Here is a 909,343-nt window from a genome sequence, read left to right on the forward strand (position 1 = left end):
GTAGTCTTCGCGTTCATGCGCGGCCCTCCCGCAGCGCCCTGGCAGCGCGCTTGATGGCGGCGCACATGCGCGGATAGGTTCCGCAGCGGCAGATGTTGGTCATGGCCGCGTCGATGTCGGCATCCGTCGGATCGGGATGTTGGGCCAGCAAGTCGGCCGCGGCCATCAGCATGCCGGACTGGCAGTAGCCGCACTGGGGCACCTGCTCGTCTATCCAGGCTTGCTGCAGCGCGTGGCGTTTGCCCTCGCCGCCGGCTAGTCCTTCGATGGTGGTGATGTGCTTGCCGGCCACAGCCGCCACCGGCAGCACACAGGACCGCACGGCCGCGCCGTCCACGTGTACGGTGCATGCGCCGCACGCCGCGACGCCGCAGCCGAACTTCGTACCGGTCAGGTTCAGGTGATCACGCAGCACCCACAGCAGCGGCGTGGCCGGGTCGCAATCAACGCTGACCGGCTTGTGGTTGACGTCCAGTTCCATGGGGCGGTGGTCTCCTTGTGTTGCGATTTTCTGTTGCTGGCCAAGCGTACGTTCAAACGGCTGAGGTCAGCAATAGTGGTCCACCTCGACATGACAACGGCGGCGAATGCAAAAAGGCCCGAGCACTTGCGCACTCGGGCCTTGGATTCCTGGCGGAGAGAGGGGGATTCGAACCCCCGATAGGTTATTAACCTATACACGCTTTCCAGGCGTGCGACTTAAACCACTCATCCATCTCTCCGAAGCCCGCGATTATAGCACACTGCGCGGTCTCGCCAAGTTTCCCTCACAAACAAAAGGCCCGGTCTCCCGACAAGGCCTTTTGCATCCCACCGCCGACTCAACTTACCCGGTCGGCATCCCCTCGCGTAACTCAATGCAGCGTGGCTTGTGTCTCATTCATCATCAGCGTCTGCGCAACCTGATCGCGAATCGACTGCGCTTTCAGCAGCAGTCGCAGGGCGATATCGGCACCACGGCTATTGGCAACGTGCTCGATAAACGCGTCGCGTGCGCGTTCATTCAAGGTGGCAACGTGCGCGGCCTCCGACCAGACCCGCCATGCGGAGGGCTGACCGGCAAACTGCTCGCGGCGGCGGAGCAGGTCCGAGTCGATGGCAGCGGCAATCTCGACGTCTTGAATGTTGCGATTCATGATGGCCCCCTTGCTGTCTGTGCTGTTGTTGCGCTCTGCGTGTGGCGCCCTGTGCCGGGCGTGCAGCCTGAATATGCAACGTCCATGCCAACACCAATGAGCCGCTCAATGCGCGCGTTTTGCATGCATGCGTTGTTGTCTTGATCTGTTTGAAACACCCTGTTGGCGGCGCTTCGCGGGAAGCGTCCCTACGTCGGTGGGGTGTGAAATTCTCATCTGAAAACCGCTGCGTCAGGCGGCTCGTTACGCGGAACGTTACGTAACGCGGGCGGTGCTCCGGGCCCCAACACACGTGCCACACCGCCGTACGACGCCACTTGCGTGGCGACGTGCCGTGGGCATGCTTGGTGCTTCATCCGTGCGCCCAAGCCTGCTGGCGCGCTGTCGGCCGTGTCACCCACCCTCTTCTGCGCCGGCCTCTTCGCTTGCTTCGCTTCTGAACCGGAAGCGATCTGCCGCGTGCCGCCACCCTCGGCGCGCTGCCCCCCCCCACACACAACAAAAGCATTCAAGAGGAGACACCCCATGCAAATGGGCACACCACGTGTGCGGCGCGGCCGCATGCTGATGTCGGCGCTGCTGTGCGCGGCGCTATCGCTGTCGGGCTGCGGCGGCAATGATGGCTCGACTGCCGCCAACAGCACACCCGCCGATTCAAACACCACCACGCAGCCAGCACCGCCGCTACCGCCGGCCGCAGTCAACTGGACCACGCTCGGTACGCGCGCCACGCCGGCGCAGCCGGGCACGTCCATCACGAGCAACGCTGGCGCCAAGTGGGTCGACTACAACCCGCCCGCGCTCTACGCAGGCGTTGCGAAGCAAGCCACGCAATACATCACGATGTCCGACGGCACAAAGCTGGCGGCATACGTGACGCTGCCCGCCGACGCATCCGGCAACGCCGCGACGGGCTCCTTCCCGACGGTGCTCGTGCAAACCTCGTACAACGGCGGCAACGCGCAATACGAAGCCTCGATCGGTGCTGCGCTGGGCGCGGCCGATCCGTACATCGTCCAACACGGCTATGCGACGGTGGTGGTGGACGTGCGCGGCACCGGCCAGTCGCAGGGCGCGTGGGATGCGTTTGGCGCCGATGAGCAGAGCGACTACGGCCACGTGGTCGACTGGGTGACGCAGCAATCGTGGAGCAACGGTGCCATTGGCTTGTACGGCGTGTCGTACCTCGGCATCACGACGGTCATCACGGCGGCGCAGAACCATCCGGCAGTCAAGGCGGCCTTCCCCATCGTGCCGATTGGGGACGGCTACCGCGACATTGTCTTCACTGGCGGGCAGACCAATCTGACGTTCATCCCGGCGTGGTTCGGGCTGGTGTCGGTGCTCAGCCTGACCGATCCGACGCTCGTGACAGACCCGACGATCGGTCTGCCGGCCGTGCTGCAGCATCTGGCGTCAGCGGTCACGACGTTCCAGTTGCCAACCATGCTGCAAGCGCTGCTTGGCACAACGGCAACGGCCTATGACGGCGCGTTCTGGGCGACACGCTCGCCGCTGGAGAACGACGGCAAGATCAAGGTGCCGACCTTCGTGGTGGGCGGCCTGCACGATCTTTTCCAGCGCAGCGAACCGCTCACGTACGAGAGCATCAAGACGAAGGCGCCGGCCAAGCTGCTGATCGGCCCGTGGACGCATCTGCAGGCCGGGTTGGGCAGCGGTTTGCCGGTCGATGGCGTGCCGCCGCTGAACCACATTCAGTTGCAATGGTTCGACCAGTACGTCAAAGGCATGAACGTGGGCGCCGATGCGCTGCCCAACGTCACGCAATACGTGACCGGCCTCGGCCACTACGCCACCGCCACGGACTGGCCGCATCCGCAGGTGCAGGCGCAGCAGCTCTTCCTGCGCGGCGACAAGAGCCTGTCGACCACCGCGCCGGCCGCCAACGAAACGTCGAACAAGGTCGCACAGCAGCCGCTGAATGGTGCGTGCTCCATCAGCCTGTCGCAATGGACGGCCGGTTTGACGGGCTTCATCCCGCTACCGTGCCAGACCGACGACACCCTTGCCGAAGCCGCCGATGTGAAGTTCGAAACGCCGCCCATGCCGGCCGATGTTTACCTCAACGGGCCGATTGAAGCGGATGTGTGGATCTCCACCACCGCGCTGGACGCCGGCGTCTCCGTACGCATTGACGACGTGGACGCAGCAGGCAATGTCACGCCGCTTACCGATGGGCTCCAGACAGCCTCGTTGCGCGCGGTAGATGCCAGCCGTTCGCGCACGATGAACGGCCTGTCGATCCAGCCATGGCATCCGTTCACCCCAGGCTCCGTTCAGGCGCTCATGCCGGGCCAGGCCGTGATGGTGCCGGTCGAGGTGTTCCCGACCAGCGCGCTCATCGCCAAGGGCCACAAGCTGCGGGTGGCCGTGGGCGCGAGCAACCTGCCGCAAGGTGTGCCGCCGCTACCTACGCTGCTCAATTCCCTCGTCGGCGTACTGACGATCTATAGCGATGCAGCGCACCCGTCCAAGGTGGTTTTGCCCGTGGTGCCCGCCACCGCGCTGTAGCAAAAGCAGCTTCTGGCAATCACCCGGCCCGCTTCGGCGGGCCGTTTTCTTTACACACCGGCCACCACACAAATACCTAGCGGGCTAAATGCATACGTAAAACTACGTACCCCAACTGAAGCGGAGAAAAATACGGATAACCGACATTAAATAACCCAAACACGGTAGGAAAACGTTGGCGCCACTCAGTTCGCATAATCCATCGCACGATTCGGAATGCTGATGAGCCAGCCCATGCCGCACAAGGTTTCACAGGCAAAACAAAACTCTTCAGTTGCATTAAGTGAAAACTCGCATAAGAAAGTTATTTAGGATTTTCTTTTCAATGCCGATAACCCCAGGGAGACCGAAAAATCCAACAAAGCCAATTCGGTCACACCATGACATAACCTGCATCTTTCTCAAGTACGCAGCACCTTGCATATAAAAAACGTGGTCGTCGACCGTCCTTCTCTAGCCGGTCGAGTGCGCGACCCCATCTCAATTCATTCAGCAAACCGGAGAACGCTGTGAACCTTTCTCAGATGACCATCAAGGCCAAGCTCACAACGGGTTTTGGCGTGCTGGCAGCCATTGTTGTCGTCGTGTCAGGCGTGTCGCTGCGGGCGCTGTCCGAATCAACCGAAGGATTCTCGAACTACGTGCACGGCATCAGCGCCCGCGCAGACGTCGCGAACGACGTGCGCACGGCGGTGGATCGCCGCGCCATTGCCGCACGCAACCTGGTACTCGTGGTCACCCAAAAAGACCTGGATCTGGAGAAGGCTGACGTCTTTCGTGCGCACGACGATGTGAAGAACAAGCTCAAGCAGCTCAACGACATGATTGCGGGCGCCAAGGACGTAACCGACCGCGCCCGTACGCTGGTGGAAGACATCAACCGCGTGGAAGCACAGTACGGCCCTGTGGCGACCGACATCGTCGGGCTGGCACTGGCCGGCAAACGCGACGAAGCCGTCCAGAAGATGGACAACGAGTGCCGCCCGCTGCTGGCAGCGCTCATCAAGACCACCGACGCGTACGCCACGTACACGCACGAGCGCCAGGAACAGCTCGTGCAGGCATATGAGGCGCAGTACGTGATGCAGCGCAACCTGCTAGCCGGCCTGTCGATCGGCGCGGTGCTGCTGGCAGTGATCGCCGGCATCATCATCACGCGCTCGATCACGCAGCCGATCCGCACCGCCGTGAACGTCGCCCAGACTGTGGCACGCGGCGATCTGAGCAGCCGCATCGAAGTGCATGGCAAGGATGAGACGAGCCGCCTGCTCTCCGCCCTGCGTGACATGAATGGCCGCCTGACCGAGATCGTCGACAAGGTGCGCGACAGCAGCAGCAGCGTCGCCGGCGCGGCCAAACAGATTGCCGCCGGCAATGCCGATCTGAGCCAGCGCACGGAAGCGCAGGCGTCGTCGCTGCAGGAAACGGCGGCCAGCATGGAAGAGCTGACGTCCACCGTGAAGCAGAACGCGGAAAACGCCCAGCACGCCACCGCGCTCGCCTCGACTGCCTCGGAAGTGGCGCTCAAGGGCAGCACGGTCGTCAGCCAGGTCGTGTCGACCATGCAGGACATCAGCGACCGCTCGAGCAAGATCGCCGACATCACCGGCATCATCGAAGGCATCGCGTTCCAGACCAACATCCTCGCGTTGAACGCCGCCGTTGAAGCCGCACGCGCGGGCGAGCAGGGCCGCGGCTTCGCGGTGGTGGCCAGCGAGGTGCGCAGCCTGGCGCAGCGTTCGTCAACGGCGGCCAAGGAGATCAAGGAACTGATCGCTTCGTCGGTGGAGCGCATCCATGACGGCTCCACGTTGGCGGGCGAGGCCGGCGAAACGATGACGGAGGTCACGCAAGCTGTTGCCCGCGTCACGCACATCATGGAAGAGATTGCCGCTGCATCGGTCGAGCAGAAGCGCGGCATCGAACAGGTCAACCAGGCGATCTCGCAAATGGATGAAGTCACGCAGCGCAATGCGGCGCTGGTGGAAGAAGCCGCCGCCGCATCGCAATCGCTGCAGGACCAAGGGCAGGAGTTGAACGCCACAATGTCGTTCTTCCGCGTCGATCCGCACGCCGTACACGCCTGATCCGGACACTGTCACTGTTGTAGCCGTCATCTCCAATCTGTCCTTCAGCCCGCCGCCGAAAGGCCGCGGGCGTTTTCTTTTTTCTGTCCTGTGTCTTTCGTTAGGCCGTCGTTCGTGACTTCCGCTGCATTGGCGGGCTCGCACGCGCGACGCAAAGTGAACTTGCCCAGTCTCTCATCTGCGACGGGGCAAGTTGGGGCCGCGTTCGGCCCACCCTGCCGACGAAGGCCACCATGCGACACACAAGCCCACACCTGCAACGCGGCCCGCTTCCCACCCTCCTGCCGTGCACGCCGCTCGACGACCGGAGGCCGGCATGATCCGGCTGCGCCTCGCGCATTCGCTGCGCCCACGGGCAGTACCGCAGACACAACCCATCCCGCCGCTCGCTGAACAACTGCGTGAAGAGTGCGAAGCCATGGCCCGCTTTGCCCTGCATCACGGGCTTCCCGTTGCGCCGGAACTCATCGCTCAGCTGGGCGCACTCATCGACGGTCAAACGTCTGCGCATGCCACACCGCACCACGCGCTGGCTGCCATCCACCGCAAGCTTGCGGCAGCCATTACCCCGGCCACGCCGCAGGCCGTCACGCTGCTCGACGCACAGCATCGCAGCGATCATCCATTCCCATGGCTCGGTCCTGTGCCGTTGATCCGGCTGCTGACCAGCGCCGCGATCGTCTTCCTGATCGCCGTGATTGCCACGGGCATGTCGCCCGACGTGTCGAGCGCGAACATCGACCGGGGCTTTCTGGATTCGGACGGCGCGCCCCTGCTGTGGAACACGCTGTTCCTGCTGTTCTGCGCGGGCTTGGGTGCGTCGTTTGCCACGCTGTTTCAGGCGCATCGCTATGTGGCCGCGTCCACCTACGACCCCAAGTACGACGCCTCCTACTGCGCCCGATTGATCCTCGGTGTGATTGCCGGCTTGATCCTGGTGGAGATGCTGCCCGCGCAAGTGTTCGACCGGGGCAGCATGCACAGCTTCGGCAAACCGGCGCTGGCAATGCTCGGCGGGTTTTCTGCCACGGCGGTGCACCGGCTGCTGCAGCGGCTGGTGGACGCGCTGGAAACGCTCGTGCGCGGTGATCGGTCCGCCGATACCGACGCGGCCATGCAGGCCTACCGGGCCCGCGCCGCCAGCGAGCGCACGCAATGGCAAAGCGAACTCGCCGCCAACCTGATCGAGCTGCAGCAATCGTTCGACGGCACTGCTTCTCCCGAGGCGATGCGCAAGCGCCTGGCCGACTTCACGCGCGCCATGCTCGCCGCCAGCGACCCGGCGGCCGCCCCACCGCCGTCTCTCTCAGCCGGCGGCCCTTCCAAGGAGTGACCTGATGCTCTTCCTCTACAACATCCCCGCATGGGCGATGGGCGCGGTCATCGTCTTCGCCACGCTGCTCATTGCATTGGGCGGCTACGTGCTGTTCCGTCGTGTTTTCCCGGTCACGCTCGACGCCGAACAGCGCAACATGACCATCGCCATGATGACGGCTGTCACAACCATCAACTCGCTGCTGGTCGCCTTTTCTGCCATCTCGGTATGGGGTGCCTATCAAGCCGCGACCGACATCGTGGCCGCGGAAGCTGCGTGTGCTACGGAACTTGCACGCGACCTCTCCGCGTTCTCGCACCCGAGCGCCACCGCCGCGCGCAGCGAGCTGGTCACTTATCTGCAGCACGTTGTGCGCGACGAATGGCCGAGCATGCAGCAGCACGCGCATCCTGATGCCAACACGGAGGCTGCGTTCGACATCATGTTCGCTACGGCCAACCGCATCACGCCCCGCGACGACCGCGAGCGCGTGCTGCTGGTCGAAGTGCTCGCCCGTGTCAACGAGATGGTGAAGTACCGGGAGAAACGCCTGCAGAACCTGGAAGCCGCCATGCCCGGCACGCTATGGGGCGTGATGCTGATCGCCAGCAGCCTGTCGTTGTTGCTGCTCTACGCGCTGCCGGCCACGCGCTTTCACATGGCGCTGGTGGCGGTGTGGGCGACCACGCTCGGCCTGGCGTTCTTCTTTGTGCTGGCCGTGGACAGGCCCTTTGCCGGGGAAGTCAGCGTCAGTGCGGCGCCGCTTGAGCGCGCCATCCAGACGTTATCGAACGACAAGCCGCAGGCGCATCCCGGGCTCGACTGAGCGCGCGCCCCCTCGCCGCGATGCCCCGCTTGCGTTGTGAGGGCTGGCGGGAGAGGTCAGCCCCGGGGCCGGAGCCCCACACTTCGGCCCTGCCCTTTGCCGGCTCGTCGGGAGCCGGCTTTTTTACAGCGGATCGCGAATGTAGCCGACGAGTTTGTCGACCACCGGCCGGTTCGGCTTGGTCAGCAGGCTCACGACAATCGCCGCGACAAACCCCGCTGGCACGCCGAACGCACCCGAGGCAATGGGGTCGACACCAAACCACGGCTGGCCAAGCAGGCCCGTCATGCGCGTGAAGAACGGGTAATTGGCGATGATGTAGTACACGCTCACGGCCAGCCCCGTCAGCATGCCCGCGATGGCCCCGGCACGATTGGTGCGCTTCCAGAACACGCCCAGCACCAATACCGGAAAGAAGCACGACGCCGCCAGCGAGAAGGCCGCCCCGACCAGGAAGAGGATGTTGCCCGGCTTCAATGACGTCACATACGCGGCCAGCAAAGCCACGCCCAGCAACACTACCTTGGCGCTCGTCACGCGCCGCTGGTGGCTGGCCGTGTTGTCGATCATGTGGAAGTACACGTCGTGCGAGAGCGCATTGGCGATGGTCAGCAGCAGGCCGTCGGCAGTCGACAGCGCCGCCGCCAGCGCACCGGCCGCGATCAGGCCCGACAACACGTACGGCAGCCCGGCAATCTCGGGCGCGGCCAGCACGATCATGTCCGGCTGCATCATCACCTCGGCCCACTGCACGATGCCGTCGCCGTTGATGTCATGCAGCGCAAACACGGGCGGGTCGACCTTGCGCCAAGGCACAATCCATTGCGGCAGATCCGCAAACGGCGCACCCACGAGGTGCTGCAGCAGATCGAGCTTGACGAGCGCCGCCAGCGCCGGTGCCGACACATACAGCAGCACCACGAAGACGAGTGTCCAGCTGACCGAGTTGCGGGTCTCACGCACCGACGGCGTGGTGTGAAAGCGCGTGAGGATGTGCGGCAGGCTCGCCGTGCCAACCATCAGGCAAAACACCAGCAGCACGAAGTTCAGCCGCTCGGTGCCGCGCTCGTTTTCCGACGCCGACGGGAATGGTTCGGTGGATGGCGGCCCTATACGGCTGCGCGCCAGCGCGTCTTCGCGCTGCTCGTTCCAGAGGATCGACGCGGTGGCCGCATCGGGCGGAAACTCTTCGCGCTGGCGCTCCAGCGCCTTGATCTCGCGCAGTGGCGCATTGCGTTCGCGTGCAAGCTTGAGCTGCGCATTCAGCGCTTCGCGGGCATGGTCGAACGACTGCGGCAGCTGCGAGATACGCTCCTGCAGCCCCTGAGCTTCGTTCAGGAAGTGGTCACGCACGTGCTGCTCGGCAGGGTCATGCGCGATGCGCCGCTCCTCTTTCTCGATCTGCACCAGCAGGCGGCCCGTAGAAAGCTGCGGCACCGGATCGTGATACCGATGCCAGCCGATGATCGACACCACGCCCAGAAAGGACACGATCATGATGATGTACTGCGCGACCTGGGTCCACGTCACGGCGCGCATACCGCCCAGGAACGAGCACACCAGAATGCCCGCCAGCCCGAAGAACACGCCCACCGAAAACTCGACGCCGATAAAGCGCGTGACCACCAGCCCCACACCCTGGATCTGCGCGACGAGGTAGACGAACGAACACAGCGTCGCCCCCAGCACCGCAATGCCACGCACGACAGAACTGCCGCCGCGTTCTCCGTTGCCGTAGCGGTTGGCGAGAAAATCCGGCACCGTGTAGCCGCCAAATTTGCGCAGGTACGGCGCCAGCAGGAAAGCGACGAGGCAGTAGCCGCCCGTCCAGCCCATCACATAGGCGAGACCTTCATAGCCCGAGGCGAACACGATGCCCGCCAGGCCGATGAAGGATGCCGCGCTCATCCAGTCAGCCGCGGTGGCCATGCCGTTGAAGAACGCCGGCACACGGCGCCCTGCCACGTAGTACTCGGTCAGATCGGCCGTGCGGCAGATCAGCCCGATGCACGCATAGATGGCAATCGTGACGAACAGAAACACGTAGCCGAGCCACACGCCGGGCCCGCGCACGTGCTCGATCGCGCCCATCATCACGATGAAGAGCAGCAGCCCTACGGTATAGAGCCCGTAATACAGAAACAGCCGCTTGCGGAAGCGGCTGTCTTGTTGCGAGTCGGTGGCCAAGATTGGCGACCAGCGCTGGCGGTTAGCGCGTTTCCTTCAGTTGATCGAGGATGGCTGGGTTCTCAAGCGTGGACGTGTCCTGCGTGATGTCCTCGCCCTTGGCCAGCGAGCGCAACAGGCGGCGCATGATCTTGCCCGAGCGCGTCTTGGGCAGATTGTCGCCAAAGCGGATGTCCTTCGGCTTGGCGATCGGCCCGATCTCCTTGCCGACCCAGTTGCGCAGCTCGTTGGCGATCTGCTTGGCTTCGTCGCCATCGGGGCGCGCGCGCTTGAGCACCACGAACGCGCAGATCGCTTCGCCTGTCATGTCGTCGGGGCGGCCCACCACGGCGGCCTCGGCCACGATCGGGTTCGCCACCAGCGCCGACTCGATCTCCATCGTGCCCATGCGGTGGCCCGAGACGTTCAGCACGTCATCGATGCGGCCCATGATGGTGAAGTAGCCGGTCTCCTTGTCGCGGATCGAACCATCGCCCGCCAGATAGAGCTTGCCGCCCAGCTCTTCCGGGAAGTAGCTTTTCTTGAAGCGCTCCGGGTCACCCCAGATTGTGCGGATCATCGACGGCCACGGACGCTTGACCACCAAAATGCCGCCCTGACCGTTGGGAACATCGTGCCCGGTTTCATCGACAACGGCGGCCATGATGCCCGGCAGGGGCAGCGTGCACGAGCCCGGCACCAGCGGCGTGGCGCCCGGCAGCGGCGTCATCATGTGGCCGCCGGTCTCCGTCTGCCAGAACGTATCGACGATCGGGCAACGGCCGCCGCCGATGTTCGTGTGGTACCACATCCAGGCTTCCGGGTTGATCGGCTCGCCCACGGTGCCCAGCAGGCGCAGGCTCGAGAGGTCGTACTGCTTGGGGTGGACCTTCTCGTCCGCTTCGGCGGCCTTGATCAGCGAGCGGATCGCCGTCGGCGCGGTGTAGAACGTGTTGACCTTGTGACGCTGGATCATGTCCCAGAAGCGGCCGGCGTTCGGATACGTCGGCACACCTTCGAACACGACCTGCGTGGCGCCGGCCGCGAGCGGGCCGTACGCGATGTAGCTGTGGCCCGTCACCCACCCGATGTCTGCGGTACACCAGAAGATGTCGTCGGGTTTCAGGTCGAACGTCCACTGCATGGTGAGCAGCGTCCACAGCAGATAGCCGCCCGTGCTGTGCTGCACGCCCTTCGGCTTGCCGGTCGAACCCGAGGTGTAGAGGATGAACAGCGGATGTTCCGCGCCGACCGGCGTGACCTCGCAGGTGTCCGGCTGGCCGGCTTCAACCTCGTCCATCGCGCGGTCGCGGCCTTCCACCCAGTTCACGTTGCCGTTGGTGCGGCGGTAGACGATCACGTGCTTGACGGCGTCCGTGCCTTCCATGGCGAGCGCTTCGTCGGCGATGGCCTTGAGCGGCAGCGCCTTGCCGCCGCGCATTTGCTCGTCTGCGGTGATGAGCGCCACGGCGCCCACATCGACGATGCGTTCCTGCAGCGACTTGGCCGAGAACCCGCCGAACACCACCGAGTGCGTCGCACCGATGCGCGCGCACGCCTGCATGGCGACGATGCCTTCCACCGACATCGGCATGTAGATCACCACGCGGTCGCCCTTCTTGATGCCCAGGGCCTTCAGGCCGTTGGCGAAGCGGCAGACGCGCGCGTGGAGTTCGCGATACGTGATGCGCGAGACGTTGCCGTCATCGGTTTCGAAAATGATGGCGACCTTGTCGGCGTTGCCGTTCTCAAGGTTGCGCTCGAGGCAGTTGTACGAGGCGTTGAGCTCGCCGTCTTCAAACCACTTGTAGAACGGTGCGTTGGATTCGTCCAGCACCTTGCTGAAGGGCTTGTGCCACAGCAGATGCTCGTGGGCGAGGCGCGCCCAGAAGCCCTCATAGTCTTTCTCGGCTTCGGCACACAGGGCACGGTACGCATCCATGCCGGCGATGTTTGCCTGTTTGACGAAGGATTCGGGCGGGTTGAACACGCGCGTTTCCTGCAGGACAGATTCAATGCCAGCCATGGTGTCTCCTGATAGCGATGTCTGTAGTCGTTTTGCGGCGAATCTAAGGGGCTGACCTGACTCCAGCCTTACGCATTTCTGCGCCGCAAACCGACGTGAAGGGCATTACTATAATGCGTCACTTCCTGTTACGGCACGCGTCGCAGCGCAACATAGCCGGCCAGAGAGCCGTGTCCCGTGCCGGTTTCCACTGATTTTTCATCGTGCCCATCCACGCCCTTTTCCTGATTGCTGCCATGGCACTGGTCGGCAGCAACGTCGGTTTCGGTAAATCGATCGTCGCCGTCATGCCGGTGATGCTGTTTGCGTTGCTGCGTTTTCTGATTGCCATCGTGTGCATGGCGCCGTGGTACAAGCCCGCACGCATGCGGCGTGTGACGCGCGGCGAGTGGATCAACCTGTTCCTCCAGGCCTTTTTCGGTACGTTCGGTTTTACGCTGCTGATGCTGAACGGCGTGCGGCTGACCTCGGCGCTGGCTGCGGGCATCATCACCAGTACGATTCCAGCCGCGGTGGCGCTGCTGTCATGGCTGGTGCTGCGCGAAAAACCCTCGGGGCGGACGCTGGCGTCGGTGGTGCTGGCGGTGGCCGGCGTCGCCATTCTCAACGCGTACCGCGGGGGCGAATCCTCGGGCGCTGCCCCTGCCGATGCGGCGCAGGCACTGCTGGGCAATGCGCTGGTGATGGGCGCGGTCTTATGCGAATCGATCTACGTGATTCTGTCGCGGCGGCTGACGCAAACCTTGCACGCCATCGAGATCTGCGCGTACACGCACCTGATCGGCGGCCTGCTGATGCTGCCCTTGGGGCTGATGCCGCTGCTCACGTTCGATCTGTCCGGCGTGCCGTTGCCGATCTGGGGCCTGGTGCTTTGGTACGCGCTGTCGGCCAGCATCTTCTCGTTCTGGCTGTGGATGAAGGGCATTCGGCACGTGCCGGCTCACCTTGCGGGCGTGTTCACTTCGGTGCTGCCGATAACGGCCGCCACCTACGGCATCGTGGCGCTGGGCGAAACCCCGGGCTGGCCGCACGGCATCGCGCTGGCATGCGTCGTGGCAGGCATCCTTGTCGCGAGCTGGCCAGCACGGCCGCGACATCCGGCGCGCCGCTCCCGTGTGGCGGACCCGCTGGACCCGCTCGATCCGTCACTGGACCACGAATAACGCAGGCCGGCTTCAGCCGTCTTTCGGTCAGCGATTCGGCAAACTAGGGACGCTACAATCGCCCGCTTTTCACCCGCCCCTGTTTGCCATGAAGTCGCCCATCGCTCCGCTGCGCCCGATTCCGCGCCTCATCTTCTTTTCCCGCTGGCTGCAACTGCCGCTTTACATGGGGCTGATCATCGCCCAGGCAGCGTATGTGTACCTCTTCGTCGTCGAGGTGTGGCACCTGGTTTCGCACCTGGGCGACATGGACGAAACCAAGATCATGCTGGCCGTGCTGGGCCTGATCGACGTGGTCATGATCTCCAACCTGCTGATCATGGTGATCATCGGCGGGTACGACATCTTTGTGTCCAAGCTCGGCATCGAAGGCCATGAAGATGAGCCCGAATGGCTGGACCACGTCAATGCCGGCGTGCTGAAGGTGAAACTGTCGATGGCGCTGATCAGCATCTCGTCGATCCACCTGCTCAAGACGTTCATTGACGCGGCCCAGAAAGACACGCACACGATCCTGTGGCAGGTAGCGATCCACGTGGCGTTCCTGGTGTCTGCGCTGGTGATGGCGTGGGTGGACCGCATCGTTTCGCACGCGCATCCGCACGGCGAGGCTGCCGACGCACATTGACGCTGCGCCCTTGTCGGCGCGGCGATTCCGACGAACGCGCTCGGACAATCCGCGCCCGACATTGGGTGTATGATCTCGGGCTATTCTGAGCCTGCGGCGCCTGCCGTCCAGGTCACAGGCAGGGAGTGAAGGCCACAGAGCACTGCCCTGCCGCACCGGCTTTTCATTCCTATACGTTGGTCCCCCACCATGACCGTCATTCGTCAAGAAGACCTCATCCAGAGCGTTGCCGACGCCCTGCAGTACATCAGCTATTACCACCCGATGGACTACATCACTGCTCTGGGCCGCGCCTATGAGCAGGAACAGAGCCCCGCAGCCAAAGATGCCATCGCGCAGATCCTGACCAACAGCCGCATGTGCGCAGAAGGCAAGCGCCCGATCTGCCAGGACACCGGCATCGTCACCGTGTTCCTGAAGGTCGGCATGAACGTGCGCTGGGGAAGCGAAAACGGCAACGCCACGATGAGCCTGGAAGACATGGTCAACGAAGGTGTGCGCCGCGCGTACAACGACGTCGACAACAAGCTGCGCGCAAGCGTGCTGGCTGATCCGGCCGGGAAGCGCACCAACACGAAGGACAACACCCCGGCCGTGATCAACATGTCGATCGTGCCGGGCGACACGGTGGACGTGATCGTCGCAGCCAAGGGCGGCGGCTCGGAGGCCAAGTCGAAGTTCGTGATGCTGAATCCGTCGGACTCGATTGTTGACTGGGTGCTCAAGACCGTGCCGACCATGGGCGCCGGCTGGTGCCCGCCGGGCATGCTGGGCATCGGCATTGGCGGCACGGCTGAAAAGGCCATGCTGCTGGCCAAGGAAGCCCTGATGGAGCCGATCGACATTCAAGACCTGATCGCCCGCGGCCCCAGCAACCGCGCTGAAGAACTGCGCATCGAGCTGTACGAGAAGGTCAACGCACTGGGCATTGGCGCGCAAGGCCTGGGCGGCCTGGCCACCGTGCTCGACGTGAAGATCCTGGACTACCCGACGCACGCCGCCAACCTGCCGGTCGCCATGATCCCGAACTGCGCCGCCACACGTCATGCGCACTTCACACTTGACGGCAGCGGCGTTGCCAAGCTGGAAGCGCCGGACCTGTCGCAATGGCCGAAGGTCGAGTGGGCACCGAATACGGAAACGTCGAAGCGCGTCGACCTGAACACGCTCACGCCGGAAGAAGTGGCCTCGTGGAAGCCGGGCCAGACGCTCCTGCTGAACGGCAAGATGCTGACCGGCCGCGACGCCGCACACAAGCGCATCGCCGACATGCTGGCCAAGGGCGAGAAACTGCCGATCGACTTCACCAACCGCGTGATCTACTACGTCGGCCCAGTCGACCCGGTGCGGGATGAAGTCGTGGGCCCGGCCGGCCCGACCACGGCCACACGCATGGACAAGTTCACCGAGACGATGCTCGCCCAGACGGGCCTGATCGCCATGGTGGGCAAGGCCGAGCGCGGCCCGGTCGCCATCGAGTCCATCAAGAAGCACAAGTCGGCTTACCTGATGGCCGTGGGCGGCGCGGCGTACCTGGTGTCGAAGGCCATCCGCGGTTCGAAGGTGCTGGCGTTCGAAGACCTGGGCATGGAAGCGATCTATGAATTCGACGTGAAGGACATGCCTGTCACCGTCGCGGTGGACAGCTCGGGCACGTCGGTCCACAAGACCGGCCCGGCGGAATGGCAAGCGAAGATCGGCAAGATTCCGGTCGCAGCGGGCTGATCCGTTCATTCACATTCAATATGACGACACGCGCGCAGGCACCGGTCGGGGTCTTTGATTCCGGCCTTGGCGGGCTCTCCGTCCTGCGCGCGATTCGCGCCGAACTGCCGGCCGAATCGCTTCTCTATCTGGCGGATTCCCGCCATGCCCCGTACGGGGAAAAACCTCCCGAATTCATTGCCGAGCGCACGCTCCGTGTGTGCGAATGGCTCGTCGACCAAGGCTGCAAGGCGTTGGTGATCGCCTGCAACACCGCCACGGCGCAGGCTGTACATGTGCTGCGGGAAAAGCTCGCGGTGCCGGTGATTGGCGTCGAGCCCGGCTTGAAGCCAGCGGTTGCCACGTCGAAGAGCCGTGTGGTCGGCGTGCTCGCGACCGAAAGCACGCTGCGCAGCGAGAAGTTTGCACGCCTGCTGGCGGGTGCCTCTGGCGATTGCAAGGTGCTGAGCCAGCCCGGCTACGGCCTCGTCCCCCTGATCGAACGCGGCGATACCCACTCGCCTGCGGTGCTGGAACTGCTGCGCGCCTATCTGCAACCGATGCTCGATGCGAATGCCGACACGTTGGTGCTCGGCTGCACGCACTACCCCTTCCTGGAAGATGCCATCCATGAGATTGCGGGCGACCGGTTGACATTGATCGACACCGGACACGCCGTCGCGCGTCATCTGGGCCGCACGCTCGCGGCAGCGGGATTGCAGGCATCGGGCCAAGCCGCAACGCCATGCTTCATGAGCACCGGCGATGTGCTTCCGCTGCAAGCCATGGTGGCTGCGTTGCTCGGAGAGGCGCCAATGGCCCAGCGGGTCGACATTGGCGACGCGCCCCTGAGCCCCGTCGCGGTGTCGCTCGCTTCCCAGCCCGAATAACGCCGCCCGAATAGGACAACGCCGCCCTGAAAGGCGGCGCATTGTCATCTTGGCTGAATGTCAGCCGACCGTCGGTTGCACTGCCGGTTCGGCAACGTCCGCCGCCGCTTCGTCTTCTGCCGGCTCGTACTTTGCCACCACGGCCGTGGCCAGGCTGTTGCCGATCACGTTGGTTGCCGTGCGGCCCATGTCGAAGAACTGGTCGATCCCGATGATCAGCAGCAGACCTGCTTCGGGCAGATGGAACATCGGCAGCGTCGCCGCCACCACCACCAGCGATGCACGCGCCACGCCGGCCATCCCCTTGCTCGTGAGCATCAGCACCAGCAGCAGCGTGACCTGTTGCGTGAAGCTCATCTCGATGTTGTAGGCCTGCGCGATGAACAGCACCGCAAACGCCTGGTACATCATCGAGCCATCCAGGTTGAACGAGTAGCCCAGCGGCAGGACGAAGCTGGAGATGCGCTTGGGCACGCCAAACCGGTCCAGCGCCTCGATCGTCTTCGGGTAAGCGGATTCGCTGCTTGCGGTGGCGAACGCCAGCAGCGTCGGCTCGCGAATCAGCCCCAGCAGACGGCCCAGCGAGCGGCCCAGCAGCACATAGCCCACCAGGAACAGGATCGCCCACAGCAGTGCCAGGCCCAGGTAGAACTCGCCGATCAGCTTGCCGTAGGTCCACAGCACGCCCACGCCTTCCACCGTGATCGCAGCGGCCATGGCGGCAAATACGCCCAGCGGTGCAAAGCGCATCACGTAGTCGGTAATGCGGAACATCAGCTTGGTCAGTTCTTCCAGGCCACGGCCGATCACACTGTCCATCGGATTCTTCATCGTCGACAGCGCGGCGCCGAAGAACAGCGAGAACACCAAGATCTGCAGGATTTCGTTGGTGGCCATGGCCTCCACGATGCTGCGCGGAAACACGTGCGTGATGAAGGCCTTGAGGGTGAAGTCACCCGTCTTCAGGCCCGACGTGGCCGACACATCCGGCAGCGCCAGGTTCATGTGCACACCCGGCTGGAAGAAGTTGACCAGCAGCATGCCCAGCGCCAGCGACGTGGCCGACGCGCACACAAACCAGATCATCGCGCGCAGGCCCACGCGGCCCACCGAACGCCCGCCGCTCATGCTCGCCAGGCCCGTCACCAGGGTCGAGAACACCAGCGGCGCGATGATCATCTTGATCATGCGCAGGAAGATGTCGGTGATGATGCTGAAGTACGAAGCGATGTCCTTGGCCGCCGCAGCGTCCTTGGCGTATTCGTGGCAACCCCAGCCGACGGCAATGCCCAGCAGCATTGCCAGCCCAATGTGGGAGGTCAGACGTTTGGTGTTCAAGACTTTCTCCAAGGAATACCGTGGCCGGAAGACGGCGCGCGGCAGACGCAGATCTCATGGGGCCAAGGGCCGGCCCAAGTTCGTCATGCTTTGTAAAAAGCGACGATATTAGAGAAGCGCATGGCGATCGTTATGTCGATGTTGCATAGCATCATGCAATTTCTGCATACATTGATATGGCGCCGTTGACACCCTGCTGCAATGCCGCATGAGCACTGAAATTGGCCAGTGCGAAGCGGATTATTGAGCGACACGCAATGCCGTCGGGGCATACCAACAAGCGCTGTTTCGAGCACATGAAAAGCGACGCCTGTACCACGTATGCCGCTGATACCATCATGGGCTTATGTCACCACCGGAGCCCTGCAATGAAAATGGCGCCCTTCGCCTTCGGCACAACCGACTGGTCTACCGTTGAACCTACCGAACATGCCGGCGAAACCGGCATGGCGATCTGGCGCACGCGCTACTTTGGCGACGAGTCGGACCGCATCCGCGTGCGCATGGTGGAGTACACGCCTGGCTACCTGGCCGACCATTGGTGCAAGAAGGGCCACATCCTGTTCTGCCTTGACGGCGAACTGGAAACCACACTGGAAGACGGCCGCACGTTCACGCTCACGCCCGGTATGAGCTATCAGGTGGGCGACGATGCAGAAGCCCATCAGTCGACCACCAAAAAGGGCGCTCGACTACTCATCGTTGACTGACCGGGACACCCGGCTTGCGCATCGGCCCCGGCCCGGGTTGACCGGGGTCAAGCGATTCAAAGATCCAGGTCTTTAAGGCTCACAGACCACAATATGTAGTGCTAGTCTGACTCCATACCACTATATGGAGTACCTCATGACGGGCACACAGGTCACTGGGCAAGTCACCAAGCGCGACGGTTCATTGGCGCCGTTCGATGCGCAGAAGATTCGACAGGCCATCGCCGCAGCCGGCCAGGCCACCGGCGAATTCGACACCATCGAGGCGCAGCACCTGACCTCAGGCGTGGTTGCACATCTTGCGCCGCTCCCCTGCCCAGGTATCGAAATCATCCAGAACTGCGTGGAAGAGGTGCTGGTGGACGCCGGCTATTGGCGCACCGCGCGCGCCTACATCGTCTACCGCGAACAGCACGCCCGGCTGCGTTCGCTCAAGCACACGCTGGTCGATGTCGAAAGCACGATGGAGGAGTACCTCGAGCAGCGCGACTGGCGCGTCAACGCCAACGCCAATCAGGGCTACAGCCTGGGCGGCCTGATCCTGAACGTGGCGGGCAAGGTCACGGCCAACTACTGGCTTTCGCACGTCTACAGCCCCGAAGCGGGCACGGCGCACCGCGAGGGCGACCTCCACATCCACGATCTCGACATGCTCTCGGGCTACTGCGCAGGCTGGTCGTTGCGGCGGTTGCTGACGGAGGGATTCAACGGCGTGCCGGGCAAGGTGGAGGCAACGCCGCCGCGGCATATGTCCGCAGCCATCGGGCAGATCGTCAACTTTCTGGGCACGCTGCAGAACGAGTGGGCCGGCGCGCAGGCGTTCAGTTCGTTCGATACCTACATGGCGCCGTTCATCCGCCGCGACGCGATGTCGTATGCCGCGGTCAAGCAGTCCATGCAGGAACTGATCTACAACCTGAACGTACCCAGCCGCTGGGGCACGCAAACGCCGTTCACCAACCTCACGTTCGACTGGACTTGCCCGGCCGACCTGCGCGAACAGGTTCCTTACATCGGCGGCGAAGAGATGCCCTTCACCTACGGCGATCTCCAGCCCGAGATGGACATGATCAACCGCGCGTACATCGAGGTCATGATGGCCGGCGATGCGAAAGACCGCGCGTTCACGTTCCCAATACCGACCTACAACATCACGTCGGACTTCGATTGGGAGCATCCAAACACCACGTTGCTGTTCGAGATGACGGCGCGCTACGGGCTGCCCTACTTTCAGAACTTCCTCAACTCCGACCTGGAGCCGCACATGGTGCGCTCGATGTGCTGCCGCCTGCAGCTTGACCTGCGCGAACTGCTCAAGCGCGGCAACGGGTTGTTTGGCTCGGCTGAGCAGACCGGGTCCATCGGCGTCGTGACCGTCAACTGCGCACGACTGGGGTATCTCTACGCGGGCGATGAGGCAGCGCTGCTGGCGCGGCTGGACACGCTGCTCGCCCTCGGCCGCGATGTGCTGGAGGTCAAGCGCAAGTTCGTGCAGCGGCTGATCGATCAGGGGCTGTATCCATACACGCGCCGATACCTGGGCACGCTGCGCAACCACTTCAGTACGCTGGGCGTGAACGGCATCAACGAAATGGTGCGCAACTTCACACACGATGCCGACGACATCACCACGCCATTCGGCCATGCCATGGCGGTGCGCCTGCTCGACCACGTACGTCAGCGCATGACGGAATTCCAGGAGGCGACCGGGCACCTGTACAACCTCGAAGCCACACCCGCAGAGGGCACCACCTACCGCTTCGCCCGCGAAGACCGCAAGCGCTGGCCTGGCATCCTGCAGGCCGGTACGACCGCGCAGCCGTATTACACCAACTCAAGCCAGTTGCCCGTCGGCTACACCGACGACCCGTTTGAAGCGCTGGCGCGCCAGGAAGCACTGCAGAGCAAGTACACGGGCGGCACGGTCCTGCACCTGTACATGAACGAAGCGATCTCATCGCCGCAGGCATGCAAGGAACTCGTGCGCCGCGCGCTGGCCAACTTCCGCCTGCCGTACATCACCATCACCCCGACGTTTTCGATCTGCCCGAAACACGGCTATCTGTCCGGCCATCACACGTTCTGTCCGAAATGCGATGCAGATCTGCTGGCCCAGCAGCCCCACGGCAAGTGCGGCTGCACAGCGGCCGGCACCCCAGGTTCTTCCACCCACCTCCATCACGAAGGAGCCTCCGTATGACCACCGTTGCACAAACCACCAACCGCACCGTTGCACTCGACGACAGCCAGCGCACGCGCTGCGAAGTCTGGACCCGCGTGATGGGCTATCACCGGCCCGTCAGCTCATTCAATATCGGCAAGCAAGGGGAATTCCGTGAACGCCGCTTCTTCGTTGAAGACCGCGCCCGCTGAGCCGCCACACTGCCCGCCGCCGGCCATCGGCGGCCTGGCACCTTTTTCCAGCGTCGACTGGCCCGGGCAGCTTGCGGCGGTGGTGTTCGTGGCCGGCTGCCCGTGGCGCTGTCATTACTGCCACAACCCGCACTTGCAGACCCGGACACGCACGCTGGATTGGAACGACGTCTTCGCCTTTCTGCAGCGTCGCACGGGCCTGCTCGATGCGGTGGTCTTCTCGGGCGGTGAACCGCTGAGCGAGCCGCACCTGCCGCAACTGATACGCGACGTGCGGGCGCTCGGCTACAAGATTGGCCTGCACACCGGCGGCATCTATCCGGCGCGCCTGACCGACGTACTGCCGCAGCTGGACTGGGTGGGGCTCGACATCAAGACCAGCGCACCGCACTACGACGCGCTCACGGGCCGCCGCGGCAGCGCAGCGCCGGTCGATGCGTGCCTGGATCTTCTGCTGCAGAACGGCGGCGCATTCGAATGCCGCACCACATGGCACCCCGACTGGTTGCCGGAACCGCAACTTCTTGCGCTGGCGCAAAACCTCAGCCGGCGCGGCGTGAAACACTACGCACTACAAGCCTACCGAAGTGCCCCCGGAACCCCGGCCATCACGCTGCCCAGCGAGGGCACCCAGCGCGCATTGGCTGCCAGCTTTTCTTCTTTCTGTTGCCGGTGACACCATGCAAGACCCCCTCAATGTGGGCGATCTGCTCAAGCACAGCCCGCTGTTCCTGGACTTCGACGACGATGACATTGCCTTGCTCGCGCGCGACAGCCACGCAGTGCGCGTGTCGCGGCACGACTTCGCGTTTCGCCGTGGCGACCACGCCGATGGCTTCTATGTCGTGGTGGTCGGTGCGATCAAACTTGTATTGCCGGGGGCGCACGGCCAATGCAAGGTCATCGAGTTCTTCGGGCCCGGCGAGTGCTTTGGCGAGCCCTTCATGTTTCTGAACCGCCCCTACGCGGCAGATGCGCAAGCCATGGAAGACAGCCTGCTTGTCTGGATCGGTAAGCGCGCCGTCGACGATGCACTCCACGTGCATCCGCGCCTGGCGCGGCAGATGTTGACGGGGCTGTCCACCCGCCTGCACACGCTGATGTGCGACATCGAAACCGTGAACCTGCAAAGCGCCAATGAACGGCTGATCGGGTATTTGCTCTCGCTGCCGCGCAAGTTTGATCGCACGCGGTTTCCATGCAGCAAGAGTCTGGTCGCGTCCAAGCTCGGGCTGGCACCGGCCACGCTGTCCCGCACGCTGCGACAGTTGATTCGCGACGGGTTGATCCGCGTGGAAGGCCGCGAGGTCGTGATCCAAAACACCACGGCGTTGCAGCGTCAGCTCATGGCGGGATAGCAGTAGAAGCTCGACGCAGGTCAATCGCCTGCGGTGTCGGGCCGATGCTTGAGCGTGTTGACGGCATCATCCACCAGCGCGGCGGCAGCACTCAATTCATCGTCGCTGCAATCAGCGTGATAACGCTTCTTGGCGCCGCACTGGTTGAGCACGAGGTGAACGTCCGGTGCCACGCCCACCGTTGCCAGACAGGCCCTGACGCACGCCAGTGCACAACCGTCGAGCGCGAGAATAGGCCGTCCGCTGCGTGCTGTCTTGACGAGCGCGCGAACACCGCCGCCGACACCGCTGATACAAGACATCTCTGCCCTGCCTGCACGGTCCAAATCGACGGCCAGGCGGTTTGCCGCTTGCGCCACGCTCGAACAACCCGAGCAGGCATAGACGAGGGGCAACGCGCGTGATGACATGGCGCCCCTCTCCCTACCGCGATTGCCAGCGTGCAAGCCACGCCGGGCGTGCGGCCGCATCGAGCCAGTTCTTGACAATCAGCCCAAGCTCCGTGTCCCCCGCAATCTTGAGGCGGCGCTGGAAGAACAGCGTGTCCGCGTCGGCAGTGCCGCGAATGAGCGCAACGAAATCGCCCATGCCTGCACGCAACTCCAGCTCAGGTTCGGAGCTTGACGCAGAAAACATGTGGAACGCTCCACCGCGGCAGCAAAAACAGGCGCGCAAGCCCAGGTCCTCCACGGTGATGGCAAAGCGCCGCCCGTCCAACTCCGGGGGCGGCGTCAGCCAAGACAGGCGGCGGGCGAGATCGAGCCCCATCACAAAGGGGAACGATGTGAGCGGCACCGGTAGGCTGCGCGCCATGCGAACGAAGACTTCGGGTGGGCGCAGGCGCGTCATTGCGGCATCTCCAGCCACTCAATGCCGGACTGCCCATGCCAGTAGCCATTGCAGCGCCCAATGCCCTCCGGCGGCTGCACGTCCCGCACAGGCAGGCCCAGGCGCAGGCGCAGGGCATCCAGTGCTGCCACGGCGTCCAGCGTGCCGCGCGATTGCGGGCTGACACGCAACACCTTCACACCCAGCGCAGACAGCGCGGGCGCCTGATCGAGAATGTCGAGGCATTGCCCGGATTGCGTCTGGATACCGTTGATGGCGAGAAACTCCTGCCCTTCGCGCGTGCGCACCGCCAGGCCATCGGGATGCTCGATGCAGCGGAATCCGCAGTCGTCCTTGTTGAGGCGAAAGTGCCGCGCCGTAAAGCAGCGTGCGGAAAATGCCAGCGGCAAGCGTCCCCACACCATCGCTTCGATCGCCAATTCGGCTGGCTTCTCGCGCATCAGGCCGGCCAGTGTGGCCTGGCTCATCTCCAGCGGCATGACCGCACGCACCGCGCCCAGCCCAGCCAGCCACGCCAGGGTCGCGCCGTGATACGCGTTGCAATGCGGCCCGGCAACGAATGGCCGACCGTTCAGCAACCGCACGGCGCCAAGCTCGCCGGCTTCGACCATCCAGACGTCCTGCTGACACTGCTTGCGCAACGCCTGCGCCTCGGCACTGGTTTCGATGAGCGTGCGCGTCGACAGCACAACCGACTTGCCAGCCTCGCGCAGCATGGCGGCGATATCGAGCCAGTCGTCCGCGCGCAATTCGTGGCGGCGGCTGCAAACCGTCTCGCCCACATAGACGATGTCGACAGGGCTAGCGGCCACTTCTGCGTAAAAGTCGAACGTCTGTAGCCGCGGCCAGTAGTACAGCAGCGGACCAAGCGAAATTTCGTAAGACATGATGTGCCTTCTATTTCCAGGGCCGATCAAACGCACCTTGCGTGACGTGCGCGCCTTCTGCGTGGCGCACGAGTGCGGCCTGCCAATCGGGCTTGACCGAGAAGCGCGCCGGGTCCGCCTGTGCAGCATCCAATGCGGCGCGCAATGTGGCCACCACCTGCGCAACGTACGCCGGACTGCGCTGACGCCCCTCGATCTTGATCGCCGACACACCCATGGCGAGCAGCCTGGGCAACAGGCTGAGCGCATTGAGGCTCGTGGGTTCTTCGAGCACGTGGTCGACCTCACCGTCGACGAGGAAGCGCCCCTTGCACAGCGTCGGATACCCAGCCGGTTCGCCCGGTGCGTATTGGTCGATCATGATGTTGTTCAGGCGTGCATCCAGACTGCCGTCGCGCTCGACCCAGCGCACCGCGTGCGCCGGCGAACACACACCCTTGTTGTTGGGTGAATCCCCCGTGGCATACGACGACAGCAGGCAACGACCTTCAGCCATCACGCACAGGCTGCCAAAACCGAATACCTCGATCTGCACCGAAGTCTGCTGGATCACACGTTCGACTTCGGTCAAGGTCAGCACGCGCGGCAGGACGGCGCGGTGGATGCCGAACTGCTCACGCATGAGCTCGATGGCGTCGGCATGCGTTGCCGAACCCTGCACGGATAGATGCAGCCGAAGGTTGGGATAGCGCTCGCATGCATAGGCCATCAGCCCGGGGTCGGCCAGGATCACGGCATCGGCGCCCAGCATGTAGGCAGCATCGATTGCCATGTGCCACTCGATGGCACGGCCAGGCTGCGGAAACGTGTTGATGGCAAACAGCACCTGGCGCCCTTTCCGATGCGCAAATTCGACGCCGGCTCGGATGTCGCTCTCGGTAAAGTTCAGGCCGGCGAAGTTGCGCGCGTTGGTCGCATTCTTCAAGCCGAGGTAGACGGTATCGGCCCCGGCCTCCACGGCCGCCTTGAGCGCGGCCAGGCTGCCGGCGGGCGCCACGAGTTCAATGGGGGAAGCGTTCTGTGTCATGGCGGCCAGTCTGCGACTTGTCCGCCAATGTGGTTTTGCGTTCCGTCAAGCGGGCGCAAACGCTCGCGAGACACGGCGAAACGTCAGCAGCGCTCGGCACAGCATCGCACCCAGCCACACGTGCGCCAGCGCGAACAGCAGGCCCGCGACCATCGCCATCCGCTCAGGATGCAGCGGCACCAGCAACAACGCCAGCAACACGAACAGCAGCAGGCGAGCATGCCAATGCTGTTGCCGCTCACCGATCAACGTTTGCATGGCCGGCAGCCGCACATGCCGCGGCACCCGCCTGCGCAGGTGCATCCAGATCATGAACGGGATGATCTTGCCAAGCATCGCGTTGACTGGCAGCACGCCACCGCCCACGACGGCCAGCGCGCCGATCTCCCATGCGATGGGCCAGTCTGACGGCAGCCAGGATGCGGTCAGCCCCAACATGGCAACCACGAGCCAGGCGACGGCAGCGGCCAGCCACAACCGCCAGCCCGGATCGTGCCGACGACGCGCGCTGCACACTGCACGCACGCCCACCAGCGCCAGCGCTGCCAGGGCGAGCCATCCCCATGTCTGCCAGAACACCGCATCGCCCACACCGCTGCATAGACTGCCAACGACCAGTGGCGCCCACAGCCACCACGGCATCAGCCGATGCCAAGGCTCAGGTAGACGCCGCGTCTGCCAGAACATCGGCAACACCGTCGACGCCACGCCCGCGACCAACGTTGCCAGCCAGCCGCCGAGGCCCCAACCGACATGCAGGTTCAACAGCACGGGCGATGGCGCAAACCATCCGCTAGCCAATGCCGTGCCAAGCGTTGCGCCGCTCGCCAGCGTGACCAACAAGGGCCAGCCGATGCGGCGCAGTGTCCGCACCGTCGCATGCGTTGCGCGTGTCTGCCCCACGCGCATGCCAGCAAGGATGATCAACGCAGCAGGGACCGCCAACAGCGGCGCACCCAACCAAGCAGCCAGCACGAACGCGCGATGGTCCGCGCCCAGGAAACCCGTTGCAAGCGCAGATGCCGTTGCCACGCATGAGAGCGCAACCCAAGGCGACACCCATTCCGCGCCGCGCGCAGGCACACCGGCCACCACGGGAAGCAATTGAAATAGCGCACCAAGCATCGCCGGCAATAACATGCCCACGACCAAGGCGTGAACCAGCGCGAGCGATAGCGGAGCAAATCGGTCGGGCAAACCCGCAGACGGGCCCAGCGCCAGCAGGAGACCATCAGCCGCGCCCACCCACGGCACTGGCAGCAGGCAGCCGAACACCACGCCGGCGGGCGGCATGCGTTCGTAGAACAGCGTGGGGGCGGTTGGCATCGGGGCGGCTGAAGATCTGTCCAACCGACCAGGTTAGCGCAGACGCGGCTGCATGCGCTTGATATGTATTAAGCGTCAGCGCGGTGTGAATCCAATGGAGCGCCGCTCGCGCAGTTCCGGCTTGATGGAATGCTCCTGCCGCAATTGTGCAAGGAAAGCTTCGGGTTCAAGCGTCTCGCCCAGCAGCACAGACTGCTGCTTGACCACCGCAAAGTCGCCCGGCGTGAGCATGTCGAGAGACGCCAACATCTCGCGCCACACAGGCTTGAGTGCCTCCGCCTTGCCCCCCAGCGCCTCGGCAATGAACATCTGCTCGCGCTGCGCACGCACCAGCGGCTTGAAGCGGATCTTGAATGCAAACCGCCGCAGCGCCGCCTCATCAATCCGATCAAACAAATTGGTCGTGCAGATGAAGATGCCGTCAAAGCGCTCCATGCCCTGCAGCATCTCGTTGACTTCCGACACCTCGTAATTGCGCACAGCGCCCTGGCGGCTCTGCATGAAGCTGTCCGCCTCGTCGAGCAGCAGCAGTGCGCGTTCCTCTTCGGCGCGCGAGAACATCGCCGCGATCTGCTGCTCGGTTTCGCCGACGTACTTGCTCATCAAGTCGGACGCGCGGCGAATCAGCAACGGCATGTCGAGCTGCGCCGCGATATGCTCGGCCAGCACCGTCTTGCCCGTACCCGGCGGCCCATAGAAACACAATGTGCCGCGTCGCCGCGCGCGCAGCGCCTCGATGATGCGCTCGACGGAAAACCGTGTCTCAAGGTTCAGATAGTCCAGCTTGTATTCGGTCACGACGCGGTGCGCTTGCACCTCCGGCCGCAAACCCATCGCCTGGTCTGCGTGGTCGAGCTGACGCTCGATCAGGGATTCGGCAGGCTCTTCCATTGCCGGCTGCGTCAGGCGCGCAAAGCGTGCGGCAGAATCGATCTGCGCGGGCGTGAGGGTCTTGCGCGCCGCCAGCTTGGCCATGAATGCGTCCGACACCTCCAGCCCTTCCAGATGCTTGCGGATGATGCTTTCGCGCACCGTCGGCGGCGGCACCTTCAGCTCGAGGTGGAACTGGAATCGGCGCAGATACGCCGGGTCGATCTGGCGGATGGAATTCGACACCCAGATCACCGGCACCGGGTTCTGCTCCAGCGTCTGGTTCACCCACGCCTTGCCGTTGACGGAGCCACGCGGCTCTTCGTGGCCAAAGAGGCTCATCAGCTCGCGCGTCGGGCCGGGGAAGACGTCTTCCACCTCGTCGAACAGCAGCACCGCGCCGGGCCGCCCGCGCAGGAACGCCTGCGACACCTGCAGCGAGCGATAGCGGTCTTTGCCCGTGAGGCTGTTGCCGTCCTTGTCGAGGCAATCCACCTCGTACAGTTCGCAGCCAGCGTCGCGCGCCAGCACGCGGGCCAGTTCCGTCTTGCCAGTGCCAGGCGCGCCATACAGCAGGATGTTCACGCCGGCCGCGCGCTGCTGCGAGGCGTTCTCCAACAGCGCCGTAAGGTAGCGCGCATCGGTTTCCACATGCGGATAGTCGGACTGCGACAGCGTGGTCGACGGCGCGGGGCGCGTGAAGACGGCCATCATGTCGGCCTCGCAGGCGTAGTCGCCCAGCAGCACGTGCAGGAGGCGGTCGGAGATACGCATCAGATCGCCCAGGTCGGTGACGCTGTTTTCGGGCAGCGGCGGCTCGATCAGCCCCAGCGTCTCCAGCCGCGAACCTGGCCGCAATGACGCAGCAACTTCGGCCGTGCTGGCCCCCGCCAGGCTCGCGAGCAACTGGAACGCTTCCTGGCTGTGCGCGACCTTGCAGTCGACCATCACCGCGCGCAGGTCGCGCTTGTACTTCACCAGGGACGCAAACAGCAGCAGCGCGCGTTCGTGTGGTGGCAGGCCCAGCACACGGGCCAGCATGTCGATGTTGCTGACCAGCAGGACGCGCTCGCTGGCGAGCCGCTCGCCCAGCGCATCGCACGACGCGCCGAACACCGTGAACATGTCCTTGGCGTGATGCTTGACGTACTCGTCCAGGTAATAGAACAGCGAGCTTTCATCGAAGGCGCTGCTCCACTGGCCGTGGCGGTCCATGAAGGTGGGCAGGTCGAGCTTGCCGACAGCGCGCCAGCCCGGCATGTCGGCGCAGCGCGCAGACAAAAAGCGCTGCAGGCGCTGGATGACCGTGACGGGCCAGATCAGCTCCGGCGCGCAAACGGTGAGGATGTCGTTGATATTGGTGCGCAGGTTGAAGCGCAGTCCCATCGTGCAGACCGTGCGCAACGCAAACTGTGCGCACATGGAATCGAGCGAGGACAACAGCAGCGCCTGCGGCTGCCTGCCGCCCGTGGGGACGAACGTGCCATCGTCTTCAGCGTCGTCCATGTTGAGGTTGGCTTCATCCATGGTCGCCCCCTTCTTCCCCGTTTCACGGTTGGCCGGCCGGTCACCGTGTTTGAATGCCTTTCATCCTAGCGCGTTTGCACACACAGCGTACCCCGGGAGGACCCGTGTCTTTGCAAGTTGCGAGCCAACCGCTCCCGGAATCGCCAACCGCCCGCACAGGTAGTTTCATGCCATCAGTCGTCTGGACGTGATTCCTACCCCACGAAAGACAGGGGATTTTCACGCAAATAGGAATCATTATCGTTTATACTTCGCCTATCGACACAGTTGGCTGAACACAAACCTTGCTCGGTTGTCGCAACACTGTTGCAGTTGCAGGCCTACAATACCTGTCACGCTGGCGACGACCCCGCCGGCTTCAACGCTAGGCGCCATGGAATTGCTCCTGAGTCTGCTCATCAGCATTGGGATTTCACTGATCGTCTTCGGCAAGCGCTGACGCTGCGCCGCTTTCGTTGGTCATCCCACCACCATCGCATCGCATTCCTTTTTCTGCTTTCGATTCCCGGTCGTTGATGATTCACCCTCGTACTCTCAAGATTCTCGTCGTCGTGCTGTTGATGCACGCGGGCGTGCTGATGCTGATTCAGCTTGGCCTGATCGCACCGCGCCCGACTGTCGAAGAACCGCTGGAAATCCAGGCGCACATCATTCCGGCCGCGCCTGAGCCGATCAAGCAGCCGGAGCCGCCCAAGCAGCAGCCGGTCAAGCAAGAGGCGCCCAAGCCTGTCAACATCGTCAGGCCGGTCGCGCAACCCAAGCCCATGCCGATGCCGATGCCGACGCCCATGCTCCCGCCATCGGACAACGCCCCCGTGGTGCCCGCCGCACCGCCCGCACCGCCGGCACCGGCCCCTGAACAAGCGCCCGCGCCGGCCCCCGTTTCGTCCGGTCCGATCAGCGTCGGCATCAACGACATCCAGTGCAGCGAGCCGCCGCTCGTCTATCCCAGCATGTCGCAGAAAATGGGCGAGGAAGGCCGCGCCATGGTCAAGATTTCCATCGGCACGGCCGGTGAGGTCACCAATGTTGCGGTCACGTCGTCGTCCGGCTCGCCTCGCCTGGACCGCGCTGCCGCCGATGCCGCGCGCGCCATCAAGTGCAGCCCGTACAAGCAGAACGGCCGCGCCGTGCCCGTGGTGGCCAGCAAGCCGTTCGTCTTCAAGCTCGACAACTAATTCGATTCCGCTTTTCGCTTAGCCTCTCGCTCAATTCAGGATATTCATCATGCAGGAACTCGGTCTTTCCCACCTCTGGACACAAGGCGACGTCGTCACCCGCGCGACGGCGATTCTGCTGCTCATCATGTCGCTCGCCTCGTGGATCGTCATCTTCACCAAGGCGTGGGACATCGTGCGTCTGAAGTCGATGGCACAAGGCGCTGAAAAGCGTTTCTGGCACTCGGATGATTTCGATCACGCCATACAGACGCTCGGCTCGCCCAAGGACAACCCTTTCCACACGCTCGCACAAACGGGCCGGGAAGCGGCGCAGCATCACCGCGCCAGCCAACCGCAGCTGCATGATGTGATGGACATTTCCGACTGGATCACCCGCTCGCTCAAGAGCGCCATCGATGAGGCCGTGGGGCAAATGCAATCGGGCTTGGCCGTGCTGGCATCGGTCGGCTCGACCGCACCGTTCGTCGGTCTGTTCGGCACGGTGTGGGGCATCTATCACGCCCTGCTCGGTATCGGCGCAGTGGGCGTGCCGACCATCGACAAGGTGGCCGGCCCCGTGGGCGAATCGCTCATCATGACGGCCTTCGGCCTGGCTGTGGCCATTCCGGCGGTGCTCGGCTACAACGCCCTCACGCGGGGCAACAAGGCCATCATCGCCAAGCTGAACCGCTTTGCGCACGACCTGCACGCCTACTTCGTGACCGGTGCGCGCCTGCGCCCGGGCGCCTCGCGTGATGACGCCGGCGTGCGCCTGACTGCTGTCAAGCAGCAGTAAGGAGAGACCATGTCCTTCGGATCTTTCGACAACGATGACGAGGTGATGAGCGAGATCAACATGACGCCGCTGGTCGACGTCATGCTGGTGCTGCTGATCATCTTCATCATCACCATTCCGGTGATCAACCACGCGGTGAAGATCGACCTGCCGCGCGCGTCCAACAAACCCGACGACGCCAAGCCACAAAGCGTGAACGTCGAGATCAACGCAGAAGGCCAGGTGTTCTGGAACAACCAGCCGGTCGACGAGGCCACGCTGCAAGCCGACATCGCGCAGGCCGCGCAACAGCAGCCGCAACCTGAGATGCACTTGCGCGCAGACCGCAACGTGCGCTACGAGCGCGTGGCGCAGGTCATGGCGTCCATCCAGCGCGGCGGCCTCTCGCGCATCGGCTTTGTAACAGAGCCGCAGCACTAAGGCGGCATCACCACGCTGCCCGACCGCCGTTCTCGCAGAACGTCCGGCGTCGCGGCACGGCTGACTCACAGCACGTCTACACGACCGGGCCTCGCGCCCGGTTTTGTTTTTTCAGGCATGGATCAGCACATCGTCAGTCAGCGCTTGTAATGATAACGATTCTCATTTAATATATTTGGCATTCGCTGGAAACCCTTTGCCAGCCTACGTCTCAGCCCATGTTTCCGCCCGCCAGGACATCGCCATGAACGCTTCCGAACACCAAGACGCAGGACGTACCGTGAGCCGCCGTCGCCATGTCATCGTGGCCCGCAAGCGCCCCGCTGATCTGAATGCCGCGTCCGCAACGTCTACCGCATCGACTGCATCCGAAGCTGTTCGCGACATTCCCACCGCCATCGGCGACACGCGGATGATGACTTCCGAACAACTCTTTGCCGGCCAGAACGCGGTGGCGATCCGTCACAACGGCGCGGTCTACACGCTCCGCGTGACGCGCTTCGGCAAGTTGATCCTGACCAAGTAACACCGCAGCACGCACGGCTTTGTGGGGACGTCTCTCTCAGGAGACATTCGGCCGTAGCCAGTCCTCGTCATTTCGCATTGCCGGACGAACGCCAGCCACGCCTTTCTTTGCCAGCATCGTGCACGCCCAAAGAAAAGGGCGCGACTGCTGCCGCGCCCTTCCCTTTGTTGGTTAGTCTTGCGTGACTGCAGATCAGCAAATCACGTGCAGCGCGGCAATGCCCGCCTTGGCGATCACGACATCCTCGGTCGACTTCACGCCTGACACGCCCACTGCACCGGCACACGCGCCTTCCACCATCACCGGCACACCACCCTCGAGCATGCCCTGCAGATGCGGCGCCGACAGGAACGAGATGCGACCATTGTTGATGATGTCTTCGTAGATTTTCGACTCGCGACGACCGAGCGCTGCCGTACGCGCCTTTTCCGGGGCGATGTACGCCGAGATGGTGGCGCAGCCGTCCATGCGGCGCAGGCCCATCAGATGCCCGCCGTCGTCCACCACGGCAATCGTCACGTTCCATTGGTGCGCGCGCGCTTCTTTCTCGGCAGCGTCAAGGATCTTGGTGACATCGTCCTGGCACAGGCACGGTTTCGTTTTCATGGCGTTCTCCTTGGTGGTTGTAGTGCAAAGGCGCAAAGTCTGCGTAAAGCCCGTATCAGGCAAAAGTATGCCATCGGTAACGATCGCTCCCACCGCATGATCCTGCACTAAAGACGCAAAAGAGCCGATACATTCCTGCTTTTCAGTATCGTTGAGTATCGTTCCGCCTGCGTGGTACGCCTGCGTTTGCTGCGCCCCAGCGCAGCCAACCTTAACCCGCGGCGTGCGCCAGAAAGATGCGCAAAGAAAAAGCCCGGGTATCGCCCGGGCTTGATGTTGCGATGCGGCAGCGATTCTGCCGCCGACCCTTTACGGTTGACGGTCCGAGCAGGCGCCGTCCGTATATGGATCGGCACGCCCCATCTTGGCGCCGTCGGTATAGGGGTCTGTGCGGCTTACCTTGGCACCGTCGGTATAGGGATCGGCGCGGCTCACCTTGTGGGCGGGCTGATACGGATCGATCGAGCCGGCGTGCGCGACCGCCGCGCTTAGCGCCAGCGTCAAGCCGCTTGCGGCTGCAACCAGGGTGCGCGTTGGAAAGCGTTGCGTGGTGATTTGCATGAGGGCTCCTTCGGTCATGACACTGCGAATATGACGTGCACCGCTGCGGCACACGTGTCCACGTTGTTCACGCGGACGTCATAGCGACCAGGCAAGCGAGCCACCAGTTCTGCACCGCGGTGCTTTGTCACGGGGCTGGTTGCACGCGTACCCGTCATCCAGACAGACGCAGATGCCGTGCCACGGCGTAGACGTACCGCCAAAGAAAAAAGCTCCCGAAGGAGCCTTTCTCTTGGCAGGCATGCCGCTTACCGCCAGTGGCCCCAGTGACGGCCGTCATACCAGCGATAGCGCGGTCCCCAACGGTACCAGCCAGCGCCAACCACAACCGGTGCCGGGCCATAAGCGGGCGGACCGTAATACACGGGCGCCGGGGCGTAGTACACCGGAGGTGGCGGCGGCGCGTAATAAACCGGCGGCGGTGGGTAATACACCGGCGCGGGTGCCACATACACCGGAGCCACGGGCACCCCAAACCCGATGCCGACGCTCACGTGCGCCGACGCCATCTGCGGCACGGCCAGCACTGCCAGTGCGGCTGCACTTGCAATCCACAGCACATTGCGTCGAATCATGTTCATCACCTGCAGCGAGAGCGCCGGACAAATCCGTAGCCGGCGCTGAATACGGTATTTGTATTGTATTCAGGGCCGCTGACACAGGTGATACGGCGCTGGCGAATTAGTAACAGAACGTAACGCCACACCGCACACGACGCTCCCCCGTCAGTTCAGCGCGGGGCTGCAGTCGAACTCACCGGAGGCGATCATCGCTTCGGCATACGCTCGCGCGGCTTCCAGGGCGCTGGCGGCGCTCCGATACGTGTTCGCCGATTCGCGCACGGTTGTACGGGCTAACAGGGTCTCACCGTTGCTGACGCGAAGGATGCTCACTTCGGCGCGCCACACTTGCGGCGAGAGTTCATAGGCAGATACCTCGATTTTGCAGTCGTCTCGGAAAGTCATGTGTCCTCCGGGTTGTATGGGGGTAAGCGAAGCTGCGCGTTAATGCACGAACAGCCAGATCACCAGCAACACAAGCGCGGGAACACCCAAGAGCCACGCAACGAGATAGGACATGACGACCTCCTACATGGTTGATAGGCATGTAGGAAGTGTAGAGAGACGCGCACGGGCGGAATGTCGATCTCCGCCCGTACCGTTTTGTAGGACTGTACCGAAATGACTGTCGGCACACGCCGACGCATCTCACCCGGACAGAGGAGCTTCAGCGTGTCGTGGTGTCCAGGGCGCCCACGTCACTTGGCATGAGGATTCGGCTCGCGCCGGCCTCTTCAGCCGCCTCGGCCGCTGCCACTTCCAGGCCGACAGATGCTTTGAAGAAATTCACCGCCGCCTCGGCTCCAGGAGGCGCGGCGTCCACAAAATTTTCCGCAACGAAACCCCATTGGCGGCGGACTTCGTCACCATGGCGCTGCAACGCACGAGCGATTCCGTTTTGCGTCTCCACACCAATTTCAACAAAGTTGCGCGTGTAGCCTGAGACGCGTTCCCCAGCGGGTTGCAGATAGCGCGCTTGAGCGTTCCACCATTCGCCCGCGTCTTGCGCGCCAACGGCTTCGTGCAGGCAGTGCTCCGTCTCGCCGAGCCCCGCCTTGATGGCCTGCAGATTGAGCCCGATCAGGCGATTGACACCGCTCACCGCTTCGTCAGTGACAGCCATCCAGATTTCGAGTTGTGATCGCTGCAGAACGCCGAGTTGCTCCAAAGTCATCATGTCGGTTGCTCCCTGGTGAGGTCGATGATTACGGCCACAATGTGCCGAGCGTTTCAGTGTAGTTGCGTGCGGAACCGATTTCCGTGACATCACCCGTTTGTCCTACAGGCATATCGGACGCACTCGCCTGCGCCGGCGGCCATGTGCACGGTAGAGTCGAGCGCATCTTTCACCAGACCATGGAGTCACGATGAAACGTCTCGCTGCTGCCCTGATCGCCACCGCTTCCATTGCTGCCGCGCCGCAGGCTTTCTCGCAAGTCGCGGGCCACGCTGCACTCGGTGTATCCGTGACCGAACTGGACGCGGTCATCAAGGGCGTGAGTGTGAAGAAACAAGTGCTGGGCAAGACCATCTATAACGAAGCCAACGAGAAGGTCGGCAGTGTGCAGGACCTGATCGTGACGCCGGAGAACGCCGTCTCGTTTGCGATCGTCGGAGCGGGCGGCTTTGTTGGCGTGGGGCGCCACGACGTCGCCATCCCTGTGAACCAGTTCAAATACGACCAGGGCAAGATCGTGCTGCCTGGCGCCACCAAGGATGCCATCAAGGCGCTGCCGGAGTTCAAATACGAGCGCCAGCAGAAGCCCGCCAAGGCCTGATGATCGGCGGGAACTTTGCTGCCGGAAGCGGCGCCGGAACTGTGGGAATTGGCTGACACGCCTTTCAGGCAACGTCACCTGCACATAACGGCGCGCAAGACCTTCAATAGAGGGACACAAACGACAAAAGGAGTTGGTTATGCGTGCCTTCGTATCCTTGATTCTGGCGGCCGCACTGGCATCCGTCAGCGGATGCGCGGACATGACGCCAAAGCAGCGCAATACCGCGTTGGGCGCAGCCGCAGGTGGTGTCGCCGGGGCGGCCATCTGGGGTGGTCCGGGCGCTACGCTGGGCGGGGCCGCACTGGGTGGTGTGGTCGGTAACGCAGTGACGAAATAAATCCCGCGCGCCGCATGTGCGCTGCAGGCACGGGTCAGGCGATGACGCCTGGCCCTTTTTGTTGGCTGAGAGCGGCGCCATGCCATCGCACATTCCCCTCATACGCCTATGCGAATGCCGGCGCATAATCGGCGTTTTGCAACGGAGGCAATGTGCGATACGAGCAAGAGGGTTTTGGCGTGAGCAGCACACCGATCCTGAGCGTCGAAGGCCTGCGCAAACGTTACGGTGACCAGACTGTCGTCGACAACCTCAGTTTCCACGTTCGGCGCGGCCAGTGCTTCGGCCTGCTGGGCCCCAACGGCGCCGGCAAGACCACCACGCTGCGCATGCTGCTCGGCATGACGATGCCCGATGCGGGCAGCCTGCGACTGTGCGACGAGCCCGTCCCCGAAGCCGCGCACCGTGCACGCATGCGCGTGGGCGTGGTGCCGCAGTTCGACAATCTGGACCCCGATTTCTCCGTCTCGGAAAACCTGCGCATCTTCGGGCGCTACTTTGGCCTGTCGGCAGCGACCATTCGCGAGCGCATTCCCACCCTGCTGGAATTTGCGCGGCTCGAACAGAAAGCCGATGCACCCGTGCGCGCGCTCTCAGGCGGAATGAAGCGGCGGCTGACAGTCGCGCGCGCGCTGATCAACGATCCCGACATCCTCGTCATGGACGAGCCCACCACAGGCCTCGACCCGCAAGCGCGGCACCTGATCTGGGAGCGCCTGCGCTCGTTGCTCGCCGCCGGCAAAACCATCTTGCTGACCACGCATTTCATGGAAGAAGCCGAGCGCCTGTGCGATGAACTCTGCGTGATCGACAACGGTCGCAAGATCGCTCAAGGCAAGCCGCAGGAACTCATCGCACGCGAAATTGGCTGCGACGTGGTTGAAGTCTACGGCGACGATCTCAACGCCCTTCGCACGCTGCTCACACCGCTGGCCGACCGCGTGGAAATCAGTGGGGAGACGCTCTTCTGCTACGCACGCGATCCGCAGCCGCTGGTAGCCGCACTGCGCACGCAGGCAGAAACCCACACCATGCCCGGCCTGCGCTATCTGCATCGCCCGGCCAATCTCGAAGATGTGTTCCTGCGCCTGACCGGCCGCGAAATGCGTGACTGAGAGAACCGCACATGCCCACTGAAACCGCACTCACTCCCACGCAAAAACAGGCCTTTCCGCAGCCGCTGCTGCCGCTCAACTTCCGCAACTGGCAGTACGTCTGGCTGCGCAACTTCATGGTGTGGCGCAAGCTGGCCATTCCGTCGATGGCCGGCAACCTGGCCGACCCGATGATCTACCTGTTCGGGCTGGGGCTCGGCCTGGGCCTGCTGGTCGGGCGCGTTGACGGCGTGTCGTATATCGCATTCCTGGCGGCCGGCACCGTGGCGTCCAGCACGATGATGTCAGCCAGCTTCGAGGCGATGTATTCCGCGTTTTCGCGCATGCATGTGCAACGTACGTGGGAGGCGATTCTGTACGCGCCTCTGAGCCTGGGCGACGTGGTCCTCGGCGAGCTGTTCTGGGCGGCCAGCAAGTCGGTGCTCTCCGGCCTGGCCATCATGCTCGTCGCGGGCGCGCTCGGCTATGCATCGATGCCGCAGGCGCTGCTTGCCCTGCCCGTCATCGTGCTGACCGGCTTCACCTTTGCCTGCCTGGCGATGAACATGACGGCGCTTGCGCCCAACTACGACTTCTTCATGTTCTACCAGACGCTGGTGATCACGCCGATGATGCTGCTCTCGGGCGTGTTCTTCCCGCTGTCGCAATTGCCAGCGCCTGTGCGCGCGGCGACGAGCGTACTGCCACTGCCTCACGCGGTGGACCTGATCCGCCCGCTGATGCTGGGCCGCACGCCCGACAACATCCCGCTACACCTTGGCGTGCTGCTCCTGTACGCCGTCGGCGCCCTGCTGCTGTGTCTCTGGCTGCTGCGTCGTCGCATGCTCAAGTAAGGCGCGATAGCAACGCTGTCAAGTCCTGCCATAGGTTGACACAGTGCTCAGTCAGCGAGCGCCCGATGCACCGCATCGGGCGTTTTGTATTTCAAGGCCAGATGAGGCCGTTCGTGGTTGTAGATATGCACGGCCTGCGCCACCATGCGTGCGGCCTGCTCTAGGTCGGCGGGGCGCTTGAGCAGCAACTCCCCTTTGAGGATGCCGTTGACCCGTTCGGCCAGGGCATTCTGGTAGCAGTCGTAGCCGTCGGTCATGGAGCACGTGATGCCGTGCCGCTGATGGATGCGCTGGTACTCGGCTGAACAGTATTGGATGCCCCGATCCGAGTGATGAACCAGAGGCTGTCGCGTATGGCGCGTCTTCAGCGCCATCTTCAACGCCTGGGCGACCGACTCGGCATGCAGGCTGTCATGCACGCGGTAGCCCACGATCTTGCGCGAGTAGGCGTCAGTCACCAGACTCAGGTACGCACAGCGCTGGGCGGTCGGCAGATAGGTAATGTCGGCCACCCAGACCTGCTCCGGCCCGGTGGGGATGACCTGGTTCGGGCCGTCCTTGAGCAGATTGGGATGGCGCCGGAAGCGATGATGACTGTGTGTGGTCTTGTGATACGCCCGCTGCGGCACGACCAGCAGCCGGGCTGCACGCAGGATATCGAACAGGCGATCCCGGCCAACCTGGATGCCTGCCTCGGCCAGGGGCGTGCGCAGCACGTGCTGGAGCTTGCGCGTACCCAAGCGCGGCTGGCGCAGCCGTAAGTGGTTGACCAACGCACAGACCTTGGCCTCACGCGCGCTTTGCCGTGTCTCGCTTTGCTGGCGTTTGTAGTACGCCTGGCGGCTGATGCCAATGTAGCGGCAGGCCCTGCCCACACTCAGCCCTTGGACGAGCTTTTGCGTGAGGACCTGCCCGAAGGCTTTTTTACGACGCGCGCCCCATGCTCTTTCTGGATCACGTCGATCACCGCCTCGAACAGGCGTGCCTTCTCTTGGGCCTCCCGCAACTGCACTTCCAATTCCTTGATGCGCTGCTCTGGCGTGAGCGACTTGCGCTGGCTGCTTTGATTTTCCATCGTGGTTTTGGCCTCCGCTGAGGCGCTCCAGTCCTGTCGTCCGTGCTTGCGCAACCATACCAGCACCGTCGAACGACCCTGAATGCCATAGCGTCGCTGCGCCCCTTTGTAGGTCAGCTCGCCTTTTTCCACCTGCTCAACCTGACCCTACACCAAGAAACAGTACCGCTGAGAAGTAGAGAATCCGGCATGATTTTCACGATTTGAAATGGAAGACATGCCATGAAGACGAGCAAGTTCACTGAGGCGCAGATAGCGTTCGCGCTCAAGCAAGCGGAACTGGGTACGAAGGTCGAGGAGGTGTGCCGCAAGCTGGGCATCAGCGAAGCGACGTTCTACAACTGGAAGAAGAGGTACGGGGGCGTCGGCCCTTCGGAGCTGCGCCGGATGCGGCAGCTCGAGGAGGAGAATGCGAAGCTCAAGCGGCTGGTGGCGGACCTGAGCCTGGATAAGGCCATGCTGCAGGACGTGCTCTCAAAAAAGCTCTGAAGCCTTCCCGCAAGCGCACGCTGATTGACGAGTTGCGTGACCGCTATCGTGTGAGCCTGACTAAGGCTTGCGCGTTGTTCCACATGTCACGCTCGCTGTATGGGTATCGGTCGGTTGCTCGGGACTCGTCGGCATTGCTTGCACGCATCAAAGAGATAGCGGCCACACGCGTGCACTACGGCTATCGCCGGGTGCACGTGATGCTGCAGCGGGAAGGCTGGAAAGACAATCACAAACGTGTTTATCGCTTGTACCGGGCCGAAGGTCTGTCGCTGCGGCATAAGCGTCCCAAGCGCAACAAGTCGGCGCGGCTACGCCAGCCCAAGAGCATCGTCACGGCTATCAACGAAATCTGGAGCATGGACTTTGTATCCGATGCCTTGTTTGATGGTCGGCGCCTGCGCGCGTTGACCGTGGTGGACAACTACACCAGAGAAAGCTTGGCCATCGAAGTCGGCCAAAGCCTGAAGGGGGAAGACGTTGTGCGAGTGCTTGACGCAGTGGTTGCCGAGCGCGGCGCGCCTCAGACCATCAAGGTGGACAACGGCAGCGAATTCATCTCGAAGGCGATGGACCGGTGGGCATACGAGCACGGCGTGGAACTCGACTTCAGCCGGCCAGGCACGCCGACCGACAATGCCAAGGTGGAAAGCTTCAACGGGCGGTTCCGGCAGGAATGCCTGAACGAGCATTGGTTCTTGTCCTTGGACGATGCTCGGAGCAAAATCGCCGACTGGCGGAGGTACTACAACGAGAGCCGTCCCCACTCCGCACTGCAGTGGGCGACACCCGCCGAATTCGCCCGTCAGGCAAGGAAAAACACCTCGGCGGACGAATCAACGACGCCGGAAATCTCCACTTCTGGACGGTACTAATTCCGGTGTAGGGTCAAACCACTGCCAACTTAAAAGCCAGCGTGTAGTCCCTCTGCGTTCGCTTCTTCTGCCCTTCCATCTTGACGCTCACTCCCTGTCGGGGAAAAAGTGTCAACCTTATTCAGGACGGGTCACGCCCAACAAAAAAGCCCGTCACGATGACGGGCTTTTCTTTTGCTGCGTGCGAGATCACTCGTTCACGGCGGAGCGCTGCAGATGCAGTTGCGTGCGCGGATCATCGTTCTGCGCGTTTTCACGATCGGCTTTGGCGGAATTGTTGCGCGCGGCCTCCAGGCGATCCAGGTACGCCTCGTCAATGTCGCCCGTCACGTACTTGCCGTCAAAGCATGACGCATCGAAATCCTTCAGTGCCGGATTGACGTCGCGCACGGCACGCTTCATGTCTTCCACGTCCTGGTACACGAGCTGGTCGGCGCCGATGATCTTGGCAATCTCTTCGTGCGTGCGACCATAGGCCACCAGTTCGCCGCGCGTCGGCATGTCGATACCGTACACGTTGGGGAACTTCACCGGCGGCGCGGCCGATGCGAAGATCACCTTCTTGGCACCGGCATCGCGCGCCATCTGCACGATCTCCGACGACGTCGTGCCGCGCACGATGGAGTCATCGACGATCAGCACGTTCTTGTCCTTGAACTCGATGGCCATGGCGTTGAGCTTCTGGCGCACGGATTTCTTGCGTACCGCCTGACCCGGCATGATGAAGGTGCGGCCCACGTAGCGATTCTTGAAGAAACCTTCGCGGTACGGCACGCCCAGGTGGTTGGCCACCTGCATGGCAGCCGGGCGGGACGAATCCGGAATCGGCATCACCACGTCGATCCTGTCGGTCACTTCACGCTTGATCTTCTCGGCCAGGTAGTCGCCCATGCGCAGTCGCGCGTCGTACACCGACACACCATCCATGCGGGAGTCCGGACGGGCGAGGTACACGTACTCGAAAATGCAGGGCGAAAGTACCGGGTTGGCAGCGCATTGCTTGGTGTGCAGGTTGCCTTCAAGGTCGATGAAGATGGCTTCGCCGGGCGCCACATCGCGCTCGAACTTGAAGCCGATGCCTTCCAGCGCCACCGATTCCGAGGCAACCATGTATTCGATGCCGCCATCCGGCGTTTCCTGGCTGCCCAGCGCGAGCGGGCGGATGCCGAACGGATCACGCACGGCCAGCACGCCGTAGCCCGAGATCTCGGCAGCAATAGCGTATGAACCGCGCACGCGGCGGTGCAGGCCTTCCACCGCCGTGAAGATCGAATCGCGATTCAGCGGAATATCGTTGCTGGCACGTTGCAGCTCGTCGGCCAGCACGTTCAGCAGCACTTCGGAGTCGGACTGCGTGTTGATGTGACGGCGATCGCGTCGGAACATCTCTTCGCGAAGCTGATCGGAGTTCGTCAGGTTGCCGTTGTGTGCCAGCACGATGCCAAAGGGCGCATTGACATAGAACGGTTGAGCCTCTTCCTCACTGGAAGAACCCGCGGTCGGATAACGCACTTGGCCGATGCCGCTCGTACCCGGCAGGCCGCGCATATTGCGCGTGCGGAACACGTCACGCACCATGCCGTTGGCCTTGTGCATGTGGAACGTGCTGCCTGATGCGGTGGCGATGCCCGCCGCGTCCTGCCCCCGGTGTTGCAGAAGCAACAGGCTGTCATAGATCAGCTGATTGACGGGCGTGGCGGAGACCACCCCAACGATACCGCACATGTCGAACTCCAGCGAGAACGTATTTGGTGGCGCCCACACCCGTTGCGGGCGCCGAGGAAGCTTCCCGAATTGCCTAGCTTGTGGCCAGACGCTCCAGATCAATAGTGAACATACTTTGCGACATCCGGTGGCAACAACGGCTTGGCAGCTTGTGCTGCCTGCTCCGCATAGGGCCGCGTGATCGCATCGCGCCAGAACGGTTGCTCCGGCAGGCTGGTAAAGCCGGCCACGGTCATCAACACGAGGATGATCACGCCTCCGCGCGCCAACCCGAACACCATACCCAGACCGCGATCCGCTGGCTTGAGCCCCGCGCTCGCCAGCGCCGCCGAAAGCAGTGCCCCCACCAGCGAAGTCGCAATCACCGTCACGATAAACAGTAGGACGAAACCGAGAATGGTGCGTGCGACCGGGCCGCCAGGCAGCGTTTCCGGCATCCAGCCCGCCGCCACACCGGAAAACGTGTACGCCACCCATGCGGCAAACAGCCACCCGAGCAGCGCCAGCACCTCACGGATCAGCCCGCGAAACAACCCAATCAGCGCCGACGTGACGATGATGAACAGCACGCCGTAGTCAAAAAAAGTCGGTTGCATCGGACAGCGGCTTGGATGGACTGTGGCGGAATGCAGCGTGAACCGTCAGCAAATCCGACGAGCGCGCTGGGTACACGTTCGGCCGCATCGTTATTGCTGCACGAGTTTAGGCGTCAGGCCGATCTGTTCGGCGCGCTTCTGCGCCGCTTCCGCAGATGCCCGATCGTTGAACGGCCCCGCGCGCAACAAGGCCAGATCGCCCTTCTCAGGCACCTTCTTGTGTTCGATGTAACCAGGGATCTTCTCGCCCTTGAGCTTGCCCAGCCAATTTCGGGCACGGTCTTCGGAGGCAAAGGCACCAATCAGCAGGATGAACTTGCCGCCATTTGCATCGGTGCTCGGCGCCGCGGCTTGATGGGCGGGCTGAGCGGGCTGAGCGGCCGATTGGGCGGGTTTCGTTGCGGGCTTGGACTCAGCGAGCGGCGTCACGCCCGCGACCGTCTTAGGAGGCGTCGCAGGCTTGGCTGCGGCAGGGGTATCCTGAGCCGCCGGCGCATCCGTGCTGGCAACCACCTCTTCGCCCTGGTCAAGCGCTTGCGCCTGATCCGTCGACGAAGCCGCAGGACGCGACGCAGAACGCCGGCTGGCGACCTTCGGCTCATCGGTGGAGACCTTGGCGCCACGATCGACCGGCTGATCCTGGATCTGCACGGCCACGGCATCGGTCACGGGGCGCGGCTTGGCGTCGAACACGAGGGGCAGCACGATCACGGCAGCGCCAACCAGTACCACCGCGCCGATCAGGCGGCGGCGAGCGCGTTGTTTTTGCGGGAGTTCGGGGTCAAGGCCGTCGTCATCATCGTCGGTTCGACGGGAGGCGCGGCTGCGAGCATTCGACGATGCGCGCGAACCACGCACCGCATCGCGAGCCACATCGGCAGCGCTGCCGGCTGCGCCGCGTGTGCGTTCGCCTTCAGCGTTCTTGCGGGAGGAAAAGATGGAAAACAGTCCCATGAGGGCCCCGGGGTTTAGTGCGCGCGACTCTTGCGCTCCGCCAGCACGCCGGCAACGGTGTAGAACGATCCGAAGACCACGATTCTATCATCCTCGGTCGCCCGCTCCATGGCGTTGCGATAGGCTGTGGCGGGATCGCTGAATGTGCTCATGCTCGATTCCTTGCCTGCCCGGAAACCGGCTTCGGTGAGCGCCTGCGCCAAGCTGGAAGCGCTCGCGGCACGCGGCGTCGGCAAATCGGTCAGGCACCAGTGGTCGACCTTGTCGAGCATGTGCGCGAGCACACCGGCGATATCTTTGTCCTGCATCGCACCGAACACCGCGTAGGTGTAACGGTAGAAGCCCATGTTCTCGAGATTCTGGCCCAGCGCCGCCGACGCGTGCGGGTTGTGTGCGACGTCGAGGATGACGGACGGACGGCCCGGCAGAACCTGGAAGCGCCCCGGCAGTACCACCTGCGACAGGCCCAGACGCACGTCCTGCGCCGAGATCGGCAACCGATCGCGCACCGATTCCAGCGCAGCCAGCGCGGCCGATGCGTTCAGCAGTTGGTTCGCCCCGCGCAATGCGGGATAGCCCAGGCTCGGCCAACGGCGCCCGCGTCCGCTAAAGCCCCACTGCTGCTTGTCGCCCTGGAAGTTGAAATCGCGGCCGATCAGCCAGAGATCTGCGCCAATGGCTTCAGCGTGCTTCACCAGCGAGATTGGCGGCACCGGGTCAGAGCAGATCGCCGGCTTGCCAGCGCGGAAGATGCCGGCCTTCTCGAAGCCGATCGCCTCGCGGGTATCGCCCAGGTAAGCCATGTGATCGAGATCGACGCTGGTGATGATGGCGCAATCGGTATCGACGATGTTGACCGCATCCAGCCGGCCGCCGAGGCCGACCTCCAGGATCACAGCATCAAGGCCTGCATTGGCGAACAGATGCATGATCGCCAATGTGGTGAATTCGAAGTACGTCAGGCTGACGGGCTCGGGAAAGCCGCAGCGCGCGCGTTCCACCGCCTCGAAGTGCGGCAGCAGCATCGCGTCGGTGGCAATCTCGCCATTCACGCGTGCACGCTCGTTGAAGTCGATCAGGTGCGGCGAGGTATGGCAACCCACCTTGTAGCCGGCCGCCAGCAGGATCGCCTCCAGCATCGCGCAGGTCGAGCCCTTGCCATTGGTGCCGCCCGCCGTGAAGACGACTGACTTGAATTCCAGCCCGAGCGCATCGCGTACGCGACTGATGCGGTCCAAGCCCATGTCGATACCGACCGGGTGAGCGCTTTCCAGGTGGGTCAGCCAGTCGGGCAACGCGTTGAATGTAGGCATGCGAAATAGGTGGCGCGGCATTAGGAAAACAGGCCGCGCAAAAACAAGAAGCGCGGACTCTCGCCCGCGCTTCGGTTCAACAGGTGTGCTGCATCAGGCCAGTGCGTCGGCCGGTTGCTTCTGCAGGAGCGCCAGAAGCTCGGCGATCTCGCGGCGCATGTTGCGACGATCGACGATCATGTCGATGGCCCCCTTCTGCAGCAGGAATTCAGCGCGCTGGAAACCTTCCGGCAGCTTCTCGCGCACGGTCTGCTCGATGACGCGCGGCCCGGCAAAGCCGATCAGGGCCTTCGGCTCGGCAATCACCACGTCGCCCATGAAGGCGAAGCTGGCGGACACGCCGCCCATGGTTGGATCGGTCAGCACGCTGATGAACGGCAGCTTGGCTTCCGCCAGCTTCTGGATCATCGACGTCGTCTTGGCCATCTGCATGAGCGACAGCAGGCTTTCCTGCATGCGCGCACCACCAGTGGCCGACACGCAGATGAACGGCACCTTTTGCTCCAGGGCCATCTGCGCGCCGCGCGTGAAGCGCTCGCCCACCACGGAGCCCATCGAGCCGCCCATGAATTCGAACTCGAAGCAGGCCACAACGACCGGCAGCGCGTGAATGGCACCGCCCATCACGACCATGGCGTCGGTTTCACCCGTGTCGTCCATCGCCGCCTTGATGCGGTCGGGATACTTCTTCGTGTCCTTGAACTTCAGGGCGTCGACGGGAACGATCTCCTGGCCCAGCTCATAGCGGCCTTCGGCGTCCAGCAGTGCGTCCAGGCGGGCACGGGCGCCGATGCGCATATGGTGGTCGCACTTCGGGCAGACGTGCAGGTTGGCCTCGACGTCGGTCCGATACAGCACCGACTCGCAAGCCGGGCATTTGACCCACAGGCCTTCGGGAATGCCCTTGCGCTGCGACGGGTCGGTCTGTTGGATCTTGGGCGGCAGCAGTTTGTCTAGCCAGCTCATGCGTGCTCCTTGAATGCAGTTTCGCCGAGATCAGGCGTCGAGCGCCTGGCGAATCTCCGCGATGAAATCAGTCAAGTATTGTACCGCTTGTTCGCGAGGTGCTTCTTCAAGCAATTGCACAATGCGGGATCCGATGACTACCGCATCCGCCACACCGCTGATCGCACGTGCCGTTGCCGCATCACGGATGCCGAAACCGACACCTACTGGCAGCCGCGCGTGCTGGCGGATTTGCGGGATCCGTGCAGCGACCGCATCCAGGTCGATGGTGGCCGCGCCAGTCACGCCCTTGAGCGAGACGTAATAGATGTAGCCGCTCGCCACACGGGCGATCTGCGCGATGCGTGCTTCGGTGGACGTGGGCGCCAGCAGGAAGATCGGATCGATACCGGCGGCGCGCATGGTCTTGGCAAAGGCCTCGCATTCTTCCGGCGGATAGTCGACCACGAGCACGCCGTCCACGCCCGCTTCGGATGCAGCCTTGGCAAAGGCTTCTACGCCCATGCGCTCAATCGGATTGGCGTAACCCATGAGCACCACCGGGGTGGTCGAATTGGTGGTGCGAAATGCCCGCACATACTCCAGCACCGTACGCAGACCGACCTTCTTGGCCAATGCACGCTCGGACGCACGTTGGATCACCGGGCCATCGGCCATCGGGTCGGAAAACGGCACGCCCAGTTCGATGACGTTGGAGCCGCCCTTGACCAGCGCGTGCATCAGGTCGACCGTCATTTCGGGGTACGGGTCGCCCGCCGTGATGAACGGAATCAGGCCCTTGCGGCCCTGTGCGGACAATTGTGAGAACGTTTGAGCGATGCGGGACATAGGGGGATCAGGTTTCAGGCGACCTTGATGGTCTCAGGCGCCTGCGATTCAGTCGGTTGCGCGTTGGCGTCAGCGGCGGCATGCACAGCAGCCACCCGTTCGCGCGCCACGCGGCAATAGTCGGCGTTGATCTCGAAGCCGGCGAAGCGGCGGCCTAGCCTTGCACACGCGGCCGCCGTGGTGCCGCTGCCCAGAAACGGATCCAGCACGAGGCCGCCCGGCGGGCAGCTTGCCAGGATCATGCGTTCCACCAGTTCCAGCGGCTTTTGCGTCGGGTGCTCGGCGCGCTCCGGGTCTTGCCGGTGCAGGCGCGACACGCTCCACACGTCCTTCGGGTTGTAGCCGACTTCCAGCCACTTCTTGCCCTCGAAACGCTTGCGGCTGCGCGCCTTCTTCGTTTCGGCGTCGTACGGAATGCGCACGGCGTCGACATCGAAGTAGTAATCGCGCGAAGCGGCAAAAAAGCCGATGTTGTCGTGCACCGACGAGAACTTGCGCGTGCTGCCGCCCATGCTCGGCACCCGGCGGTCCCAGATGATCTCGTTGACCATGGTCAGGCGCTGCTTGAGCATCACGAACAGTTCCGGCGCGTATTGCCACGTGCAGAACAGGTAGAGCGATCCGTTGCGCGCCAGCTTGGGCCGCACCGCATCGATCCAGCGTTCGGACCAGGCGAGGTAGGCATCGCCCGACAGTTTGTCGGAATCGTTGCCGTAATCCTTGCCCAGCCCGTACGGCGGATCGGCGATGACGAGGTCGACGCTACCGTCGGCCAGATGCCCGACCCCGGTAATGCAGTCCTCGTTGAAGATGCCGTCGATGGCGCGCTCGGTCATGCGTGTGCCAGTGCCGTTAGAGTTGGATGCCGGAGACTTCTGCGACGGTATGCATGTCCTTGTCGCCGCGGCCCGACAGGTTCACGAGCAGGATCTTGTCTTTGGGCAGCGTCGGCGCCAGCTTGCACGCATACGCCAGCGCATGGCTCGATTCCAGCGCCGGGATGATGCCCTCCATGCGGCACAGGTCATGGAAGGATTGCAGCGCTTCCTTGTCGGTAATGCCGACGTATTCCGCGCGCTGTACATCCTTCAACCAGGCGTGTTCCGGACCGACGCCCGGATAATCGAGCCCGGCCGAGATCGAATGCGTCTCGATGATCTGGCCGTCTTCATCCTGCAGCAGATAGGTGCGGTTGCCGTGCAGCACGCCAGGCGAGCCGCCCGTGAGCGACGCGGCGTGGCGGCCGGTCTCGATGCCCTCGCCCGCTGCTTCCACGCCGATCAGCTTCACGTCGACATGGTCGATGTACGGGTAGAAGATGCCCATGGCGTTGGAGCCGCCGCCCACGCAGGCGATCACGGCGTCCGGCTGGCGCCCGGTCATCTCTGGCATCTGCACCTTGCATTCCTCGCCGATCACGGCCTGGAAGTCACGCACCATCATCGGATACGGGTGCGGGCCCGCCACCGTGCCGATGATGTAGAACGTGTCTGCCACGTTGGTTACCCAGTCGCGCATCGCTTCGTTCAGCGCGTCCTTGAGCGTGCGCGATCCCGATTCCACTGGCACCACCGTCGCGCCCAGCAGCTTCATGCGGTAGACGTTGGCGGCCTGGCGGCGCACGTCTTCGCTGCCCATGTAGACGACGCATTCCATGCCGTAGCGCGCAGCAATCGTGGCGGTGGCGACACCATGCTGGCCGGCGCCGGTTTCGGCAATCACGCGCGGCTTGCCCATGCGGCGCGCCAGCAGCGCCTGGCCGATCACGTTGTTCACCTTGTGCGCGCCGGTGTGGTTCAGGTCTTCGCGCTTCAGGTAAATCTGTGCGCCGCCGCAGTGTTCGGTCAGGCGGCGCGCGTGATAGATGGGCGACGGGCGGCCGACGAAGTGCTTCAGCTCGTATTCGTATTCCTTGATGAACTCGGGATCGTGCTGGTAGCGCGCATAGGCGTCGCGCAATTCATCCAGCGCGTGGGACAGCGTTTCCGCAACGAAGGTGCCGCCGTAGGGGCCAAAATGGCCGTGGGCGTCGGGCAGGTTGTACATGGCAGTCTCTCGAGGCGTCCGCCGAGGTCAGGATGGAAGACCCGTCAGCGGAGATATTCAGGAAGGCGTGCGTCGCGAGAGACCAGCCAGATCGGCTCAGGCTTGAACCGATGCGCCCAGGGCAGCATTGGCCTCGCGGACCGCACGCACAAATGCGGTCATCCGGGCGTGGTCTTTCACGCCCCGTGCGGCTTCGATTCCGCTGCTGACGTCAACAGCGTACGGCCGCACGCGTTCAATCGCGCCAGCGACGTTTTGCGCGCTCAACCCACCACTCAAAACGAGCCGAGGAGCGGCGCTTGTGGTTGGCAAGGATGGCGATTGCGGGAGCCATTGCGGAGGAATGAGGGTCCAGTCGAAAACATGGCCGCCGCCGCCATAACCCTCGACAAATGCGTCGAGCAGCAGGCCTTGGGCAGCGGCAAACCGATCCGCGAATTCTACCAAATCGGCCCCGGGCTGAACACGCAGGGCGCGCAACCAGGGCAGCCCTACCTTTCCGGCGATCTCGGCGCACAGCTCCGCCGGCTCATCACCGTGGAACTGAAGCAACGTCAGCGGCACTTGGTCGAGCACGCGTGCCACATCATCGGCACTGGCGTTGACGAACAGGCCCGTCACGGTGACGAACGGACCGGCGCGATGCGCCAGCTCTGCCGCCCGCTCGATGGTGACGTAACGCGGACTGGGCGGATAGAAAACGAGCCCGATCGCATCGGCGCCGATTGCGACGGCGTGATCGACATCGGCCGGCTGGGTCAGGCCACACAGCTTGATACGGGTACGGTGCAACGGCATGGCGGAAGCGGGATTCACAGGCCGGCGTGCTCGTCGAACACGCCGCGAAACAGGCTGGACGAAGCCGGAGACGCCGGCAACGAGAAGGCATCAGGATAGCCGACCTCGGCCAGATACAGGCCGTCGGGCATGAAAGTTGGCGCGGCGGCCACGCGGCTGCGGGCGGCCAGCACGTCGCCCATCCAGGACACCGGCTGGCGGCCGCGCCCGATCGCCACGAGGCAGCCCATGATGTTGCGCACCATGTGGTGCAGGAACGCGCTGCCGCGAATGCGCACGAACACCCATTCGCCCTCGCCTCGCACCTCCACTGAATACATCGTTTTGACGGGCGACTTGGCTTGGCATTCGGCCGCGCGGAAGGACGAGAAATCGTGCTCGCCGACCAGTACCTGGGCCGCCTCGTTCATGGCTTCAACGTCAAGGGATTGGCCTGGCGGAAGCATCACGTAGCCCGCCTTGTCTTCGAGCAGCGGTGCCCGCGTCGGACCAAAGGTCAGTGCGTAGTAATACGTGCGGCGGTGCGCGGAGAATCGCGCGTGGAAACCCTCCGGCATCTCCTGCGCCCATCGCACGGCCACCGTGGGGGGTAGAAAGGCGTTGGTGCCGCGCACCCACGAAAACGGCTCGCGCACGAGATCGGTATCCAGATGCACCACCTGGCCCAGCGCATGCACACCGGCATCGGTGCGGCCGGCCACCGTAGTCGGCAGCGCCACGCCGGCAAATTGCCGCAGCGCCGACTCCAGCACGTCTTGCACGGTATTGCCGTGCGGCTGCGATTGCCAACCCGAAAACGCGGCACCGTCGTACTGGATGCCAAGCGCGATGCGCGTCATGCCGTGTGAATCCTCGTGCGGAAAGAAAAACGCCGGCAGGATACCACCCTGCCGGCGCTGTCGATGGCGTAAGACGCGTGGCGTCAGCCGATCTGGCGCATCAAGGCTTGCGCCTCGGCGTGGAACGAGGGATCGCCCAGGTCCAGCACTTCCTGCAGCAGTTCGCGGGCACCTTCCTTGTCGCCAATCTCGATGTAAGCCTTGGCCAGATCGAACTTGATCTGCAGATCGCGTACACCATCGGCGCCATGCTCGCCCGACAGCGTGTGCGGCAGGTTGGTGTCCAGACGGATGGCCGATTGCGGTTCGTCGTTGGCGACTTCAGCGTGCTCTGCGTGATGCGGCTCGGATTCGAAGTGCATCGGGGCCTGCGACAGGTCGGTTGGCTGGGCCCAGCTCGGCAGGCTGTCCTCTGCGGCAACCGAGGCTGCAGGAGCAGCCGTTTCTGCAGCAGGCGGCGTCGGGTTCAGATCCAGCGACAAGTCCGACAGATCCATATGCAGCGGGGGCGCGGCAACGGGCTGATAAGCCTCGCCAGCGTGCGCGTTGAACTGCGGCAGATCCGCTTCAGGTTCGGCATGCACCTTGAAGATGTCCGAAGCCTCTTCGGGCGCAGTGATCGGCTCGCCTGCCGCCGGCGCCGGGAACGACTCCAGCGGCAGATCGAAATCGGCCAGTTGCGGTGCCTTGGTCGACGGCGCGGACGGATCCAGATCCGGAGACAGCGTGGTCCAGTCGTCACCGCGACGGGTGGTCTGGCCCGTCACCGTTGGGCTGAAGGCCTCGGCGGCCACCGCGGCACCCACACCTGCCAGCGCAGCCGCACCTGCGACTGCGGCACCTGAGTGGCTCGGTTCAGCATGCGCTTCGGCACCGGGATGGTGTCCATCACCCTGCACCGTCAGATACAGCGGGTTGGCCGGATCGAACTTGCGGCCCATTGCGGCAGCCTCTGCCCATTCAGGCGAGGCCGCGCCAACTTGCGCCAGCATCTCTTCAGCAATGGTCTGGAAGCCGTGGGCATCCTGACGATTGGCGTAAATTTCCATCAACTTCAGGCGAATGGCTTGGCGCTCCGGATGTTGCTCCAGTGCCTCGCGCAGGATTTCTTCGGCTTGCACGTCGCGGCCGTAGGCGATGTAGACATCGGCCTCAGCAATCGGGTCGACTTCATTGCTCTCGTTGCCGCCGCCAATGCGGAAATCCGCACCGAACACGCTGTGCTGCGAGGTGTCGACACTTTGACCGCCGGCCGCACCAAACAGAGAGTTGGCGCCCGCCATCACAGTGCTTTCCTGTGACAACAGGCTGTCCTGGAAGCCATGTGCCTGCTCAGGTTTCTGCTGGCGACGGCGATACACCACCAGACCACCCAGCAGCGCGATCACCAAGCCGCCCAGACCCAGGGCCATCGGGTTGCCCAGCAGCGACGAAAGGAACGATTCTTCTTGAACCGGGGGAGGCGGGGCCACAACCACCGGCGCCTTCTTCGGCGCGGCAGCCGGAGCCGACGCAGCAGGCACCGGTGCATTGGCAGTTGCTTGCGGAGCCGAGGCTGCAGCCACAGTCGCCGATGCGGCCTCCGGTGCGGAAGCCGCCGCAGCAGCCGTCGCCGACGAAGCCGGGGCAGCAGCCGCCGTTTCCGCCGGAACCCCTGCAACAGGAGCCGGGGCAGACGCAGCCGCCGGTGCCGGCGCATTGGCCGCGGCCACTGCCGGCGCGGCCGTCGACGGCGCAGCACCAGCGGCCGGCTTGGCAGCACTGGCTGCCTTGGCCAGTTCAGCGTTCTTCAATTCAACCAGGCGCTGCATGTCGGAGAGATTCTTCTGCAACTGTGCAACGCGTGATTCCATTTCCTTGAGCGCACGCTCCTTGGCGACGAGTTCCTCATCGCGAGCCGCGGCCGCACCGGCCTTGCCTGCGCGGTCGGCCTTGGAGAGACGCAGTTCGTCACGGCCGCTGGCAGCCGGCGTGGCTTGATCTTGCACACGGGCCGACACACTGCCGCTCTGTTGGCGGGCGGAGTCGGTATCCGTCGCTGCGTTGGCCTCAGCCGCCGTTGCGAGGCGGTTGCGGTAGCCGGCAAAGCCGGACGTCTGCGCGATGACTTCGCGGCGGGCTTCGCGCGCCGGCGTTTTCTGCGCCTCCGCCTGCGACGGCACCTTCAGCACCGAGCCGGTACGCAGCCGGTTGATGTTGCCGCCAATGAAAGCGTTGGGGTTGTTGCGATACAGCGCCAGCAGCATCTGGTCGAGCGACACGGCGTCCTGACCTTGCGCGGCCGTCGATGCCACGTCGTACAGGCTATCGCCACGCTGCACCGTATACGAACCGCCTGGCGTAGCATCGGGCGCAGCGGCAGCAGGAGCTGCTTGCTGCGGACGTGCCGCCTGACGGGCAGCACGCGGCTGACGTGCCGGAGCCGGTGCGGCGGCGGCCGGGGCCGCGGCTTGCGGTTGGGCAGCCGAAGCAGCCGGCGCCGACTCAACGGCGCCCGGCGTCGTGGCCTGCACCACCGGCGCCGGCGCGAAATTCTGTGCGGTATTGCTGGAGCCCACCGGGTCCAGCAGGAACGTATAAGCGCGCGAAACGTGGCCGCTTGCCCAGTTCAAGTCGACCAGAACGTCAACGAACGGCTCTGCGACGGGCTGGGTCGAGCGCAGACGCACCACGTAATTGCCGTTCGACTGGCGTTCCAGCGAGGCACGCAGCGAGGAGACGATCGGGTTGTAGGTCAGTCCGGCACGCGAATAGGCATCCGGCGCAGCCAATTTGGCGACCAAGTTTTGCGCCTCTTCGGGCGTCACGCCGGTCAGATCGATTTCGGCCTGCAGCGGCTGGCCGAGGCTGGAACGCACATGCAGCGCGCCGAAACCGGCCGCTTGCGCAGCGGGCTGAATCAGCAGCAGGCTTGCCGCGGCAAACGCGACGGCCGACCAGCGAGGACTGCGATGGGACGATTCTCTCCGGCGGTATTGGCTCACCCTCACCTTCGACTCCGTTATCTTTTAATGTGCAAACGAACTTAACATCAACAAGTTAGCGCAGCAAGTTCACCCAAAACGTGAAATGCTGGATAAGAACCGCCGTCAATTTTTATGAAACGACACAATTGGCGAGATTCTGAAGCACCCGACGTACCCCCCGGAATGCGCGTGCTCCATGTGGCGCTAACCCTTCCCCGTGCCCCGTCCACCCCACGAATGGGCGGACAGCTTTCCCGCCGCTATTGTGTACCAACGTTACAGACCGTGGGCGCCCAGATGGCACAACGCCGCGCAGGCCGCGCGGCGTTGGTTGAAAAAGCACACTTTCTGTTGTCAGGCCGCAACGACAACGTCGGATACGCGGCCCGATAACGAAAGCAAAGCCTTGATCACTTGCCCAGCAGGATACGGAGCGTGCGGCGCAACGGCTCAGCGGCACCCCACAGAAGCTGATCGCCGATCACGAAGGCGCTCACATATTCCGGCCCCATGTTGAGCTTGCGCACGCGACCCACACCGATTTCCAGGCCACCCGTGATGGATGCCGGCGTCAGTTCCTTCTCGGTGATGCTGCGATCGTTCGGGACCCACTTCACCCACGGGTTGCCGGAGCGGATGATCTGCTCGATTTCGTCCAGCGGCAGGTCGCGCTTGAGCTTGAGCGTCAGGCCCAGGCTATGGCAGCGCATCGCACCAATCCGCACGCACAGGCCGTCGACCGGAATCGTCTGCGCTGTGCCCAGAATCTTGTTGACCTCGGCCTGGCCCTTCCACTCTTCCTTCGACTGACCGTTATCGAGCTGCTTGTCGATCCACGGGATCAGGCCACCCGCGAGCGGCGCCGGGAAGAATTCGGTCGGCACATCTTCGCGGATGGTCTTGGCAACCTTGCGATCGATGTCCAGGATGGCGGACGCCGGGTTGGCCAGCTCGTCAGCCACGGCGCCGTGAATTACGCCCATGCCCTTGAGCAGTTCACGCATGTGGTTCGCACCACCGCCCGAAGCTGCCTGGTAAGTCATCGAGCTGACCCATTCGACCAGACCTTCGCGGAACAGGCCACCCACGCCCATCAGCAGGATGGAGTTGGTGCAGTTGCCGCCGATGAAGTTCTTGGTGCCAGCCGCCACCGCGTTCTTGATGAGCGACAGGTTGACCGGGTCCAGCACGATCACGGCATCGTCTTCCATGCGCAGCGTCGAGGCGGCGTCGATCCAGTAGCCGTTCCAGCCGGCAGCGCGCAGCTTCGGGAAGACTTCGGTCGTGTAGTCACCGCCCTGGCACGTGATGATCGTGTCGCATGCCTTCAGTGCTTCGATGTCATTGGCGTCGGCCAGAGGCGCATCCGTCTTGGCGAATGCCGGTGCCTTACCGCCAGCATTGCTGGTACTGAAAAACACGGTGTCGATCAGGTCGAAATCCTTTTCTTCCTGCATGCGCTGCATCAGCACGCTGCCGACCATGCCGCGCCAACCGACGAGACCTACCTTCATGATTGTGAACCTCTAGTGATTTTCCCCGCCTCGGTCGCCCGGCGTGACCGCGCGGGGAAGGCGAACGGACACGACGGACGATCTACGAGATCGTTTTTTTGGTAATGATTTTGGTGGTCGTGCGAATCTCGACAGGCGTCATGCGAGCGCGCGCGGCGGTGCCCTTGGCGGCGATAGCCAGGGTACCCAAAATGCCCAGTACGAGGACGGGGAGCGCGATCGAGATCATCTGCAAAAATATACACGATTTGGCGGGCACACAATGCACTGCAGCATGTGTCCACCGAAAAAACGACGATTGCGACACCGGATGTGACGGCACCGCAACGCCCGTTTCGTTACAGCGCAGCGACCACCGCGTCACCCATCTCCACCGTCCCGACCTGCTTGCAACCCGGCGTCAGGATGTCGCCCGTGCGATAGCCCTGGGCGAGCACCTTTTTGACGGCGTTTTCGATGCGATCGGCCTGCTCGGCCTTGTTCAGCGAGTAGCGCAGCATCATTGCCGCCGACAGGATCGTCGCCAGCGGGTTGGCGATCCCCTTGCCAGCGATGTCCGGCGCGGAGCCGTGCGACGGCTCATACAGGCCTTTGTTGTTCGCGTCGAGCGACGCCGACGGCAGCATGCCGATCGAGCCCGTCAGCATGGCAGCCTCGTCCGAGAGGATGTCGCCGAACATGTTGCCGGTGACGATTACGTCGAAGTTCTTCGGCGCCTTCACGAGCTGCATGGCCGCGTTGTCCACGTACATGTGCGACAGCTCGACTTCCGGATACTCCTTGTGGACGTCGGTGACGATGTCTCTCCAGAACTGGAACGTCTCGAGCACGTTGGCCTTGTCGACGCTGCACAGCTTCTTGCCGCGCTTGGCGGCAGCCTGGAAGGCGACGTGCGCGATGCGGCGGATTTCCGGCTCGGCGTAGCGCATAGTGTCGAAACCTTCGCGCGCGCCGGCGAACAGCCCGTCGGGCGCCGCGCGCACGCCGCGCGGTTGGCCGAAGTAAATGTCGCCATTCAACTCACGCACGATCAGGATGTCCAGACCGGCAACGATTTCCGGCTTGAGGCTCGATGCGCCGGTCAACTCGGGGTAGCAGATCGCCGGACGGAAATTGGCGAACAGTTGCAGGTGCTTGCGCAGGCCCAGAATGGCCTGCTCCGGGCGCAGTTCGCGCGCCAGCGTGTCGTACTTCCAGTCGCCCACGGCGCCGAACAGGATGGCGTCGGCTTCCTTGGCGAGCTTGAGCGTGTCTTCCGGCAGCGGATGGCCCTTGGCCTCGTAGCCCGCGCCGCCCACCGGGGCGAATTCCATCTCGAACGACTCGCCCAGCGCCTTGAGCACCTTCACGGCCTCGGCGACGATTTCCTTGCCAATGCCGTCACCCGGCAACACTGCAATCTTGGTCATGTGGTTGTCCTTGTTGTTCTGGTGCCAGCTCAGCCGACGAGCTTGTGCGCGAGCCACGGCATTCTGGCCAGGCGCTGCGCTTCGTAAGCCTTGATCTGGTCGGCGTAGCGCAAGGTCAGGCCGATGTCGTCGAAGCCGTTGAGCAGGCAGTATTTGCGGAACGCCGTGATGTCGAACGGATAGGCCGTACCGCCCGGCGTGACGACGACCTGCTTGTCCAGATCGACGGTCAGCTGGTAGCCCGTAAAGGCTTGCGTCTCGTTGAACAGATGGTCGACCTGCGACTCCGTCAGCACGATCGGCAGCAGGCCGTTCTTGAAGCAGTTGTTGAAGAAGATGTCGGCAAAGCTGGGCGCGATGATGGCGCGAAAGCCGTACTGCTGCAGTGCCCACGGTGCGTGCTCACGCGAGCTGCCGCAGCCGAAGTTCTTGCGCGCCAGCAACACCGAGGCGCCCTTGTAACGCGGCTGGTTCAGCACGAAGTCCGGATTCAGCGGTCGCTTGCTGTTGTCCTGGCCGGGTTCGCCCACGTCCTTGTAACGCCACTCGTCAAACAGGTTCGGGCCGAAGCCGGTGCGCTTGATCGACTTGAGGAACTGCTTCGGGATGATGGCGTCGGTGTCGACGTTCTCGCGGTCCAGCGGGGCCACGAGGCCGGTGTGGATGGTGAATTGTTCCATGATTGCTCTCTCTATCCTGCCGCTCAAGCGAGCTTGCGCACGTCGACAAAGTGGCCTTCCAGCGCCGCCGCAGCGGCCATCGCCGGGCTTACCAGGTGGGTGCGGCCACCCGCGCCCTGACGGCCTTCGAAGTTGCGGTTGGACGTGGACGCGCAGCGCTCGCCGGGCTCGAGACGGTCAGCGTTCATTGCGAGACACATCGAGCAACCCGGCTCGCGCCACTCAAAGCCCGCCGACTTGAAAATCTTGTCGAGCCCTTCGCGCTCGGCCTGCTCCTTCACAAGGCCCGAGCCCGGCACGACCATCGCCAGCTTCACGTTCGGCGCAATGCGCTTGCCCAGCTTCTGCACGACCCACGCCGCGGCGCGCATGTCTTCGATGCGGCTGTTGGTGCAGGAGCCGATGAACACCTTGTCGATGTTGATGTCGCTGATCGCAACGTTCGGCTGCAGACCCATGTATTCGAGCGCGCGCTCCATGGCATTGCGCTTGTTCGGGTCCTTTTCTTTGTCGGGGTCCGGCACGCGGTCTTCAATGCTGACCACCATTTCCGGCGACGTGCCCCAGCTCACCTGCGGGCGAATCTCTTCCGCACGCAGCTCGACCACCTGATCGAAATGCGCACCCTCGTCGGAATGCAGCGTGCGCCAGTAGACGACGGCCTGCTCCCACTCAACACCTTGGGGCGCGAACGGGCGGCCCTTGATGTACTCCAGCGTGACATCGTCCACAGCGACCATGCCGGCGCGGGCGCCTGCCTCGATCGCCATGTTGCACACCGTCATGCGGCCTTCCATCGACAGCGCGCGGATGGCCGAGCCGCCGAACTCCATGGCATAGCCCGTGCCGCCAGCCGTACCGATCTTGCCGATGATGGCGAGCACGATGTCCTTGGCCGTGCAGCCGCGAGGCAGCGTACCTTCCACCTTCACCAGCATGTTCTTGCTCTTCTTGGCGAGCAGCGTTTGCGTGGCCAGCACGTGCTCGACTTCCGAGGTGCCGATGCCGTGGGCGAGCGCGCCGAACGCGCCATGCGTGCTGGTGTGCGAATCACCACAGACCACCGTCATGCCCGGCAGCGTTGCGCCCTGCTCCGGCCCGATCACGTGCACGATCCCCTGACGCTTGTCGTTCATCTTGAATTGCGTGATGCCGTAGCTGTCGCAGTTGGCGTCGAGCGTATCGACTTGCAACTTCGAAACCGGATCGGCAATGCCGTGCGAGCGATCTGTGGTCGGCACGTTGTGGTCCGACACGGCCAGGTTGGCGCTGATGCGCCACACCGGACGCTGCGCCAGCTTCAGGCCTTCGAACGCCTGCGGGCTCGTCACTTCGTGCAGCAGTTGGCGATCGATGTAGAGGACGGTCGTGCCGTCTTCTTCGGTATGAACGACGTGATCGTCCCAAAGTTTGTCGTAGAGCGTCTTGGCCATGATGCGATCCGTACACAACGCGCCATCTGAAATCAGGGCCGTTGCGCGAGCAGTTTCGTGGGGAGTGATCGATTATGCCACCCGGTGCATCGGGCAACGGACGTGACTGACGAAAGGGGGTTTCGCCATTTCGCGAGGGCCTTTCCCGGCACCTCAAGCGGCGCGCAACAAAAAACCCCGCCGGTTTCCCGAGCGGGGTTTCTGCAGGGCGAACAGCTTGGCTTAGCGCTTGTCGATCGACGGCACTTCGCGGGTGGCTGCACCGTTGAACAGCTGGCGCGGACGGCCGATCTTGTATTCCGGATCGGTGATCATCTCTTCCCATTGCGAGATCCAGCCCACCGAGCGAGCCAGCGCGAAGATGCAGGTGAACATCGAGGTCGGGATACCCAACGCGCGTTGCACAATGCCCGAGTAGAAGTCGACGTTCGGATACAGCTTGCGGCTGACGAAGTACTCGTCTTCCAGGGCGATCTTTTCCAGCTCCATCGCCAGCTTGAACAGCGGGTCGTTATGCAGACCCAGCTCGTTCAGCACTTCGTGGCAGGTTTCGCGCATCAGCTTGGCGCGCGGATCGTAGTTCTTGTACACGCGGTGACCGAAGCCCATCAGGCGCACGCCGCTGTTCTTGTCCTTCACCTGCTTGATGAACTCGGGCACCTTGTCCACGGTACCGATTTCTTCCAGCATGTTCAGCGCAGCTTCGTTCGCGCCACCGTGCGCCGGACCCCACAGGCAGGCGATACCGGCAGCGATGGCAGCGATCGGGTTGGTGCCCGAGGAACCCGCCAGGCGCACCGTCGACGTCGAGGCGTTCTGCTCGTGGTCTGCGTGCAGGATGAAGATGCGGTCCAGTGCCTTCTCCAGCACCGGGTTCACCTTGTAGTCTTCGCAAGGCGTGGCAAACATCATGCGCATGAAGTTGCCCGTGTACGACAGGTTGTTCTGCGGGTAGATGAGCGGCTGACCGATGTTGTACTTGTATGCCATGGCCACCAGCGTCGGCAGCTTGGCAATCAGGCGGATCTGCGAGATTTCACGCTCGCGCGGATCATTGATGTTGGCAGCGTCCGGATAGAACGCGCTCATGGCACCAACCAGGCCCGTCAGAACGGCCATCGGGTGGGCATCACGGCGGAAACCGCGCAGGAAGAACTGCATCTGCTCGTGGACCATGGTGTGATTCGTCACCACATGGTTGAACTCTTCCTTCTGCTTGGCGTTGGGCAGCTCGCCCTTCAGCAGCAAATAGCAGATTTCCATGAAATCGCACTTGCTGGCCAGATCGTCGATGGCGTAGCCGCGGTACAGCAGCTCACCTTTGTCACCATCGATGTAGGTGATCTTGGAATTGCACGACGCAGTCGACATGAAGCCGGGGTCGTACGTGAACTTGCCCGTCTGACCGTACAGCTTGCGGATGTCGATCACGTCCGGGCCAACCGTGCCCTTGTAGATCGGCAGCTCGACGCTGGGCGAGCCATCGGAAAACGATAGGGTGGCTTTCACTTCGGACGGCGTCATGTCGGTTTCCTTCTCTGCTGTTTATAAAAATGAAGTCGGGAGACTCCCGCCAGACGGATCGAGGTCGCCGGCCGGGGGCGGCTGGACCGATTCGTCTTGCGGCAACCTCTCGCGCGCCGGTTCAGACCGAGCGCAGCAAGGTCAGGACGTGCTGAATGTGGGGCACGTCGAGTTCGCCCTCCGGCTCCTTGCGTGCAAGCAGGAGATCCATCAGGTCGTTGTCGGGCAGCTCGAACAACTGCGAGAGTGCGGCAACGTCGTCATCCGACAGTTCCGTCTCGTAGCGGTTGAAAAAGCGCTCGACGATGATGTCGTTCTCAAGCAGGCCGCGTCGGGCACGCCAGCGCAAACGGGCACGCTTGTGCGGATCGGACTGATGGGAGAACGTCGGAGTGTTCACAGCAACCATACTTTCTAGAAATGTGTCGCCGGAGAAACCGCTCCGGCGACACACAATGCCAAAGTGCCCTGACTCGCGCCTTACACCGCGCGGCGCACCATCAATTCCTTGATCTTGCCGATGGCCTTGGTGGGGTTCAGACCCTTGGGGCACACATCGACGCAATTCATGATGGTGTGGCAGCGGAACAGGCGGTACGGATCTTCCAGGTTGTCCAGCCGCTCGCTGGTGGCCTGATCACGGCTGTCAGCGATGAAACGATACGCCTGCAGCAGACCGGCCGGGCCGACGAACTTGTCCGGGTTCCACCAGAACGACGGGCACGACGTCGAGCAGCTCGCGCACAGAATGCACTCGTACAGGCCGTCAAGCTCTTCGCGCTCTTCCGGCGACTGCAGGCGCTCCTTCTCGGGCGGCGGCTCGTCGTTGATCAGGTACGGCTTGATCGAGTGGTACTGGTTGAAGAACTGCGTCATGTCGACGATCAGGTCGCGCACCACCGGCAGCCCCGGCAGCGGGCGCAGCACGATCTTCTCGGGCAGCTCACGCATGTTGGTCAGGCACGCCAGACCATTCTTGCCGTTGATGTTCATGGCGTCGGAGCCGCACACGCCTTCGCGGCACGAACGACGGAACGCGATCGACTCGTCGAGCTTCTTCAGCTTGACCAGCGCGTCGAGCAGCATGCGCTCGTGACCGTCGAGTTCTACCTCGTAGGTCTGCATGCGGGGCGCTGCGTCCTTGTCCGGATCGTAGCGATAGACTTCAAAAATACGCTTCATTTTTGCGGGTCCTTCTTATCCGTTAGAACGTACGCGCCTTGGGCGGCACCGATTCCACCGACAGCGGCTTCAACTGCACGGGCTTGTAGTCCAGGCGGTTGCCTTCGGAATACCACAGCGAGTGCTTCATCCAGTTTTCATCGTCGCGGTTCGGGAAGTCGCTGTGGGCGTGTGCGCCGCGCGATTCCTTGCGGGCGGCAGCCGACACCATCGTCGCCTTCGCCACTTCCACCAGGTTGGCCACTTCCAGCGCTTCGACGCGCGCGGTGTTGAACACCTTGGACTTGTCCTTCAGGTGGATGTTGCCAGCGCGCTCGGCCACTTCCAGGATGCGCTCGACGCCTTCATCCATCAGTTTCTGCGTACGGAACACGCCAGCGTGCGACTGCATGTTGCGACGGATGTCGTTGGCAACATCCTGCGCGTATTCGCCAGAGCTGGACGAATCGAGCTTCGCCAGGCGCGACAGCGCACGGTCGGCAGCGTCGGCCGGCAACGGCTTGTGCTCGCGGTTCTTCAGGTTCTGCGCAATGATGTGGTTGCCCGCCGAACGGCCGAACACCACCAGGTCGAGCAGCGAGTTCGTGCCCAGGCGGTTCGCGCCGTGCACCGACACGCACGAGCATTCGCCGATCGCGTAGAAGCCGTTGATGACCTCGTTCGGGTTGCCGTTCTTCGGCACCACCACCTGACCGTGATAGTTCGTCGGAATGCCACCCATCTGGTAGTGGATGGTCGGCACCACGGGAATCGGCTCCTTGATGGCGTCGACGTTGGCGAACTTCAGGCCAATTTCGCGGATCGACGGCAGGCGCTTCATGATGGTCTCGGCGCCGACGTGCGTCAGGTCGAGCAGCACGTAGTCGCCGTTCGGGCCGCAGCCGCGGCCTTCCTTGATTTCCTGGTCCATCGAGCGCGACACGAAGTCACGCGGCGCCAGATCCTTCAGCGTCGGGGCATAGCGCTCCATGAAGCGCTCGCCGTCCTTGTTACGCAGGATGCCGCCTTCGCCGCGCACGCCTTCCGTGATCAGCACGCCCGCGCCGGCCACGCCAGTCGGGTGGAACTGCCAGAATTCCATGTCTTCCAGCGGAACGCCTGCGCGCGCTGCCATCCCCAGGCCGTCACCGGTGTTGATGAAGGCGTTGGTGGAAGCCGCGTAGATTCGACCTGCACCGCCCGTGGCGAACAGCGTCGTCTTGGCTTCGAGGATGTAGACCTCGCCGGTTTCCATTTCCAGCGCCGTCACGCCCAGCACGTCGCCGTCCTGGTCGCGGATCAGATCCAGCGCCATCCATTCGACGAAGAAGTGGGTCTTGGCCCGCACGTTACGCTGATACAGCGTGTGCAGCAGCGCGTGGCCGGTACGGTCGGCCGCGGCGCAGGCACGCTGCACGGGCTTCTCGCCGTAGTTCGACGTATGGCCGCCGAACGGACGCTGGTAGATGGTGCCGTCGGCGTTGCGGTCGAACGGCATGCCGAAGTGTTCCAGTTCGTAGACCACGTTCGGCGCCTGGCGGCACATGAATTCGATCGCGTCCTGGTCGCCGAGCCAGTCGGAGCCCTTGACGGTGTCGTAGAAGTGATAGTGCCAGTTGTCTTCGCTCATGTTGCCCAGCGAAGCACCGATGCCACCCTGCGCCGCAACGGTGTGCGAGCGGGTGGGGAACACCTTGGACAGCACGGCCACGGAGAGGCCGGCTTCTGCCAGCTGCAGCGATGCGCGCATGCCCGAACCGCCCGCACCGACGATCACGACGTCGAATTTGCGGCGCGGCAGCCCAGTCTTGACTGCGACCATGTCTTAAACCCTCCAGAGAATCTGAGCTGCGTAGCCCGCACAACCGACGAGCCACAGAATCGTCAACACTTGCAGCGTCAAACGCACTGCCACGGGCTTCACGTAGTCCATCCAGATGTCACGCACACCGATCCAGGCGTGATACGTGAGCGACACGAACGCCAGGAACGTCAGCATCTTCATCCACTGGTTGGAGAACAGCCCCGCCCAGCTTTGGTACGACGTGTCTTTCGAGAGCAGGAACGCCGCCAGCAGCACGACGGTGTAGACCGCCATGATCACCGCGGTGACGCGCTGCGCGAGGAAGTCCTTCAGGCCGTAGTGCGCGCCCACAACGAGGCGCTTGGGACCAATATTGTTATTTGCCATCAGGGACTCCTCAGAACAGGCCGAACAGCTTGGCGCCGAACACGACGGTCAGCAGCAGGCTGACGATCAGCACGCTCACAGCCGACTTGGAAGCCGAGGTCTTGTCGATGCCGATATGCAGATCGAGGATCAGGTAACGGATGCCAGCGCAGAAATGGTGCAGATAGGCCCAGATGAGCGCGAGGACGACGACCTTGGCAAAACCGTTGGACAGAAGCGCCGTGAACTTGGCGAAACTGATTTCCGACGTGAGACTTTGTTCGAACAAGTACAGCACGAACGGAAGAAGAAGGAACATCAGCGCACCGCTGGCACGGTGCAAGATGGACACCTTACCGGCCCAGGGCAAACGGTAGCGGGCGATGTCGCCCAAACCGATGTTCCTGTATACCGGCCTGGCTTTCTTGATGGCTTCTGCCATGGTCAGACCCCAATTGGCTAATCAACAAACAAAACAGGTTTGCACAAATCCACGAGATTTTAGCGCGCTTTTGTTGCGCAGCGCACCATAAATTCCATGCGATGCGCTCCACTTTTGTGCTTCCTGCCCTCGCCAGCCAGTGGCGTGATACGGGGGCGGATTGTCCTCTCTACACCGCCTTCATGACGCGCAATACGCTGTTGCGCGCCGCACAAATCAAGACGCAGCCGAAGCGGCGACGGCCCGCATGAATCGCAGCCCAGCGACGCGTCATTAATTCAATTCGTTCTGGTAATAGTGCCGCGTCGTGACGTACAGGCCACGGCGTATCTCCACCGGTTTGTCGCCGAACGTATGCGACACGCGCTCCACTGACAGCAGCGGCGATTCAGCGGCCACCGACAGCAACTCCGCCGTGGTCGGGTCAGCGGCCACCGCACGGATGCGCTCGGTGGCACGCAACATGCGCACGCCAAACTCCGCCTCGAAAAATGCGTACATCGGGCCCTTCCACTCGGTCAGCTTTTCAGCCGTCAGCCCTTTGAAGCTCGCCCCTGGCAACCAGATTTCTTCGAGCACGGTCGGCTCACCCGAAAAGAACAGGATGCGGCGGATCTGCACGACGCTGTCGCCGGCCTTGAGCTCGAGCAGACGGGCGATCTCAGCCGGGGCGCGCATGCGCTTGCACTCCAGCACACGGCTGCTGGGATAGTGCTGCTCGCCCTGCTCCGGCATCAGACGCAAGAAACGGAACTGCACCCCTTCTTCGTAATGCGTGGTAACGAAGGTGCCCTTGCCCTGGCGCCGCGCGACCAGGTTTTCAGCCGCCAACTCGTCGATCGCCTTGCGCACCGTCCCCTGGCTGACCTTGTAGCGGGCCGCCAACTCCATCTCACTGGGGATCATTTCGCCGGGCTTCCATTCGCCGGCTTGCAGGCTTTGCAGGATCAGCGTCTTGATCTGCTGATACAGCGGACTGAACGTGGGAGAGCCGCCTGCGCCGCCCGCAGAAGCGGGCGATGCGCCGCCTTCGCCGCCTGAAGGCGGCATCGCAGCGGATAGAGGGCTGGGTGTGCTCGACATAGCTGCCGATTTCACCACAAAAGCGACAAAGGCGTCCAGCCCGTTTATAGAATGTCTTATGTCTTATATAAGACAGAAGATTAATTGACTTCTCGGCAAAGCCGGACCTACACTCGCGCCTGTTCCGGGCGACGGTCCACTCAGACGCCACGACGCCCTCAAGGTCAATCGCGAGTGTGTTTCCACATCGTCATGCGGACGCAGTAAACTGCGAGGCTCTTGCCGATTCTGAGCCGACCGCCCACGAAGCGCCGACCGTTGCCGGCAATGCCTGCGAAGCTGCACCGACATCCCGCCAGGATGCCTGCCGCACGCAGTGCGATCCGCTTTCACTACCGTTTGGAGAGTTCTCATGGCAAAAGCACCCATGCGCGTCGCAGTGACCGGCGCTGCTGGACAGATTGGTTACGCCCTGCTGTTCCGCATCGCCGCTGGCGAAATGCTGGGCAAGGATCAGCCCGTCATCCTGCAACTGCTGGAAATCCCCGATGAGAAGGCCCAAAAGGCGCTCAAGGGTGTGATGATGGAGATCGAAGACTGCGCATTCCCGCTGCTGGCCGGCATGGAAGCGCATTCCGACCCGATGACCGCCTTCAAGGACGTCGACGTGGCCCTGCTGGTGGGCGCGCGCCCCCGTGGTCCGGGCATGGAGCGTGCAGACCTGCTGTCGGCCAACGCCCAGATCTTCACGGCACAAGGCAAGGCTCTGAACGCCGTGGCCTCGCGCAACGTCAAGGTGCTGGTGGTCGGGAACCCTGCCAACACCAACGCCTACATTGCCATGAAGTCGGCGCCGGACCTGCCGCGCGAGAATTTTACCGCCATGCTGCGCCTGGACCACAACCGTGCCTTGTCGCAAATCGCTGCCAAGACCGGCAAGCCGGTGTCGTCCATCGAAAAGCTGTTCGTGTGGGGCAACCACAGCCCGACGATGTACGCCGACTACCGCTACGCCACGATCGACGGCAAGAGCGTCAAGGACATGATCAACGACCCGGTGTGGAACAACGACGTGTTCCTGCCGACCGTTGGCAAGCGCGGCGCCGCCATCATCGAAGCGCGCGGCCTGTCGTCGGCTGCTTCGGCTGCCAACGCCGCCATTGACCACGTGCGTGACTGGGTACTGGGCAGCAACGGTAAGATCGTCACGATGGGCATCCCGTCGAACGGCGAATACGGCATTCCGAAGGACGTGATGTTCGGTTTCCCGGTCACCACGGAGAACGGCAAGTACAAGATCGTCGAAGGGCTGGAAATCGACGAGTACAGCCAAGGCAAGATCAAGATCACGCTCGACGAGCTGGAAGCCGAGCGCGCAGGCGTACAGCATCTGCTGTAATCCGCATGATCTAAAGGAAGAAACCGGAGCGGATCGGCAGCGAACCCTCCGGTTTTTTTACACCTGCATTTTGAACAAGACGCAGGCGCTGTAGGCGCCGCACAACCGACACCACTCCGTGCACCCTACCGAGGTTTTGTTCCAGGACGATGCCCTTCCGGCTCAACTGCCGGTCTGCGACCACTACGCGGGCGCAGAAAAACTGATGCGCAAATCGCTCGCCCTGCAACAAACCCTTGGCCCCGTCTTCGACATCACGTTCGACTGCGAAGACGGCGCCGCCATCGGCCAGGAGCGCGCACACGCCGAACTGGCCGCCGCGCTCATCAACAGCGACGACAACCGTTTCAACCGCATTGGCGTGCGCATCCACGATCCAAACCACGATGCGTGGACGCAAGACGTCGATATCCTCGTAGGCCTTGCCGGCCGCCGCCTCGCCTACGTCACGGTGCCCAAGGTGCGCGACGTGGTGGAAGTGGCACGCGTGACCGATCGCATCAACCAGGCCGCCAAGGCAGCGGGCATTGCGCGGCACCTGCCGATCCACGTCTTGATCGAAACACATGGGGCCCTGGCGCAGGTGTTCGATATCGCTTCGTTGGTGCAGGTGGAATGCCTGAGTTTCGGCCTGATGGATTTCGTTTCGGCACACAACGGCGCGATTCCGGGCGCGGCGATGGGCTCGCCCGAGCAGTTCGAGCACCCGCTGATCCGCCGCGCGCTTGCCGATATTTCGGCCGCGTGCCACGCGCACGGCAAAGTGCCGTCGCACAACGTCAGCACCGACATCAAACACCCGGACCGCGCCGGCGCCGATGCCACTCGCGCGCGCAACGAGTTCGGCTATCTGCGCAAGTGGAGCATCCATCCGGACCAGATTGCGCCGATCGTTTCGGCGTTCCGCCCATCGCACGAAGAAGTGACACACGCGAGCGCCATTCTTGCATCTGCGCAAGACACCGCGTGGGGACCGATCCAGCACGAAGGGCGGCTGCATGACCGCGCGAGCTATCGCTACTGGTGGGCCGTGCTGCAACGGGCGCACACCACCGGCGTGGAGATGCCGCCCGACGCGGTTGCGCGCTTCTTCGCGTGACGGGCACAGACAGGAGAATCGCCATGACTGCACACACCCAAGCCAGCGCAGGGGCGCGCTTTCGCCAGGCGCTGGTTGAAGAATCGCCGCTGCAGGTGGTTGGCACCATCAACGCCAACCACGCGCTGCTGGCCAAGCGCGCCGGCTATCGCGCGATCTATCTTTCGGGCGGCGGCGTGGCAGCGGGCTCGCTCGGATTGCCGGATCTCGGCATATCGGGCCTGGACGACGTTTTGACGGACGTCCGCCGCATCACCGATGTGTGCGATGTACCGCTGCTGGTCGATGTCGACACGGGTTTCGGCGCTTCCGCATTCAACGTAGCGCGCACGACCAAGTCGCTCATCAAGTTTGGCGCCGCGGCCATGCATATCGAAGACCAAGTCGGCGCCAAGCGCTGCGGCCATCGACCCAACAAGGAGATCGTCTCGAAGGAAGAGATGGTCGACCGGATCAAAGCGGCCGTCGATGCCCGCACCGACGCCAACTTTGTCATCATGGCCCGCACCGATGCGCTGGCCGTCGAAGGGTTCGACCGCGCCCTGGAACGGGCCGTGGCCTGCGTGGAAGCCGGCGCGGACGCGATCTTCCCGGAAGCAATGACGGAACTCTCGATGTACCGCAAGTTTGTCGACGAGGTGAAGGTCCCGGTGCTGGCGAACATCACCGAATTTGGCCAGACGCCGCTGTTCACGCGCGATGAGCTGGCCTCCGCGGGCGTGTCGATGATCCTGTATCCGCTGTCGGCATTCCGGGCGATGAACAAGGCTGCGGAGAACGTGTACGCAGCCATTCGCCGCGACGGCACGCAACAGAACGTCGTCGACACCATGCAGACGCGCATGGAACTCTACGACAGCATCGGTTACCACGACTACGAAGCCAAGCTGGACGCGCTGTTCGCACAGAACCGCGGGTAAGCCGGCCAGCCTCCCGACCAACGCAAGCAAGGAGAACGGAAGACAAACACTGCGGGGCGAGTTGCGCGGGAACGGTCCCAAGATCGATGCTGATGCCAAGCCGATACCGCCGTTTGACGGAGATGTCGGTCTTGCATGTAACAGAACGTTGGGCACGGCGTCCAAATCGGTCAAAATACCGGCCGGTGTGCGAAATGCCGTGGCAACCGCGACCTGGCTGCCGCCTCCCTACTCTGTCTTACCGAATTACCGAAGGAAACCCTATGAACAAATTCATCGTGGGCGCCTGTGCCGGCGTTCTTTCGCTGGCTGCATCGCAATATGCAACCGCCCAGACCGCGCCCGCAAAGCCGGCCGCCAAAAAGGCTCCGGCCAAGAAGAAGGCCACCAAGAAGGCAGAGCCTGTTGCAGCCGCCAAGCCTGAAGGCGTGCAATGGAAGTGCGAACTTGGCAACGAGCTCTACATTGCAGGTGACATGACGCGCGACCAGATCATCAAGCTGCACTGGAAGGGCAAGAACTACGACCTGCCGCGCCAACTGACCCGCACCGGCGCCGACCGCTACTTCGACCAGAAGACCGGCTTCGACCTGGTCGTGATCCCGGCGAAGGCCATGCTGTTTGATCGCAACGAAGGCCACCGCCTGGCTGATGAGTGCCAAACCGCTGAAATGGCTGCCGGCGCACCGGCCCCGACGCAAGCCGGCGCCCTGCGCGCGCCGGCCGGCCTGCCGTTGATGACCCCGGACAGCCCGGCCCCCGCACCGGCCCCGGCACCGGGCACGGCCCAACCGGCCCAGCAGTAACCCGCCATCGCGCAAGAGGCCCACGGGAGCCGCCCATGTCCGCAACGGTTGCGAACATCCGCATGAATCCAGACAAGGCCATCGTCGACGACGTGACCTTGCCCGGAGGCGCGGGGCGCCCTGGGCCCACAGCATCCGGGGCCATCGAGCCAATTGGAACGATGGCGCTCGGTACCACCCTGGTCGCCGGTCAGGCCATCGAGGCGCACCAAGACACCGTCGTCCGCGGCACGCGCAGCACTGCGCTGCGTATGAAAATTGCCTGCGCGGACGACAAGCCTTTCACCACGATTGACCACGACGCCAAGAAACGTCCGATTGCCGATGGCATCCCCGCCCGCATCAACGGCGGCAAGACGTTCAACGGAGTTGTGGCGCAGTATCCGCCCGGTCAGAAGCCTTGCCGAGCGACGCGTTTGCCGGTTTGTATGTGATTTGATTTTGTCGATTTGATGTATCCGCACGGGGCACCCCGGTACCCCGCGCAATCCTCAAGCCTTGGAGTCATGCCATGCCCCACAATCTGAAAAAAACACTCAAGGAATTTAAGGTCAACGGCGGCCAGACCGGCAAGTTCTACTCCCTGCCGCAACTGGGCAAGGAGCTGGGCGTGGCGATCGAGCGCCTGCCGGTGTCGATCCGCATCGTGCTGGAGTCCGTGCTGCGCAACTGCGACGGCAAGAAGGTGACCGAAGAGCACGTCCAACAATTGGCCAACTGGAAGCCGAACGCCGAGCGCGTTGACGAAATCCCGTTCGTGGTGGCCCGCGTGGTGCTGCAGGACTTTACCGGCGTGCCGCTGCTGGCCGACCTGGCCGCCATGCGCAACGTGGCCGAGCGCATGGGCAAGAACCCCAAGAAGATCGAGCCGCTCGTGCCGGTCGACCTGGTGGTGGACCACTCGGTGCAGATTGACCACTTCCGCGAGAAGAAGGCGCTGGACCTGAACATGCAACTGGAGTTCTCGCGCAACAACGAGCGCTACCAGTTCATGAAGTGGGGCATGCAGGCATTCGACACGTTTGGCGTGGTGCAGCCGGGCTTCGGCATCGTCCACCAGGTCAACCTGGAGTACCTGGCACGCGGCGTCCATAAGAAGGACGGCGTGTACTACCCGGATACGCTGGTCGGCACCGACAGCCACACCACCATGATCAACGGTATCGGCGTGGTGGGCTGGGGCGTGGGCGGTATCGAGGCGGAAGCCGGCATGCTGGGCCAGCCGGTGTATTTCCTGACACCGGACGTGGTAGGCGTGGAGCTGAAGGGCCGCCTGCGCGAAGGCTGCACGGCAACCGACCTGGTGCTCACGATCACGGAAATGCTGCGCAAGGAAAAGGTCGTCGGCAAGTTCGTCGAATTCTTCGGCGAAGGCACGGCCAGCCTGTCGCTGCCGGACCGCGCGACCATCGGCAACATGGCACCGGAATACGGCGCCACGATGGGCTTCTTCCCGGTCGACGAAAAGACCATCGATTACTTCAAGGGCACGGGCCGCACGAAGGAGGAAATCGCTGCGTTCGAAAGCTACTTCAAGGCGCAGAAGCTGTTTGGCGTGCCGAAGGCTGGCGAAATCGACTACACCAAGACGCTGACGCTGGATCTCGGCACGGTGGCGCCGTCGCTGGCCGGCCCGAAGCGCCCGCAAGACCGCATCGAAATCGGCAACGTGAAATCGACGTTCTCGTCGCTGTTCTCGAAGCCCGTTGCGGAGAACGGCTTCAACAAGAGCGCCGAAGACCTCGATAAGACCTTCACGACCACCAACGGCGTGAACGTGAAGAGCGGCGACGTGCTGATCGCGGCCATCACTTCGTGCACGAACACGTCCAACCCGAGCGTGCTGCTGGCAGCCGGCCTGCTGGCCAAGAAGGCCGTCGAAGCCGGCTTGGAAGTGGCACCGCACATCAAGACCTCGCTCGCCCCGGGGAGCCGTGTGGTGACGAAGTATCTGGAAGCCGCCGGCCTGCTGCCATACCTGGAAAAGCTGGGCTTTGGCGTGACGGCCTACGGCTGCACGACCTGCATCGGCAATGCCGGCGATCTGACGCCTGAACTGAACGAAGCTATCGTGAAGAACGACATCGTTGCTGCCGCCGTGCTGTCGGGCAACCGCAACTTTGAAGCGCGTATCCACCCGAACATCCGCGCCAACTTCCTGGCTTCGCCCCCGCTGGTCGTCGCCTACGCGATCGCCGGCAACGTGACGCGCGACCTCATGACCGAACCGGTCGGCAAGGGCAAGAAGGGCAAGGACGTCTACCTGGGCGACATTTGGCCGACCTCGGACGAAATCGCCAAGCTGATGAAGTTCGCAATGAACGCCGACACGTTCCGCACGAACTACGAACAGGTCAAGAAGCCGTCCAAGCTGTGGGCCAACGTCAAGGGCACGAAGGGTCAGGTCTACGACTGGCCGAAGTCCACGTACATCGCCGAGCCGCCGTTCTTCGAAAGTTTTGGCATGACGCCGGCTGTTGCCTCGGCATCGGTCAAGGGCGCCCGCGCACTGGGCGTCTTCGGCGACTCCGTGACGACCGACCACATCTCCCCGGCCGGTTCGATCAAGGAAACGTCGCCGGCCGGCAAATACCTGCTGGCCAATGGCGTGCTGAAGGCCGACTTCAACAGCTACGGCTCGCGCCGCGGCAACCATGAGGTGATGATGCGCGGCACGTTCGCCAACGTGCGTATCAAGAACCTGATGATCCCCGCCAAGGCCGACGGTTCGCGCGTGGAAGGCGGCGAAACGCTGTTCCAGCCGAGCGGCGAACAAATGTCGATCTACGACGCCGCCATGAAGTACATCGCCGAAGGGACGCCGACGGTCGTGTTCGGTGGCGAAGAGTACGGCACGGGCAGCTCGCGCGACTGGGCCGCCAAGGGCACGCAGCTGCTGGGCGTGAAGGCGGTGATCGCACGCAGCTTCGAGCGTATTCACCGCTCGAACCTGGTTGGCATGGGCGTGTTGCCGCTGCAGTTCAAGGGCAGCGACTCGGCGCAGTCGCTGGGCATCGTGGGAGACGAAACCTTCGACATCGAGGGCCTGGACGGCGAAATCAAGCCGCAACAGGACGTCACCCTGGTCATCCACCGCGCCAACGGCGAGACCACGCGTGCACAAGTGCTGCTGCGCATCGACACGCCGATCGAAGTGGACTACTACAAGCACGGCGGGATCCTGCCGTTCGTGCTGCGTCAGCTGCTGGCGGCTTAAGCTTCACGCCACTGCGCTGCTGCAGAACGGAAACCGGCTCTTCGGAGCCGGTTTTTTATTGCCTGCCGAATCAAACAAGGTGACGATGCCCCAATCGATGCGCAGGCTTTGATACAGTGTGCCGCATCGGCCGCGTGATGTGCTCGCCCCCTTGGCGGCGACATTGGCGCCCGCCCTCGCCTGACCGTTTCATTGCTGGAGTTCCGCACCCATGGCCCAAGTGGTACTTGCCTTCATCGTCGTGGCAGCCGCCGTGTTCTACATTCTGTTCAAGGCACCGCAGACCGACGCCCAGGCCCCAGCCCAAACCGCGCCCGCTGCGGCGGCTGCGTCCGTTCCTCCGCCTCCGCCGCTGGCCGCTTCCGAGCCCGCCACCGAGACGCGTGCCGCACCGGCCAGCGCACCGGCCGCACCCGAACCCGCAGTGGCTTCCGTCCCCGCAGCCGCGAGCAGCATGGCAGCGTCAGCATCGGCACCAGCGGTCAAGCCTTAACGTTTTCGCGCTACGGGTTTCGTCAGAAGCGTCGCGCGGCAGCGTACAAGGGTAAAATAATGCCCCTTCATTCTTCCAACGAACGGTACGGCACAGCATGGCAGGATTCCGCTCCAAGGCTCCCCAACGTCTTTCCCCCGATGCAGAACGGCTGGTGGCCGATGCGCTGGCGCTGGACGCGTCGGGCAGTCGCATCGAAGACGTCTATTGGGAACAAAGGCTGTCCGAACGTCTTTCCCGGCTGCTCAAGAACGGCAGCCAGACCGCGCTCGACGCCGCGCTAGACCATCTTTTCAAGCACAACGAGGAAGCCTCCGACGTGCTGGCCGAGCAGGCCGAGACACTGGCTGAATCGGCCATCCTCAGCTCGGGCGGCGTCGAATATGACGCGCTGCTGATCGCAGCGCCCATCCTGGCACACACACGCTACATGATCCCGTCGGGCACCATCAAGCCCGAGATGGCGCAAACGCTGCAGGTACACCTGCAGGCCCACGTGATGGCTTCCAACGCCCGCGTGGCACTCGCGCCGTACCTGTACAGCATCGACCAGTTGCCGCGCACCCATTCCGACACGTTTGCGCTCACGCACAAGCTGGCCGCCTATGCGCTGGCCGGGCAGCCGGCAAAGGTCGAATTGCGTGACATGCCCGAGACGGCACCGATCCTGGCCGATCCTCGCTACCTGGTAGCGATCGTCGTGGCCCAGCACGGCCAGGCGCTGTTTCGCTGGCAGGAAGACTCCAAGGAGCACCACGCCGAGCGTTCCGCCTGCCTGGAGCAATGGCGCGAGCAGGTCACGCCGACCATCTCCACGCTGATGCCGGGCTGCGAGTTCGACCTGCTGCTGCCCGACGCCTTCTTCCTGTCCTGCCGCGAGTCCGACAAGCAGATCCGCCCGCTGACCGTGCGTGCTGCCGTCAATTACTTGCAGGGCGCGCTCGATATGCCGGCCAACCGCTTCGGCGCCATCATCGGCGCATTCGGCGAAGAGCAGATCGAGGAATACCGCGTGGCCTTCACGGTGCGCGGCGAGAAAGACCTCATCTACGGCATCGTCTGGCCCGTGTACGGCCGCGATGGCGGGGCCACGGATGTCACTGCGGAAGGCGAACCGGGCAGCCCACTTGAGCAGATCTGCGATGAGCTGCGCGCCTGCGGCATCGAAGATATCTTCCGCCACGGTCAGCTTTTCGAACCCGAGTACTGCGAAGACTGCGGGGCCCCGCTCTACGCAGACCGCTCGGCCGAAATCGTCCACGCAGAAATGCCGGAAGACGCACCGACCCAGCAGCCGCTGTTCCACTGATCGGCGACGCACGCAATCAGAGCCACCCTCGGGTGGCTTTTTTATTGCTCCGCCATCGTTCATATTGATTCTCGGTTTGCGTCGCACACGCCAATGCGGGCTGCGGCACAATGACGATCTTCCGCCACATGGCATCACCGCCCGAACCCCAGGAGCCTCTCGATGACAACCCGTCCCCTCTTGTGTGTTCCCATCCGCGCCTTGATCCGCAGTTTCGCCGCAGGCGCACTGGCTGCGGCCGCCGCGATGCCGTTCGCGGCGCAGGCCGACGACTTGCGCATCGGCCTGTCCGCCGACGTCACGTCGATGGACCCGCAATGGAACAACGCCGGCCCCAACAACGCCATGGCGCTGCATATCTTCGAGTCGCTGGTCTTTCTCGACAAGAACGGCCGCTACACGCCCGGCCTGGCGACCTCGTGGAAACCCGTCGATGCCAACACGTGGGAGATCAAGCTCCGCCCCAACGTGAAGTGGAGCGACGGCACGCCGTTCACCGGCGAAGACGTGAAGGCATCGATCGAGCGCCCGGCACGCCTGACCAACAGCCCGGGTCCGTTCACGAGCTATACCAAGTCGATTACCGAAGTACAGATCGTCGATCCGCTGACGGTGCGCCTGAAATTGTCGACACCGAATTACGCGAGCATCCCAAACGATCTGAACAGCCTGCCCATCATTCCGAAGAAGGTGGCCAACGCGCCGCAGGCGGACTTTGACGCGGGCCGCGCCATGATCGGCACGGGCCCGTTCCTGTTCGACCACTTTACGCGCGGGCAGGAAATCGTCCTGAAGAAGAACCCGCACTACTGGGGCCGCGTACCGCAGTGGGACAAGGTGACCTTCAAGATCATCACCGACAATGCGGCGCGTACAGCCGCGCTGCTCTCGGGCGATGTGGATGTCGTCGAGGCCGTACCGGCTGCGGACGTGCCGCGCATCAAGCAAGACGCCAAATTCCACCTCGAACAGCAGGTGTCGTGGCGCACGATTTTCTGGCAGATGGACCAAAGCCGCGATGTGTCGCCGTTCGTGACCGACAAATCCGGCAAACCGCTGGCCAAGAACCCACTCAAGGACCATCGCGTGCGCGAGGCCATCGCGCTGGCTATCAACCGCGATGCCATCGTCAGCCGCGTGCTCGAGGGCCAGGGCGTGGTGGCCTCGAGCATCGTGTCACCGCAGATCTTCGGGCACCCGGGGGGCAAACCGATTGCTTATGACCCGGCACGCGCCAAGAAACTGCTTGCCGAGGCCGGCTATCCGGACGGCTTCGGGCTCACGCTGCACGCCACCAACAACCGCTACCTGAATGACGCGCAAGTCGCGCAAACCACCGCGCAGCTGCTCACGCGCATCGGCATCCAGACGAAGGTTGAAACGTTGCCGGTGGCGGCGTATTTCTCGCGCGCGCGTCAGGGCGAGTTCTCGTTCATGATGCTCGGCTGGGGCTCGGTGGCGGCGGATGTAGCGCTGCGCAGCATTCTCGGCACGCCCAACGCGCAAACCGGTTATGGCTCGTGGAACTGGGGCCGCTACAGCAACCCGGAACTCGACAAACTGGTACAGACGTCGCTCTCAACGGTCTCGAGCGAACAGGCACACGAGCAGGCTGCCAAAACTGCGGCACGCTTTGCGCAGACGGACTACGCGATCATCCCGTCGCATCACCAGCTCGCCACGTGGGCCATGCGCAAGGGCATCCGCTACGAGGCGCGCACTGACGAATGGTCGCTCGCGTGGTTGTTCACCAAGCAATGATGATCGCTTGGTAACGAACACCGTGCCGTAACGCGCCGTTACAGCAAATTCGCCTGATGTGCCGCATTGGAGACGCATTGGGGCAACTAGCAGGAACTTTCGTCCTTAGCTTTCCTCTATCATGGCGATTTCCACGCCGATACCCTGTAACTCGTGATGTTGCGACCCAAACTACTCTGTCTCGGCGTCGTTGCTTTGCTGGCCGCCTGCTCCAACCTGCAGACTGAACCGACCAACCCGTCGGGCCAGGCCACCAACGCCACGCCGAGCACCCCGGCCGCTCAAGCCAAGCCGGTTATACAGCCCGCCGCCACCACGCCGCCCATCGTCTTCGGCTCGACCGACAGCAGCGGCACGACCACGGTCAACCTGCCGTCCAAGGACAAGATGAGCCTGTCCGAGTACCGCGCACAAACCCGTGACCGCCTGATTCAATCGGAAGGTGCCCGCCCCGACGTGGCCGACTGCGCAGCGCACGCGAGCTGGATCATTCCGCGCTCGACCAATTTCGACCAGTTCCGCCTGCCAACCGGCGCGCTCTCCAACGACCAGGCCAAGGTCGAGCCATGGGACTCGCGCTTCTCGTCGAGCAAGCAAGGGGCGATCAAGGTGTCGAGCGTGGTCAGCTTCAATGCCGCCGTGCACAAGCGCGGCACGGGCAATGACCAGTGGGAACCCGTGCGTGTGCGCTGCGGGTATGACGAAGGGATGATGCTGGCGTATGAGCTTCTCGACGCCAACGGCCAGCCGTTCGCTGCGCCGGCCGCTGCGCCCGCGTCGTCGACAGCGCGCACGCATTGCCGCCGCGGCCATCGCTGCACGACCAGTGCGGCGGCGCGCGGGAAGAGCACAGCCAAGGGCAAGGCCTCGACAAAAGCGACGGCCAAGTCGGCCAAGGGCGGCGGCACCGCCAAGACCAAGTCGACCACGGCAAGCAAATCCACCGCCAAGTCGACGGCAAAGAAGACGACGAAGAAGTCGTCCTCCAACTAAGCGCAATGCGCCGCCGACCCAGGCGGCGCAGCGTTTATCTTCAGCCGAGATACTCCAGGATCGCCTGCAGCATGGCCGCGCCCAATGCGGCGCTGCGGGCGCCATCCCAGCCCACGCGCGCGTCGGGCAGGTCGGCGTTGTCCTTGAAAGGCATTTCCAGCGTCAACGACAGGCAGCCATACGTGTGGCCGATGTACTTGGAGGCGAGCTTGAGCGCGTCTTCGTTGTACTTGCTGGCCTCGTAGCCGTATCGCGTCTGGAAGTCGGGGGATGCACGCAGGAACGCCGCGACAAAGCGGTCCTGGTCGGCACGCTGTGCATCGGTAAAGCCCGGCAGCATTTCGCTGCCCGCCACAAACACATAAGGCAGCGCCTCGTCGCCGTGGATGTCGAAAAACAGGTCGACGCCGGTTTGCTCGATGGCCTGCCGCACCGCCAGCACCTCGGGGCTGCGCTGCGCGTCGGGTTCCATCCACTCGCGGTTCAGGTTGGCGCCTGCGCCATTGGTGCGCAGGTTGCCCAGGGACGAGCCATCCGGGTTCATGTTCGGCACGATATGGAAGACGGCGCGCTCGGCGAGCACGCGACCGAAGGGATCGCCACTCCAGACACCTTGACGCGTCAGACGTGCGAGCAGCCCTTCAACGAACCACTCGGCCATCGTCTCGCCCGGATGCTGGCGCGCGATGATCCACACGTTTTTCTTGCCGGGACCGGGTTCGCCGACGGTGATGCTCGTCATGTCGCGGCCCTGCACCGTTTGCCCCAAGCGCTGCGTGCGCACGCCCGGCTGCGTCTGCGCAGCGGCCACCAGCGAGAGGTGGCGCTCATCCGAATACGGCTCGAAATAGGCAAACCAGATGCTGTCGTACTCGGGCGTCACCTCGATCGTCAACGTCTTGCCGTCATAGCGGGTCGGCACGCGGAACCAATGCTCGCGGTCGTACGAGGCGACGGCGCGGTAGTCCTTCCAGCCGGAGGCATAGGTGCATTCGCCGGCGTTTTCCAGCGCGAGCGTGCAGGCCTGGCCCAGCACCCCTTGCAGGCGGAAGTGAAACCATTGCGTGAAGTCGGCGTGCGAATCGCGGCGAATACGCAGGCGGATGGCATCGGCGCGGGCCGCATCGACGATTTCGATGGCGCCGCTGTCGAACGCGCTGGAGATGTGCGGTTGCGTGGCTGTCATGTCGGATCCTGTCATCAGGTGAGCTTGCGGCGGAAGATCCAGCGCTCGTCGTCGGAATCGGCAGCGACAAACGCATAGCCGTCGACATCGAACGTCTTGAGCTTGCGCGGATCGGTGATGCGGTGCTCGATCGCATAGCGCGCCATCAGACCGCGCGCACGCTTGGCGTAGAACGAAATGATCTTGTACTGGCCGTTCTTCCAGTCCTCAAAAACCGGCGTGACGATGCGGGCCTTGAGCACCTTGGGCCGCACCACCTTGAAATACTCTTCCGACGCGAGATTGACGAGCACGGCGTCGTCGTCCTGCTTGAAGAGCTTGTTCAGCGCCAGGGTCACCTCGTCGCCCCAGAAGGCGTACAAATCCTTGCCGCGCGGATTGGCCAGGCGCGTGCCCATTTCGAGGCGATACGGCTGCATCCAGTCGAGCGGGCGCAGCACGCCGTACAGCCCCGACAGGATCCGCAGATGCTTCTGCGCGAACTGCAGATCGTCTACCGCCAGCGAGTTGGCATCGAGCCCGCCGTAGACATCGCCGTCGAAGGCCAGTGCGGCCTGCTTGCTGTTTTCGGCAGTGAATTCGGGCGACCAATCGGCATAGCGCGTGGCATTGAGCGCCGCCAACGGGTCGGAAATGTGCATGAGCGTGCCGATCTGGGCCGGCGACAGCTTGCGAAGCACGTCAATGAGTTCTGCGGAGCGCTCGATGAAATCGGGCAGCGTGTGGGTCTTGGTGCGCGGCGGCGTGTCGTAGTCGAGCGACTTGGCCGGCGAGAGGACGATGATCATGTCAGAATCGCGGTTCACAAGTCTGGAATTGTATCGAATGGCAGACGCTGCCGCCCTCGCCCACTCCACCCAGGCTCCGGCCCCGCGCGTGGTGCTGGACTCCAACATCTGGGTCGACATCCTGATCTTCGACGATGCGGTTGCGCGCCCGATCCGCGCTGCGCTGGAAGCCGGCCGGCTGGACGCCATCATCAGCCCCGCCTGCCGCGAAGAACTGCGCCGCGTGCTCGGCTATCCGCAATTCGCCCGCTACGCCGTCGACACGCAGGCCGCACTCGCATGGGTCGATCGCGTGACCCGATCCGTCGCCGATCCTGAAGATGCGGCCCGCGTGCAAGGCGAAGCGTTCGTCCCGCGCTGCAAGGATCGCGACGACCAGAAATTTCTCGCGCTCGCCGATGCCGCCGACGTTGCCTATCTCGTTTCCAAGGACCGCGCCGTGCTCAAGCTCAAGCGCCGCATGGCCAAGTATTGCGACGTGGCGGTGCTGCCGCCCAAGCAGTTCGTCGCGCTGGTCCAGTTGGAAAACGCGCCCCTTGCCGCAATCCCAAATCAAGCCTGAAACCGTCTTGTCATGACCACTGTTGAATCGCTCGCGCCCATCGCCCCGCCGCCGTCGCGCCTGCCGAATGTCGGCACCACCATCTTCACCGTGATGTCTGCGCTGGCCGTGGAAAAGCAGGCCGTCAACCTGGGCCAGGGCTTTCCTGATTTCGATTGCGACCCGCGCATCGTCGATGCGGTGTCCGACGCCATGCGCGCCGGCCTGAACCAATACCCGCCGATGACGGGCGTGCCCGCCCTGCGCCAGGCCATCGCCGCCAAGGTCGCCAATCTGTACGGCCACGCTTACGATGCCGACCGCGAGATCACCATCACCGCCGGCGCCACGCAGGCGTTGCTGACGACCGTACTGTGCTGCGTGCATCCGGGCGACGAAGTCATCGTGTTCGAGCCGACGTACGACAGCTACATTCCGTCGATTGAACTGGCGGGCGGCAAGGTCGTGCCGATCACGCTGAACGCGCCGGACTTTCGCATCCCGTTCGACACGCTGGCGGCGGCCATCACGCGGCGCACGCGCCTGATCATGCTCAACACGCCGCACAACCCGACCGGCACGGTCTGGCATGCGGACGACATGCGCAAGCTCGCCGAGATCCTCGCGCCCACCAACGTGCTGCTGCTCTCCGATGAGGTGTACGAGCACATGGTGTACGACGGCGTGCCGCATGCCTCGGTGGCGCGCATTCCCGAGCTGGCGCATCGCGCTTTCGTGGTGTCGAGCTTCGGCAAGACGTATCACGTGACGGGCTGGAAGGTCGGCTACGTGGCCGCCCCCGCCGCGCTGATGGCGGAATTCCGCAAGGTGCACCAGTTCAACGTGTTCACCGTCAACACGCCGGTGCAGCACGGCCTGGCGAACTACATGGCGGATCCGCGCCCGTATCTGGAGTTGCCGGCGTTCTACCAGCGCAAGCGCGACCTCTTCCGCGCTGGGCTGGAGAACACGCGCTTCAAGCTTCTGCCCTGCCAGGGGACGTACTTCCAGTGCGTGGATTACAGCGCAATCTCCGATCTGCCCGAGGCCGAGTTCGCCAAGTGGCTGACGAGCGAGATTGGCGTGGCGGCAATTCCCGTGTCGGCGTTCTACTCGCAGCCGCACGAATCGGGCGTGGTGCGCTTCTGCTTCGCCAAAAAAGACGAAACGCTCCAGGTCGCCCTGGAGCGTTTGTCGAAGGTGTAAAACCGTAAGGCCGAGGCCGATCAGCGCTTGCTGGCGTAGTGCGCAAGCATCTGCTCGAGATTGGCCTTGCTGTCTGCCCGCACTTTCTGCACGTTGGGATTCTCGGCCATCTTGGCCAGGTAAGGCTTGACGCCTTCGACCTGCGCCAGCAGGTCTTCACCGTAGATGATCTTGGTAGCCTGACTCACCAGCGGGAAGTGCACGATGGCCGCGCAGTCCGCAATGGTGAACGTGTCGCCCGCTACGTAAGGCGAGAACTTGAACAGCTTGGCCGCCGCCGGGATGTTCTTCTGCAGTTGTTCGCGCACCTTGACCTTCAGGTTGTCGCTGATCTTGCCGCCGAAGAACGCCTCGGGAAACAACTGGCGCGCCACCAACTCCAGGTGCAGCTCCAGGAACGTCACCACCTCTCGCACCTTGGCTGCCTGGAACGGATCGGCCGGAACCAGCGGATGCTCCGGATAACGCGCCTCCAGATAGTCGACAATGACCTGCGATTCGCACATGCCGAGATCGCCATCCTTCAGATACGGCACCTTGTGCAGCGGCGAGATTTCGCCGTCGGTCTGGTCCGGCCAGCGCAGTGATTCCTCAAAAGGGAGTCCCTTTTCCAGCAGGGCGAGCTTGACCTTGTTGTAGTAGTTGCTCGCGGCAAAACCGTATAGCGTCAGCATGAACCCATCTCCTTGGTAATTTGGCCGTCCGTTATGGTCGGTGCGGATGCCAGAAATCGCACGCTCGTGCTATTTTAGCCAGACTTCTTTCGATCGCAGCGGATTTCATATGCAGACTATCGGGATTGTGGGCACCGGCGCCATGGGGCGAGGCATTGCACAGATCGCGGCCCAGGCAGGTTTGCGCGTCAAACTGTTCGACGCCAATCCGCAAGCCGTGGAAGCGGCGCGCACTGCACTGGCCGATACGCTCGCCAAGCTTGCTTCCAAGGGCAAGCTCACAGCGGATGACGCCGACGCCACAATCGCCCGCCTGATTCCTGCCGGCGCCCTGACCGACCTCGCCGACTGCGATCTCGTGGTCGAGGCCATCGTCGAAAAGCTCGACGTCAAGCGCGACCTCTTCCGTCAGCTCGAAGACATCGTTCGCGCGGACGCCATCCTGGCGTCAAATACGTCGTCGCTGTCGATCACGGCGATCGCCGCGACATGCAAGCACCCCGAACGCGTCGCGGGCTTTCACTTCTTCAATCCGGTGCCGCTGATGAAGGTGGTCGAAGTCATCGACGGCCTGCGCAGCGCGCCCGCCACCGGTGATGCCCTAGCCGCCCTCGCCCAGCGCATGGGGCACACCGCCGTGCGCTGCATCGACATGCCGGGCTTCATCGTCAACCACGCCGGGCGCGGCATGAATACCGAAGGGCTGCGCGTGGCGCAGGAAAGTGTGGCGGCCTATGCGGACATCGACGCTATCATGCGCGAGCAGGCCGGCTTCCGCATGGGGCCGTTCGAGTTGATGGACCTCACAGGGCTGGACGTTTCGCACCCGGTGATGGAATCGGTCTACCGCCAGTTCTACGACGAGCCGCGCTATCGTCCGTCGCAGATCACAGCGGTTCGCTTTGCCGGCGGCATTCTGGGCCGCAAGACGGGCGAAGGTTTCTATCGTTATCCGGATGGACAGAAGCAAGTCCCCGCCGAAGCGCCCGCCCCGTCTGCGCGCCCGTCTTCGGTGTGGATCAGCCGCGCGCATGACGCCGGCCACGCCGCAGCGCAGCGCCTGTTGCTCGATCTGGGCATCACGCCCGAAGCCGGTTCCAAACCGTCCGCCGACGCATTGATCATCGTGACGCCGCGCGGGCTGGATGCGACGGCCTGCGTGGCCGCCGAGGGGCTCGACGCACGCCGCACCGTCGCACTCGACACGCTCTATCCGTTTGCCGCCACCAAGCGCCGCACGCTGATGACCACACCCGCCACCGATGCGGCCTACCGCGATGCCGCACACGGCTTGCTCGCGTCCGACGGCGTACCGGTCACGGTGATCCGCGATTCGGGTGGCTTTGTCGCGCAGCGCATCGTCGCATGCATCGTCAACATCGCGTGCGATATCGCACAGCAGCGCATTGCTACGCCTACCGACATCGACCTCGCTGTCACGCTGGGGCTCGGTTATCCCAAAGGGCCGCTGGCACTCGGCGATACGCTGGGCACGAACGCCATCCTTGAAGTCCTGCAGAACCTCTACGTGCTGTATGGCGATCCGCGCTATCGCCCGAGCCCGTGGCTGCTGCGCCGTGCCCGTCTCGGCATGTCGCTGCTCACGCCTGATGCCTGATACGCCTGACGCCTGATTGCCGCTTACCCTGACGAGGCCGCCATGACCGCGCAATTGCTCTCCAAACGCATCGGCTCGACGCTGGTGCTGACGCTGTCCAACCCTGACGCGCGCAACGCGCTGGACCCGGTGATGTACACCGCGTCGATGGAAGCGCTCGACCGTGCCGCCAACGACAACGAGATCCGTGCCGTCATCTTCACGGGCGACGGCAACGCCTTCTGTGCGGGCGGCAATCTGAACCGCCTGCTGGAAAACCGTAGCAAGCCGCGCAGCGTTCAAGAAGAAGGCATCGACGCGCTCAACCACTGGATCGAGACGATCCGCACGTTTCCCAAGCCGGTGATCGCCGCGGTGGAGGGCCCAGCGGCAGGCGCCGGTTTCTCGTTGGTACTGGCTTGCGACTTTGCGATTGCCGCATCGGACGCCAAATTCGTGATGGCATACGTGAACGTGGCGCTCACGCCGGACGGCGGCGGCTCATGGCACATCGCACGCTTCCTGCCGCGCCCGTTGGCGAGCGAAATCATCATGCTCGGCAAGCCTGTCAGCGCAGAGCGGCTGGCGCACTTCGGGCTCATCAATGAGGTGGTCAAACCCGGCGAGGCGCTGGACCAGGCAGTGGCACTGGCGGAAAAACTCGCTGCGCAATCGCCGCACGCGGTGGGCCGCATCAAGGGCCTGATCGCGCACGCAGAAGACGCCTCACTGCACGACCACCTCAAGGCCGAGCAGCACAGCTTTGTCGAAGCGCTGCACCACGCCGATGGCAACGAGGGCATCTCCGCCTTCCTGCAAAAGCGCAAACCCCAATACCGCTAGTTTCAGGCTCGCATGGTTCCCTTCCCGACACCCAACCGCCGCCGCGTCTACCTGATGCGCCACGGCGCGGTTACGTACTTCGACGAAACCGGTCGGCCCGTTCCGTCGCCCGAAGCCGTGCCGCTCAACGAACTCGGCCGCAGCCAAGCCACCGCTGCGGGCAAGATCTTCGCCGCCGAAAACATCGTCTTCGACCGCGTGATCGTCAGTGGCCTGCCGCGCACGGTGGAAACCGCGCAGCGCGTGCTGGCCGAGATGCCCGCGATGCAGGAACGCGGCATCGCGCTTGAACACTGGCCCGAGCTGCAGGAAATCCGCGGCGGCAAGCTGGCGGAAATTCCCGAGCACGAACTCGCGCAGGCTTTCATCGGCGCGTTTGAGGGCACGGTGTCCGAAGACCGGCGCTTCCTCAATGGCGAGAGCATCGGTGAATTTCTTGACCGCGTGATTCCAGCCATCGCCCGCCTGCGCGCGCAAACGGACTGGGACACCGTGCTGCTGGTGCTGCATGGCGGCACCAACCGCGCGATCCTCTCGCACGCCATCACCGGGGGCGAGCGCGTGTTCTTCGGCAGCCTCGCGCAGACCGCCGGCTGCATCAACGTGCTCGATGTTGGCGAGGCCCCGACCGACTGGGTGCTGCGCATGAGCAATTTTTCGGCGCCTTCGCCAACGCATGTCGGCTCACGACTCACGACGATGGAGGTGCTGCTGCAGCAATACCTTCGCCATCGGCAACCGACCTGATCAATCCTCGACACCCAAGACACACAAGAAGATTCGGAGACACACCCATGGCACAAACGGACCAGCAGGATTTTTCCGCCTTCGAGGGCACGCGCCCCGTGGCAGAACAGCAGAAGTTCGACATCGGCGCGCTGGAAGCGTGGATGCGCGAGCACGTGGCCGGCTTTGCCGGCCCGCTCACGGTTGAACAGTTCAAGGGCGGCCAGTCAAACCCGACGTTCAAGCTGATCATGCCGTCGCGCACGTACGTGATGCGCGCGAAGCCCGGCCCGAAGGCGAAGCTGCTGCCGTCGGCACACGCCATCGAGCGCGAATATCGGGTGATGGATGCGCTCGCCAAGACCGACGTCCCTGTCGCGAAGATGGTTGCGCTGTGCGAAGACGAAGCCGTGATCGGCCGCGCCTTCTACATCATGGAGTTCGTACAGGGCCGCGTGCTGTGGGATCAGGCCCTGCCCGGCATGGCGCCTGCCGAGCGCAGCGCGATCTATGACGAGATGAACCGCGTCATCTCTGCGTTGCACACGGTGGACTACGCCGCCATCGGCCTGGCCGACTACGGCAAACCCGGCAACTATTTCGCGCGTCAGATCGAGCGCTGGAGCAAGCAGTACAAGCTGTCGGAAACCGAGTCGATTCCGGCCATGGACAACCTGATCGAATGGCTGCCCAAGCACGTGCCGCAGGAAGCCGAGGAAATCACCAGCATCGTTCACGGCGACTACCGGCTCGACAACCTGATCTTCCACCCGACCGAGCCGCGCGTGCTGGCCATCCTGGATTGGGAACTGTCGACGCTGGGCCATCCGCTGGCTGACTTCAGCTACCACTGCATGAGCTGGCACATCGAGCCGGGCCAATTCCGCGGCGTGGCAGGACTCGACTTCGCGGCACTCGGCATTCCCACCGAAGCCGAGTACATCCGCCAATACGAAGAACGCACCGGCCGCCGCATCACGGGCGACTGGAACTTCTACCTCGCCTACAACATGTTCCGCATTGCCGGCATCCTGCAGGGGATCATGAAGCGCGTGGTGGATGGCACGGCATCGTCGGCGCAGGCGATGGAGGCCGGCAAGCGCGCCCGCCCAATGGCCGAACTGGGCTGGAAGTACGCGCAGCAGGCCGGGGCCTGACGCCGCGGCTTTACTAGTAGTCGCGCGCCGCTTCCAGCGGACCGGACATTGGCGCCTCCAGCTCCAGCACCACCCCGCCCGGCAACTGCACGAAGATCTGTGCCGCAGGCCGCGCGGGGTGTTTTCTGACCTGGTGCGGCATGCTGCTCTCCCGCACAGCGGCCAGCACGTCGGCCGCATCTTTCCGGGTGCGGAATGCGATGTGCGAGAACACCAGTTCCGGCGTATCGCCATCCTGCGTCACGAGGTGGACGAGCGCATCGTCGTTTTGATACAGCCACGTGCCGGGAAACGGAAACGCCGGGCGCGGGCCCGGTTTCCAGCCGAGAACATCGGCGAAGAATTTCAGGATGGGTGCATCTCCTGCCACGTGAAAGTTCACGTGGTCGAAGGTCCAATCGCTGTCAGTCGTCATAGCAAACCGCCTCCTTCAATGTCGATGATGGCGCCGGTCATGAAGCCGTTGGTCATGGCCAGCAGGTAGCCCTGGGCCAGATCATCCGGCGTGCCGACACGGCCGACCGGCAGGCCGCTGCCGATGCGCGCGAGCATGGCTTGTCGATCGGCCGGGGCGCCCCACACTTCCGTATCGACCACGCCGGGGCTGATCACGTTGACGCGGCGCGGAGCGAGTTCCTTCGCCAGGTTCTTGGCGGCGGCTTCCACTGCAGCATTGATCGAGCCACGTAGCAAGCCCGTTGCCGTTGCCTTGCGCGAGAGCAGGCCCGAGGTGAGCGTAATCGATGCGCGTTCCGTCAGATACGGCAACGCTGCCTGCACCGCCATCAGCGCCGCAAACAACTTGGTGCCGAAGGCCTGCTCAAGGTCGGCACGTTGCAGCGAAGCAAACGGCGGCGGGCTCGTGCGCGAACCGATGGTGATGACAAGGTGATCGATCTTGCCGTTGGGCGACAACCCGGCTGCCTGTGCCAACGCGCCCGCCAGCGACGCCGTGTCGTTCGCGTCGACAGCAATGCCGTGCGTGCCGTCCGTGGCTTTGGCCGAGCGCCCCAGCACCGTCACGCGTGCGCCCTCGGCTGCCGCCGCGCGTGCCACGCCCTGCCCAATACCGGCCGTACCGCCCAACACCACCACCGACTGGTCCTGCAAGGTCTTCGAAGTCATGTCAATGCTCCTTTGCTGTGAGAAGTGGAAGAAAAAACCGTCAATCGATTGGGGCCATTGTTTCATCAAACAAAAGCAAGATAATCTGGCTATGCTTTGATGATTCTCCAAATCCGCTTTGACAATGATCGCCCTCGACGACCTCCGCCTGCTGGTGCGCATTGCTGACGCCGGCAACCTTTCCGCCGCCGCGCGCCAGCTCGGCTGGCTGCCCGCCACCGCCAGCGCGGCGCTCAAGCGCGTGGAGACCGAACTCGGCGCCCGCCTGTTTGAGCGCACCACGCGCAGCATGCGGCCTACCGAAGCCGGTCAACGCTATCTAGGCTATGCCAGACAGGCGCTGGAAGCCCTGGACGAAGGCGCGGAAAGCCTGGGGCAGGATCGCACGGAGCTGTCCGGCCCCATCCGCATTGCCGCCACATCAGATCTGGGGCGGCACATCCTGCGCCCTTGGCTCGACGCGTTCTGCGATGAGCACCCCGGCGTGCGGATCACGCTGGTGCTGGGCGACCGGCTGGCCGACCTGATGCGCGAAGACCTCGACTTTGCGCTGCGCTATGGGCATCTGCAGGATTCGGCGCTGGTGCGACGGCCGTTGGCATCGCATCCGCGCGTGATCGTGGGCGCGCCGTCGTACTTCAGACAGCATGGCCGGCCCGCACACCCGAGCGACCTCGCCGACCACCGCTGCCTGATCCTCTTGCGCAACGGCGAGCCCGTCACGCGCTGGCAACTCACGCACGCCAGCGGCCCCGCCCCGATCGACGTGCGCGGCGGTTTCCAATGCGACGACGGCGCCGTGGTGCGCGACTGGGCCGTCGCCGGGCGTGGCCTGGCATTCAAATCGTGGTTGGATGTCGCGCAAGACGTGTGCGCCGGCCGTCTGGAGGTGGCACTGCCGGCATGGAGCCATGCCCCCACGCCGCTGCAGCTCGTCGCCCTTGCGCGTCGCCATCGACCGGCGCGACTGACGGCGTGTGCGGATTTTCTCGCCGCCCGCTTTGCGGAGTTCAGCGCGCGTTACCCGTTCCCGTCCGCACAAGCGGCAGCAGCTTCGCAAAAGCCGGCCAAGGCGGTCAAGCCGACCAAAACCAAGCCGGCCGTCGCCGCAAACACGTAGGTGTCCTTAATGGTTGTTGCGGCGGCGGACCACCCACCATGCAACGATCACGGTAAACGCCGCCACCAGCCCCACCATCAGCCAGAAGCCGTGGTGGTTGTCGGCCAGCGGCACGCCACCCACGTTCATGCCGAAGAGCCCTGCGACGATGTTGATGGGCAGTGCCAGCACGGTCACCAGCGTCAGCGTGAACAGCGTCCTGTTGTTCTGCTCGTCCAGGCGCGCAATCACCTCTTCCTGTAGCAGCTTGATGCGTTCGATCAGACCGCTCATGTCGCGCAAGACGACGGAAAACTCCTCGGTCGACTCACGCAATTGCTGCACATCTTCCGGATGCAGCCACGCCGGCGGTCGCGCCAGCAAGCGAAAGACCGAACCGGGCTCGGGTGCCAGCATGCGCTGAAGCCGCACCAGCACGCGGCGCGTCCCCGCAAGCTCCTGGCGCTCTGACGTGATCTTCGACGCAAGAAAACGGTCTTCGATGCGGTCGATATCGATGCCCGTCGTGCGGACGATCTGCGTCATCAAATCTGCCTGATCGCACATCAAATGGCCCAGCAGATCGGCTGGCGAGCGGAACGTCTCACCGCTGCGAACGCACTCGCGCAGCCGGTCGACCGAATGCAATGGCTTGCGGCGTAACGTCACCAGCAGGCGCCGGTGTGCGTACACCCACTGCGTTGCCACCTGCGTGGGCGTGCGCTCGAAATCGAAGATCACGTCATTGAAGACAGCGACGAGCGCGCCGTCCTGCTGCTCGATGCGCGTGGAATGGGCCTCCTCGCCCAGCAACTCGATGAATGGCTCGGGCAGCTCGAGATGGCTTTGCAGCCAGCGCAGGCACCCCGCCCGCGATAGGTTGAAATGCAGCCAGATGAAGACGTCCTGGGCACCCTCGCCTTCTACATGCTTGAAAGCATCCGCGATCTCGGACGAATCCAGCGCAACCCCCGGCTTGCCCGGTTCGAAACGAAAACCGCAGATGAAGCCGGTGTTGTCGGATTGGAAGCTGATCGCGGACGCAGTCGCAGTCATACATCGGAAGAGAAGACGGTTTGCCGGGAAGCGCAGCCGCCGGACAGTCGAATGGCAAATGCCATCAATCTGTCACAAACCGGCGTGGTTACGCCATCTGCGCTGCGCAGCCCCGATGATTGCGTCCGCCCCGGCGTTCGTCAACGCCCGTCTGCGAATGCCGCCACGGTGTCGTCCAGGGCCACCTCTGCCATCGCGGCGAACACGTGGTCGCGCAGCCAGCGGCTGGCGGCATCTTGGTCGCTGTTCGTGTGCCAGTACAGGTACAGCTCAAGCGGCTGCACGTTGAACGGCAGCGGCAACATCACGTTGCCATACGGCTCGTTGGCGATACGCGCGTAGCGGATCGGCAACGTCGCAAGCAGGTCGGTACAGCTCACCACGCGGCAGGCTGCCGGGTAATGCTGACAACGCAGCCGCACGCGCCGCTCGTGCCCGAGGCGGCGCAGCTCCACATCCTCCAGCCCCGCCCCGCGGCGTCGGGACGATACGTGCACGTGTTCGCATGCGAGGTAGCGCTCCAGTGTCAGGGGGTCATTTGCAATGGGATGGCCGGGGCGCGCCAGCACCACCATCGGGTCGGTCAGCAAGGGCGCGTGCCGGATGGCCGGAGATGCCGGCAGCAGAATGTCCGCCGCCGCATCGATGGTGCCGGCCAGCAGCTCGGTTTCAAGCTGCCGGCGGTCTCCGCGCACGGTCGTCACGTCGATGCGCGGTGCCTCCTTGGCAATGGCGGCCATGAGCGGCGGCAGCAGCGTGGCTTCCAGCGCATCGCGCATCGACAGCGTGAAGCGGCGCTCACTCGTGGCCGGGTCGAACCGCGTGCCCTCGCGCAACGTGCGTTCGAAGCCCTGCAGCGCGGAGCGCACCTCGGCGATGAGCGTGCGCGCCAGGGGCGTCGGCACCATGCCTTGCCCGCGCCGCTCGAACAATGGATCGTCAAACAACTCGCGCAGACGCCCGAGCGCGTGACTCACCGCCGGCTGCGTCAGGTTGAGCGTGCGGGCAGCCGCGGTAATCCCGCCTTCCGTATAGATGGCGTCGAAGACGACGAACAGGTTCAGGTCGACGCGCGATATATGCATGACATTGATGGACCGCAATCCACGAAATTCATTTCTCTTATTGTAGGCGAAGGCCTATTCTGCGGACACCACTTGGGAGTTGCGCCACGCGCCATGACCACATCCCCCGATCTCGCCGTTCCCCCGGGCTTTGTTCTGCTGACCAAGCCGAGCCCTTTCCTGACGATGCTGGGGCCGGTGTATGCCAAGGGAATGGGCGCGTCGATGGTGATGGGTTTTCACGTGCAGCATCACCACCTGAATCGACGCGGCATCCTGCATGGCGGCGTGGTGGCATCGCTGGCCGATGCGGCGCTCGGTTATTGCCTGGCTGAGCCTGGCGAAGGCACCGGCGGCGCGCTAGCCATGTCGACCGCAAGCCTGACGGTGGATTTCATCGCCTCTGCCGGAGAAGGCGACTGGATCGAGATCACCCCGGAAGGATTGCGCACGGGCAGCAAGCTGGCCTTTGCACAGGCGCTCTTTCATCGCGGCGACCGGCTGATTGCGCGCGCGAGTGCCGTATTTGCAGTGCTCGGCGGACATGTTTAATGCATGGGGCCGAGCCCGTCTGCACTGATTTGATGGTTGCCCGTTCGGGGCGCTTGTTCGATGTACTGAGGAGACACCATGAATTTCGATTACACGCCCAAGGTCAAGGACATGCAGGCACGCCTGCTCGCATTCTTCGACCAGCACATCTACCCGAACGAGCACCGCTTCCACGAAGAAATCGAAGCCAATCGCCGTGCCGGCAACGCGTGGATCCCGACCAAGGTGATCGAAGAACTCAAGCCGCTGGCACGCAAGGCCGGGCTGTGGAACCTGTTCCTGCCGCGTTCGCCGCGCGCACCCGAAGGGCTGTCGAACCTCGAATACGCGCCGCTGTGCGAGATCATGGGCCGCGTGCCCTGGGCGCCGGAAGTGTTCAACTGTTCCGCGCCCGACACCGGCAACATGGAGACGCTGGAGCGCTACGCGTCCGAAGAACTGAAAGACCGCTGGCTCGAACCGCTGCTGCGCGGTGAAATCCGCTCAGCCTTCCTGATGACCGAACCGGCCGTGGCGTCGTCGGACGCCACCAACATCGAATGCCGCATCGAGCGCCAGGGCGACGAATACGTCATCAACGGCCGCAAGTGGTGGTCGTCGGGCGCTGGCGACCCGCGCTGCGCCGTCTACATCGTCATGGGCAAGACCAACCCGGATGCCGGCCGCCACGAACAGCAATCGATGATCGTGGTGCCGGCCAACGCGCCGGGCATCACCGTCATGCGCCCGCTGTCGGTGTTTGGTTACGACGATGCGCCGCACGGCCACATGGAAGTCGACCTCAAAGACGTGCGCGTGCCGGTGGGCAACATCCTGCTCGGTGAAGGCCGCGGTTTCGAGATCGCGCAGGGCCGCCTCGGCCCGGGCCGCATCCACCACTGCATGCGCAGCATCGGCGTGGCCGAGCGCGCGTTGGAGCTGATGTGCAAGCGTCTGTCGTCGCGCATCGCATTCGGCAAGGCCATCGCACAGCACAGCGTCTGGCACGAACGCATTGCCGAAGCGCGCTGCATGATCGAGCAGGCCCGTCTGCTGACGCTCAAGGCCGCGTACATGATGGACACCGTCGGCAACAAGGTCGCCAAGGCCGAAATCGCGATGATCAAGGTCGTGGCCCCGAACATCGCCTGCCAGATCGTCGACTGGGCGATCCAGGCACACGGCGGCGGCGGCGTGTCGGGGGATTTCCCGCTGGCGTCGGCCTATGCGCACCAACGCACGCTGCGCCTGGCCGATGGCCCGGACGAAGTGCACCGCGCGGCCATCGCCAAGCTGGAACTGGCCAAGCATCTGCACCTGAAAGACGTGGTCGACATGCCGGTCACACGCGGCGCCTGACCTGACGCACGGCTGTACCGTTCACTCCTTAACCCCGCCTTGAGCGGGGATTTTTTTCGCCTCGGCCCGGAGTCTGCGCGTTTCTCGGTTCTGTGCTGGAATGGAACACTTTGCAGGCTGCTGGTGGCCTGCACCTCTCTTCCCGGCCAGAAGCCAAGGAGCCAACTCGATGATCGACGTCTATAGCTGGGCCACGCCCAACGGGCACAAAGTGCACATCATGCTGGAAGAATGCGAGCTGCCTTACCGCGTTCACGGCATCAACATCGGCGCCGGCGACCAGTTCAAACCCGACTTCCTCAAGATCAGCCCCAACAACAAGATCCCAGCCATCGTCGATCAGGATGGCCCCGACGGCGAACCGATCTCGCTGTTCGAATCGGGCGCGATCCTGCTGTACCTCGCAGGCAAGACCGGCAAGTTCCTGCCCGACGACGTGCGCGGTAAGTACGAAGTGCTGCAGTGGCTGATGTTCCAGATGGGCGGCGTCGGCCCGATGCTCGGCCAGGCGCACCACTTCCGTATCTACGCGCCTGAGAAGATCGAGTACGCAGTCAACCGTTATACGAACGAGGCAAAGCGTCTGTACGGCGTGATCGACAAGCGCCTGGGCGAATCGAAATTCCTCGGCGGCCCGGATTACTCTATCGCCGACATTGCGACGTGGCCCTGGCTGCGCAGCTGGAAGAATCAGGGAATCGAGCTGTCGGATTTCCCGAAGCTGCAGCGCTGGTTCGAAGCCATTGAAGAACGGCCCGCCGTGCAGCGCGCGGTAAAGGTGCTGGCCAAGGAGCGGCCCGCCGTGCAGGACGACAAGGCGAAGGAAATCCTCTTCGGCGCGACGCAGTACGCGCGGCGCTGATTCCGCGTCTTCGCATCGAAAGACAGGCTGCGTGATGCGGCCTGTTTTTTTTGAAAGTCTCCAATGCGGGGCGCGGGCGAGCGGCCTACACTGGCTCCACTCCATTCACGCGATCCCACACAAGCGCTATGGCAGCCTCACTCAAAATGGGCCTCGCGGCTGCGGTGTCCATCGCGGTTTATCTCGGCCTTGCCGCGCTCGGTTGGGGTGGTGTGGGCGCATTCCTGGCCCATCCCGCACGCGTCGTGCTTGTGGTGATCACGGTGTTGCTGGCCATCGCCGCCTTGCTTGCCGGCGGCAACCTGAGCCCCGGAGAACGCGAAGACCGAACCAACCGCTGGGTGCTGCCGGTGTTTGGCGTGATCGGCTTCGCCAGTGCATGGCTGCCGGCGTATACAGACCGGCTCGACCTCTGGTGCATCGATGGCGATGCCGTACGTTGGCTGGGCGTCGTGCTCTACGCCGCAGGCGGCGCGTTGCGTGTGTGGCCGGTGTATGTGCTGGGCAATCGATTCAGCGGACTGGTCGCGATCCAGCCCGGCCATACGCTTGTGACCGGCGGCATCTACCAATACGTGCGCAACCCGAGCTACCTGGGGTTGCTGATCGGCACGCTGGGTTGGGGACTGACGTTCCGGGCACTGGCCGGTGTGGTGCTGACGCTCTTGCTGATTCCACCATTGGTGGCGCGCATGCGTGCAGAAGAAGCCCTCCTGCAATCACAGTTCGGTGCGGAGTACGACGCCTACCGCGCCCGGACGTGGCGCCTCATTCCCGGCCTCTATTGATGCCGCTCATCATCATGCTGGCGATCCTTGTCGCGCGATTGCATGCGTCCGAGTGGCGCGGACGCTCCGACGCTACCTGACAGAAGTCACCTGATCGCCAGACCGGGGCAACGCAAAGCACTGCACGTCCGGCGCGGTGTAGACAGTCGGATACGGCGACCGGGGCCCCGTCTGCATCCGCAGCGGCTGTGTCGCCAATACTTCGGCCTCGTTACGCTCCCGCACCGTCAACGGCTCCGGCGGCGGACTCGGCAGGTGCACCGGTTGATTCACCGCACACCGCACGGGCTTCCCATCCGCCAGCCGTACATCCATCGTGTAGTACGGCCCGACGATGGTCGGCGCACACGCGGCTGCGCCCACGGCCACCGTGATCAGCACCACAGAATGCAGCGTCTTCATCACCCACCTCCGCAACGCATGCGTGAGTGTTTTCGACTGAGCGCGACACCCACAAGTGCCGCAGTTTCAGGCAGCCGCCGTCAGCATCCCCTGTTTCTCAATAAAACGGATCACTTCATCCAACCCGCCCTGCGCCCGCAGGTTACACATCACGAACGGCCGATCGCCGCGCATCTTGCGGGTGTCGCTTTCCATCACCTCCAGCGACGCGCCGACGTACGGCGCCAGGTCCGTCTTGTTGATGATCAGCAGGTCCGACTTGGTGATGCCGGGGCCGCCCTTGCGCGGGATCTTCTCCCCGCCCGCCACGTCGATCACGTAGATGGTCAGGTCCGACAGCTCGGGGCTGAACGTCGCTGCGAGGTTATCACCGCCCGACTCGATAAAGACCACATCCGCATCCGGAAACTTCGAGAGCATGCGATCCACCGCTTCGAGGTTGATCGACGCATCTTCACGGATGGCCGTGTGCGGGCAGCCGCCCGTTTCGACACCCATGATCCGTTCGGCTGGCAGCGCGCCGGAGATGGTCAGCAGGCGCTGATCTTCCTTCGTGTAGATGTCGTTGGTGATCGCCACGAGGTCGTAGCGCTCGCGCATGGCCTTGCAGAGCATTTCGAGCAGCGTGGTCTTGCCGGAGCCCACCGGGCCGCCCACGCCAACGCGCAGGGCAGGAAGTTTCTTGGTTCGCATGATGATCAGGTTCAGGATCGAAAGAGTCGTGAATATTGCGTTTCATGCCGGGCGGACAACACGCCCAGCCCCGGTGAAAACGTAGACAGTTCGGGCGGATGAGATGCCGCACGACGCGTGGCCTCTTCCACCGCACGCGCCACCGCTGCGTGCAGGCCAAAGAGAATCCGTTGCCCCGCAGCCTGCCCGAGCGGAACGGCCTTGACTGCCGCCGCCATCTGGTTCTCCACCCAGGCAAAGCAGTACGCCGTCACGCCATCGCGCGGGTCGACATTCAGCGCGGCAGCGGCGGCGGCAAAGGCCGTCGGAAACGTCACGAAAGCGCGCGCAGCCAATGCGCTGCGCAGTGCGGCATCGCCCCATTCCAACTGCTGGATAAGGCGATTGAGCGACCAGCCCATCTGAGACGTTTCGAGCCGCAGCTCGCGCGTCTCGCGGGTGGCGAGAAACCACGCATCGCGCTCGGCCACGGCATCGAAGCGGCCCGCCTGCCAGTCGGCAAACTGCAGCAGCCACAGCGGTGCCTCGCAGGCGGCCAGCACGTCGAGGCCCTCGGCAATCCACGCCGCAGCCGACGCCTCATCGGCCACGTGCCGAACGTCCACCGCCGCTTCCAGCCCCTGCGAATAGCTGAATGCGCCCATCGGCAGCGCCGGGGACGCGAGATGCAGCAAGGCGGTGAGCTGCGCCGCGTTAGTCATGGTGATGGTGGTGATGGCCGCAGCCGGGCCCGTGGACATGGCCGTGGTCGTGGCTATGCGAGTGACCATGGTCGTGGTCATGCGCGTGACTGTGACCATGATCGTGCCCGTGGTGCTCGTGATACAGCGCCTGCGCGGCCGCGTAGTCCTCTTCGAACGTCGCATCGTGGCCGTGACGATGGCCGCCGCCATAGGCGCCCGCCTCCGGCTCGAACGGCGCCTCTACATGCGCGACGGTCACGCCCAGGAGTACGAGCATGTCTTCGAGCACTGGATCGGCTTCGAGCTGCAGCGCATCGGCGCTGACCTGCACGGGTGTGTGGCGATTGCCGAGGTGGTAGGCAGCACGCATCAAGGCGAGGCGGTTGTCGCTCGTCACACGCAGGACGTGCTCCGGTGCGGCCTGTACTTCAACCAGCGTGCCGTCTTCAGCGACCAGCACATCACCGCCGCGCATGACGGTGCCGCGCGGCAGCACGACGGCCACGTCACGGCCATCGTCGAGGGTGGCGCGCAGGCGGCTGCGGCTGCGCTCCAGGAATGGGAGTACCAGCTTGGGTGCGCGCTTGACCAGCACGGAGGCCAGGCCGTGCGGCGCGGGGAGGTGTTTGTTGATGGAGAGCATGGTCAGTATTCGTTCATGATTTTGCGGGGGGGGCCATCCCTGGTTTCACCCCCTGCCGGGGGCGACTCACTTTCTTTGTCTTGCCAAAGAAAGTAAGCAAAGAAAGGCGCGCCCGAGATGGCGACCCATCCCTTGAATTTTCGTAACCGGACGGAGACGGGAAAAACTCGCTTCGCTCAGACAGTTTCCCGTCTTTTTTCCGCCCGCTTACGAAAATTCAAGGCGCCATCTAGGGCAGGGGTAAAGCACACAATCTTCTGCCCGTGCGCTACTCCGTTGTGTACGTTCAGAACCGTCGCACGCGCTGGCTCTTGCTCTTGCTCTTGCTCTTGCTCTTGCTCTTGCTCTCGCACTCGCACTCGCACTCGCCGAGCCCCGGCGCTCACCTCAGTTCCCCGCCGGTGTGGCTTTTGACTTACCTGCCCTAGATGGCGCCTTGAATTTCTGTAAGCGGGCGGACAAAGGAAGGAGGCCTGTCTGAGCGAAGCGAGTTTGCCTCCTTCCCCGCCCGGTTACAGAAATTCAAGGAGGAAGTCGCCATCTCGGGCGCGCCTTTCTTTTGCCTACTTTTCTTTGGCAAGATGTATGGACCGGGGACATAGGTGACAGGTGTGCGAGGACATGGTTGACACATGTCAGCAGTCATCGGGCAGGTTCAGATCGATACGGCCAAGGTGTTGGTGAACGAAGTACAGATCGAATTGATCCCTGTGTTTAGGGTCGGGGCGCAATGCCACCGGCAAGCCGTGCAGGGCATTGGAGAGCTTGAAGCGCCAACTCCTGAAGCGTAGCTCCCCATTCCATCCGACGTTGAGGACGATGTCCTGCGGGCTGTACTCGATCGGTGCCAACGTAGACGGATACGGTCGCGGGCTGGGCCGGTAGCGTGTGATGGGCGTGGCCAGGTCGATGGCCTGGTGCGGGCGCTCGCAGTTATAGACGGTGCGCCAAGCATCCAGCGCGTGCTGGACCGCGTCGCAAGAGGCGAAGTAGCGCCCGGCCAGGGCCTCGGCCTTGAGCGTGCGGTGGAAGCGCTCGTCCTTGCCGTTGGTCTGCGGGTGGGCGGGGCGGCTGTAGCTCAGGCGCACACCGAGGCGGATGAGCCAGACGCCCAGGCCCGTGAGTTGCCCCGGCCGGGTGGGACTGCCCCAAGGTGCGCCGTTATCGGCGTTGATGCGCAGCGGCAGCCCATAGCGCTCGAAGGCCTGGCGCAAGTGACGCTGCACGACCGCGCTCTGCGTCTGCGTGCAGGCCGCCAGCACCAGGTTGAAGCGGGAGTGATCGTCGATCACGGTCAGCGGCGAGCAGCGCTGGCCGTCGGCCAACGCGAACCCGCCCTTGAAATCCATCTGCCAGAGTTGGTTCGGTTCAGCGTGCTCAAAGCGCTGCCAGGGCGTGGAGGCGTCTGAGGCTTCGGGTGCAATCAACCCATACCGATGCAGGATGGAGGTCACGGTGCTGGGCGCCGGTACATCACTCCAGCCCAAGTCGGCCAAGCGGCGGCTGATCTTGCGCCCGCCCCACGCAGGATGCTGCTGGCGTAACGCGATGACGGCCTGTTCAAGCTCGGCCTCGGTACGCATCGGGCTGTGCGAGGGACGGCGCGTCCGGTCAGCCAGTCCGGCGTCCCCCGACTCAACGTAACGAGCCAGCCACTTGTAGCCGGTTTGCGGGCTGATGCCGAACCGCCGACACAGCTCGCGCCGGTTACAGCCTTCCTGCCGGGCCAATAGAACGAATTCCTGACGAAGGCTCATGGTGTCTCGTGTGCTCCAGGGCATGGCCTGACCTCCGAGCGAATGTGCCGCTCAAAGTGTCAACCATGTCCTCGCACACCTGTCACCTATGTCCCCGGTCCATACAGCAAGACAAAGAAAAGTAGGTCGTGCCCGGCAGGGTACGAAACAGGGATGGACCAACAACAAAAAAACAGCGCCCAACCCCGCCCCACCAGCTAAAACAAAAAATACCTCTGCGCCATCGGCAACACCTCCGCTGGCTCACAAGTCAACACCGTCCCATCCGCCACCACCTGATACGTCTCCGGATCAACGGTAATGTGAGGCTGCCAGTCGTTATGAATCATGTCCGCCTTGCTCACAGTACGCGTACCCTTGACCACCGCGGTGGTCTTGGCAAGCCCATACTGCTCCGCCACACCAGCCGCAGCAGCCGACTGCGACAGAAAGCTCAACGAAGACCGCCCCAGCGCCCCACCTGCCGACCCAAACATCGGCCGATAGTGCACCGGCTGCGGCGTCGGGATCGACGCATTCGCATCCCCCATCGCCGCAGAAGCAATCATCCCGCCCTTCAGGATCAGGCTCGGCTTAACTCCAAAGAACGCCGGCTTCCACAGCACGAGGTCTGCCCACTTGCCGACTTCAACCGAGCCGACTTCATGTGCGATGCCGTGCGTGAGCGCGGGGTTGATCGTGTATTTGGCCACGTAGCGCTTCACGCGGAAGTTGTCATGCCCGCCGCGCGCGTCGTTCGGGTCACCGGCCAGCTTGCCGCGCTGCACCTTCATCTTGTGCGCGGTCTGCCAAGTGCGTAGGACAACCTCGCCGACGCGCCCCATGGCCTGCGAGTCGCTGGAGATCATGGAGAACGCGCCGAGGTCGTGCAGGATGTCTTCAGCGGCGATGGTCTCGCGGCGGATGCGGCTCTCCGCAAAGGCGATGTCTTCGGCGATGGACGCATCGAGGTGATGGCACACCATCAGCATGTCGAGGTGCTCGTCCAGCGTGTTGACGGTGAACGGCCGCGTCGGGTTGGTCGACGACGGCAGTACGTTCGATTCACCGCACACGCGGATGATGTCGGGCGCGTGCCCGCCGCCCGCGCCTTCGGTGTGATACGTGTGGATCGTGCGGCCCTTGAATGCAGCGACGGTCGCTTCAACGAAGCCCGATTCGTTCAACGTATCGGTGTGGATGGCGACCTGCGTATCGGTGTCGTCGGCCACGCCCAGACAGCAGTCGATGGCGGCGGGCGTGGAGCCCCAGTCTTCGTGCAGCTTCAGGCCGATGGCACCCGCGTCGATCTGCTCGCGCAGCGCGCCCGGCAGGCTGCCGTTGCCCTTGCCCAGAAAGCCGATGTTCATCGGATACGCATCCGCGGCCTGCAGCATGCGCTGCATGTACCACGGGCCCGGCGTGCAGGTGGTGGCGTAGGTGCCGGTGGCGGGTCCGGTGCCGCCGCCGATCATCGTCGTCACGCCGCTGTTGAGCGCCTCGTCGATCTGCTGCGGGCAGATGAAGTGGATGTGCGAGTCGACGCCGCCGGCGGTGACGATCATGCCCTCGCCCGCGATGATCTCGGTGCCGGGGCCGATGACGATGGTCACGCCGGGCTGGATGTCCGGATTGCCCGCCTTGCCGATCGCCGAGATGCGGCCGTGCTTCAGGCCGATGTCGGCCTTGACGATGCCCCAGTGGTCGATGATCAGCGCGTTGGTGATGACGGTGTCAGCGCAGTCTTTCGATTCGCGCTGGCTCTGGCCCATGCCGTCGCGGATGACCTTGCCGCCGCCGAATTTCACTTCCTCGCCGTAGAGGGTGAAGTCGCGTTCAACTTCGACGATGAGGTCGGTGTCGGCCAGACGCAGGCGGTCGCCCGTCGTGGGGCCGAACATTTCCGCATAGGCGCGGCGGGTGATGTTGAGTGTCATGTCCGTTCCTTCTGCGTCGACTTCACAGCTTGCCCATCACTCGGCCGGCAAAGCCGTAGACCACGCGGTCACCGGCCAGCGCCACGAGCTCGACCGTGCGCTCCTGCCCCGGCTCGAAGCGCACGGCCGTGCCGGCGGCGATGTTCAGCCGAAAGCCGCGCGCAGCTTCGCGGTCAAAGCGCAGCGCGTCGTTCACTTCATAGAAGTGGTAGTGCGAGCCAATCTGCACCGGGCGATCGCCCGTGTTGGCCACCGTGACCGTCACCGTGGGGCGGCCTGCATTGAGTTCCAGATCGCCGTCTTGCGGCAGCAGTTCACCGGGGATCATGTCGCGCCCCTTCAGACAGCTGCCGCGAGCAGGCCGGCACCATACAGCGCCACGCCTACACCCGACAGACGCGCCAGCCATGCCAGACGCGGCTTCAGCGCAAAGCCCGCGCCGATACCGGCGGTGTGCAGCAGCGCCGTCGCCACGGCAAAGCCGCTGACGAAATACGGGAACATGGCCTGCGCCCCTGCGGGGAATTCCGTGCCGTGCGCATAGCCGTGGAACAGCGCGAACGCGCCGCACAGCAGCGCACCGCCCCACGTCGGCAATTGCGCGCGTGCGGCAATCAGCAGGCCGAACACCAGCAGCGATGCGGCGATTATCGGCTCGGCCATCGGCACCGCCACCCCGCCTGCGCCGAGCAGCGCGCCCAGGATCATCAACGCGACAAAGGCGACGGGCGCCCACAGCGCATCGCGCACCGAGCGCGAGGCCAGTGCGCTCCACACGCCCACGGCCACCATCGCCAGCAAATGGTCTGCACCGGTGAGCGGATGCAGGAACCCGGCGAGCAGGCTGCCCTCGGCGGTATGGCCCGGGTGCCCAGGGTGGGCAAACGCGATGGAGGCGCCAAACGTAAGCGCGATGGCCGTAGCGGGCCGGACGAAGCGAGACAGGGTAGGCGTCATGGCAGGACTCGTAGTGGTGAGTGGCGTGCGGGCTTCAAACTTCGAAATTCAAACGATCGGGTGGTGAACGGTGACGAGCTTCGTGCCGTCCGGAAACGTGGCTTCGACCTGGATGTCGGGAATCATCTCGGCCACCCCGTCCATCACGTCATTGCGCGTGAGGAGCGTGGTGCCGTAGTGCATCAGGTCGGCGACCGTCTTGCCGTCGCGCGCGCCTTCCATGATGGCGGCGCTGATGAAGGCGACGGCTTCCGGGTAGTTGAGCTTGAGGCCGCGGCCCTTGCGGCGCTCGGCCAGCAAGGCGGCGGTGAAGATCAGCAACTTGTCTTTTTCGCGCGGGGTCAGTTCCACGTGGGGCTCTCTTCGGTGAGGGTCAATTCAGTTCAGTTCAGATCGGGCGATGCGAGGTCACGTTGCCATCATGTGGCCATCATGTCGCCGTCATGTAGACCAGAGGCGCAGCGGACGGCCCGCTACGCCATGCATCGGTTCGCGCAGCGCCAGCCATGTCTGCGACAACAGGGCGCGTGCATCTTCGGGCCGGCGTGCAAGCACGCGCAGCAGCAAAACGTTTGGCAGGCCGGGCGCATCTTGCGTGAGACACGTGACGCCCGCGCGCAGGCCGGCGTTGTACGGCAGGTGCTCGGCCATCGATTCGGCGAGGGCTTCGGTGGCGCCCTCGCCGACGGCCCAGAGCGTGCCGACGACGTGGAAGCCGGCCATGCCCGTCGTCGCATTCAGCACGGGCGATTGCGCGTCGAATGCCGCCGATTCAATCCACAGCGGCTGACCGTTGCAACGCAATGCGGTGCGCATGGCGATGCGGCCTTCGGCCCACGATTCACCGGCGGCGTGGCGGCCAAGCATAGTGGTGTCCCAGCCGATGGCGCTGGCGCCCGGCGCCAGATCCAGCGTCAGGTCGATGATCGGGCGGGCCTGGTTGAAGACGATGTTCTCCTGCGGCAGCCAGTCGAGCCGCGCCCCCGCCTCCGCACGGATGGCAACGCGCTGCGTCGCCGTGCGGCCGAGCGACTTGTACCACTTGGTGGCGCCCGGCGTGGTCAGGACCGCATGCGCGTCGGCACCGAGTTCGATGTCGATATCGAGCACATCGCCGCCGGCAATACCTGCAGGCGGATGCAGCATGACGGCATGGCAGACGCCCTCGCCTTCCGGATACAGCGCCTTCTGCACCCGCAGCGGCCCCTGATGCCGGCAGGTGGCCAGCACGGTGCGTTCACCGCGCCGTGCAAACGCCAGGCGCAGCGAGGCTTCCCAGGACGCGAACGAATCGGTCTGCGGCGGGACAGGAAAATCGGGATGGCGCATCAGGAAGGCAGCACGGCGGCTAGGAATTTTCTCATCATAGCCAGATGCCACAGATTTGGCATTCGACTTTTTCCGTCGAATGCCGGGGCATTAGCCGGGGCATCAGACGGCCACCAGATCACGCACGCCATCGGCTTCCATATTGGCGCCGTCGCCCTGGGCGATGACCTCGCCGCGGCTCATGACGACATAGCGGTCGGCAATGCTGCGCGCAAAGTCGTAGTACTGCTCGACCAGCAGGACCGACATGCCGAACTCATCGACAAGGCGCCGCAGCGTTCGGCCGATCTCCTGGATGATCGACGGCTGGATGCCCTCGGTCGGCTCGTCCAGGATCAGCAGGCGCGGTTCACTCATCAGCGCGCGGCCGATGGCGAGTTGCTGCTGCTGGCCGCCGGACAGATCGCCACCGCGCCGGCCCTTCATCTCCTTGAGCACTGGAAACAGCTCGTAGATGGAATCGGGCACCTTGGACGGCGCGCGCTTGGCGGCCGCACCAATCAGCAGGTTTTCTTCCACCGTCAGACGGGGGAAGATCTCGCGCCCCTGTGGCACATAGGCGAGCCCCTGAGAGACACGCTCGTACGCGGGCAGCTTCTGGATGGTGCGCCCTTCCCAATCGATCGCACCGCTGGCTGTGGGCACCACGCCCATCAGGCATTTGAGCAGCGTCGTCTTGCCCACCCCATTGCGGCCAAGCAGCGTGGTGAGCTTGCCCGTTGGGACGTCAAAGCTGACGTTGCGCAGGATGTGGCTGCCGCCGTAGAACTGGTTCAGTTGCTGGACCTGCAACATATCAGCGCCCCAGATAGGATTCGATTACACGCTCATCGCGCTTGACGGCATCGAGCGTGCCTTCGGCGAGAACACTGCCTTCAGCCAGCACGGTCACGCGCCCTTCCGCCCCTGCCAGCGCGGCGACAAACTCCATGTCGTGCTCCACGACCATGATCGAGCACGTGCCACGCAGGCCGTTGAGCAACGTTGCGAGCTGCATCGTCTCCTCATCCGTCATGCCGGCGACCGGTTCGTCGAGCAGCAGCAGTTGCGGTTGCTGCATCAGCAGCATGCCGATCTCCAGCCGCTGCTTTTGCCCGTGTGACAGCAGCCCGGCGGGCCGATAGGCCTCCGCTTCCAGGTGGATGCGGCCGAGCGTTTCTTCGATGCGCTGGCGGCCGTCGTTCAGCAGGCGCGCGCGCAGCGAGACCCACCAGCGCTTGTCGGCCTTCATCGCCAGTTCCAGGTTTTCCCACACGGTGTGCTGCTCGAACACGGTCGGCTTCTGGAACTTGCGGCCGATGCCGATCTGCGCGATGCGGGGCTCGGTCAGGCGCAGCAGGTCGATGGTCTGGCCAAGGAAGACGCGGCCGGTCACGTCGGCATTGCGCGGCCCCGTCTTGCCGGTAATCACGTCCATCATCGTGGTCTTGCCCGCGCCGTTGGGGCCGATGATGCAGCGCAGCTCGCCGTGGTCGATCGACAGCGTGAGCGCGTTCAGTGCGCGAAAGCCGCCGAAGCGCACCGTCACGTCTTCGAGATACAGGATGGCGCCGTGCGAGACGTCGATCGTGTCCGGCTCGACCAGATGGCCCATGCCGGTGGCGGTGCCGGTCTCCGCGCGGTCGGGGAGTTCGGTGAACGTGCTCATGCGTGATCTCCGGTGACGGTCGCGGCTTCATGCGCCTTGGCTTGCGCGGGCGCCCGCTTTTTCATGCGCAGCTTGCTCATCAGGCCCAGCACACCGTTCGGCAGATACAGCGTCACCAGTACGAAGATCGCCCCGAGCACGAACAGCCAGTATTCCGGCACCCATGCGGTCAGCAACGTCTTGGCCCCGTTGACGAGGAACGCACCGATGATCGGGCCGATCAACGTACCGCGTCCGCCCACGGCCACCCACACCGCCATCTCGATGGAGTTGCCCGGCGACATCTCGCCCGGGTTGATGATGCCGACCTGCGGCACGTAGAGCGCGCCTGCAATTCCGCACAGCACGGCGGAGAACGTCCAGACGAACAGCTTGTAGCCGAGCGGGTTGTAGCCGGAGAACATCACGCGCGCTTCGGCATCGCGAATGGCGGTGACCACGCGGCCGAACTTGGACGTGACGATGGCGCGGCAGGCGATGAACGCCAGCACGAGCGCCACGAACGTCGCCACGAACAGCACGGTGCGCGTCGGCAATGCGGAGATCGGGAAGCCGAGGATGCGTTTGAAATCCGTAAAGCCGTTGTTGCCGCCAAAGCCCGTCTCGTTACGGAAGAACAGCAGCATGGCCGCATACGTCATCGCCTGCGTGATGATCGACAGGTAGACGCCTTTGACGCGTGAGCGGAAGGCAAAGAAACCGAACAGCCACGCCAGCACGCCAGGCACCAGAATCACCAGCAGCATGGCCCAGGCAAAGTGCTCGGTGCCGTGCCAGAACCAGGGCAGCTCCTTCCAGTCGAGGAATACCATGAAGTCCGGCAGGTCGCTCTTGTACACGCCTTCGCGACCGATGGAGCGCATCAGGTACATGCCCATGCCGTAACCGCCCAGCGCGAAGAACAGCCCGTGGCCTAGGCTCAGGATGCCGCAATAGCCCCACACCAGATCGAGCGCCAGCGCCGCCAGCGCATAGCACATGATCTTGCCGACGAGCGTGAGTGCATACGCCGAGAGATGCAGAGGGCTGCCCTCCGGCACAAGCAGCGCGCACACCGGCGCGCCAATGCACACGATGAGCGATACGAGCATCAGCGCAGACCACCCGCGCCGCGACAGCAGCGGCATGCGCGCCGGAATATCGAGAGAGAACTTGGTCGTCGTCATATCAGGCCTCGGCGCTGCGGCCCTTGAGGGCGAACAGGCCCTGCGGACGCTTCTGGATGAACAGCACGATCAGCACCAGCACGATGATCTTCGCCAGCACCGCGCCATAGAACGGCTCGATGAACTTGTTGATGAGCCCCAGGCCGAACGCGCCGATGATCGTGCCGGCCAACTGCCCCACCCCGCCCAGCACCACGGCCATGAACGAATCGATGATGTAGCTCTGGCCGAGATCCGGCCCGACGTTGCCGATCTGCGAGAGTGCGCAGCCGCCCAGGCCGGCAATACCGGCACCGAATGCAAACGCGTAGCTGTCGACCTTCCACGTGCGCACGCCAACGCAGGCAGCCATCGTGCGGTTCTGCGTGGTGGCGCGCACGAACAGGCCCAGGCGCGTTCGGTTGAGCACCGCCCAGGCGATCGCCACCACGGCCAGTGCAAACAGCAGGATGACGAGCCGGTTGTACGGCAGCACGAGGCCCGGATACAGCGCAATGCCGCCGCTCATCCAGCTCGGGTTCGCCACCTCCACGTTCTGCGCACCGAAGATCGAACGCACGGCCTGCATCAGCAGCAGGCTGATCCCGAACGTGGCGAGCAGCGTTTCCAACGGGCGGCCATACAGATGGCGCAGCACCAGCCGCTCCAGCGCAAAGCCGACGACGGCCGCCGCCAGGAACGCAGCAGGCAGCGCCGCAGGCAGATACCAGTCGAACGCGTTCGGAAAGTAGTTGCGGAAAATCGTCTGCACCACGTAGGTGGCGTACGCACCGATCATCAGGAATTCACCGTGCGCCATGTTGATGACGCCGATGAGCCCGTAGGTGATGGCCAGCCCAAGCGCCGCCAGCAGCAGCACCGAGCCGAGGCTCAGCCCCGCAAACAGGTTGCCGACCAGCTCGGCCTTGCGTTGCTGCGCGGCGAGGCCGTCGAGCGCCTGTTGGGCCGCGGCGCGCAGTTCATCGTCGGCGCCGCTGTCCTTGGCAAGCAACGGGGCGATGCGCTGGCGCGTCTGCGGGTTGGTATCGCCCGCAAGCAGCTTGAGCGCTTCCAGCTTCTCGGCATGCGTACCGTCGTCGAGCGCGAGATTGGCCCAGAGCACATGCAGCTTGCTGCGCAACTCCGGATCGGTTTCATGCTTGCGCGCCGCGTCGACAATGGGGCGCGACGCCGTCTCGGGATGCGCAAGCAACGTATCGACGGCCTGCGCGCGCACGGCACGATCGGGCGATTGCAGCACGAAGCCGCTCGCCGCGCTGTCCACTTGCGCACGCAGGGCATTGTTCAGTGTGAGGGACTGCAGATCGTCGGCCTTGACGGTGACGGGCTGGCCAGTGATCGCGTCCAGGTACTTCTCGCCGTCCTGACGCACCATGCCGGCGGCGGGCGCGAAGAACAGCGCGTCATTCTGCAAGGCTTGCAGGATCGGCCCGGCTTGTTCGGCGGGCGCAGCGGTCAGCGCGTTGAGCGCCTTGACCTTGGCATCGAAGTCGTCTTCGGCCAGCGGCTTGAGATCGGCCTGGGTCAGGGGTTGTCCGGCGGCCCACGCAGAGCCTTGGGGCGTCGCAGCCAGACAGAAAGCGCACAGCAGTGCGGCAAGAGAATGAAACCACCAGCGGGACAAGCGCATCATGGCAATCCGATGCGTGGCGGCCGGTGTTGGGGCCGTCCGCCACGTCGTGCAGCGTCGTTCAAAGGACCGGCCGCGCTGTATGCGCCGCCGGTCCGCCTGATTACTTCACTTCGTCAGGCTTGCCCTCGTTGCCCGAGATGTACGGGCTCCACGGCTTGGCGCGGATCACCGTCGGCGTCTTCCACACGACGTTGAACTGGCCGTCGCCACGCACCTCGCCAATCATCACGGGCTTGCTCAGGTGATGGTTGTTGTTCATCACCAGCGTGAAGCCCGACGGCGCCTTGAACTGCTGGCCGTACATCGCCTTGCGGACCTTGTCCACGTCGGTCGAACCGGCTTTCTCGACAGCCTGCTTCCACATCATGATGCCGACGTAGGTGGCTTCCATCGGGTCGTTGGTGACGCGCTTGTCGCCGCCGGGCAGGTTGTTGGCCTTGACCCATGCAGCCCACTTCTTCTTGAAGTCGTCGTTGACCGGGTTCTTGACCGACATGAAGTAGTTCCATGCGGCCAGATGGCCCACCAGCGGCTTGGTGTCGATGCCGCGCAGTTCTTCTTCACCCACCGAGAAGGCCACCACCGGCACGTCCTTGGCCTTCAGGCCCGCGTTGCCGAGTTCCTTGTAGAACGGCACGTTCGAGTCGCCGTTGATGGTCGACACGACGGCCGTCTTGCCGCCCTGCGCGAACTTCTTGATGTTGGCAACGATGGTCTGATAGTCGGAGTGGCCGAACGGCGTATAGACCTCTTCGATGTCGCTGTCCTTCACGCCCTTGCTGTGCAGGAAGGCACGCAGGATCTTGTTGGTCGTGCGCGGGTAGACGTAATCGGTACCGAGCAGGAAGAAACGCTTGGCGCCGCCGCCTTCCTTGCTCATCAGGTATTCCACGGCCGGAATGGCCTGCTGGTTGGGTGCCGCGCCGGTGTAGAAGACGTTCTTCGACATCTCTTCGCCTTCGTACTGCACCGGGTAGAACAGCAGGCCATTCAACTCTTCATAGACCGGCAGCACGGACTTGCGCGACACCGACGTCCAGCAGCCGAATGTCACGGCCACCTTATCCTGCGTCAGCAGCCCGCGCGCCTTCTCGGCAAACAGCGGCCAGTTCGATGCGGGGTCCACCACCACCGGTTCCAGCTTGCGGCCCAGCACGCCGCCACTCTTGTTGATCTCGTCGATCGTCATCAGCGCGACGTCTTTCAGCGACGTCTCGGAGATGGCCATCGTTCCCGACAGCGAATGCAGGACGCCGACCTTGATCGGTTCTTTTGCCTGAGCAAACGCGAGGCTCGACACGGACAACAGCGTTGCGGCGGCGACGGCAGACAGCTTCAACAGCTCACGACGTTTCATTGCGGCTCCTTGGGTTTATTGGTGGCGAGAACGACTCCCGGGGCCTAAAATTGCAACTACCGTGCCATCACATTTGGCTCATTCGAAGGGAAATTCGCGCCAAAACGGTGCCGGAACCGCGCCAACTCTGCGCATCTGTTCGTCGGAATGCGCCCGCTTGGGGCGCAGGAAGACAAGCACAAAACAAGCGGAACGCAAGGGCAAACCGACGCAAAGAGAAAGGCCGGCATTGCGCCGGCCCGGTGAGCTTGCGAAAGACGAGACTCAGGAATAGCGGCGCGAAATCGATTCGGCCACGCAGACGGGGCGGTCCTGCCCTTCACGTTCGATGGTCACGGCCCAGGTCATCTGCGCGCCCGTCAGCGTCGGTGCATTGGGCAGTGGTGGGAGCGCTTCCATTGCCACCAGCGTCACGCGGGCACGCACACGGCTGCCCACCGGCACGGGCGCCGTAAAGCGAACCTTGTTCAGGCCGTAGTTCACGCCCATTTTCACGTCGGACATCTCGATCGCGTTGGCCATCAGCATGGGCAGCAGCGACAGCGTCAGGAAGCCGTGCGCCACCGGTGCGCCAAACGGCGACTCGCTCTTGGCGCGCTCCACGTCCACGTGAATCCACTGGTGATCGCCCGTGGCCTCGGCAAAGAGGTTCACCTGTTGCTGCGTGATCTCGGTCCAGTCACTCACGGCAACTTCCTGGCCGATCAAACCTTTCAGCTCGTCGAGCGATTCGATGATGCGCATCTGCGTTGTCTCCTTGTTGTGATGCGATAACGTGTAATCAAGCCTTCGGGCGGCGGCCAAACAAGCCCATGCCCGTGACCGTGCAGACAAGTTCGCCGCGCTGGTTGCGAGCCTCCCAGCGGTTGACGGCCACGCCGCGGTCCGGCTTTGACTGCGACGGACGCACTTCCATGCACGTGCTCGACACGGACAGCGTGTCCCCGGGATACACCGGCTTCATCCACCGGATTTCATCCACACCCGGGGAGCCCATGCTCGCCGCCTTGCCGAGGAAGCCGGTCACCATCAGCCGCATCATGATCGAGCACGTCATCCAGCCGCTCGAGATGATGCCGCCGTAGATGCTGTGCTTCGCGGCCTCTGCGTCGATGTGGAACGGTTGCGGATCGTACTGCAGTGCAAAGGTCAGGATCTCTTCTTCGGTGACCGTGTACGTGCCCATCTGCAGCGTGCGACCGACTTCAAAATCATCGAAGTAGAACTCGTACGATCGTGTTGCTTCTGCGCTTTCGTTCTCCGCCATGTCGTCTCCTCCAAATGACAACGCCCCGCACGAATGCGGGGCGTTCAGGTTTGCTGTTACGCCGCCTGCTGGAATCCAGGCAGCGATGCGAAGCGTGCCAGGTGATGATCCACGTCACCCAGCGTCGTGTTGATCATCGTCAGCCGCTTGAACATGTGCGCGGCGGGCAGCTCGTTCGTCACGCCCATGCCGCCATGCAGTTGCACAGCTTCCTGGCCAACGTCACGTGCTGCCTGGGCAACACGCGCCTTGGCCGCAGACACATAGCGGCGGCGTGCCTCGACGTCGCCATCTTCAAAGTGCGCAGCGGCCAGATACGTAATCGAGCGGGCTTGTTCGCCATGGATAAACATATCGACCATGCGATGCTGCAATGCCTGGAAGCGTGCGATGGGCACGCCAAACTGCTGGCGGGTCTTGGTGTACTCAAGCGTTGCGGCGTTCAGCGCATCGATGAGGCCGATCGCTTCAGCGCACAACAGCACGCAGCCGAAATCGGCGACGGCGTCGATGGTCTCCCACGCTTCACCGGCCTTGCCCAGCAGCGTTGCCGGCGCGTTGTCGAAGCGGATGTCTGCAGCGTGCAGGTTGTCGATCGTGCGGTAATCCTTGACCGTCACACCAGCGGCATCGCGGTCGACCACGAAGAGCGACAGGCCCGACGTATCACGCGCCTCGCCACCGGTGCGCGCCGAGACGATGAGCTTGTCTGCCTGCGCGCCATGTACCACAACGGCCTTCTCGCCGGTGAGCGTCCATCCGCTGCCCTGCTGCGCAGCGCGCGTGGTGACATTGAACAGTTCGTAGCGCGATTGGCGCTCACTGAAGGCGATAGCCAGCTTCAGAGCACCACCCGCGACCTCTTCCAACAGCGCGTCTTGGCCACCTGCGAGCTTCAACGCCTGGGCGCCCAGCACGGTCGCCTGATACGGCTCGACGACCAGCCCTCGACCCAGTTCCTGCATGACCACCAGCAGGTCCATCGCACGGCCGTCGAAACCGCCTTGTGCTTCGGGCACGGGCAGCGCAGTCAGACCCAGTTCGGCCACCGCATCCCAATGGGCCTGGGACACCCCTTCAGGCGAGTACACCACCTTCTTGCGCGCCTCAAAACCGTAGTCCTTGTCGATGAAGCGGCGCACTGCATCGGCCAGTTGCTTCTGTTCGTCGGTGAACGAGAAATCCATGTTTGTCTCCGCTATGTGTTCTGTCGCCGTTTTGCTCAGACGCCAAGGATCATCTGCGAGATGATGTTGCGCTGGATCTCGTTCGACCCGCCATAGATCGAGGTCTTGCGATAGTTGAAGTAGTACGGCGCGAGCGGGGCGGCATCGTTGTCGCCCGTCACGGCCTGCAACGTGTCGCCTTCCAGGTAGCTCGGGTCGAACGGCTGGGCGTACGGCCCCACGGCCTCGACCATCAGCTCGGTCAGCATCTGCTGGATCTGCGTGCCCTTGATCTTGAGCAGCGATGCCTCAGGCCCCGGACCCTTGCCGGCGTTCTCGCTCGACACCACGCGCAGCACAGTCATCTCGAGCGCCAGCAGTTCGATCTCCAGCGAGGCCACCTTGGCGCCGAATACCGGATCCTGCAGCAGCGGCTTGCCGTTCTTCTGGTGTTGCAGAGCGACGCGCTTGAGAAACGCCAGTTCGCGCTTCGAATTGCCCACACGCGCAATGCCCGTACGCTCGTGGCCGAGCAGATACTTGGCGTACGTCCAGCCGCGGTTCTCTTCACCGATCAGGTTTTGAACCGGCACCTTGACGTTGTCGAAGAAGACCTCGTTCACCTCGTGCTCTTCGTCCAGCATGATGATCGGGCGCACGGTGATGCCCGGCGTCTTCATGTCGATCAGCAGGAACGAGATCCCCTCTTGCTTCTTCGCGTCCGGATCCGTGCGGACCAGGCAGAAGATCATGTCGGCGTGTTGGCCCAGTGTCGTCCAGGTCTTCTGGCCGTTGACGATGTAGTGGTCGCCTTCGCGCACGGCGCGTGTCTTCACCGAGGCCAGATCGGAACCGGAACCCGGTTCGGAATAGCCCTGGCACCACCAATCGGTGCAATCGACGATGCGCGGCAGGAAATAGCGCTTTTGCGCTTCATTGCCGTACTTCATGATCACGGGCGCGACCATGCTGACGCCAAACGGCAGCACGCCAGGCGCGCCGACCTGCGCGCACTCTTCGTCCCAGATGTGTTTTTGGATGGGGGACCAACCGGTGCCGCCCCACTCGACCGGCCAGTGCGGCACCGACCAACCCTTGGCTGCGAGTGCCTTGTGCCAGCGAACGAAATCGTCGCGGTTCAGGCGCCGGTGGTTCAACACCTTGTCTTGGATGTCCTTGGGCAGATTGGCTTCCAGCCAGCCGCGGACTTCCTGGCGGAACGCATCATCGGCCGCCGAGTAATTCAGATCCATGCCTGTCTCCTGTGGTTGGCTCCCCGCCGTGGCAAATCGGCGGAGAACGTTCTGTCGGACCGGCGCGGACCTGAATCGGGGCAGCTAGTGCACGGGCTGCTTGAGCACGTCAGGCACCAACAGCGGCATCACGTCGATGCCCTCCTCCGCCAGCTCCTGCGCTTCCTCCCGAGAGGTCGTCCCGCGAATACCCCGCTCCGGCGCCTCCTTGTAGTGCATGCGGCGCGCCTCTTCTGCAAACCGCTCGCCCACGTCTTCGGTATTGGCAAGGACGTGGCGCACGGCTTTCAGGTAGAGCTGTTGCAGGGCTGCGGATGCACCGCCATCTCCGCCGGCCGTCTGGGCGGCAGGGCCCTTCTGGGCAGCGTCCGCTCGTGACGACGACAGATTCAGGCGCGGCGCACTCGGCAAGCGCTCAACCTCGTTGTGACCGCAGACAGGGCACGTCAACAGCCCGCGTTCTTGCTGCGATTGCAGGTCGGCATCGGAGCCGAACCAGCCTTCGAAGCGATGGTCATTGGCACAGCGGAGGTCCAGCACTTTCATGATCGGTCCAGCGCATGGGGATGAGTGTATCCCTGATTCCAAAATTTGTGAACGGTCGTGCTAATTTTTTCGCACGGCCGTTCGCTATGGTAACGGCAACACGCGAAACACGTAGTCGAGCGACGATGGCAAGCGGCTTAGGCTGCACCTGGCGTCCAGGCGCCCGACAGGATCTTCTCGAGCCAGAACGTACCGATGATGGTCTTCACGTCCGAAATTTTGCCATCGCGCACCCAATCGATGAGTTGACCGGCGGACGTGATAAAGGTCTCGAGGAATTCGCCTTCATCCAGCATCGCCTCCCCTTGCTTGAGATCCCGTGCGAGATAAATGTCGATGAACTCGGTGGAATATGAAATGACCGGATGGATGCGCGTGAGGTAGTCCCAGCGCTCGGCCGTGTAACCGGTTTCCTCGCGCAGCTCGCGCTTGCCGCACGCGAGCGCCCCTTCCTGCGGATCGAGCTTGCCGGCAGGGAATTCAATCATCACCCTGTCGACTGGATAGCGAAACTGGCGCTCCATCAGCACAGTGCCATCGTCGAACAGCGGAATCATCATCACCGCGCCCGGATGAACCAGATATTCGCGGCTGGCGTTGCGGCCGTCCGGCAGCCGCACGATGTCCTGCTTGAGCGTGAGGAATTTACCCTGGTGCATCAACGCAGATGCAACCTGCGTCTCGCGCAGACCGGCGTCCGGTTCCTGTGTGGTATGGGGGGGGTCGTTCAGCGGAGTGTGATCGGACATGGCGCTCTCTCATGCCGAGACAGCGGGAACCTGCCCGGCGGGAATTAACGGGAATCGCGATGATGGCGAACCAGGTATTGCCACGTAAAGCCAGGAAACGCGAACACCAGCATCAGGCAAGCGGTGATCGCATAAAACTGCCAGCCTTGCGCAAACGCATTCCCCTGGCTCGATTCGATACCGAAGCCAATCAGCCCAACCACGACATACATGGCAATCAGCTCGGCGCCGCGCAGCCAGAACGGCTTGCGCGGCCAGCGTGTCGGCACAAGTGCCAGCACGCGTTGGTTGACGAACGGCAGGTTGGCACAGATCAGTGCCAACACGATGACAAACAGGCCGCCCGTCGATGTGCTCATGAAGCCGGGCGAGTTACGAAGCCAATGTCAGGCGGATCGCCTGATAGCACACGGCCATGAGACCGGCCGGAAAGATACCGAGCAGCAGCACCAGCAAGCCGTTGACCGACAGCAGCGAACGCAGACCGAAGGTAGCTTCCACAGGGCCTTCGTCAGCCGGCACGTCGAAGTACATGACCTTGATGACACGCAGGTAGTAGAACGCGCCCACCAGCGAGAACAGTACCGCAACAACGGCCAGCCACGACATGCCAGCATCGACCACTGCGCCCAGGACCGACAGCTTCGCGTAGAAGCCAACCGTCGGCGGCAGGCCTGCCAGCGACATCATGATGAACAGCATCAGCAGCGCGAACCACGGGCTTTTCTTCGACAGGCCTTTCAGGTCGGCGATGTCTTCCGCCTCGTAGCCTTTGCGCGACAGCAGCAGGATGATGCCGAACGCGCCCAGTGCGGTCAGCACGTAGGTAATGGCATAGAACATCGACGCACTGTAGGCCTGAGCTGTCAAATCCGGCTTGCCGGAGCTGACGCCCGATACCAGACCCAGCAGCAGAAAGCCCATGTGGGAAACCGTCGAATAGCCCAGTAGACGCTTGAAGTTGGTTTGCACCACGCCGGTGATATTGCCGATGGCCAGCGACACGACAGCCAACACGATCAGCATGTTTTGCCAATCGAATGCCAGGGGCAGCAGGCCTTCGACCAGAATACGAAGCGTCATTGCAAAGGCGGCCACCTTCGGCGCACCGGCAATCAGCAGCGTCACGGCCGTCGGCGAGCCTTGGTACACATCGGGCACCCACATGTGGAACGGTGCCACACCAAGCTTGAAGCCCAGGCCAGCAACAATGAACACCACGCCAAACACGAGGATCGTCTTGTTGATCTCGCCGTTCTTGATGGCGTCAAACACCTTGCCCAGTTCCAGCGAGCCGGTCGCGCCGTACAGCATCGACATGCCGTACAGCAACAGGCCCGATGCCAATGCGCCGAGGATGAAATACTTCATGGCCGATTCGGACGACACGTTCGAACGGCGACGCAGCGCTACCAGCGTGTACGACGCCAGCGACAGCAGTTCCAGGCCCAGATAGAGCACGAGGAAGTTGTTGCCGGTGATCATCACCACCTGGCCGCCCAGTGTGAACAGAGCGAACATGTAGAACTCGCCCGCGTACATGTCGCGGTCGGCCAGATAGCGGCGCGTATAGACCAGCGTGGCAAACAACGTCAGCGCACAGAACGACGCCAGCACGTTGGCCATCGGGTCGATCACGGCCATGTTGCCGAACACGTAGTGCGTTTCACCGTTCCCAGCATTCAAGCCGAACCACACCGCCAGCACCAGCGTAATCACCAACGAAACCGGATAGGCCACGCTGCTTCGCTTCTGGCCGCGCGCCAGGTCAATCCAGTTGACGGCACCAATGCCCAGCGCGAGAAAAACGATTGGGGCAAAAGCCGCAATAGAGGAGGACGATTGCATAGTTTCTTCTCGCTGCTTACAGCTTCGACTGAGCCACGTGGGTCAGCAAGTTGACCACGGACGCGTGCATGACATCGGTGAAAGGCTTGGGATACAGGCCCATGTACAGGGTGGCAATCGCCAGCACGCCCAGCATGAAGAACTCACGGCAGTTCAGGTCCTTCAACTCGGCCACGTGCTTGTGCGTCACATCACCGAAGATCACGCGCTTGACCATCCAGAGCGAATACGCTGCGCCAAAGATCAGTGCCGTGGCGGCCAGCAGACCAATCCAGAAATTGAACTTGACCGAACCCAGGATCACCATGAATTCGCCAACGAAACCCGAGGTCGCCGGCAAGCCGCAGTTGGCCATGGCAAAGAACACTGACAGCGCCGCGAACTTCGGCATGGTGTTCACCACACCGCCGTAATCGGCAATCTGACGCGAATGCACGCGGTCATACAACACGCCAATACACAGAAACATTGCGCCTGAGATAAAGCCGTGCGAGATCATCTGGACGATACCGCCCTCAACGCCGATTTCGTTGAAGATGAAGAAACCCAGCGTGACGAAGCCCATGTGCGCGATCGACGAATACGCGACCAGCTTCTTCATGTCGGCCTGCACCAGCGCCACCAGACCGATGTAGATCACGGCAACCAGCGAGATCGCAATGATGAACGCGGACAGGCTATGGCTGGCATCCGGCGCGATCGGCAGCGAGAACCGCAGGAAACCGTAGGCACCGAGCTTCAGCATGATGGCGGCCAGCACCACCGAGCCGCCAGTCGGCGCTTCCACGTGGGCGTCCGGCAGCCAGGTGTGCACCGGCCACATCGGCACCTTCACGGCAAAGGCCATGAAGAATGCCAGGAAGATCAGGATCTGCTCGTTCATCGACAGCTTGACCTGATGCCACTGCAGGATTTCGAACGTGCCGCTGTGGAAATACAGATACAACAGCGCAACCAGCGTCAGCAACGAACCCAGCAGCGTGTACAGGAAAAACTTGAATGCTGCATAGACACGGTTCGGGCCGCCCCACACACCGATGATGATGTACATCGGGATCAGCGTGGCTTCGAAGAACACGTAGAACAGCAGACCGTCGAGCGACGCAAACACGCCGATCATCAGACCCGACAGGATCAGGAACGCGGCCATGTACTGCGCCACGCGCACGGTGATCACTTCCCAAGCCGAGATCACCACGATCACGGTGATGAACGCGGTCAGCACCACGAACCACATCGAAATGCCGTCGACACCGAGGTAGTAGCTGATGTGGAAGCGCTCGATCCAGGACGACTTTTCGACGAACTGCATCGCAGCCGTCGTCTTGTCGAAACGCGTGATGAGCGGGAGCGTCATCACGAAGCTGATCACGGAACCGATCAGCGACATCCAGCGGACATAACCGGGATTGCGGTCTGAGCCCGAGGCCAGCACCAGCACGCCGAAGAAGATCGGCAGCCAGATCGCAAAAGACAGAACCATTTTTGTAATCCCTTATTTGCCTGCCAGGAACACGAAATACGTCAGCAGCCCAACCGTGCCGATGATCATCGCGAACGCATAGTCATAGATGAAGCCGGACTGGAGCAGGCGCACAACCGTCGCGAACCAGCCCACCAGACGCGCGCTGCCGTTGACGACAACACCGTCGATCACACCTTGATCGCCGCCCTTCCACAGGCCACGGCCGAACTTGACCGCACCGTTGGCGAAGACGATCTCGTTGATCTTATCCATGTAGTACTTGTTATCCAGCAGCTTGTAGACGCCGGAGAAACGCTTGGCGATTGCTGCTGGAATATCCGGGCGCTTCAAGTAGAAGAACCACGACAGCACGACACCCGACACCAGCAGGATGAACGGTGCAGACGTAAAGCCATGCAGCGCCATCTCGACCCAACCGCGGAAGTCTTCGGCCAGCACCTTCATCGCTTCATGGTTCTCGCTGTTGAAGATGACCTCCGAGAACACCACACCGTGCTTGAAGAACTCGCCGAACAGCATCGGCTGAATCGCCCAGGCACCGATGATGACGGACGGAATCGCGAGCAAAACCAGCGGTACCGTCACCACCCACGGCGACTCGTGCGGCTTTTGGCCCGGAGCCAGGCCGTGGTGATGGTCAGCGGTTTCCTCTTCGTCCACGTGATTGCCTTCGTGATGCGAGTGTTCCTTGCCGAAACGCTCTTCACCGTGGAACACCAGGAAATACATGCGGAACGAGTAGAACGCGGTCACGAACACGCCAGCCAGCACAGCCCAGTAGGCAAAGCCGGCGCCCGGCAGGTGCGATTCGCGCACCGCTTCGATGATCGAGTCCTTCGAGTAGAAACCTGCAAAGAACGGCGTACCAATCAGCGCCAGCGACCCTACCAGCGAAGTGAGCCACGTAATCGGCATGTACTTGCGCAGGCCGCCCATGTTCCGCATGTCCTGATCGTGATGCATGCCGATGATGACCGAGCCCGCACCCAAGAACAGCAGTGCCTTGAAGAACGCATGCGTCATCAGGTGGAACACGGCCACTTGGTACGCCGATGCGCCCAGCGCGACGGTCATGTAGCCGAGCTGAGACAGCGTGGAATACGCGACCACACGCTTGATGTCGGTCTGGATGATGCCCAGGAAGCCCATGAACAGCGCCGTGATGGCGCCGATGATCAGCACGAACGACAGCGCGTTATCCGACAGCTCGAACAGCGGCGACATGCGCGCGACCATGAAGATACCGGCGGTCACCATGGTGGCCGCGTGAATCAGTGCGGAAATCGGGGTCGGGCCTTCCATCGAGTCCGGCAGCCACACGTGCAGCGGGAATTGGGCCGATTTACCCATCGCGCCGATAAACAGGCAGATACAGGCGACCGTCAGCATGTGCCAGTCGGTACCCGGAAAGCCGATCGTGGCCAGGTTGTCGCGGGCGGCGAACACGTCGGCATAGCTCAGGCTACCGCTGTAAGCGAGCAACAGGCCGATGCCCAGAACGAAGCCAAAGTCACCCACGCGGTTGACCAGGAACGCCTTCATGTTGGCGTAGATGGCCGTCGGGCGCTTGAACCAGAAACCGATCAGCAGGTACGACACCAGGCCCACGGCTTCCCAGCCGAAGAACAGTTGCAGGAAGTTGTTGCTCATCACGAGCATCAACATCGAGAACGTGAACAGCGAGATGTATGCGAAGAAACGGTTGTAGCCGTCGTCTTCCGCCATGTAGCCGATGGTGTAGATGTGCACCATGAGCGAGACGAAGGTCACCACGCACATCATCATCGCCGTCAGCGAATCGATGAGGAAACCGACTTCCATCTTGAGCGTGCCAACGGTCATCCATTCATAGACGGTGCCGTTGTAGCCGGCGCCATTGATGACGTCAGACAGCGTCAGCGCAGACAGAATGAAGGCGATCGCAACACCGAGGATGGTGACGCTGTGGGATGCCGTGCGGCCGATCTTCTCACCAAAGAACTTGGTGCCGAACAGCCCGGCGATCGCCGCGCCGGCCAGCGGCGCGAGCGGGATCGCCAGCAGCAGGTTGGGATTGAGCGTGGTAGCCATGGAACGCTTCTTATAGGTGGGATGCGGAGGTCAGCCCTTGAGGCTGTCCAGATCGTCGACGTTGATGGTGTCCAGATTACGGAACAACACCACCAGGATGGCGAGACCGATCGCGGATTCCGCCGCGGCCACCGTCAGGATGAAAAACACGAACACCTGCCCCGCCAGATCGCCCAGGTAGTGGGAGAACGCGACGAAGTTCAGGTTGACCGCCAGCAGCATCAATTCGATCGCCATCAGCAGCACGATGACGTTCTTGCGGTTCAGGAAAATGCCGACAATGCTGATGGCAAACAGCACCGCGCCGAGCACGAGGTAATGGGCAAGGGATAGTGAAGACATATGGGTTCTCCCGGGGCTCAGCTCTTGGATTCAGCCGAAGCTGCGCCGGCCGACTTTTCCGCCGGCATCGAGACCAGTCGCACGCGGTCCTTGCGCTTCACTCGGATCTGATCGGACACGTTCTGTGCCTTGGTGTCCTTGCGGCGGCGCGCGGTCAAGGCGACGGCGGCCACAATCGCCAGCAGCAACACCGCGCCAGCCACTTCAAAGGCATAGATGTAATCGGTATAGATCAGCTTCCCGAGCGCCTGTGTGTTCGGCCCATTAAAGCCCTTCGGCAGCTCCTGCACCGGCTGCACGCGGCCCATGAAGGTCTTGGTCAGCACGACGGCCATTTCCAAGATGATGACCACGCCCACGAAGGCCGCCATCGGTACGTAGGTCCAGAAATCGCGTCGCAGGTGTTCGATGTCGATATCGATCATCATCACCACGAACAGGAACAGCACCATCACTGCCCCAACGTAGACCAGCACCAGCGTGATGGCGAGGAATTCCGCCTTGAGCAGCATCCAGATCGCCGCCGCAGTGAAAAACGAGAGCACGAGGAACAGCGCCGCGTGCACCGGGTTCTTCGCGGTGATGACCTTCAGCGCTGCGAGCACCAGCACGAGCGCGAAACAGTAGAAGATGATCGTCGTGATTTCCATGATCCTGGCACGGGCCGTTTTGCGGCACGCGCTTGTCCAAAGCTGTGATGGCATGACGCCACCGCAACTGGTTGGCTCTGCAAGAGCCGTTGTCCAACCGGGATGTCAACTGCAACGCCCGCCAACTTCAGCTGCACGGCGGACGTCTTGAATCAGCGGTACTTTGCGTCGGCCGCTTTGTTGGCCGCGATTTCCGGCTCGAAGCGATCACCCACGGCCAGCAGCATGTCCTTGGTGAAATACAGGTCGCCGCGCTTTTCACCGTGGTATTCGAGGATGTGCGTCTCGACGATGGCGTCCACCGGACAAGCCTCTTCGCAGAAGCCGCAGAAAATACACTTCGTCAGGTCGATGTCGTAGCGCGTGGTGCGGCGGGTGCCGTCGTCACGCTGATCCGACTCGATCGTGATGGCTAGAGCCGGGCAAACGGCTTCGCACAGCTTGCACGCAATGCAGCGCTCTTCGCCGTTCGGATAGCGACGCAGTGCATGCAGACCGCGAAAGCGCGGCGACAGCGGCGTCTTCTCTTCCGGAAAAAGAACGGTGATCTTGCGCGCAAACAGGTAGCGCCCGGTCAGCGCCAGCCCCTTGAAGAGTTCCTTCAGGAGCAGGCTGTTAAAGAATTCCTTGATGGCAAGCAACATGGTGCCTTCCTATTGTCCCGTTACTTCCAGATGTTCCACGGCGACACCAACCAGATGGCGACGACGACAAGCCAGCCCACAGTGAGCGGAATGAAGATTTTCCAGCCCAGACGCATGATCTGGTCGTAGCGATAACGCGGGAACGATGCGCGCAGCCAGATGAAGACCGACAGCAGCAGGAAAACCTTGATCAGCAGCCAGAAGAAGCCCGGAATCCAGTTGAGGACCGGTGCATCGATCGGCGAAGCCCAGCCGCCCAGGAACAACGTTGCGGTCAGCGCGGAGATCACGATCATGTTGATGTACTCGGCCAGGAAGAACAGCGCGAACGCCATGCCCGAGTATTCGATCATGTGACCGGCCACGATTTCGGATTCGCCTTCCACCACATCGAATGGGTGGCGGTTCGTTTCAGCCACACCCGAGATGAAGTAGACGCCAAACATCGGCAGCAGCGGCAGCCAGTTCCACGAGAGGATGTTGATGCCGTGACCCGCAAAGAAACCGCGATTCTGCGAATTAACGATGTCCGACAGGTTCAGGCTACCCGTCACCATCAGCACCGTCACGAGCGCGAAGCCCATCGCAATTTCGTACGAAATCATCTGTGCCGAAGCGCGCATCGCACCCAGGAACGCGTACTTTGAGTTCGACGCCCAGCCGGCCAAGATCACGCCGTACACGCCCACCGAGCTGATCGCCATGACGTACAGCAGGCCGGCGTTGATGTTCGACACCATCGCCTCGGCCTGGAACGGGATCACCGCCCAGATCGCAACCGCCGGCATCAGCACCATCAGCGGCGCGATGATGTACATGCCGCGGCTGACCGCGCTCGGCACCATGACTTCCTTGAGCAGCAGCTTGAGCACGTCGGCAATCGGCTGCAGCAGGCCCATCGGGCCCACGCGGTTCGGGCCCAGACGCACGTGCATCCAGCCGATGAGCTTGCGCTCCCACAGGATCAGGTAAGCCACGCACAGCAGCAGCGGCAGGATGATGCAGACCGCACGGACCAGCGTCCAGATCAGCGGCCACCACCCACCGAAGGTGGCGGTACCGAAAGAAGTAATCGACTCGATCATGTTGACCCTTACACCGTAGCCGCCAGCGCGGACGATTCAACCTTCTCAACGCTTACCGCACCGAACATGGCACCCAGCTGCGCCGACGCTTCGGTAGCGGCAGGCACGCGGATCACGCCAGAAGCCAGCGACTTGTCCAGCACGGCCGGCAGCACCACACTGCGCTGCCCTTGCGTCACGCGCACGGCGTCACCATTGGCCAGGCCCAGTTGTGCGTAGAGATCAGCCGGCAAGCCAGCACGCACGGCAGCACGTGCTGCAGCCGTCAGTTGCAGCGAACCGGCGCGGCGCACGATCGGATCGGCGTGGTAAATCGGCACATCGGCCAGACGCTCGATGCCTGCCGCAGTAGCAACAGGGGCGGCGGTCTGCGCAATCGTCGCGTTCGACAAACGCTCGATGACCGGCTTGGCCAGCACTTCGTCGCGCACCACTTCCGAACTGTCGTACTCAAAGCCAGACACGTTCAGCAGGTTGCCCAGCACGCGCAGGACCTTCCAGGCGGGACGCGAGTCACCCAGGCCGCGCACAACGCCATTGAAGCTTTGTGGCAATCCCTCGCAGTTGATGAACGTGCCCGAGGTTTCGGTGAACGGAGCCGTCGGCAGCAGCACGTCCGCGTACTCAAGCGCGGCGCGAGAGGCAAACGGTGCAAGCACGATCACGGTGTCGGCCTGGTCCAGCGCGGCACGCGCTTGCGTGGGGTTGGCGGTATCGAATTCCGGTTCGGCGCCCAACAGCACGTAAGCGCGACGCGGTTGCGCCAACATGGCGGCGGCGTCCAAGCCGTTGCCTTGGGGGAGCGCCCCGGCGATGTAGCCACCAACCGTGTTGGCTGCTTCCGTCAGGAAGCCAAGCGTCGCGCCGGTCTGCTGCGCGACCCACTGGGCCAACGCGTGCAGTTGCGAAAACTGCGGGTGCGCCACGGCGGCGTTGCCGAGGAACACAGCCTTGCGCTCGCCCGAAGCGAGGCTTGCGGCGATGCGCTGGGCAATGTCACCGGCTTCGATGCCATCGGTGCCGCCTGGACGGGCAACATTATTGGCAGCCGCCACGGCCACCGCCACTTGCGACAGCAGCGACAGCCATTGCGACGGTGCGCCCAACAGTTGCGTGGCAGGCATCAGCAGATCCTCGCCACCTGCGCCGATCATGCTCAGTTGCGCACCCTTCTTGCCTGCCTGACGCAGACGCGCGGCCAGCAGTGGGTGATCCTTACGCAGGAAAGAGCCTACGACCAGCGTACGCTGCAGCAGCGACACGTCGGCGATCGGCATGCCGAGCCACGGAGCGCCCGTTGGCTTGACCGAGAAATCGGACTGACGCAAACGGAAGTCGACGTTGTCGCTGCCAATGCCGCGCACCAGCTTTTGCAGCAGGAACAGCTCTTCAAGCGTGCTGTGTGGGCTGGCCAATGCACCAATCTGCTCTGCGCCGTGGTCACGCTTGATTTCGTTCAGGCCGTTGGCAACGTACTCCAGTGCGGTAGTCCAGTCGACAGCCTTCCATTGACCACCTTGCTTGAGCATCGGTTGGGTCAGGCGGTCATCGCTGTTCACGCCCTCATAGGCGAAACGATCCTTATCGGAAAGCCAGCATTCGTTGATGGCTTCGTTGTCCAGCGGAAGAACGCGCATCACGCGCTGATTCTTCGTCTGGACGATCACGTTAGCGCCCAGGCCATCGTGCGGCGACACCGACTTGCGGCGTGCCAGCTCCCACGTACGAGCGGAATAGCGGAACGGCTTGCTGGTCAGTGCGCCAACGGGGCACAGATCGATCATGTTGCCCGACAACTCGGAGTCAACGGTTTGCCCGACGAACGTCGTGATCTCGGAATGCTCGCCTCGGTTGAGCATGCCCAGTTCCATCACGCCGGCAATTTCCTGGCCGAAACGGACGCAGCGCGTGCAGTGAATGCAGCGCGTCATCTCTTCCATGGAGATCAGCGGGCCCACATTCTTGTGGAACACCACACGCTTTTCTTCCTGGTAGCGCGATTCAGACTTGCCGTAGCCCACGGCCAAGTCCTGCAACTGGCACTCGCCGCCCTGGTCACAGATCGGGCAATCCAGCGGGTGGTTGATCAGCAGGAACTCCATCACGGACTTCTGCGCCTTCACCGCCTTCTCGGAATTTGTGAAGACCTTCATGCCCGCGGTGACGGGCGTGGCGCAGGCCGGCAGCGCCTTGGGCGCCTTCTCGACCTCGACCAGGCACATCCGGCAGTTGGCCGCGACCGACAGTTTGCGGTGATAGCAAAAGTGAGGAATGTAGGTGCCCGTCTGGCGGGCCGCCTCCATCACCAGGCTGCCTTCGGCAACCTCGACCTTCTTGCCATCAATTTCGATTTCAACCATGTTCTGCCACGCTTAAAGGTAGGTGGGCACCATGCACTGCTTGTGTTCGACGTGATACGCGAACTCATCCCAGTAGTGCTTGAGCATGCCGCGGACCGGCATCGCAGCGGCATCGCCGAGTGCGCAGATGGTCCGGCCCATGATGTTTTCGGCCACGTTGTTCAGCAGGTCCAGGTCTTCCTGGCGGCCCTTGCCGTGCTCGATGCGATCGACGACGCGGTACAGCCACCCGGTGCCCTCACGGCACGGCGTGCACTGGCCGCACGACTCTTCGTAATAGAAATACGACAGACGCAGCAGCGACTTCACCATGCAGCGCGTTTCGTCCATCACGATGACAGCGCCCGAGCCCAGCATCGAGCCGGCCTTGGCGATTGAGTCGTAGTCCATGTCGGAGGCCATCATCAGGTCAGCCGGCACCACCGGCGCCGACGATCCACCCGGGATGACCGCCTTGAGCTTCTTACCACCGCGCATGCCGCCGGCAAGCTCCAGCAGCTTGGAGAACGGGGTGCCCAGCGGAATCTCGTAGTTGCCCGGACGCTCAACGTCGCCGGACACAGAGAAGATCTTCGAGCCGCCGTTGTTCGGCTTGCCCATCTTCAAGTAGTTATCCGGACCGATGGCCAGCAGGAACGGCACCGCGGCAAAGGTTTCGGTGTTGTTGATGGTGGTCGGCTTGCCGTACAGGCCGAAGCTCGCCGGGAATGGCGGCTTGAAGCGCGGCTGGCCCTTCTTGCCTTCCAGCGACTCGAGCAGTGCGGTCTCTTCACCGCAGATGTACGCGCCATAACCATGGTGCGCATGCAGCTGGAAGTTGAAGCCGGACCCCAAGATGTTGTCACCGAGGAAGCCCGCAGCGCGCGCCTCTTCCAGTGCCTGTTCGAAGATCTTGTATTCGTTCCAGATCTCGCCGTGGATGTAGTTGTAGCCCACGGTAATGCCCATCGCGTAGCCGCCGATGGCCATGCCTTCGATCAGCGCGTGCGGGTTGTACCGGATGATGTCGCGATCCTTGAACGTGCCCGGCTCACCTTCGTCTGTGTTGCAGACGAGATACTTCTGGCCCGGGAACTGGCGCGGCATGAAGCTCCACTTCAAACCGGTCGGGAAACCCGCACCGCCGCGGCCGCGCAGGCCCGACGCCTTCACGTCAGCGATGACCTGCTCGGGGGTGATCTTCTCGGTAAGGATGCGTTTGAGCTGTTGATAGCCGCCACGCTTGACGTAATCTTCAAGATGCCAGTTGTCGCCGTTCAGACCGGCGAGAATCAACGGCTGGATATGTCGATCGTGCAGAGAGGTCATTTACTTGCCTGCTCCGTTGGTCGGCGCCTTGGACTGGAGGTCGGCGATCAGCGCGTCGAGCTTCTCGTTGCTCATGAAGCTGCACATGTGGGTGTTGTTGACGATCATGACCGGTGCATCACCGCACGCGCCCATGCACTCGCCTTCCTTCAGCGTGAAGTTGCCGTCGGCGGTGGTCTCGTTGAAACCGATGCCCAGCTTCTTCTTCAGGTAGTCGGCAGCACGTTCGCCGCCCGACAGCGCGCACGGCAAGTTCGTGCACACCGACAGCTTGAATCGGCCAACCGGCTTGGTGTCGTACATGTTGTAGAACGTCGCCACTTCCTCGACCCACACCGGCGGCATTTCGAGGTACTCGGCCACGAACTGCATGACTTCGGGCGAGACCCAGCCTTTCTCGCTCTGCGCGACCGCCAGCGCCGCCATCACGGCGGACTGCTTCTGGTCGGCGGGATATTTCGCGACCGCCCGATCGATTTCCTTGAGAGCTTCTGCTGATAGCATGTTCGTTGCGATTGGTGCGGGACGCGGGGCGTATTACCTGACTGCCTTACCCCGGCGTGCGTCCTCGTTTCACAGCCGCGCTTGCCTGCGCGTCAAACCGTTGTTTACTGCGGGTTCAGCGATCGATCTCGCCAAACACGATGTCCTGCGTACCGATGATCGTCACCGCATCGGCAATCATGTGACCCTTCGCCATTTCGTCGAGCGCGGCCAGATGAACGAAGCCCGGGGCGCGAATCTTCAGACGGTACGGCTTGTTGGCGCCGTCGGAGATTGCATAGATGCCGAACTCGCCCTTCGGGTGCTCAACGGCGGCATACGCCTCGCCTTCGGGCACGTGCATGCCTTCCGTGAAGAGCTTGAAGTGGTGAATCAGCTCTTCCATGTTGGTCTTCATGTCCACGCGCGACGGAGGCGCCACCTTGTGGTTATCGGTGATCACCGGACCCGGGTTCTTGCGCAGCCACTCGATGCACTGACGGATGATGCGATTGCTCTGGCGCATTTCTTCGACGCGCACCAGATAGCGGTCGTAGCAATCACCGTTCACGCCGACCGGAATGTCGAAATCGATGCGGTCGTACACTTCGTACGGCTGCTTCTTGCGCACATCCCATTCGATGCCAGAACCACGCAGCATCGCACCCGAGAAGCCCTTGTTCAGTGCGCGCTCCGGGCTCACCACGCCGATGCCAACCAGGCGCTGCTTCCAAATCCGGTTGTCCGTCAGCAGCGTTTCGTATTCGTCAACGTACTTCGGGAAGCGGTTGGTAAAGTCTTCAATGAAGTCCAGCAGCGAGCCCGAACGCGTTTCGTTCAGGGCGGCCAAGGCCTTCTCGTTGCGCACCTTGGATGCCTTGTATTGCGGCATCGTGTCGGGCAGGTCGCGATACACGCCGCCCGGACGGTAGTAGGCTGCGTGCATGCGCGCGCCTGACACCGCCTCGTACATATCGAACAGATCTTCGCGCTCGCGGAAGGCGTACAGGAACACCGCCATGGCGCCCACGTCCAGCGCGTGCGAACCGATCCACATCAGGTGGTTCATGATCCGCGTGATTTCGTCGAACATGACGCGGATGTACTGGGCGCGCAGCGGCACCTCGAGACCCAGCAGGCGCTCGATTGCCATCACGTAGGCGTGCTCGTTGACCATCATCGACACGTAGTCGAGACGGTCCATGTACGGCACGCTCTGAATCCAGGTCTTCTGTTCAGCGAGCTTTTCCGTCGCGCGATGCAGCAGACCGATGTGCGGGTCGGCGCGTTGAATGACTTCGCCGTCCAGCTCCAGCACGAGGCGCAGCACGCCGTGTGCGGCCGGGTGTTGCGGACCGAAGTTCAGGGTGTAGTTCTTGATATCTGCCATGATCGGGCGCCCTTCAGTGCTTCAGACCACCGTATTGATCCTCGCGGATCACACGCGGCGTAATCTCGCGCGGCTCGATGGTCACCGGCTGATAGACCACGCGGCGCTGCACCGGGTCGTAGCGCATTTCAACGTAACCCGACACGGGGAAATCCTTGCGGAACGGATGGCCGATGAAGCCGTAGTCGGTCAGGATGCGACGCAGGTCCGGGTGGCCTTCGAACACCAGGCCATAGAGGTCAAATGCCTCACGTTCGTACCAGTCGGCGGAATTCCAGATCGTCGTCACGGACGCCACCACCGGCAGGTCATCGTCCGGCGCGAACACGCGAACGCGAACACGCCAGTTGTGCGTGATCGACAGCAGGTGGGACACAGCAGCAAAACGCGGGCCGTTCCAGGCACCGTCACCGTAATCGGCATAATCGACGCCACACAGGTCGATCAGCTGCTCAAATTTAAGCGAGGCGTCGTCGCGCAGCGTGCGCATGACGTCGTAGTAATCGGCAGCCTTCACTACGAGAGTGAGTTCACCAATCGACTCAGTCAGGCTTTGAACGCGATCGCCCAGCGCCTTTTCCAGCGCGGCCTTCAGGGTGGCAAGCTTCTCGGTCATGTCAGGCCTTGCGCGCGATGGTGTTGGTGCGACGGATCTTGGCCTGCAGCTGGATGATGCCGTAGATCAGCGCTTCAGCCGTGGGCGGACAGCCCGGCACGTACACATCGACCGGCACGATGCGATCGCAGCCCCGCACGACAGAATACGAGTAGTGATAGTAACCGCCGCCATTCGCGCACGAGCCCATGGAGATGACCCAGCGAGGCTCGGCCATCTGGTCGTACACCTTGCGCAATGCAGGCGCCATCTTGTTGCACAGTGTGCCGGCCACGATCATCACGTCAGACTGACGCGGCGACGGACGAAACACCACGCCGAAACGGTCCAGGTCATAACGCGACGCGCCGGCATGCATCATTTCCACAGCACAGCACGCCAGACCGAACGTCATCGGCCACAGGGACCCGGTACGGGTCCAATTGATCAGCTTGTCAGCGGTTGTCGTGACAAAGCCTTCGTTGAGTACGCCTTCGATCGCCATTTCACATCACTCCCAATCGAGCGCGCCTTTTTTCCAGATGTAGACGAAGCCCACGAGAAACTCGAGAAGAAACACGCCCATCGCGAAGAACCCCGGCCAGCCGATCTCACGCAGCGCCACGCCCCACGGGAAGAGGAACGCGGTCTCCAGATCGAACAGGATGAACAGGATGGCGATGAGGTAATAGCGCACGTCGAACTTCATGCGCGCGTCTTCGAATGCTTCGAAGCCGCACTCGTACGGCGAGAGCTTGTCAGGATCGGGATTGTTCGGACCGAGGACTCGGCCGATGGTCATCAGCGCAAGGCCAAGGCCAACACCGACAACGATGAACAACAGTACGGGGAAATAGGCTTCGAGGTTCAAGGGACGCCCGCCTTTTTGAATGGTTGCAACAGCACTGCCCGCAGGCGGCGCCTTGTCGCCCCATCGAAGGCGCCGGGTCCGCAGCCTTACGACGCCTCGACTGCGCGTCGTCTTGCGGAGGGGCCTGCGCGGAACATCCCGTGGAACAGACCCCGAATTTGATTGGTGCCGACGGCGAGACTCGAACTCGCACAGCTTTCGCCACTACCCCCTCAAGATAGCGTGTCTACCAATTTCACCACGTCGGCTGGGGGAAGAAACTTTATCAGGAACCCGGTTGAGACTTAGCGCCCCTGCCCGTTTTCCGTATTGTTTCAAGCCTTGCATTCTACCGCAAAGCGAAGCTTTTGTTCAATGCACAAAGAAAAATCTTATGCTTCGCGGCGCGCTGAAAACCCAAACAGTACGCCGCGATCGTTACATCAAATTACTTGGGCACAGCGGGCGAGGAAGCTGCGGCCGGACCAGCAGCCGGAGCCGAGGCCGCCGGTGCCGACGCCGTGGACGTAACAGGTGCGACCGAACCCATCACACCCGCAGACACACTGCCCTTGCTGGTGCCGATCAGCGTCAGCGCCAACGTGGCAATGAAAAACACGGTAGCCAGCACAGCCGTCGTGCGCGACAAGAAGTTGGCCGAGCCGGTTGCGCCGAACAGGCTACCCGACGCACCGGAGCCAAAGGCTGCCCCAACGTCGGCGCCCTTGCCGTGCTGCAGCAGCACCAGGCCGATCACACCGAGCGCGCTCAGGATTTGTGCCACCAGCAGCAGAGTCTTCAGAATTGCCATTTCGTTTCTCTCAATAATACGTTGCAGTCGCACATCGGTGACATTGCGACTCGATCCGTCGTTTATGCGCGACCGATCGCCAGGAAATCTTCGGCCTTCAGGGAGGCGCCGCCGATCAGGCCACCATCGATGTCCGCCATAGCAAACAGTTCGCCGGCATTGTCCGGCTTGACGCTTCCGCCATACAGAATTGCTAAGCGCTGCGCCACACCCGCATCCCGGGCAGCGACGCGCGCTCGAAGGAACGCATGCACAGCCTGCGCCTGCTCGCTGGATGCGGTTTTGCCTGTGCCGATCGCCCAGACCGGCTCATAAGCCACAACAATACGACCCAGTTGCTCCACCGACAGCGCTTCCAGTACCGCATCCAGTTGCCGGCCCACCACCTGCTCGGTCTCACCGGCTTCGCGCTGCGCAAGCGTTTCGCCCACACAGACGATCGGTGTGATGCCGTGTTCGAGCGCGCGCAGGGCCTTGGCCGCCACTTGCGCGTCGGTTTCACCGTGGTACGACCGACGCTCGGAGTGCCCAACGATCACGTAGCCGCAACCGAATTCCGACAACATCGACGCCGCCACTTCGCCCGTAAAGGCGCCGCGCGCTTCAGCCGAAACATCCTGTGCACCCCATGCCACCGCAGAACCGGCGAGCAGCGACTGGCACTGCGCCAGGTACGGAAACGGCGCACATACCGCCAGCGTGGCGGCGGTTTTGCCTGCGGCCTTGATCTGCTCAAGCAGCGCGGCGTTCGTGCTCAGGCTGCCATGCAGCTTCCAGTTCCCCACCACCAGCTTCGGTCTTGCGTTCACGTTTTGCCCGGTCGACTGTCAAATAAACCCAGCATTCTACCGTGGCGGCAAAAACAGGGTCAATTTTGACGTCTTGGAATCAATCCCAAACCAACATGATCTTGCCGATATGGGCGCTCGATTCCATCAGCGCGTGGGCCTGGGCCGCCTGCGCGGCCGGCATGACCTCATGGACGACCGGCTTAACGCGCCCAGAAGCTAGCAACGGCCAGACCGTTTCATACAGATTGGCCGCGATGGCGGCCTTGAACGCGACGGGACGCGGGCGCAGTGTCGAACCCGTCAGCGTAAGGCGGCGGCGCAGGATGTCACCCAGCGGCACTTCGGCTTTGGCGCCGCCCAGCAATGCAATCAATACGATGCGACCGTCGTCAGCAGTGCAGGCAATTTCGCGCGCGACATAGCTGCCGCCGACCATGTCGAGCACCACGTCGGCGCCGGGGCCCGTCTCAGCCTTGACGATCTCGACAAAATCTTCGGTCTTGTAATTGATGGCGCGCGCAGCACCGAGTTTGACGCACGCGTCGCATTTGTCGGCGCTACCTGCCGTCGCAAAAACACGGTGACCCAATGCGGACGCGATCTGAATGGCCGTCGTTCCGATGCCACTGGAGCCACCTTGCACGAGCAGCGTTTCATCGGCACCGTGTGCGCCGCGCCCCAGCAAGCCGCGGTCGAATACGTTCGACCACACGGTGAAATAGTTCTCCGGCAACGCAGCGGCTTCCACATCGGACAAACCGGCCGGCACGGGCAGCACCTGGCCCAGCGGTGCCGTGCAGAACTCCGCGTAGCCCCCTCCCTGCACCAGCGCGCAGACGCGATCGCCCACCTTCAAGCCGTAGCGATTGTCAGCATGCGCCAGATCACCACTGACAATTTCGCCCGCGACTTCCAGTCCGGGAATGTCGGACGCACCGGGCGGCACCGGATAATTGCCTGTCCGCTGAAACACATCCGGCCGGTTCACGCCGGCAGCGCGCACACGGATCAACACCTCACCAGCCTTGGTTTCCGGCATCGGGCGCTCGCCGAGCTTCAGGACTTCAGGGCCACCGTATTGGGTGATTTCAATCGCTTTCATGGGAATCGGATCAATGAGGTTTACGACGCGACGCTCGAGTTACGAGACGCTACGCTTGGGCTCGACAAAATGTTGCGGAATGCCACGCGTGGTTTCGCGCATGATTTCCTGTTTGCCGTGGACGATGCCGTCGGCGATCTTCCCGATATGCAACTTCAGCCACATCTCTGTCGGGGAGCCCGCGCGATAGTCCGCCGGGCCGAGCATGTCGACGCGATCATCGGCACGCAAGTTGTCGGCCTGCTCGAACGAACGCGGGCTTTCAGGGTTGTAGACCGCATAGGTACGGCCGCCGCCCTTGCGGGCAACCGAAAACGCCGGAATGTCGCTCGGCCCATCGGCCACGTAGATCATGTTTGCGAACGGCACGCGGCGCTCGTCTTCGGCAATCGAGGAGTTGACACTTACGGCTTCGGGGTGCTTGTTGACGCCCTTGTTGATCTCGAACAGCGCCCGCGTCTTGGTCGTGTTGTCAATCGCATAGATGATTTCCGAGACAACCGGCCGGCCATCCGCGTTCATGTCGGGCGCCTCCAGGAATTCGCAGCCCCACACGCCATCGATGTATGGGGCAATGGGTGAGCCCTTGATCATCTCCGTCAGGCCCGTGCTGACAATGTAGTGCTCAAGCTTGATGTCGAACGCTTGGTAAGCCCCGTTGTCGCGCACCCACGCCTTGCTGCGCTCGAAAAAATCCGTTACGCCGGGAAAGAATTCAAGTTCGGCGCCCAGCTCGCGCAGCGTAGCGTTGTCGAGACCGCCCATGCGGCCGTCGCGCACATGGCGCAGCAGCACATTGAGATAAAACGTTTCGTGGTTGACCTTCTGGCCACGTGATTCGATTTCGCGCGACCCCGCTGCCACTTCATCCCAGAAGGCTTGCTCGGAGATGTTGAAGCGGTCGAACAGCGGCACTTGCATGTAGCGCGGGATCAGCGTCTTGTCGAAGTCCCAGACGATGGCGATGCGGTTTTGCTCGAACAGGCGGCTCATGATGGGGCGCAAAGGCGCAACGGGAAGAACTCGCGACGCAGTGTAAACAAAAAAACGGCTGGACATCGTCCAGCCGTTTTTCTTGGCGAAAACCGCTCGCTTATTGCTGTTGTTGCTGCTGTTGTTGCGAGGCAGCGTCGCCAGCACCAGGTGCTTGCGGTGCAGCGGCCGGCACGTCGCCTTCTTCGGCCTTGGCGGCCTTGATCGACAGACGCATACGGCCCTTCTCGTCAGTGCTCAGCAGCTTCACGCGCACAGCCTGACCTTCCTTCACATAGTCGGAAACCTGGTTCACGCGCTCGTTGGCGATCTCCGAGATGTGCAGCAGACCGTCCTTGCCCGGCAGGATGTTCACGATCGCGCCAAAGTCCAGCAGCTTGAGAACCGTGCCGCTGTAGATCTTGCCCACTTCGGCTTCGGCCGTGATGCCTTCGATGCGACGCTTGGCTTCTGCCATGCCTTCCGACGACGTCGACGCAATGGTGATCGTGCCGTCTTCCTGGATGTCGATCGTGCAGCCGGTTTCCTTGGTCAGTGCCTGGATCGTCGAACCGCCCTTGCCGATCACGTCGCGGATCTTCTCCGGATTGATCTTGACGGTGATCATGCGCGGAGCGTGTTCCGACAGCTCGGTACGTGCGCCGCCCATGGCAGCCTGCATCTTGCCCAGGATGTGCAGACGGCCTTCCTTGGCTTGCGCCAGCGCCACCTGCATGATTTCCTTGGTGATGCCCTGCACCTTGATGTCCATTTGCAGTGCGGTGATACCAGCGTCGGTACCCGCGACCTTGAAGTCCATGTCGCCCAGGTGATCTTCGTCGCCCAGAATGTCGGTCAGCACGGCGAACTTGTTGTCTTCCAGGATCAGGCCCATGGCCACGCCGGCCACGTGCGCCTTGAGGGGCACGCCAGCATCCATCAGCGCCAGCGAACCGCCACACACCGAAGCCATCGACGACGAGCCGTTCGACTCGGTGATTTCCGACACCAGACGGATCGTGTAAGCGAATTCGTCGTCCTTCGGCAGCACCGGAATCAGAGCGCGCTTGGCCAGACGGCCGTGGCCGACTTCGCGGCGCTTCGGGCTGCCCACGCGACCGGTTTCGCCCGTGGCGAATGGCGGCATGTTGTAGTGGAGCATGAAGCGATCACGGTACTCGCCTTGCAGCGCGTCGATGATCTGCTCGTCGCTCTTGGTGCCGAGCGTAGCCACCACCAGCGCTTGCGTTTCACCACGCGTGAACAGGGCCGAGCCGTGCGCACGCGGCAGCACCGACGAACGGATCTCGATCGGGCGCACCGTGCGGGTGTCGCGACCGTCGATACGCGGTTCGCCGTTCAGGATCTGACCGCGCACGATCTTCGATTCGAGTTCGAACAGGATGTTGTCGACTTCCACGCCGTCAGCTTCCACACCGGCTTCGGCCAGCTTGGTCGCAACCGACTTGTAGACTTCCTTGAGCTTCTGGCTGCGGGCCGACTTCTGGCGCAGTTGGTAAGCGGCTTGCAGATCGGCCAGGCCCAGTTCGGACACCTTGGCGACCAGCGCTTCGTTCTTCGGAGCCGCTTGCCAATCCCACTCGGGCTTACCGCCGTCGCGCACCAGCTCGTGGATCGCGTTGATGGCGATCTGCATCTGCTCATGGCCGTACACCACGGCGCCCAGCATGACTTCTTCCGACAGCTGCTGCGCTTCCGATTCGACCATCAGCACAGCACGCTCGGTACCGGCCACAACCAGGTCCAGATCCGAATGCGCGAGTTGGGCACGATTCGGGTTCAGCAGGTACTGGCCATCCTTGTAACCCACGCGGGCAGCGCCCACCGGGCCGTTGAACGGCAGACCCGACACGGCCAGCGCAGCCGAAGCAGCCACCAGCGCCGGGATGTCGGCCGGCACCTCCGGGTTCATCGACAGCACGTGGATCACGACCTGGACTTCGTTGTAGAAGCCTTCCGGGAACAGCGGACGCAGCGGACGATCGATCAGGCGCGAGGTCAGCGTTTCGTTTTCCGACGGACGGCCTTCACGCTTGAAGAAGCCCCCCGGAATCTTGCCGGCAGCGTAGGTCTTCTCGAGGTAGTCGACGGTCAGCGGGAAGAAGTCTTGACCCGGCTTCGGGTTCTTGGCGCCCACCACGGTGGCGAGCACGACGGTGTCGTCCATATCGAGCAGCACAGCGCCGCTCGCCTGACGGGCGATCTCACCCGTCTCCATGCGGACCTTATGGCCGCCCCATTGGAATTCTTTGACGACCTTATTGAACATGGTCATAGCATCTCCTGTTCGGTATTCGCGGCGCGCTTCATTGCGCTTCACCGCGACAAACACGTTCCGTAAGACGGTGCGGTTGCAGAGGTGTGTTTTATGCCATTCCAGCGCAGCGCTGGCATCAATGCCGCGTTGGAATGACACAAGGCCCTGCTTCCTGCCGCCCCCGGTCCTTGGCAGCCGCTCCATTTTGAACTAGCCGACTGCCATCACTCACCGGTTGCCCGGCGCGGCCACAAACGCGGCCGCCAAAAACAAAATGCCTGCATCAGCACGCTGACGCAGGCACTTTTCATCACGCGCAGTGCGTGATACCCACCATTACTTACGCAGGCCCAGCTTCGCAACCAGGGCGGTGTAACGGTCAGCGTCCTTGCTCTTGAGGTAGTCCAGCAGACGGCGACGACGGCTCACCATGCGGAGCAGACCGCGACGGCTGTGGTGATCCTTCATGTGCGCCTTGAAGTGCGGCTGCAGTTCGTTGATGCGGGCGGTCAGCAGTGCAACTTGCACTTCCGGGCTACCCGTGTCGTTGGCGCTGCGGCCGTTATCTTTGACGATGTCTTGCTTGTTGATGTCAGCGACGGACATTTCGATTCCTTTGACTTGCGGACACTGCAGCGCCGGAATGGCCGCCGTTGGTGCCGTGTTGAACAATGATCTTGCCGTTCCATCTACAACTGACCTGGACAGCAAGAGCGCGATTATAGCCTAGAACCCCACCCCAGCGACAGCCCCGCGTCGTTGCCCTCAATGGCGCGCCATCTTGCACGTCGTTGGCAGGGCTGTTTGAGCTTCCGAGATCACTTTCAACGTACGAAACCCGTAGCCGGAGCCCTCGATATCGAAAGGCGCACCGGGCGTGCCCGTCCGCTCCATCTGCGTGACGACAAGGGGCTGGATGGCTTGATGATCCTCGGGCCGCAGCGTGATGCGGTGGAAGCCGTTGTCCAAAGAAGCGCCCTCCAGCGCACGTGCGACGGCGGCAGCTTCCGTGGTTCCCGCTTTGGTGATGGCCGCCGCCAGCATCTCCACCATCATCTGGTCACGCAGCAGCGGGTAGTCGTCGGCGGGGGCGGGATAGCGGGCGCGGAAGGCCTTGTAGAACGCGTCGGACTTGGCGCCGCCCAAATTCGGATGCCATTCCGCGACCGCCACCACACGGCCAACGCCTGCGTCGCCCATCGCACCTGGCGCCCCCAGCGAGTTGCCATAGAACGTGAAGAACCGCGCCTTCAGTCCGGCATCCCGTGCCGCCTTGACGAGCAGCGTCAAATCATTACCCCAGTTGCCGGTGATGACCGTATCCGCACCGGACGCGGCAATGCGCGCCACGTACGGCGCAAAATCCTTCACCTTGCCGATGGGGTGCAACACCTCACCAACGACTGCGACGTCCGGCCGCTTCTCGCTCAACTGCTGCCGCGCCAGTTGCGCCACCTGGCGGCCGAATGTGTAGTCCTGCCCGATCAGGTAGACCCTTTTGACGGCCTTGTCCGCGCGAATCACTTCCGTGAGCGCATGCATGCGCATGTCGGCCGATGCGTCAAAGCGGAAATGCCAGAAGCTGCATGCTTCGTTGGTCAGCGCAGGATCGACGGCGGCGTAGTTCAGAAAGAGCACGCGCGCGTCCGGATGACGTTCGTTGTAGCGCGAGATCGACGTCGACAACGCCGCCGCAGCCGCCGAACTATTGCCCTGCAGCACAAAGCGGATGCCCGCATCCGTCGCGGCCTGCAACTGCAGCAACGACTCGTCGACACTGTTCTTGCTATCAAAGCGCACAAGGGCAAACGGATGCATGCCATCGGGCAACTTCACACCACCGCGCGCATTCACACCTTCGATCGCCATGCGCAGATTGCGCTCGACTGCCTCGCCCGCGTTGGCAAACGGGCCTGAAAGACCTTCAATCAGCGCCAGCCGGATCGGCGCGGCTTCGGGCTGGGCACCTGCTGTCCCACACAACCCAACGGCCGCCAGCGCGGCCACAAACCAACGAAACACCATGGCAAATCTCCGTGAAGCGCGGATGGTAAAGCGCCGCCGCGTGTCGACACAAGCCGGCGCAAATCACACGCCCTCCTACACTAAGGGCATTGGAGGAACCACTGTGAACATTCGATCGACACGGCAGTGCGCGGCGCTGCTCGCCGTGGCGCTGGCGTCAACAAGCGCGTGTACCGTATTGGCGCCCGTACAAACGGGCGAAGCACTGGTCGGCCAACCCGCTTCTGCAGTGGAGGCACGGTTTGGCACACCACCGGAACGGTATCCCCGCGCCGGTGGCGGCACGCGCTGGCTCTATCCGACGCAGCCTTATGGGCAATTCACCTATGCCGCTGATTTCGACGCAAGCGGCAAGCTCGTCTCGTTCCGGCAGATTCTGACCACGATGGACTTTGCGCAGATCCGCGTCGGGACCGCGACGCAGAATGACGTGCTGCAGACATTCGGCAAGCCAGAGGAGACCGCGTATTTCCGACTGATGGATCGGCAGGTGTGGTCCTACCGCTTCAAGCATGAAGGCGTGTGGCCCTCGCTGATGCACTTCTATTTCGACCGCGATGGCGTCGTACGGCTCACGCAGGTCAGCCCCGACCCCATGTACGACCACGACCACGATTCCAGCCGCTGAGCCAGCGTCAAACGCCAGAACGGCAACATCCACGCGAGGCCGATCGCCTGGCGTGGACCTTCGGGTCGGCGATGTCGTGGATCGCACAGACATCGCTCTCAAAGACGGCCGGCATGGTGCACGCTCCTGACGTGTCCGGTGCCGCCGCACCCGCTTCGCGTTCCGGTGGATAGCCGGGTGCGCGCTCAGTGGTGATCGTGTTGGGGTCTGGGCTGACTCCTGCCTGTGTTGATGAAACCCGCGATCAGATCTGCGGGTTGAGTTTTTCGCTGCTCTTGTCCTGCAGCTTGTTGAGCGCAGCAAGGTAAGCCTTGGCAGATGCCGCAACGATGTCCGGATCAGTACCCACACCGTTGACGATGCGGCCCGACTTCGACAGCCGCACCGTCACTTCGCCCTGCGCCTGCGTGCCCGTCGTGATCGCGTTGACCGAATACAGCAACTGCTCTGCCCCGCTGGCGACCTTGCTCTCAATCGCGTTCAGCGTGGCGTCGACCGGGCCATTGCCCTCCGCTTCGCCCGTCACTTCCTTGCCGTCCGCAACGAAGACGATGCGCGCGTGCGGACGTTCGCCAGTCTCCGAACGCTGGGCCAGCGACACGAAACGGAAGTGCTCGCCCTCGCTGTGCTGGGCCTCGTTCGAGACGATGGCGACGATGTCCTCGTCAAAGATCTCGGCCTTCTGATCGGCCAGCTCCTTGAAGCGGGTGAAGGCAGCGTTCAGCTCGGCTTCCGAATCCAGTTCAATGCCCAGTTCCTGCAGGCGCTGCTTGAACGCGTTGCGGCCCGAGAGCTTGCCCAGGACGATCTTATTGGCCGTCCAGCCCACGTCTTCGGCTCGCATGATTTCGTACGTGTCGCGCGCCTTGAGCACGCCATCCTGGTGGATGCCCGAAGCGTGCGCGAAAGCGTTGGCGCCCACGACGGCCTTGTTTGGCTGCACGACGAACCCGGTGATCTGCGAGACCAGCTTAGAAGCCGGCACGATCTGCGTGGTATCGACACCCACGTCGAGATTGAAGTAGTCGCGACGCGTCTTCACGGCCATCACCACCTCTTCGAGGCTGGTGTTGCCGGCGCGCTCGCCCAGGCCGTTGATCGTGCATTCAATCTGGCGTGCGCCGCCCAGTTTGACAGCGGCCAGGGAGTTGGCGACCGCCATGCCGAGGTCGTTATGGCAATGCACTGACCAGACCGCCTTGTCGGAATTGGGGACGCGCTCACGCACCGAACGGATCAGCGCGGCATAGCCCTCCGGCACCGCGTAGCCCACCGTATCCGGCAGATTGATGGTGGTGGCGCCTTCGGCGATCACGCCTTCCAGCACGCGGCAGAGGAAGTCCATGTCGGAGCGGCTGCCATCTTCCGGCGAGAATTCGATGTCGTCGGTGAACTGGCGGGCAAAACGCACCGCCAGGCGCGCCTGCTCGTACACCTGATCCGGCGACATGCGCAGCTTCTTCTCCATGTGCAGCGCCGATGTGGCGATGAACGTGTGGATGCGGAACTGCCCCGCCGGCTTGAGCGCCTCGGCAGCGCGGGAAATATCACGGTCGTTCGCGCGGGCGAGCGAGCAAATGCGCGAATCCTTGACCGACAGCGCAATCGCACGGATCGCTTCAAAGTCACCGTTTGAGCTTGCCGCAAAGCCAGCCTCGATCACGTCCACCTTGAGCCTCTCAAGCTGCTTGGCGATGCGGATCTTCTCGTCCTTGGTCATCGACGCCCCGGGGGACTGCTCGCCGTCGCGCAAGGTGGTATCGAAAATGATGAGTTTGTCGCTCATGGCGGCTCCTTGGTGGGTTGACGTTTTTGGCGTCAGTCTTAGTGGTGTCTCGAATGGTTTCTTGCGGCGCAGAATACAAAACGCCCCGGCGTGCATAGTTGCAGGCCGGGGCGCTGTGAATCCTGGTTCGCGAAAACTTGGCGGTTTCTGCTTGCCTAGTTTTGCAATTTCCTATGCGCGTGTCCCGACCTGACGACCTAGTAGGCCATCAATCGAGACTAGCGTAATCAGAATGGAAATCGGGTACGAAAGCATGCGTTCGACTATAGACGAATTCAAAAATCGGCGCAAGCGCACATTGGTGCAGCGCATCCGTCACTCATGCGCAGCATCTTGCGCCTGTTTCGGCAAGCGCGGGCTACCTTGTTGCCCATGCAGCGCACGCCAGCCCCACAGCAGGTAGCCCGATACCGCGTAACCAACAAACAGACCAAACAGCGCGACCGGCGGATCGCTCGATATGACCACAAACAACACCAGCACCAGCACCATCACGCCGAACGGCACACGGTGACGAACGTCGAGCGCCTTGCCGCTGTAGAACGGCGCGTTCGACACCATCGACAGCCCTGCATACAGCGTCAGCCCGAAGGCCACCCACGGCATCCATAGTTCTTTGACCGGCAGTTTGTTGTCGATCGCGAGCCAGACGAAACCCGCGATGAGCGCCGCGGCTGCCGGACTCGGCATGCCCTGGAAGAAGCGTTTGTCGACCGACCCGATGTTCGTGTTGAATCGCGCCAGACGCAGTGCAGCGCCAGCGCAATACACGAACGCCGCGAGCCAGCCCCACTTGCCGAGATCGCGCAGGATCCATTCGTACATGACCAACGCGGGCGCCACGCCAAACGACACCATGTCCGACAGCGAGTCGTATTGCTCGCCGAACGCGCTTTGCGTGTTGGTGATACGAGCGACGCGGCCGTCCATACCATCGAGGACCATCGCGGCGAAGATGGCGATGGCGGCGGTCTCGAAATTCAGGTTCATCGCCTGCACGATGGCGAAGAAGCCGGCGAACAGCGCAGCCGTCGTAAACGCGTTGGGCAGCAGATAGATGCCGCGGCGACGCGGACGCACGATCTCAAGATCGTCGTCATCCGGCCTCGGCTGGTTGTGCCGCAACGGACGCAGGTGCGTCACGTTGCCGGCGGTAAAACGCTTCTTGCGTCGGTTGAACGCGGGCATGGCGGCCTCCGGATCAGTCCAGCTCAGCAAGCACCGTAAGCGTGGCGGATACCTTTTCGCCGATGGTCACGCGCGGGCGCGCCGTCAGCGGCAGGTACACGTCAACACGCGAGCCAAAACGGATGAAGCCATAGCGCTGACCACGCGTGAGCGCTTCGCCTGCCTTCGTATAGCAAAGGATGCGCCGCGCGATCAATCCGGCCACCTGCACCGAAGTGACGAGCTGGCCATCAGCGCGGCGCAAAACGATGGCATTGCGCTCGTTCTCGAGCGACGCCTTGTCGAGGTCGGCATTGACGAACTTGCCCGGGAAGTACTGCACCTGCTGCACCGTGCCGTCGACCGGCGCGCGGTTCGAGTGCACGTTGAACACGTTCATGAACACGCTGATCTTCAGCGCGTCGCGATCAGCGTACGGGTCACGTACCTGCTCGACTGCGACGATGCGACCGTCGGCCGGCGAAAGAATCGCATTGGCCTGCGTTGGCACGGCGCGCGCCGGATCGCGGAAAAACTGCAGCACAAACAGCGTCAGCACCCAGAAAGGCCAGGCCCAGCCGAAACCGGCGGCAGCCTGCACGATGAGCGTGACGATGAAAATCCCGCCCAGGTACGGCCAACCCTCGCGGGCAATGATGGGATGCGGATACGTGTTGTTCAAATCAGACCTCGACAGCGTCTTGAAGGAAATGCGGCATTCTAGCCGACACGGGGCTGCGCCAGCACTTGAAACAACGTTTGGCGCCCTCGAATCAGCACAAAAAAAGCCAGCCCGAAGGCTGGCTTTCTCGCACAAGATGCGAACGATCAGTTCTTCGACTGGTCGACCAGCTTGTTCTTGGCGATCCACGGCATCATCGCACGCAGCTTGGCACCGACCTGCTCGATCTGGTGCTCTTCGGTCAGGCGGCGGCGCGAGATCAGCGTCGGCTGGCCGGCCTTGTACTCCAGCAAGAAGCTCTTGGCGTATTCGCCGGTCTGGATGTCCTTCAGGCATTGCTTCATGGCCTTCTTGGTCTCTTCCGTCACGACGCGCGGGCCGGTGACGTACTCGCCGTATTCGGCGTTGTTCGAGATCGAGTAGTTCATGTTGGCGATGCCGCCTTCATAGATCAGGTCGACGATCAGCTTCAGCTCGTGCAGGCACTCGAAGTACGCCATTTCCGGCGCGTAACCGGCTTCCACCAGCGTCTCGAAACCAGCCTTGATCAGTTCGACCGTGCCGCCGCACAGCACAGCTTGCTCGCCGAACAGGTCGGTTTCGGTTTCTTCGCGGAAGTTGGTCTCGATGATACCGGCGCGGCCACCGCCGTTGGCAGTGGCGTACGACAGAGCGATATCACGTGCAGCGCCCGACTTGTCCTGGTGCACGGCGATCAGGTGCGGCACGCCGCCACCTTGCGTGTACGTGCCGCGCACGGTGTGGCCCGGCGCCTTCGGGGCGATCATGATGACGTCCAGGTCCGCGCGCGGGATCACGGCACCGTAGTGCACGTTGAAGCCGTGGGCGAACGCCAGTGCGGCGCCTTGCTTGATGTTGTTGTGCACTTCGTTCTTGTACACATCGGCGATCTGCTCGTCCGGCAGCAGGATCATGACAACGTCGGCTTCCTTCACCGCCTCGGCCACTTCCTTGACCTGCAGGCCAGCGTTAACGGCCTTGTTCCACGACGCGCCATTCTTGCGCAGGCCGACCGTCACCTTCACGCCCGAGTCGTTCAGGTTCAGGGCGTGGGCGTGGCCTTGCGAGCCATAGCCAACGATGGTGACGTTCTTGCCCTTGATCAGGGAGAGGTCGGCGTCCTTGTCGTAAAACACTTTCATGGTGATGTCCTAATTTTCAAATACTTCAATATCGATGGGGTCCGGCTGCAGCTACACGTTGGTGCACGCGCCGGCTCAAACCTTCAGAATGCGCTCGCCGCGGCCGATGCCCGAGCCGCCTGTGCGAACGGTCTCGAGAATGGCAGTGCGATCGATGGCATCGAGAAACGCGTCAAGCTTGCTGCCGTTGCCGGTCAGCTCGATCGTGTACGTCTTCTCGGTCACGTCGATGATGCGGCCGCGGAAAATGTCCGCGGTGCGTTTCATCTCCTCGCGCTCCTTGCCGACCGCACGCACCTTCACGAGCATCAGCTCGCGCTCGATGTGAGCACCTTCGGTCAGGTCGACGACCTTGACGACTTCCACCAAGCGGTTTAGGTGCTTGGTGATCTGCTCGATGATGTCGTCCGAACCGGTCGTGACGATCGTCATGCGCGACAGCGAGGCGTCTTCGGTCGGGGCGACAGTCAGCGTCTCGATGTTGTAGCCACGCGCCGAGAACAAGCCCACCACGCGCGACAGCGCGCCCGGTTCGTTTTCCAGCAGGACGGAAATGATGTGGCGCATTAGAGGTCCTCCGCGCCGAGCAGCATTTCAGAAATACCCTTGCCTGCCTGAACCATCGGCCAGACGTTCTCTGTCGGGTCGGTCTGGAAGTCGAGGAACACGGTGCGATCCTTGAGTCGGAAGGCTTCGCGCAGCGCGGGCTCGACGTCAGACGTCTTTTCGATGCGCATGCCGACGTGACCATACGATTCGGCCAGCTTCACGAAGTCGGGCAGCGCCTGCATGTAGGAATGCGAGTAGCGGTTGTCGTACTCGATTTCCTGCCACTGGCGGACCATCCCGAGGTAGCCGTTGTTGAGCGAGCAGATCTTCACCGGCGTGTCGTACTGCAGGCAGGTCGACAGTTCCTGGATGCACATCTGGATCGAGCCCTCACCGGTGATGGTGACGACTTCCTTGTCCGGGAACGCCTTCTTGATACCCATCGCGTAAGGCAGGCCGACACCCATCGTGCCCAGACCACCGGAGTTGATCCAGCGGCGCGGCTCGTTGAACTTGTAGAACTGCGCCGCCCACATTTGATGCTGACCGACGTCGGAGCAGATGAACGCGTCGCCATGGGTCAGTTCCCAGATCTTCTCGACCACGTACTGCGGCTTGATGATCTCGGAGGTGCGGTCGTACTTCAGGCAGTCGACACTGCGCCACTGTTCGATCTGCTCCCACCACTTGGCCAGCGCCGTCTTGTTCGGCTTGGCTTCGCCAGACTGGATCTGGGCAATCATCTCCTGCAGCACGTCCTTAACGTTGCCGACGATGGGGATGTCGACCTTCACCCGCTTCGAAATGGAGGACGGATCGATGTCGATGTGGATGATCTTGCGCGGCTGCGAGGTGAAGTGCGCCGGGCTGCCGATCACGCGATCATCGAATCGCGCGCCAATGGCAATCAGAACGTCGCAGTTCTGCATCGCCATGTTGGCTTCGTATGTGCCGTGCATGCCGAGCATGCCCACGAACTGCTTACTGGTGCCCGGGAAAGCGCCCAGCCCCATCAGCGTGTTCGTCACGGGATACCCAGTCAGTGCGGCCAGTTGGCGCAGCTCTTCGCTTGCCTCGGCAAGCACAACCCCGCCGCCCGAGTAGATGTACGGACGCTCAGCCTGCAGCAGCAGGCTCACTGCCTTCCGAATCTGCCCCGAATGCCCCTTGTTGACCGGGCTGTACGAGCGCATCTCGATGGTCTTCGGGTACTCGTACTTGCAGAGTTCGCGCGAGACATCCTTGGGGATATCCACCACCACCGGACCCGGACGGCCCGTTGCGGCGATGTAGAACGCCTTCTTGATGGTCGAGGCGAGGTTGCGTACGTCCTTGACCAGGAAGTTGTGCTTGACGATCGGGCGGGTAATGCCGACGGTGTCGCACTCCTGGAAGGCGTCCTGGCCGATGGCGTGCGTCGGCACGTTGCCGGTGATGATCACCATCGGGATCGAATCCAGGTAAGCGGTGGCGATGCCCGTCACGGCATTGGTCACGCCCGGGCCGGACGTCACCAGGGCGACACCGACCTTGCCCGTGGCGCGCGCATAGCCGTCAGCCGCATGGACTGCCGCCTGTTCATGGCGCACCAGGATGTGTTCGATCTTGTTTTGCTTGTAGAACGCGTCGTAGATATAGAGCACCGCGCCGCCGGGGTAACCCCAGACGAACTCGACGCCCTCTGCCGCGAGCGCATTGACGAGGATGTCAGCCCCCATCATGTCGGCAGATGAACCGCTATTGGCGTGGGAAAATTCCGCGCTTGGCATATTCATGTCAGTCCTTTGCAATTTTCGGCAAAAAATTGTTTGGATGCTCTCTACCGGGCTTGTGGCGCGGATTTGAGCGGTGCGCGTCTGCATGGATGGTCCGCCTGATGGGCGTCCAGATGAGACAAACCACAGATATTGTGAACCGCGGATGATACTGCAATGCCGCATGGCGGTCCAGCGCCGGTGCGAATCCCCAAGTCAACGGGCCCGCTAGACAGACGGACTGTCCGTGGCGCCGCATTTTTGCTAGCATCGCAACATTTTTCACGGCCAACGCCGTTGACGCCACGCGGCGTGACCATCACATCTTGTGAATGTGAATTTTCGCGCGGCCGCCTCACAGGATTCGCACCCGCCGTTGTATGGCCTCTGAACAGGAACTGTCGGCCTTTCTCCTAAGCGTCGAGAAACGCGCCTTCAAGCAGGCGGTCTTCGCGGTGCGCGACGACGATGCCGCGCTCGATATCGTGCAGGACGCCATGATCAAGCTGGCCGAGAAATACGGCGACAAGCCCGGGGCCGAACTGCCCCTGCTGTTTCAGCGCATTCTGCAGAACACGATTCACGACTGGTTTCGCCGCACCAAGGTGCGCAACACATGGGTCAGCCTGTTCTCCAGCTTCCGCTCGGACGCCGAAGGCGACGACACCGATCCGCTTGAACTGATCGAAAGCGAAGCCGGCACCACAGCGGCAGAAAGTAGCGCCGACAAGGTCGAGCGTTCGCAGATGCTCGAGATTCTGGAACGCGAAATCGAGAAGCTCCCCACACGTCAACGGGAGGCGTTCCTGATGCGTTACTGGGAGGACATGGATGTTGCAGAGACGGCCCAGGCGATGGGCTGTTCCGAGGGCAGTGTAAAGACGCACTGCTCGCGGGCAACACACGCCCTGGCCCAAGCGCTGCGGGCGCGAGGGATCCGACTATGAACAAGGTAGAACTTCGAGAACGCCGTTTTGCGCATGCCGTCCGAACCGCTCTAAATGAGTCGGCAGGACAGTTGCCGCCCGACGTGCGCGACCGCCTCGCAGCGGCGCGCCGGATGGCGCTTGCGCAAAAAAAAGCGGAAGCGCCGAGCACGGTGCACTCGCCTGCCTTGGCGATGCCGGGAGGCGGTTCGGTATCCTTCGAGATGGAAGGCGAAGCACCGTCGCCGCTGCAACGTGCCGCAGCAGTCCTGCGCCGCCTTGGCCTGCTGTGGCCGACCATCGCGCTGGTGGCGGGGCTTGCAGGCATCTATCAGTGGCAACAGCAGCAACGCGTGGACGAACTCGCGGAGGTCGATGCCGCAATGCTGCTCGACGATCTCCCGCTGGCTGCTTACGCAGATCAAGGCTTCCATCAGTACCTCAAACACGATCAGTGAAAGGCTGATCGATGAGCAACTTCCTGCACACCCACGGCCAACCACCGCGAGGCGCAACGACCGCGCGCCTGCGCGCCGGCATCGTTGCGTTGATCGGCGCTGCCGGCCTGATGGCGGGACTTGCGGTCGGGCAGGTTCCGGCCGCTTCGGCACCCGTGGCGACGCCTGGCGTGACAGTCGGCGCGCCGGTTGGTTTGCCGACGCCGCCGGCGACCAACCCGCTGCCCGCCGTTCATCCGAACTGGGCCGAACTGACCATTGTCCAGCAGCGCATCTTCGCGCCTCTGGCGCCGGAGTGGAACGGCATGCCGGAATTGGCCCGCAAGAAGTGGCTGCAGATCGCTCAGGCGTATCCGAAGTACACGCCGGCTCAGCAGCAGCGCCTGCAAACGCGCATGGCGGATTGGGTCAAGCTCACGCCGGAGCAACGCCACCGCGCGCGTGAGAATTTCCAGACCACCAAGTCGCTGCCAGTGCAGAAGAAGAGCGAGGCTTGGCAGAGCTACCAGCAACTGACCGAAGAGCAGAAGAAGGCGCTGGTTGCCGCGGCCAAGGCGCAAAAGCACCCTTCCGCAGTGACGGCACTGCCGGGCGGCGCGGGCTTGGCGAAGGACGCGGCCAAATCGATTCATCACGGTGCGCGCACCAAGCCTGGCACGACCAAATCCGCGCCGACCAACAAGACGGCAGCCACGGCATCCACGCCGGCCGCAAAACCTGCGCCCGAACCTGCCGCTGCCGCACCTGCCCCCGCCAGCGCACCGCTCACGCCGGCGCACCCTGTTGCACCACCCGCGACCACCGGTGGAGAATCGGGCAACCCGCCGCCCTCGACGGTGTTGGGCGGCTGAGGCCGGCAAACCCTTTGGCATAATCCGAACCACGTGCCGCTCGACCTCCGCGCCGGCACATGATGGATTGCGCTCACGGCGCTCACACTCTGTTCGATGGCCACCTCCGTTTCCACGTCTTCACCCGTTGCGGCGCCTGATCCGCTCGCAGCGCCCACGCTGCGCCGCCGTCTTGCCGCCATGCTGTACGAAGGCCTGCTGCTGTTTGGTGTGATGTTTGGCGCCACGGCCGTCTTTCTGCTGCTGCGCCTGATCGTGCCGCCCCTTGCGCGCACCGGCGATGTAGGGCTGCAGGTGTGGGGCTTTCTGTCGCTCGGTCTGTACTTCGTGTGGTTTTGGCGCAAGCGCGGCCAAACGCTTGCGATGCAGACATGGCGTATGCGCGTGGTCAACGCCGATGGGTCGCGTATTTCGCTGGGCCGTGCCATTGCACGCTATCTGCTGGCGTGGGTGTGGGTGGCTGCAGCGGTCGGCGTCATCCATCTGAGCGGCGCGTCGCGATGGACCGGTGCCGGTGTCGCTCTCGCATGCCTGCTGGTTTGGGGCGCGTTGGCGTGGTTCGATCCGCAGCGCCAGTTCCTGCACGATCGCCTGGCCGGCACGCGGCTGGTGCGTGACTGATCAGTTTCACATTCGGCGGCCACCTCGACTATGACGCACGCCGATCTTCCAGCCTCCCCTGTTCCTTTCGCCTCCCTGACCGCCGCCACTGTGCGCCGCATTGCCGTTGCGCTGCAATGTGCCGCGACGATCGCGGTCGGCTGGGCAGCGCATGACTGGGCGGGATGGCATTGGCCGGCCGCAACGTTGCTCGCGGGCGCGGCGCTGGTGCTGGGCTATCTTATTTCGGTCGGATGGGCGTTCCTGGTGTCGCTGAAGAGCCTCGGTACCGCGATACCGGACGACCCCATGTGGGACCGCATGCCCGTGCCGTGCGAACAGCGCATCGGCATCACCGGCTTCATCGCATGTTGGTTGCGCGAATGTGTATCCGTAGCGTGGATGTTCAACGTGCTGCAGCCGTTCCGCGCACGCGCAACGTTCGATGCGTCCGCCGATGCGGGCAGGCGCGTGCCTGTGCTGATGGTCCACGGCTATGGCTGCAACCATGCGGTGTGGCTGCCGATGCAGCAGCATCTGGCCGCCGCCGGACATCCGACCGACGCCATCGATCTCATGCCGTTGCTGGGCAACATCGACGAATACGCCCAGGACATTGCTGCGGCCGTCGCGCAGCTGACGCGCGCGCACGGCCGCGCGCCCGTCTTGCTCTGCCACAGCATGGGCGGACTCGCTGCGCGAGCGCTGCTTCGACAAGCGGAGCCTAGCCCGGTGACCCACGTGATCACGCTCGGCACGCCACATCGGGGCACGGCAATGGCGCGTACAGGGCGCGGCCGCAACGTCCGTCAGATGGCGTGGGCGAGCCCGTGGCTGCGCCAACTTGCGGCGTCTGAAACGCTGGCCGTTCGGGCGCGCATCACATCAATCTTCTCGTGGCACGACTCCATTGTTGGGCCGCCCGGTGCGTCTTGGCTGGAAGGCGCGCGGCACATCCCCTTTGCAGGGATCGGCCATGTGTCGCTGCTATGCGACGCACGCGTGCGCGATGCTGTGCTGGCGGAGCTTGTACGGATTGAAGGCGTCACGGCGACCGCCTCTGCTTGAAATCCGCGCCACGCGTACTTCTTGGGCGTACGCCTCCTCCGGCCCGGCAACCACGTCATGTGACGGTCATGTTTCTGACACGGCTTTTTCATGCAGCGATGGCGAAATCCGTCTAACGCAGCCTCTGTTGCCGACATGGTCCTGCCAAAACTGCCATCGCGCCCTGGTTTCCTCCGCCGCCTCGCGCAACGCTTTCGCGCTGCTCCCCTCACCGGTTCCGACTGGAACGCTCCACCGCCTCTGATGCAAATGGCCGCCGGGCTCGCCGCCGCGGGCGCGCTGGGCTCAGCCGTACCGGCCGGGCGTGGCGATGTCCGTGAGCACGAGGCACCCGTCGCCACGCCAGCTTCGACAGCAACACCGGACCGCGCGGCTGACACCGACACTGACCCGCCCGCCGAGAAAATTCAGCGCTATCGCACGATCTGGCTGTCGGATATCCACCTCGGTACGCCGGGCTGCCAAGCCGATTACCTGCTCGACTTCCTCAAACACCATGAATCGGACACGCTGTACCTCGTGGGGGACATCGTCGACGGCTGGCAACTGCGCAAGGGCTGGTACTGGCCGCAGGCCCACAACGATGTGGTGCAGAAGGTGCTGCGCCGCGCGCGCAAAGGCACGCGTGTGGTCTTCATTCCGGGCAACCACGATGAGATGGCGCGCCAGTTCCACGGCCTGAACTTTGGCGATATTGAAGTCGCTGAAGACGCGGTGCACGTCACCGCTACGGGCAAGCGCCTGTGGGTCGTGCACGGCGACCTGTTCGACGGCGTGATGCAGCATGCGCGCTGGCTGGCTTACGTGGGCGATTCGCTCTACACCTTCATCCTGGCGATGAACCGGCACTTCAACCGCATCCGCGTGCGGCTTGGCTTTCCGTACTGGTCGCTGTCGCAATACCTGAAGCATCAGGTCAAGAACGCGGTCAACTTCATCAATTCGTTCGAGCGTGTGATGACGGACGAAGCGCGCCGCCGCGGCTGCGACGGCGTGGTCTGCGGGCATATCCACAAAGCCGAGATCCGCGAGATCGACGGCCAGCTTTACTGCAACGACGGCGACTGGGTGGAGAGCCTCTCCGCGTTGGTCGAAACCATGGAAGGCGAACTGCAGATCGTCTACTGGACGCATCTGCTCGATGCGCCGCGCACCTCCCGCCGCGCACGCCGTGCCGCTGCGGCCGCCGCCTGATGGAAGCCCCTATGACCAACACCAGCATCGACCTCGCCCAGCCCGCTGCAGCCCAACCTACCCCCCAAGGAGAGCCCGTGAAAGTCATGATCGTCACCGATGCCTGGGAACCGCAGGTCAACGGCGTCGTCCGCACCCTCACCCAGACGCGCCGCGAGCTGGAGGCCATGGGGCACATCGTCGACATGATCACGCCGCTGGAATTCAAGACGGTGCCGTGCCCGACGTATCCGGAAATCCGCCTGTCGATCCTGCCGTCCAAGCGCGTGCGCGAGCGCATCGAAAAGTTCGCCCCGCAGGCCTTGCACATCGCCACCGAAGGCCCGCTGGGCCTGGCTGCACGCGCCTACGCGCTGCGCCATAAGCTGCCCTACACGACGGCATACCACACGCGCTTTCCGGAGTATGTGCAGGCTCGCTTCGGCATTCCGCTGGCCTGGACGTATCGCTTCCTGCGCTGGTTTCACAGCCCCGCGCAGGCCGTGATGGCACCCACGCCAGTGGTGCTGAAGGACCTTGCCGACTACGGCATCACCAACGGCGTGCTGTGGACGCGCGGCGTGGACCTAGACATCTTCACCGCCCAGCGCAGCAACGTGCTGAACACGGCGCACCCGATCTTCCTTTACGTCGGCCGTGTGGCCGTGGAAAAGAACGTCGAAGCATTCCTGGAACTGGATCTGCCGGGCTCCAAGTGGGTCGTCGGCGAAGGTCCCGCGCTCGCCGGGCTGAAAGCCAAGTACCCGAATGCCAGCTACCTCGGCGTGCTCAAGCAACCGGAACTGGCAAAGGTGTATGCCTCGGCCGATGTGTTCGTCTTCCCGAGCCGCACCGACACGTTCGGACTGGTATTGCTGGAGGCCCTTGCCAGCGGCTTGCCGGTGGCGGCGTATCCGGTAACGGGCCCGATCGACGTGCTGGGCGATTCTCCGGCTGGCGCATTGCGCGAAGACCTGCGCGAAGCCTGCCTGGAGGCGCTTCGCATCGACCGCGCCACGGCGCGCGCGCACGCAGAGAAGTTCTCGTGGCGCGCTGCCTCCGAACAGTTTCTCGCGCACCTGCGTCCGATGCCCGCCGCCTCCGCCGGCAACACGACGGCCGCCGAACCCTCCACCGCCGCGGGTGCCTGAGCCTTGCGTTCCATGAAGCCCACCACCCCGCCGGATCGGCGACTGGAAAATCCGCCTGCACCACCAGCGGCCGGCGCCTATTCGCCGGCTGACAACCCGCATAAAGGCAATCGCGGGGTCACGCGGGCCTGGTTTGCGCTCAAGAACTCCATCAGCGGCATCCGCTTCGCCATCGATGAGGAAAGCGCGTTCCGCCAGGAGCTGACGCTGTGCGCGATCCTGTTGCCGTGCGCCTTCGTCATTCCCGCCACAGTGGTCGAGCGCATTATGATGCTCGGCACGCTGGTGCTGGTGCTGATCGTGGAATTGCTCAATTCGAGCGTGGAAGCGGCAGTCGACCGCATCTCGCTGGAGCAGCACGGGCTGTCCAAGCGTGCCAAGGATTTCGGCAGCGCGGCGGTAATGCTGGCCCTGTTGCTGTGCGTGGGGACGTGGGTAGCGATCGCCTGGCCGTGGGTGGCATCGCTGTTGCACTAGCATCACCAGCGAAAAGCCCGCGACAACGTTTGGCAACGTATTCCCCCGCGGCATGTGGGGATCGTTGCACAAGCACGATCTCTTATAATCCGGGCACCAATACGCCACGGAGACAGGGCCACCGGCCTTGGCAGTTCAATGGAAACCAAGCAGCATTCCACCGGCCCGCGCCGGACGCGCGATCGCATTCTCGAAGTGTCGCTGCGCCTGTTCAACGAACTGGGCGAGCCCAACGTCACGACCACGACGATCGCCGAAGAGCTGGAGATCAGCCCGGGCAACCTGTACTACCACTTCCGCAACAAGGACGACATCATCAACTCGATCTTCGTGCAGTTCGAGCAGGAGATCGCGCGTCGTCTTAAGCTGCCGGACGATCACAAGGCCACACTCGACGAAACCTGGGGCTACCTGCAGTACATGTCGGAGTTTCTCTGGAACTACCGCTTCCTGTACCGGGACATCAACGATCTGCTCGCGCGCAACCGCATGCTTGAACTGAACTTCAAGCGCATCGTCGAGCAGAAGCGCCACTTCGCCATGGACATCTGCCACCAGTTCATCGAAGACGGCGAGATGGAAGCCACGGCCGAGCAGGTCGACGTCATCTGCACCAATATCGTGGTGATTGCCACCTACTGGCTGTCGTTCCAGTTCGTGCAGCATCCGCGCCAGTACAACGACCAGAACGCGATCCGTGACCACCTGCACGGCGCGAGCTACCACATCCTGTCGATCCTCGCGCCTTACCTGCGGGGCAAGCCCCGGCGGGCGTTTGATTTGCTGGCGGTGAGCCGCAGCAACGATCCGCCCATCGGCGCCCCGGGCACCCCCAGCAACAACACCCCTGCTCCATGAAATCGATCTGCGTCTATTGCGGTTCCAGCCCGGGCGAGCGCCCGGAATACAAAGCCAACGCCATCGAGCTGGGCAACGAGATGGTCAAGCGCGGCCTGACGCTTGTCTACGGCGGCGGCAACGTCGGCCTGATGGGCGTGGTGGCCGACGCAGTGCTGCACGGCGGCAGCCCGGTCATCGGCATCATCCCGAAATCGCTGGTGCGCAAGGAGGTCGGTCATAAGGAGCTGACCGAACTGCACATCGTCGACAGCATGCACCAGCGCAAGCAGATGATGGCCGATCGAGCGGACGCCTTTATCGCCATGCCCGGTGGCGTCGGCACTTATGAAGAGCTGTTCGAAACCTTCACGTGGCTGCAGCTCGGCTATCACAACAAGCCCATCGGCCTGCTGAACGTGGCGGGCTTCTACGACAAGCTGCTCGTCTTCATCGACCATGCCGTGCAGGAAGGCTTCCTCAAGCGCCATCACGCCGACCTGCTGCACGTGAGCGACGACCCGGCCGCGTTGATCGACATGCTGGCGCGTGCGCCGCGCGAGACGGTCGACAAATGGTCGGAGCGCCGCGAGCGCACGTAAGCCCCGCCAGGGCTAAAACGACGACCCTGGCTGCTTCAGAAACTCCACTTCCTCGGGCGTGGAAACGCGCCCGAGTGCTTCGTTGCGATGCGGAAAGCGCCCGAAGCGCGCCACGATCTCGCGGTGCTTCTCCGCCCAGAAGAGCGGGTCCGCATCACCTTCCTGGTCGCGCAGGCGCGTGTAAAGGCGAATCGACTCATCCTGCGCCGACAGCGCCTCGCTGTGCTCGAACGGCAGGTAGCAGAACACACGGTGATGGCGCGTCGGCAATCGCGCATCCCAACCCGCGGCCACAACGATTTGCGCGGTGTGCAACGCAGCCGCATCGCTGGCAAACGCGCGCGCGGTGCCGCGAAACATGTTGCGCGAGAACTGGTCGAGTACGACGATGCGCGCGATGGCTTCGAGCGGCGTATCCATCCAGGTGTCGGCGTCACCCGTGGAAAGCGCTTCCCACAGCGGCAGGAAACGGGCGCGGATCTCGGCATCGAACGCGTCGGACTTGGTGAACCACTCCGACCGTGCATCGATCAGCGGCGCGTTGCCGAACCAGAATGTGAGCACGTCGTCTGCCGTGGGCAAACCGATCATCGGGGTCTCCTCGAATATGTTCTTGTAGGGTGCGCTTTCGCGCGGCACCTTAGCGTTGCACGTTCCGCATCCAGTCGGCGGTCTGCCAGAACGCCTGCATCAGGCGCATCTGCAGGGCTTCGTCCAGGCCGATGTCTTGCATGGCGAGGGCCATGCAGCGCATCCATTGATCACGCTCCTGCGTGCCGATCTCGAACGGCATATGGCGCGCACGCAGACGCGGGTGGCCAAAGCGCTCGATGAAATGATTCGGGCCGCCCAGCCAGCCGCACAAAAACCAGAACAGCTTGTCCCGCGATCCATCCAGGCTTTGCGGATGCAGCGCGCGCAGCACGGCAAACTCGGGCTCCAGATCCATGAGGTCATAGAAGCGGTCAACGAGTTCGCGCACACGCGCTTCGCCGCCAATCAGGTCAAACGCCAGGGTCTCCTGGCCGGAAGTTACGTCAGTCATACAGCGTCATTCACATCAAGAATACAGGCGTCGTCATGCATCGCGGAGCGTTGCCATGGCGGGGCGGCGCAGCACGTCGCGCAGGCCCAGCCAGCCGCCAACAAAGGCGCACGCCATGCCGCTCACGATGCCCACCGGCAGGATGGCAGGGTTGAAACGATACGGAAAGTCGAACACATACGCCGACAGCACCCAGCCGATGGCGATCGCGCCCAAGCCCGCCATCAGCCCGGCGAGGCCACCAACAATCAGCACTTCTGCGTATTGCGTCTGACGTACCACACCGGAGCCTGCACCGAGGGCGCGCAGCACACCGGCATCGCGCAGGCGCTCGTCGCGCGAACCGGAGAGCGCGGCATACAACACCAGGACACCCGCCGCGAGCGTAAAGACGAAGAGGAATTCCACCGCCGCCGTCACCTGGTCCAGCACGCCCTGCACCTGCTGCAGGATCAGTTCGGTATCGACCACCGTGAGGTTCGGAAACTCGCGCACAAGCTTGGCCGGCAGATCGGCCTGCCCGGCGGGAATGCGGAACGCGGTCACGTACGTCTGCGGCATGTCGCGCAGCGCCACGGGCGGCAGGATCACAAAGAAATTCACGCGCATCGAACTCCAGTCGAGCTTGCGCAATGACGTGATGGGCGCATCCACCGTCTGCCCCGCGACATCGAAGCGCAGCACGTCACCCAGATGGAGATTCAGCGTCTTGGCAATGCCCTCCTCCACCGAGGCCTCGGGCTTTTGTCCTCTGAACCACTGTCCGGAAACGATGCGATTTTCAGGCGGCTGCGTGGTCGCGTACGACAGGTTGAATTCGCGTTCGACCAGGTTGCGGGCGCGCGATTCGGCATAGGTCTGGCGGTCGATCACCTGACCATTCACCCGCGTCAGGCGCCCGCGCACCATCGGGTAGAGCTTCGGGTCCGCCACGCCGGCTTGGGCGAGGGCCTGCGCCACCGCGTGCATCTGATCGGGCTGGATATTGATGATGAACCGGTTGGGCGCATCGGCCGGGGTAGCGTTGTGCCACGAGCGGATCAGATCATTGCGCGTCATGGCGAGCAGCAGCAGTGCCATCAGGCCGACCGCAAGCGCCACCGTCTGCAGCACGCTCACGCCGCGACGGCGCTCCAGTACGGCCAGTGCAAAGCGCCACCCCACGCTGAGCGCGCGACCCCGCCCCAGGGACACCGCCAGGGCGCGCAATCCGCCGGCTGCCAGCAGCGCAAACACGACGATGGCGCAGGCAAACCCCGCGGCGGTCAGCGCCCCAAGCTTGACGTCGCGCGCTGACACCACGAGGAGCGCGAAGAACGCCGCCCCGCCCAGCGCATAGCCGATCCAAGCGGCAACGGCACGCTCAGCCACGTCGCGCCGCAGCACGCGCAGCGGCGCCACGCGCACGAGGCTCAGCAAGGGTGGCACGGCAAAACCGATCAGCAACACCAGCCCCGCCGTCACGCCCACCACCGCAGGCCAGGCGGATGGCGCAGGCAACGTCACCGTGACCAGGTCGCCCAGCGACGCCAGCAACAGCCAGTGCGCGCCGTAACCCAGCGCCACGCCCACCGCCGAACCCATCACGCCGATCAGCAAGAACTCCAGTGCGAACGTGCCGAGAATCTGCCGTTGCTCGAGCCCAAGGCATTTGATGATGGCCACCGCATCGGTATGGCGCGCGGTGTAGCGGCGCGCGGCCATCGTAATCGCCACTGCGGCAATCATGGCCGCCAGCAAGGCGACGAGAGAGAGGAAGCGCTCGGCGCGGTCCAGCGTTTCGCGCATCTGCGGCTGGCCGTTCTGCAACGATTCAACGCGCACGCCACGCAACTGGCGCGTCTTCGCTTCGTTCTCGATCCAAGTGTGGAATGCGCCGGCAGCGGCATCCGGGCCAGCGACCAGCAAGCGGTACGTTACGCGGCTGCCGTAGGTGACGAGGCCTGTCGAGCCCAGGTCTGACATCGACAGCATCACCCGGGGGGCGAAATTCATGAAGCCCGCGCCGCGATCAAGCTCCTGGGTGATGACGTGAGCGACCTTGAAGGTGCGCTTGCCCAGGCGGATCGCATCGCCCACGCGAATGCCGAGCGCTTCGAGCAGCGGTGCGTCCACCCACACCGTGCCTGCGGCGGGAACGCCCTGGATTGGCGCGCCCACGGTATCTCGCCCGTCATCGCCCACCTTGAGGGTGCCGCGCAGCGGGTAGCCCATGTCGACGGCCTTGATGGCAGCGAGTTGCGATACCGGTTCGCCCGACGCGCCCTTCGCCAATGTGCTGGCCATGCTGGGGAAGGTGGCGGTATGCGTGACTTGCAAGCCGCTTGCACGCGCATGCGCCTCGATGTCGGGCGGCAGCGGCTGATCGGAGACGACAAGCACATCCGCCCCGATTAACTGCCGCGCATCGCGCTCGAGGCCCGCATGCATGCGATCGGCCAGGAAACTGACGGACGCCAGCGCCGCCACGGCCAGCACCAGGGCGACGAGCAGGAGGTTCAGTTCACCGGCGCGCCAGTCGCGGCGCAGCATGCGCAGGGCTTGGGTCCAGACGGAGAAACGTGACATGGGCAGAACATGGACGGGGCGCGCAATGGCGCAAACCCCACCATGTTCGCACGACTTCAGCGGGCCAGCGCGCGGGCCTCGTCAGCGTGCCAGGGCAGCGCCTGCTCTGCGGTGAGCAGCGAAACGTGCTCGGTCGGCCGGTAGCCGGCGAGATGGCCCAGGCCTTCGCGGAAGGCCGGCTGCCCGATGCGCTCGATCAGCTCGCGCACCCAGGGCGACAGCGCGTCGTTGCGGCGCACCGCCAGGTAATACGTTTCGCGTGTCAGCGGCACAAAATGCAGACCGTGCGCTTCGGCGCCAGGGCGCAGGCCGAAGCCGACGTCCGCCCGCCCTTCCTGCACGGCCACGGCGATCTTGTCGCTGGAGAATTCCTGCTCGTCGTACCCGTTGATCTGGTCGGGATACAGCCCGGCTGCCACCAGCAACTGATCGAACAGCAACCGCGTGCCCGAACTGCGCTGGCGGTTGATGAAGCGCGCCTGCGTGCGCGCCACATCCCCCAGCGACTGCACCCGCCCCGCCCATTCCGCCGACATCATCAGCCCCTGCTCGCGATCGGCCAGGGCGATCAGGCGCACGGCGGTCGGGCGCAGCCACTTGCGCAAGGTCTGGTGCGCGATCGAGCCCGCGCCTTGCTGCGGCGCCACATAGAAGCCGGCTACCTCGCATTGCTTTTCCTGCAGGCAGATCAGCCCTTCGACGGCGCTGCAGAACACGGTATCGATGTGCGCGCCGGGGCTTTGCCGCGCAAACGTCTCGGCCAGCAGCTCCACGGCGGGGTCATGGCTGCCCGAGAAACGGATGCGCGCCTGCGACTGGGATGCGTCTTCCAACTCCGAGAGGAACTGCCCCATGGCCTGATGCAGTGCCGGATCGATCTGCTCGCGCAGGCGCATCTCGGCGCGCAGCATGCGCTCACCAAAAAGCGTGAGGGAGGCGCCCCGGCCCCGCTCCATGTCGAGCAGCGCGCGGCCAAGCATCTCCTCCCACGACCGCATCACGCCCCAGGCGTGCCGGTATGACAGCCCCACCTGTTTCGCCGCGCGGTGTAGCGACCCCGTCTCTCGCACCGCCCGCAGCAACTGGAACACCTTGCCGTTCGCGCGCGGGTTGTCGTCCGGCCCCACCACCGGAAATACCTCGAACTGGAATGTCATTATGTTTATGGTTTCCTATTTACTTCCGCCGTGCCCCGGGAGAACAATTCTGCTCATTGCGGGGTGGGCATCTCGTGGTCGCTGGCTGCCCCCGACGTTGCCGCCATCATGCAGCATCCGACATAAAGCGTCCACGCCTTTGCGCTAGCCCCCACAACATGCCCCGATTGTCCAAAGCCCTTCGGCTATCTGCTCTCATCTGCCTGACGCTCGCGGTTGCCACTCCCGCATATGCTGGTGATCTCCGCATGGCTACCACCACCAGCACAGAGAATTCCGGTCTGCTGAAGGTCCTGTTGCCCAAATTTGAGGCCGCCACCGGCGTGCATGTGCAGGTGATTGCCGTTGGCACTGGCAAGGCGGTCAAATTGGGTGAATCGGGGGATGTGGATGTGGTGCTGGTGCACGCCCGCCCACTGGAAGACGCCTTCGTCGCCTCAGGGGGTGGCATCGACCGCCGCGACGTGATGTACAACGATTTCATCCTCGTCGGCCCAGACACGGACCCGGCCCACGTGCGGGGCCAGAAGAACGTCATTCAGGGGATGGAGACCATCGCTGCGGCTGGCGAGAAAGCCGGCGCCAAGTTCATCTCGCGCGGCGACAACTCCGGCACCGATGTCATGGAAAAGGCCTATTGGAAGACGGCCAACATCGACCCGAAGGGAAAGCCGTGGTACGTGAGCGCAGGGCTCGGAATGGGCGAAGTGCTGAACATGGCCGCGCAGATGAACGCCTACACGCTGTCCGACCGCGCGACCTACGGCGCCTACCGTGCCAAAACGGGTCTCGACATCGTGTTGGCCGGCGACCCGCGCATGTTCAACCCCTACGGCATCATCGCGGTCAACCCGAAGAGATACCCGAGCGTCAACTACACCGATGCAACCAAGCTGATCGAATGGATCACGTCACCCGCCGGTCAGCAGGTCATTGCCGACTTCAAGGTCAACGGAGAGCAGGTGTTCTTCCCGGACTACGGGAAGGCGGTCGCAACCGGAAAATAGCTTCCTGCCTGCCCCGCCGCAGGGCAGGACGACGGCGGTTCAGTTCAGGCCACCGCCGATTCCAACTGCGGATGCTGCGGTAACTCGGCCGCCACTTCACCGATCATGCGGCGCAGCCACATCACATCGGGCGCCGCGTGGCTGCGCTCGTGCCAGAGCTGGTAGAAGCGCATCTTGGGGAATGCCATGGGTGTCGGCAGGATGCGGATCGGCAAATACTGGGCGCAGTGCGCGGCGAACTGGCGGCCGGTGGTGAACACCAGATCGGTGCGCATCAGCACATACGGCACCAGCCCGAAATACGGCAGCGACACCTGGATCTGCCGCTTGAGCCCCTGCTCCGCAAGAGCCTGATCGATCATGCTGCGCTGCATCACGGCATACGGCGCGGGCGCCAGGTGGGGCATCTCCACATAGTGCTTGAGCGAGATGCCCTTGCGCGCAAGCGGATGCTGTGCACCCAGCATGCAGACGACTTCATCGTCGAACAGCGGTGAAATGTGCAGATGCTCGGGCGGTGAGAGCCAGTTGCCGATCACCAAGTCCATGCCGCCTTGCTCCAGGGCCGCCAGGTAGTCAACACCGGCATTGAGCGGATGCACGACCAGCTTGGCTTGCGGCGCCTGCTTGCGAAGGCGCTCGACGATGTTGGGCAGGAAAAAGGCATCAAGATAGTCCGGTGCACCCAGGTGGAACGTGCGCGTCGTGTTGCCGGGATCGAAATCCTGCGAAGGTCGGGCGATGCGCTCCATCGCCTCCAGGCTTTGCTGGGCCAGCGACAGCAAGTCATGCCCCCGCTCGGTCGGCACCATGCCGTTCTTGCCGCGCACCAGAATGGCGTCGCCGGTGATCTCGCGCAGGCGCTTGAGCGTGTTGCTGATGGCCGGCTGCGACTGGCCGAGCTTGACGGCCGTACGCGTCACGCTCTGCTCAGTGAGCAGCGTGTAGAGAACGCGCAGGAGATAGGTATCGAGGTGATCTTTGCCGTGCATCTGGAGGCGGGTAACGGCTGCGCCGACCCTTCTAAAAAACGTGCGTGGAGACGCTGTCAGTGTATGTCACCTGCACGTCGCGCCGCCAGACCGCTACCGGCGGGTATACCCCGGATTTTGGCTTTCCGATGCGGGTTATCACATGGGCCAAATATTGCATTCCTGGCCCGGTGCTATGGTTCCGTTACACACACAAACAGGCGTAGAACCCCCATGGAGACTCAGCCCATCCGCTTCTTCCACCGCGGCCAAGTCCGCACCGTCACGGACGCCCCGATCACCCGGACGGTGCTTCAATACCTGCGTGAAGACGCGCACTGCACTGGCACCAAGGAAGGGTGCGCCGAGGGCGATTGCGGTGCGTGTACCGTCGTGCTCGGCGAACTGCAGGAAGACGGCAGCGTCGGACTGAAGGCCGTCAACGCATGCATCCAGTTCCTGCCCACGCTTGACGGCAAGGCGCTGTTCACCGTGGAAGACGTGCGCGGCAAGGACGGCACGCTGCACCCGGTGCAAGAGGCGATGGTGGAGTGTCACGGATCCCAGTGCGGCTTCTGCACGCCGGGCTTCGTGATGTCGCTTTACGCCCTGTACGAGAACACCGGCAATCAGGCGCCCATCCCCTCGCGCCAGACCATCTGCGATTCGCTCACCGGCAACCTGTGCCGCTGCACCGGCTACCGCCCCATCATCGACGCGGGCGAACGCATGTTCGAGCTGCCCTCTCCAGCCGGCATCGACCGCACGCAACTGGCCGACACGCTGCGCAAGCTGCAGCGCAAGGACACCTTCAGCTATGCGCCCGTCGGCACCGAGAATGCGCCGCGCTTCTACGCCCCACGCACCGCTTCAGCCTTCGCCTCCATCAAAGCCGCGCATCCGAACATCCGCATCCTGGCCGGCAGCACCGACGTCGGCCTGTGGGTCACCAAACAGTTCCGCGACCTGGGCGACATCCTGTACATCGGCCAGGTGGCTGATCTCTACGCCCTGGAAAAGCGCGATGGCTGGATCGAGATCGGCGCCGCCGTCTCGCTCGAAAAGGCGTACGCATTCCTGGCTGCGGACTACCCCGAGGTGACGGAGCTGTGGAAGCGCTTTGCCTCGCTCCCAATTCGCAATGCCGGGACACTGGGCGGCAACGTCGCAAACGGCTCGCCGATCGGTGACTCGGCACCCGCGCTCATTGCCATCGGCACGCGCGTCGTCCTGCAGCGTGGCGAAGTCCGCCGCGAGTTGCCGCTCGAAGACCTCTACCTCGCCTACCAGAAGAACGCGATGGAAGAAGGCGAATTCGTTGCGGGCCTGCGCATCCCCGCACGTGAGGGCCGCGACGCCCTGCGCTTCCGCACGTACAAACTCTCGAAGCGCTTCGACGAAGACATTTCCGCCGTGTGCGCGGCGCTGGCCATCGAGCTGGACGGAAACATCGTGCACAGCGCGCGGATCGCTTACGGCGGCATGGCCGCAACATCCAAGCGCGCGACGGAGACGGAAAACGCCATCCTTGGCCAGCCGTGGAACGAGGCGACGGTGCGTGCTGCCATGGCAGCCATGTCGCGCGACTACACGCCGTTGACCGACATGCGCGCGACCGACAATTACCGGCGCATCTCGGCTGCCAACACGGTGTACCGCTTCTGGCTGGAAACCCGCACTGACGCGCCGCTCGCGCCCGAACAGATCAACGTGCGCGCGGTCGAATTGAATACCCTCACGGCAGCCTAAGAACATGAACAAGCAAACCGAAGCCTTCCTGCTGGCGGAAGCCGATATTGCTGGAGCCGTGTCTGGCCAGCGCGGCGCTGTGGTCGGCGTGTCGCGCCCGCATGAGTCTGCACACCTGCATGTTGCGGGTACCGCCACGTACACCGATGACATTCCTGAGCTGGCCGGCACGCTGCACGCGGCGCTCGGCATGAGCACGCAGGCGCATGCGCGCATCGTCAACATGGACCTGGACCGCGTGAAGGCCGCGCCGGGCGTGGTGGCGGTGTTCACGTCGGCCGACATCCCCGGCACGAACGATTGCGGCCCGATCATTCACGACGATCCGATCCTCGCAACCGACACGGTGCACTTCGTCGGGCAGCCGATGTTCATCGTGGTCGCCACGTCGCACGATGCGGCGCGCCGTGCGGCGCGTCTGGGCAATATCGAATACGAAGTCCTGCCTCCGCTGCTGACGCCTGAAGAGGCTCGCGCCGCGGGCAAGTCGGTGCTGCCGCCGATGCACCTCAAGCGTGGTGAGCCGGCCGAGCGCATCGCCGCAGCGCCCCACTCCGAAGCCGGCAAGATGTCGTTGGGCGGGCAGGAGCAGTTCTATCTCGAAAGCCAGATCTCGTACGCCGTGCCGAAGGAAGACAACGGCATGCACGTGTGGTGCTCGACGCAGCATCCGACCGAGATGCAGCACATGGTTTCGCACATGCTGGGCTGGCACGCCAACCAGGTGCTGGTCGAATGCCGCCGCATGGGCGGTGGTTTCGGCGGCAAGGAATCGCAGTCCGGTCTGTTCGCCTGCTGCGCTTCGCTGGCGGCATGGAAGCTCGCCTGCCCCGTCAAGCTGCGTCCAGACCGCGACGACGACATGATGATCACCGGCAAGCGCCATGACTTCCGCTTCGCCTATGAAGCCGGCTACGACGACGACGGGCGCATCCAGGGCGTCAAGGTCGACATGACCTCGCGCGCCGGTTTCTCGGCCGACCTGTCGGGCCCGGTGATGACGCGCGCCATCTGTCACTTCGACAACGCCTACTGGCTGCCCGAAGTGGAAATCGACGGCTTCTGCGCGCGCACGAACACGCAGTCCAACACCGCATTCCGCGGCTTCGGCGGCCCCCAAGGTGCGTTCGCCATCGAATACATCATGGACAACATCGCGCGCTCGGTCGGCAAGGACGCGCTCGACGTGCGCCGCGCCAATCTGTACGGCAAGGACAAGAACAACGTCACGCCATACGGGCAGACCGTGGAAGACAACGTCATCCATGAACTGCTCGACGAACTGGAAGCAACGTCCGACTACCGCGCGCGCCGCGAAGCGATTCGCGCATTCAATGCGACCAGCCCGGTGCTCAAGCGCGGCCTGGCGCTGACGCCGGTGAAATTCGGCATCTCGTTCAACGTGAAGCACTTCAACCAGGCGGGCGCGCTGGTGCACGTCTACAACGATGGCTCGATCCTCGTGAACCACGGCGGCACCGAAATGGGCCAGGGCCTGAACACGAAGGTCGCGCAGGTCGTGGCGCACGAACTGGGCGTGTCGTTCACGCGCATCCGCGTCACGGCAACTGACACCAGCAAGGTGGCCAACACCTCCGCCACGGCGGCATCCACAGGCAGCGACCTGAACGGCAAGGCTGCGCAAGACGCTGCACGCCAGATCCGCCAGCGCCTGATCGCGTTTGCGGCCGAGCATTACGAAGCGCCCATCGAGACGGTGGCGATCGTGGGCGACCATCTGGAAATCGGTACGCGCCGCGTGCCGTTCGACGAGCTGGTCGGCAAGGCCTATGTTGCCCGCGTGCAATTGTGGTCCGACGGCTTCTACGCCACGCCCAAGCTGCACTGGGATCAATCCAAGCTCAAGGGCCGTCCGTTCTACTACTTCGCCTATGGCGCAGCGGTGTCGGAAGTGGTGGTCGATACGCTGACCGGTGAATGGCGCCTGCTGCGCGCCGACGTGCTGCACGACGCCGGCCGCTCGATCAACCCGGCCATCGACATCGGCCAGGTGGAAGGCGCGTTCATCCAGGGCATGGGCTGGCTCACGACCGAAGAGCTGTGGTGGAACAAGAACGGCAAGCTGATGACGCATGCGCCGTCCACCTACAAGATTCCGACGGTCAACGACTGCCCGCCGGACTTCCGCGTGAATCTGTTCAACAACGCCAACGTGGAAGACAGCATCCATCGCTCCAAGGCACTGGGTGAGCCGCCTCTGCTGCTGCCGTTCTCGGTGTTCTTCGCCATTCGCGATGCGGTGGCCGCCGTGGGCGACGGCCGCACCAATCCGCCGCTGAACGCACCGGCCACCAGCGAAGAAATCCTCAAGGCTGTGGATGCCATCCGCAGCGCCCCGCTGTCCGCCTGAGTTCGGAGAACAGACCATGGACCACACGCAACTGCGCCCATTCCGCTTCGCCGACGTGCTCGCCACCGTGCAAGCGGCGCAGCCGTGCGTGCTGGTCACGGTAACGGACGTGCAGGGCTCTGCCCCGCGCGAACCAGGCACGCTGATGCTGGTATGCGCCGACGGCTTTTTCGGCACCATCGGCGGCGGCCATCTCGAATGGCGTGCGATGGAAATCGCGCAGACGATGATGAATGCGCCTGAAGCCGCCGGCGAAGCACGTCGGCAGTTCGTGCGCATTCCGCTCGGCCCTGCGCTCGGCCAATGCTGCGGCGGCGTGGTGCGGCTGTCGCTTGAACGACTCGACGCGCGTGATGTGAAGTGGATCGCGCTGGCCGACGACGCCATGCGCCAACGCCGCAGCCTGCGCCGTATCGTCTCCGCCGATCCGGCGGTCGCGGTTGAAGCGAGCGTGGCCGACGCAGCCGCAGCCGGCGTGCAACTCGACGCCAGCGGCTTCACCCAAACCGTGCTGCCGCCCGACATGTCGATCGTTCTGTGTGGCGCGGGCCACGTCGGCCACGCCATCGTGCGCGCACTGGCGCATCTGCCCTGTCGCGTCACGTGGGTTGACGAGCGGGATGCGATGTTCCCGTTTCCCACGGAAGTGCCGCCGAACGTCGTCATCGAATCCACCGATACGCCGGAAGCCGTGATCGACCACGCGCCCGCGGGCAGCTACTTCCTGGTCATGACGCACAACCATGCGTTGGATCTCGCGCTGTGCGAACGCATCATGCGCCGCACGGACTTTGCCTACTTCGGTCTGATCGGTTCCAAGACGAAGCGCGCGCGTTTCGAGCACCGCATGGTCGAGCACGGCGTGGACCCGGCCCGCCTGCCGGAAATGGTGTGCCCGATTGGCGTGGCGGGCATCGTGGACAAGGCGCCGGATATCATTGCGGTATCCGTCGTCGCGCAACTCCTGCAGGTGCGAGAGCTGCAGCAACATGCGCTCACCAGCGCCAGCAGTGGCGCGACGGTTCCTTACCGAGTCCCTACATCCGTCTGACCATGCCGATCTCCCCTGCCCTTGCAGAACGCATCGCCACCAGCCCCAAAGCTGAACTGCACATCCACATCGAAGGCTCGCTCGAACCCGAACTGATGTTCGCGCTGGCCGAGCGCAACGGCGTGAAGCTGCCGTATGCGTCCGTGGAAGAAGTACGCGCGGCCTACGCCTTCAACGATCTGCAATCGTTCCTCGACCTGTATTACGCCGGCGCCAGCGTGCTGCTCACCGAGCAGGATTTCTACGACATGACGGCCGCTTATGTCGCGCGCGCGCTTGCCGACAACGTCCACCACGCCGAAATCTTCTTCGACCCGCAGACGCACACCGCCCGCAACGTGCCCATGCATGTGGTCGTTCATGGCATCGTCCGCGCCCTGGACGACGCCGAGCGCGAGCATGGTTTCTCCAGCGCGCTGATCCTCTGCTTCCTGCGGCATCTGAGCGAAGAAGACGCTTTCGACACGCTCGAAGCGGCCCTGCCCTATATCCAGGATCCGGCCAACCGCATCATCGGCGTGGGGCTGGATTCGTCCGAGCGCGGCAACCCGCCGGAAAAATTCGCACGCGTATTCGCACGCTGCAAGGAACTCGGCCTGCGCCTGGTGGCCCACGCCGGTGAAGAAGGCCCGGCGCAATACGTGATCGACGCGCTCGACATCCTCAAGGTGGAGCGCATCGACCACGGCGTACGCGCCATCGACGATGCCGCGCTCGTCAAGCGCCTCGCGGCCGAACGCATCGCGCTGACGGTCTGCCCGCTGTCGAACGAAAAACTGAAGGTCTACCCTGACCTGCGCGACCACTCGCTCAAGCAACTGCTGGACGCCGGCTGCGCTGTAACGCTGCATTCCGACGATCCGGCCTACTTTGGCGGCTACATGAACACCAACTGGCTCGCCACTTTCAACGCCCTTGACCTGTCTGCGGCCGATGCCCATACGCTCGCGCGCAACAGCTTCGAGGCGTCCTTCCTGCCCGAACAGGACAAAGCCCTGTGGCTTGCCAAGGTCGACGACCACTGGAAAGCCGCACACTAAAAATCACGAGACGACATGACCACGATGCCTCCGACTTCCAACACCGTTCACGCCTACCGCGGCCGCGTGCTGCATTTCCTGCACGATCCGCAGTATCGCGAGCGCGATGCCTATGAGTATTGGGAAGACGGCCTGCTCGTGGTCTTGGGGGGCAAGGTGATCAAGGCCGGCGACTACGCCGCGCTGCGTGAAGACCTGCCGGCCGGCGCGCAATTGCACGACTACAGCGGCAAGCTCATCGTCCCGGGCTTCATCGACACGCATATCCACTTCCCGCAGACGGACATGATCGCGTCGCCGTCGCCGGGTCTGCTGCACTGGCTGGAGACGTACACCTTCCCGGAAGAGCGCCGCTTCGAAAGCGAGCAGTACGCCGCCGGTGTCGCCTCGTTCTTCCTCGACGAACTGCTGCGCAACGGCACGACCAGCGCGATGGTGTGGAGCACCGTGCATCGCGGCTCCGCCGAGACACTGTTCACGCAAGCCCAGCAACGCGGCATGCGCATGATCACCGGCAAGGTGATGATGGACCGCAACTGTCCGGAATACCTGCGCGACACAGCGGAATCCGGCGCGCGGGACACGGCTGATCTGATCTCGCGCTGGCACGGCAAGGACCGTCTGGCCTACGCCATCACGCCGCGATTCGCGCCCACCTCGAGCGAAGCCCAGCTGCAGGCCTGCGCAGAACTCGCCAAGCAATACAAGGACGTCTTCATCCAGACGCACGTCGCAGAAAACCCCGACGAAGTGAAATGGGTGGCCGACCTGTTCCCAGACGCGCGCAGCTATCTGGACGTCTACGACCGCTACGGGCTGCTGCGCAAAGGCGCCTTTTACGGCCACGCCATCTGGCTGGACGACGGTGACCGCCAACGCATGGCCGAATCCGGCGCAGCCGTGGCGCACTGCCCCACCTCCAACCTGTTCCTGGGCAGCGGCCTCTACAACTTCCACCAGAACGACGCATACCGCCTGGCGCTCACGCTGGCGACCGACGTGGGCGGCGGCAGCTCGTTCTCGATGCTGCGCACGATGGGCACGGCGCACAAGGTCGCGCGCATGGGCGGGTATCACCTGACGGCGCTGCGGATGTTCTACCTGGCCACGCGAGGCGCCGCTGAGGCTCTGGGCTGGGAAGATCGCATCGGCAGCTTCGTGCCGGGCGCGGAAGCCGACTTCATCGTGCTGGACCCGGCAGCCACACCGCTGCTCGCCCGCCGCAACGCGCGCTCGGAGACGCTGGAAGAGCTGCTGTTCTCGCTGGCGCTGTTGGGCGAGGATCGCGCCGTGGCTGCCACCTACATCCAGGGCGAGCCGGCCAAATTCGCGATTGGCGCCAACGCTTGATGCACTTATAATCGTGGCTTCCATTGGGGAGTAGCCGCCTGGGGTCGATACCCCGGGGGCCACGTCAACAGACTTGACCGCCGTCGCAACGACAGGTGGTTATGGCGTGGTCAGCCGCACTCAGGGTGCCACCCCGGCACCCGGTGACGCGCCTGGCGAGACCGATGACAACCCACTGCGGACAGGGCCGGCAGTGGCGCGTCATTGGTTCGCATACGGCCCGGACACCACAACAACATGGAAGCCTTTCTCGTCTCCACCGGCATCGTCGCGCTCGCTGAAATCGGCGACAAGACGCAATTGCTCTCGATCCTGCTGGCCGCGCGTTTTCGCAAGCCGGTGCCGATCATTCTCGGCATCTTCATCTCCACCCTCGTCAACCACGCACTGGCCGGCGCCGTCGGTGGCTGGATCACGCACGTGCTCGGCGAAAACGTGCTGCGGTGGATCCTGGGCGTGGGCTTTATCGCCATGGCCGGCTGGATGCTGATTCCGGACAAGCTAGACGACGACGAAGCGCCCTCGACGACGCAGCGCGGCCTGGGCATCCTGGGGACGACCATCGTTGCGTTCTTCTTTGCCGAGATGGGCGACAAGACGCAGATCGCGACCGTGGCGCTGGCCGCACGCTTTAACGACGTGTTTTCTGTCGTGGCGGGCACCACCGTCGGCATGCTGCTGGCCAATGTGCCGGCCGTGCTGATGGGCAACAAGTTTGCGTCGCGCATGCCGATCAAGCTGGTGCATCGGATTGCTGCGCTGATCTTCCTGGTGCTGGGTGTGCTGGCGCTGCTTGGCGTGAGTAAATAACCAGTCAGCGCCTCATACTTCCAGGCTAGTTTGATTGGCAAACTCAGGATTTTCGGTCACCCGTTTGTTTGCCAAACCACGGCCAGTACGCACGGCCCTCACCCCGCGCACGGTCCCATTGCGTAATTGGCGGCGTCGGCTGCCAGCCCGGCGGGGGGCCGATCAGTACCGCCCAGCTGTCTTTGGCATCGGCCACGCTGGTGACGACGGCACTCTTGCCGCTTTGGTTGGCGTAGGCAGCGGCAAACGCGGCGTTGACCGCGAAGCTGGCGGCACGCACCGGGCCTTCCATGACTTGGGACACGCTGTAGAAATTGCCGATTTGGTCCAGATCCGGCCATTGCTGGTGGACGGCGGCGTGCAGCGGCCCCATCAAGGCATTCACGTTGGTGGTGTGCTTGTGCACGTCGTGGTAGACACGTTCGACCGGGTGATCCTGGGAGGCCTGTTCTTGCAGCGTCTTCATCAACGGGCTCCACGGGCCACCCGGGTTGGCGGCCTTGGCGCCGATGCCGCCTTCGTGATGCTGCGGCGTGTAGATGGACGCGAGCGGCGCGTAGCCCCAGTTGGCGCTGGGGTGGCCGAGGATGAGGAGGGCGGTGTTTTCGTTGGTCTGCTCACCCATGGGGTAGTTGGGCGCGTCCATGTTCCACACCCAGACCAGCTTGTTGGGGTTTTCGGCCAGGAATTTGAGGGCTTCTTGCAGATCGTAGAAGCCCACCGTTTCGTCGCCGGCCTTGAGCACCACTTGCGGCAGCTTGCCCTTGGGGTTGTACTTCATGCTTTTGGCGAAAGCAGCGTCGGCAACCTTATCGAACACGAGCCGTCGTGCCCCCTGTAGCGACAGAACGGGTTCGCCAACAATCATTGCCTCATCGGCACGCAGGCCACGTACGGTTTCGCCGGTCTTTGGGTCTTTGTGCAGCTTGACCCAGTAGTCCTGCATGCGCACCTCGGCATGCTTGGCGTCATAGGCCAGATAGCTGGGCGCAGGCATGCCCATGTCGGCTTGCTCTTTGAGAAGCTCCTTCCGGAAGGTACCCAAGTTGTCGTTGGTGAGATACGTGGGTGAGTTGATCCACTCGCGTGGTATGCCCGCGAACACGATGGCATCCATGAAGTCGGGCCGGTCGGTACCCCGCTCCATCGAGTAGAAACCCGAGTTGAAATAGCGATAGCTGAAGGTGCTCAGCGGAACGCTCAGCAGCTTGCTATAGGCCGACAAAAATTCATCGCGCTTGACCTGCGGATAGTCCTCCAGCCGGTCCTTACGAAACAGGCCAGGAGCCAAGTACCCCACTGCATCACCCAGCTTGAACTCGGCCGCCTGCTTGTCATTCGCATTGGGCTGCGCCAGCCCCTGCGCCCACAGCAGGTTCCATTGGGTGGGGTAGCCGCGCCGCATCAGCGGGTTGATCCATTGCACGCCCAGCAGCACAGCAGCAGGGGCTTTCGGGTCGGCCTGCGCGGCGGCTTGCATACGCGGCCAGGCCACGGGCTTGCGAGAATACGAATCATTGGCGGACATCGACACTCCAGAATAACTAACGGCCAACGACAGGGCGGCTGCCAGCACGCGAGTGGCCTTCAGCGCGCGCCTGCGCGGTTTCAAACAGGACGTGTTGGGCATGGCAGTTCCGTCAGGCATAGCGGGTATCGGACTCGTCCGGCATGTGGTGGGAGTACATGCGCCCCGGATTGCGATCGCCCGGAATTCCGATCGCTGTAACGCCGCCCTTGGCTTCGACGAACTTGTCGTGCTCCTCCAAAGGACTACCGTTAAGCGTTGCTTTCTCGGAGTGGTAGTACTCGAACTCCACATCCTCTTTGGGGTCCCGCCCCGCCGGATAAACATCTTTGTTCTTCAGTGGCTCACACCGGCGCCAATCCGCCATCCTGCGGAATTGAGCCATATGATCGGCGGTAAACAGGCACATGCCCACGTCCACGTCGTAGGCCAGCACATGCTCGCTGTGCCCCGGGTTCGTGAGGATGGTTGAGTGGTTGGTAGGCTGCTGGCGGTCACCTTCTTTCAACTGCGCCGCACGCGCCTGTTCCTCGAACTTGCCAAACTCGGTGCCACGAATCTTGTGATGGTTCTCGCCATCCATCAGAGCAATGTCGTTTTTATCGAAGGTGGCACCACTCTGAAGCACTCCGTTGTCGTCGTAGGCATTGCGCCGCGCACGTTGGCGGATGCCGGCGTTCTGGTCGTAGCGCATGGCCGCCTCGCTTGCGGCGCTGCCATGTCCGGTAGTGCGTTGTTGGGCGTAGGGGTCCTCAGTGCCTTGGGGGACTTGACGCGCCGGGTTAAGCGCATCACGGGCGGATTCGTAGTGAACATTGAAGGGCCCAAGCGTATGGACGCCGTCGATGTAGCACTGCTCGGTCGGCAGCGTGCTGCCGTCGCTGCGCGCTAGGTAGACGGCACGGGGTACGATGCCGCCGCTGGGGACGGCCGGCGCGTCGACACGCACGGCCCAGTTCTTGTCGGGCACGCCACTGACTTTCGCTACATTGCTCACCTGATTGGCAATCGCGGCACCCGCTCCCATGAAAGAGCCGATGATCGAGCCACTCAGCTTGCCCCAAAAGCCCTTGCGGTCATCAGCCCAAATTTTCTTGAATTGAACGCTCACGCGTTCGGAATCCGGTGTCCAGAAGATGCTGGTCTCGGGATTCGCGCCAATGGTGTCATTCCAGTAGTGGTAGTCAGTACCAGGGGTGCCGCCCACCCTGTACGGCACCCCCGGCTTGGCCTCGGCCCAGACACGTTGGTAGAGCACACCGTCAGCTCCGGTGGCCTCCACATCTTCCTTGTTTAAACCTAGCCAGCCCATACCACGCACGGCGGCAACGGAGATGACCCGATCATGCGGGCTGCAGTACAAGAAGACGCGGGCGCGCGTGTCGCGCCCCTTGCAATCTTGCTCGGCGGTGCAGGCAGCGTCGCCATTCCGAGGCTTGTGGTTGAAGGCGTGCTGGGTTACGAAGTCGGCATCGTAGTGCTGCGCTCGCTCCTTGCCGAAGCCCCGCACGATGTCGAAGAAGTTCCTGAGGCCCTTGGCGCGGGCTTCATAGGTGACACGACCCGCTTCGTTTTTTGAATCGTATTGGGAGACGTTGTCGATCCAGCTCTTGCGCAGGCTGTAGGGCGCACAGGCTAGGACATAGTTGTCGGCGACACCGTTGCACTTGCCCTCACCATTGAATTCCGAGTGATGGGCGCCAAAGTACGCCGAGCCGATGCCAATCATGTTGCCCTGGCTATGGCAGACCACGGTGATGGGGCAATCCTTGTCAGTGACACCATCGCGCTTCAGCGTCCTGTGCACCTCGCGGATGCGGCTCACCAGCTTGGCCAGGCGCCAGGCGGCGAAGGCCTGGTAATGGCGGGCCGGGGCACTGTAGACCTGCCGGTCGCTGGTTTGAAGGTGGGTCAGGGACAGTGCGCCAAAGACGAGTTCCGCATCGGTGCCTTTGTTGAACATGTCGGGCAAGGCGGAGCAGCCGTTCACGAAGGGGCCGCCGCCCCAGGCGTTCTTCTCATCGAGCAGAATGTTGCCGCCCACGGCATTGAGTTCATCGACACTGGACTTGTAGCCCCAGCGGAACCGAATGACGGGGCTGTAGCCTGCGTCTTTGACAAACGTTGCCGCCGAAAGGCGGTCGGGAAGGTATCCGTCCTCAGTCAATTCGTTCATATAGGTAACGGGCCTGAGTTGCCCGCTACCCTTGACGCGGAAGACATGATCGTCCTCGCGTTGCAGGCGCGCGCTCAGGCCCTTGCAGAGTCCCTCTTCTCCGGTGTCAAACCATTCGCCCATGGAGTTGACGCCGTGTACAAAGATGACGACGCCCGGCAGCGGCAAGGGCTCATCCACATCCTGACAAGGATTGCCCGGCAGGCAGAGGGCTTCTGCGCGCGGGCCGCCTGAAATGGATTCGATTGAATCAGTCATTGTTGAGTCCTGTCTGATCTATGTGAGCAGTTAGCCAAACTTGATCGCCAGCACGTCGGCCGCTTGAGATTCATGCAGTTCTGTTTCACCCAGGGCGTTACTGACACCTTTGATAACGCTGCCGTCTCGCTTGACGATTTCGTACGACCGGTTCGCTACGGGTTCGTTGTCTGCGGGACGAATCAGCCGGAACTTGCGCCCCGTATCCCCCGAGTCGAACTGCGGTAGCGCGCCATCGATCCCCTGCGGTCCCGGCGCATCAAAGTCGGCGGTGTGCAGATGCACACGCGTCGGCCCAAAGATGTCCACGCACCCGTCCGCGATGCGAATCCCGGCCTTGCCGCTCATGAACGTGATGCTGGTCTTGCCTGTCAGCACAATGGCGCCTTCGGTAGCGGTCGCCACCAAATCGGTCTTCGCGTTGAGCGCAATATCTTTGCTCTGCGCTTGCAAGATGAGCCGGTCCTGGTGGGCAATGCCTTTCCAATCCCCGCTGTGGGCGAACAGGCTGATGCCGGTACCCCCATTGACGACGTACTGCTGCCCAGCGGTGTACTGCTGGTTGAGCTTGGAGATGGTGTCAATGTGCTTGCCCGCGTAGCTGGTGATCGTTTGGGGGCTGGCGAAGGCCATGCCAGCCGGCGCGTAGGCGCCGATGATGGGTTGCCCCCCTTGCCCTGGCTTGTCTTTGTGGTTGTTGGCGCCAGCATCCCAGTCCTCGATGGCTTGGGTGAGCTTGGATTGCGGATCGGTGTCGCACTTGAGCGCTTCGTGCTGACTGCTGTAGTTGCCGAACGATTCGGCGGTCTCAAGCGCTGCTCGCATGCAGCGGATGAATTCCTCTCGCGTGAAGTGGCCACCCACGGCAGCGATTTGCCCTTCTGCGGTAAAGAACAGGCCCTTGGCGCCTCGCACACTGCCCTGCCCATCAGTACGCAGATCAAAACCTTCGCCACGCGGGTCTTTGCGCCCAGGCTGCCCCGGCACACCGGTCAAGTAGCCCAGGTTGAGCTGGGATGTCTGGTGGTCTGACGACAGTTGGGCCTGAATCTGCCCTTGGGTGTCATCCATCAGAAGATGGTTACGCCGCCGCCCGAAGAGTTCCTTGCTGGCAATGCCGGACAACGCATGCTGCGTCGGCAGCGCCCACGGCGGTGTGTTGAGCTGGTTGGGTACGCGACCAACGATGATCGGCGTGTTCGGATCGCCGTTCAGGTAGTCGACCAGGACCTCCTGACCAATACGAGGAATTTGCATGGTGCCGAATTGATCGCCGGACCAGCCATTGGACACGCGGATCCAGGGCGAGGAATTCTCGTCGTGCTGGCCGTAGCGGTCCCATTCGAACTGGACTTTGACGCAGCCGTGGTCGTTGGTCCAAATCTCTTGGTTCTCGGGACCGGTGACGACGGCGCGCTGGATACCTTGAACGCGACGCTTGTGGGCGGTCCGTTCTGGACGGAAGACTTCGTCCGTGGGGTGAGCTTCGAAGCTGACGCGGCAGGTGTATTGCTGGGTGCCGCCACTGTGGATGCCCACGTCTTCCAACATCAGGTCCGTGCTCACAATCAAGACTTCGCGGTTCAGCGCGTCATGGTCGTGATTGGTGATGTGGTAGGTGTTGCCGGCGGCGACGCCGCGCAGGTTGCCGACACCACGCATGCGTCGCCCCTTGGCGCGCCGCTCTTCCGTATGAATGCGAGCGTGCAAGTTGCCGACATCTCGGCTGTCATAGAGGCCGGGTTCGTATTCGTAGCGTTCGAACTCGGAAAACAGCGTGTCGCGAGGCAGGCTGTCACTGGTGGTGAGGTCGGCTTTGGGCTGGCGTGGGTCGTAATCCTTGAACGTAACCTTGCCGGTACGCAGACGGTTGATGGGCTCGAAACGTGTCAGGTGCTCCTGGTCGATCTTGAAACCTTGCGGGTAGATCGACAGCGCGTGATATGCCCCGCTGGGGAATTTGCGCCAGGCGCCGGATTCGGAGACGAGCACGAGCCGGTGGTGGCTGCCATCGTGTTCGAAGAAATAGCTGATACCCCATTCTTCGGTGAGACGTTGGATGAAGTGAGCGTCGGTCTCGCCGTGCTGGACTTCCCAGATGAGCTTGGGGAAGACACTGGTGTCCAGACGCTTGTCCACCGAATACGGGTAATCGGCCAGCACTTCGTCGAGGATGTCGATGACAGACTTGTTTTGGAACGCTTTGTAATCAGAGGTCTGACTGGCCAACCAAAGCCAGGGGCGCAAGGTGTAGCGGTAGAGACGATTGTTGTCCACGCCGCCGATCAGTTCGACGGCGGTGATCAGGCCGGTGATTTCTCGCACACCCGCACCAACACCACCGAGCAGGCCGGTGCCCATGCCGTCCAGTTCGATGGACAAGGTCATCTCGTGGCCAATGGCAGCGTCTAGATCTGATTCGAGCATGGACTGATCGGCTGCCAACGAAACGGGGCGCAGATCCACTGTGTAGGTGAACAACTCGCTCAGCGCTTCGCGGCCCGAGACGCGCACGAATTCCAACTGTGGCTGCCCCAGTAGGTCAGGGATCGCGTTGCTGCTCGCTTTGACTGTGCGGTGGTTGCCGATTTTGTTGGACATGCGTTCTGCTGCGCCCATCTCTGTGCTCCTCGTGCGTGACACGCCAATGTCGTAGTGACGTGCGTGGTGTTATGAGTGGCTATGACGGTAGCGCTCTTTGTCGTGAAATCGAATGAGAATGGCGCGCAACCGCGTCAAAAGTTGTCACACACCAAGGCTCAACTGACTCCCTCCGACACATCGATTCCATCCCAAACTGTTAGCGCTCGATATGCCTCTTCTGCAAAGTCCAGACACGTCCACAGGTATTCCGCCTGCCGCGTATCGTCTATCGCACGAAAATGTTCGAATCCAGTCGCGTGCAGCATGCTCAAGAACGTTCGCAGCTTCGAAAGCTTGTCGAACAAATCAGCATGCGCTTGATAGCGGCGAATATCGGGGAGGGCTTGGAAATCCGTCATGGCGAGGTCTCCGTCGAGCTGAAGGAAACGCGCCACCCGTGGTGAACGGGTGGGCGAGCCTTGACAAGGTTGGAACCCGAGTAGCAACTCTCGATCGGCACGAAGCCGCCCCTGCCAAGCTCGCCCATAAGGGGAAGCGGCCACGGGAGAATGACGACAAGGACTTGTGCTCAGTCCTTGCCGGTTGCTACCGAGGGTTCCAGTCCTCGGCCGCTTTCTCTCATGGCACGAAAGCGGCACCGACAAGTCTAGTGGGCCGCTTCCTATTGAGGCAATACAGCACGGAACAAATCAGAATTTGGCTATGCATGCCCGTGCAGTGCTTTGTCCGTGGAATTTGTGCGGTGGTGCACGAGGCGCGCATTATCGCGCAACGACACCACACCTGCCCGAAATCAGCTGGTAGGCGCTGCTGCATGCAAAGGCTCGCATTCTCAAGGCGAGAAAAAAAACGGGGCCGCAGCCCCGTTCAACCCTCACCGGTCATGCCACCCGCTAGGGAACGAATGGCATGCTCCGATAAACCCTTCTGTTGTTGCTCAGCGTGCGCCTCAGTTCGTCTTGGCGCCGCCTTCGAACCACTTGGCGATGATCGTGCGCTCGTCGTCGGTGATTTGCGTCACGTTGCCCAACGGCATCAGCTTCTGCTGGACGACCTGCTGGTAGACGAGCTGTGCATGCTTGCCCAGTTCTTCCGGCGTATCGAGCAACACGCCCTTGGCCGGTGAAGGCATCAGGGTAGGATGCGCCGAGTGACATTGGTAGCACCGTGCGGTAACGACTGCCTGTACTTTGGCGAAGTCCGAACCGCCGGCAGCTGCCGCAGTGGCCTGGCCTGCTGCAGCCGGTACCGAAGCGCTGCCTTCTGCCGCCGCTGCAGGCGCCGTCGCCGCCGGGGTTTCTGCCACCGGGGCCGCCGGACGCGACGCCGGAGCCAGCCACACCGCCACACCCAGCAGCACGGCCACACCCGCTGCCGGATAGCCCCAGTTGATCACGCCCTTGTGCTTCAGGATGAAGAACTGACGGATCAGCACGCCAGCCAGCATGATCAGCACCAGCACAACCCAGTTGTATTTGGTGGCGTACGTCATGCTGTAGTGGTTCGACAGCATCGCGAACAGCACCGGCAGCGTGAAATACGTGTTGTGCACGCTGCGCTGCTTGCCGCGCTTGCCGTGGATCGGGTCCGGCTTTTCGCCAGCCTTGAGCGAGGCGACCACCTTGCGTTGCCCCGGGATGATCCAGAAGAACACGTTGGCGCTCATGATCGTTGCGATCATCGCGCCGATCAGCAGGAATGCCGCGCGGCCCGAGAACAGGTGGCACGCCGCAAACGCCGCAATCACCACGTAGATCGCCACGAGAATGCCGACCACGTGGTCGTTCTTGCCGAACACACGGCAGATCGTGTCGTACACCAGCCAGCCGACCACCAGGAAGCCCAGCGCCAGCAGCACGGCTGTGGTCGCCGTCATGTCGAACACGCTGCGATCGATCATGTAGACGTTGGCGTTGAAGAGGTACACCACCGTCAGCAGAGCAAAGCCCGACATCCAGGTCGAGTAAGACTCCCAGTAGAACCAGTGCAGATGATCGGGCAGTTGCTTCGGTGCGAGCAGGTACTTCTGCGGGTTATAGAACCCACCGCCGTGCACGGCCCACAGCTCGCCATCGACGCCCTTGTCCTTCAGGTCCGGTGCGGTCGGCTTGGTCAGGCTGTTATCGAGCCAGACAAAGTAGAACGACGAACCGATCCACGCGATCGCGACGATCACGTGCAGCCAACGCAAGAGCAAGTTGGCCCAGTCGAGGATATAGCCTTCCATGATGACTCCCTGCCCTGTTAGCTACCGCGATAGGTCGAATACGACCACGGCGACACCAGCAGTGGCACGTGGTAGTGCGCGCTGGTATCGGCCACGCCGAAGCGCAGGGTCACCACGTCCAGGAACGCGGGCTCGGGGAGTTTCACGCCGGCAGCGCGGTAGTACTCGCCCACGCTGAAGTCCAGCTCATACACGCCGGTTTGCAGCGCGTCGCCTTCAAGCAGCGGCGCATCGCAACGGCCATCGTGATTGGTGCGGACCGACTTGATCGGTTGCCGCTGATTGTCGACAATTTTGAACAGTGCGATCGCCAGGTTTTGGCCCGGCGTGCCTGCAGCGGTGTCGAGCACATGGGTGGTCAAGCGTCCCATTTGTCTTCCTCTGTAGTTCGAATTTTCAGAAGCGCCGCTGCCTCCACTTGCACCTCGCGCCAAACCCTTGTTTGACAAGGGCTGGCGTCGGGGCCCGCTCGGTACGTGCTGTGCACGCATCCCGGCGCGCGTCCAGCCGGTTTACGCCTGCCATCCATGTGGGGAGGGGCATGCCAAACCGGCAAAGCCGTCGCTGGTTCTGGGTCCGACGCCTTGCTCCCGCCGTGTCGCTAGACTCGGCTTGAAACAGGGATTTCCCTAGTTTGTCGGATTCCCGAACACATTTTGTTGACAATATTGAAGGCCGCCACGAATAATTGTCAACAGATTTTCGCAGTTGCTTATGCTGCGGCGCGTTACTCAAAGGCGGATCTGCCATGTCCAAGAATCTCAAGCTGGTCTCCACGGAAGCGACGTCGAAGTCGGGCGTCAAGGCATCGGGGGCAACACGCATGTCGGTCGAAGAACGGATGTACCACGAGATCTACGACGCGATCATGGAGCACCGCCTGCCCCCGCGCACCAAGCTGACGGAGCATGCGCTGTGCGAAATCTATGCCACCGCGCGTCATACCGTGCGCAAGGTCTTCTCCCAACTGGCCGCTGACGGCCTGGTCGACCTGGAGCCGAATCGCGGCGCGTTCATCGCGGCGCCCTCCATCGACGAAGCCCACGCCATGTTCGAGCTGCGCCAGATCCTGGAGCGCGCGGTGCTCGACAAGGTTGGCCGCAGCAGCAACCCAAAGGCGGCCATAGCGCCCCTGATGGAACTCGTCAAACAGGAACGCCAGGCGTTTGTCACGCAGGATCGTCCGCGCTGGATTCGCCTGTCTGCGGAATTTCACGTGGCGCTGGCCGAGCAATCCGGCAATCCGCTGGTGGTCGAGATGATGCGTCGACTGGTGTCGCGCACCACGCTGATGATCGCCAGCGTGGAGGCTCCCGGCAACAACGCCTGCTCGTTTGACGAACACCTCGACATCCTCAATGCCCTGGAGCGTGGCGACGCCAGCGCTGCCCAGGCCCACATGGCCCAGCACTTGCAATGCTGCGCCGATCGCGTGCGCCCCGAAGCGCCCGCTGATTTCGATCTGCGTTCGGTATTGGGCCCGCGCGGCGGGAAGGACAAAGTCTAGGACCGGTTTAGCTGTATGGGGCGAGCTGGCACGACAGAGGCCGGCCGCCCAAGAACCTGTTCACGAACCGTAGCGACCCGCCGAAGGTTGGCCCGAGAGACACCGCCCGACATCAGGACGGCACGTGTCACAAGGCCAGGACCGGGGCGCGCAGCAGGAATGTGGACAGGCTCCAAGCCGGACGCCGTCCGGCTTACCACCCAAAGGAGACCTTTATGGCAAGCAGCACCATCGCCGCCCCCACGGCGGATCTGACCAATGAGCGCGTGGCGTACGGACGCCTGCTCGCATTGGGTCTGCAACATGTATTGGTGATGTATGCAGGCACCGTGGCAGTGCCTCTGATTGTGGGCGGTGCACTGCATCTGCCCAAGGAACAGCTCGCTTTCCTGATCAACGCAGATCTGTTTGCCGCCGGCCTTGCCACCCTCATCCAGGCCTTCGGCACTTGGAAGTTCGGCATTCGCATGCCGGTCATGATGGGCGTGACCTTCGCATCGGTGGGCCCGATGATCGCCATCGGCACGGACCCGAGCATCGGCCTGCTCGGCATCTACGGCGCCGTGATCGCGGCGGGGTTGTTCGGCATCGTCGTCGCGCCGCTCATGGGGCGTGTGCTTGGACTCTTCCCGCCCGTCGTGACGGGCACCGTCATCACGCTGATCGGCATGTCGCTGATGGGCGTGGGCATCAACTGGGCTGCCAGCGGCCAGCCGACCATGAAAACCATGGTGGACGGCGTGCTCAAGACCGTGCCCAACCCGGCCTACGGCGACCTGAGCGGCCTGGGCATCGCGCTGGCAGTGCTCGTGATCATCCTGTTGCTGACGAAGTACGGCCGCGGCCTGATCGGCAACATCGCGGTGCTGCTGGGCATCGTTATCGGCACCCTCATCGCCATGGCATTCGGCAAGGTCAGCTTTGCCGGCATCACCGAAGCCGACTGGGTGGCCGTCATCACGCCGCTGCACTTCGGCATGCCGACCTTCCACTTCGGCGCCATCGCCTCGATGTGCATCGTGATGTTGATCACCCTGGTGGAATCGACCGGCATGTTCCTGGCACTGGCGGAAATCACCGGCAAGAAGCTGTCCACCGATGACCTCACCCGAGGCCTGCGCGCTGATGGCCTGGGCACCGTGATCGGCGGTGTGTTCAACACGTTCCCATACACATCGTTCTCACAGAACGTTGGGTTGGTGACGGTCACGGGTGTGCGTTCGCGATTCGTGGCGGCCATGGGCGGCGTGATTCTCATCGCGCTCGGCCTGTTCCCGAAGATGGCGCACATCGTGGCATCGGTCCCTTCGTTCGTGCTGGGCGGGGCGGGCATCGTGATGTTCGGCATGGTTGCCGCCACGGGTGTGCGCATTCTCGGCTCGATCGATTTCAACAAGTACCGCCACAACCTGTTCATCGTGGCGATCTCGATCGGCTTCGGCATGATCCCGACGCTGGCACCGACCTTCTTCCAGTACCTGCCGCATTGGCTGGAACCCGTTACGCACAGCGGCATCGTGCTGGGCACGCTGGTCGCGGTGATCCTGAACCTCCACTACAACGGCATGCAGTCGGCCGAGCACGCCATGCGCGACGCTGCCGCCAACACCCACGGCACGGAGTAATTGCATGAACGCCACTGTCGCGCACAACGACCCGCTTCTGATTGCCCGTCATGCCGACGTGCTGGTCACCATGGATGCGCAACGCCGCGAGATCCCCGACGGCGCCCTGGTTGCGCGCGGTGGCGTGATCGAATGGGTGGGCGCCACGGCCGATCTGCCGTCGCAGTACCGCGAGGCCATCGGGCAACCCAACGTACGTGTGATGGAACTGCGCGACCACGTGGTCACACCGGGCTTCGTCAACACGCACCATCACATGTATCAGAGCCTGACGCGTGCCCTGCCCGCCGCGCAGGACGCCGAACTGTTTGGCTGGCTGACCAACCTGTATCCGGTGTGGGCGGGCCTCACGCCCGAGATGGTGCGCGTGTCTACGCTCACGGCGATGGCGGAACTGCTGCTGTCGGGCTGCACGACGTCCAGCGACCATCTCTATCTGTACCCCAACGGCAGCCGACTCGACGACTCCATTGAAGCCGCACAGCAGATCGGCATGCGCTTTCACGCGGCGCGCGGCAGCATGAGCGTCGGCCGCAGCCAGGGCGGTTTGCCGCCGGACCGCGTGGTTGAAGGCGAAGAAGCCATCCTGAAGGAAACGCAGCGCCTGATCGAAACGTGGCACAACGCCGATCGCCATTCGATGCTGCGCGTGGTGGTGGCGCCGTGCTCGCCCTTCTCCGTCTCGCGTGACCTGATGCGCGAGTCGGCCAAGCTCGCGCGCAGCTACGGTGTGTCGATGCACACCCACCTGGCCGAGAACGACAACGACATCGCTTACTCGCGCGAGAAGTTCGGCATGACGCCGGCCGAGTACGCAGAAGACCTCGGCTGGGTCGGCCGCGATGTCTGGCATGCGCACTGCGTGAAGCTCGACGCGCACGGCATCGACGTGTTTGCACGCACCGGCACTGGCGTCGCGCATTGCCCGTGCTCGAACATGCGCCTGGCTTCCGGCATCGCCCCGATCCGCACCATGCGCGATGCCGGCGTACCGGTCGGCCTTGGCGTGGATGGCAGCGCGTCGAACGATGGGGCGCACATGCTCGGCGAAACGCGGCAGGCCATGCTGCTCGCACGCGTCGGCTTTGGTCCCGCGGCGATGAGCGCGCGCGAGGCGCTGGAGATCGCCACGCTCGGCGGCGCGCGCGTGCTCAACCGCGACGACATCGGCGCGCTTGCACCCGGCATGTCGGCCGACTTTGTCAGCTTCGATCGTCACCAGGTCGGTTTTGCCGGCGCCGACCACGACCCGGTCGCGGCGCTGGTGTTCTGCGCCCCGTCCCACGTGGCGCACAGCGTGATCAATGGGCGCGTAGTCGTCGAAGACGGCCGCCTGACCACGCTGGAACTCGACGCCCATCTCACGGTTCACCGGAGGCTCGCGCTGGAACTCGCGCAGGCTGCCCGGGCAGTCCCGGCCTGACGCGGCGGCGCCTTGCCTCGTTCATGACGCCGCTGTGATGTCGTGAATTTGGAAAGCCGCATTCCACTGTCTGACCGGTGTTGTATGAAGTCTCCTCGACATGAAAAAACCATGACAAACAATAACTATCCGCGCGATCTCATCGGTTACGGCAAGAACCCGCCCAACGCCAATTGGCCGGGCGGCGCGCGCGTAGCGCTGCAGTTCGTCCTCAACTACGAGGAAGGCGGTGAAAACAGCGTCTTGCACGGCGACGCCGGCTCCGAGCAGTTCCTCTCGGAAATCATCGGCGCCGCGGCCTACCCGGCCCGCCACATGAGCATGGAGGGGATCTACGAATACGGATCGCGCGCGGGCGTGTGGCGCATCCTGCGCGAGTTTGAAAAGCGCGGCCTGCCGTTGACGATCTTCGGTGTGTCGATGGCCCTGCAGCGCCATCCGGACGTGACGCAAGCCTTCGTTGACCTGGGCCACGAAATCGCCTGCCACGGCTGGCGCTGGATCCATTACCAGAACATCGACGAAGCCACGGAGCGCGAGCACATGCGCATCGGCGTCGAGATCATCCGCGAGTTGACTGGCAATGCGCCACTTGGCTGGTACACCGGCCGTGACAGCCCCAACACGCGGCGCCTGGTCGTCGAGCACGGCGGCTTTGCGTATGACGCCGACTACTACGGCGACGACCTCCCCTTCTGGACCGAAGTCGAAACCTCGTCCGGCGAGCACAAGCCGCACCTGGTGGTGCCGTACACGCTCGACACCAACGACATGCGCTTTGCCAGCCCGCAAGGCTTCAACACGGCCGACCACTTCTACCAGTACCTGAAGGACGCCTTCGACGTGCTGTACGAAGAAGGCGATCCCAACGGCCTCGCGCAGCCGAAGATGCTGTCGATCGGCATGCACTGCCGCCTGCTGGGGCGCCCGGCGCGCTTCCGCGCGCTGCAGCGCTTCCTCGACTACGTGCAATCGCACGACAAGGTCTGGATCTGCCGCCGTATCGACATCGCGCAGCACTGGATCCAGAACCATCCGTATGCCAAGCAACCCGTTTTGAGCACCACAGCATGAGCCAGACCACCTACACCCTCTCGCAACTCAACGGCATGGACGCACCGCAGTTCGTGCAAGTCCTCGGCGGCATCTACGAGCACTCGCCGTGGGTGGCCGAACAGGCCGCAACGCAGCGCCCGTTCGCTTCGGCCGAAGCGCTCGCGGCCGCCCTGCGCAGTGCCGTGGATACCGCCGGCATTGAGCCGCAGCTCAAGCTCGTGCGCGCTCACCCTGAGTTGGCGGGCAAGGCGGCCGTGCGCGGTGAACTGACCGCCGAGTCGACGCGCGAGCAAAGCGGTGCGGGTCTGAACCAGTGCACGCCGGAAGAGTTTGCACGCCTGCAGGCACTCAACGCGCAGTACAACGAGAAGTTCGGCTTCCCGTTCATCCTGGCGGTGCGCGGCTATGACCGCCACGGCATCATCGACAACTTCAGCAAGCGCGTGGAGAACGACCGCGATACCGAGCTGCGTGCATCGCTCGAACAGATTCATCGCATCGCGGGTTTCCGTCTGGCCGATTTGATCGCCGCCAACTGATTTCTCAGGTTCAGCAGCAAAAAACAACGCTGTGGGCGCGGTGTCATGGGGCATGGGACACCGTTCGGCATGGAGCCTGACCAGCCGGCCTGTGACTGCATCAAAGAATGCAGCGCAACCTGCAGTGACTTTCAACAACAAAGGAGGTAGCAATGCAGTCGAAATTCAAGCGTGGCATGGCCGCGCTGGCAGTGGCATCGGCACTGGGGGCAGCAAGTGCCGGTGCGCAAGCGCAGTCGTCCGTCACGCTGTACGGCCAGGTGGATGCCTGGGCGGGCGCCACCAAGACCCTGGGCGTATCGGATCGCGCCTGGGGCGTCAACTCGGGCGGTATGTCGACCTCGTACTGGGGCATGAAGGGCAGCGAAGATCTGGGCAATGGCTTGAAGGCGATCTTCACGCTGGAAGCGTTCTTCCGCCCGGACACCGGCAAGTACGGGCGCTTTGACGGCGATACGTTCTTCGCCCGCAACTCGTTCGTCGGCCTGCAATCGAGCACGTGGGGTTCGATCAAGCTCGGCCGCCTGACGCCGCCGTATTTCGTATCGACGATCCTGTTCAACCCGTTCATCGATTCGTACACGTTCTCGCCGATGGTGTTCCACACGTACCTCGGCAACGGCCTGCGCGGCCCCGGCGGTATCTCGGGTCTGGTGGGCGATTCGGGCTGGAACAACGCGATCATGTATTCGACGCCGGACTTCAACGGTCTGACCGCCAACTTCATCTACGGCGCGGGCGAGCAAGCCGGCCACAACGGCCAGAACAAGTGGGGCGGCAACTTCCTGTACTTCCATGGCAACTTCGCAGCCACGGCGGCTTTCCAGCAGGTGCGCTTCGACTCCGCCCCGGGTGACCTGAACGCACTGGTGGCAGGCTTCTCGCGTCAGACGGCTGCGCAGCTCGGTGCCACGTACGACTTTGGCGTGGTCAAGCTGTACGGCCAATACCAGTACATCAAGAACGCCATCAACTCCGGCGATGCGAAGAGCAACGGCGGCCAGCTGGGCGTATCGGTGCCGGTCGGCCCGGGCAGCATCCTCGCGTCGTACGCATACACCAAAACTTCGGGCGCGGCTGACGTGAAGCGCAACACGTGGGCGGTCGGTTACGACTATTCGCTGTCCAAGCGCACTGACGTGTACGCCGCGTACATGCGCGACAAGGTGACGAGCCTCAGCTCGGCAGACACCTTCGGCGTGGGCATCCGCGCGAAGTTCTAAGCAGTCGGCAGCAAAGAAAAACGGCGCCTGGACTTTCCCCAGGCGCCGTTTTCTTTTGGGCCGCCAACCTTCAGCGGCCCAACAGTTGGATCAACCAATCAACGCGTAGCCGACACGTCTGCCACCGCCAGCGCCGTCATGTTGACGATGCGGCGCGACGTGGCCGACGGGTTCAGGATGTGCACCGGCTTGGCCGCGCCCAGCAGGATCGGGCCCACCGTCACGCCCTGCCCGCCCGTGATCTTGAGCAGGTTGAACGCGATGTTGGCGGCGTCGAGCGACGGCATCACCAGCAGGTTTGCGCTACCCGAGAACGCGCTCTTCGGCAGGAAATGATGGCGGATGTCTTCCGACAGTGCCGCGTCACCCTGGATCTCGCCTTCCACCTGCAGGTCGGGCGCTTCCACCTTCAGCAGGTCATACGCAGCGCGCATGCGGCGGGCCGATGCGTTTTTCGACGAGCCGAACATCGAGTGCGACAGCATCGCCACCTTCGGCTCCTGGCCGAAACGGCGCACTTCTTCTGCCGCCAGCTTGGTGATGTCGGCCAGCTCTTCTGCGCTCGGCAGCTCGTTGACGAACGTATCGGTGATGAACAGCGTGTGCTTCTCCAGCATCAGGCCGTTCATGGCGGCGAACACCTTGGCGTTGGGGGCCAGGCCGATCACGTCGCGCACGTGTTCGAGGTGGGCATCAAAGCGGCCGACCGTGCCGCACAGCAGCGCATCGGCATCACCCAGGCGTACCAGCAGTGCACCGATCAGGGTGTTCGAGCGGCGCAGCGCCGACTTCGCCATGTCCGGCGTCACCCCGTTGCGGCCCATCAGCTCGTGGTAAGCGGTGTGGTACTGGTGATAGCGGCGGTCGTCTTCCGGATCGACCAGCTCGAAATGCACCCCCGGCTTCAGGCGCAGGCCGGCCTTCTGGATGCGCATTTCGATCACGTGCGGACGGCCGATCAGGATCGGCTTGGCGAGGCCTTCGTCCACCACCGTCTGCACGGCGCGCAGCACGCGCTCTTCTTCACCTTCGGCGTAGACGACGCGCTTCGGGTTGGCCTTGGCGGCCGAGAACACCGGGCGCATGGTCAGGCCCGTGTGGTACACGAAGTCGCTCAGCTGGGCGCGATAGGCGTCCAGATCCTTGATCGGGCGCGTGGCCACACCGGACTCTTCCGCGGCCTTGGCGACGGCCGGTGCGATCTTCTCGATCAGGCGCGAATCGAACGGCTTCGGGATGATGTAATCCGGGCCGAAGGTCAGGTCCTGGCCGGCGTAAGCCTGCGCCACGGCATCGTTCGTTTCGGCTTCTGCCAGCTCGGCAATGGCCTTCACGCATGCCAGCTTCATCTCTTCCGTGATCTTGGTGGCGCCGCAATCGAGCGCACCGCGGAAGATGTACGGGAAGCACAGCACGTTGTTGACCTGGTTCGGGTAGTCCGAGCGGCCCGTAGCGATGATGCAGTCCGGGCGCGCGGCCTTGGCGATTTCCGGGCGGATTTCCGGCTCGGGATTGGCCAGCGCCAGGATGATCGGCTTCGGCGCCATGGTCTTGACCATGTCGGCGGTCAGCACGCCGGCGGCCGAGCAACCGAGGAACACGTCTGCATCGCGCACGATGTCGGCCAGCGTACGGGCCGACGTGTCCTGCGCATAACGGGCCTTGTTCGGCTCCATCTTGGCGTCGCGGCCGGCGTAGATCACGCCCTTCGAATCGACCACGTAGACGTTCTCGCGCTTGACGCCCAGGCCGACCATCACGTCCAGGCAGGCAATGGCCGCAGCGCCCGCACCAGACACGGCCACCTTCACGCTGCCGATGTCCTTGCCGACGACCTTCAGGCCGTTGAGCAGCGCCGCCGACGAGATGATCGCCGTGCCGTGCTGGTCATCGTGGAAGACGGGAATGTTCAGGCGGTCACGCAGCTTCTGCTCGATGTAGAAGCACTCCGGCGCCTTGATGTCTTCCAGGTTGATCCCGCCCAGCGTCGGCTCCAGCGAGGCGATGATGTCAACGAGCTTGTCCGGGTCGCGCTCGGCCAGTTCGATATCGAACACATCCACGCCCGCAAATTTCTTGAACAGGCAGCCCTTGCCTTCCATCACGGGCTTGCTGGCCAGCGGGCCGATGTCGCCCAGACCCAGCACCGCGGTACCGTTGGTGATCACGCCGACCAGGTTGCCGCGCGACGTGTACTCCGCCGCCAGCGACGGGTCTTGCTCGATCGCGGTACACGGATACGCCACGCCCGGCGAATACGCCAGCGAAAGATCACGCTGATTGATCAGCGCCTTGGTCGGGCGAACCTCGATCTTGCCGCGCGTGGGGGTGCGGTGGTATTCAAACGCCGCGCGGCGCAGTTCGGCCTCGGCGCCTTGGTCTTGGGAGTCCGGCGAGGCGTCGTGAAGCTTGTCGTTCATAGCAATGAATCCTGATGGGGAGTTCCGCAGATAAGGCGCACAGGCGCTCAGGCGGAAACTCCCTGAGACGAAATGGCAAAAACCAGTGGGAACAGAGAGAAACCGGGGGTGAGGCCGCACGCGTTGCTGGGCACCGTCAGGAGGGTAGCGACGGAGCGGACGCAGCGCCGGCCAAGGGTGGCGGTCGGCGCGAGACGGGATGAAGTGACAACGCTCAAGCGGGGTACGGCTGGCGGCCTACAGATTAGGTCCCGCATTCTAACGTAGACCGCCGGCCAAAACCCACCCTGGCGCACTACTTGGGTGCCGGCCCGGAAGCTGGTTTGGCCGCCGGTTTCACCGATGGATCAACGGGCAGTTCTATGAGGATCGGTTGTGCATTCGGTGCCGGGAAATTGGCAAAGGCGCTGCGTACCAGGTAAGGCATTACCGCCGTCAGCGATCCATCCCCACCCTGCGTTTGCGCCGTCACCTGATAAACACGTTTACCAGTGGCTGCCTCGTCAATTTCCACGTGATAGGCGTAGAAGGGCACCTGGACGTTCGTGTCGACGTATTGCGGACCCCACGGGCCCCAAGGCCCCCAAGGGCTGCGCCATGGCCCCCAAGGCCCCGGCCCCCAGTACGGATCCGGATACACGGGCTGGCGCACCTGCACAAGGCGCGTTGCGGTCGAATAGTCCAGGCGGACCACATAGCGCGCGCTGGCACGCGGCACGCTGGTAAAGCCGTGGGCAGCAAGCTGGTCTGATGTCCAGGCCTCGTAGGTCTGGCGTTCCAGGTCATTTTGCTGCGCTGCGGTGTGCTCGAAGGCATAGGTGCGCGGCGGGTTGTCGGTCCAGCCGGGTTGCCGGAACGCCGTCACCTGACTGGTGACCGTGCTGGCACAGCCCGCCAGGAGGCTGGCCGCCATCAACGCGCCGGCCATCGGCCAGACGCCCGATGACTTGATCCATTTCCACATGAAAATCCCCCTACTCTCAATCAGACAGATGGCCGCGGGCCCCGGAAACAGGCTGCGCGCGGTCTGTTACTCAGAGTGACACCCAACGCGGAAGATTCCCGCCAAGGGGCTGAGTACAATGGCCTTTTGCGTACCTCTACGAGGATGTTACCGATGTTGCGCACCGATACCGCCGTCACGATTTACCGCAAGGACTACACCGCACCCGCTTTCCGCATTGACGAAGTGGCCCTGGAGATCGATCTCGTGCCCGAGCGCACCCGTGTCGTCAACCGCATGCGCCTGACGCGCACGGATGCCGGCAAGCCGCTCGTGCTGGCAGGTGAAGGGCTGGAGCTGGCGGGCGCAACAGTCGACGGCAAGGCGCTGTCCGGCCTGCAGGCTTCCGGCGACACACTCACCATCGAAGCCGTACCGGCCGATGTTGGCGCCAGCTTTACGCTGGAACTCACCACGTACTGCAATCCCGCCGCGAACTCGTCGCTGATGGGCCTGTACGTTTCCAACGGCAACTTCTTCACACAGTGCGAGGCCGAGGGCTTCCGCAAGATCACCTACTTCCTCGACCGCCCGGACGTGATGACCGTCTACACCGTCACGCTGCGCGCATCGAAAGCGGATTACCCGGTGCTGCTGTCCAACGGCAATCTCGTGTCGGAGCGCGACCTGCCGGACGGCCGCCACGAAGCCGTGTGGCACGACCCGTTCAAGAAACCGTCGTACCTGTTCGCGCTGGTGGCAGGCAAACTCGAGTGCATCGAGGAGCGCATTCAATCCGCATCGGGCAAGGAGAAGCTGCTGCAGGTATGGGTCGAGCCGCATGACCTGGGCAAGACGCGCCACGCAATGGATTCGCTGATCCACTCCATCCACTGGGACGAACGCCGCTTTGGCCTCGAGCTGGATCTGGACCGCTTCATGATCGTCGCCGTGGGCGACTTCAACATGGGCGCGATGGAAAACAAGGGCCTGAACATCTTCAACACAAAGTACGTGCTGGCCAACGCCGAGACGGCCACCGATGTGGATTTCGCCAACATCGAATCGGTGGTCGGCCACGAATACTTCCACAACTGGACGGGCAACCGCGTCACTTGCCGCGACTGGTTCCAGTTGAGTCTGAAGGAAGGCCTGACGGTGTTCCGCGATCAGGAGTTCTCCGCTGACATGGCCGCGCTGGCCGGCAACGAATCCGCCGCTGCCAGCGCACGCGCCGTCAAGCGCATCGAAGACGTGCGGCTGCTCCGCCAGGCGCAGTTCCCTGAAGACGCTGGCCCGATGGCCCACCCGGTACGGCCCGACAGTTACGAAGAAATCAACAACTTCTACACCGTCACGGTGTACGAAAAAGGCGCCGAAGTCGTGCGCATGTACCAGACGCTGCTGGGCCGCGACGGTTTCCGCAAGGGCATGGACCTGTACTTCCAGCGCCACGATGGGCACGCCGTCACCTGCGACGATTTCCGCGCCGCCATGGCCGATGCCAACGGCCGCGACCTCACGCAATTCGGCCGCTGGTACAGCCAGGCGGGCACGCCAGTCGTGGCAGTCGAAGGCCACCACGATGCCGCCACGCACACGTACACGCTCACGCTGCGCCAGCGCTGTGAGCCGGTCGGCATTGAAGTGAACAGCGGCATCCAGAAGCAACCGTTCCACATTCCGTTTGCGATCGGCCTGATCGACAAGAACGGCCGCGACTTGCCTCTGCGCTTGCGTGGCGAGCCCGCATCGCCCTCGCCCGTGACCACACGCGTGCTGGACTTCACGGAAACCAAGCAGACCTTCGTCTTCGAAGATGTGGCCGAAGCGCCGTTGCCCTCGCTGCTGCGCAATTTCTCGGCGCCGGTGATCGTGGAATACGGCTATACGACCGAGCAGCTTACGTTCCAGCTCGCGCACGACTCCGACCCGTTCAACCGCTGGGAGGCCGGCCAACGCCTGGCCACGGACACACTGCTGCGCATGGTGACGGACATCCAGCACGGCCGCGCGCCGCTGGTGGATCCGGCGCTGGTCGAAGCCCTGCGTGCCGTGGTCGCCGACACCTCGCTCGATCCGGCCTTCCGCGAGCAGATGCTGATCCTGCCCGCCGAAAGTTACGTGGCCGAACGCATGGACGTGGCCGACCCGGCTTCCATTCACACCGCACGCCGCACGCTGCGCCGCACGCTCGCGGAGAAGCTCAACGCAGAATTGCTGCGCGCCTATCAGGACAACCAAACTGAGGGGCCCTACTCGCCCGATGCCGTGTCTGCAGGCAAGCGTGCGCTCAAGAACATCGCCCTCGGTTATGTGGTGGAAACCGAAGCCCCCGAGGCGCTGGCCCTCGCCGAACAGCAATACGCCCGCGCCACCAACATGACCGACCGCATGGGCGCCCTCTCGGCGATGGTCAACAGCTACGCCCCTGGCCGGGAAGCCGCACTGACCGATTTCTACACGAGATTTGCCGACGATGCCCTCGTCATCGACAAGTGGTTCTCGCTGCAAGCGATGCAGCCGGGCGCCGCCGGCAAGCCGACGCTGGCCACCGTACGTGCGCTGATGGCGCATCCAGCCTTCACGCTGCGCAATCCGAACCGCGCGCGCTCGCTGATCTTCAGCTTCTGCTCGGGCAACCCAGCGCAGTTCCACGCCGCCGACGGGTCGGGCTATGCGTTCTGGGCCGAGCAGGTGCTGGCGCTCGACGCCATCAACCCACAGGTCTCCGCCCGCCTGGCACGTGCGCTGGACCGCTGGCGCAAATACGTGCCCGTGTTGCGCGACGCCATGCAGGACGCGCTCAAGCGCGTGGCGGCACATCCGAGCCTCTCGCGCGACGTGCGGGAGATCGTCGGCAAGGCGCTGGCCTGAATGTCACCGCTTGTATCGTAAAATCGCGCCCGTCTCAGGAGAACCCATGAAGCGCATCAACCTCACCCGCTACCTGATCGAAGAGCAGCGCGAGCACAACACCATCCCGGCCGAGCTGCGCCTGCTGCTCGAAGTCGTGGCGCGCGCCTGCAAGGCGATCTCGCACAGCGTCAACAAGGGGGCCCTTGCCGGCGTGCTCGGCTCGGCCGGCACCGGCAACGTGCAAGGCGAAACCCAGCAGAAGCTGGACGTGATCGCCAACGAAGTCCTGCTCGAAGCCAACGAATACGGCGGCAACCTGGCCGCCATGGCCTCGGAAGAAATGGAATCGTTCTACGAGATTCCGCACCGCTATCCGAAGGGCGAATACCTGCTGCTGTTCGATCCGCTCGACGGCTCGTCCAACATCGATGTGAACGTATCGATCGGCACGATCTTCTCGGTGCTGCACATGCCCCAAGCGGGCCAGGCTGTGACCGAAGCCGATTTCTTGCAGCCGGGGGCAAAGCAGGTTGCCGCCGGTTACGCCGTGTACGGCCCGCAGACCACGCTGGTGCTGACGGTTGGCAATGGCGTGCACATGTTCACGCTCGACCGTGAAGTCGGCAGCTTCGTGCTGACCAGCCGCGACGTGAAGATTCCGGTCGACACGAAGGAATTCGCCATCAACATGTCGAACATGCGCCACTGGGCCCCGCCCGTGCGCCGCTACATCGACGAGTGCCTGGCCGGCACCGAAGGCCCGCGCGGTAAGGACTTCAACATGCGCTGGATCGCCTCGATGGTGGCCGACGTGCATCGCATCCTCACGCGCGGCGGCATCTTCATGTACCCGTGGGACAAGCGCGAGCCGGGCAAGGCCGGCAAGCTGCGCCTGATGTACGAGGCCAATCCGATGGCCTTCCTGGTGGAACAGGCCGGCGGCGCGGCCACCAATGGCGAGCAACGCATTCTGGATATCCAGCCCGAACAGCTGCACCAGCGTGTGGCGGTCGTCCTCGGGTCGAAGAACGAGGTGGATCGCGTCACGCAATATCACCTCGAGGCCAAGAAGACGGCGTAACGAGACCATGTGAGGTTGTTGTTCCAGCGGTTCTTGCAGAGCGACAAAAAGTTCTGTTAGAATCGCTGTTTCCGACGCCGCTGTAGCTCAGTCGGTAGAGCAGCGCATTCGTAATGCGAAGGTCACCAGTTCGATTCCGGTCAGCGGCACCAGAATAAAAAAGCCCAGTCTTCAACGACTGGGCTTTTTGCTTTGCGCCTCCGAAACGAGACAAGCCAAATCACGCCGCCGGAATACGCAGCTTCTGCCCCGGATAAATCTTGTCCGGATTCGACAGCATCGGCTTGTTGGCCTCGAAGATGGCGGGGTACTTGTTGGCATCGCCGTAGAACTTCTTGGCGATGGCCGACAGCGTATCGCCGCGCTCCACCGTGTGCCATTGCGATTCTTCCGACTCGGTGTTGACCGACATCTGGTCATCCACCGACTTGATGCCTTCGACGTTGCCGCAACACAGGATGATTTTCTCGCGCGTGGCTTGATCGGGGGCGACGCCAAACACCTTGGCTGCATCGCCTTCCACCTGCACCGACAGCGCCGTGGCGCTCAGGCCCTGCTGTGCGATGTAGTCCTGAATGGCTTGGCCCTTGGCATCGTCGGCCGCCTTGGCGGCGTCGGCATCCGCCGACGCATCGGCCGGCGCGGCTGCAGCGCTGCCGTGGAAGAGCTTCTCGCCAGCCTCTTTGATGAAGTCAAAAAAACCCATAACGACCTCCATAAGTACACAACGGGGAACGGGGAAAGTGGAGACGCCCACTGCGGGGCTCGTCCGTCGCGGCAGTGTAGCCGCTCACCAACGGTGTCTCCATGACAGCCGCGCTCAATTGCAAACTTTGCGCCTCATGCAGGCGCCAATGCGGCGCTTCGCCCACTTTCAATGCTGCATTGCAACAAACTCACTGGCACACTGTCCTACCAATACCGAAACCCCTTGCGACCTCTTGGAGAGCACGCGCACCATCGTCCTCATCCGAGCAACTTTGCCTCCGCCATGCACCGTAATTGGATGAAATCCTTCACCCGCCTGGTCGACGCCCTGACCACACCGGGCTTTGGCCGCCAGTCATGGCCGCCTAAACCGGTTAAGCCGCTCAAGCCAACCACACGCGGCGAGAGCCCGCGCCGCGTACGCCCCACGCCCACCCAGGGCACCTTCGTCCGCGAACAGTTCATCTACGAGCCTGAGTCGCCCGCCCTGGTGGCGCGCCGGCCGGAATACTGGCTTTACACACCGCCCCTGCGTGGCAGCAAGCCACCCGCGCTGATGGTGATGCTGCATGGCTGCAAGCAGTCGGCCGAAGTGCTGGCGCATGGCACGCGCATGAACGCACTGGCAGACCGCGAGGGCTTTATCGTGCTGTATCCGGAGCAGCCGCGCCGCGCGCATCCGCAATGCTGCTGGCACTGGTATGACCTGGAGCATGCTGGCGCGCGCGAGGCCGACGGCATCGCCCAACTGATCGAACAAACCCTGGCACAAACTGGCGCAGACCCCTCGCGCGTATATCTGGCAGGGTTGTCGGCCGGCGCGGGATTGGCCGGCCTGATGGCATTGCGTCATCCGAAGTTGTTTGCCGCGTTGGCGCTACATTCGGGCCCGGCCTTGGGCGTGGCACGCTCGCCGGCGTCTGCATTGAACCTGATGCGCCGCGGGGCACGCGTCGACGCCGTCGATGCACTCTCCAGCGTGGTAAATGTAGCCGCCTATCCCGGCATGCCAACGATGCTTTTGCACGGTCTGCGCGATGAGGCCGTCAACCCCACCAACCAAGCGCAGTTAGCCGCGCAGTTCCGCGCGCTGAATCATCTGGGCGATGGGCGCAACGTCTCACGCGAAACCACGCGCGGCGAGGGCTACGTCCTGCGCAACGACATACGCGACGGCGAATGCATCGTCAGCCTGTGCCAACTCACCGCCACGGGCCACGCCTGGAGCGGCGGCGACCCGCGCTACGCCTTCCACGCGCCGGGCCCGGACGCGACCTGGCTGTGGTGGCAATTCGCACGCCGGCACATTCGCGTTACAGCGCTCGCGGCGTAAGCGGACATTAGAGATCGATCGACTGCTGCACGGCGTTGCGCCCCAGCAATTCATCGATCAAGCCATAGCCGCGCGTGAGCCCGGCGTCTTCGGCGGATTCACGCGTGGGCAGCGGGCGCTCGTCATGCGAATGGGCGACGAGCGTTTCGACGGCCGTCGGGTCCGCGCCGGACTCGCAGATGCGCACGACAAAATCCCACTGCGTGGGTCCCTGCCCGCTCTTGTCCGATTTGCGCTCAGCACGCGGAATGGCCAGTACGTAGACGTCAAAGTCTTTGTACAGCTCGGTGCGCCAATTCGATTCCATTGTCATGTGGTCTCCCGGAAGGCGCCGCGGCCTCTCTTTCAGCGGTTGCGGCGTCGACAGACTTGCCTGCAAAAAAACAGGCCGGTACATGACCGGCCTGTCGTCGCATCATCAGCATTCGCCCTTGCGCGCATGGCCCGGGGGGCAGTGGTAGCGGTCGTCGCGGTCGCGGCGGCCGTGATCCCAGTCGCGATCCCGATCACGGCCACGCCAGCGGCCGTCGTCGCCGCGGTCCCAGCCACCGTCATGCATCTGCCAGCCGTGCGGACCCTGCTCCCAACGCGGCTCACGCCAGTGGTAACCCGGGCGGCCGTGTTCACGATAGCCACGACGCCAGACATAGCGGCCATCGCGCCATTGCCAGTAACCCGGTACCCATACGTAGCCCGGCTGCAAGACCGGCACCGGCTCATACTGGGGCGGTGGCGGCGCGTAGCTCGGACCGATCTGCACACCGATCGACACCTGCGCCTGCGCCGGCAAGGCGATCGAACCTGCCACACCGGCGGCGGCCAGGCATGCGGCGAGAATCCACGCGCTCCTCTTCATGTGAGGGCCTCCTTTCTACAGCAGTCGAGCTTAAGTGCATCGTAGCATCGCGTTTCGCCCCCGCCTCTAGGGTGTTACGTGGCGTTACCACCGTTACCTGGGATCAGAGATGTGTTCACGTTTGCGTGACGTTGTGGCCGGTCCTCGCCGAGCCACGCGCAAAAAGCCTGCACCACTTCGTCACCGAGATTGCGCGCAGGGCTGTACCAGTAGTAGCTGCGCGCGCCCAGCGCGAGATTGGGGAACGGTGCCACAAGACGCCCCTCCTCGAGATCATCCGTGATGAGCGCCGATGGCCCCATCGCGACACCCAACCCATCGATGGCGGCTTGAATGGACAGATAGAAATGCTCGAACGTGAGCGCATGCGCAGGCCGCAGGTTTGGTACGCCGGCCAGCACCAGCCAGCTTGGCCACACGGAGGGCAACGTGTCCGAATGCAGCAGCGTGTGATGCCGCAACTCCGACGGCGTCGACAACGGCAAGCGCTCCAGCAACACAGGGCTGCACACCGGAAAGCGGCTCTCGTCCAGAAAGCGCCCCGATTGAAACCCCGCATGAATCTCCGGCCCGCCACGAATGATCACGTCGAAATGATCGGGCAAGTCCTCGATCTCTTCGATGGAGGTGGTCAACCGCACCTCCACGCGCGGAAAGCGCATCTGGAACGTGGAGAGCCGCGGAATCAGCCAGCGCATGGTGAACGTCGGGATGCTGTTCACGCGGAGGATGCGCACCGCGTCGCGGTCGCGCAGCGCCTGGCTGGACGTGCTGATGCGGTCAAGTGCTACGCCAATCTCCGACAGGTAGCGCTTGCCCGCATCAGTCAGTTCCACCCGCCGATTCAGCCTGCGAAAGAGCGACACGCCGAGCCACGCCTCGAGTGCCTGAACCTGGCGGCTGATCGCGCCATGCGTGACGTTCAGCTCGTCGCCCGCACGCGTGAAACTCAGATGGCGCGCCGCCGATTCAAAGGCGCGCACGGCATTCAGAGGAGGCAGCTTGCGCATATCGCGTGAGTTTTTCGCACAGATCAGGTCAGTATATATCGATTGTTGATCACACTTCGTGGCGCTACGCTGGCGCCTTCTGGCTCTTGCCGACACTACATCGGGTGAGAAAAATCGACCCGATCCTCAATTCGCGCACCACGTCATCGTGACCCCCGCCGTTATCGCCCTGGTTCTCTGCGCCGCCCTGCTCCACGCTTCATGGAATGCACTGCTGAAAAGCGGCTCGGACCGCCTGCGCGCTATCACGCTGATGACACTGGCTTCCGGCGTGGCAGCACTACCGATGGCGATTGTATTGCCATTGCCCGCACCGGCCGCGTGGCCGTATGTGGCGCTGTCCGCGGTACTGCACGTCGGCTACAACGTGTTCCTCGCGCGCGCGTATCGGTTTGGCGAGTTCGGCCAGGTGTACCCGATTGCGCGCGGCTCATCACCGCTGCTCGTAACGGTGGGCGCCGCGCTCTTCGCGGGCGAAATGCCGGGCGTGATTGCACTCACGGGCGTGGTGCTGGTGAGCGGCGGCATTCTCAGTCTGGCGCGCGGCCGGAAGGCCGATCTTGGCTCGACGCTGGCGGCACTCACCACCGGCGTATTCATCGCGTGCTACACGGTGTGCGACGGCATCGGCGCGCGCGTCGCCGGCAATGCGAATGCGTACTCGGCATGGTTGTTCATGCTCGACGGCCTGCCGATGGTGCTGCTCTATCGCGTGTGGAAAGGCCCGTTGAACATCGGCCTGCGCGACGTCAACACACTCAAGACGTTTGGCGGCGGCGTGGTCTCGCTCATCGCCTACGGCATCGTCATCTGGGCCGTGACGCTCGCGCCGATGGGGCCGGTGTCGGCCCTGCGCGAAACGTCAGTCGTGTTTGCCGCGCTGCTCGGCCGGCTGTTCCTGAAGGAGTCGCTCACGGCGCGGCGCCTGTCGGCCTGCTCTGTCATCGCCTTCGGTGCTTACTGCCTGGGACACCCGGCCTGAGCACAACGCTCAGGCGGTGCGCGGCGGATATTTGACTTCGAGGATGTCGATCTGCTCGACACCTGTGGGCGTGCGCAGCGGCACCGTATCGCCCACGCGCGCCTTGATGAGCGCACGCGCAATCGGCGAGATCCAGCTCACGTGCCCGATGTCCAGATCCACCTCGTCCATGCCGACGATGGTGATCGTCTTCTCTTCACCACGCTGGTTGGCGTAGGTAACCGTCGCGCCAAAGAAGATCTGATCGTTGTCGCCCTGCAAGCTGGCGTCCACAACCTCGGCCTTCTCGATACGGCGCGTGAGAAAGCGGATGCGTCGATCGATCTCGCGCAGGCGCTTCTTGCCGTACAGGTAGTCGCCGTTTTCCGAGCGATCGCCATTGGATGCGGCCCATGACACGATGCCGACCACTTCGGGCCGCTCTGTGTCGATCAGGTGCATCAGTTCGCTACGCAAGCGCTCGTAGCCCGCAGGCGTGATGTAGTTCTTGGAACCGGGCGGCAAGGGCGCAGCGCCCTCGGGGAGATCGTCTTCGTCATCGCCGGAATCTTCCCGGACGAAAGCCTTGTTCATGATGGAAGCCACGGTGGATCAAGGCTCCATTATAGAAAGTCGGACCCTCTCCAAGAAAAAGTGAAGGAGGGGGTTCACAAGACGGAAAATCTCTGTATAATCTCATTTCTCGGTTGCGGCTGTAGCTCAGTTGGATAGAGTACTTGGCTACGAACCAAGGGGTCGTGGGTTCGAATCCTGCCAGCCGCGCCAACCTAATACGAGAACGAACAGGGCTTCCAGAAACGGAAGCCTTTTTCTTTTGTCCGCATCGAGCGTCGCTGACGACGCCGGCAGCGTCACAGCGCTTGCACATGCTACCGCGGGCCACAAACAAAAAAGGCGAAGCCCTCTGGCCTCGCCCTTCTTCTTTTTGCGTGGAGAATCAATCTCCACCGCGATCTCGCGCAATGCGAATCACATCCGGGTTCCGTCGCAACGCGCGCATCACATCGGCCAAGTGCACGCGGTCGTGCACCTGGATCAGGAACGTCATGTACGTCGCTTCCTGATAGCCCTCCTGCTCCATCGATACGTGTGCCACGTTGGCATCGGCCGACGTCAAGTCGGCGGCGACGCGCGCCAGGATGCCCTTCGTATTGCGCACCAGCACCTTGATCGACACGTCGAACGCGCGCGTCGTGTGCTCTGCCCACATGACATCGATCCAGTGCTCCGGATCCTTGCCATGCAGGCGCTTGGCCACGCGGCATTCCTGCACGTGGATCTGCAAGCCTTCGCCCTTGCCGATATAGCCGACGATCGGGTCGCCGGGAATCGGGCGGCAGCAGGGCGAGAACACCATCGCCATGCCTTCGTCGCCACTCACGGTGACGGCAGGCGCCTCGTCCCCCGCGAAGGTGTGTACGGCCGCCATCAACGCTTCATCGCCCTCGTGCCCGCCTTCCTGCAAGAGGATTTCCAGGCGGCGCGCGACCACCGCGGCCACGCGGCGGCCGAGTGCCAGATCCGCAAACACGTCTTCGCGCGCCTTGTTGCCCGTCCACTGCACAACGCGCTCCCACACCTGGGCGGATACGGCCTTCATGTCGATGCCGATCTGGCGCAGCGCCTGTTCGAGCAAACGCTCGCCCAGTTGAATCGCCTCGTCCAGCTTGGCCGTCTTGAGGAAATGCCGGATCGCGGCGCGCGCCTTGCCCGTCCGCACAAACGTAAGCCATGCCGGGTTCGGCTTCGAATACGGCGCCGTCACCACCTCGACGATGTCGCCGTTCTTCAGCTCCGTGCGTAGCGGCAGCAGCTCGTTGTTGATCTTGACGGCCACGCACTGGTTGCCAAGGTCACTGTGCACCGCGTAGGCGAAGTCCAGCGCCGTCGCACCGCGCGGCAGTGCTCGGATCTCGCCCTTGGGCGTGAACACGTAGACCGCATCCGGGAACAGGTCGATCTTGACGTGCTCCAGAAACTCTTGCGAATCCCCCGTCTGGCTTTGAATGTCGAGCAGCGATTGCAACCACTGATGCGCTTGTTGCTGAGCCCGATCGGGCTCGTCGTGGTGCTGCTTGTACATCCAGTGCGCAGCCACGCCGGCTTCCGCAATCTGGTTCATCTCGCGCGTGCGGATCTGGAACTCGACCGGCGTACCGAACGGGCCCACCAGCGTCGTGTGCAACGACTGATAACCGTTGATCTTGGGGATGGCGATGTAATCCTTGAACTTGCCGGGCATCGGCTTGTACAGACTGTGCAGCGCACCCATCGTCATGTAGCACTGCATCTGCGTGTCGACCACCACGCGGAATCCATACACGTCCAGCACCTGCGAAAACGACAACTGCTTGTCGTGCATCTTGCGGTAGATGCTGTACAGCGTTTTTTCGCGCCCGGTCATCTCGGCCGGAATGCCAGCGTCGGTCAGCGCACGCTGGGCCGTTTCGAGAATGCGGCTCACGACTTCGCGTCGATTGCCGCGCGCGGCCTTCACCGCTTTCTCGAGCGTGGCATACCGGAACGGCGAACCGATACGGAAACTCAGTTCCTGCAACTCCCGATACGTCGTATTCAGGCCGAGGCGGTGCGCGATCGGGGCATAAATCTCCATCGTCTCGCCGGCAATGCGGCGCCGCTTCTCCGGCGGCACGTGGTCGAGCGTGCGCATGTTGTGCGTGCGATCGGCCAACTTGACGAGAATCACGCGCACATCGCGCGCCATCGCGAGCAGCATCTTGCGGAAGCTCTCGGCTTGCGCCTGCTCGCGGCTCTGGAATTCGAGTTTGTCCAACTTGGTCAGGCCGTCGACCAGTTCTGCGACCTTGGGGCCGAACTTCTCGGCCAGTTCGCTCTTGGTCACGCCCTGGTCTTCGATCACATCGTGCAGCAGCGCTGCCATGATCGATTGCACATCCAGCTTCCAGCCCGCGCAAATCTCTGCCACGGCCACGGGATGCGTGATGTACGGCTCGCCGCTCTGGCGGTACTGCCCGAGATGCGCTTCGTCGGAAAAGTGGAAGGCTTCCTTCACCAGCTTCAGGTCGGCCGGCTTCAGATACGACAGCTTTTCGGTCAGCCCCGAAATGGAGACGACCTGCTGGCGCGGCGGTGCCGCCGGCTGCGAGGTCGGGCCGAACAAATGCCGATAGGTCTGCTCCAGCACCGCATCGATGAATAGCGTGTCGCCGCCCTCCGGCTTGGCTGCCTGCGCAGGCACGTCGGCGCTTGCAGCCTTGTGCGACTTGGGCGGCAGGGCTGCCCGCTCCCCTACCAGGTCGGCACCACGCGGATCAGGCAAGTTCGGCGCGCCCGTACGGGGCGACGCGGGGCCGGAGCCGGAAGCGGATGACGGCATGGGAACGACGGAAGCAGTGGAGGACCCGGAGGGGACCGTGGAAGTGCCCGACTCAGGACCGGACGACCTCGCGGACGATTCCACCGACGGCACGTTGTGTTCGCGCGTGGCGGAATGTTGGGTCCTGGGCGAAGAAGAAGCGGGCGAGGTAGGCATGCCGGGGTCTAGTGCGTTCGCGGCTTTCACATCCACGAAAGATCGCAAGAACGATCAGTGACCGGGGCAGCGTACCACGCCAGGTAATGCCAAGTAACGCGTGTCAGCTCAGGACGGAACCTTCTTGAGCATCTCGATACCGACCTGGCCCGATGCGATTTCACGCAATGCGGTCACGGTCGGCTTGTCCTTGGCATCGACCTTGGGCGTGTGGCCCTGCACCAACTGACGGGCGCGGTACGTTGCGGCCAATGCCAGTTCGAAGCGATTCGGAATCTGTTTCAAGCAATCTTCGACGGTAATACGCGCCATGAAAACTCCACCTTGAGGCAAATCTTGTTGATCTCGATATTTTAGCAGCAGCGCAGCACTCCCTTCCGACTGCACTTGGGCACAGGCGCTACCACACTTTCGCAACCGCGCTGAAAAGCGCGATTGCGCTGCTTGCTCAGTGAATGCCCAGTTCGACAAAGAGCTCACCGTGGCGCGCCTTCTGGGCACCGAAGCGCAGGCGCGTGGCCTGCACCACGGTGCGCAGCTCGGCCAATGCCGTGTCGAACACTTCGTTAATGATCACGTAGTCGGCCTCGGGCGCGTGCGCCATCTCGGAGCCCGCTGCGAGCAGGCGGCGCACGATCACGTTCGGCTCGTCCTGGCCGCGCTTCTTCAGACGATCCTCCAGCGCCGTGAGCGACGGCGGCAGAATGAAGATCTCTACGGCATTGGCGAAACGGCGATGCACCTGCTGCGCGCCCTGCCAGTCGATTTCGAGCAACACGTCGGTACCGGCGCGCATCTGTTCTTCGATCCACACGCGCGAAGTGGCGTAGTAGTTGCCGTGCACCTCTGCCCATTCGAGAAACTCGCCGCGATCACGGCAAGCCTTGAACTCCTCGACGGTCATGAAGTTGTACTCGCGGCCGTGCTGCTCGCCCGGACGCGGCTTGCGCGTGGTGGCCGAAACCGACAGGCGAATCGACGAATCGTGCGCCAGCAGCGCATTCACCAGCGTCGACTTACCGGCGCCCGACGGTGCGACGACCATGAACAGGCTGCCCGGAAAGTGATTCTCGATGGGCGTATCGACGGCAGAGTGCGCTTGAGAGGATGGCATGTTCTAGATCTAGCGTTTCAAGTTATTCGAGATTCTGTACCTGCTCGCGCATCTGCTCGATGAGCAGCTTGAGTTCCATCGATGCATCGGCCAGCTCCTTCGCGGCGGCCTTCGAGCCGAGCGTATTCGCCTCGCGGTTCAGCTCCTGCATCATGAAGTCCAGGCGTTTGCCGATCTGGCCGCCCTTCTCCAGGATGTGGCGCGTTTCGCGCAGATGCGCCTGGAGGCGCGAGAGCTCTTCGGCGATGTCGATGCGGATGCCGTAGACGGTGGCTTCCTGGCGGATGCGCTCCGACAGCTCGTCGCGCGTCAGTGCCGGAGTGCCGTCGGGCGCAGCCAAGCCAAAGGCCTCGCGCAGGCGTTCGGTCAGCTTGTCCTGATGCTGCTGGATCAGCTCCGGCACCATCGGCGTCAGTTTGTCGACAATAGCCAGCATCGCGTCAGCGCGGTCCAGCAACACGGCCTTCAGGGCATCACCTTCGCGACGGCGCGACTCCAGAAGTTGCTTGAGCGCCTCTTTGGCAGCCTCGATCACGGCGTCGCGCAGCGTGTCTTGTGTCAGTTGCGGCTCGGCCAGCACGCCGGGCCAGCGCAGGATTTCGCCCATGCGCAGCGAACCCGATGCCGGCAAGTAGCGCGTGACCGCCTGCTCCAGCTTCGCCAGTTGTTGCAGCAGTTCCACATTGAGCGCCGCGACATCGCTGGCGGCTTCCTGGCGTTGCAGGTTGATCCGGCATTCCAGCTTGCCGCGCGAAAGCGCGCTCATCAGCATTTCGCGCAGGGCCGGCTCGAAGGCGCGGCACTCTTCCGGAGCGCGGAAGAGCAGATCGAGGAAGCGCGAGTTGACGGTGCGGAATTCGACCGAGACGGTGGCGACGCTGCCGCTGGGGGCGCCATGGGCATCGGTAAAGGCTGCCTGGCGTGTGGCGACGCCGTAGCCGGTCATGCTGTGGATCATGGAATCGTGGTGTGTTGTTCTTGATCGAATCGGAAAATCCGGCGGCGGTATTTAACGCCCGGAATTGGCGGGGAATCCCCCACCTTTTGTCGCTTTACAACGTGTGGACTGGTCAGGGAGAATCCGACAGCCATTTCGCCACACAAACCCATGACAGAGTCAAAAGGCTCAGGACAGCCACGCAGTGCCCCGTTGCCGGTGGGCACCTTGCTGTCCAATTATCGTATTGTAAAGAAGTTGGCCAGCGGGGGGTTCAGCTTCGTCTATCTTGCGACCGACGAACATGGGACGCCGGTGGCCGTGAAGGAATATCTGCCGTCTTCGCTGGCCCGTCGCGCGCCCGGCGAATTGATTCCCGTCGTGCCTGAAGAAAGCGCGAGTGCGTTCCGCCTCGGGCTCAAATATTTCTTTGAAGAAGGCCGGTCGCTGGCCAAGATTTCCCACCCTGCCATCGTACGCGTGCTCAATTTCTTCCGGGAAAACGGCACCGTCTACATGGTGATGACGTACGAGCAGGGTAAAACGCTGCAAGAACACATCCTCACAGCGCGCCAGCAAGGCAAGCTGAAGATGCTGCGCGAGCGCTTCATCCGCCAGGTGTTCCATGACCTGATGAGCGGGCTGCGCGAGGTCCACATCCACAAGCTGCTGCATCTCGACATCAAGCCCGGCAACATTTACCTGCGCGAAGATTTCTCGCCGATCCTGCTCGACTTCGGTGCCGCACGGCAGACGCTCACGGCCGAGGCCTCGCGCTTCCAGCCGATGTACACGCCGGGCTTTGCCGCGCCGGAGCTGTACCGCAAGCACAACGAGCTGGGACCGTGGACGGACATCTACAGCATCGGCGCCACGATCTATGCCTGCATGGCCGGCACGCCGCCCCAGGAAGCCACGCAGCGCGAGAAAGACGACAAGCTGGAAGAAGGCCTGGAGCGCCTGCGCAAGGTCTATACGGCCAGCCTCATCGATCTGGTCGGCTGGTGTCTGAAGATGAAGCCCGAAGAGCGCCCCCAGAGCGTGTTCCGTCTGCAAAAGGTGCTGCGCGAAGAAAGCAACGCGCTGACCGAATTGCAGGCACTGACGGCGGTCACCCAGGGTGGGCCGGTGTCAGAGGAAAAAGAGGCGTTGACGACGCGTTTCATGAGCCGTCTGTTGCGCCGCCGGGACAGTTGAGCGCCCGATCGCCGCTGACAGGCGGAGTATGATTCCGAAATGGTGCAACACTAGGCGGGACTTGCCGCTGCACCGCCTCCCTCACCGAATATTCATCTAGCCGCAATGCGATTCTCGGTTTATCAAGAAAGCAAAAAAGGCGCGCGACGCGTCAACCAGGACCGCATGGGCTACTGCTTCACGCGTGACGCCATGCTGATGGTGCTGTGCGACGGCCTGGGCGGGCATTCCCTGGGCGAAGTTGCGGCCCAGCAGGCGCTGCAGACCATGGCGCGCCAGTTCCAGCGCCACGCGCGTCCGTCGATTCGCAATCCGCGTGATTTCCTGCACGAGAGCATCATGCTCGCGCACCGCGACATCCATCGCTATGCCGAGACGAACGGCCTGCCCGATGCGCCCCGCACGACCATCGTCTGCGCGCTGGCCCAGCGGGGCTCGCTGCACTGGGCGCACGCCGGGGATTCGCGCATGTACCTGATGCGCAAGGGCGAACTGGTGACGCGCACGCGCGATCACTCCAAGATCGAGAACCTGCTGCAGCAAGACCGTGTGCTGCCGATGCAGGTCGCGCACCACCCCGAGCGCAACAAGATCTACAACTGCCTCGGCTCGCCCAATCTGCCGTTGATCGACATCGGCGGGCCCGTCAATCTGGAGCCGGGTGACGTTGCCATGCTGTGCTCCGACGGGCTGTGGGGCAGCGTGCAGGAAGACGAACTCATCGATACCTGCACCAGCTTCTCAGTCACGCAAGCGATTCCCGAACTGATTGCCCGCGCGCTGCGCAATGCCGGTGACACCGCCGATAACACCACCGCCATCGCCATGATGTGGGAGCTGGACGCGGTGACCACCACGCAGGATTCGGTGCAGACCGATACCCTTCCCCTGAACGCGTTCACCACGTCCATCCTGGACGCGCCGCAAAGCGAATCGGGGCTGATGTCGGAAGAGGAAATCGAGCGCTCCATCGCTGAAATCCGTGCCGCCATCGACAAGACCAGCAATCTGACGCGCTAAACGCCGTTGCACCGCCCTCCTCCGGCCCGCCCTGCCAAGCGCAGCGCGGGCCGGTATCATGTCGGGCTATCCGTTTTCTTCAGCGAGACCCCACATGCGACCCAGCGGCCGCCAGCCCGACCAACTCCGCCCCGTCACCCTTACCCGCAACTTCACGCGCCACGCCGAAGGCTCGGTACTGGTGTGCTTTGGCGACACGCAAGTGCTCTGCACGGCCAGCGTGCTGCCCAAGGTGCCGCCGCACAAGAAGGGCAGCGGCGAGGGCTGGGTGACGGCCGAGTACGGCATGCTGCCGCGCTCGACGCACACGCGCTCCGACCGCGAGGCCGCACGCGGCAAGCAGACGGGCCGCACGCAGGAGATCCAGCGCCTGATCGGCCGCGCGATGCGCTCGGTGTTCGATCTGCGCGCGCTGGGCGAGCACACGCTGCATCTCGACTGCGACGTGCTGCAGGCCGACGGCGGCACACGCACCGCCAGCATTACCGGCGCATTCGTCGCGGTCTATGATGCAGTCTCTGTCATGCGCGAAAAGGGCCAGTTGGTCGGCAACCCGATCCGCGATTTCGTGGCTGCCGTGTCGGTGGGCGTGGTCGACGGCGTACCGGTGCTCGATCTGGACTACCCCGAAGACTCGGCGTGCGATACCGACATGAACGTCGTCATGACGGGCAGCGGCGGCTTTGTGGAAGTGCAAGGCACCGCAGAAGGCACGCCGTTCTCGCGCGCTGAAATGGATGCATTGCTGGGCCTGGCCGACCAAGGCATCCGCACGCTGATCGGCCTGCAGAAGCAGGCGCTGGGCCTCTGAGCGACACGGCCATGCGCAAGATCGTTCTCGCATCGAACAACGCCGGGAAGCTGACCGAATTCAACGCGCTGCTGGGCACGCTCGGGTTTGACGTGACGCCGCAAGGCGCGCTCGGCATTCCCGAGGCGGAGGAGCCCTATGCGACCTTCGTTGAAAACGCGCTCACCAAGGCACGCCATGCGAGCCGCGCGTCCGGCCTGCCCGCACTGGCAGACGACTCCGGCATCTGCGTGCATGCCCTGGGCGGCGCGCCGGGCGTGTATTCCGCGCGCTATGCGCAACTGGCGGGCGAGCCCAAATCGGATGCTGCCAACAACGCCCGCCTCGTCCGCGAACTGGCCGGCAAAGCCGATCGCGGAGCACACTATGTTTGCGTGCTCGTCTACGTGCGCCATGCGGATGACCCACAGCCGATCATTGCCGAAGGCAACTGGTTTGGCGAGGTGATCGACACACCGCGCGGCGACGGCGGCTTCGGCTACGACCCACACTTCCTGCTACCTGATCTCGGTAAGACCGCCGCCGAGCTGACCAAGGCCGAGAAAAACAGCGTGAGCCATCGTGCACAAGCCCTCGCGCAGCTCGTCGAACGGCTGCGCACCTTTGAAAACGCCTGACGTTCCGATGATTCCGATTCACCCTGCCGGCGCAGCCAAGCCGCCTTCCGCGACCGCCGCTGAAACCGGTGACAAGGTCACCTCCGTCTTCCTGCAGCCGGGCAAGATCAGCCTGCCCGCTTCGCCGCCGCTGTCCTTGTATGTGCACGTGCCGTGGTGTGTGCGCAAGTGTCCGTACTGCGATTTCAACTCGCATGCGGAGCCGGAACAGGGCATCCCGGAAGAGCGCTTTCTCGCTGCCGTGCGGCAAGACCTGGAAGCCGCGCTGCCGATGGTGTGGGGCCGGCATGTGCACACGATCTTCATCGGGGGCGGCACGCCGAGCTTATTGTCAGCGCAAGGGCTGGATCGCCTGCTCTCGGACATCCGCATGCTGCTGCCCGTTGATGCCGACGCCGAGATCACGATGGAAGCCAATCCCGGCACCTTCGAGGCCGAACGCTTCCGCAGCTATCGCGCCAGCGGTGTGAACCGCCTGTCGATCGGCATCCAGAGTTTCAACGACGCCCACCTGCAGGCGCTGGGCCGCATCCACAGCGCCGCCGAAGCGCGCGCCGCCATCGACATCGCCCGCGCCCATTTCGACAACATCAACCTCGACCTGATGTTTGCCCTGCCGGGCCAGACGCTTGCCGAGTGCGAGGCCGACGTGGAGGCCGCGTTGTCGTTCGATACGAACCACGTGTCGCTGTACCACCTGACGCTGGAGCCGAACACGTACTTCGCCAAGTACCCGCCCGCGCTGCCGGATGACGACGCGGCGTTTGCAATGCAGGACTGGATTCACGCGCGGTTGGCGGCGGCAGGCTACGAGCACTACGAGGTGTCGGCATACGCCAAGGCCGGCAAGCGCTGCAAGCACAATCTGAACTACTGGCAATTCGGCGATTACCTCGGCATCGGCCCGGGCGCGCACGGCAAGCTCAGCTTTCCGCACCGGGTCATCCGCGAGATGCGGCACAAGCATCCGGACACGTATCTGCGTCAGGCCGAGACTGCCGGCGGTGCGGCCGTCATGCAGGAGCAGCGCGAAGTCGACGCCGCCGACCTGCCATTCGAATTCATGCTCAATGCGCTGCGACTGACGGACGGTTTTCCCGTCACGCTGTTCCAGGAACGCACGGGCCTGCCGCTGCGCTCCATTGAGCGACAACTCGACGCCGCCGAGCAGCGCGGCCTGCTGACGCGCGACCATGTCGCCATCCGCCCGACCGAACTGGGACAGCGATTCCTCAACGATTTGCAGGAATTGTTCTTGGCCGACGACGAAAACTGACGGTACCCGGTGCCAAGTTGCGCCAGGTACCGTTACAATGGCGCCCTTGCTCGCAACGAGCAGCGCAGTACGAAGGAAGCGTGGCCGAGTGGTTTAAGGCAGCAGTCTTGAAAACTGCCGATGGGGTGACCCATCCGTGAGTTCGAATCTCACCGCTTCCGCCAGCCCTTGGTTCCAAGGCGCTCCAGATTTCCCCCCTACTCTTCCAGCCCGCGCCGCTTTGTCAGTGCCGCGCCGCGGGCCACAGCACATCGGCGTCTTCTCCGAGCGCCTTTGCAATGGCGAGACGAACGCGCTTCGCTCCATTGCCGGCGATGGAAGACGACAGCAATTGCGGCGTGACGTCGTCCAAACCCAGTTTTTCTGAAAGCTCACGCAAGGTCGCCCTCCCGAAGCGCTCTTCAAGGAGGCGTTTAACGGGTGGGACAGCGCGGGAGACTTCACGAGGATCCGACGGCGGTGCTCCTACCGGACCTCTCTTCTTGCGCTCTTTCGGCTTGATCGGGAGATCTACCGATTGAGGGAGAGGATTCTCGGCCATGGAGCGGCCCAGATTTGCTAACGCTTCGGCTACGTTCCGCCCGGTGCTGGAGCACATCGCGTCCGGCGCTACCAACACCGCGAAATAATTGCCGCGATCTTGGTACAACCTGACCTTGCAAATCAAATTCATATGATTCGAGCGGTAAATCAAAATAGTTCTATTTTTTATTATTTTATGGAATGAAATACCCTGGCAACGCTCTGACATGCCCCGTTGCCAAAGGAGGGACGCGAGCACCCCCTCAAGCCCCGAAATGGGCTTGAGGCAGGTCGAGCGCGTAAAGACATTCCCCGTTCTTCTAAGTCGGTCTGACTCGTTATTATGCGGTTTTCACCAATCATCTGATTGGTGATCACCCGTGCATCAACGCCAAGCAATATCGCCGGAATGCCAACTCGAAAAAACGGGGTGAATCCGCTCACCCCATTCCTCGGAAGCTGACCTGGCCTGACTAGGCCAAGCGACCTGCTGTTTCCCCGTTGCCCACCCTGCGTCGGCTCCATGGAACCGCGCGGGCGCTGAACTTTTTTATTAGGCGTGATGCGAATACCAAATATTGTCGATAACCATAGCAGACGCTATTCTGACTGGCACCCTGCTAAATAGAGGGCAAGCACCTGCCGCCAGATGCCGTCCATGCGGGCCGGAGCGTGGGAAATGGGGCCGAGGGGCGGTAATCACAATGTTGGTGCAGCCGCGTGTCGGTGATGAACGTGGCACACGGCTGGTAAAGCACATCGGCGCCTGGCTATCGGTTCTTTGTATTGCAACCACCCGCGGCAGGGAAATCCTCAAGGATGTAAGCGCGATTGCTTTAGCCAATAGTCTTCCAGACGGCGTCTTCCTGGTCGACGAGCGTGGGCGGATTCGTCACGCCAATGCAGCGTGGGAAGACATTCTGGGTTATCGGGCATCCGATCTGCTGGGGCAGACCATGCTCGAACTCGTGGCGCCGGACGACCGCGACAGAACGCAAAAGCAAGCGGGTCGCGTGCAGGCTGGCATTAAATGCACCGGATTTGAGAATCGCTATCGGCACCAGTCGGGCACCGATGTCCATTTGTCATGGTCGGCACAGTGGAACGTGGAGCATCGACTGCGCATTGGCGTGGCGCGCAATGTCACCGCATTGAGGACGCTGGCGGAGCCCAGCCCACTGGCGCAACTGCAGGCGCGTCTGGCACCTCACGAATCCAGGGTATTGCAGTTGCTGTTGACTGAAGCCGCAGAAAAGCAGATTGCGGAACAGCTCGGTCTGGCCACGTCGACCACGCACTCTTACATTACGAGCGTCTATCGCAAGTTCGGCGTGCGTGGGCGCGCGGGGCTGATGAGCCTGTGGCTTAAAGAGATGCAAAGCCGCTGATACCCGCTCGTATCACGGCATCGTCGCATCACCATCTGGCACAAATCGCGCGTGCCCCCTGGGCTATACTGCCGCCCGTCACGCACACAACGTGACCTCGGATTGGCGTCCGGGAATGACAAAGGCGGGCAACCGCCGACCGGCGGTTTTTTTTCGCCCGCATCAAGTGCCCTAATGGTCGGGCCTTGGTGGGGGAGCGCTTGCGCTCGCCGGTTTCCTTTGTCACCGGTACGCCAACCTTGCCATGTGCCCGGCCACCCCGATTGGCGTCGGGCACCGGGTTAGTCAACCCGACAAAGGAGGTGCACTGTGCGTCAAGCACCCGCTCGCCCCGAGCAATCGCAGTCCCCTTCCCAACAAGCCAGTCGCAAGCTCGAGCGCGAGATTGAATCGCTTCAGCAGCAACGCGCCGACCTCGTGCGAGCGTTGGCAGCGGCCGAAGCATCCGTAAGAACATTTCCCATCGGCTCATTGCAACAAGCCAACGCACGGGCCCGCGTCACGCGTTTGCAGAGAGAGTTGCGGCGCTTGAAAGCCGCCCTTGGCACGTCAAAGCGGCACCAGGACGTGGGCGACTTCCTGATCGAGATGTTCCGCGAGCGCGTGTCTTTCAGCGAATGGCAGTGCATCGTGGCCGAGGCGCGACGCCGCCATGATTCAAAGGCGACGGAAGGTCAAATCGGTACGCTGCCTGCGGGGCCGGGCGCACAAAGCTGATATAGTCGCGTCGGCTCCGATTTCTGAACCTTGCGATGTCTCTCGTACTCCGCCGAACCGCTCTCTCGTTCGTCGCCGCAGCCTCGGTTGCAGGCGCTGGCCTGGTCCACGCGCAAGCAAGCGCACCACAAGCACCGGCAGTAACCACGGCTGCGTCGGGCGGCACCGTCGCTGAACTGCAGCAGTTGCTGGCGCAGAAGCGTCTGACCGAACTGCGCACGACCTACAACGGCGACTACGGCACGAGCCTGCTGCTCGTCAACGAAGACACCACGGCCTACGTTGCCCTGTCGTATCGCAAAGAATTGTGGCGTGTGTACAAGTTTGCGTCGGTCGCTCCGGCCGAAGGCGCATACGAAACGCTGGCCAGCCAGACCCGGACGTGGGCCGAAGATGATCTGCGCCGCGCCGTCACGGCGGGCCAGAAGGCGCAACTGGAGCGCGAAGCCCAGGCAGCTCAGCAGCGCGCCGCATCCCTAAGCCAGGAAGTGCGCATCATGCAGGCGCAGCGTCAGAAGATGCTGACCGAACAGCAGACCATGCGTCAGGAGACGAAGGCGCTGGATATCGAGCGCCGCGCGTACCAGACCCAGGTCGAATCGCTGCAGCAGCAGATCCGCTTGCTGGAAAAACAGCTCAACGATCCGCACTGGTCGCCAGCACCTTAAACGTCTCGTCAAGGGCTTTGACATTCACCTTCCTGGCTTGGCCCAACTGCGGCAGGCCAGCGACCTCTCCGCCTTCGATGCAACGCGCATCGACTTAGGAGCAATCTGATCGACCACCGTCCAACTGCCACTTAGCATGGCGCCTGCTTGCGCAGCCGGCTTGGATGCGCGCTGCGGCCATCAGCGGAGACGGACTTGGAATCGCCCAACTTCATCATCGACGGACACCTGCGCCTACCGGGCTTGGTGCGTATGCCGCCGCCCTTCGGGCCAGCACTCGACAGCGCGCAGCCCGGCGCCGCGACACAGGTCAGCGCATCGATCGATCCAGCAACCCACTCGTGCGGTAACACCGGTACAGCCCGCCATAGGCAGTGGCCTCAACGCATGACCGCGCTGTCGATTGGCGTGGCATGCACGCTGGCGGCCGCGCTGCTTGGCTGGCAGACCGGGCAGCATCGCCAGCCGGCCGCAGAGCTTGATCAAACCACCGTGGCCGCCCTCGCCCCGCAGACCGCACCGCCGGTGCCGCTTGAACATGCTCCTGCATCGCCGGTGACGCCCGAGGAAATCGACGAAGCCCCGGAATCCGAAGCCGTTACCACAGCCGCAGCCGACGTTGTCGAGGCGCCCGACATGTCGTTCGACGAAACGGAAGTGGCCGCGCCGGTCATCGCTGCTGCACCGCCGGCCGTGACGCAATTGCCGGCGAAACCGATGCGACCGCGCGCACTGCGGCAGGCCGTTGCGCCCAAGCCGACGCATCCCAAGCTGCAGCACACGCCCGTATTGCACGACGAAGCGCCAGCTACCATCGAAGTTGAGTGGGCAACGGCCGAGACGGCGCCGATCACATCAGCCTATGCGCCGCCGGGCACGCCGGTGCGCATCGAACTGCAACGGCATACGCGCTTCACGGACTGACCAGAGCGCGTGCCGCCACGCCGGCTTAGTGCAACTGGCCGCCGGTTTCGCGTACGTCGTGCAGCGTGCGCAGCGTTGTCTCGATGGCGATGCGCAGGCCGGTGACGATGGTGTCGTGCGCCATGCTCGGTTGCCCCGGATGCTTGGCTGCCTGCGACGGAAGATATGGGATGTGGATGAAGCCGCCCCGCGTGGGCAGCTTCTGCCGGGCGATGGCATGCATCAGCCCATAGAAGACGTGGTTGCAGACAAAGGTGCCCGCTGTCTGCGAGACGGAGGCGGGAACACCGCCCGCACGAAGTTCGCGCACGATCGTCTTGATCGGTAGCGTTGAGAAATACGCGGCCGGCCCATCACTCGCGATGGCGATATCGATTGGTTGCTTGCCGGCGTTGTCGGCAATGCGGGCGTCGTCAACATTGATGGCGACGCGCTCGATGGCCATCTCGGCACGGCCACCGGCCTGCCCGACGGCGATCACCACATCCGGCTGCAAGGTCTGCAGCAACTTGCCGAGCACTTTGTTGGATTCACCAAAGACAGTCGGCAACTGGCGCGCGACGATGTCGGCACCGGCGATTCCCTGGCCATCGAGGGTGCGCACGGCTTCCCACGACGGATTGATGGGTTCGTTCTCGAACGGGTCGAAACCGGTGACGAGGACGGTAGGCATGATGTTCTCCTGCGTGCTGCGTAAGACAAAAACGATGATAAACGTCTGTCGAACATCATGCCCAAGCGCGTTGCGGCGTCAGTTTGCCTTGCTGCGCTTGTTCTCGAAGTTCAACAGGATGTCGACTTCTTCCGTGCCCGCGGTATGCAGCCATTCGCGCGTCAGACGTTCGCCCAGGCGGCGCATGTCGCCCTGCAGGGTCACGTCGGGATTGAGCACGCGCACGCCGGTCTTGGCGAGTTCGGCTTCGTCGCGCTCGTAGGTCTGGCGGCTGGAATCCCAACCGCGCGCCTCGTAATCCTTGGCGAGTTTGAGCACGGTCTGCTGTGTCGCGGGCGGCAGCTTGGCGAAGCGCGCCTCATTCACGAACACGGCGTTCTTCGGGATCCACGCGTTGACCTTGTAGTAATAGGTCATGCGCTGGCCAGCCTTCGTCTCCAGACCAGTGGACGGCGAGGTGACCATCGTGTCGATCCGGCCGCCGGCAATCGCGGCAGTCAGATCAGCGGCTTCCACCTGCACGGCCTGCGCGCCGTACAGCTCGGCAATGCGTTTTTGCGCCGCGTTATAGGTGCGCAAACGATGTCCTTTGAGGTCGGACAAACGAGCGATTGGTGTTTCGGAATACAGGTTCTGCGGCGGCCAGGGCACGGCGTACAGCAGGCGCAAACCATTGGCCTTCATCAACGCTTCGATGTGGCTGCGCGAGGCATCCCACAGCAGGCGCGCATCGTTGTAGCCCGACACCACGAAGGGAATCGAATCCACGCCGAAAAGCGGATCGCGCTGAGCCAGCGTCGAGAGCATCACTTCGCCCGCTTCCGCCTTGCCGTCCTTGACGCCGTCAAAGATGGCGGCCGGCTTGAGCAGCGTGCCGTTCGGATAGACCTCGAGCTTGAGCCCGCCATTGGTGGCGCTGCTGACAGCGCTGGCAAAGGCCTGCAGGTTTTGCGTATGGAAATTGACGGCCGGATACGGCGTGGCCACTCGGAGCGTTTCCGCGCTGGCTTGCGCGGCGGAAATCAACGACAGCGCGCTGGCTGCGAGAACACAAAAAAAGCGGCGTCCTGACATGGAACGGCCGCTCGTCATCTGGCTGCTCATGAATCCCCCCGGAGAAAGAGCACGATGCGAGGTCGACACGACTGCATGCCCTTGTCTCCCGGGCAGCGATCGCGCTGGGTGGCGTCCGCCGGCTGAGAACTGCCGGCGTGGCGCACACCGCACGCGACGCATTAAACACGATTAGTGGAGCATCAGGAAGTACAAGAGCACGATATTGGCTGCAAGCAACAGTAGCGCGGTCGGGACTTGTGCTTTGATCACAGCGTTCTTATCGGACAACTCCAGCAGCGCAGCCGGCACGATATTGAAGTTCGCCGCCATCGGCGTCATGAGCGTTCCGCAGTAGCCGGAGAACATGCCGATCGCCGCCATCACCGCCGGGTTGGCATGGAACACGCCCACCAGAATTGGCACGCCCACGCCGCCCGTCATGACCGGGAAGGCTGCAAAGCCGTTACCCATGATGACGGTGAACAATGCCATGCCCACGCAATAGACCACCACCGCGACCAGGCGATAGTCCATGTTGATGTAGGCGGTGGTCAGGTGCGCCACGGCCTTGCCCACGCCGGCATCGGCGAAGACCAGGCCGAGCATGGCCAGCATCTGCGGCAGTACCAGCGCCCAGCCGAGCGACTCCGTCAGCCGACGCGACTCACGCATGGCCTGCACCGGCGTGTCACGCGTCAACCAGCACGCCAGCGCGAGCGAGATGATGCAGCCCAGGCCCAGCGAGACAAAGGTCTGGTTCTTCGGATCGAGCAGCAGGTCGCCACCGATCTTTACGTCTTTCAGGAACACGCTGCCGATGACGGTGACCAGCGGAATGGTCAGCGCCGGAATGAACAAGCGGTTACCCAGGCGCTTGGCGGATGCGCGGCGCTCTTCCGCCGGCAGTTCACCGTGCTTGCCCAGCGTCACGCCGCCCGTGCCGGCCAGCAGTGCCATCACCACGGCACCCACGCCCACCACGATCGGCGGGAGCTTGTCGCCAACGAGGAAGATGACGGCGAAGATCGCCCAGAACAGGCCCGTGGTCCAGCGACGGGGGTGGTTCTTGTCGGCAAAGGTCATCAGCGCGGTGATCGTCAGGATGATCCCGGCCAGCCAGTACAGATAGTTGATCGACAGAATCATGGCTTACCCCTGCTTGGCCGCAGCCGCGTTGGTGTTAGCGGAGGCACCCATTTCACGGGCAAGCCAGCCGTCCAGGCGCTTGAGGCGCACCGAGTGGATCAGGAACGCGCAGACCGCCGTCGGGATGCCCCACACCGCAATGTGCAGCGGTTCCACGTCGATGCCCGAGCCGAGCAGGAACGTGTGCATCAGCGCGATGGCGCCGAAGGCCACGAAGATGTCTTCGCCGAAGAACAGGCCGACGTTGTCGGTAGCGGCACAGAAGGCCAGCAGGCGTTCGCGCACCGGCGCCGGCAGCTTGCCGAAACGGTTTTCGGCGGCGCCTTCGGCCATCGGGGCCAGCAGCGGGCGCACCATCTGCGGATGACCGCCGAGGCTCGTCAGACCGGCAGCCGCCGTCAGCTCGCGCACGGCGAGGTAGACGATCAGCAGGCGGCCAACCGTGGCCGATTGGATGCGCGAGATCCAGTTCTGCGCGTGTTCACGCAAGCCGTGCCGCTCGAGCAGACCCACCACCGCCAGCGGCAGCAGGATGATCAGCGGCAACGTCCGCGTCTTGATGATGCCCGTCCCGATCGCCGTCAGGATCTGCTCGATGGACATCGATGCCGCAAAACCGGTGGCGATGGCGGCCACGGCCACCACCAGCATCGGATTGAATCGCAGGATGAACCCCGCGATGATGACGACCACCCCGATCAGCGGCCATAGATTCACTGCCGTACCCATGTGGTGCTTCCCCCCAAGTTGATAAAAAGCCCCGCTGGAAGGACGGGGCCGTGGCTCAGGCGCCGGCGCGAACAGCGATGCCTTCGCTGCCAAGCCGTTCCCGAATGCGTCGCGCGAACGCCAGCGCATGCGCGCCGTCGCCGTGCAGACAAACCGTTTCCGCGCGGATCGGAACCCACGTGCCGTCGATGGCCTTCACGCGCTGCTCGCGCACCATCGTCAGCGTCTGGTCCAGCGCGGCATCTTCGCTGTCGATCAGGGCGCCCGGCGTACCGCGTTTGACGAGCGAGCCGTCCGCGTTGTATCCGCGATCGGCAAACACCTCTTCCTTGGCCTTCAGGCCGAGTTCACGTGCAGCCTTGACCAGCTCACCGCCCGCCAGGCCAAACACCACCAACGACGGATCGAAATCGCGAATCGCCCGCACGATGGCGACGGCCAGAGGCCGGTCACGCGACGCCTGGTTGTATAGCGCGCCGTGCGCCTTCACGTGGGCCAGCCTGCCGCCCTGCGCCCGCACGATGGCTGACAGCCCACCAATCTGGAACAGCACGCCCGCGTAGATTTCGTCGGGCGGCAGATGCATTTCAGTGCGGCCGAAGTTTTCGCGATCGGGAAAGCTCGGATGCGCGCCGATCGACACGCCCTGGCGCAGCGCCCAGCCCACGGTCTGGCGCATCGTATTGACGTCGCCGGCGTGCCAGCCGCACGCGATGTTGGCGGAACTCACCAGGGCGAGCAGCGCCTCGTCGGTATCGCAGCCTTCGCCGAGGTCGGCATTCAGATCAATTGCAGTCATGATGTTGTCTTCCGGTGCATCAGGCATTCAGTCGCGTCTTGGCGGTGCGATGCGCGCTCGACAGAATGCCTTGGCGCTGCCAATCCAGCGCGGTTTCGATTTGCTGCAGATACCGTGCCACGTCGGCACGGGCGGCTTCGGCCTCTTCCAGCGTCACACGCTCGAAGCGCACGCGCGTGCCGAGCGGAATCTGCGCCAGGCGCCATTGGTCGGCCAGGATGACGGAGCCGATCTTCGGATAGCCACCGGTGGTTTGTGCATCGGCCATCAACACGATGGGCTGGCCCGATGGCGGCACCTGGATCACGCCCGGCACCACGCCATGCGAGAGCAGATCGCCGCTGCGCTGCTTCTTGCGCTTGAGTTCCGGCCCCTGCAGGCGAAAACCCATGCGGTTGCTGTTGGGGGTGAGCGTCCAGTCGGATTCCCAGAATGCGGCTTGCGCATCGGCAACGAAATCGTCGTATTCAGGACCGGGCAGCACGCGCATGACAGGCGTGTCCTTCTGCGCGCGGTCGAACGTCCAGCGGGCGGCCTTTACGGCAACGGTATCGCCGCTGATGTCAGGGGCGTACGTTGTGTCGGCAGGCAGCACGGGCAGCCTGTCGCCATCCTTCAGCGGGCGCCCTTCGAAACCGCCAAAGCCGGCCTTCAAATCAGTGCTGCGCGAGCCCATCATCTCGGGCACGTCGATGCCGCCGGCCACGCACAGATACGCGCGCACGCCGCCCTGCGCCACCCGCAAGGTCAGCATCTGCCCGCGTTGCACAGGGATGGCGCGCCACGCATGCACCGGTGCGCCGTCGAGCGTGGCGCGGCAATCGGCGCCCGTCAGCGCGATCAGGCCATTGGCGTGGAAGCGCAGCGTGGCGTTGCCCAGCGTGAATTCGATGCCCGCGGCATCGCTGCGGTTGCCGACCAAGCGGTTGCCCACATACAGCGACAGCGGATCCAGCGCGCCCGACGTGCACACGCCAAAGCGGCGATAGCCCGTGCGGCCCAGGTCTTGCACCGAGGCCAGCACGCCGGCCCGCACGATCTCGATCATGGGTTGGGGTTTCGAACTCATGAGCGCACCTTCGAGGCAACAAAGCGGATGCGGTCTCCAGGCGAGAGCAGCGTGGGGGGATTGCGCTGCGGCATGAAGAGCGCCGCGTCTGTGCGGCCGAGCAATTGCCAACCGCCGGGGGATGCGGCCGGATAGATGCCGGTCTGCTCGCCGCCGATGCCGACCGAACCGGCCGGCACGGCCATGCGCGGCTCGGCGCGGCGCGGCGTGGCAAGCGACTTGTCGAGCCCGCCCATGTAGGCAAAGCCCGGCTGGAAACCCAGGAAATAGACGATGTATTCGGGTGCGGTGTGGCGGCGCACGACTTCGGCCGTGCTCAGGCCGGTGTGCTTGGCGACTTCGCGCAGGTCGGGACCTTCGTCACCGCCATAGGCGACTTCGATGTCGACGAGTTTGCCGTCGGCCACCAGCGCCTGGCTTTCTTCCCAGGCTTCGCGCAGCTGCGTGGTCAGTCGCTGCGCATCGGCCAGTGGACCGAACACGAGCGTGAGGTTGTTCATGCCGGGCACCACGTCGACCACGCCCAGCCAGTTGGACGCGCGCGAGGCCATGGCCCAGATACGCTGCTGGCAATTCAGGGTGGCCGGTGGCGGCACTTCGCACAACAGCGCCAGTTCGCCCAGCCGGTGAATCGTGCACTGCAACTTAACCCCCGTCTCGTGTGGGCCGTTGGCGGAAAGATCCCGGCAAAACGACGCGCGTTTGACAACGAAAGCGATACGTTAATAAATTGTCGATAAATTCTGTATAAGAAGTAACCCTTAGTCACTCAGGGCCAAGTCCCGGCCGATGCTGTCCGGCTGCACTCATCATAGGTGCCGAACACGATCAGCGTTGACAGGCATGTTATGCCAAAGTCATATGAAGGGATGAAGACGCCTCCCAGAACAAGAGGCGTAGCGCAAGACCCGAAACGGAAGATCAGGCGGCAGGCTCTGCGCGCGTAACACGCAGGCCAAGGACGAGCGCGACGATGGCACACACAGCCATCATGCCCAGCAGCGGCAACGCGGTCTGGCCGATGGCCGCGACCACCGTACCGGTCACCATCCCAAGGCCGAATTGCATCGCGCCCATGAGCGCCGAGCCCGTGCCCGCGCGCGCGCCCTGCCCCGCCATTGCCAAGGCGCCGGTGTTGGGCGAGATACAACCGATCGACGCGATGTAGCAGAACAACGCGGCCAGCACGAGCGGCAGCGGCGTAAAGCCAGCCCCGGCAGCCGCAGCGGCCAACACGCTGGTGATGGCCGGCACCCACAGCGCCCGCCGCAACACCCGCGCCGGAGAATACTTGCGCACCAGCCGCACATTCACGCGCGAGGCCGCGATCATCCCAGCCGCGTTGCTGCCGAACACCCACGCATAGTGCGACGGCGTCAGCCCATAACCGTCGATCAGCACGAACGACGACACGGTGATGTATGCAAACATGCCCGACAGGAAGACCGCGCCGCACCACATATAGGCGGCGTAATGGTGATCGCGCAGAAGTTCCCAGTAGTCGCGCAGCACGTGGCCGACCGCCAACCTGCGCGCCTGCTCGGGCGCCAGCGACTCGCGCATCAGGTAATGCACGGCCACCAGCGAGAGCACGCCAAATGCCGTCAGCAGGGCAAAGATGACCCGCCACGTTGTGAACTGCAGCACCGCGCCGCCAATCATCGGCGCGAGGATGGGCGCCACACCCATGACCAGCATCAGCGTCGAATACGCCTGTGCGGCGCCGGCCGGGTCCATGCGATCACGCACCGCTGCGCGCGCGATCACCATGCCGGCGCAACCGCCAAATCCCTGCACGCCGCGCAGGACGGCAAGCATCGTGGCGTCTTTGGCGAACGCGCAGCCAATGGATGCAGCCACGTACATCGCCAGACCGATGTAGAGCGGCGGCTTGCGGCCAAAGCGGTCGCTGGCCGGGCCATAGATCAGTTGGCCAATCGCCAGGCTGATCAGGAAGACAGTCAGTGTGAGCCCCGCTGCAGCCGACGATGTATTCAGATCGCGCGCAATGGTTGGCAGGCTGGGCAGGTACATGTCGACCGACAGCGGGCCGATGGCCGTCAGCGCGCCAAGCAGCAGGAGCCAGCCGGGAATGGGGCCGGGCATGCGGGATCGTGCAGGAGCGGGAGCAGTCATGAAGGCGGAAGCGGGACGCGGCGGACGGGAGGCCGCCGCCGGAGCAAACCAAGAACTTTAGCGCAAAGCGACGCGCCACGCGCGCGCACCGGCCAGGTGCAAGACGGCCTGCGCGCCCCACCCGAGGGCTGCACGCGCAACCTGCATACATCGACATGACAAGCTGAACGCTGGAAACGGCCCTGAATGGCCCGGCACGGGATTTGCACTCTGCCACCCCCCGTACGAGGCAGTCGCAAGCGGGCCGAAATCGCCGTCCGGTGCGGTGCCGGGCGATATAATTTGTGGTTGATGGCAAGCATCACGCAAACATGATGATTGCTGCGATGCGTCGGCGCGAATCTGCGTCGGCGTTGCTGCTGTGAAGTGTCGTCAACACCCAAAAAGAGACCGCCTCCGATGCGCACCCCGCACGGTGAGCGGCACGGAAACCACGAGCCAACCTGTTGTGACACAACTCCCACCACGCCTGTCGCTGACGGGCATGACCAAGCGCTACCCGAGCGTGGTCGCCAACGACGGCGTGAGCCTCACGGTCGCGCCGGGCGAGATCCACGCCGTGCTCGGCGAAAACGGCGCCGGCAAGTCGACGCTGATGAAGATCATCTTCGGCGCCGTGCAGCCTGACGCCGGCGAGATGAAGCTCGACGGCCAACGGGTCGAGATTGCCAACCCGCACCAGGCGCGATCGTTGGGTATCGCCATGGTGTTCCAGCACTTCTCGCTGTTCGACACGTTGACGGTGGCGGAGAACATCCTGCTCGGCCTGCCCGCCGGCACCGATCTGCGCGACGTGGCTGATCAGGTGCGCAGCACGGGCGAGAGGTATGGCCTGCCGCTGGAGCCGCATCGCCATGTGCATACCCTGTCGGTGGGCGAGCGCCAGCGCGTGGAAATCGTCCGCGCGCTGCTCACCAAGCCGCGTCTACTGATCCTTGACGAGCCGACCTCGGTGCTGACACCGCAGGCGGTCGAAAAGCTTTTCGTGACGTTGCGCCAGTTGGCGGCAGAGGGCACGAGCATCCTGTACATCAGCCACAAGCTCGACGAGATCCAGGCCCTGTGCCACACCGCCACGGTGATGCGCATGGGCAAGGTCACGGGCGTGTGTGACCCGCGCCAGGAAACGGCGGCATCGCTGTCGCGCATGATGATCGGCGGCGAGCCTCCGCGCGAATTGCGCCCGCAGACCACGCCGGGCGAGGTGCGCATGGAAGTGGCTGGCCTGTCGCTGCCCAAGGCACATGCCTTTGCGACGGAGCTGCATGACATCGCACTGCAGCTGCGCAGCGGCGAGATCGTCGGCATTGCAGGCGTATCGGGCAACGGGCAGCAGGAACTGCTGGCAGCCCTGTCCGGCGAAGACACCCGCGCGGCGGCACAGACCATCAGCATCGGCAACGAGCCAGTCGCCAAGCTGGACCCGCGTGCGCGCCGCAAACGCGGGCTGTCGTTCGTGCCGGAAGAGCGCCTGGGGCGCGGTGCCGTGCCGTCGCTGTCGCTGGCGGCCAATACGCTGTTGACGCATCAACGTGCGCCACAGGTGCGTGGGGGGCTCATCGACAAGAAAGCCGCCGCCAAGCTGGCTACCGCCATCATCAGCCGGTTTGGCGTGAAGGCTGGCGGCCCCGACGCGTTGGCCAGGAGCCTGTCGGGCGGCAACCTGCAGAAATTCATCGTCGGCCGCGAAATCGAATGCGCGCCGCGCGTGCTCATCGTCGCGCAACCCACCTGGGGCGTCGACGTGGGTGCGGCGGCGCAGATCCACAACGAAATCCTCGCGCTCAAGGCAGGGGGCTGCGCCATCCTGATCGTGTCGGAAGAACTCGACGAACTCTTTGCGCTGTGCGATCGCCTGCACGTGATCGCCAACGGGCGCCTCTCCCCCTCCACGCCCACGCACGCCACCGACCGCGAACAGATCGGCCTGTGGATGAGCGGCATGTGGGACAAGGCCCCGGTTTCAACCGCAGCAAGCTCGGAGGTGGTCCATGGCTGACGTCATGCATGGCAGCCGCCTGGCGCTGCCGATCTCGCTGGAGCTGCGCGCGATCCCGTCGCGCACCATGGCCTATGCCTCGCCGCTGATCGCCCTGGCGCTGACGATGGTGTTTGGCCTGCTGCTGTTCGCGCTGCTGGGCAAAGATCCGGTGGCCGGTCTGCGCGTGTTTCTGGTCGAGCCGCTGGTGAGCAAGCGGGCGATTGGTGAAGTGCTGCTCAAGACCGTGCCGCTGGTGCTGTGCGCGCTTGGCTTGTCGGTGTGCTATCGGGCCAACGTGTGGAATATCGGCGCGGAGGGGCAGCTCATCGTGGGCGGCATCTTTGCAGCGGCCACGATCATCTACTTCGATACACCGACGCCCGCCATCCCCGGGGGCTTTGCACTGGTGCTGGCCATCGTTGCCGGCCTCATTGGCGGCGCGCTGTGGGCCGCAATCACGGCGCTGCTGCGCGATCGCTTTCATGCCAACGAGATCCTCGTCTCGCTCATGCTCACGTACATCGCGCAGTTGCTGCTGCTGTACGTGGTCAACGGGCCGTTGAAGGACCCGAACGGCATGAACTTCCCGCAATCGATCGTGTTCGACAGCGCGTTCGTTCTGCCGACGCTCGTCGCCGGCACGCGCTTGCACGTCGGCTTCCTGTTCATGCTCGTGATGACGGCGGCGATGACGTTGTTCGTCTTCCGCAGCTTCGCGGGCTATCGGTTGCAGGTGGGTGGCCTCGCTCCACAGGCCGCGCGCTATGCGGGTTTCTCGTCGCGTGCGGCGCTGTGGACGGCGCTGCTGGTGTCGGGCGGCCTGGCGGGTATTGCCGGCGCCTTTGAGGTCACGGGGCCGATCGGGCAACTGCTGCCATCCATTTCCCCCGGCTACGGCTTTGCCGCCATCGTTGTGGCGTTCGTCGGGCGCTTGAATCCGGTGGGCACCGTGCTGGGTGCGATCGTGATGTCGCTGTTCTATATCGGTGGCGAGCTTGCGCAATCGCGCTTGGGCCTGCCGTCGGCCATTACCGGAGTGTTCCAGGGGATGCTGCTGTTCTTCCTGCTCGCCTGCGACACGCTCATCGAATACCGCCTGCGCTGGCGCGCGCATCACTGATCAGGCTGCACACATGGAAAGTCTCGCCCCCCTGATCGCCGCGTCGATCAACGCCGGCACCCCGCTGTTGCTGGCCGCCTTGGGCCTCTTGATGAACGAGCGCTCCGGCGTGCTCAACCTCGGCGCGGAAGGCATGATGCTGGTGGCCGCCGTGGTTGGTTTCATGGTCGGCTACCAGACGCAGATTCCGCTGCTGGGCTTTGCTGCCGGTGCGATTGCAGGCATGGTGATGGCGGCCCTGTTTGCATGGCTCGCGCTGGTGCTCGTCACGAACCAGGTCGCCACGGGCCTCGCCTTGTCGATCTTCGGCACCGGACTGTCCGCCTTCATGGGGCAGCGCTTTGTGGGCATGTCGCTGCCGGCGCAGGCGCACGGCATCCCGGGGCTGGAGTCGATTCCGGTCGTGGGCCCCGCCCTGTTTGCGCACCACTGGATGGTCTATTTCAGCCTGCTGCTGTGCGGCGCGATTGCCTGGTTTCTGTTCAAGACGCGCGCGGGCCTCACGCTGCGCGCCATTGGCGAATCGCCGGAATCGGCTCACGCGCTCGGCTACCCGGTGCGCACTATCCGCTTTGGCGCGCTGTTGTTCGGCGGCGCATGCTGCGGGCTGGCCGGCGCATATCTTTCGCTGGTCTACACGCCAATGTGGGTCGAAAACATGGTCGCCGGACGCGGCTGGATTGCCCTGGCCCTGACCACCTTTGCCACCTGGCGCCCGCTGCGCATCCTGTTCGGCGCGCTGCTGTTTGGCGGCGTGACGATCCTGCAATTTCACCTGCAAGGGATGGGCGTGTCGGTACCGTCGCAGATTCTGTCGATGGCACCGTTTGCCGCCACCATCGTCGTGCTGGCCATCATCTCGCGCAATCCGGATTGGATTCGTCTGAACATGCCCGCATCGCTGGGCAAGCCGTTCCGCCCGGGGGCTGCCTAAACTGCGGCCTGAGCCTTCTGCATTCCCGTCTTTTGCTTCAAGCTTCAATACAGTCAACGAGCCACACAACAGGAGAAATCGATGAACGTTACCCGCAGGATCACGCTGGCCGCTCTGGCCGCCGGCGCTGCCCTGACCCTCTGGGGTTGCGGCAAGTCCAACGACAGCGCTGGCGGCAACGCCGCGCCGGCCGCGTCCTCGGCCCCAGCCGCAGCCGCACCGGCTCCGGCCAATGAGCCGCTGAAGATCGCCTTCGTCTACGTCGGCCCCGTGGGCGACGCAGGCTGGACCCACGCCCACGATGACGGCCGCAAGGAAGTCGAAGCCAAGTTCGGCGACAAGGTGAAGACCAGCTTCGTCGAAAGCGTGCCCGAAAGCGCCGCGGATGCCGAACGCGTGTTCCGCGACCTGGCCACGCAAGGCAACAAGGTCATCTTCGGTACGAGCTTCGGTTTCATGGAATCGATGCTCAAGGTTGCCAAGGAATTCCCGGACGTGAAGTTCGAGCACGCCACGGGTTTCAAGACTGCTGACAACCTCGGCCAGTACGACGTTCGCACGTATGAAGGCGCATATCTGGCAGGCGTGGTGGCCGGCAAGATGAGCAAGTCGGGCAAGCTGGGCGTGGTGGGATCGGTGCCCATCCCCGAGGTGATCCGCAACATCGATTCGTTCACGCTGGGCGCACGCAGCGTCAACCCGAAGGCCACCACCCGCGTGGTGTGGGTCAACAAGTGGTTCGATCCGGGCAAGGAGCGCGAAGCGGCCACCACCCTCATCGGCCAGGGCGTTGACGTGCTGATGCAGAACACCGACTCCGCCGCAGTCGTGCAAACCGCGCAAGAGAAAGGCGTCTACGCCATCGGCTGGGACAGCGACATGACCAAGTTTGGCGAGAAGGCCCACCTGGCCGCCTCGATCAACAAATGGGGCGTGTACTACACCAAGGTCATCGGCGACGTACTTGAAAACAAGTGGAAGCCGGAAACCGTGTGGTGGGGTCTGAAGGAAGGCGCAATCGACCTGGGCGCTTACAACGCCGTGGTGCCCGAAGACGTGAAGACGCTGGTCGAGACCCGCAAGAAGGGCATCATCGACGGCTCGGCACCGATTTGGAAGGGTCCGCTCAAGGACAACACCGGCAAGGAAGTCCTGCCCGCTGACAAGGTCGCCGACGACGGCTTCCTGCACGGCATCAAGTTCTACGTCGACGGCGTGGAAGGCAAGATTCCGGGCTAAGTCGTACCCGTCTCGGCAAAAGCCGGCACCTCGCGCGAGGGCCGGCTTTTTTTTCATGGACGATGGGTCTTCATCTTGAAAACCGGGCCGTTTCCCCAAGCTGATACGATGGTTTGCCGGCCAACCGCTTGCATGTGACGCCGGCTTTTCATCAAGGAGCCCGCGATGTTCGGACGACTCTTCCGCCTGTGGAGCGTGGTGCGCAACGATGTGCGCCTGCTGTGGTTTGCATTGCGCCATCCGGACAAACCGTGGTGGCTCGCACCGGCTGCGCTGCTGCTGGTTGGCTATGTGGTATCGCCGATCGACCTGATCCCGGATGTCATCCCGGTGATCGGCTGGGTGGACGACATCGTGCTGGTGCCGTTTGCGCTGCACATGCTGCTGCGCGGCCTGCCTGAGCGCGTGCGCGAAGATGCGCGCTTTGCGGCCGCCCGGCGTGTGAATCCCGCCGGGCGGTAACGTCTTGCCTTACGGCAAGAAGATCGTCGACCCGGTCGTCTTGCGCGCTTCTAGATCGCGGTGCGCCTGCGCCGCGTTCTGCAGGTCATAGCGTTGGTGAATTTCGATTTTCACCTTGCCGCTGCCCACCACATCAAACAACTCTGCCGCCATCGGTTCCAGCAGTTCGCGTCGCGCCGTATAGGTCATCAGCGTCGGGCGGGTGATCTTGAGCGAGCCTTTTGCGCTCAGCACGCTGAGGTCAAACGGGGGCACCGGGCCCGATGCGTTGCCGTATATCACCATCATCCCGCGCGGTGCGAGGCAATCCAGCGAGCCCATGAAGGTGTCCTTTCCAATGCCGTCGTAGACCACCGGCACGCCCTTGCCGCCAGTGATTTCGCGCACGCGTTCGGTGAAGTTCTCGCGCGTGTAGACGATGGTGTGATCGCAGCCGTGCGCACGGGCAAGTTCAGCCTTGGCATCGCTGCCGACGGTGCCGATGACGGTAGCGCCGAGCGCCTTGAGCCACTGGCACGCAATCAAACCCACGCCGCCTGCGGCCGCATGGAACAACACCGTATCGCCCGGCTGCACACGGTAGCTGTCGCGCAGCAGGTATTGCGCGGTCATGCCCTGCAGCATCATGGCTGCGCCGGTTTCAAAGTCGATCGCATCCGGCAGGCGCACCAGAATGTCGGCCGGCATGGTTCGCACCGCCGCATAGGCACCGGTGGGGCGGCCGGCATAGGCGACGCGGTCGCCAGGCTTGACGTGCGTCACGCCCTCGCCCACCGCCTCCACCACACCCGACGCTTCCATGCCGATGCCGCCCGGCAGCGGCTGCGGATACAGACCCGTGCGGAAATACACGTCGATGTAGTTCAGGCCGACGGCATGCTGCTTGACCGTCACCTCGCCGGGGCCGGGCGCGGGCACATCGACATCGACGTACTGCATCACCTCCGGACCGCCGGTCTCGAAGATGCGGATGGCTTTCGCTTGTGTCATGCGTGAATCTCCTTCGGATCAGGCGCCACCCGTTGCAGGGCCGACATCACCAGGTCGGCGGTGGCAAGGTTGGTGGCGCAGGGAATGTTGTGGACGTCGCAGGCGCGGACCAGCGCGTTGATATCAGGTTCGTGCGGTTGCGGCGTCATCGGGTCGCGCAGGAAGATGACGGCGTCGACACGGCCTTCGGCCAACTGCGCGCCAATCTGCAAGTCGCCGCCCCGCGGGCCGGACAGCATGCGCTGCACGGTCAGGCCGACTTCCTTCTCCAGGCGGCCACCCGTGGTGCCGGTCGCCAGCAAGTCGCATTGCGACAGGAAGGCCTGGTGCGTTTGGGCGAAAGCGACCATGTCATCTTTTTTGTGGTCGTGTGCGATCAGTGCGACACGGCGTTTGCGGACTGCGCTTTCGGGCGTAAGAGTGGTCATCGTGATTGGCTTAGAAGGTGCCAGGAAAGCTGCCGCCATCCAACAGGATGTTTTGCGCATTCAGGTAGCCGGCATGCTGGCTGCAGAGGAAGGCACACACGGCGCCAAACTCGGCCGGTTGGCCGAAGCGTCGGGTGGGATTGCCCTGCCGCTTGCGGTCGAAATTCTCTTCTGCGCTGATGCCGACGGCCTTGGCGCCTGCCTCCAGCGTCTTGGTCAGGCGGTCGGTCTCGAACTGCCCCGGCAACAGATTGTTGATCGTTACGCCATGCTTGGCGACTTCACGCGCCAGGCCGGCCACGAAGCCCGTCAGGCCAGAGCGCGCGCCGTTGGACAGACCCAGCACGTCGATCGGCGCCTTCACCGCCCCGCTGGTGATGTTGACGATGCGGCCCCAGCGGCGCTCGATCATCTTGTCGACGGTAGCTTTGATGAGGTCGATAGGCGTGAGCATGTTGGCGTTGAGCGCGGCATTCCACGCGTCGCGGTCCCAATCGCGGAAGTTGCCCGGCGGCGGACCGCCCGCATTGTTGATCAGAATGTCGGGCGAGCCGCCCAGGCGCTCGCAAGCGAGCAGCGCTTCGGCGCGGCCTTCCGGCGTGGTGATGTCGGTGGCGACGGCCTCCACGCGCACACCGTGCGCCGTGCGGATGCGCTCGGCGGCTGCCGACAACGCTTCGGCACCGCGCGCGACGATCACCACATCCACGCCTTCGGCAGCCAGCGCGTCGGCGCACGCAAAGCCCAATCCCTTGCTTGCGCCGCACACCAGCGCTCGCTTGCCTTTCAGGCCCAAGTCCATCTGTCTGACTCCTTGTGGTTGTTATTTGGATTATTTAGATCGGCCGCCCGTCAGCCGCGACGGCGTGACAGCAGCGCCATACCGGCAAGCACCAACGCACTGCCGGCAATCTGCCAAATCGTGATCGGCTCGCCCAGCAGCCACCAGCCCAACAGCAGCGTCGACACCGGCCCGATCATGCCCGCCTGCGACGCCACCGGCGCACCCACGCGCGCCACCGCCATCATCGTCATCGTGACCGGCGCCACAGTACAGAACACCGAGTTGATGGTCGACAGCCCATATACCTGCCAGGGCAACACCAGCGCCGACATCGGCCGCAGCACCAGAAACTGGACGATACAGGCCGCGGTCGACACGCACATCGCATAGGCGACGAGCCGCATCGAACCCACGCGTTTGACCAGCTCACCGCTGGCCAGCAGATAGATACCGTAGCTGATGGCGCTGGCGAGCACCAAACCGCCGCCCAGCCAGACGTTGTTGCCGCCCAGATTCAGGTCATGCGCGAACACCAGCACGATGCCGGCATAGGCCAGCGCCAGCGACACCCATTGCAAGCCGGTAATGCGCCGCTTGAATACCGTTGACGTGATCAACAGCACGAACGACGGCGTCAGAAACAGGATCAGCCGCTCCAGCCCGGCCGTGATGTACTGCAGCCCGAGGAAGTCGAGAAAGCTGGAGAGGTAATAGCCGATGAGCCCCAAGCCGACGATGCGCCAGCGGTCCGGCACAGCCAGGGGCTCCGCACGGCGCGACTGCCACCATCCCATCGCCATGAACAGCGGCGCGGCCAGCAGCATGCGCAGGGTGATGACCATGACGGCGTCCACCTGATAGCGGTACATCAGCTTGGCGACGATGGCCTTGGCGGAGAACAGCACGGCGCCCACCGAGGCGAGCAGCAGGCCACCGGTGTCGGTGGTTCTTGCGGGCGTGGAAGACACAGAGGACGCGGTGGTCACAGCGGGGGTGTGGGAGAGATGCGGGCGGCGTTGGAGAGCGCTGTCGATTGTATTGGAATTCAACAAAACGTTCCGGCGCGGGGGTGCGGTGCGCGTGGCACAGGTTTCGCTTGTGGCAGCAGCGACCGCCGTACAATCGCGCCTGCATTCCGAACATCTACAACGACAACGGATCCCACTTCGACATGAGCCAAACCACCTCTGCCGCATTCTCTGCGGACGCCGCCGGGGCACCCGACCCGACCCTCTGGAACGAAGACCTCAACCCGACCCCGCCCGCCGCCCGCACCTGGACGGCCACCAACTACGCCGCGCTGTGGGTGTCGATGGTGGTGTCGGTGCCGGCCTACATGCTGGCTTCGGGCCTGATGAGCGAGGGCATGAACTGGTGGCAGGCGGTGCTGACGGTGTTTCTCGGCAACCTGATCGTGCTCGTGCCGATGGTGCTGGTGGGGCACGCGGGTACCAAGTACGGCATTCCCTTCCCTGTGCTGGTGCGGGCCTCGTTCGGCGTGCGCGGTGCGCAGTTGCCGGCCATTCTGCGGGCCATCGTGGCGTGCGGCTGGTTCGGCATCCAGACGTGGCTGGGCAGCCAGGCGATCTACACGATCCTCAACGTCGTCACGGACAACATGCTGGTCGGCAGCAATATTCCGGGGCTGGGCATCAACCCGGGCCAGGGATTCTGCTTCCTGCTGTTCTGGGCGCTGCACATCTGGCTGATCACCAAGGGACTCGAATCGATCAAGCGCTTCCAGGCGCTGGCCACCCCGCTGCTGATCCTGGCGGCACTCGGCCTGGTCTGGTGGGCGTATATCAATGCGGGCGGCTTTGGCCCAATGCTCTCGGCGCCGTCGGCGTTTTCTGCCGGCGGTAAGCGCGCCGGCGAGTTCTGGGGCTTCTTCTGGCCGTCGCTCACCGCCATGGTCGGCTACTGGGCCACGCTGGCGCTGAATATTCCCGACTTCACCCGCTTCGCACGCAGCCAGCGCGACCAGCTCGTCGGGCAAGCGATCGGCCTGCCGCTGCCGATGGGTCTGCTGGCGCTGGTGGCCGTGCTCGTCACGTCGTCCACGGTGGTCATCTACGGCCAGGCCATCTGGGATCCGGTTACGCTGGCCGGCAAGATGACCGGCCCGTCGGTCATCGTGGCACTGCTGGCGCTGATCACCGCCACGCTGATGACGAACATCGCCGCGAACGTGGTGTCGCCGGCGTATGACTTTTCAAACCTGGCGCCGCATCGCATCTCGTTCCGCATCGGCGGCTACATCACGGCGGGCATCGGCCTGGCGATGATGCCGTGGAAGATCCTGGAAACCACCAAGGGCTACATCTTCACGTGGCTGGTCGGTTACGGCGCGCTGCTGGGCCCGGTGGCCGGCATCATGATGGTCGATTACTTCCTGGTGCGCCGCACGGTGCTCAAGACCGGTGAACTGTTCCGCGTGGACGGCCCGTACGGTTACGGCAACGGCTGGAACGGCCGCGCCATCGTCGCGCTCATCATCGGCGTGCTGCCCAATCTGCCGGGCTTCTTCAAGCAAGCCGGGTTCGTCGCCAGCGTGCCGGGCATGTTCGAAGCGCTGTACACGTATGCGTGGTTCGTGGGCTTGGCGATCTCCGCCGTGGTGTATGTGCTCCTGATGCGCGGCCGCCGCTGAACGCTTCCAAAATCGACCCCGGGGACGCGCCGGTAAAATGCGCCCCATCGCAGAATCCGTTGCCGCCATGAAACAAGATCCGCGCTTTCCGAACCTGTTCATCCTCAACCACCCGCTGATCCAGCACAAGCTCACGCACATGCGCGACAAGGACACGTCGACACGCACGTTCCGCGAGTTGCTGCGTGAGATCACGCTGCTGATGGGCTACGAGATCACCCGCAACCTGCCGCTGACCAGCCGCCACATCGACACGCCGATGGGCCCGATGGAAGCGCCCGTCATCGCCGGCCGCAAGCTGGCCGTGGTGCCGGTGCTGCGTGCGGGCGTGGGTATGAGCGACGGCTTGATCGAACTGATTCCGTCGGCGCGTATCGGCCATATCGGCGTGTACCGTGATGAGCAGCACCGTCCGGTGGAATACCTCGTGCGGCTGCCCGACCTGGAAGACCGCACCTTCATCCTGTGCGATCCGATGGTCGCCACCGGTTACTCGGCCGTACACGCCGTCGACGTGATGAAGAAACGCGGCGTGCCCGACGAGAACATCCTGTTCCTGGCACTCGTGGCGGCGCCCGAAGGCGTAGAGGTGTTCCAGAAGGCGCATCCGGGCGTGAAGCTGTTTGTGGCTTCGCTCGATTCGCACCTGGATGAAAACGCCTACATCATCCCGGGCCTAGGCGATGCGGGCGACCGCCTGTTCGGCACGAAAAACTGATCGCGCATTCTCAGCGCAAACAAAAACAGCCGGCAATGCCGGCTGTTGTCTTTGGTACGTCGGAAGCGCTCAGCGCCTCTTCGATCCGCCCAGGATGCTGCCCAGCACGCCGCGCACGATTTCGCGCCCTACGGTGGAACCGATGGTGCGCATCGTCGACTTGGCCAACGTTTCGACAATCGAATCGCCACGGCCGCTGCGGCCCGTACCCTTTGTGAGGATCGAGCCGACATCGCCCAGCCAGCCGCCGCTCTCCTGTGGCGCGGGCGCGGGCGCCGATGCGGGTGCTGAACCAGTCGATGCCCCGAAATCCGTGCCGATGGAACCCGGTGCAGGCGCAGATGTCGCCCCGCCCTTCGCCACGCGGCCGTTCAGGATTTCGTACGCCGATTCGCGGTCGATTGCCGTGTCGTAGCGGCCGGCCACCAGCGAATTCGCCATCAGCGCGCGGCGCTCGTCGTCCGAGATCGGGCCGATGCGCGATGCCGGCGGGACGACAAACGCACGCTGCGTGACCTCCGGGCGGCCGCCCTCGTCCAGCATGGAGATCAGCGCTTCGCCCACGGCCAACTCACCAATGGCCTCTTCGATGCTGAATTCGGGATTTGCGCGCATCGTTGTCGCGGCCGCCTTCACGGCCTTCTGGTCGCGCGGCGTGAAGGCCCGCAGCGCGTGCTGCACGCGGTTGCCGAGCTGGCCGAGCACCGTATCCGGCACGTCGGCCGGGTTCTGCGTCACGAAGTACACGCCCACACCTTTCGAGCGGATCAATCGCACCACCTGCTCCACCTTCTGCAGCAGGGACGGCGGCGCATCGTTGAACAGCAGGTGCGCCTCGTCAAAGAAGAAAGCGAGTTTGGGCTTGTCTACGTCGCCCACCTCCGGCAGATGCTCGAACAGTTCGGAGAGCATCCACAGCAAGAACGTCGCATACAACTTGGGCGCATTGAGCAGCTTGTCGGCTGCCAGGATGTTGATCACGCCCTGGCCGCGCACCGTCTGCATCAGGTCGTTGATGTCGAGCATTGGCTCGCCAAAGAACCGGTCGGCGCCCTGTTCTTCCAGCGCGATCAGGTTGCGCTGGATGGCGCCAATGCTGGCCGACGAGATGTTCCCGTACTTGTTCGTGTAGTCAGACGCATGCTCGCCCACGTGCTGCAACATCGCACGCAGGTCTTTCATGTCGAGCAGCGCGAGGCCCGAGTCGTCCGCAATTTTGAAGACGAGGTTCAGCACGCCGGTCTGGATGTCATTCAGCTCCAGCATGCGGGAAAGCATCAGCGGGCCCATGTCGGACACGGTGGCGCGCACGGGGTGGCCGCGTTCGCCATACACATCCCACAACGTGACAGGGCAACCGGCCCATTGCGGCTCTTCCAGGCCGCGCTCCTGCAGGCGGGCCTTGAGCTTGTCGTTTGGTTGGCCGGGTTGCGAGATGCCGGTCAGATCACCTTTCACGTCGGCCAGAAAGACCGATACGCCAATCTTCGACAGGCCCTGGGCGATCGTTTGCAGGGTGACGGTCTTGCCGGTGCCGGTGGCGCCGGTGATCAAGCCATGCCGGTTCGCGAGTTGGGGCAACAGCACCAACTCGGCTTTGGCGTTCTTGGCAATCAGGATGGGATCGGTCATGGCGTTTGGACGAGGATCAATCTGGGGGGGCAACACACCGGCCACTCGACCAGACGGACGGGGCGGCGGGCGTGTGCAGCATGCTAAAATCCGCGACCGATTATAGAGCGTGCAGGTGGCGTCAAACCGCCATCTGGGCGCCAGATTCCACTGCATTCCGCTCGGAGAGTTTCATGGCCGGTCATTCCAAATGGGCCAACATCAAGCATAAGAAAGCCGCTGCCGACGCCAAGCGCGGCAAGATTTGGACGCGCCTGATCAAGGAAATCACCGTGGCGGCCCGCCTGGGCGGCGGCGATGCCGACTCCAACCCGCGCCTGCGCCTGGCCATGGACAAGGCCACCGACGCGAACATGCCGAAGGACAACATCAACCGCGCGATCCAGCGCGGCGTGGGCGGCCTGGAAGGCGCGAACTACGAGGAAATCCGCTACGAAGGCTATGGCATCAACGGCGCCGCCGTGATCGTCGACTGTCTGACCGACAACCGCACGCGTACCGTGGCCGAAGTCCGTCACGGGTTCGACAAGTACGGCGGCAATATGGGCACATCGGGCTCCGTCGCGTTCCTGTTCGACCATATCGGCCAGTTCATCTTTGCCCCCGGCACGCCCGAAGACAAGCTGATGGACGCCGCGCTCGAAGCCGGCGCCGATGACGTCATCACGCACGACGACGGCTCGCTCGAAGTCATCTGCCCGCCCCACGATTTCGCCAAGGTCAAGACCGCGCTGGAAGCCGCTGGCTTCAAGGCCGAACTGGCCGAAGTCATCATGAAGCCGCAGACCGAAGTCGTGTTCACCGGCGAAGACGCGGTCAAGATGCAGAAGCTGCTCGACGTCCTGGAAAACCTGGACGACGTGCAGGAAGTCTTCACCAACGCGGTCATCGGGGAGTAAGCCCCCGGACACGCGCATAACGGCGATCGACCTCACGATCGCCGTTTTTGTTTTCCAGATTTCGAATCGGATTTGCAATTTCAGGTAGGTACAGCATGAAAGTGATGGTGGTCGGTTCGGGCGGTCGAGAGCACGCCCTGGCATGGAAGCTGGCACGCTCGCCCAAGGTACAGGTGGTGTATGTGGCCCCCGGCAACGGCGGCACGGCGCTGGACAAGCGCCTGCAAAACCTCCCGATCACGGATCCGGAAGTGCTGGCCGCCTTTGCCGAGCGCGAAGGCATCCACTTCACGGTGGTCGGCCCGGAAGCGCCGCTGGCCGCCGGCATCGTCGACCTGTTCCGCGCTAAGGGCCTGCGCATCTTCGGGCCGACCAAGGCCGCCGCGCAGCTCGAATCGTCGAAGGATTTCGCCAAGGCGTTCATGCACCGCCATGGCATTCCGACCGCCAAGTACCAGACCTTTGGCGATGCTGCCCAGGCACATGCGTATGTTGACCAGGAAGGCGCTCCGATCGTCATCAAGGCCGATGGCCTGGCCGCCGGCAAGGGCGTGGTCGTAGCCATGACGGCCGAAGAGGCGCACAGCGCCATCGACATGATGCTGGCCGACAACCGCCTCGGTGACGCCGGTGCGCGTGTGGTGATCGAAGAATTCCTCGCCGGCGAAGAAGCGAGCTTCATCGTCGTGTGCGACGGCAAGAACGTCGTCGCGCTGGCCACTAGCCAGGACCACAAGCGCCTGCTCGACGGCGACGCCGGCCCCAACACGGGCGGCATGGGCGCCTACTCGCCCGCGCCGGTGGTCACGCCCACGCTGCACGCACGCGCACTGCGCGAGATCATCATGCCGACCATCCGCGGTATGGAAAAAGACGGCATTCCGTACACCGGCTTCCTGTATGCCGGCCTGATGATCGACGCTGAAGGCAATCCCAAGACGCTCGAATTCAATTGCCGCATGGGCGATCCGGAAACGCAGCCCATCATGGCGCGCATGAAGACCGACCTGTACGACGTGCTCGACCGCGCCATCGACGGCAAGCTTGACGGCATGGAGCTGGACTGGGATCGCCGCACTGCGCTGGGCGTGGTGATGGCCGCGCACAATTACCCGGACACACCGCGCAAAGGCGACGTCATCACCGGCATCCCGAAGGAAACCGAAGACAGCGTCACCTTCCACGCAGGCACCACGCTCAAAGACGGCGTGCTGACCACCAACGGCGGCCGGGTGCTGTGCGTGGTGGGCCTGGCAGATACCGTGAAGGCAGCCCAGCGTGCGGCGTACAACGCCATCGAGCAGATCCACTTTGACGGCGCCCAGTACCGGACCGATATCGGCCATCGCGCCATCCGCCATTGAGCGACAGCACGCCGCGCTGGCGCCCCATCATGGGGCAGGCGCGGCATCCGTCACCCCGGGTGATCCCCGACTTGCCCCGGCGGCCCGCCCGCTACAATGGTGACAACCGTATGACTCGGCCCTCGCCTCGACGGGCGGCCCCCTTCTGATCGCATGGATACCCAAGCCGTCCGCGCCTACCTGCTGGACCTGCAGGATCGCATCACCACTGCCGCCAGCGCGCTGGACGGCGGCACATTCGTCACCGACGCATGGGAAAAGCCGCCCACCGAACGCCTGCGCGGCAGCGGTCGCACACGCATCCTGGAAGGCGGCACGCTGCTTGAACGCGGCGGCGTTGGCTTCTCGCATGTATTGGGCGACACCCTGCCCCCTTCGGCGACGGCCAACCGGCCCGAATTGGCGGGGCGCGGTTTCGAGGCGATGGGCGTGTCGCTCGTCTTCCATCCGCGCAACCCCTACGTGCCGACGGTGCACATGAATGTGCGCTGCTTCGTCGCCGTGCGCCCAGACGCCGAGCCCGTATGGTGGTTCGGTGGCGGCATGGATCTGACGCCCTACTACGGCTTCACCGAAGACGCCTCGCATTTCCACCGCACCTGCCAAAGCGCCCTTGCCCCGTACGGCGACGAGCTGTATCCGCGCTTCAAGCAATGGTGCGACGACTATTTCTACCTGAAGCACCGCAAGGAGGCGCGCGGCGTCGGCGGCGTTTTCTTTGACGACTTTGCGGAGCTGGGCTTCGAGCGCAGCTTCGAAATGATGCGCTCGGTCGGCGACGCCTTCCTGCCCGCCTGGCTGCCCATCGCCGAACAACGCCACACCACACCCTACGGTGAGCGCGAACGCGCGTTCCAGGCCTATCGACGTGGCCGCTATGTCGAGTTCAACCTGGTATTCGATCGCGGCACGCTGTTTGGCCTGCAAAGCGGCGGTCGCGCGGAATCGATCCTGATGTCGATGCCGCCGGTGGCCAACTGGCGCTACGACTGGCAGCCGGAACCGGGGTCGCCCGAGGCCGCGCTGTACACCGATTTCCTGCCGGCGCGCGATTGGGTATGACGCTTCCCACGTTCGCGCGCCCCACTCTCGATCGCCCCTACCGGCTTGGCTTGCTGGGCGGCACGTTCGATCCGCCGCATATCGGCCACGTTGCGCTGGCCGAGCTGTGTATTGCCCGCCTCGACCTCGATGAACTGCTGTGGATTCCGACCGGCGTGTCCTGGCAGAAGGCGGCTGACATCACACCAGCACCGCTACGCTTCGCGATGACCGAGCTGGCCGCCCGTTCGGTCCTCGGAGGCCACGCCCGTGTCCATGTCAGCAGCATGGAAGTCGACCGCCACGGCCCGAGCTACACCATCGACACCGTGCGCGAATTGCGCGGCGTCTACGGCCCGGATACCTCCATGGCGTGGCTCATGGGGGCCGACCAGCTCGTCGGCCTGGACACCTGGCACGGCTGGCAAGACCTGTTCGAATACGTCCACCTGTGCGTCGCCACACGCCCGGGTTTCGACCTTCAGGCATTGCATGTGCCGGTACAGCGCGAACTCGATGTGCGCCGCGGCGACACGGCATTGATACAATGCGCACCCGCTGGCCATATGTGGATCGACCAGACCTTGGCCGTCGACCTGTCATCCACCCGCCTGCGCCAGCAGCTGGCCACCGGCGCACGCTGCGACGCCGACTTGCCGGCCGGCGTGGCGGACCTGATCCAATCGCATTCGCTGTACCGCCGCGCCAACGGCACGGTCAGTGCTTGACCGCGTGATTGACCACATTCACGCCCTTTTTGACCTTTTTTCTCGCCCTTTAAACGTTCTTCTCACTCAGTATGGATATTCGCAAACTACAACGCGTGATCGTCGACGCGCTCGAAGACGTCAAGGCGCAAGACATCAAGGTCTTCAATACGACGCACCTGACCGAACTGTTCGACCGCACGGTCATTGCCAGCGGCACCTCCAACCGCCAGACCAAGGCCCTCGCCGCCTCCGTGCGTGACGCCGTCAAGGAAGCCGGCGGCCACATCATCGCCGTGGAAGGCGAAGACGTGGGCGAATGGGTGCTGGTCGACTGCGGCGACGCCGTGGTCCACATCATGCAGCCGCAACTGCGCCAGTACTACAACCTCGAAGAAATCTGGGGTGACAAGCCGGTGCGCATCGAACTCGGCGGCACGGGCAAGCGTGGCCTGCCCAAGGCCAGCGAAGGCTACGACGACGAGGAAGACGAGGCCGAAGAGGTCACGCCCGCCAAGCGCCGGACCACCAAGCCGAAGCTGGCAGGCGAGCGCCCGACCAAGGCTGCAGCGCCGGCCAAGAAGGCGCCCGCCAAGACGGCTGCCAAGAAGCCCGCCACCAAGCGCGCGGCCGGCACGGGCAAGACCGCCACGAAGACGGCCACCAAAACCGCCGCAAAAACGGCCACCAAGACGGCAGCCAAGCGCGCGCCAGCCAAGAAGCGCGCGGCGTAACGTCTGGCAGACCGTCTCACCATGCAGTTGCTGATCGTTGCCGTCGGGCACAAGATGCCGTCCTGGATCGAGGAAGGCTTCTCTGAATATGCCAAGCGCATGCCGCCCGAACTGCGCATCGAACTGCGCGAGATCAAGCCCGAGCAACGCTCGGGCAGCCGCACCGCCGCCACCGTCATGCAGCTTGAAGCCGCGCGCATTGAAGCCGCGCTGCCCAAGGGCTGCCGCATGATCGCGCTGGATGAGCGCGGCAAGGACCTCACCACCGTCGCGCTGGCTGAATCGCTCACCGGATGGCAACAGGAAGGCGGCGACATCGCGTTCGTGATTGGCGGCGCGGATGGGCTGGACCCGGCACTCAAGGCAAAAGCCCGTACGCTGATCCGCCTGTCGAGCCTGACGCTGCCCCACGGCATGGTGCGTGTGCTGCTGGCCGAGCAGCTCTACCGCGCATGGAGCATCACGCAGAACCACCCGTATCACCGCGTATGACCATGGATGCACACGGCGCGCCTCACCTCTATCTCGCCTCGCAAAGCCCGCGCCGACAGGAACTGCTGCGCCAGATCGGCGCGCGCTTCGAGCTGCTGCTCGCCAGCGACGATGAAGATGCGGAAGCGCTGGAAGCCGAGCTCCCCGGCGAGACGCCCGACGACTACGTTCAACGTGTCTGCGCATTGAAGGCGCAGGCGGCTGTGCGTCGCCGCACTGCACGCAACCTCCCCGCTTTGCCGATCCTCACGTCTGACACGACGGTGTGCCTGGGCGGCGAGATCCTCGGCAAACCCGCTGAAGCAGCCGACGCCCACCGCATGCTGCGCGGCATGTCAGGGCGCGAACACCGCGTGCTGACCGCCGTCACCGTCGTCAAGGCCGACGGCACGCCGATGCACGCGCTGTCCGTTTCGGACGTGCGCTTTGCCGTGCTGACGGACAACGACATCGCCCGCTACATCGCCAGCGGCGAGCCCTTTGGCAAGGCGGGCGCGTACGGCATCCAGGGGCGCGCAGCCGCCTTTGTGGCCCATATTTCGGGAAGCTATTCGGGTATCATGGGTCTACCCCTGTTCGAGACCGCCGCACTGCTCGCACAGGCGGGCATCACGCTGTGAATCACGCTGTAACTCGCGCTCTCTGACCGGCCACCGATGCACGCGCCGGACAGCGTGCGAGGGCCGGTTTCATGACACGCTTCGGGCAACCCTGTCCGGCCCAGAGGCGGGTGCTGAAACCCGCTCTCCTGGTACCTCTCCATGTCCGAAGACATCCTCGTCAATATCACGCCGCAAGAAACGCGCGTGGCTATCGTCCAGCAAGCCGCCGTTCAGGAGCTTCACATCGAGCGCACGCTGACGCGCGGCCTGGTCGGCAACATTTACCTTGGCAAGGTGGTGCGCGTGCTGCCTGGCATGCAGTCGGCCTTCATCGACATCGGGCTGGAGCGTGCGGCGTTCTTGCATGTGGCTGACATTTGGCACCCGCGCGACGCGAAGGACGCGCCGCCCACACCGCAAGTCGCCATCGAGAAGACGCTCTTCGAAGGTCAGGCGCTGATGGTCCAGGTCATCAAAGACCCGATCGGCACCAAGGGCGCACGGCTGTCCACCCAGGTGAGCATCGCCGGCCGCACGCTGGTGTATCTGCCGCAAGACCCGCACATCGGTATCTCGCAGAAGATCGGCAATGAGGCCGAGCGTGAAGCGCTGCGCGCACGGGTGACCGCCATGGTGCCCACCGAAGAACGCGGCGGTTTCATTGTGCGCACGATCGCCGAGGAGTCGACCGACGAGGAACTCGCCAACGACGTCGCTTACCTGCGCAAGATCTGGGCGACCATCCGCCACAACGCGACAACCCTGCCCGCCCCGTCGATCCTGTACCAGGACCTGAATCTTGCCCAGCGCGTGCTGCGCGATTTCGTAACGGACGAAACGCGCAGCATCCAGGTCGATTCGCGCGAGAACCACCAGAAGCTCATCGAATTTGCGCAGGAATACACGCCAGCCGTGGTCGATCGCCTGACGCACTACACCGGTGAACGGCCAATCTTCGACCTGTACAACATCGAGGCTGAAGTCGAGCGCGCGCTGTCGCGCCGGGTCGACCTGAAATCGGGCGGCTACCTGATGATCGACCAGACCGAGGCGATGACGACGATCGACGTCAACACCGGCGGTTACGTGGGCGCGCGCAACTTCGACGACACGATTTTCAAGACGAACCTGGAAGCGGCGCACACCATCGCGCGTCAACTTCGGCTGCGCAACCTGGGCGGCATCATCATCATCGACTTCATCGACATGGAGTCCGCCGAGCATCGCGATGCGGTGCTCGCCGAACTGCGCAAGGCGCTGTCGCGCGACCGTACACGCATCACGGTCAACAGCTTTTCGCAACTTGGGCTGGTGGAGATGACGCGCAAACGCACGCGCGAATCGCTCGCGCATGTGCTGTGCGAGCAGTGCCCGGTATGCCAGGGCAAGGGCCAGGTGAAGACGCCGCGCACGGTGTGCTACGACATCCTGCGCGAGATCATGCGCGAGTCGCGGCAGTTCAATCCGCGCGAATTCCGCATCCTCGCGTCGCAGTCGGTCATCGACCTGTTCCTGGAAGAAGAAAGCCAGCACCTCGCGATGCTGGGCGATTTCATCGGCAAGCCGATTTCACTGCAGGTGGAATCGTCCGCGGCCAGCCAGGAGCAGTACGACATCATCCTGATGTAGCACTGCGCCCAAGCGCGGCGGCTACGGCTTGACCGGGCTGCCGTGCGAAACCGATGCGGCGGCCAGGGGTGCTTGCTCCCGCTCCGTCAGACGCGGAATCTGCTCGCGCATGGCGAGCAGTGCGGCGAGCACGACCAACATCACGGTCCCGAGCATGGCCAGATAGGCCACCGAACCGCCAGCTGTGATGACGATCGCGCCGGCAAACGCGCTGAGGATGGCGCCCACGCGCCCAAATGCCACCGCGGATGCCGTGCCCGTCGCGCGCACCGCCGTCGGATAAACGTAGGCACACAGCGCATACATCGTCGATTGCACCGCGTTGACAAACAGGCCGTGCAGCCCAAGGCCGACGATCAACAGATTCGTGTTCAGCTTGGCGTCGACGCCCTGCAACGCAAAGGCGCTCGCGGCCGCGCCCACGCAACACAGCGCCATTGGCCAGCGCGAACCCCATCGGGCGATCGTCACCGCGCAAGCCAAAGCGCCGATCACGCCGCCAAGGTTGTACGCGGTCAGCCCCGAGCCCGCCACGCTCACGCTCAAACCTTCTGAAGCGAGCATCGTCGGCAGCCAACTGAACGCTGCGTACACAGCGAGCAGGCACATGAAAAACGCTGCCCAGAGCGCAATCGTGTCACGCGCTTGGCCCGGCGCGAAGAGGGAGCGGAAACTTGCGTGTTGAATGACCTTCTGGCCAGCCACATCGGCAAACACCGCGTTGGCGGGCACATCGCGCTCCATCTTGGTCAGCAGCTGCGCCAGTCGCGGCCAATCCGACTGGCGGCGCGCCAGGAAGCGCGGTGACTCGGGCAGCGCGGCCACCAACACAAATCCAAGCACGAGCGGTAGCGCACCGCCAATCCAGAACAGCCCGCGCCAGCCATAGAGCGGCAGCACTTGGCCGGCAAACAGGCCCGCCAGCATCCCGCCCAACGGCACGCAGACGATCGTGGCCGTCACCGCCAGCGTGCGGCGACGCCCAGGCGTGAACTCCGCCGTCATCGTCGTGGAGCTTGGCAGCGCGCCGCCAATGCCCAGGCCCGCGATGAATCGCAGCGCGGCAATCGTGGCCACGTTGGGCGCAAACCCGATCGAGCACGTCGCTACGCCAAACAGAAACACGCTGCCGATCAGCGCCAAGCGTCTCCCGAAGCGGTCGGCAAACAAGCCCGCCAACGCGCTGCCCAGCCCCATGCCGATGAGGCCCGCTGCCACCGCCGGGGCAAACGCGTTGCGCGTGATGCTCCATTCCTTGATCAGCACGGGGATGGCAAAACCAATCAACTGGCCGTCAAAGCCGTCCATGACGATGGCGAAGGCCGCAAGCAGCACCGCCATCTTCTGCGCGAGGGAAAACGGCCCATCATCGAGGACGGTGCCGATATCGACCGTGGTGGGGTTCTGATTCATGCGGGCCTCCGCTGGGACGGCACACATGCGAAAGCGCAACGCCATACCAGCGTCGCGCTCACCCATCTGGAACTGCTCATCATGGTTTGTCTCCGTTGAAGTGGCGTCTGCGCGCCATCGAATGAAAGCTTGGGTTGCTCGGCCCGCTAATGCTCCTGCTGGTGTGCCGCCTGCGCCTGTACCTGCACCAACCGCACGAGCTGCATCAAGGTCTCGGTGTGCGGCACGGGCACGCCATGCCGCCGCGCCGTCGCTACCACGGCGCCATTGATGGATTCGATCTCGGTCGGGCGACCGGCCAGCACGTCCTGCAGCATCGATGGCTTGTGCCCGCGATGCGCGACGATGGCGTGCCGTACGTTGTCGTTCACCTTTCCGGCATCAACGGTAATGCCGCTGGCGCACGCCACGGCCAGCACTTCGTCTACGATGGTCAGCGCCAGCGCCGGGCCGTCTTCTACCGCCCCCAGCGCATCGACGGGCCGGTTCAGCACCGTACACAGCGGGTTGAGTGCGGCATTGAAAGCGACTTTCTCCCACACGGCGCCCCACACGTTGGCATCGGCCTGGCAGTTCAGGCCTGCTGCGGACAGCACATCCACCACGCGTGCGAGTATCGCGGGCCGCTCGCCGTCAGCGCTCATCAGGCGGATCTCGCCCGTGCCATTTGAGCGCACGTGGCCCGGGCCAACCAAATCTGCCGGCCACGTCGTGACGCCAACAAAGATGCGCTCTCGCTGCACCATCGAAGCCAGCGCCTCCACATTGCCCAGCCCGTTCTGCAGCGTCAGTACATGTGTCGCTGGGCCAATCAGATGACGCACGCTCGCCACTGCGGCGCGTGTGTGCATGGACTTGGTGAAGACGATCAGCAAGTCCGGCACATCGGCCGCATCGCCCGGACGCAGCGCCTGCAGGTTGCCGACATGACGGTCGCCCCAATCGGTTTCCAGCCGCAAACCGCGCGCGGCGATGGCGTGCAGATGTGCATCGTTGATGTCGAGCAGCGTGACATGCTGGTCGGCTTCGGCCAGCAACCCGCCAAACAGCGAGCCCATCGCGCCCGCTCCAAGAATGGCGATCTTCATCGGCATCTCAGCTCAGAACGGGTAGTGGCGCGGCGTGGTCTGCACCGTCATCCAGCGCAGCTCGGTGAACTCGGCCACACCGGCGCGGCCGCCGAACCGCCCGAAGCCGCTTGCCTTGACGCCGCCAAACGGCATCTGCGCCTCGTCGTGCACGGTCGGACCGTTGATGTGGCAGATGCCGGATTCGATGCGGCGCGCGACGTTCATGGCGCGGGCGACATCGCGGCTGAACACGGCGGACGACAAGCCGTATGCGTTGTCATTCGCACAGGCAACGGCGGCATCGTCGCCGTTCACACGCACGATGCCCTTGACGGGGCCGAATGATTCTTCTGAGTAGATCAGCATGTCGGGCGTCACGTGGTCGAGAAGCGTGGCGGGCATCAGCGTACTGGTGGCCTTGCCGCCGCACAGCAGCTTCGCGCCTTTGGCGAGCGCATCGTCGATGAGGTGGTTGCAGCGTTCGACGGTACTCATGTCGACCACCGAGCCCAGCACTGCCGGCCCCTTGCGCGGATCGCCAAGCGGCAGCGCCGCAGCCTTGGCCGCCAGCTTGGCGACAAATGCATCGGCGATGGATTCATCGACGATGATGCGCTCGGTGGACATGCAGATCTGGCCCGAATTGGCAAACGCGCCGAAGGCCGCGCCGTCGACAGCGGCGTCGATGTCCGCATCCGCCAACACCAGCAGCGGCGCCTTGCCGCCCAGTTCCAGCACCACAGGTTTCAGATATGTCGCGCACGTCTGCGCGATGATGCGGCCCACACGCGTTGAGCCGGTAAAGTTGACGCGCCGCACGGCGGGGTGCGCGATCATCGCCTCCACGATCACGCCCGCGTCGGCCGGGGCATTCGTCACGAAATTGACTACGCCGTTTGGCAAGCCCGCCTCCTGCAAGGCTTCGATGATGAGCCCGTGCGTGGCCGGCGAAACTTCCGAGCCCTTGAGCACGACAGTGTTGCCGCATGCCAGCGGCAGCGCAATCGCCCGCACGGCGAGGATGACCGGCGCATTCCATGGAGCAATTCCGAGCACCACGCCCGCCGGCTGGCGCACACCCAAGGCGAGGCTGCCGGGCACGTCGGACGGAATGATCTCGCCCGCGATCTGCGTGACCATGGCCGCGGCTTCCTGCAGACCGCTCGCAGCAAGATGCACGTTGAAGCCGGCCCACAGCGCGGAGGCGCCCGTTTCAGCAGCCATCGCGGCGGCAAAAGCCTCGCCCTTCGCCTCAAGTGCCTGGGCAGCGCGCATGAGCAACGCACGGCGCTCTGTCGGTCCCATTGCAGCCCATGCCGGGAATGCAGCAGCGGCGGCATCGACTGCGCGACGGGCATCCTCCGCCGTTGCAGCTGGCGCGCGCGTGGCGACAGTGCCGTCAAGCGGATTGCGCCGCTCGAACACGGCACCATTGGCGGCTTGCACGCGCTCTCCGTTGATCAGCATCGCAATGGTGTGGGCCGCATCCAGCGGGGCAACATTCGTGTTCGTCATCAACCGATCTCCACTTCAATCAAGGTTGGTCCGGTGGATTGCAGGGCGCGGCGCATCACAGCCTCCAGCGCATGGGGGTCACTCACGCGCTGACCGGTGCAGCCCAAGGCGTGGGCCAGGCCGACAAAGTCGATGCCGCGCAGATCCGTGCCCTGCACCGCATCGGTGGGCGCAAAGCCGAACACCGGTGCGAAATCCTGCAAGGCAGCATAGCGGCCGTTGTTCAGGATCACGAACGTCATGGGCAACTTGAGCAGCGCCGCGCTCCACAGCGCCTGGATCGAATACATGCTCGATCCATCGCCAATCAGGCCAATCACGCGTGTGCCGGGTTTCGCAAGTGCCACGCCGACAGCGGCCGGCATGCCGTAGCCCAATCCGCCGCTGTCCATGGTGTAGAACGCGCCAGCGCGGCGCATCGGCAAGTAGGCCTGCATGGTCGATCGGGCGCTCGGCGCCTCTTCGACGACGATGTCCGCCAGGCCGCGTACGGCATCGAGCGTCTGTAACGCAAACGCAACCGACATGGGCGAACCCGGCTCAGCGCGCGGCGATTTGACGCGGGGTGGCGGCGCCGGCCGAGCCGGTGGCGCGGGGCGAGCGAGCAAATCCAGCACGCCCAGACGCATGTTGCCCACGGCGGAAATGCCTTCGGGCGTCCAGGCAGCGGTCGCTGGATCGTCGATCAACTGCACGAGCTTCGCCCCGACCGGCACATGCGGCCCATGGCCTTCCACGTGGTACGTAAACGCAGGGGCGCCGAGCGCAAACACCACGTCGTGCCCCTGCAGCAGGCTGACGATTTTTTCGCGCATCGCGGGCAAGAAGCCGGCGAACAGGCGGTGGTCTTCAGGAAACGCGCCACGCCCGGCCATCGGTGCCGTGAATACGCGCGCGTTATGCCTCTCGGCGAGTTGCACGACGGCATCCCACGCGCCAGCGCGGTCAATGGCAGCCCCCACCACGAACGCCGGCCGCTGTGCCGCGTCGAGCACGTCGCCGATGCGCGCCAGCGTGACCGGATCGGGCCGCACCGCGGTGGCCACTTCGTGCACGGCGACGGGTTCCGTCGGCTGGTCCCAGTCATCCACGGGAATGGATACCAGCACCGGGCCTCGCGGCTCCTGCATCGCGATGTGATACGCGCGAGCCAGCGCCAGCGGCACGTCCTGTGCACGCGCGGGCTCGATGCTCCATTTGACGTACGGCTTGGGCAGCTCGGTCGCCTGATTGGACGCGAGAAACGGATCGAACGGCAGGATGGAGCGTGCCTGCTGCCCGGCGGTGATCACCAAGGGCGTGCGATTCTTGAACGCCGTGAAGATGTTGCCCATGGCGTTGCCGACGCCGGCCGCCGAGTGCAGGTTCACCAACGCCGCGTTGCCGGTAGCCTGCGCAAAGCCGTCCGCCATGCCCACCACCACGGCTTCCTGCAAGCCGAGGATGTAGCGGAAGTCCTCCGGAAAATCGCGAAACATCGGTAGCTCGGTCGAGCCGGGGTTGCCGAACACGTGCGTCATGCCGAGCCGGCGCAGCAGCTCGATGGTGGCGTCGCGCACGGTGGTCAGCGCGAGCGAGGTGCGGGTCATACGGGCCATCTCCTTGGAACAGGTCGCCAGTATGGAATCCGTAGTTCTTAACGGGATATTGAATTATTTCGAGAAAGTCATTACCTTTTGACATGACTTTCGATCTGCGCCAGCTGCGCGCATTCACCACCATCGTTTCCGCCGGCAGTCTTGGCCGCGCAGCAGAAGTGCTGCACGTCACCCAGCCGGCGCTCAGCCGCATCGTCAAGCGGTTGGAAGACGAAGTGGGCGCCCCCCTGTTCGAGCGGCACTCAAAGGGAATGCAGCTCACCGCGATCGGGCAGGCGCTCCTGCCCCACGCATCGCTGCTGCAGCACGAGGCCGATTACGCCCGTGAAGAAATCAACGCGATGCGCGGCCTCTCCAAGGGGACCATCCGCGTGGGCGCAGTCGGGAGCATTGCCAGCTATGTGTTGCCGCTAGCCGTCGGCACGTTGGTCGCGCGGTGGCCAAACCTGCGCGTGGAAATTCTCGAAGGCGTGTGGGATCGCCTGGCCGAGGGGCTGGTCAAGCACGAAATCGACCTCGCGCTGTCGATGGCGATGCCGGATACCGACGAAATCATCGCCATCGCGGATTGCCGCTGGGAGGACGCCAGCTTCGTGGTCGCATCGCCCGAGCATGCGTTGCGCGACCGCCCCGGCCTGACGCTGGCCGATACGCTCGATGCATTCTGGGCTGTGCCGCCGCGCGGCACCGGTCCGTACGAGCACATGCGTCAGGTGTTCGAGGCAGCGGGCCTTGGCTTGCCGAACATCGTGGTGGAAACACGCTCGGTGACAGCGCTCAAGAGCCTGGTGGCGCGCTCGGGATTTCTCAGCTGGATGGCGGAACCGATGATCGATGCCGAGCGCCGCGCCGGTGTGATCGAGCCATTGCCCATTCCCGGCCTGGTGGCGCGCCGCACACTGACTGCGTTCCGGCGCCGCCACGGCATTCTGCCGAGCCCAGCCGTCAAGCTGCTCGAAGCGCTGCGCGAGCTGACGGCGTAGGCCCGGGGCGCCTATTTCTTCTCGCGCGGCACGCGGCCAAGCAGGTAGAACTCGTCATTGGGCCGCATCGAAATCACATTCGCCATTCGGTTCGACAGGCCGAAGAATGCGGTGATGCCGGTGATGTCCCAGATGTCCTCATCATCGAAGCCGTGCGCACGCAATGCTTCATAGTCGGCGTCATTGACGGTGTGCGAAGCGGTGCAGACTTTCATCGCAAAGTCGAGCATGGCGCGCTGCCGCGGCGTGATGTCGGCCTTACGGTAATTGACGGCAACCTGGTCGGCCACCAGCGGCTTCTTCTCGTAGATACGGAGGATGGCGCCGTGCGCGACCACGCAATACAGGCACTGGTTGGCGGCGGAGGTGGCGACCACGATCATCTCGCGCTCGCCCTTGGTGAGACTGCTGCCTTCGCGCAGCATCAGCGCATCGTGGTACGCGAAAAAGGCGCGGCATTCGTCGGGCCGATGCGACAGCGCCAGGAAGACGTTCGGCACAAAGCCGCTTTTCTCCTGCACGTCGAGGATGCGCGCGCGGATATCTTCAGGAATATCAGCCAGCTCAGGAACGGGGAACCGGCTGATGGGCGGCGTGGTGGTCGTCACGATGTCTCCTTTGATTTGAGCATCCTGAGCACGCCGCCCGAGAGCAAGGCTTACTGGGTAGCGAACTGGATGCGGTGGAGTCCAGCATACAACCCATCGCGCTCGATGAGTTCGCGGTGCGTTCCCGCTTCCGCAATCTTCCCGTGCTCAAGCACGATGATCCGGTCGGCATTTTCGATGGTCGACAGGCGGTGCGCGATCACCAGCGTCGTACGCCCTTCCATCAGGCGTTCGAGCGCGGCCTGCACCTGGCGCTCGGACTCCGAATCCAGTGCGGACGTCGCTTCGTCCAGGATCAGGATCGGCGCATCCTTGTAGATCGCGCGGGCAATCGCCAGGCGCTGGCGCTGTCCGCCGGACAGCTTCGAGCCGTTGTCGCCGATATTGGTATCGATGCCCTCGGGCAGGTTGTCGACCACATCGGTCAGGTAGGCCGCTTCGAGCGCACGGCGCACGCGTGCCATGTCGATCTCGGAGGCGTCCCGCGCGCCATAGGCCACGTTGGCTGCGATGGTGTCGTTGAACAGCACCACATCCTGGCTCACGAAGGCGATCTGCCGACGCAAGTCATGCAGGGCCAGGTCCGCCAGCGCATCGCCGTCGAGAGAGATCGTGCCCGAGGTCGGATCGAAGAAGCGCGGCAGCAGGTTCACCAGCGTGGTCTTGCCACTGCCCGACGGCCCGACCAGCGCGACGACCTCGCCCGGCTTGACATGCAAGTTGACGTTGTCGAGCGCTGCCCGGCCATCTTCGCCATAGCGGAACGTGACGTTGTCGAAGCGGACATCGCCGCGGGCACGATCGATCTTCTTGCCGCCTTCTTGCGGCTCGATCGGCGTGTCGATCAGGCCAAAGATGAATTCGGCGGCGGTCAGGCCGCGCTGCAGCGGCTGATTCACGTCGGTCAGGTGCTTAAGCGGCGAGATCAGCAGCAGCATCGCCATCACAAAGCCGGTAAAGCCGCCGACCGTGGTCTGGTTGGCCTGCGCCTGCAACATGGCGATGGCCAGGATGACCGACAGCGCCAGCGCCGCCAGGAACTGCGTCACTGGCTGGTTCAGGCCACCGGCCACAGCCACGCGCATGGCATAACCACGCAGACGGTTCGTCATGGCATTGAAGCGCAGCGATTCATACGCCTCGCCGCCATGCAGCTTGACGACCTTGTAGCCGCCCACAGCCTCTTCCACCACATAGGCGGCCTGGTTGGTCAGGTTCTGGCTTTCGCGGTTGAGCGAGCGGAGACGGCGGTTAATACGCGACATCAGCAGACCGATGATCGGCAGGATCACCGCCACTACCAGCGTCAAACGCCAGTTGGTATAGAAGAGAAAGGTCAGCAGCGCCAGCACCGTCATCGAGTCGCGCACCAGTGTGATGAACACGCCGGTGAGCACCTGCAGCACTTGGTTGACCTCAAAGATGACTGCGTTGATGATCGACGCCGCCGTATTGCGCTGATAGTAAGAAGCCGGCGCTTGCAGGAGGCGCTCGAACATCTTCATCCGCAGATTCAGCAGCACCTTGTTCGACACAAGGCTCAACAGATACGTCGATGCAAATTGCGCAATGCCGCGCACGACGGCAATACCCACCAGCATGGCCGGCACCTGCCACAGCTTGCCGGCGTACTCACCACCGAAGCCCTGATCCAGCAGATCCTTCACGACCTTGGGGATGATCCCCTCTGTGGCCGCCACCACACCCATGGCGACCATTGCCAGGATGAAGGCGGTCAATTCGGGGCGAAGGTAGCCCCACAACCGCTTGAGCATCGGCTTGGCGGGCGCTGGGTGATCAGACTTTGCTTGTATACTCACGGCGTTTTCAAATGAGGGTGGGCAGCTTGCGTCGCATGGCGATCGCATGGCCGCCATAAAGTGCGTTGCAGCGTTTGTCATCCGACAGACGGGCGACCCGGCATTTTAGCGGCAATCCACCACCCGGCCCATCCTGCTGCGTAATGCCCGGTTCAGCGTGGCCGGCGTACCACCTGACGCTTCCGCAATGAGTTCGCGCGTTCCCACGTTCTTCATCAATCTCGACCACGACGCCGGGCGCCGCGAAGCCCTGGAGCGGCAACTCGATGCGTTGGGCCTGCCGCATCGCCGCTTCCCCGGTGTGTACGGCAAGACACTTCCCGCCGACGAGCTTGCGCGCCACTATGACCACGCACGCGCCACAGGCCAAAGCCGCGAATTGACCGTCGGCGAAGTCGGCTGCGCGCTCAGCCACCTCGGCGTCTACCGGGCAATCATTGAGCAGGACCTGCCCTACGCGCTCATTCTGGAAGACGACGCCAAACTCGGGCCGGATGTGCCAGCCGTGCTCGACGCGCTGGCACGGAGCGTGTCACCCGACGAGCCCGTTGTCACGCTGCTCACGCACATCGACCGTTACTACAAGCGCAGTGCCCGGCCGCTGACAGCGAACCACCGCACGGTCAAGCTTGCCAACTACCAGTGGCTCGCTCATGGCTATTTCGTCACGCGCGCCGCGGCCAAGCGCATGGTCGAGCAGCTCTATCCCGTGTGGCTGGCCGCAGACTATTGGTACAAGTTCGAGCGCGAAGGCATCGTGCAGATGCGTGCGGTCGTGCCTTATGTGATTGGCGTGCAGAACTTCGATAGCGGCTCGAACCTGGAAGCCGATCGCGCTATCAAAAGCCGCGAAGCCGACACCCGCCTGGGGCTCGGACATCATCTGCGCCAGATCTTCGTGCGCAAGTTCCTCTATCAGATTTTCGTGCGGCCGTTTCTCGGCATCGTGAAGCAGAAGAAGACCTGGTGAGCATGACAGCCCTGCTCAGGTTCCCTGCTCTCGCAGCTCTGCAAGCCCGACGTCTGCACGGATGATGTCGGTATTGCGCCGAGCCATCATGCGTTGATAGTTGGGGCTTTCCTGCTCCCGCGATTGCTCGCGATGCCATAGGTGGAAGACTTCGGTCGCGCAAAAGCCGCGCTTGCGCCGCACGCCGGCGTTATAAAGGCGAACCGCCAGATCGGCGTCTTCATGGCCCCATCCGACGAAGCTCTGATCGAAACCGTTCACGCGCTCGAAATCGCTGCGCCACACGCCAAGGTTGCAGCTCTTGATGCCGCGCAGACTGGTGTCCTTGAAGGTACGCGGCATCGGCAAACCCGGCACCAATAGCGGCAGGAACTTGTTGATGCGGCCCGCGCGCCGGGCAGCAAACCAATACGCGCGATCCTTCAGGTGAATGTCGATCTGCTGGGTGACAACCTCGCGCGTCATTGCCTCATTCAGCAGGATGCGACTACCGGACAGCAGGCGCCCCCGCTCGGCCAACGCGCGGTGACGCGCCACAAAATCCGGACGCGGCACGCAATCGCCATCGAGAAAAACGAGGTAGTCGGCGTCCGTCGCCAGCACGCCGCGGTTGCGGATCTCACCAGCACGAAATCCGTCGTCGGGATGCCAGACATGGCGCAGCGGATACGGCGCGATCTTGGCGGCGGCTTCGACCGCCACGCGTGTGTCATCGCGCGAACCGTCGTCGGCGACGATGACGTCGAATGCGCGATCGGTCTGTGCGCCACAGCCGGTCAGTACGCGAACCAGCGCGTCCGGGCGGTTATACGTCGTAACGATGAGGGCGATGCGACGCGGCGGCTCAGCGCTTGCCATGACGATGCAGCATCATCAGCTTGACGTAGCGGTAATACGTGCCCTCAGCGTTCGACACGGCCAGCATGAAGCCCTCCGCCCCATCGAGGAAACCCCGCTGGATGATGTACGTACGGATGAACGCCCACAGCCCGTGGCCGATGGCACTGCCCAAGGACGCGCGCTTGCCCTTGGCATAAGCCGCAGCGGCACCGGCGGTCGAATAATCGTTGGCCTTGTCGAGTGCAGCCTTCAGGTCAGGAATCGAATAATGGATGATCGGGGCGCGGAAATCGCCCACCGTACCCTCGAAGACCAGGTGCGAGTGCACCGGCGCATCGAAGAACGTCACCTGCTCGCGCTTGAAGAAGCGACGAATGCGGTCCGGCCACCAGCCCGAATGCTTCATGAAGCGGCCACAAAAACTCGAGCTGCGCGGCATGGAGTAGACAGTGTGCGGGCTGCCCGATTCCAGTACGGCGATCATCTCGGCCCGCAATTCGGGGCTGATGCGCTCGTCGGCGTCCAGCGAAAGCACCCAGTCGGTGCGCGCCTCGCGCAAGGCGCGGTTGGACTGCTCGCCGTAGCCGGGCCAGTCCGTCTCGAACACGCGCGCACCGAGCTGGCGACAGATGTCCTGCGTGCCGTCCGTGCTGCCCGAGTCGAAGACGATGACGTCGTCCGCCCAGTCGCGCACCGAGCGGATGCAGTCGCCGATATCGGCGGCTTCGTTCTTGGCGACGATGATGACGGCGAGCGTAGCTCGATTGGATGCAGGCATGCGAAAACAGTCTTAGAAAACGGGAGCGGCGCCAAGCTGCTGCCGGCGCCGGTGAATATGCGCGGTGAATATCGCTACCATCACGCTGTAGAACACGACCGTCTGGGCGATGATCAGCATCACTTCGGTCAACCCAAACAGTAGAAAGCCGACACAGAGCGTGAGACCCATCGCGCCCGTCGTCCGCAAAGCGCGGTCGTCGCACAGCGCGGCGCGCAGAAAGTACGCGGCGGGCACCAGGTACAACGCCAGCAATGCGCCGATGCCCAGCACGCCAAGCGTGGCGCCATTGTATAGAAACTCATTGTGGGCATGCTCGAAGGCCGTCGCTTCCTGCGTGATCAGGCCTTCGGCGTGAATCGCCTTGAGAGTGGGCCCGAATTGGCCTCGCCCCACCCCGGCTAATGGGTGGCGCGTCAACATCAGCGTGGCGGCTTTCCACAACTGGAAACGGATGCCAACCGACGTGTTGGTCTGGCCAGCCTGATAGGCGTGGATGTCTTCCATGGCCTGGTCAAAGCGGGTACGGACCGCACTGGACGATACGCATACGGCAGTCAGGAACACAAAGAACAACAATAAGGCCGTCAATCGTTTCTTCCAGCTCACATGCCGCAGCGTCGCCACGGCGATCAACAGTAGTACGGGGATTGCAATCCATCCGCCCCGCGCCTGCGACAGGTACGATGCATAGAGCCCGGCACAGCCAGCTAACAGACGCAGCCCAATCAGGGCCCAGCCGTCATCTTCCGTCCAACCAATTGACATGAGGGCGAACAACGCCATCAGAAGCGAAAGGTTGCCAAACGGAATGGCATTGGAGAACGCCCCGACCATGCCAACTCGGCCCGCCCGCAATTCGAGATAAGCCCACACAGCTGAGGCAAGCGCGCCCGCAACGCAGCCCCACTGCACGCTCTCCAGCTGTGTAGGCCGCAATTGCAACAGCGCAAACAGCGCCAGCCCGAACAGCCAGAGCCGGCCATAGGCAAATGGCACACTGCGCGGTGCGGCAGGGTTCAACTGGGCACTGATCAGCATCGCCGTCGGCATGGCGGCCATGGCGAGAATCAGCCAGCGGTGTTCATGCCACATCGCTCGCAGTCGATTCATGGCATCCGCAGGGGAGGCCAGCATCGACCACAACGCAGCAACCAGCAGCAGCAAGAAGGAAAGGAACGCTGCGCCGCGCACCGACAGCATGAAGGCCGGCAGGATGGCGATTCCAAACACGGCCAGCGCCGCCGGCGCGCTGGATATCAGTGTCCGGCCACGTTGCATCAAGCCGCTCATCGCAATGTCCCCGCGCCAGGTGCAAGCGCCAGCAGGGCATCGATGTGCGCAGCGATGCTCGGGTCATAGCGCAGGTGCTCACGCGGATTCGCCAAGCGCGCCTGCCCAGCCAGCGCACGGGCAACAGCTGCCTCAATCGTGCGCGCCAGCGTGGCTGGATCATCCAGGTCGAAGGTGGGTGCTCCTTCGACCGAGATCACCTCGGTGCAAGCGATATTGGCTGCCAGTACGGCAGGCGTGCCGCACAGCACGGACTCCACCCCAATCAGCCCGAACGGCTCGTAGTGCGAAGCGAGGATCGTGTAGTCCGCTGCGCGGTAGACGTTCTCGATGTCCTTGCGATATCCCAGGTAGCGGATGTTGGGCGAGGACGAGGACACCGGGCGCCCGATGACCACCAGTTGCACTGGCAGATCCGTCTTGGAGAAGAAAGCCTCCAGCAGCGGATAGCCCTTGCGCTTGTGGCTCGACGACGGGAACAAAAACGTGACCCGATCCTTCGCGAAGCCAAGCTCATCGCGCAGGCGCTGGCGCTCTGCGTCATCCACCGGCGAGAACTTCGTCTCACTCACCGGGGGGTACACCGTCTTTACCTTGGCAGCAGGAATGTCGTAATAATCGAGCACCTCCTGCGCCATCAGCCGCGAGTGCGCCACGACAACGTGCGAGCGCACATAGTCTCTGCGCTCCAGGGCGATCTGCTGGCGATCCCAAAACGCGGCCTCTTTCGAAAAGCTCTTCAGATAGCCGACGTGCGTACCGCCGCAAATCGCAATATCCGAAGCGCCTGTGCGGTTGCAGCCGATCATCAGATCGATGTGCTCGCGCTTGGCCAGATGGCGCACGAGCCAGCCGAACGCGTGGTCATTCAATTTGCCGGGCAGCTTGCGCGTTGGCAATGCAACAGCCTTGACCTGGCGATATTCAGGAAGCGCCTTGTCCACCATCTTGGCGAAGAACACGGGACGGATGGCGCGCTCATGCAAGCCGCGCACCAAGTCCATCGCGTAGCGCTCGCTGCCACCGCTGTAGCCCAGCGCGTTGCACGAGATTCCGACGTTCATGGATGCTTTAGTAATCATCGTATTGAGACCGCAGTCGTGCCGAGCCTACGCCCGGCGATGGCGCCCCCCGCGCCATCTTCGAACTACTCGTACACCGTTGCCACGTTCTCGGCATCCAGCGCCTGACGCAGCGCGGCGATCGCCGCTTCGCTCGGAACAATGCGCCAGGCGTCGCCAAGCACCGCTTCGCAGCGCGCCTGCTCGCAGACGTAGTTGATGCGTACCGAGACGCCATTGCCATCGGCCGCCACATGCGGCGAGAGCAGATCACGCAGCTTGGCCGCCGTTGAATCGCCATTCATCGACAGCCGGATCGCCCGCGCGAACTTGGCGCGCGCCTGCGTCATGTCCATGACCGACTCGGCTGTCACGCGCACGCCGCCAGTGAACATGTCATGGCGGGCGCTGCCCTGCACGATCAGCACTTCGTCTTCCTTGAACAGCGCGCGATTCGCTTCGAAAACTTCGTTGAAAACCGTGACCTCGGTAGCTTCGCTGGCGGAGCCGTCGTCGAGCATCACGATCAGCATCTTGCCGCGCTGCGTCATCTGGGTGCGCTGGCCTACGATCACGCCGGCCACGGTCTTGTTGCGCGCATCGCGGTTGCCGTAGCCGCCCCCGTTGCCCTTGTCGGTCACTTCGCGCGCCAGATCGGCCAGCGTCGTGCGCGCAAAGCGGCGCACCTCGTCACGGTATTCATCAAACAGGTGGCCGGAAAGGTAGAAACCCAGCGCCTGCTTTTCCTCCTGCAGCTTGCGCTTGGTCGACCAGGCCGGCTCGTCGACGAGTTCGGGACGATGCTGCTCGGCGTCGTCGCCGCTCATCAAGTCGAAGAGCGACACCTGGTTGGCGGCCGCCGCCTTCTGCTCGGCGGCTTCCATGGCCAGGCCGATCGACGCGAGCAATTGCGCGCGGTTGTCGTTGAGGCTGTCGAAGGCGCCGGCCCGCACCAGCGCCTCGATCGTCCGGCGATTGACCTGGCGACGGTCAACACGCTCGCAGAAATCGAACAAGTCCTTGAATGGGCCGTCTTCGCGTGCACGCAGAATGTCCTCGATCGCGCCCTGGCCACTGCCCTTCACGCCGCCCAGGCCGTAGCGGATGGTCTTGGCGTCGGTCGGTGCAAAACGGTACTGGCTGGCGTTGATATCCGGCGGCAGGATGGTCAGGCCGTTCTTGCCTCGGGCATCGTCGTAAAGGATCTTCACCTTGTCGGTGTCGTCCATGGCGAGCGACATGTTGGCTGCCATGAATTCGGCCGGATGATGCGCCTTGAGCCAAGCCGTGTAGTACGCCAGCAGCGCATACGCGGCCGCGTGCGACTTGTTGAAACCGTAGCCGGCGAACTTCTCCATCAGGTCGAAGATTTCATCGGCCTTTTCGGTGGAGAGCCCGTCCTTGGCCGCACCCGCCCGGAACAGCGCGCGGTGCTCGGCCATTTCTTCGGCCTTCTTCTTACCCATCGCACGGCGCAGCAAGTCGGCGCCGCCAAGCGAGTAACCACCCACGATCTGCGCCATCTGCATCACCTGCTCCTGGTAGACCATGATGCCGTAGGTCTCCTTGAGCACCGGCTCGACGCGCGGGTCGGGGTACTCCACCTTTTCGCGGCCGTGCTTACGTGCGCAGAAGCTGGGGATCAGGTCCATCGGGCCCGGGCGATACAGCGCCACGAGGGCGATGATGTCCTCAAAGCGGTCAGGCTTGGCGTCCTTCAGCATGCCCTGCATGCCGCGGCTTTCCAGCTGGAACACGGCCACCGTGTTGGCCGTCTTCAGGATGTCGAACGCCTTCTTGTCCGTCAGCGGAATATGGCTGCAGTTCCATTCCGCCTTGGACGGATCGAGCATGCGAATGTAGCGCTCGGCCCAGTCAAGGATCGTGAGCGTGGTCAGTCCCAAGAAGTCGAACTTGACCAGGCCAACGGCTTCCACATCGTCCTTGTCGTACTGGCTGACGACGCCGGCGTCTTCCCCGCCTTGCGTGTAGAGCGGGCAGAAGTCGGTCAACTTGCCCGGAGCGATCAGCACGCCGCCAGCGTGCATGCCGACGTTACGCGTCATGCCTTCGACGCGCTGCGCAAGTTCCAGCAGCTGCTTGACTTCTTCTTCGTTGGCCTCGCGCTCGGCCAGCAGCGGCTCTTCCTTCTTCGCTTCTTCGAGCGTAACGAGCTTGCCCGGCTTGAACGGAATCAGCTTGGCGACCCCGTCAACGAAGTTGTAGCCGAGATCGAGCACGCGGCCAACGTCGCGCACCGCGGCCTTGGCGGCCATGGTGCCGAAGGTGGCGATCTGCGAGACGGCGTCCTTGCCGTACTTTTCCTTCACGTACTGGATGACGCGGTCGCGGCCGTGCTGGCAGAAATCGATGTCGAAGTCGGGCATCGACACACGTTCCGGATTCAGGAAACGCTCGAACAGCAGGTTGTATTTGAGCGGGTCCAGATCGGTAATACCCAGCGCGTACGCCACCAGAGAGCCGGCGCCCGAACCCCGGCCCGGCCCCACTGGCACGCCATTGTTCTTCGCCCAGTTGATGAAGTCCGCAACGATGAGGAAATAGCCGGGGAAGCCCATCTTGATGATGGTGCCGGTCTCGAACTCCAGGCGGGCGTAGTACTCAGCGCGCTTGGATTCGCGCACCGCCTCGTCGGGGAAAAGCACTTCCATGCGCTTTTCCAGACCTTCCTTGGCGAGCTGAACGAGGTAGTCGTCCAGCGACATGCCGTCGGGCGTCGGGAACAGCGGCAGCTTGGGCTTGCCCAGTTCCAGCTTGAGGTTGCAGCGCTGCGCGATCTGCACCGCATTGGCCAGCGCGGACGGGATGTCGGCAAACAGCGCGCACATCTCGTCCTGCGTCTTGAAATACTGTTCGGTCGTGAAGCGGCGGGCCCGGCGCGGATTGGCGAGCAGTTCACCCTCTGCGATACAGGTGCGTGCCTCGTGGGCCGTGAAATCGTCCGGCGTCATGAACTGCACCGGGTGTGTGGCGACTACCGGCAACTGCATGGCCGATGCAAGCTTCACCGCTTGCTGGATGTAGGCCTCAGTACCGGCGTGCCCCGCGCGTTGCAGTTCGATGTAGAAGGCACCAGGAAATACACGCGACCAGTTCGTCGCCAGCTTGCGCGCCAGCGCCTCGTTGCCATTGGCCAGCGCCACGCCGATATCACCCGCCATGGCGCCGGAGAGCGCCAGCAGACCGGCGGCCAGCGGCGCATTCTCAACGCCGGGCTCGTCGAACCATTCGGGGGCGATTTCCGCACGACCGCGATGCTGGTTGGAGAGCCAGGCCCGGGCCAGCAACTGGCACAGGTTCAGGTAACCCTGCTTGTCCCGCACCAACAACAGCAGGCGGGTCGGCTTGTCGCGCTCGTCGTGATTGGTGATCCACACGTCAGCCCCGACGATGGGCTTCACGCCCTTGCCACGCGCTTCCTTGTAGAAGCGCACCAGCCCGAAGGCATTGGCGAGATCGGTCAGCGCCAAGGCGCCCATGCCATCTTTGGCGGCAGCCTTGACGGCATCGTCGAGACGGACATTGCCATCGACGACGGAATATTCGGAGTGGAGACGGAGGTGGACGAAGCGCGGCGAATTCATCCGCGTATTGTAACGGGTGACACCTTCCGCAAAGCATTCCGGGCGTGCCCGATTGACCCGGAGCAACCCCGCACGGCTGCGCGGGCGGCTATAATTTCGGCTTACGAATCAACGGGTTACCCAAGGCGCCAGAAAATGGCGCGGCAGCACATGCAGATGGTCAATATTTCCGCTTACAAATTCGTCACCCTCGATGACCGCGAAACCCTGCGCCCCGCTCTGCTGGCCGAGTGCCAGGCGCGCGAGCTGAAGGGCACCGTGCTGCTGGCGCCCGAGGGCATCAACATCTTCCTGGCCGGCTCGCGCGAGGGCATTGACGGTATCGTTGGCTGGCTGCGTGCCGACCCGCGTTTTGCCGACCTGGCACCGAAAGAAAGCCTGTCCGACCACCAGCCGTTCCGCCGCCTGCTGGTGCGCATGAAGAAAGAAATCATCACCATGCGCCACCCGCTGATCCGCCCGGAAGAGGGGCGCGCGCCGTCGGTCGCGCCGCCGGACCTCAAGCGCTGGCTCGATCAGGGCCACGACGACGAGGGCCGCCAGGTGGTGATGCTGGACACGCGCAACGACTATGAAGTCGCCGTGGGCACGTTCAAGAACGTCGTCGAATATAACCTCAAGAAGTTCACTGAGTTTCCGCCCGCCATTGCCGCGCACAAGGACGACTTTGCCGGCAAGACCGTCGTGTCGTTCTGCACCGGCGGCATCCGCTGCGAAAAGGCGGCGATCCACATGCAGGAGATCGGCATCGAGCGCGTCTATCAGCTCGAAGGCGGCATCCTGAAGTATTTCGAGGAAGTCGGAGGCGCGCATTACGACGGCGATTGCTTCGTGTTCGACCACCGCACAGCGCTCAACGCCGAACTGCTGCCGGCGGGACCAAAGCAATGCTTCGCCTGCCGCGCCGTGGTGACGCCGGAAGAGCAGCAATCCGCCGATTACATTCCCGGCCAACGCTGCCCCCACTGCGCAGGCAACCAAACCCGCGCCGCCGCATGAAGCGCCTCGCCGCCCGCCTCCTCGTCACCGCGCTGTGCCTTGCGGCATTGGGCGGTTGCGCGGCGAGTTGCGAGGGCGGGTCGAACCGTGGCGTCTTCTGCGGAGCGGGCACGCGATTCTGACCCTTCGTCGTACGCCCGAAAAAAAAACGCCGGCACGCCGGCGTTTTTCTTTGAGCAATCCGTTTTACTGTCGGCCGCGCACGAACTGGTTCGTGATGGCGACAATGCGCTCACCGAACAGCTTGGCGGTTTCCAGGTCACCCGGCAGCGGACCTTCTTCAGGGCTCGCATCCGACGGCGATTGCGCCAGCGCGCCGCCAAAGCCAGCGAGATAGTTCACGTCGTTGCGCGTGGCGGCTTTGCTGTTAGCCGGCATCATGCCTGTGCCGACCCAGATCATTCCGTGCTGCTGCGACAGCGTCCACAGGTACTGGATCGACGCATACTTGTCGCCGTTCATCGATGCGGAGTTCGTGAACCCGGCGGCGATCTTGTCCTTCCACGCGCCGGTAAACCACGCCTTGGACGATGCATCGGCAAATTTCTTGAAGTCGCCCGAAACACCGCCCATGTAGGTCGGGGCGCCAAAAACGATCGTGTCGACGCCGGCCAGCAGCGCCCAGGTGTCATCGTTGACGTCAGTGACCGAGATCAGGTGCGCTTCGGCGCCGGCACCTTGAATGCCAGCAAAGACGGCCTCTGCCTGCTTCTTCGTGTGGCCATAACCGCTGTGATAAACGACTGCAACTCGTGCCATGGGAATCCTCTTGGGTTTAGGGAACGGCTGGGAACAACGGAAAAAGAAAAATGGCGCACAAAGCGTGCGCCACCAACATTACGGCAGATCGAACACCAGCACTTCGCTGTCTTCGCCACCGGAAAGCGTCACCTTCTCTTCTTGCGTCAGCTTGGCCGCATCGCCGCCAACCAGCGTGCGACCGTTGATGCTCACCTTGCCGCGCACGACGTGCACATAAGCGCGGCGGCCTGCAGCGATGGGCAGGGACGCAGTTTCCGCGCCGTCGAACTTGCCGGCGTAGAGCGACATATCCTGGTGCACCTTCACCGATCCATCGCGGCCATCGGCGCTGGCGATCAAGGCCAGCTTGCCCCGCTTGGCCGCCTCGTCGAAATGACGCTCTTCATAGCCCGGCGTCAGGTTCAACTGCGCCGGGAGGACCCAGATCTGCAGAAAATGCGTGGTCTGGTCTTGTGCGTGGTTGAACTCGGAGTGACGCACGCCTGTCCCAGCCGTCATGCGCTGCACGTCGCCCCGGCGCAGCACGCTGCCGTTGCCCATGCTGTCCTTGTGCGCCAGCTCGCCGTCCAGCACGTAGCTGATGATTTCCATGTCGCGGTGGCCGTGGGTGCCAAAGCCCATGCCGGCGGCGACGCGGTCTTCATTGATGACACGCAGCGGCCCGAATTGAACGTGCTGCGGGTCCATGTAATCGGCAAACGAGAAGCTGTGATACGACTTCAGCCAGCCGTGGTCTGCGTAACCGCGATCTTGAGAGGGGCGGATTTCAATCATTTTGATGAATCTCCTATCCAAATTACTGCGTTGATGTGTGCATGGTACGCAGATTGGCTATAGTTGCGCGGTACGGCTTTGATTCAATACATCAAAAATTCTGAATATGGCGCTATCGCTGGAATCCCTGGAAGTCTTGGACGCAATTGAACGCAAGGGCAGCTTTGCCGCCGCGGCGCACGAACTGGGCAAAGTGCCGTCGGCGCTGACCTATGTGGTGCGCAAGCTGGAAGATGATCTCGATGTCCTGCTGTTCGACCGACGCCGCCACCGGGCAGAACTGACGCCCGCAGGCCGTGCGCTGCTCGACGAGGGCCGCCACCTGCTGCAGGCTGCCGATGACCTCGCGCGCCGCGTCAAACGGCTGGCCACCGGATGGGAAGCAACGTTGACCATCGTAGTCGACGATCTCGTGCACTTTCGCGCACTCATGCCCGTCATCCAGGATTTCTATGCCGAAAACACCGCCACGCGCTTGCGCTTCTGCCGTGAGGTCCTGGCCGGCACGTGGGACGCATTGCTGTCGGGCCGCGCAGATCTGCTGATCGGGCCGGCGCAAGTGATGCAGGTGCAGGGCATTCAGACGCGCACGGTGGGCAACATTCCTTTCGTGTTTGCGGTGGCGGCACATCACCCGCTGGCGCAGCTGGAAGAGCCGTTGCCTGCAACCGCCATCACGCGACATCGCATCGTTGCGGTGGGCGATACGTCGCGCAATCTGCCTGCACGCACCATCGGCGTGATGGCCGGACAGGACACGCTGGTGGTGCCATCCATGGCCGACAAGGTGCAGGCACAGATTCGTGGCCTGGGCTGTGGCTGGCTACCGGTCCCGTTGGCTCAACCGTATCTGGATTCTGGGGTGCTGATCGCCAAGGAAACCTCGGAAGACAAGCGCGCCGGCACGTTTCAGGTGGCCTGGCGCAACAACATGCGCGGCAAGGCACTGCAATGGTGGGTCGACAAGCTGGAAGACCCGCGCCTGGGGCAGGCCCTGATGATGCAGTAGGCGCCTCAGGCCGCCAAATCGCGCACAATAGCGCAATCGACCTCTGCGCCTGGAGCGTAGCGTTGTCCCAAGCCAATCTCGATTTTTCGGAACCCACCAAGTCGTCGCGCAGCCAATATCGCGGCCGCTTTGCGCCCTCACCCACCGGGCCGTTGCATATCGGCTCGCTGGTCACCGCACTGGCAAGCTGGTTGGATGCGCGCGTGCACGGCGGCACGTGGCTCGTGCGCATCGAAGACATCGATTTCCAGCGCAATGTGCCCGGCGCCGATCGCGACATCCTCGCTACGTTGGAAGCGCTCGGGCTCATTCCCGACGAAGCCCCGCAGTGGCAGAGCACGCACCTCCCGCGCTTTGAGCAGGCACTTGCGCAACTGCAGGCCGTTGGCAGCCTCTACCCGTGCGGCTGCACGCGCCGCGAAATCGCGGATTCCGTCACCAGCATCGACGCCAACGGGCACGTGCGTCACCAGACGCTCATTTATCCCGGCACATGCCGCAACGGGCTGCACGGCCGTCCGCCGCGCGCATGGCGCGTGCGTGTGCCCCATGCCGATGCCGCTACGCTCTGCTTCAACGACCGCTGGCAAGGCACGCAATGCCAGAACATGGCTGAAGCTGTCGGCGATTTTGTTCTCAAGCGCGCCGACGGTATGTGGGCGTACCAGATTGCAGTCGTGGTGGACGATGCCACGCAAGGCATCACGGACGTCGTGCGCGGCGCCGACCTTCTCGACTCGACGCCACGCCAGATTTATCTGCAACAGTTGCTCGGTCTGCCCGCGTTGCGCTACCTGCACGTGCCGGTCGTGGTGAACCCCGATGGTGAGAAACTCAGCAAGCAGACCGGCGCGCGCGCCATCAACCGCAGTCAACCGCTAGCTGCGCTCACCGAAGCGGCGCGGCACCTCGGGCTGGAGATTCGTGCAGGGGATGTGGAAGGGTTCTACCGGGACGCCGTCCCGGCGTGGGCCAATCGCCTGGCGCAGCTGGCCTGATGCAATTGACCCGGGCGGCAGGAGCGCCGCCGCTTTCCGTCGACTGACTTAACGCTTGCGCGGCACGCCACCGAGCAAGGCCGCAATCGGCCGCTTGGCGGTGCGCGGGTGTCCGGCGGGCTGTGCCGGCTTGGCGGCCTCCGCCGATTCCGCCGGCACAGACGATTCGTACGGGCGGTTGAAGAACGGATCGTCCGATGGGCGGAACGCTGGGCGCACGATCGTGTGATCAAGCACGCGGGCGCCGTTACGCTCATCGCGCTCACGGGCGCGACGGACTTCGCCGCGGGCACGCTTTTCGTCACGCTCGCGGCGTTCACGGTCACGCGCCTGTTCGCCGGTCGGATCGAAATCGGCCAGTTGCTCGCGCGGCAGATTGCGCTTGATCAGCTTTTCGATATCGGCCAGCAGGCGTTCATCGCCCGGGGCGAACAACGACAGTGCGTCACCCGAAGCGCCGGCACGACCCGTGCGGCCAATGCGGTGCACGTAGTCTTCTGCGTTGAACGGCAGGTCGAAGTTGATCACGCACGGCATCTGAGAGATGTCCAGACCGCGCGCTGCCACGTCGGTGGCGACCAGCACATCGACGGTACCTTGCTTGAACGCTTCGAGCGTCTGCATACGCTCGGTCTGCGTCTTGTCGCCGTGAATGGCGTTGGCGTTGATGCCTTCGCGCTCCAGCGCACGCGCCAGCCGCGAGCAGCCGATCTTGCTGTTGGAGAAGACGATGCACTGCCGGGGCAGACCTTGCTCGGCACGCTGCTTCAACAGGTGCACGAGTGCGGCCTGCTTATGGTTGTCCGGCACGGTGTAGATGACTTGGCGGACGTTCTCTGCCGTGGCGTTGCTGCGTGCCACTTCAATGGTTTGCGGATGACGCAGATAGCTCGCAGCCAGCTTCTTGATCTCCGGCGAGAACGTCGCCGAGAACAACAGCGTCTGGCGGTGTGCCGGCAGCAGGTTGATGATGCGCTGCAGGTCGGGCAGGAAGCCCATGTCGAGCATGCGGTCGGCTTCGTCCAGCACCAGCATGCGCACCTGGGACAGGTTCACGCTGCGCTGCTGCACGTGGTCGAGCAGGCGGCCCGGCGTTGCCACGAGGATTTCGACGCCGCGGCGCAGCTGCTCCGTCTGCGGGTTCATGTCGACGCCGCCGAACACGACAGCGCTGCGCAACGCCGTGTACTTCGCGTACTTGGCAACGTTGTCGTACACCTGGTCGGCCAGCTCGCGCGTGGGCGTGAGGATCAGCGCCCGCACCGGGTGGCGCGCCGGCGACGCGCTCGTATTGGCGTCCGGCAGCAGGTTATGGATGATCGGCAGCGAGAAACCGGCGGTCTTGCCGGTGCCGGTTTGTGCGGCGCCCATGACGTCGCGGCCGGCGGTCACTACCGGAATGGCGGCGACCTGGATGGGCGTGGGCTTGGTGTAACCGCTTTCGGTCAGCGCGCGGAGGACGTCCGGATGCAGGCCGAAGCTGTCGAATGTCACCGATTCATTGGCCGGTGCTTCTGACGCTTCAGACATCGTTGCAGTATTCATAGGGGGAGATGCGGCATGCCGGTTGGCATGGCGGCGCGCCAAACCCAGGCGGAAAACCCGCGTGCGGCTCGCGCAAAGCGTTAAAAATCAAAAGTTTATCACGTGAGAACCGGCCCGGGACGGATGATCCGCCCACGCGAGCCGAAGGCAGCGCCACAGCTGCCTTGACACGGATCAAGTGGGCCGGGCACGCGCTGCGCCACCATCCAGGCATTCCAACCTGCGCCCTGCCCTCTCCCATGGTCACAACGCTCTATGAATCGCCCGAGCATGTCTGCCTGATGTTCTCCGACCTCGTCGACGATCACGATGACCTGCCGGTGCAGACCAACCAGTTCCTCATCGTCGATCACGGCCACGGCGCGCTGATCGATCCGGGCGGCCAGATGACCTATAACGCGCTGTTTCTGGCGATGAACCGGTACTTTCCGCCCAAGCAGCTTGACTACGTACTGGCCTCGCATGCGGACCCGGACATCGTCGCTCCGGCGGGACGGTGGCTCACGAGTTCCAGTTGCGACATCCTGATTTCGCGCGTGTGGGAGCGGTTTCTCCCGCATTTCTGCAACGTCGGCAAGACTGAAGGCCGCATCGTGCCAATCCCGGATACGGGCATGGCGATTCCGCTGGGGGATTCGCATCTGCTGGCGGTGCCGGCGCATTTCCTCCATTCGGAAGGCAATTTCCAGTTTTACGATCCGGTGTCGCGCATCCTGTTCTCGGGCGATCTGGGGGCATCGATGGTGTATGCCAACGTGGCCGCCAAGCCCGTGGAAGATTTCGACGCCCACCTGGCGCTGATGGCGCCCTTTCACCGCCGCTACATGAGCGGCAACCGGGTGTGCCGGCTGTGGGCAGAGATGGTGCGGGGGCTCGATATTGAATGGATCGTGCCGCAGCACGGCCAAGCGTTTCGCGGCAAAGCCATGGTCAAGCGGTTCATCGACTGGGTTGAGACGCTCGACTGCGGCATCGACCTGATGACGCCCGAGATTTTCCGCCTGCCCGCGTTGCCGAAGGCACCGGCCGGGGCGGCGCTCACGACGCGCGTGTAGCGCCCGATGCCGGGGCGGCCGGCAGAATGATCTTCATCATGGCGCTCGACAGCTCGTGCGCCAGCACGCCGGCGTCGATGCGCGACGGATCGTGCCACGTATACATGAACCCCATCACGCCGCCCATCGAGTGCGCGGCGACGCGCGCATCGCCAAAGTCAAACACGCCGGCGCGCTTGCCCTCGTCGAGCAGCGCATAGAGATCGCGGTAATACGCCCGCGACATGCCGTGCAGCCATTCCACCGTTTCCGGACGCAGGTATTGCCGATCGCGATACGTTAGTGCCGCAGCGTAGTGGAAGTCGATGCAACGACGCGCCATTTCCAGCAGACACGCCTGCAGGCGCTCTCGCACGGGCAGGGCCGGATCGGCGGTTTCCCGGATGGCCGACAGGCAGATCTGCGCGGCCTCGCGGCACAGAATATCGAAGATCTCGTACTTGTCGGTGAAGTAGTAGTACACCGCCGGCTTGGTCACGCCGAGCGCGTTGCAGAGGTCGCTCATCGTCATGCCGGCATAGCCCTTGGTGAAGAAAAGTTGCGCGGCAGTATCGAGGATCTGCCGGCGCCGGGCCTCCTGCCGCTCGGCGATGTGCGGGCGCGTGGCCGGCGGTGTGACGCCAGAGGCCTCGATGGCCTCGGTTTCAGCAGACGGTTGCACGTCGGGAACGGCAGATTTGCGGACGGTGGACATGGCGCGTATTTTCGCATGCCGCCCGCAGATGCGCCGGGGCATCCGCGCATCGTGGCGACTGCCTCGCTTTCCGATGCTTGACGCATCAAAGAACGCTTTCTATATTTATACCCGTTGGTATACAAAATTACTTTGCGGTATAGATAGTGCGGCGCGACGCTGCGCACGCACTGCACAACCCATCGGAGACAAGCTTTGGCGATGGACGAGTCCGACGATCTCGGCGGCGTTCGCGCCCTCTGGGCGCGCGCATGGCCGGTCGATCCCCCACGTGAGCCGCATTACCCCATCGGGCGCGTTGCCCTCACCGACCATCTGCGGCATTGGGCGCGCATCACGCCAGACAAGCCAGCAATCCATTTCTACGGGCACGACACGACATTCGCTCAGCTTGACGATCTCTCCGACCGCTTTGCTCACCGGCGGGCGCCGCGAGAACATGGCCGTCTACAAGGTACCCATCGTGCGCATCGTCGACGCGCTGCCGCTCACGGCTACCGGCAACGTGCGCAAGCAGGATCTCGCACCGCTCGCTGAACAGCTCTAAACAACCCCGCTCCATGACGTTTCGCAAACTGCTGATCGCCAATCGCGGCGAGATCGCCATTCGCATTGCCCGTGCAGCCGCCGCGATGGGCTTGCCCTCCGTTGCCGTCTATTCCGAAGATGACCGCGACGCACTGCATCCCCTTCGCACCGATGAAGCCGTGCCCTTGCCCGGCAACGGCCCGCGTGCCTATCTCAATGGCGCGGCAATCCTCGCTGCCGCACGGGCCGTCGGCGCCGATGCTGTTCATCCGGGCTATGGGTTCCTGAGCGAGAACGCTGCCTTCGCACGCCAGTGCGCGCAGGCTGGCGTGCAATTCGTCGGACCGTCCCCGCACGTGCTTGACCTCTTCGGCGACAAGGCACGCGCTCGGGCGCTTGCGCATGAGGCGGGCATTCCCATCGTCAGTGGCACGCAAGGCGCAACCACCCTTGAAGAGGCGCGCGCGTTCTTCGCCGCGCTGCCACACTCGCACGGCATGATGATCAAGGCCGTGGCGGGCGGCGGCGGGCGTGGCATGCGCGCCGTGCACGATGCGCAGGCGATTGCCGACGCGTATGCGCGTTGCGTGTCCGAAGCCACTGCCGCCGGGGGTGACCAACCGCGCAGCGGCGACGTCTACGTGGAAGCGCTGGTGCCCACGCCGCGCCATATCGAAATCCAGATCGTCGCCGACACGGACGGCCACGTTACGCACCTCGGCGAGCGTGAATGCAGCCTGCAGCGCCGTCACCAGAAGCTGATCGAGATCGCGCCCAGCCCATCGCTGGACGACGCCCTGCGCACGCGCATCGCCGACGCGGCCGTCACGCTCGCCAAAGCGGCAGGCTACAGCGGCATTGGGACGTTCGAGTTCCTAGTGGAAAACGCAGGCGCACCGGACGCCACGTTCTATTTCATGGAAGCCAACCCACGCGTGCAAGTCGAGCACACCGTCACGGAGATGGTGACGGGCGTCGACCTGGTGGTGACACAACTGGCGCTGGCGCAAGGCGCGTCGCTCACGGACTTGGGGCTTGCTAGGCCGATCGCACCGCGCGGCCACGCCGTTCAAGTACGCGTCAACGCAGAGACCCTTGATGCAAGCGGCCAGCCGCATCCCTCCACTGGCACGCTCACCGCATTCGAGGCGCCCAACGGCCCCGGCGTGCGCGTCGACACCTGCGGTTATGCGGGCTACCGTCCGAACCCGCGCTTTGATTCGCTGCTGGCCAAATTGATCGTCCACGCACCACACGGCACGTATGCGCAGACGCTGGCACAGACGTACCGCGCGCTGTGCGAATTCCGCATCGAAGGGCTGGCCACCAACAAGCGGCTGCTGCAGGACCTGCTGCGCGACGCCGACGTGCAAGCCAACGCCGTGCATACGCAGTTTCTCGATGCGATGCTCGCCGACCTGGCAGCCGGCAACGGTGAAGCGCACCCTGCCCTGCACGCTACGTCGGTCACCACCCCGGATATGACGCCCGTTACGTCATTCCTCGATGAGCTTCCTGACGACGCCGAAGTGCTCACCGCGCCAATGGATGGCGCGCTGATCCAGATGCATGCGCAAGCCGGCGCCACGGTCGCGCGCGGCGAGGTGCTGGCCGTCATTGAAGCAATGAAGATGGAGCACGTCGTCATCGCACCCGCGGCCGGACGCGTGCTGCAAGTCTGCGCGCAGTCGGGCGCAACGGTGCGCGAAGGCCAGCCGCTGGCCGTGCTGCAGCCCAGCGATGCCCAACACGAGAGTGCCGCAGCCGACGCAGAGATCGACCTCGACCACATTCGCCCCGACCTGCAGGCCGTCATCGACCGCCATGCGTTTGGCCTTGACGATAACCGCCCGGATGCCGTTGCCCGCCGCCGCAAGACCGGCCAGCGCACCGCGCGCGAGAACATCGACCACTTGTGCGACGCCGGTTCATTCATCGAGTACGGCGCGCTTGCCATCGCAGCGCAACGCCAGCGGCGCGCACTCGACGATCTGATCCGCTCGACGCCGGCCGACGGCATCATCACCGGCATCGGAACCGTCAACGGCTCGCACTTCCCCGATCAGGACGCGCGCTGCATGGTGCTCGCGTATGACTACACCGTGCTGGCGGGCACCCAGGGCACCTTCAATCACAAGAAGACCGACCGTGCACTGGAGCTGGCGCAGCAATGGAAGCTGCCCGTTGTGCTGTTTGCCGAAGGCGGCGGCGGCCGGCCGGGGGACACTGAAAAGCGCGGCGTCAGCGGCCTGGACTGCCCGACCTTCATTCACTTCGCACGGCTGTCTGGGCTGGTGCCGACCATCGGTATCGTGTCGGGCCGCTGCTTTGCAGGTAACGCTGCGCTGCTGGGCTGCGCAGACGTGATCATCGCAACGCGCGACGCGACCATCGGCATGGGCGGCCCCGCCATGATTGAAGGCGGCGGCCTTGGCGTATACGCACCCGAAGAAGTTGGCCCTGTTAGCGTGCAGGCGCCCAATGGGGTGATCGATGTACTGGTCGACGACGAGACCGAAGCCGTCGATGCGGCACGCCGTTACCTGAGCTACTTCCAGGGCCCGCTTGCCAGTTGGGAGGCCGGCGACGTGCGCCACCTGCGCCACGCGATTCCCGAAAACCGTATGCGCAGCTACGACATGCGCGGCGTGATCGACGCGTTGGCCGACACAGGTTCGGTTCTGGAACTGCGTCAAGCATTTGGCGTGGGCATCGTCACCGCGCTGATCCGTATCGAAGGTCGCGCCTTCGGCTGCATCGCCAACAACCCGCGCCACCTGGGCGGCGCCATCGATTCTGCGGCAGCGGACAAGGCGTCACGCTTCATGCAGTTGTGCAACGCGTTCGACCTGCCCATCGTCTCGCTGTGCGACACACCGGGTTTCATGGTCGGGCCCGAAGCGGAGAAAACCGCCACCGTACGCCACGTCAGCCGCATGTTCGTGACGGCCGGCAACCTGCGCGTGCCTTTCTTCACCGTCGTGCTGCGCAAAGGCTACGGCCTTGGGGCGATGGCCATGGCCGCGGGCGGTTTCCAGGCGCCGTTCTTCACCGCTTCATGGCCCAGCGGCGAATTCGGTGGCATGGGCATCGAAGGCGCCATCCGCCTGGGGTTCCGCAAAGAGCTGGAAGCGGTGGAAGACCGCGCCGAGCGCGAGGCGCTGTTCCGCAAGATGGTCGAGGCCGCCTACGAGGAAGGCCGCGCGCTCAACATCGCCAGCTATCTCGAAATCGACGCCGTGATCGACCCGGCCGATACGCGCCGCTGGCTGCTGCGCGGGCTGCAATCGGCGCCGCCCGCACCGCCAAGGCACACACGCGACCCCGCCACCCGCCGCTTCATCGACACCTGGTAGCCGAGAACGCATACCGGGAGGAGACATGCCGCCAGTAATCCACTGCAGATTGCGCTGGCGCGGGAAGGCATGCAAAAACAGAGCTTTTCTGGGCGACGTCACGGTGCGCAAGATCGGCCGCCAGTTGCTGCTCCCAGCGTGGTATCGACGATCTCGCCGGTGGACGGAAAGATCGTCAAGGTTGCCTATGACGGCACCCAATAGGGACACACGACCGAGAGCACTACGGCGGCCGAGGATTTGGACCTGCCGACCACTTGCAAGAGGAAGCCGCCGGCGGGCGCTTAACCGATCAGTCCGACATCAATCAGCGCGGTCTGTGCGCAGCGGGCCGTATTCGATCGGCACCCAGGCGAAGGCGTTGCCCTCGCGGCGCACGTGCCCCAGCCCCGGGAACGGAAGATGAGCGCCGGCCACCCAGAGCTTGTCTCGCGCCGCTTCCGCAAACAGCTTGCGGCGCGTGGCGACAGCAGCCTTCTTGTCGACGTCATATTCGAACGCGACCTCGGGGTGCTGGAACTGCACGGCGTGGCTGTGCACGATATCGCCCCACACCAGCAGGCTGTGTCCCTTCGATGCGAACAGGTAACCGCTATGCCCCGGCGTGTGCCCGTTGGCGCGCACCGACCGTACGCCGGGCACCACCTCGTCACCCGGCTTGAATTGCTTGAGCTTGCCCGCAGCGGCATATGGCGCCACTGAGTCGCGCGCCATCTTGAAGAACGGTTGCATGTCGCTCGGTTTGGAAGCGGCAATCGTTTCGCTCAGCCAGAAATCGGCTTCCGGCGCGGCGACATACACCTGCGCATTCGGAAAGGCCGGTTGACCTTGCGGCGTCAGGAGGCCGCATGCGTGGTCCGGATGCAGGTGCGTCAGCAGCACGGCATCGATCTGCTCGGGCTGATAGCCGGAGGCGCGGACGTTGCCGGCCAGGCCGCCCATCGTCGGGCCAAAGCACGTGCCCGACCCCGTATCAACGAGGATGCGCTTGGCACCCGTGTCGATCAGAAAGCCGTTCACCGCCGTCTGCATGCCCGGCGTGTTCGATACAAACATCCGCGCCAGCAGGCTCTGCACCGATTGCGCGTTCAGGCCAAGCAGAGTCTTGGCGGGCAGATCGGTGTAGCCGTCGTAGAGCGCGGTCACCACGTGGTCACCCAGCGCCATACGGTAGTAACCGGGCACTTGGGTGCGTTGTTGCGTGGCAGCGGTAGCGGCTGAAGTTGCAGTTTGGGCTTGGGCGACTCCGAAAGACGTCGCCATCGCGGCGGCCACGGCTATCACGGCGACAGAAGTAAGCAAACGCATGTCTTGGCTCCTGGGAAAGACCGCTGCCCCGGTGCAGCGGCAAAAGCCGGATCATGCCACCGCCCAGCGCATTGCGTTGCCGCCATTGACGACAGGGGTATTGCCCACACAGAAAGCCGGCCCGGAAAAGAAACAAGGCCCGACATGCCGGGCCCATGCTTCAGACCAATCGACGGCGGCTGCGCAACCGCCCGTCAACCGGGTACGTGCTTATTGCACGTGGAACTTCGGCGTCGACACCACCGTGCCGCTCACCGTACAGTCCGGCGTGAGCAATGCGTTGGTGAACGTGAGCGACGAGTTCGGATCGTTCCAGGTGGTTACGACCTTGCTGGGGCCACAGCTGCCCAGCAGAAATACGCTGACTCCCGCGTTGTTGATCGACAGCTGGGTGGTGCTGTCGGCTTGGCCAGTCCACGGGGTCGCGCCCGAGATGAGGCCGCACGTCCCGCCGCCGGTAAACGATGTGGACGTGATGTTGACAATGCCCGAAGGCGTGATCGTACCGGTGAAGGTCGCTGTGCAATTGGCGCTGATGGAGCCTTTGGACAGCGTGGTCGCCCCGGTGACCGAGAATGGCTCGCCATTCGGGTTCATCGGTTGACCATCGACACGCGAAACGGTGACGGCAAGTGCGGGTGTGGCTGCTACGGTGGCAAGTGCGAGTGCAACTGCAAGAGTTACGACTTTACGTGTGCTCATTTATTGCCTCACTAGAACTGACGGTAGAAACCGCCTTAAGAATGCGGCGCGAACCGGTTCCCGCTCGAATCACGCCGCGCCGATTAGCCAGGCGCAGACAGCCGACACCCGGCTAAAACTTGTACGACACCCCAACGAACGTGATGATCGGATTGGCCTTGAGCGTGGTCTTGGTGGTGGCCAGCGTGGTGCCATCCGACGCTTTGATGACGGTCGCCGCCTCGGTCTTGAGCGGCAGATACGAGACCGTTGCCGTCAATGCCCATTGCTTGTTGATCGCGTAGCTCGCACCGAGGTTGAAGATCGGCGCCCACGACGACGACGATTTCCCCTCGACATACGTCGGCCCCGGCTTGCCTGCCCCCGCTGCCAGGACGCTGCCCAGTTCGCGATTCACGGCCGCCGCAAAGTACGGATTCAGCTCGATGTTGGTGAAGAAGCTGTAGACCACACCCACGCCCACGAACGGACGGAACGTCGACTGCGCGTGCCCGAAGTACCACTGCAGGATGACCCCGGGGCTCCATTGGCGGGCCTTGCGCACGGCGGGCTGATTGGACGGGTCGTCCAGATCGACGTGACCGAGCGCCCCTGCGGGCCCGGGTGCGCGGATCACGCCATGCCCGGTCAGCTTGAATTCGGGCGGCACGCCGGCAATCGTGGTCAGCGCAATGTTGTCGGTAAAGAAGTGCGTGAGCGTCAGGCCCAGCGTGTTGGCGTTGCTCACGCGCAGCCCGCTGTTGGGCGACGTGAAGCTGCCGGGCAAGCGCAGCGGATCATTGATCGGCGCATTGATCACGCTGGTGGTCAGGTTGTTGCTCGAGTCCTGCGGCATGATGTGGAACCAGCCCACCGTCGCCACGTTGTCACCGGCCTGCTGCGCCATGGCGCCTGCGGATGCGCAGGCCGCCATCAATGCGACAGTCAGTTTCTTCATGATGCTTCCTCCTGTTGTTCTGAGCGGAGCGCGGTTCTCTGTGCCGCGCCCCGTGGCGTGTGTTTCCGGAAACATCACTGCACGAAGGCGCCCACGGTGAAGTACGGGTTCTTCGTATCGCTCATGTCCAGGAAGCCGAAGGTCTTGCCGGTGAAGATCAGCTTGCCCGTCGGGGCCGAGCCGGCAGGCGCGCTGGTCTGCGTGGTCCGGATCACGCCCGGGACGGTCTGCGTGAAATCCAGGTTCAGCGGTCGCGCCAGCGCTGCCTGCGACGCGTTGAACGGATCGAGCATCGTGGCCTGCGCGCCCACCAGCGCCGTGGCACGGTAGTTGAACGTGCTGTCCACACCGGTGTATTCGCCGTCTTGCGAGCCCTGCGCGATGTTGCCGACCGGTGCCATGATCGAAATGCCGGACTCGTCGTCTGCCACCGGCGGGCCGGCCGTCAAGTCGGAATTGGCCGCACCGACGCGAATGAAGACTGGCACGAGCTGGCCATACAGCTTGCCCACGATCATCACGCCCTTGCCCGCCTTGGCCGGATCCAGCGACGACACCGTTGCCGGCACCTGCGGCTGATAGTTCAGCGTGGTGAAGGCCGGCGCGTCGCTGCGCAGCGTCAGCTTCTGGTTGACCGTCGCGCTTGACGTCAGGCACGCCCCGCCGTTCTTCACCCCGAGGTTGTCGCACTCGGTGTAGGTGCCATCCGCATTGATGGTGAACCGGGCATCGACCGCCTGCTGCGAGAAGCTCTGCGACGGCACCTGGTGATAGCCAAGCTGGTTGTAATTGCCAGCGATCCTGTTCAGATCGGTCTCGGTGTTCGAGAAGCTGATGAACGGGTAATACGGGAACGTGGTCTGCGCAATCTTGCCCACGCCAACGATGCCGTCGAACTGAATCGTCGCACCCGGAATCGTGCCGCCGAGCACGCCCTGCCCGAGGAAGAACCGCGCAGGCCGGCTCGGATCGAGGCTCGCGTTATTCAGGCGGAACGCGCACTGGTTCAGCTTCTCGGTCGGCAGCGCCGGCTCTTGCGTGAGCGTGCCGGTCTGCACGTTGTTGGGCGCCGTATCGCGGGTGGGCGCCACGGTGCCCGTCTTGACCGGAATTGGCGAGGCCAGATACGTGATCTGGTACGTCATCTTCGTTGTGTCGAGCTGCACCTTCACGAGTTCGCCCGAGCCCGACCCGCCGGTGAACACGGTGTTGTAGTCGATGGCCTGCGGACACAGGCGCTGGATCACCGGGGCCGGCGAATCATCTCCGCCGCCTCCACACGCCGTCACCATCGGCGCGCACGCGAGCACGACCAACCATTTACGCCATTGCATTTGCGTCTCCTCCATGTTGTTGTTCAGCCGCGGCGACGCCACGTGTACATGTCACGCACGCCGCCGCATGTGGTTTTCGTTGCTGCGCGCTTCACTGGACGAATGCGCCGACCGTGAAGAACGGGTTGTACTTGTTGTTGTTCATGAGCATCGCGTACACGTTGCCGACCTTGACCGCCACGCCGGTGTCTCCCGCCTTGAACAACGCGACGTTGCCGCTGGCGCCCCGCGCGTTGAAGTCGTTCTGCGCGGTCACGATCAGCTTGCCCGGCGAGCTTTGCGTGTAGTCGAGCCCGAACTGCGCCGTCACACGCGAGGTGAGCGGGTTGATGAAGGCGGCGGTGCCGTTCTGGAACAGCGTCGAGGTGTAGTTGGCGGCCAGCGTCGATACAGCCGTGCCGTCGCTGCAGTTGCCGGCATTGGCGTGGAAGAAGCCACCGCTGTAGGAACCCGACAGCTCCGGATGATCGATCGTCGCGTTCAAGCCGTTGCCGCTGGCAGGCGCACCGCTCGGACCGTTGTTGGTGACCACGCCGCAAGCTGAGCCGCTGGTCGCCCCCACATAGCCCCCCTTGAGCGCGTTGGCCGGGATCGCCGTTGCAGGTGACAGGATCGAGATGCCGATCTGATCATCCGCCACCGAAGCCAGCAGGTTTGTCGGATCGCTATGCGAATAGCCGACACGGATCACCACCGGCACCACCTGCCCGTTGAGCTTGCCGGCAATCAGAATGCCTTTGGCCTGGCTCGGCGCCAGCAGCACCAGCGGCGACACTTGACCGACATACGGATACGGCACGCTGCTGCTGGTCGGGTTGCTGACAAACACGTTGTCCTGCGAGCCATCGGTGTTCTGACGCAGCGTCCAGGGCGTGCCCGTCGTGTGGCAGGAATAGTCGATCCCTTCGGCCGTACACGAGCCGTCCGCTTTTAACTTTTGCGTCCAGTTGACGGCGTCGGGCTGCCAGCCTTGCGGCGCCGAGGTCTGGTTGCCCGAACCCGTGGGCGTGACATGCACGCCAACCTGGTTGTAGCGCCCAGCAACCTGCGAGAAATCCGTCACTGTCTCGGAGAAGCCCAGGAACGGATAGAAGTCGAACGTGCGCGAGGGCACTGCGCCAATCACGACGCCGGGAATCGGCTGAATGCCGGCAAACTGGATCGTCGCCCCCGGAATGCCGCCCCCCACGATGCCCTGGCCGACAAACAGCATCGGCGGGTCTTGCGGATTGACGGTGATCGCGTAGCTGTTGTCCGCCGTCTTGCCCGACTGCAGCACGAAAGCACAGCGGTTCTGCTCAGGAGTCGGCAAGTTGGTCGGATGGACGAACGTGCCGTTGATGGTCAAGCCCTTGCGCGTCGTATTGACCTGCCCCGCCGAGGTCGGCACCGACGATTCCAGAAACTGCATCTGGTACGTGTTCTTGCTTGTGTCGAACTTGACCTTGATGTACTCGCCGCTGCCCGAGCCGCCCGTGTACGTCGTCGTGTAGTCGAGCGCTGCCGGGCACAGACTGGTCGGCGTGCTCGGTGTGGTGACCGCTCCGCTGGGCGGGCAAGAGCTGCCCGAACACTGCGCAACATCCGACAAGCCGGGGTCGTCTGCCCCGCCGCACCCGCCAATGAACGGCATGGCAACTATGCAACTGATTGCCATGACAACAAAAAGATGACGTCGACTACCCATGGTTGTCTCCTCACGTTTTGGAACTTGTTGTGTTGTGGGCCGGCGAATATGTGGAACAGCCGGTCAATACCCCCGCCTGCCGGCGAATTGCAGCCGACAGCGCACGATCTGCCCAGTCGGCAGATCGACTTGCAAACGTCAAAAACGACGGGCGTGCTTGGGTCGCGTTACCGGTAATCGGCCGGTATCACGCTGATCGGCTGGGCGCCGATCCCAAGAAAAATCGTGGTAATGCTGCTAGCGCGGATGAGCTTCACCACCGCTGCTGCAGTGATGACGATGGCGATGACGCGCGTGGGCACGCGCAAAAGCGGAATGCTGGAAGGGCCCGTTTTGAATGCGTAACATCCTGTGTCTCCAAAGGATACGCTACTGGCTATTTACTTATCGTTATGGCCAAAACTATGGTCCGGCCGGAGTATGAAGTAAATAGAGATTTCATTCAAAACAGCGGCGGCAATCCCCCGCACAAGCAGGCGCGGCGCGGTTTGGTGGCCTTTCAAACGCGGGAATGAAACCGTTTCGTTTGAAGCGTTTTAAACTCCTCCCTCCGGTTGGGGGGAATGCCCGCGCAGTGCGGCTTATTCAATTATGTCGAAATGAATATATTTCGCCGGGAGCCACCGCATTAGCAAAATACGATCCCGAGACAATAACGCGCGTAAGAAAAAGAAAAAGCCGCCACATGGAATGGCATACAAACGCGGAAGAAAGGGAAGAAAAGGCGGGAGGGGAAAGAATGGTGGGCCGGGTGGGATTCGAACCCACGGTGTCCTTTCGGAGGCGGATTATGAGTCCGCTGCCTGCAACCAGCACGGCGTCCGGCCCTGTAAAACGAGAAAAAAAGAGACCCGGCGCTTAGGCCGGGCCCGACGCAGGATTTTACCTGAAAGTGGGCGCGAGCCCACTCGGAAAATCGCCTGCTTCGCTAGAAGATCAGCTTCCCTCTAGGAAGCTCTTCAGCTTGTCGGAGCGGCTCGGATGGCGCAGCTTGCGCAGTGCCTTCGCTTCGATCTGACGGATACGCTCGCGGGTCACGTCGAACTGCTTGCCGACTTCTTCCAGCGTGTGGTCAGTGCTCATTTCGATACCGAAACGCATGCGCAGCACCTTGGCTTCGCGCGGCGTCAGCGAATCGAGCACGTCCTTCACCACGCCGCGCATGGAACCATGCAGCGCCGCTTCGGCCGGGGCCAGCGTGTTCGTATCCTCGATGAAATCGCCCAGATGGGAATCGTCGTCGTCACCGATCGGCGTTTCCATGGAGATCGGCTCCTTCGCGATCTTCATGATCTTGCGGATCTTGTCTTCCGGCATCTCCATCTTCTCGGCCAGCGTTGCCGGATCCGGTTCATTGCCGGTTTCCTGCAGGATCTGACGCGAGATGCGGTTCATCTTGTTGATCGTCTCGATCATGTGCACCGGAATACGGATGGTGCGCGCCTGGTCGGCGATCGAACGCGTGATCGCCTGACGGATCCACCACGTGGCGTACGTCGAGAACTTGTAGCCGCGACGGTATTCGAACTTGTCCACCGCCTTCATCAGGCCGATGTTGCCTTCCTGGATCAGGTCGAGGAACTGCAGACCGCGGTTGGTGTACTTTTTGGCGATCGAGATCACCAGCCGCAGGTTGGCCTCGGTCATCTCACGCTTGGCCTCGCGAGCGCGGCGCTCGCCTTCCGACATCTTGCGGTTGACGTCCTTCAACTCGGCCAGCGGCAGCACCACGCGCGCCTGCAGGTCGATCAGCTTTTGCTGCAGTTCGTGCACAGCCGGCACGTTGCGCTCGACGATGGTGCTGTACGGCTTACCGTCGGCCACCACGGTCTCGATCCACTTCAGGTTAGTCTCGTTGCCCGGGAAGCGCGCAACGAAGTCGCTGCGCGGCATGCCGCACTTGTCCACCACGATGTTCAGGATGGCGCGTTCGAGCTTGCGCACTTCGTCCACCTGGCCGCGCAGCGTGTCGCACAGGCGCTCGACGTTGCGCGCCGTGAAGCGGATCGTCATCAGCTCGGCCTGGATGGCTTCCTGTGCCTTCACGTAAGGCTTGGACTTGTAGCCTTCCTTCTCGAACGCACGGCGCATCTTGTCAAACTGCTCGCCGATCACACCAAACTTGACCAGCGCGGCCTGCTTGAGCTCTTCGAGTTGACGGGCCGAAGCTGCGGCAGCGCCGGCACCTTCATCGTCCTCGTCTTCCTCTTCGTCGCCTTCTTCTTCGGCTTCCTCTTCCTCGAATTCCTCCTCTTCCTCAGCAGCAGCGGCTGCATCGGCTTCGGCGTTCGGGTCGATCAAGCCATCGATGTACTCGTCGATCTTGGCTTCGTCGTTGGCCACGCGCTCGCCCATGGCGAGGATTTCGGAGATGGTGACCGGGCAGGCCGAAATGGCCATGACCATGTCCTTCAGGCCGGCTTCGATGCGCTTGGCGATCACGATTTCGCCTTCGCGCGTCAGCAGCTCAACCGTGCCCATTTCGCGCATGTACATGCGCACCGGGTCGGTCGTGCGGCCGAATTCGGAGTCAACCGTCGACAGCGCGGCTTCAGCTTCTTCTTCAGCTTCCTCTTCCGTGGTCACGGAAGGTGCGTTGTCGTTCAGGAGCAGCGTTTCGGCGTCCGGCGCCTGCTCGTACACGGCAACGCCGATGTCGTTGAGCGTGGCAACCAACGTTTCCAGCGACTCCACATCGACCATGTCGTCGGGGAGGTGGTCGTTGATTTCGGCGTAGGTCAGGTAGCCGCGCGATTTGCCCAGCTTGATCAGCGCCTTGAGCTTCTGGCGGCGGGCCTCAAGCTCTTCTTCCGAACCGCCTTGCTGCGAGGCAGCGAATTCCTTGAGCAGGGCTTTTTCCTTGGCCTTGCGGTCACGGGCCTTCAGCTTTTCGGTTTTCGGTGCCGGAGCGGCGGGGGTGTCAAATTCTTCAGTCACGTCCGTGCTGCTGTCGTCTGCCTGCGTCTCTGCCTTGGGCTTGCGGCCGCGCTTCTTGGGCTCGGCTGCTGCTTCGGCGCGGGGCGCGGGAGGAGTTGTGGGGGTGGCCTCTGCCTGGGCGGTGCGCTTGGTGTCCTCCGCGGCCGCCTTGGCTGGCTTGGCTGCGGTGTTGGTACGAGCGGTACCCGTCTTGGTTGCGCTTGCGCTGGCAGGGGTCTGCTTGCTCTCGACTTCGGTAACTTTCGATTTCGCCACGGTGGTTGTCTTGCCCTTGAGTGCGACGGAAGCGGCTGTGCCGCCAGGTCTGGCGCTCGTGCTCATCGACGTCGAGACCTTGCCTGAGGTTGAAGATTGGATCGCGCCCTTTGTGCGCGCTGTCGGTTTGACAGTCTTGGCGGCGACGGCGATATCGGCGGTCTGGCGCGGCTGGGTTTTCCCCGTCTTTGCCGGCGCAGTGGCCTTCACTCCTGTCGATCCCGCCTGCCCTACATGAGTCCGACCATTCGCGACTTTCGCCGTTCCCGCTGATGTCTTTCCTCCTCCCGAGCCGCGCGCCGATGAGGATCGCTTGGCAGAATCAGAAGCAGGACTGGCCTTGGAACCGGCCTTCGCGGAGGTCTTCACCTTCACCATGGGCACGCTCACTCCCCCAAAAATGGGAAAAAGGACTTGCAATCCAAACCGGCTATTCTAGCACGCCAGACCAAGCCGGTCTAAACGAAAATCGGGTTTTCGCCTGAAAAATCAAGGGGCTACCCGCAATTGCCCGCCCCGCTTGGGGCTTGCCTCTGCGGCGCATGCACTACACAAGCTGCCGCCGGCGGCTGATTTCGCCCACCAGCCAGCGCATGCGCTCCTTGTCTTCGTCGCCGGCATGACCGGCTTCCATCTTGCGTTGCAACATCTCCAGCTCGCGCTTCAGCGGCTCCGCGAGCATCTTTTGTACGGCGGCATCAAATTCGGAAATGGCCGGCTCCAGCTCGATATCGTCTTGCAGCACAGCCGTACGCAGTCCGGCAAACGCTTCGGCGTAGGGCGTCTGACCGAGACGCTCGATGAAGGCGCCGAAGTGCACTGCCGGACCCGCAGCATCGCATTCGGCGAGCAGCCCCGCCAATACCTCACCTTGGGGCAATTGAGGCGCAGTCAACTGGGCGCGGGCATCGGCGTCGAGCCGGGCCGCCAGCGCGGGATAGCGCATCAGCAGGCGCAGCACCTTCTGCTCAAGCGCCGTGGGTGCGGTGCGCGCCACCCGGGGCCGTTTCTGTGTCATGCGCCCTGCTTGTGCCGGGTCGCTGCGAAGACCGCATAGCGCTTCGATATCGGCGGGCGTGGTGCCGGTCATTTCTGCCAGACCGCGCACGATCTGCAGGCGCAGTCCGCCAGCGGGCATGGCACTCAGCAGCGGCTTGGCTTCATATTGGGCGCGGGCACGCCCCTCGGGCTGGCGCAGGTCGAGGTCTTCTGTCACAGCCTGCAGCAGGAAGCGTGACAGCGGCATCGCGTTGTGGACTTCACGGGCGAAGGCCTCGGTGCCCTCTTCGCGCACGAAGCTGTCCGGATCGTGCTCCGCGGGCAGGAAGAGGAACTTGATGGTCTTGTTGTCGGTGGCGTGCGGCAGGCAGGCTTCGAGCGCACGACGTGCGGCGCGGCGCCCGGCGCTATCTCCATCAAACGAGAAGATGACGGTGTCGACCTGCCGCAGCAGCTTCTGCACGTGAGTCGGCGTGCACGCCGTGCCCAGCGTAGCCACCGCATTGGCAAACCCCAGCTGCGCCAGCGCGACGACGTCCATATAGCCTTCCACGACCAGCACATAGGCGAACTCGCGGATGGCGTTGCGTGCCTCGAACAGCCCGTACAGCTCGGTGCCCTTGCTGAACAGCGGCGTTTCGGGAGAGTTGAGATATTTCGGCTCGCCCTGCCCCAGCACCCGGCCGCCGAACCCGATCACCACGCCCTTGGTATTGCGGATGGGGAACATGATGCGATCGCGAAACCGGTCGTAGCGACGGTGCGAACCATCGGCGCCGGTCTTCTCGCTTTCGATGACGAGACCGGCTTCGATGAGCGGTGCGGCGGTGGCGTCTTCGCGGTATGGGCCGAACACGGCTTCGAGCGATTGCCAATCGTCCGGCGCATAGCCGAGGCCAAAGTGTGCGGCGATCTCGCCGGTCAGGCCGCGGCCTTTGAGGTATTGGATGGCGTTGGGGGCGCTGCGCAATTGCTTGCGGAAGTGATCGCACGCGCGGGCCATGACGTCACCGAGAGCAACGGTCTTGGCTTGCTGCTCGGCCCGCGCCGCAGGCGGCAATCCCCCGCGCTCTTCGGGCACGACCATGCCGACGGACTGTGCAAGATCCTTGATGGCCTCGACGTACGACTGCCCGGAAAACTCCATCAGGAAGCCAATCGCCGAGCCATGCGCGCCGCAGCCGAAGCAGTGATAGAACTGTTTGGTGGGCGATACCGAGAAAGACGGCGATTTCTCGTTATGGAACGGGCACAGCCCCATGAAGTTGGCGCCGCCCTTCTTCAATTGCACGTAACGGCCTACCACGTCGACGATATCGACGCGGTTGAGCAGGTCGTCAATGAACGGCTGCGGGATCACGCGGAGTGCGCCCCTTGGATGCTGCGAGGGTGGAGGGGATTCAGGCGCCGGTCAGGGCGGCCTTCACGCGTGCCGAGACTTGCGTCATGTCGGTACGGCCAGCCAGGGCCGGCTTGAGGACGCCCATCACTTTGCCCATGTCCTGCGGGCCCGAGGCACCGACCTTGGCCACGGCGTCACGCACCGCAGCGTCGACTTCGGCTTCCGACAGCTGTGCGGGCATATAGACCTGCAGCACAGCGACTTCTGCCGCTTCCTTGGCGACGAGATCGTCACGGCCGGCTTGCTCGAATGCGGTGATGGAATCCTTGCGCTGCTTGAGCATCTTGTCGATCACGGCCAGCACGGCAGCGTCATCCAGTTCAATGCGCTCGTCCACCTCGCGCTGCTTGATGGCAGCCTGCAACAGGCGGATCGTGCCCAGGCGATCCGTTTCCTTGGCGCGCATGGCCGCCTTCATGTCTTCCGTGATCTGGGCCTTGAGGGACAACTGCGACATTCCGAACTCCGATAAACGGCAAAACCCGCTTGGACGGTGGGCCCAGCGGGTTGCAAACTTGAAAAATGGATCACTGATCGTAGCACAGAACCCGGACAGTTCCAGGACCGATCCGTGGGGGATCAGCGGGCCGAGGCAGCCTCGCCCGCCGCGACGGCCGAAGCCCACGCCCATTGGAAGTTGTAGCCGCCAAGCCAGCCCGTCACGTCGACCACCTCGCCGATAAAGTACAGGCCGGGCGCCGATTGGGCCTCCATCGTGGCGGAGGACAGCGCGCGCGTATCGACCCCGCCGCGCGTCACTTCGGCCTTCCGGTACCCTTCACTGCCGGACGGAGTCAGTTCCCATCGGTTCAGCGCCGCGCCAAGGTTGCGAAGCACCTTGTCGGGCAACTCGGCAATCGGGGCCTGCGGGTGGGCGCCGTGCGTGGCGCACCATGCCTGCGCGACGCGTTCCGGCAGGCGCTGCGCCAGGACCGTACCGAGTTGCTTGCGTGAGCCGGTTTTCTCATCGCACAGCCACTGCCCGGCGTCGGTGTCCGGCAGCAGATCGACAAGAAGCGGCTGGCCGGCATGCCAAAAACTGGAGATCTGCAGCACCGCCGGACCCGACAGCCCGCGATGGGTGAGCAGCAAGTCTTCTCGGAACGTCGTAGCGCTGCCCTTGCGGCCGCCCTTGGCCGGAGGCTGCGCAACGGTCACGTCCACTTCCATCGACACGCCCGACAACGCCGAGAACGGCGCCCAATGCTCGGCGTTGAAGGTGAGCGGCACCAATGCCGGGTGCGTCTCAACGATCTTCAAACCGAATTGGCGCGCAATGCGATACCCGAAATCGGTCGCGCCGATCTTGGGGATGGACAGGCCGCCCGTGGCGATCACCACCTTGTTGGCGACGATCTCGCCCGCACTGGTCGACAGGCGATAGGCCTCGCCGTCCTTGCCGACTTCAGCGATCGCGCAGCCGGTGCGCCAGATGACGTTGCCCCGCTCGCATTCCGTTTCGAGCATGCGGATGATGTCTTCCGCACTGTCGTCGCAGAAGAGCTGGCCCTTGTGCTTCTCGTGATACGGAATGCGGTAGCTGGAGACGAGGCTGACGAAGTCCTGCGCCGTGTACCGCGCCAGCGCCGAGCGGCTGAAGTGCGGGTTGTTCGACAGGTAGTTGGCCGGACCCGCGTTGATGTTCGTGAAGTTGCAGCGGCCACCGCCAGAAATGCGAATCTTCTCCGCCAGCTTTGTTGCGTGATCGATCAGCACCACGCGCGCGCCCCGCTGCCCGGCCACGGCCGCGCACATCATCCCGGCCGCGCCTGCGCCGATCACCGCTACATCGCACCGCATCATGATCGCTGCGCCGCCCTATTCTTGAAGAAACCGCGCATTTTAACTTGTGCTATCTTCGGCGGCCTTCCCATTGCAACTACTCACACCCGCTTGCCATGCTGGTCCTCGGCATCGAATCCTCCTGTGACGAAACCGGCGTCGCCCTGTACGACACGGCGGCTGGCCTGCGCGCGCATGCGCTGTATTCGCAGATCGCCATGCACCGCGAGTACGGCGGTGTGGTGCCTGAGCTGGCCTCGCGCGATCACATCCGCCGCGTGATTCCGCTGCTCGAAGAGGTGCTCGGCAAGGCGGGCGCCACACGCGCGGACATCGACGCCATTGCCTATACGAAGGGCCCCGGGCTGGCAGGCGCACTGCTGGTGGGCGCTTCGGTGGCGAACGCGCTGGCATTTGCACTGGGCAAACCGCTGGTCGGCGTGCATCACCTGGAGGGGCATCTGCTCTCGCCGTTGCTGGAGGCCGACCGGCCGGAGTTTCCGTTCCTGGCGCTGCTCGTCTCGGGCGGGCATACGCAGTTGATGCGCGTCGATGCCGTCGGCCAGTACACGCTGCTTGGCGAGACGCTCGACGATGCCGCCGGCGAAGCCTTCGACAAGACCGCCAAGCTGCTCGGCCTCGGCTATCCGGGCGGCCCCGCCGTTTCGCGCCTGGCCGAGTTCGGCAACCCGGGCGTGTTTGACCTGCCCCGACCGATGCTGCATTCGGGCAATTTCGATTTCTCGTTCGCGGGCCTCAAGACCGCGGTGCTCACCCAGGTGCGCAAGCTCAACCTGACCGATAGCGAAACCTGCCACCAGCCGCGCGCGGACCTTGCCCGGGCGTTTGTCGACGCCATCGTCGAAGTGCTCGTCAAGAAGACGCTGCGCGCCGCGCGCGAGCATGGCCTCAAGCGCATCGTCGTGGCCGGCGGCGTGGGCGCCAATCGCCAATTGCGCGAGGGGCTGAACGCCGAGGGCAACAAGCGCGGCCTGCGCGTTTATTACCCCGACCTGCAGTTCTGCACCGACAACGGCGCGATGATCGCCTTTGCCGGCGCCATGCGGTTGCAGGCAGACCCCGCCCAGGTGCAGGACGGCTACGGCTACGGCGTGACGCCGCGCTGGGACCTCGAAGACATCCGCATTCACGAGGCATGAAAAAAGCCGCTCGGTTGAGCGGCTTTCTCTTGGGGCGGCGCGTCGATTAGTTGTCGGTGCGTTTGTCGCGCTCGATCAGCGCATAGGCGCTGTGGTTGTGAATCGACTCGAAGTTTTCCGCTTCCAGCGTGTAGGCGACGATGCGGTCGTCCTGGTTCAGGCGCATGGCGATATCGCGCACCAGGTCTTCCACGAACTTCGGATTTTCGTACGCACGCTCGGTCACGAACTTCTCGTCCGGACGCTTAAGCAGGCCCCACAGTTCGCACGACGCTTCTTCTTCGGCCATGCGGATCAGCGATTCCACCGGCGTATCGGCGGCCAGCTCGGCATCGATCGTGATGTGCGAGCGCTGATTGTGGGCGCCGTACTGCGAGATCTTCTTCGAGCACGGGCACAGGCTCGTCACCGGCACCAGCGCCTTGACGCGAACCTTGGTATGGCCGTCGCGCACTTCGCCAATCATCGTCACTTCATAGTCCATCAGCGACTGCACGCCCGACACCGGGGCCGTCTTGCTGACGAAATACGGGAAGTGGACTTCGATGCGGCCGGCGTCGGCTTCGAGCTTCTCCAGCATCTTTTCCAGCAGCAACTGGAATTGCGCCAGATTCAGGGGCTCGCGCTCTTCTTCAAGCAGCGCGACGAAGCGCGACATGTGCGTGCCCTTCTGGTCGGCCGGCAGATGCACGTCGAGGTTGTACGTGCCGACGGTATTCAGCACGCCCGAAGGCGTTTGCAGCGACATCGGGTAACGCACACCGCGCACGCCAACACGCTGAATGGGAATCTGGCGGTTATCGTGGCTGGACTGCACGTCCGGCATCGCGAAAGCCGGGTTCATATCGTTCATGATCGGTTTCCTTTACGGTCGCCCGGCCATCGCAGTCGGCCGGCACGCAACGAGTGTGAAACCGCGGAACCTGGCTGATGCTGACCACCCCTCAAGTGATCGACTCGGCCCATCCCGCGACTGCGCACACAATTCAAAAATAGGACTGGCGGAGTGTAAAAGAAATCTCCTACCTTTGCAGTCAACTACTCAAACCCCCGGCTGCAATGCGGGTGATTGATTCTGCCTATGGCGCGGGGCCAAAGTGCCTCAGGCGACGCGCGGGGCGGCAGCACGCGGCTGTACGGCAAAACGCTCGCGGATGGAAGCGAGGATGCCATTGGCGTCCAGCCCGCATTGCGCCAGCAGCGCCGCGTGATCACCGTGATCGACAAAGCGGTCGGGCAGGCCGAGTTGCAGCACTGGCGTGGCGACACCTGCGCAAGCCAGTGCTTCCAGACAGGCGCTGCCTGCACCGCCCATCACGCAGCCTTCCTCTACGGTGACCACGTAATCGTGCGTGCGGGCCATTTCCAGCACGCAAGCCACGTCGAGAGGCTTGACGAAGCGCATGTTGACCAGGGTCGCGTCCAAACGCTCAGCCGCTGCCGAAGCCGGGGCCACCATCGAACCAAATGCCAGAATCGCCACACGCTGGCCGGCCGGAGCCGTCGACGCGCGGCGCACTTCGGCCTTGCCCACGGGCAGCGACTCCAGCGTCGGCTGCACCGCCACGCCCGTGCCGGCACCCCGCGGATAGCGGACCGCTGTCGGGCCATCTTGCGCGAAGGCTGTGCTGAGGAGTTGGCGGCATTCGTTCTCGTCGGCCGGCGTCATCACCATCATGTTGGGGATGCAGCGCAGGTAGGCAATGTCGTAGGCACCGGCGTGCGTGGCGCCGTCTGCACCGACCAGCCCTGCGCGGTCCAGCGCAAATACCACCGGCAGGTTCTGCAGCGCCACGTCGTGGATCAACTGGTCGTAGCCGCGCTGCAGGAACGTCGAATAAATCGCAACGACCGGCTTGAGCCCCTCGCACGCCAGGCCGCCGGCAAAGGTGACGGCGTGCTGCTCGGCGATGCCGACGTCGTAATAGCGATCGGGAAAGCGCTGTTCGAACTCCACCATCCCCGAGCCTTCGCGCATGGCCGGCGTGATACCCACCAGGCGCTTGTCCGCCGCCGCCATATCGCACAGCCATTGGCCGAACACTTGCGTGTACGTGACCTTGGCCGGACGCCCCGAAGGCTTGATGCCCTCCTGCGGATTGAACTTGCCCGGGCCGTGATAGAGGATCGGATCAGCCTCGGCCAGCTTATAGCCCTGGCCCTTCTTGGTGACGACGTGCAGAAACTGCGGGCCGCCACCTTCACGTGCGCGCTGGCGGATGTTCTGCAGCGTCGGTACCAGCGATTCCAGATCGTGCCCGTCGATCGGACCGATGTAGTTGAAGCCGAACTCCTCGAACATCGTCGCCGGCACGAACATGCCCTTGGTGTGTTCCTCGAAGCGCTTGGCAAACTCGAGCACCGGCGGCGCCACCGACAGCAGCTTTTCCACGCCCTTCTTGGTGGCCGCGTAAAACTGCCCGCTCATCAGCCGCGCCAGATAGCGATTCAGCGCCCCCACCGGCGGCGAGATCGACATGTCGTTGTCGTTGAGCACGACCACCAGCGGCAGGTCTTTATAGACGCCCGCGTTGTTCATCGCCTCGAAGGCCATGCCGGCGCTCATCGCACCGTCGCCGATCACCGCAATGGCGACGCGGTCTTCGCCCTTGGTCTTGGCGCCCAAGGCCATGCCAAGCGCAGCCGAAATCGACGTGGACGAGTGCGCGGTGCCGAACGTGTCGTACGGGCTCTCGCTGCGGCGCGGGAAACCGGAGATGCCGTCCAGCTGGCGCAGCGAGCCCATCTGGTCGCGGCGGCCCGTCAGGATCTTGTGCGGATAGCTCTGGTGGCCGACGTCCCACACGATGCGGTCTTCCGGCGTGTTGAAGACGTAGTGCAGTGCGATGGTCAGTTCGACCGTGCCCAGGTTCGACGACAGATGGCCGCCCGTTTGAGAGACGGAATCGAGCACGAAGGCGCGCAACTCATCTGCCAGCGGCCCGAGTTGACGGCGGTCCAGGCGGCGCAGGTCGGCCGGATCGTCGATGGTGTTCAGAAGTTCGTACGTCATGTGGGACCGCCGCTCAGGCGTTTTGGCAAAGACTTCTAAGGTCCATGCAATGTTGTTCAGTGGCCACGCCGCACGATCAGGTCGGCCATCTGGGCCAATCGAACGGTACGGGCTTCGCCCGCTTCACAGCCGATCTCGCCGGCCAACTGTGCGACCGCCGCAGCCGCTGCGGCGTGCAGCTCATCGGCTAGCGCCCGGGCCTTGTCCAAGCCGAGGATGGACACGTAAGTCGGCTTGTCGTTGGCCTGATCCTTGCCGGCGGTCTTGCCCAGCGTTGCAGTATCGGCCGTCACGTCGAGGATGTCGTCGACCACCTGGAACGCGAGTCCAACAGCGCCTGCATAAGTATCCACATGCTCCAAGGCAGCGGCATTCACGCCAGCACAGAGCGCGCCCATGCGCAGACTGGCTCGCAGCAACGCACCGGTCTTCATGCGGTGCATCGCTTCCAATGCATCCTGCGACAGCGCAACGCCGACGCTTTGCAGATCGATCGCCTGACCGCCCGCCATGCCCAGCGAACCGGACGCGCGTGCCAATTCACCCACCAGTTGCGCCCGCGTTGGTGGGCTGACCGCGCCCAACTCAGCCAGCAGGATGAACGCCTGCGTCTGCAACGCATCACCCACCAGCAGCGCCGTCGCTTCATCATAGGCGCGATGCACGGTTGGGCGGCCGCGACGCAGGTCATCGTCATCCATGCACGGCATGTCGTCGTGGACGAGCGAATAGGCGTGGATCATCTCCACCGCGCAGCTTACGCCGTCCAGCGCCACAGGCGATGCGTCGCCAAGCGCACCGGCGGCGTGCGCCAGCAATGGGCGCACACGCTTTCCCGCACCCAAGGTGGCGTAGCGCATGGCGGCATGCAGACGTTGTGGCGAGACGGTTTCGGCCGGCAGCGCGCGCTCGAGCGCAACTTCCGTCCGCGCGACCACAGACGCCATCCATTGGGCGAAATCGCTCATGCGTCGCCCTGTTCGTTCGTGTTGCTATCGTCGCCCAACGGCTTCAGGGCATCGCCGTCAAGCACGCGCACCTGTTGCTCCACTCGCTCTAGCACCTGCTGGCAGTACTTGACCAGTTCCGCCCCGCGTCGATACGCCGCAAGCGAGGCCTCCAGCGGCAATTCACCGGATTCCATGCTGGCGACTAGGGTTTCGAGTTCGGCCATGGCCGCTTCATAGGAAGCCGGCGTAGCGGAGGGTGTGGCGGACGCGCTGGGGGCGTCGTTTGAGGCACGGGGCATGCCGATTGCGAATCAGAAAAGGACAATCTGGCATTTTACGGCAATTCCGCGTGCGTTCTGCGCACATCCCGCAACGCGTGGGGTAGCGGTTTGCAACGGCAAGGCAGGGCATCGTCAGCCTGGCCGCCGAGCGACTGGCGGCAGAAAGCGGTCGAAAATCAGGGACTTATCAATTTCCCTGGGGTACAATCCCCCCCTTTCCTCCAAAGGCCGGGCCGGTGTACGCCGCTCCGCACGATGGTTTGGGTCTGTTGGCCCATTGAACGTATGGTCGTTGGCCCAAGCGGGGGCCAGCAAGCGCTCGTTTCCTACCTCAACAGACCCTAGGCCACCTGCCGATGGCGTCCTTTCCCAAATCGATCTTTTCGATGGTTGGGTTGTTCACTGCTTTCACCGTTATTGGGAGTGGGGATAATGTCCAATCTCAGCGCCGCACTGAACCTGGTGCCGTCTGAAACCCAGCTGCCCGTCTCTGCTTACTTCGACGAGGCGCTGTATCAAACTGAAATCGAACGTCTGTTCAAACATGGCCCCGGTTACGTCGGCCATGAGCTGATGGTTCCGGAAGTTGGCGACTACCACACGCTTGCCGCCGAGGCCGAAGGCCGCGTGCTGGTGCGCAATCCGAACGGCGTCGAACTGCTTTCCAACGTGTGCCGGCATCGGCAGGCCATCATGCTCAATGGGCGCGGCAATGCTCAGAACATCGTTTGCCCGCTGCATCGCTGGACGTACAACCTGCAGGGCGACCTGCTGGGCGCGCCACACTTCGAGAAGCAACCATGCGCGCACCTGTCGCGCTCGCCGCTGCAGAACTGGAACGGTCTGCTGTTCGAAGGCAAGCGTGACGTGCGCGAAGACCTCGCCCGCCTGGGCGTGGCGCGCGATCTCGATTTTTCCGGCTACATGCTCGACCACGTCGAGGTGCACGACTGCAACTACAATTGGAAGACCTTCATCGAGGTGTACCTCGAGGACTACCACGTCGTGCCCTTCCATCCCGGCCTCGGCCAGTTCGTCTCGTGCGACGACCTGGAGTGGGAATTCGGCGAGTGGCACAGCGTACAGACCGTCGGCATCCACGCCAATTTGCGCAAACCGGGCACACCGGCTTACCAGAAGTGGCACGACGCCGTGCTGCGCTTCAATAACGGCGAGATGCCGAAGTACGGCGCGGTGTGGCTCACGTACTACCCGAACGTGATGGTCGAGTGGTATCCGAACGTGCTGGTGGTTTCGACGCTGCATCCGCTCGGCCCGACCAAGACGCGCAACGTGGTCGAGTTCTACTACCCGGAAGAGATCGTGCTGTTCGAGCGCGAATTCGTTGAAGCCGAACGCGCCGCCTATATGGAAACGTGCATCGAAGACGACGAGATCGCCGAGCGCATGGATGCGGGGCGCCTGGCCCTGCTCAAGCGCGGCACGAGCGAAGTCGGCCCGTACCAGTCGCCCATGGAGGACGGCATGCAGCACTTCCACGAATGGTATCGGCGCGTGATGAACTACTAAGCGACGGCTGAAGGTAGGCATCCGCCGCCTTCCGCGTCACAATAGGAACGGTGCAGCCTGCGGGCCGCACCGTTTTTTTTTCGTCCTCCCCCTTGCCATGCCTGCCGACAACGCAACCGCTGCTCCGACTGCCATCCAGACGGCCGACAGTTCCTCCCGCCAATCGCTGTGGATGATCCTTGCTGCGTTCGCCTTCTCGGCGATGGGCGTGTGCGTGAAGCTGGCCTCAGCGCACTACAGCACGGGTGAGATCGTCTTCTACCGCAGCGTGATCGGCATGACGCTGATGGGCGCCGTCCTCGCCAAGACAGGCGCGGGCATCCGCACACCCTATCTCACGGCGCACATCAAGCGCAGCGTGTTCGGCGTAACGTCGCTGCTGCTGTGGTTCACGTCGATCAGCCTGCTACCGCTGGCAACAGCCATGACGCTGAACTACATGTCGCCGGTGTGGATTGCGCTGATCATCGGCGCGGGTGCTGCAATGGCCGGCAAAGCCGCGGGCGCCGAAAAGAAGATGGTGGCTGCGATCCTGATGTCGTTTGTCGGTGTGCTGTGCCTGCTGCAACCGAGCGTGGGAAGCGGGCCGTCCCAGCTCGCCGGCGGCATGGTCGGGCTGGTCTCTGGCGTGTTCACCGCCCTCGCCTATGTAGAGGTCCGCCAACTGGGCGACCTGGGCGAGAACGAGGCACGCATCGTGTTTTACTTTTCCCTGGTGAGCGCAATTGCCGGCGGCGTGTGGATGCTGATCGGCGGGGCGCAATCGCATACGTGGCATAGCGCCGGCCTGCTGCTGGCGGTCGGGCTTCTCGCCACGCTCGGCCAGACCGCCATGACGCGCGCCTACAAGCGCGGTAATACGCTCCTGACTGCCAACCTGCAATACACCGGCATTGTCTTTGCGAGCGGGTGGGGTATGTTGCTGTGGAATGACCACCTGAACGCGCTGTCGTGGGCGGGCATGGCGCTCATCATCGGCAGCGGGATCGTGACCACCGTCATGCGCGCCCGCCAGTCGGGCACCGAGCATCCGACGCCGCAGACCGCCGTGTCCGGCCCGGAAGCCGAGATTCACCCGGAAGTTTGATCGACCCTGGAGATTGCCGCCATGAGCGAACGCGCTCACTACGCCACCCTCATCACCGCGCCGCAACTGGCCGCGCTGCAACAGAGCGCGCCTGAGGCGGTGGTCGTCATCGATTGCAGTTTCGACCTCGCCAATCCCGCTGCGGGGCGCGATGCGTATCACGCCAGCCATGTGCCCGGTGCGTTCTACATGCACCTCGACAACGAACTGTCGGGCCCCAAAACCGGCACCAACGGCCGCCACCCGCTGCCCGACGCAGAGGCGCTGGTCGCGCGCCTGCAGGCGCTGGGCGTGAACGACGATACGCAAGTCGTCGCGTATGACCGCCAGGGCAACATGTATGCGGCGCGCCTGTGGTGGCTGCTGCGCTGGGTCGGTCACGCCGATGTGGCGGTACTCGATGGCGGCCTCCAAGCCTGGGAAGCCGCGCACTTTCCCGTCGACCAGGTCATCCCGGAAGAACCGCAGCTCAACGCCACGCCCGGCAACATCACGCGCAAGCCCTCGCTCATGCAGATGGTGACGGCAGAAATCGTGCAGAAATACCTCGGCCACGCCGACAAGCCCATCGTCGACGCCCGCGCCCCCGACCGCTATCGCGGTGAAAACGAAACGCTCGATCCCGTTGGCGGCCACATCCCTGGCGCGCGCAACCGTTTCTTCCGGGACAACCTGCAGGCCGACGGCACGTTCAAGCCGGCAGACCAACTGCGCGCCGACTTTACGGCCGTGCTGGCCGGCGCCAAGCCCCAAGACGCGACGCTGCAATGCGGCTCGGGCGTGACTGCCTGCCACAACGCCTTGGCCATGGAGATCGCTGGTCTCACGGGCGCCGCGCTCTATGCCGGCTCATGGAGCGAGTGGTGCAGCGACCCGTCGCGCCCGGTGGCGACGGGGCCGAATCCGTAATCTGCGAATCCGGCGCGCAGCAAAAAGCCCGGTATCGACCGGGCTTTTTCTTGAAGCCGATGCGCCGCCTCAATGTGCGTGACCGTGCAAACCTTCGGTCAGCAGAAAGATCATCGCGATCCCCGCAGCAATCAGCGCGACCTGCACCGCCGATTCCTGCCAGCGCGGCCGGCGCTTCATCTGCGGCATCAGATCGCACACGGCGATGTAAATGAAGCTGCTGGACGCCACCACCAGCACATAAGGAATCCACGACGTCAGTCGATCCAGCAGGTAGTAGCCGAGCACCGCGCCTACCAGCGCGCAGAGGCTGCAGATGAGGTTGTAGACAAAGGCGCGCGTCTTGGAGAATCCGGCGTTGAGCAGCACCATGAAATCCCCGATCTCCTGTGGGATCTCGTGTGCGGCAATCGCCAGCGCGGTGACGATACCGACCCTGGTGTCCGCCAGGAACGCGGCAGCAATCACGATCCCGTCCGAAAAATTATGCAGCCCATCGCCCACGAGGATCATCAGGCCACTGCGCCCGGCTTCCTGCCGGTCATGGCCGTGGTGATGGCCGTGCCCATCACCCTCGTGGTGATGTGAATGGCGGATCAATGAGATCTTTTCCAGCAGGAAAAAACCCAGCAGCCCGGCGAGCAACGTGGCGAACAACGCATGCGTATTGGGCTCGATGCCGCGATGGGCTTCGAACGCCTCCGGCAACGAATGCAGCAGCGACGTGGCCAGCAGCACGCCCACCGAAAAACTGACCATCCGATCGACCATGCGCGACAACACCGTGAGCGACAGCACGGCAGCGCCCGCCATGCTGCCGATGCCGGACAGCGCGGTGGCCACGAGAATGCCTAACAGGGTGGTATCGAAGGTCATACGGAGGTAACGCAGCGGGAGCCAATAAACGCAACAGAGTTGCAAGAAGGGCGGATTGTATGCCGCTTTACCAACCTTTGCCAGTGCAGGCAAAAGAAAAGGCCCCGGGGCGACTCCCCAGAGCCTTTCGCGTTGGGCGCGTCGCGCTGCTACACCACGCCGTGATCCTTGAACCAGGCGAGGCATTTCTTCCAGCCATCTTCCGCGTCGGCCTTCACATAGCTCGGGCGGTAGTCAGCGTGAAAAGCGTGGCCGGAATTTGGGTACACGATGATGCGCGATGCATGCGCCTTGGGGTTCGTGGATTTTTCCAGCGCGACCTTCATCGTGTCGCGCACGTCTTCCGTGATCACGGTGTCCTTCGCGCCGTAGAGACCCAGCACGGGCGCTTTCAGTTCGTCCACCTTGTCGACGGGCGAAACCGGTTGCAGCGGATTCGGATTGCCCTTCAGCGGCCCGTACCACGCTACTGCAGCCTTGATGCCGGGGTTGCGCTCCGCAGCCAGCCAGACTTGGCGCCCGCCCCAGCAGAAGCCGGTCATGCCGATACGCGCCGCGTCGCCGCCGTTCTCGGTGGCCCATGCGATCGTGGCGTCGATATCGCCCGCCACCTGGGAATCCGGCACCTTTGAAACCACGTTGGCAACGGTTTCCTGCACCGTCCCATAAGCACGCGGATCGCCCTGGCGCACAAACAGTTCAGGCGCGATCGCCAGATAACCGAGCTTGGCAAAGCGTCGGCAGATATCGGCAATGTATTCGTGTACGCCAAAGATCTCGCTGATGACGATCACCACCGGCAGCTTCGTCTTGCCTTCTGGCTGGGCACGATAGGCCGGCATCTTGAAATCGCCCACCGGCACGGTCACCTCTCCGGCCGTCAGCCCATTGAAATCGGTATGGACGGTCTGCGCCGACACTGGCAGCACCGCCGCCGCAAAGGCTGAGCCCAACGCCGTCTTCATGAAACCGCGACGGTCAAAGCTGCGGCCGGGTACCAGACTCTCCACTTCTGCATCAAGCTGCATCGCACTCTCCTCGCGCCCACGGGCGGTTACGGTGAACGAAGCGGCTAGTCTACCGAAGCAAATGCATTGTTGCCGAGCCAGACATCCGGCTCGGCCACGAGGACGGGCCTAGTGCAGCTTGACGCGCGGATTCGTCTTGCTGCGCAGCCAGTGCATGACCGTGTCGACCGACATACGCACCCAGCCGTGTAGCGCCAGCACGTGCATGCGGTACAGCGACGTGTACATCAGACGTGCCATCAGGCCTTCGATGAACATCGAGCCGCCGATCAGCCCGCCCATCAGGCTGCCGACCGCACTGAAATGGCCAAGCGACACCAGCGAGCCGAGATCCTTGAACGCGAACGGCTGGACTGGCTTGCCCTCCATGCGCTTGCGCAACGCATCGAACAGATAGGTGGCCTGCTGATGTGCCGCCTGCGCCCGCGGCGGCACGCTGGTCGACGCCTCGGGCCAGGGGCAGCTCGCGCAATCGCCAAAGGCGTAGATTGAATCGTCACCCTCCACCTGCAGCGTGCGCGAGACGATCACCTGCCCCAGCTTGTTCACCGGCAGCCCCAGCTCGCCCAGCACGGACGGTGCACGGATGCCCGCGGCCCACACGGTCAGATCTGCCGGAATGGATTTGCCGCTGGCCGTGTTGACGGCGCTGGCGGTCACTTCCGTCACACGTTCACTGGTGATGACGTCCACGTCGAGCTTGTGCAGCAGCTCGGTGGTCGCCGCCGAAATGCGCTCCTTGAGCACCGGCAGAATCCGCGGACCGCCTTCGATCAGATGGATGCGAATGTCGTGGCGCGGGTCCAGCTTGTGCAGCCCATAAGCGGCCAGCACGTGGGCGGTGTTGCGCAGTTCGGCCGACAGCTCCACGCCCGTGGCTCCCGCACCGACAATGGCGATGTCGACCTGCGGACGCGCATCGCCCACACCGTTCTGCGCGCGCATGCATGCCGCGATGAGCTTGCGGCGAAAGCGCTCGGCCTGCCATGCGGTGTCGAGCGCGATGGCATGCTCGGCCGTGCCCGGCACACCAAAGAAATGCGTCACGCTGCCGATGGACAGCACCAGCGTGTCGTACGAAATGGCACGCTCCGGCAGCACCTCGGTGCCGTCGGCATCAACGCATCCGGACACGATGATGGATTTGGTGACGCGATCGAGGCCCTTCAGTTCGCCCTGCTGGAATTCGAAGCCGTGCCAGCGCGCCTGCGCAGCGTATTCGAGCTGATGCGTGTTCGGATCCATGCTGCCGGCAGCGACTTCATGCAGCAGTGGTTTCCAGATGTGTGTGGGGTTGCGGTCGACCAGAATGACCTGGGCGGCACCGCGCTTGCCCAGCTTGTCGCCCAGGCGCGTCGCAAGCTCCAACCCGCCTGCGCCATCCGTCTGCCCTACCATGTGCCTCTCCTGGAGCCGTTGAATCTTTTCGATCACGTGATCTGTCAGGTGCAGTCTGCTGCAACGCAAAATTCACCGCAACCCCGCAAGCATGGATATGGCGAATCATGGCAACCGCATGCCCAGGCCCTGCGCAGGCTGCCTCGGCAGGCAAAGTGGCGCCGAGCGTTGCTTCACGGCGCGGCTCTCGCGCTGCATGCGATCGCGTCAGTGTGCTTCTTCCCAGTTCGCGCCTACGCCGACTTCGGCCACCAGGGGTACGCGCAGCGTTGCGACACTGCACATCAACTCCGGCAGGCGCTCGCGCACCACTGCAAGCTCGTCCTGCGGGACTTCCAGTACCAATTCATCGTGCACCTGCATGACCAGGCGCGAGCGCATCGCTTCGGCTTCGAGCCAGCCTTGCACTGCCAGCATCGACAGCTTGATCAGGTCAGCCGCCGTGCCCTGCATGGGCGCGTTAATGGCGGCGCGTTCTGCAGCCTGGCGGCGCGGGCCGTTGCCGCCGTTGATGTCCGGCAGCCACAGGCGACGGCCGAAGACCGTTTCCACGTAGCCTTGCTCGCGCGCGCTCTGGCGGGTTTCTTCCATGTAGTTCGCGGCGCCGGGGTAGCGGGCGAAGTAACGGTCGATATAAAGCTTGGCGGCGTCTCGTCCAATGCCCAGGTTGCTGGCGAGTCCAAACGCGCTCATGCCGTAGATCAGACCGAAGTTGATGACCTTGGCCACGCGGCGCTGGTCCGGCGTCACCTCCAGCGGCGTCACGTTGAACACTTCGGCGGCCGTGGCGCGGTGCACGTCCTGGCCCTCACGGAATGCGCGCATCAGGCCTTCGTCCTGCGACAGATGGGCCATGATGCGCAGCTCAATCTGCGAGTAGTCGGCCGATACGATGACGCTGCCCTCCGGTGCGATGAATGCTTCCCGAATGCGCCGCCCCTCTTCCGTACGCACCGGAATGTTTTGCAGGTTCGGATCGGTCGAGGCCAGACGCCCCGTCACCGCCGTCGCCTGACCGTAGGTGGTGTGGACCCGCCCGGTGCGCGGGTTGACCATTTTCGGCAGCTTGTCGGTGTAGGTCGACTTGAGCTTGGCCAGGCCCCGGTAGTCGAGCAGCAGCTTCGGCAGCGGATAGTCTTCGGCCAGCTTTTGCAGCACCTCTTCGTCGGTCGACGGCGCACCGCTCGCGGTCCTCTTGATGACCGGCAGCTTCATCTGGTTGAAGAAGATGTCGCCGATCTGCTTGGGCGAACCGAGGTTGAACGGCTGACCGGCAAGCTTGTGCGCCTCGGCTTCCAGCTCGATCAGACGCAAGCCCAGCTCGTTGCTCTGCTTGGCCAGCCGGTCAGCATCGATCAGCACGCCGTTGCGCTCCATCTTCTGCAGCACGATGGAGGTCGGCATTTCGATCTGCTCGTAGACGTAGCGCAGCTTGTCGTCTTCGGCCACCTTGGGGAATAACGTGCGATGCAGGCGCAGCGTAATATCGGCGTCCTCTGCCGCGTATTCGGTCGCGCGATCGAGCGGCACCTCGTCAAAGCCGATCTGCGATGCGCCCTTGCCGCACACGGCCTCGTAAGTGATCGTCTTCAAATGCAGCACGCGCTCGGCCAGTGCGTCCATGCCGTGATTGCGGTGAGACTCCAGCACATAGGATTCGAGCATCGTGTCGTGCTCGATGCCGCGCAGCGCGATGTCGTGGTTGGCAAACACATGCGCGTCGTACTTCAGGTGCTGGCCGACCTTCTTGCGTGATTCGTCTTCGAGCCACAGCTTCATGCGCGCGAGCACCGTGTCGCGCGGGAGTTGCGCCGCTGCATCGAGCCCGGCCACATCCGGCCCGCGATGCGCCACCGGAATGTAGCAAGCCTCGCCCGGCTTGACCGACAGCGAAATGCCCACCAACTGCGCGAGCATCGGGTCAATGGACGTCGTCTCGGTATCGATGCAGACGAGATCCACTTCGTCCAGGCGTTGCATCCACGATTCAAGGTGCGCCTCGGTCGTCACCGTCTCGTACTTGATCTCATCGGGCGGCGCTTCCACATCGAACAGATTGGCCTGTGCTTGCAGTTGTGCCGCCTCGCCGGCGTAATTCTTCACGGGCGTTGCAGCCTTGCGTGCGGCACCCACGCTGCGCGTATCGGGCAGCGCCTCGCCAGAAGCCTCGCGCAGCCACGTCTTGAAACCATAACGCGAGAAGAAATCGACGAGCTTGGATTTGTCTTCGCCGCCGTCGATCAGTGCATCGAATGTCGGCACTTCTTTGCTGAGGTCGCAGTCGAGCTTCACCGTCAGCAGTTCGCGACCCTTTGGCAGCCACTCGAGCGTGTTGCGCAGGTTCTCGCCCACAACGCCCTTGATCTCGCCTGCACGCGCGATGACGTTGTCAAGCGAGCCGAATTCCGTCAGCCATTTCACCGCGGTCTTCGGGCCCACCTTGGGCACACCCGGCACGTTGTCCACGGTGTCGCCAATCAGAGAGAGATAGTCGACGATGCGCTCCGGCGGCACGCCGAACTTCACTTGCACGCCGGCCGGGTCGAGCGTTTCGTTGGTCATGGTGTTGACCAGGGTCACGTGGTCATTCACCAGTTGGGCGAGGTCCTTATCACCCGTTGAGACGATGGTCCGAACGCCTTCGCGAGCAGCCCGTTCAGCCAGGGTGCCGATCACATCGTCGGCCTCGACACCTTCGATCACCAGAATGGGCCAACCCAATGCCCGTACGGCTTCGTGGATGGGTTCGATCTGCGCGCGCAGGTCATCGGGCATGGGCGCGCGATGCTCCTTGTAGGCCGGATAGAGGTCATCGCGAAAGGTCTTGCCTTTGGCGTCGAAAATGCAAGCGCTATACTTGGCCGGATAGTCGTTGCGCAGTTTGCGCAGCATGTTCACGATGCCGTAGATGGCCCCCGTAGGAAACCCTTCTCCGTTTCGCAAGTCGGGCAGTGCGTGATAGGCACGGTACAGATAACTCGAGCCATCGACGAGCAACAGCGTTTCTTGACTTTCCGACATTCCCATGGACTCTAAAGTGACTGGAACGCCAAAAGGCGTTTCCGATAATGGCGCTTCCGCTGAAGGCGGCGTGGCAAAGCAGGCTGCCGGTGCTTCCGCGTCGGAGGTTTCGGCGACAGAACTGACCGGGGTGAGCCCCTCGCGCCAAGCCACCACGGCCGACATGGATGTCAACGTGACGGTGGGCGTCGAACACGAGCCCAAAGCGGACCTGGCACATGGCCGTACCGATCGCAAGATGATCCCCAGCCTGCGGGCACTCGCCGACGAAGAACGCGCCACCGCAAAGAAAGCGCGCGCCTCCTGGCAGATGTTCACGATTATGGCAGAGTTCATCGAGGCGACCGAGTACCTCTCGGAGATTCGTCCGGCCGTCTCGATCTACGGCAGCGCGCGTCTGCGCGAGGATTCGCCGTACTACGAACGCACCATCGAAATCGCTCGGCTGTTCTCGGATGCGGGCTTCGCCGTCATCTCCGGTGGGGGCCCCGGCATCATGGAAGCGGCCAACAAAGGCGCGCACGCGGGTAAGTCGGCCAGCGTCGGTCTGAACATCGAACTGCCGCACGAACAGCAAGGCAATCGATACCAGGACATTTCGATGCGCTTTCGCCATTTCTTCACCCGCAAGGTCACGTTCGTGAAGAATTCGGACGCGTTCATCGTCATGCCCGGTGGTTTCGGCACGCTGGATGAACTGGCTGAAGTGCTCACGCTCGTCCAGACGGGCAAATCGCGCAGCGTGCCGGTGGTCATGTTCGGCAGCCACTTCTGGAAGGGCCTGCTGGACTGGTTCCGCTTTACGCTGCTGCCGATGGGTCTGATCGCCGAGCACGACCTCGACATCATGCGCATCGTCGACGAACCCAAGGATGCGCTGGATGCCGTCTACGAGTTCTACGAAAAGCGCGAAGGCACCTCGCCGATTCCGCCCAAGGAAGAGATGTTCTATCTGTAACCTCGGGTGTGACATTCGGCGCCACATGAACGGACGATGGCGAGAGGCCGGACTGCTAGAATGTAGGGTCCCAGATCACCCGCCGGAGTCCATGATGGATTCGCTGCTTCACCCGTCCGCCGCCGTCCCCTCCGGCTTTGCCAATGCCGCGCGCCTGATGCGCCACGCTGGGCTGCTGGCAGGGGCCGCTTTTTGCCTCGGCATCGCCCTGCCCGCGTACGCCGAGGTGACTTCCGACAGCGCCGGTCTGGACCTGCCCGACGTCAAGGCCATCAACAATCAGCCGATTTCCAAGCCGACCCGCGGCGCGATTCACAACGAGCGCATCAAGCCGAGCTTCGATTACCGCGACAACGACGGTACGCAGGTCGAGGAATACCGCTTCCAGAAGGGCCAGGCGCCGGACATCCATGTCAAGTCGGGCATGGGCACGTCGTACAACCTGAGCAAGCCCGAAGACAGCTCGCCGCGCATTCGTGAGCGCGGTGATATCGATCGGGTGCCCTCGGTCAACGTCCTGAAGTTCTAAGCCTGTGCCGCGAGCGCGGCGCTTGCAAGGCGGCCGCGCTGTGAGCCGGCTGCCTTTCCCTCCACCCGTTTCCCGTTCCTGAAGCATGGCTGTTTTCACCCCGGTCTCCGACGCCGAGATCGCTCTCTGGCTGGATCAATACGATGTGGGCGCCGTGCGCGCATTTCGCGGCATCCCCTCCGGGATCGAAAACTCCAATTTCTTCTTGACCACGGAAAAGGATGGGCAGACGCACGAGTACGTCGTCACCCTGTTTGAACGGCTGACGCTCGAGCAACTGCCGTTCTACCTGTATCTGATGCAGCATCTGGCGCAGCACGATATCAGCGTGCCGGCGCCGATTTCGGGGCGCGACGGCGAGATCCTGCGCACGCTCAACGGCAAGCCGGCGACCATCGTGACGCGTCTGGCGGGCCGCTCGAACCTGGCGCCCACGGTGTCGGAATGCGGCATCGTCGGCGACATGCTCGCGCGCATGCATCTGGCCGGGCGCGACTATCCGCGCCATCAGCCAAATCTGCGCAGCCTCCCGTGGTGGAACGAAGTCGTGCCCGACGTCGTACCGTTCGTGCACGGCGACACGCGCGCGCTGCTCGAAAACGAACTCGCGCACCAGCAACGTTTCTTTGCCAGCGCCGACTACGCTGCGCTGCCCGAAGGCCCGTGCCATTGCGACCTCTTCCGCGACAACGTGCTGTTCGAGCCAGCCACCACCGGCCAGCCGGAACGCCTCGGCGGCTTCTTCGACTTTTACTTTGCCGGTGTCGACAAGTGGCTCTTCGACGTGGCTGTCACCGTCAACGACTGGTGCATTGACCTGGCCACCGGCGTGCTGGACACCGAGCGGACACGTGCAATGCTCCGTGCGTATCACGCTGTGCGCCCGTTCACCGATGCTGAAACGCGGCACTGGCAAGATATGCTGCGCGCTGCTGCGTACCGCTTCTGGGTCTCGCGCCTGTGGGATTTCTATCTGCCGCGCGATGCCGAACTGCTCAAGCCGCATGACCCCACCCACTTCGAGCGCGTGCTGCGAGAACGGGTTGGCGCGGGCGCCCTGACTCTGGATCTTCCCCAACCATGCAACTGATTGAAGTACCGGCCAAGCAAGGCTACGTCTGGCTGCGCCAGGGTGCGTGGCTGTTTCGCAAGAACCCGATCGGGTTCTTGCTGCTGCTGTTCATCTACCTGTTTGCGGTCAACCTGCTGATGCTGCTGGTGCCGCCGATTGGTGTGTTCGCCATCCTGCTGGTGAATCCAGCCATCTTCGTGGGCTTCATGTCGGCCTGCCGCGATACAGTGGCGGGCAAGCGCGTCGGGCCCGCGTCGCTTATCGCAGGCTTTCGTGCGTACGGCAAGGATGCGATGCGCGCCCTGCTCAAGCTTGGCGGCATCTACGGCGTGCTGGTGCTGGTGGTCAGCGGCGTGCTGATGACCATGGTGGATGTCGACACGCTGATGACCGTGGTCACCGACAAGCCGCTCACCACGGACGCCATCCGCGAGTTCTACCTCGCCATGGTGATGGGCTCGGTGCTGTATATCCCCGTGGCGGTGCTGTTCTGGTTTGCGCCATTGCTGGTGGCATGGCACGGCATTCCGGTGGGCAAGGCGCTGTTCTTCAGTTGGATGGCCGTGTGGCGCAATCGCGCTGCGTTCATCGCGTACGGCGTCTTGGTAGCAATCCTGCTGATCGCGGTGCCGCTGTTCATCGATGCGCTGTTCGCGTCGAGCGGTGCCAACAACATCGCCCCCATCATTGCCACGCCATACCGGATTCTGGTGATGGCGGTGCTGTACTGCTCGTTCTATGCCACCTACCGCGGCTGCTTCAACGTCACGCAAGCCGCCGGCCAGACGACGGACACGACGGCCTGATCGGCCCGACGACCCGATCGGCGTTCAGTTGATCGGGTCGAGCTTGGCGATACCCAACGCCAGCGTCTTCACCCCGTGGCGGTTGAACTTGATCTGGGCACGCGCCTCGGCGCCCTCGCCTTCCAGCGTCGTGATGACGCCTTCCCCGAACTTGTTGTGGAACACCGATTGGCCCACGCGGAAGCCGGTGGCCTCTGCGCGCTTGGCGTCGGCGTAGTTCTTTCCGGTGTCCATGCCGCCGGTCGGACGGCCGGTGTAGGCGTCGTCATCGCCACGCTCTGGGCGCTTGAACCAATCCTTGCCCCATGCGGTATCGCCTTGCACACGACGCGTCGCCTGGTAGCCGGCGTGCTGCGGCGTCAGCCACTTCAATGTGTCTTCAGGCAGTTCATCAAAGAAGCGTGAGCGGATGTGGTAGCGGACCTGCCCGTGCAGCACGCGGCTTTGCGCGAACGACAGATACAACCGCTCACGCGCACGCGTGATCGCCACGTACATCAGGCGGCGCTCTTCCTCAAGGCCGTCCTTCTCCATCTGGCTGTTTTCGTGCGGGAACAAGCCCTCTTCGAGCCCGGTGATGAAGACGACGTGGAATTCCAGCCCCTTGGCCGCATGCACGGTCATCATCTGCACGGCATCCTGGCCGGCCTGAGCCTGGTTATCGCCAGCTTCCAGGGAGGCATGCGTGAGGAAAGCCACCAGCGGTGTCATCTCCGCGGGCGTCTCGTCGGTCACCAGTTCAGAAGCGGTATCGGTCTCGCCGCCTTCGATGCGCAGCATGGCGTCGTGGCGCACGGGCAGCGCGGTCGCAATCGCATCCACGCCGTAGCCTTCTTCAGCAACGAAGGCCTGGGCCGCGGTCACGAGTTCCTGCAAGTTCTCGATGCGGTCCTGACCTTCCTTCTCGCCCTGGTAATGCGTGATCAGGCCGCTCGCGTGAATGACGTGCTGGACGATTTCGGGCAGCGTCATCTGGCGCGTGTCGGCACGCATCTGTTCGATCAGACGCACAAACGCCGACAGCTTGGTGCCCGCCGCACCCGTGAGGTACGGCACCGCTGCCGCGAGCGAAATGCCATAGAGCCGAGCCGCATCCTGCAACTGCTCGAGCGAGCGCGCCCCGACGCCACGCGCCGGGAAATTCACCACGCGACCAAACGCCGCGTCATTGTCGGGATTCTCAAGAAGTTGAAGATACGCCAGCGCGTGCTTGATTTCCGCACGCTCGAAGAAGCGCAGGCCGCCGTACACCTTGTACGGGATGCCGGCCGAGAACAGCGCGTGCTCGATCACCCGCGACTGCGCGTTGCTGCGATACAGGATGGCAATTTCCGAGCGCGACATGCCGGTGGCAATCCGATCGCGGATTTCATCGACAATCCAGCCGGCCTCCTGCCCATCCGTCGCAGCTTGGTAGACACGCACCGGCTCGCCATGGCCGGCGTCGGTGCGCAGGTTCTTGCCCAGCCGACGCGTGTTGTGCGAGATGAGGTGGTTGGCGGTATCGAGGATATGGCCGTGCGAGCGGTAGTTCTGCTCCAGCTTGATCCGGTGCTCAACGCGGAATTCGCGCTCAAAGTCGACCATGTTGCCGACGTTGGCGCCACGAAACGCGTAGATGCTCTGGTCATCGTCGCCCACGGCGAAGATGGCGTTGGGCGTGACACCAGGCTCGCCCAGGCCGGCGAGGATCTTCAGCCAGGCGTATTGCAGCTTGTTCGTATCCTGGAACTCGTCCACCAGGATGTGCTTGAATCGCCGTTGGTAGTGCGCACGGATGGCGTCGTTGTAGCGCAGCAGTTCGTAGCAGCGCAGCAGCAGCTCGGCAAAATCGACCACGCCTTCGCGCTGGCATTGCGCGTCGTAAGCGGCGTAGAGATCGGCCATGCGGCGGTCGTATTCGTTGGCGATTTCCAGATCGCCCGCGCGCAGGCCCTGCTCCTTGGCCCCGTTGATGAAGTACTGGACGTTCTTGGGCGGGAATTTCTCGTCGTCGATATTGAGCGACTTGAGCAGGCGTTTGACGGCGGACAGCTGATCTTGCGTATCCAGAATCTGGAACGTCTGCGGTAAGCCGGCGTCGCGGAAATGCGCGCGCAGCAACCGGTTGCACAGGCCGTGGAAGGTGCCGATCCACATGGCGCGCGTGTTGATCGGCAGCATCGCCTGCAGGCGGGCCGTCATTTCCTTGGCTGCCTTGTTCGTAAACGTGACGGCCAGCACACCCGACGGCGACACCCGCGCACTTTGAATCAGCCACGCGATGCGGGTAGTCAACACGCGCGTCTTGCCGCTGCCCGCCCCCGCCAGGATCAGCGCCGATTCATCGGGAAGCGTGATGGCAGCGCGTTGTTCGGGGTTCAGATTGGCGAGCAGGTCAGACATGCGGGAGGGGCCTCGGCAGAATCCTGAAATTATACCGGCCGCATTCGCCGCTTCGCCCGTGCCGGACATCGACACGCCGTATAATTCCAAGCTTTCGCCCGCCGTTTTCCTGGGCCAAACGTCTTTTTACGCCGCTTGCGCACCCTGTCAGCATGACCGATCAAAACCAAGCCCTCGCCAAGAGTTTCGAACCCACCACCATTGAGCAAAAGTGGAGCGCAGCGTGGGAAGCGATGGGCGTCTCCCGTGCGACGCTCGAAGCCGGCAAGCCGGATTTCTGTATCCAGCTACCGCCGCCGAACGTGACGGGCACGCTGCACATGGGCCACGCGTTCAACCAGACCATCATGGACGGCCTGACGCGCCACGCGCGCATGTCGGGCGCCAACACGCTGTGGGTACCAGGCACGGACCACGCCGGCATCGCCACACAGATCGTCGTCGAGCGCCAGTTGGATGCGCAGGGCGTGTCGCGCCACGACATGGGCCGCGAGAAGTTCGTCGAAAAGGTGTGGGAATGGAAGGAGCAATCGGGCTCGACCATCACCCGTCAGGTGCGCCGCATGGGCGCCTCGATCGACTGGGAGCGCGAATACTTCACGATGGACCCGAAGATGTCGCGCGCGGTCAGCGACGTGTTCGTGCGTCTCTATGAGCAGGGCCTGATCTACCGCGGCAAGCGCCTGGTCAACTGGGATCCGATGCTCGGCACCGCCGTATCCGACCTGGAGGTGGTGAGCGAGGAGGAAGAAGGCTCGCTTTGGCACATCCGCTATCCGCTGGCCGAACCGGACGCCGTGCATGGCCTGACGCACCTGACGGTCGCCACCACGCGCCCCGAGACGATGCTCGGCGACACGGCCGTGATGGTGCACCCGGAGGACGAGCGTTACGCTCACCTCATCGGCAAGTTCGTCCACCTGCCGCTGACCGATCGCAAGATCCCCGTGATTGCCGACGAATACGTCGACCGCGAATTCGGCACCGGCGTGGTCAAGGTCACCCCGGGCCACGACTTCAACGACTACGCAGTGGGCCAGCGCCACAAGCTGCCGCAGCTGTCGATCCTGACGCTCGACGCGAAGATCGTTGCCGACGCGCCGGCCGCCTATGCTGGCCTGGATCGCTTCGACGCGCGCAAGAAGATCGTCGAGGACCTCGAAGCGCAAGGCCTGCTGGCCGAAGTCAAGAAACACACGCTGATGGTGCCGCGCGGCGACCGTACCGGCGTGGTCATCGAGCCGATGCTGACGGATCAGTGGTTCGTCGCCATGAGCAAGCCCGCACCGGAAGGCACGCGTTTCCCGGGCCGCTCCATCGCTGAAGTGGCGCTGGACGCCGTGCAGAGCGGCAAGATCAAGCTCGTTCCCGAGCAGTGGGTCAACACGTACAACCAGTGGCTGAACAACATCCAGGACTGGTGCATCTCGCGCCAACTGTGGTGGGGCCACCAGATTCCGGCGTGGTACGACGAAGCCGGCAACGTGTACGTGGGGCGCACGGAAGAAGAAGCGAAAGCGCAAGCAGCAGCCAAGGGCTATACCGGCGCGCTCACGCGTGACGACGACGTGCTCGACACCTGGTTCTCTTCGGCGCTGGTGCCGTTCTCATCGCTGGGCTGGCCGGCCGACACCCCGGAACTGAAGCATTTCCTGCCGTCTACCGTGCTGGTCACGGGCTACGACATCATCTTCTTCTGGGTGGCGCGCATGGTCATGATGACCCTGCACTTCACCGGCGAAGTGCCCTTCCACACCGTCTACGTGCACGGCCTTGTGCGCGATTCGGAAGGCAAGAAGATGAGCAAGTCCGAGGGCAACACGCTCGACCCGGTGGACCTGATCGACGGTATCGCGCTGGAGCCGCTGCTGGCCAAGCGCACGACCGGCCTGCGCCGCCCCAAGGATGCCCCCAAGGTCGAAAAACGCACGCGCAAGGAATTCCCAGACGGCATTCCCGCATTCGGTGCCGACGCGCTGCGCTTTACGTTCGCCTCGCTCGCCACGCTTGGCCGCAGCATCAACTTTGACCCGAGCCGCTGCGAAGGCTATCGCAATTTCTGCAACAAGCTCTGGAACGCCACGCGCTTCGTGCTGATGAACACCGAAGGCCAGGATTGCGGCATGCAGGAATGCGTCGGCGATTGCGGCCCCGAAGGCTACCTGCACTTTTCGCAGGCGGACCGCTGGATCGTCTCGCTGCTGCAGCGCGTGGAAACCGAAGTGGAAAAAGGCTTTGCCGATTACCGCTTCGACAACATCGCCAACGCCATCTACAAGTTCGTCTGGGACGAATACTGCGACTGGTATCTGGAACTGGCCAAGGTGCAGATCCAGACCGGCACACCGGCACAGCAGCGCGCCACACGCCGCACGCTGCTGCGCGTGCTGGAAACCGTGCTGCGCCTGGCGCATCCGATCATTCCTTTCATTACCGAAGAACTCTGGCAGAAAGTTGCTCCAATGGCGGGCCGCGCCAAGGGCGACGGCACCGAAAGCCTCGCGCTGCAGGAATACCCGCGCGCCGCGCTGTCCAAGATCGACGAGCAGGCCGAGCAGTGGGTGCAGCAATTGAAGGCGCTGGTGGACGCCTGCCGCAACCTGCGCGGGGAGATGAACATTTCCCCCGCGCAGCGCGTGCCGCTGTACGCCAATGGCGAAGCCGACTTCCTGCAAGTGGCAGCGCCGTACGTGCAAGCGCTGGGCAAGCTGTCTGAGGTCAAGGTCTACACGGACGCCGCCGCCATGGAACAGGACGGCGCCGGCGCACCGGTCGCCATCGTCGGCGAGAACAAATTGCTGCTGAAGATCGAGATCGACGTGGCCGCCGAGCATGCGCGCCTGTCGAAAGAAATCGACCGCCTGCGCGGCGAGATCACCAAGTGCGAAGCCAAGCTCGGCAACGAATCGTTCGTCGCCCGCGCACCGGCCGCCGTGGTGGAACAGGAACAGAAGCGCGTGACCGACTTCAAAGCCACGCTGGCCAAGCTCGAAGCCCAGATTGCACGGCTGCCGGTGCAGGCGGCCTGAGCGTCCCGCACAATCGATAATCGATACCAAGGAAACCACGATGCAACGCGTCACCAAAGCCGTTTTCCCCGTCGCGGGGCTCGGAACCCGCTTTCTGCCGGCCACCAAGGCCAGCCCGAAAGAAATGCTGCCGGTGGTAGACAAGCCGCTGATCCAGTACGCCGTGGAAGAAGCCATGGCTGCCGGCATCACCGAGATGATCTTCGTGACCGGCCGCAGCAAGCGCGCCATTGAAGATCACTTCGACAAGGCCTACGAGCTGGAAGCCGAACTCGAAGCGAAGCAGAAGACCGCGCTGCTGGAGGTCGTGCGTTCGATCAAGCCGTCGCATGTGGATTGCTTCTACGTGCGCCAGCCGGAAGCGCTGGGGCTCGGCCACGCCGTGCAATGCGCCGAAAAGCTCGTCGGCGATGCGCCCTTCGCCGTCATCCTGGCTGACGACCTGCTGGACGGCGACCCGCCCGTCATGAAGCAAATGGTCGACCTGTACGAGCACTACAACTGCTCGGTGATCGGCGTGGAAGAAATCGACCCCGTGCAGAGCCGTTCGTACGGCGTGGTCGATGGCCGCCCGTGGGAAGAGGACGGCAGCGTCATCAAGATGTCAGGCATTGTCGAGAAGCCGGCGCCCGAAAATGCGCCGTCCAACCTCGGCGTGGTGGGCCGCTACATCCTCACGCCGCGCATTTTTGACCACATCCGCAACCTCAAGCCCGGTGCGGGCGGGGAGTTGCAGCTGACGGATGCCATCCAATCGCTGCTGTCTGCCGAACAAGTCTTGGCCTACCGCTACAAGGGCGTGCGCTACGACTGCGGCAGCAAGCTGGGCTACCTGAAAGCCACGGTGGAACTGGCGCTCAAGCACAAGGAAGTCGCCGACGAATTCCGCGCCTATCTGGCTGCACGCGGCTGAGTCCAACGCGCGCGTCACCATAGAAAAAACCCGCGCAGCGTAAGCTGGCGCGGGTTTTTTGTTGCCGGATCGTGTCCCGTCCGTCCGGCGCGGAATTCCACCCCTTTTGCGAGGAGAGGCTGCAGCCCCTTCTTATCGCGGTGCTGCCAACGGCTTGACGGTGTTGCTCAGCAGGCTCCAGTACGAGCTGGTGCTGTACGGGAGCATCTGTTCAGCGTAGTTCCACCAGAAGTAGCCACCGATAAAGCGCGGGTCGGCCGCCATCGTGGTGGTGCCCATCGGGTAGTACGACTTGATCAGGCTCTGCTGTACCGATGCCGGAGCCGATGTGCTGGACGTGCCGATTTCGCCGAAGCCCACCTTTGCCACCGGGAAGATGCTTTCGAGCAACTTGAAATCGTTTGCCCACGTCGGATGCAAACCGGGACAGTCCTGGTACGGGTAGTAGCTGAACAGCGCGTAGTCAGCACCCTGACGTACACGTGCGGGCAAATACGTCTGTGCCCAGGTACGCCACGAGTCCATCGGCAGCTCATAGCAGTTGGTGCCCTTGCCGTCGTCGTTGTAGTACATCGTGACCGCGGTCAGGCCGCCTGCAGCTTTCACGATGTCATGCGCCGCCGCGACCATGTTGCCGATGTCCTGCTCTTCGCTTGCGGCCACCGAATTCGGGCCGGTCGGGTCCGCGCGCAGCCACTCCCCATTGATCTCGTTAGCGATCTCCCACACGTCCACCACGTTCTTCAGCGTGCCCACCAACTCGTTGGTACGGTCGGTGTACGTCTGCAGATCGCTCGGGAAGTAGTACGAGTCCATGATCTCGCCCATCACATAGGCGACAGCATGAAGTTTGACGAGCGCCGGATAGTACTGCGCAGCCGACATACCCGGGTCAAAGACCACGCGCACGGTCGGCTTGTACGGCAGGTGCGTGAGCGAGGCCACGATCGCGTTGATGTTACTGACGTCGTCAACCGTGACGCCGTAGATCGGTGCCTTCGGACGTGTAGCCTGCGCCGAGGCGGTTTGTGTTCCCAGGCCTGTCAGCGTCACCGCCGCCGTCAGACCTACCAAAGCGCGCAGGCTCATGCGCGCCGCTCTCTGTGCTGCTTTCTTGGTTTCCAACATTGTGATTTTCTATTCCCTCGGACGCAAAACCTTACGCCCAGTACGTCGATGGACAAGCGCCGTCCTACCTGTGCGGTATCCCGATGTGGTGTGACTTCCTTGACACACTGAACACCGAACGGGTGCGAGCGTCAGATGACGCCCCGGTCGGCGAATGGATGCGCGATTAGAGGTCCTGCTGAGTCGATAGATCGATCAACGGCCGTGCGCTTATTGATGGACTGGTACAGCTGGCGCGGGCACACCCGAGGGCTGCTCGCGGCTTGAAAAATATAACAAGCCCTGCACTTCAGTTGGCTGCCAACTGTGTTCCCCCCGTCGGCAGCCAAGCGGGATGATACCGGATGTTGTCTGGAGATCAACGAAATTTAACGCTGCTTACGCAACAATAATAAAAAAACCGCGGGTCGGGCAGACACGCGGTTTCTTCGAAACGCCCACGGGGTGGACGTCTTGGCGGCACAGCCGTTCTTACTTGTGCCGGTAGTTGATGCGACCCTTCGTGAGGTCGTACGGCGACATTTCCAGCTTCACGCGGTCGCCCGCGAGAATGCGGATGCGGTGCTTCTGCATCTTGCCCGATGCGTAAGCCCAGATTTCCACGCCGTTTTCCAACTGCACGCGAAAACGATTGTCGGGTAGTGCTTCAGACACCACCCCTTCAAATTCAATCAGTTCTTCCTTGGCCAAACTTGTTCCTTTGTATGCAGCACGCGGCTGCGCCGATGGTTGCAATGATGTGATGACCCACCCGAACCACGCCGCACGCCTGGACCGGCATGCAGCGGTACGCCGCGATCATCTGCCCGGACAGCGGGCTTGGGGGGTACCGAGTTGCACGAAACATAAATTGCGCATGCCTATGGCGGGCGTCGCTTCGTGCAAGCGAGAGCGAGGATGGGTGGCGGTCGCAGATGCGCGCCGCCCGACTCGGCGCGGGGTATTCCCCGGTGCTGGACTCAGCTACCACCGGCCATGACGGGCCCGACGGAGAGCCGGATTCGCCCAGTATTCTACCACGGGCGCGTTCCGCGGTTTCAGGCCCCGTCAGCAGGAAGCGACAGTTCAGGAACGTCGCCATCGATGATGCTCTCAGCGAAGCGCAGCGCAGCAATGCGCGCAGCGCCCACATTGCTGAATTGCCGATCCCCCGATAGGCGGAAGACCTGGGTCTGCCCGGGTTCGGGCGACTCCCCTGCCCGACAGATCATCACGGCTGCGTTGTAGCTACGGTCCTCCCTGGCCTCGGGCCAGCGTGCCGTGCGTTCATGTTGGAAAGCCAACGGATAAATGTCGAAGCCTTTGTATTGGCCCGCCGGCGAAGTGTCCATCTGAAATGCCCCCTTCTTGAACGTCGAGTGCTGTCTGACTATACACCCGTGCGTTTTGCATGGCGATGAAAGCGACTGCAACGTTTGACTTCGGGCACGGCACAACATGCGCATGCCGATCACCCAAAGCAAAGCCTTCGGAGCGATCACGAACGCTGGTCTAAAGAAGTTTCATAACGTCGCCATTTCACGGCAATGTCGGCGTAATCCGATTGTGCTAGCTTGAATTGGTGCTTGCCGTGGCATCCAAACGGATGCACTCAGTCTGATCAAGACACTCCTCACCCACCCCTCTCAAGATGACAATGCGCCTGATCTCTCCGATTGCCCTGGTGTGTGCCGGGCTGATGCTGTCTGCCTGCGGTGGCGACGGTGGTTCGTCGTTGAGCCCGCAAGCCGGGGGAGTTCCCAATGCAGCGAATGCCGGGTCAAAAGCCATGGCTGCAGCCACCGCAGACACCACACCGGCTTGCGGAGCCAACGGCACCTCGCCACTGGCAGGCGTGCAGACGTGGATGTATCAACTGCAGGGCATGACCACCAGCGCGCAGATCGATGCACTCGACGCGCAGCCATACGACATGATGGTGATCGAAGCCAACAACACCGTCAAAGGTTTGGAGGACTTCAACACCGTCGACATGGTGGCGCGCCTGCGCACCAAGCCTGACGGCTCGGCGCGCAAGGTGCTCGCCTACATCGACATTGGCGAAGCCGAAGACTTCCGCACCTATTGGACATCAAGCTGGAAGGCGCCCACAGCGAACGGACCAGGCACACCAGACTTCATCATCAAGGCCGACCCCGATGGCTGGGCCGGCGACTACCCCGTCGCGTTCTGGGACCCGCGCTGGCAAGCGCTCTGGCTTGGGCCGAACGGCGCCGTCGCACAACTGGCGCGCGAGGGGTTCGATGGCGTCTATCTGGATTGGGTCGAGGCGTACGCCGAGCCTTCTGTGGCGGCCGCAGCCCAGGTGGCAGGCATCGATCCGGCCCAGGCCATGGTCGATTTCATCGCCAAGATCCGAGCGGCGGGTCGCGCCATCAACCCGCAGTTTGCAGTGATCCAGCAGAACGCATCCTCGTTGTTTGACGACGGTGGTGGATCAACGCTGCTGGCAACGATCGATGGCATCTCGCAGGAAGACACATGGTTTGGCGGCAGCTCGGGCGCCGCGTGGGGCAGCGCCTCCGGCGGCGACAGGGCAGCGAGTGCCGATGACACGCAATGGACCATCGACCAGTTGCAGAAATACTGCGCCGGCAACGTGCCTGTCTTTACGATCGACTATGCGTTGCAGACCGCCAACGCGCAGAAGGTCTACACGGCGTCGCGCGGGCAAGGCTTCCGCCCGCTGGTCTCGCGCATTGCGCTGTCCAAGCCGACGACTACGCCGCCCTGGAATTACTGACCACGCTCAACGACGCACCGGCCGGCGCATCGGCAAACGGCAGGCCGACGTAGTTTTCGGCCAGCACGCGCGCGCCGGCCGCTGTGCTGGTTACGTAGTCCAGCTCGGCGCGCTGCAGCTTCTGCATGAACGGCGTGTGGTCGTCAAAGCGATGCAGCATCGACGTCATCCACCAAGAGAAGTGCTCCGCGCGCCAGACGCGTTGCAGGCAGCGCTCGGCGTAGCCTGCAAGCTGGGTGGTGTCGTTCTGCTTGTAGCGTGCCGTGAGCGCCTGTGCCAGGACGCGCACATCGGCAACGGCGAGGTTCATGCCCTTCGCGCCGGTAGGCGGCACGATGTGCGCAGCATCGCCTGCCAGGAACAGACGCCCGTACTGCATCGTCTCGCAGACGAAGCTGCGCATCGGCGTGACGCTCTTCTGCAGAATCGGACCTTCCTTCAGGCGCCAGCCGTCGTTGTTTTCCAGGCGCGTGTGCAGCTCGTCCCAGATGCGCGCATCCGACCATTCAGCTAGGTTCTCGTCCGGCTTGCATTGCAGGTAAAGCCGCGTGATCTTGGGTGAGCGCATGCTGAAGAGCGCAAAGCCGCGATCATGGTTTGCGTAGATCAGCTCTTCCGCCGCCGGTTCGGCTTCCGCCAGGATGCCAAGCCACGCAAACGGATAGACGCGTTCGAACACCGCTTGCCGCTGCGCGGGAATCGCCTGCCTGCAGATGCCGTGAAAGCCATCGCATCCGGCGATGTAATCGCATTGCAATGTCTGCTGCACGCCGTCGTGGACGAACTGCACCGAAGGCGTGGCCGACTCAATATCGTGCACCGACACCTCGCTCACATCGAACAACAGCGGCGCGGCTTGCTCCACACGTGCGGCAATCAGATCCTTCACCACCTCGTGCTGCCCATAGACCGTGATCGAGCGACCGCACGACATCGCCGTCAGGTCGATGCGATGGCGCTTGCCACCAAACAGCAGGTCGATACCGTGGTGCACAAGCCCCTCGCGCCTCATGCGCTCGCCCACGCCCGCTTCGTTGAGCACGTCGACCGTGCCTTGCTCCAACACGCCGGCGCGGATGCGCTCCTCAACGTACGCGCGGCTCTTGGTTTCGAGGATGACGGCGTCGATGCCGTTGCGGTGCAGAAGCTGTCCGAGCAAAAGGCCTGCCGGACCTGCGCCAATGATGGCGACCTGGGTGCGCATGATGGTTGTCTCCGGATGGATTTGGAATCGTTGTGGCAACCATTGTTTACGCGCATCTTGATATCGCACAATGCAATATTGGCGATAAACTTTATCGCTAATTCAGATAGTTTGATTGCCATGTCCACCGTGCCCAACTTCGATCTGAACTTGTTGCCGATTCTGCTCGCGCTGCACGACGCGCGCAGCGTGAGCATGGCCGCGCAACAGCTCGGCATGAGCCAGCCGGGCGTGAGCACGGCGCTGGGCAAGCTGCGCGCGGCATTCGACGACCCGCTGTTCGTGCGCACCTCGCGCGGCATGGAGCCGACGCCACGGGCGCTGGCGCTCATTCCCGCGGCGCGCGACGTGCTGGCCCGTGTGCAGGAAGGCATACTCGAGACCGGGGCGTTCGATCCGGCCACAACCACCCACACGTTCTCGATCTCGTTGTCGGACGTGGGTGAGATGGTGTTCTTGCCGCGCATTGTCGAGGCGATGGCTCGGCACGCGCCGCGGGCGTCGGTGCAGTCCGTGTCGCTGCCGCCCGCGCAGATCGAGCGCGCGCTGGAGACCGGTTCGCTCGACCTGGCTGTTGGTTACTTCCCCGACCTGAAGAAGAACAACTTTTTCCAGCAGCGGTTGTTTACGCATTACTTCACGTGCATCGTGCGGGCCGACCATCCCGTCACGTGCGGCGGCAACACGAAGCTATCGATGGCGCAGTTTCTGGAATATGGCCACGCCGTGGTGCGCGCAGAAGGCCGCAGCCAGGAACTGTATGAACGCTTTCTGGAGCGCAAACGCATCCGACGGACACCTGCTCTGCTCACACCGCATTTCATGAGCATCCCGTTCATCCTGGCGCGCACGGACTTGATTGCGACGGTGCCGCACGCGGTGGGCCTGTCGTTCATGCAATCGCACGCCAACATCTGCGTGATGGAGCCGCCGCTGGAGCTGCCGAGCTTCGATCTCAAGCAGCACTGGCATCGCAAGTTTCACAATGACGCGCGCAGTCAGTGGCTCCGGACCCTCGTGTCGTCGCTGTTCAACGATGAGGCGGATGAATGGCGCGAACCCGGCCATCGACCCGCCAAACGCAAGAACACGAAGTAACCGACCCGGCTTAAGTGTTCACAATCCAAACACTCGATTGCAATGCGAACACAGAGCCTTTAGGATCGTCGGCACGCGCAGGCGACGCCACTGTGTTTTTTCGGCTCACGCTTGCCGATCAACCTTTGGAGACCTTCATGAGACGTCGTGTGCTGCTGACTGTCGTTGCCGGTACGCTGATGACCGGCCTGCCCGCCTTTGCGGACGAGCCGATCAAGATTGGCCTGATCGCCCCCTTCTCCGGCCCCTTTGCCGACTATGGCAAGCAGATGGAAGACGGCATCAAGGCGTATCAGAGGCTGCACGGCACGACCGCCGGTGGGCGGCAGGTGCAGATCATCGTGAAGGACACGACTGGCCCCGTGCCGGACGTCGCCAAGCGCCTTGCGCAGGAGCTGGTGGTACGCGACAAGGTGGATTTCCTTGCGGGCTTTGGCCTCACGCCGGAAGCACTGGCGGTGGCGCCCATCGCGCAGGAAGCCAAAAAACCGATGGTGATCTTCAATGCCGCATCGTCGTCAATCACCACCAAGTCGGACTATGTGACGCGTGTGTCGATGACGCTGCCGCAGATCTCCACGCCGATTGCCTCGTGGGCCCTGAAGAACGGCATCAAGCAGGTGGCCACTGTGGTTGCCGATTACGCGCCCGGCATCGATGCGGAGAACGCATTTAAACAAACGTTCACCGCCGGCGGGGGCCAGGTCGTGGAAGCCGTGCGCGTGCCACTGCGCAATCCTGAATTCGCGCCGTTCATCCAACGCGTGAAAGATGCCAAGCCGCAAGCCGTGTTCGTCTTCCTGCCGGCCGGCGAGCAAGGCGTGGCATTCATGAAGGGTTTCCGCGAGCGCGGATTGGCGCAGGCCGGCATCAAGGTCATCGCAACGGGCGACCTGACCGACGACCACGTGCTCCCGGCCATGGGCGACGCGACGCTGGGTGTCATCACGTCGTTCCATTACTCCGCCGCGCACGACTCGCCGCAGAACAAGACCTTCCTGAAAGCCTTTGCGGAGGCCAATCCGGGCGCGGGCCGCCCGAACTTCATGGCAGTGGCCGCGTATGACGGCATCGGCGCGATCTACAACGTGATCAACAAGCTCGGCGGCAAGATCGACGGGGAGAAGGCCATGGCCGCCTTCAAGGGCATGAAGATCGACAGCCCGCGCGGGCCGATCACCATCGACCCGGCCACGCGTGATGTGGTGCAAACGGTCTACATCCGCAAGGTGGAAAAGGTCGGCAACGAGCTGTACAACGTCGAGTTCGACAAGTTTGCCGACGTGAAGGATCCCGGCAAGTAAGCACTACGCAACAGCCACGAGCCGTTGCAGTAACGGCGCATCGGCCAGCAGATCGGCGCTGGCTGATGCGTGCACGACGCGGCCTCGATCGAGCACCAGCGCACGCTGCGTGAGCTGCAGCGCCAGACGCGCATGCTGCTCCACCAGGATCACCGCCATACCCCCCTCCTCAACGAGCGCGCGGATAGCGCGGCCAAGCTCCTGCACGATGATCGGTGCGAGGCCTTCCATCGGTTCATCCAACAGCAGCAGTGCGGGATTCGTCATCAGCGCGCGAGCGATGGCGACCATCTGCTGCTCGCCGCCTGAGAGCTGATTGCCGAGATTGCGGCGCCGCTCTTGAAGGCGCGGAAACGTCTTGTAGACGCGCGCCACATCCCAGGCCCCGGGTCGCGCCACGGCTGACAGATGCTCTTCCACCGTCAGCGACGGAAACATCCACCGCTCCTGCGGCACCCAGCCGAGCCCTGCGCGGGCACGCCGGTGTGGCGGCACCTTGGCGATATCCACGCCCAGCCAGCGGATACGCCCGCAGTGCAGGCGCGTGAAGCCCATCAGCGTGGCGAGCAGCGTGGTCTTGCCGACACCATTGCGGCCCAGCAGCGCAAGGCTGCCGCCTGCTTCGAGGGCGAACGACACATCGTCCAGCACGACAGCATTGCCGTAGCCGGCGGTCACATTTTCGAGCGACAACAGTTCACGCATGCTCAACCTCCCCGAGGTAGACCTCGCGCACACGCGGGTCGGCCGCGATCTCCTGCGGCGTGCCTTCAGTCAGCACGCGGCCGGCCAGCAGCACGGTGATCCGCTCGGCAAAGCGGAAGACAAGGTTCATGTCGTGCTCGATGAAGAGGATCGTGATGTCGCGCGGCAGGCTGGCGATGACCTCGAACAGTTCGGTGCTTTGTCCGCTTGGGATACCGGCGGCAGGCTCGTCGAGAAGCAGGATGCGTGGGTGCGTCGCGAGCGCCAGGGCGATCTCCACCAGGCGCTGTTTGCCGTAAGGCAACGCATGCGTGGGCGCCAGCGCGTCGGCACCGAGTTGCAAGCGGCACAGCAATGCCATCGCTTCGTCGCGGGCGTCCTTATGCGATGCAACGGTGCGATGCCAATGCCACGACGCGCCCGTGCGCTCGAAGATGGCGAGCATCACCGAGTCCAGCACCGTCAATCCCGGAAACAACGTGTTGATCTGGAAAGTGCGCGTGATGCCGCGCTTGACGCGCTGGTGTGCGGGCAGGCGGGTGATGTCTTCATCATCCAGCAGCACTTGGCCCGCAGTGGGTGCGAGCGTGCCGGTGAGCAGATTGATGAAGGTTGTCTTGCCCGCGCCGTTCGGCCCGATCAGCGCGTGGCGCGCGCCGGGCGCAAAAGACAGCGAGATATCGGAATTGGCGTGAAAGCCGCCCCAGCGCCTGGACAGGCCACGCGTGCTCAATGTGGGCGGAGGATGGATCGTGGGGGCAGTCATGAAGCACCTCCCTTGCGAGCGCGCCGCGCGCTGACCGCAGACACCGCAGTTTCCAGCCCACCGAGAATGCCGCCCCGCGCAAACAACACGCTCACCATCAGCAGCAGGCCGATCCAGAACTGCCAGTAGACGGGATTGATGCCGGCCAACACGTCCTGCGCAATCATGAACACCGCTGCGCCAATCAACGCGCCGTACAACCGGCCTGCACCGCCCAGCACGAGCATGATCAGCAACTCTGCCGAGCGCGAGAAGCCCAGCGAATCCAGACCGACAAATTGCGTGGTCTGCGCGAGCAGCCCGCCTGCGACACCGGCAATCGCTGCGCTGACGGTGAACGCGGCCACCAGCCGCATGCGAACATTCGCGCCGATGGCTGGCATGCGCTTCGGCCCCTGCTGAATGCCGCGCAGCGACAACCCGAACGGCGAGCGCACCAGGCGACGCAACCCTCCAAACACCAGAAACAGCACGACCAAGCTATACAAGTAAGCCGTGCGCCCCTCCAGATCGAACTCAAATGTGCCGAGCAGCTTGTGCATCGTCACACCGGAAAGGCCGTCAACACCGCCCGTGAGAAACGCCATCTTGTTGGCCGCTTCATACAGCATCAGGCCGATGCCGAGCGTGACCATGAGTCGTGTCAGATCCTGCCCGCGCACGACGAGAAAGCTCACACAGAAGCCGGCCAGCGCAGCGACGACAGCGCCCGCGGCCAGACCGGTGAGCGGTTCACCCCAGCCATGTGCCGCGAGCAGTCCGGCGGTATAGGCGCCAAGCCCGAAGAAGCCTGCATGTCCGAGCGACACGATGCCCGCATAGCCGAGCACCAGGTCGAGCGACAACGCAAACAGCCCGACGATCAACACCTGGCTGCCGAAGACGAGGTAATCCGGAAGAAGAAAGAACACCGCGATCGGCACGCACCAGAACGCGATCTCAAACGGCGACCAACGCGCTTGCGGCAACCCATGCGCCGCAGAGCCCTCAACAGGCCGTGCAGACCGCCTCAATTGCTGCAGCCCACTCATGCGCGCCTCCCCAGCAAACCGCCCGGGAAGAGCACGAGCAGCACGACCATCAACCCGTAGATGACGAACGCGCCCACGTCCGGCACGTAGTACTTGCCCGCCACGTCGAACACGCCTAGCACGAGCGCGGCCAGCAATGTGCCCTTGATGGAACCCGCACCGCCGACGGCCACCACCAGCAGGAAATACACCATGTATTTGATCGGGAAGGCTGGATCGAGCCCGAGCACGTCGATGCCCAATCCGCCGCCCAGCCCTGCCAACCCCGAGCCCAGCGCGAACGTGACGGAAAACACCAGGCTCACGTTGATGCCCAGGCCTGCAGACGCCTGCTGGTTGTCCACGGACGCCCTCACCTGTGCGCCGAAGCGCGTGCGCTCGATCAGCCACGCGAGCAGCGCCGTCAGCGCAATCACGACGCCAATCAGGAAGACGCGATAGCGCCCGACTTCCAATCCGCTATCGAAAACCCGCCATTGCCCGCGCAGCATCTCCGGTAGTTCGACAGGCTGCTGCGACGGCCCCCACACGTAAGTCGCACCCGCCATCGCCATGAAAACGAGCGCGATGGAGAACAGCACCTGATCGAGCGGGCTCGCGCGATAGAGCCGCCGGTACAGCGTGCATTCGAGCACAAAGCCGATGATTGCGGTGACCACGAAAGCGATGGGCAGCGTCGCCAGAAACGGCACGCCGAGGCGGTTCATCAGCACCACGCACACATAGCCGCCCGCCATGGCGAACGCCCCGTGCGCAAGGTTGATGAAGTTCATCAGGCCCATCGTGACCGACAGCCCGATACTGATCAGGAACAGCAGGCTGCCGTAGGCCAGCCCGTCGAACAACACACCCAATGCGCTGAGCATGGGTCTCCTCCTTGGGCTTTTTTCCAGCTCGGCGGCCGGTTTGCCCGGTGTGTTGCGTGGCGTCTCCCCGGAGACGGCGGTATTACTTTTTCGCAGCGCCCTCCGCATCCATCTCGGCAAACACCGTCTGTGCGAGGTGGAAGGCATGGTTGGCAGCCGGCACGCCGCAGTAGATTGCGGTCTGCAGCAGCGTTTCCTGAATCTCGTCGCGCGTAACGCCGTTGTTGGCGGCAGCGCGCAGGTGCAGGCGCAACTCGCCGTCGCGGCCGAGGGCGACCATCATGGCGATCGTCAGCAGGCTGCGCGTGTGGCGCGGCAAGCCGGGGCGTGTCCAGATTTCACCCCAGGCGTAGCGCGTGATGAGGTCCTGAAACGGAGCCGTCAGCTCGGTCTGCGCGGCGTTGGCCCGGTCGACGTGGGCATCGCCCAGCACGGCGCGGCGCACTTCCATGCCCGCGGCGTAGCGTTCGCGATCATCCATGGGCAACCTCGCGCGCAACGCCGGTCGTCAAGAAGCTGACCAGCGCTTCGGTGTAGCCGTCGGCTTGCTCCCAGTTGGCGAGGTGGCCGGCTGAAAGCTCGATGTACTGGGCGCCGGGCACGCCGTCGGCAATGAGCTTGGTCTGTGCAGCCGGCGTGGAAATATCGTGCGTGCCGCCAATCACCAGCATCGGCACGCGGATGTTCGGCAATTGCGCGCGCAAATCTGCATCGCGAATGGCTGCGCAGTTGCCGTTGTAGCCGGCATCCGGCGTGGACAGCAACATTGCCTTGACGATGTCGACGCGGCTAGCGTTGGCATCCCGGTAGCCCTGCGTGAACCAGCGCTCGAGCACCGTTTCAGTAATGCTCGCCATGCCGCCCTGCTCGACCTGTGCGATGCGCGTATTCCAGCTTTGCTGCGTGCCGATGAGCGCGGCGGTATTCGTCACGACCATGCGCGGGAAGCGCTCGCCGTGATGTGCGGCCAGCCACAGGCCGGTCAACCCGCCCATCGACAGACCGCAGAACAGCGCAAGCTCAATGTTGTAGTGGTCGAGCAACGCGAGCACATCACCGCCGAGTTGAGCAACGCCAAACGGCGCGTCCGGCACGCTCGATTGGCCGTGACCACGCTGGTCATAGCGCAGCAGACGGAAATGCTGGCGCAACGCTTCGAGCTGCGGCTCCCACATGCCCAGGTTGGTGCCGAGGGAGTTCGACAGCACCAGCACCGGCTTACCCGTGGCGGGGCCGTCATCGAATTCGTGATACAGGCGGACGTTATCGTGTTCAAGCCAGGGCATGGTGTCTCCGTGGAATACGTGTTCAGGGGTGGCGGTGGGCGTGTTCTGCGAGCACGCGGTCAACAGCGGCGCCCGCATCGCCAAGGTAATGGGTGGGGTCGAGCAGCGCGCTCAGCCGCTGGGATGCGTCGGCCCCCCAGATGCGTAGGACGTCGGCATCCTCGGCCAGTACGTCATGCAGCGTCTTGTGCTCGTGTACCGCTTTGCGGCTGGCCGCTTCGACCACATGGTGCGCTTGCAGGCGACCAAGATCAGCACCGAGCGCCAGCATCACGGCTTCACCGAGGATCAGGCCGTGCGTGAGGTCGAGATTCGCGCGCATGCGAGCGGCGTCGACCTGCAAGCCCTCAACGATGTCGCACATCCGATCGAGCGCGCCCGCTGCGAGGCAGGCCATCTCACGCATCGTCGCCCACTGCGCCTGCCAACCGCCGAGCGCACGTTCGTGCTCCTGCGGCAGCGCAGCCAGCAGCGTGCTCGCCAAGCCAGGCATGCGCGTGGCCACAGCCAGCACGGTCGCGCAGCCAACCGGATTGCGCTTATGCGGCATGGTGGAGGAACCGCCCTTGCCCGCAGCGGACGGCTCGGCAACTTCGCCAACCTCGGTCTGCATCATCAGTGAGAGATCGCGGGCGAAGTGACCCAGCGTGCCGGTCAGCAACGCGAGCGTCGTGCCGATGTCAGCGATTCGATCCTGCTCGCCGTGCCAAGAGAGCGTCGGCAGCGGCAGATTGAGCTCGTGCGCCAGCGTTTGAGCGACAGCACGTGCATGTTCACCCAAGCTGGCGAGCGTGCCCGCTGCCCCGCCAAACTGCAATGCGGGCACATGCGCGCGCAACGCGGTAAAGCGATCCTGCGCGCGATGCACCGCTTCCAGCCAGCCCGCAACCTTGCGCCCGAACGTTGTCGGCAGCGCCTGCTGCAGCCACGTGCGCGCCACTATCGGCGTATTGCGATGACGTTGCGCCAGCGCAGCAAGCGCGTCCGCCAGTCTCAGCAGATCCGCTTCGATCAGGTCCGCCGATTGCCGCCACTGCAGCATCAGACCGGTATCGATGATGTCCTGGCTGGTGGCGCCCCAATGCACGTAGCGCGCGGCGTTTTCATCATGCTGCGCGACAGCGGCAGTCAGTTGCTTGACCAGCGGGATCGCCAGGTTGCCTGCGCTGGCCGCGGCATTGCCGAGCGCTTCCAAGTCCAACGTCGCCTTGGCGCACACTGCGCGAATCGGCGCAACGGCTTCGGCCGGAATCACGCCAAGCGCGCCTTCGGCCTGGGCGAGCGCAGCCTCCACATCGAGCATCGCGCGCACGGTGGCTGCATCGGACCACACCGCCAACATGGCTGGCGTGGAGAAAGCGCGATCGAGCAGTCCGCTGGTCATGGCCGTATCAAACGCGTTCGATCACCAGCGCGATGCCCTGCCCCACACCGATGCACATCGTGCACAGCGCATAGCGTCCGCCCGTGCGTTGCAGCTGATACATCGCCGTCGTCACCAGGCGCGCACCGCTCATGCCGAGCGGGTGGCCGAGTGCGATGGCGCCGCCGTTCGGGTTGACGCGCGGGTCGTCACCACGCAGGCCCAGTTGACGCGTCACCGCTAGACCCTGCGCGGCAAATGCCTCGTTCAGCTCGATCACATCCATCTGATCGATGCTCAAGCCGAGCTGCTTGAGCAGCTTCTGCGACGCCGGTGCCGGGCCAATGCCCATCACGCGCGGCTGCACGCCGGCGGTGGCCATGCCGACAATGCGCGCACGCGGGGTCAGGCCAAAGCGCTTGGCGGACGCTTCATTGGCGAGGAGCAGCGCGCACGCGCCATCGTTCACGCCCGACGCATTGCCGGCCGTCACCGTGCCGTCCGGACGTACCACGCCCTTGAGCTTGGCGAGCGCTTCCATGGTCGTTGCGCGCGGATGCTCGTCACGGCTGACAACGATGGCATCGCCCTTCTTCTGCGGGATCGTCACCGGCGTAATTTCCTGCGCGAGCGTGCCGTCTTCCTGCGCACGTGCGGCGCTCGCCTGGCTGCGCAGCGCGAAGCGGTCTTGATCTTCGCGGTTGATGTTGTAGTCGGTGGCGACGTTCTCGGCAGTCTCCGGCATCGAGTCGACGCCGTACTGCGCCTTCATCAGCGGGTTGATGAAGCGCCAGCCGATGGTCGTGTCGTAGATGGCAGCATCGCGCGAGAAGGCGCTGGCCGCCTTGCCCATCACGAACGGCGCGCGGCTCATGCTCTCGACGCCGCCCGCGATCATCAGCGCGGTCTCACCCGAGCGGATGGCGCGCGCAGCGGTGCCGGTGGCGTCCATGCCCGAGCCGCACAGGCGGTTGATGGTCGAACCTGGAACGCTGTCCGGCAACCCGGCCAGCAGCGACGACATGCGCGCCACGTTGCGATTGTCTTCGCCCGCCTGGTTGGCGCAGCCGAAAATCACGTCGTCGATGGCCGACCAGTCGACCCGCGGGTTGCGCGCCATCAGCGCCTTGAGCGGCACCGCGCCCAGGTCATCGGCGCGCACGGCGGACAGGCTGCCGCCATATCGGCCGATGGGAGTCCGGATGGCGTCGCAGATAAAGGCTTCGGTCATGATGGTTCTGTCTCCAATGGTTCTAGGCACGACGCAACGGCGCCGCCGTCATCGTCTGCAGCGTATCGAAATCGAGGCCGTCGGCCATCTCGCGCACCACCAGCCCCTCGGGCGTGATGTCGATCACGGCAAGATCGGTGTAGATGGTATCGACACAGCCGATGCCCGTCAGCGGGTATGTGCACGACGGCACGATCTTGCTTTCGCCCTGCTTGGTCTGGTGCTCCATCATGACCAAGACGCGCTTGGCACCAATAGCCAGGTCCATCGCGCCGCCCACGGCGGGGATGGCATCCGGTGCTCCGGTGTGCCAGTTGGCCAGGTCACCCGTGGCCGACACCTGGAAGGCGCCGAGCACGCAATAGTCGAGATGGCCGCCCCGCATCATGGCAAACGAATCGGCGTGATGGAAGAACGATGCGCCAGGCTTGACCGTGACCGGCTGCTTGCCGGCGTTGATGAGGTCTTCGTCTTCTTGCCCGGGCGCGGGCGCGGGGCCCATGCCGAGCAGGCCATTCTCGGTATGCAGGATGATTTCGCGATCGGCCGGCAACTGGTTCGCCACGAGCGTCGGCAGGCCGATGCCCAGGTTGACGACCGAGCCGTCGGGGATATCGCTCGCTACGCGCGCAGCAATCTGATCGCGCGCCCAGCGCTGGATTTTCGTGGTGGTTTCGGCGGTCATGCGGCCTCCTTGGCGGGTTGGGCGGCGGCGAGCTGGACGACGCGCTTCACAAAAATGCCCGGCGTGACGATGTGCTCTGGGTCCAGCTCGCCCAGCTCCACCGTCTCGCTGACTTGCGCGATGGTGCACTTGGCCGCCATCGCCATCACCGGCCCGAAGTTGCGCGCGGTCTTGCGATAGACGAGGTTGCCCCAGCGATCAGCGCGCAGGGCCTTGATGAGAGCGTAGTCGGCAGTCAGCGGCAGCTCGAACACGTAGGGCTTGCCGTCGATGATGCGCGTTTCCTTGCCTTCGGCCAATTGCGTACCGTAGGCGGTCGGGCAGAAAAAACCGCCAATGCCGGCACCTGCGGCGCGGATGCGCTCGGCCAGGTTGCCTTGCGGCACCAGTTCCAGTTCGATCTCGCCGGCACGGTAGAGCGCATCGAACACATACGAATTGGCCTGGCGCGGGAACGAGCAGACGATCTTGCGTACGCGGCGCGCCTTGAGCAGTGCGGCCAGGCCCGTCTCGCCATTGCCGGCGTTGTTATTGATGATGGTCAGCTCACGCGCGCCATGCGCGATCAGCCCGTCGATGAGTTCCGAGGGCATGCCGGCGGTACCGAACCCGCCGATCATGATGGTGGCACCGTCCGGGATATCGGCCAGGGCGGCCTCCACAGACGGACAAAGCTTGTTGATCACGTGCATTCTCCGGCAAGGGCGCCGCACATTCTCGATGGCTGGCGCGGGTCGGAGCATCGCGAGGGGCCGGACATGGCCGAGCCGCCACCGAGCGGCCTGCGAGTCTCCTGTTGAGGATTGGATCGACACAGGCCTTTGCTGTCCGGCCCACGTTTGCTTTCGCTCATTTGTTCGCTGTACGAACCAACGTTCGATCCAAGAACTAATCTACGCCTCCCGTCCAGAGCGTGTCAAGGCGTACGCATCCCGATCAACTGTTCGAGTGGCGAAATCGAGGCAATGTCAGTAGTCTTGAGGCCACTGCACCGCTTTTGCCTTCTTTGCATGTCTGCTGCCGAACTGCCCACCGAAAAACCCAGCGATTCCTACGTCCAGTCCTTTGCACGAGGGCTGTCGGTCATCCGCGCGTTCAATGCCGAGCGCCGGGAGCAAACGCTTTCTGAAGTGGCCGAGGCGACGGGCCTGACCCGCGCCGGCGCCCGCCGCATCCTTCTCACGCTGGTCAGCCTGGGCTATGTCACCTTTGAAGGCCGCCTCTTCCGCCTCACGCCCAAGATCCTCGACCTCGGGTTCGCCTACCTCACCTCGATGCCGTTCTGGAACCTCGCCGAGCCGGTGATGGAAGAGCTCGTCCAGACGGTGCACGAAAGTTGCTCTGCCTCGGTACTGGATGGGACGGAAATCGTCTACGTCCTGCGTGTGCCCACGCAGAAGATCATCGCGCTGAACCTGTCGGTCGGCAGCCGTCTGCCGGCGTTCTGCACGTCGATGGGCCGCGTGCTGCTGTCGGGTCTGCCCGAGGATCGGCTGGACATTGCGCTGCGCGAGTCGGACCGCCGCGCACGCACGCAGCGCACCATTACAGACGTCGACGCATTGAAAGAAGTCATTGCCGGCGTGCGCCAACAGGGTTGGGCGCTGGTCGACCAGGAGCTTGAGGAAGGGCTGATTTCGCTGTCGGCACCGATCCGCAATCGGGCGGGCGACATCATCGCTGCCATGAACATCAGCGGCCAGGCCAACCGAACTTCCGGCAAACAGATGACGAAGCAGTTTCTCGGTCCGCTGCAGCAGGCTGCCGAGCGCATTTCGGCCATGGTGCGCGTACGGACCTGAGCTGAGTTAAAAGAGCCAGCGTCAGTGCGCTGCGCGCCTCGCATCCCGACGGTTTTTTCAATAAAATTGTGGCTCCGTGGGCAAAGAGGATGTCTGTGACTCAACACACCGCCATTCACACCGGTCTGGATGTGAAAGGCCGCCATCGCCGGGCGCGTGCTTCGTGCGTCCTGGCGCTTGCCCTGCCGTTGCTGTCCAGCCTTGCATGGGCCCAATCGACGCCGTTGGCGACAGCCATGCAGGAACTGACGCCACTGGCCCGCATGCTGGTGGGCGCCGCGACGGGTCGCAGCACGGCCGCTGCCGGCGTACCGGCCCTCACGGGCCCTGCCCGCAATGCAGACCGCGCCCTCGCCCAGGCCTGCGCCGAGATCAACCGCTTCACCCCCGTCCCGCTCGACCGAGAGACCGCGCTGGCGCAATGCTCGCTGGCGCAGAAGAAGAACCTCGTCTTCGTCATCACGCTGACCAACTACGCGGCGCACTCGGCCGCATCGCAGGGCTTTCGGCTGAATTTCGTTCCGATCCTGCAGAAGAACATCTGCAACAACGGCGACGTGCGCATCCTCACGCGGCTGGGCTTGAGCCTGGTCTACCGCTATCGGGGCAACGACCACGAAACGGTGGGCGACGTGCCCATCAACGAATCGATTTGCGGCACGCTTTAAGCGCCCGCTTTGCCCCGGGAATCCCCCGATGGAGCGCAGTCGGCCGCCATGTCATTAATGGCAGACAAAGTCTCATTTCACGAAACATCCGCCGAGCTCCTGCCTTGCTGCGCCAGCCTGACCGGGCTGCGGGCGCGCAACCCGGCCCCCCCACATCCCGCCTGTGCACCGCACCCCGCCCTGCTTGCCACCTGCCATCTGTGCCGCTGCGGCATGGACTATAGTTGGGCGTTTCACCTGGCGTCATATGGTTATCCGAAGTCCGCGCATGCAAAAGACGCATACGCCGGTATGCTCGCGGGCGGTTCTGATTCGCACACTGTCCACCACCCAAGTCGTCAAAGAGGAAATCCGATGAAAACAAACCGACGTCTGACACAATTTGCCGGTGCCGCCATCCTGGCCGCGGCAACCCTGGCCGCCACCACCGCGCACGCTGATCAAGTTTCCGACATCAAGAAGAAGGGCGAGCTTGTCTGCGGCGTGCTCGGCACCGACGAGCCGTTCAGCTTCCTGAAGGACCCGATGAGCCGCGAGATCGTCGGCTATGACGTCGACATGTGCGACGCCATCGCCAAGAGCCTGGGCGTCAAGCCCGTGCTCAAGCAACTGGCCGTGGCCGCCCGCCTGCCCGAACTGCAGCAAGGCCGCGTGGATCTGCTGGCAGCCTCCCTCACGCACAACAAGGAGCGCGAGGCACAGATCGACTTCTCGGTGTCGACCTTCATCACCGGCCAGAAGGCCATGGTGAAGAAGAGCAGCGGCATCACGTCGCTCGCCCAGCTTGATGGCAAGAAGCTCCTGACGGTCAAGGGTTCGACCATGGAAGCCAACATTGCCAAGACCATCAAGAACGCCGACGTTGTCTCGTTCGACAACAGCCCGCAGGCACTGCTGGCCCTGCAGCAAGGCAAGGGCGTCGCGTACGTGAACGACGAAACCACCCTGATCGGCAACATGGCCAAGATGGGCCCGGCAGCCAAGGATTACGCGCTGCTGCCGCAAAACCTGTCGACCGAACACCTGGCGCTGGGCATCCGCAAGGGCGAGCCGGCCTTCAAGAAGCAGGTTGATGACGTGCTGCTCGGCATGGAAAAGAGCGGCGAGGCGCAAAAGCTGTTCGACAAGTGGTTTGGCCCGAACACCAAGATGGCCTTCCCGCAGCGCACCTTCAAGATTTCTACCGACAAGATCGATTAATCGCTACAGGTCGGGCCGCCCGGACCGGGTATCTAAACTGCGTCCGGGCGGTGAATTCCCATGCCCCAATTTGATTTGTCGATGCTGCTCTCGGGGCAGTATCACCAGTGGCTCGTCAGCGGTTTCTTCCTGTCGATCAAGCTCTCCGTACTGGCCTTCGTGCTGGCGCTGCCGCTTGCCATCGTCGTGGCGCTGCTGCGCCTGGCGCCGGCTGCACCACTGCGCGGCATCGGCCAGACCTATGTCGAAGCCATCCGCAACGTGCCGCTGCTTGCCCACATGCTGTTCTGGTATTTCGGCGCGCCGCAGATCCTGCCGGAGTTCATCCGGGACTGGCTCTACAGCATGAACTACGAGGCCGCGAGCGCCGTCATTGCGCTCGTGCTCTACACGGCTGCATATATGGCGGAGGACATCCGCAGCGGCATCCGCTCGATTCCGAAGGAACAGCTTGAAGCCAGCCGCGCGCTCGGGCTCTCGTTCCTGCAGGCCATGCGGCTGGTGGTGCTGCCGCAATCGCTGCGCGTGACCGTCCCGCCGCTGGTCAGCCAAACGTTGAACCTGTGGAAGAACTCCAGCATCGCCATGGTCATCGGCGTGGCCGAATTGATGTACCAGGCGCAGCAGGTCGAGTCCGCCACCTTTCGCGGCTTTGAGGCGTTTGCGTTTGCCACCGCGGCCTATCTGACCATCTCGATTGCGATCACGGTGTTCTCCGCCTGGTATCAGCATCGCTACCCCGTCCGAACGCTGTAGCCATGCTCGATCTCATCCAAACCTACGGTATCTATTACCTGATCGGCCAGTACCCGAATGGGCCGCTGGGCGGTCTGGCGCTGACATTCCTGCTGGCGTCCGCCGGCCTTGTGCTCGCGCTGCCGGCGGGCATCATCCTTGGCCTGTGCCGCGTCAGCCCGATTGCCGCGCTGCGCTGGCCGGCCACGGCGCTCGTCTACGTGGTCCGCGGTACGCCGCTGCTGATGGTGATCTTCTGGGCGTATTTCCTGCTGCCCTCCGTTACTGGCCAGCGCACGGACCAGTTCAGCACCATGTTGACCGCGCTGGTGATTTTCGACGGCGCGTATCTGGCGGAGATCGTGCGTGCGGGCATCCAGGGGTTACCGCGCGGGCAGATGGAGAGTGCCCGCTCGCTCGGCCTGTCGTACATGCAGGCGATGCGCCGCGTGATCCTGCCGCAGGCGCTGCGCAACATGCTGCCTTCGCTGGTCAATCAGCTCGTGTCGACCATCAAGGAAACCTCGCTGGGTTATATCATCAGCCTGCCCGAGGTGTCGTTCGTGGCCGGGCAGATCAGCACCGCCGTGATGGTCAAGTCTGCCGAGGTGTACGGCCTGCTCGGCATCAGCTACTTCATCATGTGCTTTAGCCTGACGCGCGTGGCGTTTTACCTGGAGCGCCGCCTTGCCGCGCGTGCCCCGTCCAAACCATGAACATGATCACGATCGAACACGTCGACAAGTGGTACGGCGATTACCACGCGCTGGTCGACATCAACGAAACCGTTGCCAAGGGCGAAGTGGTGGTGGTGTGCGGGCCGTCGGGCTCGGGCAAGTCAACGCTCATCCGCACGCTGAACCGGCTCGAAGCCATTCAGAAAGGCCGCATCACCGTCAATGGGCAAGACGTGCGCGCGCACGGCGTCAACGTGAACGAGCTGCGCAGCGGCATCGGCTTCGTCTTCCAGCAGTTCAACCTGTTCCCGCACCTGACCGTCCTGCAGAACTGCACGCTCGCACCAGTGCAGCTCAAGCGCATGCTGCCGCAGGAAGCCAAGGACTTTGCGATGAGCCTGCTTGAACGCGTGGGCCTGCCGCACAAGGCCGGCGCCTACCCCGGCGAGCTGTCGGGCGGCCAGCAACAGCGCGTGGCCATCGCGCGCGCCCTGGCCATGAAGCCGCCGGTCATGCTGTTCGACGAGCCCACCTCCGCGCTGGACCCGGAAATGGTGAACGAAGTGCTGCTGGTCATGAAGGACCTCGCCCGCGACGGCATGACGATGGTCTGCGTCACGCACGAAATGGGTTTCGCCCGCGAGGTGGCCGACCGCGTCCTATTCATGGACCAGGGACAGGTGCTGGAACGCGCCACGCCCGAGGATTTTTTCCAGCGCCCGCAGCACCCGCGTGCGCAGCGCTTCCTGGCCGATATCCGCTCGCCGTGGAGCGAACCCGCCTGAACCGTCGGGCAGCGGCCAAATAAAAAACGGGGAACACTGTTCCCCGCTTTCTTTGGATGCACGACAACGCGGCTTACTGGATCGCCTTGTCGTTCGGGTGTGCGTACAAGTCCTTCATGCCAGCCGTCATCGGGTAGTTCAGGTTCAGGCCCTTCGGCGGAATCGGCGACAGGAACCACTTCTTGTACAAGTCGTTCGCCTTGCCCGATTTCAGCAGATCGGCAATCACGTCGTCGGCCACTTTCTTGAACGCCGGATCGTCCTTGCGCATCATGCAGGCGTAGGTTTCCGTCTGCAGCGGCGTGCCGGTGACCACCCAGTCGGCCTGGTTCTTGGCCTTCGTGCGCTCGCCGTACAGCAGCGGTTCGTCCATCACGAACGCCACGGCGCGGCCCGATTCCAGTGTCAGGAACGCCTGGCCGTGATCCTTCGCAAGAATCAGGTTCATCTTGTCGGCGTCCTTGGCTTCACCGTTCATCTTCTGCAGGATGCGGTCTTCGGTGGTGCCGGCGGTGGTCACCACGGTCTTGCCCTTCAGGTCGGGAAAGTCCTTGATGCCCGAGTCCTTCTTCACCAGCATCAGCATGCCGTAAATGAAGATGTTGTTCGAGAACGCGACCTGTTTCTGACGCTCGAGGTTGTTGGTGGTCGAGCCGCATTCGAAGTCGATCGTCCCGTTCTGCAGCAGCGAGATGCGGTTCTGCGACGTGATCGGCGTGAGCTTGACCTGCAGCTTCTTGCCCACCGCCTTTTCCACGCCGGCGACGATCATGTTGGAGATCTCTTGCGAATAGCCGGTGATGGTGTTCGCGTCAGCCTGGTACGAGAACGGAATCGACGACTCGCGATAGCCCACCGAGATCACGCCCGATTGCTTGATCTTGGCCAGCGTGTCGTTCGACTCCGCCTGCGCGCCCGTCGACAGCATTGCCAGCGCACCGGCCGCAGCCAGCGTCAGGCCACACAGAATACGTTTGGTCGAATGCAAGGTCTTCATGCTTCCCCTCCTATGGGTGTGTTCGCTCCAGACTACTTTGGTTACCAATTGGCGTGGGCCAGCTGCACATCGTCAAGCCTGCACGCTCGGTCTTTGAATCTCGTTCTGAATCTCGCTCTTGTGTCACGCGGCCAGCGCATAGGGCACTGGGGAAATCGCGGGCTTGCGGCCGGCAATCAGGTCGGTCAACAAGCCTGCGCTGCCGAGCGCCAGCGTAAAACCCAGCGCTCCGTGACCCACGTTCAACCACAAGCCTTCCACCGGTGACGCCCCGACCACGGGCACGCCCGTTGGCGTTGCAGGCCGCATGCCAGCCCACGGCGCCGCATCGGCACCCGCGTCATTGGCGCGCATGGCACCCGGAAACAGCGCGCGGGTTTCGTCATACAACGTCTGGGCGCGGCGCGTATCCAGCGCCGTTGACCAGCCCACCAGATCCGCCATGCCCGCCACACGCAGCGTCTGCCCAATGCGGGCGTAGACGATCTTGCGCGCGGCATCCGTCACGCTGATCACCGGGGCAACATCGCCCTCCCCCAGCGGCAGGCTGATGCTGTAACCCTTGAGCGGATAGAGCCCGGGGTCGATGCGCAACGGGCTGAGCAGCCTGGCGCTGGTCACGCCCGCTGCCATCACCACCGCATCGGCGGCAATCTGCTCTCCATCGGCCAGTTCTAGACCGCGCACACGGCGGCCTTCGGTCCACAACGCGTCAACGCCGGTATTGAAGCGCAGCATCACGTTTGGCATCGCGCGCAGCCGGTTGAACAAGCCGACGCAAAGCTGGTGGCAATCGGCCACGTCTTCGTCGGGCGTATAGATGGCGCCGACAATCTGGTCACGCACGCCGGCAAGCGCGGGCTCGTGGGCCACCGTTTCGTCGGCGGACAACGCATGCTGCTCGCAGCCGAGCGTCGCCTGATAGCCGACCTGCGCGCGGGCCGACTCGAACGCCGCAGCTTCGCGATGCACCACCAGCTTGCCGCGGCGCGCAAAGCTGAACGCCAGATCCGGCGACACCTCCCGCAACGCTTCCATGCGTGCGCGGCTGTAGAACGACAGCGCAAGCAGCTCGCGCGTGGTGCGGTCGGCACGGTCACGATTGCAGGCAGCGATGAAGCGCAGCCCCCAGCGCAGCAACGCCGGGTCCAGCGATGGCTTCAGCCGCAGCGGCGAATCGCCGCGCAGCAACCAGCCGGGCACGTGCGAAAGCACGCCGGGGCCGGCCAGCGGCGCCACATAGCTGTAGCTCAACTGGCCGCCGTTGGCGTAACTGGTGCCCTCGCCCGGGCCCGGATGGCGCTCGACCAGGGTGACCTGATGGCCTTCCTGAGCCAGCGCATGGGCCGTGCTGATTCCGATGATGCCGGCGCCGACTACTGCGATTTGCATGAAGAAGCTGCGTATTTTGGAATGTCGGTGCAGCTTAAGGAGCCCGGGGGGGTTGGGCAAATGCGGAGTTGTTGGGAGGGATGTTGCGGAGCTATGGGCCTTTTTGGACTGGGTGGTCCATCCCCTGTTTCATCCCCTGCCGGGGCCGACTCACTTTCTTTGTCTTGCCAAAGAACGTCAGCTCAGAGCTCCAACCGTCGAGTAAAAAGCTCGGGACGCCGAGCTTAGAGCTCCGACCGTCGAGATCGGAGCTAAAAATCTTCGAGCAAAAAGCGCCGAGTGCCGAGCGCGAACCCTCACCCGTGGAGCAGGAAGCCCCGGGAGCCGGCCTCCAAGCCCCGATGACCGGGCAAAAAGCGTCATGGTGTTGCCGCAAAAAGCAGCAGTCGCCAAGCAAAAAGCCTCGCGGCTGGCGCTTGGAGCGCGGTGCGCGAGACTTGAAGGGTCATGCACGGGGGTTGATGCGTCGCTGGCGTGGCTCCAGACGGCGGCAGAGGCTGTCAGCCAGCCTTACTGCAACATGAATGTCTCGTACTCCAGCCGATCCAGCTTCCGATCGAGGATCACCAGGCTGGCCATCACCACCAGCAGCAGCGACACGGCAAATCCGTATCCATACCAGGCCGGGCCGAGCTGCAACGTAATCCAGGTCAGCACGCCGTTGAGGGCCACAAACGCCGCCGTCAGTGCCAGCACCACGCGGCGCCGGTCGAGGTAGAAGAAGATGTTCACCACGCCCAGGAACACCACCTGCAAGCTCGCGGCAATGGTGTCGACGTACAGCAGCGGCAGGTACAGCTCGGAAATCTGCAGCGCGCGCAGCACCGAGGCGCCCACGGCAAACAGCACCAGCGCGGCCATGGCCTGGATCTTCACGATCTCGTACAGGCCCGCGCGAATGGTCTGCACCATCGTGTTGCGCATGTCTTCGATGTGCTCAAGCGATGCGCCGCCGCGCACGGCATCGTAGAACGCGTCGTAGTACTCGACGAAATCCGTCTCGATGCGCACCAGGAACACGGCCATGCCGGGAATGATGCCGAGGTATGCAAGAAACACCGGAATGTCGTAGATGACCGACGCGTTCAGCGGGCCGATCACCTGCTGGCCCGTGCCCGGCGCATACCAGAACATGAACTTATCGAGCCAGATGCCGAGGTTGTACAGCAGCCCGATCAGCATGAGCGACGGATACGCGAACCGCCGGTCGAACACCTCGAACGACAGGAAACGCCGCCCGCTGAAGTTGCGGTAGATAAGCGCCGCCATGCCGATCAGCAGGCAAAGCTGCCCCGTCACGAACCCCGCCAGCAGCCCTTCCAGCCCCAGCCGGTTGAACAGCAGCGCCAACAGCACGGTGAGCGTGTAGCCGATCAGGAAGATCCACACGATCGCCTTGTACTGCTTCATGCCCGACAGGAAGATCACGGCGATCCAGATATTGGCCATGACCACGAAACCGGCCAGCATCAGCAACCGGTAGATGGCCGACTGCTGCGGGAACGCAAAGAGGATGACAAGCAGACCCAATCCGCCCGCCACCAGCGTCATCACGAGCGACACGGCGTGGTAGTTGGGCAGGATCAGGTCTTCGCGCTTCTCGAACAGGCGGTCGGACGTAAAGCGCGTGAACGCCAACTGCAGCGGCCCCGTGAGGATCAGGCTGACCGCAATCAGGTAGGTGACCGACACCTGGAACTGCGTGATGAGCGAGCCGGGAACCACGAACGGCAGGCTCAGGATACCGATCAGCAGAATCCCGACGATGGAGAGAATCCACGGCCCCGAGCTGATGATGCCGGCGTAGGTATAGGCGCGCAGCAGCCCGAGCAGGCTGTCGCGCTTGAGCATCTTGCGCAGCTCAAAACCAATGCCGGCCATCAGCGGGCTCCCTCATGTGGCTTGTTCTGCTGGGCGAGGTGCGGGCAGGCTGCCGCAGCGGCAGAGGCAGCATTGGCACCGTGCTCGGTACTCAGATCGGGCAACGTCTGCAGGCGCGTATAAAGCTCGCGGTAGCTGCCGACCATCATCTCTTGCGTGTAGTAGCGCTCGACGCGCGCGATGCCGGCTGCCTGTGCTGCATGCCAGCGCGTTTCATCACGCAGCAGCGTCAGCACTTCGGCGGCCAGGGCGGCCGGGTCGGCAATGCGCACCACGGCACCGGCCGCGCCCAATGCCGCGTCTTCGCCCTCCAGGCCGAACAGGAGCTGCCGGCACGAACCCACATCCGTCGTGACAGACGGCACGCCAGCGGCAAACCCTTCCAGCACCACCAGCGGCAGCGCCTCGCTGATGGAACTCAGCACCAGTACGCCCACCTTCGGCAGGATGTCGTCGATCTTCTGGAAGCCCAGGAACTTGATGCGGTCGCCCAGCCCGAGGCTCTCCGCCAGGCTGTGGCATTCCTGCGCGTATTCCGGATCTTCGTCTTCCGGGCCGGCAATCCAGCCTTCCGCATCGGGCATCTCGCGCGTGATGGTGAGCATCGCGCGGATGAAGGTCTTCACGTCCTTGATGGGTACCACCCGGCCGATCAGGCACATCACGCGCGGCACGCTGGCCTGCCGCTTCTCGCGCAGCGCAGCCAGACGCGGCAGGTTGATGCCGTTGGGAATGCTGCGCGTCTTCTCGGCCGGCGCGCCGTCAATGACCTGCCGCTGCCGGTTGCCTTCGTACAGCGCGACGATGTCTTCGGCCGCGTCGTAGCAGACACGGCCCATGGTCTCGAAAAAGCGCACCCACAGGTCACGGAAGTAGCTGATCTGCGCGATGTCCTTCTCGAAGATGCTGCGGTTGTCACGGATCCACTGGCTCTGGAACAGGTCGATCTTGCGTTCCTTGGTGTAGATGCCGTGTTCCGATACCAGCAGCGGCCGCCCGCGCCTGTAGCGCAGCAGCGCGCCCAGGAACCCCGCATAGCCGGTCGAAATGGTGTGGAACACCTTCACCGGGATGAGGTTTTCCGCAATGCGCACAAGCTGCCACAACGGCTTGTGCATGATGCGCACGGTCCAGAAGTAATCGGTAAACGACGGGTCGGTGCAGTAACGCCGGTAGTAGTCCGTCATCATGTCCCACGCGCGGTGGCTGTAGAGGAACTGCTCCTCGGCCAGCGGACCATCGTCGCGCAGGTCGGCAATCGACGCGCGGATCAACTCGGCCGTCTCTGCCTTGTTTGCCGGATTGCGCAACGCGTCGTGCAGCTTGCGCGAGCGCTCGAACGCGGCGGCATCGCCACCACTGGCCTGCACCAGCGGCGGCGGCGGAAAGTCGTACAGGTAGTGGCACTCCAGGTGCACCACGTTGTCGGGAATGGCGTAGACGGGCTTGCCGTAGTCTTCACGGCGGCTGCCGATGAAGACGATGGCAAAGCGGATGTCCGGAAACGCCCGGATCATCTGGTTGACCCAGCTCGACACCCCGCCGCTCACATAGGGAAAGGTCCCTTCAAGCAGCAGCGCAACGTCGGCGGACTGGGCGCGCGGAAATTGGTCGTTGCTCATGATGTCCAGTAGCGCAACAGCGGCCGCAGCAACGGCAGCGGAGACCGGCTGGAGAACTGCGCCAGCGCCGCACGGGCGCCGGCATAGTCGCGGCGCAGGTAGCAGGCTTCGGCCAGCGGCGGCAGCAGGCGGTCACGCGGGAAGCCGAGGGATTCAGCGCGGCGCAGGTGAGATTCGGCCACATCGGGCTCGCGGCGCGACAGGGCAAGCCGGCCGCGCATGTACCACAGGGCGGCGTTGTCGGGCTGGATGTCGAGCGCCGCGCTGGCATAGCGTTCGACCTGTTCGGCGGTGTAGCGGTACACGTCGCCCTGCACCAGGTTCTGGTAGATCAGTTCCCAGTACAGGTCGGCCAGGCGCTTGTTGATGTCGTAGCGGGCCTCGGGCGTGGTGGCTTCTTCCAGGCGCGGCAGCTCGGCCAGGATCTTTTGCGTGAGCACCTTTTCGGCGTTGTCGAGCATGCCGTAGGCCAGCAGGCGGATGTCGTCCACCGGATCAGCCAGCAGGTCGCGCAGCACGGGGCTGGCCGTGCGCGTGGGCATGGACTGCATCGCCACCAGCGCGGTCATGCGGCTCTGCACCGGGGCGCGCTCATTGCTGAGCTGCGCGCGCAGCCGCGCCCCGCCGCCGTGCGTCACGCGTGAGATCAAGTGCGCCACGAACACCGGCAGGCCAACCTCGGCGATGTCCTTGTCGTCTTCGGGCTTGGGAAAGAGCTTACCCAGCAGCAAGCTGCCGAGCACCAGCAGGCACCCCGCCACCGGCACGAAAAAGCACAGCGCCGTCAGGTAGCCATACGTCCATACAAAGGGCACGCGATAACGGCGCGGCAGCAAGCGCCACGCAGCCAGGCCGATCAGCGCCGCGGCGGTGCCCTGCAACATCAGGCATGACAGCAGGAGCGCCAGGCTGTTGCCGGCGTGCAGTGCCATCACCACTGCCGCAATCTGGGCCGAGATGCCGCCGAGCGTGAGCTTAAACATGATCGATCCGCATGGCCTTTGCGCCCCTATGCATCGAGGTGACAGCGCGTGAGGAACCGCTGCAGCGCCTCGCCGGGGTGCTCGCCCGTCACGTGCAGCGTCTGCACGGTGATGTGCCCGCCCTCGAAATCGACACCGAACTGCGCGCGCAGGCTGTCTTCAATGCGCACCAGATAGGCCGACACGGCACCGGCGCCCGACAGCGGCATCAGCGTGATGATGGCGCGGCGGCTCTTGCCGCTGGCCTGCCACACCACATCCAGTGCGCGGCGGCTGCGCACCACGCTCTCGAACAGCGCATCGCTGGCCTCATCCTTGTCAAAGATGAGCGCCACCACCGACGAGTCGATACCCGTGTCGCGATGCAGACGCGCCAGCCGGCCGAGGTCGAGCGCGAACTCGTACGGCGCGTCGGGCACGAGATCCAGGATCTCCGAGCTGACGGTGAGGTGGCGCACGCCGTCGGCGTAGTAGCCGAGCAGCACGAGCAGGAACTGCAGGTTCTCGAACGACAGCGAGAGGAACGGCATCTGGTGTACGACCACCAGCCCGATCAACTCGTCCGCCCCCGACAGCACGGGCGCGCACGCCACGTAGCGCGAGCTGTCTTCCGTGCGCAGCTCGGGCGCCTGCGGGTGGCCCAGCGTGTGGGTGTCGATGCAATGGCGGATCAACGGATCATCGGCAACGATGTCGAACGGCGCGCCCACGCGGGCCACCGGTTCGGTATCGATGCGGTTGCCTGTCACGCGCACCATGGCGGCCACTTCAAGCTGGCAGGCCTGCGCCGTCCATTGCAGGAACGGCTCGGCACCGGGCAATTGCGCCACGTCAGGCGCGTTCTCGGCGCTGCTGTGCTCCCGTGCGGCCAGCGCGATATTGCGCAGCTGCGTAAGCGTGTCGCGCAGCGTGGTCGGCTTGGCCAGCAGGTCATTCTCCAGGCGCTCGTGCGACAGGCGCAGCAGGAAGTGGTTTTTGGTGAGCGCCGCCAACCGGTCGTTCAGGTAGCCATTGACGGTGCGGGCGCGTGACAACCGCGCGCCCCAGATGTCGCCGTACTGCCCCCCAATCAACACGAGCATCAGGCCGCCCAGAAAGTACATGCGCGGGAAGCTGGCGGCAGCGGCCGTCTGTCCGTAGAACACGGCCCAGGCGCCCAGCACGACCAGCGCGGCAAGTGCGCCGAGCAGCGTGCCGTAGCGCAGCGCCAGGATGAGCGGCACCAGCCACATCCACGGAAAACCGTAGCCGAGCAGCAGCGGGTTGTCGGGCACGAACAGCCACACGATGCCGATGGCCGCCACCGCAGCACCCAGCGTTTCGAGCACGGCGCTCGGGCTCGACACAGCGGGAGCAATCAGGCGCCCGTACCAGGTCGAGGCGCCAATGCCCTGCGCGTTGCGCCGGCGCTCATTCCGCCCGCCCTGGGCGCGCGCATCGGCGCCAGGGCGGCCGGCCGACTGGGCAGAACTTGCCGACTCGGTCTTCATCAGCCCCGGCCCAGCGGCGAGAGCAGCTCGCGCAGCAGCTTCTGCGCCACCGCCGACACGGCATCGCGGCTCCAGCCGGTGCGGCTGCCCGCTGCGCTCCAGATCACGTTGCCGGTCTGCACGTCAATCACTTGCAGCGTGATGCCCACCGCGGGCTCGCCATCCACGCCGACCTTGTAGCGCCACTCGTCCACGGCGCCGGTCAGCGCGTAGCGGGCTTTCTCGCCGCGCGCCCAATCCAGCGCGCGCGATACGGCCTCGCGCTCGGCGGGCTCGAACAGCGATTCGCTGTTCAGGTTGGCCGGATATTGCTTCAGGTTGGAGAAGCCGCGCGCCTTGAGGATGCTGGCCGCGATCGTCTCTGCACGCAGGCCCGCCTGCGGCGTTTCGGTGTAGTTGACGATGGGCAGCACGACCCACGCATCCGACGCACTGGTTGCCGGCGCACGCGCGCTGTCGACCACCGCGCAGGCAGACAACGCCAGCGCCGCACCAACGCCCGCTGCCAGCGCCAGCCAGCGCCGGCGGCCGGCTTTCATCGTGTTGATCAAGGGTGTCATCGCGTTCTCCCTGGAGTCTTCCGTTGTGTGCTTCATGTCGTTCTTTCCCCGTTGCATTGTTCTTGCTTGTCAGTAAAGCCAGCGGTAGCGCAGGCCGATCTCCGTCAGCGGCGATGTACCCGCGCGCGTAATCGACTGGTGTTCGATGTACAGCGCCAGGTGGTCGTTGCCGAATACGCTGCCGGCCACGCCAAGCTGGGCCTGCACCCCCCACCCTTCGCGGTTGTCATGCAGCATGCCTGCATCCATGAAGGGCCGCCAGGCGCGCGTATAGCGGTCCCGATAATCCGTGCCGAAGCCAAACAGCATGCCAAACTGGTTGAACGAACGCGGCATGATCTGGTCGACGTCGGGGGCAGCGCCCGAAGGAAGGAGGCGCGCCATCAACGGGCTGACCGTGCCCGTCGCGTTGTAGCGCGCGACAGTACCCACCACGCGGATCGTGTAGTCCGGATACTCCACCCGGAAGCGGTGGCCGATTTCGCCATCGAACACCATGCCGCTGCCGAGGAACGAACGATCCTGTCCGTAGAAACGGTTGCCTTCCACGCGCGCGCGCACGTATTCGTTCTGCGTCACCCGCCAATTGTTGCCGATCGAAAAAAGATCCTTCACGCCGCCCACACGCAGTTGCGGCGTTTCATTGGCCGGCTGGTTGCGACCGATCGACAGTTCCGTGCCCACTGGCCCAACCTGCCCAAGCAGCCCATCCAGCCGGAACGCGTAGAGCGAGGCCAGCCCCTGGCGCCAACCCACCGTGCCCTTCCACTGCGTGTTCTGCGTCTGGTACTGCGAGATCCAATCCACCTGCCGGTCCTGCGCAGGCACGCCGGTCAACTGCGTGTCGTCGGTCGAGCGCTGGTTCCGTTGGGTGGCGCGCACAAGCATGCTGTAGTGATCGGTCAGGCGGATGCCGGCGGCGGCGCTGGTCTCGAAGTACGTGAGGGGCGCCTGCTTGAACCACGTCTCGCGTGGCTCCAACGCCTGTGCATTGGTCAACAGCGTCTCCTGCACACGTTCGTGCAGCTGCTCGTCATCGGGGGCGGTGCTCAGTCCTTCAAACGACAACCGCTGCGCCTCGCCGAGGCGGTCCGTCATCACATTCGCATCGATGCGGTTGTAGAGCGGAATACGGTCAGGCGTGTCGTCCAGCAAGCGGTTGAGCGTCTGCAGATCGCGCTCGGCCAGGGCGATGGAAATCTCGGCATAGGCCGGGCGCGTCATGCGACGCGTGTACTGTTGCAGCAGCCACGCGCGCGCCAGATCGTTCGCCTCCTGCGACAGCGCCCAACCCAGCGCCGCTTCCTTGGCCACGGCAGAGACAAGCTGGTCGCTCACGCGGGCGTTCTTGCGCTTGTCGGTGGGAAGCTGCGGCGGCTCGGGCGGCAACGTATCGATATCGCCCAACTCGGACTTATCGATCGCCGAGCGGCCACCTTCGCGGGCCAGCTTCGTCGCGCGGCGATCATCGCGCAGCAATTCGATCAGCAGGCGCTGCGACAGGTCGCCATAGCCAAAGGTTTGAGCCAGTGAGACGCGCCGGGCACGCAATTCCGCACGGGCATCTTCTTCCAGCGGTGCCGCATCGGCATCGCCCACCGCGACGCGTGTGCCTGCGCGGCGGCCCGTTGGCAGCTTGGTCTTGCCGCTACCTGTCGAATCTTCCGCACGCCACAGCAGCCACCACGCCTCGCGGCGCAGCGCCCAGGCAGCATCGGCCTGACCGGCCATTTCGCGAGCGTCGGCATAGGCCAGCAGCCAGAGCGGATCGGTCTGCATCGACTTGCTCTGGCGGCCCAGGAAGCGCAGCGCCAGGTTGGCGTCGAACAGCTGCAGGCCGGCGGCAGCGTAGGCTCCCCAATATGCGGAATCGTTTTCGGCCTCGTTACGCCAAAGCGCCAATGCGCGCTTGAGTTCGGCGTTCTGGCCGGAATCCAGCAGACCCCACAGGAAGGCGGCCTTCACATCGCTACCCGCATCAGGCAGCGACACCGCGCGCCGCAGATCGCGCATGGCGGCATCCCACTGACCGCTCTGACGGAAATATTCGGCGCGGGCGCCCAGCACGCCGGCAGATTGTTCGGCCGCTCTGCGCTGCTCTGGCGTGAGCGAGGCCAGCAGCCCCTCGATGCGGCGGAAGGCACGCGCACGCGTGTAGTAGTAGATGGCCTGCTGCAGGTGGACCATCGTGCCCGCCTTCCGGAAGGCGAGTTCAGCCAGGCGACCCGCGTCGATGGGGCTGGCGTCGTAGAAGTCGATCATCGTTGTCAGATCGTCTGGCTCAGCCCTGCCGCCGATCAGCAACTGTCGATACGCCGCACGCGACAGATCGTCACGCTGGTTCAGGCGCGCGAGCTGGGCGAAGGTCCGCCAGTAAAGGTCGTCGGTGGGCGACGCCACCTTGCTGGCGACCTCCATGGCAGAGAGCGCCTGCGCGAACTGCCCGCGCACGTACAGGATGTTCGCCAGCTTGAGCGCGTACTGCGGGTTGGGGCCGAACTCCTTCTGCAGACGGGCGTAGGTGTCGTAGGCCTGATCATCTTTGCCGGCGCGCTCGGCCAGATTGGCATAGCGCTCCAGCACCACTTGCCGATGCGGCCCGTGCGCGATGCTGTTCAGATACGCCAGCCCTTGCACGGGTTCGCCCAGGCGCTCGTATGCCGCGATAACCTGGTCGAGCAGCTTCATGTCGCCCGGGTTGCGGCTTGCCTGGTGGCGCAGCGCTGCCAGATAGGCGTGGTCTTCATTGAGCGCGGGCGCCAGGCGGAGCACGTGGTGCCAGGCGGCATCATCCCCAGTGGACTGCGCATACGCCAGCCAGTAGTTCAGCGCCGCCATCGGTTGCCGGTTCCACTCAGCCACTTGCGCGGCACGTTCGGTCCAGATTTTCAGATCGGGGCGTTGACGCACAGCGGCCTCGGCCACGCGCATGGCGTCGTTCAGATTGCCGCTGCCCATGAAAACCTGGAATGCGAGGTCGTAATCTTCCGCATTGAATGGCGCAATCCCATGTGCGATCGCCTGTGCGCCAGATGGCTGCGGAGACGAAGCAGCATCGCCAGCCTTGTCCTGTTTATCCGCCACCGGGCGAATGCGAGCAGCGTGGCGCTGGCGACGCGCCAGACCTTCCGGGCCGTCCATGAACACCAGGTCTGCCGGACTTGGCAACGGCTCAGGCCGGCCGGCGAATGCCCAGTCATGACGGCCGACGCCGGAGGCCAAGGCAACACGCTCCTGCGCCTGATACCTGGACAGCCGCAGCAGGCGGCGCGCGTATTGGTCTGCCAGATCCGGCCGATTGCATGCCATCGCCAGGCGCGTGAGAAAGCGCAGCGTTTCGGTATCGTCGATCAGCGGGCCAACGCGGCGCTGCGCTTCCGTCATGGCATCGTCAAGCAGGTTGCCGGACTGCAATGCCTTCAACCCTGCGATGAAGTAGCGGCGCTGTTCGGTAAGCGCTCAATTGACGACGTCTGGTATTGAAGGCTGAACGTTGGCAGGCTAGCGTCCGCAAAGACTTTGCGGACGCAAACATGATCCAAGACGAGATTGACCTATTTCCGCTGCAGGCGGTGCGAGTCCGCTCCAATGGGAAGCGCGACTACGAGCCAGCGGCCAAGCGGCGTCTGATTGAGTTCTGTCTTCAATCGGGAGCATCGGTCTCGGGCACGGCGCTCAAGGCCGGTATCAACGCTAACCAGTTGCGCAAATGGATTCGGGACTACCGAGATTCAGTGCAGGCGCGAGGTGCGTTGCCGGCATTCGTGCCGGTTGTCCAGGAGGTTCAGGATTCGCGGCCAATCGAGACACTTGCAAAGGTTGCGGTGCCGCGTCACGAAGCGGCATCAGCGACTGGCGATCCGCCACCGCGGCAAGCGCAACCGCTGGCGCTCTTGAGCGCAAAGCTGCCCAACGGTGTATCACTTGAGCTCGAATGCAGCGAGCGAGACGTTGGGCTCGTAAAGGCAATGATCGAAGCACTGAGTGGAGACCGTTGATGTTTCGGCTCGACGCTGAGCTGCGGGTGTATCTGCATCGCGACGCAGTGGACTTCCGTAAGAACATCAACGGCCTGGCACTGCTGGTCGAGCAGACGCTCGGGCTGGATCCGTTTGCATCGGCTGTATTTGTGTTCCGTAACCAGCGGGCCGATCGCATCAAGATTCTCGGGTGGGATCGCAACGGCTTCTGGCTATTGTTGAAGCGATTGGAGGCGGACCGGTTTGCCTGGCCACGCGAGGCGGCTGTGGCTACGCTGACGGTCGAACAGTTGCACTGGCTGCTCGAGGGAATCGACATCGAGGCGATGCGCCGGCACCCGCACCGAGAATACCATCGCGCTGCGTGAACGCTGTTTGGCGGCAGCGGTCTAACCCGCCATGCCATCCACGCCCGTCACCGTTACCGCCGCCGAGCTGCAACTGTTGCGAGACGCCGAGCGCGAGCTCAAGGCAATACTCGCGGAACGCGAGGCAATCAAGGGCGAACTGCGTGTGATGACGGTCCAGCGAGACCTGCTCTTGGAACAGCTCAAGGCGTTTCAGCGTAAGCTGTTCGCCGCAAAGAGCGAGGCGCGAGGCTCGGAGCAGAAGGACTTGTTCCTCAATGAGGCCGAGGCCTTGGCGACGGCGGCCGCGCAGCCGGCGCAGGAAGAAGAAGGTACGCCCGAGACCGAAGTGGCCGGACACAAACGCAAGAAGCGCGGCCGCAAGCCGCTCGACCCGGCGCTGCCCCGTGTCGAGGTTCGTCACGAACTACCCGAATCGGAACGCGTCTGCCCCCTCGATGGCCAGGCTCTGGTCGAGATTGGCGTCGAGGTCAGCGAACAGCTCGACATCGTGCCGCAGCAGGTCCGCGTGATCCAGCACCAGCGGGTCAAGTACGCCTGCCCATGCTGCGACGGCGGCATCAAGACGACGCCGGCACCGGCGCGCATTATTCCCAAGGGACTCCTTACCGAATCGGCGCTGGCCTGGTGCATCACCTCGAAGTATCAGGATGGCCTGCCGCTGTACCGCCAGGCAGCGCTGCTGCATCGCTTCGGCGGGGACCTCTCTCGCGGCACCCTGGCCGCAAGCATAGTGCGAGTAGGCCAGGCGGTGCAGCCAATCATCAACCTGCTGCGTGACCATCTGCTGGAAGCAGACGTCGTGTACGGTGACGAGACAACGGTACAGGTGCTCAAGGAGCCCGGCAGGCCTGCCCAGAGAAAGAGCTTCCTATGGGCGCAGATGAATGGCACAGGGCCGCCGGTACGGTTGTTTGCCTATAGCCCGACACGCGAGACAAAGCAGGCTACGGCTCTCTATGCCGGCATCAAGCCTGGGGCGGTGTTGATGACCGACGGCTATGCACCATACGACGACGTCGCAAACACCTATCAGTTGGTGCATCTCGGATGCTGGGCACACGCGCGCCGCTACCTGGTCGAGGCGGAGCAAGCCTTGCCCAAGGACAAGCGCCCCGACCACCCGGTCACCGGATTCCTGCAGCGCATCGGCAAGCTGTTTGCCATCGAAAGCCACACGCTCAAGATGAAGCCGGAACAACGGCAGCAGGTTCGCGCCGAACAAAGCCAGCCGCTGCTGGCCGAGATCGAAACGATGCTGCTGCAACATCTGCATACCGTGCTGCCGCAAAGCCTGTTCGGCAAGGCGCTGCACTACCTGCATGGGCAGTGGCCAAAGCTCGTGCGCTACATCGAGAACGGAACCTGGCCGATCTCGAACAATCCCTGCGAGAACGCGATTAGGCCATTCGTGATCGGACGGAGAAACTTCCTCTTCTGCGACACCGTGGCCGGTGCCAACGCTAGCGCAAGTCTTTACTCGCTGGTGGAAACCTGCAAGGCCAACGACGTCGATCCGTATCAGTATCTCGTTGCCTTGTTCAAGGCGTTGCCACACGCACAGACCGCCGACGACTACGAGGCTCTGCTGCCCTGGAGGCTCAAGCCCTCAACCGTCTAGCGGATACCGCCGGCGGCCGCAAGGGGCGCCCTTAAAAGACCGCTTACGCTGTTCGTCGAGCGAGGTGGCTGTGGCCTGCGCGGCAAAGTTGGCAGCCGCAGCGGCGCGGTATTCGCCCACGCCCAGTGCGATCTCGGCAGTACGCGCCTGCCATTGCGCGGCACGCGCCACGTCCTGTTTAGCCAGGCGTTGATAGAACTGGACAGCAATCGCGCCCTGGTCCAAGCCACGCGACTTGGCGCCGAGCATCTCCAGCTCAGCCGCAGTCCAGCGATAGTCCAGCGCCTGCTTGAGCAGACCACGCAGGTCAAGCAGCATGGCGGCGCGTTGGGGATCGTTCGGTTGCAGCGCGTATGCGCGTTGCTCTCGGATCGCGATGTCAAGCAGCAGCGCTTCACGGTCGAGCGTCTTGTCGTGCAGCGCGCGCATGCGAGCAACCATGGCTTCGGCTTCCGGCAAGCGGCCGGTGCGAACGTACTGGGCGGCCAGCACGCTCAGGAACTCGCCATCGTTCGGACGCACGCGCAGCCAGGCTTCCAGGTAGGCCACGGACAGCGCATCCACCTTGCCGCCCTCCAGCAAGCGCGCCTCAAGGCGCTCACGTGGGAACATCAAGGCGAGCGCAAGCCCGATCAGTGCACCCAGGGTACCGATCAGCCAGGCTGGCAGCAGCCGTTCACGCGGAGTCAGGTCAGCAGACCACATCGATACGTTGGTAGGTCACGGTTTGCGCTGCAGCTCCTGTCAGATCAACGCGTACGGTGTTGTCTTGTGCGCGGGCGGTGCGCGCCGGGTTGCCATTGACCTTCACGCGGCAGGCTGCCGCGTTGGCCAGACGAACAAACGGCTTGTAGTAGCCACCGGCCTCGAAACTCAACGCATTTCCGTTTCGTGCGAAGTTGCGCACGAAGGCTGCGGCTTCCGCAATGTATGCAGGCTTCGCCGATTCTGCTTCAGGTGCGAGCGTAAAGCGTGCGGCTCCATCATCGAGATGAATATAGATACCGCCCGCCGCCTTGTCATACCCGACCACCCCCCGCGCATCCGCCATGCGCGGCGTACCGCGGGCCATCCAGCGCAGTTCGCGCAGGTCGCCATCACCACGCACCACCCAGGTATTGTCATCCCCGACTTCCCGGGCGATGGCCATGCTGCGGAAGTCCAGCACCTTCGCCACGTACTCGGTCGAATAGATCGGGAAGACGGGCTGCGCTAGCGCGTAGTCATAGACCTTCTTCAAGGCCTTGAGCGAAGCAAGCTTGGTGCCCGAATACATGTGGTAATAGATGTTGATCGGCTTGAAACGATACGGCGTGTCGGTCAATTGCAGCGTTTCAATCAGCCGATCAAAACCATAGAACGGCCCAGTCCAGTCATTGGTATAGACGTTCTCGTTCTGGTTTGGCGCGAATACCTGGTAAGCCCCGGGCCCCTTGTCGATGCCCAGCGGCGCAATCTCCGTCCATGATGGCGAGCTGCGCGTGATGGTGGTATCGCCGCCGTTCAGGTTGAGCACGCCTGCATCCCACGTCATGCGCACGGCAATCTCCGGCGGCTGGCAGTCGCCTGACCATTGCAGAATCTTGACGCGCTTGCCGGGCGGTGCCAGGCGCTCGTTGATGTAGTTGATGGAGCCCGCGATCTCGCGGTCGAGACTGAACTTGTAGCCCGGGATGGACAGCGCGAATGCAGTGTCCCCGCCACCCTTGTCCGCACCGGGCCCTTCTTTCGCGCGGTCCCCTGCCGCGCCGGGCACGGTGCGGCTCCAATCAAACGGGTGCGAATAGGTATGCGTGCCCAGTTCGACGTACGGCAACGCAAACATCTGACGCGCAATTGCTTCCAGGCGCGGCGTCAGCTTCGGGTAGAGGCCGCTTGCGCCTACCTCGCCCTCGATCACCGAGAGCGTTGTCGGGATGCGGTACTTCTCCCAGACGTCCTGCAGGAGCACTTCGCCGGAATACTCGGGGCCTGGAAACTCGGCGCGCGAGGCAAAGCCGTCGCCGTCCACGTGCACGAGCATGAGCCGGCGGCCGTTTTCAGAGGTCACGTCGGGGATCGGCATGTCAGGCAGCGCAAGCGCCCGGCGCAGGAACTCGATCGGCTGCACGACCCAGCGCGCCTGCTCAACGGTGTCCATCGAGAACACCGCGTACGGATTCAGTACATAGCCGCCCCAATCGGTAATGGCTGCGGCATCAAACTCAAAGTTGCCCGACTTCAGCCGCAGCAGCGACTGTCCGTTCGCGCTCACCTTGATCGGCTGCGCTTCACGGCGCTCCGGTTGCGGCGCCATCTCAAAACCCATCATCCTGTCTTGCGACACCACCGAAAGCGGCCCGTTGGCACGGCCACGCACAAGCTGCAGCTTGAACATGTCGGCCATGCTGCCGTCAACCGGCAGACCAAACTGGTTCAGAAAGGCGATATGCACGCCGTCATGAATGCGTTGCCGCACCCAAGACGACAGCGCCGCCACCTGTTTGATCGGACTGGTGTTCACCCACACCACCACGCCGGCATAGCGGTCGGGCGGTACAGAAGCGGGCAGCGTCTTGTTGATGTCGGCGTACTCGACGTCGTAGCCAAGGAAATTGAGCGGCGTGGCCACGAAGCGCACGCCCTCGCTGGTGTCAATGGTGGTGCGCGGGTCACGATCCTGGAGGATCAACACCTTGCGCGGCAGCACTTCGATGCGCCCGACACCAATGGTCGACAAGTCCGGATCGGTCACATACGGCACCACGCCCTGCGCCTTGATGCGCTTGGCCGTTTCCCGCGCGCAGGCACGGTCGGTCGGCGGACAGTAGTCGATAGCGATGACAGGCAGGTGGTACTCGTCGCGAATCTTCCGTACATGGCCCATCAGCCATTCGCGGTCCGCGTCGTTCACTTGCTTGTACTGCTTGCTGCCCTGGTCCCAGCCACGGTACAGCGATTCAAACGCCACCGCATAGGCGAGGTCGTGCACCTGCGGCAGGATTTCAAAGCCGCGGTTGAAGATCAGCTTGGCGTCCGGATAGCGTGCCTTGATGGCGCGAATCACGCGCACCATGCCGGCTTCCTGCGCCGCACGTGAGGCGTCGTCCTTGGCCACCAACTGATACGAGTCGAGCGTATCGAGGAAAAAGCCACGGTAGCCCTTGTCCCACAGCGGCTTGATGACGTGATCGACATAAAACGCCGGCCACTCGGGCTGCGTCTGGTCCACCACGCGCGACGCCCACGCCTCGTTGCGGCCGAGCAGCCAGGTCTTGGGCAGATCCTTGTACCAACTACGCTGCGGCGTGACTTCGCCCACGCTCACGTAGGCGTACCACTGCGTCTTTGGCGTCTTGAACTGCGATGGATCAAACCCGTGGTCAGGCTCCACCACGACCGCATCGAACGCGCGCAACTGCGCCACGGGCGGTTTGTCGCCGTAGAACCACGCGATGTTCGGCGCGTTGACCGAAACTGAAGCTGTTACCCCTGACGCCCCGGAGCCGGTGGTGGCAGGCGCTTGTTGAGCAAGCGTCACACAAGGCATCGAAACGGTGGCGGCCAAAAGAAGCCCAGCCCACCGTGCGATCGTCCCTGCCGTATTCCCCCGTTTCCCCCCGGTGCGCCGCTGTAAACGGCTGAGAACCCACATGAACTGGCACTCCGCTATGCAACTATGTGCATCAATTGGGCCGATCTGCGCCGGCACTGAAGATCGGCGCCAGTGATGACGCCGTTCGGAACTGCTATTTTTCTTCACGGTTGCCGCCCGCAAACGCAGGCCCCGCAAGGCATCCCGAGACAATGTGTCCGAGGGTGAAGTATCGCCGATGCCATGGGTACACGGCAAACCACATTTTTGATGACCGGGTACCCCCCTCGGACATAAACAATTGTTTGAGATCACCCGCGCACGCCGTGGTTTGACAAAGCGATTGGGGCTGCACCATGATCAGCCGAAGCCACATTTCACGCGCCCGAGCAGTTGTCGCTGCGCAACGACGCGACTTGCCCGGACGGCCCCCGCCATCATGTCCGCCCTCCTCCTTGCCCTGCTGATCCTGATCAGCGCCTTTTTTTCCGCTTCCGAAATCGCCCTCACGGCATCGCGGCGCACGCGTCTGCAAACCTTGGCCGACGACGGCGACACCCGCGCCCTGCGCGTGCTGCAGCTCAAGGACATGCCTGGCAACTTCTTCACAGTGGTGCAGATCGGGGTAAACGCGGTGGCCATCCTGGCCGGTGTCATCGGCGACAGCCAGATCTCGGGGCCGCTGGCCGCGGGGCTGAGTGACTGGCTGCCGGCTGCCCGCGCCGAACGTATCGGCAGCATCGCCGGCTTCGTCATCGTGACGGGGCTGTTCATTCTATTTGCCGATCTGCTGCCCAAGCGCCTGGCCGTGCTTTACCCCGAGCGCTGCGCGATGTCGATCATCGGCCCGATGCAGTCGTGCTTGCGCGTGTTGCGGCCGGTGGTATGGCTGTTCAACGGCGCGGCCGACATGTTCCTCAAGCTGTTTGGCGTACCGACGCACCGCGTCGACCAGATCACCACGGAAGACATCGCCGCCATGGTGGGCGCGGGCGCGCAAGCCGGCGTGCTGCGCAAGCACGAGCTGGCGATGATCGAAAACGTGTTCGAGCTGGAATCGCGCACCATCACCTCTGTGATGACCGTGCGCGACGAGGTGATCTACTTCACGGTGGACGAGCCGGTGGAGTCAATCAAGATGAAGATCATCGCGCAGCCGCACGCGGAATACCTCGTCTGCCGCGAAGACATCGACTCGGTGCTCGGCTTCATTGCGTCCAAGGACATCCTGCAGCAGATCCTGTCGGAAGAGTCCTCCGCCGTGATCCGCAACATCAGCAAGCATTACGACAAGAACCTGCTCGTGCTGCCGGACACGCTCAACCTGTCACAGGCACTCACGCGCTTTCGCGAGATGCACGAGCGCTTTGGCGCGGTGGTCAACGAATACGGACTGGTGGTGGGTGTGGTGACGCTCGATGACATCGTCGGCGCGGTGATGGGCGACATCCTGTACTTGGGCGAAGACGAGCAGATCGTGCGCCGCGATGACGGCTCCTGCCTGATCGACGGCGTCACGCCGCTGGGCGACGTGAAACGCGCCTTCGACCTCGACGACCTGCCCGGCGAACACCACGTCGAAACCCTCGCTGGGCTGGTCATCTACGCGCTCAAGCGCATCCCCAAGAAAAGCGAGACCGTCGATATCGGGCCACTGCATATTGAAGTGCTCGACATCGACAACCACAGGATCGATCAGTTGCTGGTGTCGCGGCGCATCGACCCGCCGGCAGCGGTCATGTCTTCGGCTTCGTGAGCGGCAAACACTTCCTTGGCGGCAAACATGCCGTTGAGTGCCGCCGGAAAACCCGCGTATAGCGTCATCTGCAGGATCGTCTCGGTGATCTCCTGGCGTGTCAGCCCCACGTTGAGCCCTGCCGCAATGTGCACCTTCAACTGCGGTGCCGCGTTGCCCAGCGCCGTGAGCGCGGCAATGGTGGCGATCTCGCGCTCACGCAGCGTAAGCCCCGGGCGGCTATAGACGTCGCCAAAGCCGAACTCGACGACGTAGCGGCCGAGGTCGGGCGAAATGTCGGCCAAGGCCTCGACCACACGCTCGCCGGCCACATCATCGACTTCCTTGAGTTTTTGCCAGCCCCGCGCGTAGCGATCGTCCTGCAGGTTGGCGTGGTTTGCGGCTTGTGCGGTGTGGGTGGTCGGGGTCATGCGCGTCCTCGTTCGGTTGGCGTTTTGGCTTGTGCTTCGATTTGGAAGATGAGGAAGCAGAGCCCTTGGCGCCTTCCGCGCCTCCCGTGCCTTCCGCGGCTTCAATCCGTGCCCGGATGCCGTCGTAGACAACGAGTTTGACGCGCAGCACGGCCAGCGTCTCGGCCCGCGCGCGCAGCTCCGCTTCCAGCGCCGCCGCATGCAACTCCAGCAGGCGTTGGCGCGCCGACACACTGTCCAGACTGTCGCCCTGCCGCCGCAGCGCGGCGTACGCCTGCATCTGCGCGATCGGCATGCCGGTATCGCGCAGGCGCAGCAGGAACTCCAGCCACGTCATGTCTTCGGCACGGAAGACACGATGGCCGTTATCGCGCCGCTGCACGCTGTCGAGCAGGCCGATGCGCTCGTAATAGCGCAGCGTATGCGTCGACAGGCCGGTGGCTTCTGCAACCTGGGCGATGGTCAGGAATGGGGTCATGAACGGAGCTTAGAAGTTAGAGCGCACTCTAAGTCAAGCGACTGTACGCGAATTATTCCGGGCCGCCCAAAACAAAGCGCCGGCCCCTTTTCGGAGGCCGGCGCCTGGTGTGCAGAAAAAACGGCAGGCTGCCGCTGATCAGCCGCCCACGCCGTATGCGCTCTTGTCCTGCAGCTTCGGACGGTGGTCGCGTTTCTTTTTCTTCTTGTGATGGTGAGCCTTCTTCTCGCCTGCGGCCGGTGCCGATGCCGCAGGCGCCGGCGCGGCGGCAGGCGCAGCGGGGGCGGGGGCAACCGGAGCGGAAGCCTGCGCAAATGCGCCGGCGCTGAAGACTGCAGCCACAAGGGCAGCCAGGAGCTTGTTCATCGTGTTGTCCTTATCGAAGAGACTGGTTTATGGCGCGTTCCGGTACTGGATGGAGCGTGACCCAATCCGCTCCCGCACCTGCCGTCAATGCGCGGCCCGATATCGGAATGACCCGGAATGACCCGCACATCACCATGCAGTGTGGAGTAGGCGCCAGCGGTTGTCCACCCGAAGCCTGACGGTACGCCAATGCGCACGCCGGAGCCTTGATGTGTCGCAACCCATCGCAAGCAACAGTAGAGGCGGCAAAACCCACCTTGTTACGCGCGCTTACACCGTGGGCAGAACGCTTACAAACGGCGGTCAGCGCGTGCGCAATGTCAGGCGTTTTTGGAGGCATGGATCGCAAATGGGACGAGATCCATGTATCTGGAGTCCCAACATCCCGCTTGAATCTGATTAAGGAGTCTCACATGAAAGTCGCTCAATCCCTGGCCGCTCTGATCGTTGCTGGTGCCTTCGCAGCCCCCGTGTTCGCGGCTGGCACCGCCTCCGCACCGGCCGCCGCACCTGCACCGGCCGCGACCGCTGCAGCGACGACCACCGATGCCGCTTCGGCACCGAAGGCTGAAGCCAAGCACGAGAAGAAGCACGCTCACAAGAAGGCCCACAAGGCTGCAGCCAAGTCGGAAGCCAAGACCGACGCCGCTTCGGCACCGAAGGCCGCTGCGCCCGCCAAGCAATAAGGCAGTCGCGTGTCAAGTCCTGCCATAGGTTGACACAGTGCTCAGTCAGCGAGCGCCCGATGCACCGCATCGGGCGTTTTGTATTTCAAGGCCAGATGAGGCCGTTCGTGGTTGTAGATATGCACGGCCTGCGCCACCATGCGTGCGGCCTGCTCTAGGTCGGCGGGGCGCTTGAGCAGCAACTCCCCTTTGAGGATGCCGTTGACCCGTTCGGCCAGGGCATTCTGGTAGCAGTCGTAGCCGTCGGTCATGGAGCACGTGATGCCGTGCCGCTGATGGATGCGCTGGTACTCGGCTGAACAGTATTGGATGCCCCGATCCGAGTGATGAACCAGAGGCTGTCGCGTATGGCGCGTCTTCAGCGCCATCTTCAACGCCTGGGCGACCGACTCGGCATGCAGGCTGTCATGCACGCGGTAGCCCACGATCTTGCGCGAGTAGGCGTCAGTCACCAGACTCAGGTACGCACAGCGCTGGGCGGTCGGCAGATAGGTAATGTCGGCCACCCAGACCTGCTCCGGCCCGGTGGGGATGACCTGGTTCGGGCCGTCCTTGAGCAGATTGGGATGGCGCCGGAAGCGATGATGACTGTGTGTGGTCTTGTGATACGCCCGCTGCGGCACGACCAGCAGCCGGGCTGCACGCAGGATATCGAACAGGCGATCCCGGCCAACCTGGATGCCTGCCTCGGCCAGGGGCGTGCGCAGCACGTGCTGGAGCTTGCGCGTACCCAAGCGCGGCTGGCGCAGCCGTAAGTGGTTGACCAACGCACAGACCTTGGCCTCACGCGCGCTTTGCCGTGTCTCGCTTTGCTGGCGTTTGTAGTACGCCTGGCGGCTGATGCCAATGTAGCGGCAGGCCCTGCCCACACTCAGCCCTTGGACGAGCTTTTGCGTGAGGACCTGCCCGAAGGCTTTTTTACGACGCGCGCCCCATGCTCTTTCTGGATCACGTCGATCACCGCCTCGAACAGGCGTGCCTTCTCTTGGGCCTCCCGCAACTGCACTTCCAATTCCTTGATGCGCTGCTCTGGCGTGAGCGACTTGCGCTGGCTGCTTTGATTTTCCATCGTGGTTTTGGCCTCCGCTGAGGCGCTCCAGTCCTGTCGTCCGTGCTTGCGCAACCATACCAGCACCGTCGAGCGACCCTGAATGCCATAGCGTCGCTGTGCCTCTTTGTAGGTCAGCTCGCCTTTTTCCACCTGCTCAACCACTGCCAACTTAAAAGCCAGCGTGTAGTCCCTCTGCGTTCGCTTCTTCTGCCCTTCCATCTTGACGCTCACTCCCTGTCGGGGAAAAAGTGTCAACCTTATTCAGGACGGGTCAGCGCCATGAAAAACGCCGGGACATTCCCGGCGTTTTTTTTGTCTGCTTGGCAGTGCATCAATGCAGATGCGGCAGACGCTTCGTGCCTTCGATCTGCACGGCTTGCAGTTCATGCGGCTTGAGGCCCAGCTCGCTCAGGATGGTCGGCGCGATCTGATTGGTATCGACGCGCTCGTCCACGATGCCAGCGTTGACACCCGCCCCCCACACCACGATCGGCACATGGCGATTTTCGGGACGGAAGCCGCCGTGCTCGGCGATCTTCGATAGCTTGCTGCCAGCCCACACCGTGCCCTGCTGCGCGATACCGACGACATCCGGAACGCGATCATCGCTGGGCTTCGCGCCAAAGAAGTCAGCCACCTCCTCGCCCACCACGAAGCGGCTCGCGCCGGCTTGCGTAAAGGGCTTGGCGACGGCATTGCCCGCCGCATCCGAACCCAGCCCTGTACCCGAGTAGCCCAGCAGGAACTGCTTCGTAAAGTGCAGTGCGGCCGGTGAGCGGTCGTTCAACCACAGCAGAATGCCGTCGTCGTCCATCGCGTGCGCAACGAGATGCGGCTTGGTCGCGTCCTTGCACGTCGCGGCGTACTTTTCCCATGCGCAGTTGAGCGCGTCGATCATGTCGCCGTCGTTGATGATGGTGAGGTCTGCACGGCTGTTAGGTGACTGGCCGTGCTTGGCCGACACGATCACCACCGTGTTGGATGGGTCGGCCGCCTTGACCAGCTCGCCCAGCTTGTTGTCGACGAAGGTGAGCGCGCTTTGCAGGACCACGCCCGGCACCGTGCCACTGTTGGTGTAGCCACCCAGGCCACCCGACACCTTGTTGGCAGTGTTGGATGGGTCCGGGTAATACGCCGACTTGTTCAGCTTCTGTGCGGTCGACACAGCCTGGAAGTTCATGCCAAGAATGGCAGGCACGCCCGGCGTGCCGTTGCCGGCGTGGTCGTGACCCTTGAGCCAGTTCAACACGGCCTGCACCTTGAAGCTGTCGTAACGTTGCGTGTTTGTATTGTCTTTCGTCCAGTCGGCGCCGGGCCCGGCCGGCAGCGACGGGTCGGTCACGGAGCTGTTGATCTCGGGCGCGAACAGGTCGTCGATACCCTGGCCACTCGGTCCGTTGAGGATTTCGTACGCGGCATGCTTGTCCGACCATGCCGTATGCAGGCCGTGCTTGCGCGCCACTTCGAATACCGTGTTGACCTTCAGATACTGGTGCGGATACACCGGCGCGCAGGTGACGGGCGATACCGGTAGAAGCGCCGGATCGATCAGGTCCAGCGCGCGGCCCGTCAGTTGCGAGATCTTCGAAAGATCGGCATACAGGCCCGGGATGCCCTGGCCGCTGTCAAGACGGTTCGGGTCTTTCGCGATGACCTCGGCATAGAAAACTTCAGCACCCGGCTTGGTGGAGTGGCAGTTGGCGGCCGTCGTGCCGGCCGGAAGCAGGCTGCGGCTGTACGCGTCGTCGTAGTAGATGCCGGTGGTCTTCGGGTTGCCGCCGGTGACCTGGCCGACCATGCCCGGAAACGAGTCCGACGGGAACGGTGTGCGCGCATTGCGGTAGCTCACGCCCTGGCGCACGAGGCGCGCCAGCGTGGAACCCGGATGGTTGCCGACGTACCAGTCAAGATCGGACTGATGCAAGCCGTCGACCGAAATCAGCAGGACATGCTTCGCGCGCGCGTGGCTCGCATGATCGTCATCGTCATCGGCGTGCACGTGTGCAGACAGACCACATGCCAGCGTGGAAAGCACGGCAACAGCAAGAGTTTTCTGGGGGGACACGGGTTTCTCCTCTGGATTACCGCCATCGGGCGGCCCGCTCACGCTAGCCTTGCTGTATGTCGGCCCGGCGACCCGTCCGTGTCGCTCGCATGACAAATGTAACGTCGGCCCGCCGGCCGGATGAGCCAACGTTTGCACCATCATCAACCGTTCGGGCGGTTCTACTAGAATGGCGTGCCCGTCGTTCCGTCCAATCGCGTTTCTCTCCAGTTCCGTTCGCTCATGCTGCTGCCTTCGCGTGCCCCGCTCCGCCTTCTGCTCCGTCTTTCCTTGGTCTTGGTTAGCGCGTTGTCAATCAGCGCTGCCCAGGCACAGACGGCCCCTGCCGCCAACGCGGAAAACAGCGCCGAGGCCGGCGACTGGAGCATCGCTGTCGGCCCGGCGATTTACATGTCGCCCAAGTATCCCGGTGCAAAATCAAGCTTCGTGTTTCCGTGGATCGATCAGGAGATCGAATACCGGCATCGCTTCTTTTCCAAGGGGATGGACTTTGCAGGCGTGTACCTCGCCAACGACGACACATGGCAGGTGGGCGGCAACTTCCAGTTCGACCCGACGTGGCGCCATGCGCATGACGACGCGCGCCTGAATGGTCTGGGCAATGTCAACGCCACGGTGCGCGCCAAGGCGTTCGCGCAGTACACGGTGTCGTTCCTCACGCTGTCCACCGATGCGGAGCAGGACATCCTCGGCAACCGCCAGGGGTTGATCGCCAACGCCGATGCCTACGCGAGCGCGCCGGTCGGCCGCTGGCTGTTCAGCCTTGGCACCGGCGTGTCGTGGACGAACGGTCAGTACACGCGTACGTTCTTTGGCGTGGACGATGGGCAGAGCGCGCGTTCGGGCCTGCCGGTATTTGCCACGCATGCGGGGCTGCGCGACATCCACTTCAACGCCATCGTCACGTGCAAGCTCGATGACCGGTGGACGGCCAATGGCTCGCTCACGGTGGCACGGCTGCGTGGCGATGCGGCAGACAGTCCGATCACCCAGCGCCGCCAGCAGACCACGGCCATGGCCTCGCTCACGTACCGGTTCCGCTGACAGCGCGCCCAGAATCGGGCGCGGTGATGTGCGCAATCGCTTGCGCATGGAGGTGAAATTCGCGTGGCAAACCTGTGCACACGAGGCAATCCGCTTATGAAACCAGAACTTGGCCCGCGCGCCTCTCAGCCAAAAGGACCATGCTTCCTTTTCACAACAGGTATGCAGGTGGACTAGCGCAATCGCCCTGTTTTTTTTGCTAGTCTGTTTGGAAAGCGGCGATCACTTCCGATCAATGCACGGGCAGTGAACGGTGTCTTCCCACCGGCGGCGGACACCGCAAGACAGGAGGGCTTGACCATGTTGCGGTGGATTGCAAACTGGGCCTTGAGCCACGCACCCTCTCCCGAGAAGCAGGCCGAACGCGCGCTAAGCGAATTGCGCATGGAGCTGTACCAGGCAGAGCAGCGCGTGATGGATGCACAAATGCACGCGGACTACTACCGCGCCCGTCTCATATTCCTGGAAGACGTCGTCAAGAAGGGCATCGAGCGCGTGTCCGACCAGCGCAAGGGCAAGCAGGAAAGCGCCCACGCATTGCGCGCCGGTCTCAAGTTCACGGCCGAGCTGTGGCGCGAATCGCAATCGCGCGACTCACACATGCTCAAGCGCCGCACGGCGATGTCGTTCATCGACCCGCACGACGCCCAGGCCGACGACTCGCACGCGCCCAAGATCCACCACTTCTCGAAGATCCCCGTGGATTCGCCGTTCGACGACAACGTGAGTGCGCTGCCCTCCAAGCACGCCGCGGCGGAGAAGGCGTAGCGCGTGAGCTGGCCGGCGCGGCCAGCCGCCCGCAGTGCCGCCGCGTCAGGTGCGTCGACGCGCTCGGCTCCGTGCGCGGGCGGTGGCGCCTACGGTGCCACCATCGACAGGCCGTATTGCGCAAAGATGCGTTGCAGCTCGCCGCTGGCGCGCAGTGCATTGAGCGCGGTCTCCAGCGCCTGCGCCAGTTCTCGCTGATCCGCCTTGACGGCCATGCCGATCGCCCAACCGCGGGCCGGCAGCAGCGGCGACTGCAGTTCGGTCGCCACAAACCGTGTGGCAGATTGATTCTGCATCTTCAGCGCACTTTCATATTGCGCCCGCGTCACCATTGCCGCGGCAATCTGGCCGGAGAACAGCGCACGCAGCGCCTCGTTGGCCTCCGGATAGATCTTCACCTTGTCGCGCAGCGCGCCGTTGGCACTGGAAAGCAGCGCACTCGCCCCGCCCGACCCCTGCTCGGCGCCGGCCGCCTGACCGGCGAGGTCTTCGAAGCTGCTGACCTTGCGGACGCGGTCGCTGTCGTACACCAGCACATAGCCTTCGCGAAGGTACGGCGCGAATATCAGACATGGCGCCAGACCCCGTGCGGCGACGCTGGATGTGCATGATGCTCACGACAGGGATCAGTCCGGCCCCGACGGTCTCTGCGGCCCCCGCACGCGTCACGCTGTTGCGTCTGCAGGACGGCCTGTACGCCGCGCGCGCTGCCAACGCAGAAGCCTCGGGCGCGAATGCCGGAGAAGTCGTGCCCACGCTGGTGCACACGACGGGAGACAACGACAATACGGCGACAACATGCAGAACACACGCCTTCGACCCTGCGTCCTGACCGCCATTGCAGCCGCTCTCGGTTGCGCAGCGAGTGGCGCCATCGCACAATCGTCGGCCACCCTCTACGGCACGGTCGATGCCGGCCTCCAGTATCAATACCGCAGTGCGGCCGGCGGCGGCGTCACCTAAGTGCATTCGGGTGGCATCAGCCCGAGCATCTGGGGCCTCAAGGGATCGGAAGACCTGGGCAGTGGGTTGAAGGCCAACTTCAACCTCGAAGGGCATTTCAGCAGCGACACCGGGACGCTCACCACCGGCCCCGGCTTCAGCTCCGAGCTGTTCCGCCGGCAAGCGAACGTTGGCCTCAGCGGCAACTGGGAAGCGATCACGCTTGGGCGCCAGTACAGTCCGGCGCCCACCGGAACGATCGGCACGGAAGTGCGCGGCTTCAAGGAGCAGTTCTCGAACCTGTACGGCTGGGCCTACAACCAGCTCCCCGCACCGGGCAACGCAGTGGGCGCGGGCACCAACCCCGGCAACGACGTGGGCGTGTTCATCGGCAATGCACTGCAGTACGCCAACAACTTCGGCACCGTGTGGCTGGGCGTTGCGTATTCATTTGGCGAGACTGCCGGCAGCTTCCGGCGCGGCAATGAACTCTCGCTGGGTGCCACCTACACGGGGCCGGCCACAGTCGGCCTCGGCTATCAGTCGACGGCAGACAGCTGCACGGGCGAGACCCTCAGCCGCCTTTGGAGCGCAGGTGTGGCCGTACGGTTCGGCGCCTTTACGGGCCGCGTGAATTACATCTGCGTCACCAATGACGCGCCGGCCGGCCAACGTGTGTCAGACGTCAAATCGATCGGTGCCGGGCTCGACTACAAGTGGAGCCCCGCCAATACCGCCACGCTGGCGGGCTACTACAGCAAGTACGAAAGCAGCACCCACGACAGCTCTACCAAGTCGGTCGTGCTGGGCAACGACTACACCTTCCCCAAACGCACCACGCTTTACGCGCAACTTGTGTACGTCAATGCGGGCGCAGTGGGCACGGTGGACCCGCTGGAAAGTCTCAAGACTTCCATCGTTGCGGGCGGTACGGCGCCGGGCGCGAAGACCGTGCTGGCGGGTGTGGGGCTGAAGCATTCGTTCTGAGCCGTACCTGAGCAGAAAAAACCCTTGGCCAACACCAAGGTTTTTTTTTCGTCCCTCGGATGCGAAGACGACGCACGAATCCTGACGCAGCGCATGGTCTGGGCAGGCGATCCGCGCTACGCTGACGTATCCTCAACATCACGATTCCTGCCCGCCCAGGCCACCCGGCGGGTACTCATTGGAGGTGCCTTGATCCGCGTCCTGCCTGCCTTTTTACTGGGCACATTTAGCTCAATCCTGCTTGCCTTGAACACGCTGTTCTGGAGCGTGCCGCTGTTCACGCTGTCAGCGTTCAAGCTGCTGGTGCCGGCAGTGGCCGTCCGCCGCCGGATCGACCCGATGCTCAACTGGGTCGCAACGCGCTGGATCGGTTGCAACAATGCCTGGATCGGCGTGCTGCAACGTGAGCCGTGGAGCGTGGAAGGCGCCGACAACCTGCGCTACGCGGGTTGGTACCTCGTCAATTGCAACCATCGGTCTTGGGTGGACATCTTCGTGTTGCAGCGGGTGTTGAACCGGCGCATCCCACTGCTCAAGTTCTTCCTCAAGCAACAGCTGATCTACGTGCCGGTCATCGGCCTGGCTTGGTGGGCGCTGGATTTTCCGTTCATGCGGCGGCACTCCAAGGCAGCGCTGCGCAAGCACCCCGAGCTGCGCAATCAAGATCGCGAAACCACGCGTCGCGCCTGTGCCAAGTTCGCGCACGTGCCGACCAGCGTCATGAACTTTGCCGAAGGCACGCGGTACACCCCGGCAAAGCACCGGACGCAGTCGTCCCCCTATCGTCATCTGCTCAAGCCGAAGGCCGGCGCCCTGGCCCTGACGCTCAACGCCATGGGCGGAAGGTTCCAGTCGCTGCTCGATATCAGCATCGCCTATCCGGACGGCACACCGAGCTTCTGGCAACTGGCCTCCGGCCACGCCGGCCGGGTGATGGTGCATATCCGCGAGCTGCCGATCCCGCCGGATTTCTGCACGCACGACTACAGCACCGACTCAGCCTTTCGCAGCGATTTTCACCGCTGGCTCACCGAACTCTGGGAGGAGAAAGACCAGCAGATCGAAAACATGCTGGCGCAGGCAGCCAACCGCGTGGCGTAGCCTTCGCGTCGATGCTTTTTGACTAGGTGATCGAAGCGCCAAACAAAAAGCCCCTTGGCCGTAAAGCCAAGGGGCTTTTGCTACTGCTGGCGGGCTGGCGGAGCGGTGAGTCTGGGGCGGGCCTGTCTCAGCTCGTTCCCTGCCAATCGATTCAGGGTGGATCTGCCTCAGCGCCGAGCGGAGGCGCGTGGTCGAGCAGTGCACAGAGCCTGAAGCAGGTGAACCGGCTTGGCCCTGGGAATTTCGCATCGTCTCAGTGCCACCTAAGTCTGCCTGCGTAGCTTCTCCATTGCGCACCTCCGCGCGCATGTCAGGAGAAGCACCATGTACCGCTACACCAAGCTTTCCCTCCTCGCCATTGCCATCGCGATGACGGGCGCGGCCGCCTACGCCGCCAAAGCCCACATTCAAAACGACGCCCTCGCTGTCACACAAGCAAAGATCCCGCTGACTCAAGCTGTCGCGGCTGCAGAGCAGCACGCCAATGGCAAGGCGTCACGCGCCGAATACGAGCAGTCGAAACAGGGCTGGGTGTACGACGTGGAAGTTGTGAGCGGAGCCAAAGTCTTCGACGTTCGGATCGATGCCGACAAGGGCACGGTCATTTCCGCTGTCGAGGACAAGGCCGATCACGACGACGTTCACGACAAGCAAGACTGATTGCGTACGGCAACCCTGGGTCTATGTCGAGGCTAAGTCCGCTCGACCAAACTGCCCTCAGGTTCCCACTAAAGCGAGGACACATCATGAATCGGTGGCAGGTAAGTGACGCATGGAACAAGGTGCCCGAGATTGCACTGTCGTTTTGGATCGTCAAGATCATGTCCACGACGGTGGGCGAGACGGGAGCCGATTTCCTGGCCGTGAATGCCGGGTGGGGCCAAGCCGCAACACGAGCCGTGATGGCCGCATTGTTGGCAGTTGCCTTGTTTGCGCAGCTGCGGTCTCGCCGCTATATCCCGTTGATCTACTGGCTCACGGTCGTCCTGGTCAGCGTGGTCGGCACGCAGATCACGGATCTGTTGACGGATGGGTTGGGTATCAGCCTTTACACCAGCACCACCGCGTTTGCCCTGCTGCTCGCTGCCATCTTCTTCGTCTGGTATCGCGTCGAACGAACGCTCTCGATCCACTCGATCGTCACGCGTCGTCGGGAGCTGTTCTATTGGGCCGCCATCCTCTGTACGTTTGCGCTGGGAACCGCGGCGGGCGATTCGGCGACGGAAGCGCTGGGCCTTGGCTTCACGTGGGGAGCCGTGGTGTTCGGCACGTTGCTCGGCGTCACGTACGCCGCCTGGCGTATCGGTGGCAACGCCGTGCTCACGTTCTGGATCGCGTACATCCTGACCCGACCCTTCGGCGCGGCGCTCGGCGACTTGCTCACTCAAGCAAAAACCTACGGCGGTCTCGGCATGGGCGCCATGTGGACCAGTGCCCTGTTCCTCACGGTGATTGTCTTACTGGTGGCGGGTGAACAGTTCGGCATGAGTAAAAGCCGAGCTGTACAGGCCACCGAATAGCGCTTCGTTTTTTAGGAGAACCCCCATGTTCGATCAACACACACTCGTTCGGGCGACTGCCACAGTCTCGGCCATCTTGTTTCTGAGCATCGCCACCGGTTGCTCCAAACCGGAGGCTCAAGCCGCAACTGGGACAGTGCCGGGCACATCGACTCAAACCGCATCGCCGCCCCAATCCAAAACCGCGTCGAAGCTGGGTGATCTATCGGCGTTTCGCAGCATCGCAACGGATATTGCCAACCTCGTGGACAAGGGTGATCTGGCGGCCGCAAAAGCACGCATCAAAGATCTGGAGGTTTCTTGGGACGCGGCGGAAGCCGGCCTGAAGCCTCGGGCGGCCAATGATTGGCACGTACTGGATAAGGCCATTGACCGTGCGCTGGCCGCATTGCGCGCAGACACACCCAAGCAGCCCGACTGCAAGGCTGCTTTGACCGATTTGTTGAAAACCTTCGACACGCTGCAAGGTCGGACTTGATTTGCGAGGACGCATGATGAAGACGTCAACAGAGCACGCTCTGGCCAAAGTGCCAGAAGTCACACTGGCCTTTTGGCTACTCAAGATTGCGGCCACCACACTGGGCGAAACCGGTGGTGATGCTGTCTCGATGTCGATGAACCTGGGCTATCTGGTGGGCACCGGCATCTTTGCCGCCGTCTTCTTGGTGTCGGTAGCCGCACAAATAAGAGCCAAGGGCTTTCATCCGCTTCTCTACTGGACCACCATCATCGCCACGACCACGGTCGGCACGACGCTGGCAGACTTCGCGGATCGCTCTTTGGGTATCGGATATGCAGGCGGCTCCACCTTGCTGCTGGTACTGCTGCTCGGCTCTCTTTTCGCCTGGTACCGCACGTTGGGGTCGGTGTCGGTGAGCACCGTCCACTCGCCCAAGGCTGAAGCGTTCTATTGGGTCACCATCATGTTTTCGCAGACCTTGGGCACGGCCCTGGGCGATTGGACTGCCGATACGGCCGGCTTGGGCTATACAGGGGCGGCCGTGGTCTTCGGGGCGCTGCTTGCGCTCATCATCGCCGCCTACTACTGGACCCGCGCTTCCCGCACACTGCTGTTCTGGGCCGCGTTCATCCTGACACGCCCCTTGGGCGCCGTGGTTGGCGACTTTCTCGACAAACCGCACAGCGCTGGTGGGCTCGCTTTGAGCCGCTACTCCGCGTCGGCCGCACTGCTTGCCTTTATCCTGACCGGCATGCTGCTCTTCAGGCAACGCGCAGCTCGGGTTGCCCATTGACGGAGGCAATGGCCGGTGGATGCATGCGGGTATCGCTTGTGGAAGACGACCCCATGATCGGGGACGCCATCCAAGGCGCGTCGGGAGATGCCGCCTATCAGCAGACTGGGTACCGAATGGCCAATCCGCCGTGGCCGCGTTAGACGCCGGAAGGGTCACGTCCATCGCCGCCATTGCAGAGGTAGAGGGCGCTACTCGCTACTTTGCGACGCGCGTCATCTGCCGGACCTTCCCGGCGCCTGACCTTGTGCGGGCGATGTTGGATGGTGCCCAACCGCCGGCTCTGACCTCCGATGCCCACGTGCAACACGTACCCTTGCCCATCGACTGGGCCCAGTTGCCCGGGTTCATCTCCGCCTGATTCAGCGCCGACATCAGCAGCAAAACTGGCTATCGGTACGCCGCCGCACTGGCACTCTGAGAATGGCGGTCCCAAACCCACGAAAACTCGCTCCACGGTACCGCCAAGAACGCTTACACGACAAAGCCCCGCCATTGGCGGGGCTTTGTTCGAACCAGGCTCCGTTTGACCGGGGCGCTGGACTTGCTGGCGGAGCGCTGAGTCTGAGGCAGACTTATCTCTGCGCACTCCCCCGCTAACAAGGCAAATTGCAGGGAGTTTGGCGCTTTTCCTCCCCCTGATCGGGTCGTGCATCAGAGCTTGCACGGGCTGCCGGGAAATTACTGGGCGCGACGGCCACCTGGAAACAGGGAATAACAGGGAATGATGCGTTCAGTCATCACTCGACGCGTTGGATGCGCTCTTCCAACTGGGGCTTGAGACAGCCCAGCACGCCGCTCAGCCGTCCGGCATACCGACAGCTGCGGGCGCTTGACGACGCACCGACAAGCGATCCGAGGTCACCGCTACGTGACTTCCCCAACCCTATAGCCTGCTGAACGCGTTCCTCGCCGCCGTCATATCGCCACAGAAGCGCCTGCGCAGGGGGCGAGCAGAACCCTGTGACACGTAACGACCCGATGCGCTACGCTCAGCGCGCGATCATTGAAAGTTGTTTTTCCATTCGCGAAGCGCGGCAAAGACGTGCACATCGCCAAGACTGGCTGACGGCAACGGACTGAGCGACTGCCGCACGCTGGGTTCGCGCGAGCGAAGGAACGGGTTGATCTGACGCTCGAGCCCAAGGCGGCTCGGTAGCGTCGGCAATCCTTGCGCGCGCAACATCTCGCAATAGCGCACGTGGCGGGCCAGAGCTTCGTTAGATGGTTCGACCGTCTGCGCGAACCGCAGGTTGGCTAGCGTGTATTCATGCGCGGGACACACTTGCGTCTGCGCCGGCAAGGCCGCGAGCGTATCGAGAGATGCCAGCATCGGCTCCGGTGTGCCCTCGAACAACCTTCCACAGCCTCCCGAAAACAGCGTGTCCCCGCAAAACAAGAGCGGTCCATCGGGGCAGGCAGCACTGAAATAAGCGATGTGGCCGGCGGTATGTCCCGGCACATCGATCACCTCAAACTGCTGCTCCAAGACATCCACCCGATCGCCCTGCCTCAGCCGGCGCGCAGGCTCGGGAATCGGCTCGCCCGCCGGACCGTAGACAGCAGCACCGGTTTGCTGGCGCAGCGCCTGCACTCCGCCGACATGGTCGGAGTGATGGTGCGTCAGAAGTATTCCCTGCAGAACCAGACCGTGCTTCTGCAGATAGTCGAGCACTTGTGCAGACTCCCCAGGATCCACGACCCAAGCGTGTCGTTCATCATGCAATACCCAAATGTAGTTGTCAGCGAACGCCGGCAACGGTCGAAGTGTCAACATGGGGAGCCAGCCTTCAGGCAAATTCCAGCGCCGAGGGCGCCTCGGCTTGCGCGGCCTTGAGTTCATCGCTCGCCGACAGCGCGGCCAGTTGACCGACGACTGCGTATAGATAGAAGCGGTTGGGCTCTTCATTCGTAGTGCACAACGAGAGCGAGCGCGATTGCGAGGATTGGTCGACCGGCAGCATGGGCGAAAACACCGCCCCCGGCGCATTCAGATGCTCGTCCACGCCCTTGCCGGATTGGCCCGATAAAAACCGCCCACGACGTGCTGCCCGATCATGTAGACAACAGGTTCGGCTACGGCGCCGTGCAATCGCTCCCTCGACGGCACCCCTTCCTGGATGATGACGCGGCTAAGCGGCTGACTATCCTTGGTGACAGCCGAAAGCGGGCCCGAGAACGCGGTGAAGAGGTGAGGAATCATGGCGCGTTGCTTCCAATATCAGATCAGATCAGATCAGGCACGCTGAGCCATGCCCGCGCGATGGCACCGCTCAGCGATAGTGACCGAGGCGCTCAAGCACCTCGATCTTGTAGCCGTCCGGATCCTGGATGAAGAAGAAGCGGGCTAGCAACGCATCGTTTGCCTTGAATTCCTTGACCGCCAGCGGCTCGTAGCCCGCCCTGAGCAATTCGGCATGCTTGCTGGCCACATCGTCGACAACCACGGCCACATGGCCATAGCCGTCGCCGTGGGTGTAGGGCTCCTGGCGGCCCTTGTTCAAAGTCAGTTCCAGTTCAACATCGTTCTCTGCATTGCGCAGGTAGACGAGCCCGAAGTCCGGAAAATCGAGCGTATGCGAGGGCGTGAGGTCCAGTACCTCGCGGTAAAACTTCAGCGACGCGTCCAGGTCGCGCACGCGGATCATCGTATGGATGAGCTTGGCCATGTTTCAGTGGGTAGTCTGTAGTGTTCTCTTCTGCGGTGCCATCTGTGCCTGCATCACCCCCTCAGCCTGCCGTGCAGCTTCGAGCTGGTCGCATTTGCGACGAAGGTAGCGCAGGCAGGTCACCCGCAGGAAGGACGTGAAATTCTGAACGTCGCCCCTGTGATGCAGGATCTCGTCGTGAAACTGGACGATCAGCGCGTTGGTGGTCATGTTTTCATCCGCGGCGAGGATCGCCAAGGTATCCCAGACAAAGTTTTCCAGTCGGATGCTGGTGTGTACCCCATGAATGCGCACGGAGCGCGTACGCGACTCATAAAGAATGGGATCAGCGGTGACGAAGAATTCACACATCGCAGTCTCCTGCAGAGGGTCAACCGACGCTGCGGCACTCAGATCGAACGTTGCGACATCTGCTTGGCAATGTAGTCAGCCTGCCGGATAGCGAGCGTGACGATGGTCAATGTCGGGTTTTCCGAGCCGCCCGTGGTGAACTGGCTGCCGTCGCTGATGAACAGATTCGCGATGTCATGTGTCTGCCCCCATTTATTGCAGACGCCATCCTGCGGGCGGGCGCTCATGCGGGCGGTACCCAGATTATGGGTCGACGGATACGGCGGCGTGCGGAACGTCTTGATCGCTCCGACTGCGCCGTAGATGCGCTCGGCCTGGGTGTAGGCGTGTTTGCGCATGGCGATGTCGTTTTCGTGATCATCGAAGTGCACATTCGGCACGTAGTTGCCCCATTGATCCTTGACGTTCGTATTGAGCGTAACGCGGTTCGTCTCACGCGGCATGTCTTCACCGACGAGCCACATACCTGCCAAATTCGTATAGTGATCCATCCACCACGCGAAGTCGGAACCCCACCCTCCCGGATTCAGAAAGGCTGCCATGAACGGAATACCCAGCGACAGCGTTTCGAGTTCGTAACCGCCGACGAACCCACGACGGGTATCGTGGCGAGCCTCGTCACGCACAATGCCGGCCATGGTCGTGCCGCGGTACATGTGCACAGGCTCCTTGAATGCCGCATAAACCGACCCGGTCATATGGCGCATGTAATTGCGGCCGACCTGACCCGACGAATTGGCCAGACCGTCCTTGAACATGTTCGAAGCGGATAGCAGCAGCAGACGCGGTGTTTCGATGGAGTTCCCCGCCACGCAGACGATGCGCGCCTTTTGCCGCTGTTCCTTGCCGTCCTTGTCCATATAGATGACGGCATTCACGCGCCCCTTGTCATCGTGTTCGATGCGGGTGACATGCGCCTGCGTGCGCAACTCGAAATTGCCGGTAGCGTCTGCTTCGGGCAACTCGGTGTACAGCGTCGACCATTTGGCGCCGCTCTTGCAGCCCTCGAAGCAGAAGCCGAGCTGCATGCAGCGTGCGCGACCCTTGCGCGGCTTGCTGTTGATGGCCATGTTGCCGGTGTGCACTTCCTTATAGCCGAGCCGGGTGGCGCCGTTGTACATCACCTTGAAGTTGTTGTTGCCCGGCAGGCCCGGGATGCCATTGGTGCGCGTGACGCCCATCTTGTCTTCGGCCTTGGCGTAATACGGCTCCAGCTCCTTGAGCGTGAGAGGCCAATCCAGCAGATTCGCTCCCTTGAGGTCGCCGTACAGCGTCCGGGCTTGAAATTCATGCTCCTGGAAGCGCAGCGAAGCGCCGGCCCAGTGCGTGCTTGTACCTCCAACCGTCTTGCAGATCCAGGCAGGGAGTTCCGCAAAATCCTTGGCAATGCGCCAGCTTCCGGAGGTCGTGCGCTTGTCGAGCCAAGCCAGTTGGCTGAAGGCCTTCCATTCATCATTGATGAAGCTGGCATTCGACTGCTTGCCGCCCGCCTCCAGCACGACGACCTTGATGCCTTTCTGGCACAGCTCGTTGGCCAGCGTGCCGCCGCCGGCACCAGAACCGATGATCACGACGACCGAGTCATCGCTGAAATCAAACGTTGCCATACATGTCTCCTGTATTGCGCACCAGCATGCCGCCGGCATTTTTGTCTCGCTCCAGTCAACGGGCTCGGCTCTGCGTCGAGCGCTTAACGGGCCTGAAGCGGAGGGTTGTTGCGACGCGTATCAGCCCAGAAACGGCGGCGGACTCGCTTCCACCGGGGGCGCTGGCAACCACTTCAGATCCTGGAAGCCGCGAGTGATATAGCCCCCCTTCTCCCACGCCGATCCCGGGTAGCCGAACGTGGCAAACGCCATTTCGTTGTCGTAGAGCGAGGTCACGCACTGGCCTCGAACCGTGTTGAAGAAGGGCTTGCCTTCCATGGCCTTGACCGCTGCCAGCCGCCTCTTTGCGCTGGCCTTGATGAAACTGCCGCCAGCCAGCTTATCGAGCGCGGCAATACCTTCGTGCAACTGCGTGGCCGCCTGGACGTCCTGAGCGGCTTTTGCATCCAGGTCTTTCACGAGCAGTGCATAAACGGCGTCGGGCAGCTTGGCGTGGGGAAACAGCACACGCCCCATCTGCAGCAGCGTGTCGCCCTCGGCCTTGCTCAGCGCCTTGAGCTCGACAGCCCACACCGTAGATGGCGCCAGCAACGCCAGCGGGCTGCCGATGGCCAACGTGCCCACAAGCACGCCGGTACCTTTGAGCATGCTTCTACGTGTCAGCGTCAGTTCCTTCTTCGAAGCTGCCGCGCCCGGTTCTTGATCATGTGAAATGGGAATGACTTTCACAGGCGTAACCTCCAGAATGTTCAGCGCTTGTCGCCATGCGGCGGACTGACGCGCGTTTTCACAATGTCACCACGAACAGCAAGACAGCTCGCTAAACTCATTGATCGGGGCAGCCGGCCAAAATCCACGCAGCCAGAATCCTGGCATCCGCATCGGACAACTGGGCCTGAGGCGGCATGGCAATCTCACCCCATTTTCCTGCCCCGCCAGACTTGATGCGCGCACCGAGGACAACGGGATTCCCGCCTTTGTATTTGGCCGCCACGTCTTTGTAGGCAGGCCCGACCACGCGTGATTCGACCGCGTGGCAACCAAGGCATGCATTCTGCGAGAGCAGCGCCTTGGCCCGGCCAACATCCAGTGCAGCATGCGACGCGCTCGCCGCCAAAAGAGCAGCGCCAATCAATGCGCTGCGGAACAGGACGCGCAGGGTCTGCATGTGCGCGTACCCACTTGACTTGGGCGGGATATTCAAGGGTGTCGTCTCCATCATGGATCTGGCTCCTCTCTGATGAAGGAGTTGATGGGACTATAGGAGCAAGCATGAGGGCACGGGTCACATCCCGTTATTCACAGGGGAAACCCTTGTGAAGCAATTGAGTCGGAATGACGCAAACGTGCGCGCCGTATGGGCTAGCAGGGCCTGAACGAGAGTTCGCACTTGCGCTGCTGTAGTGTCTCAACGCACGCGATGACCGTTCCACCTCGGGCAACGCATCGACAGGCATTGATTGAATCGAGCGACCATGGGGTCAAAACTCCATCAGGTCCTTGGCAACGACCACTTGTCCGGAGCTGGGGCCCGTGTCGCCGGTGGAGACAATGACGTGATCGGGGGTCTGGAAACGGTAAGCATAGGATTCATGCTTGCCGTAGTACGGGCTGCCCTCCGGGTTTCGAAGCTGTCGCGCGCCGCCGCGGCTTCGCGCACGCCGCGGCGGAGCTTCACCTCACGGCATCCGCCATCAGCCACCAGGTGGCGCGGCTGGAAGTGCAACTCGGCGTGCGTCCATTCGAGCGAAGCGCGCATGGCGTGCGATTGAGCGTTGCAGGTGTTGGCATCAGCTTACGGAATGTGGAGATCCGGCCCACGGTCTTCGAAGAACCAAAAAAGGGCCCGTGGAGCGTTATTCCACGGGCTTTTTCTCTTCTTCTCCGAACCGACTTGCACCGCCTCGGAGTGCATCCTGGCGGAGCGCTGTGTCAGCGGCTGGCTTGTCTCACCCTGCTCGCTGCGAACAGGGAAATTGGCAGGGAATTCGGCACTTTCCCTCCCTCTGATCCACTTGTACCCCAGGCTCTGCGCGGGCTGGCCGGATTTGCTGGGCACAACGACCGACTCGGAACAGGGAATAACAGGGAATCCTCCACCTCGAATGCACCCGGTCGAGCCCCCGCGACCAACTCCGCAGCCGGACCCACCAAGAGCCACAAGGGCCTCAAGTCGACGCAGGCCAAGGCACCCTCCTCCGCTCGCCGCAGCATCGTTAAGCCTCCGCCCAGTCCGGCTGTAAGCGATGCGGTGGGGTCCACCACCAAGCAAGCCCAACGGATCAGCCCGCTCAAACAGGCGTCCGACGCAAGCCCCGCTGATCCGCTGATCGTTGATCAGTCTTAGTCCATCGTGATTGGAAGGCTAACGCTCCTGCCCTCGACAAGAAGCGCGGCTTCCAGTGCAACGACACCTCACGCTGCACCAATTCTTTCAATTCACTGAGTAGTCACAATTGGCACATAGACTTTTCGCGCAACTGTGGGTCGTCACGCCAAAGCGATTGCATTCTCAATTCCAAAGCTTTGCGCATCTAACCGAAATCGTGGATCAACTTGAACTGGGGGTAGAACATGAAGATGAAGAGTTTGCTGGTTGCAATGTCTGCTGCGGCACTACTTACTGCATGCGGCGGTGGTGATGACACACCGGCAACGTCTGCAACGGCCGCAACGCCCGCGCAAATTCCCAACACTGCGACGGCTGCCGGATATTCCTTGTCGGTGTTTGCAAAGGCGCCGTCTTCAACCGCGAAACCCGACTCGATTGTTCAATACAACAACACCGTCTTCATCGGCTATCAAATGGCGGGCGATGTCAAAGACGGCTCCGTGCCGAGCCTGACCAACACAGTGGTCCAGTACGATTTGAGTGGCAATGTCCTGAAGAGCTATACGGTTCCTGGACATATCGACGGCCTGCTGGCACGTACGGACACAAATACGTTGTGGGCCATGTCGAACGAAGACGCCAACCCCAAGCTGACCATCATCAACCTCGCAACCGGAGCGCAAAAGACGTATCAGGCAACGGTTAATCCGACCGCGCACGGCGGTGGGTTCGATGACATGCAATTGTTGAACGGTGTTGTGTACGCCAGCGCCTCCAACCCAACAACGCCCGGCACGGCCGCGCCCACTGTCGTCTCGCTGTCACTGAATGCAAACGGCACGACGTTCGACGTCACGCCGGTCCTTGCCGGCAATGCCCAAGCCACCGACATCACGCCTTCCGTTGGCGGCGCAACCAATCCAAACTTCAACAAGCCCGTCACGCTTGCCCTGACCGACCCCGACTCAGAAACGATCGACGCTTCCGGCAATCTGGTACTCGACAGCCAGGCGGACGGAAAGCTCGTGTTCATCAGCAACCCCGGCCCGAGCCAAACGGTGAGCGTGCTAACACTGACGCTCTTCAACGACAAGGACGGCCCGGTCACTCCGGTCGATGACACCCGCTGGGTACCAGCTGCCGGGCCGACGGGCAAGACGTTCATGCTTTTTACCGATGCTAGCAACACGACCTACCGGGTAGACGCCTCGTTCAAGCAAGGCGACGCGTACAGCGCTGGGCAGGGCCAAGTCATGCAGTTGGACACCAAGACCGGCCATCTGACGCCGGTTGTGACCAGCGTCGGCAACGCATCCGCCCTGCAAGATCCGCATGGCATTCTGTTTGTTGCGCAGTAACGCCCCACGCCGCCCCGTTGCTCGTGTTTCGACAAACGGGGCGTGATCGCCAGGCTGCGGCCCAGGATCACTGAGAAAGCGCACGCCGGCCCAGACCTCGGATGCCCTCAGGCAGCACGTGCCATTGCCCATCGATTGGGCCTACCCAACGCCAGTTGCTCGGGTTCTGTTTGCGTCTTCACGCATGACTCCGTCCGTTTCTTCCGGTTTAGTTCAGTCGAACTTAATGACACTAACGTCACGACTGATACTATTGTCACTATAGATACTTCAATCTATAATTGCCTGCGAACAGGCACTTGAAACTATCTGGTCGGTCCGGGGGGGGGGCGGGTTTCCAGCGATGCGGAAGCCGCTCGGCGATTTAGGACGCTTTGCGGACCAGCGGTCGCGTGGGTATGTCTTTCAGACAGGCGTGGGCGATGGTGTTCAGGTGCGGCACGTGTAGCCGTCCCCTACATGTCAGGCGGCATGACGTAGACGGTGGCAAAGCTCTCTTGCCGTTGGGGAAGCCGGCAGGAGAACGCGGGGAAAGGTAATCAAGCGAATAGCCGATGAACACGCTCCAGGACAGGAACCCCGGTTCAGGTCCGCCCGTTTCATGCGTTCACCCCGTTTGGCCGACTTCTCTTTGACCGGCCAAGCTTGCGGGCGTTATTAACACCTCCCTTTGCAAACTTTCGTTGATCGCCTAGATTGAAATTCGAATCCTCTGGGGAGGGATGATTCCGGCTGCAGGAAACTGTAGGAGTGTTACCTGTTGCGGTGCTCCGCCGTCTTGGCGTAAAAAATGACTAACGGAGCCGATGGTATGAGTACAGTCTCGATACTCTTGCCTGCCTTCATCATTTCTGTAATCGGCCTGCTCATGTTCATCGTGAGCACGCGTTACGGACTGCTGGATGGTTCTCAACGGGCCGCCAGCATCATCTTCGGCCGCGGCGAGATCGGTCGGCCCGAAGAGCCCGCCGCAACTGGCGAACAGCGGACCGCACTTGAAACCGTCGGCGCGGTCGCCGAGAAGGCTGCGGCTTTCGCAACGCTCGACGAGGACCTAGCTGCGCGCGCAGCAGCCGACCGTTCATCGTCGCTGGTCGTTTTCGTGTTCTTGTGCAGTGCGATGCTGTGGCTGCTGGTGGCTTCCCTGGCAGGGCTCACCGCATCGCTCAAGCTGCATCTTCCTGATGCGCTAGCCTCTCAGGCGTGGCTATCATTCGGGCGCATCCGCACCATCCACTTGAATGCCGTGGCGTATGGCTGGGCGCCAATGGCTGGCCTCGGTATTACACAGTTTGTCTTGCCCCGCGTGCTCAAGACTCCGTTGGTGGGTGGAACGTTCGCGGTCTTGGGTGCACTGTTGTGGAATGCGGGCGTCGTTGCCGGACTGGGTAGCATCGCTGCCGGCTTGTCCGATGGGCTCGAATGGTTGGAGATTCCATGGCAGATCGGCATTCTGTTTGCCGTGGGGGGCGCCTTGGTCGGCATCCCCCTGGTGCTGACACTGCTGGCAACCCGGGTCAGTCATCTCTATGTCTCCGTCTGGTACATGGGGTGCGCGCTCTTCTGGTTCCCTGTGCTGTACCTGGTGGCCAAGGTGCCCTACGTTCATTTCGGGGTCGAGCAGGCGACCATGAACTGGTGGTTTGGGCATAGCGTGCTGGGGTTGTTCTATACGCCGCTTGCCTTGGCGTCCATCTACTACTTCCTGCCCAAGATCATCGGAAAACCAATTCAATCGTACGGCCTGTCCTTGCTCGGGTTTTGGACGCTGGCGTTCCTGTATGGGCAAGTTGGCGGCCACCATCTTGTGGGCGGCCCCGTCCCCGGTTGGCTGATCACGCTGTCCATCGTGCAGAGCATGATGATGCTGATTCCGGTGATCGCGTTCTCGGTCAACCTGCATCAGACGATGCGGGGGAATTTCAAGGCGCTGCTGTACTCGCCGACGCTGCGCTTCGTGACCTTTGGCGGGATGATGTACACGCTGAGCTCGATCCAGGGCTCGTTCGAGGCGCTGCGCAGCGTCAATGTCATCACGCACTTTACGCATTACACCGTCGGTCACGCGCACCTGGGGCTTTACGCATTCGTGAGCTTTGTCTTCTTCGGCTCGATCTACTTCATCGTTCCGCGTGTTACGCAGCGTGAGTGGCCTTACCCGAGCCTGATCACAGCACATTTCTGGCTGGCAGCCATCGGCATCGGCATCTACTTCGTCTCCTTGACCATCGCGGGCCTGCTTCAAGGATTGGCCATGCTGGATGCGTCACGGCCGTTCATCGATTCTGTTGTGCTGACGGTGCCGTACCTGGAGGCTCGCTCTGTGGGGGGCGGCTTGATGGTGCTCGGGCACCTGCTGTTCATCATTCACTTTGCGTGCGTCATCCTTGGGCTGGGCCCGAATCGGGATAAGCCGGCGATGTTCGCTCTCGCTGGTGCGACCAAATCGGGAGCCAGCTCATGAGAAGCGTCACCTTCCTGATCGCTTCGGGGATGTTCATGCTGGCGCTGGCGACCAGTGCATTGGTGGTGCTACCTTTTTTGCAGCTGCATGAACTGAAGCCTCTCCCGGGACTCAAGCCGTACACCGCAGCAGAACTGCGTGGGCGTCAGGTCTATATCAGCAACGGCTGCATCTACTGCCATTCGCAGCAACCTCGGGATGCCGCTTTTGCACCCGACGCCAAGCGTGGCTGGGGTCGGGCGTCGGTGGCGGCAGACTACTACTACGATCACCCGCATCTGCTCGGCACGATGCGCACGGGCCCCGATCTTTTCAACATCGGCGCACGCCAGCCCAGCGCGGACTGGCACCTCGGACACCTGTACCAGCCGCGGGCCTACGTCGCGCAGAGCATCATGCCGAGCTACCCATATCTGTTCGACGTGAAAGACGCAGCTGACCAAGGAGACCGCGTAGTGACGCTGCCTCCGGGCGCAGCCCCGGCCGGCAAGGTTGTCGTCGCGACACCCGATGCGCTTGATCTTGTCGCGTACCTGAAGTCGCTCGACCATACGTATGCAGCAATTGCCGCGCCGGGTGGTCAAGCCAGCAAGGCTGCCAAGCCTGTCGCTGCCAACTAGCCCGGCGGAGCCACGACAATGCTGAACGACAAGTCCGCCCCCCGGCCAACCCCGCAAGAGGAGCGGGAGCATGCCGAGCCCGGTGAATCCCAGACTCCCATTCCCCTGGGCATCAAGCTGCTGGTTGCGGCGCTTGTTGTGTGGGGAATCTATTACATCGCGAATTCCCCGATCAACGTCCCTGCCAGTCTTGGGGACAGCCGGACCGTGGCCGATCTTGAAAAAGGGAAAGCGGGTGGCGGCGGCGCTACTGACGGCGCGGCGCTGTTCGCTTCACGCTGCGCGGCCTGCCATCAGGCGACGGGGCAAGGCTTGCCCGGGGTGTTCCCCCCGTTGGCCGGCTCGGAATGGGTGCAAGGGCGCCCCGAGACCGTGGCGGCCATTGTGTTGCACGGCATCACTGGCCCGCTGACCGTCAAGGGCGCCAAGTTCAATGGCGCGATGCCCTCGTTCAGCGACCAGCTCAGCGACGCCGAGATTGCGGCCGTGTTGGGTTATGTGAGGAGCCAGTGGGGCAACGCTGCGCCACCCATCCTCGCGCAAGCGGTCACCCAGGTGCGCGATGCGACCAAAGAAAAAACCGCTCCTTATAACGGAGACGACGAACTGGGCAAGCTCAAGTGGTAAATGGAAAAGACGAATGATCAGGCTGCGCGTGCCCGGCTCTGCCGATCACTGAGTGCCGCTTAGTCAGGCAGGCATGGCGAGTGCCCGCTGATGAATTGGGTAGCTCGCCAGCCAAGAAAGCCCGAGGGAATCTACACGCATGACTTTTTCGTACCTGGGCGCAGATGAGGGATGGCGCATGCAAGCGATCCACGAAAGCCCGGGCAGTACACGGCGGCCGTTGATTGGTCGGGATTCTTGCAGTTCGGCAGGCAAATGAAGATAGGGAATGCGTGATTCGCGAGAGGCACATGCCGGAAGGCGCCAGCAAGGCCCGGTGTCGAAGGCGCCCGGCCTCTGGGCGGCCGGGGCTGGCTGCCTGGTACTGAGCATCGCCTTCGTCATCGCACTGTATTGCTTGACGGCAGGTTTCAAGGTCTGGACCTTGGATGACCGCCGCAGCATGATGTCTGCGGACCGAAGTCTGATTGCACCACCCGTGGAGCTTCGCGATGAACGCGGCCGCAGTTTTGTGCCGTGGACCCCAACGTCCCGAGACGAGCATGTCTATCTGGTGGATTTCATCTACACGCGGTGCACCACAGTATGCGCGGCGCTGGGTTCGGAGTTCTTTCAACTCCAGCAACGTGTGAAAACGGGAGCGCTGGCGGGCCGCGTCGAGCTCCTGTCGGTTTCCATTGATCCCGCTCATGACGATGCGCGAAGCCTAGGCGCATATGGCAACCAGCAACATGCCGACCCAGCAATCTGGCGCATCGGCGCTCCGCTGACCACGGAATCAAAGGAAGCGCTATTGCGTTCGCTCGATGTGGTTGCCATTCCCGACGGGCTCGGCGGATACGTGCACAACGGCGAGATTCATCTCATCGACGCGCGTGGTGTCGTCCTCGGTCTTTACGATTACAGCGCGTTCGATGCCGCGTTGACGGCGGCTCAGCAGGTGCTGCGATGAAGCTCGCCGCCCGGTATTCCGCAACGCAGTTCTCTCTCCACCGCACATGGGTCGAGTGGTGCGCCGTCTTCCTGCCTGCCGTGTTATTGCTGGCGCCGATCCGCAACGCCGTCGAATCGTCCATGGCATTGCAGATGCTTGCTGAGTTTCCTTTCGTAATGGCATCGGGATTTGCAGCGTCACGCATGGTTTCGCGACGCATTGGCGATGGCCGCGCCTTTGAAGCAATCATGCACATGGGGCTGGTGCCTCTGCTCGGTGCAACTTTGTGCCTCATGTTCTGGATGGTGCCACTGGGACTCGATCTGGCCCGGCTTGATGCCGGCATCGATGCTGCCAAGCTGGCATCGCTGTTTATTGCGGGCGGCGCTCTGCAGCATGGGCTGCGGCGCGCGCCCGGCGGGGGGCTGGTTTTCTTTGCTGGAAACCTGATCTGGATGCTCGCCACGGTGGGCTTGCTGTTTCATGACACACCGACCCGTCTGTGCGCCAGTTATCTGATGGACGATCAACGCCTCACCGGAATCGGCTTAGTGGCGTACGCCATCGCGGTTGCCATTGGAATCGTCCTGCACCTGCGACGATTGCCTGGATTCGGATTTTCCTTCCTTGCGCAGGATCGGGATACTGACGAGCAATAGTGTCGAAGAGACTCAGTGACGCAGCGGTGTTAATTTGCACGGAATCCAGACCCAGGATTTGCGTGCGCTCATAGAACGGCTGATCAGATGGAATAGCAATGCCCCGCCAGCGATGGCGGACGCAAAATGAACGAAACTAACCCGAACGAACGATCCGAATGAACATCCTTGGTCGCTGCATTGCAATTGCCATAGCTACTTTTGCCTGTGCAATTGCCGGGGGCTATGTACACAAGCTGCTCCCCGCCGAAATCAGTCTTTCAGTGGATGTAATCAGATCGGTTTCCGGTTTGATTGGCACTCTTTTTGCCATTGTTTTAGGCCTCCTTGTATCCTCCTCCTACACCACCTTCAACAGCCATCAGGCCGACTTTAATTCACTGATCAATTCAGTCGCCAATATCGACCTCTTACTGAAGCAATTTCCTGATGTGTCTGATAAGCCAAGGCTTATGCTGCGGCAGATGGTTGTTCGCTTGCTGCGACGATACTGGCCCCGTGAGAGCAAGAAGCATGGCGGAGAGGTCAGCTACAGCCATCTGTCCGAAGATGTCGAGACGGTACTGGAGATCAACAGGCTCTCCGAGGCGTTCAGAAATATTACTCGTGACGATCTAAACTCAATCCGGCAATTCTCCAGCAACTTCATTTCCATTCAATCCAATATTGTCAGGAGCCTTTCTAGCCAAGTTCCGACGTTGCTTCTTGTCATTGTTTTTGGATGGGCCTGTTTGCTGTTCTTTCTTTATGGAAGCCTCAGCAGCGGCAGTGTGCTCGCGTTGTTTTTTCTGCTATTGGGTGCCATCGCCATCGCGAGCGCCAATTTTCTGATACTGGAATTGACCCATCCGTACCAAGGCATATTCAAGGTGTCTAGCGCGCCATTCGATTTGCTGCTGGAATCCATGATCGAAGAGAAGGATTCGTCGGGCCCACAGTCATAGCTGATTGCTGGCGGAAATCAGATTCTGCAGGGCAGCAACGAAGCGCTCTGTTTGCGCGAGGCCGTTGCCGATGCGCTGCCGAACATCCCACACATCCTTCTCGGCATGGGGCCTGCCTCCGTGTCAGCAGCAAACGCCCATGGCGCGCGCTCTAGGGTTGCTCCCCGCTACCCAGACTGCAGTACGGCGCTCTTTGGTCTTGGCTGTCGATCTGGTTCGCCACGCCCGGCGTCGCCGGCGAGTCTGATTCGCCCTTGCTTGTGCCGCAGAGGCCGGAACGGCAGCGAACCGACGCCACCATACTGGTACTGCTGAGGGGATTCACTACCACACTGGTACAGCGCAGGTGTGGACGATCCAGGGCTGCTGGAAGTATCACGAGTACCCCGACCAGCCGCAGACGGCGGGCTCCTACCTGTACGAGCCCGCGGCTCGGTGCATACCTTCTACACCCCCGAAGACAACACCGAAGACACCTTCACTATCGCCTGGATCGAAGGCGCGCAAGTCAGTTTCAACGAGGACGGCACGATCCACTGGCTCAATGACGCGGTCTCGATCCGATACGCGATCGAGGCCCTCGCGGCGGCACGCGGGATCGGCCCGGTGCCGTACGTCCGCGGCAATGGCGCCGACGTGGTCGGGTCCTGACCAAGACCACCTCATCGGCCCAGGGATTGGCGCCCGTTGGCTTTATCCACGACGGCTCGTCCGGGGCGATCAAGACGCCGTAAGCCCCGGCGGGCATTCCTGGCACCTGACATTGTGCGGGCCATGTTAGACGGTGCCCAACCGCCAAGCCTGACCTCGGATACGCTCAAACAGAGCGTCCCGTTGCCCATCGATTGGGCTGCCCGGCGCGCGCTGCTGGGATTCGCTTCGGCTTAACAACCCCGATATTGGGGTGTCCAAACCACCTAACGGTACCGCCGTACTGTCGCGCTGAGAATGGCGCCCTCAAACCCCTAAAAACTTGGGCCATCTGTACCGCCGAGAACGCGTAAACGACAAAGCCCCGCCAAGGGCGGGGCTTTGTTCGAACCAGGCCCCGTTTGACGGGGGCGCTGGACTTGCTGGCGGAGAGGGTGGGATTCGAACCCACGGTACCGTCGCCGGTACGCCTGATTTCGAGTCAGGTACATTCGACCACTCTGCCACCTCTCCGGTAACTGGGTCGCTGAATCGCGAAACCGCGACTATAACAGAATTTTACGGCCCGAATCAAGAGGGCCCACACAACCCATCAAGCAGCCGGTTTCAGCACTTCCTGGCCGCCCAGATACGGGCGCAGCACCGTCGGCACCGTGACCGAGCCATCCGCATTCTGGTAGTTCTCCAGCACGGCAACCAGCGTACGGCCCACCGCGAGGCCCGAGCCGTTGAGCGTGTGAACCAGTTCCGGCTTGCCCTGCGCGTTGCGGAAACGCGCTTGCATGCGGCGCGCCTGGAAGTCGCCCATGTTCGAGCACGAGCTGATTTCGCGGTAGGTGTTCTGCGCCGGAATCCACACCTCGATGTCGTACGTCTTGGTGCTGCCGAAGCCCATGTCGCCGGTGCACAGCACGACGGTGCGGAACGGCAATTCCAGCTTGCGCAGGATGTTCTCCGCGGCGTTCGTCATGGCTTCCAGCGCGTCGAACGACGTTTGGGGCTGCACGATCTGCACCATCTCCACCTTGTCGAACTGGTGCTGGCGGATCATGCCGCGCGTGTCCTTGCCGTACGAGCCGGCTTCGGAACGGAAACACGGCGAATGCGCCGCGAACATCATCGGCAGCGCATCGGCGGCGACGATCTCATCGCGCACGAGGTTCGTGAGCGGCACTTCGGCGGTCGGGATCAGGTAGAAGTTCTCGACACGTTCGCCGTCTTCGCCTTCGGCGCTGTGCCCCATCTTGCGCGGCACGCGGAACAGGTCTTCCTCGAACTTCGGCAACTGGCCCGTGCCACGCATCGAAGCAGCGTTGACGATGTACGGCACGTACGCCTCGGTGTAGCCGTGCTCAAGCGTGTGCGTGTCGAGCATGAACTGCGCGAGTGCGCGATGCAGGCGCGCCACCTGCCCTTTCAGGACGGTGAATCGTGCGCCCGACAATTTGGCGCCCGCATCAAAATCCAGCCCCAGCGCGGCGCCCAGATCGACGTGGTCCTTGACAGGGAAGTCGAACGTACGCGGCGTGCCTTCGCGGCGTACTTCCACGTTCTGCGTCTCGTCGCGTCCGGCCGGCACGCTTTCGTGCGGCAGGTTCGGGATCGACAGCATCAGGTCCTGCAACTTCGCCTGCACCACGTCGAGTTGCGCGGCAGACGCCTTCAGCTCGTCGCCGATGCCCGACACCTCGGCCATCACGCCCGATGCGTCCTCGCCCTTGCCCTTGAGCACACCGATTTGCTTGGACAGGCTGTTGCGGCGCGCCTGCAGCTCTTCGGTGCGGGTCTGGATGGCCTTGCGTTCCGCCTCGAGTGCGGCAAAGCCGGCAACGTCGAGCACGTACCCGCGATCTTTGAGGCGCGCGGCGACGGCGTCGATGTCTTTGCGCAGCAGTTGGATATCAAGCATGGTGGGAAAAGAAGAACCGGAGATTGCGAGCGATCTGAACGATCGAAAAGACCGATTTTATCGTACCGGCCCGTGGGGCTTATTTGTTGCGGGAGGATTTGTCGTGCTGGGCATGCCACTGCGCATCCAGCTCGCGCAAGTGCCGCAGTTTCTCGCCGATCTTGCCTTCCAGGCCGCGCGGCGTCGGCACGTACCAGTTCTGCGGCGGCAAATCGTCGGGGAAGTAGGTTTCGCCAGCGGCGTAGGCCTCGGGCTCGTCATGCGCGTAGCGGTAGGCATGGCCGTAGCCGAGTTCTTTCATCAGCTTGGTCGGCGCATTGCGCAGGTGCACGGGCACGTTGCGCGACTTGTCCTGGCTGACGAAAGCCCGCGCCGCGTTGTAGGCGTTGTACCCGGCGTTCGATTTTGGCGCGATGGCCAGGTAGATCACCGCCTGTGCTAGCGCCAGCTCCCCTTCCGGCGAGCCCAGGCGTTCGTACGTTTCCGCTGCGTCGAGCGTGATGCGGCCGGCGCGCGGGTCGGCCAGGCCGATGTCTTCCCACGCCATGCGCACGATGCGGCGCGCGAGGTAGCGCGGGTCGGCGCCGCCATCGAGCATGCGGCAGAACCAGTACAGCGCACCGTCCGGATCGGAGCCGCGTACGGACTTGTGCAGCGCGCTGATCTGGTCGTAGAAGGCGTCGCCGCCCTTATCGAAGCGGCGCAGATTTTCTGACAGCGCAGAGGCCAGAAGCGCCTCGTCGATCACCGGAACGGTATCGCCCTCGGCCTGCGAACGCGCGGCGCGGGTGACGATCTCAATGTTGTTGAGCAGCTTGCGGCCATCGCCGTCGGCCGACGCGACGATGGCACCGAGTGCGGCGGGCGTCCACTCCAGCCCGCCCAGCTCTTGGCGAGCACGTTCGGCAAGCTGCTTCAGCTCGTCGTCCGACAGGCTCTTGAGCACGTACACCGCAGCACGCGAGAGCAATGCGCCGTTCACTTCGAACGAGGGATTTTCCGTCGTCGCGCCGATGAAGGTGAACAGCCCGCTTTCCACGTGCGGCAGGAAAGCGTCCTGCTGACTCTTGTTGAAGCGATGGACCTCGTCGACGAAGACGAGCGTGCGTCGGCCATTGGCGCGAAACTGCTCCGCACGCTCCACGGCCTCGCGGATGTCCTTGACGCCAGACAGCACGGCGGAAAGTGCGATGAATTCTGCGTCAAACGCATTGGCCATCAGCCGCGCGAGCGTGGTCTTCCCAACGCCGGGCGGCCCCCAGAGGATCATCGAATGCGGCTCGCCGGAGGCGAAAGCCACGCGCAGCGGCTTGCCGGGCCCCAGCAGATGCTGCTGGCCGATCACATCGTCGGCGGAATGGGGGCGGAGGCGCTCGGCCAGCGGCATGTGGGCGGGCGCGTCCGGGAAGAGAGATGCGGAAGCGTTCATGCAGGGATTGTCGCAGAATCCGCCCGCCGGCCGCTTCCCCGGCAACGTCAGGCGGCGCGTACGTCCAACGCCGACGCCTCTGCGGCCGTCCTGCTCCGGCCGATCGAAAGCACGCAGATCAGCGACAGCGCCGCAAAACCGGCATAGAAGATCGCCATCGGCCACCACAGCGGGAAGAAGCGATCTGCCAGCACCGTGGCAAGCAGCGGAGTCAGGCCACCCGCAAAGGCGCCGCACACCTGATACGACAACGAGATCGCCGTGTAGCGGATGCGTGCCGCGAACATGCCGCTGACAAAGCCCGCGATGATCGCGTAATAGCCGGACTCGGCCAGCGTTGCGATGGCCACGCCTGCAAACACGGTATGCGCCTCGCCCATGCGGACCAGCGGCAGCATGATGAACGGCACGACCATCGCGAAGGCCGCGAGGATGACCAGCATGCGGCGCGTTCCGAAACGGTCGGCCAGCGTGGCCGCACCAAGCTGCACGAAGAACTGCAGCACGGCCACCCAGAACATGCAGTCGAGAATCATCGCGCGATCGAGCTGCAGGTACTGCGTGGCATACGAAATCATGAAGATGTTGCTGAAGTACACGCCCGCGATGCCGTACACGTTGGCGCCGATGGCCAGCGCGATCAGCGGCCATGCCTTGAGCGCCTCCGCCAGCGGCTGCTTCGCCACGTCGCCGGACGCCTGCATCGCCTCGAACGCCGGCGATTCGTTGACCGACATGCGGATGACAAAGCCCACGGCCAGCAGCACGGCACTCGCCAGGAAGGGCAAGCGCCAGCCCCACGCCAGGAAGGCCTCCGGCTCGAGCCGGCTGACGGCGGAAAACGCCAGCATCGACAGGATCAGGCCACCGGCGCTGCCCAGCTGCGCGAACGACGCGAAGAACGTGCGCCGGCCCTTCGGCGCGTGTTCGCCGGCCAGCAACACCGCACCGCCCCACTCGCCGCCCACGGCGATGCCTTGCAGCACGCGCAACGCCACCAGCGCGACCGGCGCAATCCAGCCGGCCTGCGCATAGGTGGGCAGACAGCCGATCAGCACCGTGGCAATGGCCATGAGGCTGAGTGTTCCCATCAGCGCCCGTTTGCGGCCGAGCTTGTCGCCGATGCGACCGAACAGCACGCCGCCGATGGGCCTGGCGAGAAACCCGATGGCAAATGAGCCGAACGAAGCCAGCAGGCCCAGCAAGCGGTTCTCTCCCGGGAAGAACAGCGGCCCGAAGACAAGTGCAGCCGCCGTGGCGTAGCTGTAGAAGTCGTACCACTCGATCGTGGTGCCGATGAACGATGCCATCGCCGCACGGCGCGGCTGGGCCGTCGATTGCGCTGTTTGCATGGGTCTCCTCTCCGTTCTTATAGGTGTCGCATCAGGCTCGGTATTCGACGCCGGGCAGCACACATAGCATCTCGAACGCCAAGTTGGCGCCCAGCAGAGCCGTCGTCCCGAACGGGTCATACGGCGGAGACACCTCGACCAGATCCGCCCCGACGATGTCGAGGCCGCGTGCGCCGCGCACGATCTCCAGCGCCTGCGGCACGGTCAGGCCGCCAATTTCCGGCGTACCGGTGCCGGGCGCATAGGCGGGGTCGATACCGTCGATGTCAAAGCTGATGTAGACGGGGCCACCCTGTACGCGAGCGCGCACCTCTTCCATGAGCGGCGTGAGCGAGCGGTGCCAGCATTCCTCGGCGGTCACCACGCGAAAGCCCTGTTCACGGCACCAGTCGAAATCCTCGGCCGCGTAGCCGGTACCGCGCAGGCCGATCTGCACGACGCGGCTGCAATCGAGCAGCCCTTCTTCCACAGCGCGGCGAAATGGCGTGCCGTGCGCGATCTTCTCGCCGAACATCGTGTCGTTGACGTCGGCATGCGCATCCACGTGGATCAGGCCGATGCGGCCGTACTTGGCATGCATCGCACGCAAGATGGGCAGCGTGACGGTGTGATCACCGCCCAGGCCGATCGGCCGGCAGCCGTCGGCAATGATCTCCCGGTAAGCCGCCTCAATGCGCGCGATCGAGTCATGCAGGTTGTATGGGTTGGTCGGCACGTCGCCGATGTCGGCCACGCGCAGTGAGTCGAACGGCGCAGCGCGCGTGGCCATGTTGTACGGCCGCAGGAGGACGGATTCTGCGCGGATCTGCCGGGGCCCGAGCCGCGCCCCGTTGCGGTTGGACGTGCCAAGGTCGAACGGCACGCCGACAAAGCACGCGTCCAACCCGGCGGCAGACGTGGCGGCAGGCAGCCGCATCATGGTGGTAATGCCGCCAAAACGCGGCATGGCGTTACCCGAAGCGGGCTGGAAGAGGTTGGCGCGGTCGTTCATGGCAGTCGCATGGTCACATCGTCCCGAAACGATGTAAGTAGTGTCAATACACTGCATTCTTGCCGATGGATTTCGCACGTAGAATGCGAAATCTCCGAATCAAACATCGATATATATCGATGTATCGACCACCGTGCTGGGACAAGCTTCCGATCTTGATCTGCGACTGATCCGCGTATTCCTCGCCGTGGTCGACGCGGGCGGCATCACCCCTGCCCAGGCAACGCTGAACGTGGGGCAATCCACCATCAGCACGCAGCTGTCCACGCTGGAGACGCGACTCGGCTATCGGCTATGCGAGCGCGGCCGCAGCGGCTTCCGGCTCACCGCGCGCGGCGAACGCTTCGTCGATTCCGCACGCAAGCTGCTGGGCGCACTCGACGTCTTCAGCGCGGAGGCCCGCAAGGTGGGTCGCACGCTCGTCGGCACGTTGAATCTCGGCTTGATCGGCCATGCGCCCGTCAACGCGAATGCGCGTATCAGCCAGGCCATCGAGCGCTTTCGGGAGCGCGATGAATCCGTGCATTTCACGGTCTCGGTGCGCCCGCCCGGGGAGCTGGAAGGACTGCTGCTCGACAGCAAGATCCACATGGCGATCGGCTATTTCTGGCACCGTGTGCCGGCGCTGGACTACACCACGATCTTCCACGAGACACAGCTTGCGTATGCGGGGCGCGGCCATCCGCTGTTCAGCAAGGCCGGGGACGTGACGCCCGCGCAGGCATTGGCGCACGCGTGGGCGTGGCGCAGCTATCCCCTGCCCGATGCGGCGGGGTCGCCAGCCGAGCGGCCGGTGACTGCAGTGGCCGACAACATGGAAGCGGTGGCCATGCTGGTGCTTTCAGGCCGGCACCTGGGTTACCTGCCGGAGCACTTTGCGGCGCCGTATGTGGCACAGGGCCTGTTGACGCCGTTGGCACCCGCTGCCATGCGCTACGAGGTGCCGTTCGACATGGTGGTGCGCCGCGACGCCCGGCGCAATGATCTGCTGGCCGCCTTCATCGCCGACATGAAAGCGGCCCACGCCTAGGAAAACGGCAAGCCGTCAGTTCGATGCCCGTTGCACCAACTCCATGAACGCCTTGGCCGGCAGCGGCCCATGACACGACTGGGTGCCGTTGGGCCCGCGCAGCAGCAGCCAGACGCTCTCGCTGGCCGGTGGCTGAATCACGAACGGTTGGTGCGCCGCAGCCTCAGGCAGACGCGGATCGACCGGCGCCTGGATCGGCACGACCTGCCCAGCGTGCCCCTTCACCAAGGCGCTGCACTCGGCGCCTGGCAGCTCGGTCGCGTGCAGGAAATCCTTGTTGACCAAGGCCTCGGCAAGCACCGTGTCAGGCGCGGTAAGGAAGGAATCGACGTCAAAACGGGACGCACCCGTGGAGGCGCATCCCGCAAACACGGCTGCCGCTGACGCTGCAGCGGCTACGGCGGCGGCTCGGTGCAGCGACGTGGTGAACGGCAAAGGCATGGTCGGTCTCCTGGTCTAGGACAGCAACGGCGCCGGCCTGCACGCGTCATTGCTTGATGACGTCGGCCCCTTTGGGCGGCGTAAAGCGGAACACGTTGGCCGGCAGTTGCGGATTCTTCTGGATGTTCGAGAACGTCAGCAAGGTCGTGTTTCCGAAGGCATCGCGCAGCTCCATCCCCTGCAGCTCGCCGCTGCGGAAACCAATGGCGATGCGTTCGAACTGGGTGTCCTTGGCCTTGGGGGTAAGTTCAGCCCAGTCGATGCCGTCTTTGGTACCGCCTTCCTTGAGCGTGAAGTTCTTGGCCAGATCGTTGCTGCCGAACAGGATGGCGGCCGGGCTGGAGCCCAGCGAGGCATCAAGCTTGCGCTCCGTGATCTGGTTCAGGTCCTTGTCGAAGATGTAGAGCGTCTGGCCGTCGGCCGAGAGTTGCTGCTCGTACGGCTTTACATAGCGCCAGACAAAGCGGCCCGGGCGCGAGAAAACGAAATCGCCGCTGGACGTGCCGGCCACGCGCAGCGGGTTACCGTTGGTGCCGCCCTTCACCTGCCGCTGCACGAACTCACCGCGCGCGGTGCTGACGTTGCTCACGAAGGCGTTGAGCTGTTCGACTGCCCCCGCGTAGGCGCCGGCAGACCATGCCGCCAGCGAGACCAGCCCGGCGGCCATCAGGTGACGTGCTTTCAACACAAACATAGGAATTCCGGTTTCAGTTGATCTTGTTATTAGTGGCCGGCCGCGCCGGAACATTCCGCCCGCGCGGTAACGCGATGTAACTGCAAATGCGGGCAGCGTCATTCCTCTTCGACGACGTTGCCGTTGCGGTTGGGCGCCAGGATTTCGCGGTTGCCGTTGCCGGACATGGCAGACACAAGGCCCGCCTTTTCCATGTCCTCAAGCAGGCGTGCGGCGCGGTTATAGCCGATGCGCAGGTGGCGCTGCACCAGCGAGATCGACGCGCGACGGTTCTTGAGCACCACGTCGACCGCCTGGTCGTACAGCGGATCAGCCTCACCGCCGCCCGCACCGACAAGGCCAGCACCGCCACCAAAGCCATCGACGCCGCCCTCGCCATCAGCCAAGCCGCCTTCGAGAATCCCTTCGATGTAGTTCGGCTCACCCTGCGCCTTGAGGTTATCGACGATGCGGTGGACTTCCTCGTCCGACACGAACGCACCGTGCACCCGCACCGGCAGGCCGGTGCCCGGCGCGAGATACAGCATGTCGCCCATGCCGAGCAGTGCCTCGGCGCCCTGCTGGTCGAGAATGGTGCGCGAGTCGATCTTGCTGCTGACCTGGAACGCGATCCGCGTCGGCACGTTGGCCTTGATCAGGCCCGTAATCACGTCCACCGACGGACGCTGCGTCGCCAGCACCAGGTGGATGCCGGCGGCACGCGCCTTCTGCGCAATCCGTGCGATTAGTTCTTCGACCTTCTTGCCGACCACCATCATCAGGTCGGCCAGCTCATCGATCACGATGACAATCATGGGCAGCTTGTCGAGCGGCTCCGGCGCGTCGGGCGTCAGGCTGAACGGGTTGGCAATCTTTTCTTCGCGCGCGGCGGCTTCTTCGATCTTCTTGTTGAAGCCGGCCAGGTTTCGCACGCCCATCTTGCTCATGAGCTTGTAGCGCCGCTCCATCTCGCCCACGGCCCAATTGAGCGCGTGGCCGGCCTGGCGCATGTCGGTCACGACCGGGCACAGCAGGTGCGGAATGCCTTCGTAGATGCTCAACTCCAGCATCTTCGGGTCGATCAGGATCAGGCGCACCGCGTCCGCCTTCGCCTTGTACAGCAGCGACAGGATCATCGCGTTGATGCCGACCGACTTACCGGAACCCGTGGTGCCGGCCACCATGCAGTGCGGCATCTTCGCCAGATCGGCTACGACCGGCTTGCCGGCAATGTCCTTGCCCAGCGCCAGCGTAAGCTGCGATGCGCTCTCGTTATAGACCTGCGAACCAAGGATCTCCGACAGGCGCACCGCCTGGCGCTTCGGGTTCGGCAGCTCCAGGCCCATGTAGTTCTTGCCCGGAATCGTCTCGACTACGCGGATCGACACCAGTGACAGCGAACGCGCCAGGTCCTTCGCCAAGTTGACGATCTGGCTGCCCTTGACGCCCGTGGCAGGTTCGATTTCGTAGCGCGTGATGACCGGGCCCGGATAGGCCGCCACCACCTGCACTTCCACGCCGAAATCCTTGAGCTTCTTCTCGATCAGGCGCGAGGTGAATTCCAGCGTTTCGGCGCTGACGGTCTCCACAACCGGCGGGATCGGATCGAGCAGCGCCAGCGGCGGCAGGTCGGAATCGTGAATATCGACAAACAGCGGCTGCTGCTTTTCGCGCTCCACGCGCTCGCTCTTGACCACGGCGGTCGGGCGCACGATCTGCACCGGCGGCGATTCTTCAATGCGCACGCGGCGCGTTTCGACCACTTCTTCGCGCTCGACCTTGGCCGCCTCGCCGATGGCCCGGTCCTGTTTGCTCTCCCGGCGCGTCTTGAAGCCGACGAACAGCATCTCGACGCCCGCACCGATCTGCTCGGCGAGGTTCAGCCACGAAAAATGGAAGAACAGCGACAGCCCGACCAGGAATGCAAACAGCAGCGCCAGCGTGCCGCCCGTGAAGCCCAGCGAATGCTGCATCGCACCGCCGATCACATCGCCCAGCACGCCTCCCGGTGCACGCGGCAGCTTCATGTGCAGCGAGTACATGCGAATGGCTTCCAAGCCCATGCTGGAAGCCAGGATGAGCGCAAAGCCGATCCACGTGACACTGGCATCAACACGCGCCGTGGAGGTGCGCGGAAGACGCTCGTCCGACATCAGCTCGCGCCAGCCGCGCCAGACCTTGCGCACGAGCAGAACAGCCCACCAGTAGGCGGACGCGCCAAAGACAAACAGCAGCAGATCGGCCAGCCACGCGCCCACGCGGCCGCCCAGGTTGCGGATCTCGTCGACCTGGCTGGCGTGGGTGAAACCGGGATCGGCCCGGTTGTATGACAGGAGAATGATCAGGAAGGCGATGGTCACCGCCAGCATCAGGAACCAGCGGACCTCCCCCAGCAGCCGGCCAATGCGGGACGGCAGTGCGGACGGATCGGTGCGGGTTGTCGGAGTGGTGGAAGCTCGAGCCATGCGGGAGACGCGGAGAGACGGATGTGCCGCTCGGGCGAGACCGCGCGGCTTGGGACAGCACAAGTACGATGCCAAGGATTGTAACGCGGCCCTATCACCGCCATTGGAATTTACAACCGGGCGGGCGAGGGGGTGCCACTTTATAATGGCGCCCATCACCCTCACCTAGCCTGCACGGCGGCGCTCCACCCCTCGTGCCGCGCACACAAAGAACGCATCATGGCAAAACACGCAAAAGTGCTGATCCTTGGCTCCGGCCCCGCCGGTTACACGGCCGCGATTTACGCTGCCCGGGCCAATCTGAACCCGGTGCTGGTCACCGGCCTGGCGCAGGGCGGCCAGCTGATGACCACCACCGACGTGGAAAACTGGCCCGCTGACAAGGAACACCTGCAAGGCCCCGAGTTGATGCAGCGCTTCCTGGAGCACGCCGAGCGTTTCAAGACCGAAGTGCTGTTCGACCACATCCACACCGCGCATCTGAAGGAAAAGCCGATCCGCCTGGTAGGCGATTCGGGCGAATACACCTGCGATGCGCTGATCGTCTCCACCGGCGCTTCGGCCCAATACCTGGGCCTGCCGTCGGAAGAGGCCTTCGCGGGCCGCGGCGTGTCTGCCTGCGCAACGTGCGACGGCTTCTTCTACAAGGGCCAGGAAGTGGCCGTGGTGGGTGGCGGCAACACCGCCGTGGAAGAAGCGCTGTACCTGGCCAACATCGCCAGCAAGGTCACGCTCATCCACCGCCGCGACAAGTTCCGCGCCGAGCCGATCCTGATCGACCGCCTGCATGAGCAGGAGAAGAAAGGCAAGATCGAAATCAAGACCAACATGGTGCTCGACGAGATCCTGGGCGACGACTCCGGCGTGACGGGCGCCCGCCTGAAGGGCACGAACGAGAACGAAGGCAAGGTCGAAGAGGTCAAGGTGGCTGGCGTGTTCATCGCCATCGGCCACAAGCCGAACACCGACATCTTCCGCGGTCAGCTCGACATGAACGACACGGGCTACATCCGCACGAAGAGCGGCCTGGACGGCATGGCCACGGCCACCAACATCCCGGGCGTGTTCGCCGCCGGCGACGTGCAGGACCACATCTACCGCCAGGCCATCACCAGCGCCGGCACCGGCTGCATGGCTGCGCTGGACGTCCAGCGCTACCTGGAAAGCCTGGAATAAGCTTCATCGCCCCGGGTCTCCCGGGCGCAGACAACGCGGCCGATGGGTGACCATCGGCCGTTTTGCCGTGTGCGGCGCCTTCGTATAATCGATAGACGCTCCACCCGACGTGCTCGCCCGCCCTTCACCATGAAACGCGCTTCTTCCTCCGCCAACAAGCTCAGCCTGACCGACCTGGTCAGTCTGCGTGACCAGCTCAAACACGAGACGGAGGCACGCGAAGCCGAGCGGCAGCGCGCTGAAGCCGCCGCCCGCAAGGCCGCCGAAGAGGCCAACGTGTTCCGAGCCAGCATCGGCGAGGTGAGCGCCCTGCGCCAGAACAAGCGCGTTGAACATCCGCGCAATCCGCCCGCGCCGGACCCCGTGCATTCGCGCGCCGAAGAGCAGACCGTCCTGCGCGATTCCCTGTCGGATGAGTTCGATGTGGACAACTTGCTCGAAACCGACGACACGCTGTCCTACCGTCGCCCGGGCATTGGCGACGACGTGCTCAAAAAGCTACGCCGAGGCGAGTGGGCCACGCAAGACCAAATCGACCTGCACGGCATGCGCCGCGAAGAAGCCCGCGAGGCGTTGGCCGCCTTCCTGCGCCGTGCCGTGCAGCGCGGCATCCGCTGCGTGCGCGTGATCCACGGCAAGGGTCTCGGCTCGCCCGACAAAACGCCCGTGCTCAAAGGCAAGGTGCGCTCGTGGCTGGTGCAGAAGGAAGAGGTGATCGCCTTCGTCGAGCCGCGCAACACGGCGGGCGGCGCGGGCGCCGTGCTCGTGCTGCTGCGCCAGCCGTACGGCTCCTGATCGCAGTCAGACGGGACACACATGCACGTAACGCGCCTGCAGTTGGTGATGCACTGGGTGGAGATCCTCGCGGTCTTCTCGTTTGCCATCTCGGGGCTGGCAGAGGCCAAACGGCGTCGGCTCGATGCTGTGGGCGCGTTCATCGTTGCGTTCCTGACCGCGTTTGGGGGCGGTACGCTGCGCGATCTTCTGCTGGATCGGCGGCCGTTCTACTGGATCGAGCACGAGCAATACCTGCTTGCGCTGTTCGTGATGAGCCTGTTTGCCAACTGGGTGATCCGGCTGGTGAGCCAGCTGGTTTCCGACCGCGTGCTGATCGTGGCCGACGCCATCGGCTTGGGGCTCTTTGGCGTGCTGGGCACGCAACTGGCGCTCGATGCGGGCGTGCCGGTCTTCGTGTCGGTGATGATGGGCGTGATCACGGCGGCCTTTGGCGGCCTGCTGCGCGACGTGGTCTGCAATGAAGTGCCCATGCTGCTGCGGGACAATCACCCGTACGCAACGTGCGCGTTTCTGGGGTGCTTCCTCTACGTCGGGCTGACGCACACGGACTTGCTGCCGAGCGTGTCCGTGGTGATCGCCACGCTGGCGATCGTGATCGGGCGGCTGGTGACGCTGCGCTGGAACATCACCCTGCCGCGTTGACCCACGCTGCCAGGCGCGAGCGCCGGCCAAACATTGCAGCTTCAGACCGCTGCTTCGTCCTTCTCGCCGGTGCGGATGCGGATCACCTGCTCCACCGGCATCACGAAGATCTTGCCGTCGCCGATCTTGCCGGTCTTGGCCGCCTTGACGATCGTGTCGATCACGTTTTCGACCTGGCTCTCGGCCACCACCACCTCGATCTTGATCTTCGGCAGGAAGTCGACCACGTATTCCGCACCGCGATACAGCTCGGTGTGGCCCTTCTGGCGGCCGAAGCCCTTGACCTCGGTGACGGTCAGGCCGGTCACCCCCACGTCGGCGAGCGACTCGCGCACTTCGTCCAGTTTGAAGGGCTTGATGATGGCGGTGATTTGTTTCATGGGTGTCTCGCTCACTGGTTGGTGAAGTATTCAAGCGTCCAATAATACTGGAGCCGGCTAATGCGCACATCCCGGGCGATGCCGGCCACCGTTTGCAGCAGCGTCGGATCGTCGGGAAAATTCTTCAGCACGTCGTGCTCGCTGCCGTCGCGCAGGGGGCGCCGCTGCCACGTGTTGCCATGTTCGTCGTTGTAGGCAATGGGCGTGCTCGAGCCAACCACATACTGGTTATCGAACCACAGCACGCGTACGCCGGGGCCCAAGGCGCGGTGCAGCCCTTCGACGTGCCGGCGCAAGTGCTGCAGCGGCACATGTGACCACCAGCAACCCGTCGTCATCACGTCGAACGTGCCGGGCGCGAAGGGCAGCGCATCGTTGTCGGAACGCACGAACGACGCCCCGGCGATGCCCTTGTCGCGGGCAATGCGCAGCACGGCGTCGTTGTAGTCCGCGCCAACGATGCTGCGCGCCTCCGTCATCGCCTCGGTCCAGAAACCGGTGCCGCACGCCAGATCCAGGACCCGCGCACCACGGGTCACGTCGCGCACGCGCGCCTTCAACCACGCCAAGTCGCCCTGCCGCTCGGGCTTCGTGTAGATGCGCTCGTATTCGGGCGCGCGCTTGGCGTAGTAGTCGAGCATGACCGCGGCTTACTCTTTGAAGCGCGACGTGATCGGATACCGCCAGTCGCGGCCGAACGCGCGCTGCGTCACGCGAATGCCCACCGGCGCCTGACGCCGCTTGTATTCGTTGATCTTGATGAGGCGCACGATCTTGTGTACGTCGGCCTCGGCAAACCCATTCGCGATGATGTCGGCCACCGGCTGGTTCTGCTCCATGTAGCGCTGCACGATGGCGTCGAGCGCATCGTATTCGGGCAGGCTGTCCTGGTCGGTCTGGTTCTCGCGCAGCTCGGCCGATGGCGCGCGGGTCAGGATGCGCTCGGGAATCACTTCCGACAACGTATTGCGATAGCGGCACAGCCGGTAGACCAGCGTCTTGAAGATGTCCTTGATGACGGCAAAACCGCCGGCCATATCGCCGTACAGCGTGCAGTAACCGACGGCCATTTCGCTCTTGTTGCCAGTGGTGAGGACGATGCGGCCGCTTTTGTTGGACAACGCCATCAGCAGCGTGCCGCGAATGCGCGCCTGGATGTTCTCTTCCGTCGCATCTTCGGGCAACCCGCGGAACTCCTCCGCCAGTGCGCCCTTGAATGCGTCGAACATCGGGCTGATGGCGATTTCGTCGTACTGCACGCCAAGGCGGGCCGCCATGTCGCGCGCGTCCACCCACGAGATATCTGCCGTGTAGCGCGAGGGCATCATCACCGCGCGTACACGGTCGGCGCCCAGCGCATCGACGGCAATCGCAAGCACCAACGCCGAATCGACGCCGCCCGACAAGCCGATGATCGCGCCCGGGAAGCCGTTCTTGCCGAGGTAGTCGCGCACGCCCAGCTTGAGCGCCTCGTACACCTGGGCTTCGAGCGAGGCCTCCGGCACGATCGTACCCGGCAGGGCGCGTCCGCCATCGAACTGAACGTAGCCGACGCCCTCCACAAACTGCCCCATCCGAACGACAACGTTGCCTTCGGCATCAAGCACGAACGAGCCCCCGTCGAACACGAGTTCATCCTGCCCGCCGACGAGGTTTGCATACACATGCGGCAAGCCCGATTCCTTCACACGCGCACCGATGATCCGCTCGCGCAGGTCTTCCTTGTCGAGGTGGTACGGCGAGGCGTTGGGGATCAACACAACCTGCGCGCCGGCGGCCTTGGCATAGGCCGTGGCCGTGGCGTACCAGGCGTCTTCGCAGATGATGACGCCGAAGCGCGTGCCGTCCACTTCGAACACAAAGGGCTCGGTGCCGGGCTGGAAGTAGCGCTTCTCGTCGAAGACCTCGTTGTTGGGCAGTTCCAGCTTGTTGTACCGGCCGACCACACGGCCATCCACGGCCACCGTGGCGCTGTTCGTGGGCTTGGGCAGCACGCCGGGCGCCGGGGCTTCCAGCGAGAGTTGCGGGTGCCCGATCAGCACGTGCAAACCCGGGAAGGCCGCCAGCTCGGCGATGAGCGCGTCGAGCGCACGGGCGCTGGCATCGACAAAGGCCGGGCGCAGCAGCAGGTCTTCGGGCGGATAACCGGTGAGCGACAGTTCCGGCGTGAGCAGGATGCGCGCACCAGCCTGGTGCGCTTCGCGCGCGGCGGCGACGATGCGGGAAGCATTGCCGGCGAAATCGCCGACGGTGCAGTTGATCTGGGCGAGAGCGACAGAGACGGTCATGGGGGCAATGTGGATTGCAAGCGCGGCATCCGAAGCTCGAATTAGAATCGGCGGCATGACCTCTCGCCCCCTTGCTCCCGAGCCTCAAGCGCGCGCTGGTTCGCGACACGAATTGGCCGATTATCGCACGCGACTTGTGACCGATCTGCGTGACATCGGCCGCGATGCCTGGGATGCCCTGCTCGCCCTGCAGCCCGAGGCAACGCCTTTTCTGCGCTTCGATTTCCTGCACGCCCTGCATGCGAGCGGCAGCGCATCGCCCGACACCGGCTGGTCGCCGCAATACCTGACGCTGTGGCAAGACGGCCCCGACGGCGAAGTGCTCGCTGCAGCCGTACCGCTGTACGTGAAAGGCCACTCCTATGGCGAGTACGTCTTCGACTGGGCGTGGGCCAATGCGTATGCGCAGCACGGGCTGGAGTACTACCCAAAATGGCTGTCGGCCGTGCCGTTTACGCCGGTGCAGGGTGCTCGGTTGCTGGCGCGGGAAGCGGCTGCGCGCGCAGCGCTGGTCGAAACGTTGCTGGCAGTGGCGCGCCAGAGCGCGTTGTCATCGCTGCATGTGCTGTTTCCCACTGCCGGTGAAGCCGAGCAACTGCGCAGCGCCGGCATGCTGCTGCGGCACGGCGTGCAGTTCCACTGGTGCAATCCGGGCTTCGCCAGCTTCGACGACTTCCTGGCCGCGCTGGAACAGAAGAAGCGCAAGAATATCCGCGCGGAGCGTCGCCGCGTGCATGAGGCCGGCATCACCTTCCGTCACGTCCCCGGCGCAGCCGCCACGGACGCCGACTGGCGCTTCTTCCACCGGTGCTATCGCACCACTTACCGCGAGCATCACTCGTCGCCGTATCTGAACCTGGAGTTCTTCCGCCAGATCGCTCGGACGATGCCGGAAAACCTGCTCCTGGTGATCGCCTCGCGTGATGGCAATGACATCGCCAGCGCGCTGCTGGTGATCGACATGCGCCCCGAGGCGTCCGTCATGTACGGCCGCTACTGGGGCGCGATCGAGCATCACCCCTGCCTGCACTTTGAGACGGCGTATTACCAGCCGTTGACGTACTGCATCGCGCACGGCATCCGCACGTTCGAAGGTGGTGCGCAAGGCGAACACAAGATGGCACGCGGCTTCGAGCCCGTGGCGACGCTGTCGGCACACTGGCTGGCGCACCCCGCATTTGCCGATGCCGTGGGCAGGTTCCTCGACCGCGAAACGGCCGGCATGGAAGCGTATCTGGACGAACTGACGGACCGCTCGCCGTTCAGGCAGCGGCCGGGATCGGACTAGCAGGGGGAAAACAGCGGAGGGGGGAAAGACAGCGCCCGCACGAACGGCGGACGCGGTGGCGCAGCTTAGTGCTCGGCAGGTTTCTGCTGGGCGATCACGCAGTGTGCGGCGTTCGAATCAACCGCCATGGAGGGGACAGCCATGGAGGGCGATGCGACGGCACGCTCGCCAGCGTGGGCTGCGTCCGGCGGCCCAACCAGCAGCGCCCACGCGGTAAATGCCGCCATAGCCACGGCGGAGAGCACGGGAACGACAACAGTCTTGTTCAACATCGCAGTACCGGGGGTTGGAGTCAAACTTGCCCGGGAGTCTAGAGGGGTCGTTTCCGATGGGCAAATGAGCGTTTCTTAAATCTCTGTGTAGCAGAACTACCGGGCGGTAAGTATGCGCTATGCGTGAAAAATACCATGGAACGCATACAACGGGCCCACCCGGCCACAGATGGCGCCCCGATGCGAGTCGACGAATCTCCGCGCGTTACACCGATGACGGCTTTGCAAAGAAAAAATCCCGGCGCTCCATCCGGAGGCCGGGATTTGTAAGACACGCCGTACAGCGAAATCGTGAAATTGCTTACTTCTTATAGTTGGCAACGCCGTCGGCGATTTCCTTGTGGGCTTCCTCAATACCGCCCCAGCCTTCGACCTTGACCCACTTGCCGGCTTCCAGCGCCTTGTAGTGCTCGAAGAAGTGCTTGATCTGATCCAGCAGGTTCTGGCCGACGTCCGACAGGTCGGTCATGTGGGCCGTTGCGGGGCTGAGCTTGTTGACCGGCACGGCAACCAGCTTGGCATCCACACCGGATTCATCCGTCATCTTCAGCATGCCCAGGGCACGGCAGCGCACCACGCAACCGTGGATGAGCGGGAACGGCGTGACGACCAGCACGTCGACCGGGTCACCGTCGCCCGAGAGCGTCTGCGGGATGAAGCCGTAGTTGGCCGGGTAGCGCATGCCGGTGCCAACGAAGCGGTCTACGAACAGCAGGCCGGTTTCCTTGTCGGCTTCGTACTTGACCGGATCGCTTTGCGCCGGGATCTCGATGATGACGTTGAAGTCGTTGGGGATGTCCTTGCCCGGCGAGACGTTGTTGAAGCTCATGGAAATGCTCCGGAATGCGCGAAGTGCGTAAAAACGCGACGCAAATGGTTGGAAAGAAGCCTAAAAAACTGTCGGCGGGCATTATAGCCCCTCACACCCGGCCGCTTGCCCTACCCGGCGCGCGCGCGTGCGAAAATCGCGCGTTGCCGATCTTTGCAGGAACCCCCCATGCATGCCCAGCACTTCATCGCCAACCGTCTGATGTCGCCCGATTCGGGGCTGCGCATCAAGGTGTTCGATCCGTCCGACGGCCAATCCTTTGCCGAGATTGCGCGCGGCAACGCCACCGACATCAACGTGGCAGTGCATGCCGCGCGGCGGGCGTTCGAAGGCGTGTGGGGTCAACTGGCGCCGGCCGAGCGCGGCCGTGTGCTGATGCGCGTAGCCGTGCGCCTGGCCGATCACGAAGAAGAACTCGCCCGCCTGGAAGCCCGCGACACCGGCAAGCCCATGCGCCAGGCGCGCGCCGATGCCCGCGCCGTCGCCCGCTACTTCGAGTTCTACGCCGGCGCCGCCGACAAGCTCCACGGGCAGACCATCCCCTACCCGGCCGATACCACCGTGCTGACCGTGCGCGAGCCGCATGGCGTGACCGCGCACATCATCCCGTGGAATTACCCGATGCAGATCTTCGGGCGCAGCGTGGGCGCCGCATTGGCAGCCGGCAACGCGTGCGTGGTCAAGCCGGCGGAAGACGCGTGCCTGTCGGTCCTGCGCGTGGCGGAGCTGGCCGCCGAGGCCGGCCTGCCCGATGGCGCACTCAACATCGTGACGGGCTATGGCCACGAAGCCGGCGCGGCTCTGGCGGCGCACCCCGGGATCAACCATGTGTCGTTCACGGGGTCGCCGGAAACGGGCAAGGCCATTGTGCGAGCGGCCGCCGACAACCACGTGCCCGTCACGCTGGAACTGGGCGGCAAATCTCCGCAAATCGTGTTTGCCGATGCCGATCTGGAAGCGGCCATTCCGGCCGTGGTGAACGGCATCATCCAGAACGCCGGCCAGACCTGCTCTGCAGGCAGCCGCGTACTGATCGAGCGCAGCATCTACGAGGCAATGCTGGACCGGCTCGCCATGGTGTTCGAATCGATCAGGGTCGGCCCGTCGTCGCTGGATCTGGATTGCGGCCCGCTCATCAACCCCAAGCAGCAGCAGCGCGTGTGGGATTTCGTCTCGGATGCGCAGCACGCCAACATTCCGGTGATGGCGCAGGGCCAGGTGGTGCCTGAGGCGCCCGAGACCGGCTATTACCAGGCGCCAATGCTGCTGCGGGATGTGCCCCACACGCACCGCCTCGCCCAGCAGGAAGTGTTCGGCCCGCTGCTGGCCGCCATGCCGTTCGACACCGAAGCCGAAGCGCTGGCCCTGGCCAACGACACACCGTACGGCCTGGTGGCCGGCGTGTGGACAAACGACGGTGGCCGCCAGATGCGCCTTGCGCGCAAGCTCAGGGCCGGCCAGGTCTTCATCAACAATTACGGCGCGGGCGGCGGCGTTGAACTGCCCTTCGGCGGAACGGGCCAGTCGGGGCACGGGCGCGAAAAGGGCTTCGAAGCGCTCTACGGCTTTACCACGCTCAAGACCATCGCCATCCGCCACGGCTAAGGCACAACGCAACATTCCACCCACAACACGAGGAGACACCATGCGGCTTGCCGGCAAGATTGCCATCGTCACGGGCGCGGGTTCAGGCTTTGGCGAGGGTATCGCCAACACCTTTGCCCGCGAAGGCGCACGCGTCGTCGTCAACGACTTGAATGCGGAGGCCGGTGAGCGTGTAGCCAGCGCCATTCGCGTGGCCGGCGGCGATGCGCATTTCGTGCAGGCTGACGTCTCCAATGGCGATTCCGTCGCCAAGCTGCTGGGCGCCACGCTGGCGCGCTATGGCGATCTGCACATCGTCGTGAACAATGCCGGCACCACGCACAAGAACAAGCCGTTGCTGCAGATCACCGAAGACGAGTTCGACCGCGTGATGGCTGTCAACGTGAAGAGCATTTACTGGACGGCACATCACATCGTCCCGCACTTCCGGGAGCGCGGCGGCGGCGTGTTCGTCAATGTGGCGTCCACCGCTGGCATCCGGCCGCGGCCCGGGCTCGTCTGGTACAACGCCAGCAAGGGCGCCGTCATCACAGCCAGCAAGGCGATGGCGGCCGAGCTGGGCCCCGACAAGATCCGCGTGAACTGCGTGAACCCGGTAATGGGTGCCACGGGCCTCATTGAGCAGTTCATGGGCGTACCCGACACCCCCGAGAACCGCGCGCGCTTCCTGGCGACGATCCCGATGGGGCGGCTCTCCACGCCGCAGGATGTGGCCAACGCATGCCTGTACTTGGCGTCGGACGAAGCCGAGTTCATTACCGGCGCGTGCCTGGAGGTGGACGGCGGGCGCTGCGTATAAACCCTGCCGGCGGGCGTCTTGGCGCGCCCGTCCGAGAAGCGCAGAATGCTGTGGCGGTTTTCCAGGCCGAGGTAGGTAACGAGGAGCACTCGGCCTGAACTCACAATAACTCTGGAGACCCGATGGCCACCACCACCCCACCCACCTCACCGGTCGGCGGCGCAGGCACGCTGCCGCCCCAGTCCGCAAGTGCATTTGAAGAAGCCACCTACCGCAAAGTGACGTGGCGCCTGGTTCCGTTCCTGCTGCTGTGCTATGTGGTCGCGTATCTCGATCGCGTCAACGTGGGCTTTGCCAAGCTGCAGATGCTCAACGACCTCAAGTTCAGCGAGACCATCTACGGGCTCGGCGCCGGCATCTTCTTCATCGGTTACTTCCTCTTTGAAGTGCCGAGCAACGTGATCCTGCACCGCGTGGGCGCACGCATCTGGATCGCGCGGATCATGATCTCGTGGGGCATCATCTCGGCGGCCATGATGTTCGTGACCACGCCGGCCATGTTCTACGTGATGCGCTTCCTGCTGGGGCTGGCAGAAGCCGGCTTCTTCCCGGGGATCATCCTGTACCTCACGTATTGGTATCCGGCGCAGCGGCGCGGGCGCACCACCACCTTCTTCATGACGGCAATTGCGCTGTCGGGCGTGATCGGCGGCCCCATCTCGGGCTGGGCGATGAAGGCGTTTGCCGGCGTCTACGGCCTGGCCGGCTGGCAGTGGATGTTCCTGATCGAAGGCATTCCGTCAATCATCGTCGGCATCGTCGTGCTGGCGTATCTGGACGACCGCATCAGCCACGCGAAGTGGCTGACTGACGAAGAGAAGGCGCTGCTCGCGCGCAACATCGCCGCGGAAGACGCCGAGAAGGAAGACCCGCCCATCCGCACCGTCATGGCCAGCCCGCGCGTATGGCTGATGAGCCTGATCTACTTCACCTTCGTGATGGGCCTATATGGCGTGAGCTTCTGGCTGCCGACGCTGATCAAGCAGACCGGCGTGGCCGATCCGTTCTCGGTCGGCCTGCTGACGGCGATTCCGTACGGCGCAGCAGTCGTCGCGATGGTCCTGGTGGCACGCAGCGCCGATCGCCTGCGCGAGCGCCGCTGGCACATCGCGATTCCCGCAGTGGTGGGCGCGGTCGGGCTCGTACTGTCAGCCGTCTGGCACACCGACACCATGCTGGCCATGGCCGCACTCACGCTCGGCACCATGGGCATCCTGACCACGTTGCCGCTGTTCTGGAGCCTGCCGACCGCATTCCTGGCGGGGACCGGCGCGGCCGCCGGCATTGCGCTGATCAATTCGCTGGGCAATCTCGCGGGCTTCCTGAGCCCCTACGCCGTCGGCTGGCTAAAAGACTCCACGCAGAGTACCGATTCGGGCATGTACATGCTGGCCGCATCGATGGTGCTGGGCGCGATGCTCACGCTTTCCGTGCCGGCGCGGATGGTGAACAAATAGGCGCCATCACCCGCAAGAAAAAAGGCCGGGGTCATCCCGGCCTTTGTCATTTCACGGCAAGCAAGGCGCTTTGCCGATAGTGTCGCTGGGCCTCTTCCATCCGCTCCGTCTGCTCGAACATCTGCGCCAGTGCCAGGTGCGCATGGGCGCGCAGGTTGCCTGGATGGTCTGCATCGGCATACTTCAACGCCGATTCCAGGCTCGACTGCGCCTTGCCCCAGAGCTGCTCCTTGAAGCACAGCATGCCGAGCGTGTAGAACAGGTCGGCATCCACCGGATGCTGGCCAAGCCATTTCTCGGCTTGCTGGATCAGCGGCAACGCCTTGCCGGGCACTGCGCAATCCGCATAGCGGCGGATCAGGCGACCATCCCAATGCGCCTTCAGGCCGTCTTCGACGATGCGTTTCGCATCATCGGTGCGACCCAGCTGCACAAAGTACAGCGCCGCCTGCGAAGCGATGCGCGGTGAGCGGCGCTCCTCCGGAGTGAGTTCGCGCCAGAAGCTGTTGAGGGCATCGGCATCGTGCCGGCGCTCGGCCAGCAGCGTTTCACAGGCCATCTGCTTGAGGCGCGCGGCCAGCACCGAATGGATGGCGTTGCGCTTTTCCAGTGCGCGCGTGAGGCGCAGCACCTCGCCCCAGTTCTTCAAATGCTGATGCGCCCGCAACGCAATGCGCTGCGCCTGAATCTGCCGCGAACCCTGCGATTGCAGTTGCGCGATCTTCTCGAGCGCGCCTTCCGCATCGCGCGCATCGACCAGCAGTTCGGCCATCGACACAAGCTTCGCCTGCTCACGATCGGGCGAGGACACTTCGGCCATCCACGCGTCGCGGCGCTCGGTCTCCTGCATGCGGTGTGCGGCACGGGCGCCGATCAGCGCGGCCGTTTCGCGCTGCGGCTCCCAGGCCTGGGCTTCGCGCGCCTGGCGTTCCGCATGGCCGAAGCGGCCGGCAAACAGGCTTTCCATCGCTTCGCGCAGCGCCGCCGAAGCCTTCAGAATGCGGTTGCGCTCGCGATACGCCGCGGCACGCGCTGGCATACCGGCCACATAGTGGAAAAGGCGCATCACAAGATGCAGCACCACGAAGGTCGCCAGCAGCGCAGCCAGCACGAAGTTGAGCGACATCTCCACCCGGTACGGCGGGTAGAACAGCACGACGTTGCTCAGATTGAGTTCGGTAAACAGCGCCAGCCCCACGGCGGCGGCAAACAGGAGCGCGACCCAGAATACCCAGCGCATGCTCACTCCTTGCCCGAACCGCGCACGGCGGCAAGGCTGTCGGCCAGCGTCGGCACTTGCAGCGTGCCAACCATCGCGCGCACTTGCGAGAGCTGATTCTGCACCGTGGTCACGCGCGAAGATTGCGTATCGAAGTAGCGTGCGAGCAGCGTATCGGCGCGACCGAGATCGGCGCGGAACACGGCTTCATTGCGCGAGAGCAACGCCAGGCGCGCATTCATCAGGCGCAGCTTGAGGTTTTCGCGCAGGAACCACGCTTGGTCGGAAGACAGCAGCAGTGCCTCGGTCTGATCGACGCGGCGCACCTGTACGATCTGGCCGAGTTCGCCGCGCACGTCGTTCCACAGGCGGCCCCACCAAGCGCGCACGCCTGCCGACCATCCGGCGTTTGGCGGCGTCGAGGCAACGGGCGCCGACGCAGCGTGTGCCTTGGCATTCTTCGAGGGTTTCGCCACAGTATGCGGCGCCTGCGCAGCCTGTTCCGCCTCCAGCGGCTGGGCCGACGAGACGAGCGGCAGCGTATCGACCGCGTTGATGGCGTCATCCAACCGCAGCGCAGCACCGGCCAGATCAAACGACGGCATCGCCTTGAGCTTGGCCATGTCGCGCGATACCGCCCGACGCACGGCGTTGAACTGCGGCTTGTCGAGCGTGGCCAGGCGCGCGTCGATCGTTTGCAGCGCAGCCAATGCACCCGCGACGTTGCCGGTCAGTTGCAGTTGTTCAGCGGTCACTTCCAGCGAACGCTGGATCTCGGCGCGCTGCCAGTCATCGCGGTTGCGCAGAAGGTCTTGGTTGGCCTGCTCGAGGGCGGCCTGGCGATCGCGCGTTTCCGCAGTGCGGGCATCCAGCGCGCCAAACTTCTGCTGCAGCTGGGAAACCGAATCCTGATCGGCCCGCGAGAGCACGCGCATCTCCTGCGCCAGCGCCTCGTTCGTTTGGGCGCGCTGACGGATCTCGCGTGCAAGGCGTTCGTTGCGCACCTGTAGCGCGGCCACTGCCGCCACGACCGCGACCAGCGCCACCCAGATGATCCAACCGCCACGGCGCGGCGCATGGTTGACCGTCATGGTGGGCGCAAACGCAGCCGGCGGAGCAGCAGGCGCAGGACTCGGCTTGACGGCTGCGGGCGCTGGCGTTGAAGCGGGAGCGGGAGCGGACGAGGGAACGGGAGTCTGCGTCACAGTGGAAGAAGAAGTAGACGGGTCTGAATCATCCGGCACCGTTGCTGGGGCATGCTCGGGAGCCCATATCGGCCCGGCCCAGGCGAGCACGCTGGCGAGGAGCCGGTCGTCGCCGGCGCCGGTCAGCGTCACATCGCGGAAACCCAGCGATTCGGCCTGTTCGACGATGCGGGCGTGCGAAGCAAAGCATGGCGCGCCGTGCAGCGTATCGAGATCAGCGGGCGACAGATTGGCGCGGGCCAGCTCATCAAGATTGCGGACGGCCTCGGAGCTGGTGAGCGTCCAGGCGTGGCGGGACGAAAGCACGGCACGCAACGCAAGCCACGCAGCGGCATCGGGTACCGGCACGCTGCGCCGATAGGCTTCCACCGTGCGGACCGATGCACCGGCTTCGCGCAGTTGGTCAGCCAGCCATTCACGGCCACCGTTGCCGCGCACGATCAACACTTCACGGCCACTGAGCGAAGGCACATCCAGCCGCGCGTACAACGCCTCGGAATCCTGGCGGGCGTCGTCGGCATGCGTGTCGGGCTTGATCACGCTGTACGCGGGCGGCGCAACGCCGTGCGTGGCAAGCGCTTGTGCGCTCGCGGGCCCCACTACTGCCACCGGCACTTCCTGCGGCCAGCGGAAGCCTTCCGGCATGGCGGCAAATGCCTGCTGCACGGCGTTGGGACTCACGAACACGACGAGCGCATAGCGCGAAGGATCACCCAACGCGGCACGCAAGTCGTCGAGATTGGGCGTCGGCGCAATGTCGAGCAGCGGAAACTGGTGCGTCCGCAGGCCGTGGCGCTCAAGCGCCGCCACCAGCATGGGCGCCTGAGCACGCGGCCGCGTGACCACGACCACGGGCGGGGGTGCCGGTTGAACAGGCGGCGAGCTGGATGCGGGCGACGATGGTGACAAGCGCGGTGGCAAGTGGTCGTCCATGGCGGGCCGTGCGGTTAGGTAGCGGGTGGCGCGTCGGCGCCCAGCATGGAGAGGATGTCGCGTGCGCCGCCTGCCAGCATCTGCTGCGCGACGCGCACACCCAGCGCGTCGGCATCGGCCAGCGTGGATGGCGTGGCTTCGCCATCTGCGGCAAGTTTGCGGGTGCCGTCCTGCGACGCCACAAAGGCACGCAGGCGCAAGGTGCCTGCGCCCGACCACTGCGCGAACGCGGCCAGCGGCACCTGGCATGAACCGCCCAGAATGCGGGAAACGGCGCGCTCGGCGGTTACAGCCAGCGCTGTCGGCGCATCGTGCAGCGGCGCGAGGCACGCGCGCACCTCTTCACGATCCGCGCGAATTTCAATGCCGAGCGCGCCTTGCCCTGCTGCCGGTAGCGATTCTTCTGGCGCGATGGTCGAGCGGATGCGATCAGCCAGCCCAAGGCGCCTGAGCCCGGCGGCGGCCAGGATGATGGCGGCGTAGTCGCCGCGGTCAAGCTTGCCGAGACGCGTATCGAGGTTGCCCCGCAGCGGTTGGATGACCAGATGCGGAAACCGCGCCCGCAGCGATGCCTCGCGGCGCAGGCTGGACGTACCGACGACCGCGCCGGCCGGCAGCGAGGCCAGATCGGCGTAATCGTTGGAAACAAAGGCATCGCGCGGGTCTTCGCGTTCGAGAATGGTGGATAGCGCAAAGCCTTCCGGCAATTGCATCGGCACATCCTTGAGCGAATGCACGGCCAGATCGGCACGCCCTTCGGCCAGCGCGACCTCCAATTCCTTCACGAACAAACCTTTCCCCCCCACCTTGGCGAGGGAGCGGTCGAGAATCTGGTCGCCGCGCGTGGTCATTCCAAGGATGGACACGTCGCACGCCGGATAGTATTTTTGCAATGCAGCACGCACGTGTTCGGCTTGCCAGAGGGCGAGCCGGCTTTCGCGCGAGGCGATGACCAGCTTGGTCGGCGCCTGGGCTGCAGGAGTCGTAGCAAGCTGGGATTGACGGGAAGTCGGGCGGGCGTTGGAAGACATGCGGCAATGTTAGCACGCAGCTTTTTCGCGACAGTCCGGCTATCACGTTGAAGTGATACAGAAACGAGGGCCCTTCAGGCACCTTCGAGCACCCAACCTAGGAGACACCATGACGCAGCCCGCCGCGCGCCGCGCTTCCTCGCGCGCGACCACCGCCCGCAAGGCTTCCGCCGCTCCCGCCAAGACCAGCGAGACCCCCAAGGCCATCAAATCTGCCAAGCCCGCCGCGAAACCCGTGGCCAAGGCCAATGGCGCGGACGGAGCCAATGGCGCATCACTCGGCCCCACTTCCCGGCGCTCGTCGGGCAGCGCCGCGGCCAAGGATCAGCCGCTGAAGGAAGACATCCGATTCCTCGGGCGCCTGCTGGGCGACGTGCTGCGTGACCAAGAAGGCGGCACCGTCTTCGAAACGGTCGAGACCATCCGCCAGACCGCTGTGCGCTTCCGCCGCGACGGCGACCGCCAGGCCGAGCAGGATCTCGACCGGCTGCTGAAAAAGCTCTCGCGTGACCAAACCACATCGGTGGTGCGCGCCTTCAGTTACTTCTCGCATCTGGCGAACATCGCTGAAGACCAGCATCACAATCGCCGCCGCCGCGTGCATGCGCTGGCCGGATCGCCGCCGCAGCCGGGCAGCCTGATGCGCGCGCTGCAGTCTGCCGCAGATGAGGGCCTGTCGGGCGATGTGCTGCGTCGATTCTTCGAATCCGCGCTGATCGTGCCGGTGCTGACCGCGCACCCGACCGAAGTGCAGCGCAAGAGCACGCTCGATGCGCAACGCGAAATCGCGCGCTTGCTGGCCGAACGCGACGCACCGCTGACCACGCGTGAACGCGAGCGCAACACCGCGTTGCTGCGCGCCCACGTCACCAAGCTGTGGCAAACGCGCATGCTGCGCACCACGCGCCTGATGGTGGCAGACGAGATCGAGAACGCGCTGTCGTACTACCAGACCACCTTCCTGCGCGAAATCCCGGCGCTGTACCGCGAGCTGGAAGAAGACATTGCGACCGTGTTCCCGCGTCGCGGCGCACGCGGCGAGCCGGCTCCGCTGCCGCCCTTCTTCCAGATGGGCTCGTGGATCGGCGGCGACCGCGACGGCAACCCCTTCGTGACCGCAACGACCTTGCGCGACGCCGCACAAAAGCAGGCGAGCGTGATCCTGGCGTGGTATCTGGAAGAGATCCACGCGCTGGGCGCGGAGTTGTCGATGTCGACCTCGCTGGTGGATGTGAGCGCGGAACTGCAGGCGCTGGCCGAGCGCTCGCCCGACCATTCCGAACACCGCGCGGACGAACCATACCGCCGTGCGCTGATCGGCGTCTATGCGCGACTGGCCGCCACCTGCCGTGAGCTGACCGGTGAAGACGCCGGCCGCCACGCCGTCGGGCCCGCTCCGGCTTACAGCAACGCAGAAGAACTGCGCGCCGACATCCAGATCGTGATCGATTCATTGGCGGCGCACCACGGCGAAGTGCTGGCCGATGCGCGACTGGCATCGCTGGCGCGCGCGATCGATGTGTTCGGCTTCCACCTGTCATCGATCGACCTGCGGCAAGTGTCAGACGTGCACGAAGCGACCGTTGCCGAGCTGCTGAAAGTGGCCGGTGTGGAAGGCGCCTATGCGGCGCTGTCCGAGGCCGACAAGCGCACGCTGCTGCTGCGCGAGCTGCAACAGCCGCGCGTGCTGACGCTGCCGTTCCATGCCTACAGCGAGCAGACCACGTCGGAGATCGACATCTTCCGCGCCGCCCGTGAGGTGCGCGCCCGCTACGGCAATCGCATCGTGCGCAACTACATCATTTCGCACACCGAGACGCTGTCCGACTTGCTCGAAGTGATGTTGCTGCAGAAGGAAGCCGGCATGTTCCGCACGGGCGCCAATGGCAGCGGCAGCGCCGCGCTGGACGTCATGGTGATCCCGCTGTTCGAAACCATCGAAGACTTGCGCAACGCCCCGGAAATCATGGGCGACCTGCTCGCTCTGCCCGGCTTCGATGCCGTACTGGCCGCGCAAGGCAACGAGCAGGAAGTCATGCTCGGCTATTCGGATTCCAACAAGGACGGCGGCTTCCTCACTTCTAACTGGGAGCTGTACAAGGCCGAACTGGCGCTGGTGGAGCTGTTCCAGCGCAAGGGCGTGCGCCTGCGCCTGTTCCACGGCCGCGGCGGCACGGTCGGGCGTGGCGGCGGTCCGACCTACCAGGCCATCCTGTCGCAGCCGCCGGGCACGGTGAACGGGCAGATCCGCCTGACTGAGCAGGGCGAAATCATCTCCAGCAAGTTCGCCAATCCAGAGATTGGCCGGCGCAACCTGGAGACCATCGTCGCCGCCACGCTGGAAGCCACGCTGCTGCCGACGCGCAACCGCCCGAAGGGTCTTGAAGAGTTCGAAGCCGCCATGCAGGCGCTGTCGGACAACGCCTTTGCCGCGTACCGCAACCTCGTCTACGAAACCCCGGGCTTCAAGGACTACTTTTTCGCAACCACGCCGATCACCGAGATTGCCGACCTGAACCTCGGTTCGCGCCCGGCCTCGCGCAAGCTGATGGACAAGAAGCACCGCCGCATCGAAGACCTGCGTGCGATTCCGTGGGGCTTCTCATGGGGCCAATGCCGTCTGCTGCTGCCGGGCTGGTTCGGCTTTGGCAGCGCGGTGCAGCGCTGGCTCGACGATGCGGGCAACGCCAAGGCCCGCGCCGCCCGCCTGACCACGCTCAAGCGCATGCACAAGCAGTGGCCGTTCTTTGCGAACCTGCTGTCGAACATGGACATGGTGCTGTCCAAGGCCGATCTGAACGTCGCCTCGCGCTACGCCCAGTTGTGCGACGACCGCAAGCTGCGTAACGCGGTGTTCTCGCGCATCTCGGCGGAGTTCACGTTGACCGAGCAGATGCTGGCCGCCATCACGGGGCAGTCGGAGCGCCTGGCCGACAACCCGCTGCTGGCGCGTTCCATCAAGAACCGCTTCCCGTACCTTGACCCGCTGAATCACCTGCAGGTCGAGCTGCTCAAGCGCTTCCGCTCGGGCAAGGCCGGCAGCGACGATGCACGCGTGCGGCGCGGCATCCATCTGTCGATCAACGGGATTGCCGCGGGCCTTCGGAACAGCGGCTGATCAGGCAGCCAGCGCGGTGGCGGCCGGTCGTCGGCTGATCCACGCCATCGCCATCGCGCCGGCGTACGACAGCGTCATCAGGCCAAACACCATCGGCGAGGCGTGCGCCAGCTCGGGCACCACCGTCACGACGGCGCCCGCCGCTGCCACGCCAAGCAAACTGCCGGTCTGCCGCGCGGCGTTGAGCAAGCCCGACGCCGTGCCGGCCAGCTCGCCCGGCGCCGCAGACAGGATGGTCGACGTCATGGGCGCAATCGCCAGCGCGGTACCGCCGCCGTACGCCATCATCGTTGCGCTCACCACCCAAAGGTGCACCTGCCCTGTCAGTGCAGCCGACGTGGCCAGCAAACCCGCTACGCAGATCCCGAGGCCGCTGGGCATCAACGTCGGCGTAGAAAAATGCGCCATCAACTTGCCCGCGAAGATATTGCCCGCCGACAGGCTGATCGCCATCGGCAACATGACGAGGCCGGTCTGGCGCGCACTCAGGTGTTCGACGTTCTGCAAATGCAGGCTCAGCACGAACAGGGCACCGTAATAGCCGAAGTTCAGCAGAAACCCCACGCCATTGACCGCGCCCAGCGTGCGATGCCCCAGCCAGGCCAGCGGCACCAGCGGCGCACGCGCCTGACGTTCGGCCAGGACGAACAGCGCGCCGGCCACTCGATCGCGGCAAAGCACAGCGCCGCAAGCATCACCGGGCGCGTCGTCTTGCAGAGCAACTCGGCGCTGGCGCTGTTCGAGGCGGTAGCCGCCGGCATTGGGATGACCGAACTGGTGTGCTGGCGTGCGCAGATCTATCCGCAACTTGTGCGTGTGTTGCGCAATCGCCGCAGCATGCAGGACGTCTGGCTCGTGACGCACGCCGGTCTGCACAAGACCGCGCGCGTGCGTGCCCTGCTCGATTGCATCGTCGAAGCGTTCGACGCGCCAAAAAAAAACCGCCACACCGTAACGAGCAGCCGGTGTGGCGGCCCAACAAACCGCTCAGCTGATGAACGCCACCGGCACCGGGTCTTCACCCAGCACCGAGAGCAGCACCGCCCAATGCATCGTCTCGTCGCCCAGGATGCTGGCGGCAGCCTTGGCGAGGTCGCGCGTGTAGAAACTCGGCATCACCCCCAAGTAGGCCGAGGCAGCCCCCTTCTCCAGCCCGGCGGCAAAACGCAGCACGTCGGCCTGCGTCTTCAACTGGCTGACCGGGAAGTTGTATTCCGCCACCTTCTTTTCCATGACGGGCGTGCCGCCCAGCTTGGAGACCGTGCCCGCCAGCACCGATGCATGTGCCTTGTGGTGGCCCTGGAACTTCACGGCCGTTGCCAGCACGGGCTTTTCCAACAGGCCGCTTTCCGCGCCCACCTGATAGGCGGCGATGGCCTGATACTCGAGCCCGAGCGCCACGTTCAGGATGTTGACGTCGTCTTTCACGCTGCCCGATTGCGTCTGCGCCCACGCCGGCATCGACTGCCCCAGCGACACCGCCGCCAGCGAGCCCAGCGCCATCAGCCCCGGAGCGCGCAGCAGCACGCGGCGGCGCGAATCGATGCGCGGGTTCTCCCCTTCGAACAGATCCATCTCCTTGGTCGTATCCATCGTCCGTCTCCTTGCATGTGTTGGGAAGAAGCGCGACCCATATACTGCCGAGGTGCGGATCGCAGGCGTTTATCCAGCGCCTGATCGTTTGTACGAAGGGCGTACCCAACTGGATGCAATAAAACCTCAGCGCCTTTCACGTGAATTCACCCACGACCACGGTTTCTACCTACACTTTAGGCAAAACCGTCCACAGAAAACTGCCCACGTGCTCACCTATCAGCGCACCGCCGAAGACCCCGCCGCGCAACCTGCCGACCCGCCAGCGACGTCCGCAGCAGCGCGCCCCCCGAGCGCCGACGCTGAAGAGTTGGCCGCATTGCTGCAACGCATCAGCCTGGGCGACCGCGACGCCCTGCGCACGCTATACACACGCTGCGCACCGAAACTGTTTGGGCTCGCGCTGCGTATCTTGGTCAGGAAGGACTGGGCCGAGGACGTTTTGCAAGAAAGTTTCGTCAACATCTGGCGCCATGCCGGCGATTACCGCCCGCATCTGGCCGCCCCCATGACGTGGATGACCACCATCGTGCGCAACCGTGCACTCGACTGCCTGCGCCGGCAGCATGCCGAGCGCGTGCAGGAATCCGTGCCCCTGGACGACGCCTACGCCGATGTCCTGGCCGACCACGCCCCTGGCCCTGCGGACATCGCGCTCGCCGGTCAGCAGGCCCGCGCGCTGGCCGAATGCCTCAAGCGCCTCGACCCGAAGCAGCGCCAGGTCGTGTCGCTCGCCTATCTGCGTGACCTGTCGCACAGCGAGCTGGCGCAAACGCTCTCGCTGCCGCTGGGTACCGTCAAATCCTGGATGCGACGCGGGCTGGACCGCCTGCGCGAATGCCTCGGAGCACCGTGATGGACCCGCGCCGCCACCCCGATCTCGTCGACAAGCTGGCCGCCGAATATGCGGTCGGCACCTTGCGCGCCGGCGCACGCCGCCGGTTCGAGCAGATCCTTCGCCACGACGACGCCGTGCGCGCCACGGTTGAACGCTGGCAACGCTATCTGGCCGACTTGCCCGCGCTCCAGCCTGCCACGGCGCCGCTGCCGGAAATCCTCTGCCGCGTGGAAGTGCAACTCGGCTGGCGCGAGCCGACGCCGGCGCGGAAGGCGCTCTGGCAACGGCTTTGGCAAGGCACCGGCTTCTGGCGCGGCGCCACCGCAGTCGCGGCGGTTGTCGCGGCGGTCGCGATCGGGCTGAGCCTGCGGCTGGCGCAGCAATTGCGTGATGCACCTGTCGCCAACGCCGTGGCCGTGCTGCAGGACGCGCAGGCCCAGGCGGCCGTCCTCGTCACCTGGGATGCGCGCACCGGCACGCTGTCGCTCAAGCGGCTGGACGCAACGCCGCTCAATACCGAACAAGCCTTGCAGCTCTGGGCGCTGCCGCCCGGCGGGCATCCGCAGTCACTTGGGGTGATCGGGCATCAGCGCGCCGTGCGGTTGACGGTGGCGCAGCCGTTGCGGCAAGTGCCGGCGCTCGCCATCAGCGTGGAACCGCGTGGCGGCTCGCCCAATCCGGAGGGGCCGACGGGGCCGGTGGTCTTCAAGGGCGCGCTGATCGACAGCACGCTGTAGGCACCCCGGCGCGGGGGCCGGAAGGCCCGGCGGGCGATATAATCGCGGTTTCCTGAATTTGCGGCTGGCGCCTCGCCGGCCGCGCTCCTCCTGCTGTCCGCCCATGACCTCCCAACTCGCCAAGAAGGCCGAAGCGTGGTCCGCCCGCTTTAACGAGCCGGTGTCCGATCTTGTCAAGCGCTATACCGCGTCGGTGTTCTTTGACAAGCGCCTCGCTCTGTTCGACATCCAGGGCTCGCTGGCGCACGCTGCCATGCTCGCCAAGCAGGGCATCATCGCCGAAGCCGATCGCGCCGCCATCGAACAAGGCATGGCGCAGATCCGCCAGGAGATCGAAGCCGGCACGTTCGAGTGGAAGCTGGACCTGGAAGACGTGCACCTGAACATCGAAGCGCGCCTGACCGCCATGGCGGGCGACGCCGGCAAGCGCCTGCACACGGGCCGCTCGCGCAACGACCAGGTCGCCACCGACATCCGCCTGTGGCTGCGCAGCGAGATCGACAACATCGTCGGTCTGCTCAAGGCCCTGCGCGGCGCGCTGCTGGACTTGGCCGAGCAGCACACCAACACCATCGTCCCGGGCTTCACACACCTGCAGGTCGCGCAGCCGGTGGTGTTCGGCCACCACCTGCTGGCCTACGTCGAGATGTTCACGCGCGACACCGAGCGCATGCTCGACGCTCGCAAGCGCGTCAACCGCCTGCCGCTGGGCGCCGCCGCGCTGGCTGGCACGAGCTACCCGATCGACCGCGAGTTCGTTGCACAGCAACTCGGCTTTGACGGCGTGTGCCGCAACTCGCTGGACGCCGTGTCCGACCGCGACTTCGCCATCGAATTCTGCGCCGCTGCGGCGCTCGTCATGACGCACATCTCGCGCTTCTCTGAAGAGCTGGTGCTGTGGATGAGCCCGCGCGTCGGCTTTATCGACATTGCTGACCGCTTCTGCACCGGCAGCTCGATCATGCCGCAGAAGAAGAACCCGGACGTGCCGGAACTGGCGCGCGGCAAGACCGGCCGCGTCAACGGCCACCTGATCGGCCTGCTCACGCTGATGAAGGGCCAGCCGCTGGCCTACAACAAGGACAACCAGGAAGACAAGGAACCGCTGTTCGACACCGTGGATACGGTAGTCGACACGCTGCGCATCTTTGCCGACATGGTGCCGGGCATCACCGTCAAGGCCGACGCGATGCGTGCCGCCGCGCTGCAGGGCTATGCGACCGCCACCGATCTGGCCGACTACCTGGTCAAGCGCGGCCTGCCCTTCCGCGATGCACATGAAGCCGTGGCCCACGCCGTGCGCGCGTGCGACGACCTACGCTGCGACCTGGCGGATCTGTCCGTCGCGCAGCTGCGTGACATCTGCGGCCTGGGCGACAAGTCCGACCTGATCGGCGACGATGTGCACGCCGTGCTGACGCTGGAAGGCTCGGTCGCTTCGCGCAACCACATCGGCGGAACGGCGCCGGAGCAGGTGAAGCAAGCCATTGCGTTTGCTCGGGCGGCGCTGGCTGAGTAATTCGCAGCCGCTTCAAACAAAAACGCCGCGCTGAGTTGATCAGCGCGGCGTTTTTGTTTGTGCGACTGAAACTCAGCGCACGCAGTCGACAAAGTACTCCATCCTGCCGTCGACCTCTTCCTCGACCAGCCCGTGGATGTCGGTCTCGAAGCCCGGGAACAGCTTGTTGAACTCACGTGCAAACTGCAGGTACTGCACGATCGTCTTGTTGAAGCGCTCGCCCGGAATCAGCAGCGGAATGCCGGGCGGATACGGCGTCAGGAGGATGCCGGTGATGCGGCCTTCCAGATCGTTGATCGCGACACGCTCGGTCTCGCGGTGCGCCATCTTGGCCCAGGCATCCGACGGGATCATCGCAGGCTCCATATCCGACAGGTACATCTCGGTCGTCACACGGGCCACGTCGTTGGCCTGATAGACACTGTGGATGCTGTCGCACAGTTCACGCAGGCCGATGCGCTCGTATTGCGGATATTGGCGCACGAATTCCGGCAACACGCGCCACAGCGGCTGATTGTTGTCGTAATCGTCCTTGAACTGCTGCAACTCCGTCACGAGCGAATTCCAGCGGCCCTTGGTGATGCCGATGGTGAACATGATGAAGAACGAGTACAGACCGGTTTTCTCGACGATGATGCCGTGCTCGGCCAGGTAGCGCGTGACGATGGCGGCCGGGATGCCGGAATCGCTGAACTTGCCGTCCACATCCAGGCCCGGGGTGATGATGGTGGCCTTGATCGGATCGAGCAGGTTGAAGTCTTCGGCCAGGTTGCCGAAGCCATGCCAGCGCTCGTTGGCCTTCAGCATCCACGCTTCGCGTTCTTCGATGCCTTCGTCCGACAGGTCGTTCGGACCCCAGACCTTGAACCACCAGTCGTCGCCGCGGCCGTTGCCGCCATTCGTGCCCAGGTACTCGTGCTCGACCTTGCGCATGGCGCGGCGGAAATCCAGCGCTTCGGCAATGCTCTCTTCCACCAGCGCGGTGCCGCCCGGCGCTTCCATCATCGCGGCCGCGACGTCGCACGACGCAATGATCGAGTACTGCGGGCTCGTCGAGGTATGCATCAGATACGCCTCGTTGAAGCGATACGTATCGAGCTTGCGCGTCTCGGAATCCTGCACGAGGATCTGCGAGGCCTGTGACAGACCCGCCAGCAGCTTGTGCGTGCTCTGCGTGGCGTAGACCAGCGCATCCTTGCTGCGCGGACGGCCGTGGCCGATCGCGTGCATGTTCTCGTAGAACGGGTGGAACGACGCGTGCGGCAGCCACGCTTCGTCAAAGTGCAGCGTGTCGATTTCGGTCGACAGCATGTTCTTGATCATCTCGGCGTTGTACAGCACGCCGTCGTACGTACCCTGCGTGATGGTCAGGATGCGCGGCTTCTTGTTCTTGGCCTTGCTGGCAAACGGATGGTCGGCGATCTTCTTGGCAATCGTTTCCGGCTCGAACTCGCTCTTCGGGATCGGGCCGATGATGCCGAAGTGGTTGCGCGTCGGCATCAGGAACACGGGAATCGCGCCCGTCATCATGATCGCGTGCAGATTCGACTTGTGGCAGTTGCGGTCGACGACCACGATGTCGCCGGGCGCCACGTTGGCGTGCCACACCATCTTGTTCGACGTCGACGTGCCGTTGGTCACGAAGAACATGTGGTCCGAACCGAAGATACGCGCAGCGTTGCGCTCAGACGCGGCAACCGGGCCCGTATGGTCCAGCAACTGGCCGAGTTCTTCCACCGCGTTGCAGACGTCGGCGCGCAGCATGTTCTCGCCGAAGAACTGGTGAAACACCTGCCCCACCGGGCTCTTCAGGAACGCCACGCCGCCCGAGTGCCCCGGGCAATGCCACGAATACGAGCTGTCCTGCGCGTAGTCGATCAGCGCCTTGAAGAACGGCGGCGGCAGCGAATCCAGATAATTGCGCGCTTCACGGATGATGTGTCGGGCCACGAACTCGGGCGTGTCCTCGAACATGTGGATGAAGCCGTGCAGCTCGCGCAGCACGTCGTTCGGCAGATGGCGCGAGGTGCGCGTTTCGCCGTACAGGAAGATTGGGATGTCGGCGTTGCGGCGGCGCACTTCGGCCACGAAGGCGCGCAGGTTTTCGACCGCTTCCGGTTCCGGCTTCTCGTTGTCGGGATTGATGAACTCGTCGTCGTCGATCGAGACGATGAAGGTGGACGCGCGGCTCGACTGCTGCGCAAACGAGGTCAGGTCACCATAGCTGGTGAGGCCGATGACCTCCATCCCTTCGGTTTCGATGGCCTCGGCCAGCGCGCGAATGCCCGACCCGGAGATGTTCTCGGAGCGGAAGTCCTCGTCAATGATGATGACGGGAAAACGGAATTTCATCGTGGTTCCTTATGGATGAAGCTAAAGGCACCGCTCCGGATACGCCTGAACGCGCGGAAACGGACTGCAAACACTAGGTCTTGGGCAACGTCACACCGTGCTGGCCCTGATACTTGCCACCACGGTCCTTGTACGAGGTTTCGCATTCCTCGTCGCTCTCGAAGAACAGCACCTGCGCGCAGCCTTCGCCGGCGTAGATCTTGGCGGGCAGCGGCGTGGTGTTGGAGAACTCCAGCGTCACGTAGCCTTCCCACTCGGGCTCGAACGGCGTGACGTTGACGATGATCCCGCAACGCGCATACGTGCTCTTGCCCAGACACACGGTCAGCACGGTGCGCGGGATGCGGAAGTACTCCATCGTGCGGGCCAGCGCGAACGAGTTCGGCGGGATGATGCACACATCGCCCTTGAAGTCGACAAACGACTTCTCGTCGAAGTTCTTCGGATCGACGATGGTGCTGTTGATGTTGGTGAAGATCTTGAATTCGTCGGCGCAGCGGATGTCGTAGCCGTAGCTCGACGTGCCGTAGGACACGATGCGGCGCCCATCGGATTCGCGCACCTGACCGGGCTCGAACGGCTCGATCATGCCGTGCTGCTCGGCCATGCGGCGGATCCACTTGTCGGATTTGATGCTCATGGAGCGTCCAGATACCTTGGATGAACAAATGGGGGCAGCCTTCGCGATGCGAAAACTGTCCCCATTTGGTCACGCCAGCGGCCGGGCCCGCGGCTGGGGCCGGTTTGGAACGCGGATTGTACTCCCAAACCTGTGACGGAAAACCCCGTATCGGCTGACGGCTTGCGCTGGCCTTGTCGAACCACCCAGGGCAGATCAGCCCCCGGATTCCGCCGCCTGGGGCAGTTCTCCGCGCGGCCCGACAGAGCCGGCCATCTCCGGCTCGGCCACAAACCGGTCGCGTCCCGTGTAGAGCAGAAAGTGGCGCCCGGTGCACCGCGCAAACAGCGTCAGATTGACCCGCTGCGCCATCTGGTGGCCCATCTGCGTAACACCCGAGCGCGATAGCAGGAACGGAATGCCCATCTGCGCGCCCTTGATGACCATCTCGGAGGTCAGGCGGCCGGTGGTGTAGAAGATCTTGTCGCCGCCGTCCATGCCCTCCAGCCACATGCGGCCGGCGATGGCATCCACGGCATTGTGGCGGCCCACGTCTTCGATGAAGTGCAGCAGTTGGCCGTGCGCGTCGAACAACGCGCAGCCATGCACAGAGCCTGCTTGCTTGTAGATCGACTGCTGCAGGCGGATGGTGTCGACCACGCGGTACAGCGTGGTCTGCGTCATGCGGGCGTCAGGCGGTAGATGGATGGCGTCGATCTCGTCCATCAGCGAGCCGAACACGGTGCCCTGCCCGCAGCCGGTGGTCACGGTGCGGCGGGCCGTCTTCTCGTCCAGGTCGGCAATGCCGGCGCGCGTGGTGACAGCGGCCGATTCGGTTTCCCAGTCGACCTGGATGGAGGCGATGTCTTCGATGCTGCCGACCAGGCGCTGGTTACGCAGATAGCCCAGCACGAGCGCTTCGGGGGCGCCGCCCAGCGTCATCAGCGTCACCAGTTCGCGCTTGTCGAGGTAGACGGTGAGGGGGCGCTCACCGGGGATATAGACATGGCGAGCGCGGCCCAGCTCGTCGAACACTTCAACCTCGTCGAGCAGTGGAACGGAAGCATTGGTCAGTTCTGGGCGCAGCGGCATCGATGTCTTCGTTCAAATAAAAATGCGCACGGCAAGCGTGCGCATGGTGCGGCTGGTACCTGCTCCAGGGCAGGTACCTCGTGCAGGCGATCAGTTCGCCACGATCACGCCGCAGGCGACGCGCCCGCCGGAATTGCCGGTGGGTTGGGTCATGTAGTCGTCCTTGCCTGCGTGGACGATCAACGCGTGGCCGACCAGGCTGGTGGGCCCGGGCGACAGCGTCACACCGGAAAGAACGATCGAACCGACGGCCTTGCCGTTGGCATCGGATTGCAGCATCGGAATGTCGCCAGCGTGATGCGCGCCTTGACGCGGATCACCGTGCTGCTGGCCGGTCGGGTTGAAGTGGCCGCCGGCACTATTGCCATCCGGCGACGAGCAATCGCCCTTCTCATGCACGTGGAAACCGAACATGCCGTTGGCCGGCAGGCCGGAAATATCCACCGCCATGGCAACCCGATTGTCGCCTTGCTGTGCAAGCTTCACGCTGCCTTGCACGGTGCTGCCGCTCTTGGGCGCCAGCACGGCCGAGGCCGTCATGGCGCCGTCACCGGCATTCGCCGCCTTGGCCGTCGACGCTGAGTTCGATGCGCAGCCGGCCATCAGGCCGATCGCGGCGACTGCAATCACGAGTTGCTTCATGTGTCACCTCCAGTCAGGGTTCACTCGGGGAGCGGACGATTGTACTGCCGGATGATGAACACGCAACATTGGCAACAACGGTTCACCCTTTGGCCGCCGGTGCCGCTGCCGGTGCTGCGGGCACAGGGGCGACAAACGGCCCCGGATCCACGCACGGCGCGCCCGGTTGCGTATGCGCAGCCTTACCGCCGGCCTGGTAGGACGCCGCCGCCTTGTCTTGGGCCTTGCACGTCTGGAACGCGGCCACCTTGTCGCCCCAGGCTGCCTTGGCCTTCGCCAGATCCGCCTGTGCCTTCTGTTCTTCCGTCGGTGCCGGCAGCTTGGCGCCGGCCAGTCCGCTTGTCAGGCCCAGCATGGCGGCAGCAAGTGCCATACCTGCGGCGCGAGTCAGCGTGGAAGCATGCATGGTGAGGATCCTCGAATGGGTGGCAGGCGATGGCGTCATGACTTGGCGGGCTGCTCGCCCGGCGCCGACGCCGCGGGCGGCTGGGACCGCTGCGCGGGGATCTTGCCGGCCTTGACGTCGTCGTACCAAAGTTCGTGGTGCTCCTTCGCCCAGGCCTCGTCGACATAACCGTCACGCATGGCGCGGTAAGCGCCTTCCATGCCGATCGTGCCCATGTAGATGTGGCCCAGCGACATGCTCATCATGCCCACCGCCGCGATCGCGTGAATGACCTCGGCCAGTTGCATCGTGCTGCGGTAGTAATCCACGCCCGGGACGATGCGATCGAGCGTCCAGCCCGAGGCAGACAGGATCAGCCCGAAGACGACGAGGCCGCCCCAGAACCAGAGTTTCTCGCCGGCGTTGAAGCGGTGCGACGGCACTTCGCCGCCGTGTTCGCCGGCAAACATGCCGCCCAGGCTCAACAGCCATTTCAAGTCGCCCTGGCGCGGCAGGTTGTCTCGCAACCACATCACGAAGGCCACGATGATGCTGACCGTGAAAAGCGGCCCCACCAGGTTGTGCAGGTTCTTGAGCAAGTAGGTCAACCAGCCGAACAACTGGTGACCGAGGATCGGCAGCAGAAAATGCTTGCCCCACAGCATGACGATGCCCGACACACCCAGCGTGACGAACGAGATGGCCATTGTCCAGTGCACGTAGCGCTCGGTGGGGGTAAAGCGCTCGATCTTGCGGCCCGTAGGCGCTTCTTTTAGCGGGATCATGCCGCGCCAAAGGAAGAAGGCCAGGATGGCCGACGGCACCAGCACCATGAGCCAACCGCCCCACACGGTGATCACGCCATTGCGGAACAGCCGCCATTTCTGCCCGGTGCGCTGGATCGGCACGCCGGCTTCCAGCCCGGGAATGCTGGCGTAATGTGCTTGGTCGGAGTTCACCTCGCGCCAGACGGGCGCGTTGTTGCCCGGTTGCGTCGCGCGGCGTGCGGCCTGGTCCTGCGCCTCTTTGGCGAGATCGCGCTTCTGCAGATCAAACACGTTCTCCGAGACGATGTTGGAGAACGGCTGCGCCGGTTGTACGGCCGGATTGACCGGGGCGGTGTTGGCCGCCGGCGCAGTGGCCGGCTGCTGCGCGCTCGCCAACGCCGCCACGCCGCCGAGCAGCACGGCCATCACAAGGTGTTTCCAGGAAGTGCCCATGGACGAACCTCCGCTTGCGCGCGTCATGGCGTCTTGTTGTACTCGTTCTGGTATTGGCCGCGCGCGCGGATCTGGTTCTCCCAGCTCGTGCGGTCGCCGGGTGTCCAGTTCTTGGCCATGAACGGATCGCCCTCCGCGCCCTTGTAGGCAGGCGCGTCGTCCTTGCGGTGCGAGGCGAATGCCGTTTGCGGGCGTTCTCCGCAGGCACCGAGCAACAGCGCAGCACCCAGGGCGACCAGCAGGCTGGTCGATCGTGCGGAGGCGATCATGATTGCGCTCCCGGCGCCGAAGCCGGCGTGGCCGGTGCGGCCGGAGTTGCCGGCGCCGCCTGACCGCCCTTGCCTTGCGCGCCGCCGTAAGCCGTGCCCCACCCGAACAACTCAGCGCCCTTCCCGCGTTTCATGACGCGGTTGCGCAGGATGTCGGAAATCACATCGCCATCGCCGCCGAGCAGCGCCTTCGTCGAGCACATTTCCGCGCACAGCGGAAGCTTCCCTTCGGCCAGGCGGTTGCGGCCGTACTTCTCGAATTCTTCCTCGCTGCCGTTCTTCTCGGGGCCGCCCGCGCAGAACGTGCACTTGTCCATCTTGCCGCGCACGCCGAACGTGCCCTGGCTCGGGAACTGCGGCGCGCCGAACGGGCACGCATACGAGCAGTAGCCACAGCCGATGCAGACGTCCTTGTCGTGCAGCACCACGCCGTCTTCAGTGCGGTAGAAGCAGTCGACCGGGCAGACCGCCATGCACGGCGCATCGGAGCAATGCATGCACGCCACCGAGATGGATTTCTCCGCGCCGATCATGCCGTCGTTGATGGTGACCACGCGGCGCCGATTCACGCCCCAGGGCACTTCGTGTTCGTTCTTGCAGGCCGTGGCGCAGGCGTTGCATTCGATGCAGCGCTCGCTGTCACAGATGAATTTCATGCGTGCCATGTTGATCTCCCCGTCCTTATGCGAACCGCTCGATCTGGCAGACCGTCGTTTTCGTTTCCTGCATCATCGTCACCGAGTCGTAGCCGTAGGTCGTTGCCGTGTTGACGGCCTCGCCCCGCACGATCGGGTGGGCGCCCTCCGGGTAGTAATCGAGCAGGTCCTTGCCCTGCCACCAGCCCGAGAAGTGGAACGGGATGAAGGCGTGGTCTACACCCACACGCTCCGTCACCAGCGCACGCACCTTGATCTGGGCGCCGGTGGGCGTCTTGACCCAGACGAAATCGTTGTGGCGAATGCCCCGGTCGGCTGCAGCCTTCGGGTTGATCTCGACAAAGTTCTCCTGCTGCAGCTCGGCAAGCCACGGGTTGGAGCGCGTCTCCTCGCCGCCACCCTCGTATTCGACAAGGCGGCCGGACGTGAGAATGATCGGGAATTTCTCGTAGACCTTGTTCTCGATATTGCGCTGTTGCACCGTCTTGTACAGCGTCGGCAGGCGCCAGAAGGCCTTCTTGTCGTCGTGCGTGGGGTACTTGGCGACCATGTCGGGCCGCGTGGAATACAGCGGCTCGCGGTGCTGCGGAATGCCATCGGGGAAGTTCCACACGATCGCGCGCGCCTTGGCGTTGCCGAACGGGTGGCAGCCGTGCTTCATCGCCACGCGCTGGATGCCGCCGGACACATCGGTCTTCCAGTTCTTGCCTTCGGCGGCCTTCTTTTCGGCGTCGGTCAGGTCGTCCCACCAGCCGAGTTTCTTGAGGAAAACGTGATCGAACTCGGGATAGCCGGTGGTCAACTCCGAGCCGAGCGAGAACGAGCCATCTTCGGCCAGCAGGTTGACGCCGTCGCGCTCCACGCCGAAGTTGGCGCGGAAGTTGCCGCCGCCTTCCATCACGTGCTTGCTGGTGTCGTACAGGTTGGGCGAACCGGGGTGCTTGAGTTCGGGCGTGCCGTAGCACGGCCAAGGCAGGCCAAAGTAATCGCCGGTCAGGTCGTAGCCGGTTTCGGCATCCTTGCCGCCCTTGCAGCGCAGCGTGCGCACATCAAACAGATGCATGTTGCGCATGTGAGCCTTCAGGCGTTCCGGCGATTGGCCAGTGTAGCCGATCGTCCAGTTACCGCGGTTGATCTCGCGCAGGATCGATTCGATCTCCGGCTCGCGCCATGTCATGCCGGCACGCTTGTATTCCGTGATCTTGTAGTTCTTCGACAGCTCCTTGCCGAAGCCCAGGCGATCGGCAAACGCCTGCATGATCACGTGGTCGGGCTGCGATTCGAACAGCGGCTCGATGACCTTCTCGCGCCATTGCAGCGATCGATTCGATGCGGTGCACGAGCCCGACGTTTCGAACTGCGTGGCGGCGGGCAGCAAATAGACGGCGCGGTTCGGATTGGGCGGCGTGCCATCGGCGGCGGGCATGTTGGCCATGGCCGCCGTGGCCGACGGGTATGGGTCCACGACCACCAGCAGGTCAAGCTTGTCGAGGGCGCGCTTCATGTCCATCCCGCGCGTTTGCGAGTTCGGTGCGTGCCCCCAGTAGAAAACGGCACGAACATTGTGGTCCTGGTCGATCAGCTCGTTCTTTTCCAGCACCGCATCGGCCCAGCGCGAAACGGTGGTGCCCGACTTCTCCATCATGGCCTGCGAGGCGAAACGGCCCTTGATCCAGTCGTAATCCACGCCCCACACCCCGGCAAAGTGCTTCCACGCGCCGGCAGCCAGGCCGTAGTACCCAGGCAACGAATCGGGGTTGGGGCCGACGTCGGTCGCACCCTGCACGTTGTCGTGGCCGCGGAAGATATTGGCGCCGCCGCCCGACTTGCCGATGTTACCCAGCGCCAGCTGCACAATGCACGACGCACGCACGATGGCATTGCCGATAGTGTGCTGCGTCTGGCCCATGCACCACACCAGCGTGCTGGGGCGATTCATCGCCATCATCTCGGCGACCTTGTGCACCTGTGCCTCAGGCACGCCGCACACTTCCTCGACCTTGTCCGGCGTCCACTTGGCGAGCACTTCCTCGCGCACCTTGTCCATGCCGTAGACGCGGTCATGGATGTACTGCTTGTCTTCCCAGCCGTTCTTGAAGATGTGATACAGCACGCCAAACAGGAACGCGATGTCGGTGCCCGACCGTATGCGCACGTACTCATCGGACTTGGCCGCCGTACGCGTGTAGCGCGGGTCGACCACGATGACCTTGCAGCCCGTTTCCTTGGCATGCAACAGATGCAGCATCGACACGGGGTGCGCCTCGGCCGCGTTCGAGCCGATGTACAACGCGCACTTGGCGTTCTGCATGTCGTTGTACGAGTTGGTCATCGCGCCGTAGCCCCAGGTGTTGGCCACGCCGGCCACGGTAGTGCTATGGCAGATGCGCGCCTGGTGATCGCAGTTGTTGGTGCCGAAGAACGACACCCACTTGCGCATCAGGTACGACTGCTCGTTGCTGTGCTTGGACGAACCCACGAAGAAGAACGAATCCGGTCCGGTCTCCTGGCGGATAGTGTTCATCTTGGCGACGATCTCATTGAGCGCCTGGTCCCAGCTGATGCGCTGGTAGCGGCCGTCGACGAGCTTCATTGGCGTCTTGAGGCGGTATTCGCCGTGACCGTGCTCGCGCAGGGCAGCGCCTTTGGCGCAGTGCGCGCCCAGGTTGATCGGCGAGTCGAATACCGGTTCCTGGCGCACCCACACGCCGTTCTGCACGACGGCATCCACCGAGCAGCCGACCGAGCAGTGCGAGCACACCGTGCGGCGCACGACGATATCGCCCTTACCTTCGGCGGCCTGGGCCTCGCCCACCACCGATTTCTTCACCAGCGAAAGCTGCGTTGCGGCCAGGCCGGCGCCCACGCCGATGCCGGAGCGCTTGAGGAACGTGCGGCGATCCATGGTCGGCAATGCGCCGGCCAGGCTGCGCGCCAGACTGCCAGCAAGCGATGCGGCGCCCTGTCCGTTTGAACGTCGAGCCGGTGCGGCTTTGGTGTCCTGTACCGCCGGTTTGCGGGTCAGAAGCATGAGGTCACCTGAAGATGTGGGGTGCGAGCAATGACGATGGAGCAACAGCGGCGCGCGTGCAGCCGCATCAGATCCACGTCGTCTTGTAGTACTTGCGGATGTGTTCGCTCAGCCGGTAACCGGTGGCGCCGTCATCCGCGGCGTCGGTTGCGAGTGTGGCCGGAGCAGTGGGCGCTTGCACCAGATGGCCGGTTGTCGCGGCAGTGCCTGCAGCTGCGGCTGCAACCGCCGCCCCCATCAGGAAGCGGCGGCGAGTAGGTGCAGCATCAGCGGAATCCGCTTCTGGGCGCGCGTGAGGGACGGTGTTCAGACCTGGCATTTCGATGCTCCCCGGCTCTTTGAAACCGATGACCGAATGTAATAGGAATTTTCCAACACATTTTAGGAGTAACGGCATGGGAAAACCATGCCCAAAACCCCTCACCGAGGGATTTTCCTGACGATTTACCGATGAATTTTTTCAATGAGTCGGATTTGAACCGGAGCGCCGTGACGCTGACCCGGCGTGGCTCTTCGGCGTCCGCTTATTTTTTAGGCAGCCGAGACGACGGCTGTCATGCCAATTCAAGGGCGAGCCGCTCCACGTCAAAAAACGCTTTCGCCAATCCCGCCACATCGGCATAGAGCGCGGCGCGCGGATGCTGCAATACAGCATCGCAAGCCGTATCGACCCACGGGGCCAGATGACGCTGGAAAAATGCGCGCTGCTCTTCGATGCGGGCCACGGCAACGTCGTCCCCGGCGATGAGGTAACGCATGACCTCGCACAGGGTCGCGAGATGGTCTTCGGTTTCCGTGATGCCCTCGGCGCGCTCCAGGCCGTGGCGGCGCAGGTCGTCGCGCAATACCACGAGCGGCTTCTCGTTCATGAAACCGGCCTGGTAGTACGAGCCGTACAAGAACACTTCGGGCTTGCCGACGCCGATAAACAGTTCGGTGTATTCGTCGTCGGCCTGTTCGGCGGTGGTCTGGCCTGCGCGGGCGACAAGCTTTCGCCAGGCCTGGGTGAGAGCACTACTGGCGGCGGCTTGCGCATCGGCCGCGGCGATATCGCCGTCGCCTATCGGGTCCAGCGGCGCGGCCGCGATGCGCTGCAGCAAATCGGCGTCTGCCGCGTGGAAGAACAGCGTGGCCAGCAGGCCGTACAGGTCGGCACGGGCGAGATCCTCAGCGCTGTCGGCGGGCGTGGCGGCGGGCTGGAATTGCAGGGGCTGGGCGTCGGTCATGGGATCGGGAATCGGCTTCAGTGTGCGGTCTTCAATGCGCAGTCTTCAGTGCGGGGCGCCCGGGCGTTCGCCGTGCTGCATCATGTCGATCACGCGGCAATCGCTGCACATCTTGAGGCGCTCGGCGGCGGCGCCGGAGAACGCCGGATGCGCGCCCAGCTTGGCCAGCATCGTCGCGACCATCTGCGCGGTGCCGAACGGCTTGTTGCAGCGGATGCAGTGGAACGGCTGCGCCTCGTTGAGCGTGGCCGATTGGCGGGCTTCTGCCGACAGGTTCAAACGCGGCACGAGGGCGATGGCGCTTTCAGGGCACGTGGTCTCGCACAGGCCGCATTGGACGCAGTTGCGCTCGATCATGGCCAGCACGGGCCGCTCGGCCTCATCGCGCAGCGCCTGCGACGGGCACGCGCCCACGCACGCCATGCACAGCGTGCAGCGTTCGCGGTTCACGGTGATGGCGCCAAACGGCGCACCGGCTGGCAGCGGGATGATGGCCTCGATGGCCTTGGCGTGGCGTGCAAGATGGTCGAGCGCGAAATCGAGTGCCTCGCGCTTGGCAGCGGCCACCGCGAAGGTGGCGGCCGGCATGTCACGGCGAAAGCCACGCAGGGGGCCCGAAACATCAGCACCACTGAGGCGCGCGTCGAGCGCAGCGGCATCCGCCACGTCGATCAACACCACACCCGCCGCACCCGCCGGTTCGCCAAGCCCCTCCAGCACGGCCTGCGCCACGGCGACCTGCTCGGCGAGCATCGCACGGTACTGCGGTGCGTCGTCTTCCGTCAGGAGAATGGCGATGCGCGCGGCGCCGTAAGCCAATGCGGAGAGCCACAGGTCCAAACCCGTCGATGCCGAATGGAAGACCTCGACGGGCAGCACATTCACCGGCACGCCCTGGGCCTTGCCGATACGCGCGGCACGGCCCACTTGCTCGATCAGCGTGCGGCCCCGCCCACCGTTATGCAGCAGAACCACGGCATCACGCCCACCCGCCGATGCATACGTGCCGAGCAGCGTCTTCAGCTTGCGCCCCTGGTACGGCGCGCTCGGATAGGCATAGGTGATGGCGCCGGTCGGACACGCGGTCGTACACGCACCGCAGCCCACACAGAGATTGGGCGTGACGCGCACGCTGCCGCGGCCGTCCTTCCACTGCGACGCAATCGCCGACGCCGAACACACGTCCACGCAAGCGTTGCAGCCCACTTGGCCGTTACGCCCGTGCGCGCAGATCGATTCCTTGTACTGGAAGAACTTGGGCTTCTCGAACTCCCCCACCATCTGCAGCAACGCCAGCGATGCCGTCAGTTGGCGGCCCGCGTCTGCGCCCGCATGGAAGTAGCCCTGCGGCGGCTGGTGCTGGGCAAACGCCGGCGCGTCGTTCAGATCGAAGATCAGGTCGAATTGGCCCGATAGCGCCTGCGGTGCATCCACACGGTTGAAATCGATGGCCAACGCATCGCCGCACGCCTTGACGCACGCGCGATGGTCGCGGCATGCATCCAGATCGATCTGGTAGAGCGCGTCGATGGCGCCTTCGGGGCAGACATCGATGCAGGCGTTGCAGCGCGTGCAGCGGTCCAGGTCAATCGGATTGCGGTTGCGCCAATTCACCTCGAACGCGCCGAGCCAGCCGTTCACCTGCGCCAGCTCGCCCGCGTGGACCGGCCAGCGGCGCTCCATCGGCGGGACAAACGGACCACTTGCGCGATCGCGCCCGGTGACGAGCACCGCCACGCTCAGTTGGTCGGCCAGCCGTTCCGCCCACGGCATGGCACGCTCGGCAGGACCGATGATCAGCACGTTGCCGTCGGAGCGGTAGTCGACCACCGGCACTGGCTCCGGCGCCGGCAAGCCAGCGACGGCCAGCAGTGCCGCTGTCTTGGCACGGAAACCGCGCGCATCGCGTTTGGCGCCTGCCGACCACCCGCCCGTTTCGCGCACGTTGACGAAATGGATCGGTGCGGTCACACCCTCATGCTGCGCGGCCACTTCTGCAAACAGCGCCTTTTCCTGCGTGCAGGCGACGACGACGCCTTCCGTGCCATTCAGCGCCTGTGTGAACGCGCCGATCTCGCGGCGGCACAGCAGGTGGTGCGTCTTGCTGGGGGCGTCGATAGCGGCGTCAGACGCGCGCAGGGCGTCGCCCACCGCATCGGCATCGATCGGCATGGTGTGATTGCAACTGCAGAGCAGTGTCGGCATGGATTTGTGCGTGAGCGCCCACGTGCATGGCGCAGGCTGTGGAGACATGGCAGCACGGTCTTTGCCGCGCGGCCTTCTTTTTATTCTACGGACGGCGGCTTAACGCCGCCATGCGGGGTTGCCTGCGCCGGGTCATCAACGCGGGGCGACTCGGCATCGGCAGGTTCAGGCGGCATCTCGCCCGTGACCAGAGGTACAGCGGCCGATACCGGTTCGATTCCTGGCGGCGCAGCCACATCCTCGTCCAGCGGCTCGAACAACCGCAATTCCGCCGTGTGCCGCAGCTCGCGCAACATCTCGGGCGGGATCGGGTCGGGCTGCGAATAGTCGTCGATGTAGGTATCGAGCCCGTCCATCACATTGAAGTGCGGATCGGCGAAGAGCGTCTTGAGCGCGGCACGCTTGACGGCTTCGTCCACCCCGTGCGCGACGAAGGGCGAGAAATCATCGGATGGCGTCAACTTGGAGGCGTCTTCCAGAGTGAGCGGGGGTGCCGCTTCGGGCGTAGGCTCGGCCGTCGACGCTTCAGGCACGACGACGGGGGCCGGCTCGGCGGGCGGTGCCGCTTCCGGTTCGGGCTCGCCCCGCCGTTCGGCGGCCTTGCGGCGCGACCAGCGCGAGAGGAAGGTTTCGTCGCTCACAGCAGTCTCGCTCAGAACTTCGCGCGGTCTTCCGGCGGCAGGAACGACTCCGGCCGACGCCGCTTCTTCGGCTCAGGCCGGTAGTTCTCCGCCACGAACGCCTGCAGCCATTCCAGCGCTGCGGCATCCAGCGGCACGTTTTCGACCATCTCGCCACCATCGAGCCAGCGGCCGGCCTCGTTGTAGCTCAGCGAAACCGTATGCGGAATCGCCCGGCCCTCGTCGGTCGTGCCCGGCTCGCCCAGGCGCCACAACACGAACCAGCAGGGCGCGGCGGAGGTCACGTTCAGGTAGTAGCCCTCGGCCTCGTCGCGAAACAGCGTGACGGAGAAGCCGGGCGTGAGCCAGCGCTCTTCGCCGGACCCATCTTCGGCACGGTCCAGGCAGCGCGGTGCCGTGCCGTATTCGCCAAGGTCGGGAACGACCGCCTCCAGCCGCCATTGGAACGGCTGCCAACGGTTGGCCGTGGGGCGGCGGCACAACACCACCGCCACACGCACAGACGGGCGATCAGCAGGCGCAGGCGGCGGCGACGTGGATTCCATGGCGTCAGGTGTTCTGCACGACGATCGACGGGAACTTGCTCGTCATGTCCCTCGCCTTTTCGGCCACGGCGATGGCGACGCGGCGTGCGATCTGCTTGTAGACGCCGGCAATGGCGCCGTCGGGGTCGGCCACCACCGTCGGGCGGCCCGAATCGGCCTGCTCGCGAATGGACAGGTTCAGCGGCAGGCTGCCCAGGAATGGCACGCCGTACTGTTCGCACATCTTCTCGCCGCCGCCGGCGCCGAAGATGTGTTCGGTATGGCCGCAGTTCGGGCAGCAGTACACCGCCATGTTCTCGACCACGCCGATGATGGGAATTCCCACCTTCTCGAACATCTTCAGGCCCTTCTTGGCGTCGAGCAGCGCGATGTCCTGCGGCGTGGTGACGATCACCGCGCCCGTCACAGGCACCTTCTGCGACAGCGTGAGCTGGATGTCGCCCGTGCCCGGCGGCATGTCGACGATGAGGTAATCCAGATCGCGCCAGTTCGTCTGCTTGAGCAGCTGCTCCAGCGCTGAGGTCACCATCGGGCCACGCCAGACCATCGGGTTGTCCTGTTCGATCAGGAAGCCGATGGAGTTGGCTTGCAGGCCGTGCCCCTCCATCGGCTCCATCGTCTTGCCGTCGGCCGACTCCGGCTGGCCCTGGATGCCCAGCATCATCGGCTGGCTCGGGCCGTAGATGTCAGCGTCCAGAATGCCGACGTTGGCGCCTTCCGCAGCCAGCGCCAGCGCCAGATTCACGGCGGTGGTCGACTTGCCCACGCCGCCCTTGCCCGACGCCACGGCAATGATGTTCTTCACGTTCGGCATCAGGTGCACGCCGCGCTGCACCGCGTGCGCCACGATCTTCATCGACACCTGCACGCTCACATTTTCAACACCTTGCACCTGGCGCAGCGCCCCGATCACCAGCTTGCGGATCGGCTCGAATTGGCTCTTGGCGGGGTAGCCAAGCTCCACGTCGAGCGCCACCTCGCCGCCATCGACCCGGATGTTGCGCGCCGATTTGGACGACACGAGGTCGCGCCCGGTATTGGGATCCACCACGCCGCGCAGGGCTTCGGTGATCTGTTCGATGGTTACGCTCAACATTTGCTCCACAAATCTAATGCGAATGGGGGACGGGCCAACGGTGACGCGGCATGAACTTTGCGGCGCCCTGGCCACTCTATGTACTGTTTTGCTATTGTATTTTGCCGGCGCATCGTTCGTCCGATTCCCCCTCAATATCCCTCCGATGCGCCGGATATCGGCAAACCCACAAGAACCGATCCCGTTACCCGTAGGAGAAACCATGAAAGCCAAGCTTATTTCCGTCTCGCTGATCGCCCTGCTGGCCGCCGGCTGCGCCACCGAGCAGCAGAACCAGACCGCCATGGGCACCGGCGTTGGCGCGGCCGTGGGCGCTGGCATCGGCGCGCTGGTCGGCAACGGCAAGGGTGCCGCCATTGGCGGTGCGCTGGGCGCGGCAACCGGTGCTGCCGTCGGCTACAACTGGGGGGCAATCAAGTCCAAGCTGGCTGGCGATACGGCCGGCACGGGCACGCAGATTTCGGAGCAGCCCGACGGCTCGCTCAAGCTGAACATTCCGAGCCAGGTCTCGTTCGATACCGACAGCGCGGTGATCAAGCCGTCGTTCCGCGGCCCGTTGGATAGCGTGGCACAAACGCTCACGCAACATCCGGAACTGGCCGCCAATGTGGTCGGCCACACGGACAGCACCGGCAACCCGAACTACAACATGACGCTGTCGCAAAAGCGCGCGCAGAGCGTGGCGAGCTACCTGACGGACCGCGGCGTGGCCCGCAACCGCCTGTCCGCCGAAGGCCGCGGCCAGAATCAGCCCGTTGCCGACAACGCCACCGAGGCCGGCCGCGCCCAAAATCGCCGCGTCGAAATTTATTTGAAACCAATTCAGGGGTAACCCTGTCATAGAAAACAGGTACCGCTTGCTACGCATTGCTGGCTCGCGATGCGTTGCTGACCTCCCGGGCGGTACCTGATTTCTCCTCCTTTTCCGTTGTGGAAAGCTGCGCCGGCTCTGACCGGCGCTTTTTTTTGGGTCACACGATGCGCGGCATCGTGACGCATGGGCCGAACTCCACGATCACACCCACCTTCCGCAGATTCGTCCGGGAACGGCCTGATACCGCCGGGCGCGCTAAAATATGCGTTTTTCCGCGCGCCGCGCCCTGTTCGCGGCCCGCCAGCACCTTTCTGGCCTGCCCATGTCCGAACGTCGCATCCTCGTCACTTCCGCACTGCCCTATGCCAACGGGCCGATCCATATCGGCCACCTAGTCGAGTACATCCAGACCGATATCTGGGTGCGCTTCCAACGCATGCGCGGCCACGAGACCTATTACGTGGGTGCCGACGACACGCACGGCACGCCCGTCATGCTGCGCGCCGAGAAAGAAGGCCTGTCCCCGCGCCAGCTGATCGAACGCGTCTGGACCGAGCATAAGCGCGACTTCGACAACTTCCTTGTCTCGTTCGACAACTACTACAGCACGGACTCCGACGAAAACAAGGAGTTGTGCCAGAGCGTCTACCTCAAGCTCAAGGAAGCCGGCCTGATCGACGTACGCGAGGTCGAGCAATTCTACGACCCGGTCAAGGAGATGTTCCTGCCGGACCGCTTTATCAAGGGTGAATGCCCGAAGTGCGGCGCAAAAGACCAGTACGGCGATTCGTGCGAAGTCTGCGGCGCCACCTACCAGCCGACCGACCTGAAGAACCCGTACTCCGTGGTGTCGGGCGCGACACCGGTGCGCAAGTCGTCGGAGCACTACTTCTTCAAGCTGTCCGACCCGCGCTGCGAGAATTTCCTCCGCGACTGGGTGGCCGACCTGGCGCAGCCCGAAGCCACCAACAAGATGCGTGAGTGGCTCGGCGAGGAAGGCGAAGCCAAGCTGTCGGACTGGGACATCTCGCGTGATGCACCCTACTTTGGCTTCGAGATTCCGGGCGCGCCGGGCAAGTACTTCTATGTGTGGTTGGATGCGCCGGTCGGCTACTACGCCAGCTTCAAGAACCTGTGCGCCAAGCGCGGTCTCGATTTCGACGCGTGGATCAACGAACACTCGACCACCGAGCAGTACCACTTCATCGGCAAGGACATCCTCTATTTCCACACGCTGTTCTGGCCGGCGATGCTCAAGTTCTCCGGCCACCGCACACCGACCAACGTGTTCGCCCACGGCTTCCTGACCGTGGACGGCGCCAAGATGAGCAAGTCGCGCGGCACGTTCATCACCGCACAGAGCTACATCGACACCGGCCTGAATCCGGAATGGCTGCGCTACTACTTCGCCGCCAAGCTGAACGCGACGATGGAAGACCTGGATCTGAACCTGGACGATTTTGTCGCCCGTGTGAACAGCGACCTGGTGGGCAAGTTCGTCAACATCGCCAGCCGTTCGGCGGGGTTCCTGGTCAAGCGCTTCGAAGGCCGCGTGAGCGACGCCGCGCTGGGCCATCCGCTGATGGTGCAACTGCGCGAAGCCGCCCCGCAGATCGCCGATCTGTACGAAAAGCGCGAGTACAGCAAGGCGCTGCGTGCCGTGATGGAGCTGGCCGACGCCGTCAATGCATTCGTCGACACCGAAAAGCCGTGGGATCTGGCCAAGGACGAGGCCCACCGCGAAAAGCTGCACGCCGCGTGCTCGGTCGCGCTGGAAGCGTTCCGCCTGCTGGCCGTGTACCTCAAGCCGATTCTGCCGACCACGGTGGAGCGCATCGAGGCGTTCCTCAACGTTGAGCCGCTGACGTGGCGCTCGATCGACTCGCAACTGTCGTCCGCCAAGCCGATCCAACCGTACTCGCACCTGATGACGCGCGTGGACAAGAAGCAGGTGGATGCGCTGGTCGAAGCCAACCGCCAGTCGCTGCAGGCCACCGCCGATGCACCCGCTGCTGCCGCCAACGGTGCGGCCGCCATCGAACCGATGGCCGAAACCATCACCATCGACGACTTCGCCAAGATCGACCTGCGTGTCGCCAAGATCGTCGCCTGCCAGCGCGTGGAAGGATCGAACAAGCTGCTGCAGCTGACGCTGGATGTGGGTGAAGGACAGACGCGGAATGTGTTTTCGGGCATCCAGTCGGCATATGCACCGGAGGATCTCGTCGGCAAGCTGACCGTGATGGTTGCCAACCTGGCACCGCGCAAGATGAAGTTCGGGATGTCGGAAGGGATGGTGTTGGCGGCTTCGGCGGCTGATGAGAAGGCTCTGCCGGGGCTTTATATTCTTGAGCCGCATTCGGGGGCGGTGCCGGGGATGCGGGTGCGGTAATGGGTGTGTTTGGGATAGGCCTTGGTGGTGCATCCCTTGTTTCATCCCCTGCCGGGGCTGACTCACTTTCTTTGGTCTTGCCCAAAGAAAGTAAGCAAAGAAATGCGCGCCCGAGATGGCGAAAGACTCCTTGAATTTATGTCGCAGGAAGGGGAAGGGAAAAACTCGCTTCGCTCAGACAGTTTCCCTTCCTTTTTCCTCCCTGCAACAGAAATTCAAGGCGCCATCTCGGGCAGGAAAGTCAAAGGACAAAAGCCGCACCATCTGGGCACAAGCGCAAACGACAAAGGCCAACCTCGCGACGGGTTGGCCTTTTCTTTTGACGTTAGACCCTTGATGGCGCCTTGAATTTTCGTAAGCGGGCGGAAACAAGACGGGAAACTGTCTGAACGCAGCGAGTTTTTCCCGTCTCCGCCCGGTTACGGAAATTCAAGGGATGGGTCGCCATCTCGGGCACGCCTTCCTTTTGCTTACTTTTCTTTGGCAAGATGTATGGACCGGGGACATAGGTGACAGGTGTGCGAGGACATGGTTGACACTTTGAGCGGCACATTCGCTCGGAGGTCAGGCCATGCCCTGGAGCACACGAGACACCATGAGCCTTCGTCAGGAATTCGTTCTATTGGCCCGGCAGGAAGGCTGTAACCGGCGCGAGCTGTGTCGGCGGTTCGGCATCAGCCCGCAAACCGGCTACAAGTGGCTGGCTCGTTACGTTGAGTCGGGGGACGCCGGACTGGCTGACCGGACGCGCCGTCCCTCGCACAGCCCGATGCGTACCGAGGCCGAGCTTGAACAGGCCGTCATCGCGTTACGCCAGCAGCATCCTGCGTGGGGCGGGCGCAAGATCAGCCGCCGCTTGGCCGACTTGGGCTGGAGTGATGTACCGGCGCCCAGCACCGTGACCTCCATCCTGCATCGGTATGGGTTGATTGCACCCGAAGCCTCAGACGCCTCCACGCCCTGGCAGCGCTTTGAGCACGCTGAACCGAACCAACTCTGGCAGATGGATTTCAAGGGCGGGTTCGCGTTGGCCGACGGCCAGCGCTGCTCGCCGCTGACCGTGATCGACGATCACTCCCGCTTCAACCTGGTGCTGGCGGCCTGCACGCAGACGCAGAGCGCGGTCGTGCAGCGTCACTTGCGCCAGGCCTTCGAGCGCTATGGGCTGCCGCTGCGCATCAACGCCGATAACGGCGCACCTTGGGGCAGTCCCACCCGGCCGGGGCAACTCACGGGCCTGGGCGTCTGGCTCATCCGCCTCGGTGTGCGCCTGAGCTACAGCCGCCCCGCCCACCCGCAGACCAACGGCAAGGACGAGCGCTTCCACCGCACGCTCAAGGCCGAGGCCCTGGCCGGGCGCTACTTCGCCTCTTGCGACGCGGTCCAGCACGCGCTGGATGCTTGGCGCACCGTCTATAACTGCGAGCGCCCGCACCAGGCCATCGACCTGGCCACGCCCATCACACGCTACCGGCCCAGCCCGCGACCGTATCCGTCTACGTTGGCACCGATCGAGTACAGCCCGCAGGACATCGTCCTCAACGTCGGATGGAATGGGGAGCTACGCTTCAGGAGTTGGCGCTTCAAGCTCTCCAATGCCCTGCACGGCTTGCCGGTGGCATTGCGCCCCGACCCTAAACACAGGGATCAATTCGATCTGTACTTCGTTCACCAACACCTTGGCCGTATCGATCTGAACCTGCCCGATGACTGCTGACATGTGTCAACCATGTCCTCGCACACCTGTCACCTATGTCCCCGGTCCATACAGCAAGACAAAGAAAAGTGAGTCAGCCCCGGCAGGGTACGAAACAGGGGATGCACCACAAAAAAGACCAGAGCCAACAACCCAAAAACCTCCTACCCCCCATTCAACCGGTCATCACTCCGCGAAGTCGTCGTAACACGCCCATCCGCCCCAAAGTGCACATTGAAGAAAGCCCGCTCGGTAGCGCTTTCCATCCACCGATACCCCCAAACCTCTTCCTGCTTCAGCTTGAACACCTCGACCTTCCCCGGCTTGCCGAGCATCCGGCGGATGTCGTCCTTGGTCTGCCCCGCCCGCACGCGCCCAAAATTGTCGGCGGTCAACACCTGCTCGATCTTCTGCACGTGCCCGTCGGGCCCGATCGTCACCATCCACGTTGAAGTCCCTTCGGGTCCGCGCGGATACTCAAGCTGCCGCGTGCCGCCCTCGCTCTCCCAGATCATCTCGGGCTGGCCGGCGGTGGCCCTGACATCATCTTCGGTGGATTGCCCCACCACGATGCCCTTGAACAGCAGGTTGTCCGGCTTGGCCGACTGCCATGCACGCTTGGCAGCGTCGCCCACACGATCCACGGCCTGGTCGACCTTTTGCTGATCGCAGCCGAACAACCCCAGCAATGAAGCCAGAATGCCCATGGTGACTCCCACTTGTGCGAGTTGACGACGATGCGGCATGGAACCCCCGTTCGAAACATGGTCCGGCCACCATTCTGGCAGCCGGGCTATCCGATTACCAACGCTTGTTGAACAGGACCGACGCGCCGTTGATCGTGCCGCCGCGGGCCACCACCGACCACCGCCGGGAGAACTGCCACGTCAGCTTGACGATGGAATCGGCCGTCGACAGGCTCTGCTCGTAGCCAACGGTGATGCGCTCCGAGATTGCCTTGCCGAGGCTTACCACCTGCGGGTCGGTCAGGCCTGCGGCGGACGGCCCGATCGAGAACTCGTCGAGACCGAAGCGCCGTGCCACGTTCTTGCCCGCCACGTTGCCCAGCAGGCCGAGCGCCGCGCCTGACATCGCCTGCTGCTGACCCAGGCCGGCGTTCGATGCGCTATAGCCGAACATCAGCCACGAGAGCTTGTCTTCATCGGGCACGTTGGGCTCGGAGACAAGCGTGACGCGCGGCTGCCGCACCGTGCCGGTCACCTGCACGCCGGCTTCCACTTCCTGGTTACGGCGCATGGCGGTGATGTTGAACGACGGGTTGTTGATTGGCCCCACGAAGTTCAGCACGCCCCGTTCGATGGCCAGCTTGCGACCGAACGCCTCGTACGTGCTGCCCTCGCGCACGTAGATCGTACCGGTGCCGCGCAGGGGCACGAGCGGCTCGCTGTGCACGTGCATCTGGCCACCAAGTGACAGGTCTGCTCCGGCACCCTTGAAGCGGAAGTTGTCGCCAAAATCGACATCGACATCGACCACCGGGCTGAAGCGGCCAGCCGGCTTTTCTTCGCGTTTGACACCGCGTTCGGCCTGGTTGCGGGCGGCATCGGTGCGGCGGACGATGACCACGTCGTCGCCCAACGAAGGCGCGCCGTCCTTCGGCAGATCGAACAGGCCGCGGTCGACCTTGAACTTGCCGGTGATGGCCACGCGGTCATTGTCGTTTGCAATGCGCGCCTGGCCCGACAGCACCAGCGTGCGGTCCGGATCGGCAAAGAGCTGCAGCTTGTCGGCGACGATGGAGCCCGCGAGGTTCGGGTTCGCCTCGCCCAACTGCACGCGGCCCTGCGCACGCACGGTGCCGTCGCCGCCGTGGAACACCACCTCTTGCAGGTCGACCACGTTTTGGTCGAGCGCCACGCGCACGACCCCCTTGGTCAGGCGGATGCCCTGATCGTAAAGCGCCACGTCGATGTCCTGGCCGGTCAGGAAGCCGCTCACTTTGGGCGCGCCCACGGTGCCCGCAAACGTCAGGCTGGCAGCAAGCTGCCCGTCCGTTGCTACATCCGGTCCCAGCAGGTCGCCGATGCTCTTGAGGTGCGGCAGGCTGATCGTCAAGCCGCCGGAGAGCGGCGACGTGGGTGCCATGAGCGCCAGGGAGCCCGGTCCCGGATCACGCACGAGCCCGACACCCGCATCAAGATAAAGATTGCCGACGCGCGTCGACTGCACATTCCCGCGCAGCCCGAGGCGCATGCCCTCGCCACGCGCTTCCACGGTCGCTTCGGTCAACCCCAATGCCGTGAAACCGCGGCCGGCGTTGATGGACAGATCGCCGCTGCGGCGGGCGATGCGGGCCGTGCCGGTGGCTGTGCTGCCGAGATCCAGATCCCATTGCCCGTCGACGACGAGATCCGTGCGTACCGGCGGAGCCTGGCCCGTCCAGGTGCGCACAAGCTCCAGTACCCGCGCGATCTGCAAGCCGTCGACACGGCCTGCGCTGCGCACGTGTCCCTGGGCGGATTCGACACGCTCGATGTGGATGGGCGTCTGGTCCAGCGTCAGGTCCGCACGGCCCATCATCAGGCGACCGGGTGCCATCGCGAGCCTCACCGGAGCCGTGAGTTGCAGGTTGGGGGCGCCCTGCGCCGACAGCGTGGAGATCGTGCCGTCCCACCCATCGCCGTCCTTGCCGGGCGTCAACGCCCCGTCGCCTGCCAGTGCAAACTTGAACGGCTGGTTGCGCACGTTGCCGTCGGCATCGGCGCGGAAGCGGTGGGCGCGGCGCGTGCCATCCAACGTGGCATGCACTTCTCGCAACGACAGGCTCGGGCCCGTCACGCGCTGCGCGGTCAGCTCGACCAGCAATGGCCCATCGATCCCATCGCGGATCTGCGCCCGGCCGTTGGCGGTGTCGATCTTGTTTCCCTGATAGGCAAGCTGATTGGCGCGGAACGTGGCATCCACTTGCGGGCGCTTGATCGTGCCGGAGACATCGCCGGACAAGGTGACTGCCCCGCTCACGCCAAGCTGCAAGCGTGCGAGCTGCGGCGCATCGATGTCGACATGCATGCGATCGCCGGCGGCGCCGAAACTGCCCCGCAGGCTGGCCTTGTTGCCGGCCACGTCGAGCCTGGCGTCGCTGGGCAGCAGACGTTCACCGCGCACGTGGACATTGCCCTCGCCGGTCATCGGCAAGCCTGTGTATTCGCTATCGCGCACGGAAAATTTGACGGCGGCGTCGATCGGCTCACCCAGCGAGCCGCGCGCGTCGAACTCGGCATTGACGCGGCCCTTTGCCACCTTGGCCAGCCGCGACGGATCGAACTCCGCCAGGTTGCCCTTGAAGGCGAACGACTGCGCGTCGTCATGCCTGAGCGTGCCCGCCAACGTCAGCCGCGAGCGCCCCAGCGACACCTGGGCGCTCTCCACTGCAACCTGCGCCGCATCCAGCACGGCTTTCGCTTGCGCACGCATGTCCCCGCCCGCCAGATCAAGCGCCACGCGTTGCGTGCCACCCGCAAACTCCACGGTGATGGGGCCAGCAAGTTTCGTCTTCTCCAGCGATGCGTGCAGCGCCTGCAGATCGAGCTGGCGCACATCCACGCGAAGTGCGCCATGCCCCTTCTGCACATCGGCGCCACCCGTGAGCGCCGCGCCGCCCAGCAGACGCACATCCAGCCCGGTGAGCTGCTGATCGATTTCGTTCAGCCGCACCTGCGCACGCAGCGATTGCAGCGGCAGCTTCTGCTTGTCGAGCGTGCCGGGCTGCGCGTTGTCGATCTGGATGGGGCCCGCCACCGTCAGCGTCTTGGCCTGCTCGTCGGGGCGCAGGTCCGCGTGGATCGACAACGACGCTTCGGGCGCGCTTGGCGCAAACGCACGCGGATTCACGTGTTCCGCCGACACCACGGCACGCGACAGCGGCAGCGCCCCGAACGGCGTGGCATCGATCAGTGCCTGCGCGGTCAGCTTGGCACCGGTGCCGGTAGCGTCGATATGCAGCGCTTCCAGCGAGCCCGACAGCTGCGCCGACACCGAGGCGTCCTGCTTCTGGCCGTTGACCTCAAACTGCGTCGCGAGTGTTGCAGCACCGGTGAGCGGATATGGCCGCGTGCCGGTCATGCGCAGCGTGGCGGCCAGCTTGCCGGCGGGCGATTCCATGCCGTCGAGCAGCACATTGTGGTGCGTGCCGTCGCTGTGCAGGCTGCCGGCAATCGATTTCAACTCGGTGGTCGACGTGCCCTGCCGGATGGCGAGGCGGTCGACGGCGAGGCGGTCCACATCCAGCGCCAGCGGCAGCGCCAGCGAATCGGGCGGACCGCTCGGCGGGGTGGGCGGCGTCGGATGCAGGATCACCTCGACATTGCCCGCACGGAGATACGCGAAATGCGCATGCCACGGCCCGCGTGTGATGGCCCAGCGGCCTTCCACATGGTCGATGCGCACTTCCGTGCTGCCCGCACGCACGTGCAGATCCCGCAGCGAGAGCCCCTCGCGCACCGTGCCGCCCTCCAGCTTGCCCGACACATAAGCGTTGCCGAAGCGCGTGGCGAGGGCCCACAACTGCGCCGTGCCCGATTGCGAATGGATGGCCCAGACCAGCCAGCCTGCGAGCCCCAGCACGATCGTCAGGACCAGGGCAGCAAAGGCACCGAACCAGCGCAGCGCGCGGCGGCCCCAGCCGCGCTTCGGACGCGCCAGACGTGGTGTAGCGGGTTGGTTCGATTCGGGCGTTTGCGGATCGGTCATCGTCATGTTCAGAACGCGATGCCCAGCGACACGCTCGGCCGGAACTGCTTCTGCTGAATGCCGTAGGCCATGTCGAGTTGGATTGGCCCCACCGGGCTCTTCCAGCGCACGCCGACACCCACCCCATTGAACCAGCGGCGCTCCGACCAGTTGTCGGTGGCCGTGCCGGTATCCCAGAACACGGCGGCGCCCCATTGCGGGAGGAACCAGCGTTGATACTCCAGCCCGCCGGTGACGAGGAACTTGGTCGGCAGCGTGCTGCCGTTCACGTCGTTACCGATGCTTTGGAAATCGTAGCCGCGCACCGACTGCGTGCCGCCCGTGCGGAAGCGCAGCGTGGCCGGTACACCATCGCCGGCACCGGAGGTGATGACAGCGCCCAGCTCGCCGCGTGCAACGAAGATGTCTCGCTGCCCCACCGGCACGAACTGGCGGATGCGGCTGTACGACCGCACGAACGATTGGTCGGTCAGCACGCCTTTCACTGCCGCGCCGATCTGCGTGGTGATGATGTTGCCGCGGCGCGGAAACAGCGGGTCGTCCACATCGCGGCGCGTCCAGGCGAAACCCGGCACGAGCGCCTTGCTCAACTGGCGCTCGGCGCCTTCGGGCCGCAGGTCGTCATAGTAGAAATCAACGGTGAACGACGTCTCATAGATGCCGCGTACGCGCGTCTGCTTGAAGCCGGAGCGATAGCTGCGCGTCTCGGTGCCCGAGGTGTCGGTGCGGTCCATGCTGGTGTAAAGGCTGTTGACGTATTGCTTGTCGTCAGGCGGCACCGTCACGCCGGCAAACAGGTACTGGCGGCGTTGTTCGAGGCGGGCCTGCGTGTCGAGCACCCATGCCTTGCTGAACAGGTTCAGATATTGATAGCGCCCTTCCAGCGAGGCGCCCGTGTCCGTACCGTACCCCACACCGCTGGTGATGCGATTGGGCGGGTACTCACGCACGCGCACGCGCACCGGCGCGTTGACCGGGTTCTTCGGATCGTCGCCCAGGTCAACGATGGCGTTGGAGAAATACGGTTGCCCCTGGATGGCGGCCTGAAGTGACTGCAGTCGATCAGCCGAGTAATCCTCACCCACCCGCAACGGGTTCACGTGGTTGATGATGCTGAGGGGATAGCGCGACAAGCCCTGCACGTCCAGCGGCCCCAGCGTATACGCCGGACCGCTGTCATAGCCTACCGACAGGTCCGCCTTGCTTTCGTCCGGATCGACACGCGCTTGCGACGACGTCTGCTTGGCCGCGTAATAACGTTTGCTCTGCAGGGCGGCCAGACCGTCGTCCTTGGCTTTGTCCCAGCCTGCTTGGCGGAACGCCATCCCGTGCTGCAGGCTCCACGATTTTTTCAACTCGTCGATGCGCTTGGCGTCTTGCGTAACGGCGCCGGTGAAGTCGAGCGCCACATTGTCGATGGTGGTACGCGGGCCGGGCTCGACCTTCACGTTGACGATGCGATGGTCCGGCGGGCCTTCAAGCTTGGCGGTCGCCTTGGGCACGAAATAGCCTTCGGTGGCCGTCAGCTTGGTGACCTGATCGCCAATGGTTTCGACCATGTACTGGAGCTGGTCGTCGGTGATGTCCTTGCGGTCTTTGTAGCGCGACAGGTCCAGATGGCGCTCGAGCAAATCGCGAATGGACTTCGGCGCCTCGATCTTGACGTCGTATTCAGCGTGCGCCGGGGCGCAGATGAGGGACAGCGCAAAGCCCGCCGCCAGCGCGGCGCCGGGCAAACCCAGAAGACGGAAGCGTGGTGCTCGGAACGGTCGCGATGGTCGATTGGAGCCGGTCATCGTGGCAAGCGTGGCGCCGCCCCACGGGCCGGCTGAGTCGAAGGAAAGGCGTATTTGACCATACCGCCCCCGGCGCGTGCCCAGGCAAATGCAACGAACGCGCCCTTCCGGATCGGCGGAAGGGGTTTCGCACGCGCCGTGCCCAAGGCCGTTGCGACGGCCAATACGGTAAAATGCGCGGGTTTTCCGCCCGGCATCTTTCCGCGCGGGCAAGATCATCCAACATCACATACCGCCATGGCCCTGTACAAGTCCGAGATCACCCAGTTCCTGGAAGAACTCAAGACCCAGAAGCCCGACCTGGAAGCGCAACAGCGCCAAGGGCGCTCCCTGCTGTGGGACAAGGACCCGATCGACCTGGAAGAGCGTGCACGCGCCAAGGCCGCACGCGTAGCGCAAAAGCCGTACGTCTATTCGCTGGACTGATCGGCCGACCGGCCTTCAGCCCGCCCAGGCGCCCGCCGCATGACCACTTCCGCGCAGGACAAGCTGCCACTGCCCGTCGAGCTGCCCAGCGTGGCGCCCGAACAGGATTCCATGCCCGCGCAGGTTGATGGCCTCGCCTTTGCACGGCTCTACGGCGAGCCGCTGTTCAAGCTTCCTCAGGATCTCTACATCCCGCCCGATGCGCTCGAGGTCTTCCTTGAAGCGTTCGAAGGGCCGCTGGATTTGCTGCTGTACCTGATCCGCCGCCAGAACTTCAATGTGCTGGACATTCCGCTGGCGCAGGTCACACGGCAGTATCTGGCGTACATCGAGCAGATTCGCGCGACCAACCTGGAGTTGGCTGCTGAGTACCTGCTGATGGCCGCCATGCTCATCGAGATCAAGTCGCGCATGCTGCTGCCGGTCAAGAAGACCGACGAAGGCGTGGAACCCGAAGACCCGCGCGCCGAGCTGGTGCGCCGCCTGCTCGAATACGAGCAGATGAAACTCGCCGCGCAAAAGCTGGACACCGTGCCGCAACTGGGCCGCGACTTTCTGCGCGCGCAGGTCTACATCGAGCAGAGCCTCGCGCCACGCTATCCCGACGTCAATTCCGACGACCTGCGTGCCGCGTGGGCCGACGTGCTGCGGCGGGCCAAGCTCACGCAGCACCACAAGATTTCGCGCGAAGAGCTGTCGGTGCGCGAGCACATGAGCCAGATCCTGCGCCGGCTGCAGCATGCACGGTTCATGGAGTTCACCGAGCTGTTCGAAGACGCGATCCAGTCCGGCAAGGGCGCGCCCATCGTGGTCGTCAACTTTGTCGCCATGCTCGAGCTTTCACGCGAATCGCTGCTCGAAATCACGCAGGCCGAACCGTACGCGCCCATTTACGTGCGCCTCGCCTATTCTCCGACGTAATTCGTCCGACCCGACTCGGGCCGAATCACACAACAACTATGAAAGTCATCTCGTCGATCCAGGAACTGCGCGATCAGCTGCGCGGCCAGAACCGCGTCGCCTTCGTGCCGACCATGGGCAACCTGCATGAAGGCCACCTGAGCCTGATGCGCCTGGCGCGCCAGCACGGCGACCCGGTGGTGGCGTCCATTTTCGTGAACCGCCTGCAGTTCGGCCCGAACGAAGATTTCGACAAATACCCGCGCACGCTGCAGGACGACATCGAAAAACTGCAGAAGGAAGGCGTGTACGTGTTGTTTGCGCCCACCGAGCGCGACATGTACCCCGAGCCGCAGGAATATCGCGTCGAGCCGCCGCACGACCTTGGCGACACGCTCGAAGGCGAATTCCGCCCTGGCTTCTTCAAGGGCGTGTGCACGGTGGTGATGAAGCTGTTCTGCTGCGTGCAGCCGCGCGTGGCCGTGTTCGGCAAGAAGGACTACCAGCAGTTGATGATCGTGCGCCGCATGGCGCATCAGTTTGCGTTGCCGGTCGACATCGTCCCCGCCGAAACAGTCCGCGCGGATGATGGTCTGGCGCTGTCGTCGCGCAATGTCTACCTGACCAACGAAGAGCGCGCAGAAGCTCCTGAGCTGTATCGCACGCTGCATCAGGTGCGTCAGGACGTGCTGGAAACCGTGCTGCAGGGCCAGGCGTCGCACGAAGAGGTGACCACCAAGGCAATGGAATATCTGCGTGGCCGCGGCTGGCAACCCGACTACGTCGCCGTGCGCCGCCGCTCCGACCTGCAAGAACCGACACCCGAGAACATCGCTGCGGGCGAACCGCTGGTCGTGTTGACGGCCGCCAAACTTGGCAAGACGCGCCTGATCGATAACCTCGAAATCTGAGGGATGCGGCAGCCGCGTCCTACGACAAAGCCCGGCAATGCCGGGCTTTTTTCATGCCGCCGCCGATGTATCGGCAACACTGGCCTGCGGAGGCGATTCTCCGAGCCACTCGAGAATGCCGCTCCACTGCTCCACGTCTTTGGCCACGCGCGAGGGCGCCACGTCCCACAACGTCAGGCCATGTGCGGCCAGTTGTACGTAGTTCTGGGTATCGCGCAGATAACCGAGGATCGGCACCTCCAGCCCCTGCACGAAACGCTGAAGCTGTTCTGCGGCACGCGTGCGCATGTCCACGCGCATGCCGACCACGCCGAGCTTGACCTCGCCATGGCGCACCGGCTTTTCATCGGCCAGTTTCCGCAGGAAGGTCTGCGTGGCCAGGATGTCGAACATGGAGGGCTGCAACGGCACGATTACGTAGCCGGACATCTTGACGAGATCCGCCAGCCGCCAGCCGTGGAGACCCGCCGGCGTATCGAGCACCACGTGCGTCGTACCCTTGGGCGGCTTGGCGATGTGGTCGGCGTTGATTTCCCAGGTGCGGATGGGCTTGGCGGTCTCGGGGCGCAGCGCCAGCCACTCGCGTGAGGACTGCTGGCGGTCGGTGTCTCCCAGCATCACGGCATGATCCCGCGCGGCAAAGTAGCCGGCCAGATTGGTCGCCAGCGTGCTTTTGCCCACCCCGCCCTTCGGATTCGCTACAACGGCCACCGGCATGCCTGCCTCCTTGCGCTCGTCGAATCATGTGCCGAGTCGATCACTCGGCGGATCTGCCCATCCGCCAATTATGGCTCAGCCCGCACGTGGCAGCGTTCGGAAGAGCGCAGCGAGGTCCAGATGCGCTTCGCACGTGTCGGCCAGACGTTCGAGCGATGCTTCACGCAAGGCAGCATAGTCCTGCGCCCGCGCATCGCTCACACCGGCCCAGGCGAGCAACGCGCGGCACGCCTCGGGCGCGTCGAACAAGCCGTGCAGGTAAGTCGCCAGGATCTGCCCGTCGGCGGAGATCGCGCCATCTGCGCGGCCATCGTCCAGTTGAACGGCGGGGCGCGCAAGAGCCGCCCCCACGGTCACGCCCATGTGGATTTCATAGCCGTCGATGGCCGCACCGCTTTCGGCCAAGGTGCCGCGCACCTGACGCAACTGCTTGGCCGGCTCCAACGTGGTCTCGAAATCCAGATAGCCCAGACCCTGGACGCTGCCAGCTGCGCCCTCCAGCCCGTTCGGATCATGCAGGCGCCGCCCCAGCATCTGCATGCCGCCGCAGATGCCGATCAGCTTGCCTCCATAGCGCAGATGCCGCGCGATGGCCGCATCCCAGCCGTTGGCGCGCAGCCAGGCGAGATCGGCCTGCACGCTCTTGCTGCCAGGCAGGATGATGAGGTCGGCGGGCGGAATCGGCTGGCCAGGACCGACCAGGCGGACGTCCACCTGCGGGTGCGCGCGCAGCGCGTCGAAATCGGTGTGATTGGACACGCGCGGAAGCACAGGAATGACGACGCGCAGCGCATCGGCCGAAGCTGCGCGCTGTGCCGTCTGCACCGCGTCTTCTGCGTCGAGGTGCAGGCCGTGCAGATACGGCAGCACGCCAAATACCGGCTTGCCCGTCTGTGCGGTCAGCCAGTCGAGCCCCGGCGTCAGCAACGAAATATCGCCGCGAAACCGGTTGATGACGAAGCCCGCCACGCGCGCGCGCTCGCTTTCTGACAGGCAAGCGAGCGTGCCGAGCAGGTGCGCGAACACGCCGCCGCGATCGATGTCGGCGACGAGCACGACGGGGCAATCGACGGCTTCGGCAAAGCCCATGTTGGCGATGTCGCGGTCGCGCAGGTTGACCTCCGCCGGGCTGCCGGCGCCCTCAACCAGCACAAGGTCGTAACGCGCACGCAGCCGTGTGTGCGATTCGAGCACGGCAGCCATGGCGGTGGGCTTGTAGTCGTGATACGCGCGAGCGTCGAGGTCGCAGCGCGCCTGGCCGTGGATGATGATCTGGGCACCGGTGTCGCTGTTGGGCTTGAGCAGCACGGGGTTCATGTCGACCGTGGGCGCGACGCCCGCCGCCTGCGCCTGCAGGGCCTGGGCGCGGCCGATCTCGCCGCCATCTGCGGTGACGGCGCTGTTGAGCGCCATGTTCTGCGGCTTGAACGGCGCCACGCGCACACCGGCGCGATGCGCGACACGGCACAGGCCGGCGACCAGCGTGCTCTTGCCGGCATCGGACGTGGTGCCCTGGATCATCATCGTGCCCCGAAGCGATGTGGGCGACACAGGAAATGGAGCTTTCGACATGCGCGGATTATCGCACCGGCGTTATCGTGCCTGGCTGCTCCGCCCCCGCTAAAATGCCGGAATGTCACGCCGCCTCACACTCGTTCTCGGGGGTGCCCGCTCAGGCAAGAGCCACCACGCCGAACAGCTCGCGCTGCAATGCGCGGGGGTCGTCACGTACGTTGCCACCGCCGGCGAGGGCGATGAAGAAATGCAATTGCGCGTGGCCCTGCATCGCGCACGCCGCCCGGCGAATTGGGGGCTGGTCGAAGAGCCCGTGCACCTGGCCGAAGCGCTCTACACGCACGCGCAGCACGGTGGCTGTGTGCTGGTCGATTGCATGACGCTGTGGCTCAACAATCTGCTCTTCTCCGAGCACCACGAATACCCCGAGACAGGCCTCGTCACCCCACCCGAAGCTTGGACGGCCGAGATTGACGCGCTGCTCACCGCCCTGCCGCTGCTGCCCGGCGAGGTCATCCTGGTCAGCAACGAAATCGGCCTGGGCGTGGTGCCGATGGGCGCCGTCACGCGGTTCTACGTGGACGAACTGGGCCGGCTGAACCAACGCCTTGCCGCACTGGCCGACAACGTGCATCTGCTGGTGGCAGGCATCCCGATGGTGGTCAAGGGGCCGGCACTCGGCGCTGCAACGTGAGCGTGTTGCAGGGCGGCGTATTCGATCTCGGGTGGCCGCTCGTGGCGCTCGCCGCGCTGGCGGGCGTGCTGCTCGACCGGCTGTTCGGAGAGGTGCCGCGCTGGCATCCGTTGGTCGGCTTCGGGCGCCTCGCCAAACCCATTGAGCGCCGGATGAATCGCGCACCGGCCGCGGTATCGTGGTCGCGCCTCGTCGGCGTCGCTGCATGGGCGATCGCCGTGTTGCCGCTCGTGCTGCTTGCAGGATGGCTCGTCGGCGGGGCGCGTGATGTGTCGCCCTGGCTGGTGGCAGCGCTTGATGCCGTTGCGCTCTATTTCGCCATTGGCGCGCGCAGCCTGCATGAACACATTGCCCCGATCGCGCTTGCCCTGCGCGATGCGGATGTTCCGCGCGCACGCGCCCTAGCATCGCGCATCGTCTCGCGTGACCTCACGCAAGCCACGGATGAGCCCATCGCACGCGCCGCCGTGGAATCTGCACTAGAGAATGGCAGCGATGCCATCTTCGCCCCGCTGTTTTGGCTCGTCGTGGCGGGCGCGCCGGGCGTGGTGCTGTATCGGTTGGCCAACACGCTCGATGCAATGTGGGGCTACCGCAATGCGCGCTTTACCGGCTTCGGCTGGGCGGCCGCGCGCATCGACGACGTGCTCAACTGGATTCCCGCCCGCCTCACGGCAATCAGCTATGCGCTGCTTGGCCACACCGCCGATGCGCTGAACTGCTGGCGCACGCAAGCGCCGCAATGGTCTAGCCCCAACGCCGGCCCGGTGATGGCCGCAGGCGCCGGCAGCCTGCGCGTTCAGCTCGGGGGCGCAGCACGCTACGAAGGCGTGGAAGAAGCGCGCCCGTCGCTCGGCACGGGCGAGACAGCAACGGCAGCAGATATCGCACGCGCGTTGACGCTCGTGTCGCGCACTTTGTGGTTGTGGCTCGGCGCACTTGGCTTGCTTGCAGCGCTGGCGTGGGGCCTGTCGTGAGCGGCATCGTCCACGGCGGCAATCTCGCGGCCGCACGCGCGCTGTATGGGGAGCCTGCCGGCGGCTGGCTGGACCTCTCCACGGGCATCAATCCGCATGGCTACCCCATCCCGCCGATTCCACCCGATGCGTGGTTGCGCCTGCCCGAAGACGACGGCCTCGAAGCGCTAGCCGCCGCGCACTACGGCGTGACCGACGCGCGCGCAGTGCTGGCGGTTGCAGGTTCGCAGGCGGCGATCCGCACGCTGCCGACCCTGCTGCCGCACGGGCGTGCCGGCATCGCGCAGATCGGCTACAGCGAATACGCGCCCGCCTTTGCACGCGCCGGCCACGACGTTGTGCCGCTGCCCGAAGGGGCCTTTCTCGGCGATCTGCCGAACGACGTACGCCACCTGGTTGTCGTCAACCCGAACAACCCGACGGCACGCTTGCTGCCTGCAGCAACGCTGCGCGATTGGCACACACGCCTACAGGCGCGCGGCGGCACGTTGATCGTGGACGAGGCGTTTATCGAAGCGCTCGACGATGGCCCCACTTTGGCACCCCTTGCCGGCACGCCGGGGCTCGTGGTGTTGCGCTCGATCGGAAAGTTCTACGGGCTGGCGGGCGCCCGCATCGGCTTCGCGCTTGCTGCACGTGAACTGCTGGCGGCACTGCGCGACGCGTTGGGACACTGGACCGTCAACGGCCCGGCGCGTGCCGTCGTGCGTGCGGCGCTGGCCGATACCGCCTGGCAAGCTGCCACGCGGGCGCAACTGCAGCTTGCGGGCAGGCGGCTTTCGACGTTGCTTGATCGCCACGGGTTGCCGAATGCCGCAACACCGCTGTTTGCCTGGGCATCCGCCGCATATGCGCAGGCGCTGCACGCAAGCCTGGCGCGCCTCGGCATCTGGACGCGCCTGTTCGATGCACCCGTCAACGGCTTGCGCTTCGGCCTGCCCCCGGACGAGACTGGCTGGCAACGCCTTGCCGATGCGCTAGCATCGCTGTCGCACTCCGCTTGAACTGCCCCCCCCGATGCCCAATCGTCTCTCTCGCCTCACCCGTCGCCTGTATGTGTGCGGCCTGTCTGCCATTGCGGTCACGATCGCTGCCGCACCGGCATGTGCTGCCATTTCCGTCACAGACGATAGCGGCGCCACCGTGACGCTGCTGCGCCCCGCCCAACGCATCGTCAGCCTCGCTCCACATGCGACCGAGCTGCTGTTCGCGGCAGGCGGCGGTGGCCGCATCGTCGGCACCGTGGCTTACAGCGACTACCCGCCAGCCGCACGCGACATTCCCCACGTGGGGGATAACCGCTCGCTCGATCTGGAGCGCATCGCTGCCCTCAAGCCTGATCTGGTTGTGGTCTGGCGCCACAGCAACGCGCAAAAGCAGATCGACCGCCTGCGTGCGCTCGGCATTCCGCTGTTCTTTTCCGAGCCGCATCGCATGAGCGATATTCCGCGCTCGATCGAGGCGCTCGGCACACTGCTCGACACCCGCGCGAGCGCGCACGACGCCGCGCAGCAATTCCGCCAACGCGCCGATACGCTGCGCCAACGCTACGCGAGCCGGCCGCCGGTTTCGGTGTTCTATCAGGTATGGGAACAGCCGCTGATGACGCTCAACGGCCAGCACATCTTCTCTGACGTGCTGGCGCTGTGCGGCGGCCGGAATGTGTTTGCCGGCGAGCCCTTGCTGGTGCCGACCGTTTCGCCCGAGGCCGTGATCGCAGCCAACCCCGAAGTGCTGCTCACCGCGAGCATGGGCGCCACGCAAGGCAGCCGTCCGATCGATACGCTTGACGCGTGGAAACGCTGGCCGCAATTGCTGGCGGTGCAACGTGGCAATCTCTTCAGCATCAACGGTGACCTGATCAACCGCTTTGGCCCGCGCCTGGTGGAAGCAGCAACGCTGTTGTGCGAAGACCTGGAACAAGCCCGAGCGCGGCGCCTCGGCTCGCAAGCCACCAACGGGCAGGGGTGCTAAACCACGCGCGGGTCAACGGTTCCAGAACAGCAGCACCGGCAACGTGTCGGGCAGCACGCGAAAGCCGCAGGCCGCCCCCCATTGCAACGGCCATTGCAGCGTCTCGGCCAGCGGCCGTTGCAACCAGTGCGCCGCGAGCGCACGCATACAGCCGGCATGCGTGACGGCCCACACGCATGCGGTGGGCGTCGCGGTCGCTGTGGTCATTGCTGTCGCCCACCTCGTGACGCGCGCCAACAATTCTGCCGCCGACTCTCCGCCATGCGGATTGCCGTGCACGAGATCGCGCGCCCACTGGTCGATTTCCGCACGGGGGATGTCATCCCACTGGCAACCTTCCCAGGCGCCAAAGTCGAGTTCCATCAATTGCGCATCCAGTTCGACCGTGGGAAGCCGCGCCGCTCGCGCTATTGCTTCGGCGGTCAGGCGGCTGCGTTGCAATGGGCTTGCCAGCAGACGATGCGGCGTGTGCGCGGCAAGCTTTTCGACGATGGCCGCCGGCTCCGGGTCCATCGGCGAGGCCAGCTCCAGATCGGTGCGGCCATAGCAGAGACCTGCCGTCATGGCGGGCCGCGCGTGGCGGATCAGGATGACATCCATGCCAGCACGCCCCACAGAATCAGCAGCTCGAACATCTGCTGCGCCATGCCCAGACAATCGCCGGTGATGCCGCCGATGCGGCGCACAAAATAGCGGCCCAGCAGCCAGCGCGCGACGATCAAGCCGACGACGATCAGCGCCGCGCACATCGACCCGAACCACAGTAGAGGCACGACACCGAACGCGCCAGCCCATAACGCGTCGCTCCATCGCATCCGTTGCGCCACCGGCTTGGCCTTGCCTTCCGCCCGCACGTAGTCATGCGTGAGCAGGTAGCTGACGGCGGCGGCGCGGCTGGCAGCGTGCGCCGCCACCATTGCCGCGAGGATGCCAATGCCGTGCGGCGCCATCGCGCTCAGCAATTGCCACTTCAGCAGCAGCGCCATGCACACGGCAATCGCCCCAAACGCGCCGATGCGCGAGTCGTGCATGATGCGCAACCGGTCTTCAGGCGTGTAGCCGCCGCCAAAGCCGTCGGCGCAATCGGCCAGACCGTCTTCGTGAAACGCGCCGGTCAGCAACAGCGTCGCGACCATCGACATGGCCACCGCCACACCTGGCGCGGGCACCGTGTGTGACACGAGCCAGTACACCACGGCTGCCACGGCGCCCACCAGCCACCCGATCAGCGGAAAGTAGCGCGCCGCGCGATTCAACCCCGCTTGCGAGAACCCGACCGACGCCGGCACGGGGATGCGGGTGAAATACCCGACCGCCGTCCACAGCGTGTGCCAATGTTCGCGCCAGGCATTCATGGCGATGCGCGCTCGCTCACGCCTGCGCTGGCGAAGGTCGCCATCTCGCGCAGGAACGCCACTGCCGACACGACCACGGGATACGCCAGCACCGCACCGCTGCCCTCGCCCAGCCGCAACGACAGCGACAGCAATGGCCGCGCATCGAGCACCTCCAGCAACGCGCGATGCCCGCGTTCGTCCGAGAGATGACCGAACACGCAATAGCGCAGCACGTCGGGCGCCACACGGGCCGCCACCAGCACGGCGGCCGTAGCGATAAACCCGTCGACGAGGATGACCATGCGCCGCTGCGCCGCTTCAAGCACCGCCCCCACCATCGCGGCAACCTCGAAGCCGCCGAAGCAGGCAAGCACGTCCAGCGGCTCACGTACATCAGCATGCCTGGCCATTGCGGCTTCCAGCACGGCCCGCTTGTGGGCGAGGCCGTCATCGTCTAGCCCAGTGCCGCGGCCAACGCATTGCGCGACGGGAAGGTCGCACAACCGCGCCATCAGGCACGCGGCAGACGCCGTGTTGGCGATGCCCATTTCACCCAGCGCAATCACGTTGGTCCCGAGCGCCGCGTGGTGTGCCACGCGCTGCGCACCGAGTGCCATGGCGCGATGGCGCTCGTCGGCGGTCATGGCCGTTTGCTGAACACCTTCGGCGGCAAAGTTGCGCGTACCGGGGCCAACGGGTGCATCGACCAGACCCGGCGTATCGGCCGTCCACAACGGCGCGGCAACGCCGGCATTCACCACCTCCAGCGCAAACCCATGCTGACGGCAGAACACGTTGACGGCCGCACCGCCTGCGATGAAGTTGAGCACCATCTGCGCAGTCACCGCTTGGGGGTACGCGCTCACGCCAGCGTGGGCGATGCCGTGGTCTGCGGCAAAGACCACCATTGCGGGACGCGTGAGCTGCGGCGTGTCGGTGTTCTGGATCAGGCCGATCTGCACGGCCAGCGATTCGAGCCGGCCAAGTGCGCCCGGCGGCTTGGTCTTGCTGTCCACGGCGGCCTGCAGGCGCGCGCGCAACGCATCGTCAAATGGCGGAATGTGCATGGCTTGATTCATCACAGTTCGACTCCCGGCTGCGCCTGGATGCCTTGGGAAAACGCATGCTTGACGAGCGTCATGTCAGTCACGGTGTCGGCAGCCTCAATCAGCTCGGGCGGCGCACCGCGTCCGGTGATCACCACATGCTGGGCCGGCGGCCGTGCGCGCAAATCGGCCAGCACGGTCTGCACGTCAAGGTAGTTGTACTTGAGCGCAATGTTCAGTTCATCCAGCAGCACCAGGCCGACGGTCGGATCGCTCAGCAGCTCGCGTGCGCAGGCCCATGCAGCTTGCGCCTTTTCAGTGTCGCGCGTGCGGTCCTGCGTCTCCCAGGTGTAGCCCTCGCCCATCACGTGAAAGCTGCATTGTTCGGGAAAACGGCGCAGGAATCGCTCTTCGCCCGTTGGGATCGCGCCCTTGATGAACTGCACCACGCCGACCTGCATGTCGTGGCCCATGGCGCGGATCACCATGCCAAATCCGGAGCTGGATTTGCCCTTGCCGTTACCGGTGTTGACGAGCAGCACGCCGCGCACGTCGGTGGCGGCGGCGATCTTGGCATCCACTACGGCCTTCTTGCGCTGCATGCGCGAGCGGTGGCGCTCGTTCAGCGCGTCATTCTTCTCTTCAGTCGTCATCGGAATTATCAGGAATCAAGGCCGTATGGCGGCCGTTGGCCACCTCGGCAATAGGCGTGCGCAGCACACGTGCGCAATGCTCGGGGGTCAGCACCTCGGCTGCGATCCCGGCGGTCGTGTGACCGGCGCCGTCCATCAGCAGCGCATGCGTCGCGAAGCGGCGCGCGAGGTTCAAGTCGTGCACGGTCAGCACGACCAGCCAGCCCTGTTTGCGGCAGCCTTCGCGCAGCAGGCGGAGCACGGCAACCTGCTGATGCAAATCGAGGTGAGCGACGGGCTCGTCGAGCAGCAGCACGCGCGCCTCCTGCGCCACCACGGCAGCCATCGCCACGCGCTGACGCTCACCGCCAGAAAGCGTGCGCACATCGCGTTCTGCCAGCGACTGCAGCTGCAGCGCCGACACCGCTGCATCCACAGCGCGCGCATCGGCATCTCCCTCCCATTCCCAGCGCGCGAGATGCGGGTGGCGGCCGGTCATCACCGCGTCGTAAACGGTGATGGGAAAGGTGTCGTGCAAGGTCTGCGGCAGAAACGCGCGACGGCGGGCCATCGCGAGCGGCGGCCAATCGGCAAGCGGCACACCGTCAAGCGCGACGCTGCCGCCGTCCGGCGAACGCAAGCCCGCCAGTACCGAAAGCCAGGTCGACTTGCCCGCGCCATTCGGGCCGACCACGCACCAGAGCTGGCCGGCGGTGGCCGTCATCGATAAGCGCTCAACCAGCACACGCCCATCGACCGCCACTCGCAGATCGCGCAGCGCCAGTTCGGGCGCCGCGTCCAATTGCGCGAATGCATCCGGGGCAGGACTTGGGCGGCGCCGCCAGCTCATCGCGCGCTCCGCATCAGCAGGTAAAGAAACGTCGGCACGCCCAGCAGCGTGGTGATCACGCCCACAGGCAGCTGAGTCGGGGCGATCAGCGTGCGGGCGATCAGGTCGGCCAGCATCAGCAGCCCGCCGCCGGCCATCGCCGTAGCGGGCAAGTGGATGCGCACGTCGCGCGTCCACGCCAGGCGCACCATGTGCGGCACCAGCAAGCCAACAAAGGCGACGGAACCCGCAATGGTGACTGCCACCGCCGTGCAAAGCGAGGCCACCACGTAGATCAGCGCACGCACCCGCGCCACGGGCACGCCCAGCGCACGGGCACGGGTTTCGCCGGTCAGCAGCACGTTCAGGTCACGCGCATGCGGCAGCACCACAGCCACGGCGGCCACGAGCGCCATCAACGGACCAACATAACGATCGGCGCCACCCAGGTCGCCGACCATCCAGAAAATCATGCCGCGCAGCTTGTTCTCCGGCGCAACCGTCAGGATGAGGGTGATCAGGCCGACCCAGCCGGAGGCCATCACCACGCCGCCAAGCAGCAGGCGCGCGTTGGCCTCGCCGGGCTCACCACGCCAGAGGTGCTGACGCGCCAACGCCGCCACCAGCGCCATCGACAGCAAGGCGCCCGCGCCGGCACTCGTCTGCACCGCCCACCACGGCAGCGAAAACAACATTGCTGTGAGCGCCGCCACCGCGCCGCCACCGGACACGCCCAGCACATACGGATCGGCCAGCGGATTGCGCAGCAGCATCTGCATCAGCGCTCCGGCAAAGGCCAGCAGCCCGCCGGCGGCAAACGCAGCGCCCGCACGCGGCAGGCGCAACTCGGTGACGATGCCCGCTGCCAGGCTATCGCCACCGCTATTGCCAAAATAGAGGGCCCGCCAGACCTCGGCGGGCGAAAGCTTCACACTGCCGAGCATCAACGACGCCACCAGCACCACCGCGCACGCAAGCGCCAACAGCGACCACAGTCGCCAGGCAAAACCGCGTGCGGGCAGTGCAGGTATTGTCATCGCTTCGGTTCGTGCTGTTGCCACGACAGCGTGAAGAACACCCCACGCGACGCCGTGTTGTACGGGTAGATCAACTGGTAGTTCTTGTTCGTCACGTTCTCGACCCGTGCCGACACTGCCCAGTCAGGCGTGATCTGGTAGCGGCCGACCAGGTTCAGCAGGCCATAGCCGCCGAGCGTCTTGGTCGAATCCTGACGATCTCCCGCCGCATTCCACTCCACACCCGCCGAGAACGGCCCGAACGTCTTGTATGCCGAGACGCTGCCGAAGTGCCGCGCACGGCGCGACAGCAACTGGTTGGCCGACAAGTCCTGCGGGTTCTGCATGGTAAAGCTGGCACGCAGATCCACGCCATAGATCGAACCGCGGTAGGAGGTCTCCAGCCCGTTCACACGCGCGCGGTTGACGTTGGCCGCCGTGAAGGTGCCCGCCACCGGATCGAACACGCTGGTGATCAGGTTGCTGTAGTCGGTCTCGAACGCTGTCACGCGCACCAGGCCCATCGCGCTGCTGTATTCGACGCCGCCTTCCACTGAACGCGCCTTCTCAGGCTGTACATTCGGGTTGCCGAAGAACGGGTAGTACAGCTCGTTGAAGCTGGGCGCGCGGAAAGCATTGCTCACGCTCGCCACCGCCTTCCATTGCGGATTGAATGCGAAGCCGTAACCGGCGTAGTAGCTGTTCGCGCCACCAAAGTCCGAGTAGCGGTCACGGCGCAGATTCAACTGCAATTGGTGTGGACCGAACTTGCCTTCGTAACCGATGTAGCCGGAATCGACATTGCGCGTGGGCACGTTGTAGGCATCGCTGTCGATGCTGGTCTGCAGATGCTCCAGTCCCACCTTGAGCAGCTGATTCGGCATGAAAGCCCAGTCGTTCTGCCAGCTCGCTGTTTGGTTGCGGGTATTGAAGCGCGCCGGCACCTGCAACACGCCATTCGTGAAATTCAAGCTTCGGTCGTCGCCTTGCGACAGCGTTACGCGCGTCTTCCAGTCCTGCGTGACCTTGCCGTCCACATAGGCCGACATCGAGCGCACCACGTTGTGTGCAACATTGTTGTCGGTGGGCTTGCCGAAAGCGTTGTCGTAGCTGACGTCGCCCCAGGTCTGGAAGTACGTCAGGCCCGCTTGCCAATCTGCGGAGAAACGATGCGACAACTGCGCCGACACGCTCTTGTTCGTGTAGGGATTGTCGTTCGGGTTGGCCCTGGGCGCCTGCAGCGGGTTGATGGTCGAAAACCCGTTGGTCTTGAATTCGGACACCGACAGCGCAAACGACGTATCACCGTTCTCGCCCACCGACCCGCTGATGCCAGCCTGCGCGCGCTTGGTATTGCGGGCGCCGTATTCGATCTCGGCATTGGCGAGCGGGCCATGGCCGCGACCGTTGCGCGTGAATATCTGCACCACGCCGCCAATCGCGTCGGAGCCGTACAGCGCAGACACGTTGCCACGCACCACCTCGATGTGATCGATCTGATCGGACATCAACTGCGCGATCTGCGCACCACCCGAGGTGCCCGACGCCACGCGCACACCGTCAATCAGAACCAGCGTCTGATTGGAGCCGGCGCCGCGCATGAACAGGCTCGCGTTGGTGCCAGGGCCGCCGTTCTGCGCGATTTCGATGCCGGCCTCGCGGCGCAGCAGCGTCACCGCATCCGGTGCCTGCGAGCGCTCGATGTCAGCGCGGCTGATGACCGTCGTGTGCGGCAGCGCATCCGACAGAGGCTGCTCGCTGCGCGAGGCCGTCACCACCGTCGGATTCAGCTCGCCGACGGGCGTGCTGGCGACCTGTGTGTTGCTTTGTGCCCAGGCCGGCGCAACTGCACCCGCCATGACCCCCGTGAGTGCGCCCGCAAGCGCGCGCATGGCCGTCCGGGGCATCCGGAGTGGCCGCTTTGTAGTCAAGCTCATGTTGAAAAGACAAGAAGCGTCAGCCGGACCCGTTCCCCCGCGGGTCGCTGGCAGCAGGATCTCGATGCGATTCCCTCCAGGGTTGCACATCGGCTCGGAGATCCACCGTCCTGGCCGGTATCCGGGCTGGCGAAGCGGCCTGTCCGCCTTCCCATTCCCGAAGGAACAGTGGCATCTGGACAGACCGCGCGGTACCCATCTTCTTTTCGAGATGGCGGGCACACGCGGCGTTCGCTTACCGTTGCGGGGGCAGCGCAGGTTGGCGCATCGCTTGGGGCGCGCGCTCCCTGCTTCCCGTTTAACTGCAGATGGTGCTGCGGGCACCAGGACGCGGCGAAGTTTAACGGAAAAGGCACACCAAACCCGTCGCAGTCGCGGTAAAAACACACCCTCCGCGTGCTGTGCCCGCGGCGTCGCCTCATGCCGCCACCTATTGCGCATCCGTATGGAGGACAGGCGCGACGCGCATGATCGGCTAAAATCCCTCCACTCGATTCTGATTGACACCCAATGCTGAACGAACTCGAACAACTTGCCGGCAAGATCGCGCGCGTGCTGCGTCACGCCGATGCGCTCGCCGCCGAGAACCAGCGCCTGCGCGCCGAAGTCGAGCGGCTTCAAGCGGAAGCCGAGGCCTCCAAGACCGAGCGCGACGCGATGGTCGCCGATCGTAGCGTGCTCAATGCCAAGATCGAAGAAGCGCAACTGCGCATCCAATCGATTCTCGACAAGCTGCCCACGGCCACCGACGCCCGCCAGCTTGACCTCCTCGGCCAGGCCGCCGGCGCCGACGATACAGCGGCCGCCCCCGCCCCGCACTCGGAGACCTAAGCATGAGCAGCAAGCAAATTGAAGTGAACATCGCCGGGCAGGCCTACAAGTTTGCGGTCTCGGCCGATAACGAGGCCGCGCTGCGTGAGGCCGCGGCCATGGTCGACAACCAGATGACGCGCATCAAGAACGGCTCGAGCACCAAGGGCATCGAGCGCGTCGCCGTCATGGCCGCCATCAGCATTGCATCGGATTTGCTGTCGATGCAACGCCAGGCCGCATCCGATTCCGCCCTGCCGATCGATACGATTCGCGCCAAGCTGGCCGATCTGAACGCCCGCACGGACGAGGCGCTGCGCCAGTACGGCGAGGTCATTTAGCGAAGGTCAAAACGTGTTTGTAACCGGATCGCATCCGGGCTTGGGTTCGGATGCGAACGGGTGTATAGTGTCACCCAACGGCTTCCGGCATCTCCCGCAAACCCTTGCAGCATAAGGCTTTAGCGGCTACAGAGTCGAGAAAAACGGTTGCCTGCGATGAATCTCTCAGACGCATCGCCATGCGCTCGAAACAACAGCGTGATGATGCGTCTGACAGTTTCCCTGCCTGGTTCGCCATGGCCATTAATTCCTTGAACCGATAAGCATTGCTTGGTGCGGGATATGCCGTGTGGGCGAGCGCGTCTTCCAGTGCATAGCGTGCGACGCAAGTCGTGGGCTCCCTGCGCCGGTGATGTACCCGAAATGCGGCTTCCGCTGCCACTCTGAACCTCACTTGGGTTCAGGATGCGGGTCTAGCGGCCAAGGTGGGGACCCAACAAAAGGCGGTAGTGCACATGTGCGCTGCCGCCTTTTTCTTTGCCTATCGTGAATGCGCTCGCCGTCGCCCTGCCACCAATGGCGAGGGGGCAGCCGTGTTGCTATGCTGCGCACACCGTCACTTTTCCGCTTCTGCGCACCTCGCGCGCGAAACCCGCACGATGGCCACCCAATACTGGTTGATGAAGTCCGAGCCCGATGAGGCTAGCATCGACACGCTGCACGACAAGGGCACCCTGCCCTGGACCGGCGTACGCAATTATCAGGCGCGCAACTTCATGCGCGACCGCATGCGCATCGGCGACGGTGTGCTGTTCTACCACTCGTCCTGCCCGCAGCCGGGCATCGCTGGGCTGGCGGAAGTCTGCTCGACCAGCTATCCAGACCCCACCCAATTCGACGCCAAAAGTCATTACCACGATCCAGCATCGAAGCCGGAAGCGCCGCGCTGGATGCTCGTCGACGTGAAGTTCGTGCGCAAGTGCGCGCTGATCGATCTGCCGACGTTGCGTGCCCACGAACAACTCGCCGACATGACGGTGTTGCAACGCGGCAACCGACTGTCGATCACGCCGGTCACAGCGGCGCAGTGGCGTTACATCACAACGAAATTGATGCGGGATCCTGAGTGAATGCCGGTCCGCGGCGGGAAATTGTTACAAACGTGATGAACGATGCGCGTAGCAGCCAGTCAGACGCATCACATTGCTTTTTTGGGAGAACACAATGAAATCTGTCCTGGCCGCAACTATTTTGGGGACTGCAATGATGACGACTGCTTTCGCACAGGCCGCTCCTGAGACGAATCATTCGGGCGTGCTTTCGCTGGATGCTCAAGCCGTGGCTGAAGTGCCGACCGATACCGTCACGCTCACGCTGAGCGCCGAGCAGGAAGGGGCAGACCCGGGCGCGATCTCGACGACGCTATCGCGCAAGGCCGACGAGGTCATCAACCAGGCAAAGCGGACGTCAGGCGTGCAAGCGGAAACGGGCGGCTTCAATATCTATCCGAACACCGATCGCAACGGCAAGATCAGCGTGTGGCGCGGTCGTGCCGAAGTGCGCATCACGTCGAAGGACTTCGCGGCGGCGTCCAAGCTGGCAGGCCAGCTGGCCAATCAGATGCAGGTCCAGAACGTGAACTTCACGCTCTCGCGCGAGGCGCGCACGGCGGCCGAAGCCAAGCTCATCGATCAGGCTGTGAATTCGTTCCGCGACAAGGCACTCACGACCACCAAACTGTTCGGCTATACGAGCTACACGATCCGCGACGTGCATGTGAGCGAGGGCAGCAACAACCCGGGCCCGCGCCCGATGATGCGCATGGCAGCCGCTCCGGCATCGTACGATTCGGCGCCGGTGCCTATCGAGGGCGGCAAGGCGCAGGTCACGGTGACGGTTTCCGGCGCCGTGCAGATGCTGAAATAAGCAACGATCCGCTCCATGAAAAAAGCCACCGACGTTCGGTGGCTTTTTCTTTGCTCGATTGCTGCGTCAGGCGTGCGCCTGGTTTTTTGCACCGTTGCCTGCACGTCGATACGACCAGACCAGCATGGCGATGCCGATCAGGATCATTGGCAGCGACAGCCACTGGCCCATCGACAGGTTCGCCGCGAGCAGGCCGAGAAAGTTGTCCGGCTCACGCGCAAATTCTGCGGCGAAGCGGAACACGCCGTAGCCAAGCAGGAATGCGCCGGACACCGCACCCATCGGTCGCGGCTTGCGCGCATACAGCCACAGCAGGATGAAGAACAGCACGCCCTCGCCGAGGAACTGGTAGATCTGCGAGGGGTGGCGCGGCAGCATGTGGTACTGGTCAAAAACGGCCTGCAGGCCGCTGGTGACGGCCTCTTGCGCATGCGAAAGCAGCCACTCACGGTCTTCGCCCTGTGCTTGCGGGAACATCATCGACCACGGCAGGTTGGGCGACGACACACGGCCCCACAGCTCGCCGTTGATGAAGTTGCCAAGGCGCCCCGCTGCGAGGCCACACGGCACCATCGGCGCGATGAAATCGGTCACCTGCATCCACGAGCGGCCGCGCATGCGCGCATACAGCATCATCGCCACGACCACACCGAGGAAGCCGCCGTGGAACGCCATGCCGCCTTCCCAGACCTTGAAGATGTCGAGCGGGTGGGCAAAATACCAGTCCGGCTTGTAGAACAGTACGTAGCCGAGGCGCCCACCGAGAATCACGCCGAGCACGCCGTAGAAAAGCATGTCGTCGAGGTCGCGGCCGGTCCAGCCTTCGGCCGCGATGTGCGGCTGGCGCGTGCGCAGGCGGCCGAACCACAGGAACATGATGAACGCCGCCAGATACATCAGGCCGTACCAGCGGATGGCGAGCGGCCCCAGATGCAGGGCGACGGGATCGAATTGCGGATGGATGAGCATGAATCCTGTGGGTTTCAGGTTTGGTTGCGTTCTTGCAGCTTGGCGACGGCTTCGGCGCTGGCCACGAACCACGGCAGCACCGGCGAAGCCGCATCGCGCCGCCACACCAGTCCGGTCTCGATGATCGGGCTTGGCGCGGCAAGTTCGAGATAGACCACGCCGGTACGCTGCAGGTTGCATAGCGATGCCGGCACCAGCGCGACGCCCATCTCGGCGGAGACAAGGCTGACGATGGTCTGCATCTGGATGGCTTCCTGGCCGATGCGCGTGGCAGCCCCCGGTTCTCCGGGCCCACCGCCGTGCGCGGCATGATAGCCGGTAATGATGTCATACAGCGCAGGCGCGGACCGGCGCGGGAAGATGATCAGCGGTTCGGCCGCTGCATCTGCCAGCGCAATCGGCTGGCCCGGCGCCACGCCCCATTGCGCCGCACGCGACGCGGGCACCGCCAGCACGAGGCGCTCGCGCACCAGCGGGCGGTATTCCAGCTCGCCCGGCACGGAGCCGGCGTGATGCGCAATCACGACGCCGGCATCCACATCTCCTGCAAGGAGCGCTTCGATTTGCACATCGCTGGTGGCCTCGCGCAGCAGAAGCTGCACATCGGGGCGCGCATCGCGAAAGTGCCGCAGCAAGGCGGGCAGGATGCCGTAATCGGCGGTGCTGACGAAGGACAGCGACAGCGAGCCGACCTCGCCGCGCGCCAGCCGCTGCGCGAGCCGGGGCAGCGCATTCGCCTCCGCCAGCACGCGCCGCACCTCAACCAGCCAGCGCCCACCGACAGCCGTCAGCGCCACGGAACGCTGCGTACGATGGAACAGCGTGACGCCCAATTCGTCTTCGAGCGCGCGAATCTGCTGCGACAGCGGCGGCTGCGTCATCGAAAGCCGATCGGCGGCGCGCCCGAAATGCAATTCCTCGGCAACGGTCACGAAGTAGCGAAGCTGGCGCAAATCCATATCATCGATTGATACATTATTCGACTCAATAATTGCTCAATAATATATTTGACGCGTCGTTTCTCCAAGCGCATGCTGGGCGCCAAGCTGTTGACTACAACGAAAGAGCCGACCCCACGGAGACCCCCATGCCAGACAACAAGCGTTCCCAGCACATCACCCAGGGCGTGGCGCGCTCGCCCAACCGCTCGATGTACTACGCGCTGGGCTACACGAAAGACGACTTCAACAATCCGATGATTGGCGTGGCCAACGGCCATTCGACCATCACGCCATGCAACTCGGGCCTGCAGAAGCTGGCCGATGCCGCCGTGGCTGCAATAAAGGACGCCCGCGCGAATCCGCAGATCTTCGGAACGCCCACCATTTCCGACGGCATGTCGATGGGCACGGAGGGCATGAAGTTCTCGCTGATCTCGCGCGAAGTGATTGCCGACTGCATCGAGACCTGCGTCAACGGCCAATGGATGGACGGTGTGGTCGTCATCGGCGGCTGCGACAAGAACATGCCGGGCGGCATGATCGCCCTGGCGCGCACCAATGTGCCGGGCATCTACGTGTACGGCGGCACCATCAAGCCGGGGCACTGGAAGGGCAAGGACCTGACCATCGTCTCGTCGTTCGAGGCCGTGGGCGAATTCACCGCCGGCCGCATGAGCGAAGAAGACTTCGAGGGCATCGAGAAAAACGCCTGCCCCTCGAGCGGTTCGTGCGGTGGCATGTACACGGCCAACACGATGAGTTCCTCGTTTGAAGCGCTGGGCATGTCGTTGCTGTATTCATCGACGATGGCCAATCCCGATCAGGAGAAGGTCGACAGCGCCGCCGAATCCGCGCGCGTGCTGGTTGATGCCGTGCGCCGCGACCTGAAGCCGCGCGACATCATCACGCGCAAGTCCATCGAGAACGCCGTGGCCGTGATCATGGCCACCGGCGGCTCCACCAACGCCGTGCTGCACTACCTGGCCATCGCCCACGCTGCGGAAGTGGAATGGACCATCGATGACTTCGAGCGGGTGCGCCAGCGCGTGCCCGTCATCTGCAACCTCAAACCGTCGGGCCAGTATGTGGCCACCGACCTGCACGAAGCCGGCGGCATCCCGCAGGTGATGAAGCTGCTGCTCGACGCCGGCCTGTTGCATGGCGATTGCATCACCATTACCGGCAAGACGCTGGCTGAAGAACTCGCGCACGTCCCTGACCAACCGCGCGCCGATCAGAACGTGATCCTGCCGATCGACAAGGCGCTCTACCAGGAAGGGCACCTCGCCATCCTGAAGGGCAACCTGGCCGAAGAAGGCGCCGTGGCGAAGATCACCGGCCTGAAAAATCCCGTCATCACCGGGCCGGCCCGCGTGTTCGAGGACGAGCAAAGTGCGATGAGCGCGATCCTTGGCGACCAGATCAAGGCCGGCGATATTCTGGTGCTGCGCTATCTGGGGCCGAAGGGCGGCCCCGGCATGCCGGAGATGCTGGCCCCGACCTCGGCCATCATCGGCAAGGGCCTGGGCGAGTCGGTCGGCTTTATCACCGACGGACGCTTCTCGGGCGGCACGTGGGGCATGGTGGTGGGCCACGTCGCACCGGAAGCCTACGTGGGAGGCACGATTGGATTGGTGCACGAAGGGGATTCGATCACCATCGACGCGCACCAGCGACTGCTGCAGTTGAACGTGCCGGACGACGAGCTTGCCCGCCGCCGCGCCGCGTGGAAGCAACCTGCGCCGCGCTATACGCGTGGCGTGCTGGCGAAGTTTGCAAAACTGGCGGCAACGGCCAGCAAGGGCGCGGTAACGGACTGAGTGGTTGGCGAAACCAACAAAAAACCCGCCAGACGGCGGGTTTTTCTTGATCCGATCAGCGCTGCGGCGGTTTCTGCTGCGCGGCGAGCGCGTCGTCCAGCGCGGCGCCCAGCCAATCCATCAGGCGGGCCTCCAGCGTGCGGGTCAACTCCGCCGCGAGCTGTTCACTCAGCAACGACAGGCGAGACTCCATGACGACACGGCACTGCGCTTCGATCAACGCCGGCCATTCGGATTGAAAACGCCACATCACGTCGCCCATCACGCGGGCAGCATCCGTGCCGGCGGGCGGCATGGCCGACGTGGGAGCAAGGCCTTGCTCGCGCAGGGCGGGCGGGACGTCCGCGTTGGAGGCTCCAGCAGGCGTGCGCGGCGGCGCGGCAGGCGCTACAGCGGGCGCAGCGTCCTCCAGCTCGACGATCTCCGTCAGAACCGGGATGTTGTTGTCCGCCGGGGACCCGGGATAGCGTCCGTCGGTCATGCGCGCCCCACGTCGTGGTGTTGGATCGGGTAACCGCGATCGCGGTAGAAACGGAAGCGATCGCGCGCGGCGGCGCGATCGGCATCGTCATCGCCCACGATTTCGATCAACCGGCTGAAGCGCGCGAACAGCGCCGGCGGCTCAGGCGAGAGGTTGACCAGGATGTCGTGATGCGGGGCGTCGTCCAGAGGCTCGGTTGCATCAGCCAGCAGGATCGGCGTCTGGGCAGCCAGGGAATGCCGCAGACCGCAGTGCGGCAGGAAATCGAGCGGACTGAACGTCCACAACTGCGTGTCGAACGCTTCCAGCGCAGCCGGATCTCCGACCACGATCACTTTCTGGCCCGCGCCGTAGGCCTTGCGCACGAGCCGGCATGCGTACGCCAGCTTGCCGGGCACATTGCTGTGGAAATCGACGCGGGTCATACGGTGCAGTGCCTCCGGCCCGTCAACCGCGGTCCATCAGGAAACGCGTCAGCAGCGGCACCGGGCGGCCCGTGGCGCCCTTGGCCGCGCCGCTCTTCCAGGCCGTACCGGCGATGTCGAGGTGGGCCCAGTCGTACTTTTCAGTAAAGCGCGCCAGGAAGCAGGCTGCCGTCACGCTGCCGGCCGGGCGGCCGCCGATGTTGCCCATGTCGGCAAAGTTCGACTTGAGCTGCTCCTGGTACTCCTCGTCCAGCGGCATGCGCCACGTGGTGTCGAGCGACTGCTTGCCCGCCGCCACCAGTGCATCGGCCAGCGCATCGCTGCGGGCATACATGCCGGTGTTGATGTGGCCCAGCGCGATGATGCAGGCGCCCGTGAGCGTTGCCACGTCGATCACCACGGCCGGCTTGAAACGCTCCACGTAGGTGAGCGCATCGCACAGGATCAGGCGGCCTTCGGCGTCGGTGTTGAGGATTTCGATGGTCTGGCCCGACATGCTGGTCACCACGTCGCCCGGCTTGGTGGCGATGCCGCTGGGCATGTTCTCGCAGGTCGGCACCACGGCGATGACGTTCTGCTTGAGGCCCATCTCCGCCACGGCGCGCAGCGTGCCCAGCACGGAGGCGGCGCCGCACATGTCGTACTTCATCTCGTCCATGCCCTCACCCGGCTTGAGCGAGATGCCGCCCGTATCAAACGTGATGCCCTTGCCGACCAGCACCACCGGGGCCTGCTTGGCGGGACCGCCTTCATAGCGCAGCACGATGAACTGCGGCGGCTCTTCGCTGCCCTTGGTCACGGCCAGGAATGCGCCCATCTTGAGCGCCTCGATCTGCTTGCGGCCGAGCACTTCGACCTTGAGCTTGAAGTCCTTGGCAATCTGGCGTGCGGTGTTGGCCAGGTAGGTCGGCGTGCAGATGTTGGACGGCAGGTTGCCCAAGTCACGCGTCAGATCCATGCCGTTGGCGATGGCAGTGCCGCGGGTGGCGGCCACGCTCGCGGCCTTGGCGTCGGCAGCCGGCACCGACAGCACCAGCTTGCGCAGGCCGTTGCTGCTCTTGTCCCGCTTGCTCTTGAGTTCCGGATGGCGCTCGATAAAGCGGTAGCTGGCTTCGCGGATGAGCGTGATGGCGGTCAACACGGCCCAGGCGGTGTCCTTGTCGCGCGCGGTGTGCTCGGTGAGCGTCCATGTCACGCTGGCGGCCTTGGTGCTGGCCAGCGCGCGCAGTGCGGTGCGCACGGCTTCAGCGTAAGCGCGGTCGGTAAAGTCGGCTTCCTTGCCCAGGCCGACCAGCAGCACGCGGGCAGCGCCCACGCCGGCCACTTCGTGCAGCAGCAGCGACGTGCCGCGCTTGCCCTCAAAATCGCCCAGCTTGACGAGGCGGGCAACCAGGCCCTTGGTCGCCACGTCGAGCGCCTTTGCGGCGCCGGCCAGGGTCTGCGACTCGAACAGACCGATCACGAGGCAATCGCTCTTGGCGGCCAGGGCGCCGGCTTTGGCCCAGTCCAGGGCTTTTGTGCTAAATTCCATCGCGCTTCTCTCTATGAGGCGAGTCAACGAAAGCCCACATTATCCGCGATTTTGCGCAGGGGCTCCGGTGGAACGCACACTGGTCATGACCTCGCCCTCCCATCCCGCATCCGCATGATTTTCGAACAAGCCCTGCGACGCGAGCTGTCCTTCACCGCCGGCGCCGTCTTTCTCGTGCTGCTGACGTTCATGCTGACCACCCTGGTGATCCGCATTCTCGGCATGGCCGCCAACGGCGAAGCGAACCCGAACGACGTCCTGCTCCTCATCGGCCTGGCAACGCTGGGCTATCTGGCGATCCTGCTGTGCGCCACGCTGTTCATCTCGGTGTTGCTGGTGCTGACGCGCTGGTACAAGGATTCCGAGATGGTGGTGTGGTTCACCTCGGGCATCAGCCTGACGGATTTCATCCGCCCGGTGCTGCGCTTCTCGCTGCCGTTCATCTTGCTGGTAGCGCTGCTGGCGCTGTTCGGCTGGCCGTGGGCCAACCAGCAGAGTGCACTGTTCCGAGACCGCTTCGAGCAGCGCGATGTGCTGTCGATGATCTCCGCCGGCCGCTTCATCGAGCCGGCGCACGGTAACTACGTGCTCTTCATCGAGGGCGTCGATGGCGGCATGAAGCACGCCCGCAACCTGTTCGTCGCCAATGCCGAGCAGGACAAGATCGGCGTCGCGATGGCCAAGACCGGCGAATTCAAGACCATGCCCAATGGCGACCGGTTTATCGTGCTCGACAAGGGCCGCCGCTATGAAGGCACACCCGGCAAGCTCGACTATCGCATCGTCGAGTTCGATAAATACGGCGTGAAGGTCGCCAACAAGCCACCGCAGGCAGACGCCAACCTGCCGACCAAGAGCCGCTCCACAAAGGATCTGCTCGCCGACCCGACGCCCGAAAACCTTGGTGAACTGGTCTGGCGGATCGGCCTGCCGCTGCTGGCGCTGAACTTCGTGCTGATCGCCATTCCGCTGGCCTACGTCAACCCGCGCCTCGGCCGCTACACACCGATGATCTTCGCGGTGCTGATTTACCTGACGTATTCGAACCTGCTGAACCTGTCGCAGGCTTGGGTCTCGCAGGGCAAGATGACCGTGTTCATGGCATGGTGGCCGATCCACTTGGTTGCGTTCATCTGCGCGATGCTGCTGTTCCGCTTCCGCCACTACAGCGCGGCTGGCCTGAAGGGTATTTCTGCCCTGCTTGGCTTCGCACCCAAGAAGGCAGGTGCACGATGAAGATGCCGGTCTATGAGAAGTACTTTGCGCGTCAGATCTACGGCGTGTTTGTCTTCATCCTGTTTGCGGTGCTGGCGCTGTTCATCTTCTTCGACATGCTGGGCGAGCTGGGCTCGGTAGTCGGGCGCTACACCACGCTCGTCGCGTTCTTCCACGTGATGCTGCAGGCGCCGACGCGCGTGTACGAAGTGATTCCGGTCGCGGCGCTCATCAGCGCCATCTATGTGTTCTCGCAGATGGCGAGCCAGTCGGAGTTCACGATCTTTCGCGTGGCGGGGCTCGATACGCGACGCGCGCTGCTGTCGTTGTTCAAGATTGCGCTGCCGCTGGCACTGGTCACGTACATCTTCGGTGAATTCATCGGGCCGAAGGCGGAAGAGTACGCGCAGAAGGTGCGGCTGGAAGCATTGGGCGCGACGGTGTCGGCCGGCTTCCGCTCGGGCGTGTGGGTGAAGGATCGCGGCCCCGCCAAGCCGGACGGCACGGGCGGCGAAGTCACGCGCTTCGTCAACGTGGGGGCACTGCAGCCGGACCAGTCCATCAAAGGCCTGCGCATCTATGAATTCGATTCGGATTACCGCCTGAGTTCGATTCGCGTTGCCGAACAGGCGCGCTACCAAGGCCACCAGAACTGGCAACTGAATGACGTGACTGAGACGCGCTTCGTTGAATTCCCGCGCAAGCCCGGCACGGTCGCCCCGCAAGACACCGTGCAGGCCGTGCCCGGCGCACCCGATGCGCTGGCGCCCGACTTCCGCGGCGAGCAGACCAAGCTGCCGCACCAGGAGATGCGCTCCGAACTCACGCCGCAGATCCTGTCGGTGCTGATGGTCACACCGGACCGCATGGCCACGCTGGACCTCTTCCAGTACATCCGCCACCTGCGCGACAACAAGCAGGACACGCAGCGCTACGAGATCGCGCTGTGGAAGAAGGTGGTCTATCCGTTCACCGTGCTGGTGATGATGGCGCTGGCCTTGCCTTTTGCGTATCTGCATGCACGTGCGGGCGCGGTCGGCCTGAAGGTGTTCGGCGGCATCATGCTCGGGTTGTCGTTCCAACTGGTGAACAACCTCTTCTCGCACGTCGGTCTGCTGAACACCTGGCCGGCCATCTTCACGGCCATCGTGCCGGGCGCGCTGTATCTGGCACTGGCCCTGATCAGCCTGCGCTGGGTGGAGCGTCACTGATGGCGGCCCGCGCACTTGTCCTGTTTGCGCACGGCGCGCGCGACGCGCGCTGGCGTGAACCGTTCGACCGCCTGCGCGAGCGTTTGGCTGCGCAGCAGCCCGACATTGACACGCGCCTCGCCTTTCTCGAACTGATGGCGCCCGATCTGCCGGGCACCATCGCTGACCTGGCCGCAAACGGCACGCAGAGCATCACCATCGTGCCCGTGTTCTTCGGCCAGGGCGGCCACCTGCGGCGCGATCTGCCTGCGCTGGTCGCGCAATGCACGCAGGCGCATCCCGCCCTCTCCATCCGCTGCGCCGACGCCGTTGGCGAAGACGACGCCGTACTCGACGCCATCGCGGGTTACTGCGTCCGGCAACTGGGCTAAACCAGACGCCCTACTGCGGTTCTGCCGCGCGCGCGAAGCGCGCATGCACGTTGTTCTCGACGTGAAAGCCATGCGCGTCGAACTCCACCAGCTCCAGTGTTAATCCAAGATAACGGCGCGCAAACACGTCGTCCAGATGCGTGCGCATGGCGGCGAACATTACTGCACAGATCGGCCCCGTCACGGCTTTACGGCGCCCCGCCTTGATGCGGAACGTCACGTGGATGAAGGCGTCGTCTTCCGCGCCATCGGCCATGCGGTACTGGTCGAGGCGCAGCGCGCGCGTGCGGATGCCACCAATGGGAAACACATCCGCATAGCCGATCAGCACATCGTTGAGCACGCGCATCAGCTCGGGAATGCGCGCATCGGCTTCGACATTGGCGGTGTATTCGATGATGACGTGCGGCATGGCACTGATCTCCCCCCGGAGAATGAAATAGGTCAAAGCATCTCATGCCCGGCAGCGTTGTCGCTGTACCCGGGCCGGTTTTGACTGCGTGAAGAAGGGGGAGTGAGAGAAAGCGCTGGCGCGCCGAGCGCAGCTCAGGCGGCCAAGCTATGGGGATGCGCGTCAAGCGCGGGTTCGGATGCGGCCGCCGACGCCCGCACGGCCAACGCGTCGCCGATCATCAACAGGCTCGGATGCTCGGCGTTGATCCACTGCGCGGCGGCACCATCGGCCATCTGCTGCAGCGTGAAGCACGCCGAGCGCTGCTCGGGCGTGGTGGCAGCCTCGACCACCCAGGCGGGGGTGGACGGCGCGCGGCCACGGGCGATCAGGTCTGCTGCGATGGAGGCGGCCTGATCACGGCCCATGTAGTAGACGAGCGAATCGGCCTGCGCTACGGGTTCCGGCACGGCGCCTTCGGGTTGCGGCGTGTCCGGGTCGGTCGCCTTGGCTTGCGTAACAAACGCGACGCTGCGGGCAACGCCGCGCTTGGTCAATGGCTGGCGAATGGCGGAGGCGGCTGCCAGCGCGGCCGTGATGCCCGGAACGATTTCGTAGTCGATGCCGGCTTGCTCGAGCGCCTGCAGTTCCTCGTCGGCACGGCCGAACAGCATCGGATCGCCACCCTTCAGGCGCACGACGCGCTGATATTTGGTGGCCAGATCGACGAGTTGGCGATTGATGAAGCGCTGCGCGGTCGAACGCTGGCCGCAGCGCTTGCCGACCGCAATCAGCAGGGCCCGCGGGCAGTACTGGAAGACCTCCGGCGAGACCAGTGCGTCATGCAGCACGACCTCGGCTTCGCCCAACAATCGTGCACCGCGCACCGTGATGAGGTCTGCGGCGCCGGGGCCCGCACCAATCAGGCTCACGTGGCCAAGTGTTTTGGGGGTCTTCGCTTCCATTGCCTGGATTCCTTTGCTTTTTCCTGCGGCGCGCAACTTAGCACGCGCCATCCACATTAGGAAAATGCACGGATCATGCCAGCCGCCACCGTATGGTGCGTGGCTTCGTCCACCAGGATGAATGCGCCGGTGGCCGGGTTGTCGCCATATGCGTCGCAGACGATCGGCTTCTGCAGGCTGATGTTGACCGTACCGATATCGTTGAGCGCGATCTGCTTGCGGCCGGTTTCGTGCGATAGCGTATGCACGTCCAGCACGCGCTCCACATCCGACACGCGTGCGAACACGGTGGCCGTGGTGTGCTTGAGCACGTACTTGCGGGCCGGGTTCAGCTCGTGTTCGTCGAACCAGCACAGGTCGGCGTGGAGCTTCTTGGCGGCGTTGGCGGCAGTCGTCGGGGCCGCGACGATGGTGTCGCCGCGCGAAATGTCCACATCGTCGGCCAGACGCACGGTGATGGTCTCGCCGGGGCCGGCGGAATCGGCTGCGCCATTGGGCGTCAGCACTTCGGCCACGGTGGTCTCACGGTTGGCGGGCAGCACGCGTACGGCCTGACCGACGCGCACCGTGCCGGCTTCCACACGGCCCATGTAGCCGCGGAAGTCATCGGCTTGCGAGCCATCCTGACGTGCCACGAGCTGAACCGGGAAGCGCAGCGCATCGTCGCCAACCGGGGCGGTCTCTTCCACCTTCAGGTCTTCGAGCAATGCCAGCAGCGGTTCGCCCTGATACCACGGCATGGCTTCGGACGCGTGAACGATGTTGTCGCCGCGCAGCGCAGACACCGGCACGTAGCGCACGTCGCGCAGGCCCAGTTGCGTGGCCAGTGCATCGTAGGCGGTACGGATTTCGTTGAAACGCGCTTCGCTGTAGTCGACCAGGTCCATCTTGTTGATGGCCACGATCACGTGTTGCAGCTCCAGCAGCTTGACGATGGCCGAATGGCGCTTGGTCTGGGCCAGCAGCTCGGTCTTGCCGCCGACGGTCGCCACGCGCGTGGCGTCGATCAGGATGATGGCGGCATGCGCGGTCGAGGCGCCCGTCACCATGTTGCGCGTGTACTGCTCGTGGCCCGGCGTGTCGGCAATGATGAACTTGCGGCGCGCGGTCGAGAAATAGCGGTACGCCACGTCGATCGTGATGCCCTGCTCGCGCTCGGCTTCCAGGCCGTCGGTCAGCAGCGAGAAGTCGATCTGCTCGCCGGCGGTACGCTTGTTTTTCGCGTTGGCCAGCGCTTGCAGCTGGTCGGTCAGCACAGCCTTGCTGTCATACAGCAGGCGGCCGATCAGCGTGCTCTTGCCGTCGTCGACGGAACCGGCGGTGATGAAGCGCAGCAGGCCCTGGTGCGATGCTTGATTTGTCATGATCAGAAATACCCTTCCTTCTTGCGCTTTTCCATCGAGGCTTCGCTCGTCTGGTCGTCCATGCGCGTGGCGCCGCGTTCGGTGATTTCAGTCACGGCCGTTTCGGCGATGATCTCGGCCGGCGTTGCGGCCGTGCTCGCCACCGGGCACGTGCAGCTGATGTCGCCCACGGTGCGGAAGCGCACCGACAGGACCTCGCTCACGTCCCCATCCGCCTTGGGCGTGATCGGCGTGACGGGCACCAGCAGGCCGTTCTTGCGCACCACTTCACGCTCGTGCGCGTAGTAGATCGGCGGCAGGGCTAAGTTCTCGCGGGCGATGTACTGCCACACGTCGAGTTCCGTCCAGTTGGAGATCGGGAACACGCGCATCTGCTCGCCCTGCGCCATGCGTGCGTTGTACAGGCTCCAGAGTTCCGGGCGCTGGGCCTTCGGATCCCACTGGCCGAATTCGTCGCGGAACGAGAAGATGCGTTCCTTCGCACGGGCCTTTTCTTCGTCGCGGCGGGCACCGCCCATCAGGGCGTCGAAGCCATGCGATTCGATCGTCTCCAGCAGCGTGACGGCCTGTGCGGCGTTGCGCGAATCGGTCTCTTTACGCAGGCGCACGGTGCCGCGCTTGATGGAATCCTCCACATGGCCCACCACCAGGCGAGCACCAAGCTTGGCGACCTGCTCGTCGCGGAAAGTGATCACTTCGGGGTAGTTGTGACCCGTGTCGATGTGCACCAGCGGGAACGGCAGCTCGATCTTGCGCTCGCCCAGGCGGAAGGCCTTGAGCGCCAGATGCAGCATGACGATCGAATCCTTGCCGCCCGAGAACAGCAGCGCCGGGTTGCGGCACTCGGCCACCACCTCGCGGATGATGTAAATCGACTCGGCTTCCAGCCAGTCGAGGTGCTCGTTCTGCACAGGCGTCAATGCCGTGCCGGGGATTTCGCTCATGACTCCCATGTTCCGTTCCTTAGCTCTTTTGCGACAGATTCGTCGCCGAATTTGTCACATGCAGACCGCATTCCTTGCTGTCGCGCGATTCCCACCACCAGCGGCCAGCGCGCACATCCTCACCAGCGCGCACCGCACGCGTACAAGGCTCGCAGCCAATGCTGGGATAGCCCTTGTCGTGCAGCGCGTTGGTGGGCACGTTGTGCTGCTCGAGGTAAGCCCAGACGTCAGGCTCGGACCAGTCGAACAGCGGGTTGTACTTGGCGATGCCGCGGGCCTCGTCATCTTCGGCAAACGGCAGGTCGGCACGCGTGACCGCCTGTTCGCGGCGCTGGCCCGTGAGCCACGCGTCCGCGTCTTTCAACGCGCGATTCAGCGGCACCACCTTGCGGATGTTGCAGCACGCCTTGCGCAGTTCGATGCTGTCGTAAAACGCGTTGAGGCCGTGGTCGCGCACATAGGCTTCCACCGCGCGAGCGTCCGGCGCGTACTGCTCGATGGCGTAACCGTAATGCGTGCGAACACGATCGAGCATCTCCAGCGTTTCGGCGTGCAGACGGCCCGTCTGCAACGTGAAGATCGGCAGGTGCGCGCGCACGGCCTCCGGGCTGCGCAGAATCGCATCGGTCACGACCATGTCTTCTGCAGCGAGGCTGGTGGCGAACTTCGCCACGCCGTGCTTGGCAGCGATCTCAGCCAGGCGCTCGAACAGCGCGGCTTCCTTCGCCGCCAGGGCTTCGGCCGTGCCGGTGTAGGCCGGACGCGTCCAGAGCACCGGGCGACCGATTGCGGACACCGGCACTTCGGACAGGGCAGCCTCTTGGAACTCGCTCATACTGCGCTCGCCTCGGTAGCACGGTCGCGGCGGAACAACGGACGCGGCTCGTCGATGGCGCCCTGATAGTGGACGCTGATCTCGCCAAAGCCATTCAGCGCGTCGTCGATGTTCTTGTCGGCACGCACGGCGTAAGCGTCGAAACCGCAACGGCGCATGAAGTCCAGTTGATCGCGCAGCACGTCGCCGATGGCACGCAACTCACGCGTGAAGCCCAGGCGCTGGCGCAGCAGGAACGCGGTGCTGTAGCCACGGCCATCACGGAAGACCGGGAAATCCACCGCCACCAGCGACAAGCTGGGCAGGTCTGCCTCCAGCGCGAACGGCTCGTCGTCCGGAGCAAGCCAGACGGCCAGTGTGCCGGCGCGGGCGCGGGCGAGCAGTGCGTCGCGGTGGGCTTCCCAATAGGGCAGCGGCACGATGGCGTGCGCGGCGGCGTCCACATCGGCTTGCGTCAGCTCACCACCTTCCGGGGTGCGCAGCACGGTCCATTCGTCAGCCACGATTTGCGGGGCACCGTTTTGCAGCTTGATGATCTTGCTCATGTTCGTTTCCCTCGGCTTTCAGGCTTCTGCACGGGCGTAGACGCGTTCCTTGAACGGGGCCATGCCGATGCGGTGATAGGTGTCGATGAACAGCTCGTCTTCCGTGCGGTTCGCAACAAAGGTGTCGATGATGCGCTCGATCACGTCGGGCATTTCTTCGGCCTTGAACGACGGGCCGATGATCTTGCCGATCGCCGAATCGTTGCCCTGTGCGCCGCCCAGCGACACCTGGTACCACTCTTCTTCGTGCTTATCGACACCCAGGATGCCGATGTTGCCGACGTGGTGGTGACCGCACGAGTTGATGCAACCCGAGATGTTGAGCGACAGCTCGCCCAGGTCGTGCACGTAATCGAGATCGTCGAAGCGCGCCTGGATCGCCTGCGCGATGGGAATCGACTTGGCGTTGGCCAGCGAGCAGAAGTCACCGCCCGGGCAGGCAATGATGTCGGTCAGCAGGCCGATGTTGGCGGTGGCCATGCCGTGCTCCTTTGCCAGCTGCCACAGCTCCAGCAGGTCGTGCTTCTTCACGTCCGGCAGGATCAGGTTCTGCTCGTGCGCGACACGCACCTCGCCAAAGCCGAAGCGCTCCGACCAATCCGCCACCAGCGCCATCTGCTCGGCCGTGGCATCGCCCGGCGGCAGCGCCGCGCCCGGCTTGAGCGACAGCGTGACCGCGGCATAGCCCGGCACACGGTGCGGATGCACGTTGCGGCTCACCCAGCGGGCGAACGCCTTGTTCTCCAGCAGCGCCTTTTCATAGCCGGCATCGGTATCGGCCAGCTTTTCATACGCAGGCGGCGCGAAGAACTGCGCCACGCGGTCGAACTCGGCCTGCGTGATGGTCGACGGGCCGTCCTTGATGTGCTGCCACTCTTCTTCCACCTGGCGCGCAAATTCCTCAGCGCCGATAGCCTTCACGAGAATCTTGATACGCGCCTTGTACTTGTTGTCGCGACGGCCGTAGCGGTTGTACACGCGCACGGCGGCTTCGATGTACGACAGCATGTGCTGCCACGGCAGGTCTTCCTTGATGATCGCGCCCAGGATCGGGGTCCGGCCCATGCCGCCGCCGGCCAGGATGCGCAGCAGCGTCTGCCCGTCCTTCTCATAGGCGTAGACGCCGATGTCATGCAGTTGCGTCACGGCGCGGTCGTCTCGCGAGGCCGACACCGCAATCTTGAACTTGCGCGGCAGGAACGCGAACTCCGGGATGAACGTCGACCATTGGCGCAGGATTTCCGCCAGCGGGCGCGCATCGATCACCTCGTCCGGCGCCACACCGGCAAACTGGTCGGTCGTGATGTTGCGGATGCAGTTGCCCGAGGTCTGGATGGCGTGCATTTCGACCGAGGCGAGCTTGGCCAGGATGTCCGGCACCTGCTCCAGCTCGATCCAGTTGTACTGGATGTTCTGGCGCGTGCTGAAGTGGCCGTAGCCGCGGTCGTGCTCGGCGGCGATGTGGCTGAGCATGCGCAGTTGCTTGGCGCGCAGGTGGCCATACGGAATCGCCACGCGCAGCATGTAGGCGTGGCGCTGGTAGTACAGACCATTCTGCAGGCGCAGCGGCAGGAACTCTTCTTCGGTCAGTTCGCCCGCGATACGGCGGCGCACCTGGTCGCGGAACTGCGCAACGCGGTCGGCGACGAGGCGGTGATCGTAAGCGTCGTATTGGTACATGACTGTTCAGTCCAATCCGGCTGGGCCGGCGTGCGATTCAATTGGGGGAATGCGTTTCGTTATGGCGCTGCTGCCGATTCAACGACAGCAGCCACAGTCAAGCAGGGCCGGCATGAAGTCATGCATCACGACACCAGCTTGATGGCCGTGATCGTCAACGTGGCGGCAAGCGCGCCGCGCACCAGACGCTCCGGCAGATTCTTGGACAGGCGCGCGCCCAGCCAGATACCCGGGATGGAGCCCACCAGCAGCGACACCAGCAGGTTCCAGTCGATGGTGCCCAGGTACATGTGGCCCAGGCCCGCCACGGCGGTCAGCGGCACGGCATAGGCGATGTCGGTGCCGGCCACTTCGGCGCTCTTCAATTCGGGATACAGAATCAGGATGAGCGTCGCACCCACGGCACCGGCACCGATGGACGACACCGTCACCAGCACGCCCAGCACCGCGCCAACGAGAACGGTGGCTGCGGCCAGCGCCGTGCCTTGCAGGCGATAGCGCGGGTTGCGGGCTAACCACCCCAGCACGCGCTGACGGAACAACAGCGAAATCACGGTCAGGATGACCGACACGCCAATCGTCAGGCGAATCACGTGCATCCATTCGGCGTCGAGGTTGCCGGCGCTCTTCAGCACGATCACGGTCACCAGCGCCGCCGGCAGGCTGCCCAGGCAGAGGCGCTTGACGATGTCCCAGCGGATATGACCGTGGCTGCGATGCGCGATCGTGCCGACGCCCTTGGTCAGCGAGGCGAATGCCAGGTCCGTCCCCACTGCGGTCGCCGGCGAAAAGCCGAACATCAGCGTCAGCAGCGGCGTCATCAGCGAGCCACCGCCAACGCCCGTCAGGCCGACCAGGAGGCCGACCAGCAGACCGGAAATCGTATAGGCAAGCGTCATGGCGCAGGGACAGTGAGGGCGTGTTATCACGAAGTCCGAGCATCGTAATGAACTGGTCTCATATTCCAAACCAATAAAAAATTGTTTGTTTATATGGCGTCGGTTATAAGTAGCGCTCAGTTCGCACTCGTTCTTCCTTATCGACCGCGCAGCCATGAACCTCCACCAATTCCGCTTCGTGCGCGAAGCCGTGCGGCAGAAATTCAACCTGACAGAGGCCGCAAAAGCGCTCTATACATCACAGCCCGGTGTCTCCAAAGCCATCATCGAGCTGGAAGAGGAACTGGGCGTCGATATCTTCACCCGGCATGGCAAGCGCATCCGGGGTCTCACAGAGCCCGGACGCCGCATCCTCGCCTCCGTCGAGCGCGTGCTCGAAGAAGTTGAAACCCTCAAGCGTGTCGGCAAGGACTACGCCGCACAGGACCAGGGCAACTTCACCATCGCGACCACGCACACGCAGGCGCGCTACGCCCTGCCCAAGGCGATTGCCGAATTCACGCGCAAATATCCCAAGGTGCGCCTTTCCATTCAGCAGGGCACGCCCGCGCAGATCGCCGAGATGGTGCTGCACGACCAGGCCGACATCGCCATCGCCACCGAAGGCATGTCGCACGTGAAGGATCTGATCTCGATCCCCGGCTACCAGTGGCAGCATGTGGTGGTGACGCCGCCTGACCACCCGCTTCTGTCGCGCCAGCACCTGACGCTGGACGACCTGAAGGGTTATCCGATCATCACGTACGACCACCACTTTGCCGGTCGGCCCAAAATCGACCACGCGTTCGAACTGCGCCAGATCAAGCCCGATATCGTGCTCGAAGCCATCGACGCGGACGTCATCAAGACCTACGTGGAAGTGGGCCTGGGCGTGGGCATCGTGGCCGGCGTGGCATTTGACGCCGAGCGCGATCGCAACCTGCGCGCCATTCCGGCCGGCCACCTGTTCGGCACCAACGTCACGCACCTGGGCGTCAAACAAGGCGCGTACCTGCGCGGCTTCGTCTACACCTTCATCGAACTGTTTGCGCCAACGCTGACGCGCAAGCTGGTCGAACAACTCATGTCGGGCGATCACGAAGCATACGAGCTGTGATCCGCCCGCATTCGCAATGCCTGAACTTCCCGGAGACTTCATGACGACCCGACGTCGCCTGCTGTGCGGCATGGCCCTCTTTGCCAGCGCTGCCGCACTTGCCCTGCCCGCCCGCGCCGACATGCGCGTGGGCGTGGTCCTGTCGACCACCGGCCCCGCCGCCGCCATCGGCATTCCCAGCAAGAACACCGTGCAGATGTGGCCGGCGACCATCGGCGGTCAGCGCGCGCAGGTCATCGTGCTGGACGATGCCTCCGACCCGTCGATGGCGGTGCGCAACGTGCGCAAACTGATCGCCGAAGACAAGGTAGACGTGATCGTCGGGCCGACGATCGTGCCGACGGCGCTGGCGTCGCTCGATGCCGTGGCCGAAGGGCAAACGCCAATGATCACGCTGGCAGCATCTGCCTCCATCGTCGAGCCGCAGGACGCCAAGCGCCGCTGGGCCTTCAAGATGCCGCAGAACGATTCGCAGATGGCCACGCTCGTCACCCAGCACATGGCCGACAACGGCGTGCACACCGTCGGCTTCATCGGCTTTACCGATGCGTATGGCGAGAGCTGGTGGCGTGAATTCTCGAAGCTGGCCGACGTGCGCAAGCTGCGCGTGGTGGCCAACGAGCGCTTTGCGCGCACGGATACCAGCGTGACCGGCCAGATTCTCAAGCTGATGGCCGCCAAGCCCGACGCCATCCTGATTGCCGGGGCCGGCACCCCCGCCGCCCTGCCCCAACGCACGCTGGTGGAGCGCGGCTACAAGGGCCGTATTTACCAGACACACGGCATCGCCAGCACCGAATTCCTGAAGGTGGGTGGCAAGGACGTGGAAGGCACCTTCTTCCCGACCGGCCCCGTGGTCGTGGCGCGCGAGCTGCCGGCCAGCCATCCGGTGCGCAAGGTCGCAGTGGAATTTGCTGATCGCTACGAGGCCAAGTACGGCCCCAACACCGTCACGCAGTTCGCGGGAGACGCATGGGGCGCGTGGGAGTTGCTCGACAACGCCACGGCGCGGGCGCTCAAGACTGGCGCCCAGCCAGGCACCCCCGCGTTCCGGGCTGCCCTGCGCGACGCGCTGGAAACCACGCGCGACCTGACCGTGCCCAACGGCGTGCTGAACCTGAATGCCCAGGATCACCAGGGCTTCGACCAACGTTCGCGCGTGATGGGCATCATCAAGAACGGCCGCTTCGCTTACGCCGGCCCGCGCTAAGTCAACACGCAGAGATTCGCCATGACACGCATTGCCTTCATCGGCCTCGGCAACATGGGCACGCCGATGGTCCGACACCTGATTGCCGCCGGGCACACCGTGCGCGCCTATGTGCGCCGTCCGGAAGCCGCCGACAACGCCCGCACCCTCGGCGCCGAGCCCTGCAACACCCCCGCTGAAGCGGCGCGCGACGCGGAGGTCATCTTCACCAACGTCACGTCCACGGCCGATGTGGAAAGCGTGCTGCTGGGGCCGGATGGTGTCATCCATGGCGCGCCGCGTGGTGCCGTGTGCATCGATCACAGCACGATCTCCGCCGTGGCCACGCGCCGGATCGCGGCCGATTTGGAAGCGGCGGGACTGGAGTTCCTGGATGCGCCGGTCTCAGGCGGCACCGCAGGCGCGCAGAAGGCCACGCTGTCGATCATGGTCGGCGGCAAGGCCGAAGTGCTGGAGCGCGTGCGCCCGCTGCTGCAGCTGCTGGGCACCACGATCACGCACGTCGGCGGCCACGGTGCCGGCCAAGTCGCCAAGGCGTGCAACCAGATCGTGCAGGTCATCAATATCCAGGGCATTGCCGAAGCCATGCTGTTTGCGCGCGCCCAGGGGACCGACCCGTCGCGTGTGCTGGCTGCCATCGGCCCGGGCTTTGCGGGCAGCCGCATGCTCGACCTGGAAGGGCCCAAGATGGCCGAGCGCAACTTTGCCGCCGGCATCGAAGCGCGCCTGCACGACAAGGATTTCGGTCTGGTGCGCGAGATCGCCCAGGAACTCGGCCTGCAGATGCCGGCGATGGAGCTGGTGGCTTCGCAGCTCAATACGCTGGTCGCCAACGGCTGGGGGTATGACGATACGGCGTCGCTGCTGCGCGTGCTCGAGCAGCAGAACAAGCAGCAGACCGATTGAGCGCCTTTCGGCCCGCCTTGTTCGGATGGCCGGACTTCTGGCATAATTGCCGGCTCATCAGCACCTGCCCGAGTGGTGAAATTGGTAGACGCAGGGGACTCAAAATCCCCCGCCGCAAGGCGTGCCGGTTCGATTCCGGCCTCGGGCACCAGAATTCAAGCCGCTTCTGTACACGCAGAAGCGGCTTTTTCATTGGACGCCCGGCAACGCAACGGCAGCCGGCAACACGCCCCGCGCGGCGTGGGATAATGGCGGCTTTGCCCCGGGCGCGGCTCAAGAGGTTGATCGCACGGGCGCGCGAGGGCCTTTATCCGCGTGGCCCGCCCCACCATCGACATTCTTCAGCACCCAAAATGCCCGCATACCGTTCCAAAACCTCCACCGCCGGCCGCAACATGGCGGGGGCACGCTCGCTCTGGCGCGCCACCGGCATGAAAGACGAAGACTTCCAGAAGCCCATCATCGCGGTGGTCAATTCGTTCACCCAGTTTGTTCCCGGCCACGTGCACCTGAAAGACCTGGGGCAGCTCGTCGCGCGTGAAATCGAAGCCGCGGGCGGGGTTGCCAAGGAATTCAACACAATCGCCGTGGACGACGGCATCGCCATGGGCCACGACGGCATGCTGTATTCGCTGCCCAGCCGCGACATCATTGCCGACTCGGTTGAATACATGGTCAACGCGCACTGCGCCGATGCCATGGTCTGCATCTCCAACTGCGACAAGATCACCCCGGGCATGCTGATGGCCGCCATGCGCCTGAACATTCCGGTGATCTTCGTCTCGGGCGGCCCGATGGAGGCGGGCAAGACGCGCCTGGCCAACCCCGTCACCAAAGCCATCGAGATCAAAAAGCTGGATCTGATCGACGCGATGGTGATCGCGGCCGACAGCAAGTATTCCGACGAGGAAGTGGCGGAAGTCGAGCGCTCGGCGTGCCCGACCTGCGGTTCGTGCTCGGGCATGTTCACGGCCAACTCGATGAACTGCCTGACCGAAGCGCTCGGCCTGTCGCTGCCGGGCAACGGCACCGTGGTCGCCACGCACGCAGACCGCGAGCAGCTCTTCAAGCGCGCCGGCCGCCGCATCGTTGAACTCGCCCGCCAATACTACGAGCAGGAAGACGAGCGCGTGCTGCCGCGCTCGGTCGGCTTCAAGGCATTTGAGAACGCCATGACGCTCGACATCGCGATGGGCGGCTCGACCAACACGATCCTGCACCTGCTGGCCATCGCCCAGGAAGCGGAGATCGACTTCACGATGGCGGACATCGACCGCCTTTCGCGCGTCGTGCCGCAGCTGTGCAAGGTCGCGCCGAACACGAACAAGTACCACATCGAAGACGTGCACCGCGCCGGCGGCATCATGGCCATCCTGGGTGAGCTGGACCGCGCCGGCAAGCTGCACACCGACGCACCCACCGTGCACGCGCCCACGTTGAAGGACGCGCTGGACCAGTGGGACATCGTCCGCACGTCGGATGAAGCCGTGCAGACGTTCTACCGTGCCGGCCCGGCGGGTATTCCGACGCAGGTCGCGTTCAGCCAGAACACGCGCTGGCCGAGCCTGGACCTGGACCGCGCCGAAGGCTGCATCCGCTCGAACGAGCATGCGTTCTCGAAGGAAGGCGGCCTGGCCGTGCTGAGGGGCAACATCGCGCTGGACGGCTGCGTGGTGAAGACCGCCGGCGTGGATGAAAGCATCCTCGTGTTCGAAGGCACGGCGCACGTGACGGAATCGCAGGACGAAGCGGTCGCGGACATCCTGGCCGACAAGGTCAAAGCCGGCGACGTGGTGGTCGTGCGCTACGAAGGCCCGAAGGGCGGCCCCGGCATGCAGGAAATGCTGTATCCGACCAGCTACATCAAGTCCAAGGGCCTGGGCAAAGCCTGTGCGCTGCTGACGGACGGCCGCTTCTCGGGTGGTACGTCGGGGCTGTCGATCGGTCACTGCTCGCCGGAAGCGGCTGCAGGCGGCGCGATCGGTCTGGTGCGCAACGGCGACAAGATCCGCATCGACATCCCCAACCGCACGATCAACGTGCTAGTGTCGGACGAAGAACTCGCACGACGCCGCGAAGAGCAGAACGCCAAGGGCTGGAAGCCCGCGCAGCCGCGTCCGCGCAAGGTATCGGCCGCACTCAAGGCGTACGCCAAGTTGGTCATGTCGGCGGACAAGGGCGCGGTGCGCGACCTGTCGCAATTGGACGACTGATGCAACACGGGCCCAGCGCGCGATCCACGTGAAAAAAGCCGCTCTTCGGAGCGGCTTTTTCTATTGCGCAGGTGGCGCGATGCTCAATCCCACTGCGGCGCGAGCCCGTCTGGTGAAACCTCCCGGCCGTTGCGCTCAAGCCCGGCAATCTGAGCCATGTCTTCGTCCGTCAGGTGCAGCGTTTGCGCGCGCAGGTTGCTCGCAAGATGCTCTCGCTTGGTTGACGACGGGATCACCGAATAGCCCAACTGCATCGCCCACGCCAGCACGACCTGCGCCGGCGTCGCTTCGTGCCGCTGTGCGATCGCGCCAATCACCGGATCGCCCAGCACCTTACCGTATGCCAGCGTCATGTACGACGTGACGTGAATGCCCTCGCGCTGCAGGAAATCGACGAGCTTGCGATTTTGCAGATAAGGGCGCAGTTCGATCTGGTTGGTGACGATGGCGTCTTTGCTAGCCACCGCAATCGCCTGTTGCGTCAGGGCGATGTTGAAGTTCGAGACGCCGATCTCGCGCGTCAAACCCCGGGCCTTCGCTTCGGCCAGCGCGGTCATGAATTCTTCGAGCGACACGCCGTTGTTGGGCGCCGGCCAATGGATGAGCGTGAGGTCGACGTAATCGGTGCGCAGCTTGGCGAGGCTGTCTTCGAGACTCGTCACCAGCTTGCTCCGGGCGTAGTTGTCGACCCAGATCTTGGTGGTCAGGAACAGGTCTTCGCGGCGCACGCCGGAGCTGGCAATGGCCTCGCCTACCTCCGCTTCATTGCCGTAGATTTGCGCGGTGTCGATGACGCGGTAGCCGAGTTCGAGGCCATTGCGGACCGAGTCGATGACAAGTTGGCCTTTCAGGCGGAACGTGCCGAGGCCGAAAGCGGGAATCCTGTTCATCTTGTGCTCCAACCGGAAGTCGAATCAGGGGTTCATGGCCAGACGCGTCCGGCGCTGCACGACATGCAGCCCGACCAGCGCGAGGCCAGCCGCGGCGATCACCGCGCCGACGATCGGCACGGCCGCATAGCCCAGTCCTGCGGAGATGGCCGCACCGCCCGCTGCCGCGCCCAGCGCGTTGCCGAGGTTGAACGCGCCCACGTTGACCGACGATGCAAGGCCCGGCGCTTCAGCCGCGGCACGCATCACGCGCATCTGCAGCGGCGGCACGACCGCGAAGGTGGCGATGCCCCACACCAGCAACGCGGCGGCCGCACCGATGTGCGTCTTGGCGAGCACGGGGAACGCGAGCATCGTCACGATCAGCAGCAACAGAAAGCCGATCAGGCTGCCGTCGAGCGAGCGATCGGCTAGGCGACCGCCGGCGATGTTGCCAATCGAAAAACCGATGCCGATCAGCACCAGCATCGCCGTCACGAATGCCGGCGAGGCGCCGGTCAGTTGCGCAAGTGTCGGCGCAACATACGTGTAGAGCGTGAACATCGCGCCCGCGCCGAGCACCGTGGTGGCAAGCGCGCCCAGCACGACGGGACGCGTCAGGACCGCGAGTTCGGCGCGAAGGTTGGGCATCTTGCCGGCATCGCCCCTCGGCAACGCGGTAATCAGACCCGCAATGGCGATCAGGCCGAGGCTTGCCGTGGCGGCAAACGACATGCGCCAGCCGATCAGTTGGCCGAGCCAAGTCGCAGCCGGCACGCCCCCAACGTTGGCGATCGTCAGGCCCATGAACATCGTTGCGACGGCGCTGGCCTGCTTGTCGCGCGGTACGAGGCTGGCGGCAACCACCGATCCCAGCCCGAAGTACGCGCCGTGATTGAGGCTGGTGACGAGCCGCGCGAGCAGCAGCGTCGTGTAGTCCGGCGCAACGGCTGACAGCAGGTTGCCGATGGTGAAGATGCTCATCAGCGCGATCAGCGCCTTGCGTCGCGGCCAGCGTGCCAGCAGCAACGTCATGATCGGGGCGCCCACCATCACGCCAATGGCGTACGCGCTGATCAGCATGCCTGCCTGCGGAATCGATACATGCACGCCGTCGGCAATCACGGGTAGCAAGCCCATCGGCGAAAACTCGGTGGTGCCGATGCCAAAGGCGCCGGCGGCAAGCGCGAGCAACGGCAGCGTCGCGCTGCTGCGCGCGGGCTCGACGGAAGTGTGGGTGGGGTTCATGCGGTGTACTCCAAAGCAGAGGGTTGGAAAGCGGGCAGAACCTCTGCCGCGATTTCCGCAAACCTTTCAGCAAGCGGGCGACGATTCCTGCGGAAATGCGATGCGTCCGATGCGTGCGCCAAGGCGATGGTCGCAGCAGCGAGCGTCCGCGACCGGCGCAATAAGCATGGACCGTAGTGTGCGTGCTCCACCTTTGCAGAAAAACCCGTCCGTCGACGAAACAGTCTTGATTGCCAATCAACAATCGGTGTCACTCAGAACGCATTCCGGGTTGGCACCAAAATATGTCATATCGTGATATATTCCGCCACGAACCTTTTAATTCCGCCATGTCCACCCCCGCACGCCCTTTGTCCAAGCAGGATTTCGAGAACCTCTCCGATTTCCGCTACCACCTGCGTCGCTTCCTGCGCGCCTCCGAAGATCTGATCCACGCCAAGGGCATTACGCCCCTGCAGTATCAGTTGCTGCTGCACGTGAAAGGCTATGCCGGGCGCGAATGGGCCACCGTCGGCGAACTGGCCGAGCGCCTGCAGGCCGCGCCGCACGGCACAGCGGCACTCATCACGCGCTGCGAAGAAGCGGGTCTGGTCGAAAGGCGCCAGAGCGACACCGACGCACGCCAGGTCGAAGTCCATCTCTCCAGGAAGGGCGACCACCTCGTCGCACTGCTGGCCGGGCTGCACCAGAGCGAGCTGTCGGCATTCAGCCGCGCTTTCAAGCTTCCGCACCTCGATCAACCCACCGAACCAGCCGCCGAGCAGTAACGTCATGCAAGCCCTTGAACACCAACCGCATCGGCGCGACTTCGCGACCGACACCACGCTGTTCCGCACCACTGCGCTGGCGGTCGTCATCGCGGCGTTTGCCACATTGGCCGCCGTGGCGCTGCTCAACCTGATCCGCTTCTTCACCAACCTGTTCTTCTTCCAGACGTTGTCGCTGGCGGACCGCTCGCCGGCCGCCAACACGCTGGGCGCCTGGGTGATTGCGGTACCGCTCATCGGTGGGCTGATCGTCGGGCTGATGGCGCGCTTCGGCTCGGAGAAGATCCGCGGCCACGGCATTCCCGAGGCCATCGAGGCCATCCTGTTCGGCAAAAGCAAGATGTCGCCGAAGGTGGCGGTGCTCAAGCCGCTGTCGTCGGGCATCGTGATCGGCAGCGGCGGCCCGTTTGGCGCGGAAGGCCCGATCATCATGACGGGCGGCGCGATCGGCTCGCTGTTCGCGCAGTTCTTCAAGCTGACGGCCGCCGAGCGCAAGACGCTGCTGGTGGCTGGCGCCACGGCCGGCATGACGGCCGTGTTCGGCACGCCCGTGGCCGCGCTGCTGCTGGCGGTGGAACTGCTGCTGTTCGAATGGCGCCCGCGCAGCATGCTGCCCGTGGCGGTGGCATGCGCGGTGGCGGGCTTCCTGCGTGTACTGGTGCTGGAGCCCGGCCCCCTCTTCCCGCTGGACACCGCACCCGCGACGCTGCCTGCGCTGGGCTCGTGCGTGGTCGCCGGATTGCTGTGCGGCGCGCTGGCGCGCTCGCTGTCGATGGCGCTGTACAAAACCGAAGACCTGTTCGGCCGCCTGCCGATCCACTGGATGTGGTGGCCGGCCATCGGCGGCCTGGTGGTTGGCATTGGCGGCTATTTCGAGCCGCGTGCGCTGGGCGTCGGCTACGACGTCATCGGGGATTTGCTGCACAACCATCTCGCCATCCGCGTGGCGCTGGCGCTGCTGGTGGTCAAGGCCATCATCTGGGTGATCGCGCTGGGCTCGGGCACGTCGGGCGGGGTGCTTGCCCCGCTGCTGATGATGGGCGCCGGCTTGGGGGTGTTGATCGGCCCGGTGCTCCCCGGCGGCGACCCGGGCCTGTGGCCGCTCGTGTGCATGGCGGCCATGCTGGCCGGCGTCCTGGGCGCCCCGCTCACAGCCATCGTCTTCGCCTTCGGGCTCACACACGATGTGAACGCGCTGCTGCCGATTCTGCTGGCGGTGGCGGTGTCCTACGGTTTTGTCGTGCTGACCATGCCGCGCTCGATCATGACCGAGAAGATCGCGCGACGCGGCTTCCACATCTATCGCGAATACGCTGTTGACCCGCTCGAGCGCCACGCCGTGGAAGAGGTGATGACGCGTTCGGTGCAGACCATCGACGCACAGGCCACGCTGGCCGATACACTCGCCGACCGCTTTGGCGCCACGCAGGCGCACCGAGCGTTTCCCGTGGTGCGAGGTGGGCCGAATGGCACGTTGATCGGCATGCTCGACCGCGATGCGCTGCTGGCGGGCCAGAAGCGCGGTGCCGTCACCGTGGCCGAGTTGTTTGGTGCGAATGCCCCCGTGATGGCGCTGCCCGGTGAGACCTGCCGCATCGTCGCCACGCGCTTGGCAGTGCATGGGCTGGAGCGGCTGCCGGTGGTGGCCGATTCACAATCACGCGCGCTGGTGGGCATTGTCTCGCGCAGCGATTTGGTCAAGCCGTCGCTCGCGTTTTTTGATGAAGAACAGCGCCGCGAGCGCTTCCGCCGTGTGCCGCTGTCAGGCACGCGAACGCATCTTGAACTGCGCCGTCGGCGCGCAGGCCGCGTCGCGCGGTAATTTCAGCCGGCCACGTGCCGGTTACGCCCGCTTTCCTTGGCGCGATACAGCGCCAGATCGGCGCGCTTGAGCATCTCCGAGGCAGTATCGCCCGGCCGGCAGACCGTCATGCCCATGCTGACGGTCATCGACAGCCCGGTCGGGAAGCTTTCGTCCGTCTCGGCCACCGCCGTACGCAGGCGCTCCGCCACCTCGGTGGCGGTTTCCAGCGTGGTGCGGCCCATCACCATGGCAAATTCCTCGCCGCCCAAGCGCCCGACCAAGTCACTGCTGCGCAGTACGCCCGTGGCAAGCGACGCAAAGCGCTGCAGCGCCATGTCCCCCACAGCGTGGCCCCATGTGTCATTGATGCGCTTGAAGTGATCCAGATCGGCCAGCACGAGCACAAGCGGTTCGGCACGATTGTGCGCACGCGCGAGCACCGTATCGAACAGCGCCAGGAAGCGGCGGCGCGTCAGCACACCGGTCAGATGGTCGAAATGCGCCTCGTTGGCGAGCGCGCTGTTGGTGCGCTGCAGCCGCTGGTTCAGATGGCGCGTCACGCGGTGGTGCTGCCGCTCGCGCACCAAAGACCACGCCACCAGCGCGAACGTCACCAACACACTCACGAACAGCACAAAGCCGATCATGCGGTTGCGCGCATGGTTGGCGATTTGCTGGCCCCACGCCGGCAGCGGCTCGGCCACGACGACCGTGAGGTCCGCACTGGCATTGCGCGACACGGTCAGCGATGGCATCGCACTGCCCTCGCGCCAGGCCAGCGTATCGCGCACCTCGGCCGGCACCCAGGCGGGCACATCGCGATGCGCCCTCGCGGTAGGCTGATAGGGCCAGGGCTCGAAGTCGACGCGTTGGTAGGCGTTGTACCGGTCGCTGGCGCCCATGTGCTGCAGGCGAGCATCCGGCAGGACCTTGCCGACCAGCGATGCATCGGTCGACAGAATGATCAAGCCGTTCGGATCGGTCACCAACGATGTCGGGTGCGATACCCAGTGCTGCAGCCTCGCGAGGCTCACTTTGGTGCCCATTGTTGCGACCAGGTAACCTCCGGCGTCATATACCGGCGCGGCGAAGAACAGGCCCGGCACGCCCGTCACCGGGCCGATCGTGAACTGCTCGCCCAGGCCACCGAGCATCGCCTCCTTCATGTACGGCTGCATGCTCAACTGCACGCCGACGAACGAATCGGCATGACCGGCGTTATTGGCCAGCACCACGTAATTGTGTTGGTTCACGACCCACACGTAGTCCAGCCCGAGATTGCCTGCGGTGGCGTTGAGGAAAGCATCGATGTCGACCACTTCCGGGTGCGACATCGCCTCTTCGGCACATGAGCCCTGGTCCATCAAGTTCCAGCGCCGGGTGTCGACGCGCGCCACCGCGCGCGGGATAGCGTCGATCTGCGCGAGCGTCTGCGGCAGCGCGCGCAGCAGGGCCACGTCGGCGGTGATCTGGCTCGACATTCCCTCCGCTACCTGCGCAGCCAACTGGCGCCGCGCATCGACCATCTGCTGCATGTCGCGCGCACCCATCGAATCCGCCACGAAACAGGCGGCAAACCACGACGCTCCTACGCCCACCACCGCCACCGACAGCCAAAGCGCCAGCGGCGCAACGCGCAGCCAGGCGCCGTGCGACGACGTTGCAGGGGCGGGCTCAGGCGCCTTCACGTCAGACCTCGCTGCTCAGGAAATCCGCCACCGTCGGGTAGCGCAGCGCCACGCGCAACTCGCGCGCAAGCCGCGTGTTGCGCAGCCGGCGCGACTCGCTCATGAAGGACAGCAGCGCAGGCTCGATCTGCTGGAGGGCCTCCGCGCGGGAAATGCGCGGCGGGCGCTGCAAGCCGCGCGCGTCGGCCACGGCGTCAAAGTAATCGCCCATGCGCAGCTCCGATGCGTCTGTGGCATGCACGATGCGCTGCGGTCTCCCCCGGAACAGCGCGGCAATGACCGCGCGGGCCAGGTCATCGGCGTGGATGTGGTTGGTGTAGACATCGTCCTGCGCGCGCAACGCGGGCGTTCCGCGTTCGAGCCGGGCAACGGGCAGCCGGTCCGCTGCATAGATGCCGGGAATACGCAAAATCGACGTGCGCCAAGCGCCGCCCGCACCGAACCAGCGCACGCGGCGTTCGGCGGCGACGCGGCGTTGTGCACGCGCGGTGCGCGGTTTCACGGGGCGGGATTCGTCGACCCAGGCACCGCCCGCATCGCCGTAGACCCCGCTGGTGCTGGCATACACGAACGCGCGTGCTTGGAGGGGGGTTTTCAAGCGGCCAGTGAGGCCACCCGTCCTGCGCGCCCGCTCGGGTAAAATGCGGTGCTTTGTGGCGGTGGAATCCGGAGACGGTTGCGCCAGCGTATGCAGCAGCGCGGCCGTACGTGGATCATCGTTGCCGACAGCAGGCGGCGGTGCCAGATGCAGCACGCGAGGGCTTAACCCTCGCAGGCGGCGCAGCGACGCGGCATCGTCCAGATTGGCGACAATCGGCACGGCACCCGCCTCGCGCAACGCAGCGCGGCCTTCGAGACGCGAGGTGACGGCAAAGACGCGAAAACGCGTGCGGAGCAATGTCAGGCAGCGTTGCCCGACATCGCCGCAGCCGACGATCAGCACGCGTGGAAGTCCCAGGCGTGGCGCAGGTTTGGATGGCCGGGCGACTGACTGATTCATCATCGGCCGTGCTGCCGGATTGACCACCATTGCATGCCCAGACGGGCGACCAGACACTCTTTTCAACATATTCGGATTGTAGTATGGCTTATCAGATCAACGTGCTGCCCAGCGGCCGCCAGTTCCAGGCCGAAGACGGCGAGACCATCCTTGCAGCGGCGCTGCGCCAGGGCATCGGCCTGCCGTACGGCTGCAAGAACGGCGCGTGCGGCTCGTGCAAGGGCCATGTGCGCGAAGGCTCTGTCGTACAGGGCAACCACTCGCCCAACGCGCTGACCGCCCAGGAGACCACCGAAGGCCGCGCGCTGTTCTGCTGTGCCACGCCGGCCACCGACGTCACCATCGAAGTGCGCGAAGTGCACGGCGCCGGCGATGTCCCCATCAAGAAGATCCCGTGCCGCGTCGCGTCGCTGGAAAAGGCCGCGCCGGACGTCACTATCGTCAAGCTGCAACTGCCTGCCACCGAGCGTATGCAATTTCTGGCCGGGCAGTACGTGGAATTCCTCCTGCGCGACGGCAAGCGCCGTAGCTACTCGATCGCCAACCCGCCGCACGACGACGGCCCGATCGAGCTGCACATCCGCCACATGCCGGGCGGCGCCTTTACCGACTACGTCTTCGGCGCCAAGGAAGGCGCCCCGGCCATGAAAGAGCGCGACATCCTGCGCTTCGAAGGCCCGCTGGGCAGCTTCTTCCTACGTGAAGAATCCGACAAGCCGATCATCCTGCTGGCCTCGGGCACTGGCTTCGCGCCCATCAAGGCGATCATCGAGCATGCCCAGTTCATCGGCAGCACGCGCCCCATGACGCTGTACTGGGGCGGGCGCCGCCCGCAAGACCTGTACATGCACGCCAAGGCCGAAGAATGGGCGCGCACGCTGCCCAACTTCACCTACGTGCCGGTCGTCTCCAACGCACTGCCGGAAGACGCTTGGACGGGCCGCACCGGCTTCGTCCACCAAGCCGTGATGGCCGACCACCCCGATCTGTCGGGCCACGAGGTCTACGCCTGCGGCGCGCCGGTGGTGATCAACTCGGCGCGTACGGAGTTCGCCGCCCAATGCGGAATGCATCCGGACGCGTTCTTCGCCGATTCCTTCACCTCAGAGGCCGACCTACACCCGGCCGGCTGACGTTGCACAAATCCAAAGAAGGCCAAAATTTCGTTTTGACTTGACTTGGCATCCGTCTTATTCTTCCGCCTTATGAACCAAGCCCTGCACCTCCGACGCCGCCGCACGTTGCTCCCTCCGGGAAGCCGCGCGGCTGTCTGCTGATTGCATATCGGGTTCACAGGATTCGACGATCACAAGGCCACGGGGCGCCCCCCGTGGCCTTTGTCTTTTTCCAACGCGCGTTTTTTCGGTTTTTCATCTTCCTGCCGCCTTTTTCTGGAGCTTTGCCATGGCGTTTGCTGACTACCCCGTCCAGTCCCTGATGTACATCACCAACCGGCCCGAGATCGTCTTCACCGAAGGCAAGGGCTCGTGGCTGACGGACCACAACGGCAAGCGATACCTGGACTTCGTGCAAGGCTGGGCTGTCAACTGCCTCGGCCACTCCAACGACGGCATGATTGAAGCGCTGAACGCGCAGGCCAGGAAGCTGATCAACCCGAGCCCGGCGTTCTACAACGAGCCGATGGCCAAGCTGGCCGGCCTGCTGACGGCGCACAGCTGCTTCGACAAGGTGTTCTTCGCCAACAGCGGCGCCGAAGCCAACGAAGGCGCCATCAAGCTGGCCCGCAAGTGGGGCAAGAAGCATAAGAACGGCGCGTTCCAGATCATCACGTTCGACCACAGCTTCCACGGCCGCACGCTCGCCACCATGAGCGCATCGGGCAAGGCCGGCTGGGACACCATCTTCGCGCCGCAGGTGCCGGGCTTCCCGAAAGCCATCCTGAACGACATCGCGTCGGTGGAAGCGCTCATCACCGACGAGACGGTCGGCGTGATGCTTGAGCCGGTGCAAGGCGAAGGCGGCGTGCTGCCGGCTACGCCGGAATTCATGCAGCAACTGCGCGCGCTGACCAAGAAGCACAAGATCCTGTTGATCGTCGATGAAGTGCAGGCCGGTTGCGGCCGCTGCGGCACGCTCTTCGCCTACCAGCTCTCGAACATCGAGCCGGACATCATGACGCTCGGCAAAGGCATCGGCGGTGGCGTGCCGCTGTCGGCCCTGCTGTGCACGGATGAAGTCGCCAGCTTCGAGGCCGGCGACCAGGGCGGCACCTACAACGGCAACCCGCTGATGACGGCCGTCGGCTGCTCGGTGATCGAGCAACTGCTGGCGCCGGGCTTCCTGGCGGGCGTGCAGGAACGCGGCACCTATCTGCGCACGCAACTGCTCAAGCTGAGCGACGAGTTTGGCCTGGCCGGCGAACGCGGTAACGGCCTGCTGCGCGCGCTGCTGCTCGGCAAGGACATCGGCGGCCAACTGGTCGAAGCTGCACGCGAGATGAACCCGACGGGCCTGCTGCTGAATGCTCCGCGCCCGAACATCCTGCGCTTCATGCCTGCGCTGAACGTGACGACCGAAGAGATCGACACGATGATCGGCATGCTGCGCACGCTGCTGAAGGCGCACGCCTAAGGCGTACTGCATACCCTGGGGCGGCGCGCAATGCGTCGCCCTGCATCGCCCTATACCCCTGTTCCCACTCCGAGGTTTGCCATGGCCGTGACGCGAGAAGTTCCGGCCACGGGAATCGTTTTGTCCGATGATTCCGCGTGGCTCCCGCTGGACGACATCTTCAACTTCCTGTCGCAGGAAACGTTCTGGGCTCGCGGCCTGCCGCGCGATGTGTTCGATCGATCGGTTGCAAACTCGCTCTGCTTCGCCGCTTATCGGCTGGACGGCGATGGCTCACATGGGGAGCTTGTTGGTTTTGCGCGCGTCATTACCGATCGGGCGACGTTCGCCTACCTGTGCGATGTGTTCGTGCTGCCGGCGTTGCGCGGGAAAGGCATCTCACACGCTTTGATGGACTTCCTGCGCGAGCACCCTGACCTGCAGACGCTGCGCCGCACAGTGCTCGTAACAACGGGCGCCGACTGGCTTTATCGCAAACACGGCTTTGCCGATGTGCCGGAGGGTGTCGGGTTCATGCAATTGCATCGGCCGAATATCTACACAGCGGCTTCTGCCTGAAACGCGGGTCGCGCGCAAAAGAAAAAGCCCCGCAATCGCGGGGCTTTCTCGTGGTGCTTGAGGGTGCTTACTCGCCCAGGTAGGCCGCACGCACCTTCGGATCGTCCAGCATCTGCTTGGCATCGCCGCTCATGGTGATGAGACCGGAGTCCATCACGTAGCCGCGGTGCGCAGCCTGGAGTGCCAAGCGCGCGTTCTGCTCGACGAGCAGCACGGTCACGCCTTGCGCCGAGATGTCGCGCACGACCTCGAAGATCTTCTCCACCATGATCGGCGAGAGACCCATCGACGGCTCATCCAGCAGCAGCAGCTTCGGTTGGCTCATCAGCGCACGCGCCATGGCCAGCATCTGCTGCTCGCCGCCCGACATCGTGCCGGCCAGCTGGTTTGCACGTTCCTTCAGGCGCGGGAAGATGCCGAACATGCGGTCGATGTCAGCCTTGATGTTGGCCTCGTCGTTGCGCGTGAAGGCACCCATCTGCAGGTTTTCAACGATGGTCATGCGCGCGAACACGCCGCGGCCTTCCGGCACCATCGCCAGACCCTGCTTGAGCAGGTTGTAGCTCGGCACGCCCTTGATGGACTTGCCCAGATACTGCACGTCACCGCCGGCCCAGCCCTGCAGGCCGGTGATGGCCTTCATGGTGGTCGTCTTGCCGGCGCCGTTGGCACCAATCAGCGTGACCAGCTCACCTTCGCGAATCTCCAGATCCACGCCCTTCACCGCCTGGATGCCGCCGTAAGCGACCTTCAGGCTGTCGATCTTCAACATTACTGGTTTCATATTCCGTTCCTCTGCGTCAGTGCGCTGACGCGCCGAGGTAGGCCTCGATCACGGCCGGGTTGCTCTGCACTTCATGTGGCAAGCCTTGTGCGATCACCTTGCCGTAATCCAGCACGGTCAGGCGGTTGCACAGGCCCATCACCAGCTTCACATCGTGCTCGATCAGCAGGATGGTCTTGCCGTCGGAACGGATCTTGTCGAGCAGGCCACGGAGTTCCACCTTTTCCGTGGCGTTCATGCCGGCGGCCGGCTCGTCCAGAGCCAGCAGCTTGGGCTGCGTGGCCAGGGCACGGGCGATTTCCAGACGACGCTGGTGGCCATACGACAGGTTGCGCGCCGTGTAGTTGGCGTACTTGCCGATGCCGACGTAGTCCAGCAGATCATGCGCCCAGTCTTCGATGGACTGCTCTTCCTCGCGTGCCGCCTTGGTGCGGAACACCGCGCCGATCAGGCCCGCCTTGGTGCGCACGTGGCGGCCCACCATGACGTTTTCCGCCGCAGTCATGTCGCCGAACAGGCGGATGTTCTGGAACGTGCGAGCAATGCCGGCCTTGGCCACTTCGTGCACAGCGGTCGGCTGGTAGGGCGTGCCGCCCAGCACAAACTCGCCTGCGTCAGGCGTGTACAGGCCCGTGATGACGTTGAAGAACGTGGTCTTGCCGGCGCCGTTCGGGCCGATCAGACCGTAGATTTCGCCTTCGCGAATTTCCAGGCTCACGTCGGACAGCGCTTGCAGGCCGCCGAAACGCTTCTGGACTCCTCGGATCGAGAGGAGGACGTTGTTATTGCTCATGTGCGTGCCTCCATCAGATACGGGACAGTCCACCAGCCCGCTGCTTTTGCGGACGGTCTTCCTTGCGCGGCGAGGGCCACAGGCCCGACGGGCGATACAGCATCACCACCACCATCGCCAGGCCGAACAGCAGCTGACGAAGCACTTCCGCTTCCACGATCACATGGCCGAACAGCTTGTTCTGCACCGGCTCGGCCAGCGCACGCAGCAACTCCTGGAAACCGACCAGCAGAATGCCGCCCAGGATCACGCCCGGGATATGGCCCATGCCGCCCAGCACCACGATCGCCAGGATGTAGATCGACTCCCACAGCACGAACGATTCCGGCGACACGAAGCCCTGGAACGACGCGAACATCGCACCCGACACGCCACCGAACGACGCACCCATCGCAAAGGCCAGCAGCTTGATGTTGCGCGTGTTGATGCCCATCGCCTTGGCGGCGATTTCATCTTCACGCAGCGCCACCCATGCACGACCGATACGCGAGTTCTGCAACCGCAGGCACACGATGATGATGATCGCGGCCAGGATCACGAACAGGTAGTAGTACATGTAGACCGAGTCGAAGCGGATGCCGAAGAAATCGTGGCGCTTCGAAAAGTCGAACCCGAAGATCTTGACCGGCTCGATCAGGTTGATGCCCTTCGGACCGTTGGTGATGTTCACCGGGCGGTCGAGGTTGTTCATGAAGATCCGGATGATTTCACCAAAGCCCAGCGTCACGATGGCGAGGTAGTCACCGCGCAGCTTCAGCACCGGCGTGCCCAGCAGAATACCGAATAGCGCCGCCAGCCCGGCTCCGAGCGGAATCACCCACCATACGATCAGGTGCAGCCCGTTAGGGAACAGGTTGTGGATCCACTCGAACTGATTGGACAGGTGCGGCGAACCCAGCAACGCCATCATGTAGGCACCCACCGCATAGAACGCGATGTAGCCCAGGTCGAGCAGGCCGGCAAAGCCCACCACGATGTTCAGGCCCAGGGCCAGCATGATGTACAGCAGTGCGAAGTCCAGCACGCGCACCCAGTAGTTGCCACCTGCGGCTCCCACGATGAACGGCGCGAAGATCGCAAGGATCAGGAAGCCGTACAACGCGGCGCGCGTCTTCATCGGCGCTTTGAAATTTTCTGTCATGGCGCTCCCCTTCTTATGCGCGGTCCGCAACGCGTTCGCCCATGATGCCGGACGGGCGGAACAGCAGCACGCCAATCAGCACGATGAATGCGAACACATCCTGGTAGTTCGAACCGAACACACCGCCAGTCAGATCGCCGATGTAACCGGCACCCAGTGCTTCGATCAAGCCCAGCAGCATGCCGCCGACCATGGCGCCGGCCAGGTTGCCGATGCCGCCCAGCACCGCGGCGGTAAACGCCTTCAGGCCGGGGATGAAGCCCATGTAGAAGTGGGCGTTGCCGTAGTTGGTCGCCATCATTACGCCGGCAACCGCTGCCATGGCAGCACCGATCATGAAGGTGGCGGAGATCACGAAGTTCGGGTTGACGCCCATCAGGCCGGCCACACGCTGGTTCTCGGCGGTCGCGCGCATTGCGCGGCCGAGCTTAGTGCGGTTGACCAGCAGGATCAGCCCGACCATCACCAGGATCGACACCAGGATGATGACGATTTCCTTGCCCGTGATGGTCGCGCCCGTGGAGCCGATATCAATCGGGTTCGAGGGCAGCAGTTGCGGGAAGGTCAGCGGGTTGCGCGACCAGATCATCATCGCCAGCGTCTGCAGCACGATCGACACGCCGATCGCCGTGATCAGCGGCGCCAGGCGCGGCGCGTTGCGTAGCGGCCGGTAGGCGACACGTTCGATGGTGTAGGCCACGATGGCGCAGACCGGCATGGCAAACAGCAACGCGAACACCAGCGTGAGCCAGTCAGGCAGATTGGGGAAGTACTTCTGGAGAAAGTTGATGGCGGTCAGGGCAGACATTGCACCGACCATCAGAACATCGCCGTGGGCGAAGTTGATGATGCCGAGAATACCGTAGACCATGGTGTAGCCAAGTGCGATCAGCGCGTAAATGCTGCCGAGCACCAGACCGTTCACGATCTGCTGGATAAAGATATCCATGAGAACAGCTCCTGCTATGCCTTGCTTTGTTGTAGGCGACGGGATGACGTGCCCGCAAGGTATGCGATCAATCGGATGGGTAAGGTGAGGTTGCTGGTAAGCGGCCTGCCGAACGCGCCCATGGTGAGGGCCTTGTGTAACTGGCGAGGCTATAAAAAACGGCACCGCTAGGGTAGGCGCGGTGCCGTTTTCAGGGCGGTAGCCCTTCGATTACATCTTCACAACGTCAAGAACGCTCTTCTTCTTGTCCTTGTAGTTGTACAGGGTGATGGAGCCTTGCTTCAGGTCACCCTTGTCGTCGAACGCGATGTTGCCGATCACGCCGTTGTAGTTGGTTGCCGGCATGGCAGCCAGGATCTTGGCCGGATCGGTCGAGTTGGCACGCTTCATCGCATCGATGATCACGTTGACGGCGTCATACGTGAACGGTGCGTAGATCTGCACCGGCGTGTTGAAGCGCGCTTGGTACTTCTTCTCGAAGTCCGCGCCCTTCTCCATCTTCGACAGCGCCAGGCCTGCTTCCGAGCAGACGATGTTGTCGATCGCGTCGCCGGCCAGTTCGGCCACCTTGTCGGTACACACGCCGTCGCCGCCAACGATCTTGGCCGTGATGCCCAGTTCCTTGGCTTGCTTGGCGAACGGACCGCCGGTGGCGTCCATGCCGCCGTACATGATCACGTCCGGCTTCTTGCCCTTGATCTTGGTCAGAATGGCCTTGAAGTCGGTCGCCTTGTCGTTGGTCGCCTCACGCGCCACGACGTTCACGCCGTCAGCCTTCGCGGTCTTCTCGAACTCGTCAGCCAGGCCCTTACCGTAGGCGGTGGCATCGTCAACAATTGCCACGGTCTTGGCGCCCAGGGTCTTGGCGGCGTAGTTTGCCAGTGCCGGGCCTTGCTGCGCGTCGGTGGCCACCACGCGGTAGGTCGTCTTGAAGCCTTGCTTGGTGTAGTCGGGGTTCGTCGACGACGGCGAGATCTGCACGATGCCTGCATCGCTGTAGATCTTCGAGGCCGGGATCGAAACGCCCGAGTTCAGGTGGCCGACAACGGCAACAACGTGCTCGTCAACCAGCTTCTGCGCCACGGCGGTGCCCGTCTTCGGGTCGCCTGCATCGTCTTCACCGACCAGTTCCAGCTTGATCTTCTTGCCGTCGATGGTCAGGCCTTCCTTGTTGGCTTCTTCAACGGCCAGACGTGCACCGTTTTCGTTGTCTTTGCCAAGGTGAGCAATACCGCCCGTGAGCGGAGCCGCGTGACCAATCTTGACGACGGTCTCGCCGCCGGCAGCCGCCGCCGGAGCCGACGTTGCTGCAGGTGCAGCAGCTTGGTTTGCGGGCTTTTCCTCGTTCTTACCGCAAGCTGCTACGAGTGCCACGGCAGCCGCAAGCGGCAGAACTTTGGCAAACTTAATTTGCATGAGTGATCTCCTAGATCTCGCAAGAGCAAGAAGAGCGTCCTGCCTCCCGGCCGCTCCCCCCGCGCCGATTGTTTCAATTTGAAACGCGCGAATTGTATCCCCTTTTATTGCGGATGCAATACGCGTCGCAACAACGATTTTTGCAGTAACTACGCCGCTTTACGGGCTTTCCCCAATGCCCAAACAGGCGTCATTTCGCGCAGGCATTCGCGAACGGCGCATAGGCTAATCAAGAAGCGTGCCAGAGTAGGGGAAACCCCCTATTCATGCGGCTCGGCGGGCAATTGCCACGGCAAATCAAGGCTTCGCCGGTATTGACGAGGTTTTTGCGACGCACAAAACAATACGGCCACTCCCGGAGAAGTAGCCGTCGATTCCTCAAAAGCGCTTTATGCACCGCATTAGGGCGCACCGTTTTTGTGCGCTTTTAAGTGGGCATTTACATAAAGGGATTCAATTCATTTGAAGCCCCCTCGGAAGGGGGAAGGACATGTTTTCCTGAATGCCGTCGAGCGGACGCACGGTGCGGGCGCCCAGCGCCTTGAGCCGATCGACGATCGATTGCGCCAACTCCTCGGGAGCCGACGCACCGGCGGTCAGGCCCACGCGACGCTTGCCGGCTACCCATTCAGGTTTGACCTGTTCAGGCGTATCCACCATATAGGCAGGCACTCCAAGCTTTTCGGCCAACTCGCGCAGGCGATTCGAGTTCGAGCTGTTCGGGCTGCCGACTACGATCACCACTTCCACTTGCGGTGCCATGAACTTCACAGCGTCTTGCCGATTCTGCGTCGCGTAGCAGATGTCCTGCTTCTTCGGCTCGTGCACCGCCGGAAAGCGTGCCTTGATGGCCGCCACGATTTCCTGGGTCTCATCCACCGACAGCGTGGTCTGCGTCACGTAGGCCAGACGCGTCGAGTCTTTCACCTCGAGATGCGCAACTTCATCGACAGACTCAACCAGCAGCATGCCGTCGTTGGCCTGCCCCATGGTGCCTTCCACCTCGGGATGGCCCTTGTGCCCAATCATGATGATCTCGAAACCCTGCGCACGCATCTTCGAGACTTCCACGTGCACCTTGGTCACCAGCGGGCAGGTCGCATCGAACACGCGCAAGCCGCGCGCCTCCGCCGCCTCACGCACCGCCCGCGACACACCGTGCGCACTGAAAATGACCGTGCCACCCACCGGCACGTCGTCGAGTTCCTGCACGAACACCGCGCCCTTGTTGCGCAGATCGCCAACCACATAGGCGTTGTGCACGATCTCGTGACGAACGTAAATCGGCGCGCCGAACAACTCCAGCGCGCGCTCGACGATCTCGATGGCGCGATCCACGCCGGCGCAGAAACCGCGCGGCTGCGCCAGCAAAACCTCGGCGTCGGCCTGGGTGACAGGATCAATGGGATCGAGCGGGGCGTTCACAGCGTTGCTCATATCAGAGGATGCCGATCAGCTGGACTTCAAACACGATCGTCTGGCCGGCCAGCGGGTGGTTGAAGTCGAACAGTGCCGAGGTCTCGCCCACTTCCTTGAGCACACCGGCATATTTGCCGCCGCTCGGCGCATTGAACTCAACCAGGTCGCCCGGCTGGTAATCCTCTTCGAACGACGAGTTTTCGCGCAGCGTGGCCAGCGACACCCGCTGCAGCAGTTCAGGATTGCGGGGGCCGAACGCGTGCTCGGGAGCCAGGCGGAACGTCGTGCGCTCGCCTTCGCGCATACCGAGCAGTGCCTGCTCCAGCGTGGGCGCCATCTGCCCTTGGCCGAGCAGCAGCGTTGCCGGCTTGTCGTCGAAGGTGGTGACGATGTCCGTGTCGTTTTCCAGCGCGATGCGGTAGTGCAGCGTCAGAAAGGAATCCGGGCCGACCACCTTGCCTGCGCCGCTTGGCGTCGCCGCGGACGCCTCGTTCACCAAATTTTGCACGCTCAACCTGCTTGACCAAAAAGTAACCCGCTATTGTACGTCAGCCCTTTGCGCGGCCGCAGGCGCGACGCGCGACGCACTCCCGCTTGCAGGGCCTTTCCTCCGCGTATCCCAACCTATGGCAATCATCGACTGGCCCGCCCATGAGCGGCCGCGTGAAAAACTGCTCGCCCACGGCCCCGCCGCCCTCTCCGATGCGGAACTGCTGGCCATCTTTCTGCGCGTGGGGATGCCGGGCAAAAGCGCCGTCGACCTCGCCCGGGAATTACTCACCCACTTTGGGTCGCTCGCCCGGCTATGTCACGCGTCACAACAAGAGTTCTCGTCAATCAACGGTATGGGCCCCGCCAAATACGCGCAACTGCACGCCCTACTGGAAGTTGCGCGACGCGCCCTCAAAGAAGACTTCACCCACGGCCAGACCTTTGACTCGCCACAAAGCGTGAAGAATTTCTTGCGCCTGACACTCGGCCACCGCCCACACGAAGTGTTCGCCTGCTTCTTTCTAGATGTACGGCACCGCCTGATCGCTTGGGAAGAACTCTTCCGCGGCACCCTGACCGAAGCACGCGTCTACCCGCGTGAGATCGCCAAGCGCGCGCTACATCACAATGCAGCCGCCGTGATCCTGGCCCACAACCACCCCACCGGCAACACCGAACCCAGCGAATCCGACGTCATCCTCACCCGCGAGCTGCGCCGCGCGCTGGCCATGCTCGACGTGATCGTCCTTGATCACATGATCGTCGGCCGCAACCACGTCTACGGCTTTCTCGAACACGGCAAAATGTAGTGCCGATGCCGCATCGCACGGGGCCCAACGGCAATCCATCGATCTCGTTGATTTGTCAGCGGTTTTGTGTGTATAATCCGCGTTTCGCTGAAGTCCCACCTCTACAGTGGCGCTGCGCTTGGTTTTGGTCCCAGCGCCCGGTCGCAAACTGTAGCCAACGAATTTAGTTAGGAGTGCTCCATGGCACGCGTCTGTCAAGTGACCGGGAAAGCGCCGATGGTCGGCAATAACGTTTCCCACGCAAACAACAAGACCAAGCGCCGTTTTCTGCCGAACCTGCAGAATCGCCGCTTCTGGGTCGAATCCGAAAACCGCTGGGTCAGCCTGCGCGTCTCGAACGCTGGTCTGCGCCTGATCGATAAAAAAGGCATCGACGAAGTGCTCGTGGACCTGCGCGCACGCGGCGAAGTCTAATTAGGAGTTAAACATGGCCAGCAAAGGCGGACGCGACAAGATCAAGCTGGAATCGACCGCAGGTACGGGTCATTTCTACACGACCACCAAGAACAAGCGCACCAAGCCGGAAAAGATGGAGATCATGAAGTTCGATCCCGTCGCCCGCAAGCACGTCGCTTACAAGGAAACCAAGATCAAGTGATCCTCGCGGATTGCATATCTTGTTTCCGTCGGCATGATCGACAGCAAAAACCCGCTTTCAAGCGGGTTTTTTGTTGCCTGCGGTTTGGCGCATGCTGCGGTGTACACTGCTCTTCTTTCCGATTGACACGCGACTGTGTTACTCACCAGTTGCGTCTGAACCGCGTTCCGCGTCTTCCATGAATTTCGATGTTGCCGTTGTTGGCAGCGGCTTGGCGGGCCTGACCGTCGCCCTGCACCTAGCCGATCACCGCCGCGTGGTTGTCATCAGCAAACGCAGCCTGCCGGAAGGCGCCAGCGATTGGGCGCAGGGCGGCATTGCCGCCGTGCTCGATTCGGGCGACAGCCACGATGAGCACGTCGACGACACGCTCATCGCTGGGGCTGGATTGTGCGATGAAGCGGCTACCCGTTACATCGTCGAAAACGGGCGCTCGGCCATTGAATGGCTGATTGGCCATGGCGTGCCTTTCACGCGCGACGAGCAGGCTGAACTCGGCTTCCACCTAACGCGCGAGGGCGGCCACCGCCATCGACGCATCATCCATGCCGCCGATGCCACGGGCCATGCTGTGGTCACGACGCTGGTTGAGAAGGTGCGCAATCACCCGAACATCACGCTGCTGGAAGACCACTTCGCGATCGACCTGATTACCGACGCGAAGCTCGGTCGTCCGGGCATGCGCTGCCATGGCCTCTACGCGCTCGACATTGCATCGGGCCATGTCAAGACGATTACCGCCAGCCAAACCGTGATGGCCACGGGCGGCGCGGGTAAGGTCTATCTCTACACGACGAATCCGGACACGGCCAGCGGCGACGGTATTGCCATGGCCTGGCGAGCGGGCTGCCGCGTGGCGAACATGGAGTTCATCCAGTTCCATCCCACGTGCCTGTACCACCCGTTCGCGAAATCGTTTCTGATTACCGAGGCCGTGCGCGGTGAAGGCGGCAAGCTGATCCTGCCCGACGGCACGCGTTTCATGCCCGCGCACGACGAGCGCGCCGAACTGGCGCCGCGCGATATCGTCGCCCGCGCCATCGACTTCGAGATGAAGAAGCGTGGCCTGGATTGCGTCTATCTGGACATCAGCCATCAGAGCCCTGCGTTCCTCAAGGAGCATTTCCCGACCATCATGGCGCGCTGCCTGGAGCTGGGCATCGACATCACGCGCCAACCGATTCCGGTCGTGCCGGCGGCGCACTACACGTGCGGCGGTGTGGTGACGGACCACCTCGGGCGCACGGATATCGCTGGCCTGTACGCCGTTGGCGAGACTGCATACACCGGCCTGCACGGCGCCAACCGGCTGGCGAGCAATTCGCTGCTGGAATGCATGGTGATCGGGCGTGGCGCGGCGGAAGACATCCTCGCGCAACCGCCCTCGGACTCCACATCGGTGCAGATTCCCGCATGGGATGAGAGCCGCGTGACCGACCCCGATGAGGAAGTCGTCGTCTCGCACAACTGGGACGAACTGCGTCGCATGATGTGGAACTACGTCGGCATCGTGCGCACGAACAAGCGGCTGGAGCGGGCGCAGCACCGCATTGCGCTGTTGCGCGAAGAGATTACGGAGTACTACGCCAACTTCCGCGTGAGCCACGATCTGCTGGAGTTGCGTAACCTCGTCGAGGCCGCCTCGCTGATCGTCGACAGTGCGCTATCACGGCATGAGAGCCGCGGCCTGCATTTCTCGCGCGACTACCCCGAAACGCTACCCAAGGCACTGCCGACGGTCATGCAGCCGACCCATCGGCAGATCGCCCGGAAACGCTGACTTAGCCTTAGTCGACGATCCGCAAAGAGAAGTCGGTTGCGCGCACGTCCTTCGTGAGCGCGCCGACGGAGATGCGGTCCACGCCGGTCTCGGCAAAGGTGCGGATCGTCTCGATGTTGACGCCGCCAGACACCTCGAGCAGCGCCCTGCCCGCCGTTACGCGCACAGCCTCGCGCATCGCGGGCGGTTCGAAGTTGTCGAGCAGCACGGAGGTGGCACCTGCCGCCAGTGCTTCATCCAGCTGCGCGAGCGTTTCCACCTCGATCTGGATCGTCACACCGGCATTCAACGCCTGCGCCGCACGCAGGGCCGCCGTCACGCCACCTGCCGCAGCGATATGGTTTTCCTTGATCAGGATGCCGTCGTACAAGGCCAGGCGCTGATTCTCGCCGCCACCGATCCGCACGGCGTACTTCTGCGCCAGGCGCAGGCCCGGCAGCGTCTTACGTGTGTCGAGCACGCGGGCGCGCGTGCCTTCGACGGCTGCGGCGTAACGCGAAGTCGCCGTCGCCACACCGGACAGCAACTGCAGGAAGTTCAACGACGGGCGTTCCGCCGTCAGCAGCGAACGCGCCGGGCCTTCGATCTCGCACACCACGGAATCGGGTGCTATGCGATCGCCTTCGTGCTGGCGCCACGTGACGCGCAACGTCGAGTCAACGGCGCGCATGCAGGCGTCAAACCAGGGCGTGCCACAGAGCACGGCATGCTCGCGCACGATCACGCGCGCGCGCGCATGGCGATCGGCGGGGATCAGCAAGCCAGTGCGGTCGCCCGTGCCAACGTCCTCGGCAATGGCTGTGGCCACGTTGGCAGACAACGCCTCGCGCAGTGCCGGGCCAAAGCTATCGAAAATTGACTCAGCCCCGGGGGCGAGACGCGTCGTGTTCATCTGTGCTGCCGTCATGCCGGGCCGATTCCTTGAAAGAGTTGTGCGTTGGCGGCCAGGTCGCCTTGCGGGCGAACCGCGGCTTTCTCGCGCGCGGCAAAGTCCAGCATGCGGTCGATGCAGACCACGGCTTGCCGCCCGATGGCCGGATCGACGTGGATCTCGTTGCGACCGGTTTCCAGCACCTCAGCCAGATTGGTCAGCGCGTTCATCGCCATCCAGGGGCAATGCGCGCAGCTCTTGCAGGTGGCAGCGTTCCCGGCGGTCGGCGCCTCGATGAAGCGCTTGCCCGGGGCGGCCATGCGCATCTTGTGCAGGATGCCGTTGTCGGTCGCGACGATGAACTCCTGCGCCGACAACGACTGGGCCGCCGCAATGAGCTGCGAAGTCGAACCCACCACATCAGCCTGTGCCACCACCGATTCCGGCGATTCCGGATGCACAAGGATCTTCGCGTTCGGGTGCTCAGCGCGCAGCAGGTCAAGCTCCACGCCCTTGAACTCGTCGTGCACGAGGCACGAGCCCTGCCACATCAGCATATCTGCGCCGGTCTGCTTCTGAATGTAGCTGCCGAGGTGGCGATCGGGTGCCCACAGGATCTTCTTTCCCTGCGCATGCAGATGCTGCACGATCTTCAAGCCGATCGACGATGTCACCATCCAGTCGGCACGCGCCTTCACGGCGGCGCTTGTATTGGCGTAGACAACCACGGTGCGATCCGGATGCGCATCGCAGAAGGCGGCAAACTCATCCGGCGGGCAGCCCAGATCCAGCGAGCAGGTGGCGTCCAGATCCGGCATTAGCACGGTCTTCTCCGGACTCAGGATCTTGGCAGTCTCGCCCATGAAGCGCACGCCCGCCACGATCAATGTCTTGGCCGAATGGTCGCGGCCAAAGCGCGCCATTTCCAGCGAATCGGATACGCAGCCACCGGTTTCCTCGGCCAGGTCCTGCAGGTCGGCGTCAACGTAGTAATGCGCGACCAGCACAGCCTCACGTTCCTTGAGCAGACGCTTTATGCGGGCCTTCAGGTCGTCGCGTTCCTCACGCGACAGCACCGGCGGCACCTTGGCCCAGGCGTGGGCCACGCAGCTTGCACCGGATTGCGCATCGGAAAGCATATCCGGGCGCTCGAATTCAACCGTCTTGATGTGGGTTTCCATGGTGGTCTCCGCGTCCGCTCGCGCTGTGAAGGCGCCAAGAAGCTGGCGCTGCAATGAAACGGACGGCGTGTGAGGAGGACTGGCACCGCGATACATTGTCGCGGCGTATTCAAAATGGCAGTTGGGGCAGTTTACCCAAAAGAAAAGCCCCGCTGCGGAGCGGGGCTTCACCTATGAAACAAGAAACTCAGGCGTAGCGGCGCAGGCGCACAGCAAATTCCTGCAGCGCGTGGATGCCGCTTTCCTCAGCACGCTTGCACCACTCTTGCAGTTGATGCAGCAACTGCTCGCGCGTGGCATTCGAACGGCCCCACAGCGCACCCAGCTCGCGGCGCATCTCGACGAAGGTGTGCAGCGCCGAATGGTCCGACACGATTTGCGAGAGCTGCTCGCGCTGCGGCGCGCCCAGCTTGGTCTCGTCGCGGTGGAACCACTTGCGGGCCGGCTTGAGTGCGCGGTACTCGACAGCGCGCGAATCCTTCAGCTTGGCCAGCTCCTGGCGATAGGCCGCCTTGACCGTCTTGGCGTAGCGCGCCATCACGTCGTAGCGGTTGGCGATGATGGCTTCCAGCGTGTTCTGGTCGACCGGCTTCACGTCGCCAAAGCGGGCCTTGGGCGCCACCTTCTTGACCTTCGCCAAACCGACGATTTCGAGCGCGCGGATGTAGCCCCAGCCGATGTCGAACTCGTACCACTTGACCGAGAACTTGGCCGAGGTGGCGTACGTGTGGTGGTTGTTGTGCAGCTCTTCGCCGCCGATGATGATGCCCCACGGCGACACGTTGGTCGAAGCGTCTTCGCAATCGAAGTTGCGGTAGCCCCAGAAGTGGCCCAGGCCGTTGATGATGCCGGCAGCGTGGATCGGGATCCACAGCATCTGCACTGCCCACACCGTCAGGCCTAGCGCGCCGAACATCAGCACGTCGAGGATCAGCATCAAACCGACGCCTTGCCACGTGAACTTCGAGTACACGTTCTTCTCGACCCAATCGTCCGGCGTACCGTGGCCGAACTTCTGGATCGTTTCCTTGTTCTTGGCCTCAGCGCGATATAGCTCCGCGCCTTCCATCAGCACCTTGCGGATGCCTCGGGTCTGCGGGCTGTGCGGATCCTCTTCGGTTTCGCACTTGGCGTGGTGCTTGCGGTGAATGGCGGTCCATTCCTTGGTGACCATGCCGGTGGTCAGCCACAGCCAGAAACGGAAGAAGTGCCCAGCGATGGGATGCACGTCCAGCGCCCGGTGCGCTTGGCAGCGGTGCAGAAAAATCGTGACGCTGGCGATGGTGATGTGCGTCATCACCAGCGTGAAAATCAGGATTTGCCACCAGGCCCAATCGAGGGTGCCGTTGGCAAGGAAAGTCAGAAAGGAGTCGATCAAAGTGTTCTCCGTGGTCAACTCAGGGTAATCAAAGCAGCTTTTGGACCTTCATTCGATCCGGATGTTGCTGCCTCTTAAGGCTATCCCGCTGTCGTAGCGTTACGACAATGGGGTCGTGTTGGCGGTGGTTCGGGTGTTTGTACCCGGCTTGCGCATCACATCGGCGAGCTTCCCGCTACCGGTCATATCATCTCCGCCCCAGCGCAATACAAGGTATTTGCGGTCCTTTGTCACAACGGCTAAGCCTTTGCGACGGCCCGTCTTTTCTTCGTGGGAGCATTTGGCATTTTAACCGAACACCCCCTCTATTCCATGCGGGAAAACAGCCATTTTGACCTCGGACAAGCGGGCAGCGTTCCGCTCGCAGCTGTGTTAGTCCGACAGTGATGGCGTGGATGGGGCTGTTACATCACTCGAAGTGCGCGGGATGCCCTGTTGCAGCGCCGACGCCCCGCGCACACGCACTTCCCGTTGCGGGTAGGGGATATCGATGCCTGCTTCCTTGAAGCGACGGTAAATCGCGCGGTTCAGGTCGGACTGCACGCCCAGCTTGCCGTTATGCGGATCGCCGATCCAGACGCCAAGCTCATATTCGATGCCGCTGTCGGCGAACAGGGCCATGAAGGCGGCGGGCGCCGGTTCGGGCAGAACACGCGGGATGCCCTCTGCACATTGCAGCAGCAACGCCAGCACGCTTTCAGGATCAGCGTCATACGACGCCTGCACGCGCACCGCCACACGCACGGTGCCGCGCTCGTTGTGGTTCTGTACGGCCTGCGCGACCATCAGTTCGTTCGGGACGAGCGTATCGCCGTCGCCATTGCGCACCACGGTGTAGCGGGTGCGGATCTGCGTGACGATGCCGGTGTACGTGCTGACGGTGATCTGATCGCCCAGCTTGAGCGAGCGCTCCAGCAGGATGATGAAGCCCGAAACGTAATTGCTGGCGATCTTTTGCAAGCCGAAACCCAGGCCGACGCCAAGCGCGCCGCCAAACACCGACAGCACCGTCAGGTCGATGCCCACCAGCGAGAGGCTCAGCAGCAGCGACACCAGCAGCAGCACCGCCTTGGTCACACGCGACAACACCACCTTCAGGTTGGCATCGATCGCCGAAGCACGCGTGATGCGGCTGTCCAGCCACGAGCCGAACCACATCGCCACCAGCACGGTGACGAGAATCCACACCACGCCCATCAGCATGGCCGCCAGGCTCACCTTCTGCTTGCCACCCAGCGCAAAGCGGATGCCGTCGAGGTAATCCACCACATCGCCGAGCACGCCCAGCACGTAGAGCACCATGCCGATCCACATCAACGTGGTCAAAACGCGCTCTGCCAGGACGAGCATGCCGTGCAGCTCGCCATTGGCCGACAGCACGCGGCGCAACACGTAGAAGCCGAGATACAGGATCGCCAGGCCAAACAGCGGCACCGCGGCCAGTCGGAACACGCTGATCGGCATGGTGCCAACCAGCGCATAGCGCGCGCCCACCACGAGCAGCCAGCCGATCAGCGGGAACATCGCCCGCTCCAGGCTGGACCAGGCAAAACGCAGGGCAAAGGTCTCGTTCACGTGCGCCGAATGCAGGCGCCGCGAGATCGGCCGCGCCAGCAGCCAGGCGGCACCGAGCACCAGTATCAGCACACCCAGTTGCCAGATAAAGCGCGGGCCACCCAGATCGCGGACGATGTCGTCGATCATGTGGCCCAGCGCAATGTGATTCAGGTTCAACGACAATCCGTTCATTGGGTTGACGGGTTATTGCAAACCCTTACTGGGTCCGATAGGGCAATGCGTCACCCACATGCTTCTGCCAGTTGGCGGCATAGCGCTGGGCGAGATCGGCGTCGCCGCGCACGATCAGTACGTTCTCGGCGTTGCCGCGCTGTGCGGTCTGCGTAAAGTTGAAGCTGCCCGTGACCAGCACCGGATGCGCGCCGCGCGGGTCGATCACGATGACCTTGTTGTGCGCATTCTTGTAGCGCACCTCCAGCCAGACGGGGATGCCCGCGTTGGCGACCTCGGGCACGCGGCTGCCGCCGGAGCGCGTCATCTGCTCCCGGTCAGCCAGCACACGCACATCCACGCCACGCTGATGCGCCGCCAGCAGTGCACGCGTAATCGCCTTGTTCGACAGCAGATACGCCTGCACCAGCACCTGCTCACGCGCCTGGTCGATGGCATCGGCCAACAATCCTTCGATGTCGTCATCGGGCGTGAACGCGGCCTGCACCGTGCCCTTGGCGGGTTGCACCGGCGGCGCGCTGCGGGCCAGGGCGACGCCACCTGCGGCCAACGCCAGCCATGCGGCCAGCAGCCAACCGAAGCGGCGCACCATCATGCGCGGCGCTCCAGCACGGCCGCGAAGAAGCCGTCGGTCTGATGCGTGTGCGGATACAGCTCGAGGTAAGGCCCCATTTCCAGCGCGATCTTCTGCGCGGCCAGCACCTCACCGGCGGGCACGAGCACGAAATCTTCATGCGCGGCCAGGAACTGCTCAACCACCTGCTGGTTCTCGCGCGCCAGGACGCTGCACGTCGCGTAGACGAGGCGGCCACCCGCCTTCAGCAGCCGCGCCGCCGATGTCAGGATCGACAGCTGTTTGGCCGACATTTCTTCCACGGCCTGCGCCGACTGGCGCCACTTCAGGTCCGGATTGCGGCGCAACGTGCCCAGGCCGCTGCACGGCGCGTCGACCAGCACGCGATCGATCTTGCCCGCAAGACGCTTCACCTTCGCATCGTGCTCGCTGTCGATGCGGCCCGGATGGACGTTCGACAGCCCGCTGCGCGCGAGGCGCGGGCCCAGGTTCGACAAGCGCTTTTCCGATATGTCGAAGGCATACAGGCGCCCCGTCGAGCGCATCGCCGCGCCAATCGCCAGGGTCTTACCGCCGGCACCGGCGCAGAAGTCGACCACCATCTCGCCGCGCTTGGGTGCCAGCAATTGGCAGAGCAATTGGCTCCCTTCGTCCTGCACCTCGACCGTGCCGTTGGTGAAGATATCGAGCTTGTTCAACGCCGGCTTGCCGGCCAGGCGAATGCCCACGGGCGAGAGCGGCGCCGCAACGCCTTCAATACCGGCTTCGGCAAGCGTGGCGAGTACGGCGTCGCGTTCGCCCTTGAGCGTGTTCACGCGCAAGTCCAGCGGGGCCGGCGTGAGCCATGCTTGCGCCAGTGCTTCGGTGAACTCCGCCCCGTGCTGGGCAACCAGCGCGTCGAAGAGCCAGTCGGGCAGGTTGGCGCGCACGCGGGCCGCCAGCGCGGCGCGGTCACGGTTTTCCCAGCGATCCAGCCATTCGGCTTCTACGGGGTTCAGGAACGGGGCAATGGCCTCACGCCCGGCGGTCTGCAGCAAGCCCAGCAGCACCAGGCGACGACGCGCCGGGCCAGTGCCGCTCTCGGCAAACTGGCCGAATTCCACCTTGCGGCGCAGCACGGCAAAGGCCGCTTCGGCGATGATGCCGCGCTCGCGGTGGCCAAGTTCGTGATGCTCGCGGAAGTACTGGCTGACCACCATGTCGGCGGGCGCCGCAAAGTGCAGCAGGCGCGCAAGCACCTTGTCCAGGTGTTCCAGATGGCTGCCATGCACGCCCGTGCGCGGGCGCGGGGCGCTGCGGGGCGAAGGCTTGCCCTGCGGGGCCCGGTACCAGCCGCCGCCACCCGAACTCGCGCGCTTGTTCCCCGACCCGCCGCCGCTTCCATTGCCGCCCGAACGCTGACGATTCTGGCTCATGCTGCCTCCCGGGCGTTGACGCCAATGACAAGCTGCGATTCATCCGGCGAGACGCGCACCACGCCGTCTTCGATCGACAATCGCCCTTCCACGAACCAGCGCACGGCACGCGGGTAAATCGTGTGTTCCTGTGCCAGCAGCCGCCCGGCCAGCGAGTTCGGCGTGTCGCTCTGACGTACGTCAATGATGGCCTGCAGCACGATCGGGCCGTGATCCAGGTCGGCGGTGACGAAGTGCACCGTCGCGCCATGCACCTTCACGCCCATGGCCAGCGCGGCCTCGTGCGTGTGCAAGCCGGGGAAACACGGCAGCAGCGAAGGATGAATGTTCAGCATGCGACCGGCGTAGCGCGTGACAAAGCCCGCCGTAAGGATGCGCATGAAGCCGGCCAGCACCACCAGATCGGGCGAAAAGCCGTCGATCACCTGCGCAAGGGCGGCGTCGAAGCTGTCGCGATCGGGGAAGGCCTTGTGATCGACCACCGCGGTAGCAATGCCGTGCGAAGCGGCAAATTTAAGTCCCGCCGCTTCGGGCCGATTAGAAATGACGGCGGCAATGCGTCCCGACCAACCTTCGGCCTGACAGGCGCGGACAATGGCTTCCATATTGGAGCCGCGTCCGGAAATGAGAATGACGATGTTTTTCATCGCGGCATTTTATCAAGTGCGCCGCAGTTCCCCGAGAAAATCGGGTGTGACGGCTGCAAGGCCATGCCGTGGGCGCTTTTGCAGTCACCGTGGCATTTTGCCGACGGGTGCCGGCAAAAACCTTGTCGCACCCGCAAAAGGAAGGGGCAACCGTTGGCGTGCATTGGCGCGCTCTGATAATCTCAGCACCATAAATGTCCGCGCTCCCGAGGGGTCGGGTGTGCAGCACGCGATGATTCGACGCAAATCAAACGTCCGTTCATCCTGCGCTGCAACATCGTGCGGGCGATACCGTGACGGTCGATCGGCACAGGGTGATAAACCCGGCCAGTCGGCCATCGCCCGCGCCGGGTCGACACGCGTACAACAACAAGAGGGCTCTGCTCTCACCGGGGAATAAGAATGACGAGCTCGCTGCGTAGCCTGCTGGTGGTCGACGACCACCCTCTCGCCTTGTCTGGCACGACCACGTTTCTTGCACACGCCTTGCCTGAAGTTCAGGTGCACGCGGCCATTGGCCGTCGCCAGGCGCTTGCGCTGGTCGAAGAAGGCGTCCGTCCGGACGTCGTGCTGCTGGACGTGTGGCTGTCCGACTGCACAGGCTTCGACGCCATGCGCGAGCTGCGCGGCAAACTGCCTGAAGCGCGCTTTGCCTTCATGTCGGCGGAAAACACGCCGGAAATCGTCGCCAAGGCCCAAGCGCTGGGCGCCATCGGCTTCATCGGCAAGCACGCCGATGCGCATGCGTTCTCCAAGGCAGTGGCCGGCATCTTTGGCGGCGATGCGTCCTTCCCGTCGGAAGACGATATGGGCGGCATCAATGGCAAGGGCGGCGCTTCGCACGGCATCCCCATCACGCCGGCCGAACTGGGACTGACGCCGCGTCAGGGCTCGGTGCTCGCGCTGCTGCTCGAAGGTCTGCCGAACAAGTCGATCGCACGTCAGCTGGGCCTGACGGAAAACACCGTCAAAGAGCACGTCTCGGCGATTTTGCAGCGGCTGGGCGTGCGCACGCGCATCCAGATCATTTCGCGCATGGAGCGTTTTCGCCTGACGGGCGCGGCCTGAACTGAGCGTCTGGCCTCTTCAATCCGGCGCCGCCATCGACGGCGCCGTTTTACATTCCCATCCGTATCAGTAGGCCACCTGGGGCTCGGCTGAGCGGCCGCGCAGCCAGCGCTTGAGCAGCACGCGCAGCATGTTCGGGTCCATGGGCTTGGCGAGCAGCAGATAGCCGGCTTCTTCGGCACGCGCCAAGGCGGCGGAGTTGCGATCGCCGGTCAGCAGCACGGCGTGGGCATCGGGGTGGCTAACCTGCCAGCGTTCAAGCAGTTGCAGGCCGTCCTCCTCGCCGGGCAGGCGCAAGTCGCAGAAGATGATCTGCGGACGGATGCCGCGCGCCAGCAGTTGCTCGGCGGAGCGGCCATCGGCGGCACTGTGGACTTCCACGCCCCACGCTTCGAGCAGTGCGTGCCAGGCCTTGCGGATCTGCGGGTCGTCGTCCACTACCAGTACCACGCCTGAGAATCGCGGCTGATCGAGCACGGCGCGCTTTTGCTCGGCGCGCGGCTGCGTGGCCAGCGGCGCCTTGATCTCGGCGGGCACCGGCCGTAGCGCCATCCAGAACATCGAGCCGCGCCCCGGCACCGAGCGCACACCGAACGTGCCGCGCAGCAGACGCACGCATTCCTTGTAGATCGACAGGCCCAAACCCAAGCCCTGGCTCGGATCGCGTTCTGGGTTTTCGACCTGGTAGTAGGTCGAGAAAATGTCTTTCTGATGCTCAGGCGCGATGCCGATACCGGTATCCCACACCTCGATCCGCAAATGCTTCTGGCGCACGCGCAGCGCCACCATCACGCCACCGCGCTCGGTGTAGCGCAGCGCGTTCTGCAGCAGGTTGAACAGCGCCCGGCGCAGCAGCACCGGCTCGGCCATCCCGTATACCGGCAGCGGCGGAATGCGCGCCGTCAGCGTCAGGCCCTTGGCGCGGGCATCCGGCATGAATTGCTGGACCACCTCGGTGATCACCTCGCCCAGATCCACCGGCTCCAGCGTCGGCGAGGTCTTGCGGCTCTCCAGCTTGGACAGGTCCAGCAGCGAGCGGAACAGCAGATCGATCGTCGCGGCGCCCGAGGCGAGTTGCTCCACCAATGGCGCCAAGGATTCCGACTGGTTGCGCGCCCGCAACGCCTCCACCAGCAGCACAATTGCATGCACCGGCTGACGCAAGTCGTGGCTGGCCGCAGCCAGGAAGCGCGATTTTTCTTCCGACGCCGACAACGCGCGCTGCTTTTCATCCTGGTAGCGGCGCGCGAGCTGGCGGCTCTCGTTCTCCAGTTGGATTTCGCGCACCAGCGTGTTATGGATGTTGACGGCATGCCGGGTCAGCAGCGCCGCAAAGAACAGCAGCACGCCGCGCAAATACAGCCCGTGCCCCGGAAACGCTTGCTCGGCCAGCAAAAAGTGTGGCGCCAGGATGCCCGTTCCGAGGATCAGGAGGCTCGACGGCACCGGTGCTTGCGACAACACCGCCGCCGCCGCCACACCGATAATCACGATCATCAGCAGGCTGCTGAACTCCAGCGACGGCGACATCAGATACAACCCCGCCGAGCAGCCCCACGCCACCCCGCCCACCGCCGACATGACGTGCATGCCCGTCCACCACTTGCGGGTGTGCGCGGCCAACGTCATGCGGGTCAGGTCGTAGCGATAGCCGAAATAGAAGCGCAGGCCCGACGCCGTCAGGCACAGCATGATCAGGCACCAGCCCAACAGCCCCGGCCGGTTGGAGGCATCCCAGAACGCGGCAACCGTCAAGGCAGGCAGGACGACCGAGGCGGCAATCCCCATGGGCGCCCCGCGATGCACGGCAGCGAGCAGCTTGGCTCGGGCATCCAGTTCAAGCGGCGCGCGGCTGGCAAGCCCGAACTTGGCGAAGAAAAGGCGCAGCGAGGCGTTCAAGGGGATGTCGGGAAGAAACTGGATACCGGATTGTGCCGCAAGCATGAACCGCGCGGGCGCACCGTTCGGACGATTGTGCAACACCCCGACACCCATCCGCGTGCGCGCCGGGGATGGGGCAATCCCTTATATAATGTGCGTTTTGCTGGATTTCTGCGAATTGCCGCGCCAATCCGGCACGAAAACAGTTTCTTTTTCCCTCCTTCACCGACGCTTCTCGTGAAAGTCTTTCGCGGCCTGCCCAACGCCGAAAGTCGCGCGCCCTGCGCGTTGACCATCGGCAACTTCGACGGCGTGCACCGCGGGCACCAGTCTCTGCTGGCCCGCGCACGCGCGGCGGCCGACGCACGCGGATTGCCGCTCACGGTCATGACGTTCGAGCCGCATCCGCGCGAATTCTTCACGCCGGACCGCGCGCCCACCCGCATCGCCCTGCTGCGCGACAAGCTGGAAAGCCTGCGCCGACAGGGCGTCGACCGCGTGGTCGTGGAGCATTTCAACGCGCATTTCGCCGCGCAGACGCCCGACGAGTTCGTGCGCAACGTTCTGGTGGATGGTCTCCACGCGCGCTGGCTGCTGGTGGGCGACGACTTCCGCTTTGGCGCCAAGCGCGCCGGAGATTTCACCTACCTGCAGGCAGCCGGCGCGCAGTTCGGCTTTGAGGTCGAGCAGATGGGCTCGGTGTCGGAGTCCGGCATCCGCATCTCCAGCTCGGCAGTGCGCGAGGCGCTGGCCGCAGGCGACCTCGAACATGCCCGCCGCCTGCTCGGTCACGGTTATGCCATCAGCGGGCACGTGGTGCACGGGCAAAAGCTCGGCCGCTCGCTCGGCTTCCCGACGCTGAATCTGCGCATCTCGCACCGTAAGCCGGCAGTCGCCGGCATCTTTGTCGTGCAGGTGCACGGGCTGGCCGAAAAACCGCTGCCGGCCGTCGCCAGCATTGGCGTGCGACCAACGGTGGACGACTCCGGCCGCGTGCTGCTGGAAGTGCATATCTTCGATTACCACGCCAGCGTATACGGCAAGCTGGTCCGCGTGGAATTCATGAAGAAGCTGCGCGACGAGGCTCGCTACGATTCGCTCGATGCGCTCAAGGACGCCATCGCGCAGGACTGCGTTCACGCGCGGCAGTTCTTCGGCCTGCCTGTTCCGCCGGCCGGCGAGTCGCCGACGCTTCGGCGCGACTTCGCCACCTCCGCCACCGACCGAATTCAGTAGGCGGCCGACACGTTCGCCGCCCAGAAGCCACACGCTGCGCACGCGCGTCCTGCACTCTCAGCCGCGCCTGCACCCACCCGAATTGCCCGAATCTGCCCCACATCACACCATGTCCGATTCCAAGAAGCCTACGCCGGAGAAGAGCAAGTACCCGGTCAACCTGCTGGACACGCCCTTCCCTATGCGCGGCGACCTGCCCAAGCGCGAACCGCTGTGGGTCAAGCAATGGCAGGACAAGCAGCTCTACAAGAAGATCCGCGCCGCGCGGAAGGGCGCGAAGAAGTTCATCCTTCACGACGGCCCGCCGTATGCCAACGGCGATCTGCACATCGGCCATGCGGTCAACAAGATCCTCAAGGACATGGTGATCAAGGCGCGCGGCCTGACCGGGCTGGACGCCGTCTATGTGCCGGGCTGGGATTGCCACGGCATGCCGATCGAAATCCAGATCGAAAAGCAGTTCGGCAAGGGCCTGCCGGTCAAGGAAGTGCAAGAGAAAGCGCGTGCTTACGCCACGGGCCAGATCGCCCGCCAGAAGGCGGATTTCGAGCGCCTGGGCGTGCTGGGCGATTGGGCCGATCCGTACCTGACCATGAACTTCCGCAACGAAGCGGATGAAGTGCGCGCGCTGGGCAAGATCCTGGAAAAGGGCTACGTGTTCCGCGGCTTGAAGCCGGTCAACTGGTGCTTCGACTGCGGCTCGGCATTGGCCGAGGCGGAAGTCGAATACGCGGATCGCACCGACCTGTCGATCGACGTCGGCTTCCCGTTCGCCGACATCGACGCGCTGGCGAGCGCCTTCCACGTCGGCGCCGATGTGCTCAAGGCCAAGCCGGGTTGGATCGTGATCTGGACCACCACGCCGTGGACGATTCCGTCCAACCAGGCGCTGAACCTGCACCCGGAAATCGAATACGCGCTGGTCGACACGGCTCGCGGGCTGCTGATCGTTGCCAAGGAGCGCGTCGAAGCCTGCCTGCAAAGCTGGAAGCTCGAAGGCACCGTCCTGGCCACGTGCGAAGGCGCAGCCCTGTCGGGCGTACGTTTCCACCATCCGCTCGCTAAGATGGACGCGGGCTACGATCGCACCTCGCCGGTCTACCTCGGCGACTACGTGACCATCGACACCGGTACCGGCATCGTCCACTCCGCGCCCGCCTACGGCGTGGAAGACTTCCAGTCGTGCAAGGCCCACAACATGCCCGACTCGGAAATCATCAACCCGGTCATGGGCAACGGCGTGTACGCATCGACGCTGCCGCTGTTCGGCGGCCAGATGATCTGGGATGCCAACCCGAAGATCGTCGAGGTGCTGCGCGAATCCGGCAACCTGTTCGACGCGCACAAGTACGCGCACAGCTATATGCACTGCTGGCGCCACAAGACGCCGATCATCTATCGCGCCACGTCGCAGTGGTTTGCGGGGATGGACGTGCAGCCCAACGACGGCAACGCCACGCTGCGCGAAACGGCGCTCGCCGGCATCGATGCCACCGCGTTCTACCCGTCGTGGGGCAAGCAGCGCCTGCACAACATGATCGCCAACCGCCCGGACTGGACGCTGTCGCGCCAGCGCCAATGGGGCGTGCCGATGGCCTTCTTCGTGCACAAGGAAACCGGCGCGCTGCACCCACGCACGCCCGAGCTGCTGGAGCAGGTCGCCCAGCGCATCGAACAGAGCGGCATCGAAGCCTGGCAGACGCTGGACCCGCGCGAGCTGCTCGGCGACGAGGCCGACATGTACGAGAAGAATCGCGACACGCTCGACGTGTGGTTCGACTCGGGCACGACGCACTGGCACGTCATCCGTGGCTCGCATGCGGCGGATCTGTACGATGCATCGGCCGACTTGCCGGACGGCCGCTTGGCTGATCTGTACTTGGAAGGTTCCGACCAGCACCGCGGCTGGTTCCATTCGTCGCTCCTGACGGCTTCGATGCTGTACGGCAAGCCGCCGTACAAGGGCCTGCTCACGCACGGCTTCACGGTGGACGGCGAAGGCCGGAAGATGTCGAAGTCGATCGGCAACACGATCGCGCCGCAGGAAATCGCCAACAAGATGGGCGCCGAGATCATCCGCCTGTGGGTGGCCTCGACCGACTACTCGGGCGAACTGGCCATCTCGGATGAGATCCTGAAGCGCGTGGTGGAAGGCTATCGCCGCATCCGCAACACGCTGCGCTTCCTGCTCGCCAACCTGACCGACTACGATCACGCCAAGCACGCGTTGCCGACCGAGCAATGGCTCGAAATCGACCGCTATGCCGTAGCGCTGACGGATTCGCTGCAAAAGGAAGTGCTGTCGCACTACGACGTGTACGAGTTCCACCCGGTGGTCGCCAAGCTGCAGACGTTCTGCTCGGAAGACCTGGGCGGCTTCTACCTCGACGTGCTGAAGGACCGCCTGTACACCACGGCGCCCGATTCGGTGGCGCGCCGCTCGGCACAGAACGCGCTGTATCACATCACCCAGGCCATGCTGCACTGGATGGCGCCGTTCCTGTCGTTCACGGCCGAAGAGGCATGGCAGGTCTTCGCCCACGGCACGGAGCACAGCGACACCATCTTCACCAGCACGTATTACAACGCTCCGGTGCCGCAAGGCGCCAGCGCCCTGCTGGAGAAGTGGGCCGCCATCCGCAACGTGCGCGGCGAAGTGACCAAGCAACTGGAAGCGCTACGCATCGATGGCAAGATCGGCTCGTCGCTGCAGGCAGAAGTGACGGTGTCGGCGGGTGAATCGGTGCATGACGCGCTGGCCAGCCTCGGCGACGACCTGCGTTTCGTGCTGATCACGTCGGCGGCGAAGCTGGAACGCGCCCCGGAAGGCGGCGATCTGCTCATCACCGTGGTGCCGTCCACGCACGCCAAGTGCGAGCGCTGCTGGCATTACCGCGCCGACGTCGGCCACGATCACGCTCACCCGACCCTCTGCAAGCGCTGCACCGACAACCTGTTCGGCGCCGGCGAACAACGGAGCGCTGCCTGATGGCCACTCGCAACAACGGCAAGAGCAAATCGATCGGGCTGAAGAAGAGCAGCGGCGGTCATGGCGTGGGCCCCTGGCTCGGCCTGGCCGTCATCTGGATCCTGCTGGACCAGTTGACCAAGATCGCTGTCCTCAAAACCTTCACTTACGGCGAGTCGCGCCCGGTCACCGGCTTCTTCAACCTGGTGCTCGCCTATAACAAGGGAGCGGCGTTTTCGTTCCTGGCCGCGGCGGGGGGCTGGCAGCGCTGGTTCTTCACGGGGCTGGGCGTGGCGGCGGCGCTGTTCATCGTGTGGCTGCTCAAGCGGCACAGCGGGCAGAAGATGTTCTGCTTCGCGCTGGCGCTGATTCTGGGCGGCGCGCTGGGCAACGTGATCGACCGCGTCATCTACGGCCACGTGGTCGACTTTCTCGACTTCTACCTGCACAACTACCACTGGCCGGCCTTCAACGTGGCGGACTGCGGTATCACCATCGGCGCGGTCCTGTTGATTGTCGACGAACTGCGGCGGGTTCGTCGCTAAGACTGCCGTTCCAGACCCCCAGCATTTGAACGGAGAAGCGGTGCTGTGCCTCGATGAGGCCGGCCCGCGCATCGCCACGAACAGGACGCGCTGGTCCATCTGAGCGGCGAGGCGCCGGGCAAGGTACATCGATGGTTGCCGCGCCGGTCATCCGCCTCGATGCGGCGTTCTGAGCGCTGCGCACCGGCCCGGCCGGCGGCATCGCGCAGAAGATCCCCCCCCCCGAAGCTCGCCGTGTTCGGCGGCATCTCGGCGCATCTCCACGCCAGCAGCGCGCTGCGCGACTGGTTGCGGGATTTCTACCAGCGCGACGCGATCCGCCCTCGCTTGGCGACTTGGCCGCCGATGCGCGGCCCATGCTCGCTGAGTAAGGCCCGGGTTCAGTAACGCACGGCGTACCACACCCGTTTTACGTACTCGGCAAGAATCGACCCGGCTTCGTAGACCGGCACCGACTTGGCCAGCGTGTCGCCCGGGAATACGCCCTGCGCACCCCACGTGATTTCCGGCCACGCCTTGCGGAACACGGCCAGCGCCCGGCCGGTGTGATACCAGCTCGTGACCAGTATTGCGCTTTGCACCTGCTGGCCCGCTAGCGTCTCGCGCGTCATCCGCGCATTTTCCATCGTGCTGCCTGACACACATTCGTGGCCGATGCGCTCTGCGGGCACACCCGCCATCACCAGGCGACGTTCGATCAGTAGGCAATCGCCCTGCCCGCTCACGAACACGCGGGGCGCCGCGCCTGCGTGGTACAGCTCGGCGGCGCCAATCACGCGCTGCCCCGATTCGCCGCCCAGCACGACGATCACGTCGGCGTGTGCAAGCCTCGGCTCCTCGCGCAGCCAACTCTTGGCCCCGCAGACGAGCACGGCACTGAACACCATTGCAACGATGGCGCAACCGCCAATCCAGGCGAGGACACTGCCAACTGTCGAACGACCGAAAACCATATCGGGAATACGCATTTGACGAAAAACCGTGGCGCCAGACGCGCCCTGGGGCAAGCCGGTATCATCGCCACTGTTCAGCAGGAGGCCCGGGCACCGGGTTGTATCCTGCCCGCGCATATTGCGTCAATCGGATTCCCAAGCGGGTTGTTATGGAACTGCAAGGCAAACATTTCGTCCTCGGCCTGACCGGCGGCATCGCGTGCTACAAGTCCGCCGAGCTGGTGCGGCTGTTGACCAAGGCAGGCGCAACCGTGCAGGTGGTGATGACCGAGGCCGCCACGCACTTCATCACGCCGGTGACGATGCAGGCGCTTTCCGGCCGCCCGGTTTTTACGTCGCAGTGGGATGGCCGCATTGGCAACAACATGCCGCACATCGACCTGTCGCGCGAGGCCGATGCCATCGTCATCGCGCCAGCGTCCACCGACTTTATGGCCAAGCTCGCGCATGGCATGGCAGACGATCTGCTCTCTACGCTGTGCATCGCACGTGATTGCCCCCTGCTCGTGGCGCCCGCGATGAACCGGCAGATGTGGGCCGCACCCGCCACACAACGCAATGCCGCTCAACTGCGCGCCGACGACGTCACCCTGCTCGGCCCCGATGCCGGCGACCAGGCCTGCGGCGAAGTCGGCGACGGCCGCATGCTAGAGCCCGAAGACATCGTCGAGCAGCTCATTGGCTTCTTCCAGCCCAAGCTGCTGCGCGGCCACCGGGTGCTGCTGACGGCGGGCCCGACCTTCGAGCCGATCGACCCGGTGCGCGGCATCACGAACCTGTCCAGCGGCAAGATGGGCTTTGCGCTGGCCCGCGCTGCATCGCAGGCCGGCGCGGAAGTCACGCTCGTCGCCGGGCCGTGCCATCAGGACACCCCTGCGGGCGTATTGCGCATCGATGTGCAAACCGCCCAGCAGATGCACGACGCCGTCATGCACGAACTGGATACGGCAAAGAACGACATCTTCATTGCCGTCGCCGCTGTTGCCGATTGGCGTGTGGCACAGGCGGCAGAGCACAAGCTCAAGAAGCAGAGCGACGCCGACGTGCCCTCTCTTACGTTCACGCAGAACCCCGACATCCTGGCGGCTGTCGCACGCCGCCCGAATGCGCCGTTCTGCGTCGGTTTTGCGGCCGAAACGGAGCGCCTGGAGGAGTTCGGCGAGGCCAAGCGTCAGAAAAAAGGCATCCCGTTGCTGGTCGGCAATCTCGGCCATCAGACTTTCGGCCACGACGACAATGAAGTCGCGCTCTTCGATGCAAAGGGGATCACGCGCCTGCCGCGTGCCGACAAGCTGACGCTCGCGCGCCAGATCGTCGCGGCCATCGCCGATCGCGTGCACGGGGCTCAGTCATGAGCGCCGCGCCGATCCGTCTGTCCGTCCTGGACCAAAGCCCCGTCATCTACGGCCACAGCGCACGCGATGCCATCGCCGCTACGGTCGACTTGGCGCAACTGACGGATGCGCTCGGCTACACGCGCTACTGGTGCGCCGAACACCACGGCCTGCGCGGCGTCAGCAACCCTGCGCCGGAAGTGATGATCGCCCGCGTGGCGAGCGCCACGAAGCACCTGCGCGTCGGCTCCGGCGGTGTGATGCTGCCGTACTACAGCCCGTTCAAGCTGGCCGAGCAGTTCCGCCTGCTGGAGGCGCTGTTTCCGAACCGCATCGACCTGGGCGTCGGCCGCGCACCGGGCGGCGACATGCGTACCGCGCAGGCCGTAGCCATGGGTGACTACAACCGCGGCGACATCTTCCCGCAGCAGGTGCAAGAACTGATCTGGCACCTGACGGGCACGCTGCCGCCGGATCACCCCGCCTACGGCGTCATCCTGCAGCCCGAGATCGACACCCGTCCCGAACTGTGGGTGCTCGGCTCCAGCGATTTCGGCGGCGCGCTCGCAGCTCGCCTGGGCATCCGTTTCGCGTTCGCGCACTTCATCAATCCGCACGTCGGGCACATCGTCGCGCAGCAGTACCGCACCGATTTCGAACCCGGCTACGATGCACGCCCGTATAGCGCCGCCGCCATCTTTGTCATCGCCGCCGACACCGAAGCCGAGGCGCGCCGCTACGAGGCTGCGATTGATCTGCGCCGTGTGCAAATGGCGCTTGGCGTGAACGGCCCGATCCCCACCGTCGAACAAGGCGAAGCCCACGTCTACACCGAGCGCGACCAAGCCATCGTCATGCGCGAGCGCCCGCGCAGCATCATCGGCACGCCGGAATCCGTCGCCGAGCAGATGCATGCGCTCAAAGAACGCTTTGTCGCCGATGAACTGATCGTGCTGACCGTCGCACCGAGCTACAAGGCACGCCTGCGCTCCTACGAGCTGCTGGCCGACGCGTTTGCGCTACCATCTCCGGCTTCTGCAACCTCTTCGGCCAGCCCCGCATGAAACTCGACGTCAAGATCCTCGACGCCCGCCTGCACGACCAGCTTCCGCAGTACGCCACCACCGGCAGCGCCGGGCTGGACCTGCGCGCCTGCATCGACGCCCCGCTCACCATCGAGCCCGGCACCACGCATCTGGTCCCGACCGGCATGGCCATCCACCTGGCCGATCCGGGCTATGCCGCGCTGATCCTGCCGCGCTCGGGCATGGGCCACAAGCACGGCATCGTGCTCGGCAACCTGGTCGGGCTGATCGATTCGGACTATCAAGGCCAACTCATGGTCAGCACGTGGAACCGTGGCAGCACGGCATTCGTGCTCAATCCGATGGAGCGCCTTGCACAACTGGTGATCGTGCCGGTCGTGCAAGCCGAGCTGAACATCGTCGACGACTTTGCCGAGAGCGAGCGCGGTGCCGGTGGTTTCGGCAGCACCGGGCGCCACTGACAACATCGCCTACGCATAAGAAAAAAGGCCCGGAACTTCCGGGCCTTTTGTTTGGTGCGACAAGCTCGTCAGGCTTCCGCTTCTTCCTGGGCAGGTGCCGGCGGCGCTTCGTTCTCGGAGAACTCCAGCTTCACCGCATCCGCATCGTCCAGATCCACGACCACCTTTCCGCCATTCACCAGCTTGCCGAACAGCAGTTCGTCGGCCAGTGCCTTGCGGATCAGATCCTGAATCAAACGCTGCATCGGGCGCGCGCCCATCAGCGGGTCGAAGCCCTTCTTCGCCAGGAAGCGACGCAGCTTCTCGGTGAAGATGGCATCCACCTTCTTCTCGTGCAGTTGCTCTTCCAGCTGCATGAGGAACTTGTCGACCACGCGCATGATGATTTCCTCATCCAGCGAGCGGAAGCTGATGGTTGCGTCCAGACGGTTGCGGAACTCCGGCGTGAACATGCGCTTGATGTCGGCCATCTCGTCGCCCTGTTCGCGCGCCGTGGTGAAACCGATCGTTGCCTTGTTCATCGTCTCGGCGCCCGCATTGGTCGTCATGATGATGATCACGTTGCGGAAATCCGCCTTGCGGCCGTTGTTGTCCGTCAGCGCGCCGTGGTCCATCACCTGCAGCAGGATGTTGAAGATGTCCGGGTGCGCCTTCTCGATCTCGTCCAGCAGCAGCACGCAGTGCGGCTTCTTGGTCACGGCTTCTGTCAGCAGACCGCCTTGGTCGAAGCCCACGTAGCCCGGAGGCGCGCCGATCAGCCGGCTCACCGCATGGCGCTCCATGTACTCCGACATGTCGAAGCGGATCAGCTCGATGCCGAGGATGAACGCGAGCTGCTTGGCGACTTCCGTCTTGCCCACGCCCGTCGGGCCGCTGAACAGGAACGAGCCGATCGGCTTATCCGTCTTGCCTAGGCCGGCACGCGACATCTTGATGGCCGAAGCCAACGCATCGATGGCAGGGTCCTGCCCGAACACGACCGACTTCAGGTCGCGCTCCAGCGTCTGCAGCTTGCTGCGATCGTCCTGCGACACGCTTTGCGGCGGGACACGGGCGATGCGCGAGACGATGACCTCGATCTCGCCCTTGCCGATCGTCTTCTTCTGCTTCGACTTCGGCAGGATGCGCTGCGCTGCACCGGCTTCGTCGATCACGTCAATGGCCTTGTCCGGCAGGTGACGATCGGTGATGAAGCGCGCCGACAATTCAGCCGCGGCGGTCAGCGCCGACGATGCGTACTTGACGCCATGGTGTTCTTCAAAGCGCGACTTCAGGCCACGCAGAATCTGCACGGTCTGATCGACCGTCGGCTCTACCACATCGATCTTCTGGAAGCGGCGGGACAGTGCTGCGTCCTTCTCAAAGATGCCGCGGTATTCCGTGAACGTCGTCGCCCCGATGCATTTGAGCGCGCCCGACGACAGCGCCGGCTTGAGCAGATTGCTGGCGTCCAGCGTGCCGCCCGAAGCGGCGCCCGCGCCGATCAGCGTATGGATTTCGTCGATGAACAGGATCGCGTTGGGGTTGTCCTTGAGCGACTTCAGCACGCCCTTCAGGCGTTGCTCAAAGTCGCCGCGGTACTTGGTGCCGGCCAGCAGCGCGCCCATGTCGAGCGAGTAGACGACGGACTTCGCGAGAATGTCCGGCACTTCGCCCTTGGTGATGCGCCATGCCAGGCCCTCGGCGATGGCCGTCTTGCCGACACCGGCCTCGCCCACCAGCAGCGGGTTGTTCTTGCGGCGGCGGCACAGCACCTGCACCACGCGCTCGACTTCCTGCTCGCGGCCGATCAGCGGATCGATCTTGCCGGCCTTGGCCAGCGCATTCAGGTTTTGGGTGAACTGCTCGAGCGGGCTTTCCTTGCCGTCGCCGCCTTCGCCTTCGGGGTTGCCCTCACCCTGCTTGGCGGGCTCAGCCTGGTCCTTGCGGATGCCGTGGCTGATGAAGTTGACGACGTCCAGCCGGGTCACGCCCTGTTGCTGGAGGTAGTACACCGCGTGCGAATCCTTCTCGCCGAAGATGGCCACCAGCACGTTCGCGCCCGTGACTTCCTTCTTGCCGTTGGAGGTCGATTGCACGTGCATGATGGCGCGCTGGATCACGCGCTGGAAGCCGAGCGTCGGCTGCGTGTCCACCTCGTCCGTGCCGGGTACCACCGGGGTGTTGTCGGCGATGAAGTTCTTCAGGTGCGTGCGGAGGTCTTCGATGTTGGCAGCGCAGGCGCGAAGCACCTCGGCGGCCGTCGGGTTGTCCAGCAGCGCAAGCAGCAGATGCTCCACCGTAATGAATTCGTGGCGAGCCTGGCGGGCTTCAACAAACGCCATATGCAGGCTGACTTCCAGTTCTTGCGCAATCATGCTTCCTCCATCACACACTGCAGCGGATGGCCCGCTTGCCGTGCATGGGTTGACACCAATTCCACTTTCGTCGCGGCGATATCCCGGGTGTAGAGACCGCACACGCCCTTACCTTCCCGATGCACCGTCAGCATGATTTGTGTGGCTGTTTCCCGGTCTTTGCTGAAGTATTGTTGAAGAATCATCACGACGAATTCCATCGGGGTGTAGTCGTCGTTAAGCAGCAGCACCTTGTACATCGCGGGCGGTTTGAGCGCTTGCTCTTTCCGCTCCAGGACGGTGCCTGCATCGTGTTGTGGAGTGGTCGCTTGCCGGATTGCCATGGTCCTATTCTAACCACTCCTTTCGAGTTCGCAATTTGGGGAAATAACGCCGACTTCAAGGTCTACAAACGGTTTGGCCCGTGCCGCGTGCGTCCGTCAGCCCTCGGGCGCGAAGGGTCTTGCCGCCTCCGCGCTGGCTGAAACCCGCGCAAGCGCCGCGCCCGAGATGCCAATCGTTTTCCGTACTTTGAGGCGATCGACCGGATTTCGAGCAAATCCTCTTCAGAAACTGACCGTTTTTCGCCACAAACCCACCGTTCGTGGCCTTGACAGTCTCTTACATTCCTCGAACAATCGAATTCAGCATGTGCTCTCTACTGCCCCGCAAACCGTTGGCAGTGAGCCACATGAATGGTGAGCCCGGGAGGCCTCACACCAGTCGACAACAGATCGACAACCGCTTCAGGCTGTGGTGTTTGCCACAAGAAGACCGATCGCTTGCGGCGCGGTTCCACCCGTGCCATTCGTCGTGCCCTGCGGGCCGGCGGCCGGGCGATGACTGCGCGGTACCGCTCTGCACTGCCCCGACAGGCACACCCCTCCCGGCTCGGACTTGTGTTTTAACGGAGGGGTTTTCATGGCACTCGGTACGGTCAAATGGTTTAACGACGCCAAGGGTTTCGGTTTCATCTCGCCTGACGAAGGCGGCGAAGAGCTGTTCGCGCATTTCTCGGCCATCCAAATGGCTGGCTTCAAGACGCTCAAGGAAAATCAGCGCGTCTCGTTTGAAGTGACGCAAGGCCCGAAGGGCAAGCAGGCCACCAACATCCAGGCTGCCTGATTGGCGTTGTGCGGCACCTTGCCGCATGGCGATGGTGCCCTAATGCAAAAAACCCGGCGACATGCCGGGTTTTTTGTTGCCCGGGCGCAGGACAATGACGGCGGTGCACCGCGCGCAACACGTCGTTTTGGACAACCCGGGTTCCATCGAGGGCACAAATGGCATCCTGACCGGCTCAGACGGCAACACATTCGACCTGGGCAGCCTCAGATCGCAGATCACCCGGCAGGCTTGCGACAAGATCCTGTCGCAGGGCACGCTGCTTTAGGCCGCGGCGCAGGCGAGCGCGCACTACACTGCAATATCGATTGATCGTTCGCACGCCCCTTCTTCGCTCCCAAGGAACCTCATGCTGGAAACCGCCGCGCTGGCAGCCGGACTCTCCTGGACCAGCGGATTTCGCCTCTACTTGGCCGTATTTGCTGCGGGCGTCCTGGGCCGCACGGGTTGGCTACATTTGCCGCCCGGCCTGCAGATGCTGGAATCGTGGTGGGTGATCGGCCTGGCCGGTGTGCTGGCGGTGGCGGAATTCCTGGCCGACAAGATTCCCGGTTTCGATTCGGTGTGGGATGGCATCCAGACCTTCATCCGCGTGCCTGCGGGTGCGATTCTGGCCGCCGCCGCGTTCGGGCAGCTCGATCCGCAATGGATGGTGGCTGCAGGACTGATCGGCGGGACGCTGGCCGGCACGGCGCATGCCACCAAGGCCGGCACGCGCGCACTGATCAACACGTCGCCGGAGCCTTTCTCGAACTGGGTGGCGTCGTTCAGCGAAGACGTGGCCGCCAGCGGTGGTTTGTTGATGGCGTTTTTCCTGCCGATTGCGTTTCTGGTGGTGCTGGCGCTGCTGCTATTGGTATCGGCGTGGTTACTGCCCAAGCTGTGGCGCGGTGTGCGGCAGCTGCGCGATGCATTGCGCGGACGCTCGCCTGGGCCACAATCGCCCGGCACAACGCGGTTGCCGCACTGAGGCACCACCCGAACGCGCAGCGGCGAGACACAGCATCCGCGCCGCGCATGCGCATCCCCTAGGCAAATTCTGATTTATAGTTTCGCCCCTGCTCAGACGAAGCAGCCATCGGTACACTCGCGCCATCGCTTTCAGTGCCATAGAGAAAGTGATCGAGGTGTGGAAACCTCGTGCGTAACGGGTGAGGACCGAGCATAGGTTCTTGCCCTCGACTGCTATGGCTTGGCTTCGTCACCCTCCTGGGGCGAGCCAGGCATGAGCGGCTTCGGCCGCGCCGACTGTTACGCATCGGTTTTCCACCTTGCCTGTGCTCGCCCACCCCTCCACCAAGGGTTGGGCGCGGTTCCGTTCATCAGCTGAAAAGGAATGCCGTGACCCGCTCGATCTCCAAATCCGCCAATTCCCCGGCTGGCGATTCGCTCACCGAATATCAAAAAGGTGTTGGCGCCGCGCGTGAGTTTTTGCGTGCCCTGTCCGCGCGCGCCGCAGCCCCCAAGCATTCCGCAACGAGCACGGCGGACTTGCCAGAGCAACCCGAACACCCCTGCTGATCAATGGGCGAGGCCCGGCGCATGGGCCCGCAGCGCCGTTGTTGCAGCACCGGCGTTGGGGCTTGTTGGGGCTCGCCCACCCTTTTTTTCGCGTGCGAACGCGGCCAGAACTGCGAGCGTCTGCGGATGGCCGTTGGCGGCGCGAAATAAAAAAACCCCGGCCAGCCGAAGCTGCCGGGGTTTTCCTTTGCATCACGGCCGAAGCCGCGAAGCGCGTGCTTACATATTGTCGATCATCACTTGACCGAAGCCCGAGCACGACACTTGGGTCGCGCCTTCCAGCAGGCGGGCGAAGTCATACGTGACCTTCTTCGACAGGATCGACTTCTCGATCGACGAGATGATCAGGTCAGCGGCTTCCGTCCAGCCCATGTGACGCAGCATCATTTCGGCCGACAGGATTTCCGAACCCGGGTTCACGTAGTCCTTGCCTGCGTACTTGGGAGCCGTGCCGTGGGTGGCTTCGAACATCGCCACCGAATCCGACAGGTTGGCACCCGGGGCGATACCGATACCGCCAACTTGTGCAGCCAGGGCGTCGGAGATGTAGTCGCCGTTCAGGTTCAGCGTTGCCACCACCGAGTACTCGGCCGGACGCAGCAGGATCTGCTGCAGGAAGGCGTCGGCAATCGCGTCCTTGACGATGATTTCCTTGCCCGTCTTCGGGTTCTTGAACTTGCACCACGGGCCGCCGTCGATCAGCTCGGCGCCGAATTCCTTCTGTGCCAGCGCGTAGGCCCAGTCACGGAAGCCACCTTCCGTGAACTTCATGATGTTGCCCTTGTGCACGATCGTGACCGACGGCTTGTCGTTGTCGATCGCATACTGGATGGCCTTGCGCACCAGACGCTCCGTGCCTTCGCGCGAAACCGGCTTCACGCCGATGCCCGACGTTTCCGGGAAGCGAATCTTCTTCACGCCGAATTCGTCCTGCAGGATCTTGATCAGCTTCTTGGCCTTGTCGCTCTGGGCTTCGAATTCGATACCGGCGTAGATGTCTTCCGAGTTCTCGCGGAAGATGACCATGTCGGTCTTTTCCGGCTCTTTGACCGGCGAGGGCACGCCCTTGAAGTAGCGCACCGGGCGCAGGCAGACGTAGAGGTCCAGCTCCTGGCGCAGCGCCACGTTCAGCGAACGGATGCCGCCGCCCACCGGCGTCGTCAGCGGGCCCTTGATCGACACCACGTAGTCCTTCAGGACTTGCAGGGTCTCTTCCGGCAGCCACACGTCCGGGCCGTACACCTTGGTCGACTTCTCGCCGGCGTAGATTTCCATCCAGGAAATCTTGCGCTCGCCCTTGTAAGCCTTCTCAACCGCCGCGTCCACCACCTTGATCATCACCGGGGTGATGTCGAAGCCGGTGCCGTCACCTTCGATGTACGGAATGATCGGGTTGTTCGGAACGTTGAGGGAGAAGTCTTGGTTGACGGTGATCTTCTCGCCGGCCGGGACCTTGATGTGTTGATACATGGACGACTCCAGTGCAGACCGCAGGTAGCGGGTGGACGGTGGGGGTTGACAGCACAGCGCGCCGCTCTCGGGTTGGCCGGCGTGGCGCACTGCAATGAACTGGCGATTCTAACGGCCTACGATGACGCGCTCACGATGCACCGCACAAATCTCGCATCCCGCGCAGGCCGCAACTCTTATATAAGACACAAGAGTGAATTTCGCATTATGCCGGAAAATTTCACCATCCGCCATACTCCCGCACGTGGCGGCGCTGCTGTCAACTGGCGGGCAGACGGGCGTCGGAAGCCCGGCCGATCCGGGCACGGGCATCGATCAATCCGGGGGCCGCTCCCCGCCGGGCATTCCAGGCATCCGCCAGTCGAGCCAACGCGGCGCGCAGGTCGAACGCGTTGTCGGCGTCGAGCAAACGGATCAGGCCCACGCCGTCCAGGCCAGGATTGCGCCGGACCAGCCATGCGAGCGTCTGGATGTGTTCGACAAAGCGATCGTCAGCCTGGTGCAAATGGCTGAAACAGGACAGACCGGCGTGGCGGTCCAGCGGAGCGCCGGAGCGCGTCTGCGACACAAGCATGAAATCGTCGAGAGCGGAAGCGCCATGCGAAGGCGCACGGAAGCCAGGCACCGCGCCGAGCAGAAGCAACGTACTGCAGCCGAGGACAAAATCGCGGCGCCGGAAGTGAGCAGGCTTGGTGGGCTGGGCGGCCCCTGTGGGGCGGGGGGACGTCGGCGGAATAGACACGGTGGGCCTTGGGCAAAATCGGCTCGCAGTTTCAAGGCGCGGGCGCCGTCATCCAATCAGACCGGTCCGAAATGCTGCCGCGGCGCACCGGGCATCGGGCATCTTTCTTGCGCAGCGCAACATGCGCCACATGGCGGATCAGGGCACACCGAAGCTTTTGCCCCACCTCACAAAAAATTCAACGCGACATGTCAACGCGCCTGTAACGGGCTGCGTTATTGCAGATGACTCATTTAGCGGGTCGTTGGTTAACTCACTGATCTATAAAAGGATTCACCATGAAGAAGCTGATCGCTGCCCTGATCGCCGGCCTGTTCGCCACCGGTGTGTTCGCCCAAGCCTCCGCTCCGGCTGCTGACGCAGCTGCTGCTCCGGCTGCTGAAAAGGCTGCCCCGAAGGCCAAGAAGGCCAAGAAGCACCACCACAAGAAGGCTGCCAAGAAGGCTGCTGACGCTTCGGCTCCGGCTGCTGACGCCGCCAAGCAATAAGCTTGTGTTTCTGTCGGGCCTGCGTGGCTCGGCCGATTCAGAAAAAGCAGGTGCTTATGCATCTGCTTTTTTTTTGCCCTCGCCTGCTGAGCGGAAACCCGGGCGCGCATGCAAGGCTGTCAAAATGGCGCCATCAAGCTTGAGTACCTTGCCCATTCCTCACAACAAGAAGCAGGGATGGCGCAATGGAATTCCGATCGATGTTCGCTCCGGTGCGACGAAAACGCACCGTGTTCACGATGCTCTCTCTTGCCGCGCTGGCCGCTGCCGCTGTAATTGCAGGCTGCGGTGGCTCGTCGTCCGATTCGACGCCGGTGTCGACGGCCACGCCTTCGGATGCGGCCACGGCTGACGCCAACATCCAGGCCGCATGGGTGGAAATCGGCGACAGCAACCAGGCTGTCGTGCGCGCGGTCACCAGCTATACGAACAGCGCCTCGCCCGTCGACAGCTCGGTCTGCCCACTGCTGACGGTGGACGGCACCGCCACGCGCATGACGCTGCGTGTGGCGGCCGGCACGCCGGCTCAGCGCACCACGGCCAGTGCCGCCAGCGATTCGAAAGCTTCGTCCTTCCCTGTAAACGCGTGCGAAGCCACCGTGGCATCCACGGCAAAGGCCGCGTCGATCGGCTCGCGCGTGCTGCCCCTGCCCAAGGCCAACCCGCAGCGCGTGGTGATCCTGGCGGACACCGGCTGCCGCATGAAAAAGTCGAGCAACACGTTCCAGTCGTGTAACGACCCGCTGTCGTGGCCGTTTGCGAGCGCTGCCGCCACGGCGGCCAAGATGAACCCGGACCTCGTGCTCCACGTGGGCGACTATCACTATCGCGAAAACGCATGCCCGCCTGACGTGGCCGGCTGCCAGGGCAGCCCCTGGGGATACGGCTGGGATACGTGGCAGGCCGACCTGTTCCAGCCCGCCGCCCCGCTGATGGCTGCGGCTCCGTGGGTGCTGGTGCGCGGCAACCACGAGGAATGCGCGCGCGCCGGCCAGGGGTGGTACCGCTTCCTGGATCCACGCCCGTACTCCACCGCCCGCTCGTGCGACGACCCGGCCAACGACACCGCTGCTAACGCGTCGGACCCGTACGCCGTCGCCATCGGCAGCGACACGCAGGTCATCGTGTTCGATTCGGCCAAGGCCGGCACGACGGCATTGGCGACGACCGACCCGTGGTTCCAGACCTACCAGAAGCAGTTCAGCACGGTGGGCACGCTGGCCGCCAAGCCGGGCGTGATGTCCATCTTTACCAACCACCACCCGATCCTGGGCTTCGTGCCCATCGCGGGCAGCACGCCGCTGGGCGGCAATGCGGCGCTGCTGTCGGTCATGAACAGCCTGAACGCCACGGCGTATTACCCGCCGGGCGTGCAGGTCGCGCTGCACGGCCACGTGCATGACTTCCAGGCAATCAACTTCACCAGCAACCACCCCGCGACCATCGTTGCCGGCAACGCCGGCGATTCGCTCGACGTGGCCCTGCCCGATCCGTTCCCGGCTATCAGCCCGGCTTCGGGGGTAACGGTGGGCAGCATCTCGCACAACAACTCGTTCGGCTTCATGGTGATGGACCGCCAGCCCGCGCCCGCCAAGGGCTGGTTGTTCAAGGCCTACACCGTAGCCGGCAAGCTGCTGACAACGTGCACGCAGAACGGCACGAGCCTGGTGTGCGACAAGACAGGCTTCGTCGCACCTTGAAGCACCTGCGCACCGCGCTGTGGATTGCCGCCGCACTCTGCTCGGGTGCGGCGGCAGCTGAATCGATCGGCTTGACGCCCAGGCTGGACGCCGTGCCGCCACCTGCCGAGTCGACCGCGTTCAAGCCGGACCCGAACCTCGTCGCGCTCGGCAAGCGGGTGTTTTTCGATCCGCGCCTGTCGGAGCCGCAAGGCACGTCGTGCGCGGCGTGCCATGACCCCGGCCGCGCGTTCGCGCCGACGCTGAAGGGCGAGGCGCTACGCATCGGCGTGCCGGCCGGCAGCCGCCCCGGGCACGTGGCGGCACGCAACGCGCCGTCGCTGCTGTATCTGCGCTACATCCCGCATCGCTATTTCTTCCAGGACGACGACGCCAGCTTCCCGTCGCCGTTCGGTGGCTTCTTTGCCGATGGCCGCGCAGACTCCATCCCGGAACAGATTCGCGGCCCGCTGTTCAACCCGGACGAAATGGGCAACCGATCAGCGCGCGACCTGCAGCGCAAGGTGGCCGGCACCGACCTTGGCGAGGCATTTGCAAAACAGTTCGGCGCCAATGCGGTGCATGAGCCCGAACGCCTGGTCAGCGTGCTGGGCAAGGCGCTGGAGGCCTATTTCCAGAGCGACGAGCTGGCGCCGTTCACCTCCCGCTTCGACGATTTCCTGCGCAAGCGCACGCCGCTTTCCGCCGCCGAGATGCGCGGCCTCGCCCTGTTCCGCAATCCGGACAAAGGCAACTGTGCGTCGTGCCATCTGATGGTGGAATCGTCGTCGCGGCCGGAGCGCTCGCTGTTCACGGATTTCGGCTACGACGCCATCGCCGTGCCGCGCAACCCGCTGCTGCCCGCCAACAAGGACGCACGCCACTTCGACGTCGGCCTGTGCCAGACCGCCCGGACGCTGAAATGGCCGGAGCCCGACCAGTGGTGCGGCTACTTCCGCACGGCCGGCCTGCGCAACGTGGCGGTGCGCCAGACGTTCATGCACAACGGCGTGTTCCGCACGCTGCGCGACACGGTGTCGTTTTATGCCACGCGCTCGACCGACCCCGCGCAGTGGTACCCCGGCGGCAAGCGCTTCAACGATGTGCCGGCCAAGTACCAGGGCAACATCAACGTGAATGCCGTGCCGATGAACCGCCGCCCCGGCACCACGCCTGCGCTGACGGAAGACGAAATTGACGACATCGTTGCATTCCTGCGCACGCTCACCGATGCGCGGTATGTGGCGCTGATGCCCGATCCGGCTGCCGACAAGGCGCGCTCCGCGCATGCGCCAAAGGTGGCCGCGAAGACGGTCGCCCTCGAACGTCAGCCTCCCGCGGGCACCAACACGCGGTAACAACTTCGTCGCACAGCCCGCCGCCGTTTCATTGACGGCGGCTGGCCGAGTGCCGATCATGGAGCGTTTCTTTTCTGATCCGTTCGCGCCATGACCACCCTGTCCCGCCTCTTTGCCGCTCTGTCGCTGGCCGTTGCCGCCACCGGAGCCCTCGCCCAGACACCCGCCGCGCCCACCGCCCCGAATACCGGCCTGCCCGTGGTCGACCTGACCATCGGCATGTACAAGGTCAAGGCCGAGGTGGCGGCCACCCCGCAAACGCGCGAGACCGGCCTGATGTTCCGCAAGACCATGCCCGATACCGCAGGCATGCTGTTCGTGTTCGATGAATCCGCCGGCCACTGCTTCTGGATGAAGAACACCGACCTGCCGCTGTCCATCGCCTTCATCACCGACGACGGCACCATCTCCGACATTGCCGAGATGAAGCCGCAGACCGAAGACAACCACTGCCCCACCCGGGCCGGCAGCTACGCGCTGGAAATGAACAAGGGCTGGTTTGCACGCAAGGGCGTCAAGCCCGGCATGAAGGTAGGCGGGCTGCCGCGCTAAGGCCCACGCCCATACAACAACAGAGAGGAGACCGCCGCATGCACGCCTTCGACAACAACCGTCGCCGCTGGATGCAGCAGGCCGGCGCGCTGGCCGCGGGTGCGGCGTCCGCCGGTTTGCCGCTGCATGCCCTGGCCGCCGATGCGCCCAAGAAGGGCACGCGGTTGATCCTGCTGGGCACGGCAGGCGGGCCCACGCCCAAGAAGAATCGCTCGGCGCCGGCACAGGTGATCGTCATCAACGGCGTGTCGTACGTGGTCGATTGCGGCAACGGTGTCGCACGCCAGTATGTGACGGCGGGCCTCAAGCTCAAGGACATCCGCCACGTCTTCCTCACGCATCAGCACTCCGACCACAACGCCGATTACGGCACGCTGATGCTGCTGGCGTGGGCCACCGACCTGACCGGCCCCGTTGACGCCTGGGGCCCGCCCCCGCTGGCCGCCATGACGACCAAGTTCCTGGAGCTGTACGACTACGACATCCGCACCCGCATTGCCGATGAGGGCCGTCCGCCGCTGGCGCCGATGATTCATCCGCACGAAATCAGCGAAGGCGGGCTGGTCATGCAGGACGCCAACGTGAAGGTAACGAGCGCGCTGGTCAAGCACCCGCCAGTGTCGCCGGCATTTGCGTTTCGCTTTGATTCGGCAGACCGGTCCATCGTCATCTCCGGCGATACGGCACCGAGCGAAAACCTCGTGCGCCTGGCGTACGGCGCCGATGTGCTCGTTCATGAGGTGATGCACCTGCCGTCGCTCGACAAGCTGCTGTCCACCGAGCCGAACGCCAAGACGCTGCGCGAGCATCTGCTGGCGAGCCACACCTCCACCGATGAGGTCGGCCGCATCGCCACCGAGGCCAAGGTGAAGACGCTGGTGCTGTCGCACTTCGTGCCCGGCGGGTACCCGTATCTGGAAGATTCAGTCTGGCTCGATGCCGTACGCCCGCACTTCAAGGGCGAGATCATCGTCGGGCACGATCTGCAGGAAATTTAAGGCCGGCCGCTGGTGGCTTCGCTGCAATCGCGGTAGAGCTGATTGCGGCCGCCGGGCAGGGTCTCGTCGGTGAGGAAGCCGGTGGGGCCCTTCGTCCACCACACATATTGGCCCGACGCATAGCGCGCACCCGAAGCGGCCATCACGTTGGCAAAGACCAGCGTCTTGCCGTTGAGCGGCATGGCGGCCAGCGGGGTGTCGCCCACCGTCATGTATTTCACGAGCAGTGTCTTGCCGCCTTCGCACGTGTAGCGCACGTCGTGCGGGTCCTTGATCGGCAACGCCGAATACGCACGCGCCTGATCGATGGCCTTGTTGAGACCGGCCTTGGCAAAGTCGAGAGCCGTGTTCAGATCGTCGGACGACATGCCGGGCACCGGCGATTGCTGGGCGGTGGCGACGCCGCTGAAGACGCCGGCGCCCAGCGCCAGCCCGAACATCACTGCAGTTGCGAAACGACGCATGGATCCGTCTCCTGAAAATGGTCAGCGAAACCGGTTAGTCTGCTGCGTCGCTGTCAGGTTCGGTGGGCTTGAGCACAAATGCGGTCGGCTCGACGCGCTGTGGAAGTTCATCGGACAACGCACGTGCGGCTTCGGCAAAGCACTGCACGAGGCTATCCGCCAACGATGACGGCGCATGATGCTCGGCACGCATGGCGCGCACATCGAATGTCTGCGCGGGCTCCAGCGCGAACAGCGCGATGCGCTCCATGCTGCCGGTGGCGGCTGTGAACTGATCGAGCATCGTCACGCCGAGCGACTCCTCCACCAGCGAACGCGCCAACGAATACGTCTGCACTTCCAACGTCGACTGCGGCGCCAGCCCGCCGCGCGCCAGCGTCTGCCCGACCAGCGAGCCAAGCGAGATCTGGTCTTCCAGTCCGATGAACGGCTTCTCGGCAAGGAGCTTATGCAGCGCGCGGCCGTCCGTCTTGCCGCCCACCCAGGCGCGCGGCGCGGCCAGGAGGATGCGACCCTGGGCGACCGGCGTGGTGCTGATGGCCGGATGCACGGGCGGCGCAAAGGCAAAACCGACGTCGATGTCCTGTGAAAGCAACCCCTGCACGATCTCGGCCGTGTGATGCGTGAACACGCGCACCAGCGTATCGGGATGGCGCTGCGAGAAACGCCGCACGGCAGGCGCGAGGATGCTTGGGGCCAGGCTGGGCGTTGCCGCCACGCGCAAGCGCCCGGCGCCCTTGTGACGCAGATTGGCCGACACGCGCCGCACGCGCTCGACCTCCTGGTACAACCGCTCGACTTCGCTGAACAGCTCGAACGCCTCCGCGGTGGGCTGCAGGCGGCCCTTGGTGCGGTCAAACAGGCGGAAGCCGAGTTGCAGCTCGGTGTGCTGCAGCACACGCGTCACCACGGGCTGCGACACGTTCAGCATGCGCGCCGCCTCGCTGACGGTCCCGACCAGCATCACGGCGCGGAAGACTTCGATCTGGCGCAAACGCATGGCCGCCGGTCCTCACAATCCGAATAGGGAAGCGCCGATTGTGACATCCGGCGCCGGTCTTCGGCTAGGCGGGTGCAGGTGTGGCGGAAGCGCCCTCTGCTTCCAGCGCATCCAGAAACACGCGCACCTTGCGCGGCACCAGCTTGCGAGCCGGCATCAGCGCGTAGACGCGCAGCGCGGTCAGCTCGAAATCGGGCAGCACACGCACGAGCCGGCCGGCTGCGACTTCGGTATCGCCCACGGAGCGCGCCATGCGAGCCACGCCCAGGCCGCGCACGGCGGCGCGGGCGCGCATTTCGGCATTCAACGTCTGTAGGCGTGGCTGGATGGGGACTTCGATGGGTTCGACGGCGGGCTCACCAACGGGGCGGAAGGCCCAACTCGCGTCGTCAGGCCCGGAGAGGCAGGGCCAGCCGGCCAAGTCGGCGGGCGTCTTGAGCGGGGGGCGTTCCGCCAGCAAGGTCGGCGACGCATACAAACCGCGCGGGATCAGCACCACGCGGCGCGCCACCAGCGAGGAATCCGGCAACACCTGGTCAACCATGACGAAGACGATGTCGTAGCCGCTGGCGAGCAGGTCTGGCTGTTCCCACGAGATGTGCACCTGGATTTGCAGATGCGGATATTTCTCCAGCGTGCGGCACACGGGTTCGGTCAGGTGCTGCGCACCGACTTCGTACGGCGCAGCGATACGCAGCGTGCCGGCCACGGTCTCGCTGGCCGCGGTGGTGTCGGCGTGCACTTCGCGCAGGCGCTCGAACAGCGGCGCGATGTCGTCGTAGAAGTGCGAGCCCGCTTCGGTCAGCCGCAACTGTCGCGTGGTACGGGTCATGAGCCGCACGCCCAGCCCGGCTTCCAGCCGTGATACGGCGGCGCTGGCGGTCGATTTGGGGATGCCCAACGCCTCGGCGGCGGCGGTGAAGCTGCCGGCCTCCACCACGCGGCAGAAGGTTTCCCAATCGTTCCACTCCATTGTTCGCATGACTGGACAGTGTTCCTAGAGTTGGCCGTTTATCCGGCTGGCGGGCAAGTTTAAGCTCGGGCACATGTCGCTGCAAATCCTCAAACCCGCGTCCCTGCGGGCGTTTCCCCACTTTTCTTCGGCGCGCGTCCACGCTTTTGGGCTGGCGATGGGCCTGTCCACGGGTCTCGATTTTGTCTCGTCGCAGATGTTCGCCGTGGCGGGCCAGCACATCCAGGGCGGTGTTCATGCGAGCCCCGAGGCGTATCTATACGCCGTCACAGCGTATGCGGTGGCGGCCGTGGTCGCCAACCTCGCCATCGGCCGCATTGCCGCGCACGTGGGCTACCGGATGTATTCGCTGGCGGGCATCGTGCTGTTCGCCATCGGCTGCGTGGTGTGCGCCGAGTCCAACAACATCGGCGAGCTCGTCATCGGACGGACTATCCAGGGCCTGGGTGCGGGCGGCCTGTTTTCGGCGTCGCGCATCCTGGTGCAACTCGCGGCCGAGCCCGACGAACGCATTCCGCCGATGCTGATGTTCAGTGTCGGCCTGTTCGGGCTGACCACGATTGCACCGTGGATCTGCGCCGAAGTGCTGGAATACAGCGAGTGGCGCGTGATCTTCTGGATCGAACTGGCGCTCGCCGGCGCGGCATGGATGGCGGTGTTCTTCCTGCCGCCCGAACACCATCAACCGCGCACACGCGCTGCACGCCGCCCCGATGCAGCGCCGCCGCAACAAAGCCAATGGGATTGGATTGGCGTGGGTGCGATGGCCATCGGCGCGCTGTCGTTCCTGATGGGCCTGTCAGAGCTGCGCTACAACCGGCTGACGGCCTCGCCTTTGATTCCGCTGCTGTTGCTGGGCGGCACGGCTTCTTTGCTGCTGGCCATCCACCGCCTGCGCACGCACCCAGACCCGTGGCTCGATCTCTCGCGGCTGAACGGCCGCCGCTACCTGTGGGGCATTGGTTTCTACGGCATCTATTACTTGATGAGCGGGTACTGGTCGTACCTCTTTCCGGCGGTATCGCAAGGCGGCCTGGGTTTTACGTTCCGCACGACCACGCTGTTCCTGATGATCAGCGGGGCAGTGTCGACCGTGGTAGCCGTCGCCATGACCGCCTGGTTGCCGTTCTTCTTCCGCAAGCGGCGCTTCATCGCCATCGGCTTTGCCGTGTACGCGGCAGCGGCGCTGCTGCTGGCAACAAGCCTGATGCCGGGCGCGCCGGACTACGCGTTCTTCCCCGTGTCGATTCTGGAAGGCATCACGCCGGGCGCGGTGATGATCCAGGTCGCGATGATGACCTACCTCGATCTCGACCGCGAAGACTTCGCGCACGGCTATCAGATGAAGAACATCGCGCGCCAGTTTGCGACGGCGGTGGGCACGGGGCTGGCGGCGGTGTCGCTGCAGACGCAGCAGGCGGAATCGCGCTCGCTCATCGTGGCGCACGTCACACGGTTCACCTCTGACCTGCAAGCCGCCAACCCGCTCACGCCCGAGCGGTTGGCAAGCCTCTCTGCCGAGATTGATCGGCAAGCGACGCTGTTGGCGGGCACGCAACTCTTCAGCTGGTTTGCCGTGGCGTGCAGTGTGTTTGCCGTACTCGTGTTGGTGCAGCGCTCGTTGCGCTGAACCCGCGCACTACGACTTCTGCAACGCGTACCGCCCGGCCCCCGTCACGGCAAGCAATAGTAGCCCGCCCATGATGCTGAGGTTCTTGTAGAACTGAACCATATTGGCGGTCTGCATGGCGCCTTCGACGTTCCAGAACGTATGGGCGATCAGCGCAGTGCCCAGCACGAAAAGCGCCATCAACAGCGCCAGCGGCCGGGTCCAGAAGCCGATCAACAGGGCAATCCCCACGCCAAATTCCATGACGACTGCGATGGCGGCCGCCACCATGGGCATGGGCGCACCGACCGTCCCCATGTAGCCGACGGTGCCCTGGAAGCCGGTCAGCTTGCCCCAGCCGGAAATCACGAACAGCAACATCATCAGCACGCGACCGAGCAAGATCAACTCGTCGCGCCAGCGTTGAATGAATGCGTCCATAGCAGCCTCCGGAGCCGGTCTTGGTGCTTCAAGTCTAGGCGCTGGATTTACCAAGTGTGGTTTCGAGCGCATCGAGTACCGCCTGAATCACACCGTGCCGCACATGCTCTTTCCGCTCGATCATGCCGACCGTGCGTACCGGTGTTTGCGGCGGCATGGGCAGCACGCGCAGGGCCGGATCGCTCTCCCAGCTTGCGCGGCGCAGGCGGGGCACCAGCGTCACCCCCACTTGCTGGCGCACCAGCTCGACAATCGCCTCGATTGAATTGACCTCGATGAACTCGTTGACTGCCATGTGCGTCTTGCGCAGGGCGCGGTCGATGAGCGCACCCGTGCGCACCGCGCGGTCGAAGCGCAGGAAGGGATGGGTGCGCAAAACTTCCTCAGCGCGGCCACGCGTATGGCGGCCCGCCACGACTACCAGCGGCTCGGTATAGAGCGGGTGCCACGCAAGGTTGGCAGGCAGGCGCTCCAGGTGCTCGACCACCAGCGCGCCATCCAGCTCGCCCGCCTCCACCTGCTCTGCCAGTTCGCCCGATTTGCCGGTGATGAGCTTGACGTCCAGCCCTTTGTGCACCTGCTTGAGCCCTGCAACCGCATGTGCCAACGACCCCATCACCGACACGACCGCGCCGATTGCCACGGCGCCGGACAACTCCGTCTGGGGTTCGTCGCCGATGCGCATGGCGTCGTACAGGCCCAGCAGATGCTCGGCTTGCGGCAGCAGCGCGCGGCCGTGCGCATTGAGCGTGACGGTGCGTCCGGACCGGTCGAACAGATCGCGGCGCAGTTCGGTTTCCAGCGCACGCATCTGCAGGCTTACCGCGGCCTGCGTCAGCGCTACGCGCTCGGCGGCGGCGGCAAACGAGCCGTGGCGTGCCACGGCAACAAAGGTGCGGAGAAAGCGGACGGTACTCACGGAAGGGTCCGGTGGACTCTCAAGTTTCTTTTAAGCTGAATCCAATGAATTTTAACTTTATTAAATCGAGCACACCGCAAATAATCGTTCGTCAGACCTTCCCGTTTATTCACGCTTAAGCCCATGTCCCACCGCTTCGATTGGCAGAATCCGTATCCCACCGTCCGCATTCCGCTGTTTGCGCGCAATGTTGTGTCGACGTCCCACCCGCTGGCCGCACAGGCGGGGCTGCGCATGCTGCTCGCAGGCGGCAGTGCCGTCGATGCGGCCATCGCGGCGGCGGCCATGCTCACCGTGGTCGAGCCCGTCTCGTGCGGCCTCGGCAGCGATGCATTCGCAATCCTCTGGGACGGCAAGGAACTGCACGGCCTGAACGCCTCCGGCACCGCGCCGCAGGCATGGAACCTCGATTACTTCCGCAAGAAATACGGCGAAGATGCCAACGGCAACCCCAAGCGCCCCACACGCGGCTGGGACGCGGTGACCGTGCCCGGCGCCATCTCCGCGTGGGCTGCGTTGCACGAGCGCTTCGGCAAGCTGCCGTTTGCCGATGTGCTGGAACCCGCCGCCGAGATTGCCGAGCGCGGCCACACCATCGCGCCCATCGTTGCGCACAAGTGGGCGGCGGCCATTCCGGAGCTGCACAACCAGCCCGGCTATGCGCAGGCCTTCATGCCGCACGGCCGCGCGCCGGAAGTGGGCGAAAAATTCAAACTGCCCGACGCAGCCGCCACGCTGCGCCGCCTCGGCCAGACCAACGGCCGTGATTTCTACGAAGGCGAACTCGCCGAGCGCATCGCCGCCTATTCGCGCGAATGCGGGGGCGGCATGACCGCACAAGATCTGCGCGACTATCGCCCCGAATGGGTCAAGCCGATCACCAAGCGCTACCGCGGCTACGACGTGCACGAAATCCCGCCGAACGGCCAGGGCATCGCCGCGCTCATCGCGCTCGGCATTCTGGATCGCTTCGATCTTGGCGCCGTGCCCGTCGACTCGGCAGACTCGCAGCATTTGCAGATTGAAGCGATGAAGCTGGCGTTTGCCGATCTGTACCAATACGTGGCCGACCCGCGCTCGATGGAAGTCACGCCCGAGCAGATGCTCGACGACGCGTACCTCGATGCACGCGCCAAGCTCATCGACATGGGCCGCGCGCAGATCCCAACCTTCGGCATGCCGCGCGCCGGCGGCACGGTGTACCTGACCGCCGCCGACGAGAACGGCATGATGGTCTCGTTCATCCAGTCCAACTACATGGGCTTCGGCTCGGGCGTGGTGGTGCCGGGCACCGGCATCAGCCTGCAGAATCGCGGCTTCGGTTTTTCGATGGACGCGCGCTCGGCCAACGTGGTGGAAGGCGGCAAGCGGCCATTCCACACCATCATCCCGGCGTTCCTGACCAAGGACGGCCAGCCGCAGATGAGCTTTGGCGTGATGGGCGGCGACATGCAGCCGCAAGGCCACCTGCAGACGCTCGTGCGCATGCTCGATTACAAGCAGCAGCCGCAGGCCGCGTGCGATGCACCGCGCTGGAAGGTCAACCGCGATTTCACGCTGGACGTGGAAGGCACGATGAACGGCAAGACCGTCGCCGCGCTGGAAGCACGCGGGCACAAGCTCGAATCGGTGGCCGATCCGTACATGGATTTCGGCTCTGGCCAGTTCATCTGGCGCCTGTCGGACGATGCCGACCACGGCTACGTGGCCGCCAGCGACAGCCGCCGCGACGGCCACGCAGTAGGCTTCTAAAGAAGCCCCGCTGCACCAGCGCGCTGACCCGTCGGACCGGGCGGGCGACGCGCTGCGGTTCCCATAAAAACGATCCCGGCCGGCACCAAAGGAACCCTCACCATGACCGCACCTTCTGCGGCAGGCTCTGCTGCACCCGCTCGCCCTGCAACAACGAGTGCAGCCCACGCGCGCCGCATTGTCATTTCGTCGTCGATCGGCAACGCGCTCGAGTGGTACGACTTTCTCGTCTACGGCTTCTTTGCATCCGTGATTGGCAAGCTGTTCTTTCCGGCCGATGACGAATGGGTCTCGCTGCTGTTTGCGGTGGGCAGCTTTGGCGTGTCGTTCATCACGCGGCCGGTCGGCGCGATCGTGCTGGGCATGTACGCCGACAAGAAGGGGCGCAAGGCCGCACTGACGCTGTCGATCCTGCTGATGATCATCGGGACGCTGGCGATTGCCGTGATGCCGAGCTATCAGCAGATCGGCATCGTCGCTCCCGTCACCATCCTGCTTGCCCGCCTGGTGCAGGGCTTTGCGGTGGGTGGGGAATTCGGCAGCGCGACGGCCTTCATGATCGAGCACAGCACGCGCGGGCGCGGTTACTACGCCAGCTGGCAATTCGCCAGCCAGGGCATTGCGACCATTCTGGCGGCGGGGCTCGGCGCGCTGCTCACGGCATCGCTCTCGCCGGCCGATCTGGAAGGCTGGGGCTGGCGCTTGCCGTTCATCTTTGGCCTGCTGGTCGGCCCGGTCGGTTTCTACATCCGCCGCCATCTGGACGAGACGCCCGAGTTTGTTGCCGAGCAGAAGAAGACGACCATCGACCCGCAGGCTTCATTCAAAGCGCAATGGACCAACCTGCTGCTAGCGGTGGGCGTGGTGGCGCAGTCGACGGTGTCGGTCTATGTGCTGCAGCTCTACATGCCCACGTACGCCGTCAAGCAACTGCACCTGCCGGCGGCGCAGTCATTTGCGGTGGTCGTGCTCAATGGCGGGCTCCAGTTCCTGCTCTCGCCGGTGATGGGTGCTCTGTCGGATCGCATTGGCCGCATCCGCATCATGCTTACCACATCGGCGCTGATGATCCTGCTGATCTACCCGATGTTTGCACTGTTGCGCGCGTATCCGACCATCGGTGCACTGCTTGCGCTACAAGCCGTGTCGGGCATCTTCAAAGCAGCGTATTCGGGCCCGATGCCGGCGTTGATGTCGGAGATTTTTCCTACGCGCGTGCGCTCGACCGGCCTGTCGCTCGGCTACAGCCTGGGCGTAACGCTGTTCGGTGGATTCGCGCCGTTCATCGTCACGTGGTTGATCCACACCACGGGCGATACGCTGGCGCCGAGCTACTACGTGCTGACAGCAGCCGCGGTGAGCGCCGTCTCGCTGACGATCATCGCGCTGCGTCGTCGCAGGCAAGTGCACGCTGGCTGAGCATTTACACTTTCTTTACGGAGCGTCACACCCCTTTTTCACGCTTTTTACGAGCGAATCGATACGGTGTCGTCATGTTCAACGACATGGCGACGCGGGCCGTCGCCACCTTCCATCATGGCGCGATCGATGCTCCTGTCTTCGCTGGTTCCGCAATTGTTGCCGCCTTCTCCGGCGGCGGTACCTCGCCAGGTTGCTCTGCCGGCACAACAGCACGTGTGTCTGCGCGTGACCGTGCCCGGTGACACACCGCATGCGGTTCGGCGGCAGATGCACGCATTGCTTGGCGACGCGCTCGGGCTGTACATCGTGCGGCATGACGCGCGCCGCAAAGCGGTCACCGTGGATCTCGAACTGGCTCACGCAGATGTGGATGCGGTAATCGGCGCGCTGCTGCATGGCTTGCCGCGCGCCACGCTGGGCCGCATTACGCCGCTGCGCACGTCGCACAGGCGCGCGCATGCTGTGCTGCATTGAGGCGTGCCATGTTCTCAGGAATCTGGATTCCGCTGGTCACGCCGTTCCATCATGGACAGGTCGACACCGCCGCACTGCGGCAACTGGTACGCCATTACGAGGGCGCCGGTGTGTCGGGCTTCGTGGCGCTGGGCACGACCGGTGAAGCCGCGCTGCTCTCTCAGATCGAGCGCTACACCGTTTTGGAAACCATCGCGGACGCTTGCGGCGAGCGCACGCCGTTTCTGATCGGCGTCGGCGCGACGGACACACGCGACGTATGCGCGCAGATCCGCCACTACGAGCGATGGAACAGCGCCGGCTACCTCGTGCCCCCGCCGTATTACGTCTGCCCTTCGCAAGCGGGATTGCACTGGCACTACGCACACGTGGCGGCCAGCACGGCCCGCCCCGTGATGCTCTACAACGTGCCCAAGCGCACAGGCGTCTCGATCGCGCCCGATACCGCGCTGGCGCTGGCTGAACAGCCCAACATCATCGCCATCAAGGAATGTGTGGCTGGGCATTTCGGCGCGCTGCAGGATGGGCCGCTGGATGTGCTGAGCGGCGATGACAGCGCGCTGCTCGATTGCCTCGCACATGGCGGCACGGGAGGCATCCTGGCCGGTGCGCATCTGCGGCCGGAATTGTTCGTGGCGCTGGTCGCACACCATCGCGCCGGCCGCATCGACGAGGCCAAACGGCTGGCTGACGCACTGGCACCGCTGGCTGCGCTGCTGTTCGCAGAACCGAACCCGGCGCCGGTCAAGGCATTGTTGTCAGCGGAAGGACGCATCGGCCCTGACACGCGCGCGCCGATTCTGCCGGTGTCGGAGTCGCTGCACCGCCGCCTGCTGGCAGCGATGCGCGCGTTGGAAGATGTCGAAGCGGATTGCCGGTTACGACTGGCCTAGCTGCAGGGGGGACGGATCAGGCGCCCTTGTACCAGGCTGCGTTGAACGGCGCGCTATGGTGCATGTAGCGCGTGCTGCGGTGACGACGGCGGGGGCTGGCCGGGGCGGGCGCCTCGTTTTCCTCCACCGTCTCGCGTTCGGCCACGGTGCGGGCGCGGGGCTGCTGCACTTGCGAGTAGACGCGTTGCTCCATCCGGTCGCGCGCGGCCGCAACCCGATCGGGTGATGCAGGTGGCGTGGCTGCTTCCGTGGGCGCGGGCGCCGCAGTCGACGCCGGCGCAGCGGCGTTGGCGGTACCGGTAGCCATGGCCACGCTCATCGCATCGCCGGCCTGCTCGGCCGTCGGTGTGTGGCTGGCGAGGCTCTTCACCCAGGGCGCGTGGTACATCCCCACGTAAATCGCACCCGTCACGGCAATCAACGCAGCGGCCACGCTGCTGAATGCGCCGCCTAACACGACACCCGACACGCGTTCCCACCACGGCTTGGGCCCGGCTGCAGCCTGTTCCACGTCCGACGCCTCAGTCGGATCAACATGGGTAGCGGCCAGATGCGACGGCTCCGTGGCGACGGGGGGTTGAGCAGTGATCGAAGCGGGCAAGCGCATGGTGAGAACTCGACATCATGGAGCGGCAGCGTCATCTTCTGCCGATCGTTATTCGGGAACCGCCGCATGTCATATGTGTGACAGCCGGACGGGGGATGAGCAGCCTTGGTTAGCAAGTTTCTTGCCGGCTTTGGTGCAGCGCCGCAAATTCCCGCAAGCCCTTGCCGATCCTTGCATCTGTGCTGCACGCAGACGATTCGGCAGCGCGGCGGCATGCCCGTATGTACGCACAGCAGGTAGACTTTGCAAAGTTTACCGGGTGTGACATCCGGCTTGACCCTGCCTACTCGCCTCACCGGCCTTAAGGAGAACATCGTGCGTTGGGATGACATGCGCGAAAGCGACAACGTGGAGGATGAGCGCGCATCCTCGGGCGGCGGCTTTGGCGGCGGCGGCATGCGGCTGGGCATCGGCGGCATCGCAATCGTCGCCGTGGTGGGCTTGCTGATGGGCAAGAACCCGCTGGAGATCCTCGGCATGGTGATGCAGGTTTCGCAGAATGCACCGACGCAATCCGCGCCGCACAGCCCAGCCCGGCCGACCGGGGAAACCGACAACGATCGCAGCAAGCAATTGGTTTCGCACGTGCTCGGCGACACCGAAGACACGTGGACGCAGCTGTTCAAGCAAGCCGGCCGCGCGTATCAGCCGCCCAAGCTGGTGCTGTTCCGCCAGGGCATCCGCTCGGGCTGCGGCGACGCCACCTCGGCCGTCGGACCGTTCTATTGCCCGGCTGACACGAAGGTCTACCTCGACCTGGGCTTTTTCGACGAACTGCGCCGCAAGTTCGGCGCGCCCGGCGACTTTGCCGCCGCGTACGTCGTCGCGCACGAGGTGGGCCACCATGTGCAGAATCTGTTGGGCGTGTCAGAGAAGGTCAGCCGTGCGCAGGCCGGCAAATCGCAGGCCGGGGCGAACGCGCTGTCGGTCAGGCTGGAGCTGCAGGCCGATTGCCTGGCCGGCGTGTGGGGCCACTTTGCGCAGCAACGCGGTCTGCTCGAGCGCGGCGACCTGGAGCAGGCGCTGACCGCAGCGCACGCCATCGGCGACGACACGCTACAGCGCAACGCCGGCCGCAGCGTCACGCCCGACGCCTTCACGCACGGCACGTCCGAGCAGCGCATGCACTGGTTCCGCCAGGGCTTCGACGGCGGCGATATTCGCCAGTGCGACACCTTCCGCGCCGGGGCCGACGCCTGATCGCCCAGTCAGCGCCCGCCCGCGCAATCCAGCAGCGCGCCGGTCACGTAAGACGCCCCATCGGAGAGCAGCCAGACAATGGTCTCGGCCACTTCCTGCGGCGTGCCGGGGCGGCCGATCGGCGTGGCGCTGCCCAGGCGCTGAGCGCGATCGGGCTGGCCGCCTGAGGCGTGGATATCGGTCTCGATCAAACCAGGACGGACCGCGTTGACGCGCACGCCATCGCGCCCGAGTTCACGCGCCAATCCCAGCGTCATGGTGTCGACGGCGCCCTTGGAGGCGGCGTAGTCGACATATTCGTGCGGCGATCCCAGCCGCGACGCTGCCGACGACACGTTCACCACTGAACCGCCCACGCCGCCGCGCGACGTCGACAGGCGTCGCGCCGCCTCGCGCGCCACCAGAAAGGCGCCCAGCACGTTGGTCTCGAACATCGTGCGCAGCCGGTGGGTTGTCATGTCGGCCACGTCCTGGGCCTCGGCGACGATGCCGGCGTTGTTGACCACGCCGTGCAGCGCGCCAAAGCGTCCGGCCGCCGCTTCGAACAGGGCAATCACATCCTCGTCGCTCGACACATCGCCCTGCACCGCCAGCGCATGGCCGCCGGCCTGCTCGATGAGCCCCACCGTCTCTTCCGCCGCCTGCCGATTGCCCCGATATTGCAGCGCGACAGACCACCCGCGTTGCGCACACAGCACCGCCGTGGCGCGACCGATACCCCGGCTCCCGCCGGTAATGACGATGGTCTTGGACATGCCGTCTCCCGATGTGTTGTTGTGTTCGCAATTGTGCCGAGATGCCGATGTTTTGGCATCGAGGGATGTGTCCGAATCCGGCGAACTCCTGCGACTCGACAGGGCTAGACTAGCTGCCGGCTTCCCCGATCACCACCATGCATCTCGACCACAACGCCTGCTACCACGCCGTGCAGTCGCGCGATCGCCGCTTCGACGGCTGGTTCTTCGTCGGTGTGACATCCACCGGCGTATATTGCCGCCCGGTTTGCGCGGTCCGCACGCCGCTGGAGAAGAACTGCCGCTTCTTCACCACGGCCGCCGCCGCCGAGCGCGCGGGTTTTCGGCCGTGCCTGCGCTGCAGGCCGGAACTGGCACCGGGCCACAGCCTGGCGGAAATGTCGTCCAACCTTGCACGGGCCGCCGCCCGCATGATCGACGAGGGCTTTCTGCAAGAGCACGACCTGGCCGCACTGGCCGCAGCCGTGGGCGTGACCGACCGCCACCTGCGCCGCATCTTCCGCGCCGAGTTCGACGTCTCGCCCATCGAATATGCGCAAACCCAGCGTCTGCTGCTCGCCAAACGGCTGCTGACCGATACCGCCATGCCCGTCGGCGATGTTGCCTTTGCAGCCGGTTTCGGGAGCGTCCGACGGCTGAACAGCGGCTTTAGCGAGCATTACGGCTTTGCTCCTACGCGCCTGCGTTCGCGCACGACGGCGCCCCGCGCCGAAGACGGCCCCACGCTCATGCTCGGCTACCGGCCGCCGTTTGCGTGGGACGCATTGCTTGCGTTTCTGCAGGCACGTGCAGTCGATGGCGTCGAGGTGGTCGACGCTGACAGCTACGCCCGCACAATTGCCGTCGACTACGGCGGCATGCGGCACATCGGCTGGCTGCACGCGCGCAATGTGCCGCAACGCCACGCAGTGGCGCTCACTTTGTCGCCCAGCCTGCTGCACGCCATGCCGCCGGTGCTGGCACGCGCGCGGCGGCTGTTTGACCTCGATTGCCGGCCCGATCTGGTCGACGCGCACCTCGGCACGCTGGCTGCCGAGACGCCCGGCCTGCGCGTGCCGGGCGCCGTGGACGGCTTCGAGATTGCCGTGCGCGCCATCGCCGGGCAGGTCATTTCGTTGGCGCAGGCGCGGCGCATTCTTTCGCGCATGACTGCCGCGTATGGCGTGCCATTGCAGCAATCGCGCGAAGGGCTGTTGGCGGCGTTCCCGAGCGCGGCTGCACTGGCGAACATCGACGCGCAGGCGCTGTCCGCGCAGACCGGTCTGCAGGCCAGCCGCGCTGCCGCCGTCGTCGAACTTGCCCGCGCCATCGACTGCGGCAGGCTGCGGCTCGAACCCCTGGTGCCGCTCGCCCCTACGCTGGCTGCCCTGCAAGCGCTGCCCGGTGTGGGCGAATGGACTGCGCAATACGTTGCCATGCGGGCGCTGAGCTGGCCGAACGCGTTTCCGCTGGGCGACTACGTCTTGCGCAAACGCCTTGCAGACGCCGACGGTACGTTGCCCGGGCGCCGCGCCATGATCGAGCGTGCCGAGCCCTGGGCGCCGTGGCGCGCGTATGCCGCCATGCATCTCTGGCACCGCGAGGTTGCGCTCCCCCAACCTGTATCGCATTGAAGAATCGACCGCCATGTACCGCCATATCTTTGCGTGCCCGCTCGGCGATCTGCTCTTGACCGCCACCGAGACTCACCTGACCGGCGCATTCTTTCCCGGCCAGAAAACGATTCCAATGAGCGTCGCGCGGATGTCGCCGGGCGCGGACATCCCGATCATCCGCGAGGCGCAGGCACAGTTCACGGCGTACTTTGCCGGCAAGCTGCACGACTTCGCTCTGCCGATGGCGCCTGAGGGCACGCCGTTCCAGCAAGACGTCTGGCACCTGCTGTGCGACATCGCATTCGGCAATCGCACCACCTACGGCCAGATCACCGCGCACCTCGGACTTTCCCGCGAGCATGCGCGCGCGGTCGGCACCGCCGTGGGCCGCAACCCGATCTCGATTGCCATCCCGTGCCACCGCGTGGTCGGCGCGGACGGCGCGCTCACAGGCTATGCCGGCGGGTTGCCCCGCAAGGCCGCGCTGCTGCGGATGGAAGGGCACCCCGCGCAGGTTGGCGAACGCCTGCCCATGCCCGGCGACGGCCGGCAAGGCTTGCTGGCGTTGCTGCCTGCATAAAAACCCAATCGCGCGGACAATGCGCGCACAACATCCCAACAACGATAACGAGACCCCCATGCGCCGCTCCGATGTGCTTGAACTCCTCACCCTCGCTGCCCTGTGGGGCGGCTCTTTCCTGTTCATGCGCGTTGCCGCGCCGCCCTTCGGACCGGTTGCATTGATCGCGTTGCGGGTGGCCATTGCCTCGTGCTTCCTCGTTCCGACGCTGGCCTTGCGCGGCGGCATGGGCGCACTGCGCACGCACTGGCCGCATCTGCTGGCGGTGGGCGTGCTGAATTCGGCCATCCCGTTCTGCCTGTTCGCCTATGCCGAACTGACACTCACGGCGGGGTTCACCTCGGTGCTCAACGCCGCGGCCCCGCTGTTTGCCGCCATCGTCGCCTTCACTTGGCTAGGTGAGCGGATGTCCTCGCTGCGCGTGCTGGGATTGGCGATCGGCTTTGTCGGCGTGATCGTGCTGGTGGGCGGGTCGTCTGTCATCGACGCAAAGCAGGGCGGCGTGGCGGTGGCTGCAGCGCTGTCGGCCACCGTGCTGTACGGCGTGGCGAGCAGCTACACCAAGCGTTTCCTGACCGGCGTACCGCCGCTGGCCGTGGCGACCGGCAGCCAAGTGGCCGCCACCATCGTGCTTGCACCGCTGGCCTACTGGCTGTGGCCGGCGCAAACGCCCACCGGCGGCGTGTGGCTGCACGTCATCGCCCTGGGTATTGCATGCACGGGCGTCGCCTACATCCTCTTCTTCCGCCTTGTTGCGCATGTGGGCCCGACGCGCGCGGTGTCGGTCACTTTCCTGATCCCGGTATTCGGTGTGCTGTGGGGCATCCTGTTCCTGGGCGAGCAACTGACGTTGAACATGGTGATTGGCTGCGCCGTGATCCTGCTGGGGACGTCGCTGTCGACCGGCGTGTTCGCACCCGGCAAAAAAGCAGCTGCAAATGGCACCACCCCAGCAAGCGATAAAGATTCGCTCTTGCGTTCGGGCCGCTGAATGGCCAATGAGCGCACCGGCTGTCCGGGGCGCAATAGCTTGTTCAAAGTCCACTTGGAGCCGACGCTTAATTGCTCGGCTAAATTCATGGGCAATGCCGTTATTTCTTCTCTCCCCCGCGCGCATTGCGACGGACTTAATTCCGCCATTTGTAATGAATGCCACGCCACCGCCATCGCTCTGAAATTTATTCAATGGCCTGGGCATTGACTCCGCAGCGAGTATTAAAAAATCTGAAAAACTGAAGTAGATGCCTGAAACATCGACCAATGCGCACTCGATCTTAGCAATCCGATAATCCGATTTGAGAAAATTGCATCATCGAAATCGGATATCTCCGCGCGATGCGAAGATTTTCTTTGTTATGCTCGCCCTCGGTCGATGAGGGGCGTGCAAGGGAATGGCGCATTGACTGCAAAACCGTCAAATTCCCGATTGCCGGCGGGTTCTCCGCTGCACAGCCGACTACGCACGCTCCATCAAATACGTTGGATACGCGCATGCTGGACGTCTACCTGAACAAGCATCTGATCGGTCAGCTATCGTGCGGCCGCAGCGGTTGGGCGTTCGAATACGATGCACGCTGGCAGACTTCTTCGCAGGGCTTCGATCTGAGCCCGCACCTGCCGCGCGACGCCGGCATGATCGCCGACACGGCAAAAGCCCAGCCGGTACGCCACTTCTTTGAATACCTGCTGCCGGAAGCGGCGCGCAGCACGCCCAAGGCGGCGGCCGCGGCGCTGGAACATCTCGCACAAGCAGCGCCGCATCTGGATGGCCCGCTGGCCCTGGTGCCCAGCGGCCTCAAGCCATGCAGCGGCCGCGCCGACGGGCTGTCCGAACGCGATCTGGTGCTGCAGTTCCAGCAAACCGTTGGGCGCCCGCCCCGCAGCACGCCGCTGCGCGCGGCGGAACCTCGCGCACGCTACGGCACCGATACCGCAGAAGCTGCGGAAGAAATCAGCCTCCCTTTCCTGGCCTCGAATGGTCTGCCCGTGTCGATGTGGCTGGGCCGGTTTTCCGCGCCTGCCAATGCCGCGCAGTCGAGCCATTTTGTGCGGTTGGACTTTGGTGAAGGCGCGCACCTTCCGTACGCGACCATCAATCACTGCTGGGCCACGCTGTTGGGCCGCAGCATCGGGCTGGACACGCCGTTCATCGGCCTGCGTCAGTTTCCGGAAACCGCCGCCGTGGTGCAACGCCTCGATCGCACCTTGCGCTGCAAGAGCGACGACACCGCGCTGGTGCAGGCCCGCTATGTCGTCTCGGCGGTGCAGTTGCTGGGGCTCTCGCCCAAGTATCGCTTCCTGCCGATCACCGTCGAGCAGGTCGCGCAATGCGCCAGTCTGTGCGCGGACCCGGCTTCCGCGACGGCCGCGCTGTTCCGTTGGATGGTGTTTTGCCTGTTGATCGGCGGACGCAACGCCTCGGCTGGCACGCTGCATTTCCACATCGGTGCGGACGGCATCCGCCTGGCGGCGCACGATCACCTGTTCTGTGCGGCGGTCTACGCCAACGAATGGAATGCCGATGAACTCTCGCCGGACGCGCAAGCCCGCTATGAGGCCATCGACCAAGACGCGCTGCTCGCCCTGGCCGATCACCTCGGCTACGACGCCAGCCAGGCGCGCCGCGAGCTGCTGCGTCTGATCAGCATGCTGGCGCCGCAGTCGTCATTCGTGGCGACACATCTCTCGCAGGCGTTGGGACATTCACCGACGCGCGCAGCGGAGATCGACTTCCTCGCGCGCATCCATCGCCATGTGTCCGAGACGGCACGGCGGCTGGGCGGAAAGACAGCAGAAGTCTGAAACGCAAACGCGCGGCCACCGCAGGCGCTTAGAGCGCAGCCAGGCTGACCGAACCGTAGCGGGTGTAGCCGTGCGCGGCCAATGTATCCATGGCCTCGGCTTCCGCTCGGGCGAACGTCAGCGCGAGCGTGTCGGGGCTCCCCGCCCCGCTGGCGAAGGCTTGGTAGGCCGCGAACGCTTCGCGCGGCGACACACCACTGCGTTCAAGCACCCGCTGCGCGGCTTCCAGCGCCGCACGAATCGCCGTCTCCCCGGGCGGGGCATCGCGAAACGCTAGCTGTAGACAGGACGTCGTCGGATTCATCCGCGTTTCGATGTTCGATTCACTGAAACAGCACACCTGACCCAGTCTAGGAAAGCGCCTATCGAGTGCCAAGCGTGACGCTCATCCCTGAGCGCGCGTTTCCGTTTGCCGTCTGACCCGCAAGGACTGACTTGGGGATGCCCCCGGGTGCACATGCTCTGAATCACGTTGCATAATCGAATCAATTGACCAAGCAACGACTTTGTTGGCGCCACCACAACGACAGGAGACAACATGATCACGCCACCCATCCGTTTGAAACGTACTGCGCTCGCCTGGTTGCTGGCCGGTGCTGCCTTGCCGGCATTCGCACAGATTCCGTTCAGCCCCGGCGGTGCATCGTCCGCGCCAGCACAGGCTGCGCCCGCGGCGGGCGGGATCGACGTGGCGCAGATCAAGCCTGCGGTGGACGCGGCGGTCAATGCCGAATATGGGCAGCTCGACCTGCTCTACAAAGACATCCACGCGCACCCGGAACTGGCGTTTCAGGAAACGCGCACCGCTGCCAAGCTGGCCGAGCAGATGCGCAAGATCGGCTTTGACGTGACGGAGCATGTCGGCAAGACCGGCGTGGTGGCGGTCTATCGCAACGGGGCCGGCCCGACGATCCTGGTGCGCACCGAACTCGATGCGCTGCCGATGGAAGAGAAAACCGGCCTGCCCTACGCGAGCCACATCCACACGAAATGGCGCGGCGAAGACGTGGGCGTCGCGCATAGCTGCGGGCACGACCTGCACATGGCGTCGTGGGTGGGCACGGCGAAGACGCTGGTGTCGCTCAAGGATCGCTGGCACGGGACGCTCGTGTTCGTCGCACAGCCTGCCGAAGAAACCGTATCGGGCGCACAGAGCATGATCGACGACGGCTTCTTCAAGCGCTTCCCCAAGCCCGACTATGCGTTTGCGCTGCACACGGGCCCGGGGCCGTACGGTTCGATCGTCTTCAACAGCGGCCCGGTCACCTCCAACTCGGACGGGTTGGAAATTACGTTCAAAGGTCGTGGCGGGCACGGCTCCGCGCCTGACAAGACCATTGACCCGGTGATGATGGCGGCGCGCTTCGTGGTCGACCTGCAAAGCGTGATCAGCCGCGAGAAGGATCCGCAGGAATTTGGCGTGGTGAGCATCGGAGCCATCCAGGGCGGCAGCGCTGAGAACATCATCCCGGACAGCGTGCTGCTGCGCGGGACGATCCGTTCGTACAAGCCGGCGGTGCGCCAGAAGATGCTCGACGGTATCCGGCGCACGGCCAAGGCCGTCACCGAGATGTCGGGCGCGCCGGACGCCGATATCAAGATCACCGAAGGCGGCAAGGCGGTCAACAACGACCCGACCGTGGTCGCGCGCACCGAGGCGATGTTCAAAACCGCCTTCGGCAACGACCGCGTACTGCGCGTGCCGCCCATCACGGCCAGCGAAGATTTCTCGGCGTTTGTTGACGCGGGCATCCCGTCGATGTTCTTCTTCATCGGCGTGAACGATCCGCAGACATTCTTCGCCTCGCTCAAGCCGGGCGCCAAGCCGCTGCCGACCAATCATTCTCCGCTGTTCGCACCGGTGCCCGAACCGTCCATCAAGACGGGCGTGACGGCGATGTCGCTGGCAGTGCTCAATGCACTGCAATGGAACAAGGCGTCGGGCCAGTAAGCCGGCGTTGAGATGGGCGCGGCCCGCCTGGTCTCCGGGCGGCCGCGCCTTTTTGATTTTTCAGGAGGGGTTTCCATGTTCCACCGTTTCATCCGCACCAGCAGCGCCCTGCTGCTGTGCGCCTGTGCCGCGGCTCCCGCCCTGTCGCAAACCGCGCCAGCCACCAACCGTCTCGACGAAATCATCGCGCGCGGTACGCTCCGCGTCGGCACCACCGGCGACTACAAGCCGTTCACTTACAAGAATCCTGCCGATGGCCGCTTTATCGGCCTGGATGTCGAGATGGGGGAACGTCTGGCCAAGGCACTCGGCGTGAAGCTGGAAATCGTTCCAACCACGTGGTCGACGCTGATGCAGGACTTTGCGGCTGACCGCTACGACATCGCCATGAGCGGGGTGTCGGTCACGCTGGAGCGGCAGAAGAAGGCGTTCTATTCGATTCCGTATCAACGCGACGGCAAGACGCCGATCACGCGTTGCGAGAACCAGTCGAAATATCAGACGCTGGCGCAGATCGATCAGCCGAACGTGCGTGCCGTGGTCAACCCGGGCGGCACCAACGAGAAATTCGCGCGCGAACATCTGAAGCAGGCGCAGATTCGCGTGTATCCGGACAACGTGACCATCTTCAACGAGATCGTCGCCGGCCGCGCAGACCTGATGATGACTGACGCGGTCGAAACCAAGCTGCAGCAGAAGCTGCACCCGGAGCTGTGTGCCGTGCACCCGGAAGCGCCATTCGATTTTTCGGAGAAGGCCTACCTCCTGCCCCGCGACGTCGTGTTCAAGAACTTCGTCGACCAATGGCTGCGGCAGACGACCGAGAGCGGTGAATTCGCCAAGCGCTTTGATGCATGGCTGGCGTATCCGTGGAGTACACCGGCCAAGTAAGCGGCCTGAGCAGCGCTATGCGCGTGCGGTATGGCGCCCTCGCCGCACCGCCCATCAGCAGCCGAGGCACACGCCATTCAGCTGCGCGCCGTGGGGCCAGACCGTGCCGGACCAGACCGGCGCGGTCCTCACATACACCGCCGTGGCGGTCAGCGGACGGGTCCTGGCCGCCATGCTGGCGAAGCTGGCAAGCTCAGTGAAGACTGGTCCGATCGCCGTGTTGCAGAGCCAGCGCATCGCGCAGCAGTGCGTCGGTCATGTCACGCCCCAGGAGCGCCGGGTCGAAGCGCGCAGAAAAGCGCGTCGAGCATGACTCGACTTGCAGCACGACCTGGCCCGGCGGCAGCAGTTCAATGTCGACGTGGATGACCTCGTCGTCTTCGGTAAAGGAATGCAGCAGCGTCAGCGCACGGTAGCCGTCGGCGCGCTCTACGGCGGCCTCCGTCCAGGACGGCGCGAGTAGCGCACAGTTGACCAGCGTTTCGGGCTCGTCGGGGCGATACAGGTGCAGCCCCATCATCGTCGAAGCGGCATCGGCCACGCTGGACCATTCTGCCGCCGGAATCAGGTCACCCAGCAGGCGGATGTCGTCGACAGCCGTATCGGTCTGCACAAAGGCGGCACCCAGGAAGAACGCGGTCTCGTCGCGGAAACCACCCGCCACTGTGTTGCGCCACAGGCGGTGGCTGCTCTTGCTGCCCAGCGCCACTTGCGACAGCACTTTGGCCGCGCGTGCACCGTCGGCGCCCGACCACTGCTCCACCGCGCCGTGCGAGAACAGGCGATCGGCCATCACCAAGCCCACGCCCTCGGGCAACACGCGCTCTTTCAGCCACCCAGCCAGCACGTGCACACCGCTGAACGGCATGTCCGGACGCCCGATCGCATGCGCGCGCACACGGCCGTTTTCCGGCACGTGGAACGGCATGGCAAACAGCCTCGCCTGATAAGCGACGCCGTCAATCAAAAAACGGGCGATGGACGCGGTGGTGATGGACATGGTGACCTTCCTGCTGCAAGGGGCGGAAAACGCCGCCCGTACCTGCATCAACGACCATCCACGCCGAATGTTTAGCCGCCGCAAGGGGGGCTGACGGCAGGGGAATCCCCAAGGCTGTAACGCGACGCAACAATCCGCGCACATGAAGACAGGAATTTTTTGCCGCCGCCGTCGTCAGACCTTCGCATTAAGGGTTATCCCGCATGCCATATTCCCGTGTCAATTCAATGACTTATGTGCAGATTGCGGTGCTCGAACAGTCACAATTGTTCTTGATTTTTGAACAAAGAGTTTAATAGAACTGCTTTTTTACTGTTCGAGCAACGACTAAGCTTATGCCATCGCGTTACCGCACCGCAGCGAAAACTGCCCTGCGGCAATGCTCACCCCCCTGTTGTGGAGTCCATCATGAAGACCAAGAACCTGATTCTCGCCTCGCTGATCGCTGTTGCCGCAATTCCGGCCTTCGCTGCCGGCGTGCAAAACAAGGACCCGTACACCAACGGCCAGGCCGTGACGAAGGCTGACCCGTATACGGATGGCGCCCGCAAGGCAGACGTCTACACCGACGGCGCCGTGCGCAAGGCTGACCCGTACACGGATGGCGCGCTGCGCAAGGCCGATCCGTACACCGATGGCGCCCTGGTCGGCAAGGCTGACCCGTTCACCGACGGCCAATAAGTCGTCGATCGGCTGACCGTATCACCCTGTATCTCTCTCCCTCCCCGATGCCGGAGCCCGCGTTGGCACCGGCACCGGCTTACTGAGGCGGCCTTTCCGGCCGCTTTTTTTTCGCCTACACCCGCAGACCTCACTTGGCGAGCCCGGACTTTTCCCCCTCAAGGCTGCGGCCGCCTGTCCGATAGAAGAGAATGCATTCGTTGGCGGGACGCCTTTACTTGGACCCGTTGCGCAAAAACGTGCCCTCCCCGCCACGGCCCGATCTCTGAACATCAACATGCGCAAGCGCATCGCTATCGAACACCTGCGGGTGGGCATGTACCTCGACGAATTCGTCGGCTCCTGGCTGGAACACCCGTTCTGGCGGGCCCGTTTTCGCGTGGAAGATGCCGCCCAATTGCAACGCCTGCGTGCCAGCGGCGTGCGCGAGGTGTGGATCGACACCACGCGCGGCACCGACGTGGCCGCCGCCAACGCGGCACCTCCGGCCCCCGAAATGCCGGTGCCACCGGCCTGCTCCGCCGACGCCCACATTGCGCCCCGCCCCATCACGCATGCGGAAGAAATGCGCCGTGCCGCTCGCCTCATCAGTAAGGCGGAGGTCGCCGTCCAGGCTATGTTTGCCGATGCTCGCATGGGCCGCACGATCGAAGCGCGCGATGCACTGCCATTGGTGGAAGCCATTTCAGGCTCCGTCGACCGCCACCCGAGCGCGCTGACCAGCCTGGTGCGCCTGAAAGCGAAAGATCGCTACACGTTCCTGCATTCGGTAGCCGTGTGCGCGCTCATGGTGTCGCTTGGCCGTCAGCTAGGGCTGTCGGATGACGAAGTCCGCGATGCGGGCCTCGCCGGCCTGTTGCATGACATCGGCAAGATCGCGATTCCGCCCGAGGTGTTGAACAAGCCCGGTGCACTGACCGACGCTGAATTCCGCCACGTGATCGTCCACCCGCAGGCGGGCCACGACATCCTGACGGGCGACAGCAGCATGCGCGACATCGCGCTCGACGTCTGCCTGCACCACCACGAGCGCATGGACGGCACCGGCTATCCGCACAAGCTGGCTGGCGAAGGCATCTCGCTGTTCGCGCGCATGGGCGCCATCTGCGACGTGTATGACGCGGTCACGTCCGACCGCCCGTACAAGAAAGCGTGGGAAGCCGCCTACGCGGTGCAGCGCATGGTCGAATGGCGCGGCAACCATTTCGACCCGATGGTGTTCAACGCCTTCGTCAAGAGCGTGGGCATCTATCCGGTGGGTTCGCTCGTCCGGCTACGCTCGGGCCGGCTGGCGGTGGTCATGCAACATGCACCGGGCGCCTTGCTCACGCCCACGGTCAAGGTATTCTTCTCGATATCGTCGGGCACGCGGGTTGCGCCCGAACTCATCGATCTGGCGCAGACTGGCGACCAGATCGTTTCCCGAGAAGAACCCCGCGACTGGGGCCTGACCGACCTCAACGAACTTTGGATACACGGCGACTGATCCGTCATCCCTTTCTCCGGCGCCTGCTGGCATGTCTTGCGCTGGGCTGGCTGGCGTGCAGCACATCGGCCATTGCCGAGCCCCCTCTGCGCATCGGCTCCAAGCGCTTCACGGAGTCGTACGTGTTGGGCGAAATCCTCACGCAGACCGCAACCCCGCGTGGCCCCGCCGAACACGTACCCGGCCTGGGCAACACCGCCATCGTCTTTGCCGCGCTCAAGAACGGCAGCATCGACGTCTATCCGGATTACCTCGGCACCATCGCCGCTGAAATCCTGCACCTGCCCGCCGAGCAAGCGGCCAATCCCAATCAAGCCGCGCTGCTGGCCGACGTCAACCGCGGCCTGGCGCCGATGGGCCTGGGGGCCGGCGTGCCGCTCGGCTTTGAAGACACCTATGCGCTGGCCATGCGTGACGCCGATGCCGAGCGGGAGCACATCCGCACGCTGGCCGACCTGGCCACACATCCGTCGCTGCGGCTTGGCCTGTCGCACGAATTTCTCGGCCGCGCCGACGGCTGGCCGGCGATCGTCCAACGCTACAAGCTGCCGCAACGCCCGACAGGCCTCGACCACGGCGTTGCCTATGACGCGCTGCGCGCCAGCCAGGTCGACGTGATCGACATCTACTCCACCGACGCGAAGATCCGCCGCGAACACCTGCGGGTGCTCGACGACCCCGCGCACGTCTTCCCGCGCTACGACGCTGTACTGCTTTACCGCGCCGACGTTGCGCAGCGGCATCCGGCGCAATGGCAGGCGATCAGCGCGCTGACCGGGCGCATCGGGCGCGACGACATGGTGGCGATGAACGCGGCGGTCGAACTCGAAGGCCAGTCGTTCTCGCAAGCTGCGCAGCAGTTTCTCGCCGGGCATGGCAACGCGCTGGCCGCGACACCGGCTCGCGCGTTCTTCGGCCGGCTGACGGACGGCCTGGGGCGGCTCACGCAGCGTCATCTGATGCTGGTGGGCATCTCGACCGGCGTTGCCGTGCTGCTCGGCGTGCCGCTGGGCCTCATGGCAGCGCGTCGCCGCATCAAGCAGCCAATCCTTGCCGTCGTGGGCGTGTTGCAGACGATTCCGTCGCTCGCCTTGCTGGCGATGCTCATCCCGATCGTTGGGTCGATTGGCGTGGTGCCGGCGCTGATTGCGCTGGCGGTCTATGCGCTGCTGCCCATCGTGCGCAACACGATCGTCGGGCTGGAACAGGTGCCAGACGGCTTGCGCGATGCCGCGTTGGCGCTGGGGTTCACGCCCTCGCAACGCACGCGCGTTGTCGATCTTCCGCTGGCGCTGCCGGTCATCCTGGCTGGCGTCAAAACCGCCGCGGTCATCAGTGTGGGGACCGCGACTATCGCCGCGTTCATCGGCGCCGGCGGCTATGGCGAGCGCATCGCCACGGGGCTCGCCCTCAACGACAGCGCAACGCTGCTTGCCGGCGCCATTCCTGCCGCAGGGCTGGCGCTGCTCGTGCAGGCCGCGTTCGAGATGGCCGAATGGTGGCTGCGCCGACGACGCAGCGACACCCCGCTCCGCTGACGAGCACGCGCGCGGGCGTTCCATTACCATCGCGGACATTCCAGCCGCCTTGCCCGCCCCCGCTTATGACTACGCTTCCGTTTTCAACCGCCCTGCTCATCGCGGCGGCCGGCGTTTATGCCGGCGCCCAGAATGCCCTCGCGGGCGGCGGATCGTTCATCACGTTCCCCGCATTGCTGCTGGCCGGGCTCAACCCGCTCGGCGCCAACATGACCTCGACGATCGCGCTGTTCCCCAGCCAGATCACCTCGTCGATCGCGGGGCGAAAACTGGCCGGCGGCGTCGATGCCGGCGAGCATCACCTTTCGCTGCGGCAGCTCATTGTCATCAGTCTGGTGGGCGGCGTGCTCGGCGCGCTGTTGCTGCTGGCGACCCCACCTTCGTTCTTCGCCAAACTGGTGCCGTATCTCGTGCTGTTTGCAACCAGCGTGTTTGCGTGGGGCAGCTTCCGCCGCAAACCGCTGCATGCGGCATCGGGCATGTCGACCACCGCGCTCGCAACCGCCCAATTTGCGATTGCCATTTACGGCGGCTACTTCGGCGGCGGAATCGGCTTCCTGATGCTCGCCGCGCTCACGGTGGCCGGCCAGCAGGTGCGCATGGCGGGCGCGACCAAGAACGTGCTCGCCATGACGATGAATGCATCGGCCGTGGCAGTGTTTGCGTTCTCCCCGCAGGTCAACTGGGCGGCCGTGGTGGCGCTGGGCATCGGGGGCATCGCAGGCGGATTCGCCGGTGCGTGGCTGCTGCACCGGCTGCCGGAAAAAGTGCTGCGCGGCTTCGTGGTCATCGTCGGGATCATCCTGACGGTCTGGCTGTTCATGCGCGCTTGAATGCAGCGTCCGCTGGCGGCTTGACAGCGTTTGTCCGACAGGCGGTTCAGTCTGCGCCGACTGTCCGCCGGGTTGACGCTTCCCTATTGTGACGTTCGGGATGCACCTCGTGGCACGCGGCATGCGTGCCCTGAAGTCGACCCTGTTTCACAACAAGGAGAACGAGCATGCAAGCACGCAAGATGTCGAGTCTGGCCGCGGCGATCGCTGTGGCCGCCTGTGCGTGGATCGGCGCGGCGCCCGCGCAGGCCCAGCAGAAGGATCACAGCGCAGTGACGGGCGTCGACAGCCCGATGGAGGGCCCGCGCACCCAGGTACAGCGCAATGCCGATGCCGCTGCCAACCCCGGCTATCACAACACCGCGACCGGCGCACAGCCGGAAGCCACGCCCGGCACGCTCAAGCAGAAAGTCCACCGCGCGCACGTGAAGACCGACAAGTGGGTCGACAAGCACGTCACGCACCGCCACGGCAAGGGCACGTCGGCGGCGGAGTCATCGTCGGACCGCGCATTCTGGTCGCGTCGCGCCAACCAGTGCGACTCGCTGGTGGGGGAAGCCCAACGGGTCTGCCGCGAGCGTCGCTCTGACACCGGCAGCAGCGGTCAATAAACGCACCCTGCCCATGAAAAAGCCGACGTTGGCGCGTCGGCTTTTCATTGCGGCGGCGTCTGCGTCAGACGATGCCGGTGGCGTAAAACACGGCAATCACGAAGAACACCGCCAGCGTCTTGATGATCGTCACGCAGAACACATCGCGATACGCCTCGCGGTGCGTCAGGCCCGTGACAGCCAGCAGCGTGATCACGGCGCCATTGTGCGGCAGCGTGTCCATGCCGCCCGAGGCCATCGCGGCCACACGGTGCAGCACCTCCATCGGAATGCCCGTCGCCTGCGCTGCCTGCACAAACTGGTCGGCCATGGCCGCCAGTGCAATGCTCATGCCGCCCGATGCGGAACCGGTGATGCCGGCAAGGGTGCTCACCGTCACCGCTTCATTGACGAGCGGATTCGGAATCGCGCGCAGGCCATCGGCCAGCACCAGGAAACCCGGAAGCGCGGCGATCACGCCACCGAAACCGTATTCCGAAGCGGTGTTCATCGCGGCCAGCAAGGCGCCCGACACGGCCGCCTTGCTGCCGTCCGCAAAGCGGCCCTTCACCGCGCGGAAGCCAAATACGAGCACCACGATGATGCCGATCAACAGCGCCGCTTCCACGGCCCAGATCGCGGTCAGCTTGTCCGCTTCAACGGTCAGCGGCTTGGGCAGTCCGGGCAACGCAACGGTCACGACCTTGCCGTACCACGTCGGAATCCAGCGCGTGAACAGCAGGTTCATCACACCCACCAGCACCAGCGGCGACAGCGCGACGAGCGGGTGCGCCAGCGTGCCGGTCTCGGCCGTTTCGGGCTCGTTCACCAGCTTGGTCAGGCCGTGGTCATAGCCCTGGCCATAGCGCAGTGCCACGCGGCGGCGCCATTCCAGATACGACATGCCCACCACGATGATGAACAGCGCACCGATGGTACCCAGCCACGGCGCGGCCCAAGAGGTGGTGTGGAAGAACGTGGTCGGGATGATGTTTTGAATCTGGGGCGTGCCCGGCAGCGAATCCATCGTGAACGAGAACGCGCCCAGCGCGATCGTGCCCGGGATGAGGCGCTTGGGGATGTTGCCCTGGCGGAACATTTCCGCTGCAAACGGGTACACGGCGAACACCACCACGAACAGCGACACGCCGCCGTACGTCAGCAGCGCACACACCAGCACGATGGAGAGCATCGCCCGCTTGGCCCCCACCACGCGGATGACCGATGCAACGATGGAGCGCGAAAACCCCGACAGCTCGATCACCTTGCCGAAGACAGCACCGAGCAGGAACACCGGGAAATACAGTTTGACGAAGCCGACCATCTTCTCCATGAAGATGCCGGAGAACACCGGCGCCACAGCCGATGGATCAGTCAGCAGCACCGCGCCGAGTGCGGCCAGTGGTGCAAATAGGATGACGCTGTAGCCGCGATACGCGGCGAACATCAGGAACGCCAGCGCAGCCAGCACGATGATGACGGACATCGACAATCTCCTCGCATGCTTTTCTTTTAAGAGCGGAGGATTGTATGTCGCGATGCAGCAGATTCCGTTACGCAATCACGCGTATTGAACTGGCGGCGGAACTGGCGTTCGGGCGCGCCGGATGCGCGTCTTCGTCACGTTGACGATGACGATCAATGACGATGTCCCCAGCCTCCTTCGTGCCCCCAGCCCCCTCCATGGCCCCAACCGCGACCACCCCACCCGCGGCCACCCCAGCCGCGATGGCAGCCCCAGCAGCCGCCCCCGCCGATCCACACGCTGCCGAAAACCGGCGCCGGGTACACCGGCGCTGGGTAATAGGCCGGCCCGTAGTAGTAATAGAGGTCGTACGGATAGGACGGATACGCCGCCACTGGCGCAGGCGCCACGACTGCGGGGGCGATCGGGTTCCCGTAGGCGTCGTAATACGGCGCGACCACGCACCCCCCCAGCAAAACGACCGCGCATGCGACCACCACACCCGGCAGGATGGCGGCGCGACGGCCTGGTTGCGATGTCGGGGTCATCATGTGCTCCGTTGGATGCATGTGCATATGCGTTCGACAGTGTTTAGCCGCCTCAATTCCAAGGACTTCGCATGCCGCAGCACCGGATCGCTGCCGGATCACTTACCATGACCGCTTCGCCGCCCGGGCTGGGGAGAGATCGAGGCAGGCGATGTCCATAAAACACCGGAGGACACATCCATGCAAGCCACGGCAGCGCCCACCCAGGGCGATCGGGCACCGGCACCGGCCATCTCTGCGGCCACCCGACGCAAGGCCATCATCGCCGCCACGATCGGCAACGGCCTCGAATGGTTCGACTTTACGGTCTACAGCTTCTTCGCCGTCATCATCGCCAAGCTGTTCTTCCCCACCGGCAACGACTTCACCTCGTTCATGCTGACGGTCGCCACGTTTGGCGTGGGATTCTTCATGCGCCCGGTGGGCGCTGTCGTGCTAGGCATCTACGCCGACCGCGTCGGCCGCAAGGCTGCACTCACGCTCACCATCATGTTGATGGCGATCGGCACGGCCATCATCGGCCTTGCGCCGACGTACGCGCAAATCGGTATCGGCGCGCCCATCCTGATCGTGATCGCGCGGCTCATCCAGGGCTTCTCTGCTGGCGGTGAGGTCGGTGGCGCCACGGCGTTCCTGATCGAGTATTCACCGGACGAACGGCGCGGCTACTTCGCAAGCTGGCAGCAGGCGAGCCAGGGCATCTCGTTCATCCTGGGCGCCGCCATGGGTGCGATCGTCACGAACGGTCTGTCGCCGGAGCAAATCGATGCATGGGGCTGGCGCATTCCATTCCTGTTCGGCCTGCTGATCGGCCCGGTCGGCATGTACATCCGCTCGCACCTGCACGAGCCGCCGGCTTTCGAAGCACAGAAGGCAAAGGCGGCAAAGGAATCGCGTCTGGCACCGCTGTCGCAAGTGCTGCGCGATCATCCGCGTGAGGTGCTGGGTGGCCTGGGCGTGACGATTCTCTGGACCGTCTGCACCTACACGCTGGTGTTCTACATGCCGACGTATGCGAAGCAACAGCTAGGTCTGCCGCTAGGCGCGACATTCCAGTCGACAGCGCTGTGCGGGGCGATCATCTTCGTGCTGTGCCCGCTCATGGGCACCCTGTCCGACCGCATCGGGCGCAAGCGCATGCTGGGCACGGTGGCGCTGGTCATCGCAGCCGCGGCGTATCCGCTCTTCCACTGGCTCAACGTCCACCCGACGGTGCAGACACTGCTACAGGTGCAGGTGATCCTGGGTGTGTTGCTGGCGGCGTTCACGGGCCCGGCGCCGGCCGTGCTGGCCGAGCAGTTTCCGACGGCGGTGCGCTCCACCGGCCTGTCGATTTCATACAACCTGGCGGTCACCATCTTCGGTGGTTTCGCCCCGTTGATCGTGACGTGGCTGATTGCCAGTTCGGGCAGTAAGCTCGCACCGTCGTACTACGTGATGGCCGCGGCGATCATCAGCGTGCTTGCGCTGTCGCTGATGCACGACCGCACGGGCAAGCCGATCGAAAAGTAATGGCGTGAAATAGACGCAGACGACACAAGAGTGAACAACGGCCGGTGGATCACCCCACCGGCCGTTCGTCTTTTGCGCCGAGCAACGCCGCGTTCTCCAGCACGCGCACACCGGGCGCATCCACGCGCGCTGCCGTGACGAGCGCCGCCGCCACCGATTCCGCCGGCACCGGCCGCCACGTCCGGGGCACCATCCATCCGATTGCGGGCGACAGGGCTTGCGCAATGCGCTCGCCGAGGCGAAATTCCGTGCGCGCGCCGAGCAGCAGCGAGGGCCGGACCACCGTCACCGAAGGAAAGCCGATCGCCAGGATTTCCGCCTCCACTTCGCCCTTGCAGCGGTTGTAGAAAACGCGCGAGCGCGCGTCGGCACCCAACGCGCTCACCAGCAGAAAATGATGCGCGCCGGCAGCAAATGCGCGCCGCGCCAGATCAACCGGATACTCGACATCAACGCGCCGGAATGCTGCCTGGGAACCGGCCTGGCGGATGGTCGTGCCGAGCGCGCAGATGACGATGTCGGCGGCAAACGCAGGCTGCGTTTCTGCGGCATCCAGGCGATCGAAATCGACCACGCATTCGCGCAATCGACCCGGCGCGGCCTGCCCTGGTGTCAAGGCCCCGCGTCGGCGTACGAGGGCGGTCACGCTGCCTGCCCACGGCTGCGCGACCAGCCGACGCACTACCGCACGGCCCACCAGTCCGTTGGCGCCGGCCACCAGAACGGACGGTCCGCGCGGTTGCTCAGGCGCTTCGCCGCCCGCCGCGAAGCCTTGTCCGACAGGCATTTGCGCACTCGACATGATGTTCTCCATGAAGTTGGCACTGGCCCAGAAACACAGTGTACGGCGTCTGGAGAGCCGGTTGGCTGCCATGCCGCTTGCGCGGTTTCGGTGCGCTCCTCGCGTGAAGAACGCTGGCGGAAATGCAAACAAACGGCGTCGATATCAGGTGTTTCCCGGATGCCTTCCCGCAAACCCATACGGGGCAAGTGTCGGCTGCAAGCAACGGCCCGCAAACCCTTGCAGTTAGGGGATGTGCAACCCTTCACAACGGTGATATAAAACGGGTCGCAGTACAACGCTGTCCAACAAACCTGAAGTGGGGAACTGACATGACGACCAAATCCGAACTCGTAGCCGCCATTGCGAAAGACGCTGAACTGAGCAACGCCGCCGCTGAGCGCGCGCTGAACTCCGCGCTGGAAAACATCAAGAAGACCGTCGCCAAGGGCGGCACCATCACGCTGGTTGGCTTCGGTTCGTTCTCGTCGGGCAAGCGTGCTGCACGCACCGGCCGCAACCCGCGCACCGGCGAAGCCATCAAGATCCCGGCAACCAAGACCGTGAAGTTCACGGCTGGCAAGGGCTTCAAGGACGCCGTGAACAAGAAGAAGTAAGAGTCTTCTGCCGAGCCCCGGCATGCGTGCCGGGCCGGGAGACTTGCAAGGGACCCTACGGGGTCCCTTTTCTTTTGGTGCGTTTGATCTGGCAACGTCAGCCAACCGGCCACAAAGCCACCAGATAACCGACCGAACCGACACGCGCGATAACCGTATCCGGATCGCCCTCTGCATCGAGCCATGCAGCAGCCCCCTGCGGTACGTCGTCGGCGCCGATCGACAACACGCCGTGCACGCAATACACCAGCCATTGCATGCCCGCATGCAAGCGCGGCAGTGAACGACGCTCGCCGGCCGCAAGAGCGATGGCCTCGGCACGATGCGCCCAGGCGTCGCGCCGCGTCATCACGTTGAAATCCGACAGCGGTGCATCCAGCGTGGCATGCACATCGGCTTCACCGGGAAAGCGTGCGGGGGCCTCGCCGGGCGCGAGCGTCACGGCTTCGGCTTCGGCGCGGTGCATCGTCAGCCGGCCACCCGCGATCACCGCCAACGAGCGGTCAATGCCGGCGAAACGCGAGAACGGCCCGGCCGCATCCACCTGCGCAGTGCTCACGCGCCAGTCGAAATGGTCGAGCGTGGCGCCAGCCGGCGCGATGGCGATTTCAGTCGTGACGCCGCCGCCGTTCTTCCACGGCATGCGGCGCATTGCATCTGCAGGGATCAGTTTCATGAGCGGCGCAACAAGTGATACACCAGGCGCGCCGCAACGCGCACGGTGCGGCGATCCTGGTCGTATTCGGGATTGGTCTCGGCGATGTCTACCACGCGCACCTTGCCGGTCGCACAAACGTGCTGCACGAGGGCCTCGAGCACCGGAAGCGTGATGCCGTACGCTGCGGGCGCGGACACGCCGGGCGCCACGGCGGCGGCCAGCACATCCATGTCGATGGTCAGGTAGACGTGATCGGCATCAGCCAGCCATGCATCGAGATCGGCCATGCGCGCATCGAGGTGACGCTCCTGCATATCGGTATCTTCCACGTAGTGCGCGTGCAGCGCGTCGGCGCGGTCGAACAGCGCGGGCGTGTTCGACAGGCGGCTCACACCGAGGCAGCAATACGTCAGGTCGATACCGTGCGCAGCACAGTCTTCGGCGATCTGGTCGAACGGTGTGCCGGAGTTCCCGGGGCGACTCGTGCGCAGGTCGAAATGCGCATCGAAATTGACGACCGCCAGGCGCCCGCCCCCACCTTGTTTCTGCCAATGCTGACGCAGTCCTTGGTACGTGCCGAAAGCCACTTCGTGGCCGCCCCCGAGCAACACTGGCCGCGCGCCGGCATCGAGCAGTTCGCACACGCATTCCGCAAGTGCGGTTTGCGCGCGTTCCAGATCGCCGTCGTCACATGTGACATCGCCCGCATCGGCGAGCGCGGAAAGACCATGTGCAGGTACGTTGGCCAACGCACGGCGGATTTCACGCGGGCCCTGTGCCGCACCGGCCCGGCCGTGGTTTCGAACGACGCCCGCATCGCACGCAAACCCCAGCAGCGCAGGCACGCCGGACAACGTCGTCGCATCGGCCGACTGCACGATCTGGAACAGGCGCGTCACGTCACCGCGCTCGCCGGTGTCGTCACGCCCCTGCCAGACGGAGGCATCGAACATCGTCCTCATGCGCGTGTCAGCACCGCTTGCAGGAACGAACGCGTGCGCGCTTCCTTGGGCTCGCCAAAGATGACCGACGGCGGCCCGGCTTCGACGATGCCGCCGCCGTCCATCACCACCACCACGTCGGCCACTTCGCGTGCAAAGCCCATCTCGTGCGTGACCACGAGCATCGTCATGCCTTCCTTGGCGAGCACCTTCATCACCTGAAGCACTTCGCCAACCAGTTCTGGGTCAAGCGCGGAGGTCGGTTCGTCGAACAGCATCACCTTGGGCCGCATCGCCAGCGCACGCGCAATGGCCACGCGCTGCTTCTGTCCGCCCGACAGACTCGCGGGCATTGCGTCGGCCTTGTGTGCCAAGCCCACTTTCTGCAGCAGCTCGCGCGCTTCCGTCTCTGCTTCGTGCTTCGACTTGCCGCTCAGCATGCGCGGGCCAACGGTGACGTTGTGCAGCACCGAAAGATGCGGAAACAGGTTGAACGACTGGAACACCATGCCGACCTGCTGGCGCAACTGGTTCAGCTCGCCATCGGGCAATAGCGTGCCGTTGTCGATCAGGCGCTTGCCGCAGATGTCGATGGTGCCGCCTTCGGCTGTTTCCAGCCCGTTGCAGCAGCGCAGGAACGTGCTCTTGCCCGAGCCGCTGGGGCCGATGACGACCACCACCTGCGAGGCGTCGACATCAAAGTCGATGCCCTTGAGCACGGTGTGATCGCCATACGATTTGGTGAGCCCGCGGATCTCGATCATGGGCACATCCAACGCGGATTTGAGCGTTTGCGGATTCGCATTCGTTATGTTCATTGCACCATGCCTCCCGCACGGATGTTGCGCTCAAGCCGGTGCAGCAGATAGCTGGCGGCGCTGGTCAGCACCAGGTACACCAGCGCAATCGCCAGATACACCTCCAGCGAGCGATACGACACGCTGATGATCTTCTGCCCTTCGTGCATCAGGTCGTGAATCGTGAGCAGCGACACCAGCGCCGAGTTCTTGATCAGCGCGATGAACTCGTTACCAAGCGGCGGGATCATCCGCACCACGGCCTGCGGCAGGATGATCGCGCGCATCGACTGCGCCGACGACATGCCGATCGACCGTGCCGCCTCCATCTGCCCGCGATCCACCGACTGGATCGCACCGCGCACGATTTCCGACACATACGCGCCCGAATACACGCCCAGCCCCAGCACGCCGCACACAAACGCCGGCAGCAGGATGTCGAACTGCGGCAGCCCGAAGAACAGCAGGAAAAGTTGCACCAGCAGCGGCGTGCCACGGATGAACGTCACGTACACCGTACAGATGCCGTAGATGAATCGGCGGCGCGGGTTCAACCGCCCGATGCCGATCAGCAAGCCGAGCATGCAGCCGAGCACCAGCGCGGCGGCCGTCACCTCGACCGTGACGAGCGCACCGCGCAGGATGTCCGTCCAACCGGCCCAGACAGGAGAGAAATCCAGTTCCATCAATGTGTCCGTCGGTCGTTACTTGGCAGCGGCGCCAAACCACTTCTTGACGATCTGGTCGTACGTGCCGTCGGCCTTGATCTTGTCCAATGCCGCGTTCAACGCCTTGGTCAGCTCGGGCTGATCGCGACGCACGGCGATGCCGTATTCCTCGGCAGTCAGCGCGGGCTCAACCAGGCGCAGGCCCGGACGCGCCTTGACGTAATACGCGGCGGCGGGGCGGCCTGTGACGGCGGCATCGGCGCGGCCGATTTCGACGAGGTTGAACATCTGCTCGTTCTTTTCGACTTCCACGCGCTCGACCTTCGGATAGTTTTCCTTCAAGTAGTTGACCGACTTGGTACCGACCTGCACGCTGACCTTCTTGCCGTTCAGATCTGCCGGGGTCTTGATGGCCGTATTGCCTTGCTTGACCATCGCGACCAGGCCGCCGTGGTAGTACGGCACCGTAAAGTCCACCACCTTCTTGCGCTCTTCCGTGATGTAGATGCCCGAGATGGCCACGTCAAAGCGGCGAGAGATCAGGCCCGGCACGAGGCCCTTGAAATCGATGTCCGTCCATTCGACCGGGCGGCCCATGGTGCGGGCCAGTGCCTCGATCAGGTCCACATCAAAGCCGGTACGCTTGCCGTTTTCGACAAACTCCATCGGCGCGAACGTGGCATCGGTGGCGACGCGCAGCGGCTCTCCAGCAGCGTGCGCAGCGGTTGCGAAAGACGCCGCAGCGGACAACGCCACGGCACAAGCCAGCATCGAATGCATGAAATGACGACGATTCCCCATGAGTGGTCTCCTTGTGTGATGCATGTGGGGTGAAAGAACAACGAAGCGGAAAATTCGAAAATTCAGAGGTCCTGCAATCGCGCAGATATGGACGCGGCCGCTGCAACGGTCATGTCGATCAGGCGCTGCTCCTTGCCGCGCACGCGCGTTGCAGGCGCCATCAACGTAATGGAGCCGAGCGCGTGGCCGGGCAGCCGGAACACCGGCACGCTCACGCCCCAGACGCCCGGGTCGACCTCCCCTTCGGACAGCGCATAGCCCGCGGCGCGAATGTCGGAGAGTTCAGCTTGCAGTTGCGCCTGGGTGTCGGCATCGATGGCCAGCAGATCGGCAAGGATGGCGCGCGCCGCAGCGGGCGGCATGAACGCGAGCAATGACTTGGCAGAGGCGCCGGCCAGCAGCGGCACACCGCGCCCTTTCTCGAACGAGCAGCGCAGCGACTGCTGGCTCTCGACCATCTCCAGGCAGACGGCTTGGTCCTTTACGGCCACGACCAGCCCCACCGATTCGCCCGACTCTGCCACCAGCTTGGCCATGCCAATGCGCGCTTCCTGCACCAGATGCGAAGCGTGGTCGAAACCGAGTGCGAGCTGCAGGCTGATCGGACCCGGGGCATAGGTGCCGGCCGATTCCAGCACGAAGCCCCAGCGCTTGAGCATCGCCACCTGGCGGTACAGCGTGCTTTGCGGCAGGCCGGTCAGTTCGACCAGCTCGCGCGCCGCAACCGGGCGGCCGTGGCGCGCGATGGTGGCGAGCACCATCAGCACACGGTCCGAACCGCCCGTCGCGGCGGCGGATTGTGCTGGAGAAGGTGCCAGGCCCGGCTCGGTCATCGCGAAACTCCGTCGTGTGATGGTGCGACGGAGAATGCGACGATTTTCTCAATGGATCAACGCAACATTCCCACAAAGCGGGAATCACGCGCGAATTCAGTATTTACACCTAGGACGCCTCGGTCACATTTCCAGGTGCGCCCTCGTCCAGGCGCGCTTCCAGAAACGCGACCACGGCGTGAGCGGATACCTCGCTGCGGCACGTCGTCAGCGCGGCGTACAGCGGTGCGGCCAGGCCGTTGAGAAAGTCGATGGGCGCGTCCGGACCTTCGGCGAGATAGCGCTGCAAAGCCGAGAAGGCGCCGGCCTGGCTCAGGCGCCAGTCCGCAATCGAGGCCTGCCGCACGTGGCGCGGCGCAGCCGGCACCGGCTTGGGCGGCTGGGGCGCGGTCTTGATGGGCGCGTGGCTTGCGACATAGCCGTCGGCCATCAGGCGCGCGAGGTCTTCGGCGCGATCTTCAATGTCGGGGCCGGCGCTGCTCAACTGCGCCAGGATGTCCGCGGCGCAGCGCTCGCCATTGACCAGTAGCAGGATTGCCCGCTGCCGATGCGTGACGTGCCCGCTGCGCGCTTGCAGTTCCTGCGTGCCGCGCTCGGTGCGCGACAGGATATGGCTCAGATCCACCGTCCCCTCCCTTGTTTTTTTTGCCTCTGTTCGAAGAGAGGCCAGTCTAGAAAAACCCGGCGCTACGCGGACCATTAGAACGCCGTGTGGCGCGAGATACCGACTATCACGTGCGCGGCATTGCGTTCGTGCGGGCGAGGGGCATGGCCATCGACCGTCAAATGTCAATTGAAACCAGATCGACTCACGAGACCTTTATCGTCTGCGATTGGAAATCTACAGTGCAGCGCATTGCCACCCAAATGGAGTCTCACCATGTTCATTCGCCCCGCCCTGCTTGCCGCCGCCGTGCTGACGCTGCCCGCTGCCCTCGCCATCGCGCCCGCCGTTGCGGCAACGTCCGATGCCGATCTGATCCGCCCGGACCACGTCGCCGCAACCGACACGCCGCAGGCCGCGGCCGCCGTGCTGGCAGCGCGCCGCTACGCCACCTTCTGGCATACCGGCGATGCGCGCTATGCCACCGAAGCGCTGTCGCCGTCCTTTGTCGACCGCACGCTGCCAGCGGGGCGCGTGCAGGGCACGCAAGGTCCGCTCGACGCATCCAAGGCGTTCCGCACGGCCGTGCCGGACATGCGCGTGGAGATCGAAGACATGGTCGTCGCAGGTGACCGCGTCTCGGTGCACCTGCGCTTTCGCGGGCACTTCACCGGCGAGTTCGGCCGCACGCACGGGCAGAACCAGCCGATCGATTTCCAGGCCTTCGACCTGTACCGCATCGCCGACGGCAAGATCGCCGAGAACTGGCACCTTGAAGACAACCAGACGCTGCTGCGGCAGATGGGCCTTCAACCGTAATCCACACGGCTTCATTAACGCCCATTAACAGCCCTGCTCCCTGCGCCCGCTATGCTTCGGCCCAGCTTGCAAACCGCTGATGCGGCTGCCCAAGCGTCAGAAGAATCGAGCCAATCAACACACAAGAACATCTTCGGGAGAAGTCCATGGGAAAGGGGTTTCAGGGCGCGTTGCGCGCCTGCGCGGGCGCGCTCGCCTGCGCAGCGGTGCTCGGCGCAACCAGCTTGGCGGGCGCTACGGCTGCCCACGCACAGCAGGCCAGCGATCGGCAACAGGAAATGAAGCAGGCCTGGGCAGCCGCCAAGGCCGCTGCGAAGGTCGGCCCCAAGTCGATCGAACTGCGTGACCAGGCCACGCTCAAGATCGGCAAGGACGAGGTGTTCATTCCACAGCCGGCCGCGGGGCAGATCATGCACGCCATGGGCAACAGCAACAGCCCCGACATGCTCGGCCTGGTCATGCCCACTAGCGACGATGATGAGTGGATGGTCGTCGCCAAATATGAGGCGTCGGGTTACATCAAGGATGACGACGCCCGCGACTGGAACGTCGACGATCTGTACAAATCGCTCAAGGAAGGCACCGCTGCCGCCAACGAAGAGCGTGAGAAGCGCGGCATCCCCGCACTGGAAATCCAGGGCTGGGTCGAGCGTCCGCACTATGACGCCGCCACGCACCGCCTCATCTGGTCGATGGCTGCACGCTCCAAGGGCCAGCCGGCCGACGACCCCGGTGCGGTCAACTACAACACCTACGCATTGGGCCGCGACGGCTACATCAGCCTGAACCTGATCACCGGCCGCAACCACGTCGACGCCGACAAGCCCGCCGTGCAAAAGCTGCTCGCCGATCTCGATTTCAAAGACGGCAAGCGCTACACCGATTTCAACGCGAAGACCGATAAGGTGGCCGAGTACGGTCTGGCCGCGCTGGTCGGCGGCATCGCCGCCAAGAAGCTGGGCCTGTTTGCGGTGATCGCCGCGTTCCTGGCGAAGTTCGCCAAGGTGGCGATCCTGGCAGTGGCAGGCTTTGGAGCGGCCATGGCCAAGTTCTTCAAGCGCAAGCCGAGCGCATAAGCCGTGGCCAAGCTGCTGATCCTGCTGTTTTCAGGGTTGAAGTTCGGCAAGCTGCTGACCACCGGCGGCACGATGCTCCTGTCGGTGGCCGCCTATGCCTTCGTGTTCGGCTGGCGCTATGCGGTGGGTTTCGTGGTGTTGCTGTTCATCCACGAGATGGGCCACTTCATGGCGGCACGCCAGCGCGGGCTGGCCGTGGGAGCGCCCACCTTCATCCCCTTCGTGGGCGCGTGGATCGACCTGAAAGAGCAGCCGATGGATGTGGAAACCGAGGCCCATATCGGCCTGGCCGGGCCCGTCGCCGGCACGGTGGGCGCGATGCTCTGCTATGGGCTCGCACGCTACACCGACAGCCAGTTGCTGCTGGCCCTGGCCTACGCCGGCTGCTTCCTGAACCTGTTCAACCTGATCCCGCTCTCGCCGTTTGACGGTGGACGCATTACGGCGGTGCTGTCGCCGCGCATCTGGTTTTTGGGCGTGCCGGTGCTGGTGGCGCTGTTCGTCTGGCGGCCGAGTCCGATCCTGATCCTGATTGCGGTGTTGGCCGTGCCGCAGTTGATGAAGGCGTGGCGCTACGACCCACATGCGCCGGAAAACCGCGCGTACTACAGCATCTCAAACGAATCTCGCCTGACCTACACCGTGTATTACATCGGCTTGGTCGTGTTCCTGGCGATGATGAGCCACGAACTGCACGACATGCTCGGCAGCGTGCGCGCATAAAAAAACCTCCGCTGGTGCGGAGGCTTTTTCCTGAATCGCCGGGGCGATTCGCCTTAGGCGAAGTTCTTGGCAACGAAGTCCCAGTTGACCAGGTTCCAGAACGCCTCGACGTACTTCGGACGGGCGTTGCGGTAGTCGATGTAGTAAGCGTGTTCCCACACATCGCAGGTCAGTAGCGGCTTGGCGTCGGTCGTCAGCGGCGTGGCGGCGTTGGAGGTCGACACCAGATCCAGCGAGCCGTCGGCCTTCTTCACCAGCCAGGCCCAGCCCGAACCGAACGTGCCGATGGCCGTCTTGGTGAACTCTTCCTTGAACTTGTCGAAGCTGCCCCACTTGGCGTTGATGGCGTCAGCCAGCGCGCCGGTCGGAGCGCCACCGCCTTGCGGCTTCAGGCCGTTCCAGTAGAACGTGTGGTTCCAGACCTGTGCGGCGTTGTTGAACACACCGCCCGAGGACTTCTTGACGATGTCTTCCAGGCTCAGGTTCTCGAACTCGGTGCCCTTGATCAGGTTGTTCAGGTTCGTGACGTACGTCTGATGGTGCTTGCCGTAGTGGAACTCCAGCGTTTCCTTGGAGATGTGCGGCGCCAGAGCGTCTTGGGCGTACGGCAGCGGGGGGAGCGTGTGTTCCATTGTTCTTGCCTTCTGTGGGTTGTACAGGTTGGGAGCGACGATTGTAGGAGACTTGCAAAACCGGCGCAAACCGCAGGCTAAATAGTCGGAATACCCGCTAAACGCGTGCGGAATCGCGATCATTGCCGCTATAAGGTCATGCGCTGGTCACAGTTCGAGCTTCGGTTGCACCCGGGCGATTTCGATGTCGGCCGTGCCCTGCGCCAGCCTCGCCTCGATGTGCGTCCGGGCATGCAGTGCGTTCGGATCGCGGATGGCGTGGCCCTTGTCATCGAGCAGCACCGCATACCCGCGCTCCAGCGTGCGCTGCGGCGCCAGCAGTTCCAGGCCGGCATGCTGACGCGCCAGGCGTTCTTGGGCGCGAGACAGCGTGTCCCGCATGGCGCGTGCCAGCGTCGCTTCGGCTTGCTGGAGGCGCGTGCGCTCTCGCGTGGCATCCGGGCGCGCCGCGTTCAGGCGCATCGTCAGGAGACGCTGGAGATGTTCCGCGCGCTGCACGCGGCCGGTGAGGGCAAAGCGCAGACGGCCCTCCAGATGGGCGAGTTGCGTGCGGCGTTCGCGCATCTGCGCCTGCGGGCTGCGCAGGCGGCGCGCGAGCCAATCGACGGTCTGCGCGCGGCGATCGAGCTGCCGGCGGAACTGGGTCGACAGCGCATCCCAGTCACGCCCCACGTCGCGCAGCATGCGTGCACGGTCCGGGCTGACCAGTTCGGCCGCTGCCGTGGGCGTGGGCGCGCGTACGTCGGCCACAAAGTCGACGATGGTCACATCCGTCTCGTGCCCGACGCCTGCCACGATGGGAATGCCGGATGCGGCCACCGCACGCGCCACCGGCTCTTCGTTGAAGGCCCAGAGGTCTTCAATGCTGCCGCCGCCCCGGCACAGGATGACCACGTCGACCTCTGCCCGGGCATTAACCCGTTCCAGCATGGCGGCGATGCGCTCCGAGGCACCGGCGCCCTGCACCGGCACGGGATACACCACCACGGGCACATGCGGCGCACGCCGTCGCAGCGTGGTCAACACGTCGCGCAGGGCCGCCGCCTGCAGCGACGTCACCACGCCAATCGCGCGCGGATGCCGCGGCAGGGGCCGCTTGCGGCCAGGGTCAAACAGGCCTTGCCCCTCCAGCGCGGCCTTCAGCCGCAGGAAGGCCTCATACAGATTCCCAAGGCCGGCCCGGCGAATCGCTTCAACGCTCAGTTGCAGTTCGCCGCGTGCTTCATACAGGGTGACCAGGGCACGCACTTCGACCGCCTCGCCTTCGCGCGGCGTGAAATCGGCGTACTGGTTGCGGCCTTTGAACATCACGCAGCGGATCTGCGCGCCCGCGTCCTTGAGCGAGAAATACCAATGGCCGCTGCCCGCGCGCGTGAAGTTGGAAATCTCCCCGCGCACCCAGCCCAGCGGAAAGTTGCGTTCGAGCAGCCCGGCAATGCGGCGGTTCACCTCACTGACGGTCAGTACATCCTGCGAGCCCCGAGTCGGTGCAAACGCGGCGGCTGGGGCAGCCCCTACTTCAGGAGCAGATGCGGGCGTGGGCGCGGTCGCATCCATCCAGAAAGGTCGGCGGGAAGACGGTGGCGGAGTCATAAGTGGTGCAAGGAGCGCAAATCGATGAGGCCTGAAGGCGACATCTACCTTGAATAGGGGAGGCAACTCAAGCGAAGTGGGTCACCTGTCCACAGCATAACGCGCTTGTCAAGCTTGACAGCGGTCAGGTGACGCGCTCTGTGCATTTTGGCGCAACCCATTGATTTTTTTAGAAAAACCGCCCATGTCAAAATTTCAGCAGCGCAAGTAATTTCGTTCTGCGTCAAGCATTTAGCACGAGCGCCCCAAGGATGTTCACAAAGTTATCCACAGCATCGCTGGAAAACCGTGGTGTGACGCCTCGGCAGTGGATAAATCCGCCGTGGATTCTTACATGCGCGAGCCTCGTCTCCATGGTTTTTCGGGGGAAACAACGCTGCTCATTTTTTGAGCGCAGCATCGAGCACCCTTTTGAATCAGTCACTTAAGGTGTTTGTCCGGGCAATGTCCACAACCCATCCACAAGACTGTCCCGCGCGGGTGTGGATTTCCTCCTTCTCTGTCGCGGCGCGGGCCCGTTTTTCTCTGGATCAACGCCCAGACCACGTTTGCCTCATTTTTAGGCACCCCATCGCACTTCCTTTCATATCAAGCACTTAGCGTGCTTGTTGTGGCAATGTCCACAACCCATCCACAACACTGTCCCGCTGCAGTGTGGATTACCCGCTCTTCAGCACGGTCCGCCGGCTGTTTCGCCTGGATTGACACTGAAAAAGCCGGTTGCACATTTTTTGAGCAGGGCACCGAAGTGCCTTTCGCATCAAATACTTAGCTTGCTTGTCCGGGCAATGTCCACAACCCGTCCACAAGACTGTCCCGCCTGGCTGTGGATTGCGCGGCCCGCATCTTTCATGACAGCCCGTTGACCATCGCCTGCGCATGTCACGATGCTGCGCCATCGTGTTGCCGAGGCAGGTCCGACGCGCTAGAGTGCTGCCTGTTTTTGCCGCAACGGACAGCGTTCGGGGACGCGGACGGCACGAGCACACCATCAGAATCACATTCCTTTCACAACGACAAAACGGGTTGTCCAGTGTTTTCCATCATTCAAGCCGCCGGCTGGCCGATCTGGCCGCTGTTGATCGCCTCGGTGCTCGCACTCGCGCTCATCATCGAACGCTTCGTCGCCCTGCAACGCAAGAAGATCATTCCGCCCAAGGTCTATGACGAGGCGCTCGCCGTCGCGCATCAGCGCCGCGCCACCCCGGAAGTGGTGAACACGCTGGAGCAGGGATCGCCGCTGGGCCGCCTGCTGGCGGCTGCGCTGCGTCACGTGGTGCTGCATCCGAACACCTCGCGCGATGCCGCCAAGGAAGTGGTGGAAGAAGCCGGCCAGAACGTTGCCCACCGGCTCGAACGCTATCTCAACGCACTCGGCACGATTGCCTCGGTGGCGCCGCTGATGGGCCTGTTCGGCACGGTCGTCGGCATGATCGAGATCTTCGGCAGCCAGACCGCCGCCGGCACGAACCCGCAGGCGCTGGCGCACGGCATCTCGGTCGCGCTGTACAACACGGCGCTGGGCCTGGTGGTGGCCATCCCGACGCTGATCTTCTGGCGCTACTTCCGTGGCGTGGTCGATAACTACGTGGTCGAGCTGGAGCATCTCTCCACCACGTTCCTCGACGCGATCCTGCCGCCGCGGCGCGGTTGATCCGGGCCACGCCTTACTGGAAACAGCCATGCGCTTCCGCCCGCGCCGTGCCCGCGAAGAGCCGGAGATCAACCTGATCCCGCTGATCGACGTGCTGCTCGTGATCCTCATCTTCCTGATGATCACGACCACGTATTCCCGCTACACCGAACTGAAAGTCAACCTGCCGACCGCCGAGGCTGAAAAAGCCACCGAGCGCCCGGGCCAGATCGTCGTGTCCGTCACCGCCAACGGCGTCTACTCTGTCGACAAGCAAGTGCTCGACACGCGCGATGTCACCAGCCTGGCCGATGCGCTGCGCAATGCCGCGGGCAAGGCGGGCGGCCCCGAGCCCATCGTCATCGTCAACGCCGATGCTCAAGCCGCGCACCAGGCGGTGGTCAATGTCATGGAAGCCGCGCGCGTGGCCGGTCTGTCGCACCTGACCTTCGCCACGCAAACCGGCAACGCCCGCTAAGAGACCGCTTCTCAACCACCATCACGCATGCCCGTCGCCCAGCACCGTCTCGCCAGCTTCGTTACCCGCCAATGGCAGCAACGCGGCTGGTTTGCGTGGGTGATGTGGCCGCTGTCGTGGCTGTTTGGAGCGGTGAGCGCCCTGCGCCGGCTGCTGTTCCGCCTGGGCGTGCTGCGCTCGGTGCGGCTGCCGATGCCGGTGGTGGTGATCGGCAATGTCACCGTCGGCGGCGCCGGCAAGACGCCCGCCGTGATTGCGCTGGCGTCGGCGCTGGCTGAAGCCGGCCTGCGCCCGGGCATCGTCTCGCGCGGCTACGGCGCACAGCTGAAGCATCCGCGCCCCGTGCGCGAACATTCCCGTGCAGAAGACGTGGGCGATGAACCGCTGCTCATCGCCCGCGCCACTGATCTGCCGGTGTGGGTGTTCCCCGACCGCGTGCTGTGCGCGCAGACGCTGCTGGCCTCGCACCCGGGCTGCAACGTGATCGTCTGCGACGACGGCCTGCAGCACTACCGCCTGCGCCGCGATATCGAAATCATCGTGTTCGACACGCGCATGGGCGGCAACGGCTTCCTGCTGCCCGCCGGCCCGTTGCGCGAGCCGATGACGCGCCGCCGTGACGCCACGCTCATCAACGACCCGAACTACCGTGCCACACCCGACCGCCCGGACGTGTTCGGCATGCACCTCGAGCTGCAGGACGCCTACAACCTGGCCGACCCCGGGCTGCGGCGCCCGCTGGCTCAGTTCGCACGCATCGAAGGCGGTCAATTGCTGGCTGCAGCCGGCATCGGCAACCCCGAGCGCTTCTTCGCCTCGCTGCGCGCCGCCGGCCTCAAGCCGAGCACGCTGCCGCTGCCCGATCACTACGATTTCGCCGATAGCCCCTTCACCGACAGCCACGCCGAGGTCATCCTGATCACGGAAAAGGATGCCGTAAAATGCGGCCATCTCGACGACCCGCGCATCTGGGTGGTGCCGACCACACCGGTGGTCGACCCGGCGCTGGTCGAACAGGTCTGCCAGCGCGTGCGCGCCCTGGCCGATCGCGCAACGCTCAAGGCAAGCGCACAATAACGCCACCCTTCCGCTGTACCGGCGCGCCGCCCTCCGCCTTGAGCGGCCGCCACGGAGCCTCTACCGCCATGGACAATCGCCTGCTGGAAATCCTCGTCTGCCCGTTGTGCAAGGGCACGCTGCAACACGACCGCGCCAACAATGAACTGATCTGCCACGTCGACAAGCTGGCCTACCCGATCCGCGACGGCATCCCCGTCATGCTGGCCGATGAAGCACGCCAGACCGTGGAAGGCACGCCGGTCGATCCGGCCTGATACGAAGGTCGCCGTCATGTCGCACGCGCCGTTCATCGCTGTCATTCCCGCGCGGCTGGCGTCCACGCGGCTGCCCAACAAACCGCTGGCCGACATCGACGGCAAGCCGATGGTGGTGCGCGTGGCTGAACGCACGCATCAGTCATCCGCCGCGCGCGTGGTGGTTGCCACCGATGCAGCGTCGGTCGCCGACGCCTGCATGCAGCATCACGTGGAAGCCGTGCTCACGCGTGCCGACCACGCATCCGGCACCGACCGTCTGGCCGAAGTGGCCACCGTTCTGGGGCTGCCCGATGACGCCATCGTCGTGAACGTGCAAGGCGATGAGCCGCTGATCGCACCGACGCTGATCGACAACGTGGCCGCGCATCTGCGCGACCACCCCGACTGCGCCATCGCCACTGCTGCGCATCCGATCCACGACCCGGCCGACGTATTCAATCCAAATGTCGTCAAGGTGGTGCTCGACGCCGCCGATCGCGCACTGTTGTTCTCGCGCGCACCGCTGCCGTGGGCGCGCGACACTTGGACACCCGCGGTCATGGCGCAACCCGTTGCCGAGCGCCCGTTGCCGGCCATGCCCGTGCTGCGCCATATCGGCATCTACGCGTACCGCGCCGGGTTCCTGCGCCGCTTCCCGCAATTGGCTGCCGCCCCCATCGAGCAAACCGAACAGTTGGAGCAGCTACGCGCGATGTGGCACGGTGAGCGCATTGCTGTGCTGACCACCGATGACGCCCCCGCCGCCGGAGTCGACACCCCCGAAGACCTCGCCCGGGTGCGCGCTGCCTGGGCTGAACTCCTCGCGCAGGACGGCCCTTGAGGCCGCGATTTCTCTGAACTTTGCGCGCGGGGCTGCCAAAACCCCGGCCCCGCCATGGCATAATCGCGAGGACGACAAGCCGCATGACGGCGCCCACGCAGGCGCCACAGCGGCGACAGGGAGACAAATCGAGCCATGGGTGCCGCCGTCCGGCGGACGCCTGATTCCCCAGAGTCCGGTAAGGCTGGCGTCAACTTCGCCCGCTAGGCTGCCTGTTCGCGTCGATTGCGTCGCCATGGTTTTATCCGCAGGCGTATTGGGAATCCGCCCTCTTGGACCGATTCCCAACGCGCTTCACACAGCCTGACAGCGCGACAGGATTCGAAAACTTGAGGAACTCGTCAACATGCGGTTGATTCTGTTGGGCGCACCTGGCGCCGGCAAAGGTACGCAAGCCAAATTCATCTGCGAAAAATTCGGCATTCCGCAGATTTCCACCGGCGACATGCTGCGCGCGGCAGTCAAGGCCGGTACCCCGCTGGGTATCGAAGCAAAGAAGGTGATGGATGCCGGCGGCCTGGTATCGGATGACATCATCATCGGCCTCGTGAAAGACCGCCTGCAGCAGCCCGATTGCAAGAACGGCTACCTGTTCGACGGCTTCCCGCGCACCATTCCGCAAGCCGAAGCCATGAAGGACGCGGCCGTGGCAATCGACTACGTGCTGGAGATCGACGTGCCGTTCGACGCCATCATCGAGCGCATGAGCGGCCGTCGCGTGCACGTGGCGTCGGGCCGCACATACCACGTCAAGTACAACCCGCCCAAGACCGAAGGCGTGGACGATGAAACCGGCGAACCGCTGATCCAGCGCGACGACGACAAGGAAGAGACGGTGCGCAAGCGCCTGGACGTGTATGAGAACCAGACGCGTCCGCTGGTGGACTATTACTCGCAGTGGGCCGCCAACGGCAACAGCGCCGCCAAGGTCGCGCCGCCGAAGTACCGCAAGATCAGCGGCGTGGGCACCGTCGACGAAATCACGGCCCGCGTGTTCGGTGCGCTGCAGGACTGAGCACCCAGCAATACCCGCCAGGAAGAAAGGCGCCTCGATCATGAGGCGCTTTTTTTTTTGCTCGATCGCCGGCCGCTTCGCGCTAACATATGACGCTGAACTTGACGCGAACGTAAACGTCAAGTAACTCGCAATCCACACACGAGGAGACACGGCATGGAGATTCGCGATCAGGTATTCATCGTCACCGGCGGTGCGTCGGGACTGGGCGCCGGCACAGCACGCACGTTAGCGGAAGCCGGCGGCAAGGTGGTGATTGCAGACCTGAACGAAGCGGCCGGCACGGCGCTGGCGCAGGAACTGGGCGGTCGCTTCGTGCGCTGCAACGTCACGTCCGAAGCGGACGGGCAAGCCGTTGTAGAAGCCGCCACATCGCTTGGTACGCTGCGCGGGCTGGTGAACTGCGCCGGGATTGCCACGGCGTCGCGCACGGTGGGCAAGACGGGGCCGCACCCGCTGGACCAGTTCGCACGCGTGATCAACATCAACCTGATCGGCACGTTCAACATGATCCGGTTGGCAGCGACGGCCATGGCCAGCAATGCGCCTGATGCCGGCGGCGAGCGCGGCGTGATCATCAACACCGCATCGGTGGCGGCATTTGACGGGCAGATTGGCCAGGCCGCCTACGCGGCATCCAAGGGCGGTGTGGTGGCGATGACGCTGGCGATTGCACGTGACCTGTCGCGTGACGGCATCCGCGTGATGACGATTGCGCCGGGCATTTTCGAAACGCCGATGCTGCTCGGCATGCCGGCCGAAGTGCAGGACGCGCTGGGCAAGATGGTGCCGTTCCCGCCGCGCCTGGGTAAGCCGTCGGAATATGCGCAGCTCGCGCGTGCGATCGTTGAGAACCCGATGCTCAATGGTGAGACCATCCGCCTGGATGGCGCCATCCGCATGCAGCCGAAATAGGCGTGGCGATCAGGTCATGAGGCGGCGGGCAGCGCCATCCGGCGAATCATCTGCCACGCCGCTTCGGCCGCCGGAGACAACGACCGGTCATGTCGCCGCGCCAGCACGATCGCGCGCGTTTCCTTAGGCGACAACGGTACCGCGACCAATGGCGAAGAAGACGGCAGCGGCAACGACAGCGACGGCACCACGCCCGCGCCGATACCGGCTTCCACCATGCCGAATACGGCGCTGCTGTGACCCATCTCCTGCGCAACGTCCGGGTGAACGCCGTGGCGCAGGAAAATGCGGTCGATGAGCGGGCGGCTGCCCGAAGCATGGTCGAGCAGGACGACCGCCGTGCGATGCAAATCTTTCCAGCGCACACTGCTGCGCTGCGCGAACGGGTGATCCTTGCGACAGACGAGGCAGAACGGATCGACCAGCAGTGGCTCGGTCCATAGGCCTTCGGTATCGAGGGGTTCCACCACCACCCCAAAATCGGCTCCGCCTGTGCGGATCAATTGCAGCGTGTCGACCTGCACGGAGTCACGCACGATCATGCGGATGTCTGGATAGCGCACCGCGCACTCCGCCACGTAGACCGGCATCAACCGGGTCGACACGGTCGGACTGGACGCCACGACAACGCGGCCGCGCCGCTGCTCGCTCACCTGTCGCGCCTGTTGCAACGTGTCGTCCAGATCAGCGACGAGACGATCCAGCGCCGTCGCCAGCGAGCGGCCCACTTCCGTCAGCACGACTTCGCGGGTGGTGCGATCGAGCAGCTTCAAGCCCAGTTCGCCTTCCAGCTCGGAGATCGAGCGGCTCACGGCCGGCTGGGTCAGGCCGATGGTGTCGCCCGCCCGGCTGAAGCTGTGCGCGCGTGCCACCGCGAGAAAGACGCGCAACTGGCGCAACGTCACATTCATGCTGATAGCGTATGAATTGATTTGATCAATGCATTTGTATTCTAGATAGGGATGTTGTGCAATAGCGGCTATCCCGCCATCCAACCGCGCCGTCATGTAATGGTGACCGCGCACGCACATGAATATCCCGCTGTTGTCTCCGTTGTTGTCCCAGATCGATGGGTTCATCCGCGCCATGCTGGTGATGGTCGCGCTCGCCCTTTTCTTCCCGGCGCTTGGCGCGAGCGACGGCCCGCTGCGGCTGGACATTGTCACCATCGTCGGCGTATCGCTGGTGTTCTTCCTGCACGGCGCGGCACTCTCCCGCGAGAAGATCGTCGAAGGCGCGCGCAACTGGCGCCTGCATCTGTTCGTGCAGAGCTGCACCTTCATCCTGTTTCCGCTGATCGGCGCGGTCATCCTGTTTGCGTGCAAACCGTTCATTCCGGCTGAGCTGCTGCTGGGCGTGTTCTATCTGTGCGCGCTGCCATCCACGGTGTCGTCGTCGGTGGCGATGACAGCCATGGCCAAGGGGAACGTACCGGCCGCCATCTTCAACGCGACCATCTCGGGCCTGATCGGCATGATCGCCACCCCGCTGCTGATGAGCTTTGTGATCCAGGCGTCGGGCGCGGACCTGTCGGTGGGCAAGGCGCTGCTGGGCGTGGCAGAACAACTGCTGCTGCCGTTCGTGCTGGGTCAGTTGCTGCGCCCGGTGCTCGGCGGCTTCATCAACAAGCACAAGGCGATCATCAGCAAGGTCGACCGCGCGGTGATCCTGCTGATCGTCTTCAACTCGTTTGCCGATTCGACGCACGCAGGGGTGTGGTCGAAGTATCCGTGGGAGACGATCGTGGCGGTGGCCGTCATGAGCAGCGCGCTGCTGTTCGTCGTCCTGGGTGCGACGACATGGCTGTCGCGACGCGCGGGCTTCAACCTTGCCGACGAAATCACCGCCGTGTTCTGCGGCTCGAAGAAGAGCCTGGCGAACGGCGTGCCGATGGGGAAGATCCTGTTTGCCGGCAACTCCGCGCTCGGCCTGATTGTGCTGCCGCTGATGATCTATCACCAGTTGCAGCTGATTGTGTGCTCGACGCTCGCGCGCAGGTATGCGGATCGCGTGGCCCACGCCGAGAACAGCCCAGCTACCCCGGCGAGCCGCGTGGCTTGATCAAGGCAAGCGCGTCAGATTTTCGAATTCCGCTTCTGGCCAGTGGTAGGTGCGCACCCACGCGTGCCCGCCATCGGCCGTCTCCAGCCAGTCCCGGCTGACCGACACACCGCCCAGGGCTTCGTAGAAGCCGATCGCGGCGGTGTTCGCCTCGTACACCAGCAGATGTAACTGTGTGATGCCCTGAGCCACGGCCCAGCGCGCCGCTTCGCCCATCAGGCGCTTGCCGACACCATGGCCGCGTGACGTCGGCAGCAGATGCAGGTTGTCGACGAGCGCGCCCCATGGCGTATTGTCTTCACGCATGGCGCAGAGGAAACCGATGGTCTCGCCATCCAGATCGGCACACCACACGTATTGCCCGGCCACGGGTGCAGTCATGCGTTCGTGCCACTTCGCGTGCATCTCTGCGTTGGCCACGCCGTCGAGATACGCGTCGGACAGGACCCCGAGCCCGCGATACGCGGTCTGCCAGCTTCGCGTGTGGATGTCGGCGATGGTGCTGGCGTCAGACGCACCGCCTTCGCGTAGCACAAGCGTCGTCATGCGTCAGACGCCCGGGTTGCGCGATAACGGCGGGTTCTTGGCAAAGTAGGCGCGAATGCCGCGCAGGATCGCCTCGGCAAGCTGGTTCTGGTGCCCCAGGTCGTTGAGCTTGGCTTCCTCTTCCGGGTTGGAGATGAAGGCGGTCTCGACGAGGATCGACGGAATGTCGGGCGCCTTGAGCACCGCAAAGCCCGCCTGCTCCACCTGCCCCTTGTGCAGCCGGTTGATGCCGCCGATCTGGTCCAGCACGGCCTTGCCGACCTTCATGCTGTCGCCGATCTGGGCGGTGGTCGACAAATCCAACAGCACGCGCGTGACCTGGGCGTCTTTCGAGCCGAGATTGGCACCGCCGATCATGTCGGCGGCGTTTTCCTTGTTGGCGAGCCACTTGGCCTGCGCGCTGGAGGCGCCGCGATCCGAAAGCACGAACACCGAGGCACCGCGCGCTTCCGGGGTGACGAACGCATCGGCGTGGATGGAGACGAACAGGTCCGCCTGCACGCGGCGCGCCTTCTGCACGCGCACGCCCAGCGGGACGAAGTAGTCGGAATCGCGCGTCATCATGGCGCGCATGTTGGGCTGGGCGTCGATCTTGGCCTTGAGCATGCGAGCGATCGACAGCACCACGTCTTTCTCGTGTGTGCCTGCGCCGCCCGTGGCGCCCGGGTCTTCGCCGCCATGGCCGGGGTCGATGGCGACCGTAAGCAGGCGGCGCATGCGCGGGCCGCTCGACGGCGCACGCGGCACGGGTTGCTCGGGAAGGATCTCCAGCGGCGGCGTGTTCGGCGCGTTGGCGAGCGTCGACGGAGGATTCGTCGACGTGGAAGGCGGCGCCTTGCGAGGCGGTGTGCGGCTGGCAAGTGCCGGAGGTTGCGGCTCTTCGATCGCTGGCTTGGTAGGGCTTGCGCTGCTGTCGCGGCGTGCCAGCGCGGCGATCGGATCATCGTCATCCGACGGCGCCGGCATGGGCGTGCCGCCGGACGCAGCAAAGCGCTCCTGCTTGCCCTCGGTGGCCTGCACGAGCTGCATCAGCGGGTCGGGCGGGTTGGTCGGGTACAGGTCGAACACCAGCCGGTTCCGATAGCCGGCAATCGGCAGCAACGTGAACACCTGCGGGTTGACGCTTTCCTTCAGGTCGAACACCAGACGCACGACGCTCGGCCGGTTCTGACCCACGCGCACCTGGCGGATGTACGGATCGTTCGGCGCGATCTTGGCGACCAGCTCGCGCAAGGTCGGGTTCAGTTCGAGCCCGTCGATGTCGACCATCAGCCGATCCGGGTCCTTGATGAGCTGATGCGTGGCCTTGAGCGCGACGTCGGATTCGATCGTCACGCGTGTGTAGTCCTCGGCGGGCCACACGCGCACGGCGACGATGTTGGCGCCGCGCGCAATCTGCGGGCCCACCAGGCTCAGGATGACCGTGCCTGCGCCAGCCTTGGCCATGCGCGTGAGCCATTGGCGGCGGGCCTGGCTCGGCAGGTGGGGATCATCCGGTTGGTCGGTCGGCAGATGCTTGATCAGCATGGGAACAGGTGTTGCAACGACTGTAGAAGTTGAAGGCCGGTCTGTGTGCGTGCGCTCAGGCGTGCGGCGCGCGGTGCATGCTCAACGCCGTCCTCGTAGGTTTCGTGCACAACGTCGACCGATAAAGCGATGTGCAAGTCAGGCGTGCCCAGCAGCGCCTGCGCCTTCTCTGGCCATTCGACCAGACACAGCGCGGGTTCGGCAAAGCAATCGCGGAAGCCGGCGTCGGTCCACTCTTCCGGATCGGCAAAGCGATACAGATCGAAGTGATAGACCTTCTGCGTGCCCATAGTTCCGGCAACGTCGTAGGGCTCGACCAGCGTATAGGTGGGGCTGCGCACGCGCCCGGTGTGCCCGAGGCCGCGCAGGATGGCCCGTGAGAGCGTCGTCTTGCCCGCGCCCAGATCGCCGGAAAGCTGCACCTGCACGGGCCGCGCGCCCAATGCCCGCACGGCCTGCGCGAGCGCCGCACCAAAGGCCGACGTGGCCGCTTCATCGGTGAGCGAAAGCGTGCGCTCGGCGAGCGGAGGGGTCAGACCAGAAGGCGCGTCAGCAGGGAGCACGGTGGGCATTGCGTACAATTTGGGCATGTCCGCCACCCCCACGTCATCGCCCGAAACGAACCTGCATGCACGCCTGCCAGCCGATGCGGCCGGCATGCATGCGCTTGTCGCGCAGATTCGCTCCTGGGGTGCCGAACTCGGTTTCGATGCGGTCCGCATCGCCGATGTCGACCTGTCGCACGCTGAAGAAGGGCTCCAGACGTGGCTTGCGCAGGGGTTTCACGGTGACATGGATTATATGGCGAACCATGGCATGCTCCGCGCGCGCCCGGCTGAACTTGTTGCCGGAACGGTACGCGCCATCGTCGCGCGGATGCCGTATCTGCCACATCTGGCCGATCCGCAAACACCCGGCAGCGACTGGCGCACCATCGAGTGGGACCGCCTGCGCCGCCCTGAAGACGCCACCATCTCGCTCTACGCCCGGGGCCGCGACTATCACAAGGTGCTGCGCCAACGCCTGCAGAAGCTGGCGGAAAAAATTGCCGGTGCCATCGGGCCGTACGGCTTTCGCGTGTTCACCGATTCGGCACCGGTGCTGGAAGTCGCGCTCGCCACCAACGGCGGCCTGGGCTGGCGCGGCAAACACACGCTGCTGCTCGACCGCGATGCGGGCTCGATGTTCTTTCTCGGAGAAATCCTCGTCGACCTGCCGTTTCCCGTTGATCCGCCCGTGGAGCCCCACTGCGGCAATTGCACGCGCTGCATCGACGTCTGCCCTACGCAGGCCATCGTCGCGCCATACACGGTGGATGCACGCCGTTGCATCTCGTATCTGACCATCGAGCATAAGGGGAGCATTCCGGTTGAGCTGCGCCCGGCGATGGGCAACCGCGTCTATGGCTGCGACGACTGCCAGCTCATCTGCCCGTGGAACAAGTTTGCCGTACCGGCCAACTTGGCGGACTTTGACGTGCGCAACGGACTGGACGCGGCTACGCTGGCTGAGCTGTTCAGCTGGACGGACACCGAATTCAACCAACGGCTCGAGGGCAGCCCCATCCGCCGCATCGGGCACGAGCGCTGGCTGCGCAACATTGCCGTGGCGATCGGCAACGCGCTGCGCGGGCCGCTGCTGGATACAACGCGCACGCTCCTGACGGCCGCCCTGCATGCACGCGCTGATGACGCGTCGGAACTCGTGCGTGAACACGTCGCATGGGCGCTCGCCCAATGACGTGAGCACTCCCTGTGACGCAACGTACCAGCGCATCAACACTGTGACGCGCGGTTAATCTGTTTTTTACGCTGCTTGCAGATTGTTTTAAAAACAAAACATTACGCCGCTAGCACAAACCAATGAATACCCCTTAATGCTGGCACAGGCAGGCCCTTATACCGCCTAGTACGCAAACGCTTGCGCATCAGGGCAGACACCAATTGTTTCTCAATAAAATATCGGGAAAATGGCGGCCTAATCCTAAACCGCTCACATCGATGTTTTCCGCTCTTGTTGATCTCCGTTGCGCATTGCAGGCTGCAATCCGTGTCCGCTCATCCTGGATTGCACGCGCGTGGCGCGACGGCATCCTTGGCGCATTGCTCTGCGCCGCGTGTGTGAGCCCGGCATGGTCCACGGTGAACGTCGAGGGGGTGCCCTTCGACGACGCCGCGCGCGTGGCCGGCCGCGAACTGCTGCTCAACGGTACGGGCCTGCGTTCGGTGTTCGTTATCAAAGGCTATGTCGCGGGTCTGTATCTGCCCGAGCGCGCAAAGAACGCGGCCGTCGTCCTCGGCATGAAAGGCCCGAAGCGGTTGCAGATTCATCCGTTGCGCAATGTGGGCGCCGACACGTTCATCCACGCATTGAACGACGGCATCCATCGCAACCAGACCGAAATTCAAATGCAGAAGCTCGCCGACCGCCTGACGCAGTTGGAAGACGCGATGCGCCAGATCGGCTCCACCAAGCGCGGCGACACCATCAACTTCGACTACGCCCCCGATGCTGGTACCACCATCAGCATCAATGGCGTGGCGCGCACCAAGGCCATCCCCGGCGAAGATTTCTACCAGGCCGTGCTCAGCATCTTCATCGGCAACAGCCCGGTGGACCGCGAGCTGAAAAACGGGTTGCTCGGAAGCTGACAGCCTGACGATCGGCATTTCAGGGTTTCCCCGGTCGCCGCGTGGTTGGCGTTTGCAGTTGTGCTATTCAGCAGATTCCTACAAGAACGCAGAACGCGCACCAAGCCACAAGGAGGATGACGATGCCCAAGGGACGACTGATCGCCAACCTGATCGGCGCCGCAGGCATGGCGTTGTGCGGTCCAGCACTGGCCGACAACTACCCCGCCAAGCCGCTCAAGCTGATCATTCCATTTCCGCCGGGCGGCACGACCGACATCGTCGGGCGCAGCGTGGCCGATCAGCTATCGAAGGTGCTGGGCCAGGCCGTGGTCGTGGAAAACAAGGGCGGCGGCGGCGGGTCGATCGGCGCCGATGCCATCGCCAAGGCCGCGCCGGATGGCTACACGATTGGCATCGCCACCGTCTCCACGCATGCGGTCAACCCGGCGTGCAACCCGAAGCTTTCGTACGACCCGCTGAAGGATTTCAAGCCGATCACCAATCTGGCCACGGTGGCCAACGTGATTGCGGTCAACCCAACCTTTCCGGCCAAGAACTACAAGGAATTTGTCGCGGCGCTGACGGCCAACCCCGGCAAATATTCGTTCGCGACATCCGGCACCTGCGGCATCGGCCACATGCTGGGTGAAGCGTTCAAGGTGCTAACCAAAACGCAGATGGTCCATGTGCCGTATCGCGGTGCGGGCCCGGCGCTGAACGACGTGCTGGCCAACCAGGTGCCGATCATGGTCGACAACCTGCCCTCGTCCATGCAGTTCATCAAGAGCGGCAAGCTGCGGCCGATCGTGGTGGCGTGGAACAAGCGCATCGATAGCCTGCCCGACGTGCCGACCTTTGCCGAAGTCGGCCTAAAAGATGCAAACGACCCTGCGTGGTACGGACTCGTCGCGCCGGCCGGCACACCGGACGAGGTCATTCGCAAGCTCAACGAAGCTTCGGTCAAGGCGCTGAGAGAACCGGGCCTGGTCGATCGATTTCGCGGCGCCGGTGCCGAGCCTGTGGGCAACACGCCGCAGCAATACACGGCCGAAATCAAGCGCGAATTCGAAAAGATGCGCACCCTCGTCAAGCAGCAGAACATCAAGCTGGAGCAGTAACGCTGCCCGCCCGGGGGCCTGTGCTAGATTCGCAGGATTGTTTTCAGCGCCGGCCTCCGTCATGCCATCCCCTTTCGACGCCGTTCTCGAAGCGCCCTTCGGCAAGCTGGGCGTGCGCGTGGCCAACGGTGCGCTGCGCGAACTCGCTTATCTGCCCGAAAGTACGCCGACTGTCGATTCATCCGACGCGTTGATCGCCAGGCTGGCTCGCCAGCTCGACGCGTACTACATTGACGCGCGTGCGACATTCGACATCCCGCTCGCACCCGCCGGCACAGATTTCCAGCTCCGCGTGTGGCAGGCCATCAGCGCCATCCCGTGCGGCAGTGTCATCACTTACGGCACCATCGCGCAACAGATCGGCAGCGTGCCACGCGCGGTCGGACAGGCATGCGGTGACAACTGGTTCCCCATCCTCATTCCGTGCCACCGCGTGGTGAGTGCGTCCGGCATCGGCGGGTTTTCGCATCACACGGATGGCTACCTGTTGAACATCAAGCACTGGCTGCTGCGCCACGAAGGCGTGATGCTGATATGAGAAAGGCCGCACGGAAAGACGCCGAAGCGCCGTCCCTGCCGCCGCAAAGCGCAGATGCCATCCAGCGTTTTTGTGACGCGCTGTGGCTGGAGGATGGCCTCGCCCGCAATACGCTCGATGCGTACCGGCGCGACCTCACGCTCTACGCGCACTGGCTCGCCGAGCGCAACAAGTCCATCGCCGAAACCGAAGACGATGACCTGGCTGACTACTTTGCCGCACGCCATGCCGAGAGCCGTGCATCGTCGGCCAACCGGCGCCGCACTGTCTTCAAGCGCTTCTTCCAGTGGGCGCTGCGCGAGCACGTGGTGAGCACCGATCCGTCGCGCCTGCTGCCGACGGCCAAGCAGCCGCCCCGCTTTCCGAAGACGCTGTCCGAAACGCAAGTCGAGGCGCTCATCGACGCGCCGGATGTCGACACGCCGCTCGGCCTGCGCGACCGCGCGATGATCGAGCTGATGTATGCGAGCGGGCTGCGCGTGTCGGAAATCGTCGCGCTGAAAACGGTGGAAGTCGGCCTGAACGAGGGCGTGGTTCGCGTGGTCGGCGGCAAGGGCGGCAAGGACCGTCTGGTGCCGTTCGGCGCCGAAGCGGGCGACTGGCTGCGGCGTTATTTACGCGATGGCCGCACGGCGCTGCTGGGTGAACGTACGGCTGACGCGCTGTTCGTGACCGCACGCGGCGAAGGCATGACGCGCCAGGCGTTCTGGTACCTCATCAAACGCTATGCGCTGCTCGCCGACATTCACGCGCCGTTGTCTCCGCATACGTTGCGGCACGCGTTTGCCACGCACCTGCTCAACCACGGCGCAGACTTGCGCGTCGTGCAGATGCTGCTCGGCCACGCGGACATTTCCACCACGCAGATCTACACCCACGTCGCGCGCGAGCGGCTGCGCACACTCCATGCGCAGCACCATCCACGCGGATAGCGACCGTTCTCCTTGCCCCGTATGAGCAAGTCAAAGCACGTTTCCGAGACGCCCGCCACCCTGTATCTCAAGGCGCATGGCGTCGCTTTCACCGAACACACCTACGACTATGTCGACAAGGGCGGCACAACAGAGTCGTCGCGCCAGTTGGGCGTGGACGAGCACCACGTCATCAAGACGCTGGTAATGGAAGACGAGCATGCCAAGCCGCTGATCGTGCTGATGCACGGCGATTGTTCGGTCTCGACCAAGAACCTCGCACGCCAGACCGGCCGCAAGTCCGTACAGCCCTGCAAGCCCGAAGTGGCGCAGCGGCACAGCGGCTATCTCGTCGGCGGCACGTCCCCATTTGGGGTGCGCAAGGCGATGCCGGTGTATGTGGAGGCGAGCGTGCTGGAGCTTGAGCGCATCTACATCAACGGCGGCAGGCGGGGCTTTCTCGTGAGCCTCGCGCCGAGCGTGCTGACGACCGTGCTGAACGCGCAGCCCGTCAACTGTGCAAACCCCGATTGAAACGAGCGCGGCGGCTGGGGCAACCTATGCGGCACGCTACAATCCCGCAGCCTGATTTCATCGATTTCCTATGTCTCCAGTCGTCGTAACCGTCATTTTTTCCCTGGCCGCCTACCTGATCGGCTCGATCTCGTTCGCCGTGGTGGTCAGCCGCGCGATGGGTCTGGCAGACCCGCGTACCTACGGCTCGGGCAACCCCGGCGCCACCAACGTGCTGCGCTCGGGCAATAAGAAGGCGGCCATTCTCACGCTGCTCGGCGATGCGGCCAAGGGCTGGCTGGCGGTGTGGCTGGCGCAATGGCTGGCGGCGCGCTTTGGCGTGGACGAAACCGGCATCGCCCTGGTGGTGATCGCCGTGTTCCTGGGCCACCTGTTTCCGGTGTTCCACCGCTTTGAGGGCGGCAAGGGCGTGGCCACGGCGGCAGGCATTCTGCTCGCACTGAACGTGTGGCTCGGGCTGGCCACGCTGGCCACGTGGCTCATCATCGCCGTGTTCTTCCGCTATTCGTCATTGGCGGCGCTGGTGTCGGCGGTGTTCGCGCCGTTCTTCTATGTGCTGATGAACGGCTTCGACTGGATTGCCGGCGCGGTTGCGCTGATGGCCGTGCTGCTCATCGCGCGCCACCGCGCCAATATCGCCAAGCTGCTCGCTGGCAAGGAAAGCCGCATCGGCGAGAAAAAGAAAACAGCTTAATTTCGCAACTCGGCGCGCACCGAATGCGCGCGCCGATGTGCTCCCGGCGGCCGCCCCGTATGCCGCCGGATCAGTCGCCGAAAGGCGGACATGTCCTGATAGCCGCACTGCTCGGCAATCGTCGTCAGGCTCAGCGTGCTGACTTCCAGCAGGTGACACGCGCGCTCCACGCGCAACCGGTGCAGCAATTGCAGCGGCGACATCCCGACCGTTTTCGCGAAATGCCGCAGCAAGGTCCGCTCGCTGGTTGAGGCCGCGGCCGCGAGTGCTTCCAGGTCAAACGGTTCGTGCAGATGCTGCTGCAGGTATCGGCGCGCGCGCAGCACGACGCTGTCGCGAATGGCCGGTTTGCTGCGCAGCCATATGCCGATGGCCTCGCCGCGCGACGGGTGGTCGAGCGCCGTATTGCCCAGTGTGCGCGCGAGCCGCGCATCCGCCAATCGCGCAACCACGCGGTGCATGAGCGCCACGCCATGTTCCATTGCCCGTGCGGTGATGACGTTGCCGCTGCTGACAATGGCCTGTGCCGGCACGACCTTCAGACTGGGAAAATTGCCCTGCACCCACCCGGCAATCAGCCACGTGACGGTCAGGCGCTGCCCGGGCGGCAGCACGTCGGCCAACATCGCCACCCCCGTGAACGGCGACGCCACGAGCCGCCCGGCCTGCAGATAACGGCGGATGGTGGAGCGCTCCGCGTCCAGCAGGGCCAGACGCTGCTCCAAGGTGCCGATGTGGTCGAAATGCAGCGGGGGGACGATCAACGCGTCACCCAACTGCACGTCGTCTTGCGGTAGGGCCTCACAACTGCAAGCGAGCGTCTCTGCAGCCGCCTGCCAACGCGCCGGGTCCCGCGCGACGAGCCGCCAGCCGAACACCGGCGTCTTGGCGGCATTGGCGCGCTTGCCGGCCTGCATGGAAGCCAGCGCATTGGCCACGCCAAGCGTGTCGGAAGCCGTGGCCAGCATAGAGAAACCAGCGTCAGGGAAAGTCAGCAAGTCGATTTTCGGCATGCCGCAGTATAGGTCCGGGCGGCAATACGCGTGGCGATATTGCCCCGAATTCTGGCGGGAATACCTCTTTCGAATCGGACCCGCCCGATTGACGATGCCGCGGTGGCTGCGCACTGACGCAACCGCCCATAACAACATCGACATCAGGAGACAACGCACGATGCAGCGATTCATGCAGGGATTCGCGCGCGGCGCGCTTGCCATGGCCGCGCTTGCGGCGCTGGCCGGCTGCGCAAGCACAGGCAGCGGCTGGGCCACGCCTTCGGAAACCGGCCTCTCGGCTGACATCAGCCGCACCCGCTTCGGCATTCCCCACATCCGCGCCAACGATTACGCCGGCCTCGGCTTCGGCATGGCCTACGCTTATGCGCAGGACAACATCTGTTTGCTGGCCGACCAGGTCGTCACTGTCAACGGCGAACGTTCGAAGACGTTCGGGCCGGACGGCACGGTCGTGGTGTCGTTCAAGCCGGTGCCGAACACCCAAGCCGACGCCTTCTTCAAGGGCGCATTCGACGAAGCTGGCTTGCGCGCCGGCTATGCACAGATGTCGCCTGAAGCGCGCGAGCTGCTGCGCGGCTACATCGCGGGCTACAACCGCTATCTGAAAGACACGCCGGCCGCAAGCCGCCCGGCCGCCTGCCGCAATGCCGACTGGGTGCGCCCGCTTACGGTGGCCGACATGATGTTGATGGGCGAAGAAAAGGCCATCCAGGCAAGCGCGGGCGCCATGCTGCAAAGCATCGTCGCCGCGCAGCCGCCGGGCGGTGCGCCCGCCTCCGCGGTCGTTCCGCCGCATGCCGTCGACACCGCCGCGCTCGACCGCGATCTGCAGCTGCGCGACATGCCGATCGGCTCCAACGGCTGGGCCTTCGGCAAGGCCGCCACGGACAACGGTCGCGGTGTGCTGCTCGGCAACCCGCACTTCCCGTGGACGACCACCAATCGCTTCTACCAAGTCCACCTGACCGTGCCTGGCAAGCTAGACGTGATGGGCGCGTCGATTGCCGCCTTCCCCGTCGTCAGCATCGGCTTCAACAAAGACGTGGCGTGGACGCACACCGTTTCCACGGGCCGCCGCTTCACGCTGTTCGAGCTGAAGCTGGCCGAGAACGACCCGACCACCTACCTGATCGACGGCAAGCCGCACAAGATGACCACGCGCACCGTGGCCTTTGACGTGAAGCTGCCGGACGGCCGCCTCGAGCGCCGCACCCACACCTTCTACAACACGGTGTACGGCCCCGTGCTGTCGATGCCCGCCGGTGGCATGCCGTGGACGTCGCAGAAGGCCTACACGCTTCGCGACGCCAATCGCAACAACACGCGTTCCATCGATACGTGGCTGCATATCGCACAGGCCACGGACGTGGCGGGCATCCGGCAGGCCATCGGCAACCTCGGCATTCCGTGGGTGAACACGATTGCCACCGACCGCAACGGCCGCGCGCTGTTTGCCGATGTGTCGACCACGCCGGATGTATCGGCTGAAGCCCTCAAGCGTTGCGCGCCGTCGCCGCTGGCGGACAAGCTCTTCAAGGGCGCGGGGCTGGTGCTGCTCGACGGCTCACGCAGTGCGTGCGACTGGCAGGTCGATCCGGCCTCGCCCGTGCCGGGCCTCGTGGCGCCAGCGCGCATGCCGGTGCTCGAACGCGATGACTACGTCGCCAACAGCAACGACAGCTCGTGGCTGACCAACCCGGCGCAGAGGCTGACCGGCTTCTCGCCGGTGATGGGTTCGACCGACGTGCCGCAACGCCTGCGCACCCGCATCGGCATCATCGAAATCGAGCGCCGCCTGAACGGCACCGACGGGCTGCCCGGCAACAAGGTCGATGTGCCGAACCTGCAGGCGATGATCTTCCGCGACGCAAACCTCGCCGGCCACCTCGTGCGCGACGATCTGCTGGCCGCCTGCAAAGGCACGTCCGATCTCGACGCCGATGTACGCGACGGCTGCGCCGCCCTGGCGCAATGGAACCTCACGGACAACGTCGACGCGCGCGCTGCGCACCTGTTCCGCGAGTTCTGGATGCGCGCCAAGGACATCCCGCACGTCTATGCGATCGACTTCAACCCGGCGGATCCTGTCCACACGCCGCGCAGCCTGCGCATGAGCGATGCAGCCGTACGCACGGCCGTGTTCAAAGCGTTGAAGGATGCCGTGGGCGCCGTCCGCACGGCCGGCTTTGCGCTCGATGCGCCGTTGAGCGCTGTGCAGGCGGCACACGCGCCCGGCGGGGACATCGCCCTGCACGGCGGGGAGGAGTACGAAGGCGTGCTGAACAAGCTGCAGAGCATGCCGATCGGACCGAAGGGCCTGCAGGTGTATTTCGGCACGAGCTACATCCAGACCGTCACGTTCGACGATCAGGGCCCCGTGGCCGATGCGCTTCTGACCTACGGTGAATCGACCGATCCGGCCTCGCCGCATGCGTTCGACCAGATGCGCGAGTTCTCGGCCAAGCGCTGGAACCGGTTGCCGTTTTCAGAAGCCGCCATCGCCGCCGATCCGGCACTGAAGGTGACCAAGCTGTCGCAGTGATCTTTTTGCCGCTGCAAACGCAAACGCCCCGCTCGTGCGGGGCGTTTTGCCTGGAAGCGTGGCGGGTTCAGTCGCGGAAGTTGTTGAAATCCAGCGGGGTGTCGCTCACGTCCTTGCGCAGCATGGCGATCACGCTTTGCAGGTCATCGCGCTTGGCGCCGGTCACACGCACCGCATCGCCCTGGATGCTCGCCTGCACCTTGATCTTGCTGTCCTTGATCGTCTTGACGATCTTCTTGGCCAAGTCGCCCGAGACGCCCTTCTTGATCTTGACGACCTGCTTCATCTTGTCGCCGCCGATCTTCTGCTTGTCCTGGTAATCCAGGAAGCGTACATCGACGTTGCGCTTGGCGAGCTTGTTCATCAGCACATCGTTGACCTGGCCGATCTTGAAATCGTCATCGGCAAACAAGGTCAGTTCCTGCTCCTTGTGCTCGACGCGGGAGTCGGAGCCCTTGAAGTCGAATCGCGTCGAGATCTCTTTGTTGGCCTGTTCCACGGCGTTCTTCACTTCCACCATGTTGGCTTCGCATACCACGTCAAACGACGGCATCGTGTTCTCCTTGCAGACTTGAATTCGGGTTGCTGCGGCGCCTCTGTGCGGGTGCCGCGTGCGCCATGGCTTCTATAATCTCGGCTTTCCGTTCAGATTTAGCGCCATGGCGTTGCTCGACACGCATTATCCCCTACGCCAGCACAACACGTTCCGTTTCGAGGCCACTGCCCGCTACGCCGCACACGTTCGCGCGCCGGAAGACGTTCCCGCCGCACTGGCCGACCCGCGCGTGCAGGGCCTGCCTGTGTTGGTGCTGGGTGGCGGCAGCAACATCGTGCTCACGCGCGATTTCGAAGGCCTGGTGTTGCTGATGGAGAATATGGGCATCGCCACCGGCCGCAGCATGGTCGACGGCCGGGAAGTCCACACCGTCACCGCAGGCGGCGGCGAATCATGGCACGGCCTCGTCGCTCACACCGTCTCTCATGGCTTGCCTGGGCTGGAAAACCTCGCGCTGATTCCAGGTACGGCGGGCGCGGCGCCCATCCAGAACATCGGCGCATACGGCGTCGAGATCAAAGACCGCTTCCAGTCCCTGCGCGCCTACGACCGCCACGCCGGCGAGTTCGTCACCCTCACCGCCGCCGATTGCGCCTTCGGCTATCGCGACAGCCTCTTCAAGCGCGCCGGCGCCGATCGCTACATCATCACCGAAGTCACCTTCGCCCTGCCGGTGGATTGGCAGCCCGACACGCATTACGCCGAACTCGCGCGCGAGTTGGCCGCGCAGAACATCGCCCGCCCGACGGCGCAGGACATCTTCGATGCGGTGATCACCATCCGCCGCCGCAAGCTGCCCGATCCGGCTGAAATCGGCAACGCCGGCAGTTTCTTCAAGAACCCCATCGTCGATGCCGCCACGCGCGATGCCCTCGGCGAGCGTTTCCCGAATCTGGTCGGATATGTGCAACCCGACGGCACCTACAAGCTCGCCGCCGGCTGGTTGATCGATCAGTGCGGCTTCAAGGGCCGGCAGAGCGGCGCAGTGGGCGTGTATGAAAAGCAGGCGCTGGTGCTGGTGCACCGTGGCGGCGGCAGCGCGGTTCAGTTGATGACACTGGCACGTGAGATCCAGGACGCCGTGCATGCGCGCTTTGGCGTGCGTATCGAACCCGAACCGGTCGTGGTGTAAACGGGCTGGCGGGTGGGCACGCTGGGCATCCCGCGCCACATCGCACGCCTCAAGATCCAGGCAGCCCTCGCCCGACATACCCGCGGTCGACCCAATGGCCTAAAATGGCTGGTTTGACCCCACGACCTCCCTTTTCGCGTTCCATTTCATGACCACCGAAACCTTTGACGGCGTCCGCCTGACCACCAAGGCCAATGTGTACTTCGACGGAAAGTGCGTCAGCCACAGCTTTACCCTGCCCGACGGCACCAAGAAGTCCGTGGGCGTGGTACTGCCGGCCACGCTGACCTTCGGCACGGCCGCAGCCGAGATCATGGAATGCGTGGGCGGCTCGTGCGAATACAAGCTCGACGGCACCGATGAATGGAAGACGTCCGGCGCAGGCGACAGCTTCCAGGTTCCGGCCAACTCGAAGTTCGACATTCGGGTGACCGAGGCCTACCACTACATCTGCCACTACGCCTGAACCTGCCCAGGATCCTACTGCGCGGCTCGATCTTGACCTTGTGATGCTCGCCGTAACCATGTACGGCTGCGCTTCTCAGGCCAACCTCGAACCGCTCGCTACGGATTCTGAACAGGTTCAAAGAACTGAAAGACTGAAGAGACACACCATGGAAACCATCCTGCAACATGTTCCCGTCGGCCAGAAGGTCGGCATTGCCTTCTCGGGCGGTCTCGACACCAGCGCTGCGCTGCGCTGGATGAAGAACAAGGGCGCGCTGCCCTACGCCTACACCGCCAATCTCGGCCAGCCCGATGAGGAAGACTACGATGCCATCCCGCGCAAGGCGATGGAGTACGGTGCAGAGAAGGCCCGCCTGATCGACTGCCGGCCGCAGTTGGCCAATGAAGGCATCGCCGCAATCCAGTCCGGCGCCTTCCACATCAGCACCGGCGGCATCACGTACTTCAACACCACGCCGCTGGGCCGCGCCGTGACCGGCACCATGCTGGTCGCCGCCATGAAGGAAGACGACGTCAACATCTGGGGCGACGGCTCGACCTTCAAGGGCAACGACATCGAGCGCTTCTACCGCTACGGCCTGCTGACCAACCCGGCACTGAAGATCTACAAGCCGTGGCTGGATCAGGCCTTCATTGACGAGCTGGGCGGCCGCGCTGAAATGTCGGCCTTCATGACCAAGGAAGGTTTCGGCTACAAGATGAGCGCCGAGAAAGCCTACTCGACGGACAGCAACATGCTCGGCGCCACGCACGAGGCCAAGGATCTGGAGCACCTGAACAGCGGCATCCGCATCGTCAACCCGATCATGGGCGTGGCGTTCTGGAAGCCGGAAGTCGAGGTCAAGGCGGAAGAAGTCTCGATCACCTTCGACGAAGGTCGTCCTGTGGCCGTCAACGGCCGCGAAATCGCCGACCCAGTGGAGATGTTCCTGGAGCTGAACCGCATCGGCGGCCGCCACGGCCTGGGCATGAGCGATCAGATCGAGAACCGCATCATCGAAGCCAAGAGCCGCGGCATCTACGAAGCCCCGGGCATGGCGCTGCTGCACATCGCCTACGAGCGCCTGGTGACCGGCATCCACAACGAAGACACCATCGAGCAATACCGCATCAACGGTCTGCGCCTGGGCCGTCTGCTGTACCAGGGCCGCTGGTTCGATCCGCAGGCCATCATGCTGCGCGAAACCGCCCAGCGCTGGGTGGCCCGCGCCGTGACCGGTACCGTCACGCTGGAACTGCGCCGCGGCAACGACTACTCGATCCTGAACACCGAATCGCCCAACCTGACCTACGCACCTGAGCGTCTGTCGATGGAGAAGGTCGAGGACGCGCCGTTCAGCCCGGCAGATCGCATCGGCCAACTGACCATGCGCAACCTGGACCTGATGGACACGCGCGACAAGCTGGCCATCTACTCGAAGGCGGGCTTGCTGTCGCTGGGCACCGCCAACGCGCTGCCCCAACTCGACGGCGGCAAGAAGTAACTGCTTGCTGCTTCAAGGCAAAAAGGCCGCTCCGACGTCAATCGGAGCGGCCTTTTTTATGCCTGCAGATTTGGGCGGCTGCGCGCTCAATAACGACCGCAGAGCAGGTATTCCATCAGCGCCTTCTGCACGTGCAGACGGTTTTCCGCCTCGTCCCACACGACGCTCTGCTTGCCGTCGATGACGGCCGCTTCGACTTCCTCGCCGCGGTGCGCGGGCAGGCAGTGCATGAACAGCGCATCGGGTTGCGCGCGCTGCATCATCGCCTCGGTGACCATCCAGTCGCCAAAGGCCTTCTTGCGCGCTTCGTTTTCAGCTTCGTAGCCCATGCTGGTCCACACGTCCGTGGTCACCAGATGCGCGCCGTCGCAGGCTTCGAGCGGGTTTTCGAACACATGCACGAACGGCAAGGCGGAATCGGCCACCATGGCCGGATCCAGCTGATAGCCCTTCGGCGCAGAAAAATGGAAGCGGAAGCCGAGGATCTCCGCCGCCTGGATCCACGTGTAGGCCATGTTGTTGGCATCGCCCACCCAGGTGACGGTCTTGCCCTTGATGGGGCCGCGCTGCTCGATGAAGGTGAAGATGTCGGCCAGCACCTGGCACGGGTGGTATTCGTTGGTCAGTCCGTTGATGACCGGCACGCGCGAATGCGCGGCAAAGCGCTCGATGATCTCCTGCCCGAAGGTGCGGATCATGATGATGTCGGTCATGCGGGAGATGACCTGCGCCGCGTCTTCGATCGGCTCACCGCGCCCAAGCTGGGAATCGCGCGTGTTCAGGAAGACCGCGTGGCCGCCGAGCTGGTGAATGCCGGCTTCGAACGACAGGCGCGTACGCGTGGAATTCTTCTCGAAGATCATGGCCAGCGTGCGGTCGTGCAGCGGGTGCCACGTCTCGTAGTTCTTGAACTTGGCCTTGAGGATCGCGGAACGGTCCAGCAGGTATTCGTACTCTTCCAGCGAAAAGTCCTTGAACTGCAGGTAGTGCTTGATCGAGCTTGGTGGGTTCATAAAACAACGAAGGCGGCCTGCAGAAGACGCACCGGGAACATCCCGTGGCACGTCGCCCTAGCCGCCTTGCCTGTTGAAGATTCAGCCCATCATACGGGATCGCCACCGGTTTGGCGAGTTTCGTGCCCGCGCGCGCCCGCTACCATAAAGGCCCGGCTGAAAGGCCGATGAAAGTCTTATATAAGATATAATACTGGCTGCCTCGGATGCCCCAACCGTCCGCACACCGGTACGACAAACCGGTCTGTCCGGTTCACGAATCGGCAACCAGGCAGGCGCATCATCCGCACCACAAGTGCACCCCGTTCGAACGTTGCGGCACCCGCACGGTCGAAGTCGTTTGCAAATCTCCACAGCCCCACGCAGTCCATGGCAGCCAACCCTCGCCAATTCTTTATCCAGGGCGTCACCCGCGACGGAAAAACGTTCCGCCCGAGCGACTGGGCCGATCGGCTGTGCGGTGTGATGGCGCAGTTCCGCCCGGCCGGGGATACCGGAGATCCCCGCTTCACCTACTCCCCCTATGTGCGCCCCGTCATGTCGGGCGGCATCCGCAGCGTGTTTGTCGACGAGCGCCTGCGCGACATCGAACCCAAGGCGCTGGATTTCGTGCTGAACTTCGCGCACGACAACAACCTGCAGCTCGTGGAAGCCTGCATCCTGCCGGAAGGCAGCGCTTCCGCGAAAGCCTAATCCGCAAGAACGCCGTACCAAGGTGCGCCTCGCACATTCGAGGCCCGCAGAATGCAAAAAGCCCGTCCAAAGACGGGCTTTTTTATCGTCGGAGCGCGACGTTGCTTGTCGCGCCACGCCGGCCAGGCCGGCATCACCCGAACTTAGGCAGCCATTGCCTTGATGGCAGCGGACAGACGCGACTTGGCGCGTGCAGCCTTGTTCTTGTGGACGATCTTCTTGTCAGCGATGCTGTCGATCGTGCTTTGGGCGGTCTTGAATGCAGCAGCAGCGGCAGTCTTGTCGCCAGCGGCCACAGCCTTGCGGACGCCCTTGATTGCGGTACGCAGACGCGAGCGCAGAGCCGAGTTGTGAGCGTTCTGAACGACGGCTTGGCGTGCGCGCTTGCGTGCTTGTGCGGTGTTTGCCATGGAAAAATCCCTGAAGAAACGGTAGCAAGCGCCCCGGGAGACACGGAAGGCCGAAGCGCGCAAATTGGTGAAAGACGGCAATTATACGCAGAGTTCTTCCTTCAACGCAAACCCTGTTGTGAATTCGCCCGGATACGTGCAGTTTGGGGCTTCTGCGGCACTTTTAGGCGCGTGGTGAGCCGATCCCTATAATACGGCCGCAATTGTGTCCTCCGGTCACGTTCGTCACGCCGGGCGCGAACCCCGCATGGTGCTGTCGGTCAGACCGCCATCGCCGTGTTTGCCTCCCTGGCGGCGCCCAACCACGCATTCATCTTGAATCTCCTCAAAACCCTCGCCACGATCAGCGGCCTGACGATGCTCTCGCGCATCACGGGGCTCATTCGCGAGACGCTGATCGCCCGCGCTTTCGGCGCCTCGGTTTACACCGACGCCTTCAACGTCGCCTTCCGTATCCCCAACCTGCTGCGCCGGCTTTCGGCCGAGGGCGCGTTCTCGCAAGCGTTCGTGCCGATCCTGGGTGAATTCAAGAACCGCCAGGGCGAAGCTGAAACACGCGCGCTGGTCGACTCCGTAGCGACGGTGATGACGTGGTTCCTGGTAATCATCTCGGCGTTGGGCGTGATTGGCGCGCCGTTGATCGTCACCGCCGTCGCGACCGGTTTCAAAGAGCACGAAAGCCAGGCCTACATCTCGGCGATCTTCATGACGCGCGTGATGTTTCCGTACATCGGGCTGGTGTCGCTGGTGGCGCTGGCGTCGGGCATTCTCAATACTTGGCGGCAGTTCGCGGTGCCGGCTTTCACGCCCGTGCTGCTCAACCTGTCGTTCATCGTGGCGGCGGTGTTTGTGGCGCCGCACCTCGAAACGCCGATCTACGCGCAGGCCTACGCGGTGATGGTAGGCGGCATCCTGCAACTCGCCATTCAAATTCCTTCGCTGCGCAAGGTCGGGATGCTGCCGCGCGTGTCGATCAACGTGCGGGCGGCATGGCACCACCCGGGCGTACGACGCGTGCTCAAGCAGATGTTGCCGGCCACGCTATCGGTATCCGTCGCCCAGATCAGTCTGATCATCAATACGAACATTGCGTCGCGCTTGCCCACGGGCAGCGTGTCGTGGCTGAACTACGCTGACCGGCTAATGGAATTCCCCACCGCGCTGCTGGGCGTGGCGCTCGGGACGATCCTGCTGCCAAGCCTGTCCAAAGCCAGCGCCGACAACAACCGTGAAGAGTACTCATCGCTGCTCGACTGGGGCCTGCGGCTGACCGTGCTGCTTGCGGTGCCCTCTGCGGTGGGGCTGTTCGTGTTTGGCGCACCGCTCACGGCCACGCTGTTTCATTACGGCAAATTCAACGGCATGGACGTCGAGATGACGCGCCAGGCGCTGACGTCGTACGGCGTCGGGCTGATCGGGCTGATTGTCATCAAGATCCTGGCGCCCGGCTTCTATGCGCGGCAGGACATTCGCACGCCGGTAAAGATTGCGCTGGTGGTGCTGGTGGCGACGCAGTTGTCCAACTATGTTTTCGTGCCGATTTTCGGGCACGCGGGGCTGGCGCTGTCGATCAGCTTTGGCGCGACCATCAATGCGGCGCTGCTGTTCTTCGGCCTGCGCCGGCGCGGTTATTACCATCCGCTGCCCGGCTGGGGGCTGTTCATCGCGCAGGTGATGTCGGCGGTATTGCTGCTGGCCGGGGCGCTGCTGTGGCTCGCCCACAATTTCGATTGGGTGGGACTGGGCGCCAAGCCGCTTGTGCGCATCGCGCTGCTCGGGGCAAGCCTGGTCCTGTGCACGGTGGTCTATTTCGGTACACTGTGGCTCACCGGATTGAAGTTCTCCACGTTCCGAAAAAAGGCCATCTGATGACCACTAAAGTCCTCGATTATTTTTCGGCCCTGGTCGCGGACGACGACAGCATCCCCCTCACAGAAACCGCCCTGTCGATTGCGCAGGACGCGTATCCGGATCTGGACCTGCAGGCAGAGCTGGCCGCCATTGACGTGCTTGTCGCGCGGATCAAAAACCGCATCGCCGAGGGCACGCCCGCCATCCAGCGCCTGCGCCTGCTCAATCAGTTCTTCTATCGGGAACTGGGCTTCGGCCCCAATGCAAACGATTACTACGACCCCGAGAACTCTTATCTGAATGCGGTGCTGCAGAGCCGGCGCGGCATTCCGATCTCCTTGGCCGTGCTGCTGATGGAAATCGGCCAGCAGATCGGCCTGCCGCTCAAGGGCGTGTCTTTCCCCAACCACTTCCTGGTGCGCATGAGCATTCCTGCGGGCGAGGTCGTGCTCGATCCGCTGACGGGGCAGACACTGTCGAAGGAAGAGTTGCAGGACATGCTCGACCCGTACCTGGAAAAGGAAGGCATCGAAGACCCGAACTCGGTGCCGCTCGGGGTGTTCCTGCAAGTGGCCACGCATCGCGAGATCATCGCGCGCATGCTGCGCAATCTGAAGGCGATCTACCTGCAGGAATCGCGCTGGCAGCGCCTGCTGGCGGTGCAACAGCGGCTGGTGATTCTGCTCCCCGATTCCATTGAGGAGGTGCGCGACCGGGGGCTGGCCTACGCCAATCTGGAGTGCTTCCGGCCCGCGCTGGAAGATCTCGAAGCGTACGTCGATGCCCGGCCCGATGCAGCCGACACGGCCAAGCTCAAGGAGCGCATGCCAACGCTGCGCGCCATGAGCAAGAACCTGAACTGACGCTTACTTCTGAGCGACGGCGCCGCGACGGCGTTTGAGCAACTTCCACAGCCCGCCCAGCATGAGTGGCACGATCGCCGCGCCCAGGCCGATCAGCACGATCGTGTTCAGGTGATCGCGAATCACGGGCACATTACCGAACGCCTCGCCCGACAGCACCAGGATCGCCACCCACAGCACGGCGCCGATCATGTTGAAGAGCTGGAATTTCGCGAACGTCATCTTCGACACGCCCGCCACAAACGGCGCGAACGTGCGCACCACGGGGATGAAGCGCGCCATCACCAGCGTCTTGCCGCCGTGACGTTCATAGAAGCCGTGCGTTTTCATCAACGCTTCGTGATCGAGGAAGCGGATGTGACCGTCGAATACCTTGGGGCCGATCCAGGAGCCGACGAAATAGTTGACGGTGTTGCCCGTTGTGGCGGCAATCACTAGCAATACGATGAGCAGCCAGGCATCCATCTGACCCGTGGCGCACATGGCCCCGGCAATGAACAGCAGCGTGTCGCCCGGCAGAAAAGGCAGCACCACGAGGCCGGTTTCGGCGAACACGATGGCGAACAGCAGCACGTAGACCCACGCGCCGTATTGCTGAATCAGCAAGCCCAACGACTTGTCGACATGCAGCACGATGTCGACCAATTGCATCACGATATCCAAACCATCCCCCTGAACGAGCGGGAAATGATACCGGATGTGACTTAGATTTCCCCTAGCCCTTGGCGGGGCTTGCGTCGGTGCGCCGCACAGGGCGTGACATTTATAATGCCGCGATGACTTCCGCCTTCACTTCCCGCCGCCCCATCCGCCCGCTTCCCGACCAGTTGATCAGCCAGATCGCGGCCGGCGAGGTGGTCGAACGGCCGGCGTCCGTGGTCAAGGAACTGCTGGAAAACGCACTGGACGCCGGTGCCACGCAGATCCAGATCAAGCTGGAGGAAGGCGGCGTACGGCGCATTGCCATCACCGACAACGGCGTCGGCATTCCGGCCGACGAACTGCCCGTCGCGCTGATGCGGCATGCGACCAGCAAGATCGGTTCGCTGGAAGAGCTGGAATCGGTGGCGACGCTGGGGTTTCGGGGCGAGGCGCTGGCCTCGATTGCCTCGGTGGCGGAGTTGACGCTCACGTCGCGCACCGCCAATGACGCCCACGCCACGCAGATCATCGCGCAAACCGGGCGGGCCCAGCCGGCCTCTGGCGGTGTCGGCACCACCGTCGATGTGCAGCATCTGTACTTCAACACGCCGGCGCGCCGCAAATTCCTGAAGACCGAGCAGACCGAGCTGGGCCATTGCATGGAAGTGATCCGCCGCACCGCGCTGGCGCGGCCCGACGTGGCCATCTCCGTGCATCACAACGGCAAGCCGCTGGAGCATTGGAACGCCACACAGGCGGATTCACGCTCCGCAGCCGTGCTCGGCACCGAATTCGCCCGCGCACGCCTGCCTTTCGAGGAATCGGCCGGCGAGTTGCGCCTGTTCGGCTTTGCCGGCCTGCCGACCGCCTCGCGCGGCAGGGCCGACCACCAGTTCTTCTACGTCAATGGCCGTTTCGTGCGCGATCGCCTGCTGACGCATGCCGTGCGCAGCGCCTACGAAGACGTGCTCCACGGCGACCGCTTCCCCGCCTACGTGCTGTGCCTGGAGTTGCCGCCCGAAGCGGTGGACGTCAACGTGCACCCGTCCAAGATCGAGGTGCGGTTCCGCGACAGCCGCGCGGTGCACCAGTTCGTCTATCACGCGGTGCAGCGCGCCCTGTCCCGCCACGCCGGCGAACAGGGCGACAGCCTGCGCACCGACATCGCCGCTGCGCCCGAAGTCGCCGGGGTCACGACGGCGCCCTCGCCCGCCGACAACACCACGCGCTGGATCAACCAGATGGCCGCGCGGCAGACGTCGCTCGGCATTGCACAGCCGCGTGCGGAATACCTGTCGATGATGCGCGGCGATAGCACGCCCATGCCGGCGATGCGCCCCGCCTGGATGACCGACGTGCCGAGCGCGGCAACGTTGTTCGACGGCGGCACCGCGACCGCGCAAGCGCCTGCTGCTGTTGCAGAGCCGGTCGCTGCACCACCCGCCGATGACGACGATGCGCACCCGCTCGGCTTTGCCGTGGCCCAGTTGCACGGCATCTACGTGCTGGCGCAGAACACGCGCGGCATGGTGCTCGTCGATATGCATGCCGCGCACGAGCGCATCCTGTACGAGCAACTCAAGACCGCACTGGAAACCAAGCGTGTCGAGGTGCAACCGCTCCTCATTCCCGTCACGTTTGCCGCAAGCCCGGTGGAGATCGGCACCGCAGAGGAATTCCGCGACACGCTCACGCTGCTTGGCTTCGACATCTCCGCCGTGTCGCCCACCACGCTGGCCGTGCGATCGGTGCCGACACTGCTGCAGAAGGCCGATGCGCAGGCGCTCGCGCGCGACGTGCTGCGCGATCTGCACGCGTACGGCGGCTCGCGCGTGCTGGCCGAACGCCAGAACGAGCTGCTGGCCACGTTGGCGTGCCACTCTGCCGTGCGTGCCAATCGCCGGTTGAACCTGGACGAGATGAACGCGCTGCTGCGCCGGATGGAAGCCACCGAACGCGCCGACCAGTGCAATCACGGCCGCCCGACATGGATCCAGTTGACCGTGGCTGACCTGGATCGCCTCTTCCTGCGTGGCCAGTAAATTCCGATGACTGCGTCCGCTGCAAGCGCCCCGCGCGCGATTTGCCTGCTCGGCCCGACCGCGTCCGGCAAGACCGCCGCGGCATTGAAGCTGGCCGAGCGCTGGCCGGTCGAGATCATCAGCATGGATTCGGCGCTGGTGTATCGCGGCATGGACATCGGCACGGCAAAGCCCAGCGCCGAAGAACAGGCCATCGCGCCGCATCACCTGATCGACATCATTGATCCGCTCGATGCGTATTCCGCCGCGCAGTTTGCCAACGATGCGAATGCGCTGATCGATGCCATCCGCGCACGCGGCCGGCTGCCGCTGATCGTCGGCGGCACGATGCTGTATTACAAGGCGCTCACGCAAGGGCTCTCCGATTTGCCCGGCGCCGATCCCGCCATCCGCGCGGAGATCGATGCCGAAGCCGCCCGCGATGGCTGGCCGGCGTTGCACGCCAAACTGGCGCAGGTCGATCCGGTGACGGCCGCGCGACTGCACGCGACCGACGCGCAGCGCATCCAGCGCGCGTTGGAGCTGTATCGTCTGACCGGTCAGCCGATGTCTGCCCTGCTCGCACGCGAAGTCGGCGCGAATGCGTTCCAGCAGCACGATGCAGCCGCGCCGTATCTGACGATCGCGCTGGAACCGTCCGATCGCCTCGTGCTGCATGCGCGCATCGCACAGCGCTTTGACGCGATGCTCGCCGGCGGCCTGCTCGACGAAGTGGAGGGCTTGCGCCGCCGCGGCGATCTTTCGCCCACGCTGCCGTCCATCCGTTGCGTCGGTTATCGCCAGGCGTGGGCTTACCTCGAAGGCGAAATCGACATGGCTGCCCTCCGTGAACAAGGCATCGCCGCAACGCGCCAGCTCTGCAAGCGCCAGATCACGTGGCTGCGCAGCACGCCCGAGCGGCACGTTGTCGACTGCCTCGCATCCGATTACGTCGACCAGGTTGCGCGCCTGGTCCAAACCTCACTGGAATCCCAATCACAATGACCGCCACCACAGCGACCCGCTTCACGCTGCGCCCTGCCACGCCGGACGACTGCGCCTCGCTCGTTCGCCTGATCTCTGCGCTGGCCGAATACGAAAAGCTCACGCACCTGGTGCGGACCACGCCCGAAGCGCTGGCGACGATGTTGTTCGGGCCCCGCCCGTACTGCGAGGCGGTGCTGGCGGAAGTCGACGGCCGGGCCGTGGGCTTTGCGCTGTTCTTCCACAACTTCTCGACCTTCCTGTGCAAGCCGGGCCTGTATCTGGAAGACCTCTTCGTCGAGCCCGAATACCGCGGCCTGGGCATCGGCAAGGCACTCCTGATCCACCTCGCGCGCCTGGCGCAGGAGCGGGACTGCGGCCGCTTCGAATGGAGCGTGCTGGACTGGAATGCGCCGTCCATCGCGTTCTACGAAGCCATGGGCGCCGATGTGCTGCCCGAGTGGCGCATCTGCCGCGCCACAGGCGACGCGTTGACCAAGCTGGCCGCCACGGTCATGCCCGCCAGCCTGGCCGCACCGGCCTGAATTTGACCGCAAGCTCCGGAGTGTCGCGCGCGCTCCGGTGAGCGTAGGCTTGGCGTACCGAATCTCCGAAAGGAGCGCATATGCCGCCTTCCACCGCCGCCGCGCATGTCAGCGCGCGGCGCCGCCCAACCCTTGACGGCATCGACTGGCTCGCCATTGAAGACGCCCTCAACGACGCCGGCAGCGCCGTATTGCCGAGCCTGCTGGACGACGACGCCTGCAACGCCTTGACCGCGCTGTACCCGCAAGACCGCCTGTTTCGCTCGCGCGTAGTGATGGAGCGCCATGGCTTCGGGCGCGGTGAATACCAGTATTTCGCGTATCCGCTGCCGGACCTCATCGCGCAGCTGCGCACGTCGCTTTATCCGCCGCTGGCGACTATCGCCAACCGCTGGAACGAAGCTATGGATATCGACGTGCGCTATCCAGCCAAGCACGCCGATTTCCTGCGCTGCTGTCATGAAGCCGGCCAGCTGCGCACCACCCCGCTGATGCTGCGATACGGCCCCGGCGACTACAACTGCCTGCATCAAGACCTCTACGGCGAACACGTCTTCCCGCTGCAGGTCGCCATCCTGTTGTCGGAACCGGGCGTCGATTTCAGCGGCGGCGAGTTCGTCATGACGGAACAGCGCCCGCGGATGCAGTCGCGGCCCGAAGTGGTGCCGCTGCGCAAAGGCGATGCGGTGGTCTTTGCGGTGCACCATCGGCCCGTACAAGGCACGCGCGGTACGTATCGCGTGAACATGCGCCACGGTGTGAGCCGCCTGCGCTCGGGTCAGCGGCATACTGTGGGCATCATCTTCCACGACGCTCTGTAGCCTGCTCACCATGACCACCGGCGATCTGTTTGCCGATCACTCACCCGCTGACGACGCGCGCATTGCGCTCGGCGAGGCGGCGTTTGTCTTGCGCGGCTTTGCGCTGTCGGAAGCGCCGGGCCTGATCGCGGCGGTGGACGCCATCGCGCAGCAGGCCGCGTTTCGGCACATGGTCACGCCGGGTGGCTTCGAGATGTCAGTCGCGCTCACCAACAGCGGCGCGCTGGGCTGGACATCAGACCGCCGCGGCTACCGCTATGCCACGCACGACCCGCTCACAGGAAACCCCTGGCCGCCGCTGCCCGATGTGTTCCTGCGTCTCGCGCACAACGCGGCCGCCGAAGCAGGCTTCCACGGCTTCACGCCAGACGCCTGCCTCATCAACCGCTATGTACCCGGCGCCCGCATGTCGCTGCATCAGGACAAAGACGAGCAGGACTACGGCGCGCCGATCGTCTCAGTGTCACTCGGCATGCCGGCGGTCTTTCTGTTTGGCGGACATCGCCGCGCCGACAGACCGCAACGCATTCCTCTTTTTCACGGTGATGTCGTCGTCTGGGGTGGCCCGGATCGCCTGCGCTATCACGGGATTGCACCGCTCAAGGACCACCCACACGCAATGCTGGGCAGCCAGCGCATCAACCTCACGTTCCGCAAGGCCGGCTGACCGCCAAACCCCCGCATGACCATCGCCGCAGACCTGTCCGAAAGCGCCTACCGACAGGCCGAAACTTTTCTGGCGACGCTGGACGAAGACTGGGCGCGCCACGTCGCCGCCGTCGGGCCCTGCGGCCACGCCGCCAAGCCTGCGCGCGAGCCCTATGAAGCATTGATCCGCGCCATCGCCTATCAGCAGCTGCACGCGAAGGCGGGTGACGCCATCCTCGGCCGGTTCATCGCGCTCTATCCGGCCGCCGCGTTTCCCGCACCGCAACAGGTGCTTGCCACCGACGAGGCAGCGCTGCGCGCCTGCGGTTTCTCTGCGACCAAACTGGCGACCATTCGCGGCATCGCACAAGCCGCGCTCGACGGCATCGTGCCCACGCGTGAGCAAGCGCTCGCCATGCCGGATGAAGCCCTCATCGAGCGGCTGGTGACACTGCGCGGGGTTGGCCGGTGGACGGTCGAAATGCTGCTGATCTACACGCTGGAGCGCTCGGACATCTTGCCCGCAGACGACTTCGGCGTGCGCGATGGCTACCGACGTTTGAAGCGGCTCGATGCCACGCCCACACGCAAGCAGATGGAGACGATTAGTCTTGCGTGGAGCCCGTATCGAACCGTCGCGGCCTGGTACTTATGGCGCGTGCCCGTCAATGTTTCAGGCTCGTGAATCCGGCAAATCTTGCGCTAGATCACGCCACGACGACATATTGCTTGCGCGATATATGTCACGCCGGGATCATGCAAAAACCTTGAATTCCCTTGCGACGTTCACTTTACTGGAAAACGTTCGCGCCATTAGCGCCGCCCTCATTGGTCGAGTCATCGTGGAACAGCCCCAAAACGTCGACGCGCAACGTAAATCCGAAGAGCTGCGGAGCTTTCTGTTTCTGACGGCCGTCATGGTGCCGGTTCTTTCCGTCATTATCGTGGCCGGATATGGATTTATCGTCTGGGCAACGCAATTGCTGAGCGGTCCGCCAACGCATTGAAATACGCCCGGGGGGTTCCGGGGGCGAGTCGGGTTGTATGTTCGCGCAGCACTGATTAGAAAAAGGCGTTCATCGCCAGAACACGGTCATGCGAAACACAAAAAAAATAGATATCCCCGTTCGGCCGGCGCCACTCGATGACGACGAGTGGCACATCGCCGGCGTTCTGGTCCAGACGCGGCCAACCCATATTGCACGGGTGAGCGAATCCATCGAAAGCATCGCCGGCAGCGAAATCCATGCAGCCAGCGATAACGGCAAGCTCGTAGTCACGCTTGAGGCGCCCAGTTCGCGCGCCATCGCAGCTCACCTGACGTTCATTCAGCAGATCGACGGTGTGCTGAACACCGCCCTGATCTACCAGCACAACGAAATGGCCGACGCCATGCATGAGGAAATGGACGATGAAAGTCTCTCGCCGCGCGTTCATTAAGCAGACCGCTGCCGCCGCGACCGCTTCGGTGGCCGGCGTCACGCTTCCTGCTGGCGCCGCCAACCTCGTCACCGACAAAGAGCTGACGCAGCTCAAGTGGTCGAAGGCGCCTTGCCGATTCTGCGGCACGGGCTGCGGCGTTGAAGTGGCCGTCAAAGACAATCGCGTGGTGGCCACGCAGGGCGACCCGAAGGCCGAGGTCAATCGGGGCCTGAACTGCGTCAAGGGCTACTTCCTCTCCAAGATCATGTACGGCAAGGACCGGCTGACCCAGCCGCTGCTGCGCATGACGAACGGCAAGTACGACAAGAACGGCGAGTTCACGCCTGTCACCTGGGACCGCGCGTTTGACGAGATGGCGGTGCAGTTCAAGCGCGTCATCAAGGAAAAGGGCCCGACCGCTGTCGGCATGTTCGGCTCGGGTCAATGGACCGTTTTTGAGGGTTACGCCGCCGTCAAGCTAATGAAGGCGGGATTCCGCTCGAACAACCTCGACCCCAACGCGCGCCACTGCATGGCCTCTGCCGTGGCCGGCTTCATGCGAACGTTCGGCATGGACGAGCCGATGGGCTGCTACGACGATTTCGAAGTCGCCGACGCGTTCGTGCTGTGGGGCTCGAACATGGCGGAGATGCACCCCATCCTCTGGTCGCGCGTGACGGACCGGCGCCTCTCCGCGCCCAAGACGAAGGTCGCGGTGCTGTCGACGTTTACGCACCGCTCATTCGATCTGGCCGACATCCCGATCGTCTTCACACCGCAAGCCGATCTCGCGATGCTCAACTACATCGCGAACTACATCATCACCAACAAGAAGGTCAACACGGACTTCGTCAACAAGCACACCGTCTTCAAGCAGGGCGTGACCGACATCGGCTACGGCCTGCGGCCCGACAACCCCTTGCAGAAGGCCGCCAAGAACGCCGACAGGGTGGGGGACTCCAAGCCGATCTCGTTCGACGAGTTTGCGAAGTTCGTCTCGACGTACGACCTGGACTACACCGCCAAGCTGGCGAACCCGGACAAGAGCAAGGAGAAGGAGTTCAAGCAGCAGCTCCAGAAGCTTGCCGAGCTGTACGCCGATCCGAAGATCAAGGTCGTGTCGTTCTGGACCATGGGTTTCAACCAGCACACCCGCGGCACCTGGGCGAACAATATGATCTACAACCTGCACCTGCTGACAGGGAAGATCGCCACACCTGGCAACAGCCCTTTCTCCCTGACGGGCCAGCCTTCGGCATGCGGCACCGCGCGCGAGGTGGGCACGTTCTCGCACCGCTTGCCGGCCGACATGGTGGTGACCAACCCGAAGCACCGTGAAGAAGCCGAGCACATCTGGAAGCTGCCGCCCGGCACGATCCCTGAAAAGCCCGGCTATCACGCGGTACTGCAAAACCGCATGCTGAAGGACGGCAAGCTCAACGCGTACTGGGTGCAGGTGAACAACAACATGCAGGCCGGCGCCAACATCAACGAGGAAGGCTACCCGGGCTACCGCAATCCGGCGAATTTCATTGTTGTTTCGGACGTGTACCCGACCGTCACCGCACTGGCCGCCGACTTGATCCTCCCGAGCGCGATGTGGGTTGAGAAGGAAGGCGCCTACGGCAACGCCGAGCGCCGCACGCAGTTCTGGCATCAACTCGTTGATGCGCCGGGTGAGGCGCGATCCGACCTGTGGCAGCTGGTGGAGTTCTCCAAGCGTTTCAAGGTGGAAGAAGTCTGGCCCGAAGACCTCATCGCCAAAAAGCCGGAGCTGCGCGGCAAGACGCTCTACGACGTGCTGTACCGCAATGGCAATGTCGACAGGTTCCCGCTCAAGGACGTCGACCCGGAATACAACAATGCCGAAGCCAAGGCGTTCGGCTTCTACCTGCAGAAGGGCCTGTTCGAGGAGTACGCAAGCTTCGGGCGCGGCCACGGCCACGACCTGGCGCCGTTCGACGATTATCACCAGGCGCGCGGATTGCGCTGGCCGGTGGTCAACGGCAAGGAAACGCGCTGGCGCTACAAGGAAGGCAGCGATCCGTACGTCAAGGCCGGCACCGGCTACCAGTTCTACGGCAACCCGGACGGCAAGGCGGTGATCTTCGCCCTGCCCTATGAGGCCCCACCGGAAGTGCCAGACAAGGAATACCCGTTCTGGTTGTCGACCGGCCGCGTGCTGGAGCACTGGCACTCGGGCTCGATGACGCGCCGGGTACCCGAGCTGTATCGCGCCTTCCCGAACGCGGTCTGCTTCATGCACCCGGAAGATGCGAAAGCGCTGGGACTGCGACGTGGTGTCGAGGTCGAAGTGATCTCGCGGCGCGGCAAGATGCGCACCCGCATTGAAACACGCGGCCGCAACCAGCCACCGAAGGGCCTGGTGTTCGTGCCGTGGTTCGATGCGAGCCAGCTCATCAATAAGGTCACACTGGATGCAACCTGCCCGATCTCGCTCCAGACGGATTTCAAGAAATGCGCCGTCAAGATCGTGAAGGTCTGACGAGCACGGGCAGACGACACACGCGCAACAGGAAAACGTCATGAAGCTCAGCCGACTCTTGGGACTGCCAGCCGCCATCTGTGCGCTGCTCCTGGCGACCCTTGCCCAATTGCCCGCGCAAGCTCAAGGCGTGGTCGACGCCATGCGCGGCCCCACGCCGATTGCCGCCGAAACGACACCGCCGATCCTGTATCCCACCGAGAACAAGGACGTGCGCCGCGAGCGCAACTACACCGGGCAGCCGCCGACGATTCCGCACAAGATCGACGGCACCTACATGTATCAGATCAATAAGGACCACAACGGTTGTCTGTCCTGCCACGCGCGTACGAAGGCCGAAGAGATGCGCGCGATCGCGATCAGCCCCACGCACTACGTTGACCGCGATGGCCATCAACTGGCCGACGTTTCGCCGCGCCGCTTCTTCTGCACGCAATGTCACGTGCCGCAGGCCGACGCCAAGCCGCTTGTCACCAATACGTTTGTCGATGTCGATCAACTGCTCAAACGCAAGCCTGATGGCAAGAGCGTTGGCAAGAACTGAGGCGATGCAGTCATGTTCGACCTGATCAAGCGCTACTGGCGCACCATCAACCGGCCCAGCGCGTATTTCAGCCTGGGCTTTCTGACGTTGGGCGGCTTTGTTGCCGGCGTGGTGTTCTGGGGCGCGTTCAACACCGCGATGGAAGTGACCAATACCGAAGCGTTCTGCACGGGTTGCCACGAAATGCACGAGAACGTGTATCAGGAGCTGCAGAGCACCATCCACTACACCAACCGCAGCGGTGTGCGCGCCATCTGCTCGAACTGCCACGTTCCGCACGCCTGGACGAACAAGATTGCACGAAAGATGCAGGCCTCCAAGGAAGTGTGGGGCAAGATTTTCGGCACCATCGACACGCGCGAGAAATTCGAGGCCCACCGGCTTGAACTGGCACAGCATGAATGGGATCGGCTGAAGGCCAACGATTCATTGGAATGCCGCAACTGCCACAACTACGAATCGATGGACTTCACTCGGCAGAGCCCACGCGCGTCGGCCATGCACGCCCAGTATCTGGGCAGCAAAGAGAAAACCTGTATCGACTGCCACAAGGGTATTGCGCACCATCTGCCCGACATGTCGAAGATGAAGACCGAGTAAAGCACGTGAACGTGCTGCCGGTGCCAGACCCCGTTTGACTCAGCCCCTATTGCCGTGCTTGTTGCCAGCCAATTGACGTTTTCGCGCGCCGGCCGCCGGATCTTCCGCGAGCTGGACCTCTCGGTGTCGGCGGGCGAGCTGGTGCAGGTAACGGGCGCGAACGGCAGCGGCAAGACCACCCTGCTACGGGTGCTCTGTGGCCTGCTGGCACCGGCAAGCGGCTCGCTCACTTGGCATGGTGCGCCAGTGCGCAGCGGCGACGCTGCCTTCCTCAATACGCTTTGCTATGTTGGCCACACCAACGGTATCGACCCAGATCTCACTGTGACGGAGAGCCTGCGTCTGGCCATGCAACTGGCCGGATTGCCCGTTTCGGCAACCGAGCCGTTTGGCATCGGGCTCGCACTGGAAGCGCTCGAACTCGGCAAGCTTGCCGCCACGCCCGTGCGCAAGCTCTCGCAAGGCCAACGCCGGCGGGTGGCACTGGCGCGCTTGCTGCTCGCGCGGCGCGAACTGTGGCTGCTCGATGAACCGATCGCCTCGCTCGACGATCATGCAGTCAGCCTCTTCACCGCGCAGCTCGATGCGCACTTGCGTGCAGGCGGCATGGCGATCATGGCCACGCACCACCTGCTGTCGCGCCCGCAAGGGGCGAATCGCGTGCTCAGGCTGGGAGGCATCGCATGAAGCCGATGCTGATGGCCATCCTGCTGCACGACCTTACGCTCTCATGGCGGCGGCGCGGCAACCTTGTCGGCGGCGTGGTGTTCTACGTCATTGCGGCGAGCCTGTTCCCGCTGGCCATCGGCCCCGACCCGCAGCAGTTGCGCGTGCTCGCGCCGGGCATCCTGTGGGTCGCGGCGCTGCTGGCGTCGATGCTCTCGCTCTCTCGGCTGTTTGCGCAGGAACACGCCGATGGCAGCCTGGATCAACTGCTGTTGTCGCCGCACCCGCTTGCGCTGATCGTACTGACGAAGATCGCAGCGCACTGGCTCGCGAGTGGTCTGCCATTGCTGCTGCTGACGCCCATCCTGGCCCAGCAGTACAGCCTACCGCTGCATGCAACGCTACTGCTGACCGCCACGCTGCTGATCGGTACGCCGGCCATTGCGCTGATCGGTGCTGTAGGCGCGGCGCTCACTCTGGGCGTGCGCAACGGGGCAGCGCTGTTGTGCATCCTCGTACTGCCGCTCTGTGTGCCCGTTCTTGTGTTTGGCGCAGGCGCCGGATCCGCTGCAGACGCGGGGCTCGATGTCATGCCGCATCTGTCGTTGCTGGGCGCTTGCCTGGCGCTGTCATTGTTTGTCTGCCCGCTGGCCACGGCTGCCGGGCTGCGCATTGCCGTGGAATGACCCGATGACGAATCGATCCGGACTCCACACCACGCCCATCGCCGTGCGCCAACCTGCGTCGCGACGCTGGAACTGGCTCGCGTATGCGTCGCCCGTGCGGTTTGATCCGCTCGCGCGCAAGCTCGCACCGTGGTTTGGTGCAGCAGCTCTCTTGTTCCTCGTCGCCGGCCTCTACGTCGGCTTCGTGGTGGCGCCCACCGATGCGCAGCAGGGCGAGGTCTATCGCATCATCTTCCTGCACGTGCCGGCCGCGTGGATGTCGATGTTCATCTACCTCGTGATGGCCGGTTATTGCGCGCTGGGGCTGGTACTGCGCACCCGGCTTTCCTCGATGATGGCCTCGGCGCTCGCACCCACGGGTGCGCTCTTCACCGCCATTGCGCTGTGGACCGGCGCGCTGTGGGGCAAGCCGACCTGGGGCACGTGGTGGGTATGGGATGCGCGGTTGACGTCGGAGTTGCTGCTGCTGTTTCTGTACCTCGGCTTCATCGCATTGGAAAGCGCCATTGAAGAGCCGCTCCGCGCCGAACGCGCCTGCGCCGTGCTGGCCGTGGTCGGCGTAGTCAACCTCCCCGTGATCTATTTCTCGGTGCAGTGGTGGAACACGCTGCACCAAGGCGCGTCCATCAGCCTGACGGCGGCACCGTCGATGGCGATGACGATGTTGCTCGGCATGTTGCTGATGACGCTCGCGTGCTGGATGTACAGCATCTGCGTGGCGCTGATTCGCGTGCGCTGCATCATGCGCGAACGCGGTGACGATGACCTCAACCCAACCACACCGGCATGAGCCAGCTCTCCGTCAATCACGTCGACTATATTGCGGGCGCGTTTGCCGTGGCCGCCATCTGCATCGCGGCCGAGTTGCTGCTGCTCGCCCGCCGCTGGCGCGCAACCAATCGCGCCAGTCATCCCCATCCTGACGGCCGCGATCAATGACACGCAGACAACGCCGTCTCGGCATCCTGCTCGCCGCACTGGTATGCGCAGGTGCGGCTACCGCACTCACGCTGAATGCGTTCCGCTCCAATCTGGTATTTTTCTTCAGCCCGAGCCAGATCGCCGCCAAGGAAGCGCCTGTGGCACAAGTCTTTCGACTGGGTGGGCTAGTCGAACGCGGCTCCATCCAACGTGAACGTGACGGCATGACCATCCGCTTTATCGTCACTGACACAGCGCGCGGGGTGCCGGTCGTCTATCGCGGCTTGCTGCCGGACCTGTTCCGCGAGGGCAAGGGCGTGGTGGCGCGCGGCCGGCTGGGTGAGGACGGCGTCTTCGTCGCCAACGAGGTGCTCGCCAAGCACGACGAAAACTACATGCCGCCCGAAGCCGCCGACGCCGTACGCCGCGCTGCGCAAGTCAAGGAACAGATGGCCAAGGAATCTGCCCGGAGCGCGTCACGATGATCGCCGAGCTGGGCCACTTCGCGTTGATCCTCGCGCTGCTGACTGCGGCCATGCAATCCGTGTTGCCGCTGGTTGGTGCGGCGCGCGACGGCGAGCGCTGGATGGCCGTGGCGCGCCCCGCTGCGCGCATGCAGTGCGCGCTGGTGCTGCTGGCTTATGGCGCACTGACGTGGGCGTTCGTCAGCAACGACTTTAGCGTGCTCTATGTCGCCGCCAACTCGAACAGCGCGCTGCCGCTGCCCTATCGCGTGGCCGCCGTGTGGGGCGGACACGAGGGATCGATGTTGCTGTGGACGGCGATGCTGGCGTTGTGGTCACTGGCCGTGTCGTTGTTCAGCCGCCAACTTCCGTTGCCCGTGGTGGCGCGCGTGCTGGGCGTGATGGGCGCCATCAGCACGGGGCTGCTGCTTTTCTTGCTGTTCGCATCCAACCCATTCCTGCGCCTGTTGCCGCCTGCCATGGAAGGACGCGACCTCAACCCGCTGCTGCAAGACCCGGGCATGGTGTCGCATCCGCCCATGCTGTACATGGGTTACGTGGGCTTTGCCGTGGCGTTCTCGTTTGCGATGGCCGCGCTGCTGTCGGGCCGGCTCGATGCCACCTGGGCGCGCTGGTCGCGGCCGTGGACGATCGCCGCCTGGGCATGCCTGACGACCGGCATCATGCTCGGCAGCGCCTGGGCGTACTACGAACTCGGCTGGGGCGGCTGGTGGTTCTGGGACCCGGTCGAAAATGCGTCGTTCATGCCGTGGCTGGCGGGCACAGCACTGATCCACTCGTTGGCGGTGACGGAAAAGCGCGGCGTGTTCCGCGCATGGACGGCGCTGCTGGCCATCTTCACGTTCTCGCTCAGTCTGCTCGGCACGTTCCTCGTCCGCTCGGGCGTGCTGACGTCGGTGCATGCTTTTGCGGTCGACCCGAAGCGCGGTCTCTTCATCCTCGCGTTGCTGGGCATCGTAACGGGCGGCGCCCTCGGTCTGTTTGCGTGGCGCGCAAAGCGGTTGTCCAGCAACGCGTCGGAAGGCGCGACGTTCCCGCTGTTCGCGCGTGAATCGTTCCTGCTGGCCAACAACGTGCTGCTGGCGGTGGCGGCCGCCACGGTATTGCTCGGCACGCTGTATCCGCTTTTGCTGGATGTGCTGCGGCTGGGCAAGATCTCGGTCGGGCCAGCGTATTTCGAACAGGTCTTTGTGCCGCTGATGTCTCCTGCGGTGCTGCTGATGGGTGCCGCGCCACTGGCACGCTGGCGTCACGGTGCGCTGCCGTCGATGGCGGTGCGGCTGCGATGGGCAGCAGTGGCGAGTGTTGCCGTCGGGCTCGGACTGGCGGTGTTGTATCGGACGTCCGCGCTGGCGGGCCTGGGGCTGACGCTCGCCGCATGGTGTCTTGTGAGCGCGCTGGCCAGTCTGGCCGAAAAGCTTCGCCAGCCCGGCAATCGATTGACGACGCTGCGGCAACTGCCGCCGAGCTACTTTGGCATGCTCGTGGCGCACGCGGGGGTCGGCGTGTTCATTGCGGGCGTCACGCTGGTGCTCAGCCAGGAGACGCTACGCGAGCTGCCGGTGCGCGTGGGCGGCAAGGTGGAGGTGGGCGGCTACATGTTCCACCTCGCCAGCGTTGCGCCTGCGCAGGGCCCCAACTACGACGTCTTGCGCGGCCATGTCGACGTCAGCCGCAACGGCAAACCCGTGGCCACGCTGCTACCCGAGCGGCGCCTGTACCACAGCCAGGAAAATCCCACGACCGAAGTCGCCATCGACAGCGGCATCACGCGCGATCTCTATGTCGCGCTTGGTGAATCACTCGGACAAGACAACTGGGCCATGCGCATCTACATCAAGCCCTTTGTCAGCTGGATCTGGGCAGGCTGTGTGCTGATGGTGCTGGGCGGGCTGCTGGCCGTGTGCGACCGCCGCTACCGGCTGCGCCGCCGCTCCACGTCATCGCGCGCCGCGCCCGACACTGCACGGGGCGGCCCGTCATTAGCGATGCCAGCGACCGAGGAGCTACGGTGAAGCTGCGCTACGTGCTGCCGCTGGCAGCGTTCCTTGTTCTGGTGATTGCGCTGGCGGCGGGGCTGTCGCGTGACCCGCGCGAACTGCCCTCGCCGCTGGTCGGCAAGCCCGCACCGGCGTTCAGGCTAACGGCGCTGGAATCGACTGCCGGCCCCCTCACGCCGCAAGACCTGCGCGGCAAGGTCTGGATGCTCAACGTCTGGGCATCGTGGTGCACCGCCTGCCGCGCAGAGCACGCCGTGCTGAACGCGTTCGCAAAGCAATCAGCCGTGCCGATCTACGGCCTGAACTACAAGGACGACGCCGACGCGGCACGCGCGTGGCTCAAACAAATGGGCGACCCGTATGTCACGTCGCTCATCGACGCAGACGGCAAGGTCGGCATCGACTACGGCGTCTACGGCGTGCCGGAAACCTTCGTCATCGACCGCGCTGGCGTAGTGCGCTATCGGCAGGTCGGCCCCGTGACGGCCGAGTCCATGGAACGCAGGATCGTGCCGCTTCTGCAGCAACTGGAGCAGGAAGGTGGTCATGCATAAACGACTGGCTGCGCTCCTTCTCGCGGGCGTCGCTGCGTTCGTGCTGCAGACGCCCGCCTGTGCCGCAGCGTCGGACACCGATCTCGACACCCGCGTCCATGCGCTGTCGGAGCAGCTGCGCTGCCTCGTCTGCCAGAACCAGACCCTCGCCGATTCCAACGCCGACCTCGCCGTCGACCTGCGCCGCCAGATTCGCGAACAACTGCGTGCCGGCGCCACCGAGGCCGACGTGAAGGACTATCTCGTGCAGCGCTATGGCGATTTCGTCCTATATCGGCCGCCCGTCAAACGGTTGACGTATCTGCTGTGGTTCGGCCCGGTGCTGTTGCTGATGGCAGTGGTGTTCGGCATCGTGTCGTCCCGCAAACAGCAGAAACCGGCCCCTTCCGAGTTGGACGCTGACGCGCAAGCGCGCCTGACTGCACTTCTTGTCGCGTCGCCACCGGAAGACTCCCGCCAATGACCGTGATGACCTTGTTCTGGCTGCTCGCGGCCGTCCTCACGGCTATTACCATGGCGGTTCTACTGACGCCCTTGCTGCGACGCGCGCGCAACGATGCGGGCGGTACGCACATCCAAAGCCCTACCGTGCGCAGCCAGATGGTGCGCTGGTACCAAGACCAACTGCGCGAACTGGATACCGACCTGCGCACCGGCGCTATGGATGCCGCAGGCCACGCGCACGCACGCGCAGAGCTTGGCCGGCGGCTGCTGGACGACACAGCCGGCACCGCCAGCACCCCGCAGGCGCGGCCCGACCGCCGCCCCGTTCTGCTCGCCGCAGTGCTGCTGGCTGCGTTGCCCACGTCTGCTGTGCTGCTCTACCAGCATCTGGGCAAGCCCGCGTCGCTGTGGATGCCGGGCGACATGACGACCGCCGCCCGCAGCGACCACACCGGTGGAGACGCGCAAATCGAATCGATGGTGAACAGCCTGGCCCAACGGCTGCGCGACACGCCTGACGACGCTCCCGGCTGGGCGCTGCTTGCCAGGTCCTACAGCACGATGGAGCGCCCCGCCGACGCCGTCGCCGCCTATGCGAAGGCGGTGGCCCTTGCCCCCGAGGTCGCCAGCCTGCGTGCCGATTACGCCGACGCACTCGCAACCGCCCAGGGCGGCACCCTGGCTGGTGCACCCATCGAGCAGGTGCGCCTAGCCCTGAAGGCCGACCCGGACGAGCCCAAAGCGCTGGCCCTGGCCGCTTCCGCCGCCGTCGAACGTGGTGACGTGAGCGATGCCATCGCCCACTGGGAGCGCCTCTACCAGTTGCTGCCGCCCGAATCTGCCGGTGCCAAGCAGATCGCCACCAACCTGGCTGCCGCGCGCGCCGATCAGCAAAAAGCACCCCGCGTCAAGTGACGCGTGCGCTGCTTCGAATTTGACCGCAAGACCCGGAGTGTCCCGCCAGGGGGCCACACCTACAGTACAGTCATCCCAGTCCATTGGATGACGTCATGCAATCCTCCGCCCGCCCCGTACCGGACACCACCCTCGTCGAACACGACCCGCGCTGGACTCGCGTGCTGGCGCGCGATCCCTCTGCCGACGGGCAATTCGTCTATGCCGTGAAGACCACCGGCGTGTATTGCCAGCCGAGCAGCCCGTCGCGCCTGCCGCGTCCCGAAAATGTCGAGTTCTTCGACACGCCTGCCGACGCGGAGGCAGCCGGTTACCGCCCGAGCCGCCGCGCCGGCCCGGATCAGACCACCGTGCGCGCGCAGCAAACCGCGCTCGTCGCACAGGCCTGCCGACGCATCGAGGCAGCCGACACGCCGCCCACGCTCGACGCGCTCGCGCAAGACGCCGGACTAAGCCCCTATCACTTCCATCGCCTGTTCAAGAGCGTCACGGGTCTGACGCCCAAGGGTTACGCCGATGCGCATCGCGCCCGCAAGCTGCGCGCGCAACTGGGACGCGGCAGCACCGTCACCGAGGCCATCTACGACGCCGGATTCAACGCCAGCAGCCGCTTCTACGAGGCGTCGGACAACGTGCTGGGCATGACGGCCAGCCGCTACCGTGCCGGTGGCGTACAGACGACGATCCGCTTTGCCGTGGGCGAGTGCTCGCTCGGTTCCATCTTGGTCGCGCAGAGCGATCGCGGCATCTGCGCGATCCTGATGGGCGACGACCCTGACGCGCTCGTGCGCGATCTGCAGGACACCTTCCCCAAGGCCGAACTCATCGGCGGCGACGCGGGCTTTGAGGATCTGGTCGCGAAGGTAGTGGGTTTTGTCGAAGCGCCGTCCATCGGCCTGGACCTACCGCTGGACGTGCGCGGCACCGCGTTCCAGGAGCGCGTGTGGCAGGCGCTGCGCGAAGTGCCGCCCGGCAGCACCACCAGCTACACCGAGATTGCCGCGCGCATCGGTGCGCCCCAGGCCGTCCGCGCCGTTGCGCAGGCCTGCGCGGCCAATCACATCGCAGTGGCCATTCCGTGCCACCGCGTAATCCGCCGGGACGGCAACACCTCCGGTTATCGCTGGGGCGTGGAGCGCAAGCTGGCGCTGCTGGAGCGCGAGGCGCAATCCGCTGCATGAAACCCCGTGAGAACGTGGACGCTCACCGGCGCCGGCGGCCAGCCTTATGAGAGCGCCGTGCCCGGCACGCTGGGCGGGCATCGGCGTGCTCGCATCTATGGCCGCTTGGATTGCGCCGCCGCACGCCGGGCCATCGCGCGCGGCGGTTATGTGCGCCACCGCGTGTTCTTCCTGAACGAAGCCGATGCGCGCGACGCCGGCTATCGGCCCTGCGCCGTGTGCATGCCACAGGCGTATGCAGCATGGAAAGGATCGGCCGGTTGCGGGTAAAGTCGTGGGCTGAACATCGCCGACACGCTCCGCACATCATGACCAGATTCCTGCTGCTTGCCGCGCTCACCTCCCTCGCGCTGGTGGGCTGCGGCCGCTCCGACGACGCACACAAGCCTGCCGCGTCCGCCCCCGGTTCTGCACCTGCGGCCCCCGCGCCTGGCTATCCAACGCCGCTGATGCACCGGCCGCCAGCGCGCCCGCCGTCAGCGAAGCCGAACAGGCCAAGGCCGTCGACCTGGCCCGCGCCGCCATCGAGAAATACAAGCTGACCACCCTGTCGCAGGAATGCCTGTCGTTCCTGGTGGACCGAGCCGATGACACCCACAACAGCGTCGAAGTGCTGGAAAACCACACGCCGGCGTGCGGCGGCGACCCCAACACCGCCCCGCGCGTCGTCACGCTGCTCATCGACAAGAACACCGGCGCGCTGCGGAAGGACGACCCTGCCAGCGGCGAATACGTCCCGCTGAAATAAGCGCCCGCAAGACAACGCGCATAAAAAAACCGCCGAACACATCGGCGGTTTTTTTGTTGAGGTGGACTTCGCGTCAGACCACGATCGTCTGCGCTTCGCCGGCTTGCCGTGCGCGGATCTCGCCGATCTGGTAGACCGTTTCGCCCGCGTCCTTCAGGTGTGCGATGGCGGCCGGTGCGTCGGCTGGCGACACGATCACGACCATGCCGATACCGCAGTTGAACACACGGTGCATTTCGTCATCGGCCACGTTGCCGGCCTTCTGCAGCCACTGGAACAGCGGCGGCAACGTCCAGGCGTCCTTGTGCAGCACGGCGGTCAGGTTGTCTTGCAGCACGCGCGGCACGTTTTCGGTCAAACCGCCGCCGGTAATGTGCGCCATGCCCTTGACGGTCAGCTTGTCGATCAGCGACAGCAGCGGCTTCACGTAGATGCGCGTCGGCGCCATGATGGCGTCCTGCAGGCGCTGGCCGTGGAAATCGGCATTCAGGTCCGGGCGCGACACCTCGATGATCTTGCGCACCAGCGAGTAGCCGTTCGAATGCGCGCCCGACGAAGCCAGGCCCAGAGCCACGTCGCCCTCGGCAATGGTGGTGCCGTCGATGATCTTGCGCTTTTCGACCGCGCCGACGGCGAAGCCGGCCAAGTCGTATTCGCCGTCCGGGTACATGCTCGGCATTTCAGCGGTTTCGCCGCCGATCAGCGCGCAGCCGGCCAACTCGCAACCCTGGGCGATGCCCTTGACCACGGTGGCAGCGGTGTCGACGTCGAGCTTGCCGCAGGCGAAGTAATCCAGGAAGAACAGCGGCTCGGCGCCCTGCACGAGGATGTCGTTCACGCTCATGGCGACCAGATCCTGGCCAACCGTGTCGTGGCGATTCAACGCAAAGGCCAGCTTGAGCTTGGTGCCCACGCCGTCGGTGCCGGACACCAGCACCGGTTCCTGATACTTATTGGACAGCTCGAACAGCGCGCCGAAGCCGCCGATGCCGCCCAGCACGCCTTCGCGCATGGTGCGCTTGGCAAACGGCTTGATGCGATCGACAAGGGCGTCACCCGCCTCGATGTCGACGCCCGCGTCGCGGTAAGACAGGCCGGTCGATGCGGATGGGGTTTCGGAAGCGCTCATACAGTCGTCTGAATTGAAAAAACCGGGAAAGAAAGCGAGACGGCGGCGGGAAGTCACAAAAATCGGACCCGCCGGTCCAGTAAAATCGCGATTTTACCGGATGCGGCCGTCCCGATGGCCGCTTTTCCGACTCCTCCACCCCCGCCATCGGAACCGTCGCCCCATGAACGCCCCCGTGCTGTCGCAGGAAACCAAGCGCACGCTCGCCTGGATCGCCGTGGCGCTTGTCTTCCTGGCCCTGCTCAAGGCGCTGGCGCCGACGCTCACGCCCTTCGTCTTCGCGTTCATCCTGTCGTACATCCTGCACCCGGGCGTGGAATGGCTGCAGCGCCATCGCGTACCGCGCGTGCTGGGCGTGTTTCTGATGATCCTGGTGCTGACGGTGGTGGGCGTGGCGCTGATGCTGCTGATCCTGGCGGTCCTGCAGCGGGAGATTCCGGCCATCCGCGAGCAACTGCCCGGAATGCTTGCCAAGCTCAACGCGTTTCTATCGCCCAAGCTGGACGAGTTGGGCCTGCATGTCAGCTTTGACTTTCCGGGCCTGCGCGCGCTGCTCACGGAACAGCTCGCCGCCAGTCCGGACGACGTGGTGGCCCGGGTACTGACTTATCTGCGCGTGTCGGGCTCGGCGGCCGTCCAGGTGCTGGGCCTCTTCTTCCTCGTGCCGATCGTGATGTTCTACCTGCTGATGGACTGGAACATGCTCATGCGCCGCGTCGAAACGGCCGTGCCGCGTCGCTGGCTGCCAAAAGCGCGCGAATTGGCCGCTGAAACCGATGGCCTGCTCTCCCAATACCTGCGCGGGCAGATCATCGTGATGCTGGTGCTGGCGGTGTACTACTCGGCGGGGCTTGCCCTGGCCGGCTTTGACGTGGCGCTGCCGGTGGGCATCTTCACGGGGCTTGCCGTGTTCATTCCGTATATCGGCTTTGGCGTGGGGCTTACGCTGGCCATCCTTGCCGCACTGTTGCAGTTCGGCAACCTCTACGGCTTGCTGGCAGTGGCCGTGGTGTACGGCATCGGCCAATTTCTGGAAGGCTTCTACCTGACGCCCCGCCTGGTGGGCGAACGCATCGGCCTGCATCCGCTGGCGGTCATCCTCGCCTTGCTGGCTTTTGGCCAATTGTTCGGTTTTTTCGGTATCCTCCTCGCCCTACCGATGAGCGCTGTGCTGCTGGTCGGTTTGCGGCAGATCCGGAAGCTTTACCTCGGCAGCCGGCTCTACCAGGACTGAAAGCCACCCATGGCAACTGAAGGCAACTGAAAAGTACGGCGACTCCACTCCACGTTTCATGGCCACACCCGAACAGCTCCCGCTCGAACTCGGTGCGACACCCGCCCCGACCTTCGACAACTTCGTCGCCACCGGCAACGAAGAGGCGGTGCTGCGCCTGCGCGCCCTGATTCCGCAGGTGGTGGACGGCACCGCCACAGACCGCCTGGTCTACCTTTGGGGCGAGGAAGGCAGCGGCCGCAGCCACCTGCTGCAAGCCATCTGCGCCCAGACCGAGGCTGGCGGCTACGAAGTCCGCACGCTGGAACCCGACGCCCCGCCCGAAGCCTTCGAATTCGACCCCACCATTACCGTCTGGACCATTGATGACGCCGAGCGGCTTGACGAATGGGCGCAGATCGCCGTGTTCAACCTCGTCAATGAAGTGCGCGCGCACCCGCATGCCGCCATCGCCATCTCCGGGGCTGCCGCGCCAATGGCGATGCCGCTGCGTGAAGACCTGCGCACCCGCTTGGGTTGGGGCTTGGTTTACTGGCTGCGCCCCCTGTCCGACGCCGACAAGGTGGAAGCGCTGCGTCAGGCCGCTCGCGAACGCGGCATGCAGCTTTCGGCCGATGTGCCGCAGTGGCTCGTGACGCACTCCTACCGCGACATGCCGAGCCTGATGGCCCTGCTGGACGCCCTCGACACCTATTCGCTCGCCCGCAAGCGCGCCGTCACCCTGCCGCTCGTGCGCGACATGCTCGCGTTGATGAAGTGATCGGGGCCCTGGTGCGGCCGGTTATGTAACGTTCGGGTAAAATCGCGCCCCATGAATCTGGCCCTCTTCGACCTCGATCACACCCTCATCCCCACCGACAGCGACCACGAGTGGGGACGCTTCCTCATCCGCCGCGGCGTGGTGGATGCGTCCGAATACCAGCGCAAGAACGATCAGTTCTATGCCGATTACAAGGCCGGCACGCTGGATATCCACGCGTTTCTGCGCTTTGCCCTGGCACCGCTGGCCGCCCACCCCCGCGACACGCTCGCCCAGTGGCACGCCGAGTTCATGCACGACGTGATCCGTCCGAAGATCACGCCACAGGCGCAAGCGCTGGTCTACAAGCATCTGGACGCCGGCGACCTGTGCTGCGTGGTCACCGCCACCAACAGCTTTGTCACCCGCCCGATTGCCGAGGCGTTCGGCATCGATCACCTGATCGCCACCGAACCGGCCACCGCCGACGGCAGACCGGACAGCGCCTTCACCGGCGATGTGGCCGGCACACCGAGCTTCCGTGAAGGCAAGGTTGCGCGCGTGCACGAGTGGCTGGCCAACATGGGCCGGGGCTGGAGCGATTTCGAGCGCAGTACCTTCTACAGCGATTCGGCCAACGACGTGCCGCTGCTGGAAGAAGTGACCGACCCCGTCGCCACCAACCCGGACGACACGCTGCGCAACCTCGCAGCCGCGCGCAACTGGCGCATCATGGATCTCTTCTAAGCAGGGCGTGGCGTGATCAAGAAACTCATCAATCGCCTGCTGGGCAAAACCTCCGCAGAGCCTCAGGCACCCGCTGAACCCGGGGCGACCGCCGCCAGGAAGACCCGCGCGCCCAAGGCACCGAAGGTGGCCAAGGCTCGCACCAAGGCCTCCGCCGGTGGCGTGCCGCGCCAGGCGCGCGTGTGGAGCGTGGACGAGCACGGCATCGACCCGAAGCTACTCTCGCGCAACGCGGTCAAGGTCACGTCCACGCTGCAGGACGCCGGCTATGCCGCCTTCATCGTGGGCGGCGCCGTGCGCGATTTGCTGCTCGGCATCAAGCCGAAGGACTTTGATGTGGCGACCAACGCCACGCCCGATCAGGTTCAGGCGCTGTTCCGCCGCTCGCGCATCATCGGACGCCGCTTCCAGATCGTGCACGTCACGTTCTACGGCGGACGCGATCAGGAAATCATCGAAGTCTCGACCTTCCGCGCGCTCGTCGACGCGGTGGACGCCGAGCAGGTGCCCGCCGGCAAGCGCGTCAAGCGCACCGAGCTGGACCACCACACGCACGCCGTCGACGCCAGCGGCCGCGTGCTGCGCGACAACGTCTGGGGCACCCAGGCCGAAGACGCCACCCGCCGCGACTTCACCGTCAACGCGATGTACTACAACCCCGCCGACGAAACCGTGCATGACTACCATCACGGTATGGAAGACATGCGCGCGCGTACGCTGCGCATGATCGGCGATCCGCTCACCCGCTACCGCGAAGACCCGGTCCGTATGCTGCGCGTGGTGCGCTTCGCGGCCAAGACAGGTTTCGACATCGACCCCGACACGCGCGCGCCGATCGCGGAGCTGGGCCCGCTGATCCACAACGTGCCGGCCGCACGCCTGTTCGACGAGATGCTGAAGCTGCTGATGTCGGGCCACGCCTGGGCATCGCTGCAGGAACTGCGCAAGGCGGGCCTGCACCGCGGCCTGCTGCCGCTGCTGGACGTCGCACTGGAGCAGCCGATGGGCCAGCGCTTCGTGCAGCTTGCCCTCGACAACACCGACGATCGCGTCAAGGCCGGCAAGCCGGTCTCGCCGGGCTTCCTGTTTGCCTCGCTGCTGTGGCATCACGTGGTCGAGCACTGGAACCGCCGCCGCGCCGCCGGCGAGCCGCTGATCCCCGCGCTGCACACCGCCATGGACGAAGTGCTCGATCGCCAGACCGAGCAACTCGCCATCCAGCGCCGCTTTACCTCCGACATGAAGGAAATCTGGAGCATGCAGCCGCGCTTTGAGAAGCGCTCGGGCCGCATGCCATATCGCTTGCTCGAATCGCCGCGCTTCCGCGCCGGTTACGACTTCCTCGTGTTGCGTTGTGCGTCGGGCGAATTGCCGCAAGAACTGGCCGACTGGTGGACCGATTTCCAGAGCGGCGATGGCGAAGCCCGCGAAGCCCTCATGGCACTAGCCAAGCACGCACCGAGCCCCTCTGCAAATACCGGTTCGGCCAGCCCGGGCAAGCGGCGTCGCCGCCGACGTGGTCCGGCAAAATCGGATACAGTCGTTGACGTCAATCCGGGAAGTTCGGAGGAAACGTGAAGACAGTGGCGTACATCGGCATCGGCGCCAACCTGGGCGACGCACGCCAGGCAGTGAAAGACGCCGTGGTCTGCCTCGCGCAGCAGGTCGGCATCACCGTCACCGGCAAATCGAGCCTGTATCGCAGCGCGCCCGTCGAATCCAGCGGCGACGATTACATCAACGCCGTGGTGCGCATCGATACGCATTTCACTGCCGACCAGCTGCTTCGCATCTGTCATCACATCGAGGACCAGTTCGGCCGCGAGCGCCCGTTCCACAACGCGCCGCGCACGCTCGACCTGGACTTGCTGCTCTACGGCGACCACGTCCTCACCTCACCCGAGCTGACGGTACCCCACCCACGCGTGGGCCAACGCGCCTTTACCCTGCTGCCCCTGCATGAACTGGCGCCCGATCTCGTGATTCCGGGCATTGGTGCCGTGGCGGCACTGCTGCCCGGCGTGGCCGACCAGCGGATCGAAAAGACCATGATGTGCCAGTGCATGCGCGCCAAGCAGCCTGCCGCCTGATCATAGGCACCACACAAATCACCCGCTGATGGCACTGGATCACCTGCGCCGCATCGTTGTCGAAGGGCCCATTGGCGTGGGCAAGACGGCGCTGGCCCAGCGTCTGGCCGATCATCTGCGCGCGTCGACGCTGTTCGAAACGCCTGCCGAAAACGCCTTCATCGCCCACTTTTACGAAGACCCCGCGCGCTATGCGCTGCCGGTGCAGCTGCGCTTCCTGCTGCAGCGTGCCGAGCGCCTGAAGGCATGGCACAAGGCGACGCTTGCCGGAGAGCGCATCGTCGCTGACAGCTTCCTGCCGCGCGACCGCCTGTTCGCCCAGCTCACGCTGCCCGCCGATGAACTCGCGCTGTACGACGCAATGGCCAATGCGCTGGCCCTGCCGCAACAGCGCATCGATCTCGTCGTCTGTCTGCAGGCGCGCGCAGAGGACCTTCTGCCACGCGTCACCCGTCGGGCCGTTCCTTACGAAACCGGCATCGATGCGGAGTATCTCGAACGCATCTGCGCCGCGTACGGCGAGCTGTTTCTGTATTACGATGCCGCACCGACGATGATCGTCGACACCGCTGCCTTCGACCCCGCAGGCAACGACGACGATTTCCGCACCTTGCTCGCCCGCATCGACGCGATGCGCGGGCCCAAGGAATTCATCAAGCTGGCAACGCGCTAGTCGACGCACCACATGGTCTGCGTGGGCGGTCGCGATGCCCCAATGAGTCTCAGTCCATGAGCTATCTCCAGGAATCGAACCGCAAGGCCGTCACGGTGACTTCGCTGCAGGCCATGCGCGCCGCCGGCGAGCGCATCGCCATGTTGACGGCTTATGACTCCAGCTTCGCCGCCCTGATGGATCGCAACGGCACCGACGTGCTGCTCGTCGGCGATTCGCTCGGCAACGTGATGCAGGGCCAGAAGACCACGCTGCCCGTTACGCTCGATCACATCGTCTATCACACCGAATGCGTATCGCGCGGCATCGAGAAAGCGCTGCTCGTATCCGACCTGCCGTTCGGCACCTATGGCACGCCCGAGCAGGCTTTCCACAGCGCCGTGCGCGTGATGCAGGCCGGCGCGCAGATGGTCAAGCTCGAAGGCGGCGTGTGGCTCGCGCCGACCATCAAGTTCCTGGTTGAACGCAGCATCCCCGTGTGCGCGCACATCGGCCTGACGCCGCAATCGGTGCATGCATTTGGCGGCTTCAAAGTGCAGGGCCGCGGCGACGAGGCGGCCGCACAACTGAAGGCCGACGCGCTGGCCGTGCAGGACGCCGGCGCGCAACTCGTCGTCATGGAAGCCATCCCGGCTGGGCTGGCCGGTGAAGTCACGCGTCTGCTTGCCATTCCGACCATCGGCATCGGCGCCGGGTTGGAGTGCTCCGGCCAGGTGCTCGTCATGCACGATATGCTGGGCGTGTTCCCGGGTCATCGCCCCAAATTCGTACGCAACTTCATGGACGGGCAGACCACCATCGATGGTGCCGTCGCCGCCTATGTGGCTGCCGTCAAGGACGGTACGTTCCCCGGCCCGGAACACACCTTCGCCTGAGCGGCATCCGCATGGAAATCTGGTCGGCCACCGTCGACGCCTTCGCCCTGCTTGCCAGCGGCGATGCGGCGTTGTGGCGGATCGTCTGGGTGTCGTTGAAGGTGGCGATCGCGGGGCTGCTGCTGGCGGCGCCCCCCGGTCTGCTCATCGCTTACCTCATCGCCATGCACCGGTTTGCGGGGCGCCGTGCGCTGGTGGTGCTGGCGCAGGCATCGCTGTCGTTTCCGACCGTGCTGATCGGGTTGCTGCTGTATCTGCTGCTTTCGCGCCAGGGCCCGTTGGGCGGCTTCGGGCTGCTGTTCACCCAAGGCGGCATGATCCTCGGACAAGCGGTGCTTGGGCTGCCGGTGATCGTCGCGTTTGCGCTCACCACACTCGAGCGCGCGGATCCGCGTCTCGCAGAAACCGCTCGTGTGCTGGGCGCCGGGCGCGTCCGTTTGCTGTTGACGGTGTTTCGTGAATTGCGCTTCGGCCTCATGGCTGCAGTGGTGGCCGGCTTCGGGCGCGTCATCGCCGAAGTGGGCTCGGCTCTCATGGTCGGCGGCAACATCGAGGGCGTCACGCGCACCATGACCACCGCGATTGCGCTGGAAACAAGCAAGGGCGAGTTCGCACAAGGCATCGCGCTGGGCATCGTGCTGATCGTGCTGGCACTGCTCGTCAACCTTGTGCTGGCGTGGTTGCAAGGGGCTGGCAACTATCGCAGGGAGCCGGCATGAGTGCGTCGTCGCAGCCCACGATGGTGTTTGAAGGCTTGCGCTGCCAGCACGGCGCGCGCGTTCTGTTCGAGATTCCGCGTCTGGCGCTGTCGGCAGGGCACGCGATCGTCATTACCGGCGCAAACGGTGTCGGCAAGACAACGTTGCTGCGCATGCTGGCCGGGCTCGCACCCGCCCATGGTGCGACCGTCGATTTGGGCCGCGGGCAGCAGGCGCTATCGCCCTACCCGGCCGAGCTGCGCGCGCGGCTGACTTACGTGCACCAGCATCCCTACCTGTTCCGCACTTCGGTACGCGCGAATCTTGCTTATGGGCTCATCACGGGCGCGCATCGCGCGGCACGTGCAGAGTTGAATGCCCGCGTCGACGATGCGCTGCGCTGGGCGGGCCTGCAACATGTGGTGGATGTGCCGCCCGAGCGCCTGTCCGGCGGCGAAACGCAACGTCTTGCATTGGCGCGGGCGCGCGCTCTGCACACGGACGTGCTGCTGCTCGACGAACCGACGTCGAACCTGGACGGCGCCGCACGCGAGCAAGTCATTGCACTTGTGGGAGAACTGGCAGCAGAGGGCCGCACGCTGCTGATGGTCTGCCACGACCGCGAACTCATCAACCTGCCCGGCGTGGCGCGCTGGAAGCTAGAGCACGTCGACGGACAGGGCCGGCTCGAAATGCGCGGGCACCACGCCGCGTAGGGCATTGCATACGGCGATGGCCTCGGCGCGGGCGACATCCGCGCGGGTGAGCAAGCGCTCTTGCAGCGGCCCGCCCAGCCACGGCGAAGCGTCTTTCAGCAGCACGGCGCGCATCACCCCCGGCAAGACCCCCGCTGACAGCGGCGGCGTCCACCACGCGCCATCGAGCTTGACCAGCAACGTGCTGCGCCCGCCTTCGGCCAGGGTGCCATCGGCGTTGAAGAACACCGCATCGAATGCACCCTCGCGCTCGGCCGCCTGCCAGGCAGCGTCGTAGCCTTCGCGCAACGTGGTCTTGTGCGTCGGCAGACTGTGCGTGATCTCGCGCGATTGCGGCGCAACGAGCAGGCGGACCGGCGCATCCCAGCTCGCATGCAGCGGCGACAGCGGCACGGCCGATACGTTTGCCGAGCCATTCGGCGTCAGCAATAAGCGCATCCGATAAGCGCCCTCGCCTTCGAGCGTTGCGCACGCACGCGCCACGTCATTCGTCAGCACAGTGCGATCGAACGGGAAACCGAATGCGGCCGCCGACCGCTCCAGCCGCGCCAGATGCCAATCCAGCAGTGGCACGCCCTCGCGCGTCGCGCGCATCGTCTCGAACAACGACAACCCCGGGTCAAGCGCCGTCACGAAGCGCGCTTTCAGTTGGCACTCCGCATATTCGTCGTCGGCGACGCTGTCATGCACGATGCCGGAGCCGATGCCAAGTTCGCCGCGGCGCAGCCCATCGGTGCCGGGCGCGCTCAGCACCAGCGTGCGGATCGCCACCGAGAAACATGCATCGCCCATCGCGCGATCGTCGGCAGGCGCATCGATCCAGCCGATCGCGCCGGTGTACAGGCCGCGCGGCTCCGGCTCCAGCGCCTTGATGATTTCCATCGTCCGCCGCTTGGGCGCGCCCGTGATGGAGCCGCACGGAAACAACGCGCGCAGGCAATCGGCGAAGCCGGTGGCGGGCGGAATCTCGGCCTCCACCGTCGATGTCATCTGCAGCACGCTGCCGAACGGCGTCACCTCGAACAACGCCGGCACGCGCACCGACCCCGCGCGCGCGAGGCGGCCCAGATCGTTGCGCAAGAGGTCGACGATCATCAAGTTCTCGGCGCGGTTCTTTTCGTCTGCGGCCAGCGCGATGGCGCGGGCTTCGTCGACTTCGACGTCGCCCGAGGCTGGCGCGGTGCCCTTCATCGGCCGCGCGACAAGCTGGCCCGCGCGATGCGAAAAGAACAGCTCCGGCGAGCACGACAGAATCGCGGCGCCTTCGGGCAGCCCGATGAAGGCGCCGTACGGCACCGGCTGGCGCGCACGCAGACGCCGATACAACGCCGCCGGCGCGCCGAACGCAGTCATGCGCAGCCGGTACGTGTAGTTGACTTCGTAAGTGTCGCCCGCCGCAATCCAGTCGTGGATGCGCGCGACGGCGTTGGTATAGGTGGCGTGATCAACGCTGGCCGCACAGTCAAACAGACCGGCTGCACCGGTTGCGTCATGCCAGGCGTCGAACAGCCTATCGACCTCTGCCGGCGACAGCACCTGCATCGTGCGAAACAGCAGCACGCGCAGGCGGCCGTCGTGGCCGGGCAATGAAGAAGAGATTTCGGTGGAAGCCGGCAGGCCGACCAGCGGCTCGCCAAACTCGTACGGCGCAACGATCAGGGCATGCAAACCCTGGCGCCAGGCGGCGCGAAGGTCATCGTCCACCCCATCCAGGATGCCGGCCGGCCGGAAGAACTCGCCGGCATAACCGGTGTACCAACGCGAGCACGGCGCACCGCCCGAGGTGGCATCGTCCAGCAGCGCGAACGGCGCGCCGGCCTTTGGCGCTTGGAGCGGCTGCATGACGAAGTCCTGATCGAAGAGTTGGTGTTCAAGAAGCCTCGAAAAGCGTAGCGAGCGGCCCGAGGTTGGTACGAGAAGCGCAGCCGTACATCGGTACGACGAGCATCACAGTGCCAAGCTCGGGCCGCGCAGTAGCTTTGCGCGGCTTCTTACGAGGAGAAGAAGTTCTTCACCTTGTCCATCCACGACTGCTCCTGCGGGCTGTGCCGCGAGCCGCCTTCGTGCACGGACTTGTCGAACTGCTTGAGCAGCTCCTTCTGGTGCTCCGTCAGCTTGACCGGGGTCTCGATGTTGATGTGCACATAGAGATCGCCCGCATAGCCCGAACGCACGCCCTTGATGCCCTTGCCGCGCAGGCGGAACGTCTTGCCGGCCTGGGTGCCCTCGGGCACCGTGAACGAGGCGCGCCCGCCCAATGTCGGCACTTCGATATCGCCGCCAATGGCTGCCGTCGCAAACGAAATCGGCATCTGGCAATGCAGGTCATCGCCGTCGCGCTCGAACACCGGGTGCGGCTTGATGTGGATTTCCACATACAGATCGCCCGGCGGCCCGCCGTTGATGCCCGGCTCGCCATTCCCCGATGAACGGATGCGCATGCCTTCGTCGATGCCGGCGGGGATCTTCACTTCCAGCGTCTTCTGGCTCTTCAGCTTGCCCTGGCCGTGGCACTTGGTACACGGCTTGGGGATGTACTTGCCGCTGCCGTGGCACTTCGGGCAGGTCTGCTGCATCGTGAAGAAGCCCTGCGACACACGGACCTGACCGGCGCCGTGGCACGTCGGGCAGGTCTCCACGCTCGAGCCCGGCTCGGCGCCCTTGCCGTGGCAGTGGTCGCACTCGTCCCAGTGCGGCACTCGGATCTGCGTGTCGTAGCCATGCGCGGCCTGCTCCAGCGTGATCTCCATGCTGTAGCGCAGGTCAGCACCGCGATACATCTGCGGGCCGCCGCCGCGGCGCCCGCCCTGGCCTTGGGCTTGACCGAAGATGTCGCCAAAGATGTCGCCGAAGGCTTCGGCAAAGCCCCCGCCAAAGCCTGCACCGCCCGCGCCGAAGCCGCCGGCCATGTTAGGGTCGACGCCCGCGTGGCCGTACTGGTCGTAGGCAGCTTTCTTTTCTGCATCGGAGAGCATCTCGTAGGCCTCTTTGGCCTCCTTGAATTTCTCTTCCGCTTCCTTGCTGTCCGGATTGCGGTCCGGGTGGTACTTCATCGCGAGCTTGCGATACGCCTTCTTGATCTCGTCGTCGCTCGCGTTTTTGCCCACCCCGAGCACTTCGTAGTAATCACGTTTTGCCATGGTGGCTTCAGTCGTCGCCTGTTTTTTACTGCGTGTCGAATAGCAAAAAAGCCGAGCGTGACATCAGGTGCGTCCCGCACAACCCGATGACCACTGCCCGGCGTACCGTAACGTCCGCCTGGCGGACGATCTGGCTTACTTCTTGTCGTTCACTTCCTTGAACTCGGCGTCGACGACGTTATCGTCGTGCGGAGCGCCTTGTCCGGCTTGCGCGCCTGCCTGGGCACCGGCACTCTGTTCAGCACCAGCGGCCTCGCCCTTGGCTTGCATGTCGGCGTAAACCTTCTCGCCGAGCTTCTGCGAGGCGGTGGCTAGCGCTTCGGTCTTGGCGTCGATCGCGGCCTTGTCGGTGCCCTTCAGGGTCTCTTCAAGTTCCTTGATCGCGGCTTCGATCTTGTCCTTCTCGCCAGCTTCCAGCTTGTCGCCGTACTCGCCCAGTGCCTTCTTGGTCGAGTGCACCAGCGCTTCACCCTGGTTGCGGGAGTCGACCAGTTCGCGCAGCTTCTTGTCTTCCTCGGCGTTGGCCTCGGCGTCCTTCACCATGCGCTCGATCTCGGCTTCCGACAGGCCGGAACTTGCCTTGATCGTGATCTTGTTTTCCTTGCCGGTCGCCTTGTCCTTGGCGCCCACGTGCAGGATACCGTTGGCGTCGATGTCGAACGACACTTCAATCTGCGGCGTGCCGCGCGGTGCCGGCGGAATGCCTTCCAGGTTGAATTCGCCGAGCAACTTGTTGCCGGAAGCCATCTCGCGCTCGCCCTGGTAGACCTTGATCGTCACGGCCGGCTGGTTGTCGTCAGCAGTCGAGAATGTCTGCGAGAACTTGGTCGGGATGGTCGTGTTCTTGCCGATCATCTTGGTCATCACGCCACCCAGCGTTTCGATGCCCAGCGACAGCGGCGTCACGTCCAGCAGCAGCACGTCGGTACGGTCACCGCCGAGCACCTGGCCCTGGATGGCGGCGCCCACGGCAACGGCCTCGTCCGGGTTCACGTCCTTGCGGGCTTCCTTGCCGAAGAACTCCTTCACCTTCTCCTGCACCTTCGGCATACGCGTCATGCCGCCCACCAGGATCACGTCGTGGATGTCCGACACCTTCACGCCTGCATCCTTGATGGCGGTGCGGCACGGATCGATCGTGCGGGCGATCAGGTCTTCGACCAGCGCTTCCAACTTGGCGCGCGTGATCTTCAGGTTCAAGTGCTTCGGACCCGAGGCATCCGCCGTGATGTACGGCAGGTTGATTTCGGTCTGCTGCGTGCTCGACAGCTCGATCTTGGCCTTTTCAGCGGCTTCCTTCAGGCGTTGCAGCGCGAGCACGTCCTTCGACAGGTCGACGCCCTGCTCCTTCTTGAACTCGCCGATGATGTAATCGATGATGCGCTGGTCGAAATCTTCGCCGCCCAGGAACGTATCGCCGTTGGTCGACAGCACTTCGAACTGCTTCTCGCCGTCCACGTCGGCAATCTCGATGATCGAGATGTCGAACGTGCCGCCGCCGAGGTCGTACACGGCGATCTTGCGGTCGCCCTTCTCGTTCTTGTCCAGGCCGAATGCCAGCGCAGCCGCGGTCGGCTCGTTGATGATGCGCTTGACGTCCAGACCGGCGATGCGGCCGGCATCCTTGGTGGCTTGGCGCTGCGAATCGTTGAAGTACGCCGGCACCGTGATCACGGCTTCGGTCACTTCCTCGCCCAGGTAGTCCTCGGCGGTTTTCTTCATCTTGCGCAGGACTTCAGCGGAAATCTGCGGCGGCGCCAGCTTCTGGCCACGCACTTCCACCCAGGCGTCGCCGTTGTCGGCCTTGGTGATGGTGTACGGCATCAGGCCGATGTCCTTCTGGACCTCTTTTTCTTCAAACTTGCGGCCGATCAGGCGCTTGACGGCATACAGCGTGTTCTTCGGGTTGGTCACCGCCTGGCGCTTGGCCGGGGCACCGACCAGGATCTCGCCGTCTTCCATGTAGGCGATGATCGACGGGGTGGTGCGTGCGCCTTCGGCGTTTTCGATCACCTTGGGGGTGTTGCCCTCCATGATGGCGACGCAGCTATTGGTGGTACCCAAGTCGATACCGATGATTTTGCCCATGTTCTTGCTCCTCGAATCTGGTGTCAGGACTGCACTGAATACAAACTTGGATCGGATGTGGGAGTGCCGTCCGGCTTTTCAAGGCCGAATTTTGAAAAGTTGAGCATTTTGGCCGGTTTTTCTTGGGAAAGCACCCGAAAACGTGCGCTACCGGGCAAAAACGTGCGTTTCGAACGCCCGCAGCCTCAAACCGGGCACAAAAGGTCTCGGTGTTACCCTTGCGCGCATTGCCACGTGCCGGACGCCAACCCGGCTTTTGCGCCCATGCCTTCGCATCCGCTTCGATCCATTCTTGGCGCTGCGCTCCTTGCCGCATGCGCCGTGCCCTCTGCCGATGCCGCCGTTGCCCTGCTCCAGCCTTCCCGCCGCATCGACGCCAACCAGCCCTTCACCCTGACCCTGGTCGTTTCCGGCGACGCCGCGCAGCGCAGCTACGCGGTACCGGCCAGGCTACGCGTCACGGCCACCGCGGATCTGCAAGGCACTGTGGAAGTGATCCTCCACCGACTTAACGCGGGGGCGGAGACCCTGCATCTGCGTCCGGGGCAGGTCCGCACCATCGCCTACACGGGCACGCTGCCAGAGGTGCTGCGTGGTACGGTTCGAATCGATGTTCCCGATCTGGATGCGGCACCGGTACTGGTCACACTCGTGCGCGGCCCTGACGCTCCGCAGATCGCTGCGGAAGGCGCACCCGATGGCGCTGTCCGCAACGCCGCGGCCGAAGCGATCCGGCCAGACGGCGCGCTGGGCACCAACCCCAGCGCCCCAGCTGCCAGCGCAACCGCTACACCCCCCATTCCCGTAGCCGTGGCGGGCAGCGGCGAGGCTGCCCGCCCGCCCGAAGAAACCGCGCGTCTGACTTTCCACGAACCCATGTTCGCCGCCATCGGGGCGCACGAAGGGTTGAACGCCAAGTTCCAGCTGAGCTTCAAATTTCGGATTTTTCAGCCGGAAAACCCGGCATCGGCAGCGCTGCTGGATAACCTGTACTTCGGATATACGCAGTTCTCGCTATGGGATCTGGGCAAGGAATCGGCGCCATTCCGGGATACGAATTACCGGCCGAGCGTCTTCTATTACCGCCCCGACACGGGCATCCATGGCGGTGCGCTCACACGGCTGTCGTTCGCGGGCGGCATCGAGCACGAATCGAACGGCCGCGGCGGCGATGCCTCACGCGCCATCAACACCGTCTTCGTACGACCGACATTCCACTTTGGTGACCTGAATGATTTCCACTGGAAGTTCGAGCCCAAGCTTTACGCCTACCTCACACGCAGCGGCAACACCGATATCGCGCACTACCGTGGCTTTGGCGATTTCCGCGTGTCGTACGGTGCGCCCAACGGCTGGGAACTGGCCGCCACGCTGCGCAAGGGCACCCGTAAGGCCTATGGGAGCGTGGACGCGCAAGTGACATACCCCATGAGCCGGATCTTCACCGGCACGGCCGGCTATCTGTTCATTCAGTATTTCACCGGCTATGGCGAGAGCCTGCTGGACTACAACCGCAAGCTGGGCTCGCAGTTGCGCGTCGGGTACAGCCTCTCGCGATAGGACGCAGCCGGCTTACAGCGTGTGCTGGCCTGCGGCCTCCGGCTGGAACGCCACGCGATCGATGCGCAACGAACGCTGAGCACCATTGGGCGCGGAGTATTTGACCGACTTGCCCGCGCGCGCGCCCAGCAGCGCAGCGCCCATGGGCGAGAGCACCGACAGCTTGGCCGACGCCACGTTGGCCTCTTCCGGGTAGACGAGCGTCCACTCTTGCTCTGCACCGGTGTCATCCACCACGCACACGACCGAGTTCATGGTCACCACATCGGCGGGAATCTTGTTGCCGGGCACCACATTGGCACGTGCAATCAGGTCGTCGACCAGACCTGCCAGCGGCGAGTTGCTGCCGGCGCGGTTGGCGGCGTTTTCCAGCCGGGTGAGGTCCAGCTCGGTCAAGTAGATGGCGGCTGCTTTGGCCATGACGATCTCCTACAAGTCTGTGTTCAACACGAAGCAAAGCCGCTGCCGATCGCCCTACAGGGCCAACGCAAAGCAGCGGCAAGGAAACCAGCGGGCACGCAGGCCGGCCGGCGGGTAACACGCACTAAAACTGCTGGTGAAAGAGAGCGAGCCCGGCGGCAACGTGCCGCAGGGGCACTAGAACGACCGCCGGGCGGCGGCAAGGGCCGCGGTCATCGCCTGAGCGGCGCGCGGCAAGGTGCGCGCCATGCGCTTGGGGCGCACAGCACGGAAAGGCGAAGCAAGAAAGAAGGCCGCAGCCATGGGCATCGACGTCATGATGGTCGCAGCCTCAGACAAGCGGCTTGCCGGCCAGCTTGTTGCGCGCATTGGCAACGGCGGCGGCAAACTGCGCGTGGCCATGCCAGCCGGTCGCCCGGCCCAGCTTCTTGCCACGATGGAAAAACATGAACACGGGAATACCGTGGAGGGCAAAGCGCTGGCCCAACTCCGGGTGCGCGTAGACGTTGGCATGGAGCCACTTCAGCCCCAGTTCACGCACAGCACCGGATTGCGCAAGCATGGCCTTCTTGGCCATTTCGCAGTTGAAGCAATCGACGCCCCAGAAAAACACGCACACCAGCGCATCCCCCGCAGCGGCGACGGCCGCGTCGAAGGTCTCGGTATTCACTTCGCGCATGCCGAACGCCGCGAACGCGGTCTTGTCGACCGGGATCGCACCGTGGGCATCTGGCGAAGTGGCTGTGCTGTGGAGCATGGGGCGCGTTTGCCTTACTTAGGCGCTGCCACCGTCACGAGGGCCGGACGCAGCACGCGGTCAGCCAGCGTGTAACCGCGCTGGAGGACGGCGACCACGGTATTGGCCTCCTGATCTGCCGGCACCATCGAAATGGCTTGATGACGATGGGGGTCGAACTTTTCCCCCACCGGGTTCAACTCGGTGACTCGGCCCTTTTCGAATGCGGCATACAACTGCTTGAGCGTCAGTTCAACGCCCTCGCGCAGTTTGGCGGCATCGCCCGAAGTGTCGGCCAAGGCGGCTTGCAGGCTGTCCATGACGGGCAGCAGATATTCGGCGAAGCCTTCGATGGCGAATTTGTGGGCCTTGGCCACATCGTCCTGACCACGGCGGCGGATGTTCTCGCATTCGGCGGTGGCGCGGGCCCAGTTTTCGTAGTTCTGGCGGGCCTTCTCTTCCGCGGCTTCGAGTTGACGGCGCAGTTCAGCGACGTCTACGTCAGCCACGGCTTCTGCCACGGCGGCTTCGTCACCGGCGACAGCCTGGGCGTCCGCGCTTGCGCGCTGCGCCTGGCTCGAATAGGCATGGGCCGCTTGGCCCGTCGCCGATGCGTTCGGCTGGGTGGCTTGGCTGTCCGATGGCATGTCCGAGTTCGAGGGGGTGTCCGAAGTGTGTTTCATAGCGCTGGATAAAGGGGATCGACGCACGGCATGTGCCCGGAATCGATCCGCTGGATTTTTACAAACGATTTGTCCCCGTTATGGGGCATTTGGCGCGCTTTTCAAGGGCGCCGGATGCGCGACAACTGTGCGCCGTGCATCACGAAATATGGGGTTACAACTTTCATCAGACTGCCACGGCACAGCAATTGCGACGCCCCAATTGGCCGCCTATGATGCAAGAAAAAATTGGGGGGCGCGAGCTTCATTGAGGGTTCGTACCATGCATAACAAATTGCCCGTTCTGACCGTGCTCCTGCTGTTGACCCTGACCGCAGCCACAACGTTCATTTGCCTGTCTGGCGCCGTCACGCCGCGTTATACGGAGTACGGTAGCGGTAAGGCATTTTTCAAGCATTACATCATCAAGCCTGCACAGATGCAGCAGATGCCGCGCGGCTTGATGAGCGTGTCAAGTTAGCACACACTCGCGCGGATCGCTTCATTCTCCGCCGAGTTTGTCGATGCGCCGCCGGTCTCGCTTAGTGGGCCGGCCGGCAATTTGTGTGGCGGGTTCCCGATACAGTCGGCGTTTGTCGGCGCTCTCCTGGCGTTTTAAGCGGCTGATGTCCGTCTCGGCATAGAGGGTTTGAGCGACCGAAGCCGGGCCGCGCACTTCCGCCAGCGCCAATACCTCCACTTCCCACTGCTGTTCATGCGCGTGCACGCGCACGTGATCGCCGATTTTGACTTCTTTGGCGGGGCGAACCCCCTGATCGTTGACCTGCACGCGACCACGCTCCACCGCATCCGTCGCCTGCGAGCGCGTCTTGAAAAAGCGTGCCGCCCACAGCCATTTGTCGATGCGCACGCGATCGGCAGCGTCGGTGCTCACCTTCATGCGGCGGCCCCCTTGCTCTGCGCACGCGTGCGGCTGGCCTCCAGTACATGCGGATGCGTAAGGGTGAGCGGCCAGCCCTGCAGATGCGCCAGCGCGATGTCGGCAATGCCGGCAATCCACGCTTCGCTGTCGTTCAGGCACGGGATGTAGTGGAACTCCTTGCCGCCGGCGACACGGAAGGTCGACTGCCCTTCCATGGCGATCTCTTCCAGCGTTTCCAGGCAATCTGCCGGAAAACCCGGGCAGAACACGTCCACACGATTGGTGCCGACGCGGCCAAGCTCTTCCAGCGTGGGCGCGGTGTACGGCTGAAGCCATTCGGCGCGGCCAAAGCGTGACTGGAACGTGACCAGATACTGACCCGGCTGCAGGCCGAGCGCCTCACCCAGCAAGCGGCCGGTCTTCAGGCATTCGCAGTGATACGGATCGCCCAATTCCAGCGTCCGTCGCGGCACACCATGGAATGACAGCACCAGCTTGTCGCCGTGCGCGAAGTCGGGCGCACCATGCTGTGCCCAATACGCCCCCACCTGCTGGTGCAGCGCATTGATGTAAGCGGGGTCATCGTGAAAATGCTTGACGAGCCGCAACTCCGGCTGATTGCGCATTTCGCCCAGCACACGGAAAACCTCATCGAAGGCCGTCGCGGTGGTGGTGCCGGAATATTGCGGATACATCGGCAGCACGAGGATGCGTTCGACGCCCTGCTTGCGCAGTGCCTGCATGACGGACGGGATCGACGGATTGCCGTAGCGCATCGCGCAGGCAACCACCACATCGTGGCCCTGGGTGTTTAGCAACTGCTGCAACGCATGCGCCTGACGCTCGCTGTAGACGAGCAACGGCGAGCCCGTCATGTTGGCCTCGCGCAGCCATATGCTTTCGTACTTGTGCGCCGACGCCCGCGAGCGTAGCGGCACGATCAGCACGTTGAGGATGAACCACCACACGGCGCGCGGAATTTCAACCACGCGGGGGTCGGACAGGAACTGACGCAGGTAGCGGCCGACCTCGCGCGGCGATGTACCGTCAGGCGTACCGAGGTTGACGAGCAGGATCGCCGTGCGATCGGGCTGGCCGTGCTGGAACAGGGGTTCGGGCAAGAAGGGCATGGGCGCGGGTTCGCGGTAGACCGGCCGATTATACGAGCCGATTCATCGCGTGTTCCTTACGCCGCCACGGCGCCGTCCTTGACCACACCCACACACGGGTTAAGCCCCATCGCGTACGCCAGATCGGCGGGCCGGTCGATGCGCCACAGAGCGAAATCGGCCGCGCAGCCCGGAGCCAGCACGCCACACGTGCCGGACAGGCCCAGCGCTGCGGCAGCATGACGCGTGGCGCCGGTCAGCGCTTCCAGCGGCGTCAGGCGGAACAGCGTGCATGCCATGTTCATCGCCAGCAGCAGCGACGACATCGGCGATGTGCCGGGGTTGCAGTCCGTCGACACGGCCATGGGCACACCGGCGGCGCGCAGGGCGGCCATCGGCGGCAGGCGCGTTTCGCGCAGGCAGTAGAACGCGCCGGGCAGCAGCACGGCGACCGTGCCGGCTTGCGCCATGGCTGCGATGCCGGCCTCGGTCAGACATTCAAGGTGATCCGCTGACAGGCCGCCGTAGCGAGCCACCAGCGCCGCGCCGCCCTGATCCGAGAGCTGCTCGGCGTGCAGCTTGACCGGCAAGCCGTGGCGCTGCGCCGCGTCGAACATGCGCGCCGTCTGTGCGGGCGTGAAGCCAATGGTTTCGCAGAAGGCGTCAACAGCATCGACCAGACCCTCCGCAGCGAGCGCGGGCAGCACATCGGCGCAGAGATGATCGATGTAGTCATCTGCACGGCCGGCGAATTCGGGCGGCACCGCATGCGCGCCGAGGAATGTTGTTCGCACGCGCACCGGCAATGACTGGCCGAAGCGCCGTGCAACGCGCAGCATGCGGCGCTCGGTTTCGAGGTTCAGGCCGTAGCCGGACTTGATTTCGACTGTGGTGACACCTTCGGCGCGCAGCGCATTCAGGCGAGGCAGGCTGGCTTCGGCCAACGCGTCTTCGCTGGCCGCCCGCGTGGCGCGAACGGTCGAGAGGATGCCGCCGCCCGCGCGCGCGATCTCTTCGTAAGGCACGCCGTTCAGGCGCGCTTCAAATTCATTGCTGCGGTTGCCGGCGTAGACGAGGTGCGTGTGGCAATCGATCAGGCCCGGCGTGAGCCACGCGCCGCCGCCGTCGTGCTCCCGCGTGGCGCGGGCGTTGACGGGCAGATCGGCCCGGTAGCCAAGCCACGCAATGCGGCCGTTCTTGACGGCGATGGCACCGTCGCGGATCTCGCCGTAGCCGTCAGCGTCGGCGGTGAGCGTGGCGAGGTGGACGTTGGTCCAGAGCGCATCCCAGTACGGATTGGCCGGATCAGCCATGTGTGGTTCCTTGCAGGCCAATGCCGTCTGCTACCCGTGCCACTAGGCGGGCAGCAACACGTGCCGTGTGGTTGTCAATGTCGAGCGACGGGTTCAGTTCCGCCACGTCCGCCAGCCGCAGCCTGCCCGAGCTGACCACGCGATCGACGATGGGCTCGATCACGTCCATCCCCACGCCGCGTGCAGACGGTGCGCTCACGCCCGGGGCCACCGCGGCCGGCAGCACGTCCAGGCACATCGTCAGATAGACGTGGTCGACCTGACTCAGGAACACCTCGACCACCTTCAGCACGTGCGCGAGCTGCGTGACGTCCATCTCGTCGTCGTGCATCCAGCGCACGCCGAGCTGGCGCGCACGCGCGAACAGCGCTTCGGTGTTGGCGTAAGTGCTCACGCCGAGGCAGGCGTAGTGGAACGGCCAGCCTCGCCGCGCGCAGTCTTCGGCGATCTGGCGGAAGGGCGTGCCCGAGCTGCCGCGCTCGCCGGCGCGCAAATCGAAATGCGCGTCCAGGTTGAGAATGCCGATACGCGGCGGCTGGTCGGATTTTGCCGCCAGGTGCCGCGCCAAGCCGCCAAACGAGGCCCATGCGATCTCGTGCCCGCCGCCGAGCGCGATCGGAAATGCGCCGCGGTCGAGCAGATCGTGCAGCACGCCGGACAACTCGCTCTGCGCGTCTTCCAGCGCATCGCCCTGGCATGTCACGTCTCCCGCGTCGACGACCTCACGGCCGGCACGCGCGGGCAGGTTCGCCAGCATCTTGCGGATGGCAGCGGGGCCCGCCTGGGCACCGGTTCGCCCGTGGTTGCGCGCGACACCCGCATCGCAGGCAAAACCCGCCAGGGCGACGGTGTTGGCCAGCGGCGTCGATGCATCGATACGGCGCACCGTCTGGTGCCAACGCTGGCCCAGGGGGCCTTCCTCCGCATCGACGCGGCCTCGCCAGACGTTCGGTTCGGCTTGGGCGAGCATGGTCAGACGAGTGCGAGTTCGCCCACGTGCGCGCGGCACGAGTCACCCAGGTCGCCATCGAGTACGAGGCGACGGGCGGCTTCGATGTCGGGAGCGAACAGGCGATCTTCACCGTAGTACGCCACGCGCGCGCGGATGCAGCCATGTGCCTTCTGCAGCGTGTCGGACGTCGCCAGCGGCTTGTGAAAGTCGATGCCCTGCGCTGCCGCCAGCGCTTCGATGCCGACGATGGTGGCGGTGTTCTCCGCCATGTCCTGCAAACGGCGGCCGGCGAAGGTCGCCATGCTGACGTGGTCTTCCTGGTTGGCGGAGGTCGGCAGGCTGTCGACGCTGGCCGGGTGGGCGAACGTCTTGTTTTCCGAGGCCAGCGCCGCTGCCGTGACGTGCGCGATCATGAAGCCCGAGTTCAGGCCCGGTTGCTCGACCAGGAACGGCGGCAGGCCGGACAGCGTGGAGTCGATCAGCAGCGCGATGCGGCGCTCCGACAGCGCACCGATCTCGGCAATCGCCAGAGCGAGCATGTCGGCGGCAAACGCCACCGGTTCGGCGTGGAAGTTGCCGCCCGAGATCACCTCACCGGCGTCGGCGTAGACCAGCGGGTTGTCGGTGACGGCGTTGGCTTCGGTGAGCAGCGTGGCGCCGGCCTGGCGGATCAGGTCGAAGCACGCGCCCATGACTTGCGGCTGGCAGCGCAGGCTGTACGGGTCTTGCACGCGCTTGTCGCCCACGAGGTGAGACTGACGGATGGCGCTGCCGGCAAGCAGGTTGCGGTACACGGCCGCGGTGGCGATCTGGCCGGCTTGCCCACGCACAGTGTGCACGCGCGGGTCGAACGGCGCGTCGCTGCCCTTGGCGGCATCCACCGACAACGCACCCGACACCGTGGCGGCTTGCAGCAGTCGCTCGGCCAGGAACAGGCCGTTGAGCGCCAACGCGGTCGACACCTGCGTGCCGTTGATGAGTGCCAGGCCTTCCTTGGCGGCCAGCGCGATCGGCTCGATGCCCGCGGCAGCCTGTGCCGCACGTGCCGGGGTGCGTACGCCGTTCACGCGCACGTCGCCTTCGCCCAGCAGGGCCAGCGTCATGTGCGCCAGCGGCGCCAGATCGCCCGACGCGCCCACCGAACCCTTGGACGGAATGCAGGGCACGATGCCGGCGTTCAACAGCGCCAGCAACGTGTCGATCACGACACGGCGCACGCCCGAATACCCACGGGCGAGGCTCGCTGCCTTCATCAGCAGCACCAGCCGCGCGACGTTATCGCTCAAGTCTTCACCGGTGCCGACAGCGTGCGACAGGATCAGGTTGCGTTGCAGGCGCTCCAGCTCGTGCGTGGGGATCTGCGTCTTGGCCAGCAAGCCGAAACCGGTATTGATGCCGTAGGCCGGGTCGCCCTTGGCAACGATGGCCTGCACGGTAGCTGCCGAGGCTTCGATGGCGGCCGCGCAATCGCCCGACAGCGCAACAGGCGTGGGGGCGAGCCAGACGCGACGCAGGTCGGCAAAGGACATTTCGCCCGGCTGCAGCGTGATGATGGGGGGCGTGGTCATGGTGTTCATAGCAATGCGAGAGGATGTCTTTAACTTAGCCGATCATCGGCAGGTTCAAACCGTTGCGCTTGGCGCAGGCGATGGCGGTTTCGTAACCGGCATCGGCATGGCGCATGACGCCCGAGCCCGAATCGTTGACGAGCACACGGCCCAGGCGCTTGGCGGCCGCGTCGGTGCCGTCGGCGACGATCACCACGCCCGAGTGCTGCGAATAGCCCATGCCGACACCGCCGCCATGGTGCAGCGACACCCACGTCGCACCGCCGGCCGTGTTGAGCAGCGCGTTGAGCAGCGGCCAGTCCGACACGGCGTCGGTGCCGTCGCGCATAGCTTCGGTTTCGCGGTTGGGGCTGGCGACCGAGCCCGTGTCGAGGTGATCGCGGCCGATCACGATCGGCGCCTTCAGCTCGCCGTTCTTGACCATCTCGTTGAAGGCCAGGCCGGCCAGGTGACGCTCGCCCAAGCCCAGCCAGCAGATCCGTGCGGGCAACCCTTGGAAGGCGATGCGATCACGCGCCATGTCGAGCCAGCGATGGACGTGCGTGTTGTGCGGGAAGAGTTCCTTGATCTTGGCGTCGGTCTTGTAGATGTCTTCCGGATCGCCTGACAGCGCCACCCAGCGGAATGGGCCCTTGCCTTCGCAGAACAGCGGTCGGATGTAGGCCGGCACGAACCCCGGGAAATCGAAGGCGTTCTTCACGCCCTGGTCGAACGCGACCTGGCGGATGTTGTTGCCGTAATCGACGGTCGGGATGCCCATGGCCTGGAAATCCAGCATGGCCTGCACGTGTACGGCGCAGGACTTGGCGGCCTCGTCAGTCAGGCGGGCGTGCTGCGACGGGTCACGTTGCGCAGCACGCCATTGCTCGACCGTCCAGCCCATCGGCAGGTAGCCGTTGACCAGATCATGCGCCGAGGTCTGGTCGGTCACCAGATCCGGCTTCAGGCCACCGGCGCGGGCACGCTTGACCAGCTCCGGCAGGATTTCCGCCGCATTGCCGAGCAAGCCGATGGACACGGCCTCGCCGCGCTCGCAATGGTGGCGAATCAGGTTGAATGCGTCGTCGATGTCCTTGGCTTGCTTGTCGAGGTAGCGCGTACGCAGGCGGAAATCGATGCTCGATTGCTGGCACTCGATGTTCAGCGACACGGCACCGGCCAGCGTGGCGGCCAGAGGCTGCGCGCCGCCCATGCCGCCCAGGCCCGCCGTGAGAATCCAGCGGCCAGCGAGCTTGCCGTCGTAATGTTGACGACCGGCTTCGGCAAACGTCTCGTACGTGCCTTGCACGATGCCTTGGCTGCCGATGTAGATCCAGCTGCCGGCGGTCATCTGGCCGTACATGAACAGGCCCTTGCGATCCAGCTCGTTGAAGTGCTCCCAGTTCGCCCACTTGGGCACTAGGTTGGAGTTGGCGATCAAGACGCGCGGTGCATCCGGGTGGGTCTTGAACACGCCCACCGGCTTACCCGATTGCACGAGCAGCGATTCGTCGTCGTTCAGCTCGCGCAGCGTTTCCAGGATCTTGTCGAAGCAGGCCCAGTCGCGCGCGGCGCGGCCAATACCGCCGTAGACGACGAGGTGCTTGGGGTTCTCGGCCACATCGGGGTCGAGGTTGTTCTGCAGCATGCGATAGGCCGCTTCGGTCAGCCAGCTCTTGCAGTGCAGTTCGGTGCCGCGGGGGGCGCGGATTTCGCGCGCGGCGTCGTAGCGCGGGTCGTTGGTCAGGTGGGCAGCGTGGGTCGGGGCGTTCATGTGAGGTCTCCTGCGAACTCCTTTGTCATGGAGCGCATCTTATGTTGTATATACAACTTAAGCAAGAAAACTTTACAAGCTAAGAGCAAACCCTGATGATGACCGCCAACCGCACATCACTTCCGCGGCCCTAACCGCACCGCAAGCCACGCCCATGTCACACGACCCGTCCGCCAGCACCCCCGCCTTCCAGCGCATCAAGGAAGACATCCTCACGCGCATTCGCAGCGGGGAGTGGCAGGAAGGGGGAATGATTCCGGGGGAGACGACGCTCGCGCAGACCTTTGGCGTGTCGCGCATGACGGTCAATCGCGCGCTGCGTGAGTTGACCGCCGAACAGATCCTCACGCGCGTCCAGGGGCTGGGAACGTTCGTCGCGCAGCAGAAGTACCAGGCGACGCTGGTGGCGATCCGCAACATCGCCGAGGAAATTGCAGCGCGCGGTCATCAGCATCGCGCCGAACTGCACAAGTTGGAGCGTGCCCGCGCCAACGAGGCAATGGCGGCTTCGTTTGGCGTGCCAGCAGGCCGCGTGCTCTTCCATTCACTGATCGTGCATTTTGAAAACGACCTGCCGATCCAGGTGGAAGACCGTTGGGTCAACGCGGCGTTGGCGCCCGAATACATGGAGCAGGATTTCACGCAGACCACGCCGAACGCCTACCTGATGCGTGCCGCCCCGTTGCAGGGCGTGGATTACGGCATCGAGGCGCGCCTGCCGCCGCGCGAGATTGCGGAGATGCTGCACATGGACGTGCGCGAGCCCTGCCTGATGCTGCGGCGGAAAACGCTGTCGCAGGGCCAGGTCGCCTCGGTGGCGACCATGTGGCATCCCGGCGGGCGTTATCAGTTCACGGGCAGCTTCTGAGTCGCGGCTAGCTGCGGCCCTTCCAGGGCACCACGCGCGCTTCGATGGCGCGCATGGCCAAGTCGAACGCCCATGCAATCGCGCCGATCAGCACGATGCCCATCACCACGAGGTCGGTACGCAGAAAGCTCGACGCATTGAGCACCATCTGCCCCACGCCCACGGTGGCCGCCACCATTTCCGCCGCCACAAGCGTGGTCCAGCCGAAGCCGATGGCGATGCGCAAGCCGGTCAGGATCTCCGGCAGCGCCGCCGGCAAGATCACATGCCGCACCACCTGCGTGAAGCTCGCGCCCAGCGCATACGCGGCGTTGATCTGCTCAAGTGTGGCGCTGCGCACGCCGGCACGCGCGGCCATGGCAATCGGTGCGAAGCAGGCAAGGTAGATGACGACAATCTTGGCGCGCTCGTCAATGCCCAACCAGATGACAACGAGCGGGAGGTATGCCAGCGGCGGCAGCGGGCGATAGAACTCGATGGGCGGATCGAGCAAGCCGCGCGCGGTGCGGGAGACACCCATCGCGAGGCCGATCGGAATGGCCGTCACGGCAGCCAGTGCAAACGCGCCGAACACGCGTAGCGCGCTCCAGCCAAGATGTGCGGCCAGCGGCTGGCCGCCTTGAATATCGCCATGCCAGGCATCGATGAATGCGCGCCCGACGGCCTGCGGTGAAGGCAGGAACAACGGCGGCACCCAATGGAAGGTGGTCGCCGCCCACCAGAGCACAAGCAGCGCAGTCACCGACAACACGCTGAGCCCGAATGCGCTGCCCTCCCCCGGCAAACGATAGCCGCGCAGCTTGCGCACAGGCTTGCTGGAGGGCGGCGCTGCCTCGGCAGAGGTGCGCTGCAGCACGGCAGTTTCGAGCGCGCTCATGCGAGCAGCGCCTCGGGCGCATGGTGAATCAGCGCCAGCACACGCTCGCGCCAGGCAATGAATTCGGGCGACGATTTCACCGCGCGGGCGTCCCCGCCTGCCAGAGCCTGCCGCGAGAACGGCAAATCGAATGTCTGCACGATGCGCCCCGGCGATGGCGACATCACGATCAGGCGCGTCGCCAGGAACAGCGCCTCCTCCACGTCGTGGGTGATGAAGAAAACGGTCGTGCCGGTGCGTTGCCAGACGTCGAGCACCAGCGTCTGCATGGTCTCGCGCGTGAACGCGTCGAGCGCGCCCATCGGTTCGTCCATCAGCAGCACGCGGGGCTCGGTGGCCAGCGCACGGGCAATGCCAACGCGTTGCTGCATGCCGCCTGATAACGCATAGACGGGCGATGCGGCATGCGCTTCCAGGCCCACCAGCCGGAGCAACTCCAGCGCACGCGCATGGCGCGTCTTGCGGTCGACACCGCGCAGCTTGAGGCCAAGCGCTACGTTGTCACGCACGTTCAGCCACGGCATGAGCCCATAGCGCTGGAACACCACCCCGCGGTCCGCGCCGGGGCCATCGACTTCGCGGTCGTCCAGCAGGATCTGGCCCGACGTGGGGGCAACAAAACCCGCGAGGCAGTTCAGCAGCGTGGTCTTGCCGCAGCCGGAGGCGCCCAGGGCAACGACGAATTCGCCGGCGTCGATCGACAAATCCACACCGGCCAGCGCGCGGGTGGTGCGGCCGTGCGCGTCGATGTAGTCGACGCCCAGGCCGCGCACATCGATGCGGCTCATCGCGCTGCGGTGGCGACGCCCTTGTTGGCAGCGTTGGCCGCACGTTGGACAAACCGTGAGTCGATGGTGGCAGCGTAGTCCGGCAGCACCGTCTGGATCGTGCCCTGCGTCTTCAAGAACTGCGCCGTGGCCAGCAGGGATTGAGCCGCGCCCGACTGCGCGCCGCCGCCCAGCCAGCGCTTGGAAGCCTGCTCCGCCGCATCCGGGAAGGCATACAGCGCAAGACTTGCCGGTACGTCCGCCGCCGCCGCGCCCGACGTCTTGGCCACGGCTGCCACCTGCGGCGATGTCGCCGTCCACGCGGCCTTGTTGTCGCGATAGGCCGCATCGGCCTTGGCCAGTACTTCGACAAACTTGGCGATGAACTCGGCATGGTCACGCGCAAACTTGCGGTCCGCCACGAAGCCATCGAAGGTCGACTTGCCGGTGGCGGCGGCGATCTTGCCGGAGGTGGTCAGCACCGTACCGGTCTTCTTTACCTTGGCGAGTACCGGATCCCAGATAAAGGCGGCATCGACATCGCCCCGGTCCCACGCGGCCGACAACTCCTGCGGACGCAGGTTCACGACCTTCACGTCGCGCGGCTCGAGCCCGGCTTGTTGCAGCGCGACCAGCGCATGGAAATGCGAGGTCGACACATACGGCACGCCCAAGGTCTTGCCCTTCAGGTCGGCCACGCGCGACACGCCGCTGCCGTTGCGGGCAACCAGCGCTTCCGCATCGTTGATGTTGTCGAGAATCCAGAACAGCGACAGGTCCACGCCCTGCGACACGCCGGCAGCAATCGGGCTGGAGCCCGCTTCGCCGACCTGCACGGAACCCGAGGCGATGGCGCGCACCACGTCGGCACCGCTGGCAAGCTGGCGGTACGTCACCTTATAGCCGGTGGCACGCTCGACCTCCCCCGTGGCTTGGGCGTAGCGCCAAGGCAGCACCATGTCCTGATAAGCGATCACAACCTCGCGGTCGGCTGCGCGTGCAGGAGCAGCGCCAAACAAGGCGAACGAAATGGCCGCAGACATCGCTGCAGCCAACAAACGGGAGAAGGAAGAACCAGCCATGAAAGACTCCGGCAGAAAAGAATCGCGCACATGCGCCGGAGTCGATTGTGAGAGACGGCAGCGTGGCCTGTCGTCGAAGAAAATCGGCTGAGCTTATGCAGCTCGCGGACAGAACAACCGTTAGATCAATATTGGCTGAGAGTGCTGGACAGCAGCTTGGCCGTGATATCCACAATCGGGATCACGCGCTCATATGCCATGCGCATCGGCCCGATCACGCCGAGCGTGCCGACGATCTTGCCGTCCACCTCGTAAGGCGCGGTGATGACGGCCATGTCTTCGTGCGGGACGAGGCTGCTTTCGCCGCCAATGAAGATCTGCACGCCCTCGGCGCGGCTGGATACGTCGAGCAGTTGCAGCAGGCCGGTCTTCTGCTCGAACACGGCAAAGAGCCGGCGCAGCTTGTCCATGGACGAAGACAGGTCTTCCACCTCCAGCAGCTTGCGCTCACCCGAAATGACGACCGGATCCTCTTCTGACACGGCACTGCTGCCCGCCTCCACGGCCGCCTGCATCAGCGCCGTCATGTCGGCCTGCAGGGCAGAGAGTTCACCCCGCAGGCTTTCGCGCACCGCATCGAACGTCTGGCCGCCGTAATGCGCGTTGATGTAATTGGCCGCTTCCACCAGCTGCGACGGGGTGTAGGGGGTATCGGTATGGATGATGCGGTTCTGCACATCGCCTTCCGGGGTGACGACGATCAGCAGGATGCGCGACTCCGACAGCCGCAGGAATTCGATCTGCCGGAATGCATGCGTGCGACGCGGCGTCATCACGATGCCGGCAAACTGCGAGAGGTTGGACAAGGTTTGCGCCGCCGCAGCAATCACCCGCTGCGACGATTCCGACCCATGCGAGGCCAGCTGCGTGCGCACCTGCTCCGCAATAGCCCCAACCATCTGCTGCGCCATGCGGTCTTGCGTGCTCAGCACGTCCAGCGGGCTGGCGGTCAGCATCGTATCGACAAAGAGGCGGTAGCCGCGCGGCGTCGGCACGCGGCCGGCCGAAGTGTGCGGGCTGGCGATGAAGCCCATCTCCTCCAGGTCCGACATCACATTTCGGATGGTGGCCGGCGACAGATCGAGCCCCGAATATTTCGACAAGGTGCGGGAGCCCACGGGCTGGCCCTCGGCGATATACCGTTCGATCAGGGTCTTGAGGAGGATGGTGGCGCGCTTGTCCATGATTCGTCAATTTTACGCAAAATCGGCGCCCGCCTGCGGGTGATGTCGGCGTTTCTCCACGAAACATGCGCTAACGTGGCGACGGTCATATCGATATGGTGTAATGCGCGCATGTCGACTTCCCCGTCCGCCGTGGCCCCGCAAGCTCCCGCCACCTCGCCTGTCTCGCCTTTCAAGACCGTTGCGCTGGTCGGCCGGTATTCGGCCGCCAACATTGCCGGCCCGCTCATGGAGCTGGCGTCGTGCATCGCCGGGCGCGGGCATGACATTGTGTTCGAGCGCGAAACGGCACTCAACATCGGCGTCCAGGACTACCCCGCCCTGCCGCCCGAAGAGATGGCGCGCCACGCTGATGTGGCCGTCGTGCTCGGCGGCGACGGCACGCTGCTCGGCATCGGGCGTCACCTGGCCGGCGCCAGCGTCCCCGTGATCGGCGTGAACCACGGGCGGCTCGGCTTCATGACCGACATCCCGTTCGACGACGTGCACACCGTGCTGCCCGACATGTTGGCGGGCCGCTACGAGGCCGAAACCCGGACGCTGCTGCAGGCCCAGGTCGTGCGCGACGACGAAGTCATCTTCTCGGCCCTCGCCTTCAACGACGTGGTGGTCAACCGCTCCGGCACCTCGGGGATGGTGGAACTGGCCGTGTCCGTCGACGGCTTCTTCATGTACAACCAGCGTTCGGACGGCTTGATCGTCTCGACGCCGACCGGCTCGACGGCGTATGCGCTGTCTGCTGGCGGGCCGATCCTGCATCCGGCGCTCTCGGGTCTGGTGCTGGTGCCCATCGCGCCGCACTCCCTGTCGAACCGGCCGATCGTCATTCCGCAAGACGCGGAGGTGGTCATCCAGGTCACCAGCGGGCGCGATGCCAGCGTCAACTTTGACATGCAGTCGCTCACGTCGCTGCTGCCCGGCGACCGCATCGTGGTGCGCCGCTCCGAGCGCACGGTGCGGCTGCTGCACCCGATCGGCTACAACTACTACGCCACGCTGCGCAAGAAGCTGCACTGGCACGAGTACCCGACCGAAGACAACCGGCTCTAGGAACCTGCCCATGATCCTGCTGCGCGGCCCGATCTTGAACCTGCGATGCTCGCCGTACGCGTGTACGGCTGCGCTTCTCGCTTCAACCTCGAGCCGCTCGCTACGAACCATGAGCAGCTTCTAAAACCCCACGCTCACCGCTTCCATGCTGCGCAGCCTCACCATCCGCGATTTCGTCATCGTTCACGCGCTGGATCTTGATCTGGCCGACGGTTTCACCGTGTTCACGGGCGAGACGGGCGCGGGCAAATCCATCCTGATCGACGCGCTTGCACTCACGCTGGGCGAGCGCGCCGATGCGGCCGTCGTACGCGAAGGCGCGCCGCGCGCCGACATCACCGCCGAGTTCGACGTGCATCCGCATGTAGCTGCATGGCTGGAAGCGCATGAACTGCATGACGACGAGGGCGTGATCCTGCTGCGCCGCACAGTCGATGCCGCAGGCCGCAGCAAAGCCTTCATCAACGGCGCGGCCGTCACGCTCGCACAGCTGCGCGAAGTGGGCGAGCAACTGGTCGACATTCACGGCCAGCATGCGCATCAACTGCTGCTCAAGGCGGATGCGCAGCGCAGCCTGCTCGATGCCCACGCAGGCCTGGAAGGCGCTGTGCGCGTGGTCGGCGAGCGCTACCGCGAGTGGCACGCCGTGGTGCGCGCACGCGAAGCCGCCGAGCAGCAGTCGCGCGAAGCCCAGCTCGAGCGCGAGCGCATCGAATGGCAGGTCAACGAATTGCAGAAACTTGGCCCCCAACCCGGCGAGTGGGAAGAAGTCCAGGCCGAGCACCATCGCCTGTCGCACGCCGCCAGCCTGATCGAAGGCACGCGCGCGGCGCTCGATGGTTTGTCCGAATCGGAGGGTGCGGTGCTCACGCAGCTGGGCACGACGCTCCATACGCTGCGTGAACTGGCCGAGATCGATCCGGCGCTTGCCGATGTGCTGGCCGCGCTGGAGCCGGCCGAGGTGCAGATTCAGGAAGCGGTGCATACGCTCGCTCGCTATGCCGATCGCGCGGAACTGGATCCGGACCGCCTGGCCGAAGTCGACGCGCGCATGCAGGCCCTGCACACGATGGCGCGCAAATACCGCGTCGCGCCTGAAACGCTGCCGGCTGAACTGGCGGAGCGCCAGGCGCAACTCGCTGCACTGCAAGCCGCGTCCGATCTGGATGCGCTGCAAGCCCAGGAAGCGCAAACGCACGCCGCATATATGTCGGTCGCGCAAGCGCTGTCGCGCGACCGCGCCAAGGCCGCGCGCGAGCTGGCGGACGCGGTGACCGGCGCCATGCAAGGCCTCTCTATGGCCGGTGGGCGCTTTGACATCGCGCTGCACGCGCTGGAACACGGCGGCGCGGCGGGGCTGGAGCAGGTCGAATTCCTCGTTGCCGGGCATGCGGGTGTTTCACCGCGGCCGCTGGCGAAGGTCGCCTCGGGCGGCGAACTGGCGCGGATCAGCCTGGCCATCTCGGTGATCGCCAGCGAGGCGAGCCCGACGCCCACGCTCATCTTCGACGAAGTCGATTCCGGCATCGGCGGTGCAGTGGCCGAAGTCGTGGGACGACGCCTGCGCGAACTCGGCATGCGCCGCCAGGTGCTGTGCGTTACGCACCTGCCGCAGGTGGCCGCGCTGGCCAACCACCACATTCAGGTCGCCAAGCAGACGGTGGCCGGCAGCACGCGATCCGACCTCGTGGTGCTGGACGCTACGGGCCGCGTGGACGAGATCGCCCGCATGCTGGGCGGGGCGTCCCTCACCGACACGACGCGCCGCCATGCGGACGAAATGCTCGCCGCAGGCCGTGCACAATCGGCACCAGAACCCTCGGCGCGGAAATCCCGCCGCGTGGCCCAGTGATCGCCTATACCGGAATCATCGCTGCCGTCGTTGGCACGAAGGTTCCGGCTGCACCCGACGCAATCGCCCAACGAATCCAAGGAGAACTTCATGGCCCGCATGGCCCGCACGATCCAACCGGCTACCCGTCCTCGCTCGCTGTTGTCGTCTGCAAAACCTGGGCTGGCCGTGGCGCTCGGCCTGTGCCTGCTGGCCGCGTGCAAGTCCGTGCCGGCCATTGATCCGGGCAAGCCGCCTGCCATGGACCCCGCCTCGGCCAACACCCAGCCGCCGGCTTCCGTGTCGGCTGCGCACAGTCTGGGCGACGTCATCGTCGGCCTGAGCACGCCGACCACGTCGTCTGCCACCGTGCAAGGCCTGCTGGATGCTGCCGGCGCACGCGCAACGCCACGGCTGGCGTTTGCCGTGGTACGACCGATGTCGGGCGGGTTCTGGGTGGTGCGCGCCAGTTCGGGCGATGCATCGGCCACGCTGGATGGCGCGGTGGCAGCGTTGCGCAGCACGCCCGGCATCGCTTCGGCCGACCCGGACCGCGTCGTGAAGATCCAACGCTGAACCGCAGCAAGACCGCTCCACACTGTGAATCATCGGGCGCCGTCTGGCGTCCGGTTTCCAGCTTCACATCCCCTCGCCCGGCCCGTATTCTGCTTCGGTTGCGGCGCACAGACCGGCTCTTTTCCGCTCGCAAACGTGATCGGCCATCGCCACCACACCAGGCGGGCGAGTCGCGTGCTACCTTTGGTTTTGTGTAACGGTGTGTCAACGATCACATCGTGACGACGTTTCTCATGACAACGAGACACCACGGAGCACGTGCCGATGAACCCCTCCCTCTTCCGGTTGAAGTCTTGGCTCCGCGCAGGCGTCAGCCTTGCCTGTGTTGCCTGGGTGGCTAGCAGTCAATTCGCCACAGCTGCCACACCGCAGCCGCAATACACAGGTGACCTGATCATCAAATGGCGCGACGACACTAGCGGCACGCGCAAGACGCTCTCGGCCAGCGAGGCGAGCAACCGCTTGCTGTCGGTCGCGCAGGCCGCGGGTAGCACGCTGCAGGTCAAGCGCACGCTGGGCACCAACGCGCAGCTTATGCGCACCGGCCTGACCGATGCCGCCAGCATCCAAGCCACCGTCGGCAAGATCGCGAAGGACGCCCGCGTGGCCTATGTGGTGCCCGATCGCATCCTGCGGCCCAACACCGTTCCGAACGATCCGCTGTTCGCCACGCAGAACAACCTGGCCGCGCCGGCGCTGGTGCCGGGCGGCATCAACGCGGCCGCGGCATGGAGCATCACGCAGGGCTCGACGGGCATCGTGGTGGCGGTGGTCGATACCGGCTACACCGATCACCCCGATCTGTCCCCCAAGATCCTGCCGGGCTACAACTTCATCTCGGACCCGGCGCGCGCGGGTAACTCCTTTGGCCGAGGAACGGACGCGCACGACCTAGGCGACATCGTTACGTCAGCTGACGTTCCCAAGATTTCCGGCTGCACGACCAATGACATTAGCAATCCGCCTGCGAGTAGCTGGCACGGCACCGAGGTCAGCAGCGTGCTCGCCGCCCAGACAAACAATGCGCTCGATATCGCGGGGGTCGGCTGGAACACGCCGATCGTGCCGGTGCGCGTGTCGGGCAAGTGCGGTGCGCTGCTGTCGGACACCGTCGACGGCATGTTGTGGGCGGGCGGCATCAACGTGTCTGGCGTGCCGGCCAACGCCAACCCGGCGCGTGTTGTGAACGTGAGCCTGGGCAGCGTTGGCCAATGTTCGGCCGCAGAACAAGACGCAGTGAATCAGTTGGCCGCACGCGGCACCATCGTCGTAGCTGCTGCCGGCAACGAAGCCGCGCAGACCGTTGATGCACCGGCCAATTGCTCAGGAGCGATCGCCGTCACCGCGCACGTCGACAGCGGCGAGAACGCCAGCTACGCGAACGTGGGGCCGCAGGTGGCGCTGTCCGCGCCGGGGGGTGGCTGCGGCAACTCGAAGGTCGTCACAACGACAAATCCCGCGACTTGTGCGGAGCCCGTTTCCGTGATCAAGGCCGACTCCAACGATGGCACCCAAAGCGTCGGCAACCCCACGGTCAAGTCGGTGGCAGGTACAAGTTTCTCGACACCGGAAGCCGCCGGCACTATAGCGCTGATGCTGAGCGTGCAACCCCAGTTGTCGAACGCGCAGGTACTAGCCGGGCTGAAGCAGACCGCGCGACCGCATCCGGGCGGCACCTTCTGCGCTGTGAACACCGGCATCTGCGGCGCAGGCCTGCTGGATACCGCCGGTGCCGTCAGCTATGCCCAGAACACGGCCCCGGCTGGCGCGGGCAGTGGCACGACGGGGTCGGGGGGGTCGACCGGGGGTACTAGCAGCGGTGGCGGTGGTGTCATTCCGCTGGCCGGTGCCTCCCTGCTGCTGGCGGCTGGCATGGCCGGTGGTCGCCGTCGCCTAAAGCCGCATTGAGGCGCATTAAGCGCCCGCGCCTCCAAAAAGGCGCCTCCGCTTTTCGCGCGTAACGCCGCGCGGGACGCGGCTCTTGGCCGGTTACGTTGATTGGTTTTACTGCACGTGCGATTTCGGATAGATATAAAAATTACTAAACAACGCAGTTAGCCTGTTTAAACAAGGAAAGGCGCGATTGTTGCGATAATTTCGCCTCCTTTTTCTACAACAACAGGTTCACTCCATGAAGTCGATTGCCCAGGGGGGTATCGTCCGCGCGCTGGTTGCGCTCGGGCTGGTTTCGTATCAAGCTGCGCCGGCGCTGGCGGGCGGCGGGACAGCAAACGCAGGCGTTCAGACACAGTGGGTGTCGCAGCTGATCGTCAAGGAAAAGAGCGGCGTCAATGGCACGCTCCAATTGCAATCCGCAGAACCAGACGAGCGCACTATGCGCGTCGACGTTGCGACCGTGCAACGCTGGTCGGCGGCGGCACAGTTGCCGGTGACTTACAAGCGTGCCATGTCCGGTGGCGCCCATGTGGTGACGCTGCCTAGCACCATGACGCTTGATGACGCCCAAGCCGTGGCGCAGCGCATGGCCGCGACCGGCCAGTTCGAATACGTTGCGCCTGACCGCATCCTGCGCCCGGCCTTCACACCTTCGGCTACATGGTTCAGTTCCCAATGGAACCTGATGGCCACGAACGCAACGATCACCACCATCCCGAATTCCAGTGGCCCGTTGCAGCCGGCCAGCGGAACCGCTGTGGGCGGAGCCAACCTGACGACCGCGTGGGACACGACCACCGGGTCGAATACGGTCAATGTCGCGATCGTCGACACCGGCATCCTGAGTCATGCCGACCTCACGGGCGCCAAGATAAACACCGGTTCCAACTTCATCACCAATACGTTCAGAAACAACTCGGGCGACAGCATCGGGACGGACCCGGGCGACGCGATCACGGCTACGGACATCACCAGCAACCCGACGGTTTGTAACGGGGCGACGCCCTCCAATAGTTCGTGGCACGGCACCTTTGTGACGGGCCTCGTCGCTGCGCAGCACAGCGGGACTCGCGTCGCAGGCATTGCCCCGGGCGTTGGTGTCCAGATGGCACGCGCGCTCGGCCGCTGCGGCGGCGCCGAGTCGGACATCATCGATGCGGTTACGTGGGCAAGCGGCGGTGTCGTGGCCCGCATCTCCCCCAGCATCAACCCGACACCGGCCAAGGTCATCAACATGAGCCTGGGCGGCACCGGAAGTTGTGACGTACCTATGCAAACCGCCATCACCAACGCGCGCAACCGCGGTGCAGTGATCGTGGTCGCTACTGGCAACGAGAGTGCTTCGGCGATCGATTCGCCGGCCAACTGCACGGGAACCATCGCCGTCACGGCCCATACGCTGGAGGGCGACAAGGCGACCTACGCCAACGTGGGGACGGGTACCACGCTGAGCGCTCCTGGCGGCGGCAATGGTTCCGTGGTCAACGGTTTGGGGGCTCTGATCGCGTCGCTCTCGAACACTGGCACCACCAGTGCCGGTTCCCCCGGCTACTCGGGCGAAGCCGGTACTTCGATGGCCACGCCACATGTGGCAGGCGTTGCTGCTTTGATGCTGTCGGTCAACAGTGCCCTGACGCCGGATCAGATTGCGACCGTTCTCAAACAATCGGCTCGCCCGTTCCCAGCGGGCACGTACTGCGCAACGCATACGGGCGTCTGCGGCGCCGGTATGCTGGATGCGGGTGCCGCCGTTGCCCTGGCGAAGGGCAATCCGACTGTGCACGCGTCGACGTCGGCAAGCACGGTGGTTACAAACAATGCGGTCACGCTCACAGCGACCGGCAGTGCAGGCCTCGTCAACACCATCACGAGCGTGCAGTGGGCGCAGACTTCTGGGCCATCCGTCAGCCTTACGACTGCCGGCCCCGATAGCAACGGCAATTACACCGCCACATTCACGCCGTCCGCGGCAGGCACCTACGCCTTCAACGTCACGTTGACGAGCAACACCGGCGCGACCGCCACGGATACCACGAACGTGACCGTCACTGCAGCAGCCAGCACCGGCACCACCACCCCGCCTGCTGCGACCTCCAGCAGCGGCGGTGGCGGTGGCGCCATCGGTCTGGCCGGCGCAGCATTGCTGCTGGCCGCCGGTTTGGCCGGTCGTCGGCGTCGCGCTAAGTAAGCCTATTTGTACTTTCGGCCCGCGTCTTCATTGGACGCGGGTATTTCCCCCCTCCTGCTTTGACCCCTCCGGCGTTCCGCTGCTCACCTATGCAGCCGATTGTCTGCGAAGAGCCCACTCCCCCAGCACCCACACCAGCAATCCGCTCACCGCACCAAACGCATGAGCGATGCGCACCACGCCAAACCCCCAGTGCGGGTCATAGGCGATGGGCGACAGCCACGATTGCTCAAGCCACACCTTCACCAGCACGCCCACACACAGCGCCACGCCAATCCAGCGTGAAAAGTGATCCTCGACATCGCTCGTGGACGGTTTCAGCAGCCGCAGCCCGCCCCATGCCGCCAGACCATGCAGCGCGCCAGAGAGCCCGCCGTACCACTGCACCGTCGGCTGAGTGAGCAAAGCGATCTGTACGAGCACGCCGCACACCACCAGCGCTCCAACGATGGCTTGCGGTCGCAGCACGCGCGCCAGCAGCAGGATGAGCCCCACCGCGGCCATTGCATCCGCCAGCCAATGCCACGTATCCAGATGCACCCACATGGCGGTCACGATGCGCCACCACTGCCCCGCGCGCACGGTCTCGCGTTGATACAGCCCGACCGCGTACAGCCACGGCACGAACGAAAACGCCGCCGACAGCGCAGCCACACCGGCGCACGCGCCCCAGGTGCGCAACGTGTGCGGATACGCAGTCATTGCGCAGGCCCGAACACCTCGGTCCACAACGCGCGCACGTGGGCCGCCTCGTGCGCGCACGTGCCGACCGGTACGCGCGCCACGGATTGCCCATCGAGCCGCAACTTGTGCTGGCGCGCGCGGAAGTCCCGATAGGCATCGGCCACCCGCGCGGCCGCCGTCGCGTTAATCAACCCCAGTTCGCCGGCCATGTGCAGCAGCGCAATGTTGCCCTTGTTGCGGGTCAGCTCGGCATGCGCTGCGCTGTGCAGCAGCACCAGGAACTGCACGGTGAATTCGATATCGACCATGCCGCCGCGATCGTGCTTGAGGTCAAACAGCCCCGTCGGATTTGCATGGCCTTCCGCCACGCGCTCGCGCATCGCCACGATCTCGTCGCGCAGAGGGCCGGGCTCGCGCGCCTGGCGCAACACGGCGGTACGCAACGCCTCGAAGCGTTCGCCGATTTCCGCATCGCCCGCGCAGAAACGTGCACGCGTGAGCGCCTGGTGTTCCCACACCCACGCCGCGTTGTCGCCCTCGCGCATCTGATAACGGCGGAACGATTCGAAGTGCGTGACCATCAGACCTGCCGCGCCGTTCGGACGCAAACGCGTATCGACGTCGAACAGCATGCCCGCGGCGGTATGGCTGGTCAGCCAGGTGATGAGCTTGCGCGCGAATGACGCGTAGACATCGGGCGCGCGTTCGTCATCGTCGTCGTACAAAAAAATGATGTCGAGGTCCGACGCATAGCCCAGTTCCTTGCCGCCGAGCCGCCCGTAGGCAACGACGGCAAAGCGCGGCACCTCCCGATGACGCGTAGCGACCTGCTTCCAGACCGTCTCCAGCGTGAGGTCCAGCACGGCATCGGCCAGATCGGAAAGCCGGTCGCTGATGTGCTCGACGCTCAGCATGCCCTGGAGGTCCTGCAGCAACACGCGGAAGGTCTCTGCATGGTGCTCCTGGCGAAGGATGTCCATCTGCATCTCGACATGGTCGGACGCGGCTTGCAGACGTTCTCGCACGCGCGCCCGGAAGGCAGGCCAATCGGGCTCGGCCGACAGCGCTTCCACATCGAGCAGTTCATCAAGCAGTTGCGGATGGCGCGTGAGATAGTCCGCCGCCCAGCGCGACGCGTGCAGCGTGTGGGCCACGCGCTCCATGGCCTGCGGATATTCGCTCAGCAGCGACAGGTACGACGAGCGCCGGCTGATTGCATCGAAGAAATCCAGAAAGCGCGCGATGGTGATATCGGCATCGGTCTGCCGCGAGGCCTGGTCCAGCGCGCGGTTGATCAGCAAGTCGAAACGCTGCCGGCTGACTTCGGACAACGCCCGATAACGCGGCGAGTTGCGCGTCGCACGCAGCCGCTCCAGCACGCTGTCCGGATTTGCATAGCCGAGTTCAGCCAGCTGTACGCGGGCGGTTTCCGTGTACTCGTCGTCGAGCAGGTCTGCGTGCCAGACCGCGGCGCACGGCGGCTGGCTGTCCTGCTTGTCGGAGAAGGTCTGCTCGAAATGCTTTGCGACTTCGTCCTGATACGCCTCGAGCTTGGTCACGAGCGCCGCATAGTCGTCAAAGCCCATCATGTGCGCCACGCGCAGCTGGTCTTCCGGCGAGCCCGGCAGGTTGTGCGTCTGTGCGTCTTCGATGTATTGCAGACGGTGCTCCAACTGGCGCAGGAAGCGGTAAGCCTCGGTCAGCCGCGCCACGGCGTCGGCGTCGATCAGGCCGCGCTCCGCCGCCGCCCGCAGCACCTCCAGCGTGGGGCGCACGCGCAACCCGAAATCCTGCCCGCCGCGAATGAGCTGAAACACCTGCGCGACGAATTCAATCTCGCGGATGCCGCCGCGCCCGAGCTTGATGTTGGGCGAGCGCGCCTGCAGATGGCCCATGTCGTCGCGCTGCTGGTTGGTACCGTTGCTGCGCTTGGCTGCCTCGTTGCGGATCTGCGCATGCAGCGCGCGAATGGCGGAGATCACGCCGTAATCGAGATAGCGACGAAACACAAACGGGCCCGTCACGCGATCCAACTGTTGGATCACGCGGGCTGCATGCGGACTGGTCGGGTCAGTGATGACGCGACCCTTGATCCAGGCGTAGCGCTCCCACTCCCGGCCCTGCACGACGAAGTACTCCTCCAGCATGCCCAGACTGCACGCCAGCGGCCCCGCATCGCCATTCGGGCGAAGACGCATGTCGACGCGGAAGACGTAGCCGTCCTCCGTCACATCGGCCAGCGCGTTGATCAGCCGCCGGCCGAGCTTCGTGAAGTATTCATGATTGGAGAGCGGGCGCGGGCCGCCCTGGGTGTCGCCATCGTCGTCGTAGAGGAAGATCAGATCGATGTCGGACGAGACGTTCAACTCGCGCCCGCCCAGCTTGCCCATGCCCACCACCAACAGTTCCTGCACCTCGCCGGAGGACTGACCGATCGGCTGGCCGTGCAGCGAGGTCAGTTCCTGAGCGATTACCGAAAGGGCCGTGCGCACAGCAAACTCGGCCAGGTCCGTCATCGTGCCCGTCACCTCGTCGAGCGTTGCGGCGCCGGACAGATCGCGCTCAACCAGTGCGCCGAAGACTTCATTGCGCAACAGGCGCAAGGCGCGCTTGAGCGCCGCCTCAGCCTCCACGGCCCTGGTATCGAACAGTTCAGTGAAGCGCGCCAACAGCCACGCCATGTCAATGGGATGGCTTGCGCCAGCCTGCACACGCTCGGCCCATCCTTCGCGCGCTTGCGCCTGGCGCTGTAGATAACGGGAATACGCGAGTGCAAAGGGTAGCGCGGCAGCGGCGCCCTGCGGCGCGCGGGCTGGAGCTTTCAGAAATGGCTGGGCGGACAAGGCGGAATCGGTCATGCGAACCCATCGAGCATTGGCGGAAGCATCCATTCTCGCTGAAATGCATGCGAGGCCGGCAGTGGCCAGAGACTCCGCGGGCATCGGGTGTGCTTGCCCACTGCTTGCCGCTCCGCCAGCGCGCCGCCCGGGCTCCAAATGTGGCGCCGCCTCCTGAATATCGGATAATCCGCATCATGCCTCGCCCGTCCCAGCCCCCAGAATCGCCGAAGTCCGATGGTGGACACGCCAGCACCCTGTCCACACACGGGGTGGGCCGGCCCTCGGCCTGGGCATGGCTGGTATGGCTCGCCCGCCGGGTCGGCGCGGGCATCGGCGCTGTTTTCCGCGCCCCGATCTGGCGCAAGCTGTGGCGGGTGCTCTGGAAGACGGCCGCCGCGCTGGCCGTCCTGGCCGTCATCGGCATGCTGGCGGTGCGCTTCATCTTGTGGCCGCGCGCGAGCGTGGCACGCGAATGGATGCAGCGCGAGGCGTCCAGCGCACTGCACGCCACGGTGGACATCGGCTCGCTTGAGACCTATTGGGAGGGCTGGCACCCGGCATTCCGCGCCCAGCGCATCGACGCGCACGACACCGCGGGCCGCCGCACCTTCGCGATACAGGACGTCCAGGCGCGGCTGTCCTGGCGCTCGTTGCTGCGCATGCAGGTGACCTTTGCCGCCCTGCACGCTACCCAAGCCGACCTGCTGGTACGGCGCGATACGCAAGGCGTCCTCTCCGTCGCCGGCATGCAGCTTAGCGCGGACACCGGCGGCGACAGCATCTTCCTCGACCAACTGCTCTCCCAAGGCAACATCGATTTTCAGCAAGGCGCCGTCCGCTGGCTCGACGAGCAGCAGAAGCTGCCCGAAGTGGCGCTGGGCAATGTGCGGCTGCAGCTGCGCAGCGGCCCGACGCGCCACAGGCTGGATGTCAGCGGCACCTCGCCCACGCTGTTCAACGGCCCCATCAAACTCCACGCCGATTTCCGCCACGACCTGCTGGCCCGCCCCGGCGACTGGCGCCACTGGCATGGCCAGGCGTCCTGGCAGGTCGATACGCTGCAGTTGGCTTCCGTGCAGCGCTATGTGCCCGTGCTGGCCGCCGCCCAAAGCGGCACGCTGACCACCGACGGCTCGGTGGAGTTTGCCGACGGCGTGTTCACGCGCAGCCAGGCGCGGCTGACCGGGCAGCAGCTCGATCTGCAAGTCCGCAAGGATCTGGAGCCGCTGCAGTTGCGCAGCCTTCAGGCGCTGGCCACACATCAGCGCAACGCGCGCGGCGAGCACATTCTCCGCGTCGACACGCTGCTCTGGCAACCGTTGAACCTGCCCGCCCAACCGCCATCGGTACCCGAACTGGCAGGCCCCGGGATCCAGGCGCCGACCAACCCGGCTGGCACGCCGCGCGGCGTGCGCAACGTCACCGTCGGGTGGGCGCTCGACGCACGCGATGCGCTGCGCAGCCTGCAAGTCAAGGCCGCGACACTGGATTTGGCCGACCTGCGCAACATCGCCACCGCGCTGCCGCTGCCCGCTGGCGTGCTCGAACCACTGCGGACAAAGCAGCCGTCCGGCCGCATCGACGATCTGGACATCAACTGGCAGCGCGATGTCTCCCGCTGGCGGCCAAATACGCCGGCGCCTGTGCACTTCACCGGCCGCGCCACGATGCGCCAGGTCTCGTTCGGCCCCGGTGCGCTGCCCGCGGTCCCGCCGGGCCAGCATCCCGAGCCAGCCGTGCCCGGCGTTGAAAACCTCTCCGGCAACGCCGTCTTCTCAGACGACAAGGGCACGCTGCGCATCGAGTCCAATGACACCGCTCTACTGCTGCCTGGTACCTTTGCCGACGCGCGCGTGCCGCTGGACCGGCTACAGGGCACGTTCAACTGGACATATCGCAAGCAGGAACTGGTCGTCGCCAGCGACAACCTCGCGTTCTCCAACGACGACCTGTCAGCGCGCATCACGGGCAGCTATCGCCACGCGCCAGACACCAGCCATCTCGGCACCATCGACCTGAAGGGCACGCTCGACCGCGCCGATGTTCCGCGTGTGCCGCGCTACCTGCCGCTGTCGATCGGACAGCATCTGCGCGACTACCTGGGCGGTGCGCTGCAAGCCGGCACGGCGAATAACGTCGGGTTCGCACTGGCAGGTGATCTGCACGACTTTCCGTTCCGTCCGCCGCACAAAGGTGTCTTCCGCGTGGAAGTGCCGATCCAGGACGTAACTTACCAATCAGCGCCGGCCGAAACCGCGTACAACCTGCCCGGCCAGGCGCCAACGCACCCCGGCAGTTGGCCGGCATTCACGAACATCGATGGCACGGTGACGTTCGATCGCGCATCGCTTGCGTTCAAAGTGGCGCGCGCCAAGGTGATGGGCGTGAATCTGCAGGACGTGAATGGCAGCCTGCCCGACATGGGCGACCACAACCCGCTGCTGGCCATCGAAGGCCGTGGCGACGGCGCCACGCAGAATTTCCTGCAGTACATCGAAGCGAGCCCCATCAGCCAGTGGATCGGGCATTTCACCAAGGACGCCCGCGCCCAGGGCAACGCCACGCTGGCGCTCAAGCTGGACCTGCCGCTGCATGAAATGCGTTCGACGCGCGCCCAGGGCAGCGTCACGTTCCTGCGCAATGACGTCACGCTGGTTCCGCAGGCACCACCGCTCACCGATGTCAACGGCGCGCTGACCTTCACGCAAAAGGGCATCGGTTTCGATAACCTGCGCGCGCGCTTTGCCGGCGGCGAAATCCGCCCTACGGGCGGCACCGCACCCGACGGCACGATCCGCATCCAGGTGGCGGGCACCGCATCGGCGCAAGGGCTGCGTGAGACGACGCCGGAAAACAGCCCGGTGGCCGCCGTCGCCCGCTCGCTGGAGGGCACCGCGCCTTACAGCGCGACCATCAGCGTCAGACAGCATCGGCCTCTCATCCAGGTCCAGTCGGATCTGACGCCGATGACGGTGCGTCTGCCGGCGCCGCTCAACAAAGCGGCCGGGCAGCCGCTGCCGGTGCGTTTCGAGATGCAGCCGCTGGCGTCCAACAACGCCGTCGACGAAATCGTTCTGCAGGTCGGCAATATCGTCAGCGCGCGCTACGAGCAACGCAGCACGGGCAACGGTGTCGAGGTGCTGCGCGGCGGCATCGGTGTGCGGCAACCGGTGCCGCAGCCGCAGGAAGGCGTGCAAGCAAATCTGGCACTGGATCAGTTGGACGTCGACGCCTGGCGCCATGCCTTTGCTGCACCCGCCCCTGACAGGAGCGCCAGCCAGATTGCCGCCGAACATGGTGCCAATGCAGCCAACGCCTCCAACAACCACAGCGCGTATCTGCCCAGCCACCTGAACGCCCGCGCGCAGACGCTGCGCATTCTGGGCCGCGACTTCAACGCCGTGCGCATCGACGCCACGCGCGATGGCGCCAATTGGCAATCGACCATCGATTCACGCGAGATTGCAGGCAGCGCGCGCTGGCACGCCGAAAGCGCCGCCGTGCCCTTCGGCGAGCTGACGATGCGCCTGTCGCGCATGAGCATCCCAGATGCCAAGGAAGAGACGGCGCTCACCGAATCGCTGGCCAGCAGCTCGCAGGAAATTCCATCGCTCGACCTCGTCGCCGACAAATTCGACCTGCGCGGCAAGGCACTCGGCAAGCTGGAAATCAAGGCGCGCAGCCAGATCACCGAAGGCGCGCCGGTATGGACGCTCGAGACGCTGAAGATCGAGCAGCCCGCCGCCACGCTCACGGCGCACGGTACGTGGCGCATCCCGCGACGCCTGCGTGGCGGCGGTGATGATCCGGAGCGCCGGACGCTGCTCGACTTCAATCTCGACCTGCGCGACACCGGCGACTTGCTGCAGAAGATGGGCTTCGCCAAGGTGATCGACGGAGCCAAGGGCAAGCTCGAAGGCCGCGTGGTGTGGCGCGGCTCGCCCATGTCGATCGACTACCCGACGCTCAACGGCCGCATGGCGCTGAACCTGGAGCGCGGCCAGTTCCTGCCCGTCGATCCGGGCCTGGCCAAGCTGGCCGGCGTGCTGAGCCTGCAGGGGCTGCTGCATTTCGCGACCGACCTGCGCAGCGCCACCGGGCGCGGCACGCCGTTCGAGAGCGTAGCCGCCACCGGCACCATCGCCAGCGGCATCGCCCACACCGAAGATTTTGCCGTGAAGGGCCCGCAGTTCCAGGTGGCCATGCAGGGCTCGGCCAACATCCTCGATGAAACGCAGGACCTGCGCGTCAAGGTCACGCCCAAGGTGGACGCCACGTCGGCCTCGCTGGCGGCGGCGTTCATCAACCCGGCCATCGGGCTGGGCACGCTGGCCGCGCAGTTGGTCTTGGGCGACCAGTTGTCGAAGGCCTTCGTCACGCAATACCGCGTGACCGGTAGCTGGGCCGATCCGAAGATCGAGAAAGTCGCATCCGACAGCAATTCGGGCAGCCAATCGCAAACCTCGGCAAAATAGGCCCCATGACTTCGACCACCGTTGCTCCGGCCCCCGTCGCATCCGGCATGGATGCGCCTTTCGATGCACCTTTTCGCATCGCCGCCATCCAGACGGTGACGGCCATCGATGTGGACCACAACCTCGCGCGGGCAGATGCGCTGCTTGCCGAAGCGGCCGCCCAGGGTGCGCAACTCGCGTTGCTGCCTGAATACTTCTGCATGATGGGCCGCAAGGACAGCGATAAGGTCGCTATCCGCGAGGGCGACCAGGATGGCCCGATCCAGACTTTCCTTGCCGATGCCGCACGCCGCCACAAGCTGTGGCTCGTCGGCGGCACGTTGCCGATGTGGTGCGAAGACGAACAGCGCGTGCGCAATACGTCGCTCGCATTCAACCCGGCCGGATTGCGTGTCGCACGCTACGACAAGATCCACCTGTTCAACTTCGTGCGCGGCGAAGAGCGCTACGACGAGGCCCGCACCATCGAGCCCGGCGCCACCCCGGTTGCCTTCGACGCACCATGCGGCCGTGTCGGCATGTCCGTGTGCTACGACCTGCGCTTTCCGGAGCTGTATCGGGCGCTGGCGGCACCGGGCAACCTGAACTTGATTCTGATGCCGGCGGCCTTCACCTATGTGACGGGCGCCGCGCACTGGGAAATCCTCCTGCGCGCCCGCGCCATCGAAAACCAGTGTTATGTGCTGGCCGCCGCTCAGGGCGGGCGCCATGAAAACGGCCGCCGCACGTGGGGCCATTCCATGCTGGTCGACCCGTGGGGCGAGATCATTGCCTCCGTGCCAGCGGGGGAAGGCGTCGCCATCGGCGACATGGACCCCGCCCGCATCGCACAAGTGCGCCGGGACCTGCCGGCGCTCAAGCACCGCGTGATGTAAGCCAACCGAATTTTTTTGCGAGAACCGACCATGAACGCAGGCGACATCGCCATCCAGAATCTGTCCATCGCGCGCCGCGTGCTGCTCGATCCGTACGGCCTTGATGAAGCGCACCTGCAGCGCGCGCTGGCCGACATCTTCACGCACCGCGTGAACTACGCCGACCTCTACTTCCAGTACACCCGCAACGAGGCATGGAGCCTGGAAGAAGGCATCGTCAAATCCGGCAGCTTCAGCATCGACCAGGGTGTGGGCGTGCGCGCCGTCTCGGGCGACCGCACCGCGTTTGCCTACTCCGACGACATCAGCCTCCCCGCCCTGATGCAGGCCGCTGCTGCCACGCGCACGATTGGCAAAGCCGGTGCCGGGCGCGTGAAGGTGGCCAGCAGTCTGGCGAGCACGCCGGGCAGCCACTCGCTGTATGCACCGAACGACCCGCTCGATTCGATGACGGCTTCCGAGAAGGTTGCGCTGCTGGAGCGGATTGAAAAGCTCGCCCGCGCCAAAGACCCGCGTGTGGTCCAGGTCATGGCCGGTCTGGCCGGCGAATACGACGTGATGCTCGTCGCGCGCAGCGACGGCGTGATCGCCGCAGATGTGCGCCCGCTGGTGCGCATCTCCGTCACCGTCATCGCCGAGCAGAACGGGCGCCGTGAAATGGGCAGCTCCGGTGGCGGCGGCCGCTATGCCTACGGCTATTTCACCGACGACCTGCTGCGCGAATACGTGGATGAGGCGGTTTCGTCCGCACTCGTCAACCTGGAAGCCAAGCCGGCACCGGCCGGCACGATGACGGTGGTGCTCGGCCCGGGCTGGCCCGGCGTGCTGCTGCACGAGGCCATCGGCCACGGGCTGGAAGGCGACTTCAACCGCAAGGGCTCGTCGGCATTTTCCGGCCGCATGGGCGAGCGCGTGGCGGCCAAGGGCGTCACCGTGGTGGACGACGGCACGCTGGCCAACCGCCGCGGCTCGCTGAACCTCGACGACGAGGGCAATCCCACGCAGTGCAACACGCTTATCGAAGACGGCATCCTCACCGGCTACATGCAGGACACGCTCAACGCGCGCCTGATGAAGATGCCCGTGACCGGCAACGCCCGCCGCGAGAGCTACGCCGCCCTGCCCATGCCGCGCATGACCAACACGTACATGCTCGGCGGCGACAAGGATCCGCAAGAGATCATCGCCAGCGTCAAGAAAGGCCTGTATGCGGTCAACTTCGGCGGCGGCCAGGTCGACATCACCAACGGCAAGTTCGTGTTCTCGGCCAGCGAGGCCTACATGATCGAGGACGGCAAGATCACCTACCCCGTCAAGGGCGCCACGCTGGTCGGCAGCGGCCCGGAATCGCTCAAGCACGTGACCATGATCGGCAACGACATGCGCCTCGATTCGGGCATCGGCGTGTGCGGCAAGGAAGGCCAGAGCGTGCCGGTGGGCGTAGGCCAGCCGACCCTACGCATGGAGAACATGACGGTGGGCGGCACAGTTTGATTGCCCTCAAACCGTCGTTTTGGCGCCGCAGGCACGGAAAATCGGCGCTTGCGGCCCTCAAAAAAAGGGTTTATAAAGACGGTTCGATTGGTGCGGCGCAGTAGGTTCAAGCCAACTGAGCGCCACAATTTTTCCTGCATTGCCTCGTTTCCCTCTCATGTCCTTCGCCAAGTTTTTTTACTTTTACTTTTGGCATCTCGCACCGCTGGCGGAAGGAGAGGGGCGCTTGCAGCAAAAATAAAGCACCCAGCAGATACCGAAAACCGCCAGCGACCCTGGCGGTTTTTTTTCGCCCTGTCACCTGCCCCACCCCGGCACCGACGCGAAACATGATCCGAACACAGTAGACGTTTCCAATAGAACTCAAGACACATCCCCGGAGCATTCCATGCCGAAGAACACCGACGATTTGCGCATTCGCGAACTGAAAGAGCTGACGCCGCCGTCGCATCTGATCCGCGAATTCCCGTGCAGCGACACCGTGTCCGACCTGATCTATCAAAGCCGGAACGCGATGCACCGCATCCTGCATGGCATGGACGACCGCCTGATCGTCATCATCGGCCCCTGCTCCATTCACGACACCAAGGCGGCGATGGACTACGCCCGCCGCCTGGTCGAGCAGCGCGAGCGTTTCAAGAACGAGCTGGAAATCGTCATGCGCGTGTACTTCGAGAAGCCCCGCACCACGGTGGGCTGGAAGGGTCTGATCAACGATCCGCACATGGACGGCAGCTTCAAGATCAACGACGGCCTGCGCACCGCACGCGAGCTGCTGATGAACATCAACGAGCTGGGCCTGCCCGCAGGCACCGAATACCTCGACGTGATCAGCCCGCAGTACATCGCCGATCTGGTGAGCTGGGGCGCGATCGGTGCGCGCACCACCGAAAGCCAGGTGCACCGCGAACTGGCTTCCGGCCTGTCGTGCCCGGTCGGCTTCAAGAACGGCACCGACGGCAACGTGAAGATCGCCGTGGACGCGATCAAGGCCGCATCGCAGCCGCACCACTTCCTGTCGGTCACCAAGGGCGGCCACTCGGCTATCGTGTCGACGGCCGGCAACGAGGATTGCCACATCATCCTGCGCGGCGGCAAGGCGCCCAACTACGACGCTGCCAGCGTGCAGGAAGCCTGCGACGCCATCTCCAAGTCGGGCCTGGCCGCGCGCCTGATGATCGATGCCTCGCACGCCAACAGCAGCAAGAAACACGAGAACCAGATTCCGGTGTGCGAAGACATCGGCCGCCAGATGGCAGCCGGCGATAACCGCATCGTCGGGGTGATGGTGGAATCGCACATCAACGCCGGTCGCCAGGACCACGTGCAAGGCACGCCGGTGTCCGACCTCGTCTACGGCCAGAGCGTGACCGACGCCTGCATCGGCTGGGACGATTCGGTGAAGGTGCTGGAAACGCTGGCCGACGCCGTGCGCAAGCGCCGTCTGGTACCGGGCAGCGGCAACTGAAACGCCATCAAGTTGATTTGGGAAGGACGCCTGCGGGCGTCCTTTTTCTTTGCGCGCGCATCAACGCGCAGATCTATAACAAATGTGAGCGAAACGTATCAAAGTCACACAAGTGCGTTGTCTTTGACATATCGTAGGTGGGTTCCCCCCTGCTCTTTCGGAGGCACCCATGGCAGACAACCTGGCGGACACCGCCGTCAACACCGCAAGCAAGTACCAGGCAATCGTGGCGCAATACGCCACCGACGTCGGCATGAAGATCCTCGGCGCGATCGTTTTCTGGGTGGTCGGCCGCTGGCTGATCAATCTGGCGGTGCGCATGGTGGAAGGCTCGTTGAGCCGACAGAAGGTCGATCCGACCGTGCTGCGGTATGTCGGCTCCATCATCACCGTCACGCTGAATGTGCTGCTGGTGATCGGCATCCTCGGCTATTTCGGCATCCAGACGACGACGTTCGCAGCGCTGATTGCCGCAGCCGGTGTGGCGATCGGCATGGCGTGGTCGGGCCTACTGTCGAACTTTGCGGCGGGCGCGTTCCTGATCGTGCTGCGGCCGTTCAAGGTGGGCGACTTCGTGACGGCCGGCGGCGTGACGGGCACGATCAAGGAGATCGGCCTGTTTGCCACGACCATCAACACGCCAGACAACGTGGTCAGCATTGTCGGCAACGGCAAGATCTTCGCGGACACGATCCAGAACTACACCTCCAACCCCTTCCGCCGCGTCGAGCTGAAGGCACAACTGGCCGGCAGCGCCGACCACCGCGCCGCCATCGCGCTGCTCAAGGAGAAGGTGGCCGCCATTCCGAACGTGCTGACCGAACCGGCGGTCGATGTTGAAATCCTGGAATTCAACCTGGTTGGGCCGGTGCTGGCCGTGCGCCCGTACACGCACAACGACAACTACTGGCAGGTCTATTTCGACACCAACCGCACGATCAAGGAAGCGCTGGCCGAAGGGGGCTTCCCGGCGCCGACGCCATCGCAGGCGCTGACCATCACCACGCCGGGGCAATTGGCGGGGCTGGCCGCCGTGGCGCAAAGCACGACGACGCCGACAAGCGTGAACTGATTCAGCGCACTGCAGAAGCAAACGGCCCGGCGAGGTAACGTCATCTCGCCGGGCCGTTTTGTTTGATGCGGACGGCAATTACGCTGGCTTGTGCTCGTCGCGTTTCCAGAGGACGTCCGTGCCGCCATCTGCGCGATTGAGCACACGCGCCAGCACGAACAGCAGGTCCGACAGTCGATTGACGTATTGGCGCGGCGCCTCGCCAATGGTCTCGGCGCGGCCGAGTGCGACGATGCTGCGCTCGGCACGGCGCGCGACGGTGCGGCAGACATGCGCCTGGGCCGCAGCGCGGCTGCCGCCGGGCAGGATGAATTCGGCCAACCGCGGAAGATCGGCGTTGTAGTCGGCCAGCCATTGGTCGAGCCGCAACACGTGCGCGGTCGTCACCATCGTGTAGCCCGGAATGCAGAGTTCGCCACCCAGATCGAACAGGTCGTGCTGGATGGCGGTGAGCGCCGTGCGCACGCCGTCGGGCAGCGTTTCCGTCAGCAGCACGCCGATGTGCGAGTTCAACTCGTCGACGTCGCCGATGGCGGCGATGCGCAGGCTGTCCTTGGCCGTGCGGCTACCGTCGCCAAGGCCGGTGGTGCCGTCGTCGCCGGTGCGTGTGGCGATCTTCGATAAGCGGTTGCCCACGGTGCGTCTCCCTGTATCGCGTCAATGTTGGTGGCGCCATTATCGCAAGGGCGGCACGACCCCGGCGTTAGAATGACAGCCCGAGCCGGCTTCAGACCGCTGCCCCACGCGAGACGCCATGAACCATCCAGCCCCGCCCTCCCAGATCATCCGCACGCCGATTCCCCCGGCCATGCTCGACGCGCTGCGCATCCGCTTCGGCGATCGCGTCTCCATGAGCGAAGCCGTGCGCGCCCACCACGGCCGCGATGAATCCGCCTACGACCCGATGCTGCCCGACGCCGTCGTCTTCGCGCAGACCACCGAGGAAGTCGCTGCCGTCGCCAGGCTCTGCTTCGAGCACGAGATTCCGCTGATCCCGTATGGCGCCGGTTCGTCGCTCGAAGGCCATCTGCTGGCCGTGGCCGGTGGCGTGAGCCTCGACCTCTCGCAGATGAACCACGTGCTGTCGGTGCACCCGGAAGACCTGACGGTGACGGTCGAACCGGGCGTCACGCGCAAGCAGCTCAATACCGAAATCCGCGATACCGGCTTGTTCTTCCCGATCGACCCGGGCGCGGATGCCTCCATCGGCGGCATGTGCGCGACGCGCGCTTCGGGCACCAACGCCGTGCGTTACGGCACGATGCGCGAAAACGTCCTGAACCTGACGGTGGTCACCGCTGACGGCCGCATCATCAAGACGGCCAACCGCGCACGTAAATCGTCGGCGGGGTATGACCTCACACGCCTGTTCATCGGCAGCGAGGGGACGCTGGGCATCATCACCGAGATCACGCTGAAGCTGTATCCGCAGCCCGAAGCGGTATCCGCGGCCGTGTGCGCCTTCCCGAGCATGGGCGATGCGGTATCCGCTGTGATCGACACCATCCAGATGGGCGTGCCGATTGCGCGCGTGGAGTTTGTCGACGCACTGGCCATCCGCGCGATCAACCAATACGACAAGCTCACGCTGCCCGAATTGCCGACGTTGTTCTTCGAATTTCACGGCTCGGAGCACGGCGTGCAGGAGCAGGCCGAGACCGTTCAGCAGATCGCTGCTGAACATAAAGGCCAAGGCTTCGAATGGGCAACACGCCCCGAAGACCGCAGCCGCCTGTGGAACGCCCGACACAACGCGTACTTCGCGTTCCTGCAGCTCAAGCCGGGCTGCCGCGCCGTCACCACCGACGTGTGCGTGCCGATCTCGCGCCTGGCTGAATGCGTGGTCGAGACCGAGAAGGACCTGCTCGCCAGCGCGCTGCAACTGCCCGCCCCCATCGTCGGCCACGTGGGCGACGGCAACTTCCACGTTGCGCTGCTGATCGACCCGAACAAGCCGGAAGAACTGGAAGAGGCCGAGCGCATCAACCAGCGCATCGTCGCCCGTGCAATTGCCATGGACGGTACCTGCACGGGCGAGCATGGCGTGGGTCTGCACAAGATGGACTTCCTCATCGCCGAACACGGCAACGATGCGATCGACCTGATGCGCAGCATCAAGCAGGCGCTCGACCCGAAGCACGTCCTGAACCCCGGCAAGATCTTCCACCTGTAACCGATTCACCTACCAGCGACCGCCCGCATGTCTTCCGTCTTCAAGCGCGTTCCTCCGCTGCATCTGTTGATTGCCTTCGAGGCCGGGGCGCGCCATGCGAGCTTCGCGCGCGCGGCCGAAGAGCTGTCCGTCACGCCCAGCGCGGTATCGCACCGCATCAAGAATCTGGAAGAGCTGTGGGGCGAAGACCTCTTCGTGCGCACGGGCACGGCGTTGCGGCTGACCGCCGCGGGCACGCGCTACCTGCGCAGTGTGCAAGTGGCGCTCGACACCCTGCACGAACTGGCACGGCCGGAATTCAGCAAGCAGCGCGCGCGGCTGCGCGTGGCGATTCCGCCCACGTTCGGACGCCAGCACCTCGTGTCGCGTCTGCCGGAGTTCAACGCGCTGTACCCGCACATCGATCTGGAACTGCATCTCTCCATCCCGTTCCTCGACGTGAAAGCCGAGGACACCGATGTCGAAATCCGCTACGGCACCGGCCGCTATCCGGACCTGAAGACCACGCTGCTGCTCAACGAGCCGGTCTTCCCGGCGTGCGGGCGGGCCTACTACGAGCAGATCAGCGGCAACACCATCACCGAAGCGTCGCAGTTGCTGAACCTCACGCTGCTGCGCAGCCCGCTGGAGCCCTGGCGCCCATGGTTCGAGGCGGCCGGGCTGGACGCGGCGGAGCCTGCGACCGGCTCGCTGTTCAACGACATCGGCCTGATGCTCGAAGCCGTCGCCTCCAACCAGGGCGTGGCGCTGGTGCGTCAAGCCATGGCGCGCAACTGGCTGGCTTCGGGGCAGATCGTGCGGCTGCTGGACATCGAATCGGCGTCGCCACATGCTTATTACATTGTCCAGCGCGAGCAGGCGCCGATGAAGCCCGAGGCGCGGCATTTTGTGGATTGGTTGCTTGGGCTGGATTGGTGAACCGCTCAGCGGCCGGCCCCCAAGCCTCGCGGCTGGGTCTCGAACTACCGGATTCGAAACTTTTAGTTTCGACGTTGAAGCCCTGAACCCTCAGCGCTGATGAAAAAAACAGCAACGTCGGGGCAAAAAGCGTCATGGTTCGAGCCCCAGGGCCTCGAAGTTGACGTTCCGAACATCATCGTTGCTGCTTTTTTCATCAACGCCGATCCTATTTGCCTCACGCGTGAGGTACCTGAACCTCGGATTCGATACTTTTAATGTGAAGCTCGGTGCTTTGAACCCCACCGTCGGCGGTTGAAGGCTCGATCGTGGAGGTCACGCTCGCGCGAATGGGCAATGAAACCTTGCTGCCCCGCGATGAGCCGCATTGGCCGCTCCGGCGAGCCAAATTCATCGCAGCAAAAGTCCTTAACCCGCCGCATGGCGCGGCGGCCGGGCTATAGTGCCCTCCATCCCGGCCACCGCTGCCGGGCACAACGATGAGAGACACCCCATGAACGCATCGCTGCCCGCCACCGCTCGCGATCCGTCTGCCCTGCAGGCTGAGCTGACCGCTGCGCTGTCCCAGATCGTGTCCGACGACGCGCTGCTCTGGGAGCGCGAAGACACCACCCCGTATGAATGCGACGGCTTGGCCGCTTACCGGCAGGTGCCGCTGGCCGTCGTGCTGCCGGATACCGAGGCGCAGGTCGTCGAAATCCTGCGCGTGTGCCACCGCATGGGCGTGCCCGTGGTGCCGCGCGGCGCGGGGACGAGCCTGTCGGGCGGTGCGATGCCGACGCCGGGCGGGCTGGTGCTGTCGCTGGCCAAGTTCAAGCGCATCATCAAGGTGGACCCATACACGCGGACGGCGGTGGTCCAGCCGGGCGTACGCAACCTTGCCATTTCGGAAGCCGCCAACTCGCATGGGTTGTATTACGCGCCCGATCCGTCATCGCAGATTGCCTGCACCATCGGCGGCAACGTGAACGAGAACTCCGGCGGCGTGCATTGCCTGAAGTACGGCCTGACCGTACACAACGTGCTGCGCGTGCGCGCCGTGATGATGGACGGCGAGGTGGTCGAATTCGGCAGCGAGGCGCCCGACGCACCTGGCTTTGACCTGCTGGCCACGGTGATCGGCTCCGAAGGCATGCTGGCCGTGGTGACCGAAGTGACCGTGCGCCTGATCCCCAAGCCGCAACTCGCGCAGGTGATCATGGCGAGCTTCGACGACGTGGAATCCGGCGGCAACGCCGTGGCCGACGTGATTGCCGCGGGCATCATCCCGGCGGGGCTGGAAATGATGGACAAGCCCGCCACCGCAGCGGTGGAAGAATTCGTCTGCGCCGGCTACGACCTGGATGCCGCCGCCATCCTGCTGTGCGAATCCGACGGCACGCCCGAAGAAGTGGCCGAAGAGATCGCGCGCATGAGCGAAGTGCTGCGCGCCTCGGGTGCCACCCGCATCCAGGTCTCGCAAAGCGAAGCCGAGCGCCTGAAGTTCTGGAGCGGCCGCAAGAATGCATTCCCTGCGGCAGGTCGCATCTCGCCGGACTATTACTGCATGGACGGCACCATCCCGCGCAAGCACATCGGTACGCTGCTGCGGCGCATCCAGCAGATGGAGCAGAAGTACGCCCTGCGCTGCATCAACGTGTTCCACGCGGGCGACGGCAACATGCACCCGCTCATCCTCTTCAACGGCGAAGACCAGGACGAATGGCACCGCGCCGAACTGTTCGGCTCCGACATCCTCGAGACCTGCGTGGAACTCGGCGGCACCGTAACGGGCGAACACGGCGTGGGCGTGGAAAAGCTCAGTTCGATGTGCGTGCAGTTCTCGGCGGAAGAACGTGACGCGTTTCTGCGCGTGAAGGCGGCTTTTGACCCGGTGCGTTTGCTGAACCCCGACAAAGCCATCCCCACGCTCGCGCGCTGCGCCGAATACGGCAAGCTGCACGTGCGCAACGGCCTGCTGCCTCACCCCGACTTGCCGCGTTTCTGATCGCCGCCTGACCATTCCGAAGCCGCACGCAGCGAACAAGCCGTTGCGCCCGAAGGTTCAACATGCCCATCACGTCTGACACCGCCCTTTCGCCCGCGCTCGCACGCTTTCGCGACGCCATTACGCAGGCCGCAAGCAACCGCACGCCGCTCACCCTGCGCGGCGGCGGCACAAAGGATTTCTATGGCCGCGCGCCCGCACCCGACGGCACCGTGCTCGACACGCGCGAGTGGTCCGGCATCGTCGATTACGACTGCGCAGAACTCGTCATCACAGCGCGCAGCGGTACACCGCTGGTCGAGATCGAAGCCGCACTGGCCGAGCACAAGCAGATGCTGGCGTTCGAGCCGCCCCACTTTGCTGCGAATGGCCGACAGGCAACGGTAGGCGGTGCGTTTTCATCCGGCCTGTCCGGCCCGCGCCGGCAGTCGGTGGGCGCGCTGCGCGACTTCGTGCTCGGCGCTGTCGTCATGGACGGCCGCGGCGACATGCTCAACTTTGGCGGCCAGGTGATGAAGAACGTGGCCGGCTACGACGTCTCGCGCCTGATGGCCGGTGCACTCGGCACGCTCGGCTTGATCGTGCAGGTGTCGCTCAAGGTGCTGCCGATGCCGTTCTGCGATGCGACGCTGCGCTTCGCCATGGCACAAGGCGAGGCCATCGACACACTCAACCGTTGGGGTGGCCAGCCGTTGCCGATTGCGGCGTCCGCGTGGATCGACGGTGCCCTGTGGGTTCGCCTGAGCGGTGCCGATGCGGCCGTGCGCGCAGCCATCACCAAGCTCGGCGGCGAGCGTGTTGAGGACACAGAAGGGGCCGCATTCTGGCGCGACCTGCGCGAGCAATCGCATGCATTTTTCGCGCGTGCCGTGCAAGGCAGCCTGCCGCTGTGGCGCATCGCCCTGCCCCCGGCCACGCCGCCGCTGGCGCTCGGTCATGCGTCGGCCGATGAGCAGCTCGTCGAATGGGGCGGCGGCCAGCGCTGGTGGATCGACACCGGCAACACCTCCGCCGACGCCATCCGCGATGCTGCCCGCAAGGCCGGCGGCCACGCCACGCTCTTCCGCAACGGCGACCGCGCCAGCGACATCTTCACGCCCGTCGCCGCGCCGTTGATGGCCGTGCACAAACGCCTGAAAGACAGCTTCGATCCGCACGGCATCTTCAACCCGGGCCGTCTGTATTCAGCGTTCTGACTGCCGACTTCCAACGCAAGCCCATCATGCAAATCACGCTCGCGGCGTTCCTGCGCAACACCCCCGACGGCGAAGAAGCCCAAAGCATCGTGCAGAAGTGCGTGCACTGCGGTTTCTGCACGGCCACCTGCCCGACCTACCAACTGCTCGGCGATGAGCTGGACGGCCCGCGTGGGCGCATCTACCTGATGAAGCAGGTGCTGGAGGGCCAGCCCGCCGGCGCCGCTACACGCCTGCACCTCGACCGCTGCCTGACCTGCCGCAACTGCGAATCGACCTGCCCGTCCGGCGTGACCTACGGGCGCCTGGTGGAGATCGGCCGCAAGATCGTCGACGACCAGCTCGACGCGAAAGGAGAGTCGCGCCCCCTGGGCGAGCGCGCCGTGCGTTGGGCGCTGCGCGAGGGGCTGACGCGGCCGGCGCTGTTCGGCTCCGCGCTCAGGCTCGGACAGGCAGTGCGGCCGATGTTGCCGCCGGTGCTGCGCAACAAGGTTCCGGCCAGGCAGCCTCACGCCGGCACGCGGCCCGGCACCGCGCACGCACGCAAGATGCTGTTGCTCGAGGGCTGCGTACAACCCGCCATGTCGCCCAACATCAATGCGGCCACGGCGCGCGTGTTCGACAAGCTGGGCGTGCAGCTCATCAGTGCAGACCGTGCGGGCTGCTGCGGGGCGATCCGGTATCACATGAACGACCATGCGGGCGGCCTGGGCAACATGCGCGCCAACATCGACGCCTGGTGGCCGCACATCGAGGCCGGCGCCGAGGCCATCGTCATGACGGCCTCCGGCTGCGGCGCGATGGTCAAGGAATACGGCCACCTGCTGCGCGATGACCCCGCCTACGCCGAACGCGCGGCGCGCGTGTCCGCGATGACGCGCGACCTGTGCGAGGTGCTGCCGGCGTTCTCGCAGCAGCTCCTGCAGAAGACCAAACCCGAAGCACAACGGCCGCGCGTGGCGTGGCACCCGCCCTGCACGCTGCAGCACGGTCAGCAGATTCGCGGTGCGGTGGAAACGCTGCTCGCCTCGCTGGGCGTGGACGTCAAGCTCTGCGCCGACAGCCACCTGTGCTGCGGCTCGGCCGGCACCTATTCGGTGCTGCAACCGGAACTCGCCTACCGGCTGCGCGATGACAAGCTCGCCAAGCTGCAAGCCACGCAGCCTGAGCGCATCGTCTCCGCCAACATCGGCTGCCTGACGCATCTGCAGAGCGGCACGGACACGCCGGTCGAACACTGGATCGAGCTGGTCGACCGCATGCTGGCCTGAAACGAACGCAGCCGGGTTCTATACTTGGCGCTTCGTTTCGCCCGGAGGCCCCATGCTGCAAACCTTCGCGATCCTGTTGACGTTCCAGTCGGTGGGAGAGTTGTTGACGTATTCGCTGCACCTGCCGGTGCCCGGTCCGGTGATCGGCATGGTGTTGCTGGTCATCTACCTGCTGGTGGACAAGGGCCGCGTGCTCGAAGTCATGCAGGGCACCGTCCGTGAACTGCTGCGTCACCTGACCATCCTGTTCGTGCCGGCCGGCGTGGGCGTCATGACGCAACTGAACCGCATCGGGCAGGAATGGCTGCCAATCGTGGTGGCGACCGTCGTATCGACGTGGCTGTCGATTGCCGCCGGTGCGCTCGTGACGCGCGCGCTGATGCGCCGCATGGGGGACCACGGCGAAGGCCAGGAGGAGCTGGCCCCATGAACGCGATGGCTCCCAACCTGCACCAACTCTGGGTCTATCTGGCCGCCAGCCCGCTGCTCGGCCTGACCGCCACGCTCATCGCGTACCTGATCGGCGTGCGCCTTCATGAACGCAGCCGCTTTAACCCGATGGTCAACCCGCTGCTGATTGCGGTTGTCATCCTGGGGACGCTGCTGACCGTGACGGGCACGCCGTACAAGACCTACTTTGACGGCGCGCAGTTCGTGCACTTCCTGCTGGGGCCGGCGACGGTGGCGCTGGCGGTGCCGTTGTTTCAGCAGTGGGCGAAGCTGCGCCGCCATGCGGTGCCGCTGATGGCTGGGCTCCTTGCAGGGTCGGTCGTGGCCGTGGTGTCAGCCGTGGGCATCGCGTGGCTGCTGGGCGCATCGCCGGAAACGCTGCGCTCGATGGCGCCGAAATCGGTGACGATCCCGATCGCCATGGGCATCTCGGAGAAGATTGGCGGCGCGCCGACCATCACGGCGGTGCTGGTGCTCATTACCGGCATTGTCGGGGCGACGACCACGACGCGGCTGCTGAACCTGCTGCGCGTGCGCGAGTACAGCGTGCGTGGTTTTGCCACCGGCATCGCGGCGCACGGCATTGGTACGGCCCGCGCGTTTCAGGTCAATCCGGAAGCCGGTGCGTTCTCGGCGCTGGGCATGGGCCTGAACGGCGTGCTGACGGCCGTGCTGGTGCCGCTGCTGGCGGGTTGGATTCCGCACTGAATCGCTCCTCCCTCCGCCCGGTATTCACTGCCTGGGCAATCTGAAACACGCTTTGCCACCCTCCTGAACGCTCCTGACAGAACGCTGTCAGGAGCCCCCCGCCAGAATCGCTCCACCTTAACCGGCAACGGCACTCCCAACCGCCTGAGCCACCTAACGGAGCGAACATCATGGCAAGCGTCATCAACTGGTTTGAAATCCCGGCCAACGATTTCCCGCGCGCGGTGAAGTTTTACGAGAACGTCTTCGACACGCAGCTCAAGCAGGAAGACATGGGCGACATGACCATGGGCGTGTTTCCGGCGGGTGAGACGACCATCCACGGTGCGCTGGTCAAGGGCGAGGGTTTTGCGCCGTCCGACAAGGGCAGCGTGGTCTACCTGAATGCGCCCAATCTGGATGCCGTGCTCGAGCGCGTGAACGGCAGCGGCGGCCAATGCGTCTTTGGGCCGATGACGCTGCCCGACCACATGGGCCGCATCGCCCACATCGTCGACACCGAAGGCAACCGCATCGGCCTGCACGAGCCCGATGCCAAGACGCAGGCGTACCTGCTACAGCAGTAACGCCCCCAGGGCCGGTGCGCGGGCGCCGGCCTTCACCAAGAGACAGAGAAGAACACCATGCCCAGCCAATCCCCGTATCTCATGCGTGCCGCGGATGTGACCGCGCGCACGCAGTCGTTTTCACACCCCTGGAACAGCCTGTCGGAAATTCACGGCACGATGATGGGCCGGCTGCTCGGGCTCAAGCGCACGGGCGTGAATTTCGCGCGCGTGCCGCCGGGCAAGGAGTCGTTCGTCTATCACTCGCACCAACGCGAAGAGGAATGGATCTACATCCTTTCCGGCGAAGCGCAGGCCGAGATCGACGACAACATCTTCACCGTGCGCAGCGGCGATTTCATGGCCTTCCCCACAGGCGTCGCGCATCACCTGCGCAACTGCGGCAAGGACGATCTCGTCTATCTGTGCGGCGGCGAACATCTCAACATCGAGATTGCCGATTTCCCGAGACTGGGCAAGCGCATGCTGCGCCGTGGCGAGCAGGTGGATATCGTCGACATCCACCCTCAACGGGAACTGACGCCCTTCGGCGCGTAGGGGAAAGATTGTGCGGATTGCGCGCGGCAAGAAGCCCACTACAATGCCGCGCATGACCCGCCGCGCCGACCGCCTGTTCCAGATTGCCCAGATCCTGAGAGGCCGCCGTTTGACCACTGCGGCGATGCTGGCCGACCGCCTGGGCGTGTCGGAGCGCACCGTGTATCGCGATATCCGCGATCTGTCTGTCTCGGGCGTACCGATCGAAGGCGAGGCCGGTATCGGCTACCGCATGCGGGCAGGCTACGACCTTGCACCGCTCATGTTCACCGCCGACGAAGTCGAAGCGCTCGTGGCCGGCGCACGGATGATCAAGGCGTGGAGCGGCGGCACCATGGCCGAATCGGTGGACGCCGCATTGGAAAAGCTGATGGGCGCCCTGCCCGCGGAGCGCCGCAACGAAGCCGAGACCACGCGCATCTTCGCGCCCGGCTACGGCATGGGCAGCGAGGTCAAGCAGGTATTCGACACGCTACACGCAGCGCTTGGCCGCCACGCCGTTGCGCGGCTCGCTTACCGCGACGCGCAGGGCCAGTTGACCGAGCGCTGCATCCAACCGCTCGGCCTGTTCTTCTGGGGACAGGTCTGGCTGGTGGCCGCCTGGTGCGAACACCGCCAGGACTACCGCACATTCCGCCTCGACCGCTGCGTCCAGGTCGACATTCTGGAGCGCCACTTCGCCGAATCCGCCGAGCGCTCGCTGGCGGACTTCATGCGCAAGGTGCGGGGCTCGTCGGATTGACGACCGCAACGTCAGGCGGGATCGGGCTCCGCCAGCAGCCGCTCAATATCGTCGGCAATCTCTTCCGGCTTGGTCAGGGGCGCGTAGCGCTTGTAGACCGTGCCATCGCGGCGCAGCAGGAACTTGGTGAAGTTCCATTTGATGGCTCCGATGCCGAGCACGCCGGGCTTTTCCGAGGTCAGCCACTTGTAGAGCGGATGCGCGTTGGAGCCATTTACGTCGATCTTGCCGAACATCGGAAACGACACGCCGTAGTTCTTTTCGCAGAAGGCGCCGATCTCGTCTGCGCCGCCCGGTTCTTGCTTGCCGAACTGGTTGCACGGAAAGCCGAGCACCTCCAGCCCTTTGTCGTGCAGCCGCTTATACACCGCCTCCAGCCCCGCGTATTGCGGCGTGAATCCGCACTTGCTCGCGGTGTTCACGATCAGCAGGACCTTGCCCTTGTACTGCGACAGCGGCACGCGCTGGCCGGTCAACGAATCGGCCTCGAATGCATAGACGTCACTCATGGCTACTCTCCGGATGGTTGCTGCAAACGGTAACCAGCGAGGCCGAGCAAACCTGGCACGCTGCACATCACCTCAAATGATGTAGCGCCTGCGCCACATCAGACGACATTCAAATGCTCGGTGCCGGCCGACAGGTCCGTCTGGCCACCGCGCTTGCTGTGCAGCTTGATCTGCAGGCGCAAGTCGTTGAGAGAGTCGGCATTGCGCAGCGCGTCTTCGTACGTGATCTTGTTTTCTTCGTACAAATCGAACAGCGCCTGGTCGAACGAGATCATCCCTTGCTCGCGGGATTTCTTCATGACCTCCTTCAGCTCGTGCACCTCGCCCTTGAAGATGAGGTCTTGCACCAGCGGGGTCGCCAGCATGATCTCGACGGCCGGTACGCGCCCCTTCTTGCCCTGACGCGGCAGCAGGCGTTGCGCAATCATCGCGCGCAGGTTCAGCGACAGGTCGATCAGCAGCTGTTGACGCTTTTCTTCCGGGAAGAAGTTGATGATCCGGTCGATCGCTTGGTTCGAGCTGTTGGCGTGCAGCGTGGCAAGGCACAGGTGGCCGGTTTCCGCATACTGGATCGCGTATTCCATCGTGTCGCGATCCCGGATTTCGCCGATCAGGATCACATCCGGCGCTTGGCGCAGGGTGTTCTTCAGCGCTACGTGCCACGACTCGGTATCCACGCCCACCTCACGCTGCGTCACCACGCAGTTCTGGTGCGCGTGCACGTATTCGACCGGGTCTTCGATGGTGATGATGTGGCCGTACGAATTCGCATTGCGATAGCCCACCATCGCCGCCAGCGAGGTCGACTTGCCCGAGCCCGTGGCACCCACCACGATCACCAGGCCGCGCTTGCTCATGACGATCTCGTTCAGGATCGGCGGCAGGTCCAGCTCGCCCAGCGTCGGGATCTTCGTGTTGATGGTTCGCAGCACCATGCCGGCGCGGCCTTGCTGCATGAACGCCGACACGCGGAAACGCCCGGCGCCGTGATGGCGAAGTTGCATTCCGAGCTGTCTTCATACTCGCGCAACTGCTTCTCGTTCATGATCGACTTGACCAGACCGAGGGCCTGCTGGGCATTCAGCGGCTGCTGAGAGATCGGCGTGACCTTGCCGTCCACTTTGATCGCGGGCGGAAATTCTGCCGTGATGAACAAGTCCGAGCCACGGCTGTTCACCATCAACTGCAAGAGTTCGTGGATGTATTTGGTGGCGGCTTCGCGGTCCAGCATGGCGTGCCCCTCCTCGAAAGAATTGGAAAGCGCGCTGACGTATCGGTCAGCGTATCAGTTCGCGTGTCAGTTCGCGAACGCGTCCGGGTTCTTGGCGATGGCGCGCGCGTCTGCGTAGTTGATCGCCGAGCGCTTGATCAGCTCCGACAGGCACTGGTCGAGCGTCTGCATGCCCATGCCGCTGCTAGTCTGCATCATCGAGTACATCTGCGAGATCTTGTTCTCGCGGATCAAGTGACGGATGGCCGGCGTGGCAATCATGATTTCGTGCGCCGCAATCCGGCCCGAACCGTCGCGCGTCTTGAGCAGCGTCTGCGAGATCACCGCCTCCAGCGATTCGGAAAGCATGGTCCGGACCATCTCTTTTTCGTCCGACGGGAACACGTCGACGACCCGGTCGATGGTCTTGGCCGCCGAGCTGGTGTGCAGCGTGCCGAACACCAAGTGGCCGGTTTCTGCGGCGGTAAGCGCCAGGCGAATGGTTTCAAGGTCACGCAATTCGCCGACCAGCACCACGTCCGGATCTTCACGCAGCGCCGACTTCAGCGCATTGGCGAACGAATGGGTATGGGGCCCGAGTTCACGCTGGTTGATCAGGCTCTTCTTCGATTCGTGCACGAATTCGATCGGGTCCTCCACCGTGAGGATGTGGCCCATGTCGTTTTCGTTGCGGTGATTGACCATCGCGGCCAGCGTGGTCGACTTGCCCGAGCCGGTCGGGCCCGTGACGAGCACCAGGCCGCGCGGCTTCATCGCCAGGTCCGCGAACACGGCGGGCGCTTTCAGGTCATCCAGCGAGAGCACCTTCGACGGAATCGTCCGGAACACAGCAGAAGCGCCACGGTTTTGATTGAACGCGTTGACACGGAAACGCGAGAGGCCGGGGATCTCAAACGAGAAGTCGACTTCCAGGTTTTCTTCGTAGACCTTGCGTTGCCCGTCGCTCATGATGTCGTACACCATGGAGTGCACATCCTGGTGCGTGAGCGGTGGGACGTTGATCCGGCGCATGTCGCCGTGGATCCGGATCATCGGCGGCAGTCCGGCCGACAGGTGCAAGTCCGACGCCTTGTTCTTGGCGGAAAACGCCAGAAGCTGCGCGATGTCCATCTTATAATGACCCCCGACTTTTTTATGTCGCCCGGGCGTCGCAATGGCGCCTCCAGACGCGCTCCGAGCCGTTGTTTTGACGTGCCGGAACCTTGTTTATTTGTAACAAACGTCGCCGGATTATGTCTGCAATCGTCGCCAACTTGCAAGCCGTGCGTCAACGGATCACAACGGCCTGCACACTGGCTTCGCGCGATGCTGCGGGTGTCACATTGCTGGCCGTTTCCAAGACGTTCGACGCCGATGCCATACGCGCCGCGCATGCCGCCGGGCAACGCCTCTTCGGCGAAAACTACGTGCAGGAAGGCATCGCCAAGATCGACGCGCTGGCCGACCTGCGCACGGGTATCGACCCGATCCGCTGGCACTTCATCGGCCCCCTGCAGAGCAACAAGACGCGCGCCGTGGCCGAACAGTTCGACTGGGTGCACAGCGTCGATCGCCTGAAGATCGCCGAGCGCCTGTCGGCCCAGCGCCCGGACACCTTGCCGCCGCTGCAGGTCTGTCTCGAGATCAACATCAGCCGCCAGGCCAGCAAACATGGCCTGCTCCCCGATTTCGATGAAGTGCTTGCCGTGGCACAAGCCGTCTCGGCCCTGCCCCGCTTGCAGTTGCGCGGCTTGATGGCCGTGCCCGAGCCGAGCGATGACCCCGCCGCGCAACGCAAGCCGTTTGCCGATCTGTGTGCACTGGCGAATCGGCTGCGCGAGGCCGGCATCCCGCTCGATACGCTGTCAATGGGCATGTCCGCCGACCTGGAAGATGCAATTGCCGAAGGCGCCACGATCGTGCGCGTCGGCAGCGCCATCTTCGGCGCGCGGCATTACGCCCACGCCTGAATTCCTGTTGTCTCTCACACCACCACTCTCATGCTCGACACTCTGAAACTCGGCTTCATCGGCGGCGGCAACATGGCGGCGGCCCTCATCGGCGGCCTGATTGCCAAGGGCGCGCACGGCGCCAACATCGTGGTGGTGGACCCGACCGAACCGGCCCGCAGCCGCGCCAAGCAGACCTGGGGCGCCCGAACCGCTGCCGCCCCCGGCGCAGAACTGGCCGATCGCGACGTGATCGTCCTGGCAGTCAAGCCGCAGCAGATGCGCGAGGTCTGTGCGCAACTGGCACCGCATCTGCGTGACAGCCTGGTGCTGTCGGTGGCGGCGGGCATCCGCATCCAGGATCTGTCGCGCTGGCTGAATGGCCATGCACGTGTGGTCCGGGCGATGCCGAATACCCCAGCGCTGTCCGGCCTCGGGATGACCGGCCTGGCCGCCAACGCTGGCCTGTCGGACGGCGACCGGGCTACCGCCAGCGCCATCGCCAATGCCGTCGGCAAGAGCGTTTGGGTGCCCGCCGAAGCGCAGATCGATGCGGTGACCGCCATCTCGGGCAGCGGCCCCGCATACGTGTTCTATTTCATTGAAGCGATGCAGCAGGCGGCGCAGGAGTTGGGGCTGTCGGCTGAGGATGGGCGCACGCTGGCGGTCGAGACGTTTATTGGCGCGGCCACGCTGGCGGGCCAATCGACCGAGCCGGTGGAGGTGTTGCGCGAGCGTGTGACGTCCAAGGGCGGGACGACCTATGCGGCGCTGACGTCAATGGAAGGCGCTGATATCAAGGCTGCCTTTGTGCGGGCGATGCATGCCGCGGCGGCTCGGGGGAAGGGGATGGGGGAGGAGTTTGGGCGGGATTGAGGGTACTGGTCCATCCCCGGTATCGCCCCCGGCAGGGGATGAAATCGGGGACGCACCACCAACACCTAGCGCAGCAAATACGCCCCTGCCACCCCGGCAAACAAGCAGGCCCCCAGCCAATTGTTATGCCGGAAAACAAAAAAGCACTTCATCCGATCACGCGTCTGTAGCATCGGGAAATACCAAAGCGACAACGCCACGGCAGCGGCAAACCCAATCCAGTACGCCACGCTGAGTGCCATCACATGGCCAGCCCAGGCCATGATCCCGAAGAACCCCGCGTAGCACAGCATGATCGCCGCCACGTCAAAACGTCCAAAAGTAATGGCTGAGGTTTTGATGCCGATGAGCAGATCGTCATCGCGGTCGACCATCGCGTACGCCGTGTCGTAGGCAACGGCCCAGAAGACATTGCCGGCAAGCATCAGCCACGCCAGCACCGGCACCTGATCCTGCACCGCCGCGTACGCCATCGGAATCCCAAACCCGAACGCAATGCCGAGGTACGCCTGCGGAATCGCGAAGAACCGCTTGAAGAACGGATACGTGCCGGCAATCACGATGGCGGCCACCGACATCCACTTGGTCAGCGCATTGAGTGGCAGGATCAACGTGAAGGCGATGAGCGAGAGCACCGCGGCTACCGCCAGCGCCTCCCAGGGGGCAATCAGGCCCGCGGTGATCGGCCGCTCCTTGGTGCGCTTGACGTGCTTGTCAAAGTCACGATCCGCCCAGTCGTTGACCGCGCAACCGGCCGAGCGCATCAGGAACGTGCCGACCGTGAAAATCACCACCAGCGACAGCGGCGGATGACCATCGGCGGCCATCCACAGCGCCCACAGCGTCGGCCACAGCAGCAAAAGCGTGCCGATCGGTTTGTCCATGCGCATCAGGCGCGCATAGAGCATGAGGCGGCTGGGTTGGGCAGCGGACGATTGCATGGAAATCACCAAAGAAAAATGGCGCCTGCACGAGGCAAGGCGCCATTTTAGTCCTGCCGAAAGCCGCTTACGCTGCGGCCAGATCGAACCGGTCGAGATTCATCACCTTGACCCACGCGGCGACGAACTCGCTGATGAAGCGCTCCTTGCCGTCGGCGCTGCCGAACACCTCGGCGAGGGCACGCAGGATCGAGTTCGAGCCGAACACCAGATCGACGCGCGTGCCAGTCCACTTGCGCTCGCCCGTCTTGCGGTCATAGCCCTCGTAGATGTCGCCGGCAGGCTTCCACTCGGTATTCATGTCGAGCAGGTTGACGAAGAAGTCGTTCGTCAACGCGCCGGGCGTGTGCGTCAAGACACCATGCTGGCTGCCATCCGCGTTGATGTTGATGGCACGCAGGCCGCCGATCAGCACGGTCAGCTCGGGTGCTGTCAGCGTCAGGAGTTGAGCCTTGTCGAGCAGGAGCACTTCGGCCGGCACCGCAAACTGCGACTTCTGGTAATTGCGGAAACCGTCGGCGACGGGTTCGAGCACCGAGAACGACGCGGCATCCGTCTGCTCGGCCGTTGCATCGACGCGGCCCGGCGTGAACGGCACGGTGATCGTCGTGCCCGCTGCCTTGGCGGCCAGTTCGATACCTACGCTGCCTGCCAGCACAATCACATCCGCCAGCGAAGCCTTGCCGGAGGCGCGTTGAATTTCTTCCAGCTTGGCCAGGGTGCCGGCCACGGGCTGGTTGACGGCCCAATCGTTCTGCGGCGCCAGGCGAATACGCGCACCGTTGGCGCCGCCACGCTTGTCCGAACCGCGGAAGGTCGAGGCAGATGCCCAGGCCACGGCAACCAGTTCGGATGCTGACAAGCCGGAAGCGGCAATCTTTGCCTTGAGGTCCGCGATATCGGCCTCGGTCGGCTTGTGTGTGGCGGCCGGCAGCGGGTCTTGCCAGATCAGGTCTTCACGGGGCACTTCGGGGCCGAGGTAACGCGACTTCGGTCCGAGATCCCGGTGCGTGAGCTTGAACCAGGCGCGGGCAAAGGCTTCGGCAAACGCCTGCGGGTTGTCGAGGAAGCGGCGCGAGATCTTTTCGTACGCCGGGTCGAAACGCAGCGACAAGTCGGTCGTCAGCATTGTCGGCTTGCGCTTGGGCGAGTCGGGCGTCGGGCCCGGAATGATCGCCTCGGCGTCTTTGGCCACCCATTGCAGCGCTCCGGCCGGGCTCTTCTCCTGCACCCATTCGTACTTGAACAGGTTCTCGAAGAAGAAGTTGCTCCATTGCGCGGGGGTCTGCGTCCAGGTGACTTCCAGCCCGCTGGTGATTGCGTCCGCGCCCTTGCCCGTGCCGTAGGTGCTGGCCCAGCCCAGCCCCTGGGATTCCAGCGGAGCGGCTTCGACATCGGCGCCAACGTGGCTTGCGGGGCCCGCTCCGTGCGTCTTGCCGAAGGTGTGGCCGCCGGCAATGAGCGCGACGGTTTCTTCGTCGTCCATCGCCATGCGGGCAAAGGTTTCGCGGATGTCCTTGGCGGCCGCGAGCGGATCGCCATGGGCGTGTTCCGGGCCTTCCGGGTTCACGTAGATCAGGCCCATCTGCACGGCGGCGAGCGGGTTCGCGAGGTTGCGCTCGCCCGAATACCGCGTGGATTCCAGCCATTTGGTCTCATTACCCCAGTAGACGTCGTTGTCCGGTTCCCACGTGTCTTCGCGGCCGGCGGCAAAGCCGAACGTGCGGAAGCCCATGGTTTCGAGCGCCACGTTGCCGGTCAGGATCAGCAGGTCGGCCCACGAGATTGCCTGGCCGTATTTCTGTTTGATGGGCCACAGCAAGCGCCGCGACTTGTCGATGTTGACGTTGTCCGGCCACGAATTGAGGGGTGCAAAACGTTGCTGGCCGCGCCCGGCACCACCACGGCCATCGCCCGTGCGGTATGTGCCGGCGGCGTGCCATGCCATGCGGATGAACTGCGGGCCATAGTGGCCAAAGTCTGCCGGCCACCAGTCTTGCGAATCGGTCATCAGGCGGCGCAGATCGGCCTTGAGCGCGTCGTAGTCGATCGCATTGAACGACTTGCGGTAGTTGAAGTTCGACCCGAGCGGATCAGACTTCTCGGAATGCTGGTTCAGCAGATCGACGCGCAGCTGATTGGGCCACCAGTCCTTGTTGGCCGTACCGCCACCGAAGGCGTGGGAAGCAGCGGGAGAATGGCCGGAAAACGGGCATTTGGCTTCAGTCGTCATGATTCTCTCGGTTAGGTCATGGGGGGTGATGCCGCCCCAACCGCAACGCAACGGGCTCGCGGGAGGGGCGCAATTCGCTGCTGCCGAAACGCCTGTCGCAAACGTGGCGAACGGCCTTCAGGCCAGCCTTAAGCCAGGAGCGAGCGCAGCATCCACGCGGTCTTTTCGTGAATGTCCATGCGTTGCGTCAGCAGATCGGCGGTCGGTTCGTCGGCGGCCTTGTCGACGTCGGGGAACAGGCTGCGGGCGGTGCGCGTCACGGCTTCGTGGCCGGCCACCAGCTCGCGGACCATGTCCATCGCCTCGGGAACGCCCTTCGATTCCGGAATCGACGACAGCTTGGCGAACTCCGAATACGAGCCCGGCGCGGGATAACCCAGCGCGCGGATGCGCTCGGCCACCGGGTCGACGGCATTCCACAGTTCGTTGTACTGCGTCTCGAACATCAGGTGCAGCGTGTTGAACATCGGGCCGGTGACGTTCCAGTGGAAGTAATGCGTCTTCAGATAGAGCGAGTAGGTATCGGCCAGCAGACGCGACAGGCCTTCGGCGATCTTCTTGCGGTCCTTGTCAGCAATGCCGATGTTGATCTGGGCTGCGGCAGTCGCGCCGCTGTTCTTCTTTGCCATCTGGATTCCCCTATGAAGTGGTGTGCAAAAACGCGATGCCGTCCGCTGGATTCAGCGTCGGGCCGCGCGTGCCTCCAGCCTTCTTTCGGTTGCCCCTCGCGCAGCAAGTTCCGATCGTCGCATCGTCCTGTGACGAAACGCAAAGCGGATGGCAACCGAGCATCAGGCCGGTTATCAGACCATGAACTGCACCATACCGTGCAGGAGCACGATCATAGCGCCGGCAGCCACGATGGTTAGACCGACCTGCTTGCGCACCCACTTGCGTTGCAGGCGGGCGGATTCTGCGGCGCGCGTGCCGTGGCCCCCGGCCGCACTACCCGGCATGCCCGACAGCGTCAGCACCTCGACCTGCGATGCGCGCACTGTGCCCGCAAACCCCTGCCATTCCGAAACAAACATCCGCACCATTGCCATGCTTTTTCTCCTTGCGACCCTGCGCGCTCCTGATGCCTCGCCACACATGGGGGCAACCTCATGCATCTATCAGGCTAGTGCGATTCACCATAGGCGGCGAGCCATTCCAGCACGGTCGCTACGGTGTTCGAAGCATGCGGGAGGGACATGGCGGGCTCCACGGTGATTTAGGGAATGAGCGATGCGCTCAACATCGGAGTCATTCTATTAACAGGCTATCGAAACGTATATTTGATTGTTTTTATCTATCAATTAGGCGTGCGCTATGGCCGTCATGGGGTGACGGTCAACGCACCAATCAGGAGATCAGTGAACGAGCGGCGTGGGCGGCAACAACTTGATGCCGGGCAGGTTGCATTGCGCGACCGCCTTGGCCACCGCTTCGATCGCGGCGATGCGGGTGAAACTCTTGCGCCAGGCCAGCACAACGCGTCGGTCGGGCACCGGCTCGTGGAACGGCACGTAGGTCAGCAGATCGGTGGCGGCGGGCTGCATGTTCGGCACCGACGTACGAGGCAGGACGGTAATGCCCACGCCGCTGGCGACCATATGGCGAATCGTTTCCAGCGACGAACCCTCGAAGGTTTTCTGGATGCCGTCCGCATTCTGCGAGAAACGCGACAGCTCCGGGCACACGCCCAGCACGTGGTCGCGGAAGCAATGGCCGTTGCCGAGCAGCAGCATGGTTTGCTGTTTAAGCGCCGCTGGGTCCACCGACGACGCCTTCGCCAGCTCGTGGCCGCGCGGCACCGCCACGACAAAGGGCTCGTCGTACAGCGGCACCGTCATCAGGCCGGCTTCCGGAAACGGCTCGGCCATGATGGCGCAGTCGATCTCGCCCTGTTTGAGCAGCTCCACCAGCCGCACGGTGAAGTTCTCCTGCAGCATCAGCGGCATCTGCGGGACGGTGTCGATCATCTGCTTGACCAGCGCGGGCAGCAGATACGGCCCGATCGTGTAGATCACCCCCAGGCGCAAGGGCCCCGCCAGCGGGTCCATCCCCTGCTTGGCAATCTCGCGGATCGCCATCGTCTCCTCGAGCACACGCTGCGCCTGCGTGACGATCTGCTCGCCGACGGGCGTGACGCTGACTTCGGACGCGCCGCGCTCGAAAATCTGCACGGCCAGCTCGTCTTCCAGCTTCTTGATGGCGACCGACAGCGTCGGCTGCGAGACGAAGCAGGCCTCGGCGGCACGCCCAAAGTGGCGTTCCCGCGCAACGGCGACGATGTATTTGAGTTCGGTGAGCGTCATGGCGATCAATCGGCTTGAGGGTGTCGATAGATTTTACCAAGGGACGTGCGATATTGCTTGGGGTTCGAATGGCGGTCCGGCATTGACAACGCTGCCATCCGCCCCATCTTCCGTGGATGCGTTTCACCGAAACACGAAACAGTGAGGAGCCGCCCCAGCATGCGTGACGAACCTAACGGCAGTCGATCCCTGCCCCGCGGCAGACGCCGCTTCCTGATGACGACGGTCGGGCTCATGGCAGCGCTGCATGTCTACATTGGATGGCGGCTGCTGCCGGATCTGGGCTGGAATGGCGCCGGCTGGGCTGCGGGCATCATCTTCCTACTCATATCGACGGTGATGATTCCCACTGGGATGGCGGCGCGCTTCGTGATCCGGCCCATCTCGCTGGCGGATCGCGTGTCTTGGTTCGGTGCGTTGCTGATGGGCCTGTTCTCTTCGCTGTTCGTGCTGACGCTGCTGCGCGACATCGCGCTGATCGTGCTGCCACAGGCTTATCGGCATGACTCGGCCCTGCTCGTCGTCGCGCTCACCTTGCTGGTGACGTTGATCGGCTATGTCAACGCGCGTCGCATCCCCCGCGTCGCGCGGGTGACGGTGCCCATTGCGGGCCTACCGGCGCCGCTGCACGGCTTCACCATCGCGCAAATCACCGATCTGCATGTCGGCCCCACCATCAAGCGTGCGTATGTGGCGGGCGTGGTGGACCGGCTCAATGCGCTGCAACCGGATGTCATCGCCGTGACAGGTGATCTGGTGGACGGCGAGGTGGACGTGTTGCGTCCGCATATCGCGCCGCTCGCAGGCATGTCGGCAAGGCACGGCGTTTTTGCGGTGACGGGCAATCACGAGTACTACTCGGGCGTCGGTCCCTGGGTGTCGGAGTTCGAACGGCTGGGCATGCGGGTCCTGATGAACGAGCATGCAGTGCTGGAACACGACGGCGCGCCACTGGTGATCGCAGGCGTGACCGATTTCAGTGCGGGTAAGTTCGACACTGCGCACACGAGCGATCCGACGCGAGCGCTGGCGGGATCGCCGTCCGGCGTGACGCCCACGATCCTGCTCGCGCATCAACCGCGTAGCGCCCCGGCCGCGGCAGAGGCCGGCTTCGACCTGCAACTGTCAGGACACACGCATGGTGGCCAGTTCTGGCCGTGGAGCCTGTTCGTTCCGCTGCAGCAGCCATTTACGGCCGGGTTGCACAAGCTGGGGCGTCTGTGGATCTACACCAGCCGTGGCACCGGATATTGGGGCCCGCCCAAGCGGTTCGGCGCGCCGTCGGAAATCACGCTGATACGGCTGGAGCCAACCGTTGGCTAAGCCGCAGGCGCCGGCATCCAACAAGCACCCTATGACATCAATGTCTTGCCGCCTGCCGAATCGGCCCGCACCTTCATGGTGCATCCGAAAGTTGTAACGGCGCCTCACACCGGCGACATTTCGGTCTATGTCGTTCGGTTGACCGGGCTAGAATCGCTCGACCCGCTGGCACAGCTGTACCCTCCCATGTCGATCGATCACCCGCCTTTGCAAAACCCAGCCACGCTGCTCGAAATCGTGCGAGCGCAGTCACAGATCGCCAAGCTCGGCACCGATCTGGGCGCCATCATGGCGTTGGTCACCGAGCGGGCACAGCATCTGACGTGCGCGACGGGCGCGGTGGTCGAAATGGCGGAAGGCGATGAGATGGTCTATCGCGCCACGTCGGGCCTGACCGAAACGCTGCTGGGCCTGCGACTTGCGCGCCAGGGCAGCCTGTCGGGCCTGTGCGTACAGACCGGCGAAATCCTGCACTGCACCGATTCCGAAACCGACCCGCGCGTCGACCGTGAGGCCTGCCGCCGCGTAGGTCTGCGCTCGATGGTGGTCACACCACTGCGCCACCTCGACACCACGGTCGGCGTGCTCAAGCTGGTAGCGCCGGAGGTCGACGCCTTCAGCGCCAGCGACATCGGCGTGCTGGAGTTGATGTCCGAGCTGATTGCCTCGGCCATGTTCCACGCCGCCAACGCCGAGCGCGATCAGCTGTACCTGCGCGCCACGCACGATGCGCTGACGGACCTGCCCAACCGCGCGCTGTTCTATGACCGCCTGCGGCAGTCGATCCATCTGGCGCAACGCGCGCACGGTGGCTTGGGCGTGCTCAACATCGACATGGATAACCTCAAGCTCATCAACGATCGGCATGGGCATCGCGCGGGCGATGCGGCGATCCGCGAGACCGCACAGCGCATGGGCCGCACGGCACGACGCTCCGACACGGTGGCGCGCGTGGGCGGCGACGAGTTTGCCGTGCTCCTGCCTGGCATTGGCGCGCGGGCCGATGCACAGGCGCAAAGCGAGCGGATCATTGAAGAGGTGCAGCAGCCGTACGTGTTCGAGGGCCAGCCGCTGGACCTTCGCGTGAGCGTCGGCATCGCGGTCATGCCCGAAGACGGCACGGAGATCACCACCCTGCTCGATCAGGCCGATCGCGAGATGTACACCGTCAAGCGCTTGCGCAAGCAGGTACAGCCCGCGCATTGAAGCTTGCGCCGCAGCTTTTAAACGCGCAGGTAGTGCTCGCGCTCGCCCAGCCAGCGCTTGAGGTGGGTGTCCACCGCTTCAGGAAAGCGCGCGAGCATCGCGTCCGCCGCACCCTGTGCGAACTCAACGAGCCACGCATCGTGGTTCAGATCGGCAAAACGCAGCATCGCTTCGCCTGATTGCCGCGCGCCGAGGAATTCACCGGGCCCGCGGATCTCCAAATCGCGTCGGGCGATCTCGAAACCATCGGTGGTCTCGCGCATGGTCTGCAGGCGCTGCTTGGCCGTCGGCGACAGCGGCGCCTGGTACAGCAGCACGCACACGGATTCCGCTGTGCCGCGCCCCACTCGCCCGCGTAGCTGGTGCAGCTGCGCAAGACCAAAGCGCTCGGCGTGCTCGATCACCATCAACGAGGCATTGGGCACGTCCACACCCACCTCGATGACCGTGGTGGCGACCAGCACGTGCAGGTCACCGCCGGCGAAGGCGCTCATCACGGCGGCCTTCTCGGCCGATGGCAGGCGTCCGTGCACAAGGCCGACCTTCAGTCCTTGCAGACTTTGCGAAAGCGTCTCGAAGGTTTCGACGGCGGTCTGCAGCTGCAGCGCCTCGCTCTCTTCGATCAGGGGGCAAACCCAGTAGACCTGTCGCCCTTCGCGTGCTGCGGCGTAGATGCGTTCAATCACCTCGTCGCGGCGCGCATCATTCACCAGACGCGTGACGATGGGCGTGCGGCCGGGCGGCAACTCGTCGATGGCGGAAACGTCGAGGTCAGCGTAGTACGTCATCGCCAGCGTGCGCGGGATCGGCGTGGCCGACATCATCAGCTGATGCGGCACCTGGGCGTTGGCGGCAGGTGCGTCGCCATTGCTCGCCTTGCCGCGCAGGGCAAGCCGCTGTGCCACGCCAAATCGATGCTGCTCATCCACCACCGCCAGACCGAGGCGCGCGAACGTAACCGCATCCTGGATCAGCGCGTGCGTGCCAATCACGAGTTGCGCGGTGCCGGCGGCCACACGCGCAGCCGCTTCGTCCTTCTGCTTGCGCTTGAGGCTGCCAGCCAGCCAGACGATGTCCACACCCAGCGGTTCCAGCCATGCGGAAAGCTTGCGGTAGTGCTGCTCGGCCAGGAGTTCGGTCGGCGCCATCAGCGCAGCCTGCCAGCCGGCATCGATGGCCTGGCAGGCCGCCAGTGCCGCAATGACGGTCTTGCCGCTGCCCACGTCGCCCTGGAGCAACCGCTGCATCGGGTACGGGTGTGCGAGGTCGGCGCGGATCTCATCCCACACGCGGGCCTGCGCGCCGGTCAGCTTGAACGGCAGCGCATTCATGAACCGCGCGAGCAGCCCATCCTTGCCGCTGTCGCGCAGGATGGGCGCATTGCGCATGCGGCGCGCAGCCTGCGCCCGCTTGAGCGACAGCTGCTGCGACAGCAGTTCATCGAACTTGATGCGCAGCCACGCCGGGTGCGTGCGCTCGACGAGGCTGTGCTCATCGACATCGGGCGTTGGCTGATGCAGCAGGCGCACGGCATCGGCGGGCGTCATCAACTTGAGCGGGGCGAGCGGACCGGTGATGAGGCTGTTCGGCAGCGTTTCCGGCAGCGGCGTACGCGCAAGTGCGTTCAGGATCGCCTTGCGCAAATAGGCCTGCGCCACGCCAGCGGTGCTCGGATACACCGGTGTCAGACGGTCGGGCAGCGGTTCATCCTCCGCCACCGCGCGCACGGTCGGGTGCACCATCTCGGCGCCGAAGAAACCACCGCGCACTTCGCCGCGCACACGCAGGCGCACACCCTCGGCCATCTGCTTGACTTGGCTGCCGTAGAAGTTGAGAAAGCGTAGAACCAGCTCGCCCGAGTCATCGGCGATATGCACGACGAGTTGCCGGCGCGGCCGGAACGCCACTTCATTGCGCGTGACCGTGCCTTCCACCTGCGCGGCCCAGCCGGTATTGGCCCGCGCCGTGGCTTCGGCAATGGTCAGGAGCGTGGTCTCGTCCTCGTAGCGCATTGGCAGATGCAGGACGAGATCGACATCGCGATGCAGGCCCAGCTTGGCGAGTTTGTCGGCCGGGCGGGCCGATTTTGCCGTGGCCTTGGCCGCTTTATCTGCCGTGGCCGCGCGCTTTGGCTTGGGCGCCGCCGCAGTATCAGCGTCGGGCATAGGAGCAGCATCAGTGGCGGAACGGGCGCGAGACGGCACAGGACGTTTACAATGGCGAACTTTGCGAGTCGCCCGATTGTACCGGCGCCCGCGACCATCACTTGGCGCAATCCACGTCTGCGCCACTTTTCATGCTGACGCTGTCCGATTTCGATTTCGATCTGCCGCCTGAGCTGATCGCACAAACCGCCCTGCCCGACCGCACCGCGAGCCGCCTGCTGGCCGTCCGCCGCGCGGGAGATGCCGTGCATTTCGAAGACCGCCAGTTTGCCGACCTGGTCGACTACCTGCGCCCCGGCGACCTGCTGGTTTTCAACGACACCCGTGTCATCAAGGCCCGCTTTTTCGGCCAGAAGGCCAGCGGCGGCAAGGTCGAGGTGCTTGTCGAGCGCCTGCTGGACGAGCACACCGTGCTGGCGCAGATCCGCTCCAGCAAGTCGCCGGTCGAGGGCACCACACTGCGCCTGGCCGACGCCTTTGACGTGACGGTGGGCCCGCGCGCCGAGCCGTTCTTCACGTTGCGCTTTCCGCAGCCGGCGCTGGATCTGATCGAGCAATACGGCCGCCTGCCGCTGCCGCCCTACATCGAGCATGACCCGAACAGCTTTGACGAGACGCGCTACCAGACCGTGTATGCGCGCAACCCGGGCGCCGTGGCGGCACCCACGGCGGGGCTGCATTTCGACGATGCGCTGTTCGCCAAGCTGGACGCCATGGGCATCCAGCGCGGCTTTCTCACGCTGCACGTCGGTGCGGGCACGTTCCAGCCGGTGCGCGTGGAAAACATCGCCGAGCACCGCATGCACAGCGAGTGGTACGAAATCACCCCCGAACTGGCCGAAGCTATCCGCGCCACGCGCGCGGCCGGCGGTCGCATCATCGCGGTCGGCACCACGTCGATGCGGGCGCTTGAATCGGCGGCGCAGCCGGATGGCACGCTCAATGCCTGCAGCGGCGAGACCGACATCTTCATCACCCCCGGCTACCGTTTCCGCGCCGTCGACCTGCTGGTGACGAACTTCCACCTGCCCAAGTCGACCTTGCTGATGCTGGTATCGGCGTTTGCCGGCATGAGCGCCATCCGGGAGGCGTATCAGCACGCCATCGCCCAGCGCTACCGCTTCTTCAGTTACGGCGACGCCATGCTGCTGACGCGCGCCCCAACCGAACCCGGCGAACCCGGCGAAACCCAATCGCTCTGACCATGCTCAAGTACGAACTGCTCACCACCGATGGCCTCGCCCGACGCGGCCGCATGACCCTGAACCACGGCGTGGTCGAAACGCCCATCTTCATGCCGGTGGGCACCTATGGCGCGGTCAAGGCGATGTCCCCGGCGGAGCTGAAGGACATTGGCGCGCAGATCATTCTGGGCAACACGTTCCACCTGTGGCTGCGCCCGGGCCTGGAAGTGATGGACGCGCACAAAGGCCTGCACGGTTTCAATGGCTGGGACAAACCCATCCTGACGGATTCCGGCGGTTTTCAGGTGTTTTCACTGGGCGATCTGCGCAAGATCACCGAAGAAGGCGTGACGTTTGCGTCTCCCATCAATGGCGACAAGCTGTTCCTGTCGCCCGAGATCTCGATGCAGATCCAGCGCCGGCTGAACTCCGACATCGTCATGCAGTTCGATGAATGCACGCCTTACAAGATTGGCGACCGCCCGGCAACGGAAGCTGAAGCTGCCGCTTCCATGCGCATGAGCCTGCGCTGGGCACAGCGCTCGCGTAACGAATTCGAGCGCGAACACAATCCGAATGCGCTGTTCGGCATCGTGCAGGGCGGGATGTTCGAGAACCTGCGCGATGAATCGCTGGCCGGCTTGCAAGCGATTGACGCCGATGCAGGCGGCGAAGGCTTCGGCGGCTACGCGATCGGCGGCCTGTCGGTGGGAGAACCCAAGGAAGACATGATGCGCGTGCTGCAGCACGTGGCGCCGCGTCTGCCGGCCAACAAACCGCATTACCTGATGGGCGTCGGTACGCCAGAAGACCTCGTGGCAGGCGTCGCCAGTGGCGTCGACATGTTCGACTGCGTAATGCCGACCCGCAACGCGCGCAACGGCTGGCTCTTCACTCGCTTTGGCGACATCAAGATCAAGAACGCGGTACACCGCAACGATCCGCGCCCGCTGGACGAGACGTGCGGCTGCTACACCTGCAGCAATTTCTCGCGCGCCTACCTGCACCACCTGCAGCGCGTCGGCGAAATCCTGGGTGCCCGCCTGAACACCATCCACAATCTCTATTACTACCTGGAATTGATGGCCGAAATGCGCGCCGCCATTGAATCGCACGGCTTTGCCGCCTTCCAGGCGCGCTTCGCCGCAGACCGCGCGCGCGGGGCGCTGTAAGCCGCCTTCGCAGGGCGCCGGGCGCGCCCATTTGCCGCAGCATCGCAATGGTAGAATGTTCGGTCCGATTTTTGACCGATTGACGAACCATTACGGAGTTCTGACGTGTTCCTGATTTCCGACGCTTACGCGCAAACTGCACCGGCAGCTGGTGGTGCCGCGGGTGGCCTGATGAGCTTCCTGCCCATCATCCTGATGTTCGTGGTGCTGTGGTTCATCATGATCCGCCCGCAAATGAAGCGCCAGAAAGAAACCAAGGCGATGCTCGAAGCCCTGGCCAAGGGCGACGAAGTGGTCACCGCCGGCGGCATTCTCGGCAAGGTGAGCAAGGTGGCCGAGCAGTACGTCACCGTGGAAATCGCTGCCAACACCGAAATCACTGTGCAGAAGAGCGCCGTGACGACCGTGCTGCCCAAGGGCACGCTCAAGGCGCTGTAATCGCCCCATCCAGGCGCCGCGCACGATTGCGCCGGCGCCGGAACCCCAGGCAGCGCCTATTCTAAGAATCCGCGCCCGCGCCCCTCGGCGTCGCCTCTCTGCATTCCAAGATGAATCGCTATCCGCTCTGGAAATACATTGTGATCCTGGTGGCGCTTGCCATTGGGTTCCTCTATACGCTGCCGAACTTCTTCGGTGAGGCGCCTGCCGTGCAGGTGTCTTCTGGCAAAGCCACCGTCAAAGTCGACCTGAACGTGCAAAAACAGGTCGAGAGCCTGCTGGCTGCGGCCAGCATTCGACCCGACGGCGTGTTCTTCGACAACAACGGCACCTCCGCCAGCGTGCGCGTGCGTTTTGCCGACACCGACACGCAGCTCAAGGCCAAGGACGTCCTGGCGCGCGGCCTGAACACCGATCAAGCCGACCCGACCTATATCGTGGCGTTGAACCTGCTGCCGGGCTCCCCGCAGTGGCTCAGTGGCGCCCCGTTCTTCGCCAAGCCGATGTTCCTGGGCCTGGACTTGCGCGGTGGCGTGCACTTCCTGCTGCAGGTCGACATGAACGGCGCCGTGACGAAGAAGCTCGACTCGCTGGCCGGCGACATCCGTACGCAGCTGCGTGACAAGGGCATCCGCCACAGCGGCATCGACCGCAACAACAATACGATCTCGATCAAGTTCAGCAACCCGGACGAAGCCGACCGTGCCCGCACGCTGCTGGCCGACTCGACCCGCGAACTGGCCTACACCGTGGACAAGAGCGCCGACGGCGCCACGCTCACCGGCACCTTCACCGCCGCTGCGATGAAGGAAGTGCAGGACAACGCGGTCAAGCAGAACATCGTCACGCTGCATAACCGGGTAAACGAACTCGGCGTGGCCGAGCCGGTGATCCAACAGCAGGGCCCGGACCGCATCGTTGTGCAATTGCCCGGCGTGCAGGATACCGCCAAGGCCAAGGACATCATCGGCCGCACCGCTACGCTGGAAGCGCGCCTGGCCGATCCGAACGCGCCACTCGCGCCCCGCCCCGGCGACCCGGTACCGCTGGGCGACGAGCTGTTCACGCAAGGGCGCAGCGCTCCCGTCCTGCTGCAGAAGCAGGTGATCTTCACAGGCGATCGCATCACCAGCGCCTCGGCGGGCTTCGACCAAAACCACAATTCGTCGGTCGACATTACGCTCGATGGCCAGGGCGGCCGCATGCTGCGCGATGTCTCGCGTGACAACATCGGCAAGCGCATGGGTATCGTGCTCTTTGAAAAGGGCAAGGGCGAGGTGCTGACGGTGGCAACCATCCAGTCCGAACTGGGCTCGCGCTTCCAGATCACCGGCATGGGCTCGACGGAGGCGGCTTCCGACCTGGCGCTGCTGCTGCGCGCAGGCTCGCTGGCCGCGCCAATGGAAATCATCGAAGAACGCACCATCGGCCCATCGCTGGGTGCCGACAACATCAAGAAGGGCTTCGATTCGGCGCTGTACGGCTTCCTCGCCATCTCGGTGTTCATGGTGCTGTACTACATGCTGTTCGGCGCGTTCTCGGTGGCGGCCCTGGGCGTCAACGTGTTCCTGCTGATCGCACTGCTCTCCATGCTGCAGGCCACGCTCACGTTGCCCGGTATTGCAGCTATCGCACTGGCGCTCGGTATGGCCATTGACGCGAACGTGCTGATCAACGAGCGCGTGCGTGAAGAGCTGCGCAGCGGCGCGTCGGCACAGATGGCCATCGCCGCCGGCTTTGACCGTGCCTGGGCGACCATCCTCGATTCGAACGTGACGACGCTCATCGCCGGTCTGGCCCTGATCGCCTTCGGTTCGGGCCCGGTACGCGGCTTCGCGATCGTGCACTGCCTGGGGATCGGCACGTCCATGTTCTCGGCGGTGTTCTTCAACCGCGGTCTCGTGAACCTCTGGTACGGCCGCAAGAAGAAGCTGCAGAGCGTCGCCATCGGGCAGGTGTGGAAGCCGGGCAATACGAACACGGAATCGCCCGCCAAGTAATCACGCCACCCACCACGAATCTCGCATAACCGGCACCGCCCCACACGAAGGGGCGGTCGCCACAAAGGGCAGACCATGGAGTTTTTCCGCATCCGCCGCGACATTCCGTTCATGAAGCACGCGTTGATTCTTAACGCGCTGTCGTTCCTGACGTTTATCGCCGCTGTCTTCTTCCTGTTCCACAAGGGGCTGCACCTGTCGGTGGAGTTCACCGGCGGTACGGTGATGGAAGTCGCTTACACCCAGGCCGCCGATCTGCCGAAGATCCGCGGCGACGTTGAGAAGCTCGGCTATGCCGATGCGCAGGTGCAGAACTTCGGCACCTCGCGCGACGTGATGATCCGTCTGCCGCTCAAGACCGGCCCGGACGGCAAGCCCATCGCCTCGGCCGTGCAAAGCCAGCAGGTGATGACAGCCCTGAACGCAGTGAACCCCGACGCCAAGCTGCAGCGCGTTGAGTTCGTCGGCCCGCAAGTGGGCAAGGAGCTCGCCACCGACGGCCTGCTGGCGCTGCTGTTCGTGGTGGTCGGCATCGTGATCTACCTGTCGATCCGCTTCGAATGGAAGTTTGCCGTGGCGGGCGTGATCGCCAACCTGCACGACGTCGTGATCATCCTGGGCTTCTTCGCCTTCTTCCAGTGGGAGTTTTCGCTGTCGGTGCTGGCGGGGGTGCTGGCCGTGCTGGGCTATTCGGTCAACGAATCCGTGGTGATTTTCGACCGGATCCGCGAAGCGTTCCGCAAGTACCGCAAGATGAACACGCACGAGGTGATCGATCACGCGATTACCAGCACCATCTCGCGCACGATCATCACACACGGCTCGACCGAAATGATGGTGGTGTCGATGCTGGTGTTCGGCGGCCCGACGCTGCACTACTTTGCCGTGGCCCTGACGATCGGTATTCTGTTCGGCATCTACTCGTCGGTGTTCGTGGCCGCTGCGCTGTGCATGTGGCTCGGCGTCAAGCGTGAAGACCTGGTCAAGGCCGAGAAGAAGGCTGGTGGCCCGAAGGAAGACGATCCGAACTTCGGCGCGCAGGTCTGAAGACCTTGCTTCGCATCGCCCTGAGAACGCATTCTCGGGCAACAAAAAGCCCCGCGGTTGCGGGGCTCTTTCTTTGGTTGTAGCGGCTGCGTGGCTTATTGCTGCGCGACGCTGGCGTCTTGCTTGACGCCTTCCACCTGGATCTTCAGCTTGGTTTCCATGTTGAAACCGTAGGCCTTGCCGTAATCGACGCCGAAGTCATCGCGCTTGAAGGTCATCTCGGCATCGGCGCCGCAGACTTCACGCTTGAGCATCGGATGCTGAATGCACTTGAACGCGTCGATTTGCAGCTTGGCGGGCTTGGTCACGCCGTGCAGCGTCAGTTGGCCTTCGGCTTCGGTCGGCACGTCGCCCTTGAACTTCGTGAAGTTGCCCTTGAACGTGGCGGTCGGGTACTTGGCCACGTCGAAGATCTCGGCGCTCTTGGCGTGCTCGTTCATCTTGGCAAGACCGAAGTCAATGCTGTCGGTCTGCACGGTCACGTCAATGCTGCCGGTCTTGGCGGCGCGGTCCAGCGTCACGGTGCCGCTGGACTTTTCGAACTTGCCGCGCCACTTCGACAGACCGCCCATGTGGTCAGCTTCAAAGCTCGGGTACGTATGGCTCGGGTCGAGCTGGTACGTAGCGGGGGCAGCAAATGCGGCGGTGGCAGCAACGGCCGACAGTGCGGCAACGAGGGTACGCAATTTCATGAAAACTCCTGCGAAATAAAGGCGGCAAACGAGGGCCGGGAAAACGTTGGGATGAGACAGACTACCGATTACTTCTTGGCGATGACGACGCGGAACTTGATCGTCACGTCGTCGGAGACGACCGACGTGTCTTTCCATTCACCGTCACCTACCTTGAATGCATTGCGCTTGACCGGGAATGCGCCTTCAAAGACCTGATTGGCGCCTTCTTGCTTGAACGTGACGGGTGCGGTGACATCCTGCGTGATGCCCTTGATGGTCAGCTTACCGACCACGTCCACCTTGCCGCCCGCACCGGGCTTGAACGCCGACGACACGAACGTGGCCTTCGGGTACTTGGCAGTGTCGAACCAGTCCTTCTTCTTCAGTTCGTCGTTGTATTCCTTGCTGCCCACGTCGACGCTGGTGACATCGATATCGACCTTCGCCGTCGAGGCCGCCACGTTGGCCGGGTTGTAATTGACGGCGGCATCGAACTTGCCGAACTTGATATCCATCGGTACACCGAGTTGCTTGCCGGTGGCGGTGACGCTGCTCTTGGCGGCATCCACCTGGGCGATGGCCGATACCGATACGGCAGCGATCGACAGCGCGCCGGCTGCAACCAGGGCGATGGCGCGGGGGCGCACAACACGTTTCATCATCAGACTCCTTCAGTCAGGCCGGATCATGCCGGCAGTCTTGGTCAGGACGGACAGGCGGGCGCACCGGCACGCACCGTGCACCCAAGCATTGGGAAATCAGCGGAGGAAAGGCACCATGCGACGCAGCGTGCCATCACGATCGACGACGTGATGCTTGAGCGCAGCCAGGATGTGCACCACGACGATGGCCGCCATGGTCCAGTTCAGCCATTCGTGCGCCATGCCGAAGATGTCCTTTAGCGCATCGCTCTTGTCGAACGGCATCGGCAGCTCCCACAGGCCAAGATAGACAACCTTCACGCCAGCCGCGACGCTCAGCAGATAGCCGGTCAGCGGCACTGCCAGAATCAACAGATACAACCCCACGTGCGCGGCTTCCGCGGCGGCGTGTTGCCACTTCGGCATGCCCGGCACGGGGCCCGGCGCGGGATGCGTCAAGCGCCACAGCACGCGCAGCACAGCAAGAATCAGCACCGTGATGCCGATCCATTTGTGATACGAGAACAGTTTCAGCTTGGTGGGCGTAAAGCCCGGGATATCGGTCATGTACAGACCGAGCCCGAAGGCCGCGAAGATCAGCAGCGCGATGATCCAGTGCATCGCAATCGCCGGCTTGGTATAGGCGCCGGGGTCAGCGGCGCTGCGCATGGCGGGATTGGAGTGGGCGGCTTGTGACATCGGTTCTCTCGGTGTTTTGGAGCGCTCAGTTGGCGGCGCCTGCGGGTAAGACCACGGGGCCAAACGATTGTGCATTATTTGCGCGATCCGACTGGGCAAGTCGGCGCTAAGTTCACGAACCGATTCAAATTTTTTGATTGATCCGGCAGCTTTCTGCCAACGGCGCGGTTGAGCGTTCTGCGGAGCGCACCAAACAAAACGGCCCGCCCTCGGATTCGAGAGCGGGCCGTTCTTCAGAAGGCACCACCAAATTTTTGCAACAATCAGGCGATACGGCGGGCCAGCTCCTCAGCCTTGCCGATGTAGCTGGCCGGCGTCATGTCCAACAGCAGCTTGCGGGCGTCTTCGGGAATCGCCAGCGTGCCAATGAATTCACGCAACGCTTCGCGCGAAATGCCCTTGCCGCGCGTCAGTTCCTTGAGCTGCTCGTACGGGTTGGCGATGCCGTACCGACGCATCACGGTCTGCACCGGCTCGGCCAGGACTTCCCAGCAGGCATCCAGGTCTTCCGCCAGGCGTGCGGGGTTCGTTTCCAGCTTGCCGAGGCCGCGCAGGCAGGCGTCGTAGGCGAGCAGGCTGTAGCCGAACGCCACGCCGATATTGCGCAGCACCGTCGAATCCGTCAGGTCGCGCTGCCAGCGCGACACGGGCAGCTTTTCCGACAGGTGGCGCAGCACCGCGTTGGCCAGGCCGACGTTGCCTTCGGAATTTTCAAAGTCGATCGGGTTGACCTTGTGCGGCATGGTGGACGAGCCAATCTCGCCTGCCTTGGTCTTCTGCTTGAAGTAGCCTTGCGAGATGTAGCCCCAGACGTCGCGGTCCAGATCCAGGATGATCGTGTTGGCGCGCGCCACGGCGTCAAACAGCTCGGCCATGTAGTCGTGCGGTTCGATCTGGATGGTGTACGGGTTGAACGTCAGGCCCAGGCGCGTCTCGATCACGTTCTTCGAGAAGGCCTCCCAGTCCAGCGACGGATACGCCGACAGGTGCGCGTTGTAGTTACCCACCGCGCCGTTCATCTTGCCCAGCAGTTCGACTGCTTCGATGCGGCGGATGGCGCGGTCCAGTCGGGCGGCCACGTTGGCCATTTCCTTGCCCAGCGTGGTCGGACTGGCCGGCTGGCCGTGCGTGCGGGACAGCATCGGCACGTCGGCGTTGGCATGCGCCAGCTCCACCAGGCGAGCCTGAACGCGGCGCAGCGTCGGCACGATCACCGTGTCGCGGGCGCCCTTGAGCATCATGCCGTGCGACGTGTTGTTGATGTCTTCCGACGTGCAGGCGAAGTGGATGAATTCGCTGGCGGCTTCCAGCTCGGCGTTGCCGCGCACGCGCTCCTTCATCCAGTACTCAACGGCCTTCACGTCGTGGTTGGTGACGGCTTCGATTTCTTTGATACGAGCGGCGTCTGCCTCGGCAAAGTTCTCGACCAGCGCCAGCAGTGCGCCCTCGGCAGCAGCCGAGAAACGCGGGACCTCGGCCAGCCCGGCCTGCGACAAGGCGATCAGCCAGTGCACCTCCACCTTCACGCGGTTGCGCATGAAAGCGGCTTCCGACAGCCACTCGCGCAGCGGATCGGCCTTGGCAGCGTAGCGGCCATCGATGGGAGACAGAGCGGTCAGGGCGGAAAGCGACGACATGGCAGGCGGGGAAAAATGTGAAGGGAATCTCAATCCGGACAACCCGGACGCGGCATTGCGCGTTGAACCAAGGTGCATACGCGCACCCAAGCGAGCCCGCGATTTTACCACCCGGCACCTGCCTTTCACGGCCAATCCGGCCTAAAGCAAGCCTCCGTTTGGTTGAGTTGGGTTCAGGCGCCGCCCAGCGCACTCGGGGAAGTGCACGGCTATACTTCCGCCTCCAACATGACATGCCTATGAAACTGATCGGATCGCACGCCAGCCCGTACACCCGCAAGGTGCGCGTGGTCCTGGCTGAAAAGAAAATCGACTACCAGTTCGTGCTGGAAGACGTGTGGAGCGCAGCTACGCAGATCCACCAGTTCAACCCGCTCGGCAAGGTCCCCTGCCTGGTGATGGACGACGGCGGCGCCCTGTTCGACTCGCGCGTAATTGCCGAATACGCGGATACGCTATCGCCGGTGGCGCGCCTCATTCCGCCATCGAGCCGTGAACGCGTGGAGGTGCGCTGCTGGGAGGCGCTGGCCGACGGCCTGCTCGACGCTGCGCTCATGCTGCGCATCGAACACACGCAGCGTACGCCGGAACAACGCAGTGAAACGTGGCTCGCGCGCCAGAGCCACAAGATCGATCAGGCCCTGCAGGCCATGTCACAAGGCCTGGCCGACAAGACCTGGTGCAACGGCAACCACCTGACGCTGGCCGATATCGCCGTCGGTTGCGCACTTGCCTACCTGGATTTCCGCCAGCCGCAGATCGACTGGCGCGAGCGTCACGCGAACCTTGCCACGTTCTACGCACGCATGGAAAAACGGCCGAGTTTCATGGAAACCCAGCCGCAGTAATCGATGGCAATGGTCCAAGGTTACACAGCCACCGGATCAAACCGTTCGGCCTGGGCCATCGGCCAGTAGCGTTCATAGAGTTGATAGCGGTACCGCCCGGCCAGCAGATCGCCGGGTTCCAGGTATTTGAGCAGCGTGGACAACAACTGCACCTCGTTGCCAGACACGCGCCGCACGATGTGGTGCGCGCGGAATTCCGCCGGATGCTGCAAGCCCGCCGCCTGCGTCAGTTCCAGCAGCGCATGCAGCGTGTGCGCGTGATATTGATGCACACGTTCCGCTTTGTCGGGCACCACCAGCGCTTTCTGCCGAGACGGATCCTGTGTCGCCACGCCGGTCGGGCAACGGTCGGTGTGGCACTTCTGTGCCTGGATGCAGCCCAGCGCAAACATGAAGCCGCGCGCAGCGTTGCACCAGTCGGCCCCCATTGCCAGCGTGCGGGCGACGTCAAACGCCGTGACGATCTTGCCTGACGCGCCAATCTTGATCCTGTCGCGCAGGTTGGTGCCCACGAGCGTGTTGTGCACCAGCAGCAGCCCTTCCTGCAGCGGCGTGCCGACGTGGTCGGTAAATTCCAGCGGCGCCGCGCCCGTGCCGCCCTCCGCGCCGTCGACAACGATGAAGTCTGGCAGGATGCCCGAGTCCAGCATTGCCTTGACGATGCCGAAGAACTCCCACGGATGCCCGATGCACAGCTTGAAGCCGGTCGGCTTGCCGCCCGACAGCGTACGCAGACGATCGACGAACTGCAGCAAACCCAGCGGCGTGCTGAACTCCGAATGTGCCGCCGGCGAGATGCAGTCCTTGCCGATCTGAATGCCGCGCGTGGCGGCAATCTCGGGCGTGACCTTGGCGGCGGGCAATACGCCGCCGTGCCCCGGCTTGGCGCCCTGCGACAGCTTTACCTCGATCATCTTCACCTGGGGGCTGCGCGCCTGTTCGGCAAAGCGGTCCGGATCGAAGCGGCCGTTGGCGTCACGGCAGCCAAAGTAGCCCGACGCCACTTCCCAGATCAGGTCGCCGCCCTCTGCGCGGTGGTACGGCGAGATCGAACCCTCGCCCGTGTCATGGATGAAGTTGCCAAGCTTCGCACCGCGATTGAGCGCGCGAATTGCATTGCCCGACAGTGCGCCGAAGCTCATCGCCGAGATATTGAACACCGACATCGAATACGGCTTGGCGCGCCCTTCGCCCACCATCACGCGAAAGTCCGACGAGGCAATGCGCGTAGGCGCCAACGAATGGCCAATCCACTCGTGCCCGGCCACCTTCACATCAACTTCGGTGCCGAACGGACGGCTATCGACTTCGCCCTTGGCGCGCTGGTAAACGATGCTGCGCTGGGCGCGCGAGAACGGCTTTTCGTCCGTGTCGTCTTCAACGAAGTACTGGCGGATTTCCGGGCGAATGAACTCGAACAGGAAGCGGAAATGGCCCCAGAGCGGGTAGTTGCGCAGCACCGAATGGCGCGTCTGCGTGACGTCGTGCACGCCCAGGATGACGAACAGGCCCGGGATGACCGCGCACACCCAATGCAGACGCCCCGCTATCGCAAACCCGGCGGTGACGGCAAACAGCAGCACAACGCCCGCAAAGGCCCAGTAACGACGTGGCAGCATGACCAACCCTGTGGAGACGAATCAGCGCGCAAGCTTAAACGAGTGCCGCAACAGCCGCAGCCACCACAACGCAGTGTTGCGAAAACCGCTTAGGCGATCGCCTTTTCGACGACAGCCGGCTCAGCTGCCGAAATAATGCCGCCGCCCAGGCAGACCTCGCCGTCGTACAGCACGGCGGACTGGCCTGGCGTGACAGCCCACTGCGCCTCAGGGAAGGCCAGCGTGAGCGCGCCATCGCCCGCGCGTGCGACCGTGCAAGGCGCATCCGCCTGGCGATAACGCGTCTTGGCCCCAAGGTTGGTGCCCTCGACCGGAGCTTGGCCAGCCACCCAACTCAAATCATCGGCGTGTACCGTATGCGCCAGCAGCCACGGGTGGTCGTGCCCCTGCACGACGTACAACGTGTTGGCCGCCATGTCCTTGCGCGCCACGTACCAGGCATCGCCGTTGCCGTCGCGACTGCCGCCGATGCCGATGCCCTTGCGCTGCCCCAGCGTGTAGAACGCCAGGCCGATGTGTTCGCCGATGGTCTTGCCGTCGGGCGTCTTGATCGGGCCGGGCTTGGTCGGCAGGTAGCGATTCAGGAAATCGCGGAACGGCCGCTCGCCGATAAAACAGATCCCCGTGGAATCCTTCTTCTTGGCGTTGGGCAGACCGATCTCGGCGGCGATTTCCCGCACCTTCGTCTTCGGCATCTCGCCAAGCGGGAAGAGCGTGCGCGAGAGCTGCGCCTGGTTCAGGCGGTGCAGGAAGTAGCTTTGGTCTTTCGTGTGATCGAACGCCGTCAGCAGCTCGAAACGGCCATCGACCTCGCGCACGCGCGCGTAATGTCCGGTCGCAATCGTGTCGGCGCCAAGCGCCATCGCGTGGTCAAGGAAGGCCTTGAACTTGATCTCGGCGTTGCAGAGCACGTCGGGATTGGGCGTGCGGCCGGCGGAGTATTCGCGCAGGAAGTCCGCAAACACGCGGTCTTTGTACTCGGCGGCAAAGTTGACGGCTTCGACGTCGACGCCGATCAGGTCGGCCACCGATACCACGTCGATCCAGTCCTGCCGGGTCGAGCAGTATTCGCTGTCGTCATCGTCTTCCCAGTTCTTCATGAACAAGCCGACGACGTCATAGCCCTGCTGCTTGAGTAGCCACGCCGTGACAGACGAATCCACCCCGCCGGACATCCCAACGACGATGCGCTTCTTGCTCATAGCTGCGCTCCCAGCCCGTACACGCTGGCGTGCGTATGGAGGACGTCGAGCGGGTAGCGCTTGCCGGCCAGGTAGTCTTCAACGCACGCGAGCAACAACGGGCTGCGATGGCGCTCGCGGCTGGCGCGGATTTCATCCGGGGTCATCCAGACAGTGCGAACGATGCCATCGTCCAGCGTGCGGCGCGGATCTTGGGGGCCAAGCTCGCCGGTAAATGCCATCCGGACGTAGGTGACCGGATCCCCTTGCGGCGGTTGGAACTGCGCCATGTAGCAGCCCAGGAAGGCGGTCGGCACAAAGCTGTACGCGGTTTCTTCCAGCGCCTCGCGTGCGACGGCATCGACCAGGCTTTCGTCCGGGTCGAGATGGCCGGCAGGCTGGTTCAGGCGCAAGCCGACGTCGGTGTGCTCCTCAACCAGCAGAAAGCGCCCATCTTGTTCAATGACGGCGGCAACGGTTACGCTGGGTTTCCAGCGGACAGCTTGGTTCATGGCAAAAAGGCAACAAAAACAAGGCGTTATTGTAGCTGCAGGCCGCCCTCCCCGCTTGCCCCGGGGCGTTGAACACGGGCATGGCACGTCCATTCGCATTTGTGAGCAATTGAGCACACGTTTGCGCAGGATCGCTCCGCATTCCATGTCGGTTTAGATATTCGACATGGCATTCGACGAGCGTCCGTGCGCCAAAAAGTTCGGGTAAGCTGCACGTCGATCCTGATCCAGCGCGCCTTCGTTCACTTCGCGCGCATCCTAAACATAATCAGCGAGGAGAGAACACGATGCACATCGGCATCCCGCAGGAGACGCGGGCGGACGAGACGCGCGTTGCCGCGACCCCGGAAACGGTGAAAAAGTACGTGGCGCTTGGCCATCAGGTGACGGTGCAATCGGGTGCTGGCGTCGCTGCCGCCCAACCTGACGAAGCCTATGTGGCCGCTGGTGCCAGGATCGGCACCGCCGCCGAAGCGCTTGGCGCGCAGATCGTGCTCAAGGTCCGCTCACCGGAAGCGGCCGAACTGGCGCAGATGCAGCCGGGCGCGGTGCTGGTCGGCATGCTCAACCCGTTCGATGACGAAAACACGGCGCGCCTCGCCGCCGCCAACGTCACCGCGTTCGCGCTTGAGGCCGCGCCGCGCACGACGCGTGCGCAAAGCATGGATGTGCTCTCTTCCCAGGCCAACATCGCAGGCTACAAAGCCGTGATGGTGGCGGCCAACCATTACCAGCGCTTCATGCCGATGCTGATGACGGCCGCCGGCACCGTAAAAGCCGCGCGCGTGCTGATCCTGGGCGCGGGTGTGGCCGGGCTGCAGGCCATCGCCACGGCCAAGCGCCTCGGTGCCGTCATTGAGGCATCCGACGTGCGCCCGGCCGTGAAAGAGCAGATCGAATCGCTGGGCGCGAAATTCCTCGACGTACCGTTCCTGACGGACGAAGAGCGCGAGATTGCCCAGGGCGTGGGCGGCTACGCGCGGCCGATGCCGCCCGACTGGATGCGCCGACAGGCTGAACTCGTGCACGCGCGCGCAAGTCAGGCCGACATCGTCATCACGACGGCGCTGATCCCGGGCCGTCGCGCGCCGACGCTGCTATCGGAAGCGACCGTGCAGGCGATGAAGCCGGGCTCTGTCGTCGTCGATCTGGCGGCTGCGCAGGGCGGCAACTGCCCGCTGACCGAAGCCGACCGCGTGGTCGTCAAGCACGGCGTCACGCTGGTGGGTTACACCAACCTCGCGTCGATGGTGGCAGCCGACGCCTCTGCCCTCTACGCCCGCAACGCGCTCGATTTCCTCAAGCTGATCATCGACAAGGATGGCGGCCTGAACATCAACCGCGAAGACGACATCGTGGCCGCCTGCCTGCTCAGCCAGGCCGGCCAGGTGGTGCGCGCTCCCGCAGCCACGAGCGCCGCCAAATAAGAACGGAGACGGCGGCCTGCCGGGCGTCACAACCCGGCGTGGCCGCCAGTGGCGATTTCATTTCTGTTTCAAGGAAAGCTTCATGCAACGCAACATGCTTCGCGCCAAGCTGCACCGCGCGACGGTCACCCAGGCTGATCTGGACTACGAAGGTTCATGCGGTATTGACGAGGACCTCCTCGACGCCGCCGACATGCGCGAATACGAAAAGATCGAGCTGTACAACGTCAACAATGGCGAGCGTTTCTCCACCTACATCATCAAGGGCAAGCGCGGCTCGGGCGAAATCTCGCTCAACGGTGCCGCAGCGCGCCGCGCGCACGTGGGTGATCTGCTGATCATCTGCACTTACGCGCCGATGAACGAAGAAGAAGTCGCCAGCTACAAGCCCAAGGTCGTGCTGCTGGGCGAGGGCAACAAGATCAAGGCCATCAAGGAAACCTGACGCGCCGGGCGGCCGGGTCTGCGCGACCTGGCCGCTTTGCACATCGACCAAGAAGCGAGGAGGAGCAAATGGAGCTGGTCAATCACACGGTGATCAATCTGATCATCTTCGTGCTGGCGATCTACGTCGGCTACCACGTGGTCTGGACGGTCACGCCGGCGCTGCATACGCCGCTGATGGCCGTGACGAATGCCATCTCGGCCATCATCATCGTCGGCGCCATGCTGGCGGCGGGCCTCACGCAAACGGGCCTGGGCCGCACGATGGGCGTGGTGGCGGTGGCGTTGGCGGCAGTGAACGTGTTTGGCGGCTTCCTGGTCACCCAGCGCATGCTGGAGATGTTCAAGAAGAAAGAGCCGAAGGCCAAGGGCGGTCACAACGAGGGAGCCAAGCAATGAGCATGAACCTCGTTACCCTCCTGTATCTGCTGGCGTCGGTCTGCTTCATCCAGGCGCTCAAGGGGCTTTCTCACCCGACCACGGCGCGGCGCGGCAACGCATTCGGCATGACCGGCATGGCCATCGCCGCCGTCACGACCATTGCGCTCATCTACAAGCTCAAGGCCGAGATGTTTGCCGGCACCGAGAGCGGTACCTCCACGGGTTTCATCCTGATCTTCGCGGGCCTGGTGGTGGGCGGGGGCATCGGCGCCTACGTGGCGCGCACGGTCGAGATGACCAAGATGCCCGAGCTGGTGGCCGCCATGCACTCGCTGATCGGTCTGGCCGCGGTGTGTATTGCGGTCGCGGCGGTGGCAGAACCGTCAGCGTTCGGCATCACCGTGGCCGGCGACAACGTGCTGCCACTGGGCAACCGCGTGGAGCTGTTCATCGGCACGTTCGTGGGCGCCATCACGTTCTCGGGCTCGGTCATCGCCTTCGGCAAGCTGTCGGGCAAATACAAGTTCCGCCTGTTCCAGGGCGCGCCGGTGCAGTTTGCGGGCCAGCACATGCTGAACCTGCTGCTGGCGGTGGCCATGCTCGGCTTCGGCATCCTGTTCTTCCTGAGCCAGAGCTGGCTGCCGTTCATCATCATGACGGCCATCGCCTTTGTGCTGGGCGTGCTGATCATCATCCCCATCGGTGGCGCCGACATGCCGGTGGTGGTGTCGATGCTGAACTCGTATTCGGGCTGGGCAGCGGCCGGTATCGGCTTTTCGCTCAACAACCCGATGCTGATCATCGCCGGTTCGCTGGTGGGTTCATCCGGTGCAATTCTGTCTTACATCATGTGCAAGGCGATGAACCGGTCGTTCTTCAACGTGATCCTGGGCGGCTTCGGTTCTGAAGCATCCGCCGGGGCCGCAGCAGGTGGCAGCGGACAGCAGCGCCCGGTCAAATCGGGCTCGCCGGATGATGCAGCCTTCCTCATGGGCAACGCCGAGACGGTCATCATCGTCCCCGGCTACGGCCTGGCGGTGGCGCGCGCGCAGCACGCCCTGAAGGAACTGACCGAAAAGCTGTCCGACAAGGGCGTGACGGTCAAATACGCGATCCACCCGGTCGCAGGCCGCATGCCGGGCCACATGAACGTGCTGCTGGCCGAGGCCGAAGTGCCGTACGACCAGGTCTTCGAGATGGAAGATATCAACGGTGAGTTCGGTCAGGCCGACGTGGTGCTGGTGCTGGGCGCCAATGACGTGGTCAACCCGGCGGCCAAGAACGATCCGAAGTCGCCCATTGCCGGGATGCCAATTTTGGAAGCCTACAAGGCGAAGACCATCATCGTGAACAAGCGCTCGATGAACGCCGGCTACGCCGGGCTGGACAACGAGCTGTTCTACATGGACAAGACGATGATGGTGTTCGGCGACGCCAAGAAAGTCGTTGAGGACATGGTGAAATCCGTCGAGTAAAGCGGCGCACTGGCGGCCCTACTGACGGCCGTCAACGGTCCGTCAGGTCAGGTGGGTTCCGCTTGCTCCCGGCGGCGGCAGACAGTAACGTAGTGGAAACGGGCAGCGCCGGCCACACCGACCGTGCGCTGCACCCAGCCCTCTTCCGACTTCTCCCGACGTATGCAACAGGACAGCGCCCTGCCGGTCTATTTCCACCCCACCCTGACGGTGGTGGTCGACGACAGCCAATCGTTCGTGGAAAGCCTTGGGTTCCAGATGGACCCATCGCGTGCGCTGCTGGCCTTCAACGACCCGGAAGAGGCGCTGGCGTGGCTGCGCCAGTGGCATTCGCTGCGCATGCCGGGTTTTCTGCCGGTACGCGTCACCCACGACGATCTGACGTTCTCGACCGAGCGCCGCACGATCCAGCTCGACGTCGACCGCGTCTACCGCCAGATCCACGAGGTCAACCGCTTCCTGCAGCCTTCCGTCATCGTCGTGGATTACTCCATGCCGCGCATGAACGGGCTGGAGTTTTGCGCGAAGCTCAAAGATTTGCCATGCATGACGATCCTGCTCACCGGCATGGCCGACGAGAACATCGCCGTGCAGGGTTTCAACGACGGCCTGATCGACCGCTACATCAAGAAAGACAATCCGGCGATGGCCGAGCGGCTCAGCGCGGAAATCGAGGCATTGCAGGTTCGCTACTTCAGCAACCTGTCGAGCACACTGCGCGATCTGCTGTCGCGCCACTCGTTCAGCTTCCTCTCAGACGCGGCGATCACACGGCTCGTGCGGGAACTGTCCACGCGGTACCGCTTCATCGAGTACTACCTGTATCCGCACCCCGCCGGCGTGCTGCTGCTCACGGCCGATGGGCGGGCGACACTCATGGTCATCGAGACCAACGCGAGCATGCTCACGCACCTTGAAAACGCCGAGGCCTACAACGCGCCCGACGCGCTGCTCAAGGGACTGCACGACAAGCAGATCGTCCCGTTCTTCTGGCCCGGCGACGGCATGTACACCCCGGCCTGCGTCGAATGGGAACAATATTGCCTGCCTGCAGAGGTGTGCCAAGGGCGCGAGCCGTACTACTACGCGCTGTTCGACATGCCCAGCCATCTGCTGCCGGCGCAGGTCTACAGCTACACCCAGTTCCTTACCAACTATAAGCAGGACCCGGATACGCTCACCGGCCGCAAATCACGCTGAGGTGGTGTTTTGCTTTGCTCTGCACTGCGGGTTTCCGCATTGTGTGGGTCACATTGGACAAGTACAATCGATTGGGTCATTCGGCAGCCATGACGTCAGAGCATGGCGCGGTTGAATCGCCTTGATGCATGCGCGGCATAGCTGCGGCATCATGGCGAACACGGGTGCCGGCATGCAACATGCGGTACGGCCCCCCGAGTTCATTACTGTGCGGGATTCTCCTTGAGAGACGATTTGGGATGCAGCAGCGGGCAGCGCGTTCAACCAGCGCGCGTTGCGGATGTCAGGGAAGTGCATCGTTCCAATCTGGTCACGGTACACGGTTGCACGATTCCCGTTGCCCCGCTGTTGATCGACGAGCAGTAAAGGTGCCGCCGTCGTAGTACCGAAGGCACCGGCTGCAGTCGATCGTCTTCCCCGATCTTCTCGGAGCGGGTTTGGGCGAGAGACGCCCGGGCTGGCGCATATTGCGCACAGCCAGCGGACGGCTTCAAGCACGCTTTCACGACTGATGCGGCGGCATGCCCGGCAGTGTCGGCGGGGCGCGTCGTGTGCGCGGTGCCCGGATTCGCGGTGCGACCCCGGGTGCGCGGTTGTTGGAGTGAGCGTCCCGCTTGGCAGACGTTTTCCCTGAAGTCTCCGGCAAATTCGCACCGTGTACTCACCCAACCAAATCGATCCCGCGGTCAGCTTCCGCAACTCACAGGGTCAGCAGGTCCGCGGCACCATCATCACGCTGCAGCGGCGTGCCCTGGTGATGGAGATCTACAACCCCTACTCGATCGTGCAGGTGAGCGAGGTGCTGTCCGAACTCGCGATCAAGATGGGGACGCGGCAAGCCTATCTCGGCAAGGCGGTAGTGATCAGCCTGGTGAACACGGGCCTGACCGCCGTCGTCTCGCTCACCCTGATCGACGAATGGCGCGAGCTGTCGGAAGTGGCCGACACGCCGGCCTCGGTGGGCGAAGAAGCGCGAACGTTCGTGCAGGAATGGCAGGAGCGCTTCCGCATCCACCGTGACTATCAGATCGTCGTCAACGAGATGCGCGCGTTCCTGGCCGAGGTGTCTCGCTGGGTGGAACAGGTGGATCTGTCGAAGACCTTGCCGCGCGAAGACAACAAGCTGCGCATGGATGTCTTCCAGGAGCTGGCCGAGCCGATCATGCTCAAGCTCAAGGGCTACATGGACGGGCTAGAGTCGGAAGCGGGCAAGGTCGAGGCCGAGCTCGCTCCTGCACACCGCACGTTCGCGCAAGCGGCGCTGCATCCGCTGCTGTTGCGCGCGCCGTTCATCTATCGCACGTACACAAAGCCTCTTGGTTATGCGGGCGATTATGAAATGGTCAACCAGATCCTCTCCGACCCGCGTGAAGGTCCGAACACCTACTTCCAGATCGTCAACGCCGCTTTTTTGCGCACCGACGTGGCTGAGGCGCACCGTAATCGCATCGACATTCTTGTGCAGTATCTGAGCGACCTCGCTGCGCAAGCCAAGGCGGCAGGCCGAACGTTCAAGGTGCTGAACGTGGGCTGCGGGCCGGCGGTGGAGATTCAGCGCTTCATTCAGCAGCATCCCGAGCCGTCGTTGCTGGCGTTCGAGCTGGTGGACTTCAGCGAGGAGACGCTCGACTACACCCGCGAGCAGATGCGCCGCGCGATGGACCGCGCGCGCAAGACCGTCACCGTCGATTTCGTGCATGAATCGGTGCACCAGCTGCTTAAGCGGCGCATCACGGCCGACAGCCCGCAAGCCGGCGATTGCGATGCGGTGTATTGCGCCGGCCTGTTCGACTATCTGTCGAACAAGGTCTGCCAGCGCCTGCTCGCCTACTTTGCTTCGCGCACCCGCCAGGGCGGCGCCATTCTTGCGACCAACGTGCACAGCAACAACCCGATGCGGTTCGTCATGGAGCACGTGCTGGAGTGGTACCTCGTCTATCGCGATGAACCGCTGATGGCCGAGCTGCTGCCCGAAGGCTCGCACGACGCGCGTGTCTATACCGACGTGACCGGCGTCAACGTATTCGCCCAGGCCAGCGTGGCCGGGCTTGCCAAATCCGCCGCATAATCCGCCGCCCAGGAACACCATGGAGCCCATTACACATCGCGGATACCAAGCCGAGCTCAAGCAGTTCCGGCTCGTCTTCAGCCGCATGGCCGCCGTCACGGGCATCGTGCTGGTGCTGGCAGGCGTCGGGCTGGACTACGGCATGTATGTCGACAAGCTCTGGCTGTTCGCTTCGCTGCGGGTCATCACGTCGCTCATCATGTTCGCCGCGCTGCTTGTGCTCTACACGCGCTGGGGCGAAGAGCATGTGCAGAGCCTGACGTTCTTCTGGCTGATCTGCCCCCAGATCATGATCTCGTGGATGATCTACGACACCGAGGGCGCCAGTTCTCCTTATTACTCGGGGCTGAACCTGGCGATCTACGCGGTGGGCATGGTCATGCCGATCGGCTTTCTGCAGGCCGTGCTGTTCGGCACCTGCACGTACATCTTCTGGGTGATCGCTTGCACGCTGCATCCCGGCGGCATCCAGTCGCGCGAAATCTTCATCGTGCATTCGCTGTTCATCCTGTTCTCGATCGCAACGAGCACGCTATATACGTACTTCAATGAGCGCGGACGCTTCCAGCTCTTCCGGCTCAAGGAAGAAGTGGCGCAGAAGAACGAGCAGCTGGCGCAGACCAATCAGAACCTCACCGATATCAAGGGCCAGCTCCTGCAGCAGGAAAAGATGGCCGCCATCGGCACGCTGTCTGCAGGCCTGCTGCATGAGATCAACAACCCCGTCAATTTCTGCCTGATGGCGATTGCCGTGGCGCAGGAAGACCCGACCGCAAAGAGCAGCCCGATGCTGCTCGAATGTCTGAACGATGCCAAGGAAGGCATGCAGCGTGTTCAGCACATCGTGTCGGACCTCAAGACTTTCGCCTACCGCAGTCCCGAGAAAGGCGAAGCCAATGCGCCGTTCCTGGCCGAGAAGGCCATCGACTCGGCCATCCGCCTGACGAGCCACGAGTTGCGCGGCGTGGCGCTCGAACGCAAGCTGCCGGCCGACACGCTCGTGCGCGGCGACGAGGCGGCCATCATCGGCGTGCTGATCAACCTGCTGTCGAACGCCGCGCTTGCGCTGCAAAAGGTGCAGCGCGAGAACCCACGCATCGAAATTGCCGGTGAGTGGATCGAAGATCGCCTGCACGTCGTGGTAACCGACAACGGCCCCGGCATCTCCGAGAAGAACCTATCGCGCGTGTTCGAGCCGTTTTTCACCACGCGCGACGTCGGCAAGGGGCTGGGCCTCGGCCTGTCGATCAGCTACAGCGTGATCCAGCGGCACGGCGGCACCCTGGCGGTGACGAGCAAGGAAGGCGAATGGGCGCGCTTCACATTCGATCTGCCGCGCTCGGAGTAGACGCATCATGGACACCACGCCGGACACCGTCACCATTCTCTACGTCGACGACGAAGTGCAAGCCTGCAAATGGTTTGCCCGCACGATCGGCGTCGGTTACGAGGTGCTGACGGCCAACAGCGTCGAAGAGGCCAAGACCGTGCTGCGCGATTCGCACGAACGCATCAGTGTGGTGTTGACGGACTTCCGCATGCCCGGCGCCGACGGCACCGAACTGCTGCGCTTCATCGATGCGGAATACGGCGATATCGCCACCATTCTGGTCACCGCATATGCCGATAAGGACCTGCTGATCCAGGCTGTCAACACTGGGCGCGTGTTCAAGATCCTGGAGAAACCCTATCAGCCCGAAGACGTTCGGCGCTCGCTGCAGGAGGCGCTGGCCCTGCGCCAGGATCGCCTCTTGCGTACCCAGCGCCTCATGGCAATCGACGAAACGCTGGCCTTTCTTGCGCACGAGTTGAATACGCCGCTGGCGGCCATCTCGAACTTTGCCCGCGGCATCCGCATGCGCGTAGACCAGACGGAGCCGACGCCGGGTGCGCTTCCCGAAATCGGCCGCGCTGCCGACCGCGTGCAGGACAACGCTCGCTACTGCCTCTCGGTGATCGCCACGTTCCTGAACTCCGTGCGCAACACTTACGGCAAGCCGGGCACAGCCGTCACACCCAACAGCGCGGGCGGGCTGATCCGCGCGTTGTTCGATACGTACCCGTTCACGAATGCGCAACGCGAATGGGTGACGTACCGGGTGGAAGACGACTTCCCGATCCAGACACTGCCGAACTGCGTGATGCTGGTGCTCTCGTCGCTCACGAGCAATGCCCTGCAGGCGCTGCGGCAGACAAATGCGCCGAAGCTTGAAATCGTCGCCGGCCGTGGGCTGGATCCCGGCAACACGCAGCACATGATCCGCATTGAGGACAACGGCCCCGGCATCGCGCCGGACGTTCTCGCACGGCTGACCATCGACCCCGTGACGACGCGCGCCGAAGAAGGCGGCAGCGGCATGGGCATGATTTTTTGTACGCGGATCATGCAATCGTTCGGGGGAGCGATTGCGATTGACTCTGCACCCAGCGCAGGCACGCGCGTGACTCTGACGTTCCCATGACAAAACCACAAGACTTACGAACCAAGCCGCACGTGTTCCGCGCGTTTGCCGTATCGGCTGCATTTGCTATGAGGAGTGACGGATGACCAATCCCGGGGGCCACATGCCCACTAACCCGCCCAAGATCCTGTACGTGGACGATGAGACATTGGCGCTGACTTACTTCGGCCGTGCCATCGGATCACTGGCGCCGGTCGTCACCGCCACCTCGGTCGAAGAAGGCAAGCGCATGCTCGACCAGCACGCCGCCACACTCGGTGTGCTCGTGTCGGACCAGCGCATGCCCGGTGAACTCGGCAACGAACTGCTGCGCTATGCACGCGAGCGCTATCCGCACCTCGTGCGCATTCTGACGACGGCATACTCCGAGATCGAAGACACGGTGGAGGCTGTCAACCAGGGGCAGATTCACCGCTACATCAAGAAGCCGTGGGACATCACCGCGCTGCGCGTGGAGCTGAAGCAGGCATTGGAGTTCTCCGATCTGCGCCGCGAGCGCGACGCACTGCTACGCGAGAAGATGACCGTGCGCCAAAGCCAGACGCTGACGCATCGCATCGGGGCGCTGCAGACGCTGTACCTGGCGGTATCGGGGCTGTCATCGTTCAGCGCCGTCAACGATTACCTGCGTGCTGCCGCAGCGGTGGGTCTGCAATCGCTGGCACAGCCCGACTGGGCGATGAAGGACTACACCGAATTGGTCGGCGAAGAAAGCCTGCGCACCGGGGAATTCAGCAACGCGGTGCGGCAGGCCTATCTCGACCTGTCGTCGCGCTTTGACAGCAAGCCGGCGGCCCAGGCGTTGGAGGTGTTGGCCGAGGTGCTGGACGGCAAGGTCACACCCTCCGGCAGCGATGCTGCGGCGGTGGTCGATCTCACCACCCTGACGGAATTCCTGGAAGCCGCGTCCACGCACAAGGTGTCGGACGCGCATGCCAAGTGGCTCGCGTTCCTGCTGTGGCTCGATGGCAAGGGTTGGTCACTGACCGCCGAGCGCAACGGCGAGACGGTCAGGCTGGGCCTGCTCGACAACCAGACGCAGCTCACGCCGGATCAACTCGCGGCGTGGATGGAGCATTTCCAAGGTCAGCAGGCCGCCTGAACCGGGCCCGCTGATGACACGCAACGCCGATGCTTACGCGTCGGCGTTGTCGTTTGAGGCATCGCCATTTGCGGGCCGCTCGGGCCGCTCCGGTCGATCACGCATGCCGCCCTTCACCATGTCGAAGCGGAACAGGCGGCACTCGATGTTGCCGTTGTACAGCGGCGTACGCTGCGATTCCTTGAGCCGCATCCGACGCGGCATCGAGAGATCGCCAGTGAAGACGAATGCCTTCCAGCCGGCGAATTCACGCTTGAGCGTGCCGGCAAAGGCCTGCGCAAATTCGTTGGCGGCGGCCTCTTCCTCCGGGTCGACCGGGGGCGGTGGCTCGGGCTGGCGCAGTTCGCGCACCGGACGGCGGCCATCGTCGCGCGGGGCACCCATGGCGCGGCTGGCACGCTCGAACACGGTGCCATCCTCCTCGCCCTCGCCTTCCGACCGGCGGCGGCGTGAACCGTGTGCACCGCGCACGGCGATACGCTCACCGTACGGCGGGTTCATCAACAACACGCCGGCTACCTCAAACGGCGGCTTGCCGAAGCGTGCATCGACCTGCTTGAGCACCGGCTCGCCGGGCAGACCGGCGCGCTGCCAATTCGCGGCGGCATAGGCCAGCATATCGGTGGAAATGTCCGCGCCGGCCACCAATGGCGGCGTACGGCGCATGGACGCGGCGGCCGCATCCGCAGCGGCTTCGCGCAGACGCTTGAAGCATTTGGCATCGTGGTCCTGCAACCACTCGCAGGCGAAGGCGCGTTGCCCGCCCGGTGCAATGCCCAGTGCACGTTGTGCAGCTTCGACGAGGAACGTGCCGCTGCCGCACATCGGATCGTAGAACGGCATGCCGTGGGCACCCGTCCAGCCCGTCAGGCGCAGGATGCCGGCGGCGAGGTTCTCCTTCAGCGGCGCCTCGCCCTTTTCCTGGCGCCAGCCGCGCTTGAAGAGCGGCTCGCCGGTGGTATCGAGATAGATCGTGCAATCGGTCTCGGTCAGGTATGCGTAGATGCGCACGTCCGGCGAGACGGTATCCACGCTGGGGCGCGCGCCCATGCGCTGGCGGAAGCGGTCACACACCCCGTCCTTCACGCGCAGGCCGACAAACTTCAGGCTCTGCAACGGCGATTTGTGCGCGGTCACGTCCACGCGGATCATCTCGTCGGGCGTGAAATAGTCTTCCCAGCGCTGCGCTGCGGCCAGCGCGTAGATATCGTCCTCGGAGCGATACCCGCGCGACCCCAGGCGCATCAGCACGCGGCTGGCAATGCGGCTGTGCAGGTTGACAGCATATGCCGCGCCCTGCGTGCCGAAGAAGTGCACGCCGCCCGGTACGGTGCGGCCCACCTCGAACGCGGCCAGCTCATCGACCTCGGGGCGGATGGCGATTTCGGCCAGTTCATCGGCCAGCGCCTGTTCCAGCCCACGGGGGCATGGCGCGAAGTAAGCAGTTGCCATCGGAAAATCAGAAAAAATCAGAATGGCTTCACGACCACCAGGATCGTAATCGCCAGCAACAACAGCACCGGCAGTTCATTGAACCAGCGGTAGAACTTGTGGGAGCGCTTGTTGGCGCCCGCCTCGAACTTGCGCAGCAGCACGCCGCAGCCATGGTGGTATCCGATCGTCACGAGCACCAGCGCGAGCTTTGCGTGCATCCAGCCGTTGGGCGGATACAGTCCAATGCGATAACCCAGGAACAGCCACAGCCCCAGCAGGATCGCGACAATTGCCAGGATGGTCGTAAAGCGGAACAGCTTGCGCGCCATGATCAGCAGGCGCGTGATGGCCGCGCGCTCGGTTTCCATTGCCAGGTTGACGAAGATGCGCGGCAGATAGAACAGCCCGGCAAACCACGACGCAATGAAGACGATGTGAAAGGCTTTGACCCAGAGCATGCGAAGCGTCCCGTAAAAGGCGTGAACCGCGATCGGTAAAAACGTCGCGCCGCTCATGGCGGCGCTTAACGTGCAGCAGTCAATATCAGGTGCGAATCTCGCCGTGCCCGAACACGACGTACTTCAGCGAGGTCAGCCCCTCCAGGCCGACCGGGCCGCGCGCGTGGAGCTTGTCGTTCGAGATCCCGATCTCGGCGCCCAGGCCGTACTCAAAGCCGTCGGCAAATCGCGTGGACGCGTTGATCATCACGCTGGCCGAATCGACCTCGCGCAGGAAGCGCATGCCGGTCGAATAGTTCTCCGTGATGATCGAATCGGTGTGCGCGGAACCGTAGGTATTGATGTGCTCGATGGCGGCATCCAGGCCATCAACGGTGCGTATCGACAGGATCGGGGCGAGGTATTCGGTGTGCCAATCGGCCTCAACGGCATCCTTCAGATTGCCGAAACCAGCCGCTTCCAGCGTGGCGCGCGTGGCCGGGCACACCCGGAGTTCGACGCCCTTGTCCTGGTAGATCCGTGCCAGCGGCGGCAGCGCGCGTGCGGCCACATCGCGCGACACCAGCAGCGTTTCCATCGTGTTGCACGGCGCATAGCGCTGCGTCTTGGCGTTGTCGCACACGCGCACGGCCTTCTCGATGTCCGCGTCGGCGTCGATATAGACGTGGCAGATGCCGTCCAGGTGCTTGATCATCGGCACCCGTGCTTCTTCGATCAGGCGCGCGATCAAGCTCTTGCCGCCGCGTGGCACGATCACGTCGACATATTCCGTCATGGTGATCAGCTTGCCGACGGCCGCGCGGTCCGTAGTGGCCACAACCTGCACGGCGTTGGCGGGGAGGCCAGCCTCGGCCAGGCCTTCCTCGATGAGCGCCGCCAGCGCGCCGTTCGATTCGATCGCTTCGGAACCGCCGCGCAGAATGGTCGCGTTGCCCGACTTGATGCACAGCGCCGCGGCATCCACCGTCACGTTTGGCCGCGACTCATAGATGATGCCGATCACGCCAAGCGGCACGCGCATCTGGCCGACCTGGATGCCGGTGGGGCGGAACTTCATGTTGCTGATCTCGCCGATCGGGTCGGGCAGCGCAGCGATCTGCTCCAGGCCCGCGGCCATGGTATCGATGGCGCGGTCGGTCAGCGTGAGGCGGTCGATAAAGGCAGCATCGTGGCCGTTGGCGCGGGCACGCTCGACGTCGCGGGCGTTGATCTCTTTGAGCTTGGCGGCATCGCGACGGACAGCGGCCGCAATATGCAACAGCGCGCGGTTCTTTTGCGCAGTGCCGGCGCGTGCCATGCCGCGCGAGGCAGTGCGCGCCTGACGGCCGACCAGGGCCATGTATTCATTCACGTCGAGCTGCTTCATGATGATCGCGACCGGCAAGCTGCCGGCAATTCAGTGTGAGGACAATTCGAAGGCTTGCGCCGATGGGACGGATCAAGCCGGCACCGGAAGGCTGCCCGGCCGCGCGATGCGCATCGCCAGTTGCAGCAGGCCATCCCAGGGCTCGGCGGGCAGCGATGGTTCGCGCAATCCCTTGACCTGCCGATCAAGCTTGGCAGCCATCGAGAGCGCTCCCTCCAGCTCGCGCTGTGACAACCGCTGCGCAGCCTGCGGCACCAGCCGCTCGCGTGGGCCCCAGACGCGAAGCTCCCGCAGCATGGACGCCACTGGCTTGCCCTGGGCCGCGCCCGAGGCGATTTTTGATAATACGCGAATTTCTTCCGTCAACGTCCAGAGGACCAGGACCGTCGCTTCGCCCTCGCCCCGCAGCCCTTCGAGCATGCGTACCAGGCGCGGCACATCGCCCGCCAGCATGGCTTCGGACAGCTTGAAGACGTCGTACCGGGCCACATTGAGCACGGCATCGTGCACATCGTCGAACGTCAGCACACCGGGCGGATGCAGCAGACCGAGCTTCTGGATTTCCTGATGCGCGGCCAGCAGATTGCCCTCCACACGGTCGGCAATGAACTGGAGGGCGCGCCGGCCGGGCTCACCAGGCTCCACACGCTGCTGCTGGCGCGCCAGGCGCTCGCCAATCCAACCGGGCAGCTTGGTGCGATCCACCGAATCGACCTTGATCGACACGCCGGCGCCTTCCAGCGCCGCAAACCACGCCGACTTGGCGGTCGCAAAATCCAGGCGCGGCAGGGTAATGAGCGTGACGGTGTCGGTGGCCGGCCCGGACGGCGTGCCCGCAGCCAATGCGCGCAGTGCTTCGCCGCCATCCTTGCCGGGCTTGCCCGACGGAATGCGCAGCTCGACGATCTTGCGATCTCCGAACAGCGACATCGACTGCTGCGCCTCGGTCACGCGCGACCACGAGAAACCGCGCTCGACGCTCATCACCTCGCGCTCGGTAAAACCCTGCGCGCGCGCGGCCTGCCGCAGTGCGTCGACGGCTTCCAGCGCCAGCAGGTGCTCGTCGCCATGCACCACGTACAGCGGCGCGAGCCCCTTGGCAGTGGCCTGCTTCAGATGACCTTCGAGCGCATCGAGCCGCAATTGCATGGCAAACCTTGCCCTGATCCGCCGCTTACGACGGCAGCTTCACGGCACCCAGGCGCCGCACGAGCTGGTTGATCGTATCGCCCTGCATGTCTCTGTAGAGCGCCGCTTCTTCGTAGTCCTTGGCGAGCACCTGCGTCTCGTTGTACGAGAGATCGCGGAACTGCGTGATTTCCGACGGCGGGATCAGCAGGTTGTCGTGCGCATCGCGCAGCTGGAAGCGGAAGCGGTACGTGATGCGGTACTCGCGCACCACACCCTGCGGGGTGAGCGACGAGATGGTCTTCACGCGGTCTTCGGCCAGCACGTCGAGCAGCGCGTCGGCGTCTTTCTTGTCCGACACGATGACGGTGTCGGAGCCGTTGTCGATCAACCGACGCAACTGCGCGCGCATCTGCGAGTTCTGCGGCAAGTTGATGTACAGCCGCTTGAACGCGAAGTCGGTATTGCCCCGCATGTGAAAGCCGCAGGCGGACAGTGCGGGCAGCGCGATCGCCAGGGCAAGGGCAGTGCGAGCAAAGCCGCGGCGGGACAAACCTCGGGACAACGACATAACCATGCGTTCCTTGAGTGGGGTGGCCGATCAGGCCACCACGTTCACCAGACGGCCCGGCACTACGATGATCTTCTTGGGCGGTTTGCCTTCAGCAAATTTCTGAACCGCTTCATCCTTGGCGGCAATCGCTTCGATGGCAGCGCGGTCGGCATCGGCCGGCACAACGATGCTGCCGCGCACCTTGCCGTTGACCTGCAGCACGAGTTCGATCTCGCTCTGTACCAGGGCGCCTTCGTCGACCTGCGGCCACGGGGCGTCGAGCAAGTCGCCATACACGCCGGCGTAGCCCAGTTCCGTCCACAGCACGTGCGTGATGTGCGGCACCACCGGATACAGCACGCGCAGCAGCAACCCCAAGCCTTCGCGACGGGCGTCGGCACCGGCGTCCTTGGCGCCTTCCAGCGCGTTGAGCATCTTCATCGTCGCCGAGACAACGGTGTTGTACTGCAGGCGCTCGTAGTCGTAGTTTGCTTGCTTGAGCACGGTGTACAGCTCACGGCGCAGCGCGCGATCAGCATCGGTTGCACCCGCCACAACGCCATTGCCGTGGCCGGCACGAATGGCGTCAGCATGGGCCACGCCAAAGTTCCACAGACGGCGCAGGAAGCGCGAGGCGCCTTCCACACCGGCGTCATTCCACTCGAGTTGTTGCTCGGGGGGCGCGGCGAACATCGTGAACAGGCGCGCCGTGTCGGCACCGTACTGGTCGATCAGCGCTTGCGGGTCGATGCCGTTGTTCTTCGACTTCGACATCTTTTCCACGCCACCGATCACCACCGGCTGGCCGTCGGCCTTGAGCGTGGCGCCCACCGGGCGGCCGCGTTCGTCGGTCTGCACGTCGACGTCGGCCGGGTTGATCCACTGCTTCTTGCCCGAGGCATCTTCGCGGTAGTACGTCTCGTTGAGCACCATGCCCTGCGTGAGCAGGTTGGTGAACGGCTCGTCGAATTTGACGAGGCCCAGGTCACGCATGACCTTGGTCCAGAAGCGTGCGTACAGCAGATGCAGGATCGCGTGCTCGATGCCGCCGATGTACTGGTCCATCGGCATCCAGTAATCGTTGCGGGCATCGACCATGGTCTTGCCGTCCGGGCACGTATAGCGCATGTAGTACCAGCACGAATCGATGAACGTATCCATCGTGTCGGTCTCGCGGCGCGCGGGCTTGCCGCACGACGGGCACGTGCAATTCAGGAAGCGCGGGTCCTTGGCGAGCGGGTTGCCCGTGCCATCCGGAACGAGGTCTTCGGGCAGGCGCACCGGCAGGTCCTGCTCGGGAACCGGCACGACACCGCAGCTCTCGCAATGGATCAGCGGGATCGGCGTGCCCCAGTAGCGCTGGCGCGAAATGCCCCAGTCGCGCAGGCGCCAGGTGGTCTTCTTCTCGCCCAGGCCTTGTGCGGCCAGATCGGCAGCCACGGCGTCGACGGCCTGCTGATAGTTCAGGCCATCGTACTTGCCGCTGTGGAACAGGACGCCGTGTTCCTTATCGCCGTACCAGTCGGCCCAGGTAGTCGTGTCGTAGGGCTGGCCCTTCACGTCGATCACCTGCTTGATGGGCAGGTGGTACTTGTTGGCGAAGGCAAAGTCGCGCTCGTCGTGCGCGGGCACACCCATCACAGCGCCGTCGCCGTAGGTCATCAGCACGTAGTTGCCCACCCACACCGGCACGGATTCGCCCGTAAGCGGGTGCGAGACGGTCAGGCCGGTCGGCATGCCCTTCTTTTCCATGGTGGCCATGTCGGCTTCCATGACGCTGCCGTGCTTGCACTCTTCGATGAACGCGGCGAGCGCCGGGTTGCTCTGCGCGGCATGCGCGGCAATCGGATGCTCGGCGGCCACGGCGCAGAACGTCACGCCCATGATCGTGTCGGCACGCGTGGTGAAGACGTACAGCTTGCCGTCATTGATCAGCTTGCCGTCGGCATCGGGAATGTTGTGCGGGAAGGCAAAGCGCACACCCTCGCTCTTGCCGATCCAGTTCTGCTGCATCAGCTTGACGCGCTCGGGCCAGCCCAGAGCGTCAAGGTCGGAGAGCAGTTCCTGCGCATACTTCGTGATGCCCAGGTAGTACATCGGGATCTCGCGCTTTTCCACCACCGCGCCCGAACGCCAGCCGCGCCCGTCGATCACCTGCTCGTTGGCGAGCACGGTCTGGTCGACCGGGTCCCAGTTTACGGTGCCGGTCTTGCGGTAAGCGACGCCCTTTTCGAGCATCTTCAGGAACAGCCATTGGTTCCAGCGGTAGTAGTCGGGGCTGCAGGTCGCCACTTCGCGCGACCAGTCGATCGCCAGGCCCATCGACTGCATCTGCTTCTTCATGTAAGCGATGTTGTCGTACGTCCATGCGGCCGGTGCCACGCCATTGTTCAGCGCCGCATTTTCCGCCGGCATGCCGAAGGCGTCCCAACCCATCGGCATCAGCACGTTGTATCCCTTCATGCGCAACTGACGCGTCATCACGTCATTGATGGTGTAGTTGCGCACGTGGCCCATGTGCAGCTTGCCCGACGGATACGGCAGCATCGAGCACGCATAGAACTTGGGCTTGTCCGAGCCGTCAGCAGCGCGCGCGTGTTCGGTCACACGGTAGGCATCCAGGGCCTGCCAGTGTTGCTGCGCTTGCTGTTCGACGTCGGACGGGGAGTATTTGTCTTGCATGGTGATGGGTCGCCCGGATGCCCCGGCGATTGCAGCCGCGCCGCCAACGCGCGCAGCCGGATTGAATAACGGAAAAGGCCCGATTATACCGTCGCCACTCGCCCCATCCGGGCGATCGCGAGCAGTGAAAAAGGCGTCGGACAGGCCTGCCAGCGCCTTCTGCCGCCAGCCTGATTACAGGCCGAGCACGTCGTTCATGTCGTACAAGCCCTTCTTGCCAGCCACGTACACTGCGGCGCGCACGGCACCTTCGGCATACGACTGGCGCGTATTGGAGCGATGCGTGATTTCGATGCGCTCGCCGTCGCCGGCAAACAGCACGGTGTGATCGCCCACGATGTCGCCACCGCGCACGGTGGCAAAACCGATGGTGCCAAGCTGGCGCGGGCCGGTCTCGCCTTCGCGCGCATAGACCGCTCGATCGGCCAGCTTGGTGCCCTGCGCTTCGGCCACGATCTCGCCCATCTTGAGCGCGGTGCCCGACGGGGCGTCGATCTTGTGCTTGTGATGCGCCTCGATGATTTCGACGTCGTAGCCCTGCGCCAGGATCTTGGCGGCGACTTCGATCAGCTTGAACGTCGCGTTCACGCCCACGCTCATGTTCGGTGCCCACACCACACCGATCGATTCGCCGTAGGTCTTGAAGCTGGCCTTCTGCTCGGCCGTGAAGCCGGTCGTGCCAATCACCACTGCAGTGCCCAACTCACGGGCCACGTTCAAGTGATTGAGCGTTGCATCAGGTCGCGTGAAGTCGATCAGTACATCGGCTTGCGAGAGGCCGGCGCGCACGTCGTCGGTCACAATCACGCCGGTGGTCTTGCCCAGCTTGACGCCGGCATCCTGGCCCACGGCGTCGCTGGCCGGGCGGTCCAGCGCGGCCCCCAGCGTCACGCCGGGCGTGCGCAGTACGGTGTCGATCAGCATCTGGCCCATGCGGCCCGAGGCGCCTGCAATCGCGATTTTCATGTCGGTGGAAGCGAAAAGCTGCAAAAGAAAAACGGTGTGTAAAACGCACAAGCGGCGGAACCCGTCCGCCGCTCGCTCGAAGATGGTGTGCCGAAGCCTGGGCGCTCAGGGCGACGTCGTAGCCGGCGGCGGAACGCTGGTGTCGGTGCCGCCACCGCCCGTGCGGCGCTCCGGCAGCGTCACGTCAACACTGTTTTTGGAGCCGGCGGTCGATTGCACGCGGTCGGTCACCTCAGCCGACGGAATCGACGGTGCACGCGCTGCCGGCGCGGCGCCCGCAGCAGCAGCGGCTTGCGCGGCATCCTTCTTCGGGCGCTTGATGCCGTCGATCTCGGAAATCAGCTCCGACTCAGACGGCAGCTCATCGGCGCCCACCCACTTGGCGAGGCGATCGCCATCAAACCAAACCGTCAGCCGGCGCTCCTGCACAACCGACGTATTCCCACGCTTGAACGAGAAGATGTAATCCCAGCGGTTGGCGTGGAACATGTCCGTCAGCAGCGGGGTACCGAGCACGAAGCGGACCTGGTCACGCGTCATGCCTTCCTTGAGTTGTGCAGCCTGTTCGCGCGAGACGAAGTTGCCTTGCACGATATCGATGCGATACGGCGTGATGGCATTGGCGATCTTGCGCGTGGTGCTGTCATAGGTGCCGCATCCGGCCAGCAACGCCGACGCGGCGAGCACCGCACCCACCAACAAGCCGCCGCGGCGGGCGACGTGGGCAAAACGGACAGGACTGCGCGCAAAAGAAAAGGTCATGAGCGATCGGCCTTCAAACGGTTCCGGACAAACCGGTACGGGAGGAATCGGCGACGACCCAGACACATCGTGCAGGCCGGTCAATAGGACTTTTGCCGCCAAAACCCTTATGATTGGAATATCCGAACATTGTACTCTAGGGAGCCTGGCGCATGCCGAGTCCTGCAGACCTCAAGAACATCGGTCTGAAAGCCACGGTGCCGCGGTTGAAGATCCTCGAGATCTTTCAAACCAGCGAAGAGCGCCACATGAGCGCCGAAGACGTGTACCGCATCCTGCTCGCCGAGCACATGGACATTGGCCTGGCCACCGTCTATCGCGTGCTGACGCAGTTCGAGCAAGCGGGGCTGCTGTCACGCAACAACTTCGAATCCGGCAAGGCGATCTACGAACTCAACGAGGGCAAGCACCACGATCACCTGGTGTGCCTCGACTGCGGCCGCGTGGAAGAATTCTTCGATGCCGAGATCGAGCAGCGCCAGCAGAGCATCGCACGTGCGCGCGGCTTTGCGTTGCAGGAGCACGCGCTCTCGCTCTATGGCAACTGCACGAAGGAAGCCTGCCCGCATCGGCCAAAGCGCTGAAGCGTTGTCACCAAAAGGAAACGGCCGCATCGTCTGCGGCCGTTTTTCATTGGAGCGGCGAGAGGGCAGATGTCAGGCGGACAGCCGCGTCTCGTCCTCCTTTTCTGCGTCGCCCTGGCCGCCCTTTTCGGCCTTGCCATGCTCATTCGCCTGCACAGGCGAATGAGCCAGTGCGCCGGACGCTTGCCCGGTGTATTCGGCCACCACCTGCTTGAAGAGCTGACGCGCCCACACCAGCATTGGATGCGTGTTGCGGCTGCGGTGCCACAGCATTGACCCTACACCAAGAAACAGTACCGCTGAGAAGTAGAGAATCCGGCATGATTTTCACGATTTGAAATGGAAGACATGCCATGAAGACGAGCAAGTTCACTGAGGCGCAGATAGCGTTCGCGCTCAAGCAAGCGGAACTGGGTACGAAGGTCGAGGAGGTGTGCCGCAAGCTGGGCATCAGCGAAGCGACGTTCTACAACTGGAAGAAGAGGTACGGGGGCGTCGGCCCTTCGGAGCTGCGCCGGATGCGGCAGCTCGAGGAGGAGAATGCGAAGCTCAAGCGGCTGGTGGCGGACCTGAGCCTGGATAAGGCCATGCTGCAGGACGTGCTCTCAAAAAAGCTCTGAAGCCTTCCCGCAAGCGCACGCTGATTGACGAGTTGCGTGACCGCTATCGTGTGAGCCTGACTAAGGCTTGCGCGTTGTTCCACATGTCACGCTCGCTGTATGGGTATCGGTCGGTTGCTCGGGACTCGTCGGCATTGCTTGCACGCATCAAAGAGATAGCGGCCACACGCGTGCACTACGGCTATCGCCGGGTGCACGTGATGCTGCAGCGGGAAGGCTGGAAAGACAATCACAAACGTGTTTATCGCTTGTACCGGGCCGAAGGTCTGTCGCTGCGGCATAAGCGTCCCAAGCGCAACAAGTCGGCGCGGCTACGCCAGCCCAAGAGCATCGTCACGGCTATCAACGAAATCTGGAGCATGGACTTTGTATCCGATGCCTTGTTTGATGGTCGGCGCCTGCGCGCGTTGACCGTGGTGGACAACTACACCAGAGAAAGCTTGGCCATCGAAGTCGGCCAAAGCCTGAAGGGGGAAGACGTTGTGCGAGTGCTTGACGCAGTGGTTGCCGAGCGCGGCGCGCCTCAGACCATCAAGGTGGACAACGGCAGCGAATTCATCTCGAAGGCGATGGACCGGTGGGCATACGAGCACGGCGTGGAACTCGACTTCAGCCGGCCAGGCACGCCGACCGACAATGCCAAGGTGGAAAGCTTCAACGGGCGGTTCCGGCAGGAATGCCTGAACGAGCATTGGTTCTTGTCCTTGGACGATGCTCGGAGCAAAATCGCCGACTGGCGGAGGTACTACAACGAGAGCCGTCCCCACTCCGCACTGCAGTGGGCGACACCCGCCGAATTCGCCCGTCAGGCAAGGAAAAACACCTCGGCGGACGAATCAACGACGCCGGAAATCTCCACTTCTGGACGGTACTAATTCCGGTGTAGGGTCAGCATGTTCAGGCCCAGCACGGTTTCCAGTTCCGTCGGCAGGGGGAATGCATTCAGGTCATACATCTTGCAGACCATATCCTTCATCAGCGAATTGACCGTGAAGATCATGTCGGTCTGGGCCGCCACTTCACCCTGGGTGCGCCAGCTATGCACCGTCATGGTCGAACTGCGCTTGAGGCCGCGCTGCTGCAAGGCGTAGTCCAGCGGGATCAGCGACGGTGCGACACGGAGGCCGGGGCTACCCTGCGCGATGAAGATATGCTCGCACTCGAGGTATTGCTCGAGTGTGCACCGGTCACCAAGGATCGGGTGGTCCTTGCGCGCGCAGACCCACAGGTTGAAGGAGGTCACGACCTCTTCCATGATCTCGGGGTGGCGCGTGGGGAACGGCGAGAACGCCAGATCCAGCTCATTGGCGCGCATGGCGGCCACATCGGCTTCCCACGAAGACGACTCGGTCAGACGCACCTGCAATGCCGGCGCCAGACGCTTGATGCGCAGCAGGAAACGATCGAAGAGCGCATCGCCCAGCGTGCCGGCAAAACTGACGTTGAACGTACCGGTAGCTTCGGCGGGGTCAAACGCGGCGATATCGCCTTCATTGATGGCGGCCCACAGGTCGAGCATCTCGCGCACCTTCGGGCCCAGTTCAAGCGCCTTGGGCGTGGGCGTCAGACCGTGCGGCACACGAATGAAGAGGGGATCGTCAAAAATCTCACGCAGACGGCCCAGCGAATGCGAAACAGCCGGTGCGGTCATGTGCATCTTCTCGGCCACGTAGGTGGCGTTGCGCTTACTGAGCAGCTCAACAAAAATCACCAGCAGCTTGGTATCGACGTTGACCATGGGACGCCTTGGCTCGAACACGTTGGAAAACTGGAAAGGCAACCATTGCCGAGGCAACGGGCCGGACGCGACGATAATGCCCGCCACATCACAATGTAGTATTTGTTCAGTGTACGGACTGCAACTCAATTTTCAAAGCGAATTCCTGTAGCCCAAATTCTAGATTTGCTAATTCGCAAACGTTTTCGTTGCAGTCCATAACAAACGTCGATTTGTACCCAACCGACAACGTTTTGCGGAGACACCTCACCCGGACCGCAGGCCGATGAAAAAACGCGCCCGAAGGCGCGTTCTCTTTCGACTGCGTACTGGTTGGATTACTTGCCCACCACACGTGCCATTTCCAGGCACTTGTTCGAATAACCCCACTCGTTGTCGTACCAGCTCACGACCTTGATGAAGGTACCGTCCAGTGCAATGCCTGCTTCGGCGTCGAAGATCGAGGTGCGGGCATCGCCGCGGAAATCCGTAGCGACGACCTTGTCTTCGGTGTAGCCGAGCACGCCCTTCAGTGCGCCTTCGCTCTGTGCCTTCATTTCGGCGCAGATTTCAGCGTACGTGGCAGCGCTTTCCAGTTCAACCGTCAGGTCGACGACCGACACATCCGAGGTCGGCACGCGGAACGACATGCCGGTCAGCTTCTTGTTCAGCTGCGGAATCACCACGCCCACGGCCTTGGCGGCGCCGGTCGACGACGGGATGATGTTTTCCAGGATGCCGCGGCCGCCGCGCCAGTCCTTGTTGGACGGGCCGTCAACGGTCTTCTGCGTGGCAGTGGCAGCGTGCACGGTCGTCATCAGGCCGCGCTTGATGCCCCACTTGTCGTTCAGCACCTTGGCAACCGGTGCCAGGCAGTTGGTCGTGCACGAAGCGTTGGAGATGATCGCCTCGCCCTTGTACGTTTCGTGGTTCACGCCGTACACGAACATCGGGGTGTCGTCCTTCGACGGGGCCGACATGATCACCTTCTTGGCGCCCGCATCGATGTGCTTCTGTGCGCCTTCCTTGGTCAGGAAGATGCCGGTCGATTCGATCACCACGTCGGCGCCCACCTCGCCCCACTTCAGCTCGGACGGATCCTTCACGGCGGTCAGGCGGATCTTCTTGCCGTTGACGACGAGCGTGTTGCCGTCGACCGACACTTCACCGTCGAAGCGGCCGTGCACCGAGTCGTACTTCAGCATGTACGCCAGGTAATCGGGCTCGAGCAGGTCGTTGATGGCAACAACTTCGATGTCCTTGAAGTTGGCGGCGGCGGCGCGGAACACCATGCGTCCGATGCGGCCGAAGCCGTTGATGCCGATCTTGATGGTCATGGTCAGTCTCCTGATAGCAGAAAAGAAATCGACGATGCGATAAAACCAGCGCGGCACCTCGTGGGTGCCGCGTACGCAAATTCAGTTAGGCAATGACGCTCTTGGCGGTGTTCACCACGTTCTCGACCGTGAAGCCGAAGTGCTTGAACAGCACGCCGGCCGGGGCCGATTCACCGAAGGTGTCGATACCGACCACGGCTTGCACCTGGTACTTCCACCAGAAATCGGTCACGCCTGCTTCCACGGCAATGCGCGGTACGCCGGCCGGCAGCACGCTCGCCTTGTAGGCCGAGTCCTGCTTGTCGAACACGGTCGTGGCGGGCACCGAAACCACGCGCGCGTGGATCCCCTCGGCGGCGAGCTGGTCGGCTGCACCGACCGCCAGGCCAACTTCCGAGCCGGTGGCGATGATGACCACGTCCGGCTTGCCGTTGGCCGCATCGCGCAGCACATAGCCGCCGCGGGCGATGGCTTCGCGCGTGGCCGGGTTCCGCGCCTGGAAGGGCAGGTTCTGGCGGCTGAAGATCAGGCAGCTCGGGCCGTTCTGGCGCTCGATGGCAGCGGCCCAGGCGACGGCGGTTTCGGTGGTGTCGGCGGTGCGCCAGACGTCCATGTTCGGGATCAGGCGCAGGCTGGCAACGTGCTCGATCGACTGGTGCGTCGGGCCGTCTTCGCCCAGGCCGATGGAATCGTGCGTGAAGACGAAGATCGAGCGGATCTTCATCAGCGCGGCCATGCGCAGCGCGTTGCGGCTGTAGTCGGAGAACGTCAGGAACGTGCCGCCGTACGGAATGTAGCCGCCGTGCAGCGCGATGCCGTTCATGATGGCGCTCATGCCGAACTCGCGCACGCCGTAGTTGATATGGTTGCCCCAGGCATCCACGCGCACGGCCTTGCTACCGCTCCAGTTGGTCAGGTTCGAGCCGGTCAAGTCGGCCGAGCCGCCCAGCAGCTCGCCCAGGACCGGGGCGTAGGCTTCAAGCGTGTTCTGGCTGGCCTTGCGGGTGGCGATGGTCTCAGCCTTGAGTTCGCATTTCTCGATGAACTCGTCGACGGCCTTTTCGAAGCTGGCGGGCAGTTCGCCGCGCATGCGGCGCTCGAATTGTTCGGCTTCGGCGGGGTAGCGGTCGGAATATGCATCGAACAGCGCGTTCCAAGCCTTTTCCAGCGCCTGGCCCTGTCCCTTGGCATCCCAGGCGTCGTACACGGCTTGCGGGACTTCGAACGGGGCGTGCGGCCAAGCCAGCGCTTCGCGCGCAGCGGCGATTTCAACGCCGCCCAGCGGGGCGCCATGCACGTCGTGGCCGCCTTCCTTGTTGGGCGCACCCTTGCCGATGAGCGTGCGGCAGCAGATCAGGGTCGGCTTGTCGGACTTCTTGGCCTCGGCAATGGCGGCGTCCACGGCGTCAACGTTGTGGCCGTCCACGGCGCGGATCACGTTCCAGCCGTAGGCTTCGAAGCGCTTCGGGGTGTCGTCGTTGAACCAGTGGACGACGTCGCCATCGATCGAGATGCCGTTGTCGTCCCACAGCGCGATCAGCTTGTTCAGCTTGAGCGTGCCGGCCAGCGAGCAGGCTTCGTGGCTGATGCCTTCCATCAGGCAGCCGTCGCCCAGGAAGACATAGGTGTGATGGTTGACGATGTCAAAGCCCGGGCGATTGAATTCCTGACCCAGCAGACGTTCAGCCAGGGCCATGCCGACGGCGTTGGTGATGCCTTGGCCGAGCGGGCCGGTGGTGGTTTCCACGCCCGGGGTGATGCCGTATTCCGGGTGGCCGGCGGTCTTGCTGTGCAGCTGGCGGAAATTCTTCAGTTCCGACATCGGCAGGTCGTAGCCGGTGAGGTGCAGCAGCGCGTAGATCAGCATCGAGCCGTGGCCGTTGGACAGCACGAAACGGTCACGATCAGGCCAGCGCGGGTTCAGCGGGTTGTGGCGCAGGTGGCGGCTCCACAGTGCCACGGCGATATCCGCCATGCCCATCGGCGCGCCAGGGTGGCCCGAATTGGCTTGCTGGACGGCGTCCATGGCGAGCACGCGAATGGCGTTGGCCATCAACTGGGTAGGCTGGGTGGTGTTCGAGTGGAGGGCGGGGGCGGTCATGCGAACCTGCGGCAGGAGATAGGCGGGAAAACCGCGATTTTACCAGACGGGGATGACCCGGCTGGGGTGATCGCGGTCAGTAAAACGTGCTACGACGTCCCCTCCCCCGCCCGGCTTACCACTCCGCCACGGAACCGTCGGCGTGGCGCCACACGGGGTTGCGCCAATCGGGGGCTTCCTTGCTGCGTTCGATGACCAGCGCCTCGTCGATGTCCACGCCCAGGCCGGGCAGGCGCGGCGGCCGGATATACCCGCCTTCCAGAGCAAAATCGGCCTTGTTTCGCACGTAATCGAGCAGTTCGGCGCCCTTGTTGTAATGGATGCCCATGCTCTGTTCCTGTAACGTGGCGTTCCAGCTGACGAAATCCACGTGCAGGCAGGCGGCCAGCGCGATGGGGCCGAGCGGGCAATGCGGCGCCAGCGCCACATCGTAGGCCTCGGCCATTGCGGCGATCTTCACGCATTCAGTAATGCCGCCGGCGTGAGACAGGTCCGGCTGCAGGATCGACACCCCGCCCGCTTCCAGCACGCGCTTGAAGTCGAAGCGCGAGAACATGCGCTCGCCGGCAGCGATAGGCAGATGGGTGTGGGCGGCCAGGCGGGCGTAGGTTTCAGCCTGCTCGGCAAGCACCGGTTCTTCGATAAACAGCGGGCGGTACGGCTCCAGCTCCTTGATCAGCACCTTGGCCATCGGCGCAGACACGCGGCCGTGAAAATCGAGCCCGAATTCGACGGTGTTGCCGAAAGCTGAGCGAATCTCTGCCACCTTCGCCACCGCGGCATCCACGGCGCGGGACGTGTCGATGATGCCCATCTCTTCGCAGCCGTTGAGCTTGAAGTGGTCGAAGCCGACGGCCTGCAGCGCCTTCATGCCGGCAATCACGTCGGCCGGGCGATCGCCGCCGACCCAGCTGTAGGTGCGCATCTTGTCGCGCACGAGGCCGCCAAGCAGTTCGTACACCGGCACGCCCAGCACCTTGCCCTTGATGTCCCACAGCGCCTGGTCGATGCCGGCAACGGCACTCATCAGGATCGGGCCGCCGCGGTAGAAACCCGCGCGGTACATGGTCTGCCAGAGGTCGTTGATGCGGCTCGGGTCTTGGCCGATGAGGTAGTAGGACAGCTCGTGCACCGCCGCTTCCACCGTGCGCGCGCGGCCTTCGATGACGGGTTCGCCCCAGCCGGTGACGCCTTCGTCGGTCTCGACTTTCAGGAACATCCAGCGTGGCGGCAGGCGGTACGTGGTCAGGCGGGTGATTTTCATGGATCGAATCGATGGTGCGTTCAGGTGCGGTCGGATTGGGCGCTGCGGTACGCGGTGACGAAGGCGCGCGCGCGTTCGGCGGTGCGCTCGACGGGCTGGCCCGGGCGATACAGGTCGCTGCCAAGCCCGGCGCCGATGCAACCGGCGGCAAGGTAATCGGCGAGGTTCTCCGGCGTGATGCCACCGACGGCAAACACCGGCACCTCGGCGGGCAGCACAGCCTTGAGCGCGCGCACGTAGCCCGGGCCGAGCGCGCCGGCCGGGAAGATCTTCAGCGCCTGCGCGCCCGCGTCGAGCGCGGCAAACGCCTCGGTGGCGGTCATGCAGCCGATACAGGTGACGAGCCCGGCCTGTGCGGCGGCGCGGATCACAGGCGCATGCGTGTTGGGCGTGACGACCAGCTTGCCGCCCGCCGCAACCATCAGGTCAACGTCTTCGGGGCGCAGCACGGTGCCTGCGCCGATCAAGGCGCGGTCACCGAAGGCACGCGCGGCGAGCTGCACGCTCTGCGCCCAGTCGGGCGAGTTGAGCGGAATTTCGATGGCATCGAAACCCGCATCGACCAGCGCCTGCGTGTGCGCGAGCACCTCGTCAGGCCGGATGCCGCGCAGGATGGCGATCAGCGGAAGGTGGGTTGTCCAGGTCATTCGTGATAGAGCTGCGAGCGCCCGCCATCGATGAGGATGTCGGTCGCGTTGATGAAGCGCGCCTCGTCGGAGGCGAGGAACAGCGCGGTGTAGGCCACCTCTTCGGGCTCGCCGATGCGCTTGCACGGCAGCAGCTCGGCCTGGCGGCGGCGTTCGGCTTCGGGGTCAGGCGCGGCGGCAAAACCGGCCTCGGCAATCGGCGTGAGGATCAGTCCCGGCGAGATCGAATTGACGCGGATTCCGCGCGCCGCATATTCGATGCCCAGCGCCCGCGTGAGCCCGATCAGCCCATGCTTGGCCACCGGATACGGAAACGCGCCGGGAATGATCTTGTGCCCATGCACCGACGCAATGTTGACGATGCTGCCCGCCCCGCGCGCCAGCATGTGCGGCAGCACGGCGCGCGCGCAGTGCCACGCGCCTTCCAGATCGACGGAAAGGCAGCGCGCCCAGTCGTCCTCGCTCAACTTGAGCGGATCGGAAAATACGTTGATGCCGGCGTTGTTGACCAGCACGTCGATGCCGCCAAAGCGCTCGACGCCGGCAGCGACCATCGCGTCGATCTGCGCGCGATCGCGTACGTCGGCTTGCACAAGGAGGATGTTGTCGTCGTTGCCAACGCTGCTGCCAATTTCGGCGGCAAAGGCTTCGGCGCGCGCGTCACACACCAGCGCGTTGACGATCACGCGCGCGCCGTGCTGGGCGAACAGCTTGGCGATCGCGCCGCCAATGCCTTGCGTGGCACCGGTTACCAGCGCGACCTTGCCCGCGAGGCGTGGCGGAAAAGACGTCGGAAAAGCAGTCATGCGTCGGGTCGATTCACGGTGAATTGATAGCTGCGCTGCAGGCTCTGCCCGGTGCCGAGAATGGTCAGGCCGTGGTCTTGCGGCAAGCCCGGCAGGTTGTGCGCATTGATGGCGTGGTCAACCGGCTCGAAGCAGAAGAAGTCGTACGCAACCGGCGTGTACAACACATAGCGCGACGTATCGGCGGTGATGCTCACAGACACGCGGCGGCTGGGCCAGACGATCTCGGCGCGGCCATCCCAGCCTTCAAAGCTGTGATTGATGGCGGCGCTGGCTTCCAGCTTCCGCAGCTTGCGAAAGTCTGCATCTGCAGAGGGCGCATTCAGGACCGTCGGCAGATTGTCCGGCGCGGATTGCCACATGGCCGTGGCTCCCGCGCGCAATTGGACATCGGGCGTGCGGGGGAAAAACGGATGCACGCCCAGCCCGAATGGCAGCGGTGAGCCTTCGTTGCGTACCGTCAGCGCGATATTCAGCGTGTTGCCTGCCAGCGCGTAGCGCTGCAACGCGAGATAGCGGAACGGGCGGCCGTGATCGACCATCGCAGCGAGTTCAACCGACGTGGCTGTCTGCGAGACTGGGTGCCAAGGCATCAGCCAGCCGTGACCATGCAGCGGATACGGCTCGTCGCCACGTGTGTGCGGCACTTCGATGGTCCGCCCCCGGAACGGGAACCGCCCGCCGCCGATGCGGTTGGACCACGGCACCAGCGGAAAACAGGCGAGCGCTCTCGGATCGTGCAGCGCGGCTTCTGCTGTCCCCGGCCGGAAGATCGGCGCGACATCGCAGTCATGCAGCAGATCGAAACGCAGCAAGCCGCCACCGGCTTCGGGCAATACCTCGGCGCGTAGCGTGCCGTTTTCAAGCTGCAACGTAGGCATGGCCGAACCGGCCCTCCGGCAATCCGCGTACGTTGGCCACGGCAAGCTGCAAGGTCGCGCCTGCATTCACGTCTTCTGCGAAGCGATGCAGAGGCAAACCATCGCGCGCCGTCGTCAGATACAGCGTGTCGAGCGCCTCGCCGCCAAATGCCGGGCACGTGGGCTGCGATGCCGGCACGGACATGCGCGCCAGCACGCGCCCATCAGGTGCGTACCGCGTCAGCCGGTTGCCGCCCCACTCTGCGTTCCACAGGCAGCCGTCTGCGTCGACAGTCGAGCCATCGGGCGAGCCTTTGTGGGCGCCATCGGCATCCTGGTCGCGCAGATCGGCGAAGACGCGAATATTGGCGACTTGGCCGGTCTGCCCGTCGTAATCGCACGCGTGGATGCGCCGGCTCCTCGTATCGCACCAATACAGGGTCGCACCGTCCGGGCTGAAGGCGATGCTGTTGGCAATGGCGATGTGCGGCAGCGCAACGCGTTGCAGCGTGCCCACGGGCGTGAACCGATAGAAGCTGCCGGTCGGTTCCGGGCCGCCTTCGTGCATGGTGCCGAAGACGTAGTTTCCGGAGCGGTCGGCACGGCCGTCATTGACGCGCGTGGTCGGGTTGTCGGGCTCGACGTCAGCCAGCAGCGTGAGCGCGCCGGTGCGCGTGTCGAAGCGGACGATGTTTTTGGCAAGGCCCAGGATCAGCACGCCGGGCTCGTCCGTCAGCACGAAAGAGCCCACGCGTTGTGGCAGCGGCCATTGACGCTCCTGCCCCGTTGCCGGATCGTGCTGCCACAGCAGCGATTCCTGGATGTCGGTCCACCAGAGCACGCGTTGGGCGTTGTCCCAGACAATGCCTTCGCCCAGCGTACAGCGCAGATCGGAGAGCGCAGTTGCGGTTGTCATCGGCGCAGCCTCACTCGCGGCCGCCGCGGTTCTTCAACTGGTCGACCAGCACAGCCGCCAGCAGAATCGCGCCGCGCACGAGGTACTGATAGAACGCGTCGATGTTCAGCAGGTTCATCGCGTTCTGCACGGTGCCCATGATCAGCACGCCGACCAGCACCCCGCTGATGGTCGCGCGGCCGCCCAGCAGCGACACGCCGCCCAGCACGCAGGCCGAGATCACGTTCAGCTCAAAGCCTTGCGCCGCATTCGGCTGGCCGCTGGTGATTCGCGCCGCCAGAATCACGCCGGCCAGCGCGGCAATCACGCCCTGGATCAGGAAGATGACGATGCGCGTCATGTTGACGTTCACGCCGGCCAGCCGCGCCGCCTCCGGGTTGCCGCCAATCGCCAGCGTATTGCGGCCGTAGATCGTCTTGTTGAGCAGCACGCCAAACACCACGAAGCACAGCCCCGCAACCCATACCGGCGTCGGCACGCCAAAGACGATGGTGTTGCCCAGGTCGAAGAAATCCATGTCGGACACGCCGACCGCCTGCCCATGCGAGGCAATGAAGGCGAGGCCGCGCACGATCTCCATCGTGGCCAACGTGGTGATCAGCGCATTGATCTTCAGCTTGGCGATCACGAAACCATTGATGCCGCCGATGATCGCGCCTGCCACCAGGCTGGCGCCAATGCCGAGTGCAATGCTGCCGGTCGCGTTGATGATCATCGCGCAGAGCACGCCGGCAAACGCCACCGTGGAGCCGATGGACAGATCGAAATCACGCGACGCCAGACAGAACATCATCGTGCAGGCGACCATGCCGATCTGCGAGACCGACAGCGCCAGGCCGACCATGTTCTGCCACGAGAAGAAATACTCGACCGAGAACGACAGCGCGGCAAAGAGAATGGCGAAGATCAGCGGCAGGCTGAAATCGTCCAGCAGGCGAAGCAGGCGCGTCTTGTTCATGGCCGCAGATTTGCTAGTAGGTGCCGATGCGGCGACGGCATCGGAATGTTGCAGGGGTTGGGACTGGGACATCTTGAACTCCGGGGTTCTCAGGCAGCCAGCGGCGCCTGCGGTGCAGATGGCAGCGGCGCAGATTCAGGTCGCAGTGCGAGCTTGAGCACGGCCTGCTCATTGGCCTGTTCGCGCGGCAATTCGCCGGCGATGCGGCCTTCGCTCATCACGAGCACGCGGTCGGCCACACCAAGGATTTCCGGCAGCTCGCTGGAAATCATCAGCACGGCCACGCCGCGTTCGGCCAGCTCATACAGCACCTGGTAGATCTCGTTCTTGGCGCCGACGTCGATACCGCGCGTCGGCTCGTCGATGATGAGCACGCGCATATCGTCTTCCGCCAGCCAGCGCGCCAGGATGGCCTTTTGCTGGTTGCCGCCCGACAGCAGGCGGATCGGCTGCTCGCGGTTGGGTGTCTTGATGCGCAGGCGCGTGATGTAGTGATCGGCCGTCTTCGCTTCCTGCCGGTCGTTGACGAACAGTCCGAAGCGACGCTGGTTGCGCCGGCAGCTGATGTTGATGTTTTCCGACACCGAGCGGCAGCCGATGATGCCTTCTTCCTTGCGGTCTTCCGGGCACAGCACGATGCCCTGCCGGATGGCATCGGCAACGTCGCGGATGCGGATTGGCGCGCCGTCAAGCGTAAGACTGCCCGCCGTCTTGCGATCAGCGCCGTAAATCAATCCCGCGAGTTCCGAACGCCCCGCGCCCACCAGCCCGAACAGGCCGACGATCTCGCCACGGCGTACGGACAGGCTTGCCGGCTCGGCCAGCTTCGGGCCCATCAGGCCATCCACCTGCAGGCGCACGTCGCCCAGCGGCCGTGCGCGGTAATCGAAGATGTCGTCGATCTGGCGGCCGACCATCTGCGCGACCAGTTCGTCGCGCGTGACGTTGGCCATCGACGGGAAATCCGCCACCTTGCGGCCGTCGCGGAAGATCGTGCAGCCATCGCACAGCTCGAAAATCTCATCGAGCCGGTGCGAGATGTAGATCAGTGCACGGCCCTGCGCGCGCAGGTCTTTCACGAGGCGGAACAGGATGTCGGTCTCGCGGATCGACAGCGAACTCGTCGGCTCGTCCAGGGCAATCACACGCGCATCGCGCAGGATCGCCTTGCAGATCTCGACCATCTGGCGCTGGCCGATCGACAGGTGCTTCAGCTTGGCGCGCGGGTCCAGGTCGACGCCGATGCGGCCAAGCTGCTCGCGCGTCCAGGCCATCGCCTCGCGCTGACGGATGAACCCGCCGCTGGCCGGCAGGTGGCCCAGCAGCAGGTTGTCCATCACCGTCAGCTCGGGCACCGTCTGCAGCTCCTGGTGGATGACGGCAATGCCGGCATCCAGCGCCGCCCGCGTGGTTGGGAACGCCGTCGGCTTTCCCTCCACGACGATCTGCCCGCCATCGGGCTGGTAGTCGCCGCCCAGAATCTTCAACAGCGTCGACTTGCCCGCGCCGTTCTCGCCCAGCAACCCGTGCACGCGACCGCATTCGATGCCGAACGACACATCGGACAGCGCCCGCACACCCGGAAACACCTTGCTGATGCCACGAAACTCAAGAAACGCCGACATGGCAAGTCTCCTTCAACAACGTCATCCGCAAGATCACAGACCCATCTCTTGGCGGACGGCCTTTTCGTTGTCACGCGTCATCAGGCGGCCGCTGGTCAGGATGAGGGGGTCCGGCGCCTTGTTGTTCTTGATCCACTCGTACATGTTGAGCGAGGTTTCATAGCCGTGGCGCTTCGGGCTGATCAGCACGGTGCCGAAGAAGCCGGTCTTCTCGGGCTTGGCGAACTCGTTGAGCGCCGACTGGCTCCCGCCGATACCTACCCCGATGATGTCCGCCGGCTTCACGCCGTGGCCTTCCGCTGCGCGCACGGCACCCAGCACGGCTTCGTCATTCAGGCCGAAGGCAATCCAGTGCTTGAACTTCGGGTTCTTGGTCAGGGTGATGTTGGCGGCGTTGAAGGCGGCTTCGGTATCCGTCTTGGCCTGCGGGCTGGTCAGCACGTTAGCGGCCGGGAAGCCCGCCTTGCTGAGCGCGGCGACTGCACCGTCGGTGCGCTCCTTGGCAGTCGGTAGCTGGTCATAGGCGATGCGGATGGCGCCGACCTCCGACAGGTTCCAGCCGCGCTTCTTCATCTCTTGCGCGATGGCATCGCCCACCTGCTCGCCGATCTTCGTGGCCGAGATGCCCATGTGCGGCACGGCTTCGATGGGCTTGCCGCCGCCATCCACCAAACGGTCATCCACCGTCATCAGCTTGAGGTTGTTCTGCTTGGCCTTGGCCACGACTGCAGGTCCGAGCTTCACGTCGGGCACGCAGATCACGAAACCCTGCGCGTGCTGCGCGCCCAGGTTGTCGATGGCCGTCAGCACTTCGCCGCCGCTGGGCACGCCGATCTTCACCAGCTTGAAGCCCTTCTCCTTGGCGGCCTGGTCTGCGAACTTCCATTCGTCCTGGAACCACGGCTCTTCGGGCTGCTTGACCAGGAAACCAATCTTCACGTCATCGGCTGCATGGGCAAACACTGTAAGGCCGCCGGTCATGGCGAAGAGCGTGGCGGCCGCAATGGCCTTGAATGTTCCGCGTCGTTGTTGTTGCATGTTTGTCTCCTTGCGATGCCGTCATTGCGGCATCTGTTCTGCGTTGGATGAAAGAGGGATGACGTGTGCGCCGGGCTCACGCCACCTTCAAGGTTTTGACCAGGCCGCGCTCGCGTGCGATTGCGATCGCGCCGCTGCCGGCCAGGTGCTCCTGCTGTTCACTGCTGGTGACGGTGACCTTGCCCGAGAAGAAATCGTCGTCCGACACCAGCACGGCCAGCGCTTCGCGCAGCAGCGGCTTGCCCGTGATGACGAACTGCGTGCCCGGATTCATGCGGATCGCGCTGCTGTTCTTGAGCGTGAGCAGATCCGCGCCCAGCACCGCGCCCAGCAGGAAGTTGGCCCGCGCATTGCGCTCGTAGATCGTGAACTGGCCCAGCGTGCGCACCATGAAGCAGGCGCGCCCCAGCCCGATGCTGCTGGCGCTGCGCGCGCCGGACAGCAACATTTCCGGATCGACCTCGGTGGCAAAGTCCGAGTCGAGCGCGTCGGCCAGGATGGTGTTGTGCGTGATCACGTGGAGCAGCTCGCCGGCCAGCGTGGTCACACAGCCGGTGATGCGCTGGTCGGCGTCCAGATGCACGAACTTCGAGTGCGACCCGGGCAGCACGATCACCGCCGGCTCCGTGATGCCAAGGCGCGAGACCAAACCCATGGTCTCGACCTCTTCGCCGCGCATCATGTCCATCGACTCGATGTTGTGCAGGCCGAGGTTGTCCACCGGATTGCGCACGCCCGGCACAAACCAGATCGGCTGGGCGCACACCTCGGGGATGCTCGCCTGCACCATCCCTGCCGCCAAGTCGCGCAGGCCGGCCGGCGCCATCAGGTGCGGGACCTCATGCAGGCCGACGTTGGAGGTGATCATGCCGGACGCCAGTACCAGGTCGACCTGGCTCATGCCGAACCCGGCCTTCTGCAGCGCAGCGTCAATGGTGTCCTGCACGCCGCGCTGCAGCGTCGTCCGGTTGCCCGTGATGGCGGTATCGCGCACGCCAACCTGGCGCGCAGCCTGGCACAGCGCAACGTCATCGCGCCAGACCGTGACGCGTGTGTTGGTGGTACCGGTATCGATGGTGAGGATGTTCATGCGTGGCATTGCTTGGTGTGACTTGGGACACGGCCCGGGTTAAAACCATCCATGAGCCGCAGCGGGCGGCCCCAGGTTGACTTGATCACTGCCGCCGCTCATGAGGACGTCGTCCAGAAACAGCAGCGTCGCGGGGTCAGGCTGGGGGTGCGTACCACGATCATGAGCGGTTTTTTAGAACGAGTGAACGATACCCGTATAGGCACCCAGCTGGTTCTTGCCCGGGGCCGGGTTGTTGTTGGTCGCTTCCACCGAGAAGTTGGCGGTGGCGCTGTTCTGCACGGTGCCCACGCTCGCGTACAGCATCATGCGCTTGGACAGGTTGTAGTTCGCGCCGGCCATGAACAGGTTGGCGTTGCCGCCGCCGTGGTTCACGTTCACGCGATAGGCCGCGCCGATGAGCGTCAACGCAGGCGTGACTTCGTAATTGATGCCTAGCCAATAATGGTTGGCCTTGGTCGGGGCGCCCGCTGCCGCGTCGGGGGCCGACAGGTTTTCATACACCGCAAACAGCTTCGCCTTGCCGATCGTGTACGTACCGCCGAAGGTCGCTTCCTTCGAGAAGTTGAAGATGTCGCTGAACTTGCCGTTGCCGTCGCGGATCACGTCGTAAATCGCGCGCACTTCCAGCGGACCGGCGGAGTAGACGGCGGATACGCCATCGCGCCGGCTGTTCGTGAAGGAGCCCGGCTGCTCGCCCAGCCCGGTCTGCAGACCGATCTGGAAGCCGCCCCAGGTCGGGCTCTGGTATTCGACGATGTTGTTGGCACCCGGCCAGTTGCGCCCGCGCACGAGCGTGGCCGAGCCGATGAACTGCTGGCCGGTCGGGTCGAGGAACCAGACGTCGTTGCTGATGAAGAGGTTCTTGCCGGCCGTCAACGTGCCCCAGGTCGGGCTGGACAGGCCGACGTACGAACGGCGGTTGAAGAGCGCATCGCCGTTGGTTTTGCCCTGGGCTGCGCCGAAGCCGGATTCAAGCCGGAACACTGCCTGCAAGCCACCGCCGAGATCCTCCTTGCCCATGAACCCGAACATGCTGGTCCCCCACTGGTTGTCGGCGGCGCGCCAGAGGCTGCCGCCCGGCGCGGTCGCGGTGGGGGCGACGTTGTTCTGGTAGTCGATGCCGCTGGCGACGCGGCCGTACAGCGTGACGCTGGTTTGTGCGAGGGCGGGAGCGGTCCAGCCAGCGAGCGCGAAGGTGAGCCCAAGCGCGCACGCCGACATCCCGCGAACAGCGGTGGTTCGATTCATGACGTCTCCTGAAATGTTTTTGTAGGCGGGGTCCGGTGCGCCGCGTGGTTTGAGATCGCTGGAGGCACACACCAGGCATCGTCACCGTCCCCAGGCGCATTTGTAGTCGGGGCCGCCTTAACGTGGCAAACTACAAATTCTTCGTTGGACGTTAAATTTTTCTTAACGAGAACGCATGCCGCGGCGCCTCCCTCCCCTTAATGCATTGCGCGTCTTTGAAGTCGCGGGCCGTCACCTGAGCTTCAGCCGGGCCGCAGACGAGCTTTGCGTAACGAACGCCGCCGTCAGCCACCAGATCAAGCAGCTCGAAGATCATCTGGGCAAGAAGCTCTTCGCACGCCGCAACAACCAGCTCACGCTCACGGACGCCGGCGACAACTACCTGCCCCGCGTGCGGGACGCCCTGCGTGCGCTCGAACAAGCCACCGATCTGTTGATGGACACCGCCGATGCGCCCCTGCGCGTGGCCGTGCCGCCAACCTTTGGCGCCAAGTGGCTGGTGCCGCGCCTGTATCGCTTCTTCAACCAGCACCCCCACGTGCGCGTGGAGGTATCGACCGCCGATGTGCAGGACCACGGCCAGTTCGATCTGTGCATCGACGACCGCCAAGTCAACGCGCCGAACCTGCGCGTCGAGTGGTTCACCTCCACCGATTTCTTTCCGGTATGCAACGCCACGCTGCAGGCCGCGATTCGGATGCCGCAGGACCTCGCCGCACAGACGCTGCTACACGAGCGCGGCGGACGGCACCTCGCGCACCACCCGACGTGGCGGCAATGGCTGGATGAAGTCGGCGTCGCGCACATCGACGCCACGCGCGGTCCAGCGTTTTCCGAGGCGCTGATGGCCCTGCAGGCCGCCATTGACGGCCAGGGCGTGGCGCTCGGCCAGGGCATCCTCGTCGAATACGACATCGCCGCCGGACGCCTGATGCGGCCGCTGGCGACTGAAGCCTCGCTGCGCCTGTCGTACTACCTGATCCACCCGCACCAAGCGGCCGAGCACGCAGGCTTTGCACCGTTCCGCCAATGGCTCGTCGATGAAGTGGCACGTAGCGGCGGGCGGCCGCGCAACCAGTCGGCGGCAGGCGAGGTGTTTTGATTTCTTTTTGATTGTGGTGCGGCCGGCGCTCTACACTACCCGTCCCTGGTTGCCTTGCGCCCAAGAAGGAGCCCGCCATGAGCTTTCCCCGCCCCGCCAACACGCCGTGGCTCGTCCCGTACCTGACCGTGCGTGACGCATCGGCCGCCATCGCCTTCTATCGCAACGCGTTCGGCTTTGGCGTGCAGGATGAGGTGCACGACCATGGCCGCCCCATCCACGTCGAGATGACCTACCAGGGCCAACTCACGCTGATGTTTGCGCCCGAAGGCGTCTTCGGCTCCACCGCGAAAGCCCCGGCCGGCGCGGGCTTCGAATGCCCGCAGAGCTTCCACCTGTATTGCGACGACGTCGACACCGCGTACCAGCACGCGCTCGACCAGGGCGCCACGTCGATCATGGCGCCGCACGATGCCTTCTGGGGCGAGCGCTATGCCGCCGTGCGCGATCCCGACGGCTATCGCTGGGGCCTCGCCTGCCGGCCCGCAGCGGCCTGATCGCGCCATCGCCTGATCGCCTTACCCGATTCACCACAAGGATTGCTGTAATGGGGCTTCCCCGTTTTTTCGTCGACACGCCGCTCGCTCCCAACACCACTGTCACACTGCCCGAGGCTGTCACGCGCCACATCCACGTGCTGCGCTTGGCCGTTGGCGATGACGTCTGCCTGTTCGATGGCTCGGGCCACGAATTCCGCGCGCGGCTCGATGCCATCAACAAGCGCGATGCCACTGCCAGCCTTGCCGACGCCACGCAGCCCGACACCGAGGCGCGCTACGCCATCACGTTGGCACAAGGCATTGCCGGTGGCGACAAGATGGATTGGCTGATCGAGAAGGCCGTCGAACTGGGCGTCAATGCCGTCGCGCCGCTGCAGACTGAACGCGCCGTGGTGCGCCTCTCCGGCGAGCGTGCCGCCAAGCGCGTGCAGCACTGGCAGGCACTGGTGCAAGCCGCCTGCGAGCAATGCGGCCGCGCCCGCGTGCCGGCGGTTGCACCGGTGAGCACGCTGCGCGAATGGCTTGCCGCCGCCCGATCCACCGACGCGCCGCGCGTGTTGCTGTCGCCGCGTGGCACGCAATCGCTTACGCAGTGGGCGGTGCAGTCGCGCACGCGCATCGAAGGCAGCGGCATCGTCCTGCTGATCGGCCCCGAAGGCGGTCTTTCGCCCGACGAAGAAGCGCTTGCCGAATCTGCGGGTTTCTTACCACTGACACTCGGGCGACGTATTCTGAGAACGGAATCGGCGGCGCTTGTGGCCGTCTCCGCGCTGCACGCCGTGCTCGGCGAGTTCTAAGTTCTGACGACGAAACACTGACCGTTACTGGCCGTTTGATCCCACCGGCGGGCCCTTCCCTCCATACCCGCCATTGACCAAAGGAGCTTCATCATGGGTCTACTCGATTCGATTCTCGGCGGCGGCAATGACGCCAGCGGCGCACAATCGTCCTTGCTGGGCAACAAGAAGGTGCTGCTGGCCGTGGGCGTGCTGGCCTATCTGGCCATGAAGCACAAGTCGCAAGGCGCGGGCGATGCCGCCGCGCCGCAGGGGCAGGAAGATCAGGGCGGCGGCCTGTTCGGTTCGCTCGGTGGCCTGCTGGGTGCGGCAGGCGGTGCCGGCGCACTGGGCAGCCTGCTCGGCGGCGCTGGCGGAGCCGGTGGCCTTGGCGGCCTGCTCGGCGGTCTGCTGGGCGGCGGCAACGGCAGTGCGGATCAGGCGGCCATCGGAGGCCTCGGGCCGCTGCAGCAGATCCTGGAGCAAGCCGGTCTGGGCGAACAGGTCAAATCGTGGATCGGCAACGGCCAGAACCTGCCGGTGTCGGGTGAGCAGATCACCCAGGCACTGAGCGGCACGGGCGCGCTCGAGGAGGTGTCAAAACTGGCCGCCAACTTCGGCATCAACGAGGGCGATCTCGCCAACCAGCTGGCTGAAGGCCTGCCCGAGGCGGTCAACCACCTTACGCCGCAGGGCGCAGTGCCAGCGGCCTGAACGTCAGTGCCGCACAGAGGAAAGCCCGCAAATTGCGGGCTTTTTTTCGCGGCGGGAGTCACCCCGTGCTGTAGGCCGTCCGGCCTGCGTCGCGCAGCGCCTGCACTACATGCAGCGCCGCCGGAGACAACAACCGATCCGTGCGCGTGATGATGCCGAAATCGTCCATCTGGCATGGCATCGGCAGCGGGAGGATCGCCAGCATGCGGTACGACGCGTAGTACTGCGCGACATCGGTGCCGATCACGGCCAGCATGTCGCTCTGCTCCAGGATGCGCGTCAGGAAGAGCAGCGCAGAAGTTTCCACCACGCTGGACGGCGCTGTCAGGCTCTCCCGTTGAAACATCAGATCGAACCGGTGACGCAGCACACTGCCGATAGGCGGCACCACCCAGGTGGCTGTCTGCACATCGGCCAGCGTCAGCGACGGTTCTGACAGCAGCGGATGCCCCGGCCGCGCCACCGCAACCACCGGCTCGTCGGCCAATGGCTCGTAGCGCAGGTGCAGTTTGTCGTGCTCGGCAAACAGCCTGCCGACCACTAAGTCGAGCTTGTCCTGCGCCAGGCGTTCGAGCAGCACGTTGCTGCTTTCGATTTCAAGCGACACCCGCAGCCCCGGATGCTCGCGCGTGATCTGCGCCACCACCGGCGGCAGCAGTCGCACACCCGGCGAGGTGATGGTGCCCACCGCCACGTGCCCCAGGTGGCCGGCCTTGAGCCCGAGCACTTCCTCCTGCGCCTGGTCCAGGCTGCCGACGACTGCGCGCGCATGGCGGATCAGCGCGTCGCCATAGCGCGTGGGCCGCATGCCGCGCGGCATGCGCTCGAACAGCTGCACATCCAGCATGGCTTCCAGCTCGCGCAGCAGCTTGGAAGCGGCGGGCTGCGTCATGTTGAGCGCAGCGGCCGCCCGATGGATGTTGCCCTCCTCGGCCAGAGCGATCAGCAACAGCAGTTGTCGCGTCTTCAGGCGCGCACGGACATACCAGGGGCTGTTCGACATCGGGTCTTCCTCGAGATATCAAAGCGGATATCGGTCACGGCCAATATTTCATTGGAAGGATATCAGGGCGCTCCGTACACTCGGTCCGATCAAAAAACCACAACCACACCGGAGACAACGGACGTGCCGCGCGCCCTGCAAGTGCCGCGCTGCCGGTTGACGCGCGCGCATCGACAACCACGTCCGTGACACACGCACCCATGTCGGAATCGAAACCCACGCTTCGCTCGGCCCAATGGTTCGGCACCGCCGATAAGAACGGCTTCATGTACCGAAGCTGGATGAAGAACCAGGGCATCCCCGACCACGAATTCGACGGCCGCCCGATCATCGGCATCTGCAATACCTGGTCGGAACTGACGCCGTGCAACGCGCATTTCCGCAAGCTAGCCGAACACGTCAAGCGTGGCATCTACGAGGCGGGCGGCTTTCCGGTGGAGTTTCCGGTGTTCTCCAACGGCGAATCGAACCTGCGCCCCACCGCCATGCTCACGCGCAACCTCGCAGCCATGGATGTGGAAGAGGCCATTCGCGGCAACCCGATAGACGCGGTGGTGCTGCTCACCGGCTGCGACAAGACCACGCCCGCCCTGCTGATGGGCGCGGCCAGCTGCGACGTGCCGGCGATCGTCGTGACGGGCGGGCCGATGCTCAACGGCAAGCTCGACGGCAAGAACATCGGCTCCGGCACGGCGGTGTGGCAGCTGCACGAATCGCTCAAGGCGGGCGAGATCGACCTGCATCACTTCCTGTCCGCCGAAGCGGGGATGTCGCGCTCGGCCGGCACGTGCAACACGATGGGCACGGCGTCCACCATGGCATGCATGGCCGAAGCGCTCGGAACCTCGCTTCCGCACAACGCAGCCATTCCCGCGGTGGATGCGCGGCGCTACGTGCTTGCGCACATGTCAGGCATCCGCATCGTCGAGATGGCGCTGCAGGGGCTGACGCTGTCCAAGATCCTCACGCGGGCTGCATTCGAGAACGCCATCCGCGTCAATGCGGCGATTGGCGGCTCGACCAACGCGGTGATCCACCTCAAGGCGATTGCGGGTCGCATCGGCGTGCCGCTGGAGCTGGAAGACTGGTCACGCATCGGCCGGGACACACCAACCATCGTCGACCTGATGCCCTCGGGACGCTTCCTGATGGAGGAGTTTTATTACGCCGGCGGCCTGCCCGCCGTGCTGCGCCGACTCGGTGAAGCAAACCTGCTGCCGCACCCCGATGCGTTGACGGTCAACGGCAAGACGCTGTGGGAGAACGTCAAAGGCGCGCCTATCACCGACGACGAAGTCATCCGCCCGCTCGACAAACCGCTGATCGACGACGGCGGCATTCGCGTGCTGCGCGGCAACCTCGCGCCGCGCGGTGCGGTGCTCAAGCCATCGGCCGCCAGTCCGGAATTGCTGCGTCATCGCGGCCGAGCGGTGGTGTTCGAAAACCTCGAACACTACAAGGAACGCATCGTCGATGAAGCGCTGGACGTGGATGCCAGCTCCGTGCTGGTGATGAAGAACTGCGGACCGAAGGGCTACCCGGGCATGGCCGAGGTCGGCAACATGGGCCTGCCGCCCAAGCTGCTGCGCCAGGGCGTGAAGGATATGGTGCGCATATCCGACGCGCGCATGAGCGGCACGGCCTACGGAACAGTCGTGCTGCACGTCGCGCCCGAAGCGGCGGCCGGCGGCCCGCTGGCCGCGGTGCAGGACGGCGACTGGATCGAACTCGACTGCGAAGCCGGCACGCTGCACCTGGACATCGACGACGCCGAACTTGCGCGCCGCATGGCCGCCTATCAGGCGCCGCGCTCCCATGGTGAAGGCGGTGGCTACCAGCGCCTGTACGTCAACCACGTATTGCAGGCCGACGAGGGCTGCGACCTCGATTTCCTGGTCGGCTGCCGTGGCGCCGCCGTGCCGCGCCATTCGCACTGAATCGACACACGCGTAGGAGACTGGCTTTGCCGATTGATCAACCCGCCGCGCACGCACCGCGCTATCGCGGCATCTTCCCGGTGGTGCCCACCACGTTCACGGAAACTGGCGAACTCGACCTTGCCAGCCAGAAGCGTGCGATCGATTTCATGATCGATGCAGGCTCCGATGGCCTGTGCATCCTGGCCAATTTCTCGGAGCAATTCTCGCTGTCGGACGACGAACGCGAAGTGCTCACCCGCACCGCGCTGGAACACGTGGCGGGCCGCGTACCGGTGATCGTCACCACGTCGCACTACAGCACGCAGGTCTGCACGCAACGCAGCCGCCGCGCGCAGGACATGGGCGCCGCCATGCTGATGGTGATGCCGCCCTACCACGGTGCCACCTTCCGCGTGCCCGAATCGCAGATCTACGAATTCTTTGCGCGCGTGTCGGACGCCGCGGGCATTCCGATCATGATCCAGGATGCTCCGGCCAGCGGCACGGTGCTGTCTGCGGCGTTTCTCGCGCGCATGGCCCGCGAGATCGAGCAGGTGGCCTACTTCAAGATCGAAACGCCGGGTGCGGCGGCCAAGCTGCGGGAGCTGATCCGCCTTGGGGGCGACGCCATCGAAGGCCCGTGGGACGGCGAAGAAGCCATCACGCTACTGGCGGATCTCGATGCCGGCGCCACGGGCAGCATGACCGGCGGCGCGTATCCCGACGGCATCCGGCCGATCATCGAGGCGCACGCCAAAGGGCAGCACGATCTCGCGTTCGATCTGTATCAACGTTGGCTGCCACTCATCAATCACGAGAACCGACAGGCCGGCATCCTGGCCGCCAAGGCGTTGATGAAGGAAGGCGGCGTGATCGCCTGCGAGGCGCCGCGCCATCCGTTGCCGCCGATGCATCCGGACACGCGCCGGGGCCTCGTCGAAATTGCCCGGCGGCTCGACCCGCTGGTCTTGCGCTGGGGGCGATAGCCATGCACGGTGACCGTTCCCCCGTTGCGATCGGCATTGTCGGCGTCGGCAAGATCGCGCGCGACCAGCATCTGCCGGCGCTTGCCGCGCAGCCGGGCTTCACGCTTGCGGCTTGCGCCAGCCCGCATTCACGCGTCGACGGCCTGCCGCACTACACGACGCTCAACGCCATGCTCGCAGACGAACCCGCGCTGCAGGCGGTCTCGCTGTGCACGCCGCCACAGGTGCGGTTTGCACAGGCCCGCGCGGCCCTCGCGGCAGGCAAGCACGTGATGCTCGAGAAGCCTCCCGGCGCAAGCGTGTCGGAAGTGGTGCTCCTTGCCGAACTGGCGCGGCAGCACCGCTGCACGTTGTTCGCGTCCTGGCATTCGCGCCACGCGCCCGGTGTCGAAGCCGCCCGCGAGTGGCTTGCACGCCGAGCCATCGTCTCCGTCAACGTGCAATGGAAAGAAGATGTGCGCCGCTGGCACCCCAACCAGGCATGGATCTGGGAACCGGGCGGCCTGGGCGTGTTCGACCCCGGCATCAACGCGCTGTCGATCCTGACGCGCGTCCTGCCGCATGCGTTCTTTCTGACGGGGGCCGACCTGTGGGTGCCCGCCAATCAGCAGACGCCGATTGCCGCCCACCTGGCATTCACCGATGCGGCCGGCACGCCGATCCACGCTGAATTCGACTGGCGCCATGACGCAGGCGAGCTCTGGCAAATCGACGTGACCACGCGCGACGGCACGCTGCGGCTCGCCCAAGGCGGCAAGCAATTGGCCATCGACGGCGCGGAGATCGACGTCGGCCCCGAACGCGAATACCCGAGTCTCTACGCGCGCTTTCTCGAGCTGATCGCAAGCGGCGGAAGCGATGTCGATGTCCGCCCGCTGCAGCACGTGGCCGACGCCATGCTGCTCGGCCGGCGCCATCTGATTGACCCCTTCGTGCCATGAGGCACGCCCGACTCACGTAGTGCCATAAGAGCCATTCCAACGAGGAGACAACCATGCAACGCAAACTTCGCCGGCTGACCCTGTCCGCCCTGGCAGCCACCCTGTGCCTGGCGCCGCTGGCCGCCAGCCTGCCCGCCCACGCCGACGAGCCGCTCAAGATCGGCTTCCTGGTCAAGATGCCCGAGCAGGCCTGGTTCATCAACGAGCAGAAAGCCGCCACCGAGCTTGGTCAGAAGAACGGCTTTTCTGTGGTGAACATCGGCACGCCCGATGGCGAAAAAGTGCTGTCCGCCATCGACAACCTGGGCGCGCAAGGTGCCAAGGGCTTCGTGATCTGCGCGCCGGACGTGCGCCTGGGCCCGGCCATCTCGGCACGCGCCAAGCACTACAACATGAAGTTCGTCACGGTCGACGATCAGCTCGTCGACTCGTCCGGCAAGCCGCTGGCCAACGTGCCGCACCTGGGCATGTCGGCCTTCAAGATCGGCAACCAAGTCGGCCAGGCGATTTCCGACGAGATGAAGCGCCGCGGCTGGAAGCCCGAGGAAGTGGGCGCGCTGCGCATCACCAACTATGAGTTGCCGACCGCCAAGCTGCGTACCGACGGCGCGACGCAGACACTGCTGGCCGGCGGCTTCAAGAAAGAAAACATCTTCGACGCGCCGCAAAAGACCACCGACGACGCAGGAGGCTTCAATGCCGCGTCGCCGGTGCTGGCACAGCATGCTGGAATCAAGAAATGGGTGATCTTCGCGCTCAATGAAGAAAGCGTGCTGGGCGGCGTGCGCGCCACCGAGCAGTTGCACATTCCGGCAGCCGATGTGATCGGCGTCGGCATCAACGGTGCCGGCGAGGCGTTTGCCGAATTCCAGAAGAAGGAGCAGACCGGCTTCTTCGGCACGATTGCCGTCAGCTCCACCAACCACGGCAAGGAGAGCGCTGCAAACCTCGTCGAGTGGATCAAGACGGGCAAGCAACCGCCGGCCGATACGCAAACCACCGGCAAGCTGATGGTGCGCAGCAACTGGCAAGAGGTCCGCAAGGAACTGGGCATTTGATGCTACGCGCGGCGCGGGCCCGTCCCGCGCCCCACGCGCCCCACGCCGATCCGCAAAGATCAATCGATGACAGTCCAATCACTTGATGCGAGCGGTCCGCCCGACGCTTCCCCTACCGCCTATCTGAAGCTCGACGGCATCACCGTGCGCTTTCCTGGCGTGCTGGCGCTCGACCATGTATCGCTCGACATCCGCCGCGGCGAGGTTCACGGCCTGATGGGCGAGAACGGCGCAGGCAAGTCGACGCTGCTCAAGGTGTTGTCGGGCGTCAACCAGCCGGAGGCCGGCACGCTGTCGCTGGACGGCGTGCCGCAGCAGTTCACAAACACGCGCGCGGCCATTGCGGCGGGCATCGCGATCATCTATCAGGAACTGCACCTCGTGCCGGAACTGACGGTGGCAGAAAACCTGATGCTCGGCGCGCTGCCCAACCGCTTTGGTGTGCTCGACGAGAAGACGCTGATCGCCCGCGCGCTGCGTGAACTCGAACGGCTGGGCGAAAGGCTCGATCCGGCCCAGCCCGTCAAGCATCTGTCGATCGGCCAGCGCCAGATGATCGAGATCGGCAAGGCGCTGATGCGCGACGCGCGCGTGATCGCGTTCGACGAACCCACGAGTTCGCTCTCCTCGCGCGAGACGACGCAGTTGTTCCGCATCATTCGCGCACTCAAGGCCGAGGGCCGCGCGGTCATCTACGTCACGCACCGCATGGAAGAGGTGTACGAGCTGTGCGACCGCGTAACCGTATTCCGCGACGGCCGGCACATCGACACGTTCAACGCCGGCGCCCACCTCGACCGCGAGCGTCTGATCCGCTGCATGGTCGGGCGCTCGATCCAGGACGTGTACGGCTACAAGCCGCGCCCGCTCGGCGGCGTCAAGGTCGACGTGCGCGGCCTGATGGGGCCCGGCTTGAGCGAACCCGCATCGTTCCGGGCGCATGCAGGCGAAATCGTCGGCTTCTTCGGGCTGGTGGGCGCAGGGCGCTCGGAGCTGATGAAGCTGCTCTACGGCGCGGTCAAACCCACCGCAGGCGAGATTCGCCTCAACGGCAAGCGCGTCCAGTTCAACACGCCGCGCGATGCGGTCCGCGCCGGTGTCGCGCTCTGCCCGGAAGACCGCAAGCAAGATGGCATCGTCGCCATCGCCTTGGTCTCGGACAACCTGAACATCAGTTGCCGGCGCCACTTCAGCCGCTTCAGTGTGCTGAACAACCGGCAGGAAGCGCGGACCACCCAGTCGTTCATCGACAAGCTCGCCATCAAGACGCGCAACGGTGAAACACCCATCGGCAAGTTGTCGGGCGGCAATCAGCAGAAGGTGATCCTCTCGCGCTGGCTGGCGGATGACATCGACGTCTTCCTGATGGACGAACCCACGCGCGGCATCGACGTCGGCGCCCGCAGCGAAATCTACAGCCTGCTCTACGGCCTGGCCGAGGCGGGCCGCACCGTCATCGTGGTGTCGAGCGATCTGGCGGAAGTGATCGGCGTTGCCGACCGCGTGCTCGTCATGAAGCAGGGCCGCATCGTCGGCGACCTGCCCAGAGAGCACGCCTCGCCCGACACCCTCATCAAACTCGCGCTGCCACGCTAGCGTGCGCATTACGCCCTCATGGAAACCGATCCTATGCAAACGCCATCCACCGAATCCGTGCCGGGCGGCCCCCCAATGGCGGCCCCGGGCATCCCCAGCCGCGCCGCCCTCACGTGGGAACTGGTCAACCGATCTGGCATCGTCGTGGTGTTCGTCCTGCTGTTCACCGCGCTGGCGTTCACGGTGCCGGGCTTCATCAGCAGCCGCAACATCCAGGGCCTGCTGCTCTCGGTCACCTTGATCGGCTCCATCTCGGTCACGATGATGTTCGTGCTCGCACTCGGCGAAGTGGACTTGTCCGTCGCCTCCATCGTCGCGTTCGCCGGCGTGGTGGCGTCGACCCTCATCACCGCAACCCATAGCGTGGTGCTTGGCGTCGGAGCCGGCGTATTGGCGGGCGGCCTGGTCGGGCTCGTCAACGGCGTGCTGGTGGCGCGCTACCAGATCAACTCGTTGATCGTCACGCTCGCCATGATGGAAGTCGTGCGCGGCCTCGCCTTCATCACCTCCAACGGCGACGCGGTAATGATTTCCGAAGAGCGCTTCTTCGACCTGGGCGGCGGGTCATTCCTCGGCATCTCGTATCCGATCTGGAGCAATATCGTCGGCTTTGCCCTCTTCGGCTTCCTGCTCAAGAAAACGGTGTTCGGCAAAAACGTGCTCGCCGTTGGCGGCAATGAGGAAGCCGCGCTGCTTGCCGGCCTGCCGGTGACGCGCATCAAGATCGCCGTTTTCGTCCTGCAGGGCCTCGTGACGGGTTTCGCCGGCGTGATGCTGGCCTCGCGCATGAGCCTGGGTGATCCGAAAACGTCGGTCGGGCTTGAGCTGGGGGTGATCTCGGCCTGCGTGCTGGGCGGGGTTTCGCTCACGGGCGGGGTGGCCACCGTGTCCGGTGTGCTGGTCGGCGTTCTGATCATGGGCTCGGTGCAGAACGCGATGAGCCTGATGAACGTGCCGACGTTCTATCAGTACCTGATCCGCGGCGGCATTCTGCTGCTCGCAGTGTGGTTTGACCGGATCCGCCGAAACAAGCGAGCAAGCTGACACGCCACTCGGCTTTTACACGGCAACAAAAAAGCCCGCATGTGCGGGCTTTTCCATTCCAATGCCGATGATCGATGATCGGCGCCGGAGCACCTTCAAGCGAACGAATAGAACACGCGGAACTGAACCTTGCGCTCGGCCCAGAATTCGGCCGCGTCACGGAACACGTCTAGCAGCACTTCGCGGGCTTCCTTGTCGAACTTCGGCTGGCACGGCAGGCCCTCGAGCACGATGACAAAACCCGGCTGCGGGCCGGCCTTGTAGATCATGTCGGTCAGGCAGTCGGCCAGGGCGTCGAAGTTCTTGCCGAAATGCTTCGGGAACAGAAACTCGCGTGCAATCACGTCGAGCACTTCGCTCTTGGTGGTCGCGGCCGCGCAGTTGGCGTACAGGAAATGCTGGCCAAGGCTGGCCGCCGACTCGGCCAGATCCGCCACGCGAAACGCGCGGATCGACTGCACGATATTCGGACGCACCGTCTTGAAGAGGTTCATGGCGTCTTCGCGGCCTCCGTCGTCGTCCGTCTGGGTGTTGTCCTGCGTCATGATGTTCTGCGGTGCACTTTGGGGCAACTTGGCCGCCCCCCCGACGCGTGCGCCCAGGGCTTGCATCCCCACCACACCGTCGTACAGATTTTGCGCCTTGTGCCACGCCTCGCGGGCCACGCGCTCATCGCGTGCGGTGAGCGAGTCGTCCAGCCCAAACATGTTGGTCGTCATCGCTGTATCCGTTGAAAACTGTTGTAGTGATCTTCCGTGTAGTAGCAGTCGTTGGCCGCTTGCTGACCCCCGCCGCAGATAATGCGCCGGGCGCCGCGGTTACGAGCCCCCCGCGTCTTCACGGTGTACTCGTGGTAATAACCACGCCGCTGCGCAGGCAAACGTCGTTCATAGTTGCCGAACGTGATGCCATCTTTTGCATAGGGGAACGGGCCGCCCTGCTCGATCAGTGCCAGCGTGCGCTGCGCCTCATTGGGCAGATCTGCCGCGCGAATGGTTCCCACGGCGGCCGCCATGCCGGAGTTGTCCCGGGCGATCGCATTGGCCGGCAAGCCTGCCACTGACATCGCAAGCGTCGCCGCCAGCGCGCCACGTGCCATCGCCTGAGATACGGAGCGGCCGATCCACGCTCCAAGTCGCTTTGTCATCAGCAGGCCCTAACGGGAGAATCGCGCCGACCGGAGCCCGGCGCAGGTCACAAGCGCAGGTGGCCGTCCAGTAACGATCCGGACAGCCGGTTTGCAGCTGAAAGCGAAGCGGCTCAACGCCTGAGAGGCCTGGCAGGGAATGACAAGTCGGGCGACTGCCGAAGACTTGGGGAATCCTTCCGCCTGCAAAAACCCATCCATTGCGCGCACCGAATAAGGCGAGCCGGTAGACGTGTGTACGGAAAACCGCATTGTTGAACCCGTCTGGCCCGGTTCGGACCTCATGTGCCCAGAAGCACCCCTTCAGCCCGTAAGGGTACGCTCATCGATGACAACAATCAACCGACGGTGAAAGTCTGAAGGGTTTTTCCATACAGCCATTAACTTTACCGCAATGTAAGCGCACGCAAACTTCGGACATAAAAAAAAGGGAGCGCAGCATCGTGCGCTCCCTCTCATGGCGCTTTCGTGATCAGCGTTGCGCTTGGGCAGCGGCATCCACGACGGTCAAGGCCGTCATGTTGAGGATGCGTCGCACCGTCGCCGACGGCGTAAGAATGTGTACCGGCTTCTTAGCGCCCAGCAGGATCGGGCCGATGGCGATGTTGTTGCCTGCAGCAGCCTTCAAGAGGTTGTAAGCGATGTTCGCGGCGTCGATGTTCGGCATGACCAACAGGTTCGCCTCGCCCTTGAGCGTCGAATCGGGCACTAGCGATGCGCGCAGCTTCTCGTCGAGCGCGGCGTCGCCATGCATTTCACCGTCCACTTCGAGGTTCGGGGCACGTTCGCGCAGGATCGCCAGCGTTTCGCGCATCTTGACCGCGGAAGGCGCCTCCGAGGAGCCGAAGTTCGAATGCGACATCAGCGCGACCTTCGGTTTGATGCCGAAGCGGCACAACTCCTCGGCAGCCATGATCGTGATTTCAGCGAGCTGCTCGGCGGTCGGGTCGACGTTGACATGCGTATCTGTCAGGAACACCTGGCGACCGGGCAGAACCAGCCCGTTCATGGCCGCGTACACGCAGTTCGTGCCGCCCAGAATCTGGTCGATATAGCGCAGATGCGCGGCCGTGTTGCTGATCGTGCCGCAGATCATGCCGTCCGCTTCGCCCTTTTGGATCATGAGCGCGCCGATCAGCGTGTTGCGGCGACGCATTTCCAGCTTGGCGTACTGCGGCGTTACGCCCTTGCGTGCCATCAGCTTGTAGTACGTCTCCCAGTAGTCGCGGAAGCGCTCGTCATGCTCGGGGTTGACCACGGTGAAGTCCACGCCTTCGCGCAGGCGCAGGCCAAAGCGCTCGATGCGGTGGGCAATCACGCTCGGGCGGCCGATCAGGATCGGGCTGGCGAGCGTTTCGTCCACGACGATCTGCACGGCGCGCAGGACGCGCTCTTCCTCGCCTTCGGCAAAGACGATGCGCTTGTTCTCCATCGGCACCTTGCGGGCGGCCGAGAAGATCGGCTTCATCAGCGTGCCGGAGTGGTAGACGAACTGCTGCAGATGCTGGCGGTACGCATCCATGTCCTCGATCGGGCGCTGTGCCACGCCCGAGAGCATGGCCGCCTGCGCCACGGCCGGCGCGATCTTGACGATCAGGCGCGGGTCGAAGGGCTTCGGGATCAGGTATTCGGGGCCGAACGACAGGTCCTGGATGCCGTAAGCAGATGCAACGATGTCGCTTTGCTCCTGGCGGGCCAGTTCCGCCACGGCGTGCACGGCGGCAACTTCCATCTCACGCGTGATGGTGGTCGCGCCCACATCCAGCGCGCCGCGGAAGATGAACGGGAAGCACAGGACGTTGTTGACCTGGTTCGGGTAGTCCGTACGGCCGGTGCCCATGATGACGTCGGGGCGCACTTCCTTGGCCTGCTCCGGCAGGATTTCGGGGTTCGGGTTGGCCAGCGCGAAGATGATCGGCTTGTCGGCCATGCGCTTGACCATGTCCTGCTTGAGCACGCCGGCGGCGGACAGGCCGAGGAAAATGTCGGCGCCGTCGATGACTTCAGCCAGTGTGCGCAAGTCGGTCTTCTGTGCGAAGTGGGCCTTGTCCGGGTCCATCAGTTCGGTGCGGCCTTCGTAGACCACGCCGGCCAGGTCCGTCACCCAGATGTTTTCGCGCGGCAGGCCCAGATCGACCAGCAGGTCGAGGCAAGCGAGCGCAGCAGCGCCCGCGCCCGAGGCCACCAGCTTCACTTTCTTGATGTCCTTCCCGACCACCTTCAGCGCGTTGGTGATACCCGCGCCCACAACGATGGCCGTGCCGTGCTGGTCGTCATGGAAGACGGGGATCTTCATGCGCTTGCGCAGTTCGCGCTCGACGAAGAAGCACTCCGGGGCCTTGATGTCTTCCAGGTTGATCCCGCCGAAAGTGGGCTCCAGCGAGGCGATGATATCGACCAGCTTTTGGGGGTCTTTTTCGTTGATCTCGATGTCAAACACATCGATACCGGCGAATTTCTTGAACAGGCCCGCCTTGCCTTCCATGACCGGCTTCGATGCTTCCGGGCCGATGTCGCCCAGGCCGAGCACGGCCGTGCCGTTGGTCACCACGCCGACGAGGTTGCCGCGCGCGGTGTAGCGGAACGAGTTGGCGACGTCTTCGACGATCTCTTCGCAGGCTGCGGCCACGCCAGGGGAGTAGGCCAGGGCCAAATCGCGCTGGTTCGACAGCGGCTTGGTCGGCGTGACGGAAATCTTGCCCGGCGTCGGAAACTCGTGATACTCCAGCGCGGCCTTGCGCAAGGCGGCGCGCTGCTGCGCCTTGAGTTCTTCATCCGTGCGGGCGGGCTGCTGAGGCTGGGTATCCACCGTGGTCATGGGTCTCTCGTATCGGGTGGCCAGCGCGCGCGCCGGCCGTCGCATCTAGCGGGCCACCGGGATACCCTCACGAGCGCCACGGGAATACGGTCCGCCTCCTTGGGCCCGTCATTTTATATAGTGAAAAGCGATCTCACAACGGGATTTTGGGTGGGAGTGCTGTGCACATTCGCTACAATATTCCACCGTCCTGTCACGGCACCATCGGGCTTGCCCCATATTTTTCCATCGCCGCTGCCGTGTCCGAGCCCGTCCACCCCCGCAACTCCGCTGATCACGCCACAGACCTCTCCGAATTTGGCTTGATTCGCCGCTATTTCACGCGGCCGACGCCAAGGGCGATATTGGGCGTGGGGGACGATTGCGCCTTGCTCGGGCCCCGTCCTGGGCACGAATTGGCGATCTCCACCGACATGCTGGTCGCCGGACGTCACTTTTTTCCCCATGCGGAGCCGCGCGCACTTGGGCACAAAGCGCTGGCTGTCAACCTATCGGATCTGGCTGCCATGGGTGCGGAGCCACGTGCTTTTACGCTGGCCGTGGCGCTTCCCGAAGCCGACCCCGCCTGGCTCAAACCGTTTTCCGAAGGCCTGCTCGCCCTGGCGGATGCCTTTCACTGTGAACTCATTGGCGGTGACACCACGCGGGGGCCGCTCACGCTGAGCCTGACCGTCTTCGGCGACGTCCCCCTCGCTGCGGCATTACGCCGCGATGCCGCCCGTCCCGGCGATGACCTCTGGGTCTCGGGCACTGTCGGCGATGCGCGACTCGCGCTGGGTGCCCTGCGCAACGAGTGGGCCCTGACGCCCGAAGCGCTCGCACAAGTGCAGCCACGCATGGACATGCCGACGCCGCGCGTGGCACTCGGTCTGGCATTACGCGGTGTCGCCCGGGCGGCGCTCGACGTATCGGACGGCTTGTTGGGCGATCTTGGCCACATCCTCACGCAATCCCGCGTTGGGGCGACGGTCATGGTCGACGATGTCCCGCGTTCGCCGACGCTGGCCGCGCAGTCCCGGGCGCTTCAGCTGCAATGCACGCTGGCCGGCGGCGACGACTACGAACTGTGCTTTACTGCTCCTGCCAATGCTCGCGACGCTGTGATCGCAGCGGGCCAGCGTGCGGGGGTGGCTGTCACACGCGTCGGCCGCATTGACGCCGAAACCGGCTTGCGCCTCGTCGATGCCCAAGGTGCCCCGGTCATCTTCACGCATGGCAGCTTCGACCATTTCTCTTCCGCATCATGATGTCTTCCGCTCCCTTCCCGCCCTCCAATCCGCCGGGCCAGCCTGAAACCGTCGTCCTTGAGACGGGCCAGGCCGCACAGGTACGCCGCCCGACGGCGCGCTTCATGTTCGGCCATCCCGCACGCATCCTGGCGCTGGGCTTCGGCTCGGGCTTATCGCCCATCCTGCCGGGCACGGTCGGTACGCTGTACGCGTGGCTGATCTACGTGGTGTTTGCGCGCTGGATTTCGGGACCGACTTGGCTGCTGATTGCGGCGGTTGGCTTCGTGATCGGCATCTGGGCATGCGCCCGCACCGCACGCGATCTGGGTGTGGCCGATCACGGCGCCATGGTGTGGGACGAGATGGTCGCGTTCTGGATCGTGCTGGCTTTCGTCACGCCGACCACGTTGGGCGGGCAGTTTGCCGCGTTCCTGTGGTTCCGCTTCTTCGACATGGTCAAGCCGGCACCCATCCGCTATTACGATCGCACCCTTAAGGGCTTTGGCCTGCGCGGCGGCTATGGCGTGATGGTCGATGACATTCTCGCGGCGTTCTACACGTTGCTCGTGTTTGCGCTGTGGCGCTCGTTTTGACGACTGACGTCAGAAGCTTGGAAGGTACTGCAATGGCTGAATCCCGCGCGCTGGCCCAACTGGCCGAACTGGTGGCTGACACGTTGAACAAGCGCAGCCTGATGATGGCGTCCGCCGAATCGTGCACAGGCGGCCTGGTGTCTGCCGCCATCACCGATGTATCAGGCTCGTCCGCGTGGTTCGAGCGCGGCTTCGTCGTCTACTCCAACGAAGCGAAATCGCAGATGTTGGGCGTTCCGGCGGCGCTGATCCGCGAACATGGCGCCGTGAGCGAACCGGTGGCGCATGCCATGGCTGAGGGCGCAGTGCTCAACAGCCGCGCGCAGGTGGCCGTCGCGATTACCGGTGTGGCAGGCCCGACCGGCGGTACGCCCGACAAGCCCGTCGGCATGGTGTGCTTTGGTTGGAGCAACCGGCTGCAAACGCGCGTGGAAACGCGCCACTTCAAGGGCGATCGCAAGCAAGTTCGCCTGCAGGCTGCCGAGCACGCGCTGCGCGGCCTGCTCGACTTCCTCGACTCGGCGGAATGCTGATCTAGATCTCGCTGGGATGATCCGGCCGGCGACGATCTCCGTGATCGTGTTCCGGCTGGTGTTCGTGGTCGTGCTCGTGGCGACGGTCGCGATCATGGTCGCGGCGCGTCGTCTCGTGCTGGTGGGTGTCGTCGCGCTCTTTCTCGAGCTTGCGGTCCGGGTCCTTGCCGGTCTCTTCCCGGTGCGTACCGGCAACGGGGCCGTGCGGATGCGTGGTCATGGCGTCCTCGTTCTCGCCGCAACCGGACCGACAGTGCCGATCAGGTGCGGAACTGGTTGATCTGATTGCGTGTGGCCTCCGCCACGCGGCGGGCGGCATCGGCGAAATCGCTGTCGGTGCTGGCGTAAAGAATGGCCCGGGACGAGTTGATCATCATGCCCGTGCCATCGGCCGTGCGGCCAGCGCGCACCGTGGCTTCGATGTCGCCGCCCTGGGCGCCCACGCCCGGAATCAGCAACGGCATGTCGCCGACAATTTCACGCACCTTGGCAATTTCTTCCGGGAAGGTTGCGCCCACCACCAAGCCCATCTGGCCGCTGGTATTCCACACGTCGCGCGCGCGTTCTGCCACGACCTGATAGACGGGGCGGCCGTCGGTTTCCAGAAACTGCACGTCGCTGCCGCCGGCGTTGGACGTGCGGCACAGCACGATCACGCCCTTGTCGGCATGCGCGAGGTATGGCTGCATCGAGTCGAAACCCATGTACGGACTGACGGTGATGGCGTCGGCCTGGTAGCGCTCGAAGGCTTCCTTGGCGTAGTGCTCGGCAGTCGAGCCGATATCGCCGCGCTTGGCATCAAGAATGACGGGGATGCCCGGATACGCCTCGTGGATGTAATTGATCAGCTGCTCGAGCTGGTCTTCGGCGCGCTGCGAGGCGAAGTAGGCGATCTGCGGCTTGAACGCGCAGACCAGGTCGGCGGTCGCGTCCACGATGGCGCGGCAGAACGAGAAGATCGCTCCGCCCGTGCCGGTCAGCGACGCCGGCAGGCGTGCCGGGTCAGGATCGAGCCCGACGCACAGCAGGGAGTTGTTGCGTTGCCAGGCGGCAGCCAGTTGTTCGGTAAATCGCATGGTATCGGGAATGTAAGAGCGGCCGGCCGGCCGCATGACTTGTCTGCATTTTACGCGTCAGGCAACCCGGCGGCGGCATCTTCCGGACGTGGTGCCCGCCCCACGCGTGCGCGGCACGCCACCGCATGTGGCTGAACCCGCCGCCTCTTTAGGCTACACTCGGCGCGATTTTTCGCCGCCCCGTTCAACGCCTGCTTCAAGGAAACACCCCATGATCAATCTGTTCGTCGTGCAAAAAGGTCGTCTCGCGCAGGAACAGGTTGAAGAACGCAGTGAACTGCTGCAGCACAAGCCGATCTGGATCGACGTGATCGACCCAGACGACGAAGAGCTGGCGTGGATCAAGGAAACCTATGGCGTGGTCCTGCCCGAGCTGGAGCAACTGGGGGACCTGGAAGCCTCCGCCCGCTACTTCGAAGGTGAAGACGGCCACATTCATATCCGCACGGATTTCCTGCTCGACGAAGAAGCCACTTCGCGCAACGTGCGCGTGGCGTTCGTGCTGACCAAGGATGTGCTCTTCTCCATCCACGACGAAGATCTGCCCGCGTTCCGGCTGGTGCGCATGCGTGCGCGGCTGCGCCCCGGCTCGGTACGCAACGCCAAGGATGTGCTGATGGATCTGTACGCCACCGACGCGGAATACTCGGCCGACTCCATCGAAGAAGTCTACGAACGCCTCGAAGATGCCAGCAAACGTGTGCTGGCTGACGAAGTGACCGACGCGGCTGCGGCCGATGTGCTGGAAATCATCGCCCGCGTGGAAGACTTGAACGGCCGGATCCGCCGCAACGTGATGGATACGCGCCGCGCCGTGTCGTTCCTGCTGCGCAGCCAGTTGCTGTCGGCGGACCAACAAGACGAAGCGCGCCAGGTGCTGCGCGACATCGATTCCATCGAGAACCACACGGCGTTCCTGTCAGACAAGGTCAACTTCCTGATGGACGCCACCGTCGGCTTCATCAACATCAACCAGAACAAGATCATCAAGCTGTTCTCGGTGGTGTCGGTGGCGCTGATGCCGCCCACGCTGATCGCCTCGATCTACGGCATGAACTTCAAGGTGATGCCGGAGCTGGACTGGGCTGAAGGCTACCCGTACGCGATCGTGATGATGGTGGTGTCGGCGGCGATTCCGCTGGTGTACTTCCGCCGCAAGGGCTGGCTGAAGTAGCCCTGCGCCAGGTCAATCCGGCAGCGTGGCCGAGCCCATGCGGTTGGCGATCACGGTAGCCTTGCGCGTGAAGTTGACGTGCACGTTGGCGCAATAGCTCTTCTTGTCGAAGCACTTCGGCGCGGGCAGCGCCGCCGCCAGGCGCACCGCTTGCCCCACGGTCAGTTGCGAGGCCGGGCGCTTGAAGTAATGCTGCGCCGCCGCTTCCGCGCCGAACACACCCTCGCCCCATTCCACCGAGTTCAGATAGATCTCGAGAATGCGCTCCTTGTCGAGCCAGAACTCAAGCATCCAGGTGATGACGAGTTCTTCGCCCTTGCGCACGTAGTGGCGCTCGCCCGAGAGGAACAGGTTTTTGGCGAGTTGCTGCGTGATGGTCGAACCACCCGCGACCACGTGGCCGCGTCGCTTGTTCTTCTCCCACGCGTCGAGCATGGCATCGACTTCCCAGCCGCTGTGCGAGACGAAATCCGCGTCTTCACTGGCGATGACCGCACGCTTGAGGTTGCGCGAGATCTGATCGTAATTGACCCAGCGGCGGTCGACATTGCAGGTGAAAACATTGGCGCCGCACAAGCGCATACGCTCAGCGCGCATGAAACTCGTAGACGACGGATCGAAGACCTGCCAACTCGCGATGGCAGCAAAGAAGTACAGGTTGAGTGCGACCACGCCCGCAACGAAGCAGCCGATCACGTAGCCGAACCAACGCATCATCGCAGGGCTGCGCTCCAGGTTCAGCGCGGCGCGCGCGCCGCGACCGCGGCTTCGCCCTGCAGCCCTTCGCGCATGGCGAGCAGCACCGGCGCGGTGTCCGGGCGCACGCCGCGCCAGACGAAGAACGATTCCGCCGCCTGCTCCACCAGCATGCCCAGGCCGTCCCATGCGCGGGCGCCGTTGCGCCGGGCAAACTCCATGAACACCGTCGGACGCGGGCCGTACATCATGTCGTAGGCCAGCGCGTTGGGGCCAAACACGGTGGTCGGGATTGGCGGCACTTCGGCTTGCAGGCTGCTTGCCGTGGCATTGATGATGACGTCGAACACGTCGTCCGCAGCAAGCTCGTCATAGCCGCCGCCCACGAGTTCAACCTCGTGCAGCTTGGCCGAGACCTCGAAGCGCTCGACCAGCCTGTTGGCGCGATCAGCCGTGCGGTTGGCCAGGAACACGCGCGCGGGCTTGTGCTCCAGCAGCGGCAGCAGCACGCCACGCGCTGCGCCGCCTGCGCCCAGCAGCAGCACGCGTTCGCCTTCCAGCGCATTGCCGATGTTGTGGGTGATGTCGCGCATCAGGCCGACGCCGTCGGTGTTGTCGCCAAAGATCTCATCGCCGTCGAACTTGAGCGTGTTGACCGCGCCGGCCGATTCCGCCCGCAGCGACAGCGACGTCGACATGGCATACGCATCGAGCTTGAACGGCACCGTCACGTTGAGCCCGCGTCCGCCTTCACGCACGAAGGTCATGACCGTTTCATCAAACGCGATCAACTCGGCGTAGATACGGTCGTAGCGGATGCGCTGCCCGGTCTGCTGCGCAAACGCGGCATGGATGATGGGCGACTTGCTGTGCGCGATCGGGTTGCCGATCACGCCGTAGCGATCTGTGTGGGGCGCGCTCGCGGCGGCGAGGATGGCCTCTTGAAACGACGACGGCATGGACGACGAAATCAACGGGTCTGCAGGTGGGTTTCCAAGCCTGCGCGGGTGAACTTGAACGTGGCGACCACATCCTGGATGTCGACGCGCTTGCGCATCTCGGCCGGGAAGGCGCCAAACGGTGAAGACGAACGCACGATGGCCACGGCCTGGCGATCCAGCGCGGTGTTGCCCGAGCTTTTGGCAATCTCGATGCCTTCGATCTTGTAGCCGTCCTGGTTGTAGCCGAGCTGGCCTTCGCGGTTGATGCTGATCACGACGATCAGCTCGCCGTAGAGCGGGCGGCCGTTCTGGCTGGGGAAGTTGGCGGTGCCTCGCGCTTCGATCTTGCGGCGCACGGCATCGTAGTAGCGGGCGTAGTCCACCTGACGTGCGCTGGCAGCCGTCAGCACATTGCGGCGCGGGCGCTTGGCGTAGTTTTCGAGGTTGCGGTCGATCTCGGCCTGCAGGCGGGCGATTTCGTCTTGCGTGGTGCGGTCGTCGGTGCCGTTGGTGGGCGACGGCTGCGGACGCTCGCCGGGCTTGACCTGACGATCGTTGACCAGCGGCGCGCGCTCGGTCGATTGCGTCAGCAGGCGGCGCTGCTCTTGCTCGAGATATTCAACGCGGCGCTGTGTGAGCTTGATGGCGTCGCCGGTCTGCTCATTGGTGTCGGCGGGCAGCGGCGTGGTGGCGCGCTGCTGGTCATATTCGCCACCGCCGTTCAGGTTGACCTGGGCCACGGCCGTCGCCTTGGACGGTGCCGTCGACGACTTGGCGTTGACGAGCACCACATCGAGGCCCGGATCTTCGCGCTTGATATCGAACGCCTCGGGGGCCACCACGCGCACGAACAGCAGTACAACATGCACGGCCAGCGACACCACCAGCGCCTTGGTGAGCGTGCTGCTGCCGGACCAGTCCGGACGGTTTGCGAGGGCGGCCATGGGGCGATTCCTGGTCGATGCGCGAAGAATGAAGGTCAGGCTGGGATTGTAGTTAGGCAGCGGCAGGCGTTCCACCGCTCTCGCCGTCTTGCGGCGGCGGCGCCACAGCCGCGTCGGCTTCTGCGCGAGCCTCTTCCCCATCCGCGGCAGGTTGTGGCTCAGCCGGCACATCAGCCTCAGCCTCTGCCGCGGCCAGTTCTTCTTCAATGGCTTCGGCTTCAGCTTGTGCGCCCGCTTCGGGCGCGAGGATTTCAACCACGCGGCACGACACTTCCAGGCTGATCTCGTCGGTGTCCAGGATATCGAGCACGACGTGCGTGCCGCGTGGCGTTTGCGCCAGTTCCGGCACCTTCGTCACCAGCGGAATGTCGGCGAATCGCACGGCGCCTTCCTTGAGCACCACGGCCTGCATGCGCGTTCGGTTTTCCTGCTGGAGCCAGCGCAGGCACCAATAGCGCTCCATGGTCGACTGGTGGTCGGCATAGGCAGCGTAGGTGGCTTCGAAGTCGGCCACGGCAGCCAGCAGGTCGGCATCCTTGGGCTTGAATGGCGCGATCAGCTTGGCCGTCACGCCATGCTGCGCCACCGCTGCGATCTGCCATTGATTGACCAGATCGACATAGCGACGCAGCGGCGAGGTGCTCCACGCGTACTGCGCCACGCCCAGGCCTTCATGCGGCGCCGGATACGTCTGCATGCGCGTGCGGTGCATGCCCCACGCCTTCTGCGTGCGATAGATGCCCGGTACCCCGGCGTCGGCCAGCATGCGGCCCCACGTGCTGTTGGCGAGGATCATCAGCTCGGCGACGATCTTGTCCAGCGGCGAACCGCGTTTGCGCTGTTCGATCCGCACGCGCTCGCCGCCGCCTTCCGCCTCGGGAATCGGATCGATGTAGAACGAGTAATCGCCCTTCTGCGCGCCCTCCGGCTTGAGGCCGCTGGCGATGCGGGCCTGCTGGCGGCCGTCATACAACGCGCACACAAACGGCCACAGCACCGCCAGCTCAGCCTTGAACGGATAGTCGCCCGAGCCATCGGCGAGTGCTTCGGCGGTGATCACGTCGTCGAGCAGGTTGTGGCGCAGGTTGGCCGCTACGGTCACGGTTTCGCAGCGCGTCTCGCTCGCGGTGACCGCCCACGTTGCACGGTCGACCGTCACATACAGCGACAGCGCTGGGCACGCGCGCCCTTCTTGCAGCGTGTAGCGATCCACCACCGACTCCGGCAGCATCGTGATCTTGTCGCCGGGGAAATACACGGTGGACAAACGCTGGCGCGCAATCACGTCCAGCGGTTCGCCGCGCTGGATGCCGAAGCCCGGCGCGGCAATATGGATGCCGATGCGCACGGTGGCGTCATCAATGGGCGTGACAGAGATGGCGTCGTCGATTTCCGTGGTGGTCACGTCGTCGATCGAAAAGGCGCGCACGTCGGCGGCCGGCAACTCCATCGCCGGCTCCGGCACGGTCACATCCGGGAAGCCGGTGCCTTTCGGGAAGCACTCCGACAAGAAGCGCGCCTCGTGCAGCGCGCGCGCGTTGGCGATGCCGCCGACCGCCACCATCAGGCGCATCGGCGACAGGCCCAGCGCGGTGCACGCCGCATCGAGCGCCTTGTATTCGAGGCTGTTCTTGTCCGGCTTGAACAGCAGCTGCAGCGTCTTGCCGCGGAAGGCCTCGGGCAGGCGCATCGCCTTCAGCTCGGCTTCGTATTCGGCCTGCAGGGCGGCTTGCTGCTTCTTGCGCTCCAAACCTGCAAGCGCGGCCTTCAGCTGGTCTTCGGGCGCGCGCTGATAGCGGCCGCGGCCCTTGCGGCGGAAGTAGATCGGCGAGCCATGCAGCGCGATGGCCAGCGCGGCCTGCTGCGTGGCATTGGCGCCGGCGCCAAAGTATTCGCCGGCCAGGTCGGTAAAGCCGAATTCATCGGCCGAAGCGCATTCCCAGAGGAAATCCAGGTCGATCTCTGCCGACAGCGCCTGGGCGGCCTGCGACAACTCGCCGGCAGACGGCTGCGCGAATTGCAGCAACACGTCGCGCGACTTGACCTTGGTGCGCTTGGCGCTCGGCAACTCGACCTGATAGGCCTCGCCCTGTTGGGACAAGACGGTGCCCGCGCGGATCTCGCCGCCTTCTTCGAACAGCAACTGCATGGATTTGTCTGGATTGCAGCACTCGCCCGTGCGAGCACCGCTTTGAATGAAGTGGAATGGCCGCCCATCCTGACGACATCACGTCAGGCGCGGCGATAAAAAGTTGGGGGCGATGATACCGCACTGGCCGGGCGCCCGGACCGCCAAATACGCTTACCGCGGCGGGTGAAAACCAGCCAGCGCCGGCAGGAAAACCTCTGTCACCAGCATCGCGCTCGCGCCGCGCCGGAACACCGATCGGCGGGCCGGCAATCGGGCCGTGCCGGCAACGGGCGCATCGCCCAGCGCGTCGTGTGCCCGGCGCACCAGCGGGTGGCGCGCGTCCAGCAGAGCGAATTCGAAATCCCCTCGCTGTACACGTGGATCGGCGAACAGGGAGTGCCCCAACGGCTGCGCCCCCAGCGCTTTCAGGAACGGCCAGTCCAGCGCCACACTGCGCGGATGCACGATCGTGTGTGCATAGACCACCGGGATCTCGTCGCAGATCAGCAGGACTTCGCGGACCAGCGTCTCAGCAGGGCCCGACATGCCAAGACAACGCCACTCGTCGCGCAACGGCATCGCGCGCCGCTGGCCGAGCAATTGCACGCGAAAGCGCGACGATGCCGCACGAAGCCTGGCCGTCAGAGAATCGGCGCCTACGGCCCAGCGCGCCCAATGCCGGTCATAGACCACAGCCGGAGGCAACGCGCTGCGCCAGAGGCCGCGCGGGTACGACGGGAAATCGGTCATGCGGCACAGAAAGGGTGGGCCGCCAACAGATCGGCTGGAACGCCGCAGAACACGAGCACTTCGTCCATGTACTGCGCGAAGTCGCTGATGCCGTGGTCGCCACCTTCAATGATGCGGGTGGCCGCGCCAGGAAAGTGATCGAGCATTTCGCGGTAGTCGAGCACCTCGTCACCGGTGGCGGCGAGCAGGTAGTAGCGCTCGGGCTGCGTGATGGCGGGCACGGCCAGCGCGCGCAGCTCATCCAGATGATGCGGCTCGACGCGGATCGTGCCGCCGCCATGCCACAACGGCTGTTCGCCGACGTATTTGGCGAGATCCCGCTCCGGGCGCGTAGCCGGATTGAGCATTGCCGCGCGAAGCCCATGACGCTCTGCCAGCCAAGTGGCATAAAAGCCGCCGAGAGACGAGCCGATGAGCGCCGGCTTAGTGCCGTCACGCGCACTCAGCTCCGCGATCAGCGCATCTGTCTCGGCCATCGCCTCGCGCGGCGAGAGGGGCAGCATCGGGCATACATACTGATTCGCCAGCCCTACGGACGCCATCCGCCTGCCTAGCAACTGCGCTTTGAACGAGCGCGGCGACGAACGAAATCCGTGCAGATAGACGATGGATGCCGGCATTTGGGAGTCAGTTCGCTGTCTCGGCGCGTTCGGCCAAGGCGTCCAGCAGCTTCTGATGTACGCCTCCGAAGCCGCCATTGCTCATGACAAGCACATGGTCGCCCGGGCGGGCGGCAGCCGTCACGGCGTCAACTAGCGCAGTCAAGTCAGAGAACGCTTTCGCGCGCTGGCCCAGAGGGGCCAACGCGCCCGCCAGATCCCACCCGATCGCGTCGCGCCCATTGGCGGCGCCGTAAGCAAAGATTTGGTCCGCTCCGGAGAGGCTGTCCGGAAGCGCCTGTTTCATCACACCCAGTTTCATGGTGTTTGAACGCGGCTCCAGCACAGCCAGAATGCGCCCCTCGCCAACGCGGCGGCGCAAGCCTTCGATGGTCGTGCGAATCGCCGTCGGGTGATGGGCAAAATCGTCGTAGACAGTCACGTCATTCACGGTGCCGCGCACTTCCATGCGCCGTTTCACATTTTCGAAACGGGCCAGGCTTTCAATAGCTTGGGCAGGTGGAACACCGACATGGCGTGCGGCGGCGATGGCCCCCAGAGCATTCATACGATTGTGGTCCCCTTGAAGTGCCCAGCGGACACGGCCTAGCGGTTGTCCGTTGAACACCACGTCGAAGCTATCGTCATCACTGAGGTTTGCGATTTTCCAGCCGGAGCCACCTTCTGCGCCGAACTGCTCGACTTCGGACCAGCATCCGCGCTCAAGTACCCGCTTCAGGCTATCTTCCCGACCATTGACCAGGAGGCGGCCCTGACCGGGCACGGTTCGCACTAGATGATGAAATTGGGTTTCGATCGCGGCAAGATCGGGAAAGATGTCGGCGTGATCGAATTCGAGGTTGTTCAATATGGCTGTACGGGGGCGGTAATGAACGAACTTGCTGCGCTTGTCGAAGAAGGCCGTGTCGTACTCGTCCGCTTCAATCACGAAGAAGTTGGATTCCGTCAGGCGCGCCGACAGCCCGAAGTTACGTGGCACGCCGCCCACCAGGAAGCCCGGGTTGTAGCCGGCATCCTGGAGGACCCATGCGAGCATCGATGTCGTGGTCGTCTTGCCGTGCGTACCTGCTACGGCAAGCACCCACTTCTGGCGTAGTACATTGTCCCCGAGCCATTGAGGACCGGAGATGTAGGGCAAATTGCGATCCAGGATGGCTTCCATCAGAGGGTTGCCACGGGAGATCACGTTGCCGATCACATAGAGATCGGCACCGATGGACAGCTGTTCGGGGTCAAAGCCTTCGATCAGCTCGATGCCTTGCGCTTCGAGCTGGGTGCTCATCGGAGGGTAGACGTTGGCGTCGCAGCCGGTAACGCGGTGGCCAGCCTGACGGGCGATCAGGGCAATGCCGCCCATGAAGGTGCCGCAGATTCCAAGGATGTGGATATGCATGGGAGCCATCTCAACTTCGTTGCGCCGCATTGTACCCGCGGCTTCAGGGCGGCCCGCGCGCTTCAGTAAAATAGAGCCATGTCCAAACGCCCCACCCTCGACCCCGCCCGCGTGCGGGAGGAAATTGCCGTCACCGCCGCCCGCATGATCGCGGAAGACGGCGTTGACTACGCCACCGCTAAACGCAAGGCCGCGCGCCAGGTGCTCGGTACGGAATCCCGCGCGCCCGGCGAATGGTTGCCGGACAACGAACAGGTCGAAACGGAAGTCCGCGAATACCAGGCGCTGTTCCAGGCCGAATCCCAGCCGCGCGTGCTGGCGTTGCTGCGTCGCATTGCACTGGTGCTGATGGAAGGGCTGGCAATCCATAACCCGTACCTCGCGGGCGCGGTCTTCAACGGCACCGCCAGCGAGCACTCCGACATCCACCTGCAGGTCTTCTGCGACAGCCCGAAGGACGTGGCGATCTTCCTGCTCAACGCCGGCGTGGATTTCGAAACGACAGAAAGTGCTCACTTCGCCGGCCGCGACGAAGTGGAAACGCTCAGCTTCCTGTGGCGCGGCCAGTGGCCCGCCGGGCCCGAATCTCGTGAGCTTGCGCGCCAGTTGCGCGCTGAAACGGGCACGCCCGTCGGCGTTCATATCGCCTTATACGACATGAACGATGTGCGCGGCGCGCGGCGCGCAGACGCTACCGGCAAGACCCAACGCGGCGACGCGGCGGCGGTACGCGCCCTGCTGTCGCAGGGGTGATCGGCCGACAGGAGTACAATCCCGCACGCTCCGCCTCTGTCTATATATAGAGACCTCTGCAAAACCATGTCCCGCCGCACCACTCTGACTGCCCTGCTGATGGCCGGCCTGATTGCCGCGGTGACGGGCGTCTATTTCGGGCATCGTGCCACCGAACCCAAAACGCCGGCTGACACTGCCGTCGCCGCGTTTTACAGCAGCAAGCTCCCGGACGCCAATGGCGCCCCACTGGATCTGGCTGCTTTTCGTGGCCAGCCGGTGGTGATCAATTTCTGGGCACCGTGGTGCGGTCCTTGCGTGGAAGAAATGCCAGAACTGTCTGCACTGGCGCAGGAACAGAAGGCCAAGGCAAAGTTCGTCGGCATCGGCATTGACTCGGCGTCCAATATCCAGACGTTCCTGGGCAAGGTGCACGTCACATATCCGATTGCCGTGGCGGGCTTTGGTGGGACGGAACTGGGCCGCCAGCTTGGCAACGAAGTCGGTGGCCTGCCGTTTACCGTGATTCTCAATGCTCAAGGTGAGATCACTTTCCGGAAGATGGGTCGTGTGCATGCGGATGAACTGCGCGAGGCCCTGCAGCGCACGTGAATGTACAAAAACGTCATATGACGCTCATGTGCACGCAACTCCCCTTCTTCTCCGGCAAAAGCATAGGCGGGACGCCCAAGATCGGTGAAAACACCGATTTGTTGAGAGTTTTTCAGCAAAAACTAGACAAAGCATTCTAAGTTGCTGTAAATTGCGCCCAACTTCGCTCAACCGGTCAAACCGTGGCTGATCAATCCATCGCCAAAGCGCTTCGCAACGTGCTCGTGCTGCACGGCCCGAATCTCAATTTGCTGGGAACGCGCGAGCCGGAAGTCTATGGTGCAACCACCCTCGCCGACATCAATGCCGCCTTGGCCGAACGCGCCGCGGCACGCGGCGTGACGCTGGCGCACTTCCAGTCGAACCACGAAGGTGCGTTGGTGGATCGCATTCACGCCGCCAAGAGCGAAGGCATCGAATTCATCATCATCAATCCGGCCGCCTACACGCACACGAGTGTGGCCCTTCGCGATGCGCTGGCCGGCGTGGTGATTCCGTACATCGAAGTGCATCTGTCCAACGTGCATCGTCGTGAGCCGTTCCGCCACCATTCGTATCTCGCGGACCAGGCGGTGGGCGTGATTTGCGGGCTGGGCTGGCGCGGCTATCTGGCGGCGCTGGACTTCGCAATCGACCAATACGGCGGCTGATCAGCCATCTTCTTCCTTTTATTTCAACCACTTAACCAACGCAACGACGCCAGCGCCTGGAGCGCTTTTCACCGATGCGCGGCTGAAGAGCCATTCGCACGCATCCACCGCCCCAGATCGCCGACGCTGCAGGAGAACGTTCATGGATTTGCGCAAGCTGAAAACGCTGATCGACCTGGTGGCCGAATCGGGCATTTCGGAGCTCGAAGTGACCGAAGGCGAAGGCAAGGTCCGCATCGTCAAGTCGGCGCCGCAAGTGATGGCCCCGATGCAATATGCGCCGATGCCGATGCAGGCTGCACCGGCTATGGGAGCACCCGCCGCAGCGGCGCCGGCAGCCGTCGGGGCCGAGGCTGCCGCCCCGGCCCTGCCGGCTGGCCACATCGTGACGTCACCGATGGTCGGCACGTTCTACCGCTCGCCGTCGCCGGGCGCAGCCGAGTTCGTCAAGGTGGGCGACACCGTCAAGGAAGGGCAGACCATCTGCATCATCGAAGCGATGAAGCTGCTCAACGAGATCGAAGCCGACAAGGCCGGCGTCATCAAGGAGATCCTGATCGAGAACGGCCAGGCGGTGGAGTACGGCCAACCGCTGTTCGTGATCGGCTGATCTTCCGGCATCCGACCCTCATCGTGCGGCGCGCAGCGTGCCGCATCCGAGCGCGAGCCGGCGCACAAGGGCTGCCACTGAGCGCGGCCCGGCCACAGCGCCCTCGCCTCTCCTTTTTGTAGCGAGAACACGATGTTCGACAAGATCCTGATCGCGAATCGCGGCGAGATCGCTCTTCGCATCCAGCGCGCCTGCCGCGAACTCGGCATCAAGACCGTGGTGGTCTATTCCGAGGCGGACAAGGAAGCCAAATACGTCAAGCTGGCCGACGAAGCCGTGTGTATCGGCCCGGCACCGTCGCCCCTGTCGTACCTGAATATGCCGGCCATCATCTCGGCCGCCGAGGTGACCGACGCCCAGGCCATCCACCCCGGTTACGGCTTCCTGTCGGAAAACGCCGACTTTGCCGAGCGTGTGGAGCAATCGGGCTTCACTTTCATCGGCCCGACGCCCGAATCGATTCGCCTGATGGGCGACAAGGTTTCGGCCAAGCAGGCGATGATCAAGTCAGGCGTGCCGTGCGTGCCGGGCTCGGAAGGCGCCCTGCCGGAAGACCCGAAGGAAATTCTGGCAACGGCCAAGAAGGTCGGCTATCCGGTGATCATCAAGGCAGCTGGCGGCGGCGGTGGCCGTGGCATGCGCGTGGTGCACACCGAGGCTGCGCTGATCAACGCCGTCAACATGACGCGCGAGGAAGCCGGCCGCGCCTTCGGCAATCCGGAAGTCTATATGGAGAAGTTCCTGGAGCACCCGCGCCACGTGGAAATCCAGGTCCTGGCGGACCAGCACCGCAACGCCGTCTGGCTGGGCGAGCGCGATTGCTCCATGCAGCGCCGCCACCAGAAGGTGATCGAGGAAGCGCCGGCACCGCATATTCCGCGCCGCCTGATCGAACGCATTGGCGACCGCTGCGCCGAGGCCTGCAAGAAGATCGGCTATCGCGGCGCCGGCACGTTCGAGTTCCTGTACGAGAACGGCGAGTTCTACTTCATCGAAATGAACACACGCGTGCAGGTCGAACATCCGGTCACGGAAATGATCACGGGCGTTGACATCGTGCAGGAGCAGATCCGCGTGGCGGCCGGCGAAAAGCTGCGCTTCCGCCAGAAGGACATCACGCTCAAGGGCCACGCCATCGAGTGCCGCATCAACGCGGAAGATCCGTTCAAGTTCACGCCGTCGCCGGGCCGCATCACGTCGTGGCATGTGCCGGGGGGCCCGGGCGTCCGCGTGGATTCGCACGCCTACAACGGCTACTTCGTGCCGCCCAACTACGACTCGATGATCGGCAAGGTCATCACGTACGGCGCCACGCGCGAGCAGGCCATCGCCCGCATGCGCATCGCCCTGTCGGAAATGGTGGTGGAAGGCATCCAGACCAACGTGCCGCTGCACCGCGATCTGATGCTCGACGCCAACTTCGTTGAAGGCGGCACCGACATCCACTACCTGGAGCACCGTCTGGCGCAACAGGAAGTGGCCAAGGGTGGCGGCAAGTGACGTACCGCGAATGCGTGCTCGAAGTGGCGCGTGACGACGCCGAAGCGTTGTCCGAAGCACTGTTTGATCTTGGCGCGCTGTCGGTCTCGGTGGAGGACGCCGATGCCGACACGCCCGAAGAGCAGCCGCTCTTTGGCGAGCCCGGCCACGAACCGACACGCCTGGCGTGGAACCGCTCGCGCGTGGTTGCCCTGCTCGCAGAGGATGCCGATCCGGCATTGCTGGTGGCAGCCGCAGCCAACGAGATCAACCTCTCGCCGTTGCCCGCGTACACGGTGCGCGAAGTCGAAGAGCAGGACTGGGTGCGCGTGACGCAATCGCAGTTCGAGCCGATCCACATTGGTGAGCACATCTGGGTCGTGCCGTCCTGGCACGACGCGCCGGAACCCGACGCCGTGGTACTCGAACTGGACCCCGGCCTCGCGTTCGGCACCGGCAGCCACCCGACCACGCGCCTGTGCATGGAATGGCTGGAGCAGCACGTGCAACCCGGCGAACGCACGCTCGACTACGGTTGCGGCTCGGGCATTCTGGCCATCGTCGCCAAGAAGCTCGGCGCCGGCGAAACCGTCGGTGTCGACATCGATCCGAATGCGGTCGAAGCCTCGCGCTACAACGCCGAGCGCAACCACGTCCAAGCCACGTTTGCCCTGCCCGACGATGCACCGGAAGGCACGTTCGATCTGGTCGTCGCCAACATCCTGTCGAACCCGCTCAAGTTGATGGCAGCCATGCTGTGCGCACGCGTGCGGCCGGGCGGCCGGCTGATTCTGTCGGGCGTGCTAGAGCGCCAGGCCGAAGAAGTTGCCGCTGCGTACGCCTCCGCCATTCCGCTTACCGTGTGGCGCGCACGTGACGGCTGGGTCTGCCTGCATGGTGTGAAGCCGACGTAATTTCACCGCATTGCGCGCCAGTGCCCCCTGCAAAGGTCGACGCTGGCGCCTCTGTCTGCAATACTCGCGCGGTCGGCTTTTTTCTCCTCGTCCCGCATGGCAACTGCGCCACAAGCTGCGCCACGTTTGGCCGCCCGCTGCCCCAACTGTCAAACCGCATTCCGCGTTGTTGCCGATCAGCTTCGGCTGCGCGGCGGGCTGGTCCGTTGCGGCCGCTGCAATCACGTCTTCGATGGCCGCGATCATCTGATCGAGCTTGGCGCCCCGCCCGCGCCTGCAGCGCCGACCGCAGAAGCACCGCAGCCACAGCAATCACCGGAACACGCTGCTCGCATTGCGCCGCTCGCAACGCCCGCCGCCCCTGAACCGGAAACGCCCGCGGCACGGCCTGCCGCAGAAGACGACCACGGCTTCGGCATGACGCTGATCTGGGAAGAAGACATTCCCGAAGAAGGCGTCGCAGAAGTGCATCTGGGGGAAGTTGAAGGCGCAACACCCGCGCCCGATCTGCAATCGACCGCACCCGACACGCGACCGCTGCCGGACGAAGCGCCGATCGAGCGCGCTGCCGAGCCCGTCGCTGAACCGGTGCAGCTGACACGACCTGCAGAACCACCCGCTCCGCCCGCCGATCCATTCCACGGCCTGCCGCCCATCCGCGACCTCGAAGACGAGGAAGACGCGTTCGCCGCCGCCGTGCCCAAGCAGCCGTCGGCGGATCTGCCGGTCGAGCCGGCCATCGTGCCCCCGGCGGCTCCGGTGGTGACGGCGTCTGCACCGGTAGCCGTCGCATCCCTGAAGCCAGTGGCGGAACAGCACGATTCGGTCTGGATGCGCCACGAAACCGATCCGCACACGCTGTTTGCGCCGGTGCCGCGCCGCCAAGGCCACACACGTCGCACGCAAGCCGAGCCCGCCGGCCCGACGCCGCAGCGCACGCTGACTGGCGCGCCGCGTCCGCGCAAGGTGCGGGGGCCGAACCACGGTGTCTCTGCCGCGACGCTTGATTTTTTGCGTGCCGCGCAAGCCCGCGAGCAAACTCGCAAAACGACGGGACGCCGCGCAGTAGCGCGCGTTGCGATCGGCCTGCTCGCGGTGGCGGCCGTGCTGCAACTGCTCTTCCTGGCCCGGGCCGAGATCGCCCGACGTGCGCCGTCCACACGCCCGATGTTGGAAGCCCTGTGCCAGCCGTTGCATTGCACGATTGCGCCACCGCGTGACCTCGATGCATTGCAGATCGAATCGTCGCAACTGCAGCGGCAGGAAGGCGACGCGTCCGACCAGTACGTGCTGACGGCTACGCTGCGCAACCGCGCCGGCGGCCCCATCGCCCTGCCCGCCATCGAACTGGTGACGACCGATCTGCAGGACCAACTGCTCTCGCGCCGCGCGCTGCTGCCCAGCGACTACCTCAACCCGAGCGACAGTGCATACAGCAAGTCAGGGCTGCCCGCCCGCGCCGAGCTACCGATTCGGGTACGATTCCAATCCCAGCGCCCGACGGCCAATTACCGGGTCCTGATTTTCTACCCCTGAGTTTTCACCCCTGGCTTAGAGCCGCTAACAAGATCCTGCCGGCCTGGCGCGCCGACGCGGATGCAAGCACGGTCTTGTTAGCGGCTTTTCCCCAACACGCATCAAAGGAAGGAGTAACACCATGGCAAACGTGACCCTTGGCGGCAACCCGATCGAAGTCGGCGGCCAATTCCCGACCGCGGGCTCGAAGGCCCCGGCATTCACGCTGGTCGGCGCAGACCTCAAAGACGTGTCGCTCGCTGACTTTGCCGGCAAGCGCAAGGTCCTGAACATCGTGCCGAGCCTGGACACCCCGGTGTGCGCCACCTCCACGCGCAAGTTCAACGAAGCCGCTGCCAAGCTGGACAACACGGTCGTGCTGTCCATCTCTGCCGACCTGCCGTTCGCAGCCGGCCGCTTCTGCACCACCGAAGGCATCGCGAATGTGAAGCCGCTGTCGACCTTCCGCGACAAGGGTTTCAAGCAAGCCTACGGCGTCGACATCACGTCGGGCCCGCTGGCTGGCGTGACCGCCCGCGCCGTGGTCGTGCTCGACGCCGACGACACCGTCCTGTACTCGCAACTCGTGCCCGAGATCAAGGACGAGCCGAACTACGACGCGGCCCTTGCTGCGCTGAAGTAAGCTGAACTGATTGCATCGAGACCAGCTTCCGGTCTCTCGTTCATCACACGGCCGTCCACTGGGCGGCCGTGTCATATCTGGAGTGCTTCAATATGGCCAGCGTGATCTGCGGCTCGATTGCCTACGACACCATCATGACGTTCGACGGACACTTCCGCGAACACATCCTGCCCGACAAGATCCACATCCTGAACGTTTCCTTCCTGGTGCCGACCATGCGCCGGGAGTTCGGTGGCTGCGCAGGCAACATCGCCTTCACGCTGAAGATGCTCGGCGGCGAGCCCATCATCATGGGCACGGTCGGCCAGGATGCGGGCCCGTATATGGACTACCTGAACAAGCTCGGTATCTCGACAGCGCATGTCACGGAGGTTCCGGACACGTTCACCGCGCAGGCGATGATCACGACCGACCTCGACAACAACCAGATCACCGCGTTCCACCCCGGCGCGATGAGCCATTCGAGCATCAATTCGGTCAAGAATGCGCTGCCGGCGAGGCTTGGCCTGGTGGGCCCCGACAGCCGCGAAGGCATGCTGCACCACGCCACCCAATTTGCTGAATCCGGCGTGCCTTTTATCTTCGATTTGGGCCAGGCAATGCCGCTGTTTGACGGCGCCGACCTCCGCCACTTCGTTGAACTCGCCAGCTACGTGGTGGTCAATGACTACGAAGCGCAGGTCATGCTGTCACGCACGGGCTACAGTACGGCAGAACTTGCGCAGCGCGTCGAGGCGTACATCGTCACGCGCGGGGAAGAAGGGGCGGAGATTTACGCCGACGGCAAGCAGTACACTATTCCGGCCGTGCCGGCCGAACGTGTGGTCGACCCGACCGGTTGCGGCGACGCGTTCCGCGGCGGCCTGCTCTACGGTATCGAGAACGGCCTGGACTGGGACACCACCGGTCGACTCGCCAGCCTGATGGGCTCGCTCAAGATCGCTTGCCAGGGCCCGCAGAATCACGGCCTGCCCGTCGACGAGATTGCCCGGCGCTTCGAATCCGCTTTCGGGTACCGGTATCAATAAGGAATAGACATGAAACCCATCTATCGCATCGGCGCCGCGACTCTGCTGGTCGCCGCCCTTGGCCTGCAAGGCTGCGCCATGGGCACCAATTCCAACAGCGCTTACACCTCGGGTCAGGCGCAGCGCGAGCAGACCGTGCGCTTCGGTACGGTAGATTCCGTGCGCAATGTCGTGATCGACCGTGAACAGACGGGCGTTGGCACCATTGCCGGGGGCGCGATCGGCGGCATCGGTTCGGCTGCCGCCATCGGCCGCGGCAACGGCTCGGTCGCAGCGGGTGTGCTCGGTGCGATTCTCGGCGGCGTGGCCGGCAGCGCGCTCGAAGGTCAGATGAATAAGCGGCCGGGCCTGGAAATCACCGTCAAGCTCGACAACGGCGAGTACCGTGCGATCACGCAAGACGCGGACGAGGCGTTCCGCCCTGGTGAGCGCGTGCGCCTGCTCTCATCGGGTGGCGTGACGCGCGTCACGCACTGATCGACGATACTCGGCCGATACGCCGAGGGGTTCACCGGAAATACCGCATCGGCATTGCGCCGGTGCGGTTTTTTTTGTTCGCGCGAAACGCAGGCGAGATGCGCGGGCAAGAAAAAGCCCGCCGGGGCGTGAGCCGATCGGCGGGCGGTGCAAGACACCAAGGCCTTGCGGACCGGATACGCGGTATCCGATCAGGAGGGCGCGACCTGCGCGCCGCTGTGGTCCCGGAGGATCACCGTCGTCAGAATGACTTACGGACGGTTGCCGGTCGGGAACGGCCATGCCGCAGCCGGGTTCAGCGCGGTCTTGGCAGCGGGTGCAGCAGGTGCAGCGGCCGGAGCAGCAGCGGGCTTGGCAACAGCCTTCTTGGCCGGAGCCTTCTTCGCAGCAGGCTTGGCAGCGGCCTTCTTGGCAGCCGGGGCCTTCTTGGCGGCAGCCTTCTTCGCAGCAGGCTTAGCAGCAGCCTTCTTGGCAGCCGGAGCCTTCTTGGCTGCAACCTTCTTCACTGCGGCTTTCTTGGCCGGAGCCTTCTTGGCTGCAACCTTCTTCACTGCAGCTTTCTTGGCCGGGGCCTTCTTAGCTGCAACCTTCTTCACTGCGGCCTTCTTGGCGGGGGCCTTCTTGGCAGCGACCTTCTTAGCTGCGACCTTTTTGGCCGGGGCCTTCTTAGCGGCCGGAGCAGCCTTCTTTGCAGCAGCCTTCTTGGCGGCCGGAGCCTTCTTTGCAGCGGCCTTCTTGGCCGGGGCCTTGGCGGCCGGTTTCTTCTTAGCAGCAGTTGCCATGGGAAACTCCTTCAAGATTGGGTATCGAACTATCGAGATTGAGCAACCCGACCGGCCCGATCCCACGATGCATTGGCATCGCCAGACCAACCGAGCGAGCGATTCATCGGCGCGCCACCAGACAGCAGTCGCACGCTAATGAATTCGGTAGAAAGATCTGCGGCTTGCGCGGTGAACACACGCAGCAAGTTGCACGCCCCGGTTGCGCGCACGAGCGCAGCCGCAGTCGGCCAGACAGAATGCATCCGGCGAGTCTTAATCAATTGAGAGGACCGGGGCATCGTGGCCACACCGGTCGAAATCTGATCTTGCGCGAATCGCTGCGTAGACCGCAAAGCCGCCTGCGGCGTGACTTTACGGACAGCGAAAAACTGGAGAGCGCGCGTTTTCTTTTGGGGGTAATACGCCCATCCCGACGGGGGGATCGCAGAGACGGCACCGAGTTCAAACAGCCCTGTCGGCGTGGCGTGCATCAAAGTGGTTACGCTCCTCGACTACCTTTCACTTGCCGCTTGGAACTTCATCGTCGTTGATCGCGCGAAGGTCCCTTGCATCGAAGTCAACGTCTTGTCAAGGCGAATCATAATTCGTTTGCGCAGTGATGTTAAGAGATTTATGCAAAAAGCGCGGTGAGTTTTGGTGAAGGATTGCGCTGCGTCTGTGCATCGCTGCGATTCGCATCGCGCATGCGCGCAGATCGATGTCGAGAAGGCGCATTTTCTTGCGTCGTAACATCACGTTGCGGCGTTGCTCCACGTTGACACGTGTGTCCCGCAAACCCAATGGTTATGCCGGTTTACAGCAACACACGATGTTGCGCGCGCGCCCCTCATGATCAGATGCACGTGCATCGCGCGCGTTCGCCGACATCGTGCGCGACGACGCGCGCTCTGCGCGATGCGTGTCGAAAAAAACGATGCGTAGATGCGACAGCGCGTGCGAATTTTTCGCGCTCAACACGTCGATGCGCACGCGATCGGTGCGATCGACGCGTGCATATCGACGTGCGGAGCATGTCGTTCGACGCTGCCGATACATCGCGCTCACCTTCGATCGGTACCGTGCGATATCGATGCGATTGCGAAGACCAACAGCATGCGTGCAGCTCCCGCAAATCGCGTGCCGCTCATCCGGTGCGAGCGGATTGCGATGGAGCAGAAGCATCGCTGCGTGCGTGAGCGCGACTCGGATCCGCGTGTGCCGGATTGATGTCGACGCGCGACGCCGACCTCGGATCGTGACGATGCCGATCTGCGTGCGAGCACGACATCGAAAAGCGCGACTCGCTCCACGCTTCTCGCGATGGGCCATCCCGGGAAAACCCTGCTCAGCCCCTCGCTGAAAAGTGCATGCGATCGCGTTTGAAACGACGCTGTTTTGCGACGATAGAAGGATTGTTCTACGGCAATCTAGAGCCCAGTTTTGCTGCGGCCCATCGCCCGAAAAATGGCTTGCGTTGGCGTTTTTTTCCGGACCGATTGCACAAATTGCTGCGAGCGCAAATCCGGGTGTCAGGTTGGCGCTGATTGTCATGCCATTCGGTTTCACTCCACGATCCGCTCACCACACCAGCACGGCATCGATCGCGCGGTGTGGCACGGGCCTGCGCGTGGCACGTGAGAAGACAGGGAGGTCGTCGCCAACCCCACATGGCTGACGACGACAAACCCGACGAGCAAAGAGCGCAAGACAGAAGGGGTCCAACGAGCGTTCTGTTCTGAGTAGTGGAGGCACAAGATGCGCGATCGAGCGTTCTTGTCGAAATCGAATCCGCCGAAGCGCGGAGTATTCCTGCGGTGCGTGCTGGCGACGGCATCGTTCGCCATGGTGGCCGGTTGCGCGAATTCGGGCAGCGGCGACATGGGAGCGTCGCTTGGCGGCGGCAGCAATTCGCAATCCAAGCCGGCGATCACTGCATCGACATCGCCCACGTGGTCGAACAACAACGGCAGCAATGCGACGGGTGGCACCGGGTCGACCGGCAGCACGCCCATCGCGACGCTGACCGGCCCTGTCGAGCAGGTGACGACGACCACCATCACCGCCATCGTGCCGCTCACCAGCACGCTGACTTCCGCCACGCAAACGCTGGGCGCTGCCACTGGGCTGGGCGCACCTGTGAGCAACGTGCTGGCGACGCTGGGCGGCGCGCTTGGCAGCGAGGGCCGCACGATTTCGACGGCCGGCAAGGGTGACGGGCTGGTGTCGACGTTGGGCAACACGGTGGGTGCGCTCGGTTCGCTCACCACCGGGTTGTCGACGGTGGTCTCGCCGACGGCGCCGTCTGCAGCAGGCAGTGCGTCGGGTGGTGCGCCGGGTAGTGCGCTGACCGGCGCCCTCGGTGGTGTGCTTGCGCCGGTCACGACGGCAGTCGGTTCGCTGACTGCGGGATTGCCGGGTGCTGGCGCGTTCGGCTCGGTTGGCGCGGTCAGCAGCGGCGGTACGGCTGCGACGGGTCCACTGGGCGGATTGAGCGGCGTCGGCACGACGGTTGGCGGGTTGGTTGGCGGTGTGCTGTCGGGTGTGGCATCCGGCGCGCATCACTAGCCACCGCTCTGTAAAACTTTCTTTGCATTCGACGGCAAACGCAGGCGGATGCTACCCGCTGGACGTCAGATGCGCGTTCTTCTGACCCGGCGGTGACACGCGGTACGGGCCGCGCTTACAAGGAGACTCACCATGAAGATTCAGAACCCGCTCCACACTTCTTCTTCCACTTCGTTGTCCGCCACTTCGGCGTCGCGCACGCTGCTGGCAGCGGCTGCGGTGGCCGTGCTGACGCTGGCCGGTTGTGCTTCGGGCGGCAACCCGAACGGCGACACGACGCCGTCATCGTCGGCCAACAACAATCCGGGCGCGGTGCCGGTCGGCAACGTCGCCGGCGGCGGCGGCAACGTCGTCGCGCAGACGGGCAAGACCGTCAGCGACCTTGGCACGACCATCGGCACGGCGCCGGTGCCTGTCATCGGCGGCACGGCAGCGCAGAAGGATCTGGGCGCGACGGTCACCTCCGCGGGCAACACGGTCCAGACATTGGGCGGCGGTATCAGCAATGGGCTCGGCAAGATCGGCTCGACGCCCGACCCGGTCGGCACCACGGTGCAGAGTTCGGGTGACGTGATCCGCTCCGCCGGGGTAACGGTCGGCAACGCGGGGCAGACCGTCTCGGATCTGGGTGCCGCCGGCAGCCCGCTGGCGCCGCTGAATCCGGTGACGTCGCCGGTGGGCAGCGGTGTGTCGGCGCTGGGTCAGGTGATGCAGGGTGCTGGCGGGCTCGTCACGATTGGCACGTCGAGCGGCCCGGTGCAACAGATCACGCAGCAGACGAGCAACGCGATCGTGCCACTGTCGTCGCAGCTCGTGAACGGCACGCAGACGGTCGGCAGCACGACGATGCTCGGCGGTCCGCTGGCCGGCGCGCTAAACACGGTTGGCGGTGGCCTTCAGAGCGCTGGCGCGCAAGTCGGCGCGGCCGGCGGCAACCCGCTCACGCGTGACGTGGGCGGTGTGGTCGGCGCCGCTGGCGGCACGGTGGCCAGCGCCGGCGGATTGATCAACGGCGGCAGCGGCGGCTCGGCGAATCCGTTGGCACCGATCACGGGCGCGCTCGGTGGCGGCCTCGGCGGTGGCAGCAACCCGCTCGCCCCGGTGACGGGCGCGCTGTCGGGCGGCGGCAGCAATCCGCTGGCGCCGGTAACGGGCGCACTGACCGGCGCTGCCGGCAGCGGCAACCCGCTCGCCCCAATCACGAATGCGCTGGGTGGCGTCACGAACGCCGCCGGCGGCTCCGGCAGCAATCCGCTGTCACCCCTGACCGGTGCGTTGAGCGCGCATTGATCCCTGCGCCGACATCATCGATCAGCCCTCACCGATTTTTTTGACCGACAACAAGGAGACTCCACGATGCAACATACCCCCTACGCTCTCGCGCGCCTGGCTGGCGCACTGGCCCTCGCTCTGGCAGCCGGCAGCGCCTTCGCGCAAGCCAGCCCCGCCGGCACCTGGAAGACCATCGACGACAACACGGGCAAACAGAAAGGCGAAGTGACGATCGTCGACAACGGCGGCACGTTCACGGGCAAGGTCAGCAAGATCCTGGTGCCCGGCGACGAGAACAAGACCTGCACCAAGTGCACGGACGACCGCAAGGACCAGCCGATCAAGGGCCTGACGATCCTGACGGGTCTGAAGCCGAACGGCAACAACAACTGGGATGGCGGCCAGATCCTGGACCCGGAAAACGGCAAGGTCTACAGCGCCAAGATGTCGCTGTCGGAGGACGGGCAGAAACTGAATGTGCGCGGTTACCTGGGCATCAGCCTGCTGGGCCGTACGCAGACCTGGATTCGCGAGCAATGATCGCCCGCCGATAACGACACCTCCCAACGCGCGGCGGTGCCCCCTCCTTGCGGGTGAGGCGCCGTCTCTTCAGGCGCCGGTGCAAGCCGGCGCCTTCTTTTTGCGGAAATCCGCACACTGCGCGCACGCCATCCCCACTAAAGAAGGCCACTCCATCGCCGTTACACCGATGCGGAGTCGTCAAACAATAAGTGGAGAAAACACGACATGCGACAGTGGACACTCAAAGCAAAGCTGCGCCTCGCGCTGGCCCTGATGTGGCTGGGGCTGATCGGCGTCGGGATCTGGAGCGCGATGGAGACCCGCGCGACCATGCTCGACGAACGCAAGGCCGGCCTGCAGAACCTCGTAGATGCCGCCGAGGGCATCGCCAAGCTGTATCACGGCCGCGCGCAATCGGGCGCCATGACCGAAGCTGATGCCAAGAAAGCCGCGCTGTCGACGCTCGCCTCGATGCGCTTCGGCACCACGGGCTATCTGTTCGTGGTCGATTCGCAGTTCATCCTGCTGATGCACCCGACGCTGGCGGACATGGTCGGCAAGAGCACCGCGGGCTTCAAGGATCCGACCGGCAAACCGGTCTATCCGACCATCGTCAACGCCGCCAAAGACAAGGGCTTCGGCTTTGCCGAATACCAGGGTCGCCTGCCCGGCAGCGAGACCGCATTGCCGAAGATCGGCTACGTGAAGCACTTTGCGCCATGGGACTGGAATCTCTCCAGCGCCGTCTTTCTGCAGGAAGTGGATGCGGCGTATCGCCATTCGCTCGTCGCGAACCTGATCGTCATTCTGCTGGTGGGCGGCGCGGTGTCGCTGGCCATGTCGCTCATCATCCGCAACGTGCAGCGCGGACTGGGCGGCGAGCCGGGCTACGCCACGGAGGTCGCACGGCGCATTGCCGGCGGTGATCTGGCCGTGCAGGTCCAAACCCGCTCCGGCGACCGCGACAGCATGCTGGTCGCCATGGCGCAGATGCAGCAGCAACTGACCGGCACCATCGGCCATATCAAGACATCGGCGGACTCGATCGCGAGTGCCACCAAGCAGATCGCCGCCGGCAACGCCGACCTGTCGCAACGCACGGAAGAGCAGGCTTCGTCGCTGGAAGAAACCGCGTCGAGCATGGAAGAGCTGACGAGCATCGTGCGTCAGAACGCCGACAACGCGCGCCAGGCCAGCACGCTGGCCGTCAACGCGTCGGACATCGCAGCCAAGGGCGGCGAGGTGGTCGGCCGCGTGATCGACACCATGGCCGGCATCAACGAAAGCAGCAAGAAGATCGCGGACATCATCGGCGTGATTGAAGGCATTGCCTTTCAGACGAACATCCTGGCGCTGAACGCGGCGGTCGAGGCCGCGCGCGCCGGCGAACAGGGCCGCGGCTTTGCCGTTGTTGCCGGCGAGGTGCGCAACCTGGCGCAGCGCTCGGCCGGGGCGGCCAAGGAGATCAAGGAACTCATCGGCGATTCGGTCGGCCGCGTGGAAAACGGCACCACGTTGGTGGCCGAAGCGGGCAACGTGATTGACGAGGTGGTGGTCGCGGTCAAACGCGTGACGGACATCATGGGCGAGATCAGCTCGGCCTCCGAAGAACAAAGCGCCGGCATCGAGCAGGTCAACCAGGCCGTGAACCAGATGGACGAGGTGACGCAGCAGAACGCCGCACTAGTCGAGCAAGCGGCCGCCGCTGCGCTGTCGCTGGAAGAACAGGCGCAGGTGCTGCGCGACGCGGTGGCGTCGTTCCGTACCGCCTGATCGCCGAGATTTCATGCGCTATTCCCCAACGATGGGAGGGGCGCCGCGCCGTTCTCTGGTGTGTCGCATGGTGCTATGCTGCGCGCCAGAGAGTTGACAAAACAAAGTTGGAATAGCCATGCCCGAGCGCAACCGGCCGCCATTGAGGGGCCTTTTTGGCGCGATTGCCGGGTCGACCACCAGCGCCTATGCCGCAGCAGGAGACACTGCCGGCGACGCCCATGAGCCGATGTCCGGCGGCCGCCCCAGTGCGGTGCGCGATGTCGCCGCACAAGATCTGGCCAGCGACACCGCGCTGTGGCGCTTTGCGCTGGCCGCAGAGCACGGTGGCCGAGCGCCCCACCCCGACGCCACGTTGCGCGACGATCTGTCCGTCCTGCGCATCCTGCGCCACGCTGATGGCCTGCGCCTGCTCAGGCAAGGATTGCGCAGTGCGTTCCCGGGTTCGGCCCTGCGCCTGACCACCTTCTGGCCCGAAGAACAGCCGCACGCGTACCCGGCTCGCACGGAAGCCCGCCCAGCGGAATTCGGCGATCTGCTCGTGCTGCTGCGCCTGCGCGGCGCGGTGCCCACGCTCGATTGCCGCGCGCTGTTTCTCACCAGCCGCCGCATCGAACAGCCCGACGATGCGCTCGACAAGCACCATGCGCTGCCGCAGATCAACCTGTATGAAGGCTGGCAAGACTTCAACGTCTATGCGCGTTCGCCGATCAAGTCGCGCAACGCAACCTTCCTGGGCAGGTTCGACCTGTCGGCTGAGCTGGACCCGCTGCGCCGCGTTGGCCGCGACCAGCGACAGTGGCGCTACCTGACGCCCTGCACGGGCCTGCAGCAGTACGCGCAATGGCCGGGCGCCAGGCCGGCCTCGCCGCTGCAATGGCGCTGGCCTTCCGGCCCGCAAGCCGGCGGCGCGCGGCCCAGCTCCGGTTCGTTCACCGGCCTGCTGCGCCAGCTCGCCCGCCCGGAAGGCCCCGGCGAGGACTGCTCCGCCGGCACCGACGTGCCTACGTGGGGCCGCCTCATCAACAAGCTGCTCGACCACAGCTGGGAAGTCGCCCCGAGCCACGCGCTCAAGAGCGGCAATATCAGCTCGCTGGCGTTCTGGACGCGGCTGCGCGGCTTCCTGACGGCGGAATACCTGCTCGGCTCGCATTCGTTGCAGAAGGGCTTTGGCGCGTCGTTGCAGTTCGAGATGGCCAACGGCCTGCAGGACATCGCCCGCGACGACTGGACGGCCACCACTGGCTTCGACCCCGAAGACCTCGACGTGCCTGGCGTGCGCGGCACGCTGCAGCGCATCGCGGCGTCCAGACTGGCCGTCTTCGGCATGAGCGCCGAAGACCCGGCACCGCTCGCCGCCCCGCGCCCGCAGCGCGGCGTAACCCCGCGCCCCGATGGCGAACGCGAAGGCCTGCGCGTGTTGCTGATCGACGTGATCCGCCCCAGCGCAGCCGCCCTGTAAGCCCGCCAATTCGATAAAAAGCGACGCCCGCGCCGCCGAGAACGCAACGATTTCTCGATGGCGCGCGGCTATGCTGTGGCGTTCCCCTGCCGCGCCTCCTGCCGCCCCTGCGCTGTTGCCCATGTCTTCCGCTGCTCCCGCCTCCGCCGCTTCCACCACGATCACCTCCCCCTGGATGCCCATCCTTGCGCTGATGGGTTCGATGGCCTCTGTGTGCCTCGGTAACTCGTTTGCCAAGACGCTGTTCCCGGTGCTGGGCGCAGCGGGCACGGTCACATATCGCGTGACCATTGGCGCGGTGATCCTGCTGGCGTTCTGGCGGCCGTGGCGCCTGCACCTGAGCCGCGCGGATGCCGGCCGCATCGCGCTGTACGGCGTCACGCTGGCGAGCATGAACCTGCTGTTCTACCTGTCGCTGCAGCGGTTGCCGATCGGCATCGCGATCGCCATCGAGTTCACGGGGCCGCTGGTGCTGGCCGTGCTGCTGTCGCGCCGCGCGCTGGATTTCGTGTGGATCGGGCTGGCGGTGGTCGGCTTGCTCATGCTGACGGTGGCGGACAAGTCGGTCGGACAGGTTGACCACCTGGGCGCTGTGTATGCGCTCGCCGCCGGGGTGTGCTGGGCGCTCTACATCGTGACCGGCAAGAACCTCGGCGGTCTGCACGCGGGCCAGGCGACGTCGCTCGGCATGGTCGTGGGCGCGTTGTTTGCAATTCCGTTTGGGGTGGCGCAGGCCGGGTCGGCGCTGCTCGCACCCTCGCTCATTCTGGCGGGACTCGGGATCGGGCTGCTGTCGAGTGCGATTCCGTATTCGTTGGAGATGGTGGCGCTCAAGCATCTGCCGGGCAAGACGTTTTCCGTGCTGCTCAGCCTGGAGCCTGCCATTGGGGCGCTGGCCGGCGCAATCGTTCTGCACGAGCAGCTGACCGGGCGGCAGTGGGTGGCGATCCTGGCCATCATCGCCGCGTCGGCAGGATGTGCACTGACGGTGCGGGCGCCCAAGCCTTCTCCGGATCCTGCCGGCGTCGCCTGACGCCTAGCCGGAAAACCGCGCCAGCGCTTGCAGAACCGCCATGCGCGTCTGCGCGTAGACCATCCCCTTCCATTCCGGCACGTCGCAATAAAACGCATCACGCAACGCCTGGCGGATGCCGACCCGCTGCGCGGCGCCCTGCTCCGGGTGGCGATACAGCCAATGGTCGGCGCGCAGCGCCTGCAGCACCGCCAGCGGCGCGAGCGTGCCGAACTCCAGCGTGACGCAGGTCTTCTCGACGCCGGGCAGCAGTTCGTAGGCGATGCCCACCAGATCGCCCTTGACGACTGACGAGACCGAACCCGCTGCCGCAATCGGCCGAACATCGGCGCCCCAGGTGCGCATGGCGCGCTCCAGTTCGGCAGGATCAGGACTGTTGAAGATCTTCTCGCCGTGACCGTAGTGGCCGAGACCGGTATGCAGGTCGATCCACACCAGGCGCGACAGGGCGGCCGCGTGCCGCGACACGATTCCGCGCATCTGCAGCGTGCTCCAGCACGGCGCGCTGCCGCCGTAGAACATGCCGTCCGGCACGCGGTATTGGCCGCTCGTCGCGGCGTCCTGCAGGGCTTTCTCGCCGCGCGTGACCATGTAGTGCTGCAGCGCTGCCTGGTCGGCCTGGCTGGGCGGCCATGTGTGCGGCAGCAGGAGCGGATCGACTTCAAGGTAGGCCGGATTGGCGAAAGCAGCCTCCGCAAAGTCGACGCTGTTGCGGTTCAGGTCAACGTTGTCTTCATTCACGCGTCGCAGGTGCGCAAACCCATACGGATTGACCGCGTGCACCAGCAGCAGCGCGACCTTGGCGGTCGCCAGCCGCGCGAACAGTTCGTCGTCTTGCAGCAAGCCGGTCTGGCAACCGGAGCCGCAGAATCCTTCCACACCATGGACGCCCGAGGTGAAGATCAGCAGCGTTTGCGCCTGCGCGGGTGCGAGCAGCGCGGTGTCGATGGAAAGCTGTTCGCCGGATGGCCCGACCGCATCCGGATGCAGATGACGCTCGATGCGGAGCCCCCGGGCCTGCGCAGCGGCGAGGAACTTGCCGCGGGCTTCATCGTAGGTCTGCGAGAAGAAGGCTTCGACCGTCATGGCGGGAATCCGGGTGCAGTGGTTGCCGCAGCGTGCCATGTCTGACAGGCGCGGCGCAATCGCACGCACGTGAATCGATCGCCCCAAATGCAAACAGGCGACGCGTGGTGCGTCGCCTGTCTACGTTGATGCCGGGTCGAACGAGCGTTGAGCGGCTAGCTCAGATCACTCCCAGGACAGCGCGCCGCCGGTCTGGTACTCGATCACGCGCGTCTCGAAGAAGTTGCGTTCCTTCTTCAGGTCGATCATCTCGCTCATCCACGGGAACGGGTTTTCCTCGTTCGGGAACAGCGCGTCCAGGCCGATCTGCTGGCAGCGACGGTTGCAGATGAAGCGCAGATAGCCCTTGAACATCGGCGCGTTCAGGCCCAGCACGCCGCGCGGCATGGTGTCCTCTGCGTAGCGGTATTCCAGGTCGACGGCCTTCTTGAACAGCTCCGTGATCTCGGCCTTGAACTCGGCCGTCCACAGGTGCGGGTTCTCCAGCTTGATCTGGTTGATCAGGTCGATACCGAAATTGCAGTGCAGCGACTCGTCGCGCAGGATGTACTGGTACTGCTCGGCGGCGCCGGTCATCTTGTTCTGACGGCCCATCGCCAGGATCTGCGTGAAGCCGACGTAGAAGAACAGGCCTTCCATGATGCAGGCGAAGACGATGAGCGACTTCAGCAGCTTCTGGTCGTTCTCAGGCGTGCCGGTCTTGAACGACGGATCGGTCAGCGTATCGATGAACGGGATCAGGAACTCGTCCTTGTCGCGGATCGACTGCACTTCGTGGTACGCGTTGAAGATCTCGGCCTCGTTCAGGCCCAGCGATTCAACGATGTACTGGTACGCGTGCGTGTGGATCGCCTCTTCGAACGCCTGGCGCAGCAGGTACTGACGGCATTCCGGCGCGGTGATCTGGCGGTACGTGCCGAGCACGATGTTGTTGGCGGCCAGCGAGTCGGCCGTCACGAAAAAGCCCAGGTTGCGCTTGATGATGCGGCGCTCGTCTTCGGTCAGACCGTTCGGGTCTTTCCACAGGGCGATGTCGCGGGACATGTTGATTTCCTGCGGCATCCAGTGGTTCGCGCAGCCGGCGAGGTACTTTTCCCAGGCCCACTTGTACTTGAACGGCACCAACTGGTTGACGTCGGTCGCGCCGTTGATGACGCGCTTGTCGGCGGCATTTACGCGGCGGTTGTTCTGTGCGGCAGCGGCGTTCGGATTGTTGCCGAGGATGCCCGTGCCGGCGGCCTGCGTGGCCGACGGGGGCAGCACGCCACCCTGGTCGGCGGTGGCCGTTTGCAGTTGCGGCTGCGGTTGATACACCGGCTGCGGAGCAGCCGAAGGTTGTGCGGCAGGTTTGACGTCGTCGTCCCAGCTCAGCATATGTGTTTCTCCTGATTCTTTGCTCGTCGCTCCCGCTCTTTCGGAGCGCGAGTCCAGTGTCGTGCAGATCCGGGCGCCCCCGCTTGCGCGGGAGCAACCTCAGACACTGTTTTGACTTATTGGCAGGCTTCGCATTCCTCGAAACCGGGGTCGCCCGGGCGCATCGTGCACACGGCGCCTTCGGCTTCCGGCATCGCCTGGGCGGTGGCGGCGGCGGCGTCCAGTGCGCTGGTCGGCGCGGCTGAAGTCACGCCGGATGCACCTGCAGCCGACACACCACCCACATCGCTACCCGACGACACCGCATTCAGCGTGCCGCGCGACACGGTCGACTTCTCGACGTGCGTGGCACCGATCGTGCGCAGGTAGTACGTGGTCTTCAGGCCACGCAACCACGCCAGCTTGTACGTGTCGTCCAGCTTCTTGCCCGATGCGCCGGCCATGTAGATATTCAGCGACTGGGCCTGATCGATCCACTTCTGGCGACGCGATGCCGCTTCCACCAGCCATTGCGGTTCCACTTCGAAGGCCGTGGCGTACAGGTCGCGCAGGTCTTGCGGGATGCGGTCGATGCGGGCCAGCGAGCCGTCGAAGTACTTCAGGTCGGCGACCATCACTTCGTCCCACAGGCCGCGTGCCTTCAGGTCGCGCACCAGGTAGTCGTTGACCACCGTGAACTCGCCCGAGAGGTTCGACTTGACGTACAGGTTCTGGTACGTCGGCTCGATACAGGCCGACACGCCGATGATGTTGGAGATCGTTGCCGTCGGGGCGATCGCCACGCAGTTCGAGTTGCGCATGCCGTACTGCTTGATGCGGCCGCGCAGGCTGTCCCAGTCCATCGTCGACGACATGTCGGCTTCCAGGTAGCCGCCGCGCTCTTCGGCCAGCAGCTTGAGCGAGTCTTGTGGCAGGATGCCGCGATCCCACAGCGAGCCCTTGTAGCTGCTGTAGCGGCCACGCTCTTCGGCCAGCTCGGTCGATGCCCAGTAGGCGTAGTAGCACACGGCTTCCATCGACGTGTCGGCAAACTGCACCGCTGCCTCGCTGGCGTACGGCACGCGCAGCACGTGCAGCGCGTCCTGGAAGCCCATGATGCCCATGCCGACCGGACGGTGGCGCAGGTTCGAATCACGTGCCTTCTTGACCGCGTAGTAGTTGATGTCGATCACGTTGTCGAGCATGCGCATGGCGGTGCGCACGGTCTTCTTCAGCTTCTCGTGATCGAGCACCACGCTGCCGTCAGGCTGCTTGACCAGGTGGGCGACCAGGTTGACCGAACCCAGGTTGCACACGGCGATTTCGCTGTCGTTGGTGTTCAGCGTGATTTCCGTGCACAGGTTGGAGCTGTGCACCACGCCCACGTGCTGCTGCGGGCTGCGGATGTTGCACGGATCCTTGAACGTGATCCACGGGTGGCCGGTTTCGAACAGCATGCCCAGCATCTTGCGCCACAGCTGCAGCGCCGGCATCTTCTTGAAGAGCTTGATCTCGCCGCGCGCGACCTTGTCTTCGTAGGCCAGGTAGGCCTGTTCGAATGCCTTGCCGACCTTGTCGTGCAGGTCCGGGCAGGTGGACGGCGAGAACAGCGTCCACTCGCCGCCTTCCATCACGCGCTTCATGAACAGGTCCGGAATCCAGTTAGCCGTGTTCATGTCGTGGGTGCGGCGGCGGTCGTCGCCGGTGTTCTTGCGCAGCTCCAGGAATTCTTCGATGTCCAGGTGCCACGTTTCCAGGTACGCGCAGACGGCGCCCTTGCGCTTGCCGCCCTGGTTCACGGCCACGGCCGTGTCGTTGACGACCTTCAGGAACGGCACCACGCCTTGCGACTTGCCGTTCGTGCCCTTGATGTGCGAGCCGAGTGCGCGCACGTTGGTCCAGTCGTTGCCCAGACCGCCGGCGAACTTGGAGAGCAGCGCGTTTTCCTTCAGTGCCTCGTAAATGCCGTCCAGATCGTCCGACACGGTGGTCAGGTAGCACGAAGACAGCTGCGAGCGGCGCGTGCCCGAGTTGAACAGCGTCGGCGTGCTCGACATGAAGTCGAACGACGACAGCAGCTGGTAGAACTCGATGGCGCGGGCTTCGCGGTCGATTTCGTTCAGCGCCAGGCCCATCGCCACACGCATGAAGAACGCCTGCGGCATCTCGATGCGGGTTTCGTTGATGTGCAGGAAGTAGCGGTCGTACAGCGTCTGCAGGCCGAGGTAGTTGAACTGGAAGTCGCGCGAGGCATCCAGCGCCGCGCCCAGGCGGGCCAAGTCGAACTGAGCGAGCTTGTCGTCGAGCAGCTCGGCGTTGATGCCGCGCTCGATGAACTGCGGGAAGTAGTCGACGTAGCGCGTGCTCATTTCCGCTTGCGTGACTTCTTCGCCGAGGATTTCGCGACGGATCGTGTGCAGCAGGATGCGCGCCGTGACCTGGCTGTACGCCGGGTCCTTTTCGATCAGGGTACGGGAGGCCAGGATGGCCGAGTCGTACACCTGCGTCATCGGCACGCCTTCATACAGGTTCTTGACCGTTTCCTTGAGGATCGGCTCCGGGTCCACCGCTTCGCCCAGGCCTTCGCAGGCCGAGACGATCACGTTGCGCAGCGCCGCCATGTCCAGCGGGCGGCTGATGCCGCCGTCGGTCACGTTCAGGCCGATGAAGGCCGGTTGCTGCTGGGTTTCACCGGCTTGCGCGCGCTCCTGGGCGCGGCGCTCGCGGTACAGCACGTAGGCGCGGGCCACGTCGTGCTCGCCCGAGCGCATCAGGGCCAGTTCCACCTGATCCTGCACGTCTTCGATATGGAACGTGCCGCCGTTCGGGCGGCTGCGCAGCAGTGCGCGCACGACGTTCTGCGTTTGTTGGTCGACCAGCTCGCGCACACGCGCGGAAGCAGCACCCTGCCCGCCATTCACGGCGAGGAAAGCCTTGGTCATGGCCACGGCGATCTTCGAAGGCTCGAAGCTCACCACGGCGCCGTTGCGGCGAATGATCTTGTAGTCGGCAAGATTGACGCCGGAAGCGGTGCCGGGGGCCACGGCCGTGCCGCCAGCGCTTTGCGCAAATTGCGAAGGATTGGCGGTGCCGGAGTGGATTTCGGATTGGGCCGTCTGCATGTGGACTCCTGTTGAACCGTTCGTTTTATTGGCTCGCCGATGGTGAAACACCCTGGGCGAATCCTTGCGCTACGCGGAGAAATGAGATGGAAAAGACCCCCTGCCTTTCCTCAGCCCCCAAGCGCCGGCTCGACCTGCCGTACGCCCGCCCCCGCGTGGCGCTGAAATAAGAATCCCGGAAAGCGACCACTACATCTAGTGTTCAACTCCGGGATTGACGCTAAGTATAGTGGCCCAATCGAATTTGCCTAGACTTGACAGGTGGGGGCGGAGGGCTATTTTTCACCCGCCAATGCAGTGCCGCAAACCCGCCACCCCAGGCAGCACAACGGGTCGGCGGCACTGGCGTGCGGCGTCGCAATGACTGCCTCTTCAGAATAATTCTTTCTATCGACGTCGCAAGCTCAATAGACGTCACCTCATCTGCGGTAGGGGTATGTGTGCGGCGCACTGCACTGGTGCAGGCGTACTGCGGGCCGTGCCGTCTTCGACCTTCCCCTCGCTCAAGAAATCCGAATAACGGCATCAGCATTCTTGCCGCGGCTGTCACCTGAGCGACAGGCCCCAACCCTACGCTTCGGTCGCATTGCAGGGAGCGCAATCACGGCGGCGACACACCGAGCGCCGCGCACAACGACCGAGGAAATCGACATGGCTTGGAATCACCCCGCCCGGCGCCTGCTGACGGCCGCGCTGAGCACGACCGTGGCAGCGACGCTGGCGACCACATTGACGGCATGCGGCGGTGGCGACAGCAGCCCCATCGCTAACCAGGGCAGCACGGCCGCGCCCTCCACCAGCGCCAGCAAGAAGGTGCTGATGGTCGGCGTGGACGGCGCCACCTATGCGCAGGTACAGAGCGCGCTCTTGCAGCGCAGCCTGCCGAACCTGGGCGCGCTGGCGGTGATGCCGGCATCGACCGGCGGCACGCTTGGCACCATCACCGCCCAGCCGCCGCTGGACACACCCAGCTGGGCCACCGTGCTGACCGGCACCTGGCAAAACCGCCATGGTGTGACCGACGACACCGTCACCACCCTGGCCGCCCCAAGCGTGTTCAGCTACGCGCGCAGCGCCGCCAAGGCCGCGGGCACCACGCAACGCCTTGGCGCCGCCGTCAGCTCGGCTGTGCTGCCCGCGCTGCTCAAGGCGGATCAGCAAGCCGGCAATCTCGATACGCTGGTCGACTGCGCCCAGGTGGACACTTGCGTGACGCAGAACAGCGTGAGGCTCGTGCAGTCCGGCTACGACGTCGTCTTCGCGCAATACACCGCGCCGGCCGCCGCCGCGCTGGCTTCGGGCCTGCAAAGCGATGCATACACCGCTGCGCTGGCCAACGTCGACCAGGCGCTCGGCACGCTGCAGGCTGCCATCGCCCAGCGCCGCACCGCCAACCCCAACGAAGACTGGCTCGTTGTCGTCACCACCAGCCACGGCCTGGACGCCACGGGGGCCACCACGTCGGCGCCGACGCTGGAAAACCGCTCCGCCTTCATCGCCCTGAACAAGCCGGTCAATGCCGTGCTCGGCAAGACCGGCATGGCGGCGCCCACGTCGGAAGCCACGCTGGCCGCGCTGCCGAGCGAGGCCGACATCGTGCCGACCGTCCTGGCGCAACTGAACGCCGCTGTGCCGGCGACGGCGCATCAGCTCGACGGTGCAGCGCTCACGGCCAGTGCCGTCGGCGTGCGCAACGTCCAGAGCACGGTCGGCGCGTACAACGCCTCGCTGGCGCTGAACTGGCAGAACCCGACCCCGGCCAGCGGCCCGATCACCGTGCTGCGCGACGGCAAGCCGGTCGCCACGCTGCCCGCCACGGCCACGCAGTACACCGACAGCAACATCGCTGCCGCCAGCGGCATTTACCGCATCAACTACACGCTGGTGCGCAACAACGTGCCGGTATCGATGCTCGCGCAGATCGCCTACGTTGCGCCAACGCCGCTTGCGACCTCGCTCACCAACGGCCTGGCTGCGTATTACAGCTTCGATCCACTGCCCCCGACCGACCGTAAAGCGAATTCGACGATCGGTCCATGGGTGGCCGGCACCGACGGCGGCTCTGCTGCGGCCGACCCGTTTGGCGGCACGGCCCTCTCGGTCGATTCGCGCATCGACGCCTACAAGCTCACGCAGAACGGCGCCGACATCGCGCAAAGCCCGCAATTCACCATCGGCTTCTGGTTCAAGTCGGATTGCACACAGGGCAACGGCACCGGCGAGCCGATCCTCGCCAACAAGGATTACACCTCCGGCGCGAATGCAGGCATCGCCTTCGGCCTGTTCGGGGGCTGCGAAGCGCGCTTCAACCTCGGCAGCGGCGGCAAGCGCGACGACATCCAGGGCATGAAGTTCAGCGCCAACCAGTGGGCGTATCTCGCCTTCTCGGTCGACACGCAGGCCAAGCGCTTCAGCGCTTACATCCTCGACCCGGTGCTCGGCGTGCAAAAGGTGGAAGACAAGGCCATCGCCAATACCGACGTCACGAAGCTGGGCGGCCTGGCCACCAAGGTCTGGGGCCTGAACGACGACGCCACGCACAACTACGTGCCCAACAACCCGGGCTCGCTCAAAGGCGTGATGGCCTACGACGACCTCGCCATGTGGACGCGCCGGCTGACGCTGGATGAACTCAAGACGATCAACGGCTCGCACCAGCCGCTGTCGTCGCTGAACCCCTGACCCTCTCCCCCAACCCGAACGAGACCGCTCATGAAGCCTTGCATCCACCCTCTCGCACGGCCGCGCCGGCTGGCCGCCGTGCTGCTGTGCGCCGCCACCTTGTCGCTGTCGGCCTGCGGCGGCGATTCGAACGACGGCACGCCCGGCACCGGTACCGGCCCTGGCACCGCCCAGCCCGATCAACCCGGCCAGCCGCCGGCCAACAAGCCGACCCTGCACTGCGCTCCGTAACGCGCGGCTTCCCATCGACTTGCGTTTGAGACCGACATGACTTCCGACACGAACCACGCCAACAACGGCAGCCGCCGCAACTTCCTCAAGATGGCCAGCACGGGCGCGATTTCCGCCGCTGCGCTCGCCGCCTTCCCGCCGTCGATCCGCCGTGCGCTCGCGATTCCCGCCAACAACGCCACCGGCACGATGCGCGACGTTGAGCACGTGGTGATCCTGATGCAGGAGAACCGCTCGTTCGACAACTACTTCGGCACGCTGCAAGGTGTGCGCGGCTTTGGCGATCGCTTTCCCATCCCGCTGGCCGGCGGGCTGAACGTCTGGCAGCAGACCTACGTGCCAAGCAGCGGGCCGAGCCGCACGGTGCTGCCGTATTACCTCGACAGCAGCGCCGGCAACGCGCAGCGCGTGTCTGGCACGCCGCACAGCTACCCCGATGCGCAGAACGCGTGGGACTTGGGCCGCATGAGCAAGTGGCCGACGTACAAGCAGACGCAGTCGATGGGCTATTACAAGCAGGCCGAGCTGGACTTCCAGTTCGCGCTGGCCAACGCCTTCACGCTGTGCGATGCGTACCACTGCTCGTTCCACGGCGGCACCAACACGAACCGCCTGTTCCACTGGACGGGCACGAATGACCCGACCGGCGTGGCGGGCGGCCCCGTCATCGACAACGGCGGCGACCACCTCGACGCCGGCGTCACATACAGCTGGAAGACCTATCCCGAGCGTCTGCAGGCCGCCGGTGTGTCGTGGAAGGTCTACCAGAACATGCCGGACAACTTCACCGACAACCCGCTCGCGGGCTTCAAGGCCTACCGCGATGCCAACGCCGCACGCGGCAACCTCGCCGACGGCACGCCGTTCCCGCCGTACACACCGGCCGACGAAACCGTCAGCCCGCTGATCAAGGGCGTCGGCAACACCATGCCCGACGGCGGCTTCCTGCAGGCCTTGAAGGACGACATTGCCGCCGGTCAATTGCCGCAGGTGTCGTGGATCGTGGCTCCGGCCACGTATTCCGAGCACCCTGGCCCGTCGAGCCCCGTGCAGGGCGCGTGGTACACGCAGGAAGTGCTCAACGCGCTCACCGCCAACCCGGCCGTGTGGAGCAAGACCGTGCTGTTCATCAACTTCGATGAAAACGACGGTTTCTTCGACCACGTGCCGCCGCCCGCAGCCCCGGCCTATGACAACGGCGTGCTGGCCGGCAAATCGACCATCAGCACAGCCGGCGAGTATCACACCGACAAGAATCCGTACGGACCCGGGCCGCGCGTGCCGATGTACGTCGTCTCGCCGTGGAGCCGGGGCGGCTGGGTCAACTCGCAAGCGTTCGATCACACCTCGGTGCTGCGCTTCCTGGAGCTGCGCTTCAACGTCAAGGAGACGAACATCAGCGCGTATCGCCGCGCGGTGCTGGGCGACCTGACCAGCGCCTTCAACTTCGTCAACCCGAACACCGAAACGCTGCCCACGCTGCCCAGCCGCGACAAGGCAACGGCCGACTCGATCCGCACCGCGCAAGGCTTGAAGCCGCAGGTGCCGCTGCCCGCCGTCTCGGCGCAGCAGATGCCGAAACAAGCCACAGGCACCCGCCCCTCGCGCGCCCTGCCGTACGAATTGCACGTCAGCGCGCGCGAAGACGCCACCAACCGCGCCCTGCGCCTGATCTTCAGCAACACCGGCACGGCCGCCTCCGTCTTCCACGTGTACGACCGCCTGCATCTGGACCGCGTGCCGCGCCGCTATGCGGTCGAGCCCGGCAAGATGGTCGACGACACCTGGGACGTGTTCACCGCCGACAAGGGTAAATACGACCTGTGGGTGCTCGGCCCCAACGGCTTTCACCGCGCCTTCTCGGGCGACGTGAGCGCCGTGTCAGCAGCGGGTTCGAGCGCGCCGGAAATCCGCGTGTGCTACGACGTAACCAACGCCGAGGTCTACGTGACGATGATGAACACCGGCACCGCCGGCTGCACCTTCACAGTCAAGCCGAATGCGTACCGCAACGACGGCCCGTGGACGTACGACATCCCGGCCGGCAAGCAGCTCGACCAGCACTGGCCGATCGCGCGCCAGGGCAACTGGTACGACTTCACGGTGACGGTGCCGCAAGGCGGCTTCACGCGGCGTTTTGCCGGTCGCATGGAAACGGGCAAGGACAGCGTGTCCGACCCGGCGATGGGCACTTGAGGCAGGGCTCTGAAGTAGAAAGATCAGCAGGGAAAACGCGGGCGGCCTCGCAACGGGCCGCCCCTTTTCATTTCAGAGCGCGTGCTGATACGGAAACAACGCCGCATTGAATCCGCCCAGCGCACGCAGATGCGCCCAGTCGAAATGCGGTCCGGGGTCCGTCTTGCGGCCCGGCGCAATGTCCGAGTGACCGGCGATCGCTGCAATCGGGTATGCCGCGCAGATCGCCCGCACAAGCGATGCCGTGGTGGCGTACTGCTCGGGCGTAAAGGGCAGATCGTCCGTGCCCTCGATTTCGATGCCGACCGAGAAATCGTTGCAGCGCGTGCGGCCGAAGAAGTCGGACGCACCGGCATGCCAGGCGCGCGCATCGCACGATGCAAATTGCACGCATTCGCCCGTGCGACGGATGAAGAAATGCGCCGACACGCGCACGCCGCGCAGCTGCTCGAAATACGGATGCGCGTCGCAGTCGAGCGTGTTGGTGAAGAAGTCGAGCACGTGGTCGGTGCCGAAGTCCGCGCCGGATTGCGCAGGCGGCAGGCTAATGTTGTGCAGCACGATCAGGTCGATCGGCATGCCGTCGGGTCGTGCGTCGATATTCGGCGAGGGATGGCGGCGCGCGCCATCCACCCATCCGTCCGCGCCGATGTGCGACCGTTCAGGCATCGCCGTTCAGCCCATTTCCGGCCGGTTCGCCGACGCTGCCCGGCGACGCTTCAACGTCACGCGGATCGCGAATGCCAAGCTGCTGCATGCGATAGCGCAACTGACGGAATGACAGCCCAAGCAACTTGGCCGCTGCGGTGCGGTTGAAACCCGTCTGGTCCAGCGCGGCGAGGATGACGTTGCGCTCGACCGACTCCAGGTAAGCCGGCAGATCGATCGGCAGCGCAACGTTCGGCAGGGCGGGTTCGGCCGGCCGCGCAACCGGTGCCGGCTCGGACGGTGCCAGCGGTTGCGGCATCCCCATCGGGCTTGGCACGGGCGCCGGCATATAGACGGCATCAGGCCAGCCGGCCATCGGCGACGGGGCCAACGGGTGATTGCCTGCCGCGGCAGCCTGCGCCTCGCGCGTGCGGTGAAACAGCGGCGAGCGCTCGATCTCAGCGCCGAGAGCGCCAAGGTCATCCACGTCGATCGACTCGCCTTCGGCAAATGCGTACGCACGCTCCAGCAGGTTCTCCAGTTCGCGCACATTGCCCGGGAACGGATACGCGCACAGTTGCTGCAGCGCCGGTCGCGTCAGACGTTTTGGGCGCGGATCGCCGTAGCGGCTGGCGAGCTGTTCGAGCAGCACACCGGCCAGCACGGGCACGTCTTCGGCCCGCTCGCGCAGCGTAGGCATGCGCAGTTCCAGCACGTTCAGGCGGTAGAACAAGTCTTCGCGGAAACGGCCGGCGGCCACCAGCCGTGCCAGATTCTGGTGGCTCGCACACACGACGCGCACGTCGACGGGATCTTCGCGGCTCTCGCCGATCTTGCGCACGCGGCGCTCCTGCAGCGCGCGCAGCAATTTCACCTGCATCGTGAGCGGCAGGTCGGCCACCTCGTCGAGCATGAGCGTGCCGCCGTTGGCCGCTTGGAAGAAGCCTTGGCGATCGCTGTCGGCGCCGGTAAAAGCGCCCTTCACGTAGCCGAAAAACTCGGCTTCCATCAGGTTTTCGGGAATCGCGCCGCAGTTGACCGCCACGAACGGCCGCGCCGCGCGCGACGACAACGCATGGATGGCGCGGGCCGCACGCTCCTTGCCGCTGCCCGATTCGCCGCTGATCACCACCGGCGCCATGCTGCGCGCCAGGCGCATCAACGAGCGGCGCACTTCCTGCATCGCGGCGGAGTGGCCGGGCAGCAGATCGTTGGTCCGTTCGGCCAAATCGGCATTACCGGGATCGGGATCGCGCTGCTGGCGGCCCAGCGCATTCAGCACGAGGCTGCGAAGCTGGTCGAGCGAGAGCGGTTTGGCGATGTAATCGAACGCGCCCGCCTTGAGCGCCTCGACCGCGTTCTCTGCGCTGCCATAAGCGGTGATGACGGCAACCGGCGTGCGGTCGGCCGTAGCAGACAGCTGGCGCACGAGTTCAATGCCCAGGCCATCGCCCAGGCGCATGTCGGTCAGCACCAGTGCAAAGCGCTGCCGGGACAGCGCTTCGCGCGCCTCGGCCAGCCCGCTGGCAAGCACGACGTCGTGCCCCATGCGGCGCAGGGAAATCTCCAGCAGCTCGCGCAGGTCGGCTTCGTCATCGACGACGAGAATGGGTTCGCGAACGATGGCGGCTTTAGGCATGGATCAGCAGAAGATCGGCGGAAATTCACGGCCGGCGGATCATTCCGCGATCGGCCCGGCAGGTTGGTCAAACATCAGGGTGATGACGAAGGCGCGGCGTGGCAAGGTGCCGCGCGCCTCCATGGTCAACGCTCCGGTGCGATCGAGCAAGGATTCCAGTGCGATGGCGCCGTAACGGATCTGCGCATCGTTGGCGCTACACAACTCGCGGGCCATGTAGAGCCCGAGGCCAGTGCCTTGTGCGTCATTCGTGAAGAACGGCTCGAACAGGCTGCGCTGCTGCTCGGTGGGCACCTCGGGGCCGTCGTTCCAGATGACGAGTTCGGCGTGGGCGTCGTCAAGCGCGTAGGCGGCCAGTTGGATCGAGCCGGGAACGCGGCGGCAATAACGCAGCGCGTTGTCGAGCATGTTGCCCACCACCTGCTGCAACTGCGCCGGGTCGAACAGCACGGGCTTGTCCAGGTCGACCGCCACGCGCACGAGGTTCGGGTTGATCTCGGTGGCCTCGCCTGCGCGGCGCACGGCCTCGGCACGCCAGCGATCCACGACCTCCGGCAGCACCTGCGCCAGTTGCACGCGCACGCGTTCGCCGCGAGGGCGGCGCGAGAGCATCAAGACGTCGGCGACCACCTGGTCGAGCCGGCGCACGTTGTCGCGGATGATGCGCAGCAGGCGTGTCTCCACGCCGGAACTTTCCGGGCGCGGGTGGGCGCCGCCATCGTGGCCGTCGCCTGGATCGTCGAGCAGTTCCGCGGCCTGGCTGATTGCGGCCAGCGGGTTGCGGATCTGGTGCGCGACGCTGGCTACCAGCCGCCCCATCGAGGCCAGCTTTTCCTGCTGCGCCTGCTCCGCCACACGCTCCCAGCTTTCCACGTGGACCAGCACGGTGTCATGCAACTCGTGACGCAGAAACGCTTCATCGTCCGCCGACCAGCCTTGCGTGATGGCGTCCGCCGAGGGCATGCGCTGACGCATCTCGCCGCCCTCGCCCGGCAAGCCCAGGCCGATGGAGCTGACGAGGCTATCCAAATAGACGCTGCGCAGATTGGCAAGGCTCGGCAGGATGAAGCGCAGGCGCAGGCGGGCGCTCAACATGGCACGGCCGGCCCGGCCGCTCGAGCTGATGGGAAGCAGGTCGAGGATGCGCGGCGCATCGTTGTCACCGGTGCCATCGGTGGGACGGCTCTTGCGGCGCAGCCACTGGCGCAGCGTTTCGAGCAGCGGGCGCAGGTGGGGCACGTCCTTCAAGTCGAACAGCATCGCACCGCTGCTGACAAAGGCGCTCTGCGGCACGCCCAGCAGCATGGCGGCAGCCGGGTTGGCCGCCACGACGCGACCGTCGGCACGCACCAGCATCACACCGTCCTGCATGTCGTAGACCATCAACCGGTTGACGAGCTGCTGCAGGCGCAATTCGCGCTCGCGCGCCATCGTCAATCGTTCCTGCGTGATCTGGCGGTGCGACAGGCCGTACATCATTGACGCGGCCATCATGTACACCAGGCCGTACAGCCCGGCAGATGCCAGGCCCGGCGCAATCACGCCGTCGTTCAGCATCTGCAGGAACGGATCGGCCAGCACCACGATCGATGCCACAGCCGCCGTGAACAGCGCAAACAGCAGGCTGGTGAGCGCGCCGGCAGCCAGCACCGGCATCAGCAGCACCATCGCCACGCTGGCCGACAGGCGCGAGAGCGTGGCATACGCCAGCCCGAGGAACAGCAGATCGAGCACCACGTCCAGCCGCACACGGAATTGGAATCGCGTGCGCCACCAGCCGGCTGCGGCAAGGATGAGCAGGGCCATCGCCAGATACGGCAGCGTCAGGCTGAGCAGCGCTTCGCTATTGGGCAGGCCGGCTGCTTCGTTGTGCTCGCGCGGCACCATCACGAACAGCAACAGCACCAGCGCCACGGCGGCGCGGCTGAAGGCGAAATAGCGCAGCAGCCGCCACTGGAACTCAGGCGGATCAGGCTCCAGCCAGACCGATCGGAGTGCGCGCCAGGCGTTCAGGCGCGAGAGCAAGCTACGCGCGCCGGACGGCGTGGCCCGCGCGGCACCCGACGCTTCGGGCGTCATGCGTTGCCCCGGTCAGCATGCTCGGGGCAGCGATAGCGGCCACCCGCCAGCGCGACCATGCCGGTGCGCGGCGCGTGCACGCCGCACACGGCACATTGCTCGATGGGTTGGGAGGCCTCGGGCTCAGTAGGGCGCTTGGCTGAGCCCTGTCCGCCCGAGGCTGTCTGGCCCTGCCCCGAGGAGCGGGACGAACGCGTCCCCAGGCGGCTCAACCACCACCAGCCGGCGAGCAGCATCAGGATCAGCAGGACGGGACGGGACATGGGGAACTGACAAGGACAAGTAACGGCGCAGGCGCCAGGAACACGCTAGGCGCGATGCAGAATGACTTCGAGCACGAAGCGGCTGCCCACATACGCCAGCATCAGGATCGCGAAGGCCGCCATCACCCAGCGCAGCGCCACGCGTCCGCGCCAGCCGCGAAAACGCCGACCGATCAGAATGCCGCCGAACATCACCCACGACAGCACGGCAAAGATATTCTTGTGATCGAAATGGAAGGCGCTGTGAAACAGCTGCTCGGAGAACAGCACGCCCGAGGCGATCGTCAGCGTCAGCAGAACGAAGCCCGCCCCGATCAGCCGGAACAGCAGTTTTTCGAGCGTGAGCAGCGGCGGGAGCAGATCCAGCCAACGGCCGAACCCGCTTGCCTCCGGGCGGTTGATGGTGTGCAGGCGACGCTCTGCAGCCAGCATGAGGATCGCATGGAATGCCGCTAGCGTGAACAGCCCGTAGGCGACGTTGGCAATAGCGAAGTGCAGCTTGAACAGGGGGCTGGCCGCATAGCCGAGAATTTGCGTACCCGGAAAGGCCAACGGCAGCAGGCTTCCGACCAGCGCCACCGGCATCACGAGCAGGCCGAGGCCGGCCAGCGAGAAGAAGAGGCTTTCGATCCAGAAAATGCCGACGCCCAGCCACAGCATGGCCGACAACGCATAGGCAAAGCCAAATACCATGGCGCTGGCCGGGAAGATCGTCTCGTGCAGCAGGAACCCGTGCGCGATCAAGGCGGCCAGCAGACCCCAGCGCCACCAGCCCGGGACAGTGTCGGCAGCCCCCGGAGGCGGCGGAACGAGCACCGTGGCACCCGGCGACTGACCGCCTGCCGCCATGGCTCCCGCCGGCGCCCGGGCACCCAGTCCACCGCGTCGCGCCCACGCTACCGAAGCGAGGATGCCGTAGAGAAGCGCCGTCAGCGCATACAGTACAATTGCCATTTGCATAGTTTACCGCAGCGCACCCCAGTTTTGGCTGGGGCCCGCCCCCGCCGAAAGCCTCGTTGGGCGGCAACGCAACATGCGCACATTGAGCACATTCCCAGCCGGCGCAAGTCGCACGCGCGCCGGCCGCCTCTTCATCCCGTCCCCAATTCCGGATCCCTGTCACTGTCATGCTGGATAACCTGACCCAACGGCTCGCGCGCGTGGTCAAGACCATGCGCGGCGAAGCGCGCCTGACCGAAGCCAACACCGCTGAGATGCTGCGCGAAGTCCGCCTGGCGCTGCTCGAAGCCGACGTGGCGCTGCCGGTCGTGCGCGAATTCATTGCCCGCGTCAAGGAAAAGGCGCTCGGCGAAGACGTCATCACGAGCCTTTCGCCGGGCCAGGCGCTGGTCGGCATCGTGCAGCGCGAGCTGACGGCCATCATCGGCGGCCAGGAAGCGCTGGAAGGCGTCGGCAGCAACATCATGGGCGGCCGCGCGGCCGAGCTGAACCTCAACGTCACGCCGCCCGCGATCATCCTGATGGCCGGCCTGCAGGGCGCCGGCAAGACCACCACGGTGGGCAAGCTCGCCAAGTGGCTCAAAGAGAACAAGAAGAAGAAAGTGCTGACGGTGTCGTGCGACGTGTATCGCCCCGCCGCCATCGCGCAGTTGAAGACCGTTTCCGAGCAGGTCGGCGCGGACTTCTTCCCCTCGCAGCCCGACCAGAAGCCGGTGGACATTGCCGCCGCAGCCCTGGACTGGGCCAAGAAGCACTACCACGATGTGCTGATCGTCGATACGGCCGGCCGCCTCGGTATCGACGAGGCGATGATGCAGGAGATCGCCGCGCTGCACGCCAAGCTCAAGCCGGCCGAAACGCTGTTTGTGGTCGATGCGATGCTCGGCCAGGATGCCGTCAACACCGCCAAGGCCTTCAACGACACCCTGCCTCTGACCGGCGTGGTCCTGACCAAGCTCGACGGCGATGCGCGCGGTGGCGCGGCCCTGTCGGTGCGTCACATCACGGGCAAGCCGATCAAGTTCGTCGGTGTGGCCGAAAAGCTCGACGGGCTGGAGCCGTTCTACCCCGACCGCATGGCCCAGCGGATCCTGGGCATGGGCGACATCCTTGCGCTGGTGGAAGAAGCCCAGCGCGGTGTCGACATGGAAGAGGCGCAGAAGCTTGCCGCCAAGATCAAGAAGACCGGCGGCTTCGACCTCGAAGACTTCAAGGCCCAGATCGGCCAGATGAAAAAGATGGGCGGTCTGGGCAGCCTGATGGACAAGCTGCCGGCTCAGCTCGCGCAGCAGGCGCAAGGTGCCAACATGGACCAGGCCGAAAAGCAGGTCCGCCGCATGGAAGGCATCATCAACAGCATGACGGCTGCCGAGCGCGCCAAGCCTGAGCTCATCAAGGCAAGCCGCAAGCGCCGCATTGCCGCCGGGGCGGGCGTGCAGGTGCAGGAAGTCAATCGTCTACTCAACCAATTCGAGCAGATGCAAGGCATGATGAAAAAGCTCAAAGGCGGCGGCATGATGAAGATGATGCGCGCCATGGGCGGCATGAAAGGCGGCATGAAGGGACTGTTCGGCGGCCGCTGAGCGGGCTACCTCCCTCCTGAATCGCACTTTTGATCGACACACCGAACCGTTTCACCGAACCGAAAAGATGCTGAGCGCAGAACAGGCCCGCGAACTCTGGGCCAACTCCGAAGAAATCGTCAGCGAAGACGCCGTGCGCGGCTCGCTGGACCGCATGGCCGAAGAGATCACCGAGAAGATCGGCGATACGTTCCCGATGGTGCTGTCCGTGATGGGCGGCGCGGCCGTCTTTACCGGGATGCTGCTGCCCAAGCTGGCCTTCCCGCTCGAATTCGACTACATCCACCTCTCGCGCTACAACAACACGACGGTGGGCGGCGAGATGCAGTGGCGCGTGGCGCCGCGCGAGTCGGTCAAGGGCCGCACGGTGCTGGTGCTCGACGACATCCTCGACGAAGGCGAGACGATGGCCGCCATCCGCTCACGCATCATCGACATGGGCGCCGCCGAGTTCTACTCCGCGGTGCTCTGCGAGAAAACGCTCGCCAAATCCAAGCCTCTGTACCCCGACTTCTGCGGCTTCAACGTGCCTGACCGCTACGTGTTCGGCTGCGGCATGGACGCAAAGGGCTACTGGCGCAACCTGCCGACCATCCGCGCGCTCAAGAACACCTGACGCGGCACCGCGGCAAGCAAAAAGGGCGACACTTTAGTCGCCCTTTTTTGTTGCCCGCGCGTGGTTCAGAGTTGATGCGCGAATGTGCGGATGCCCTTGAGCAGCATCTCCACCGAAATCGCCACCAGAATCAGCCCCATCAGACGCTCGAAGGCCATCACCGTGCGTTCGCCGACGAGGCGCTGAATGTGCGTGGCGCTCAGCAGTACCACGGCGCACACGGCCATCGTCGCGCATAAAGAGCCGACCCAGGTCCACATGCGCCCCGGCGCCTGCGATACAAGGAGCATCACCGTGGCCATCGCCGACGGGCCCGCGATGGCCGGAATCGCCAGCGGCACGATGAAGGGCTCGCCGGTGGGCTGCGACTCGGCAGCGCCTTCACGCGGGAAGATCATCCGCAGCGCGATCAGGAACAGCACGATGCCGCCTGCAATCTGCAGCGACATGTCGGTCAGGCTCATCATGCGCAGAAAGCTCTCGCCGAAGAACATGAAGACGAGCAGCAGCACGAACGCAATGCCGACCTCGCGCAGCACGACACGGCTGCGGCGCTCGGGGGCGACCTGCCGCAGCGCGGAGATGAAGATGGGAATGTTGCCGAGCGGATCGGTGATCAGCACCAGCAGGACGGTCGCCGAGAGGAATGTATATTCCATCGCCTGACGTCGATCAGGCGCCGCGACGGTAAGGGCGCTCCCGCAGCCATTTGGTGGCGATCCACTTTTCGCCACGCTCGACCGGCAGGCCGGCATGCAACGTGTCTTCATCCAGCGTGCCGTCGGGCCGCTTGTAGACGAAGAAGACGGCGTTGCCCTTGACGGGCGCCACCTCCAGCCCGAGCTTCGGAAAGCCCGTCGCGCCGCCCGCCTGCACGCTGTTGAGATAGATGACCATGGTCGCCACGCGCTGACCGCCGACTTCAAGCTGGCGTGCCTCGCCGCTGCGTCCGGGGTTGAAGAAATCGAAGTGCGGTTGGTATTCGCCGCCGGGCTGGTAGTTCAGCACCTGGAAGCCCTCGCCGTGTTCGACCGGCACGCCCACGGCCTGCGCGATACGCGCTTCGATCTTGGCGATCAGCGGATGCTCGCCGACCTGGAACATCCCGCCCTGGCTTGTCCGGGCCGAGATCAGGTTTTCCTCGCCCGTATCGGGGTTCACGACGGGCGAACGCTTCAGGCGATTGCGCCCGATCGCGATCAGCTCGTCACACTCCTGGTCCGACAGGAAGTGCTGGAACAGCACGATGCGCGGCGTCTCGATTGCGAACAGGATCGGGATGTCACCATCGGCGGTATGCACGGCATTGCTGTTTTCGACCGCCTCGTCGGCGGCAGGCGTCGGCGCGGGCGCCACGACGGGGGCGGGTGCGCGGGCAGTCAGCGCCTCATCGACGACGCGGCGCGCGAAGGCGCGGTCGTAGCCGGATTGCACCATCGAAGCCACCAGGGATTCGGCCTCGAAACCTTCGGTCACGTGACGCTGCAGCCAGTCGCGCAGCGCGTCAGACATGGTCGCGTACGGTTGGGTGGTGGACATGCGGGATGGAGATGCGGGCGAGGGAGAGATGGCCCTATTGTAGGCCGACGGTTCGCCGACGGAAGATCACGAACCACCAGCCGGCCCGCCAGCAATACGCAGCGGCGAGAACGGATTGCGCGCGGGCACTTCCGGCAGCGCCTTGGCACGCGGCGTGGGAGCAGTGGATTCCGCAGGCACCGGCGCCGATACCGTCATCGCGCTCGACTCCTGATATTGCCAGCGCTTCCAGGCGGCCAGCACGGCATTCGGATATTGCGGCTGGCCGCGGCTGCCGTTGTAACGGCCTAGCGCCAGGTACAGATTGCCGCCTTCCATGTCGAGGTAATGACGCAGGATCGTGCAGCCATACCGCAGGTTGCTTTGCAGATGGAAGAGCTTGCGCGAGTCGTTGTCGCCGATGCTGCGCGTCCAGAACGGCATCACCTGCATGAGGCCCATCGCCCCGGCACTGCTGATGGCGTACTTGCGGAAACCGCTCTCCACCTGGATGAGCCCGAGCACCAGCGCCGGGTCCAGACCAGCGCGTTTGGCCTCGTAATACGCCGTCTCGATCAGTTCGACACGTACCGACGCCTGCGGAATCTTGCCCGACATGCGCACAGACATCTCGGCCAGCCAGCGCAGGTAGCCGAGTTGCTCGTCGTTGCTGGCAAATACCGGGCGCAACGGGCGGCTGTCGGCCACGGCGGCAGACAGCGCGCTGCGCACGGAGTCCGCCAGATATTCCTCTTTCTGGGCGCCCGCCCGCGCCGCCTGCGTGCCCGCGAGCAACGTCCCCGCGCACAGCGCAGTGGCGATCAGGCGGGCTGAAGACAAGCAGCGCATACGGGGTCGTCCTGTTGTTGCGTTATTGCGCGAGACGCGCCTTCAGCGTGGCCAACACATCGGCCGGGGCCACAGCGGTGGCGGCTTCGTCGCGGCGGCCTTGAAATTCCAGCTTGCCTTCCTTGAGGCCGCGGTCGCCCACCACGACGCGGAACGGCACGCCGATCAGCTCCCAGTCGGCAAACATCGCGCCGGGGCGCTCGCCGCGGTCGTCCAGCATCACGTCGATGCCGGCGGCAACCAACTCGGCGTGCAGGCGATCGGCTTCTTCGCGCACGGCGTCGGAGCGGTCGTAACCCACGGGGCAGATCACCACCTGGAACGGCGCGATCGATGCCGGCCAGATAATCCCGCGCGCATCGTAGTTCTGCTCGATGGCCGCACCCAGAATCCGCGTGATGCCGATGCCGTAGCAGCCCATCACCATCGGCTGCGTCTTGCCGTTCTCGTCGAGGAACGTCGCGTTCATCGCCTCGGAGTAGCGCGTGCCCAGCATGAAGACGTGACCGACTTCGATGCCGCGGCAGACGGCCAGCGTGCCCTTGCCATCCGGCGAGGGGTCGCCGGCCACCACGTTGCGCAGGTCGTAAACCTCGGGCTCGGGCAAGTCGCGGCCCCAGTTCACGCCGGTGAAGTGGTAATCCTCTTCGTTGGCGCCGACCACGAAATCGCTCATGGCGGCCGCCGTGCGGTCTGCCACCACCTTCACGGGCAGCTTCGTGCCGATCGGGCCGAGATAGCCAGGGCGCGTGTCGAATGCGCGGAGGATTTCGCCCTCGGTTGCGAAGCGGAAGTCGGCCAGACCCGGCACCTTCGATGCCTTGACCTCGTTGAGTTCATGGTCGCCGCGCAGCAGCAGCAACCAGATCTGGGGCTCGCCGCCCTCGACTTCGGTCGCCAGCACGATGGATTTGATCGTGCGCTGCAGCGGAATCCCCAGTTGCTCGGCCACAGCCTCGCACTTGGCGCGGCCGGGCGTATGCGTCTTGGTGAGGGCCTCGGTGGCAGCGGCACGCGGCGCGGCCGGGGCAACGGCTTCCGCAGCTTCGATGTTTGCGGCGTAGTCGGAATCCGGGCAGTAGATGATGGCGTCTTCGCCCGTATCGGCAATCACGTGGAACTCGTGCGAGCCCGAGCCGCCGATGGCCCCGTTGTCGGCCGCCACGGCGCGGAATTCCAGGCCGAAACGCTGGAAGATGCGCGTGTAGGCGTCGTACATCTTCTGGTACGACACCTTCAGGCCCTCGGCGTCGCGGTCGAAGGAGTACGCGTCCTTCATCGTGAATTCGCGGCCGCGCATGATGCCGAAACGCGGGCGGCGCTCGTCGCGGAACTTGGTCTGGATCTGGTAGAAATTGACGGGCAGCTGCTTGTACGAGCGAATTTCAGTGCGGGCGATGTCGGTCACCACCTCCTCCGACGTCGGCTGCATGACGAAGTCGCGCTCGTGGCGATCCTTGAAGCGCAGCAGCTCGTCGCCCATCTTGTCCCAGCGGCCGGTCTCCTGCCACAGCTCGCCCGGCTGCACCACCGGCATCAGCACCTCCACCGCGCCGGCGGCATTCATTTCCTCACGCACGATCTGCTCGACCTTGCGGATCACGCGCAGACCCACGGGCATATACGTATAGAGGCCCGCGCCGAGCTTCTTGATCATGCCGGCACGCATCATCAACTTGTGCGAGACGATCTCCGCGTCAGCGGGCGCTTCCTTGAGCGTGGAAATGAAGAATTGGGACGCTTTCATGCGACTGACAATAAGGGATGACGCGGCCAACCAAAGCCGCGAAAACAAGGGCAAAAGCCACCGGAATCAGGAGATGAGACGAGGCGCCAGGCGCACATTCGCGCAATCGGCACCCCTCCCCCAGGAGGCGCGAGTGAGCGGCAACATTTCGGCTTCTGTGACAGCCGAGCGACGGGCCGCTCTATAATCGGCGTAATTCTAAAGTATTCGAGGTGCAGTCATGCTCGATCGTGAAGGCTTCCGCCCGAACGTCGGCATCATCCTCATCAACGCAAGAAACGAGGTGTTCTGGGGCAAGCGCATTGGCGAGCACTCCTGGCAGTTTCCACAAGGCGGCATCAAATACGGCGAAACGCCCGAACAAGCGATGTTCCGCGAACTGCACGAAGAAGTCGGCCTGTTGCCAGAACACGTCCGGATCGTCGGTCGCACGCGCGACTGGCTGCGGTATGAGGTGCCGGACAAGTTCATCCGCCGCGAAATACGCGGCCACTATCGGGGCCAGAAACAGATCTGGTTCCTGCTGCGCATGGTCGGTCGCGACTGCGACATCCAACTGCGTGCCACCGAGCATCCGGAATTCGATGCGTGGCGGTGGAGCCAGTACTGGGTGCCGCTCGAGGCCGTCATCGAGTTCAAGCGCGAGGTGTATCAGCTGGCGCTGTCGGAGCTTTCGCGCTTCGTGCAGCGTCAGACCCGCGCGCCGCTCTCGCCCTACGGGCGCGGCGGCCAGCACCGAGAGCGCGACGGACGCGACGCGCGCGATAGCCGCGAACGTTCCAGCGACCAGGGCAGCCGGAACGAACAGCACGCCCAGCCGGCCCTGACCGTCACCACCACGACGGTCATCGTCGAGACGGTGAGCGTATCCGCGCCGGCCCCCATCTCTCCCAACCCTGACGACACGGCTCCCAAGGATAATTCGTGAATCTGATGACGACGACACGTGGAGCGCACCGCGCTCTCGTGCCGCTCGCGCTGGCGGCTGCGCTGGCGCTGACGGCATGTGGCCATAACCGCACCGGCGACCTCGAAGACAAGCTGTTGATGGACCCGTTCAACGACAAGCCCTTCAAGGAAGACGCCGTCACCTTCCCGGCCCCGCCGGTCGATCGTGATGCCGTGCCATTCGATGTGGGCGGCCGTGATGAATCGCCGCTGCGCTTTGCGATCGATCCGAAATCGGTGTCGATCGGCAAGGACAACGTGGTGCGCTACACCGTGCTGATCACCAGCAAGACCGGCGCGCGCAACGTCAACTACGAAGGCCTGCGCTGCGACACGGCGGAACGACGCATCTATGCGACGTTGCGCAACGACTCCAACCAGTGGGTCGGCAACCGCGCGGTCGACATGAACGAAACGGCGAATGCCGAATCGGCAAGCATGAACGCCTACAAGCCCGCGACGGATTGGCAACGCGTTGGCAATGGCGGGCCGACGGACTATGCGTCGGCGTTGATGCGCTCGTACTTCTGCGACGTGCGGTCAGTTGCGGGCGACGGGAAAGCCTCGACGCTGGTGCGCCGTCTCGGCGGGCAGGGCGGACGTTTTTACGGGCCCTAAGCGGCGCGCACCGGCGTGCCGTATGCGCGCCCTAAACACAAAGGCCAACCTCGCGAGGTTGGCCTTTTGTTTTCATGCTCGCCGAGCGGCTGGATCAGAGCAGCACCAGGTTATCCCGATGCACCAGCTCGGCAGCGCTGACGTAGCCCAGCACCGCCTCAATCTCGGACGATGCCTTGCGCGCGATCAGCCGGGCCTCGGCGGAGGAATAGTTCGTCAGCCCACGCGCCACTTCGCGGCCCGCCGCGTCCACACAGGAAATCACTTCCCCGCGCGCAAATTCGCCCTGCACTTCCGTCACGCCGATCGGCAGCAACGACTTCCCGCCGACCGTGAGCTTCTCGACCGCGCCGGCGTCGAGCACCACGCGACCGCGCAACTGCAGGTGGTCGATCATCCACTGCTTGCGCGCCGCCATCCGCCCGGTCGGTGCGCGGAGTTGCGTGCCGATGGCCTCGCCGCTTGCCAGCCGCGCGAGCACGTCAGCCTCGCGACCCGACGCGATGATGGTGTGCGCGCCCGATTTTGCCGCACGCTTGGCCGCCAGAATCTTCGTCAGCATGCCGCCCTTGCCGATGCTCGAACCGGCACCGCCGGCCATCTGCTCAAGGTCCGGCGTGCCGGCTTGCGCCTCGTCGACAAAGCGGGCGCCCGGCTCTTTGCGCGGGTCAGCGGTGTACAGGCCGCGTTGGTCCGTCAGGATGATCAGCGCGTCGCCCTCGATCAGGTTGGTGACGAGTGCGCCCAGCGTGTCGTTGTCGCCGAACTTGATTTCATCGGTGACGACGGTGTCGTTCTCGTTGATGATCGGCACGACACCGAGGCTCAGCAGCGTGAGCAGTGTGGAACGTGCATTGAGATAGCGCTCGCGATCAGCCAGGTCGCCATGCGTGAGCAGCACCTGCGCCGTGCGGATGCTGTGTCGCGCGAACTCGGATTCGTACACCTGCGCCAGCCCCATCTGCCCGACGGCGGCGGCGGCCTGCAACTCATGAATTTCTTTCGGACGCTTGGCCCACCCCAACCGCTGCATGCCCTCGGCGATGGCGCCTGAGCTGACCAGCACGACTTCCTTGCCCGCCGCCCGTAGCGCCGCGATCTGCGCGGCCCAGCGGGCAATGGCGGCCTGGTCGAGGCCACGGCCGTCGTTGGTAACCAGGCTGGAACCGACCTTGACGACAAGGCGGCGCGCATCGGCGATCAGCGAATGCAGGGCCATGGTGGGCGTGTCTCCGAAGGAAGTTTGTTGTGTTTACGCTTGATCGTCGTGGCCGACGTTGTGCAGGCTCGGGTCCAGACGCTGGTCGGGCGCGGCGGCGGCTGCATCCTCTTCGGCGCGCAGCTCGTCGAGGTATTCCTGAATCGCATGAACAAGTGCCTGCGTGCCATCGTGCGTCAACGCAGAAATGCGGTGCACCGGGCCCTTCCACTTGAAGCGCTTCACGAAGTCTTTCACGCGCGCTTCGCGTTCGTCCTCGGGCACCATGTCGAGCTTGTTGAGCACGAGCCAGCGCGGCTTGTCGAAGAGTTCAGCGTCGTATTTCTTCAGCTCGCCGACAATTGCCTTGGCTTCAGCCACCGGATCGACGCTCTCGTCGAACGGGGCCAGATCCACCACATGCAGCAGCACGCGCGTGCGTTGCAGGTGCCGTAAGAATTGGTGCCCCAGACCGGCACCCTCTGCTGCGCCCTCAATCAGGCCGGGAATGTCCGCCACCACGAACGATTTCGACGGGCCTGTCCGGACCACCCCCAGGTTCGGGTGCAGCGTCGTAAACGGGTAGTCGGCAATCTTCGGTCGCGCGTTCGAAATGGCCGTGATCAGCGTCGACTTGCCGGCATTCGGCATGCCGAGCAGACCCACGTCGGCCAGCACCTTCAACTCCAGGCGCAGGTTGCGACGCTCACCGGCCTTGCCGTCGGTCTTCTGGCGCGGCGCGCGGTTGGTGCTCGACTTGAAGTGGATGTTGCCCCAACCGCCTTCGCCGCCCTGCGCGAGGCACAGGCGCTGGCCGTCGACGGTCAGGTCGGCGATCAGCTCTTCCGTGTCGGCATCGTAAATGGCCGTGCCCACGGGCATGCGCAGCGTGATGTCTTCGCCTGCAGCGCCGTAACAGTCGGCTCCCCGGCCGTTTTCGCCGTTGCGCGCGAGATGCTTCTTGGCGAAGCGGTAGTCGATCAGGGTGTTGATGTTGCGGTCAGCCACGGCCCACACGCTGCCGCCCCGCCCGCCGTCGCCGCCATCCGGCCCGCCGAACGGGACGAATTTCTCGCGGCGCATCGAGGCGCTGCCGTTGCCGCCGTCACCAGCGATCACTTCAATCCGGGCTTCGTCGATGAACTTCATGGAGGTCTCCGCCCGTGCGACGTGCGCACGGCAGGTAAAAAAAGAAATCGGCGCCACTCGCGCCATTGCTAACAGAACGCGCCTGGAAACACGCACCAAGAAGCTGCGTACCGCCCAGGATCATGGTCGCGTTTTGTTAGCAGCCAGAAACGAAAAAGCCCCGCACGGGTGCGGGGCCTTTCTACTACAAGGCTGAATCAGGCCGCCGGAACAACGTCGACGAACTGCTTCTTGCCTTCGCCGCGGGTGGCGAACTTAACGTGGCCATCGACCAGCGCGAAGAGGGTGTGGTCCTTGCCCATGCCCACGTTCACACCAGCGTGCGTGCGGGTGCCGCGTTGGCGGACGATGATGCCGCCAGCGTTGATGGCTTGACCGCCGTACACCTTCACGCCCAGGCGCTTCGACTCGGAATCGCGGCCGTTCCGTGTGGAACCGCCGCCTTTTTTCTGTGCCATGACTGAACTCCTATCCGGTTACGTAGACGACGCAGCCTTAGGCCACGATCGAGTCGATACGCAACTCGGTGTAATTTTGACGATGCCCTTGGCGCTTTTGATAGTGCTTACGACGGCGCATCTTGAAGATGTGCACTTTGTCGTGACGACCGTGGGAGATGACGGTGGCTTTGACGGCAGCCCCGCTCACCAGCGGCGCACCAACCTTGAGTTGGTCGCCGGCGCCCACTGCGAGCACCTGGTCAAGCGTGATTTCTGCGCCAACGTCCGCCGGTATCTGTTCTACTTTCAGTTTTTCGCCAGCAGCAACCTTGTATTGCTTACCGCCGGTTTTTACGACCGCGTACATTGTCGGACCTCGATAAAAGAACTAAAACGTGACTCTTGTGCCACTCGCCGCCCACATGCGCGGACAACGGACACAGAGAGCTCGCAACTATACAAGAAAAACCCAAGCAAATCAAAGACTAATACCCTGGCACGTGTGCTGCGCCTGCGCAACGGCCCGCCACGTCAAGCGTGGGGCGCCCAGCCATCGGGCAAACCTCCTTGTTGCTCTATAATCTCGCGGTTTTTTGCGCTGTTTGTCCGCGCGCAAGTCGACCATCAGCCACACGTTTTCTGTCGGAATTCGCCTTGACCCAGACCTCCGCCTCCGTCCTGCTCGCCCCTGTCGCTGAAGACATGCGCGCCGTCGATGCCGTGATCCGCCGCCGCCTGGGCTCGGAGGTGGTGCTGATCAATCAGATCGGCGAATACATCATCAGCGCCGGCGGCAAGCGCCTGCGCCCGGTGATCCTGCTGCTGGTAGCAAACGCGCTTGGTTACAAGGGCGAGCATCAGCACGAGCTGGCCGCCGTGGTCGAGTTCATCCACACCGCCACGCTGCTGCACGACGATGTGGTCGACGAATCCGACCTGCGCCGCGGCCGCAAGACCGCCAACGCCGTGTTCGGCAACGCCGCAAGCGTGCTGGTGGGCGACTTCCTGTATTCGCGCGCCTTCCAGATGATGGTGCAGGCCAACAGCATGCGCATCATGCAGATCCTGGCCGACGCAACCAACATCATTTCTGAAGGCGAGGTCCTGCAACTGTTGAACATGCATGACCCGGACGTGACGGAAGAGCGCTACCTGCAGGTCATTCGCTACAAGACCGCCAAGCTGTTCGAGGCAGCTGCCCAGATCGGCGCCGTGCTCTCGGGCGCGGACGCCGCCACTGAAGAAGCCGCTGCCGAATATGGCCGCCGCATCGGCACCGCGTTCCAGATCGTCGACGACCTGCTCGACTACACCTCCACCGCTGACCAGATGGGCAAGAACGCAGGTGACGACCTGCGCGAAGGCAAGCCGACACTGCCGCTCATCCACCTGCTATCGAACGGCACTGAAGAGCAGCGAGCACTGGTGCGCCAAGCCATCGAGCAAGGCGGCACGGAACATTTCGATGCGATCTTCGCTGCCATTCAGGCTTCCGGCGCGCTGGAGTACACGCGCCAGGCCGCCGAGCGCGAAGCCGCTGCAGCCGAAGCCGCAGCAAACGCATTACCCCCTTCCCTTTTCCGTCAGACGCTGATAGACTTGTGTGCTTTCTCGCTGCAACGTCAGTCCTGACACGCACGAGATCTGCGAAGAAGCATCGGGGTGTAGCTTAGCCTGGTAGAGCGCTACGTTCGGGACGTAGAGGCCGGAGGTTCGAATCCTCTCACCCCGACCAGTTTCTCGTATTTCAATCATTTCTGCGGCACAGTTTTCAGCATCGCCGCACAGCAATTCCAAGCTTCTTTCGGCATCGTCCGCTCAGTTCAGCGGGGTGTTGCGCTGTCCGCGCAACCAACGGCCGCGTGCGCAGAAGCGCCAAACCCCTCTGTTATAGTGGGCGCTTCGCCGTTCTCCCTCTCCCGCTTTGGACTCTTGGCCGCTCTGGGCACAAATCGGCGCCGTCGTGCTGCTGTTGTGTTGCTCCGCCTTCTTCTCGATTTCCGAAACCGCGATGATGGCGCTCAATCGCCATCGCCTGCGCCATCTTGCAAAGTCCAACGTATCCGGCGCGCGCAATACGCTGCAATTGCTTGGTCAGACCGACAAGCTGCTCTCGCTCATCCTGATCGGCAACAACCTGATCAATACCGCCGTGCCGGTGCTGATCACCACCTTGGCGATCCACTACTTCGGCAACAACGGAACGACGCTGTCGATCGCCACGGCCATCGTGGCGTTTCTCATCATCGTGTTCGCCGAGATCGCCCCGAAGATCGTGGGCGCGACCTATCCCGAACGCGTTGCGTTTCCCGCCAGCTTCATCATCAAGCCGCTGCTGCAGATTTCGACGCCGCTGGTCGCGGTGGTCAACGCGTTTGCCATGGGGGTGCTGCGGCTGGTGCGCATCAATACGCGCAAGGCGCCGGAACAGCGCATGTCGACCGAGGAACTGCGCACGCTGGTGCTGGAATCGGGCAACTTCATCCCGCACAAGCACCGCAGCATCCTGCTCAACCTGTTCGATCTGGACGCCATCACCGTGGACGACGTGATGACGCCGCGCGCGCGGGTGGAATCGCTCGACCTGTCGCGCCCGATCGAAGAGGTCGTCCAGCAGCTCGAGACCTGCTATCACAACAAGCTTCCGGTGTTCGAGCAGGACAGCGATCAGGTGATCGGCATCCTGCATGTGCGCAAGGCGCTGTCACTTCTGGGGCACACCGAACTCACGCACGACGATTTCCGTAGCCTGCTGGCCGAGCCCTATTTCGTACCGAGCGGCACACCCGTTTTCCGCCAGCTACAGTATTTTCAGGAGAACCGCCGCCGCCTCGGGCTGATCGTCAATGAATACGGCGACATGCTGGGGCTGGTCACGCTCGAGGACATCATCGAAGAGATGATCGGCGAGTTCACCACCACGCTTCCCAACGCCGGCAAGCTGGCCTGGGACAAGGAAGGCACTTATCTTGCGGATGCGGGAATGTCGTTGCGCGATCTGAACCGGCGCCTGGGCCTGAGTCTGCCGACCGACGGCCCGAAAACGCTCAACGGGCTGCTATTGGAAGAGCTGGAAGAGATTCCCGAGGCGACGGTCAGCGTGAAGATCGCGGGCTGCGTGATGGACATCGTCCAGATGGACAGTCAGTCGATCCGCACGGTGCGACTGCATCAGCCGCCGCAGCCAAAGCGTAGTTGACGCCACACCTGAGGCCGAACGCTTCAGTTGGAGCGGTTTTCTGCCGATGTGGCACAAATGCAAGCTGCGGTTTGATGTGCGCTTTACAAATGCAGGGGCGGTCGGCAAACTGCCCCGGTTCCGGGCACCACCCCCCACGAATGGGTGGGGTACCGGCTGCAGAACATAGAACAATCGCCTTGGGGGGCGAGCGCGCGCAGGAGGCGGTGGGGCCCGGCGCGCGCTGAAATAGTCAGCTTCAGCCTGACGGACTGGACTCATGACACTCGGACTCGCTCTAGCGCAGAGCCGGCGGATCGCGCCGACGCTACTTACCCAGCTCGAACAGAGCGCGCGTGAGAAACGCACGCAACTGATCGACGAACTGGTGGGCAGCGGGATCATGAGTGCGCACGACCTCGCCGTGTTCGTGGCCGGCAAGTACCAGATGCCGCTGCTGGACCTGGCACAGTACAAGCTCGACACCGTGCCGGCCGTGCTGTCGGCCAACAAGCACTTTGCCCAGTTGCGCCTGTTGCCGCTGGGCCGTCGCGAGAACCGCCTCATCCTCGCCACGTCCGACCCGAGCGATCCGAAGCCGATCGAAGAGCTGCGTCAGAAGATGAACGTGGCCATCGAAACGGTCATCGTCGAACACGACAAGCTGGTTCGCCAACTCAGCCTCGCCAATGAGGCGCCGGCCGAGATCAAGTCGCTCTTCCCCAAGCAGGAAGCCACGCAGATCGAATACGATGCGGGCGCTGCCGCCGCCACGCGTCGCACCACCCCCGACGGCATCGACGATGCCCCTGTGGTGCGCTTCCTGCAGAAGCTCTTTACCGAAGCCTTGCTGCGCGGCGCATCGGATTTGCATTTCGAGCCCTTTGAAACGTTTTACCGCGTGCGTTTCCGCATCGACGGCATCCTCGCGCAGGTCGCGCAGCCGCCGCTCGATATCCGCGACAAGATCGCGACCCGCATCAAGGTGCTCTCGCGCCTCGACATCTCGGAAAAGCGCGTGCCGCAAGACGGCCGCATGAAGCTGCTCATCACTGTCCCGAAAGACCGCAAGGACAAGGACAACAAAGAGACGATCGAGCGCGCCATCGACTTCCGGGTGTCGACGCTGCCGACGCTGTTCGGCGAAAAGATCGTGATCCGGATTCTGGAGTCGTCCACCGAGCGGCTCGATATCGACCAGCTTGGCTATGAGCCGGAGCAAAAGCAGTTGCTGCTCGACGTCATCAAGCGGCCGTACGGCATGGTGCTCGTGACGGGGCCAACCGGATCGGGCAAAACCGTGTCGCTGTACACGTTCCTGAACAGGCTGAACCAGGGCGACATCAATATCTCCACCGCCGAAGACCCAGCGGAAATCCAGTTGCCCGGCATCAACCAGGTCAACGTGAACGACAAGGCTGGGCTGACCTTTGCGGCGGCGCTGAAGTCGTTCCTGCGGCAGGATCCGGACATCATCATGGTGGGCGAAATCCGAGATCTGGAGACGGCCGACATCTCGATCAAGGCTGCGCAGACCGGTCACCTGGTGTTTTCCACGCTGCACACCAACGACGCACCGACCACACTGACCCGCCTGATGAACATGGGCGTGGCGCCGTTCAACATCGCGTCTTCGGTGCTACTGATTACGGCGCAGCGTCTGGCGCGCCGGTTGTGCAAGGAATGCAAGAAGCCCGGTCCGCTGCCCAAGGAAACGTTGCTCGATGCAGGCTTTACCGAGGCAGACCTCGACGGCTCATGGCAGCCGTATCATCCGGTCGGTTGCGAGATCTGCAACGGCAGCGGTTACAAGGGCCGGGTCGGCATTTACCAGGTCATGCCAATTACCGAAACGATCCAGGAAATCATTCTCACGCATGGCACGGCGCTGCAGATTGCCGAGCAGGCGCGCAAAGACGGCGTGATGTCGCTACGCGAATCGGGCCTGCGAAAAGTGAAGCAGGGGCTAACTTCCCTCGAGGAAGTGCTGGCCACAACGAACCAATAACCTTCTCGATCAATCGTTCCCATACCGGGGGGTAGGAACCAACCATGGCCACACGAGCACCCGCCGCGAACCGCGCGGCCGCAGCGCCCAATCGCACGACCGGCAAGACCGCCAAGACCAAGGCGCCCACGCAGTACATCTTCGAGTGGGAAGGCAAAGATCGGAAAGGCAAGATCTTCAAGGGCGAGATGCGCGCCGAGAGCATCACCGAGGTGAATGCCATCCTGCGCAAGCAAGGCCTGTCGATCACCAAATCCAAGCGCCGCCGCGCGGCCCGCGGCAAGAAGATCACGCCGAAGGACATCGCCTACTTCACGCGCCAGCTGTCGACCATGCTGAAGGCCGGCGTGCCGCTGCTGCAGTCGATCGACATCATCGCAAAGGGCCACGCCAACCCGAACTTCACGCAGCTGCTCACGGAAATCCGCGTCGATATTGAATCGGGCAGCAGCATGGCGCAAGCCTTCCGACGTCACCCGAAGTACTTCGACACGCTGTACTGCAACCTGATCGACGCGGGCGAGCAAGGCGGTATTCTGGATGCGCTGCTCGAGCGGCTTTCGCTGTACATGGAAAAGTCCCTCGCACTGAAGGCGCAGATCAAGTCGGCCCTGATCTACCCGATCTCGGTGCTGACGGTGGCCTTCCTGGTGACCGTGGTGCTGATGATCTTTGTGGTGCCGTCGTTCAAGGGTGTTTTCTCCGGTTTCGGTGCCGATTTGCCAGCCCCGACGCTGTTCGTCATTGCGATATCGGATTTCTTCGTCAAGTGGTGGATACCAATCGTGCTAGGGCCCATTGCCGGCATTGCACTGTTTTCGCGTGCATTCAAGCGATCTGAAAACGTCCAGCGTTCGACGCATCGCTTCATCCTGAAGATTCCCATCTTTGGCGACATCATCCGCAAGGCAACCATTGCTCGCTGGACGCGTACGCTGGCTACCATGTTCGCAGCCGGTACGCCGCTCGTGGAGTCGATGGAGTCGGTCGCCGGGGCCGCAGGCAACTGGATCTACCATGATGCGACCCTCGAGGTTCAGCAAGCGGTACGTATCGGCACGAGTCTCACCAACGCCATGCAAGCGACACACGTGTTCGACAACATGGTCCTGCAGATGACGCAGATCGGTGAAGAGTCCGGCGCCCTGGACAACATGCTGCTGAAGGTGGCGGAGTTCTACGAGCGCGAGGTGGACGATGCGGTCGCCAACATCTCGACTCTGATCGAACCCATCATCATCGTCTTCCTCGGCGTGCTAATCGGCGGCATGGTGGTGGCGATGTATCTGCCGATCTTCAAGCTTGGTACGGTGGTCTGACGCAATGCCTGAGATGTTCGTCATCCCCACGTTGGCGCAACTGCCGGCGTGGTTTGTAGTTGCCGCAGGCGGGCTGGTCGGCTTGCTGGTCGGCAGCTTCCTGAACGTGGTGATCCACCGCCTGCCGCGCATGATCGAGCGGGAGGAAGCCAACTATATCGCCGAGTTGCGCGAAGAACCGCTGCCTCACCCGGAGGCATACAACCTGATCGTGCCGCGCTCGGCGTGCCCGTCGTGCGGCCATCAGATCAAGGCGATCGAGAATATCCCCGTGTTGAGCTGGCTTGCGCTGCGAGGCCGTTGCAGTGCGTGCAAAACGCCCATCTCTTGGCGCTATCCCGCTGTGGAACTGGTCACCGGTCTGCTGACGGCGGCCTGCCTTTGGCACTTCGGCCCGACGTGGGTAGCGGTTGCATCGGCGGTGCTGCTGTGGTTCCTAATCGCCGGCACGATGATCGACGCCGACACGCAGCTGTTGCCCGACGCGATCACCCAGCCGCTGCTGTGGCTGGGGCTGGGCGTGAACCTGTTTGACATGTTCACGCACCTGCACGATGCGGTGATCGGCGCGATGGCCGGCTACCTGTTCCTGTGGTCGATCTATTGGGCCTACAAGCTCTTGCGCGGCCGTGAAGGCATGGGCTACGGCGACTTCAAGCTGATGGCCGCGCTCGGCGCGTGGTTCGGCTGGCAGGCGCTGCCGCTGCTGGTGCTGCTGTCGTCGGTCGTGGGGCTGGTGTTTGGGCTCGTGCGCATTGCGCGCGGCGCGAAGAGCGAATCGCCGTTCTCGTTCGGGCCGTTCATTGCCGGAGCCGGCGTGATCGCATTGCTGGCCGGCCCGCAATTGCTGGTGATGGCGGGCCTCGGTCCGCTGCTAGCGCCATAAGAGCACCGTCAGCATGCGCGTGATCGGCCTGACCGGCGGCATCGGCAGCGGCAAGAGCTACGTGGCGGATCGCCTTGCGGAGCGCGGCGCCGCCATTGTCGACACCGACGCCATCGCACACGAGATCACCGCACCGGGCGGCGCCGCCATCCCCAAGCTGGTCGAAACGTTCGGCGCCGGCATCTTACGCAGTGACGGTGCCATGGACCGCGACGCCATGCGCGCCCTCGCCTTTTCGGACGCTACGGCCAAATCGCGACTGGAGCAGATCACGCATCCGCTCATCCGCGAGATTGCGCTGTCGCGCGGGGCCGCTGCGCAGGCATCGGGCGCGCATCCGTACCTCGTCTACGTCGTCCCGCTGCTGGTGGAATCCTTGGCCGGGCATCACAGCTGGCGCTCGCTGGTCGACCGCATTCTGGTGGTCGACTGCCCCGTTGACACGCAGATCGCCCGCGTGATGGCAAGGAACGGGCTGCCCCGCGCGCAAGTGGAAGCCATCATCGCCCGCCAGGCTTCACGCGAAGCTCGCCTCGCCGCCGCCGACGACGTGATCGACAACAGCGGCACGCTGGCCGACCTCCTGCCGCAGATCGACCGTCTGGACCCAACCTACCGGTCGAACTGAAACGCACTGAAAGTTGCGGTCACATCCCTTTGCATTGTGATGAACGAGGGTCTCGCATAGAATGCGGGCAGATCGAGGCCAAATGGGCTTCGGGGCCGCATATGCCAGCAGGCCAGCACACCGGGCACCCAAGTTTTGATCCTGTACGAATATCCCTTCAACGAACGCATTCGGACGCTGCTGCGTCTCGAAGACCTGTTCGAGCGGCTGGATTTTTTTCTCGTGCAGGAGCACCCGCTGCAACACCACGTGGCACTAACCACGCTGTTCGAAGTGGTCGACGTGGCCGGGCGTGCCGATCTCAAATCCGATCTGCTGAAAGAACTCGATCGCCAGCGCCAGACGCTCACCGCGCTGCGCGCCAACCCGCAGATCGATCAAGACGCGCTCGACGCCGTCATCAGCGAACTGGAAACCGCCTCGGGCAATCTCACCGCCACACATGGCAAGGCCGGCCAGCTGATTGCCGACAACGAGTGGCTGACGAGCATCCGCAGCCGCGCCATCATTCCAGGTGGGACATGTGAATTCGATCTGCCGGCGTATTTTGCATGGCAGCATCACCCCGCCGAGCGCCGCCGCGCCGATATCGTCAAATGGGCCCAACCGCTGGTACCGCTGCGCGACGCCACGATGATCGTGCTGCGGCTGCTGCGCGAGTCGGGCCAGAGTGGCAAGGTGATTGCTAACGCTGGAAGCTATCAGCAGATGCTGTCGGGCCGCGTGTACCAGCTGATGCAGGTGCGCCTGGATGAGTCGGCGCTGGGGTTCATCCCCGAAATCAGCGCCAACAAATACATGCTCTGGGTGCGTTTTACCCAGCAGGATGGCGACCTGCGACCCAAGCCGGTCGATGCGGATATCCCGTTCCAGCTGAAGCTCTGTAATTTCTGAGCCGCATCATGAATGTGAAGACCGTCAAATGCCCCAGCTGCGGCAAGGCCGTGCCTTGGGTGCCGGAGAGCCGCTATCGCCCCTTCTGCTCTGAGCGCTGCAAGCAGATCGACCTGGGTGCCTGGGCTGCCGAGCAGTACACCATCCCCGTAGTCGAAGAAGACGACCTGCCCGACGCGCCGGGCAACGATACGACCGGCAGGCTCAACTAGCCATCGCTTCCTCGCGCATCCATTCGAAGACGGGCAACGTTGCCGGCAACACCGGATCCACGCTGATCGGCAACGTCTGCCAAGCGAAATCCTGGCCTTCCAACGCCCGCAGCGTGCCGTCCCAGGCCGTGACCTTGCAGAAGTGCAGGCGCACGTACGCGTGCGCGTAGTCGTGCTCGATGGTGTGCCAGGGCACGCAGGTGCGCAACGTGACGTCCAGCTCTTCCTTCAGCTCACGCGTGAGCGCGGCCTCGACCGATTCGCCCGCTTCAAGCTTGCCGCCCGGGAATTCCCAGTAGCCCGCATACGGCTTCCCCTCTGGACGCTGCGCCAGCAAGAACTGGCCGTCTGGCTGCACCAGCACACCGACGGCCACTTCGGTGATCTTGCGGCCGTCAGGTGTGTGTGTCGGTGGCACTTGCGCCAGATTGTCAGTCGACATGCTGCCGCCCGTGCTTGCCGCCCCAGTCGCGGGCGAACTGCCATGCCACCCGGCCAGAGCGCGAACCACGCTCGAGCGCCCAAACCAGCGCATCGCCACGCGCAGCGGCGATGTCCTCGTCGCTGCAGCCGAAATGCTTGAGCCAGTGGCCGACGATGGTCAGGTATTCGTCCTGCTTGGGCGGGTAGAACGACAGCCACAGCCCGAAGCGCTCCGAGAGCGAGATCTTCTCTTCCACGACCTCGCCCGGATGGATTTCGCCATCCGATGTGTGCTGGTAGGTCTCGTTGTCCTTCATGTATTCCGGCAACAGATGGCGCCGGTTTGACGTCGCGTAGATCAGCACGTTGTCCGACTGCGTCGCCACCGAACCGTCCAGCGCAGACTTCAGCGCCTTGTAGCCGGATTCACCCTCTTCAAACGAGAGGTCATCGCAGAAGATCGCGAAGCGCTCCGGGCGCGCCGAGAGGCGCTCGACGATATCGCCCAGGTCCGCCAGATCGTCCTTGTCGACTTCGACCAGGCGCAGGCCGTCCTTCACGAACTCGTTCAGGCACGCCTTGATGAGCGACGACTTGCCGGTGCCCCGCGCGCCCGTCAGCAGCACGTTGTTGGCCGGCAACTTGCGCACGAACTGACGCGTGTTGGCGACGATGGCGTCTTTCTGGCGCTCGATGTTGTGCAGATCGCTCAGATGGATCGGCGGCAGTTGCCGGATCGGCGCGAGATAGCCGATGTTGCCGAACAAGCTCTGGCGTTTGCGCCAGCGAAAGGCAACAGCCTCGTTCCAGTCAGCTTCGGTCAGTTCAGGCGGCAGCCATTGCTCAAGCCGCCCGAGAAAGCGGTCGAGCCGTGCGGAAAGATCGGACGACATAGCAGCGGACTCCGGATTACGAACGGTAGTCCGCGTTGATCGACACGTAGTCGTGCGAGAAATCGCACGTCCACACGGTGGCGCTGGCGTCGCCGCGACCGAGCGCGATACGCACGGTGATCTCCGCCTGCTTCATCACGCGCTGACCGTCTTCCTCGCGGTAGTCGGGGTTGCGGCCACCGTCACGCGCGACCCATACATCGTCGAGCCACAGGTTCACGCCGTTCACATCGAGATCGGTCACGCCAGCGTAGCCGACGGCCGCCAGGATGCGCCCCAGGTTGGGGTCCGATGCGTAAAACGCGGTCTTGACCAGCGGCGAGTGCGCGACCGCGTAAGCGATCAAGCGGCACTCCTCGACGTTGCGGCCGCCCTCGACCTGGATGGTCATGAACTTCGTTGCGCCCTCGCCGTCGCGCACGATCTTCTGCGCCAGCTCTTGTGCGAGGCCCGTCAGCGCATCGCGCAGCGCGGCGTAGTCGGGGTGCGATTCGGAATCGATGCGCGGCGTACCGGCCCGGCCCGTCGCGATGACGACGAACGAGTCGTTGGTGGAGGTATCGCCATCGACCGTCACGCTGTTGAACGAATGATCGGCGGCATGGCGCACCAGCCCTTGAAGCACCGCGTCATCCACATTGGCATCGGTCGCGATGAAGCCGAGCATCGTCGCCATGTTCGGACGGATCATGCCCGCACCCTTGCTGATGCCCGACATGCGCACGGTCTTGCCCGACAACGTGCACGTGGCCGACGCTGCCTTGGGTACGGTGTCGGTAGTCATGATGGCCTCGGCGGCGGCCAGCCAGTTGTCCGGCTTGGCGTTCGCCTCAGCAGCAGGCAGTCCGGCGATGATGCGGTCGACTGGCAGCGGCTCCAGGATCACGCCCGTGGAAAACGGCAGCACCTGCTCCGGCGACACGCCCAGCAGCTTGGCCACGGCATCGCAGGTCTGGCGCGCATGCGCAAGGCCAGGCGCGCCGGTACCGGCGTTCGCATTGCCCGTGTTCACGACGATCGCACGTGCGCCCTTGCCGCTCGCCAGATGCTCGCGGCACACCTGCACAGGTGCCGCGCAGAAGCGGTTCTGCGTGAACACACCGGCCACCGTCGAGCCCTCGGCGATACGAACCAGCAGCACGTCCTTGCGATTGGCCTTGCGCACACCGGCCTCGGCCCAGCCGAGGTCCACGCCGTCTATCGGCAACAGGGAGTCAGCGGCGGGCGCGACGAGATTCACAGCCATGGAGCACACCTTTCAAATGAGGATGCCCGCAGTGCGGGCATCGTGAATCAACAGAAAACGGAGCGAAGCAGCGTCAGGCGAGTTTGCCGTGGCACTGCTTGTACTTCTTGCCCGAACCGCATGGGCACGGGTCGTTGCGGCCAACCTTCGGCACTTCGTCGGCGAGTGCGGCGGCAGCAGCCGATGCCACCGATCGCGGTGCGGCCATGGCCGGCGTTGCGCCATGAATCTCGGCATCGCCGGCAGCCACTTCGGCGAGTTCGCTGAACTCGTCGTGCTTGTACTGCACGTTGCTTAGCGCGGAAAGATCTTCTTCGATCTGTTCGGAGGCTTGCTCCAGCTCTTCCTGCGACTGGATGCGCACCGTGAAGACAATACGCGTGACCTCGTTGCGGATGGTGTCGAGCAGGCGGCCGAAGAGTTCGAACGACTCGCGCTTGTACTCCTGCTTCGGGTCCTTCTGCGCATAGCCGCGCAGGTGGATACCCTGACGCAGCATGTCGAGCGCCGCCAGGTGCTCACGCCAGTGCGTGTCGAGGCTTTGCAGCATCACCGAACGCTCGAAGCCGGCGAAGGACTCACGACCAACCTGCGCCACCTTGCCTTCGTACACCGCTTCAGTGGCGTCCAGCACCATCTTGAGCAGGTCTTCGTCTTCGATCGACTGGGCGGCTTCCAGCGTCTTCACCAGCGGCTGATCCACGCCCCAGTCTTCACGCAGCGTCTTTTCCAGACCGGCAACATCCCACTGCTCTTCCATGGTCTCCGCCGGCACGTACGTGCGGAACAGCTCGGTGAACACGGATTCACGCAGGTTCTTGACGAGATCGCCCACATCCTGCGCTTCGAGAATCTCGTTACGCAGCTTGTAGAGTTCCTTGCGCTGGTCGTTGGAAACGTCGTCGTATTGCAGCAGCTGCTTGCGGATGTCGAAGTTGCGGCCTTCGACCTTGCGCTGCGCCGATTCGATGGAGCGTGTGACGATGCCGGCTTCGATCGGCTCGCCTTCGGGCATCTTCAGGCGATCCATGATCGCGCGCACGCGGTCACCCGCGAAAATGCGCAGCAGTTGATCGTCCAGCGACAGATAGAAGCGCGACGAACCGGGGTCGCCCTGACGGCCAGCACGGCCGCGCAACTGGTTGTCGATCCGGCGCGACTCGTGGCGCTCGGTGCCGATGATGTGCAGACCGCCCGCCGCCTTCACCTGCTCGTGCAGCGATTGCCATTCGTCCTGCAACTGCTTCACGCGCGCGGCCTTTTCTTCGTCGGAGAGCGACGCGTCGGCCATTACAAAGCCCGCTTGCTTCTCCACGTTGCCGCCCAGCACGATGTCGGTACCGCGGCCGGCCATGTTCGTCGCAATGGTAATCGCCTTGGGGCGGCCTGCTTCCGCAATGATCGCGGCTTCGCGCTCGTGCTGCTTGGCGTTGAGCACCTGATGCGGCAGCTTCCCTTGGTTCAGCAGGTTCGACAGCAGTTCGGAGTTCTCGATGGACGTCGTGCCCACCAGCACCGGCTGGCCGCGCTCGTAGCAATCGCGAATGTCGCGAATGACGGCGTCGTAGCGCTCCTTCGAAGTCTTGTAGATCTGATCCTGCAAGTCCTTGCGCTGCGGCGTGCGGTTGGTCGGGATCACCACGGTTTCCAGGCCGTAGATCTCCTGGAATTCGTACGCTTCCGTGTCCGCCGTCCCTGTCATGCCCGACAGCTTGTTGTACATGCGGAAGTAGTTCTGGAACGTGATGGTCGCCAGCGTCTGGTTTTCCTGCTGGATCTGCACGCCTTCCTTGGCTTCCACCGCCTGGTGCAGACCGTCGGACCAGCGACGGCCCGCCATCAGCCGGCCGGTGAATTCATCGACGATCACCACCTCACCGTTCTGCACCACGTAGTGCTGATCGCGGAAGAACAGGCTGTGCGCGCGCAGGGCGGCGTACAGGTGATGCATCAGCGTGATGTTCTGCGGCGCGTAGAGCGATTCGCCCTCGCCGATCAAACCGGCTTGCAGCAGGATATGCTCGGCCTTCTCGTGACCGGATTCGGTCAGATAGACCTGGTGCGATTTTTCGTCGACATAGTAGTCGCCCGGCTTCTCGACGCCCGTGCCATCCGACTTCTCTTCGCCGATCTGGCGCGTGAGCTGCGCCGGGATGCTGTTCATGCGGCGGTAGAGGTCGGTGTGGTCTTCCGCCTGGCCGGAGATAATCAGCGGGGTACGCGCTTCATCGATCAGGATGGAGTCCACCTCGTCGACGATCGCGTAGTTCAGCGGACGCTGCACGCGCTGGCCGGCGTCGTACACCATGTTGTCGCGCAGGTAGTCGAAGCCGAACTCGTTGTTGGTGCCGTAGGTGATGTCCGATGCGTAGGCGCCCTGCTTCTGGTCATGGTCCATGGTGGTCAGGTTGACCCCCACCGACAGGCCCAGCCAGTTGTACAGGCGGCCCATCCATTCGGCGTCGCGCTGTGCCAGGTAATCGTTGACCGTCACGACGTGCACGCCCTGGCCAGAGATGGCGTTCAGGTACACAGCAAGCGTAGCCGTCAGCGTCTTGCCTTCACCCGTGCGCATTTCGGCGATCTTGCCGTCGTGCAGCACCATGCCACCGATCAGCTGCACGTCGAAGTGCCGCATCTTCATTACACGCTTGCTGGCCTCACGGCACACGGCAAACGCTTCGGGCAGGAGCGCGTCGAGCGTCTCGCCCTTGGCAAAGCGTTGGCGGAATTCTTCGGTCTTGGCCTGCAGCTCGGCATCGGTGAGCGCTTCGAACTTGGGCTCGAGCGCATTGATCTGCGCCACCTTGCGGCGGTACTGTTTGATCAGCCGTTCATTACGGCTGCCGAAAATCTTCTTGAGAAGGCCCGTGATCATCGATGGCTAGGGCCGGCGAGCCACCCGGGGAGCGCGTCAAGAAAGACCGCGAAACACAGGCAGCACAACGGCCCGGAAAGGGTTGGCGCAAAGGCGGGAGTTTAGCATGTGCAAAACACCCGCTTGATGGCAGCAGACCGGCGGGATGTGGCAGGAACGCCGCACTTTAGGGCCGCGCGGAACGTCGTGCACGCAGGCACACACTCACGCTGAATTGGGGACGGGCGCCCCTGATTGCAACCCGGCCGGGTTCAATGGCCCGCAGCGGTCATGCTCTTGCCGATATCGGCCGCTGCGACCTTCGCCGGCGCCTTGTTGGCTGCCATCTTGGGCTGGCCGGCGTTCTCCAGGAAGGCCACCGGATTCTGCGGGACGTCGTTGACGTGCACCTCGAAGTGCAGGTGCGGGCCTGTGGCGCGGCCAGTACGGCCGATCAGGGCGATGCGCTCGCCGGCCTTCACGATGTCGCCGACCTTCACGAAAACCTTGGACGCGTGGGCATAGCGCGTCTTCAGTCCATTGCCATGATCGATATCGATCATGTTGCCGTATTCATGGTGGAATTCACTGGCGACGACCACGCCGCCGGCGGCCGCTACGATCGGCGTGCCAACCGGGCCCACAAAGTCGACGCCGTCATGCTGCGTGCGGCGGCCCGTGAAGGGATCGATCCGCGTGCCAAACCCCGAGGAGTCGTAACCCGTCGCTACCGGGCGCACGGTGGGCATCATCTTCGCGTGGATCTGGCGGTCCATCAGGGTGCTCTCTAGCACGCTGAGGTAATCGGTGCGCTGGTCGGCAGAGCGCGTCAGGCGATTCAGCTCGGACTGAATTTCCGGCATCGACATCGGCCGCGAAAACGCACCCGCCGGCCCGCCTCGGCTCGGCTGGGATTTGAAATCGAACTCGCGGGGCGGCACACCCGCCAAGCCCGAGACCCGGGCGCCCAGCGCATCGAGGCGCGCAATTTGCGCCTGCATTTCGCCGATGCGCGCGGCCATCAGGTTGAGGTTCTCGCGGGTGACACGCGGGTCCGCGCCGGCAACTTCCGAAGCGGCTGCACCCGGCAGCAGGCCCTGCTTGGCCGCCAGCCACGTCGCACCGACGGACAGGGCCGCCACGGCCAGCAGTGCCGCGCCGATAGCCACGAAGACGCCGCGTCTCGACAGATGCGTTGCGCCGGCCTTGCGCGGGTGAATCAGGATGATCTGCATCGCTCGTTTTCCGGACAAAAAAGCTGCCCACCGGCACGAAAGCGCGATGAAGCGCCCTACAATGCCGGCATGCGAATCTTTGTTCATCCCGCTCTCAAGACGCCTGTGGCTAAACCCGTTCAGGATTGGCTCTCGGGTGCCGGTTCGGTCGGCCCGCTGATGCAGGCGGCCAGGCAATTGGCGTCGTTGGAAGCGGAGGTGTTGTCGCTGTTGCCACCCGGTCTGGGCGGCGGGGTGGCCGTCGGTGGCATCAAGAACGATGCGCGCGACAGCCGCGAAGCGACTCTGGTGTTGCTCGCCGCACATAGTGCGGCTGCGGCGCGCTTGCGGCAGGTGGTACCCACCTTGCTGGAACGTCTGCAGCGCCGGGGATCGCAGATTACCGCAATTCGTGTACGGGTACAACCGCAGGGCGGGAATGACAGTTTATGGCCACAAGAGACCGAAAAGCCGCCTAAACGCGCCAAGATGACCGCAGTTGGAGTCAACAGCCTGGCGGCCCTGGCCAATGAACTGCCCGATTCGCCGCTCCGGGAGGCCCTGGCCGAAATGGTTGCGCGACACGTCGCGCCAGCGGCCAAGCCTAAATAAAAAGCGCCCCGCAGGGCGCTTTCTTATACGAACGACCGCTCAGCCGATCACGAGAAGGCCGGTTGCCACTGCGGCAGAAACGCGCGCGGCGCTTCTTCCACCTTGTCGAACGTCACCATCTCATAAGCCGTTTCGTCGGCCAGCAGCGCGCGCAGCAGCGCGTTGTTCAGGCCATGACCCGACTTGTGCGCGGTGTATGCGGCGATCAGCGGGTGGCCCACCACATACAGGTCGCCAATCGCGTCGAGGATCTTGTGACGGACGAACTCATCGCCGTAGCGCAGTTCGTCGTTGTTCAGCATGCGGTGTTCGTCGAGCACGATGGCGTTGTCGAGGCTACCGCCGCGCGCCAGGCCGACCTCGCGCAGCATCTCGACTTCGTGGGCGAAACCGAACGTACGGGCGCGGGCGATTTCACGCGTGTAGCTCGTATCGGCAAAGTCGATCTCGAACGTCTGGCCGGTCTTATCGACGGCCGGGTGGCGGAATTCGATCGTGAACGACAGCTTGAAGCCGAAGTAGGGATCGAGGCGGGCAAGCTTGTCGCCCTCGCGGATTTCCACCGGCTTCGTCACGCGAATGAACCGCTTGGCTGCGCCCTGCTCTTCGATACCCGCCGATTGCAGCAGAAACACGAACGAGGCCGCGCTGCCGTCCATGATGGGGATTTCTTCGGCGTCGACGTCGACATAGAGATTGTCGATGCCCAAGCCCGCGCACGCAGACATCAAATGTTCGACGGTCGAGACGCGGGCGCCGTCCTTTTGCAGCACGGACGCTAGGCGCGTGTCGCCGATGGCGCTTGCGGTAGCGGGAATCTCGACGGCCGGGTCGAGGTCAACGCGCGTGAAGACGATGCCGGTGCCTGCGGCTGCCGGGCGCAACGTCAACGTCACCTTGCGGCCCGAGTGCAACCCAATGCCGACGGTCTTGACGAGGGACTTGATGGTGCGTTGTTTCAACATGGCCGCCCTCAACTCACGAAATTTGTACGATTGTTTTTATCTATGCGGTCTGCATAGGTGATAACCCTGAGCATACCATTTTCACATCCCTGCCTTCAAAACGACTTTTGTATCGGGATGTTAGGGGTGCACGGAATTGACTCAACATTAGTGCACGCAGATTCGGCGCCACCGTCGCCTCAGTCTTGAAGCAGGGCGGGATGGCGGCGGTACTCCGCCATTTGGTGGGGTGTGCGACGTGGCGTCAGAGTACCGCGAGGATCGATTCGGCACTGCTGACGGAGAACTGTCCGGGTGCTTCGACCTGTAGCGCAGTTACCACACCGTCCTTCACGACCATCGCATAACGCTGGGAACGCACGCCCATGCCGCGCTTGGAGAGATCCTGGTCGAGGCCGAGTTTGCTCGTGAACTCTGCGCTGCCGTCGCCGAGCATGCGGATCTTGTCGTCGGTGCCCTGCGTGCGAGCCCAGGCGCCCATCACAAAGGCGTCGTTGACAGACACACACCAGATTTCGTCGACACCCTTGGCGCGCAGTGCGTCGTAGTTGGCGAGGTAGCCTGGCACATGCCGCGCGGAGCAGGTCGGTGTGAACGCACCGGGCAGCCCGAAGATGACGATCGTCTTGCCCTCGGCCAGATGCTGGACGGAGAAAGCGTTGGGGCCCAGCGCGCAGCCGTCCTTTTCCACTTCAAAGAACTCGTAGAGCGTTGCGCCGGGAAGCGGTTGACCGGGCTGGATCATGATCGTCAGGAAGCGGTTGCGTGGATATCGCGATCATAGAACCTGCCGAGCGAGCGCGCAGCCGGTTCTTAAAACGAGACCGCCCGCGTGAACGAATCACGCGGGCGGTCTTGGGAGACAACACCATCAGGCCGCTTGGCTCGGAACGCACCGCGCGCGGCACAACGAACGGACACACCCGCCGGGCGGGGTGAACCCTTCCGGGGAGGCGGCCAGAGGCCAACCTGCCCGGCGGCAACGACTGTGTCCGGTTCGTCGCGCGCTGTCGACTGACCAGCGACCGGCCATCACACAACGGCGATCACGGGAGGGGAGCCGTGAACCGCGCGCGGCGTGCGGTGCCGCAGGCAGTCGGACGTGCGCGAGCGCTATCGAACCTACGCAGGCCCGATCAGTCCGCCTGCTTGCGCAGGAATGCCGGAATGTCGTACGTGTCGACACCCTTTTCTTGCAGTGCCGCCACGTGAGCCGATGCCGACTCACGCGAGCTGCGCCACACGGCCGGGGTGTCGAAATTGCTGTAGTCCGGGGCCGTTGCCACCGAGTGACCGGCGCCACCGCCGAACGCCACCGGCTGGTTGTCGGTGCCGGTCTTCAGCAGCGTCATCGTCTGCGGCTGTTGTTGCTTGTTGCGAGCAGCGCGGCCCAGACCCGTGGCAACCACGGTCACGCGCAGCGCATCGCCCATGGCGTCGTCGTAGACCGTACCGAAGATGACGGTGGCATCTTCCGCGGCATAGCTGCGGATGGTGTTCATCACTTCCTTGGTCTCAGACAGCTTGAGCGAGCGGCTGGCCGTGATGTTGACCAGCACGCCACGCGCACCCGACAGGTCCACGCCTTCCAGCAGCGGGCTTGCCACGGCTTGCTCAGCGGCCAGACGCGCACGGTCGACGCCGGACACGGTGGCCGTGCCCATCATCGCCTTGCCCTGTTCGCCCATCACTGTCTTCACGTCTTCAAAGTCGACGTTCACCAGACCGTCGACGTTGATGATTTCCGCAATGCCGGCGACCGCGTTGTGCAGCACGTCGTCGGCGCACTGGAAGCACTTGTCCATCTCGGCGTCGTCGCCCATGACTTCGAAGAGCTTTTCGTTGAGCACGACGATCAGCGAATCGACGTTGCCTTCGAGGTCGTTCGCGCCATGCTCGCCAACCTTCGAACGGCGTGCGCCTTCGAAGTCGAACGGCTTGGAGACAACGCCCACGGTCAGGATGCCCATTTCCTTGGCGACCTGTGCAACCACCGGTGCTGCACCGGTGCCCGTGCCACCGCCCATGCCGGCGGTAATGAAGACCATGTGCGCGCCACGCAGTGCGTCGGCGATCTGCTCACGGGCTTCCTCTGCGCAGTGCTTGCCGACTTCCGGCTTGGCGCCAGCGCCCAGCCCCGTGCTGCCGAGCTGCAGCACGCGCGATGCGGTGGAGCGCTTGAGCGCCTGCGCATCGGTGTTCATGCAGATGAATTCCACGCCTTGCACGCCGCGGTTGATCATGTGCTGCACGGCATTGCCACCCGCGCCGCCGACGCCGACCACCTTGATGATGGTGCCGTCCTGCATTTCCGTTTCAATCATGTCGAAGTCCATCATTGCCTCCAGAAGTGATCAGTCCCAGACGATGCAGCCTCCCCGCCGCAACTCCTGGTTCCTGAACAAAAAACATCAAAACAAGAAACTCAACTTGCTCCCCCCAAGGGAGCACATCTTCAACACCCGGCACATGCGTGCTCAGAAATTGCCGATGAACCATTCCTTCATGCGTGTCCAGATCTGTTTGGCCGATCCGGACTGCACCACGACCTTGCGGCCGCGCACGCGCTGCACGCGACCCTCCTGCAGCAGGCCCATCACCGTGGCGTAACGCGGGCTCTTCACAACTTCGTGCAGGTTGCCTCGGTACTCCGGCACGCCCACGCGCACGGGCTTCAAGAACATGTCTTCACCCAACTCGACCATGCCCGGCATCATTGCAGTACCGCCAGTGAGCACCACGCCGCTGGAGAGCAGTTCTTCGTAACCGGATTCGCGCACCACCTGATGCACGAGCGAGAAGAGTTCTTCCACGCGCGGCTCGATTACGGCGGCCAGCGCCTGGCGCGAAAGCGTGCGCGGGCCACGGTCGCCGACGCCCGGCACATCGATCATCTCGTCCGGATCGGCCAGCACCTGCTTGGCGATGCCGTACTGGATCTTGATGTCCTCGGCGTCCGGCGTCGGCGTGCGCAGGGCCATGGCGATGTCGTTGGTGATCTGGTCGCCGGCGATGGGGATCACGGCCGTGTGGCGGATCGCACCTTCGCTGAAGATGGCGATGTCGGTCGTGCCGCTGCCGATGTCCACCAGCACCACGCCGAGTTCCTTTTCGTCTTCGGTCAGCACGGCCAGGCTTGATGCCAGCGGCTGCAGAATCAGGTCGTGCACTTCCAGCCCGCAACGGCGCACGCACTTGACGATGTTCTGTGCCGCGCTTACGGCGCCGGTCACGATATGCACCTTCACCTCGAGCCGGATACCGCTCATGCCGATCGGCTCGCGCACGTCTTCCTGACCGTCGATGATGAATTCCTGCGTCAGGATGTGCAGGATCTGCTGATCGGTCGGGATGTTGACGGCCTTGGCGGTCTCGATCACGCGCGCCACATCGGTGGAGGTGACTTCCTTGTCCTTGATCGCCACCATGCCGCTCGAATTGAAGCTGCGGATGTGGCTGCCGGCAATGCCCGTGAAAACCTCGCCGATCTTGCAGTCGGCCATCAGCTCCGCTTCTTCGAGCGCCTTCTGGATCGACTGGACGGTCGCCTCGATATTGACGACTACGCCCTTCTTGAGCCCCTTCGATTCGGTCTGGCCCATGCCGATGACCTCGTAGGCGCCGTCAGGACGCAGCTCGGCGACCACCGCCACCACCTTGGAGGTGCCGATATCCAGCCCGACCAGAAGATCCTTGTATTCCTTGCTCATCGCGTTTTCTCTGTGCTTCGCGTTGCTTTGTTGTTGGCCGCCGGCTTACCCCCCAGCGTGGCTTTCGGCTTTGCAGCACCGCTGGTGCCACGCGCGGTGCCGGGCAACTTGCCCCCCTTGGCCAGCACCGCAGCCTGCGCATCGGTCAGGAAGCGCACACCCGCCGCACGAACTGCGAATCCGTTGGGATACCGCAGATCGGCGTATTCAATCTGACCGCCCCAGCGCTTGGTCACCTCCGGCCACGCACGCACAAAGCGGCGGGCACGCGCGGCCAGCGCGGTGCGGTCATCGTCATTCAGTTCGCGGCCCAGCTCGATGACCGTGCCGTTGGACAACCGCGCGCGCCACGCATAGCGGTCGGTGAGCGTCACGCTCAACGGCTCGACATTCATCGGCTTGAACCACTCGGTCATGGTCTCCAGCTTGTCGACCACGTCCTGTTCGGTACCTTCGGGTCCAGCCAGCGCCACCAGGTCGGTGTCGTCCTCGGCTTCGGCCAGGTTGGCCACGAAGACTTCGCCATACGTGTTGACCAGCTTGCCGGACTCATTGCCGCCCCAGGTGCCGAGCGCTTCGTGCTCTTGCACTTCCACCAGCAGCCCGTTGGGCCACACGCGGCGCACGCTCGCGCGCCGCACCCACGGCACCGATTCGAACGCCGCACGCGCATCGTCCAGATTCAGCGAGAAGAAATTGCCGCGCAGCTTGGCCAACGCGTTGGCGCGCAGGCTCGGCACATTCACGTGGCGCAACTCGCTGCCCGCCATCGGCATCACGCGCACCTGCTGCAGCTGGAACGTCGGCCGCTGCATCAGCCAGATCGCCCCAACGCCCAACGCGCCAAGCGCGAGCAGCGCATACAGCGCACTCGCGACGGCGTTGAGGAGACGGGTGTTGTGCCACATAACGTTGTGTTGTCCGGTTTCGCTGACGTTGTGTCGATTACTCGGGTTTCCAGTCGGTGCTCGCGTGCAGCTCCAGCGACGCACTCGCCGCCAGTTGCAATACGAAATCTTCATAGCTGATGCCGGCCGCGCGGGCGCCCATCGGCACCAACGAATGGCCGGTCATGCCCGGCGACGTGTTCATCTCCAGCAGGAACGGCGCGTTGTCGGACTTGCGCAGCATGATGTCGGCGCGGCCCCAGCCACGGCAGCCCAGCCCGCGATATGCCTGCACCACCAGCGCCTGCACGCGCGCGGCCACGTCGGCGGCAATCGGTGCCGGGCATTCGTAGCGCGTGTCGTCGGTGAAGTACTTGTTCTGGTAGTCGTAGTTGGCCTGCGGCGCGACGATCCGGATAAGCGGCAATGCCGTAGCGCTCTCCCCCTCGCCGATGATCGGGCAGGTCAGCTCGTCGCCTTCGATGAACTGCTCGGCCATCACATCGCGGTCCAGGCGCGCGGCCTTTTCGTAGGCGGCGGGCAGCTCGGCAACACTCGTGACCTTGGTCAGACCGATCGACGAACCTTCGCGCGCCGGCTTGACGATCAGCGGCAGGCCCAGGCGATCGGCCACGGCTTGCCAGTCGGCGCCGGCGTGCAACATCACGAAATCGGGCGTGGGCAGGCCGTGGGTCTGCCATTGGCGCTTGGTGGCTTCCTTGTCCATCGCCAGCGCAGATGCGAGTACGCCGCTGCCGGTGTACGGAATGCCGAATTGCTCGAGCAGGCCCTGGATCGTGCCGTCTTCGCCAAAGCGGCCGTGCAAAGAGATCACCACGCGGTCGAACCCTTGCTTGGCCAGATCGGCCACGGGCTGCAGCCCCGGGTCGAACGGGTGCGCATCGACGCCGCGCGCGCGCAGCGCAGCCAGCACGCCGTTGCCGGACATCAGCGAGATTTCGCGCTCGGCCGAACGACCGCCCATGAGCACGCCCACTTTGCCGAGGGACTTCGGATCGATCGTCGGATTGGGAACAAAGGGACCGGTCGTCATGCTGCGGCGCCTCCGTTCAGATCCACGACGTTTGCAGTGCGCGCCTGCGCCTGCAACGCAACCACTTGCCCGGGCACCTGCCCGATCGACCCAGCGCCCATGGTGATCACCACGTCGCCGTCCTGCGCCGCATCGATAATCGCTTGCGGCATGTCTTCAATCTGTTCCACGAAGACCGGCTCGATCTTGTTGGCCACACGGAGCGCACGCGTCAGGGCGCGGCCGTCGGCGGCGACGATGGGCGGCTCGCCAGCGGCATACACCTCGGCCAGCAACAGCGCATCGACGGTCCCGAGCACCTTGATGAAATCTTCGAAGCAATCGCGCGTGCGCGTGAAGCGGTGCGGCTGGAACGACAGCACGAGGCGGCGGCCGGGAAACGCACCGCGCGCCGCAGCCAGCGTGGCAGCCATCTCGACCGGGTGATGGCCGTAGTCGTCGATCAGCGTGAAGCGGCCCTTGCCGTCTGCGGTCGGCACTTCGCCGTAGCGCTGGAAGCGGCGGCCCACGCCGTTGAACTCGGCCAGCGCCTTGACGATGGCTTCGTCCGGCACTTCCAGTTCGGTGGCGATGGCGATAGCGGCCAGCGCGTTCTGCACGTTGTGCAGGCCCGGCAGGTTGAGCGTGATCGACAGCGGCGGCTCGGCATGGCCATTGAGCTGGCGGATCACGGTGAATTCCATGCGGCCATCGACGGCGCGCGCATTGACGGCACGCACCTGCGCGTCTTCGGCAAACCCGTAGCGCACGACCGGCTTGGAGACGAACGGCAGGATTTCGCGCACGTTCGGGTCGTCCACGCACAGCACGGCAATGCCGTAGAACGGCAGCCGCTGCGTGAATTCGATGAACGCCTGCTTCAGGCGCGCGAAGTCGTGCCCGTAGGTGTCCATGTGATCGGCATCGATATTGGTGATGACCTCGATCACGGGGAACAGGTTGAGGAACGACGCGTCGGATTCGTCGGCCTCGGCGACGATGAAATCGCCCGTGCCGAGGCGCGCGTTGGCGCCTGCGGAGTTGAGACGGCCCCCGATCACGAACGTCGGGTCCAGGCCGCCCTCGGCCAGCACGGAGGCGACCAGACTGGTGGTCGTCGTCTTGCCGTGCGTACCGGCGATGGCAATGCCCTGCTTCAGGCGCATCAGCTCAGCCAGCATCACCGCACGCGGCACGATGGGAATGCGCTTGGCGCGCGCGGCCAGCACTTCCGGGTTGTCACCGCGCACGGCGGTGGAGACCACCACGGCATTGGCGCCGATCACATGTTCCGGCGCGTGGCCCTGCATGATCGTCGCGCCGAGCGTTGCCAGACGCTGCGTGGTCGCACTGCTGCCTAGATCCGAGCCCGTCACGCGGTAGCCCAGATTCAGCAGCACCTCCGCGATGCCGCTCATGCCCGCGCCGCCGATGCCTACAAAATGGATGTTCTTGACGATGTGCTTCATATCGATTCGTTCCCTATGCCCGTGCCACCGCTACACACACGTCGGCGACACGCTCGGCCGCTTCGGGCCGGGCCTGCTCACGTGCTTTAGCCGCCATATCGGCCAATTGCGCACGCGTCAGGGACGCGAGTGTATCTGCCAGCGATGCCGGACTCAGTTCCTGCTGCGGCACCAACAGCGCCGCACCGCGTTCGGAGAGGAAGCGCGCATTGGTGGTCTGGTGATCGTCCACGGCATGCGGGAACGGCACGAACAGCGCCGCGACACCCGCCGCGGCCACCTCTGAAACGGTCATGGCGCCGGCGCGGCAGATCACGAGATCGGCGTGCGCATACGCAGCCGCCATGTCGTCGATAAAGGGCACGGGCTGTGCGTGGGCATCGTCGATACCGGCAGCGGCATAGTTGGCGCGCAGCGTGTCGATCTGCTTGGCGCCCGCCTGATGGATGACGATGGGACGCGTATCGGCCGGCAGCAACGCCAGCGCCTTGGGCACCACGTCGTTGAGCGCTGCTGCGCCCAGGCTGCCGCCCACGACAAGCACGCGCAGCGGGCCGGTTCGCTCGGCGTAGCGCGTTTGCGGCGAAGCCAGCGTGGCGAGGTCGGCGCGGATCGGATTGCCCACCCACTCAGCACCGGCCAGCGCATTCGGAAATGCGCACAGCACGCGATCGGCCACGCGCGCGAGCACGCGGTTGGCGAGCCCTGCAATCGAATTCTGTTCGTGCAGCACCAGCGGGCGACCCAGCAGCACGCTCATCATGCCGCCCGGGAAGGTGATATAGCCGCCCATGCCCAGCACCACGTTCGGGCGCACACGGCGCACCACACCGAGGCTCTGCCAGAAGGCACGCAGCAGGTTGAGCGGCAGCAGAAACTTGATGACGAGGCCCTTACCGCGCAGACCACCGAACTGCACCGACTCGAGCGGAAAACCGTGCTTGGGCACAAGTTGGCCTTCCATGCCGTTCGCATTGCCGAGCCACACCACCTTCCAGCCACGCGCGGCCAACAGCTTGGCCACCGACAGCGCGGGGAAGATGTGACCGCCCGTACCGCCGGCCATGACGAGGAGCGTGCGCGGCGCCAGACCGGCCGAATTGCCTGCCGTCATACCTTGCCCCCACGCATCAGCACGCGGTTTTCATAGTCGATGCGCAGCAGCACCGCGATCGCCACGCAGTTCATCAGGATGCCGGAGCCGCCGTAGCTGACCAGCGGCAGGGTCAGGCCCTTGGTCGGCAGCAGGCCCAGGTTCACGCCCATGTTGATGAAGGCCTGCCAGCCGATCCAGATTCCCAGTCCCTTGGCAACGAGGCCGGCGAACGTACGGTCGAGCTGCAGCGCGGTGCGGCCGATCTCGAATGCGCGGCGCACCATCCAATAGAACAGCAGGATCACGATCAGCACGCCGACGAAGCCCAGCTCTTCGCCGATCACCGCCAGGATGAAGTCGGTATGCGCCTCGGGCAGGTAGTGCAGCTTTTCGATGCTGCCGCCCAGGCCAACGCCGGTCCACTCGCCACGGCCGAAAGCGATCAGCGAGTGCGTGAGCTGGTATGCCTTGCCCTGCGCGTATTCCTCTTGCCACGGGTTCAGGTAGGCGAAGATCCGCTCACGCCGCCAGGGCGACGCCACGATCAGCAGCGAGAAGGTGGAAACCGCGGTGAGCACGAGGCCGCCGAACAGCTTGCCGTTCACGCCGCCCAGGAACAGGATGCCCATGGCCACGGCCGCGATCACCAGGAACGCGCCCATGTCCGGCTCCAACAGCAGGAGCGAGCCGACAAACGCCACGGCCACGCCCATGGGCAGGAACCCCTTGCGCACGCTCTGCATCCAGTCCTGCTTGCGCACGGTGTAGTTGGCGGCGTACAGCACCACCGCCAGCTTCATCAGCTCGGACGGCTGGAAATTCATGACGCCCAGCGGCAGCCAGCGGCGCGCGCCATTCACGCCCTTGCCGAGGTGCGGCACGAGCACAATCACCAGCAGGACCAGTGCAATGATGAAGAGCTTCGGAGCGTATTTGTCCCAGAACTTGACCGGAATCTGGAATGCGACGATCGCACCGATCAGCCCGATTACCAGCGAGAAGATGTGGCGGATCAGGAAATGCCCGTTGCTGTAGTTGGCGTACTTGGGCGAATCCGGCAACGCGATCGACGCCGAATACACCATCACCAACCCGAGGCCAAGCAGCACGATCGCCACCCACAACAGCGGCTGGTCGTACTCCATCATCTTGGAGCGCGTGGGTTTGACGCCTGAAACGGCATCACGCAGCCCGCCCCACGCATTGCCGATGGTCGCGCCGATGAAGCCGCTGCGCTTGATCTGGGTGTCGCTCATAGGAGGACTCCTCGGTCTGCCGCCAACGCGACCACGGCCTCGTGGAACACCTGGGCGCGGTGTTCGTAGTTGCGGAACATGTCGAAGCTTGCGCACGCCGGCGACAACAGCACGGCGTCGCCCGGCTGCGCATGCGCGGCGGCTTCCTGCACGGCGGCTTCCAGCGTCGGCGCATCGATCAGCGCGACACCCGTGTTGGCCAGCGCCTCACGAATCAGCGGCGCATCGCGGCCGATGAGGATCACGGCCCGGGCGTACTGCGCGACCGGCTCGGCCAGCGGCGAGAAGTCCTGGCCCTTGCCATCGCCACCCGCGATCAGCACGACGTGCTTGGACAAGCCCGACAGCGCTGCCACCGTCGCGCCGACGTTGGTGCCCTTGCTGTCGTCGAAGAATTCGATGTCGTCAAACGCGGCGATCAGCTCGACGCGATGCGGCTCGCCGGCGTAGTCGCGCAGGCCGTGCAGCAGCGCGCTCACGGGCAGGCCGATCGCACGGCACAGCGCCAGGGCAGCCATCGCGTTGGTCGCGTTGTGCAAGCCACGGATGCGCAGTGCGTCGGCAGGCATCAGGCGCTTGAGGCGCACCGGCACCGTTGCGGCGGGCGCGTTGTCGCCCTTCTTGCGACGCGTGGGCTTGGGCAGCTCGTCCTGTTCGGCCTCGGCCAGGACGATCCAGGGCATGCCACCATCGCGCAGCAGCCCGAGCGCATCGGGCGTGCCCGGCTCATCGATGCCGAAGGTGATATCGCCGCCGTTCTTGCTTGCGAATGCCATCACGCCCGCGTCCTGACGGTTCAGCACGCGCACGGTGTTGGCGCCGAAGATGCGGCCCTTCGCAGCGGCATAGGCCTCCAGCGTGCCGTGCCAGTCAAGGTGATCCTGCGTGATGTTGAGGACGGTGGCCGCGTCGGCGTCCAGCGTATGCGTGGTTTCGAGCTGGAAGCTGGAAAGCTCGAGCACCCACACGTCAGGCAGCGTGTCCGCATCAACGCATTCGCTGAGCTTGTCCAGCGCCGACGGGCTGATGTTGCCGGCCACGCCGACCGTCTTGCCGGAGCGCTGGACCAGGGCGCCCGTGAGCGCCGTGGTGGTGGTCTTCCCGTTCGTCCCCGTGATGGCGAGCACGCGCGGCGCATAGCCTTGCGCGGCCTTGAGGCCGGCCAGCGCGCGGGCAAACAATTCGATCTCGCCCCACACCGGCACGCTCTGCGCATTGGCGGCGTTCAGCAGCGCCGCGACGTTCGGATCCAGCGGCGACAAGCCAGGGCTGATCGCCACCAACGTCACACCGTCCAGCAGCGACAGGGCAAACGGACCGCTCACAAATTCCGCGTCCGGCACATGCGCGCGCAGCACCGGCAGGTTGGCCGGTGCCTCGCGCGTATCGGCGACGCGCACGCGCGCGCCATGACGGGCACACCAACGCGCCATGGCGAGGCCGGATTCGCCGAGGCCGAGCACCAGCACCACCGGCGCCTCGAACTCGCCGAACATGCGCGGCGCCTGTGCGGTTTCAGCGGCGGGCATCGGCTCGGCCGAATCGAGCGTTGCGACAACGGCGTCCACGGCGGCGTCCGGCTGCGTGGCGGCCATATCGTCGTCCGGGGTGATGGAGTCGGTCAAGTCGGTCATGTCCGTGCTCACCGCAGCTTCAGGGTCGACAGGCCGATCAGCACCAGCATCATGGTGATGACCCAGAAGCGCACGACCACCTGCGTTTCCTTCCAGCCGGACAGCTCGAAATGATGATGCAGCGGCGCCATGCGGAACAGGCGCCGGCCCTCGCCATAACGTTTCTTGGTGAACTTGAACCACGTCACCTGCAGCATCACCGAGACGGTCTCCGCCACGAAGATGCCGCCCATGATGAAGAGCACGATTTCTTGACGCACGATCACGGCGATGGTGCCCAGCGCGCCGCCAAGCGCCAGCGCGCCGACATCACCCATGAATACCTGCGCCGGATGCGCGTTGAACCACAGGAAGGCAAGCCCCGCTCCGGCCATCGCCGAGCAGAAGATCAGCAGCTCACCCGCACCCGGAATGTGCGGGAACAGCAAGTATTTGCTGTAGACAGCGCTACCCATCACGTAGGCAAACACACCCAGCGCGCTGCCCACCAGCACGACCGGCATGATGACAAGGCCATCGAGGCCATCGGTCAGGTTCACCGCATTGCTGGAGCCGACGATCACGAGGTACGTCAGGATGATGAAACCGAACACGCCGAGCGGGTAGCTGATCTCTTTGAAGAACGGCACGATCAGGTGCGACTTGGCCGGCAGGTTCAGCGACAGGCCGCTGCGCACCCACTCCATGAACAGCTCGAGCACGCGCATGTTGCTGGTCTCGGACACCGAGAACGCCAGATACGCCGCCGCAAACAGGCCGATCACGGTCTGCCAGAAGAACTTCTCGCGCGAAGACATGCCCTTCGGGTCACGGTGAACGACCTTGCGGTAGTCATCCACCCAGCCGACGGCGCCGTAGCCGAGCGTAACCAGCAGCACGATCCAGATGAAGCGGTTGCCCCAGTCGGCCCACAGCAGCGTCGACACGGCAATGCCGATGAGCACCAGCACGCCGCCCATGGTGGGCGTGCCGGCCTTGACCAGATGCGTTTGCGGACCGTAGCTGCGCACGGCCTGGCCGACCTTCAGCTCGGTCAGGCGACGGATCACCCACGGCCCGAACCCGAGGCCGATCACCAGCGCCGTGAGCGATGCCATCACGGCGCGGAACGTCAGATAGTTGAAGACGCGCAGGAAGCCGTAGTCGTTCTGCAACCATTGCGCCAATGCCAATAACATGGGTTCTTGCTTCCCTTAATGCTGCTGTTGTGTGTTGGAACCGGTCGGCAAATCCGCTACCGGGTCTTTCAAGACCAGCGCTTCCACAATGCGTTCCATCCGCATGAAGCGCGAGCCCTTCACCAATACCGTCGCGGCCGGCGCAATGGCGCCAAGGCCGTGCTCGATCAAGTCTTCCGCGGACGCAAAATGCTGCGCGCCTGCGCCGAATGCGTCGACCGTGTGGCGCGCAAGCTCACCGGTTGCCAGCACCGCATCGATGCCGCGCGTGCGCGCATAGGCGCCGATTTCTTCGTGGAATGCCGGACCCTGCGAGCCGACCTCGCCCATGTCACCCAGCACCAGCCAGCGCGGCGCCGGCAGCGTGGCGAGCGCATCGATCGCTGCGCGCATCGAGTCCGGGTTCGCGTTGTACGTGTCGTCGATGACGAGGCCGCCGTGCGTGCCCTGCTTGCGCTGCAACCGCCCCTTGACCGGAGCAAAGTTGCCCAGCGCTTGCGCGATCACCTCAGGAGCGACTCCGGCCGCGAGCGCGCACGCCGTCGCGGCGAGCGCATTGCGTGCGTTGTGCAACCCGAGCAGTGGCAGCGTGATGGCGAAGCGCTGGCCCGGGGCCTGCACGTCGATGCGTTGGCCCTCGGCGGTGTCCACCACGGTACCCGTCACGGCGCCGGCCTCGATACCAAAATCAAGCACGCGACGCGAACCAGCGGCGGCCTGCCATACCGGCGCAAATTCGCCACCGTTGGCCGCGTCGCGCGGATACACCGCCACGCCATCGGCTGGCAACGCGGCCAGCACGGCGGCGTGCTCTTCAGCCACCGCTTCCACGCTGACCATGAATTCCTGATGCTCGCGCTGGGCGTTGTTGATCATCGCGACGGTCGGCTGCGCAATGGCGGCCAATACGGCCGTCTCGCCCGGATGGTTCATGCCGAGTTCGAGCACAGCCAGCTTGTGCTGCGCATTCAAGCGGAACAGCGTGAGCGGCAGGCCGATGTCGTTGTTGAAGTTGCCGGCGGTCGCCAGGCGGGCATCTTCGCCGACAGCCTGCGCGAAGATCGCGGAGATCATCTCCTTGACCGTGGTCTTGCCGTTGCTGCCCGTCACGGCGACGACGGGAATCGGGAACTGGCGTCGCCAGCCGGCGGCAAGCTGGCCGAGCCCGATGCGCGTATCGGCAACGGTCAGCACGGCCACGTTGGTCATATCCAGCGTTGCGGCCGGTGGGCGTGACACCAGCACGGCAGCAGCGCCACGCGCCACCACTTCGGGCAGGAAGTCGTGTGCATCGAAGCGCTCGCCGATGAGCGCGACGAACAGGTCGCCGGGCTGCACGGAGCGGCTGTCGGTCGTCACGCGCAGGATGGCTGCATCGGGGCCGGCAAGATGGGCGCCGGCCATCCAGGCGGCGGCGTCGGTGGCGTGCATCATCACGGTCGCAGCGCTCATGCAATCACCCCGCGGGCGGCGAGCGCCAGACGCACGTGTTCCTGGTCGGAGAACGGCCGCTTGCGACCGGCTATCTCCTGCGTCGATTCATGTCCCTTTCCTGCCACGACGATCACGTCATGCGCATCGGCGTGCCGCACGGCATGCAGGATGGCAGCGGCGCGGTCTTCGATCTGGGTGGCGGCGCGCGGGTTGTGCATGCCGTCGGCGATCTCGTCGAGAATGTGCTGCGGATCTTCGCTGCGCGGGTTGTCGGAGGTGAGCACCACGTGCGGCGCCAGGCGCTCGGCGATGGCGCCCATCTGCGGCCGCTTGCCGGGGTCGCGGTCGCCGCCGCAGCCGAACACAGCCCACAACTTGCCGCCCCGCGCTTCGGTAATCGGCGCGAGCGCGCGTAGCGTCTGCTCCAGCGCGTCGGGCGTGTGAGCGTAATCCACTACCACGAGCGGACCATCTTCACCGCCGAAACGCTCCATGCGGCCACTGACCGGCTGCAGCTTTTCCAGATGCGCAATGGCGTCCGGCCACGGCACGCCAGCCGTCAGCAGTGCCCCCAGCACAGCCAGCAGATTCGACACGTTGAACAGGCCGAGAGTCGGTGCATGGACGGTCGCGTGACCGAAGCTGCCGTCCACGTCGAACGTCGTACCCGTGCGGTGCGCGCGCACGTTACTGGCGCGCAGCCATTGCTTGGCGCCGTGCTGCGCAGCGGCTTCGCCGTCGATGCCGTATTCAATGGTCTCGATGTCGGCGCGGGCGTTCTGCAGCAACCGCACCCCGGCCGCATCGTCGCGGTTGATGACCGCCGCACGCAGGCCTGGCCAGCCGAACAGACGCGCCTTGGCAAGTTCGTACTCGGCCATCGTGCCGTGGTAGTCGAGGTGATCCTGCGTCAGGTTGGTGAACACCGCGATGTCGAAACATGTGCCATCCACGCGGCCCTGCTCCAAACCGTGCGACGAGACTTCCATGGCGATGGCGCGGGCGCCCGCGCGATGCAGATCGGCGAGGCTGCGCTGGAGCTGGATGGCGTCCGGCGTGGTGAAGCCTGTCACGGCCAGCGCATCGACAAACCCCGTGCCGAGCGTACCCACCACTGCGCAACGCTCGCCGTGTTTGGTCAGCGCCTGCGCGATCCATTGCGAACACGACGTCTTGCCGTTGGTGCCCGTTACACCGATCACACGCAGCGCTTCCGGGCCCGGCACGCCGTACCACTGCGCGGCCAGAGGCCCGGCCAGTTCCGCCAGGCCGTCCACGGGAAGGATGCGCACGGGCGCGTCTGCGGGCATCGTGTAGCCATGCGCTTCGGCCAGCACGGCGGAAGCGCCAGCCTCGATCGCCTGCGGAATATGCGGACGGCCATCGCCATGCTGACGCACATTGCCGAGCACGTAGGCCACGAACACATCGCCGGTCTTGAGCTTGCGCGTGTCGCTCGTGAGGTCGGCACCCGCCGGCGCTTGTACGCGCAGCCAGTCCACCACGGGCACGAGGCGCGCCGCGATGGCCGGACGATCGGAGGTTGGCTTGGCTGTCATTGCAGGCCCCCGACGGGCTCTTCCGGCACGTCCGGCGTCATCACAAGCTGGCGCACCGGCGAATCCGGCGGCACGTTCAACGCGCGCAGGGTGCCGCCCACGATCTGCGAAAACACCGGGCCGGCCGCGCCACCGCCATAGCGGTTACCCACCGTCGGCTCGTCCACGCTCACCGCCACGATGATGCGCGGGTTCGACATCGGCGCCAGACCAATGAACGAGGCGCGATATTTGGAGCGGTCATAGCCACGTCCGGTGTGCTTCCACGCCGTACCGGTCTTGCCCCCGACGCGATAGCCCATCACTTGCGCCTGGGGGGCCGTGCCCCCGGGCGCCGTCACGGTCTCAAGCATCTGGCGAACCTGCCGCGCCACTTCCGGCGAGATCACCCGCTCACCTTGGGGCGGCTGCCCATTGGTGCGGTACATCGTGATCGGGATCAGCTCGCCATCGTGCGCGAAGATGGTGTAGGCGTGCGCAATCTGGAACAGCGATACCGACAGGCCATATCCATACGACATCGTCGCCTGTTCAATGCGGCGCCATTTGTTGGCCGGCCGCAGCCGCCCCGCCACCGCGCCCGGGAAGCCGATCTTCGGTGCCTGCCCCAGTCCGACGCTCGTGAACATGTCCCACATTTCCTGTGGCTTGAGCGTCATCGCAATCTTGGTCGTGCCGATGTTGCTGGAGTGCTGGATGACCTGGGCGACCGTCAACGTGCCGTAGTTGCCGGTGTCGGAAATGGTCGCGCCTTCGAAGCTGTATTTGCCGTTGGTCTGCACCAGCGTGTTGGGCGTCACACGCTTGAGCTGCAGCGCCAAGCTGATGGTGATCGGCTTCATCATCGAGCCCGGCTCGAAGGTGTCGGTCAGCACGCGGTTGCGCAGTTGTTCGCCCGACAGGCGGCTGCGGTCGTTCGGGTTGTAGGTCGGGTAGTTGGCAAGCGCCAGGACCTCGCCCGTCTGAGCATCCAGCACGATCGCGCTGGCCGCCTTGGCGTGGGTACGCTCGATGGCGGCCTTCAGTTCGTTGAAGGTTAGGTACTGGATCTTGGCGTCGATCGACAGCGTCTGGTCATGCCCGTCACGCGGCGCCTTGAGCACGCCCACGTCTTCCACCACGCGCCCCAGTCGATCCTTGATCACCTGGCGCTGACCGGCAGCACCTGCAAGGTCGGACTCCCGTGCCAGTTCCATACCTTCCTGGCCCTTGTCTTCCACATTCGTGAAACCGACGATGTGCGCCATCGCCTCGCCTTCCGGGTAGAAGCGCTTGTACTCACGCGTCTGATAGATGCCTTCGATCTTGAGCGCTGCGATCTGGTCGGCCACATCCGGCAGCACCTGACGCTTGAGGTAAACGAACCCCTTGTCTTCGCCGAGCTTGCCTGAAAGCTCCTTGTTGTTCATGCCCAGAAGCTTGGCGAGCTTCATCATGTCCTCGCCAGGCACATTGTTGGGCACATCTTCGGGCACGGCCCAGATGGCCTTCACCGGCAGGCTCGTGGCCAGCACCAGACCATTGCGGTCCAGAATCTTGCCGCGCGTGGCAGGCAATTCCAGCGTGCGCTGGAAGCGCTTCTTGCCTTCAGCCTCGTAGAAGCGGTTGCCGGGGCCTTGAATCCACAGCGCGCGGCCGATCAGCGCCAGAAACGCCGCGAACATCAAGAACACGACCAGCTTCGAGCGCCACATCGGCAGGCGCAGGCCCAGCACCGGGCTGGCGGAGAATTGGCCCAGGCGCGCGCGCGCCGTGGTGCCGTTGGATTTACGGGCGCCGCTCATGGCTGGACTCCGGAAGCCGTGGGCGCGCTGGCCGCGGCCGAAGACGCCATGGAGGACGTTCCACCCGCCGGCAAGTCGGCAAACCCCTGCAGATACTGCGTGCGACCCGCCTGCGCGGGCGACATCTTCAATTGCCTGCTCGCGATGTCGGCAATGCGAGCACTTTTGCCCAGCGCGCTCTGCTCATATTGCAGGCGCGACCAGTCGGTGTTCAGTTGCTTTTCTTCCGCCTGCGCGCGATCCAGCGCGACAAACAGTTGCCGCGCCTGATGCTGTGCGTTGACCAGTGACAGCGCGCACAGCACCAGCGCAGTCAGCAGGAACATGTTCAGGCGGTTCATGGCGTGGGTCTCCGCGAGTCGGCAGCCGTCAGCAACGCTCTGCCACGCGCATGATGGCCGAGCGCGCGCGTGGGTTGGCCGACACTTCGGCCTCCGACGGCTTCACGCGGCCAAGCAGACGCAACTGCGGCGTCGGCAGCTCATGCGCACGCAGCGGCGCCCGACGCAGTTCCGGCGCGGCGGATTGCTCCGGACGCGCCAGGGCCTGCATGAAGCGCTTGACGATGCGGTCTTCCAGCGAATGGAAGCTGATCACGACGAGACGTCCCCCCTGTTCCAGACGTTCAAAGGCGGCCTTCAGACCGGTTTCGAGGTCCGCAAGCTCTTGATTGACGTGAATCCGTAAAGCTTGAAAGGTGCGGGTCGCAGGGTCTTGGCCCTTCTCGCGTGTTTTGACGGCTTGCGCCACGAGCGCGGCAAGCTCGGATGTGCGATCGAGAGGACCTCGATCCCCGGATTGGCCCCGGCGAGCAACAATCGCCTTTGCAATCTGTACAGCAAACCGTTCTTCCCCATAGTCCCGTATCACCCTCGCAATGTCGCGCTCATCAGCCTCGGCCAGCCATTGGGCTGCGGTAATGCCGCGCGTGGTGTCCATCCGCATGTCGAGCGGGCCATCCATCCGGAACGAGAAGCCACGTGCGCCTTCGTCAATCTGCGGCGAACTGATGCCGAGATCGAGCAGCACGCCGGCCACCCGTTCAATGCCGCGCGCATCCAGGCACTGGGCCATCTGCGCGAAGCTGTCATGCTCAATAGCGAAGCGGGCATCCTCTACGGTGCCCGCTTCGGTGATTGCTGCCGGGTCCTTGTCGAAGGCGACAAGTCTGCCGCCGGGCCCCAGCCGTTCCAGGATGCGCCGGCTGTGCCCGCCTCTCCCGAAGGTTCCATCGATATAGATGCCGTCGTCGCGCCAGATAAGCGCATCGACCGCTTCTTCTAAGAGCACCGTTTGATGGCGCAGTGCCGTACTGGCTTGGGTAGTCATCGCGCGTCATCAAAAGGAGAAATTCTTGAGGGCGTCGGGCATGCCTTGCGCCATGGCGGCCTGCTCCTTCGCGGTGTACGTGGCGGCATCCCAGACTTCAAAGTGGCTGCCCATGCCGAGCAGCATCACGTCACGTTCAAGGGAGGCGGCCGCGCGCAGTTCGGGGGTGATGAGGACGCGGCCGGCGGTATCGAGTTCGACGTCGGCGGCGCTACCCAGGAAGATCCGTTTCCACCAGTGGGCCTCCATCGGGAGTGCAGCGATGCGCTCGCGAAAACGCTCCCACTCCGGGCGCGGAAACAGCATGAGGCAACCGTCCGGGTGCTTGGTCACAGTCACCCGGCCCTCGGCCTGCAGCTGAAGCGCTTCGCGGTGCCGCGACGGAATGGACATCCGCCCTTTGGCATCCAGCGTCAGCGCCGACGCACCCTGGAACACGTTGGATTCTCTCTCCGCGCGGCGACTTGTTCGCCACTCACCTTGTCGTCAACTGGCCCGCAAACGGCCCTTTCAAACCACAAAACTACACTTTCTGACACTGTTTCCCACTTTAGAGGAACGACTTTAGGCGGTCAAGGCTTGCACAGCCCTGTGAGGCGGAAAATTTGCAATCAGAACAATGACTTAGCGCACCCGCCCAAGAACGGTGCGCGACTTTTCCCAATCAAATGAAGGAGATAGCGCGGTTTATGCAGAAACCACGTGAGAGAACGGCAGGCGACAGCGCCCTCGCTGGAAGTGCGCAGAGCGCTGATGATCATGCTCCGGCGAATGGAGGAGCGTGCGGTTTGTCGTCGGGCCGCCAGGCGCGACAGGTGTGTCAAATGCGGTAAGCGGTGGCGGTCATGACGCGCGATGCGGCGCGCATAGCCTGGCGGATGGGCGCAGGCAGATCGATGCCACCGGCCTGGCGCGCGTTATCGCCGTGGCGGATTTCATCCTCGCGCATCTGGGCGACGATGGCGCGCGAGCGGGTGTCCTGCTCGGGCAATTTATCGAGATGGCCATCGAGGTGATGCTCGACCTGGCGCTCGGTCTCTGCGACGAAGCCGAGACTGATCTTATCGCCGAGGCGTCCGGCAAGCGCGCCGATCGCGAAAGCGCCGGCATACCACAGCGGGTTCAGTAGGCTCGGGCGATCGTTCAATTCCTGCAGGCGCTGGGCGCACCAGGCGAGGTGGTCCTCTTCTTCGCGCGCGGCTTCGTCGAGCTGGGCCCGGATGGCCGGATCTTGGGCAAACAGCGCTTGCCCCTGGTACAAGGCCTGGGCGCAAACCTCGCCGACATGGTTCACGCGCATCAGGCCGGCGGCATGGCGGCGGTCGGCCTCGGAAAGCCTGGTCGCGTTGTCGGCCGTATTTGCGGAGGCGGCGGACGCGATTACGGCATCTGCGGGGTTCGGTCGGCTGGCGCGGGTGACGCCTGCCACAGCGCGCAGGGCACGGTCGAATTCGGGGATGAAGCGGTCGAGCATGAGTACGGGCACCGCCGGCAATGGCGTGCGGCGCAATCGCCATTGTAAGGCCGACACCGGGCGGGATCTTGCGTCCAATCAGAACCCGGCCGCCCAAACACAACTGTACGGGATAACCCTGTTGGCACGCGGATCGCATCCAAAACCGCAAGGAATCGACCGTACACATCGCCGATCTATTTCAAATTCGGAAACAGCCTGTTGCCGGGATCAGACAGCAAACGCTCGTTTACGAACATTCGTTCGCAAATTTCGACCGAGCCCAGTACCACGTTGCTACATTAGTCGGCGACTTCGTTTGAAAGTCATGGGGCGGGAAGACAAGAACGGAGGGTCTGCCTGCCACTGAACGCAATAAATAAAGATCTGGAGACCGACCGATGAAGAAATCGCTGCTGGCATTGGCAGTACTGGGCACGTTTGCGGGTGTTGCGCAGGCTCAGTCGAGTGTGACGCTGTATGGCGTGGTCGACGCCAACATTGAGTACGTCAACCACGCGCAAGCCGTAACGGCTGCGGGGGTGGTCATACCGGGCAGCAGCGGCTCGCGCCTGGCGATGCAGGCCGGCGGCCTGTCTTCCAACCGCTGGGGCTTGCGCGGCGTCGAAGACATCGGTGGCGGTCTCAAGAGCCTGTTCGTGCTGGAATCGGGCTTCGCCATGGACACCGGCACGCTGCAGCAGGGCGGACGCCTGTTCGGCCGGCAGGCGTTTGTGGGTTTGCAGGGCAACTGGGGCAAGATCACGCTGGGTCGGCAATACACCACGATCTTCGACATGATGGCGAACTTCTCGCCGACCGGTTACGCCACGCAGTATGAGCCGGTGGTCGGCCAGCTCGGTCCGAACTTCCGCGAAGACAACATGATCAAGTACACCGGCGCATTCGGCCCGGTGACGGTGGAAGGCCACTGGGCGTTCGGCGAACGCGCAGGCAGCCAGACCGCCAACTCGGCGTACGGCGTGGGCGCAAACTACTTTGGCGGCCCGTTCGGCCTGGGTATCGCCTATGACGAAGTGAAGGTGCTGACGGCAGCCGAAGCTCTGGGCGGCCCCGGCAACGAGTACGCCAAGGACAAGCGCGCCGCCATTGCCGCCAGCTACACGATGGGCCCGGTCAAACTCATGGGTGGCTATCGCTACGGCAAGACCGACACGGCCTCATCTGGTGCCACGCTGGCTCTGCTGCCGCACCGCGACGACTACTACTGGGCTGGCGTGAACTACCAGGTGACGCCTGCGCTGGGCCTGACGCTGGCGTACTACTACGACAAGATCAAGGAAGCGACCATCGGCGGGGCAACGGTCAACCCGCGTAATCCGCAGCAGTGGCAGTTCATCGCCGACTACAACTTCTCCAAGCGCACCGACGTGTATCTGAGCGCCGCGTATGCACGCAACGCGTCGCTGAACTGGGATTCGATCGGCTATGTAACGAACCCGGCAACGGGCGCGCAAACGTCGGTGGGCTATCTGCCGGCGGCATCGCAAACGTACTTCATCACGCCAAACTCGGATAACCAGGTCGGCGTGGCGATCGGCCTGCGTCACAAGTTCTGACACGCAGTTTGTTGTTGCCCGCCGCCCCTCTCCTGGGCGGGCGCAGGAAGGCACCTTCGGGTGCCTTTTTGCATGGCCGCGCGCTATGCTTTTGCGATCGAGCCCGCCGCTGGATGGCAAGCCGACAGTAAAGCAACGCGCGGCGCATCAGAACGACAACAACGCGAACCTTACCGGAGACCCGCATGTCCTCTTCGACCTCTTCAACCATGGCGCCCTCCGCCCCCGGGGCGGCCACCGACACCAGCCGCTCGCGCGTCGTCTTCGCCAGCTTCATCGGCACGGCCATCGAGTTTTACGATTTCTATGTCTATGCGACAGCCGCGGCGCTGGTCATCGGCCCCGTGTTCTTTCCGCATGGGTCCGCCACGGCACAAGCGCTGTCGGCGTTCGTCACGTTTGGTATCGCGTTCATCGCGCGGCCGATCGGCTCGTTTCTGTTCGGCCACTTTGGTGATCGCATCGGGCGCAAGTCGACGCTGGTGGCGTCTCTGCTGGTGATGGGCATTTCGACCACGCTGATCGGACTCGTGCCGGGGTACGACAGCATCGGCACGCTCGCACCGATCCTGCTGTGCATCCTGCGCTTCGGCCAGGGCATCGGGCTGGGTGGTGAATGGGGCGGCGCGGCGCTGCTGGCCACCGAGAACGCACCAGCCGGCAAACGCGCCTGGTTCGGCATGTTTCCGCAGCTCGGCCCGTCGGTCGGTTTCCTGGCTTCGAACGGTCTCTTCTTCGGGCTGGCGATCGCACTGTCCGATGAGCAGTTCCGCAGCTGGGGCTGGCGCGTGCCGTTCCTGGTCAGCGCAGTGCTGGTGGCGCTGGGCTTGTATGTGCGATTGAAGATCGCTGAGACCCCCGCCTTCCAGGCAGCCATCGACCGGCAGGAGCGCGTGAAGGTGCCGGTCGCCACGCTGCTGGCGCACCACTGGTGGCCGACGCTGCTTGGCGCGCTGGCCATGGTCGTCTGCTACACGCTGTTTTATATCTCGACGGTATTTTCGCTGTCGTACGGCGTGGGCACGTTGCATTTCTCGCGCCCGAGCTTTCTGGGTCTGCTGTGCCTGGCCGTGGTGTTCATGGGGCTGGCGACGCCGCTGTCGGCATGGGCGTCCGACCGCTTTGGGCGCAAGCCGGTGCTGATCGTCGGCATCATCGCCGCCATTTTGTCGGGCTTCACGATGGCGCCGCTGCTGGGGAGTGGGCAGACACCGCTGGTGGCCCTGTTCCTCATCATCGAACTGTTCCTGATGGGCGTGACCTTCGCTCCGATGGGCGCGCTGCTGCCGGAGCTGTTCCCGACCAACGTGCGCTACACCGGGGCCGGCGTGTCGTACAACCTGGGCGGCATTCTAGGGGCGTCGATTGCGCCGTATATCGCGCAGAAGCTGGCTCAGCAAGGCGGCCTGAGCTGGGTGGGCATGTATGTGTCGGCGGCCGCGGTGGTCAGCCTGATCGGCGTGCTTTGCATGCGTGAAACGCGGGATACCCGGCTGATGTAAGGACCACGCATAGCAACGCGCTCAATCCCACGAGTGGCGGCCGGAGCGACCACGCTTGACGTCGCCGCGCGCGCGCTTGCCTTCCAGACGGCGCGTCTTGGAAGCGCGCGTAGGCTTGGTGGCGATCCGCGACTTCGGCACCGAAAGCCCCGTCGCGATGAACGCCGCCAGACGTTCACGGGCATCCTGGCGGTTGCGGTCCTGCGTGCGAAACCGTTGAGCATCAATCACAATCACGCCCTCGTCGGTCAAGCGGCGGTCGCGCTTTCCCAACAAGCGAGCCCGCAATGCCTCCGGCAACGACGGCGATTGGGCGATGTCAAAGCGCAACTCCACCGCCGTCGATACCTTGTTGATGTTCTGCCCACCCGCTCCGCTTGCGCGCACAAAGCGCTCGACCAGCTCGGACTCCGGAATAGACAATTGGGGGGTGATTTTGAGATCGGTGCCGGGCATTGGAGCATTGTAGGGAGAACCGGCTTTTCCTGGAGATCAGCGTATGTATCGCGGAGAACGTTTCAACGGCTTCAGCCACCTGGCCGGGGCCATCCTTGCCGTCGCTGGCATGGCCGTTCTGGTGACGTCGTCCGCCCTGCACCACGACGCGTGGAAGGTCGTCAGTTCCGTGGTCTACGGCACGACGCTCGTCCTGCTCTACACGATCTCCACGCTGTATCACAGCCTGCGCGGGCCGGCCAAGAGCCTGTTCCAGCGCCTCGACTATTGCGCCATCTATTTGATGATCGCCGGGAGCTACACGCCGTTTGCGCTGGTCACGCTGCGCGGCCCCTGGGGTTGGGCGCTGTTCGGCATCAACTGGGCACTGGCGGCCATCGGGATTGCGCAGGAACTCTGGATCGGCCGCCGCACGCGCCTGTTTTCCCTGCTGATCTACGTGGTGATGGGCTGGCTGGTGCTGATTGCCATGGGGCCGCTGGCGGCAGCGCTGCCCGCACCGGGCCTGTGGTGGGTGGTAGCCGGTGGCGCGCTGTATACGGCCGGTATCGCCTTCTTTCTCTTTGACGAGAAGGTGAGGCACTTCCACGGCATCTGGCACCTGTTCGTATTGGCCGGCAGTGCGTGCCAGTTCGTCAGCATCCTCCTGTACGTGGGTTGACCCCGGCCATACGTTCCTGTGGTGCGCCAAAAAAAGCCGCGACGAATCGCGGCCTTTTCTTTGCAGCGACGCAGACTCAGGCGCGCTTCTTCATCGCCTCGTCGCGCAGTTCACGGCGCAGGATCTTGCCGACGTTGGTCTTCGGCAGCTCGTTGCGAAACTCGATAAACTTCGGGCGCTTGTAGCCGGTCAGCTGGTCCTTGCAGAACTCCTGCAGCTTCTGCTCCGTGAGCGACGGATCGCGACGCACCACGAACAGCTTCACCACCTCGCCCGAATGCACGTCCGGCACGCCCACGGCGGCCACTTCCAGCACGCCCGGGCACATCGCCACCACGCCTTCGATCTCGTTCGGGTACACGTTGAAGCCCGACACCAGAATCATGTCCTTCTTGCGATCGACGATCTTGGTGTAACCGCGCTCGTCCATCACGCCGACGTCGCCGGTCTTGAAGAAGCCGTCGGCGTACATGACCTTGGCGGTCTCGTCCGGGCGCTTCCAGTAACCAGCCATGACCTGCGGGCCGCGGATGCAAATTTCGCCCGCCTGGCCGATGGGCAGGTCGCGACCTTCGTCGTCGCGAATGGCGATTTCCGTCCCCGGAATCGGCAGGCCGACGGTACCCGAGAACTTATCGGTATCCGTCGGGTTGCAGATGGCAGACGGCGAGGTTTCCGACAAACCATAGCCTTCGATGATCGGGCACCCCGTCACCTCGAGCCACTTCTTGGCCACGGCCTCTTGCACCGCCATGCCGCCACCGTTGGCCACACGCAGGTTCGAGCAGTCCACATCCTTGAATTCGGGGTTGTTCAGCAGCGCGTTGTAGAGCGTGTTCACGGCCGGGAACATGTGAAAGCGGTACTGCTTGAGCACCTTGATGAAGCCCGGGATATCGCGCGGGTTCGGGATCAGCACTGCCAGCCCGCCCTTGCGCATCGACAGCAGGCAGCACACCGTCAGCGCGAAGATGTGATACAGCGGTAGCGCGGTGATGGTGATGATCTCTTCGTCGGCGGCCAGCATGCGGCCATCGCGACCAGGCTTGGTGAGCGCCGGGTTCATCCAGGCTTCCGATTGCAACACGTTCGCGACGATGTTCCGATGCAGCAGCGTCGCACCCTTCGACACGCCGGTCGTGCCGCCCGTGTATTGCAGGAAGGCCACGTCGTCGGGGCCGATGGAAGTCGGCTTGAGCGTCTGCTTGGCGCCCTCTTCCAGCGCGGTGTTGAAGCGGATGCAGTTGGGCAGTTCCCACGCCGGCACCATCTTCTTCACGCTGCGCACGACGAAATTGACCAGCATGCCCTTGAGGCCGCCCAGCAAGTCGCCCATGCTGGCCACCACGATGTGCTTGACCGGCGTATTGGGCAGCACCTGCTGCAGCGTCGTCGCGAAATTCTCAAGGATGATGATGGCTTCGGCGCCGCTGTCCTTGAGCTGGTGTTCCAGTTCGCGCGGGGTGTAAAGCGGATTGACGTTGACGACCACATAGCCCGCCCGCAACACAGCGGCCAGCGCCACCGGATACTGCAGCACGTTCGGCATCATCAGCGCGACACGGGCGCCAGGGGCCAAGCCGCGCGATTGCAGCCACGCCGCCAGTTGGCGCGAAAGCGTATCCAGCTCGCCGTAGGTCAGCACCTTTCCCATGCATTCAAATGCACGGCGGTTACGGTTCTTCTGGAAGGAATCCTCAAGCAGATGGGCCAGCGATCGATACTGCGATGCATCGATCTCGGCCGGCACCCCGGCGGGATACTGCTTCAGCCACGGCTTATCCATGGGCGTGTCTCCTGGCGATTGTTGATTTTTTCGAATGGTCGTTCGTTTTTTCGGCATCCTACGCGGATGTCTGTGTCAAAACAATAACTTAGACGGTTCCCTCAGCCGGCCTGGCCCGCTTGAAACTGGTGCAGAAACCGCCGTTGGCATCACTTTTGCGTGATGCCGTCCGATGTCGCGATCGCCGGAGGCGCCAGCAATCGCAGGGCGGCCTCGCGTTGCGGTTTGGACTCCCGCGCCATGGCTTTGACGTCGTCATAGAAGCGCGCCCAGTCGCCGCCATCACGGTGATACAGCGCCGTGAACGCCGGCACCCATTCCAGGTAGCTCGCGACGGCCCCCAGATGCGCGTTCGACAGGGGCTGCGCAAACCAGCGGTCGTAACCGGTATAACCGCCCCAGCTTGCTTTGAGCTTGGTGTAATCGGCCTGGAGGCTCGCGAAGATGGCGCGTTTTCCGGCGCGCTTCTCGTCGTCCGACACTGGGCTGGCATACAACGCCTCAAGTCGGTTGCGATACTCCAGCAGCAGGGCGCGGAATTGTACGCGCCGGGCGTCGTACGTGGCGTATTCCGCGCGAATTTCCGGGGTGGCGGCATCCGCCAGCCAGCGTTCGACGCCAATGGTTTCGACGGCGGTGGCAAACGATTCGTTGAACGCGGTATCGCCCTTGGCGTAGACAACCTGATGCGCCAGCTCATGAAAAATCAGCCGCGCCAACTCGCCTTCCGGCAGGCCGACGAAGGTGTTGAGCAGCGGGTCGTCGAAATAGCCCAGTGTGGAATACGCAGGAATGCCGGCCACATCCACGTCCAGGCCTTGGGCACGCAGCGTGTCGGCATAGGCCATGGCGGCGTTGCGGTCGTAGTACCCGCGATACGTCACGCAGCCGACGACGAGGAAACACCATTCCTTGAGCTTGACCGATAACTCAGGCGCGGCAAATACATTCCACACCGCAAAGGGACGCTTGAGATTGGCATAGACGCGATAGCTGCCGTTGTCTGGCAGGCCCAGCTCGCGCGAGGCATAGATGCGGATGCTGCGCGCATCTTCCAACCGCTTGGCGAGCTTGTCGTTGTGGGCTTGCCGAGCATTGTCGATGGCCTGGTCGATCGACTCACGCTGCGCCATCAGCGAGAGATGTCCGCTGACCGACTGGAAGTAATAACCGACGGTGTCGCAGCCGGCCAGTAACGCCGAACCGGCAAGCGACAGCGCAAGGCACAGCGCGCGTGTGGCACGCATGATGGCTCCGTCAGGCGGCCTGAGCCAACGGCGCGACCTCGACCAGGCAATCGTAGAAGGTGGGCGCGCGCCCCATGTCGGTCAGGCGCTGGCTGGTCAGCTCGTTGGCGTTGGTGCCGTCGGGCGCGAGCTTCTTCCACCAGATCGACAGACCGACGACCACGCCGCGCCGCGCACGGTCGGTCACGCGGGCGCGCGCCTGCATGGTGCCGCGATCGTTGAAGATGCGGACAAGCTCGCCATCGACGACGCCGCGTGCATTCGCGTCGTCGGGATGGATATCGAGATGCGGCTCGCCTTCGGTGCTGCGCAGGCTGTCGACGTTGACGAAGGTGGAGTTGAGGAAGTTGCGCGCCGGCGGCGAAATCATCGACAGCGGATAACGCTTGGCCAACTCGGGCGTGCTGATTGCCGATTCGTACGGCGGCACATAGCCGGGCAGCGGGTCGAGTCCGTCGTTGGCCATCTGCTCGGAATAGAACTCGCAGCGGCCTGACGGCGTGCGATAGCCGCCACGTGCCAGCGGCGCGGCGGGGTGCGCCAGCTTCTGCCAGCCCTCGCGCTTGAGCGTGGCCCAGTCGATGTGCGCGGCGGCCGGGTCGTCACGGCGCACGGCCTGGCTGGCGATGTCGTCGTCCGAGTCGGCAAAGCAGGCGTCGTCAAAACCCATGCGCCGGGCAATGCGACGGAAGATCTCCGTGTTCGGCAACGACTGCCCCATGGGCGCGATGGCAGCGTTGTTGGCCAGCACGTAGGTGTGACCGTACGCCTTGTGCACATCGACATGTTCGAGCTGCGTGGTGGCGGGCAGGAGGATGTCGGCGTAGTCGGCGGTGTCAGTCTGGAAATGCTCCAGCACCACGGTGAAGAGGTCTTCGCGCGCAAAGCCCGCGGTGACCTTGCGCGAATCCGGTGCCACCGCCACGGGGTTGCTGTTGTAGACGACCACCGCCTCGACCTTCGGGCCGAACGATGCGTCGCCCGCATGCAGCAGCGCATCGCCGATGGTGCTCATGTTGATCGTGCGCGGCATGCGGGGCCACGTCGGGAGCAAATCCGGGCGCTGCAGCTTCGCGGTGTCGATGGGGAAGAAGCCTGACGTGGACAGTTGCAGGCCGCCCGCTGCATCGCGCCACGCGCCCACCAGCGACGGGAGGCATGCGACCGCGCGCACGCCCTGCCCGCCGCCATGCGCGCGCTGCATGCCGTAGTTCAGGCGAATGGCCGCGGGCTGTTTGTCGCGCACGACGGTCGTGCCGTACAGCTTGGCGAGCCACTCGATATCCGCCGCGTCCACCCCACACGGCGTCGCTGCGTATTCCGGCGTGTATTGCTGCGCGCGCTCACGCAGCGCCTCGAAACCGAGCGTGTGATTGGCGATGTAATCGTGGTCAAGCAGATCATCGCGGATCAACACGTGGATCATCGCCAACGCCAGCGCCGCATCGGTACCGGGGCGCACCGCCAAGTGGCGGTGGCACTTCTCGGCCGTCAGCGAGCGATAAGGATCGATGGCGACGAGCGTGGCGCCGCGCCGTTTGGCTTCCTGTGCGCGCGTCCAGAAATGCAGGTTCGATGCGATCGGATTGGCGCCCCAGATCAGGATCAGCTTGGCGTCCTGCACGTGCTCGATGTCCATGCCGAGGCTCGCACCGTACGTGTAGCGCAGCGCCGTTGCCCCGGCCGATGCGCAGATCGTGCGATCGAGCAGCGACGCTCCGAGCTTGTGGAAGAAGCGCGCGGCCATGCTTTCCCCCTGCACCAGGCCCATCGTGCCGGCGTAGCTGTACGGGAGGATGGCCTCCGGGTTGCGCGCGGCAATGTCCCCCAGACGCGTGGCGATGGTGTCGATGGCCTCGTCCCAGGAAATCGGCTCGAACTTGCCCTCGCCCTTTGCGCCCACACGCTTCATCGGCGTCAACAGGCGGTTGGGGTGGTACGTGCGTTCTGCATACCGATTGACCTTGGTGCACAGCACGCCGGCCGTCGTCGGGTGGTCCGGATCGCCCTGCACGCGGGTGGCACGGCCATCTTCGACGGTGACAAGCAAGGCGCAGGTGTCGGGGCAGTCGTGCGGGCAGGCAGCACGGATGACTTGGGTGGACATCAAGGGGCTCCGGAGTGGGGGGCGGCGGGTGCATTCGGTGTCGTCGCACCGCCGCGGGTATCCGGAAATTGTAATCGCCCGCTAGGGGCTTCGCAGCGGCGTGGAGCCGCGCGGGACGAGCCGCCCCGTGAGCAGCACACGGCGCGTCGGCAAGGCCGGCTGCGCGAGGCGATCCTGCAGCATCGCCATTGCCATGCGGCCGATGTCGTAGACCGGTTGCTCGATCACGGTGATGCCCGGGCCGGCGAGTTCGGTCCAGGGCTCGTTGTCGAAGCCCGCCACGGCGATATCACGCGGCACATCGAGCGACAGCCGCCGCAACGCCCGCAGCACGCCCAGCAGCGATTGCGCGTTACTCGCGACCAGCGCGTCGGGGCGATCACGTTCCGCGCCGGACAGCCACGCCAGCGTCTCGGCCTCCGCCGCCTCGGCGGTCGGCAGGATGAAGCGTGCCTCGGCGGTGATGCCGTGGCGTGCCAGCGCTGTCGCGAATCCGGCCTGCCGCTCGGCGCCTGTGCTGCTGGTCCGCCCGAACAGGCCGCCGATACGCCGGTAACCCTGCGCTGCAAGGTGTTCGGCCAGCGCTTGCGCGGCCTGCTGGTTGTCGAGCACGACGGCATCGGTGCCGCATGTCGGGCCGGCACGGTCGATCAGCACGACCGGGTACCCGAGATCTACGGGTTGCTGCGCTTCGGCAATGCCGCGCGTTGGCGAGAGAATCACGCCGGTCACGCGCTCCTCTTCCATCAGCCGCAGGTACATCGCTTCCTTCTCCGGGTCTTCATCGGAATTGCACAGGATGACGCGCAGGCCGGCGGCATAGGCCGCGTCTTCCACCGCCCGGCTGACGCTGGTGAAAAACGGATTGCGGATGTCGGAGACGATCAGCCCGACCGTCTGCGCCTGTTGCGAGCGCAGCCGCCGCGCTGACAGGTTCGGCCGATACCCGGACGCCGCCACCGCCGCATCGACGCGTCGGCGCAGCTCCGCGCTGACGGGGCCGCCCGCGAGCGCGCGCGACACGGTTGCCACCGACACACCCGCTGCCGCCGCCACGTCCTTGATTCGAACCGTCATGCTGAAATCGTTTCCATAAAAGTTGCCATCATATCCAATGACCGCATCGTCACCAACGTCTTGCCCACCTAGGGAAAACCCCTTAAATACTGGGGCAGACGTCACTTTGTGTCGCGCCGCACATTGACACCCGCACTGTAATCGATTTCAATTCGCGATCATTGACGACACGCATGCCGGGCCTCCGAGCACGGCAGCCGCAGGAGACCCCCGCCGCATGGCTTCCGCCCTGATCTGCGCCGAACGCATCCGTCTGCAGCAACGCGCCACCGACAAGGAAAGCGCCATCCGCGCTGCCGGCCAGTTGCTGGCCGACGCCGGCTGCATCGATCCCGCCTATATCGACAGCCTCCTGCGCCGCGAAACCGTGGCCAACACGTTTCTCGGCCACGGCGTCGCCATTCCGCACGGCATGGGCGAGGACCGCCACCTGATCCGCCAGACGGGCATTGCGGTGCTGCAGTTTCCTGACGGGCTGGAGTGGCACCCGGGCCAGACGACGCACCTGGTATTTGCCATCGCCGCGCAGTCGGACGAGCACATCACGCTGCTGCGCCGGCTGACACGGCTGCTGAATGACGATGCGCGTCTGCGGCAGCTCTTCACCACGCAGAATGCTGAAGAGCTTGTCGCCGCACTCTCCAGCGACGCACCCGCGCCCGCCGCCGACACTCCTGGCACCGACCTCGCCGAGCAGCGCACCTTGACGCTGGAATACCCGAGTGGCCTGCACGCCCGCCCGGCCGCGCAGTGGGTCGAAACCGCGCGTCGCTTTGCCGCGCGGGTGCAAGTCCGCCATGGCGACGAAACCGCCGATGCCAAGAATCTCGTGGCGTTGCTGCAATTGGGGCTGGCGGCCGGCGCCAAGCTCAGCCTCTCTGCGGAAGGCCCCGACGCCGGGGCCGCGCTCGACGCGCTGCTGCTGACCATCCGAGGTCTGACGGCGCAGGAACGTGCCCAGGCGGCGCGCGACACGCAGGCAGCCCGCACCCGACAGACCGCGCACGGTTGGCAAGCCGACGCGGCGTTGCCCGCCATCGGCGGCATTGCGGCGAGCCCTGGCTTGGCGATCGGCCCCATCCACGTGTTGCAGCACGGTGCGTCGACCGTGCCCGATCACCCCGTCGCACTGACCACCGGTGGCGATCTGCTGGACGCGGCGCTGGCCCGCACGCGCGCCGAACTGGAAGCCCTGGCACGCGACACGGCCGCCCGCCTGGGGGAAGCCGAAGCAGGCATCTTTAAGGCGCAAGCCGAACTGCTGGGCGACACCGATCTCATGACGCTGACATGCCAGGCCATGGTCGAGGGCCACGGCGTGGCGTGGTCCTGGCATCAGGCCGTCGAACGCCTGGCCGAGCGGCTGGGCGCGCTCGGCAATCCGCTCCTGGCGGCACGCGCGGCCGACTTGCGCGACGTGGGACGGCGCGTGCTCGGCCATATCGACCCGTCGCTGCGCAGTGCAGCGCAAACGCTGCCCGAGAGCCCTTGCATCCTCGTGGCGGCGGACCTGTCGCCTTCGGATACGGCGGCGCTCGATACGCGACGCATCATCGGCATCGTCACCGCGCAAGGCGGTCCGACGTCGCACACGGCCATCCTGACGCGCACGCTGGGCATCCCGGCCGTCGTGGCCGCCGGCCCAGCCGTGCTCGATGTGGCGACGGGCACGCAAGCCATCATCGACGGCACCGGCGGCCGTCTGGTGCTGGATCCCGATGACACCAGCATCGCGAGCGCCCGCGCCTGGCTGCGGGAAGACGCCGCACGCACGCAGCGCGAGGAGGCGGAGCGCGGCTTGCCCGCCCGCACGCGTGACGGCCACACGGTGGAGATCGCCGCCAACGTCAACCTGCCCGCACAGGCGGTCGAAGCCCTCTCGCTCGGCGCGGAGGGCGTGGGCCTGATGCGCACCGAATTCCTGTTCCTCGAACGCGATCACGCGCCCGACGAAGACACCCAATACGCGGTCTACGCCGACATGCTCAACGCCCTTGGCGGCCGTCCGCTGATCGTGCGCACGCTGGACATCGGCGGCGACAAGCAGGTCCCGCATCTGAACCTGCCGACGGAAGAGAACCCGTTCCTCGGCGTGCGCGGTGCGCGCCTGCTGCTGCGCCGGCCCGACCTCATGGAGCCGCAACTGCGCGCGCTTTATCGAGCCGCCCGCGATGCCGGCACTAGCGGCGATACCGCGGCGCTGTCGATCATGTTTCCGATGATCACCTCGCTGGAGGAGGTGACCGCCCTTCGCGCCGCCTGCGAACGCATCCGCGCTGAACTCGACGCGCCGACGGTGCCGCTGGGCATCATGGTGGAGGTGCCGGCTGCCGCGCTGCTGGCCGATCGCCTGGCCGAGCACGTCGACTTCTTCTCCATCGGGACGAACGACCTCACGCAATACACACTGGCGATCGATCGCCAGCATCCCGACCTCGCCGCTGAGGCCGACAGCCTGCACCCGAGCGTGCTGCGTCTGATCCAGCAGACGGTGCAAGGCGCCGCGCGCCACGGGCGCTGGGTCGGCGTATGCGGCGGGCTCGCCGGAGACCCGTTCGGAGCATTGCTGCTGACGGGACTTGGCGTGCACGAGTTGTCGATGAGCCCCCGCGATATTGCGCCGGTCAAGGCGCGGCTGCGCGAGGCGCACCTCCGCGCGCTGTCGCAGCTCGCAGAACGCGCGCTGGCCTGCGCTTCCGTCCAGGAAGTGCGCGCCCTGGAAACCTCATTGCCGATGCAAGGCGGTGGCGAGGAGAAGGCCGCATGAGCCGCCCGTCGCCCATCGTCACCGTCACGCTCAACCCGGCCATCGACATGACCGTCGGGCTGGAGCGCCTCGAACGCGGCCGCGTCAACATCGGCAGCAGCGTCGCCCAACAGGCCGGCGGCAAGGGCGTCAACGTCGCCGCCTGCCTCGCCGACTGGCAGGTGCCGGTGATTGCCACGGGGCTCCTCGGCGACGCCAATGCTGAACTGTTCGAGGCGCTGTTTGCGCGCAAGGGCGTGGTCGACAGCTTCTGCCGCGTGCCCGGCACCAATCGCACCAACATCAAGATCAGCGACCAGGCAGACGGGCAGACCACCGACATCAACCTGCCTGGCATTGACGCCACGCCCGCCGACTTCGGCGCGCTGTGCGACCGCATTGACGCGCTTGCCGACATTGCCGGCGCTGCGCTGTGCGGCAGCCTGGCGGGAGGTTTGCCGCCGGATACCTACGTGAGATTGCTGGCGCGGCTGAATCGCCGCGGCGTACCGACCTTGGTCGACACGAGCGGCGCCCCGCTCGCACAGGTCCTGGCCGCGCCTCGCGACGAGCTGCCGACGGCCATCAAGCCCAATCGGCACGAACTGGAACTGTGGGCGGGTACATCGCTGCCGACGCTGGCTGAAACGGTGGACGTGGCACGCGCCGTCCACGCGCGGGGCGTGGCGCAGGTCATCGTGTCGCTCGGCGAGGAAGGCGCGCTGTTCGTCACGGCAGACGGCACGTGGCAGGCGAGCCTGCCGCCCGTGCGCGCCGCCAGCACCGTCGGCGCGGGTGACGCCATGGTGGCCGGCGTGCTGGCCGGTTGGCACGCCGGTGCCGGCACGGAAGAGACCGTGCGCCTTTCGGTGGCCTTTGCCGCGTGCAAGCTGCAGCGCCTGGGGCCTCACCTCCCCGCCCCGGGCGAAGTGCGCGAACGCGCCGCCGCCGTCCAGATGCAGCGCGTGGCCTGAAGCCCCGACCATCACATCGCATCGCCACACGCTCAACGCATTCAAGGAGCCGATCATGGCAAACCTGCTGGCAATTCTCGGTGCGGACGGCCGCACCACCCGCGCGATGCTCGCCGGCGCGGCCCTGCGCCACGCGGCGCGCGAATCCGGCTGCAAGCTCGACGTCGACGTGCGCGGCCCCGACACCGTCTCGGTCGTCGACACGGCAGCGCTGGCCACCGCCGAGGCAGTCGTCTGGGCGGGCCTCGTGCCGGACGCAGCGGCTCGCCACGCCAATCCGCGCACGCTTGAAGTCACGCTCGACGAAGTACTCGCGGACGCTCGTGCCGTACTGGCCCGCATGATCGGCAACGCCCCGCCCGTTCCCAAAGCCGGCGCGCAAGCTCAACGCATCGTCGCCATCACTTCGTGCCCGACCGGCATTGCGCACACCTTCATGGCCGCCGAGGCGCTCACGCAGGCCGCCGGCGCGCTCGGTCACACGATCCACGTGGAAACGCAGGGTTCGGTGGGCGCACAGAACACGCTGTCGGCCGATGCCATCGCAACCGCAGACCTCGTGCTGATCGCCGCCGACACGCAAGTCGACCTGTCACGCTTTGCCGGCAAGCGGGTCTTCCGCGCCGGCACCAAGGCGGCCATCCACGATGGGCAGGCATTGATCCGCCGGGCCTTCGACGAAGCCTCGCTAGAAGGCGCGGGGACGGCGCAATTGGCGGGCACCGCGGCCGCCGCGGCTGAACAGCAGCGCACCGGCCCGTACAAGCACCTGATGACTGGTGTGTCGTTCATGCTGCCCTTCGTGGTGGCGGGGGGCATCCTGATTGCACTGGCGTTCGCCCTCGGCGGCATCTACGTGACGGACGCCTCGGCCAGTCACACGCTTGGCGGCGCGCTGTTCCAGATCGGTGCCAAGTCCGCGTTTGCCTTGATGGTGCCCGTGCTCGCCGGATACATCGCGTATTCGATCGCCAGCCGGCCGGGCATCGCACCCGGGATGGTCGGAGGCATCTTGGCCGCCAGCCTGGGCGCCGGGTTTCTTGGCGGCATCGTGGCCGGCTTTGTCGCTGGCTATGGCACCGAGGCGCTCAACCGTTGGCTGAAGCTGCCGCGCAACCTGGAAGGGCTGAAACCGGTGCTGATCCTGCCCGTGCTCGGGTGCCTTTTGACGGGCTTGGTGATGCTGTATGTGGTGGGCGCGCCGGTTGCTGCGCTGCTTGCATCCCTGACGACCTGGCTGCGCGGCATGCAAGGCGCGAACGCGGTCCCGCTGGGCGCGCTGCTGGGCGGCATGATGGCGTTTGACATGGGCGGCCCCATCAACAAGGCTGCGTATGCATTCAGCACCGGGCTGATCGGCGCGCAGGTCTACACGCCGATGGCGGCCACGATGGCCGCAGGCATGACGCCGCCGTTGGGTATCGCGCTGGCGGCATGGCTCTTCCCGTCGCGATTCACGCGGGACGAACGCCAGGCGGCGCGCGCCACCGCCGTGCTCGGCCTGGCCTTCATTAGCGAGGGGGCGATCCCGTATGCGGCCCGCGACCCGTTCCGCGTGATTCCCGCGCTCGTGGCGGGCTCGGCCTGCGCGGGCGCCCTCTCGATGCTGTTCGGCGTGGAACTGCGCGTGCCGCACGGCGGGGCGTTCGTGCTGCCGATCCCGAATGCGGTGACGCACCTGGGCGGCTATGTTGCAGCGCTGGTTGCCGGCACCGTCGTCACCGCCGTGCTGCTGGCAGTGATGAAGCGGCGGGTGGCGGAAGCCGCCTGAAACGGCCCCGTGTGAAGGAAGCCGTGCACATCACGCGGCTTCTCTGTCTCATAAACGCTCAAAAGCGACGCAACCGGCCCCGATTCTGTTTGCCTCCCCTGCCCGTTTAGCTATGATGCCGAGCAAATCAACTCTCGGGGGAGAGCAATGCAATCTCGTAGAATCACCGCGCTGCTGGCCATGTTCGCAGCGGGCATCGTCGGCATCGCTTCGGGCGGCGCGCACGCCGAGACGGGCGTGACCAACGACGCGATCATCGTCGGCCAATCGGCGCCAATGAGCGGCCCAGCGGCACAGCTTGGTCAGCAGATGAACCGCGGCGCCCAGTTGTACTTCAACGCCGTCAACGCCGCAGGTGGCATCAACGGACGCAAGATCGAATTGAAGGTGCTGGACGATTTCTACGAGCCCGATGCGACTGCCCGCAACACCAAGACGCTCATCGAAGACACCAAGGTCTTCGCCCTGTTTGGCTATGTCGGTACGCCGACCAGCCTGGCGGCGCTGAAGATCGCCAACCCGGCGGGCGTGCCGTTCTTTGCGCCGTACTCCGGCGCCTCGGCGCTGCGCGAGCCCTTCGCGCGCAATGTGTTCCACGTGCGCGCCAGCTACAACGATGAAACCGCCGCCATCGTCCAGCAGATCCACACCACGGGCCTCAAGCGCATTGCCGTCATCTATAACGACGACGCCTACGGCAAAGCGGGTCTTGACGGTGTGCAACGCGCGCTCAAGCTGCCGGCAAACAAGGGGGTGTCGCTCGTCGCGCAGGCCAGCGTCGTCCGCAACACCACCGACGTGAAGAGCGCGATCACCACAGTGCTCGAGCAGAAGCCGGATGTCGTCGTCGTCATCAGCGCATACCAGACCGTGGCAGCCCTCGTGAAGGGCGCACAAGAACAGGGGTATGCGGGCCAGTTCTACAACGTGTCGTTTGTCGGCACCAAGGCGCTCGCCAACGCACTCGGCAAGGCCGGCGGCGGCGTGATCATCTCTCAGGTGATGCCGTATCCGTATAGCGGCGCGTCACCCGTGGTTCGCGATTACCAGAAGCTGCTCAAATCCGATGGCATTACCGATTTCGACTACGGGAGCATCGAAGGCTACGTCGCTGCGCGCGTCTTTGTTGAAGGCCTCAAGCGTGCGGGCCGCGACCTGACCCGCGAGAAGTTCGTCGGGGCGCTGGAGACGATGGGCAACTACGACGTGGGTGGCTTCAACGTGAACTTCTCGCCCTCCAACCACGTCGGCTCCAAGTTCGTTGAGATGACGATCATCAACTCTAACGGGCAAGTGATCCGCTGAACGCGCATCCCTAAAAAAAAGAAACCGGGCCAGGTGCCCGGTTTTTTTGCGTTCAAGCCGGCTGCAACCGTGGCTGCCGTTGCGCGAGCCCCCGCATGAACGCTTCGCACTGCGCGATCTGCGCAAGTTCGATGTACTCGTTAGGCTTGTGCGCCTGCTCGATATTGCCCGGACCGCACACCACAGTCGGAATGCCCGCGCGCGAGAACAGTCCCGCTTCCGTCCCGTAGTCGACCTTGCCAACCGCACTCCGGCTATCGGCCAGCGCTTGCGCCAACGCCACCAGCTCGTGCGAGGGCGCAATCGACAGGCCCGGCGTGTTGGCCTTCATGGCGAAGCTGATGTCAGCGTCGGCAGAAATTTCACGCATCTGCGGCAGCAGCGTCTGCTGCGCATAGCGCTCTACCTCGCCGAAAATCCAATCCGGATCGGTGCCCGGCAGATAGCGGAGATCGAAGGTGAATTCGCAATCGCGCGGCACCACGTTGGTGGCGATACCGCCTTTGATCGTGCCTGTATTCAGCGTGGTGTGCGGTACGACAAAGGCGGTGTCGCGCGCCTCTTCCGCCGCCAGACGCGCAGCCAGCGAGCGGATATGCGCGATCAGCAGCGCCGCAAACTCGATCGCATTCACGCCCTGCGGCGTCAACGCGGAGTGCGCTTCCCTGCCGCGCACGCAGCATCGGTATTCACGCTTGCCTTTGTGCGCAATGATGGCGCGCATCGACGTGGGTTCGCCGACGATGCAACCGGCGGGCTGAATGCCGCTCGCCTCGAGATCACGCAGCAGGCTGCGCACGCCGACGCAGCCGATCTCTTCGTCATACGACAGCGAAAGATGAAAGCTGGCGTCGCCCTCCGCCGCCATGAACGCGGGCACATTCGCGAGCGCCACGGCAATGAAGCTCTTCATGTCGGCGGTGCCGCGCCCGTACAGGCGGCCGTCACGGATCTGCGCATCAAACGGGTTCGTATCCCACGGCTGCCCATCGACGGGCACCACATCGGTATGCCCAGACAACACCAGCCCCGGCTTGCGGCCTGGCGATAGCGTCGCGAACAGATTTGCCTTACCGCCCGTCGCGTCATAGGTCAGGCGACAGTCCGCGCCCTGCCCGCGCAAGCGATCGCGCACCCACTCGATCAATCCAAGATTCGAATTGCGGCTAACGGTATCGAATGCCACCAGCGTGCGGATCAATTGCAGAGCTTCGTCGGAAGGTTGCGATGCAACAGCGATGGCTTCAGCAGACATGATGGGCTCGGGTCGGTCACGTGGCGCTCGCGGGAGCGCGACAGGCAGCTGACTGGGGCGGCGCGCGGTCAATTGACAAGCTTCCAGTGTAGGCGTTTCGGCCGTTCGGCTTCGCCCGTATATGAGAGCGCACAAGCCACCGCATGACGAATCCATACGAAACTGCATGGACAGCACGAGCAATCGGCTGATGGCGGGTCGGAAATCGCCCTTCGGCGTATCATCGAACGTGACTCAGAATTTTCAGCCAGAACACGAGCACCCTCATGAAGCTGATCCCAGAAATCCAAGCCGCGCAGCCCGAGATCCAGGCGCTGCGCCGCGACATCCACGCGCATCCCGAACTCTGTTTCGAAGAACAGCGCACCTCCGATCTGGTCGCCGCCAAGCTCGCCGAGTGGGGTATCGAAGTGCATCGCGGCCTGGGCAAGACCGGCCTGGTCGGTGTTATCCGCAACGGTGAAGGCAAGAGTATCGGCCTACGCGCCGATATGGATGCTCTGCCGCTTGCGGAGGCTAACCAATTCGAGCATCGCTCCAAGCACGACGGCAAGATGCACGCGTGCGGCCACGACGGTCACACCGCAATGCTGCTCGGCGCTGCACATTACCTGTCCAAGCACCGTAATTTCAGCGGCACGGTAAACCTGATCTTCCAACCCGCCGAAGAAGGCGGCGGCGGCGCACGCGAGATGATCAAGGACGGCCTGTTCGATCGATTCCCGTGCGACGCCGTCTTTGGGCTGCACAACTGGCCGGGGGTGCCGGTCGGCGCCTTCGGTACGCGCGCAGGCGCGTTGATGGCATCGAGCAACGAGTTTCGCATCACGATCAAAGGAAAGGGCGCACACGCCGCGCTGCCGCATAACGGCAACGATCCGGTATTCGTTGGAGCGCAGGTGGTATCGGCGTTGCAAGGCATCATCACGCGCAACAAGCGGCCGATCGACACCGCGGTTCTGTCCGTCACACAGTTTCATGCCGGCGATGCGACCAACATCATTCCGAATGAAGCCTGGATCGGGGGCACGGTACGCACCTTCTCCACCGACGTCCTCGACTTGATCGAGCGCCGCATGGAAGAGGTCTCTAAGGGCATCGCCGCCGCATACCATTGCACGGTCGACTTCGTCTTCCACCGCAACTATCCCCCCACCGTGAACACGGAACCTGAAACGCAGTTCGCGGCAGCGGTGATGCGTGAGCTCGTCGGGGCAGATAACGTTGACGCCAATATCGATCCGACCATGGGCGCCGAAGATTTCTCGTTCATGCTGATCGAGAAGCCAGGCTGCTTCGCCTTCATCGGCAACGGTGACGGCGACCATCGTGAGCAAGGCCACGGTCTGGGCCCATGCATGCTGCACAACCCAAGCTACGACTTCAATGACGAGTTGCTGCCGCTGGGCGCGACATATTGGGTTCGCCTCGTCGAGAAATTCCTGGCACGTAGCTAGTCAGCCCGCTCGCGAATGCGTAAAAGCCTCCTAACGGAGGCTTTTTGTTTTTTAGGGATCGATTGGGGGAAGCAGAGGAGGGGGTTGCCGGGTCTGGCCGGCGGATCGCTGCGTGTTGCAGCAGTGCATAAAAGCAAACACCCCAGCTCAAAGATTGAGCTGGGGTGTTGTATGGGGAGAGCCTGGCGATGACCTACTTTCACACGGGAATCCGCACTATCATCGGCGCGGAGTCGTTTCACGGTCCTGTTCGGGATGGGAAGGGGTGGTACCGACTCGCTATGGTCACCAGGCTATGACTTGTTGCCACGTTGACGGGGTCAACGCGACCAATATGGGAATGTAGATTTGGGGTTGTGAGTGATGTGTATCAGGCACAAGGCGGACCCAGCCGGAAACATACCGGTTATAGGATCAAGCCGCACGGGCAATTAGTACTGGTTAGCTGAACGCATTACTGCGCTTCCACACCCAGCCTATCAACGTCCTGGTCTCGAACGACCCTTCAGGGAGATCAAGTCTCCAGGGAATCCTCATCTTCAGGCAAGTTTCCCGCTTAGATGCTTTCAGCGGTTATCTCTTCCGTACATAGCTACCCTGCGATGCCTCTGGCGAGACAACAGGTACACCAGCGGTACGTCCACTCCGGTCCTCTCGTACTAGGAGCAGCCCCCGTCAAGATTCCAACGCCCACGGCAGATAGGGACCAAACTGTCTCACGACGTTTTAAACCCAGCTCACGTACCTCTTTAAATGGCGAACAGCCATACCCTTGGGACCGGCTACAGCCCCAGGATGAGATGAGCCGACATCGAGGTGCCAAACACCGCCGTCGATATGAACTCTTGGGCGGTATCAGCCTGTTATCCCCAGAGTACCTTTTATCCGTTGAGCGATGGCCCTTCCATACAGAACCACCGGATCACTATGTCCTGCTTTCGCACCTGCTCGACTTGTCGGTCTCGCAGTTAAGCACGCTTTTGCCATTGCACTTTAGGTACGATGTCCGACCGTACCAAGCGTACCTTCGAACTCCTCCGTTACACTTTGGGAGGAGACCGCCCCAGTCAAACTGCCTACCATGCACTGTCCCCGACCCGGATTCACGGGCCAAGGTTAGAACCTCAAACAAACCAGGGTGGTATTTCAAGGACGGCTCCACCGAAACTAGCGTCCCGGTTTCAAAGCCTCCCACCTATCCTACACAGATCGGTTCAAAGTCCAATGCAAAGCTACAGTAAAGGTTCATGGGGTCTTTCCGTCTAGCCGCGGGGAGATTGCATCATCACAAACACTTCAACTTCGCTGAGTCTCGGGAGGAGACAGTGTGGCCATCGTTACGCCATTCGTGCAGGTCGGAACTTACCCGACAAGGAATTTCGCTACCTTAGGACCGTTATAGTTACGGCCGCCGTTTACCGGGACTTCAATCAAGAGCTTGCACCCCATCATTTAATCTTCCGGCACCGGGCAGGCGTCACACCCTATACGTCCACTTTCGTGTTTGCAGAGTGCTGTGTTTTTATTAAACAGTCGCAGCCACCATTTTATTGCAACCCCTTCGTCCTTCTGGCGCGAGCCAGTCAAACTACAAGGGCGTACCTTATCCCGAAGTTACGGTACCAATTTGCCGAGTTCCTTCTCCCGAGTTCTCTCAAGCGCCTTAGAATACTCATCTCGCCCACCTGTGTCGGTTTGCGGTACGGTCTCGTATGACTGAAGCTTAGAGGCTTTTCTTGGAACCACTTCCAATTGCTTCGCGACCTAAAGTCGCTCGCCCCACACCCTTGAATCACGCACCCGGATTTGCCTAAGTGCCATCTCCAATGCAGGGACCGGGACATCCAACACCCGGACAACCTTCCGCGATCCGTCCCCCCATCGCATCATACGACGGTGCAGGAATATTAACCTGCTTCCCATCAGCTACGCATCTCTGCCTCGCCTTAGGGGCCGACTCACCCTACGCCGATGAACGTTGCGTAGGAAACCTTGGGCTTACGGCGAGGGGGCCTTTCACCCCCTTTATCGCTACTCATGTCAGCATTCGCACTTCTGATACCTCCAGCATCCTTTACAAGACACCTTCACAGGCTTACAGAACGCTCTCCTACCATGCACTTACGTGCATCCGCAGCTTCGGTATATTGCTTAGCCCCGTTACATCTTCCGCGCAGGACGACTCGATCAGTGAGCTATTACGCTTTCTTTAAAGGGTGGCTGCTTCTAAGCCAACCTCCTGACTGTTTTAGCCTTCCCACTTCGTTTCCCACTTAGCAATATTTAGGGACCTTAGCTGGCGGTCTGGGTTGTTTCCCTCTTGACACCGGACGTTAGCACCCGATGTCTGTCTCCCGTGATTGCACTCTTCGGTATTCGGAGTTTGCTATGGCGGGGTAATCAGCAATAGACCCCCCAACCATGACAGTGCTCTACCCCCGAAGGTGAGACACGAGGCACTACCTAAATAGTTTTCGGAGAGAACCAGCTATTTCCAAGTTTGTTTAGCCTTTCACCCCTATCCACAGCTCATCCCCTAACTTTTCAACGTTAGTGGGTTCGGTCCTCCAGTACGTGTTACCGCACCTTCAACCTGGCCATGGATAGATCACTTGGTTTCGGGTCTACACCCAGCGACTGAACGCCCTATTCGGACTCGCTTTCGCTACGCCTTCCCTAATCGGTTAAGCTTGCCACTGAATGTAAGTCGCTGACCCATTATACAAAAGGTACGCCGTCACCCGTTTCCAGGCTCCGACTGTTTGTATGCATGCGGTTTCAGGATCTATTTCACTCCCCTCCCGGGGTTCTTTTCGCCTTTCCCTCACGGTACTGGTTCACTATCGGTCGATTACGAGTATTTAGCCTTGGAGGATGGTCCCCCCATCTTCAGACAGGATTTCACGTGTCCCGCCCTACTTGTCGTACACCTAGTTCCACAATACTGTTTTCGCATACGGGGCTATCACCCACTATGGCCGGACTTTCCATTCCGCTTTGCTAACAATACTGCTAAAGAGTACAAGGCTGATCCCATTTCGCTCGCCACTACTTTGGGAATCTCGGTTGATTTCTGTTCCTGCAGCTACTTAGATGTTTCAGTTCACTGCGTTCGCTTCCCTTGCCTATGTATTCAGCAAGGGATGACCCATTCGGGCCGGGTTTCCCCATTCGGATATCTGCGGATCAAAGCTCGTTTGCCAGCTCCCCGCAGCTTTTCGCAGGCTACTACGTCCTTCATCGCCTGTAATCGCCAAGGCATCCACCACATGCACTTATTCGCTTGACCCTATAACGAGTATGTCTCGCTATAGGCTGAGTTCTCGCGTTGTGCCGTATTCCAAGACAATCTCATCGATTGCTCTGGTAATACTGGTTGATACAATCACAACCCAGTGTCGCGTTTTATATGTGCGCCTCATCAACGCACCGCGACACCTTTACTACATTCCATATTGTTAAAGAACAGCCGAACTTTTACGCTCGTCTTGGCTAGGCCAAACGCAAACACCATCGACACCGCGTCGATGCTTGCGTTTGGTAACCAAAAGGTAATGGTGGAGGATGACGGGATCGAACCGACGACCCCCTGCTTGCAAAGCAGGTGCTCTCCCAGCTGAGCTAATCCCCCAGTCACGGCAGAGAACATCTTCCACCGTCCGTAACTTGGTGGGTCTGGTAGGACTTGAACCTACGACCCCCGCCTTATCAAGACGGTGCTCTAACCACCTGAGCTACAGACCCTTGGCTGTAACATCAAACAAACCGATAAGTGTGGACGCCTAACGTCGGATGCACGCTCTTAAAGGAGGTGATCCAGCCGCACCTTCCGATACGGCTACCTTGTTACGACTTCACCCCAGTCATGAACCCTACCGTGGTAATCGCCCTCCTTGCGGTTAGGCTAACTACTTCTGGTAAAGCCCACTCCCATGGTGTGACGGGCGGTGTGTACAAGACCCGGGAACGTATTCACCGCGGCATGCTGATCCGCGATTACTAGCGATTCCAGCTTCACGTAGTCGAGTTGCAGACTACGATCCGGACTACGATGCATTTTCTGGGATTAGCTCCACCTCGCGGCTTGGCAACCCTCTGTATGCACCATTGTATGACGTGTGAAGCCCTACCCATAAGGGCCATGAGGACTTGACGTCATCCCCACCTTCCTCCGGTTTGTCACCGGCAGTCTCTCTAGAGTGCCCTTTCGTAGCAACTAGAGACAAGGGTTGCGCTCGTTGCGGGACTTAACCCAACATCTCACGACACGAGCTGACGACAGCCATGCAGCACCTGTGTCCACTTTCTCTTTCGAGCACCTAATGCATCTCTGCTTCGTTAGTGGCATGTCAAGGGTAGGTAAGGTTTTTCGCGTTGCATCGAATTAATCCACATCATCCACCGCTTGTGCGGGTCCCCGTCAATTCCTTTGAGTTTTAATCTTGCGACCGTACTCCCCAGGCGGTCAACTTCACGCGTTAGCTACGTTACTAAGGAAATGAATCCCCAACAACTAGTTGACATCGTTTAGGGCGTGGACTACCAGGGTATCTAATCCTGTTTGCTCCCCACGCTTTCGTGCATGAGCGTCAGTGTTATCCCAGGGGGCTGCCTTCGCCATCGGTATTCCTCCACATCTCTACGCATTTCACTGCTACACGTGGAATTCTACCCCCCTCTGACACACTCTAGCCGTGCAGTCACCAATGCAATTCCCAAGTTAAGCTCGGGGATTTCACATCGGTCTTGCACAACCGCCTGCGCACGCTTTACGCCCAGTAATTCCGATTAACGCTTGGACCCTACGTATTACCGCGGCTGCTGGCACGTAGTTAGCCGGTCCTTATTCTTCCGGTACCGTCATCGACCCCAGGTATTAACCAGAGCCATTTCTTTCCGGACAAAAGTGCTTTACAACCCGAAGGCCTTCTTCACACACGCGGCATTGCTGGATCAGGCTTTCGCCCATTGTCCAAAATTCCCCACTGCTGCCTCCCGTAGGAGTCTGGGCCGTGTCTCAGTCCCAGTGTGGCTGATCGTCCTCTCAGACCAGCTACTGATCGTCGCCTTGGTGAGCCTTTACCTCACCAACTAGCTAATCAGACATCGGCCGCTCCTATAGCATGAGGCCTTGCGGTCCCCCACTTTCACCCTCAGGTCGTATGCGGTATTAGCTAATCTTTCGACTAGTTATCCCCCACTACAGGGCACGTTCCGATGTATTACTCACCCGTTCGCCACTCGCCATCAATCTAGCAAGCTAGATCATGCTGCCGTTCGACTTGCATGTGTAAGGCATGCCGCCAGCGTTCAATCTGAGCCAGGATCAAACTCTTCAGTTCAATCTGCTGTTTTCGCTCTTTACGAGCGGTCGCTCACTCTCAGAATCTGACTTGAACTTTCGTTCAAACCTTACTTCTGTGCGAGCACTTCATTACTTGTTAGCTAGCGGATCGAAATCCGCCGCACCCAGTATTAAGCGCCCACACTTATCGGCTGTTTGCTTGTTAAAGAACTTCGCGATTAACTTTGTTCACCGCGTCGCTGCATTGTCTGCAGCAGAGAAACGAGATTATGCAGAGCTTTTTTGTCGCTGTCAACAACTCGTCGAAGAATTTTTATCCACCAACGCGCCGCCAACCACCACCGAATCCCCAGCCAACCGTCAACCACCCAATCGACCGCAAACCCGCTCTACACCTGCTTCTCCACCACTCAACACCACCACCGTCACCTGCGTTTCGGCGCTGTGTTTTGCAGCGAGGGGCGAACTATAGGCGGGTTCTTGGAGGTTGGCAACACCTTTGTCGTGACGGGTTGATGACGACTTCATGAAGAATAGCCGCCAACCCAGGCTGCACCTGGGATTGCGGCCGCCGAACACCTGGCAAGCGCGCGCGGGATACCCGAGACCATTACTCAGGTATTCCCGAAGTCACCCGCTATGCCGCCCTTATTGGTGCTTGAACGCGGGCGCACGCTTCTCGATGAAGGCGCGCATGCCCTCTTTCTGATCTTCGGTGGCAAACGTGGAATGGAACAGGCGGCGCTCCAGATGGACGCCTTCGCTGAGCGAGGTCTCGTAGGCCGCGTTGATCGACTCTTTGATCATCATGACCGTGGGCAGCGAGAAGCCGGCAATGGTTTCTGCCGCCTGGATCGCTTCGTCGAGCAGCTTGTCGGCGGGGATGACGCGCGAGACCAGGCCCGCGCGCTCGGCTTCCTCGGCGCCCATCATGCGGGCCGTCAAGCAGAGGTCCATGGCCTTGGCTTTGGAGACTGCGCGCGGCAGGCGCTGCGTGCCGCCTGCGCCGGGCATGGTGCCGAGCTTGATTTCCGGCTGGCCGAACTTGGCGGTATCGGCGGCAAGGATGATGTCGCACATCATGGCCAGTTCGCAGCCGCCGCCGAGCGCGTAGCCGGCCACCGCGGCGATCACCGGCTTGCGGATGCGGCGAATGGTTTCCCAGTTGCGCGTGATGTATTCGTTCTTATAGACGGTGGCGAAGTCGTAGTCGGCCATGGCGCCGATATCTGCGCCCGCGGCAAACGCCTTTTCACTGCCGGTGATGACGATCGCCCCGATATTGGCATCGGCATCGAAGGCAAGCAGCGCGGCGCCAAGTTCGTCCATGAGCGCATCGTTGAGGGCATTGAGCGCCTTCGGACGATTGAGCGTAATAAGACCAACGCGACCGCGCGTTTCGACCAGAATGTTTTCGTAGGACATGGAAGCTCCAGTTGGAATGGATGTAATATTAGCCGACCAACCGGTCGGTTAATCAATGAACCGATGACTGAGGAGGAGACAAGATGACCAGCCCGACCATTCTGCTTGACTGGCATGAACACGTGGCCACCATCACGCTGAACCGGCCCGATCAGCTCAACAGCTTCACGGCCGGCATGCACCGGGAACTGCGCGACGCGCTGGACAAGGTGGAGCGCCAGCGCGCCCGCGCCTTGATCCTGACCGGTGCGGGCCGCGGCTTCTGCGCAGGGCAGGATCTCTCCGAACTCAATGTCACGCCCGGGCAGATGACCGACCTGGGCCAGCTCATCGACGAGCAATTCAACCCACTGGTGCGCCGTCTGCGCGCCATGCCCCTGCCCGTGATCGCCGCTGTGAATGGCGTAGCCGCTGGCGCGGGCGCCAACCTGGCACTGGCGTGCGACATCGTGATGGCGGCCGAGAACGCGTGCTTCCTGCAAGCCTTCGTGAAGATCGGCCTGCTGCCGGATTCGGGCGGGACGTGGTTCCTGCCGCAGCGCATCGGGGTGGCACGGGCGATGGGGCTGGCAATGCTGGGGGAGAAGCTCGACGCCAAGACCGCGCTCGCCTGGGGGCTGATCTGGGGCGTCTATCACGACGCAAAAATTCTGATGACTGAGGTGAACTGCATGGCCGACCACCTGGCCAAGCAGCCGACACGGGCGCTGGCCGCCATCAAGCGCGCCATGCACGCGGCGCCCACACAATCGCTGGACGCCCAGCTTGATCTGGAGCGCGACTTGCAGCGCGAACTCGGCAATTCCCGCGACTATGCAGAGGGGGTCGACGCGTTTCTCAACAAGCGCGTGGCGCATTTCACCGGCGAATAAGGACATCAGCGTGACAGAAACGACCCTCCACGATGCGCAGGCCCTGGCTGAAGCGGCCTGCAAAAGCATGTTCGACGCCGATGCCTGCACCCGCTGGCTCGGCATGCGCGTGGAGGCGGTCGCGCCCGGCTATGCACGGCTGTCCATGGCGGTGCGGCCTGAATTCCTCAACGGGCATCGCACCTGTCATGGCGGGCTCATCTTCACGCTCGCCGACTCGGCTTTTGCGTTTGCCTGCAACAGCCATAACCACAACACGGTGGCGGCTGGTTGCAGCGTCGAATTCCTGCGCCCGGCGCACGGCGGCGACACCCTCACAGCCGAGGCAACCGAGCAGGTGTTATCCGGCCGCCACGGCATCTACGACGTACGCGTGACAAACCAGGCCGGGGAGGTGGTTGCCATGTTTCGCGGCAAGTCTGCACAGATTCGCGGCCAGGTCATTCCGGTCCCTGGCAGCCCAGAACCCTAGTTCGACGTCTTATAAAGCCCTCCACAAAACCGCATCACCATTAGAGGACGCCTCAGAACCTGTTCACGATCCGTAGCGAGCGGCCCGAGGTTGGCCCGAGAAGCGCAACCGTACATGGGTACGGCGAGCATCGCAGGGCCAAGATCGGGACGTGCATAGGACCGTGAGCAGGTTCGCACGACGGCGTCCCGAGGAGACCCGCATGCGCCCCCGCTCGACCGACCTGCCGCTCGATCCGATCGAGACCGCCAGCCGTGACGCCATCCAGGCTCTGCAGCTTGAACGCCTGAAGCGCAGCCTCGCGCATGCGTACGAGAACGTGCCCGCCTACCGGGCCAAGTTCGACGCGGCGGGCGTGCATCCGTCGGACTTGCGATCGCTTGCCGATCTGGCGAGGTTTCCGTTCACGACCAAGACCGATCTGCGCGACAACTATCCGTTCGGCATGTTTGCGGTGCCGCAGGACCGGATCGCACGCATCCACGCGTCGTCGGGCACGACAGGCAAACCCACGGTTGTCGGCTACACGCTGGCCGACATTGATACATGGGCCGGCTTGGTGGCGCGCTCGATCCGGGCGGCGGGCGCCCGGCGCGGCGACAAGGTCCACGTGAGCTATGGCTACGGGCTTTTTACCGGCGGCCTAGGGGCGCATTACGGCGTGGAGCGTGCGGGGCTGACGGCCATCCCGTTCGGCGGCGGACAGACCGAGCGGCAAGTGCAGCTCATCAACGATTTTCAGCCGCAGATCATCATGGTCACGCCCAGCTACATGCTGGCGATCGCCGACGAGTTTGAGCGCCAGGGGATGGACCCGGCAGCGTCAAGCCTGCAGATCGGCATCTTCGGCGCCGAACCATGGACGCCCGAAATGCGCAGCGCCATCGAAGCGCGCATGGGGCTTTCGGCAGTCGATATCTACGGCCTGTCAGAGGTGATGGGGCCCGGCGTCGCCAGCGAATGCGCCGAAACCAAGGACGGCCCGACCATCTGGGAAGACCATTTCTATCCGGAGATCATCGATCCGGAAACCGGCGAGGTGCTGCCCGACGGCGAATTCGGCGAACTGGTCTTCACGTCGCTGACCAAGGAAGCGATGCCCGTGGTGCGCTATCGCACGCGCGATCTGACGCGTCTATTGCCGGGCACCGCCCGCCCGGGCTTCCGGCGCATGGAAAAAATCACCGGGCGCTGCGACGACATGATGATCGTGCGCGGCGTGAACGTGTTCCCATCGCAGATCGAGGAATTGATCCTGAAGCACGCGGCGCTGTCGCCGCACTACCAGTGCGTGCTCGGCAAGGAAGGACCGCTGGACACGCTGACGGTGCGGATCGAGGCGGCGCTGGGCGTGCCGGCTGACGCGGCCCAGTCGGCGAGCAGCCAACTGGCGCACGAAATCAAGTCGTTGATTGGCGTGACCGCCGCGATTGAGACGCTCGCCAGCGGTGGAATCGAGCGGTCAGTCGGCAAGGCGCGCCGTGTGGTGGACTTGCGGCGCGGTTAGTCCGTGTCCGTCCTAGCGGGTGGCGACGCCGACGCTGCCGCCCTTCGGAACGAGCACCCACAGGCGCCCCGCCTGCTTCATGCGCCCGGCCAGGTCGCCGGCAGCATCGCCATGGCCAAAGTAATAGTCGGCTCGCACGGCACCGCGAATGGCCGATCCCACGTCCTGCGCAAACACGAGCTTCTGGATCGGATCGGTCGACAGCGGCTTGGTCGTCGACAGGAATACCGGCGAGCCCAGCGGAATGTAGGTCGGGTCGACGGCGATCGAGCGCTCGTCGGTGAGCGGCACGCCCAGCTTGCCGATCGGGCCGCCCGTGTTGCCCGGCGTTTCGGCAAAGAACACGTAGCGCGGATTGATGTTGAGCATCTCTTCCACACGACTTGGATTGGCGCGCGCCCAGGCCTTGATGCCCTGCATGGTCGCCTGTACGGGTGTGATCTCACCCATGTCGAGCAGCCAGCGCGCAAATGAGCGGAACGGCTGGTTGTTCGTACCACCCACGCCCAGGCGCATGATGCCGCCCTCTTCCAACTGGACCTGGCCCGAACCCTGGATCTGTAGGAACGCCGCTTCGACCGGATCGTCCACCCAGACAATTTCTTGCCCCTGAAGCGCCGGACTGCGGATCAATTGCGCGCGCGCCGGCAGCGTCTTGCCGCGCCATGCAGGGGGCATGCGGTACAGCGGCGTCTGATAGACCCCGTGGCGGGTGCGCGAGCCGCGCAGCAGCGGTTCGTAGTAACCGGTGATGAGGCCGCTGTCGGTGCCGTCCTCCTTCACCACGCGATACGGCGTGAAGTTGTCTTCAAAGAAGACTCGCATGGCGATCGGGTCGCCGGCATCGACCATCAGGCCAGCGGCGCACACGCGCGACCAATCGGCGCGGCGCTTCATCGCCTGGCAGTTGGATTGGAGCGCGGGCCAGGCAGAGGCGAGGTCATCGGCGGTCCACCCGGACACATCGGCCCAGGTGGCGGGGGCCAGATGCCCGCCGAGCGTGCCGGTGGGCGCTTGCGGCGTTTCGACGCGCGGCGGAGGCCCGCTCGTGCAGGCTGCCAGCATTGCGGCGACCAGGGCTGCGGCAAAGGAACCAAACCGGGCAGCCCATCGGCGGCGCAGAGCGTTGCGGGCTGGTGTCAATGCGTCCAAGGTTGCTGCTGTCATGCGTGTTTCATCCTGTCCGGTGCGGCCGCGAGCTTGGCTACAATGCCTCGCACCCGAGCTTCCCGCCGTCGACCATGAGCCAATTCTTTGAAAACCATCCGATGATGCTGTTCGGCCTGGAGGCCGGCGTGGCGCTGTTCCTGCTGATCTTCATCGTGATCTGGACCATGTCGGGCGCCAAGAAGCATCCGCGCCCGCTGCGTGCGCCTCCCGACCACCCGTCGCGCCACGGCGACGCAGCCAAGCCTTCGCAATCGACCGAAGCGCCGCCAAAAGATTCTCAGGCCGCCAATTCCGACGCGCCCTGATTCCCGATCAGTGCAGCATGCGCGGCATCACCAGCGCAAATTCGGGGATGGGCGCCTCGAAACGGTGGCCGTCTTCCGCCACGCAGAAGTATTCGCCGCGCATCGTGCCCACGGGCGTCTTGATGGTCGCCCAGCTCGTGTATTCGAACGACTCGCCCGGTGGCAGCAGCGGCTGATGGCCGACCACGCCAAGGCCGTTCACTTCCTGCACCTGCTCTTCGGCGTCGGTGATCACCCAGTGGCGGGAAATGAGCTGGCTCGGCACGTCGCCGGTGTTGCGGATGGTGATGGTGTAGGCGAAGGCGTAGTTGCCCTGCTCGGGCTCGGATTGCTCCGGCAGATAGCGCGTCCGGACCTGGACGGTGAGTTCGTAGCTGGGCATGTCGATCCACAATCAGAATTGGCGCCCATTGTGCGGCATGGCCGTGGCAGCGGCAAGGCGCGGGCAGACGGCCGATCCGGCTAAAATAGCGCCCTTCTTTGCGCATTCGCGTGAAAGTTCGCGCGCCTTATCCGTCTCCCATCATGTCCGCAGCCATCGATCCGTCCGGTTTCCGCATCGCCCCGTCCATCCTGTCCGCCGACTTTGCCCGCCTGGGCGAAGAAGTGCGCCGCGTGCTCGAATCGGGCGCCGACTGGATTCACTTCGATGTGATGGACAACCACTATGTGCCGAACCTGACTGTCGGGCCGCTGGTCTGCGAGGCGATCCGCCCACACGCGCAAAAGGACGGCAAGCCGGTGCCCATCGACGTGCACCTGATGGTCAGCCCGGTTGATCGCATCATTCCGGACTTTGCCAAGGCCGGCGCCGACCTGATCACGTTCCACCCGGAAGCTTCCGAGCACATCGACCGCTCGCTCGCGCTGATCCGCGACAACGGCTGCAAGGCCGGCCTCGTCTTCAACCCGGCCACGCCGCTGCACTATCTTGACCACGTGATGGATCGCCTGGACATGGTGCTGATCATGTCGGTCAACCCGGGCTTTGGCGGCCAGTCGTTCATCCCGGAGGCGCTGAACAAGCTGCGCGCCGTGCGCCAGAAGCTTGACGCATACCAAGACAAGACCGGCCGAAAGATCCTGCTTGAGATTGACGGGGGGGTGAAGGCCGACAACATCGCCGAGATTGCCAAGGCCGGCGCCGACACGTTCGTCGCGGGTTCGGCCGTGTTCGGCAAGCCGGATGCGGATGGCGGCTACCGGGGCACCGTTGGGGCGTTGCGCCAAGCGTTGGCCTCCCTGGCATGACGACAGGCCTGCTACCCGCCGGCCCCGTTCGCGCCGTCATCATCGACCTCGACGGGACGATGGTCGACACGGCGGGCGACTTCCACGCCGCCATCAATGCGATGCTCGAGGCGCTTGGCGCCACGCCGGACATGCCGTCCGAGGAAGTGGTCGGCTACGTCGGCAAGGGCTCGGAAAATCTCGTACGGCGCGTGCTGGATGCGCGCCTGCCACCCGCCCAGGCCAACAGTCGCTTTGCCGAAGGGCTGGAGGCCTACCAACGCGCCTACATCGCCATCAACGGTAAATACGTAAACGTGTATGAAGGCGTGCGCGAGGGGCTGGCTGCACTGTACGACATGGGTCTCGCCCTCGCGTGCGTGACGAACAAGCCACACGATTTCACGCAGCCGCTTCTGGCGCAACTCGGCCTGAACACGTATTTCGACCTCGTCTACCCAGGCGACGCCTTCCAATATCGCAAGCCCGATCCGTACCCCATGCTGCGGGTGGCCGAGGCATTTGGCGTGGCCCCGGCTGAAATCGTGGCCATTGGCGACTCCGAAAACGACGCCCGCGCGGCCCGTGCCGCCGGCATGCGCGTGCTGGCGGTGCCGTATGGCTACAACCACGGCCAGCCTATACAGGGCGCGGGAGCCGATGCTATAGTCGGGACACTTTTTGCGGCAGCCGAGTTGATCCGGCCCTATGCAGAGCCACGCAACGCAATCTCTGCCGCTTCCAACTGACGATCCATGTTCCTGAATCGCAAACGCGTCGACGCTGGTGGTGACCGGGGGGCCTGGCCCTGGCGGCCCTGGCACGCCCTCGTCCGGGCGTAAGCGTTTGCACGGCTGCTGATCGTTCTTCCTCGGTTTCGGCACTCTGGCGCGCCACGAACGCGCCGCCCAAACCACCCCCGCATCTCCTGCCCCAAACGCTGACCGCCCGCCGGTCTTCCGCTGGCCCGCTTTCGGCTGCGGACGACCCTTGCGGGATCGCACGGTCGCTTTTACGACGTTCGCGCGTTCCCATCCCTGATGTTCTGCTAACGTTCCGACGGCATCATCGACGCTCTTGCGTTTGCCGTGGACCGAATGCATGCCGGCGGGCGAGCACCTGCCCGCCCGGCGAATCGACCTGACCGCTCATGACCGAACTCGAATTCAAATCGCTGGCCGACCAGGGCTACAACCGCATTCCGCTGATTGCCGAGGCACTAGCCGACCTGGAGACGCCGCTGTCGCTGTATCTGAAGCTGGCGCAATCGCACGATCGCGGCACGCATACGTTCCTGCTGGAATCGGTGGTGGGCGGCGAGCGCTTTGGGCGTTACTCCTTCATCGGCCTGCATGCGCACACGCTGCTGCGCGTGAAGGGCAATCGCACAGAAGTGGTCACCGACGGCAAGGTGGTGGAAACGAACGAAGGCAATCCGCTGGACTTCATTGCGGCGTTCGAGCGCCGCCAGAAAGTGGCTCTGCGCCCGGGCCTGCCCCGCTTCTGCGGCGGCCTCGCCGGTTATTTCGGCTACGACGCCGTGCGCTTCATCGAGCCGCGACTGGCTGACACAGCCCCGCCCGATGATCTGCAACTGCCCGACATCCAGCTCATGCTCTGCGAAGAGTTGGCCGTGATCGATAACCTGTCAGGCAAGCTTTACCTCATCGTCTACGCCGATCCGTCCAAGCCCGAGGCCTATTCACGCGCCAAGCAGCGCCTGCGCGCGCTGCGCACCAAGCTGCACCAGCCGGTGGATGTGCCCGTGACTTCGCCGTCGGTGCGCACTGACACCATCCGCGAGTTTGACAAGACGGACTACATCAGCGCCGTACTCAAGGCCAAGGAATACATCGCCGCCGGCGACATGATGCAGGTGCAGATCGGCCAGCGGCTGGTCAAGCCGTTCCGCGATGCGCCGCTGTCGCTGTACCGCGCGCTGCGCTCGCTGAACCCGTCGCCGTACATGTACTTCTACAACTTCGGCGACATGCAGATCGTCGGGGCATCGCCGGAAATCCTGGTGCGTCAGGAAGAGCGTCGTGTGCCGGCTGCTGAAAACAATGGCAACGGCACCGACGAATCCGCCCGCATCGTCACGATCCGCCCGCTGGCCGGCACGCGCCCGCGCGGCAGCACCCCGGAACGCGATGCCGAACTGGCCACCGAACTGCTCAACGACCCGAAGGAAATCGCCGAGCACGTCATGCTGATCGACCTGGCGCGCAACGACATCGGCCGCATTGCCGAAATCGGCTCCGTCAAGGTGACAGACCAGATGGTCATCGAGAAGTACTCGCACGTGCAGCACATCGTCAGCTCGGTCGAGGGGCGCCTGAAACCCGGCATGACCAACATGGACGTGCTGCGCGCGACCTTCCCGGCGGGCACGCTCTCGGGTGCGCCCAAGGTGCGCGCGATGGAGATCATCGACGAGCTGGAGCCGGTCAAGCGTGGCATCTACGGCGGCGCGGTGGGCTACCTTTCGTTCTCGGGCGAGATGGACCTGGCGATCGCCATCCGCACCGGCATCATCAAGGACGGCAATCTCTATGTGCAAGCCGCCGCCGGCGTGGTGGCCGACTCGGACCCGGATGCCGAATGGAGAGAAACCGAACACAAGGCGCGCGCCGTGCTGCGTGCGGCCGAGCAAGTGCAAGACGGCCTCGACGCCGATTTCTGAGGTCAAGGAGAACACCATGCTGCTGATGCTCGATAACTACGACTCCTTTACCTACAACATCGTCCAGTACTTCGGCGAACTCGGCCAGGACGTGCACACGGTGCGCAACGACGAGATCACGATCGAAGAGATCGAAAAGCTGAATCCGGAGCGCATCTGCCTGTCGCCCGGCCCGTGCACGCCGACGGAAGCCGGCATCCTGGTTCCGGCGCTCAAGCACTTTGCGGGACGCATGCCCATCCTGGGCGTGTGCCTCGGGCACCAGGCCATTGCCGATGCATTTGGCGGGCGGGTGATCCGCGCGCAGAAGGTGATGCACGGCAAGGTCAGCACCATCGAGAACACCGGCGTGGGCGTGTTCGCCAATCTGCCGCGGCATTTCAAGGTGACGCGCTATCACTCGCTCGCGATCGAGCGTGAAACGCTGCCCGACTGCCTGGAAATTACCGCCTGGACCGAAGACGGCGAAATCATGGGCGTGCGCCACAAGACGCTGCCGGTGGAAGGTGTGCAGTTCCACCCGGAATCGATCCTGTCGGAACACGGCCACGCGCTGCTCGGCAACTTCCTGAAGGAACGCGTCTGATGCGCGGCGCGTGCGCGATTGCCATGCCGCTGGCGCTGGCGCTGGCGCTGATGGCAAGCCTGCCAGCGATGGCCGGCACGCTCGAAGCCTGCCGCGCCGCCCAGCCCGAGGTCGGCAACGTCGCCCAATGCGTGCAGACCGCACGCAAGGCGGCGCAAGCGGAACTGGCATCTGCCGAATCGACACGCCGCACTGCGTTACGCGCCCGCATCGCTGCCAACAAAAGCATGGACCGCGGCGCCGCCATGGCATTCGACCGCACCGTGCGCGCACACCAACTCTATCGACAGGCCGAATGCGACCTGTCCCGCCGCCTGGCCCGCAATACGCCTGATGCCGACCTGGCTGAAGCCGCGTGCGAGGCCGATCTGTCGCGCGAGCGCATCGGCGCCTTGCGCGACGCCGCACAGCCGGCCACCCCGGCTGCGGCTCCGGCAGCGCCCAACTGAATACGAAACGACCATGACCATTACACCGCAAGAAGCGCTGACGCGCTGCATCGAGCACCGCGAAATCTTCCACGACGAGATGCTGCACTTGATGCGGCTCATCATGCGCGGCGAGATGTCGCCCGTCATGGCTGCCGCCCTCACCATGGGGCTGCGCGTCAAAAAAGAGACCATCGGCGAGATCGCGGCCGCTGCCACCGTCATGCGCGAATTCGCCACCAAGGTCGACGTGCCCGCTGAGGTGTCCGACCACTTTGTCGACATCGTCGGCACGGGCGGCGACGGCGCCAACACCTTCAACATCTCCACCGCCTCGATGTTCGTGGCGGCGGCCGCCGGCGCGCGCATCGCCAAACATGGCGGACGCGGCGTCAGCTCCAAGTCGGGCAGTGCCGATGTGCTCGAAGCGCTGGGCGTGAACATCATGCTCACGCCCGAGCAGGTGGCCGAATCGATCGAAACGGTCGGCATCGGCTTCATGTTCGCGCCCAACCACCACCCGGCCATGAAGAACGTCGCCCCGATCCGCAAGGAGCTGGGCGTGCGCACGATCTTCAACATCCTGGGGCCGCTGACCAACCCGGCCGGCGCGCCGAATATCCTGATGGGCGTGTTCCATCCGGACCTGGTCGGCATTCAGGTGCGCGTGATGCAGCGGCTGGGCGCGAAGCACGCCGTGGTCGTCTACGGCAAGGACGGCATGGACGAGGTGTCACTGGGTGCCGCCACGCTGGTCGGGGAACTGAAGGATGGCGTGGTGACCGAATACGAAATCCATCCGGAAGACTTCGGGCTGCAGATGGTCTCCAACCGCAGCCTGAAGGTGGCCGACGCCGACGAATCCAAAACCATGCTGATCGAAGCGCTGGAAAACAAGCCGGGCACGCCGCGCGAGATCGTCTCGCTCAACGCCGGTGCGGCACTGTACGCGGCCAACATTGCCGGCTCGATCGGCGACGGCATGAAGCTGGCCCGCGAAGCGATCGCCTCGGGCGCCGCGCGCGCCAAGCTCGACGAACTCGTGCGCGTCACCAACCAGTTCAAAGCCTGATATGTCCGACATCCTGCAGAAAATCCTGGCCGTGAAGGCCGAAGAAGTGGCCGCCGCCCGCAAGCACCGCGACCTCGCCAGCGTGCGCGCCGAAGCCGAAGCCAACCGCACCGACAGCACGCTCGGCGCCCGCGGCTTTGCCAGGGCGATGCGCGACAAAATCGCCGCCGGCAACGCGGCGGTCATCGCCGAAGTGAAAAAGGCGTCGCCGTCCAAGGGCGTGCTGCGCCCGAACTTCAAGCCCGCCGACATCGCCCGCAGCTATGCGGAACACGGCGCCGCGTGCCTGTCGGTGCTGACCGACGAGCAGTTCTTCCAAGGCCACGCCGACTACCTGCGCGAGGCGCGCGCCGCCTGCACGCTGCCGGTGCTGCGCAAGGATTTCATGGTCGATCTGTACCAGGTGTACGAAGCGCGCTCGTGGGGCGCGGACTGCATCCTGCTGATCGTCGCCGCGCTGGACCAGGGCCTGATGGAAGAACTCGAAGCCTGCGCACTCGAACTCGGCCTGGACGTGCTGGTGGAAGTACACGACGGCCATGAGCTGGACCGCGCGCTGCGTCTGCAAACGCCGCTGGTGGGCGTGAACAACCGCAACCTGCGCACGTTCGAGACGTCGCTCGACAACACGCTCGGCCTGCTCAAGCACATGCCGGACGATCGCATCGTCGTCACGGAATCCGGCATCCTCACGCCGGACGACGTGCGCAAGATGCGCGCCGCCGCCGTCAACGCGTTCCTCGTCGGCGAAGCCTTCATGCGTGCAGACGACCCGGGCGCCGAACTGGCCCGCCTGTTTGCCTGAGCGCCAGACACAATGGCCCGCGAGATTGAACTGAAGCTGGCCGTATCGGCCGGCGCGCACGACGCACTGGTCGGCTGGCTGGACGCCAATGCGCAGGCGGCCGGCTCGGTGGAATTGGCGAACGTCTACTACGACACGCGCGACCAGGCGCTGGCGCGCAACCGCGCCGCGCTGCGCGTGCGCCGTCAGGGCAGTCAATGGCTGCAGACGCTGAAGACCGCAGCAGTGAGTACGTCCGGTTTGAGCGCCCGCCACGAATGGGAGGTGCCGCTGCAGAACGATGCACTGTCCGTCGATGCCTTCGTCGCCAACAACGCCGCCGAAGCCGCCGACTATGTTCGGCCACACGCCGCTGCGCTCGCCCCGCTGTTCCGCACCGACTTCACGCGCCGCCTGTGGCACGTGGGTGCCGAGGGCGGCGAGATCGAGATTGCACTGGACGCCGGCGCCATCCTCATCCCCGGCACGCAGGCGCGCGAGCCGATCGACGAACTGGAACTGGAGTGGAAACCGGCAGACGACAGCACGCTCGGCGAAGACGCGATTGCAGAGCGCCTGCACGCCTGGACGCAAACGCTGCGTGCCGCCGTGCCGGGCCTCACGCCGCTCGACATCAGCAAGGCGCAACGCGGCTACCAGTTGCGCGAGAAAGCCGTCGGGGGCCAGACATGACGCGACGCGCCAATCCGGCGCAAGCCGCCCTCTTCGATGAACCCGCGGTGGACGCGGCCGACGTGAGTTTCATCCCGCTGGCCCAGCAGTTCGACGCCCTCCCCGCCGACTGGAAGGCGGTCCTCACGCCCTGCATCGCGCAGACCAATTGGCCTGAACTATGTGCCTTTGTCGATGGCGAGCGCGCAGCGGGCAAGCCGATCTTCCCGACGGATGTCTTCCGCGCGCTGCACCTGACTTCGGTGGACGATGTACGCGTCGTCATCCTCGGCCAGGACCCGTATCACGGCACAGGCACCGTGGATGGCCGCGAGATTCCGCAGGCCCATGGGCTGGCGTTTTCAGTGCCGGCGGGTGTGCGCGTGCCGCCAAGCCTGCGCAACATCTACAAGGAAATCGAAGCGGAATTCGGCTGCAAGCTGCCAGGCACCTCCGGCAACCTGGAGGGCTGGGCACAGCAAGGCGTGCTGCTACTGAACACGGTGCTCACCGTCGAACAAGGCCAGGCTGCGAGCCACGCCAAGCGCGGCTGGGAGCGCATCACCGATTGCCTGCTGGAGCAACTCGCACGCGTCGGCCACAAGCGCGTGTTCATGCTGTGGGGCAGCCACGCGCAGGCCAAGCGCGCGCTGCTGTCGGACGGGCATCTGGTGCTGGAGGCGCCGCACCCGTCGCCGCTGTCGGCGCATCGCGGGTTCTTGGGATGCGGGCATTTCAAGACGGCGAATGATTGGCTGGCGGCGCAGCGCCAACCGACCATCGACTGGCTGAAACCGCAGGCCGCTTGAACGGCGCGGGCCAGGCGGCCCATCGACGAGCCGTGAAGTGTCGGCTGCGACCGTCTGGATGCCGCGTTCGACGCTCCGGAACTCAACGTTGAATCTCCGAGACTCGACTTCGACTCTCCGAGGGTCAAATTCGACCTTTTTCGGCTCGAGTTTGAGTCTTCAAGATCCATCGTCGGCCCTCCGAGACTCGACTTCGGCCCTCTGAGGCTGACCTTTGACGCTCGGATACTGGAAGTCGACGGTCTGAAGCTGGACGTCGGCTCTCTGAGCCCCGTTGTCCAGGGTCGGGGGCTCAGCGCAGTCGCGGTGGAAGATCCCGCTGCCGGCGCGGAGCCTTTCAGCCGCCGGCCGCGCCTAGTCCTTCGAAATACGCAGCGCGCGTCCGAGCGCACCACAACGCAATGCGATTTTGGACGTGTCAGCCCGCAGCGCCTGCAGACGCCGCTCTAGCAGGTGCATCGCCGACAGCGATTCGGATTCGGCGGCCGCATCGACCATGCGCGAGCGTGCCGACTGATCGGCGAAGTCGGCTGCGCCCAGCTCCTGTGTGTCGCGAGGGCGCACGCCCCAGCCGCCCTCTTGCACGGCCTGGTCAAAGCGCTCCTGGGCGCGCGCCAGGCTTTCGAGTGCGGCCTCAGCCGTTTGCTCGACCAGCGCCCGCGTATCGGCTTCGTCCAGCTCCTGCGCCCGTTGCCTCACGAGGATGCGCACCGCGGCGACGTGCGCCGCCACGAGGTAGTTCTGCACGATGAAGCGGTTCAGGTTGTCGACGGCACGGTGCCGGCTCTTGGGCTCGTCGAGCATGCGCGCGAAGGCGGCGATGAGCCCCGTGAGCGACTCCATGAACTGCTTGCGCTGCACGCGGTAGACGAAGTCATCCTTGAGCGAGCCGAGCAGCAAGTCGCGCGCGGCTTCGATAAAGCGGCGGTTGGTGCGCAGCACGTCGTCCACCAGCTTGGGAAGGTTACGGTATTCCCAGCTTGGCAGGACGTAGCTGAAGGCCGTGGCGATGGCCGCGCCGATCAGCGTATCGACCAGCCGTTCACCGATGGCGCCCTTGCTGCCGGGCAGCAGCAGGTTGATCTGGATGAGCACCTGCACGCACGCCGCAATCGCCGTGTAGCGGTAGCGCACGGTAACGAACGCGGCGCTGGCGGCGGTGGACAGGTACAGCACGCCCATCAGGATCCACGTCGAATGCGTGTACCGCAGGATCACGGCGGCAATGACGCAACCGATGAGCGTACCCAGCACCCGGTCGAAGTTGCGCTGGCGCGTCATGCTGAACGTCGGCTTGAGAATCACGACGATGGTCAGCAAGACCCAGTAGCCGTGCGAGCTATATGGGAGATGGTCGGCAATCCACAGCCCGGCCGCCACGGCCATGGAAATGCGCAGCGCAAAGCGCAGCACCGGCGAACGCCACGTCAACTCTTCCAGCACCAGCCGCAGCTCGTACTTCTGGCGCGTGAGAAACGGCGTCATGTCGGGACGCAGCAGCACCTGCGACAGCTCGACCGGCGTGGCGGTGGCGGCGTGCAACTGCGCCATGAGGCGGATTGCGCCCCGCACCGTGGCCACCGATTCTTCGAGCGCGGCAATCGCCTCGATCGGCACGCCGTGATGGTTGTGCTGCAGCTCGTGCAGCGCGCCTTCAATGGCGGCCACCTCCTGGTCGTACGACACCGGCGTAGGTGACGGCCGGTCGCGGCCGACGGCATAGGCGACGCCTTCGATGTCCATGCGCAAGCGTTCGATCACGTCGCGCAGCAGGCGCATCACCTCGGCGTCGGCCAGCCACTGGCGCAGCAGCGGGTAGTCGGTGTTGGACGACAGCAGATACTCGTAGATATCGAGCATCCGCATGTGAATCTGCACGAGGCGGCCGTCGCTCGTGGTGCGGTTGTCGCGAAAGACGAAATCGCGCGCCACCTGCTGCTTGTCAGCCACGGCAATCTGCTGGCGCACGAGCGCGTTGAACTGCTCGTCGAAATCCTTGGAGGCGTCGTAGAAGCCGGCTTTGCACTCCACGTACACGGCCAGTTCGTACAGGCATTCGGCCAGCACCTGCTCTTTGATGCGGCGGCGCTGGCCCCACGCCACCGCCATCGCAAAGGCCATGTAGCCGATCGCGCCGAGGAAGAACTGCAGCGTGTGCTCCACTGCTTCGCGGAAGGCGAATTCCTCGGTGAACGTGAGCGTCATGACGAACAGCGCCGCGAACTGCAGCGGCATCGTCTTGTTGCCGTACGCCACCATGAGTCCCGCGAGGAAGCTCACCACCACGATCACCACCGGGAGGATCGCGTACGGCGTCACCACCGCCACGAGAAAGGTGACGGCGGTCGTCAGCAGCACGCACGCCATCATCTCGTTGAACTTGTGCCGCAGCGGGCTGGGCAAATCCATGAGGCTCGTGCACAGCGCACCGATCGACACCACCATCGCGCCCTGCAGGTCCATCACCAGCAGTGCGAGCAGCGTCAGGCCGATCACGCCGGTGGCGGTGCGGATGCCGCGCGAGACGTAATGGCTGTAGAGGAACGTGCGTGGATCGTGGACGTAGTCCATCGGGCGACGCGTCAGGCTGACTTACCGCGTGCCGCGCGCGTGCTGCGCGCCGCTGCCCGTTTGCCCAGCCATGCCGAGCGCAGCGGCGAGGGCTCGGACGCGAGCGCCAGCGTGAACTGCGGCGTGGCGTCGGCAGCGAGCGTTACGTCAAGCTGCATCAATTCGTCGCGACGGAACACATGCACGGGAACGGTGTCGCCGGCGCGGTGGCGCGCGAGCATCTTGTCGAGCTGGCCGGTCGGCACACGCAGGCCGTCTACCGCGACGACCAGGTCGCCTGCAGACAGACCGCCTTGCTGCGCGGGGCTGTCGTCGAAGACCTGCTGCAGCTTGACGAAGCCGTTCTCGGCGCCGATCTTGACGCCCAGCGCAAGCGCGGGGTCTGCCGCCTTGCGCGTGGCGCTGACGCCCATCGCCTTGAACAGCGCCGGCAGCGGCGGGTCGTCGCGCCCCTCGGTCAACTGGCGGACCAGCGTGCGCAGGCGCACACCGGTGGTCTCTTCCATCAGGGTGATGAGCCCGGCTTCGGTCACGCCGCGCTGCGCGTGGCCCGCGGCGTAGAAATCACGGCCGTACGTGACCCACAGGGCGCGCATCACGTCGTCGAGCGAGCGTTCGCCGTGGGTCTGCGTGCGGATTGTGAGGTCCAGCGCCAGGGCCACGAGCGAACCCTTGGTGTAGTAGCTGACGATGGCGTTGGGGGCGTTTTCGTCCTGGCGGTAGTACTTCGTCCAGGCGTCGAACGAGCTTTCGGCCACGCTCTGCTTCAGGCGGCCGCTGCCGCGCAGCACGCCGTTCCACGTCTTGCCGAGCATCTCCAGATACTGCGCTTCGGAAATCAGCCCCGAGCGCACCAGCATCAGATCGTCGTAGTAGCTCGTGAAGCCTTCAAACAGCCACAGCAGCGGCGTGTGGACCTCGCGATCGAGCGCGTACGGCACAAAGGTGGCCGGCTTGATGCGCTTGACGTTCCAGGTGTGGAAATACTCGTGGCTGACGAGGCCAAGGAAGGTGCGATAGCCCTCGGTGGTCTCATCGCGGCCAGTGACGGGCAGATCGGCGCGCGCGCACATCAATGCGGTGCTGGCGCGGTGCTCGAGGCCGCCGTAGCCGTCGGTGGTGGCCATCGTCATGAAGACATAGCGCCGGTTGCTGTCGAGGAACGGCGCCGTGGCGGTCTGCGGCTCGAACAGGCGGATCTGCGCTTCGCAGATGCGCTTGAAGTCGCGGGCGATGCGTTCCAGATCAAGATTCGGCACGCGGCCCGTAAAGACGGCGTCGTGCTGTGCACCGCAGGCCTCGAATGACACCAGCTCGAACGTGCCCATCTCCACCGGGTGGTCGATCAGCTCATCGTAATTGGCCGCTTCGTACCAGCCAAAGCCGTAGCGCTTGGCGCCGGCCTTGCCCGCGATGCGCCCAGTGGCCTCGCGCAACGCGGTGGCCACGCGCCAGCCGCGGTAGGCCTCTCCGGCGGGCGGCTGGATGTCGACCAGGCAACGCTGGTCATCCGCGCCTTCCACACGCAGGAACACCGACGTGCCGTTGAAGAAGCCGTGCGTGGTATCCAGATGCGCGGCGCGCACCGACAAGTCCCACGCATAGACGTCGTAGGAAATCGTCAGCGGCCCGGTACACGGTGCGGCCCACCACGTGTGCTTGTCGACCTTGGTCAGGCGCACCGGCCTGTGGGCGGACGACGCCTCGATCCGCACGATGTTGCGCGCGAACTCGCGGATCATGTAGCTGCCCGGAATCCACGCCGGCAGCGAAAATCGCTGGCCTTGGCTGTCGGGCGCGTCAACCGTGACGGTGACGGTGAAAACGTGCGCCTTGGGCGCGGCGGGGGCGATGGTGTAGCGGATCGGCTTCATGGCGGACATTGTAGCGTTGCCGTCCCATGCTGCCGAAGGCAAATCGTCCGCAAACCGGCTTGCCAGCCTATCGGTTGACGTCGACCACGACCCGCCCGCGCATCTTGCCCGCCATGATGTCGTGTGCAGCGTCGATGGCCTCGGAAAGCGTCACTTCGCGCGTGATGGCGGCCAGGCGATCCGGCAGCAGATCGGCGGCGAGGCGCTGCCACGCGGTCTTGCGCAGCGCACGCGGCGCCATCACGCTGTCGATCCCGCACAGGGTCACGCCACGCAGGATGAACGGTGCGACCGTGGCCGGAAAATCCATGCCCTGCGCAAGCCCGCATGCCGTGACCACGCCGCCATAGCGCACCTGTGCGCACGCGTTGACCAGCGTGTGCGAGCCTACCGAATCGACCACCGCCGCCCAGCGTTCCTTCTGCAACGGCTTGCCGGGGGCGGAAAGCTCGGCGCGGTCGATCACCTCCCTCGCGCCCAGCGCCTGCAGGAAATCGGCCTCGCTCGTCTTGCCGGTGGACGCCACCACGCGGTAGCCCAGCTTGCCGAGCAGCGCGATGGCGATCGAGCCCACGCCGCCCGATGCACCCGTCACCAGGACCTCGCCGTCGCCCGGTTTCACGCCGGCACGCTCCAACGCCAGCACCGACAGCATCGCCGTGTAACCCGCCGTGCCGATCGCCATGGCCTGCCGCGCGTCGAGCCCCGCCGGCAATGCCACCAGCCAATCGCCGGAAAGCCGCGCCTGTTGGGCAAGGCAACCCCAGTGCGTCTCGCCGACGCCCCAGCCGTTGAGCACCACCGCATCGCCCGTCCGCCAGTCCGGATGCGAGGAATCGAGCACGACACCCGCGCCGTCGATGCCGGCCACCATCGGCCATTTGCGCACGACCGGGCCTTTGCCGGTGATGGCCAGGCCGTCCTTGTAATTGATGGTCGACCAGTCCACGCGGATCAGCACATCGCCGGCGGTCACCTCGTTGGCCAGCGCTTCGGGTGCGGACAACGCCGCGTCATCGAGGTCGACGATGTGGGCCAGCGGGCCGCCATCCTGCTTTTCCAGCATCAGCGCGCGAAACGACATACCAAGTCTCCAAAGGTGAGTTGAATGCAAGCGCCCAAAGAAAAAGCGCCGGATCGACCGGCGCTTCCTTCGCGCGAATTATGACTTCTTGAGCGCGGCGAACTTACGCTCCAGCGTGGCTGCATCGATCAGGCCCGGGGCCCGCGAGCCGTCCGGGAAGATGATGGCCGGCGTGCCGGTCACGTTCAGTTGCTGGCCGAGCTTCAGGTTGGCTTCCAGCGGTGTATCGCAGGTGCCGGCGCCGCCCGGGGCGGTCTTGGCGGTCATCCAGTCGCGCCAGGCCTTGGCGCGGTCGGCCGAACACCAGATCTGCTTGGCCTTGGTGTTCGAGTCTTCCGACAGGATCGGGAACAGGAAGGTGTAGACCGTGACGTTGTCGACCTGCGTGAGCATCTGTTCCAGCTTGTGGCAGTACGGGCAGTTCGGATCGGAGAATACGGCGATCTTGCGTGCGCCGTTGCCCTTGACCCACTTCACGGCGCGGTCCAGCGGCAGGTCGGACCACTTGACGCGGTTCAGCTCGGCCAGGCGCTCCTGCGTGAGGTTCGTGGCGGTCTGCGTGTCGAGCAGGTCGCCGTTGAGCACGTAGCGGCCGGTGGCATCGCTGTAGACGACCTGGCTGCCGAGGTTGATCTCGTACAGGCCGGCCAGCGGCGACTTGGTGACGCTCTTGATCTCCACGTTGGGGCCCAGGGCCTTCTGCACGGTGGCCTTGACCTTGTCCAAGGCGGGCTCGGCGGCACCGGCGCTCAAGACATAGCCCGCGCCAATGGCCGCTACAGCCACCGCAGAGGCGATGGCCGCCACCCGAATACGAAACGACATAACGACTCCTGGAACCCCGAAAAACCACAAATCCGCTGAGATGGCCTCAGCCGAGTGCGTGCTTGATCAACAAGCGTTTGATAAATGGCGTCATGCCCACCATGCGCATCCCCGCGTTGCGTACCGTGCGGGGCAGCGCGCCCGGCAGGGCGAACAGTTTGTGCAGACCGTCCGTGGCGGCCGTGAGCGAAAGCAGGTCTTCGCGGCGGGCACGTTCGTAACGGCGCAGCAACCTCAGATCGCCATGATCGCGCATGGTTTCACGTTCCGCCATCACGCGACCGATTTCCGACACATCCCTAAGCCCGAGGTTCATGCCCTGCCCGGCCAGCGGATGGATCACATGGGCGGCATCGCCCACCAGCGCCACGCGCGGCGCGACGGCGCGGCTGGCGTGCTGCAGCACGAGCGGGAAACCTTGCGCAGGCGTGATGTTCGACAAGCGCCCGAAGCGTGCGGCGACAGCGCCACCCGCCGCGGCTTCCACGGCACGGCACAGCGCCTCGGGCGACAGCGCGAGCAGTTCGCGGGCGTGGTCTTCGCTGGCAGACCACACCATCGACACACGCCGATCGGGCAACGGCAGCATCGCAAGGATTTCGCCGCGTACGGGGGGGCCGTCATCCGGCGCTGCGGCCTGCTCGGCGGATGCACCGAGGAACCATTGCCACGCGGTGTCCTGATGCCAGTGCTCGGCCTGGAAGTTGGCTACCACACCAAGCTGCCGATACGGTTTCGCTTCGGCCTGGATGCCGGCCTGCTCGCGCACCCAAGAATGCTTGCCGTCGGCGCCGATCACGCATTCCGCCCGGATCGTCTGCCCATCCGCCAGCGTCAGCTTTACGGCGTCGGCTTCCATTTCGAAACCGGTGGCGGCATGCGGGAACGACTGCACCGTGTGGGCAAAGCGCAGCGCAGTTTCCAGCGCGCGCTCCACGAGCGAAGATTCGGCAATCCATGCCAGCTGCGGCGTGCCGGCCGCGTAGGCGGAAAAATGCAGGTCCGGGTGGGCGTGCTCGCCGCGTGCGGCAGCATCGTCGCCGAAGATCCGCATGTCGTGCACCGGCTGCACGCGGGTCATGTCGAGCGCCGGCCAGATGCGCAATTGCTCGAGCAACGCCTGGGAGCTGGACGAGAACGCGTAAACACGTGCGTCCCACGCGTCCGGCCCGGCGGGTGTGGAGGCTGGGGCGGGTGGCGCGATATGCGCAATGCGCAAGCCGATCTGCGCCAGCCGCAGCGCGCAGGCGCGCCCGACGATGCCGCCGCCCACCACGGCCAAGTGGTAAGGCGCTGCCTCCCGGGAAGCCGCCTTCGAAGTGGAAAACGCGGGTGTATTCATGGTGAGCCGATTATAGCGGCGGGGGGTGTTGCAGCCTTGCGGGCGCGCAAAAGTGTCGCGACAGATAGGGGCGCCGCCGCATACGGGCTCGGTGTGGATGCATCTCGCCCCTGAAGAGGCAAGAAAGTCACTTCAAATCCTTGGCGTCTTCGAAGCATATCGGCTGCACATATGTGCCATGCGCGCCGCATATGTGCCAAAGACGTCGCTATCTGCAAACCCGCGAAGTGACGCCATTTTCACCTCAGCTCCCCGCGCTCAAGTCATACGCCGGGATGGACGATAAAAGCCGGGCAATTCGACGTTTTGAAGGGCTCGGGCCACCGATACAGTGCGGGTCCGATCCACGCATTTCTCATCGCCATGTGGACTTTTTCCGAACGCTCCGCCGCATCTTTGACGCTGGCCGCGCTGCTGGCCCTGGCCGGCTGTGCGCAAATGCCCGCCCAGACGCCTGCCCCGGTGGCCCGCTCCGCGCCCACGGGTGAAGTCATGACGTTCGTCATCCCGCCCGATGCGCTGGGCGCGCACGATCCGCAATTGACCGCTGTGCTGACCAAGGCCGGTGCGTTGGCCGCAGCGCAAAAACGCCCGGCGACGATCCAGGTGGCCGCATTGGCACAGGATTTCCGCTATCTGAACCAGGCGCTGTGGAACGGCGTGCCCGCGCAGCGCGCCGGCTATGTCCGCCTGGAAAACCTGACCGTCAGCGCCAGCCAGCCTTACAGCGTGACGATCCGCATGCAGGACTAAGAGGAACGTCATGCGTATGACCCATCTGCTCTTCCCGCTCACCGTCGGCCTGCTGACGGTACCGGCCGCCTCGGCTTTTGCCGCGCCGCCCGATGCACTGATGCCGGCGACGGCCGCCGCGCCCGACCGCGTCTATCCGCCCCTGCCCTCGCTGGCGATGCTGCCGCCGGGCGGCGGCGCCGAGATCGAGCCCGCGCCTGCCGCCCACACGCGTAGCAGCAAGCGCAAGGTTGTGACAACACAGTGGCGCAAGGCGACCGAGCCGGTGCCGCGCATGGTGGTGTCGGAGGCATCGCACACATATCTGGCCGGTATCGAGCGACAGCTTGAAGTGGCCCTGCAGAAGTAATCCACGATCTCCGCCGGAGCCGTCATGCCCCTCGCCCGCCTTCTTTGCTTGAACTGGTGCCGCCTTGCCGCGGCCCTTTTGCTGGTTGCTTCCAGCGTTGCAGCGCACGCCGCCTCGGGCGATTGCTTCGAGCAGGCCGGGACCTATCAGGGCGTCAACCCGACGGTGCTGCGCGCGATCGTGTGGTTTGAATCGAAGGGCGATGCGGGCGCCATCCATCGCAACGCTGACGGCTCGGTCGACATCGGCCAGGCGCAGATCAACTCGATCCACTTCGGCACGCTGGCGCGCTATGGCGTGCCGCGCCACGCGCTGACCGACGCTTGCGTGAACGTATTCGTGGCGGCCTGGCTGCTCAAGCAAAAAATGGTTCGCCACGGAAACACATGGCGGGCCATCGGCGCGTACCACTCCGAAACGCCCGCCCACCGCGACGCCTATGCGCGCAGCATCCAGCGGGTGCTGATGTCGTGGGGGGAATTGCGGGCCGACCGCTGAATCGGGTCCGGCTCCGGAAGCCGGCTGCCGCTCAGTAGTACGAGACGGCGGCGTAGGCCTGACGTGCGCCGATGGCGCGGCGCTCCCCGCTGACCAGGCGCATCAATTCATCCTGGCGCGGACAGACCAGCGCACGCACACGGGCGTCGTTGGCCAGAATGCGCATCATCAGGTCGCGCTTGCGCTGTACTTCTTCGTGCGACAAGGCCGGGCGCAGACCGTGGCCCAAGCGCTCCATGTGCGCCGCGCATTCGCGCTCCAGCAAGCTCACTTCGTCCCAGTCGCCGCGTTCTGCAGCATCCACCATGTCTTCGGACAGGCTGGCGATGGCCTCGTAGCAGGCGAACAGGCCGGCGCTGTCGGAAACCGTATGGATCGGGCGGGTGGCGGTGGCGACGGTCCAGGACATGCTGTGCTCCAGAATCAAACGTGTTGTTTGCGGGAAGTCAGTGCAATAGGCATGCCCGGCCGGCGCCGAGTCGTCTCCAACTCGCCCATAAATGCCGCTAAAGCCTTTGCCGGCTTGGGTTCTCAGGATACGGAGGGCATCCGGCCGCAGGCGTCGCAGGCCCGAAAAATGGCCGATCGAGGCGAAGTTGTTACGTTTCTGAAACGTAACGCGTAACAGGGTCGTAACGCCTTCCCACCCTGACCCGCCCAGGGCCTTGCTCGAACCGAAGGCGCTTGCATTCCAGGGCTAGACCCCATCCGGAGCGGTTACAATCACGCCTTTCCGTGAACGACGCGCACAGCCCGGATTCCACTGTGCTGCCGCCTCTCCCCGCGTCACGCAACCCCTTGATTCAGAGCCTTTTTCACCATGAGCCTCCAATGCGGCATCGTCGGTCTGCCGAACGTCGGTAAGTCGACCCTATTCAATGCCCTGACCAAAGCCGGCATCGCCGCCGAGAACTACCCGTTCTGCACGATCGAGCCCAACGTCGGCGTGGTGGAAGTGCCGGACGCCCGCCTGCAGGCGCTGGCCGACATCGTCAAGCCCGAGCGGGTGCTGCCGGCGGTGGTCGAGTTCGTCGATATTGCGGGCCTGGTGGCGGGCGCCTCCAAAGGGGAAGGCCTCGGCAACCAGTTCCTGGCCAACATCCGCGAGACGGATGCCATCACGCACGTGGTGCGCTGTTTCGAAGATGAAAACGTGATCCACGTTGCCGGCAAGGTCGACCCGATCGCTGACATCGAAGTCATCAACACCGAACTGGCCCTTGCTGATCTGAGTACGGTGGAGAAGGCGCTGCAGCGCTACACCAAGGCCGCTAAGTCGGGCAACGACAAGGAAGCCGCCAAGCTGGTCGCCGTGCTGGAAAAAGCACAGAAGGTGCTGGACGAAGCCAAACCCGTGCGTGGCCTGAACCTGACCGACGACGAGTGGGCAACGCTCAAGCCGCTGTGCCTGATCACCGCCAAGCCGACCATGTACGTTGCCAACGTGCGCGAAGACGGCTTCGAGAACAACCCGCACCTCGACGCGGTGCGCAACTACGCCGCGCAGACGAATTCGCCGGTGGTGGCCGTGTGCGCCGCCATCGAAGCCGAAATCGCAGACCTGGATGACGCCGACAAGGCCGAATTCCTGGCCGACATCGGCATGGACGAACCCGGCCTGAACCGCGTGATCCGCGCGGCCTTCAAGCTGCTCGGCCTGCAAACCTACTTCACCGCCGGCGTGAAGGAAGTGCGCGCCTGGACGATCCATATCGGCGACACGGCCCCGCGCGCCGCAGCGGCCATCCACACCGACTTCGAACGCGGCTTCATCCGCGCCCAGACCATCTCGTACGACGATTTCATCCAGTACAAGGGCGAACAGGGTGCCAAGGAAGCCGGCAAGATGCGCGCCGAAGGCAAGGAATACATCGTCAAGGACGGCGACGTGCTGCACTTCCTGTTCAACGTCTGACCCCGCGCACGTTCAACGAGAAAGCCCCGCAGTGATTGCGGGGCTTTTTTCATGGGCGAGGCGCAAGCACGCAGCGGTGGCCCGCCAGACGAATGCCGTCCCCACCCTTGTAACGTTGAGGCGACCCAGCATCACTTTTTTACACGCGGGCAAGTGAACAAGACGGCTTTGATGCTCGGCAAGGCCCATCGCTGCGCCATTTTCACGTCGCTGGCATGCCGGTTGCGTGCAACACCGCAGATACGCTGAACCCCGGCAGGCCGCTTCCGCCCGGGGCAGCCCGCCGCCCCGACTGGCATTCAGCCAGGACCGTTGGGGCGGCGCACTCGCCCAACGCCATGAGTTCGCAATCGCCTCCGCCCTTGTCTGCAGTTGACGACATCGACGCCTCGCCCGGTATCGGCAGCAACGCTGCCATCCAGTCGCGCGGGGTGCTGCTGTGTCTGTCCGAACCTGATCTGCGCATCCACCAGGTGAGCGAAAACCTGGAAGCCGCACTGGGTACGCCACTGGCTGCCGCGCTGCAGGCGCCTGTTGACCGTGTCATCGGCACCGCAGGGCGCGAGGTGCTGGAGCGCGCCCTGGGCACGCACAGCGTCGACGGACACCCCCTGTATATCGGCACACTCCTGACACCGCACGGGCACGCGCTCGACGCGGTGGTACATCGGCACAAGGGCACGCTCATCCTGGAGGTGGAACCCGCCGTGCATGCGGCCGACGGCGCGTTTGCGTCGATATATCCGCTGGTGCGCACCTTCGTCGCCAGCCTGCAAGCCGTAGGCACGGTCGATGCGCTGACGGACCTCGCCGCGCGCGAAGTACGCCGCCTCACCCACTTCGGCCGCGTCACGATTTACCGCATTGAGCGCGATGGTTGCTTGGGGGCGCTAGCCGAAGCGCGCGACGATGCCTATGACACGCTGGTCGGTACCCACCTGTCTGGCGCCGGTATGACGCCCGAACTGCGCAATCTGTATGGCCACAACCCCTTGCGCCTGGTGGCAGACGTCGACGACACACCGGTGGGCCTGGTGCCGCCGCTGCATTCGTCCACTGGGCGGACGACCGATCTGACCTACGCGGCCCTGCGCGCGGCCTCCGATGCGCAGCGCGAAACCATGCGCCGCATGGGCGCGAAGGCATCGCTCACGCTGGCGCTTACGGTGCGCGGGAATCTCTGGGGCTTGATCGTCTGCCACCATGCCACGCCGTGTTCGCTGTCGTTCGAAGTGCGCACGGCATGCGAACACCTGGCGCAGATTCTGTCGCTGCAGATCGAAGCGAAGGAAGATCGCGCCGAGATCGCCCACCGGCTGGAACTGCGGCGCATCCTGGTGCGCCTGCTGGCCGCGATGGCCGACCGTGACCATTTCCACGAAGGCCTGCTCGAACATCCCGCCGATCTGCTGCGCTTTGCCTCGGCCAGCGGCGCCGCCATCGTTCGCCAGGGCGAGTGCGTGCGCATCGGTGCCGCGCCTGACGAAGCCAGCATCCTGCGCCTGACCGAATGGCTGGCCAATGCGCACCCCGGGGAGGTCTTCCACACCGACCGTCTGGCCGTCACCTACCCGGACGGCGCCGCGCTGCTGCCGCAGGCCAGCGGCGTGCTGGCCGTGCAGGTTTCGCAGCTGCATCGCCACTACGTGCTGTGGTTCCGCCCCGAAACCCCGCACACCGTGCGCTGGGCAGGCGACGTACCGGACGCGGCCATCGCCCACGACAGCCAGCACGTGCTGGGCCGCACCCGCCATTGGCAGGAGCGCATCGCGCACACTTCGCGCCCGTGGCGCACAAGCGAAGTGGAAACCGCCGCGGAGTTCCGCTACGCCGTCCTGAACATCGTGCTGCGCCGCGCGGAAGAAGCCGCGGAGTTGGCCAGCGAACTGCGCCGCGCCAACCACGAACTGGAAGCGTTTTCGTATTCCGTATCGCACGACTTGCGCGCGCCGCTGCGCCACATCGCCGGCTATGCCGAACTACTGGACGAGATGGAGGGCCAGCACGTCTCGGAGCGGGGGCGGCACTTTCTGCAGACGATTTCCGAGTCGTCGCGTTTTGCGGGCAAGCTCGTCGACGACCTGCTTACCTTCTCGCAGATGGGCCGCGGCGCGCTTCACCTGACCGATGTCGACCTTGCCCTGCTGGTGCGCGGCGTTGTGCGCGATCTGACGGTAGACCAGGGGCGGCGCCACATCGAATGGAACATCGGCGCCTTGCCAGTGGTGCGCGCCGACCCGGCATTCCTGCAACTGGCGATGCGCAACCTGCTCTCCAACGCAGTCAAATACACGCGCGGCCGTGACCCGGCGCGCATCCATATCGACGCCGAACAGACCGACGCCGAAACCATCGTGCGCATTGCCGACAACGGCGTGGGCTTCTCGATGGAATACGTGGCCAAGCTGTTCGGCGTGTTCCAGCGGCTGCATCGCATGGACGAGTTCGAGGGCACTGGCATCGGCCTGGCCAATGTGCGGCGCATCATCGATCGCCACGGCGGCCGCACCTGGGCCGAGGGCGAGCTTGATCGCGGCGCGACGTTCTACTTTGCGCTGCCGCGCACGCCCGACCCGCTGGCAGCATCCGGGGCGGGCCTCCGAACACCCATGACTCGCGATGCCTGATCGTTCTTTCCACGTTGATCGTCACCATGCTCAAACCCATCCTGCTCGTTGAAGACAATCCGAACGACCTCGAGCTGACCCTGCTGGCGCTGGAGCGCAGCCAGCTTGCCAACGATGTGGTCGTCACCCGCGACGGCGCTGAAGCGCTGGACTACCTGCACGCGCGCAACCTGTACGCGCAACGCGTGCCGGGCAACCCTGCCGTGGTGCTGCTCGACTTGAAGCTGCCCAAGGTCGACGGGCTGGAAGTGCTGGCCGAGATCCGAGCCACGCCCGTGCTCAAGAGCCTGCCCGTGGTCATGCTCACGTCGTCGCGCGAAGAAACCGATCTGCTGCGCAGCTACGAACTGGGCGTCAACGCCTACGTGGTCAAACCGGTGGAGTTCCGGGCGTTTGTCGATGCGATTGCCGACCTGGGCGTATTCTGGGCGGTGCTCAATGAACCGCCGCCCGGCTCCACCCGGGCACGCCGCACATTGCTGCCGGCAAGCTAGCGGCCCATCCGGAGCATTCGCCCCCATGCCCAATCTTCAACTGCTGCTGGTCGAAGACAATCCGCTCGACGCAGAACTTACGCGCGCACGGCTGGAAACCGCCAACCTGCAGGCTGACATCACGCTGGTCGACAACGAAACCGACTTCATCGCCCAACTGAGCGCGCGGACCTTCGACGCCATCCTGGCCGACTACATGCTGCCGCAGTTCACGGGGGCTGAGGCGCTCGACATTGCGCGCCGCATGGCGCCGCAAACGCCGTTCATCTTCGTATCCGGTGCGCTGGGCGAGGAGCACGCGGTGGACATGCTCAAGCGTGGCGCCACCGATTACGTCATCAAGCAGCGACTGCAACGCCTGCCCGTGGTGCTGCTGCGGGCGCTGGCCGAGGCGGCCGAACGCCGCCAGCGCATCGCCGCAGAGGCTGCCCTGCGCGAAGCGGAAACGCACTTCCGATTGCTGATCAATGCGCTCAAGGAGCACGCCGTGCTCTCGCTCGACCCGCAGGGCATCGTGCGCACATGGAATGCGGCGTCGCGCAGCATTCTTGGTTATGCGCGCGAAGACATCCTCGGCAAATCGGCCGAGATTCTCTACCCGCAAGCCGCGCGCGAGGCCGGTGAATTCCAGCGCAAGCTCGAACGCGTGCGCCGCGAAGGCAGCCTCACCGACGACCGCTGGATGCTGCGCAAGGACGGCACGCCGTTCTACGCATCCAGCGTGGTCACCGCCATCCACAACGAGACGGGGCAACTGGTCGGCTTCTCGAAGATCATCCGCGACTCGACGGAAGAGCGCATCGCGGCCGACGCCCTGCGCCGTGCCAAGGAAGAAGCCGAGACTGCCAACCACGCCAAGGACCACTTCCTGGCGGTGCTCTCGCATGAGCTGCGCACGCCGCTCACGCCCATCCTGACCGCCGTGCATCTGCTGGAACTGCGTCAGGACCTGCCGGCGTATGCGGTCGCGCAGCTCGAAGTCGTGCGCCGCAATGCCGAGCTGGAAGCGCGCCTGATCGACGACCTGCTCGACATCACCGGCATTGCGCGCGGCAAGCTGGCCGTGAGCTTTGCGCTGGTCGACCTGTATCCGCTTTTGGAGAGCACGCTGGAGATATCGCGCAACGACATGCAGGCCAAGCGGCTCTCGCTCAAGACGCGCTTCGAGGCGGGCCGCAGCCGGCTGTACGCGGACGGCGCGCGCATCCAACAAGTGATCTGGAACCTGGTGCGCAACGCGGTCAAGTTCACGCCCGAAGGCGGCGCCATCGAGGTGCGCGTCTGGAACCCGTCGGCCTCCACCGTGGCCGTGTCCGTGAAGGACAACGGCATCGGCATTGAGCCCGACGCGCTACCGCGCATCTTCTCGGCGTTCGAGCAGGCCGATGCATCGATCACACAGCGCTTTGGCGGGCTTGGCCTGGGCCTGGCGATTGCCTATGCGCTGGTGCAGAAGCATGAAGGCTCGCTGATTGCCGAGAGCGCCGGCCGCCACGAGGGCGCCACGTTCACACTCACGCTGCCGCTGGCCACCGAGATGGTGCAGCCCGAGACGCCGCCGTCGCCGCCCTCGCCACGCGCCCAACCGACGCGCGGCCTGCACGTGCTGTTGGTGGAAGACAACGCCGATACGGCCGAAGCCATGTCGCAGATGCTGGAGATCCTTGGCCACACCGTCACCGTTGCCAATGGCGCGCGCACGGCCATGCAAGCCGCGGAGTCTGGCGCGTTCGATCTGCTGATCAGCGATATTGGTCTGCCGGACGGCAGCGGCCTGGACGTGGTGCGCGTATTTGCGGAGAGGCAGGCTGCCCCGTCGATCGCTATCACCGGCTACGGCATGGAAGACGATATCGCCCGGTGCCGTGACGCGGGCTTTACGGATCACCTGACCAAACCGGTGGATTTCAAGCGGCTGGAAACGCTGATGGCCGGTTATCTGGCCGCGCGCGACGCGCGCACTACCGGCGTGGGCGCAAGCTGAGCCGCGCCAGAATGCCGCAGTGGCAGTTGCCTTAGCGGCGCACCAGGCCCCATGCCGCAGGCAGCAGCGTGGCGCCCACCACGGCGGCCGTCCACGCCATGATCTGGCCATCGGCATACAGGTGGGCGAATTGGCCGCTGTAGTAACCGAGCAACGCGCCGAGCCCGCCCGTTACCAGCGCAGCCGCCCATCCCAGGCGTTTGCCTGCGGGATGCAGCCAACGCGCCGCCACGCCCACCGCCAGCCCGATCCAAAGCGGCCCGATCCACCCCATGCCTGTTCTCCGTATTGCCCTTGAGCGATTCAACTGGACGCGTACCTTAGCGCAGGACGGTGCAGAAGGCCACGATCGCACTGCGCGTCGCGCGTGACGAATAATCGACATTCCTCAATACATATCACCAGATTTGACCTGCCGCCTGCTCATCAGGGGGCCGGGCGTTATAATCCGAAGTGCTCAAAATTCGTGCCGTTCCTTTAACCGGCCGCCCCACATGCAGTTGCTGACGCTCGGAATCAACCACCACACTGCGCCGCTTTCCCTGCGCGAGAAGGTGGCGTTTCCGCTCGAGCAGCTCAAGCCCGCGCTGGGCACGCTGCGCCAGCATTTGCCGCAC

Annotated in this window: 835 protein-coding genes, 11 tRNA genes, 3 rRNA genes, 1 other RNA gene, 10 pseudogenes and 1 riboswitch (2 of these 861 only partly in view); of the genes and pseudogenes, 409 read left to right on the forward strand and 451 right to left on the reverse strand. The window is 64.1% G+C overall.

Annotated features, from left to right (window positions below; translation table 11 throughout):
• From RP6297_RS08805 to RP6297_RS08820, 4 genes are all read right to left on the reverse strand, one after another.
• Nucleotides 1-17, reverse strand: the start of a protein-coding gene (locus RP6297_RS08805) for a xanthine dehydrogenase family protein molybdopterin-binding subunit (RefSeq protein ID WP_009240957.1). Its footprint begins 2,281 nt before the window's first position; the window shows 17 of its 2,298 coding nt (coding positions 1-17); it begins with the start codon at nt 15-17; the stop codon falls past the left edge of the window.
• Nucleotides 14-481: a (2Fe-2S)-binding protein gene (locus tag RP6297_RS08810; protein ID WP_009240958.1), complete on the reverse strand. Its 468-nt coding sequence runs from the start codon at nt 479-481 to the stop codon at nt 14-16. Before RP6297_RS08810 ends, RP6297_RS08805 begins: the two co-directional genes overlap by 4 nt.
• Nucleotides 482-631: 150 nt before the next feature.
• Nucleotides 632-722: transfer RNA gene (locus RP6297_RS08815), tRNA-Ser, on the reverse strand.
• Between the two features lie 132 nt (nt 723-854).
• Complete coding sequence (locus tag RP6297_RS08820; RefSeq protein WP_009240959.1) at nt 855-1,136, reverse strand: DUF7696 family protein; 282 nt, start codon at nt 1,134-1,136, stop codon at nt 855-857.
• 525 nt (nt 1,137-1,661) lie between these two features.
• Here RP6297_RS08820 and RP6297_RS08825 point away from each other — a divergent pair.
• From RP6297_RS08825 to RP6297_RS08840, 4 genes are all read left to right on the forward strand, one after another.
• Entirely contained in the window at nt 1,662-3,668 is a 2,007-nt protein-coding gene (locus tag RP6297_RS08825; protein ID WP_009240960.1) for a CocE/NonD family hydrolase, read from the forward strand.
• 524 nt (nt 3,669-4,192) lie between these two features.
• Entirely contained in the window at nt 4,193-5,755 is a 1,563-nt protein-coding gene (locus RP6297_RS08830; protein WP_009240961.1) for a methyl-accepting chemotaxis protein, read from the forward strand.
• 316 nt (nt 5,756-6,071) lie between these two features.
• A complete protein-coding gene (locus RP6297_RS08835; protein ID WP_009240962.1) occupies nt 6,072-7,088 on the forward strand; it encodes a hypothetical protein in 1,017 nt (338 codons plus the stop codon).
• 4 nt (nt 7,089-7,092) lie between these two features.
• Nucleotides 7,093-7,896, forward strand: coding sequence for a bestrophin-like domain (locus RP6297_RS08840; RefSeq protein WP_009240963.1), 804 nt, complete (start codon nt 7,093-7,095; stop codon nt 7,894-7,896).
• 123 nt (nt 7,897-8,019) lie between these two features.
• Here the strand turns inward: RP6297_RS08840 and RP6297_RS08845 are convergent, their stop codons facing one another.
• Both RP6297_RS08845 and acs read right to left on the reverse strand, forming a co-directional pair.
• The gene (locus tag RP6297_RS08845; RefSeq protein WP_037028526.1) at nt 8,020-10,086 is read right to left on the reverse strand and encodes a sodium:solute symporter family protein; all 2,067 of its coding nucleotides are present in this window, start codon (nt 10,084-10,086) and stop codon (nt 8,020-8,022) included.
• Nucleotides 10,087-10,105: 19 nt separating this feature from the next.
• Entirely contained in the window at nt 10,106-12,088 is a 1,983-nt protein-coding gene (acs, locus tag RP6297_RS08850; protein WP_009240965.1) for an acetate--CoA ligase, read from the reverse strand.
• Between the two features lie 203 nt (nt 12,089-12,291).
• Between acs and RP6297_RS08855 the strand changes: the two genes are divergently transcribed.
• From RP6297_RS08855 to murI, 4 genes are all read left to right on the forward strand, one after another.
• A complete protein-coding gene (locus RP6297_RS08855; protein WP_080725234.1) occupies nt 12,292-13,251 on the forward strand; it encodes a DMT family transporter in 960 nt (319 codons plus the stop codon).
• Nucleotides 13,252-13,339: 88 nt separating this feature from the next.
• Nucleotides 13,340-13,879 (forward strand): TIGR00645 family protein, encoded by a 540-nt coding sequence (locus tag RP6297_RS08860; protein ID WP_009240967.1) that lies wholly within the window; start codon nt 13,340-13,342, stop codon nt 13,877-13,879.
• A gap of 189 nt (nt 13,880-14,068) precedes the next feature.
• Nucleotides 14,069-15,604, forward strand: a complete 1,536-nt coding sequence (locus tag RP6297_RS08865; protein ID WP_009240968.1) for a fumarate hydratase — start codon at nt 14,069-14,071, stop codon at nt 15,602-15,604.
• Between the two features lie 20 nt (nt 15,605-15,624).
• Nucleotides 15,625-16,473, forward strand: a complete 849-nt coding sequence (gene murI, locus RP6297_RS08870) for a glutamate racemase (protein ID WP_009240969.1) — start codon at nt 15,625-15,627, stop codon at nt 16,471-16,473.
• Nucleotides 16,474-16,533: 60 nt separating this feature from the next.
• Here murI and RP6297_RS08875 read toward each other — a convergent pair whose 3' ends face one another.
• On the reverse strand, nt 16,534-17,811 hold the full coding sequence (locus RP6297_RS08875; RefSeq protein WP_009240970.1) for a dicarboxylate/amino acid:cation symporter: 1,278 nt from the start codon (nt 17,809-17,811) through the stop codon (nt 16,534-16,536).
• Between the two features lie 368 nt (nt 17,812-18,179).
• Here RP6297_RS08875 and RP6297_RS08880 point away from each other — a divergent pair, with 368 nt between their 5' ends.
• The 5 genes from RP6297_RS08880 to RP6297_RS08900 all read left to right on the forward strand — a co-directional run bounded on the left by RP6297_RS08880 (nt 18,180) and on the right by RP6297_RS08900 (nt 22,252).
• The gene (locus tag RP6297_RS08880) at nt 18,180-18,521 is read left to right on the forward strand and encodes a DHCW motif cupin fold protein (protein WP_009240971.1); all 342 of its coding nucleotides are present in this window, start codon (nt 18,180-18,182) and stop codon (nt 18,519-18,521) included.
• Nucleotides 18,522-18,657: 136 nt separating this feature from the next.
• Nucleotides 18,658-20,721, forward strand: coding sequence for a ribonucleoside triphosphate reductase (locus RP6297_RS08885; RefSeq protein ID WP_009240972.1), 2,064 nt, complete (start codon nt 18,658-18,660; stop codon nt 20,719-20,721).
• A complete protein-coding gene (gene nrdD / locus RP6297_RS08890) occupies nt 20,718-20,894 on the forward strand; it encodes an anaerobic ribonucleoside-triphosphate reductase (protein ID WP_004634363.1) in 177 nt (58 codons plus the stop codon). The genes RP6297_RS08885 and nrdD overlap by 4 nt, the downstream gene beginning before the upstream one ends.
• Entirely contained in the window at nt 20,857-21,570 is a 714-nt protein-coding gene (locus tag RP6297_RS08895; protein ID WP_037028529.1) for an anaerobic ribonucleoside-triphosphate reductase activating protein, read from the forward strand. Before nrdD ends, RP6297_RS08895 begins: the two co-directional genes overlap by 38 nt.
• Before the next feature lie 4 nt (nt 21,571-21,574).
• Entirely contained in the window at nt 21,575-22,252 is a 678-nt protein-coding gene (locus RP6297_RS08900; RefSeq protein ID WP_009240974.1) for a Crp/Fnr family transcriptional regulator, read from the forward strand.
• Between the two features lie 20 nt (nt 22,253-22,272).
• Here the strand turns inward: RP6297_RS08900 and RP6297_RS08905 are convergent, their stop codons facing one another.
• From RP6297_RS08905 to RP6297_RS08930, 6 genes are all read right to left on the reverse strand, one after another.
• On the reverse strand, nt 22,273-22,662 hold the full coding sequence (locus tag RP6297_RS08905; RefSeq protein WP_009240975.1) for a putative zinc-binding protein: 390 nt from the start codon (nt 22,660-22,662) through the stop codon (nt 22,273-22,275).
• A gap of 13 nt (nt 22,663-22,675) precedes the next feature.
• Nucleotides 22,676-23,101 (reverse strand): ubiquinone anaerobic biosynthesis accessory factor UbiT, encoded by a 426-nt coding sequence (gene ubiT / locus RP6297_RS08910; protein ID WP_004634367.1) that lies wholly within the window; start codon nt 23,099-23,101, stop codon nt 22,676-22,678.
• On the reverse strand, nt 23,098-23,988 hold the full coding sequence (locus RP6297_RS08915; RefSeq protein ID WP_009240976.1) for a U32 family peptidase: 891 nt from the start codon (nt 23,986-23,988) through the stop codon (nt 23,098-23,100). Before RP6297_RS08915 ends, ubiT begins: the two co-directional genes overlap by 4 nt.
• Nucleotides 23,989-23,998: 10 nt before the next feature.
• Entirely contained in the window at nt 23,999-25,015 is a 1,017-nt protein-coding gene (gene ubiU / locus RP6297_RS08920; RefSeq protein WP_009240977.1) for a ubiquinone anaerobic biosynthesis protein UbiU, read from the reverse strand.
• Nucleotides 25,016-25,060: 45 nt separating this feature from the next.
• Nucleotides 25,061-26,341 carry a hypothetical protein gene (locus tag RP6297_RS08925; protein WP_009240978.1) on the reverse strand — a complete coding sequence of 427 codons (1,281 nt, stop codon included), beginning with the start codon at nt 26,339-26,341 and terminating at the stop codon, nt 25,061-25,063.
• 75 nt (nt 26,342-26,416) lie between these two features.
• Nucleotides 26,417-28,738 (reverse strand): AAA family ATPase, encoded by a 2,322-nt coding sequence (locus RP6297_RS08930; RefSeq protein ID WP_009240979.1) that lies wholly within the window; start codon nt 28,736-28,738, stop codon nt 26,417-26,419.
• Nucleotides 28,739-29,253: 515 nt separating this feature from the next.
• Here RP6297_RS08930 and RP6297_RS08935 point away from each other — a divergent pair.
• From RP6297_RS08935 to hemP, 4 genes are all read left to right on the forward strand, one after another.
• Nucleotides 29,254-29,916 (forward strand): energy transducer TonB, encoded by a 663-nt coding sequence (locus RP6297_RS08935; protein WP_009240981.1) that lies wholly within the window; start codon nt 29,254-29,256, stop codon nt 29,914-29,916.
• 49 nt (nt 29,917-29,965) lie between these two features.
• Complete coding sequence (locus tag RP6297_RS08940; RefSeq protein ID WP_009240982.1) at nt 29,966-30,694, forward strand: MotA/TolQ/ExbB proton channel family protein; 729 nt, start codon at nt 29,966-29,968, stop codon at nt 30,692-30,694.
• A gap of 9 nt (nt 30,695-30,703) precedes the next feature.
• A complete protein-coding gene (locus RP6297_RS08945) occupies nt 30,704-31,114 on the forward strand; it encodes an ExbD/TolR family protein (protein ID WP_009240983.1) in 411 nt (136 codons plus the stop codon).
• A 244-nt stretch (nt 31,115-31,358) separates the two neighbouring features.
• Nucleotides 31,359-31,640, forward strand: coding sequence for a hemin uptake protein HemP (gene hemP / locus RP6297_RS08950; RefSeq protein WP_009240984.1), 282 nt, complete (start codon nt 31,359-31,361; stop codon nt 31,638-31,640).
• A 192-nt stretch (nt 31,641-31,832) separates the two neighbouring features.
• On the opposite strand, the gene RP6297_RS08955 is transcribed toward hemP, so the two are convergent.
• The 5 genes from RP6297_RS08955 to RP6297_RS08975 all read right to left on the reverse strand — a co-directional run bounded on the left by RP6297_RS08955 (nt 31,833) and on the right by RP6297_RS08975 (nt 34,544).
• The gene (locus tag RP6297_RS08955; protein WP_009240985.1) at nt 31,833-32,246 is read right to left on the reverse strand and encodes a GlcG/HbpS family heme-binding protein; all 414 of its coding nucleotides are present in this window, start codon (nt 32,244-32,246) and stop codon (nt 31,833-31,835) included.
• Between the two features lie 309 nt (nt 32,247-32,555).
• Complete coding sequence (locus RP6297_RS08960; protein WP_009240986.1) at nt 32,556-32,807, reverse strand: hypothetical protein; 252 nt, start codon at nt 32,805-32,807, stop codon at nt 32,556-32,558.
• Between the two features lie 248 nt (nt 32,808-33,055).
• Nucleotides 33,056-33,388, reverse strand: coding sequence for a hypothetical protein (locus RP6297_RS08965; RefSeq protein WP_009277567.1), 333 nt, complete (start codon nt 33,386-33,388; stop codon nt 33,056-33,058).
• A 144-nt stretch (nt 33,389-33,532) separates the two neighbouring features.
• Nucleotides 33,533-33,772, reverse strand: coding sequence for a hypothetical protein (locus RP6297_RS08970; protein WP_009240988.1), 240 nt, complete (start codon nt 33,770-33,772; stop codon nt 33,533-33,535).
• Between the two features lie 262 nt (nt 33,773-34,034).
• Entirely contained in the window at nt 34,035-34,544 is a 510-nt protein-coding gene (locus RP6297_RS08975; protein ID WP_009240989.1) for a phasin family protein, read from the reverse strand.
• 190 nt (nt 34,545-34,734) lie between these two features.
• On the opposite strand from RP6297_RS08975, the gene RP6297_RS08980 reads away from it, so the two are divergent.
• From RP6297_RS08980 to RP6297_RS08995, 4 genes are all read left to right on the forward strand, one after another.
• A complete protein-coding gene (locus tag RP6297_RS08980; protein ID WP_009240990.1) occupies nt 34,735-35,145 on the forward strand; it encodes a PRC-barrel domain-containing protein in 411 nt (136 codons plus the stop codon).
• A 139-nt stretch (nt 35,146-35,284) separates the two neighbouring features.
• Nucleotides 35,285-35,485: a glycine zipper 2TM domain-containing protein gene (locus RP6297_RS08985; protein WP_004634401.1), complete on the forward strand. Its 201-nt coding sequence runs from the start codon at nt 35,285-35,287 to the stop codon at nt 35,483-35,485.
• A gap of 152 nt (nt 35,486-35,637) precedes the next feature.
• Nucleotides 35,638-36,600: a nodulation factor ABC transporter ATP-binding protein NodI gene (nodI, locus tag RP6297_RS08990; RefSeq protein WP_009240991.1), complete on the forward strand. Its 963-nt coding sequence runs from the start codon at nt 35,638-35,640 to the stop codon at nt 36,598-36,600.
• 11 nt (nt 36,601-36,611) lie between these two features.
• Nucleotides 36,612-37,433 carry an ABC transporter permease gene (locus tag RP6297_RS08995; RefSeq protein ID WP_009240992.1) on the forward strand — a complete coding sequence of 274 codons (822 nt, stop codon included), beginning with the start codon at nt 36,612-36,614 and terminating at the stop codon, nt 37,431-37,433.
• Here the strand turns inward: RP6297_RS08995 and RP6297_RS09000 are convergent.
• Nucleotides 37,426-38,649, reverse strand: a pseudogene (locus RP6297_RS09000) (IS3 family transposase); the annotation flags it as partial. The gene RP6297_RS08995 and the pseudogene RP6297_RS09000 overlap by 8 nt on opposite strands.
• Nucleotides 38,650-38,730: 81 nt before the next feature.
• Here RP6297_RS09000 and RP6297_RS09005 point away from each other — a divergent pair.
• A protein-coding gene (locus tag RP6297_RS09005) for an IS3 family transposase (protein ID WP_198286346.1) occupies nt 38,731-39,872 on the forward strand; the annotation gives its coding sequence in 2 pieces (ribosomal slippage) (nt 38,731-38,983 and nt 38,983-39,872; 1,143 coding nt in all).
• A 189-nt stretch (nt 39,873-40,061) separates the two neighbouring features.
• Here RP6297_RS09005 and purF read toward each other — a convergent pair.
• From purF to RP6297_RS09120, 23 genes are all read right to left on the reverse strand, one after another.
• Nucleotides 40,062-41,597, reverse strand: coding sequence for an amidophosphoribosyltransferase (gene purF, locus RP6297_RS09010; protein ID WP_009240993.1), 1,536 nt, complete (start codon nt 41,595-41,597; stop codon nt 40,062-40,064).
• Nucleotides 41,598-41,695: 98 nt separating this feature from the next.
• Entirely contained in the window at nt 41,696-42,193 is a 498-nt protein-coding gene (locus RP6297_RS09015) for a CvpA family protein (protein ID WP_009240994.1), read from the reverse strand.
• A 90-nt stretch (nt 42,194-42,283) separates the two neighbouring features.
• On the reverse strand, nt 42,284-43,147 hold the full coding sequence (locus tag RP6297_RS09020; RefSeq protein ID WP_009240995.1) for an SPOR domain-containing protein: 864 nt from the start codon (nt 43,145-43,147) through the stop codon (nt 42,284-42,286).
• Nucleotides 43,148-43,161: 14 nt separating this feature from the next.
• Complete coding sequence (folC, locus tag RP6297_RS09025; protein WP_009240996.1) at nt 43,162-44,460, reverse strand: bifunctional tetrahydrofolate synthase/dihydrofolate synthase; 1,299 nt, start codon at nt 44,458-44,460, stop codon at nt 43,162-43,164.
• A 93-nt stretch (nt 44,461-44,553) separates the two neighbouring features.
• On the reverse strand, nt 44,554-45,426 hold the full coding sequence (gene accD, locus RP6297_RS09030) for an acetyl-CoA carboxylase, carboxyltransferase subunit beta (protein WP_004634411.1): 873 nt from the start codon (nt 45,424-45,426) through the stop codon (nt 44,554-44,556).
• Nucleotides 45,427-45,456: 30 nt separating this feature from the next.
• Nucleotides 45,457-46,254 carry a tryptophan synthase subunit alpha gene (trpA, locus tag RP6297_RS09035; RefSeq protein ID WP_009240997.1) on the reverse strand — a complete coding sequence of 266 codons (798 nt, stop codon included), beginning with the start codon at nt 46,252-46,254 and terminating at the stop codon, nt 45,457-45,459.
• A 14-nt stretch (nt 46,255-46,268) separates the two neighbouring features.
• Entirely contained in the window at nt 46,269-47,090 is an 822-nt protein-coding gene (locus tag RP6297_RS09040; RefSeq protein ID WP_009240998.1) for a DNA-methyltransferase, read from the reverse strand.
• Nucleotides 47,091-47,106: 16 nt separating this feature from the next.
• Nucleotides 47,107-48,300, reverse strand: coding sequence for a tryptophan synthase subunit beta (gene trpB, locus RP6297_RS09045; protein WP_009240999.1), 1,194 nt, complete (start codon nt 48,298-48,300; stop codon nt 47,107-47,109).
• 96 nt (nt 48,301-48,396) lie between these two features.
• Nucleotides 48,397-49,098, reverse strand: coding sequence for a phosphoribosylanthranilate isomerase (locus tag RP6297_RS09050; protein WP_009241000.1), 702 nt, complete (start codon nt 49,096-49,098; stop codon nt 48,397-48,399).
• A 14-nt stretch (nt 49,099-49,112) separates the two neighbouring features.
• Entirely contained in the window at nt 49,113-49,937 is an 825-nt protein-coding gene (truA, locus tag RP6297_RS09055) for a tRNA pseudouridine(38-40) synthase TruA (RefSeq protein ID WP_009241001.1), read from the reverse strand.
• Between the two features lie 83 nt (nt 49,938-50,020).
• On the reverse strand, nt 50,021-52,927 hold the full coding sequence (gene tapV, locus RP6297_RS09060; protein WP_009241002.1) for a FimV/HubP family polar landmark-like protein TapV: 2,907 nt from the start codon (nt 52,925-52,927) through the stop codon (nt 50,021-50,023).
• A 386-nt stretch (nt 52,928-53,313) separates the two neighbouring features.
• Nucleotides 53,314-54,417 carry an aspartate-semialdehyde dehydrogenase gene (gene asd, locus RP6297_RS09065; protein ID WP_004634424.1) on the reverse strand — a complete coding sequence of 368 codons (1,104 nt, stop codon included), beginning with the start codon at nt 54,415-54,417 and terminating at the stop codon, nt 53,314-53,316.
• A gap of 82 nt (nt 54,418-54,499) precedes the next feature.
• Nucleotides 54,500-54,676 carry a hypothetical protein gene (locus RP6297_RS09070; protein WP_155647583.1) on the reverse strand — a complete coding sequence of 59 codons (177 nt, stop codon included), beginning with the start codon at nt 54,674-54,676 and terminating at the stop codon, nt 54,500-54,502.
• Between the two features lie 79 nt (nt 54,677-54,755).
• Nucleotides 54,756-55,826 carry a 3-isopropylmalate dehydrogenase gene (gene leuB / locus RP6297_RS09075; protein ID WP_009241004.1) on the reverse strand — a complete coding sequence of 357 codons (1,071 nt, stop codon included), beginning with the start codon at nt 55,824-55,826 and terminating at the stop codon, nt 54,756-54,758.
• Between the two features lie 29 nt (nt 55,827-55,855).
• Entirely contained in the window at nt 55,856-56,506 is a 651-nt protein-coding gene (gene leuD / locus RP6297_RS09080) for a 3-isopropylmalate dehydratase small subunit (RefSeq protein WP_004634429.1), read from the reverse strand.
• A 23-nt stretch (nt 56,507-56,529) separates the two neighbouring features.
• Nucleotides 56,530-57,939: a 3-isopropylmalate dehydratase large subunit gene (gene leuC / locus RP6297_RS09085; protein WP_009241005.1), complete on the reverse strand. Its 1,410-nt coding sequence runs from the start codon at nt 57,937-57,939 to the stop codon at nt 56,530-56,532.
• A gap of 222 nt (nt 57,940-58,161) precedes the next feature.
• Nucleotides 58,162-59,463: a citrate synthase gene (gene gltA, locus RP6297_RS09090; protein ID WP_004634431.1), complete on the reverse strand. Its 1,302-nt coding sequence runs from the start codon at nt 59,461-59,463 to the stop codon at nt 58,162-58,164.
• A gap of 121 nt (nt 59,464-59,584) precedes the next feature.
• Nucleotides 59,585-59,872, reverse strand: coding sequence for an FAD assembly factor SdhE (locus RP6297_RS09095; protein ID WP_009241006.1), 288 nt, complete (start codon nt 59,870-59,872; stop codon nt 59,585-59,587).
• 71 nt (nt 59,873-59,943) lie between these two features.
• Entirely contained in the window at nt 59,944-60,645 is a 702-nt protein-coding gene (locus RP6297_RS09100; RefSeq protein WP_009241007.1) for a succinate dehydrogenase iron-sulfur subunit, read from the reverse strand.
• Between the two features lie 22 nt (nt 60,646-60,667).
• Nucleotides 60,668-62,446, reverse strand: coding sequence for a succinate dehydrogenase flavoprotein subunit (gene sdhA / locus RP6297_RS09105; protein ID WP_009241008.1), 1,779 nt, complete (start codon nt 62,444-62,446; stop codon nt 60,668-60,670).
• 3 nt (nt 62,447-62,449) lie between these two features.
• Entirely contained in the window at nt 62,450-62,815 is a 366-nt protein-coding gene (gene sdhD / locus RP6297_RS09110) for a succinate dehydrogenase, hydrophobic membrane anchor protein (protein ID WP_004637532.1), read from the reverse strand.
• A 10-nt stretch (nt 62,816-62,825) separates the two neighbouring features.
• Complete coding sequence (gene sdhC, locus RP6297_RS09115) at nt 62,826-63,236, reverse strand: succinate dehydrogenase, cytochrome b556 subunit (RefSeq protein ID WP_009241009.1); 411 nt, start codon at nt 63,234-63,236, stop codon at nt 62,826-62,828.
• Between the two features lie 273 nt (nt 63,237-63,509).
• Nucleotides 63,510-64,286, reverse strand: a complete 777-nt coding sequence (locus RP6297_RS09120) for a GntR family transcriptional regulator (protein WP_004636459.1) — start codon at nt 64,284-64,286, stop codon at nt 63,510-63,512.
• Nucleotides 64,287-64,671: 385 nt separating this feature from the next.
• Between RP6297_RS09120 and RP6297_RS09125 the strand changes: the two genes are divergently transcribed.
• From RP6297_RS09125 to RP6297_RS09170, 10 genes are all read left to right on the forward strand, one after another.
• A complete protein-coding gene (locus RP6297_RS09125) occupies nt 64,672-65,658 on the forward strand; it encodes a malate dehydrogenase (protein WP_009241010.1) in 987 nt (328 codons plus the stop codon).
• Nucleotides 65,659-65,776: 118 nt separating this feature from the next.
• Nucleotides 65,777-66,757 (forward strand): HpcH/HpaI aldolase/citrate lyase family protein, encoded by a 981-nt coding sequence (locus RP6297_RS09130; protein ID WP_009241011.1) that lies wholly within the window; start codon nt 65,777-65,779, stop codon nt 66,755-66,757.
• A gap of 23 nt (nt 66,758-66,780) precedes the next feature.
• The gene (prpB, locus tag RP6297_RS09135; protein ID WP_009241012.1) at nt 66,781-67,677 is read left to right on the forward strand and encodes a methylisocitrate lyase; all 897 of its coding nucleotides are present in this window, start codon (nt 66,781-66,783) and stop codon (nt 67,675-67,677) included.
• Between the two features lie 263 nt (nt 67,678-67,940).
• Nucleotides 67,941-68,483, forward strand: a complete 543-nt coding sequence (locus RP6297_RS09140) for a hypothetical protein (protein ID WP_009241013.1) — start codon at nt 67,941-67,943, stop codon at nt 68,481-68,483.
• A gap of 35 nt (nt 68,484-68,518) precedes the next feature.
• Nucleotides 68,519-68,917: a 2-methylcitrate dehydratase gene (locus RP6297_RS09145; RefSeq protein ID WP_009241014.1), complete on the forward strand. Its 399-nt coding sequence runs from the start codon at nt 68,519-68,521 to the stop codon at nt 68,915-68,917.
• 77 nt (nt 68,918-68,994) lie between these two features.
• Nucleotides 68,995-71,700 (forward strand): aconitate hydratase AcnA, encoded by a 2,706-nt coding sequence (gene acnA, locus RP6297_RS09150; protein WP_009241015.1) that lies wholly within the window; start codon nt 68,995-68,997, stop codon nt 71,698-71,700.
• Nucleotides 71,701-71,911: 211 nt separating this feature from the next.
• Nucleotides 71,912-72,193, forward strand: a complete 282-nt coding sequence (locus RP6297_RS09155) for a hypothetical protein (RefSeq protein WP_009241016.1) — start codon at nt 71,912-71,914, stop codon at nt 72,191-72,193.
• Between the two features lie 97 nt (nt 72,194-72,290).
• A complete protein-coding gene (locus RP6297_RS09160) occupies nt 72,291-73,502 on the forward strand; it encodes a DUF2863 family protein (protein ID WP_009241017.1) in 1,212 nt (403 codons plus the stop codon).
• A gap of 162 nt (nt 73,503-73,664) precedes the next feature.
• Nucleotides 73,665-75,263, forward strand: coding sequence for an ABC transporter substrate-binding protein (locus RP6297_RS09165; protein WP_009241018.1), 1,599 nt, complete (start codon nt 73,665-73,667; stop codon nt 75,261-75,263).
• A 156-nt stretch (nt 75,264-75,419) separates the two neighbouring features.
• On the forward strand, nt 75,420-76,256 hold the full coding sequence (locus RP6297_RS09170; RefSeq protein ID WP_009241019.1) for a BspC domain-containing protein: 837 nt from the start codon (nt 75,420-75,422) through the stop codon (nt 76,254-76,256).
• Between the two features lie 40 nt (nt 76,257-76,296).
• On the opposite strand, the gene RP6297_RS09175 is transcribed toward RP6297_RS09170, so the two are convergent.
• A complete protein-coding gene (locus tag RP6297_RS09175) occupies nt 76,297-77,442 on the reverse strand; it encodes a M14 family metallopeptidase (protein WP_009241020.1) in 1,146 nt (381 codons plus the stop codon).
• 14 nt (nt 77,443-77,456) lie between these two features.
• A complete protein-coding gene (yaaA, locus tag RP6297_RS09180) occupies nt 77,457-78,230 on the reverse strand; it encodes a peroxide stress protein YaaA (protein WP_009241021.1) in 774 nt (257 codons plus the stop codon).
• Between the two features lie 37 nt (nt 78,231-78,267).
• Here yaaA and RP6297_RS09185 point away from each other — a divergent pair, with 37 nt between their 5' ends.
• Together RP6297_RS09185 and RP6297_RS09190 are read left to right on the forward strand one after the other, a co-directional pair.
• Entirely contained in the window at nt 78,268-78,792 is a 525-nt protein-coding gene (locus RP6297_RS09185) for a putative toxin-antitoxin system toxin component, PIN family (protein ID WP_009241022.1), read from the forward strand.
• 12 nt (nt 78,793-78,804) lie between these two features.
• Nucleotides 78,805-79,977, forward strand: a complete 1,173-nt coding sequence (locus tag RP6297_RS09190) for a pyridoxal phosphate-dependent aminotransferase (protein ID WP_009241023.1) — start codon at nt 78,805-78,807, stop codon at nt 79,975-79,977.
• 20 nt (nt 79,978-79,997) lie between these two features.
• Here the strand turns inward: RP6297_RS09190 and RP6297_RS09195 are convergent, their stop codons facing one another.
• Nucleotides 79,998-80,651 carry a glutathione S-transferase gene (locus RP6297_RS09195; RefSeq protein WP_009241024.1) on the reverse strand — a complete coding sequence of 218 codons (654 nt, stop codon included), beginning with the start codon at nt 80,649-80,651 and terminating at the stop codon, nt 79,998-80,000.
• Between the two features lie 109 nt (nt 80,652-80,760).
• Here RP6297_RS09195 and RP6297_RS09200 point away from each other — a divergent pair, with 109 nt between their 5' ends.
• From RP6297_RS09200 to RP6297_RS09215, 4 genes are read left to right on the forward strand one after another with little or no spacing between them, the layout of a single operon-like run.
• Nucleotides 80,761-82,269: a 3-hydroxyacyl-CoA dehydrogenase gene (locus RP6297_RS09200; protein ID WP_009241025.1), complete on the forward strand. Its 1,509-nt coding sequence runs from the start codon at nt 80,761-80,763 to the stop codon at nt 82,267-82,269.
• 42 nt (nt 82,270-82,311) lie between these two features.
• Nucleotides 82,312-83,091, forward strand: a complete 780-nt coding sequence (locus RP6297_RS09205; RefSeq protein ID WP_009241026.1) for an oxepin-CoA hydrolase, alternative type — start codon at nt 82,312-82,314, stop codon at nt 83,089-83,091.
• A gap of 12 nt (nt 83,092-83,103) precedes the next feature.
• Nucleotides 83,104-83,838, forward strand: coding sequence for a histidine phosphatase family protein (locus RP6297_RS09210; RefSeq protein WP_009241027.1), 735 nt, complete (start codon nt 83,104-83,106; stop codon nt 83,836-83,838).
• A gap of 47 nt (nt 83,839-83,885) precedes the next feature.
• Entirely contained in the window at nt 83,886-84,974 is a 1,089-nt protein-coding gene (locus RP6297_RS09215; protein ID WP_009241028.1) for a phosphotransferase, read from the forward strand.
• 13 nt (nt 84,975-84,987) lie between these two features.
• Here RP6297_RS09215 and RP6297_RS09220 read toward each other — a convergent pair whose 3' ends face one another.
• A complete protein-coding gene (locus RP6297_RS09220) occupies nt 84,988-85,389 on the reverse strand; it encodes a VOC family protein (RefSeq protein WP_009241029.1) in 402 nt (133 codons plus the stop codon).
• Nucleotides 85,386-86,099: an SDR family oxidoreductase gene (locus RP6297_RS09225; RefSeq protein ID WP_009241030.1), complete on the reverse strand. Its 714-nt coding sequence runs from the start codon at nt 86,097-86,099 to the stop codon at nt 85,386-85,388. Before RP6297_RS09225 ends, RP6297_RS09220 begins: the two co-directional genes overlap by 4 nt.
• A gap of 124 nt (nt 86,100-86,223) precedes the next feature.
• Here RP6297_RS09225 and RP6297_RS09230 point away from each other — a divergent pair, with 124 nt between their 5' ends.
• Complete coding sequence (locus tag RP6297_RS09230) at nt 86,224-87,219, forward strand: LysR family transcriptional regulator (RefSeq protein WP_009241031.1); 996 nt, start codon at nt 86,224-86,226, stop codon at nt 87,217-87,219.
• Nucleotides 87,220-87,225: 6 nt separating this feature from the next.
• Here RP6297_RS09230 and RP6297_RS09235 read toward each other — a convergent pair whose 3' ends face one another.
• Nucleotides 87,226-88,254, reverse strand: coding sequence for a transporter (locus RP6297_RS09235; protein WP_009241032.1), 1,029 nt, complete (start codon nt 88,252-88,254; stop codon nt 87,226-87,228).
• A gap of 140 nt (nt 88,255-88,394) precedes the next feature.
• On the reverse strand, nt 88,395-89,339 hold the full coding sequence (locus RP6297_RS09240; protein WP_009241033.1) for a LysR family transcriptional regulator: 945 nt from the start codon (nt 89,337-89,339) through the stop codon (nt 88,395-88,397).
• Nucleotides 89,340-89,432: 93 nt separating this feature from the next.
• Here RP6297_RS09240 and RP6297_RS09245 point away from each other — a divergent pair, with 93 nt between their 5' ends.
• From RP6297_RS09245 to RP6297_RS09260, 4 genes are all read left to right on the forward strand, one after another.
• Complete coding sequence (locus tag RP6297_RS09245; protein WP_009241034.1) at nt 89,433-89,870, forward strand: PaaI family thioesterase; 438 nt, start codon at nt 89,433-89,435, stop codon at nt 89,868-89,870.
• 78 nt (nt 89,871-89,948) lie between these two features.
• Nucleotides 89,949-91,208 carry an acyl-CoA dehydrogenase family protein gene (locus tag RP6297_RS09250; protein WP_004636510.1) on the forward strand — a complete coding sequence of 420 codons (1,260 nt, stop codon included), beginning with the start codon at nt 89,949-89,951 and terminating at the stop codon, nt 91,206-91,208.
• Between the two features lie 169 nt (nt 91,209-91,377).
• A complete protein-coding gene (locus RP6297_RS09255) occupies nt 91,378-92,070 on the forward strand; it encodes a glutathione binding-like protein (protein WP_009241035.1) in 693 nt (230 codons plus the stop codon).
• A 128-nt stretch (nt 92,071-92,198) separates the two neighbouring features.
• On the forward strand, nt 92,199-92,858 hold the full coding sequence (locus tag RP6297_RS09260) for a methyltransferase family protein (RefSeq protein ID WP_009241036.1): 660 nt from the start codon (nt 92,199-92,201) through the stop codon (nt 92,856-92,858).
• A gap of 72 nt (nt 92,859-92,930) precedes the next feature.
• Here the strand turns inward: RP6297_RS09260 and RP6297_RS09265 are convergent, their stop codons facing one another.
• The 44 genes from RP6297_RS09265 to RP6297_RS09480 form a co-directional block, all read right to left on the reverse strand.
• Nucleotides 92,931-93,260 (reverse strand): hypothetical protein, encoded by a 330-nt coding sequence (locus RP6297_RS09265; protein WP_009241037.1) that lies wholly within the window; start codon nt 93,258-93,260, stop codon nt 92,931-92,933.
• Between the two features lie 66 nt (nt 93,261-93,326).
• Nucleotides 93,327-93,953, reverse strand: a complete 627-nt coding sequence (ureG, locus tag RP6297_RS09270) for an urease accessory protein UreG (RefSeq protein WP_009241038.1) — start codon at nt 93,951-93,953, stop codon at nt 93,327-93,329.
• 11 nt (nt 93,954-93,964) lie between these two features.
• Complete coding sequence (locus RP6297_RS09275) at nt 93,965-94,654, reverse strand: urease accessory protein UreF (protein WP_009277489.1); 690 nt, start codon at nt 94,652-94,654, stop codon at nt 93,965-93,967.
• Nucleotides 94,647-95,279, reverse strand: coding sequence for an urease accessory protein UreE (gene ureE, locus RP6297_RS09280; RefSeq protein ID WP_009241040.1), 633 nt, complete (start codon nt 95,277-95,279; stop codon nt 94,647-94,649). Before ureE ends, RP6297_RS09275 begins: the two co-directional genes overlap by 8 nt.
• A gap of 635 nt (nt 95,280-95,914) precedes the next feature.
• A complete protein-coding gene (locus RP6297_RS09285; protein ID WP_009239574.1) occupies nt 95,915-97,060 on the reverse strand; it encodes an IS481 family transposase in 1,146 nt (381 codons plus the stop codon).
• 173 nt (nt 97,061-97,233) lie between these two features.
• The gene (ureC, locus tag RP6297_RS09290) at nt 97,234-98,952 is read right to left on the reverse strand and encodes an urease subunit alpha (protein ID WP_009241041.1); all 1,719 of its coding nucleotides are present in this window, start codon (nt 98,950-98,952) and stop codon (nt 97,234-97,236) included.
• A 22-nt stretch (nt 98,953-98,974) separates the two neighbouring features.
• Nucleotides 98,975-99,280, reverse strand: coding sequence for an urease subunit beta (locus tag RP6297_RS09295; protein WP_004630755.1), 306 nt, complete (start codon nt 99,278-99,280; stop codon nt 98,975-98,977).
• Between the two features lie 11 nt (nt 99,281-99,291).
• Complete coding sequence (locus RP6297_RS09300) at nt 99,292-99,909, reverse strand: HupE/UreJ family protein (protein WP_009241042.1); 618 nt, start codon at nt 99,907-99,909, stop codon at nt 99,292-99,294.
• Between the two features lie 48 nt (nt 99,910-99,957).
• Nucleotides 99,958-100,260, reverse strand: a complete 303-nt coding sequence (locus RP6297_RS09305; protein WP_004630759.1) for an urease subunit gamma — start codon at nt 100,258-100,260, stop codon at nt 99,958-99,960.
• A gap of 90 nt (nt 100,261-100,350) precedes the next feature.
• The gene (locus RP6297_RS09310) at nt 100,351-101,238 is read right to left on the reverse strand and encodes an urease accessory protein UreD (protein WP_009241043.1); all 888 of its coding nucleotides are present in this window, start codon (nt 101,236-101,238) and stop codon (nt 100,351-100,353) included.
• 102 nt (nt 101,239-101,340) lie between these two features.
• Nucleotides 101,341-102,033: an urea ABC transporter ATP-binding subunit UrtE gene (gene urtE, locus RP6297_RS09315; protein WP_009241044.1), complete on the reverse strand. Its 693-nt coding sequence runs from the start codon at nt 102,031-102,033 to the stop codon at nt 101,341-101,343.
• Nucleotide 102,034: 1 nt separating this feature from the next.
• Complete coding sequence (gene urtD / locus RP6297_RS09320) at nt 102,035-102,886, reverse strand: urea ABC transporter ATP-binding protein UrtD (protein WP_009241045.1); 852 nt, start codon at nt 102,884-102,886, stop codon at nt 102,035-102,037.
• Nucleotides 102,883-104,052, reverse strand: coding sequence for an urea ABC transporter permease subunit UrtC (gene urtC / locus RP6297_RS09325; RefSeq protein ID WP_009241046.1), 1,170 nt, complete (start codon nt 104,050-104,052; stop codon nt 102,883-102,885). The genes urtD and urtC overlap by 4 nt, the downstream gene beginning before the upstream one ends.
• Before the next feature lies 1 nt (nt 104,053).
• Nucleotides 104,054-105,685 (reverse strand): urea ABC transporter permease subunit UrtB, encoded by a 1,632-nt coding sequence (gene urtB / locus RP6297_RS09330; RefSeq protein WP_009241047.1) that lies wholly within the window; start codon nt 105,683-105,685, stop codon nt 104,054-104,056.
• Between the two features lie 100 nt (nt 105,686-105,785).
• Nucleotides 105,786-107,042 (reverse strand): urea ABC transporter substrate-binding protein, encoded by a 1,257-nt coding sequence (gene urtA / locus RP6297_RS09335; protein ID WP_004630766.1) that lies wholly within the window; start codon nt 107,040-107,042, stop codon nt 105,786-105,788.
• A gap of 264 nt (nt 107,043-107,306) precedes the next feature.
• The gene (locus RP6297_RS09340) at nt 107,307-107,786 is read right to left on the reverse strand and encodes a MaoC family dehydratase (RefSeq protein WP_009241048.1); all 480 of its coding nucleotides are present in this window, start codon (nt 107,784-107,786) and stop codon (nt 107,307-107,309) included.
• A gap of 37 nt (nt 107,787-107,823) precedes the next feature.
• Nucleotides 107,824-108,309, reverse strand: coding sequence for a MaoC family dehydratase (locus RP6297_RS09345; RefSeq protein ID WP_009241049.1), 486 nt, complete (start codon nt 108,307-108,309; stop codon nt 107,824-107,826).
• A gap of 56 nt (nt 108,310-108,365) precedes the next feature.
• Nucleotides 108,366-109,496 carry an acyl-CoA dehydrogenase family protein gene (locus tag RP6297_RS09350; protein ID WP_009241050.1) on the reverse strand — a complete coding sequence of 377 codons (1,131 nt, stop codon included), beginning with the start codon at nt 109,494-109,496 and terminating at the stop codon, nt 108,366-108,368.
• A gap of 35 nt (nt 109,497-109,531) precedes the next feature.
• Nucleotides 109,532-110,728 (reverse strand): acyl-CoA dehydrogenase family protein, encoded by a 1,197-nt coding sequence (locus tag RP6297_RS09355; RefSeq protein WP_009241051.1) that lies wholly within the window; start codon nt 110,726-110,728, stop codon nt 109,532-109,534.
• An 84-nt stretch (nt 110,729-110,812) separates the two neighbouring features.
• On the reverse strand, nt 110,813-111,274 hold the full coding sequence (locus RP6297_RS09360; RefSeq protein WP_009241052.1) for a DUF1178 family protein: 462 nt from the start codon (nt 111,272-111,274) through the stop codon (nt 110,813-110,815).
• A gap of 137 nt (nt 111,275-111,411) precedes the next feature.
• Nucleotides 111,412-112,023, reverse strand: a complete 612-nt coding sequence (locus tag RP6297_RS09365) for an NUDIX domain-containing protein (protein ID WP_009241053.1) — start codon at nt 112,021-112,023, stop codon at nt 111,412-111,414.
• A 44-nt stretch (nt 112,024-112,067) separates the two neighbouring features.
• Nucleotides 112,068-112,382, reverse strand: a complete 315-nt coding sequence (locus RP6297_RS09370) for a DUF2818 family protein (RefSeq protein ID WP_009241054.1) — start codon at nt 112,380-112,382, stop codon at nt 112,068-112,070.
• A gap of 13 nt (nt 112,383-112,395) precedes the next feature.
• Nucleotides 112,396-113,871 carry an NADH-quinone oxidoreductase subunit NuoN gene (gene nuoN, locus RP6297_RS09375; protein ID WP_009241055.1) on the reverse strand — a complete coding sequence of 492 codons (1,476 nt, stop codon included), beginning with the start codon at nt 113,869-113,871 and terminating at the stop codon, nt 112,396-112,398.
• A 16-nt stretch (nt 113,872-113,887) separates the two neighbouring features.
• Nucleotides 113,888-115,354 (reverse strand): NADH-quinone oxidoreductase subunit M, encoded by a 1,467-nt coding sequence (locus RP6297_RS09380; protein ID WP_009241056.1) that lies wholly within the window; start codon nt 115,352-115,354, stop codon nt 113,888-113,890.
• Nucleotides 115,355-115,366: 12 nt separating this feature from the next.
• Nucleotides 115,367-117,427: an NADH-quinone oxidoreductase subunit L gene (nuoL, locus tag RP6297_RS09385; protein WP_009241057.1), complete on the reverse strand. Its 2,061-nt coding sequence runs from the start codon at nt 117,425-117,427 to the stop codon at nt 115,367-115,369.
• Nucleotides 117,428-117,457: 30 nt separating this feature from the next.
• Nucleotides 117,458-117,769, reverse strand: coding sequence for an NADH-quinone oxidoreductase subunit NuoK (gene nuoK / locus RP6297_RS09390; RefSeq protein ID WP_004630788.1), 312 nt, complete (start codon nt 117,767-117,769; stop codon nt 117,458-117,460).
• A gap of 17 nt (nt 117,770-117,786) precedes the next feature.
• Complete coding sequence (locus RP6297_RS09395) at nt 117,787-118,419, reverse strand: NADH-quinone oxidoreductase subunit J (RefSeq protein ID WP_009241058.1); 633 nt, start codon at nt 118,417-118,419, stop codon at nt 117,787-117,789.
• Between the two features lie 152 nt (nt 118,420-118,571).
• A complete protein-coding gene (gene nuoI / locus RP6297_RS09400; RefSeq protein WP_003261939.1) occupies nt 118,572-119,063 on the reverse strand; it encodes an NADH-quinone oxidoreductase subunit NuoI in 492 nt (163 codons plus the stop codon).
• Nucleotides 119,064-119,083: 20 nt separating this feature from the next.
• Nucleotides 119,084-120,148, reverse strand: coding sequence for an NADH-quinone oxidoreductase subunit NuoH (nuoH, locus tag RP6297_RS09405; RefSeq protein WP_009241059.1), 1,065 nt, complete (start codon nt 120,146-120,148; stop codon nt 119,084-119,086).
• A gap of 8 nt (nt 120,149-120,156) precedes the next feature.
• The gene (gene nuoG, locus RP6297_RS09410; protein WP_009241060.1) at nt 120,157-122,508 is read right to left on the reverse strand and encodes an NADH-quinone oxidoreductase subunit NuoG; all 2,352 of its coding nucleotides are present in this window, start codon (nt 122,506-122,508) and stop codon (nt 120,157-120,159) included.
• Between the two features lie 12 nt (nt 122,509-122,520).
• On the reverse strand, nt 122,521-123,816 hold the full coding sequence (gene nuoF, locus RP6297_RS09415) for an NADH-quinone oxidoreductase subunit NuoF (RefSeq protein WP_009241061.1): 1,296 nt from the start codon (nt 123,814-123,816) through the stop codon (nt 122,521-122,523).
• Nucleotides 123,817-124,320, reverse strand: a complete 504-nt coding sequence (nuoE, locus tag RP6297_RS09420) for an NADH-quinone oxidoreductase subunit NuoE (protein ID WP_004630801.1) — start codon at nt 124,318-124,320, stop codon at nt 123,817-123,819.
• 115 nt (nt 124,321-124,435) lie between these two features.
• Nucleotides 124,436-125,689 carry an NADH-quinone oxidoreductase subunit D gene (locus RP6297_RS09425; RefSeq protein ID WP_009241062.1) on the reverse strand — a complete coding sequence of 418 codons (1,254 nt, stop codon included), beginning with the start codon at nt 125,687-125,689 and terminating at the stop codon, nt 124,436-124,438.
• Between the two features lie 13 nt (nt 125,690-125,702).
• Nucleotides 125,703-126,305 carry an NADH-quinone oxidoreductase subunit C gene (locus RP6297_RS09430; RefSeq protein ID WP_009241063.1) on the reverse strand — a complete coding sequence of 201 codons (603 nt, stop codon included), beginning with the start codon at nt 126,303-126,305 and terminating at the stop codon, nt 125,703-125,705.
• Between the two features lies 1 nt (nt 126,306).
• Nucleotides 126,307-126,789 (reverse strand): NuoB/complex I 20 kDa subunit family protein, encoded by a 483-nt coding sequence (locus tag RP6297_RS09435; protein ID WP_004630808.1) that lies wholly within the window; start codon nt 126,787-126,789, stop codon nt 126,307-126,309.
• A 6-nt stretch (nt 126,790-126,795) separates the two neighbouring features.
• A complete protein-coding gene (locus RP6297_RS09440; RefSeq protein ID WP_004630810.1) occupies nt 126,796-127,155 on the reverse strand; it encodes an NADH-quinone oxidoreductase subunit A in 360 nt (119 codons plus the stop codon).
• Between the two features lie 163 nt (nt 127,156-127,318).
• Nucleotides 127,319-127,403, reverse strand: a tRNA-Leu gene (locus RP6297_RS09445).
• A 179-nt stretch (nt 127,404-127,582) separates the two neighbouring features.
• Nucleotides 127,583-127,945: a preprotein translocase subunit SecG gene (secG, locus tag RP6297_RS09450; protein WP_009241064.1), complete on the reverse strand. Its 363-nt coding sequence runs from the start codon at nt 127,943-127,945 to the stop codon at nt 127,583-127,585.
• Between the two features lie 62 nt (nt 127,946-128,007).
• Nucleotides 128,008-128,754 carry a triose-phosphate isomerase gene (tpiA, locus tag RP6297_RS09455; RefSeq protein ID WP_009241065.1) on the reverse strand — a complete coding sequence of 249 codons (747 nt, stop codon included), beginning with the start codon at nt 128,752-128,754 and terminating at the stop codon, nt 128,008-128,010.
• Between the two features lie 79 nt (nt 128,755-128,833).
• Complete coding sequence (locus RP6297_RS09460; protein ID WP_009241066.1) at nt 128,834-129,838, reverse strand: NAD(P)H-quinone oxidoreductase; 1,005 nt, start codon at nt 129,836-129,838, stop codon at nt 128,834-128,836.
• 39 nt (nt 129,839-129,877) lie between these two features.
• A complete protein-coding gene (locus RP6297_RS09465; protein ID WP_009241067.1) occupies nt 129,878-130,831 on the reverse strand; it encodes an HAD family hydrolase in 954 nt (317 codons plus the stop codon).
• Between the two features lie 100 nt (nt 130,832-130,931).
• Nucleotides 130,932-133,106 (reverse strand): polyribonucleotide nucleotidyltransferase, encoded by a 2,175-nt coding sequence (gene pnp, locus RP6297_RS09470; protein WP_009241068.1) that lies wholly within the window; start codon nt 133,104-133,106, stop codon nt 130,932-130,934.
• A gap of 318 nt (nt 133,107-133,424) precedes the next feature.
• Entirely contained in the window at nt 133,425-133,694 is a 270-nt protein-coding gene (rpsO, locus tag RP6297_RS09475; protein ID WP_004630822.1) for a 30S ribosomal protein S15, read from the reverse strand.
• A 159-nt stretch (nt 133,695-133,853) separates the two neighbouring features.
• Nucleotides 133,854-135,113 carry a branched-chain amino acid ABC transporter substrate-binding protein gene (locus RP6297_RS09480; RefSeq protein ID WP_009241069.1) on the reverse strand — a complete coding sequence of 420 codons (1,260 nt, stop codon included), beginning with the start codon at nt 135,111-135,113 and terminating at the stop codon, nt 133,854-133,856.
• Between the two features lie 22 nt (nt 135,114-135,135).
• Between RP6297_RS09480 and RP6297_RS09485 the strand changes: the two genes are divergently transcribed.
• Entirely contained in the window at nt 135,136-135,741 is a 606-nt protein-coding gene (locus RP6297_RS09485) for a membrane protein (RefSeq protein WP_009241070.1), read from the forward strand.
• Nucleotides 135,742-135,985: 244 nt separating this feature from the next.
• On the opposite strand, the gene RP6297_RS09490 is transcribed toward RP6297_RS09485, so the two are convergent.
• From RP6297_RS09490 to RP6297_RS09515, 6 genes are all read right to left on the reverse strand, one after another.
• Nucleotides 135,986-137,527 (reverse strand): 2-isopropylmalate synthase, encoded by a 1,542-nt coding sequence (locus RP6297_RS09490; protein WP_009241071.1) that lies wholly within the window; start codon nt 137,525-137,527, stop codon nt 135,986-135,988.
• A 315-nt stretch (nt 137,528-137,842) separates the two neighbouring features.
• Complete coding sequence (gene pssA, locus RP6297_RS09495; RefSeq protein ID WP_009241072.1) at nt 137,843-138,715, reverse strand: CDP-diacylglycerol--serine O-phosphatidyltransferase; 873 nt, start codon at nt 138,713-138,715, stop codon at nt 137,843-137,845.
• A gap of 13 nt (nt 138,716-138,728) precedes the next feature.
• Complete coding sequence (locus RP6297_RS09500; protein ID WP_009241073.1) at nt 138,729-139,376, reverse strand: phosphatidylserine decarboxylase; 648 nt, start codon at nt 139,374-139,376, stop codon at nt 138,729-138,731.
• 146 nt (nt 139,377-139,522) lie between these two features.
• Complete coding sequence (ilvC, locus tag RP6297_RS09505) at nt 139,523-140,539, reverse strand: ketol-acid reductoisomerase (RefSeq protein ID WP_009241074.1); 1,017 nt, start codon at nt 140,537-140,539, stop codon at nt 139,523-139,525.
• A gap of 75 nt (nt 140,540-140,614) precedes the next feature.
• Nucleotides 140,615-141,106 carry an acetolactate synthase small subunit gene (gene ilvN / locus RP6297_RS09510; RefSeq protein WP_004630835.1) on the reverse strand — a complete coding sequence of 164 codons (492 nt, stop codon included), beginning with the start codon at nt 141,104-141,106 and terminating at the stop codon, nt 140,615-140,617.
• On the reverse strand, nt 141,106-142,863 hold the full coding sequence (locus tag RP6297_RS09515) for an acetolactate synthase 3 catalytic subunit (RefSeq protein ID WP_009241075.1): 1,758 nt from the start codon (nt 142,861-142,863) through the stop codon (nt 141,106-141,108). The genes ilvN and RP6297_RS09515 overlap by 1 nt, the downstream gene beginning before the upstream one ends.
• Nucleotides 142,864-143,222: 359 nt before the next feature.
• Between RP6297_RS09515 and RP6297_RS09520 the strand changes: the two genes are divergently transcribed.
• The 10 genes from RP6297_RS09520 to RP6297_RS09565 all read left to right on the forward strand — a co-directional run bounded on the left by RP6297_RS09520 (nt 143,223) and on the right by RP6297_RS09565 (nt 150,985).
• On the forward strand, nt 143,223-143,789 hold the full coding sequence (locus RP6297_RS09520) for an RNA polymerase sigma factor (RefSeq protein ID WP_004630839.1): 567 nt from the start codon (nt 143,223-143,225) through the stop codon (nt 143,787-143,789).
• A complete protein-coding gene (locus tag RP6297_RS09525) occupies nt 143,786-144,226 on the forward strand; it encodes a DUF3619 family protein (RefSeq protein WP_009241076.1) in 441 nt (146 codons plus the stop codon). Before RP6297_RS09520 ends, RP6297_RS09525 begins: the two co-directional genes overlap by 4 nt.
• Before the next feature lie 11 nt (nt 144,227-144,237).
• Complete coding sequence (locus tag RP6297_RS09530) at nt 144,238-145,077, forward strand: DUF3106 domain-containing protein (RefSeq protein WP_009241077.1); 840 nt, start codon at nt 144,238-144,240, stop codon at nt 145,075-145,077.
• Between the two features lie 96 nt (nt 145,078-145,173).
• Nucleotides 145,174-145,698 carry an RDD family protein gene (locus RP6297_RS09535; RefSeq protein WP_009277486.1) on the forward strand — a complete coding sequence of 175 codons (525 nt, stop codon included), beginning with the start codon at nt 145,174-145,176 and terminating at the stop codon, nt 145,696-145,698.
• 30 nt (nt 145,699-145,728) lie between these two features.
• Nucleotides 145,729-146,745, forward strand: a complete 1,017-nt coding sequence (locus tag RP6297_RS09540) for an esterase/lipase family protein (protein ID WP_009241079.1) — start codon at nt 145,729-145,731, stop codon at nt 146,743-146,745.
• Between the two features lie 243 nt (nt 146,746-146,988).
• Entirely contained in the window at nt 146,989-147,939 is a 951-nt protein-coding gene (locus RP6297_RS09545) for a UDP-2,3-diacylglucosamine diphosphatase (protein WP_037028509.1), read from the forward strand.
• Between the two features lie 86 nt (nt 147,940-148,025).
• Nucleotides 148,026-149,069 carry a glycosyltransferase family 4 protein gene (locus RP6297_RS09550; protein ID WP_154207209.1) on the forward strand — a complete coding sequence of 348 codons (1,044 nt, stop codon included), beginning with the start codon at nt 148,026-148,028 and terminating at the stop codon, nt 149,067-149,069.
• Nucleotides 149,070-149,081: 12 nt separating this feature from the next.
• Nucleotides 149,082-149,546 carry a diacylglycerol kinase gene (locus RP6297_RS09555; protein ID WP_009241082.1) on the forward strand — a complete coding sequence of 155 codons (465 nt, stop codon included), beginning with the start codon at nt 149,082-149,084 and terminating at the stop codon, nt 149,544-149,546.
• A 138-nt stretch (nt 149,547-149,684) separates the two neighbouring features.
• Nucleotides 149,685-150,404: a TetR/AcrR family transcriptional regulator gene (locus RP6297_RS09560; RefSeq protein ID WP_009241083.1), complete on the forward strand. Its 720-nt coding sequence runs from the start codon at nt 149,685-149,687 to the stop codon at nt 150,402-150,404.
• A complete protein-coding gene (locus tag RP6297_RS09565; RefSeq protein ID WP_009241084.1) occupies nt 150,401-150,985 on the forward strand; it encodes an LOG family protein in 585 nt (194 codons plus the stop codon). The genes RP6297_RS09560 and RP6297_RS09565 overlap by 4 nt, the downstream gene beginning before the upstream one ends.
• A 12-nt stretch (nt 150,986-150,997) precedes the next feature.
• Here the strand turns inward: RP6297_RS09565 and RP6297_RS09570 are convergent, their stop codons facing one another.
• Genes RP6297_RS09570 through RP6297_RS09585 form a run of 4 tightly spaced genes read right to left on the reverse strand, consistent with a single transcriptional unit; the run spans nt 150,998 to nt 155,755 of the window.
• Nucleotides 150,998-151,576 carry a DUF924 family protein gene (locus RP6297_RS09570; protein ID WP_009241085.1) on the reverse strand — a complete coding sequence of 193 codons (579 nt, stop codon included), beginning with the start codon at nt 151,574-151,576 and terminating at the stop codon, nt 150,998-151,000.
• Nucleotides 151,577-151,625: 49 nt separating this feature from the next.
• Complete coding sequence (locus tag RP6297_RS09575) at nt 151,626-152,030, reverse strand: group II truncated hemoglobin (RefSeq protein ID WP_009241086.1); 405 nt, start codon at nt 152,028-152,030, stop codon at nt 151,626-151,628.
• Between the two features lie 33 nt (nt 152,031-152,063).
• Nucleotides 152,064-154,598 carry an ABC transporter permease gene (locus RP6297_RS09580; RefSeq protein WP_009241087.1) on the reverse strand — a complete coding sequence of 845 codons (2,535 nt, stop codon included), beginning with the start codon at nt 154,596-154,598 and terminating at the stop codon, nt 152,064-152,066.
• 56 nt (nt 154,599-154,654) lie between these two features.
• Nucleotides 154,655-155,755 carry a substrate-binding domain-containing protein gene (locus tag RP6297_RS09585; RefSeq protein WP_009241088.1) on the reverse strand — a complete coding sequence of 367 codons (1,101 nt, stop codon included), beginning with the start codon at nt 155,753-155,755 and terminating at the stop codon, nt 154,655-154,657.
• Nucleotides 155,756-155,913: 158 nt separating this feature from the next.
• On the opposite strand from RP6297_RS09585, the gene RP6297_RS09590 reads away from it, so the two are divergent.
• Nucleotides 155,914-156,762 (forward strand): substrate-binding domain-containing protein, encoded by an 849-nt coding sequence (locus RP6297_RS09590; RefSeq protein WP_009277483.1) that lies wholly within the window; start codon nt 155,914-155,916, stop codon nt 156,760-156,762.
• Between the two features lie 44 nt (nt 156,763-156,806).
• Here the strand turns inward: RP6297_RS09590 and RP6297_RS09595 are convergent, their stop codons facing one another.
• The gene (locus RP6297_RS09595; protein WP_009241090.1) at nt 156,807-157,754 is read right to left on the reverse strand and encodes a LysR substrate-binding domain-containing protein; all 948 of its coding nucleotides are present in this window, start codon (nt 157,752-157,754) and stop codon (nt 156,807-156,809) included.
• A 213-nt stretch (nt 157,755-157,967) separates the two neighbouring features.
• Between RP6297_RS09595 and xdhA the strand changes: the two genes are divergently transcribed.
• The 6 genes from xdhA (at nt 157,968) to RP6297_RS09625 (ending at nt 166,104) form a co-directional block, all read left to right on the forward strand.
• Nucleotides 157,968-159,482 carry a xanthine dehydrogenase small subunit gene (xdhA, locus tag RP6297_RS09600; RefSeq protein WP_009241091.1) on the forward strand — a complete coding sequence of 505 codons (1,515 nt, stop codon included), beginning with the start codon at nt 157,968-157,970 and terminating at the stop codon, nt 159,480-159,482.
• Nucleotides 159,483-159,486: 4 nt separating this feature from the next.
• Nucleotides 159,487-161,853, forward strand: a complete 2,367-nt coding sequence (gene xdhB, locus RP6297_RS09605) for a xanthine dehydrogenase molybdopterin binding subunit (RefSeq protein ID WP_009241092.1) — start codon at nt 159,487-159,489, stop codon at nt 161,851-161,853.
• Between the two features lie 16 nt (nt 161,854-161,869).
• The gene (gene xdhC, locus RP6297_RS09610; protein ID WP_009241093.1) at nt 161,870-162,904 is read left to right on the forward strand and encodes a xanthine dehydrogenase accessory protein XdhC; all 1,035 of its coding nucleotides are present in this window, start codon (nt 161,870-161,872) and stop codon (nt 162,902-162,904) included.
• Between the two features lie 2 nt (nt 162,905-162,906).
• A complete protein-coding gene (locus tag RP6297_RS09615) occupies nt 162,907-163,944 on the forward strand; it encodes an adenosine deaminase (protein ID WP_009241094.1) in 1,038 nt (345 codons plus the stop codon).
• A 15-nt stretch (nt 163,945-163,959) separates the two neighbouring features.
• A complete protein-coding gene (guaD, locus tag RP6297_RS09620) occupies nt 163,960-165,294 on the forward strand; it encodes a guanine deaminase (RefSeq protein WP_009241095.1) in 1,335 nt (444 codons plus the stop codon).
• A gap of 237 nt (nt 165,295-165,531) precedes the next feature.
• Complete coding sequence (locus tag RP6297_RS09625; RefSeq protein WP_009241096.1) at nt 165,532-166,104, forward strand: TMEM165/GDT1 family protein; 573 nt, start codon at nt 165,532-165,534, stop codon at nt 166,102-166,104.
• 43 nt (nt 166,105-166,147) lie between these two features.
• Here RP6297_RS09625 and RP6297_RS09630 read toward each other — a convergent pair whose 3' ends face one another.
• The 6 genes from RP6297_RS09630 to uraH form a co-directional block, all read right to left on the reverse strand.
• Nucleotides 166,148-167,734, reverse strand: a complete 1,587-nt coding sequence (locus RP6297_RS09630) for a hypothetical protein (protein ID WP_009241097.1) — start codon at nt 167,732-167,734, stop codon at nt 166,148-166,150.
• Between the two features lie 10 nt (nt 167,735-167,744).
• Nucleotides 167,745-170,066: a T6SS effector phospholipase Tle3 domain-containing protein gene (locus RP6297_RS09635; protein WP_009241098.1), complete on the reverse strand. Its 2,322-nt coding sequence runs from the start codon at nt 170,064-170,066 to the stop codon at nt 167,745-167,747.
• A 30-nt stretch (nt 170,067-170,096) separates the two neighbouring features.
• Nucleotides 170,097-172,685: a type VI secretion system Vgr family protein gene (locus tag RP6297_RS09640; RefSeq protein ID WP_009241099.1), complete on the reverse strand. Its 2,589-nt coding sequence runs from the start codon at nt 172,683-172,685 to the stop codon at nt 170,097-170,099.
• Between the two features lie 140 nt (nt 172,686-172,825).
• Entirely contained in the window at nt 172,826-173,068 is a 243-nt protein-coding gene (locus tag RP6297_RS09645) for a hypothetical protein (protein ID WP_009241100.1), read from the reverse strand.
• 551 nt (nt 173,069-173,619) lie between these two features.
• Nucleotides 173,620-174,897 carry a urate hydroxylase PuuD gene (locus RP6297_RS09650; RefSeq protein WP_009241101.1) on the reverse strand — a complete coding sequence of 426 codons (1,278 nt, stop codon included), beginning with the start codon at nt 174,895-174,897 and terminating at the stop codon, nt 173,620-173,622.
• A 17-nt stretch (nt 174,898-174,914) separates the two neighbouring features.
• A complete protein-coding gene (gene uraH, locus RP6297_RS09655; RefSeq protein ID WP_009241102.1) occupies nt 174,915-175,268 on the reverse strand; it encodes a hydroxyisourate hydrolase in 354 nt (117 codons plus the stop codon).
• A gap of 377 nt (nt 175,269-175,645) precedes the next feature.
• Here uraH and RP6297_RS09660 point away from each other — a divergent pair, with 377 nt between their 5' ends.
• The 6 genes from RP6297_RS09660 (at nt 175,646) to RP6297_RS09685 (ending at nt 182,270) form a co-directional block, all read left to right on the forward strand.
• The gene (locus tag RP6297_RS09660) at nt 175,646-176,404 is read left to right on the forward strand and encodes a GntR family transcriptional regulator (protein ID WP_009241103.1); all 759 of its coding nucleotides are present in this window, start codon (nt 175,646-175,648) and stop codon (nt 176,402-176,404) included.
• Between the two features lie 215 nt (nt 176,405-176,619).
• A complete protein-coding gene (locus RP6297_RS09665; protein WP_009241104.1) occupies nt 176,620-178,029 on the forward strand; it encodes a nucleobase:cation symporter-2 family protein in 1,410 nt (469 codons plus the stop codon).
• Nucleotides 178,030-178,033: 4 nt separating this feature from the next.
• Nucleotides 178,034-179,452 (forward strand): 8-oxoguanine deaminase, encoded by a 1,419-nt coding sequence (locus RP6297_RS09670; protein ID WP_037028505.1) that lies wholly within the window; start codon nt 178,034-178,036, stop codon nt 179,450-179,452.
• Nucleotides 179,453-179,563: 111 nt separating this feature from the next.
• Entirely contained in the window at nt 179,564-180,526 is a 963-nt protein-coding gene (puuE, locus tag RP6297_RS09675; protein ID WP_037028502.1) for an allantoinase PuuE, read from the forward strand.
• On the forward strand, nt 180,523-181,047 hold the full coding sequence (gene uraD, locus RP6297_RS09680; protein WP_037028499.1) for a 2-oxo-4-hydroxy-4-carboxy-5-ureidoimidazoline decarboxylase: 525 nt from the start codon (nt 180,523-180,525) through the stop codon (nt 181,045-181,047). The genes puuE and uraD overlap by 4 nt, the downstream gene beginning before the upstream one ends.
• Nucleotides 181,048-181,199: 152 nt before the next feature.
• Complete coding sequence (locus tag RP6297_RS09685) at nt 181,200-182,270, forward strand: porin (RefSeq protein ID WP_037028497.1); 1,071 nt, start codon at nt 181,200-181,202, stop codon at nt 182,268-182,270.
• Nucleotides 182,271-182,368: 98 nt separating this feature from the next.
• Here the strand turns inward: RP6297_RS09685 and RP6297_RS09690 are convergent, their stop codons facing one another.
• Nucleotides 182,369-184,690 (reverse strand): NADP-dependent malic enzyme, encoded by a 2,322-nt coding sequence (locus RP6297_RS09690; RefSeq protein WP_037028495.1) that lies wholly within the window; start codon nt 184,688-184,690, stop codon nt 182,369-182,371.
• Between the two features lie 295 nt (nt 184,691-184,985).
• On the reverse strand, nt 184,986-185,654 hold the full coding sequence (locus RP6297_RS09695; RefSeq protein WP_037028493.1) for a DUF4136 domain-containing protein: 669 nt from the start codon (nt 185,652-185,654) through the stop codon (nt 184,986-184,988).
• Between the two features lie 153 nt (nt 185,655-185,807).
• Between RP6297_RS09695 and pepN the strand changes: the two genes are divergently transcribed.
• The 3 genes from pepN to RP6297_RS09710 all read left to right on the forward strand — a co-directional run bounded on the left by pepN (nt 185,808) and on the right by RP6297_RS09710 (nt 189,725).
• Nucleotides 185,808-188,510 (forward strand): aminopeptidase N, encoded by a 2,703-nt coding sequence (gene pepN, locus RP6297_RS09700; protein WP_037028491.1) that lies wholly within the window; start codon nt 185,808-185,810, stop codon nt 188,508-188,510.
• A 46-nt stretch (nt 188,511-188,556) separates the two neighbouring features.
• Nucleotides 188,557-189,573 carry a class 1 fructose-bisphosphatase gene (locus RP6297_RS09705; RefSeq protein ID WP_012762347.1) on the forward strand — a complete coding sequence of 339 codons (1,017 nt, stop codon included), beginning with the start codon at nt 188,557-188,559 and terminating at the stop codon, nt 189,571-189,573.
• 76 nt (nt 189,574-189,649) lie between these two features.
• Nucleotides 189,650-189,725, forward strand: a tRNA-Thr gene (locus RP6297_RS09710).
• Nucleotides 189,726-189,793: 68 nt separating this feature from the next.
• Here RP6297_RS09710 and lysM read toward each other — a convergent pair.
• Nucleotides 189,794-190,279, reverse strand: a complete 486-nt coding sequence (gene lysM, locus RP6297_RS09715; RefSeq protein ID WP_009241111.1) for a peptidoglycan-binding protein LysM — start codon at nt 190,277-190,279, stop codon at nt 189,794-189,796.
• A gap of 300 nt (nt 190,280-190,579) precedes the next feature.
• Here lysM and RP6297_RS09720 point away from each other — a divergent pair, with 300 nt between their 5' ends.
• Nucleotides 190,580-191,614 carry an extracellular catalytic domain type 1 short-chain-length polyhydroxyalkanoate depolymerase gene (locus RP6297_RS09720; protein WP_037028489.1) on the forward strand — a complete coding sequence of 345 codons (1,035 nt, stop codon included), beginning with the start codon at nt 190,580-190,582 and terminating at the stop codon, nt 191,612-191,614.
• Between the two features lie 7 nt (nt 191,615-191,621).
• On the opposite strand, the gene RP6297_RS09725 is transcribed toward RP6297_RS09720, so the two are convergent.
• The 3 genes from RP6297_RS09725 to gcvA (RP6297_RS09735) form a co-directional block, all read right to left on the reverse strand.
• A complete protein-coding gene (locus RP6297_RS09725; RefSeq protein WP_012762350.1) occupies nt 191,622-191,927 on the reverse strand; it encodes a hypothetical protein in 306 nt (101 codons plus the stop codon).
• Between the two features lie 105 nt (nt 191,928-192,032).
• Nucleotides 192,033-192,470, reverse strand: coding sequence for a YXWGXW repeat-containing protein (locus tag RP6297_RS09730; protein WP_037028487.1), 438 nt, complete (start codon nt 192,468-192,470; stop codon nt 192,033-192,035).
• A 74-nt stretch (nt 192,471-192,544) separates the two neighbouring features.
• Nucleotides 192,545-193,480: a transcriptional regulator GcvA gene (gene gcvA / locus RP6297_RS09735; protein WP_037028484.1), complete on the reverse strand. Its 936-nt coding sequence runs from the start codon at nt 193,478-193,480 to the stop codon at nt 192,545-192,547.
• Between the two features lie 148 nt (nt 193,481-193,628).
• Here gcvA (RP6297_RS09735) and RP6297_RS09740 point away from each other — a divergent pair, with 148 nt between their 5' ends.
• Nucleotides 193,629-194,462, forward strand: coding sequence for a DMT family transporter (locus RP6297_RS09740; RefSeq protein ID WP_037028481.1), 834 nt, complete (start codon nt 193,629-193,631; stop codon nt 194,460-194,462).
• Between the two features lie 9 nt (nt 194,463-194,471).
• Here RP6297_RS09740 and greB read toward each other — a convergent pair whose 3' ends face one another.
• Nucleotides 194,472-195,035, reverse strand: coding sequence for a transcription elongation factor GreB (greB, locus tag RP6297_RS09745; protein ID WP_037028480.1), 564 nt, complete (start codon nt 195,033-195,035; stop codon nt 194,472-194,474).
• 115 nt (nt 195,036-195,150) lie between these two features.
• Between greB and RP6297_RS09750 the strand changes: the two genes are divergently transcribed.
• Nucleotides 195,151-195,227, forward strand: a tRNA-Arg gene (locus RP6297_RS09750).
• A gap of 172 nt (nt 195,228-195,399) precedes the next feature.
• Here RP6297_RS09750 and RP6297_RS09755 read toward each other — a convergent pair.
• Complete coding sequence (locus tag RP6297_RS09755) at nt 195,400-197,820, reverse strand: RelA/SpoT family protein (protein WP_037028479.1); 2,421 nt, start codon at nt 197,818-197,820, stop codon at nt 195,400-195,402.
• A gap of 37 nt (nt 197,821-197,857) precedes the next feature.
• Between RP6297_RS09755 and RP6297_RS09760 the strand changes: the two genes are divergently transcribed.
• Complete coding sequence (locus RP6297_RS09760) at nt 197,858-198,037, forward strand: hypothetical protein (protein WP_223293226.1); 180 nt, start codon at nt 197,858-197,860, stop codon at nt 198,035-198,037.
• 47 nt (nt 198,038-198,084) lie between these two features.
• Here the strand turns inward: RP6297_RS09760 and rpoZ are convergent, their stop codons facing one another.
• From rpoZ to RP6297_RS09775, 3 genes are all read right to left on the reverse strand, one after another.
• Nucleotides 198,085-198,288 (reverse strand): DNA-directed RNA polymerase subunit omega, encoded by a 204-nt coding sequence (rpoZ, locus tag RP6297_RS09765; protein WP_004630929.1) that lies wholly within the window; start codon nt 198,286-198,288, stop codon nt 198,085-198,087.
• A 136-nt stretch (nt 198,289-198,424) separates the two neighbouring features.
• Entirely contained in the window at nt 198,425-199,090 is a 666-nt protein-coding gene (gmk, locus tag RP6297_RS09770) for a guanylate kinase (protein ID WP_012762358.1), read from the reverse strand.
• A 22-nt stretch (nt 199,091-199,112) separates the two neighbouring features.
• Entirely contained in the window at nt 199,113-200,048 is a 936-nt protein-coding gene (locus RP6297_RS09775) for a YicC/YloC family endoribonuclease (RefSeq protein WP_037028476.1), read from the reverse strand.
• Nucleotides 200,049-200,198: 150 nt separating this feature from the next.
• On the opposite strand from RP6297_RS09775, the gene RP6297_RS09780 reads away from it, so the two are divergent.
• From RP6297_RS09780 to RP6297_RS09805, 6 genes are all read left to right on the forward strand, one after another.
• The gene (locus RP6297_RS09780; protein WP_012762360.1) at nt 200,199-201,224 is read left to right on the forward strand and encodes a serine/threonine-protein kinase; all 1,026 of its coding nucleotides are present in this window, start codon (nt 200,199-200,201) and stop codon (nt 201,222-201,224) included.
• A gap of 105 nt (nt 201,225-201,329) precedes the next feature.
• Nucleotides 201,330-202,244, forward strand: a complete 915-nt coding sequence (locus RP6297_RS09785) for a PP2C family protein-serine/threonine phosphatase (RefSeq protein ID WP_012762361.1) — start codon at nt 201,330-201,332, stop codon at nt 202,242-202,244.
• A 94-nt stretch (nt 202,245-202,338) separates the two neighbouring features.
• Nucleotides 202,339-203,055, forward strand: a complete 717-nt coding sequence (gene rph, locus RP6297_RS09790; protein ID WP_037028474.1) for a ribonuclease PH — start codon at nt 202,339-202,341, stop codon at nt 203,053-203,055.
• 11 nt (nt 203,056-203,066) lie between these two features.
• Nucleotides 203,067-203,672 carry an RdgB/HAM1 family non-canonical purine NTP pyrophosphatase gene (gene rdgB, locus RP6297_RS09795; protein ID WP_037028473.1) on the forward strand — a complete coding sequence of 202 codons (606 nt, stop codon included), beginning with the start codon at nt 203,067-203,069 and terminating at the stop codon, nt 203,670-203,672.
• 7 nt (nt 203,673-203,679) lie between these two features.
• Nucleotides 203,680-204,948, forward strand: a complete 1,269-nt coding sequence (hemW, locus tag RP6297_RS09800; RefSeq protein WP_037028472.1) for a radical SAM family heme chaperone HemW — start codon at nt 203,680-203,682, stop codon at nt 204,946-204,948.
• A 74-nt stretch (nt 204,949-205,022) separates the two neighbouring features.
• Nucleotides 205,023-205,112, forward strand: a tRNA-Ser gene (locus RP6297_RS09805).
• Nucleotides 205,113-205,171: 59 nt separating this feature from the next.
• Here RP6297_RS09805 and RP6297_RS09810 read toward each other — a convergent pair.
• A complete protein-coding gene (locus RP6297_RS09810; protein ID WP_223293227.1) occupies nt 205,172-205,699 on the reverse strand; it encodes a hypothetical protein in 528 nt (175 codons plus the stop codon).
• A gap of 475 nt (nt 205,700-206,174) precedes the next feature.
• Here RP6297_RS09810 and RP6297_RS09815 point away from each other — a divergent pair, with 475 nt between their 5' ends.
• The 4 genes from RP6297_RS09815 to RP6297_RS09830 all read left to right on the forward strand — a co-directional run bounded on the left by RP6297_RS09815 (nt 206,175) and on the right by RP6297_RS09830 (nt 209,167).
• Nucleotides 206,175-206,858: a PAS domain S-box protein gene (locus tag RP6297_RS09815; RefSeq protein WP_223293228.1), complete on the forward strand. Its 684-nt coding sequence runs from the start codon at nt 206,175-206,177 to the stop codon at nt 206,856-206,858.
• Nucleotides 206,859-207,167: 309 nt separating this feature from the next.
• Nucleotides 207,168-207,575: a hypothetical protein gene (locus tag RP6297_RS09820; RefSeq protein ID WP_080725231.1), complete on the forward strand. Its 408-nt coding sequence runs from the start codon at nt 207,168-207,170 to the stop codon at nt 207,573-207,575.
• A gap of 35 nt (nt 207,576-207,610) precedes the next feature.
• Nucleotides 207,611-208,243 (forward strand): DUF2968 domain-containing protein, encoded by a 633-nt coding sequence (locus RP6297_RS09825; protein ID WP_037028469.1) that lies wholly within the window; start codon nt 207,611-207,613, stop codon nt 208,241-208,243.
• Between the two features lie 195 nt (nt 208,244-208,438).
• Nucleotides 208,439-209,167: a ribonuclease E gene (locus RP6297_RS09830; protein ID WP_223293229.1), complete on the forward strand. Its 729-nt coding sequence runs from the start codon at nt 208,439-208,441 to the stop codon at nt 209,165-209,167.
• A 25-nt stretch (nt 209,168-209,192) separates the two neighbouring features.
• On the opposite strand, the gene pcp is transcribed toward RP6297_RS09830, so the two are convergent.
• From pcp to RP6297_RS09870, 8 genes are all read right to left on the reverse strand, one after another.
• Complete coding sequence (gene pcp / locus RP6297_RS09835; protein ID WP_037028468.1) at nt 209,193-209,840, reverse strand: pyroglutamyl-peptidase I; 648 nt, start codon at nt 209,838-209,840, stop codon at nt 209,193-209,195.
• A gap of 78 nt (nt 209,841-209,918) precedes the next feature.
• Nucleotides 209,919-210,944 carry a TRAP transporter substrate-binding protein gene (locus tag RP6297_RS09840; RefSeq protein ID WP_037028465.1) on the reverse strand — a complete coding sequence of 342 codons (1,026 nt, stop codon included), beginning with the start codon at nt 210,942-210,944 and terminating at the stop codon, nt 209,919-209,921.
• A gap of 141 nt (nt 210,945-211,085) precedes the next feature.
• Entirely contained in the window at nt 211,086-212,042 is a 957-nt protein-coding gene (locus RP6297_RS09845) for a DUF979 domain-containing protein (RefSeq protein ID WP_012762372.1), read from the reverse strand.
• Between the two features lie 3 nt (nt 212,043-212,045).
• On the reverse strand, nt 212,046-212,771 hold the full coding sequence (locus RP6297_RS09850; protein WP_012762373.1) for a DUF969 domain-containing protein: 726 nt from the start codon (nt 212,769-212,771) through the stop codon (nt 212,046-212,048).
• A gap of 55 nt (nt 212,772-212,826) precedes the next feature.
• Nucleotides 212,827-213,570 (reverse strand): 5-oxoprolinase subunit PxpA, encoded by a 744-nt coding sequence (gene pxpA, locus RP6297_RS09855; RefSeq protein WP_037028832.1) that lies wholly within the window; start codon nt 213,568-213,570, stop codon nt 212,827-212,829.
• Between the two features lie 19 nt (nt 213,571-213,589).
• On the reverse strand, nt 213,590-214,639 hold the full coding sequence (locus RP6297_RS09860; RefSeq protein WP_004630996.1) for a 5-oxoprolinase subunit C family protein: 1,050 nt from the start codon (nt 214,637-214,639) through the stop codon (nt 213,590-213,592).
• Entirely contained in the window at nt 214,636-215,283 is a 648-nt protein-coding gene (pxpB, locus tag RP6297_RS09865) for a 5-oxoprolinase subunit PxpB (RefSeq protein WP_037028463.1), read from the reverse strand. The genes RP6297_RS09860 and pxpB overlap by 4 nt, the downstream gene beginning before the upstream one ends.
• A gap of 277 nt (nt 215,284-215,560) precedes the next feature.
• A complete protein-coding gene (locus RP6297_RS09870) occupies nt 215,561-216,775 on the reverse strand; it encodes a multidrug effflux MFS transporter (protein ID WP_037028461.1) in 1,215 nt (404 codons plus the stop codon).
• Between the two features lie 484 nt (nt 216,776-217,259).
• Here RP6297_RS09870 and RP6297_RS09875 point away from each other — a divergent pair, with 484 nt between their 5' ends.
• From RP6297_RS09875 to RP6297_RS09895, 5 genes are all read left to right on the forward strand, one after another.
• Nucleotides 217,260-218,774: an ABC transporter ATP-binding protein gene (locus RP6297_RS09875; protein ID WP_037028831.1), complete on the forward strand. Its 1,515-nt coding sequence runs from the start codon at nt 217,260-217,262 to the stop codon at nt 218,772-218,774.
• Nucleotides 218,767-219,876, forward strand: a complete 1,110-nt coding sequence (locus RP6297_RS09880) for an ABC transporter permease (RefSeq protein WP_037028458.1) — start codon at nt 218,767-218,769, stop codon at nt 219,874-219,876. Before RP6297_RS09875 ends, RP6297_RS09880 begins: the two co-directional genes overlap by 8 nt.
• 13 nt (nt 219,877-219,889) lie before the next feature.
• Nucleotides 219,890-220,810 carry an ABC transporter permease gene (locus RP6297_RS09885; protein ID WP_037028457.1) on the forward strand — a complete coding sequence of 307 codons (921 nt, stop codon included), beginning with the start codon at nt 219,890-219,892 and terminating at the stop codon, nt 220,808-220,810.
• Nucleotides 220,811-220,891: 81 nt separating this feature from the next.
• Nucleotides 220,892-222,049, forward strand: a complete 1,158-nt coding sequence (locus RP6297_RS09890; RefSeq protein ID WP_037028454.1) for a BMP family ABC transporter substrate-binding protein — start codon at nt 220,892-220,894, stop codon at nt 222,047-222,049.
• 165 nt (nt 222,050-222,214) lie between these two features.
• Complete coding sequence (locus RP6297_RS09895; protein ID WP_012762382.1) at nt 222,215-222,511, forward strand: YkvA family protein; 297 nt, start codon at nt 222,215-222,217, stop codon at nt 222,509-222,511.
• A 9-nt stretch (nt 222,512-222,520) separates the two neighbouring features.
• On the opposite strand, the gene RP6297_RS09900 is transcribed toward RP6297_RS09895, so the two are convergent.
• The 4 genes from RP6297_RS09900 to RP6297_RS09915 are packed head-to-tail and all read right to left on the reverse strand — an operon-like array spanning nt 222,521 to nt 225,699.
• Entirely contained in the window at nt 222,521-223,501 is a 981-nt protein-coding gene (locus tag RP6297_RS09900; protein WP_037028452.1) for a quinone oxidoreductase family protein, read from the reverse strand.
• A complete protein-coding gene (locus RP6297_RS09905; protein WP_037028449.1) occupies nt 223,498-223,929 on the reverse strand; it encodes a methylglyoxal synthase in 432 nt (143 codons plus the stop codon). Before RP6297_RS09905 ends, RP6297_RS09900 begins: the two co-directional genes overlap by 4 nt.
• Before the next feature lie 10 nt (nt 223,930-223,939).
• A complete protein-coding gene (locus tag RP6297_RS09910; protein ID WP_012762385.1) occupies nt 223,940-224,731 on the reverse strand; it encodes an SDR family oxidoreductase in 792 nt (263 codons plus the stop codon).
• 50 nt (nt 224,732-224,781) lie between these two features.
• Nucleotides 224,782-225,699, reverse strand: a complete 918-nt coding sequence (locus RP6297_RS09915) for a DMT family transporter (RefSeq protein WP_037028447.1) — start codon at nt 225,697-225,699, stop codon at nt 224,782-224,784.
• Nucleotides 225,700-225,884: 185 nt separating this feature from the next.
• On the opposite strand from RP6297_RS09915, the gene RP6297_RS09920 reads away from it, so the two are divergent.
• A complete protein-coding gene (locus RP6297_RS09920; protein WP_037028829.1) occupies nt 225,885-227,363 on the forward strand; it encodes an NCS1 family nucleobase:cation symporter-1 in 1,479 nt (492 codons plus the stop codon).
• A 67-nt stretch (nt 227,364-227,430) separates the two neighbouring features.
• Nucleotides 227,431-228,081, forward strand: a complete 651-nt coding sequence (gene upp / locus RP6297_RS09925) for a uracil phosphoribosyltransferase (protein ID WP_012762388.1) — start codon at nt 227,431-227,433, stop codon at nt 228,079-228,081.
• A 69-nt stretch (nt 228,082-228,150) separates the two neighbouring features.
• Here the strand turns inward: upp and RP6297_RS09930 are convergent, their stop codons facing one another.
• Complete coding sequence (locus RP6297_RS09930) at nt 228,151-229,713, reverse strand: helicase HerA-like C-terminal domain-containing protein (protein WP_037028445.1); 1,563 nt, start codon at nt 229,711-229,713, stop codon at nt 228,151-228,153.
• Nucleotides 229,714-229,886: 173 nt separating this feature from the next.
• Here RP6297_RS09930 and RP6297_RS09935 point away from each other — a divergent pair, with 173 nt between their 5' ends.
• From RP6297_RS09935 to rng, 8 genes are all read left to right on the forward strand, one after another.
• Nucleotides 229,887-230,612 carry a YebC/PmpR family DNA-binding transcriptional regulator gene (locus RP6297_RS09935; protein WP_004631018.1) on the forward strand — a complete coding sequence of 242 codons (726 nt, stop codon included), beginning with the start codon at nt 229,887-229,889 and terminating at the stop codon, nt 230,610-230,612.
• Nucleotides 230,613-230,707: 95 nt separating this feature from the next.
• Nucleotides 230,708-231,976 (forward strand): phosphoribosylamine--glycine ligase, encoded by a 1,269-nt coding sequence (purD, locus tag RP6297_RS09940; protein ID WP_037028443.1) that lies wholly within the window; start codon nt 230,708-230,710, stop codon nt 231,974-231,976.
• Between the two features lie 153 nt (nt 231,977-232,129).
• The gene (gene hemF / locus RP6297_RS09945) at nt 232,130-233,038 is read left to right on the forward strand and encodes an oxygen-dependent coproporphyrinogen oxidase (protein ID WP_037028442.1); all 909 of its coding nucleotides are present in this window, start codon (nt 232,130-232,132) and stop codon (nt 233,036-233,038) included.
• Nucleotides 233,035-233,745 (forward strand): nicotinate-nucleotide adenylyltransferase, encoded by a 711-nt coding sequence (locus RP6297_RS09950; protein WP_037028441.1) that lies wholly within the window; start codon nt 233,035-233,037, stop codon nt 233,743-233,745. The genes hemF and RP6297_RS09950 overlap by 4 nt, the downstream gene beginning before the upstream one ends.
• Nucleotides 233,746-233,816: 71 nt before the next feature.
• On the forward strand, nt 233,817-234,458 hold the full coding sequence (gene rsfS, locus RP6297_RS09955; protein ID WP_027680942.1) for a ribosome silencing factor: 642 nt from the start codon (nt 233,817-233,819) through the stop codon (nt 234,456-234,458).
• 21 nt (nt 234,459-234,479) lie between these two features.
• Nucleotides 234,480-234,950, forward strand: coding sequence for a 23S rRNA (pseudouridine(1915)-N(3))-methyltransferase RlmH (rlmH, locus tag RP6297_RS09960; protein ID WP_004631023.1), 471 nt, complete (start codon nt 234,480-234,482; stop codon nt 234,948-234,950).
• Nucleotides 234,947-235,570, forward strand: coding sequence for a Maf family protein (locus RP6297_RS09965; RefSeq protein WP_037028439.1), 624 nt, complete (start codon nt 234,947-234,949; stop codon nt 235,568-235,570). Before rlmH ends, RP6297_RS09965 begins: the two co-directional genes overlap by 4 nt.
• Before the next feature lie 141 nt (nt 235,571-235,711).
• On the forward strand, nt 235,712-237,181 hold the full coding sequence (gene rng / locus RP6297_RS09970) for a ribonuclease G (protein WP_037028437.1): 1,470 nt from the start codon (nt 235,712-235,714) through the stop codon (nt 237,179-237,181).
• A gap of 21 nt (nt 237,182-237,202) precedes the next feature.
• On the opposite strand, the gene RP6297_RS09975 is transcribed toward rng, so the two are convergent.
• The 4 genes from RP6297_RS09975 to mdlC form a co-directional block, all read right to left on the reverse strand.
• Entirely contained in the window at nt 237,203-238,594 is a 1,392-nt protein-coding gene (locus tag RP6297_RS09975) for an MFS transporter (RefSeq protein WP_223293230.1), read from the reverse strand.
• A gap of 146 nt (nt 238,595-238,740) precedes the next feature.
• On the reverse strand, nt 238,741-239,682 hold the full coding sequence (locus RP6297_RS09980; protein WP_037028436.1) for a ketopantoate reductase family protein: 942 nt from the start codon (nt 239,680-239,682) through the stop codon (nt 238,741-238,743).
• Between the two features lie 12 nt (nt 239,683-239,694).
• Nucleotides 239,695-241,179 (reverse strand): aldehyde dehydrogenase, encoded by a 1,485-nt coding sequence (locus RP6297_RS09985; protein WP_051917742.1) that lies wholly within the window; start codon nt 241,177-241,179, stop codon nt 239,695-239,697.
• Nucleotides 241,179-242,768: a benzoylformate decarboxylase gene (mdlC, locus tag RP6297_RS09990; RefSeq protein ID WP_037028434.1), complete on the reverse strand. Its 1,590-nt coding sequence runs from the start codon at nt 242,766-242,768 to the stop codon at nt 241,179-241,181. The genes RP6297_RS09985 and mdlC overlap by 1 nt, the downstream gene beginning before the upstream one ends.
• 92 nt (nt 242,769-242,860) lie before the next feature.
• On the opposite strand from mdlC, the gene RP6297_RS09995 reads away from it, so the two are divergent.
• On the forward strand, nt 242,861-243,760 hold the full coding sequence (locus RP6297_RS09995; protein WP_037028433.1) for a LysR family transcriptional regulator: 900 nt from the start codon (nt 242,861-242,863) through the stop codon (nt 243,758-243,760).
• Nucleotides 243,761-243,771: 11 nt separating this feature from the next.
• On the opposite strand, the gene RP6297_RS10000 is transcribed toward RP6297_RS09995, so the two are convergent.
• Both RP6297_RS10000 and msbA read right to left on the reverse strand, forming a co-directional pair.
• Complete coding sequence (locus tag RP6297_RS10000) at nt 243,772-244,368, reverse strand: peroxidase-related enzyme (RefSeq protein WP_037028430.1); 597 nt, start codon at nt 244,366-244,368, stop codon at nt 243,772-243,774.
• A 50-nt stretch (nt 244,369-244,418) separates the two neighbouring features.
• On the reverse strand, nt 244,419-246,143 hold the full coding sequence (gene msbA / locus RP6297_RS10005) for a lipid A export permease/ATP-binding protein MsbA (protein ID WP_037028429.1): 1,725 nt from the start codon (nt 246,141-246,143) through the stop codon (nt 244,419-244,421).
• A 232-nt stretch (nt 246,144-246,375) separates the two neighbouring features.
• On the opposite strand from msbA, the gene RP6297_RS10010 reads away from it, so the two are divergent.
• Complete coding sequence (locus RP6297_RS10010) at nt 246,376-247,158, forward strand: glycosyltransferase family 25 protein (protein ID WP_037028426.1); 783 nt, start codon at nt 246,376-246,378, stop codon at nt 247,156-247,158.
• A gap of 15 nt (nt 247,159-247,173) precedes the next feature.
• On the opposite strand, the gene RP6297_RS10015 is transcribed toward RP6297_RS10010, so the two are convergent.
• The 5 genes from RP6297_RS10015 to dnaE form a co-directional block, all read right to left on the reverse strand.
• Nucleotides 247,174-248,016, reverse strand: a complete 843-nt coding sequence (locus tag RP6297_RS10015) for a glycosyltransferase family 2 protein (RefSeq protein ID WP_012762405.1) — start codon at nt 248,014-248,016, stop codon at nt 247,174-247,176.
• Complete coding sequence (locus tag RP6297_RS10020) at nt 248,003-248,776, reverse strand: glycosyltransferase family 2 protein (RefSeq protein ID WP_012762406.1); 774 nt, start codon at nt 248,774-248,776, stop codon at nt 248,003-248,005. The genes RP6297_RS10015 and RP6297_RS10020 overlap by 14 nt, the downstream gene beginning before the upstream one ends.
• 12 nt (nt 248,777-248,788) lie before the next feature.
• Nucleotides 248,789-250,069 (reverse strand): O-antigen ligase family protein, encoded by a 1,281-nt coding sequence (locus tag RP6297_RS10025; RefSeq protein WP_037028423.1) that lies wholly within the window; start codon nt 250,067-250,069, stop codon nt 248,789-248,791.
• Nucleotides 250,066-251,133, reverse strand: a complete 1,068-nt coding sequence (locus RP6297_RS10030) for a glycosyltransferase family 4 protein (RefSeq protein ID WP_037028422.1) — start codon at nt 251,131-251,133, stop codon at nt 250,066-250,068. The genes RP6297_RS10025 and RP6297_RS10030 overlap by 4 nt, the downstream gene beginning before the upstream one ends.
• A gap of 83 nt (nt 251,134-251,216) precedes the next feature.
• Entirely contained in the window at nt 251,217-254,735 is a 3,519-nt protein-coding gene (gene dnaE / locus RP6297_RS10035) for a DNA polymerase III subunit alpha (protein ID WP_037028420.1), read from the reverse strand.
• 150 nt (nt 254,736-254,885) lie between these two features.
• Here dnaE and RP6297_RS10040 point away from each other — a divergent pair, with 150 nt between their 5' ends.
• On the forward strand, nt 254,886-255,734 hold the full coding sequence (locus RP6297_RS10040) for a sulfurtransferase (RefSeq protein WP_037028825.1): 849 nt from the start codon (nt 254,886-254,888) through the stop codon (nt 255,732-255,734).
• A 186-nt stretch (nt 255,735-255,920) separates the two neighbouring features.
• On the opposite strand, the gene RP6297_RS10045 is transcribed toward RP6297_RS10040, so the two are convergent.
• The gene (locus tag RP6297_RS10045; protein WP_027680925.1) at nt 255,921-256,493 is read right to left on the reverse strand and encodes a flavodoxin family protein; all 573 of its coding nucleotides are present in this window, start codon (nt 256,491-256,493) and stop codon (nt 255,921-255,923) included.
• Between the two features lie 78 nt (nt 256,494-256,571).
• The gene (locus RP6297_RS10050; protein ID WP_012762413.1) at nt 256,572-257,270 is read right to left on the reverse strand and encodes a pirin family protein; all 699 of its coding nucleotides are present in this window, start codon (nt 257,268-257,270) and stop codon (nt 256,572-256,574) included.
• A gap of 106 nt (nt 257,271-257,376) precedes the next feature.
• On the opposite strand from RP6297_RS10050, the gene RP6297_RS10055 reads away from it, so the two are divergent.
• On the forward strand, nt 257,377-258,279 hold the full coding sequence (locus RP6297_RS10055; RefSeq protein WP_012762414.1) for a LysR substrate-binding domain-containing protein: 903 nt from the start codon (nt 257,377-257,379) through the stop codon (nt 258,277-258,279).
• 62 nt (nt 258,280-258,341) lie between these two features.
• Nucleotides 258,342-259,277 carry a tRNA glutamyl-Q(34) synthetase GluQRS gene (gene gluQRS / locus RP6297_RS10060; protein ID WP_037028418.1) on the forward strand — a complete coding sequence of 312 codons (936 nt, stop codon included), beginning with the start codon at nt 258,342-258,344 and terminating at the stop codon, nt 259,275-259,277.
• 48 nt (nt 259,278-259,325) lie between these two features.
• Here the strand turns inward: gluQRS and RP6297_RS10065 are convergent, their stop codons facing one another.
• A complete protein-coding gene (locus tag RP6297_RS10065) occupies nt 259,326-260,807 on the reverse strand; it encodes a DEAD/DEAH box helicase (RefSeq protein ID WP_370452736.1) in 1,482 nt (493 codons plus the stop codon).
• Nucleotides 260,808-261,061: 254 nt separating this feature from the next.
• On the opposite strand from RP6297_RS10065, the gene RP6297_RS10070 reads away from it, so the two are divergent.
• On the forward strand, nt 261,062-261,877 hold the full coding sequence (locus tag RP6297_RS10070; protein WP_037028416.1) for an oxygen-binding di-iron domain-containing protein: 816 nt from the start codon (nt 261,062-261,064) through the stop codon (nt 261,875-261,877).
• Here RP6297_RS10070 and RP6297_RS10075 read toward each other — a convergent pair.
• The gene (locus RP6297_RS10075; protein ID WP_037028413.1) at nt 261,861-262,571 is read right to left on the reverse strand and encodes a TetR/AcrR family transcriptional regulator; all 711 of its coding nucleotides are present in this window, start codon (nt 262,569-262,571) and stop codon (nt 261,861-261,863) included. The two genes, RP6297_RS10070 and RP6297_RS10075, sit on opposite strands and share 17 nt — an antisense overlap.
• Before the next feature lie 271 nt (nt 262,572-262,842).
• Between RP6297_RS10075 and RP6297_RS10080 the strand changes: the two genes are divergently transcribed.
• A complete protein-coding gene (locus tag RP6297_RS10080) occupies nt 262,843-263,118 on the forward strand; it encodes a hypothetical protein (RefSeq protein ID WP_155647576.1) in 276 nt (91 codons plus the stop codon).
• Between the two features lie 13 nt (nt 263,119-263,131).
• A complete protein-coding gene (locus RP6297_RS10085) occupies nt 263,132-266,455 on the forward strand; it encodes an acetyl-CoA carboxylase family protein (RefSeq protein WP_037028411.1) in 3,324 nt (1,107 codons plus the stop codon).
• 303 nt (nt 266,456-266,758) lie between these two features.
• Here RP6297_RS10085 and RP6297_RS10090 read toward each other — a convergent pair whose 3' ends face one another.
• The 5 genes from RP6297_RS10090 to RP6297_RS10110 form a co-directional block, all read right to left on the reverse strand.
• Nucleotides 266,759-267,763, reverse strand: coding sequence for an MBL fold metallo-hydrolase (locus tag RP6297_RS10090; RefSeq protein WP_037028409.1), 1,005 nt, complete (start codon nt 267,761-267,763; stop codon nt 266,759-266,761).
• 210 nt (nt 267,764-267,973) lie between these two features.
• Nucleotides 267,974-268,465, reverse strand: coding sequence for a hypothetical protein (locus RP6297_RS10095; protein WP_037028407.1), 492 nt, complete (start codon nt 268,463-268,465; stop codon nt 267,974-267,976).
• Between the two features lie 112 nt (nt 268,466-268,577).
• Nucleotides 268,578-269,402: an OmpW/AlkL family protein gene (locus tag RP6297_RS10100; protein WP_004631054.1), complete on the reverse strand. Its 825-nt coding sequence runs from the start codon at nt 269,400-269,402 to the stop codon at nt 268,578-268,580.
• A gap of 74 nt (nt 269,403-269,476) precedes the next feature.
• The gene (locus RP6297_RS10105) at nt 269,477-270,736 is read right to left on the reverse strand and encodes a DUF2957 domain-containing protein (RefSeq protein WP_037028823.1); all 1,260 of its coding nucleotides are present in this window, start codon (nt 270,734-270,736) and stop codon (nt 269,477-269,479) included.
• Nucleotides 270,737-270,827: 91 nt separating this feature from the next.
• Nucleotides 270,828-272,423 (reverse strand): DUF2957 domain-containing protein, encoded by a 1,596-nt coding sequence (locus RP6297_RS10110; protein WP_037028405.1) that lies wholly within the window; start codon nt 272,421-272,423, stop codon nt 270,828-270,830.
• A gap of 50 nt (nt 272,424-272,473) precedes the next feature.
• On the opposite strand from RP6297_RS10110, the gene RP6297_RS10115 reads away from it, so the two are divergent.
• Nucleotides 272,474-272,938 (forward strand): hypothetical protein, encoded by a 465-nt coding sequence (locus RP6297_RS10115; RefSeq protein WP_147289733.1) that lies wholly within the window; start codon nt 272,474-272,476, stop codon nt 272,936-272,938.
• A 225-nt stretch (nt 272,939-273,163) separates the two neighbouring features.
• Here the strand turns inward: RP6297_RS10115 and RP6297_RS10120 are convergent.
• From RP6297_RS10120 to RP6297_RS10140, 5 genes are all read right to left on the reverse strand, one after another.
• A tRNA-Ile gene (locus tag RP6297_RS10120) sits at nt 273,164-273,251 on the reverse strand.
• Between the two features lie 108 nt (nt 273,252-273,359).
• Nucleotides 273,360-275,993, reverse strand: coding sequence for an RNA polymerase sigma factor RpoD (rpoD, locus tag RP6297_RS10125; RefSeq protein WP_216863071.1), 2,634 nt, complete (start codon nt 275,991-275,993; stop codon nt 273,360-273,362).
• Between the two features lie 169 nt (nt 275,994-276,162).
• Complete coding sequence (gene dnaG, locus RP6297_RS10130; RefSeq protein WP_037028403.1) at nt 276,163-277,974, reverse strand: DNA primase; 1,812 nt, start codon at nt 277,972-277,974, stop codon at nt 276,163-276,165.
• A 40-nt stretch (nt 277,975-278,014) separates the two neighbouring features.
• On the reverse strand, nt 278,015-278,464 hold the full coding sequence (locus RP6297_RS10135) for a GatB/YqeY domain-containing protein (RefSeq protein ID WP_037028821.1): 450 nt from the start codon (nt 278,462-278,464) through the stop codon (nt 278,015-278,017).
• Between the two features lie 131 nt (nt 278,465-278,595).
• Nucleotides 278,596-279,819 (reverse strand): BaiN/RdsA family NAD(P)/FAD-dependent oxidoreductase, encoded by a 1,224-nt coding sequence (locus RP6297_RS10140; protein ID WP_037028402.1) that lies wholly within the window; start codon nt 279,817-279,819, stop codon nt 278,596-278,598.
• A gap of 95 nt (nt 279,820-279,914) precedes the next feature.
• On the opposite strand from RP6297_RS10140, the gene tsaD reads away from it, so the two are divergent.
• On the forward strand, nt 279,915-280,958 hold the full coding sequence (gene tsaD, locus RP6297_RS10145) for a tRNA (adenosine(37)-N6)-threonylcarbamoyltransferase complex transferase subunit TsaD (RefSeq protein ID WP_037028400.1): 1,044 nt from the start codon (nt 279,915-279,917) through the stop codon (nt 280,956-280,958).
• Between the two features lie 46 nt (nt 280,959-281,004).
• On the opposite strand, the gene folE2 is transcribed toward tsaD, so the two are convergent.
• The 4 genes from folE2 to RP6297_RS10165 all read right to left on the reverse strand — a co-directional run bounded on the left by folE2 (nt 281,005) and on the right by RP6297_RS10165 (nt 285,220).
• Nucleotides 281,005-281,811, reverse strand: coding sequence for a GTP cyclohydrolase FolE2 (gene folE2, locus RP6297_RS10150; protein WP_037028398.1), 807 nt, complete (start codon nt 281,809-281,811; stop codon nt 281,005-281,007).
• Nucleotides 281,812-282,060: 249 nt separating this feature from the next.
• The gene (gene dxs, locus RP6297_RS10155; RefSeq protein ID WP_037028396.1) at nt 282,061-283,971 is read right to left on the reverse strand and encodes a 1-deoxy-D-xylulose-5-phosphate synthase; all 1,911 of its coding nucleotides are present in this window, start codon (nt 283,969-283,971) and stop codon (nt 282,061-282,063) included.
• A 56-nt stretch (nt 283,972-284,027) separates the two neighbouring features.
• Nucleotides 284,028-284,939, reverse strand: a complete 912-nt coding sequence (locus tag RP6297_RS10160; protein WP_037028394.1) for a polyprenyl synthetase family protein — start codon at nt 284,937-284,939, stop codon at nt 284,028-284,030.
• Nucleotides 284,936-285,220, reverse strand: coding sequence for an exodeoxyribonuclease VII small subunit (locus RP6297_RS10165; protein WP_004631077.1), 285 nt, complete (start codon nt 285,218-285,220; stop codon nt 284,936-284,938). The genes RP6297_RS10160 and RP6297_RS10165 overlap by 4 nt, the downstream gene beginning before the upstream one ends.
• A gap of 414 nt (nt 285,221-285,634) precedes the next feature.
• Between RP6297_RS10165 and RP6297_RS10170 the strand changes: the two genes are divergently transcribed.
• From RP6297_RS10170 to RP6297_RS10180, 3 genes are all read left to right on the forward strand, one after another.
• Nucleotides 285,635-286,732, forward strand: a complete 1,098-nt coding sequence (locus RP6297_RS10170; RefSeq protein WP_037028393.1) for an aromatic ring-hydroxylating oxygenase subunit alpha — start codon at nt 285,635-285,637, stop codon at nt 286,730-286,732.
• A gap of 97 nt (nt 286,733-286,829) precedes the next feature.
• A complete protein-coding gene (locus RP6297_RS10175) occupies nt 286,830-287,819 on the forward strand; it encodes a DMT family transporter (protein ID WP_037028391.1) in 990 nt (329 codons plus the stop codon).
• 21 nt (nt 287,820-287,840) lie between these two features.
• Nucleotides 287,841-288,728 carry a sulfurtransferase gene (locus tag RP6297_RS10180; protein ID WP_037028390.1) on the forward strand — a complete coding sequence of 296 codons (888 nt, stop codon included), beginning with the start codon at nt 287,841-287,843 and terminating at the stop codon, nt 288,726-288,728.
• A gap of 69 nt (nt 288,729-288,797) precedes the next feature.
• Here RP6297_RS10180 and RP6297_RS10185 read toward each other — a convergent pair whose 3' ends face one another.
• The 4 genes from RP6297_RS10185 to polA form a co-directional block, all read right to left on the reverse strand.
• Nucleotides 288,798-289,604 carry a ZIP family metal transporter gene (locus RP6297_RS10185; protein ID WP_037028389.1) on the reverse strand — a complete coding sequence of 269 codons (807 nt, stop codon included), beginning with the start codon at nt 289,602-289,604 and terminating at the stop codon, nt 288,798-288,800.
• Nucleotides 289,605-289,753: 149 nt separating this feature from the next.
• Entirely contained in the window at nt 289,754-290,632 is an 879-nt protein-coding gene (locus tag RP6297_RS10190) for a dienelactone hydrolase family protein (protein WP_037028388.1), read from the reverse strand.
• Nucleotides 290,633-290,740: 108 nt separating this feature from the next.
• Complete coding sequence (locus tag RP6297_RS10195) at nt 290,741-292,030, reverse strand: NAD(P)/FAD-dependent oxidoreductase (RefSeq protein WP_199517399.1); 1,290 nt, start codon at nt 292,028-292,030, stop codon at nt 290,741-290,743.
• Between the two features lie 207 nt (nt 292,031-292,237).
• Nucleotides 292,238-295,051 carry a DNA polymerase I gene (gene polA / locus RP6297_RS10200; protein WP_037028819.1) on the reverse strand — a complete coding sequence of 938 codons (2,814 nt, stop codon included), beginning with the start codon at nt 295,049-295,051 and terminating at the stop codon, nt 292,238-292,240.
• 4 nt (nt 295,052-295,055) lie between these two features.
• On the opposite strand from polA, the gene RP6297_RS10205 reads away from it, so the two are divergent.
• The 4 genes from RP6297_RS10205 (at nt 295,056) to RP6297_RS10220 (ending at nt 298,416) form a co-directional block, all read left to right on the forward strand.
• Nucleotides 295,056-296,009: an LOG family protein gene (locus RP6297_RS10205; RefSeq protein ID WP_004631094.1), complete on the forward strand. Its 954-nt coding sequence runs from the start codon at nt 295,056-295,058 to the stop codon at nt 296,007-296,009.
• Between the two features lie 94 nt (nt 296,010-296,103).
• Nucleotides 296,104-296,538, forward strand: a complete 435-nt coding sequence (locus RP6297_RS10210; RefSeq protein WP_037028387.1) for a hypothetical protein — start codon at nt 296,104-296,106, stop codon at nt 296,536-296,538.
• A gap of 85 nt (nt 296,539-296,623) precedes the next feature.
• Nucleotides 296,624-297,628, forward strand: coding sequence for a homoserine kinase (locus RP6297_RS10215; protein ID WP_037028385.1), 1,005 nt, complete (start codon nt 296,624-296,626; stop codon nt 297,626-297,628).
• The gene (locus tag RP6297_RS10220; RefSeq protein ID WP_027680892.1) at nt 297,619-298,416 is read left to right on the forward strand and encodes a BPSS1780 family membrane protein; all 798 of its coding nucleotides are present in this window, start codon (nt 297,619-297,621) and stop codon (nt 298,414-298,416) included. The genes RP6297_RS10215 and RP6297_RS10220 overlap by 10 nt, the downstream gene beginning before the upstream one ends.
• 24 nt (nt 298,417-298,440) lie before the next feature.
• On the opposite strand, the gene RP6297_RS10225 is transcribed toward RP6297_RS10220, so the two are convergent.
• On the reverse strand, nt 298,441-300,801 hold the full coding sequence (locus tag RP6297_RS10225) for a UvrD-helicase domain-containing protein (RefSeq protein ID WP_037028383.1): 2,361 nt from the start codon (nt 300,799-300,801) through the stop codon (nt 298,441-298,443).
• 152 nt (nt 300,802-300,953) lie between these two features.
• Between RP6297_RS10225 and RP6297_RS10230 the strand changes: the two genes are divergently transcribed.
• On the forward strand, nt 300,954-303,830 hold the full coding sequence (locus RP6297_RS10230) for a valine--tRNA ligase (RefSeq protein ID WP_037028382.1): 2,877 nt from the start codon (nt 300,954-300,956) through the stop codon (nt 303,828-303,830).
• 40 nt (nt 303,831-303,870) lie between these two features.
• Complete coding sequence (gene galU / locus RP6297_RS10235) at nt 303,871-304,743, forward strand: UTP--glucose-1-phosphate uridylyltransferase GalU (protein ID WP_037028380.1); 873 nt, start codon at nt 303,871-303,873, stop codon at nt 304,741-304,743.
• A 132-nt stretch (nt 304,744-304,875) separates the two neighbouring features.
• Here galU and RP6297_RS10240 read toward each other — a convergent pair whose 3' ends face one another.
• The 3 genes from RP6297_RS10240 to RP6297_RS10250 all read right to left on the reverse strand — a co-directional run bounded on the left by RP6297_RS10240 (nt 304,876) and on the right by RP6297_RS10250 (nt 307,202).
• Nucleotides 304,876-305,871 (reverse strand): hypothetical protein, encoded by a 996-nt coding sequence (locus tag RP6297_RS10240; RefSeq protein ID WP_037028378.1) that lies wholly within the window; start codon nt 305,869-305,871, stop codon nt 304,876-304,878.
• 471 nt (nt 305,872-306,342) lie between these two features.
• Entirely contained in the window at nt 306,343-306,561 is a 219-nt protein-coding gene (infA, locus tag RP6297_RS10245) for a translation initiation factor IF-1 (protein ID WP_004631109.1), read from the reverse strand.
• Between the two features lie 347 nt (nt 306,562-306,908).
• Entirely contained in the window at nt 306,909-307,202 is a 294-nt protein-coding gene (locus RP6297_RS10250; protein WP_004631110.1) for a hypothetical protein, read from the reverse strand.
• A 305-nt stretch (nt 307,203-307,507) separates the two neighbouring features.
• Here RP6297_RS10250 and RP6297_RS10255 point away from each other — a divergent pair, with 305 nt between their 5' ends.
• Nucleotides 307,508-308,614, forward strand: coding sequence for an endo alpha-1,4 polygalactosaminidase (locus tag RP6297_RS10255; protein WP_037028375.1), 1,107 nt, complete (start codon nt 307,508-307,510; stop codon nt 308,612-308,614).
• On the opposite strand, the gene pobA is transcribed toward RP6297_RS10255, so the two are convergent.
• Nucleotides 308,592-309,818: a 4-hydroxybenzoate 3-monooxygenase gene (gene pobA / locus RP6297_RS10260; protein ID WP_037028373.1), complete on the reverse strand. Its 1,227-nt coding sequence runs from the start codon at nt 309,816-309,818 to the stop codon at nt 308,592-308,594. The genes RP6297_RS10255 and pobA overlap by 23 nt on opposite strands.
• 120 nt (nt 309,819-309,938) lie before the next feature.
• Here pobA and RP6297_RS10265 point away from each other — a divergent pair, with 120 nt between their 5' ends.
• Both RP6297_RS10265 and RP6297_RS10270 read left to right on the forward strand, forming a co-directional pair.
• Nucleotides 309,939-310,916: a LysR family transcriptional regulator gene (locus tag RP6297_RS10265; protein ID WP_037028371.1), complete on the forward strand. Its 978-nt coding sequence runs from the start codon at nt 309,939-309,941 to the stop codon at nt 310,914-310,916.
• Nucleotides 310,917-311,053: 137 nt separating this feature from the next.
• Nucleotides 311,054-312,220: an ABC transporter substrate-binding protein gene (locus RP6297_RS10270; protein ID WP_037028367.1), complete on the forward strand. Its 1,167-nt coding sequence runs from the start codon at nt 311,054-311,056 to the stop codon at nt 312,218-312,220.
• Nucleotides 312,221-312,223: 3 nt separating this feature from the next.
• On the opposite strand, the gene RP6297_RS10275 is transcribed toward RP6297_RS10270, so the two are convergent.
• The 10 genes from RP6297_RS10275 to RP6297_RS10320 form a co-directional block, all read right to left on the reverse strand.
• Nucleotides 312,224-312,925 (reverse strand): ABC transporter ATP-binding protein, encoded by a 702-nt coding sequence (locus tag RP6297_RS10275; protein WP_012762453.1) that lies wholly within the window; start codon nt 312,923-312,925, stop codon nt 312,224-312,226.
• On the reverse strand, nt 312,918-313,691 hold the full coding sequence (locus RP6297_RS10280; RefSeq protein ID WP_037028365.1) for an ABC transporter ATP-binding protein: 774 nt from the start codon (nt 313,689-313,691) through the stop codon (nt 312,918-312,920). The genes RP6297_RS10275 and RP6297_RS10280 overlap by 8 nt, the downstream gene beginning before the upstream one ends.
• Nucleotides 313,688-314,722 carry a branched-chain amino acid ABC transporter permease gene (locus tag RP6297_RS10285; protein ID WP_037028362.1) on the reverse strand — a complete coding sequence of 345 codons (1,035 nt, stop codon included), beginning with the start codon at nt 314,720-314,722 and terminating at the stop codon, nt 313,688-313,690. Before RP6297_RS10285 ends, RP6297_RS10280 begins: the two co-directional genes overlap by 4 nt.
• Nucleotides 314,719-315,588 (reverse strand): branched-chain amino acid ABC transporter permease, encoded by an 870-nt coding sequence (locus tag RP6297_RS10290; RefSeq protein ID WP_037028359.1) that lies wholly within the window; start codon nt 315,586-315,588, stop codon nt 314,719-314,721. The genes RP6297_RS10285 and RP6297_RS10290 overlap by 4 nt, the downstream gene beginning before the upstream one ends.
• 82 nt (nt 315,589-315,670) lie before the next feature.
• The gene (pcaC, locus tag RP6297_RS10295) at nt 315,671-316,069 is read right to left on the reverse strand and encodes a 4-carboxymuconolactone decarboxylase (protein ID WP_037028357.1); all 399 of its coding nucleotides are present in this window, start codon (nt 316,067-316,069) and stop codon (nt 315,671-315,673) included.
• Nucleotides 316,062-316,874 carry a 3-oxoadipate enol-lactonase gene (gene pcaD, locus RP6297_RS10300; protein ID WP_037028355.1) on the reverse strand — a complete coding sequence of 271 codons (813 nt, stop codon included), beginning with the start codon at nt 316,872-316,874 and terminating at the stop codon, nt 316,062-316,064. The genes pcaC and pcaD overlap by 8 nt, the downstream gene beginning before the upstream one ends.
• A gap of 22 nt (nt 316,875-316,896) precedes the next feature.
• Nucleotides 316,897-318,258 carry a 3-carboxy-cis,cis-muconate cycloisomerase gene (locus tag RP6297_RS10305; protein ID WP_037028352.1) on the reverse strand — a complete coding sequence of 454 codons (1,362 nt, stop codon included), beginning with the start codon at nt 318,256-318,258 and terminating at the stop codon, nt 316,897-316,899.
• A 7-nt stretch (nt 318,259-318,265) separates the two neighbouring features.
• Nucleotides 318,266-319,468 (reverse strand): 3-oxoadipyl-CoA thiolase, encoded by a 1,203-nt coding sequence (gene pcaF / locus RP6297_RS10310; RefSeq protein ID WP_037028349.1) that lies wholly within the window; start codon nt 319,466-319,468, stop codon nt 318,266-318,268.
• A 22-nt stretch (nt 319,469-319,490) separates the two neighbouring features.
• Nucleotides 319,491-320,153, reverse strand: coding sequence for a CoA transferase subunit B (locus RP6297_RS10315; RefSeq protein ID WP_037028346.1), 663 nt, complete (start codon nt 320,151-320,153; stop codon nt 319,491-319,493).
• The gene (locus RP6297_RS10320) at nt 320,150-320,839 is read right to left on the reverse strand and encodes a 3-oxoacid CoA-transferase subunit A (protein WP_037028818.1); all 690 of its coding nucleotides are present in this window, start codon (nt 320,837-320,839) and stop codon (nt 320,150-320,152) included. Before RP6297_RS10320 ends, RP6297_RS10315 begins: the two co-directional genes overlap by 4 nt.
• Before the next feature lie 324 nt (nt 320,840-321,163).
• On the opposite strand from RP6297_RS10320, the gene RP6297_RS10325 reads away from it, so the two are divergent.
• The 6 genes from RP6297_RS10325 to RP6297_RS10350 all read left to right on the forward strand — a co-directional run bounded on the left by RP6297_RS10325 (nt 321,164) and on the right by RP6297_RS10350 (nt 326,020).
• Nucleotides 321,164-321,955, forward strand: a complete 792-nt coding sequence (locus tag RP6297_RS10325; protein ID WP_004631139.1) for an IclR family transcriptional regulator — start codon at nt 321,164-321,166, stop codon at nt 321,953-321,955.
• An 89-nt stretch (nt 321,956-322,044) separates the two neighbouring features.
• Nucleotides 322,045-322,623, forward strand: a complete 579-nt coding sequence (locus RP6297_RS10330; protein ID WP_037028344.1) for a hypothetical protein — start codon at nt 322,045-322,047, stop codon at nt 322,621-322,623.
• A gap of 354 nt (nt 322,624-322,977) precedes the next feature.
• Nucleotides 322,978-323,823 (forward strand): ABC transporter substrate-binding protein, encoded by an 846-nt coding sequence (locus RP6297_RS10335; protein ID WP_012762462.1) that lies wholly within the window; start codon nt 322,978-322,980, stop codon nt 323,821-323,823.
• A gap of 60 nt (nt 323,824-323,883) precedes the next feature.
• Entirely contained in the window at nt 323,884-324,579 is a 696-nt protein-coding gene (locus RP6297_RS10340; RefSeq protein ID WP_037028342.1) for an amino acid ABC transporter permease, read from the forward strand.
• Nucleotides 324,580-324,581: 2 nt separating this feature from the next.
• On the forward strand, nt 324,582-325,274 hold the full coding sequence (locus RP6297_RS10345; RefSeq protein ID WP_004631147.1) for an amino acid ABC transporter permease: 693 nt from the start codon (nt 324,582-324,584) through the stop codon (nt 325,272-325,274).
• Nucleotides 325,271-326,020, forward strand: coding sequence for an amino acid ABC transporter ATP-binding protein (locus RP6297_RS10350; RefSeq protein WP_115341709.1), 750 nt, complete (start codon nt 325,271-325,273; stop codon nt 326,018-326,020). The genes RP6297_RS10345 and RP6297_RS10350 overlap by 4 nt, the downstream gene beginning before the upstream one ends.
• 73 nt (nt 326,021-326,093) lie before the next feature.
• Here the strand turns inward: RP6297_RS10350 and RP6297_RS10355 are convergent, their stop codons facing one another.
• From RP6297_RS10355 to RP6297_RS10390, 8 genes are all read right to left on the reverse strand, one after another.
• A complete protein-coding gene (locus RP6297_RS10355) occupies nt 326,094-327,017 on the reverse strand; it encodes a glutamate/aspartate ABC transporter substrate-binding protein (protein ID WP_037028339.1) in 924 nt (307 codons plus the stop codon).
• Nucleotides 327,018-327,140: 123 nt separating this feature from the next.
• Nucleotides 327,141-328,409: a D-amino acid dehydrogenase gene (locus tag RP6297_RS10360; protein ID WP_037028337.1), complete on the reverse strand. Its 1,269-nt coding sequence runs from the start codon at nt 328,407-328,409 to the stop codon at nt 327,141-327,143.
• 510 nt (nt 328,410-328,919) lie between these two features.
• A complete protein-coding gene (gene pelG, locus RP6297_RS10365; RefSeq protein WP_037028335.1) occupies nt 328,920-330,290 on the reverse strand; it encodes an exopolysaccharide Pel transporter PelG in 1,371 nt (456 codons plus the stop codon).
• Nucleotides 330,290-331,912, reverse strand: a complete 1,623-nt coding sequence (gene pelF, locus RP6297_RS10370) for a GT4 family glycosyltransferase PelF (RefSeq protein WP_037028333.1) — start codon at nt 331,910-331,912, stop codon at nt 330,290-330,292. The genes pelG and pelF overlap by 1 nt, the downstream gene beginning before the upstream one ends.
• The gene (locus RP6297_RS10375; RefSeq protein WP_012762469.1) at nt 331,909-332,895 is read right to left on the reverse strand and encodes a tetratricopeptide repeat protein; all 987 of its coding nucleotides are present in this window, start codon (nt 332,893-332,895) and stop codon (nt 331,909-331,911) included. The genes pelF and RP6297_RS10375 overlap by 4 nt, the downstream gene beginning before the upstream one ends.
• A gap of 26 nt (nt 332,896-332,921) precedes the next feature.
• Entirely contained in the window at nt 332,922-334,385 is a 1,464-nt protein-coding gene (locus RP6297_RS10380; protein WP_037028331.1) for a PelD GGDEF domain-containing protein, read from the reverse strand.
• Entirely contained in the window at nt 334,385-334,945 is a 561-nt protein-coding gene (locus tag RP6297_RS10385) for a hypothetical protein (RefSeq protein ID WP_027680861.1), read from the reverse strand. The genes RP6297_RS10380 and RP6297_RS10385 overlap by 1 nt, the downstream gene beginning before the upstream one ends.
• Nucleotides 334,946-335,014: 69 nt before the next feature.
• A complete protein-coding gene (locus tag RP6297_RS10390) occupies nt 335,015-338,368 on the reverse strand; it encodes a tetratricopeptide repeat protein (RefSeq protein ID WP_223293231.1) in 3,354 nt (1,117 codons plus the stop codon).
• Between the two features lie 110 nt (nt 338,369-338,478).
• Between RP6297_RS10390 and tnpA the strand changes: the two genes are divergently transcribed.
• Genes tnpA through tnpC form a run of 3 tightly spaced genes read left to right on the forward strand, consistent with a single transcriptional unit; the run spans nt 338,479 to nt 340,914 of the window.
• On the forward strand, nt 338,479-338,943 hold the full coding sequence (gene tnpA / locus RP6297_RS10395) for an IS66-like element accessory protein TnpA (RefSeq protein WP_008652244.1): 465 nt from the start codon (nt 338,479-338,481) through the stop codon (nt 338,941-338,943).
• Nucleotides 338,943-339,293, forward strand: a complete 351-nt coding sequence (gene tnpB / locus RP6297_RS10400) for an IS66 family insertion sequence element accessory protein TnpB (RefSeq protein WP_008652247.1) — start codon at nt 338,943-338,945, stop codon at nt 339,291-339,293. Before tnpA ends, tnpB begins: the two co-directional genes overlap by 1 nt.
• A 31-nt stretch (nt 339,294-339,324) precedes the next feature.
• Nucleotides 339,325-340,914 (forward strand): IS66 family transposase, encoded by a 1,590-nt coding sequence (gene tnpC / locus RP6297_RS10405; RefSeq protein WP_008652249.1) that lies wholly within the window; start codon nt 339,325-339,327, stop codon nt 340,912-340,914.
• Nucleotides 340,915-340,941: 27 nt separating this feature from the next.
• On the opposite strand, the pseudogene RP6297_RS10410 reads toward tnpC, so the two are convergent.
• Nucleotides 340,942-341,619: pseudogene (locus RP6297_RS10410) on the reverse strand (tetratricopeptide repeat protein); the annotation flags it as partial.
• On the reverse strand, nt 341,606-344,443 hold the full coding sequence (locus tag RP6297_RS10415; RefSeq protein WP_115341711.1) for a bifunctional glycoside hydrolase 114/ polysaccharide deacetylase family protein: 2,838 nt from the start codon (nt 344,441-344,443) through the stop codon (nt 341,606-341,608). The pseudogene RP6297_RS10410 and the gene RP6297_RS10415, both read right to left, overlap by 14 nt.
• A gap of 484 nt (nt 344,444-344,927) precedes the next feature.
• On the opposite strand from RP6297_RS10415, the gene RP6297_RS10420 reads away from it, so the two are divergent.
• On the forward strand, nt 344,928-346,244 hold the full coding sequence (locus RP6297_RS10420) for a hemolysin family protein (protein ID WP_037028325.1): 1,317 nt from the start codon (nt 344,928-344,930) through the stop codon (nt 346,242-346,244).
• Here RP6297_RS10420 and RP6297_RS10425 read toward each other — a convergent pair.
• From RP6297_RS10425 to RP6297_RS10435, 3 genes are all read right to left on the reverse strand, one after another.
• Nucleotides 346,184-346,654, reverse strand: a complete 471-nt coding sequence (locus RP6297_RS10425; RefSeq protein ID WP_051917728.1) for a carboxymuconolactone decarboxylase family protein — start codon at nt 346,652-346,654, stop codon at nt 346,184-346,186. The genes RP6297_RS10420 and RP6297_RS10425 overlap by 61 nt on opposite strands.
• Nucleotides 346,557-347,132 (reverse strand): MerR family transcriptional regulator, encoded by a 576-nt coding sequence (locus RP6297_RS10430; protein WP_037028323.1) that lies wholly within the window; start codon nt 347,130-347,132, stop codon nt 346,557-346,559. The genes RP6297_RS10425 and RP6297_RS10430 overlap by 98 nt, the downstream gene beginning before the upstream one ends.
• A gap of 138 nt (nt 347,133-347,270) precedes the next feature.
• On the reverse strand, nt 347,271-347,498 hold the full coding sequence (locus tag RP6297_RS10435; RefSeq protein WP_012762475.1) for a hypothetical protein: 228 nt from the start codon (nt 347,496-347,498) through the stop codon (nt 347,271-347,273).
• Nucleotides 347,499-347,911: 413 nt separating this feature from the next.
• Here RP6297_RS10435 and RP6297_RS10440 point away from each other — a divergent pair, with 413 nt between their 5' ends.
• On the forward strand, nt 347,912-348,184 hold the full coding sequence (locus tag RP6297_RS10440; protein ID WP_004631175.1) for a hypothetical protein: 273 nt from the start codon (nt 347,912-347,914) through the stop codon (nt 348,182-348,184).
• Nucleotides 348,185-348,237: 53 nt separating this feature from the next.
• On the opposite strand, the pseudogene RP6297_RS10445 reads toward RP6297_RS10440, so the two are convergent.
• A pseudogene (locus tag RP6297_RS10445) lies at nt 348,238-349,454 on the reverse strand (IS3 family transposase); the annotation flags it as partial.
• Between the two features lie 112 nt (nt 349,455-349,566).
• Nucleotides 349,567-351,300, reverse strand: a complete 1,734-nt coding sequence (locus RP6297_RS10450) for an alkaline phosphatase family protein (RefSeq protein WP_037028322.1) — start codon at nt 351,298-351,300, stop codon at nt 349,567-349,569.
• A 222-nt stretch (nt 351,301-351,522) separates the two neighbouring features.
• Between RP6297_RS10450 and RP6297_RS10455 the strand changes: the two genes are divergently transcribed.
• Nucleotides 351,523-352,344: a MipA/OmpV family protein gene (locus tag RP6297_RS10455; RefSeq protein ID WP_037028320.1), complete on the forward strand. Its 822-nt coding sequence runs from the start codon at nt 351,523-351,525 to the stop codon at nt 352,342-352,344.
• A gap of 327 nt (nt 352,345-352,671) precedes the next feature.
• Complete coding sequence (locus RP6297_RS10460; RefSeq protein ID WP_223293232.1) at nt 352,672-353,112, forward strand: hypothetical protein; 441 nt, start codon at nt 352,672-352,674, stop codon at nt 353,110-353,112.
• Between the two features lie 89 nt (nt 353,113-353,201).
• Here RP6297_RS10460 and RP6297_RS10465 read toward each other — a convergent pair.
• A pseudogene (locus tag RP6297_RS10465) lies at nt 353,202-353,681 on the reverse strand (transporter substrate-binding domain-containing protein); the annotation flags it as partial.
• A 229-nt stretch (nt 353,682-353,910) separates the two neighbouring features.
• Here RP6297_RS10465 and RP6297_RS10475 point away from each other — a divergent pair.
• From RP6297_RS10475 to RP6297_RS10505, 7 genes are all read left to right on the forward strand, one after another.
• Complete coding sequence (locus tag RP6297_RS10475; protein WP_223293283.1) at nt 353,911-354,075, forward strand: hypothetical protein; 165 nt, start codon at nt 353,911-353,913, stop codon at nt 354,073-354,075.
• A complete protein-coding gene (locus RP6297_RS10480; RefSeq protein WP_223293233.1) occupies nt 354,076-355,041 on the forward strand; it encodes a porin in 966 nt (321 codons plus the stop codon). It begins immediately after the preceding gene.
• Between the two features lie 189 nt (nt 355,042-355,230).
• Nucleotides 355,231-356,142, forward strand: coding sequence for an acyltransferase (locus RP6297_RS10485; RefSeq protein WP_012762493.1), 912 nt, complete (start codon nt 355,231-355,233; stop codon nt 356,140-356,142).
• Nucleotides 356,143-356,466: 324 nt separating this feature from the next.
• On the forward strand, nt 356,467-356,802 hold the full coding sequence (locus RP6297_RS10490) for a PepSY domain-containing protein (protein WP_004631218.1): 336 nt from the start codon (nt 356,467-356,469) through the stop codon (nt 356,800-356,802).
• 86 nt (nt 356,803-356,888) lie between these two features.
• The gene (locus tag RP6297_RS10495; RefSeq protein WP_037028316.1) at nt 356,889-357,662 is read left to right on the forward strand and encodes a COG4705 family protein; all 774 of its coding nucleotides are present in this window, start codon (nt 356,889-356,891) and stop codon (nt 357,660-357,662) included.
• 25 nt (nt 357,663-357,687) lie between these two features.
• On the forward strand, nt 357,688-358,140 hold the full coding sequence (locus tag RP6297_RS10500; protein WP_037028314.1) for a hypothetical protein: 453 nt from the start codon (nt 357,688-357,690) through the stop codon (nt 358,138-358,140).
• A 16-nt stretch (nt 358,141-358,156) separates the two neighbouring features.
• On the forward strand, nt 358,157-358,915 hold the full coding sequence (locus RP6297_RS10505; protein ID WP_012762496.1) for a COG4705 family protein: 759 nt from the start codon (nt 358,157-358,159) through the stop codon (nt 358,913-358,915).
• A 1,003-nt stretch (nt 358,916-359,918) separates the two neighbouring features.
• Here the strand turns inward: RP6297_RS10505 and gloB are convergent.
• The 7 genes and pseudogenes from gloB to RP6297_RS10540 all read right to left on the reverse strand — a co-directional run bounded on the left by gloB (nt 359,919) and on the right by RP6297_RS10540 (nt 364,764).
• Nucleotides 359,919-360,692 carry a hydroxyacylglutathione hydrolase gene (gloB, locus tag RP6297_RS10510; RefSeq protein ID WP_037028312.1) on the reverse strand — a complete coding sequence of 258 codons (774 nt, stop codon included), beginning with the start codon at nt 360,690-360,692 and terminating at the stop codon, nt 359,919-359,921.
• Nucleotides 360,693-360,705: 13 nt separating this feature from the next.
• A pseudogene (locus RP6297_RS22815) lies at nt 360,706-361,118 on the reverse strand (glutamate--cysteine ligase).
• A 70-nt stretch (nt 361,119-361,188) separates the two neighbouring features.
• Nucleotides 361,189-361,584 (reverse strand): VOC family protein, encoded by a 396-nt coding sequence (locus tag RP6297_RS10520; RefSeq protein WP_012762499.1) that lies wholly within the window; start codon nt 361,582-361,584, stop codon nt 361,189-361,191.
• Between the two features lie 3 nt (nt 361,585-361,587).
• Entirely contained in the window at nt 361,588-361,935 is a 348-nt protein-coding gene (locus tag RP6297_RS10525) for a ribbon-helix-helix domain-containing protein (RefSeq protein WP_004631258.1), read from the reverse strand.
• Between the two features lie 38 nt (nt 361,936-361,973).
• The gene (locus tag RP6297_RS10530; RefSeq protein WP_009241233.1) at nt 361,974-363,542 is read right to left on the reverse strand and encodes a GMC family oxidoreductase; all 1,569 of its coding nucleotides are present in this window, start codon (nt 363,540-363,542) and stop codon (nt 361,974-361,976) included.
• Nucleotides 363,543-363,662: 120 nt separating this feature from the next.
• Nucleotides 363,663-364,271, reverse strand: coding sequence for a twin-arginine translocation signal domain-containing protein (locus RP6297_RS10535; RefSeq protein WP_037028308.1), 609 nt, complete (start codon nt 364,269-364,271; stop codon nt 363,663-363,665).
• 97 nt (nt 364,272-364,368) lie between these two features.
• Complete coding sequence (locus RP6297_RS10540) at nt 364,369-364,764, reverse strand: c-type cytochrome (protein ID WP_012762502.1); 396 nt, start codon at nt 364,762-364,764, stop codon at nt 364,369-364,371.
• A 366-nt stretch (nt 364,765-365,130) separates the two neighbouring features.
• Here RP6297_RS10540 and RP6297_RS10545 point away from each other — a divergent pair.
• From RP6297_RS10545 to RP6297_RS10585, 9 genes and pseudogenes are all read left to right on the forward strand, one after another.
• Nucleotides 365,131-365,325 (forward strand): annotated as a pseudogene (locus tag RP6297_RS10545) (helix-turn-helix domain-containing protein); the annotation flags it as partial.
• Between the two features lie 791 nt (nt 365,326-366,116).
• Nucleotides 366,117-367,232 carry a hypothetical protein gene (locus tag RP6297_RS10550; protein WP_037028305.1) on the forward strand — a complete coding sequence of 372 codons (1,116 nt, stop codon included), beginning with the start codon at nt 366,117-366,119 and terminating at the stop codon, nt 367,230-367,232.
• Nucleotides 367,233-368,043: 811 nt separating this feature from the next.
• On the forward strand, nt 368,044-369,696 hold the full coding sequence (locus RP6297_RS10555; RefSeq protein ID WP_037028301.1) for a cbb3-type cytochrome c oxidase subunit I: 1,653 nt from the start codon (nt 368,044-368,046) through the stop codon (nt 369,694-369,696).
• Nucleotides 369,693-370,316: a cbb3-type cytochrome c oxidase subunit II gene (locus RP6297_RS10560; RefSeq protein ID WP_037028299.1), complete on the forward strand. Its 624-nt coding sequence runs from the start codon at nt 369,693-369,695 to the stop codon at nt 370,314-370,316. Before RP6297_RS10555 ends, RP6297_RS10560 begins: the two co-directional genes overlap by 4 nt.
• An 18-nt stretch (nt 370,317-370,334) precedes the next feature.
• Nucleotides 370,335-370,943, forward strand: coding sequence for a c-type cytochrome (locus RP6297_RS10565; protein WP_037028293.1), 609 nt, complete (start codon nt 370,335-370,337; stop codon nt 370,941-370,943).
• Nucleotides 370,944-371,211: 268 nt separating this feature from the next.
• A complete protein-coding gene (locus tag RP6297_RS10570; protein ID WP_012762507.1) occupies nt 371,212-371,895 on the forward strand; it encodes an SCO family protein in 684 nt (227 codons plus the stop codon).
• Nucleotides 371,892-372,536 carry a hypothetical protein gene (locus RP6297_RS10575; protein ID WP_012762508.1) on the forward strand — a complete coding sequence of 215 codons (645 nt, stop codon included), beginning with the start codon at nt 371,892-371,894 and terminating at the stop codon, nt 372,534-372,536. The genes RP6297_RS10570 and RP6297_RS10575 overlap by 4 nt, the downstream gene beginning before the upstream one ends.
• Before the next feature lie 158 nt (nt 372,537-372,694).
• A complete protein-coding gene (locus RP6297_RS10580) occupies nt 372,695-373,480 on the forward strand; it encodes a bestrophin-like domain (protein WP_012762509.1) in 786 nt (261 codons plus the stop codon).
• A gap of 435 nt (nt 373,481-373,915) precedes the next feature.
• Nucleotides 373,916-374,131 (forward strand): cupin domain-containing protein, encoded by a 216-nt coding sequence (locus tag RP6297_RS10585; RefSeq protein WP_223293234.1) that lies wholly within the window; start codon nt 373,916-373,918, stop codon nt 374,129-374,131.
• A gap of 423 nt (nt 374,132-374,554) precedes the next feature.
• On the opposite strand, the gene RP6297_RS10590 is transcribed toward RP6297_RS10585, so the two are convergent.
• The 5 genes from RP6297_RS10590 to speB all read right to left on the reverse strand — a co-directional run bounded on the left by RP6297_RS10590 (nt 374,555) and on the right by speB (nt 379,812).
• A tRNA-Ser gene (locus tag RP6297_RS10590) sits at nt 374,555-374,644 on the reverse strand.
• A 79-nt stretch (nt 374,645-374,723) separates the two neighbouring features.
• Nucleotides 374,724-376,040, reverse strand: a complete 1,317-nt coding sequence (gene serS, locus RP6297_RS10595) for a serine--tRNA ligase (protein ID WP_037028289.1) — start codon at nt 376,038-376,040, stop codon at nt 374,724-374,726.
• 79 nt (nt 376,041-376,119) lie between these two features.
• Nucleotides 376,120-377,427, reverse strand: a complete 1,308-nt coding sequence (locus tag RP6297_RS10600; RefSeq protein WP_037028287.1) for a replication-associated recombination protein A — start codon at nt 377,425-377,427, stop codon at nt 376,120-376,122.
• An 89-nt stretch (nt 377,428-377,516) separates the two neighbouring features.
• The gene (locus RP6297_RS10605; protein ID WP_037028285.1) at nt 377,517-378,821 is read right to left on the reverse strand and encodes an MFS transporter; all 1,305 of its coding nucleotides are present in this window, start codon (nt 378,819-378,821) and stop codon (nt 377,517-377,519) included.
• 31 nt (nt 378,822-378,852) lie between these two features.
• Nucleotides 378,853-379,812, reverse strand: coding sequence for an agmatinase (speB, locus tag RP6297_RS10610; protein ID WP_037028283.1), 960 nt, complete (start codon nt 379,810-379,812; stop codon nt 378,853-378,855).
• A 187-nt stretch (nt 379,813-379,999) separates the two neighbouring features.
• Between speB and RP6297_RS10615 the strand changes: the two genes are divergently transcribed.
• Nucleotides 380,000-380,842, forward strand: coding sequence for a LysR family transcriptional regulator (locus RP6297_RS10615; RefSeq protein ID WP_397467832.1), 843 nt, complete (start codon nt 380,000-380,002; stop codon nt 380,840-380,842).
• A 15-nt stretch (nt 380,843-380,857) separates the two neighbouring features.
• On the opposite strand, the gene RP6297_RS10620 is transcribed toward RP6297_RS10615, so the two are convergent.
• The 3 genes from RP6297_RS10620 to RP6297_RS10630 form a co-directional block, all read right to left on the reverse strand.
• On the reverse strand, nt 380,858-381,283 hold the full coding sequence (locus tag RP6297_RS10620; protein ID WP_037028281.1) for a hypothetical protein: 426 nt from the start codon (nt 381,281-381,283) through the stop codon (nt 380,858-380,860).
• Nucleotides 381,284-381,329: 46 nt separating this feature from the next.
• The gene (gene lolA / locus RP6297_RS10625) at nt 381,330-381,977 is read right to left on the reverse strand and encodes an outer membrane lipoprotein chaperone LolA (protein WP_037028280.1); all 648 of its coding nucleotides are present in this window, start codon (nt 381,975-381,977) and stop codon (nt 381,330-381,332) included.
• 98 nt (nt 381,978-382,075) lie between these two features.
• Nucleotides 382,076-384,421 carry a DNA translocase FtsK gene (locus RP6297_RS10630; RefSeq protein WP_037028279.1) on the reverse strand — a complete coding sequence of 782 codons (2,346 nt, stop codon included), beginning with the start codon at nt 384,419-384,421 and terminating at the stop codon, nt 382,076-382,078.
• Between the two features lie 219 nt (nt 384,422-384,640).
• On the opposite strand from RP6297_RS10630, the gene trxB reads away from it, so the two are divergent.
• The 3 genes from trxB to RP6297_RS10645 all read left to right on the forward strand — a co-directional run bounded on the left by trxB (nt 384,641) and on the right by RP6297_RS10645 (nt 387,037).
• On the forward strand, nt 384,641-385,597 hold the full coding sequence (gene trxB / locus RP6297_RS10635; RefSeq protein WP_037028277.1) for a thioredoxin-disulfide reductase: 957 nt from the start codon (nt 384,641-384,643) through the stop codon (nt 385,595-385,597).
• A gap of 129 nt (nt 385,598-385,726) precedes the next feature.
• Entirely contained in the window at nt 385,727-386,392 is a 666-nt protein-coding gene (locus RP6297_RS10640) for a Smr/MutS family protein (protein ID WP_037028276.1), read from the forward strand.
• Nucleotides 386,393-386,413: 21 nt separating this feature from the next.
• A complete protein-coding gene (locus tag RP6297_RS10645) occupies nt 386,414-387,037 on the forward strand; it encodes a trimeric intracellular cation channel family protein (protein ID WP_037028273.1) in 624 nt (207 codons plus the stop codon).
• A gap of 41 nt (nt 387,038-387,078) precedes the next feature.
• Here the strand turns inward: RP6297_RS10645 and RP6297_RS10650 are convergent, their stop codons facing one another.
• From RP6297_RS10650 to RP6297_RS10660, 3 genes are read right to left on the reverse strand one after another with little or no spacing between them, the layout of a single operon-like run.
• Complete coding sequence (locus tag RP6297_RS10650) at nt 387,079-387,417, reverse strand: P-II family nitrogen regulator (RefSeq protein WP_004631293.1); 339 nt, start codon at nt 387,415-387,417, stop codon at nt 387,079-387,081.
• Between the two features lie 11 nt (nt 387,418-387,428).
• Nucleotides 387,429-388,058 (reverse strand): class I SAM-dependent methyltransferase, encoded by a 630-nt coding sequence (locus RP6297_RS10655; protein WP_037028271.1) that lies wholly within the window; start codon nt 388,056-388,058, stop codon nt 387,429-387,431.
• A 9-nt stretch (nt 388,059-388,067) separates the two neighbouring features.
• Nucleotides 388,068-389,705 carry an NAD+ synthase gene (locus RP6297_RS10660; RefSeq protein WP_037028269.1) on the reverse strand — a complete coding sequence of 546 codons (1,638 nt, stop codon included), beginning with the start codon at nt 389,703-389,705 and terminating at the stop codon, nt 388,068-388,070.
• A gap of 55 nt (nt 389,706-389,760) precedes the next feature.
• On the opposite strand from RP6297_RS10660, the gene RP6297_RS10665 reads away from it, so the two are divergent.
• Nucleotides 389,761-390,993, forward strand: coding sequence for a GNAT family N-acetyltransferase (locus RP6297_RS10665; protein ID WP_037028268.1), 1,233 nt, complete (start codon nt 389,761-389,763; stop codon nt 390,991-390,993).
• Between the two features lie 65 nt (nt 390,994-391,058).
• Here the strand turns inward: RP6297_RS10665 and RP6297_RS10670 are convergent, their stop codons facing one another.
• The gene (locus RP6297_RS10670) at nt 391,059-391,265 is read right to left on the reverse strand and encodes a hypothetical protein (RefSeq protein WP_009277435.1); all 207 of its coding nucleotides are present in this window, start codon (nt 391,263-391,265) and stop codon (nt 391,059-391,061) included.
• 301 nt (nt 391,266-391,566) lie between these two features.
• A complete protein-coding gene (gene ppa, locus RP6297_RS10675; protein ID WP_004636370.1) occupies nt 391,567-392,094 on the reverse strand; it encodes an inorganic diphosphatase in 528 nt (175 codons plus the stop codon).
• Between the two features lie 168 nt (nt 392,095-392,262).
• On the opposite strand from ppa, the gene RP6297_RS10680 reads away from it, so the two are divergent.
• The 3 genes from RP6297_RS10680 to RP6297_RS10690 all read left to right on the forward strand — a co-directional run bounded on the left by RP6297_RS10680 (nt 392,263) and on the right by RP6297_RS10690 (nt 395,955).
• Complete coding sequence (locus tag RP6297_RS10680; protein ID WP_037028266.1) at nt 392,263-393,699, forward strand: aldehyde dehydrogenase family protein; 1,437 nt, start codon at nt 392,263-392,265, stop codon at nt 393,697-393,699.
• A gap of 40 nt (nt 393,700-393,739) precedes the next feature.
• On the forward strand, nt 393,740-394,498 hold the full coding sequence (locus RP6297_RS10685) for an SDR family oxidoreductase (protein WP_004636373.1): 759 nt from the start codon (nt 393,740-393,742) through the stop codon (nt 394,496-394,498).
• Nucleotides 394,499-394,620: 122 nt separating this feature from the next.
• Entirely contained in the window at nt 394,621-395,955 is a 1,335-nt protein-coding gene (locus RP6297_RS10690; RefSeq protein ID WP_037028263.1) for an MFS transporter, read from the forward strand.
• Between the two features lie 46 nt (nt 395,956-396,001).
• Here the strand turns inward: RP6297_RS10690 and RP6297_RS10695 are convergent, their stop codons facing one another.
• Genes RP6297_RS10695 through hemC form a run of 3 tightly spaced genes read right to left on the reverse strand, consistent with a single transcriptional unit; the run spans nt 396,002 to nt 400,343 of the window.
• The gene (locus RP6297_RS10695; RefSeq protein WP_037028262.1) at nt 396,002-397,195 is read right to left on the reverse strand and encodes a heme biosynthesis protein HemY; all 1,194 of its coding nucleotides are present in this window, start codon (nt 397,193-397,195) and stop codon (nt 396,002-396,004) included.
• Nucleotides 397,196-397,197: 2 nt separating this feature from the next.
• Nucleotides 397,198-399,312, reverse strand: a complete 2,115-nt coding sequence (gene hemDX / locus RP6297_RS10700) for a fused uroporphyrinogen-III synthase HemD/membrane protein HemX (protein WP_037028261.1) — start codon at nt 399,310-399,312, stop codon at nt 397,198-397,200.
• A gap of 14 nt (nt 399,313-399,326) precedes the next feature.
• Nucleotides 399,327-400,343 (reverse strand): hydroxymethylbilane synthase, encoded by a 1,017-nt coding sequence (hemC, locus tag RP6297_RS10705; protein WP_012762544.1) that lies wholly within the window; start codon nt 400,341-400,343, stop codon nt 399,327-399,329.
• A gap of 109 nt (nt 400,344-400,452) precedes the next feature.
• Between hemC and ppc the strand changes: the two genes are divergently transcribed.
• Nucleotides 400,453-403,461 carry a phosphoenolpyruvate carboxylase gene (gene ppc, locus RP6297_RS10710; protein ID WP_037028259.1) on the forward strand — a complete coding sequence of 1,003 codons (3,009 nt, stop codon included), beginning with the start codon at nt 400,453-400,455 and terminating at the stop codon, nt 403,459-403,461.
• Here the strand turns inward: ppc and RP6297_RS10715 are convergent, their stop codons facing one another.
• The gene (locus RP6297_RS10715; RefSeq protein WP_370452738.1) at nt 403,462-404,142 is read right to left on the reverse strand and encodes an MFS transporter; all 681 of its coding nucleotides are present in this window, start codon (nt 404,140-404,142) and stop codon (nt 403,462-403,464) included.
• Here RP6297_RS10715 and RP6297_RS22820 point away from each other — a divergent pair.
• Nucleotides 404,050-404,325, forward strand: a pseudogene (locus tag RP6297_RS22820) (hypothetical protein); the annotation flags it as partial. The gene RP6297_RS10715 and the pseudogene RP6297_RS22820 sit on opposite strands and share 93 nt — an antisense overlap.
• Before the next feature lie 123 nt (nt 404,326-404,448).
• Here the strand turns inward: RP6297_RS22820 and RP6297_RS10720 are convergent.
• Entirely contained in the window at nt 404,449-405,054 is a 606-nt protein-coding gene (locus RP6297_RS10720) for a ferritin-like domain-containing protein (RefSeq protein WP_037028257.1), read from the reverse strand.
• 208 nt (nt 405,055-405,262) lie between these two features.
• On the opposite strand from RP6297_RS10720, the gene RP6297_RS10725 reads away from it, so the two are divergent.
• The 3 genes from RP6297_RS10725 (at nt 405,263) to argH (ending at nt 408,148) form a co-directional block, all read left to right on the forward strand.
• Nucleotides 405,263-405,910 carry an RNA polymerase sigma factor gene (locus RP6297_RS10725; RefSeq protein ID WP_024972310.1) on the forward strand — a complete coding sequence of 216 codons (648 nt, stop codon included), beginning with the start codon at nt 405,263-405,265 and terminating at the stop codon, nt 405,908-405,910.
• Nucleotides 405,910-406,629, forward strand: a complete 720-nt coding sequence (locus RP6297_RS10730; protein ID WP_037028256.1) for an anti-sigma factor — start codon at nt 405,910-405,912, stop codon at nt 406,627-406,629. Before RP6297_RS10725 ends, RP6297_RS10730 begins: the two co-directional genes overlap by 1 nt.
• 103 nt (nt 406,630-406,732) lie before the next feature.
• On the forward strand, nt 406,733-408,148 hold the full coding sequence (gene argH, locus RP6297_RS10735) for an argininosuccinate lyase (RefSeq protein WP_037028254.1): 1,416 nt from the start codon (nt 406,733-406,735) through the stop codon (nt 408,146-408,148).
• A 72-nt stretch (nt 408,149-408,220) separates the two neighbouring features.
• On the opposite strand, the gene RP6297_RS10740 is transcribed toward argH, so the two are convergent.
• The 15 genes from RP6297_RS10740 to apbC all read right to left on the reverse strand — a co-directional run bounded on the left by RP6297_RS10740 (nt 408,221) and on the right by apbC (nt 424,124).
• On the reverse strand, nt 408,221-410,500 hold the full coding sequence (locus RP6297_RS10740) for an arginine/lysine/ornithine decarboxylase (protein WP_037028253.1): 2,280 nt from the start codon (nt 410,498-410,500) through the stop codon (nt 408,221-408,223).
• A 73-nt stretch (nt 410,501-410,573) separates the two neighbouring features.
• Nucleotides 410,574-411,140 carry a dCTP deaminase gene (gene dcd, locus RP6297_RS10745; RefSeq protein ID WP_004632155.1) on the reverse strand — a complete coding sequence of 189 codons (567 nt, stop codon included), beginning with the start codon at nt 411,138-411,140 and terminating at the stop codon, nt 410,574-410,576.
• A 195-nt stretch (nt 411,141-411,335) separates the two neighbouring features.
• Complete coding sequence (locus RP6297_RS10750) at nt 411,336-412,211, reverse strand: formate dehydrogenase accessory sulfurtransferase FdhD (RefSeq protein WP_037028250.1); 876 nt, start codon at nt 412,209-412,211, stop codon at nt 411,336-411,338.
• A 90-nt stretch (nt 412,212-412,301) separates the two neighbouring features.
• Nucleotides 412,302-412,853 carry a superoxide dismutase family protein gene (locus RP6297_RS10755; RefSeq protein WP_037028249.1) on the reverse strand — a complete coding sequence of 184 codons (552 nt, stop codon included), beginning with the start codon at nt 412,851-412,853 and terminating at the stop codon, nt 412,302-412,304.
• A gap of 82 nt (nt 412,854-412,935) precedes the next feature.
• Nucleotides 412,936-413,259, reverse strand: a complete 324-nt coding sequence (locus RP6297_RS10760) for a hypothetical protein (RefSeq protein ID WP_037028806.1) — start codon at nt 413,257-413,259, stop codon at nt 412,936-412,938.
• 35 nt (nt 413,260-413,294) lie between these two features.
• A complete protein-coding gene (locus tag RP6297_RS10765) occupies nt 413,295-414,458 on the reverse strand; it encodes a formate dehydrogenase subunit gamma (protein WP_037028248.1) in 1,164 nt (387 codons plus the stop codon).
• A 23-nt stretch (nt 414,459-414,481) separates the two neighbouring features.
• Entirely contained in the window at nt 414,482-414,727 is a 246-nt protein-coding gene (locus RP6297_RS10770) for a hypothetical protein (RefSeq protein WP_037028247.1), read from the reverse strand.
• Nucleotides 414,724-415,392, reverse strand: a complete 669-nt coding sequence (gene fdh3B / locus RP6297_RS10775; RefSeq protein ID WP_037028245.1) for a formate dehydrogenase FDH3 subunit beta — start codon at nt 415,390-415,392, stop codon at nt 414,724-414,726. Before fdh3B ends, RP6297_RS10770 begins: the two co-directional genes overlap by 4 nt.
• A 16-nt stretch (nt 415,393-415,408) precedes the next feature.
• A complete protein-coding gene (locus tag RP6297_RS10780; RefSeq protein WP_037028242.1) occupies nt 415,409-418,414 on the reverse strand; it encodes a molybdopterin-dependent oxidoreductase in 3,006 nt (1,001 codons plus the stop codon).
• A gap of 67 nt (nt 418,415-418,481) precedes the next feature.
• Nucleotides 418,482-418,733, reverse strand: coding sequence for a twin-arginine translocation signal domain-containing protein (locus tag RP6297_RS10785; RefSeq protein ID WP_037028240.1), 252 nt, complete (start codon nt 418,731-418,733; stop codon nt 418,482-418,484).
• A 235-nt stretch (nt 418,734-418,968) separates the two neighbouring features.
• Nucleotides 418,969-419,640, reverse strand: coding sequence for a TorD/DmsD family molecular chaperone (locus RP6297_RS10790; RefSeq protein WP_004632137.1), 672 nt, complete (start codon nt 419,638-419,640; stop codon nt 418,969-418,971).
• Nucleotides 419,641-419,685: 45 nt separating this feature from the next.
• The gene (locus RP6297_RS10795; protein ID WP_037028239.1) at nt 419,686-421,845 is read right to left on the reverse strand and encodes a 4Fe-4S binding protein; all 2,160 of its coding nucleotides are present in this window, start codon (nt 421,843-421,845) and stop codon (nt 419,686-419,688) included.
• Nucleotides 421,846-421,925: 80 nt separating this feature from the next.
• A complete protein-coding gene (locus RP6297_RS10800) occupies nt 421,926-422,486 on the reverse strand; it encodes a DUF3306 domain-containing protein (protein ID WP_037028236.1) in 561 nt (186 codons plus the stop codon).
• Between the two features lie 11 nt (nt 422,487-422,497).
• Entirely contained in the window at nt 422,498-423,031 is a 534-nt protein-coding gene (locus RP6297_RS10805; RefSeq protein WP_037028234.1) for a DUF3305 domain-containing protein, read from the reverse strand.
• 4 nt (nt 423,032-423,035) lie between these two features.
• Complete coding sequence (gene apbC, locus RP6297_RS10810; RefSeq protein ID WP_037028805.1) at nt 423,036-424,124, reverse strand: iron-sulfur cluster carrier protein ApbC; 1,089 nt, start codon at nt 424,122-424,124, stop codon at nt 423,036-423,038.
• A gap of 205 nt (nt 424,125-424,329) precedes the next feature.
• On the opposite strand from apbC, the gene RP6297_RS10815 reads away from it, so the two are divergent.
• The 4 genes from RP6297_RS10815 to RP6297_RS10830 all read left to right on the forward strand — a co-directional run bounded on the left by RP6297_RS10815 (nt 424,330) and on the right by RP6297_RS10830 (nt 429,050).
• On the forward strand, nt 424,330-424,959 hold the full coding sequence (locus RP6297_RS10815) for an OmpA family protein (protein ID WP_012762565.1): 630 nt from the start codon (nt 424,330-424,332) through the stop codon (nt 424,957-424,959).
• Nucleotides 424,960-425,263: 304 nt separating this feature from the next.
• Nucleotides 425,264-427,333 carry a methionine--tRNA ligase gene (metG, locus tag RP6297_RS10820; protein WP_037028804.1) on the forward strand — a complete coding sequence of 690 codons (2,070 nt, stop codon included), beginning with the start codon at nt 425,264-425,266 and terminating at the stop codon, nt 427,331-427,333.
• Between the two features lie 21 nt (nt 427,334-427,354).
• Nucleotides 427,355-427,681, forward strand: a complete 327-nt coding sequence (locus tag RP6297_RS10825; protein WP_144244004.1) for a hypothetical protein — start codon at nt 427,355-427,357, stop codon at nt 427,679-427,681.
• A 223-nt stretch (nt 427,682-427,904) separates the two neighbouring features.
• A complete protein-coding gene (locus RP6297_RS10830; protein WP_009239574.1) occupies nt 427,905-429,050 on the forward strand; it encodes an IS481 family transposase in 1,146 nt (381 codons plus the stop codon).
• 143 nt (nt 429,051-429,193) lie between these two features.
• Here RP6297_RS10830 and RP6297_RS10835 read toward each other — a convergent pair whose 3' ends face one another.
• From RP6297_RS10835 to RP6297_RS10845, 3 genes are all read right to left on the reverse strand, one after another.
• Complete coding sequence (locus RP6297_RS10835) at nt 429,194-429,736, reverse strand: hypothetical protein (protein WP_037028231.1); 543 nt, start codon at nt 429,734-429,736, stop codon at nt 429,194-429,196.
• Nucleotides 429,737-429,830: 94 nt separating this feature from the next.
• The gene (locus RP6297_RS10840; RefSeq protein WP_223293236.1) at nt 429,831-433,739 is read right to left on the reverse strand and encodes a translocation/assembly module TamB domain-containing protein; all 3,909 of its coding nucleotides are present in this window, start codon (nt 433,737-433,739) and stop codon (nt 429,831-429,833) included.
• An 8-nt stretch (nt 433,740-433,747) separates the two neighbouring features.
• On the reverse strand, nt 433,748-435,535 hold the full coding sequence (locus RP6297_RS10845) for an autotransporter assembly complex protein TamA (RefSeq protein WP_037028228.1): 1,788 nt from the start codon (nt 435,533-435,535) through the stop codon (nt 433,748-433,750).
• Nucleotides 435,536-435,772: 237 nt separating this feature from the next.
• On the opposite strand from RP6297_RS10845, the gene RP6297_RS10850 reads away from it, so the two are divergent.
• The 3 genes from RP6297_RS10850 to panC are packed head-to-tail and all read left to right on the forward strand — an operon-like array spanning nt 435,773 to nt 437,772.
• Complete coding sequence (locus RP6297_RS10850; RefSeq protein ID WP_012762570.1) at nt 435,773-435,961, forward strand: DUF3460 family protein; 189 nt, start codon at nt 435,773-435,775, stop codon at nt 435,959-435,961.
• 39 nt (nt 435,962-436,000) lie between these two features.
• On the forward strand, nt 436,001-436,882 hold the full coding sequence (locus RP6297_RS10855; RefSeq protein WP_037028225.1) for a segregation and condensation protein A: 882 nt from the start codon (nt 436,001-436,003) through the stop codon (nt 436,880-436,882).
• 38 nt (nt 436,883-436,920) lie between these two features.
• Complete coding sequence (gene panC, locus RP6297_RS10860) at nt 436,921-437,772, forward strand: pantoate--beta-alanine ligase (RefSeq protein ID WP_012762572.1); 852 nt, start codon at nt 436,921-436,923, stop codon at nt 437,770-437,772.
• Between the two features lie 51 nt (nt 437,773-437,823).
• Here panC and RP6297_RS10865 read toward each other — a convergent pair whose 3' ends face one another.
• Both RP6297_RS10865 and RP6297_RS10870 read right to left on the reverse strand, forming a co-directional pair.
• Nucleotides 437,824-438,489, reverse strand: coding sequence for a ParA family protein (locus RP6297_RS10865; RefSeq protein WP_012762573.1), 666 nt, complete (start codon nt 438,487-438,489; stop codon nt 437,824-437,826).
• A gap of 75 nt (nt 438,490-438,564) precedes the next feature.
• On the reverse strand, nt 438,565-440,061 hold the full coding sequence (locus RP6297_RS10870) for a cobyric acid synthase (protein ID WP_037028222.1): 1,497 nt from the start codon (nt 440,059-440,061) through the stop codon (nt 438,565-438,567).
• Between the two features lie 61 nt (nt 440,062-440,122).
• On the opposite strand from RP6297_RS10870, the gene cobU reads away from it, so the two are divergent.
• Genes cobU through RP6297_RS10890 form a run of 4 tightly spaced genes read left to right on the forward strand, consistent with a single transcriptional unit; the run spans nt 440,123 to nt 443,649 of the window.
• Nucleotides 440,123-440,698: a bifunctional adenosylcobinamide kinase/adenosylcobinamide-phosphate guanylyltransferase gene (gene cobU / locus RP6297_RS10875; RefSeq protein WP_037028220.1), complete on the forward strand. Its 576-nt coding sequence runs from the start codon at nt 440,123-440,125 to the stop codon at nt 440,696-440,698.
• Complete coding sequence (gene cbiB / locus RP6297_RS10880; RefSeq protein WP_037028218.1) at nt 440,695-441,675, forward strand: adenosylcobinamide-phosphate synthase CbiB; 981 nt, start codon at nt 440,695-440,697, stop codon at nt 441,673-441,675. The genes cobU and cbiB overlap by 4 nt, the downstream gene beginning before the upstream one ends.
• Nucleotides 441,672-442,679 (forward strand): threonine-phosphate decarboxylase CobD, encoded by a 1,008-nt coding sequence (gene cobD / locus RP6297_RS10885; RefSeq protein ID WP_037028803.1) that lies wholly within the window; start codon nt 441,672-441,674, stop codon nt 442,677-442,679. Before cbiB ends, cobD begins: the two co-directional genes overlap by 4 nt.
• A 13-nt stretch (nt 442,680-442,692) precedes the next feature.
• Nucleotides 442,693-443,649, forward strand: coding sequence for a cobalamin-binding protein (locus RP6297_RS10890; protein ID WP_037028217.1), 957 nt, complete (start codon nt 442,693-442,695; stop codon nt 443,647-443,649).
• A gap of 12 nt (nt 443,650-443,661) precedes the next feature.
• Here the strand turns inward: RP6297_RS10890 and cobC are convergent, their stop codons facing one another.
• From cobC to RP6297_RS10925, 7 genes are read right to left on the reverse strand one after another with little or no spacing between them, the layout of a single operon-like run.
• On the reverse strand, nt 443,662-444,249 hold the full coding sequence (gene cobC, locus RP6297_RS10895) for an alpha-ribazole phosphatase (protein ID WP_037028216.1): 588 nt from the start codon (nt 444,247-444,249) through the stop codon (nt 443,662-443,664).
• On the reverse strand, nt 444,234-445,004 hold the full coding sequence (locus RP6297_RS10900) for an adenosylcobinamide-GDP ribazoletransferase (protein ID WP_037028215.1): 771 nt from the start codon (nt 445,002-445,004) through the stop codon (nt 444,234-444,236). Before RP6297_RS10900 ends, cobC begins: the two co-directional genes overlap by 16 nt.
• A complete protein-coding gene (gene cobT, locus RP6297_RS10905) occupies nt 445,001-446,065 on the reverse strand; it encodes a nicotinate-nucleotide--dimethylbenzimidazole phosphoribosyltransferase (RefSeq protein ID WP_037028214.1) in 1,065 nt (354 codons plus the stop codon). Before cobT ends, RP6297_RS10900 begins: the two co-directional genes overlap by 4 nt.
• Nucleotides 446,065-446,685: a cob(I)yrinic acid a,c-diamide adenosyltransferase gene (gene cobO, locus RP6297_RS10910; protein WP_037028213.1), complete on the reverse strand. Its 621-nt coding sequence runs from the start codon at nt 446,683-446,685 to the stop codon at nt 446,065-446,067. The genes cobT and cobO overlap by 1 nt, the downstream gene beginning before the upstream one ends.
• On the reverse strand, nt 446,675-447,514 hold the full coding sequence (locus RP6297_RS10915; RefSeq protein ID WP_037028211.1) for an ABC transporter ATP-binding protein: 840 nt from the start codon (nt 447,512-447,514) through the stop codon (nt 446,675-446,677). Before RP6297_RS10915 ends, cobO begins: the two co-directional genes overlap by 11 nt.
• The gene (locus RP6297_RS10920; RefSeq protein ID WP_037028210.1) at nt 447,511-448,530 is read right to left on the reverse strand and encodes a FecCD family ABC transporter permease; all 1,020 of its coding nucleotides are present in this window, start codon (nt 448,528-448,530) and stop codon (nt 447,511-447,513) included. Before RP6297_RS10920 ends, RP6297_RS10915 begins: the two co-directional genes overlap by 4 nt.
• A complete protein-coding gene (locus tag RP6297_RS10925; protein ID WP_037028209.1) occupies nt 448,527-450,416 on the reverse strand; it encodes a TonB-dependent receptor domain-containing protein in 1,890 nt (629 codons plus the stop codon). Before RP6297_RS10925 ends, RP6297_RS10920 begins: the two co-directional genes overlap by 4 nt.
• A gap of 125 nt (nt 450,417-450,541) precedes the next feature.
• Nucleotides 450,542-450,789: riboswitch (cobalamin riboswitch) on the reverse strand.
• 167 nt (nt 450,790-450,956) lie between these two features.
• On the opposite strand from RP6297_RS10925, the gene RP6297_RS10930 reads away from it, so the two are divergent.
• The 5 genes from RP6297_RS10930 (at nt 450,957) to RP6297_RS10950 (ending at nt 453,463) form a co-directional block, all read left to right on the forward strand.
• Complete coding sequence (locus RP6297_RS10930) at nt 450,957-451,277, forward strand: hypothetical protein (RefSeq protein ID WP_037028208.1); 321 nt, start codon at nt 450,957-450,959, stop codon at nt 451,275-451,277.
• A 2-nt stretch (nt 451,278-451,279) separates the two neighbouring features.
• Nucleotides 451,280-451,597 carry a cell division protein ZapA gene (locus RP6297_RS10935; protein ID WP_012762587.1) on the forward strand — a complete coding sequence of 106 codons (318 nt, stop codon included), beginning with the start codon at nt 451,280-451,282 and terminating at the stop codon, nt 451,595-451,597.
• Between the two features lie 216 nt (nt 451,598-451,813).
• A non-coding RNA gene (gene ssrS / locus RP6297_RS10940) (6S RNA) lies at nt 451,814-452,033 on the forward strand.
• Between the two features lie 163 nt (nt 452,034-452,196).
• A complete protein-coding gene (locus RP6297_RS10945; protein WP_037028206.1) occupies nt 452,197-452,667 on the forward strand; it encodes an EVE domain-containing protein in 471 nt (156 codons plus the stop codon).
• Between the two features lie 94 nt (nt 452,668-452,761).
• Entirely contained in the window at nt 452,762-453,463 is a 702-nt protein-coding gene (locus RP6297_RS10950; protein WP_037028204.1) for an SIMPL domain-containing protein, read from the forward strand.
• Between the two features lie 66 nt (nt 453,464-453,529).
• Here RP6297_RS10950 and lgt read toward each other — a convergent pair whose 3' ends face one another.
• Together lgt and RP6297_RS10960 are read right to left on the reverse strand one after the other, a co-directional pair.
• Nucleotides 453,530-454,432: a prolipoprotein diacylglyceryl transferase gene (gene lgt / locus RP6297_RS10955; protein ID WP_037028203.1), complete on the reverse strand. Its 903-nt coding sequence runs from the start codon at nt 454,430-454,432 to the stop codon at nt 453,530-453,532.
• 14 nt (nt 454,433-454,446) lie between these two features.
• Nucleotides 454,447-455,391 carry a LysR family transcriptional regulator gene (locus RP6297_RS10960; protein ID WP_037028202.1) on the reverse strand — a complete coding sequence of 315 codons (945 nt, stop codon included), beginning with the start codon at nt 455,389-455,391 and terminating at the stop codon, nt 454,447-454,449.
• Nucleotides 455,392-455,519: 128 nt separating this feature from the next.
• Between RP6297_RS10960 and ilvD (RP6297_RS10965) the strand changes: the two genes are divergently transcribed.
• Nucleotides 455,520-457,193 (forward strand): dihydroxy-acid dehydratase, encoded by a 1,674-nt coding sequence (gene ilvD / locus RP6297_RS10965; RefSeq protein ID WP_037028201.1) that lies wholly within the window; start codon nt 455,520-455,522, stop codon nt 457,191-457,193.
• 55 nt (nt 457,194-457,248) lie between these two features.
• Here the strand turns inward: ilvD (RP6297_RS10965) and RP6297_RS10970 are convergent, their stop codons facing one another.
• From RP6297_RS10970 to RP6297_RS10980, 3 genes are read right to left on the reverse strand one after another with little or no spacing between them, the layout of a single operon-like run.
• On the reverse strand, nt 457,249-457,674 hold the full coding sequence (locus RP6297_RS10970) for a hypothetical protein (protein ID WP_037028200.1): 426 nt from the start codon (nt 457,672-457,674) through the stop codon (nt 457,249-457,251).
• Nucleotides 457,671-458,099: a DNA polymerase III subunit chi gene (locus RP6297_RS10975; RefSeq protein ID WP_037028199.1), complete on the reverse strand. Its 429-nt coding sequence runs from the start codon at nt 458,097-458,099 to the stop codon at nt 457,671-457,673. Before RP6297_RS10975 ends, RP6297_RS10970 begins: the two co-directional genes overlap by 4 nt.
• A gap of 22 nt (nt 458,100-458,121) precedes the next feature.
• Nucleotides 458,122-459,630 (reverse strand): leucyl aminopeptidase, encoded by a 1,509-nt coding sequence (locus RP6297_RS10980; RefSeq protein ID WP_037028197.1) that lies wholly within the window; start codon nt 459,628-459,630, stop codon nt 458,122-458,124.
• A gap of 114 nt (nt 459,631-459,744) precedes the next feature.
• Between RP6297_RS10980 and lptF the strand changes: the two genes are divergently transcribed.
• From lptF to RP6297_RS10995, 3 genes are read left to right on the forward strand one after another with little or no spacing between them, the layout of a single operon-like run.
• Nucleotides 459,745-460,866: an LPS export ABC transporter permease LptF gene (gene lptF, locus RP6297_RS10985; RefSeq protein WP_037028196.1), complete on the forward strand. Its 1,122-nt coding sequence runs from the start codon at nt 459,745-459,747 to the stop codon at nt 460,864-460,866.
• The gene (gene lptG / locus RP6297_RS10990) at nt 460,863-462,056 is read left to right on the forward strand and encodes an LPS export ABC transporter permease LptG (RefSeq protein WP_037028194.1); all 1,194 of its coding nucleotides are present in this window, start codon (nt 460,863-460,865) and stop codon (nt 462,054-462,056) included. Before lptF ends, lptG begins: the two co-directional genes overlap by 4 nt.
• Nucleotides 462,056-462,427, forward strand: a complete 372-nt coding sequence (locus RP6297_RS10995) for a sirohydrochlorin chelatase (RefSeq protein WP_012762598.1) — start codon at nt 462,056-462,058, stop codon at nt 462,425-462,427. The genes lptG and RP6297_RS10995 overlap by 1 nt, the downstream gene beginning before the upstream one ends.
• A gap of 10 nt (nt 462,428-462,437) precedes the next feature.
• On the opposite strand, the gene RP6297_RS11000 is transcribed toward RP6297_RS10995, so the two are convergent.
• The 8 genes from RP6297_RS11000 to RP6297_RS11035 all read right to left on the reverse strand — a co-directional run bounded on the left by RP6297_RS11000 (nt 462,438) and on the right by RP6297_RS11035 (nt 470,050).
• On the reverse strand, nt 462,438-462,839 hold the full coding sequence (locus RP6297_RS11000; RefSeq protein ID WP_037028191.1) for a 5-carboxymethyl-2-hydroxymuconate Delta-isomerase: 402 nt from the start codon (nt 462,837-462,839) through the stop codon (nt 462,438-462,440).
• Between the two features lie 134 nt (nt 462,840-462,973).
• The gene (cobA, locus tag RP6297_RS11005) at nt 462,974-463,783 is read right to left on the reverse strand and encodes a uroporphyrinogen-III C-methyltransferase (protein ID WP_037028190.1); all 810 of its coding nucleotides are present in this window, start codon (nt 463,781-463,783) and stop codon (nt 462,974-462,976) included.
• 56 nt (nt 463,784-463,839) lie between these two features.
• Nucleotides 463,840-465,147, reverse strand: coding sequence for a sulfate adenylyltransferase subunit 1 (locus RP6297_RS11010; RefSeq protein WP_037028189.1), 1,308 nt, complete (start codon nt 465,145-465,147; stop codon nt 463,840-463,842).
• Between the two features lie 2 nt (nt 465,148-465,149).
• Complete coding sequence (gene cysD, locus RP6297_RS11015; RefSeq protein ID WP_004632053.1) at nt 465,150-466,100, reverse strand: sulfate adenylyltransferase subunit CysD; 951 nt, start codon at nt 466,098-466,100, stop codon at nt 465,150-465,152.
• Nucleotides 466,101-466,110: 10 nt separating this feature from the next.
• The gene (locus RP6297_RS11020; protein WP_037028188.1) at nt 466,111-466,926 is read right to left on the reverse strand and encodes a phosphoadenylyl-sulfate reductase; all 816 of its coding nucleotides are present in this window, start codon (nt 466,924-466,926) and stop codon (nt 466,111-466,113) included.
• Nucleotides 466,923-467,471, reverse strand: a complete 549-nt coding sequence (locus RP6297_RS11025; RefSeq protein ID WP_004632048.1) for a DUF934 domain-containing protein — start codon at nt 467,469-467,471, stop codon at nt 466,923-466,925. The genes RP6297_RS11020 and RP6297_RS11025 overlap by 4 nt, the downstream gene beginning before the upstream one ends.
• An 18-nt stretch (nt 467,472-467,489) precedes the next feature.
• Nucleotides 467,490-469,151, reverse strand: coding sequence for a nitrite/sulfite reductase (locus RP6297_RS11030; RefSeq protein WP_037028186.1), 1,662 nt, complete (start codon nt 469,149-469,151; stop codon nt 467,490-467,492).
• A 125-nt stretch (nt 469,152-469,276) separates the two neighbouring features.
• Complete coding sequence (locus RP6297_RS11035; protein ID WP_037028185.1) at nt 469,277-470,050, reverse strand: sulfite exporter TauE/SafE family protein; 774 nt, start codon at nt 470,048-470,050, stop codon at nt 469,277-469,279.
• 154 nt (nt 470,051-470,204) lie between these two features.
• Between RP6297_RS11035 and RP6297_RS11040 the strand changes: the two genes are divergently transcribed.
• The 5 genes from RP6297_RS11040 to ilvD (RP6297_RS11060) all read left to right on the forward strand — a co-directional run bounded on the left by RP6297_RS11040 (nt 470,205) and on the right by ilvD (RP6297_RS11060) (nt 475,475).
• Nucleotides 470,205-471,146 carry a CysB family HTH-type transcriptional regulator gene (locus RP6297_RS11040; RefSeq protein ID WP_012762606.1) on the forward strand — a complete coding sequence of 314 codons (942 nt, stop codon included), beginning with the start codon at nt 470,205-470,207 and terminating at the stop codon, nt 471,144-471,146.
• A gap of 40 nt (nt 471,147-471,186) precedes the next feature.
• Nucleotides 471,187-472,356, forward strand: a complete 1,170-nt coding sequence (locus tag RP6297_RS11045; RefSeq protein ID WP_037028184.1) for an ABC transporter substrate-binding protein — start codon at nt 471,187-471,189, stop codon at nt 472,354-472,356.
• Between the two features lie 21 nt (nt 472,357-472,377).
• A complete protein-coding gene (locus RP6297_RS11050) occupies nt 472,378-473,262 on the forward strand; it encodes an NAD(P)-dependent oxidoreductase (RefSeq protein WP_037028182.1) in 885 nt (294 codons plus the stop codon).
• A gap of 66 nt (nt 473,263-473,328) precedes the next feature.
• Nucleotides 473,329-473,413: transfer RNA gene (locus RP6297_RS11055), tRNA-Leu, on the forward strand.
• Nucleotides 473,414-473,615: 202 nt separating this feature from the next.
• The gene (gene ilvD / locus RP6297_RS11060) at nt 473,616-475,475 is read left to right on the forward strand and encodes a dihydroxy-acid dehydratase (RefSeq protein ID WP_037028180.1); all 1,860 of its coding nucleotides are present in this window, start codon (nt 473,616-473,618) and stop codon (nt 475,473-475,475) included.
• Nucleotides 475,476-475,558: 83 nt separating this feature from the next.
• Here ilvD (RP6297_RS11060) and dkgB read toward each other — a convergent pair whose 3' ends face one another.
• Nucleotides 475,559-476,365, reverse strand: coding sequence for a 2,5-didehydrogluconate reductase DkgB (gene dkgB / locus RP6297_RS11065; RefSeq protein ID WP_037028178.1), 807 nt, complete (start codon nt 476,363-476,365; stop codon nt 475,559-475,561).
• A gap of 24 nt (nt 476,366-476,389) precedes the next feature.
• A complete protein-coding gene (locus RP6297_RS11070) occupies nt 476,390-477,592 on the reverse strand; it encodes an MFS transporter (protein WP_037028176.1) in 1,203 nt (400 codons plus the stop codon).
• Nucleotides 477,593-477,921: 329 nt separating this feature from the next.
• Here RP6297_RS11070 and RP6297_RS11080 point away from each other — a divergent pair, with 329 nt between their 5' ends.
• Nucleotides 477,922-478,359: a MarR family winged helix-turn-helix transcriptional regulator gene (locus tag RP6297_RS11080; protein ID WP_012762682.1), complete on the forward strand. Its 438-nt coding sequence runs from the start codon at nt 477,922-477,924 to the stop codon at nt 478,357-478,359.
• 4 nt (nt 478,360-478,363) lie between these two features.
• On the forward strand, nt 478,364-480,181 hold the full coding sequence (locus RP6297_RS11085; protein ID WP_037028175.1) for a chloride channel protein: 1,818 nt from the start codon (nt 478,364-478,366) through the stop codon (nt 480,179-480,181).
• 2 nt (nt 480,182-480,183) lie between these two features.
• Here the strand turns inward: RP6297_RS11085 and RP6297_RS11090 are convergent, their stop codons facing one another.
• Both RP6297_RS11090 and RP6297_RS11095 read right to left on the reverse strand, forming a co-directional pair.
• Complete coding sequence (locus RP6297_RS11090) at nt 480,184-481,851, reverse strand: GGDEF domain-containing protein (protein ID WP_037028173.1); 1,668 nt, start codon at nt 481,849-481,851, stop codon at nt 480,184-480,186.
• A gap of 1 nt (nt 481,852) precedes the next feature.
• Nucleotides 481,853-482,854: an NAD-dependent epimerase/dehydratase family protein gene (locus tag RP6297_RS11095; RefSeq protein WP_009277422.1), complete on the reverse strand. Its 1,002-nt coding sequence runs from the start codon at nt 482,852-482,854 to the stop codon at nt 481,853-481,855.
• Between the two features lie 80 nt (nt 482,855-482,934).
• Between RP6297_RS11095 and RP6297_RS11100 the strand changes: the two genes are divergently transcribed.
• From RP6297_RS11100 to RP6297_RS11110, 3 genes are all read left to right on the forward strand, one after another.
• Nucleotides 482,935-483,984: a CDP-6-deoxy-delta-3,4-glucoseen reductase gene (locus RP6297_RS11100; RefSeq protein WP_009241295.1), complete on the forward strand. Its 1,050-nt coding sequence runs from the start codon at nt 482,935-482,937 to the stop codon at nt 483,982-483,984.
• A gap of 271 nt (nt 483,985-484,255) precedes the next feature.
• Nucleotides 484,256-485,443: an acetylornithine transaminase gene (locus RP6297_RS11105; RefSeq protein WP_009241296.1), complete on the forward strand. Its 1,188-nt coding sequence runs from the start codon at nt 484,256-484,258 to the stop codon at nt 485,441-485,443.
• Between the two features lie 81 nt (nt 485,444-485,524).
• On the forward strand, nt 485,525-486,001 hold the full coding sequence (locus RP6297_RS11110) for a GNAT family N-acetyltransferase (RefSeq protein ID WP_009241297.1): 477 nt from the start codon (nt 485,525-485,527) through the stop codon (nt 485,999-486,001).
• Nucleotides 486,002-486,068: 67 nt separating this feature from the next.
• On the opposite strand, the gene RP6297_RS11115 is transcribed toward RP6297_RS11110, so the two are convergent.
• The 7 genes from RP6297_RS11115 to RP6297_RS11145 all read right to left on the reverse strand — a co-directional run bounded on the left by RP6297_RS11115 (nt 486,069) and on the right by RP6297_RS11145 (nt 493,011).
• Complete coding sequence (locus tag RP6297_RS11115; protein ID WP_009241298.1) at nt 486,069-486,785, reverse strand: ABC transporter ATP-binding protein; 717 nt, start codon at nt 486,783-486,785, stop codon at nt 486,069-486,071.
• Between the two features lie 16 nt (nt 486,786-486,801).
• On the reverse strand, nt 486,802-487,578 hold the full coding sequence (locus RP6297_RS11120; protein WP_009241299.1) for an ABC transporter ATP-binding protein: 777 nt from the start codon (nt 487,576-487,578) through the stop codon (nt 486,802-486,804).
• Between the two features lie 13 nt (nt 487,579-487,591).
• On the reverse strand, nt 487,592-488,719 hold the full coding sequence (locus RP6297_RS11125; RefSeq protein ID WP_004632011.1) for an ABC transporter permease subunit: 1,128 nt from the start codon (nt 488,717-488,719) through the stop codon (nt 487,592-487,594).
• A gap of 13 nt (nt 488,720-488,732) precedes the next feature.
• Nucleotides 488,733-489,668: a branched-chain amino acid ABC transporter permease gene (locus RP6297_RS11130; RefSeq protein ID WP_009241300.1), complete on the reverse strand. Its 936-nt coding sequence runs from the start codon at nt 489,666-489,668 to the stop codon at nt 488,733-488,735.
• 210 nt (nt 489,669-489,878) lie between these two features.
• Complete coding sequence (locus tag RP6297_RS11135) at nt 489,879-491,084, reverse strand: branched-chain amino acid ABC transporter substrate-binding protein (RefSeq protein WP_009241301.1); 1,206 nt, start codon at nt 491,082-491,084, stop codon at nt 489,879-489,881.
• A 453-nt stretch (nt 491,085-491,537) separates the two neighbouring features.
• Entirely contained in the window at nt 491,538-492,521 is a 984-nt protein-coding gene (gene ispH / locus RP6297_RS11140; protein WP_009241302.1) for a 4-hydroxy-3-methylbut-2-enyl diphosphate reductase, read from the reverse strand.
• A gap of 1 nt (nt 492,522) precedes the next feature.
• A complete protein-coding gene (locus RP6297_RS11145) occupies nt 492,523-493,011 on the reverse strand; it encodes an FKBP-type peptidyl-prolyl cis-trans isomerase (protein WP_009241303.1) in 489 nt (162 codons plus the stop codon).
• Nucleotides 493,012-493,129: 118 nt separating this feature from the next.
• Here RP6297_RS11145 and radC point away from each other — a divergent pair, with 118 nt between their 5' ends.
• The 4 genes from radC (at nt 493,130) to nadB (ending at nt 496,182) form a co-directional block, all read left to right on the forward strand.
• Complete coding sequence (gene radC, locus RP6297_RS11150) at nt 493,130-493,804, forward strand: RadC family protein (protein WP_009241304.1); 675 nt, start codon at nt 493,130-493,132, stop codon at nt 493,802-493,804.
• A gap of 180 nt (nt 493,805-493,984) precedes the next feature.
• Nucleotides 493,985-494,218: a 50S ribosomal protein L28 gene (gene rpmB / locus RP6297_RS11155; RefSeq protein ID WP_004631999.1), complete on the forward strand. Its 234-nt coding sequence runs from the start codon at nt 493,985-493,987 to the stop codon at nt 494,216-494,218.
• 13 nt (nt 494,219-494,231) lie between these two features.
• The gene (gene rpmG / locus RP6297_RS11160; protein ID WP_003262397.1) at nt 494,232-494,402 is read left to right on the forward strand and encodes a 50S ribosomal protein L33; all 171 of its coding nucleotides are present in this window, start codon (nt 494,232-494,234) and stop codon (nt 494,400-494,402) included.
• A gap of 178 nt (nt 494,403-494,580) precedes the next feature.
• A complete protein-coding gene (gene nadB, locus RP6297_RS11165; RefSeq protein WP_009241305.1) occupies nt 494,581-496,182 on the forward strand; it encodes an L-aspartate oxidase in 1,602 nt (533 codons plus the stop codon).
• 7 nt (nt 496,183-496,189) lie between these two features.
• Here the strand turns inward: nadB and nadC are convergent, their stop codons facing one another.
• The 7 genes from nadC to purN all read right to left on the reverse strand — a co-directional run bounded on the left by nadC (nt 496,190) and on the right by purN (nt 503,997).
• Nucleotides 496,190-497,089 (reverse strand): carboxylating nicotinate-nucleotide diphosphorylase, encoded by a 900-nt coding sequence (gene nadC / locus RP6297_RS11170; protein WP_009241306.1) that lies wholly within the window; start codon nt 497,087-497,089, stop codon nt 496,190-496,192.
• Nucleotides 497,086-498,234 carry a quinolinate synthase NadA gene (gene nadA, locus RP6297_RS11175; RefSeq protein WP_009241307.1) on the reverse strand — a complete coding sequence of 383 codons (1,149 nt, stop codon included), beginning with the start codon at nt 498,232-498,234 and terminating at the stop codon, nt 497,086-497,088. Before nadA ends, nadC begins: the two co-directional genes overlap by 4 nt.
• Before the next feature lie 187 nt (nt 498,235-498,421).
• Nucleotides 498,422-499,612, reverse strand: a complete 1,191-nt coding sequence (locus RP6297_RS11180; protein WP_009241308.1) for a DesA family fatty acid desaturase — start codon at nt 499,610-499,612, stop codon at nt 498,422-498,424.
• A gap of 372 nt (nt 499,613-499,984) precedes the next feature.
• Nucleotides 499,985-501,361 (reverse strand): mechanosensitive ion channel family protein, encoded by a 1,377-nt coding sequence (locus RP6297_RS11185; protein WP_009241309.1) that lies wholly within the window; start codon nt 501,359-501,361, stop codon nt 499,985-499,987.
• Between the two features lie 25 nt (nt 501,362-501,386).
• On the reverse strand, nt 501,387-501,956 hold the full coding sequence (locus tag RP6297_RS11190; RefSeq protein ID WP_009241310.1) for a phospholipase D family nuclease: 570 nt from the start codon (nt 501,954-501,956) through the stop codon (nt 501,387-501,389).
• A complete protein-coding gene (locus RP6297_RS11195) occupies nt 501,953-503,350 on the reverse strand; it encodes an RsmB/NOP family class I SAM-dependent RNA methyltransferase (protein ID WP_009241311.1) in 1,398 nt (465 codons plus the stop codon). Before RP6297_RS11195 ends, RP6297_RS11190 begins: the two co-directional genes overlap by 4 nt.
• Nucleotides 503,347-503,997: a phosphoribosylglycinamide formyltransferase gene (gene purN, locus RP6297_RS11200; protein ID WP_009241312.1), complete on the reverse strand. Its 651-nt coding sequence runs from the start codon at nt 503,995-503,997 to the stop codon at nt 503,347-503,349. The genes RP6297_RS11195 and purN overlap by 4 nt, the downstream gene beginning before the upstream one ends.
• A gap of 402 nt (nt 503,998-504,399) precedes the next feature.
• Here purN and RP6297_RS11205 point away from each other — a divergent pair, with 402 nt between their 5' ends.
• Nucleotides 504,400-505,065 carry a response regulator transcription factor gene (locus RP6297_RS11205; RefSeq protein ID WP_004631976.1) on the forward strand — a complete coding sequence of 222 codons (666 nt, stop codon included), beginning with the start codon at nt 504,400-504,402 and terminating at the stop codon, nt 505,063-505,065.
• Between the two features lie 66 nt (nt 505,066-505,131).
• Here the strand turns inward: RP6297_RS11205 and RP6297_RS11210 are convergent, their stop codons facing one another.
• The gene (locus RP6297_RS11210) at nt 505,132-506,964 is read right to left on the reverse strand and encodes an ATP-binding response regulator (RefSeq protein WP_037028801.1); all 1,833 of its coding nucleotides are present in this window, start codon (nt 506,962-506,964) and stop codon (nt 505,132-505,134) included.
• Between the two features lie 219 nt (nt 506,965-507,183).
• On the opposite strand from RP6297_RS11210, the gene RP6297_RS11215 reads away from it, so the two are divergent.
• From RP6297_RS11215 to lspA, 3 genes are all read left to right on the forward strand, one after another.
• The gene (locus tag RP6297_RS11215) at nt 507,184-508,182 is read left to right on the forward strand and encodes a bifunctional riboflavin kinase/FAD synthetase (RefSeq protein WP_009241314.1); all 999 of its coding nucleotides are present in this window, start codon (nt 507,184-507,186) and stop codon (nt 508,180-508,182) included.
• Between the two features lie 109 nt (nt 508,183-508,291).
• Complete coding sequence (gene ileS / locus RP6297_RS11220; protein ID WP_009241315.1) at nt 508,292-511,171, forward strand: isoleucine--tRNA ligase; 2,880 nt, start codon at nt 508,292-508,294, stop codon at nt 511,169-511,171.
• Complete coding sequence (gene lspA, locus RP6297_RS11225; protein WP_009241316.1) at nt 511,171-511,695, forward strand: signal peptidase II; 525 nt, start codon at nt 511,171-511,173, stop codon at nt 511,693-511,695. The genes ileS and lspA overlap by 1 nt, the downstream gene beginning before the upstream one ends.
• Nucleotides 511,696-512,075: 380 nt before the next feature.
• On the opposite strand, the gene RP6297_RS11230 is transcribed toward lspA, so the two are convergent.
• A complete protein-coding gene (locus tag RP6297_RS11230; protein ID WP_037028169.1) occupies nt 512,076-512,648 on the reverse strand; it encodes a YdcF family protein in 573 nt (190 codons plus the stop codon).
• Between the two features lie 149 nt (nt 512,649-512,797).
• Between RP6297_RS11230 and coaBC the strand changes: the two genes are divergently transcribed.
• The 3 genes from coaBC to dut are packed head-to-tail and all read left to right on the forward strand — an operon-like array spanning nt 512,798 to nt 515,489.
• A complete protein-coding gene (coaBC, locus tag RP6297_RS11235; RefSeq protein ID WP_009241318.1) occupies nt 512,798-514,003 on the forward strand; it encodes a bifunctional phosphopantothenoylcysteine decarboxylase/phosphopantothenate--cysteine ligase CoaBC in 1,206 nt (401 codons plus the stop codon).
• Nucleotides 514,000-515,046 (forward strand): LLM class flavin-dependent oxidoreductase, encoded by a 1,047-nt coding sequence (locus RP6297_RS11240; protein ID WP_009241319.1) that lies wholly within the window; start codon nt 514,000-514,002, stop codon nt 515,044-515,046. Before coaBC ends, RP6297_RS11240 begins: the two co-directional genes overlap by 4 nt.
• Nucleotides 515,043-515,489 (forward strand): dUTP diphosphatase, encoded by a 447-nt coding sequence (gene dut, locus RP6297_RS11245; RefSeq protein ID WP_009241320.1) that lies wholly within the window; start codon nt 515,043-515,045, stop codon nt 515,487-515,489. The genes RP6297_RS11240 and dut overlap by 4 nt, the downstream gene beginning before the upstream one ends.
• A 68-nt stretch (nt 515,490-515,557) precedes the next feature.
• Here dut and clpA read toward each other — a convergent pair whose 3' ends face one another.
• Entirely contained in the window at nt 515,558-517,846 is a 2,289-nt protein-coding gene (clpA, locus tag RP6297_RS11250) for an ATP-dependent Clp protease ATP-binding subunit ClpA (protein ID WP_009241321.1), read from the reverse strand.
• Nucleotides 517,843-518,169 carry an ATP-dependent Clp protease adapter ClpS gene (gene clpS, locus RP6297_RS11255; RefSeq protein WP_004631954.1) on the reverse strand — a complete coding sequence of 109 codons (327 nt, stop codon included), beginning with the start codon at nt 518,167-518,169 and terminating at the stop codon, nt 517,843-517,845. The genes clpA and clpS overlap by 4 nt, the downstream gene beginning before the upstream one ends.
• Nucleotides 518,170-518,746: 577 nt before the next feature.
• On the opposite strand from clpS, the gene RP6297_RS11260 reads away from it, so the two are divergent.
• From RP6297_RS11260 to RP6297_RS11275, 4 genes are all read left to right on the forward strand, one after another.
• Nucleotides 518,747-518,950: a cold-shock protein gene (locus RP6297_RS11260; RefSeq protein ID WP_004631953.1), complete on the forward strand. Its 204-nt coding sequence runs from the start codon at nt 518,747-518,749 to the stop codon at nt 518,948-518,950.
• 94 nt (nt 518,951-519,044) lie between these two features.
• Nucleotides 519,045-519,218: a DUF2501 domain-containing protein gene (locus RP6297_RS11265; RefSeq protein WP_009277418.1), complete on the forward strand. Its 174-nt coding sequence runs from the start codon at nt 519,045-519,047 to the stop codon at nt 519,216-519,218.
• Between the two features lie 81 nt (nt 519,219-519,299).
• The gene (locus tag RP6297_RS11270; RefSeq protein WP_004631947.1) at nt 519,300-519,920 is read left to right on the forward strand and encodes a DUF4126 domain-containing protein; all 621 of its coding nucleotides are present in this window, start codon (nt 519,300-519,302) and stop codon (nt 519,918-519,920) included.
• Nucleotides 519,921-520,291: 371 nt separating this feature from the next.
• Nucleotides 520,292-520,471, forward strand: coding sequence for a hypothetical protein (locus RP6297_RS11275; protein WP_009277417.1), 180 nt, complete (start codon nt 520,292-520,294; stop codon nt 520,469-520,471).
• Between the two features lie 219 nt (nt 520,472-520,690).
• Here the strand turns inward: RP6297_RS11275 and icd are convergent, their stop codons facing one another.
• Together icd and RP6297_RS11285 are read right to left on the reverse strand one after the other, a co-directional pair.
• Entirely contained in the window at nt 520,691-521,941 is a 1,251-nt protein-coding gene (gene icd, locus RP6297_RS11280) for an NADP-dependent isocitrate dehydrogenase (protein ID WP_004631917.1), read from the reverse strand.
• 259 nt (nt 521,942-522,200) lie between these two features.
• Nucleotides 522,201-522,584 (reverse strand): hypothetical protein, encoded by a 384-nt coding sequence (locus RP6297_RS11285; protein ID WP_009277416.1) that lies wholly within the window; start codon nt 522,582-522,584, stop codon nt 522,201-522,203.
• Between the two features lie 377 nt (nt 522,585-522,961).
• Here RP6297_RS11285 and RP6297_RS11290 point away from each other — a divergent pair, with 377 nt between their 5' ends.
• The 5 genes from RP6297_RS11290 to RP6297_RS11310 all read left to right on the forward strand — a co-directional run bounded on the left by RP6297_RS11290 (nt 522,962) and on the right by RP6297_RS11310 (nt 527,758).
• Entirely contained in the window at nt 522,962-523,171 is a 210-nt protein-coding gene (locus tag RP6297_RS11290) for a hypothetical protein (RefSeq protein ID WP_009241324.1), read from the forward strand.
• 185 nt (nt 523,172-523,356) lie between these two features.
• Nucleotides 523,357-524,871 (forward strand): metallophosphoesterase, encoded by a 1,515-nt coding sequence (locus RP6297_RS11295; protein WP_009241325.1) that lies wholly within the window; start codon nt 523,357-523,359, stop codon nt 524,869-524,871.
• Nucleotides 524,868-526,208, forward strand: a complete 1,341-nt coding sequence (locus RP6297_RS11300; protein ID WP_009241326.1) for a cytochrome-c peroxidase — start codon at nt 524,868-524,870, stop codon at nt 526,206-526,208. Before RP6297_RS11295 ends, RP6297_RS11300 begins: the two co-directional genes overlap by 4 nt.
• Nucleotides 526,209-526,298: 90 nt before the next feature.
• Entirely contained in the window at nt 526,299-526,760 is a 462-nt protein-coding gene (locus tag RP6297_RS11305; protein WP_004631906.1) for a DUF192 domain-containing protein, read from the forward strand.
• A 38-nt stretch (nt 526,761-526,798) separates the two neighbouring features.
• A complete protein-coding gene (locus RP6297_RS11310) occupies nt 526,799-527,758 on the forward strand; it encodes an MBL fold metallo-hydrolase (protein WP_009241327.1) in 960 nt (319 codons plus the stop codon).
• Here the strand turns inward: RP6297_RS11310 and RP6297_RS11315 are convergent.
• The 3 genes from RP6297_RS11315 to RP6297_RS11325 form a co-directional block, all read right to left on the reverse strand.
• Complete coding sequence (locus RP6297_RS11315; protein ID WP_009241328.1) at nt 527,755-528,222, reverse strand: MliC family protein; 468 nt, start codon at nt 528,220-528,222, stop codon at nt 527,755-527,757. The genes RP6297_RS11310 and RP6297_RS11315 overlap by 4 nt on opposite strands.
• A gap of 34 nt (nt 528,223-528,256) precedes the next feature.
• Complete coding sequence (locus tag RP6297_RS11320; protein WP_009241329.1) at nt 528,257-529,222, reverse strand: LysR family transcriptional regulator; 966 nt, start codon at nt 529,220-529,222, stop codon at nt 528,257-528,259.
• A gap of 64 nt (nt 529,223-529,286) precedes the next feature.
• Entirely contained in the window at nt 529,287-530,195 is a 909-nt protein-coding gene (locus tag RP6297_RS11325; protein ID WP_009241330.1) for a LysR family transcriptional regulator, read from the reverse strand.
• A 73-nt stretch (nt 530,196-530,268) separates the two neighbouring features.
• Here RP6297_RS11325 and RP6297_RS11330 point away from each other — a divergent pair, with 73 nt between their 5' ends.
• The gene (locus tag RP6297_RS11330; protein WP_009241331.1) at nt 530,269-531,825 is read left to right on the forward strand and encodes an MFS transporter; all 1,557 of its coding nucleotides are present in this window, start codon (nt 530,269-530,271) and stop codon (nt 531,823-531,825) included.
• 9 nt (nt 531,826-531,834) lie between these two features.
• On the opposite strand, the gene RP6297_RS11335 is transcribed toward RP6297_RS11330, so the two are convergent.
• Together RP6297_RS11335 and RP6297_RS11340 are read right to left on the reverse strand one after the other, a co-directional pair.
• The gene (locus RP6297_RS11335) at nt 531,835-532,245 is read right to left on the reverse strand and encodes a DoxX family protein (protein ID WP_009241332.1); all 411 of its coding nucleotides are present in this window, start codon (nt 532,243-532,245) and stop codon (nt 531,835-531,837) included.
• Nucleotides 532,246-532,279: 34 nt separating this feature from the next.
• Entirely contained in the window at nt 532,280-533,164 is an 885-nt protein-coding gene (locus RP6297_RS11340; protein WP_009241333.1) for a LysR family transcriptional regulator, read from the reverse strand.
• Between the two features lie 123 nt (nt 533,165-533,287).
• Between RP6297_RS11340 and RP6297_RS11345 the strand changes: the two genes are divergently transcribed.
• From RP6297_RS11345 to dapA, 4 genes are all read left to right on the forward strand, one after another.
• Entirely contained in the window at nt 533,288-534,916 is a 1,629-nt protein-coding gene (locus tag RP6297_RS11345; protein WP_009241334.1) for a gamma-glutamyltransferase family protein, read from the forward strand.
• Nucleotides 534,917-535,018: 102 nt separating this feature from the next.
• A complete protein-coding gene (locus RP6297_RS11350; RefSeq protein ID WP_009241335.1) occupies nt 535,019-536,335 on the forward strand; it encodes an MFS transporter in 1,317 nt (438 codons plus the stop codon).
• A 129-nt stretch (nt 536,336-536,464) separates the two neighbouring features.
• The gene (locus tag RP6297_RS11355) at nt 536,465-536,812 is read left to right on the forward strand and encodes a hypothetical protein (RefSeq protein ID WP_009241336.1); all 348 of its coding nucleotides are present in this window, start codon (nt 536,465-536,467) and stop codon (nt 536,810-536,812) included.
• Between the two features lie 8 nt (nt 536,813-536,820).
• Entirely contained in the window at nt 536,821-537,705 is an 885-nt protein-coding gene (dapA, locus tag RP6297_RS11360) for a 4-hydroxy-tetrahydrodipicolinate synthase (protein WP_009241337.1), read from the forward strand.
• Between the two features lie 16 nt (nt 537,706-537,721).
• On the opposite strand, the gene RP6297_RS11365 is transcribed toward dapA, so the two are convergent.
• Nucleotides 537,722-538,312, reverse strand: coding sequence for a hypothetical protein (locus tag RP6297_RS11365; protein ID WP_009241338.1), 591 nt, complete (start codon nt 538,310-538,312; stop codon nt 537,722-537,724).
• Nucleotides 538,313-538,627: 315 nt separating this feature from the next.
• Between RP6297_RS11365 and ypfJ the strand changes: the two genes are divergently transcribed.
• The gene (gene ypfJ, locus RP6297_RS11370; RefSeq protein ID WP_009241339.1) at nt 538,628-539,512 is read left to right on the forward strand and encodes a KPN_02809 family neutral zinc metallopeptidase; all 885 of its coding nucleotides are present in this window, start codon (nt 538,628-538,630) and stop codon (nt 539,510-539,512) included.
• 8 nt (nt 539,513-539,520) lie between these two features.
• On the opposite strand, the gene RP6297_RS11375 is transcribed toward ypfJ, so the two are convergent.
• Nucleotides 539,521-540,267 carry an SDR family oxidoreductase gene (locus RP6297_RS11375; protein WP_009241340.1) on the reverse strand — a complete coding sequence of 249 codons (747 nt, stop codon included), beginning with the start codon at nt 540,265-540,267 and terminating at the stop codon, nt 539,521-539,523.
• Between the two features lie 137 nt (nt 540,268-540,404).
• On the opposite strand from RP6297_RS11375, the gene RP6297_RS11380 reads away from it, so the two are divergent.
• The 4 genes from RP6297_RS11380 to RP6297_RS11395 all read left to right on the forward strand — a co-directional run bounded on the left by RP6297_RS11380 (nt 540,405) and on the right by RP6297_RS11395 (nt 545,244).
• Nucleotides 540,405-541,880: a DNA-3-methyladenine glycosylase 2 family protein gene (locus RP6297_RS11380; protein ID WP_009241341.1), complete on the forward strand. Its 1,476-nt coding sequence runs from the start codon at nt 540,405-540,407 to the stop codon at nt 541,878-541,880.
• A 13-nt stretch (nt 541,881-541,893) separates the two neighbouring features.
• Nucleotides 541,894-542,442 (forward strand): methylated-DNA--[protein]-cysteine S-methyltransferase, encoded by a 549-nt coding sequence (locus RP6297_RS11385; RefSeq protein WP_009277413.1) that lies wholly within the window; start codon nt 541,894-541,896, stop codon nt 542,440-542,442.
• A 58-nt stretch (nt 542,443-542,500) separates the two neighbouring features.
• The gene (locus tag RP6297_RS11390) at nt 542,501-543,433 is read left to right on the forward strand and encodes a DMT family transporter (RefSeq protein ID WP_009277412.1); all 933 of its coding nucleotides are present in this window, start codon (nt 542,501-542,503) and stop codon (nt 543,431-543,433) included.
• A 500-nt stretch (nt 543,434-543,933) separates the two neighbouring features.
• On the forward strand, nt 543,934-545,244 hold the full coding sequence (locus RP6297_RS11395) for a HipA N-terminal domain-containing protein (protein WP_009241344.1): 1,311 nt from the start codon (nt 543,934-543,936) through the stop codon (nt 545,242-545,244).
• Between the two features lie 28 nt (nt 545,245-545,272).
• Here RP6297_RS11395 and RP6297_RS11400 read toward each other — a convergent pair whose 3' ends face one another.
• Nucleotides 545,273-545,548, reverse strand: a complete 276-nt coding sequence (locus tag RP6297_RS11400; protein ID WP_009277411.1) for a hypothetical protein — start codon at nt 545,546-545,548, stop codon at nt 545,273-545,275.
• A 234-nt stretch (nt 545,549-545,782) separates the two neighbouring features.
• Between RP6297_RS11400 and RP6297_RS11405 the strand changes: the two genes are divergently transcribed.
• Nucleotides 545,783-547,195, forward strand: a complete 1,413-nt coding sequence (locus RP6297_RS11405) for a M20 family metallopeptidase (RefSeq protein WP_009241345.1) — start codon at nt 545,783-545,785, stop codon at nt 547,193-547,195.
• Nucleotides 547,196-547,270: 75 nt separating this feature from the next.
• Entirely contained in the window at nt 547,271-548,086 is an 816-nt protein-coding gene (locus tag RP6297_RS11410; RefSeq protein ID WP_009241346.1) for a transporter substrate-binding domain-containing protein, read from the forward strand.
• A 193-nt stretch (nt 548,087-548,279) separates the two neighbouring features.
• On the opposite strand, the gene RP6297_RS11415 is transcribed toward RP6297_RS11410, so the two are convergent.
• Complete coding sequence (locus tag RP6297_RS11415) at nt 548,280-549,086, reverse strand: hypothetical protein (RefSeq protein ID WP_009241348.1); 807 nt, start codon at nt 549,084-549,086, stop codon at nt 548,280-548,282.
• Between the two features lie 408 nt (nt 549,087-549,494).
• On the opposite strand from RP6297_RS11415, the gene RP6297_RS11420 reads away from it, so the two are divergent.
• The 5 genes from RP6297_RS11420 (at nt 549,495) to RP6297_RS11440 (ending at nt 554,235) form a co-directional block, all read left to right on the forward strand.
• A complete protein-coding gene (locus RP6297_RS11420) occupies nt 549,495-549,767 on the forward strand; it encodes a hypothetical protein (RefSeq protein WP_009241349.1) in 273 nt (90 codons plus the stop codon).
• Between the two features lie 277 nt (nt 549,768-550,044).
• Complete coding sequence (locus RP6297_RS11425) at nt 550,045-551,253, forward strand: HD-GYP domain-containing protein (protein WP_009241350.1); 1,209 nt, start codon at nt 550,045-550,047, stop codon at nt 551,251-551,253.
• Entirely contained in the window at nt 551,235-552,791 is a 1,557-nt protein-coding gene (locus tag RP6297_RS11430) for an ABC transporter permease/substrate-binding protein (protein ID WP_009241351.1), read from the forward strand. The genes RP6297_RS11425 and RP6297_RS11430 overlap by 19 nt, the downstream gene beginning before the upstream one ends.
• Before the next feature lie 65 nt (nt 552,792-552,856).
• On the forward strand, nt 552,857-553,624 hold the full coding sequence (locus RP6297_RS11435) for a sulfite exporter TauE/SafE family protein (protein ID WP_009241352.1): 768 nt from the start codon (nt 552,857-552,859) through the stop codon (nt 553,622-553,624).
• Between the two features lie 167 nt (nt 553,625-553,791).
• Nucleotides 553,792-554,235, forward strand: coding sequence for a hypothetical protein (locus tag RP6297_RS11440; protein ID WP_009241353.1), 444 nt, complete (start codon nt 553,792-553,794; stop codon nt 554,233-554,235).
• Nucleotides 554,236-554,299: 64 nt separating this feature from the next.
• Here RP6297_RS11440 and RP6297_RS11445 read toward each other — a convergent pair whose 3' ends face one another.
• The gene (locus RP6297_RS11445) at nt 554,300-555,700 is read right to left on the reverse strand and encodes a GntP family permease (protein ID WP_009241354.1); all 1,401 of its coding nucleotides are present in this window, start codon (nt 555,698-555,700) and stop codon (nt 554,300-554,302) included.
• Between the two features lie 152 nt (nt 555,701-555,852).
• Entirely contained in the window at nt 555,853-556,227 is a 375-nt protein-coding gene (locus RP6297_RS11450) for a hypothetical protein (RefSeq protein ID WP_009241355.1), read from the reverse strand.
• Between the two features lie 180 nt (nt 556,228-556,407).
• Between RP6297_RS11450 and RP6297_RS11455 the strand changes: the two genes are divergently transcribed.
• Complete coding sequence (locus RP6297_RS11455; protein ID WP_009241356.1) at nt 556,408-557,739, forward strand: MFS transporter; 1,332 nt, start codon at nt 556,408-556,410, stop codon at nt 557,737-557,739.
• Between the two features lie 49 nt (nt 557,740-557,788).
• Here RP6297_RS11455 and RP6297_RS11460 read toward each other — a convergent pair whose 3' ends face one another.
• Entirely contained in the window at nt 557,789-558,541 is a 753-nt protein-coding gene (locus RP6297_RS11460) for an oxidoreductase (RefSeq protein ID WP_009241357.1), read from the reverse strand.
• A 311-nt stretch (nt 558,542-558,852) separates the two neighbouring features.
• On the opposite strand from RP6297_RS11460, the gene RP6297_RS11465 reads away from it, so the two are divergent.
• Nucleotides 558,853-559,137, forward strand: coding sequence for an HU family DNA-binding protein (locus RP6297_RS11465; protein ID WP_003272088.1), 285 nt, complete (start codon nt 558,853-558,855; stop codon nt 559,135-559,137).
• 97 nt (nt 559,138-559,234) lie between these two features.
• Here the strand turns inward: RP6297_RS11465 and RP6297_RS11470 are convergent, their stop codons facing one another.
• The 7 genes from RP6297_RS11470 to RP6297_RS11500 form a co-directional block, all read right to left on the reverse strand.
• Nucleotides 559,235-559,813, reverse strand: a complete 579-nt coding sequence (locus RP6297_RS11470; protein ID WP_009241358.1) for a HutD/Ves family protein — start codon at nt 559,811-559,813, stop codon at nt 559,235-559,237.
• On the reverse strand, nt 559,810-560,757 hold the full coding sequence (hutG, locus tag RP6297_RS11475; protein ID WP_009241359.1) for a formimidoylglutamase: 948 nt from the start codon (nt 560,755-560,757) through the stop codon (nt 559,810-559,812). Before hutG (RP6297_RS11475) ends, RP6297_RS11470 begins: the two co-directional genes overlap by 4 nt.
• Complete coding sequence (locus tag RP6297_RS11480) at nt 560,754-561,554, reverse strand: amino acid ABC transporter ATP-binding protein (RefSeq protein ID WP_009241360.1); 801 nt, start codon at nt 561,552-561,554, stop codon at nt 560,754-560,756. The genes hutG (RP6297_RS11475) and RP6297_RS11480 overlap by 4 nt, the downstream gene beginning before the upstream one ends.
• Nucleotides 561,551-562,219 carry an amino acid ABC transporter permease gene (locus RP6297_RS11485; protein ID WP_009241361.1) on the reverse strand — a complete coding sequence of 223 codons (669 nt, stop codon included), beginning with the start codon at nt 562,217-562,219 and terminating at the stop codon, nt 561,551-561,553. Before RP6297_RS11485 ends, RP6297_RS11480 begins: the two co-directional genes overlap by 4 nt.
• A gap of 18 nt (nt 562,220-562,237) precedes the next feature.
• Nucleotides 562,238-563,002: a glutamine ABC transporter substrate-binding protein gene (locus RP6297_RS11490; protein ID WP_009241362.1), complete on the reverse strand. Its 765-nt coding sequence runs from the start codon at nt 563,000-563,002 to the stop codon at nt 562,238-562,240.
• Between the two features lie 62 nt (nt 563,003-563,064).
• Nucleotides 563,065-563,835: an IclR family transcriptional regulator gene (locus tag RP6297_RS11495; RefSeq protein WP_009241363.1), complete on the reverse strand. Its 771-nt coding sequence runs from the start codon at nt 563,833-563,835 to the stop codon at nt 563,065-563,067.
• A 109-nt stretch (nt 563,836-563,944) separates the two neighbouring features.
• The gene (locus RP6297_RS11500) at nt 563,945-564,460 is read right to left on the reverse strand and encodes a hypothetical protein (protein WP_009241364.1); all 516 of its coding nucleotides are present in this window, start codon (nt 564,458-564,460) and stop codon (nt 563,945-563,947) included.
• Nucleotides 564,461-564,715: 255 nt separating this feature from the next.
• Here RP6297_RS11500 and RP6297_RS11505 point away from each other — a divergent pair, with 255 nt between their 5' ends.
• From RP6297_RS11505 to RP6297_RS11515, 3 genes are all read left to right on the forward strand, one after another.
• A complete protein-coding gene (locus RP6297_RS11505; protein WP_009241365.1) occupies nt 564,716-565,258 on the forward strand; it encodes an ester cyclase in 543 nt (180 codons plus the stop codon).
• Nucleotides 565,259-565,404: 146 nt separating this feature from the next.
• Entirely contained in the window at nt 565,405-566,334 is a 930-nt protein-coding gene (locus RP6297_RS11510; protein WP_009241366.1) for a DUF2167 domain-containing protein, read from the forward strand.
• 3 nt (nt 566,335-566,337) lie between these two features.
• Nucleotides 566,338-567,057, forward strand: a complete 720-nt coding sequence (locus RP6297_RS11515; protein ID WP_009241367.1) for a site-2 protease family protein — start codon at nt 566,338-566,340, stop codon at nt 567,055-567,057.
• Nucleotides 567,058-567,110: 53 nt separating this feature from the next.
• On the opposite strand, the gene sodB is transcribed toward RP6297_RS11515, so the two are convergent.
• The gene (sodB, locus tag RP6297_RS11520) at nt 567,111-567,689 is read right to left on the reverse strand and encodes a superoxide dismutase [Fe] (RefSeq protein WP_009241368.1); all 579 of its coding nucleotides are present in this window, start codon (nt 567,687-567,689) and stop codon (nt 567,111-567,113) included.
• A gap of 147 nt (nt 567,690-567,836) precedes the next feature.
• Nucleotides 567,837-569,246 (reverse strand): exodeoxyribonuclease VII large subunit, encoded by a 1,410-nt coding sequence (gene xseA, locus RP6297_RS11525; protein ID WP_009241369.1) that lies wholly within the window; start codon nt 569,244-569,246, stop codon nt 567,837-567,839.
• A gap of 1,069 nt (nt 569,247-570,315) precedes the next feature.
• Between xseA and RP6297_RS11530 the strand changes: the two genes are divergently transcribed.
• The 7 genes from RP6297_RS11530 to RP6297_RS11560 all read left to right on the forward strand — a co-directional run bounded on the left by RP6297_RS11530 (nt 570,316) and on the right by RP6297_RS11560 (nt 575,480).
• Entirely contained in the window at nt 570,316-570,936 is a 621-nt protein-coding gene (locus tag RP6297_RS11530; RefSeq protein ID WP_009241370.1) for a MotA/TolQ/ExbB proton channel family protein, read from the forward strand.
• A 28-nt stretch (nt 570,937-570,964) separates the two neighbouring features.
• Nucleotides 570,965-571,393 carry an ExbD/TolR family protein gene (locus RP6297_RS11535; RefSeq protein ID WP_004631807.1) on the forward strand — a complete coding sequence of 143 codons (429 nt, stop codon included), beginning with the start codon at nt 570,965-570,967 and terminating at the stop codon, nt 571,391-571,393.
• A gap of 27 nt (nt 571,394-571,420) precedes the next feature.
• Nucleotides 571,421-572,470: a tetraacyldisaccharide 4'-kinase gene (gene lpxK / locus RP6297_RS11540; protein ID WP_009241371.1), complete on the forward strand. Its 1,050-nt coding sequence runs from the start codon at nt 571,421-571,423 to the stop codon at nt 572,468-572,470.
• A gap of 68 nt (nt 572,471-572,538) precedes the next feature.
• A complete protein-coding gene (locus tag RP6297_RS11545; RefSeq protein ID WP_004631803.1) occupies nt 572,539-572,727 on the forward strand; it encodes a Trm112 family protein in 189 nt (62 codons plus the stop codon).
• A 16-nt stretch (nt 572,728-572,743) separates the two neighbouring features.
• The gene (kdsB, locus tag RP6297_RS11550) at nt 572,744-573,550 is read left to right on the forward strand and encodes a 3-deoxy-manno-octulosonate cytidylyltransferase (protein WP_009241372.1); all 807 of its coding nucleotides are present in this window, start codon (nt 572,744-572,746) and stop codon (nt 573,548-573,550) included.
• 346 nt (nt 573,551-573,896) lie between these two features.
• Entirely contained in the window at nt 573,897-574,565 is a 669-nt protein-coding gene (gene adk / locus RP6297_RS11555; protein WP_009241373.1) for an adenylate kinase, read from the forward strand.
• 156 nt (nt 574,566-574,721) lie between these two features.
• Entirely contained in the window at nt 574,722-575,480 is a 759-nt protein-coding gene (locus RP6297_RS11560) for a 3-hydroxyacyl-CoA dehydrogenase (RefSeq protein WP_009241374.1), read from the forward strand.
• 14 nt (nt 575,481-575,494) lie between these two features.
• Here RP6297_RS11560 and RP6297_RS11565 read toward each other — a convergent pair whose 3' ends face one another.
• Entirely contained in the window at nt 575,495-576,391 is an 897-nt protein-coding gene (locus tag RP6297_RS11565; protein ID WP_009241375.1) for a LysR family transcriptional regulator, read from the reverse strand.
• Between the two features lie 118 nt (nt 576,392-576,509).
• Between RP6297_RS11565 and RP6297_RS11570 the strand changes: the two genes are divergently transcribed.
• Nucleotides 576,510-577,541, forward strand: coding sequence for a bile acid:sodium symporter family protein (locus RP6297_RS11570; protein WP_009241376.1), 1,032 nt, complete (start codon nt 576,510-576,512; stop codon nt 577,539-577,541).
• Here RP6297_RS11570 and RP6297_RS11575 read toward each other — a convergent pair whose 3' ends face one another.
• Genes RP6297_RS11575 through tsaE form a run of 3 tightly spaced genes read right to left on the reverse strand, consistent with a single transcriptional unit; the run spans nt 577,542 to nt 580,186 of the window.
• Complete coding sequence (locus RP6297_RS11575; RefSeq protein ID WP_009241377.1) at nt 577,542-578,087, reverse strand: GNAT family N-acetyltransferase; 546 nt, start codon at nt 578,085-578,087, stop codon at nt 577,542-577,544. It lies immediately after the preceding gene.
• 3 nt (nt 578,088-578,090) lie between these two features.
• The gene (locus tag RP6297_RS11580; RefSeq protein WP_009241378.1) at nt 578,091-579,614 is read right to left on the reverse strand and encodes an N-acetylmuramoyl-L-alanine amidase; all 1,524 of its coding nucleotides are present in this window, start codon (nt 579,612-579,614) and stop codon (nt 578,091-578,093) included.
• Nucleotides 579,608-580,186 carry a tRNA (adenosine(37)-N6)-threonylcarbamoyltransferase complex ATPase subunit type 1 TsaE gene (gene tsaE / locus RP6297_RS11585; RefSeq protein WP_037028800.1) on the reverse strand — a complete coding sequence of 193 codons (579 nt, stop codon included), beginning with the start codon at nt 580,184-580,186 and terminating at the stop codon, nt 579,608-579,610. Before tsaE ends, RP6297_RS11580 begins: the two co-directional genes overlap by 7 nt.
• Before the next feature lie 16 nt (nt 580,187-580,202).
• Between tsaE and queG the strand changes: the two genes are divergently transcribed.
• From queG to plsY, 7 genes are all read left to right on the forward strand, one after another.
• The gene (gene queG, locus RP6297_RS11590; RefSeq protein WP_037028167.1) at nt 580,203-581,354 is read left to right on the forward strand and encodes a tRNA epoxyqueuosine(34) reductase QueG; all 1,152 of its coding nucleotides are present in this window, start codon (nt 580,203-580,205) and stop codon (nt 581,352-581,354) included.
• A 260-nt stretch (nt 581,355-581,614) separates the two neighbouring features.
• Nucleotides 581,615-582,265, forward strand: coding sequence for a chalcone isomerase family protein (locus RP6297_RS11595; RefSeq protein WP_009241381.1), 651 nt, complete (start codon nt 581,615-581,617; stop codon nt 582,263-582,265).
• A 122-nt stretch (nt 582,266-582,387) separates the two neighbouring features.
• Complete coding sequence (locus RP6297_RS11600; protein WP_009241382.1) at nt 582,388-583,365, forward strand: tripartite tricarboxylate transporter substrate binding protein BugE; 978 nt, start codon at nt 582,388-582,390, stop codon at nt 583,363-583,365.
• A 61-nt stretch (nt 583,366-583,426) separates the two neighbouring features.
• On the forward strand, nt 583,427-583,903 hold the full coding sequence (locus tag RP6297_RS11605) for a methylated-DNA--[protein]-cysteine S-methyltransferase (RefSeq protein WP_009241383.1): 477 nt from the start codon (nt 583,427-583,429) through the stop codon (nt 583,901-583,903).
• Nucleotides 583,900-584,835 (forward strand): site-specific tyrosine recombinase XerD, encoded by a 936-nt coding sequence (gene xerD / locus RP6297_RS11610; protein ID WP_009241384.1) that lies wholly within the window; start codon nt 583,900-583,902, stop codon nt 584,833-584,835. The genes RP6297_RS11605 and xerD overlap by 4 nt, the downstream gene beginning before the upstream one ends.
• 21 nt (nt 584,836-584,856) lie before the next feature.
• Nucleotides 584,857-585,348 carry a Cys-tRNA(Pro) deacylase gene (gene ybaK, locus RP6297_RS11615; RefSeq protein ID WP_009241385.1) on the forward strand — a complete coding sequence of 164 codons (492 nt, stop codon included), beginning with the start codon at nt 584,857-584,859 and terminating at the stop codon, nt 585,346-585,348.
• Between the two features lie 70 nt (nt 585,349-585,418).
• Nucleotides 585,419-586,042, forward strand: a complete 624-nt coding sequence (gene plsY, locus RP6297_RS11620; protein ID WP_009241386.1) for a glycerol-3-phosphate 1-O-acyltransferase PlsY — start codon at nt 585,419-585,421, stop codon at nt 586,040-586,042.
• On the opposite strand, the gene RP6297_RS11625 is transcribed toward plsY, so the two are convergent.
• A complete protein-coding gene (locus tag RP6297_RS11625) occupies nt 586,039-587,055 on the reverse strand; it encodes a GlxA family transcriptional regulator (RefSeq protein WP_009241387.1) in 1,017 nt (338 codons plus the stop codon). The two genes, plsY and RP6297_RS11625, sit on opposite strands and share 4 nt — an antisense overlap.
• Nucleotides 587,056-587,215: 160 nt before the next feature.
• Between RP6297_RS11625 and RP6297_RS11630 the strand changes: the two genes are divergently transcribed.
• Nucleotides 587,216-589,600 carry an acylase gene (locus tag RP6297_RS11630; protein ID WP_009241388.1) on the forward strand — a complete coding sequence of 795 codons (2,385 nt, stop codon included), beginning with the start codon at nt 587,216-587,218 and terminating at the stop codon, nt 589,598-589,600.
• Between the two features lie 67 nt (nt 589,601-589,667).
• Here RP6297_RS11630 and RP6297_RS11635 read toward each other — a convergent pair whose 3' ends face one another.
• Entirely contained in the window at nt 589,668-590,153 is a 486-nt protein-coding gene (locus tag RP6297_RS11635; RefSeq protein ID WP_009241389.1) for a YajQ family cyclic di-GMP-binding protein, read from the reverse strand.
• Nucleotides 590,154-590,259: 106 nt separating this feature from the next.
• Between RP6297_RS11635 and murB the strand changes: the two genes are divergently transcribed.
• From murB to argG, 3 genes are all read left to right on the forward strand, one after another.
• Nucleotides 590,260-591,288, forward strand: coding sequence for a UDP-N-acetylmuramate dehydrogenase (murB, locus tag RP6297_RS11640; protein WP_009241390.1), 1,029 nt, complete (start codon nt 590,260-590,262; stop codon nt 591,286-591,288).
• A 148-nt stretch (nt 591,289-591,436) separates the two neighbouring features.
• Complete coding sequence (gene ppnP, locus RP6297_RS11645; RefSeq protein ID WP_004631764.1) at nt 591,437-591,754, forward strand: pyrimidine/purine nucleoside phosphorylase; 318 nt, start codon at nt 591,437-591,439, stop codon at nt 591,752-591,754.
• A gap of 148 nt (nt 591,755-591,902) precedes the next feature.
• Nucleotides 591,903-593,240 (forward strand): argininosuccinate synthase, encoded by a 1,338-nt coding sequence (gene argG, locus RP6297_RS11650; protein WP_009241391.1) that lies wholly within the window; start codon nt 591,903-591,905, stop codon nt 593,238-593,240.
• Nucleotides 593,241-593,326: 86 nt separating this feature from the next.
• Here the strand turns inward: argG and argF are convergent, their stop codons facing one another.
• Entirely contained in the window at nt 593,327-594,253 is a 927-nt protein-coding gene (argF, locus tag RP6297_RS11655; RefSeq protein WP_004631757.1) for an ornithine carbamoyltransferase, read from the reverse strand.
• A 369-nt stretch (nt 594,254-594,622) separates the two neighbouring features.
• Here argF and RP6297_RS11660 point away from each other — a divergent pair, with 369 nt between their 5' ends.
• The gene (locus tag RP6297_RS11660; RefSeq protein ID WP_009241392.1) at nt 594,623-594,946 is read left to right on the forward strand and encodes a DUF3579 domain-containing protein; all 324 of its coding nucleotides are present in this window, start codon (nt 594,623-594,625) and stop codon (nt 594,944-594,946) included.
• A 143-nt stretch (nt 594,947-595,089) separates the two neighbouring features.
• Here RP6297_RS11660 and rpsT read toward each other — a convergent pair whose 3' ends face one another.
• Nucleotides 595,090-595,356 carry a 30S ribosomal protein S20 gene (gene rpsT, locus RP6297_RS11665; protein ID WP_004631753.1) on the reverse strand — a complete coding sequence of 89 codons (267 nt, stop codon included), beginning with the start codon at nt 595,354-595,356 and terminating at the stop codon, nt 595,090-595,092.
• Nucleotides 595,357-595,671: 315 nt separating this feature from the next.
• Here rpsT and murJ point away from each other — a divergent pair, with 315 nt between their 5' ends.
• Both murJ and RP6297_RS11675 read left to right on the forward strand, forming a co-directional pair.
• Entirely contained in the window at nt 595,672-597,225 is a 1,554-nt protein-coding gene (gene murJ / locus RP6297_RS11670; RefSeq protein ID WP_037028798.1) for a murein biosynthesis integral membrane protein MurJ, read from the forward strand.
• The gene (locus tag RP6297_RS11675; protein WP_009241394.1) at nt 597,225-598,070 is read left to right on the forward strand and encodes a SirB1 family protein; all 846 of its coding nucleotides are present in this window, start codon (nt 597,225-597,227) and stop codon (nt 598,068-598,070) included. The genes murJ and RP6297_RS11675 overlap by 1 nt, the downstream gene beginning before the upstream one ends.
• A 3-nt stretch (nt 598,071-598,073) precedes the next feature.
• Here the strand turns inward: RP6297_RS11675 and RP6297_RS11680 are convergent, their stop codons facing one another.
• Nucleotides 598,074-598,721: a VTT domain-containing protein gene (locus RP6297_RS11680; protein ID WP_009241395.1), complete on the reverse strand. Its 648-nt coding sequence runs from the start codon at nt 598,719-598,721 to the stop codon at nt 598,074-598,076.
• A 125-nt stretch (nt 598,722-598,846) separates the two neighbouring features.
• Here RP6297_RS11680 and mutL point away from each other — a divergent pair, with 125 nt between their 5' ends.
• The 23 genes from mutL to RP6297_RS22825 all read left to right on the forward strand — a co-directional run bounded on the left by mutL (nt 598,847) and on the right by RP6297_RS22825 (nt 617,403).
• Complete coding sequence (gene mutL / locus RP6297_RS11685) at nt 598,847-600,754, forward strand: DNA mismatch repair endonuclease MutL (RefSeq protein WP_009241396.1); 1,908 nt, start codon at nt 598,847-598,849, stop codon at nt 600,752-600,754.
• Nucleotides 600,755-600,760: 6 nt separating this feature from the next.
• Nucleotides 600,761-601,738, forward strand: a complete 978-nt coding sequence (gene miaA, locus RP6297_RS11690; RefSeq protein ID WP_009241397.1) for a tRNA (adenosine(37)-N6)-dimethylallyltransferase MiaA — start codon at nt 600,761-600,763, stop codon at nt 601,736-601,738.
• The gene (locus tag RP6297_RS11695; RefSeq protein WP_009241398.1) at nt 601,735-602,262 is read left to right on the forward strand and encodes a GNAT family N-acetyltransferase; all 528 of its coding nucleotides are present in this window, start codon (nt 601,735-601,737) and stop codon (nt 602,260-602,262) included. The genes miaA and RP6297_RS11695 overlap by 4 nt, the downstream gene beginning before the upstream one ends.
• Before the next feature lie 80 nt (nt 602,263-602,342).
• Entirely contained in the window at nt 602,343-603,083 is a 741-nt protein-coding gene (locus RP6297_RS11700) for a 2OG-Fe(II) oxygenase (RefSeq protein WP_009241399.1), read from the forward strand.
• A 10-nt stretch (nt 603,084-603,093) separates the two neighbouring features.
• Complete coding sequence (gene alkB, locus RP6297_RS11705) at nt 603,094-603,750, forward strand: DNA oxidative demethylase AlkB (protein WP_009241400.1); 657 nt, start codon at nt 603,094-603,096, stop codon at nt 603,748-603,750.
• Nucleotides 603,751-603,765: 15 nt separating this feature from the next.
• On the forward strand, nt 603,766-604,416 hold the full coding sequence (locus tag RP6297_RS11710; protein WP_009241401.1) for a DNA-3-methyladenine glycosylase family protein: 651 nt from the start codon (nt 603,766-603,768) through the stop codon (nt 604,414-604,416).
• 157 nt (nt 604,417-604,573) lie between these two features.
• Nucleotides 604,574-604,738 (forward strand): periplasmic nitrate reductase, NapE protein, encoded by a 165-nt coding sequence (gene napE / locus RP6297_RS11715; RefSeq protein WP_009277398.1) that lies wholly within the window; start codon nt 604,574-604,576, stop codon nt 604,736-604,738.
• Nucleotides 604,739-604,826: 88 nt separating this feature from the next.
• Nucleotides 604,827-605,171, forward strand: a complete 345-nt coding sequence (locus RP6297_RS11720) for a chaperone NapD (RefSeq protein ID WP_009241403.1) — start codon at nt 604,827-604,829, stop codon at nt 605,169-605,171.
• Nucleotides 605,143-607,659 carry a periplasmic nitrate reductase subunit alpha gene (gene napA / locus RP6297_RS11725; RefSeq protein ID WP_009241404.1) on the forward strand — a complete coding sequence of 839 codons (2,517 nt, stop codon included), beginning with the start codon at nt 605,143-605,145 and terminating at the stop codon, nt 607,657-607,659. Before RP6297_RS11720 ends, napA begins: the two co-directional genes overlap by 29 nt.
• A 40-nt stretch (nt 607,660-607,699) precedes the next feature.
• The gene (locus RP6297_RS11730) at nt 607,700-608,203 is read left to right on the forward strand and encodes a nitrate reductase cytochrome c-type subunit (protein WP_009241405.1); all 504 of its coding nucleotides are present in this window, start codon (nt 607,700-607,702) and stop codon (nt 608,201-608,203) included.
• Between the two features lie 12 nt (nt 608,204-608,215).
• Nucleotides 608,216-608,803: a cytochrome c3 family protein gene (locus RP6297_RS11735; RefSeq protein WP_009241406.1), complete on the forward strand. Its 588-nt coding sequence runs from the start codon at nt 608,216-608,218 to the stop codon at nt 608,801-608,803.
• A 54-nt stretch (nt 608,804-608,857) separates the two neighbouring features.
• On the forward strand, nt 608,858-609,490 hold the full coding sequence (gene ccmA / locus RP6297_RS11740) for a cytochrome c biogenesis heme-transporting ATPase CcmA (protein WP_009241407.1): 633 nt from the start codon (nt 608,858-608,860) through the stop codon (nt 609,488-609,490).
• Nucleotides 609,487-610,155: a heme exporter protein CcmB gene (gene ccmB, locus RP6297_RS11745; RefSeq protein WP_009241408.1), complete on the forward strand. Its 669-nt coding sequence runs from the start codon at nt 609,487-609,489 to the stop codon at nt 610,153-610,155. The genes ccmA and ccmB overlap by 4 nt, the downstream gene beginning before the upstream one ends.
• A 4-nt stretch (nt 610,156-610,159) precedes the next feature.
• The gene (gene ccmC / locus RP6297_RS11750; protein WP_009241409.1) at nt 610,160-610,945 is read left to right on the forward strand and encodes a heme ABC transporter permease CcmC; all 786 of its coding nucleotides are present in this window, start codon (nt 610,160-610,162) and stop codon (nt 610,943-610,945) included.
• On the forward strand, nt 610,942-611,094 hold the full coding sequence (locus tag RP6297_RS11755) for a hypothetical protein (RefSeq protein ID WP_009241410.1): 153 nt from the start codon (nt 610,942-610,944) through the stop codon (nt 611,092-611,094). Before ccmC ends, RP6297_RS11755 begins: the two co-directional genes overlap by 4 nt.
• Entirely contained in the window at nt 611,091-611,561 is a 471-nt protein-coding gene (ccmE, locus tag RP6297_RS11760) for a cytochrome c maturation protein CcmE (protein WP_009241411.1), read from the forward strand. The genes RP6297_RS11755 and ccmE overlap by 4 nt, the downstream gene beginning before the upstream one ends.
• Entirely contained in the window at nt 611,558-613,576 is a 2,019-nt protein-coding gene (locus RP6297_RS11765; RefSeq protein ID WP_009241412.1) for a heme lyase CcmF/NrfE family subunit, read from the forward strand. Before ccmE ends, RP6297_RS11765 begins: the two co-directional genes overlap by 4 nt.
• Nucleotides 613,573-614,115, forward strand: a complete 543-nt coding sequence (locus RP6297_RS11770; RefSeq protein WP_009241413.1) for a DsbE family thiol:disulfide interchange protein — start codon at nt 613,573-613,575, stop codon at nt 614,113-614,115. Before RP6297_RS11765 ends, RP6297_RS11770 begins: the two co-directional genes overlap by 4 nt.
• Nucleotides 614,108-614,578, forward strand: coding sequence for a cytochrome c-type biogenesis protein (locus tag RP6297_RS11775; RefSeq protein ID WP_009241414.1), 471 nt, complete (start codon nt 614,108-614,110; stop codon nt 614,576-614,578). Before RP6297_RS11770 ends, RP6297_RS11775 begins: the two co-directional genes overlap by 8 nt.
• Complete coding sequence (gene ccmI / locus RP6297_RS11780) at nt 614,575-615,474, forward strand: c-type cytochrome biogenesis protein CcmI (protein ID WP_009241415.1); 900 nt, start codon at nt 614,575-614,577, stop codon at nt 615,472-615,474. Before RP6297_RS11775 ends, ccmI begins: the two co-directional genes overlap by 4 nt.
• A 95-nt stretch (nt 615,475-615,569) precedes the next feature.
• Nucleotides 615,570-616,655, forward strand: coding sequence for a bifunctional DNA-binding transcriptional regulator/O6-methylguanine-DNA methyltransferase Ada (gene ada / locus RP6297_RS11785; protein ID WP_009241416.1), 1,086 nt, complete (start codon nt 615,570-615,572; stop codon nt 616,653-616,655).
• Between the two features lie 6 nt (nt 616,656-616,661).
• Nucleotides 616,662-616,925 carry an Ada metal-binding domain-containing protein gene (locus tag RP6297_RS11790; protein WP_009277397.1) on the forward strand — a complete coding sequence of 88 codons (264 nt, stop codon included), beginning with the start codon at nt 616,662-616,664 and terminating at the stop codon, nt 616,923-616,925.
• 304 nt (nt 616,926-617,229) lie between these two features.
• A complete protein-coding gene (locus RP6297_RS22825; RefSeq protein ID WP_009241417.1) occupies nt 617,230-617,403 on the forward strand; it encodes a hypothetical protein in 174 nt (57 codons plus the stop codon).
• Between the two features lie 73 nt (nt 617,404-617,476).
• Here RP6297_RS22825 and purM read toward each other — a convergent pair whose 3' ends face one another.
• Entirely contained in the window at nt 617,477-618,532 is a 1,056-nt protein-coding gene (purM, locus tag RP6297_RS11800) for a phosphoribosylformylglycinamidine cyclo-ligase (protein ID WP_009241418.1), read from the reverse strand.
• A gap of 163 nt (nt 618,533-618,695) precedes the next feature.
• On the opposite strand from purM, the gene RP6297_RS11805 reads away from it, so the two are divergent.
• Genes RP6297_RS11805 through RP6297_RS11845 form a run of 9 tightly spaced genes read left to right on the forward strand, consistent with a single transcriptional unit; the run spans nt 618,696 to nt 626,304 of the window.
• Nucleotides 618,696-619,766 (forward strand): AI-2E family transporter, encoded by a 1,071-nt coding sequence (locus tag RP6297_RS11805; protein ID WP_009241419.1) that lies wholly within the window; start codon nt 618,696-618,698, stop codon nt 619,764-619,766.
• 58 nt (nt 619,767-619,824) lie between these two features.
• On the forward strand, nt 619,825-620,526 hold the full coding sequence (hda, locus tag RP6297_RS11810) for a DnaA regulatory inactivator Hda (RefSeq protein WP_004631704.1): 702 nt from the start codon (nt 619,825-619,827) through the stop codon (nt 620,524-620,526).
• A 51-nt stretch (nt 620,527-620,577) separates the two neighbouring features.
• Entirely contained in the window at nt 620,578-621,252 is a 675-nt protein-coding gene (locus tag RP6297_RS11815) for a histidinol-phosphatase (RefSeq protein WP_009241420.1), read from the forward strand.
• 12 nt (nt 621,253-621,264) lie between these two features.
• Nucleotides 621,265-622,830: a polynucleotide adenylyltransferase PcnB gene (pcnB, locus tag RP6297_RS11820; protein ID WP_009241421.1), complete on the forward strand. Its 1,566-nt coding sequence runs from the start codon at nt 621,265-621,267 to the stop codon at nt 622,828-622,830.
• Nucleotides 622,827-623,342: a 2-amino-4-hydroxy-6-hydroxymethyldihydropteridine diphosphokinase gene (gene folK / locus RP6297_RS11825; RefSeq protein ID WP_009241422.1), complete on the forward strand. Its 516-nt coding sequence runs from the start codon at nt 622,827-622,829 to the stop codon at nt 623,340-623,342. The genes pcnB and folK overlap by 4 nt, the downstream gene beginning before the upstream one ends.
• Nucleotides 623,343-623,370: 28 nt before the next feature.
• Nucleotides 623,371-624,015, forward strand: coding sequence for a deoxynucleoside kinase (locus RP6297_RS11830; protein ID WP_009241423.1), 645 nt, complete (start codon nt 623,371-623,373; stop codon nt 624,013-624,015).
• Nucleotides 624,016-624,071: 56 nt separating this feature from the next.
• Nucleotides 624,072-624,890, forward strand: a complete 819-nt coding sequence (gene panB / locus RP6297_RS11835) for a 3-methyl-2-oxobutanoate hydroxymethyltransferase (protein ID WP_009241424.1) — start codon at nt 624,072-624,074, stop codon at nt 624,888-624,890.
• Between the two features lie 11 nt (nt 624,891-624,901).
• Nucleotides 624,902-625,609: an ABC transporter permease gene (locus RP6297_RS11840; protein WP_004631691.1), complete on the forward strand. Its 708-nt coding sequence runs from the start codon at nt 624,902-624,904 to the stop codon at nt 625,607-625,609.
• On the forward strand, nt 625,606-626,304 hold the full coding sequence (locus RP6297_RS11845) for an ABC transporter ATP-binding protein (protein ID WP_009241425.1): 699 nt from the start codon (nt 625,606-625,608) through the stop codon (nt 626,302-626,304). Before RP6297_RS11840 ends, RP6297_RS11845 begins: the two co-directional genes overlap by 4 nt.
• Here RP6297_RS11845 and RP6297_RS11850 read toward each other — a convergent pair.
• The 3 genes from RP6297_RS11850 to dnaK form a co-directional block, all read right to left on the reverse strand.
• Nucleotides 626,248-628,146, reverse strand: coding sequence for a bifunctional chorismate-binding protein/class IV aminotransferase (locus RP6297_RS11850; protein ID WP_009241426.1), 1,899 nt, complete (start codon nt 628,144-628,146; stop codon nt 626,248-626,250). The genes RP6297_RS11845 and RP6297_RS11850 overlap by 57 nt on opposite strands.
• A gap of 149 nt (nt 628,147-628,295) precedes the next feature.
• Nucleotides 628,296-629,444, reverse strand: coding sequence for a molecular chaperone DnaJ (gene dnaJ, locus RP6297_RS11855; RefSeq protein WP_009241427.1), 1,149 nt, complete (start codon nt 629,442-629,444; stop codon nt 628,296-628,298).
• Between the two features lie 135 nt (nt 629,445-629,579).
• Entirely contained in the window at nt 629,580-631,532 is a 1,953-nt protein-coding gene (dnaK, locus tag RP6297_RS11860) for a molecular chaperone DnaK (RefSeq protein ID WP_009241428.1), read from the reverse strand.
• A gap of 264 nt (nt 631,533-631,796) precedes the next feature.
• On the opposite strand from dnaK, the gene RP6297_RS11865 reads away from it, so the two are divergent.
• The gene (locus RP6297_RS11865; protein ID WP_009241429.1) at nt 631,797-633,092 is read left to right on the forward strand and encodes a phospholipase A; all 1,296 of its coding nucleotides are present in this window, start codon (nt 631,797-631,799) and stop codon (nt 633,090-633,092) included.
• A 12-nt stretch (nt 633,093-633,104) separates the two neighbouring features.
• Here RP6297_RS11865 and rnk read toward each other — a convergent pair whose 3' ends face one another.
• The 3 genes from rnk to grpE all read right to left on the reverse strand — a co-directional run bounded on the left by rnk (nt 633,105) and on the right by grpE (nt 634,931).
• Complete coding sequence (rnk, locus tag RP6297_RS11870) at nt 633,105-633,512, reverse strand: nucleoside diphosphate kinase regulator (protein ID WP_009241430.1); 408 nt, start codon at nt 633,510-633,512, stop codon at nt 633,105-633,107.
• Nucleotides 633,513-633,843: 331 nt separating this feature from the next.
• Nucleotides 633,844-634,269, reverse strand: a complete 426-nt coding sequence (locus RP6297_RS11875) for a thioredoxin family protein (RefSeq protein WP_009241431.1) — start codon at nt 634,267-634,269, stop codon at nt 633,844-633,846.
• Nucleotides 634,270-634,283: 14 nt separating this feature from the next.
• A complete protein-coding gene (gene grpE, locus RP6297_RS11880) occupies nt 634,284-634,931 on the reverse strand; it encodes a nucleotide exchange factor GrpE (protein WP_009241432.1) in 648 nt (215 codons plus the stop codon).
• A 262-nt stretch (nt 634,932-635,193) separates the two neighbouring features.
• On the opposite strand from grpE, the gene RP6297_RS22765 reads away from it, so the two are divergent.
• Nucleotides 635,194-635,391, forward strand: a complete 198-nt coding sequence (locus RP6297_RS22765; protein ID WP_009241433.1) for a hypothetical protein — start codon at nt 635,194-635,196, stop codon at nt 635,389-635,391.
• A 21-nt stretch (nt 635,392-635,412) separates the two neighbouring features.
• Here RP6297_RS22765 and RP6297_RS11890 read toward each other — a convergent pair whose 3' ends face one another.
• From RP6297_RS11890 to hutU, 6 genes are read right to left on the reverse strand one after another with little or no spacing between them, the layout of a single operon-like run.
• Nucleotides 635,413-635,811: an RNA-binding S4 domain-containing protein gene (locus RP6297_RS11890; protein ID WP_009241434.1), complete on the reverse strand. Its 399-nt coding sequence runs from the start codon at nt 635,809-635,811 to the stop codon at nt 635,413-635,415.
• On the reverse strand, nt 635,808-636,923 hold the full coding sequence (hemH, locus tag RP6297_RS11895) for a ferrochelatase (protein WP_009241435.1): 1,116 nt from the start codon (nt 636,921-636,923) through the stop codon (nt 635,808-635,810). The genes RP6297_RS11890 and hemH overlap by 4 nt, the downstream gene beginning before the upstream one ends.
• A gap of 56 nt (nt 636,924-636,979) precedes the next feature.
• Nucleotides 636,980-638,215, reverse strand: coding sequence for an imidazolonepropionase (gene hutI, locus RP6297_RS11900; RefSeq protein WP_009241436.1), 1,236 nt, complete (start codon nt 638,213-638,215; stop codon nt 636,980-636,982).
• A complete protein-coding gene (hutG, locus tag RP6297_RS11905; RefSeq protein ID WP_009241437.1) occupies nt 638,208-639,185 on the reverse strand; it encodes a formimidoylglutamase in 978 nt (325 codons plus the stop codon). The genes hutI and hutG (RP6297_RS11905) overlap by 8 nt, the downstream gene beginning before the upstream one ends.
• A gap of 2 nt (nt 639,186-639,187) precedes the next feature.
• Nucleotides 639,188-640,744, reverse strand: a complete 1,557-nt coding sequence (gene hutH, locus RP6297_RS11910) for a histidine ammonia-lyase (RefSeq protein WP_009241438.1) — start codon at nt 640,742-640,744, stop codon at nt 639,188-639,190.
• Nucleotides 640,745-640,769: 25 nt separating this feature from the next.
• Complete coding sequence (hutU, locus tag RP6297_RS11915; protein ID WP_009241439.1) at nt 640,770-642,488, reverse strand: urocanate hydratase; 1,719 nt, start codon at nt 642,486-642,488, stop codon at nt 640,770-640,772.
• 154 nt (nt 642,489-642,642) lie between these two features.
• Between hutU and hutC the strand changes: the two genes are divergently transcribed.
• Nucleotides 642,643-643,356 carry a histidine utilization repressor gene (gene hutC / locus RP6297_RS11920; RefSeq protein ID WP_009241440.1) on the forward strand — a complete coding sequence of 238 codons (714 nt, stop codon included), beginning with the start codon at nt 642,643-642,645 and terminating at the stop codon, nt 643,354-643,356.
• Nucleotides 643,357-643,363: 7 nt separating this feature from the next.
• On the opposite strand, the gene RP6297_RS11925 is transcribed toward hutC, so the two are convergent.
• From RP6297_RS11925 to hrcA, 4 genes are all read right to left on the reverse strand, one after another.
• Nucleotides 643,364-644,233, reverse strand: a complete 870-nt coding sequence (locus RP6297_RS11925) for an ABC transporter permease subunit (RefSeq protein ID WP_009241441.1) — start codon at nt 644,231-644,233, stop codon at nt 643,364-643,366.
• Nucleotides 644,230-645,021: a taurine ABC transporter ATP-binding protein gene (locus RP6297_RS11930; RefSeq protein WP_009241442.1), complete on the reverse strand. Its 792-nt coding sequence runs from the start codon at nt 645,019-645,021 to the stop codon at nt 644,230-644,232. The genes RP6297_RS11925 and RP6297_RS11930 overlap by 4 nt, the downstream gene beginning before the upstream one ends.
• Nucleotides 645,018-646,082: a taurine ABC transporter substrate-binding protein gene (gene tauA / locus RP6297_RS11935; protein WP_009241443.1), complete on the reverse strand. Its 1,065-nt coding sequence runs from the start codon at nt 646,080-646,082 to the stop codon at nt 645,018-645,020. Before tauA ends, RP6297_RS11930 begins: the two co-directional genes overlap by 4 nt.
• Before the next feature lie 125 nt (nt 646,083-646,207).
• Nucleotides 646,208-647,266 carry a heat-inducible transcriptional repressor HrcA gene (gene hrcA / locus RP6297_RS11940; RefSeq protein WP_009241444.1) on the reverse strand — a complete coding sequence of 353 codons (1,059 nt, stop codon included), beginning with the start codon at nt 647,264-647,266 and terminating at the stop codon, nt 646,208-646,210.
• 111 nt (nt 647,267-647,377) lie between these two features.
• On the opposite strand from hrcA, the gene RP6297_RS11945 reads away from it, so the two are divergent.
• The 5 genes from RP6297_RS11945 (at nt 647,378) to RP6297_RS11965 (ending at nt 654,807) form a co-directional block, all read left to right on the forward strand.
• Nucleotides 647,378-648,316 (forward strand): NAD kinase, encoded by a 939-nt coding sequence (locus RP6297_RS11945; protein WP_009241445.1) that lies wholly within the window; start codon nt 647,378-647,380, stop codon nt 648,314-648,316.
• 145 nt (nt 648,317-648,461) lie between these two features.
• The gene (recN, locus tag RP6297_RS11950; RefSeq protein WP_009241446.1) at nt 648,462-650,168 is read left to right on the forward strand and encodes a DNA repair protein RecN; all 1,707 of its coding nucleotides are present in this window, start codon (nt 648,462-648,464) and stop codon (nt 650,166-650,168) included.
• 90 nt (nt 650,169-650,258) lie between these two features.
• Nucleotides 650,259-650,723 carry a hypothetical protein gene (locus RP6297_RS11955; RefSeq protein WP_009241447.1) on the forward strand — a complete coding sequence of 155 codons (465 nt, stop codon included), beginning with the start codon at nt 650,259-650,261 and terminating at the stop codon, nt 650,721-650,723.
• A gap of 264 nt (nt 650,724-650,987) precedes the next feature.
• Nucleotides 650,988-652,631: a S8 family peptidase gene (locus RP6297_RS11960; RefSeq protein WP_009241448.1), complete on the forward strand. Its 1,644-nt coding sequence runs from the start codon at nt 650,988-650,990 to the stop codon at nt 652,629-652,631.
• 223 nt (nt 652,632-652,854) lie between these two features.
• On the forward strand, nt 652,855-654,807 hold the full coding sequence (locus RP6297_RS11965; RefSeq protein WP_009241449.1) for a S8 family serine peptidase: 1,953 nt from the start codon (nt 652,855-652,857) through the stop codon (nt 654,805-654,807).
• 87 nt (nt 654,808-654,894) lie between these two features.
• Here RP6297_RS11965 and rrtA read toward each other — a convergent pair whose 3' ends face one another.
• Together rrtA and glnE are read right to left on the reverse strand one after the other, a co-directional pair.
• A complete protein-coding gene (rrtA, locus tag RP6297_RS11970; RefSeq protein WP_009241450.1) occupies nt 654,895-655,509 on the reverse strand; it encodes a rhombosortase in 615 nt (204 codons plus the stop codon).
• Entirely contained in the window at nt 655,506-658,349 is a 2,844-nt protein-coding gene (gene glnE / locus RP6297_RS11975; RefSeq protein WP_009241451.1) for a bifunctional [glutamate--ammonia ligase]-adenylyl-L-tyrosine phosphorylase/[glutamate--ammonia-ligase] adenylyltransferase, read from the reverse strand. The genes rrtA and glnE overlap by 4 nt, the downstream gene beginning before the upstream one ends.
• A gap of 176 nt (nt 658,350-658,525) precedes the next feature.
• Between glnE and RP6297_RS11980 the strand changes: the two genes are divergently transcribed.
• The 5 genes from RP6297_RS11980 to RP6297_RS12000 all read left to right on the forward strand — a co-directional run bounded on the left by RP6297_RS11980 (nt 658,526) and on the right by RP6297_RS12000 (nt 667,715).
• Nucleotides 658,526-662,806 carry a YhdP family protein gene (locus tag RP6297_RS11980; protein ID WP_009241452.1) on the forward strand — a complete coding sequence of 1,427 codons (4,281 nt, stop codon included), beginning with the start codon at nt 658,526-658,528 and terminating at the stop codon, nt 662,804-662,806.
• Between the two features lie 5 nt (nt 662,807-662,811).
• Nucleotides 662,812-663,681 carry a carbon-nitrogen hydrolase family protein gene (locus RP6297_RS11985; RefSeq protein WP_009241453.1) on the forward strand — a complete coding sequence of 290 codons (870 nt, stop codon included), beginning with the start codon at nt 662,812-662,814 and terminating at the stop codon, nt 663,679-663,681.
• A 30-nt stretch (nt 663,682-663,711) separates the two neighbouring features.
• Entirely contained in the window at nt 663,712-665,175 is a 1,464-nt protein-coding gene (gene tldD, locus RP6297_RS11990; RefSeq protein WP_009241454.1) for a metalloprotease TldD, read from the forward strand.
• A gap of 388 nt (nt 665,176-665,563) precedes the next feature.
• Nucleotides 665,564-666,643 (forward strand): 3-deoxy-7-phosphoheptulonate synthase AroG, encoded by a 1,080-nt coding sequence (aroG, locus tag RP6297_RS11995; protein WP_009241455.1) that lies wholly within the window; start codon nt 665,564-665,566, stop codon nt 666,641-666,643.
• Nucleotides 666,644-666,812: 169 nt separating this feature from the next.
• Nucleotides 666,813-667,715 carry a mechanosensitive ion channel family protein gene (locus RP6297_RS12000; protein WP_009241456.1) on the forward strand — a complete coding sequence of 301 codons (903 nt, stop codon included), beginning with the start codon at nt 666,813-666,815 and terminating at the stop codon, nt 667,713-667,715.
• Nucleotides 667,716-667,793: 78 nt separating this feature from the next.
• On the opposite strand, the gene RP6297_RS12005 is transcribed toward RP6297_RS12000, so the two are convergent.
• Nucleotides 667,794-668,351 carry a cob(I)yrinic acid a,c-diamide adenosyltransferase gene (locus tag RP6297_RS12005; RefSeq protein ID WP_009241457.1) on the reverse strand — a complete coding sequence of 186 codons (558 nt, stop codon included), beginning with the start codon at nt 668,349-668,351 and terminating at the stop codon, nt 667,794-667,796.
• Between the two features lie 118 nt (nt 668,352-668,469).
• Between RP6297_RS12005 and RP6297_RS12010 the strand changes: the two genes are divergently transcribed.
• The 10 genes from RP6297_RS12010 (at nt 668,470) to RP6297_RS12055 (ending at nt 678,263) form a co-directional block, all read left to right on the forward strand.
• A complete protein-coding gene (locus RP6297_RS12010) occupies nt 668,470-669,888 on the forward strand; it encodes an FAD-binding oxidoreductase (RefSeq protein WP_009241458.1) in 1,419 nt (472 codons plus the stop codon).
• Between the two features lie 27 nt (nt 669,889-669,915).
• A complete protein-coding gene (locus RP6297_RS12015; RefSeq protein WP_009241459.1) occupies nt 669,916-670,806 on the forward strand; it encodes a LysR substrate-binding domain-containing protein in 891 nt (296 codons plus the stop codon).
• A 493-nt stretch (nt 670,807-671,299) separates the two neighbouring features.
• Nucleotides 671,300-672,793 carry an FAD-linked oxidase C-terminal domain-containing protein gene (locus RP6297_RS12020; RefSeq protein WP_009241460.1) on the forward strand — a complete coding sequence of 498 codons (1,494 nt, stop codon included), beginning with the start codon at nt 671,300-671,302 and terminating at the stop codon, nt 672,791-672,793.
• Nucleotides 672,794-672,855: 62 nt separating this feature from the next.
• Nucleotides 672,856-673,989 (forward strand): glycolate oxidase subunit GlcE, encoded by a 1,134-nt coding sequence (gene glcE / locus RP6297_RS12025; protein WP_009241461.1) that lies wholly within the window; start codon nt 672,856-672,858, stop codon nt 673,987-673,989.
• Between the two features lie 26 nt (nt 673,990-674,015).
• On the forward strand, nt 674,016-675,260 hold the full coding sequence (glcF, locus tag RP6297_RS12030; RefSeq protein WP_009241462.1) for a glycolate oxidase subunit GlcF: 1,245 nt from the start codon (nt 674,016-674,018) through the stop codon (nt 675,258-675,260).
• A gap of 52 nt (nt 675,261-675,312) precedes the next feature.
• The gene (locus RP6297_RS12035; protein ID WP_009241463.1) at nt 675,313-675,690 is read left to right on the forward strand and encodes a CidA/LrgA family protein; all 378 of its coding nucleotides are present in this window, start codon (nt 675,313-675,315) and stop codon (nt 675,688-675,690) included.
• Entirely contained in the window at nt 675,687-676,418 is a 732-nt protein-coding gene (locus tag RP6297_RS12040; protein WP_004631621.1) for an LrgB family protein, read from the forward strand. The genes RP6297_RS12035 and RP6297_RS12040 overlap by 4 nt, the downstream gene beginning before the upstream one ends.
• A 170-nt stretch (nt 676,419-676,588) precedes the next feature.
• Entirely contained in the window at nt 676,589-676,984 is a 396-nt protein-coding gene (locus RP6297_RS12045; protein ID WP_009241464.1) for a VOC family protein, read from the forward strand.
• A gap of 57 nt (nt 676,985-677,041) precedes the next feature.
• Nucleotides 677,042-677,521, forward strand: coding sequence for a cupin domain-containing protein (locus RP6297_RS12050; RefSeq protein WP_009241465.1), 480 nt, complete (start codon nt 677,042-677,044; stop codon nt 677,519-677,521).
• 43 nt (nt 677,522-677,564) lie between these two features.
• Nucleotides 677,565-678,263 carry a helix-turn-helix transcriptional regulator gene (locus RP6297_RS12055; protein ID WP_009277387.1) on the forward strand — a complete coding sequence of 233 codons (699 nt, stop codon included), beginning with the start codon at nt 677,565-677,567 and terminating at the stop codon, nt 678,261-678,263.
• A gap of 11 nt (nt 678,264-678,274) precedes the next feature.
• On the opposite strand, the gene RP6297_RS12060 is transcribed toward RP6297_RS12055, so the two are convergent.
• The 3 genes and pseudogenes from RP6297_RS12060 to RP6297_RS12070 form a co-directional block, all read right to left on the reverse strand.
• Nucleotides 678,275-678,772: a glutathione peroxidase gene (locus RP6297_RS12060; RefSeq protein WP_009241467.1), complete on the reverse strand. Its 498-nt coding sequence runs from the start codon at nt 678,770-678,772 to the stop codon at nt 678,275-678,277.
• Nucleotides 678,773-678,870: 98 nt separating this feature from the next.
• Nucleotides 678,871-680,003: pseudogene (locus RP6297_RS12065) on the reverse strand (PilT/PilU family type 4a pilus ATPase).
• Nucleotides 680,004-680,069: 66 nt separating this feature from the next.
• Entirely contained in the window at nt 680,070-681,113 is a 1,044-nt protein-coding gene (locus RP6297_RS12070) for a type IV pilus twitching motility protein PilT (RefSeq protein ID WP_009241469.1), read from the reverse strand.
• Between the two features lie 122 nt (nt 681,114-681,235).
• Here RP6297_RS12070 and RP6297_RS12075 point away from each other — a divergent pair, with 122 nt between their 5' ends.
• Together RP6297_RS12075 and proC are read left to right on the forward strand one after the other, a co-directional pair.
• Nucleotides 681,236-681,952 (forward strand): YggS family pyridoxal phosphate-dependent enzyme, encoded by a 717-nt coding sequence (locus tag RP6297_RS12075; RefSeq protein ID WP_009241470.1) that lies wholly within the window; start codon nt 681,236-681,238, stop codon nt 681,950-681,952.
• A 30-nt stretch (nt 681,953-681,982) separates the two neighbouring features.
• Nucleotides 681,983-682,807, forward strand: a complete 825-nt coding sequence (proC, locus tag RP6297_RS12080; protein WP_037028163.1) for a pyrroline-5-carboxylate reductase — start codon at nt 681,983-681,985, stop codon at nt 682,805-682,807.
• A gap of 65 nt (nt 682,808-682,872) precedes the next feature.
• On the opposite strand, the gene ubiA is transcribed toward proC, so the two are convergent.
• The 5 genes from ubiA to RP6297_RS12105 all read right to left on the reverse strand — a co-directional run bounded on the left by ubiA (nt 682,873) and on the right by RP6297_RS12105 (nt 688,281).
• Nucleotides 682,873-683,748 carry a 4-hydroxybenzoate octaprenyltransferase gene (ubiA, locus tag RP6297_RS12085; RefSeq protein WP_009241472.1) on the reverse strand — a complete coding sequence of 292 codons (876 nt, stop codon included), beginning with the start codon at nt 683,746-683,748 and terminating at the stop codon, nt 682,873-682,875.
• A gap of 67 nt (nt 683,749-683,815) precedes the next feature.
• Nucleotides 683,816-685,981, reverse strand: a complete 2,166-nt coding sequence (gene katG, locus RP6297_RS12090) for a catalase/peroxidase HPI (protein ID WP_009241473.1) — start codon at nt 685,979-685,981, stop codon at nt 683,816-683,818.
• 128 nt (nt 685,982-686,109) lie between these two features.
• Nucleotides 686,110-686,610, reverse strand: a complete 501-nt coding sequence (locus tag RP6297_RS12095) for a Dps family protein (RefSeq protein ID WP_009241474.1) — start codon at nt 686,608-686,610, stop codon at nt 686,110-686,112.
• A gap of 174 nt (nt 686,611-686,784) precedes the next feature.
• Complete coding sequence (locus RP6297_RS12100) at nt 686,785-687,027, reverse strand: hypothetical protein (RefSeq protein WP_009241475.1); 243 nt, start codon at nt 687,025-687,027, stop codon at nt 686,785-686,787.
• 306 nt (nt 687,028-687,333) lie between these two features.
• A complete protein-coding gene (locus RP6297_RS12105; protein ID WP_009241476.1) occupies nt 687,334-688,281 on the reverse strand; it encodes a LysR substrate-binding domain-containing protein in 948 nt (315 codons plus the stop codon).
• Nucleotides 688,282-688,440: 159 nt separating this feature from the next.
• Between RP6297_RS12105 and RP6297_RS12110 the strand changes: the two genes are divergently transcribed.
• Both RP6297_RS12110 and RP6297_RS12115 read left to right on the forward strand, forming a co-directional pair.
• Nucleotides 688,441-689,604: a metallophosphoesterase gene (locus RP6297_RS12110; protein ID WP_009241477.1), complete on the forward strand. Its 1,164-nt coding sequence runs from the start codon at nt 688,441-688,443 to the stop codon at nt 689,602-689,604.
• A 75-nt stretch (nt 689,605-689,679) separates the two neighbouring features.
• The gene (locus tag RP6297_RS12115; protein WP_009241478.1) at nt 689,680-690,810 is read left to right on the forward strand and encodes a sensor domain-containing diguanylate cyclase; all 1,131 of its coding nucleotides are present in this window, start codon (nt 689,680-689,682) and stop codon (nt 690,808-690,810) included.
• 17 nt (nt 690,811-690,827) lie between these two features.
• On the opposite strand, the gene recG is transcribed toward RP6297_RS12115, so the two are convergent.
• On the reverse strand, nt 690,828-692,975 hold the full coding sequence (recG, locus tag RP6297_RS12120; RefSeq protein ID WP_009241479.1) for an ATP-dependent DNA helicase RecG: 2,148 nt from the start codon (nt 692,973-692,975) through the stop codon (nt 690,828-690,830).
• A 131-nt stretch (nt 692,976-693,106) separates the two neighbouring features.
• On the opposite strand from recG, the gene queA reads away from it, so the two are divergent.
• The 5 genes from queA to secF all read left to right on the forward strand — a co-directional run bounded on the left by queA (nt 693,107) and on the right by secF (nt 698,816).
• Nucleotides 693,107-694,177, forward strand: coding sequence for a tRNA preQ1(34) S-adenosylmethionine ribosyltransferase-isomerase QueA (queA, locus tag RP6297_RS12125; protein WP_009241480.1), 1,071 nt, complete (start codon nt 693,107-693,109; stop codon nt 694,175-694,177).
• A gap of 2 nt (nt 694,178-694,179) precedes the next feature.
• Entirely contained in the window at nt 694,180-695,331 is a 1,152-nt protein-coding gene (gene tgt, locus RP6297_RS12130; RefSeq protein ID WP_009241481.1) for a tRNA guanosine(34) transglycosylase Tgt, read from the forward strand.
• A gap of 105 nt (nt 695,332-695,436) precedes the next feature.
• Nucleotides 695,437-695,769: a preprotein translocase subunit YajC gene (gene yajC / locus RP6297_RS12135; RefSeq protein WP_004632835.1), complete on the forward strand. Its 333-nt coding sequence runs from the start codon at nt 695,437-695,439 to the stop codon at nt 695,767-695,769.
• A 110-nt stretch (nt 695,770-695,879) separates the two neighbouring features.
• Complete coding sequence (gene secD / locus RP6297_RS12140) at nt 695,880-697,769, forward strand: protein translocase subunit SecD (RefSeq protein WP_009241482.1); 1,890 nt, start codon at nt 695,880-695,882, stop codon at nt 697,767-697,769.
• 75 nt (nt 697,770-697,844) lie between these two features.
• Nucleotides 697,845-698,816 (forward strand): protein translocase subunit SecF, encoded by a 972-nt coding sequence (secF, locus tag RP6297_RS12145; RefSeq protein ID WP_009241483.1) that lies wholly within the window; start codon nt 697,845-697,847, stop codon nt 698,814-698,816.
• A 95-nt stretch (nt 698,817-698,911) separates the two neighbouring features.
• On the opposite strand, the gene RP6297_RS12150 is transcribed toward secF, so the two are convergent.
• The 4 genes from RP6297_RS12150 to purB all read right to left on the reverse strand — a co-directional run bounded on the left by RP6297_RS12150 (nt 698,912) and on the right by purB (nt 702,467).
• Nucleotides 698,912-699,508, reverse strand: a complete 597-nt coding sequence (locus RP6297_RS12150) for a YceI family protein (protein ID WP_009241484.1) — start codon at nt 699,506-699,508, stop codon at nt 698,912-698,914.
• A gap of 68 nt (nt 699,509-699,576) precedes the next feature.
• Nucleotides 699,577-700,149, reverse strand: coding sequence for a YceI family protein (locus RP6297_RS12155; protein ID WP_009241485.1), 573 nt, complete (start codon nt 700,147-700,149; stop codon nt 699,577-699,579).
• A gap of 99 nt (nt 700,150-700,248) precedes the next feature.
• A complete protein-coding gene (locus RP6297_RS12160; RefSeq protein WP_009241486.1) occupies nt 700,249-700,830 on the reverse strand; it encodes a cytochrome b in 582 nt (193 codons plus the stop codon).
• Between the two features lie 263 nt (nt 700,831-701,093).
• Complete coding sequence (purB, locus tag RP6297_RS12165) at nt 701,094-702,467, reverse strand: adenylosuccinate lyase (protein WP_009241487.1); 1,374 nt, start codon at nt 702,465-702,467, stop codon at nt 701,094-701,096.
• A 239-nt stretch (nt 702,468-702,706) separates the two neighbouring features.
• Between purB and RP6297_RS12170 the strand changes: the two genes are divergently transcribed.
• Complete coding sequence (locus RP6297_RS12170) at nt 702,707-703,315, forward strand: glutathione S-transferase (protein WP_009277383.1); 609 nt, start codon at nt 702,707-702,709, stop codon at nt 703,313-703,315.
• 20 nt (nt 703,316-703,335) lie between these two features.
• Here the strand turns inward: RP6297_RS12170 and RP6297_RS12175 are convergent, their stop codons facing one another.
• The 3 genes from RP6297_RS12175 to RP6297_RS12185 form a co-directional block, all read right to left on the reverse strand.
• Complete coding sequence (locus RP6297_RS12175) at nt 703,336-704,934, reverse strand: FMN-binding glutamate synthase family protein (RefSeq protein ID WP_009241489.1); 1,599 nt, start codon at nt 704,932-704,934, stop codon at nt 703,336-703,338.
• A gap of 89 nt (nt 704,935-705,023) precedes the next feature.
• Complete coding sequence (mnmA, locus tag RP6297_RS12180) at nt 705,024-706,136, reverse strand: tRNA 2-thiouridine(34) synthase MnmA (protein WP_009241490.1); 1,113 nt, start codon at nt 706,134-706,136, stop codon at nt 705,024-705,026.
• Nucleotides 706,133-706,627 (reverse strand): NUDIX hydrolase, encoded by a 495-nt coding sequence (locus tag RP6297_RS12185; RefSeq protein WP_009241491.1) that lies wholly within the window; start codon nt 706,625-706,627, stop codon nt 706,133-706,135. The genes mnmA and RP6297_RS12185 overlap by 4 nt, the downstream gene beginning before the upstream one ends.
• A 287-nt stretch (nt 706,628-706,914) precedes the next feature.
• On the opposite strand from RP6297_RS12185, the gene RP6297_RS12190 reads away from it, so the two are divergent.
• The 9 genes from RP6297_RS12190 (at nt 706,915) to RP6297_RS12230 (ending at nt 717,186) form a co-directional block, all read left to right on the forward strand.
• Nucleotides 706,915-708,054, forward strand: coding sequence for a Re/Si-specific NAD(P)(+) transhydrogenase subunit alpha (locus RP6297_RS12190; protein WP_009241492.1), 1,140 nt, complete (start codon nt 706,915-706,917; stop codon nt 708,052-708,054).
• Between the two features lie 82 nt (nt 708,055-708,136).
• On the forward strand, nt 708,137-708,499 hold the full coding sequence (gene panD, locus RP6297_RS12195) for an aspartate 1-decarboxylase (RefSeq protein ID WP_009241493.1): 363 nt from the start codon (nt 708,137-708,139) through the stop codon (nt 708,497-708,499).
• A 68-nt stretch (nt 708,500-708,567) separates the two neighbouring features.
• The gene (locus RP6297_RS12200) at nt 708,568-708,897 is read left to right on the forward strand and encodes an NAD(P) transhydrogenase subunit alpha (RefSeq protein ID WP_009241494.1); all 330 of its coding nucleotides are present in this window, start codon (nt 708,568-708,570) and stop codon (nt 708,895-708,897) included.
• Complete coding sequence (locus RP6297_RS12205) at nt 708,894-710,354, forward strand: NAD(P)(+) transhydrogenase (Re/Si-specific) subunit beta (protein WP_009241495.1); 1,461 nt, start codon at nt 708,894-708,896, stop codon at nt 710,352-710,354. Before RP6297_RS12200 ends, RP6297_RS12205 begins: the two co-directional genes overlap by 4 nt.
• Before the next feature lie 162 nt (nt 710,355-710,516).
• On the forward strand, nt 710,517-711,554 hold the full coding sequence (locus tag RP6297_RS12210) for a response regulator (protein WP_009241496.1): 1,038 nt from the start codon (nt 710,517-710,519) through the stop codon (nt 711,552-711,554).
• Nucleotides 711,555-712,209: 655 nt separating this feature from the next.
• Nucleotides 712,210-713,622, forward strand: a complete 1,413-nt coding sequence (gene phcB / locus RP6297_RS12215) for a class I SAM-dependent methyltransferase PhcB (protein WP_009241497.1) — start codon at nt 712,210-712,212, stop codon at nt 713,620-713,622.
• Between the two features lie 19 nt (nt 713,623-713,641).
• On the forward strand, nt 713,642-714,970 hold the full coding sequence (locus RP6297_RS12220) for a sensor histidine kinase (protein ID WP_009241498.1): 1,329 nt from the start codon (nt 713,642-713,644) through the stop codon (nt 714,968-714,970).
• Nucleotides 714,971-714,977: 7 nt separating this feature from the next.
• Entirely contained in the window at nt 714,978-716,084 is a 1,107-nt protein-coding gene (gene phcR / locus RP6297_RS12225) for a two-component system hybrid sensor histidine kinase/response regulator PhcR (protein ID WP_009241499.1), read from the forward strand.
• A gap of 82 nt (nt 716,085-716,166) precedes the next feature.
• Nucleotides 716,167-717,186, forward strand: a complete 1,020-nt coding sequence (locus RP6297_RS12230) for a response regulator (protein WP_009241500.1) — start codon at nt 716,167-716,169, stop codon at nt 717,184-717,186.
• Nucleotides 717,187-717,219: 33 nt separating this feature from the next.
• On the opposite strand, the gene RP6297_RS12235 is transcribed toward RP6297_RS12230, so the two are convergent.
• The 8 genes from RP6297_RS12235 to RP6297_RS12270 form a co-directional block, all read right to left on the reverse strand.
• Nucleotides 717,220-718,638, reverse strand: a complete 1,419-nt coding sequence (locus tag RP6297_RS12235) for a THUMP domain-containing class I SAM-dependent RNA methyltransferase (RefSeq protein ID WP_009241501.1) — start codon at nt 718,636-718,638, stop codon at nt 717,220-717,222.
• 17 nt (nt 718,639-718,655) lie between these two features.
• On the reverse strand, nt 718,656-719,078 hold the full coding sequence (locus tag RP6297_RS12240) for a CopD family protein (protein WP_009277382.1): 423 nt from the start codon (nt 719,076-719,078) through the stop codon (nt 718,656-718,658).
• An 85-nt stretch (nt 719,079-719,163) separates the two neighbouring features.
• Nucleotides 719,164-720,444 carry a glutamate-5-semialdehyde dehydrogenase gene (locus RP6297_RS12245; RefSeq protein WP_009241502.1) on the reverse strand — a complete coding sequence of 427 codons (1,281 nt, stop codon included), beginning with the start codon at nt 720,442-720,444 and terminating at the stop codon, nt 719,164-719,166.
• A gap of 72 nt (nt 720,445-720,516) precedes the next feature.
• Nucleotides 720,517-721,593, reverse strand: a complete 1,077-nt coding sequence (gene holA, locus RP6297_RS12250; RefSeq protein WP_009241503.1) for a DNA polymerase III subunit delta — start codon at nt 721,591-721,593, stop codon at nt 720,517-720,519.
• Nucleotides 721,594-721,618: 25 nt separating this feature from the next.
• Nucleotides 721,619-722,143 (reverse strand): LPS-assembly lipoprotein LptE, encoded by a 525-nt coding sequence (locus tag RP6297_RS12255; RefSeq protein WP_009241504.1) that lies wholly within the window; start codon nt 722,141-722,143, stop codon nt 721,619-721,621.
• Between the two features lie 30 nt (nt 722,144-722,173).
• Nucleotides 722,174-724,807, reverse strand: a complete 2,634-nt coding sequence (gene leuS / locus RP6297_RS12260; RefSeq protein WP_009241505.1) for a leucine--tRNA ligase — start codon at nt 724,805-724,807, stop codon at nt 722,174-722,176.
• Nucleotides 724,808-724,981: 174 nt separating this feature from the next.
• The gene (gene dapB, locus RP6297_RS12265) at nt 724,982-725,773 is read right to left on the reverse strand and encodes a 4-hydroxy-tetrahydrodipicolinate reductase (RefSeq protein ID WP_009241506.1); all 792 of its coding nucleotides are present in this window, start codon (nt 725,771-725,773) and stop codon (nt 724,982-724,984) included.
• 105 nt (nt 725,774-725,878) lie between these two features.
• Nucleotides 725,879-726,535, reverse strand: a complete 657-nt coding sequence (locus RP6297_RS12270; protein ID WP_009241507.1) for an outer membrane protein assembly factor BamE — start codon at nt 726,533-726,535, stop codon at nt 725,879-725,881.
• 152 nt (nt 726,536-726,687) lie between these two features.
• Between RP6297_RS12270 and fur the strand changes: the two genes are divergently transcribed.
• Entirely contained in the window at nt 726,688-727,119 is a 432-nt protein-coding gene (gene fur / locus RP6297_RS12275) for a ferric iron uptake transcriptional regulator (RefSeq protein WP_004632868.1), read from the forward strand.
• Nucleotides 727,120-727,191: 72 nt separating this feature from the next.
• On the opposite strand, the pseudogene RP6297_RS12280 reads toward fur, so the two are convergent.
• Nucleotides 727,192-727,395, reverse strand: a pseudogene (locus tag RP6297_RS12280) (LysR family transcriptional regulator); the annotation flags it as partial.
• Nucleotides 727,396-727,472: 77 nt separating this feature from the next.
• Here RP6297_RS12280 and RP6297_RS12285 point away from each other — a divergent pair.
• A protein-coding gene (locus RP6297_RS12285) for an IS3 family transposase (protein ID WP_198286346.1) occupies nt 727,473-728,614 on the forward strand; the annotation gives its coding sequence in 2 pieces (ribosomal slippage) (nt 727,473-727,725 and nt 727,725-728,614; 1,143 coding nt in all).
• 14 nt (nt 728,615-728,628) lie between these two features.
• Here RP6297_RS12285 and RP6297_RS12290 read toward each other — a convergent pair.
• The 13 genes and pseudogenes from RP6297_RS12290 to RP6297_RS12350 all read right to left on the reverse strand — a co-directional run.
• Nucleotides 728,629-729,477 (reverse strand): annotated as a pseudogene (locus tag RP6297_RS12290) (LysR family transcriptional regulator); the annotation flags it as partial.
• 317 nt (nt 729,478-729,794) lie between these two features.
• On the reverse strand, nt 729,795-730,793 hold the full coding sequence (gene gap, locus RP6297_RS12295) for a type I glyceraldehyde-3-phosphate dehydrogenase (protein WP_009241512.1): 999 nt from the start codon (nt 730,791-730,793) through the stop codon (nt 729,795-729,797).
• Nucleotides 730,794-730,878: 85 nt separating this feature from the next.
• A complete protein-coding gene (gene tkt / locus RP6297_RS12300) occupies nt 730,879-732,894 on the reverse strand; it encodes a transketolase (protein ID WP_004632874.1) in 2,016 nt (671 codons plus the stop codon).
• Between the two features lie 115 nt (nt 732,895-733,009).
• On the reverse strand, nt 733,010-734,158 hold the full coding sequence (dgoD, locus tag RP6297_RS12305; RefSeq protein WP_009241513.1) for a galactonate dehydratase: 1,149 nt from the start codon (nt 734,156-734,158) through the stop codon (nt 733,010-733,012).
• A gap of 20 nt (nt 734,159-734,178) precedes the next feature.
• Complete coding sequence (locus RP6297_RS12310) at nt 734,179-734,805, reverse strand: 2-dehydro-3-deoxy-6-phosphogalactonate aldolase (RefSeq protein WP_009241514.1); 627 nt, start codon at nt 734,803-734,805, stop codon at nt 734,179-734,181.
• Nucleotides 734,802-735,611, reverse strand: coding sequence for an SDR family oxidoreductase (locus RP6297_RS12315; protein ID WP_009241515.1), 810 nt, complete (start codon nt 735,609-735,611; stop codon nt 734,802-734,804). Before RP6297_RS12315 ends, RP6297_RS12310 begins: the two co-directional genes overlap by 4 nt.
• Nucleotides 735,608-736,492 carry an aldose 1-epimerase gene (locus tag RP6297_RS12320; protein WP_009241516.1) on the reverse strand — a complete coding sequence of 295 codons (885 nt, stop codon included), beginning with the start codon at nt 736,490-736,492 and terminating at the stop codon, nt 735,608-735,610. The genes RP6297_RS12315 and RP6297_RS12320 overlap by 4 nt, the downstream gene beginning before the upstream one ends.
• Nucleotides 736,473-737,387 (reverse strand): SMP-30/gluconolactonase/LRE family protein, encoded by a 915-nt coding sequence (locus RP6297_RS12325; RefSeq protein ID WP_009241517.1) that lies wholly within the window; start codon nt 737,385-737,387, stop codon nt 736,473-736,475. Before RP6297_RS12325 ends, RP6297_RS12320 begins: the two co-directional genes overlap by 20 nt.
• Nucleotides 737,388-737,397: 10 nt before the next feature.
• Nucleotides 737,398-738,417 (reverse strand): L-arabinose ABC transporter permease AraH, encoded by a 1,020-nt coding sequence (gene araH, locus RP6297_RS12330; protein WP_009241518.1) that lies wholly within the window; start codon nt 738,415-738,417, stop codon nt 737,398-737,400.
• Nucleotides 738,418-738,434: 17 nt separating this feature from the next.
• Complete coding sequence (araG, locus tag RP6297_RS12335) at nt 738,435-739,970, reverse strand: L-arabinose ABC transporter ATP-binding protein AraG (RefSeq protein ID WP_009241519.1); 1,536 nt, start codon at nt 739,968-739,970, stop codon at nt 738,435-738,437.
• 33 nt (nt 739,971-740,003) lie between these two features.
• Nucleotides 740,004-741,008 carry an arabinose ABC transporter substrate-binding protein gene (locus tag RP6297_RS12340; protein WP_009241520.1) on the reverse strand — a complete coding sequence of 335 codons (1,005 nt, stop codon included), beginning with the start codon at nt 741,006-741,008 and terminating at the stop codon, nt 740,004-740,006.
• 76 nt (nt 741,009-741,084) lie between these two features.
• Complete coding sequence (locus RP6297_RS12345) at nt 741,085-742,098, reverse strand: 2-dehydro-3-deoxygalactonokinase (protein WP_009241521.1); 1,014 nt, start codon at nt 742,096-742,098, stop codon at nt 741,085-741,087.
• 174 nt (nt 742,099-742,272) lie between these two features.
• Entirely contained in the window at nt 742,273-743,349 is a 1,077-nt protein-coding gene (locus RP6297_RS12350) for a porin (protein WP_009241522.1), read from the reverse strand.
• Between the two features lie 175 nt (nt 743,350-743,524).
• Between RP6297_RS12350 and gcvA (RP6297_RS12355) the strand changes: the two genes are divergently transcribed.
• The 4 genes from gcvA (RP6297_RS12355) to RP6297_RS12370 all read left to right on the forward strand — a co-directional run bounded on the left by gcvA (RP6297_RS12355) (nt 743,525) and on the right by RP6297_RS12370 (nt 746,441).
• Entirely contained in the window at nt 743,525-744,451 is a 927-nt protein-coding gene (gcvA, locus tag RP6297_RS12355; RefSeq protein ID WP_009241523.1) for a transcriptional regulator GcvA, read from the forward strand.
• A 77-nt stretch (nt 744,452-744,528) separates the two neighbouring features.
• Nucleotides 744,529-744,948 (forward strand): VOC family protein, encoded by a 420-nt coding sequence (locus RP6297_RS12360; RefSeq protein WP_009241524.1) that lies wholly within the window; start codon nt 744,529-744,531, stop codon nt 744,946-744,948.
• 50 nt (nt 744,949-744,998) lie between these two features.
• The gene (locus tag RP6297_RS12365; protein ID WP_009241525.1) at nt 744,999-745,748 is read left to right on the forward strand and encodes a 16S rRNA (uracil(1498)-N(3))-methyltransferase; all 750 of its coding nucleotides are present in this window, start codon (nt 744,999-745,001) and stop codon (nt 745,746-745,748) included.
• 93 nt (nt 745,749-745,841) lie between these two features.
• Nucleotides 745,842-746,441 (forward strand): YidB family protein, encoded by a 600-nt coding sequence (locus tag RP6297_RS12370; RefSeq protein WP_009241526.1) that lies wholly within the window; start codon nt 745,842-745,844, stop codon nt 746,439-746,441.
• Between the two features lie 58 nt (nt 746,442-746,499).
• Here the strand turns inward: RP6297_RS12370 and RP6297_RS12375 are convergent, their stop codons facing one another.
• Nucleotides 746,500-747,444 carry a LysR family transcriptional regulator gene (locus tag RP6297_RS12375; RefSeq protein ID WP_009241527.1) on the reverse strand — a complete coding sequence of 315 codons (945 nt, stop codon included), beginning with the start codon at nt 747,442-747,444 and terminating at the stop codon, nt 746,500-746,502.
• Between the two features lie 200 nt (nt 747,445-747,644).
• Between RP6297_RS12375 and RP6297_RS12380 the strand changes: the two genes are divergently transcribed.
• The 6 genes from RP6297_RS12380 (at nt 747,645) to araH (RP6297_RS12405) (ending at nt 754,988) form a co-directional block, all read left to right on the forward strand.
• On the forward strand, nt 747,645-749,381 hold the full coding sequence (locus tag RP6297_RS12380) for an IlvD/Edd family dehydratase (protein WP_009241528.1): 1,737 nt from the start codon (nt 747,645-747,647) through the stop codon (nt 749,379-749,381).
• A gap of 26 nt (nt 749,382-749,407) precedes the next feature.
• Nucleotides 749,408-750,349 carry a dihydrodipicolinate synthase family protein gene (locus tag RP6297_RS12385; protein ID WP_009241529.1) on the forward strand — a complete coding sequence of 314 codons (942 nt, stop codon included), beginning with the start codon at nt 749,408-749,410 and terminating at the stop codon, nt 750,347-750,349.
• A 2-nt stretch (nt 750,350-750,351) separates the two neighbouring features.
• Nucleotides 750,352-751,290: a Gfo/Idh/MocA family protein gene (locus RP6297_RS12390; protein ID WP_009241530.1), complete on the forward strand. Its 939-nt coding sequence runs from the start codon at nt 750,352-750,354 to the stop codon at nt 751,288-751,290.
• A gap of 53 nt (nt 751,291-751,343) precedes the next feature.
• Nucleotides 751,344-752,348 (forward strand): arabinose ABC transporter substrate-binding protein, encoded by a 1,005-nt coding sequence (locus tag RP6297_RS12395; protein ID WP_009241531.1) that lies wholly within the window; start codon nt 751,344-751,346, stop codon nt 752,346-752,348.
• Nucleotides 752,349-752,414: 66 nt separating this feature from the next.
• Nucleotides 752,415-753,944, forward strand: coding sequence for an L-arabinose ABC transporter ATP-binding protein AraG (gene araG / locus RP6297_RS12400; RefSeq protein ID WP_009241532.1), 1,530 nt, complete (start codon nt 752,415-752,417; stop codon nt 753,942-753,944).
• 33 nt (nt 753,945-753,977) lie between these two features.
• A complete protein-coding gene (araH, locus tag RP6297_RS12405) occupies nt 753,978-754,988 on the forward strand; it encodes an L-arabinose ABC transporter permease AraH (RefSeq protein ID WP_009241533.1) in 1,011 nt (336 codons plus the stop codon).
• A gap of 95 nt (nt 754,989-755,083) precedes the next feature.
• Here araH (RP6297_RS12405) and RP6297_RS12410 read toward each other — a convergent pair whose 3' ends face one another.
• The 3 genes from RP6297_RS12410 to RP6297_RS12420 all read right to left on the reverse strand — a co-directional run bounded on the left by RP6297_RS12410 (nt 755,084) and on the right by RP6297_RS12420 (nt 758,953).
• A complete protein-coding gene (locus RP6297_RS12410) occupies nt 755,084-755,707 on the reverse strand; it encodes a barstar family protein (protein ID WP_009241534.1) in 624 nt (207 codons plus the stop codon).
• Nucleotides 755,704-756,135, reverse strand: a complete 432-nt coding sequence (locus tag RP6297_RS12415; protein ID WP_009241535.1) for a ribonuclease — start codon at nt 756,133-756,135, stop codon at nt 755,704-755,706. The genes RP6297_RS12410 and RP6297_RS12415 overlap by 4 nt, the downstream gene beginning before the upstream one ends.
• A gap of 472 nt (nt 756,136-756,607) precedes the next feature.
• Nucleotides 756,608-758,953: an NADP-dependent malic enzyme gene (locus RP6297_RS12420; protein WP_009241536.1), complete on the reverse strand. Its 2,346-nt coding sequence runs from the start codon at nt 758,951-758,953 to the stop codon at nt 756,608-756,610.
• Nucleotides 758,954-759,192: 239 nt separating this feature from the next.
• Here RP6297_RS12420 and thiL point away from each other — a divergent pair, with 239 nt between their 5' ends.
• The 3 genes from thiL to RP6297_RS12435 are packed head-to-tail and all read left to right on the forward strand — an operon-like array spanning nt 759,193 to nt 761,308.
• Nucleotides 759,193-760,200: a thiamine-phosphate kinase gene (thiL, locus tag RP6297_RS12425; protein WP_009277689.1), complete on the forward strand. Its 1,008-nt coding sequence runs from the start codon at nt 759,193-759,195 to the stop codon at nt 760,198-760,200.
• Nucleotides 760,197-760,775 carry a phosphatidylglycerophosphatase A family protein gene (locus RP6297_RS12430; protein ID WP_009241538.1) on the forward strand — a complete coding sequence of 193 codons (579 nt, stop codon included), beginning with the start codon at nt 760,197-760,199 and terminating at the stop codon, nt 760,773-760,775. Before thiL ends, RP6297_RS12430 begins: the two co-directional genes overlap by 4 nt.
• A gap of 32 nt (nt 760,776-760,807) precedes the next feature.
• Nucleotides 760,808-761,308, forward strand: a complete 501-nt coding sequence (locus tag RP6297_RS12435) for a CinA family protein (RefSeq protein ID WP_009241539.1) — start codon at nt 760,808-760,810, stop codon at nt 761,306-761,308.
• A gap of 1 nt (nt 761,309) precedes the next feature.
• Here the strand turns inward: RP6297_RS12435 and RP6297_RS12440 are convergent, their stop codons facing one another.
• Both RP6297_RS12440 and pyrF read right to left on the reverse strand, forming a co-directional pair.
• Nucleotides 761,310-761,528, reverse strand: a complete 219-nt coding sequence (locus RP6297_RS12440; protein ID WP_004632927.1) for a hypothetical protein — start codon at nt 761,526-761,528, stop codon at nt 761,310-761,312.
• 40 nt (nt 761,529-761,568) lie between these two features.
• On the reverse strand, nt 761,569-762,384 hold the full coding sequence (pyrF, locus tag RP6297_RS12445) for an orotidine-5'-phosphate decarboxylase (RefSeq protein WP_009277688.1): 816 nt from the start codon (nt 762,382-762,384) through the stop codon (nt 761,569-761,571).
• Nucleotides 762,385-762,595: 211 nt separating this feature from the next.
• On the opposite strand from pyrF, the gene corA reads away from it, so the two are divergent.
• Entirely contained in the window at nt 762,596-763,558 is a 963-nt protein-coding gene (gene corA / locus RP6297_RS12450; RefSeq protein ID WP_009241541.1) for a magnesium/cobalt transporter CorA, read from the forward strand.
• A 12-nt stretch (nt 763,559-763,570) separates the two neighbouring features.
• Here the strand turns inward: corA and mtgA are convergent, their stop codons facing one another.
• The 7 genes from mtgA to mpl form a co-directional block, all read right to left on the reverse strand.
• Nucleotides 763,571-764,275, reverse strand: a complete 705-nt coding sequence (gene mtgA / locus RP6297_RS12455) for a monofunctional biosynthetic peptidoglycan transglycosylase (protein ID WP_009241542.1) — start codon at nt 764,273-764,275, stop codon at nt 763,571-763,573.
• Between the two features lie 20 nt (nt 764,276-764,295).
• Complete coding sequence (gene aroE / locus RP6297_RS12460) at nt 764,296-765,213, reverse strand: shikimate dehydrogenase (RefSeq protein ID WP_009241543.1); 918 nt, start codon at nt 765,211-765,213, stop codon at nt 764,296-764,298.
• Between the two features lie 11 nt (nt 765,214-765,224).
• Nucleotides 765,225-766,139: an energy transducer TonB family protein gene (locus tag RP6297_RS12465; protein WP_009241544.1), complete on the reverse strand. Its 915-nt coding sequence runs from the start codon at nt 766,137-766,139 to the stop codon at nt 765,225-765,227.
• A gap of 52 nt (nt 766,140-766,191) precedes the next feature.
• Complete coding sequence (locus tag RP6297_RS12470; protein ID WP_009241545.1) at nt 766,192-768,288, reverse strand: ribonuclease catalytic domain-containing protein; 2,097 nt, start codon at nt 768,286-768,288, stop codon at nt 766,192-766,194.
• A gap of 153 nt (nt 768,289-768,441) precedes the next feature.
• Nucleotides 768,442-769,020 carry a chorismate--pyruvate lyase family protein gene (locus tag RP6297_RS12475; RefSeq protein WP_009241546.1) on the reverse strand — a complete coding sequence of 193 codons (579 nt, stop codon included), beginning with the start codon at nt 769,018-769,020 and terminating at the stop codon, nt 768,442-768,444.
• Nucleotides 769,017-769,640 (reverse strand): YqiA/YcfP family alpha/beta fold hydrolase, encoded by a 624-nt coding sequence (locus tag RP6297_RS12480; protein ID WP_009277687.1) that lies wholly within the window; start codon nt 769,638-769,640, stop codon nt 769,017-769,019. Before RP6297_RS12480 ends, RP6297_RS12475 begins: the two co-directional genes overlap by 4 nt.
• Before the next feature lie 7 nt (nt 769,641-769,647).
• On the reverse strand, nt 769,648-771,033 hold the full coding sequence (gene mpl / locus RP6297_RS12485) for a UDP-N-acetylmuramate:L-alanyl-gamma-D-glutamyl-meso-diaminopimelate ligase (protein WP_009241548.1): 1,386 nt from the start codon (nt 771,031-771,033) through the stop codon (nt 769,648-769,650).
• Nucleotides 771,034-771,111: 78 nt separating this feature from the next.
• Between mpl and RP6297_RS12490 the strand changes: the two genes are divergently transcribed.
• The 10 genes from RP6297_RS12490 (at nt 771,112) to RP6297_RS12535 (ending at nt 779,693) form a co-directional block, all read left to right on the forward strand.
• The gene (locus RP6297_RS12490) at nt 771,112-771,786 is read left to right on the forward strand and encodes a hypothetical protein (protein WP_009241549.1); all 675 of its coding nucleotides are present in this window, start codon (nt 771,112-771,114) and stop codon (nt 771,784-771,786) included.
• Between the two features lie 66 nt (nt 771,787-771,852).
• Complete coding sequence (locus tag RP6297_RS12495; protein ID WP_009241550.1) at nt 771,853-772,377, forward strand: TlpA family protein disulfide reductase; 525 nt, start codon at nt 771,853-771,855, stop codon at nt 772,375-772,377.
• Between the two features lie 182 nt (nt 772,378-772,559).
• Nucleotides 772,560-773,027, forward strand: a complete 468-nt coding sequence (gene aroQ, locus RP6297_RS12500) for a type II 3-dehydroquinate dehydratase (protein WP_009241551.1) — start codon at nt 772,560-772,562, stop codon at nt 773,025-773,027.
• A 142-nt stretch (nt 773,028-773,169) separates the two neighbouring features.
• Nucleotides 773,170-773,637, forward strand: a complete 468-nt coding sequence (accB, locus tag RP6297_RS12505) for an acetyl-CoA carboxylase biotin carboxyl carrier protein (RefSeq protein ID WP_009241552.1) — start codon at nt 773,170-773,172, stop codon at nt 773,635-773,637.
• 132 nt (nt 773,638-773,769) lie between these two features.
• A complete protein-coding gene (gene accC, locus RP6297_RS12510) occupies nt 773,770-775,137 on the forward strand; it encodes an acetyl-CoA carboxylase biotin carboxylase subunit (protein ID WP_009241553.1) in 1,368 nt (455 codons plus the stop codon).
• The gene (prmA, locus tag RP6297_RS12515; RefSeq protein ID WP_009241554.1) at nt 775,134-776,030 is read left to right on the forward strand and encodes a 50S ribosomal protein L11 methyltransferase; all 897 of its coding nucleotides are present in this window, start codon (nt 775,134-775,136) and stop codon (nt 776,028-776,030) included. Before accC ends, prmA begins: the two co-directional genes overlap by 4 nt.
• A 96-nt stretch (nt 776,031-776,126) precedes the next feature.
• Nucleotides 776,127-777,566 (forward strand): DUF3426 domain-containing protein, encoded by a 1,440-nt coding sequence (locus tag RP6297_RS12520; protein WP_080725224.1) that lies wholly within the window; start codon nt 776,127-776,129, stop codon nt 777,564-777,566.
• 121 nt (nt 777,567-777,687) lie between these two features.
• The gene (gene tpx / locus RP6297_RS12525) at nt 777,688-778,188 is read left to right on the forward strand and encodes a thiol peroxidase (protein WP_004632960.1); all 501 of its coding nucleotides are present in this window, start codon (nt 777,688-777,690) and stop codon (nt 778,186-778,188) included.
• Nucleotides 778,189-778,280: 92 nt separating this feature from the next.
• The gene (locus RP6297_RS12530) at nt 778,281-779,216 is read left to right on the forward strand and encodes a carbohydrate kinase family protein (protein WP_009241556.1); all 936 of its coding nucleotides are present in this window, start codon (nt 778,281-778,283) and stop codon (nt 779,214-779,216) included.
• Nucleotides 779,217-779,225: 9 nt separating this feature from the next.
• A complete protein-coding gene (locus RP6297_RS12535) occupies nt 779,226-779,693 on the forward strand; it encodes an outer membrane lipoprotein (protein ID WP_009241557.1) in 468 nt (155 codons plus the stop codon).
• 251 nt (nt 779,694-779,944) lie between these two features.
• Here the strand turns inward: RP6297_RS12535 and RP6297_RS12540 are convergent, their stop codons facing one another.
• Complete coding sequence (locus RP6297_RS12540; RefSeq protein WP_147214586.1) at nt 779,945-780,475, reverse strand: histone H1-like DNA-binding protein; 531 nt, start codon at nt 780,473-780,475, stop codon at nt 779,945-779,947.
• A 786-nt stretch (nt 780,476-781,261) separates the two neighbouring features.
• On the reverse strand, nt 781,262-782,008 hold the full coding sequence (locus tag RP6297_RS12545; protein WP_009241560.1) for a hypothetical protein: 747 nt from the start codon (nt 782,006-782,008) through the stop codon (nt 781,262-781,264).
• Nucleotides 782,009-782,212: 204 nt separating this feature from the next.
• Between RP6297_RS12545 and RP6297_RS12550 the strand changes: the two genes are divergently transcribed.
• From RP6297_RS12550 to RP6297_RS12575, 6 genes are all read left to right on the forward strand, one after another.
• A complete protein-coding gene (locus tag RP6297_RS12550; RefSeq protein WP_009241561.1) occupies nt 782,213-783,022 on the forward strand; it encodes a collagen-like triple helix repeat-containing protein in 810 nt (269 codons plus the stop codon).
• A gap of 132 nt (nt 783,023-783,154) precedes the next feature.
• Nucleotides 783,155-784,312 (forward strand): collagen-like triple helix repeat-containing protein, encoded by a 1,158-nt coding sequence (locus tag RP6297_RS12555; RefSeq protein ID WP_009241562.1) that lies wholly within the window; start codon nt 783,155-783,157, stop codon nt 784,310-784,312.
• A 66-nt stretch (nt 784,313-784,378) separates the two neighbouring features.
• Nucleotides 784,379-784,834: a DUF2147 domain-containing protein gene (locus RP6297_RS12560; RefSeq protein WP_009241563.1), complete on the forward strand. Its 456-nt coding sequence runs from the start codon at nt 784,379-784,381 to the stop codon at nt 784,832-784,834.
• 207 nt (nt 784,835-785,041) lie between these two features.
• Nucleotides 785,042-786,589 (forward strand): methyl-accepting chemotaxis protein, encoded by a 1,548-nt coding sequence (locus tag RP6297_RS12565; RefSeq protein ID WP_004632973.1) that lies wholly within the window; start codon nt 785,042-785,044, stop codon nt 786,587-786,589.
• Between the two features lie 118 nt (nt 786,590-786,707).
• Nucleotides 786,708-788,051: a hypothetical protein gene (locus RP6297_RS12570; protein ID WP_009241564.1), complete on the forward strand. Its 1,344-nt coding sequence runs from the start codon at nt 786,708-786,710 to the stop codon at nt 788,049-788,051.
• A gap of 121 nt (nt 788,052-788,172) precedes the next feature.
• Nucleotides 788,173-789,084 carry an EamA family transporter gene (locus RP6297_RS12575; RefSeq protein WP_009241565.1) on the forward strand — a complete coding sequence of 304 codons (912 nt, stop codon included), beginning with the start codon at nt 788,173-788,175 and terminating at the stop codon, nt 789,082-789,084.
• A 3-nt stretch (nt 789,085-789,087) separates the two neighbouring features.
• On the opposite strand, the gene RP6297_RS12580 is transcribed toward RP6297_RS12575, so the two are convergent.
• From RP6297_RS12580 to RP6297_RS12590, 3 genes are all read right to left on the reverse strand, one after another.
• On the reverse strand, nt 789,088-790,170 hold the full coding sequence (locus RP6297_RS12580) for a M14 family metallopeptidase (RefSeq protein ID WP_009241566.1): 1,083 nt from the start codon (nt 790,168-790,170) through the stop codon (nt 789,088-789,090).
• Between the two features lie 165 nt (nt 790,171-790,335).
• Nucleotides 790,336-791,544: a ribonucleotide-diphosphate reductase subunit beta gene (locus RP6297_RS12585; RefSeq protein WP_009241567.1), complete on the reverse strand. Its 1,209-nt coding sequence runs from the start codon at nt 791,542-791,544 to the stop codon at nt 790,336-790,338.
• Between the two features lie 116 nt (nt 791,545-791,660).
• Nucleotides 791,661-794,645, reverse strand: a complete 2,985-nt coding sequence (locus tag RP6297_RS12590) for a ribonucleoside-diphosphate reductase subunit alpha (protein ID WP_009241568.1) — start codon at nt 794,643-794,645, stop codon at nt 791,661-791,663.
• 651 nt (nt 794,646-795,296) lie between these two features.
• Between RP6297_RS12590 and RP6297_RS12595 the strand changes: the two genes are divergently transcribed.
• The 3 genes from RP6297_RS12595 to RP6297_RS12605 are packed head-to-tail and all read left to right on the forward strand — an operon-like array spanning nt 795,297 to nt 799,754.
• Nucleotides 795,297-797,327, forward strand: a complete 2,031-nt coding sequence (locus tag RP6297_RS12595) for an alkaline phosphatase family protein (RefSeq protein ID WP_009241569.1) — start codon at nt 795,297-795,299, stop codon at nt 797,325-797,327.
• Between the two features lie 30 nt (nt 797,328-797,357).
• Entirely contained in the window at nt 797,358-797,558 is a 201-nt protein-coding gene (locus RP6297_RS12600) for a hypothetical protein (RefSeq protein ID WP_009241570.1), read from the forward strand.
• A 36-nt stretch (nt 797,559-797,594) separates the two neighbouring features.
• Nucleotides 797,595-799,754, forward strand: a complete 2,160-nt coding sequence (locus tag RP6297_RS12605; protein ID WP_009241571.1) for a phosphocholine-specific phospholipase C — start codon at nt 797,595-797,597, stop codon at nt 799,752-799,754.
• Between the two features lie 72 nt (nt 799,755-799,826).
• On the opposite strand, the gene ampD is transcribed toward RP6297_RS12605, so the two are convergent.
• The 5 genes from ampD to RP6297_RS12630 are packed head-to-tail and all read right to left on the reverse strand — an operon-like array spanning nt 799,827 to nt 805,337.
• Complete coding sequence (ampD, locus tag RP6297_RS12610) at nt 799,827-800,423, reverse strand: 1,6-anhydro-N-acetylmuramyl-L-alanine amidase AmpD (protein WP_009241572.1); 597 nt, start codon at nt 800,421-800,423, stop codon at nt 799,827-799,829.
• Nucleotides 800,416-802,041 carry a sigma-54-dependent transcriptional regulator gene (locus tag RP6297_RS12615; RefSeq protein WP_009241573.1) on the reverse strand — a complete coding sequence of 542 codons (1,626 nt, stop codon included), beginning with the start codon at nt 802,039-802,041 and terminating at the stop codon, nt 800,416-800,418. Before RP6297_RS12615 ends, ampD begins: the two co-directional genes overlap by 8 nt.
• Nucleotides 802,042-802,080: 39 nt before the next feature.
• Entirely contained in the window at nt 802,081-804,120 is a 2,040-nt protein-coding gene (locus RP6297_RS12620) for an ATP-binding protein (protein ID WP_009241574.1), read from the reverse strand.
• On the reverse strand, nt 804,117-804,383 hold the full coding sequence (locus tag RP6297_RS12625) for a hypothetical protein (protein WP_009241575.1): 267 nt from the start codon (nt 804,381-804,383) through the stop codon (nt 804,117-804,119). The genes RP6297_RS12620 and RP6297_RS12625 overlap by 4 nt, the downstream gene beginning before the upstream one ends.
• 45 nt (nt 804,384-804,428) lie before the next feature.
• A complete protein-coding gene (locus RP6297_RS12630) occupies nt 804,429-805,337 on the reverse strand; it encodes a cytochrome C assembly family protein (RefSeq protein WP_012762946.1) in 909 nt (302 codons plus the stop codon).
• Between the two features lie 173 nt (nt 805,338-805,510).
• Here RP6297_RS12630 and ffh point away from each other — a divergent pair, with 173 nt between their 5' ends.
• A complete protein-coding gene (gene ffh, locus RP6297_RS12635; RefSeq protein ID WP_009241577.1) occupies nt 805,511-806,926 on the forward strand; it encodes a signal recognition particle protein in 1,416 nt (471 codons plus the stop codon).
• A 67-nt stretch (nt 806,927-806,993) separates the two neighbouring features.
• A complete protein-coding gene (locus RP6297_RS12640; protein WP_009241578.1) occupies nt 806,994-807,542 on the forward strand; it encodes a hypoxanthine-guanine phosphoribosyltransferase in 549 nt (182 codons plus the stop codon).
• Nucleotides 807,543-807,607: 65 nt separating this feature from the next.
• Here RP6297_RS12640 and RP6297_RS12645 read toward each other — a convergent pair whose 3' ends face one another.
• The 4 genes from RP6297_RS12645 to RP6297_RS12660 form a co-directional block, all read right to left on the reverse strand.
• Entirely contained in the window at nt 807,608-808,201 is a 594-nt protein-coding gene (locus RP6297_RS12645; RefSeq protein WP_009241579.1) for a MarC family protein, read from the reverse strand.
• 13 nt (nt 808,202-808,214) lie between these two features.
• Nucleotides 808,215-809,081 (reverse strand): 2OG-Fe(II) oxygenase, encoded by an 867-nt coding sequence (locus RP6297_RS12650; protein ID WP_009241580.1) that lies wholly within the window; start codon nt 809,079-809,081, stop codon nt 808,215-808,217.
• A 66-nt stretch (nt 809,082-809,147) separates the two neighbouring features.
• Complete coding sequence (locus RP6297_RS12655) at nt 809,148-809,909, reverse strand: lytic transglycosylase domain-containing protein (protein WP_009241581.1); 762 nt, start codon at nt 809,907-809,909, stop codon at nt 809,148-809,150.
• Nucleotides 809,910-809,931: 22 nt separating this feature from the next.
• Nucleotides 809,932-811,656, reverse strand: coding sequence for a proline--tRNA ligase (locus RP6297_RS12660; protein WP_009241582.1), 1,725 nt, complete (start codon nt 811,654-811,656; stop codon nt 809,932-809,934).
• 220 nt (nt 811,657-811,876) lie between these two features.
• Here RP6297_RS12660 and RP6297_RS12665 point away from each other — a divergent pair, with 220 nt between their 5' ends.
• Nucleotides 811,877-812,584: an RNA pyrophosphohydrolase gene (locus RP6297_RS12665; RefSeq protein WP_009241583.1), complete on the forward strand. Its 708-nt coding sequence runs from the start codon at nt 811,877-811,879 to the stop codon at nt 812,582-812,584.
• A 5-nt stretch (nt 812,585-812,589) separates the two neighbouring features.
• Entirely contained in the window at nt 812,590-813,222 is a 633-nt protein-coding gene (locus tag RP6297_RS12670; RefSeq protein ID WP_009241584.1) for a CNP1-like family protein, read from the forward strand.
• A gap of 94 nt (nt 813,223-813,316) precedes the next feature.
• Here RP6297_RS12670 and proB read toward each other — a convergent pair whose 3' ends face one another.
• The 4 genes from proB to rplU all read right to left on the reverse strand — a co-directional run bounded on the left by proB (nt 813,317) and on the right by rplU (nt 816,376).
• The gene (gene proB, locus RP6297_RS12675) at nt 813,317-814,441 is read right to left on the reverse strand and encodes a glutamate 5-kinase (protein WP_009241585.1); all 1,125 of its coding nucleotides are present in this window, start codon (nt 814,439-814,441) and stop codon (nt 813,317-813,319) included.
• Between the two features lie 33 nt (nt 814,442-814,474).
• On the reverse strand, nt 814,475-815,569 hold the full coding sequence (obgE, locus tag RP6297_RS12680; RefSeq protein WP_009241586.1) for a GTPase ObgE: 1,095 nt from the start codon (nt 815,567-815,569) through the stop codon (nt 814,475-814,477).
• Nucleotides 815,570-815,766: 197 nt separating this feature from the next.
• Complete coding sequence (gene rpmA / locus RP6297_RS12685) at nt 815,767-816,027, reverse strand: 50S ribosomal protein L27 (RefSeq protein ID WP_009241587.1); 261 nt, start codon at nt 816,025-816,027, stop codon at nt 815,767-815,769.
• 37 nt (nt 816,028-816,064) lie between these two features.
• A complete protein-coding gene (gene rplU / locus RP6297_RS12690; RefSeq protein WP_004633023.1) occupies nt 816,065-816,376 on the reverse strand; it encodes a 50S ribosomal protein L21 in 312 nt (103 codons plus the stop codon).
• Nucleotides 816,377-816,711: 335 nt separating this feature from the next.
• Here rplU and ispB point away from each other — a divergent pair, with 335 nt between their 5' ends.
• The 9 genes from ispB to RP6297_RS12735 all read left to right on the forward strand — a co-directional run bounded on the left by ispB (nt 816,712) and on the right by RP6297_RS12735 (nt 825,134).
• On the forward strand, nt 816,712-817,641 hold the full coding sequence (gene ispB, locus RP6297_RS12695; protein WP_050775659.1) for an octaprenyl diphosphate synthase: 930 nt from the start codon (nt 816,712-816,714) through the stop codon (nt 817,639-817,641).
• Nucleotides 817,642-817,667: 26 nt separating this feature from the next.
• Nucleotides 817,668-817,744: transfer RNA gene (locus RP6297_RS12700), tRNA-Pro, on the forward strand.
• A 189-nt stretch (nt 817,745-817,933) separates the two neighbouring features.
• Complete coding sequence (locus RP6297_RS12705) at nt 817,934-819,208, forward strand: HlyC/CorC family transporter (protein ID WP_009277681.1); 1,275 nt, start codon at nt 817,934-817,936, stop codon at nt 819,206-819,208.
• A gap of 259 nt (nt 819,209-819,467) precedes the next feature.
• On the forward strand, nt 819,468-821,195 hold the full coding sequence (gene pilB / locus RP6297_RS12710) for a type IV-A pilus assembly ATPase PilB (RefSeq protein WP_009241590.1): 1,728 nt from the start codon (nt 819,468-819,470) through the stop codon (nt 821,193-821,195).
• A 44-nt stretch (nt 821,196-821,239) separates the two neighbouring features.
• Nucleotides 821,240-822,514 carry a type II secretion system F family protein gene (locus RP6297_RS12715; protein ID WP_004633031.1) on the forward strand — a complete coding sequence of 425 codons (1,275 nt, stop codon included), beginning with the start codon at nt 821,240-821,242 and terminating at the stop codon, nt 822,512-822,514.
• 4 nt (nt 822,515-822,518) lie between these two features.
• A complete protein-coding gene (locus RP6297_RS12720) occupies nt 822,519-823,400 on the forward strand; it encodes a prepilin peptidase (protein ID WP_009241591.1) in 882 nt (293 codons plus the stop codon).
• A 13-nt stretch (nt 823,401-823,413) separates the two neighbouring features.
• Nucleotides 823,414-824,028, forward strand: coding sequence for a dephospho-CoA kinase (gene coaE, locus RP6297_RS12725; RefSeq protein ID WP_009241592.1), 615 nt, complete (start codon nt 823,414-823,416; stop codon nt 824,026-824,028).
• 135 nt (nt 824,029-824,163) lie between these two features.
• Nucleotides 824,164-824,922, forward strand: coding sequence for a cell division protein ZapD (gene zapD / locus RP6297_RS12730; protein ID WP_009241593.1), 759 nt, complete (start codon nt 824,164-824,166; stop codon nt 824,920-824,922).
• A gap of 8 nt (nt 824,923-824,930) precedes the next feature.
• Entirely contained in the window at nt 824,931-825,134 is a 204-nt protein-coding gene (locus RP6297_RS12735) for a DNA gyrase inhibitor YacG (protein ID WP_009241594.1), read from the forward strand.
• Here the strand turns inward: RP6297_RS12735 and RP6297_RS12740 are convergent.
• The 5 genes from RP6297_RS12740 to RP6297_RS12760 all read right to left on the reverse strand — a co-directional run bounded on the left by RP6297_RS12740 (nt 825,127) and on the right by RP6297_RS12760 (nt 831,788).
• The gene (locus tag RP6297_RS12740) at nt 825,127-825,576 is read right to left on the reverse strand and encodes an NUDIX domain-containing protein (RefSeq protein ID WP_009241595.1); all 450 of its coding nucleotides are present in this window, start codon (nt 825,574-825,576) and stop codon (nt 825,127-825,129) included. The genes RP6297_RS12735 and RP6297_RS12740 overlap by 8 nt on opposite strands.
• Nucleotides 825,566-826,450, reverse strand: coding sequence for an ATP-binding protein (locus RP6297_RS12745; RefSeq protein WP_009241596.1), 885 nt, complete (start codon nt 826,448-826,450; stop codon nt 825,566-825,568). The genes RP6297_RS12740 and RP6297_RS12745 overlap by 11 nt, the downstream gene beginning before the upstream one ends.
• A gap of 16 nt (nt 826,451-826,466) precedes the next feature.
• Nucleotides 826,467-827,696: a bifunctional glutamate N-acetyltransferase/amino-acid acetyltransferase ArgJ gene (gene argJ, locus RP6297_RS12750; protein WP_009241597.1), complete on the reverse strand. Its 1,230-nt coding sequence runs from the start codon at nt 827,694-827,696 to the stop codon at nt 826,467-826,469.
• A gap of 73 nt (nt 827,697-827,769) precedes the next feature.
• On the reverse strand, nt 827,770-830,574 hold the full coding sequence (gene secA / locus RP6297_RS12755; protein ID WP_009241598.1) for a preprotein translocase subunit SecA: 2,805 nt from the start codon (nt 830,572-830,574) through the stop codon (nt 827,770-827,772).
• Between the two features lie 251 nt (nt 830,575-830,825).
• Nucleotides 830,826-831,788 (reverse strand): M23 family metallopeptidase, encoded by a 963-nt coding sequence (locus RP6297_RS12760; protein ID WP_009241599.1) that lies wholly within the window; start codon nt 831,786-831,788, stop codon nt 830,826-830,828.
• A 69-nt stretch (nt 831,789-831,857) separates the two neighbouring features.
• Between RP6297_RS12760 and RP6297_RS12765 the strand changes: the two genes are divergently transcribed.
• Entirely contained in the window at nt 831,858-832,379 is a 522-nt protein-coding gene (locus RP6297_RS12765) for a DciA family protein (RefSeq protein WP_009241600.1), read from the forward strand.
• 47 nt (nt 832,380-832,426) lie between these two features.
• On the opposite strand, the gene lpxC is transcribed toward RP6297_RS12765, so the two are convergent.
• The 18 genes from lpxC to coq7 form a co-directional block, all read right to left on the reverse strand.
• Nucleotides 832,427-833,344, reverse strand: a complete 918-nt coding sequence (gene lpxC / locus RP6297_RS12770) for a UDP-3-O-acyl-N-acetylglucosamine deacetylase (protein ID WP_009241601.1) — start codon at nt 833,342-833,344, stop codon at nt 832,427-832,429.
• Between the two features lie 244 nt (nt 833,345-833,588).
• A complete protein-coding gene (locus RP6297_RS12775; RefSeq protein WP_009241602.1) occupies nt 833,589-834,089 on the reverse strand; it encodes a peroxiredoxin in 501 nt (166 codons plus the stop codon).
• 391 nt (nt 834,090-834,480) lie between these two features.
• Nucleotides 834,481-835,680 (reverse strand): cell division protein FtsZ, encoded by a 1,200-nt coding sequence (gene ftsZ, locus RP6297_RS12780; protein WP_009241603.1) that lies wholly within the window; start codon nt 835,678-835,680, stop codon nt 834,481-834,483.
• A gap of 141 nt (nt 835,681-835,821) precedes the next feature.
• Nucleotides 835,822-837,054, reverse strand: a complete 1,233-nt coding sequence (gene ftsA / locus RP6297_RS12785) for a cell division protein FtsA (protein WP_004633059.1) — start codon at nt 837,052-837,054, stop codon at nt 835,822-835,824.
• The gene (locus tag RP6297_RS12790) at nt 837,051-837,962 is read right to left on the reverse strand and encodes a cell division protein FtsQ/DivIB (RefSeq protein ID WP_009241604.1); all 912 of its coding nucleotides are present in this window, start codon (nt 837,960-837,962) and stop codon (nt 837,051-837,053) included. Before RP6297_RS12790 ends, ftsA begins: the two co-directional genes overlap by 4 nt.
• A gap of 37 nt (nt 837,963-837,999) precedes the next feature.
• On the reverse strand, nt 838,000-838,995 hold the full coding sequence (locus RP6297_RS12795; protein ID WP_009241605.1) for a D-alanine--D-alanine ligase: 996 nt from the start codon (nt 838,993-838,995) through the stop codon (nt 838,000-838,002).
• Nucleotides 838,992-840,443 (reverse strand): UDP-N-acetylmuramate--L-alanine ligase, encoded by a 1,452-nt coding sequence (gene murC, locus RP6297_RS12800; RefSeq protein WP_009241606.1) that lies wholly within the window; start codon nt 840,441-840,443, stop codon nt 838,992-838,994. The genes RP6297_RS12795 and murC overlap by 4 nt, the downstream gene beginning before the upstream one ends.
• 13 nt (nt 840,444-840,456) lie before the next feature.
• Complete coding sequence (gene murG, locus RP6297_RS12805) at nt 840,457-841,557, reverse strand: undecaprenyldiphospho-muramoylpentapeptide beta-N-acetylglucosaminyltransferase (RefSeq protein ID WP_009241607.1); 1,101 nt, start codon at nt 841,555-841,557, stop codon at nt 840,457-840,459.
• Nucleotides 841,554-842,795, reverse strand: coding sequence for a putative lipid II flippase FtsW (ftsW, locus tag RP6297_RS12810; RefSeq protein WP_009241608.1), 1,242 nt, complete (start codon nt 842,793-842,795; stop codon nt 841,554-841,556). The genes murG and ftsW overlap by 4 nt, the downstream gene beginning before the upstream one ends.
• Nucleotides 842,792-844,291 (reverse strand): UDP-N-acetylmuramoyl-L-alanine--D-glutamate ligase, encoded by a 1,500-nt coding sequence (gene murD, locus RP6297_RS12815; RefSeq protein WP_009277679.1) that lies wholly within the window; start codon nt 844,289-844,291, stop codon nt 842,792-842,794. Before murD ends, ftsW begins: the two co-directional genes overlap by 4 nt.
• A gap of 146 nt (nt 844,292-844,437) precedes the next feature.
• Nucleotides 844,438-845,607, reverse strand: a complete 1,170-nt coding sequence (gene mraY, locus RP6297_RS12820) for a phospho-N-acetylmuramoyl-pentapeptide-transferase (RefSeq protein ID WP_009241610.1) — start codon at nt 845,605-845,607, stop codon at nt 844,438-844,440.
• Nucleotides 845,608-845,622: 15 nt separating this feature from the next.
• Nucleotides 845,623-847,059 carry a UDP-N-acetylmuramoyl-tripeptide--D-alanyl-D-alanine ligase gene (locus tag RP6297_RS12825; protein WP_009241611.1) on the reverse strand — a complete coding sequence of 479 codons (1,437 nt, stop codon included), beginning with the start codon at nt 847,057-847,059 and terminating at the stop codon, nt 845,623-845,625.
• Nucleotides 847,056-848,600 (reverse strand): UDP-N-acetylmuramoyl-L-alanyl-D-glutamate--2,6-diaminopimelate ligase, encoded by a 1,545-nt coding sequence (locus RP6297_RS12830; RefSeq protein ID WP_009241612.1) that lies wholly within the window; start codon nt 848,598-848,600, stop codon nt 847,056-847,058. Before RP6297_RS12830 ends, RP6297_RS12825 begins: the two co-directional genes overlap by 4 nt.
• The gene (locus tag RP6297_RS12835; RefSeq protein WP_009241613.1) at nt 848,597-850,384 is read right to left on the reverse strand and encodes a peptidoglycan D,D-transpeptidase FtsI family protein; all 1,788 of its coding nucleotides are present in this window, start codon (nt 850,382-850,384) and stop codon (nt 848,597-848,599) included. The genes RP6297_RS12830 and RP6297_RS12835 overlap by 4 nt, the downstream gene beginning before the upstream one ends.
• Nucleotides 850,381-850,725, reverse strand: a complete 345-nt coding sequence (gene ftsL / locus RP6297_RS12840; RefSeq protein ID WP_009241614.1) for a cell division protein FtsL — start codon at nt 850,723-850,725, stop codon at nt 850,381-850,383. Before ftsL ends, RP6297_RS12835 begins: the two co-directional genes overlap by 4 nt.
• Before the next feature lie 28 nt (nt 850,726-850,753).
• Nucleotides 850,754-851,713 (reverse strand): 16S rRNA (cytosine(1402)-N(4))-methyltransferase RsmH, encoded by a 960-nt coding sequence (gene rsmH / locus RP6297_RS12845; protein WP_009241615.1) that lies wholly within the window; start codon nt 851,711-851,713, stop codon nt 850,754-850,756.
• Between the two features lie 9 nt (nt 851,714-851,722).
• Nucleotides 851,723-852,151: a division/cell wall cluster transcriptional repressor MraZ gene (gene mraZ, locus RP6297_RS12850; protein WP_004633088.1), complete on the reverse strand. Its 429-nt coding sequence runs from the start codon at nt 852,149-852,151 to the stop codon at nt 851,723-851,725.
• Nucleotides 852,152-852,533: 382 nt separating this feature from the next.
• On the reverse strand, nt 852,534-853,187 hold the full coding sequence (coq7, locus tag RP6297_RS12855) for a 2-polyprenyl-3-methyl-6-methoxy-1,4-benzoquinone monooxygenase (RefSeq protein ID WP_009241616.1): 654 nt from the start codon (nt 853,185-853,187) through the stop codon (nt 852,534-852,536).
• A 380-nt stretch (nt 853,188-853,567) separates the two neighbouring features.
• On the opposite strand from coq7, the gene RP6297_RS12860 reads away from it, so the two are divergent.
• Both RP6297_RS12860 and RP6297_RS12865 read left to right on the forward strand, forming a co-directional pair.
• Nucleotides 853,568-854,746 (forward strand): porin, encoded by a 1,179-nt coding sequence (locus RP6297_RS12860; protein ID WP_004633091.1) that lies wholly within the window; start codon nt 853,568-853,570, stop codon nt 854,744-854,746.
• Nucleotides 854,747-854,931: 185 nt separating this feature from the next.
• A complete protein-coding gene (locus RP6297_RS12865; RefSeq protein WP_009241617.1) occupies nt 854,932-856,248 on the forward strand; it encodes an MFS transporter in 1,317 nt (438 codons plus the stop codon).
• A 21-nt stretch (nt 856,249-856,269) separates the two neighbouring features.
• On the opposite strand, the gene arfB is transcribed toward RP6297_RS12865, so the two are convergent.
• Nucleotides 856,270-856,704: an alternative ribosome rescue aminoacyl-tRNA hydrolase ArfB gene (arfB, locus tag RP6297_RS12870; protein ID WP_009241618.1), complete on the reverse strand. Its 435-nt coding sequence runs from the start codon at nt 856,702-856,704 to the stop codon at nt 856,270-856,272.
• 43 nt (nt 856,705-856,747) lie between these two features.
• On the opposite strand from arfB, the gene trhA reads away from it, so the two are divergent.
• Nucleotides 856,748-857,365: a PAQR family membrane homeostasis protein TrhA gene (gene trhA / locus RP6297_RS12875; protein WP_009241619.1), complete on the forward strand. Its 618-nt coding sequence runs from the start codon at nt 856,748-856,750 to the stop codon at nt 857,363-857,365.
• A 76-nt stretch (nt 857,366-857,441) separates the two neighbouring features.
• Here the strand turns inward: trhA and RP6297_RS12880 are convergent, their stop codons facing one another.
• The 4 genes from RP6297_RS12880 to RP6297_RS12895 all read right to left on the reverse strand — a co-directional run bounded on the left by RP6297_RS12880 (nt 857,442) and on the right by RP6297_RS12895 (nt 863,582).
• Nucleotides 857,442-859,151: a long-chain fatty acid--CoA ligase gene (locus RP6297_RS12880; RefSeq protein WP_009241620.1), complete on the reverse strand. Its 1,710-nt coding sequence runs from the start codon at nt 859,149-859,151 to the stop codon at nt 857,442-857,444.
• 149 nt (nt 859,152-859,300) lie between these two features.
• Nucleotides 859,301-860,398, reverse strand: a complete 1,098-nt coding sequence (locus tag RP6297_RS12885) for an aminopeptidase (protein WP_009241621.1) — start codon at nt 860,396-860,398, stop codon at nt 859,301-859,303.
• 10 nt (nt 860,399-860,408) lie between these two features.
• Nucleotides 860,409-862,505 carry a molybdopterin-containing oxidoreductase family protein gene (locus RP6297_RS12890; RefSeq protein WP_009241622.1) on the reverse strand — a complete coding sequence of 699 codons (2,097 nt, stop codon included), beginning with the start codon at nt 862,503-862,505 and terminating at the stop codon, nt 860,409-860,411.
• An 81-nt stretch (nt 862,506-862,586) separates the two neighbouring features.
• Complete coding sequence (locus tag RP6297_RS12895; protein ID WP_009241623.1) at nt 862,587-863,582, reverse strand: LacI family DNA-binding transcriptional regulator; 996 nt, start codon at nt 863,580-863,582, stop codon at nt 862,587-862,589.
• 217 nt (nt 863,583-863,799) lie between these two features.
• On the opposite strand from RP6297_RS12895, the gene ptsP reads away from it, so the two are divergent.
• From ptsP to RP6297_RS12915, 4 genes are all read left to right on the forward strand, one after another.
• Nucleotides 863,800-866,349, forward strand: a complete 2,550-nt coding sequence (gene ptsP / locus RP6297_RS12900; RefSeq protein ID WP_009241624.1) for a phosphoenolpyruvate--protein phosphotransferase — start codon at nt 863,800-863,802, stop codon at nt 866,347-866,349.
• Nucleotides 866,346-867,302: a 1-phosphofructokinase gene (gene pfkB / locus RP6297_RS12905; RefSeq protein WP_009241625.1), complete on the forward strand. Its 957-nt coding sequence runs from the start codon at nt 866,346-866,348 to the stop codon at nt 867,300-867,302. Before ptsP ends, pfkB begins: the two co-directional genes overlap by 4 nt.
• A 55-nt stretch (nt 867,303-867,357) precedes the next feature.
• Complete coding sequence (locus RP6297_RS12910) at nt 867,358-869,073, forward strand: PTS fructose transporter subunit IIC (protein WP_009241626.1); 1,716 nt, start codon at nt 867,358-867,360, stop codon at nt 869,071-869,073.
• Between the two features lie 147 nt (nt 869,074-869,220).
• Nucleotides 869,221-870,378, forward strand: coding sequence for an ABC transporter substrate-binding protein (locus RP6297_RS12915; RefSeq protein WP_009241627.1), 1,158 nt, complete (start codon nt 869,221-869,223; stop codon nt 870,376-870,378).
• A 52-nt stretch (nt 870,379-870,430) separates the two neighbouring features.
• Here the strand turns inward: RP6297_RS12915 and argE are convergent, their stop codons facing one another.
• Nucleotides 870,431-871,633: an acetylornithine deacetylase gene (gene argE / locus RP6297_RS12920; RefSeq protein ID WP_009241628.1), complete on the reverse strand. Its 1,203-nt coding sequence runs from the start codon at nt 871,631-871,633 to the stop codon at nt 870,431-870,433.
• Between the two features lie 266 nt (nt 871,634-871,899).
• Here argE and RP6297_RS12925 point away from each other — a divergent pair, with 266 nt between their 5' ends.
• Nucleotides 871,900-873,090 (forward strand): M20 aminoacylase family protein, encoded by a 1,191-nt coding sequence (locus RP6297_RS12925; RefSeq protein WP_009241629.1) that lies wholly within the window; start codon nt 871,900-871,902, stop codon nt 873,088-873,090.
• A gap of 180 nt (nt 873,091-873,270) precedes the next feature.
• Here the strand turns inward: RP6297_RS12925 and rrf are convergent.
• The 6 genes from rrf to RP6297_RS12955 all read right to left on the reverse strand — a co-directional run bounded on the left by rrf (nt 873,271) and on the right by RP6297_RS12955 (nt 879,820).
• Nucleotides 873,271-873,383: ribosomal RNA gene (rrf, locus tag RP6297_RS12930) — 5S ribosomal RNA — on the reverse strand.
• Nucleotides 873,384-873,500: 117 nt separating this feature from the next.
• Nucleotides 873,501-876,379: ribosomal RNA gene (locus RP6297_RS12935) — 23S ribosomal RNA — on the reverse strand.
• A gap of 266 nt (nt 876,380-876,645) precedes the next feature.
• Nucleotides 876,646-876,721 (reverse strand) — tRNA-Ala (locus RP6297_RS12940).
• Nucleotides 876,722-876,757: 36 nt separating this feature from the next.
• Nucleotides 876,758-876,834 (reverse strand) — tRNA-Ile (locus RP6297_RS12945).
• Between the two features lie 60 nt (nt 876,835-876,894).
• Nucleotides 876,895-878,432 (reverse strand): 16S ribosomal RNA (locus RP6297_RS12950).
• The 16S, 23S and 5S rRNA genes sit together here with 2 tRNA genes alongside, the layout of an rRNA operon.
• Nucleotides 878,433-879,043: 611 nt before the next feature.
• Nucleotides 879,044-879,820, reverse strand: a complete 777-nt coding sequence (locus RP6297_RS12955; protein WP_009242011.1) for an enoyl-CoA hydratase — start codon at nt 879,818-879,820, stop codon at nt 879,044-879,046.
• Between the two features lie 83 nt (nt 879,821-879,903).
• On the opposite strand from RP6297_RS12955, the gene paaG reads away from it, so the two are divergent.
• The 3 genes from paaG to paaK all read left to right on the forward strand — a co-directional run bounded on the left by paaG (nt 879,904) and on the right by paaK (nt 882,671).
• Nucleotides 879,904-880,692, forward strand: coding sequence for a 2-(1,2-epoxy-1,2-dihydrophenyl)acetyl-CoA isomerase PaaG (gene paaG, locus RP6297_RS12960; protein WP_009242010.1), 789 nt, complete (start codon nt 879,904-879,906; stop codon nt 880,690-880,692).
• 4 nt (nt 880,693-880,696) lie between these two features.
• On the forward strand, nt 880,697-881,164 hold the full coding sequence (paaI, locus tag RP6297_RS12965) for a hydroxyphenylacetyl-CoA thioesterase PaaI (protein ID WP_037028793.1): 468 nt from the start codon (nt 880,697-880,699) through the stop codon (nt 881,162-881,164).
• Between the two features lie 202 nt (nt 881,165-881,366).
• On the forward strand, nt 881,367-882,671 hold the full coding sequence (gene paaK, locus RP6297_RS12970; protein WP_009242008.1) for a phenylacetate--CoA ligase PaaK: 1,305 nt from the start codon (nt 881,367-881,369) through the stop codon (nt 882,669-882,671).
• Nucleotides 882,672-882,683: 12 nt separating this feature from the next.
• On the opposite strand, the gene mltA is transcribed toward paaK, so the two are convergent.
• On the reverse strand, nt 882,684-883,838 hold the full coding sequence (gene mltA, locus RP6297_RS12975; protein ID WP_009242007.1) for a murein transglycosylase A: 1,155 nt from the start codon (nt 883,836-883,838) through the stop codon (nt 882,684-882,686).
• A gap of 74 nt (nt 883,839-883,912) precedes the next feature.
• Between mltA and RP6297_RS12980 the strand changes: the two genes are divergently transcribed.
• On the forward strand, nt 883,913-884,146 hold the full coding sequence (locus tag RP6297_RS12980) for a hypothetical protein (protein WP_009242006.1): 234 nt from the start codon (nt 883,913-883,915) through the stop codon (nt 884,144-884,146).
• Between the two features lie 7 nt (nt 884,147-884,153).
• Here RP6297_RS12980 and apaG read toward each other — a convergent pair whose 3' ends face one another.
• Nucleotides 884,154-884,528, reverse strand: coding sequence for a Co2+/Mg2+ efflux protein ApaG (apaG, locus tag RP6297_RS12985; protein ID WP_009242005.1), 375 nt, complete (start codon nt 884,526-884,528; stop codon nt 884,154-884,156).
• 143 nt (nt 884,529-884,671) lie between these two features.
• On the opposite strand from apaG, the gene rpe reads away from it, so the two are divergent.
• From rpe to RP6297_RS13030, 9 genes are all read left to right on the forward strand, one after another.
• The gene (rpe, locus tag RP6297_RS12990; protein WP_009242004.1) at nt 884,672-885,397 is read left to right on the forward strand and encodes a ribulose-phosphate 3-epimerase; all 726 of its coding nucleotides are present in this window, start codon (nt 884,672-884,674) and stop codon (nt 885,395-885,397) included.
• The gene (gph, locus tag RP6297_RS12995; protein ID WP_009242003.1) at nt 885,394-886,125 is read left to right on the forward strand and encodes a phosphoglycolate phosphatase; all 732 of its coding nucleotides are present in this window, start codon (nt 885,394-885,396) and stop codon (nt 886,123-886,125) included. The genes rpe and gph overlap by 4 nt, the downstream gene beginning before the upstream one ends.
• Nucleotides 886,126-886,526: 401 nt before the next feature.
• Entirely contained in the window at nt 886,527-888,059 is a 1,533-nt protein-coding gene (gene trpE, locus RP6297_RS13000; protein WP_009242002.1) for an anthranilate synthase component I, read from the forward strand.
• A 16-nt stretch (nt 888,060-888,075) separates the two neighbouring features.
• Nucleotides 888,076-888,645, forward strand: a complete 570-nt coding sequence (locus RP6297_RS13005) for an aminodeoxychorismate/anthranilate synthase component II (protein WP_009242001.1) — start codon at nt 888,076-888,078, stop codon at nt 888,643-888,645.
• On the forward strand, nt 888,645-889,094 hold the full coding sequence (locus tag RP6297_RS13010) for a lysozyme inhibitor LprI family protein (protein WP_009242000.1): 450 nt from the start codon (nt 888,645-888,647) through the stop codon (nt 889,092-889,094). The genes RP6297_RS13005 and RP6297_RS13010 overlap by 1 nt, the downstream gene beginning before the upstream one ends.
• 13 nt (nt 889,095-889,107) lie before the next feature.
• Complete coding sequence (gene trpD, locus RP6297_RS13015; RefSeq protein ID WP_009241999.1) at nt 889,108-890,145, forward strand: anthranilate phosphoribosyltransferase; 1,038 nt, start codon at nt 889,108-889,110, stop codon at nt 890,143-890,145.
• A 1-nt stretch (nt 890,146) separates the two neighbouring features.
• A complete protein-coding gene (gene trpC, locus RP6297_RS13020; RefSeq protein ID WP_009241998.1) occupies nt 890,147-890,950 on the forward strand; it encodes an indole-3-glycerol phosphate synthase TrpC in 804 nt (267 codons plus the stop codon).
• A 12-nt stretch (nt 890,951-890,962) separates the two neighbouring features.
• Nucleotides 890,963-891,622, forward strand: a complete 660-nt coding sequence (locus RP6297_RS13025; protein ID WP_009241997.1) for a CYTH domain-containing protein — start codon at nt 890,963-890,965, stop codon at nt 891,620-891,622.
• On the forward strand, nt 891,619-892,410 hold the full coding sequence (locus RP6297_RS13030) for a uracil-DNA glycosylase (RefSeq protein WP_004636661.1): 792 nt from the start codon (nt 891,619-891,621) through the stop codon (nt 892,408-892,410). The genes RP6297_RS13025 and RP6297_RS13030 overlap by 4 nt, the downstream gene beginning before the upstream one ends.
• Nucleotides 892,411-892,764: 354 nt before the next feature.
• On the opposite strand, the gene RP6297_RS13035 is transcribed toward RP6297_RS13030, so the two are convergent.
• The 5 genes from RP6297_RS13035 to RP6297_RS13055 all read right to left on the reverse strand — a co-directional run bounded on the left by RP6297_RS13035 (nt 892,765) and on the right by RP6297_RS13055 (nt 900,106).
• Nucleotides 892,765-894,981, reverse strand: coding sequence for an FUSC family protein (locus tag RP6297_RS13035; RefSeq protein WP_004636660.1), 2,217 nt, complete (start codon nt 894,979-894,981; stop codon nt 892,765-892,767).
• An 11-nt stretch (nt 894,982-894,992) separates the two neighbouring features.
• On the reverse strand, nt 894,993-896,855 hold the full coding sequence (locus tag RP6297_RS13040; RefSeq protein ID WP_009241996.1) for a M61 family metallopeptidase: 1,863 nt from the start codon (nt 896,853-896,855) through the stop codon (nt 894,993-894,995).
• Between the two features lie 67 nt (nt 896,856-896,922).
• Nucleotides 896,923-897,939 carry an acrylyl-CoA reductase (NADPH) gene (gene acuI / locus RP6297_RS13045; protein ID WP_009241995.1) on the reverse strand — a complete coding sequence of 339 codons (1,017 nt, stop codon included), beginning with the start codon at nt 897,937-897,939 and terminating at the stop codon, nt 896,923-896,925.
• A 78-nt stretch (nt 897,940-898,017) separates the two neighbouring features.
• A complete protein-coding gene (locus tag RP6297_RS13050; protein WP_009241994.1) occupies nt 898,018-898,764 on the reverse strand; it encodes a DsbC family protein in 747 nt (248 codons plus the stop codon).
• A gap of 46 nt (nt 898,765-898,810) precedes the next feature.
• Entirely contained in the window at nt 898,811-900,106 is a 1,296-nt protein-coding gene (locus tag RP6297_RS13055; protein ID WP_009241993.1) for a UbiH/UbiF family hydroxylase, read from the reverse strand.
• Between the two features lie 363 nt (nt 900,107-900,469).
• Here RP6297_RS13055 and RP6297_RS13060 point away from each other — a divergent pair, with 363 nt between their 5' ends.
• From RP6297_RS13060 to RP6297_RS13070, 3 genes are read left to right on the forward strand one after another with little or no spacing between them, the layout of a single operon-like run.
• On the forward strand, nt 900,470-900,859 hold the full coding sequence (locus RP6297_RS13060; RefSeq protein ID WP_009241992.1) for a hypothetical protein: 390 nt from the start codon (nt 900,470-900,472) through the stop codon (nt 900,857-900,859).
• Between the two features lie 10 nt (nt 900,860-900,869).
• Nucleotides 900,870-901,208 (forward strand): hypothetical protein, encoded by a 339-nt coding sequence (locus RP6297_RS13065; protein ID WP_009241991.1) that lies wholly within the window; start codon nt 900,870-900,872, stop codon nt 901,206-901,208.
• Nucleotides 901,209-901,232: 24 nt separating this feature from the next.
• Nucleotides 901,233-901,706, forward strand: coding sequence for a lytic transglycosylase domain-containing protein (locus RP6297_RS13070; protein ID WP_009241990.1), 474 nt, complete (start codon nt 901,233-901,235; stop codon nt 901,704-901,706).
• Between the two features lie 31 nt (nt 901,707-901,737).
• Here RP6297_RS13070 and RP6297_RS13075 read toward each other — a convergent pair whose 3' ends face one another.
• The gene (locus RP6297_RS13075) at nt 901,738-902,115 is read right to left on the reverse strand and encodes a flagellar protein FliT (protein WP_009241989.1); all 378 of its coding nucleotides are present in this window, start codon (nt 902,113-902,115) and stop codon (nt 901,738-901,740) included.
• A gap of 411 nt (nt 902,116-902,526) precedes the next feature.
• Here RP6297_RS13075 and ychF point away from each other — a divergent pair, with 411 nt between their 5' ends.
• From ychF to RP6297_RS13095, 4 genes are all read left to right on the forward strand, one after another.
• A complete protein-coding gene (ychF, locus tag RP6297_RS13080; protein ID WP_037028148.1) occupies nt 902,527-903,621 on the forward strand; it encodes a redox-regulated ATPase YchF in 1,095 nt (364 codons plus the stop codon).
• Between the two features lie 338 nt (nt 903,622-903,959).
• Complete coding sequence (locus RP6297_RS13085) at nt 903,960-906,248, forward strand: ATP-binding protein (protein WP_009277671.1); 2,289 nt, start codon at nt 903,960-903,962, stop codon at nt 906,246-906,248.
• 26 nt (nt 906,249-906,274) lie between these two features.
• A complete protein-coding gene (locus RP6297_RS13090; RefSeq protein ID WP_009241984.1) occupies nt 906,275-906,742 on the forward strand; it encodes a response regulator in 468 nt (155 codons plus the stop codon).
• Between the two features lie 25 nt (nt 906,743-906,767).
• On the forward strand, nt 906,768-908,726 hold the full coding sequence (locus RP6297_RS13095; protein WP_009241983.1) for a hybrid sensor histidine kinase/response regulator: 1,959 nt from the start codon (nt 906,768-906,770) through the stop codon (nt 908,724-908,726).
• 31 nt (nt 908,727-908,757) lie between these two features.
• On the opposite strand, the gene RP6297_RS13100 is transcribed toward RP6297_RS13095, so the two are convergent.
• Complete coding sequence (locus tag RP6297_RS13100; RefSeq protein ID WP_009241982.1) at nt 908,758-909,000, reverse strand: GlsB/YeaQ/YmgE family stress response membrane protein; 243 nt, start codon at nt 908,998-909,000, stop codon at nt 908,758-908,760.
• Between the two features lie 220 nt (nt 909,001-909,220).
• Here RP6297_RS13100 and hemA point away from each other — a divergent pair, with 220 nt between their 5' ends.
• A protein-coding gene (gene hemA, locus RP6297_RS13105; RefSeq protein ID WP_009241981.1) for a glutamyl-tRNA reductase crosses the window boundary here: on the forward strand, nt 909,221-909,343 show its start. It continues 1,185 nt past the right edge of the window; 123 of the gene's 1,308 nt are visible here — the first part of the coding sequence; its start codon is at nt 909,221-909,223; the stop codon falls past the right edge of the window.

Source organism: Ralstonia pickettii, from assembly GCF_016466415.2.
GTDB classification, from domain to species: Bacteria; Pseudomonadota; Gammaproteobacteria; order Burkholderiales; family Burkholderiaceae; genus Ralstonia; species Ralstonia pickettii.

Excerpts from the sequence above, each read along its gene's own strand:
- ppc (WP_037028259.1), top strand. The coding sequence starts at position 400,453 with ATGACGCAGCCCGCCGCGCGCCGCGCTTCCTCGCGCGCGACCACCGCC.
- RP6297_RS13075 (WP_009241989.1), bottom strand. The coding sequence starts at position 902,115 with ATGTCCTGGACCGTCGCCACCGCCACCCGCCCGATCCATACGGTTTCC.
- RP6297_RS11775 (WP_009241414.1), top strand. The coding sequence starts at position 614,108 with ATGCATAAACGACTGGCTGCGCTCCTTCTCGCGGGCGTCGCTGCGTTC.
- RP6297_RS12925 (WP_009241629.1), top strand. The coding sequence starts at position 871,900 with ATGAAGCTGATCCCAGAAATCCAAGCCGCGCAGCCCGAGATCCAGGCG.
- tkt (WP_004632874.1), bottom strand. The coding sequence starts at position 732,894 with ATGACCGCCCCCGCCCTCCACTCGAACACCACCCAGCCTACCCAGTTG.
- queG (WP_037028167.1), top strand. The coding sequence starts at position 580,203 with ATGTCCGCCACCCCCACGTCATCGCCCGAAACGAACCTGCATGCACGC.
- RP6297_RS10140 (WP_037028402.1), bottom strand. The coding sequence starts at position 279,819 with ATGATGCGGTGCGATGTAGCGGTGATCGGCGCAGGCGCGGCCGGGATG.
- RP6297_RS10790 (WP_004632137.1), bottom strand. The coding sequence starts at position 419,640 with ATGACCGACGCCCAGCCCCTGCAATTCCAGCCCGCCGCCACGCCCGCC.
- RP6297_RS09535 (WP_009277486.1), top strand. The coding sequence starts at position 145,174 with ATGGCCACCTCCGTTTCCACGTCTTCACCCGTTGCGGCGCCTGATCCG.
- ureE (WP_009241040.1), bottom strand. The coding sequence starts at position 95,279 with ATGCTCTCCATCAACAAACACCTCCCCGCGCCGCACGGCCTGGCCTCC.
- RP6297_RS10375 (WP_012762469.1), bottom strand. The coding sequence starts at position 332,895 with ATGTTTAAGCTCACGCTCGGCGGCATCTCGGCCCAGATTGCGGCAGTG.
- mnmA (WP_009241490.1), bottom strand. The coding sequence starts at position 706,136 with ATGAGCAAGAAGCGCATCGTCGTTGGGATGTCCGGCGGGGTGGATTCG.
- queA (WP_009241480.1), top strand. The coding sequence starts at position 693,107 with ATGCTGACGCTGTCCGATTTCGATTTCGATCTGCCGCCTGAGCTGATC.
- RP6297_RS09665 (WP_009241104.1), top strand. The coding sequence starts at position 176,620 with ATGGCAAGCAGCACCATCGCCGCCCCCACGGCGGATCTGACCAATGAG.
- RP6297_RS10435 (WP_012762475.1), bottom strand. The coding sequence starts at position 347,498 with ATGAACAAGCTCCTGGCTGCCCTTGTGGCTGCAGTCTTCAGCGCCGGC.
- trpB (WP_009240999.1), bottom strand. The coding sequence starts at position 48,300 with ATGTACAACCTGCCCGACGCCCACGGCCATTTTGGCCCCTACGGCGGC.
- holA (WP_009241503.1), bottom strand. The coding sequence starts at position 721,593 with ATGCAATTGCGGCTCGATGCGCTCGAAGGTCATCTGAAGCAGGCCACT.
- RP6297_RS09540 (WP_009241079.1), top strand. The coding sequence starts at position 145,729 with ATGACGCACGCCGATCTTCCAGCCTCCCCTGTTCCTTTCGCCTCCCTG.
- RP6297_RS11765 (WP_009241412.1), top strand. The coding sequence starts at position 611,558 with ATGATCGCCGAGCTGGGCCACTTCGCGTTGATCCTCGCGCTGCTGACT.
- ispH (WP_009241302.1), bottom strand. The coding sequence starts at position 492,521 with ATGAGCAACGCTGTGAACGCCCCGCTCGATCCCATTGATCCTGTCACC.
- RP6297_RS09230 (WP_009241031.1), top strand. The coding sequence starts at position 86,224 with ATGATCGCCCTCGACGACCTCCGCCTGCTGGTGCGCATTGCTGACGCC.
- RP6297_RS10740 (WP_037028253.1), bottom strand. The coding sequence starts at position 410,500 with ATGAAATTCCGTTTTCCCGTCATCATCATTGACGAGGACTTCCGCTCC.
- RP6297_RS10175 (WP_037028391.1), top strand. The coding sequence starts at position 286,830 with ATGCCTGCCGACAACGCAACCGCTGCTCCGACTGCCATCCAGACGGCC.
- xseA (WP_009241369.1), bottom strand. The coding sequence starts at position 569,246 with ATGGATGCGACCGCGCCCACGCCCGCATCTGCTCCTGAAGTAGGGGCT.
- RP6297_RS11190 (WP_009241310.1), bottom strand. The coding sequence starts at position 501,956 with ATGATGGTGCGCCGCTTCGGTTGGCTGCTGGCCGCATGGCTGGCGTTG.
- RP6297_RS09515 (WP_009241075.1), bottom strand. The coding sequence starts at position 142,863 with ATGAATATGCCAAGCGCGGAATTTTCCCACGCCAATAGCGGTTCATCT.
- RP6297_RS11605 (WP_009241383.1), top strand. The coding sequence starts at position 583,427 with ATGCCATCCCCTTTCGACGCCGTTCTCGAAGCGCCCTTCGGCAAGCTG.
- gcvA (WP_009241523.1), top strand. The coding sequence starts at position 743,525 with ATGCCGCGGCGCCTCCCTCCCCTTAATGCATTGCGCGTCTTTGAAGTC.
- RP6297_RS12205 (WP_009241495.1), top strand. The coding sequence starts at position 708,894 with ATGAGCATGAACCTCGTTACCCTCCTGTATCTGCTGGCGTCGGTCTGC.
- sdhC (WP_009241009.1), bottom strand. The coding sequence starts at position 63,236 with ATGGCAGAAGCCATCAAGAAAGCCAGGCCGGTATACAGGAACATCGGT.
- RP6297_RS11565 (WP_009241375.1), bottom strand. The coding sequence starts at position 576,391 with ATGAATGTGACGTTGCGCCAGTTGCGCGTCTTTCTCGCGGTGGCACGC.
- RP6297_RS12480 (WP_009277687.1), bottom strand. The coding sequence starts at position 769,640 with ATGCCGGCATCCATCGTCTATCTGCACGGATTTCGTTCGTCGCCGCGC.
- RP6297_RS12060 (WP_009241467.1), bottom strand. The coding sequence starts at position 678,772 with ATGAGTGACGTCTATGCATTCGAGGCCGATTCGTTGACCGGCCAGCGC.
- RP6297_RS13100 (WP_009241982.1), bottom strand. The coding sequence starts at position 909,000 with ATGGGGTGGATCGGGCCGCTTTGGATCGGGCTGGCGGTGGGCGTGGCG.
- RP6297_RS12600 (WP_009241570.1), top strand. The coding sequence starts at position 797,358 with ATGAAGCCTTGCATCCACCCTCTCGCACGGCCGCGCCGGCTGGCCGCC.
- RP6297_RS13025 (WP_009241997.1), top strand. The coding sequence starts at position 890,963 with ATGGCCCGCGAGATTGAACTGAAGCTGGCCGTATCGGCCGGCGCGCAC.
- RP6297_RS09880 (WP_037028458.1), top strand. The coding sequence starts at position 218,767 with ATGGCTGACGTCATGCATGGCAGCCGCCTGGCGCTGCCGATCTCGCTG.
- RP6297_RS12670 (WP_009241584.1), top strand. The coding sequence starts at position 812,590 with ATGACGACGACACGTGGAGCGCACCGCGCTCTCGTGCCGCTCGCGCTG.
- RP6297_RS11330 (WP_009241331.1), top strand. The coding sequence starts at position 530,269 with ATGTCGCTGCAAATCCTCAAACCCGCGTCCCTGCGGGCGTTTCCCCAC.
- RP6297_RS10075 (WP_037028413.1), bottom strand. The coding sequence starts at position 262,571 with ATGTCCACCGTCCGCAAATCTGCCGTTCCCGACGTGCAACCGTCTGCT.
- hemF (WP_037028442.1), top strand. The coding sequence starts at position 232,130 with ATGGATACCCAAGCCGTCCGCGCCTACCTGCTGGACCTGCAGGATCGC.
- RP6297_RS10240 (WP_037028378.1), bottom strand. The coding sequence starts at position 305,871 with ATGTTGGAAACCAAGAAAGCAGCACAGAGAGCGGCGCGCATGAGCCTG.
- tauA (WP_009241443.1), bottom strand. The coding sequence starts at position 646,082 with ATGGCTGGTTCTTCCTTCTCCCGTTTGTTGGCTGCAGCGATGTCTGCG.
- hemC (WP_012762544.1), bottom strand. The coding sequence starts at position 400,343 with ATGTCTTCCAACGCCCGCCCGACTTCCCGTCAATCCCAGCTTGCTACG.
- RP6297_RS10160 (WP_037028394.1), bottom strand. The coding sequence starts at position 284,939 with ATGAGCGATTTCGCCCAATGGATGGCGTCTGTGGTCGCGCGGACGGAA.
- RP6297_RS09160 (WP_009241017.1), top strand. The coding sequence starts at position 72,291 with ATGGCAGGATTCCGCTCCAAGGCTCCCCAACGTCTTTCCCCCGATGCA.
- murG (WP_009241607.1), bottom strand. The coding sequence starts at position 841,557 with ATGACGGCAGGCAATTCGGCCGGTCTGGCGCCGCGCACGCTCCTCGTC.
- purM (WP_009241418.1), bottom strand. The coding sequence starts at position 618,532 with ATGAGCGCTTCCGAAACCCCATCCGCATCGACCGGCCTGTCTTACCGC.
- RP6297_RS12230 (WP_009241500.1), top strand. The coding sequence starts at position 716,167 with ATGACCAATCCCGGGGGCCACATGCCCACTAACCCGCCCAAGATCCTG.
- RP6297_RS08925 (WP_009240978.1), bottom strand. The coding sequence starts at position 26,341 with ATGCCAACCGCCCCCACGCTGTTCTACGAACGCATGCCGCCCGCCGGC.
- RP6297_RS11050 (WP_037028182.1), top strand. The coding sequence starts at position 472,378 with ATGACACGCATTGCCTTCATCGGCCTCGGCAACATGGGCACGCCGATG.
- RP6297_RS09645 (WP_009241100.1), bottom strand. The coding sequence starts at position 173,068 with ATGACGGATTTCCAAGCCCTCCCCGATATTCGCCGCTATCAAGCGCAT.
- dapB (WP_009241506.1), bottom strand. The coding sequence starts at position 725,773 with ATGAAAATCGCGATTGCAGGCGCCTCGGGCCGCATGGGCCAGATGCTG.
- RP6297_RS09430 (WP_009241063.1), bottom strand. The coding sequence starts at position 126,305 with ATGACCGAGAAGCTTGCCACCCTGAAGGCCGCGCTGGAAAAGGCGCTG.
- RP6297_RS11305 (WP_004631906.1), top strand. The coding sequence starts at position 526,299 with ATGACCACCCTGTCCCGCCTCTTTGCCGCTCTGTCGCTGGCCGTTGCC.
- glcE (WP_009241461.1), top strand. The coding sequence starts at position 672,856 with ATGCCCATCACGTCTGACACCGCCCTTTCGCCCGCGCTCGCACGCTTT.
- nuoL (WP_009241057.1), bottom strand. The coding sequence starts at position 117,427 with ATGGCTACCACGCTCAATCCCAACCTGCTGCTGGCGATCCCGCTCGCG.
- RP6297_RS12155 (WP_009241485.1), bottom strand. The coding sequence starts at position 700,149 with ATGAAACGTGTTGTGCGCCCCCGCGCCATCGCCCTGGTTGCAGCCGGC.
- RP6297_RS10650 (WP_004631293.1), bottom strand. The coding sequence starts at position 387,417 with ATGAAACAAATCACCGCCATCATCAAGCCCTTCAAACTGGACGAAGTG.
- RP6297_RS12170 (WP_009277383.1), top strand. The coding sequence starts at position 702,707 with ATGAAACTGATCGGATCGCACGCCAGCCCGTACACCCGCAAGGTGCGC.
- purF (WP_009240993.1), bottom strand. The coding sequence starts at position 41,597 with ATGTGCGGTATCGTTGGGGTGGTCTCCGCCACGCCCGTCAATCAGCTG.
- ybaK (WP_009241385.1), top strand. The coding sequence starts at position 584,857 with ATGAGCAAGTCAAAGCACGTTTCCGAGACGCCCGCCACCCTGTATCTC.
- murI (WP_009240969.1), top strand. The coding sequence starts at position 15,625 with ATGACGACACGCGCGCAGGCACCGGTCGGGGTCTTTGATTCCGGCCTT.
- RP6297_RS10970 (WP_037028200.1), bottom strand. The coding sequence starts at position 457,674 with ATGACCGACGGACGCTATCCCGGGTCCCCGGCGGACAACAACATCCCG.
- RP6297_RS09950 (WP_037028441.1), top strand. The coding sequence starts at position 233,035 with ATGACGCTTCCCACGTTCGCGCGCCCCACTCTCGATCGCCCCTACCGG.
- RP6297_RS11470 (WP_009241358.1), bottom strand. The coding sequence starts at position 559,813 with ATGAAACTGATCCCTGCAGATGCAATGCGCCGCATGCCGTGGAAGAAC.
- RP6297_RS11270 (WP_004631947.1), top strand. The coding sequence starts at position 519,300 with ATGCTGGAAACCGCCGCGCTGGCAGCCGGACTCTCCTGGACCAGCGGA.
- RP6297_RS09595 (WP_009241090.1), bottom strand. The coding sequence starts at position 157,754 with ATGCACGGCAAAGATCACCTCGATACCTATCTCCTGCGCGTTCTCTAC.
- RP6297_RS11295 (WP_009241325.1), top strand. The coding sequence starts at position 523,357 with ATGGAATTCCGATCGATGTTCGCTCCGGTGCGACGAAAACGCACCGTG.
- RP6297_RS10750 (WP_037028250.1), bottom strand. The coding sequence starts at position 412,211 with ATGCCGCTGCGCCCAGAACTGACCAATGCTTCCGTTCCACTGCTCGAC.
- RP6297_RS11755 (WP_009241410.1), top strand. The coding sequence starts at position 610,942 with ATGAGCCAGCTCTCCGTCAATCACGTCGACTATATTGCGGGCGCGTTT.
- RP6297_RS12420 (WP_009241536.1), bottom strand. The coding sequence starts at position 758,953 with ATGACCACGGTGGATACCCAGCCTCAGCAGCCCGCCCGCACGGATGAA.
- nuoF (WP_009241061.1), bottom strand. The coding sequence starts at position 123,816 with ATGACCTCTCTGCACGATCGACATATCCAGCCGTTGATTCTCGCCGGT.
- RP6297_RS11355 (WP_009241336.1), top strand. The coding sequence starts at position 536,465 with ATGCTCCTGTCTTCGCTGGTTCCGCAATTGTTGCCGCCTTCTCCGGCG.
- RP6297_RS09195 (WP_009241024.1), bottom strand. The coding sequence starts at position 80,651 with ATGCTGACGCTATACGGTTTTGCCGCGAGCAACTACTACAACAAGGTC.
- recN (WP_009241446.1), top strand. The coding sequence starts at position 648,462 with ATGCTGCGCAGCCTCACCATCCGCGATTTCGTCATCGTTCACGCGCTG.
- grpE (WP_009241432.1), bottom strand. The coding sequence starts at position 634,931 with ATGAAACACACTTCGGACACCCCCTCGAACTCGGACATGCCATCGGAC.
- dnaE (WP_037028420.1), bottom strand. The coding sequence starts at position 254,735 with ATGAATTCGCCGCGCTTCGTCCACCTCCGTCTCCACTCCGAATATTCC.
- serS (WP_037028289.1), bottom strand. The coding sequence starts at position 376,040 with ATGCTTGATATCCAACTGCTGCGCAAAGACATCGACGCCGTCGCCGCG.
- folE2 (WP_037028398.1), bottom strand. The coding sequence starts at position 281,811 with ATGAACGATATGAACCCGGCTTTCGCGATGCCGGACGTGCAGTCCAGC.
- RP6297_RS11400 (WP_009277411.1), bottom strand. The coding sequence starts at position 545,548 with ATGAATCCGACGACGTCCTGTCTACAGCTAGCGTTTCGCGATGCCCCG.
- RP6297_RS09730 (WP_037028487.1), bottom strand. The coding sequence starts at position 192,470 with ATGAAGAGGAGCGCGTGGATTCTCGCCGCATGCCTGGCCGCCGCCGGT.
- RP6297_RS11040 (WP_012762606.1), top strand. The coding sequence starts at position 470,205 with ATGAACCTCCACCAATTCCGCTTCGTGCGCGAAGCCGTGCGGCAGAAA.
- RP6297_RS11315 (WP_009241328.1), bottom strand. The coding sequence starts at position 528,222 with ATGCGTCGTTTCGCAACTGCAGTGATGTTCGGGCTGGCGCTGGGCGCC.
- RP6297_RS10190 (WP_037028388.1), bottom strand. The coding sequence starts at position 290,632 with ATGCAGCTTGATGCAGAAGTGGAGAGTCTGGTACCCGGCCGCAGCTTT.
- lgt (WP_037028203.1), bottom strand. The coding sequence starts at position 454,432 with ATGCTCATCCATCCGCAATTCGATCCCGTCGCCCTGCATCTGGGGCCG.
- RP6297_RS10530 (WP_009241233.1), bottom strand. The coding sequence starts at position 363,542 with ATGGCAACGTTTGATTTCAGCGATGACTCGGTCGTCGTGATCATCGGT.
- RP6297_RS09980 (WP_037028436.1), bottom strand. The coding sequence starts at position 239,682 with ATGAAGATCGCCATTCTTGGAGCGGGCGCGATGGGCTCGCTGTTTGGC.
- RP6297_RS08945 (WP_009240983.1), top strand. The coding sequence starts at position 30,704 with ATGTCCTTCGGATCTTTCGACAACGATGACGAGGTGATGAGCGAGATC.
- RP6297_RS12325 (WP_009241517.1), bottom strand. The coding sequence starts at position 737,387 with ATGACAACCGCAACTGCGCTCTCCGATCTGCGCTGTACGCTGGGCGAA.
- RP6297_RS11830 (WP_009241423.1), top strand. The coding sequence starts at position 623,371 with ATGGCACTGGATCACCTGCGCCGCATCGTTGTCGAAGGGCCCATTGGC.
- icd (WP_004631917.1), bottom strand. The coding sequence starts at position 521,941 with ATGTATCAACACATCAAGGTCCCGGCCGGCGAGAAGATCACCGTCAAC.
- dgoD (WP_009241513.1), bottom strand. The coding sequence starts at position 734,158 with ATGAAAATCACCCGCCTGACCACGTACCGCCTGCCGCCACGCTGGATG.
- mltA (WP_009242007.1), bottom strand. The coding sequence starts at position 883,838 with ATGACAGCAGCAACCTTGGACGCATTGACACCAGCCCGCAACGCTCTG.
- RP6297_RS11025 (WP_004632048.1), bottom strand. The coding sequence starts at position 467,471 with ATGAGCAAGATCATCAAGCTGCAAAACGGTGCCCCGCAAATCGTGGCT.
- RP6297_RS12585 (WP_009241567.1), bottom strand. The coding sequence starts at position 791,544 with ATGCTGAGCTGGGACGACGACGTCAAACCTGCCGCACAACCTTCGGCT.
- RP6297_RS10345 (WP_004631147.1), top strand. The coding sequence starts at position 324,582 with ATGCTCGATCTCATCCAAACCTACGGTATCTATTACCTGATCGGCCAG.
- RP6297_RS11455 (WP_009241356.1), top strand. The coding sequence starts at position 556,408 with ATGCAAGCCACGGCAGCGCCCACCCAGGGCGATCGGGCACCGGCACCG.
- ccmI (WP_009241415.1), top strand. The coding sequence starts at position 614,575 with ATGACCGTGATGACCTTGTTCTGGCTGCTCGCGGCCGTCCTCACGGCT.
- murC (WP_009241606.1), bottom strand. The coding sequence starts at position 840,443 with ATGAAGCACATCGTCAAGAACATCCATTTTGTAGGCATCGGCGGCGCG.
- RP6297_RS10760 (WP_037028806.1), bottom strand. The coding sequence starts at position 413,259 with ATGCATGCTTCCACGCTGACTCGCGCCGCAGGTATGGCACTTGCTGCC.
- RP6297_RS10045 (WP_027680925.1), bottom strand. The coding sequence starts at position 256,493 with ATGGCACGAGTTGCAGTCGTTTATCACAGCGGTTATGGCCACACGAAG.
- RP6297_RS10850 (WP_012762570.1), top strand. The coding sequence starts at position 435,773 with ATGGCCCTGTACAAGTCCGAGATCACCCAGTTCCTGGAAGAACTCAAG.
- dkgB (WP_037028178.1), bottom strand. The coding sequence starts at position 476,365 with ATGAACAGGATTCCCGCTTTCGGCCTCGGCACGTTCCGCCTGAAAGGC.
- RP6297_RS09860 (WP_004630996.1), bottom strand. The coding sequence starts at position 214,639 with ATGAGTTCGAAACCCCAACCCATGATCGAGATCGTGCGGGCCGGCGTG.
- RP6297_RS10315 (WP_037028346.1), bottom strand. The coding sequence starts at position 320,153 with ATGACCGCCGAAACCACCACGAAAATCCAGCGCTGGGCGCGCGATCAG.
- RP6297_RS10350 (WP_115341709.1), top strand. The coding sequence starts at position 325,271 with ATGAACATGATCACGATCGAACACGTCGACAAGTGGTACGGCGATTAC.
- RP6297_RS12575 (WP_009241565.1), top strand. The coding sequence starts at position 788,173 with ATGTCTTCCGCTGCTCCCGCCTCCGCCGCTTCCACCACGATCACCTCC.
- panB (WP_009241424.1), top strand. The coding sequence starts at position 624,072 with ATGAGCTATCTCCAGGAATCGAACCGCAAGGCCGTCACGGTGACTTCG.
- RP6297_RS12110 (WP_009241477.1), top strand. The coding sequence starts at position 688,441 with ATGCGTGACGAACCTAACGGCAGTCGATCCCTGCCCCGCGGCAGACGC.
- galU (WP_037028380.1), top strand. The coding sequence starts at position 303,871 with ATGCAACGCGTCACCAAAGCCGTTTTCCCCGTCGCGGGGCTCGGAACC.
- RP6297_RS10890 (WP_037028217.1), top strand. The coding sequence starts at position 442,693 with ATGCCCAATCGTCTCTCTCGCCTCACCCGTCGCCTGTATGTGTGCGGC.
- RP6297_RS09520 (WP_004630839.1), top strand. The coding sequence starts at position 143,223 with ATGGCCTCTGAACAGGAACTGTCGGCCTTTCTCCTAAGCGTCGAGAAA.
- RP6297_RS10570 (WP_012762507.1), top strand. The coding sequence starts at position 371,212 with ATGCGTGATTCGCGAGAGGCACATGCCGGAAGGCGCCAGCAAGGCCCG.
- RP6297_RS10085 (WP_037028411.1), top strand. The coding sequence starts at position 263,132 with ATGACGTTTCGCAAACTGCTGATCGCCAATCGCGGCGAGATCGCCATT.
- RP6297_RS10220 (WP_027680892.1), top strand. The coding sequence starts at position 297,619 with ATGCAACTGATTGAAGTACCGGCCAAGCAAGGCTACGTCTGGCTGCGC.
- RP6297_RS10170 (WP_037028393.1), top strand. The coding sequence starts at position 285,635 with ATGTCCAATCTCAGCGCCGCACTGAACCTGGTGCCGTCTGAAACCCAG.
- RP6297_RS12380 (WP_009241528.1), top strand. The coding sequence starts at position 747,645 with ATGTCGGAATCGAAACCCACGCTTCGCTCGGCCCAATGGTTCGGCACC.
- RP6297_RS12345 (WP_009241521.1), bottom strand. The coding sequence starts at position 742,098 with ATGAACATCCTCACCATCGATACCGGTACCACCAACACACGCGTCACG.
- cobT (WP_037028214.1), bottom strand. The coding sequence starts at position 446,065 with ATGAATCAAGCCATGCACATTCCGCCATTTGACGATGCGTTGCGCGCG.
- nuoH (WP_009241059.1), bottom strand. The coding sequence starts at position 120,148 with ATGATCGAGTCGATTACTTCTTTCGGTACCGCCACCTTCGGTGGGTGG.
- asd (WP_004634424.1), bottom strand. The coding sequence starts at position 54,417 with ATGAAGGTAGGTCTCGTCGGTTGGCGCGGCATGGTCGGCAGCGTGCTG.
- nuoE (WP_004630801.1), bottom strand. The coding sequence starts at position 124,320 with ATGCTATCAGCAGAAGCTCTCAAGGAAATCGATCGGGCGGTCGCGAAA.
- pyrF (WP_009277688.1), bottom strand. The coding sequence starts at position 762,384 with ATGCGATTTACCGAACAACTGGCTGCCGCCTGGCAACGCAACAACTCC.
- polA (WP_037028819.1), bottom strand. The coding sequence starts at position 295,051 with ATGTCGGAAAGTCAAGAAACGCTGTTGCTCGTCGATGGCTCGAGTTAT.
- RP6297_RS10935 (WP_012762587.1), top strand. The coding sequence starts at position 451,280 with ATGAGCAGCAAGCAAATTGAAGTGAACATCGCCGGGCAGGCCTACAAG.
- RP6297_RS10025 (WP_037028423.1), bottom strand. The coding sequence starts at position 250,069 with ATGAGCGGCTTGATGCAACGTGGCCGGACACTGATATCCAGCGCGCCG.
- RP6297_RS10870 (WP_037028222.1), bottom strand. The coding sequence starts at position 440,061 with ATGTCGAAAGCTCCATTTCCTGTGTCGCCCACATCGCTTCGGGGCACG.
- nrdD (WP_004634363.1), top strand. The coding sequence starts at position 20,718 with ATGACCACCGTTGCACAAACCACCAACCGCACCGTTGCACTCGACGAC.
- RP6297_RS09265 (WP_009241037.1), bottom strand. The coding sequence starts at position 93,260 with ATGAAGACGCTGCATTCTGTGGTGCTGATCACGGTGGCCGTGGGCGCA.
- RP6297_RS09125 (WP_009241010.1), top strand. The coding sequence starts at position 64,672 with ATGGCAAAAGCACCCATGCGCGTCGCAGTGACCGGCGCTGCTGGACAG.
- aroG (WP_009241455.1), top strand. The coding sequence starts at position 665,564 with ATGCCGAAGAACACCGACGATTTGCGCATTCGCGAACTGAAAGAGCTG.
- RP6297_RS12390 (WP_009241530.1), top strand. The coding sequence starts at position 750,352 with ATGCACGGTGACCGTTCCCCCGTTGCGATCGGCATTGTCGGCGTCGGC.
- RP6297_RS12075 (WP_009241470.1), top strand. The coding sequence starts at position 681,236 with ATGTCTGCAATCGTCGCCAACTTGCAAGCCGTGCGTCAACGGATCACA.
- RP6297_RS08935 (WP_009240981.1), top strand. The coding sequence starts at position 29,254 with ATGATTCACCCTCGTACTCTCAAGATTCTCGTCGTCGTGCTGTTGATG.
- RP6297_RS12015 (WP_009241459.1), top strand. The coding sequence starts at position 669,916 with ATGTCTTCCGTCTTCAAGCGCGTTCCTCCGCTGCATCTGTTGATTGCC.
- hemDX (WP_037028261.1), bottom strand. The coding sequence starts at position 399,312 with ATGGACGACCACTTGCCACCGCGCTTGTCACCATCGTCGCCCGCATCC.
- RP6297_RS09395 (WP_009241058.1), bottom strand. The coding sequence starts at position 118,419 with ATGGAAATCACGACGATCATCTTCTACTGTTTCGCGCTCGTGCTGGTG.
- RP6297_RS09910 (WP_012762385.1), bottom strand. The coding sequence starts at position 224,731 with ATGGACTTGGGCCTGAAAGGCAAGCGAGCGCTGGTGTGCGGCGCAAGC.
- RP6297_RS09935 (WP_004631018.1), top strand. The coding sequence starts at position 229,887 with ATGGCCGGTCATTCCAAATGGGCCAACATCAAGCATAAGAAAGCCGCT.
- RP6297_RS10770 (WP_037028247.1), bottom strand. The coding sequence starts at position 414,727 with ATGATCGCCTCCGCACGATCGACCAGCCTGCTGGTCGCCCTGGGTGCT.
- RP6297_RS11865 (WP_009241429.1), top strand. The coding sequence starts at position 631,797 with ATGCCTTCGCATCCGCTTCGATCCATTCTTGGCGCTGCGCTCCTTGCC.
- argG (WP_009241391.1), top strand. The coding sequence starts at position 591,903 with ATGGAAACCATCCTGCAACATGTTCCCGTCGGCCAGAAGGTCGGCATT.
- RP6297_RS11560 (WP_009241374.1), top strand. The coding sequence starts at position 574,722 with ATGGAGATTCGCGATCAGGTATTCATCGTCACCGGCGGTGCGTCGGGA.
- sodB (WP_009241368.1), bottom strand. The coding sequence starts at position 567,689 with ATGGAACACACGCTCCCCCCGCTGCCGTACGCCCAAGACGCTCTGGCG.
- RP6297_RS12045 (WP_009241464.1), top strand. The coding sequence starts at position 676,589 with ATGGCAAGCGTCATCAACTGGTTTGAAATCCCGGCCAACGATTTCCCG.
- RP6297_RS12365 (WP_009241525.1), top strand. The coding sequence starts at position 744,999 with ATGGGGCTTCCCCGTTTTTTCGTCGACACGCCGCTCGCTCCCAACACC.
- ftsA (WP_004633059.1), bottom strand. The coding sequence starts at position 837,054 with ATGAGCAAGGAATACAAGGATCTTCTGGTCGGGCTGGATATCGGCACC.
- RP6297_RS09175 (WP_009241020.1), bottom strand. The coding sequence starts at position 77,442 with ATGACAGCCACGCAACCGCACATCTCCAGCGCGTTCGACAGCGGCGCC.
- RP6297_RS12020 (WP_009241460.1), top strand. The coding sequence starts at position 671,300 with ATGAACGCATCGCTGCCCGCCACCGCTCGCGATCCGTCTGCCCTGCAG.
- urtD (WP_009241045.1), bottom strand. The coding sequence starts at position 102,886 with ATGAGCACGTTCACCGAACTCCCCGACCGCGCGGAGACCGGCACCGCC.
- RP6297_RS12055 (WP_009277387.1), top strand. The coding sequence starts at position 677,565 with ATGCCGCGCATGACCCGCCGCGCCGACCGCCTGTTCCAGATTGCCCAG.
- RP6297_RS11985 (WP_009241453.1), top strand. The coding sequence starts at position 662,812 with ATGACTTCGACCACCGTTGCTCCGGCCCCCGTCGCATCCGGCATGGAT.
- RP6297_RS11925 (WP_009241441.1), bottom strand. The coding sequence starts at position 644,233 with ATGAGCGCGCTCGAAACTGCCGTGCTGCAGCGCACCTCTGCCGAGGCA.
- RP6297_RS09425 (WP_009241062.1), bottom strand. The coding sequence starts at position 125,689 with ATGGCAGATATCAAGAACTACACCCTGAACTTCGGTCCGCAACACCCG.
- mtgA (WP_009241542.1), bottom strand. The coding sequence starts at position 764,275 with ATGATGCGTTGGTTCGGCTACGTGATCGGCTGCTTCGTTGCGGGCGTG.
- RP6297_RS11960 (WP_009241448.1), top strand. The coding sequence starts at position 650,988 with ATGAACCCCTCCCTCTTCCGGTTGAAGTCTTGGCTCCGCGCAGGCGTC.
- RP6297_RS12495 (WP_009241550.1), top strand. The coding sequence starts at position 771,853 with ATGTCCCGCCGCACCACTCTGACTGCCCTGCTGATGGCCGGCCTGATT.
- purB (WP_009241487.1), bottom strand. The coding sequence starts at position 702,467 with ATGTCGTCGCTTTCCGCCCTGACCGCTCTGTCTCCCATCGATGGCCGC.
- RP6297_RS11325 (WP_009241330.1), bottom strand. The coding sequence starts at position 530,195 with ATGGAGTGGAACGATTGGGAAACCTTCTGCCGCGTGGTGGAGGCCGGC.
- araH (WP_009241533.1), top strand. The coding sequence starts at position 753,978 with ATGCAAACGCCATCCACCGAATCCGTGCCGGGCGGCCCCCCAATGGCG.
- leuD (WP_004634429.1), bottom strand. The coding sequence starts at position 56,506 with ATGGAACAATTCACCATCCACACCGGCCTCGTGGCCCCGCTGGACCGC.
- RP6297_RS12740 (WP_009241595.1), bottom strand. The coding sequence starts at position 825,576 with ATGTCGACTGACAATCTGGCGCAAGTGCCACCGACACACACACCTGAC.
- RP6297_RS13005 (WP_009242001.1), top strand. The coding sequence starts at position 888,076 with ATGCTGCTGATGCTCGATAACTACGACTCCTTTACCTACAACATCGTC.
- RP6297_RS09575 (WP_009241086.1), bottom strand. The coding sequence starts at position 152,030 with ATGACTGACGTAACTTCCGGCCAGGAGACCCTGGCGTTTGACCTGATT.
- ubiU (WP_009240977.1), bottom strand. The coding sequence starts at position 25,015 with ATGACACAGAACGCTTCCCCCATTGAACTCGTGGCGCCCGCCGGCAGC.
- ureC (WP_009241041.1), bottom strand. The coding sequence starts at position 98,952 with ATGACACTCAACATCACCCGCCGCGCCTATGCGGAAATGTTCGGCCCC.
- RP6297_RS10975 (WP_037028199.1), bottom strand. The coding sequence starts at position 458,099 with ATGACCCGCGTCGATTTCCACAGCAATGTGCCCGGCAAGCTGGCGTAC.
- RP6297_RS10340 (WP_037028342.1), top strand. The coding sequence starts at position 323,884 with ATGCCCCAATTTGATTTGTCGATGCTGCTCTCGGGGCAGTATCACCAG.
- RP6297_RS09185 (WP_009241022.1), top strand. The coding sequence starts at position 78,268 with ATGGCAGACGCTGCCGCCCTCGCCCACTCCACCCAGGCTCCGGCCCCG.
- RP6297_RS12235 (WP_009241501.1), bottom strand. The coding sequence starts at position 718,638 with ATGGCAACTGCTTACTTCGCGCCATGCCCCCGTGGGCTGGAACAGGCG.
- RP6297_RS10290 (WP_037028359.1), bottom strand. The coding sequence starts at position 315,588 with ATGCTCAGCGCATTGGGTGTGTTGTTCGACGGGCTGGCCTACGGCAGC.
- folC (WP_009240996.1), bottom strand. The coding sequence starts at position 44,460 with ATGCCTACATTCAACGCGTTGCCCGACTGGCTGACCCACCTGGAAAGC.
- RP6297_RS22765 (WP_009241433.1), top strand. The coding sequence starts at position 635,194 with ATGCATAACAAATTGCCCGTTCTGACCGTGCTCCTGCTGTTGACCCTG.
- araG (WP_009241532.1), top strand. The coding sequence starts at position 752,415 with ATGACAGTCCAATCACTTGATGCGAGCGGTCCGCCCGACGCTTCCCCT.
- RP6297_RS10555 (WP_037028301.1), top strand. The coding sequence starts at position 368,044 with ATGAGTACAGTCTCGATACTCTTGCCTGCCTTCATCATTTCTGTAATC.
- RP6297_RS11535 (WP_004631807.1), top strand. The coding sequence starts at position 570,965 with ATGCGCTTCCGCCCGCGCCGTGCCCGCGAAGAGCCGGAGATCAACCTG.
- RP6297_RS10945 (WP_037028206.1), top strand. The coding sequence starts at position 452,197 with ATGGCCACCCAATACTGGTTGATGAAGTCCGAGCCCGATGAGGCTAGC.
- RP6297_RS10795 (WP_037028239.1), bottom strand. The coding sequence starts at position 421,845 with ATGCCGACACTGCTCTGCAGTTGCAATCACACCATGCCGATCGATGCC.
- RP6297_RS12115 (WP_009241478.1), top strand. The coding sequence starts at position 689,680 with ATGGTGCATCCGAAAGTTGTAACGGCGCCTCACACCGGCGACATTTCG.
- RP6297_RS11735 (WP_009241406.1), top strand. The coding sequence starts at position 608,216 with ATGTTCGACCTGATCAAGCGCTACTGGCGCACCATCAACCGGCCCAGC.
- RP6297_RS09590 (WP_009277483.1), top strand. The coding sequence starts at position 155,914 with ATGCCCCGATTGTCCAAAGCCCTTCGGCTATCTGCTCTCATCTGCCTG.
- trxB (WP_037028277.1), top strand. The coding sequence starts at position 384,641 with ATGGCAAAACACGCAAAAGTGCTGATCCTTGGCTCCGGCCCCGCCGGT.
- RP6297_RS13030 (WP_004636661.1), top strand. The coding sequence starts at position 891,619 with ATGACGCGACGCGCCAATCCGGCGCAAGCCGCCCTCTTCGATGAACCC.
- RP6297_RS11465 (WP_003272088.1), top strand. The coding sequence starts at position 558,853 with ATGACGACCAAATCCGAACTCGTAGCCGCCATTGCGAAAGACGCTGAA.
- RP6297_RS09370 (WP_009241054.1), bottom strand. The coding sequence starts at position 112,382 with ATGAGCACATCGACGGGCGGCCTGTTTGTCATCGTGTTGGCACTGATC.
- RP6297_RS09570 (WP_009241085.1), bottom strand. The coding sequence starts at position 151,576 with ATGATCGGTTTGCCCACGGCAGACGACGTGCTCACATTCTGGTTCGGC.
- RP6297_RS09285 (WP_009239574.1), bottom strand. The coding sequence starts at position 97,060 with ATGCCCTGGAGCACACGAGACACCATGAGCCTTCGTCAGGAATTCGTT.
- RP6297_RS12310 (WP_009241514.1), bottom strand. The coding sequence starts at position 734,805 with ATGACCTGGACAACCCACCTTCCGCTGATCGCCATCCTGCGCGGCATC.
- RP6297_RS12470 (WP_009241545.1), bottom strand. The coding sequence starts at position 768,288 with ATGCAGTTGCTGTTCGAAGAAGGCGGCGAGATCCGCGCGGGCACCGTC.
- uraH (WP_009241102.1), bottom strand. The coding sequence starts at position 175,268 with ATGGGACGCTTGACCACCCATGTGCTCGACACCGCTGCAGGCACGCCG.
- RP6297_RS11135 (WP_009241301.1), bottom strand. The coding sequence starts at position 491,084 with ATGCAAATTAAGTTTGCCAAAGTTCTGCCGCTTGCGGCTGCCGTGGCA.
- pcaD (WP_037028355.1), bottom strand. The coding sequence starts at position 316,874 with ATGCCCTGGCTTGAACACGATAACGTCCGCCTGTATCACGAATTCGAT.
- sdhD (WP_004637532.1), bottom strand. The coding sequence starts at position 62,815 with ATGGCAAATAACAATATTGGTCCCAAGCGCCTCGTTGTGGGCGCGCAC.
- RP6297_RS11205 (WP_004631976.1), top strand. The coding sequence starts at position 504,400 with ATGACGAGCTCGCTGCGTAGCCTGCTGGTGGTCGACGACCACCCTCTC.
- proC (WP_037028163.1), top strand. The coding sequence starts at position 681,983 with ATGCTCGACACTCTGAAACTCGGCTTCATCGGCGGCGGCAACATGGCG.
- RP6297_RS10930 (WP_037028208.1), top strand. The coding sequence starts at position 450,957 with ATGCTGAACGAACTCGAACAACTTGCCGGCAAGATCGCGCGCGTGCTG.
- hutU (WP_009241439.1), bottom strand. The coding sequence starts at position 642,488 with ATGAACGCCCCGACCCACGCTGCCCACCTGACCAACGACCCGCGCTAC.
- RP6297_RS12580 (WP_009241566.1), bottom strand. The coding sequence starts at position 790,170 with ATGACGGTCGAAGCCTTCTTCTCGCAGACCTACGATGAAGCCCGCGGC.
- RP6297_RS12650 (WP_009241580.1), bottom strand. The coding sequence starts at position 809,081 with ATGTCCACCACCCAACCGTACGCGACCATGTCTGACGCGCTGCGCGAC.
- RP6297_RS09825 (WP_037028469.1), top strand. The coding sequence starts at position 207,611 with ATGTCTCTCGTACTCCGCCGAACCGCTCTCTCGTTCGTCGCCGCAGCC.
- tsaE (WP_037028800.1), bottom strand. The coding sequence starts at position 580,186 with ATGCCCACCGTGCTCCCTGCTGACGCGCCTTCTGGTCTGACCCCTCCG.
- RP6297_RS09545 (WP_037028509.1), top strand. The coding sequence starts at position 146,989 with ATGCAAATGGCCGCCGGGCTCGCCGCCGCGGGCGCGCTGGGCTCAGCC.
- RP6297_RS10835 (WP_037028231.1), bottom strand. The coding sequence starts at position 429,736 with ATGGGCATTCTGGCTTCATTGCTGGGGTTGTTCGGCTGCGATCAGCAA.
- RP6297_RS09275 (WP_009277489.1), bottom strand. The coding sequence starts at position 94,654 with ATGACTAACGCGGCGCAGCTCACCGCCTTGCTGCATCTCGCGTCCCCG.
- RP6297_RS12570 (WP_009241564.1), top strand. The coding sequence starts at position 786,708 with ATGCCCGAGCGCAACCGGCCGCCATTGAGGGGCCTTTTTGGCGCGATT.
- RP6297_RS09670 (WP_037028505.1), top strand. The coding sequence starts at position 178,034 with ATGAACGCCACTGTCGCGCACAACGACCCGCTTCTGATTGCCCGTCAT.
- RP6297_RS12720 (WP_009241591.1), top strand. The coding sequence starts at position 822,519 with ATGCCTGAGATGTTCGTCATCCCCACGTTGGCGCAACTGCCGGCGTGG.
- RP6297_RS12535 (WP_009241557.1), top strand. The coding sequence starts at position 779,226 with ATGAAACCCATCTATCGCATCGGCGCCGCGACTCTGCTGGTCGCCGCC.
- rdgB (WP_037028473.1), top strand. The coding sequence starts at position 203,067 with ATGCGCAAGATCGTTCTCGCATCGAACAACGCCGGGAAGCTGACCGAA.
- RP6297_RS10100 (WP_004631054.1), bottom strand. The coding sequence starts at position 269,402 with ATGAAGAAACTGACTGTCGCATTGATGGCGGCCTGCGCATCCGCAGGC.
- RP6297_RS09930 (WP_037028445.1), bottom strand. The coding sequence starts at position 229,713 with ATGACCGATCCCATCCTGATTGCCAAGAACGCCAAAGCCGAGTTGGTG.
- RP6297_RS11480 (WP_009241360.1), bottom strand. The coding sequence starts at position 561,554 with ATGAACATAACGAATGCGAATCCGCAAACGCTCAAATCCGCGTTGGAT.
- RP6297_RS10605 (WP_037028285.1), bottom strand. The coding sequence starts at position 378,821 with ATGCAAACAGCGCAATCGACGGCCCAGCCGCGCCGTGCGGCGATGGCA.
- RP6297_RS12625 (WP_009241575.1), bottom strand. The coding sequence starts at position 804,383 with ATGTCCCGTCCCGTCCTGCTGATCCTGATGCTGCTCGCCGGCTGGTGG.
- RP6297_RS12240 (WP_009277382.1), bottom strand. The coding sequence starts at position 719,078 with ATGCTCTGGGTCAAAGCCTTTCACATCGTCTTCATTGCGTCGTGGTTT.
- RP6297_RS10030 (WP_037028422.1), bottom strand. The coding sequence starts at position 251,133 with ATGAACGTCGGAATCTCGTGCAACGCGCTGGGCTACAGCGGTGGCAGC.
- RP6297_RS11100 (WP_009241295.1), top strand. The coding sequence starts at position 482,935 with ATGGCTTATCAGATCAACGTGCTGCCCAGCGGCCGCCAGTTCCAGGCC.
- RP6297_RS12175 (WP_009241489.1), bottom strand. The coding sequence starts at position 704,934 with ATGCTGCCACGTCGTTACTGGGCCTTTGCGGGCGTTGTGCTGCTGTTT.
- RP6297_RS08930 (WP_009240979.1), bottom strand. The coding sequence starts at position 28,738 with ATGGATGAAGCCAACCTCAACATGGACGACGCTGAAGACGATGGCACG.
- RP6297_RS12955 (WP_009242011.1), bottom strand. The coding sequence starts at position 879,820 with ATGTCCTACGAAAACATTCTGGTCGAAACGCGCGGTCGCGTTGGTCTT.
- RP6297_RS12775 (WP_009241602.1), bottom strand. The coding sequence starts at position 834,089 with ATGATCCAGCCCGGTCAACCGCTTCCCGGCGCAACGCTCTACGAGTTC.
- RP6297_RS10040 (WP_037028825.1), top strand. The coding sequence starts at position 254,886 with ATGCAGATGGTCAATATTTCCGCTTACAAATTCGTCACCCTCGATGAC.
- rplU (WP_004633023.1), bottom strand. The coding sequence starts at position 816,376 with ATGTACGCGGTCGTAAAAACCGGCGGTAAGCAATACAAGGTTGCTGCT.
- RP6297_RS10475 (WP_223293283.1), top strand. The coding sequence starts at position 353,911 with ATGCAGAACACACGCCTTCGACCCTGCGTCCTGACCGCCATTGCAGCC.
- yaaA (WP_009241021.1), bottom strand. The coding sequence starts at position 78,230 with ATGATCATCGTCCTCTCGCCGGCCAAGTCGCTCGACTACGACACGCCG.
- rrtA (WP_009241450.1), bottom strand. The coding sequence starts at position 655,509 with ATGACTGCGTATCCGCACACGTTGCGCACCTGGGGCGCGTGCGCCGGT.
- fdh3B (WP_037028245.1), bottom strand. The coding sequence starts at position 415,392 with ATGGCACGCATGAAATTCATCTGTGACAGCGAGCGCTGCATCGAATGC.
- RP6297_RS12375 (WP_009241527.1), bottom strand. The coding sequence starts at position 747,444 with ATGTCGAACAGCCCCTGGTATGTCCGTGCGCGCCTGAAGACGCGACAA.
- RP6297_RS10665 (WP_037028268.1), top strand. The coding sequence starts at position 389,761 with ATGACCTCTCGCCCCCTTGCTCCCGAGCCTCAAGCGCGCGCTGGTTCG.
- RP6297_RS09840 (WP_037028465.1), bottom strand. The coding sequence starts at position 210,944 with ATGAGCAGCCAGATGACGAGCGGCCGTTCCATGTCAGGACGCCGCTTT.
- tnpA (WP_008652244.1), top strand. The coding sequence starts at position 338,479 with ATGATCCAAGACGAGATTGACCTATTTCCGCTGCAGGCGGTGCGAGTC.
- kdsB (WP_009241372.1), top strand. The coding sequence starts at position 572,744 with ATGTCGCACGCGCCGTTCATCGCTGTCATTCCCGCGCGGCTGGCGTCC.
- RP6297_RS12715 (WP_004633031.1), top strand. The coding sequence starts at position 821,240 with ATGGCCACACGAGCACCCGCCGCGAACCGCGCGGCCGCAGCGCCCAAT.
- RP6297_RS09995 (WP_037028433.1), top strand. The coding sequence starts at position 242,861 with ATGACTTTCGATCTGCGCCAGCTGCGCGCATTCACCACCATCGTTTCC.
- RP6297_RS11185 (WP_009241309.1), bottom strand. The coding sequence starts at position 501,361 with ATGAACGGATTGTCGTTGAACCTGAATCACATTGCGCTGGGCCACATG.
- RP6297_RS10500 (WP_037028314.1), top strand. The coding sequence starts at position 357,688 with ATGTTCGATCAACACACACTCGTTCGGGCGACTGCCACAGTCTCGGCC.
- RP6297_RS09560 (WP_009241083.1), top strand. The coding sequence starts at position 149,685 with ATGGAAACCAAGCAGCATTCCACCGGCCCGCGCCGGACGCGCGATCGC.
- RP6297_RS11010 (WP_037028189.1), bottom strand. The coding sequence starts at position 465,147 with ATGACAAATCAAGCATCGCACCAGGGCCTGCTGCGCTTCATCACCGCC.
- RP6297_RS09365 (WP_009241053.1), bottom strand. The coding sequence starts at position 112,023 with ATGTCCGATCACACTCCGCTGAACGACCCCCCCCATACCACACAGGAA.
- RP6297_RS12430 (WP_009241538.1), top strand. The coding sequence starts at position 760,197 with ATGATGTCTTCCGCTCCCTTCCCGCCCTCCAATCCGCCGGGCCAGCCT.
- RP6297_RS10250 (WP_004631110.1), bottom strand. The coding sequence starts at position 307,202 with ATGGACACTTCGCCGGCGGGCCAATACAAAGGCTTCGACATTTATCCG.
- RP6297_RS12860 (WP_004633091.1), top strand. The coding sequence starts at position 853,568 with ATGAAGAAATCGCTGCTGGCATTGGCAGTACTGGGCACGTTTGCGGGT.
- RP6297_RS09810 (WP_223293227.1), bottom strand. The coding sequence starts at position 205,699 with ATGTCAGAGCGTTGCCAGGGTATTTCATTCCATAAAATAATAAAAAAT.
- RP6297_RS11435 (WP_009241352.1), top strand. The coding sequence starts at position 552,857 with ATGACTACGCTTCCGTTTTCAACCGCCCTGCTCATCGCGGCGGCCGGC.
- RP6297_RS11710 (WP_009241401.1), top strand. The coding sequence starts at position 603,766 with ATGACCATCGCCGCAGACCTGTCCGAAAGCGCCTACCGACAGGCCGAA.
- nadA (WP_009241307.1), bottom strand. The coding sequence starts at position 498,234 with ATGGAAACCCACATCAAGACGGTTGAATTCGAGCGCCCGGATATGCTT.
- RP6297_RS09200 (WP_009241025.1), top strand. The coding sequence starts at position 80,761 with ATGCAGACTATCGGGATTGTGGGCACCGGCGCCATGGGGCGAGGCATT.
- dnaK (WP_009241428.1), bottom strand. The coding sequence starts at position 631,532 with ATGGGCAAAATCATCGGTATCGACTTGGGTACCACCAATAGCTGCGTC.
- RP6297_RS11730 (WP_009241405.1), top strand. The coding sequence starts at position 607,700 with ATGAAGCTCAGCCGACTCTTGGGACTGCCAGCCGCCATCTGTGCGCTG.
- ftsL (WP_009241614.1), bottom strand. The coding sequence starts at position 850,725 with ATGAACCGCCTGAACATGTTCCTGCTGACTGCGCTGGTGCTGTGCGCG.
- accC (WP_009241553.1), top strand. The coding sequence starts at position 773,770 with ATGTTCGACAAGATCCTGATCGCGAATCGCGGCGAGATCGCTCTTCGC.
- RP6297_RS11850 (WP_009241426.1), bottom strand. The coding sequence starts at position 628,146 with ATGCAGCCGCTCCAAGCGCCAAAGGCCGGCGCGCCGTTCGCGCTGCTG.
- RP6297_RS11445 (WP_009241354.1), bottom strand. The coding sequence starts at position 555,700 with ATGTCCGTCATCATCGTGCTGGCTGCGCTGGCGTTCCTGATGTTCGCC.
- RP6297_RS12050 (WP_009241465.1), top strand. The coding sequence starts at position 677,042 with ATGCCCAGCCAATCCCCGTATCTCATGCGTGCCGCGGATGTGACCGCG.
- RP6297_RS09905 (WP_037028449.1), bottom strand. The coding sequence starts at position 223,929 with ATGACCACTCTTACGCCCGAAAGCGCAGTCCGCAAACGCCGTGTCGCA.
- mpl (WP_009241548.1), bottom strand. The coding sequence starts at position 771,033 with ATGCATATCCACATCCTTGGAATCTGCGGCACCTTCATGGGCGGCATT.
- RP6297_RS09210 (WP_009241027.1), top strand. The coding sequence starts at position 83,104 with ATGGTTCCCTTCCCGACACCCAACCGCCGCCGCGTCTACCTGATGCGC.
- accD (WP_004634411.1), bottom strand. The coding sequence starts at position 45,426 with ATGAGCTGGCTAGACAAACTGCTGCCGCCCAAGATCCAACAGACCGAC.
- ampD (WP_009241572.1), bottom strand. The coding sequence starts at position 800,423 with ATGCCTGAACGGTCGCACATCGGCGCGGACGGATGGGTGGATGGCGCG.
- RP6297_RS12640 (WP_009241578.1), top strand. The coding sequence starts at position 806,994 with ATGCTGAGCGCAGAACAGGCCCGCGAACTCTGGGCCAACTCCGAAGAA.
- ftsW (WP_009241608.1), bottom strand. The coding sequence starts at position 842,795 with ATGAGCGACACCCAGATCAAGCGCAGCGGCTTCATCGGCGCGACCATC.
- panD (WP_009241493.1), top strand. The coding sequence starts at position 708,137 with ATGCAACGCAACATGCTTCGCGCCAAGCTGCACCGCGCGACGGTCACC.
- RP6297_RS13060 (WP_009241992.1), top strand. The coding sequence starts at position 900,470 with ATGTGGACTTTTTCCGAACGCTCCGCCGCATCTTTGACGCTGGCCGCG.
- plsY (WP_009241386.1), top strand. The coding sequence starts at position 585,419 with ATGTCTCCAGTCGTCGTAACCGTCATTTTTTCCCTGGCCGCCTACCTG.
- nuoN (WP_009241055.1), bottom strand. The coding sequence starts at position 113,871 with ATGCAATCGTCCTCCTCTATTGCGGCTTTTGCCCCAATCGTTTTTCTC.
- cobC (WP_037028216.1), bottom strand. The coding sequence starts at position 444,249 with ATGGATGTCATCCTGATCCGCCACGCGCGGCCCGCCATGACGGCAGGT.
- RP6297_RS08825 (WP_009240960.1), top strand. The coding sequence starts at position 1,662 with ATGCAAATGGGCACACCACGTGTGCGGCGCGGCCGCATGCTGATGTCG.
- RP6297_RS10915 (WP_037028211.1), bottom strand. The coding sequence starts at position 447,514 with ATGAGCTGGCGGCGCCGCCCAAGTCCTGCCCCGGATGCATTCGCGCAA.
- RP6297_RS10440 (WP_004631175.1), top strand. The coding sequence starts at position 347,912 with ATGAAAGTCGCTCAATCCCTGGCCGCTCTGATCGTTGCTGGTGCCTTC.
- RP6297_RS10920 (WP_037028210.1), bottom strand. The coding sequence starts at position 448,530 with ATGACAATACCTGCACTGCCCGCACGCGGTTTTGCCTGGCGACTGTGG.
- leuC (WP_009241005.1), bottom strand. The coding sequence starts at position 57,939 with ATGGCCAAGACGCTCTACGACAAACTTTGGGACGATCACGTCGTTCAT.
- RP6297_RS09815 (WP_223293228.1), top strand. The coding sequence starts at position 206,175 with ATGTTGGTGCAGCCGCGTGTCGGTGATGAACGTGGCACACGGCTGGTA.
- RP6297_RS09040 (WP_009240998.1), bottom strand. The coding sequence starts at position 47,090 with ATGACCGAGCGCGCCATCGACGGCATCTTCAACGAGGACTGCATTACC.
- RP6297_RS10230 (WP_037028382.1), top strand. The coding sequence starts at position 300,954 with ATGACCGATCAAAACCAAGCCCTCGCCAAGAGTTTCGAACCCACCACC.
- RP6297_RS13090 (WP_009241984.1), top strand. The coding sequence starts at position 906,275 with ATGCTCAAACCCATCCTGCTCGTTGAAGACAATCCGAACGACCTCGAG.
- ppa (WP_004636370.1), bottom strand. The coding sequence starts at position 392,094 with ATGAGCTTCAACAACGTCTCGCCGGGCAAGGACATCCCCAACGACTTC.
- pfkB (WP_009241625.1), top strand. The coding sequence starts at position 866,346 with ATGAGCCGCCCGTCGCCCATCGTCACCGTCACGCTCAACCCGGCCATC.
- RP6297_RS10845 (WP_037028228.1), bottom strand. The coding sequence starts at position 435,535 with ATGACCGGCTCCAATCGACCATCGCGACCGTTCCGAGCACCACGCTTC.
- RP6297_RS11035 (WP_037028185.1), bottom strand. The coding sequence starts at position 470,050 with ATGACGCTTGCCTATACGATTTCCGGTCTGCTGGTCGGCCTCCTGGTC.
- obgE (WP_009241586.1), bottom strand. The coding sequence starts at position 815,569 with ATGAAGTTCATCGACGAAGCCCGGATTGAAGTGATCGCTGGTGACGGC.
- secD (WP_009241482.1), top strand. The coding sequence starts at position 695,880 with ATGAATCGCTATCCGCTCTGGAAATACATTGTGATCCTGGTGGCGCTT.
- RP6297_RS12440 (WP_004632927.1), bottom strand. The coding sequence starts at position 761,528 with ATGACCACGCATCCGCACGGCCCCGTTGCCGGTACGCACCGGGAAGAG.
- hutC (WP_009241440.1), top strand. The coding sequence starts at position 642,643 with ATGTCACACGACCCGTCCGCCAGCACCCCCGCCTTCCAGCGCATCAAG.
- phcR (WP_009241499.1), top strand. The coding sequence starts at position 714,978 with ATGGACACCACGCCGGACACCGTCACCATTCTCTACGTCGACGACGAA.
- RP6297_RS10680 (WP_037028266.1), top strand. The coding sequence starts at position 392,263 with ATGCATGCCCAGCACTTCATCGCCAACCGTCTGATGTCGCCCGATTCG.
- katG (WP_009241473.1), bottom strand. The coding sequence starts at position 685,981 with ATGACGACTGAAGCCAAATGCCCGTTTTCCGGCCATTCTCCCGCTGCT.
- mutL (WP_009241396.1), top strand. The coding sequence starts at position 598,847 with ATGACTTCCGCCTTCACTTCCCGCCGCCCCATCCGCCCGCTTCCCGAC.
- nadB (WP_009241305.1), top strand. The coding sequence starts at position 494,581 with ATGAATTTCGATGTTGCCGTTGTTGGCAGCGGCTTGGCGGGCCTGACC.
- RP6297_RS11495 (WP_009241363.1), bottom strand. The coding sequence starts at position 563,835 with ATGACCGAGCCGGGCCTGGCACCTTCTCCAGCACAATCCGCCGCCGCG.
- RP6297_RS12320 (WP_009241516.1), bottom strand. The coding sequence starts at position 736,492 with ATGCCTACGTTGCAGCTTGAAAACGGCACGCTACGCGCCGAGGTATTG.
- argH (WP_037028254.1), top strand. The coding sequence starts at position 406,733 with ATGACCTCCCAACTCGCCAAGAAGGCCGAAGCGTGGTCCGCCCGCTTT.
- RP6297_RS10010 (WP_037028426.1), top strand. The coding sequence starts at position 246,376 with ATGAGTTCGCGCGTTCCCACGTTCTTCATCAATCTCGACCACGACGCC.
- RP6297_RS13095 (WP_009241983.1), top strand. The coding sequence starts at position 906,768 with ATGCCCAATCTTCAACTGCTGCTGGTCGAAGACAATCCGCTCGACGCA.
- RP6297_RS09720 (WP_037028489.1), top strand. The coding sequence starts at position 190,580 with ATGAAATCCTTCACCCGCCTGGTCGACGCCCTGACCACACCGGGCTTT.
- RP6297_RS11575 (WP_009241377.1), bottom strand. The coding sequence starts at position 578,087 with ATGACGACGCTTGTGCTACGCGAAGGCGGTGCGTCTGACGCCAGCACC.
- RP6297_RS12220 (WP_009241498.1), top strand. The coding sequence starts at position 713,642 with ATGGAGCCCATTACACATCGCGGATACCAAGCCGAGCTCAAGCAGTTC.
- RP6297_RS10415 (WP_115341711.1), bottom strand. The coding sequence starts at position 344,443 with ATGCCTTGTGTGACGCTTGCTCAACAAGCGCCTGCCACCACCGGCTCC.
- RP6297_RS09850 (WP_012762373.1), bottom strand. The coding sequence starts at position 212,771 with ATGGGTACGGCAGTGAATCTATGGCCGCTGATCGGGGTGGTCGTCATC.
- RP6297_RS11365 (WP_009241338.1), bottom strand. The coding sequence starts at position 538,312 with ATGCGCTTGCCCGCTTCGATCACTGCTCAACCCCCCGTCGCCACGGAG.
- RP6297_RS11700 (WP_009241399.1), top strand. The coding sequence starts at position 602,343 with ATGCCGCCTTCCACCGCCGCCGCGCATGTCAGCGCGCGGCGCCGCCCA.
- RP6297_RS10960 (WP_037028202.1), bottom strand. The coding sequence starts at position 455,391 with ATGGATTTGCGCCAGCTTCGCTACTTCGTGACCGTTGCCGAGGAATTG.
- RP6297_RS12895 (WP_009241623.1), bottom strand. The coding sequence starts at position 863,582 with ATGACGGTTCGAATCAAGGACGTGGCGGCGGCAGCGGGTGTGTCGGTG.
- gmk (WP_012762358.1), bottom strand. The coding sequence starts at position 199,090 with ATGCCATCCTCTCAAGCGCACTCTGCCGTCGATACGCCCATCGAGAAT.
- RP6297_RS09235 (WP_009241032.1), bottom strand. The coding sequence starts at position 88,254 with ATGACTGCGACTGCGTCCGCGATCAGCTTCCAATCCGACAACACCGGC.
- RP6297_RS13050 (WP_009241994.1), bottom strand. The coding sequence starts at position 898,764 with ATGTCGTTTCGTATTCGGGTGGCGGCCATCGCCTCTGCGGTGGCTGTA.
- RP6297_RS11030 (WP_037028186.1), bottom strand. The coding sequence starts at position 469,151 with ATGTACCAATACGACGCTTACGATCACCGCCTCGTCGCCGACCGCGTT.
- radC (WP_009241304.1), top strand. The coding sequence starts at position 493,130 with ATGGCAATCATCGACTGGCCCGCCCATGAGCGGCCGCGTGAAAAACTG.
- RP6297_RS11580 (WP_009241378.1), bottom strand. The coding sequence starts at position 579,614 with ATGCTGATCAAGCATCTGCCGACCGACCAACCGGATGATCCCCACCTG.
- RP6297_RS09220 (WP_009241029.1), bottom strand. The coding sequence starts at position 85,389 with ATGACGACTGACAGCGATTGGACCTTCGACCACGTGAACTTTCACGTG.
- RP6297_RS11890 (WP_009241434.1), bottom strand. The coding sequence starts at position 635,811 with ATGAAGGTGAGCACCGACGCTGCCGATCGCGTGCGCATCGACAAATGG.
- RP6297_RS09890 (WP_037028454.1), top strand. The coding sequence starts at position 220,892 with ATGAACGTTACCCGCAGGATCACGCTGGCCGCTCTGGCCGCCGGCGCT.
- ftsZ (WP_009241603.1), bottom strand. The coding sequence starts at position 835,680 with ATGGACTTCGACATGATTGAAACGGAAATGCAGGACGGCACCATCATC.
- pelF (WP_037028333.1), bottom strand. The coding sequence starts at position 331,912 with ATGAGCAACGACCAATTTCCGCGCGCCCAGTCCGCCGACGTTGCGCTG.
- fur (WP_004632868.1), top strand. The coding sequence starts at position 726,688 with ATGCCGAGTCCTGCAGACCTCAAGAACATCGGTCTGAAAGCCACGGTG.
- RP6297_RS12150 (WP_009241484.1), bottom strand. The coding sequence starts at position 699,508 with ATGAAATTGCGTACCCTCGTTGCCGCACTGTCGGCCGTTGCTGCCACC.
- RP6297_RS10685 (WP_004636373.1), top strand. The coding sequence starts at position 393,740 with ATGCGGCTTGCCGGCAAGATTGCCATCGTCACGGGCGCGGGTTCAGGC.
- RP6297_RS12890 (WP_009241622.1), bottom strand. The coding sequence starts at position 862,505 with ATGTCCACCCAAGTCATCCGTGCTGCCTGCCCGCACGACTGCCCCGAC.
- RP6297_RS10630 (WP_037028279.1), bottom strand. The coding sequence starts at position 384,421 with ATGGCTCGAGCTTCCACCACTCCGACAACCCGCACCGATCCGTCCGCA.
- RP6297_RS09345 (WP_009241049.1), bottom strand. The coding sequence starts at position 108,309 with ATGGCGGAGAACGAAAGCGCAGAAGCAACACGATCGTACGAGTTCTAC.
- RP6297_RS10425 (WP_051917728.1), bottom strand. The coding sequence starts at position 346,654 with ATGACCCCGACCACCCACACCGCACAAGCCGCAAACCACGCCAACCTG.
- RP6297_RS12830 (WP_009241612.1), bottom strand. The coding sequence starts at position 848,600 with ATGACAGCCAAGCCAACCTCCGATCGTCCGGCCATCGCGGCGCGCCTC.
- RP6297_RS10525 (WP_004631258.1), bottom strand. The coding sequence starts at position 361,935 with ATGTGTGAATTCTTCGTCACCGCTGATCCCATTCTTTATGAGTCGCGT.
- RP6297_RS11965 (WP_009241449.1), top strand. The coding sequence starts at position 652,855 with ATGAAGTCGATTGCCCAGGGGGGTATCGTCCGCGCGCTGGTTGCGCTC.
- RP6297_RS10655 (WP_037028271.1), bottom strand. The coding sequence starts at position 388,058 with ATGCTCGACTACTACGCCAAGCGCGCGCCCGAATACGAGCGCATCTAC.
- RP6297_RS09050 (WP_009241000.1), bottom strand. The coding sequence starts at position 49,098 with ATGCCGTTGCACCGTACCCGTATCAAGCTGTGTGGCCTGACCCAGCCG.
- RP6297_RS09690 (WP_037028495.1), bottom strand. The coding sequence starts at position 184,690 with ATGAACGACAAGCTTCACGACGCCTCGCCGGACTCCCAAGACCAAGGC.
- trpA (WP_009240997.1), bottom strand. The coding sequence starts at position 46,254 with ATGTCCCGCATCGCTCAAACGTTCTCACAATTGTCCGCACAGGGCCGC.
- lolA (WP_037028280.1), bottom strand. The coding sequence starts at position 381,977 with ATGTTTGTGTTGAAAGCACGTCACCTGATGGCCGCCGGGCTGGTCTCG.
- RP6297_RS09310 (WP_009241043.1), bottom strand. The coding sequence starts at position 101,238 with ATGCGCCATCCCGATTTTCCTGTCCCGCCGCAGACCGATTCGTTCGCG.
- gloB (WP_037028312.1), bottom strand. The coding sequence starts at position 360,692 with ATGTTGACACTTCGACCGTTGCCGGCGTTCGCTGACAACTACATTTGG.
- RP6297_RS10560 (WP_037028299.1), top strand. The coding sequence starts at position 369,693 with ATGAGAAGCGTCACCTTCCTGATCGCTTCGGGGATGTTCATGCTGGCG.
- RP6297_RS08880 (WP_009240971.1), top strand. The coding sequence starts at position 18,180 with ATGAAAATGGCGCCCTTCGCCTTCGGCACAACCGACTGGTCTACCGTT.
- RP6297_RS08820 (WP_009240959.1), bottom strand. The coding sequence starts at position 1,136 with ATGAATCGCAACATTCAAGACGTCGAGATTGCCGCTGCCATCGACTCG.
- RP6297_RS12885 (WP_009241621.1), bottom strand. The coding sequence starts at position 860,398 with ATGCGTGCCACACGCGCGCTGTGCCTTGCGCTGTCGCTTGCCGGTTCG.
- RP6297_RS10180 (WP_037028390.1), top strand. The coding sequence starts at position 287,841 with ATGAGCGAACGCGCTCACTACGCCACCCTCATCACCGCGCCGCAACTG.
- clpS (WP_004631954.1), bottom strand. The coding sequence starts at position 518,169 with ATGGCAATCCGGCAAGCGACCACTCCACAACACGATGCAGGCACCGTC.
- xdhA (WP_009241091.1), top strand. The coding sequence starts at position 157,968 with ATGGAGACTCAGCCCATCCGCTTCTTCCACCGCGGCCAAGTCCGCACC.
- RP6297_RS11425 (WP_009241350.1), top strand. The coding sequence starts at position 550,045 with ATGCGCAAGCGCATCGCTATCGAACACCTGCGGGTGGGCATGTACCTC.
- RP6297_RS12185 (WP_009241491.1), bottom strand. The coding sequence starts at position 706,627 with ATGAACCAAGCTGTCCGCTGGAAACCCAGCGTAACCGTTGCCGCCGTC.
- rpmA (WP_009241587.1), bottom strand. The coding sequence starts at position 816,027 with ATGGCACAGAAAAAAGGCGGCGGTTCCACACGGAACGGCCGCGATTCC.
- acs (WP_009240965.1), bottom strand. The coding sequence starts at position 12,088 with ATGGCTGGCATTGAATCTGTCCTGCAGGAAACGCGCGTGTTCAACCCG.
- RP6297_RS11840 (WP_004631691.1), top strand. The coding sequence starts at position 624,902 with ATGGAAATCTGGTCGGCCACCGTCGACGCCTTCGCCCTGCTTGCCAGC.
- RP6297_RS12035 (WP_009241463.1), top strand. The coding sequence starts at position 675,313 with ATGCTGCAAACCTTCGCGATCCTGTTGACGTTCCAGTCGGTGGGAGAG.
- RP6297_RS09205 (WP_009241026.1), top strand. The coding sequence starts at position 82,312 with ATGACCGCGCAATTGCTCTCCAAACGCATCGGCTCGACGCTGGTGCTG.
- murD (WP_009277679.1), bottom strand. The coding sequence starts at position 844,291 with ATGTTCGGCGAGTTCGAGGCGCCGGTGGTGCTGGTGCTCGGCCTCGGC.
- RP6297_RS11485 (WP_009241361.1), bottom strand. The coding sequence starts at position 562,219 with ATGGAACTGGATTTCTCTCCTGTCTGGGCCGGTTGGACGGACATCCTG.
- ilvC (WP_009241074.1), bottom strand. The coding sequence starts at position 140,539 with ATGAAAGTGTTTTACGACAAGGACGCCGACCTCTCCCTGATCAAGGGC.
- RP6297_RS12255 (WP_009241504.1), bottom strand. The coding sequence starts at position 722,143 with ATGTCGTTGTCCCGAGGTTTGTCCCGCCGCGGCTTTGCTCGCACTGCC.
- RP6297_RS09755 (WP_037028479.1), bottom strand. The coding sequence starts at position 197,820 with ATGCCGTCATCCGCTTCCGGCTCCGGCCCCGCGTCGCCCCGTACGGGC.
- RP6297_RS13070 (WP_009241990.1), top strand. The coding sequence starts at position 901,233 with ATGCCCCTCGCCCGCCTTCTTTGCTTGAACTGGTGCCGCCTTGCCGCG.
- cysD (WP_004632053.1), bottom strand. The coding sequence starts at position 466,100 with ATGGGAGTCATGAGCGAAATCCCCGGCACGGCATTGACGCCTGTGCAG.
- nuoI (WP_003261939.1), bottom strand. The coding sequence starts at position 119,063 with ATGTTGCTTGCCATCAAGGAATTCTTTAACAGCCTGCTCCTGAAGGAA.
- RP6297_RS11105 (WP_009241296.1), top strand. The coding sequence starts at position 484,256 with ATGGCGTTTGCTGACTACCCCGTCCAGTCCCTGATGTACATCACCAAC.
- RP6297_RS09875 (WP_037028831.1), top strand. The coding sequence starts at position 217,260 with ATGACCAAGCGCTACCCGAGCGTGGTCGCCAACGACGGCGTGAGCCTC.
- RP6297_RS12665 (WP_009241583.1), top strand. The coding sequence starts at position 811,877 with ATGCTCGATCGTGAAGGCTTCCGCCCGAACGTCGGCATCATCCTCATC.
- rpoZ (WP_004630929.1), bottom strand. The coding sequence starts at position 198,288 with ATGGCGCGTATTACCGTCGAAGATTGCTTGAAACAGATTCCGAATCGC.
- hemH (WP_009241435.1), bottom strand. The coding sequence starts at position 636,923 with ATGCCCTTCTTGCCCGAACCCCTGTTCCAGCACGGCCAGCCCGATCGC.
- xerD (WP_009241384.1), top strand. The coding sequence starts at position 583,900 with ATGAGAAAGGCCGCACGGAAAGACGCCGAAGCGCCGTCCCTGCCGCCG.
- RP6297_RS11095 (WP_009277422.1), bottom strand. The coding sequence starts at position 482,854 with ATGATGAATCAGTCAGTCGCCCGGCCATCCAAACCTGCGCCACGCCTG.
- RP6297_RS10565 (WP_037028293.1), top strand. The coding sequence starts at position 370,335 with ATGCTGAACGACAAGTCCGCCCCCCGGCCAACCCCGCAAGAGGAGCGG.
- RP6297_RS10640 (WP_037028276.1), top strand. The coding sequence starts at position 385,727 with ATGAAACGCGCTTCTTCCTCCGCCAACAAGCTCAGCCTGACCGACCTG.
- RP6297_RS11570 (WP_009241376.1), top strand. The coding sequence starts at position 576,510 with ATGAATATCCCGCTGTTGTCTCCGTTGTTGTCCCAGATCGATGGGTTC.
- RP6297_RS12340 (WP_009241520.1), bottom strand. The coding sequence starts at position 741,008 with ATGCAACAACAACGACGCGGAACATTCAAGGCCATTGCGGCCGCCACG.
- RP6297_RS08995 (WP_009240992.1), top strand. The coding sequence starts at position 36,612 with ATGCCCACTGAAACCGCACTCACTCCCACGCAAAAACAGGCCTTTCCG.
- RP6297_RS08970 (WP_009240988.1), bottom strand. The coding sequence starts at position 33,772 with ATGACTTTCCGAGACGACTGCAAAATCGAGGTATCTGCCTATGAACTC.
- coq7 (WP_009241616.1), bottom strand. The coding sequence starts at position 853,187 with ATGCTCGACCGCTTCATCCCCGAATTCGACCGTGCCCTGCGCGCTGTG.
- RP6297_RS10830 (WP_009239574.1), top strand. The coding sequence starts at position 427,905 with ATGCCCTGGAGCACACGAGACACCATGAGCCTTCGTCAGGAATTCGTT.
- RP6297_RS10355 (WP_037028339.1), bottom strand. The coding sequence starts at position 327,017 with ATGAAGACCTTGCATTCGACCAAACGTATTCTGTGTGGCCTGACGCTG.
- RP6297_RS10550 (WP_037028305.1), top strand. The coding sequence starts at position 366,117 with ATGAAGATGAAGAGTTTGCTGGTTGCAATGTCTGCTGCGGCACTACTT.
- RP6297_RS10695 (WP_037028262.1), bottom strand. The coding sequence starts at position 397,195 with ATGCGCTGGGTATTCTGGGTCGCGCTCCTGTTTGCCGCCGCCGTGGGG.
- RP6297_RS11395 (WP_009241344.1), top strand. The coding sequence starts at position 543,934 with ATGCTGGACGTCTACCTGAACAAGCATCTGATCGGTCAGCTATCGTGC.
- RP6297_RS09340 (WP_009241048.1), bottom strand. The coding sequence starts at position 107,786 with ATGCGCATCATCGAATCGCTCGACGAGCTGAAAGGTTTGATCGGCCAG.
- ubiT (WP_004634367.1), bottom strand. The coding sequence starts at position 23,101 with ATGACGCGCCTGCGCCCACCCGAAGTCTTCGTTCGCATGGCGCGCAGC.
- RP6297_RS11600 (WP_009241382.1), top strand. The coding sequence starts at position 582,388 with ATGCCCAAGGGACGACTGATCGCCAACCTGATCGGCGCCGCAGGCATG.
- miaA (WP_009241397.1), top strand. The coding sequence starts at position 600,761 with ATGACTGCGTCCGCTGCAAGCGCCCCGCGCGCGATTTGCCTGCTCGGC.
- RP6297_RS12475 (WP_009241546.1), bottom strand. The coding sequence starts at position 769,020 with ATGACCGATTTCCCGTCGTACCCGCGCGGCCTCTGGCGCAGCGCGTTG.
- hutG (WP_009241437.1), bottom strand. The coding sequence starts at position 639,185 with ATGCTCGCCCAAGCCGAACCGAACGTCTGGCGAGGCCGCGTCGATGCG.
- truA (WP_009241001.1), bottom strand. The coding sequence starts at position 49,937 with ATGACGCGCATCGCGCTTGGCATCCAGTACGACGGTGCCGCGTTTTCG.
- RP6297_RS10420 (WP_037028325.1), top strand. The coding sequence starts at position 344,928 with ATGTCCGCCCTCCTCCTTGCCCTGCTGATCCTGATCAGCGCCTTTTTT.
- RP6297_RS12550 (WP_009241561.1), top strand. The coding sequence starts at position 782,213 with ATGCGCGATCGAGCGTTCTTGTCGAAATCGAATCCGCCGAAGCGCGGA.
- gph (WP_009242003.1), top strand. The coding sequence starts at position 885,394 with ATGACGACAGGCCTGCTACCCGCCGGCCCCGTTCGCGCCGTCATCATC.
- ccmE (WP_009241411.1), top strand. The coding sequence starts at position 611,091 with ATGACACGCAGACAACGCCGTCTCGGCATCCTGCTCGCCGCACTGGTA.
- rpe (WP_009242004.1), top strand. The coding sequence starts at position 884,672 with ATGTCCGCAGCCATCGATCCGTCCGGTTTCCGCATCGCCCCGTCCATC.
- rnk (WP_009241430.1), bottom strand. The coding sequence starts at position 633,512 with ATGGCCAAAGCAGCCGCCATCTACTTGACCGAGCTGGACCTCACCCGG.
- RP6297_RS12790 (WP_009241604.1), bottom strand. The coding sequence starts at position 837,962 with ATGTGGCACAACACCCGTCTCCTCAACGCCGTCGCGAGTGCGCTGTAT.
- argJ (WP_009241597.1), bottom strand. The coding sequence starts at position 827,696 with ATGGCTGTGAATCTCGTCGCGCCCGCCGCTGACTCCCTGTTGCCGATA.
- RP6297_RS09295 (WP_004630755.1), bottom strand. The coding sequence starts at position 99,280 with ATGATCCCCGGTGAACTGCTGCCGCAAGACGGCGATCTGGAACTCAAT.
- RP6297_RS12910 (WP_009241626.1), top strand. The coding sequence starts at position 867,358 with ATGGCAAACCTGCTGGCAATTCTCGGTGCGGACGGCCGCACCACCCGC.
- RP6297_RS12490 (WP_009241549.1), top strand. The coding sequence starts at position 771,112 with ATGTCCAAACGCCCCACCCTCGACCCCGCCCGCGTGCGGGAGGAAATT.
- RP6297_RS12605 (WP_009241571.1), top strand. The coding sequence starts at position 797,595 with ATGACTTCCGACACGAACCACGCCAACAACGGCAGCCGCCGCAACTTC.
- RP6297_RS12630 (WP_012762946.1), bottom strand. The coding sequence starts at position 805,337 with ATGGCAATTGTACTGTATGCGCTGACGGCGCTTCTCTACGGCATCCTC.
- RP6297_RS10600 (WP_037028287.1), bottom strand. The coding sequence starts at position 377,427 with ATGCCGCTGGCCGAGCGCCTCCGCCCCCATTCCGCCGACGATGTGATC.
- secF (WP_009241483.1), top strand. The coding sequence starts at position 697,845 with ATGGAGTTTTTCCGCATCCGCCGCGACATTCCGTTCATGAAGCACGCG.
- RP6297_RS10865 (WP_012762573.1), bottom strand. The coding sequence starts at position 438,489 with ATGCCGGTGGCCGTTGTAGCGAATCCGAAGGGCGGGGTGGGCAAAAGC.
- RP6297_RS09460 (WP_009241066.1), bottom strand. The coding sequence starts at position 129,838 with ATGAAAGCGATTGAAATCACCCAATACGGTGGCCCTGAAGTCCTGAAG.
- tgt (WP_009241481.1), top strand. The coding sequence starts at position 694,180 with ATGCTCAAGTACGAACTGCTCACCACCGATGGCCTCGCCCGACGCGGC.
- RP6297_RS11420 (WP_009241349.1), top strand. The coding sequence starts at position 549,495 with ATGAAGACCAAGAACCTGATTCTCGCCTCGCTGATCGCTGTTGCCGCA.
- nuoG (WP_009241060.1), bottom strand. The coding sequence starts at position 122,508 with ATGGTTGAAATCGAAATTGATGGCAAGAAGGTCGAGGTTGCCGAAGGC.
- rpsT (WP_004631753.1), bottom strand. The coding sequence starts at position 595,356 with ATGGCAAACACCGCACAAGCACGCAAGCGCGCACGCCAAGCCGTCGTT.
- urtC (WP_009241046.1), bottom strand. The coding sequence starts at position 104,052 with ATGACGACGACCAAGTTCTCTCTCGATATTCCGGCGCGCATGCCGCTG.
- hemW (WP_037028472.1), top strand. The coding sequence starts at position 203,680 with ATGATTCCGATTCACCCTGCCGGCGCAGCCAAGCCGCCTTCCGCGACC.
- RP6297_RS09650 (WP_009241101.1), bottom strand. The coding sequence starts at position 174,897 with ATGGAAGGCTATATCCTCGACTGGGCCAACTTGCTCTTGCGTTGGCTG.
- RP6297_RS10285 (WP_037028362.1), bottom strand. The coding sequence starts at position 314,722 with ATGAGTGGGCTGCAGCAATTGAGGCGGTCTGCACGGCCTGTTGAGGGC.
- lpxC (WP_009241601.1), bottom strand. The coding sequence starts at position 833,344 with ATGTTGAAACAACGCACCATCAAGTCCCTCGTCAAGACCGTCGGCATT.
- RP6297_RS12415 (WP_009241535.1), bottom strand. The coding sequence starts at position 756,135 with ATGACAAAGCGACTTGGAGCGTGGATCGGCCGCTCCGTATCTCAGGCG.
- ilvD (WP_037028180.1), top strand. The coding sequence starts at position 473,616 with ATGCCCGCATACCGTTCCAAAACCTCCACCGCCGGCCGCAACATGGCG.
- lpxK (WP_009241371.1), top strand. The coding sequence starts at position 571,421 with ATGCCCGTCGCCCAGCACCGTCTCGCCAGCTTCGTTACCCGCCAATGG.
- RP6297_RS10185 (WP_037028389.1), bottom strand. The coding sequence starts at position 289,604 with ATGACCTTCGATACCACCCTGTTAGGCATTCTCGTGGCCACCGCGCTG.
- leuS (WP_009241505.1), bottom strand. The coding sequence starts at position 724,807 with ATGCAAGACAAATACTCCCCGTCCGACGTCGAACAGCAAGCGCAGCAA.
- RP6297_RS10505 (WP_012762496.1), top strand. The coding sequence starts at position 358,157 with ATGAAGACGTCAACAGAGCACGCTCTGGCCAAAGTGCCAGAAGTCACA.
- RP6297_RS12565 (WP_004632973.1), top strand. The coding sequence starts at position 785,042 with ATGCGACAGTGGACACTCAAAGCAAAGCTGCGCCTCGCGCTGGCCCTG.
- RP6297_RS10950 (WP_037028204.1), top strand. The coding sequence starts at position 452,762 with ATGAAATCTGTCCTGGCCGCAACTATTTTGGGGACTGCAATGATGACG.
- RP6297_RS08860 (WP_009240967.1), top strand. The coding sequence starts at position 13,340 with ATGAAGTCGCCCATCGCTCCGCTGCGCCCGATTCCGCGCCTCATCTTC.
- ureG (WP_009241038.1), bottom strand. The coding sequence starts at position 93,953 with ATGCGAACCAAGAAACTTCCTGCCCTGCGCGTTGGCGTGGGCGGCCCG.
- RP6297_RS10330 (WP_037028344.1), top strand. The coding sequence starts at position 322,045 with ATGTCTGTGACTCAACACACCGCCATTCACACCGGTCTGGATGTGAAA.
- RP6297_RS12745 (WP_009241596.1), bottom strand. The coding sequence starts at position 826,450 with ATGTCGTCCGATCTTTCCGCACGGCTCGACCGCTTTCTCGGGCGGCTT.
- RP6297_RS11350 (WP_009241335.1), top strand. The coding sequence starts at position 535,019 with ATGACCGCACCTTCTGCGGCAGGCTCTGCTGCACCCGCTCGCCCTGCA.
- RP6297_RS09155 (WP_009241016.1), top strand. The coding sequence starts at position 71,912 with ATGGCCCAAGTGGTACTTGCCTTCATCGTCGTGGCAGCCGCCGTGTTC.
- RP6297_RS09975 (WP_223293230.1), bottom strand. The coding sequence starts at position 238,594 with ATGAATCAGAACCCCACCACGGTCGATATCGGCACCGTCCTCGATGAT.
- RP6297_RS10645 (WP_037028273.1), top strand. The coding sequence starts at position 386,414 with ATGCACGTAACGCGCCTGCAGTTGGTGATGCACTGGGTGGAGATCCTC.
- RP6297_RS09165 (WP_009241018.1), top strand. The coding sequence starts at position 73,665 with ATGACAACCCGTCCCCTCTTGTGTGTTCCCATCCGCGCCTTGATCCGC.
- nadC (WP_009241306.1), bottom strand. The coding sequence starts at position 497,089 with ATGACGGCAGCACAGATGAACACGACGCGTCTCGCCCCCGGGGCTGAG.
- RP6297_RS10855 (WP_037028225.1), top strand. The coding sequence starts at position 436,001 with ATGACCACTTCCGCGCAGGACAAGCTGCCACTGCCCGTCGAGCTGCCC.
- RP6297_RS12865 (WP_009241617.1), top strand. The coding sequence starts at position 854,932 with ATGTCCTCTTCGACCTCTTCAACCATGGCGCCCTCCGCCCCCGGGGCG.
- hutH (WP_009241438.1), bottom strand. The coding sequence starts at position 640,744 with ATGAACACCATGACCACGCCCCCCATCATCACGCTGCAGCCGGGCGAA.
- nuoK (WP_004630788.1), bottom strand. The coding sequence starts at position 117,769 with ATGTCTTCACTATCCCTTGCCCATTACCTCGTGCTCGGCGCGGTGCTG.
- prpB (WP_009241012.1), top strand. The coding sequence starts at position 66,781 with ATGACTGCACACACCCAAGCCAGCGCAGGGGCGCGCTTTCGCCAGGCG.
- RP6297_RS09355 (WP_009241051.1), bottom strand. The coding sequence starts at position 110,728 with ATGGATCTGAATTACTCGGCGGCCGATGATGCGTTCCGCCAGGAAGTC.
- RP6297_RS11695 (WP_009241398.1), top strand. The coding sequence starts at position 601,735 with ATGACCGCCACCACAGCGACCCGCTTCACGCTGCGCCCTGCCACGCCG.
- RP6297_RS12835 (WP_009241613.1), bottom strand. The coding sequence starts at position 850,384 with ATGAGCGGCGCCCGTAAATCCAACGGCACCACGGCGCGCGCGCGCCTG.
- RP6297_RS09490 (WP_009241071.1), bottom strand. The coding sequence starts at position 137,527 with ATGAGCGACAAACTCATCATTTTCGATACCACCTTGCGCGACGGCGAG.
- RP6297_RS11240 (WP_009241319.1), top strand. The coding sequence starts at position 514,000 with ATGAGCGCCGCGCCGATCCGTCTGTCCGTCCTGGACCAAAGCCCCGTC.
- RP6297_RS10265 (WP_037028371.1), top strand. The coding sequence starts at position 309,939 with ATGTCCACCGTGCCCAACTTCGATCTGAACTTGTTGCCGATTCTGCTC.
- lspA (WP_009241316.1), top strand. The coding sequence starts at position 511,171 with ATGGCCACTCGCAACAACGGCAAGAGCAAATCGATCGGGCTGAAGAAG.
- arfB (WP_009241618.1), bottom strand. The coding sequence starts at position 856,704 with ATGCCCGGCACCGATCTCAAAATCACCCCCCAATTGTCTATTCCGGAG.
- mraY (WP_009241610.1), bottom strand. The coding sequence starts at position 845,607 with ATGTTATTGGCATTGGCGCAATGGTTGCAGAACGACTACGGCTTCCTG.
- RP6297_RS10090 (WP_037028409.1), bottom strand. The coding sequence starts at position 267,763 with ATGCGTTTGCTTACTTCTGTCGCCGTGATAGCCGTGGCCGCCGCGATG.
- araG (WP_009241519.1), bottom strand. The coding sequence starts at position 739,970 with ATGTCGGCGTTTCTTGAGTTTCGTGGCATCAGCAAGGTGTTTCCGGGT.
- dxs (WP_037028396.1), bottom strand. The coding sequence starts at position 283,971 with ATGACGTACGAACTTCTGAACACCATCGACGATCCGGCCGACCTGCGC.
- urtB (WP_009241047.1), bottom strand. The coding sequence starts at position 105,685 with ATGATGCGCTTGTCCCGCTGGTGGTTTCATTCTCTTGCCGCACTGCTG.
- RP6297_RS10430 (WP_037028323.1), bottom strand. The coding sequence starts at position 347,132 with ATGACCCCATTCCTGACCATCGCCCAGGTTGCAGAAGCCACCGGCCTG.
- acnA (WP_009241015.1), top strand. The coding sequence starts at position 68,995 with ATGCCCCACAATCTGAAAAAAACACTCAAGGAATTTAAGGTCAACGGC.
- RP6297_RS10805 (WP_037028234.1), bottom strand. The coding sequence starts at position 423,031 with ATGGAATCCACGTCGCCGCCGCCTGCGCCTGCTGATCGCCCGTCTGTG.
- RP6297_RS11070 (WP_037028176.1), bottom strand. The coding sequence starts at position 477,592 with ATGAACCCCACCCACACTTCCGTCGAGCCCGCGCGCAGCAGCGCGACG.
- urtA (WP_004630766.1), bottom strand. The coding sequence starts at position 107,042 with ATGAAACGTCGTGAGCTGTTGAAGCTGTCTGCCGTCGCCGCCGCAACG.
- uraD (WP_037028499.1), top strand. The coding sequence starts at position 180,523 with ATGAGCCAGACCACCTACACCCTCTCGCAACTCAACGGCATGGACGCA.
- RP6297_RS09695 (WP_037028493.1), bottom strand. The coding sequence starts at position 185,654 with ATGTGGAAATGGATCAAGTCATCGGGCGTCTGGCCGATGGCCGGCGCG.
- RP6297_RS09985 (WP_051917742.1), bottom strand. The coding sequence starts at position 241,179 with ATGACGAACACGAATGTTGCCCCGCTGGATGCGGCCCACACCATTGCG.
- RP6297_RS08865 (WP_009240968.1), top strand. The coding sequence starts at position 14,069 with ATGACCGTCATTCGTCAAGAAGACCTCATCCAGAGCGTTGCCGACGCC.
- RP6297_RS12645 (WP_009241579.1), bottom strand. The coding sequence starts at position 808,201 with ATGGAATATACATTCCTCTCGGCGACCGTCCTGCTGGTGCTGATCACC.
- RP6297_RS11230 (WP_037028169.1), bottom strand. The coding sequence starts at position 512,648 with ATGGTTTTCGGTCGTTCGACAGTTGGCAGTGTCCTCGCCTGGATTGGC.
- RP6297_RS10580 (WP_012762509.1), top strand. The coding sequence starts at position 372,695 with ATGAACATCCTTGGTCGCTGCATTGCAATTGCCATAGCTACTTTTGCC.
- rsfS (WP_027680942.1), top strand. The coding sequence starts at position 233,817 with ATGGATATTCGCAAACTACAACGCGTGATCGTCGACGCGCTCGAAGAC.
- RP6297_RS09725 (WP_012762350.1), bottom strand. The coding sequence starts at position 191,927 with ATGACAATGGAATCGAATTGGCGCACCGAGCTGTACAAAGACTTTGAC.
- RP6297_RS10780 (WP_037028242.1), bottom strand. The coding sequence starts at position 418,414 with ATGCTTCTGACCCGCAAACCGGCGGTACAGGACACCAAAGCCGCACCG.
- RP6297_RS12210 (WP_009241496.1), top strand. The coding sequence starts at position 710,517 with ATGCAACAGGACAGCGCCCTGCCGGTCTATTTCCACCCCACCCTGACG.
- RP6297_RS11120 (WP_009241299.1), bottom strand. The coding sequence starts at position 487,578 with ATGAGCAATAACAACGTCCTCCTCTCGATCCGAGGAGTCCAGAAGCGT.
- coaBC (WP_009241318.1), top strand. The coding sequence starts at position 512,798 with ATGGAACTGCAAGGCAAACATTTCGTCCTCGGCCTGACCGGCGGCATC.
- RP6297_RS10065 (WP_370452736.1), bottom strand. The coding sequence starts at position 260,807 with ATGTCTGAAGCGTCAGAAGCACCGGCCAATGAATCGGTGACATTCGAC.
- RP6297_RS09120 (WP_004636459.1), bottom strand. The coding sequence starts at position 64,286 with ATGCCGCCTTCAGGCGGCGAAGGCGGCGCATCGCCCGCTTCTGCGGGC.
- RP6297_RS11375 (WP_009241340.1), bottom strand. The coding sequence starts at position 540,267 with ATGTCCAAGACCATCGTCATTACCGGCGGGAGCCGGGGTATCGGTCGC.
- rpsO (WP_004630822.1), bottom strand. The coding sequence starts at position 133,694 with ATGTCCGTCGCTGACATCAACAAGCAAGACATCGTCAAAGATAACGGC.
- RP6297_RS12410 (WP_009241534.1), bottom strand. The coding sequence starts at position 755,707 with ATGACGACCAACATGTTTGGGCTGGACGACTCGCTCACCGCACGCGAT.
- RP6297_RS11115 (WP_009241298.1), bottom strand. The coding sequence starts at position 486,785 with ATGAAACCAGTAATGTTGAAGATCGACAGCCTGAAGGTCGCTTACGGC.
- RP6297_RS10620 (WP_037028281.1), bottom strand. The coding sequence starts at position 381,283 with ATGCCTTTGCCGTTCACCACGTCGCTGCACCGAGCCGCCGCCGTAGCC.
- RP6297_RS12315 (WP_009241515.1), bottom strand. The coding sequence starts at position 735,611 with ATGACTGCTTTTCCGACGTCTTTTCCGCCACGCCTCGCGGGCAAGGTC.
- pssA (WP_009241072.1), bottom strand. The coding sequence starts at position 138,715 with ATGCCCGCGTTCAACCGACGCAAGAAGCGTTTTACCGCCGGCAACGTG.
- RP6297_RS12245 (WP_009241502.1), bottom strand. The coding sequence starts at position 720,444 with ATGAAGCAGCTCGACGTGAATGAATACATGGCCCTGGTCGGCCGTCAG.
- RP6297_RS08835 (WP_009240962.1), top strand. The coding sequence starts at position 6,072 with ATGATCCGGCTGCGCCTCGCGCATTCGCTGCGCCCACGGGCAGTACCG.
- RP6297_RS11450 (WP_009241355.1), bottom strand. The coding sequence starts at position 556,227 with ATGACCCCGACATCGCAACCAGGCCGTCGCGCCGCCATCCTGCCGGGT.
- panC (WP_012762572.1), top strand. The coding sequence starts at position 436,921 with ATGAAAGTCATCTCGTCGATCCAGGAACTGCGCGATCAGCTGCGCGGC.
- RP6297_RS09920 (WP_037028829.1), top strand. The coding sequence starts at position 225,885 with ATGAGCCAAACCACCTCTGCCGCATTCTCTGCGGACGCCGCCGGGGCA.
- RP6297_RS09775 (WP_037028476.1), bottom strand. The coding sequence starts at position 200,048 with ATGATCCACAGCATGACCGGCTACGGCGTCGCCACACGCCAGGCAGCC.
- RP6297_RS09580 (WP_009241087.1), bottom strand. The coding sequence starts at position 154,598 with ATGTCACGTTTCTCCGTCTGGACCCAAGCCCTGCGCATGCTGCGCCGC.
- RP6297_RS09685 (WP_037028497.1), top strand. The coding sequence starts at position 181,200 with ATGCAGTCGAAATTCAAGCGTGGCATGGCCGCGCTGGCAGTGGCATCG.
- ilvD (WP_037028201.1), top strand. The coding sequence starts at position 455,520 with ATGCCAGACAACAAGCGTTCCCAGCACATCACCCAGGGCGTGGCGCGC.
- RP6297_RS13010 (WP_009242000.1), top strand. The coding sequence starts at position 888,645 with ATGCGCGGCGCGTGCGCGATTGCCATGCCGCTGGCGCTGGCGCTGGCG.
- RP6297_RS10840 (WP_223293236.1), bottom strand. The coding sequence starts at position 433,739 with ATGACCGATCCGCAAACGCCCGAATCGAACCAACCCGCTACACCACGT.
- glnE (WP_009241451.1), bottom strand. The coding sequence starts at position 658,349 with ATGACCGATTCCGCCTTGTCCGCCCAGCCATTTCTGAAAGCTCCAGCC.
- RP6297_RS12590 (WP_009241568.1), bottom strand. The coding sequence starts at position 794,645 with ATGCAGACGGCCCAATCCGAAATCCACTCCGGCACCGCCAATCCTTCG.
- RP6297_RS09845 (WP_012762372.1), bottom strand. The coding sequence starts at position 212,042 with ATGATTCTGTCGATCAACTATCTGTACTGGCTGGCCGGGATCATCCTG.
- RP6297_RS12395 (WP_009241531.1), top strand. The coding sequence starts at position 751,344 with ATGCAACGCAAACTTCGCCGGCTGACCCTGTCCGCCCTGGCAGCCACC.
- rlmH (WP_004631023.1), top strand. The coding sequence starts at position 234,480 with ATGCAGTTGCTGATCGTTGCCGTCGGGCACAAGATGCCGTCCTGGATC.
- RP6297_RS08900 (WP_009240974.1), top strand. The coding sequence starts at position 21,575 with ATGCAAGACCCCCTCAATGTGGGCGATCTGCTCAAGCACAGCCCGCTG.
- napA (WP_009241404.1), top strand. The coding sequence starts at position 605,143 with ATGAAAGTCTCTCGCCGCGCGTTCATTAAGCAGACCGCTGCCGCCGCG.
- RP6297_RS09170 (WP_009241019.1), top strand. The coding sequence starts at position 75,420 with ATGTTGCGACCCAAACTACTCTGTCTCGGCGTCGTTGCTTTGCTGGCC.
- RP6297_RS11510 (WP_009241366.1), top strand. The coding sequence starts at position 565,405 with ATGGGAAAGGGGTTTCAGGGCGCGTTGCGCGCCTGCGCGGGCGCGCTC.
- RP6297_RS10195 (WP_199517399.1), bottom strand. The coding sequence starts at position 292,030 with ATGGTAGGGCAGACGGATGGCGCAGGCGGGTTGGAGCTTGCGACGCGC.
- RP6297_RS12435 (WP_009241539.1), top strand. The coding sequence starts at position 760,808 with ATGGCTGAATCCCGCGCGCTGGCCCAACTGGCCGAACTGGTGGCTGAC.
- RP6297_RS12100 (WP_009241475.1), bottom strand. The coding sequence starts at position 687,027 with ATGGCAATGGTGCGGATGTTTGTTTCGGAATGGCAGGGGTTTGCGGGC.
- RP6297_RS10275 (WP_012762453.1), bottom strand. The coding sequence starts at position 312,925 with ATGCGTGAACTGTTGTCGCTCGAAAATGTGACCGCCGGCTACGGCAAT.
- RP6297_RS09900 (WP_037028452.1), bottom strand. The coding sequence starts at position 223,501 with ATGACACAAGCGAAAGCCATCCGCATCTTCGAGACCGGCGGTCCGGAG.
- RP6297_RS11595 (WP_009241381.1), top strand. The coding sequence starts at position 581,615 with ATGTTTTCCGCTCTTGTTGATCTCCGTTGCGCATTGCAGGCTGCAATC.
- cobU (WP_037028220.1), top strand. The coding sequence starts at position 440,123 with ATGTCACGCCGCCTCACACTCGTTCTCGGGGGTGCCCGCTCAGGCAAG.
- RP6297_RS10995 (WP_012762598.1), top strand. The coding sequence starts at position 462,056 with ATGGCGGCCCGCGCACTTGTCCTGTTTGCGCACGGCGCGCGCGACGCG.
- leuB (WP_009241004.1), bottom strand. The coding sequence starts at position 55,826 with ATGACCAAGATTGCAGTGTTGCCGGGTGACGGCATTGGCAAGGAAATC.
- trpC (WP_009241998.1), top strand. The coding sequence starts at position 890,147 with ATGTCCGACATCCTGCAGAAAATCCTGGCCGTGAAGGCCGAAGAAGTG.
- greB (WP_037028480.1), bottom strand. The coding sequence starts at position 195,035 with ATGAACAAGGCTTTCGTCCGGGAAGATTCCGGCGATGACGAAGACGAT.
- cobA (WP_037028190.1), bottom strand. The coding sequence starts at position 463,783 with ATGGAAGCGAAGACCCCCAAAACACTTGGCCACGTGAGCCTGATTGGT.
- RP6297_RS12555 (WP_009241562.1), top strand. The coding sequence starts at position 783,155 with ATGAAGATTCAGAACCCGCTCCACACTTCTTCTTCCACTTCGTTGTCC.
- ppnP (WP_004631764.1), top strand. The coding sequence starts at position 591,437 with ATGACCACCGAAACCTTTGACGGCGTCCGCCTGACCACCAAGGCCAAT.
- proB (WP_009241585.1), bottom strand. The coding sequence starts at position 814,441 with ATGGCCCTGCATTCGCTGATCGCCGATGCGCGCCGCCTTGTCGTCAAG.
- RP6297_RS08915 (WP_009240976.1), bottom strand. The coding sequence starts at position 23,988 with ATGTCTTACGAAATTTCGCTTGGTCCGCTGCTGTACTACTGGCCGCGG.
- msbA (WP_037028429.1), bottom strand. The coding sequence starts at position 246,143 with ATGCTCAAGCGGTTGTGGGGCTACCTTCGCCCCGAATTGACCGCCTTC.
- RP6297_RS10165 (WP_004631077.1), bottom strand. The coding sequence starts at position 285,220 with ATGCCCCGTGCCTCAAACGACGCCCCCAGCGCGTCCGCCACACCCTCC.
- RP6297_RS09870 (WP_037028461.1), bottom strand. The coding sequence starts at position 216,775 with ATGACTGCTCCCGCTCCTGCACGATCCCGCATGCCCGGCCCCATTCCC.
- RP6297_RS12370 (WP_009241526.1), top strand. The coding sequence starts at position 745,842 with ATGGGTCTACTCGATTCGATTCTCGGCGGCGGCAATGACGCCAGCGGC.
- RP6297_RS10215 (WP_037028385.1), top strand. The coding sequence starts at position 296,624 with ATGGCTGTTTTCACCCCGGTCTCCGACGCCGAGATCGCTCTCTGGCTG.
- RP6297_RS12530 (WP_009241556.1), top strand. The coding sequence starts at position 778,281 with ATGGCCAGCGTGATCTGCGGCTCGATTGCCTACGACACCATCATGACG.
- cobO (WP_037028213.1), bottom strand. The coding sequence starts at position 446,685 with ATGACGACTGAAGAGAAGAATGACGCGCTGAACGAGCGCCACCGCTCG.
- RP6297_RS11130 (WP_009241300.1), bottom strand. The coding sequence starts at position 489,668 with ATGGATATCTTTATCCAGCAGATCGTGAACGGTCTGGTGCTCGGCAGC.
- RP6297_RS12070 (WP_009241469.1), bottom strand. The coding sequence starts at position 681,113 with ATGGACATCGCGCAGCTTCTGGCGTTTTCCGCCAAGAACAAGGCGTCG.
- RP6297_RS09215 (WP_009241028.1), top strand. The coding sequence starts at position 83,886 with ATGGCACAAACGGACCAGCAGGATTTTTCCGCCTTCGAGGGCACGCGC.
- RP6297_RS09145 (WP_009241014.1), top strand. The coding sequence starts at position 68,519 with ATGTCCGCAACGGTTGCGAACATCCGCATGAATCCAGACAAGGCCATC.
- rpmG (WP_003262397.1), top strand. The coding sequence starts at position 494,232 with ATGGCCAGCAAAGGCGGACGCGACAAGATCAAGCTGGAATCGACCGCA.
- RP6297_RS10280 (WP_037028365.1), bottom strand. The coding sequence starts at position 313,691 with ATGACTGCCCCCACGATCCATCCTCCGCCCACATTGAGCACGCGTGGC.
- RP6297_RS09360 (WP_009241052.1), bottom strand. The coding sequence starts at position 111,274 with ATGAAAGTGCTGGACCTCCGCTGTGCCAATGACCATCGCTTCGAAGGC.
- RP6297_RS12915 (WP_009241627.1), top strand. The coding sequence starts at position 869,221 with ATGCAATCTCGTAGAATCACCGCGCTGCTGGCCATGTTCGCAGCGGGC.
- ccmC (WP_009241409.1), top strand. The coding sequence starts at position 610,160 with ATGACGAATCGATCCGGACTCCACACCACGCCCATCGCCGTGCGCCAA.
- dut (WP_009241320.1), top strand. The coding sequence starts at position 515,043 with ATGAAACTCGACGTCAAGATCCTCGACGCCCGCCTGCACGACCAGCTT.
- ada (WP_009241416.1), top strand. The coding sequence starts at position 615,570 with ATGCAATCCTCCGCCCGCCCCGTACCGGACACCACCCTCGTCGAACAC.
- RP6297_RS11635 (WP_009241389.1), bottom strand. The coding sequence starts at position 590,153 with ATGCCGTCGTTTGACGTGGTATGCGAAGCCAACATGGTGGAAGTGAAG.
- RP6297_RS08830 (WP_009240961.1), top strand. The coding sequence starts at position 4,193 with ATGACCATCAAGGCCAAGCTCACAACGGGTTTTGGCGTGCTGGCAGCC.
- xdhC (WP_009241093.1), top strand. The coding sequence starts at position 161,870 with ATGGACCACACGCAACTGCGCCCATTCCGCTTCGCCGACGTGCTCGCC.
- tsaD (WP_037028400.1), top strand. The coding sequence starts at position 279,915 with ATGCTGGTCCTCGGCATCGAATCCTCCTGTGACGAAACCGGCGTCGCC.
- RP6297_RS11080 (WP_012762682.1), top strand. The coding sequence starts at position 477,922 with ATGTCCACCCCCGCACGCCCTTTGTCCAAGCAGGATTTCGAGAACCTC.
- hda (WP_004631704.1), top strand. The coding sequence starts at position 619,825 with ATGGCCACACCCGAACAGCTCCCGCTCGAACTCGGTGCGACACCCGCC.
- RP6297_RS09095 (WP_009241006.1), bottom strand. The coding sequence starts at position 59,872 with ATGGTTGCTGTGAACACTCCGACGTTCTCCCATCAGTCCGATCCGCAC.
- RP6297_RS09015 (WP_009240994.1), bottom strand. The coding sequence starts at position 42,193 with ATGCAACCGACTTTTTTTGACTACGGCGTGCTGTTCATCATCGTCACG.
- RP6297_RS12095 (WP_009241474.1), bottom strand. The coding sequence starts at position 686,610 with ATGGCAAAGAAGAACAGCGGCGCGACTGCCGCAGCCCAGATCAACATC.
- gap (WP_009241512.1), bottom strand. The coding sequence starts at position 730,793 with ATGACCATCAAGATCGGCATCAACGGCTTCGGCCGCATCGGACGCATG.
- RP6297_RS08955 (WP_009240985.1), bottom strand. The coding sequence starts at position 32,246 with ATGAAAACGAAACCGTGCCTGTGCCAGGACGATGTCACCAAGATCCTT.
- RP6297_RS12880 (WP_009241620.1), bottom strand. The coding sequence starts at position 859,151 with ATGGATAAGCCGTGGCTGAAGCAGTATCCCGCCGGGGTGCCGGCCGAG.
- RP6297_RS11320 (WP_009241329.1), bottom strand. The coding sequence starts at position 529,222 with ATGCGTTTGCGCCAGATCGAAGTCTTCCGCGCCGTGATGCTGGTCGGG.
- RP6297_RS09615 (WP_009241094.1), top strand. The coding sequence starts at position 162,907 with ATGCCGATCTCCCCTGCCCTTGCAGAACGCATCGCCACCAGCCCCAAA.
- ffh (WP_009241577.1), top strand. The coding sequence starts at position 805,511 with ATGCTGGATAACCTGACCCAACGGCTCGCGCGCGTGGTCAAGACCATG.
- RP6297_RS12200 (WP_009241494.1), top strand. The coding sequence starts at position 708,568 with ATGGAGCTGGTCAATCACACGGTGATCAATCTGATCATCTTCGTGCTG.
- hrcA (WP_009241444.1), bottom strand. The coding sequence starts at position 647,266 with ATGGACAAGCGCGCCACCATCCTCCTCAAGACCCTGATCGAACGGTAT.
- RP6297_RS09485 (WP_009241070.1), top strand. The coding sequence starts at position 135,136 with ATGGTAAAGCGCCGCCGCGTGTCGACACAAGCCGGCGCAAATCACACG.
- apaG (WP_009242005.1), bottom strand. The coding sequence starts at position 884,528 with ATGCCCAGCTACGAACTCACCGTCCAGGTCCGGACGCGCTATCTGCCG.
- dapA (WP_009241337.1), top strand. The coding sequence starts at position 536,821 with ATGTTCTCAGGAATCTGGATTCCGCTGGTCACGCCGTTCCATCATGGA.
- pcaF (WP_037028349.1), bottom strand. The coding sequence starts at position 319,468 with ATGACCGAAGCCTTTATCTGCGACGCCATCCGGACTCCCATCGGCCGA.
- RP6297_RS11875 (WP_009241431.1), bottom strand. The coding sequence starts at position 634,269 with ATGCTCCACAGCACAGCCACTTCGCCAGATGCCCACGGTGCGATCCCG.
- RP6297_RS10815 (WP_012762565.1), top strand. The coding sequence starts at position 424,330 with ATGAAAGCCAAGCTTATTTCCGTCTCGCTGATCGCCCTGCTGGCCGCC.
- RP6297_RS09635 (WP_009241098.1), bottom strand. The coding sequence starts at position 170,066 with ATGACTGATTCAATCGAATCCATTTCAGGCGGCCCGCGCGCAGAAGCC.
- RP6297_RS09140 (WP_009241013.1), top strand. The coding sequence starts at position 67,941 with ATGAACAAATTCATCGTGGGCGCCTGTGCCGGCGTTCTTTCGCTGGCT.
- RP6297_RS09245 (WP_009241034.1), top strand. The coding sequence starts at position 89,433 with ATGACCACATCCCCCGATCTCGCCGTTCCCCCGGGCTTTGTTCTGCTG.
- RP6297_RS10110 (WP_037028405.1), bottom strand. The coding sequence starts at position 272,423 with ATGGGTAGTCGACGTCATCTTTTTGTTGTCATGGCAATCAGTTGCATA.
- RP6297_RS13085 (WP_009277671.1), top strand. The coding sequence starts at position 903,960 with ATGAGTTCGCAATCGCCTCCGCCCTTGTCTGCAGTTGACGACATCGAC.
- pxpA (WP_037028832.1), bottom strand. The coding sequence starts at position 213,570 with ATGACTGCAATTGATCTGAATGCCGACCTCGGCGAAGGCTGCGATACC.
- RP6297_RS10925 (WP_037028209.1), bottom strand. The coding sequence starts at position 450,416 with ATGCCCCGGACGGCCATGCGCGCGCTTGCGGGCGCACTCACGGGGGTC.
- RP6297_RS10980 (WP_037028197.1), bottom strand. The coding sequence starts at position 459,630 with ATGGAATTTAGCACAAAAGCCCTGGACTGGGCCAAAGCCGGCGCCCTG.
- RP6297_RS09380 (WP_009241056.1), bottom strand. The coding sequence starts at position 115,354 with ATGGTTCTGTCTTTTGCGATCTGGCTGCCGATCTTCTTCGGCGTGCTG.
- RP6297_RS08885 (WP_009240972.1), top strand. The coding sequence starts at position 18,658 with ATGACGGGCACACAGGTCACTGGGCAAGTCACCAAGCGCGACGGTTCA.
- RP6297_RS11310 (WP_009241327.1), top strand. The coding sequence starts at position 526,799 with ATGCACGCCTTCGACAACAACCGTCGCCGCTGGATGCAGCAGGCCGGC.
- alkB (WP_009241400.1), top strand. The coding sequence starts at position 603,094 with ATGACCACCGGCGATCTGTTTGCCGATCACTCACCCGCTGACGACGCG.
- tnpB (WP_008652247.1), top strand. The coding sequence starts at position 338,943 with ATGTTTCGGCTCGACGCTGAGCTGCGGGTGTATCTGCATCGCGACGCA.
- RP6297_RS10380 (WP_037028331.1), bottom strand. The coding sequence starts at position 334,385 with ATGAAGACCGAGTCGGCAAGTTCTGCCCAGTCGGCCGGCCGCCCTGGC.
- RP6297_RS11125 (WP_004632011.1), bottom strand. The coding sequence starts at position 488,719 with ATGACAGAAAATTTCAAAGCGCCGATGAAGACGCGCGCCGCGTTGTAC.
- RP6297_RS11195 (WP_009241311.1), bottom strand. The coding sequence starts at position 503,350 with ATGAGCCAGAATCGTCAGCGTTCGGGCGGCAATGGAAGCGGCGGCGGG.
- RP6297_RS10720 (WP_037028257.1), bottom strand. The coding sequence starts at position 405,054 with ATGGATACGACCAAGGAGATGGATCTGTTCGAAGGGGAGAACCCGCGC.
- RP6297_RS11815 (WP_009241420.1), top strand. The coding sequence starts at position 620,578 with ATGAATCTGGCCCTCTTCGACCTCGATCACACCCTCATCCCCACCGAC.
- upp (WP_012762388.1), top strand. The coding sequence starts at position 227,431 with ATGAAACAAGATCCGCGCTTTCCGAACCTGTTCATCCTCAACCACCCG.
- RP6297_RS10015 (WP_012762405.1), bottom strand. The coding sequence starts at position 248,016 with ATGGCAAGCGCTGAGCCGCCGCGTCGCATCGCCCTCATCGTTACGACG.
- RP6297_RS11460 (WP_009241357.1), bottom strand. The coding sequence starts at position 558,541 with ATGTCGAGTGCGCAAATGCCTGTCGGACAAGGCTTCGCGGCGGGCGGC.
- RP6297_RS08965 (WP_009277567.1), bottom strand. The coding sequence starts at position 33,388 with ATGAACATGATTCGACGCAATGTGCTGTGGATTGCAAGTGCAGCCGCA.
- RP6297_RS09660 (WP_009241103.1), top strand. The coding sequence starts at position 175,646 with ATGTCCAAGAATCTCAAGCTGGTCTCCACGGAAGCGACGTCGAAGTCG.
- pcaC (WP_037028357.1), bottom strand. The coding sequence starts at position 316,069 with ATGGATGATCGCGAACGCTACGCCGCGGGCATGGAAGTGCGCCGCGCC.
- RP6297_RS11680 (WP_009241395.1), bottom strand. The coding sequence starts at position 598,721 with ATGCAATTGGTCGACATCGTGCTGCATGTCGACAAGTCGTTGGGCTTG.
- pepN (WP_037028491.1), top strand. The coding sequence starts at position 185,808 with ATGTTGCGCACCGATACCGCCGTCACGATTTACCGCAAGGACTACACC.
- purD (WP_037028443.1), top strand. The coding sequence starts at position 230,708 with ATGAAAGTGATGGTGGTCGGTTCGGGCGGTCGAGAGCACGCCCTGGCA.
- mdlC (WP_037028434.1), bottom strand. The coding sequence starts at position 242,768 with ATGACCCGCACCTCGCTCGCGCTGACCACCGTGCGCGACGCCACCATC.
- RP6297_RS10205 (WP_004631094.1), top strand. The coding sequence starts at position 295,056 with ATGGACTCTAAAGTGACTGGAACGCCAAAAGGCGTTTCCGATAATGGC.
- RP6297_RS12660 (WP_009241582.1), bottom strand. The coding sequence starts at position 811,656 with ATGAAAGCGTCCCAATTCTTCATTTCCACGCTCAAGGAAGCGCCCGCT.
- hutG (WP_009241359.1), bottom strand. The coding sequence starts at position 560,757 with ATGAGGACGATGTTCGATGCCTCCGTCTGGCAGGGGCGTGACGACACC.
- RP6297_RS10325 (WP_004631139.1), top strand. The coding sequence starts at position 321,164 with ATGTCTGCTGCCGAACTGCCCACCGAAAAACCCAGCGATTCCTACGTC.
- RP6297_RS11660 (WP_009241392.1), top strand. The coding sequence starts at position 594,623 with ATGGCAGCCAACCCTCGCCAATTCTTTATCCAGGGCGTCACCCGCGAC.
- RP6297_RS12545 (WP_009241560.1), bottom strand. The coding sequence starts at position 782,008 with ATGACAATCAGCGCCAACCTGACACCCGGATTTGCGCTCGCAGCAATT.
- sdhA (WP_009241008.1), bottom strand. The coding sequence starts at position 62,446 with ATGGTCGCAGTCAAGACTGGGCTGCCGCGCCGCAAATTCGACGTCGTG.
- RP6297_RS12825 (WP_009241611.1), bottom strand. The coding sequence starts at position 847,059 with ATGAGCGCTGCGACCGTGATGATGCACGCCACCGACGCCGCCGCCTGG.
- RP6297_RS10575 (WP_012762508.1), top strand. The coding sequence starts at position 371,892 with ATGAAGCTCGCCGCCCGGTATTCCGCAACGCAGTTCTCTCTCCACCGC.
- ispB (WP_050775659.1), top strand. The coding sequence starts at position 816,712 with ATGCGCGCCGTCGATGCCGTGATCCGCCGCCGCCTGGGCTCGGAGGTG.
- rsmH (WP_009241615.1), bottom strand. The coding sequence starts at position 851,713 with ATGACTACCCAAGCCAGTACGGCACTGCGCCATCAAACGGTGCTCTTA.
- RP6297_RS09190 (WP_009241023.1), top strand. The coding sequence starts at position 78,805 with ATGACCACTGTTGAATCGCTCGCGCCCATCGCCCCGCCGCCGTCGCGC.
- clpA (WP_009241321.1), bottom strand. The coding sequence starts at position 517,846 with ATGATTGCGCAAGAACTGGAAGTCAGCCTGCATATGGCGTTTGTTGAA.
- murB (WP_009241390.1), top strand. The coding sequence starts at position 590,260 with ATGGCGTTGCTCGACACGCATTATCCCCTACGCCAGCACAACACGTTC.
- RP6297_RS09225 (WP_009241030.1), bottom strand. The coding sequence starts at position 86,099 with ATGACTTCGAAGACCTTGCAGGACCAGTCGGTGGTGGTGTTGGGCGGT.
- RP6297_RS10670 (WP_009277435.1), bottom strand. The coding sequence starts at position 391,265 with ATGTTGAACAAGACTGTTGTCGTTCCCGTGCTCTCCGCCGTGGCTATG.
- ileS (WP_009241315.1), top strand. The coding sequence starts at position 508,292 with ATGTCCGATTCCAAGAAGCCTACGCCGGAGAAGAGCAAGTACCCGGTC.
- RP6297_RS10540 (WP_012762502.1), bottom strand. The coding sequence starts at position 364,764 with ATGATGGAGACGACACCCTTGAATATCCCGCCCAAGTCAAGTGGGTAC.
- RP6297_RS10055 (WP_012762414.1), top strand. The coding sequence starts at position 257,377 with ATGGCGCTATCGCTGGAATCCCTGGAAGTCTTGGACGCAATTGAACGC.
- RP6297_RS10730 (WP_037028256.1), top strand. The coding sequence starts at position 405,910 with ATGGACCCGCGCCGCCACCCCGATCTCGTCGACAAGCTGGCCGCCGAA.
- RP6297_RS10690 (WP_037028263.1), top strand. The coding sequence starts at position 394,621 with ATGGCCACCACCACCCCACCCACCTCACCGGTCGGCGGCGCAGGCACG.
- RP6297_RS09550 (WP_154207209.1), top strand. The coding sequence starts at position 148,026 with ATGATCGTCACCGATGCCTGGGAACCGCAGGTCAACGGCGTCGTCCGC.
- RP6297_RS11405 (WP_009241345.1), top strand. The coding sequence starts at position 545,783 with ATGATCACGCCACCCATCCGTTTGAAACGTACTGCGCTCGCCTGGTTG.
- tpx (WP_004632960.1), top strand. The coding sequence starts at position 777,688 with ATGGCAAACGTGACCCTTGGCGGCAACCCGATCGAAGTCGGCGGCCAA.
- ychF (WP_037028148.1), top strand. The coding sequence starts at position 902,527 with ATGAGCCTCCAATGCGGCATCGTCGGTCTGCCGAACGTCGGTAAGTCG.
- RP6297_RS08975 (WP_009240989.1), bottom strand. The coding sequence starts at position 34,544 with ATGATGACTTTGGAGCAACTCGGCGTTCTGCAGCGATCACAACTCGAA.
- argE (WP_009241628.1), bottom strand. The coding sequence starts at position 871,633 with ATGTCTGCTGAAGCCATCGCTGTTGCATCGCAACCTTCCGACGAAGCT.
- RP6297_RS11675 (WP_009241394.1), top strand. The coding sequence starts at position 597,225 with ATGACCACTAAAGTCCTCGATTATTTTTCGGCCCTGGTCGCGGACGAC.
- acuI (WP_009241995.1), bottom strand. The coding sequence starts at position 897,939 with ATGTCGTTTCGCGCGCTGATGCTGGAAAAGCAGGATGGCGGCCCGCTG.
- tnpC (WP_008652249.1), top strand. The coding sequence starts at position 339,325 with ATGCCATCCACGCCCGTCACCGTTACCGCCGCCGAGCTGCAACTGTTG.
- RP6297_RS09300 (WP_009241042.1), bottom strand. The coding sequence starts at position 99,909 with ATGACGCCTACCCTGTCTCGCTTCGTCCGGCCCGCTACGGCCATCGCG.
- pnp (WP_009241068.1), bottom strand. The coding sequence starts at position 133,106 with ATGACCATGTTCAATAAGGTCGTCAAAGAATTCCAATGGGGCGGCCAT.
- coaE (WP_009241592.1), top strand. The coding sequence starts at position 823,414 with ATGCGCGTGATCGGCCTGACCGGCGGCATCGGCAGCGGCAAGAGCTAC.
- RP6297_RS11290 (WP_009241324.1), top strand. The coding sequence starts at position 522,962 with ATGAAGAAGCTGATCGCTGCCCTGATCGCCGGCCTGTTCGCCACCGGT.
- pobA (WP_037028373.1), bottom strand. The coding sequence starts at position 309,818 with ATGCGCACCCAGGTCGCCATCATTGGCGCAGGTCCGGCAGGCCTTTTG.
- RP6297_RS08940 (WP_009240982.1), top strand. The coding sequence starts at position 29,966 with ATGCAGGAACTCGGTCTTTCCCACCTCTGGACACAAGGCGACGTCGTC.
- RP6297_RS09100 (WP_009241007.1), bottom strand. The coding sequence starts at position 60,645 with ATGAAGCGTATTTTTGAAGTCTATCGCTACGATCCGGACAAGGACGCA.
- RP6297_RS10255 (WP_037028375.1), top strand. The coding sequence starts at position 307,508 with ATGCGCCTGATCTCTCCGATTGCCCTGGTGTGTGCCGGGCTGATGCTG.
- corA (WP_009241541.1), top strand. The coding sequence starts at position 762,596 with ATGATCAATCTGTTCGTCGTGCAAAAAGGTCGTCTCGCGCAGGAACAG.
- lptF (WP_037028196.1), top strand. The coding sequence starts at position 459,745 with ATGATTTTCGAACAAGCCCTGCGACGCGAGCTGTCCTTCACCGCCGGC.
- RP6297_RS10520 (WP_012762499.1), bottom strand. The coding sequence starts at position 361,584 with ATGGCCAAGCTCATCCATACGATGATCCGCGTGCGCGACCTGGACGCG.
- rpmB (WP_004631999.1), top strand. The coding sequence starts at position 493,985 with ATGGCACGCGTCTGTCAAGTGACCGGGAAAGCGCCGATGGTCGGCAAT.
- RP6297_RS09965 (WP_037028439.1), top strand. The coding sequence starts at position 234,947 with ATGACCATGGATGCACACGGCGCGCCTCACCTCTATCTCGCCTCGCAA.
- RP6297_RS08840 (WP_009240963.1), top strand. The coding sequence starts at position 7,093 with ATGCTCTTCCTCTACAACATCCCCGCATGGGCGATGGGCGCGGTCATC.
- argF (WP_004631757.1), bottom strand. The coding sequence starts at position 594,253 with ATGAACCCACCAAGCTCGATCAAGCACTACCTGCAGTTCAAGGACTTT.
- RP6297_RS11440 (WP_009241353.1), top strand. The coding sequence starts at position 553,792 with ATGCAAGCACGCAAGATGTCGAGTCTGGCCGCGGCGATCGCTGTGGCC.
- paaG (WP_009242010.1), top strand. The coding sequence starts at position 879,904 with ATGACCAGCCCGACCATTCTGCTTGACTGGCATGAACACGTGGCCACC.
- RP6297_RS11335 (WP_009241332.1), bottom strand. The coding sequence starts at position 532,245 with ATGGACGCATTCATTCAACGCTGGCGCGACGAGTTGATCTTGCTCGGT.
- RP6297_RS10785 (WP_037028240.1), bottom strand. The coding sequence starts at position 418,733 with ATGCCAGGTCTGAACACCGTCCCTCACGCGCGCCCAGAAGCGGATTCC.
- RP6297_RS12980 (WP_009242006.1), top strand. The coding sequence starts at position 883,913 with ATGAGCCAATTCTTTGAAAACCATCCGATGATGCTGTTCGGCCTGGAG.
- RP6297_RS10360 (WP_037028337.1), bottom strand. The coding sequence starts at position 328,409 with ATGCAAATCGCAGTAGTCGGCGCCGGCATCATCGGAATCAGCACGGCC.
- RP6297_RS09525 (WP_009241076.1), top strand. The coding sequence starts at position 143,786 with ATGAACAAGGTAGAACTTCGAGAACGCCGTTTTGCGCATGCCGTCCGA.
- RP6297_RS11545 (WP_004631803.1), top strand. The coding sequence starts at position 572,539 with ATGGACAATCGCCTGCTGGAAATCCTCGTCTGCCCGTTGTGCAAGGGC.
- RP6297_RS12560 (WP_009241563.1), top strand. The coding sequence starts at position 784,379 with ATGCAACATACCCCCTACGCTCTCGCGCGCCTGGCTGGCGCACTGGCC.
- RP6297_RS09785 (WP_012762361.1), top strand. The coding sequence starts at position 201,330 with ATGCGATTCTCGGTTTATCAAGAAAGCAAAAAAGGCGCGCGACGCGTC.
- RP6297_RS10455 (WP_037028320.1), top strand. The coding sequence starts at position 351,523 with ATGCTGCTGCCTTCGCGTGCCCCGCTCCGCCTTCTGCTCCGTCTTTCC.
- RP6297_RS11345 (WP_009241334.1), top strand. The coding sequence starts at position 533,288 with ATGTCCCACCGCTTCGATTGGCAGAATCCGTATCCCACCGTCCGCATT.
- RP6297_RS11085 (WP_037028175.1), top strand. The coding sequence starts at position 478,364 with ATGCAAGCCCTTGAACACCAACCGCATCGGCGCGACTTCGCGACCGAC.
- RP6297_RS11955 (WP_009241447.1), top strand. The coding sequence starts at position 650,259 with ATGGCCCGCATGGCCCGCACGATCCAACCGGCTACCCGTCCTCGCTCG.
- RP6297_RS09255 (WP_009241035.1), top strand. The coding sequence starts at position 91,378 with ATGATCGACGTCTATAGCTGGGCCACGCCCAACGGGCACAAAGTGCAC.
- glcF (WP_009241462.1), top strand. The coding sequence starts at position 674,016 with ATGCAAATCACGCTCGCGGCGTTCCTGCGCAACACCCCCGACGGCGAA.
- RP6297_RS11415 (WP_009241348.1), bottom strand. The coding sequence starts at position 549,086 with ATGTCCATCACCACCGCGTCCATCGCCCGTTTTTTGATTGACGGCGTC.
- dnaJ (WP_009241427.1), bottom strand. The coding sequence starts at position 629,444 with ATGGCAAAACGTGATTACTACGAAGTGCTCGGGGTGGGCAAAAACGCG.
- RP6297_RS10020 (WP_012762406.1), bottom strand. The coding sequence starts at position 248,776 with ATGCCTGCATCCAATCGAGCTACGCTCGCCGTCATCATCGTCGCCAAG.
- tldD (WP_009241454.1), top strand. The coding sequence starts at position 663,712 with ATGAACGCAGGCGACATCGCCATCCAGAATCTGTCCATCGCGCGCCGC.
- RP6297_RS12010 (WP_009241458.1), top strand. The coding sequence starts at position 668,470 with ATGAACCATCCAGCCCCGCCCTCCCAGATCATCCGCACGCCGATTCCC.
- accB (WP_009241552.1), top strand. The coding sequence starts at position 773,170 with ATGGATTTGCGCAAGCTGAAAACGCTGATCGACCTGGTGGCCGAATCG.
- RP6297_RS09240 (WP_009241033.1), bottom strand. The coding sequence starts at position 89,339 with ATGCATATATCGCGCGTCGACCTGAACCTGTTCGTCGTCTTCGACGCC.
- RP6297_RS12655 (WP_009241581.1), bottom strand. The coding sequence starts at position 809,909 with ATGCGCTGCTTGTCTTCAGCCCGCCTGATCGCCACTGCGCTGTGCGCG.
- RP6297_RS11720 (WP_009241403.1), top strand. The coding sequence starts at position 604,827 with ATGCGAAACACAAAAAAAATAGATATCCCCGTTCGGCCGGCGCCACTC.
- RP6297_RS11390 (WP_009277412.1), top strand. The coding sequence starts at position 542,501 with ATGCGCCGCTCCGATGTGCTTGAACTCCTCACCCTCGCTGCCCTGTGG.
- RP6297_RS10095 (WP_037028407.1), bottom strand. The coding sequence starts at position 268,465 with ATGAGCACACGTAAAGTCGTAACTCTTGCAGTTGCACTCGCACTTGCC.
- RP6297_RS11625 (WP_009241387.1), bottom strand. The coding sequence starts at position 587,055 with ATGCCGAAAATCGACTTGCTGACTTTCCCTGACGCTGGTTTCTCTATG.
- paaK (WP_009242008.1), top strand. The coding sequence starts at position 881,367 with ATGCGCCCCCGCTCGACCGACCTGCCGCTCGATCCGATCGAGACCGCC.
- ubiA (WP_009241472.1), bottom strand. The coding sequence starts at position 683,748 with ATGCAATCGTCCGCTGCCCAACCCAGCCGCCTCATGCTCTATGCGCGC.
- RP6297_RS09250 (WP_004636510.1), top strand. The coding sequence starts at position 89,949 with ATGAATTTCGATTACACGCCCAAGGTCAAGGACATGCAGGCACGCCTG.
- RP6297_RS08980 (WP_009240990.1), top strand. The coding sequence starts at position 34,735 with ATGAAACGTCTCGCTGCTGCCCTGATCGCCACCGCTTCCATTGCTGCC.
- rph (WP_037028474.1), top strand. The coding sequence starts at position 202,339 with ATGCGACCCAGCGGCCGCCAGCCCGACCAACTCCGCCCCGTCACCCTT.
- RP6297_RS12795 (WP_009241605.1), bottom strand. The coding sequence starts at position 838,995 with ATGACGACCGGTCCCTTTGTTCCCAATCCGACGATCGATCCGAAGTCC.
- RP6297_RS10270 (WP_037028367.1), top strand. The coding sequence starts at position 311,054 with ATGAGACGTCGTGTGCTGCTGACTGTCGTTGCCGGTACGCTGATGACC.
- RP6297_RS08960 (WP_009240986.1), bottom strand. The coding sequence starts at position 32,807 with ATGCAAATCACCACGCAACGCTTTCCAACGCGCACCCTGGTTGCAGCC.
- RP6297_RS09640 (WP_009241099.1), bottom strand. The coding sequence starts at position 172,685 with ATGGGCGCAGCAGAACGCATGTCCAACAAAATCGGCAACCACCGCACA.
- pilB (WP_009241590.1), top strand. The coding sequence starts at position 819,468 with ATGACACTCGGACTCGCTCTAGCGCAGAGCCGGCGGATCGCGCCGACG.
- RP6297_RS12160 (WP_009241486.1), bottom strand. The coding sequence starts at position 700,830 with ATGTCACAAGCCGCCCACTCCAATCCCGCCATGCGCAGCGCCGCTGAC.
- RP6297_RS08905 (WP_009240975.1), bottom strand. The coding sequence starts at position 22,662 with ATGTCATCACGCGCGTTGCCCCTCGTCTATGCCTGCTCGGGTTGTTCG.
- RP6297_RS09585 (WP_009241088.1), bottom strand. The coding sequence starts at position 155,755 with ATGACATTCCAGTTCGAGGTATTTCCGGTGGTGGGGCCGGACGACAAC.
- ccmB (WP_009241408.1), top strand. The coding sequence starts at position 609,487 with ATGAAGCCGATGCTGATGGCCATCCTGCTGCACGACCTTACGCTCTCA.
- lptG (WP_037028194.1), top strand. The coding sequence starts at position 460,863 with ATGAAGATGCCGGTCTATGAGAAGTACTTTGCGCGTCAGATCTACGGC.
- RP6297_RS10225 (WP_037028383.1), bottom strand. The coding sequence starts at position 300,801 with ATGTCTGACCTGCTCGCCAATCTGAACCCCGAACAACGCGCTGCCATC.
- pelG (WP_037028335.1), bottom strand. The coding sequence starts at position 330,290 with ATGGCCGGCATTGGTTTTGAGCTGCGCAAGATGCTCAAGCGCGACAGC.
- RP6297_RS12735 (WP_009241594.1), top strand. The coding sequence starts at position 824,931 with ATGAATGTGAAGACCGTCAAATGCCCCAGCTGCGGCAAGGCCGTGCCT.
- trpD (WP_009241999.1), top strand. The coding sequence starts at position 889,108 with ATGACCATTACACCGCAAGAAGCGCTGACGCGCTGCATCGAGCACCGC.
- RP6297_RS09565 (WP_009241084.1), top strand. The coding sequence starts at position 150,401 with ATGAAATCGATCTGCGTCTATTGCGGTTCCAGCCCGGGCGAGCGCCCG.
- RP6297_RS09555 (WP_009241082.1), top strand. The coding sequence starts at position 149,082 with ATGAAGCCCACCACCCCGCCGGATCGGCGACTGGAAAATCCGCCTGCA.
- RP6297_RS11000 (WP_037028191.1), bottom strand. The coding sequence starts at position 462,839 with ATGCCGCACGTCATCATCGAATACACCGCCAATGTCGAAGCCGATGCG.
- speB (WP_037028283.1), bottom strand. The coding sequence starts at position 379,812 with ATGAACGACCGCGCCAACCTCTTCCAGCCCGCTTCGGGTAACGCCATG.
- RP6297_RS11385 (WP_009277413.1), top strand. The coding sequence starts at position 541,894 with ATGTACCGCCATATCTTTGCGTGCCCGCTCGGCGATCTGCTCTTGACC.
- hemP (WP_009240984.1), top strand. The coding sequence starts at position 31,359 with ATGAACGCTTCCGAACACCAAGACGCAGGACGTACCGTGAGCCGCCGT.
- RP6297_RS11805 (WP_009241419.1), top strand. The coding sequence starts at position 618,696 with ATGAACGCCCCCGTGCTGTCGCAGGAAACCAAGCGCACGCTCGCCTGG.
- RP6297_RS10210 (WP_037028387.1), top strand. The coding sequence starts at position 296,104 with ATGGATTCGCTGCTTCACCCGTCCGCCGCCGTCCCCTCCGGCTTTGCC.
- gcvA (WP_037028484.1), bottom strand. The coding sequence starts at position 193,480 with ATGCGCAAGCTGCCTCCTCTGAATGCCGTGCGCGCCTTTGAATCGGCG.
- RP6297_RS10070 (WP_037028416.1), top strand. The coding sequence starts at position 261,062 with ATGGTCACAACGCTCTATGAATCGCCCGAGCATGTCTGCCTGATGTTC.
- RP6297_RS10490 (WP_004631218.1), top strand. The coding sequence starts at position 356,467 with ATGTACCGCTACACCAAGCTTTCCCTCCTCGCCATTGCCATCGCGATG.
- RP6297_RS09465 (WP_009241067.1), bottom strand. The coding sequence starts at position 130,831 with ATGAGCCGCCTGTTCGAGCAAAACCGCATCGCCATCGTCTGGGACTTC.
- RP6297_RS12270 (WP_009241507.1), bottom strand. The coding sequence starts at position 726,535 with ATGACCTTTTCTTTTGCGCGCAGTCCTGTCCGTTTTGCCCACGTCGCC.
- RP6297_RS11380 (WP_009241341.1), top strand. The coding sequence starts at position 540,405 with ATGCATCTCGACCACAACGCCTGCTACCACGCCGTGCAGTCGCGCGAT.
- guaD (WP_009241095.1), top strand. The coding sequence starts at position 163,960 with ATGACCACGATGCCTCCGACTTCCAACACCGTTCACGCCTACCGCGGC.
- RP6297_RS12465 (WP_009241544.1), bottom strand. The coding sequence starts at position 766,139 with ATGGCCGCCCTCGCAAACCGTCCGGACTGGTCCGGCAGCAGCACGCTC.
- RP6297_RS09705 (WP_012762347.1), top strand. The coding sequence starts at position 188,557 with ATGAAGCGCATCAACCTCACCCGCTACCTGATCGAAGAGCAGCGCGAG.
- RP6297_RS10495 (WP_037028316.1), top strand. The coding sequence starts at position 356,889 with ATGAATCGGTGGCAGGTAAGTGACGCATGGAACAAGGTGCCCGAGATT.
- urtE (WP_009241044.1), bottom strand. The coding sequence starts at position 102,033 with ATGTTGCAGGTCCAGCAACTGAACCAGTTCTACGGCGGCAGCCACATC.
- RP6297_RS10900 (WP_037028215.1), bottom strand. The coding sequence starts at position 445,004 with ATGAATGCCTGGCGCGAACATTGGCACACGCTGTGGACGGCGGTCGGG.
- RP6297_RS12760 (WP_009241599.1), bottom strand. The coding sequence starts at position 831,788 with ATGCAGATCATCCTGATTCACCCGCGCAAGGCCGGCGCAACGCATCTG.
- puuE (WP_037028502.1), top strand. The coding sequence starts at position 179,564 with ATGACAAACAATAACTATCCGCGCGATCTCATCGGTTACGGCAAGAAC.
- RP6297_RS12000 (WP_009241456.1), top strand. The coding sequence starts at position 666,813 with ATGGCAGACAACCTGGCGGACACCGCCGTCAACACCGCAAGCAAGTAC.
- RP6297_RS11630 (WP_009241388.1), top strand. The coding sequence starts at position 587,216 with ATGCAGCGATTCATGCAGGGATTCGCGCGCGGCGCGCTTGCCATGGCC.
- RP6297_RS12765 (WP_009241600.1), top strand. The coding sequence starts at position 831,858 with ATGCGAATCTTTGTTCATCCCGCTCTCAAGACGCCTGTGGCTAAACCC.
- araH (WP_009241518.1), bottom strand. The coding sequence starts at position 738,417 with ATGTCCCAGTCCCAACCCCTGCAACATTCCGATGCCGTCGCCGCATCG.
- RP6297_RS11265 (WP_009277418.1), top strand. The coding sequence starts at position 519,045 with ATGACGGCGGTGCACCGCGCGCAACACGTCGTTTTGGACAACCCGGGT.
- dcd (WP_004632155.1), bottom strand. The coding sequence starts at position 411,140 with ATGAGCATCAAATCCGACAAGTGGATCCGCCGCATGGCCGAGCAGCAC.
- pcp (WP_037028468.1), bottom strand. The coding sequence starts at position 209,840 with ATGCCTACCGTCCTCGTCACCGGTTTCGACCCGTTCGAGAACGAACCC.
- hutI (WP_009241436.1), bottom strand. The coding sequence starts at position 638,215 with ATGGCTGATCCGGCCAATCCGTACTGGGATGCGCTCTGGACCAACGTC.
- metG (WP_037028804.1), top strand. The coding sequence starts at position 425,264 with ATGTCCGAACGTCGCATCCTCGTCACTTCCGCACTGCCCTATGCCAAC.
- RP6297_RS12350 (WP_009241522.1), bottom strand. The coding sequence starts at position 743,349 with ATGAATCGAACCACCGCTGTTCGCGGGATGTCGGCGTGCGCGCTTGGG.
- RP6297_RS09625 (WP_009241096.1), top strand. The coding sequence starts at position 165,532 with ATGGAAGCCTTTCTCGTCTCCACCGGCATCGTCGCGCTCGCTGAAATC.
- RP6297_RS08810 (WP_009240958.1), bottom strand. The coding sequence starts at position 481 with ATGGAACTGGACGTCAACCACAAGCCGGTCAGCGTTGATTGCGACCCG.
- RP6297_RS10105 (WP_037028823.1), bottom strand. The coding sequence starts at position 270,736 with ATGCAATGGCGTAAATGGTTGGTCGTGCTCGCGTGCGCGCCGATGGTG.
- purN (WP_009241312.1), bottom strand. The coding sequence starts at position 503,997 with ATGAAAAACATCGTCATTCTCATTTCCGGACGCGGCTCCAATATGGAA.
- RP6297_RS11260 (WP_004631953.1), top strand. The coding sequence starts at position 518,747 with ATGGCACTCGGTACGGTCAAATGGTTTAACGACGCCAAGGGTTTCGGT.
- rpoD (WP_216863071.1), bottom strand. The coding sequence starts at position 275,993 with ATGGTGAAGGTGAAGACCTCCGCGAAGGCCGGTTCCAAGGCCAGTCCT.
- RP6297_RS08985 (WP_004634401.1), top strand. The coding sequence starts at position 35,285 with ATGCGTGCCTTCGTATCCTTGATTCTGGCGGCCGCACTGGCATCCGTC.
- rng (WP_037028437.1), top strand. The coding sequence starts at position 235,712 with ATGTCCGAAGACATCCTCGTCAATATCACGCCGCAAGAAACGCGCGTG.
- trhA (WP_009241619.1), top strand. The coding sequence starts at position 856,748 with ATGTATCGCGGAGAACGTTTCAACGGCTTCAGCCACCTGGCCGGGGCC.
- RP6297_RS12040 (WP_004631621.1), top strand. The coding sequence starts at position 675,687 with ATGAACGCGATGGCTCCCAACCTGCACCAACTCTGGGTCTATCTGGCC.
- RP6297_RS11930 (WP_009241442.1), bottom strand. The coding sequence starts at position 645,021 with ATGAGCCGCATCGATGTGCGCGGCCTGGGCGTCGACTACATCGACGCG.
- adk (WP_009241373.1), top strand. The coding sequence starts at position 573,897 with ATGCGGTTGATTCTGTTGGGCGCACCTGGCGCCGGCAAAGGTACGCAA.
- RP6297_RS09895 (WP_012762382.1), top strand. The coding sequence starts at position 222,215 with ATGTTCGGACGACTCTTCCGCCTGTGGAGCGTGGTGCGCAACGATGTG.
- RP6297_RS10385 (WP_027680861.1), bottom strand. The coding sequence starts at position 334,945 with ATGACACCCTTGATCAACACGATGAAAGCCGGCCGCCGGCGCTGGCTG.
- recG (WP_009241479.1), bottom strand. The coding sequence starts at position 692,975 with ATGCCCGACGCTGATACTGCGGCGGCGCCCAAGCCAAAGCGCGCGGCC.
- RP6297_RS11980 (WP_009241452.1), top strand. The coding sequence starts at position 658,526 with ATGCCTCGCCCGTCCCAGCCCCCAGAATCGCCGAAGTCCGATGGTGGA.
- gltA (WP_004634431.1), bottom strand. The coding sequence starts at position 59,463 with ATGACGCCGTCCGAAGTGAAAGCCACCCTATCGTTTTCCGATGGCTCG.
- RP6297_RS09260 (WP_009241036.1), top strand. The coding sequence starts at position 92,199 with ATGGCAGCCTCACTCAAAATGGGCCTCGCGGCTGCGGTGTCCATCGCG.
- RP6297_RS12360 (WP_009241524.1), top strand. The coding sequence starts at position 744,529 with ATGAGCTTTCCCCGCCCCGCCAACACGCCGTGGCTCGTCCCGTACCTG.
- RP6297_RS12190 (WP_009241492.1), top strand. The coding sequence starts at position 706,915 with ATGCACATCGGCATCCCGCAGGAGACGCGGGCGGACGAGACGCGCGTT.
- trpE (WP_009242002.1), top strand. The coding sequence starts at position 886,527 with ATGACCGAACTCGAATTCAAATCGCTGGCCGACCAGGGCTACAACCGC.
- RP6297_RS12520 (WP_080725224.1), top strand. The coding sequence starts at position 776,127 with ATGGCAACTGCGCCACAAGCTGCGCCACGTTTGGCCGCCCGCTGCCCC.
- RP6297_RS11945 (WP_009241445.1), top strand. The coding sequence starts at position 647,378 with ATGTCGACTTCCCCGTCCGCCGTGGCCCCGCAAGCTCCCGCCACCTCG.
- RP6297_RS09780 (WP_012762360.1), top strand. The coding sequence starts at position 200,199 with ATGACAGAGTCAAAAGGCTCAGGACAGCCACGCAGTGCCCCGTTGCCG.
- RP6297_RS09350 (WP_009241050.1), bottom strand. The coding sequence starts at position 109,496 with ATGGATTTCTCGTTCACCGACGAACAGAAGCAACTGGCCGATGCAGTG.
- RP6297_RS13040 (WP_009241996.1), bottom strand. The coding sequence starts at position 896,855 with ATGAAGCCGATCCGCTACACCATCGCCCCCGCCGCGCCCAAGGCGCAC.
- RP6297_RS10050 (WP_012762413.1), bottom strand. The coding sequence starts at position 257,270 with ATGATTGAAATCCGCCCCTCTCAAGATCGCGGTTACGCAGACCACGGC.
- RP6297_RS11410 (WP_009241346.1), top strand. The coding sequence starts at position 547,271 with ATGTTCCACCGTTTCATCCGCACCAGCAGCGCCCTGCTGCTGTGCGCC.
- RP6297_RS13065 (WP_009241991.1), top strand. The coding sequence starts at position 900,870 with ATGCGTATGACCCATCTGCTCTTCCCGCTCACCGTCGGCCTGCTGACG.
- RP6297_RS09020 (WP_009240995.1), bottom strand. The coding sequence starts at position 43,147 with ATGGGACTGTTTTCCATCTTTTCCTCCCGCAAGAACGCTGAAGGCGAA.
- RP6297_RS09530 (WP_009241077.1), top strand. The coding sequence starts at position 144,238 with ATGAGCAACTTCCTGCACACCCACGGCCAACCACCGCGAGGCGCAACG.
- RP6297_RS09480 (WP_009241069.1), bottom strand. The coding sequence starts at position 135,113 with ATGGTGTTTCGTTGGTTTGTGGCCGCGCTGGCGGCCGTTGGGTTGTGT.
- RP6297_RS13055 (WP_009241993.1), bottom strand. The coding sequence starts at position 900,106 with ATGAATACACCCGCGTTTTCCACTTCGAAGGCGGCTTCCCGGGAGGCA.
- RP6297_RS10660 (WP_037028269.1), bottom strand. The coding sequence starts at position 389,705 with ATGACCGTCTCTGTCGCTCTCGCCCAGATCAACTGCACCGTCGGCGAT.
- RP6297_RS09885 (WP_037028457.1), top strand. The coding sequence starts at position 219,890 with ATGGAAAGTCTCGCCCCCCTGATCGCCGCGTCGATCAACGCCGGCACC.
- RP6297_RS12540 (WP_147214586.1), bottom strand. The coding sequence starts at position 780,475 with ATGGCAACTGCTGCTAAGAAGAAACCGGCCGCCAAGGCCCCGGCCAAG.
- lysM (WP_009241111.1), bottom strand. The coding sequence starts at position 190,279 with ATGGGTTTTTTTGACTTCATCAAAGAGGCTGGCGAGAAGCTCTTCCAC.
- RP6297_RS11110 (WP_009241297.1), top strand. The coding sequence starts at position 485,525 with ATGGCCGTGACGCGAGAAGTTCCGGCCACGGGAATCGTTTTGTCCGAT.
- RP6297_RS11045 (WP_037028184.1), top strand. The coding sequence starts at position 471,187 with ATGACGACCCGACGTCGCCTGCTGTGCGGCATGGCCCTCTTTGCCAGC.
- aroE (WP_009241543.1), bottom strand. The coding sequence starts at position 765,213 with ATGCCGTCGTCGTTTCAAGAGGCCATCCTCGCCGCCGCGAGCGCGCCC.
- RP6297_RS12620 (WP_009241574.1), bottom strand. The coding sequence starts at position 804,120 with ATGACGCCCGAAGCGTCGGGTGCCGCGCGGGCCACGCCGTCCGGCGCG.
- RP6297_RS10765 (WP_037028248.1), bottom strand. The coding sequence starts at position 414,458 with ATGGGCACTTCCTGGAAACACCTTGTGATGGCCGTGCTGCTCGGCGGC.
- RP6297_RS13035 (WP_004636660.1), bottom strand. The coding sequence starts at position 894,981 with ATGGACTACGTCCACGATCCACGCACGTTCCTCTACAGCCATTACGTC.
- RP6297_RS12615 (WP_009241573.1), bottom strand. The coding sequence starts at position 802,041 with ATGCCTAAAGCCGCCATCGTTCGCGAACCCATTCTCGTCGTCGATGAC.
- RP6297_RS12595 (WP_009241569.1), top strand. The coding sequence starts at position 795,297 with ATGGCTTGGAATCACCCCGCCCGGCGCCTGCTGACGGCCGCGCTGAGC.
- RP6297_RS10335 (WP_012762462.1), top strand. The coding sequence starts at position 322,978 with ATGAAAACAAACCGACGTCTGACACAATTTGCCGGTGCCGCCATCCTG.
- ptsP (WP_009241624.1), top strand. The coding sequence starts at position 863,800 with ATGGCTTCCGCCCTGATCTGCGCCGAACGCATCCGTCTGCAGCAACGC.
- RP6297_RS09630 (WP_009241097.1), bottom strand. The coding sequence starts at position 167,734 with ATGCCCAACACGTCCTGTTTGAAACCGCGCAGGCGCGCGCTGAAGGCC.
- RP6297_RS10755 (WP_037028249.1), bottom strand. The coding sequence starts at position 412,853 with ATGAAGCAACTCGTGATTGCAGTCGCCGCGATCGGCCTGATGGCCGGC.
- RP6297_RS11505 (WP_009241365.1), top strand. The coding sequence starts at position 564,716 with ATGTTCATTCGCCCCGCCCTGCTTGCCGCCGCCGTGCTGACGCTGCCC.
- ilvN (WP_004630835.1), bottom strand. The coding sequence starts at position 141,106 with ATGCGCCACATCATTTCCGTCCTGCTGGAAAACGAACCGGGCGCGCTG.
- RP6297_RS11845 (WP_009241425.1), top strand. The coding sequence starts at position 625,606 with ATGAGTGCGTCGTCGCAGCCCACGATGGTGTTTGAAGGCTTGCGCTGC.
- secA (WP_009241598.1), bottom strand. The coding sequence starts at position 830,574 with ATGATCACGGGCCTTCTCAAGAAGATTTTCGGCAGCCGTAATGAACGG.
- xdhB (WP_009241092.1), top strand. The coding sequence starts at position 159,487 with ATGAACAAGCAAACCGAAGCCTTCCTGCTGGCGGAAGCCGATATTGCT.
- secG (WP_009241064.1), bottom strand. The coding sequence starts at position 127,945 with ATGGCAATTCTGAAGACTCTGCTGCTGGTGGCACAAATCCTGAGCGCG.
- RP6297_RS12105 (WP_009241476.1), bottom strand. The coding sequence starts at position 688,281 with ATGACGCTCACCGAACTCAAATACATCGTCGCCGTTGCGCGGGAACGC.
- RP6297_RS10305 (WP_037028352.1), bottom strand. The coding sequence starts at position 318,258 with ATGACCAGCGGACTGCTCGATCGCGCTTTCTCCACGCCAGCCATGTTG.
- RP6297_RS09435 (WP_004630808.1), bottom strand. The coding sequence starts at position 126,789 with ATGGCGATCGAAGGCGTACTCAACGAAGGCTTTGTCACGACAACCGCT.
- RP6297_RS11490 (WP_009241362.1), bottom strand. The coding sequence starts at position 563,002 with ATGGGGAATCGTCGTCATTTCATGCATTCGATGCTGGCTTGTGCCGTG.
- RP6297_RS11020 (WP_037028188.1), bottom strand. The coding sequence starts at position 466,926 with ATGAGCGAGTTCCAAGAGGCTGCCCTGTCCGAAGTGCCGGTGTCCGCA.